Below are 893,194 nucleotides of genomic sequence, written 5' to 3'. Positions count from 1 at the left end.
GCGGCGGCGCCGAGTTCCCGGCCGACGCGGCCGCCACCGAGCGCCTGCTCGAGCGCCTGATGGCCACCGGCGCGAGCCGCCGCCGCGCCCAGGCGCTGTTCGCGCGCTACGGCGCCAAGGCGCTGCCGCTGGCGCAGCGGCTCGCGGCCTCGGGCGACCTGCCGCTGCGGCATGCGCCCGACTACTCGGTGGCCGAGCTCGGCTACCTGTGCCTCGAGACCGGCGTGATCCACCTGTCGGACCTGGTGGTGCGCCGCACCCTGCTGGCGATCCGCGGCCAGGTCACCGACGCCGCGCTGGCCGAGATCGCCGGCATCGCGGCCGAGGCCCTGGGCTGGGACGCGCAGCGCCAGCGCGAGGAGCTCCATGCCTGCGCCACCGCGCTGCGCGAACGCCACGGCGTGCGCCTGCAGACCGCCGCCCCGGCAGCGGACTCCCCTTTGGATGCATCATTGATGGCCTCGAAGCCCGTCCTCACGTGAACAGCCCGACCTTGACCGCGCCCGCCCTCGACCGGAATTCCGAATCGCCCCTGTGGGCCCAGTTTCGCGACGCCGTCCGCCTGCAGATCCTGCAGGGCGAACTGCCGATCGGCGCCAAGCTGCCGTCCGAGGCCGAACTCGGCGACCAGTACGGCATCTCGCGCATCGTGGTGCGCGAGGCGCTGGCCGACCTGGTGCGCAACGGCCTCATCTACAAGATCAAGGGCCGCGGCGCCTTCGTCGCGGCGCGCGAGCGCGACGAGGACTTCGTCTCCACCGTGCTGGGCTTCTCCGACGAGATGGAGCGCAAGGGCCGCTCGGTGCGCACCCAGATCCTGACCCAGGAGCTGCGCCTGCCCACCGCCCTCGAGGCCGGCGCGCTCGGCCTCACGGAAGACACGCAGGTGGTCGCGCTCAAGCGCCTGCGCAGCGTGGACGGCGAGCTGCGCCTCTTGGTCGAGACCGTGGTGCCGGCCGACATGGCGCCGGGCCTGCACCGCATCCGGCTGGAAGACCGCTCGCTCTACGACGTGCTGCGCCGCCAGTACGGCCTGCGCCTGGTGCGCGCCGAGCGCTGGATCGACGCCGTGCTGCCCGACGCCCAGACCTGCGAGCTGCTGAACCTGCCCGCGCCCGAGCCGCTGCTGCGCATCGAATCGATCGCCTACGGGCTCAACGGAAGGCCGCTCGAGCACTACCGCGCGCTGCACCGCTGCAAGTCGAGCCGGCTGCACGTGCAGACCACGACCTGAGGCCCTTCACGCGGCGCGGGCTCGAACGCGGGTGACTGTCGGGTCAGTAAGATGCCCGACTCCTTCCACCCACCTACGTATCCCCCGCCATGTCCGACCTCGACGAACGCTTCCAGACCGCCCAGGCCAATTCCAAGCTGCTGGCCGAGCGCCCCGACAACCCCACGCTGCTGAAGATCTACGGCCTGTTCAAGCAGGCGACCGAGGGCGACAACACGGCCAAGAAGCCCAGCTTCAGCGACATCGTCGCGCGCGCCAAGTGGGATGCCTGGACCTCGCGCAAGGGCCTGAGCGGCGACGAGGCCAAGGAACAGTACATCGCGCTGATCGAGTCGCTGCGCGGCTGAGCGCCGGCGTCCCTCACGCCCCGCCGATGATCCCGCGCTCGCGCAGCGCCGCGATCTGGCCGGCGGTCAATCCGATCTCCTCGAGCACCGCGTCGGTGTCCGCGCCCAGCGCGGGCGCGTTGAGCCGGTGCGCGGCCGGCGTGCGCGAGAGCTTGGGTACGAAGCCCGGCACCGACAGCTCGCTGCCGTCGTCCATGCGCAGCCGCTGCAGCATGCCGCGCGCCGCGTAGTGCGGGTCGGCCGCGATGTCGGCGATGGTGTAGATGCGCCCGGCCGGCACGTGCGCGGCATCGAGCGCGGCCAGCACCTCGTCGACGGTGCGGCTCGCGGCCCAGTCGCCGATGGCGGCGTCGAGCAGTTCCACCTGCGCGACGCGGCCGGTGTTGTTCGCCAGCGCGGGATCGGCCGCCAGATCGGGCCGGCCGATGCAGCCCATGAGCCGGCGAAAGATGCTGTCGCCATTGCCCGCGACGATCGCGTAGCCGCCGTCGGCGCAGCGGTAGGCATTGGTCGGCGCGATGCCCGGCAGCGCGCTGCCCGCGGCCTCGCGCACCGCGCCGAAGGCGCCGTACTCGGGCAGCAGGCTCTCCATGCAGTTGAAGACGGCCTCGTAGAGCGCCACGTCGACCACCTGGCCCAGGCCCTTCGGATGCTCGGCGCTCACGGTGGCGTGGCGATGCTGCAGCGCCATCAGCACGCCGACGACGCCATGCAGCGAGGCCAGCGTATCGCCGATCGACACACCCACGCGCACCGGCACGCGGCCCGGCTCGCCCGTGAGGTGGCGCAGCCCGCCCATGGCCTCGGCCACCACGCCGAAGCCGGGCCGGTCGCGGTAGGGACCGGTCTGTCCATAGCCGCTGATGCGCAGCATCACGAGCGCGGGATTGGCCGCCAGCAGCGCCTCGGGGCCCAGGCCCCAGCCCTCCATCGCGCCGGGGCGGAAGTTCTCGATCAGCACGTCGGCCTCGGCCGCGAGCTGGCGCACGATGGCCTGGGCCTCGGCCTCGCGCAAGTCCAGCGCCAGCGAGCGCTTGTTGCGCGACTGCACCTGCCACCAGACCGAGGTGCCGTCCTTCATCAGCCGCCAGCTGCGCAGCGGATCGCCCGCGCCGGGCGGCTCGATCTTGACCACCTCGGCGCCGAAGTCGGCCAGCGTGCGGGCCGCGAAGGGGCCGGCGATCAGCTGGCCGAGCTCGATGACCTTGAGGCCGGCGAGCGGGCCGGCGGCGGGAGCAGAGGAGGAAGCAGTGGATGTCGTCATGGCCTGCGAGTGTGCCGCGCGCCGCGCCGGGGCTTGCGGGGCGGGAAAACACCTATGAATTCTTGACGCCCGCACGGCCTCGAGACGCCCGGCTTTCCGCAGCGCAGCAATCCGGGCCGTCGCGGGCCGTTTCCCTCGGGGAGAAAGCTTCTTGCTGCGCCGCAGCGCGGATCGCGGTGCGCCCCGCGCGCCCGACACCGCGCATCAAAAAAGTATCGATTCGGGCCGCCATCTCTGGTTGTTGGCGTCGGGAGCGGTTCGTACAGTCCGCCCCACGCTGTCACGCACCCATCCGAACACTGCCCGAGGAACAACGAGCGCCATGCAACCCGATCTGGAAATCGTCGAAGTCCGCGGTGACGAATCCTTCGCCTGCTGGGCCCACGGCTACCCCTACCGCACCGTGCGCTGGCACTTCCATCCCGAGTACGAGATCCAGCTCATCGTCGAGACCCAGGGCGTGTACTTCGTGGGCGACCACGTCGGCCACTTCGAGCCCGGCAACCTCGTGATGATGGGCCCCGACCTGCCGCACAACTGGATCAGCGACGTGCCCGCGGGCCAGAGCGTGGAACGGCGCGGCATCGTGATCCAGTTCCCGGCCGGCCTGGTGCGCAACATGGCCGCGAGCTTCCCCGAGTTCGCGCGCATCGCGCCGCTGATCGCCGAGTCGGGCGCGGGCCTGCTGTTCTCGGCCGAGACGGCGGCCGCCGCCAAGCCGATCATGGAAGCGCTGCTCGAGGCGCGCGGGCTGCGCCGCGTGATCCTGCTGCTGTCGCTGCTCGAGCTGCTGGCCGCGAGCCAGGACCGCCAGCGGCTCGCGAGCCCGGCCTTCAAGCCCGATCCCAAGGCCTTCATGTCGCATGCCATCAACAACGTGCTGGCCCACATCGCGGCCAACCTCGGCGACGAGCTGCGCGAGCCGATGCTGGCCGAGCTGGTGGGCCAGAGCCCGAGCGCCTTCTCGCGCGCCTTCCGCAAGCACACGGGCCAGTCCTTCGTGCGCTACGTGAACCGGCTGCGCATCAGCCGCGCCTGCGAGCTGCTGACCAGCAGCGAGAAGCCGGTGCTCGACGTCTGCATGGACGTGGGCTTCAACAACGTGTCGAACTTCAACCGGCAGTTCCTGCTGCACAAGCGCATGCCGCCGACCAAGTTCCGCAACTTCCACCGCATGCAGGCGGCGCAGGCCGCGCACCTGCGCGGCGCCAGCCCGCCGTAGGCGGCCCGCCCCCCGTTTCCCGCATCGCCATCGGCGCGGGCCCGTTCGGGCACCGCGCGGGGCGAAGCCTTGCCCGCGTCCTTTCCACCGTCATCACCCAAGGAGACATGCCATGAAGAAGAACATCCTCGCCACCGCCACCCTCGCCGCGCTGCTGTGCGCCGCCTCCGCCGCGCAGGCCCAGGCGCCGAAGCAGCCGCTGCGCATCGGCATGAGCTTCCAGGAGCTCAACAACCCCTACTTCGTGACCATGAAGCAGGCGCTCGAGGAAGCGGCCGCGAGCATCGGCGCCAGCGTGGTCGCGACCGACGCGCGCCACGACGTGGCCAAGCAGATCGGCGACGTGGAGGACATGATCCAGAAGAAGGTCGACATCCTGCTCTTGAACCCGACCGACTCCACCGGCGTGCAGTCGGCGGTGCGCTCGGCCAAGAAGGCCGGGCTGGTGGTGGTGGCGGTCGATGCCAACGCACAGGGCCCGGTCGACTCCTTCGTCGGCTCGAAGAACACCGACGCGGGCCGGCTGGCCTGCGAGCACCTGGCCAAGGCCATCGGCGAGAAGGGCGACGTGGCGATCCTCGACGGCATCCCGGTGGTGCCGATCCTCGAGCGCGTGAAGGGCTGCCGCGAGGCGCTCGCCAAGTACCCGGGCATCAAGGTGGTGAGCACGCAGAACGGCAAGCAGGAACGCGCCACCGCGCTCACCGTGACCGAGAACATCCTGCAGGCCAACAAGGACCTGAAGGGCATGTTCAGCGTCAACGACGGCGGCGCGATGGGCGCGCTCGCGGCCATCGAGGCCAGCGGCAAGGACGTGAAGCTCACCAGCGTCGACGGCGCGCCCGAGGCCATCAAGGCGATGCAGAAGCCGGGCTCGAAGTTCATCGCCACCACCGCGCAATACCCGCGCGACCAGATCCGGCTGGCCATCGGCATCGCGCTCGCGAAGAAGTGGGGCGCCAACGTGCCGGCGGCGGTGCCGGTCGACGTGAAACTGATCGACGCCGAAGGCGCGAAGAGCTTCAGCTGGTAAGGCGCGGACGGACCCTGGCCGTGACCATGAACGACACCGCCGAGATGCTGCGGCTGGAGGGCGTCTCGAAGCGCTTTCCCGGCGTGCAGGCGCTCTCGGGCATCGACCTCTCGATCCGCAAGGGCGAGGTGCATGCGCTGCTCGGCGAGAACGGCGCGGGCAAGTCGACGCTGATGAAGATCCTCTGCGGCATCCACCAGGCCGACGAGGGCCGCATCTACATCGACGGCAGCGAGCGCCGCTTCGCGGGCTATGCCGACGCCATCGCGGCGGGCGTGGGGATCATCTTCCAGGAGTTCAGCCTGATCCCGCACCTGGACGCGGCCGAGAACATCTTCCTGGGCCGCTACCCCACGCGCCGCTTCGGCCTGATCGACCGGGCCGCGATGCGGCGCGCGGCGCGGCAGCTGTTCGACGAACTGGGCGTGCGCATCGACCTGCGCGTGCCGGTGTGCCGGCTCTCGGTGGCGCAGCAGCAGTTCGTGGAGATCGGCAAGGCGCTGTCGCTGAAGGCGCGCCTGCTGGTGCTCGACGAGCCGACCGCCACGCTCACGCCGAACGAGGCGGACCACCTGTTCCGCATCATGCGTTCGCTGCGCGAGCGCGGCGTGGCGATGATCTTCATCTCGCACCACCTCGACGAGATCTTCGAGGTCTGCGACCGCATCAGCGTGCTGCGCGACGGCGCCAACGCGGGCCATGCGGAGGTCGGCGCGACCGACATCGACGCGCTGGTCGAGATGATGGTGGGCCGGCGCATCGAGCAGAGCTTTCCGCCCAAGCCGCAACCGGCACCGCATGCGGCCGGCGCGCGCAAGCTGCTCGAGGTGCCCGAGATCCAGCTCGCGAAGGGCGGGCCGGTCAATGCCTTCGAACTGCATGCGGGCGAGATCCTCGGCTTCGCGGGCCTGGTCGGCTCGGGCCGCACCGAGCTCGCGCTCGGCATGATGGGCGCCGACCGCGCGCACCGCAAGACGGTGCTGCGCAACGGGGCGTCCGTGCAGCTCGACGATCCCACGCAGGCGCTGGCGCACGGCATCGGCCTCCTGCCCGAGAGCCGCAAGGTGCAGGGGCTGATCACCGACTTCACGATCCGCTTCAACATCACGCTCAACAACCTGGGCCGGCACCGCCGCGCGGGCCTGGTGCGCGAGGGCGCCGAGAAGCGCGAGGCGGCCGAGCTCGCGCGCCGCGTGGGCGTGAAGGCGCCGGACCTCGAGACCCGCGTGGCCACGCTCTCGGGCGGCAACCAGCAGAAGGTGGTGATCGCGCGCTGGCTCGGCCACGCCTGCGAGGTGCTGATCTTCGACGAGCCCACGCGCGGCATCGACGTCGGCGCCAAGGCCGAGATCTACGCCCTGATGCGCGAGCTCACGCGCCAGGGCAAGGCGGTGCTGATGATCTCGAGCGAGCTGCCCGAGATCGTCGGCATGTGCGACCGCGTCGCGGTGTTCTCGGGCGGGTCCATCGTGGCCACGCTCGAGGGCGACTCCATCCACTCCGGCGACATCATGCGCCACGCAACCACAGGGGGTTCGCCATGAACGCCACCGCCAGCCATCCCGCGCCGCCCGCTCCCGCCGGTGGATTCCTCACCGAGCTGCGCCGCTCCACGGCCTTCCTGCCGCTGGTCGGGCTGGTCGCGATCTCGGTCTTCATGATCGTCGCGACCGACAACTTCCTGTCCTGGGGCAACCTGCAGAACATCGCGCTGCAGTCCTCGATCAACGCCATCATCGCGGTCGGCATGACCGCGGCCATCCTCACCGGCGGCATCGATCTCTCGGTGGGCGCGGTGGTGGCGCTGTCGGGCACCTTGGCCTCGGGGCTGATGGTGCAGTTCGGGCTGCCGCCGCTGCTCGCGGTGCCGCTGGGCCTGGCCGTGGGCGCGGTCATCGGCCTGTTCAACGGCTACTGCGTGGCCTACCTGCGCATGCCGCCGATCATCGTGACCCTGGCCACCATGGGCATCGCGCGCGGCATCGCGCTGATCTACACCGGCGGCTACCCGATCGACGGCCTGCCCGAGTCCTTCGCCTTCCTCGGCGGCGGCACGCTGGCGGGCATCAAGGTGCCGATCCTGCTCATGCTCGCCACCTACCTCGCGGCCTACGTGCTGCTGAACATGGCGCCCTTCGGCCGCTACGTCTACGCCATCGGCGGCAACGAGGAAGCCACGCGGCTGTCGGGCGTGCGGGTGGCGCGCTACAAGCTGCTGGTGTATGCGCTCAGCGGCTTCACGGCAGCGGTCGCCGGCATCGTGCAGGCCTCGCGCGTGACCAGCGGCCAGCCCGGCGTGGGCGTGGGCTTCGAGCTCGACGCCATCGCCGCCGTGGTGATGGGCGGCACCTCGATCGCCGGCGGCCGCGGCGCGATCGTCGGCACCCTCGTCGGCGCGCTGCTGCTGGGCGTGCTCAACAACGGGCTCAACATGATCGGCGTGTCGCCGTACCTGCAACTGATCATCAAGGGCGGCATCGTGCTGCTCGCGATCTTCATCAGCCGGGAAGCAAAGCGCTAGCCCGCTCCCTCTTCTGCTTTGCTCCTTCCCCCTCTCCCCACAAGGAACCCATGTCTTATCAAAAGCTCCAGTCCGGCAGCACGGGCGCCATCGCCCGGCTCGCCATGCAGGCCGTCGTCTGCCACGGCCCCAAGGACTATCGCCTCGAGACCGTCGACGTACCCGCCATCGGCGCCAACGAACTGCTGATCTCGATCGCGGCCTGCGGCATCTGCGCCTCCGACTGCAAGTGCCACTCGGGCGCGAAGATGTTCTGGGGCGGCGACGGCCAGCCCTCGTGGGTCAAGGCGCCGGTGATCCCGGGCCATGAATTCTTCGGCTACGTCGAGGCGCTCGGCGAAGGCGCGGCCGAGCACTTCGGCGTGAGCAAGGGCGACCGCGTGATCGCCGAGCAGATCGTGCCCTGCGGCAAGTGCCGCTTCTGCACCTCGGGCAAGTACTGGATGTGCGAGGTGCACAACATCTTCGGCTTCCAGCGCATCGTGGCCGACGGCGGCATGGCCGACTACATGCGGCTGCCGCCGACCGCGCGCGTGCACAGGATCCCCGACGGCATCCCGCTCGAGGACGCGGCCATCATCGAGCCGCTGTCGTGCGCGATCCATACCGTGAACCGCGGCGACATCCAGCTCGACGACGTGGTGGTGATCGCGGGCGCCGGCCCGCTCGGCCTGATGATGACGCAGGTGGCGGCGCTCAAGACGCCCAGGCAGCTGATCGTGATCGACCTCGTGCCCGAACGCCTCGCGCTCGCGAAGCAGTACGGCGCCGACGTCGTGATCGATCCGAAGACCGAGAACGCCGATGCCATCGTCAAGGGCCTGACCGAGGGCTATGGCTGCGACGTCTACATCGAGACCACGGGCGCGCCGATCGGCGTGACGCAGGGCCTGGAGATGATCCGCAAGCTCGGCCGCTTCGTCGAGTTCAGCGTCTTCGGCGCGGAGACCAGCGCCGACTGGTCGATCATCGGCGACCGCAAGGAGCTCGACGTGCGCGGCGCCCACCTCGGGCCCTACTGCTACCCGATCGCCATCGACCTGCTGGCGCGCGGGCTCGTGACCTCGAAGGGCATCGTCACGCACGACTTCCCGCTGACCGAATGGGAACGCGCCTTCGCGCTCGCCAACTCGCTCGACTCGATCAAGGTGCTGCTCAAGCCGCAGCCGCGGACCGCCCCATGAAGTACGTGATCGGCGTCGACATCGGCACGCAGAGCACCAAGTGCCTGCTGGTCGGCATCGACGGACGCGTGCGCGCCCAGGCCGGCGTGGCCTACCAGCCCGAGACGCCGAAGCCGCTGTGGGCGCAGCAGGACTGCGCCGTGTGGTTCGACGCCGTGTGCGAGAGCGTGCGCGCCTGCGTCGCGAAGAGCGGCGTCGCGCCCGCCGACATCGCCGCGATGTGCGTGAGCAGCCTCTATGGCGGCGCCGGCATCCCGGTCGACGAGACCCTGCAGCCGCTGCATCCCTGCCTGATCTGGATGGACCGCCGCGCCACCGCGCAGGTCGATGCGGTGAACGCGACGGTCGACGTCCAGAAACTGCAGGCGATCACGGGCAACGGCGTGGACAGCTACTACGGCTACACCAAGATGCTGTGGATCCGCGAGCACCGGCCCGAGGTGTGGGCGAAGACGCGCTGGTTCCTGCCGCCCAACAGCTACGTCAACTGGCGGCTGACCGGCGAACTCGCGGTCGACCACAGCTCGGCCGGCAACATCGGCGGCGTCTACGACGCGGCGCGGCGCGGCTGGTCCCACGAGGCGCTCGGCATGCTGGGCATTCCGGCGCGCATGATGCCGCCGCGGCTGGTCGAATCGAGCGACGTGGTCGGCGGCCTGAAGGCCGAATGGGCCGCGCGGCTCGGCCTCGCCGAAGGCATGCCCCTGATGGGCGGCGGCGTGGATGCCGCGGTGGCCACCTTCTGCGCGGGCGTGACCGGCAGCGGCGACCATGTCGCGATGATCGGCACCAGCATGTGCTGGGGCTTCGTGAGCCCGAGCGTGGACGCGCGCCACCGGCTCATCGGCATGCCGCACGTGTACCGCGGCGCGGACCGCAGCTACGTGTTCGGCGGCGCCATCGCCGCGGGCGCGGCCGTCACCTGGTTCCGCGAGACCTTCTGCCAGGCCGAGCTGGCCGAGGCCGCGCGCACCGGCGAGGACGCGCATGCGCTGATCGAGCGCCAGGCCGTCGACGTGCCGCCCGGCGCGCAGGGCCTGGTGTTCCTGCCCTACCTGATGGGCGAGCGCAGCCCGATCTGGGATGCGCAGGCCAAGGGCGCCTTCATCGGCCTCTCGCTCGCGCACGGCCGCGCCCACCTCTACCGCGCCGTGCTCGAGGGCGTGAGCTTCGCGCTGCAGCACAACATCGAGGCCGGGCGCCAAAGCGGCCAGCCGCTGGACCCGCGCCTGATCGTGGTCGGCGGCGCGGCCCACTCCGACCTCTGGATGCAGATCGTGGCCGACATCACCGGCTACCCCGTGTTCACCATCGAGGAAGAGGTCGAGGCTGCCCTCGGCGCGGCAATGCTCGCGGCGCTGGGCGCGGGGCTGGTCGATGCGGCGACGGCCGAACGCGGCTGGGTCACGCTGGTGGAACGCGCAAGGCCCGAGCCCCAGGCGCAGGCCGTCTACCGCGAGCGCTTCGAGATCTACAAGTCCCTCTACCCCGCATTGCGCGATGCGATGCACCGGCTTCAATGAACGCACGACGACAGCACCAGCAGCACCACGACGACGCCTCCCGTGCACAGGGCAGCGGGTGCTTCCCGCAGCGAAATCAAGGAGGAGGCCGAAGGCCGGGGGACATTCGCGGAGGGAAGTACCCGCTGTCCTGTGCACGCCCCCCGAACAAAAGCCACCTGACATGACCCTCACCTTCGATTTCAGCAACCGCAAAGCCCTGGTCACCGGCGCCAGCAGCGGCATCGGCCACGCCGTGGCCACGCAGCTCGCGCGCTCGGGCGCCGCCGTGACGGCCGTGGGCCGCAACGCCGAGGCGCTTCAGAAACTGGCAGCGCAGACAGGCTGCACACCGCGAGTGCTCGACGTGGCCGCCCCCCAAGCCCTCGACCAGGCATTCGGCGAGCTCCCCGCCTTCGACCTCGTGGTGAACTGCGCCGGCATCGCGCTGCTCGAACCGGCGCTCGAACTGCAGGCCCACAGCTTCGATGCCGTCATGGCCGTCAATGCGCGTGCCGCCGCGCTGGTCGCCGCGCGCTGCGGCAAGGCGATGGCCGCGGCCGGCGTGCGCGGCAGCATCGTCAATGTCTCGAGCCAGGCCGCGCTGGTCGCGCTCGACGACCACCTCTGCTACTGCGCCTCGAAGGCCGCGCTCGATGCGATCACGCGCTCGCTGTGCCTCGAACTCGGGCCGCACGGCATCCGCGTCAACAGCGTCAATCCCACGGTCACGCTCACGCCCATGGCCGCGCAGGCCTGGGCCGATCCGGCCAAGAGCGCGGCCGCCATCGCGGGCATTCCGCTCGGGCGCTTCGCGCGCGTGGAGGAAGTGGTCGCACCGATCCTCTTCCTGCTGAGCGAGGGCGCGTCGATGATCAGTGGCGCATCGCTGCCCGTGGACGGCGGCTACACCATCGCCTGAAACGAAGGCGCTTCAGGCGAAGCGGTTGCCGCCCTCGGCCGGCCCCAGCAGCGCATCGAGGTTGCGGCTGATCTTCTGCTCGATCATTTCGCTGAAGCTGCTGAAGAGGAAGCCCAGCGTGGCATCGAAGGTGAGGGTCTGGGCCGTCACCTCGACCGTGCCGTCGATGCCGGCGCGCGTGAAGGTCGCCACGTCGCGCTCCTCGCCCTCGGTGTAGACGCAATCGAGCCCGAACTCCTGCTCGGCCTGCCGCACCCACTTGCGTGCCACCTGGCGTGCGCGGGCGATGCCCAGGGTGTGTTGGCGTTCGATATGGATGTCAGGCACCGTCGTGTTCTCCGTTGTTGTCGTGGCCGCGGCCGCGCCGCGTCTGCAGGATGCCGCTGGCCGTGGCGAGCGCCTGGCGGCGCTCCTCCATGGTCGGCAACCGGCCGATGCGGCGGACCTCAGTGTAAAAGCGCGGCCAGCTCCGGCCCTCGCGTTCGAACAGCGCCTCGAAACTCGGCACCAGGTCGTCGTAGGCGCCCTGCGCGCCGAAGGCCGCGTTGTTGGCGCGCGCCACCCAGCCGTCGTAGGCATGCTGGCGCGGGCCGGCCCAGCCCTCGCGCAGCGCCGCGTAGCGGGCGCGGAAGTCGTCCATCGCGGCCTGCTTCATCGCGGCCACGGCCTTCCAGTCCTGGGCCTTGGCCTCGGGCGATTCGTAGACCCGCGTGAGCGCGCGCCGGGTGTCGAGCGCGAGCGCGCGGAACTGCTGGCGCTGGGCATCGAACTGCGCGTACTCACGGCGCGCCGGCTCGCCGGCCTCGCGCTGCAGCCACAGCGCGCCGCCGATGCGCTCGACCGCCGTCGCATAGGACTCGTTGAACACCGTGTCGCCCGCCACGTAGAGCACCTGGTGCGCGAGCTCGTGGAACACCAGCCGCGCGAGCTCGCCCTCGGGGTAGCCGATGAAGGTCGACAGCAGCGGATCGCCGCCGGCCCAGTTCATCCAGCCCAGCGTGGAGTAGGCGGGCACCGGGTAGACCGAGACCTCGAGGTCCTGCCGCTTCTGCGCCTCGGCCTCGGCCTTGGCGGCCTCCTCGCTGTAGTAGCCGCGGTAGCCCACGCAGCCCGCCACGGGGAAGCACCAGCTCTTGAGCGTGAGCGAATACGGCGGCGCCGCCACCACGTTCCACACCGCGGCCGCGCGGTGCAGGTCGGCGTAGGCGGTGTAGCTGGGGTTGTCGGGCAGCCCCAGCTCGTCGCTCGCGAAGCGGCGGATGCGCTGCGTGAGCTCGAGCTTGGCCTTGAGCGCCGCGGGCACCGCCGGATCGGCCAGCCAGTCGGGCACCGGCTTGGCGGCGCGCATGATGCCGATGTGGCCGCTGGCCGACTGCCAGTAGTAGCGCAGGTCGGCGCAGCCGCCGAGCAGCAGCGCGCCGGCCAGCGCCACGATGGAGGCGGCCTTCACGCCGCCGCCGCCTGCGCGCCGGCCACGCGCTCGACCTCGACCAGGCAGTCGTAGAAGGTCGGGCCGCGGCCGATGTCGGTCAGGCGCTGGCTCGTGAGCTGGTTGACGTTGGTGCCGTCCATGCCGAGCTTGCGCCACCAGATGCCCATGCCGTTGACCACGCCGGGGCGCGCGCGACGCGAGACCTCGGCGCGGCAGCGGTGCTCGCCGCGGCCGTTGAACACGCGCACCAGCGCGCCGTCCTCGATGCCGCGCACGGCCGCGTCGTCGGCATGGATCTCGAGCAGCGGCTCGACCTCGATCGCGCGCAGGCTGGTCACGTTGACGAAGGTGGAATTGAGGAAGTTGCGCGCCGGCGGCGAGATCATCGCGAGCGGGAATTCGGTGGAGCTGCCCGCCGGCTCCCAGTTGGGCACATGGTCGGGCAGGCCGTCCATGCCCATGGCCGCCAGGCGCGCGCTGTGGAACTCGCAACGGCCCGAGGGCGTGGGGAAGCGGCCTTCGGCGAACGGCGCCTCGGCCAGCTTCACGCTGGTGAAGCCCTGGGCGAGCAGTTGCGCGAAGTCGATGCTCCCCTCGGCGAAGGCGGTGCGGCACAGCGACTCGTCGCTCTCGGCGAAGCAGGGCTCGTCGAAGCCCAGGCGGCGCGCCAGCTCGCGGAACACCCAGGCATTGCTGCGCGCCTCGCCGCGCGGCGCCACGGCCGGGCGATTCAGCAGCACGTCGGTGTGGCCGTAGCTGCAGTGGATGTCCCAGTGCTCGAGCTGCGTGGTGGCCGGCAGCAGGTAGTCGGCGTAGTCGGCGGTGTCGGTGCGGAACTGCTCGAGCACCACGGTGAACAGGTCCTCGCGCGCGAAGCCCGCCGCCACCTTGGCCGATTCGGGCGCCACCGCCACCGGGTTGCTGTTGTAGACCACGATCGCCTGGACCGGCTTCGCGGTGTCGAGCAGCGCGTCGCCGATGGTGCTCATGTTGATGGTGCGCGGCCGGCGGCCGGCCAGCAGGTCGGGCCGCTGCAGCGCGGCGCGGTCGACCGGGTAATGGCCCGAGCTGCTCAGCAGCAGCCCGCCCGCGCGGTCGCGCCAGGCGCCCACCAGCGCCGGCAGGCAGGCGACCGCGCGCGCCGCGTTGCCGCCGCCGCGCACGCGCTGCATGCCGTAGTTCAGGCGGATCGCGGCCGGCTTCGTGGTGCCATAGGCCCGGGCCAGCGCCACGATCTGTTCCTCGGGCACGCCGCACACGCGTGCCGCGCGCGCGGGCGGCCATTGCAGCGCGCGTTCGCGCAACTGCTCCCAGCCCAGCGTGTGGTTCGCGATGTAGTCGTGGTCGAGCCAGTCGTGCACGATCAGCTCGTGCATCAGCGCCAATGCCAGCGCGGCATCGGTGCCCGGCAGCAGCGCGATGTGCTCGTCGCACTTGTCGGCGGTCTCGGTGCGCCGCGGGTCGATGCACACCAGCCGCGCACCGGCGCGCCGGGCCGCCTGGGCATGGCGCCAGAAGTGCAGGTTGCTCGCGATCGAGTTGCTGCCCCAGATCAGGATCAGCTTCGCCTCGGCGAAGAACTCGATGCGCATGCCGACCTTGCCGCCCAGCGTGTGGACCATGGCCTCGCCGCCGGCCATCGAGCAGATGGTGCGGTCGAGCAGGCTGGCGCCGAGCTTGTGGAAGAAGCGCCGGTCCATCGATTCGCCCTGCACCAGGCCCATCGTTCCCGCATAGCTGTAGGGGAGAATGCTCTCGGGATCGGCCCGCAATGACCGAAGATGCGCGGCGATGCCGTCGAGCGCGGCCTCCCAGCTCACCGGCTCGAAGCGGCCGCTGCCCTTGGGGCCGACCCGCTTGAGCGGCTGGACCAGCCGTTCGGCATGGTCGTTGCGTTCGATGTAGCGGGACACCTTGGTGCACAGCACGCCGCCCGTGTGCGAATGGGCCGGATTTCCCTGCAGCTTGACCGCCACCCCGTCCTTGACGGTGGTGACGAGCGCGCAGGTGTCCGGGCAGTCGTGGGGGCAGGCGCCGAGCACCGTGGCGGCAGTGGCGGGCGAGGAGTCGTGGGGGGTGTCGTTCGAGGCGTGGGCCATCGGGCGAGTCTAAAGTTTTTAAGGTTTTCGGGGCATGCACGGGGTCCGTCGCATGACGCATGACAGGAGGGGGTTTTCGCCATGATCAATCGCAGGCATTTCTCGCTGGCGGCCGGTGCCGCCACGCTCGGCGGTTTCGCCGCCGTCGCCCGGGCCCAGGGCGACGGCCCGATCGTGCTCGGCCAGTCGGCGCCGTTCACCGGCCCGGCGGCGCAGCTGGGCATCCAGTTCCACCAGGGCGCCAAGGTGTTCCTCGACGCCTACAACGCCCAGTCCGGCCGCCGCGCGGTGCAGATCAAGACGCTCGACGACGGCTACGAGCCAGAGCGCTGCGCCGCCAACACGCAGAAGCTGATCGACGAGGACGTGTTCGCGCTGTTCGGCTACATCGGCACGCCCACCAGCCTGGCGGCGCTGCCGCTGGCGGTGAAGGACAAGGTGCCGTTCGTGGCGCCCTTCACCGGCGCGATGGCGCTGCGCGAGCCCTTCCACAAGAACGTGTTCCACCTGCGCGCCTCGTACAACGACGAGACCGCGCTGATGGTCAGGCAGCTCACCCACCTGGGCCTGAAGAAGATCGCGGTGTTCCACCAGAACGACGCCTACGGCAAGGCCGGGCTCGACGGCGTGACGCTGGCGCTCGCCGAGCAGCAGCTCAAGCCGATCGCGCAGGCCACGGTGGAGCGCAACTCGGCCGAGGTGGCGCCGGCCGTGAAGACGCTGCTGGCGGCGCGGCCCGACGCGGTGGTTCAGGTCGGCGCCTACAAGGCCTGCGCGGCCTTCATCCGCGAGGCGCGCAAGGCCGGCTTCGGCGGCACCTTCTTCAACCTCTCGTTCGTCGGCACCCAGGCGCTGTCGGACGAGCTCGGCAAGGAGGCCGCGGGCGTGCTCGTGACCCAGGTCGTGCCCTCGCCCTACAGCCAGGCCAACGCGATCGCGCGCGAGTTCACCGAGGCGGTGCGCAAGGCCGGCAACGGCGCCAGCGCCAATTTCTCGAGCCTCGAGGGCTATCTCGCGGCCAAGGTGCTGGTCGAGGGCCTGCGCAAGGCGCCGGGCAAGCTGTCGCGCGAGGGGCTGATCACCGGCCTCGAGAGCATCGACCGGCTGCAGCTCGGCGGCTTCGAGGTCTCGTTCTCGGCGAAGAACCACGTGGGCTCGAAGTTCGTCGAGCTCTCGATGCTCACGGGCGACGGCAAGGTGCGGACCTGAAGCGGTCCGCCCGCCTCGAGCGGCTCAGCGCCCGCTGAGCCCGTCGGCGGCCTGGAACATGGCCTGCCGCGCCTGGCTCACGATCTGGCCGCGCCAGGCATCGGTGTCGGTGTAGAAGGCCTCGAGCGTGCGCCGGCGGATCGCGTCCGACAGGTCGGCCGGCGCCTCGGGATGGCGATGCAGCCAGTGGTCGCCGCGCAGCGCGGTCAGCACGTCGAGCACCGGCACCGTGCCGTACTCCATCGCGATGCCGGTGTACTCGGCCTGCGGGCATTCGTCGTAGACGGCATCCCACATCAGGCCGCGCAGCAGCGCCGAGGTCGAGGAGCCGTCGTAGATCGAGGTGACGGGCGCCGCGTCGGCCTGGCCGGCACCGTTGCCCCACCAGGCGTTGGCGCGCTCGTAGGCGATCTTGTCGTCGCGGCAGGCGAAGATGCGCTCGCCGATGCCGTTCGGGCCCAGGCCGGTGTGCAGGTCGATCCAGGCCAGCCGGCGCGTGCGCCGCGTATGGCGGCGCAGCACGGCGCGGATCATCCGGTGGCTCCAGGTCGGGGCCTTGCCGCCGAAGAACAGGCCGTCCTCGAACTGGTACTGGCCGCCGCTCACCGCGGTCTGGTAGGCACCGATGCCGTTCTTCTCGATCCAGGCCTGGACCGCGGCCTGGTTCTCGGCCGTGGGCGGCCAGGTGTCGGGCACCAGCAGCGCATGCAGCTCGGCATAGGCGGCATTGACCGGCAGCGGCTGCGTGAAGTCGACGAAGTTGCGGTTCAGGTCGACGTTCTCCTGCGTCACACGGCGGCCGAACGAGAAGCCGTGCGGATTGAGCGCATGCACGTAGAGCACCGCCACGCCGGCCGAGCGCGCCTTCTCGCGCCACTCGGCGTCGTGCAGCGCGAACACCTGCACGCCGCTGCCGCAGTGGCCTTCCACGCCGTGGCAGCCGCTGCTGAGGATCAGCAGCCGGTCGGCGTCGGGCGCGCCGTCGAAGGCCACGTCGCACGAGAGTTCCTCGCCGTCGCGCCCGCGCATCGGCAGCAGGTGGGGTTCCACGGTCAGGCCCGCGCTCAGGCAGGCCTGCAGGAATTTCTGGCGCGCCTGCGCATAGCGCGGCGCGAATGCCTCGCCGATGCCGATCATTTCTGCACGGCGCCGGTGGCGAGGAACTGCTCGGCGATCTGCACCCAGCAGGTGGCGCCCAGCGGGATCAGGTCGTCGTTGAAGTCGTAGCTGGCGTTGTGCAGCGTGCACGGGCCCTCGCCGTGGTGCACGTCGCGGTGCGCGCCGTCGCCGTTGCCGATGAAGGCATAGGCGCCGGGCTTGGCCTGCAGCATGAAGGCGAAGTCCTCCGAGGTCATGGCGGCTTCCTGCTTGAGCACGTTCTCGGGACCGACGATGCCGCCCATCACGCGGCGCGCGAAGTCGGCCTCGGCCTCGGTGTTGATGGTGGGCGGGTAGTAGCGCTCGAAGCGGAACTCGCAGGTCGCGTCGTGCGCCGCGCAGATGTGGTCGCAGATCTGCTTCATGCGCGCCTCGATCATGTCGAGCACCTCGAGCGAGAAGGTGCGCACCGTGCCCGACAGCTCGCAGTTGTCGGGGATCACGTTGTTGGTTTCGCCGGCATGGATGGTGGTGACCGAGATCACGGCCGAGTCGGTCGGCTTCATCTTGCGCGTGAGGATGGTCTGGAAGGCCTGCACGATCTCGCAGGCGATCGGCACCGGGTCGATGCCGGTCTGCGGCAGCGCCGCATGGCCGCCCTTTCCCACCACGTTGACGTAGAACTTGTTGCCCGAGGCCATCACCGGGCCCGGGCTCACCGCGAACTGGCCGGCCTTCATGCCGGGCCAGTTGTGCATGCCGAACACGGCGTCCATCGGGAACTGCTCGAACAGCCCCTCCTTGATCATCTCGCGCGCGCCGCCGCCACCCTCCTCGGCCGGCTGGAAGATCAGGTAGACGGTGCCGTCGAAGTTGCGGTGCTTCGCCAGATGCTGCGCCGCGGCAAGCAGCATCGCCGTGTGGCCGTCGTGGCCGCAGGCGTGCATCTTGCCGTGGTGCTTGCTCGCATGCGCGAAGGTGTTGAGCTCGGTGACCGGCAGCGCATCCATGTCGGCACGCAGGCCGACCGCGCGGTTGCTGGTGCCGTTCTTGACGATGCCCACCACGCCGGTCGTGCCGAGGCCGCGGTGGATCGGGATGCCCCATTCGGTGAGCTTGCCCGCGACCACGTCGGCGGTGCGGACTTCTTCGAAGCAGAGTTCGGGGTGGGCGTGGAGGTCACGTCGGACGGCGGCGATGCCGGCCGCCTGCGTGACGAGCGAATCGATGAGTTTCATGGCTTGCTCTCAAAACGCCAGTCTATCCACTAAGGCATTTCCGGGCACGTCGGAAAACACCCGATCCCCGGGGCTTCAGTGGCCGTTCTGCCAGAAGCCATGGTGCGGCGCGGCGGCCTCGTCCTCGAGCAGCGGTCCGATCACTTCGATGGGCCGCTGGCCGCGCACGAAAACCTCGCGGCAGGGCAGCGAAAAGGTCGGGTTTTCCGGATGGTCGCCCGTGAGGCCGAGCAGTGCGTGCTCCGACAGCGCATAGACCACGCGGCCGATGTTGGTCCAGTAGATCGCGCCGGCGCACATGCAGCAGGGCTCGGCGCTGGTGTAGAGCGTGCAGCGCGCGAGCGCTTCGGGCGCGAGCAGCCGCGCCGCCTGCGCGGCCGCGACCAGCTCGGCATGCTGCGTGGGATCGCCCTCGGGCGGCATCGAGTTGTTGCCGGCCGTGACGACGACCTCGCCATGCTCGTTCGCCACCAGCGCGGCGAAGGGATGGCGGCCGCGGGCCTTCGATTCCTCGGACAGCGCGATCGTCATGCGCAGCAGTTCGAGGTCGCGCGCAGAGAGGGAGGGAGGTGTGTTCATGTCGGTCGAATTCATTGTGAAGGTCTGGGATCAGTGGGTCGCGGCCGCCGGCGCTTCCTGCTCGGCGGCACCGCGGTTGAGCAGCAGGTTCAGCAGCACCGCCGTGATCGCGGCCAGGAAGATGCCGCTCTCGAGCACCAGCTTGAGCGGCCCGGCGGCCTGCGCGAACAGCGCCGGGAACGACATCGGCAGCACGCCCACGCTGACCGACACCGCCACCACGATCGCATTGCGCGTGCCCTCGAAGCGCACGCGCGAGAGTTCCTGGATGCCCGCCACCGTGGTCATGCCGAACATCACGATCGCGCAGCCGCCGAGCACCGGCCGCGGCACCGAGGCGATCAGGGCACCGAGCTTGGGAAACAGCCCCATGAGCACCATGATCGCGCCGGCCGAGGCCACCACGTAGCGGCTCCTGATGCCCGACAGCGCGATCAGCCCGGTGTTCTGCGTGAAGGCGTTGTACGGAAAGCTGTTGAAGACGCCGCCGATCATGGTCGACAGCCCGTCGGCGCGGAAGGCGTTGCCGAGCGTGGCCGGCGTCGCGGGGCGGCCGACGATCTGGCCGATGGCCAGGCAGTTGCCGGTGGTCTCGGCCATGATGACCATCATCGCGAGCGTCATGATCAGGATCGGTGCCAGCCCGAACGCGGGCAGGCCGAAGGCGAAGGGCGCGCTGAATTCGAACCATGCCGCGTGGCCCACCTGCGCGAAATCGGTGAGCCCGAAGACCGCAGCAATCGCCGTGCCCGCCACCAGCCCGAGCAGCACCGCGAGGTTGCCGACGAAGCCGCCGAAGCGCGCATAGATGCCCAGCGTGATGGCGACGGTGGCGAGGCCCAGCAGCAGGTTCGGCGCGCTGCCGAAGTCGGGCGCGTCGGGGTTGCCGCCGCCGAGCCAGATCGCGGCGGCCGGCATCAGCGAGATGCCGATCACGGTGATCAGGCTGCCGATCACCACCGGCGGGAAGAAGCGCAGCAGCCGGCTGATGGCCGGTGCCAGCAGCACCGTGATCGCGCCGCCCGCGATGACGGCGCCGAACACGTGCGGCAGCCCGTATTCCTTGCCGATCATGATCATCGGCGCCAGCGCGATGAACGAGCAGGCCTGCACCAGCGGCAGCCGCGCGCCGAACTTCCAGAAGCCCAGGGTCTGGATCAGGGTGGCGATGCCCGAGGTCAGCAGGTTGGCGTTGATCAGGGTCACGACCTGCGCGGGCGTGAGGCCGAGCGCGCCGCCCAGGATCAGCGGCACCGCCACCGCGCCCGCGTAGAGCACCAGCACGTGCTGCAGGCCGTAGCTGGCCATCTGCTGCGGGGGCAGCACTTCGTCCACGGGGTGGACGCCGGAAGAAGGGGTCATCGAAAAGTCTCCGCGTTGGTGTTGTGGGTCGGGTCGCGGCCGGATGATCGATTCCCTCCGTCATGGGTCAAAGTTAATATCGATCGTTTTTTTCGATGGAAGACGGACCGTGCGCTATTCGCTGGACCAACTCGAGACCTTGGCGGCCGTGGCGCGCGCAGGTTCCTTCTCGGCGGCGGCACGTCAGCTCGGCAAGACGCAATCGACCGTGAGCGCGGCCATCGGCAACCTCGAGGTCGACCTCGGCGTGGCGCTGTTCGACCGCGCGACCAAGATTCCCGCGCTGACCGAGGCCGGCCGCCGCCTGCTGCGCGAGGCCCACGGCGTGCTCGACCGCTGCCTCGCGCTCGAGGGCCATGCGCAAAGCCTCGCCGACGCGGTCGAGCCCAGCCTCACGCTGGCGATCGAGATCCCCTACAACGTGCTGATGCCGGTGTTCTCGGCCTTCGCCGAGCGCTTCCCGCATGTCGACCTCGAGGTGCGGCATCCGCTGCACGGCGACGTCAGCGTGCTGGTGCGCCAGGGCGAGGCGCAGCTGGGCATCGGCTTCGCGCAGCCCGGCTATGCGCGCGAGTTGGCGTTCGTGCAGATGGGCAAGCTGGTGATGGCGCACGTCGCGGCGCGCACGCATCCGCTCGCGGCCCTGCCCACGGTGAGCTTCGGCGAGCTGCACCGGCACCGCCGGCTCGCCTTCAGCGCGCACAGCGAGCGGCTGCCCACCACCGAGTACCTCGACGCCACGCGCTGCTGGCGCGCCGAGAGCTACCTCGCGCTGCTCGAGATGACGCACGCGGGCCTGGGCTGGGCCACGCTGCCGCGCCTGCTGGTGCGGCGCGAACTGGCCGCGGGCGAGCTGGTCGAGCTGCAGCTCGAGGCCTACCCGCACACCGACTGGCTGCTGGGCGTCGACCTGCTGTGGAACAAGGCGCGCCCGCTGGGCCGGGCGGGCGGCTGGCTGCGCGACGAGCTCGCGCGCCTCAAGGTGTCGGAGACCGACAGCGGCGGCCATCCGACCGCTTTCTGAAGCCTCCGGCGCCGAGTTCCGGGACAATGCGCCGCATGTCCCTCACGCTTTCCCCCCGCAGCCTGGAACTGGCCCAGGCCCTGGTGCGCATGAACACCATCAGCGCCAACAGCAACCTCCAGCTGATCGAGCTGGCCCAGTCGCATCTCGCGGCCCTGGGCGTCAAGAGCCGCATCACCTACAACGCCGAACGCACCAAGGCGAACCTGTTCGCCACGCTGGGCGAAGGCAAGCCGGCCGGCGTGATCGTCTCGGGCCACACCGACACGGTGCCCTGGGACGGGCAGGACTGGAGCGTCGATCCGCTCTCGGCCACGGTGCGCGACGGGCGCCTGTACGGCCGCGGCTCGGCCGACATGAAGAGCTTCATCGCGGTGGCGCTGGCCAACGCCGAGCGCTTCCTCGCGAGCGAGGCGCCTTTCGCGGTGCACTTCGCCTTCAGCTACGAGGAGGAGATCGGCTGCTTCGGCGTGAAGGAGCTGATCGCAGACATGCGCGACGCGGGCATCAAGCCGCTGGCCTGCATCGTGGGCGAGCCCACGAGCATGGTGCCGGCCATCGCGCACAAGGGCGTGTACCGCTACCGGTGCTGCGTGCGCGGCAAGGAGGCGCACTCCTCGCTCACGCCGAAGTCGGTCAACGCCATCGAGATGGCCGCGCGCGTGATCGGCAAGGTGCGCGACATGGCCGAGGGCTTCGAGCGCGACGAGCCGCGCTACGAGGGCTTCGACGTGCCCTTCAGCACCGCCAGCGTGGGCCAGTTCCACGGCGGCATCGCCGACAACGTGGTGCCGCGCGACGCCGAGTTCCGCTACGAGTTCCGCGACCTGCCGACGGCCGACGCGAAGCGCATGCAGCAGGAGGTGCTGGCCTATGCGGGCTCGCTCGAGCCGGCGATGAAGAAGGTCGCGCCCGACGCCGGCTTCAGCTTCGACACCATCTGCGAGATCCCGAGCTTCCTCGGCAGCGCGAACGACGCGATCACCAAGCTCGCCCAGCGGCTCTCGGGCGAGGAGCGCACCACGCTGGTGGCCTTCGGCACCGAGGCGGGCCTGTTCAAGAACGCCGGCATCCCCACCGTGGTGTGCGGCCCCGGCAGCATCGAGCAGGCGCACCAGCCCGACGAGTACGTGAGCCTCGAGCAGCTCGCACGCTGCGAACTCTTCATGCACCGCCTGGCGTCCTCGCCGGCCATCGGCTGAACAGGCTGCGTTGACGACCCCGGCCGCCGAGGGCGACGACGCGCTGCGGCGCATGAAGCGCGTGGCGCTGGGCCTGCTGTGCGCCGCCGCGGCGCTCTATGCGGTCGCCACGGTGCTGCACGACCGGCATCCGGTGCTCGGCTACCTCGCGGCCTTCGCCGAGGCCGCGATGGTCGGCGCCATCGCCGACTGGTTCGCGGTGGTGGCGCTGTTCCGCCATCCGCTGGGGCTGCCGATCCCGCACACCGCGATCATCCCGAGCAACAAGGACCGCATCGGCGCCAAGCTCGCGGGCTTCATCTGCAACAACTTCCTGAGCACCGCGCAGGTGCTCGCGAAGCTGCGCGAGTTCGATCCGGCCGGCCGCATGGCCGAATGGCTCGCGCGGCCGGCCAGCGGCGAGCGGCTCGGCGAATGGGGCGTGGCGGCCACGCGCTACGGGCTCTCGGCCTTCGACGACGCGCGCGTGCGCGACTTCATCGGCAAGGCCGCCGCGGCCGGGCTCGAGAAGATCGACCTGTCGCAGCTCATGGGCCAGACGCTGGGTGCGCTGACCGCGGGCGGGCGCCACCAGGCGCTGCTCGACGGGGTGCTCGAACAGATCGCGGGCGTGCTCGACGGCGAGGAGGTGCAGGCGCACATCACGGAGGCGATCGCGCGCGAGATCAAGACGCTGCGCTTCGTGGGCCTCGACCAGGTGGCGGCGCGCCTGGCCACGCGCAAGATCGTGGCGGCCGTGGCCCACACCATCGCCGAGCTCGCGGCCGAGCCCGAACACCCCATGCGGCGGCGCTTCGATCATTTCGTCGACGACTTCATCGTGCGGCTGCAGCACGACCCCGAGTTCCATGCGCGCGGCGAGCGCATCCGCGCCGAGCTGATCGCGCACCCGGCGCTGGGCGACTACCTGCACGGGCTGTGGGGCGAGCTGCTGGCCTGGCTGCACGAGGACCTCGGCCGCGGCGATTCGACGATCCGCCGGCGCATCGCCTCGATGGCCGCCGCGCTCGGCCAGCGCCTGCAGGGCGACGAAGCGATCCGGCGCTGGATCAACGAGCAGATCGAGGCCGCGGCGCCGCTTGCGATCGAGCGCTACCGCGAGGACATCCGGCGCTACATCGTGGAGCGCGTGGCGCAGTGGAACACCGTGGAGATGACGGCCGAGCTCGAGCGCAACATCGGGCGCGACCTGCAGTTCATCCGCATCAACGGCACGCTGGTGGGCGGGCTCGTGGGGCTGCTCATCCACGCGGCGACGCAGCTGCTGCGCGCCTGAGCGGCGAGCTTCAGAAGGTGTGAAGGAACCGTCGCGAGCGCCCCGAGGTCGCGTCGAGGACCGGAGCCGTACCGACGTACGGCGAGGACCGCAGATGCGAGATCGGGGCGCGCAGCAGGTTCATTCACACCTTCTCAGCCGGCGCGCTGCTGCGCGATCACCAGCAGCCCGTCCATGATCAGGCTCTCGACCAGCTCGAAGTGGCCGTTCATCACGGGCGCCATCTTCCAGCCCGCGCCGCCGGTCATGTAGCAGGCCGGCTCGGCGCCGCAGTGCGAGCGCACGTGCTGCACCATGCGCTCGACCGCGCCGGCGATGGCGTAGGTGCCGCCGCTGGTCAGCGCGTCGCTGGTGTTGGTGGGGAATTCGCGCACCTCGCCGGTGGGCACGTGCAGGCCCGCGGTGCCCGACTCGAGCGCGCGCAGCATGATGCCGTGGCCCGGCAGGATCAGGCCGCCGAGGAACTTGCCGTCGGCATCGACGGCCTCGACGGTGACGGCGGTGCCGATCAGCACCACCACCATCGGCCGCGGCGCGCCTTCGCCCAGCATGCGGTGGCGCGCGCCGATCATGGCGACCCAGCGGTCGGCGCCGAGGCGCGTGGGATGGTCGTAGCCGTTGACGATGCCGGCCTCGGCGAGGCTGGGCATGACCCAGCGTGGCGTGCAGTCGAAGCGCTCGACCACCTGCTCCTCGGCACGGCGGCGCAGTGCGTCGCCGGCCACGACGCAGCCGAGCATGCTCGACGGCGATGGAAGATCGGCCCAGGGGCCGTCGGCGAGCCGCTCGATGTGATCGAGGAACTCGGCACCCTGCGCCAGCAGGGCGGCGCCGGGGCGAGCCGCATCGTAGAGCGCCCACTTGAGGCGCGTGTTGCCGATGTCGATCGCGAGGAAGGGAGCGGTGGCTGCGGACATGCGCGGCATTATTGCGACTTTGTGACTATTCCTGCTGTCGCGGTGTTGTCGATCGCGGTCCGGGACTACGCGGGGCGCCCATGGCGCGCCGCTACATTCGCGGATTCCATCGACCACCCGATCAAGGAGAGAACCATGGGATTGCTGAGTTTCATCAAGGAAGCGGGCGAGAAGCTGTTCGGCGGCTCGTCGGCCCAGGCGGCCGAACCCGATGCCAACGACAAGGCCGCGGCCGCCATCAAGACCTACATCGAGACGCAGAACCTCGGCCTCACGAACCTCGCCGTGACCTATGCGGCGAGCACCGGCATCGTGACGCTCGCGGGCAACGCGCCCTCGCAGGAAGCCAGCGAGAAAGCCTCGCTCGCGGCCGGCAACGTGGCCAACGTGACGAGCGTGGAGAACAACCTGGTCGCCCCCGCGGCACCGCCCGCGCAGTACCACGACGTGGTCAAGGGCGACACGCTGTCGGCCATCTCCAAGAAGTACTACGGCGACGCCAACAAGTACAACGCGATCTTCGAGGCCAACAAGCCGATGCTTTCGCATCCGGACAAGATCTATCCGGGGCAGAAGCTGCGGATTCCGCCGTTGAACTGATCTTTCGCGACTCGTACAGGAAAAGGCCTGCGGCTTGCCCGCGGGCCTTTTTACTTGGGCTCGACGACTTGCCGAATGTCGCCTCAATAGCAACAATCGTCGCCCAATGAGCAACGATTCTTCCTTGATGGACCTGCTGTTCCCCGCCGCGCGGCAGCGCGTGCTGGCGGTGCTGCTGCTGCAGCCGCAGTCCGCATTCCATCTGCGCGAGCTGGCGCGCCTGACCGACAGCCATGCGGGCACGCTCGCGCGCGAGGTGGACAAGCTGGCGCGCACCGGCCTGCTCAAGCGCAGCGAACAAGGCAACCAGGTGCGCTACAACGCCGACACCCGCCATCCCCTGTTCGAGGACCTCGCGGCGATGTTTCGCAAGACACATGGCGTGGTGCCTGCCGTGCGCGAAGCGCTGGCACCGCTGGATGCGCAGATCCGGTTCGCGCTGGTGTTCGGCTCGATCGCGCGCGGCACGCCGTCTCCGGGCAGCGACGTGGACCTGCTCGTGCTGGGCAGCGTCGACTTCATGACGCTCGCGCAGGCGGTGTTCCCCCTGCACGCGACGCTGGGCCGCGAAGTGAACACGGTGCTCTACACAACCGAGGAATTTGCACGGCGCGCACGCGCCGGCGATGCCTTCGCAGGCGACATACTCGCCAAACCCAAACTGCTCGTGAAGGGAGGAGCGGATGAGCTTGCAGAACTTGCAGGCGATCGGGCGGCTGCAGGTCCATCAGCCTGACGCCGCGGGCATCGCCAAGCTGCTTCAGGCGGCGCGTCGCAACCTGGCCGACGCGCATGTCGCACAGGTCAGCACCGACAACCGCTTCGATGCGGCCTACAAGTGCATCATGCAATGCGCGATGCTGGGCCTGTGGGCCAATGGCTACCGCACGGCCACCAGCCAACCGGGCCATCACCAGACGGCCATCCAGAGCCTGGGGCTGACGATCGGCGTGGCGCAACCGGACATCATCGTGCTCGATGCGCTGCGCCGGCAACGCAACGTGAGCGACTACGAGGGCGACCCGATCTCCAATGCCGCGCTCCAGGCCTGCATCGACCAGGCCGCGCAATTGCTGGCCGGTGCCGAGGGTTGGCTGCGCGCCCACCGGCCCGATCTGCTGCCCCCTTAGCAGCTCAGTTCTGCTTCCAGGGCAGCCCCCGCTTGCGCCACCCCCCAATAAAACCCCGGTGCCCGTTCTCGTCCGGATTCCCCTCGAACCCCTCGAGGATGTTGTAAGCCTCCACCCCCAGCTCCGTCGCCCGCTTCGCCGCCGCGATCGAACGCACCCCGCTGCGGCACAGCAGCACCACCTTCTTCCCACCCTCGCCAGCCGCGCGCACGCCCTCGTCGAAGCCCGGGTTCAGCGCCATCCCCGGCCACTGCTTCCACGCCAGCGGCACCGCGCCCGGCACGAAGCCGACCCACTCGCGCTCGGCGTCGGTGCGCACGTCGACCAGCACGGCCTCGCCGCTGGCCATCCACTGCGCCGCCTGCTCGGGCGTCACGTCGCCGGCATAGCCTTTTTCACCCACGGGTTCGGTCATCTTCTGCATTCCTTCCAATTCGATCGATGGCAAGAGGGTTCCCACGAAGCGGCGGCCATCTTTACCGGTTCCCGGTGGCCGCCGGATGGTGGAATTTTTCACCGGTTCGTGAAAACCCTGTTTGTCGTGTTTTGCTGCGCGCCAAAGATGGCGGCTTGGGCCTGTCAACCATAACTCCAAGACGGCGGCCTGGGATTTCCCCAGTCAGACCTATGGAGAGAGACAACATGACAGACAGCAAACCGACCCGCCGCCGCAGCCTGCTCAAGGGCGCCGCGGTGGCCGCGGGCGCCATGTCGGCGCCGATGGTCGCCATGGCCCAGACCACCACCCTGCGCTTCCAGAGCACCTGGCCGGCCAAGGACATCTTCCACGAGTACGCGCAGGACTACGCCAAGAAGGTCAACGACATGGCCGGCAACCGCCTCAAGATCGAGGTGCTGCCCGCGGGCTCGGTGGTGCCGGCCTTCCAGCTGCTCGACGCCGTCGCCAAGGGCACGCTCGACGGCGGTCATGGCGTGGTCGCCTACTGGTACGGCAAGAACTCCGCGCTCGCGCTCTGGGGTTCGGGCCCGGGCTACGGCATGGACGCAAACATGATCCTGGCCTGGCACACCTACGGCGGCGGGAAGGCGCTGATGGACGAGATCTACAAGAGCCTCAACCTCGACGTGGCCTCGTACCTCTACGGCCCGATGCCCACGCAGCCGCTGGGCTGGTTCAAGAAGCCGGTGGCCAAGGCCGAGGACATGAAGGGCCTGAAGTTCCGCACCGTGGGCCTCGCGGTCGACGTGTTCACCGACATGGGCGCGGCCGTGAACCCGCTGCCCGGCGGCGAGATCGTGCCCGCGCTCGACCGCGGCCTGATCGACGCGGCCGAGTTCAACAACGCCTCGAGCGACCGCGTGCTGGGCTTCCCCGACGTGGCCAAGAACTGCATGCTGCAGAGCTTCCACCAGTGCGGCGAGCAGTTCGAGGTGCTGTGGAACGGCCCCAAGCTGCGCGCGCTGCCGCCCGAGCTCAAGGCCGTGATCGAGTACGCGACCCAGGCCGCGAGCGCCGACATGAGCTGGAAGGCGATCGACCGCAACTCCAAGGACTACGAGGAGCTCAAGAAGAGCGGCATCAAGTTCTACAAGACGCCCGACTCGGTGCTGCGCGCGCAGCTCGCCTCGTGGGACAAGACCATCGCGAAGAAGTCGGCCGAGAACCCGCTGTTCAAGAAGGTGCTCGACTCGCAGCGCGCCTTCGCCGAGCGCGCGGGCCAGTGGCAGAACGACTACTCGGTCGATTTCAAGATGGCCTACAACCACTACTTCGGACGGCAGGCGAAGAAGACCTGAGCGGGTCTTCCGGCCAGAGAAAGAACGCGAGGGCACCCCGAGGCGGGTGCCCTCTTCTCATTCCCGATTTCGCCCGGCGCGGGCCGCGCACGACGCGCGCCGCGCCCGGCGAGGAGTTCGTCCCGATGCAATCCTTCCTGTTGGCGGTCGACCGGTTCTCGACATGGATCGGCAAGACTTTCGCCTGGTGTGCCCTGCTGCTCACGCTGCTGATCAGCTGGGAGGTGTTCTCGCGCTACGTGCTCAACCGGCCGCATGCCTGGGTGCTCGACGCGCAGATCATGCTCTACGGCGCCATGTTCATGACCGCCGGGGCCTACACGCTCTCGAAGAACGGCCACGTGCGCGGCGACGTGCTCTACGGCTTCTTCATGCCGCGCACGCAGGCGCTGGTCGACCTGGTGCTCTACATCGTCTTCTTCCTGCCCGGCATCGTCGCGCTGACCTGGGCCGGCTGGATCTACGCGAGCGAGGCGCTCGCGATCCGCGAGCAGACCTTCTCGGCCGAGCCGCTGCCGCTGTACCCGTTCAAGTTCATCATCCCGCTCGCGGGCTTCACGCTGCTCCTGCAGGGCATCGTCGAGATCATCCGCTGCGTGCAGTGCATCCGCGACGGCGCCTGGCCCTCGCGCGAGCAGGACGTCGAGGAGGTCGACGTCGAGAAGCTCAAGGAGATGGTGCACGTGAAGGACGCCGACATCGCCGCGCTCGACCGCGTGGTGGTCGCCAACGAGGCACGGGAGGGCGCGCGATGAAGATCCGCCGCGAACTCTGGTTCGGCCTCACCTTCATGGCGCTGATCGTGATCGCCGGCGCCGCCATGCTGCTGAGCGCCGAGACCATCACCAACGGCCACCTGGGCCTCTTGATGCTGTCGCTCGTGGTGGTGGCGATCATGCTGGGCTTCCCCACCGCCTTCACGCTGATGGGCATGGGCATGCTCTTCACCTTCCTGGCCTACGAGCGCGACTGGCATCGCACGCTCGACCTGATGGTGCAGTCGGCCTACAAGACCATGGCCAACGACGTGCTGATCGCCGTGCCGCTGTTCGTCTTCATGGGCTACCTGGTCGAGCGCGCCAACCTGATCGAGTCGCTGTTCAAGAGCCTGCACCTCGCGCTCGCGCGGCTGCCGGGCGCGCTCGCGGTCGCCACGCTCGTGACCTGCACCATCTTCGCGACCGCCACCGGCATCGTCGGCGCGGTGGTCACGCTGATGGGCCTCTTGGCGCTGCCCGCGATGCTGCGCGGCGGCTACAGCGTGCCGCTGGCCGCGGGCGCGATCACGGCGGGCGGCTGCCTCGGCATCCTGATACCGCCCTCGGTGCTGCTGATCGTCTATGGCGCCACCGCCGGCGTGTCGGTGGTGCAGCTCTACGCGGGCGCCTTCTTCCCGGGCCTGATGCTGGCCGGCCTCTACGTGCTCTACGTGATCCTGATCGCGAAGCTCAAGCCGCAGTGGGCACCGCCGCTGTCGGCCGCCGAGCGCGTGGTGCCGCTGCCGCCGCTGACGCAGCGGATCGCCGCCAGCCCGTCGGCGCATGCGCTGCTGGGCCTGCTCAAGGGCAAGCGCAATGCCGAGGTGCCGCTCTCGCACGTGCTCAGGCAGCTCGGCATCGTGGCGCTGCCCGCCGTCGTCTATGCGCTGCTGGCGCTGGGTAGCTACAAGGCCGTGACCACGGTCGAGGCCGAGGCGCGCTACGACATCGAGGAGATCGGTGCATCTCGAAGCAGCAGCAGCGGCGCCAGCTCGAGCGGCTTGCAGGAACCTCCCGCCGAAGGTGGCCTGCAGGAGCCGCCGAGCGAAGGCGGACTGCAGGAACCGCCGGGCGAGGAGCCCGCGGCCGGCGCCGTCGCCGAACCGCCGGGCGCCGAAGCACCACCGGCGGCGCCCGCGCCCGCCGCCGAGACCGCGCAGACCGCGCCGGCCGGTGCCACCACCAAGCCGCCGCCCACCTGGTGGGTCGCGACCTTCTCGGTGCTGGGCGCGCTCACGGCGCTGTTCTACCTGTTCCTGAGCTTCGCGCGGCTCGAGATCTTCAAGATGCTGCTGGCCTCCTTCTTCCCGCTGGTGCTGCTGATCCTCTCGGTGCTGGGCTCGATCGTGATGGGCCTGGCCACGCCCACCGAGGCCGCGGCCATGGGCGCGCTCGGCGGCATGCTGCTGGCGGCGGCCTACCGGCGGCTCAACCTCGCGGTGCTCAAGGAGTCGGTGTTCCTCACCGCCAAGACCTCGGCGATGGTGTGCTGGCTGTTCGTGGGCTCGGCCATTTTCTCGGCCGCCTTCGCGCTGCTCGGCGGCCAGGCGCTGGTCGAGGAATGGGTGCTGAGCATGAACCTCACGAAGGTGCAGTTCCTGCTGCTGAGCCAGGTGATCATCTTCCTGCTCGGCTGGCCGCTCGAGTGGACCGAGATCATCGTGATCTTCATGCCGATCTTCATCCCGCTGCTCGACAACTTCGGCGTCGATCCGCTGTTCTTCGGCCTGCTGGTGGCGCTGAACCTGCAGACCGCCTTTCTGTCGCCGCCGGTGGCGATGGCGGCCTTCTACCTCAAGGGCGTGAGCCCGCCGCATGTCACGCTGAACCAGATCTTCCTCGGCATGCTGCCCTTCATGGGCATCCAGATCCTCGCGATCTTCCTGCTCTACATGTGGCCGCAGATCGGCCTGTGGCTGCCGCAGCTGCTTTACAAGTGAGGAAGACGACGGCGGAGGGGAAACGCATGGCGGCGGCCGACCACCGGCCGCCGCCATGCGCGCGGTCTCACTCGCCCTCGATCTTCGCGGCCTCGACCACCTTGCCCCAGCGCAGGTACTCGGCCTTGCTGTAGTCGGCGAGCTTCTGCGGGTTCATGTAGTCGGCCGTGGCGCCGAGCTCGGCGGCCTTCTGCTGGAAGGCCGGCGTGGCCACCACCTTGGCGATCTCGGCGCTGAGCTTGTCGATCACGGGCTGCGGCGTCTTCGCGGGCGCGAACACGGCGAACCACGAGGTCGCGTCGAGGTTCGGCAGCCCGACCTCGGCCGCGGTCGGCACGTTCGGCAGCGAGGCCACGCGCGCCTTGCCGGTGACGGCCACCGCGCGCAGCTTGCCCGACTGGATGAAGGGCATGAACGGCGGCGGCGTGCCGAAGGTCATGTCGACCTGCGCGCCCAGCAGGTCCTGCAGCGCCGGGCCGGTGCCCTTGTAGGGGATGTGCGTGAGCTGGATGCCGGCCTGCTGCTCGAGCATGGCGCCGGTCACGTGCTGCAGCGAACCCGGCCCCGAGGAGGCATAGGTCAGCTTGCCGGGGTTGGCCTTGGCATAGGCGATCAGTTCGGCCATGTTCTTCACCGGCAGGCCCTCGCGCACCACCACCACCTGCGGCGCGCTCAGCACGTTGGCCACGGCGCGGAAGTCCTCGGGCACCCATTGCGCCTTCTGCTTCGTGACGTGGGGCGAGATCACGTGGTAGCCCGAGTACTGCATCAGCAGCGTGTGGCCGTCGGCCTCGGCGCGCTTGACCGCCACCGCCGCGATCACGCCGCTGGCGCCGCCGCGGTTGTCGACCACCACCGGCTGGCCCAGCGCCTTGCCCAGCGGGTCGGCGAGCATGCGCCCCGCGATGTCGGTGGTGCCGCCGGCGGCCGTGGGCACCAGCATCGTGATCGGCTTGGAGGGATAGGTCTGGGCCAGGGCCGGGCCGGCGAGCAGCGCGGCCGCGGCCAGCGCGGCGATGAAGCGAAGGGGTTGCATGCGAATGTCTCCTGGTCTTGTGGATGAAAGGGAAGCGAAGCGAAACGGTCTCAGTGCGCGCGCGCGGCCTCGCGCGCCAGCGCGCGTTCGCGCGTGGCCTCGAAGTCCGCGGGCGGCGCATGCAGGTCGAGCCGGCGGCCGGCCTTGACGATCTGGCTCGGGATGTCGTGGCCGATCAGTGCCGGCAGCCGACGCGCGGCATCGATCACGCGCGCGAGGTCGACGCCGGTGTCCCAGCCCGAGAGCTCGAGCGCATGCACGATCTCCTCGCTGCAGACGTTGCCGGTGGCGCCCGGCGCATAGGGGCAGCCGCCGATGCCGCCGATCGAGGCATCGAAGCGGCGCGCGCCGGCGTCGATGCCGGCCAGCACGTTGGCCAGCCCCATGCCGCGCGTGTTGTGGAAGTGCAGCGTGAGCTCGGTGCCGGGCCAGCGCTGCAGGAAGGCGCGCGCGAGCCCGTGCACCTGGCCGGGCCAGGCCATGCCCGTGGTGTCGCACAGCGTGACGCCGCCGGCGCCGAGCTCCTCGACGAAGCGCTCGCACCAGCCGAGCACGCCGGCCTCGGGCACGTCGCCCTCGATCGGACAGCCGAAGCTGCACGACAGCGAGACATTGACCGCCACGCCGGCCTGGCGCGCGAGCGCCGCCACCTCGGCCAGCGCGCGGAACGACTGCTCGCGCATCATGCGCAGGTTGGCGAGGTTGTGGCTCTCGCTGGCCGACATCACGAGGTTCATCTCGTCCACGCGCGCATCGATCGCGCGCTCGGCGCCGCGCACGTTGGGCACCAGCGCGGTGTAGGCCACGCCGTCCACGCGCTCGATCTCGCGCAGCACCACCTCGGCGTCGCGCAGCGCGGGAATGGCCTGCGGCGAGACGAAGGCCGAGACCTCGATCTTCGCCATGCCCGCGCGCGAGAGCGCGTTGCACAGCGCGATCTTGTCCCCGGTCGGCACGAAGGCCGCCTCGACCTGCAGGCCGTCGCGCAGGCCCACCTCGCACATCCGCACGCGGCGATCGCCGTCGAATGTTCTTCCGTTCCAGACCGCGTCGTTCATGCAACCACCTTCCTGCCGCGCAAGGCGGCGATGTCTTCCGATGTGAATCCGATCTCGCCGAGCACCGCGTCGGTGTCGTCGCCCAGCCGCGGCGCCGAGGAGCGCACCGTGCCCGGCGTGCCCATGAGCTTGGGCACCACGCCGGGCACCTCGATCTCGTGGCCGTCGCGCGTGGACTGGCGCAGCAGCATCCCGCGCGCGCGGTAGTGCGGGTCCTCGGCGATGTCCTTCGCGGTGTAGACCTTGCCCGCGGGCACGCGCGCCGCGCCGAGGACCTCGAGCACCGTCGCCACCGACTGCGGCAGCGTCCAGGCCTCGATCGCCTGGTCGATCTCGGCCACGCGCGCCACGCGGCCCGCGTTGTTCGCGAGCGCGGGATCGGCGCCGAGGTCGTCGCGGCCGATGCTCTGCATGAGCCGGCGGAAGATGCTGTCGCCGTTGCCCGCGATCAGCACGTAGCCGTCGGCGCAGCGGTAGGCGTTCGAGGGCGCGATGCCCGGCAGCGCGCTGCCCGCGGCCTCGCGCACCGCGCCGAAGGCGCTGTACTCGGGCACCAGGCTCTCCATCACGTTGAACACCGCCTCGTTGAGCGCCACGTCGATGACCTGGCCCTGGCCGCCGTTGACCTTGCGGTGGTAGAGCGCGGTCAGCACGCCGATGGTGCCGTGCAGCGCGGCCAGCGTGTCGCCGATCGAGATGCCGCAGCGCACCGGCACCCGGCCCGGTTCGCCCGTGAGGTGGCGCAGCCCGCCCATGGCCTCGCCGATGGCGCCGAAGCCCGGCAGGTCGCGGTAGGGGCCGGTCTGGCCGTAGCCCGAGATGCGCAGCATCACCAGGCCCGGGTTGCGCTCGCGCAGCACCTCGTAGCCCATGCCCCAGCCCTCGAGCGTGCCGGGGCGGAAGTTCTCGATCAGCACGTCGGCCTCGGCGATCAGCCGGCGCGCGATCTGCTGGCCCTCCTCGCTGCGCAGGTCGAGCGCCAGCGAGCGCTTGTTGCGCGACTGCACCTGCCACCAGACCGAAGTGCCGTCCTGCAGCAGGCGCCAGTTGCGCAGCGGGTCGCCGCTGCCGGGCGGCTCGATCTTGATCACGTCGGCGCCGAATTCGCCGAGCGTCTTGCCGGCGAAGGGGCCGGCGATCAGCTGGCCCATCTCGATGACGCGCAGGCCTTGCAGCGCGCCGGGACTCAGGGGAAGGTTCATGGCTTGGAGGCTTTCTCCGCGAAGGCGACGGCGGACGCATGCAGCGCGCCGCTCGCGGGGGAACGTGAAGCGGCCGACGGGCGCGGCTCGCGCCGGCGCAGCGATTCGGGCAGCGCGAAGGCCAGCAGCGCCGCGCACAGCAGCGCCAGCGCGCCGATGACGTAGAGCGCAGGCGTGGTGCTGTCGCTCAGGTCCTTGATGCGGCCCACCATCACCGGGCTCACGATGCCGCCGAGCTGGCCCAGCGTGTTGATCAGCGCGATGCCGCCGGCCGCGGCGGCCCCGCTCACCAGCTTGGGCGGCAGCGCCCAGAAGGCCGGGATCGAGGCGATCACGCCCGCGCCCATCACGGCCAGCGCGAGCACCAGCAGGTCGGTGTGGTGGTCGAACAGGCCGGCCGCGAAGAAGCCGATGGCCGCGAGCAGCAGCAGCGCGATCACGAAGCGGCGGCGCTCGCCACTGCGATCCGACAGCCGCCCGACCACCACCATCGCGATCGCGCCGCACAGGTAGGGCACGGCCGTCAGCAGGCCGATCGCCGTGGGATCGGTGCTGCCCGAGGCGCGGATCAGGTGCGGAGCCCAGAAGTTCAGGCCATAGGACGCGACCTGGATCAGGAAGTAGATCAGCCCGAGCATGAGGAAGCCCGGCGTCTTCAGCGCATCGAGCAGCGAGCCGTGGGCGCCGGCCGCGCCGCCCTGCTCGGCGATGCGCTGCGACAGGCGCGTGCGCTCGCCGGGCGTGAGCCAGCGCGCGTCCTCGATGCGGTCCTTCAGCAACACGAACACCAGCAGGCCGAGCACGATGCACGGCAGCCCGCCGACCAGGAACAGCCAGTGCCAGCCGGCCATGCCGAGCAGGCCGTCGAAGTGCGCGAGCACCAGGCCCGCGGCGGGCGCGCCGAACAGGCCCGCGAAGGCCGAGGCCAGGAACAGCATCGAGGTGATGCGGCCGCGATGCGCGGCGGGGAACCACAGCGTGAGGTAGAACAGCACGCCGGGCGCGAAGCCCGCTTCCATCGCGCCGATCACGAAGCGCAGCGCATAGAACTGCCACTCGGTCTGCACGAACATCATGAGTGCGGTGGCCACGCCCCACGAGACCATGATGCGCGCGATCCAGCGCCTCGCGCCGACCTTGTAGAGCATCAGGTTGCTCGGCACCTCGAACAGCACGTAGCCGACCACGAACAGGCCGGCACCGAAGCCGTAGGCGGTGTCGCTCAGGCCCAGGTCGCTCTGCAGCGCGAACTTGGCGAAGCTGATGTTGATGCGGTCGAAGAAGGCGAAGAGATAGCACACCATGATGAGCGGCATGATTCGCCACGCGACCTTGCGCACGATGGCGCCGTCGTCGTCGAGGAGGGAAGTGGGGGTAGCCATGGGAGCCTTTGTCTGAGCGGCTCGCCAGCACGACGCCGCATTCGTTGCCCGGATTCTGGGCAGCGCGGCCGCGCGGGAGAACGACAAAGGCGAGCACGCAGCTTTCGCGGAACGCGAAAGCGACCGAGGGTTAACCCTGGCAGAGGTGGTCGATCAGGGTGCGCACGTGGCGCGGCACCACGCCGGCGTCGCGCAGGCCGATCAGCAGCCGGCGCTCGGCCCAGGCGTCGTCGAGCGCGATCTCGCGCAGGCCCATCGAGCGCAGGTGCGGCTGGATCGCCGCGTGCGGCAGCACGGCCACGCCCATGCCGGCCGCCACCATCTGGCACACGGCATCGAAGCTGCGCACCTGGATGCGCAGCCGCAGCCGCCGGCCCAGCGCCTCGGCCGCGGCCTGCAGCCGCTGCGCGAGCGAGGTCTCGGCCGGCAGGCTCACGAAGTCGTACTCGGTCGCCTCCTCGAGCCGCACGCTGCGCCGGCGCGCGAGCGGATGGCCGCGCGGCACCACCATCACCAGCCGGTCGATGCGGTAGTTGACGAGGTGCAGCCCGAGGCTCGGCGTGCCTTCCGCGAAGATGCCCGCGTCGGCGCGGCCGTCGAGCACCGCGAGCACGATCTCGCTGCTGTTGCGTTCCTCGAGCTCGATGCGGATGCCGGGATTGGCCGCCACGAAGCCCGACAGCCCGCGCGGCAGGAACTGCGTGACGGCCGAGGTGTTGACCCACAGCCGCACCACGCCGAGCACGCCCGAGGCGTAGTCGGACAGGTCGGCCGCGAGCTGGTCGACGTCGTCGAGGATGCGCTGCGCATGGCGGTGCAGCGCATCGCCCGCCACCGTGAGCGTGACGCCGCGCGAATGGCGCTCGAGCAGCGGCGTGCCCACGGCCGCCTCGAGGTCGGAGATGCGCTTGCTGGCCGCGCCCACCGCGAGGTGCGCGAGCTCGGCGCCCTTGCTGATGCTGCCGGTGCGCACCACCAGGTTGAACAGCGACAGCGAGACCAGGTCGAGGCGGTGCAGGTTCATGGCGCCGGTCCCTGCTTCAGCGGCGGCGCTCGACGTAGGGCCGCGCCTGCAGCAGCACGATGCGCTCGCCCACGGTGGCCCATTCGATGTCCTGGTCGACGCCGCCGAAGCCGCGCTTGACCGCCGCGCCGACGTTCGCGAGCCGCACCACGAGTTCGTCGGTCAGCACGCTGCGGCCGGCCTCCAGCGGCACCTCCTTCACGCCACCGTCCTTGTCGAGCTGCAGCGCGCTGTCCTCGGCCGAACGGCTCAGCACCTGGATCGCCTTCGACCAGCTCGAGTACATGAGCTGCTCGGCCACGCGCCGGCCCTCGACCACGCGGATGCCGATGCCGCGCTTGGCCGAGATGTAGGTGACGTGCGGATGGCCGGCGTCGAAGGGGTCGCGCGTGATCATCACGCCCGCGCTGGTGGCATCGATCGCGGTCTGCACGAACACGCCCATCAGCACCGACTCGGCGCCGAAGCCCGCGGCGCCGCGCGCCTCCCAGGCCTCGGCATTGAAGACCGAGGCCCAGACCTTCTTCACCGCGAGCTCGAGCGCGTCGCCGCTCTTCACGTTGGGCACGGTGGTGTAGAGGCCGGCGCCGCTGAAGCCCGGTAGGTCCTCGGAGTTGGACGAGCTGCGCACGAACACGCCGCCGCCGCCGAGCTGCGACTGCCAGGCCGCGCGCCATGCGGCCGCGGTGGCGGGATCGACCGGCCACTGCACGATCTCGGCGCGCAGCGCCTCGAGCGCGCGCTGGCGCATCAGCGGATCGGCCGCGAAGCCCGGCGCTTGCTGCATGCGCGCGATGCGCTCGGCGAGGCCGTTGGCGCGCATGAAGCGGTCGTAGTGCGCGAACGGGATGCAGAAGCCGTCGGGCACGCTGGTCGACGGGATGCGCGCGGCCTGCAGCGCGCCGAGGTTGGCCGCCTTCACGCCGCACTGCGCGCTGTGGCGAGCGCGCAGCGAAGCCAGCGGCAGCAGCCGCGCCTCGCGCAGGTCGGGCCGCACGGCCGCGGCGCCACCCGGCGCGGCCGCACCGCGGCCCATGGCGGCCGTGCGCGCAGCGCGCGTGGGCAGTGCCGCGATCTCCTCGGGCGTGAGCGGGCGCACCTGGTAGCCCGAGGCCGCGACCTTGAGCGCCACCCACTGGCCCGCATGCGCGCGCAGCGCCTCGGCCGCGTCGCGCACGTAGGCGTTGGGAATGCCCCAGCCCTTGGCCAGCAGGTTGACGTGCGACAGCGCCGTGGACGGCCGCTCGGTCAGCACGCCCGCCACCGGCGGCAGCGCGATCGGCACCTGGCGCAGCACCGCGATGTCCTCGGGCAGCAGCGCGTTGACCGCGCCCTCGTCCTCGACGATGCGCACCCGGCCGCTGGCCGTGCCGAGGTTCATCGGCAGGTAGGGTTGCTCGCGGATCAGCGCCTCCTGCGTCACGAAGTCGACGCCGGCCTCGCGTGCCACGCGTTCGTGCAGCGTGGAGTTGGTCTTGAACTTCACGGGCGCGAAGAAGCTGGCCTTCACCGCACGGTCGGCCTCGCGCAGCAGCGGCGCGGTGAGGCGGTCGCCTTCCCAGAATTCGTAGCCGAAGCCCGCGACGTTCTGCTGCCAGCTCAGCGTGCCGAACAGGAAGCGGCGGTCGGGCACGAGGTAGTTGCGGTCGATCTCGCGCTTGCCCGCGTGGGGCGCCAGGCCGGTGTCGCGCACGAAGCGCACATGCAGCTGCCAGCGCGGCGTGTCGAGGTAGTACACGCGCGGCGCCGGCTTCGCGCGCCGGTCGATCACGAACAGCACGTGCGGCAGCGCCATCGGCGTGCCGGCGTCGTAGGTGCGCGCGAGCGCGTCGAAGTCGGCGCGGCTGGCGAGCGCGGGCAGCGACGAGGCGCCGCCGGCGGGGCGCACGGGCGAGGCCGTGCTGCCGGCCGGCACGATCGATGCGGCCTCGGGCTCGCGCTTCTGCGCGTCGTAGAACGAGGGCTTGCGCGCGAGCTGCGCGGCGGCCGGCACGGCCAACGCGGCCATGGCGCAGCACGCGAGGATCGCGGGCAGACGCTTGCGGGCCGGGCGCGGCCGAACGAGGCAGTGTCTTTCCATTCTTCTTTTTCCCCTCGGGACACGGACGGTTGCCGCGGATGGCGGCCACCGATTCTCGCGCCTCGGCGCGAGGGGCGGCGCCCGCGCCTCAGCCGCGCGGCGCCGTGTCCGAGGCCTGCCCGCACTGGGCGCAGAAGCGCGCACCCGCCGCCAGCGTGCTGCCACACTGCCGGCAGGCCACCGGCTGCAGCGAGTTGCCGCATTGCTGGCAGAAGCGTGCGCCCGCCGCGTTGGCGGCACGGCAGGCGGGGCAGGCGATGCCGCCCGGCCCCTGTCCTTGACCCTGTCCGTATCCGCCATGCGACCCATGATGACCGCCGCCATGCCGCGCGCCACGATGTCCGCCGAAAAGCCGTTCCAACATGCCCATGTCCTTCTCCCTGGTCGTTGCGGCCCGCGGCCACCGCCGGCGGCGATGTAGCTCCGCGAAGCCCGGTGCCAGTGGAATCCCTGAAGCAGCTTCAGGGTCAAGCCCCGCCGGCTGCACCGTCATCGAGGCACCGCTACAGTCGGCGGCCAAGGAGCCCCCATGTCCACATTCGACTTCGATCTCTTCGTCATCGGCGGCGGCAGCGGCGGCGTGCGCGCCGCACGCATGGCCGCGCAGACCGGTGCCCGCGTCGGCCTGGCCGAGGCCGCCGAACTCGGCGGCACCTGCGTCAACGTCGGCTGCATTCCCAAGAAGCTCTACAGCTACGCGGCCGGCTATGCCGAGTCCTTCGAGGAAGCCGCGGGCTACGGCTGGCAGCTGCCCGGCGAGCCGGTGTTCGACTGGTCGCACCTGAAGTCGCAGCGCGCCAAAGAGATCTCGCGGCTCAACGGCATCTACGCCTCGCTGCTCAAGAACGCGGGCGTCACGCTGGTCACGGGCTGGGCCCAGCTCGCCGACGCCCACACGGTGGAGGTCGACGGCAAGCGCTACACCGCGCGCCACCTGCTGGTGGCCACCGGCGGCACGCCCTTCGTGCCCGACATCCCGGGCCGCGAGCACATCGTGACCTCCGATGCGATGTTCGACCTCGACCCGTTCCCGCGCCGCCTGCTGGTGGTGGGCGGCGGCTACATCGCCTGCGAATTCGCCTCGATCTTCAACGGGCTCGACGCGAAGGTCACGCTGCTGCACCGGCGCGCGCACCTGCTGACCGGCTTCGACGACGACGTGCGGCAGTTCCTCGCCAACGAGATGGGCAAGGCCGGCGTCGACGTGCGCCTGAACTGCGAAGTGGCCTCGGTCACGCGCACCGCCGACGGCCTGGTGGCCACGCTCGCGCGCGGCCAGCAGATCGAGGCCGACACGGTGCTGTTCGCCACCGGCCGCGTGCCCAACACGCAGGGCCTGGGCCTCGAGGCCGCCGGCGTGGCGCTCGACGAGCGCGGCGCGATCGCAGTCGATGCGCACTACCGCAGTTCGGTGCCTTCGATCTACGCCGTGGGCGACGTCTCCACGCGCGTGCAGCTCACGCCGGTGGCGCTGGCCGAGGCGATGGTGGTGGTCGACGAACTGTTCGGCAAGGGCAAGCGCCGGCTCGACTACGAGTTCATTCCCACCGCCGTGTTCACGCACCCGAACATCGGCACCTGCGGCTACGGCGAGCTCGACGCGCGCGCGAAGTTCGGCCAGGTCACGGTGTTCTCGAGCGAGTTCAAGTCGCTGCGCCACACGCTCTCGGGCCGCAGCGAGCGCACCTTCATGAAGCTGGTGGTCGACACCAAGAGCGACCGCGTGGTGGGCCTGCACATGGTGGGCGCCGACGCGGGCGAGGTGGTGCAGGGCTTCGCGGTCGCGATGCGCGCGGGCGCCACCAAGGCGATGTTCGACAGCACGGTGGGCATCCACCCGACCGCGGCCGAGGAGTTCGTGACGATGCGCGAGCCGATGCCGGGCTGAGGCCCGGTTCAGGCCCGCGCCGGCTTGTCCTCGAGCAGCCGCACCAGCGTCCACAGCAGCCGGTTGACCGGCACCGGCACGCCCAGCGCCTCGCCGCGGCGCAGCACGAAGCCGTTGAGATGGTCGATCTCGCTGCGCTTGCCGCGCGCGAGGTCCTGCGCGGTCGAGGAGAACTGCGCGGGCATGGTGCGCGCGATGCCCGCCACCGCGGCATCGATGTCGCCCGGGATCGTCACGCCCTCGGCCCGCGCGACCGCGAGGCATTCGGCCACCACGTCGCGCAGCACGCCGGGCACGCCCTCGTTGCGCACCAGCACGCCGTAGGGCAGCTGCGTGATCGCCGACAACGCGTTGTAGGCGCAGTTGAGCACCAGCTTGGCCCACAGCGCGCCGCGCACGTTGTCGGAGATCTCGGTCGGCACGCCGGCCGCGCGCAGCGCCTGCGCGACTTCCTCGCCGCGGGCCGAGGGCGCGATCACGAGTTCGCCGCGGCCGTTGTGCTTGACGTGGCCCGGGCCCGCCATGCCGGTCGCGACATAGACCACGGCCGCGGCCACCTCGTGGGATCGCAGCACGGAGCGCGCGCGCTCGTCGTTGTCCACGCCGTTCTGCAGCGTGAGCACCAGCGCGCCGGGCGCGAGATGCGGCGCGATCTGCGCGGCGGTGGCCTCGGTGTCGGTCGACTTGACGCAGAACAGCACCAGGTCGGCGCCCCGCACGGCATCGGGCTCGGTGCTCGCGGCCATGGGCACGTGCTCATCGAAGGTCTGGGCCTCGAGGCGCAGGCCGCGGGCCCGCACGGCCTCCACGTGCGCGGGCCGGCCGATCAGCACCACCTCGTGGCCCGCGCGCGCCAGCATGGCGCCGTAATAGCAGCCGACCGCGCCGGCGCCCATGACTGCGACTTTCATCGATGCATCGTCCTTGTCGTGAGAAGGGATGGCGAGCGTAACCACTCGCGCGTTTTCATGCCTCGGCCTCCACGCCGCGCGACTTCTGGCCCTCGTCGAGCAGCCAGGCGCGAAAGGCCGCGAAGGCCGGCAGGTCGAGCCGGTCGGGCCGGTAGCAGAGGTAGTGGCCCTGGTTCACGCCGACCGGCGTGCCGCAGGGACTGAGCAGCGAGCCCTCGGCGAACTCCTCCTGCACCAGCAGCTTCGGCACCAGGCCGATGCCCAGGCCGTTGAGCGCGGCCTGGATCAGCGCCGAGTACTGCGCGAAGCGCGGGCCGGCCACGGTCTGCACCTCGGGCACGCCGTGCTGCGCGGCCCATTGGCGCCACGCGGTGGGCGCGCCCTCGTGGTGCAGCAGCGTGTGGCCGAGGATGTCGGCCGGCTGCGCGATGCGGTGCCGCCCCTCGACCAGCGAGCGCGCCACGATCAGCACGAACTCGCGGCCCGCGATGTATTCGGACACCACGCCAGGCCAGCCGTCGGGGCCGTAGCGGATCGCCGCGTCGACCCCGGCCGGGATGCCGTCGCTGGGCTCGAGATGGCGGCTGAAGCTCAGCATGACGTGGCGGCTCTTCTGGCTGAAGGCCGGCAGCCGCGGGATCAGCCACTTGGTGAGGAAGGTGGGCACGCTCGCGAGCGTGAGCAGGCCGGCGCCGGCATCGCCCGAGCGCGCCTCGAAGGTGGCGGTCTCGATCGCGCGCAGGCCGCCAGCGATCTTCTGCCAGTAGACGCGGCCCTGCGGCGTGAGCTGCACGCCGCGCCCGTTCTTCTGCAACAGGGCGCGGCCGAGGAAGGCCTCGAGACCCGCGATCTGCTTGCTGACCGCGCTCACGGTGATGCACAGGGCGCCGGCCGCGAGCGTCAGGCTCTCGTGACGCGCCACCGCGTCGAAGGCCAGCAGCTCCTGGATGGTGGGGCAGTCGCGCTTCATGCATGGCTCCGGTTGATGAAAGTTCGGTGAAAAACAGTTGCCAACAGCTCAAGTGTCGTCATCCAACTTTCACCCATGAATACGAAGGCGCTTCCTAGAATTCAGGCCGATGCGGCGGAAGACCCGGCGCAGACAGTAGCGCATCCGGAAAGTATGCCGGCCGCGCGTGACACGGAGACATACCCTTGGTTCGCGGCATCTCGCTCCTCTACGGCCTGTACCTGCTGCTGCCCATCGCCCTGCTGCTGGTCGGCAGCGTGGGCGGCAACTGGACCAACACGCTGCTGCCCACGGGCCTGACCGGGCAGTGGTATGTCGACCTCTGGCTCGACACCTCGTTTCGCAAGGCCTTCGTGAGCAGCCTGGTGGTGGCGCTCTCGGCCTGCGCGATCAACACCGTGCTGGCGCTGCCGCTGGCCTATGCGCTGTATCACGGCGCGCGGCGCGGCGGCAGCCTGGCGGCGCGCATCGTGAGCGCCACGCCGGTGGCGGTGCCGGCGATCACGCTGGCCTTCGGCTACATGATCGTGTTCAACACCGACCTCGCGCCCTGGCTGGGCTCGATGCCGCTGTTGATCGCGGCGCACGCGATCCTCACGCTGCCCTACCTCACGAACACGCTGCTGACCGACCTGCGCCACCTCGACCTGGACCGGCTCGAGCAGGCCGCGGCCACGCTCGGCGCCACGGGCTGGCAGCAGTTCAGCGGCATCGTGCTGCCGAGCCTGCGCCAGAGCCTGATCAGCGGGCTGGTGATGGTGGCGGCGATCTCGGTCGGCGAGTTCGGCGTGTCGAACCTGCTCACCAGCTTCCAGAACCGCACCTACCCGGTGGTGCTGCTGCAGGCCTTCTACGGCGCCACGGGCTTCGCCTGCGCGGCCACCGTCATCCTCCTGGTGCTGGCGAGCGCGTCGGCGCTTCTTTCCTCCTCCCTGGTGAAGCAACGCGCCGTCACGCCATGAGCCTCCTCCTCGACACGGTCAGCTACAACTACCCCGGCAGCACGCACGGGCTGCACGAGGTCTCGCTCGACGTGCGCACCGGCGAGCTGGTCGCGGTGATCGGGCCCAGCGGCTCGGGCAAGTCGACGCTGCTCAAGCTGGTGTCGGGCCTCGAGACCGGCCACACGGGCCGCATCGCGCTCGACGGCGAGGACATGTCGCGCACGCCGGTGCACCGGCGCCACATCGGCATGGTGTTCCAGAGCTATGCGCTGTTCCCGCACCTGAGCGTGCTCGACAACGTGGCCTACGGCCTCAAGCTGCGCAAGGTGGCGACCGCCGAGCGCCGCCAGCGCGCGCAGGTCTTGCTCGACACCGTGGGCCTGGGCGAGTACGCGCGGCGCGCCGTCGCGCAGCTCTCGGGCGGGCAGCAGCAGCGCGTGGCGCTGGCGCGCGCGCTCGCGATCGACCCGCGCGCGCTGCTGCTCGACGAGCCGCTGTCGGCGCTCGATGCCGGCGTGCGCGGCCACCTGCGCGACCAGATCCGCGCGATCCAGCAGCGCTTCGGCGCCACCACCTTGCTGGTCACGCACGACCAGGAAGAGGCGCTCGCCATGGCCGACCGCGTGGCGATGCTCAAGGATGGGCGGCTGCTGCAGATCGCCACGCCGCGCGAGATCTACGAAGAGCCCGCGAGCCGCGCGGTGGCCGAGTTCGTCGGGCTCTCGACGATCCTGCCGGCCAAGGTGGCGGACCTCAACAAGCTGGACCTGGGCTTCGCCCAGCTCGCGGCGCCCACCGGCATGCGCGCGCCCGGCACCGCGCTGCACGTGCTGGTGCGGCCCGAGCACATCGCGGCCGATCCCGCGCCCGGCACGCCGAACCGCATCGCGGGCCGCTGCGGCGCGCAGCGCTACCTGGGCTCGCTGACGCGCTACGACTTCGAGGTGCCGGGCGCGCCCAGGCCCTTTCTCGCCGAATCGGCGCGGCCGGCCACCGAGGCCATCGCGATCGCGCCCGAACACCTTCGCCTGCTCGACCACTGACATCCCTTCCTCCCAAGGAGCCACTCCCATGCAACGCAGACATCTGATCCAGGCCGCCGGCGCCCTGCCCGTGCTGGCGCTCGCGCGCACCGCCTTCGCCTTCGACGGCCCCGAGCTCTACGCGGGCGAGAAGGCGCTCTATGCCGAGGCGCAGAAGGAAGGCCTGTGCGTCTCCTTCGACACCGGCCCCGAATGGGCCAACTGGAAGTCGCTGTTCCGCGACTTCAAGAAGCGCTATCCCGAGATCGAGCTGACCTACAACGACATCGGCTCGGCCGCCACCGTGGTCGCGCTGGAAAAAACGAAACGCCGCCCGCAGGCCGACACCGCCTACTACTTCGCGGCCTCGGCCGTCGATGCCGCGAAGAAGGACGTGGTCGCGCCGTTCAAGCCCGTCAACTTCGACAAGCTGCCGGCCGTGTTCCGCGAGGCCGAGGGCCGCTGGTTCACCATCCACACGCTCAACATCGCGTTCCTCGTGAACAGGAAGCTGGTGAAGAACGTGCCCACCGGCTGGGCCGACCTGCTCAAGCCCGAGTTCAAGAGCACGGTGGTCTACCTCGACCCGCGCTCCACCGGCATCGGCCAGGTGCTGACCTTCGCCGCGGCCTATGCCAACGGCGGCGGCGTCGACAACGTGCAGCCCGGCACCGACTACCTCGGCAAGCTGCATGCGGCCGGCAACGTGCTGCGCGTGGAAGGCACCACGCCTTACGCCAAGTTCCTCAAGGGCGAGATCCCGGTCTGGATCAGCTACGAGAACGACGGCCTCAAGGCCAAGCATGTCGACGGCATGGGCGACGCGGTCGAGGTCGTGATCCCGAAGGAGGCCAGCGTGGCCGCGCCCTATGCGATCAGCCTGGTGAAGAACGGCCCGAACCCGAACGCCGGCAAGCTGTGGCTCAACTTCATCATGAGCGAGGCCGGCCAGTCGCTGTTCGCGCAGGGCTTCGTGCGGCCCGCCGTGCCGGGCACGCCGCTGTCCGCCGACGTCGCCGCCAAGATGCCGGCCGCGCCGCAGATCCGCCCGCTCGACGTGGTGAAGGCCTCGGAGCGCAAGGCAGAGCTCGACAAGCTCTGGGCCCAGGCCGCGCTGGGGAAGTAGGCGCTTCGTGATGAGACGCTTCGGCGCCTGGCCCGCCTGGGCCTTCATGGCGCTGTTCTTCGCGGTGCCGCTGGCGGCGCTGCTGCCCGAGGCCTTCGCCGAGCGCGGCAGCGCCTTCGGCCGGCTCGTCGGCAACCCGCTGTTCTTCGGCGCGCTGCGCAACACGCTGGCGCTCGGGCTGGCGGCGGGCGCGGTGTCGGCGCTGGTCGGCACCTGCATCGCGATCGAGCTCGCGCGCCAGCCGGCCGCGCGGCGCCAGTGGCTGATGACCTTGCTGGGCCTGCCGCTGGCCTTCTCGGGGCTGGTGATCGCCTACGGCTTCATCCTGGCCTTCGGCCGCGCGGGCTTCGTGACCCAGCTCATGGCCGGGCTCGGCGCCGATCCCGCCGTGCTCGGCAGCTGGATCTACAGCGTGTCGGGCCTGGGCTTCGCCTATGCCTACTACCTGATCCCGCGCGTGGCGCTGTCGCTGTACCCGGTGTTCGCCAACCTCGACCCGCGCCCGGCGCAGGCCGCGCGCACGCTCGGCGCCTCGCGCGCGCGGGCCTTCTGGGACACGGTGCTGCCCGAGGTCGCGCCCTCGGTGCTGTCGAACGCCTGCATGGTGGCCGCGATCGCGATGGGCACCTACGGCACGGCGCTGGCGCTGGTGGGCACGCAGCTCAACATCCTGCCGCTGATGCTCTTGGCGCAGGTGGGCGACGGCGGTTCCGATTTCGCGGTGGCGGCGGCCCTGTCGCTGGTGCTGATGGTGGTGTGCGTGATCGTGATGGGAGTGGGCGATGTGCTTGCGCGAAGGCGTGAACGCGGTGCGGTCGGCGCCGGTCATTGAAGCGCTCGCGCGCCTCGCGCAGCGGCAGCGCGGCCCCGATCGCCATCGCCAGCCGGTGGCGATCATCGGCCCCGGCGATGGCGGCCCGGCCGAGTGCGAGGCCGCCTATGCGGTGGCGCATGCGCTGGCCGGCGCGGGCATGGCGGTGGTGTGCGGCGGGCGCGGCGGCGTGATGGCCGCGGCCTCGCGCGGCGCCGCCGAGGCCGGCGGCATCGCCGTGGGCATCCTGCCCGAGGACGACGACCGCAACGCCAACGAATGGCTCGGCGTGGCCATCCCCACCGGCATGGGCGAGCTGCGCAACGGCATCGTCGCGCGCAGCGGCCTGTGCCTGGTCGCCATCGGCGGCAACATGGGCACGCTGTCGGAGATGGCGATGGGCCTGAAGTGGGGCAAGCCGGTGTTCGTGATGCACGGCGACATCGCGCTGCCGGGCGCGGTGCCCGCGGCGGATGTGGACGACATGCTCGCGAAGGTGCTGGGCTGCCTGCTGGCCTGAGGCTCCAGCCCGCGAGCGGTCACGACGGCATTGCACAATGCCGCCATGCCCTACATGCCCCCCTTCGTCGCACCCGCCCGCTTCACCGACGCCGCCGCCGCGCTCGACCAGGTGAAGGCCATCTACCAGGGCGGACTCGCCCATCTGCGCGAATCGATGCTGCGCTTCGTGGACGGCGACGAGCTGCCGGGCCGCGTGCGCGCCTGCTATCCCTTCGTGCGGGTCCACACCCACACGGTGGCGCGCCACACGCCGCCGGCCAATGCCGGCCTGAGCTACGGCTTCGTGGCCGGGCCCGGGCGCTACGAGACCACGCTGACGCGGCCCGACCTCTATGCGCGCTACTACCTCGACCAGTTCCGGCTGCTGCTCGAGAACCACCAGGTCGAGCTCGAGGTGGGCACCAGCACGCAGCCGATCCCGATCCATTTCTCGTTCGCCGAGAACGACCACATCGAGGGCACGATGAGCCCCGAGCGGCGCGCGCTGATGCGCGACGTGTTCGACCTGCCCGACCTGGGCGCGATGGACGACGGCATCGCCAACGGCACCTTCGAGGCGCTGCCCGGCGAGGCACAGCCGCTGGCGCTGTTCACGGGCGCGCGCGTCGACTACTCGCTGCACCGGCTGCGCCACTACACGGGCACCCTGCCCGACTGGTTCCAGAACTTCGTGCTGTTCACCAACTACCAGTTCTACATCGACGAGTTCGTGCGCCTGGGCCACGAGGCGATGGCCGACGAGAACAGCGAGTACATCGCCTTCATCGAGCCCGGCAACGTGGTGACGCGCCGGCGCGGGCTCTCGGCCGGCGCCAGCGCCACCTTCGGCCACCTGCTCGACGGCAGCCAGGGCACGGCGCCGCCGCGGCTGCCGCAGATGCCGGCCTACCACCTGGTGCGCGAGGACTGCAGCGGCATCACCATGGTCAACATCGGCGTCGGCCCGGCCAATGCCAAGACCATCACCGACCACATCGCGGTGCTGCGCCCGCATGCCTGGATGATGCTGGGCCACTGCGCGGGCCTGCGCAACACGCAGCAGCTCGGCGACTACGTGCTGGCTCACGCCTACGTGCGCGAGGACCACGTGCTCGACGAGGAGCTGCCGCTGTGGGTGCCGATCCCCGCGCTGTCGGAGATCCAGCTCGCGCTCGAGCAGGCGGTGGCCGACGTCACCAAGTGCGAGGGGCCCGAGCTCAAGAAGATCATGCGCACCGGCACGGTGGCGAGCACCGACAACCGCAACTGGGAGCTGCTGCCCGGCAACCAGCCGCAGCGCCGCTTCAGCCAGAGCCGCGCGGTGGCGCTCGACATGGAGAGCGCGACCATCGCGGCCAACGGCTTCCGTTTCCGCGTGCCCTACGGCACCCTGCTGTGCGTCAGCGACAAGCCGCTGCACGGCGAGATCAAGCTGCCCGGCATGGCCAACCACTTCTACCGCGAGCGCGTGGAGCAGCACCTGCGCATCGGCATGCGGGCGATCGAAATCCTGCGCCAGGAAGGCTCGACCCGGCTGCACAGCCGCAAGCTGCGCAGCTTCGCGGAAGTGGCGTTCCAGTGAGGCCGCGTCGGCCCAAAGCGTGACTTAGTTCCGCATTTGGCAGGGCCGAGGGCCCATTCCCCGGGTTTTCCCCTGGGTGCCTGTCACCGACACGACAGGCGCCTTGCGCCATCATTTGTTTACCTTTTTAGACAATCGGAAACAAACATGCCGCACCCGACCGCCCTGCCGCCTTCGCCCGGACGCCGGCGCTTCCATGCCTGGCTGGGCGCGATGGCCGTGCTGGGAACCGGGGCCGCGCGCGCGGCCGAGCCGCAGCTGACCGCGAAGCTGCGCATCGTGATCCCCGCCAACGAGGGCGGCGGCTGGGACCAGACCGGCCGCGCGCTCGGCGCCGCGATGCTGGCCTCGGGCGCGGTGGGCGACGTGGCCTACGAGAACATCGGCGGCAAGGGCGGCACCATCGGCCTCGCGAAGTACGTCGAGAAGTACGACGCCGATCCCGACGCGATCCTGATGAGCGGCATGGTGATGGTCGGCGCGGTGGCGCTGCAGAAGCCGGCCGTGACGCTGGCCCAGGTGGCGCCGGTGGCGCGCCTCACGAGCGACTACGAGGTGGTCGCGGTGCGCGCCGATTCGCCGATCAAGACGCCCAAGGACCTGATCGCCCAGTTGCGCGCCGACGCCGCCAGGACCGTGATCGCCGGCGGTTCGGCCGGCGGCGTGGACCACATGTACGCCGGCATGCTGGCGCGCGTGGCGGGCAACACCGCGGCGCTGGTCTACCAGCCGCACCCGGGCGGCGCGCAGGTGGTGGAGTCGCTCGAGTCGGGCAAGTCGGCGGCCGGCATCTCGGGCTACAGCGAATTCAGCGAGGCCCTCGCGAGCGGCAAGCTGCGCGCCATCGGCGTGTCGGCCAGGCGCCCCTTCCTCGGCATCCCCTCGGTGCGCGAGCAGGGCGTGGACGCCGACCTCGCCAACTGGCGCGGCGTGCTCACCGGCAAGAAGGTGACGCCCGAGCGGCGCGCGGTGCTGCTCGAGGCGGTGCGTCGCGCGACCGTGGCCGACCTCTGGCAGAAGACCATCCGGAAGAACAACTGGGACGCCTACTGGATGGCGGGCAAGGACTTCGAGGGCTTCCTCGAGCTCGACACCGCGATGGCGGGCCCGCTGATCTACCTGCTCAAGCTCAAGGCCTGATTCGAGGCCCGATCAGGCACCCGCGAACAGCTCGGGCATCTCGCGCACGGCCTTGGGCGTGAGCGCGAGCGCGCGGCCGTCGAGCTCCTGGCGCACCCAGCCGCGTTTCAGCGAGAGCTGCAGCCAGGCGGCGCCGAGCGCGCCACCCAGGTGCGGGCGGCGCTCGCTCCAGTCGAGGCAGGCGCAGGCGAAGCGGCGGCGCGAACGCCGCACCGCGTCGACCTCCACGCCCAGGCTCTCGAGCGCGACCGCGCCCTCGGTCGTGAGTTCGTAGGAGCCGCTCGCGAGGCCGCTGAGCCAGCCCTGCGCATGCAGCCGGTCGTGCAGCGCGACGCCCGCCGTGCCCGCCATGTGGTCGTAGCAGGTGCGCGCGCTGCGCAGCCGGCTCGGCGTGCTGGGCTTGAACCCGGCCACGCGCGGCGCGCCGGCCACCACCATCAGGCCTTCGAGCGCGGCCGCCACGTCGTCGTCGGCGAGCCGGAAGTAGCGGTGCTTGCCCTGCACCAGCAGCGCGACCAGCCGCTCCTCCCTGAGCCGCGCGAGGTGCGCGCTCGCGGTCGAGGGCGCGACCTCGGCCACGGTCGCGAGCTCGGTGGCGGTGCGTGCATGGCCGTCCATCAGGCAGCTGAGCATGCGGGCGCGCGCGGGCTCGGCGATGGCGCCGGCGAGGCGGGCGAGCTGGAGGTCCGGGTTCGCGGAGGCGGCGGTGTTCATGCGGCGATCCTAAGGCGCCATGCCATCCCACACTTCGGCCGCGAGCGAAGTGTGGCGGACACGGGCGGCGCAGACTTCGGCCATGAGCACGCCGCACCCCACCCTCGAGACGATGCCCCCGGCCGACCCCGTCAAGGCCGTCGTGCATCCCGATCCCTATCCCTACTACGCCACCCTGCGCGACGGCCCGCCGCTGGCCTGGAACGCCACGCTGCGCCTGTGGGTCGCGAGCCGCGCCGAGGTCATCGAGACGCTGCTGCAGGTCCACGGCGCGCTGCGCGTGCGCCCGGCCGCCGAGCCGGTGCCGCGCGCCATCGTCGGCCAGCCCGCGGGCGAGGTCTTCGGCCACCTGGTGCGCATGAACGAAGGCGCGGCGCACCAGGCGCACCGGCCGGCGCTGCAGCGCGCGCTCGCGGGCCTCGACCTGCAGGGCGCGCATGCCATCGCGCTCGAAGCGGCCACGGGCACGCGCGCGCTGCCGCTGTCGGATGCGCTGTTCTCGATCCCGCTGCGCGCGGTGGCGCGGCTGCTGGGCTTCGGCGATGCGGCGCTGCCGCGGGTCGATGGCTGGATGCGCGACTTCGTGGCCTGCCTGTCGCCGCTGTCGAGCGAGGCGCAGCTGAGCGCGGCGAGCGTGGCCGCGGCCGCGCTGATGACGCGCTTCGAGGCCCTGGCGGCCGACGGACCGGCCACGCGCGGCACGCTGCTCGCTGCGGTGCGCGAGGCCGAGCCCTCGGGCACGCCGCCTTCGCGCGCGCTGCTCGCGAACCTCGTCGGCCTGCTGTCGCAGACCTGCGATGCCACGGCCGGCCTGCTCGGCAATAGCCTGATCGCCTGGCGGCGCGAACCGGCCGCGCGCGAGGCGGCCGCCACGCGCGACGGGCTGCAGATGGTGGTGCAGGAGACCGCGCGCCACGATCCCTCGGTGCACAACACGCGGCGCTTCGTGGCCGAGCCGGTCAACATCGCGGGCACGACGCTGGCCGCGGGCGATGCGGTGCTGCTGGTGCTGGCTGCCGCGAACCGCGATCCGGCCTTCAATCCCGAGCCCGATCGCTTCCAGCCGCTGCGCGCGCGGCGCCGCATGCTGGGCTTCGGGCATGGCCTGCATGCGTGCCCGGGACAGGCGCTGGCCTGCACGCTCGCGGCGGCCGGGCTCGAGGCCCTGCTGCGCGAGCGCCGCGCCGAGGTCGAGCGGCTGCTCGAGCGCGGCCGGCGCTATCGGCCCTCGGTCAACGGGCGCATTCCGCAGTTCGACTGAACACGGCGCCCGGTACTCAGGCCGTTGCCTCGGCCCACTGCCCCATGCGTTCCAGGAACGGCGACAGCTGCGCCGCGCCCCAGCGCAGCGGCAGCGCGCCGGGCCGGCGCAGCACCTGCTGCACGCGCAGCCGCAGCAGCCGCTCGGCGCCCTCGAAGGACGCGAGCTCGGGCCCGTCGATCACGATCTCGGCCGTGGCCGCGACATGCAGCATCTCGCCGCTGTCGAAGTCGACGAACAACAGACCCGCGCGCGGATAGGCCAGCAGGTTGCCCAGGGTGTTGAAGAAGCGGTTGCCCGTGAAGTCGGGCACCGTCAGCACACCGCCGCCGATGTCGTCCACGCGCACGAAGCCGGGCCGGCCGCCGCGGTGCGAGACGTCGACGCCGCGCGCGCTGGCATCGACCTCGTCGCCGTCGATGGCCGCGCTCGCGGGATGGGCACTCGCGATGAACAGCGTGTCGGCGCGCCGGATCAAGGCGCGTGCCGCGTCGTCGAGCCCATCGAGCCGCTGCACCGCCGCGGGCGCCGAGGCCGGCGGCCGGTAGACGGGCTCGCGCGCCTGGATGTACTTCGGGCAGTTGCCGAAGCTCTGCTGCACCTCGAGCGTGAAGCCCGCCGCGTCGAGCGCCTCGACCGTGCCGTTCATGCGGTTGCGCCGCCGCGTGTGCGGCTGGATGCCGAGCAGCCCGAACGTCGCGCCGTCGCGCAGCGAGGCCGCGAGCGGATCGCCGGCATCGGGCAGCGCATCGATGCGCAGGTGCGCCGGGTCGGGCGAATGCGCGAAGCCGGCCGGCGCGGCCAGCATGCTGGCCCAGGGCTGGCCCTGTGCGTCGATGCTGCCGGTGACGAGGAAGGGCAGCAGCGCGAAGAAATCGCGGTGCTGGTCGGGCATGAAGTCGCGGATCACGCGCGGCCCCGCCATGGCCATGACCTCGCGCGAGCCGGCCTGCAGCTGCATTGCGCGCTCGCCGGCGTGGAAGGGGATGTCGATCATGGCGAAAGCTCTCAGGCGGCCCGCGCGACCGGCGAGCGCACCATCGGCACGAAGCCCGGCAGCGCCTCGACGCGCGCGAGCCACCGCCGCACGTTCGCATAGGCATCGAGCGGCACGCCGCCCTCGGGCGCATGGGCCACATAGGCGTAGTTCGCGATGTCGGCCAGCGTGACCGATTCGCCGGCCAGGAAGGGCTGGGCCGCGAGATGCTGCTCCATCACCTCGAACAGCGCATGGGCGCGCTTGCGCACCTCGCTCGGATCGTCGGGCCGGCCGAACAGCGCGTAAACGCGCGCGGCCGCCGGCCCGAAGGCGAGCTGGCCCGCGGCCACCGAGAACCAGCGCTGCACCTGCGCCGCGCCGTAGGCATCGCGCGGCATCCAGCGGCCGGGGTCGGGGGCATAGCGCTCGTTGAGGTAGACCAGGATCGCGTTCGAGTCGGCGAGCGTGAGCTCGCCGTCCTCGATCACCGGCACCTGGCCGAAGGCATTGCGCGCGAGGAAGTCGGGCGCGCGGTTGGCGCGGGCGCGCATGTCGATGTCGATGGCCTCGAAGGGCAGGTCGAGCAGCGTCAGGAACAGGCGCACGCGATGCACGTGGCCCGAGACCGGCGTGCCGTAGAGCTTGATGGGCCGGGCCGGTTGGCGGGGAGCGGTCATGGGCGGAATCCTCGAAGTGATGGCGTCGGCATCGATTCTTCGCTCTTGCGTCGATCGGATAAATACGCATCCCCGGATTTGACTGCTGCGTTTTTCGGATGAATCCGATCTAATCGCCCGATGGATCGCTTCAAGGCCATGCAGACCTTCGTGCAGATTGCCGACCAGGGCAGCCTGACCCGCGCCGCCGAGGCGCTCGGCAGCTCGCTGCCCGCGGTAGTGCGCGCGCTCGCGGCGCTCGAGGCGCACCTGGGCGTGCGGCTGTTCCATCGCACCACGCGGCGGCTGTCGCTGACCGAGGAAGGCCGCCACTATCTGCCCGCCGCGCGCGAGGTGCTGCTGGCGGCCGATGCCGCCGACCTCGCGCTGCAGGCCGAGGCGCGCGAGCCCGAGGGCCGGCTCGCGATCACCGCGCCGGTGCTGTTCGGCCACATGTACGTGGCGCCCGCGATCACGCGCTTCATGCAGCGCCATGCGCGCGTGCGCTGCAGCGTGCTGCTGTACGACCGCACGGTGAACCTGCTCGAGGAAGGCATCGACGTGGGCATCCGCATCGGCAGCCTCGAAGATTCCTCGCTGGTCGCGCAGACCCTCGGCAGCATCCGCCGCGTGGTGGCCGCGAGCCCCGACTACCTGAAGCGCCACGGCACGCCATGCCATCCGCGCGACCTGGCCGGCGCGCCCGCGGTGCGCGGCCGGATCGACGCGCCCGCGCAATGGAGCTTTCACGAAGGCAGCCGCACCATCCATGTGGCGACCGTCACGCGGCTCGAGTTCAACCACCTCGCACCCGCCGTCGAGGCCTGCGCCGCCGGCATGGGCTTCGGCACCTTCTTCTCCTACCAGGTGCTGCCGCTGGTGGCGCAGGGCCGGCTCGCGCTGGTGCTCGAGGACTTCGAACCGCCGCCGCGCCCGGTCAGCGTGGTCTATCCGAACGCGCGGCTGCTGCCGGCGCGCACGCGTGCCTTCATCGACTGGATGAAGGACGAGTTCACCGGGCTGCGGATGTAGCCCTGTCGCTCAGGGTGCCTCGGGCGGCAGCGGCCGGCCGTCGCACAGCCGCTCGGCGTCGTTGACCATGCCGCGCACGGCTTCCTCGAGGCCGAGGTTCAGCACCGTCATGAACTCGCCGTTGGCGCTGGCCCAGTTGGCGCGCGTGCCCATGCCGTGGTACTGGCGCGAGACGGTGGCGCCGCCCGGCAGCCGGTAGTCGACCTTGATCGCCACGTGCGACACCAGGTTGAGGTCGACCGACCAGGCATGCGCGAGCCGCAGCGAGACCTCGGCGCCGAGCTGGCGGCGCGCCAGGCCCGCGGCCGGCGGCGCGGCCGCGAGCGTGTCGAAGCCGTAGCGGCGCGTGGCCAGCAACGCGTCGCGCACCCAGGGCACGGCATCGCCGCCGCGCAGCGACTCCACGCGGCGCGGCGTGGCATGCACCGTCGGCATCATGCGCGTGAGGTTGCCCATGTGGCTCTTGTTGCGGCGGATGTCGTCGACGCGCGCGACGAACAGCGTGCAGCGCTGCGCGATGCGGAACGCCAGCACCGGTGCCTCGTCGGGCCGCTGCCCGGGCTCGGGCGAGGACTCGAAGACCATGCTCAGCGGCTCGTTCTCGTCGACCGCGTGCGCCCACGGCGTCAGCGCGCAGGCCAGCAGCACGAGCGCCGCGGTGCGATGGAAGCGAAGGCGCGTCATGGCACGGTGCTCCGGATCGAATAGAGCGCCTTGTCCTCGTCGCGGAACAGCACGCGCGGCGCGCCGGCCTGCGTGTCCTCGATGCCCTGGCCGCCGATCACGACCCAGGTGCCGTTGACGTTGAAGCGCGCGGTCTTCACCGGCCCCGCGCGCGCGCCCGCGATGTCGAGCGCGAACAGGCGCAGGGTCTGCATCACCGAGTCGCGCATCACGGCGCGCAGCGCCTGCCCATCGTTGGCGACCAGACGCCGCACCACCGTGGGCCGCGTGCCGCCGCCGATCGGCGACTGGTAGATCGCGCCCGCGCGGTAGACCGGCTCGCTGCCGCCACCCTGCCACAGCAGCGCGGTGGTGCGCGTGGTGAAGGCGCCGAGCCCCGGCTCGAGCGCGTACTGCAGCAGCAGCACGAGGTAGGCGGGCCCGTTGCGCGTGGCCGCGATGCGCGCCTCGTGCTGCGCCTTGGGCGGCATCGCGGGCAGCACCTGCGCCGAGGCGATGCGCAGCGGCGGATGGAGGCCGGTGGCACCGATCTCGCCGAGCGCGATGCCGGCCTCGGTGCGGTAGTCGTAGTCGAGCAGCGGCCCGACCGTGGCGCCGACCTCGGCGCTCATCTCCTTCTGCCGCGCCTGCTGCACCGAGGAGTCGATCAGCGCGCCGATCATGCCTCCCCCGAGCGCCGCGGCCGCGCCGGGCGGCTGGGCCGAGAACATGAAGCTCTCCTGCGCGACCACCACGCGCACGTCGACCTCGGGCAGCTTCGCGCGCTCCGCCGCGCCGATCGAACGATGGAAGGGCGCGCAGGCCGCGAGCAGCGCGCTGCACAGCACGAGCAGCAGCGCGCGCCAGGGCCGCGACGAGGTCGATGCCCTCATCGGCCGCGGCCCCGGAGGAAGAAAGTGCACGGCCTGTGGCGGGTCTGCATGGAAGTTCGGACGAAAGGATGCGTGGACGGAACGCGGCCGGGGCCGGCGAAGCCGCGATTGTGTATCGCTCGCGCGCGCCGTGGACTCGCGATGAACCCTGGTCCTCCGACGGACGGCGCCGCGCGCCGGCCTGCGTCAGAATCGTCGCGTTCCGCGGCCCTCCTCGTCTTTCTCCTTCCAGGTCCAGCCCGTGTACTCCTCCTCCCAAGCTGCCGTTCCCCCCTCGCCGGCCGCCGCGCCCGCCGAGCCGCTCTTTCGCGTGGCGAACCTGCGCAAGCGCTACGGCGACACCACGGTGGTCGACGATCTCTCGTTCGACATCGCGCCCGGCGAATGCCTGGGCGTGATCGGCCCGAACGGCGCCGGCAAGACCACCACCATCCGCATGTGCCTGGGCCTCACCGCGCCCGACGGCGGCAGCATCGAGGCGCTGGGCCTGCAGATGCCGCGCGACGCGCTCGCGATCAAGGCGCAGCTCGGCGTGGTGTCGCAGTTCGACACCCTCGACCCCGACTTCAGCTGCGCCGAGAACCTCGTGGTCTACGGCCGCTACTTCGGCTTCGCGAAGAAGCAGGTGCGCGAGCGCGTGCCGCAGCTGCTCGAGTTCGCGGCGCTCTCGCACAAGGCCGATGCCAAGCCCGGCGAGCTCTCGGGCGGCATGCGGCGCCGGCTCTCGCTGGCGCGCGCGCTGGTCAACGACCCCAAGCTGCTGCTGCTCGACGAACCCACCACCGGCCTCGACCCGCAGGCGCGCCACCTGATGTGGGAGCGCCTGCAGGTGCTGCTGCAGCAGGGCAAGTCGATCCTGCTGACCACCCACTTCATGGACGAGGCCGAGCGCCTGTGCTCGCGCCTGCTGGTGCTCGACCACGGCCGCAAGATCGCCGAGGGCCGCCCGCGCGACCTGATCGCCGAGCACCTCGAGCCCGACGTGGTCGAGGTCTACGGCAACGGCGCGCTCGCGCTGGCGAACGTCGACGCACTGCGCGCCCTGGCCGCGCGCGTGGAGGTCAGCGGCGAGACGGTGTTCTTCTACACGCAGGACGCGCGCCGCCTGCTCGAGGCGCTGTCGCAGCACCCGGGCCTGCGCACCTTCCACCGGCCCGCGAACCTCGAGGACCTGTTCCTCAAGCTCACGGGGCGGCAGATTCGCGAGGACGGCTGACGCCTGTGACGCGCCACGCCACGAGAACATCAGAGACACCCACCGATCGCATCGCATGACCACCCCGACCCTCGCCACCGAGCCCTCCTCCTCTTCTTCGCCACCCTCGCCTTCCGCGTGGCGGCCGCCGCAGCTTTCAATGCGCTGGTGGCCCGTGTTCCTGCGCAACCTGCTGGTGTGGCGCAAGCTCGCGATCCCGAGCCTGATCGGCAACATCGCCGAGCCGCTGATCTGGCTCGTGGCCTTCGGCTACGGCATGGGGGCGCTGGTGGGGCAGGTGAGCGTGGGCGAGACGAAGGTGCCCTACATCCTGTTCCTGGCGAGCGGCTCGATCTGCATGAGCGCGATGAACGCGGCCTCGTTCGAGGCGCTGTACTCGGCTTTCTCGCGCATGCACGTGCAGAAGACCTGGGACGGGATCATGAACGCGCCGGTGGGGCTCGACGACATCGTGCTGGCGGAGATGCTGTGGGCGGCGTTCAAGTCGATCTTCACGGTGACGGCGATCCTGTTCGTGATGCTGGGGCTGGGGATCAGCCACAGTCCGAAGCTGTTCGTTGCCTGGCTGGTGCTGGCGGGGGCGGGGGTCACGTTTTCATCGATCGCGCTGATCTTCAATGCGATGGCGAAGGGGTATGACTTCTTCACCTACTACTTCACCTTGTTCATGACGCCGATGATGTTCTTGAGTGGGGTGTTTTTTCCGCTCGAGCAACTGCCTGGGGCTGTGCAGGTGGTGGCGGGGTGGTTGCCGTTGGCGAATGCTGTGGCGTTGGTTCGGCCCTTGTTCATGGATCAGTGGCCTGTGGGATGGGTTCGGCATGCTTGTGTGCTGGCTGTGTACGCGGGGGTGGCGTTTTGGGTGGCGTTGGCTTTGACTCGGAAGAGGTTCAGGGCTTGATGTTTTTTTGAAGGCGCGCTTTTTGGTTAGGCCGTAGGCCGGGTCTCGCCCCGGCGGGCGACCTACTTTCTTTGTCTCGCTGTATGGACCGGAGACATGGGTGACACATGTGCGAGGACATGGTGGACACATTCTGCATGGTGGCTCAGGCCTCGCGCAGGTCGATCTCGCGCAGCTTGTGGTGCACGAAGTAGACGTCGTAGCAGCCCTCTCGCCCGGGCTGCGCGCGCAGCGCGATCTCGTGGTCCTTAAGTGCTGCGGACACCTTGAAGCGCTTGCTCTTGAAGCGCACCTCCCCCAGCCAGCCGACCTTCACCACCGTGTCGTTCGGGCCGTACTCGAGCGGTGGCAGCGTCCTCGGATAGGCCCTCTCGCTGGCGCGATACCGGCTCGCCGGGGTGTTCATGCCCAGCGCCTGGTGCGGGCGCTCATGGTTGTAGATACGCCTCCAGCGATCGAACTGCTGCTGTGCCTGCGCCAGATCCTGGAAGCTGCGCCCGGCCAGCAACTCCGCCTTCAGGCTGCGATGGAAGCGCTCGTCCTTGCCGTTGGTCTGCGGGTGATAGGGGCTGCTGAAGCTCACCCGCACGCCCAGGCGGATGAGCCACAGCGCGAGTTCGCTGAGCTGGCCCGGCTCGCGCGGACTGCCCCAGGGTGCGCCGTTGTCCGCATTGATGCGCACCGGCAGACCGTAGCGGGAGAAGACGTCCTGCAACTGCTCCTTCACGCTGGCCGTTTGCTGGCGGGCACAGGCGCGCAGGGCCAGGTTGTAGCGAGAGTGGTCGTCCAGCAGCGTCAGCGGATGGCAGGGCCCCGCTGCGGTGGACACGTAGCCCTTGAAGTCGATCTGCCAGAGGCTGTTGGGCGCCTCGTGCTCGAAGCGCTGCCAGGCGGTGGCCGCACTGCTGGCCTGGACGCTGATGAGGCCGTGGCGCTTGAGGATGGAGTTGACGGTGCTCGGAGCCAGGCAACCCTGTCCGAGGTCACTCAGGCGCCGTGCGAGCTTGCGTGCGCCCCAGGCAGGGTGCTGCTGGCGCAGCGAGACGATGGATTGTTGAAGTTCGGGCGAGGTCTCGCCGGGGCTGTGGTGCGGGCGGCGACTGGCATCGCCCAGGCCGGCGGCACCCAGCGTGGCGCTGCGTGCGAGCCATTTGTAGCCGGTCTGCGGGCTGATGCCGAAGCGCCGGCACAGCTCACGCCGATTGGCACCTTCCTGGCGTGCCAGGGCAACGAACTCTTCTCTCAGGCTCATGGTGTCTCGGGTGCTCCAGGGCATGGTCGTCTTCCGATCGGGCGATACGCCCGATGGTGTCCACCATGTCCTCGCACACCTGTCCACCATGTGCCCGGTCCATACATCTCGCCAAAGAAAGTAGGCAAAGAAAGGCGACCCCGCTGTCTGTGTCCCTCCGCTTCGCTACGGGCAACCTGCGGTGCTCGGAGAAAGCGGGGGTCCGCAGAACTCGCTCCACTGCGTTGCGCTCAGACAGCTGCGGCCCTGATCCCGCTTTCTCCTGCGCTCCTCGGCACAGCCAGAGGGGAGGAGGGTCAACGCGCCATGGCGCGTCCTTGTGTGGTGAGTGCGAGCGCGAAGGCCCCGGGTCTTCTTCCACCGAGGCCGAGCAACGCGAAGGCCCGAAGGGCTTGCTCGGCCGAGCGCAGCGATGGCCCGAACCACCCCCTCTGGCTGCGCCGAGGAGCGCAGCGTTTCGCGGATAAGGGCTCGCAGCTGTCTGAGCGCAGCGCAGCGGAGCGAGTTCTGCGAGACCCCGCGAAACGCGAGCACCGCAGGTTGCCCGCAGCGAAGCGGAGGGTCGCAGACAGTGGGTCGCCTTTTCTTTGGTTAGGCGGTCTCAAACTCCAAGTGCAACACCGTCTGGAAACTGCGCATTGTGGTCGAGGCAGTCCTGGAAGAAGGCCTCCGCGGGCGTCCTCCAATCGAGCGTGTTGCGCGGGCGGGTGTTGAGCTCCCAGGCAATGGCATCGAGCTGGCGCTGGCTGTAGACGCTCAGGTCGGTGCCTTTAGGCAGGTACTGCCTGATCAGGCCATTGATGTTCTCGTTGCGCCCCCGCTGCCACGGGCTGTGGGGATCGGCAAAGTAAATGGTCAGCCCCGTGCTCTCGGCCAGCCGCTTGTGCAGCGCCATCTCCTTGCCTTGGTCGTACGTCAGGCTCTTGCGAAGCGCTTCGTCCAGCGGGCCAAATGCTGTTTCGAAGCCTCTGAAGACATCCAGCGCCGTCGCACCATCGACCTTCACGATCATCACGAAGCAGGTTCTTCGGCACACCAAGGTGCCCACGCATGACTGATTGCGTGCCCCTTTGATCAGGTCACCTTCCCAATGCCCTGGCACCAGCCGGTCGGTCACTTCGGGCGGACGTACGTGGATGCTGAGCATGTCCGCCAACTTGCCGCGTTGCTCTGCATTGCGGCTGTGAGGCCGGCGCGCCCCACGCGCCTGACGCAGCAGCGACGTCAACTCCTTGCGCAGTTCCCCCTTGGGGCGAGCGTAAATGGCGGTGTAGATCGTTTCGTGCGAGGCTTGCATATCGGCGCGTGCGGGCTGTTCGCGCTTGAGGATAGTGGCGATCTGTTGGGGCGACCAGCGCCTTCCCAATAGCTCGATCGTGCGTGACCACAACGCAGTGTGCGGGCGAAGCTTGCGCGCGCGGCGGGCACGTCGTCTCATTCGCAGTGCTCGCTTGCCAGCAGATGCCGCGTCATAGCCAGGAACACGTCGCGGACGCCCCCACACCACTTCACCCTCGGCATGGTGGCCGTTGCGCCGCAACTCTCGGGTGATGGTGCTTGGCGCCCGGTTCAGCATCCGGCCAATCGACCTGGCACTACCGCCTTGCAGGCTCATCGCCATGATCACCCCTCGCTCTTCTGCTCTCAAATGCTCGTAACCGCTTGGCATACATCACTCTCCTGAGGGTTGAAGAGTGTTGCACTTGATATTTGAGACCGCCTTACTTTCTTTTGGCGAAGCAAAAGAAAGTGACTCGCCCGCCGGGGCGAGACCCGGCCAACGGCCTACCCAAGAGGCAGCACCTGAAGAAAACCCAAACACCTGTCTCACCAGCGACCAATTCCACCTACACATTCCCTAGACTCCCCCGCGCGCCCCAAAACAACGTCGAACAAAGAGAAGAGAGAAGGAGACCCCGTGCCCACCTGCCCCCTGTTCCGTCGCTTCGCAATCACCGCCGTAGCCATCGCGCTAGCAGCCTGCAGCACCACAACAACGACAACGAGCCCACCGTCAACGACACCAGCAGCCGCGCAGACAGCAGAGCCGGCACCCACCCCGTCCACCCCCCTCCTCACCACCAGACCCACAGCCTGGCACCCCCCAGAGCCCCTGGTCCCCCCTCCTCCTTCTCCGGCGTCCACGGCCTGGCCATCGACCAGAAGGGCCGCCTGCTCGCAGGCTCGGTCCTGGGCAACACCCTCTGGGAAGTCGACCGAAAAACAGGTGCAGCCAAGATCCTGATCGACGCCCCCGAAGGCCAGTCCGACGACATCGCCATCGGCCCTCAAGGCGAGATGGCCTGGACCAACTACCTCATGGGCATGCTGCGCTACCGCGAGAACGACAGCGCCCCCATGCGCGTCCTCGCCAAGGACCTGCCCGGCCTCAACTCGCTGGCCTTCGACCCGCGCAACGGCAAGCTCTACGCCTCGCAGGTGTTCCTCGGCGACGCGCTGTGGGAAATCGACCGCGCGGGCCAGAAGCCGCCGCGGCTGATCCGCAAGGACATGGGCGGCTTCAACGGCTTCGAGGTCGGGCCCGACGGCATGCTCTACGGGCCGCTGTGGTTCAAGAACCAGGTGGTGAAGATCGATCCGGCCGACGGGCGCATCACGCCGATCGCCGACGGCTTCCAGATTCCGGCCGCGGCCAACCTCGACGGCAAGGGCAACCTCTGGGTGGTCGACGCGCGCAGCGGCGAACTCGTGAAGGTCGAGCTCGCCACCGGCCGCAAGACGGTCGCGAAGCAACTCAAGCCCTCGCTCGACAACCTCGCGATCGCGCCCGAGGGCACGATCTACATCTCGAACATGGCCGACAACGAGATCATGGCCTTCGAGCCCGCCACCGGCGAACTGCGCACGCTCACCGGCGGCAAGCTCGCGGTGCCGGCCGGCATGAAGCTCGACGGCAACGACCTCTGGGTCGCCGACGTGTTCGGCTTCCGGCGGGTGGACGTGCGCAACGGCGAGGTGCGCGACGTGTTCCGCATGCAGCGCGAGCCCGAGCTCGAGTACCCGTTCGCGGTCGGGCTCTCGGCGCGGCTGTTCGCGCTGAGCTCGTGGTTCACGGGCACGGTCCAGCTGGTCGATCGCCAGACGCTGAAGACGGTGGAGACGATCCACGGCCTGAAGGCGCCGTTCGATGCGATTCCTATGCCCGACGGCAGCGTGATCTACGCCGAGATCGCCACCGGCAGCATCACGCGCGCGAGCGGCGCGAAGTTCGCCGAGCGGCAGGTGATCGCGAGCGGGCTCAACGGGCCGGTGCAGATGGTGATCGGCCGCGACGGCGCGCTCTACGTGACCGAGGCGGCCGGCAAGCTGCTGCGCATTCCGCTCGACGCCAGCGCGCCGCTGCGCACCATCGCCGACAAGCTCGCGCTGCCCGAGGGCCTGGCGCAGACGCCCTGGGGCAGCTTCGTGGTGGCCGAGAGCGCGGCGCGGCGGCTGGTGGAGATCGACCCGGCCGATGGCTCGCGCCGCACCATCGCCGAGAACCTGCCGATCGGCCTGGCGCCCGGGCCCGGACTGCCGCCGCCCTATGTGGTGACCGGCGTGGCGATCGGGCCCGACGGAACGGTCTACATGGCGGCGGACCGGAACAACGCGATATACCGGATCCGGCCTCAGCGCTGAAAAATTAAGAGAAAAGTAATCTAAACGGAATTGTAAAAAACCAGTTTACTTTTAAAAACAAACATTACAAACTCGCCCGGAACGGTCCGGTACCACCGATTTCCGGAGGCGAGCGGTGCCGTTTTTGCTGTCGAAAGGACAACCATGACACCGCTCGTCGCAGGCCAGCTGCTGTCGCCCGAGTACTCGCTGGGGCTGGTGGCACTGTCGTACTTCATTTCCTTCGCCGGCTCGCTGACCGCGCTGATCTGCGCCGGCCGCATGGTCGGCGCCGACGGCCCCCCCCACATTGCGGCGGTGGCCTGCGCCGCGGTGGCGCTTGGCGGCATCGGCATCTGGTCGATGCACTTCATCGGCATGCTGGCGTACCGGCTGCCGATCTCGATCGCCTACAACATGCCGCTGACCGTGGTCTCGCTGGTGGCGGCGATCCTGATCTCGGGCATCGCGCTCTACCTCGCGGGCGGACGCCGCAAGTTCAGCCGCGCGGGCTGGCTCGCGGGCAGCCTGCTGGCCGGCCTGGGCGTGTGCGTGATGCACTACATGGGCATGTTCGCGATGAACATGCGCGCTTCGATGCAGTTCGACCCGATGGCGGTCGGGCTGTCGGTGCTGATCGCGATCAGCGCCGCGGCCGCCGCGCTGTGGCTGGCCTTCAACGTGCGCAAGCTGAGCCTGCAGATCGGCGCCGCGGCCGTGATGGGCCTGGCGGTGTGCACCATGCACTACGTGGGCATGAGCGCGGCCACCATGGTCTGCACCGCCGCCGCCCCGCTCGACGCGCTCGCCATCGGCGGCAGCTACATGGGCCTCACGGTGTTCGGCACGGCCGGCGCGGTGCTGATCTTCATCTACTGGGTGCTCACCGGCAACAGCATCGAGTCGCCGATCTCGGCCGCCTCGAACGCGCGGCCGGCACCGGCCACGGCGCGCCGCGCGCGCACCAGCTAGTTGGCGCAAGCCCCGCGGCCGGGGCGCGCCTAGAGTTCCTGCGATCGGGGCCGGGAGCGCCCCGCCCGTACGGACACCATGCACTACACGCACGAACACCTCGAGATCCAGAAGACCCTGCGCCGCTTCATCGACGAGGAGATCAATCCGCACGTCGACGAGTGGGAGGCGGCCGAGACCTTTCCCGCGCACGAGGTCTTCAAGAAGCTCGGCAACCTGGGCCTGCTGGGCCTCAACAAGCCCGAGGCCTACGGCGGCGGCGGCCTCGACTACTCGTACGCGATGGCGCTGGCCGAGGCGCTGGGCCACGTGAGCTGCGGCGGCGTGCCGATGGCGATCGGCGTGCAGACCGACATGTGCACCCCCGCGCTCGCGCGCTTCGGCAGCGACGAACTGCGCCGCGAGTTCCTCGCGCCGGCGATCGCGGGCGACACCGTGGGCTGCATCGGCGTGTCCGAGCCGGGCGCGGGCAGCGACGTGGCCGGGCTCAAGAGCCACGCGCGCAAGGATGGGGACGACTACCTCATCAGCGGCCAGAAGATGTGGATCACCAACAGCCTGCAGGCCGACTGGATGTGCATGCTGGTCAACACCGGCGACGGCCCGGTGCACCGCAACAAGTCGCTGGTGATCGTGCCGATGGACAGCCCCGGCATCGAGAAGGCGAAGAAGATCCGCAAGATCGGCATGCACTCGAGCGACACCGGCCTGATCTATTTCGACAACGTGCGCGTGCCGCAGCGCTACCGCATCGGCGAGGAAGGCCAGGGCTTCGTCTACCAGATGCAGCAGTTCCAGGAAGAGCGGCTGTGGTGCGCGGCCAGCTCGCTCGAGCCGATGGACGACTGCATCGCGCAGACCATCGAATGGGCCCAGCAGCGCAAGCTGTTCGGCGGCACGCTGGCCGACCAGCAGTGGGTGCAGTTCAAGCTGGCCGAGCTCAAGACCGAGGTCGAGGCGCTGCGCGCGCTGACCTACCGCGCCTGCGACCTGCACGTGCAGGGCCAGGACGTGACCGAGCTGGCCTCGATGGCCAAGCTCAAGACCGGCCGGCTCACGCGCGAGGTGGCCGACACCTGCCTGCAATTCTGGGGCGGCATGGGCTTCACGCTCGAGAACCGCGTCTCGCGGCTGTACCGCGACGGCCGCCTGGCCTCGATCGGCGGCGGCGCCGACGAGGTGATGCTCGGCATCCTCGCGAAGACCATGGGCATCGCGAAGCGGCCGCCGCGCGACTGAAGCCCGAGCGCCGCCAGCGGAAAACTGTTCTCCAGCGGCGACGCGGTCTTTCGCGCCGCGCCTGCATACCATCGTCCGCACGCCGCGGGCTCCTTCCCTGCCCCGCGGCAGCTGGAGCCCTCGCGTGATCTTCGTCTTCCACCTGCTCGACAAACCCGGCTCGGCCGCCCTGCGCGAAGAGATCCGGCCCGCCCACAAGGCCTACCTCGGCGAAGTCGCCGAGCGCATCGCCTTCGCCGGCCCCTTGCTGTCGGACGATGGGCAGACCATGCTCGGCAGCCTGCTCGCGATCGACTTCGACCACCGCGAGGCCGCCGAACGGTGGCTCGCCGGCGAGCCCTTCACGCGCGCCGGCGTCTACGAGAAGCGCTCGGTGCTGCCGTTTCGCAACCTCTGGCCGCAGAAGGCCGGCTTCCCCGCGCCATGAGCGGCACGGCACCCGCGGCCATGTTCAAGCACATCGTGATGTGGGACCTGCGCGCCGACACACCCGAGCAGAAGGCGCACGCCACGCAGTTCGTGAAGCAACAGTTCGAGTCGCTGCGCGGCCAGGTCCCGGGCCTGCTGCGCATCGAGGTCGGCGTCGACTCGAGCCGCGTCGCCTATGCCTGCGACGTGGTGCTGTATTCGGAGTTCGACAGCCAGGCCTCGCTCGACGGCTATGCCACGCATCCTGCGCACCTGCGCGTGCGCGAGGCGCTCGGCGATCTGCGGATCGCGCGGCACCAGGTGGACTATGCGTGCCCTCTGTCGACGGCTCCCGCGGCGGAGATTGCAGACGTCGCACCGAGCCGATCCATCGGCTAGCAAGCGTCCCCGTAGACGGGAAAAGCTGGGAAGGCTTGCCGCATCCGACGACAGCCCGGTCAGAATCGCGACTCTTTCCCGATTCGGTGAACTCATGCCGCAAGACCTTCGATGCGGGCAATGCGCCCTGAAATTCTCACTGGGCGGCTTTCACCACCATCGGCTGGCCAGCGGCTATGGCGGCATGCGGCTCATGGTGTGCACCGCATGCGGCACGCAACACGGCCTGCAAGTCGCGTTGCGTGATCGCGGTCCCGAGTTCTACGAGATCCAGCGGGTGATCGTCGAGCATGTGCCGCAACCCGTTCCGCCCGTTCTCGTGAGCTGGATTCGCAACAAGCGCAAGCTGTCCCTGGCAGACGCGCTCGCTCTCGCCCGTAACCCGCCCTTCGTTCTGGACGAACGCACATCCGGCCAACTCGTCGAGAGGACTCTCGATGAACTGGCGCGTGCGCACATTGGTGCGCGAACCGAGTTCGTGGAGCTGGAACGAAATCCGACCTTCGGCCCCTTGCGTGTGGATCGACTGCTCGCCGCGGACGGTCCGTCCGAGGCCGAGCGCCACGCTTCACCCATGAACCGCGAGCAGGCCCTCGATGGTTCTTCGGACGACGCCCGCCGGGACGATCATTTGCTGAGCTGCCTCCACTGCCATTCGCAAGGCACACTGATTTCGGAAGCCGGCTTCGATGACCAGTTGAAGCGCAAGAACGACACGGTTCCCTGCCCTCGCTGCAAAGCCGCGGCGCTGATGGCGGAATCGTTCTGGATCACCTGATCCTCATCCAGTCCGTCGAACAGTGGTGCCTCGGCGCTACCCCTGCTCGGCCGCCGACTCCCTGCGCGCCAACGCCATGCAGAAGCCGCGCACGATCTGCAGCGCGGGCGCCTCGGTGCGGCCCTCGAGCGTGACGAAGGCGAACTGCGCATCGAGCCCGGCCTGCGGCGCCACAGCCAGCTCGACCAGTTCGCCGCCGTCGCGCAGCGCGCGCGTGACCGCGAGCACGCCGAGGAAGATCGCGTCGGTGTTGCGCACGGCCTCCACCAGCACGCCGATCTCTTCCGAGGACACCTGCAGCCAGCGCTGCGGACTGGCCTCGCTGCCGTAGCGCTCGACCAGGCGGCGCGCGACGTCGTCGCTCACGCGCGTGGAGATCAGCGGAAAGCGCGCGAGCTCGGCGAAGGCCAGCGCGCCCGCCTCGCGCAGGCGCTGTGCCAGCGGATGGCCGCGCCGGCAGACGAAACCCGAACGCAGGGTGGGCAGCACCTCGATGCGCAGGTCCTCGCTCGGCGAGAGCGCGCGGTAGGTGACCAGCAGTGCATCGATGGCACGCGCGCGCAGCGCCGCGAGCTGCTGCTCGGGCCCGCCGCCGTGCAGCTCGAGGCCGACGCGCGGGTAGTCGCGCAGCATGTGGATCAGGAGCGGCGCCGAGAACAGCGCGCCCGGCGCGGCGCCCAGGCCCAGCCGCAGCTGGCCCGCCTGCCCGTCGCTCAGCAGCGCCGCGGCCCGGCGCAGCTCCTGCGCCTCGCTCGAGATGCGCCGCGCGCGCGCCAGCACCATCGCGCCGAAGGGCGTGAGCTCGTTGCGCTTGCCGATGCGGTCGATCAGCGGCATGCCGAGCTCCTGCTCGAGCATCTGGATGCTGCGGCTGAGCGCGGGCTGCGTGAGGTGCACCTTCTCGGAGGCGCGGCTGAAGGAGCCGGTTTCGGCGAGCGCGAGCAGGTGCTCGAGTTGCTGCAGGTTCATGGCGTGCAGATCATGAGTTTAGATCATGATAAGCAGAAAAACAATGCATTGGACAGATAGATGAGCGATTTCTAGCATCCGTCGCGTACTGCTTTCGACCCAAGGAATCGCCCCATGCACGGCTTCTCGCAACGCTTCTCCCGGCTGTCGTCCGGGCTGTCCCGCCGCCGCGGCGCCCTGGCGCTCGCCGTGGCCTTCGCCGGTCTTGCGGCCGTGGGCACCGGCGCCTGGGCGCAGCCCGCGGCCTTTCCCTCCAAGCTGGTCACCTTGATGGTGCCGTACCCGGCCGGCGCGGCCAGCGACTTCACGGCGCGCGCGCTCGCCGAGCCCGTGGCCAAGGCGCTGGGTGGGCAGGTGATCGTCGAGAACCTGGGCGGCGCGGCCGGCGCCATCGCCGCCAACAAGGTGCTCGCGGCGCCGGCCGACGGCCACTCCCTGTTCCAGGGCTCGCCCAGCGAGCTGATCCTCTCGGGCATGGTCAACAAGAGCGTGCGCTACCGCCCCGAGGACTTCCAGCTGGTGGCGCCGGTGGCGATCTCGCCGCTGGTGGTGGTGGTCAACGACAAGCTGCCCGCGCGCACGCTCGACGAGCTGGTGGCGCTGGCGCGCGCCCGCGGCAAGGACGCGCCGCTGAGCTACGGCTCGACCGGCCCGGGCACGCTCTACCACCTGCTGGGCGAGCTGTTCGCCAGGCGCGCCGGCGCGAACGCCACGCACGTGCCCTACAAGGGCGGCGCGCCGCTGATGCAGGACCTGCTCGGCGGCCAGATCGACTTCGCCTTCATGCCCTACCAGGCCTTCTATGCCGACTACGCGCGCCAGGGCAAGCTGCGCGTGATCGGCGCACTCTCGGGCGGCCGCCTGCCGGCGCCCTTCGAGGACGTGCCCTCGAGCGCGGACTCGGTGTCGATGAAGGGCTTCGACTTCAGCATCTGGACCGCCTACGCGGTGAAGAAGGGCACGCCGCAACCGGTGGCCGAGCGGCTCAACGCCGCGATCGAGAACGGGCTGACCAATGCCCATGCGCGCGCCCAGCTCGAGGCGCAGGCCAAGACGATCTTCCAGCCGATGAGCCTGGAGGCGGCCGAGAAGTTCTACCGCGCGGAGATCGCGCGCTACCGCGAGCTGGTGCGCACCGTGGGCTACGAGTCGCCCTGACCGCGCCGCTTTTTCTTTCCCCCACCGACTGAAGAGAGGCCGCTCGCCGGCCCGAAGGAGACTTATGACCCCCCTCGATCGAAGGGCGCCTCGTCGCGCCCTGCCGCTGGCCCTGGCCGCGATCCTGTGCACCGCCCTCGCGGCCTGCGGCGGCGGAGGCGGCGGTGCCGCGAACTTCGCGCTGCCGCCGATCGCCACGCCCGCGCCGCCACCGCCGGCCGCGCCCGATCCCGCGCTCGCCAGCACCACCGAAGGCCCGGTCGCGGGCCAGCGCCAGGACGGCCTGGTCGCCTTCCTCGGCATTCCCTATGCACGGCCGCCGGTCGGCGACCTGCGCTGGGCGCCGCCGCGGCCGCCCGCTGCGCACGACGCGACGCTGCAGGCCCAGGCCTTCGGCACCGCCTGCCTGCAGGCGCCCGAGACCAATGTCGACGGCCGCTCGGCCGAGGACTGCCTCTACCTCAATGTCTGGAGGCCCGCGGACGCGAAGCCCGGCGACCGGCTGCCGGTGCTGGTCTACATCCACGGCGGCGCCTTCGTGCTCGGCTCGGGCTCGCAGGCCTCGGGCACGCTCGCGGCGCGCGGCGGCGTCGTGGTGGTGAGCTTCAACTACCGGCTCGGCGCGCTCGGCTACCTCGCCAACCGCTCGCTGCGCGCGCTCAACCGCGACGGCAGCCTCGGCAACTTCGCGCTGATGGACCAGATCGCCGCGCTCGAATGGGTGCAGCGCAACATCGCTTCGTTCGGCGGCGACGCGGGCAAGGTCACGATCTGGGGCACCTCGGCCGGCGCCACGCAGAGCTTCTCGCTGCTGCAGTCGCCGAAGGCCCGGGGCCTGTTCCACCGCGCCGTGATGCAGAGCGGCGGTGGCGGCGAATACTCGAACCAGGGCATGGACACGGCGCTGGGCATCGGCGATGCCGCGGTCGCCAGGCTGGGCTGCGCCGGCAAGGCCGACGATGCCGCCACCGTCGCCTGCCTGCGCGGCCTGCCGGCCTCCGCGCTGCTGGCCGTGGGCGGCAGCAAGTGGCGGCCCACGGTCGACGCGCAGGTGCTCACGCAGGTGCCGGCGCGCGCCTTCGAGAGCGGCAACTTCAACCAGGTGCCGGTGATGATCGGCGGCGTGTACGACGAGGGCACCCTGTTCGTCGACAGCAAGCTCGGCGCCGACGTCTACCCGTTCTACCTGCGCGGCCTCGCGCCCGCGGGCTTCGACACCACGGCCATCGAGGCGGCCTACCCGCTCTCGCGCTTCGCGGTGCCGGCGCAGGGCGTCGCGCGCGCCATCGGCGACGGCATGTACGCCTGCGGCAACAGCGCGCGGCGCGGCGCGCTCTCGGCCTGGGTGCCGGTCTACGGCTGGGAGTTCACCGACCCGGTGCTGTCCTTCCCCGCCAGGCCCTCGGCCTTCTACTACGGCAGTGCGCACGGCATGGACAGCTTCTATTTCGGCGGCATGGCCGACCAGCTCGCGGGCTATCCGTACCTCGATGCCGCCGACACCACGGCCGCGGGCGGCGATGCCACCGTGGCCACGCAGCGCCGGGCGCTCGCCGCGCAGATGAGCAGCTACCTGCTCAACTTCGTGCGCAGCGGCGATCCGAACCAGGGCACGCCGGTCGCCACGCCCTGGCCGCGCTTCGCCTCCCCGGCCGACCCCGCGCTGATCGCCTTCGGCTATCCCGCGATCGGCGTCACGCGCGGCGACTTCGAGCGCACGCACCGCTGCGACACGCTGTGGGGGCCGGGCGTGTTCCCGCCGATCTACTGATGAACACCACCATGCATTCCACAGACTCCCCTTCCGCGGACGCCGGCACGCAGGCCGTCATCGACCACCTCGCGGCACGCCAGCAGCCGATCGTGGCCTGGCTCGAGGACTTTCTGCGCATTCCGAGCGTGAGTGCCGACCCGGCCTTCGCGCCCGGCATGGACACGGCGCGCCGCTTCCTGCTCGAGCGGCTGCGCGCCATCGGCCTGCACGAGGTGCAGCTGCTCGACGGCGGCGGCGAACCCGCGGTCTACGGCGAATGGAACGGCGCGCCCGGCAAGCCCACCGTGATGGTCTACGGTCACTACGACGTGCAGCCCGCCGACCCGCTCGCGCTGTGGCGCACGCCGCCGTTCGAGCCGGCCACGGTCGACGGCCGGCTCTATGCGCGCGGCAGCTCCGACGTGAAGGGCTCGACCACCATCGCGCTCGAGACCATCGCGGCCTTCCTCGCGGTGCGCGGCGGCTGCCCGGTCAACATCAAGGTCTTCCTCGAGGGCGAGGAGGAGACCGGCAGCCCCTCGCTGCGCCACCTGGTCGAGCGCCACCGCGCGCTGCTGCGGGCCGACGCGGTGCTGTCGGCCGACGGCGGCCGCGCGAGCGCCGAGGCGCCGACGATCAACACCGGCGCGCGCGGCAATGCGCAGCTCGAGGTGCGCCTGCGCAGCGCGCACAAGGACCTGCACTCGGGCCGCTACGGCGGCGGCGTGCGCAACGCGCTGCACGAGATGGCGCGGCTCATCGCCTCGCTGCACCATGCCGACGGCGGCGTGGCGGTCGAGGGCTTCCATGCCGGCGCGCAGCCGCCGACGCCGCAACAGCGCGCCGACACGGCGGCCTTTCCCTACGACGAGGCGGCCTTCTTCGCGGACGTGGGCGGCAGCGACCACGGCGAGCCCGGCTACAGCGCGCGCGAGCGCATCACGCTGCGCCCCGCGCTCGACGTCAACGGCCTGTGGGGCGGCTACACCGGCGAGGGCGGCAAGACCATCGTGCCCTGCGAGGCCGGCGCCAAGCTGACCGCGCGCGTGGTCGCGGGCCAGGATCCGGGCGCCGTCATCCGCGCCGTGCTGCGCCACCTGCAGGCGCACTGCCCGCCGGGCTGCACGCTCGAGACCGTCGCGCTGCACGAGGGCTCGCCGGCCTCCACCCTCGCGCCCGCGCATCCGCTGGTGCGCGCGGCCGAGGCCGTGCTCGAGCGCGAGAGCGGCCGCCGACCGATCCATGTGCGCCTGGGCGCGAGCGTGCCGGTCACCGCGCTGTTCAAGGAGACGCTGGGCATCGACACGCTGATGTTCGGCTTCAACCTGCCCGACGAGGACGTGCACGCGCCGAACGAGTTCTTCCGGCTGGCGTCGATCCAGCAGGGCGCGCGCGCGTGGACGCTGCTGCTGGCGGAACTGGCGTCGTACCCGCCGGCACGGTTCCACGGGCACTGAGCGCGAGGGCTCGGCATTCCGCCGGCGGCTTGCCCGCGCGGTGAGCGGCACGGCACCCGCGGCCCCGTTCGAACGCATCGTGATGGCGGCTACCATCGCGCAGCGTCTGCCCGACCCGCCGTCTCCGCCCCTCCTTGCCCATGAAGCTGCTTGCCGCCCGCGTCTGCGCATTCGTCCTCGGAGCAGCCGCGTCCCTCGGCGTCGCCGCCGCCGATCTCGACGCCGGCGTGCGCGCCTACCGGGCCCGGGACTTCGATGCCGCCGTGGGCCAACTGCAGCCGCTGGCCGAGCTCGGCGACCCGGATGCGGCCTTCTACCTGGGCAGCATCCATGCCCGCGACGACAGCCGCCATCAGGACGACTACATGGCCTACAAGCTGCTGTCGCGCGCGGCACGCGCCGGCCGGGTCGATGCCAGCGACGCACTGATCCTGATGCGCGCCAAGGGCAAGGTCAGCCTCGTGTTCGAAGGCTATGCGCTACGCCCCGAGGACAAGGCCGGGCTGGAGCCGCTTCGGCAGGCCGCGCTCGAAGGCCGCTTCGACACGCTCGGCACGGAGAACCTGACGCGGCTCGCGGTCGCCTACTGCGAACACATGGGATTGGCCGAGGGAAGCGGTCCCCAGAGAACCGTCGATCGCAACGAGAACGTGCACGACTGGCTGCAGCGGGCGGCGGAGGCCGGGGAGCCGCGTGCGCAGTTCCTGCTCGGCATGCTGTATGCCGGTGGCCAGCCTTGCCATGGCGTGTCGGTGAAGATCGATCGTGCCCTCGGCCTGTCGTGGTGGCGCAAGGCTGCCGCCCAAGGCCTGCTGCAGGCTCAGCGAACGATCGCCGCCTTCGTCGTGCGCGCACGGGATGGCATCCCGGCCGACCCGAAGGAAGGCATGGAATGGCTGCGCCAGGCGGCGGCTCGCGACGACGCGCCCGCCATGGCGTGGCTGGGCATCTATCACGACAAGGGCTACGGAGTGCCCAGGGATGCGGCGCAAGCCATGCGCTGGTTCCGCAAGGCGGCCGATCTCGACGACGTCACCGCGCTCGACAACCTGGGCGACATGCTGTCGGCGGGCCAGGATGTCCCGGCGGATCCGGTCGAGGCGCATGCCCTGTACCGACGCGCCGCGGACCTGGGGGACCCTTATGCGCAGCGCCGTCTGGCCGAGATCTACACCCAGGGCGCCGGCGTGGAAAAGAACGCGGAACGCGCGCTGCAGTGGCGCACCGCCTCCGCGCGCGGCGGCGACCCGGTGTCGCAGACGATCCTGGGCCAGATGTACCTGTTCGGACGCGATGCGCCGCGCGATCCCAAGGCGGCACTGGACTGGCTGCGCGAAGGAGCGAGCCGCGGCCAGCCGCAAGGCCTGCTTCTGCTGGGCAGCGTGCTGGAGACGGCGCCGGGCGGCCTGGCGAAAGCCTGGGCCCTCTACACGCTGTCGGACCGCGCGGGCGAGCCCCGGGCAGCCCCGCGGCGAAACACCATCCAGGCCCGGATGTCGGCCGACGAACTGGCGCGCGGCAAGCGCCTGGCGGCCGACTGGCGCCTGGACGCACGCCAGCCCGGCGACTGGAATTGGCGGGCTCTCTCCCTCACGGCGACATCGCCGGAGGACAGTTTCTAGACCTCGACAGCGACCCCGCTTCATGGACCTCCGACCGCACTGCATCGCCGCGCTGGCCGCCGCCCTGCTTCCCATCGCCACCCTCGCTCAAGACCGGCCCGCGCGAGAGCCGCTGCCGCGGGACGACCTGCAATCGCTGGCGGCCACCTACCAGCTGCTGCGCGATTCCTACGTGAGGCCGCTCTCCGGCGAGGAGATCCTGCAGGCGGCCTTGCGCGGCATGGTCCGCGAGATCGACCCGGAGGGCGGGCAATTCCTGATGAAAGAAGACCTGGCCGACATGTCGCCACCGCCGAACTACACGGGCGGCGCGGTGGGCCTGGAGATGATCAACCGCAACGGCGAGGTCGCGGTGATCTCGCCCATCGCGGACAGCCCGGCGGAGAAAGCCGGCATCCGCCCCAACGACGTGCTCAGCGCGATCGACGGCACGCCCATCAAGGGCAATCTCAGCCTGGCGTTCAAGATGCTGCGCGGCCCGCTCGGCAGCAGCGTGACGCTCACGATGCGCCGCCCGGGATCGAACACGCCCAGGGATTTCAAGGTCGAGCGGCAGAACGTGCAGGGGGCGGTCGTGCGCCTGTCGATGGCATCGCCGGACATCGCGGTGCTGCGCATCGCCGAGTTCAGGGAAAACACGCTGAACCTGGCGGCCCGGGAGCTCGACGCGCAGTGGCGCAAGCGACCGTTCAAGGGGCTGGTGCTCGACCTGCGGCGCAATCCGGGCGGGCTTTTCGATGTGGCCGTCGGCGTCTCCTCGCTGTTCCTGCCGGCCAGGAGCAAGGTGGTGGAAACGCAGGGCCAGCGCACCGAAGCGAATGCCGTCTATTTCGCCGAACCCGCGTACTACACGCGCGGCGGCGCAGATCCGTTCGCCGGGATCGCCCGGGAGGTCCGCGAGCTTCCGATGGTCGTGCTTGTCGACGAGGGCACGGCCTCGGGCGCGGAGATCGTGACCGCGGCCCTGCGCGATCACAAGCGGGCGCGCATCGTGGGCCGCAGGACCTTCGGCCGCACGAGCATCCAGACCGTGACACCGCTGGGTGTCGACCGCGCGGTGCGCTTCACCTCCGCCTACTGGTTTCCACCCTCGAACGAAAAGCTCGAAAAGACCGGCATCACGCCGGACCGGGTGGTGGAAGCGGTCGATTTCCAGCGCGAGATCGAGGAGGCGGTCGCCGAGCTTCGCGCAAGGCTTCAGTGATCCTTCCCGGGTGACGGCGAAGCCTTTGCCGCTTCCGCGGCCTGCGCCGCGCGCAGCTTGTCCTTCTTGCTCGGCCGCTTGCCCTTGATGCCGCCCGTGCCGCTGGTGTCGACCAGGGGCGGCGCGACCTCGGTGGGCTCGAAGCCCTCGATGCGCTCGCGCGGCACGCGCCGGTCCTGGCGCTTCTCGATCAGGCGGAAGTGCGCCTCGGAAGCCGGCGTCACGAAGCTGATCGCCAGGCCGCTCTCGCCCGCGCGGCCGGTGCGGCCGATGCGGTGCACGTAGTCGGTGGGCGAGCGCGGCAGGTCGTAGTTGACGACCACCGGCAGCCGCGCGATGTCGAGGCCGCGCGCGGCCAGGTCGGTGGCCACCACCACGTCCCAGCGGCTCTGCTTGAACTGGTCGAGGATGTCGGTGCGCGCGCCCTGCGAGATGTCGCCGTGGAAGGGCACGGCATAGATGCCGTGGCGGTAGAGCTTCTCGGCCACGGTCTGCGCGGCATGCTGGGTGGCAACGAAGACCAGCACGCGGCCCCAGGCCTCGCCGTGCTGCTCGAGCAGGTGGCGCAAAAGCTGGGTGCGGCGGGTGCTGTCGACCTCGATCGCGCGCTGCACGATGTCGGGCGCGGTGCCGGGCTCGCCCTGCACGTCGATCGTTTCGGGGTCGCGCAGCATGCGGTCGGCCAGCGCCTGGATCGCCTGCGGGAAGGTGGCCGAGAACAGCAGGTTCTGCCGCTTCGCCGGCAGCTGCGCGAGGATGCGGCCCAGCTCCTCGGCGAAGCCCAGGTCGAACAGGCGGTCGGCCTCGTCGAGCACCAGCGTGGCGATCGCGTCGAGCCGCAGCGCGTTGTGCTCGACCAGGTCGAGCAGCCGGCCCGGCGTGGCGACGATCAGGTCGGCACCGCCGCGCAGGCCCATGAGCTGCGGATTGATCGACACGCCGCCGAAGACCACCGCGATGCGCAACCGGTCGGGCAGTGCGCGCGCGAGGTCGCGCAGGGTCTCGCCGACCTGGGCCGCGAGCTCGCGCGTGGGCACCAGCACCAGCGCGCGAAGCCGGCGCTCACCCCCGGCCGAGTCGGCGGCCAGCCGGTGCAGCAGCGGCAGCGAGAATGCCGCGGTCTTGCCCGAGCCGGTCTGGGCCGAGCCGCGCAGGTCGCGTCCCTGCAGAATCGCGGGAATGGCCGCGGCCTGGATCGCGGTCGGCTCGGCGTAGCCGCGTTCGGCGGCGGCGCGCACGAGCGCCGGGGCCAGCCCCAGCGATGCGAAGGACGGGGTGGGCGCAGCGGTCAAGCGGCGGACTCCCCACGGAAGAAGGCGGGCGGCAGGTGCATCGGAAAGGCTCGTCTGGGCTGGAAGAAAAGAGATCGGGAACGAAGAGAACGCAGGAACATGGCAACCCACAAGGACAACCCGGCGGCCACCCGGCTGGTGTATTCGACCGAGGCCGGCGGCCGCATGTGCCCCGATTGCGGCGAACCGCTGGCGCAATGCCGCTGCAAGGACCTCGCCGAGCAGGCGCGGCTGCGCGCCGCCGATGGCATTGTGCGTGTGTCGCACGAGACCGCGGGCAGAAAAGGCAAGGGCGTGACCGTGGTGAAGGGCGTGGCGCTCGACGCGGCCGCCCTGCTTTCGCTCGGCAAGCAGCTCAAGGCCGCCTGCGGCACCGGCGGAACGGTGAAGGACGGCACGATCGAGATCCAGGGCGACCACCGCGAGCAGGTGATCGCCACGCTCACCAAGCTGGGCCACACGGTCAAGCGCGCGGGAGGCCGCTGATGAAGCCCGAGGACCTCGAGCGCCTGGTCACGCTGGCGATGCCCTTCGGCAAATACAAGGGCACGCTGATCGCCGACCTGCCGGGCAACTACCTGACCTGGTTCGCGCGGGAGGGTTTTCCCCCGGGAGAGATCGGGCGGCTGCTCGCCTTGATGCATGAAATAGACCACAACGGCCTCTCGGGCCTGCTCAAACCGTTGCGAAACCGCCCGTCGGGATCAGAGGTTTCCCGATGAATGTGCAATTAAAAGCTTGATTTCCCGGCCAAACCGGGATAATCGCCGCTACGTGTCAGTGAGCCACCAGGCTCCCGTGCACGTTATCCGGTGATCGGTCAGTTTCGCGCACAGCGCCTTCGTTTGTTGTGATTCTGGGACTCCATCGCTTTTTCTGTTATTTGGTTTTTTTGAGTTGAGGAGTCCCTTTCATGGGCAAGAAACTTTACGTGGGCAATCTCGCCTACTCGATCCGTGACAACGATCTGGAGCAAGCCTTCGGCGCCTACGGTGCCATCGTCAGCGCCAAGGTCATGATGGAACGTGACACCGGCCGCTCCAAGGGCTTCGGCTTCGTGGAAATGGGTACCGACGCCGAGGCGCAAGCCGCGATCGCCGGCCTGAACGGCCAGCCGGTCCAGGGCCGCGCCCTGACCGTGAACGAAGCCCGCCCGATGGAAGCCCGCCCGCCCCGTAGCGGTGGCGGCGGCTACGGTGGTGGTGGCGGCGGTTACGGCGGTGGTGGCGGCGGTTACGGCGGCGGTGGCCGCAGCGGCGGTGGCGGCGGCTACGGCGGCGGTGGCCGCAGCGGTGGCGGCTACGGCGGTGGCGGCAACGACGACGGCTACGGCCGCGGCGGTTACTAAGCCCTCTCACACCATCGAATGGCGGCCCTGCCGCCTTTCGCTGAAAAAAGCTCCTTCGGGAGCTTTTTTCGTTTCCGGATGTCGCTCGGCCGAGACGGCGCGGGCTTACCCGTAGTAAGCGCTACGCATTAGTCCCTACCGGCCGGGTCAGCCAGCGGTCAGGCGCCGGAAACGACCCTCCTCCCTCCAAAACAGAGGGTCGAGAGACATGAAAATCAAGAGCCAGGCCGACTTCTTTTCAGGAGTCATGTTCACGGCCGTGGGCGGCGCCTTCGCCATCGGCGCCACCGCATACAACATAGGCGACGGGGCCCGCATGGGTCCCGGTTACTTCCCGCTCATGCTGGGCATCCTGCTCGCCCTGCTCGGGCTGGGGATCATGTTCCAGGCCATGGTGGTCGAGACCACCGACGGCGATCCGATCGGCAAATGGGCCTGGAAGCCGCTGGCCTACGTGCTGGGCGCCAACCTGGCCTTCGGCGTGCTGCTCGGCGGCCTGCCGAGCATCGGCCTGCCGGCGATGGGAATGATCATCGCGATCTACGCGCTCACCATCATCTCGAGCCTCGCGGGCGAACACTTCAACCTGCGCGACGTGCTGGTGCTGGCCACCATCCTCGCGGCGGGCAGCTACGTGGCCTTCATCTGGGCGCTCAAGCTCCAGATCCAGGTCTGGCCCACCTTCATCGCAGGCTGAGGAGCACACCACCATGGAACTGTTCCAGAACCTCGCGACCGGCTTCGGCGTCGCCTTCACTTTCACCAATCTGCTGTACTGCCTGATCGGCTGCATCCTGGGCACGCTGATCGGCGTGCTGCCGGGCATCGGACCGGTCGCCACCATCGCGATGCTGCTGCCCGCGACCTACGCGCTGCCGCCCGTCTCGGCCCTGATCATGCTGGCCGGCATCTACTACGGCGCGCAGTACGGCGGCTCGACCACCGCCATCCTGGTCAACCTGCCGGGCGAATCGTCCTCGGTGGTCACCTGCATCGACGGCTACCAGATGGCCAGGCAGGGCCGCGCGGGCCCGGCGCTCGCGGCCGCGGGCCTGGGCTCGTTCTTCGCGGGCTGCGTCGGCACGCTGATCCTGGCCGCCTTCGCGCCGCCGCTGACCGAGCTGGCCTTCAAGTTCGGCCCGGCCGAGTACTTCTCGCTGATGGTGCTGGGCCTGATCGGCGCCGTGGTGCTGGCCTCGGGCTCGCTGCTCAAGGCGGTGGCGATGATCGTGCTGGGCCTGCTGCTGGGCATCGTCGGCACCGACGTGAACTCGGGCGTGGCGCGCTTCAGCTTCGACATTCCCGAACTGACCGACGGCATCGGCTTCGTGGTGATCGCCATGGGCGTGTTCGGCTACGGCGAAATCATCGGCAACCTCTCGCAGCCCGACGACGAGCGCGAGGTCTTCACGCACAAGGTCAAGGGCCTGTGGCCCACCAAGGACGACTTCAAGCGCATGACGCCCGCGGTGCTGCGCGGCACGGCGCTCGGTTCGGCCCTGGGCATCCTGCCCGGCGGCGGTGCGCTGCTGGCGGCCTTCGCGGCCTATGCGCTCGAGAAGAAGATCAAGATGCGCCCGGGCGAAGTGCCCTTCGGCAAGGGCAACATCCGCGGCGTGGCCTCGCCCGAGTCGGCCAACAACGCCGGCGCGCAGACCTCCTTCATTCCGCTCTTGACGCTGGGCATCCCGCCCAACGCCGTGATGGCGCTGATGGTGGGCGCGATGACGATCCACAACATCCAGCCGGGCCCGCAGGTGATGACCAGCAACCCCGAGCTGTTCTGGGGCCTGATCGCCTCGATGTGGATCGGCAACGCGATGCTGATCATCCTGAACCTGCCGCTGATCGGCATGTGGATCAAGCTCTTGACGGTGCCCTACAAGTTCCTGTTCCCGGCGATCGTGCTGTTCTGCGCCATCGGCGTGTACTCGACCAATAACAACACCTTCGACGTCTGGATGGTCGCGATCTTCGGCTTCGTGGGCTACCTGTTCCTCAAGCTGCGCACCGAGCCGGCCCCGCTGCTTTTGGGCTTCATCCTCGGGCCGATGATGGAAGAGAACCTGCGGCGCGCGCTGCTGCTGTCGCGCGGCGCCTGGAGCGTGTTCGTCACGCGGCCGCTGTCGGCGGGCCTGCTGGTGGCCGCGGCGCTGCTGCTGGGCATCGTGCTACTGCCGGCCGTGAAATCGAAGCGCGAGGAAGCCTTCGTCGAGGATTGAGCGCCACCGCGCCGTTCGACTGAGCAAAGGCCCCGGTGTTCGCCCCGGGGCCTTTTCTATTTGAGGAAGGCGTCGTACGCGGTCTTGAGGATCAGCGCGCTCACCACGGCCATGAACACGATCCGCACGAAGCCCGCGCCGTGCCTGAGCGCCACGCGCGTGCCGATCAGGCTGCCGGCCACGTTGGCGACCGCCATCGCCAGCCCGTAATGCCACCAGACATGGCCCTTGAGCGCGAGCAGCAGCAGCGCCGCGCCGTTGGTGAGCACGTTGATGACCTTGGCCGAGGCCGAGGCGTTGAGGAAGTCGTAGCCCATCCAGCGCACGAACAGGAACACCAGGAAGCTGCCCGTGCCGGGGCCGAAGAAGCCGTCGTAGACGCCGATGCCCAGGCCGATGCTGCAGGCCGCGAGCGTCTCGGCGCGGCCGGTGAAGCGCGGCGCGTGGTGACGCCCCATGTCCTTGCGCGCGAGCGTGTAGAGCAGCACCGCCAGCAGGATGGCCGGCAGCGCGCGGCGCAGGAAGTCGCCCGGAAACTGGGTGACGCCCCAGGCGCCGGCCAGCGCGCCGCAGAAACCGGCCAGCGCGGCCGGCCACAGCGCGCCCCAGCGCATCTGCACACGCTGGCTGAACTGCGCCGCCGAAGCGGCCGTGCCCCAGATCGACGCGCTCTTGTTGGTGCCCAGCAACGTGGCCGGCGGTGCCCCGGGGAAGGCGGCGAACAGCGCCGGCACCAGGATCAGTCCACCACCGCCCACGATCGCATCCACGAACCCCGCGAGCAGCGAGGCCGCGGTCATCAGCCACATTTCCATGGCTGCGATTGTCGCACCGGAATCACTATCAAAAGAGTAGCAACCAATGGCGACGCAGCCGACTCTCCGGCCGCTTTTCAAGGCAAGGAATCGGGGCGCCGATGCGAAAGCGACAGGCAAAAAAAAGCGCCGACCAGCGGCGCTTCTGAATTTTTCAACCCGGCTCTCGGATGTAGCCTTTTGGATGATTGTTCTTGTCGATCGGGAATTTGTCTCCTCGGCCCTCGGCAGCACGAGCAGGGCCCGTTCGCGAGTGGCTGGACTTTAGGGGGTGCACCGCCGCAGTGCATTGGGAATTACCCGCTTTGCCTTACTTTCGCGCACGGCGTAGCAAACCAAAGTGTTTCACGCAGTTAACGATGTGGCACGACTTGTGCACAGAGCCCGGGACCACCACTCCAAGAAGAGACCGCCGCCATGGCCCTGGTACCGCAAGCCTCCATCAGCGCCGCGGACACCGCGTGGATGATGACCTCCACGGTGCTGGTGCTGCTGATGACGCTGCCGGGCATCGCGCTCTTCTATGCCGGCATGGTGCGGCGCAAGAACGTGCTCGCCACCATGGCCTGCGTGGTCGCCATCGCCGCGGTGGTGTCGCTGACCTGGTTCGCGCTCGGCTACTCGCTGGCCTTCACGCCCGGCTGGCCCTGGCTCGGCGGCACCGGGCGCTTCTGGTTCGCGGGCTTCGACTACCTGAAGGACGCCGGCACGCTGGCCGTGAGCCACGTGGCGCCCAACGTGCCCGAAACGGTCTACGCGATGTTCCAGCTGAGCTTCGCGATCATCACCACCGCGCTGGTGCTCGGCGCCTTCGTCGAGCGCATGCGCTTCTCGGCGGTGCTGTGGTTCGCGCTGCTGTGGAGCGTGCTGGTCTACGCACCGATCGCGCACTGGGTCTGGGAGCCCGGCGGCTGGCTCGCGCAGATGGGCGCGCTCGACTTCGCGGGCGGCTCGGTGGTGCACGTCAATGCGGGCGTGGCGGGACTGGTCTGCGCCTATGCGCTGGGCCCGCGCCGCGGCTACGGCCGCGAGCCCTTCGAGCCCTACAACCTGGCCTTCACCATGGCCGGCGCCAGCCTGTTGTGGGTGGGCTGGTTCGGCTTCAATGCGGGCTCGGCGGTGGCGGCCGACGGGCGCGCGGGCCTCGCGATGCTGGTCACGCACGTGGCGGCCGCCGCGGGTGCCGCGAGCTGGATGATCGCCGAGTGGACGGTGCGCCGCAGCCCCTCGCTGCTGGGCCTGTGCTCGGGCCTGGTCGCGGGGCTGGTGGCGATCACGCCGGCCGCGGGCTTCGTCACGCCGCCTTCGGCGCTGGCCATCGGCGCCATCGCCGGCCTGGCCTGCTACTGGGGCGCCACCGGCCTCAAGCGCCTGCTGGGCGCGGACGATTCGCTCGACGTGTTCGGCGTGCACGGCATCGGCGGCATCGTGGGCGCGCTGCTCACGGGCGTGTTCGCCGACAAGGCCATCTCGGGCGCCAGCGGCAACGTGCTGACGCAGGCGATCGCGGTCGGCGGCGTGGCGGTCTACAGCGCGGCCGGCACCGCGATCGTGCTGTTCCTGGTGCGCGTGCTGGTGGGGCTGCGCGTCGATCCCGACAGCGAGGTGCAGGGGCTCGACCTGGCCCAGCACCGCGAACACATCGGAGGCTGAACCGCGATGGATGGCCACGTCATGTCCGAGAGCGAGCGCATCGCGCTCGCGGCGCGCCTGCACGTGGCCCTGCGCCGCAAGCACGGCCGCGTGACCGACACCGAGTGGATGGCCGTCAATGCCGAGTACGCCACCGAGATGGTGCGCTTCGCGCGCGCGCATGCGGCCGAGACCCACGACGACGAGCTCGCGGCCATCGCGCTGCGGCTCGAACAGGCGATGGAGCCGCTGGCGCGCGCCGCGCGGCTCGAGGCCGCGGCGCGGCTGCCCGACGGCAGCGGGCGGCAGCCGCCGCCCAAATACATCGGCGGCCTGCGCTAGGCGTTCTTCGCAAGCGCCGTGTCGCGGATCGCCTGCAGCGTGGTCGACGGCGTGATCGCCTCCGGATCGAGCACGCAGTGCAGGATCGCGGGCTTGCCGCTGGCCCGCGCGCGCGCCAGCGCGGGGCCGAACTCGGCGGTGCTCGTCACGCGCTCGCCGTGGCCGCCGAACACCTCGGCATAGCCGCGGAAGTCGGGGTTCTTCAGCTGCGTGGCGCTGACGCGGCCCGGGTAGTGGCGCTCCTGGTGCATGCGGATGGTGCCGTACATGGCGTTGTCGAGCAGCACCACGAGGATCGGCAGCCCGTACTGCACCGCGGTCGCGAACTCCTGGCCGTGCATCAGGAAGTCGCCGTCGCCCGCGAACACCACCACCTCGCGCTGCGGCCACAGCCGCTTCGCGCCGACCCCGGCCGGCAGGCCGTAGCCCATCGAGCCGCTGGTGGGCGCGAGCTGGCTCGCGAAGGCGCGGAACGGCCAGAAGCGGTGCACCCAGGTCGCGAAGTTGCCCGCGCCGTTGCAGAAGATGGTGTCGTGCGGCAGCACCTCGCGCAGGTGCTGCATCACCTCGCCCATCTGCAGCGGACCCGGCACGCGGATCGGCGCGGGATCGCTCCAGCGCAGGAACTCCTCGCGCGCTTCGGCCGTGCGCGACTTCCAGGCCGGCGCCCGCGCCGGCTTCAGCGCGGCCACCGCCTCGGCGAAGGCGCGCGGCGTGGCATGGATGCCCAGCGCGGGCCGGTAGAGCCTGCCGAGCTCGTCGGCATCGGCATGCACGTGCACCAGCGCCTGCGCGGGCTGCGGAATGGCCAGCAGCTCGTAGCCCTGCGACGGCACCTCCGACAGCCGGCCGCCGACCAGCAGCACCAGGTCGGCCTCGCGGATGCGCTGCAGCATGCGCGGATTGGCGCCCAGCCCCAGGTCGCCCGCGTAGCAGGGATGCTCGGCCGACAGCAGCATCTGGCGCCGGAACGAGCAGTACACGGGCAGCGAGTGGGCCTCGGCGAACTGCGCGAACTGCCGCGTGGCCTCGGCCGACCAGCGGCTGCCGCCGAGCACCACCACCGGCCGCTCGGCCTGCGCGAGGCGCTGCTGCAGCTCGGCGATCTGCGCCGCGCCCGGATGGGTCTCGGTCACGGCATAGGGCAGCGCGTCGGCCACCGCGGCGGCCTCGGTCAGCATGTCCTCGGGCAGCGCGATCACCACAGGACCGGGCCGGCCCGAGGTCGCCACGTGGAAGGCGCGCGACACCAGCTCGGGCACGCGCGCGGGGTCGTCGATCTGCACCACCCACTTGGCCATGGTGCCGAACACCGCGCCGTAGTCGAGCTCCTGGAAGGCCTCGCGCCCCAGTGCCTCGCGCGCCACCTGGCCCACGAACAGCAGCAGCGGCGTCGAGTCCTGGTGCGCGATGTGCACGCCGGCCGAGGCATTGGTCGCGCCCGGTCCGCGCGTGACGAAGCAGACGCCGGGCCGGCCGGTGAGCTTGCCCTGCGCCTCGGCCATCATGGTGGCGCCGCCTTCCTGGCGGCAGACGGTGACGGCGATCGAGGCGTCATGCAGCGCATCGAGCACCGCGAGGAAGCTTTCGCCGGGAACGCAGAACAGCTGCTCGACGCCGTGCAGGACGAGCTGGTCGACCAGGAGCTGGCCGCCGGTGCGGGAGGTGGGGGTCACGAGAGGGCTCCGATGCGAGGGAGAAGAAGAAAGAAGGACGGATTCATTCGAGCGCCGCGCAGGCCGCCGCGATGCGCGCGCAGGCCTCCTCGAGCTGCGCCATCGAGGTCGCGTACGAGATGCGGAAATAGGGCGCGAGCCCGAACACGCTGCCCGGCACCACCGCCACCTCGAAGTCCTCGAGCAGGTAGCGGCAGAAGTCCGCGTCGCTGGCCAGCAGCGCGCCATGGCGCGTGCGCCGGCCCAGCAGGCCCTGGCAGCGCGCGAAGGTATAGAACGCGCCCTCGGGCCGCGGGCAGTGCAGGCCGTCGATGCGGTTCAGCGCGGCCACCACGAAGTCGCGCCGGCGCTGGAAGTCGTCGCGCCGCTCGGCCACGATCTGCTGCGGCCCGGTCAGCGCCTCGATCGCCGCGGCCTGGCTCACCGACGAGGGGCACGAGGTGGTCTGGCTCTGCACCACGGCCATCGCCGCGATCAGCGCGCGCGGCCCGGCGCCGTAGCCCACGCGCCAGCCGGTCATCGCATAGGCCTTCGACACGCCGTTGATCGTCAGCGTGCGCTCGCGCAACCGCGGCTCCACCGCCGCCGGCGTGGCGAAGGCCAGGCCGTCGTAGAGGATGTGCTCGTAGATGTCGTCGGCCAGCACCCACACACGCGGATGCCGCAGCAGCACCTCGCACAGCGGCTTCAATTGATCGGCGCCGTAGGCCGCGCCGCTCGGGTTCGAGGGCGAGTTGAGGAACAACCAGCGCGTGCGCGGCGTGATCGCCGCCTCGAGCTGCGCGGCCTCGAGCCGGAAGCCCTGTGCGTCGCCGCAGGGCACGCCGACCGGCACGCCGCCGCAGATGCGCACGATGTCGGCGTACGAGGTCCAGTAGGGCGCGGGCAGGATCACCTCGTCGCCCGGATCCAGGCTCGCCATCAGCGCGTTGAAGATCACCTGCTTGGCGCCCGCGCTCACGCTGATCTCGTCGAGGCCGAAGTCCAGCGCGTTGTCGCGCCTGAACTTGAGCTGCACCGCCGCCTTCATCGCCGGGCTGCCGTCGAGCACCGTGTAGCGCGTGTCGCCGCGCCCGATGGCGCGCACCGCGGCCTCGCGCACGTTGTCGGGCGTGTCGAAGTCGGGCTCGCCCGCGCCCAGCACGATCACCGGGCGGCCCGCGCGTTTGAGCGCATTGGCATGGTCGGTGATGCGCAGGATCTCCGACACGCCGAGCGCGCGCACCCGCTGCGCCGGCACGAAGTCCGAGGAAGAAGAGACGGCGGCAGCGGGACTCACTTGGCGTAGCTCTCCAGCGGCTTGTCGTTGGGCTCGAGCACCAGCTGCTTGAGCATCGCGCTCATCGGCAGGTTCAGGCTGGTGTTCTTCGGCGGGATCGGCGCCACGAACCACTTGGTGTAGAGGCGCTCGAGCTCGCCGCTCTTCATGAGGCGGCGCAGCGCGCCGTCGACCGCGGCCTTGAAGGCGGGGTCGTCCTTGCGGAACAGCAGCGCGATCGGCTCCGAGCCCAGCGGCTCGCCGACGATGCGGTAGGCCGTCGGGTTCTTCGAGTTCGCGATGATCCCGGCCAGCAGGTTGTCGTCGAGCACGAAGGCATCGGCGCGGCCCGACTCCATCAGCAGGAAGCTCTCGAGGTGGTCCTTGCCGAGCATGGTGTTGATGCTCACGTTGTTGCTGCGCTCGCGCTTGCGCAGCAGCTGCACCGCCGTCGTGCCGGTCGAGGCCGACACGGTGCGGCCCGCGAGCTGGTCGAGCGTGGTGATGCCCGAGTCGACGCGCGTGGCCATGCGCACCTCGCTCACGTAGGTGGTGAGCGCGAAGGCCACCTGCTGCTGGCGCGCGAGGTTGTTGGTGGTGGGGCCGCAGCCGATGTCGAGCGTGCCGTTCTGCACCAGCGGGATGGTGTTCTGCGCCGTGACCGCCATGTACTCGAGCTTCGCGGCCGGCACGATGTCCTTGAGCACGCGCTCGCACAGCTCCACGTGGTAACCCACGTACTTCTCGCCCGCGCCCAGCATGTAGGCCATGGGCGGCGAGGCCTCGCGCACGCCGAGCACCGCCTTGCCGCTGGCGGCGATCTTCTCGAGCGTGCCCGCGGGCGCCGGTTGCTGCGCGCCGGCCGTGGCGGCCAGGGCCAGCAGCAGCGTGGCGGCCGCGGCCTTGAGCGGGTGCAGGGATGGAATGAAGTTCATGTCGTCGTCTCCTCGTCGTTGTGGTGGATGGTCAGGCAAGCGCGCAGGCATCCGCTCCGCGGCGACGCTCATGCGCCGCCGCGGCCGGTATGCCGTCAGAAAATCAGTCGCCGATGTCGAAGGTCACGCCTTGCGCCAGGGGCAGTGCCGTCGAATAGTTGATGGTGTTCGTCGCGCGGCGCATGTAGGCCTTCCAGCTGTCGGAGCCGGCCTCGCGGCCGCCGCCGGTTTCCTTCTCGCCGCCGAAGGCACCGCCGATCTCGGCGCCGCTCGGGCCGATGTTGACGTTGGCGATGCCGCAGTCGGAACCGGCGCACGAGAGGAAGCGCTCGGCCTCGCGCATGTCGAGCGTGAAGATCGACGACGACAGGCCCGCGCCCACCGCGTTGTGCTGCTCGATCGCCTCGTCGAGCGAGGCATAGCGCAGCACGTAGAGGATCGGCGCGAAGGTCTCGCGCAGCACCGCGCCGGCATGCGCCTTCAGTTCGACCAGCGCCGGGCGCGCGTAGTAGGCCTCGGCACCGCCGATGCCCTCGACGCGGCCGCCGCCATGCACGATCGCGCCGGCATCGCGGCTCTCGTCGAGCGCCTTCTGCATGCCTTCGAAGGCCGCGCGGTCGATCAGCGGACCGACCAGCGTGCCGGCCTCGCGCGGATCGCCGACCTTCACGCCGCCATACACCTTGACGAGGCGCGGCACCAGCTTGTCGTACACGCTCTCGTGCACGAACAGCCGGCGCAGCGTGGTGCAGCGCTGGCCCGCCGTGCCCATGGCCGCGAAGGCGATCGCGCGCAGCGTGAGATCGAGGTCGGCCGAGGGCGTGACGATGGCCGCGTTGTTGCCGCCGAGCTCGAGGATGGCGCGCGCGAAGCGGGCCGCGAGCTTGGGACCGACCTGGCGGCCCATGGCGGTGGAACCGGTGGCAGACAGCACCGCCACGCGGTGGTCGTCGACCAGCAGCTCGCCGATGTCGCGCTGGCCCAGCAGCAGGCCGAGCAGGCCCTCGGGTGCGTCGGCGCCGAAGCGCTCGATGGCGCGCGCGGCGATCGCATGCACCGCGAGCGCGGTCAGCGGCGTCTTCTCCGACGGCTTCCACACCACCGGGTCGCCGCACACCAGCGCCAGCGCCGCGTTCCACGACCACACCGCGACCGGGAAGTTGAAAGCCGAGATCACGCCGCACACGCCCAGTGGATGCCAGGTTTCCATCATCCGGTGCTCGGCGCGCTCGGTGGCCAGCGTGAGACCGTAGAGCTGGCGCGAGAGCCCGACCGCGAAGTCGCAGATGTCGATCATTTCCTGCACCTCGCCCGCGCCCTCGGACGGGACCTTGCCGGCCTCGAGCGTGACCAGCCGGCCGAGGTCGCGCTTGGCCGCGCGCAGTTCCTCGCCGAGCAGCCGCACCAGTTCGCCGCGCCGCGGCGCCGGCACCGCGCGCCAGGCCTTGAAGGCCGCATGCGCGCGCGCGATGGTCTCGGTGGCCGCGGCCGGCGTGGTCTGCGCGACCTGCGCGATCACCTCGCCCGTGAGCGGCGAGCGCACCGTCAGCTCGCCGCCGACGTGGGACTCGCGCGGCACGCCCAGGCGCTGGAGCAGTTGTTCGACTTCGGAGGGCAGGGAGGTTTGGGATTCGGACATGGGCGCTGCGCGGGAGGCGCGAAAGAAAGGTAAGAGGGAAGCGAAGGGGTCGGCGAACCGCGCCAATATCTGCGAACCGGCAGACCTTGGCTAGTGAAAATATGGAAGGACCTGATGCGTTTGGCGAAGGAAGTGGGGCGGCCGGGCGCGGGGCCACGTTTCTTATTCTTCGTGAATGCCTCGGCCGCTAAGCTGGCGGCCCCGTGATTCCCGCCTTCACTCGTTTCCATGTCCTGCCGCCCTTCGAGGGCGAGCGAATAGCCAGTGCACACAGTTCCCCGTACCCGGTGACATGCGGTGAACTGGTCCGGCGCTTTGCCTCTGGCGCCGAGCGTTGCGCCATCCTCGACGGACTGCTGCGATACCGCAGCGAATTGCGAGGCCTGGGGTTCGCGCACGGTTTCCAGTGGCTCGATGGCAGCTTCGTCGAGGACGTGGAAGCGCTGGAGAAGCGCCCGCCGCGCGACATCGACGTGGTCACCTTCGCCTATCCACCGCCGGGCCTGAGCCAGGAACAAACACGCAACCTGCTGCGCCAGCGTCCGGACCTCTTCGATCAGGCCCGGTGCAAGCAGGATTTCCGCTGCGACGTGAACATCGTCAACCTCTCGACGGCGCCGGAGTGGCTGGTGACGCAGACGCGATACTGGTACGGTCTGTTCTCGCACCGTCGCGCGGACGCGCTGTGGAAGGGCATGCTGCAATTGCCCCTGGATTCCGACGACGAACTCGCCCGCACGGCTCTGGCCACGCTTCAAGGAGATACCGATGCCCGCTCCGCTTGACCTGCAGTTCCTGCGTGCCGATCTCGCGCAGGCGCGCCAGATGCTGCGCGATGGCCGCGCGTATGGCGATGCAATGGCCGAACACCAGTATGCGCAGCGCGTGGCGCAGCTCGAACGGAAGCTGGCCGAGTCGTCCCGCACGCCATCCACTGCGCAGGGCAACGCGTCGAAGCGCGGCCCTTCGAAGACCGCGCTGAAGTGCTAGGGCGCGCAGCCCTGCAGAAGCGTCCCGGCCGTTGAGGCGGACGCTGCCCGACCTCACCCCGGCCCCGCCGCCTCCGGCATCGGAATCCTCTGCCCCGCCGGCGACCCCGCCAGGCTCTGCGCCGGCCGGCGCAGCGAGGCATCGAAGGGATTGATCCTCGGCCCGATCGCCACCGCCTCGCGCTGCAGCAGGTCGACCACGGTCGGCAGCCGGTCGGCGTTGAGGCGGTCGGCGATGGTGCCCACGCTCAGCGCGGCCACGGCGCGGCCCTCGCGGTCGAGGATGGGCACGGCCACGCCGGCCATGCCCTCGAGCAGGCCAGTGTTGCGGCCCGCGAAGCCGCTCTGGCGCACGCGCTCGATCTCGGTGCGCAGGTAGACCTCGTCGTAGACGCCGTACTCGCGCACGCGCGAGAGGTTGAAGCGGATCACCTCCTCGCGCTCGCCCTCGGGCAGGAAGGCCAGGATCGCGAGCGCGCCCTGCCCCACGCCGAGCGCGATGCGCCCGCCGATGTCGCCGGTGAACGAGCGGATCGGGAACGGGCCCTCGCTGCGGTCGAGGCACACGGCGTCGAAGCCGCTGCGCACCAGCAGGAAGATGCTGTCGCCCAGGCTCGCGCACAGACGCAGCAGCGCGGGCCGGCACAGGGTGCGCAGGTCGCCGGGATTGCCGGCGTTGGCCGCGAGCGCGAAGAACTCGATGCTCAGCCGGTACAGCTTGCTGCGCTCGTCCTGCTCGACCACGCCCTCGGCCATCAGCGACTGCAGCAGGCGGTGCGTGGTGGCCTGCGTGAGGCCGACGGCGCGCGCGATCTGGGTGACGCGGCCGCCCTCGGCCTGCACCACGCCGAGCGCCCGGATCACCGAAAAGATGCGCGGCACGCCGCCGCTGGCCGCGGTTGTGGTTTCCATGTCCCGTTTCCTTGGAATATGTCGATCTTGCTCGAGCCATCATATTCCATTGAACGGAATAAATTGAATAAATATTCTGATTAATGGAATACCCGTGGCGATCTGGCGCGATCGTTGCAATAGAGTGAACCGAAAGCACTCACGCATCCATGGCCCCGGCGCCTGCGCGCCGGCCGTGGATTCCGACCCCCGACGAAAGGCGTTTCCATGTCATTCCTGCGGCTCAGCGACGTGTCCAAGTCCTATGGCGCCACCCGCGCGGTAACGGCCATGAACCTCACTGTCGAGAAGGGCGAGTTCGTCTCGCTGCTCGGCCCCTCGGGCTGCGGCAAGACCACCACGCTGCAGATGATCGCGGGCTTCGAGGCCGTGACCAGCGGCCGCATCGAGCTCGCGGGCCAGGACATCACGCATGCCAAGGCCAACACGCGCGGCCTGGGCATCGTGTTCCAGAGCTATGCGCTGTTTCCGCACATGACGGTGGCCGACAACGTGAGCTTCGGCCTCGAGATGCGCAAGATGCCGAAGGCCGAGCGCCGCGAGCGCGTGCAGCAGGCGCTGGCGCTGGTGCACCTCGAGGCCCATGCCGCGCGCTATCCGCGCGAGCTCTCGGGCGGCCAGCGGCAGCGCGTGGCGCTGGCGCGCGCGCTGGTGATCGAGCCGCCGGTGCTCTTGCTCGACGAGCCGCTGTCGAATCTCGACGCCAAGCTGCGCGAGGAGATGCAGTTCGAGCTGCGCCAGATCCAGCGCAAGGTCGGTACCACCACGGTGATGGTCACGCACGATCAGAGCGAGGCGATGTCGATCAGCGACCGCGTGGTGGTGATGGAAGGCGGCCGCGCGACGCAGATCGATCATCCGCATCGCGTCTACGAGCATCCGAGCACGCGCTTCATCTCCACCTTCGTGGGCAAGGCCAACCTGCTGCCGGGGCGGGTCACGGCCTGCGGCACGGGCAGCTGCAACGTGGCGGTCGGGCCGCTCGCGGTCGAAGTCGGCGAAGGTGGCTACGACAGCGGCGCCGCCGTGCTGATGAGCGTGCGCCCCGAGAAGCTGCAGCTGGTGCCCGCGGGCAGCGGCCGGCTCGACGGCACGGTGCGGGAGCGCTTCTTCCTCGGCAGCCAATGGCTCTACCGGCTCGCCACGCCGGCCGGCGAACTCATGGTGCTGAGCCCCAACGACGGCCGCGCCGCGCTGGCCGAGGGCGACGCGGCCGGCATCGACTGGCCCGCGCACTGCACGCGGCTGTTGCGCGACGACGAGGCGGTGGCGGCATGAGCGGCATCGCTCGCAAGGCCACGCCCTGGTGGCTCTCGGGCCCCGCGCTGGCGCTGTTCATCGCGCTGCTCGTGGTGCCGCTGCTGCTCACGGCCGTGCTGTCCTTCAACGTCTACGACCCGGCCAGCGGCCCGCGCGCCGGCGAGTTCACGCTCGCGCACTACGCGCAGGTGTTCGGCGACGACTACTACCACGGCATCTTCTGGCGCACCTTCTGGATTTCGGCGCTGGTCACGCTGATCTGCGTGCTGATCGGCGCGCCCGAGGCCTATGTGCTGAGCCGCATGCGCAACCCCTGGCGCTCGGTTCTGCTGCTGGTGGTGCTGGCGCCGCTTTTGGTGTCGGTGGTGGTGCGCGCCTTCGGCTGGAGCATGCTGCTGGGCCCCGAGGGCGCGGTCAACGCGCTGCTGCAACTGGTGGGCATCGGCCCGGTGAAGATCCTCTACACCAGCGCGGCCGTGGTGATCGCGCTGGTGCACGTGATGCTGCCGTTCATGGTGATCCCGGTCTGGACCTCGCTGCAGAAGCTCGATCCCGGCGTGGAGAACGCGGCCCTCTCGCTCAATGCCACGCCCTTCACCACCCTGCGCCGCATCGTGCTGCCGCAGGTGATGCCCGGCATCCTCTCGGGCAGCCTGATCGTGTTCGGCCTCGCGGCGAGCTCGTTCGCGATCCCCGGCCTGCTCGGCGGACGCCGCCTCAAGATGGTCGCGACCGTGGTCTACGACGAGTACCTGAGCGAGCTCAACTGGCCGCTGGGCGCGGCCGTGGCGCTCACGCTGCTGGTGGCCAACCTCGTGGTGATGCTCAGCTACAACCGCCTGGTCGAAGGCCGCTACAAGAAAGCGCTGGGGTGATCGCATGAGCAGGAACGGCCCCGTCGCCCTCGCGTTCAACGCGCTCGTCATCGCCTTCATGCTGGCCCCGCTGCTGGTGGTCTGCATCGTCGCGTTCACGCCCGAGAACACGCTGACCATTCCGACCACGCACTTCTCGCTGCGCTGGTTCGAGGCGGTGTTCGCGCATCCGGACTTCATGCAGTCGTTCTGGAACAGCCTGTGGCTCGCGCTGAGCGCGGCCACCATCGCGACGCTGCTCGCGGTGCCGGCCGGCATGGCGATCACGCGCTACGACTTCCCGGGCCGCGACTTCCTCAACGGCCTGTTCCTGTCGCCGCTGATCATTCCGCACCTGGTGCTCGGCGTCGCGCTGCTGCGGCTGTTCGCGCTGGTGGGCGGCACCGGCAGCTTCGGCTGGCTGGTGATGGCGCATGCACTGATCGTCACGCCCTACACGCTGCGGCTGGTGGTGGCGGCGCTGGTGGGCTTCGACCGCAGCGCCGAGCAGGCGGCGCTCTCGCTGGGCGCGAGCCAGGCCACGGTGTTCCGCCGCATCACGCTGCCGATGATCCTGCCGGGCGTCACCGGCGGCTGGATGCTGGCCTTCATCAACAGCTTCGACGAAGTGACGATGTCGATCTTCGTCACCTCGCCGAGCACGGTGACGCTGCCGGTGCGCATGTACATGTACGCCACCGAGTCGATCGACCCGCTGATGGCCGCGGTGTCGGCGCTGATGGTGGCGGTGACGGCCGTCGCGATGGTGGTGCTCGACCGGCTCTATGGCCTGGACCGCGTGCTGGTGGGACGCAAGTAGATGGCGACCCACGCATTGCTGCACCGCGTGGCCGAGACCGGCCGCGCCACGGTGCCCTTCACGCTCGACGGCGCGCCCGCCTCGGCGCTGGCCGGCGACACGGTGCTGACCGCCGTGCTCACGCAGGCCGCCCAGCTGCGCCGCAACGAGTTCAGCGACGCGCCGCGCGCGGGCTTCTGCATGATGGGCGCCTGCCAGGACTGCTGGATCGCGACCGCCGAGGGCGAGCGGCTGCGCGCCTGCTCCACCTTCATCGCGCCGGGCATGGCGCTGCTCACCGGCCGGGGCGAGGCATGACGACGACGGCACTTCCTCCCGTGATCGTCGGCGCCGGGCCGGCCGGCGTGCGCGCCGCGCAGGCACTGGTCGCGCATGGCCTGCGCCCGGTCGTGATCGACGAGGCTTCGCGCGCAGGCGGACAGATCTACCGCCGCCCGCCCGCCAACTTCGTCGAACGCGCGGCGGCCACGCTCTACGGCTTCGAGGCCGCGCGCGCGAACGCGGTGCATGCGGCCTTCGACGGCCTGCGCGATCGCATCGACTACCGGCCCGACAGCCTGGTGTGGAACGCGCAGGGCGGCGTGCTCGACGTGCTGCACGGCCCGACGCGCAGCACCGCGCGCCTGCCGCATGGCCCGCTGATCGTGGCGACCGGCGCCACCGACCGCGTGCTGCCGCTGCCGGGCTGGACCCTGCCCGGCGTCTACACGCTCGGCGGCGCGCAGGTGGCGCTCAAGTTCCAGGGCTGCGCCATCGGGCAGCGCGTGGTGTTCATGGGCACGGGGCCGCTGCTCTATCTGGTGGCCTACCAGTATGCGAAGGCCGGCGCGCGGGTCGCGGCCGTGCTCGACACCGCGCGCCTCGCGGACCAGCTCGCGGCCACGCCCGCGATGCTGCGGCAGCCCGCGGTGTTCGCGAAGGGCGTCTACTTCGTCGCCTGGCTGCGCGCGCATGGCGTGCCGCTGCATGGCGGCGTGCGGCCGCTGCGCGTGCTCGGCGACGACGGCGCGAGCCGCGTCACCGGCGTCGCCTGGCACGACGGCCGCGAGGAGCGCCGCATCGACTGCGATGCCGTCGGCTTCGGCTACGCGCTGCGGTCCGAGACCCAGCTGGCCGACCTGCTCGGCTGCCGCTTCGAATTCGCGCCGATGCATCGCGCCCATCTTCCCGTGCGCGACGCGGCGGGCCGCTCGAGCGTGGCGGGCGTGTACCTCGCGGGCGATGGCGCCGGCATCATGGGCGCCGACGCGGCCGAGTGGGCCGGCGAGCGCGCGGCGCTCGCGCTGCTCGCGGACCAGGGCGGGGCCGTCGATGGCGCACGCGCCGCGCTGCTCGAGCGCAAGCTCGACCAGCTGACGGGCTTTCGCCGCGGACTCGAACGCGCGTTTCCGCTGCCGCGGGACTGGGCCGCCAACGCACCCGACGAGCTCGTCGTCTGCCGCTGCGAGAACATCACGGCCGGCACGCTGCGCCAGACCGTCGCGGTCAACGGCGCCGACGAACTCAACCGCCTCAAGGCGCTGTCGCGCGTGGGCATGGGCCGCTGCCAGGGCCGCATGTGCGGCGTGGCCGCGGCCGAGATCCTCGCGCATGCAACCGGCCAGCCGCTCGCGCAGGTCGGCCGGCTGCGCGGTCAGGCGCCGGTCAAGCCGATACCGATCCGGCTCGTCACGCAGGCCCCCGCCGAGGGAGCGCGCGCATGAGCACCACCCGTACCCTGCGCTGCGACGTGGCGATCGTCGGCGGCGGCATCGTGGGTTCGTCGGCCGCGCTCGCGCTGCGGCGCATGGGCCTGGAGGTGGTGCTGCTCGAGCGCGACCTCTGCGGCTCGCGCTCCAGCGGCGTCAACTACGGCGGCGTGCGGCGCCAGGGCCGGCCCTTGAGCCAGCTGCCGCTGGCGCAACGCGCGCACCGCATCTGGGGCCGGCTCGGCGAACTGATCGGCACCGAGGGCGAGTACCAGCGCTCGGGCCATTTCAAGATCGGCCGCAGTGAGGACGACATGGCCGCGCTCGAACGCTACCGCGCGAGCGTGCGCGACGCCGGCTTCGACCTCGGGCTCGAGCTGGTGACGGGCACGCGGTTGCGCGAGCGCTGCCCCTGGCTCGGCGCGCGCGCGCTCGGCGGCTCGCTGTGCATCGAGGACGGGCAGGCCAATCCACGGCTGGTGTCGCCAGCCTTCGCGCTCGCGGCGCGCCATGCGGGCGCACAGGTGCTCGAGCGCCACCGCGTCGACGAGGTCGCGCACGACGGCACGCTGTTCCGGCTGCGCGCCACGCATGCCGAGGGCACGCTCGAGGTGCGGGCACCAGTGCTGCTGAACTGCGCGGGCGCCTGGTCGGGCCCGATCGCCACCCACTTCGGCGAGGCCGTGCCGCTGCAGTCGGGCCATCCCGCGATGGCGGTGACCGAGCCCCTGCCCTTCTTCATGGACTGGAGCCTCGGCGTCGAGGGCGGCGGCATCTACTGCCGCCAGGTCGCGCGCGGCAACCTCGTGCTCGGCGGCGGTGCCGGCATCGGGCTCGATGCCGAGCGCGCGCGTTCCGAGCGCGACGCGATCGCCACGCTGTCGACGCAGGCGATCGAGCTCTTGCCGCGGCTCGCGCATGCGCACTTCATCCGCACCTGGAGCGGCACCGAGGGCTACCTGCCCGACCGGCAGCCGGTGCTGGGACCGAGCCGCACCACGCCCGGCCTGTTCCATGGCTTCGGCTTCGCGGGCGCGGGCTTCCAGATCGGCCCGGCCGCGGGCGAGGTGCTGGCCGAGCTCGCGCGCGATGGCCGCAGCACCACGCCGATCGAGGCCTTCGCGATCGAGCGCTTCCTTCCCGACACGCGGGCCGAGCGGCCCGCCGAAGCCGCCGCATCGGCATCGCACTGAACACGACCAGAGCAACCCACCGCAACCGCAGATCCACCCTCGACACCGAACGGAGAGTCCCACCATGGCACGACGCGAACGCACTTCCTTTTTCCTCACCTTCGCCGCCACCGCGGCGGCCGCCCTCGCGGGCTTCGGCGGCGCGGCCCACGCGCAGACGAAGACGCTCTACATCGGCATGAACGGCGGCACGATGGAGAAGGCGTACACGCAGTACGTCTTCCCGGCCTTCGAGAAGCTCTACGGCGCGAAGGTGGTGGTGGTTCCCGGCACCTCCTCCGACATCCTCGCCAAGGCGCAGGCCAACAAGGACCGGCCGCAGATGCACGTGATGTTCCTCGACGACGGCATCATGGTGCGCGCCATCGGCATGGGCCTGTGCCAGAAGCAGAAGCCCAATCCCTCGCTGGCCGAGATCTACCCGGCCGCGCGCTTCAAGGACGACATGGCCAGCGGCGTGAGCCTGGGCATGACCGGCCTGGCCTACAACGCGAAGATGTTCAAGGAGAAGGGCTGGGCCGCGCCCACCTCGTGGATGGACCTGGCCGATCCGAAGTTCAAGGGCAAGGTGGTGTTCCAGTCGATGTCGTCCTCGTCCTTCGGGCTGCACGGCTTCCTGATGTTCAACCGCATCCAGGGCGGCAACGACAAGAACGTGGAACCCGGCTTCAAGGCCTGGCCCACCACCATCGGCCCCAACGTGCTCGAGTACATCCCGAGCTCGGCCAAGCTCTCGGAGATGGTGCAGACCGGCGAGGCCGCGATCTTCCCGCTCACGCCGACGGCCGTGGCCGCGCTCAAGGTCAAGGGCATCCCGGTGGAATACGCGCCGCCCAAGGAGGGCGCGGTGGTGCTGATGGTGGGCCAGTGCGTGATCGCCAACAACAGCGAGCCCGAGCTGTCGCAGAAGCTCGCCGAGTTCCTGCTGAGCCCGCTGGCGCAGGCCAACGTGCTGCAGTACGGCGCGCAGATCCCGACCAATCCCAAGGCCCCGGCCGTGGGCGAGGGCGCGACGCAGGTGGCCGAGATCAACCAGTGGATGAAGAGCGCCATCACCATCGACTGGGAGAGCATCAACGCCAACCGGCCGGCCTGGAACGCGCGCTGGAACAAGACGATCGAGAAGTGACTCGCGCTTTTCGGTGAAGTGGCTCAGCGCGTGCGGCGCAGCAGCACCGGCAGGCACAGCAGGTAGAGCGAGGCACCCGCGAGCCACACGATGCCCGGAAAGCGCGCGCGGAACGCGAAGTACAGCGGGCTGATCAAGAGCGGCCCGAACACCGCGGCCAGGCTGGTGATGCTCGCGAGCACGCCCTGCAGCCGACCCTGCTGCGCCTCGCCCACGCGCGCCGACAGCGTGGCCTGCAGCGCGGGCGCGCAGACGCCGCCCATGCACAGCAGCGGCAGCAGCGCGATCGCCATCCAGCCCTGGGAGGCGAAGGCGATCAGCGCATAGCCGGTGCCGTCGGCGATGGTGCCGACGGCGATCGCCGCGCGCTCGCCCCAGCGCTCGACCAGCGGGCCGGCCGCGAAGCCCTGCACCAGCGCATGGAGCAGGCCGAAGACCGCGAGCGAGAAGCCGACCATGGTGCCGTTCCAGGCATAGCGGTCCTGGCCGTAGAGCACCCAGGTGGTGCCCGCGACCTCGCCCACCAGCACCAGCAGCAGGAACACGCCGAGCAGCGGCAGCAGCGCCGGAAAGCTCGTGGCCCAGCGCAGCGGCGCGAGCGGATGCAGCACGCCGCGGTCGAAGGGCTGCGCGGCGAGCGCCGGCGGCCGCGATTCGCGCAGCACCAGCAGGCCGACCAGGAAGGTCAGGCCGTTGAGCGCGGCCGCCGCGAGGAAGGGCAGGCGCACGCCGTGGTCGCCGAGCACGCCGCCGAGCGCCGGCCCGGCGATGAAGCCCAGCCCGAAGCAGGCGCCCATGCGGCCGAACCAGCGCGCGCGCTGGTGCTCGGGCGTGAGGTCGGCGATGGCGGCCGAGGCCACGGCCATGCTCGCGCCGGTCATGCCGGCGATCGCGCGGCCCACGAACAGCAGCCACAGCGAGGGCGCGAAGGCCATGAACAGCGCGTCGATCGCCGCGCCCAGCACCGAGACCAGCAGCACCGGCCGGCGGCCGAAGCGGTCGCTGAGCGCGCCGAGCACGGGCGCGCAGAGGAACTGCATCAGCGCGTAGAGCGAGAGGAAGGCGCCGAAGTGCCAGCCGAGCTCGCCGCCGTGGCCGACCTCGCGCAGCAGGCTCGGCACGATCGGCATGACCAGGCTGATGCCGATGGCATCGAGCGTGACGATCGCCAGGATCACCGCCTGCGCATGGCGGCCTCCGGCGAATGGAATGGAAGTGGAGGACATGTTGGAATTTATCGTTGATAAGGAATTATCAGCGATAAATTTTGGGCTGTGAAGTACCCTCCCGGATCGACACCCGGCAAGCACATCTGAATGAAACTGGACCGCGAAGCGATCCTCGAGGCGGCACTCTCGCTGCTCGACGAGGTCGGCATGGACAAGCTCAGCACCCGGCTGCTGGCCGAGAGGCTGGGCGTGCAGCAGCCCGCCCTCTACTGGCACTTCAAGAACAAGCGCGCGCTGCTCGACGCGATGAACGGCGAGATCCTGCGCCGCAGCCATCACCGCAAGCTGCCGCTGCCCGACGAGACCTGGGAGGGTTTCCTGCGCGAGAACGCGCGCAGCTTCCGGCGCGCGCTGCTGGCGCGGCGCGACGGCGCGCGCCTGCATGCGGGCTCCGAGCCCGACCCGGGCGACCTCGACATGGTCGAGGCCCAGCTCGCGGCCGTGGTGCGCCTGGGCGTGCCGCCCGCGCAGGCGATGACCCTGCTGATCGCGCTGGGCCGCTACACCGTGGGCTGCGTGCTCGAGCAGCAGGCGACGCCGGCCGACGCGGCGATGCAGCAGCAGACGCTCGATGCCGCCGCGGCCTCGCGGCCGTTGCTGGCGGAGGCTTTCTCGACCTACCGCGCGGCCGGGCCCGATGCGCTGTTCGAGATCGGTGTGGACCTGATGCTCGAAGGCGCGAAGGTGCGGCTGGCGGCCCAGGCCCCGCAGGCGAGGCGCCGCGCGGCCGCCGAGGGCGCGCCGCCGCGGCGCGGCCCGGCGCCGCGGCGCTGAGGCCGGTTCAGCGCGCCTCGGCGCGGATCCAGCCCGCGGCCTTCTCGGCCATCATCAAGGTGGGACTGTTGGTGTTGCCGCTCGTGATGGTCGGCATCGCGCCCGCATCGACCACGCGCAGGCCCTGCACGCCGCGCACGCGCAGCCGCGCATCGAGCACCGCCATCGGATCGTTGTCGGCGCCCATCCTGGTGGTGCCCACCGGATGGAAGATGGTGGTCGCGATGTCGCCGGCCAGGCGCGCGAGGTCCTCGTCGCTCTGGTACTGCACGCCGGGCTTCCATTCCTGCGGCTTGTACTTGGCGAGCGCGGGCTGCGCGGCGATGCGGCGCGTCACGCGCAGCGAGTCGGCCGCCACCTTGCGGTCCTCGTCGGTGCTCAGGTAGTTGGGCGCGATCGCGGGCGCGTCCTCGAAGCGCTTCGAGCGGATGCGCACCGTGCCGCGGCTCGTGGGGTTGAGGTTGCACACGCTCGCGGTGAAGGCCGGGAAGGCGTGCAGCGGCTCGCCGAAGGCATCGAGCGACAGCGGCTGCACGTGGTACTGGATGTTGGGCCACTCGCGATCCGGCGAGCTGCGCGTGAAGGCGCCGAGCTGCGAGGGCGCCATGCTCATCGGGCCGCTGCGGCTCATCACGTACTCCAGGCCGATGCGCGCCTTGCCGAACAGCGAGGAGGCCAGCACGTTGAGCGTGGGCGCGCCGTCGATCTTGTAGACCGCGCGGATCTGCAGGTGGTCCTGCAGGTTGGCGCCGACGCCGGGCGCGTCGACCGCCACCTCGATGCCGTGCTGGCGCAGCAGCTCGGCCGGGCCGATGCCCGAGAGCTGCAGGATCTGCGGCGAGCCGATGCTGCCCGCGCTCAGGATCACCTCGCGCGTGGCATGCGCCGTCACCATCTCCTGGCCGTTCCAGATCCGCGCGCCGGTGCAGCGCTGCGTGCCGTCGGCCTGCCGCTCGATCACCAGCTGCGAGACCTGCGCGCCGGTCCAGAGCTCGAAGTTGGGCCGGCCGTAGCAGGTGGGTCGCAGGAAGGCCTTGGCCGTGTTCCAGCGCCAGCCGTTCTTCTGGTTGACCTGGAAGTAGCCCACGCCCTCGTTGCTGCCGCGGTTGAAGTCGGTGGTGTGCGGCACGCCGGCCTCGACCGCGGCGGCCGCGAAGGCATCGAGGATGTCCCAGCGCAGCCGCTGCTTCTCGACCCGCCATTCGCCGCCCGCGCCGTGCATCTCGTCGGCGCCGAGGTAGAAGTCCTCGTGCTTCTTGAAGGCCGGCAGCACGTTCTGCCAGCGCCACTCCTCGTCGCCGGTGAGCGCGGCCCACTGCTCGTAGTCGCGCGACTGGCCGCGCATGTAGATCATGCCGTTGATGCTCGAGCAGCCGCCCAGCGTCTTGCCGCGCGGATAGCGCAGCACGCGGCCGTTGAGGCCGGCATCGGGCTCGGTGCTGTAGAGCCAGTCGGTGCGCGGGTTGCCGATGCAGTAGAGGTAGCCGACCGGGATGTGGATCCAGTGGTAGTCGTCCTTGCGGCCGGCCTCGACCAGCAGCACGCGCTTGTCCTTGTCGGCGCTGAGCCGGTTCGCGAGCAGCGCGCCGGCGGTGCCGGCGCCGATGACGATGTAGTCGAAGGTGGTGTCGTTGTCTCTCATCTTTGCTTTCTCTTTTCTGGCGTGTGCTCTCAGGGTTGGACGGTCATGGTTTCGGGCACGCCCTCGCCGAAGACCTCGGGCGCGTACATCGCCTCGGCGCGCACGGGCGGCAGCCTGAATTCGCCCGCGTTGTTCAGGCGCACGGTGTACTCCACGCGCCATTGGCCGCGCGGCACGTAGCGGAAATAGGCGCGCCAGCTGTCGGTGGCGCGCTCGACGTGGCTGGGCCAGGCCCAGCCGCCTTGCGTCTCGCCCTGCCGCGCCAGGCTGCTCTCGCGGCCCAGGCCGCGGCCGAGCTGGCTGGCACCCGAGGGCACGGCGTCGCGCACCACCACCCAGGTCTGCGCGGCCGTGGATTCGAGATCGAGCCGCACGCGGTAGACGTCGCCCACCGACCACCGGCCCTTGCGCTTCTGCTCCACTGGCGTGACGCTGCGGCGCACCGAGAGGCCGTGCGCGAGCGGCTGCCCATTGCGCGTCGCGGCCAGCGCGCTGACGACGGCCCAGGGCTTGCCGCCGCCTTCGTGGCGCAATTGCAGCGTGCCTTGCGCGCCCTGCGCGGGCCAGGGCAGCAGCATGTCGGGCGCCTTCGCATCGGTCCAGGCGGCCTCGCGCGTCGCGCGGCCCAGCGCCGCGCGCGTGACGCCGTCGACCGGTCCGGCCTCGAACTGCTGCTGGAAGTTGCGCAGCGCCACGGTGCTCCAGGCATTGCCGGTGGTGGTGCTCCAGCGGCCCGCGCTCTGGCGGCCGACCAGGCCCTGCACGATCAGCGGCGCATCGGCCTTCCAGGCCGCATCGGTGCGCGCCCATTGCTGCGCCAGCAGCGCCATGCGCGCGGCCGTGCTGTCGCCGCTCCACATGAACCACCACCAGTGCAGCGCCGGCTCGTCGCGCCAGCGCATGCGCGTGCCCTGCACGTCGAAGCGGCCGCGCAGCTGCGCGCCGGCCTCGGCCAGCGCGGCATCGCGCACGGCGTCCGCGGGCATGGCCAGCAGCGTGCGCGACCAGTCGACCAGCGACTGCGCCGAGAGCGCAGCGACGGACTGGGGCCGCAGCACGATGTTCCGGCGGCCCTGCTCGACCAGCGTGGCCTGCGCGGCGAGCTGCTGCGATTCGAGGTAGTTGCGCGGCGCCCAGTCCTGCGCCTCGAGGCGGCCTTCGAGCAGCGACTCGAGCGCATCGAGCATGCGGCGGCGCTGCGCCTCGGGCACCGGCCAGCCCTTGGCCTGCGCGATGTCGAGCAGCTGCACCGTGAGCATCTCGCTGCCCGGCAGCGTGGGCTCGGGAAAGTAGCGCGCCAGGCCCTTGTCGTCGATGTACTTCGGCAACTGCGCCATCAACCGGTCCCAGCTCGCGCGGTCGTCGAGCGAGACGAAGCGCGAGCTCTGCTGCTCGAGGCACATGTACGGGTACTGCGCCATCCAGCGCATCGATTCGGCGAGCGCGGCATCGACCAGGCTGGACTGCAGCGCGACGCGCACGCCGCCGACCAGCGGCACCGCATCGCGCGGCTGCGCCACGGGCACGGCACCCGCGTCGGCCACCGGCAGCAGCATCGACTGGCGCACCGTGGCGTTCAGCGCGGGCACCACGCGCTGCACGATCTCCAGCGCGTCGCGCTCGTCGACGCCGGCCCCCCGGCCCTGCGCACCGATGCGCCAGCGCAGCGCGCCCGCGCCGCCCGGCACGGCCACGGGCCACAGCACTTCCTGCGTCTGGCCGGGCGCGAGCTGCAGCCGGCGCTCGATCTTCAGGCCGCGCGCGACCAGTGCCTCGGCGGGCACGATCTCGCGCGCGCCCGACCATTCGTCGCCGGGCTCGACCGCGGCCTCGGCCTTGAGCACCACGGCGAGCGCTGCCTTGCCGGTGTTGCGCAGGCTGAGCTTCTGCACGATCGCATCGTCCGCACGCAGCAACTCGGGCAGGCCGCTGAAGATCTGCAGCGGCTGGGTGCTGACGAGCGTGGCCTCGCCCTCGCCGAACTGCGCCTCGCCCGCGCTCGCGATGGCGACGATGCGGAACTGGGTCAGCGCGTCGTTGAGCGGCACGGTGGCGCGGGCGATGCCCTGGGCGTCGGTGCGCAGGTCGGTGCGCCAGAGGACGAGCGAGGAGAAATCGGAGCGTGTCGGGGGCGCGTCGCCGCCGTCGAGCCCCGCCGCCCTGCCCGCCGCCATCATCGCCGCGGGAGCCGGCACCACGCCGGGCATGCTGCGCGCGGCCTCGTCGTAAGGCCGATGCGTGGGCTGCCATCCGAGGTCCACGCCGCGCAGCAGCCCGGCATCGAGCGCGCCGCCGCGCACCGAATTGCCGCGCTGGGCGAACATCGCCTTCGCGAGCGCCCAGGTCCCGTTGGGCTTGAGCGCGAGCAGTGCCTGGTCGACCGCCACCAGCGTGACGCGCGCATCGGCCACGGCCCGGCCGGCGGCATCGCGCACCGCGACCTCCACCGGCACCTGCGCGCGCGGCCGCGCATCCGTGGCCGCGGGCCGCACGCCCACCGAGAGCGTCCACGCATCGGGCCGCACCCGCAGGTCGGCGCGCTGCGCGCTCGACAGCGGCTCGTCCTTGCCCGCGCCCTGCAGCGGATACACGTAGCGCGCGGACAGGGCCACGTTGGGCGCGTGCTGCGCGGCGAGCGGCAACGCGATGCGCTGCTGCAGCGCCGAGAGCGCATGCACGCTCGCGCTCATCACGCCCTCGCGCTCGACGGTCAGCAGCAGATGAGCCGGCAGGCGCTCGGGGCGCGCGACGACGATGGCCGTGTCGCCGGGGCCGAAGTCCGGGCCGTTGTCGACCTGCAGCGCGTCGCGCGCCAGCGCCTCGCGCCAGCCGAGCGACCAGCGGTTCTCGAGCATCGCGGTGCGCACGATCGCTCGGCTGTGCCTGAGCGAATCGGCGCTGGCCTCGAACAGCCAGTGTTCGGCGACCTGTGCCCCCTGCGCATCGTCGGGCAGTCGCCATTCGCAAGCCCATTGGCCCTGGGCGTCGGTGCGCGCGCTGCACACCTGCGTCTCGGGGCCCAGATCGACGATGCTGTACTGGCCGCCGTTCCAGTCCCGCCGCACGGGCCTGACGCGCACCGTGACGGGTTCGTCCGCCACCGGCCGGTCCCTGTCGTCGAGCGCGATGCCTTCGATCGCCTGCGGCCGGTCGCGCTCCTTCGCGCGCACGCGCAGGCCGAGCTTCATGCGGTCGGGCCACAGCATGGCGGCACTGCCGACGGTCTGCGTCTCTCCGTTCGGGTCCTGGAACTTCAACTCCGTCTGCAGCAGCATCGGGCGCTCGAGCGGCGGCGCCACGAGACGGATGCGCGCCTTGCCGTCGCGATCGAGCCGCGCCTGTTCGGCCGGGATGGCCGGCGGCATCGCGCGGCCCTGGGCGGTCTCCGCGGCGTAGAAGGAATAGCCTTCGCGCGGCGCGCGCACCTGCGCGAGCCAACTCTGCTTGACCTCGACGGGCAGTCCCACCGCGGCACCGCCCGCGAAATAGGCCAGCCGCGCATCGAGCTGCGCCACCTGCGTGTCGCGCTCCCAGAAGGCCTTCGCCTGCAGGGCCGCGTCGAACACCGGCGTGCGGAACTCCTCGACCTGGAACTGCGTGCCGCCGAGCCGGCTGCCGGCCTGCGACAGGCTCACCGTGTAGTCGCCGAGCCGGGCATCGCGCGGGATCGTCCATGCGCTCGTGGCGCTGCCGTCGGCGCCGAGCATCGCGCTGGTGGCGAAGACCTTCTCGCCCGCGCCATGGCGGATCTCGATCTCCACCGCGCCGCGCGGCGGCAGGGCGAAGCCGCGGCTTTCCAGCAACCGCACCACGTGCTGCATGCCGACGGTCTCGCCGGCCTTGAAGAGCGTGCGGTCGAGCACCGTGTGGGCGCGCAGGTTGCGCGCGGCGCCGCCCGCGACCTGGTATCCGTACCAGTTCGCCGGCGCCTGCATCACGGCCATGTCGTTGCCGGCGCGCACCACCACCCAGGCGCCATTGGCATAGCCGGCGTCGCTGCAGGCGAGCCGGCCCCGCAGCGCCTCGCCGGGCTGGGCCAGGCCCTGCGCGTCGGTCCTGCCGCGCCAGAGCAGTTCGCGCTTGCAGGAATAGATCGCCACCTCCGCGGCCGGCACCGGCAGCGCGGTGTCGAGCGCGGTCACCCAGACCGACGAGGCGCCGATGTCGCTGAAGCGCGCATCGGGATTGAGGTTGGTGGCCTGCACCACCGTGTAGCGCTGGAACGGCCCGGGGTCCGGCCGCTCGCCCGGCAAGGGCTTGCGGTTGCCCATGTAGTCGGAGAAGGCCGCGCTGTCGGCGCGCACCACGTGCAGGCCGGGCGCTGTCAGCGGCACGCCGACGAACTCCATCGCGCCGCCCTGCGTGGGAATGGTCGAGGTGCGCGGCGCGCCGGCCTTGTCGTCCAGCGGCGTGGCAGGCCAGGCGTTCGACCTGCGGGCCTGCAGCAACTCGATCGCATAGGCCTCGATGCCCTCGCCCATCTCGCCGCCGAAGCGCCACTGGCGCACCGGCAAGGACTTTTCAGCGCGACGCACCGCGAAGGCCGCGACCGCGCCGCCGCCACCCGGCTGCCACGGCATGACCGACTGCGCATGGACGGCGCCCAGATAGGGCGGCAGCTGCACGAAGGCGACGCTTCGCGGGAACTCGCCGGCGTTGGCGAGCGGCCGGCCCAGCGTGTCGCGCAGTTCGGCCGGCATCCGCAGGCTGTAGCGGCTGTCCTCGCCGAAGCCCGCCGCGGCAGGCGTCGCCGTCAGCTGCGTCGTCTCCTGCGGCTGGCGCCAGGCGGGCATCGGGGTCAGCGGCATGTCCCGGCCCGCCGGGTCCACGAGCCGAACCTGCCGCGCGGCCTCCAGCGACAGCGGCGCCGAGAACACGATGTTCAGCGACAGGCGCGGGTCGCAGGCCTCGCGGCCCCTGGGATGTTCGAGGACGGTGCAGCCGACGCGGGCGGTGAAGGGCGGACGCACGCGATAGCTGAAGGACCGCGGCTCGCCGTCCTGGACGAACCGCAGCACGGCGCCCTCCGGCACCGGCTGCGCGCAGCGCAGGCCGAGTGCGAAATTGCGCGATCCGCGCTCGCGGCGCGCGGTCTCGAGCGCAGCCTCGAGCGCCGCCCCGGTCACGGCCACCGCGGGTTGGCGCCGCACCCGGTCGCCGTCGTGCACCTCGCAGGCGAAGCCGGCCGCCAGCGTTGGCGCAGCTTCGGCCGGCTGCGGGTCATGGTGGCGCAGCAGGACGACCTGATCGGGCGCGATCTCCGATCCCTCGGCCGGCTCGCTGCTGAAGAAGCCGTAGGGCCCGGCGACGAAGCCGGCCATCGACGGCGTGCTCACCGCCTCGCCAGCCAAGGTCTTCAACCCCGGCTTGAACACCACGCGGCAACGCGTGCCGCCGCGCACGTCCTGCGCGAACTCGAAGGCCCAGGCGCGCGGCCCGATCCAGCGGGCGCTGCCCGCCGGCGTCCGCGGCGTGCACTGCACGCTCGCGGGTTCGGCGCCGTCGTCCTGGCCCAGCGGCACCATGTCGGCGTCGAAGCGCACCGCCACCTGCCGCACGTCGCGCGCCTCGCCCTGCGGGCTCACCGACAGCACGCCGGCCGCATGCAGCGGCGCCGCCGCGCAGGCCGCCAGCAACGCGGCCAGCACGGCCATCAGCCAAGGGGTTCGACGGGATGCCTCGCGAGAAGTCGCAGCCATGGTTCCTCCGTTCTTCGTGAAGTCTTGTGCCCGCGGATGCGCAAGGCCTGCGCTCCGTCCACCCCTCCTGGGGATCACGGCGACTCTACGAAAGAAAGGTTTCAGCGAAAGCGGCATCGACCCGCCCCGGTGACGGCGAAAGATATTTCACGGACTGATGGATGCGGCGACTGCTCCATGGCCGTCATTGGGCCCAATCCACGAGGGGAAAGCCAATGAATTCGGTTCGCCCAGCGTATAAACCCACCTTATATGACTGCCGCCGCCCCGATGGACCTCCAGATCCTGCGCGCCTTCGTGCTGGCCGCGCGCGAAGGCAGCGTCTCGCGCGCCGCCGCCAGGCTGCACCTCACGCAGCCCGCCGTGAGCCTGCAACTCAAGCGCCTGGCGGAGGACACCGGCCTGCAACTGTTTACGCGCACGCCGCACGGGCTGGCGCTCACGGCCGACGGCGCGGCGCTGCTGCCGCAGGCCGAGCGCGTGCTGGCCGCGGTGGGCGACCTGCAGCAGGCGGCGCGCAACCTGCAGTCGACGGTGCGCGGCGCGCTGCGCATCGGCACCATCCTCGACCCCGAATTCACGCGCCTGGGCATGTTCCTGCGCGAGCTGGTCGAGTCGGCGCCGCAGATCGAGACCGAGCTGCGCCACGGCATGAGCGGCACGGTGCTGGCGCAGGTGCTGCGCGGCGAGCTCGACGTGGGCTTCCATCTCGATGCGGACGGCGATGCGGACGGCGATGCGGACGGCGGCGATGCCGCGCTGGCCGCGCGCACCCTCACGCGCTTCACCTACCGCGTGGTCGCGCCGGCCGGCTGGGGACCTCAGGTGACGGGGCGCGACTGGAAGGCGCTGGCGGCGCTGCCCTGGCTCGCGACGCCGCCCGAATCGGCGCACCACCGGCTGCTCGAGCGCGTGTTCGGGCCGCTGGGCCTGGCGCCGCGCCGCGTGGCGCTGGTCGACCAGGAGGCCTCGATGCTCGACCTGCTGAAGTCGGGCGTGGGCCTGAGCCTCTTGCGCGACTCGATCGCGATCCGCGAGAGCCAGGCCCACGGGCTGGTGCTGGCCGACCGGGTGCAGCTCGACTGCGCGCTGCGCTTCGTGTCGCTGGCGGCGCGGCGCAACGAGCCGGTGATCGCGAGTGCCTGGGACGCGCTGACGCGCGCCTGGAGCTGAGCCTCCAAAAGGTTTCACGAAAAGTTAAGAAAGGCCTCAGGAAAAACGGCGTGCTTCCCTACGTAATCCAGGGTTCGGTCGCACATGGCGCCCCGGGGCCTACGGTTAGGATGCGCGCTGCATTTTGAAACCTTTGGTTCGTTTCGCTCCTCCTTCCTCCTCTTCCCACCCGCCCCCCGGACCATGCCCTCCACCACGACGCCTGCCGACAGCCCCGCTGCAGCCGACGTCGGCGCGAGCCCCCGCATCGAGTCGCGCGAACAGGACGGCCGGCGCTGGATCGTGGCGAGCGGCCGCTGGACCACGCTGGCGATGTCCTCGGCCGCCGACTGGCAGGCGCTCGCGAAGAGCCTGGACGCGCTGCCCAGGCAGGACGATGCGGCCTGGGACCTGCGCCCGATCGCGCAGCTCGACCACATCGGCGCGCAGTTGCTGTGGGAGCGCTGGCGCCACGACTGGCCGGCCATGCTCGAGCTGGCGCCGCGGCACAAGGCGGTGCTCGACCAGGTGGCGCAATACACGGTCGGCACGCCCGAGGAACCGGCCAGGACGCTGACCGAGCGGCTGCGCGACTTCTCGCACAACGGCCCGCGCGCGATGGGCGTGGTGCGCGACTTCGTCGGGCTGATCGGCCAGCTCACGATCGACGTCGGCAAGCTGCTGGCGGCGCCGCACCGCGGGCCCTGGCGCGACTTCTCGGGCCACCTCTACCAGTTCGGCGCGACGGCGCTGCACATCACGGCGCTGGTCGGGCTGCTGATCGGCGTGGTGCTGGCCTACCTGATCTCGCAGCAGCTGCGCCAGTACGGCGCCGAGACCTTCGTGGTCAACATCCTCGGCCTGTCGCTGGTGCGCGAGCTCGGCCCGGTGCTCGCGGCGGTGCTGATCGCGGGCCGCTCGGGCTCGGCGATCACGGCGCAGATCGGCGTGATGCGCGTGACCGAGGAGCTCGACGCGATGCGCGTGATGGGCATCCCGCACGGCTTCCGGCTGGTGATGCCGCGCGTGCTGGCGCTCGCCATCGCGATGCCGCTGATCAGCCTGTGGACCTCGATGGCGGCGCTCCTGGGCGGCATGCTCGCGGCCGACGCGGCGCTCGACATCTCGCCGGCCTATTTCCTCTCGGCGCTGCCGCGCGCGGTGCCGATCGCCAACCTCTGGCTGGCCACCGCCAAGTCGGCGGTGTTCGGCATCCTGATCGCGCTGATCGGCTGCTACTTCGGCATGAAGGTCAAGCCCAACACCGAGAGCCTGGGGCGCGGCACCACCTCGTCGGTCGTGACCTCGATCACCGCGGTGATCCTGGTCGACGCCCTGTTCGCCGTGCTGTTCAAGGGCATCGGGTTCCGCGGATGAACGCGCAGGCCACGCCTTCCACCGCCGCGCCCGAGACCGTGGTCGACATCCGCCGGCTGTGGACCGTGTTCAGGAACACCGACGGCGAGCAGGTGGTGCACCGCGACCTCGACCTGCGCATCGCGCGCGGCGAGGTGCTGTCGCTGGTCGGCGGCTCGGGCACCGGCAAGACGGTGCTGCTGCGCCAGATCCTCGGCCTGGAGAAGCCCTCGAAGGGCACGGTCGAGGTGCTGGGCCAGGCGCCCGGCGAACTCAGCGCGGCGGGCGCGGCCAACGTCGGCATGCTGTTCCAGCACGGCGCGCTGTTCTCGGCCTTCAGCGTGCTCGAGAACATCGCCTTTCCGCTGCGCGAGCTCAAGCTGCTGCCCGACGAGCTGATCCGCAACGCGGCGCTGGTCAAGCTGCAGATGGTGGGCCTGGAGCCGCGCCATGCGAACCGCAGCCCGGCCGACCTGTCGGGCGGCATGATCAAGCGCGTGGCGCTGGCGCGCGCGCTGATCATGGATCCGCCGCTGCTGCTGCTCGACGAACCCACGGCCGGCCTCGACCCCGAGGCCTCCGACAGCTTCTGCGACCTGCTGCGCGGGCTGCACCGCGAGCTCGGCCTCACGGTGGTGATGGTCACGCACGACCTCGACACGCTGTTCGACCTCAGCACCCGCATCGCGGTGCTGGCCGACCAGAAGGTCATCGTGAGCGGTACCGCGCGCGAGGTGATCGCCTACCCGCATCCCTTCATCCACGAGTACTTTCTCGGTGGGCGCGGCCAGCGCGCCCTGGAGGCGCTGCACGACAAACCCGCCCCCGAATCACATGCGCCGCGGCCCGGGGCCGGCGGCGCCGAAAGGTAGTCCATGGAAAACAAGGCCCATGCCCTCGCCGCCGGAGCCTTCGTGCTCGGCCTGCTCGCCGTGCTCGTGGGACTGGTGGTCTGGTTCACGCGCGACAGCACCGTGCGCAACACCTACGAGCTCTCCACGCGCGACCCGGTCAGCGGCCTGCAGCCGCAGGCGATGGTGCGCTACCGCGGCATCGCGGTCGGCAAGGTCACGCTGATCGACTTCGACCCCAAGGTGAAGGGCAACGTGCGCGTGCGCATCACGGTCGACGAACGCGTGCCGCTGACCACCTCGAGCTTCGCCACGCTGAGCTACCAGGGCGTGACCGGCCTGGCCTTCATCGCGCTGGACGACAAGGGCGAATCGAACGTGGCGCTCAAGCCCGACAACGGCGACCCGCCGCGCATCCCGCTCAAGCCCTCGATGCTGGCCCAGCTGCAGGACCGCGGCGAGGCGATCATCAACCAGGTCGAGGAGGTGACCAAGCGCGCCAACCGCCTGCTCAACGACGACAACCAGAAGCGCGTGGCCGATGCGCTCGAGAACATCGCGGCCGCGACCTCGAGCGCCAACCAGCTGATGCAGCGCCTCGACGGCACCGTGAAGACCGGCGTCGCCCCCGTGCTGCAGCGGCTGCCCGACACGCTCGATTCGGTGAAGAAGGCCGCGGGCGACGTCTCGCGCGTGGCGAACAACTTCAACGGCACCGTGACCCGGCTCAATGCGCCCGACGGCCCGGTGCAGCGCCTGGGCGACGGCACCAAGGCGCTGGCGCAGGCGGTCGATTCCTTCAACGCCGCCACGCTGCCGCGCGTGAACCGCGTGGCCGACGACACCTCGCACGCGGTGCGCCGGCTCGGCCGCGCGGCCGACAGCATCAACGACAACCCGCAATCGCTGCTGTTCGGCAACGGCGGCGCGGCGGCCGGACCGGGCGAGCCGGGCTTTTCGCCGCCGCCCGCCTCGGGCAACGGCGCCCGGCCCTGAGGCACCGGCATCCACGATGGCAGGACAACGACCATGAAGAACGCCACGCATCCCCTTCTCGGCCTTGGCCTCGCGCTGCTGCTGGCCGGCTGCGGCGCGCTGCCCGACAAGCCCCAGCGCGCCACGCTCTACGACTTCGGTCCCGGGCCGATGGCGGCGCAGCAGGCGAGCAGCGCACCGACGGCGCAGACCATGATCGCGCTGCCCGAGATCGAGGCCAGTCCACGGCTCGACGGCACGCAGATCCTCTACCGCCTCGGCTATGCCGACGCCAACGAACTCAAGCCCTACGGCCAGTCGCGCTGGAGCCTGTCGCCCGCGCAGCTGCTGCGCCAGCGGCTGCGCGACACGCTGGCCGAGCGCCGCACCGTGCTCGGCCCCGAGGAGAGCGCGACCATCGCGCGCGCCGAGGGCCGCGTGCCCGACACGCTGCGTCTCTCGCTCGACGAGTTCAGCCACTACTTCGATTCGCCCACCGCCAGCGTGGGCCTGGTGCGGCTGCGCGTCACGCTCGTGCGCGGCGGCACCGGCGGCGACCGCGTGCTGGGCCAGAAGCTGATCACCGTGCGCCGGCCCGCGCCGAGCGCCGACGCACCGGGCGGCGTGAAGGCGCTGGCCGCGGCCAGCGACGCGGCGATCGCCGAGATCGTGCAGTGGGTGGACCAGCAGCAACAGCAGCAGCCGCGGTAGTAAGCTGCCGCCAGCCGCGGCACACCGCATCGGCCCACGGACGGAGGACACCCACCATGAACGCCACCCGCATCGTCGGCATCATCCTGATCGTCGCCGGCATCGCCGGGCTCGGTCTCGGCGGCTTCAGCTTCACGCGCGAGACGCACCAGGCCAAGCTCGGGCCGATCGAGCTGTCGGTCAAGGAGAAGCAGACCGTGAACTTCCCGGCCTGGGCCGGCGTCGCGGCGATCGTGGTGGGCGGCGTGCTGGTGCTGTTCGGCGGCCGCAAGGGCTGAACGGCCTCGCGGCCTCAGCCCCCGCGCGGCGCGGCCAGCTTCTCCTTCACCGCCTGCACCATGCGGTCGCCCAGCACCAGCTGCCCCTGCATCGAGATGTGGGTGTCGTTGGGCATGTAGAAGTCGCGCATCGCGGTCTTCTGCTGCTGAGCGAAGGCGTACAGGTCGGGGCCGAGGCCGGCCTCGCCGAAGGCCTTCACGAAGTCCCGCGAATGCGCGGGCTTGAGATAGGTGGTGGTCTTGTCGGGCACGATCATCCAGAGGATCGGCACCGTGCCGCGCGCCTTGCCGAAGGCCTGCAGCTGCGCCGCGTGCGCGGCCGTGAGTTCGCGGCTGGCCTCGTCCTGGCCCAGGAACAGCGCCATCTCGCAGCGCCGGTTGCTGAACAGCGCGCAGCCGTCGGGCACCGCATGCGCGCGCGTCTGCTGGTCGCAGCCGCTGCGCTTCTTGCCTTCGACGGCCGCGCGCGTGCAGCGCTGCGTGAGGAAGCCGGCGTAGAGCTGGCCCTCCCAGTTGAGCGCGAAGCCCGGCACGCTGTCGAGCGGCGGCGACGGCACCTCGGGATTCGCCGCCAGCGGCTTCTTCATTTCGCGGCAGGCCTGCGAGCGCTCGAGCCGGAAATCGACCAGCCGCTCCACGCTCTCGACGATCACCAGCTTGCCGCGAAAGCCGCCGGCCGCGAGCCAGCCGTCGAAGTCGTCGCACAGCGTCTCGTCGATGCCCTGCCAGTAGGTGGTGGCGACGCCGTATCCGGCCTTCGCGAGCTGCGACTGCCAGCGGTGCGTGGCCGAGAAGCTGTCGCCGATCACCAGGATGTCGGCCTGCTCGAGCGGCACGCCGCGCAGCAGCGCGGGGTCGACGTGCGGCGGGTCGATGCGCCAGCCGAAGTCGTGGTCGGAGATGCGCCCGATGCGCGCGAGGTCGCCGTAGGGCGCGGGCGTGAAGAGGGTCTGCAGCAGCAGCCCGACGAGCACGGCATAGCCGATGCCGAAGATCCAGAGCCAGAGCCTGGCGAAGGAAGCGTTCATGGTCATGGCGCGGGCTCCCCGCGCATTTCGGCCTGGAAGCCGTAGGAGTTGGAAAAGACGAGGTCGATGCCCTCGGCGCCATCTTCGCGCAGCCGCAGCAGGTAGCGGGTGCGCAGCGGTTCGCCGAGGATGCGCGCCTCCACGTCGAAGCTGCGCGCATCGCTCCAGCGGCCCCGCGTGGCGACCACCGGCATCGGGCCGCCCGCGGGGCTGGTGCGGAACAGGCCGTCGAGGCCGATCGGCGCGGTGAAGCGCTCGTCGGCGCCGCCGGGGCGGCGCGCGGCGGTCACGACCTCGTAGCGCGGGTTCGCGGGATCGAGCTCGAGCCGCAGGCTGCGCAGCCCGATCGGATTGGCACCGAAGCGCCAGGTGCGGCCCGCGAGGCGCTGCGCCGCCTCGGGCACCGGGCCGGCCTCGGAGGGCTTCTCGGCCGTGGCCTTCGCCACCGCGGCCTCGAGCGCGGCCTGGGCCGCGGCATCGTCGGCGACGGCGCCGCCGGCCTTGACCGACCGCAGGATGCGCTCGATCAGCAGAGGCACCGGCGCCGCGCGCGTGCTCGTGAACACCGCCACCGCGTCGGCCTCGGGCAGCACCACGATGCCCTGGCCGTTGTGGCCCATGGCCATGTAGACGCGGCGCGCGGGCAGGGTCCACCAGCCGTTGGCATAGAAGAAACCCGGCGTGCCGAGGTCCTTCATCTCGACCGTGGCCGCGAGGTTCTTCGCAACCCACGCGGCCGGCACGAGCTGGCGGTCTTCCCAGCGGCCGCCGCGCAGGTAGAGCTGGCCGATCTTCGCCATGTCGCGCGGCTGCAGCGCGAGGCCGAAGCCGCCCACGGGCAGGCCCTGCGGGTCCTGGCGCCAGCGCAGGTCGGCGATGCCCAGCGGCTTGAACAGGCGCTCGGTGGCATAGGCCTGCAGGTCGCCGCCGGTGCGCCGCGCGAGCAGGGCCGACAGCAGCTGCGAGTTGCCGCTGTTGTAGTTGAAGCCGGCGCCGGGCGCCTGCGCCATCGGGCGGCCGCGCACGTAGGCGGCCCAGTCGCGCGCACGCTCCATCTCGATCAGCGAGACCGGCTTGCCGCGGTCGTTGAGCGGCTCGGTCCAGTCGATGCCCGAGGTCATGTCGAGCAGGTGCGCGACCGTGACCGCGCTGCGCTGGGGATCGGTGGCGCCGTCGAACACCGGGTCGTCGAGGCGCAGCCGGCCGTCCTCGATGGCGATGCCCGCGAGCGTGCCCACCACGGCCTTGGTGACCGAGTTGACCGCATGGCGCAGGCCGGGGCGGAACGGCGCGTAGTAGGCCTCTACCACGATGCGGCCGTGGCGCACCACCAGCAGGCTGTCGAGCTGGTGGGTGGCGCCGAGTTCGACCAGCCGCGCGAGCTCGGCCGGGTCCATGCCCTGCGAGGCGGGCGTGGCGACGGTCCAGCCGGCGGTGGGCCAGGGGCCGTCGTCGGCCGCGGCGGCACCACCCGCGAAGGCGAGGGAGACGGACAGCGAGAGGGCCTGGAGGCCCGCGGCCACGGCATTCGACGCGTTCATCGGCGGCTCGCCCCCAGCCGTTGCGACACCGCGTCGGCGCAGCCCTTGAGCGCGGTGCCGATGGCGCCGTCCCAGGTCGTGTCGAAGATGCCGGCCGGGCCGATGGCGGTGATCGCGAGCACGATCGCGCCCGTGTGGTCGAACACCGGCGCGGCCATGGCGCTCACGCCCTCGATCACCTCGCCGTCGGAACGGCTGATGCCGTGCGCGCGCACCTCCTGCAACTGGCGCTCGAAATCGGCCCACGAGGGCAGCGGCTGCACCGGCGGCATGCCGGCCGGCGGCGCGGGCTCGGCCTTGCGCTGCTTCTGGCGCAGGCGCTCGGCCTCGAGCAGTTCGCGCACGCGCTCGGCGTCGAGGTAGGCCGCGAACACCCGGCCCGAGGCCGTGTTGGTCAGCGAGAACACCGTGCCGTGGCGCATGTTGACGTGCACCGGCGAGGGCGATTCGGCCGTGCGCACGATGGTCGCGCCGCGCGCGCCCCAGACCGCCAGCGCGATGGTGTGGCCGGTCTGCTGCGCGAGCTGGGCGATGGCCGGCGTGGCGATGTGCACCGGGTCGGCCTGCTGCAGGCTGATCAGGCCCAGTTGCAGCGCCAGCGGGCCGAGCAGATAGTGGCCGCTCGCGCGGTCCTGCTCGATCAGCCCCAGCCGGCCGAAGCTCACCATGTAGGGATGGGCCTTGGCGGGCGTCATGTCGGCCTCGCGCGCCAGGTCCTTGAGCGCCATCGGCCGGCCGTGGTGCACCAGCGCGCGCAGCAGCTGGCCGCCGACCTCGATGCTCTGGATGCCGCGCTGGGCGCGGTCGGCGTCAGGTTGTGCTTCGTTCATGGAGTGGGGATTAGACATGAAGCGATTCGCGGCTTACACTCGCGGAAATTCGTTAACCGCAAATTCGTTCGATTTAGACGAATTCACGATCCACCCACTCACTCCACCGGAGACACACGATGAGCCAAGCCAAGAAATTCGCCAGCCAGGCCGACATGGAAGAGAAGAAGGTCACCTTCAGCCAGATCTCGGAGCACGCCTGGGCCTACACCGCCGAGGGCGACCCGAACACCGGCATCGTGATCGGCGACGACTGCGTGCTGGTGGCCGACACCCAGGCCACGCCCGCGATGGCGGCCGACGTGGTGCGCCGCATCCGCGAGGTGACCGACAAGCCGATCAAGTACGTGGTGCTCACCCACTACCACGCGGTGCGCGTGCTGGGCGCGGCCGGCTACGGTGCCGAGCACATCCTGGCGAGCCAGGACACGCGCGACCTGATCGTCGAGCGCGGCGAGCAGGACAAGGCCAGCGAGATCGGCCGCTTCCCGCGCCTGTTCCAGAACGTCGAGACCGTGCCGCCGGGCCTGACCTGGCCCACCATGACCTTCACCGGCAAGATGACCCTGTGGCTCGGCAAGCTCGAGGTGCAGCTGCTGCAGCTCGGCCGCGGCCACACCAAGGGCGACACCGTGGTCTGGCTGCCGCAGGAACGCGCGCTGCTCTCGGGCGACCTGGTCGAGTTCGGCGCCACGCCGTACGCGGGCGACGCCTATTTCAAGGACTGGCCGCAGACGCTGGACAACGTCGCCGCCCTCAAGCCCGCCGCGCTGGTGCCGGGCCGCGGCGCCGCGCTGACCACGCCCGAGGCCGTGGCCGAGGGCCTGACGGGCACGCGCGACTTCATCGCCGACGTCTACGCCAGCGTGCAGGAAGGCGTGAAGGCCGGGCGCGACCTGAACGCGGTCTACAAGGACACCTACGAGAAGCTCAAGCCCAAGTACAGCCAGTGGGTGATCTTCGACCACTGCATGCCGTTCGACGTGAGCCGCGCCTACGACGAGGCCTCGGGCCATGTCGACCCGCGCGTGTGGACCGCCGAGCGCGACGTGGAGATGTGGAAGGCGCTCGAAGGCTGAGACGGGCGCTCCCTCCCCGCCGAGGGAGCGGCAGGACAGAAGAGACGGAGACAACGGACGTGAACGCACTCGCCACCGAAGCCGCGCAGGTCGACTACCAGAGCCTGCGCTTCGACTACCGCCGCCACCCCGACCAGGACGCGGCCCCGCCCGCGCGCCACCCGGTGGTGGTGGTCGGCGCCGGCCCCGTGGGCCTGGCGCTGGCCATCGACCTCGCGCTGCGCCAGGTGCCGGTGGTGCTGCTCGACAACGACAACACCCTGTCGACCGGATCGCGCGCGATCTGCTTCGCCAAGCGCACGCTCGAGGTCTTCGACCGGCTGGGCTGCGGCGACCGCATGGTCGACAAGGGCGTGTCGTGGAACATCGGCAAGGTCTACTTCCACGACGAGCAGGTCTACCGCTTCGACCTGCTGCCCGAGCCCGGCCACGAGCGCCCGGCCTTCATCAACCTGCAGCAGTACTACGTCGAGGGCTACCTGGCCGAGCGCGCGGCGCAGCTGCCGCTGATCGACATCCGCTGGAACAACAAGGTCACCGGCATCGCGCAGGACGCCGAGGGCGCGACGCTGACCGTGGAAACGCCCGAGGGCGAGTACCGGCTGGCCGCCGACTACGTGAGCGCCTGCGACGGCTCGCGCTCGAACCTGCGCCAGCTGCTGGGCCAGGAATCGAAGGGCCGCGTGTTCCGCGACCGCTTCCTGATCGCCGACATCACGATGGACGCGCAGCTGCCGACCGAGCGCCGCTTCTGGTTCGACCCGCCCTTCCATCCGGGCCAGAGCGTGCTGCTGCACAAGCAGGCCGACGGCATGTGGCGCATCGACTTCCAGCTCGGCTGGGAGGCCGACCCGGTGGAGGAGCGCAAGCCCGAGCGCATCGTGCCGCGCGTGCGCGCGCTGCTCGACAGCATCGGCCACGCGGGCGTGCAGTTCGAGATCGGCTGGGCCAGCGTCTACACCTTCGCCTGCCAGCGCATGGACAGCTTCCGCCACGGCCGCGTGCTGTTCGCGGGCGACTCGGCGCACGGCGTGTCGCCGTTCGGCGCGCGCGGCGCCAACTCGGGCGTGCAGGACGCCGACAACCTGGCCTGGAAACTGGCCGCCGTGGTGCGCGGCGAGGCCCCCGACGCGCTGCTCGACAGCTATGCCGGCGAACGAGAGTACGCGGCCGATGAGAACATCCGCAACTCCACGCGCGCCACCGACTTCATCACGCCCAAGAGCGAGGTCAGCCGGCTGTTCCGCGACGCGGTGCTGGCGCTGACGCGGCGGCACGCCTTCGCGCGCACGCTGGTCAACAGCGGCCGGCTGTCGGTGCCCTCGGTGCTGCGCGGCTCGCCGCTCAACACGCCCGACGTGGAAGGCGACGGCTTCGCGGGCGCGATGGTGCCGGGCGCGGCCGCGGCCGACGCGCCGGTGGCGCTCGCCGATGGCGGCAGCGGCTGGCTGCTGCGCGAGCTCGGCCGCGCGCACGGCTTCACGGCGCTGGTGTTCGGCGATGCCGACGACGCGGCGGTCGCGCGGAGCCTGCGCGCCATCGAGGCCGCGGCGCTGCCGCTGCGCACCGTGCGCGTGCCCGCGGGCGAAGCGAGCGAACTGGCCGTGCGGCGCTACGATGCGCGGCCCGGCACCGTCTACCTGCTGCGCCCCGACCAGCATGTGAGCGCGCGCTGGCGCGCGCCATCGTCCGCGCAGATCCGCGCGGCCTTCGACCGCGCGCTCGGCAAGGCCTGAGACCACACGCAGCGAGACATTGCCATGACCGCATCCACCCCCACGCTGATCACCGACGCGCACCTCGAGGCGCCCGACGATTTCTACGAAGCGCTGATCGAGGCGCACCAGGGCCTGAGCACCGAGGAAAGCCATGCGTACAACGCGCGCCTCGTGCTGCTGCTGGCCAACCACATCGGCTCGCTGCCCGTGCTGCGCGAAGCGCTCGCGGCCGCGAAATGAACACCACCCAGTGAGGACACCATGACCGCCGCAACTCCCGCCACCGAGCGCCGCTACCAGAGCGGCTTCGGCAACGAATACGCGTCCGAGGCCGTGCCCGGCGCGCTGCCGCAGGGCCGCAACAACCCGCAGCGCGGGCCCTTCGACCTCTACACCGAGCTGCTCTCGGGCACCGCCTTCACCGCGCCGCGCCACGAGAACCGCCGCACCTGGCTCTACCGCCGCCAGCCCTCGGTGGTGTCGGGCCGCTACCAGCCCTATGCGCAGGCGCACTGGACCACCGGCGCCGACCGCGAGATCGCGCTGCCGCCCGAGCCGCTGCGCTGGCATCCGCAGCCGCTGGACGGCGCGGGGGAACATGACTTCGTCGACGGCATGCACACCATCGCGGCCAACGGCGATGCCGAGTCGCAGGTCGGCATCGGCTCGCTGATGTACCTGGCGGGCCGCTCGATGGACAAGCGCGCCTTCGTCAACGCCGACGGCGAGATGCTGGTGGTGCCGCAGCAGGGCCGGCTGGTCATCACAACCGAGCTCGGCGTGCTCGAGGTGAAGCCCGGCGAGATCGCGCTGCTGCCGCGCGGCATGGCCTTCAAGGTGGCGCTGCCCGACGGCCTCTCGCGCGGCTACGTCTGCGAGAACTACGGCGCGCACTTCCGCCTGCCCGAGCTCGGCCCGATCGGCTCGAACGGGCTGGCCAACGCGCGCGACTTCCAGGCGCCGGTGGCGGCCTTCGAAACGGAAGAAGGCGGCTACGAGATCGTCAAGAAGTTCGGCGGCCGCTTCTGGCACGCGCCGATGAAGCAGACGCCCTTCAACGTGGTCGCCTGGCACGGCAACCTCGCGCCCGTGAAGTACGACACCGCGCACTTCATGGTGATCGGCTCGATCAGCTTCGACCATCCCGATCCCTCGATCTTCACCGTGCTGACTTCGCCGAGCGACACGCCCGGCACCGCCAACTGCGACTTCGTGATCTTCCCGCCGCGCTGGATGGTGATGGAGAACACCTTCCGTCCGCCGTGGTTCCACCGCAACCTGATGAGCGAGTTCATGGGCCTGGTGCTCGGCGAGTACGACGCCAAGCCCGGCGGCTTCAAGCCCGGCGGCGCGAGCCTGCACAACAGCATGGTGCCGCACGGCCCCGACGAGGAAGCCTTCGACAAGGCCACCCACGCCGACCTCAAGCCGCACAAGCTCGACAACACGCTGGCCTTCATGTTCGAGAGCCGCTACCGTTTCATCCCGACGAACTTCGCGCTGCAGAGCAAGGCGCTCGACACCGACTACGCCGACTGCTGGGCCGGCCTCAAGGACCAGTTCAAGCCATGAACCCCGTCTTCGCACTGACGCGCCGCGCGGCCGTCCTCGCGCTGTTCGCCGCGCCCCTGTTCTCGCAGGCCGCGGACTTCCCCGCCAAGCCGATCCGCTTCATCGTGCCCTACACCCCGGGCGGCACCACCGACCTGGTGGCGCGCACCGTGGGCCAGAAGGTGTCGGAGAAGCTGGGCCAGCCGGTGCTGATCGACAACCGCGGCGGCGCGGGCGGCAACATCGGCATGGACGCCGTGGCCAAGGCCGCGCCCGACGGCTACACCATCGGCTTCGGCGCCATCTCGACCAACGCGCTGAACCCGCACATCTACAAGTCGATGGCCTTCGACCCGCGCAAGGACTTCACGGCCATCAGCCTGCTGGGCACCTCGACCATCGTGCTCGAAGTGCCGGCGGCCTCGCCGATCAAGTCGGTGGCCGACCTGATCGCGGCCGCGAAGAAGACTCCGGGCATGCCCTACGCCACCGCGGGCGCGGGCACCTCGATGAACCTGGCCGGCGTGATGTTCGCGCAGATGACCGGTACCGAGCTGACGCACGTGGCCTACAAGGGCAGCGGCCCGGCCATCACCGACATGCTGGGCAACAACATCGGCCTGATGTTCGACAACCTTCCGGCCTCGCTGCCGCACATCCAGGCCGGCAAGCTGCGCGCGCTGGCCGTGGCCGGGCCCACGCGCTCGCCCTCGCTGCCCGAGGTGCCGACCATCGCCGAGGCCGGCCTCAAGGGCTATGCGCTCGAGCCCTGGTTCGGCGTCTACGGCCCGGCCAACCTGCCGGCGCCGATCGTGAAGGCGCTCAACGAGGCCTTCGTGGAGGCGCTCGCGCAGCCCGACGTGAAAGCCAAGCTGGCGCAGGCCGGCTTCTCGCCGCGCGGCTCGAGCGCGCAGGAACTGGCCACGCTCACGCAGACCGAGTACCAGCGGCTCGGCGAGGTGGCGAAGAAGGCCGGCATGACGGCCGAGTGAACCGAACACCGCAACGAAAGACACATCCATGACCACCGCACTGAACGCCACCCACGACCCGAAACTGCGCAGCTGGGTCGCCTCGGCCAATGAAGCCGGCAGCGACTTCCCGATCCAGAACCTGCCCTTCGGCCGCTTCCGCGCCGCCGGCAGCACCGAGGCCTTCCGCATCGGCGTCGCCATCGGCGACCAGGTGCTCGACCTGCGCGCCGCGGGCCTGGTCGACAGCGACGACATGAACGCGCTGATGGCCGCCGGCACCCAGGAGCGCCAGGCGCTGCGCGCCGCGCTCTCGGCCGGCCTCGCCGAAGGCAGCGACAAGCAGGCCGCCTGGTCGAAGGCGCTCGTCGCGCAGGCGCAGGCCGAGATGACCGTGCCCTGCCGCATCGGCGACTACACCGACTTCTACACCGGCATCCACCACGCGACCACCATCGGCAAGCTGTTCCGTCCCGACCAGCCGCTGATGCCCAACTACAAGTGGGTGCCGATCGGCTACCACGGCCGCGCCTCGTCGATCGGCGTGAGCGGCCAGGTCTTCAAGCGCCCGCAGGGCCAGACCAAGGCACCCGATGCCGCCGAGCCCAGCTTCGGTCCGTCGAAGCGCCTGGACTACGAACTCGAGCTCGGCTTCCTGGTCGGCCGCGGCAATGCGCTCGGCGAGCCGATCGCCATCGGCGAGGCCGAGGAGCACCTGTTCGGCGTGACCCTGCTCAACGACTGGTCGGCGCGCGATCTGCAGGCCTGGGAGTACCAGCCGCTCGGCCCCTTCCTCGCGAAGAACTTCGCGAGCACGCTGTCGCCGTGGATCGTGACCATGGAAGCGCTCGCGCCCTTCCGCGCGAAGTTCGAGCGGCCCGAGGGCGATCCGCAGCCGCTGCCCTATCTCGACGCGCCGTCGAACCGCGCAGCCGGCGCGCTCGACATCACGCTCGAAGTGCTGCTGCAGACCGCGAAGATGCGCGAGGCCGGCGAGGCGCCGGTGCGCCTCACGCTCGGCAACACCACCGAGGCCGCCTACTGGACCGCGGCGCAGCTCGTGACGCACCACACGGTGAACGGCTGCAACCTGCAGCCCGGCGACCTGCTGGGCTCGGGCACGCTCTCGGGCCCGAAGCCCGACCAGGCCGGTTCGCTGATGGAGCTCACGCTCGGCGGCAAGCAGGCGGTGACCTTGCCCAACGGAGAGAAGCGCACCTTCCTCGAGAACGGCGACACGCTGGTGATGCGCGGCTGGTGCGAGCGCGCGGGCGCGGTGCGCATCGGGCTCGGCGAGGTCAGCGGCACGGTGGTCTGACGCCACCGGCGTTCGCCATGCGCAGGGCGGTGAAGGCGGTGGAGGCGGCAACGCCTTCACCGCCTTTTTCACGTCAGGGCCTCAGGGCTTCGGCGCGATCACGAGCGCGAGGCCGTCGGGATTGCGCGGGTCGGACACCGGCACCGGCGCATTGCCCACGACCTGGATCGCCTGGATGTTCTGGCCGCCGGCCAATCCGTCCTGCATGGTCCAGCCGCGCGCGCGCAGGTTGTCGGCCGTGGCCGCGGGGAAGCGCTCGGCCTCGTAGTAGATGACGTTGTCGGGCAGGAGCTGGTGGTGGAAGCGCGGTTGCGCCTGCGCCTGGTCGAGCGGCAGCTTGTAGTCGAGCACGTTGACCAGCACCTGGTAGACCGCCGTGAAGATGCGCGAGCCGCCTGGCGTGCCGAGCACCAGCGCGAGCTTGCCGTCCTTCACCGCGATGGTCGGGCTCATCGACGACAGCGGGCGCTTGTTGGGCTGGATCGAGTTGACATCGCCGCCGACCACGCCGAACTGGTTCGGCACGCCGGGCTTGGCGGAGAAGTCGTCCATCTCGTTGTTGAGCAGGAAGCCCGCGCCCTCGACCACGATGCCGCTGCCGAAGCCGCCGTTGAGCGTGTAGGTGATGGCGAGTGCGTTGCCCCACTTGTCGACCACCGAGAAGTGCGTGGTCTGCGGCTTCTCGCCGGTGCTGACCGGCGGCACGGGGTCGGTGCCGAGGCCCGGCTTCACCTTGGCCAGCGGCGTCGGCGTGGCGGGGTTGACCTCGGCCGCGCGGCCCTTGAGGTAGTCGTCGGCCAGCAGCTTCAGCATCGGCACCTGGTAGAAGTCCGAGTCGCCGAGGTACTGCGCGCGGTCCGCGAACACGCGCTTCTCCATCTCCGCCGTCAGGTGCACGTACTGCGCCGAGTTGAGCGGCGCCTTGGCGAACTGCGGCTCGAGGTCCTTCTTCATCTTGAGCAGTTGCCCGATGCCGAAGCCGCCCGAACTCGGCGGCGGCGCGGTGTAGACCGTGTGGCCGTTCCAGTCGATGGCCACGGGATCGCGCCACACCGCCTGGTAGTTCTTCAGGTCGTTCTTGCTGATCAGGCCGCCGGTGCGTCCCATCTCGGCCACCAGCAGGTCGGCCGTCTTGCCGGTGTAGAACTCGCTGCCGCCGTTGTCGCTGATGCGCTGCAGCGTGTCGGCCAGCTCGGCCTGCTTGAACAGCTGGCCCTTGATCATCTTGCCGCCGAAGTACTTGTTGAAGTTCGAGCGGCTGTTGACGGTGGTCAGCTCGGCCGTCGAGTACGCGACGAAGCCGTTGCGCGCATAGGCGATGGCCGGTGCCAGCACCTGCGCCCAGCTGAGCTTGCCGAAGCGCTGGTGCGCGGTCCACATGCCCGCGACCGAGCCCGGCACGCCCGCGGCCAGCGAGCCGTCGAGGCTCAGGCCCGGGATCACGTCGCCGTTCTTGTCGAGGTACATGGTGGGCGTGGCCGCGCCCGGTGCCTTCTCGCGGAAGTCGAGGAAATAGGGCTTGCCGTTCATCCAGGTCGTCATGAAGCCGCCGCCGCCGAGGTTGCCCGCCTCGGGCAGTGTGACGGCGAGCGCGAAGGCCGTGGCGACGCCGGCATCGACGGCATTGCCGCCCGCGTCGAGGATCTGCTTGGCGGCGGCCGCGCCGAACTGGTCGGGCGATGCCACCGCGCCCGCGTTGAGCGTGGTGCTCTCGGCCGGAGGCGCCGGTGGCGCGGCGGGAACGACGGGGGCGAAGGCGGTGCCCGATCCGCCACCGCCGCAAGCGGAAATACCGATGGTGGCGAACAGGATCAGGGAATGAAATGCGCGGCGCGACGTGGCGTGCGTGAAGGGCACTGTGAGTCTCCTCAAGTTGTGAATCTCTGGCATGCTCGCCAGGCTTTTTTGGGGGGTGCGCACTCCCGGGGGCGGACTGTAGTGCCCGGTCCTGCCAGCGTCTAACGAAAGATTTTCGATTTACCTATTCCGGATCCTCATGGAGACAAGAAAGCTGGCGCACCTGATCGAATTGGCGATGACCGGCTCCTTCAGCCGCGCGGCCGCCAACCTGCATCTCACGCAATCGGCGCTGAGCAAGAGCATCCAGTCGCTCGAGGCCGAGATCGGCGTGCCGCTGATCGAGCGGCTCGGGCGGCGCTGCACCACCACCGCCGCGGGCTCGCTGGTGGTCGAGCGCGCGCGGCGGCTGCTGGTCGACGTCGACAACCTCTCGATCGGCGTGAGGGACGAGGCCGTGCTCGAGGGCACGCTGCGCGTGGGCTTCGGCGCCGGACCCGGCGCCTGCATGAGCGCGGACTTCATCGCCCACGTGCTCGAGGCGCATCCGCGCGTGAAGCTGCTGGTGCGCCGCGGCACGGCGCGCTTCCTCATGGGTGCCCTGCGCGACCGCTCGATCGACGCCGTCCTGATCGACGCGCGCTCGCTGGTGCTGTCCGACGAGCTCGTGGTCGAGCGCATGGGCGGCCTCGCGGGCGGTGCCATCTGCCGCGTCGGCCATCCGCTGGCCGCGCGCGCGGCGGTCACGATGCAGGACCTGCTGCAGTACCCGATCCTCAGCACCGACGTGTCGGACGAGGTGGCGACGCTGACGAAGGAGCACTACGGCCTGAGCGACGACGTGCGCCACTCGACCACCGTGGAGTCGGAGGAACTCGAGCCCCTGATCGCCGCGACCGCGCGCTCCGACGCGATCTTCTTCGGCGCGCTCGCGGCCGCCGGCGAGCAGATCGCCGCGGGCCGATTGCGGCGCATCACGGTCGAGTCGCAGCTCGAGCTGTCGATCCCGGTCGCGCTCGTGCGGCTGGCCAGCAAGGGCGAACAGAAGCTGGTGCAGGTGGTGCGCGAGTTCGCGGCCCATTGGTTCGCGGCGCGGGAGACCCCATGAAGCCTTCTTCGTCGCGCATGGCGAGGCGCGTGCTGGCGAGCGCGCTGGCCGGTCTCGCCTTCGGCGCGCTCGCGCAGGAACAGATCATCCGCATCGGCCTGGTCGCGCCCATGAGCGGCGCGCTGGCCGTCTCGGGCAAGGCCAATCAGAAGGGCGGGCAACTGGCCGTGGACGAACTCAATCGCCAGCAGTTGCGCATCGGCGGGCAACGCGCGCGCTTCGAGCTGATGGCCGAGGACGATGCGGGCGATCCGAAGCAGGGCACCGCGGCCGCGCAGAAGCTGGTGGACGCCAGGGTCCACGGCGTGGTCGGCCACCAGACCTCGGGCTCGGCCATTCCCGCCTCGCGGCTCTACAGCGAAGCCGGCATTCCGCAGGTCTCGCCTTCGGTCACGGCACCCAGGTACACCGAGCAGGGCTTCAAGACCACCTTCCGCATCGTCGCGGGCGACGCCAGCATCGGCGACGCGATCGCCACCCATGCGGTGCAGCGGCTGCGCATGAAGCGCTTCGCGATCGTCGACGACCGCAGCTCCTACGGCCACGGCATCGCCGAGGAGTTCGCCAAGGCCGCCGTGCGTGCGGGCGGCACCATCGTCGGCCGCGAACATGCGAGCGACAGGAGCAGCGACTTCTCGGCCATCCTCACCGCGATCAAGGCACAGCAACCCGATGCGATCTTCGTCGGCGGCATGTACGCGATGGCCGGCCCGATGCTGCGCCAGATGAAGCAGCTCGGGCTCGGTGCCGGCATGCTCGGCGGCGACGGCATCTGCGACAACGAGCTGCTGCGCCTGGCCGGCGGCGCGGCGCGCGACGACCAGGTGTTCTGCGCGGCCTCGGGCGAGATCGAGGACGACCGCGAAGGCCGGCTGCGCGACTTCCGGAAGGCCTACCGCCAGCGCTTCGACATGGACCCGGAGCTGGTCTCGCTGTATTCCTACGACGCGGTGAAACTGCTCGCGGATGCGATGCGCCGCGCCGATTCCGCGAACCCCGAGACCTACCTGCCCTTCCTGGCACGCACGCGCGACTACGCCGGGCTCACGGGCAGGATCTCCTTCGATGCGAAGGGCGACCTGCTGCATCCGCAACTGGCGCTCTACACCTTCAGGCACGGCGTGCGCGCGCACCTGGCGACGGTCCAGATGCCGTAGCGCGCGCGGCCGCTGCGAGCTTTCGTACTCCTCGCGCGACCGGATCGCCCGCCGCGCGCCGCGTGTCATATCCCGGCCATGAAAGCTTCATAAGGTCATCGCAGCACCTGGGGCCACACCGTCTTGCGCTCCAGCGATCGACGGCCATCAGGTCACGGGGAGACCAGAAGGAATGAACCGCAGCTTCATCGCCCACAGTCCGCTGGGCGAGCGCGTGAAGTTTCGCTCGATGACGGGACAGGAGCGGATCTCCACGCTGTTCGAATCGCGCGTGCGCCTGGTCGCCGACACGCCCGGCATCGCCGCCCGGAGCGTGCTCGGCAAGGACATGACGATCGAGATCGACCTCGCGACCGAGCTCGGCGGCGCGGGCCGGCGCTTCATCAGCGGCCAGGTCACGCGCTTCGCGCGCGTGGGCAAGGACGACGGCGACATGCATGTCTACGAAGCCGTGCTGCGCCCCTGGCTCTGGTACGCGACGCGGCGCTCGGACTTCAAGATCTTCCAGTTCAAGACCGTGCCCGAGATCGTGCAGGAGGTGCTCGCGCCCTATGGCTTCGCGATCGAGCCCAAGCTCTCGGGCAGCTACCGCAACTGGGACTACTGCGTGCAGTACGGCGAGACCGACTTCGACTTCGTGAGCCGGCTCATGGAGTCCGAGGGCATCTACTACTTCTTCGCGCATGCAAAAGGCAGCCATCAGCTCGTGCTGTGCGACGGACCGGGCTCGCATGCGCCGCTGCCCGCCGGCCCGGTGAAGGTGCCCTACCACGCGGGCGTGCTCGCGGCGCAGATCCTCGAGCAGGACTTCATCGACAGCTGGCACCACGCCGAGGACATCGCCTCGGGCCATTTCGCGGCCGACGACTACGACTTCAGGAAGCCCCAAGCCGAGATCGACACGCTGCGCCGCCAGCCCGCGGGCCATGACCACGACAGCTACGAGCGCTACGACTGGCCCGGCGGCTACACCGAACTCGGCGACGGCGAGAACTACGCGCGGCTGCGGCTCGAACAGCAGATCGGCCGGCGCGAATCGATCGAGGCCGAAGGCAACCTGCGCCACATCGCGCCCGGCTACCTGTTCGACCTCGCGCGCCATCCGAACGCCGAGGACAACCGCCGCTACCTGATCGAGGCCGCGAGCCACGACTTCCAGGAGAACGCGCTGCGCGTGGCCGCCGCCGGCGCCGCCTACGGCGAATCGACCAGCAGCACCAGCTACCGCCAGGCCTTCGCGGTGGTGCCCGACAGCGCGCCGTATCGCGTGCCGCGCCTCACACCGCGCCCGCGCACCACCGGCCCGCAGACCGCGGTGGTGGTGGGCCCGGCGGGCGAGGAGATTTACACCGACGAGTACGGCCGCATCAAGGTGCAGTTCCACTGGGACCGCTACGGCCAGCGCGACGAGAACGCCTCGTGCTGGATCCGCGTCTCGCAGACCTGGGCCGGCGGCGGCTACGGCAGCATGCAGATCCCGCGCATCGGGCAGGAGGTGATCGTCGACTTCCTCAACGGCGATCCCGACCATCCGATCGTGACCGGCTGCGTCTACAACGCCGCGCAGATGCCGGCCTGGGAGCTGCCGCGCCACAAGACGCAGTCGGGCATCCAGACGCACTGGAGCAAGGGCGGTGGCGGCAAGCACATGCTGCGCTTCGAGGACAAGCGCGGCAGCGAGCACATCGAGCTCTCGACCGACCATGGCGCCACCCACCTGCACATGGGCTACCTGATGAACCAGGGCTCGGAGGTGCAGCGCAGCTACGGCTTCGAGTTGCGCACCAACGAGTGGGGTTCGATCCGCGCCGACAAGGGCCTGCTCTTGACCACCTACACGCAAGACTTCACGCAGAAGATCTCGCGCGACAACCCCGACGGCCACGAGCAGCTCGGCGCCACACTGGCCCAGAGCCAGGCCCTGATGCAGGAGGCGGGCCAGGCGATGGCCGCCACGAAGTCGCTGGTCGGCGCGCTGGCGCGCGGCAAGAACCAGCAGCTCGTGGGCCTGGTGCAGGGCGTGCAGTCGGCCGGCGGCACCTCGCAGGCGGTGGCGGCGCTCGCGGCCGCGGGATCGCCCGAGGGCGGCGTGTCGGACGATGCGGACCCCTCGATGGACGAGGCGCAGCAGATGCTGGGCCTGTCGCGCAAGATCGACAAGCCGGTGGTGTCGATCGTGAGCCCCGAGGGCCAGACCATGATCAGCCCCAAGCCCATCGTCGTGAGCTCGGGCCGCAGCGTGTCGATCCGCGCGCAGTCGGCCATGACGCTGACCAGCGGCGCGCAACTCACGCAGCTCGCCAAGACCGGCATGGTGACGCAGGTCAGCACCGGCGGCCAGGTCAACGTGGTGTCGGCCGGCGACATCGTCTCGCGCGCCAGCGAGGGCGCGATGAACCTGCTGTCGAAGAACGATGCCACGCTGGCCTCGACGAGCGAGAACGCGAACCTGTTCGGCAGGAAGTCGGTGATCGTGAATGCGGCCGAGCAGGACGTCTTCGTGCTCGGCAAGACCAGCATCTCGCTGCTCTGCGGCGAATCGTCGATCGTGCTGCTGGCCGACGGGACCATCCGGATCAAGGGCAAGACCGGCGTCTTCGAGTTCTCCGACACGCTGGACCAGACGGGCCGCAACAAGATCCTTCTCAACTGCTGAGGCGCGCCCGCCGGAAAGCCGAATGCACTATCACTTCCAACGCGGCACCGTCGAGGTCCCCGACCACTACAACGACCGCACGATGCACGTGCTGGTGCCCGCGGGCGCCGGCTTCACCTTCATCATCAGCCAGGACGAGCTCGAGCCCGGCGAGTCGCCCGAGGCCTTCGTGCAGCGCCAGCTCGGCAACCTCGCGCGCCAGGTCACGAAGTTCGAGGAGACCGCGCGCGAAGCGATCTTCCTGGGCCCGCCCGAGCAGGGCGTGCAGGGACTGCGCATCGAGTTCAGGTACCGCCAGCGCGGCAGCTTCTCCTACCAGTGCCAGGGCATCTTCCCGTTGTCCGACCGCAAGACGCTGCTGACCTTCACCGCCAGCGCCGCCGCGCCCTTCGACGCACCGCAGCTGCAGCTGTGGCGGCAGATGGTGGCGAGCGTGGCGCTGCGCCGGTAGGCCCCGCAGCGCGAGCCGCGCCATGCCCGAAGCCGCGCGCATCGACGACGCCATCGGCCATGTCTCCGTGTGGGCCCGGCTCGCGCGCGTGGGGTTGCGCGTGGCCGCGGGCATGGCCGAGGCGGTGCTCGTGGGCGCGGCGATCGTGGGCGTGGCCGCGCTCATGTCCACGCCGGTCGGCTGGTGCGGCGCGATCTTCGCGGGCGGGCTGATCGCCGGCTTCGTCGGCGGCGCGACCGGCTGGAGCGACTACAAGGAAAAGAAGATCAAGGAGCTGACCGAGGACATCGGCTCGCCCACGGTCACCGGCGCCATCAGCCGCATGGGCTCGCCCGACGTGCAGGTCAACGGCAAGGCGGCCGCGCGCGCGATCGCGGACTCGGGCGCCTGCTCGAGGCACTCGGGCCCGATCCCGATCGCCGAAGGATCGGACTCGGTGTGGATCAACACCTTCCCGGCCGCGCGCAAGGGCGACAAGCTGCAGTGCTCGGCCGCGATCGTCGAGGGCAGCGCCAACGTGTTCATCGGCGGCGCGAAGACCGCCTACATGGAGATCGCCGACGACAAGGAATGGTGGGAGACCGCGCTGGAGATCGGCATCGGCCTGGCCATGGGCCGCGGCAGCTTCGGCGCGCGCCTCGGCTGCCTGGGCATGGGCATGCTCGCCAACATGGCGGCCGACCGGCTGGGGCGCGGCTTCCGCTCGCTGATCGGCTATCCCGTGCATCCCGCGACGGGCGGCAAGATCCTGACCGGCGAGGCCGACACCGACTTCGTGCTGCCGGGGCCGCTGCCGATCGTCTGGAAGCGGCGCTACAGCAGCCACGACCGCCGCGCCGACGGGCCGTTCGGCACCGGCTGGAGCGTCGCGCCCCATGGGGTGAGCCTGCGCGTGCAGCCCGGCGCGGGGCCGCGCGCGCTGGTCTACACCGACGAGGCGGGCCGCGAGGTCGAGATGCCGGCCCTGCAGCCCGGCCACGGCCTCTTCAACGTGGCCGAGATGTTCTCGATCGGCTGCACGCCCGGCGGCCACTACGAAGTGACCACGCTCGAGGGCCTGCTCTACCAGTTCGGCGCGCCGGCGGCGCCCGAGGTCGCCGAGACGCTGCCGCTTCGGCGCCTGCGCGACCGCAACGGCAACTGGATCGCCTGCCGCCACGACGCGGCGCGGCGCCTCGCCGAGATGGCCGACAGCATCGGCCGGCTGCTGCGCTTCGACTACGCGGGCGACTCGCGGCGCGTGCAGGCCATCCACCTCGCCAAGGGCGCGGAGGACGAGATACCGGGCCTGCTGGTGCGCTACGGCTACGACGCCAACGCGCAGCTGGCGACGGTGATCTCGCGCGAGGACCGGCCGCTGCGGCGCTTCGCCTACACCGACGGCCTGATGACATGGCAGGAATCGGCCGGCGGCTTCTCCTGCGGCTACGAATGGGAACCGGCGGGCGCGGCCACCGGGCCCGAGGGCGACCGCCGCGTGCTGCGCCACTGGACCGGGGACGGCGAGCACTGGGACATCGCCTATGCCGAGGCTTCGGGCCCGGACGCGGCGGGCACCACCGTCGCGACCGACCAGCTCGGCCGGCGCTCGAGCTGGTGCTGGGATGCCGGCTACAACCTCACGCGCTACGTCGATCCGCTGGGCCACGCATGGACCCTGCAATGGGACGCGGACCGGAAGCTGCGCAGCGTGCGCAACCCGGGCGGCGGCGAGCTGCGCTTCGCGTACAACGCCCATGGCATGCCGGTGGCCGAGACCGATCCGCTGGGCCGCAGCACGCGCACGCTCTGGGACGACCGCTGGTTCGAGCCGCGCAAGATCACGCTGCCCGACGGCCGCAGCTATCTCTTCGAGTACGACGACCGCGGCAACCACACGGTGCTCATCGATCCCGCGGGGCAGGAAACCCGCTACGCCTACGACCGCTTCGGCCTGCTCGAGGCGGTGACCGATGCCCTCGGCGGCACCAGCCGCCTGCGCTGGAACCGGCGTGCGCAGGTCGTGGCGCGCACCGACTGCTCGGGCAAGACCACCCGCTTCGCCTACGACGCCTGGGGCTTCCCGCAGTCGGTGACCGACGCCGCCGGGCAGTCCACGCGCTTCGTCCACGACGCGATGGGGCGGCTGCTCTCGATGTCGCAGCCCGACGGCTCGCACCATGCCTATCGCTACGACGCGGCCGGCCGCCTGGTCGGCGCCGTCGATCCGCTGAGCCGCGGCACGCAGCTGGTGCTGAACGCGCGCGGCCAGCCCACGCTGCAGCAGGACGCGCAGGGCCGGCGCATCGAGCTGCACTACGACGGCGGCCATCGGCTGCATGCGCTGGTCAACGAGAACGGCATGCACTTCCGTTTCGCGCACGACGAGGCCGACCGCGTGGTGGAGGAGCATCGCGCGGGCGGCACGCGCGTGTGCATCGAGTACGACGTCAATGGCTGGCCGTCGGCGGTCGTGCACTACCCGGGCATCGGCGACGAGGACCTCGCGCTCGACGGGGGCGCGGATGGCGGCACGCGCACGCAGCCGCTGCGCACCGAGTTCGTCCGCGATGCCGCGGGCCGGCTGGTGGAGAAGCGCACCGCGCGCCATCGCTACCGCTACCGCTACGACGCGCTCGACCAGCTGGTGGAGGCCTGCAAGCTCGCGCTCGCGGAGGCCGGCGGCGAGCCGCGCGCGCTGCATCGCGTCGCCTTCGAGTACGACCGCCTCGGCAACCTCGCGGCCGAGACCGCCATCGACGAGACCACCGGCGAGCGCCATGCGCTGCGCCACGAGCACGACGCACTGGGCAACCGCACGCGCACGCTGCTGCCGGCGCTGGGCGACGGCGGCGTCCAGCGCGCGCTGAACTACCTGCACTACGGCTCGGGCCACCTGCACCAGGTCAACCTTTGGCAGCGGCACGGCGACGCGCCCGCGGAGCACGCGCTGGTCAGCGACATCGAGCGCGACGACCTGCACCGCGAGGTGGCGCGCACGCAGGGCCGGCTGGCCACGCGCTTCGCCTGGGATCCGCTGGGGCGCCGCGTGGCGTCGTGGTGCCGCGCGGCATCGCTGGGCGAGGCCTTCACGCCGCGCGACGCCGGCTGGCGCGAGGCGATGGACAGCGTGGGCACCGCGCGCGCCCGGGTCCTCGACGGGCTGATGAAGGAATACGGCTACGACCTCGCCGGCGAACTGCGCCATGCGCGCCATTCGCTGCAGGGCCGCACGGAACACGGCTACGACGCCACCGGCCGCATCGAGGCCACGCGGCGCGTGCCGCGCGCGGCATCGGGCGCGGCCGCGAACGAGGAACGCTTCGCCTACGACCCCGCCGGCAACCTGCTCGACAGCGCGATGGCCGGCGCCCGGGGCCCGGGCTACGTGCGCGACAACCTCGTGCGCGTGTTCGAGGACAAGCGCTACGACTACGACGGCCACGGCCGCCTCGTGCGCAAGCGCGCGGGCCGCCACACCGAGCAGCGCTTCGAGTGGGACGAGGAGCACCGCCTGCTCGCGGTGCGCACCACGCGCCGGCCCGGCACGCCGCAGGCCGTGACGCAACACACGCGCTTCGACTACGACGCTCTCGGCCGCCGCGTGGCGCGCCACGAAGCCTTCGGCAGCACCCGCTTCGTGTGGGAAGGGCTGCGGCTGCTCGAGGAGCGGCGCGGCGGCCACGCGACCAGCTATGTCTACGAGCCCGGCTCCCACGTGCCGCTGGCGCGGCTCGACGCCGGGCAGGACACGGCCGGGCGCGAGGCCAGCGAGCTTCGCTACTTCCACACCGCGCCCTCGGGCCTGCCCGAGGAACTGAGCGACAGCGAGGGCCGGCTGTGCTGGCGCGCCAGCTACCGGACCTGGGGCGCGACGGTCTCGGAGCAATGGGAGACGGTGGCGCTGGACGGGCGGCCCGCCGTGTCCGGCGCGCCGGCGTCCCCGCCGCTCGAGCAGAACCTGCGGCTGCAGGGCCAGTACCTCGACCGCGACACCGGCCTGCACTACAACACCTTCCGCTTCTACGACCCCGACATCGGCCGCTTCATCGGTCCCGACCCGATCGGGCTGAGCGGCGGCATCAACCTCGGCAGCTACGCGCCCAACCCCTACGGCTGGATCGATCCGCCGGGCTGGGCCGGCGGCCTGTGGGGCGGGCCGGGGCAGCCGGCGAGCTTCGACACCTGGTTCGACAACGCCAGCGTGGCGGACGTGCGCGTGGCTATGGCCAACCCCGCCTCGCGCGACGCGATCCACACCGCGCTGCGCAACGGCGGCGGCGCGCACGAGTGGTTCCCGGTGTCGATGGCCGACAAGGCCAAGGAGCTGGGCTTCTCGGCGCAGGAACTCAAGAAGCTCACCACGCCCACGCGCGAGGTCTGGTTCCAGAACGTGCCCGATCCGCGCAATCCGGGCGAGACCCTCTCGGGCCCGCACTCCACCGGCGCCGCGCTGCCCGAGGGCCAGTCGGGCCGCGCCAGTTCGCTCGCGCACAAGATCCTCTTCGCCAAGCTCGCCGGCGCCACCTCCAAGGCCGGCGCGCTCGCGCGCATCCGCAACTTCGCGAACAAGTACACCCGCGGAGGAAAATCCTCCATCGGCAAGTGCTAGCCCGCCACCGCATCGAGGCCACTCCATGATCGACAGCAGAACCCCCGGCATCGTCTCCGTCTGGATGGGCACCACCCGCCAGTCGCTCGAGGACTTCAACCAGTACACCGAAGGCATGGAGACCGCGGGCTCGGGCTGCCCCGCACATGCGGACTTCGGCTGCGACTTCATCGACTCGGACGTGTTCGTCGCCTATCTCGCCGCGGGCGGCGCGGCGGTGCCGGTCGAGGACCTGGCCGAGGAGGTCGACGTCTCCACCAACGAGGCCGTGGCCGCGATCGCCGCGCGCTGCCACGAGCTCGGCATCGACAGCGCCAACGCGCTGTACTACTGGGTGAACTGCACCTTCACCGAGGAGCAGCCGGGGCGGCTCTACAACGGGCTGCGCTTCATCGGGGCCTTCGACGACCGGAAGAAGCGCAAGCGCTGAGCGCCGGCCCCGGGGAAAGCCCCCTGCCCCCAGTCCGTCACGCTTGATACGATTTTTTCGCAAACGCCCATTCCACAGGCGTCGGAGACAAGATGGACCTGGACATCCCCAGCGGCGCCGCCGAGGCGCTGTACCGCACCATGGTGCGCATCCGCGCGTTCGAGAACGCGGCCGAGACGGCCAGCCAGGGCGGCGTGAGCGCCTATGGGCAGCAGGCCGGCGGCGCGGCCAAGGTGCGCGGGCCGCTGCACCTGTCGACCGGGCAGGAGGCGGTGCCGGCCGGCGTCTGCGCGCACCTGCGCGCGAGCGACTACCTCACCTCCACGCATCGCGGCCACGGCCACACGCTGGCCAAGGGCGCCGACCTCGCGCGCATGATGTGCGAGCTGTTCGGCAAGGCCACGGGCTTCAACGGCGGCAAGGGCGGCTCGATGCACATCGCCGATTTCTCGGTCGGCATGCTGGGTGCCAACGGCGTGGTGGCGGCCGGGCTGCCGATCGCGGTGGGCGCGGCGCATGCGCAGAAGGTGCTGGGCCAGGGCGACGCCCTCACGGTCTGCTTCTTCGGCGACGGCGCGATCAACCGCGGCCCCTTCCTCGAGGCGCTGAACTGGGCCCGCGTGTACGAGCTGCCGGTGCTGTTCGTCTGCGAGGACAACCGCTGGAGCGCGACCACCGCGAGCGGCCCGATGACCGCGGGCGAAGGCGCCTCGGCGCGCGCCGAAGCGCTGGGCATCGCGGCCACGCAGGTCGACGGCAACGACGTGTTCGCGGTGCACGCGGCCGCGGCGCGGCTGGTGGCCGAGGTGCGCGGCGGCGGCGGACCGCGATTGCTGCATGCGCTGACCTACCGCGTGAAGGGCCACGTGTCGGTCGACCTCGCGGCCTACCGCGATCCGGCCGAGCTGGCGGCGGCGCTCGAGACCGATCCGCTGGCGCGCGCGCGTGGCCGGCTGCTGGAAGCCGGGCTCGAGGCGGCGGCGCTCGATGCGATCGAGAACGCGGCCACGGCCGAGGTCGAGGCCGCCCTGGCCACCGCCGACGCGGCGCCCTGGCCCGAGGCCGGCGCCGCCTTCACCGACGTGCAGACCACGGGAGCCGGGCAATGGCACTGAACGCAGCGAACACCGTGGAAGAACTCAGCTATGCCGAAGCCGCCGTGCGCGCCATCGCGCGCGAGATGGAAGCCGACGCGCGCGTGGTCGTGCTCGGCGAGGACGTGGGCCGCGGCGGCATCTTCGGCCAGTACAAGGGGCTGCAGCAGCGCTTCGGCGAGCGGCGCGTGATCGACACGCCGATCAGCGAGGCCGCGATCATGGGCGCGGGCGTGGGCATGGCGCTCGCGGGCCTGCGGCCGGTGGTCGAGATGCGCGTGGTCGACTTCGCGCTGTGCGGCATGGACGAACTGGTGAACCAGGCCGCCAAGAACCGCTTCATGTTCGGCGGCCAGGGCCGCGTGCCGCTGGTGGCGCGCATGCCGGGCGGCATCTGGGACGCCTCGGCGGCGCAGCATTCGCAGTCGCTCGAAGCCTGGTTCGCGCACCTGCCGGGCGTGGTGGTCGTGAGCCCGTCGACGCCGCAGGACAACCATTCGCTGCTGCGCGCGGCGCTGCAGTGCGGCGACCCGGTGGTCTACATCGAGCACAAGACGCTGTGGGGCGCGCGCGGCCCGGTCGACGAGACGCTGACGGTGCCGCTGGGCAAGGCGGCGCGCATGCGCCAGGGCGATGCGCTCACGCTCGTGAGCTGGAGCCGGCAGGCGCAGGTCTGCGCCGAGGCCTGCGAGCGGCTCGCGGCCGAGGGCATCGCGGTCGACCTGATCGACCTGCGCACGCTGTGGCCCTGGGATCGCGAGACGGTGTTCGAATCGTGCGCGCGCACCGGCCGGCTGCTGGTGGCGCACGAGGCGGTGCAGGCCGCGGGCTTCGGCGCCGAGATCGCGGCCAGCGCGGCCGAGGCCACGGGCTGCCGCATCGCGCGGCTCGGCGCGCCGCGCATTCCGGTCGGCTATGCGCCGGTGCTCGAGGCGCAGTCGCGCGTGGGCGTCGACGCCATCGTCGCGGCGGCGAAGAAGCTGGCGGGCTGACACGCGCCCCGCGCACCCATGGACCCGCTGTTCTTCAAGCTGGTGCGCGTGGTCAACCTCACGGCGCGGCCCTTCCACGAACGCGTGGGCCGCGAGCACCAGCTCACGCTCAACGAGTGGCGCACGATGGCGGTGCTGGGCGCGCAGCCCGGGCTCACCGCCTCGCAGGTGGCCGACCAGACCGGCCTCGACAAGATGGCGGTGAGTCGCGCGCTGGCCGGCCTGAAACGTCATCGGCGCGTGCAGTGCCGCGAGGATCCGACCGACCAGCGCAGGAGCCGGCTGCACCTCACGGCCGCGGGCAAGGCGTTGCACGCAACTGTGAGCGAACTGGGCCGCGAACGCGAGGCCGCGCTGTTCGCGGGCGTGGGCGCCGACGAGCTCGCGCGGCTGGGCAGCACGCTCGACCGGCTGATCGCCTCGGTGAGCGGCGACGCGGAGACCCAGGCCCAGGCTCATGCACCGGCCGTCGCGCGCAGCCGCTCGAGCACCGGCAGCAGCTCCGAGGGATCGGGCCGCTGCGTGTAGTCGGGGTTGACCTCGGCATAGGCGATGGTGCCGTCGCGCGCGATCACGTAGCGCGCGGGCATCGGCAGGGTCCAGCTCGGCTCGCCGTTGACCACCGCGAGGTCGTTCCTGAACACGTCGCGGTAGAGGTCCTGCAGGTAGCCCGGAAGCGCGAAGCGCAGGCCGAAGGCGGCGGCCACGGCATTGCCGGTGTCCGACAGGATCGGGAAGGCGAGCCGGTTGTCGCGCGCCGACTTGCGGCTGTTCGAGGGCGTCTGCGGCGACACCGCCACCAGTTGCGCGCCGAGCGCCTGCAGGCCCGGGAGCGCTTCCTGCAGCGCCTGCAGGTCCAGGTTGCAGTAAGGGCACCAGACGCCGCGGTAGAAGGTCAGCACCAGCGGGCCCTGGGCCAGCAGTTCCTGCGACGACCAGGCGCGGCCGTCGGCGTCGTGCAGCGTGAAGACCGGGGCGCGATCGCCGGCGCGCAGCGCGCGGTCGGCGGCGCCCGAGGCGATCAGCTCGTCGGTGGCGCGGTGCATGGGCTCGTGGATGAAGGCGGGCGCGTTCCACGGCGGGCCGCCGGCTTCGAAGTTGGCGCGGAAGGCGGCGAGTTTCTCGGGCAGTGACATGGCGATTTCTCCAGCAGGTTGAAGGCACCGGCGGTGCCGTGCCGTCACTGTCTTTGATTCACCGTTCAGCCGGTAGCCGGCCGGCACGACTAAGATCCATTCGCCATGCAAATCAATCGCAAGCCATGAGCGACCGGCTGCTCGCCCTGCGCCTGTTCACGCGCGTCGCGCACGCGGGCAGCTTCTCGCGCGCGGGGCGCGAGTTCGGGCTCTCGCAGCCTTCGGCCTCGCGCGTGATCGCGACGCTCGAGAAGGAAGTGGGCGCGGCGCTGCTGACGCGCACCACGCGCGCCGTGACGCTGACCGAGGCCGGTGCCGACTACCTCGCGCGCATCGAGCCGATCCTGGCCGCGCTCGAGGAGGCCGACCATGCGGCGCGCGGCACCGGCGAGCTGCGCGGCGTGCTGCGCGTGGCGCTGTCCTCGAGCTTCGCGGTGCGCGAGGCGATCCCCGCGCTGGCGCCCTTCATGGCGCGGCATCCGGCGCTGCGCGTCAAGCTGCTGATGCACGACCAGCTGCAGGACCTGGTGAGCGAGGGCGCGGACCTCGCGTTCCGCTTCGGCACGCTGCCCGATTCCAGCGCCACGGCGCGCAGCCTGGGGCTGTTCCGGACCCTGCTGGTGGCCGCGCCCGGCTACCTGCGCCATGCCGGCACGCCGGCGCTGCCGGCCGAGCTCGCGGCGCACGCGGTGGTGGCCGGGCCGAGCGGCGGCGCGTCCTGGTCCTTCGAGCGCGACGGGCGGAAGGTGTCGGTGCGCATCGCGGGCGCGCTGCTGAGCAGCACGATGAACGAGGGCTCGATCGCCGCGGCCGTGGCGGGCCTGGGCATCACCCACACCAGCGAGCTGGGCTGCGGCGCCGAGCTGGCCAGCGGCGCGCTGGTGCGGGTGCTCGCGGACTGGCGCATGGCGCCGGTGGAGCTGCATGCGGTGTTCCCGGCCGGGCGCGCCGCCAAGCCCTCGGCGCGCGCGCTGGCCGAGCACGTCGGCGCGACGCTGGCGGCGCGGGCGACGCCCGGCCGCTGAGCCGCGCGCTCAGGCCGCGAAGCCGCCGTCGATGTTGAGTCCGGCGCCGGTCACGAACGCGGCCTCGGGGCTCGCGAGGTAGGCCACCATGCCCGCGATCTCGTCGGCGTGGCCGTGGCGGTCGAGCGCCATGAAGCTGTGCATGGTCGCGGCCATCGGGCCGTTGGCCGGGTTCATGTCGGTGTCGACCGGGCCGGGCTGCACGTTGTTGACCGTGATGCCGCGCGGACCGAGGTCGCGCGCCAGGCCCTGCACCAGGCCCGTGAGCGCCGACTTGCTCATGGCGTAGATGCTGCCGCCCGCGAAGGGCATGCGCTCGGCGTTGGTGCTGCCGATGTTGACGATGCGCCCGCCGCTGCCCATGTGCGCCAGCGCGGCCTGGATGGCGACGAACACGGCGCGCACGTTGACGGCGATGGTGCGATCGAAGTCGGCCAGCGTGAGCTGGTCGACCGGCCCCAGGTGCAGCACGCCGGCGCTGTTGACCAGGATGTCGATGCGGCCGCCGAAGTGGCGCGCCGCCTGGTCGATGCCGGCCTTGAGCGCCTCGGCATCGGCGCTGTCGATCTTCAGCGCGAGCGCGCGGCCGCCCTCGGCCTCGAGGCTGCGCGCGAGTTCCTCGGCGACGGCCTGCGAGCTGCTGTAGCTGAAGGCCACGGCGGCGCCGTCGCGCGCCAGGCGGCGCACGATGGCCGCGCCGATGCCGCGCGAGCCGCCGGTGACGAAGGCGACCTTGCCCGCGAGGACGGGGGCCGGGGAAGTGGTGGTGGAGGTCATGGTTTTTTCCTGGATGAGTGGTGTTGGAAGGCCTCCAGTCTCTGCCTTCGATTGCATTTGCGGTAGCCATCAATCGGTCCCATCAAATTCAACCCTTGGTTGAAAATAGGACGATGGAACCGCTCAACCATCTCGCCTCCTTCGTGCAGAGCGCCGAGGGCGGCAGCTTCTCGGCCGCCGCGCGCCGCCTCGGGCTCACGCCGGCCGCGGTCAGCAAGAACGTGGCGCGGCTGGAGGCGCGGCTCGGCGTGCGGCTGTTCCAGCGCAGCACGCGCCGGCTCACGCTGACCGAGGGCGGCGAACGCTTCCTGGCGCAGATCGGCGGCGCGCTCGCCACCCTGCAGGAGGCGGTGGCCGGCATCGACAAGGACGACGGCCAGCCCTCGGGCACGCTCAAGGTCAGCATGGGCCAGGCCTTCGGCCGCGCCCACGTGCTGCCGATGATGGGCGACTTCCTCGCGCGCTACCCGGCAATCGTGCCGGACTGGCATTTCGACAACCTGCAGGCCGACCTCGTCGGCGAGGGCTTCGACGCGGCCATCGGCGGCGGCTTCGAGCTGTCGGCCGGGCTGGTGGCGCGCGAGCTGGCGCGCATTCACGTGGTGGCGGTGGCAGCGCCGGCCTACATGGCGCAGCGGCGGATGCCGCGCCATCCCTCGGAGCTGGCGGCGCTCGACGCGCTGGTGCGCCGCTCCTCGCCCACGGGCCGGCTGCGCAGCTGGACCTTGCGGCATGCGCGCGGCGCGGCGAAGGAGGCGGAGGTCACGGTCGAGCTGCCGCGCCCGCGCGCGATCTTCAACGACCCCGAGGCGATCGCGCAGGCCGCGCTGATGGGGCTGGGCGTCGCGATGCTGCCCATGCCCTTCGTGGAACGGGGACTGCGCGACGGCAGCCTGCTGCGGCTGCTGCCCGAGTGGCACCACGACGCGGGCGCGGTCTGGCTCTACTACCCGAGCAAGAAGCTGCTGCCGCCGAAGACGCGGGCCTTCGTCCACTTCGTGCTCGAGCGCTTCCGTGAGGAGCGGTTCGCGCAGCGCATGCAGGTGAGCTGAGCGCCGCGCCGGACCGCCCCAAGCAAGCTCGCACCGCAGTGCGAAGCACGAGGGTGCTTCAATGAGCCACGCCGGGGTTTTCACCCGCGACGACCGCGGCGAGCGCCTGTACAAAGGCGCGCATGACTTCCATCCCCCTCCATTCCTCGTCCCGGCGCGCGCTGCTCGCCGCCTCGATCGCTGCCACCACCTTGCTCGTCGCGCCCGCGTGGGCACAGGGCACCTGGCCCACCAAGCCGGTGCGCATCGTCGTGCCCTTCGCCGCGGGCGGCACCACCGACATCCTCGCGCGCGCGGTCGCGCCCGAGCTCTCGAAGGCCTTCGGCCAGCAGTTCATCGTGGACAACCGCGCGGGCGCCGGCGGCAACGTGGGCGCGGAGATCGTGGCGCGCGCGCCGAACGACGGCTACACGCTGCTGATGGGCACGGTGGGCACGCACGGCATCAACCGCGCGCTCTATCCGAAGCTGCCCTTCGACCCGATCAAGGACTTCGTGCCGATCACCATGGTGGCCGCGGTGCCGAACGTGATGGAGATGAACGCCGAGAAGGCGAAGACGCTCGGCATCCACAACGTGCAGGACTTCATCAAGTACAGCAAGGCCAACCCCGGCAAGTTCAACATGGCCTCGAGCGGCAGCGGCACCTCGATCCATCTCGCGGGCGAGCTGTTCAAGAGCATGACGGGCACCTTCATGGCCCACATCCCCTACAAGGGCTCGGGCCCGGCCCTGCTCGACATGGTGGCCGGCAACGCCGACGTGATGTTCGACAACCTGCCCTCGTCGATGGCGCAGATCAAGGCCGGCAAGCTCACGGCGCTGGCCGTGACCAGCGCCCAGCGCTCGCCCGCGCTGCCCGACGTGCCGACGGTGGAAGAGGCCGGCGGCCCGACGCTCAAGGGCTTCGAGGCCAGTTCGTGGTTCGGGCTGCTGGCGCCCGCGGGCACCTCGCCCGAGATCGTCAACCGCATCCAGCAGGAAGTCGCCAAGTCGCTCGGCACGCCGGCGATCAAGGAGAAGATGCTGGCGCAGGGCGCGATCCCGAGCGGCAGCACGCCGGCCGACTTCACGAAGCTCATCGCGAGCGAGCACGTGAAGTGGGCGAAGGTGGTGAAGGATTCGGGCGCGAAGGTGGACTGAGAGCGTCCCGCCCGAGAGAAGATTCAGCGCCCGTCCGTCGCGGACTGGCGCCGGCAACCCGCCGCCGCGCGGCGGGTTGTCCGACCCGGACTCAGGTGGTCCAGGTCACGTCCTTGTTTTCGGCCAGCGATTCCTTGAGCATGTGCAGCAGCGGGGTGGCGCGCTGGTGCAGCGCCACATGCTGTTTTTCGGCGTCGTGGGTGTGGTCCTCGACCGCGAATTCGTCATGGTTGTGGGTGTTGCTCTTCTCGCGCGCGAGCGCGGCCTCGATGGCCGAGATCGCCCCGGGAATCTGCTCGACCGTGATGATTCCTTGCGCGGAAGGCGACTTGCCGACGATGTCGAACAGCTGGCGCGCGTGCGTCTCGAGCATCACGAAATCCGACGAGGCCCTGGACTGGAAACGATAGAGCATGGGGTTGTCCCTTTCACTTGTAGAGATGATCACGCGTGAAAGGGTACACCGATTGCGCACCGCGCAAGGTGCCGTGATCGACCTTGCCGTCGGGCTTGGTCGAGACCATCTGGTACAGGCCGATCCAGCCCTGCTCGAAGCTCATGGCCGAGCCCGCGAGGTAGAGCCGGTAGGCGCGCAGGATGCGCTCGGCGTTGGCGTGCTGGCGCTCGCTGCCGCCGTTGCGCAGCACGGCGCGCGCCGTTTCGAGCTGCGCCTCGAGCGCGTCGGACCAGGCCCACAAGGTGCGCGCGTAGTGCGGCCGCAGGCTCTCGACGTCGACGATCTCCAGGCCGGCCGCCGCGGTCTCGCGCAGCACGTGCGTGACGTGCAGCAGCTCGCCACCCGGGAAGATGTACTTCTCGATGAAGTCGCCCATGCCGTTGCCGAGCTGGCGGTAGTTGAGCTGGCCCGAGGTGATGCCGTGGTTCATCAGCAGGCCGCCGGGCGCCAGCAATGAATGGATCTTGGCGAAGTAGGTCGGCATGTTGGCCGCGCCCACGTGTTCGAACATGCCCACCGAGGAGATCTTGTCGAAGGGCCGCTCCGCCGACAGCTCGCGGTAGTCGCGCAGCTCGACGCGCACGCGGCCCGTGAGGCCCTTCTCCTCGATCAGGCGCTGCACGTGCGCATGCTGGTTGCGCGACAGCGTGATGCCGGTGGCGTCGACACCGTAGTGCTCGGCGGCCCATAGCAGCAGGCCGCCCCAGCCCGAACCCACGTCGAGGTAGCGCTCGCCGGGCTTGAGCATCAGCTTGCGGCAGATGTGGTCGAGCTTGGCTTCCTGCGCCTGCGCCAGCGTGAGGTCGGGCGTCGCGTAGTAGGCGCAGGAGTAGACCCGGCGCGGGTCGAGCCAGAGTGCGTAGAAGTCGTCGGAGACGTCGTAGTGGAACTCGATCTGGGCGGCGTCCTTGCGCAGCGAATGCGAGCCGCGGGACTTGGCCAGGTGCTGCAGGCGGCTCCACCATCCGGTGTCGGTCTCGGCCGGGTTGCCGGGCAGCAGGCCGACGGCGGCATCGATCAGGTCGCGCATGGCGCCCTCGATCTGCACCTTGCCCTCCACGTAGGCCTCGCCGATCGCGCCCACCTGTCGGGCCGCGAGCTTGGCCAGTGCCGACCACTCCGAAAAAGCCAGCGTGACACGCGAACCGGCTGCGGCAACCCGTCGCCCATCGGGCAGTTCCAGTGCCACGGGCACGGGTAGCGAAGCCAGCTGCGACTCGATCTTGGGTATCAAGCTTTGCATGGGCCGCATGGTATTGATTTTTCGAGCTTCTTGCATGCGGTTGCATCCGGCGGCCCGGATCGTGTCGCGGGGACACCGGCCGGCGCCAGCGCGGACGGGCCCGATGTGCTGCGGGTAAATCCGTTTGACAGCAGATTGTTTATGTCTAAACTATTCAACCATGAACAGCATCGCCCACGCCCCGTCCATGGACCTCCAACGCATCCTGTGCATCGGCGGCGGGCCCGCCGGCCTGTACTTCGCGCTGCTGATGAAGGCGCGCAACCCGGCCCTCCAGATCACGGTGGTGGAGCGCAACCGGCCCTTCGACACCTTCGGCTGGGGCGTGGTGCTCAGCGACCAGACGCTCGCGAACCTGCGCGCGGCCGACCCCGAATCCGCCGCGCTGATCGGCGACGACTTCCACCACTGGGACGACATCCAGGTCTTCTTCAAGGGCCGCCAGGTGCGCTCGGGCGGCCACGGCTTCTGCGGCATCGGCCGCAAGCGGCTGCTCAACATCCTGCAGGAGCGCTGCCTCGCGCTCGGCGTCGAGCTGGTGTTCGAGACCGACGTGACCGACGACCAGGCACTGGCCGCGAAGTACGAGGCCGACCTGGTGATCGCGAGCGACGGCCTCAACAGCCGCATCCGCCAGCGCTATGCCGACGTGTTCCAGCCCGACATCGACCTGCGCCAGTGCCGCTTCGTCTGGCTCGGCACGCACCAGACCTTCGACGCCTTCACCTTCGCCTTCGAACAGACCGAGCACGGCTGGTTCCAGGCCCACGCCTACCAGTTCGACAAGGACACCTCGACCTTCATCGTCGAGACGCCCGAGGCCGTGTGGCAGGCCCATGGCCTCGACCGGATGGAGCAGCCCGAGGCGATCGCCTTCTGCGAGAAGCTGTTCGCCAAGTACCTCGACGGCCACTCGCTGATCAGCAACGCCACGCACCTGCGCGGCTCGGCCAACTGGATCCGCTTCCCGCGCGTGGTGTGCGAGCACTGGACGCACCGCGTCGACGTCGGCGGCCGCTCGGTGCCCGTGGTGCTGATGGGCGATGCCGCGCACACGGCGCACTTCTCGATCGGCTCGGGCACCAAGCTCGCGCTCGAGGACGCGATCGACCTGGCCAACGAATTCGCCGCCGGCGGCAGCACCGACCAGGTGCTCGAGCAGTACGAGGCGCGCCGCAGCGTCGAGGTGCTCAAGATCCAGAACGCCGCGCGCAACTCCACCGAATGGTTCGAGAACGTGCCGCGCTACACCGGCATGGAGATCGAGCAGTTCGCCTATTCGCTGCTCACGCGCTCGCAGCGCATCAGCCACGAGAACCTGCGGCTGCGCGACACCAGGTGGCTCGGCGGCTACGAGCAGTGGCTGGCCGGCGGCAAGGCCGTCGCGCCGATGCTGATGCCGCTCAAGGTGCGCGGGCTCGAGCTCAAGAACCGCATCCTGGTCTCGCCGATGGCGACCTACAGCGCGGTCGACGGCGTGCCGCAGGACTTCCTGCTGGTGCACCTGGGCGCGCGCGCGCTCGGCGGCGCGGCGATGGTGTTCGTCGAGATGACCAGCCCCACGCCCGAAGGCCGCATCACGCCCGGCTGCACCGGCCTCTACAACGACGAGCAGCAGGCCGCGTTCAAGCGCATCGTCGACTTCGTGCACGCGCAGTCGAGCGCGAAGATCGCGATGCAGCTCGGCCACAGCGGCCCCAAGGGCTCGACGCAGGTGGGCTGGGAAGGCACCGACGAGCCGCTGCCCAGCGGCAACTGGCCGCTGCTGGCCGCCAGCGCGCTGCCCTACGGCGAACAGAACCAGCTGCCGGCCGCGATCACGCGCGCCGAGATGGACACGCTGCGCGATCAGTTCGTGGCCTCGACCCGCCGCACGGCCGAGGCCGGCTTCGACTGGCTCGAGCTGCACTGCGCGCACGGCTACCTGCTGTCGGCCTTCATCAGCCCGCTGACCAACCTGCGCGAGGACGAGTACGGCGGCAGCCTCGAGAACCGCTGCCGCTATCCGCTCGAGGTGTTCCGCGCGATGCGCGCCGCCTGGCCGGCGGACAAGCCGATGAGCGTGCGCATCTCGGCCCACGACTGGGCGCCCGGCGGCAACACCGATGCCGACGCGGTGGCGATCGCGCGCTTCTTCAAGGACGCGGGCGCCGACTTCATCGACGTCTCCTCGGGCCAGACCACGCGCGCCGCCAAGCCGGTCTACGGCCGCATGTACCAGACGCCGTTCGCCGACCGCATCCGCAACGAGGTCGGCATCTCGACCATCGCCGTGGGCGCGATCACCGAGGCCGACCAGGCCAACAGCATCATCGCGGCCGGCCGGGCCGACCTCTGCGCGATCGCGCGGCCGCACCTGGCCGACCCGGCCTGGACGCTGCACGAGGCCGCCAAGCTGCAGAGCCGCGCCGTCGAGTGGCCGAAGCAGTACCTGAGCGGGCGCGACCAGATGTACCGCGAGATCGCGAAGCAGCAGCAGATGGCGGCCGCCGCCAATGCAGCGATGGCCGCGGCGCAAAGCGAAGAGACGCACTGAACGACGGCGGCACCCCATGGACCTCGAAGCCCGCGCCCACGCCGAACACCCCGAAGCGCTGCGGCTGTGGCTGCGCCTGCTGACCTGCACGCAGCTGATCGAGAAGGAAGTGCGCAACGGGCTGCGCGCGCAATTCGCCACCACGCTGCCGCGCTTCGACCTGATGTCGCAGCTCGAGCGCTCGCCCGAGGGGCTGAAGATGAACGAGCTGTCGCGCCGGATGATGGTGACCGGCGGCAACGTGACCGGCATCACCGACCAGCTCGTGACCGAGGGCCTGGTCGAGCGCGTCGACGTCGAGGGCGACCGCCGCGCCTGGCGCGTGCGGCTCACGCCGCGCGGCCGCAAGCTGTTCCACGAGATGGCGCAGCAGCACGAGGACTGGATCGTCGAGGCCTTCGCGGGCCTCACGGGCAAGGAGATCGCGCAGCTGCACAAGCTGCTCGGCAAGGTCAAGCAACACTCACAGAGCCAGACACTGGCGGAGGCCGAATGAAGCACTACATCGGCGCGGGCAATCCCATGCACGCGCAATTCGAAGCGAAGGCGGCCTATGCCGCGAAGCACTTCGCCTGGCACTACGACAACGGCGTGGGCACCATCACGCTGAACCGCCCCGAGCGCAAGAACCCGCTGACCTTCGACTCGTACGCCGAGCTGCGCGACCTGTTCCGCGCGCTCAATTACGCGAGCGACGTGAAGGTGATCGTGGTCACGGGCGCGGGCGGCAACTTCTGCTCGGGCGGCGACGTGCACGAGATCATCGGTCCGCTGACCGGCATGCGCATGCCCGAGCTGCTCGAATTCACGCGCATGACGGGCGACCTGGTGAAGGCGATCCGCGCCTGCCCGCAGCCGATCGTCGGCGCGATCGACGGCGTGTGCGCCGGCGCCGGCGCGATGATCGCGCTGGCCTGCGACCTGCGCTACGGCTCGCCCGCCACGCGCACCGCCTTCCTGTTCACGCGCGTCGGCCTGGCCGGCGCGGACATGGGCGCCTGCGCGCTGCTGCCGCGCGTGATCGGCCAGGGCCGCGCTTCCGAGTTGCTGTTCACCGGCCGCGCGATGACCGCGCAGGAAGGCCATGCCTGGGGCTTCTTCAACGCGCTGCACGAGAGCGACGCGCTGCTCGAGGCCGCGACCAAGATGGCGCGCGAGCTGGCCGAGGGCCCGAGCTTCGCGCACGGCATGACCAAGACCATGCTGGCGCAGGAATGGTCGATGACCATCGACCAGGCGATCGAGGCCGAGGCGCAGGCGCAGGCGATCTGCATGCAGACCGAGGACTTCCGCCGCGCCTACGAGGCCTTCGCGGCCAAGCGCAAGCCGGTGTTCGGCGGGGACTGAGGCCATGGCGAAGATCCCGGCTCCTCCTTCCACCGCGCACCTGGCGCTGCCCTTCTTCGACGAGGCGCACCGCGCGCTCGCGAGCGACCTGCTGCCCTGGTGCGCCGCGCAGGAGGTCGACGAGCGCGACGACCGCGCGGCCTGCCGCGAATGGGTGCGCCGCCTCGGCGACGGCGGCTGGCTGCGCTACGCGGTGCCCGGCAGCGCCGGCGGCGCGCTCGAGCGCCTCGATTCGCGCGCGCTGGTGCTGCTGCGCGAAACCCTCGGCTACCACTCGCCGCTGGCCGACTTCGCGTTCGCGATGCAGGGCCTGGGCAGCGGCGCGATCACGCTCGCCGGCACGCCCGAGCAGCAGTCGCGCTACCTCGGCGCGGTCGGCAAGGGCGAGAAGATCGCGGCCTTCGCGCTGAGCGAGCCCGATGCCGGTTCCGACGTGGCCGCCATGGCCATGCGCGCCGAGCCCACGGCCGACGGCTGGCGCCTCCACGGCAGCAAGACCTGGATCAGCAACGGCGGCATCGCCGACTTCTACTGCGTGTTCGCCAAGACCGATCCCGCGGGCGGCACGCGCGGCATCACGGTGTTCATCGTCGATGCGACCACGCCCGGCCTCGACACCTCCGAGCACATCGACGTGATGGCGCCGCATCCGCTGGCCACCCTGCGCTTCGACGACTGCGTGGTGCCGCGCGACGCGCAGCTCGGCGAGCTCAACGGCGGCTTCAAGCTCGCGATGCGCACGCTCGACATCTTCCGCGCCTCCGTGGCCGGCGCCGCGCTCGGCATGGGCCGGCGCGCGCTGGCCGAGGCGATCTCGCACGCGAAGAACCGCCGCATGTTCGGCCAGACGCTGGCCGACTTCCAGCTCACGCAGGCCAGGCTCGGCGAGATGGCGGCGCTGATCGACGGCGCGGCGCTCCTGACCTACCGCGCGGCCTGGATGCGCGACGAGGCCGAGCAGCGCGGCGGCGCGCCGGTGGGCGACGTGTCGGCCGCGGCCGCGATGGCCAAGATGGCCGCGACCGAGAACGCCAGCCGCGTCATCGACATGGCGCTGCAGATGCATGGCGGCCTCGGCGTCAAGGTCGGCACCAAGATCGAGGCCCTCTACCGCGACATCCGTTCGCTGCGCATCTACGAGGGCGCGACGGAAGTGCAGCAACTGATCATCGGCAAATCCGTACTGCGGGGATGAACACCGTGACCGCTCCATCCGCCCAAGTCGACCGCTTCGTGCACGACCGGCTGCCGCCGGCGGCGCAGCTGCCGGTCTTCCGCTACGACCGGCCCGAACTGCAACTGCCCGACCAGCTCAACCTGGTCGAGGAACTGCTCGACAAGGCGCCCGCCAAGGGCTTCGGCGACCGGCCGCTGCTGCGCTCGCCGCAAGGCACGCTCAGCTATTCGCAGGCCGCCATCGAGGTCAACCGCATCGCGCAGGTGCTGACCGAGGACCTGGGCCTGGTGCCCGGCAACCGCGTGCTGCTGCGCGGCGGCAACTCGGTGGCGATGGCGCTGGCCTGGCTCGCGGTGGTGAAGGCCGGACTGATCGCCGTCGCGACCATGCCGCTGCTGCGCGCCAAGGAGCTCGGCGACATCATCGAGAAGTCGCAGCCGGTGGCCGCGCTGTGCGACGGCCGGCTGCTCGACGAGCTGGTGGCCGCGCAGCAGGCGCACCCGGTGCTCGCCGACATCATCGCCTTCAACCGGCCCGACGCGCCCGATTCGCTGTCCGCGCGCGCGGCCGCCAAGAGCGGCATCTTCGAGGCCTGCCCCACGGCGGCCGACGACATCGCGCTGCTGGCCTTCACCTCGGGCACCACGGGCAAGCCGAAGGCGCCCGTGACCACGCACCGCGACGTGCTCGCGATGTGCGAGACCTGGCCGCGCCACGTGCTGCGGGCGCGCCCCGAGGACGTGGTGGTGGGCTCGCCGCCGCTGGCCTTCACCTTCGGGCTCGGCGGGCTGCTGGTGTTCCCGATGTACGCGGGTGCCTCGATCTACTTCCCCGACGCGCCCTTCACGCCCGAAGGCCTGGTGAAGCTGATCAACGAGGTCGGCGCGACCATCTGCTACACCGCCCCGACCTTCTACCGCCAGATGGCGCCGTTCGTGAAGCAGCACGGCGCGCCCACGCTGCGCATCAGCGTGAGCGCGGGCGAAGCCCTGCCCGATGCCACGCGCCAGCTCTGGAAGGAGGCCACCGGCCTCGAGATGCTCGACGGCATCGGCGGCACCGAGGTGTTCCACATCTACATCTCGGCCGCGGGCGACGAGGTGCGCCGCGGCGCCGTCGGCAAGGCCGTGCCGGGCTTCATCGCCAAGGTGGTCGATGCCGAGGGCAACGAGGTGCCGCGCGGCACGGTCGGCAAGCTGGCGCTGCAGGGACCGGTGGGCTGCCGCTACCTCGACGACGCGCGGCAGGCCGACTACGTGAAGAACGGCTGGAACTATCCGGGCGATTCCTTCGTCCAGGACGACGACGGCTATTTCTTCTACCAGGCGCGCGCCGACGACATGATCATCACCGCCGGCTACAACGTCGGCGGCCCCGAGGTCGAGGATGCGCTGCTCAAGCATCCGGCCGTGGCCGAATGCGGCGTGATCGGCAAGCCCGATGCCGACCGCGGCATGATCGTCAAGGCCTTCTGCGTGCTGAAGCCCGGGCAGACCGGCGATGCCGGCCTCGTGAAGGCGCTGCAGGACCACGTGAAGGCCACGATCGCGCCGTTCAAGTACCCGCGCGAGATCGAGTTCGTGTCCGTGCTGCCACGCACCGAAACGGGCAAGCTGCAACGCTTCAAACTGAGACAAACCGAAGACAACAGGTCCACCACATCATGATCAAACTCTTGCAGCCTCCAGGCTGGTTGCCCCCCAAGGGCTATGCGAATGGCGTCGCGGCGCGCGGCACCATGGTGTTCGTCGGCGGACAGATCGGCTGGAATGCCCAGCAGCAGTTCGAGTCGGACGACTTCATCGACCAATGCGGCCTGGCGCTGCGCAACATCGTCGAGGTGCTGCGCGAGGCCGGTGCCGGTCCCGAGCACATGGTGCGCATGACCTGGTACGTGGTCGACCGCGACGAGTACAGCAGTCGGCTCGCCGAGCTCGGCCCGGTGTACCGCGATGCGATGGGCCGCAACTTCCCGGCGATGACCTGCGTGCAGGTCGCGGCGCTGGTGGAGCCGCGCGCGAAGATCGAGATCGAGGTCACGGCGGTGGTGCCGGACTGACGAAGGCACTTCGCCCCATCAACGACAAAGCCCTCTCGCGAGGGCTTTTCTTTTGGGCGTGTGCTTTGCGTTGTTGCAACGCGCTTGCGAATTCGGAGCGGGAAAAGAAAAAGGGTCTTTCGTTTCCGAAAGACCCTTCTCAATGTGGTTGCGCGAGCAAGATTTGAACTTGCGACCTTTGGGTTATGAGCCCAACGAGCTACCAGGCTGCTCCATCGCGCGGCAAGAGATAAATTATAGCACTTATTCCGCGGCGTTCTGCTCGGTGGCAGCAACTTCGCTCACTTCAGGGCGATCGACGAGTTCGACCAGCGCCATCGGCGCGTTGTCGCCCACGCGGAAACCCATCTTGAGGATGCGGGTGTAGCCACCGGGACGCGCGGCGAAGCGCGGGCCCAGTTCACCGAACAGCTTCACGACGGAGTCGCGGCTGCGCAGGCGGTCGAAGGCCAGGCGCTTGTTGGCGACGGTGGGCTTCTTGGCGAGCGTGATCATCGGCTCGATGACGCGGCGCAGTTCCTTGGCCTTGGGGACCGTGGTCTTGATGACTTCGTGCTCGATGAGCGAGTTCATCATGTTCTGCAGCATCGCGAGGCGGTGCGAGCTGGTGCGGTTGAGTTTGCGGAGTCCGTGTCCGTGACGCATGGTGCTTTCCTTTGCTTTTTGAAGAACGGGCAGCCGTGTCAGGTACTGCCCGGTGCACTGGCCCTTTTCAGAGGGCCGTTAAAAAAATCAACGCTTGTCGAGGCCGGCCGGCGGCCAGCTTTCGAGCTTCATACCCAGGGTCAGGCCGCGCGAGGCGAGCACTTCCTTGATTTCGTTGAGCGACTTGCGACCCAGGTTCGGGGTCTTGAGCAGCTCGTTCTCGGTACGCTGGATCAGGTCGCCGATGTAGTAGATGTTTTCGGCCTTCAGGCAGTTGGCCGAACGCACGGTGAGCTCGAGTTCGTCGACCGGGCGCAGCAGGATCGGGTCGAACTGCTGTGCGCTGCGCGGTGCCGGAGCATCGAACGCGGCCAGTTCGCCGCCTTCGAGCTGCGCGAACACGGCGAGCTGCTCGACCAGGATCTTGGCCGAGGCGCGCACGGCGTCTTCGGCGGTGATCGCGCCGTTGGTCTCGATTTCGACCAGCAGCTTGTCGAGGTCGGTGCGCTGCTCGACGCGGGCGCTTTCGACGGTGTAGCTCACGCGCTTCACGGGCGAGAACGAAGCATCGAGAACGATGCGGCCGATCGACTTGGTCGGCTCGTCCGCATAGCGGCGCATCGTGCCGGGCACGTAGCCGCGGCCCTTCTCGACCTTGATCTGCATGTCGAGCTTGCCGCCTTGCGACAGGTGGGCGATCACGTGGTCGGGATTGATGATCTCGACGTCGTGCGGGGTCTGGATGTCCGATGCCAGGACCGCGCCTTCGCCGTCCTTGCGCAGGCTCAGCGTGACTTCATCGCGGTTGTGGAGCTTGAACACCACGCCCTTGAGGTTCAGCAGGATGTTGACGACGTCTTCCTGCACGCCATCGATCGACGAGTACTCGTGCAGAACGCCGGCGATCGTGACTTCGGTGGCCGAATAACCGACCATGGACGACAGCAGCACGCGACGCAGCGCGTTGCCGAGCGTGTGGCCGTAGCCGCGCTCGAAAGGCTCGAGCGTCACCTTGGCCTTGTTGGCCGCGAGTTGCTCGACCTGGATGGTCTTGGGTTTCAGCAGGGTGGTTTGCATGCAGACTTCCTCTCAATACCCCCGGCTCGTTACACCGGTAAGGCTGGTGAAGCGCCTGGCCCGCAGCGCGCGTGCGGCACGAACCAGGAACGGGAACAACAAAAACAGGACTCCCGCCGCCGCTTGCGCGGTGCGGGAGTGGAAATCAACGCGAATACAGTTCGACGATCAGCGATTCGTTGATGTCCGCGGCGAACTCGTCGCGATCCGGGACCTTCTTGAAGGTGCCTTCGGCCTTGTCGGCATTCACGTCGACCCAGCCGGGGATACCGACTTGCTGGGCGAGTTGCAGCGCTTCGACGACGCGGTTCTGCTTCTTCGACTTCTCGCGCACGGCGATCACGTCGCCGGTCTTCACCAGGTACGACGGGATGTTGACCGACTGGCCGTTCACCGTGATGGCCTTGTGCGACACGAGCTGGCGCGCTTCGGCGCGGGTCGAGCCGAAGCCCATGCGGTAGACGACGTTGTCCAGGCGCGACTCGAGCAGGAACAGCAGGTTGGCGCCGGTGTTGCCACGGCGGCGATCGGCTTCTTCGAAGTAGCGGCGGAACTGCTTCTCGAGCACGCCGTACATGCGCTTGACCTTCTGCTTCTCACGCAGCTGCAGACCGTAGTCCGAGGTGCGCTGACCCGAGGTGCGGCCATGCTGGCCGGGCTTGGAGTCGAACTTGGCCTTGTCCTGGATCGAGCGGCGGGCGCTCTTCAGGAACAGGTCGGTGCCTTCGCGGCGGGAGAGTTTGGCCTTGGGGCCGAGGTAGCGTGCCACGTCTTTTCCTTTGTTTGCTGCCGCAGTCGCCTGCGGGAGCCATCGACAACAGAGTGCCGATGGCGGTGGGCTTAGTTAAAAAACAAATGCGCAGCCGCTTTGAAACGGCTGCGCCTGAGGGGGCTGACGCTCAGATGCGACGACGCTTCTGGGGGCGGCAGCCGTTGTGCGGAACGGGCGTCACGTCGGCAATGGAATTGATCCGGATGCCGAGCGCAGCCAGTGCGCGCACCGACGATTCGCGACCGGGGCCGGGGCCCTTGATCTCGACGTCGAGGTTCTTGATGCCTTGTTCGACAGCAGCACGGCCGGCCACTTCCGAAGCGACCTGCGCGGCGAACGGGGTCGACTTGCGCGAGCCCTTGAAGCCCTGGCCACCCGACGAAGCCCACGACAGAGCGTTGCCCTGGCGATCGGTGATCGTGATGATGGTGTTGTTGAACGAGGCGTGCACGTGGGCGATGCCGTCCGCAACGTTCTTGCGAACCTTCTTGCGAACGCGCTGTGCGGCGTTGTTGGCAGGAGCTTTAGCCATGCTGTTTCAATCCTTACTTCTTCAGGGACTGCGCAGCCTTGCGCGGACCCTTGCGGGTGCGGGCATTGGTGCGCGTGCGCTGGCCGCGCATCGGCAGGCCGCGACGATGACGGAAGCCGCGGTAGCAGCCGATGTCCATCAAGCGCTTGATGTTCATCGTCGTCTCGCGGCGCAGGTCGCCTTCGATCGTGAACAAGGCGATCTGGTCGCGGATCTTCTCGAGATCGGCGTCGGTCAGATCCTTGATCTTCTTCGAATATTCGATGCCGCTCGCTTCGCAGATCTGACGGGCGCGGGTGCGACCGATACCGAAGATGGCGGTCAGGCCGATCTCAGCGTGCTTGTGCGGCGGAATGTTGATGCCAGCAATACGTGCCATGTGCGTCCTCTAATACTCTTTGATCAACCCTGGCGCTGCTTGTGGCGCGGGTCGGTACAGATCACGCGCACCACACCCTTGCGGCGGATGATCTTGCAATTACGGCAGATGGTTTTGACCGAAGCCGAAACTCTCATTTCACTCTCCTAAATCTCTGTTCAACCGGCGGGGGGACGGTGCCCTGTGCCTTACGAAGTCTTGAAATTGGCCTTCTTCAGCAGCGACTCGTACTGCTGGGACATCATGTAGTTCTGCACCTGGGCCATGAAGTCCATCGTGACGACCACGATGATCAACAGGGAGGTACCGCCGAAGTAGAACGGAACGTTGTACTTCAGGATCAGGAACTCGGGCAGCAGGCAGACGAAGGTGATGTACACCGCGCCGGCCAACGTCAGGCGAACCAGGATCTTGTCGATGTAGCGCGCCGTCTGGTCACCCGGGCGGATGCCCGGAATGAACGCACCGCTCTTCTTCAGGTTGTCGGCGGTCTCGCGGCTGTTGAACACGAGGGCCGTATAGAAGAAGCAGAAGAACACGATCGCGGCGGCATACAGCAGCACGTAGATCGGCTCGCCCGGGCGCAATGCGCTCGCCACGTCCTTGATCCAGCGGAACCCGCCTTCGCCGGTGCTGAACCAGCCCACCACCGTCGCCGGCAGCAGAATGATCGAGGACGCGAAGATCGGCGGAATCACGCCGGCCATGTTCAGCTTCAGCGGCAGGTGCGACGACTGGCCGCCATACACCTTGTTGCCGACCTGGCGCCGCGCATAGTTCACGAGGATCTTGCGCTGGCCGCGTTCGACGAACACCACGAAGTAGGTGACCAGCACCACCACCGCGACGATGAACAGCGCGATGATCACGTTCATGGCGCCGGTACGCACCAGCTCCAGCAGACCGCCGATGGCGTTCGGCAGGCCGGCCGCGATACCCGCGAAGATCAGGATCGAGATGCCGTTGCCCAGGCCGCGTTCGGTGATCTGCTCGCCGAGCCACATCAGGAACATCGAACCGGCCGTCAGGCTCACCATGGCGGTGATGCGGAAGCCGAAGCCGGGCGAGATCACCAGGCCGGCCGACGACTCGAGCGCCACCGCGATGCTGAACGACTGGAACAGCGCCAGACCCAGTGCACCGTAGCGGGTGTACTGCGTGATCTTGCGACGGCCCGCCTCGCCTTCCTTCTTCAATTGCTCGAAGCTCGGAAGCACGTAGGTCATCAGCTGCATGATGATCGATGCCGAGATGTACGGCATGATCCCCAGCGCAAACACCGTGAAACGCGACAGCGCGCCACCCGAGAACATGTTGAACAGGCTCAGGATGCCGCCCTGCTGCCCCTGGAACAACGCCGCGAGCTGGTCGGGGTTGATGCCGGGCACGGGAATGTGCGCGCCGATCCGGTAGACCACGAGCGCGAGCAGCAAGAAGACCAGCCGGCGACGCAGGTCGCCGAACTTGCCCGTCTTTGCGATCGTTGCCGCGTTAGTTGCCACGAGGAGCTTCTTTCAGTCCGAAGGTCTGTCGATCAGGCGACGCTGCCGCCGGCCGCTTCGATCGCGGCCTTGGCACCAGCGGTGGCACCGACGCCCGTCAGCTTGACGGCCTTGGTGAGTTCACCGGTCTTGATGACCTTCACCACCTTGGCGAGCTGGCCCACGAGGCCGGCTTGCTTCAGGGCGAGCACGTCCACTTCGGCCAGGCCGAGCTGCTCGAGAGCGGCCAGCGTGACTTCGGCGTTGAACTTGAGCGATTGCGACTTGAAGCCACGCTTCGGCAGGCGGCGCTGCAGCGGCATTTGACCGCCTTCGAAGCCGACCTTGTGGAAACCGCCTGCGCGCGACTTCTGGCCCTTGTGGCCGCGACCCGAGGTCTTGCCCAGGCCGGAACCGATACCGCGGCCGACACGGCGCTTGGCGTGCTTGGCGCCATCCGCCGGCTTGATGCCATTGAGTTCCATGTCAGTCTCTCTTACAGAACTTTGACCAGATAACTGATCTTGTTGATCATGCCGCGCACCGCGGGGGTGTCCTGCAGCTCGCTCACGCTGTTGAGCTTGCGCAGACCCAGGCCACGGACGGTGTCCCGGTGCGATTGCTTGGTGCCGATCGGGCTCTTGACCAGTTGCACCTTCAGGGTTTGTTGTTGCGTCGTCATTTGAATGCTTCCTTCAGCCTTGCAAGAGCTCGCGCTCAGGCGAAGAGTTCTTCGACGGTGAGGCCGCGCTTGGCAGCCACTTCGGACGCGGTCGTCGAGTTCTTCAACCCGTCGAGCGTGGCACGAACCATGTTGTAGGGATTCGACGAACCATGGCTCTTGGCCACGATGTCGGTGATGCCCATGACTTCGAACACGGCGCGCATCGGGCCGCCGGCGATGATGCCGGTACCCTTGGGAGCCGGGTACATCACGACCGTCGAGGCACCGTGGTGGCCCTGCACCTGGTGATGCAGCGTGCCGTTCTTGATCGGCGCCTTGAACAGGTTGCGACGGGCTTCTTCCATCGCCTTCTGCACGGCGGCGGGCACTTCCTTCGACTTGCCCTTGCCCATGCCGACGCGGCCATCGCCGTCACCGACCACGGTCAGCGCCGCGAAACCGAGGATACGACCACCCTTCACCACCTTGGTGACGCGGTTGATCGCGATCATCTTCTCGCGCAGACCGTCCTCGGGGCCTTCGTTCTGCGTTCTTGCCTGAATCTTTGCCATTTTGAATCTCGTGTCCGGTTAGAACTGCAGGCCGGCTTCGCGGGCCGCATCGGCCAGCGCCTTGACGCGGCCGTGGTACGCGAAACCTGCGCGGTCGAAGGCAACCTTCTCGACGCCGGCAGCCTTCGCCTTTTCGGCGATGCGCTTGCCGATGGCCGTGGCCGCAGCGGTGTTGCCGCCCTTGCCCGAGCCGCCGAGCGCGGTGCGCACTTCGGCTTCGGCGGTGGAGGCCGTGGCCAGCACCTTCGAGCCGTCGCCGGAGATGACGGTCGCGTAGATGTGCAGGTTGGTGCGGTTCACCGTCAGGCGAGCCACGCCCTGCGTCGCGATGCGGATGCGGGTCTGGCGCGAACGGCGGAGACGCTGTGCTTTTTTGGTCAACATCATTTTGCTGCCCCTTACTTCTTCTTGGTCTCTTTGATCACGATCTTCTCGTCCGCATAACGGATACCCTTGCCCTTGTAGGGCTCGGGCGGACGAACGGCACGGATCTCAGCGGCCACTTGGCCGACGCGCTGGCGGTCGGCACCCTTGATCACGATTTCGGTCGGGGTCGCGGTGGCCACCGTGATGCCTTGCGGCATGTCGATGTTGACCGGGTGCGAGTAACCGACTTGCAGATTCAGCTTGGAACCCTGGGCGGCGGCCTTGTAGCCCACGCCGATCAGGTTGAGCTTCTTCTCGAAGCCCTTGGTCACACCGACCACCATGTTGTTCACCAGCTGGCGGATCGTGCCGCTCATCGCATTCGCTTCGCGCGAATCGTTGGCGGGCTCGAAGTTCAGCTTGCCGTCCTTGCTGACGACGTTGACCAGCGCGTTGCGCGCGAGGCTGAGCGAACCGCCCGTGCCCTTGACGCTGATCTGGTCTTCCTTGATCTGCACATCCACGCCTTGGGGGATGGCGACCGGCGATTTTCCTACTCGGGACATTTCAGTTTCTCCTCGATGTCTCGGTCAGGCGACGTAGCACAGCACTTCGCCACCGACACCGGAGGCGCGCGCCTTGCGGTCGGTCATCACGCCCTGGGGGGTCGTGACGATCGCAACGCCGAGGCCGTTCTGGACTTGCGGAATGGCCGAGCTGGCCTTGTAGACGCGCAGGCCGGGGCGGCTCACGCGTTCGATGCGCTCGATCACCGGACGACCGGCGTAGTACTTCAGCGAAATCTCGAGCTCGCTCTTGCCGGCTTCGGTCTTGACCTGGAAGCCGTCGATGTAGCCCTCGTCCTTCAGGACTTGTGCGATCGCGATCTTCACCTTGGAAGACGGGACCGACACGGTGGGCTTCGCCACCATCTGCGCGTTGCGGATACGCGTCAGCAGGTCGGCAATGGGATCACTCATGCTCATGTTGTTTGCTCCTGCCTGGCTTACCAGCTGGCCTTGATGACACCGGGGATGTCACCGTTGAATGCCAGTTCGCGGATCTTGGCGCGGGCCAGACCGAATTGACGGAAGGTGCCGCGCGGACGACCGGTGATTTCGCAACGGTTGCGTTGACGCGTGGGGTTCGCGTTGCGCGGGAGCTTTTGCAGTGCCAGGCGGGCGGCTGCGCGCTCTTCTTCGGTCTTCTTGAGGTCGTTCGAGGCGGCCTTCAGTTCGGCGTGCTTGGCGGCGAACTTGGCAACCAGCTTGTCGCGCTTGAGTTCGCGCTGGATCAAAGATGCTTTAGCCACGGATCACCTCAGTTCTTGAACGGGAAACGGAAGCCGGCGAGCAGCGCCTTGGCTTCTTCATCGGTCTTGGCCGTCGTCGTGATGCTGATGTTCAGACCACGCAGGGCGTCGACCTTGTCGTACTCGATCTCGGGGAAGATGATCTGCTCTTTCACGCCGATGTTGTAGTTGCCACGGCCGTCGAATGCACGACCCGAGATACCGCGGAAGTCGCGCACGCGGGGCAGGGCCACGGTGACGAAGCGGTCCAGGAATTCGTACATGTGCACGCCGCGCAGCGTGACCATGCAGCCGATGGGCTGGTTCTCGCGGATCTTGAAACCGGCGATGGCCTTCTTGGACTTGGTGACCACGGGCTTCTGGCCGGCGATCTTGGTCAGGTCGGCGACGGCGTTGTCGAGGACCTTCTTGTCGGCGACGGCTTCACCCACGCCCATGTTGAGCGTGATCTTGGTGAGGCGGGGGACCTGCATCGGCGAGGTGTAGCCGAACTTCTCGGTCAGGTCTTTCGCGATCTTTTCGCGATAGTGTTGTTGGAGACGTGCCATCTGAGTACCTCTTAGGCGATCTTGATTTCTTCGCCGCTGGACTTGAAGACACGCACTGCGACGCGCTTGCCTTCGGCATCCTGGCTCACCTTGATGCCCACGCGATCGGCCTTGCCGGTCGCGGCATTGAAGATCGCCACGTTGGATTGGTGAATCGGCATGGCCTTCTCGACGATGCCACCGGTCGTGCCCTTGAGCGGGTTCGGCTTGGTGTGCTTCTTGACGAGGTTGATGCCTTCGACGAGCACGTGCGAGTCGTCCTTGCGCAGCGTGACGACGCCACGCTTGCCCTTGTCGCGGCCGGCCAACACGATGACCTGGTCGCCTTTGCGAATCTTGTTCATGGCGTTGTTGTCCTCAGAGAACTTCGGGGGCCAGCGACACGATCTTCATGAACTTCTCGGTGCGCAGTTCGCGCGTCACCGGTCCGAAGATGCGGGTGCCGATCGGCTCCAGCTTGGCGTTGAGCAGCACGGCGGCATTGCCGTCGAACTTGACGAGCGAGCCGTCGCCGCGGCGGATGCCCTTGGCGGTGCGCACGACCACGGCGCTGTAGATCTCGCCCTTCTTGACGCGACCACGCGGAGCGGCTTCCTTGACGCTGACCTTGATGACGTCGCCCACGCTGGCATAACGCCGCTTGGAGCCACCGAGCACCTTGATACACAGGACGGACTTCGCGCCTGTGTTGTCGGCCACTTCGAGCCGGGATTCAGTTTGGATCATTTCTTGATATTCCCAACTTGTACCAATGCGCGGCCCGGAGGGATTCGCGTGTCTCGCATCGGTCAGTCTTGGGCCCGCCGTCCGCGCTTCGAACCACTCGAAGCGCTTCCCGTTTGGGCTGAAATCTTCGCCTTTTTGAAGCGAAGCCCGCGATTGTGGCACCCGGCTGCGTCGATGTCAACTGCCTTCTTCGGGCCACCTGCCAAGACACTAGACTCGGGCCCCGTGCGCCCTCCAGCCTCCACCCCCTCCTTCTCGACCACCCGCCGCCTCGTGCTGGGCGGCCTCGCGGGGGCGGCCGGCGCCCTGGCGCTGGGCACGGCCGGCTGCGGCAGCCCGGCAGCCACGCCCGCCTCCGGCCGGCTGCGCCGCCTCGCGGAAGCGCGCTGGCCGCACCGGCTCTCCATCGGCGGCACGCCGGCGGGCGGACTCTCGGGCATCGACTTCGACGCCCGCACAGGTGAGTACCTGCTGCTGAGCGACGACCGGTCGGATCTGGCACCCGTGCGCTTCTATATGGCGCACTGGCCCGCGCCCTGGAGCGCCGCGCCCGAAGCCACCGGTGTCGTCGAACTGCAACGCCCGGGCGGCGGCCCCTGGCCTTCGCGCCGGCAGGCCATCGCCGGCCTGCCGGTGCCCGACCCCGAATCGCTGCGCCTGCGGCCCGACACCGGCACCGTGCTGTGGAGCAGCGAGGGCGACCTCGCGCGCGGCTTCGGGCCCGCGCTCTACGAATCGGCGCGCGACGGCCGCTTCCTGCGCGAGTTCGAACTACCCGCCATGTTCCGACCCGACCCGGCCCAGCGCCGCGGCCCGCGCGACAACCTCGCCTTCGAGGGCCTCGCGCTCACGCCCGACGGCCGCACGGCCTGGCTGGCGATGGAGAACGCGCTGATCCAGGACGGCCCCGTGCCCACGATCGACGCCACCGGCGGCCCCTGCCGCTTCACGCGCATCGACCTGGCCAGCGGCCGGGCGACCGGCCAGATCGCCTACGTGCCCGACGCGATCCCCCTGCGTCCGCTGCTGCCGGGCACCTATGCCGACAACGGCGTGAGCGAGGTGCTGATGATCGACGCGCACCGCATGCTGGTGCTCGAGCGCGCCTACGCGGCCGGCACCGGGAACTCGCTGCGCCTCTATGAAATAGACACCCGCGGCAGCGGCGACGTGCTGGGCCTGGAGGCGCTGACGCCGGGCAACCACCGCCCGGTCGCCAAGACCCTGGTCGCCGATTTCTCCCGGCTCGGGGCCGACAACGGCCTCTCGCGCCTCGACAACAGCGAGGGCATGTGCTGGGGCCCGCCGCTGCCCGGTGGCGGGCGGACGCTGATGATCGTCAGCGACGACAATTTCAACCCGCTGCAGATCACGCAGTTCGCCGCCTTCGAATTCATCGACCGACCATGACCATCGCCGCCACCTTCCTGCCCCGCAACGCCCCCGCGCCGCTGCCGCCCGTCGCCTTCATCGGCGGCGGCAACATGGCCAGCGCCATCATCGGCGGGCTGATCCAGCAAGGCACGCCGGCCGCCTCGTTCGAGGTGGTCGAACCCTTCGAGGAGGCGCGCGCCCGGCTGTCCAACACCTTCGGCATCGCGGCCCAGCCGGCCGCCAGCGAGGCGCTCGCGCGCTGCGCGGTGGTGGTCTGGGCGGTCAAGCCCCAGACCTTCGCCGAGGCCACGCGCCCGGTGCGCGCCTTCGCCGGGAACGCGCTGCACCTGAGCGTGGCCGCGGGCATCCCGTCCGACAGCATCGCCCGCTGGCTGGGCACCGAGCGCGTGGTGCGCGCCATGCCGAACACGCCGGCGCTGGTCGGCCAGGGCATGACCGGGCTGTTCGCGCGCCCCGGTGCCGACGGCGCCGACCGCGCGCTGGTCGGCCAGCTGCTGGCGCCCACCGGCGAGCTGATCTGGGTCGACCAGGAGCCCGCGCTCGACGCCGTGACCGCGATGTCGGGCTCGGGCCCGGCCTACGTGTTCTATTTCATCGAGGCCATGACCGAGGCCGGCATCGAGATGGGCCTCGCGCCCGAGCAGGCGCAGCGGCTGGCGATCGGCACCTTCACCGGCGCCTCGGCGCTGGCCGACAGCGCGCACGAGCCGCCCGCGGTGCTGCGCGAGCGCGTGACTTCCAAGGGCGGCACCACCCATGCGGCGATCAGCGCGCTGCAGCAGGCCGACGTCAAGGGCCAGTTCAAGACCGCGATTCGCGCGGCGCAGAAGCGCGCGGCCGAGCTCGGCGAGGAATTCGGCCGCGGCTGAGAGCCGTCAGGCCGGCGGCGCGTCGAAGGTGCCCGCCAGCGCGCGCGGGCCGAGGAAGAACAGCCAGTCGGCCGCCAGCGTGACGGTGCCATCCTCCAGCTCGAGCTGCAGCGCTTCCTTCAGCAGGAAGCTGTCGCCGGGCTTGGGCGTGACCTCCGCGATGCGCACGCGCGCCCGGAAGCGCGCGCCCACCGGCATCGGCCGCACGAAGCGCAGGCGGTCGAAGCCGTAGTTCAGCGCATGGTTGGTGTCGAAGGGCAGCAGGCTGCGCATCGCCTCGCCGCTGAGCTTGATCAGGTGCGAGACCTGGAAGAAGCCCTGCACGATGGCGCCGCCGTAGCCGGCCTCGCGCGCCGCGCGCTCCGGATCGAGATGGATCCACTCACCCTCACCGTCGCCCGAGAGTTCGGCATAGCGCGCCACCATGTCCTGTGTGATGCGGTGCCACTCCGAATGGGCCTCCCGGCCGATCCGGGCGCGCAGCTGCGCCAGGGTGGCCTCGGCGTCGGGCGCGTGCTGCATGCGGTCTCGTTTCCGGGGCCGTGGATCAGCGCAGGCCGTAGCCGGCCACCACGCCGGCGAAGACCGCGAAGCCCAGCCAGTGGTTGAGCCGGAAGGCCTGGAAGCAGCCTTCGCGCGTGCGATCGCGGATCAGCCGCCAGTGCCAGGCCGCCTGCCCCGCCGCGATCGCGATCGCGAGGTAGAACGCGACGCCGAGCCCGCGGCTCGCGCCGGCCCAGGTCCACACGGCGAGAAAGACCGCATAGCTCGCCATCACCGCCGCCACGTCGAAGCGGCCGAAGGTGATGGCCGAGGTCTTCATGCCGATCTTGAGGTCGTCGTCGCGGTCGACCATCGCGTACTCGGTGTCGTAGGCCAGCACCCAGAACAGGTTGCCCGCCAGCAGCCACCAGGCGAAGGCCGGCACCGTGGCCTGCACGGCCGCGAAGGCCATCGGAATGCCGAAGCTGAACGCGATGCCGAGCACCGCCTGCGGGATCGACACGAAGCGCTTCGCATAGGGATAGACCAGCGTGACCGCGAGCGCGGCGAACGACCAGTACACCGTGACCCGGTTGGTCGTGAGCACCAGGCCGAAAGCCACCAGCGCGAGCACGGCGCCGAGCAGCAGCGCCTCGCGCACCGAGATCTCGCCGCTGGTCACGGGCCGCTGCGCGGTGCGCTTCACATGGCGGTCGAAGTCGCGGTCGGCCACGTCGTTGACGCAGCAGCCCGCGCTGCGCATGAGGATCGTGCCGAGCACGAACACCGCGACCAGGTGCCAGCCCGGCCAGCCGTCGGCCGCGAACCAGAGCGCGCCGAGGCTGGGCCACAGCAGCAGCAGCCAGCCCGCGGGACGGTTCCAGCGGATCAGGTCGAGGTACACGGCAAAACGCCCGCGGCGTGGCGCGGGCGTGAGGCCGTGGGGAGCGGTGCCGGGGTTCAATCCTCGAGCAGCGAACGCAGCATCCAGGCGGTCTGGTCGTGCACCGTGCAGCGCGCGGTCAGCATGTCGGCCGTCGGATCGTCGCCGGCTTCCTCGGCCACGGGGATGAATTCGCGCGCGATGCGCGACACGGTCTCGTGGCCCTTCACGAGGATGCGCACCATCTCCATCGCCTTGGGCGGGTCCTGCGGCACGTCGGGCACGGTGGCGATCTTGCTGAACTCGGCGTACGAGCCCGGCGCGTAGTGGCCCAGCGCGCGGATGCGCTCAGCGATCACGTCGGTCGAGTTCCACAGCTCGGTGTACTGCGCCATGAACATCGCGTGCAGCGAGTTGAAGTGCGGACCCGTCACGTTCCAGTGGAAGTTGTGGGTGGTGAGGTAGAGCGTGTAGGTGTCGGCGAGCACGCGGCTCAGGCCTTCGGCGATGGCCGCGCGGTCCTGGCGCTCGATGCCGATGTTGATGATCGGCGCATTGCGGCTGCCGGACTCCTGCGCGACCACCGCGCCGCCCTTCTTGGGCACCTTGCCGGCGGAGGAAGCGGGAGAGGGCTTGGTTTTCTTGGGAGCTTTGGCCATGGCAAAAGATCTTTCTTCAAGTTGGGAGTGACACCGGAATTCTCGAAGCCGGCGCGCGGCTTCGCAACAGCGTCACTCTATCGCAGCGTTCGAGATTCCAGGCTTGCGGCGGCGTAGGCCGAGGTCGCGAATTCGCCTGCTCCCGCGCCACATCCAGCTCAGGAGAGCCGCTTCACGCCCGGCAGCTCGCAGGCATAGATCGCGTTGCGCAGCGCCGCGATCGCCTCGTAGCGCGTGAAGGTGCGCCGCCATGCGAGCACCACGCGGCGCGTGGGCGGATCGCGGTCCTGCGCATCGCGCACCGGCAGGTAGCGCACCATCTGCTCCGATTCCTTGCGGCCCTTGCCCCTGGGCTTGAGCGCCTCGGCCGGCACCGACAGCCGCGGCACCAGCGTCACGCCCATGCCCGAGGCCACCATGTGCTTGATGGTCTCGAGCGACGAGCCCTCGAAGCTCTTGCGGATGCCCTCGGCATTGCTCGAGAAGCGCGCGAACTCGGGGCAGACCTCGAGCACGTGGTCGCGAAAGCAGTGGCCCGTGCCCAGCAGCAGCATGGTCTCGCTCTGCAGCTCTTCGGAGGTGATCGATTCGCGGTCGGCGAACTTGTGCTTGACCGGCAGCGCCGCCACGAAGGGCTCGTCGTACAGCGGCGCCATCGCGAGGCCGGTGTCGGGAAAGGGCTCGGCCATGATCGCGCAGTCGATCTCGCCGGCACGCAGCATCTCGAGCAGCTTGACGGTGAAGTTCTCCTGCAGCACCAGCGGCATCTGCGGCGTGCGCGAGATCACCTGGCGTACGAGGTCGGGCAGCAGGTAGGGCCCGATGGTGTAGATCACGCCGAGGTTCAGCGGCCCGGCCAGCGGGTCCTTGCCGCGCTTGGCGATCTCCTTGATGCTGGCCGCCTGGTCGAGCACGCTCTGGGCCTGCTGCACGATCTGCTCGCCGAGCGGCGTGACCGTGACTTCGCCGGCGCTGCGCTCGAAGAGCTTGACTTCGAGTTCGTCCTCGAGCTTCTTGATGGCCACCGAGAGCGTGGGCTGGGACACGTAGCAGGCTTCGGCCGCCTTGCCGAAATGGCGCTCCCTGGCCACGGCAACGATGTATTTGAGTTCGGTGAGGGTCATAGCTTGCGTCAATTATGCGCAAGGCACCGTGACCGCTCGCCGTCAGGGGTCGGGCGCCGCCGCCGCGGCCCGCGTCAGGCCTCCCCGGGCGTCCAGTCCGGGCTGTAGCCGCCGAGCGTGGGGTGGTACATCTCGTCGCCCGTGTGCTGCGTGAACTCGACGTTGAGCCGGTCCTCGCGCAGGCCCAGCAACTCGATGCAGTGGGCGCACAGCGCCTTGGCGAGCGCCATGCGCAGCTCGGGCGGACGGCCGTGGCGGATGTCCAGCATCATCAGCGCGACCGGCACCGGCGGGCCCTCCGGGTCGGAAATGCGCCAGAGCCCGCCCTCGCCGAGCTCCCGCACCGCGACGCTGATGCGGCGGATGTCCACCGACATCATCTCGGCGTAGGTGCGGCTCATGCGTTCGGCCAGGCGCTGCTTGAGCTCGCTCGGGTAGTGGTCGTTGACGTCCAGCTGGAGGTACGGCATGCGGGGCTCCTGGAAAGAAGAAAAGAGGACTCAGCGCGCCAGACCATAGCGCGCGGCCGGAACGGCGTTGGCGAACTTCGGCGCCAGCGCGCGGCGATCGGCCTCCCACTGCGTCCACCGCTCGCCCTCGTGCAGGCCCGGGATGGTCACGCGCTCGCCCGCGTCGAGGCCCGCCAGCGCGGCGTCCACCGGGTCCGCGGCCGACATGGTGCTGGCCGATTCCTTCTGCGGCGCATAGCCCGCGACGTCCCAGAACTCGGTGGCCGTGGCGCCCGGCATCACGGTCTGGATGCGCACGCCCTTGTCGCCCAGGTCGCGCTGCAGCGTGTGGCCGAAGCCGATGACATAGGACTTCGACGCGCTGTAGACCCCATTGAGCATCTCGACCGCGACGCCGACCACCGAGGCGATGTTGACGATCGTGCCGGCCTTGCGCCGCACGAACGCGGGCGCCACGGCATAGCTCAGGCGCGTGAGCGCCGTGACGTTGAGCGCGATCATGTGCTCCATGGTGTCGGCATCGTCCGCGAGGATGGACGCGACCGAGCCGATGCCGGCGTTGTTGACCAGCATCGTGAGGGACTCGTCGGTGCGCAGCACCTCTTCGACGCGCGAGCGCGCCGCCGGGTCGGTCAGGTCGGCGACGAGGGTCGTGATCCGGCGTCCGGTGGCGGCACGCAGCTCGTCGGCCAGCGTTCGCAGCCGCTCGCCGTTGCGGGCCACCAGGATCAGGTCGTGGCCGCGCCGGGCCAGGCGGTCGGCGTAGATGGCGCCGATGCCGGTGGAAGCGCCCGTGATCAGCGCGGTGCCTCGGGAGGTCGTGGAAGCGGTCATGGAATTCACCTTGGAAGAGAGCGGGCCGGCGGGCTGCCGGCGCCTGGAAGTCATCGTAGAAATCGCACCGAATTTCCTCAATGTCATAGATGCAAGGTTTTAGGACACGGACCGGCAGCACCGCGCGAAGCGCCGCAGAATGGCGCGCTTGCACGACATGCAAGTTTTCAGGTCACTCGAGGAGCGCGAAATGCACAGCGTCGGATTGCTCGTCTACCCCGGCTTCCAGTCCCTGGCCCTGGCGGTGGCCACGGCCTTCGAATACGCCAACCTGATGCACGGTTCGGCGGCCTACGACTTCGCCGTGGTGTCCGAACCCGGTGGCGCGGTGGCCTCGTCGCAGGGCTTCGCGGTGCAGACCGAGGCCTGGGGCGAGCGCACCTTCGACACCCTGATCGTGGCGGGCGACAACGAATGCCGCCTGCCGCCGCGCAGCCTGATCGAGCGGGTCCGCGCCTCGGCCGCACGCTCGCGCCGCATGGCCTCGATCTGCACCGGCGCCTTCGTGCTGGCCGAAGCGGGTCTGCTCGACGGCCGCAAGGCGACCACCCACTGGCTGCATGCGCGCGCCTTCAGGGAGCGCTATCCGCGCGTGCAGATGGAGGAAGACCGCATCTTCGTCATCGACGGGCCGGTCTGGACCTCGGCCGGCATGAGCGCGGGCCTCGATCTCGCGCTCGCGGTGATCGAGAAGGATCTCGGCCGCAAGCTGGCGCTGACGATCGCGCGCAAGCTGGTCATCTACCAGCGCCGGGGCGGCGGCCAGTCGCAGTTCTCGACCCTGCTCGAGCTCGATGCCAGGTCCGATCGCGTGCAGACGGCCCTGGCCTATGCCAGGGAGAACCTCGCCTCCGACCTGTCGGTGGAGGTGCTGGCCAACGCGGCGCACCTGAGCCCGCGCCAGTTCAGCCGCGTGTTCCGCGAGGAGACCGGGCAGCCGCCGGCCAAGGCGATCGAGCGGCTGCGCGTGGAGGCCGCGCGCCTGATGATGGAAACCAGCCGCCACCCGATCGAGGTGATCGCGCGCGAAACCGGGTTCGGCGACCGCGAGCGCATGCGGCAGGCGTTCCTGCGCGCCTTCGGGCAGCCGCCGCAAGCGATCCAGCGCATCTCGGCCAACGCCGAGCTGGTGTAGCCGGCGGCTTCAGCGCCGGTACGGCCGGATCACCTCGAGGTCCGACGCGATCACCGCGCGCACCTGGTCCGCGAAGGCGCTCACCAGCCGCGAATCCGGCGCATCGGGTGGCAGCAGCAGCGCGAGCCGCACCGGGATCGCGGGCACGAAGGCGCGCACCGCGAGCTCGAGGTTGCGCCGCTCCTCGAGCGCCGCCAGCGGGTTGAGCACGCTGACGCCCAGGCCCGCGGCGACCAGCGCGCAGACCGAGGCACCGAGGTCCGACTCCAGCACCGTGCGCGTGCGGGCGCCCGCGGCCGCCAGCACGCGGTCGATGCGTTCGCGCGGCGCGCTGCCGAGCGGGAACGAGACGAAGGCCTCGCCCTCGAGGTCGGCCGCCGCGACCTGCTTGCGCTTCGCGAGCCGGTGCCCGATCGGCAGCACGGCCACGCAGTCCATGGTCAGCAGGGTCTGGACCTGCATGCCCGGCACGTCGTCGCCGTAGAGGATGGCCAGGCCGAGCTCGCACAGGCCCGAGCTGACCCAGGTGTTGACGGTGGCGGCCGCGCCCGAGTGGATGGTGAGCAGGGTCTCGGGATGCTCGGCCTTGAACTGCGCGACGGCCTTGCTCAGCAGCCCGCCCGCAATCCGCGGCATGGCGGCCACCGCGAGCCGGTCGCCACCGAAGGAGCGGATGTTCGAGGCCGCGCCCTCCAGGCCCTCGAGCCCGACGAAGGCCTTCTCCACGTCCTGGAAGAAACGCTTGCCGTCGAGCGAGGGCAGGAGGCGCGTGCCGCGGCGCTCGAACAGCAGGAAGCCGACGATGGCCTCGAGCTGCGACACCAGCCGGCTGACCTGGGGCTGCGAGGTGTGGAGCCGGCGCGCGGCCTCGGTCATCGAGCCCGTCTGCATGACGATGCGGAAGGCCTCGATGTGCTTGAGCGTCATGCGGCGGGTCGTCATATCAAAATTGTATGACGCACCCTCTACAAGGAATTTTGCGTATCCGGGCGGCGCGCGAATACTCGCCGCCATGACTGGCACCGACGCGAACGCACCCTCCGATCCTTCCGGCGTGGACCTGCGCAGCGACACCGTGACGCGGCCCACGCCCGCGATGTACGAGCGCATGCGCAGCGCGCCGCTGGGCGACGACGGCCTCGACGGCGACCCGACCGCGCGCGAACTCGAGGCGCTGGTGGCGCGCACGCTCGACAAGGAGGCCGGCCTCTACGTGCCCACGGCCACCATGGGCAACCTGCTGGCCGTGCTCGCGCAGACCGAGCGCCAGGGCCAGGTGCTGCTCGAGGCCACGGCCCACATGTTCCTGACCGAGCGCGGCGGCGCCACGCTCGCGGGCCTGGCCTACCTCGGCATCGCGGGCACGGCCGGCGCGATGGACCTCGACGAACTCGATCGCACCCTGCGCCGCCCCGGCGGCCTGCGCACCGAACTCGTCGGCATGGAGACCTCGCACGCGAACGCGGGCGGCGCCGTGCCGCCGCTCGAGCACATGCGCGCGGTGCTGGAGGCCGCGCGGGGCGCGGGCGCGCGCGTGCACCTCGACGGCGCGCGGCTGTTCAACGCGGCGGTCGCGATCGAGGTGGCGCCCGCCGCCATCGCGCGCTTCGCCGACAGCGTGTCCGTCTGCCTCTCGAAGGGCCTGAGCGCGCCGGCCGGCGCGGTGCTGGTCGGCACCACGGCGACGATCGAACGTGCGCGCCGGCTGCGCAAGATGCTCGGCGGCACGCAGCGCCAGGTCGGCGTGGTCGCGGCGGCCGGGCTCGAGGCCATCGAGACCATGGCGGGCCGGCTCGCCGACGACCACCGCCAGGCGCGGCGGCTGGCCGAGGGCCTGGGCGGCCTCCGGCCCGGCGCGCTACGCACCAACACGCCCGCCACCAACATCGTGCTCGCCGACCTGCCCGCGAGCGGCCCCGACAGCGCGGCCTGGACCCGCGCGCTGCGCGAACACGGCGTGCTGGTGCGCGCCTGGGGCAGCCACCGGCTGCGCCTCGTGACGCATCGCCACATCGACACCGCCGCCGTCGACGCCGCCATCGCCGGCTTCCGCCGCGCCGCCGACGCCCTGCTCGGCTGAGCCGCCCCCTTCCAGGAGATCCACCATGCCCACCCTGTCCCGCCGCGACTTCGTCGCCACCTCCCTCTCGGCCGCGGCCCTGTCGCTCGGCCGCCCCGCCTTCGCCAATGACTACCCGAGCCGCCCGATCCGCTTGGTCGTGCCCTATGCGCCCGGTGGCGGCTCCGACGTGGTCGGGCGCCTGGTCGCGCAGAAGCTGACCGAGTCCAGCGGCTGGAACGTCATCGTCGACAACAAGGCCGGCGCCTCCGCCATGATCGGCACCGATGCCGTGGCCAAGAGCGCGGCTGATGGCTACACGCTGCTGATCGCCGATGCCGCGCACGCCACCAACGCGGCGGTGCAGCCGCGGCTGCCCTTCGATTCGATCCGGGACTTCGCGCCGCTCACGCTGATCGGCTCCTCGCCCCAGTTGCTGGTGGCGCATCCGTCGTTCCCCGCCAACTCGCTCAAGGAGCTGCTGGCGCTGCCGCGCGAGCAGGTGCGCCAGTACGGCGTCGGCACGCCGGGCCAGGGCTCGGCGCCGCACCTGCTCTACGAGCTGCTCAAGCTCAAGACCGGGATGGAGCTGGTGCACGTGCCCTACAAGGGCGGCGCGCTCGCGCTGACCGATGCCATCGGCGGCCAGGTGCCGATGGTGATCAACTCGGTGCCGGCCTGCATGCCGCACATCGAGGCCAGGCGGCTCAAGGTGCTCGCCATCGCGAGCACGGCGCGCGATCCCAAGCTGCCGCAGGTGCAGACTTTCGCCGAGAGCGCGCCCGGCATCGTCGGCAGCGTCTGGTACGGCCTCATGGTGCCCGCGAAGACGCCCGCCGACGTGCAGCAGCGCCTGAACGCCGCGCTCGCCAAGGTGCTCGACCTGCCCGAGGTCAAGGCCCGGCTGGCCGATGCCTTCATCGACCCGATGCCGCGCGGCAGCCAGGCCTTCGCGAAGCACCTGAACGACGAGATCGCGCGCTGGCAGGCGGTGGTGAAGCAGACGGGGTTCACGCTCAACAGCTAGCAGCGTGCAACGTACTGTGCGGCTTGCGCCCCACGGATACACAGGCATACGCAGCGCGCGCGGCAGCGGCGGCGGGCGTCGAAGAATCGCCGCATCGATTCTTCCACCGCCTCTTTCTCACCCGAAGGAACCGCCATGCGCATCCCCGCTGCACCGCTCGCCATCGCCGCCGCCATCGCCGCCTCGGTGGCTTTCGTCACCCTCGCCGCGCCGCCCGGCGGCGGCGACATCCCCGCCGCGCAGGCCGCGCCCGCGCCGGCCTTCACCAACATCGACACCTGGCTCAACTCGCCGCCGCTGGACATGGCCGCGCTGCGCGGCAAGGTGGTGCTGGTCGACTTCTGGACCTACACCTGCATCAACTGCCTGAACCACCTGCCCTACGTCAAGGACTGGGACGCGAAGTACAAGGACCAGGGGCTGGTCGTGGTCGGGGTGCACACGCCCGAGTTCGCCTACGAGAAGTCGACGCAGAACGTGAAGGACGCGATCCAGCGCCTGCAGATCCGCCACGCGGTCGCGCAGGACAACGGCTACGGCACCTGGAAGGCCTTCCGCAACCAGTACTGGCCGGCCGTCTACCTGATCGACAAGCAGGGCCGCATCGTCTATTCGCACTTCGGCGAGGGCAGCTACGGCACGACCGAGAAGAAGATCCAGGCGCTGCTGGCCGAACCCGCGCCGGCTTCCTGACATGAAGAAGCTCTGGTTCGCCCTGCTGTTCCTCGCGGGCGGCTTCGCGCACGAAGTCCGCCAGCCGACGAACTGCCAATGCATCTCGACCCGCTCGGCGACGGGTCCTTCGAAGCGAAAAAACGCCTAGTCGCGCGCCTCGACCGCCGCGGCCAGCACGTAGCCCTCGCTGCGCACCGTCTTCAGGTAGCGCGGCTCGCGCGCATCGTCGCGCAGGCGCTGGCGCAGCCGGCTCACCAGCAGATCGATCGAGCGCTCGAACAGCTCGGCCTCGCGGCCCTGGGTCAGGCTCAGCAGCTGGTCGCGGCTCAGCACCTTCTGCGGATGGTCGAGGAACACGCGCAGCAGCCGGTACTCGGCGCCGCTGAGCGCGACCATGGTGCCGCTCTCGTCGAGCAGGTGGCGCTCCACGGTGTCGACCTGCCATTCGCCGAAGGCCAGCTTGCGCGCGGCCTCGGTCGCGCCCATGTTGGGCGGCAGCATGCGGGTGCGGCGCATCACCGAGCGGATGCGCGCAAGCAGCTCGCGCGCCGAGAAGGGCTTGGCCAGGTAGTCGTCGGCGCCCATCTCCAGGCCCAGGATGCGGTCGGCCTCCTCGCTGCGCGCGGTCAGCATCAGGATCGGCGTGGCCTTGTACTTGCCGGTGCGCAGGTCGCGGCACAGCGTCAGGCCGTCCTCGCCCGGCAGCATCAGGTCGAGGATGATCAGGTCGAAGGGCCCCGAGTCCTCGAGCGCCGCGCGCATGTGGCGCCCGGTCGGCACCGCCACCACGCGCAGGCCGTTCTTCACCAGGTAGGTGCTCAGCAGTTCGCGGATCTCCCGGTCGTCGTCGACGATGAGGATGTGGTCGGAGGGCCTGGTGTTCATGGCGCGGTCTCTGGGTTGTCGTGCAGCGCAATGTAGCCGCCGGCCGGCGCGCGCCAGCGGCTTTTGTATGTCCAAGTATCCGGCGCGGCGCGGCGCCACATGCCGTTGCATTCGGGGCTGGCCGCACCCTGGGGCGTGAAACGTACTGTGTGCGTTTTTCGCGCGGATACACAGGCATACGCAAGGCGCACCGCGGGGATGGTCGCGGCCCAAGAATCCGTTCCGTTCGACGAACAGACCCTTCTTCATCCATCCAAGGAACCACCATGAGCCAGATCGACAAGGTCCTCTACACCGGCAAGACCCACACCACCTCCGGCGGCCGCGACGGCAGCGCGCGCAGCAGCGACGGCCGGCTCGACATCCAGCTGTCCTCGCCCGGCTCCGCCGGCCAGGGCACCAACCCCGAGCAGCTGTTCGCGGCCGGCTGGTCGGCCTGCTTCATCGGCGCGATGGGCCTGGCCGCCGCGAAGCAGAAGATCGCGCTGCCGGCCGACCTCAGCGTGAACGCCGAGGTCGACCTCGGCAGCGGCACGGGCGGCTACTTCCTGCAGGCCCGGCTCGAGGTGAGCATCCCGGGCCTGGACCGCGAGGTGGCCCAGGGCCTGGTCGACGCGGCGCACCAGACCTGCCCGTACTCGAAGGCCACGCGCGGCAACATCGACGTGACGCTGCGCCTGGTCTGAGCCGCGCCGGTGCCCTCCTCCGTCCGTCTATAAAGGCGTCCATGTCCACCCCCGCCAGCCCCGCCGCCAGCCAGGCCCCCCCCGTCCGCCGCGGGCTGCGCCGGCTGGTCCCGCGCTCGCTGTTCGCGCGCGTCACGCTGATCATCGTGGTCGGCCTCGCGATCGCGCAGGCCCTGACCTTCGGCGCGATCGACTACGAGCGCGGCCTCGCGATGCGCGAGCTGATGATGATCGGCATCGAGCGCGACATCGCGAGCTCGGTGGCACTGCTCGACCGCCTGCCGGCCGGCGAGCGCGCGGACTGGCTGGCGCGGCTGGAGCGGCGCAACTACCACTTCACGCTCGGCGGCGAGGCCGGCGGCGGCACGCCGGCCTCGGCCTCGCTGCGCCAGTTCGGCGAGGCCATCATGGAAGCCATGCGCCCGTTCGAGATCGTGAAGATCGGCGAGGTCGGCAACCCCGCCGGCGGCCTGGAGATCCAGGTGCGGCTGCACGACGGCTCGGCGCTGATCGTGCATGCGCGCCGCGTCGACATGCCGATGTCGCCCTGGCTGATGTGGGGCATGGCGGTCCAGCTGCTGGTGCTCGCGTTGTGTGCCTGGGCCGCGGTGCGGCTGGTCACGCGGCCGCTGGCGCAGCTGGCGAGCGCGGCCGACGAGCTCGGGCCCGACCTCAAGGGCCGGCCGCTCGACGAGCACGGCCCGAGCGAGGTGGCCCATGCCGCGCGCGCCTTCAATGCAATGCAGCAGCGCATCTCGGGCTACATGTCGGAGCGCGTCGAGATCCTGGCCGCGATCTCGCACGACCTGCAGACGCCGATCACGCGCATGCGGCTGCGCACCGAGCTGATGGACGCCACGCCCGAGCGCGACAAGTTCCGCCAGGACCTCGACGCGATGAAGTCGCTGGTGCGCGAGGGCGTGACCTATGCGCGCACGCTGCACGGCGCGACCGAGCCGCCGCTGCGCGTGGATGCCGATGCGCTGGTGCAGAGCATGCTCGCCGACTACGAGGACGCCGGCCAGCCGGTGCGGCTCGAGGGCCGCGCCGGCGCGCCGATCGTGACCCGGCCCAACGCATTGCGCCGCATCCTCGCCAACCTGATCGACAACGCGCTCAAGTTCGGCACCGAGGTCAGCGTGCGCGTGCAGCCCGAGGCCGCGGGCGGCCAGCTGCGCATCGCGGTGGTCGACAACGGCCCGGGCATCCCGGCCGACGAGCTCGACGCGGTGCTCAAGCCCTTCTACCGCGTCGAGAGCTCGCGCAACCGCGACACCGGCGGCACCGGCCTGGGCCTGGCGATCGCGCAGCAGCTCGCGACCGCGATGGGCGCGCAGCTGCGGCTGGCCAACCGGCCCGAGGGCGGGCTCGAGGCCAGCCTGCTGCTGGGCACGCGGCCCGCGCCGGGCGACTGAGCGCACACAACCCACCACGGCGACACCCGACGGCGGCCCCGCGACGCGAGGCCGCGGGGGATGCGCACGCCCCTTCCCCACCGATCCATCCACGACCCAACCAGGAGCGCCACCATGCTCGTTCTCATCGTTGCCTACCTCGGCGGGGTGCTCACCATCCTGAGCCCCTGCATCCTGCCGGTGCTGCCCTTCGTGTTCGCGCGCGCCGACCGCCCGTTCCGCTCGCACGGCCTGCCGATGCTCGCGGGCATGGCGCTGGCCTTCGCGGCCGTCGCCACCCTCGCGGCCGTGGGCGGCGGCTGGGTGGTGGCGCTCAACGAGTGGGGGCGCTACGCGGCGATCGCGCTGCTCGCGCTGTTCGGCCTCACGCTGCTGCTGCCCGCGCTGGCCGACCGGCTGAGCCGGCCGCTGGTGGCGCTCGGCTTGCGGCTGGCCGACGCGCCCACCGGCGGCTCGGTGTTCTCGCCGCTGCTGCTGGGCGTGGGCACGGGCCTGCTGTGGGCGCCCTGCGCGGGCCCGATCCTGGGACTGATCCTGACCGGCGCCGCGCTCAACGGCGCCAGCGCCGGCACCTCGCTGCTGCTCCTGGCCTACGCGGCCGGCGCCTGCACCTCGCTGGCGGGTGCGCTGCTGTTCGGCCACCGGATGTTCGCGCGCATGAAGGCCTCGCTGCGCACCGGCGAATGGCTGCGCCGCGCGGCCGGCGCCGCGGTGCTCGCGGGCGTGGGCGCGATCGCGCTCGGGCTGGACACCGGCCTGCTGAGCCGGCTCTCGGGCGGCGGCACCAACGCGCTCGAACAGGCGCTGCTCGACCGCCTCGGCCCGCCGAAGCCCGCCGTGCCGCAGTCCGCGCGTCAGGACCGCGGCGGCCTGATGCTGACCAGCGCCGAAGCCCCCGCGCCCGTCCCCGCCTTCACGCCGCGCCCTTTGCGCGACCAGGGCCCGTTCCCCGCGCTGGCCGGCGCCACCGAATGGATCAACTCGCCGCCGCTCACGCCCGAGGCGCTGCGCGGCAAGGTGGTGCTGGTCGACTTCTGGACCTACTCCTGCATCAACTGCCTGCGCACCCTGCCCTACCTGCGCGCCTGGGCCGAGAAGTACAAGGACGCCGGCCTCGTGGTGGTGGGCGTGCACACGCCCGAGTTCGCGTTCGAGAAGCGCCCGGCCAACGTGCGCCGCGCGGTCAAGGACCTCGGGATCGGCTTCCCGGTCGCGGTCGACAGCGACTACGCGATCTGGCGCGCCTTCGGCAACCAGGCCTGGCCGGCCTTCTATTTCGTCGACGCGCAGGGGCGCATCCGCCACCAGCTGTCCGGCGAGGGCCAGTACGCGAAGTCGGAGCAGGTGATCCAGCAGCTGCTGGCCGAGGCCGGGCAAACGCGCGTGGCGGCCGCGGGGCTGGTCGCGCCGCAGGGCCTGGGCACGCAGGCCGCGCCCGGCGCCGAGCCCGTGCGCTCGGGCGAGACCTACATCGGCCAGGAACGCGCCGAGGGCTTCGCCTCGCCGGGCGGGCTGGTCGCGGGCCGCACCCATGCCTACCAGGTGCCGGCCGCTCTGCGCATCAACCAGTGGGCGCTGGCGGGCGACTGGGCGGTCGATGCCGAGCGCGCGGTGCTCGCGCGCCCGGGCGGGCGCATCGCCTACCGCTTCCAGGCGCGCGACCTGCACCTGGTGCTCGGCCCCGCGGCCGACGGCAAGCCGGTGCGCTTTCGCGTGCGCATCGACGGCCAGCCGCCGCTGGCCGACCACGGCTTCGACACCGACGCGCAAGGCGTGGGCACGGTCGACGCGCAGCGGCTCTACCAGCTGGTGCGCCAGCAGCAGGGCGCGCGCGAGCGGCTGTTCGAGATCGAGTTCCTCGACCCCGGCGCGCAGGCCTATGCCTTCACCTTCGGCTGAAGCCGGCGCGGCGGTTCAGAATGGGTAGTGCCGCGGCGTGGTCTGCACCGTGAGCCAGCGCAGCTCGGTGAAGGCTTCCACGCCGGCCTTGCCGCCGAAACGGCCGTAGCCCGAGGCCTTCACGCCGCCGAAGGGCATCTGCGCCTCGTCGTGCACCGTGGGGCCGTTGACGTGGCAGATGCCGGCCTCGATGCGGCGCGCCACGTTCCAGGCGCGCGCGATGTCGCGGCCGAACACGGCCGACGAGAGGCCGAAAGCGTTGTCGTTGGCGGTGGCGATCGCGGCCTCGGTATCGGCCACGCGCACGATGGCCTTGAGCGGACCGAAGGTCTCCTCGCCGTAGACGCGCATCGCGGGCGTCACGCGGTCGAGCACCGTGGCCGGCATCAGCGTGTTCCCGGCGCGGCCGCCGCACACCAGCACCGCGCCCTGGGCCAGCGCATCGTCGATCAATGCGTTGCAGCGCTCCACGGTCGCCATGTCGACCACCGAGCCCAGCACCACCGGGCCCTCGCGCGGGTCGCCCAGCGGCAGGCTCTTCGCGCGCGCAGCGAACCTGGAAACGAACGCGTCGGCGATGCGCTCGTCGAGCACGATGCGCTCGGTCGACATGCAGATCTGGCCCGAGTTGGCGAAGGCGCCGAACACGGCGGCGTCGACCGCGGCGTCGATGTCGGCATCGTCGAGCACCACGAAGGGCGCCTTGCCGCCAAGTTCGAGCACGGCGGGCTTGATGTGGCGCGCGCAGGTCTGCGCGATCAGCCGGCCCACGCGCGTGGAGCCGGTGAAGTTGACGCGCCGCACCGCCGGGTGCGCGACGATCGCCTCGACCACCTCGGCCGCGTCGGCCGGCGCGTTGGTCACGAAGTTCACCGTGCCCGGCGGCAGGCCGGCGTCGTGCAGCGCATCGACGATCAGCGCATGGGTCTGCGGGCACAGCTCCGAGCCCTTGAACACCACCGTGTTGCCGCAGGCCAGCGGCGTGGCGAGCGCGCGCACGCCGAGGATCACGGGCGCGTTCCACGGCGCGATGCCGAGCACCACGCCGGCCGCCTGGCGCACGCCCATCGCGAGGCTGCCGGGCACGTCGGAGGGAATCACCTCGCCGCCGATCTGGGTGGTGAGCGCGGCCGCCTCGGTCAGCAGCCCGGCCGCGAGGTGCACGTTGAAGCCGGCCCACAGCGCCGAGGCGCCGGTCTCGCGCGCCATCGCCTGCACGAAGTCGTCGTGGCGCGCCTCGATCGCCTGCGCGGCCTTCAACAGCAGCGCGCGGCGCTCGCCGGGGCCGGTCTGCGACCAGGCGGCGAAGGCCTGCTGCGCGGCCTCGACGGCGGCGACGGCATCGCGCGCGGTGGCGGCGGGCGCGCGCGTGGCGACGGCGCCATCGAGCGGGTTGCGGCGCTCGAAGACGGCGCCGCCTTCGGCCGGACGGCGTTCGCCGCCGATGCGCATGAGGATGTCGGTCATGGGGAAGTCCTTGGCTGGAAGAAAGAAGGTTCAGGCGACGCCGAGGTAGGCCTGGCGCACCGCGTCGGAATCGAGCAGCGCGCGGGCCTCGCCCGCGGCCACGATGCGGCCGCGCTCGAGCACGTAGCCGCGGTCGGCGGCCTGCAGTGCCTTGCGCACGTTCTGCTCGACCATCAGCACGGTCACGCCCTGGTCCGCGATGCGGCGCACGATGGCCAGCAGCTCGTCGACCATGCGCGGCGCGAGGCCCAGCGAGGGCTCGTCGAGCATCAGGAGGCGCGGCCCGCTCATCATGGCGCGCGCCACCGCCACCATCTGCTGCTCGCCGCCGCTCATGGTGCCGGCCAGTTGCCTCGCGCGTTCGCGCAGCCGCGGGAAGTCGTCGAAGGCGCGCGCCAGCCGCTCGGCGCGCAGCGCGGCGGGCACCAGCCAGCCGCCGAGCTCGAGGTTCTCGGTCACCGTCATCTGCGCGAACAGTTGGCGGCCCTCGGCCACCAGCGCCATGCCGCGGCGCACGCAGGCGGTGGCATCGCCCGCGGGCAGCGCCACGCCGTCGAGCAGCGCCTCGCCGCGGCGCGGCAGCAGGCCGGCCAGCGCCTTCAGCAGCGTGGTCTTGCCGGCGCCGTTGGGGCCCAGCACCACGGTCACGCCGGGCTGGGCCTCGAGATCGAGCCCCTGCACCACCTCGAAGCCGTGGTAGCCGGCGCGCAGGCCGCGCACGGCGAGGCGGCTGCCTTCGTTCGATGCAACGCTCATGCCGTGGCCTCCATCTCGTCGCCCAGGTAGGCCTCGATCACCTCCGCGTTGCGCACCACCTCGGCGGGCGTGCCGTCGGCGATCTTGCGGCCCTGGTGCAGCACCAGCACGCGCTCGACGTACTTCAGCAGGGTGGTCACCGCATGCTCGATCCACACCACGGTGAGCCCGTGCGCGTCGCGCAGCCGGCGGATGCGCTGCGCCATGGCCTCGACCTCGGCCTCGGTGAGCCCGGCCGCGACCTCGTCGAGCAGCAGCACGCGCGGCCGCGTGCCGAGCGCCATGCCGATCTCGAGCAGCCGCTGCTGCGAGGGCGTGACCTCGGCCGCGAGCCGGTCGGCGAACGCGCCCAGGCCCAGCATGTCGAGGATCTCCCCCACGCTCGCGAGGCCCGGCAGCGGCGCGCGGTGCCGGCCCGCGAACTGCATGCCGAAACGCACGTTGTCTTCGAGGCTCATGCCGGCCATCACGCGCGGCGTCTGGAAGGTGCGCGCGATGCCGTGCGCCGCGAAGCGGTGCGGGCCGCGGCGCGTGAGGTCGATGCCGTCCTCCACCAGCAGCTGCCCGCCGGTGGGCATCACCACGCCCGAGATGGCGTTGAAGAAGGTGGTCTTTCCCGCGCCGTTGGGACCGATGATGCCGACCAGTTCGCCGGCATGCAGCGCGACGCTGACCGCGTCGACGGCGGTGAGGCCGCCGAAGCGCACGCTGACCTCGCGCGCCTCGAGCAGCAGGGGTCGCGCGGCCTCAGACATGGCGCACTCCCTTCGCCTTGCGCCGCCACAGCGACGCCAGCCCCTCGGGCAGGTACATCACGCACAGGATCAGCAGCAGCCCCAGCACCATCATGTAGCCGTAGGGCAGCTGCAGCCGCAGGGTCTCGGACAGCACGCTGAACACCACGGCCGCGAGCACCGGCCCGCCGATGCTGGCGGCGCCGCCGATCATCGCGATCAGCACGGTCTGGAAGCCGATGAAGGGGCTGAAGACGGCGGCCGGCTCGATGTAGGTCCAGCGCACCGCCATCGCCGCGCCGACCGCGCCCGCGAAGGCCGCGGTGAGCGCGAAGCCGGCGATCTTCACGCGCCGCGTGTCCACGCCCAGGGTCTGGGCGCGCTGCTCGTCGGCGCCGATGCCCGCGAGCGCGAGACCGAAGCGGCTGCGCTTCACGGCCATCGCGGTGGCGATCGCGAGCACGGCGATCGCGAGCACCGTGAGGTAGACCGTCTCGTTGGACGGCACCTCGGTCAGCACCCGGCCCACCGTGCCCGAGACCTGCTTCTCGACGAAGGTCAGCGCATGCCGGATCAGCTCGGTCATGCCGAAGGTCAGCACCGCGAAGTAGGTGCCGCGCAGGTGCAGCACGGCCGCGCCCATCAGCAGCGCGACCGCGCTCGCGATGGTGGCACCGCCGAGGATCACCAGCGGCCAGGGCAGCACGTCGAGCAGCACGGCGCTGGCATAGGCGCCGAGGCCGAAGAAGGCCGAGGTGGCGAGCGAGAGGTAGCGCGTGGCGCCGCAGAACAGCGACCAGCTCGTGGCCAGCGCGATGTACATCAGGCAGCCCAGCGCCACCGAGCTCAGGAACTCGCTGGCGACCCAGGGCACGCAGGCGGCGAGCGCGGCGGCGGCGCCGAGCAGCAGCCACGGCCGCGCGGAAGAAGAGGACAGGGAACTCATCGCGAGAACAATCCATTGGGCCGCCAGATCAGCACGCCGATGAACACGGCGTACGACAGCAGCATCTTGAGCGAGGGGCTGGTGAAGTACATGCCCAGCGCCTCGACCACGCCGAGCAGCAGGCCGCCGACCAGGCTGCCGGCGATGCTGCCGAAGCCGCCGAGCGTGATGACGATCAGCGCGGTCACGGTGTAGGGCTCGCCCATCGAGGGCGAGATCTCGTAGGTCATCGACAGCAGCGCGCCGGCCACGCCCGAGAGGCCCAGGCCGATGCCGAACATCAGCGGATGCAGCCGCCGGGTGTTGATGCCGACCAGTTGCGCGCCGGTGGGCGACTGCATCAGCGCGCGCACCGCCTTGCCCAGCAGGGTGCGCTTGAGCAGCGCCACCAGCACCAGGCTCAGCGCGAGCGCCACGCCGAACAGCACCAGCTTGTTGGCCGTGAAGCGCATCGCGCCGAGCTGCACCGGCTCGGCCAGGTAGTCGTAGCCGCGCAGGTCGCCGCCCCACACCAGCAGCGCGGTGTTCTGCACCAGGAACATCAGGCCGAAGCCGACCATCAGGCTGCGCGCCTCGAACACCTCGACGTTGGGCGCGCGTGCCGCCACCTGCCGAAAGCACAGCCAGTGCACCGCCATGCCCAGCGCCATCAGCAGCGCGAAGGCCACCGGCACGAACAGCAGCGGCGAGATGCCCAGCGCGGTGTGGGCCCACCAGGTCAGGAAGGCGCCGAGCATCAGGAACTCGCCGTGCGAGATGTTCATGATGCGCATCAGCCCGTACTGCAGGTTCAGGCCGATGGCCACCAGCGCGTAGATGCCGCCCGAGATCAATCCGCCGGCCAGCAGCTCGGCCCATCCTCCGAAGGACATGCGGCTACTTCCAGGCCGGCTTGGGCGCCAGCTGCGCGGTGGCGCGGTCCTTCGGCCACACGACCTCGAACTCGCCGCCCTGCCATTGCGCGACGGTGCCGGGCACCGAGGCGTTCTCGCTGCCCTCGAAGCGGATCGGCCCGAGGATGGTCCCGAACTCGGTCTTCGCGATGTGCTCGCGCAGCGCCTTGCGGTCCAGCCCCACGCTGGCCACCGCCTGCTGCAGGATCTCGAGGCCGGCCCAGGCATGGCCGCTGGCCCAGCGGTCGGGCTCCTTGCCGAACTTCTTCGTGTGGGCGTCGAAGTAGGCCTTGGCGCCGGGGCTGGTCTTGCCGTTCCACGAGCCCATGCCGATCACGCCCTCGGTGTTGGCGGCCATCACGTTCTTGTACAACTGGAAGGCGGTGCCGACCGAGGCATAGAAGAACTTCGGGTTGAAGCCCACCTCGCGCGCCTGGCGGCTCGCGAGGATGGTGTCGGGCGGATAGGTGATGCCGATGAAGGCATCGGGATTCAGGTCCTTGATGCCGCGCAGCACCGGCGCCAGGTCCTTCACGCCGAGCGGATAGCTCTTGCGCTCCACCACCTGGATCTGCGTCTTCTTGAGCGCGTTGTTGAGCGCGGCGAAGTTCTCGAGGCCGAACAGGTCGTCCATGTAGACGATGGCCACGGTCTTCGCGCCCTGGGCCACCAGCAGGTCGACCAGCGCGCCCATCATCTTGTCGGGCTGCTGCAGCAGCGAGAAGAAGTACGGCAGCCGCATGTCGATGAGCTTGCGCGACAGCGCGGTGGGCGCGAGCAGCGGATAGCCGAGGCGGTTGGCCAGCGGCGCGACCGCGAAGTTGGCGCCCGAGCCCCAGGGCGGCAGCACCAGGTCGACCTTGTCGCTGCCCATGAGCTTCTCGAAGGTGCGCACGCAGGTCTCGGTCTCGCTGCGGTCGTCGTAGCCGATCAGCTCGATCGGACGCCTGGCGCCGCCCTTCACCGCAAGGCCGCCGGCCGCGTTGACCTGCTCGGCCCACAGCAGGTAGTTGGGCTCCTGGCTCACCTGCGCGCCCGCGGCCCAGGGACCGGTGCGGGCGATGGCATAGCCGATGCGCACCGGCGCGCCCTGCTGGGCGAACAGGCGCGGCGCCATGGCGGCGGCGCCGAGCGCGGCGGCGCCCTGGATCCAGCGGCGGCGAGGGGTGTGGAACACGGCGGTCTCCTTCGATGTTCGGGGGTCATGCGGCGCCCGGTGCGAGCGCCCCGGCATCGTAGGAACGGCACCGCGCGGACGCTGTGCCGGCGGTGCACAAAGCGCTTGTCCCAGCGTGCAGCCGGCTAGTGGTTAACCCGCAAGGCGAGGCGGCGCCCGCGCGGCCCACAATGGGCGCCCCATCCACCCCCAATGCCTCCCGCCGCGCCATGACCGCATCGCAGTTGCTGTCGACCGACGAAGTGCCGCCGCGCGAGCGCGGCCCGGCGTGGTGCGAGTGGGTGTACCGCCACTTCGGCGGCCTGGGCTCCGACCTCTACGGCGACGAGGTGCCGTTCGACGGCCACCTGGCGGCCTCGCGCGCGGGCGACGTGATCCTCACGCGCCTCGAGGCCAACCGCCACCGGGTGCTGCGCACCGCGCAGATGGCGCGCCTGAGCGACGCGGCCTACCTGAAGATCGTGGCGCCCTGGCAGGGCTCGGCCGAGGTGGTGCAGAAGGGCCGCGCGGCGGCGGTGCGCTCGGGCGGCTGGACGCTCTACGACACCACGCTCGACTACACGGTGGCCAACCCCGAGCGCAGCGACCACCTGATCGTGATGCTGCCCAAGGAACAGCTGGCCCTGCCCTCGCTGCCGCTCGCGCAGCTGGTGGCGCGGCGCATCGGCGGCACCAGCGGCATCTCGCGCGTGGCGCTCGAGACCATGCGCAGCACCTACCAGGAGCTGCCCTCGATGAGCGAGGCGGCCGCGCGCGGTGCGGGCGAGCTGCTGATCCAGCTGGTGCGGCTGTCGCTGATGGAGCTGGCCGGCCAGCACACGCAGCAGACCCAGCGCGAGGCGCTGGCCGACCGCATCCGCCACCACGTGGCGCAGAACCTGCACGACCCGGCCCTGTCGGTCGAGGGCATCGCGCAGGCGCTGCGCTGCAGCAAGCGGCTGCTGCACGGCGCCTTCGCCGATGGCGAGGACACGCTCGCGGGCTACATCCAGCAGCAGCGGCTGGCCGCCAGCATCCGCGCGCTGCGCGACCCGGCACGCGTGGCCGAGCCCGTGACCGCCATCGCGCTCGCGGCCGGCTTCGTGAACCTCTCGCACTTCAGCCGCGTGTTCCGCGCCCACACGGGCCTGAGCCCGAGCGATTTCCGGCGCCAGGCACTCGGCTGAAGCCGGCGGTCCGCGGCGCTGCGGATAATGGTCGCCTCCCCCGCCCCCACCGCAGACGCCATGACCCTGTCCGCCTACCTGCTGTTCCTGCCGGCCTGCTTCGCCATCAACATGGCGTTCGGCCCCAACAACCTGCTCTCGGTGAGCAACGGCGCGCGCTACGGCATCGCGCAGGCCGTGACCGCCGCGGCCGGCCGCCTGGTCGCCTTCGCGCTGATGATCGCGATCGCCGGCCTGGGCATGGGCGCGGTGCTGGTCGCCTCCGAGCTGGCCTTCGACATCGTCAAGTGGATCGGCGCCGCCTACCTCGTGTGGATCGGCATCCGGCTGCTGCGCGCGCCCGCGCCCGAACTGGCGCAGCAGGCGCGCGAGCTCGCGGGCCCGCCGCCGATGCGCGTGCTGGTGCGGCAGGAGTTCACCGTCGCCGCGGGCAACCCGAAGGCGATCCTGGTGTTCACCGCCTTCTTCCCGCAGTTCGTGGTGCCGGGCGCCTATGCCTCGAGCTACCTGCTGCTGGGCCTGACCTTCCTGGTCTTCGAGGTGGTGGCGATCGCGCTCTATGCGCTGCTCGGCGCGCGCATGCGCCGGCTGGCCGGCGGCAGCCGCGCGATGCGCTGGTTCAACCGCGTGAGCGGCAGCATGATGATCGGCTTCGGCTGCCTGCTGGCGCTGACGCGGCGGCCGAGCTGATCGACGCCCGCCCTCTTTTCCAGCTTCAAGCCTTCAGGTACTCGGCCTTGGTGCCGAGCCAGCGGTCGATGTGCCGCCGCGCCAGCTCGGGATGCTGCTCGAGCATGCGCGGCGCGAGTTCGCGCGCCCAGTCGAGCAGCAAGGTGTCGGTCGTGAGGTCGGCGAAGCGCAGCAGCGGCGCGCCCGACTGGCGCGCGCCGAGGAACTCGCCGGGCCCGCGGATCTCGAGGTCGCGGCGCGCGATCTCGAAGCCGTCGCTGGTCTCTGCCATCGCGCGCAGCCGCGCGCGCGCCGCCTCGCCGACGCGGCCGCTGTCGCCGGGCGCATAGAGCAGCACGCAGGCCGAGGCCGCCGCGCCGCGGCCCACGCGCCCGCGCAGCTGGTGCAGCTGCGACAGGCCGAAGCGCTCGGCATGCTCGATCACCATCAGCGAGGCATTGGGCACGTCCACGCCGACCTCGATCACCGTGGTGCTCACCAGCACGTGCATCTGGTTGGCGGTGAAGGCCGCCATCACCGCCTGCTTCTCGGCCGTGGGCATGCGCGAATGCAGCAGGCCGACGTTGACCTGCGGCCCGAGCAGGTCGGCCAGCTCGTCGCGCGTGGCGGTGGCGTTGCGCAGGTCGACCGCCTCGCTCTCCTCGATCAGCGGGCAGACCCAGTAGACCTGCCGGCCCTGCTCGATCTGCGACTGGATGCGCGCGATCACCTCGTCGCGCCGGTGCTCGGCCACCAGCCGCGTGACGATCGGCGTGCGGCCCGGCGGCAGCTCGTCGAGCGTGGAGACGTCGAGGTCGGCGTAGTAGCTCATCGCGAGCGTGCGCGGGATCGGCGTGGCGCTCATCATCAGCAGGTGCGGCTCGAGCTCGTCGCGCGCCTTGCCGCGCAGCGCCAGCCGCTGCGCCACGCCGAAGCGGTGCTGCTCGTCGATGATCGCCAGCGCGAGGTTGTGGAAGCGCACCTTCTCGGAGATCACGGCATGGGTGCCGATCACCAGCGCGGCCTCGCCGCTCTCGACCGCCGCGCCCATGGCGTCGCGCTCCTTCTTCTTCTGGCTGCCGGTGAGCCAGGCCACGCGCAGGCCGCGCTCGGCCAGCAGCGGATCGAGCCAGCCGACCAGCTTGCCGAAATGCTGGGCCGCGAGGATCTCGGTCGGCGCCATCAGCGCGCACTGGAAGCCCGCGTCGATGCAGCGCGCCGCCGCGAGCGCGGCCACCACCGTCTTGCCCGAGCCCACGTCGCCCTGCAGCAGCCGGTGCATCGGCAGCTCGCGCCCGAGATCGCGCGCGATCTCCTCGCCCACGCGCGCCTGCGCGCCGGTCAGGCCGAAGGGCAGCACGGCCAGCAGCGCGTCGTGCAGCGAGCCCTTGCCGCCGAGGGGCGCGGCCGCCATGTCGAGCATCGGCGCGCGCTGCGCCGCGCGCTCCATGCGCGCCTGCATCTGCGACAGCTGCTGCGCCAGCAGCTCCTCGGCCTTGATGCGCTGCCAGGCCGGGTGGCTGTGGTCCTCGAGCGTGGCCATCGCCACGTCGGGCGTCGGGTAGTGCAGGAAGCTCAGCGAGGCGCGCAGGTCCCAGGCGCCGCGCAGGCCGATCTGCACCGGGATGGTCTCGTCGAGCACCGCGCGCGCGAGGCCCGAGCGCACCTCGCGCCGCAGCACCGGCTGCGCGAGGCCGGCCACGGTCGGATAGACCGGCGTGAGCGCCTCGGGCAGCGCGGTGCCCGCGGCCTTGACCGTGGGATGCATCATCTGCCGCCCGACGAAGCCGCCGCGCACCTCGCCGCGCACGCGCACTCGCGCGCCCACCGCGAGCTGCTTCTGCTGCGAGGGATAGAAGTTGAAGAAGCGCAGCTGGCAGGTCTCGCCGCCGTCGTCGATGGTCACGATGAGCTGGCGCCGCGGCCGGTAGGCCACCTCGGCCTCGGTCACCACGCCCTCGATCTGCGCGGTGTCGCCGTCGCGCGTGTCGGCCAGCCGCACCACCCGGGTCTCGTCCTCGTAGCGCATCGGCAGGTAGAGCGCGAAGTCGATGTCGCGCACCAGGCCGAGTTTGCGCAGCGCGCGCTGCACCACGCTGAGGCCGCTGCCCGGTGGCCCGGCCGGGGCGGCGGGAGCAGCGGGTGCAGACGTGGCGGCGCCCGGTGCGCTCGGCGCGGCGGCGGGTGTGGAGGCTTTCTTCTTGGCGGGCACGGACAGGTCTTCTAGCGTGGACGGCAAAGGTCCGTCAAGGCGCCGCGCGCATCGGGAAACATGAACTGGAAGCCGCCGCGCAGCAGCCGCGCGGGCACCACGCGCTGGCCTTCGAGCAGCAGGTCGGCCTGCTCGCCGAGCAGCAGCTTCACGGGCGCCGCGGGCGTGGGCATCCAGCAGGGGCGATGCAGCACCTCGGCCGCGACGCGCGTGAAGTCGTGCTGGCTCAGCGCCTGCGGCGCGGTCACGTTGAAGGCCTGCGCGGCCGGCGTGCCAGCTTCGCGTTCGATCTGGGTCCAGGCATGCGCGAGCGCGCGCACCAGGTCGTGCACATGCACCCACGACAGCCACTGCCGCCCGCTGCCCAGCCGCCCGCCGACACCGAGCCGCACCGGCAGCAGCAGCTGCGGCAGCGAGCCCTGGTGGCCCAGCACGAAGCCGAAGCGCATGCAGGCCACCTGCACGCCCAGCGCGACCGCGGCCTGCGCCGCCTGTTCCCAGCGCTGGCACAGGCGCGACATGAAGATGTCCTGCGGCGGCGCCTCCTCGTCGAGCGCGGTGGCATCGCCCTGCGGCTGCACGCCGTAGTAGCCGATGGCCGAGCCCGACAGCAGCAGCCAGGGCTTGCGCGGGCGCGCGGCCATCCATTCGACCAGCTGCCGCGTCAGGCCCTCGCGGCTGGCCAGCAGCTGGCGCTGGCGCCGCTCGCTCCAGCGCGCGCCGAGGATGCGCGCGCCCGCGAGGTTGACCACCACCTCGATCTCCTCGGCCGCGGGCAGCTCGGCCAGCGACTGCACGCAGCGGACCGCGCCGCCGAAGTTCCAGGCCGCCGCGCGCGCATCGCGCGTCCACACCGTGACCGCATGGCCGTCGGCCAGCAGGTGGCGCACGAGGATCTGGCCGATGAAGCCGGTGCCGCCCGTGACCAGCACGCGCCGCGGCCGCGCGCCGAAGCGCACCGGCGCCTCGGTCTCGCGCACCCGCGCCTGGCGCCGGCGCCGTCGCAGCGCGCGCGCCGCGAAGGCATCGCGCAGTCCCGACACGCCCACCCCCACGCCGCACAGCGCGAGGAAGGCGCCGAGCCAGCCCTGCGGCTGCCAGGCGAGCGCGGTCGGCTCGGCGGCCCAGCCGACCGCCGCCAGCGCCAGCAGCGCGATGAAGGCGCCCGCGTTGATCGCCAGCACCGTGTGCGTGACACGCTCGGTGGCCGGCAGCAGGCGGCTGCGGTCCTCGACCACGAAGTCCCACAGCGTGAGCACGATCTCGACGCCGAACACGGCGAGCAGCACCCAGGCCCAGGCGCCATGCCAGGCCCAGGACGAGAGGCCGATGAACAGCAGGCAGTAGATCGACGAACGCGTCGCGTGGATCGCAAGCTCGCGCCCGGCCGAGGCGCGCCGCGGCAGCGCCTCGGTGCCCTCGTGGTGGTAGAGCGTGTCGAAGGCGCCGAGCGCGCCCTGGGCCGCCATCAGCTGCAGCGCCAGCAGGTGCGTGTCGATCATGCGGGGGCGGACACTTCCTCGAACACGCCGACCTGGGTGAAGGTGGTGCCCATCAGCGGGTGGCGGATCTCGATACGGATGTTGAAGCGCTCGGGCGTCTCGTTGTGATGCCAGAGGAAGGTCTTGCCCGGCGTGAGCAGGCCCGGCAGCGGGATGCGCCGGCCGAACAGGTCCCAGAAGTAGCCGTCGCTCTGGAAATGCAGGCTGCCCTTCTCCACGCTGAGCACCAGCTTCATGCCCAGCCCCATGCCGACGTACTCGAGCACCTCGCCGCGCTCGCTCTCGCGCATGAAGCTGGTGAACTGGATCGGCCGGCGCCCGTGCAGCCGGTAGATGCGCTGCTTGTAGATCGCGGGGTCGCCGGGCTTCGCGTAGACCTGGATCTCGACCGGGAAGTCGGCGTCGCTGTAGGGGATCAGCGCGCCCTGGATCAACGGCTGCGTGAGATGGCCCAGCAGCCGGCCGAAGCGCGAGCAGCGCAGTTCGCTGAGCCGGCCGCGGTAGTGCAGTGCCTTGCCGGGCGAGGGGTTCTTGTCGAAGCGGCGGCGGATGTCGGCATGCAGGCCCTGCCAGGCGGCGCCGAGGATCTTCTTGAAGAGCTCGCCCTCGGAGGGCCCGGGCGCGGACCCGGCCTCCTGCGTGACGCGCGCTGCATGTGTATCGACCATGCGGCGATTCTGCCTCGCCGGCCCTCGCCCGACCCCGCGGCGGCGCCCGGTTTTCGCGCCATGGGACAATCGCCGCCTCGCTCTCCGAACGGCCCCTCGCGGCCACCTTCTTGGAACGGGCCCGTCCGGCCCTCAAGCATCATGCGCGCCTTCACGCTCTCCGATTTCGATTTCGCCCTGCCGCCCGAGCTGGTGGCGCAACACCCGGCCACCGAACGCACCGCCTCCCGCCTGCTCGACGGCACCGGCCCCGCACCGTCCGACCGCATCTTCCGCGACCTGCCCTCGCTGCTGCGCGAGGGCGACCTGCTGGTCTTCAACGACACCCGCGTCGTCAAGGCGCGCCTGTTCGGCGAGAAGCCGACCGGCGGCAAGCTCGAGCTGCTGGTCGAGCGCGTGCTGCAGGGGCAGGAGGTGGTGGCCCACATGAAGGTCAGCAAGAAGCCGCCCGTGGGCACCACGCTGCAAATGGTCGGCGGCTTCCGCGCCACCCTGCTCGGCCGCTGGCCCGAGGAGGACGGCGCCCTGTTCCGCTTCGCTTTCGAGAGCGACAGCGGCGAGAACCCCTACCTGCTGATGGAGCGCTGCGGCCACGTGCCGCTGCCGCCCTACATCACGCACGACGACTCGGCCGACGACGAGCGCCGCTACCAGACCGTGTTCGCGCGCGTGCCCGGCGCCGTGGCCGCGCCCACCGCTGCGCTGCACTTCGACGAGGGCCTGCTGGCCGCGCTCGAGGCGCGCGGCGTGCGGCGCGCCAGCGTCACGCTGCACGTGGGCGCCGGCACCTTCCAGCCGGTGAAGACCGAGAACATCGCCGAGCACACCATGCACGCCGAGCGCTACGAGGTGCCCGAGGCCACGCAGCGCGCCATCGCCGAGTGCAAGGCGCGCGGCGGCCGCATCGTGGCCGTGGGCACGACCACCGTGCGCACGCTCGAGTCGTGGGCCAGGAGCGGCGAGGCCGCGGGCGACACCCGCATCTTCATCACGCCGGGCTTCGCCTTCGCGCACGTCGACCTGCTGATCACCAACTTCCACCTGCCCAAGAGCACGCTGATGATGCTGGTCTCGGCCCTCGCGGGCTACGAGCGCGTGATGGCGCTGTATGCGCACGCCATCGCGCAGCGCTATCGCTTCTTCAGCTATGGCGATGCGATGCTGCTGGAGCGTACAAACACCCCAAACTGACGATCGATATAATTTCGCTTACCGATTGGAGATCGATATGCCGACCGTCACAGTTTCGTCCAAATTCCAGGTAGTCATCCCGCAAACCATCCGCGAGCAGATGGCCATCGAGCCCGGCGCGCGGTTCAGCGTGGTGCGGCATGGCAAAGCCATCGAGCTGATCCCCGTCCCGACGCTGGAAGAGCTGCAGGCCGAGCTGCGCGGCATCCCGACGGACATCGTCGACGATCCCGAGCGCTTCTGATGGCTCGCGGTTCCATCAAGGCTCCCGCCGGACCTTTGGTTCTGGATTCGTCCTGCTGGCTCGAAGTCTTCGGCGCCACAGACCGGGCAAAGCTCTATCAGAACGCCGCAGCCGACCCCACCCTGCTCATCGTTCCTGTCGTGACCTTGTACGAGGTCTACAAGACCCTGCGACGCATTCGCGACGCTTCCATCGCATCGCGCGCAGCGGCCTACATGCAGCAAGGCGACGTGGTGGAGCTCGACGCCGCCCTGTGCCTGGCGGCCGCCGACAACGGCCTGCCTTTTGCCGACAGCCTGATCTACGCCACGGCGCTGGCGCGAGGCGCCACGCTCTGGACCCAGGACGCCCACTTCGACGGACTTCCTGGGGTCAAGTACTTCCCTAAATCCTGATGCTGAACTTCGAACTCCTCAAGACCGACCCCGACAGCCACGCGCGCCGCGCCACGCTCACGCTCAACAACGGCGTGGTGCAGACGCCGATCTTCATGCCCGTGGGCACCTACGGCACCGTCAAGGGCGTGATGCCTCGCAGCCTCGAGGAGATGGGCGCGCAGATCATCCTGGGCAACACCTTCCACCTGTGGATGCGCCCGGGCCTGGACGTGATGCAGAGCTTCGGCGGGCTGCACCAGTTCGAGAAGTGGAACAAGCCGATCCTCACCGACTCGGGCGGCTTCCAGGTCTGGTCGCTGGGCGCGATGCGCAAGATCAGCGAGGAAGGCGTGAAGTTCGCGTCGCCGGTCAACGGCGACAAGCTGTTCCTCACGCCCGAGGTCTCGATGCAGATCCAGACCATCCTCAACAGCGACATCGTGATGCAGTTCGACGAGTGCACGCCCTACGACACCAAGGGCCACATCACGACCGAGGCCGAGGCACGCATCTCGATGGAACTGAGCCTGCGCTGGGCCAGGCGCTGCCAGGCCGAGTTCGAGCGGTTGCAGAACCCGAACGCGCTGTTCGGCATCGTGCAGGGCGGCATGTACGAGAATCTGCGCGAGGAATCGCTGGCGGCGCTGGTCGACATGGACTTCCCCGGCTACGCCATCGGCGGGGTGAGCGTGGGCGAGCCCAAGGAGGAGATGCTGCACATCATGGGCCACACGCCACACCGGCTGCCCGCGAACAAGCCGCGTTACCTGATGGGCGTGGGCACCCCTGAAGACCTGGTGCAGGGCGTGGCCGACGGCGTCGACATGTTCGACTGCGTGATGCCCACGCGCAATGCGCGCAACGGCACGCTGTTCACGCGCTTCGGCGACCTCAAGATGCGCAACGCGCGCCACAAGAGCGACCCGCAGCCGATCGACCCGAGCTGCACCTGCCACGCCTGCGCGGGTACTTCGGGCGTGAGCTGGAACGACGGCGGGCGCGAGGGCTTCAGCCGCGCCTACCTGCATCACCTCGACCGCTGCGGCGAGATGCTCGGGCCGATGCTCACGACCATCCACAACCTGCACTACTACCTGAACCTGATGCGCGAGATCCGCGAGGCGCTCGACGCGGGAACGTTCACGGAATTCCGCGCGCGCTTCAAGTCGGAGCGGGCACGGGGCGTCTGAGACGCGACGCGCGTTCCGCGCTAACCTCGCGGGCTTCCAGGCTGTCGTCTTCCACGCCCATGAGCACCGCACCCTCGCCCTATACCGCGCGCTATCCCTCGCTCGCCGAGCGCACCGTCTTCATCTCGGGCGGCGCGAGCGGCATCGGCGAATCGCTGGTGCGGGCCTTCCATGCGCAGGGCGCGAAGGTCGGCTTCTGCGACATCGACAGCGCCGCGGGCCAGGCGCTCGCGGGCCAGCTGCGCGGCGAGCATCCCGCGCTGTTCCTGCCCTGCGACGTGACCGACACGGCCGCGCTGGGCGCCACCATCGACGCGGTGCGCTCGCACTTCGGGCCGGTGGGCGTGCTGCTCAACAACGCGGCCAACGACCGCCGCCACGAGATGGCCGACGTCACCGACGAGGACTTCGACCGGCTGGTGGCCGTGAACCTCAAGCACCAGTTCTTCGCCGCGCAGGCGGTGGCGCCCGACATGCGCACGCTGGGCGGCGGCTCGATCGTCAACTTCGGCTCGGTCAGCTGGATGATGAAGGGCCGCGGCTACCCGGTCTACCAGGCCTGCAAGGCGGCGGTGCGCGGCCTCACGCGCTCGCTGGCGCGCGACCTGGGCAAAGAGAACATCCGCGTCAACACGATCGTGCCGGGCTGGGTGATGACCGAGCGGCAGCTGCGGCTGTGGGTCAAGCCCGAGTCGGGCGCGGAGATCGATGCCGCCCAGTGCCTGCCGGGCCGCGTGATGGGCGAGGACATCGCGGCGATGGCGCTGTTCCTGGCGGCCGACGATTCGCGCATGTGCACGGCGCAGGACTACGTGGTGGACGCGGGCTGGACCTGAAGCCTTCTTCGCGCCTCCAAAGCAAACAGCCCGGCAGTGCCGGGCTGTTTGCTTGATGGAGACCGCGCGGATCAGTCGCGCAGTTCGGCCGGCACCTTGCCGCCGTTGGCCGCCAGCTTGGTCATGACCTGGCGATGCAGCCAGATGTTCATCTTGGCGCTGTCGCTGGTGTCGGCGCCGTAGCTCAGCTCGGCCGCGAGCTGCTTGCGCGCGTCGAGGCTGCTGTCCAGGCCCAGCAGCTTCATCAGGTCGACGATGGAGGTGCGCCAGTTGAGCTGCTTCGCGCCCGGCATGCCGTCGAGCAGGGCCTCGACGTCGACCACCGTGATGGCCGGCGGCGGTGCGGCGGCGGCCGGGGCACCCGCGGGTGCCGGTGCGGCGGGGGCAGCGGGTGCCGTGGCCGGCGGTTGCGCGGCCTGCGCGGACGGGAAGATCTTGGAAAGGATGCTGCCGAAGATGCTCATTGCGCGTACTCCTTCGAGATGAGACGGGGGACGGGACCGGGGCTGCGGCCGCGAATGCGACGCAGCGGGCGGTTGTAGCACGAGCGCGTGACCGCCCTCCTCAGGCCGCGGGTTGCGGCGGGGTCCGGGGCGTGAAGGATTTCGCGTCCGGCTCCGACGATGCGGCCGAGGCACCGCAGGCATGGCAGAAGCGCGAGAAGGCACTCTTGCGCGTCTCGCAGACCTCGCAGTGGTCGTGCAGGCCGATGCCGCAGTGCGGGCAGAAGTCGATGGCGGTGTTCTTCAGGTCCACCGGCCGCTCGCAGCCGGGGCACACGCCCTTGTCGAGCCGCGCCAGCGCGGTGTCGTAGCTCAGTTCCTCGCGCCGCACCTGGTCGGGCTGCTGCTCGGCCAGCTTCTGGCGCGCGAGGTAGTTGTTGAGCGCGACGATCGCGTAGCGCCCCACCAGCACCGTGATCACGATGCCCACCGCGTAGCGCACGTAGCCGCCGTAGCTCGGCAGGTAGGGCACGAGTTCGACGAAGAAGGCGAACAGCGCGAACAGGATGAAGCCCCAGACGAAGGGCCACCAGGTGCTCTTGCGCTTCTTCACGAACAGCCAGCCCGCGATCACCAACAGCGGCAGCGTGAGCGCGAGCCGGTAGGCGAACACGCGCAGCTCGATGCGGCGGTACTCGGCGTCGAGCTTGAGCTGCGCGTCGCGCTCCAGCTCGGCCAGCGCGGTGCGCGCGCGCTGCTCGGCCTGGCGCGCGTCGAGCATGCGCTGCTGCTGCGCGTTGACCTGGCGCTGCACCGCCTCCTCCTTCTGCTTGATGGCGTCGAGCGCCTTGGTGCGCGCGATCAGCTCGGGATCCTGGTCGGGCTGCGCGGTGGCGCGGCGCGTGGCGATCCAGTTGCCGAAGGTCTCGCGTGCATTGGCGCCGGCCTGCTGCGCGGCCTGCAGCTGCAGCCGGATCTGGTCGAGGTCGCGCGAGGCCTGCAGCTCGGCGGCCTCCGAGGCCTTGACGGTGGCGCGCAGCGGATCGGCCGCGCGGTGGTCGATGAAGTCCTCGATGGTGCGCACGCGCTCGACCTGCGGCAGGTCGCCCACGATGGTGCTGCCCAGCCCGATCAGGAAGCCCGCGAACACCAGCGCCACCAGCCAGAGGCCGCGGCGGAACCATTTCTCGGAGAGGCGCAGGGATTTGCTCATGTCGTCGTTCCTTCCATTCTTCTCGTGCGGGCCGTGCTCACAGCTTGAACGCCACCGGCGCCGCGCCCAGGCCCGCGCGCTGCAGCCATTCGAACACCGAATCGACGGTCACGGTCTCGATGCGGTCCGAGAAGCGCTTGTCGTTGGGATGGTCGTCGAAGGCGATGTTGGCCGAGCCGATGCGCCCGCCCAGGCGGGTCAGCGGGCCGAGCTTCAAGGTGGTGGGCTCGTAGCCCTTGAACTGCAGCCAGGCCTGCGCCTGCGAGCGGTTGGCGATGGTGGCGGGCTCCATCGCGGCGGCCAGCGTCTCGAGCGCCCACTGGTTCGACTGCTGGTACTTGCGGCCCCAGGCGTAGCTGACGACGCTGTAGGGCGCGACATGCAGCCGCACCAGGCGCGGCGTCGGCTCCTGCAGCGCGGCCAGCAACTGCGCCTGCACCTGCGGCGTGGGCACGACCCAGGCGGTCTCGTAGCGCCAGAGGTCGTCGAGGAAGAACTCGCCGAGCCCCTGCCGATAGACCGCCGCCACCGCGGTGCCGCACTGGTTGAGCTTGTGCACCACGCGCCACGGGCCGGCCTCGGTCTTGTAGGCCAGGCCGAGGTGCGAGTAGCGCAGGCCGTACTTGCTCAGGTCCTGGCCGGCGCGCGCCAGCACGACGACGCGCGCGCCGCTGGCGTCGAGCTGCTGCGAGGTGCGCTCGGCCAGCTCCATGCCCTTGGCGATCAGCGCGGCGCCGGGCTTGACCTGCTCGCACGAGCGGCCGGCCTGCGCCTGCGTCGCCGCGGCGGCCACGGCGAACGCGGCCAGCGCCAGGAAGGCGGCGCGCTTCATGACAGCCTCTCGTTGGCCAGCAGCGCACGGCCGATGGCGTTGGGCACGAAGGCCAGCACCTCGCCCGCGGCCGAGAGCACGACGCCGGTGCCGATCACGCTGACGACGATGGCGGTGCCGACCGCGGTCGAGGCGCCCTGCGCCACGCGGCCCGCCACCTTGACGCTGGCGCGCGCGCCGTCGGCGGCGCGTTCGAGCACGTAGACCGTGCCGTCGGCCGAGGCCTCGACGGCGACCACGGTGAGCACCGAGCCGCCGACCGAGAGCGCGGCCGGCACTTCGCCGGCCTTGGCGGCCGAGGCGCCGGCGGCACCGACCGCGGAGGCGCCGACCAGCACCGAGGCCACGGGCAGCATCGACAGCGCGATGGAGGCATCGCTCTGGGCGCGGGCCACGGGCGCCGCGAGCGCGGCGAAGGCGGTGCAGGCGGCCACGAGGACGGTGGCCAGGGACTTGCGGGCGAAAGCGGTGTTCATGATCGGACTCCTTGCGTGCCGGGTGCGGGCGGTCATTCGGCGGCCGGGGTCTGGGCGGCTTCGACGCGGGCGGCGTGGCGGCCTTGCAGGCGGGCTTCGGCGAGGTCGGCCTCGTGGCGGTCGCGCAGGGTCTTGGCCAGCGTGAAGGCCGAGCTGATCAGGAACAGCCAGCTCACGCCGAGGAAGGCCTTGTAGGTGTCGTTGATCTCCATGCGCAGCAGGCCCCAGCCGGTCAGCAGCATCGCGACGAAGAAGCTGCCCCAGACGACCAGCTTCCACATCGGCAGGTCGCGGCCGGCGGCATGCTGGTTGTCGCGCACGAACTTCGACAGCACGAAGGCCGTGCTCAGGCAGAACACATAGCCCATCACCATGAAGGCCCGGTCCAGTGCCTCGCCCGGCAGCCAGCTCAGGCCGGTCGCGCAGAGGAAGACGGCGATCGCGAAGGACGCCCAGACCTGGAACTGCCAGGCCCGCGTGTCGCGCTGGACCGGAGCGGTGGTGATGGTGTTGGCTATATGGGTTTGCATGAGTGCCTCGCGGCGTAGTGAAGGTGGGCGGATGATGGTCCGCCCCCGCGCCGCGGGACTCGAATGATTCGACCGGTTCAGCGTTTCGGCTCCGGCGGTATCTCCAACGGATACTTTTCGGGGTATCTCGCCCCCTAAGAGAAAGGCCGCCCGAAGGCGGCCCGTGTCCGTGCGCGCGGTCCCGGATTCAGGGCTGCAGCAGCCCGCCCACGCGCTGCTGCAGCAGCTCGGGCCGCACCTCGGCCGGCGCCACCGGTGCGCCGACGTTGAGGCCCACGCGGCTGAAGAAGCCGCGGCGGAAGGGCTTGACCATCGCCACCGGCTCGCCGCCGCGCAGCTCGATGCGGCTGAAGAACGAGCCCCAGAGGTTGGTCAGCGCCATCGGGATCACGGGCGGCTCGATGCCCTCGGCGCGCGCGCCGTCCACGATCTTCATCACGCCGCCCTTGAAGGGCTGCAGCGCGCCGTCGCGCGTGATCGCGCCCTCGGGGAAGATCGCCAGCAGGTCGCCCTCGCGCAGCACGCCGAGCGCCTTGGCGAAGGCCGCCTCGTAGGCCGCCGGGTCTTCCTTCTGCGGCGCGATCGGGATCGCCTTGGCGAGCTTGAACAGCCAGCCGAGCACCGGCACCTTGAAGATGCGGTGGTCCATGATGAAGCGGATCGGCCGCGGGCTCGCGGCCATCAGCAGCACCGCGTCGATGAAGCTCACGTGGTTGCACACCAGCACGGCCGGGCCCTCGACGGGGATGTGCTCGTCGCCCCGGATGTCGAAGCGGTAGACGAAGCGCGACAGCACCCAGGCCACGAAGCGCAGCAGGTACTCGGGCACCAGCATGAAGATGTAGAAGGCCACCACCGCGTTGGCGATGCCGGTGAACAGGAAGATCTGCGGGATGGTGAAGCCCGCGCCCAGCAGCGCGCCCGCGATCACCGAGCTGCCGATCATGAACAGGGCATTGAGGATGTTGTTGGCCGCGATGATGCGCGCGCGGTGCGTGGGCTGGCTGCGCAGCTGGATCAGCGCGTACATCGGCACGCTGTAGAGGCCCGCGAACAGCGACAGCAGCGCCAGGTCGGCCATCACCCGCCAGTGCGCGCTCTGGTGCAGGAAGGCGCCGAGCCCCATCTCGGGCACCGCGGGCAGGCCGCGCGCGGCGAAGTACAGGTCGATCGCGAACACGCTCATGCCGATGGCGCCCAGCGGCACCAGCCCGATCTCGACCTGGCGCCGGCTCAGCGTCTCGCACAGCAGCGAGCCGACGCCGATGCCGATCGAGAACACCACCAGCAGCAGCGAGGCGACCTGCTCGTTGCCGTGCAGCACCTCCTTGGCGAAGCTCGGGAACTGGCTCAGGAACACGGCGCCGAAGAACCACATCCACGAGATGCCCAGCAGCGAGCGGAACACCACGATGTTCTCGTGCGCGAGCTTGAGGTTGCGCCAGGTCTCGCTGACCGGGTTCCAGTTGACGACCAGCTTCGGGTCGGTGGCGGGTACCGGCGGGATCGCCTGCGCCACGGCGCGCCCGGCCAGCGCCAGGGCCACGCAGGCGACGGCCACGCTCAGGTGGCCGATCTGCGGCACCGCCACCAGCAGGCCGCCGGCCACCTGGCCCAGCAGGATCGCGATGAAGGTGCCCATCTCGACCATGCCGTTGCCGCCCGTGAGCTCGCGCGCGTCGAGCACCTGCGGCAGGTAGGCGAACTTGACCGGGCCGAACAGGGTGGAGTGCAGGCCCATGAGGAAGACGCAGCCCAGCAGGATCACCGCGTCGGCGCGCACGAAGCCCCAGGCCGCGATCAGCATGATCGCGATCTCGAGGTTCTTGACGAAGCGGATCATCTTCGTCTTGTCGAACTTGTCGGTGAGCTGGCCCGCGGTGGCCGAGAACAGCAGGAAGGGCAGGATGAACAGCGCGCCGATCACCAGCCCCGCCATCGAGGGCTGCATCCAGCTGAGCTGCAGCTGGTAGGTCACCATCACGGTGAAGGCGAACTTGAACAGGTTGTCGTTCGCCGCGCCCGCGAACTGGGTCCAGAAGAAGGGCGCGAAACGCCGCTGGCCGAGCAGCGCGAACTGGTTGGCGTGGGCATTCGCCTCGGGCGGGGCAGCGGCGGGCGTGGTCATTCGGAAGCTTCTCCTCTTGGCGGCTCCGCGCGGCCCCCGGCGGGGAACGCTCGCGGGGCCGGGGGCTGTCGTCAGGCCGTCAGGGCGGCCGCGCCGGGATTGTGCCGCAGGGCCACGGCGCGCCAGCCGCTGTCGAGCCGCTTGAGCGCGGCCAGCACCGGCAGCGCGGCCAGGGCGGCGCACAGGTGCTTGAGCGTGTGGCCCGAGATCACGCCGTGCGTGGCCTCGTAGATCGGCTGGTCGGCCAGCTCGAAGGCCTTGGCCAGCACGTAGGCCGCGATCACCCAGCCCAGGCGCAGGCCGACGGCGCCGGGCATCGGCCGCGACAGCGCCAGCGTGAGCACCAGCGCCATGCCGCCGAACTGCACCAGCGCCCAGGGCAGCACGTTGCCGGTCTCCTGCGCGATCTCGGCCGACAGCAGGCCGGTGGTGAGCACGAACCAGGCGGCCGGCCAGCCGGCGCGCTGGCTCACGCGCTCGCAGACCGCCACCCCGATCAGGCCGGCGAAGGCGACCGCCATGCCGGCGCGGTCGGCCGCCAGCCGCGGCGCGTCGGGCGCCAGGTGATAGAAGGCCGAGCCGGCGGCGGTGGCGATCAGGCCGGCGAAGAAGAGCCAGGCGCAGTCGAGCGTGTTGTCGGGCGGATCGCTGGCCGGCGGCGCGAGCGGGAAGCCGGCCAGCGCCTCGTGGTGCGCGCGGTCGATGCGGTTGAGCCAGTACAGGCCCCAGCAGCCCATGAGGACGAAGGGCAGGTTGCTCAGCACGTCCATGGCGTTGGGCAGGCCGTGCCAGGAACGGGTGTCGGCGAAGACCAGGGCGATCGCGACCTCGGCGGCCGGCAGCGCCGGGCCGACGATGCCGATCAGGAGCAGCAGGCCCAGGAAGAAGGCCAGGCCACGTTCGCGGCGTGTCAGGGAGTGGAGGAGCATGTCTGTTCTCGAAGTTGGGTGATGGCGGGATGGCCGATCGGTTGGCGGGCGGAATTTAGTTGCCAGCCTCTCCCCAGGCATCGAGAATCGATACGAGGCACTATTTCACACCCATCGGTATCTCCAACCGATACCCAACCGGAACCCCGCCACCTTCATGAGTACCACCGTCGACCTCGTCCAGGCCCTGAAGAACGAACTCAAGAGCGCCCGCATGACCTACGCCGACCTGGCGCGCTCGCTCGACATGGCCGAGTCCAGCGTCAAGCGGATGCTGGCCAAGAGCGACATGCCGCTGTCGCGCGTGGACGCCATCTGCCGCGCGCTGAAGATCGATTTCGCCGAGCTGGCGCGGCGCGTGGCCGACGCCCAGCCGCTGCTCAAGGAACTGACGCACGAGCAGGAGAAGGCCGTGGTCAAGGACAAGAAGCTGCTGCTGGTGGCGATCAGCGTGCTGAGCCAGTGGACGCTGGAGCAGATCGTGACGGCCTACCGGATCAGCGAGGCCGAGTGCATCGGCTTCCTGGCCCAGCTCGACCGCATCGGGATCATCGAGCTGCGGCCGCTGAACCGGTATCGCCTGAAGCTCGCCAAGACCTTCCGCTGGCGCCCGCACGGGCCGGTGATGGAGTTCTTCCGCGAGAACGTGGTGCTCGACTACTACCGCGGCGGCTTCGACGGCCCGGCCGAGGGCCTGCTGCTGGTGCACGGCTCGATCAGCCGTTCGCTGGCGCCGGCCTTCCTCGAGCGGCTGCAGCGCGTGGCGCAGGACTTCGCGCAGCAGCACCAGACCGACCAGAAGCTGTCGCCCAAGGACCGCGAGGGCTACACGCTGCTCTTGGGGATGCGCAACTGGGAGTTCGAGCTGTTCACGCGGCTGCGGCGGGCCTGAGCCCGGGCCGCCGGGGTCAGGCCTTGGCGGCTTCGAGCGTGTCGCGCGTGGTCCGCGCCGCGGCGCGCGCGGCCTCGGCGAAATCGTCGCCCGACGAGGCGTAGATGATCGCGCGCGAGGAGTTCACGACGATCGGCGCGTCGGCGCGCCAGCCGGCGCGCACCGTGGCGGCCGCGTCGCCGCCCTGGGCGCCGACGCCCGGGATCAGCAGCGGCACCGTCGGCGCCAGCGCGCGCACGCGCTCGATCTCGGCCGGGTAGGTGGCGCCGACCACGAGGCCGAGCTGGCCGTTGAGGTTCCACGGGCCCTGCGCCAGCCGCGCGACGTGCTCGTAGAGGAAGGGCTGGCCCTCGACGCTCGCCAGCCGCTGGCCCTGCAGGTCGGACCCGCCGGGGTTGCTGGTGCGGCACAGCAGGAACGCACCCTTGCCGTGGTGGCGCAGGTAGGGCTCGACCGAGTCGAAGCCCATGAAGGGCGAGAGCGTGACGGCGTCGGCGCCGTAGCGCTCGAAGGCCTCGATGGCGTACTGCTCGGCGGTGGAGCCGATGTCGCCGCGCTTGGCGTCGAGGATGGTCGGCACCTGGGGCGCGTTGCGGCGCATGTGCTCCATGAGCCGTTCGAGCTGGTCCTCTGCGCGGTGGGCCGCGAAGTAGGCGATCTGCGGCTTGAAGGCGATGGCGAGGTCGGCCGTGGCGTCGACGATGCGGGCGCAGAAGTCGTAGATGCGGCGCGCGTCGCCCTTGAGCTGCCCCGGGAACTTCGCCGGCTCCGGATCGAGCCCCACGCAGAGCAACGAACCGTTTGTTTGCTGCGCGGCGGCAAGCTTGTCGAGGAAAGTCATGGGGGGCGATTTTAAAGGGGGCTCCCGACGGCCCCCGCCCCGGCTCAGCCCGCCTCGGGCTGCTGCTGCGCGGCCGCCAGGCACAGGTCGGCCCAGGCGCGGCCCTTGTCGACCGGATTGCGCAGCAGGTAGGCCGGGTGGTAGGTGGCGACCACCGGCACGCCCGCGAGCTGCGCCGCCTGGCCGACCCGGCCGCGCAGCTTGCCCAGCGGCTCGCCGCTTTGCATCAGCCCCTGCGCGGCCAGCGGACCCATGGCCAGCACCAGCCGGGGCGCGAGCGCCGCGGTGTGTTCGGCGAAGGCCTCGTCGAGCGGGCGCGGGCCGCCGGGCTGGCCCGAGGCCACGCCGCGGTGCAGGCGCATCAGGTGCACCGGCGTGCCGCCCTCGTGCAGCTTGAGCGCGCGCAGCATGTTGTCGAGCAGCCGGCCGGCATCGCCCGCGAAGGGTTCGCCATGGCGGCCGTCGGCCTCGGGCGGCATGTCGGCCAGCACCAGCCAGCCGCCCTGCGGCGCAACGCCCTCGGCGGCGTCGGCATAGAGGCGGCGCGGCGCCTCGACCAGCACGGCCGCGCCGTGGCCGGCGGGAACCGGCGCCGGGCGCGGCGGCGGCGCGGCCACGGGCGCGCGCGCGGCGGCCGGGGCACGCGGCGCGACCGGTTCGGGTTCGGGCACGGCGTCGTCACGGGCGTCATAGCGGGCGTTCGGCGGCGGCATGTCGATCGGTTCGGCCTCGTCCTCCACCACCGGCGCGGGCGCCACGGCCACGGGGACCTCGGCCGCCTCGGGCACCGGCCACCAGACCTTCACGCCCATCTCGTCGAGCATCGCGCGCTGGCGCGCGTCGAGCCGCAGGGTCTGCACGGCGGCGTTCATCGCAAGGCTCCCCAGGCACTGCCTGTTTCGTTGAGGCGCATGCTCATGACGATCGCATCCTCGCGGCCGCCCTCGGCGCCCGGGTAGTAGCCCTTGCGCACGCCGACCGTGCGGTAGCCCTGGCGCAGGTAGATGTCGAGCGCGCGCCGGTTGCTCTGGCGCACCTCGAGCCACAGCCACTGGGCGCCCTGGGCGCGCGACCAGCCGGTCAGCGCCTCGAGCATCAGCGGCGCCCAGCCCTGGCGCTGGAAGGCCGGCGCCACGGTGATGTTGAGCAGGTGCACCTCGTCGACGCCCTTCATGGCCACGAAGTAGCCGATCAGCATCTCGCCGAGGCTGGTGACCGGCGAGAGGCGCGCCGCCTCGATGCCGGTGCCGGCGACCGGCGCCAGCAGGCACTGGCAGTGGTAGCCGACGGCGATCGAGTCGGTGAAGTTGGCGCGCGTCCAGGGATGGCTGTAGGCCGTCTGCTCGACGGCGCAGACGGCGTCGAGCCGCTCGATGGTGAGCGGCTCGAGGCGGGCTTCCACGGGTTGCGGGAGGGCGCTCATGCGGTCGCGGGCGGTGTGTTGTGGTGGGCGGCGGCCGCCTTGATGGCGGCACGCTCCTCGGTGGTTTGCGCCACTTTATCGCGAACGTAGAGCGGCCAGGCCTGCGCCGCGGGCACGGTGCGGCCTGCCGCCAACAGCGCGGGGGCCAAGCGCAGCATGGCGGCGGCCGTGGGCAGCACCGCGTGGCGCGCGGCGGCGGCCGGCAGGCGCTCGCCGTAGGCGGCGAAGGCATTGCCGGCCAACGCCCAGCCGGCCGGCACCACGAGCGATTCGGGCGCCATCAGCAGCGGGCCCTCGGCGCCGGCGGCGGGCTCGCCGAGCGGGCCATGGGCCTCGAAGTCGTAGCGCGCGGCGTAGATCTCCTCCATGCGCGCATCGAGCAGCGCCACCGTGCGCCGGGCGCCGAAGGCATGGCGCGCCTCCTCGGCCACGGCCAGCAGGGTGTCGACCGGCAGCAGCGGCACGCCCGAGCCGAGCGCCAGGCCCTGCGCCACCGCGCAGGCGGTGCGCAGCCCGGTGAACGAGCCCGGGCCGCGGCCGAAGGCGATGGCGTCGAGCTGCGCCAGCGCGAGGCCGGCCTCGGCCAGCAGCTGCTGGATCAGCGGGATCAGCGTGGCCGAGGACTGGGCGCCGCCCGCGCCCTCGTGCGTCCACACGCGCTCACCGCGGCGCACCGCGATCGACAGCTGCTCGGTGCTGGTGTCGAAGGCCAACACATCAGGCATCGCGACGCCCTCCCGCCACGGTGGCCACGGCCGGCACCAGGCCGGCGGCGCGCGCGGGCGCCGGCTTCTGCACGCCGAACAGGATGCCGGCGGTCACCAGCAGCAGGCCGGCGATCAGGTTCCAGTAGAGCGGCTCGTCGAGCCACAGCACCGCGCCCAGCGCCGACAGGCCGGGCACCAGCGCCGTGATCATGGTGGTGCGCACCGGGCCGAAGTGCTGGACCATCTTCGTGAAGGTGATGCCCGACACCACGACCGAGCCGATGCCCTGGAACAGCATCTGGAACGCCAGCTCGCCCCAGGGCGCGCTGCCGATGCGGCTGGCAACCCAGCCGCCGGCCACCAGCAGGCTGTAGACCGGCACGTAGCTCAGCAGCGCGAACACGGTGATGGCGATGGTGGCGCGCACGGCGTCGAGGCCGTGGCGGCGCACCACGATGCTGTAGCAGGCCCAGCAGAAGGCCGCGGCCATGAACAGCAGGTCGCCCTTCCAGACCTCGCCGCCCTCGAAGGCATGCAGCAGGCTGCGCCCGCCCACCAGCAGGTCGCCCGCGACGATCAGCGCCAGCCCGAGCGCGCGCGCCGGCGTGATGCGGTCGCGCAGCACCAGCGCGGCCAGCAGGGTGGTCCACAGCGGCAGGCTGCCGGGCAGCAGCACCGAGGCATGGCTGGCCGGCGCGAAGAAGAAGCCGCAGTAGGCGCACACGGCATAGGCGACGCCGCCGAACACGCCGGCCATGGCCGTGACGCGCAGCGACAGCGGCGACAGGCCGAAGAAGGAGGCCGCCGCCTGCGCGCCGCCCGCGCGGGCGCGCATCACGAGCCACGCGCCCCAGGGCACCAGCACCAGGCTGGCGCCGCAGATGCGCGCGAAGGCGATGTCGAACGGGGACAGCGAGCGGCCGGCCGAGGCGCGCGCGATGACGATGAAGGCGGTCCACACCAGCACGGTGATCACGGCCGCGCCGATGCCGACGGTGCGGGGGGAGAGACGGGCAGGGGGAGACATCGGGGGCGCGGCGGGCATCCCCGGGATTATCGAGGGGCCCCGCGGACTGCGCCCGGCGGGGGACGAATCGCGGCCCGCGGCGGGGTCAGCCGGCCGCGCCGTCGCCGCGCACGATCGCCAGGCCGGCCCGGCGCAGCGGCGCCAGCGCCTTCTCGGGCGCCTCGGGCGACACCAGCAGCCGCGCGGCCGCGCGCACCGGGTTCACGACCCAGGCCGAGGCCGCGCCCAGCTTCTCGGACGAGGCCAGCACCACGGTCTCGGCGGCCGCCGCCATCAGCGCGCGCTTGATCTCGGCCTCCTCGCTGTCGCCGGTGGTCAGGCCGGCCTCGGCATGCACGCCGGTGACGCCCAGGAAGAAGAGGTCGGCATGCACGCGCGAGATGGCGTCCATCGCGGCCGCGCCCACCGCCACCATCGAATGCCGGAACAGCCGCCCGCCGATCAGCAGCAGCTCGAGCCGGTCATGGCCGGCCAGTTCGGCCGCCACCAGCGGACTGTGGGTGACGACGGTGGCGCGCAGGTCCAGGGGCAGGTGGCGCGCGAGCTGCACCGCGGTGGTGCCGCCGTCGACGAACACCACCTGGCCCGGGCGCACCATGCGCGCGGCGGCGCGGCCGATGGCCACCTTCTCCCCGGGCGCGATGCGCTGGCGGCCCGCGAGGTCGGCCTCGGCCGGTGCCAGCGGCAGCGCGCCGCCGTGCACGCGCTGCAGCCGGCCCTCGGCGGCGAGCTCGCGCAGGTCGCGCCGGATCGTGTCTTCCGACAGGCCCAGCGCCTCGCTGAGCGGCTTGGCGACCACCTGGCCGTCGCGCGCCAGGACCGAGAGGATGTGTTGCTTGCGCTGCCGGGTGAGCATGGGTCGATGGTAGCGGCGGCTTCACGCGATTGCACGAATTTTCTTGTTATTGCACGAATTCGCACCTATGCTCGCCGCCATGACCCTGCAAGACCGCGTCCGGGTGCACGAAGTCACCCTTCTCTCCGACAACTGGTACACGCTGAAGACCACGGCCTTCGACTGGCGCCGCAACGACGGCAGCTGGCAGCGCATGCACCGCGAGACCTACGACCGCGGCAACGGCGCCACCCTGCTGGCCTACAACCGCGCGCGGCGCACGGTGCTGCTGACGCGGCAGTTCCGCTACCCGGCCTTCGTCAACGGCTGGGACGACCTGCTGATCGAGGCCGCGGCCGGCCTGCTCGACAACGCGGCACCCGAGGAACGCATCCGCGCCGAGGTCGAGGAGGAACTCGGCTACCGGCTGGGCGCGGTGCACAAGGTCTTCGAATGCTTCATGAGCCCGGGCTCGGTGACCGAGAAGCTGCACTTCTTCGTCGCCGAGTACGAGCCCTCGATGCGCGTGGGCGCGGGCGGCGGGCTGGCCGAGGAGGGCGAGGACATCGAGGTGCTCGAGTTCGGCATCGACGAGGCGCTGGCCATGGTGGCCGACGGCCGCATCGCGGACGCGAAGACGATCCTGCTGCTGTACCACGCGCGGCTGCATCTTTTCGCGCCGGGATAATGGGCCGCATGCCCGCTGTCACCGTCGCACGCCTTCCCCTCCCCCGTCCTTCCCGCGCGCTCTGCGCCATCGCGCTGTGCCTGGCGGCCGGCGCCCACGCCCAGCAGCCGCAGCCGCTGCCGGCCGAGGTCGATGCCGCGCTCACCCGCGCCAAGCTGCCGCGCGACGCCGTGACCATGCTGGTCGCCGATGCCGACGGCCTGCGCCCACCGCGGCTGGCCTGGCGCACGCAGGTGCCGGTGAATCCCGCCTCGATCATGAAGCTGGTGACCACCTACGCGGCGCTCGACCTGCTGGGCGCGGCCTACACCTGGAACACGCCGGTCTACGTCGAGGGCAGCATCGCCAACGGCGTGCTCAACGGCAACCTCTACATCAAGGGCCAGGGCGATCCCAAGCTGGTGATCGAGCGCATGTGGCTGCTGCTGCGCCACGTGCAGGGCCTGGGCATCACGAGCGTGAGCGGCGACATCGTGATCGACCGCAGCGCCTTCGAGAACACGGTCGAGAACGACCCGGGCGCCTTCGACGGCGAGCCGCTGCGCCCCTACAACGCCTCGCCCGATGCGCTGCTGCTGAACTTCAAGTCGGTCAACATGAGCTTCGTGCCCGACCGCGGCGGCCAGTTCGCGCGCGTGAGCTACGAGCCGCCGCTGGCGGCCGTGGCGATGCCGCAGACGGTGCCGCTTTCGCCCGGCGAATGCGGCGACTGGCGCACGGCGCTGCGCGCCGACTATGGCGATCCGAACCGCATCCGCTTCAACGGCGGCTTTCCCGCCGCCTGCGGCGAGAAGAGCTGGGCCGTGGCCTATGCCGATCCGCGCAGCTACGCGCTGCGCGCCATCGGCGGCCTGTGGGCCGAGATGGGCGGGCGCGTGGGCGGCCAGATGCGCGAGGGCCGCGTGCCCGCGGGGCTCAAGCCGGCGTTCGAGTTCGCCTCGCCGCCGCTGCCCGAGGTGATCCGCGACATCAACAAGTACAGCAACAACGTGATGGCGCAGCAGGTGTTCCTGACCCTCGGCCTCACGCAGAAGAACCGCGGCACCTTCGAGGCCTCGCGCGGCGCGCTGGTCCAGTGGTGGCGCGACCGCATCGGCACCGGCGAGGCGCCGCCGGTGTTCGAGAACGGCTCGGGCCTGTCGCGCGACGAGCGCATCAGCGCGGCCGCGCTCGGCAGGATGCTGCAGGTGGCCTGGCGCTCGCCGGTGATGCCCGAGCTCGTGGGCTCGCTGCCCGCGCTCGGCGTGGACGGCACCCTGCGCAAGCGCACGCTGCGCTCGGGCGGCGCCGCGCATCTGAAGACCGGCACCCTGCGCGACGCCTCGGGCATCGCCGGCTACGTGCACGGCGCGAGCGGCCGGCGCTACGTGCTGGTGGCGATCGCCAACGCCGAGAACGCGGGCGCGGCGCGCGCGGCCTTCGACGCGCTGGTCGACTGGACCGCGCAGGACAACTGAACGACCGCGGGCCCGGCGGCCTGTACTGAAAACGTTGTGCAGGCAAGCACTGCTTGCATGGCACCGGGGCACTGACAGAATCGAACGCCCGTTCGTTCGAAGATCCAGGAGACCCCGACGTGCCAAGCCTCGTACCGCCACCCTCCCCTTCCCGCAACCTGCTCGCCGCCGCCTTCGCGAGCGCGACGCTGCTGCTCTCGGCCTGCGGCGGGGGCGGCGGGGGCGGCGGCTTCGGCATCGGCACCTTCCCGCCCGCGCCGCCGCCGCCCGAGGACACCGGCCGCGGCTCGGTCGTGACCAATCCGCCCGAGCGCGTGCTGAGCCTGTCGGCCGGCGATTTCCGCACGCTGCTGCAGCTCGACGACAAGGGCAAGGCGCTGCTGCAGGTGTCGGGCACGCCCAAGTGCGGCATCGACACGCGCTACCTCGAATACCGCACCGTCGGCGGCAAGGGCGAGGCCACCAACGCCACGGCCGCCATCATGGTGCCGCGCGGCGGCGACGCGGCCTGCAGCGGCCCGCGCCCGATCGTGCTGTACGCCCACGGCACCAACGCCGCGCGCGACTACAACATCGCCAAGTGGGCCGACGTGAACCAGGCCGCCGCCGGCGAGGGCGTGGTGGTCGCGGCCATGCTGGCGGCGCAGGGCTTCATCGTGGTCGCGCCCAACTACGCGGGCTACGACAAGTCGACGCTGCCCTACCACCCCTACCTCAACGGCGACCAGCAGGGCAAGGACATGGTCGATGCGCTGACCGCCGCGCGCAAGACCTTCGCCAACATCGACGCCTCGGACGCGGGCTCGCTGTTCGTCACCGGCTATTCGCAGGGCGGCTACGTGGCGCTGGCCGCGCACCGCGAGCTGCAGGCCACGGGCAAGACGGTGACGGCCTCGGCGCCGCTGTCGGCACCCTCGGCCATCAGCCTGCTGGTGGACTACAACTTCAAGGGCTGGCCGGCGCTCGGCAGCACGCTGTTCGTGCCGCTGCTGTCGACCAGCTGGCAACAGCAGTTCGGCGACGTCTACAGCAACACCAGCGACATCTACGAGGCGCAGTACGCGACTGGCATCGACACCCTGCTGCCCAGCCTCACGCCCACCAGCACGCTGATCGCCCAGGGCAAGCTGCCGCAGCTCGCGCTGTATCCGGCCGGCGCAACGCCCGGCCCGGTCGATCCCTCGCTGTCGATCTTCTACGGCGCCGGCAACCTGGTGCGCCAGAGCTACCTGACGCGCGCCTCCAACGACATCGACGGCAGCCCCTGCCCCGGCAACGCCCTGAAGGCCACCCCCGCCTCGCTGAACTCGGCCACGCCGCTCGACTGCGCGCCCACGCTGGGCTTCCGCAAGGCGGCGCGCGCCAACGACCTGCGCAACTGGGTGCCGGCCAGGCCGGTGCTGATGTGCGGCGGCGCGCAGGACCCGACCGTCAACTTCCTGAGCACCCAAGCCACCGCCGGCTACTTCCGCGCCAAGGGCGTGCCGTCGGAGCGGCTGACCGTGGTCGACCTCGAGGACAGCGCGACCACCGACGCCTACTCGGCCGCACGCGCCGGCTTCGCCCAGGCCAAGGACGTGCTCGCGCAGAGCACCGGCGGCAGCGACGCCGACAAGGCGCGCGCCGTGATGCTGGCCTACCACGGCACGCTGGCGCCGCCGTTCTGCCTGGCGGCGGCGCGCGGCTTCTTCCAGGGCGTGCTGGCGGCGGGGGGCTGAGGCTCGGAGGCTGCCCGATCCCGATTTCAGGCCGCGGCCGCCCGCTGCAGGCGGTCGCGCACGCCCTCCCACTCGGGCGTGTCGGGCGGCGTCTCGACCCAGATCAGCTTGACGCCCTCGGCGTCGAACTCGCGCAGCACCGCGAACAGTTGCTGCGCGCTGGCGGCGGCGTCGTCGGGCATGCGGCGCTGCACGACACGCTGCGAACGGCTGCGCACGGCGCTGCGGGTCCAGATCGCGATGTGGGCGGCATTGGCGCCCAGCACGTCGAGGCCGGTCTGGATCGCCTTGGCGTCCATCAGCCGCACCTTGGCGTCGGGCGCGTAGTGCGCCTCCAGCGTGCCCGAGGCGCGCGGGTCGGGCATCGCCATGAGCTCGCGGTCGCGCAGGCGTTCGCCGCAGGCGGCCTCGATCTGCGCGCGCGTGATCAGCCCCGGGCGCAGCAGCACCGGCGCGCCGCGGCTGCAGTCGACGATGGTCGACTCGATGCCGACCTCGCAGGCGCCGCCGTCGAGCACCGGCACGGTGTCGCCGAATTCGCCGAACACGTGCTGCGCGGTGGTCGGGCTCACGCGGCCGAAGCGGTTGGCGCTCGGGCCCGCGAGGCCGGGCACGCCCTGCTCGGCGCAGGCCTCGAGCAGCGCCTGCGCCACCGGGTGCGAGGGGCAGCGCAGGCCGATGGTGTCCTGCCCGCCCGCGGCGGCGGCGGCCACGCCGGGCTGGCGCGTGACGATCAGGGTCAGCGGTCCGGGCCAGAAGGCCTGCACCAGCTTCTGCGCGAACGGCGGCAGCGGCTGGGCGAAGCGCGACAGCGCCTCGGTGCCCTTGGTGCCGGCGGCCACGTGCACGATCAGCGGATGGTCGGCCGGCCGGCCCTTGGCCTGGAAGATGCCGGCCACGGCCGCGTCGTTGCTGGCGTCGGCACCGAGGCCGTAGACGGTTTCGGTGGGAAAGGCCACCAGCCCGCCGGCGCGCAGGATGCGCGCCGCCTCGGCGATGGCTGCGGGCGATGGGCCGTCGAGGATCATGCGGCCTTCATGCCACCGGCGGCAGGCCGAGCAGCAGCGCGACCTGCGAGGCGATGGCGCGCACCTGGTCGGCGTCGGCGCCGGTGAAGGTCAGGTGGCCCATCTTGCGGCCGCGGCGCGGTTCGATCTTGCCGTACAGGTGCAGGTGGGCGCCGGGCAGCGCGAGCACCTCGCTCCAGCGCGGCGAGACCGGCTTGTCGTCGCCGGCCGAGAACCACAGGTCGCCCAGCAGGTTCAGCATCACGGCCGGGCTATGCTGACGCGGCATGGCCAGCGGCAGGCCGGCCAGGGTGCGCACCTGCAGCTCGAACTGCGACACGTCGCAGGCCTCCATGGTGTAGTGGCCGCTGTTGTGCGGGCGCGGCGCCATCTCGTTGACCACCAGCGAGCCGTCGGCCAGCACGAAGAACTCGACGCACAGCACGCCGACGTAGCCGAGGCCGTTGGCGATGTTCTTGGCCGCGGTGATCGCGGCCTGGGCCACGGTCTTGGGCATGTTCTGGCCATGCACCTCGGTCACGGCCAGGATGCCGTCGCGATGCAGGTTGCGCTGGGGCGGGAAGTGCACCAGCTGGCCGTCGCGGCCGCGCGCCACGATCACCGAGCATTCGAAGTCCAGCGGCAGCAGCTTCTCGAGCACGCAGGGCACGCAGCCCGTGGCCTGCCAGGCCTCGACCAGCTCGGCGCGCGTGCGCACGCGCTGCTGGCCCTTGCCGTCGTAGCCCAGGCGCGCGGTCTTCAGGATGCCGGGCAGGAGCCGGTCTTCCACCGCCGCCAGCTGGGCCGCGGTCTCGATCGCCGCGTAGGGCGCGCAGGCCACGCCGCAGCGGCCGAAATGGGCCTTCTCGGCGATCCGGTCCTGCGCGATCGCGATCGCCGGGGCGGCGGGCGCCACCGGCCGCGCCACCGCGAGGTGCTCGAGCGAGGGCGCGGGCACGTTCTCGAACTCGGTGGTCACGGCGTCGGCCAGGCCGGCCAGCCGCGCGAGGCCGTCGACGTCGCCGTAGTCGGTGTGGATGTGGTGGTGGCTGACCCGGCCGGCCGGGCTGTCGGCATCGGGGTCGAGCACCGCGGTGAAGTAACCCATGCGCTGGGCGGCATGCACGAACATGCGGCCGAGCTGGCCGCCGCCGAGCACGCCGAGCGTGGCGCCCGGGAGGATCGGCAGGTCACCTTTGCTGTTGCTCACAGGGCACCTCCGCCTTGCGGCGAGAAAGGAGAAACCGGGGCCGGCTCCACGGGCGGCAGCGCCATGGCCTCGGCCGCGGCGGTCTGGGCCGCGCGGAAGGCGTCGAGCCTGGCGCGCAGGCCGGGGTCGTTGACGGCCAGCATCGAGACCGCGAACAGCGCCGCGTTGGCCGCGCCCGCGTTGCCGATGGCGAAGGTGGCGACCGGCACGCCCTTGGGCATCTGCACGATGCTGTAGAGGGAATCGACGCCCTGCAGGTGCCGGCTGGCGACCGGCACGCCGAGCACCGGCACCGTGGTCTTGGAGGCCAGCATGCCCGGCAGGTGGGCCGCGCCCCCCGCGCCGGCGATGATCGCCGCGAGTCCGCGCCCGGCGGCGCTTTCGGCGTACGCGAAGAGCGCATCGGGCATGCGGTGGGCGGAGACCACCTTCGCTTCGTGGCGGATGCCGAATTGCTGGAGAATCTCGACCGCGTTGCGCATCGTCTCCCAATCGGAGCTCGAGCCCATCACCACACCGACCTGAATGGTTTCGTTCATGGTTCCAATTTTACGTTTCACCCCCAGTTGTTCCCGATGATCGACATCACTCTCGAAAATTTCCAGGACGAGCTGATCGAAGCCTCCCTCGCCCGGCCGGTGCTGCTGGACATCTGGGCCGAATGGTGCGGCCCCTGCAAGCAGCTCGGGCCGGTGCTCGAAAAGCTCGAGGTGGAGTACGCCGGACGCTTCACGCTGGCCAAGCTCGACGCCGACAAGGTGCCGCAGATCTCCTCCCAGCTCTCCGAGATGTTCGGCGTGCGCAGCATCCCGTTCTGCGTGATGTTCAAGGACGGCCAGCCGGTCGACGGCTTCGTCGGCGCCATTCCCGCCGAGAAGATCCGCGAATTCCTCGACAAGCACGTGCCCGGTGCCGACGAGGCCGAGGCCGCCGCCGAGGAAGAGGCGGCGCAGGAGGCGCTGGCCGAGGGCGACACCGAGGGCGCGCTCGAGAAGCTGCAGCACGCGGTGGCCACCGACCCGGCCAACGACGACGCGCGCTTCGACTACGTGAAGCTGCTGCTGCAGCTCGACCGCGCCGACGACGCCAAGGTGGCCTTCGCGCCCGTGATCGCCAAGGCCTCGGTGGTGCGCCGCTTCGATGCGCTGCAGCGCTGGATGGACGCGATCGATTTCGCGGCCCCGCCCACGGGCGCGGCACCCGCGGTGGCCGAGCTCGACGCGAAGATCGCGGCCAACAAGCGCGACTTCCAGGCCCGCTTCGACCGCGCCCGCCTGCTGGTCGCGCAGCAGCAATGGACTGCCGCGATGGACGAGCTGCTCGAGATCCTGATGCGCGACAAGAGCTGGAGCGAGGAGCTCGCGCGCAAGACCTACGTGGCGATCCTCGAGCTGATCGAGCCGCCGAAGGTGAAGGTGGCCGACGGCCAGATCCCGCCCGACGATCCGACCGTGGCGACCTACCGGCGCCGGCTCAGCAGCGTGGTGCTGAGCTGAGGCGATCGAGTCAAAAGCGCATTTGAGTGCGCAATTTCATTGAAAAGCGACTTTAGGGTCGCTTTTTTATTTGCTGATTTACTTCCATATAGCTACTATTAATACTCTTTTTTCCTGAAAAGATCACTCCAATGATCCATCTGATCCAGGAACTCGAGCAGGCCCGCAAGGCGGCCGGCCTGAGCCAGGAGGCGCTGGCCAAGGCCGCCGGGCTGTCGCGCATGACGGTGCAGCGCATCGAGAGCGGCCAGATCGACCCGCGGCTGTCGACCTTGCTCGAGATGGCGCGCGTGCTGGGGCTCGGGCTGATGCCCGTGCCCGCAGCGCTGCGCCCCACGCTCGAGGACTTCGTGCGCGCGGGCGGCCGGCTGCTCGGCCAGCCGGCCGGCATCGAGGCGCCGCCCTCCATCGCCCAGAGCCTCGGCCCTTGACCGCCGGCGCCGCCTTCGGCACCAGCATCCGCTACCTGCGGATGTACCTGCACGCCCCGGGGGGCGATGCCTCGCGCCGACGCTCCATCGGCTGGCTCTCGCAGTACGGCGACATCCTGCGCGTCTCGTTCGACCCCGGCTACGTCGACGACCCGGCGCGCCCCACGCTGTCGCTGGCCTACCGCGGCGCCGACGAGGCCGCCACGCGCGCCATCCTGGGCTCGGCGCGCGATGCGCGGGTGTCGCGCGGCGACGGCCACTGGCCCGCCTACTTCCAGAACCTGCTGCCCGAGGGCCACAACCGCGAGCGCCTCGCCCGGCAGCGCGGCTGCCGCGCCGACGACGAGTTCGAACTGCTGGCCGCCGCCGGGCACGACCTGATGGGCGCGATCGAGGTCGAGCCGGTGCCGCCGGCCGAGGGCATTCCCGACACGGTGCGGCACTGGCACACCGCGCTCGGGCTCGACGTGCTCGAGCCCGGCTTCGTCGAGCTGCCGGTGGAGGACGCGGCCGCCATCCCCGGCGTGGTGACCAAGTTCTCGGCCGTGCAGGATGGCCGGCGCTACGTGGTGCGGCGCCACGGCGCGGCCGGCTCCTTCATTCTCAAGCTGCCGACCGTGCGCCACCCCGACCTGGTCGCCAACGAGATCGCCGGCTACCGCCTGTGCGGCGCGCTCGGCCTGGACTGCGCCGAGGCCAGCGTGATCGGCCGCGCCGACGCCGACCTGCCCGAGCAGCTGCCGTTCGAGCAGATCCTCGCGGTGCGCCGCTTCGACCGCACGCCCGACGGCGGGCGCATCCACATGGAGGAGTTCGCGCAGGTGCTGCAGTACGAGCCGCGCCAGAAGTATGGCCGCGGCCTCGCGATCGACGGACCCGCGATGCTGCGCGTGCTCGACCGGCTGTCGCCGAACCCGGTGGCCGACGTGCGCGAGTTCGTGCGCCGCATCGTCGCCTTCATCCTGCTGGGCAACAGCGACGCCCACCTGAAGAACTGGGCGCTGCGCTATCCCGATGGCGTGGCGCCCGTGCTCGCGCCGCTCTACGACCCGGTCTGCGTGGCCGCCTTCTTCGAGCAGGTGCCCGGCGGCGACTACGCGGTCAACCGCGCCATCGACGCCAAGCTGCGCGGCTTCGGCTGGGCCGCGCTCGAGGCGCTGCTGCGCGACGCCGGGCTGCTGCGTCCCGCGCGGCTGCTCGCGATCGCACGCGACACGGTGCGCCAGGCGCGCGCCGAGTGGCCGGCGCTGCTGGCCGACGAGGCCATCCCGCCCGCGGTGCGGCGCTGCGTGCAGGCGCGGCTCGATGGCGGCGTGGCGCTCGCGGCCGACCTGCCGCGCTGAGCGCGCGGGCCTGCGAACACCCACTGGCCCCCGGCGTTGGCGAGCCACGCCGGCTCGCATACGATCACACCGATTTCACCTTGTTGCAGATTCGTCAAAAGGACCGACCGGCCATGCGCTTCTCCGCCCGCCCTGCCGCCCTGCGCGTGCTTCCCACCCTCGCCGCCACCGCGCTCGCGGCACTGCTGACCGCCTGCGGCAGCGGCATCAACCTCGACGAACCGATCGAAGGCCCGGTGTGGCGCCTGTCGCAACTGGGCGAGGAAGCGATCGCGCCGGGCAGCGACGCCCAGCTGCAGTTCGACCGCGCCAACGCGCGCGTCACCGGCTCGGGCGGCTGCAACCGGATTTCGGGCTCGTACACGCGCACCGGCAGCGCCTTGCGCATCGGCCAGATCGCCGCCACCCGCATGGCCTGCGCCGACCCGGTGCGCGGTGCGACCGAGGCGCAGTTCCTCGCGGTGCTGCAGGGCACGACCAGCTACCGGCTGGCGCCCGGACGGCTGACCTTGCTCGACGCGGGCGGACGCACGGTGGCAACCCTGAGTTCGGGACGCTGAAAAGGAAAAGGGCCGGAGAACCGGCCCTTTCTTTGAATACGAAACCCGGCCCGCTCAGGCCGTCAGCCGCTCCAGCGCCTCGCGGTACTTGGCGGCGGTCTTCTCGATCACCTCGGCCGGCAGGCGCGGCGCCGGCGGCGTCTTGTCCCAGGGCTTGCCGTTGATCTTCGTGGCCTCGAGCCAGTCGCGCACGAACTGCTTGTCGTAGCTCGGCGGGTTGGTGCCGGCGGCCAGCGCGGCCTCGTAGCCCTCGACCGGCCAGTAGCGCGAGCTGTCGGGCGTGAGCACCTCGTCCATCAGCACCAGCGTGCCGGCCTCGTCGAGGCCGAATTCGAACTTGGTGTCGGCAATGATCATGCCCTTGGCCAGCGCGATCTGGGCCGCGGTCTCGTAGATCGCGATGCTGGTCTCGCGGATCTGCTGCGCGAGCTTGGGGCCGACGATCTCGACCACGCGCTCGTAGCTGATGTTCTCGTCGTGCTCGCCGGCCGCGGCCTTGGCCGCGGGCGTGAAGATCGGGCGCGGCAGCTTGCTCGCGTTGGTCAGGCCCTCGGGCAGCGGCACGCCGCAGACCGCGCGCGATTCCTGGTATTCCTTCCAGCCGCTGCCGGCCAGGTAGCCGCGCACCACGGCCTCGACCGGGATCGGCTTCAGGCGCTTGACCAGCATCGAGCGGCCCGTGACCTGGGCGACTTCCTCGGGCTTGACCACGCTCTCGGGCGCGTCGCCGGTCAGGTGGTTGGGGCAGAGCTGGCCGAGCCGCTCGAACCACCACAGCGCCATCTGCGTGAGGATCTCGCCCTTGCCGGGGATCGGCTCGCCCATGATCACGTCGAAGGCGCTGAGCCGGTCGCTCGCGACCATCAGGATGCGGTCCTCGCCGACCGCGTAGTTGTCGCGCACCTTCCCGCGCGCAAGCAGGGGCAGGCTCTGGATGGAGGAGGTGTGGACGGTGGTCATGGGCAGGGACGGCGAACGGTGAAAAACGGGAGACGGTGAAGCGGATTGTGCGCGCAGAAAAAAGCCACCGCGAGCGGTGGCCGGCGATTCACGGCAAGCGGCTCAGACCACTTCTTGCGCGAGTTCGCCCTTGGCGTACTTGGCGGCGACGATCTGCAGCGATTCGCCCTTGATCTTGGGCGCCTGGCCTTCGCAGCCGAACTCGATGTAGCGCTGCTTGCAGATCTGCTTGGCGGCTTCGCGCGCGGGCTTGAGCCACTCGCGGGCATCGAACTTCTCGGGGTTCTCGGCCATGAACTTGCGCACCGCGCCGGTCATCGCGAGGCGGATGTCGGTGTCGATGTTGATCTTGCGCACGCCGTACTTGATGGCTTCCTGGATTTCCTCGACCGGCACGCCGTAGGTTTCCTTCATGTTGCCGCCGTACTGGCGAATGATCTCGAGCAGGTCCTGCGGCACCGACGACGAACCGTGCATCACCAGGTGGGTGTTGGGCAGGCGGGCGTGGATTTCCTTCACGCGCGAGATCGACAGGATGTCGCCGGTGGGCTTGCGGGTGAACTTGTAGGCGCCGTGGCTGGTGCCGATGGCGATGGCCAGCGCGTCGAGCTGCGTGGCCTTCACGAACTGGGCGGCTTCCTCGGGGTCGGTCAGCAGGGCCGAGTGGTCGAGCACGCCCTCGGCGCCGATGCCGTCTTCCTCGCCGGCCATGCCGGTCTCGAGCGAGCCCAGGCAGCCCAGTTCGCCCTCGACGGTGACGCCGACCTTGTGGGCCAGCTGCACCACCTTGCGGGTCACGTCGACGTTGTAGTCGAACGAAGCCGGCGTCTTGCCGTCTTCCTTGAGCGAGCCGTCCATCATCACGGACGAGAAGCCGAGGTCGATGGCGCCCTGGCAGATGGCCGGGCTCTGGCCGTGGTCCTGATGCATCACCAGCGGGATCTGCGGATAGGCCTCGATGGCGGCCTGGATCAGGTGCTTGATGAAGGCTTCGCCGGCGTACTTGCGGGCGCCCGCGCTGGCCTGGAGGATCACGGGCGCGCCGACTTCCTTGGCCGCTTCCATGACGGCCTGCACCTGTTCGAGGTTGTTGACGTTGAAGGCCGGAATGCCGTAGCCGTTGGCGGCTGCATGGTCCAGCAGTTCGCGCATCGAGACGAGTGCCATGGGGAAATACCTCGCGGGAAATAGGGTGAGAAGACGGGGAAAAGACGAGAGAAAACTGCCGCGATTCTACCGAGCGCCCTTGTGGGACGGGACTGACGGCAACCCGAGGAACTCGACGACCGGCGGCAGCACCGGCCCGCCGAGCCACTGGATGGGCTTGCCGAAGGCGCCCATCAGCGTGACGTGGCTCAGGTTGTCGAACACGCGGACCTCCACCGGCACGCCCGCGGCACGCAGCGCGGCGGCCAGCGGCAGGGTGTTGCGCTCGGGGTAGACCAGGTTGTCCTTGGCCGCGGCCATCAGCAGCGTGCGCGGCGCGCCCGGCGTGACGTGCGCGAGCGGCTGCGAGTCGGCCGGCGTGCGGGGCCAGTCGAAGGCGACGCGGGTCTGCGGATCACCGATGGGCAGGAAGTCGTAGGGCCCGGCCAGCCCGATCCAGCCCGCGAGCTGGCGCGGACTGGCGCCGAGCTCGCCGAGCCAGCGGCCGTCGAGCGCGACCATGGCCGCGTTGTAGCCGCCCGAGCTGTGGCCCATCACGTAGACCTGCTTCGGATCGGCGCCGAGCTGGGCCGCGTTGTCGAGCGCCCATTTCACCGCCAGCGCGCTGTCGCGCACGAACACCGGGTAGGTGTGGCGCGGCGACAGGCCGTAGTCGGGCACCACCACCACGGCGCCGCGCGCGGCCAGCGCCTCGCCGAGGAAGCGGTAGCTCTCGCGGTCGCCGGTGGTCCAGGTGCCGCCGAAGAAGAACACCACCAGCGGCCGCCGGCCGCGCGCGGGCACGGTGTCGGGCAATGGCTGGTAGACGTCGAGCTGCTGGCGCGGCGCGGGCCCGTAGGCGATGTCGCCCTGGAACTGGTAGGTGTCGGTGGGCACCAGGCCGTTGAGCAGCTTGATCGGCGAGCAGGCCGCCAGCGCGGTGGCCGCGGCGACGCCCAGGGCGGTGGTCAGGGCACGGCGGCGCCGGCGGATCGACGCAAGGACGGGAAAGGTCATCGAAGGGGTACGCGCGGGATGGGGCGCCGGTTTCGCGGCGCGGCGAAGCGCCGATTGCAGCGCATGGCGCGCGCGCCGCGTGTCAGAGAGGCAGCTGTGTGGTCGACAGCACCTGCTTGAGCACGACGAAGGTCCGGATCTGGCGCACGCCCGGCAGGTAGAGCAGTTGCTCGGCATGCAGCCGGTTGAAGCTGTCGTTGTCGCGCGTGCGCACCAGCATGAAGTAGTCGAACTCGCCCGTGACCACGTGGCACTCGAGGCAGCCCGAGACCTTCTGCGCGGCCTTCTCGAAGTCGGCGAAGGAGTCGGGCGTGGAGCGGTCGAGCACCACGCCGATCATCACCAGCATGCCCATGTCGAGCGCCTGCGCGTCGAGCAGCGCGACCACGCCCCTGATCAGGCCCGAGGCCTTGAGCCGCTCGACGCGGCGCAGGCAGGCCGGCGCGCTGAGGCTGACCTTGGCGGCCAGCGCGACGTTGGACATCGAGGCGTCGCGCTGCAGCGCGCGCAGGATCGCGCGGTCGGTGCGGTCGAGCGCGGCGGCGGCCGAAACGGCGGGCGTGGGGGCCTGTCGCGGCTTGGCGGAACGTGCAGGCGAGGAACGCAATTTCGTTGTGCTCATGGAGACTTTGGCGCATCAAATGGCTTCGATTCCCGCATCTTGATTTCTTTTGGTTCGCAAGACCATCGAATTTTGCAACCCTGTTGCTCCACCTTCTTCCTACCATCGGCTCCATCGCCCTTCCCCCTGTGCTTCACCCTGGAGTCTTGCCGATGAACCTGAAGAAATTCCCCCGCCACGTGCTGACCTTCGGCCCGACGCCGATCCATCCGCTCCGGCGCCTGAGCGCCCACCTCGGCGGCAAGGTCGAGCTCTATGCGAAGCGCGAGGACTGCAACAGCGGCCTCGCCTTCGGCGGCAACAAGACGCGCAAGCTCGAGTACCTGATCCCCGAGGCGCTCGAGGGCGGCTACGACACGCTGGTGTCGATCGGCGGCATCCAGTCGAACCAGACCCGGCAGGTGGCCGCGGTGGCCGCGCACCTGGGCCTGAAGTGCGTGCTGGTGCAGGAGAACTGGGTCAACTACTCCGACGCGGTGTACGACCGCGTGGGCAACATCGAGATGTCGCGCATCCTCGGCGCCGATGTGCGGCTCGACGCGGCCGGCTTCGACATCGGCATCCGCAAGAGCTGGGAGGACGCGATGGACAGCGTGCGCCAGGCCGGCGGCAAGCCGTTCCCGATTCCCGCGGGCTGCTCCGAGCATCCGCTGGGCGGGCTGGGCTTCGTGGGCTTCGCCGAGGAAGTGCGCCAGCAGGAGGCCGAGCTCGGCTTCAAGTTCGACTACATCGTGGTCTGCTCGGTCACGGGCAGCACGCAGGCCGGCATGGTGGCGGGCTTCGCGGCCGACGGCCGGGCCGACCGCGTGATCGGCATCGACGCCTCGGCCAAGCCGCAGCAGACCTTCGAGCAGATCCTGCGCATCGCGCGCAACACGGCCGAGCTGATCGAGCTGGGCCGCGAGATCACCGAGCGCGACGTGGTGCTCGACCGCCGCTTCGGCGGCCCCGAGTACGGCCTGCCGAACGAAGGCACGCTGGAGGCGATCCGCCTGAGCGCGCGCTTCGAGGGCATGCTGACCGACCCCGTGTACGAGGGCAAGTCGATGCACGGGATGATCGAGAAGGTGCGGCTCGGCGAATTCCCGGCCGGCTCACGCGTGCTCTATGCGCACCTGGGCGGCGTGCCCGCCCTCAATGCCTACAGCTTCCTGTTCCGCAACGGCTGATCAGCTCGCGCGGCAGATCTTCAGCATGTTGGTGCCGCCCGGCGCGCCCATCGGCTCGCCGCAGGTGATCGCGTAGACGTCGCCGCTCTGCACGATGCCGCGCTTCTTCAGATGCGCCTCGGCCTGCTCGAGCGCGGTATCGCGGTCGCTTTCCGAATCCATCAGCAGCGGGCGCACGTTGCGGTAGAGCGCCATCTTGCGCTGCGTGGCCAGGCGCGAGGTCAGCGCATACATCGGGATGTGGGCGCGGTGGCGGCTCATCCACAGCGGGGTCGAGCCCGACTCGGTCAGCGCGACGATGGCCTTGGCGCCCAGGTGATGGGCGGTGAACAGCGCGCCCATGGCGATCGACTGGTCGATGCGCGCATAGGACTGGCCGCTGAAGTCGGCGTCGAGCTGCTTGTCCTCGGCGGCCTCGGCGGCCTCGCAGATGCGGCTCATCTCCTGCACGGTCTCGAGCGGGTAGCGGCCCGAGGCGGTCTCGGCCGAGAGCATCACGGCGTCGGTGCCGTCGAGCACCGCGTTCGCCACGTCGCTGACCTCGGCGCGCGTGGGCACGGGGTTGGTGATCATCGACTCCATCATCTGGGTCGCGGTGATCGCCACCTTGTCCATGTCGCGCGCCATGCGGATCATCTTCTTCTGCAGCGCCGGCACCGCGGCATTGCCGACCTCGACCGCGAGGTCGCCGCGCGCGACCATGATGCCGTCGCTGGCGCGCAGGATCTCCTCGAGCCGCGGGATCGCCTCGGCGCGCTCGATCTTCGCGATCAGCCCGGGCTTGTGGCCGTACTCGGCCGCGGCCACGTTGCACAGCTGGCGCGCCATTTCCATGTCGGTCGCGTTCTTCGGGAAGCTCACGGCCACGTAGTCGGCCTGGAAGCTCATCGCGGTCTTGATGTCCTCCATGTCCTTGGCCGTGAGCGCCGGCGCCGTGAGGCCGCCGCCCTGCTTGTTGATGCCCTTGTTGTTCGAGAGCTCGCCGCCGAGCTTGACGGTGGTGTGCACCGCCTCGCCGCGCACCGCGTCGACCACCAGCACGATCAGGCCGTCGTTGAGCAGCAGCCGGTCGCCGGCGCGCACGTCGCGCGGCAGGTCCTTGTAGTCGAGGCCCACGGCATCGATGTCGCCGGGCTCGGTGCGCGAGGCGTCGAGCACGAACTTCGCGCCCGGCTCGAGCCAGATCTTGCCCTGCGCGAACTTGCCCACGCGGATCTTCGGGCCCTGCAGGTCGGCCATGATCGCGACCTCGCGGCCGGCCTTGCGCGCCGCCTCGCGGACCATGGTGGCGCGGTCGATGTGGTCCTGCGCCGTCCCGTGGCTGAAGTTGAGCCGGACCACGCTGACCTTGTGGATGATCATCTGCTCGAGCAGTTCGGGCGTGCTCGACGCGGGGCCGAGCGTGGCGACGATCTTGGTGGCGTGGCGGGGAAGGCGGTCGGTGCTCATGGATCTATCTCCGTTTTTGTATCCGCTACTGTATACACTTTATGTGTCGCGTGGAAGACACCGCGCGAATCGATGGCATCCGCGCGAGCCTTCCGCGCTCTCAGCCCGCGGCGCGCCTGGCCAGGATCTCGAAGGCCGGCAGGGTCTTGCCCTCCAGCACCTCGAGGAAGGCGCCGCCGCCGGTCGAGATGTAGCCCACGTCCTTCTCGATGCCGTACTTGGCGATCGCCGCGAGGGTGTCGCCGCCGCCGGCGATCGAGAACGCGCTGCTCTCGGCGATCGCCTGGGCGATGGCCTTGGTGCCGCCCGCGAAGGCGTCGAACTCGAACACGCCCACCGGGCCGTTCCAGACGATGGTGCCGGCCTCGCGCAGTTGCGCGGCCAGTTGCGCGGCCGTCTTCGGGCCGATGTCGAGGATCAGGTCGTCGTCGGCCACCTCGCCGGCCGCCTTGACGGTGGCGGGCGCGTCGGCCGCGAAGGTCTTGGCCGTGACCACGTCGACCGGGATCGGCACGTCGGCGCCGCGCGCGCGCATCGATTCGATCACCGACTTCGCCTGGTCGACCAGGTCGGGCTCGGCCAGCGACTTGCCGATCTTCAGGCCGGCCGCGAGCAGGAAGGTGTTGGCGATGCCGCCGCCGACGATCAGCTGGTCGACGTTGGCCGACAGGCTCTGCAGGATGGTGAGCTTGGTGCTGACCTTGGAGCCCGCGACGATCGCCACCAGCGGGCGCTTGGGCTGGGCCAGCGCCTTGGTGATGGCGTCGATCTCGGCCGCCAGCAGCGGGCCGGCGCTCGCCACCTTGGCGAACTGCGCGATGCCGTAGGTGGTGGCCTCGGCGCGGTGCGCGGTGCCGAAGGCGTCGTTGACGTAGATGTCGGTCAGCGCGGCGAGCTTGCGCGCGAGCGCCTCGTCGTTCTTCTTCTCGCCCTTGTTGAGGCGGCAGTTCTCGAGCAGCACGACCTGGCCCGGCTTCACGTCGACACCGTCGACCCAGTTCGCGACCAGCGGCACCTCGCGGCCCAGCAGCTCGCCCAGGCGCTTCGCGACCGGCGCCAGCGAATCCTCGGGCTTGAACTCGCCCTCGGTCGGGCGGCCCAGGTGCGAGGTGACCATCACCGCGGCGCCGACATCGAGCGCCAGCTGGATGCAGGGCACCGAGGCGCGGATGCGGGTGTCCTCGGTGATGTTGCCGGCATCGTCCTGCGGCACGTTGAGGTCGGCACGGATGAAGACGCGCTGGCCGGCGGCTTTGCCCTGGGCGCAGAGGTCGGTGAATCGAAGAACGTTCATGGTCTGGATGGGATGGATACGGGTCGCCCCGCATTGTAGGTAGGGCCTCACTGCGCGACTGCGCGTCTCGTGACGCCGGCCGATGCTTTTCAGCCCTCGCCCCGCTCGCTGGCGAAGCGCTCCAGAATCTGCACGAAGCTGGCCGCCGCGGGCGACAGCGAACGCCGCGCCGCGCCGTAGACGCAGACCTCGCGGTGGAAGTCGGGCGCCTCCAGCCGCACCATGCGCAGCCCGTGCGCCTGCACCAGCGGCGCCGAGTAGGTCGGGCACACGGTCAGCCCGAGCCCCGAGGCCACCATGCCGAGCGCGGTCGTCATGTACGACACCTCCTGGGTACCGGGGCGCTGCATCCAGGCGCGCTCGGCGCTCGCGAGCTCGGGCAGCACGCGCTGGCGGAAGTCGCGCGTGGGCGCGATGAAGGTGTAGGGCGCGAGCTCGGCCCAGCGCACCTTGCGCCGCCCCTCGAAGGCATGGCCGGGCGGACAGATCAGCCAGTGGCGGTCGCGCAGCAGCGTGCGGCGCTCGATCAGCGCCGGGTCGACCTCGAGGTCCTGCCCCACGGCCAGCTCGACCTCGCCCGCGAGGATGCCGTCGAGCAGGTGCTCGGGCAGGGTGTCGGCCAGCCGCACCTCCACGTCGGGGTATTGCGCGCGATACACGGCGATCACGCGCGGCATCAGCGTGCAGGCCATGAGCTGCGGCGCGGCCAGCCGCAACAGGCCCTTCTTCTTGTCGCGCAGCTCGGTCACGCCGGCCACCGCGCCCGCGAGGTCGCCGAGCAGCCGGTGCACCGAGGGCAGGAACTCGCGCCCGGCCTCGGACAGCAGCACGCGCCGCGTGTGGCGGTCGAGCAGCTGCACGCCCATCTCGCGCTCGAGCTCGCGCACCAGCACGCTGAGCGCCGACTGCGTCAGGTGCAGCTGCTGGGCCGCGGCGGTGAAGCTGCCGGTCTCGGCGACGGCGGCGAAGGCGCGCAACTGGCGCAAGGTCAGATTCATATGGCTATTTCATCAATCGATGAATTAATTTCGATTGCATCATAGGTCCGGCCATCGCCCAATACCGGCTCGGACGGCCCCGATGGCCGTCCCGGAGACAAGCCCGATGCCGACCCCATCCGCCGCGCCCCCGATCCGGGGCCTGCACCATTTCGCCTGGCGCTGCCGCGACAGCGAGGAAACCCGCCGCTTCTACGAGGACCTGCTCGGCCTGCCGCTGGTGCACGTGATCAAGAGCGACCACGTACCGAGCACCGGCGAGTACTGCCCCTACGTCCACATCTTCTTCCGGATGCGCGACGGCTCCTTCATCGCCTTCTTCGACCTCGGCGACGACATCGCCGCGCTGCCCTCGCCCAACACGCCCTCGTGGGTCAACCACATCGCGCTGCGCGTGGACGGCGTGCCCGACCTGCTGGCCGCCAAGGCCCGGCTCGAGGCCGCGGGCGTCGAGGTGCTGGGCATCACCGACCACCACATCATCGAGTCGATCTACTTCTTCGACCCCAACGGCATCCGCGTGGAACTGACCACGCCCACCGTGCCGCAGGCCGAGATGGACGCGCACGCGCTGCGCGCCCATGCCGACCTCGACGCCTGGACCGCGCGCAAGGCGCAGCTGCTGGCCGCGAAAGGCACGGCCGATGCCTGAGCTGCAACTCGCCGTCATCGACGTCAAACCGGGCGCGGCGCTCGAGAGCCAGTCGGGCCTGCAGATGCTGCGCCCGCGCATCTACGGCGCGTACCGCGCGCCGGCGGGGCCGAAGCGCATCGCGGCGATCGTGATGCATCCCACCAGCAACTTCATGGGCCACTACCTGATCGCGCCGCTGGCCGAGCGCGGCATCTGCTGCATGGGGCTCAACTCGCGCTACGTCGGCAACGACACCGTGCTGCTGATGGAGCGCGCGATCCAGGACCTGGGCGCCGGTGTGCAGTACCTGCGCGCGGCCGGCTACGAGAAGGTGTTCCTGGTCGGCAACTCGGGCGGCGCCGCGCTCGCGGCCTTCTACCAGGCGCAGGCCGAGCTGCTCACGGCCACGCACTTCCCCGACGGCGACCCCACCCACCTGCACCCCGGCGACCTGCCGCCGGTCGACGGCATCGCGCTGTGCGCCGCGCACCTGGGCCGCACGCGGCTGATGCGCGACTGGATCGATCCCTCGGTCACCGACGAGCACGACCCGCTGTCGGTGGACCCCGAACTCGACATGTACGACGCGCGCCACCGCGTGCCCTACGACGCCGACTTCCTCGCGCGCTTCTCCGCCGCGCAGCAGGCGCGGCTCGCGCGCATCGAGCAGTGGTGCCTCGACCGGCTCGCGCTGCTGCGCGGCACCGTGGGCGCGCCGCGCGACCAGACCTTCATCGTCTACCGAACCCATGCCGATCCGCGCTGCGTCGACCTCTCGCTCGATCCCAACGACCGCCTGCCCGGCAGCGTCTGGGGCGATGCGCGCCAGGTCAACTACTCGGCCAACGCGATGGGCCGCACCACCTCGCTCACGGCCTTCCTGTCGCAGTGGTCCTCGCGCTCGCAGGCCGACGGGCCCACCAACCTCGCGCGCACCACGGTGCCCAAGCTGCTGCTGACCTACACCGGCGACCAGTCGACCTTCCCGAGCACGCGCGATGCCTGGCTGGCCGCGGGCGGCGCGCGCATCCGCAACGTCGACATCGTCGGCGGCAACCACTACCTCGCGGGCCAGCCGGAACTGGTGCCGAAGGCCGCCGACGCGATCGCCGAGTTCGCGCATTCGCTCTAGTCACGCAGGCAAGCCATGGAAGAAAACTTCGCTTTCGCGCCAGCCTACGAACTGCCGAGCTGGCCCTTCGTGCCGCCGCCCGAGCTGGCCAGCGGCCAGGTGGTGCGCCACCCGCTCGTGATCGTCGGCGCCGGCCCCTCGGGCCTCACGCTGGCCTGCGACCTCGCCCAGCGCGGCGTGCGCGCCGTGCTGCTCGACGAGGACGACACCGTCGGCGTGCGCGGCGCCTCCTCGCGCGGCATCTGCTATGCGCAGAAGAGCCTGGAGATCTTCGAGCGCCTGGGCATCTTCGAGCGCATCGCGGCCAAGGGCATCACCTGGTCCTTCGGGCGCACCTTCTCGGGCGAGCAGGAGGTCTACAACTTCAACCTGCAGACGGCCAGCGTCTCGCGGCAGCCGCCCTTCATCAACCTGCAGCAGTTCTACATCGAGTGGTTCCTGGTCGAGCGCATCCTCGAGCTCGGCCTCACCGACCTGCGCTGGAAGAGCCGCGTCACACGCGTCGAACCGATCGCCGACGGCGTGCGCCTCGAGGTCGAAACGCCCGCGGGCCGCTACACGATCGAGGCCGACCGGCTGATCGACGCCACCGGCGCCAACAGCGCGATCCGCACCGGGCTCGGCATCGAGGCCCATGCCTCGCGCAGCACCGACCGCTGGTGCATCAGCGACGTGCGTTTTCGCAAGCCGCTGCCGACCGAGCGCTGGACCTGGGTCGACGCACCCTTCAACGAGGGGCGCGGCGTCTGGCAGCACCTGATGGCCGACGGCGTCTGGCGCATCGACTACCAGATGCCCGAGGACTGCGACACCGCCTACATCAGCCGGCCCGAGGTGGCCGGCGCGCGGCTGCGCGAGCAGTTGGGGCCGGGCGTGGAGTTCGAATTCGTCTGGATCGGCCCCTACGGCTACCGCGACCACCTGCTCGAGCACTTCCGCCATGGCCGCGTGTTCTTCATCGGCGATGCCGCGCACGTGGTGAGCCCCTTCGGCGCGCGCGGCGGCAACAGCGGCATCCAGGACGCGGCCAACCTCGGCTGGAAGCTCGCGCTGGTGGCGCAGGGCCAGGCCGGCGACGCGCTGCTCGACAGCTACGACGCCGAGCGCCAGCCGGCCGCGCGCGAGAACCTGCAGGTCACGAGCCGCTCGGCGCGCTTCCTCGCGCCGCGCTCGCCGGCCGAGCACACGCTGCGCCGCGCGGTCGTCGCGCTGGCCGCGCGCTTTCCGTTCGCGCGCGCCCTGGTGAACACCGGGCGCATGTCGGTCGCCAACGACTACCCGGCCGCGCCGCAGCTGCCCGCGGGCGGCCGCACGGTGCAGAACCTGCCGCTGCGCCGGGCCGATGGCCGCGACATCACGCTGATGCAGCTGCTGGCCGAGGACACGCGCTGCATCGGCCTGTGGTTCGCGCCCACGGCGGATGCGGCACGGGCCGCGCTCGATGCGACGGCGACGCTGCCGCTGCGCCTGCTCGCGGTCGGCGGCACCGGCCACGGCCTGCCCGCGCTGCAGCCCGACGAGCGGCTCGCGGCCCACGTCGGCGCGGGCGAGCCCGGCAGCTTCGTGCTGGTGCGCCCCGATGCCTACCGCGCCCGCGTGCTCGCGCAGGCCACGCCGGAGGCCATCGCCGACGCCGTCCGCACCGCCCTGGCCCTCCCCCTCGATCCCGCGCCATGAACACCGAACTCCGCATCCCCGATCCCGACGGCTTCTATGCCGCGCTGCTGGCCGCGCACGAAGGACGCAGCGAGGCGCAGAGCGCCGACCTCAACGCCCGCCTCGTGCTGCTGCTGGCCAACCAGTGCGCCGACCAGGCGGTGCTGCTGGCCTGCATCCGCGCGGCCGCCGAAGAAGAACATTCCACGAGCCCCCACCCCGCATGACCGCCACCGTTTCCTTCGCCTCCGCCTCCGACACCCGCGAGCAGAAGCCGCAGCTGCGCGAGCTCGCGCCCGGCGCTTTCGGCTACATCAGCGACTTCGATCCCAACTGCGGCTTCGTGGTCGGCGACGAGCAGGTGGTGCTGATCGACACCCGCCCTACGCCGCGCATGGCGCGCGACTTCCTCGCGGCCATCCGCACGGTGACCGACAAGCCGATCCGGACCATCGTGCTGACCCACTACCACGCGGTGCGCGTGATGGGCGCGAGCGCCTTCGACGAGGTCGAGCAGATCGTCGCGAGCGCGGGCACGCTCGACTGGATCCGCACGCGCGGCCAGGCCGACTTCGATTCGGAAGTGGGCCGCTTCCCGCGCCTGTTCGCGGGCCTCGAGGAGATCCCGGGCCTGACCTGGCCGACGCTGAGCTTCCAGAACGAGATGAGCCTGTGGCTCGGCCCGCGCCCGGGCACCGGCCGCGAGCTGCGGCTGATGGCGCTGGGCCGCGGCCATTCGAGCGGCGACACCGTCGCCTGGCTGCCCGATTGCGGCCTGCTGTTCTCGGGCGACGTGGTCGAGAACCACTGCGGCGTGTACGCGGGCGATGCCTACATCGGCGACTGGGCCGGCACGCTCGACGCGGTGCGCGCGCTGCGCCCGCGCGTGCTGGTGCCGGGCCGCGGCGCGGTGCTGCAGGACGAGGCCGCCTGCGCCGAGGCGATCGACCTGACCCAGGCCTTCCTCTCGACCCTGCTCGACAGCGTGCGCGCCGGCATCGCCGCGGGCGAGGCGCTCAAGGGCTGCTTCGCGCGCGCCGAGGCCGCGATGAAGCCGCGCTTCGGCCAGTGGCCGGTGTTCCAGCACGTGCTGCCCTTCGACGTCTCGCGCGCCTACGACGAGTTGCGCGGCATCGAGCACCCGGTGGTGTGGACCGCCGAGCGCGACCGCGAACTCTGGCAGACGCTGCACGCGTAGGCCGCCACGATTTCCCCTGAAGAAAAAACCACCCCGGAGACAAACCGATGAAGCGCTTCCTGCCCCTGATCGCCCCCGTGCTCGCCGCCTTCGCGCTGGCCGGCGCCAGCCTCGCGTCGGCCCAGAGCGGCCCCTATCCGAACCAGCCGATCAAGTGGCTGGTGCCCTATGCCGCGGGCGGCGGCACCGACAACATCGCGCGCCAGCTCGCCGACGCGATGCAGCCCTCGCTGGGCCAGCCGGTGGTGATCGACAACCGCCCCGGCGCCTCGACCAACATCGCGGTCGGCCTGCTGATGCAGTCGAAGCCCGACGGCTACACGATCATGCAGGCCGAGAACGCGGCGCTGCTGTTCAACGAGCACATGTTCGCCAAGCTGCCCTACAAGCCCGCGAGCGACTTCACCTACATCGGCGCCATCGGCCGCATTCCGCTGGCGCTGGTGGTACGGCCCGACTTCCAGGCCAGGACCCTCAAGGACTTCGTCGCCTACGTGAAGGCCAACGGCGACAAGACCAACTACGCCTCGCCGGGCATCGGCACGCCGCACCACATGGCGATGGAGCTGTTCAAGCAGAAGGCCGGCCTGTCGATCACGCACGTGGCCTACAAGGGCGGCGCGCCGGCGCTGCAGGACATCATGGGCGGCCAGGTGCCGATGATGATGCTCGACCTCACGGCCGCGCTGCCCTATCTCAAGACCGGCAAGCTGCGCGCGCTGGCGATCGCGCTGCCGCAGCGCGCCAAGGGCCTGCCCGAGGTGCCGACCTTCGCCGAGCTCGGCTATCCGGAAGTCAACGCCTTCGCCTTCCACGGCCTGATCGGCCCGGCCGGCATGCCGCCCGAGGTGGTGAACCGGCTCAACGCCGAGCTGCACAAGGCACTGCAGACGCCGCGCATCCAGCAGGTGTTCAGCGAGTTCGGCTTCGAGGCGCTGCCGGGCACGCCGAAGGAGTTCCAGGAGATGGCGCGTTCGCAGAGCGCGTACTGGGGCCAGGTCATCAAGACTTCGGGCGTGCAGCTCGACTGAACACGCTCTTCATCCGACTGTTTTTCTCTCTCATTCATGTCCAACGAACCATCCCCAGCTTCGACCGCGCGCGAGCGCGTCGGCTTCATCGGCCTCGGCGTCATGGGCGCGCCCATGGCCGGCCACCTGGCGCGCGCCGGCCACGCGGTCTCGGTCTACGACCTCGCGCCCGGCGCGGCGCAGCGGCTCGCCGAGTCGCAGCCCGGCATCACGGCACGCGCCAGCCTGCGCGAGGTGGCGGCGCACAGCGACGTCATCGTGACCATGCTGCCCAACGGCCGCGTGGTGCGCGAGGTGGTGTTCGCCGACGACGGTCTGCTCGCGGGCTGGGCGCGCGGCGGCCTGCTGCTCGACACCTCCTCGGCCGAACCGTGGATCACGCGCGAGACCGCCGCGCGGCTGGCCGAACACGGCATCGCGATGGTCGACGCACCGGTCTCGGGCGCGGCCTGGGGCGCGCAGGCGGCCGAGCTGGTGTTCATGGTCGGCGGCGCACAAGCCGACGTGGCGCGCGCGCGCCCGCTGCTCGACGCGATGGGCCGCGCGGTGTTCCACCTGGGCGCGCTCGGCGCCGGCCACACCATGAAGTGCCTCAACAACCTGATCACCGCCGTCACGCTCACGGCCACGGCCGAAGGGCTGGCGATCGGCACCCGCGCCGGGCTCGACCCGGCCGTGATGACCGACGTGCTCAACGAGGCCACCGGCGGCTCGTGGATCACGCGCACGCACATCCACCAGCGCGTGATCAGCCGCAGCTTCGACGATCCGTTCAAGCTCGAGCTGATGCTCAAGGACATGGGCATCGCGGTCGACCTGGCGCGCGAACTCGGCATGCCGGCGCCGATCAGCGAGGAGGGCCGCCGGCTATGGCAGCAGGCCGATACCGCGCGCGGACCCGGCGTGAGCGTGAGCGAGCTGGTGCGTTGGGTCGAGACCGAGGCCGGCACCGAGATCCGCTCGGCTACCAGCCCCAGATGAGGTGCAGCGGCAGGTACACCGCCATGCCGGCCAGCATGGTGCCGAGCACGCCGCGGCGCCAGTAGTAGTAGGCCGCGCCGACCACGGTGGCGTAGATGCGCGCGTCGTGCAGCGAGGTGATCAGGTGGCCCTGCGTCATCACGATCTCGGGCGCGATCACGCCGGCCAGCGCGGCGGCCGGCGCGTAGTGCAGCGCGCGGTGCGCCCACTCGGGCAGGCCCCAGGGCCGGTCGAGGATGAAGAAGAAGCAGCGCGTGAGCACGGTGACGCCGGCCAGGCCGACGATCACGGCGAGCGTCCAGAGGTCGGTCTCGCCCTTCACTTGTCGTCCTCCGCGGCGGGGTCGAGGCCGAACTGCTTCTCGAGCCAGAAGCACAGCAGCACCGCCACGCCGATGGCGGCCACGATGTTGAGCTTGAGCGGCAGCGCATAGGCCGCCACCGCCGTGGCGCCCGCGATCAGCGCCGCGAGGATGCGCAGCCGCGTCGTGGCCATCGAGCAGACGATCGCCACCAGGCTCAGCACGCCCGCGAAGCCCAGGCCCCAGCTCTGCGGGATCAGGTTGGCCAGCGCGATGCCCAGCAGGCTCATGCCCATCCAGGCGCACCAGGTCACGGCGTAGTTGCCCGTGAGGTAAGCCTCCTGCGCGAGCCGTTCCTCGTCGGTGACCGGTGGCGCCGGGTACTGCTTCGTGAACAGCGCATAGCTCATGTCGGCCGTGAGGTAGCCGTGCAGCATGCGGCGCCAGCGCGGCATGTGCATCAGGTAGGGCCGCAGGTGCAGGCTGAAGACCACGAAGCGCAGGTTGACGCAGAAGCCGGTCGCCAGGATCACCCAGGCCGGCGCGCCCGCGAACAGCAGCGGAATGGCCGCGAGCTGCGAGCTGCCCGCGTAGACCAGCAGGGTCATCGCCACGGCCTCGAGCACGCTCATGTTCGACTTGACCATGGCCACGCCGGTCATCAGGCCCCAGGCGCCGATGCCCAGCGCCACGGGTGTCATGTCGCGCACGCCCACGCGGAACTGCGGGCGGCGCCGGATGGCGGCCGACAGGAACATCAGGCGCTCACCCGAACACCTGGCCGGTCTTCAGGTCGAAGCCACGCAGGAAGTCGGCGACGCCCAGGCGCTTGCCGCCCGGACGCTGGAGCTCGGTGACGGTCACGACCGCATCGGCGGCCGCCACCGCGATGCCGTCGCCGGTCACCGCGAGGATGGTGCCGGGCGCGTCCGAGACCGTGCCGGCCACGGCATGCGCGGCCCAGAGCTTGATGGTCTCGTTCTCGAGCGGGCTGTTGGCGCCCGGGAAGGGATCGAAGGCGCGGATGCGGCGCACGATCTCGGCGGCGGGCCGCCGCCAGTCGATCAGCGCTTCCTGCTTCTCGACCTTGTTGGCGTAGGTCACGCCCTCGGCCGGCTGCGGCGTGCGCACCAGCCGGCCTTCGGCGGCGCCGGCCAGCGCCTCGACGATCATGCGGCCGCCGAGCGCGGCCAGCCGGTCGTGCAGGCGGGCGGTGTTGTCCTCGCCGATCTCGAGCGCCTCGACCGACAGCATGTCGCCGGTGTCGAGGCCGGCATCCATCTGCATGATCGTGATGCCGGTGCGCGCGTCGCCGGCCTCGATGGCGCGGTGGATCGGCGCGGCGCCGCGCCAGCGCGGCAGCAGGCTGGCGTGGATGTTGAGGCAGCCCAGGCGCGGCAGGTCGAGCACCCACTGCGGCAGGATCAGGCCGTAGGCCGCGACCACCATCACGTCGGCGCGCGCCGCCAGCAGGGCCTCGCGCGCGGCGGCGGCCTCGTCGGGGTACTTGCCGTCCAGCCGCAGGCTGCGCGGCTGCGCCACGGACCAGCCCCTGGCCAGCGCGCATTGCTTGACCGGCGAGGCCTGCAGCTTCATGCCGCGGCCGGCCGGGCGGTCGGGCTGGGTCAGCACCAGCGCCACGTCATGGCCGGCGGCCGCGATGGCCTCCAGCGCGACGCGCGCGAACTCGGGCGTGCCCGCGAAAACGACGCGCAGCGGGCTCACCAGCGCAGCCGATCGAAGTCGAGGTCGTCGCCCGTGTGATAGCGCCGCACCACGCCGGCGGGGTCGATGTAGATATGGAGCAGGCGGCGCTCGTTCACCGCCTTGTAGCGCCAGGTCCAGACATTGCCGTCGAAGGAGGTCACGCGGCGGATCTCGTAGGGGCGGCCGTAGAAGGCCATGACGTCGTTCTGGCGCCACTTGTCGACCTGGATGTCATGGTCGAAGCGGCGCTCGTCGAGCACCTGGGTCACCGAGACCACCTTGCCGCTGGCGTCGACGTCGATGTCGGTGACCTCGAAGCCGGCCGGCGTGCGCGAGTATTGCAGCCGCTCGCCGCCGCCGTTCAGCGGATAGCGGCCCGTGGGCTCGCCCAGGCGCTGCAGGGTTTCGGCGGCCGAGGTGCCGGGGACGATGCGGGTGGGTTCGCTGGCGCAGCCGGCGAGCGCCAGCAGGACGGCGGCGCAGAGGAGGGGCAGGCGGCTCGAGGCACCGAAGCGCATCGCTCAGGCCCTGCCTTCGCGCAGGTCCTCGCGCTGTTGCTTGAGCAGCTTGCTCTTGATGCGGTTGCGCTTGAGCGGCGACAGGTATTCGACGAAGACCTTGCCCAGCAGGTGGTCGAGCTCGTGCTGGATGCACACGGCCAGCAGGCCCTCGGCCTCGAGGCTGCGCAGCTCGCCGTCGAGGTCGAGCGCCTGCACCTTGACCGAGGTCGAGCGCTCGACGCCGTCGTAGATGCCGGGCACCGAGAGGCAGCCTTCCTCGTTGACGACCTTCTCGTCGCTGGCCCAGGTGATCTCGGGATTGATCAGCACCAGCGGCTGGTCGCGCTCTTCCGACACGTCGATGACCACGACCCGCTCATGCACGTTGACCTGGGTCGCGGCCAGTCCGATGCCGTTGGCGTCGTACATGGTCTCGAGCATGTCGGCCACCAGGGCCTTGATGCGCGCGTCCACGCCCTGCACGGGCTTGGCGACCGTGTGCAGGCGCTTGTCCGGGTAACTCAGAATGATTCGTTTGGCCATGAAATCGGGGGGAAGTTGTGGCTATTTTCGCCAATTCGGCGGCCCCAGGCCGCGCGTTTGCCGGATAAACGTTGCCCTTCCGGGGGCTTGGCGCCAGAATTCGTAGCAAATTGTGAGATTCGTATGCGCCGCGATACGTCGCGCGCTCACCCATCCAGACATGAAAAAGCTCCCAATCCCGGCTCGCCGCCCGAACCTCTCCGCCTCCCTGGCAGCCCTCGCGGTCGTTGCGGCGGGTGGCGTCGGCACCACGGCCTGGGCGCAGAATTATCCGATCACCGCGCAGCAGCGCGCCACGGCCCAGCAGACCGCGCAGGCCGGCGTGCCGCTCAGCGAGCTGGCGCCCAACGCGCCCGACGAATACACGGTCAAGCCTGGCGACACGCTCTGGGCCATCTCGCGCCTGTACCTGCTGCGCCCCTGGCGCTGGCCCGAGCTCTGGGGCATGAATCTCAACGAGATCGCGAACCCGCACCGCATCTACCCGGGCCAGGTGCTCTACCTCGACAAGAGCGGCGGCCGCGCCCGCCTCACCACCCGCCGCGGCGTCGGCGGCGAGGGCGGCACCATCAAGCTCACGCCGCGCACGCGCTTCGACTCGCTGGCCGGCATGGCGCTGCCCACGCTCAACCCGAGCCTGATCGAGCCCTTCCTCAGCGAGCCGATCGTGGTCGACGAGAACACGCTGCAGGCCGCGCCGCGCATCGTGGCCGGCAACGACAGCCGCGTGCTGCTGTCGCGCGGCGACCGCGCCTACGCGCGCGGCGAGAAGGATTCGCCGCTGCTCGAGGTGCCGGGCCCGATCCAGCATTTCCGCGTGTTCCGCAGCGCCACGCCGCTCAAGGACCCCGGCACCGGCGAGATCCTCGGCTACGAGGCCCAGTACCTGGGCAAGGTCCAGCTGCAGCGCGGCGAGTCGACCACGGTCGAGACCAAGGACGAGAAGGACTACATCACGGTCGTGCCCGCCACCGTCGACGTGATCGCGGCGCGCGAGGAAATCCGCGCCGGCGACCGCCTGCTGCCCGAGCCGCCGCGCCAGCTGCTGAGCTACGCGCCGCGCGCGCCGTCCACGCAGGTCGAGGGCCGCATCGTCTCGGTCTACGGCAACGCGGTGCAGTTCGCGGCGCAGAACCAGGTGGTGGCCATCAACAAGGGCACGCGCGACGGCATCGACAGCGGCCATGTGCTGGCGATCCTCAAGAACGGCGAGACCATCCTCGACCGCACGGGCGACAGGAAGGAAACCATCAAGCTGCCGAACGAACGCATCGGCCTGCTGATGGTGTTCCGTCCCTTCGAGAAGGTCTCGTACGCGCTGGTGCTCGAAATCAACGACACCCCGCGCGCCGGCGACTTCATCGTCAACCCCTGACCCACCCGGTTCTCGCGTGGACCGCGCAGAACTCGCGGGCTGGCTGCGGCTGTCGCTGACGCCGGGCATCGGCGACGGCGCCGCGCGCCGCCTGCTGGCCGCCTTCGGCCTGCCGGCCGATGTCTTCGCCCAGAGCGAGACCGCGCTGCGGCAGGTCGTGAGCGAGGCCCAGGCCGCGGCGCTGCGACAGATGCCGCCCAACCTGCAGGCGCTGATCGACCAGACCCAGCTATGGCTGCGCCAGCGAGAGGACGGCGAGGACGCGGTGGTGCGCCGCATCGTCACGCTCGGCGATGCCGGCTATCCGCGCTCGCTGCTCGAGACCGCCGACCCGCCGCTGATGCTGCACGTTCTGGGCGCCGAAGCCTTCGACCTGACCCAGCTCGGCCACAGCCTCGCCGTGGTCGGCAGCCGCAACCCGACGCCGCAGGGCGCCTCGAACGCGCGCGCCTTCGGCCGCGCGCTCGGCGAAGCCGGCCTGCCCGTGATCTCGGGCCTGGCGCTCGGCGTGGACGGCGCCGCGCACCAGGGCGCGCTCGACGCGGCCGATGCCGCGGGCACCGGGCCGCGGCTCGCCACGGTGGCGGTGGTCGGCACCGGGCTCGACCGCGTCTATCCGGCACGGCACCGCGAGCTCGCGCAGCGCATCACGCAGCAGGGCCTGATCGTGAGCGAGTTCCTGCTCGGCACGCCGCCGCTCACGCAGAACTTTCCGAAGCGCAACCGGCTGATCGCGGGACTCGCGCGCGGCACGCTGGTGGTCGAGGCGGCACTGGCCTCGGGCTCGCTGATCACGGCGCGGCTCACCTCCGAGCAGGGCAAGGAGGTGTTCGCGATCCCCGGCTCGATCCACTCGCCGCAGTCGCGCGGCTGCCACGCGCTGATCCGCCAGGGCGCGAAGCTGGTCGAGTCGGTGGCCGACATCCTCGAGGAATTGCAGCCGCTCGCGCAGCAGCCATCGCCGGACGCCTTCAGGCCGTGGAGCGGCGGCACGGACCACGGGGATCCGTTGCTCGAGGCCCTGGGCTTCGATCCGGTGAGCCTCGATGCACTGGGCGCGCGCACCGGCTGGAGTGCCGCGGCGCTGCAGGCCCGCATGCTCGAGCTCGAACTCGAGGGCCAGGTCGCGCGCCTGCCGGGCGGATTGTTCCAGCGCATGGGCGCGGCCTGAGCGCACGAACGCGCACCACCCGCCACCGTCGCGCACGGCCTCGCGGGCGGCCATCGGTATTTACGCCGATCCTTGCATTTGCACCACGCGTCGCGTCGTGTCCATGATCGTGGGCTATATTGGGCCCATGTTCGAAGTGCTCGTGTTCGTCTACGAAAACTACTGGCGCAGCGATGCCTGCCCTGAACCCGAACAATTGAGCCGCAAGCTCAGCGCCCACGGCTTCGAGGCCGAGGAGATACGCGATGCCTTGCAATGGCTCGATGGCCTGAGCCTCGCCACGCAAGGCGTGCAGCTCAAGCGCAACGACGAGGAGGGCCGCAGCGTCACGGTCGCGTTGCGCAGCAGCGCCGAGGCCACGCGGCCGCAGTCGCCCGATTCGATGCGCGTGTATTCGCAGGCCGAGCAGGACCACCTGGGCGCCGAGTGCCTGGGCTTCATCCAGTTCCTCGAAGGCTCGAACGTGCTGCCCTGCGACATGCGCGAGATCGTGGTCGAGCGCGCGATGGCCGCGCCGGGCGCGCCGGTGGCGCTCGACGAGCTCAAGATCATCGTGCTGATGGTGCACTGGAGCACCGGCATCGAGCCCGATGCGCTGGTGCTCGACGAGCTCTGCGAGAGCCACGAAGGCCGGCTCGCGCACTGAGCCCTGCGGCACCTCAGTTCAACAGGCGCTCGGGATTCGCGTCGAGCTTCGCGAGCGCCTCGCGCGTGGCGCGCACCGTCAGCGTTTCTTCCTCGGCCGGCGTCAGCAGCCCGGCCTGCAGGTAGGACGCGAGCCGCCCGGCCTGGATCAGGAAGCTGCGCCCGTCGGCCGAGGCGAACAGGTGCAACTGCTTGCGATCGCTGCGCCAGACGAACTGGACCTGGCTCACGCGGTCGTTGTGGTCGAGCATGAACCAGGTGCCCACCTGCAGCTCGTTGGCCCAGGCCAGCATGTCCTCGCTCGCCCGCGCGCCCGCCGTGTCGGCCACGACCTCGATCGCGCTCGCGTCCACGCCGAGCAGCAGCTCGATGTTGGTGGCGTCGAGCGGCAGGTCGGCATCGCCGCCGCTGTCGCTCACGAAGTCCTCGAGGTGCGCGAGCCGCTCGGCCATGGCCTCGATCTTGGCCTGCGGGATGGCCTCGGTCTTGAGCATGAAGGCATCGGACAGCGTGGCGCCGATGGTCTTGATATAGGCCTCCTGCGGCTCGTCGACGATGCCCAGCAGCGCCATGCCCTGGCGCAGCCGCTGCAGCAGCTGCGGCAGGTCCTGGATCACGCGCGCGCGGTCGGTACGGCTGGGCTTGGCGCTCGCGGCCCACACCAGTTCGGAGGCGGCGCGCTTGAGCGTCACGGTCTGCTCGTCCTGGCCGCCGTAGCGCAACGCGGCGATCGCCAGCACCTCGGCCCAGACCTTGAACAGGAACTCGCGGATCTCGTCGCGCACCGGCATGTCGTTGAGCATCTTGCGCAACTCGATGGTGTACTGGATCGCCATCGTCTCCTTCTGCTCGACCTGCTGCGCCACGCTCATCACGCGCTGCGCGGTGTCGCTCTGCGTGAGGTAGCGGTTGAGGAAGGCGACGAATTCGTCGAACACCAGCTTGAAGACGCGCTGCCCGGTCTCGGGGTACTGCTCGATCACCTGCACCACGCGCTTGATCTCGTTCTCGAGCGCGCTGCCCGAGATCGCGGCCGCGTCGAAGCCCATCACGCACGAGCCCATGCGGTCGATCAGCATGCGCGCGGGATGCTGCAGCGTGCCGAAGAACTCGGGCTCGGCGATGGCCACGCGCAGCACCGGCATCTGCAGCCGCGCGAACCACACGCGCGCCGAGAACGGAATGCGCTCCTCGGCCAGGATGGCCTGGAACATCAGCGCGACGATCTCGACCGTGGCCTTGTCGGCGGTGGTCGGCGCGCGCTTCTTGAGTTCGGTGCTGCGACGGCGCAGGTCGACCGCGCTCTGCTGGATCAGCGTGGCCTGCTCGCCCGGGGCATCCAGGTACTGGGTGGCGGCCGCGCGGTAGGCGGCCTCGGCATCGGCGATGGCGCCCGCGAAGGTGCGCGAGAAGGGCCGCGGCGCGCCGAAGTCGGCGCCGCCGGCAGTGCCGCGGCCGTCGATACCGATCGACGAGGCCGGCTGCGTGCTGTTGCCGGTGTCGCCGCCGATGCGGCCGGTGACGAAGCGCTTGAGGTTCAGCAGCGCGGTCTGGGCGCGCTGGCGAGCCGTGGCGAGCGGCGAGCCGCCGGAGGGCACGCCGCCGCCGCGCTGGAACGTGCCGGGCACGGAGGCCGTCGACGACATCGCGCCGCCCGGCGCCACGGGGCCGCCGGCTTGCCAAACGCCCGCTGCGCCCGCTGTGCCCGGAGCGCCCGGAGCGCCCGGGCCGGTCGCGCCGCCCGTGCGCCGCACGAAGCTCTTGAGGTCGATCTCGGGCATCACGCCGTTGGCGACCAGGTGGGCGTTGGCGTCTTCATAAGCCTTGGCGACCACGTCGACCAGCTGCGCCTGCACCGTCTCCTGCACGCGGGCCCAGAGCTGGCGGCTCAGGCCGGCGGCCAGCCATTGCTCGACCAGCAGCTTGGCCAGGGTCTCGGGCTTGAGCACGTCCTTGCCGTCGAGCTCGCTCGTGCCCTCGAGGTGCTGGATGCGCAGCCGCAGGTCGCTGAGCTCGAAGCTCGCGCGGTCGTGGATCACCTGCGCGAGGCGCGAGGAGAGGATGTTGCTTTCCACCACCTCGTCGCCGATCAGCTCGAGCCGCAGCATCTGCGTGTGCGAGGTCGAGCTGTGGAAGCCGCTGGGGCCGCTCTCGCCGAGCGCCTTGCGCCAGCCGGTCTGCGCGAGCGACACCCATTGCGAGGCATTGCCCTGGAACGCCACGAAATCGTCGCGGTGCTCCTGCATGGCGCGCGCGCTGCCGACTTCGGAAGCCAGCTGGGTCAGGCGGTCGCGGACGGCGCGGGCCAACGGAACGATGGCGCCTTCCGTCGCCAGCACGAAACGCTCACGCGTCTCGCGAGCGAGCTGCAGGGACGAGGCTGATCGCGCAATGCTCATTGAGGAAGATCAGGGGGCAGGTACCGGTTTCACCCGACAGACGCGAGCTTGCATCGGGAAGCGCATCCGCACAAGGGTGCGCGCCCGGTCGCGTTGCATGGGCGCCTCGCGGCGAAGGACGGGCCCGACTTTACCTTGCCCAGCGCACGCCGCAGGGGCGCCGCTTCAGACCACCGCGCCGGCGTTCGGATCGTCCGGATCGCCTTCGCGCTTGATCGGGCCCTTGATCAGGTCCTCGCGCTTGATGCCGAGCCACATCGCAATGGCGGCCGCCACGAAGCACGACGAATAGATGCCGAAGCAGATGCCGATGGTGAGCGCCAGCGCGAAGTAGTGCAGCGTCGGGCCGCCGAAGAAGAACATCGACAGCACCACGAGCTGCGTGGAGCCGTGGGTGATGATGGTCCGGCTGATGGTCGAGGTGATCGCGTTGTCGATGATCTCGGTGGTCGTCATCTTCCGGTAGCGCCGGAAGTTCTCGCGGATCCGGTCGAAGATCACGACCGATTCGTTCACCGAGTAGCCCAGCACCGCCAGCACCGCCGCCAGCACGGCGAGCGAGAACTCCCACTGGAAGAAGGCGAAGAAGCCCAGGATGATCACCACGTCGTGCAGGTTGGCCAGCACGGTGGCGAGCGCGAACTTCCATTCGAAGCGGAACGCCAGGTAGATCATGATCCCGACCACCACCATGCCCAGCGCCTTCAGGCCGTTGGTGGTGAGCTCCTCGCCCACCTGCGGGCCGACGAACTCGATGCCGCGCTGCGTGGCGGAAGGGTCGATGGCCTTGAGCGCGGCCATCACCGGCACGCTCTGCTGCTCGGCGCTCATGCCCTGGCGCGCCGGCAGGCGGATCTGCACGTCGCGCGAGCTGCCGTAGTTCTGCACCAGCACTTCCTGGTAGCCGAGCTTGCTCACGGCGTCGCGGATCTTGCCGACGTCGGCGGGCTGCGAATAGGCCACCTCCATCACGGTACCGCCGGTGAACTCGACCGACAGGTGCAGGCCGCGGTGCATCAGGAAGAACACCGCCAGCGCGAAGGTCGCGAAGGAGATGATGTTCAGCACCAGGGCATGGCGCATGAACGGAATGGTGCGGTGGATGCGGAAGAACTCCATGGCCTTCTTTCCTTACTTGGCTTGGGCCACGGACGTGCCGTCGGCGGTATCGGTCTTGGGGCGCCAGACGGTGCCGATCGACACGCTCTTGAGCTTCTTCTTGCCGCCGTACCAGAAGTTCACGATGCCGCGCGAGAAGAACACGGCCGAGAACATCGAGGTCACGATGCCCAGGCAGTGCACCACCGCGAAGCCGCGCACCGGGCCGGAACCGAAGGCCAGCAGCGCGATACCCGCGATCAGCGTGGTCACGTTGGAGTCGAGGATGGTGCCCCAGGCGCGGTCGTAGCCGGCGTGGATGGCCGCCTGCGGCGAGGCGCCGTTGCGCAGCTCCTCGCGCACGCGTTCGTTGATCAGCACGTTGGAGTCGATCGCCACGCCGATCGCGAGCGCCATGGCCGCGATGCCGGGCAGCGTGAGCGTGGCCTGGATCATCGACAGCAGCGCGACCAGCAGCAGCAGGTTGACCGCCAGCGCGATCGACGAGAACAGGCCGAACAGCGCGTAGTACACGCACATGAAGACCATGATCGCCAGGAAGCCGTACATCACGGACTTGATGCCCTTGTCGATGTTGTCGGCGCCCAGCGTCGGGCCGATGGTGCGTTCCTGGATGATCTCCATCGGCGCGGCCAGCGAGCCGGCGCGCAGCAGCAGCGCGAGGTCGTTGGCCTCGCTCACGCTCATCGAGCCCGAGACCTGGAAGCGGTTGCCCAGCTCGCCGTTGATCGAGGGAGCCGTGAGCACTTCGCCCTTGCCCTTCTCGAAGATCATCATTGCCATGCGCTTCTTGTAGTTCTCGCGGCTGACGTCGCGCATGATGTTGCCGCCCTTGGCGTCCATCGTCAGGTCGACCTTGGGCTGGTTGCTCTGCTGATCGAAGCCGGGCTGCGCGTCGGTGAGGTTCTCGCCGGTGACCAGCACCTGCTTCTTGACGATCACCGGGCGGCCCGCGCGGTCGAAGAACTTCTCCGAACCGAAGGGCACCGGCCCGCCGCTGAGCTCGGCCGCGCGGCCTTCGGACGATTCGTCGACCAGGCGCATCTCGAGGGTGGCGGTGCGGCCGAGGATTTCCTTGGCCTTGGCCGTGTCCTGCACGCCCGGCAGCTGCACCACGATGCGGTCGATGCCCTGCTGCTGGATCACGGGTTCGGCCACGCCGAGTTCGTTGATCCGGTTGTGCAGCGTGGTGATGTTCTGCTTGAGCGCGGCGTCCTGCAGACGGCGCGCGGCCTCGGGCTTGATGGTGGCGACGAGGCGCCAGTTGCTGCCGTCCGGACCGTCGGTGGTCGTGAGGTCGGGGAACTGGTCCTGGATCAGCTGCTTGGCCTTTTCCAGCGCCGCGGCGTCGCGGAAGGTCACCTCGACGGCCTGGCCGTTGCGGCTCACCTGGGTGCCGCGGATGTCCTTCGAGCGGAAGTTGGTGCGCAGGTCGCTCGCGAAGGACTCGGCCTTCTTGTCGATGGCGCCCTTCATGTCGACCTGCAGCAGGAAGTCGACGCCGCCGCGCAGGTCGAGCCCCAGGTACATCGGGAAGGCGTGCAGCGCGGTGAGCCACTTGGGCGAGCGCGACACCAGGTTCAGCGCCACCGTGTAGGGCGGGTCGGCGGCGTCGGGCACCAGCGCGTGCTGGATCAGGTCGCGCGCCTTGAGCTGCTCGTCGGGGCTGCCGAAGCGCGCGCGCAGCGAACCGCCGTCGAGCGTGATTAGATCGGGCACGAGGTTGCCCGCCTTCAGGGCCTCCTCGACGCGGGTCTGGGTGGCGGCGTCGACCTTGACGGTCGACTTGGCCGACGAGACCTGCACCGCAGGCGCCTCGCCGAAGAAATTGGGCAGGGCATAGATCAGCCCCACGAGCAGCACGATCACGATGATCGCGTACTTCCAGACCGGGTAACGGTTCATGAGATCGCGCTTTTCAGAGACGGCAGGAACGGGACACGGCGTGACTTGAGGTCCGGGGCAACGAAGCGCAAGACCGGGCCACGCTTTTCTTTCTTATTTGACGGCGCCCTTGGGCAGCACCTGCACCACCGAGCTGCGCTGCACCTTGATCTCGACGCCGTTGGCGATCTCGAGGCCCAGGTACTGGTCGCCGACCGAGGTGATCTTGCCGAGCACGCCGCCGGCGGTGGCGACTTCGTCGCCCTTGACCAGCGCCTCGATCATGGCGCGGGCTTCCTTCTGGCGCTTCATCTGCGGGCGGATCATGACGAAATACAGCACCACGAACATGAGCACCAGGGGGAGCATGCTGCCCAGCGAGGACATCATGTCGCCGCCTCCGGCAGCGGGAGCGGCGGTCTGGGCGAAAGCAGTAGAAATGAACAAGGAAGTCTCCAACAGAGGGAAGAGGTAAGGGCGCCGGCGCGAGCCGCGCTCGGGGTCTGGCGACACCAGGGCCTTCAACGGGCCAGGGGTCCACGGGCACGGGCCGCAAATCGAAGCTCGGCGGGCTGGGCCGCGCACAGCACCGGGCATTGTATTCGTGGCGAAGCGCCGCCCCACGCGCTTATCCGGCGCGAGGCGGTGGGCATTCGAGGTTTGGGCGGTGCTCCTGGATTGCTATGCTTTGAATAGCAGCAATCCTAAGCCGCGCCTGTGACAGCACGGTTTCGGTGCCAGGCCCGCGGGCCCGGCACCGACGCGGCCGGGCGCGCGCTCAGGCCGCGGCGCGCTCGGCCCGGGGCTGGCGCCACCTGGCCAGCAGCTCGTTCCAGCGGATGCGCGCGGCCTCGAGGTTGCGCTCCTTCACGTGGCCGTAGCCGCGGATCTGCTCGGGCAGCGTGGCGATCTCGAGCGCCAGCGCATGGTTGTCGGCGCGCAGCGCACCGATCACCTCGTCGATGCTCGCGCGGTACTCGCCGATCAGCGCACGCTCGGTCTTGCGCTCCTCGGTGCGGCCGAACACGTCGAAGGCGGTGCCGCGCAGGCCCTTGAGCTTCGCCAGCAGCCTGAAGCCCGTCAGCATCGAGGGGCCGAACTTCTGCTTCACGAGCTGGCCCTTGGCGTTCTTCTTCGCGATCAGCGGCGGCGCGAGGTGGTAGTTGAGCTTGAAGTCGCCCTCGAACATGCCCTCGATGCGCTCGAGGAAGGCGCGGTCGGTGTGCAGCCGCGCGACCTCGTACTCGTCCTTGTAGGCCATGAGCTTGAACAGGTAGCGCGCGACCGCCTCGGTCAGCGAGCTCTTGCCGGTCAGGCTGGTCTCGGCCTGCTGCACCTTGGCGACGAAACGGCGGTACTCGTCGGCATAGGCCGCGTTCTGGTAGCCGGTCAGGAACTCGACGCGGCGCGCCACCAGGCTGTCGACGCTCTCGCGCTTCTTGAACTCGATCACCTGGCCGGGACGCACGCGCTTTTGCAGCTCGTCGGGCCGCACGGCGGCCTGGCGGCCCCATTCGAAGGCGGCCTTGTTGTTGTCGATCGCCACGGCATTGAGCTCGATCGCGCGCATCAGCGACTCGTGCGCCAGCGGGATCCAGCCCTTCTGCCAGGCGTAGCCCAGGATCATCGGGTTGACGTAGATGGTGTCGCCCATCAGCGCGGTCGCGGCCGCGTCGGCATCGAAGGCGCCCACGCCCTCGGCACCCACGGCGCGCGCAATCTCGGCGGCACAGGCGTCCTCGGGGTTCTGCCAGTTGGCATTGCGCACGAAGGCCGCGGTGGGCGTGCTGTGCGTGTTGAGCGCCACGTGGGTGCGGCCCTCGCGCATGCGCGCCATGGTTTCGCCGTTCACCGACACCAGCGGGTCGCAGGCCAGGATCAGGTCGGCCGCCGCGGTGCCCACGCGGGTGGTGCGGATGTCGCCCTGGGTGTCGCCGATCAGCACGTGGCTCCAGGTGGCGCCGCCCTTCTGCGCCAGGCCGGCCGCGTCCTGCGTGACGATGCCCTTGGCCTCGATGTGCGCGGCCATGCCCAGCAACTGGCCGATGGTGATCACGCCGGTGCCGCCGACACCGGCCACCACCACGCCCCAGACCTTGCCACCGTCCAGCGACGGGATCGCGGGCTCGGGCAGCAGACCGAACTCGGCCGGCGTGGCCGCCTTGTTCTTCGCCTTCTTCTTGAGCTGGCCGCCCTCGACGCTGACGAAGCTCGGGCAGAAGCCCTTCAGGCAGCTCATGTCCTTGTTGCAGGTGCTCTGGTTGATCGCGCGCTTGCGGCCGAACTCGGTCTCCAGCGGCTCCACGCTCAGGCAGTTGCTCTGCACGCCGCAGTCGCCGCAGCCTTCGCAGACCAGCTCGTTGATGACCACGCGCTTGGCCGGGTCGACGGCCGTGCCCCGCTTGCGGCGGCGGCGCTTCTCGGTGGCGCAGGTCTGGTCGTAGATGATGGCCGTGGTGCCGGGCATCGCGCGGAACTCGCGCTGGATCTCGTCGAGCAGGTCGCGGTGCTTGACCTGCACGTGGTCGCCCGGGATGCTGACGCCCTCGTACTTCTCGGGCTCGTCGGTCACGATCACGACCTTCTTGGCGCCCTCGGCATGCAGGCTCTCGGCGATCTGCAGCACCGAGTGGCCCTCGGGGCGCTCGCCCACGGTCTGGCCGCCGGTCATCGCGACGGCGTCGTTGTAGAGGATCTTGTAGGTGATGTTCACGCCGGCCGCGATGCTCTGGCGGATCGCCAGCAGGCCGCTGTGGAAGTAGGTGCCGTCGCCGAGGTTGGCGAAGATGTGCTGGTCGGTCGTGAACGGCTGCTGGCCCACCCACGGCACGCCCTCGCCGCCCATCTGCGTGAAGCCGATGGTGGAGCGGTCCATCCAGGTCGCCATGAAGTGGCAGCCGATGCCGCCCATGGCGCGCGAGCCCTCGGGCACCACGGTGCTGGTGTTGTGCGGGCAGCCCGAGCAGAACCAGGGCTGGCGCGCGTCCTTCACGCCCTCGGCCTGGATCACCTGCATCGAGCGCTCCTTGGCCTCGAGGATCGCGAGCTGCGCGTCGATGCGCGCCGCCATGTCGGAGCCGGCGGGCAGCAGGCCCGTCTTCTTGAGGCGCCCGGCGATGGCCTTGGCGATCAGCGCCGGGTTCAGGTCGGCATTGGCGCGCAGCAGCGTGTGGGCGGTCGGGTTGGGCATCGACCATTCGCCGCCCGAGTAGCCCTCGGCCGCGTGCACCTCGCCCTCGTCGAACTTGCCGACCACGTTGGGCCGCACGTCGGAGCGCCAGTTGTAGAGCTCTTCCTTGAGCTGGTATTCGATGACCTGGCGCTTCTCCTCGACCACCAGGATCTCCTGCAGGCCGGTGGCGAACTCGCGCGTGAGCTGCGCCTCGAGCGGCCACACCACGCCCACCTTGTGCAGCCGGATGCCGAGCTGGCGGCAGGCCGCGTCGTCCAGGCCCAGGTCGATCAGGGCCTGGCGGGTGTCGTTGTAGGCCTTGCCGCTGGCCATGATGCCGAAGCGGTCGTTCGGGCCTTCGATCACGTTGTGGTTGAGGCGGTTGGCGCGGATGTAGGCCAGCGCGGCATACCACTTGTAGTGCATGAGCCGGGCTTCCTGCTCCAGCGCATGGTCGGGCCAGCGGATGTGCAGGCCGCCGGGCGGCATCTCGAAGTCGGTCGGGATCACGATGTCGACGCGCTCGGGGTCGATCATGGCCGTGGCGCTCGACTCGACGATCTCCTGGATCGTCTTCATGCCCGACCACACGCCCGAGAAGCGGCTCAGCGCGAAGGCGTGGATGCCGAGGTCGAGGATTTCCTGCACGTTGGCCGGGAAGAACACCGGCGTGCCGCAGGCCTTGAAGATGTGGTCGCTCTGGTGCGCGGCCGTGCTGCTCTTGGAGATGTGGTCGTCGCCGGCCACCGCGATCACGCCACCCCAGGCGGTGGTGCCCGCCATGTTGGCGTGCTTGAAGACGTCGGAGCAGCGGTCCACGCCCGGGCCCTTGCCGTACCAGATGCCGAAGACGCCGTCGAACTTGTTGGTGCCCTGCGGCGAGAAGCCCAGCTGCTGGGTGCCCCACAGCGCGGTGGCCGCGAGCTCTTCGTTCACGCCGGGCTGGAAGACGATGTTCTGTTCCTTGAGGAACTTGCTGGCCTTCCACAGCGCCTGGTCGTAGCCGCCGAGCGGCGAGCCGCGGTAGCCGCTGATGAAGCCGGCCGTGTTCTTGCCGACCTGCTTGTCGCGCAGGCGCTGCAGCATCGGCAGCTTGACCAGGGCCTGGACCCCGCTCATGAATGCGCGCCCGTAGTCGAGGCTGTATTTGTCGTCGAGCGTGACGGTTTCTAGCGCGCGGCGGATGTGCTCGGGCAGCGGGGCATTCATGTCTGTCGTCTCCGTGGTGGCAGGGCCTTGTGGGCCTGGCTGATAGGTGCGGGTCTGTGCCCGGTCGGGCGCGAGCCCATGATCACGCAAAGTGTATGCCGGGGTCCGCGACAGGTGTTTGCTTTCCATGCCCCCAAAAAGCCACTTCCAGAAAGAAGATTGCTTAATATCGAGGCTTATGGAAAGCATTGACAAGTTCGACCTTGCCATCCTGCAAGAACTGCAGACCGACGGCCGCCTCACCAACGCCGAGCTTGCGCAGCGCGTGGGCCTGTCGGCCGCGCCCTGCTGGCGCCGCGTGCGCGCGCTGGAAGAGGCCGGCTTCATCAAGGGCTACCGCGCCGAGATCGATCGGCACAAGATCGGGCTGGGCGTGCTCGCTTTCGTGCGCGTCGACACCGAGCGCGTCACCAACGAAGCGACCCGCAAGCTCGAGGACGCCATCCGCAAGATGCCCGAGGTCGTGGCCTGCCACTACATCAGCGGCACGGGCACCTTCGAGTTGCAGGTGGTGGCGCGCGACCTCGACGGTTTCTCCGCCTTCGCGCGGCAGCACCTGATGAACCTGCCGAACGTGAAGGACCTGCACACCAGCTTCTCGCTCGGAGAGGTGAAGGCGAGCAGCGCGCTGCCGCTGGGGCACCTGGCGAAGTAGCGGCGGCCATGACTTTTCTCCGCCCCGCGGCGCTTTTGTGAGCGCTCGCTTGCGGGGATGACCATTGTTTGCAGTGCCAACGCGTTGGCGCTTGCACACTGCGCGACCTCGTTCCCTGGGAGGTCACGCCGATGTCGAACTTGCCGCGCACCTTGTCGGTCTCCGGACCGGCGCTTCCCCTTGTCGATGGCCAGCCCGCGCTGCGGGCCGTGCGGCTGTCGGGCCGCGAGGGCTTGAATTCGCTGTTCTGCTACGAACTGCTGCTCGAGTCGCCCGATGACACCGACCTCGACCTCGATGCCTTCATCGGCCGCGAGATCCATTGCCGCATCGCACTCGACGATGGTGCGGACGGCGTGCGCGAGATCAACGCGCTCGTCACCGAGGCGGCCTTTCTCGGCGAGGCGGGCCGCCACGCCCAGTACCTGCTAACACTGCGGCCTTGGCTGCACCTGGCCGAACTGCGCACCGACTGCAGGATCTTCCAGGACCTGACGGTCGTGCAGATCCTCGAGGCCCTGCTCGCGCGCTATACCTTTCCCGTGCGCTGGCGCCTGGCCGAGCACTATCCGCCGCGCGACTACCAGACCCAGTTCAACGAGAGCGACTTCGCCTTCTTCGAGCGCCTGTGCCAGGAATGGGGCATCGGCTATCACTTCGAGCATGCGGACGGGGCGCACCGGCTGGTGCTCGGCGATGGGACCGGGGCTTTTGCGCCCGCCGCCGGGCGTTACCGCGACCTGGACTTCCATCCGCCGGGCTGGAAGCTCGATGCGGAGTACGTCCACGGCTTCGTGCCCATGCACCGGATCGCCAGCGGGCGGTATGCGAGCCGGGAGTACGACTACATGCGGCCGCGGGCCGACCTTTCCGTCGGCCAGGGCGATTCACAGGCCGAGGTCTACAGCTGGCACGACCCGGTCGGCGGCAGCCACTGGGCGCAGCCTCGGGCCGGGCGCGGGGGCTTCGAGGAAGCCGCGAACGATCCTTTCGCCGAGGGCCGCCAGCTGGCGCTGCTTCGCCTGCAGGCCCTGCGCGCCGAGGCAGTCCGCGCGCGGGGCTGCGGACCTCTGCGGGGCCTGGCCCCTGGACACACCTTCCGCCTGCACGGCCATCCGCGCCAGGAGGTCGGGGCCACCGAGTACCTCGCGCTCGACACCCGCTTGCTGATCGAGGAGGTCGGCGCCGACAGCAACCGCCGCGCGCACTGGCGCGTGAATCTCGACTTCACCGCCCACCCGCTGGCCGAACCGCTGCGCCCCGCGCTCGTGCGGCCCAAGCCCGTGGCCGTCGGCCCGCAGGTCGCAAGAGTCGTCGGCCCCGCAGGCCGGAACCTCTGGACCGATGCCCTGGGCCGCATCAAGGTGCAGTTCCCCTGGGACCGCGAGGGCGCGCACGACGCCCACGGCAGTTGCTGGCTGCGCGTGAGCGCGCCCTGGGCGGGCAACCAGCTCGGCGGCGCCTGGCTGCCGCGCATCGGCCAGGAAGTGATCGTGAGCTTCATCGGCGGCGATGCCGACCTGCCGATCTGCACGGGGCGGGTGCATGACCGGGACAACCTGCCGCCGTGGGCCTTGCCGCAACAGGCCGCGCTCAGCGGGTTCAGGAGCCGGGAGCTGACCGAGGGCGGCGGCAATGCGGCGGCGGGGCGCAGCAACCACCTGGTGCTCGACGACACGGCCGATCGGATCCAGGCGCAGCTCAGGAGCGACCACCAGTGCAGCGTGCTGAGCCTGGGGCGCTTCGCGCGCATCGAGGACCATGCGGGACGCAAGGAGGAGCGCGGCGAGGGCTTCGAGCTGCGCACCGACGGGCACGGGGTGCTGAGGGCGGCACGGGGGATGCTGATCACCACCGAGGCCCGGCCGAACGCGGCGAACCATGCGCTCGACATGGGCGAGACCACCGCGCGGCTGGCCCGTGCACAGGACCAGCACGACATGCTCGCGGAAGCCGCCAGGCTGCACCGCGCGCAGGAGGCCGGCATCGACCAGGACGAAGTGCAGCAGGCGCTCGCAAGGCAGAACACGGCCATCGCCGGCACGGGCGATCCATTCCCCGAACTGGAAGCGCCGCACCTGGTGCTCGCGAGCCCCGCCGGCATCGCGGCCTCGACAGCGGGTCCGCTGCACCTGCACGCCAAGACCCACGCGGCCTTCACGAGCAGCGGCCATCTCGGCTTCAGCAGCGCCAGACGCTGGCTCGCCAGCGCCGCCGAGGGCATCCGCGCCTTCACGCAGCGGCACGGCATCCGCTTCATCACCGCCAAAGGGCCGATCGACATCGAAGCCCATGCGGACGAGCTGGTGCTGCTCGCGCACGAGGACGTGCGAATCCGGAGCATCGACGGCGAGCTCCACATCAGCGCCCGAAAGAAGGTCGTGATCATCGGCGGCGGCAGCTACACCGAATGGAGCGCGCAGGGGATCGTGCATGGCACCGCCGGCACCTGGCAGGAGCATGCGGCGCTGCATGCGCAGGTGGGGCCGATGCAGAGGCCGCCCAGTTTCCCGACATTCGCGCGAGGTCGCTTTCACGGCAAGGACGCCGGGTCATCTCACCGCTTTTCCCCGTCGGCTTGAGCCTCGAGAAAGCGACCATGCTGATCAGCCCTCCGTTCCTGCCTGAGCCGCTTGCCGATGACGAGGCCTTCGTCGCCGCGGCCATGCCGGATGGCGCGGACATCGCCCCCGGCTCCGGCGGTGCGCCACTGGGCTCATACCCCTTGACGACGGCGCTGACCTGGCACAACGGCCTGCACCTGCGCGCACCCCGAGACGCCCAGAATCGCGCCGCGCCTGTTCGTGCCATTGCCGATGGCACTGTCATCTTCAAGCGCGAGCCACGCGCTTCGAACGCGGTAGCCGACGATCCACAGAACTACAACCCCTACGGGATCGAGCCGGCCTGGACCGATAACGGCATCCTCATCCTGCGTCACAGCACCGAGATCGGAGCAACCGCCCATGTGCCCACGCGCCTGACCTACTACAGCGTCTACATGCACTTGTGCGGCATCGCTGCCACGGTGACGGAAGGAGGCTCCGTCTGGCGCAAGGATCCCATTGGCATCGCCGGGCGAATTCTGGGCCGCGAGGATCACCTTCATTTCGAGATCTGTCTGAGCCCCACCCACCTGCGCACGCTGTTGGGCAGCGCACGCGAATGCACCTGGACCGCCCCATCGCGAGCGCCAACCGCCGATGGCCGCATCGACAGCGTGTTCGGAAGCCTCCACATCTACCTGCCGGCTGGAACGCCCACCCGAAGCAGTTCCCCCATCTCGCATCTGAGAGAAGGCAATGCATCCAGAGGCGGCTCGAGCGCAGCCACGGACCACTTTCCTCCAGACACCTTGCGCAGGGCTCAATGGGTGGAGATCCTTCACAAGAGAGGCAACACCACATACCGGAGCTATCTCGCGAACGGTCCCCATGCAGGAGAGCCCATCGGAAGCGCTCACATCGTCCAAGGCTTCGAGTACGACCTGTACACCGAAGCCTGTGCGAGGCATGACAGCCTCGAGGCGGCGGTTCGCGCCGGCAGCAGTCCGAGCGGCTGGTACGAGCTCCTGCGCTTCGGGCGCAATCTGGGGCCCGATGCACTGCCCTCCAATGCGGCGAACTGGCAGAAGATTCCCACGGCCGACGGCACGGTCTGGGTCGATCTCAATGCCGCGGGCACCTTCAAGTTCAGCGATGCGGACTTTCCTGGATACCGCGGCTGGCAATGTTTCGACGACGACACGAGCGAGGACAACCAGCGGTGCGACTCGTCGCATCTGAAAAGCCTGCTGCGCGACCCCTCGACACCCGAGCGCATCCGCGAGCGCGAGGCGCTTGCGCGCCGACTGGGCCAGCACGACATCCGCGAAAAGCTCTCTCGTGCCATCTGCAGGTTTCCCACCGAATGGGATCGGCGAACCATCGCCAGGCGCTACGAGTGGCTCCAGGTGGATGAGGAGTTTCGAGTGGAAAGCGGAAAGGAGTGGGACGAGTTCAAGGCCCATGCCGAAGCCATCAGCTTCGACGATCTGCCCTCCGAATATGTCGATGCGGTCTGGCACTTCCATCCACGCACCTTCATCTCGCACATGCGCAAATGTGGGTGGCTCAGCCGCGGGGAGATGGTGCAATGCATCCCTCGGGTTTCGCCCGCCGGGGGCGTTCCTCTTGCCACGGCCCGAGCACGGGTCGACACGTGGTGCGTGGCGATCAACGCCATGGCCAGGAAGTTCGGCCTGGACAGCGCGCTGCGGATGACGCACCTTCTGGCCCAGGTCTGGGCCGAAACAGGCTACCTGCGCCTGACGCGCGAAGCGGGCGCGGACCACGCGCGCTACGCCCCCTACATTGGCCGAGGCCTCATCCAGATCACCTGGAAGGACAAGTACGACGCCTATGCCGACTTCACGAAACTGGGCGCGCCCCCTGCCGGCCCGTTCAATCTGGAACTGATTGCCACCGATCCGTACCACGCAGGAAACTCATCGGGTTTCTATTGGGTCTCCAAGACCTACCTGGAGCCGCGCAAGACATCGAGCATCAATCTTTCGCGCATCGCCGACACCGGCTGGTCGACGGATTCCATCGGAAAGCTGTGCCTCTGGATCAATGGCGGAGGGAATCACTATGACCATAGGCATGTCCATGCGATCTTCATCGCGCGCATGCTCGACGATATCGACCATGCCCGAAGTACGGCCGCGGAAACGGTCTCGTTCCCGAAGATGGAGTTCGACAGGGAAAGCAGCGTCGTGAACGGCCGCTCCTTGCGCAAGATCGTCGGCACGCAGATATCGAACGACTCGATGACCGTCTCGGTCAACTTCACACCGCAAAGATGACCCGCCTCCCTCTGGCCCTAAGCGGGCTCCTTTTCTGCAACGCAGCCTTCGCAGGCGCCAAGGATGAATGTTTCCCCTCGCTCCCGGGAAGGGAAGACATTCCGTTCGACGCTCCCGGCGAGGTGAAGATCACCAGGTTCCGAATCTCCGCGCAACGGGAATCGGCCTATCTCGCCACCGAGTACATCGGTGCCAAGAATCTGCAAGCAACGCTCTACTTGAAGCGCCCAGACGGCTACTGCCTCTCCGGTGACCTGGGCGCCTTGACAGACTTCCACGTGGACCGTTCGACCGCTTCGCACGGGCGCTATGGAATCGTCGTTCTGTCGAGTTCCGGTGACTACCGCTTCTCGCGGCGGTTCAGCTACAAGAAGTCATCGCAAAAGTACGAGCTCGATGCTTGCCGTGTCGGGACGGAAGGGGGTCGTTGGAGAGCCTGTACCGCCTCCGAACAGTAGAGAAGCCGCGCCCAGGCGCCGCCAGCCTAAAATCCTCGCCCACCCCAAAACCCGCCCCCGGCACCCAAGGACCCCGCATGACCCCCACCCGCCGCGCCCAGGCGCTTGGCTTTGCCGCCGCCGTGATGGCTTTCGGCGCCCTGGCGCCCGCCCAGGCGCAGAACCGCGAACTGACCGTGGCGTCCAGCGCCACCTATGCGCCGTTCGCGTTCGAGAACAAGGACAAGCAGATCGTCGGTTTCGACATCGACATCATCAACGCGATCGCCAGGCAACAGGGCCTGAAGATCAAGATCGTGAACACGCCGTTCACGGGCATCTTCGGCGCGCTCAACAACGGCGACGTGGACCTCGTGATCTCGGGCGTGACGATCAACGAGAAGCGCAAGCAGAGCTACGACTTCACGCCGCCCTACTTCGCGGCGCGCCAGCTGATCGCGCTGCCGAAGAACAGCACGGTCGCCTCGCTCAAGGACCTCACGGGCAAGAAGATCGCGGTGGTGAGCGCCTCGACGGCCGACGACATCGCGTCGCGCGAGTTCGGCAAGACCAGCCCGAACATCCGCCGCTTCGAGAGCACGCCGCTGATCATCTCCGAGCTGGCCGGCGGTGGCGTCGACGCGGCGATGGGCGACAACGGCGTGATCGCCTACCGCGTGTCGCAGAACCCCGATCTGAAGACCGTCGACGACAAGTCCTTCCCCGAGGAAGGCTTCGGCATCGTGGTGAAGAAGGGCGACAAGGCGCTGCTCGACAAGCTCTCCGCCGGCCTGGCGGCGATCCGCGCCGACGGCAGCTACGTGACGATCTACAAGAAGTGGTTCAACAAGGACCCGAACGTGCGCTGAGCCGCACGGCCCCCGTTCTGCTCCCACGGCCGCGCTTCGCGGCCGTTTCGTTTTTCTTTTCGTTCGTTTCTCTGCATTGAAGGAAACCGCCATGGAACAACCGGTGTTGCTGTTCGGATGGTTCCGCTGGGACATCCTGGTCGAATACAAGGACCTGTTCTGGCAGGGCGCCTGGATGACCTTGCGCATGACGGTGGTCTGCGTGCTGCTGGGCGCGAGCTGGGGCCTGTGCCTGGCGCTGGCGCGGCTGGCGCAGCCGCGGCATGCGCCCTGGACCTGGGTGGCGCGCTTCTTCCTGCGCTGGCCGGCCACGGTGTACGTGAGCTTCTTCCGCGGCACGCCGCTGTTCGTGCAGATCCTCTTGATCCACTTCGCGGTGATGCCGGTGTTCATCCACCCCACGTCCGGCCTGCTGATCGACGGCGAGCTCGCGCGCACGCTCAAGCAGGAGCACGGCGCGCTGATCTCGGGCGTGGTGGCGCTCACGCTCAATTCGGCGGCCTACATCTCCGAGGTGTTCCGCGCGGGCATCCAGTCGATCTCGCGCGGCCAGTTCGACGCCGGCCGCTCGCTGGGCTTCAACCCGGCGCAGGTGATGCGCTACGTGGTGCTGCCGCAGGCCTTCCGCCGCATGCTGCCGCCGCTGGGCAACAACGCGATCGCGCTGCTGAAGGACACCTCCCTGGTCTCCGCCATCGGCCTGGCCGAGCTGGCCTACGCGGCGCGCACGGTGGCCGGCGCCTATGCGCGCTACTGGGAGCCCTACCTCGCGATCTCGGTGATCTACTGGGTGATGACGCTGGTGCTGACCACGCTGCTGCGCCGGCTCGAGCACCGGCTCGCGCGCAGCGACCGCGGCTGACCGCAAACTGACCAGCTCGGGGCTCGCGGCGACAATAGCCCCACATGCCCCCGATATCGCCCGAAGAGACGCCCATCCCGCCCGCGCGGCCGAAGCCGCCCAAGCTCGCCGCGCTCGAGCCGCTGAAGCTGCCGGTGTTCCGCATGCTGTGGAGCACCTGGCTGATCGCCAACATCTGCATGTGGATGAACGACGTGGCGGCGGCGTGGATGATGACCTCGCTGACCACCTCGCCGATCTGGGTCGCGCTGGTGCAGTCGGCTTCCACGCTGCCGGTGTTCCTGCTCGGCCTGCCCAGCGGCGCGCTGGCCGACATCCTCGACCGCCGGCGCTGGCTGATGGCCACGCAGTTCTGGCTCGCGGGCACGGCGATCGTGCTGTGCGCCGCGATCGCGCTCGACATGATGACCGCGCCGCTGCTGCTGGCACTGACCTTCGCCAACGGCATCGGGCTGGCGCTGCGCTGGCCGGTGTTCTCGGCCATCGTGCCCGAGCTGGTGCCGCGCCCGCAATTGCCGGCCGCGCTCGGGCTCAACGGCATCGCGATGAATGCCTCGCGCATCATCGGCCCGCTCACGGCCGGCATGCTGATCGCGAGCGCGGGCAGCGTCTGGGTGTTCGCGCTCAACGCGGTGCTGTCGGTGGCCTCGGGCTTCGTGGTGCTGCGCTGGCGCCGCGAGCACACGCCCAATCCGCTGGGCCGCGAGCGGCTGATCAGCGCGATGCGCGTGGGCGTGCAGTTCGTCTGGCAGTCGCAGCGCATGCGCGCGGTGCTCAGCCGCATCACGATCTTCTTCTTCCATTCGACGGCGCTGCTGGCGCTGCTGCCGCTGCTGGCACGCAACCTCCAGGGCGGCGGTGCGGGCACCTTCACCCTGCTGCTGGCGGCCATGGGCTCGGGCGCGATCGTGGCGGTGCTGTTCCTGCCGCGGCTGCGCCAGGCGCTGGGGCGCGACCAGCTGGTGCTGCGCGGCACCGCGCTGCAGTCGGCCGCCACGGCGGTGATGGCCTTCGCGCCCAACGCCTGGGTCGCGGTGCCGGCGATGTTCTTCGGCGGCATGGCCTGGATCACGGTGGCCAATTCGCTCTCGGTGTCGGCCCAGCTCGCGCTGCCCGACTGGGTGCGCGCGCGCGGCATGTCGACCTACCAGATGGCGATCATGGGCGCGAGCGCGATCGGCGCCGCGCTGTGGGGCCAGGTCGCCACGGTCACCGACCTGCAGGTGAGCCTGGTGGTGGCCTCGGTCACCGGCACGCTGCTGATGCTGGCCGCGCTGCGCTGGGTCACCGACGTCTCGGGCGAGGACGACACCACGCCCGCCAAGGCCGGCTGGGCCTCGGGGCCGCCGTCCGAGGCGCCGCAGGAGAACGGCCGCGTGGTGATCCACGTCGAGTTCATCATCGACCCGGCGCGCGCCGCGGCCTTCCACCTGGTGATGCAGCAGACGCGCCGCGCGCGGCTGAGCCAGGGCGCGATCGGCTGGGAGCTGCTGCACGACATCGGCGAGCCGGGCCGCTACGTCGAGCAGATCGTCGACGAGAGCTGGACCGAGCACCTGCGCCGCTTCAACCGCGCGACCGCCGCCGACATGGCGCTGCGCGAGCGCCGGCTGGCCTTCCACCTGGGCGAATCGCCGCCGGTGGTCACGCGCTACGTCGTGCGCCGCTGATCCACACAAGCCCCCTGACGCCATGAAGACGACCCAGGTCGCCACGCTGTTCTGCTGCCTGTTCCTCATCGGCTCGGCCGAGGTGGTGGCGGGTCCGATGATGGGCGCGATGAGCGCCGACCTCGGCGTGCGCTCGAGCGCCATCGCCTACCTGCCGGCCGCCTATGGGCTCGCCTACGGCGCCTTCGCGCTGATCGCCGGGCCGCTGTCGGACCGCTGGGGCCGCCGGCGGCCGCTGCAGGCCGGGCTGCTGGGCTTCGCGCTGCTGAGCGCCGCGCTCCCGAGCGCGCCGAGCCTGGCGGTGGCGATCGTGCTGTCGGCGCTGGCGGGGCTGTGCGCGGGTCTGATCCAGCCCAATGCGCTGTCGCTGGTGGCCGACGAATCGCCGCCCGAGCAGATCGGCCGCCGGCTCAGCCACGTGTTCGTCGGCCTGATGCTGGCCTTCGTGCTCACGCCGGTGGTGGCCGGCTGGCTGAGCGACACCGCGGGCTGGCGCTCGGCCTACTACACGCTGGCGGCGATGGCCGCGCTGGCCTTTCTCGCGGTGACGCGCACCTTCGTGCAGCGCATGCCGTCCGCCACATCGCACGCGGGCTTCCTCGCCACCCACGCGCGGGCGCTGCGCACGCCCGGCGTGCGGCGACGGCTCGCGGTCAGCTACCTCTGGCTCGGCTGGGTGGCGGGCTTCGGCGCGGTGGTGGCCGAGGTGGCGGCGCGCAAGCTGGTGCTGTCGTCGACCGACACCGGCCTGATCGCCGGCCTGTTCGGCCTGGCCGTGATCGCCGGCAACCTCGCCAGCGGCCGGCTGCAGCGCGCGCTCGGCGAGGCCGCGCTGCCGCTCGCGGCGCTGGCCGCGGCGGCGGGCCTGCTGGGCCTGGCGCTGCCGGTGGGCTCGACCACGCAGCTGGTGCTGCTCGGCCTGCCCTGGGCCTTCGGCTACGGCTGCGCGGGGCCGCTGCACCATGCACGACTCAGCGCGCTGTCGGAGCGCTACCGCGGCACCATCAACTCGTACCACGCGAGCCTGCTCAACCTCGGCATCTTCTCGGTCTCGTTCCTGCTCGGCAGCGTGGTGCCGCGCTTCCCCGTGGAAGTGTTCTGCGCGCTGGCCGGCGGCGTGACGCTGGTCGGCGCCTGCCTGCTGCTGCCGTGGCCATGGCGCAAGGCGGGGGTCGCGACGACCTGAGCGCGACGACCCGAGCGCGGGGCGGCAGCCCGAGGAAAACCCTGAGGCGACTTTTTTTGACCATTCGGATAATTTAGGTCATCATCCGCGCCGTCGCCACGAACGAGGACCACCCCGATGAACCCGGTCACCCTGCGCAGCCGCTTCTGGTCGGACCTGACCAGCGAAGAGTTCTCCCGCCTCGACCGCGAACGGCTGATCGCCGTGCTGCCGGTGGGCGCCACCGAGCAGCACGGTCCGCACCTGCCGATGTCGACCGACACCGCCACCATCGACGGCATGGTGCGCGCCACGCTCCCCCACCTGCCCGACGACCTGCCCGTGCTGTTCCTGCCCACGGTGCCCTACGGCAAGAGCAACGAGCACTCGCGCTACCCGGGCACGCTCACGGTCTCGGCCAGCACGCTGATCGCGATGTGGACCGACATCGGCGCCTGCGTGGCGCGTGCCGGCGTGCGCAAGCTGGTGCTCTACAACAGCCACGGCGGCCAGATGAGCGTGATGGACATCGTGGCGCGCGACCTGCGCGAAGCGCACGGGATGATGGTGGTGGCCGCCAACTGGTACACGCTGGGCCTGCCCGAGGGCCTGTTCACCGCGCACGAGGGCAGGCACGGCATCCACGCCGGCGACCTCGAGAGCTCGGTGATGCTGCACCTCACGCCCGACTACGTGCGCGCCGACCAGTTCCGCAACTTCCACTCGATGACCGAGGACCTCGCGGCCGAGAACAAGTACCTCTCGATCACGCCCAGCGGCAAGCTCGGCTGGCAGATGCACGACATCAACCCGATGGGCGCGGCCGGCGACGCCACCCGCGCCACCGCCGAGAAGGGCGCCGCGGTGCTCGACCACGTGGGCCGGCGCTTCGTCGACCTGCTGCACGAGATCGATCGCTTCCCGCTGTCGCGCCTGGCCAACGAGCCCGCCTGGCGCTAGGCTCGCGCCCCTCTCCGCCACGCCCTTCGGAACACCCCATGGAAAGCACCACGCCATCCACCCCCGATGCCGAAGCGCCGCTGGTCCGGCTGCGCAACGTCGGCAAGCGCTTCGCCAACGGCACGCTCGCGCTGCAGGGCATGTCGCTCGACATCGGCGCGCACGACTTCATCAGCTTCCTCGGCCCCTCGGGCTGCGGCAAGAGCACGGCACTGCGGCTGATCGCCGGCCTCACGCGCGCCAGCAGCGGCGAGATGGCCTGGACCGGCGGCGCCGCCGCGCGCACCGACCGCGACCTGGGCTTCGTGTTCCAGGAACCCACGCTGATGCCCTGGGCCAAGGTGTTCGACAACGTCTGGTTGCCGCTCAAGCTCGCGGGCATGAAGCGCGACGCCGCGGCGCCCGTGGTGCAGCAGGTGCTCGAGATGGTCGGGCTCTCGCGCTTCGCCGACGTCTATCCGCGCGAGCTCTCGGGCGGCATGAAGATGCGGGTGTCGATCGCGCGCGCGCTGGTCACGCACCCGCGCCTCTTGCTGATGGACGAGCCCTTCGCCGCGCTCGACGAGATGACGCGCATCAAGCTCAACAACGACCTGCTCGCGATCTGGCGCGAGCACCGCTTCTCGGTGGTGTTCGTCACGCACAGCGTCTACGAGTCGGTCTACCTCTCGAACCGCATCGTGGTGATGGCCGCGCGCCCGGGCCGCGTGATCGACGAGATCCGCATCGACGAGCCCTACCCGCGCGGCGAGTCCTTCCGCACCTCGAGCCGCTACAACGCGCACTGCACCGCGGTGTCCCAATCCCTGCATGGAGCCCTGCATGGCGTCGACATCGATCACTGAGCCCGCGGTCACCGCCCTGCACGACGACGACCTCGCCACGCCCTCGGCCGATGCCCAGCGCGCCCACGAGGACCGGCAGCGCCGACGCGAATCGCTGCTGCGCATCGTGGTGCCCGCGGTGGTGGTCGGCGCGCTGCTGCTGCTGTGGGAATGGACCGTGCGCGCCAACAACATCCCGCACTACATCCTGCCCGCGCCCTCGCTGATCCTGAAGACGCTGTTCGACAACTGGGACACGCTGTCGAGCGCGCTGTGGTTCACCGTGCGGCTCACGCTGCTCGCGCTGGCCGCGGCCATCGTCGGCGGCGTGCTGCTGGCGATCGCCTTCGCGCTGTTCAAGTGGGTGGAGATCGGGCTGTTCCCGATCGCGGTGATCCTGCAGGTCACGCCGATCATCGCGATCGCGCCGCTGATCCTGATCTACGTCTCGAGCACCACCGCGGCACTGCTGCTGTGCGCCTGGATCGTGGCCTTCTTCCCGATCCTGTCGAACACGGTGGTGGGCCTCAAGAGCGCCGACAGCAACCTGCGCGACCTGTTCCAGCTTTACAAGGCCTCGCCCTGGCAGACCTTCCGCCACCTGCTCGCGCCGAGCGCGCTGCCCTACTTCATGGCGGGCCTGAAGATCGCGGGCGGCCTGAGCCTGATCGGCGCGGTGGTGGCCGAGTTCACCGCGGGCACGGCCGGCAAGGAAACCGGGCTGGCCTCGCGCATCCTCGAGTCGAGCTTCCGCACCGAGATCCCGATGATGTTCGCGGCGCTGCTGCTGGTGTCGCTGCTCGGGATCGTGATCTTCATCGTCTTCGCCGCGCTCTCGCGCCTGGTGCTGGGCCACTGGCATGAAAGCGAAATGCGCCGTGAACGCTAGGACCTCGCTCGCCCCGGCCATCGACTGGGACGCGGTGCGCCGCGACCTCGCGGGCCTGAACCTGGTCACCGCGCCGGGCCAGCGCAAGCAGCTGTCGAAGGACTTCTTCTGGTACAGCCCGATCCTCACGGCGCAGCTCTCGGGCTGCGTGGCCGAGCTGGTCGTGAAGGTCGGCACCGAGGACGACGTGCGCCAGGTCTGCGCCACCGCCGCCAAGTGGAAGCTGCCGCTCACGGTGCGCGCGGGCGGCACCGGCAACTACGGCCAGTGCGTGCCGCTCGAGGGCGGGCTGGTGATGGACGTGACGCAGCTGTGCCGCGTGCTCGACATCGGCGACGGCCGCATGCGGGTGGAGGCCGGCGCGCGCATGCACGACATCGACCTGGCCGCGCGCGAGACCGGCCAGGCGCTGCGCATGTGGCCCTCGACCTGGCACGTGGCCAGCATCGGCGGCTTCATCGCGGGCGGTTTCGGCGGCATCGGCTCGTTCCGCCACGGCATCCTGCGCGACCCCGGCAACCTGCTGCGCGCGCGCGTGATGACGGTGGAGCGCGAGCCGCGCGTGGTCGAGCTGGCGGGCGACGAGATCCAGCAGGTGCACCATGCCTACGGCACCAACGGCGTGATCCTCGACGTGGAGGTGGCGCTGAGCCCGGCCGTCGACTGGGTGCACTGCACGGTGCTGTTCGAGCGCTACCGCGCGGCGCTGGACTTCGGCATCGCGGCCAGCACGCCCGATCTCGACCTGTTCCTGCTGTCGACCGTGGAAGCGCGCTTCTCGCCCTACTACACGGCGATGGGCGAGCACTTTCCCGCCGACCGGCATGCGGTCTTCACGATGGTCGCGCCCGCGTCGATGGAAGACTTCCGCGCGCTCGCCGCCGCGCACGGCGGCCACGTCGCGCTGGCCGGCACCGAGGCCGAGCTGCTCGCGGCCGGCCTGCCGCCGGCCTACGAATGCGCGTTCAACCACACGACGCTGCAGGCGCTCAAGATGGACCGCGGCTGGACCTACCTGCAGGTGGCCTATGCGCAGCCCTTCGATCCCGCGGTGGTCGAGCGCCACCTCGAGATCTTCGGCGACGAGGTGCTGCAGCACCAGGACTTCGCGCGCGCGGGCGGCGAGGCCGGCACCTTCGGCATCCTGCTGGTGCGCTGGACCGGCGAGGCGCGCCAGTACGAACTGATCCGCGAGATCGAGTCGCAGGGCGGCTGCAAGATCTTCAACCCGCACGTGGTGACCATCGAGGACGGCGGCATGAAGACCATCGACACGCAGCAGATCGAGTTCAAGAAGCGCAGCGACCCGATGGGCCTGATGAACCCCGGCAAGACGCGCGGCTGGACCGCTGACATGGCCACCGAGGGCTGAAAAGATTTAGGCTTCGCGTCCCGTCCCTTTTCCAAGAAACCTCCACAGGAGCACGTCCTCATGCGCATCCCCGCTTTCCGCATCCGCCCGCTCGGCAGTCTGGCCCTCGGCCTGGCGCTGACCGCCGCCGCCTTCGCCGCGCAGGCGCAGGAGAAGGTGGTGTTCGCCACCAACTGGAAGGCGCAGGCCGGCCATGGCGGCTTCTACCAGGCGCTGGTGGACGGCACCTACAAGAAGTACGGCCTCGACGTCGAGATCCAGCAGGGCGGCCCGATGGTCAACAACCGGCCGATGCTGCCGGCCGGCAAGATCGACTTCCTGATGACCGGCAACCTGCTGCAGTCCTTCGACAACGTGAAGAACGGCGTGCCCACGGTGGTGGTCGCGGCCTTCTTCCAGAAGGACCCGCAGGCCATGTTCGCGCACCCGGGCCAGGGCTTCGACACCTTCAAGGACATGACCAAGGCGCCCGTGGCCTTCATCGGCAAGGACGGCCAGTTCAGCTTCTGGCAGTGGATGAAGTCGGAGCACGGCTTCAAGGACTCGCAGCTCAAGCCCTACACCTTCAACGTGGGTCCATTCCTGGCCGACAAGAAGTCGATCCAGCAGGGCTACGCGATCTCCGAGCCGCTGTCGATCAAGGCCCAGGCCGGCTTCGACCCGGTGGTGCAGCTGCTGGCCGACAACGGTTTCTCGACCTACTCGACCACCATCGAGACGCGCGCCGACCTCGTGAAGACCAAGCCCGAGACGGTGCGCAAGTTCGTCGAGGCCTCGATCATCGGCTGGAACAACTACCTCTACGGCGACAACAAGGCCGCCAACGAGCTGATCGCCAAGACCAACCCCGACTCGCCCGTGGCCGCGCTGCAGGGCTCGATCGAGCTGATGAAGAAGATGGGCATCGTCGACAGCGGCGAGTCGCTGACCAAGGGCATCGGCGCGATGGACGAGGCGCGCGTGAAGGACTTCTACGACAAGATGGTCAAGGCCGGCCTCTACAAGCCCGGCGAGGTCGACCTGTCGAAGGTGGTCACGACCCAGTTCGTCAACAAGGGCGTGGGCCTGGACGTGCGCAAGAAGCTCACGGGCAAGTAAGCCGCGACCAGGGATCCGATCCACGACCACTCCGATTTCTCCGCGGGCCGCGCGGTGCTTGCGCCGGGGTCAGATGCCGGCGCCTGGGATGCCATAAGGCACCGTGCGGCTCTTCATTCCTGGGCTCTGACCCCGTATTGCCGCCTAGGACCTGTTAACGCTATGCAAGGGGTCGCGTTGCCCCGCAAAGGGGCTGGATGCAAGGCGCCCGCGCGCAGCAAGGCTGGCGCCTTGCAAGCGCGGGCAACGCCGCAGACGGCCCCTTTGCGGGGCAACCCGGAGGGAAGCTCGCCAGAGCCCGCCCCTCGGCGTTGCGCTCCTAGCGTGTGCGGACGCACACGCGTCGTCGCGCGCCTTGATGGGCGGGCTCTGGCGAGCTTCGCGACCCCTTGCATAGCGTTAACAGGTCCTATCGGCGAACCGGCCCTCTCATGAAAACGCTCGTCGTTCATTGCCATCCGAACCCTGACAGCTTCAACCACGCGCTCTACCGCACGGCGCTCGCCGCCCTCGAACCCCGCCACCAGGTCCGGGCCATCGACCTGTACGCCGAGGGCTTCGACCCGACGCTGACCCGCGAGGAACGCCTCGCGTACCTCGACAACACCCAATTGATCCGCGAACGCGTGCAACCCCACGTCGAAGCGCTGCTGTGGGCCGAGCACCTGGTGTTCGTCTATCCCACCTGGTTCCACGGACCGCCCTCGATGCTCAAGGGCTGGCTGGAGCGGGTGTGGCTGCCCGGCGTGGCCTTCCTGCCGGCCGAGCGCAAGGGCCAGGCCGCGCGCTCGGGCATGCGCCACATCCAGCGGCTCACGGTGGTCACCACGGGCGGCTCGCCGCGCTGGTTCGTGATGGCCATCGGCGACCCCGGGCGGCGGCTGTTCACGCGCGCGCTGCGCGCCCTGTTCGCCTGGCGCTGCAAGGTGACCTGGCTGCAGCTGCACGACATGAACGCCGTGACCGCGCTCGACCGCACGCGCTTCATCGAGCGCGTGGCGCGCAAGCTGCAAACGCTGTGACCACGACCCCAACGATCCGGGAGAAAACACCATGAGCCTCGAACGCACGCTCACCGTCCGCGTGACGCGCATCGCGCGCCAGACGCCCGAAATCCTGGCCTTCGAACTGGCCCATCCCTGGGGCCGCGCGCTGCCCGGCTACGAGGCCGGCGCGCACATCGACGTGCACATGCCCGGCGGCTTCTCGCGCCAGTACTCGCTGGCGCGCGCGCCCTCGGCGGGCGCCGTCTCGTCCTACCTGATCGGCGTGAAGCGCGAGGCCGCGAGCCGCGGCGGCTCGGCCTCGATGCACGAGCGCGTGCGCGAGGGCGACCTGCTGCCGATCAGCACGCCGCGCAACACCTTCCCGCTGCAGGCGCGGGCGCGCCATCACCTGCTGCTGGCCGGCGGCATCGGCATGACGCCGCTGCTGGCGATGGCGCAGGCACTGGCCGCGCGCGGCGAGGGCTTCACGCTGTGCGTGTTCGCGCGCGCCGAGGAGCACCTGGCCTTCGCCGAGGCGCTGCGCGATCCGGCGCTGGCACCGCACGTGCGGCTGCACCTCGACCAGGGCGACGCCTCGCAGCGCATCGACCTGCGCGCGCTGCTGGCCGCGCATGCCGGTGCCGCCCATCTCTATGTCTGCGGCCCCGGCGGCTTCATGCAGGCGGTGCGCGACGCGGCCGCCGCCGCGCGGTGGCCCGAGGACGCGATCCACGCCGAGTACTTCGCCGCGCCCACCGATGCCGCCGCCACCGCGGGCCAGCCCTTCGTGCTGCGGCTCGCGCAGCGCGGCATCGTGGTGCCGGTGGCGGCCGACCAGACCGCCGTCGACGCACTGCACGAGGTCGGCATCGACATCCCGGTGTCCTGCGAGCAGGGCCTGTGCGGCACCTGCGTGGTCGGCGCCGAAGGCGAGGGCGCCGAGCACCGCGACTTCTGCCTCACGGGCAGCGAGCGGCGCCACAAGGTGGCACTGTGCTGTTCGCGCGCCAAGGGGGCCGAGCTGGTGGTGCAGCTCTGAGACCGCGCATGGCCAGGACCACCGCCGTCGACACCGCCGAGGACGCCGAGGGCCCCGCCACGCGCGGGCGCTCGCGCAAGTACGCGCAGGTGCTCGGCGTGATCAACCAGGCCGCGATCGAGGTGTTCGCGAGCGAGGGCCTGGCCGGCGCCTCGACGCAGGCGATCGCCGACAAGGCCGGGCTCTCGAAGGCGCAGCTGCACTACTACATCGACAGCAAGGAGGCGCTGTACCGGCAGATCCTGCAGGACATCCTCACCGACTGGATCGTGGTGTTCGGCTTCGACGACGAGGCCCTGGGCCCGCGCAAGGTGCTCGGCGACCTGATCCGCCGCAAGATGGCGTTCTCGTTCGAGCACCCGCTGCGCTCGCGCATCTTCACGGCCGAGATGCTGCGCGGCGCGCCGGTGCTCAACCCCCTGATGGACACGAGCAAGCAGCGCACCGACCAGGCCGCCGCCGTGATCCGCAACTGGATGGACCAGGGCCTGATGGACGAGGCCGACCCGATGCTGGTGCTGTTCCACATCTGGGCCGTGACGCAGTTCTACGCCGACCACGCGACCCAGGCCGCGTACTTCCGCAACACCGCGCAGCACGGCGACGCGCAGGACCGCGATTACCTGGTCGAACAGGTGACGGCGTTCCTGTTCAAGGGCGCGGGCGTCAGGTAGCGCGCACCGGCAGGTACATGGTGGCCTCGACCTCCACCAGCACCTCGTCGCCCGGCAGGAAGCGCGACACCTCCACCACCGTGCTGACCGGCGGCTCGCCCGGATAGAACAGGCCGCGCACGCGGTTGTAGAAGGCGTAGTGCGGCAGGTGGCGGAAGTACTGCACCAGCTTCACCACGTCCTCCATGGTGCCGCCGTGCTCGGCCGCGATCTGGCGGATGCGCTCCAGCACGAACCAGCTCTGCGCCACGATCGGCGCCTCGAACACGTCGACCGACATCTGGCCGGTGGCGTAGCCCAGGCCCTGCAGCGCGCTGCGCCCGGCCTCGGGAATGGCGTCGTAGCCGGCGACCGCGCGGCGCGTGGCCGGGTCGACGGCGACGACGCCGCTCATGTAGACGAAATCGCCGACGCGCTTGGCGGCGGCATAGTTGGCCATCGGCTTGCCCATGCTCATGCGGTGTGCTCCAGGATCCGGCCCGCGCGGATGACGCTGCGGCGGCGGCCGCGCGGGTCGATGAGTTCGTGTTCGTCGGTGGCGGCCAGCACCACCAGGTCGGCCGGACAACCCGCGGCGATGCGACCGTCCCAGGCCAGCCCGAGCGCTCGCGCCGGCGCGAGCGTGATGCTGTCGATCCAGTCGAGCGCCGGCGCGAGGTGCGCCACCTGCACGCCGAGGCCGAAGGTCTCGACGAGGTCGTAGCTGCCGTAGGGATAGAAGGCGTCCTGCACGTTGTCCGTTGCCAGGCTCGCACGCAAGCCGCGTGCCGCGGCCTCGCGGACGCGCGTGATGCCGCGCGGCACCGGCGTGCGGTCCCAGGCGCCCTGCAGGTAGAGGTTGGTGGTGGGCAACGCGACCAGGTGCAGGCCCGCGCCCGCGCACAGCGCCAGGGTTTCGTGCGCCACGGCATCGTCCTGCACCGAGAGCGAGCAGGCATGGCCGCAGACCACGCGGCCCTCGAAGCCGCGCGCACGCACCAGCTGCGCGATGGCGCGCAGGCCGCTGGCGTCGGCATCGAGGCCCTCGTCGACATGGAAGTCGAGCGACAGTCCGTGCTTGTGCGCGAGCTCGAACACGCGGTCGAGCTTGGGCAGCAGGGCCTCGTTGCGGTAGACGAAGGCGCCGAGCGCGCCGCCCGCGCGCGCCACCTCGCGCGCGATGCGCTCGCCGGCCTCGGCATCGGCGAACAGGTCGAGCGGCGTGAGCGAGACGAACTGCAGCTCGACGCGGCCGCGCCAGGCCTCGCGCAGCGATTCGAACACCGCGAGCGAGACCGGCGCCTCGGGCTGCACCCAGTCGAGGTGGGTGCGCAGCGCGCGCGTGCCGCTGCGCCAGGCGTCCTCGAGCGCGCGCTCCATGCGCGGGCGCAGCGAGTCGGCGGTCCAGCCGGCGCGGTGGCCGTTCATGCGCTCGATGGCCGCGAACAGGTTGCCCTGCGCCGCGCCCACTTCCTGCACGGTGTAGTTCTTGTCGATGTGCGCATGCGCGTCGACGCAGGCGCTCAGCACGATGCCGCACGCCACCTCTTGCTGCGCGCTCGGCGCGACCGAGGCCACGCGATCGCCGTCCAGCACCAGGTCGAACAGCTCGGCCTCCGACGCGAAGCCGCGCAGCGGCTTCGGGATGCGCAGCGCCTCGAGCTTCACTGCGCCTCGCGCCACGCGCGCAGCCAGCCCAGCCCGGCCGAGGTGCCGCCGGGTTCGCTGCCGCGCCGCGGCCGGTATTCGCAGCCGACCCAGCCCTGCCAGCCGGTCTGCGCCGACACCTCGTCGATCACCTGGAACAGGTAGGGATAGTTCTGCTCGCCGATGTCGGGCTCGTGGCGCTCGGGCACGCCGGCGATCTGGATGTGGCCGACGCGGCCGGTGGGCAGGTACTGGCGCAGCTTCATCGCGACGTCGCCCTCGACGATCTGGCAGTGGTAGAGGTCCATCTGCACCTTGAGGTTCGGCGCGCCGATGCTCTCGACGATGGCGTGCGCATGGTCCTGGCGGTTGAGGAAGAAGCGCGGGATGTCGCGCGTGTTGATCGGCTCGATCAGCACGTCGCGCCCGGCCTTGGCGGCCTCCTCGGCGGCCCAGCGCAGGTTGTCGACGTACACCTGCTGCACGGCATCGGCCGTGAGGCCCTCGGGCACCAGCCCGGCCATGACGTGGATGCGAGGGCAGTCGAGCGCGACCGCGTAGTCGATGGTTTTTGCAATGCCTTCGCGGAACTCGGCATCGCGCCCCGGCAGGCAGGCCAGGCCGCGTTCGCCGCCCTCCCAATTGCCGGGCGGGCCATTGAAGAGCACCTGTTGCAGGCCGTTGTGCCGGAGGCGCGCGACGATGTCCTCCTTGGAGAAGGCATAGGGAAACAGGTACTCGACGGCCTCGAAGCCGTCCTTCGCGGCGGCATCGAAGCGATCGAGGAAATCCAGCTCGGGATAGAGCATCGAGAGGTTGGCGGCGAAGCGTGGCATGGCGTTGTCTCTTTGAAGTTCTGGCGATTGTGGTCTCGAACGAACTTACCAGCGCGCGCCGAAAGTCGCGCGCAGTTCGGCGATCTGTTCGGGCGACAGCGGTGCGGGTGGCGTGGCATGGTCGCGCGTCATGAGGTGGAGCCTGGCGGTCTCCTCGAGTTCCTCGAGCACGGCCATCGCGGCGGCGGGGGTGTCGTGCCATACGTTGGGGCCGAGGCGGTCGAGCATCACGGCGCGGATCGGCACGCCGGCCGTGCCACGCTGCGCGATGGCCTGCGCGACCTCGGCCGCCGCTTCGGGTGCACCCGGGCGGTGGTAGTGGATGCGCGGCACGTGGCCGACCTTCATCACGAAGTAGGGCGTGAGGGCGGGCAGCAGTTCGTCGCTGGTTCCGCTCAAGGTGAGCGCGACGCAGTGGGAGCTGTGGGTGTGGATCACGCAGGCGGTGTCGGCATCGAATGCTCGCGCTGCTTCGTAGATGCGCATGTGCAGTGCGATGGTCTTGCTGGCACGGTCACCGCTGGTCTGTTGCCCCTGTGCATCGAGCCTCGCGAGCCGCGCGGGGTCGAGGAAACCCAGGCAGGCATCGGTGGGGGTGATGAGGAAGCCACCGTCTTCCAGGCGCACGCTGATGTTGCCGGCCGTGGCGTGGACGTAGCCTCGGTCGAACAGGCTTTTTGCCGTGCGGCAGATCTCTTCTCTTGCTTCTGTTTCAGTCATGGTTTTTTTGGCTTGTTCGGGGCGCGTGCACAGGAAGCGCTGCAGTGATGCCGGCCGATCAGGCGCTGCGCATCTGGCGTGTGTCGATGGGGTACTCCCCGCAGCGAAATAAAGGAGGAGCCGAAGGCGGGGGACATTCGCGGAGGGGAGTACCCCATCGGCGCACGCCCGCCCCGACCTGTCAACACCCCAAGGCATCACCCCAACACCGCAAACGCCTTGGTAAAGAAATCATCCCCCCCGAAGTTCCCCGACTTCAAGGCGATATGCACCCCGGTGTCAGGCGCTAACGAGGAACGCGCATGACACCACGGCACCCCCGGATCGATCTGCGGCCCGATCTGCATCTGCGCGATGCCGAGCGCCTGCACGCAGGCCCCGGAGGTTTCGCCGCCCGCCACCACGAGCTGGCGCACACCGTGCTCGACCAGCCCGCGCGCGATCGCGGCGATGGTGCGCTCGACCATCGCGCCGGCCTCTTCCACGCCCAGTTGGCCTTGCACCGACTTCACGGCACCGGCTTCGGCCGTGGAGTAGACGAGCACCGGCCCCTTGTCGATCAGCGGCGCGGCCCAGGCCAACGCCTCCGCCGCGACATCGACACCGGCCGCGATGCGCAGAGGATCGATGGCCAATGCCGCGCCGCCACGGCCGATGAAGTCGAGCACCTGCCGGTTGGTGGCCTGCGAGCAGCTGCCCGACACCACCGCCGTGCGGCCGCCGGCCTTCGGCAGCGCGCTGGCCTGCGAGGAGGGTGCGAGCCCGAAATTGGCCGGCAGGCCGATGGCCACGCCCGAGCCCGCGGTGACCAGCGGCAGCTTCGCGAGTGCCGGGCCCATGCGCAGCAGGTCGTCGTTCGACACCGCGTCGACGATCGCGATCGACACGCCCTCGGCCTTCAGCTGCGCGATGCGCGCTTCGATCGCTTCCGCGCCGCGCGCCACCACCGCGTGATCGATCAACCCCACCTTGCGCCCGCACTGCGCCTGCAGCACCCGCACCAGGTTCGGGTCGGTCATCGGCGTCAACGGATGGTTCTGCATGCCGCTCTCGTTGAGCAGCACCTCGCCCGCGAACAGGTAGCCCTTGAACACCGTGCGCTTGTTGTCGGGGAAGGCCGGCGTGGCGATGGTGAAGTCGCAGCCCAGCGCCTCCATCAGCGCCTCGGTCACCGGGCCGATGTTGCCCTGCGGCGTGCTGTCGAAGGTCGAGCAGTACTTGAAGTAGATCTGTTGCGCGCCCTGCGCCTGCAGCCAGCGCAGCGCCTCGAGCGACTGCGCGATGGCCTCGGCCGGCGCGATGGTGCGAGACTTGAGCGCCACCACCACCGCATCCACGTCGGCCGCCAGCGGCCCCGCGGGCACGCCGATCGCCTGCACCACGCGCATGCCCGCGCGCACCAGGTTGTTGGCGAGATCGGTGGCGCCGGTGAAATCGTCGGCGATGCAGCCGAGCAGCAGCTTCGCCATGGCTCAGCCCTTCACCGCGAGCTTCACGGCCTGCGGGTTCTCGCGCACGTAGTCGCGCAGGATCGCGTCGAAGCTGGCATCGGCCTTCAGGCCCAGCGCCTCGGCACGCGCCGCATGCACGCGGCTGGGCCAGCTCGTGACGATCTTCGCGATCGCCGCGTCGGGTTCCCAGTCGATCAGGCTCGTCGCCTCGGTGCCCGCGATGCGCTCGAGCGCCTGCGCCATCTCGCGCACGGTGGTGGTCAGCGCGGGCAGGTTGACCGCCGTGCGCGCGCCCCACTCGGCGCCGCTGGCCGTGGCCGCGCGCACGATGCCCGCGATGGTGTTGCCGGGCGAGGCGAGCGCCACCGGCGTGTCGGGCGCGACCGGGCAGCGCGCGCGTTCGCCCGCGAGGGGTTCGCGCAGCATGCCGCTGAGGAAGCTCGAGGCCGCGCCGTTGGGCCGGCCCGGACGCACCGACACCGTCATCAGCCGCACGTTGCGGCCCTGCACGAAGCCCTTGCGCGTGAAGTCGGCCACCAGTTGCTCGCCGACGAACTTCTGGATGCCGTAGCTGTTCTGCGGCGTGGGCAGCGTCGTGTCCTCGATCAGGGCCGGCAGCCGCTGCTCGGGCGAATCGCCGAACACCGCGACCGAGCTCGAGAACACGAACACCGGCGCATGGCCGGCGCGGCGCGCGGCCTCGAGCAGCGCGCGCGTGGTGTCGAGGTTGCTGCGCATGCCGAGGTCGAAGTCGGCCTCGCATTCGCCGCTGACGGCGGCCGCCAGGTGGAACACGAGCTGGCTGCTGGCGATCGGCAGCGCGCCGCTTTGCGCCTGCTCGAGCAGGTCGCCCTGCAGGAACTGCACGCGCGCGTCGGCCGCGAGGTCGGCCGGCGGCGCCACGCGGTCGGCCAGCACGATGCGTTCGATGGGTTGCGGCGCGGCGCCGGCCAGTGCCAGCGGCCCCTGGGCGAGCAGCGTGCGAGCGAGGCGCGCGCCGAGGAAGCCGCAGCCGCCGGTGATGAGGATGTTCATGGTCGTCATTCTGGAGTGGATGTCGGGGCAGGCAGCGTGATGCCCGGGAAGATCTTGATCACCGCGCTGTCGTCCTCGCGCGCATGGCCCGCGGTCGAGGCCTGCATGAACATCTGGTGCGCCGTGGACGACAGCGGCAGCGGAAACTTGCTGCCGCGCGCCACGTCGAGCACCAGGCCCAGGTCCTTCACGAAGATGTCGACCGCCGACAGCGGCGTGTAGTCGCCCGCGAGCACGTGCGCCATGCGGTTCTCGAACATCCAGCTGTTGCCCGCGCTGTGGGTGATGACCTCGTAGAGCGCGGCCGGGTCCACGCCCTCGCGCAGGCCCAGCGCCATCGCCTCGGCCGCGGCCGCGATGTGCACGCCGGCCAGCAGCTGGTTGATGACCTTCACCTTGCTGCCCGCGCCCGCGCTGTCGCCGAGCCGGTAGACCTTGGCGGCCATCGCGTCGAGCACGCCCGCGGCCTTGTCGTAGGCCGCGGGCGTGCCGGCGGTCATCATCGTCATCTGGCCGCTCGCGGCCTTGGCGGCGCCGCCCGAGATCGGCGCGTCGAGGTAGAGCAGGCCGAGCTTCGCGAGCCGCGCCTCGAGCGCCACCGACCAGTTCGGGTCGACGGTCGAGCACATCACGAACAGGCTGCCGGGCTTCATCGAGGCCGCGCAGCCCGGCGTGTCGCCGTCGCCGAACAGCACCGCCTCGGTCTGCTGCGCGTTCACGACGACCGAGATCACGATGTCGCTGGCGGCGCCAAGCGCGGCCAGCGTGTCGCAGGCGGTGCCGCCGTCGCGCGCGAAGGCCTGCGCGGCCTCGCGGCGCAGGTCGAACACGTGCGGCGCATGGCCCGCGCGGCGCAGCGACTGCGCCATGCCGGCGCCCATGGCGCCGAGGCCCACGAGGCCGACGACGGGAGGGGAGGAAGTGGTCATGGAGGAAGGGGCAGGATGATTTGTCAGGTCATCATACAAATTTGAAGCGACTTTGTCTTGCCCGGAATTCCCCCGACCGACTCTCAGGAAGCCTTCTTGCGCCGCCCCTTGCCGGCCACTGCGCTCTCCTGCAGCCCCTCGACCAGCGGCCGCGCGAGCTGCGCGCCCTCCTGCTGCCAGAAGGCCGGGTCGGCCTGCTCGATGCGGCGGATCGCGTTGTCCATGTGGGTCTTGGCGGCCTCGCGCGCGCGCAGCGGATCGCCGGCCTCGATCGCCTCGACGATGCGCGCGTGTTCCTGCGCCACCTCGCGCGCGAAGTCGGCGCGGCGCGCCTCGTTGGCGCGCGTGACGCGGGTGGCGCCATGCAGGAACTGGCGCAGGTACTGCAGGGTGCCGATCAGGAACGGGTTGCGCGCGGCCTCGGCGATGGCGCGATGGAAGCGCACGTCCTCCTCGGCGCCGTTGCCGCCGACGGCCACTGCCGCATGCAGCGCCGCGATCGCGTCGCGGATGCGGCGCACGTCCTCGTCGGTGCGGCGCTCGGCCGCCAGGGCCGCCACCTCGGCCTCGAGCGCACGGCGCAGCTCGACCATCTGGATCACCGCCTCGCGCGAGGCCACGTGCGGCAGTTCGAAGCGCAGCGGCTCGACCCCGGCCGCGCGCACATACACACCGCTGCCCTGCCGCGAATCGACCAGCCCGAGCGACTTGAGCCGCGACACCGCTTCGCGCACCACCGTGCGGCTGACGCCGAACTGCTCGGCCAGCGCGGACTCGGTCGGCAGCCGGTCGCCCTCGGACAAGCGCCCGCTGCGCACCTCGGCCGCCAGCGCATCGGCCACCTGGTCGGCCAGGCGGACGGCGGGGGCGAGCGATTGGAAGCGGGCGGTCATGAATGGGCTGCGACTCTAACGCAGGCCCTTGCAACGCCTCCTAGGCGCGTCCGACCGCCGGCCGCGCGTTGAACCACAGCAGCGTCAGCGCGAACGCCAGCAGCGGCAGCATCGCGAGGTTGATCGCAGTCCAGCCCACGCCCGCGAGCAGCGCGCCCGAGCCGAAGGACATCAGCACGGCCGTGGTGCCGTTGCTGAGTTCCATCAGCGCCTGCGCGGGCCCGCGCTCGTGCTCGGCATGCGCCTCGGCCAGCAGCGTGGTGCCGGCGATCAGCATCAGGTTCCAGCCCAGGCCCAGCAGCAGCGAGCTCGCGAGGAAGTGCGCGAAGTCCTGGCCCGAGAGCGCGACCGCGGCGCTGGTCGCGAGGATCGCCGAGCCCAGCATCGCGACGCGGCGGCTGCCCCAGCGGTCGACCAGCGCGCCGGCGAAGAAAGCCGGCGCGAACATGCCGAGCACATGCCACTGGATCACCTGCGCGGCCGCGGCGGCGGAGAAGCCGCAGAAGTCCATCGCGAGCGGGGTCGCGTTCATCGCCAGCACCATGAGGCCGTGGCCGATGGCGGTCATGAGGATGGCGGCGCGCAGCATCGGCCGCGCGAGCAGCACGCGCATCTGGGCCCAGCCGCGCGCCACGGCCGGCGGCGCCGCGCCCTCGCGCAAGCGCGACATGGCGGCCACGCCGCACAGCGCCAGCACCGCGATCGCGAGGTAGGCGCCCGCGAAGGGCACGGGCAGCGCGTTGCGCGTCCAGACCGCGATGGCGGGCGCGAACACCGCCGCGCAGACACCGCCGCCGACCACCAGCGCGGCGGCGCGGCCCTTGTGGCGCGGCTCGACGGCCTCGAGCGCGGCATAGCGGTAGAAGCCGGCCGAGGCCTGGTAGCCGCCGATGCAGGCGGCGCCGAGGCAGAACACGGCAAAACTGCCGAGCCCCAGGCCCGTGGCGCAGACCAGCCCGCCCACCACGCCGAGCAGCGCGCCGCCCATCAGGCCGTGGCGGCGGCCGCGCCGCTGCATGAACATCGACAGCGGCGACACGGCCGCGAGATTGCCGAGCACCAGCAGCGCAAGCGGCAGGGTGGCCAGCGCGGGCCAGGGCGCGAGCCGCAGGCCCGCGACCGAGGTCAGCGTGATGCCGATGATCGAGCACGACCAGTAGAGCGCCTGGCCAAGGAACAGCAGCCGGATCGCGGGATTGCGCAGCAGCTGCATCGCTCAGCCCCCGGCGCCGAAGCGCTGCACGAAGGCCTGCGGGCTCACGGCGAGGTGCTTGTGGAAGCTGCGCCGCAGCGTCTCGGGATGGCCGAAGCCGCACAGCCGCGCCACGGTCGACACCGAGGTCTGCGCATGGGCCAGCAAGGCCGAGGCGGCCTCGACGCGCACCCGCTCGACGTAGTGGCCGGGCGTCATGCCGAGCTCGCGCCGGAACACGCGGCTCAGGGTGCGCGGCGGCATGCAGGCGCGCTCGGCCAGCGCCTCGAGCGAGAGGTCGCCCGCGAGCTGGCCCGGGATCCATTCGAGCAGCGACGACAGCCGCGGCGCATGCGTGGCCTCGGGCGCGAGGAAGCGGCTGAACTGCGCCTGCCCGCCGGGCCGGCGCAGGAACATCACGAGCCGGCGCGCCACCGCCAGCGCGATCGCGCGGCCGAGGTCGTGCTCGACCAGCGCCAGCGCGAGGTCGATGCCGGTGGTGACGCCGGCCGAGGTGAAGACATGGCCATCGCCCTCGCGCCCGCTCGGGTCGTAGGTATGGAGCCGGTCGGCCGCCACCTCGACCGCGGGATGACGCGTGCGCAGCGCCTCGACGCTGTCCCAGTGGGTGGTGGCGAGGCGGCCATCGAGCAAGCCGGCCCGCGCGAGGATCAGCGCGCCCGAGCAGACCGAGCCGAGCCGGCGCACGCGCGGCTCGGCGCGCTGGAGCCAGGCCAGCAGCGGCGCGTTGCGCAACTGGTCCTCGGCGCCCCAGCCGCCGGGCACGAGCACGGTGTCGAAGCGCGCCGGGTCCTGGTCCTCGCGCGCGGCCTCGGCCAGCAGCGAGAAGCCGGCCGAGCAGGCCACCGGTCCCACCGCGTCGGCCAGCAGGTGCAGCGAATAGCCGGCCGGTCGGCCCTGGCGCTGCAACTCGACATTGGCCGAGGCGAACACCTGCAGCGGACCGGTGACGTCCAGCACCTGGACATCGGGATAGATCGTGCAGGCGATGGCGCGCGGCGTTTGCATGCCGGCAGTGTCGTGCGCGCCGCGATTGGCCGCAACGACAACGACCCCACGGATCCGGCCACTTTCGGCGTGGCCGGCCCGTGTGGCGGGTCAGCCCAGCGCGTGCCGCGCGGCCTTCGCGATGCTCTGCGCGTCGACGCCGAAGAAGCCGCGCAGGGCGGCGCGCGTGTCGCTGCGCCCGAAGCCGTCGGTGCCCAGCGTGAGGTAGCGGCGGCCCGCGGGCAGGAAGGCGCGGATGCTCTCGGGCACGGCGCGCACGTAGTCGGTGGCAGCGACGATCGGCGCCTTGCCCTGGCCGAGCTGGCGCGCGACGAAGGCCTCGCCCGCCTCCTCGCCCGCGATGGCGCGCTGCTCGCAGGCCAGGCCGTCGCGCGCGAGCTCGCTCCAGCTCGTGACGCTGAACACCTCGACCTCGATGCCCTCGTCGGCCAGCAGCTGCGCGGCCTTCACCACTTCGGTGAGGATCGCGCCCGAGCCCATCAGCGTGACCTTCTTCTTCGCCTTGCCCGCTGCCGGCGCGTAGGTGCCGAAGCGGTAGCAGCCGCGCAGGATGTCGCCTTCCGCACCGGCCGGCACGTCGGGCTGCGCGTAGTTCTCGTTCATCAGCGTGACGTAATAGAACACGTCCTGCTGCTCGACCATCATCTCGCGGATGCCCGCGTCGACGATCACCGCCATCTCGCCCGCGTAGGCCGGGTCGTAGGCCTTGCAGTTGGGAATGGTCGCGGCCACGAGGTGGCTGCTGCCGTCCTGGTGCTGCAGCCCCTCACCGCCGAGCGTGGTGCGGCCCGAGGTGGCGCCGAGCAGGAAGCCGCGCGCGCGCTGGTCGGCCGCGGCCCAGATCGCGTCGCCCACGCGCTGGAAGCCGAACATCGAGTAGTAGATGTAGAACGGCAGCATCGCCAGGCCGTGCACGCTGTAGCTGGTGGCCGCGGCGGTCCAGCTCGCGATGGCGCCGGCCTCGCTGATGCCTTCCTCGAGGATCTGGCCGTCGGTGGCCTCGCGGTAGCTGAGCACCGAGCCGATGTCCTCGGGCGCGTAGCGCTGGCCCACGCTCGAATAGATGCCGACCTGCTTGAACAGGTTCGCCATGCCGAAGGTGCGCGCCTCGTCGGCCACGATCGGCACGATGCGCGGGCCCAGCGCCTTGTCCTTGAGCAGGTTGCCCAAGAGGCGCACGAAGGCCATGGTGGTGCTCATCTCCTTGCCGGCGGCCGCGACCGCGAACTGCGCGTAGTTCGCGAGGTCGGGCTTGGCCACGGGTTCGCAGGCGGTTTCGCGGCGCGGCATGGCGCCGCCGAGCGCCTCGCGGTGCTGGCGCAGGTAGCGCATCTCGGCGCTGTCCTCGGCCGGGCGGTAGAAGTCCATCGCGGCGGCCTGCGCGTCGCTCAGCGGCAGGTCGAAGCGGTCGCGGAACTCGATCAGGTCGACCTCGCCCATCTTCTTGTGCGAGTGCGTGGTCATCTTGCCCTGGGCCGCGCTGCCCATGCCGTAGCCCTTCTTGGTGTGGGCCAGGATCACGGTGGGCCGGCCCTTGTGGGCGGCCGCCGCGGCATAGGCGGCATGGATCTTCACGAGGTCGTGACCGCCGCGCTTGAGGCGGTCGATCTGCTCGTCGGTCATGCCCTCGGCCAGGCGCGCGAGCTCGGGGTTCTGGCCGAAGAAGTTGTCGCGGTTGAAGCGGCCGTCCTTGGCCGCGAAGGTCTGCATCTGGCCGTCGACGGTGGCGGCGAAGGCGCGCGCCAGCGCACCGCTGGTGTCGCGCGCGAACAGGCCGTCCCAGTCGCTGCCCCAGACCAGCTTGATCACGTTCCAGCCGGCGCCCGCGAACAGCTTCTCGAGCTCGTCGATGATGCGGCCGTTGCCGCGCACCGGGCCGTCGAGCCGCTGCAGGTTGCAGTTGACCACCCACACGAGGTTGTCGAGCTTCTCGCGCGCGGCCAGGGTCAGTGCGCTCATCGATTCGGGCTCGTCCATCTCGCCGTCGCCGAACACGCCCCAGACCTTGCGGCCTTCGCAGTTCAGGAGGTTGCGATGGCTGAGGTAGCGCATGAAGCGCGCGTGGTAGATCGAGCTGATCGGGCCGATGCCCATCGAGCCGGTGGGGAACTGCCAGAAGTCCGGCATCAGGTAGGGATGCGGGTAGCTGCACAGGCCGCGCGCGCCGCTGCCGTCGACGAAGGCCGGCGCCGTGAGTTCCTGGCGGTAGTGCGCGAGGTCGTCCTCGCTCAGACGCCCCTCGAGGTAGGCACGCGCATAGACGCCGGGCGCGCTGTGCGGCTGGAAGAACACGAGGTCGCCACCATGGGCGGCACTGCGCGCATGGAAGAAATGGTTGAAGCCGGTCTCGAACAGGTCGGCCGCGCTCGCATAGCTCGCGATGTGCCCGCCGAGCTCGCCATAGGCCTGGTTGGCCTTGGCCACCATCGCGAGCGCGTTCCAGCGCATCAGCGAGGCCAGCTTCTCCTCGACGGCGAGGTCGCCCGGGAACGGCGGCTGGTCCTCGGCCGCGATGGTGTTGACGTACGGCGTCGACAGCTCCGGCTGCCAGCCGATGCGCTGCTGGCGCGCGAGCCGTGCGAGTTCGTCGAGCATCTGGCGCGCGCGCTGCGGCCCGTGGACCTGCGCCAGCGCGAGGAAGGACTCGCGCCATTCGGCGGTCTCGGCGGGATCGGGGTCGTGCGACAGCGCTGCCTCGTCGAGCAGCAGGGCACGGATCTGGTCGGCGGAAATCGGGGCGTTCATGTCGGCACTTTAAGCCGCCACGAAAAGAATTGGCTACTGCTGCGGCCCGCAGCTTGACGGCTCGTCGGCATAAAATTCCGCCAATCCATCAGATCACGGCATTTCATGCAACTCGACGCGATCGACCTGCGCATCCTCGACGAACTGCAGCGCGACGGCGCGCTGTCGAACGTGGAACTCGCACGCCGCGTGCACCTGTCGCCCTCGCCCTGCCTCGCGCGCGTGAAGCTGCTCGAGACCGAGGGCGTGATCGACCGCTACGTGGCGCTCGCGAGCGCCAAGGCGCTGGGCCTCGGCCTCAACGTGTTCATCTCGATCAGCCTCACGACGCAGAGCAAGCAGTCGCTGGCCGACTTCGAGCAGCGCATCGCCGAGCACGACGAGGTGATGGAGTGCTACCTGATGACCGGCGACAGCGACTACCTGATCCGCATCGCGGTGGCGGACATGGCGGCGCTCGAGAAGTTCATCCTCGAGCAGCTCACGCCGATCCCGGGCATCGAGAAGATCCGCTCGAGCTTTGCGCTCAAGCAGGTGCGATACAAAACGGCGCTGCCGTTGCCGACAGCGCCGTCCTGATCTCTTCGGCGGGGCCGATTACTTCGAGAGCTTCGGCTGGATCGGGTCGGCCGTGAGGTAGCCGACGGCCGCAGCGTAGCGTTCCTTGTAGTTCGCGCGCACGTACGGATCGAGCGTGGCCTGGACCTTCGAGTGGATGCCGCCCCAGTCGCCCGGGTGCTGGAAGTTGCTCATGATGTAGGTCCAGCCGTTGATCTCGTCCACGGCATGCAGGCCGGTCGACTCGCCGCCCGCGGGGATCGACATGATGCGCGACAGCTTCTTGGTGTCGACGTTGTACGCCCACAGGAAGTTGTTGACGTGGCTGCTGCTGTCCTCGCCGATGAAGAGGGTGCGCATCTTCTCGGAGAACTTCAGGTTGTCGGGGTTGCCGATGATGTCCGGGTTCGAGGTATTGCCCAGCGCGTCGGCCGAGATGTCCTCGCCCACGATCAGCGCGCGGGTCTGGGTCGGCACCCATTCGCTGGCGATCGCGGCGCCGTCGCCGTCCTTCTGGCCGCCCGCGAGGTTGTGGGCCATCACGCCACCCGCGCTGAGCTTCTTCGGCAGCGCGATGTTGGTGGCGGCGGTCCAGCCCTTGCCGCCGCTGACCATCGAGTCCTGGATGTTCTGCAGCGCCGAGTAGGCGACCTTGTCCTTGATGTTGACGGTCGTGCCTTCCATCTTGGTGAAGGCCATGCTCGCGCCCTTGAGGTTGGCGTAGCGGTGGGTCTCGAGGAAGGCGGCGGCCTTCTCCATGCCCGGCTTCAGGCGGACCCAGTTGGCGGCGCCGTCGCAGAACATCTTGGTGTAGCTCGCGTCCGACGGGTCGGTGTAGACCACGTCCATGATGTCGCTGGCCTTGAGCGTATTGGCCAGGGCCTCGATCTCGGCACTGGTGGCGTGGCCGAGCTTGATCCACGACATCTTCGTGGCGGCGGCGGCCGGGTCGATCGAGTAGCCCGCGTCGTACTTGGCGACGTAGAGCGTGCCGGCCGACAGGTCCTTCTCCTTGTCGGCGACGAACATGAAGAAGCCGCCGTTGGTGTAGTCGTCGCCCATGATGGCGGTGCGCATGTCGGGCATGACCTGGATCAGCTCGTGCGAGATGCGGCCCATGCAGTAGTGCTTCTTCACGCTGCCGGTGCCGTCGGCATTGACGGTGATCTCGGGCAGGTGGCCATAGTGGTAGGGGTTGGCCGTGGTCTCGTCGCCGAACACGTTCTTGCTGTAGGCCTTGAACATCGTGTTGGTGGAGATGCTGGCCGCGTCGGGCTCGTACTCCTCGCTCGACAGGTGGGTGCCCCAGGGCGACAGGCTCGCGCCGCAGGTGATCCACAGGCCGTGCGCGCTCGACATGTCGACGTTGTGGTACTTCACCAGGCTGAGCTTGCCGGTGGCCTGGTCCTGGTCGAGCGTGAGCACGGCGATGGGCGAGGGCAGCGTGCCGTAGGTGCTGTTGCCGGCGAGGTCGCGCGTGGTGTATTCGAACTGGACCACGGCGAACACCGGCTTGCCCTTGACGCCGTCGACCTTGGCATTCGGCACGGTCAGCAGCGAGGTGCCATCGGGGCTGTCGGAGTAGAACTGGCGCGTGTTGGCCGGCACCGACTTGTCGAGGATGGGCTGGTTCTTGATGTCGTAGTAGCCGCCGGCCAGGACCTTGCCGCCCTTGCCGTCCGACACCAGGTCGCCGGTCAGGAAGAAGGGCTGGTAGGCAAGGCGGTACTCGGTCGAGCTGCCGTTGTCGAACGAGATCTTCAGCGTGGAACCGACCGTGGTGGTGGCCATGGCCGCGGGATCGGCCAGCGTGGGGGCGGCCATGCCGGTGAATTCGGCCGACTTGAACTGCGCGGCGGGCGCCGGTGCGGGTGCGGGCGCGGGTGCCGGAGGAATGACGGGCAGGAAGCCGCCGCCGCCTCCGCCACCGCCGCAGGCGGTCAGGAAGGCAACGCCGCCGAGCGGCAGCATCGGTGCGGCACCGAGCAGTTTGAGGGCGTGGCGGCGCGAGGCGCCGGACTGCGCCTTGGTGGAATCGGACATGGATTTCTCCCGAGTTGTCGTGGGGTGTCGAGGACGACCGTGCAGCCTCTGTTTCTCTCCGCTGCCGGTCAGCCGCGAACCTTAGTTAACTACTGTGACGACGGCATGCATCGCACATGACAAGGCCGTGACACCACGCACGCGGCCGTGACGACGGCCGCGTGTCGTCCACGCTCGGGAATCGTGCCGCGAACCGGCGAGGCCGGTCCGCGGCACGGTCGCTCAGAGGCCGATGAGACCGCCGTCGTCCTTCGTGATCACCAGCGTGGCCGAGAGCGGGCGGGCATTGCCGCCCTGCGGCCAGTGGCTGCCGAACTTGGCCGGATCGCCGATGTCGCCGGTGGGCGTGGTCTCGCCGGGATGCTGGATGTTCACGAACAGCGCGCGGCCATCGCCCGACTCGGCGATGCCGGTCAGTTCGCAGTCCTTCGGTCCCACCAGGAAACGGCGCAGGCCGTCGGTGCCCGGGGCCTTGCCCACGAAGGTGTTCTGCGTGCGCGTGGTCGTGCCGTCGGTGTTGGTGATCACCTTCGCGCCGCCGTCGCCGAGCTTGCCCGGCAGGGCCGCCAGCAGCATGCAGTTGGTGACGTCGGTGTAGGCACCGTCGTCGGTCTGCAGCCACAGCAGGCCCGGCGCGGCGTGGCTAAACCACATGCCGTCGGGGCTCGAGAAGTCGTTGTCGGCCGAGAGCTGCGACACGTTGACGTCGGCCGCGGCGGTGGAGCGCGCGCCGAACAGGTAGACGTCCCACTTGAAGCTCAGCGCCGCCGGGTCGGCGTTGTCGTCGGCGAAACGCACGATGTGGCCGTTCGGGTTGCCGATCTGGTTCGTCGTCTCGTTGTTCTTCTTGTCGTTGTAGAAGCGCGGGTTGGCACCATCGGTCGAGGCGATCGGACGCGAGCTCGCGTTGGTGTTGGTCAGCGTCACGTAGACGTCGCCGTTCTTCGGGTTCACGGCGGTCCACTCGGGACGGTCCATCTTGGTCGCGCCGGCGGAATCGGCGGCCAGGCGCGCGTTGATCAGCACGTCGGCCGCGTCGGCAAAGGCGTAGACGGTGTTGCTCGAGGTGATGCCGTTGACGCCGAGCTTGAGCTCGAGCCACTTGCCGGTGCCGTCGGCATCGAAGCGCGCCACGTAGAGGCGGCCGTCGTCCATGTACTTGTCGCCCGCGGCCATGCCGCCGCCGATGTCGGCCGCATCCCAGTTCTTCGTCGAGACGAACTTGTAGATGTACTCGTTGCGCGAGTCGTCGCCCATGTACCAGACCAGCGGCTTGCCGACCACGACCGGGCCAAGGCAGGCACCTTCGTGGCCGAAGCGGCCGAGCGCGGTGCGCTTCTTCGGCGTGCTCGAGGGGTTGAAGGGATCGATCTCGACCACCCAGCCGTAGGTGTTGTGGCCGTTGCGGTAGTCGGCGGTGGCGCTGGCGCCGAGCAGCTCGGTGTTCCAGCGGCCGTACTGGTTGTCGGCGGTGTCGGGCGTGACGGTGGCCCAGAGTTCGCGGCCGGTGCCGGAGACGCCGTAACGCGCAAAGGACGCTTTTTCCTTGTCGCTGCGCTTGGGGTTGTCGGTGGCGGCGACGCGGCGGAAGTAGCCGGCCCAGTTCTCCTCGCAGGTCAGGTAGGTGCCCCAGGGCGTGGTGCCGTTGGCGCAGTTGTTGACCGTGCCGCGGGTCTTGCTGCCGTCGGCCGAGAACTTGGTCTTCAGGTAGTCGGTCCTGGCGGCCGGGCCCGAGAAAGCCATCTCGGTCAGCGTGTGGACGCGGCGGTTGAAGCTCGAGTCCTGCTTGTAACTCCAGGCGTTGCCGTTCTTGAGGACCTCGATCACGCTGACGCCGTGCAGGTAGAACTCGCGCTTGACCTCGTCGGCCACGGTGCGCACGCCGCCGGCCACGGTCTGGCCGGTGGGATGCAGGAACAGCGGCGTGATGGCCTCGTGGTTCATCACCAGCAGGCCGCGCGTCGCGTTGACGGCATCCCACTTGTTCGAGCCGTTCATGCCGAAGAAGGTCATGCCGTCGTGGTGGTCGCCAGCGCGGCGGTCGTAGGTGGCCGGATCGTCGGTGCCGTCGTTCTTGTACGCGGCCACGCCGGCGGCCATCGGGTCGCCCAGGCGGAAGAGCACGCTGGCGGTGTAGCCGGCGGGCACGGTGACCACGTCGGCGAGGCTCTTGGCCACGGGGTTGAAGTTGAGCTTCAGCGGTGCCGGGGGCGCAGGCGGCGGGGGTGCCGGCGCGGGCGGGGGCGGGACGATGGGCAGGAACCCGCCACCGCCGCCGCCACCGCCGCAGGCCAGCAGCAGCGCGGTGCCGGCGGTGCCGACGCCCAGGCCGAACAGATGGCGGCGGCTCAGGCGCGAAGCGATCAGGTCGTTGAACGACGGGTTCTTGCTGGGATTGGTGCCGACGTCGTCGAGATCGTACGAAGGGTCGTCGCGGGTAGGTGCGGTCATGCGCGCTGTCTTTCTCGTGGGTTGGAAAAGAAACCAGCCCGCGAAGTTAGGTAGAACGAATGACAGTTCCGTGAATTGGTCAGCTTCTGTTCAGGTTCATTCGACTTGTGTTTTTGTGGTTGTCACGATGCCGCCATGCGACGGCTCCCGGCATCCAGATGCGGACGAAAAAAAGGGGGCTTCGAGCCCCCGATGAATGGACGAGGCATCGAGCCCCGCGCGGAGTCAAGGCGGCGGCAGCTGCTTCGGCCACAGCGCCCACAGGCGCAGCGACTGGTTCATGCTGGCCGCGAAGCGCCCGGCATCGGCGCCGGTGCCCGCGAAGTAGTCGGCGCGCACCGCGCCGACGATGGCGCTGCCGGTGTCCTGCGCCACCACCAGCTTCTGCAGCTGCGCGGACGGGCCCGCGGAGGCCAGCCATACCGGGGTGCCGTAGGGGATGCTCTCGCGGTCGACCGCGATCGAGCGGCCCGCGGTCAGCGGCACGCCCTGGGCGCCGCGCGGGCCGAAGGCGGCATCGACCTCGTTCAGGTCCTCCTCGCGGAAGAACACGTAGCGCGGATTGCTCCACAGGAGCTGCGACACGCGCTGCGGGTTCTGCGCCACCCAGGCCTTGGTGTCGTCGGGCCAGCGGCCGACCTTGGTCACGCCCTGCGACATCAGCCACTGCTGCACGCTGCGGTAGGGCTGCTCGTTGGTGCCGGCGAAGGCCATGCGCACCGTGCGCTGCGAGCCGTCGGCCTCGGTCAGGCGCAGCCGGCCCGAGCCCTGGATGTGCAGCATCAGCGCGTCGATGGGGTCGGCCATCCAGGCGATCTCGCGGCCGCGCAGCGCGGCCTGGGCCTCGGGCAGGGTCTCGATCTCCTGGCGCGTGTACCAGGGACGGCGCGGCACGAAGCCCGCGGGCACCTGGTAGAGCGGGATGTTGAACTGCGCGGTCGGCACGCGCGAGGCCTCGTACACCGGCTCGTAGTAGCTGGTGAGCTTGCCCTCGCTCGAGCCGGCGAGCGACTCGACGCGGTAGGGCTGCAGCCGCTGGGTCATCCACTGGCGCTGCTCGTCCAGGCTCGCGATCGCGAGCTGGCGCACCTCGCGGCACAGCGGCGCGAAGGCGGCGTTGGGCCGCGAGCAGTTCGCCACCAGCGCGATCCAGGCCTCGTGCAACGGGTCCTCGCCGAAGCCCGGCAGCTCGGCCCAGCCGACAGGCACCCAGCGGCTCTTGGGATGCGCCATCGATCCGGTGAGGGGGCCGAGGTCGCGCGGCGGCTGCACGACGGGGGGGCGGGTGGGGGTGTCGGGCACGCGCGGCCCGACGGAGCAGCCGGCCAGCGTTGCTACGATCGCGAGCCCAACCAGCCACTGGAGTCCATTTCTCATGGGTTTGATTTTGCTTGAAGCCCTCGCGGCCGGACTCCTGTTCATCGGCATCGTCTGGTGGACCATGTTCTCGGGCCGCAAGAAGGGGGAGCTGCACGAGGAGGACGAGCCCAAGGCGGGGGACGCGAAGGACCAACAAGACCCGCCGCGGCATCCGTGAATTCCTCCTGCAGTCCCGGGTCGACGCGCGCTGTCGGAGAACGGCCCATTGGCTATTACTTTGGTAGCAATCCAGCGAGCAATCACGGGCCCTGTCACGGCTTCCGGTGTTTCAGGACGGCCCCGGAAGCCGTACCATCCCAGCCGCCGCAAGGCTAAGCTGTGCCCGCTTGAACCAACCTCGAAAGGGATCGCCATGAAGAAACTCGTACTCGCCACCACCTCGCTCGCCATCGTTCTCGCGGGCTGCGCGGGCGGCGGCATGTCCGACACGCAGCGCAACACCGCCATCGGCGCGGGCGCTGGCGCCCTGGGCGGCGCCGTCATCGGCTCGGCCACCGGCGGCAACCGCGGGGCGATCGGCACCGGTGCCGTGGTCGGCGCGGCGGCCGGCGCGCTCGGCGGCTACCTGTGGTCGCAGCGCATGGAAGCGCAGAAGCGCCAGATGGAAGCCGCCACCCAAGGCACCGGCGTGGCCGTGACGCAAACCCCCAACAACGAGCTCAAGCTCGCGATCCCGAGCGACGTCTCCTTCGACGTGGGCCGCTCGAACATCAAGCCCAACTTCGCGCCGGTGCTCGACCAGTTCGCCAGCGGCCTGCGCAACAACCCGGCCGCCGAGGTGCGCATCATCGGCCACACCGACAGCACCGGCTCCGACGCCATCAACAACCCGCTGTCGGTCGACCGCGCCGCGAGCACGCGCGACTACCTGGTGGCGCGCGGCGTGAACGCGGCCATCTTCCGCATCGAGGGCCGCGGCTCGCACGAGCCGATCGCCGACAACAACAGCGACGCAGGCCGGGCGCAGAACCGCCGCGTCGAGATCTACGTCGGCGAGCGCGGACCGCGCGGCTGACGACCGGACGGGCGCCCCGGCGGCCGTCCCCCTGCAGGGAAGGCAGGCGCGCCGGACCACCGGCGCCCACATCCACGTCTTGTCCAATGGTTCATCAGAGGGAAATTTCATGAGGAAGCTCGCTGTTTCGAGCGCGGCCGCCGCCGTGCTCCTGTTCATCGCCGGTTGCGCCTCGCAATCGTCCGCGCCACCGGCCGACGCCGCCGCGCCCGCCGCCAAGACCGAAGCCCCGGCCGCCAACAGCTGGACCGCGCGGCTGGCCACGCTGAAGACCGACCTGGAGACCGCCACCAAGGGCACGGGCGTGGTGATCGAGCAGACGGCCGACAACCAGCTGCACCTCGTGATCCCGAACGAGCTGTCGTTCGACACCGGCCGCGCCAACGTGAAGCGCAACCTCGCGCAGGTGCTCGACAAGGTCGCCGACGGCCTGAAGAGCGCCACCGCCGCCAGCGTGCGCGTGATCGGCCACACCGACAACACCGGCAGCGAGGAAGGCAACGAGCGCCTCTCGGTGAGCCGCGCCGACAGCGTGCGCAACCACCTGGTGGGCCGCGGCGTGTCGACCACCGCCATCACCACCGACGGCCGCGGCTCGCGCGAGCCGGTGGCCGACAACGGCACGGTGGCCGGCCGCGCGCAGAACCGCCGCGTCGAATTGTTCGTGGCCGAGAAGGCCTGAGCGCCGGCCCGCCGGACGCATCGCCAGCCCTCCCTTCGCGGAGGGCTTTTTTTCGCGCGGCTCAGAGCCCGCGCAGCTTGTTCGCGAGCTCCACCGCCGACTTCACCTCCATCTTGTCGAACACGCGCGCGCGGTGGACCTCCACCGTGCGCACGCTGATCGCGAGCTGGTCGGCGATCAGCTTGTTGGGCAGCCCCTCGATCACCAGCCGCATCACGTCGCGCTCGCGCTCGGTCAGCTCCGCGATGCGGTCGGACAGCCCGCGGCGCGCGCGCCGCGCCTCGAGCGCGTCCTGCGACAGCAGCAGCGCCTGCTCGATGCGGTCGACCAGCGCGTTGTCCGAGAAGGGCTTCTCGCAGAAGTCGAAGGCACCGCGCTTGACCGCGTCGACCGCGGTCGGCACGTCGGCATGGCCGGTCAGGAAGATCACGGGCAGGGCCGCCAGCAGGCCGCGCTCGACCAGCCGGTCGAACAGCACCAGCCCGCTGGTGCCGGGCATGCGCACGTCGAGCAGCAGGCACAGCGGCTGCTCGGGCAGCGGGCCCTCGGCCAGGCGCTGCTCGAAGGCCTCGGCGCTGCCGTAGTGCTCGCTGGCCAGGCGGCGCGAGCGCAGCAGCCAGGCCAGCGCCTCGCGCACGCTGGCGTCGTCGTCGACGATGAAGATCAGGCCATCGATCAGCGGTTGCATATCGGTCGGGAAGGAAATCGAAGAGGAGTCGGGGGGCGGCGGCCTCAGGCCGCGGCCGGGAGGGTAAACCGGAACACGGTGCCGCGCGGCCGGTTGGGCTCGAACATCAGCGCGCCGCCGTGCTGCTCGACCACGGTGCGGCACAGGCTCAGGCCCAGCCCCATGCCGTCGGCGCGGGTGGTGAAGAAGGGCGTGAACAGGCGCGCGGCGACTTCCTCGCCGATGCCGCTGCCGAGGTCGGCCACCGAGAACTCGAGCCAGCGCCGTGCGTCCTCCGTGCCGCTGCCGCCGACCGCCACCGCGCGCGCCACGCGCAGCCGCAGCACGCGGTTGCCGATGTTGTCGGCCGTGTCCATGGCCTGCATCGCGTTGCGCGCGAGGTTCAGCAGCACCTGCTCGACCAGCGTGCGGTCGCACATCGCGGCCGGCAGCCGGTCCTCGAGCACCACCTCGATGATCACGCCGAGCTTGCGCGCCTGCAGCCGCACCAGCGGCAGCACGGCATCGATCAGCGCCTGCGGCGCCACCGCCTCGCGCGTGCGGTCGCGCCGGCGCACGAAGTCGTGCACGCTGCGGATCACCTGGCCCGCGCGGTCGGCCTGCTCGGCGATGCGGCGCACCGCCATCGCGACCTCGCCCTGTTCGCCGCGCGCGTCGGGACCGAGCATGTTGAGCGAACCGGTGGCGTAGCTGGCGATCGCGGCCAGCGGCTGGGTGAGCTCGTGGCTCAGCAGCGAGGCCATCTCGCCCACGGTGGCCAATCGCGCGCTGGCCTGCAGCCGCTCCTGGCTGGCGCGCGAGAGCTCCTCGATGCGGCGCTGCTCGCTGACGTCGATGAAGGCGCTCATCCAGCCGGTCTGCACGCGCTGCGCGTTGAGCAGCGGCGCCTCGAAGATCAGCACCGGGAAGCGGGTGCCGTCCTTGCGCATGAAGACCGACTCGAAGCCCTCGCGCGGCGGCATGCCGCCGGCCAGCCGGCGCGCCTGGCGCTGCTGGTACTCGTGCGCGAGCTCGGTCGGCCAGTAGGGCGCGTCGTTGGCCTCGCGTGCCATCAGCTCCTCGGCGCTGAAGCCCACCATCTCGCAGAAGGCCGGGTTGACGTAGGTGATGCGGCCCTGCAGGTCGCGCGCGCGCAGGCCGGTGATCACCGAGTCCTCCATCGCCTTGCGGAAGGCCAGCGAGTCGGCGAGGTCGCGCTCGGCGCGCAGGCGCCGCCGTGTGTCGCGCGCCAGCAGCACCAGCACCGACACCAGCGCGATCGAGATCGCCGTGACCAGCGCGGTCAGCACGTTCGGGAACAGGTCGGGCGCGGAGCGCCAGCCGTCCACGCGCAGCATCAGCGCGGCGCCCGGCAGGTCGATCAGCTGCTGCGAAGTGAACACGCGCGTGCCGACGCGGCGCGCGGTGCCGATGGCCACGAGACGCGTGCCGTCGGTCTCGGTGAAGGCCACCTCCTGGCCGCGCGTGAGCGTGGGGCCGACCAGCTCGGCCAGTGTGTCGCGCAGCGAGTAGCTGGCCACCAGGAAGCCGCCGCCGGCGTCCATCGGCACGCACAGCTCCATCACCTCCATGCCGCCACCGCCACCCAGCGGCACGTAGTGGCTCGGCGAGTAGGCCGGCGTGCCGAGCTTGCGCGCGGCGGCGCAGGCCAGCGAGACGTCGGACTGCTCGGCGGTGCGGGTCGCGGGATCGAGCACATGCAGCCGGTAGGGCGTGTCGACCGCGTCGAGCGTGCGCAGCCGCGCGTCGCGCCATTCGAGCCGCAGCCATTCGCGGTGCTCGCGCAGCAGCGCGGCCGCGGCCTCGGGCCAGTGCGAGCGGTCGGGGCCGGGCGCCTGCGTGGCGCGCAGGCTCTGGGCATTGCGCTGCATGCCGCTGCGCAGGTCGGTCACGGCGTCGGCGGTGTCGCGGTCGAGCGCGGCCTGCACCTGCTCGACCTCGTGCTTGCCCGCGAGCCAGACCACGGTGACCAGCAGCGCCAGCACCAGGATCGCGAGCAGCAGCCAGAGGAACCAGCGCTGCCACAGCGAGCGCAGCCGCGCGAGGCCGGTCACGACGCGGCGATAGGGCGGCACCGGCATCGGCGGTGGCGCGAAGCCGGGCTCCGGCGCGCCGGGCACCGCGAGATCGGCCGCATCCACCGCCATCGCGCCCGGCCCTACAGGATGCGGTGCGACAACGCGGGCAGCTGCGTGCGCGCGCGCTCGACCTGCGCGGTGTCGATGTCGAACAGCACCACGCCCTCCTCGCTCGCCTGCTGCGCGACCACCGTGCCCCAGGGATCGACGATCAGCGACTGGCCCCAGGTGCGGCGGCCGTTCTCGTGCGTGCCGCCCTGCGCGGGCGCGACCACCCAGGCCAGGTTCTCGATGGCGCGCGCGCGCAGCAGCACCTCCCAGTGCGTGGCGCCCGTGGTGTGGGTGAAGGCGCTGGGTACCAGCAGCAGGTCGGCGCCCTGGCGCGAGAGCGCGCGGTAGAGCTCGGGAAAGCGCAGGTCGTAGCACACGCTCAGGCCGATGCGCCAGGCATGGCCATCGCGCGAGGGCAGCTCGAACAGCACCGGCTCGGCACCCGGCGCGATCACGCGGCGCTCGTCGAAGCGCTCGCGGCCGTTGTCGAAGAAGAACAGGTGGATCTTGTCGTAGCGCGCCACGCACTTGCCCTCGGGCGAGAAGGCCAGCGAGCTGTTGAAGACGTGGTCGGCATCGGTGCTCTCGATCGGCAGCGTGCCGCCGACGATCCACAGGCCGAACTCGCGCGCCGCGTCGGCCAGGAAGCCCTGCACCGTGCCCGCGCCGGCGGTCTCGCGCAAGGCCAGCTTGTCGGTGTCGCGCGCGCCCATCATGCAGAAGTACTCGGGCAGCACCGCGAGCTCGGCGCCCTCGGCGGCGGCGCGCGCGAGCAGGTCGTGCGCGCGTGCGAGGTTGGCTTCGCGGGCGATGGCCGACACCATCTGGATCGCTGCGACTCTCATTGCGTGGTCTCCGGTCTCTTGCTCTCGCCCGCGGCCGGCAGCCCCGGGATGCCCGGCAGGCTGGGGATGGCCGGCAGGTGCGGCAGATTGTTGGAAATATTGGGCAGCAGCGGGCGCGCCACCTTCGCTATTTTGGGGTCGGCCCAGGTGCCCTCGATCTGGAACTCCTGGGTGGCCGCGCTCGACAGCGGCTTGCTCAGCACCCACTGCGCGAGGAAGGTGCCGAGGCCGATGGCCGGATTGATCGCGGTCGCCACCAGCGCGGCGGTGCCGGCGTTGATCTCGGGCACCACCACCACGCGCAGGTTCTGCGTCTCGTGGACGATGTCGGCCGAGCCGTCCATCAGCGCGGCGGCATTCACGCCCTTCATCTGCAGGTTGTTGGTGCTCGCGGTGCCGTTCGCGATCTTGGCGTCGCCGCGGATGAAGTCGAAGGCGAAGCCCTGGCTGAACACGTCGCGGAAGTCGAGCGTGAGCCGGCGCGGCAGCGCCTGCAGGCTCAGCACGCCGAGCAGCTTGGCCAGGCCCGGGTCGGCCTTGAGGAACTGGCCCGACTCGACGTTCACGCCGAGCTGGCCGCCCAGGCTCGGGTAGTCGATGGAGAACGGCGAGCCGCGCCAGTCGACGTTGCCCTCGAGCCGGCCGCTGCCGCGGCGCAGCACGCCGGGCATGCCGAAGCGCCCGAGCAGGATGCCGGCATCGTTGATGTCGAGGCGGAAGGTCATGGCGGTGCGGCGCTGCTCGGCGCGGCCGCCGCCGCCCGAGCCCGGGATCGCGGCCCAGGTGCCCTTGGCCACGAAGTTGGCCTCGGGCATGGTGAAGCTCAGCCGGTTGAGCAGCCATTCGCGGCCCACGCCGCCGCGGTTGACCGCGTCGATCTCGGCGCGGCCCAGGCGCTTGCCGAGCAGCTCGAAGTCGTCGACCACGATGTCGAGCGCGGGCAGGGTGCCGGGCTGCTCGTCGAGCAGGGCCTCGACCTGGGGCGCCTCGCTCGGCGCGATCTTCAGCCGCGCCAGCCGCGCATAGAGCCGGCCGGCCTGGGTGTGGCGGTACTCGGCATAGCCGCTGAGCTCGGTGGCGTCGATGTTGGCGCGCCACAGCGCGCCGTCGCGCGTGCCGCCGAGCACCACCTCGTGCAGGGTGCGGCCCGCCACGCTGAGCTGCTGCGCGCGCACCGCGATGCGCGTGGGCAGGTAGGGCGAGGCCTCGTCGCCGGCCGCGGCCTGCACCTCGGCATTGCTCGCGCCGGTGGCCTCGCCGAAGGCCGCCTGCCAGGCCACCATGTCGAGCCGCGCGAGGTTGATGTTGGCGAGCACGCCGCGCTCGGGCACGCTCGCGGTCTCGCCGGCCGCGAGGCCGACCGCGATGGCGCCGCGCAGCACGCGCGGCTCGCTGCCCGAGATGTCGCGCACGTACTGCACCGAGCCGACGCGGCCGATCTCCAGGCCGATCTGGTCCTGCGTGGCGACGCTGGCCGCGGCCGCGCTGCCCGCCGTGCCGGCGCGCGCCTCGCGCTGCACGATCTTCTTCTCGATGCGCAGCGGCATCTGCTCCTCGGCGCTCTTGGCGAGCGGCGCCGGCAGCTGCAGCGCCAGGCCCTGCAGGCTGCTGGCCACCGAGAACTCGGAGACGCCCTCGCGCATCGAGAAGCTCGCGCTGTAGGGCGCGCCGCCGGTGGCCTTCTTCGCCAGCCGCGCGAGCCAGTCGACCTCGCGCGCGGCGCGCATGCCCTCGGCGCTGACGCTGCCCTGCGCGCGGATGGCGAGCTCGTGGCTCGCGGCCGGACCGGTGTAGCGGCCGCGGCCGTCGATGCGCACGTCGCCGCCGAGCAGCCGGGCCTGCACGCCGGCCAGCGCGAAGCCGGTCTCGGTGAAGTTCAGCGTGCCCTTGGCCTGGGTCAGCAGCGGCGCCTCGGGCACCGGCTGCACCTCGTTGTTGTCGCCGAAGGCCACGCTGGCCTGCACCTTCGCCTTGTCCATGGCCTCGAGCGGCAACTCGAGGTGCAGCTTGTAGTCGGCCACGCCGTTGGCGCGCACGCCGCGCAGGAACTCGCCGGCATCGCCGGCCAGCGGCGCGCCCACGCGCAGCAGCTCGCCCAGCGGCCCGCGCGCCTGCGCGTCGACCTTGAGCAGCGCGGCGTGGTGCGACATGTCGGGGATCTGGGCCTCGGCCTTCGACACCTCGATGGCGGTGGCGCCCGCGAGCCGGCCGCGCGCGTTGCGCACCTGCATGCCGGCGCGCTCGAAGATCAGCTCGCCCGACAGGCCGGTGATCGCGGGCCACTGGGCCACGCCGGGCGCGGCGGGCGAGGCGACGGTCGGCGGATTGGGCGCGGCGGCGACGCGGGAGGCCGCGGTGCCGCGTGCGGGCGCCGGCGCGGCGGGAACGGGCGTGGCCGCGGGCACGTGCGGCGGCGCGTAGGCGTAGTGCACATCCTGCACCTTGGCCGCGATGCGGAACTCGCCGAGCCGCGGGTCCATGAAGGGCATGTCGTGCAGGTCGCCGCGCACGCGGAAGTCGACGCTGCTCGCGACGCCCTTGGTGACCGCGTCGCGCACGTAGTCGCGCGTGTGCTGCGGGATGTCGAGCGGCAGGTAGCGGTAGACCCGCGTGCCGTCGGCCCGGGTCAGCTTGCCGCGCAGGTCGAGCACGCCGGGAAAGCGCGCCTTGCTGCTCGAGGTGGCCGGGTCGCTGGTGCGCCAGCTGGCCTCGGCATCGCCCTCGGCATCGACGTTGGCGAAGCGCAGCTTCGATACCTGCAGCTGCGTGTTGCCGTTGTCGATCTTCCACTGCAGCTGGGCCGAGAGCCGGTCGACCGGGATCGCGGGCTCCTCGAACACGCCGGGGAATTCGAGCCCGCCCTGCGCGATCGCGAGCGTGGCGCTGCCGCCCGTGTGGCTGGCGTCGAAGTCGAGCGTGGCACCGCTGAGGCCCGGGGTGCCGGGGTGCACGCGCGGCGGGGCGGCCGCGGTCGCGCTGCTCGCCGAGGATGCCGGAGCGGGCGGCTTGGCCGCGGGCGTGGCGGGCGCGGCAGCGGGGGTCTCGGCCGGCGCCGCACCTGGCTGCGAGGCGATGCGCAGCCCGCTGATCCGGCCCTTGGCCTGGTAGCGGTCGGGCGCGCCCAGCGAGCCCTGCCAGTTCAGGTCGATGCGCTCGACCAGCCCGCGCGGGCCGTAGGCATCGAGCACGCGGTGGGTGGCGTCTCCGAGCGGCAGCCGGTCGGCGATGAGCGCCAGCGCCGCAAGGTCGAGGCGGTCGGCGCGCAAGGCGCCGTGCTCGGGCGTGCGGCCCTTGGCGGGCGTGTGCTGCAGCCAGAGGTTGCCGCCGGGCCAGCGCAGGCCGTCGGCGGTGTCGAACTGCAGCGCGGTGGTCGAGAACTCCATCGTGTCGACCGTGAGCCGGCCCGCGAGCCGGCCCGTGACCGCGCGCAGCACCAGCGGCTGCAGTCCCTGGCCGAGCGAGGCATCGACGCGGTCGAGCCCGAGGTCGGCGGCCGCGCCCACGATCTGGCCGTCGTCCACGTCGGCCCACAGCCGCAGCGCGCCGTTGCCCTCGCGGATGCGCGCGTCGATCGACACATAGCGCCCGAGCCGGGTCACGTCGATGTAGGGCAGGTCGGCGTAGATCTGGCCGTCCCAGGTCTGCCAGCGGCCGGTGCGCACCGACAGCAGCGGCTGGCGGAACTCGCCGCGCAGCGTGAACCGATCGCCCCAGCCGGCCGGCGGCGTGGCATCGAGCCGCAGGCCATGGCGGCGGCCGCCGTTGCGCGCCACGAAGCGCACGTCGGTCAGCATCAGCGGCTCGGCCTGGCGCTGCTCGTCGGTCCAGCGCACCGTGCCGCCTTCGATCACCAGTTCGCGCTGCGCGAAAAACCAGTCGGCGGCGCGGGTTTCTCCGGTCGTATCGGTCGACATGTGCAGGCCCGCGACATGGAGTTTTCCCTGAGTGTCGCGGCGCACGTCGAGCGCCGGGCCCTCGATGTAGAGCTGCTCGAAATTGAAGCGCCACAGCGAGCGCGGAGAGACGCTGGCCACCACGCGCACGAGGCGCAGCGCCTCGCGCTGCTGCGCGTCCTGCAGCACCACGTCGCGCAGCTCGAAGGCGGGGAACAGGCTGCCCGAGCGGGCCGTGATCGAACCGATGCGCACCGGCACCCCGATCGCCTTGCTGGCCTGCGCCTCCAGCGCACCACGGTAATCGCCGATTCGCGGCACAATCCACGCGTGCAGGACCACGACTGCCAGGGCCAGGAGAAGCCACGCAGCCACGAGAAGACCCAGGAGCCAGCGCGCCGTCACAGCGGTGATCTTGAGCAGACGTGAAGGGGAAGACACCGTGTCGTTCATTGAGGATCGCGCTGTGCCGGGAATTATGACCGCCACCATCGGGACGGGTTCCGCCGCAACCAGCACCAGTTTGAATCAGTTGTCAGCTACAGCATCGACGAACCCCGACGCGGACAAGCCCGCCTTGTCCTCCTATTCGCGCTTCGTGCAGCGCCTGCGCCGCCGCTATGCGGGCGAACTCGCGCTGCTGCCCGAGGGCGAACCGCGCCGCGCATCGATGACGCAGGCCTACGAGGCACTGCGCGCGCGCGGCGACGGCGTGGGCGATGCCCTGCGCATCGTGCGGCAGCTGGTGATGGAACGCCTTGTCACACTCGACTGCGACCGCCAGGCGCCGCTGGCCGTGGTGACCACCGCGGTCACCGAGCTCGCCGAGTTCGCGCTCGACACCGCCTGCCGCGAGGCCTGCGCCGAGCTCGACGCCGCGCATGGCGCGCCGCAGGGCGCCGACGGCCAGCGCTCGCAGCTGTGGATCGTGGGCATGGGCAAGCTCGGCGCGCGCGAGCTCAACGTGTCGAGCGACATCGACCTCATCTACCTCTACGACCAGGACGGCGACACCGCCGGCGACCCCCAGGGCCGCGGCAAGCTCGCGAACCAGGAGTACTTCGCGCGCGCCGTGAAGCGCATCTACGCACTGGTGGGCGACACCACCGAGCACGGCTTCGTGTTCCGCGTCGACCTGGCGCTGCGGCCCAACGGCAACTCGGGGCCGCCCGTGGTCTCGCTCGATGCGCTGGAGGAGTATTTCCAGGTGCAGGGCCGCGAATGGGAGCGCTTCGCCTGGATGAAGAGCCGCGTGGTCGCGCCCACCGAGGTGGTCGCGCAAGGCCAGGCCCAGGGCCTGCGCGGCGCGGTGCTGCCCTTCGTGTTCCGCCGCTACCTCGACTACAGCGTGTTCGATTCGCTGCGCGTGCTGCACCGCCAGATCCGCGAGCAGTCGGCGCGCCGCAGCGCGGGCCGGCCCGAGCGCGCGAACGACGTCAAGCTGTCGCGCGGCGGCATCCGCGAGATCGAATTCACCGTGCAGCTGCTGCAGGTGGTGCGCGGCGGCCAGTTCCCCGAGCTGCGCACCCGGCCCACGCTCGATGCGCTGCAGCGGCTCGCGCGCGCCGGCCTGATGCCGCAGGAAACCGCCGACACGCTGGCCGCGGCCTACGAGTTCCTGCGCCGGGTCGAGCACCGCATCCAGTACCTCGACGACCAGCAGACCCATGCGCTGCCCGTGGCCGACGAGGACCTGCGCTGGATCGCGCAGACCCTCGGCTATGCCGACTGCTGCCCGTTCCTGGCCCAGCTCGACGCCCACCGCGAGTTCGTCGCGCAGGAGTTCGACAAGCTGCTGGGCGGCGACAAGCCCTGCAACGGCAAGTGCAACGGCGCGCGCAAGGCGGCCGCGCCGGCCGAGCTCTCGGACCTGCTCGACGAGCTGCCGCCGGCCTTCGCCGAACGCATCAAGGACTGGTGCGAAACGCCGCGCATGATGGCGCTGCGCGATGAAACGCGCGCGCGGCTGCGTCAGCTGGTGCAGCGCACCGGCCAGTGGCTGCGCGAACCCGACGGCGACGACCAGGGCCAGACCGCGCACCATGTCGATGCCGCGCTGCGCTGGGCCGACTGGATCGAGCCGCTGCTGCGCCGCGAGAGCTACCTCGCGCTGCTGGTCGAGCGGCCCGCGGTGCAGGAACGCCTGCTGCGGCTGCTGGGCTCGGCGCGCTGGCCGGCGCGCTACCTGATGCAGCACCCGGGCGTGATCGACGAGCTGGCCAGCGATGAGATGCTGTCGGGCCGCTTCGTGGCCGCCGAGTTCGAGCGCGAGCTCGAGGCGCGCCATGCCTCGCTGAGCCGCACCGGCGAGGCCGACGAGGAGCGCCTCTTGAACCTGCTGCGCCACGCGCACCATGCCGAGGTGTTCCGCACCCTGGCGCGCGACGTGGACGGCCGCATCAGCGTCGAGCAGGTGGCCGACGACCTGAGTGCGCTGGCCGACACCACCTTGCGCGTGACCGCCCGCTGGTGCTGGCCGCATGTGCGCAACCGGCACCGCGAGGTGGCGCAGTTCGCGATCATCGGCTACGGCAAGCTGGGCGGCAAAGAGCTCGGCTACGGCAGCGACCTCGACATCGTGTTCGTCTACGACGACGACGACGAGCGCGCCGGCGAGGTCTACGCGGCCTACGTGCGCAAGCTCATCAACTGGCTCACGGTGAAGACGCGCGAGGGCGACCTGTTCGAGATCGACACCGCGCTGCGGCCCAACGGCAACTCGGGCCTCTTGACCACCAGCTTCGAGGCCTACGAGAAGTACCAGCTCGGCCGCGGCAGCAACACCGCCTGGACCTGGGAACACCAGGCCATGACGCGCGCGCGCTTCGTGCTCGGCAGCGAGGACCATGGCGCCGAACTTGGCGCGCGCTTCGACCAGGTGCGCGAGGCCGTGCTGGTGGCGCCGCGCGACCGCGAGGCGCTGAAGGCCGAGATCATCGCGATGCGCGACAAGCTGCGCGGCGCGCGGCCCGTGAAGGCCGACCGTTTCGACGTCAAGCACAGCCCTGGCGGCATGGTCGATGCCGAGTTCGCGGTGCAGTTCCTGGTGCTGTCGGCCTCGGGCGAGCATCCCGAACTGATCCCCAACCTCGGCAACATCGCGCTGCTGATCCGCGCCGAAGACGCCGGCCTGCTGCCTCCGGGCGTGGGCCGCAACGCGGCCGCGGCCTACCGCGAGCTGCGGCGCGTGCAGCACCGCGCACGCCTCAACGAAGAACCCACGCAGGTGACGCCGCCCGCGCTGGCCACGCAGCGCGAGGCGATGCTGGCGCTGTGGAGGGCCGTGTTTGGTTGAGGCGCGCGGCGCCCGCCGACCCAGCGCGGCCGGCGCCGCCTGTGCGGTGGCTGTCGCCATCGTGCTCGCGGGCTGCGCGAGCGGCCCGCGCGGCGGCGGTGGCCGCGACGGTCCGGGTACCAGCCCGCCGTCCAACCTCGAACGCGTGCCCGACGCCGAGCCCCGCATCGAGCCCATCCGCGGCAGCGGCGGCACCAGCAAGCCCTACACCGTGCTCGGCCGCGGCTACACGCCGATCACCGACGACCGGCCATTCCGCGAATCGGGCCTGGCCTCCTGGTACGGACGCAAGTTCCACGCGGGCTCGACGGCCAGCGGCGAGCCCTACGACATGTACGCGATGACGGCGGCCCACAAGACGCTGCCGCTGCCGAGCTACGTGCGCGTGCGCAACCCGGCCAACGGCCGCGAGGCGATCGTGCGCGTGAACGACCGCGGGCCCTTCGTCGACGGCCGCGTCATCGACCTGAGCTACACGGCCGCGCTCAAGCTCGACCTGCTGCGCGGCGTGGCGCCGGTGGAGATCGAGCGCATCACGAACGAGGACATCCGCACCGGCGCGTGGCGGCGCGGGTCGGACACGATGCTGGCGGCGGCCCCCGTGCCCCCACCCGTGCCCGCGGCGCCGGTCTACGTACCGCCACCGCCGATGCCCGCGCGCGCGGCCGCCGCGCCGGTGGCCGTGCCCTCGGCCTGGGTCTCGACGGTGGGCACCAGCGCGCCCGAAGCCTCGCCGATGCCGGTGGCGCCGCCCGCCGCGGCCGCGCCCGCCCCCGGCGTCGACGACGAGGTCGAGCCGCCGGGGCCGCGCCCGCCGATGGTGGTGAACACCTTGCCGCCACTGGCACCGGCCGCGTCCGCGCCGCCGCCGAGCGGGCCGACGCCCGCGGCGGTGGCTGCCGCCGCCGCGGCTTCGCTGGCCGGGCCCGACACGCCCTCGGCCGGCTTCTGGGTCCAGCTCGGTGCCTTCCGCGAACGCGGCGGCGCCGAGACCCTGCGCGCCCAGGCCGCGCGCGGCCTGCCCTCGCTCGCGCCGCAGCTGCGCGTGTTCAGCGAAGCCGGCACGCACCGGCTGCAGGCCGGTCCCTTCGCCTCGCGTGGCGAGGCCGGCGAGGCGGTGTCGCAGGTGCGCGAGAGCCTGCGCATCTCGCCGATGGTGGTCGAGCGGCGCTAAGGAGCGCCCGCCGCTGCACTTATTCGAGCGGCTTGACTGGCACGGGCACGTGCATTGCGACATTCATGCGGTTCCACGAATTGATCTGCGCCACCGCGACCGTGAGCTCGGCGATCTCGAGGTCGCTGAAGGCGGCCTTCAGCGCCTCGTACTCGGCATCGCGCGCATCGTGGCGATCGGCCATGCGTGTGAGCGATTCGGCCCAGGCCAGCGCGGCGCGTTCGCGCGCGTCGTAGAAGCTCATCTCGCGCCAGGTCGGGAGGCTGTTGATGCGCTGCCAGCCCTCGCCTTCCTTGCGCAGGTCGCGCACGTGCATGTCGAGGCAGTAGGCGCAGCCGTTGATCTGCGAGACGCGGGCGAACACGAGGTCGACCAGCTTCTTCTCGAGCGTGGTGTTGGCGATGGCGGTATTGACCGACAGCAGGGCCTCGAAGGCCTTGGGCACGGTCTTGAACCAGTTGAGGCGGGGAGTGGTGTTCATGGCGATGTTCTCCAGTGGTTGACGATGAAATCGGGATACACACTGAAGACGCGCCGGCCCGCCGGCCTGTGACACGAAGTCCGAAAAAAATCAGCGCGCGAAGGCCGCGGCGATGCGTGCGAGCTTGTCGGGGTTGCGCTGCGCGCGCACGCGGGAGATGCGGTCGCCGTCGAACTCGAAGGTCTGGGCCGACTCGAGCACGCCGCCGATGAAGCGCAACAGGCCCGGCTCGCCGTTGATGTCGACCAGCTCGGTGCGCACGCTGCGTTCCGGCTCGCCGCCCGCGTGGCGCCGCTGCACGGCGAAATAGAGCTGCGCGATGCGGCGCGCGCCGACCAGCCCGTGCGTGAAGGTCTGGACCTTGCCGCCGCCGTCGCCGACCAGTTCGGCTTCCTCGGTGAAGAAGGCCTCGAGCTCGCGCACGCTGCCCTTGGCCGAGGCCTCGGCGAAGCTGCGCAGCAGCCGCATCTGGGTCTCGCGCGAGACGCGGTAGCGCGGCCGCCCTTCCTGCACCTGGGTCTTGGCGCGGTGCACGAGCTGGCGGCAGGCGGCCTCGCTCTTGCCGAGCATGCGCGAGATCTCGTCGTAGTCGGTGTCGAACACCTCGCGCAACAGGAAGGCCGCGCGCGCCTCGGGCGCCAGCCGCTCGAGCACGGCCAGGAAGGCCACCGAGACGTCGTCGGCGCGCTCGAGCATCTGCTCGGGCGTGACCGGCGACTCGGTGAGCATGGGCTCGGGCATCCAGTGGCCGCTGTAGTGCTCGCGCTGCACCTTGGCCGCGCGCAGCCGGTCGATGGAAAGCCGGGTCACGACCGTGACCAGCCAGGCCTCGGTGCTGTCGAGCGCCTCGGTGGCGGTTTCGTGCCAGCGCAGCCAGGCGTCCTGCACGACCTCCTCGGCCTCGGCCACGGAACCGAGCATGCGGTAGGCGATGCCCTGCAGGCGCGGGCGGTGGCGATCGAAGGCGAGGGTGGCGGCGTCCATGAGGCCAAGACGGCTGGCGTTGCCGGTTTGTGACAGGGGCGTCCCAAAAAAAACGCCCCGGCGTGCGGGGCGATTTTCTGCGGTCCTGGCTTTACGCGCCCTGGTATTCGGGCTTGGGGCCGAGGCTGGCCGCCAGTTCCTTGCGGTAGCGGTTCAGTTCCTGGACCGTCTTGAAGCTGCGGTTCATCAGCAGGCTCAGGTTGTGCAGGATGCGCTCGCCGACCTTGGTTTCCCAGACGGCGTCGAACTTGATCTGCTTGTCGAGCCAGTGCTCGAGCCAGTCCGGATCGGGCATGCGGCTCTGGATGGTGTCGTTCGGGAACAGCGCCTTGTTCACGTGCAGGTTGGTCGGGTGCAGCGCCTGGGCGGTGCGCCGGGCGCTCGCCATCAGCACGCCGACCTTGGTGAAGGCCGAGCGGGCCTCGTCGCCGAACTTCTCGAGCGCGCGCTTCATGTAACGCAGGTAGGCGCCGCCATGGCGGGCCTCGTCCTGGCTCAGCGTGGTGTAGATGTGCTTGATGACCGGCTCGGTGTGCCACTGGGCGGCACGGCGGTACCAGTGGTTGAGGCGGATCTCGCCGCAGAAGTGCAGCATCAGGGTTTCGAGCGGGGGCGCCGGGTCGAAGTCGAAGCGCACCTCGTGCAGCTCGGCCTCGGTGGGCGCATGCTGGGGACTGAAGCGCTTCAGGTACTCCATGAGCACCAGCGAGTGCTTCTGCTCCTCGAAGAACCAGATCGACATGAAAGCGGAAAAATCGCTATCGTGGCGGTTGTCGCGCAGGAACATCTCGGTGGCCGGCAGCGCCGCCCACTCCGTGATGGCGTTCATCTTGATGGTTTGCGCCTGCTCTTCGGACAGCAGCGAAGCGTCGAACGACTGCCACGGGATGTCCTTGTCCATGTCCCAGCGGACGGATTCGAGTTGTCTGAAGAGTTCCGGATAGAGCATCTATATCTTTCTAAGGCCGCCGATTTTAAACGGCACGTTTGGCGCGTCCATGACAAGCGCGCGATGATGCGGATACGTGCGCCGTCGCGGCACGGATGCGCCCCCCCTTTGTGAACCAGGAGCCCGCCATGCGAACCCCCACCCCATTGTCGGTCCCGATGCTCCGTACGTCGGCAATGGCCCTGATGGCCGGCCTGTTGACCGCGGCAACGGCCCTCGCCCAGCAACCCGCGGCACCGGCGCCGGCCGCCGCGCCCCAGGCGGCGGGCTGTCCCGCCATACTGCAACACACCTTCCCGCGGCTGCAGGACGAAAAACCACAGTCGCTGTGCCAGTACTCGGGCAAGGTGGTGCTGGTGGTCAACACGGCCAGCTTCTGCGGCTTCACCCCGCAGTACAAGGGACTGGAGGCACTCGACGCCAAGTACCGCGCGCGCGGGCTGGTGGTGCTGGGCTTCCCGTCGAACGATTTTGCCCAGGAATCGGCCTCGAACAAGGAGATCGCCGACTTCTGCGAAAGCACTTTCGGCGTGAAATTCCCGATGTTCGGCAAGTCCTCGGTGCGCGGCTCGGACGCCAATCCGCTGTTCAAGCAACTGGCCCAGGCCTCGGGCACCACGCCCAAATGGAACTTCTACAAGTACCTGATCGGCCGCGACGGCAAGGTCGTGCAGGCCTGGTCGAGCATGACGGCGCCCGACGAGAACGCCTTCATCGCGATCATCGAGAAGCAGTTGGCGGCCAATCCGGGCTGATGCCGGCGAGTTCGCACCAGCGATGTAAATAGAAACTGATCAGTTCACACCGAGACGTATCGGTAATATTATTTACCGATGCGTCAATCAGATTGTGAACCGATCGTCACAAACGCTTACCACTGCGGTGGGAACCGTGCGGCGAGGTCCTCGCTCATAACTCGCGTGGGCAGTGAATGCCCCACGGTTTTCATGTTGCGAGGTCTTCCGGGCGCCTGCCGTCCGGTCGAAATCCCGAGGCGATTCTTCTCCTCCTCCCTCCCTCCCTCCTTCGCGTCGGGGCGCCTCGCAGCATTTTTGTCTTCCAGCCAACCCGGGGCGGTGCCATGAGGCCGCCGGCCCGGGTCGCCATCGTCGGCGCCGGCATCTCGGGACTGGCCGCGGCCCACGCGCTGCGCGACTCGGCCCGCATCACCCTCTTCGAAGCCAGCGACTACTTCGGTGGCCACGCCCACACGGCCACGGTCTCGCTGCCGATTTCGCCCGGTTCGGGCGAGCGCGTCGCGCACGGTGTCGACACCGGTTTCCTGGTCTACAACGACCGCACCTACCCCGAGCTGATCCGCCTGTTCGCCGAACTGGGCGTGGCGACCGCCGACTCGGACATGTCGTTCTCGGTCCAGGCCACGCGGCCCGGCGGCGGCCGGCTCGAATGGAGCGGCAGCAGCCTCGCGACAGTGTTCGCGCAGCGCCGCAACCTCGTCGACCCGCGCTTCCTGGGCATGCTGGCCGACCTGATGCGCTTCAACCGGCTGACGACGCGCATCGCGCTCGCCGGCACCGAAGGCGAACTGGCCCAGCCGCTGGGCGACTTCCTCGACGCCCACCGCTTCGGCCCGACCTTTCGCGACTGGTACTTCCTGCCGATGATGGCCTGCATCTGGAGCTGCCCGACCGCGCAGATGCTGGCCTTCCCGGTCGCGACCATGATCCGCTTCTGCCACAACCACGGCCTGATCCAGATCGCCAACCGGCCGCAGTGGCGCACCGTGCGCGGCGGCTCGCGCCAGTACGTCGAGAAGATCGTCGCGGGCCTGTCCGATGCGCGGCTGAACACCCCGGTGCGGCGCATCGAGCGCGATGTCGACGGCGTGCGCATCGCCACCGATGCCGGCACCGAGGCCTTCGACCATCTGGTGCTCGCCACCCATTCCGACCAGGCCCTGGCTCTCTTGGCCGAGCCCAGCGCCGCCGAGGCCGCGGTGCTCGGCGCCATCCGCTACCAGCCGAACCACGCGGTGCTGCACACCGACGCCTCGGTGCTGCCCGAGCGGCCCTCCGCCTGGGCGGCCTGGAACTACCAGCGCGCGGACGGCGCACGGGAATCGGGCGGGGTCTGCCTGCACTACCTGCTCAACAAGCTACAGCCGCTGCCCTGGTCGCAACCGGTGATCGTTTCGCTGAATCCGGTTCGCGAGATCGCGCGTAGTGAGGTCATGGCCGAATACGACTACGCCCACCCGGTACTCGATCTCGAAGCGATCGACGCCCAGTCGCGGGTGCCCGCGCTGCAGGGACAGCGCCGCACCTGGTTCGCGGGTGCCTGGATGGGCTACGGCTTCCACGAGGACGGCCTGAAGGCCGGCCTGGCCGCGGCCCGCGGCCTGCAGGCGCAGCTGGCGACCGGGAAAGACGCCCCATGACCACGGCGGGGCCGTTGCCGCTGATCGGCTTCGGCGAGGTCCGGCATGCGCGGCTGCGCCCGGCCCGCAACGCCTTCGCCTATCCCACCTTCTTCCTCATGCTGCCGATGCGCGCCCTGCGCCGCGACGGCAGCCCGGCGCTCGCGTTCAACCGCCGCGGCGCGCTGTCCTTCCACGACGTCGACCATGGCGACGGCCGCGCGCCCGGTGCCGGCGGCGCGCTGGCCTGGCTCGACGAGCTGCTGGCGTCGCACGGCATCGACGACGCCGACGGCGAGGCCTGGCTGCACTGCTATCCGCGGGTGTTCGGCTACACCTTCAAGCCGGTCAGCTTCTGGTACTGCCACGACCGCGCGGGCGCGCTGCGCGCGATCGTGGTCGAGGTCAACAACACCTTCGGCGAGCGCCACTGCTACCTGCTCGACCGGCCGGCCTACGGGCCCGAGCTGCGCGCGACCAAGGCCTTCCACGTCTCGCCGTTCTGCCGCATCGACGGCAGCTACCGCTTCCGCTTCTTCACCGACGCCGAACGCACGCGCACGCTGGTGCGCATCGACCACGACGACGCCGACGGCCCGCTGTTGCAGACCAGCGTCGGCGGCGAACTCCAGGCGCTCGACGCGGCCAGCCTGCGGCGCGCGCTCTGGCGCTACCCGGCGATGACGCTGGGCCTGATCGCGCGCATCCACTGGCAGGCCGCGCGGCTGTGGCTCAAGCGCGTGCCCTTCGTCCACAAGCCGGCCCCGCCGCTTCATTCCGTGTCGCGCGGCGAGCCGCGCCAGCCGCAGGCGAATCCATGACCCCGACGACGACCACCGCCGACTCGCCCGCCTCGGGCTTCCACCTGCCGCAGGACGCGCCGCGCGCGGCCCGCAGCGTGCTGCGCCTGCTGCAGCGCCTGGCGCACGGCTCGCTGACCGTGCGGCTGCCCGACGATTCGGTGCGCCACTTTGGCGCCGCGCCGGGCGAGGGCCCGACCGCCTCGCTCACGCTGCGCAACTGGACGGTGTGCAGCGCCGCGCTGAAATCGGGCGACATCGGTTTCGCCGAGAGCTACATCGCGGGCGACTGGACCACGCCGAACCTGGTCGAGCTGCTGCGCGTGTTCGTGGCGAACCGGCGCGCGATCGAGAACGTGTTCTACGGCAGCTGGACCGGCCGCCTGCTCTACCGCCTGCGCCACCTGCTGCTGAACCGCAACAGCAGGACCGGCAGCGCGCGCAACATCCAGGCGCACTACGACCTGGGCAATGCCTTCTACGAACTCTGGCTCGACGAGACGATGAACTACTCGTCGGCCTGGTTCGAGGGCGACCTGACGCGGCCGATGCCCGAGGCGCAGCACGCCAAGGTGCGGCGCGCGCTCGCCATGGCGGGCGTGCGGCCCGGCGACCGGGTGCTCGAGATCGGCTGCGGCTGGGGCGCGCTGGCCGAGAAGGCCGCGACCGAATTCGGCGCCGCCGTCACCGGCGTGACGCTCTCGCACGAACAGCTCGCCCACGCGCGTCGGCGCACCGAAGGCCTGCCGGTCGACCTGCGGTTGCAGGACTACCGCGACATCGGCCGGACCACCGGCGACGCGCCCTTCGACGCGATCTGCTCGATCGAGATGGTGGAAGCCGTGGGCCGCGAATACTGGCCGACCTACTTCGCGAGCGTGAGCCGGCTGCTCAAGCCGGGCGGGCGCGCCTGCATCCAGAGCATCGTGATCGACGACGCGCTGTTCGAGCGCTACGTGGACGCCACCGATTTCATCCAGCAGTACATCTTCCCGGGCGGCTGCCTGCCCTGCCCGCGCGAGTTCCGGCGCGCCGCCGAGGCCGCGGGGCTCGAAGTGATCGACGAATTCGCCTTCGGCGCCGACTACGCCGAGACCCTGCGGCGCTGGCGCGAGCGCTTCCTGGCGCAGCGCGCCCAGGTGCTGCAGCTCGGTTTCGACGAGCGCTTCATGCGGATCTGGGAGTTCTACCTGGCCTACTGCGAGGCGGCCTTCGCCGAGCGCAGCATCGACGTGGTGCAGTACACGCTGCGCAAGCCCTGAGCCGGGGCAAACGACAAAAAAGCGCCGGAAGGCGCTTTTTTCATGGGCGAAAACGGTTCAGCCGCTCAGGGCTGGGTGTCGATGAAGCTCGGCCGCTGCATCAGCTTGTCGTAGAGCTTCGCGAGATTCGCGTAGTCGGCACGCCACTCGATCTCGGGGAAGCGCAGGTTCAGCCAGCCCAGGGTGCAGCCCACCGCGATGTCCGACAGGCTCAGGTGGATGCCGCTGCAGAAGGGCTTGTCGCCCAGGCCCTTGGCCATGGCGGCCACGCCGGCCTCGACCTTGGCGCGCTGGCGGTCGATCCAGGCCTCGCTGCGCTCGCCGTCGGCGCGGCCGGACCAGGTGCGCTCCAGGCGCCACAGCACGCCGGCGTCCATCACGCCGTCGGCCAGCGCTTCCCAGGTCTTGACCTCGGCGCGCTCGCGGCTTTGCTGCGGAATCAGCTTGCCGACCGGCGACAGGGTGTCGATGTATTCGACGATCACGCGCGAGTCGAACATCGCCTCGCCGCCTTCCATGATCAGGCACGGCACCTTGCCCAGGGGGTTGGAATGGGCGATGGTCGTGTCGGGCGACCAGACGTCCTCGATCACGAACTGGTAGTCGAGCCGCTTCTCGGCCAGCACCACGCGCACCTTGCGCACATAGGGGCTGGCGGCGGATCCGATCAGTTTCATGAAGGCGCTCTCCCTCGATTTTGATAACGTTTGTTCATAATCATTTTAGGGGAACGCCAAAGCCCGGCTTTCGGTGTACCGGGTTCGTCCCCGGGCGGCCCGCCTAAAATTCGGGCATGAGCTTCTCCACCGTCTCCGCCCTTTCCCCCCTGGACGGCCGCTACGCGGCCAAACTCGCGGCCCTGCGCCCCCTGATGAGCGAGCAGGGCTACATGCACCGGCGCGTGCAGGTCGAAGTGGCGTGGTTCATCGCGCTGTCGGACTGCGGCTTCGCCGAATTCAAGCCGCTGACCGGCGGCGCCCGCAAGTACCTGATGGGCCTGGTCTCGCACTTCTCCGAGGCCGACGCGCTGGCCATCAAGGAGATCGAGAAGACCACCAACCACGACGTGAAGGCGGTCGAATACTGGATCAAGTCCAAGTTCGAGGCCCGCCCCGAGCTGCTGGCCGCGGCCGAGTTCGTGCACTTCGCCTGCACCAGCGAGGACATCAACAACACCAGCCACGCGCTGCAGATCCAGGCCTCGCGCGACACCGTGCTGCTGCCCGCGATCGACGGCCTGATCGCCAAGCTGCGCGAGATGGCGCACCAGTTCGCCGACGTGTCGATGCTCTCGCGCACCCATGGCCAGACCGCCAGCCCGACCACGGTCGGCAAGGAGATCGCCAACGTGGCGGTGCGGCTGTCGAAGGCGCGCGCGCAGATCGCCTCGGTGCAGCTGCTGGGCAAGATGAACGGCGCGGTCGGCAACTACAACGCCCACCTGGCGGCCTGGCCCGACTTCGACTGGGAAGCCTTCAGCCGCAAGGTCGTCGAAACCCCGGCGCCGCTGGGCCTGGGCCTGAGCTTCCAGCCCTACAGCATCCAGATCGAGCCCCACGACTACATGGCCGAGCTGTTCGATGCCGTGGCGCGCGCCAACACCATCCTGGTCGACTTCTCGCGCGACGTCTGGGGCTACGTGAGCCTGGGCTACTTCAAGCAGCGGCTCAAGAAGGGCGAGATCGGCTCCTCGACCATGCCGCACAAGGTCAACCCGATCGACTTCGAGAACGCCGAGGGCAACCTGGGCCTGGCCAACGCGCTGCTGCGCCACCTGAGCGAGAAGCTGCCGATCAGCCGCTGGCAGCGCGACCTGACCGACAGCACCGTGCTGCGCAACATCGGCGTGGCCTTCGGCTACGCGACCCTGGCCTATGCCAGCCTGGCCACCGGCCTGGGCAAGCTCGAGCTCAACCGCGACGCGCTCGCGGCCGACCTCGACGCCTCGTGGGAAGTGCTGGCCGAGCCGATCCAGACCGTGATGCGCCGCTTCGGCGTGCAGGGCGCCTACGAGCAGCTCAAGGAAGTGACGCGCGGCCAGACCGTGACGGCCGAGGCGCTGCATGGCCTGATCCGCTCGCTCGCGATTCCCGAAGAGGAAAAAGCCCGCCTGCTGGCCATGACGCCGGCCAGCTACGTGGGCAAGGCGGCCGAACTCGCCGGTAGAATCTGACGCCCTGTGCATCGATGCACCAACCGCTTTTCTAAGCGGTTGGTTCATTCGCTGAGGCCGCCCACGGGCGGCCGATTCGTTTCGATCGCCCATTCCGGTTTCCTTTCAAATTCCCAGCCAACGCACGCCGCATGCCGGCCGTGCGCCAGCCAGCAACACTTCCGTGCGGGACGCCTCGGCGTCCCCCTCGTCCATGCTGCGCGCTTCCCTGCGACGTCTCTGGCTCAAGATCCACCGCTGGGTCGGCCTCACGCTCGGCCCGATCCTCGCCGTCACCGCGCTGCTCGGCGCGGCGCTGGTCGTGGGCCAGCCCCTCGACCGCCAGGCCCACCCCGAGCTCTTCGTCGCGCGCACGGCCGGTGACGCCACCGCAGCACGGCTGCCGCTGGAACCGCTGCGCCAGCGCCTGCTGGCCGAGTTCGGCCCCGACACCAACCTGACCCTGCGACCGCCGCGCCAGCCCGGCGACACCTACTGGGTGCTGGTGCGCGGCCCCTGGGACGGCACGGTCTACCTCGATCCCTTCACCGGCGCCGAACAGGGCCGGCGCGGCACCCAGGAAGGTGCCTACAGCCTGATCTACAAGATCCACAACAGCCTGCTGCTCGACAAGACCGGCAAGGGCATCCTGGCCTTCGTGGCGCTGGCCTACCTGGTGCTGCTGGTGACGGGCCTGGTGCTGTGGTGGCCGACGCGCTGGCCGCCGTCGCTGCGCATCGTGCTCAACCGCGGCCTGCTGCGCGGGCTGTTCGACCTGCACCGCACGGGCGGCGCGGTGCTCGGCCTGCTGATCGCGGTGTCGGTCGCCACCGGCGCCTACATGGCCTGGCGGCCACTGGGCGATTTCATTTCCGCCGCCATGGGGCAACAGCCGGTCAAGGCGCCGACGATCGCCAAGGGCACGGCCCAGGGCCCGCGCCTACCGCTGGACGAGATCGTGGCGCGCGCGCAGCAGGTTTACCCGGGCCAGCCGATCGGCTACGTGGCGGTGCCCGGCAAGGCCGACCGGCCCGTGCGCGTTCGCTTCAAGCTGCCCGACGACCCGCATCCCAACGGCATCGGCTCGGCCTGGCTCCACCCGGTCACGGGCGAGGTGCTGGCCGCGCGCAAGTGGCAGGAGCTCGATGCCGGCAACGGCTCGGTGGCGGTGATCTTCCCGCTGCACACCGGCGAGCTCGGCGGCGTGGTCCACGAGATCGTGACCGCGCTGCTGGGCCTGGCGCTCGGCGGCCTGGGCTTCAGCGGCATCTGGCTCTGGTGGCGGCGCCGCCGCACGGCCGCGACGGCGCGCCGCGACGCGGTCGCGCGCCCCACCTCCTGAGCCCAAACGATTCGACGACGGCGCGACGACGCCGGCCTGCCCGAACGACGCGCCCCACGCCCGCCCGTTCCTTTTGCAATTTCAAAAACCGAGGAGTTCCCGTGTCTGCTTTCAAACGCACCGCCATCGCGATGGCCCTGCTTCCCCTGAGCCTGCCCGGCTTCGCCGCCGGGGGCGATGCGCCCGCGGGCGCCGACGGCAAGGCGCTCGAGGCCATCACCGTCACCGGTGACTGGCTCGGCAGCCCGACCGAGAAGAAGGTCGTCGAGCATCCGGGCGCGCGGACCATCGTCGAGCAGCGCCAGATCCGTGAGAGCGGCTCGTCCAGCGTGCGCGACGTGCTGCGCCAGATCCCCGGCGTGCAGGTGCAGGAGAGCAACGGCACCGGCGGCAGCGACATCTCGCTGAACGTCGGCGTGCGCGGCCTGACCTCGCGCCTGTCGCCGCGCTCCACCATCCTGATGGACGGCGTGCCGCTGGCCTACGCGCCCTACGGCCAGCCGCAGCTGTCGCTGGCGCCGCTGTCGCTGGGCAACATCGAGACCGTGGACGTGGTGCGCGGCGCCGGCTCGGTGCGCTTCGGACCGCAGAACGTGGGCGGCATCATCAACTTCGTGACGCGCTCGATTCCCGAGACCTTCGCCGCCGAGGCGAGCGTCGGCGTGGAGAGCGCGGGCCATGGCGGCGACACCAAGTCGACGCCCAGCGTGTTCGTCGGCGGCACCAACGACAAGGGCCTGGGCCTGGCGCTGCTGTATTCGGGCACGCACGGCGAGGGCTTCCGCCAGAGCAACGACAAGACGAACATCGACGACCTGATGCTCAAGGGCAGCTACCGCTTCTCGAAGACCGACGACATCGCGGTGTCGCTGCACCACTTCGAGGGCCAGGGCCGCATGCCCGGCGGTCTGACGACGGCACAGTACGCACTGAACCCGTTCCAGTCGGACCGTCCCTTCGACGAATTCACCGGACGGCGCACCGACGGCTCGCTGCGCTACACGCACAACGACGGCATCAACAAGTTCGAGCTGCTGACCTACTACACCGACTCGTTCCGCGGCAGCCACCTCGAGCAGGAAGGCACGGGCACCAGCGCCGGCCAGCGCCGCCTGACCGCCGCGCCGCGCGAGTACCACACCTTCGCGATCGAGCCGCGCTACTCGCGCCTGATCGACTCGGGCAGCGTGGTGCAGGAAGTCAGCGTGGGCTACCGCTACCTCAAGGAGTCCAGCTCGGAAGTGGCCACGCGCAGCAGCTACTACCGCCCGCGCCTGGGCTTCGACGCCACCACGCTGGCGCAGCCGGCCTACCAGACCAGCGCCGGCGGCACCACCGCCAACGCCTTCTACATCGACGACCGCATCGACTTCGGCAACTGGACCGTGACGCCCGGCGTGCGCTACGAGGCGATCCGCTCGCACAACGACGTGGTGGGACTCACCAGCGGCCGCATCACCAGCGTGATCGCGCCGAAGATCGACTCCAACGAATGGCTGCCGACCGTGTCGGTGATGTACCGCATGAACGAGCGCTGGTCGCTGTTCGCGAACGCCGGCGTGTCCTTCGGCCCGCAGCAGTACGCGCAGCTCGCGCAGTCCACCGACGGCCTGCATCCCGAGAAGGCGAAGACCTATGAGATCGGCACGCACTACAAGGGCGAGGCCTGGAGCTCGGAACTCACACTGTTCAACATCGACTTCGACAAGGAGCTGCAGCTCGCGCGCTCGATCACCGGCGACGTCGGCCAGTGGACCGACCTGGGCGCCACGCGCCACCGCGGCCTGGAATCGGCGCTGCGCTACGAGCTCGGCGACCTGAGCCCGGCCCTCAAGGGGCTGTCGCTGTCGGCGACCTACACCTACACCCAGGCCACGCAGAAGGCCGGCGCCTTCGCGGGCCGCGACCTGCCGTTCTACTCGCGCCAGGTGGCCACGCTGGGCGCGCGCTACGAGCGCGGCCCGTGGACCTTCAACGCCGACGTCTACGCGCAGTCGAAGCAGCGCTCGCCGGGCTCGCCCGACACCAATGCGCGCTACGTCACGCTCGAGGACAGCACCGGCCGCCTGGGCAACATCCCCGGCTACGCGGTGATGAACCTGCGCGCGGGCTACGACTTCGGCCCGACCATGCGCAACCTCAAGCTGGCCGTGGGCGTGAAGAACCTGTTCGACCGCCGCTACTTCAACCGCTCGGTGGACAACAACGGCGGCAAGTACGTGGGCCAGCCGCGCACCGTGTACCTGCAGGCCTCGGTCGCCTATTGATCGGCCGGCGGGCAGCTCCCGGGCCGGCGCCGGCCCGGGAGCGCGCGCATACACTCGCGCACCCATGGCGCTCAAATCCACCATCTTCAAGGCCAACCTCGCGGTGGCCGACATCGACCACGGCTACTACGCCGACCACGCGCTCACGCTGGCGCGCCATCCGAGCGAGACCGACGAGCGGATGATGATCCGCCTGGTCGCGCTGGCGCTCAACGCGCACCAGTTGCAGGACATCTGCAAGGGCGACGGCACGCTGGCCTTCGGCGCCGGCCTGTCGAACGTGGACGAACCCGATGTCTGGCTGCGCGACTTCACGGGCCAGACCCGGCTGTGGATCGAGGTCGGCCAGCCCGAGGACAAGCCCGTCATCAAGGCCTGCGGCAAGGCCGACCAGGTGATCGTCTACTGCTTCAACCACGCGGCCGAGATCTGGTGGCGCGGCATCGAGAACAAGCTCACGCGGCCGCAGAACCTGAGCGTCTACCGCGTACCCACGGCCGCCTCGCAGGCGCTCGCGGCGCTGGCGCAGCGCTCGATGCAGCTGCAGGCGACGATCCAGGAGAACACGCTGACGCTCGGCGACGGCGCGAACAGCGTCGACATCGAGCTGCTGCGCTGGAAATAACGCAGGGGCCTCAGGGCGGCATCATCTCGCCGCACTGCCAGCACTGCTCGAAGCCGCCCTCGATCCGCTCGCCGCAGACGCACTGCCAGCTGCGCTGCGGCCGGTGCTGCAACGCATGCAGCAGCCGCTGCGCGAGCTCGAACTGGCTTTCGTCGTCGATCCAGATCTCGGGCAGGCACTGGTCGGGCGGCAGCTGGCCGGCCGCCGCGCCCAGGTACTCGCGCTGCACCGTCGCGGCCACGCCGTCCTCGCGCAGCGCATGCACCCACAGCGTCGCGATGGCGAGGTTGGGCGCTTGCGCGAGGCGACGCATCGGGTCGGCCGCTCAGCTCGCGTCTTCGGGCCCGGTGGGCACGGCGGGGTCGTCATCGGGCCACTGCGGCGGCTCGGCCTCGCGCGCGCGCTCGGCATAGCGGTTGAAGCGCCAGGCCGAATCCTCCATGGTGATGCGGCGCCAGGTGACGCGCTTCTCGGCCGGCGTCATCGCGGGCCAGTGCTGCACCTCGTCGAAGCTGCGCCCGCAGCCCTTGCACTGGTCGTCGCCCTGGCTGGTGGAGCAGATCGCGATGCAGGGGGTGTCGGGCGTGCTCTGGTACCAGTCCAGCCAGGCGGCCCAGGCCTTGGCCGGGAAGCCGACCTCGTCGACCTCGTCCTCGTGGTGGTAGACCATGAGCGCATAGACCTCGGCCAGCGCGCGCAGCTCGGGCGCAAGCGTGACGCCATCGGGCGAGGGGCTCTTCTCGCGCCAGTGATTGATGGCGGCCTCGATGTCGGTGATGTGGATGGCGGCCATGAAACGCAGAAAGATGGCAGGGCGGGCGATCATAGTCCGCCAATGTCCCGGGACCTCCGAAGGTTATAGACGCTACCAAACTTGTAGCAATAGACCTTGCGGCGATGCAGGTTTTGAACGCCTTCCGTTTGAAAGCTTGAAACTTTCGGTTGCCAGCGCGCGAGCGCCGATGCTCTAATCGCGCCCACGAAGGGGAGTAGCTCCCGGCCGTCGCATACGCGGCGGACATCGCCAGGTCGTCAATACGAAGCACAACACTTCCGGCCTGTCGGGCATCGCGCATGTCGCCGAGCGGCCATGCGCATGCCGAGCCAGACCTTCGATTTGAACCTGTGCAGGTTTGGTCGAAGCGTCGTTGAAGTCCCCGGTGTCACCCGGTTTCATTTCCTCGCATCGATCAGCCCGCCCGGGATGAATCGAAACGCATCGATGTGCCTTGCCCGCGGCCGCCACGTACCGGCGCAGCGGACCGGGCACGAGGAACAGAGGAAACTATGGAACAGTTCATGACCCCGGAATTCTGGGTCGCCGTCGGTCAGATCATCATGATCGACATCCTTCTTGGCGGCGACAACGCCGTCGTGATCGCGCTGGCCTGCCGCAAGCTGCCGCCGGCCCAGCGCACGCAGGGCATCCTGTGGGGCACCGCCGGCGCCATCCTGCTGCGCGTGATCCTGATCTTCTTCGCGCTGACCCTGCTGGCCATTCCGTTCCTGAAGCTCGTGGGCGCGATCCTGCTGCTGTGGATCGGCGTCAAGCTGCTGGCGCCCGAGCATGACGACGCGCACGGCAACATCGCCGGCAGCGACAGGCTCTGGGGTGCCGTCAAGACCGTGATCATTGCCGACCTCGTGATGAGCGTCGACAACGTGATCGCCATCGCGGGTGCCGCCCAAGGCGCCGGCGAAGGCCACCAGATGCCGCTCGTGATCTTCGGCCTGCTCGTGAGCATCCCGATCATCGTCTGGGGCAGCCAGCTCGTGATCAAGCTGATGGACCGCTTCCCGATGATCATCACGCTCGGCGGCATGCTGCTGGGCTGGATCGCCGGCACCATGGCCGTGTCCGACCCCGCCGTGGTCAACCCCGCCGCCTGGACCTGGGTGCCGAAGCTGCCGCAGACCGATGTCGTGAAGTACGCCTCCGGCATCATCGGTGCGCTGCTCGTGCTGGCCATCGGCAAGTGGGTGGCCGCGCGCCAGGCCCGCGCCAAGGCTTCCACGCCGGCCACCGCGAGCTGAGCCCGCTGCCCGCCCCACGAAAGTCCCCTATCCATTTCGACCCGTCTCTGCCACTCTAACTACCTGAAGGAGCACCCTATGGAAAAGATCATTCTTTACGTCGACGACGCCGTCTACGCCTGCGAACAGTTCGCCGAACTGGCGCCGGATGCCGATGCGGTCGTGGCGCGTCACTGGGTGCTCGTGGCCTGCGCGCCGCGCATGACGCATCGCATCAGCAAGTGGGTGAGCCACAGCGCGCGCGAGAACTGGCGCGCGAAGTGGTTCAGCAAGCTGCAGGCGCAGCTGCTGCCGCTGCTGGAGCGCAATGGCGGGCAGGTCACGGCCGTGCTGGCCAAGGGTCCGCTGGCCGAGCTCACGCAACAGCTCAAGCGCGAGCACATGGCATCGCACGTGGTCGATGCCCGCCGTCCGAAGGTCGGCGTGGACCTCGAGCCGGTCACGCCCGAGCAGAAGCCGGCCGGCCAGCAGGGCTGGGCTTTTCCCGGTGCCGTGATGGGCATGGGCGCGCTGCTGGTGCTGGCGAACGAACTGGCGGAATAAGGGGGTCGCGGCCTTGGTGCCGCGCCATCCCGCTCAGGCGACGGCTCCTTCGGGAGCCGTTTTTTTTGGCCTTGCCAACGCCCCGTCCCACGCGGATTCGCGGGCATGTCCGTCTCGCCGCCGCCCCGGCGCTGCGGTATCCTGGGCCGCATGCGCATCCTCCTCAAATGGCTGCTCAGCGCGGTGGCGCTGCTCGCGGTGGCCTACCTCTACAGCGGCGTCCAGGTCAGCAGTTTCGGCGCGGCACTGATCGCGGCCGTGGTCATCGGCCTGCTCAACATGATCGTGCGCCCGGTGCTGGTGGTGCTCACGCTGCCGGTCACCATCGTCACGCTCGGGCTGTTCCTGTTCGTGATCAACGCGCTGATGTTCTGGGCCGCCTCCGGCCTGCTGTCGGGCTTCCACGTCAACGGCTTCCTGGCCGCGCTCGTGGGCTCGCTGCTCTACTCGGTGCTCGGCCTGCTGATCGAGAGCGCGCTCGGCGGGCTGCTGACGCGCCGCTGATCGGCCTGCCGCCGGCTCAACGCAGTGCCGGCTCCTCGGCCTGCCGCTTCACCAGCACCTCGATCTCGCGCGCGCGGGTGTCGATGATCGACGCCTCGAAGTGGTCGACCGGCACCGCGCCCGGACGGCCGCTCTGGCTCTGGCGGATCAGTTCCTGCGCCGCCTTGAAGCGGTCGCGCGCGGCCGGATAGTCGAGGATCGCCACGTTCGACTCGGCGTCCGCGCGGATCGCGTGCAGCGTGTCGCCCTGCGCGCCATAGAGATTCGCCAGCGCGCGCCAGGCGGTGGCATCGCGCGGGTTCGTCGCCACCCAGTCGCGCAGCACCGGGATCATCGGCGCCGGCTGCCGGGCCGCCACCGCGGCGTCCGCCGCCAGCAGCATCTCGGGCCGCGACTTCGCCTTGCCATCGAGCAGCGAGGCCGCCTTGGCCACGCCCGCGCCGCCCGCCGCCAGTTCGATCTCGGCCTGCAGCCAGCGCGCCTGGCGCGCGGCCGGGACATCGTCCGCCGTGCGCTCGACCAGCCGCTGCGCCAGCGCGCGCGCCGCCTTGTAATCGCGCAACTCCTTGGCCGACAGCGCCGCCGCGTAGAGCGTGCCGGCCTGCTGGGCCGGCGAGCTCCTGGCGAACTCGCCGCTGGCGGCCGCGTCGACCCACTGACGCAGCACGTCGACGCCGGGCCGCGTCAGCACGCGCGCGCGCGAGGAGACCATCGCGTGGTCCATCACGAGTACCGGTGCCGGCACCGTGTCCATGCGGAACTGGAAGCGGCCCTGCATGTCGGAGATTCGCTCGCTCGTCAGCGGATGGCTGCGCAGGTAGGGGAAGGAACCGTTGTCGTTGAGCCGCGAGGCGTACTGCAGCTTCTCGAACATCGTCGCCGCGCCCTGCGGCGCGAAGCCGGCCTGCGTCATCACGCCGAAGCCCACGCGGTCGGCCTCGCGCTCCATGTCGCGCGAGAAGTTCAGCTGGTTCTGCATGAACGCCGCCTGGCTGCCCATGACCATCGCCTGGCCCGCGTCGCCGCCGCTGCGGCTCTTGCCCGCGGCGATCATGCCGAGGATCAGGCCCGCGAGCATCAGCGGGAACTGCTTGCTCTGTTTGTCCATCATGCGGGCGATGTGGCGCTGCGTGACGTGCGACAGCTCGTGCCCGAGCACCGTCGCCAGCTCGTCGCGGCTGCCCACCGCCGCCACCAGCCCCAGGTTGAGCCCGAGGTAGCCGCCCGGCAGCGCGAAGGCGTTGATGTTGCGGTCGCGCCCCAGCATCACCACCCAGGCATAGCGCTCGTCGAGTTCGGGCGTGAGTTCGCCGCGCACCCGCGCCGCCGCCAGCAGGCGCTGCCAGATCTCCTGCACGTAGTCGGCGATCACCGGATCGTCGATGTAGTCCGTGTCGCGGTAGAGCTCGCGCGCGATCTGGTCGCCAAGGTGGCGCTCGGCGGTCGCCGTCATCTCGCCGCCGTCGCCGAGCCCCGGCAGCAGCTGGGCGCGCGCCAATGGCGGCATCAGCACCTGCGAAGCTATCAAAACACTAGCGCAAACCGTCCGCATGGCGGGCGCGAAGAGGCGTTTCTTGCGAGGGGGTGGGGTCCAGCGTGGCATGGCTTGTCCAGAACTCGGGCTCGTATGATGCACCTCCCTCTTGAACGTTCACCATGAGCTCACTCACCCATTTCGACGCCCAGGGCCAGGCCCACATGGTCGACGTCGCCGCCAAGCCCGCCACCCATCGCGTGGCCGTGGCCACCGGCCGCATCGAGATGCGGGCCGAGACCCTGGCGCTGATCGCCTCGGGCAGCGCGAAGAAGGGCGACGTGCTCGGCATCGCGCGCATCGCCGGCATCCAGGCCGCCAAGAAGACCAGCGACCTGATCCCGCTGTGCCATCCGCTGGCCATCACCCGGGTGGCGGTCGACCTGGCGCTCTCCGAGGCCGGCGACGCGACCCCGCACGTGCGGTGCACCGCCACCGTCGAGACCGTCGGGCCGACCGGCGTGGAGATGGAGGCGCTCACTGCCGTGCAGATCGCGCTCCTGACCGTGTACGACATGTGCAAGGCCGTGGACCGCGGGATGACGGTCACCGGGGTGCATGTGGTGGAGAAGCACGGCGGGAAGTCGGGGAGCTGGACTGCGCCTGCAGCCTAGGGAGCCGGGGCCTTGTCGCCCGGGTTGTGCCTGAGCCAGTGGACGTAGGCGCTCGGATAGGCCTCCCTGAAGCGCTCGGCGATCAGACGCGCCTCGTCTTCATGGCCCGAGAGCTCCGCGCTCTCGATCAGCTTCACGATCACGCGCGGCTCCGGCGAGAAATGCAGCGTTCGCTGCGCGAGCACATGCATCCGGGCCGCGTTCTCGTGCGTGACCGGCGTCAACGTCAGCTCGGCGAAATCGACCTGGCGCGCGAACAGCCAGGAACTGCGGACCTTCGCAAGCGTGTCGTCCTGCCAGGGTGGCAGGCGCGCATCGCGCGGCAGGTAAATCTGGCTGATGCGCGTGTAGTCCCAGGCGGCGTAGACGACGAACGAGAGCAGGGCGATGCCTGCCAGCGCCTGGAATCTTCGGCGATCGGGGAGCCACGTCCTGATCGATCGCGGTGACGATTCCTCGGTTCGGCGCGCGGGCCACAGCATGCCCAGGCACAGGCCGAAGACCAGCTGGAAGGGGCCGTACCACAGCGGGTACTCGAGCAGGCTGTGCACGAGGATGACGGCCAGCAGGCCCCAGGCCATGAGTCGGTTCGGGTCGCGCTCGCGCCAGGGACGGGCGGAAATCACCAGCCAGAGGAAGCCACCGCAGATCAGCACGGCGGCGGGGATGCCGAGTTCGACCGCGAGGTGCAGGGGGAGGTTGTGGGCGTTGTCCAGGAGCACCGGGAAGCGCGGGCCCGGATAGACGGCCATGAAGTGGGCGTAGCTGAGTTCGCCCCAGCCCCAGCCCGTCAGCGGGCGCTCGGCGATCAGGGAGAGGACGTTGTGCCAGAGGGTGAGGCGGCTTTCGTTGCCGAGGGCGGTGGGTTGGAGACGTTGGACGAGAGCGCCGGCGGAGGTGAGGGCCTTGCTGCTCGTGCCGATGGCTGCGAGTTGGGGTAGCAGCCAATTCAGGGCGAAGTAGAGGGGGAGGATGGCCAGCAATGCCAGGGGTGGCGGCAGGCGGCGAGCCGGGATTGGATCGGAAGTGGCGCGCCGCTCCTTCCAGGCCACGACTCCCGCGACGACCGCGATCAGTGCGAGTTGGAGCGCGCCGGTGCGGGAGCCCGATGCGGCAGTGGCCGCGATGAGCATCACCGCGGCTGCGACGAGGCCGGCCCGCATGCGGCGCGAATCCCGCGTCGCGTAGAGCCACAGGGTGGCGACCAGGGCCAGGCTGATCAACGTGCCGAACTGGTTGCGCTGGCGCAGCAGGCCCCAGGCGCGGCCGGCGGTGGGGGAGGTGATCCAGGGAAGGAGATCTTCGGCCAGGTTGCCGTACTGGAGCAGCCCGACGAGTGCGTTGATGACGCCGGCCGCCAGGACGCCCCAGGCCAACGCCGTCGGGATAGCCACGACCCGGCCCTCCCTTCCGGCTCCGGCGAGCGCCGACAACCCGATGCCCGCCAACGCCGCGCAGGCCATGAAGCGCAGGTCCGCGAAGCCTGGGAACGAAAGCGCAAGCGCCGCGACGCAACAAGCCAGCCAAGCAGCCAAGCGCCTATCGAAGGCACCACCACGCGCCGACAGCAACAACAGGGCCGCGCACAGCCCGGAGGCGAGCAGTTGCCACGCGTTGGCGGAAGGGCCCGCCACGAGCGGGCAGAGAAATGGCCCGGCGATCAAGCACGAGCGAAATCGCCCGAGATTTGGGGCAAGAAAAGGCGTTGAGCCCGAAGCGGCCGAAAAGGTCATTCGGAGGGATTGTTGCGCCGCTCGCGCAGGAGGTCCTGGACGATCTACCTCTCTGCACCGACAGGCGGCAAATTTTCCAGGACAGGCGGAACTTCCCTCCGCACACCAATGGAGACAATCTGTCACTCATTGTTTCCAATCGTCAGCTCATCGCCGAGATTGACTGTCTCGTCTCTCCGAAAGGTCCGGCCTTGCAATCCCTATCATGTCCCCGGCGCCACTTACGCGGCTTCACGCTCATCGAAGTGATGATCACCGTCGCGATCATCGGGATCCTCGCAGCCATCGCCTTGCCAAGCTACCGCGACTACATCCTCCGCGGGCAGGTGGTCGACGCAACGAATGGGCTGGCAGCCATGCGCGCCAACATGGAGCGGCATTTTCAGGATAACCGTACCTACAAGACCTCGGGCGACTTCACCACACCTTGTGCGGTGGACGAATCGAAGCGCAAGGTTGGCAGTTTCACTCTGAGTTGCAAGACAGACACCCCGACCGACACGACATATGTCTTGTTGGCTACGGGGAGCGGACCGACCAATAACTTCGTCTACACGATCAACCAGGCCGGCGACCGGTCGACCACCGGCACCGGCTCTTCCGGCTGGGGCACTTGCGCGAGCGCCTGGGTTCTGAAGAAGGGCCAATCGTGCTGAAAGCGCCGAATGAGAGACCGTCGATCAGACGTCACTCGGGATTCACGCTGGTGGAGCTCATGGTCACCATCACTCTTTTGAGCATCCTCATGATGCTCGCCGCTCCATCGATGATGGACTGGGTGCGCAATGGCAAGGTGCGTGCCGTCGCGGAGGCCTTGCAGAACGGCCTGCGCGAAGCACGGAGCGAATCCCTGCGGCGCAGCCGCCAGGTCGTCTTCGCCCTGACCGACAGCAAGTCCACTTCAGACAGTTCGACGTTCACCGCCAAAGCCGACGGTAACTATTGGACAGTCCGCTCTTTGCCATCGATGACTTCGAGCACCGAAGAAAGCAGTGCGTTCATTTCGTCAGGCATCCTGTCCGACATCGGCGCAGGCGTGAAGATCACCGGTCCCGCCGCGATCTGCTTCAACTCGGTTGGGCGCTTGATCGCCAATTCGAGCAGCACGCTTACGAGCTTGACCGGGAGCGCGACCTGCAGCGTGGATATCGCTTCTCCGCCGACCTACAACATCAGCTTTCCGGGCGAAGACACCACTCGCTCACTGCGTGTTCTTGTCACCCTGGGCGGCCAAGTGCGCCTGTGCGACCCGAAGAAGACGATGTCGGACTCCCACCCCGATGGATGCCCCGCATGACTTCCGCTCTCCGCTCGCGACCGCAGAAAGGCATGGCCCTCATCGAGGTTCTCGTGTCGATCCTCATTTTTTCCGTCGGAATCCTCGGCCTGATCGGGCTGCAGTCGCGCGCGATCCAACTCTCCGGAGACGCCGAAGACCGGAACCGAGCAGCCTTGCTTGCCAATGAATTGATCAGCGAGATGTGGCTGCGGCGCACGCCTTCTCTGCCGGCCGAGTTCAAAACAGCCTGGCAGGCAAAGGTGGCGGACATGGGCCCCAACAAAGGAGGGCTGCCCAACGGCGATGGCAACTACCAAGTGACCGGCCGACAGGCCGATGTCACGATCACCTGGCAGTCGCCCGGCGCCGCCGCTCAAAGCAAGCTGACGACCCGGGTGGTGCTGCCATGAAGACGATGACCCGTCGGATCAACCGCAACAGCGGGGTGACGCTCGTCGAACTGCTGGTTGCCATCGTCATCGGCCTCGTGGTGACGCTCGCAGTCACCAGCGTGATCATTGTCGGCGAAGGCCAGAAACGCAGCACCACGGCCGTCAATGACGCCAATCAATCCGGCAGCTACGCCGCCTACGTGCTCGATCGTGCGCTGCGCAGTGCGGGCTCCGGCTTCACCCAAGCATGGGATCTGGGCATCTTCGGTTGTCGCCTGAACATCACTCGCGCAGGCACTGCGACCTTGCCGAGGACGACCGACTTCCCCGCGCCCTTCAATGGATTTCCGCAGCAAGTACGCGTTGCCCCGGTGCTCATCTATCGCCCCGCCTCGGGCTCCGACGTGTTGATGGTGATGAGTGGCAATTCTTCGGCGGGAGACATCGCGCGGCCGGTGCGATCTGCTGGCACTGGCACCGGCGCACTACGGCTCGACAACACCATTGGACTGCGGCAGGGCGATATCGGCCTCGTGAGCCGAAGCGGAACCGACGACTGCCTGCTCGAGCAAGTCCATGCAAGCCCCGACTTCGCGGACACCGCCGGCAACGACAACCTCCCTCTCGGGAGCACCTACTACGCCGCGAGTGGCACGGACACAAGTTTGAGCACGCTTGTTTCTGGTGGAAACGCCTTCTTCACCCCGATCGGCAACTTCAAGGCATCCAATCTGCAATTGCAGATGTTCGGCGTCAATGCCAACCGCACGCTGGTCAGCTACGACCTCATGCAAATGGCTGGCGGAGCCAGTGCAACCGAGCTCGACGAACGAGCGCAGCAGGGCATCGCGGATGGCGTGATCGAATTGCGCGCGCTTTACGCCATCGACAAGAACGAAGATGGGAACTTCAACGCTTCGGCAGGCGATTCATGGGAGGCCCCCGACGCGGACGGGTACGACATCACCACCATGATGAGTACTCCTGCAAAGGTGCGTCGCGTCATGGCGGTCCGAGTCGCAATGGTCGTGAGGAGCGCCAACTACGAGAAGGATGTCGTGGCCCCAAGCAGCCTCGCCTTGTTCAGCGATCTGGGCACGGCTTTGCAAGAGAGCTATGCCATCTCCAGCGACGACCGCCACTTCCGGCATCGCGTGGTGGAGTTCACCGTTCCCCTTCGCAACATGCTCTTGTTGCCGACATCATGAAATCTCGCTCTTTCTCGCCGCGCTCCCGTCAGCAGGGAGTCGTCTTGCTGTTCGCGCTCATTGTCCTCGTCATCCTGCTCGCAGGCGGGGTCGCGGTCGTGCGCTCGATGAACACCTCGCTCGCCAGTGCAGGCAACCTCGCCTTCAAGCGGGATCTGATCAATCAAGGCGAGCAGGCCATCGATGCCGTATTGGTCAAGTTCAGCGGAAGCGGTGCCCTTGTCACACCCGCCGCACGCAACAGCAACCTCAAATCGGCGAACTACAGCGCCACGGCGCTTGCGACCAATGATCGCGGCGTGCCAACGGCGCTGCTCAGCAACACGGCATTCAATGCGGTCGGCACCGATGCCAACGACATCAAGGACGACGCGGCGAAAGTCACGATCCGCTATGTCATCGACCGACTCTGCAATACCGCGGCTTCACCTGGCACGTTGGGCGCCAGCGGCTGCGTTTTTCCGCCATCGGTCAATGACGTGCGGGGCGGTAGCAGCCAGGAGATGAGCACTCGCCTGCCGCCTCCACCTTCGACCACGTACCGCTTGAGCATGCGAGTCACGGGTCCGCGAGACACGCAAGTGTTCTTGCAAGCCTCCTTTGCGCGGCCTGAACAGTAAGAAGCTCACGAGAAGCATTGCCATGAATCACTCCTTCAGATATCCCCGGCTCCGCGCTTTCACGTGCAGTGTGCTTGCATTTGCGCTGCTGGCAACCCATTCGCCGGCTTCGCTGGCAACGACACTTGCCGATCAGCCAATTTTCTCGACCTCCGAAGTCCCCGGGAATTTGGCGTTGGCTTTGTCGGTTGAATGGCCCACGGCGTCGCGCATGGCCCATACGGACACCTATTCGAGTGGCGCGACGTTTCTGGGTTACTTCGATCCTGACAAATGCTATGTGTATCAGGCGAACACCGCATCGAATGGCGTGAGCTCGATCGACAAGGGTGATCTGAGCTATTTTTACCCTCAAGGCAAGGCAACGAATCACACCTGCACCGGAAAATGGAGTGGCAACTTTCTGAACTGGGCCACCACGGCCACCATCGATCCATTCCGGTGGGCAATGACCGGGGGACGCCGCGTCGTCGATACGACCACCGAAACCATTCTTGAAAAAGGATGGCATTCGGGACAAGGGCTTTTCGACGACCGCAATCTCCCAGCGACGGAGATCACAGGCGCAACGCCCTACACCGCAAGTACGCTTCGCATCAGCATCAACGGCCTTGGGTTCAAGATGCGACTCGGAATGAACGATGGATTGTCACGCGGGTTTTCGGTCAAGTACTACAATAACAAAACCGTCAGCGGCAACGCCGCCGCGACCGTCAGCAATGACAACGCGTATCACGATTGGGGCTCCAGTTCACCGGCGTCGGGCGTCAATGAAGACAACTTTTCTGCTCGCTACGATGGCACGTTTACTGCCCCGGAAGCAGGAAACTACACGTTCCGGACCATTTCAGACGATGGCGTAAGGCTTTGGGTTGCAACCAATGTCAATAACAGCTTTAGCACTTGCTCCGGCACCACCGGTCTGAGTGGCAACTGCGTCATCAATAACTGGACAGATCACGGTCCCACTACGGATACCACGACAACGATAAGCATGACGAAGGGGCAATCCTTCAAAGTTCGACTGGACTATTACGAAAGCTCGGGGGGCGCACAACTTCAACTGCTCTGGAAGACACCTTCGGCTAGCGACTTCGTGGGTTTCAGCGATGGCACTCGAAGCTACGATTTCACCGTGCGCGTCAAGGTGTGCGATGCGTCAACGGCAGCAGGCGGCCTGGAAACGAATTGCAAGGCATACGGCAGCAATTACAAGCCCGAGGGCCTTATTCAGCAGTATGCAGACAAGATGCGTTTCAGCGCCTTTGGATATCTGAATGACAGCACCTATACCCGGGACGGCGGAGTGCTTCGCGCTCGTCAGAAATTTGTCGGACCGACCTACCCTGTACCAGGCCAAGGCCCCGCGACCAATGGCAACAGGGAATGGGACTCGACCACCGGCATCTTTGTTCGCAATCCCGACCCAACCGACGCCACCGCTACCACCTCCAATACCAGTGTGACCATCTCGGACAGTGGGGTGATGAACTATCTCAACAAGTTCGGGCAACTTGTCCCGGGAAGCTACAAGAGCAATGACCCGGTGAACGAGTTGTTCTACGCAGCGCTTCGGTATTACCGAAATCTGGGTAACGTACCGACATGGAGCGCCATGGATGGCGCAGATGTTCCTACCAAGACCACTTGGGCGGACGGCTTTCCCGTGATCACGAATTGGACTGATCCAATCCAGTACACCTGCCAGCGCAATTTCGTATTGGGTATTGGCGACATCTACACGCACGGCGACAAGAATGTACCCGGCAATACTGTGACGGACAGGGAGCCTCCATTGCCGGCGGAGGTTTCGGCGGACACCATGTTTGACGCTATCCGTTCCACCAACAACGTGAAATTGCTGCAGACGATGCAGGCAAATCAAGCCACGGTTTACACGGGCGCATCCAGCTCGACGGACTACATGGCGGGTCTCGCGCTGGAGGCCAACACCAAAGACATCCGTCCTGATTTGACCGGAAAACAGACAGTTCAGACCTATTGGGTCGACGTTCTGGAACAATCTTTTTCGCGAAACAATAAATTTTATATGGCCGCGAAATTCGGCGGGCTCAACCAGAAGAAGATTCCCGCGGATTTTGACCCCTATACCTTCAGCGGCACCATTCCGTTGGATTGGTGGTCAACCACCGGAGAAACCCTCAAGGACGTCAGAAACAACTCGACCTGGGACCGTCCGGACAATTACTTTGCTGCAGGTCGTCCCGACACGATGGTCGCAGGCCTCAAACAAGCTTTCGAGCGAATCTCCAACGAGATTTCCGCATACACGACATCTTTTTCACTTTCGAGTGCGCAGGTGTCGTCGACAGGTGTCGCTTCCTACGCCGCGCAGTACGACTCGAAGAGTTGGACTGGCCTTTTGAGCGCGAACCAGATCACTTTCGACGCCAGCGGAAATCCAACAAGTACTCTGAAGTGGGACACGAAGACAAAACTGGAAACCCAGCTTTCCGGCACCGGATGGGATACGGCACGGCGCGTCATAACGCGGGGCGCGAGCGCTGGAATTCCTTTTCGATACAACAGCCTGACGGCAGCTCAGAAGAGCTCTCTCAATACGGCTTTCGTCAACAACGATAGCCAGAAGTATCTGAATTGGCTGCGTGGCGACAGAACCAACGAGCGTACGTCAAGCGACTCGAGCAAGTCCTACCGTCAACGCGATCTGCTGCTCGGTGACATAGTCAATGCCAAGGTTACGCCCGCAGGCCCTCCCTCACTCAATTTCTCGGATTCGGTCAATCCTGGCTATGCCGCCTTCAAGACCACTTGGAAGGATCGGCCGGTGATGGTTTACACCGGCGCGAACGACGGGATGGTGCATGCCTTCAATGGCGCGCTCACCGGAACGGATGCTGGCATTGAACAGTTTGCCTACATTCCAAGCTTACTGTTTGGGGGGAGCAATTCCGCGGGCAACGACGGATTACTGGCCAAGCTCGGCAATCCCTATTATCAGCATCGTTTTTACGTCGATGCGACACCATATACCTTCGATATCGACTTCAAATCTGCAGGGGGTACGTTCACGACCACATCCGCCGCGACTTCGGATTGGCGGACCGTCTTGATCGGCGGTCTCGGCAAGGGCGGGAAAGGGTTTTATGCCCTGGATGTGACAAATCCTGCAAGCATGAATACAGAGGCAAAAGCTGCGGCCAAGGTACTTTGGGAGTTCACCGATTCGGACATGGGGTATAGCTATGGCGCGCCGGTCGTGGTGAAGACCCGCAAATATGGCTGGGTCGCGATCCTCACGAGCGGCTACAACGGTGGTGGAACGAGCAGCTATCTTTACATCGTGAACCCGACCAATGGTCAGCTTCTTCAAAAGATCGCAACTCCTTCGGAGTCGGAAGGCATGGCGCAGGCGGCCGCGTATGTCCAGGATTTCACCGATGGCACGGCGGACGCCGTCTATGCGGGCGATCTCAACGGCCAGATGTGGCGGTTCGATCTCACACTTGCGAAAGGAAGTACTGCGAACTATCCAGCTCCCACCTTGATCGCCAAATTTACAGATGGCTCCGATCGGGCCCAGCCGGTCACCACACAGCCTTTGATAGAGATTCAGCCGTTGAGCAAGAAGCGCTTTGTTCTGGTCGGCACGGGACGATTGTTGGATTCGAGCGATATTCAATCATCTCAACAGCAGAGCTACTACGCCGTGATCGATGGCACGGCCAGCGCGTTCAGCTCTGGGACTTTCCCGATCGTTCGAAATGACCTGCAAGCGGTAACGAACTTGACCGAGGGCATCGCGCTGTCTGCGACCAGTCGCGGGTGGTACACGGATCTCGGAGTGACCAGCAACGTGGGCTGGCGTGTGATCAATGCATCGACATCCAACAGCGGAGTGGTGGCCTTCTCCACGCTTCAGACTACAGGCGACGCGTGCTCGCCTTCGGGTAACAGTCGTGTTTATGCGATCGACTTCGGCACTGGAAAATCAACGCTTGTTGATGCTTCGGGAAACATAGTTGCATTTAATGCGGTGGGAGCGGCTGTGACTGATTTGCGATTCTTGAGCGTTGATGGAACTACACGGTTGGTGAGCGGCGATGTAAGAGGTGAGATGAGAAACAACCCAATCAAATTGCCTGGCGTGCTTGGCCTGCGTCTGCTGAATTGGCGGGAAGTGCCAACAGTGGACTAACGCGGATCGATCTGCAGATCGAGTGACCGAAGGAACATATATTGAATCGACCATATCGAGTAGAGGGCTGGTGTCCCGGCGCCTGTCAGGAATTTTGAGTGTGAGGCATACGATGACCAACAGGAGCATGTATGCCAAGCAAGAAGAAGCCGATGCCGCAGTTGCCGGCGATCCCCCAAGAACTCATTGATCGATTTGTCACCGGCCCGATGAGCGCCGAGGCGGTGCACGCCGCCTCGATGGCCTTCAAGAAGACCCTGATTGAGCGCGCGCTGGGCGCCGAGATGTCCCATCACCTGGGCTATCCACCCCGGGGCAGCCAAGCCCGAGGAAGCAGGTAACCACCGCAACGGCCGCAGCGCCAAGACCGTTCTGACCGAGGACGGGCCCTTGCGCATCGAGGTGCCGCGTGATCGCCAGGGCAGTTTCGAGCCGATCCTCATTCCCAAGCACGAGCGGCGCTTCACCGGCTTTGACGACAAGATCATCGCCATGTACGCGCGCGGCATGACGGTGCGCGAGATCCAGGCCTTCCTGGCCGAGCAGTACGCCACTGAGGTGTCCCCGGAGTTCATCAGCTCGGTCACCGATGAGGTCATGGCAGAGGTCCCGGCCTGGCGGGGCTGACCGCTGGAGCCGATGTACCCGGTGGTGTTCTTCGACGCGCTGCGAGTGAAGAGCCGCGAGGACGCAGTGGTGCGCAACAAGGCCGTCTACCTGGGCCCTGGGCGTACTGCCCGACGGCACGCGCGACATCCTGGGGCTGTGGATCGAGAACACCGAGGGAGCCAAGTTCTGGCTGAAGGTGTTCAACGACCTGAAGACGCGCGGCGTGGCCGACATCTTGATCGCCGTCACCGATGGCCTCAAGGGCTTGCCCGAGGCGCTGGGCGTGGGTGTTCCCGGCCACCACGCTGCAAACGTGCATCTTGCACTGATGCGCAACAGCCTGGACTTCGCGAGCTGGAAGGAGCGCAAACTGCTGGCGGCGGCCTTGAAGCCGATCTACACGGCACCCAGTGCCGAGTCTGCGGCGGCCGAGCTCTATGCCTTCGAAGCCGGGCCCTGGGGCCGCAAGTTCCCCACGGTGGTGGCTGCTCGGCGCCGGGCCTGGGATCGGGTGATCCCGTTCTTCGCGTTCGCACTGCCCATTCGCCGGGTGATCTACACGACCAACGCCATCGAGAGCATCAACGCGCGGCTGCCAAGCTGATCTGGTTGGCGCTGCGCAACATCACGGCCGACTGGGGGCGTGCAGCCAAGGAGAGGCGAGAGGCGATGAATCAGTTTGCCATCGCCTACGGCGATCGGTTCATTCGAAGCGCCGCCCTGTAGCATGAGGGCGACTTGCCTACCGCGTCGGTCGTTCGTCCCAAGCAACGCTCGCCGCCGTGGACAAGTCTACGCAGCGCCTTGCACACAAAAATTCGGACAGGCCCCGCCATGCAAGCCATCGTGGTGCTGCTAGCTTGCCAAGGTTTCGACTCAGTGGGCTGAGCTCTGACAGGTCCAGCCCACTCACATGACGCGGACTAAATGAGCCCCTCTGTTTTGCTGCTGATCTGCAGCCGAGAGGGCAGCTGACGCGATGCTCAATCCCGAGTTCGATGCAGGTACGCTGAACTCTCGCGAACGGAATGCCGAACCCTGGTCCGTCCGCGCTGGTCGCTCAGCTAGGTATCCCGCTCGCGCCAGCATGCGGCCGATCATCGAGGCCGAGACGTCCGCCGCGCTCGTTTAGGGTTCCCCAAGCATTCGACTTTTACAACTAAAAATCCACTTGTCGCAGCACAGGATTTTCAGTTTTCAAAATTTCCCAACCTTGCTTTGCTTCTTCACAATTTTCAAGTGAATGGATAGCACAAATTTTTCTCAAAGCCTTCAACGCCTCTTCTGGATCACCGTTAAGGCCGAGAGCCAACGCATATCGAAACAAAACCGGAGGATATCCATATCGCAGCGCTACTTTTCTCATGCGCTCGATTTCCTTTTCATTCATTCCAGTCTTCGCCTCCGTCGCAGCGAATTGCTGAAATGCCTCCAATTGATCCAACAAAGTGCTTTTGGGGGGCGTAGTTTTTATACCGCTAACACCGATTTTTGCGGACTCGAAGCGCAGAGTACGCATGCCCTCTTCCATCTTAAAATACTCGATCGAAACAAATAAAAAAGCCACGCCCATCAAAACAAAAAAGCCAATCAATCCTTTTCTAGAAATAACAACCCCATTGACATCTTCATCGAGCCGACCGATCATCAACCCCATAGGCACCAATATATATGCATACTCCAGCGGAAGCTCCAGCATTCCGTGAATAAGGACTCCGCCCAAAAAAACGAGCATCATCAACTTCTCAAAATCGACAGCTGATTTGACGGTTTTCATCAACCAACGGCAAAAGATTGCAATCAAGACAATTCCAACGGGCACACCACTCCACAACAGCAAATCAAGAACAATATTGTGTGCATGGTCGAAATACACATTCAAAGGGATTACATTCAAAGCGATATATTGCTGAGCCATTCCGACTTGGTTCCAGCCATAGCCCCATATGGGCTGCTCCAAGATCGCACGAGTCATTGCCCACCAATAACTCAATCGGACGCTTCCTCCGGCATCCAGAGCAAATTCTCTGGGCAAGGGAAGAAGCAGAAAAGAAGAAATTTCCCGCCAACAAAAAGATAACGATATTGCGCCAACCCCTGCAAGCAAAGCAACTGGATTAGAAACCCTGGAATTCAGTCGTCGACCAAAAATCAGAAGCGCTAAAAGCAGCAGTAAAATTTGCAGGATTCCGGTGCGCGATTGAGATGACGCCATGCCCAGCAACATGATGGCAGCCAGCAGCACACTTGGTGCCCCATGCAAGCCGATACGATGTCTTATTAGAAGCGTCGAGCACAGACCTATAAAACAAACTGTGCAAAAATTATTTGGCTGAGCCAGATTTCCGAAGGGCCGCATGTCCCGCGACAGGTCAACGCCAAAAATTCCTAACTGCACCACCCCCAGCCATTGATTCACGCCAATGAATACAGAAATGGAGGCTGCGGCAATCCACCCCCACAAGATTCCGTTCCACACCACGGACAGGTGCTCAGACTTCAGCGCAAACCCTAGAACTATGGAGATGAAAAATACAGCGACATATAAAGCCGCCATCAGCCCATCGCCTCGAAACATGATCTTCCCCAAAGCGGTTTGAAGAAAGATCGTTGCCATGGCCACCAAAAGAAAACTCAGCAGCAAACGAGATGTTTTTATCTCAAAGCCTTTGCATTGCGTTAGCGCCGCAATGCCACATAAGAATAGCCAAGCAATTGAAGCACCTTCCCCCCAAGCAGCAAGCCATGGCAAATAATGATTGGGAATCAGCCAACCCAAGCCGGACAGAAAAGCAAGCAGCAGCAGCAAAGTCATAAAAAAAGGCGGCCTCGGCCGCCCTTTTGAGTCAACAAGATCAAATCAACCGCGGCACGAACCCGGCAGAAACTTTGCGTTGATAGGGTCAGTGGAACCGGGTTTGCAGACCCACTTATAGATCGACTTGCCAATTTCCGTGGTGCTCGCCAAGGCAGTGCTTTCATCGGTGTAAGGAATCAGATCCAGAGTCTTATTGTCAATGTCGCCATCTCCAACATTTTGTGCCGTCACAGTCACTTTGCCATCTGCATTAGTAGCAATGGATTTCACATACTTGGAAGTTGCGCTGGCGCTTTCACAGCCCCATGCACCGCCAGCGGGCAGCGACGCGCCCGAGCGGCTTTGAACGACTTCAGTGATGGTGGTGCGGCAAGCGGAAGCAGCCAGGACCACTTCCGAAACCTTTGCCCGCTTCGTGTAGTCTTGATACGCCGGCAGCGCCACAGCCGCCAAAATACCAATGATCGCCACAACGATCATCAATTCAATAAGGGTGAAACCCTTCTGCACATTGCGTGCGATGGAACGACGGTTCATTTCACTAACTCCAGGTTGGTTGGGTTGGTTGTCACTCCCGGGAGTCCTCCCCCCGGAGCGGAGAACCTTCCGCAGCATCCGTGCCACCCGGTTTCCCGCCCCGTCAGCGACCTAACGCGTCACCATGGACCACATTGGTGTTACTGCACGTGACAGAAGATGTATCAAGATGCGACACATGGTGACAAATTTGTCATGCCATCCCCGTCGCGCGGCCCGGCTCAGAAAGTCAGGATCCCATCCGCCTTCAGCCAGCGGATGTCCCGCTGCGCCAATCCCCGCACCTTCCGCCCCGCCAAGGTCTCGATCTGGCTCATGATCTCTTCGGTCTCGGCCGGCTTGGTGTGCGTGATGTAGATCGGATAGTCCTTGCCCGGATCGATGTGGGCCAGCTCGTCGGCCAGCATGGTCGGCGACAGATGCAGGCTGCGTTCCGCCAGCGCCTGCTCCCGGTTGCTGAAGGCCGTCTCGATCACGAGCATCGCGACCTCGAGGGCATTGACCCGGTCCCAGAACGGCGCGTTGCGCTCGGTATCGCCGCTGAAGACCCAATGCGCTCCCCCATCGGCGCGGCTCACGGCGAAGCCGCAGGCGGGCACGGTGTGCACGGCCGGCAGCACCTCGATGCGCTTGGGCGTGGCGCTGCCGAGCAGCAGCGTTTGGCCGACGGCGATGTCGTGGAAGGTGACGAAGGGGGTCTCTGGACTCGGGATGCTCTCGAAGTCGGGCCAGATGATGTTGTTGAAGACGTGGGCGCGCAGCGCCTCGATGGTGGCGCGCAGCGCATGGACGCGCAGCGGCCGGGTGCGGCGGCCGCCGACGGCATCGAGCATCAGGGGGAGGGCGGCGATGTGATCGAGGTGGCAGTGCGTGAGCACCATGTCGTCGACGCCGGCCATTTCGTCGAGGGTGAGGTCGCCGACGCCGGTACCGGCATCGACGAGCAGGTCGGTGTCGACCAGGAAAGAGGTGGTGCGGCAGTCTTTGGCGATAGCGCCCGAGCAACCCAGCACACGAACCTGCATTGTGAGAGACCCCTTGTCTGTGTCTGTCATTTGGTTTCGAACCGGGTTGCACCGTCCCACGACGGGTCGTGCGGGCGCAAGGCCATCGAGGCTAATCTCTGCGCGTAGAGCTGGTAAAGGACTTTTTTGGCATCGGCCACGAGGAGGGGGTCCAGCAAGTTTCGGCCCAAGGCCCAGTCCTGGCGCCGGTAGGCGGCCAGTACCTCGGCCCAGCGCTCGAGCCGGTGCGCCTCGCGCACGGCGATGACGGCCGCCTCGTCCCAGGCGACGGCCAGCGGCGTGAACACGGCGACGGCCTGGGCCCGGCCCTTGACGAAGACGCTGTCGAGCTCCTGCCAGACATAGGCCGGCGCGAGCTCCCGCGTGGCGCCGCTGGCGACGATCTCGACGCCGTAGTGGCCGCTGAGCCCCTCGAGGCGCGAGGCCAGATTGACCGCGTCGCCGACCACGGTGTAGCTGCGCCGCGCGGCCGAACCCATGTCGCCCACGCTCATGACGCCGCTGTTGATGCCGATGCCGATGCTGATCTCGGGCCGGCCGGTGGCGCGGTGGATGCGGTTGATGTCGTGCACCGCCTCGGCCATGTCGAGCGCGGCATTCACGGCGAGGCTGGCGTGCTCGGGCGTCTCGAGCGGGGCGCCCCAGAAGGCCATGACGCAATCGCCCATGTACTTGTCGACGGTGCCACGGTGCGCGGTGATGACGTCGGTGAGGCGGCTGAACACGGTGTTGAGGAAGGCCTGCAGTTCGGCCGGCGACATCTGCTCCGAGAAGCGCGTGAAGTCGCGCATGTCGCAGAACATGACGGTCATGGTCTTGCTCTCGGCACGCATGCTGTAGCGGCCCGGGCGCTCCAGCATCTCGTCGACGAGCTGCGGCGGCACGTAGGTGCCGAAGAGCTGCACGAGGCCGCGGCGCGCGCGCGATTCGACCAGGTAGCCCCAGCTCATGTTGAGCAGGAAGGCGAGCGCGACCATCGCGAGCGCCGAGGCCAGCGGCAGCACCAGGCCATGCGCGACGTAGAGCCAGGTGTTGAGTCCGACCAGCGCCGCGGCCACGGCGAGCATGAAGGCCACGGCGCGCAGCGCGGGCAGCAGCGACAGGCCGATGGCCAGCACGACGCCGGCGACGAACACGCTCAGCACCTCGTAGCCGGGCGCGTAGTCGGGCACGGCGAGCAGGCGGTCGTCGAGCAGCGCCGAGACGATGTTGGCATGCACCTCGACGCCAGCGAAGGACGGCGCCGCGGGCGTGGCGCGCAGGTCCTGCAGGCCGGGCGCGGTGGCGCCGACGAGCACGATCTTGTCCTTGAGCTCCTCGGGCGCGAGCCGGCCCTCGAGCACGTCGGCGGCCGCCACGTAGCGGAACGAGCCGCCGCGGCTGCCGCCCGGGCCGCGGAACGGCACCTGCACGCTGGCATTGCGGTCGACCGGCACGCGCAGTTCGCCGATGCGCAGCGACTCGAGCTGCGCGACCGGACTGCCGGGCACCAGCGCGGGCAGCACCGGCGGCGAACCGTTGGCGAGCCGGTAGACGGCCAGCGCGAGCGACTCGTAGTAGCCGGGCTGGGCGCGGTCGCCGTCGTAGCGCGCGATCAGCGGCACGCTGCGGATCACGCCGTCGTCGCTCTCGCCGACCAGGGTGTTGAGGAAGCCCCCGCGGGGCGCGGCCTGCGCGAGCACCGGCAGGCTGGCGCCGAAGCCGTTCCAGTGCGTGGTGTAGCCCTCCTTCGCGGGCAGGGCGCCGGCGGGCCACAGCGGCGTGGCGGGCAAGGCGCCGCGGGCGCGCGGCGTCTCGGCCTGCGTGAAGTAGTAGCCGAGCGCCACGGGCTGGCCCGCGAGCGTGCGCGCCAGCACGGCATCGTTGTCGAGCGAAGGCGCGAGCTTCTCGACTTCGGCGGCGAAGCCGGGGATGCCGCGCAGCGGACCGCTCGCCAGCTCGCGCAGGCGGTCCACGCTCGAGCTGCGGTCGGGCTCGACGAACATGACGTCGAAACCGACGACCCTGGCCTGCTGGTGCGACAGCAACTCGCTCGCGAGCCGCGCCACCTTGTCGCGCGGCCACGGCCATTGTCCCTGGCGCGCGAGGCTCGCGTCGTCGACGTCGACGATCACGATGCGCGGATCGAAGGTGCCCGGCATGGTGGCGCGCAGGCGCACGTCGTAGATCAGGTGGTCGAGGCGCTCGAGCATGCCGGCATGCCAGAGCCCGGTGGCGTGCGCCAGCGCCAGCAGCACGGGCAGCAGGGTGACGGCGATGCGCGCCCAATGGCGCCGCAGTGCACTCATGATCGACCGGAACCGGGACGGGAATCGAAGCCGGTTCGCCGACGGAAGCCCAGCGGCTCAGACCCGCTGGAACTGCAGGCGCAGGGTGCCGAGTTCGAGCAGGTCGTTCTCGTGCAGCGCCACGGCCTCGGCGCCCAGCGGCTCGCCGTTGAGCAGGACGGCGCCCATGACGCTCGCGGCCACGTAGCCCTGGCGACGGCGCGTGACGACCGCCACCGCGACGCCGGGCTTGCCGACGGTGGTGACGACTTTCTGCAGCGGCAGGTCGCGCCCGGCGTTCTCGCCGGCCAGCACGCGCAGCACCGGCACGCCGAGCTCGACCAGCGCCCCCGATTCGGTGGGCGCGGCCGACAGGGGAATGGGTGCGGAAGATTCGCTGGCGACGGCGACGTGGACCGGCACGCCGGCCGCGGGCGCGACGCTGCGCGCGCGGTAGTGGATGCGGCAGCCGCCGACCTCGATGACGTCGTTGTCCTTGAGCGTGCGCTTCTGCACCGCCACTGCGTTGACGTAGGTGCCGTTGGTGCTGTTGAGGTCTTCGATCTGGACATCGCCACCGCGCAAGGTCAGGACGGCATGCTCGCCGCTCACCGCGAGATTGTCGACCACGATGTCGTTGTAGGCGCGCCGCCCGAGGGTGGTACGGTCCTTCGCGAGCGTCACTTCCCGGATGACGACACCATCGATCGAGATACTCATTCTCGGCACTGCCGACTCCCTGATTGCAATTGTCGCGAGACCCGAAACGACATGGCGGATGGACTTGCCACCCCGCCGATTTCGTCAGGCTGCCGTGCGAGGCAGGCTGGCCCGGGCCAGGATGACAGAAATGTTATCCCGTCCGCCATTTTCGTTGGCGATGTTTGCCAAAAGTGATACCTTGGACTCAATACCACCGTCTTGTCTCGTCAGAAGCGTGAAAAGCTGGGCGTCCGGGACCATTTCGCTGAGCCCGTCCGAGCACAGCATATAGAGATCGTCGGGCCTGGCCGTGTGTTCATGCATTTCCAGCAAGACTTGGGCCTCGACGCCGACGGCGCGGGTCACGAGGTTGCGGTTGGGCGAGGACAGCGCTTCCTCGGCCGTGATGGCGCCCGCGTCGAGCTGCTGCTGGCGCAGCGAATGGTCGCGCGTGAGCTGCTCGAGCTTGTCGTTGCGCAGCCGGTAGCAGCGCGAGTCGCCGATGTGGCCCACCATCACGCGGTGCGGCCCGAAGGCCGCCAGGACCAGCGTGGTCCCCATGCCCTGCAGGTGGGGATTGGTCAGGCTGCCGTCGAGGATGGCGGCATTGGCCTCGTCGGTCGCGGCCTGCAGCGCGCGCCGCACGACGCGGGCCGGTGCCTGCGGCCCGGCCTGCACGTACCAGCGCCGGAAGTTCGCGTGCACCAGCGACACCGCCATCGCGCTGGCGACCTCGCCGCCCTTGTAGCCGCCCATGCCGTCGGCCAGCACCGCCAGCCCGAGCGCGGGATCGACATGGACCGCGTCCTCGTTGTGGGCCCGCACGCGGCCGACGTCCGTCAGCGCCGCGAACTCCCACGAGAGCGGCGGACGGGTCGAGAAAAGAGAGGTGCCGACACCTACCATGGTCGCAAGTGTCGGCGAAGCGGCAGCCCGGTGGTGGCTTCCGGTTTCAGTGCTGCGCGGCGGCCGCGTGGGCGCGCCGCTGGAGCAGCTTGCCCACCGCCACCACGAACAGCGCGCCGGCCGCGGCGGCGGCGTAGTGCAGCCACGGGTTGGCCGCCAGCATCTCGCGCAGCGACACGTCGCTCACGATGGTCTCGCCGCCGACCCAGCCGATCAGCGCGGCACCCAGCATCACGATGATGGGGAAGCGCTCCATCAGCTTGATCATCAGCGTGCTGCCGAAGATCACCAGCGGAATGCTGATCGCCAGGCCCAGCACCAGCAGCACCATGCTGCCCTGCGCGGCGGCCGCCACGGCGATCACGTTGTCCAGGCTCATCACGAGATCGGCCAGCAGGATGGTGCGCACGGCCGCCATCATGCTGCCGTACTCCTTGGAGTCGCCCTCGCCCTCGTCGTCCTCGCCGAGCAGCTGCAGGCCGATCCACAACAGCAGCAGGCCACCGATGATCTGCAGGTAAGGCAGCGCCAGCAGCTTGGCCGCCACCACCGTCAGCACGATGCGCAGCACGACGGCCGCGCCGGAGCCGAACAGCACCGCCTTTTTCTGCTGCTCGGGCGGCAGCGAACGCGCCGCCATGGCGATCACCACGGCGTTGTCGCCCGACAGGATGATGTTGATCCAGACGATCTTGATCAGGCCGATCCAGAAGTCCGTGCTTTGAAGAAGTTCCATGTCTCTGATCCCGCTTTGTTTTTGTGAAAAAAACGCCCGCAATCGGATTGCGGGCGTCTTGTTCTTTCTTGCGCGTGAGGTCTCTTTGCGGACCTTGCCGGGCGCGAACGCCTAGGCTTACAGCTTGCCCTTGAGCAGCTTGGCCAGTTCCGAGAAGTTGCGCGTCACGGTGAAGCCGCACTCTTCCATGATGGAGAGCTTGGCCTCGGCCGTGTCGGCACCGCCCGAGATCAGCGCGCCGGCATGGCCCATGCGCTTGCCGGGAGGCGCCGTCACGCCGGCGATGAAGCCGACGACCGGCTTCTTCATGTTGTCCTTGCACCAGCGGGCGGCGTCGGCTTCGTCGGGACCGCCGATTTCGCCGATCATGATCACGGCGTCGGTGTCGGGGTCTTCGTTGAAGGCCTTCATCACGTCGATGTGCTTGAGGCCGTTGATCGGGTCGCCGCCGATGCCGACCGCCGACGATTGGCCCAGGCCGATCTCGGTCAGTTGCGCCACGGCTTCATAGGTCAGCGTACCCGAGCGGCTCACGACGCCGATGCGGCCCTTGCGATGGATGTGGCCGGGCATGATGCCGATCTTGATCTCGTCGGGCGTGATCAGGCCGGGGCAGTTCGGGCCGAGCAGCAGCGTCTTCTTGCCGCCGGCGGCTTCCTTGGCCTTCATCTTGTTGCGCACTTCGAGCATGTCGCGAACCGGAATGCCTTCGGTGATGCAGATGGCCATGTCCAGGTCGGCCTCGACGGCCTCCCAGATCGCGGCCGCCGCGCCTGCCGGCGGCACGTAGATCACCGACACGGTGGCGCCGGTCTGCGTGGCGGCTTCCTTCACCGAACCGAAGATCGGGATGTTGAAGATCGACTCGCCGGCCTTCTTGGGGTTCACACCGGCCACGAAGGCGTTCTTGCCGTTCGCGTATTCCTGGCACTTCTCGGTGTGGAACTGGCCCGTCTTGCCGGTGATGCCTTGGGTGATGACTTTGGTGTCTTTGTTGATGTAGATCGACATGACTCTGTTCCTTAGGCCTTCTTGACTGCTGCCACGACCTTCTGGGCCGCTTCCGCCATGGTGTCGGCGCTGATGATCGGCAGGCCCGAATCGGCCAGCAGCTTCTTGCCTTCGGCTTCGTTGGTGCCCTTCATGCGCACGACCAGCGGCACTTGCAGGTTCACGGCCTTGCAGGCCGCGATCACGCCGGTGGCGATGGTGTCGCACTTCATGATGCCGCCGAAGATGTTGACGAGGATGGCTTCCACGTTCTTGTTCTTCAGCATGATCTTGAAGGCCTCGGTGACCTTCTCGGGGGTGGCGCCGCCGCCCACGTCGAGGAAGTTGGCCGGCTCGCCGCCGAACAGCTTGATGGTGTCCATCGTGGCCATCGCGAGGCCGGCGCCGTTCACCAGGCAGCCGATGTTGCCGTCGAGCGAGATGTAGGCGAGATCGAACTTCGAGGCTTCGACTTCGGCCGGATCTTCCTCGTCGAGGTCGCGCAGCGCGACGATCTCGGGGTGGCGGAACAGCGCGTTGCTGTCGAAGTTGAACTTGGCGTCCAGCGCCATGACGTTGCCCTTGCTGTCACGGTTGAGCGGGTTGATCTCGACCAGCGAGGCGTCCGTCTCCATGTAGCAGGTGTAGAGCTTCTTGAGGATGTCGACCGTCTGCGCGGTCGAATCGGCCGGCATGCCGATGCCGTCGGCGATCTGCTTGGCCTGTTCGTCGGTCAGGCCCTTTTGCGGGTCTGCGAACACGGTGATGATCTTCTCGGGCGAGGAGTGGGCCACTTCCTCGATGTCCATGCCGCCTTCGCTCGACGCGATGAAGGCCACCTTCTGGGTGGCGCGGTCGGTCACGGCCGAAACGTAGTATTCCTTCTGGATGTCGGCGCCGTCTTCGATGTAGAGGCGGCGGACCTTCTGGCCTTCGGGGCCGGTCTGGTGCGTCTTGAGCTGCATGCCGAGGATCTCGCCGGCCAGCTTCTTCACGTCCTCGATGGTCTTGGCGACCTTCACGCCGCCGCCCTTGCCGCGGCCACCTGCGTGGATCTGGGCCTTGACCACCCAGACCGGGCCGCCCAGCTTCTGGGCGGCTTCGACCGCCTCCTGGACCGTGTAGGCCGGAATGCCGCGCGGCACCGGCACGCCGAACTTGGCAAGGATTTCCTTGCCTTGGTACTCGTGAATCTTCATGAGGGATGTCTCTCGGAAGGAAGAGGTTGAAAAACGGGAGATCGAGGCAGGCTGGTGTTGGCTCTGTTGTCCACAGGCGACGGCAGCCTGACGGCTGGGGGCGGCGGACAATCGCGGACTGTATCATGGTGCGCCGCATCAATACTGACGGGCGTGTGCGGTCAATACGTACTTTCTTCTAGGCCCCTCTCTATCAGGCAACCCCACCATGGCCAAGGTCTTTATCGACGGCGAAGCCGGCACCACCGGCCTCCAGATTCGCGAGCGGCTGCAGAACATGCCGCAGATCGAGCTCGTGAGCATCGCGCCCGAGCTGCGCAAGGACGTGAACGCCAAGCGTGAACTCATGGCCGGCGTCGACCTCGTCGTGCTGTGCCTGCACGACGACGCCGCGCGCGAATCGGTCGCGCTGATCGACCAGCTGTCGGGCAGCAAGCCCAAGATCATCGACGCCTCGACCGCGCACCGCGTGGCGCCGGGCTGGGTGTTCGGCTTCCCCGAACTGGTCGAAGGACACTGGCAGGCCGTGGCCCGGGCCGACCGCGTGGGCAACCCCGGCTGCTACGCCACCGGCGCGATCGCCATGGTGCGCCCGCTGGTCGACGCTGGCCTGCTGCCGGCCGACTTCCCGATCGCGCTGCCCTCGGTCAGCGGCTACTCGGGCGGCGGCCGGACCATGATCGAGGCCTACGAGAAGGGCGAGGCGCCGCTGTTCGAGACCTACGCGCTGGGCCTCAAGCACAAGCACATCCCCGAGATCATGAAATACACCGGCCTCACGCAGCGCCCGGTGTTCATCCCCTCGGTCGGCAATTTCAAGCAGGGCATGCTGGTGCAGTTGCCGCTGCACCTCGACCTGCTGCCCGGCAAGCCGAAGGCCGGCGACCTGCACGAGGCGCTGGCCGCGCACTACGCGAAGAGCAACACGCCCGAGCAGTTCGTGAAGGTGCTGCCTCCCACCGAGGACGGCAAGCTCGACGCTTTGGCGCTCAACGACACCAACCAGCTCGAGATCCGCGTGTTCCCGAACGAGGACCACCGCCATGCCGTGGTGATCGCGCGCCTCGACAACCTCGGCAAGGGCGCGAGCGGCGCCGCGGTGCAGAACCTCAAGCTGATGCTGTCGCTCTGAGGCGCGGCTTCCCCGTTCAAAAGGCGCCGGCTCCCCGGCGCCTTTTTCGTTTTCAGCCCACCAGCCAGAGCCCCGTGCCGAACAGCGCCGCATGCAGCGCGAGCACGATCCAGAACGGCATGCGCGAGGGCGTCGACATCTCCTGCAGCGTCTCGTGGATGCGTCGCGCGATCAGCGCGCGCAAGGCCGGATCCTGCGCGGGCGCCGCGCCGCGCGGCGCCACGGTCAACTGCGGCTCGCCCTGCGCGGCGCGGCCCTGCTGCCACTCGGCCAGCATCTCGTTGAGCGGCAGCCGGTCGAGCACGAAGGCGATCACCGCCCGCACCGCCTTGCCATCGCCGAGCACCGGCGCGAGCTGCGCGCTCAGCGCATCGACCGAGAGCCAGTCGCTCGCGCGCCGCAGCGCCCCGTGGGTGCGCGGCATCGATTCGATGCGCCCGGCGATGGCATCGCCCAGGCGCTGCGCCACCGCTTCGCCGCGCGCGGCCACCAGATGCTGCATCGCGCGCGTGCGGCCTTGCGACACGCCGAGGATCACGTACACGCCCATGAAGAGCGCCAACAGCACGGCCACCAGCAGCGGCGGCGAGGTCAGCAGCGCGAGCGCCGCGCCGACGCCGCCCGCGCGTGCGCCGGGATAGCCGGGCCCGCTCAGCTGGCCCAGGTAGTAGAAGAAGGCGCCGCCGCCGAGCAGCGCGCCGAAGAAGATGCCCTTCGCGACCGAAGCGACGAAGGCCGCGCCGGCGCGGGCGCCGGTGCGTATCAACGAGGGAGGCTCGGATGGGTTGGCGGGGTTCGATGACATGGCGCGGCTCCTCCTCGTTGTTCGAAGCCGCGGATCATGCCAGCGGTCTGGCGCGGCCCCGGCCGCCCGGCCGCTCAGCGGGCCGGCGCCTCGAGCAGCGCCCGCAGCGCGCGCAGGTCGCGCGCGATCCACTCGGCGTCGTGCGCGAAGGCCTCATCGTCCATGTGCGGCTGGCGCAGCAGCGTGAACTGCAGCTCGCAGGCGCCGGGCGCCACGCCGACGACACGAAACGGCACGTAGACCTCGGGCACGCCCTCGGGCGCCACCCAGTGGTCGAGCACGCCGAATTCGTTGGCCGGCGCGAAGCGCAGCACCGCGCGACCGCCGGGCGTGGTCGCGACCCAACGCTCGCCCTCGCCCTCGCGCGCCAGCGCGCCGTCGGCCAGGCCGCTGGCCCATTCGGGCAGGCGCGCAGGATCGGCCGCCAGCGCATAGGCCGCGCGCCAATCGCAGGCCACGCGCTGCGTGATCACGCGCGAGAGTTCATTCGAGTTCATCGATGTCGCTCCTCAGCACCTTGGCCGCCACCGCGGCCGAAAAGCCCCGCGCCATCAGGAAGCGGGCCTGCCGCGCGCGCTCCTTGGGATCGGCGGGCGGGGCGTCGAAGCGGCGGCGCCAGAGCGCGGCCGCGCGTTCGAGCTCGCTGCCCTGCAGCCCGGCCACCGCCTGCGAGATGGCCTCGGCGCCGATGCCCTTGGCCTGCAGTTCCTGCCGCACGCGCGCCGCGCCGAGCCGGCCCGCGCGCTGGTGCAGCACCGAGGCGACCACGCGCTCCTCGCTGATGAAGTCCTTGGCCGCGAGCTCGTCGAGCGCGGCCTTGAGCGTGCCCGGCTCTTCCTCGTAGCGCGCCAGCTTGCGCTCGAGCTCGCCACGGGAATGCTCGCGCTGGCTCAGCAGACGCAGCGCGCGGCCTTTCAGGGAAGGAGCATCGAATGCCATCGGAAATGCAGGGGCGGAAACGGAAAGCGGGGCGGCCGCAGGCGCCCCGCTCGCAGGCATCGGCCGGTTATTCGGCCGCGCCGGCCGCGTCCGCCGCCAGCAGCGGGATGCCCAGCGACTCGCGCACCTTGTTCTCGATCTCGCGCGACAGCTCGGGGTTCTCGCGCAGGAACTCGCGCGCGTTGTCGCGGCCCTGGCCGATCTTCTCGCCGTTGTAGGCGTACCAGGCGCCCGACTTGTCGATGATCTTGGCGGTCACGCCCATGTCGATGATCTCGCCCTCGCGGCTGATGCCCTCGCCGAACAGGATGTCGAACTCGGCCGTCTTGAACGGGGGCGAGACCTTGTTCTTCACCACCTTGACCTTGGTTTCGTTGCCGATGGCCTCGTCGCCCTTCTTGATGGTGCCGATGCGGCGGATGTCCAGCCGCACCGAGGCATAGAACTTCAGCGCGTTGCCGCCGGTGGTGGTTTCGGGCGAGCCGAACATCACGCCGATCTTCATGCGGATCTGGTTGATGAAGATGACCATGCAGTTGGTCTTCTTGATCGTGGCCGTGAGCTTGCGCAGCGCCTGGCTCATCAGGCGGGCCTGCAGGCCGGGCAGCGAGTCGCCCATCTCGCCTTCGATTTCGGCCTTGGGCGTGAGCGCGGCGACCGAGTCGACCACGATCAGGTCGACGGCGCCCGAGCGCACCAGCGAGTCGACGATCTCGAGCGCCTGCTCGCCGGTGTCGGGCTGGCTGATCAGCAGGTCGGACAGGTTCACGCCGAGCTTCTGGGCGTACTGCACGTCGAGCGCGTGCTCGGCGTCGACGAAGGCGCAGGTGCCGGCCTGCTTCTGCATGGCGGCGATGACCTGCAGCGTGAGCGTGGTCTTGCCCGAGGATTCAGGACCGTAGATCTCGACCACCCGGCCGCGCGGCAGGCCGCCGACGCCCAGGGCGATGTCGAGGCCCAGCGAGCCGGTGGAGACCACCTGGATGTCCTCGAGCGCCTCGCCTTCGCCGAGCCGCATGATCGTGCCCTTGCCGAACTGCTTCTCGATCTGGGCCAGCGCGGCCTGGAGGGCCTTGGCCTTTTCGCTGTTGGCGCCTGCGATGCTCGAGCCCTTGACGACTGCGTCCATGTGAAAAACTCCTTGAAGATCAACGGGTTGTGTACTGCCGGATCCATCTGCTTTTAACTACAGCCTGGATGCTTGAACAGTAGTGTAGGGGCGGATGGATTCGAGTAAACCCATTTTTTGGTCAGTTTGCTTTACCATTTGGCGCCGTGAGCGACACCCCCTTTCCCCTCGACCCCGATGCCTGGCGCCAGACCCACCTGGGCCGGCTGCTCGGCCACGCGATGCGGCGCTTCGACGAGCGCGTGCTCGCGCTGATGGCGCACGACGTCGACGTGCCGCTCGCGCTGTCGAACCTGGCGGCCCGCGCGCAGGTCAGCGCGGCCCACGTCCACATCACACGCCACCTCTCGCGCGAGGGCTCGCGCCTGACCGAGCTCGCCGAGCGCGCCGGCATGACCAAGCAGGCCATGGGCGCGCTGGTCGACCAGTGCGAGGCCTGGGGGCTGGTCACGCGCGGGCCCGATCCGCTCGATGCGCGCGCACGGCGCGTGCTGTTCACGGCCGACGGCCTGGCCTGGCTCGAGGCCTTCCGCCAGGCGGTGACGCAGGCCGAGCGCGAGTTCCGCGCCAGCGTGGGCGACGAGGTCGCCACCGTGGTAACCATCGGTCTGGAAGCCTATACGGCGGGCTAGACTCCCTGCCGAGCGGAGACAACGAACGTGCAACGGCGCCGCCCCGCGGCGCGAACCGGGCTGGAGGTGGGCTATGCGGATTCTGATTGCCGAGGACGACCAGGTGCTGGCCGACGCCCTGCTGCGCAGCCTGCGCACCTCGGGCGCCGCGGTCGACCACGTGGCCAACGGCTCCGAGGCCGACACCGCGCTCATGACCCACAGCGAGTTCGACCTGCTGATCCTCGACCTCGGCCTGCCGAGCCTGCACGGCATCGAGATCCTCAAGCGCCTGCGCGCGCGCGGCTCGCAGCTGCCGGTGCTGGTGCTGACGGCGGCCGACAGCGTGGAGGAGCGCGTCAAGGGCCTGGACAACGGCGCCGACGACTACATGGCCAAGCCCTTCAGCCTGCAGGAGCTCGAGGCGCGCGTGCGCGCCCTCACGCGCCGCGGCATGGGCACCACCAGCAACGCGATCAAGCACGGCCCGCTGGTCTACGACCAGGCCGGCCGCGTCGCCACGCTCGACGGCAAGATGGTCGAGCTGTCGGCGCGCGAGCTGGGCCTGCTCGAGGTGCTGCTGCAGCGCGCGGGCCGGCTGGTCAGCAAGGACCAGCTGGTGGAGCGGCTGTGCGAATGGGGCGAGGAGGTGAGCCTCAACGCGATCGAGGTCTACATCCACCGCCTGCGCAAAAAGATCGAGAAGGGCCCGGTGCGCATCGCCACGGTGCGCGGGCTCGGCTACTGCCTCGAAAAGATCCAGTGACGCCCGCGCGGCCGCCAGGCGCGGCGGGTCCGGCCCGATGAAACTCTTCCAGCGCGCGCAGCGCTCCCTGTTCGGCGAGATCCTCGACTGGATGCTCACGCCGCTGCTGCTGCTGGTGCCGGTCAGCATCGGCGTGACCTGGCTGGTGGCGCAGGGCATCGCCAACGCGCCCTTCGACCGCGCGCTCGAGCACAACGTCGAGACGCTGGCGCGCATGGTCACGACGCAGAAGGGCGGCCCGCGCTTCGAACTGCCGCAGTCGGCGCGCGAGATCCTGCGCGGCGACGATGCCGACCGCGTGTACTACCAGGTGCTCGACAGCCACGGCGCGCTGCTCAGCGGCGAGCGCGACGTGCCGCATCCCAGCCTCGACGAGCCGCCGGTGATCGGCCAGGTCTCGCTGCGCGACGGCGAGATGAACGGCAAGCCGGTGCGCGTGGCCTCGGTCTGGCTGGCCGGCGAGCATCCCGACGCGCCGCCCGCGCTGCTGCAGATGGCCGAGACGCGCCAGAAGCAGTCGCTGCTGGCGGCCGAGATCATCAAGGGCGTGCTGCTGCCGCAGTTCGCGATCCTGCCGCTCGCGGTGCTGCTGATCTGGCTGGCGCTGGTGCGCGGCATCAAGCCGCTGTCGGTGGTGGAGGCGCGCATCCGCGAGCGCCGCCCTGGCGACCTGAGCCCGCTCGACGAATCCTCGGTGCCGCTGGAAGTGGTGCCGCTGGTGTCCTCGGTCAACGAGCTGCTCGACAAGCTCAACGATTCCATCGACACGCAGAAGCGCTTCCTGGCCGACGCGGCGCACCAGCTCAAGACGCCGCTCGCGGGCCTGCGCATGCAGGCCGACCTGGCGCAGCGCGAGAACGCCAACGCCGACGAGCTCAAGCAGTCGCTCAAGCAGATCGGCCGCGCCAGCGTGCGCGCCACCCACACGGTGAACCAGCTGCTGTCGCTGGCACGCGCCGAGGGCAACAGCGCCGGCGCCCATCGCCAGCCCTGCGACCTGGCGCGGCTCACGATCGAGGTGGTGCGCGAGGCGGTGCCGCGCGCGATCGAGAAGCGCATCGACCTCGGCTACGACGGTGTCGATCCCGGCTCGCGCGGCGTGGTGCTCGAGGGCAACCCGACCCTGCTCAAGGAGCTGGTGCGCAACCTGGTCGACAACGCGATCAACTACACGCCCTCGCGGCCCGAACGCGCCGGCGTGATCACCGCGCGGGTGCTGGCCGATCCCTTCGGCCGGGTGCTGCTGCTGCAGGTGGAGGACAACGGCCCGGGCATTTCCGAAGCCGACCGCGAGCTCGTGTTCGAACCCTTCTACCGCGTGCTCGGCAACGAGGCCGACGGCTCGGGCCTGGGACTGCCGATCGTGCGCGAGATCGCGAACCAGCATCATGCGCAGGTGACGCTCGAGGACGCGCATCCCGAGCGGCAGCCGCCGGGCGCGCGCTTCACGGTGCGCTTCGAGAGCGCGCCGGCCTGAACGGCTGGCCTATCGGGCGCTGGCGTCCGACGCGCCGGCCTTCGGCGACTCGGCGCGGATCTGCAAGTACTCGGGATGGATCTGCCGCGTGAGGCGCTGCGGATCGCGCTCGTCGAGCCCCGCCGGCGCGAGGCCGAAGCCCGCGAGGTCGCCGCGCGACCACAGCCAGTAGCCGCCGTTGAGGACCAGCAGGGCGATCACGAGCAGGCGCAGCGGCATCGCGGCGTCCGGTCTCAGAGGGCCATGCCGCGCGGCCGCACGCTGACTTCGTCGCTGACGATGGCCTGCAGGCCCTCGGCCGTGCGCACCTGCAGCTCGCCGGTCCACGAGACGCCTTCGCACAGGCCCGCGCGGCCGTCGCTGAGCACCACCTCGCGCCCGCGCAGCACGTCGCGCGCCGCGAAGCGCTCGGCGAACGGCGCGAAGCCGCGCGCGCCGAAGGCGAGCACGTCGCGCACCAGCGGCGGGATCAGCTCGGCCAGCACCGCGGGAGACGTGGCGTCGGGGCGCCACTGGCGCATCCAGGCGGGCGGCGTGCGCATGCCCTCGGCCTCGCGCGCGCCGATGTTCACGCCGATGCCGATCACCACGTAGCGCGGCGCCGGTGCGGCACCTCCGGCATGCGGCAGCGCGGTCTCGATCAGGATGCCCACGAGCTTGCGCTCGTCGACCCAGAGGTCGTTGGGCCACTTGAGCCCGAGCCTGGCCGCGCCCGTGGGATCGAGGTTCTCGGCCAGGCTCACGCCGACCGCGAGCGAGAGGCCCGACCAGTCGGCCGGCGCGAGCGGAAGGCCCAGCGAGAAGGTCAGCGACGGCGCGACATCGTCGCCGGGCTGCTGCGCGCTCTGCCAGGGCCGGCCGAGCCGGCCGCGGCCCGCGGTCTGGCGCTCGGCGACCAGCAGCACGGGCTCGGTCCGCCCGGCGCGCGCGCGCCGCATGAGTTCGGTGTTGGTGGAATCGACCTCGGCGACCACCTCGGCCGCGAAGCCCGGCAGCAGCGGGGCGACCGCGGCGGCGATCCGCTCCTCGTGCCACCGCAGGGCGCTGCCGCCGGCGGCCATGCTCAGAGCCCGCCGTTGCCGGCCGCGACGGGGGCGGTCTCGGCGACCGCCTCGGCCTTCTTCGGCTTGGCCGGCTTGTCGGCCTTCGCTTCCTTGTCCTTCTTCTTGCCGTCCTTCTTCTTGTCCGACTTCTTGTCGGCCTTCTTTTCGGCTTTCTTCTCCGCCTTCTTGTCAGCCTTCTTCTTTTCGGCCTTCTTCGCTTCCTTCTTCTTCGCCTTCTTCTTTTTCTTCTTGTCGTCCTCGTCGTCGTCCTTCGGCGTGAGCAGCGTGCCGCGGCATTGCTCGGAGCCGCAGTAGCACGGGAACTCGGACAGCAGCTTCTCGGTGTACGGCTCGTCGATGATCAGGCCGTAGTCGTAGTTGAGTTCCTCGCCGGCCGCGATGTTGCGCAGCGCCTTGATATAAACGCGCCCATCGACCTCGTCGGCTTCGCAATTGGGCTCGCACGAGTGGTTGATCCAGCGGGCCGCATTGCCGTCGACGTTGCCGTCGATCACGCGCCCGTCGTCGATGTGGAAGTAGAAAGTGTGATTCGGCTGGGCCGGATCGTGCGGATGGCGGCGCAGGGCCTCCTTCCACGTGATGATCTCGCCCTTGTATTCGATGATCCGCTCGCCTTCGGCCAGGTCCTGCACCGCGAACACGCCGTTCCCATGAACGGAGGAACGCCGCGTCTGGATTCGGCGGGCGTTGGAAAGTGGGGATTTGGAAGGCATCGCCGAAGTCTGTTAGTTTGAATATGCACACATGCGCGTGCGCGTGTGCGCACGCGAGAAGCCGCCGAGTATAGAGAGAGCCCATGGCGCTGCGCGCATGGCCCGCGAGCCGGCTTGGCGAAACAGTTGAGAGAGCACAGATGACGAAGACATTGGTTATTGCAGAAAAACCGTCGGTGGCGCAGGACATCGTGCGTGCGCTCACGCCGGTGGCCGGCAAGTTCGACAAGCACGACGAGCACTTCGAGAACGACCAGTACGTCGTGACCAGTGCCGTCGGCCACCTGGTGGAAATCCAGGCGCCCGAGGAGTTCGACGTCAAGCGCGGCAAGTGGAGCTTCGCCAACCTGCCGGTGATCCCGCCGCACTTCGACCTCAAGCCGGTCGACAAGACCAAGACCCGCCTCAACGCGGTGGTCAAGCAGGCCAAGCGCAAGGACGTGACCCAGCTCGTGAACGCCTGCGACGCGGGCCGCGAGGGCGAGCTGATCTTCCGCCTGATCGAGCAGTACGCCGGCGGCAAGACGGGCCTGAACAAGCCGGTGCGCCGGCTGTGGCTGCAGTCGATGACGCCGCAGGCGATCCGCGACGGCTTCGACTCGCTGCGCACCGAGAAGCAGATGCAGGGCCTGGCCGACGCAGCGCGCTCGCGCTCCGAGGCCGACTGGCTGGTGGGCATCAACGGCACGCGCGCGATGACGGCCTTCAACTCGCGCGACGGCGGCTTCTTCCTGACCACCGTGGGCCGGGTGCAGACGCCCACGCTGTCGGTGGTGGTCGAGCGCGAGGAGCAGATCCGCAAGTTCGTCTCGCGCGACTACTGGGAAGTGCACGCCAGCTTCCTGGCCGAAGCCGGCCACTATCCGGGCAAGTGGTTCGACCCGGCCTGGAAGAAGGCCAACGCGCCGCTGCTGCCCAACGGCGAGCCCGACCCCGAGCAGCGTGCCGACCGGATCTGGAACGAGCGCGACGCGCTCGCCATCGCGCAGGCCGCGCGCGGCAAGCCCGCCAGCGTCACGGAAGAAAGCAAGCCCACCACGCAAGCGTCGCCCCAGCTGTTCGACCTGACCTCGCTGCAGCGCGAGGCCAACAGCCGCTTCGGCTTCTCGGCCAAGACCACGCTGGCGCTGGCCCAGAGCCTGTACGAACGCCACAAGGCGCTGACCTACCCGCGGACCGACTCGCGCGCCCTGCCCGAGGACTACCTGCCGGTGGTCAAGCAGACCATGGGCATGCTCGCCACCAGCGGCATGCGCCACCTCGCGCCGTTCGCGCAGCAGGCGATCGACCAGAACTACGTGAAGCCGAGCAAGCGCATCTTCGACAACGCGAAGGTGTCGGATCACTTCGCGATCATCCCGACCCTGCAGGCGCCCAGCGGCCTGTCGGAAGCCGAACAGCGCCTGTACGACTTCGTGGTGCGCCGCTTCCTGTCGGTGTTCTTCCCGAGCGCCGAATACCAGGTCACGACCCGCGTCAGCACGGTGGCGCAGGCCGGCAAGAACTACGCCTTCCGTTCCGACGGCAAGGTGCTGGTCAAGCCGGGCTGGCTCGCGATCTACGGCAAGGAAGCCGTCAGCGACGACGACGAGAAGGACGGCAAGAACCTGGTGCCGGTGAAGCCCGGCGAGATGGTGCTGGCCGAGACGGTCGACACCAAGGGCCTGAAGACGCGCCCGCCGGCGCGCTACTCCGAAGCCACGCTGCTCGGCGCCATGGAAGGCGCGGGCAAGACCATCGACGACGAGGAACTGCGCGAGGCCATGCAGGAGAAGGGCCTGGGCACGCCAGCCACGCGCGCGGCCACCATCGAAGGCCTGATCGCCGAGAAGTACATGCTGCGCGAGGGCCGCGAGCTGATCCCGACCGCCAAGGCCTTCCAGCTCATGACGCTGCTGCGCGGCCTCGGCGTGGAGGAACTCTCCAAGGCCGAGCTCACCGGCGAGTGGGAATACAAGCTCGCGCAGATGGAGAAGGGGTCGCTCAGCCGCGACGCCTTCATGCGCGAGATCGCGGCGATGACCGAGCACATCGTCAAGAAGGCCAAGGAGTACGACCGCGACACCGTGCCCGGCGACTACACGACCCTGGCCACGCCCTGCCCCAACTGCGGCGGCGTGGTGAAGGAGAACTACCGCCGCTACGGCTGCACCGGCAAGAGCGGCACCGGCGAGGACGCCTGCGGCTTCTCGTTCGGCAAGTCGCCGGCCGGGCGCACCTTCGAGGTCGCCGAGGCCGAGGCGCTCCTGCGCGACAAGCACATCGGCCCGCTCGAGGGCTTCCGCTCCAAGGCCGGCTGGCCCTTCACCTCCGAGATCGTGCTCAAGTACGACGAGGAGGCGAAGAACTGGAAGCTGGAGTTCGACTTCGGCGACGACAAGAACGAGGACAGCGGCGAGATCATCGATTTCAGCGAGCAGGACACGGTCGGCCCGTGCCCGATCTGCGGCGCGCCCGTGTTCGAGCACGGCAGCAACTACGTCTGCGAGAAGTCGGTGCCGACCCAGGCCCAGCCCACGCCGAGCTGCACCTTCAAGACCGGCAAGATCATCCTGCAGCAGCCGGTGGAACGCGCGCAGATGGAGAAGCTGCTGGCCACCGGCAAGACCGACCTGCTCGACAAGTTCGTCTCGATGCGCACGCGCCGCGCCTTCAAGGCCTTCCTGACCTGGAACGCCGAAGAAGGCAAGGTGACCTTCGAGTTCGCGCCACGCGAGGGCGGCAGCAAATTCCCGCCGCGCAAGACCTTCGGCAAGGCCGCGCCGGCCGGCAAGACCGCGGCCGCCAAGAAGGTGGCGGCGAAGAAGGCGCCCGCGGCCAAGAAGGCACCGGCCGAGAAGAAGGCGCCGCGCAAGACCGGCGCCGGCCTCAAGCCTAGCGACGCGCTCGCCGCGGTGATCGGCAACGAGCCGGTGGCGCGCACCGAGGTGGTCAAGAAGCTCTGGGACTACATCAAGGCCAACGGCCTGCAGGACGCGAAGGACAAGCGCTCGATCAATGCCGACGCCAAGCTCAAGCCGGTGTTCGGCAAGGACCAGGTGACGATGTTCGAGCTCGCGGGCATCGTGGGCAAGCACCTCACGGCGCCCTGAGCCATGCGGCGCAGACGCTTCGCGGGCACGGCCGGCGCCCTTGCATTGGCGCTGCTTTCCGCCTGGGCTCCGGCCCGGGCCGCCGACTGGCCCGACAAGCCCGTCAAGCTGGTGGTGCCCTTCCCGCCCGGGCAGGCCACCGACATCTTCGCGCGCGCGCTCGCCGAGCAGCTCGGCCGGCGGCTGGGCCAGCCGGTGATCGTCGACAACAAGGCCGGCGCCGGCAGCAACATCGGCACCGAGTTCGTGGTGCGCTCGCAGCCCGACGGCTACACGCTGGTGGTGGCCGGCAGCGCGATGGCGGTCAACCAGACGCTCTACGCCAAGCCCGGCTTCGACCCACGCCGCGACCTCGTGGGCATCTCGCTGATCGCCAAGGTGCCGCTGGTGTTCCTCGCCACGCCCGAGAGCGGCATCCGCACGCTGGGCGAGCTCACCGCGCGCGCGAAGGCCGAGCCCGGCCGGCTCAGCTACGCGAGCGCCGGCATCGGCGGCACGCAGCACCTGTCGGGCGAGATGTACAAGTCGGCGGCGCATGTGTTCGTCACGCACATTCCGTACCGGGGCAGCGGGCCCGCGCAGGCCGACTTCCTCGGCAACCAGGTGCCGCTGATGATCGATTCGGTGACCGCCGCGCTGCCGCACATCAAGGCCGGCAAGGCGATCCCGCTGGCCGTGACCTCGGCCACGCGTTCCTCGCAGCTGCCCGAGGTGCCCACCGTGCGCGAGAGCGGCGTGGCCGGCACGCGCGACTTCGAGGCCGTGGGCTGGCTCGGCCTGATGGCGCCGCGCGGCACGCCGCCCGAGGTGCTGGCGCGCCTGAACCGCGAGGTGACCGAGATCCTCAAGAGCGAGCAGATGGCGCGCTTCATGCGCGAGCGCGGCTCGGAGCCGGCGCCCACCACCGGGCCCGACTTCGACCGCTTCGTCGCGAGCGAGATCGGGCTCTGGGGCGCGGCCGTCAAGGCCTCGGGCGCGAAGCCCGAATAGTCGCCACGGGAACCCGGCACGATCTCCAGGGTCTTGTTACAGGCCGCCACGGCCCGCGGCCTATAGTCGTTCGATCCACCCTGGGACAGATTCCATGAAGTCATTGATTGCCACCGCCTTCGCCCTCGCCATGGGCTTCTCGCTCGCGGGCTGTGCCTCGTCCTCGCGCACCGCCGATGCCGGCGGCACCGCCTCCTCGGGCAGCGGCGTGACGGTGTTCGGCACCATCGACGCCGGCGTCAGCGGCTACTCGACCAAGTCCGAGCGCCGCTGAACCGGCGCGGCGCTCAGCGGCGCCGCCGCAGCAGCGCCTGCTGCAGCACGCGCGCCGCGCGGTCGCGGATCTTGCCGGGCGCGCCGCGCAGCGTGGTCTTCGGCGCCACCTTCGCGGTGGCGCAGGCCCACAGGAAGTCGTGCAGGATCGGCGTGTCGTCCACGGTCTCGGTGCTGCCGTACTTGTGGAATTCGGGGTGCCACTGCGTGGCCGCGATGTAGCTGCGGCCACGGTCGGGCCGGCGGCGGATCGCCTCGGGCACGCGGTCGGGCAGGCTCCAGGCCTCGACCTCGAAACCCGGCGCGAGGTCCTTCACGCCCTGGTGATGGATGCTGTTGACGCGCGCGGTCTGCACCTCGGGATAGAGCTTCGCGAGCCGCGTGCCCGGCACGATCCCGATCTGGTGGAAGTTCTGGTCGTAGGTCACCGGGTCGCGGTGGCGCAGCGTCTCGGGATGGCCGTGCTGCTCCTCGATGTCCTGGTAGAGCGTGCCGCCGAAGGCCACGTTGATGAGCTGCAGCCCGCGGCACACGCCGAAGATCGGCTTGCCGGCCTGCTCGAAGGCCTCGACCAGCGCGAGGTCGTAGAGGTCGCGGATGCGGTCGCCGATCCAGGCGTCCTTCAGCGGCACCTCGCCATAGCTGCCGGGCCAGACGTCGGCGCCGCCGTGCATCACCACGCCGTCGAGCCACTCGGCGTAGTGCGAGAGCTTGGTGTCGCCGCGCGCGGTCTCGCCCGTGGGGCAGGGCACCATCACCACCATCGCGCCGGCCGACATCAGCCAGTGGGCGATCGACTGCTCGACGTACTGCAGGGTCTTGTTGGTGAACAGCGAGCGCGCCGGATCGGCGTGCGAGAAGCAGGCGGACAAACCGATCTTGAGTCGGGCGGAGACGGGCTGGGGCATCTCGATGGGTTCCCTGTGAGCGAAATTCATTCTGCGCCCACCGAACTTCGGTCGTGTGTCAGCCGAACCCGCGAAGTATCCTGTCGAGCCCACAAGGAGACACCGCATGCAGACGATCAAGGGGCCCGCCATCTTCCTGGCCCAGTTCGCGGGCGACACCGCGCCCTTCAACTCGCTCGACGCGATCGCCGGCTGGGCCGCGGGCCTGGGCTACAAGGGCGTGCAGATCCCGAGCTGGGACGCGCGGCTGATCGACCTGAAGAAGGCCGCCGAGAGCAGGACCTACTGCGAGGAGATCCAGGGCACGCTCGCCGCGCACGGCCTCTCGATCACCGAGCTCTCGACCCATCTGCAGGGTCAGCTCGTCGCGGTGCACCCGGCCTACGACGCGGGCTTCGACGGCTTCGCGGCGCCCGAGGTGCGCGGCAACCCGGCGGCGCGCCAGCAATGGGCGGTGCAGCAGCTGCACTACGCGGCGAAGGCCTCGGCGAACCTCGGCCTCACGGCGCACGCGACCTTCTCGGGCGCGCTGGCCTGGCCCTACCTGTACTCGTGGCCGCCGCGCCCGCCGGGACTGATCGAGGAGGCCTTCGACGAGCTCGCGCGGCGCTGGCGCCCGATCCTCGACGCCTTCGACGCCGCGGGCGTGGACGTGGGCTACGAGATCCATCCGGGCGAGGACCTGCACGACGGCGTGAGCTACGAGATGTTCCTCGAGCGCGTGAACAACCATCCGCGCGCCTGCCTGCTCTACGACCCGAGCCACTTCGTGCTGCAGCAGCTCGACTACCTGGCCTACATCGACCACTTCCACGAGCGCATCAAGATCTTTCACGTGAAGGACGCCGAGTTCAACCCGACCGGCAAGCAGGGCGTGTACGGCGGCTTTCAGAAGTGGATCGACCGCGCCGGGCGCTTCCGCTCGCTGGGCGACGGGCAGGTCGACTTCAAGGCCATCTTCTCGAAGATGGCGCAGTACGACTTCCCGGGCTGGGCGGTGCTCGAGTGGGAGTGCTGCATCAAGCACCCCGAGGACGGCGCGCGCGAGGGCGCGAAGTTCATCGCCGACCACATCATCCGCGTGGCCGACCGGGCCTTCGACGACTTCGCGGCCAGCGGCGTGGACGTGGCGGCCAACCGGCGCGTGCTCGGCCTCGACTGACGCAGCCGCTCAGCGGTGCAGCGGGCAGCCGTTGCGCTCGCCGCGAAATTCCGACGAGGCCGCATAGGCCGCCTTGCGCGCGCGCATCACCCCGCCCAGCGGCCGGTGCGCCGCGAGCGCCTGCCAGGGGCTGAAGGCCATGCCGTCGTCCATCTCGCGCGACAGCTCCTCGCCCCAGCCCGGCTGCGGCGCTGCCAGCACGCGCGCGACCGTCACGAAGGGACTGAGTTCCTGCGGCCATTCGACCGAGGCGTCCTCGACCGGCATGCGCTCGAGGTCGACGCACAGCTGGGCCCGCAGCTCCCACTCGCCGCCGTGCGTGCGCAGGAAGTCCATCACCGCCTCGCGCGTGCCGTCGGGCTTGCCGTCCAGATGCAGTTCGGCCTTCTCGAGCGCCACGAGCGCCTCGGACACCGGCGCGAGTTGCAGCTTGGCGATGTGATCGCCGAAGCGGATCGGCACCTGCGTGAAGAAGGTGGCACCCAGCGGATGGGTCAGCGGATGCGCGCCCAGCGCGACCAGCTTCGCGCTCGAGCCGCCCGCAACCTCGATCAGCTTCTCGATGCTCTGCAGCACGCCCGACAGCAGCAGCTTGCCGGTCGGCGCGCGGTCGGTGGTGGCCGCGAGCAGCTTGAGGCTGCGCAGGAAGCCGCGCGCGTCGGGCGCGACGAACACCGGGCCGTCGACGAACAGGAAGTCCTGCGTGGTGTGGTCCTCGGAGCCCTCGACGCGCTCGCCCTCGACATCGAACACCTTGAGCGCCATGCCGCGCGGCAGCGAGATGCGGTCGTCGAGCACCTCGGCCGGCGGCGTCGACAGCCGCATCGCCGCGCGATGGCGCCCCGGCCTGGCGAACAGGCCCTGTGCGTACGCGGGCGGCAGGCCCTCGGGCACGACGAGTTCGGCATGCAGCAGGCCGTGGCTCTTGGCGTGCACGGCGCGCATGGCATGGCCGGCGTGCTCGGCCACGGTCTGCGCCATGCCGCGCAGCGTGGCCACCAGCTCGATCTGCGTCTGGGCCTCGTCCTCGCGTTCGGTCTCCACGGAGGGATCGAAACGCACGGGGGCAAGCGTGGATGTGGGCGTGGCGGTGTCGTTCATGGTCGAGGCTCCTTGGGCATCGTGGGCCGAGCCATTGAGCGCGGCACGACCGGCGCGCGATGTAGGCCGTCGGCTCCCGTGGCTGCGCTCGACCGCCTGCACGAGAGGCTGCGTCAGCCGGCGCGGGCGAGCTGCGCCACGCGCCGGATCGCGTCGTCGATGCGCGCGGCCTCGATCAGCCCGTAGCCGAAGGCCAGGCCCTCGGGCACGTCGACCGCATGCGGATCGAGCGCATAGCGCGACAGCGGCGCCAGCGCGATGCCGGCCTCGGCCGCGCGCCGCGCCAGCGCCTCGGCGCGCAGCGGCGCATGCAGCCAGGCCGACAGGTGCAGGCCGGCCTGCGAGGGGATCGCCTCGAACAGGTCCGCGCCATGGCGCACCAGCGCCTCGAGCAGCGCGCGGCGGCGCTCGCCGTAGACCTTGCGCATCCGGCGGATGTGGCGCGCCAGGTGGCCCTCGGCGATGAAGTCGGCCAGCGCGTCCTGGCCCAGCACCGGGCTGTGCCAGTCGGCCAGCTCGCGCATGCGCACCAGCGCCGCGCGCGCCCACGGTGGCGCCACCACGAAGCCCAGGCGCAGCGCGGGAAAGAGGCTCTTCGAGAAGGTGCCCACGTAGCAGACCGAGTCGGCGCGGTCCAGCGTCTGCAGCGCGTCGAGCGGGCGGCCGGCGAAGCGGAACTCGCTGTCGTAGTCGTCCTCGATCACCACCGCCTGGCGCTCGCGCGCGAAGGCCAGCAGCGCGGCGCGCCGCGGCGTCGACATGGCCACGCCGGTGGGGAACTGGTGCGAGGGCGTCACGCAGATCACGCGCGCCTCGGCCGGCAGCCGCTCGACGCACAGGCCCTCGGCGTCGGTGGGCACGGGCGCCACCTTCGCGCCCGCGGCCGACAGGGCCTCGCGCAGCGAGGGATAGGACAGCTGCTCGACCGCCACCACCGTGCGCCCCGGCACGACGAGGATTCGCGCGAGCAGCCCGAAGGCCTGCTGCGCGCCGGCGGTGACGACGATGTCGTCGGCACCGCAGCCGACCGCGCGCGTGAAGGACACGTGGCGCGCGATCGCCTCGCGCAGGGCCGGCTGGCCGCGCGGGTCGGCGTACTGCGCCGCTTCGCCGCCGCCGCGCGCGATGCGGCGCAGCGCGCGGTCGGACAACCGGCGCCAGATGTCGAAGGGCAGCGCGCTCGCATCGGGCAGGCCGATGCGGAAATCGTCGCGCGCCGGGCGCTGCTGCAGCGTGGGCGGCAGGTCGGCGCCGGGCACGCGCGGCGGGGCCAGGCGGGGGTCGCGGCGCGGCGTGCCGGCCTCGACCCGTGGCGCCCGGCCGCGGCGCGAGGCTGGCAGGGTGTCGGCCACGTAGGTGCCGGCCCCGGGGCGGGCGACCAGGTAGCCCTCGCTGAGCAGCAGGTCGTAGGCCGCCAGCATGGTGTTGCGCGACACGCCCAGGCGCTGCGCGAGCGCGCGCGTGGCGGGCAGGCGGGCGCCGGGCCGCAGCCGGCCGTCGAGGATGGCGGCGTGCAGCTGCCGGTGCAGCTCACGCAGCAGTTCGCGCGAGCCGGTCGCGGGCAGCTGCAGGGACAGCTCGAAAAGTGGCTCCATGGAATTGGCCGATTGTGGTTCTTTTGAGGAACCAATCGCAAGCCTACGCTGGCGTCCTTGGAATGCTCGATGGAGAACCCGCCATGCACCACGATCCCGCCCCCTCTTCCACCGCTCCCGCCACGCCGGAACGCCTGCCGCCGAGCCTGGCCTGGCTCGCGCTCGGCGCCTTCGCGATCGGCACCGAGAGCTTCATCGTCGCGGGCCTGCTGCCGGTGCTCGCGGCCGACCTGCGAATCAGCCCCACGCACGCGGGCCAGCTCGTGCTGCTGTTCGCGCTCAGCTATGCGATCGGCTCGCCGCTGATGGCCGCGGCCTGCGCGCGCTTCGGCCGCCGGCCGCTGCTGGTCGCGAGCCTCGCGGCCTTCAGCGGCCTGACGCTGCTGGCGTCGATGGCGCAGGGCTTCGGCCAGCTCGCGCTGGCGCGGCTGGCGCTGGGCCTGGTGGCGGGCGTGTTCGTGCCGACCGCGAGCGCGGTGGCGGCTTCGCTGGTGTCGCCCGCATTGCGCGGCCGTGCGCTGGCGATCGTCACCGGCGGCGGCACGCTGGCGGTGGCGCTCGGCGTGCCGCTGGGCGCCTGGATCGCGGGCTGGGGCGGCTGGCGCACGGCCTACCTGCTGATCGCCGCGCTGGGCCTGGTCGCGACCGTGGGACTGGCGGCCGGGCTGCCACGCCGGCTCGCGGTGGCGGCGCCCGCCGCATCGGGCGGCGCGGCCTTCGCCGTGCTGCGCGCGCCGGGCGTGCTGGCCGGACTCGGCGTCAGCGTGCTCTGGACCACGGGCGGCTTCAGCTTCTACACCTACATCGCCCTCTTCCTCTCGCGCACGGTGGGCATCGGCCCCGAAGGCATCGGCGCGGTGTTCGTCGCCATCGGCGTGGCGGCGGCGCTCGGCACCGCGGCCGGCGGCTGGGCCACCGACCGCTTCGGCGCCGACCGGGTGGCGCGCGGCTTCGCGCTGCTGCTGGTGGCGGTCCTCGGCGGGCTGTCGCTCGCGGCCCAGGCGCTGCCCGGCGGCCTGGCCCTGCCGGCCGTGGTGGGCCTGGCGGCGCTGTGGGGTTTCGCGGGCTGGGGCTTCGGGCCGGCGCAGGCGGTGCGGCTGATCCGGCTGGCGCCCGAGCGCGCGCCGATGACGCTGTCGCTCAACGCCTCGGCGATCTACCTCGGGATCGCGGCCGGCTCGCTGTTCGGTGGCGTGGCGATCGCGTGGTTCGGCGTGAGCGCCGTCGGCTGGGTGGGCGCGGCCTGCCAGCTGGCCGGCGTGCTGCTGCTGGCCCGGGGCCGCCAGCGCGGCGGTGCGCTCGCGCGGGTCGGGGAGCCTGCGACGGCCTGAGGGCTTTCAGCTCCTCTTTTAATAGCAATATCGGCCGATTTGTCGCGCGTTCGCGCCAGTCCCGACCGAAACCTGAGCAACAGTCATGCCAGTCCGGTTACAATGCCGGGTTCGTTTCGATACTACGACGAAGTCTTTTCTCGTCACCCCACCGGCTGGTCGATTGGCACCGAGGCCCCCTGAACCCGATTTGAAATCCCCGGGTTCCGCACCTCCCCCGCCAGGCACGCCGGTTCTTGCCGTGTGTTGGAGCGCCAGTTCCGGCGCCCATGATTGCCACCACGGTCTTCGTTCATGTTGAAGCGAGCAGAGCGCGTCCCCGCTGCGCCGTGTGTGTCGGCCGGCCGTCGCGCCTGAAACCAAACACGACGGATTTCATTCATATCCAACAGACAACGAAGATTCGAGGTAATAAAGCATGCCGAAGGAAGAACTGATCGAAATGAACGGCGCAGTGACCGAAGTCCTGCCCGATTCGCGCTACCGCGTCACGCTCGACAACGGTCACCAGCTGATCGCCTACAGCGGCGGCAAGATGCGCAAGCACCACATCCGCATCCTGGCGGGCGACAAGGTGTCGCTGGAGCTCTCGCCCTACGACCTGACCAAGGGCCGCATCACCTTCCGCCACCTGGAACGCCGCGGTCCTCCGCCGACGGGTCCCGGCGGCAACAACGGCGGCGCCCAGCGCCGCTGAACGACCGGCAAGCGCCGACCGTCGCAGCCCCCGAGGGCCTTGCAGCACTGTCGCCCTGGCGGCGGGCTGCAAGGCCCTGATTTTTTGCTCCTCCGACTCTTCTCCAAGCTTCCGCCGGGCCTGCTGGCGGCCACGCCATGACCACCACCTCCCCCGACGACTTCGCCACCCTGCCGCTCGCGCCGCAGATGCTGGCCAACCTCGCGCAGCTCGGCTATGCGCGCATGACGCCGATCCAGGCCGCGAGCCTGCCGGTCGCGCTGCTCGGCAAGGACCTGATCGCCCAGGCCAAGACCGGCAGCGGCAAGACCGCCGCCTTCGCGCTGGCGCTGCTGGCCAACCTCAATCCGCGCCGCTTCGCGGTGCAGGCGATGGTGCTGTGCCCCACGCGCGAGCTGGCCGACCAGGTCACGACCGAGATCCGACGTCTGGCGCGCGCGGAAGAGAACATCAAGGTGGTCACGCTGTGCGGCGGCGTCGCGCTGCGCGGGCAGACCGCGAGCCTGGCGCATGGCGCCCACGTGGTGGTGGGCACGCCGGGGCGGATCATGGACCACCTCGAGCGCGAGAACCTCGCGCTCGACGCGCTCAACACGCTGGTACTCGACGAGGCCGACCGCATGCTCGACATGGGTTTCTTCGACGACATCGTGACCGTGGCGCGCCAGTGCCCGAAGGAGCGCCAGACGCTGCTGTTCTCGGCCACCTATCCCGAAGGCATCGCCAAGCTCGCGCAGCAGTTCATGAAGGACCCGCAGCAGATCGCGGTGCAGGCCCAGCACACGGGCAGCGCGATCCGCCAGCGCTGGTACCAGGTCAAGGACAACGAGCGGCTGCACACCGTGAGCCGGCTGCTCGACCACTTCCGCCCGGCCAGCACGCTGGCCTTCTGCAACACCAAGCAGCAGTGCCGCGACCTGGTCGAGGTGCTCAAGGCGCAGGGCTTCAGCGCGCTCGCGCTGTTCGGCGAGCTCGAGCAGCGCGAACGCGACCAGGTGCTGGTGCAGTTCGCCAACCGCAGCTGCTCGGTGCTGGTGGCCACCGACGTGGCGGCGCGCGGCCTGGACATCGCGCAGCTCGAAGCCGTGATCAACGTCGACGTGACGCCCGATGCCGAGGTGCACGTGCACCGCATCGGCCGCACCGGCCGCGTCGGCCAGCAGGGCGGCGCCGAGGGCCTGGCGCTGAACCTCGCGAGCATGGACGAGATGGGCTTCGTCGGGAAGATCGAGCAGCTGCAGGGCCGCGAGTCCGAATGGCACCCGCTCGCCGAGCTCACGCCCGGCCAGGGCGCGCCGCTCGCGCCGCCGATGGCCACGCTGCAGATCGTGGGCGGACGCAAGGAGAAGATCCGCGCCGGCGACGTGCTGGGCGCGCTGACCGGCGACTGCGGCTATGCGAAGGAGCAGGTCGGCAAGATCAACGTCAACGAGTACTCGACCTACGTCGCGGTCGAGCGCGGCATCGCCGCCGAGGCGGCGCGCCGGCTCAACGACGGCCGCATCAAGGGCAAGAGCGTCAAGGTCCGGCTGCTGGATCTCTGAGGTCGCCCGCGAGCGCGGCGGCGCCGCCGGCCGCCGAGGTCGGCGCGACCGGCGCGTCGAGCACCGGTACCACGTCTTCGGGCGGCGCCGGCGCGACATCCTCGCGCAGCGCCAGCCGGTTCGCGAGCCGGAACGCCACCGTCACCGCGAGCACGCCGAAGATCGAGGCGCCCACCGCCTGCCCGATCAGCACGCCGGCCGCGCCGTACTGCGCGCCCCACCAGACGAAGGGCACCGTGCCCACGGTCGCGCGGCCCCAGTTGAAGGCCGTCGACAGCAGCGGATGGCCGAGGTTGTTGAACGAGGCATTGGCCACGAACAGCCCGCCCGCGAAGAAGAAGCTGGCCGCCAGTCAGCTGCAGAACAGCGCGATCAGCTCGGCCGAGACGCCGTCGGCCGAGAAGGCGCGGATCAGCAGGTCCTGCCCCAGCGCCAGCACCGCCCAGGCCACCGCCACCGACACGCCCATGACCAGCAGGCTGTCGCGCAGCCCCTGGCGCACGCGCCGGTACTGCCCGGCGCCGAGGTTCTGCGCCAGGATCGGCCCGACCGCGCCGCTCAGCGCATAGACCAGCCCGAAGGCCACCGGGCTCACGCGGTCGATGGTGGCGGCGCCGGCCACGGCCGCGGGCCCGAACTGCGCGATGCTGTGGGTGACGAAGGCGGCGCTCACCGGCGTCGCGAGATTGGTCAGCACCGCCGGCCCGGCCACCGCGGCCATCGCGCGGGCATCGGCGCCCAGCTGCTTCGGCTCGAAACGGCCCAGCATGCGGTGCCGCACCGCCACGCCGTGCAGCCCGACCGCGGCCAGCGCCAGCCGCGAGAACACCGCGCTGACGGCGGCGCCGTCGAGCCCCATGCCGAAGCCGAAGATCAGGATCGGGTCGAGCACCGCGGTGACGAAGGCGCCGACCAGCGTGACCATCATCGCGCGCCGCGCATCGCCGACCGCGCGCAGCAGCGCCGAGCAGGCCATGCCGATCCCGAGCAGCGGCAGCGTGTGCACCGTGATCGCGAGGTAGCGCTGCGCGAAGCGCGCGGTCTCGCCCTCGGCGCCCAGCGCATGCACGGCCGGGCCGAGGAAGAAGGCGGTGCCGCTGCCGGCCACCAGCGAGATCGCCGCCATCAGCGCCAGGCTCGCGGTGGCGATGCGGCGCGCGTCGTGCGCGCGGCCCGCGCCCACGGTGCGCGAGACCACGGCCGCGATGCCGATCATCAGCCCGATGCACAGCGAGGTGTGGAAGAAGCCGACCACGCCCGCGAAACCCACGGCCGCGGCGATGGCCTTCTCGCCGAGCAGCGAGATGTAGAACAGGTTGATCAGGTCGACCGCGAACACCGCGATCAGGCCGATGGCGCCGGTGCCCGCCATCACGCAGACATGCCGCAGCAGCGAGCCCGTGACGAACCTCGGCCGGGCCATGTCTCTCCCCATTGCGCTTTCTGGCATGCAAAATCCTCGCTGTGGCCTAATTACGCCTTCGAACTTCACTTTTACCCGAGCTTTCCATGCCCAAGAAAATCCGTACCGAAGCCGACCGTCTCGCCAGCCCGAAGCCCGTGCCCCTGCCCGGCTTCACCCTGCCGCGCAACGGTGGCGGCCAGAAGGTCAGCCTCGAGCGCGGCACCGCGACGCGCAGCAAGAAGAACCCCGGCAAGCGCGCCAAGAAGGGCGGCTGATCCGGCCTTCGCAGCCACGGCCCGCCGGGCCGGTGGCGCGAAACCCCGACAAACGCGCCCGCGGGCGCGTTTCGTCGTTGAGGGCCCCCTGCCGGGGCTATGAGGCTTCGATGTCCGACGACAACCAGATCCTGATCCCGCCCTCGTTCTTCGCCGTCTACACCGACGCGCGGCAGCGGCTGCGCGAGCCCATCGGCGTGGTGCGCGCGCGCTACGAGATCTGCGAGGACCTGGCCAGCCACCTGGTGGGCCATGCGCAGATCCAGCACCACACCGAGGTGCCGGTCGAGAACGAGATCCTGGCGCGCATCCGTGCCGGCCTGGCCGCGCCCGAGGCGGGCCTGCAGCCCGGCGAGGCCGACTGGGTGGTGCAGCGGCTGGCCGAGCTGCTGGGCTGGCCCGGGCCCGAACCGGTGCCGTCCGGGGACTGAGCCCGGCGCCGCCGCCATGCTGCTCCAGGTCGGCGAACTCGCGCGGCGCACCGGGCTCACGGTGCGCACGCTCCATCACTACGACGCCATCGGCCTGCTCGCGCCCTCGGCGCGCTCGGAGGCCGGCTACCGGCTCTACGGCCCCGACGACATCGCGCGGCTGCACGCGATCCAGGCGCTGCGGCTGCTCGGGCTGCCGCTGGCCGAGATCGGCGGGCTGCTGGGCGCCGGCGGCGAATCGCTGCCCGCGATCGTCGAACGCCAGATCGCCGCGCTCGACCGGCAGATCGCGCAGGCCACCACGCTGCGCGAGCGGCTCGCGCTGCTCGAACAGCGGCTGGCCGAGGGCGGCCGGCCCGACACCGGCGACTGGCTCGCGACGCTCGAGCAGATGAGCACCTATGGCCGCTACTTCAGCCCGGAGGAGATCCGCGCGCTGATGGCGAACTGGAAGGCCGTGGCCGACCAGTGGCCGCCGCTGATCGCCGAAGTGAGCGAGCGCATGGCGCGCGGCGTGCCGGCCGATGCGCTCGAGCTGCAGCCGCTGGCCGCGCGCTGGATGACGCTGATGGGCCAGTGGATGGACGGCAACTACGACCTGATCGAGCGCTGGGGCGAGATGTACCGCAGCGAGCCGGTGGCGCGGCGCGACGACGGCCCCTCGGCCGCGCTGATCGGCTACATCGAAGAGGCCATCGGCCTGCGCATGGCCGCGCTGCTGCGCCACCTCGACGCCGAGGACTTCGCGCGCCTGGGCACGCCGCCCGACGCGGCCTGGCGGCGGCTCTCGGGCGAACTCGAGGCCCTGCGGGCCCGGGGCGCGGCGCCCGGCGACCCGGCCGTGCAGGCGATCGCGCGCGAGTGGGCCGCGCTGTTCGATGCCTTCTGCGACCACGACCCGGGCATCGCGGCCCGGCTGATGCAGGCCATGGCCACCGAGCCCGTGCTGCAGGCCGCGGCGGTGACCGCGCCGCCGGTGCGCGAGCTGCTGCTGCGCGCCATGGCGACGCTGCGCGCGGCCTGAAAAACCCCTTCGCGCCCGCTTTACCCTGACGTTGCGTGAGGCCCAACAGTGGCCGCATGAACAACGCCAACACCCCTCCTTCCGCCCCGCAACGCCTGCACGCGCTCGACAACCTGCGCGCCCTCATGATGTGGCTGGGCATCGTGCTGCACGTGGCTCTCAACCACATCACCGTCGCCTCGCCGCTGCCCTGGCGCGACCCGCAAACTTCGCGCGTCGCCGACCTGCTGCTGCTGTTCATCCACGGCTTCCGCATGCCGGTGTTCTTCGTGCTCGCGGGCTTCTTCGTCGCGCTGCTGGTCGAGCGGCGCGGCGCCGGCGGCATGCTGCGCAACCGCGCGCTGCGGCTCGCCCTGCCCTTCGCGCTGTTCTGGCCGCCGCTGTTCGCGCTGACCACGCTGCTCGCGATGGTCTACATCCACCTCACGGTGCGTGGCGTGCCGGGACTCGACGCGGCGCTGGCGCCGCCGCGCCCGCCGGGCGGCTCGCCATTCAACACGCTGCACCTGTGGTTCATCTACCAGCTGTTCTGGCTCTGCGTGCTGGCCTGGGCCGGCGCGAAGCTGGGCCGCTTCGTGCCGGCGCGGCTGCGCGCGGGCTTTTCGCGCGGCTTCGAACTGCTGGCGCGCCAGCCCTGGGGCGTCCTGGTGCTGGCGCTGCCGCTGGCGGTGGCCGGGTCCTTCCATCCCACGGGCCTGGCGCCGCAGAGCGGCTCCTTCCTGCCGCCCTGGGGCGAATGGGTGCACAGCGGCCTGTTCTTCGTGTTCGGCCTGTGCCTGCACGGGCGGCAGGAACTGCTCGCCCGCTTCGCCGCGCGCTGCCAGCTCCTGGCGCTCGCGGGCCTGGGCTTCTTCGGCGCGACGCTCGCGCTGCTGGGCGCCGCGCCCGGCACGACGCCCCTGCCGCATGCCGCCTTCTGGATCGCCTACGCCTACGGCACCGCCGGCTGGCTCTGGAGCCTGGCGCTGATCGGCGCCTTCGTGCGCTGGCTGCCGCGGCGCAACGGCGTGCTCGACTACCTCTCGCGCAGCTCGTACTGGGTCTACCTGGTCCACATGCTCGGCACCGTCGGCTTCGGCGTGCTGCTGTTCCATGCGCCGCTGGGCGCGCTCGCGAAGATGGGCCTCAACATCGCGGCCACCTCGCTCGTCGCGCTCGCGAGCTACGAGCTGCTGGCGCGCCGCACGCCCATCGGGCGGCTGCTCAACGGTCAGCGCGAGGCGAAGCGCTCGAGCAGGAAGTCGACGAAGGCGCGCGTCTTCGCGGCCAGGTGACGCGAGGGATAGACGGCATAGACCGGCGTGCGGTCGGCCTCCCAGTCATCCAGCACCGCCTCGAGCCGGCCCGCGGCCAGTTCGTGCGCGACGTAGATGCGCGGGATCAGGCTCAGGCCGAAGCCCGCGAGCAGCGCGTCGCGCACCGCGAGGCTGGAGCTGACCTTGTAGCGCCCGTCGACCGGCACCGCCACGCTGCGGCCGGCGCGGCGGAAGGTCCACTTGTGGGCATGGCCCGAGAGCGTGAACTGCACGCAATCGAAGGCCTTCAGGTCCTCGGGCCGCGCGGGCCGGCCGCGGGCGGCGAAGTAGGCCGGCGCGCCGCACAGCACGTGGGTCATGGTCGTGAGCTCGCGCGCCACCAGGCTCGAGTCCTCGAGCCGGTCGCTGCCGCGGATCGCGAGGTCGTATCCGCCGCCGATCAGGTCGGTGCGCGCGTCCTGCAGGTCGAGCTCGAGCCTGAGGTTCGGATGGCGCTCCATGAAGGCCGGGATGCCGGGCGAGATGCAGGTCAGCGCGAAGGTCAGCGGCGCGCTGACCCGCAGCACGCCCGACGGGCTGCTGCCCATCGGCGCGAGCGCGGCGTCGGCCTCGCTCAGATCGTCGAGGATGCGCGAGAGCCGCTGGTGGTAGGCCGCGCCGGCCTCGGTGAGGCTCATGCTGCGCGTGGTGCGGTTGATGAGCCGCACCTTCAAGTGCGCCTCGAGCTCGGCGATGTTCTTGCTGACCGCGGCGGCCGACAGCCCGAGCTGGCGCGCCGCGCCCGCGAAACTGCCGCTGGTGGCGGCGGTGCGGAAGACCTGGAGGGCGGTGAGATGGTCCATGATCCACAACCATTGGTAATGAATCAATTCATTATTCAGACATTCACAACCAGCGGTCAATTGAATAGATTCAAGCCTCCATGACCGATACCACCGACCGCAGCGCCCGCCCTCCCGCCCGGGGCGCCGACATCCTGCTGACCGCCGCCGCGCCCGCGATCTGGGGCAGCACCTACATCGTCACCACCGAGCTGCTGCCCGCGAACTACCCGCTCACGGTCGCGATGCTGCGCGCGCTGCCTGCGGGCCTGCTGCTGCTGGCCATCGTGCGGCAGTTGCCCGAACGCGCCTGGTGGGGCCGCATCCTGGTGCTGGGCGCGCTCAATTTCTCGCTGCTGTGGGCGATGTTGTTCATCGCGGCCTACCGGCTGCCGGGCGGGGTGGCGGCCACGATCACCTCGCTGCAGCCGCTGATGGTGGTGTTCCTCGCGAGCGCGCTGCTCGGCACGCGGGTGCGCGCGCTGTCGGTGGTGGCGGCCGCCGTGGGCTTCGGCGGCGTGGCGCTGCTGGTGCTCACGCCGCAGGCCAGGCTCGATGCGGTGGGCATCGCGGCGGCGCTCGCGGGCGCGGTGTCGATGGCCTTCGGCACCGTGCTGGCGCGGCGCTGGCAGCCGCCGGTCTCGGCGCTGACCTTCACCGCCTGGCAGCTCACCGCGGGCGGCCTGCTGCTGCTGCCGGTGGCGCTGTGGCTCGAACCGGCGCTGCCGCCGCTCACGGCCACCAACTGGCTGGGCTTCGGCTGGCTGGGCCTGGTGGGCGCCGCGCTGACCTACATCCTGTGGTTTCGCGGCGTGGCCCGGCTGGAGCCGGCCGCCATCGCCTCGCTGGCCTTCCTGAGCCCGGTGACGGCCGTGATCCTCGGCTGGGTGCTGCTGGGACAGCGGCTGTCGCCGCTGCAGGTGGCGGGCATCGCCATCGTGATCGCGAGCATCTGGCTGAGCCAGCATGCGCAGCGCGGGGCGCTGCCCACGGCGGCGCGGCCCGCGACGCGCTGAAGTTTCAGGCCGCCGTGGCCTGCTTGAGCAGGCTCAGGTAGCCGGGCTGCACCTCCATGCGCGCGGTGGTGCCACCGCGCTGCAACAGCCGGTGCGCCCGCGGCAGGCTCCAGCACGGCAGGCTGGTGAACATGTGATGCTCGCAGTGGTAGTTGACCCAGTAGGGCGCGATGAAGATGCGCTCGGCCAGGTTGGCATGCGTGGTGCGCGCCTGGCGCAGCGGATCGGCCTCGTTCTGCGCCACCAGCGCATGCTCGGCGATGTTGCGCACCCGGCTCACGAGCGGCAGCCAGGTCGCCATGGGCAGCAGCCACATCAGGACCCAGGCCCACCAGTAGCCCGCCAGCGCGAAGGCCAGCAGCCCGAGGCCGTTGGCGAGAAAGAAGCGGCGGTCCTTCGCGAGTTCGCGGCCGAACGCCTTCAGCGCCGATTCGCCCGGTGCGCGCCGGCGAATGCCTTCGGCGATGTGGCCGAAGCGCTGCTTGTAGAAAGTCTGGCCGCTGAGGTCGCGCACGACCTTGCGCCACATCGAGGCGCGCGAGATCGGGAACGGCGCCGACAGCACGAGATCGGGGTCCTCGGTCTGCTGCACGAAGCGGTGGTGCTGCAGGTGGTAGGGCCGGTAGTCGCGCAGGGTGGACGAGCACAGCCAGTGGCCGACCCAGTCGTTGACGCGGCGGTTGCGGTGCAGCCCCGCATGGGCCGCGTCGTGCATCAGGATGAACAGGCCGAGCTGGCGCGCGCCGACGATCGGCACCATCAGCGGAAGGGTCCATGGCCAGACGATGCCCACCAGCATCGCGAGGCCGATGACGCCCCAGCAGTGCGCGACCAGCCACAACCCCTTCCACGACGAGCGCGCGGTCAGCGCCTGCCATTCGTCGGTGCTGAAGAAATCCTCGGGGCGGGCTCGGGGTGCGGCGGCCATCGGGCCAGTATGCGCCGCGGGTCCGGGCGATGCACGCGGACTTCCCCGCAGGCCCGCGCGCCTAGCGGTCGATGATCTTGCGCGCGAAGCGCTCGAGGTAGTCCATCAGCCGGTCGGCGCCCGCGATGGCGGCGGCCTCGTCGCCGGTGGCGATGCCCTGCGCCAATTCGAGGTGGGCATTGGCGCCCTCGACGATCTCGCCCTGGTGCTGGTAGGCGTACCAGAAGCGGCGGCACTGCACGATCAGCGGCGTGACGGCCTTGACGGCCGAGTCGTTGTGGCTGGCCTGGTGGTTCACCAGGTCGAGCGCATGGTCGGCGCGCATGTAGCCGTCGAGGTCGCCGCGCGCGGCCGCCTCCACCATCTGCTCGGCGCAGCGCACGATCTCCTTGCGCTGCGGCGCGGTGGCGCGGCGCGCGGAGCAGGTGGCGATCAGCTGCTCGAGCACGCGGCGCGTCTGCACCACGTCGAGGTGGTCGGCGAGGTCGATGGTCGACACCAGCAGCCCGCGGCGCGCCTGCTGCACCACCAGGCCGATCGACACCATTCGCATCAGCGCCTCGCGCACCGGCGTGCGGCCCAGGCCGGTGCGCTCGGCCAGCTCGGCCTCGACGATCTGGCTGCCGGGCTCGAGCTGCAGCGTGGACAGCAGGGTCTCGATGGCGTCGTAGGCCATGTCGGCGGCGCGGCGCTTCGGGGCGGACGCGGGGGCAGGGGCGGGAATCGGAGCAGCCATGGAGGTTCGGGGACGCGGATCTGCGTAGTGTGGATCAGTCCGGGTCGCGCGCGCCCAGGCCGGCCAGCGTCGCGATGCGCACGGGCGACAGCGGCGGCCGCGGCGCGGGCGGCGTCCAGCCGAACAGGAACTGCGCGGCGTCTCCGCACACGCGCCCCTGGCACGGCCCCATGCCGCAGCGCTGGTGCAGCTTGGCGTCGGTCCAGCCGCCGCAGCCGGCGAGCGCCGCGAGGGGCACGTCCTCGCAGCGGCACACCAGCGTGTCGGGCCGGGCCAGCGCGCGGATCGCGGGGCCGGGCGCGAAGCCGCGGTGCAGGCGCGTGGCGAAGGCGTTCCAGCGCGCGCGTTCGGCGTATTGCAAGCGTGCGGCCTTTTCGTCGCCGACGGCCGCATGGCCCGCGATGGCGCCCTGCGCGAGCGCGCGTTCGCTGCCGCCGAAGCCCGTGCATTCGCCGGCCGCGTAGACGCCGTCCAGGCTGGTGGCCTGCCGCTCGTCGACGGCCAGCGCGAGCGTGCCGCTGTCGCCGAAGGGCGCGAGCGCGCAGCCGAGCATCTGGCCGAGCTGGGTGTTGGGCACGAGGCCGAAGCCGCAGGCCAGGCGCTCGCAGGCGACCTCCCGCATGCGGCCGCCCTGGCTCAGGCGCACCGATTCGAGTTGCGTCGTGCCCCGTGCCTCGACCACGTGCGAGCCCGTGCGGTAGGCCGCATCGGCCAGCGTCAGTGCCTGCGCCGCCTTGCCCGGCCAGCGCGCGAGCCCCAGCACGAAGCCCGCGACCGCGCCGAAGGCCGCCTGCTCGGCGATGCGCAGCACCTTCGCGCCGGCCTGGCGCGCGGTGGCCGCGGCTGCCAGCAGCAGCGGGCCGGTGCCGGCGACGACGATGCGCTCGCCCGCCACCGGCAGGCCGGCCTTGATCAGCGCCTGCAGGCCGCCCGCACCGGTCACGCCCGGCAGGGTCCAGCCCGGAAAGGGCAGCAGGCGTTCGCGCGCGCCGGTGCACAGCACGAGCCTGCCCCAGCGCAGGCGCCAGGCGCGCTCTGCCTCCTCGAGCAGCAGTTCGCGCGGCGCGCTGGCGGCCACCACGCGCGTGCCGCTGTGCACGCGCACGTTGGCGCGGGCGGCCAGCGCCTCGCGCAGCCGGCGCGCGGCCGGCGGCAGGGTGGCACCGGGACCGTCGCGCCAGATCTGGCCGCCGGGCACGGGGTTGTCGTCGATCACGACGATGGACGCGCCGCTGGGCGCGGCCGCCAGCGCGGCGGCCATGCCCGCGGGGCCGGCGCCGACGATCAGCAGGTCGCAGTGTTCGAGGCCGACGGCGTCGGTGCTCATCGCAGGGTCTCCACGCGCATGCCTTCGCCGCAGACGGTCTGGCAGGCGAGGCGGCGGCGGCCGTCGATGGCGACGCGGCATTCCTGGCAGATGCCCATGCCGCAGAAGGGCGCACGCGGCTGGCCCGTGACGGAGACGCGCGCGACGCCCATGGCCGGGGTCGTGTCGGCGATGCGCAGCGCGGCGGCGACCGAGCTGCCGGCCGCGACGCGCACCTCACGGCCGTCGACCTGCAACAGAACCTGCGGCGCGGCGTTCATGCCACTGCCTCGAGCAGCCGCCCAGGCGCGAAGGGCCGCGCATCGAACGGCGGCGCAGTGCCCGTCATCAGCGCCACCAGCAGCTCGGCGCTGCCCGGCGCGGTGGTCACGCCCAGGCCTTCGTGGCCGAGCGCGAGCCACAGCTTCTCGCGCCATGGATGCGCGCCCAGCAGCGGCAGGCCGTCGGGCGTGGCAGCGCGCAGGCCGGTCCAGCTGCGGATGGCATTGAGTTCGCCGAGGCCCGGCAGGTAGTCGATCGCGCGCCGCAGCATGCGCGCGAGCATCGCGGGCTCGACCGCGGGATCGGTGGTGTCGAACTGCCGCGAGGAGCCGACCAGCAGCTGCCCCGTGGGCCGCGGCTGCACGTTGAAGGCGACCGAGTCGCCCTCGGCATGGTGCGCACTGGTGACGTAGCCGAGCTCGACCAGTTGGTGCCGCACGGTGCCCGGATAGCGGTCGGTGATCAGCAGGTGGCCCTTCTTGGGCCGCAGCGGCAGCTCGGGGCACAGCGCGGCCGCCTCGAGGCCGGCGGCCAGCACGACCTGCGCGGCGCGGCGCCGGCCGCCGTCGGCCAGAAGCAGCGTGCCGTCGTCCTCGATGGCCGCGACCTGGGCCTGCTCGAATTCGACCGCGGCGCCCGCATCCGCGAGCAGCCAGCGCGCCGCGTTGGGCGCATAGAGGATGCCGTCGCCCGGCACCTCGAGCGCGCCCGCGAGGCCGGCGCGCAATGCCGGTTCGGCCATGGCCAATGCCTTCGCATCGAGCAGCCGGCTCGCGATGCCCAGCGCGGCGAGCCGTTCGCGCTTGCGTTCGGCCTCGGCCATCTCCGCGTCGTCGGCGGCGATCCAGAGCGTGCCGCAGGCGCTGTGCGCGCAATCAGCCGGCATGCGCGGCGCGAGCGTGCGCCACAGGTCGATCGAGCGGCTGCTGAGTTCGAGCTCGGCGCGGTTGTCGTCCATCGCCACGAGGTGGCCCATGCCGGCGCCGGTGGCACCGCCCCGGCGCGCATCGATCACGCGCACGCGACGGCCCGTGCGCGCGAGCGCATGCGCGCAGGCGGCGCCGACGATGCCGGCGCCGATGACGATCGCGTCCGCCTCGGCCATGCGCGAGTTCAGAGCCGGATGCCCCAGCCGAAGGGATCGGCCTCGTCGATCAGCAGGGTGGCTTCGGCGCTGATGTGGGCGCGGCCGCGCAGCGTGGGGATGACGCGGCCGTCGTCGGCGAGCTCGTAGCGGGCCTCGAAGCGGCTGCCGATCACGCTGGCCTGCGTCCACGCCTGGCCGGGCGCGAGCTTGCCGTCGGCCGCGAGGCAGGCGATCTTGGCGCTGGTGCCGGTGCCGCAGGGCGAGCGGTCGTAGGCATTGCCGGGGCACAGCACGAAGTTGCGGCTGTCGGCGCCGTCCGCGTCGTCGGCGAACAGCTCGATGTGGTCGATTTCCGCGCCCTCGGCGCCGGTGATGCCCTGCGCCGCGAGCGCGCGCCGCAGCGCGGCCGTGTAGTCGGTGAGCGCGGCGAGGTTGTCGCTCGCCACGCGCTGGCCGTGCGCGGCCTCGCTCACGAGGAAGAACCAGTTGCCGCCCCAGGCCACGTCGCCGCGCACGGTGCCATGGCCCGGCAGCTCGACGGCCACCTGGTGCAGGTGACGGTACGCCGGCACGTTGCGCACGCTGACCGCGCCATCCGCGTGCAGCGTGGTGGTGACGGTGCCCACGGGCGTCTCGATGCGGTGCTCGCCGGGGCCGATGCGGCCCATGTGCGCGAGGCTCGCGACCAGGCCGATGGTGCCGTGGCCGCACATGCCGAGGTAGCCCGCGTTGTTGAAGAAGATCACGCCGGCCGCTGCATCGGGCGCGACCGGTTCGCACAGCAGCGCTCCGACCACGACGTCGCTGCCGCGCGGCTCGAGCACGGTGGCGGCGCGCCATTGGTCGTGATGCTCGGCCAGCAGCGCGCGGCGCTCGGCCATGCTGCCGCGGCCGAGGTCCGGGAAGCCGCCGGTCACGAGGCGGGTGGGCTCGCCGCCGGTGTGCGAGTCGATGATCTGGATGCGGTGCATGGAGATGGGCGCATCGCCTTCCTTGAAGACGGCGATGCGTTGAAGGAAAAGGAGGAGGAAGGGGCCGCGGCCCCTTCTGGGAAGGCGTGGCTCAGTAGCTCGCGAGCGCCGTCGGCGCGGCGTTCTTGAAGGTGAACACCGTGATCGGCGCCTGCTTCATGTTGCCCTTGTCGTCGTAGGCATAGGTCGCGGCCACGCCCTTGTAGGTGGTCTTGTAGAGCTCGGCGCCGACCTTGTCGGGATCGATCGAGTTGGCCTTGGCCATCGACTCGCCGATGAACATCACCTGGTCGTAGTACGAGGCCGCGTAGGCATCGGCGTCGGCACCGAAGCGCTTCTTGAACTTCTCCTTGAAGGCCGGACCGCTGACCGCCTTCTCGAGGATCGAGCCGCCCTGGGCGCAGAACACCGCGTCGTTGACCGCGTCGCCGCCGAGCTTGCCCATCGCGGGGCTGCACAGCGTGTCGCCGCCGAGCAGCTTGGCGTTGATGCCGAGCTGCTTCATCTGCCGCGTCATCGGCGCGCCCTGCGGCGCATAGCCGCCGAAGAAGATCGCCTCGGGCTGCTTGGCCTTCATGTTGGTCAGGATGGCGGTGAAGTCGACCGCCTTGTCGGTGGTGAACTCCTGGCCGACCACGGTGAGGCCCTGCTTCTTCGCTTCCTTGGTGAACTCCTCGGCGAGCCCCTGGCCGAAGGCGGTGCGGTCGTCGATCACGCCGACCTTGGTGACCTTGAGCACCTTGGCCGCGTACACGGCCATGCTGCCGCCGATCTGGTTGTCGCTCGCGATGATGCGGTAGAGGTTCTTGTAGCCACCCTGCGTGACCTTCGGGTTGGTGCCCACGGTGGACAGCAGCACGCCGCCGTCGCTGTAGACGCGCGAGGCCGGGATGGCCACGCCCGAGCAGTACGGGCCCATGACGAACTTGACGTTGTCGTCGACGAACTTCTGCGCCACGGCCACGCCGCTCTTGGCGTCGCAGGCATCGTCCTCCGACTTGAGTTCGAACTTGAGCGTCTTGCCGCCGACCACGAGCTTCTTGGCGTTGAGCTCCTCGATCGCGAGGCGCACGCCGTTCTCGTTGTCCTTGCCCGCGAACGCATTGGGGCCGGAGAGCGGCCCGGTATGGCCGATCTTGACCACCTGCTCCTGCGCCTTCGCCTGGGTTGCGAGGGCCAGCGCCACGAGGCCGAGCAGCGGAATCATCTTCGATGGTGTCTTCATGCTTCTTCCTGGATAAGGGGACACGGAGGGTACGGGGGAAACGAGGGCGCCGCCCTCGGGGGAAACGCAGCAAACGAAGGGCTTAGGCGACCGATTGGTACTTGGCCGGACGGGTCGCGAGCGCCTTCTTCACGATGGCCTCGATGGCCTCGCGCTCGGCGCCCACCAGCGGCAGGCGCGGACGGCGCACGTGCTCGGTGCCCACGCCCACGAGGTGGTCGATGAGCTTGAGGTTCTGGACCAGCTTGGTCGAGACGTCGAGATGCAGCATCGGCGTCATCCACTGGTAGAGCTCGAGCGCCTCGGCGAACTGGCCGGCCTTCATCAGGTCGTACAGCGCCACCGTCTCGCGCGGGAACGCGCAGCCCACGCCGGCCAGCAGGCCGTCGCAGCCCAGCGCCAGGCCCTCGTAGGCGAGGTCGTCCACGCCGAGGAACAGCTGGTAGCGATCGCCGACCGTGTTGCGCAGGTCGGTGATGCGGCGGATGTTGTCGGTGCTCTCCTTGATGGCCGCGATCCATTCGCAGTCGGCCAGCTCGACCATGTGCTCGGGCTTGAGGTCGACGCGGTAGGCCACCGGGTTGTTGTAGACCATCACCGGCTTCTGCGCCGCGTTGGCGATGGTGCGCACGTTGAGCATGGCTTCGCGCGCGTCGGCCACGTAGATCACCGAGGGCATGACCATGTAGCCGGCCACGCCGAGCTTGTTGCCGCCCTCGACGTAGCGCAGCGCCTCGCGGGTGCTGGTCTCGGACACGTTCGCCAGTACCGGGATGCGGCCGTCGGCGGCCTCGAGCGCGATCCGTGCGACCTGCAGCTTCTCCTCGAGCGACAGCGTGCTGGCCTCGCCGAGCGAGCCGCAGGTGACGAGGCCGTGGATGCCGTTGCGGATCTGGAAGTCGATGTGGCGCGCGGTGCCTTCGGCATCGATGCGCTCGTCGGCATGGAACTTGGTGGTGACGGCGGGAAAGATGCCTTGCCAGCGGGGGTTGCTCACGAATTCGCTCCTTGGATGGGCCCGGATGGGCGGGGCTGGGACGGAGCGGATTTAAATATATTAAGGATATACCGTCAATATTCTCGTAAACGCGCATACCCGGCCGGAAGGCCGGGCGTGTCTCGAAACACCGGTGGGTCTACTTGTGGCCGTCGGCCGGGCTCAGCGTGTGGCCCTTGAGCCTGACGGCCTTGCCGATCGGCGGCGCGCTGCGCGTCTCGACGCTGCGCAGCGTGCCGTTGTCCATGCGCACGCCGACCTGGTAGACGGTGACCGTGTGGGTGCGCTTCTCGATCTCGTTGCCCGCATAGCCGCCGCCGACGGCGCCGAGCACGGTCGCGGCCGTGCGGCCGCCGCCATGGCCGATCTGGTTGCCCACCAGCCCGCCGACCACGCCGCCAGCCACCATGCCGACGCCGCTCGGGCGCTGGGTACGCTGCACGGCGCGCACCGTCTCGACATGGCCACAGACCGCGCAGGGCGGGGCGGCCGCGGGTTCGGGCGCGGCGGCCATCGGCGCGGGGGCCGTCGCTGGAACGGGCTGCGGCGTGGCGCTCATGGCCGGCGCAGGCGCCGCCGAGGTCGCGGTCCCAGTCGGGCCGGACGGCAAGGGCTGGAGCGCCGGCGGCGCGGCATCGGGCTTGAAGTCATCGGGTGCCGGGCCGGATGCCAGGGCCACGGGCGGCGATGCCGCCGTGCCGCCCTGGTGCTTCTGCCACAGCGCGCCGCCGAGCGCGGCCACCGCCACCGCGAGCACGCCGATCACCACCCAGAGCTTCTGCGTTCCACCCTGGCGCGAGGGCATGGCTGTTGTCGTTGTCTGTTCCATGAAAGCCTTCCTTCCTGCGGTCCGGCCTACGAGCCGGAACCCGTTCCCAGCATCGCCCGCGGAAGGCCGAAGTCAATGCACGGGCGTCCTACACGCCGGCACGCGGCGAGCGCATCCGGCTGGAGGACGAGACCGGGTCAGCGCGTCGCGGCGGGCGCCACGCCCGAAAGGAAGCGCCGTGCCTCGGCGCGCATGCCGCGGGAAACGGCCTCCCAGGTCCGCGCGGGAAAGTCCGCGGGCAGCGCGGCCTCGACCTCGGCCAGCGCCTCGTCGAGGGTCTCGACCATCGCGAGCATCGCGCGCCAGGTGTCGTCGCCGCCGTTGCGCATCGCGAGCCCCCACCAGTGGCGGGCCTGGATGGTGTGCAGCGCGTAGTGCGCGTTCTTCGAGCGCACGGCCATCGCCAGCTCGGCCCGGCGCGGCTGGAACTGGCTCGCGCCGTTGCCGAAGTAGGGCCACATCGAGAGCACGTCGTAGAGCGGCGTCATCTCGTAGGCATCGCCGCGCTGCAGGTGGATCGAGAAATTCTTGGCATGCCCGTCGGTGGCCGCCAGCAGGAAGAAGGCGAGCTGCGCGAGCAGGAACAGCGTGCCGTCGTCCCGGCTGCGGCTTCCCTGCAGCAGTTGCAGGCAGCGGGTCATGCCGGGGCCGCCGTGCTGCTCGTACTTGCGCTCGGGCGGCAGCGCCATCGCCTGGCAGAAATCTTCCTGCGGCAGGCGCGCGATCCAGCGCTCGCCGTTCGCGCCCGCCATCCATTCGCGGTCGAAGCGCTCGACCGCCAAGACCTTCTGGTCGCCGAAGGTCTCGATGGCGGTCGGCGCGACCGGGAGGCCCAGCGCGCCGACGATCCGCGCGCAGAGCCATTCGTTCTGCACCGAGTCCGAGGCATCGACGCGCCGCGAGCCCCCGATCAGCCCCAGCGGCAGCTTGAGGATGTGGGTGGTCGGCGTGGCGCCATGCGGGCGGCACCAGCGGCCGTCGACGCGGGTCAGTGCGGTCTTTTCCTGCGCGCCCGCGAGCGAGATGCGAAACAGGTCGCGGTCGCGCAGCCGCTCGGGCGTCGATTCGGTCGGCACGGCGCGCAGCAGCTCGGTCACCTGCTCGTCGGCGAGCGGCTCGCAGTTCACGCGGTCCCAGCCTTCGGGCACCGCGCCGTCGGGCAGCAACTGCACCGCGCCCACGCAGTCGCGGCCGATGGCTTCGAGCAGGTCGAAGACCTTGGTGTTCCTGAGCCCGAAGCGCTGGCCCAGCCGCGCGCGGATCCGCTCGTTGTCGGGCAGCAGGTTGTCGAAGTAGTTGCGCACCGCCTCGCCCTGGACTTCGAGCGCCGTGGTGATCGGCAGCGAGAGCGACAGCGAACGGCGTCGCGGCGACGCGAGCCAGGCGGGCTCGTAGCGGAAGGTGTGGGATTCGCGATCGACCGACCAGGTGCCGACGAGCTCGCCGTTCATCCAGGCCTTGAGCGCGCGCCTCACCAGGAGCCTTTCCTCGGTGTGGCGGCGAAGCGCTCGCGGGCGGCGGGCGCGGGGCCAGCCGCGGCGGGGCGCGGCGCTTGCGGTTCGGGGAGCGACGGGGCGGCCGGCGGTTCCACGCCTTTTTCCTGGACGACCGGCGCGGCCGGCGACGGCACGCGGCCATAGGCGCGCGCCGCGTTGCGGTCGTTCGGGCGCGGGTCGCCATCGGGAAGTTCCGCATTCGCCGGAACCTCGTCCTCGTCGCGCAGCGAGATCGACGCGCCCAGCGCCGCCAGCAATTTCATCAGCTGCTCGAAGCCGACGGCCCCCGGATTCGCCTCGATCTCGGCGATCCGGGCCTGGCTGACGCCGACGAGGGCGCCGGCCTGCGCCTGCGTCAGGCCGCGCTTTTTCCGCAGCGCCTGGAGGTGCGCCCGGAGCTGGTCGGCAAAACGAAGGGGGTAGTCCATCTTGCCTTCAAGATATAGGTCTATCCTTGTTTTGTCAATTTACAGGCTTAGGCTTATATTTGCCTTTTATCTGCCATAGCTTGTACTCGACTTCAATCGACCTTCGCCCCCGAAGCCTTCACCACCGCCCCCATCGCATCCCAGTCGGCGCGCAGCAGCTTCTGGAATTCCTCGGCGCTCTGGCTGCGCGGCTCCACGCCCAGCCGCGTGAAGCGTTCCTGGATCGCCGGGTCGGCAATCACCTTGTTGACGGCCGCGTTGAGCCGCTCGACCTCGGCCTTGGGCGTGGCCGCCGGCGCGAGCAGGCCGATCCACGAGTCGAAGGCATAGCCGGGCAGGCCGCTCTCGGCCACGGTCGGCAGCTTCGGCAGGAAGGGGCTGCGCGACTGGCCGGTCGAGGCCAGCAGCTTCATGCGCGGATCGCTCTGGAAGCCCATCACGCCGATGCTCGACGAGATCACCGCCTGCACCCGGCCCGCGAGCACCTCGTTGACCGCCTCGCCGGTGGACTTGGTCGGGATGTGCGTCATCTGCAGCCCGGCCTTGGCGAGGAACGAGGCCATCGCGAGGTGCGTGGCGCTGCCGTTGCCGGCCGAGGCGTAGTTGTACTTGCCGGGATTGGCCTTGACCTCCTTGATGAAGTCGGCCGTGGTCGACACGTTCATGCCGCTGGCCACCGCGAGCACGTAGCCCGCGTTGCCGATGTTGGCCACGCCCACGAAGTCCTTGAGCGGGTCGTAGGGCAGCTTGCTGTAGAGGAAGCCCGCGATGTTGTGGCTCGCGGCCGCGAGCACCAGCGTGTTGCCGTCGGCCGGCGCCTTGGCCGCGATCGCCGCGCCCACGGTGCCGCCCGCACCCGCGCGGTTCTCGACGATGGCGCTCGCATTGAGCGCCGCGCCGAGCTCGTTGTTGAAGGCGCGCGCCACGGTGTCCTGCACCGCGCCGGTGCCGAAGGGCACGACGATGTGGATCACGCGCTGCTGCGCCATCGCGGGCAGTACAGCCGCCGCGAAGGCCAGGGCGAGGAGCGAGCGTCGGGCGAACGGGGTGGTCATCGGTGGGGCCGCTTTCGTCGGGTTGGAGAAAGGAAGAAGTCCGCGTGGTCGCTTCAGCGCCCCGGCGCGAGCCAGCGCTGCGCCAGCCGCACGAAGTAGCTCGCGCCGATCGGGATGATCTCGTCGTTGAAGTCGAACGAACTGTTGTGGATGATGCAAGGCCCGGGCCCGTGGCCGTCGAGGCGGTGGTCGCCGTCGCCATTGCCGAGGAAGGCATAGCAGCCGGGCCGCGCCAGCAGCATGTGGGCGAAGTCCTCGGCGCCCATCACCGCCGGGAAGTCGGTGGTGACCATGTCGTCGCCCACCACCTCTCGCATCACGCCGGCCGCGAAGCGCGCCTCGGCCGGGTGGTTCACCGTCGGCGGCGAGGAGCGGTTGAAGAACACCTCGGCCGTGCAGCCGTGCGCCGCCGCCACGCCCCCGGCCACCTCGCGCAGCCGGGCTTCCAGCAGGTCGATGGCCTCGATCGAGAAGGTGCGGATGGTGCCGCCGACCGTGGCCTCGTCGGGAATGATGTTGGGCGCGTCCGAGCCGCGCAGTTGCGTGACCGCGAGCAGCGCGCGCTCGGTGCTCGGGATGGTGCGCGCGACGATGGTCTGCAGCTGCTGCGCGAGGTTGACCACCGCTGCCACTGGGTCGATGCCGGTGTGCGGCATCGAGGCATGCGTGCCGCGCCCGTGCAGCGCGATGCGGTAGGTGTTGCTCGAGGCCATGAGCGCGCCCTCGTTGAGCGCGAAGCGGCCCACATCGCCGACCGGGAAGTTGTGCAGGCCGAAGACCGCGTCGCACGGGAAGCGCTCGAACAGGCCCTCGTCGATCATCTTCTTGGCCCCTGCCTTGCCCATCTCCTCCGCGGGCTGGAAGATGAAATGCACCGTGCCGTCGAAGTCGTCCGGGCCCTGTTGCGACAGGTGCCAGGCGGCGGCCAGCAGCATGGTGGTGTGGCCGTCGTGGCCGCAGGCGTGCATGCGGCCCGCGTGGCGCGACTTGTGGGCGAACTCGTTGGCCTCGTGCAGCGGCAGCGCGTCCATGTCGGCGCGCAGGCCGATGGTGCGCGCGCCCGTGCCCTTGCGCAGCACGCCGACCAGGCCGGTGCCCGCGATGCCGCGGTGCACCTCGATGCCCCATTCGGCGAGCAGGCCGGCCACTTTCTCGGAAGTGCGGTGTTCCTCGAAGCCGAGCTCGGGGTGGGCGTGGATGTCGCGCCGGATGTCGACGAAGCGCGCGACGTCGGCGAAGGAATCGACGATGTTCATGGGGGGTGGCTGGCTGAATCGTTCTGGAAGCGAACGATTCTGGCGCAGCCACCCGCCGCGCGCATGCTCGATTACGAGGCTCGGCCGAGCCGGCCCTCCTGCCGCAGCTTCGCGCCGATGCGACGGATCTCGGCCTCGCCCTGGTCCAGCGTCGCGCGGCTGGTGTGCACCGAGTAGTGGCCCATCACGAGCTCGTGCGGATGCTTGACCGCCGAGCCCAGCACGAAGGAGGTGTCGCCGTGCGCCACCAGCTCGATGGCCTCGCCCGACTCCTCGAACACCGCGAGCTCGCCGTCGCCGATGGTCCCGCCGGCCTCGTCGCCCGCGTCGAGCCCGCCGCTTTCGACCGCGAGCCAGCCCACCGTATGGCCGGCCGGCGGCGTGTAGCGCCAGTGCTCGCCGTCCTTCAGCTGCACCGCGAGGTAGTTGATCGGCGCGGGCGCCGGGATCGCGCTGCGCGCCGCGCCGTAGCTGCCGAGCAGCACGCGCGCCGGGCCCTCGCGCGGCACCTGCGAGGGCGCGAGGTAGATGCTCTGCGCGGGCGCGTTCTCTTCCGATGCGGGCAGCGCCACCCAGAGCTGGAAGCCGCGCACGCGCTTCACGCCCGGTGCCGGCGCGCCCGTGTGCCACACGCCATTGCCCGCGCGCATCCACTCGACGCCGCCGCCGCGCAGCACGCCCTGTTCGCCGGTCGTGTCCTCGTAGAGCGTGTCGCCCTCGATCAGCCAGGTCAGCGTGGCGATGCCCGAGTGCGGATGCATGCCGAAGCCGCGGTGGCCGCCCTCGGTGTCGAAGCCGAACAGGTCCAGGAAGACGAAGGGCTTGAGGAATTCGCCGAGGTCGCCCGGGCTCACGAGCCGCGCGATCGGCCCGTGCTTCATGCCGCGCGTGCGGTAGACGATGGCGCGGGTTCGTGTTGCGACTTCAGCGGTCATGCGGCCTCCCTCGCGGTCTTCAGTGCCTTGGTCCACCACGCGAGGTCGTCGAGCATGCCGCCCGCAGACTGCGCGAGGTGCGGGAAGTCCTCGAAGTTCTTGCCCTGCTGCCAGATGCCGAGGAACTCGACCATGCCGATGTGGACCGCGTTGCGCACCGGTGCCATCTGCATCTCGACCGCGATCAGCCTCAGCTGCTCGATCGCGCGCGCCGCGCCCACGCCGCCGTAGCCCACGAAGCCGATCGGCTTGCGCACGAACTCCTTGTAGGCCCAGTCGATCGCGTTCTTCAGCACCGCGCTCGGGCCGTGGTTGTACTCGGGCGTGACCACGACGAGGCCGTCGAAGCTGGCCAGCTTCGCCTGCCAGCGCTGCGCGGCCTCGTTCTTCACCGGGCCCCAGGCCGGCGCGCCGGCTTCGTCGAAGAAGGGCAGCGGATGGTCGCGCAGGTCGACCAGCTCGAAGGCGAGGTCGGTGCGCTGCTTCGCGATCTCGTGGATCCAGTGCGCGGGCTTCTCGCCGAAGCGGCCTTCGCGGGTCGAGCCGATGACGATGCCGATGAGGGGTTGGGTGGTGGACATGAAAGCTCCTGGGATTCGGGGTCGAGGGATGGATGGACGGGCCTGCGGGCCCGATGGATCGAAGGTTAGGGCGCCACCCATTGATCGACTAGACGGTAGAGTCGGATTGCACTCGTCCATTCTTGGAAGGAATCGAATCCCATGCTCGACCTCAACGACATCGCCATGTTCGTGCAGGTGGTGCGCCACGGCAGCTTCGCCGAAGCCGCCCGGCGCCTCGGGCTGCCGCCCAACACCGTGAGCCGGCGCATCCAGCAGCTCGAGGCGCAGCTGGGCACGCGGCTGATGCAGCGCTCGACGCGCAAGCTGACGCTGACCAGCGCGGGCCAGGCTTTTCACGAGCGCTGCGCGGGCGCGGTCGATGGACTGGTCGAGGCCGGGCAGGAGCTGGTCACCGGCAGCCGCGAGCCCAGCGGCCTCGTGCGCGTGGCGGCGACCGCCGACTTCTTCGATTTCTTCCCGATGGAATGGGTGGCCGACTTCCTGGCCGCGAATCCGCTGGTGCGGGTCGACTTCGTGCTCAGCGACGCCAAGGCCGACCTGATCGCGGAGCAGATCGACGTCGCCTTCCGTGGCGGCGCGCAGCCCGATTCGGGCTACGTCGGCCGCAAGCTGCTGGGACCGCGCACCGACGGCCTGGTGGCGAGCCCCGCCTACATCGCCGCGCGCGGCGCCCCGGCCACGCTGCAGGACCTGGCGCAGCACGACTGCGTGACCGCGGCGCATCCCAGCGGCCGCGCGACCTGGCGGTTGGCCGGGCCGGACGGCGAGGAGGAAGTGCAGGTCACGGGCCGCTTCAGCGGCAACACCGCGCAGGCGCTGCGCCGGGCGGCCGTGGCCGGCCTGGGCATCGCGCTGCTGCCGCCCTCGATGGGCCGGCTCGACGTGGCAGCCGGCCGGCTGGTGCCGGTGCTGCCGCAGTACCAGCGCACGGGGCAGGGGCTGACCGTGCTGTACCCGAGCCGCAAGCACCTGCCGCTCGCGGTGTCGGCCTTCATCGCGATGGTGACGCAGAAGCTGAGCACGGAGGAAACGCTGCCCGAGGCCTTCCGCTCGTGGAAGACCTAGCTGCTACGGCCCATCGGTTTGCACGGAAAATGGCCCGATGAAAATCGCAAAAGACACCGTCGTCACCCTCAAGTACAAAGTCGCCGACGCCCAGGGCAAGCTGATCGAAGCCAGCCCCGAGCCCATGGCCTACCTGCACGGCGGCTACGAGAACACGCTGCCCAAGATCGAGGAAGCGCTCGACGGCCAGGAGAAGGGCTACCAGACCACCCTGAACCTCGCGCCCGAGGACGCCTTCGGCCAGCGCGACGAGACGCTGGTTCGCAGCATTCCCAAGACCGACTTCCCGCCGGGCGTGAAGGTGGGCGGCCAGCTGCAGGGCCGCCTCGACGACGGCCGCGAGCATGTCTTCACCGTGATGAAGATCAAGGGCCCGGTCGTGATGCTCGACGGCAACCATCCGTGGGCCGGCAAGGCGCTGCGCTTCAGCCTGACCGTGACGGACGTGCGCGAGGCACTGCCGGTGGAGATCGAGCACCGGCACGTGCACGGGGCGCACGGCCACCACCACTGACATCGGACGCGCTCGCTCGCGCGCTCCGCGTCAGGACTTGCCGCGGCCCTTCTTCCAGAACCGCGGCGCGCCCTCGATCTTTTCCAGCGCCTCCCGGCAGGCCGCCGCGCCGGCCGCATGCCGTGCGCTGAACCAGCCCACCGCGAACCAGGCGCGCGCATCGTGCGCGGTGGCTTCGCGGTACAGGGCCATCGCGACGGCCTCGTCGTTGAACTCGCCCAATGCGTCCTGCGCGGGGCGCAGGCGCTTCAGGTAGCGCTCGGCGGCGCTCTTGTCGTCGCCCTTCCTCTCGTCCCGGGTCTCGAACAGCGGCGCCGCGAATTCGGCGAGGTAACGCAGGCGCTTGAGGCGCTTGCGCACGCGGTGCTGGCTGTCGGTGTCCAGCGATTCGAAGCGGCCGCCGTCGCGCAGGGCCTGCTCGTGCAGGCGTTGCAGGCGCTTGCGCAGGAAGCGACGGGCGTCGTCGGAGTCCAGCGGCGTGACGGGCGGCGCGCCCTCCGCGGCCGGTTCGGGCGCCGGGGCCTCGGTCGCGGTGAAGCCGATCAAGGCCACCAGCACGGCCTGGAATGCAGGCACGCGCACGGCCTCGCCGGGTGAGGGCTGCGCGGCGTCCGTGCCGGCCGCCTCGCCGGCCAGCGGATCCACCTCGGGCGCCCCGGCCTCGCGCAGTTTCGGCTGCGCGATCTTCGCCACCTGCTCGCGGTCGCGCAGCGCGCCCAGTGCGCGGAAGCAGTCGACCAGCGCCGGCTCCCAGCCCGCGCGGTCGAAGGCGCCCGAGGGATCGAGCCCCTCGAGTTCACGCAGGGCCGTGCGCAGGCGGCGGATGCCGATGCGCAGTTGATGGACCTGTTCCTCGTCGTCGCTGCCCGCGGCCACTTCGGTGGCATTCGGCAGGATCTGCGCGAGGCAGTTCGCGACCACGGCGCGCTGGATCGCGCGGCCATCGGGCGCGCTCGCGAAGCGTGGCGGCTCGGCCTTGATGGCGGGCACCACGTCGAGCCCCGCGAGCAGCCGCGCGCCGCGCTCGGCCTTCGAAATGGTGCTGAACCACAGCCCATGTTGCTGCGACCAGCGCTGCGCGAGCGCGACCAGGCCCGGCACGCTGCCGCGCTTGAGTTCGAGCTCGAGCTCGCAGACCGGCGATTCGCGCTGTTCGGGCGTGCCGGCATGCGCGACCACCTTGCCGACATCGAGCGCCAGTTCGGCAACGACGCCACCGGGCCCGGTGCTGCGCACGTCGCGCGTGAGCCGCACGATGTCGGTGGACTGGCGTTCGACCAGCGCCGCGGGCTGCCCATCCTCGCCCGCGAGCGCCTTCGCCAGCCGCTCGCCGACCGGCGTGCCCTGGTGGCGCTGCGGGTCGATGCCCGGCGAGGCGCCCGCGGTGCCGAGGTCGACGTTGTGCTCGAGCCGGTGCAGCGCGTTGTCGCCGGTGGCCTTCACCGTCTGCACCCAGCGCCGGCCCTCCTTGCGCAGCCGCAGCACGATGCCCTGCGCGGCCAGCCGCTCGTCGGCAGTGTCGAAATAGCGCGCCTGCAGCCGCGTGCGCACCACGGCACCGCGGCGCAGCGCGGCGTCGACGGCCTTCAGGCGGTCGGCGGGGATGTGGAACTTGAATTCGATTTCCATGAGCCAGCCATGATGCACGCTGCGCGACGCGGCGCCACCCATCGGCGCACGGTGCGCGCGGGCATCGGGACGGGCCGTCTAGGGGCCGGAAGCGTCTTCTTGCAAATTGATGTGGACACCGTCCATTTTGTTTTGCATAATTTGTGGACGCTGTACACAACAACCAGTCCAGCGCCCCGAAGTCCCCTCTTTCGTTCCCATCTTTCGACGCACAGGAAACACCATGGCCACCAAGCAAATCTTCGTGAACCTCCCCGTCAAGGACCTCGACAAGTCCAAGGCCTTCTTCAACGCGCTGGGCTACAGCTTCAACCCGCAGTTCACCGACGCCAACGCCGCCTGCATGGTGGTGCAGGAAGGCAGCATCCACGCGATGCTGCTGGTCGAGCCCTTCTTCAAGACCTTCACCGACAAGGCGATCGCCGACACCCGCACCAGCACCGAAGTGCTGCTGTGCCTCTCGTGCGAGAGCCGCGCCGAGGTCGACGAACTGGTGGCCAAGGCGGTCGCCGCCGGCGGCACCACGCCGCGCGCGCCGCAGGACCTCGGCTTCATGTACGGCCATGGCTTCCAGGACCTCGACGGCCACCTCTGGGAACTCGTGTTCATGGACCCGAACGCGCAGATGCCGCAGCAATAAGGGCTGCAGGCGGTCCGGCGATGCCCATCGTTCCATCCGCGAGCCGCACTGTCGCGCGCACGCGCCCTTCCGATGGGCGCCGGCGCCCCGACATGGAAGGCAAGGACGCCGCGCCATCGACGGCGTCCGATCCCGAAAGGAAGGCCGACGTGCCCACCGCCACCGCCAGCAACAACCCCATCGTGCGGGTCAAGCCCCTGGGCTTCCCGTGGGAGACGGTCGACCCGTTCCTGTTCTGCGTCTACCACGACGACGCCTATCCGCGCGCCAACGCGCAGATGGGCCCCGAGGCCTCGCTCGCGGGCCGCGACATCGGCCAGGACTTCAGCCGCAAGGACGGCTGGAGCATGTACCACGGCGAGACCGTGCCGGGCTTTCCCTCGCACCCGCACCGCGGCTTCGAGACCGTGACCATCGTGCGCAAGGGCCTGATCGACCATTCCGACTCGCTGGGCGCCACCGCGCGCTTCGGCGGCGGCGACGTGCAGTGGCTCACGGCCGGCAAGGGCATCGTGCATTCCGAGATGTTCCCGCTGCTCGACGCCGGCGCGCCGAATCCGCTCGAGCTGTTCCAGATCTGGCTGAACCTGCCGGCCGCCAGCAAGATGGCCGAGCCGCATTTCACGATGTTCTGGTCGGAAGCGATCCCGCGCCTGGTGGTCGAGTCGCCGCGCGGCGGCCGCACCGAGATCGCGGTGATCGCGGGCCGGCTCGGCAACGCGGCCGCGGCCGGCGCGCCCGCGCCCATCGATCCGCTGGCGCCGCCGCCCGATTCCTGGGCCGCGCGCACCGAGGCCGACGTGGCGATCTGGACCCTGCGCATGACGCCCGGCGCCGACTGGACGCTGCCGGCCGCCAGCGGCGCAGGCACGCGGCGCATGCTGTACTTCTTCAAGGGTGCGCAGGCGCGCATCGCGGGCCGCGAGGTGCAGGGGCCGGCGGCCATCGAGTTGCATGCCGGCACCGCGGTCGAGATCGTCAACGGCGACGCCGACACGGCCGAGTTCCTGCTGCTGCAGGGCCGCCCGATCGCCGAGCCGGTGGTGCAGTACGGGCCCTTCGTGATGAACACGCAGGCCGAGATCAGCCAGACCCTGGCCGACTACCGCCGCACGCAGTTCGGCGGCTGGCCCTGGGACGACGGGGCGCCGGTGCATGGCCGCGACCCGGCGCGCTTCGCGCGGCATCCGGGCGGGCGCGAGGACAAGCCGGCCCCCTGAAGACTCAGAAGGTCTTGAGCATCTCGGCGCCCAGCGCCGTCATGCTCGGCACGAACTCGATCACCTCGGCGCGCGCCACCTCGCCCTGCACGAAGGGGTCGCGCGCCAGCACCGCCTCGAGCGCGGCGCGGTCGCCCGAGCGCGCGATGATCACGCCGCCGCGGCGCGGCACCTGGCGGCCCGAGGCGATGAACAGCCCGCTCTCGTAGTGCTTGCGCAGCCACACCATGTGCGCGTCGATCAGCGCGTCGACCTCCTCGAGGGGGCGGATGTAGGTGAGGGTCACGATGAACATGCGCGGGGCTTCCTGGGTGATGCGACGGGCCCGATGCTAGGGCCTTCGCATGACCGCCCGAAGCCACGCCGGGTAACCGGATGCAAATCCGCGACCGACGGTCGGCGCTCAGCCGATGCCCAGCACCACCGACGCCACCAGCCACACGTTGGCCGCGCTGATCACCGCGAACAGCAGCCAGGCCAGCGACTTCAGCACCGGCCCGTTCGCGAAGCCGCCCATCAGCGCGCGGTCGCTCGTGAAGCGGATCAGCGGCCACATCGCGAACGGCAGCTGGAAGCTCAGCACCACCTGGCTCAGCACCAGCATCCTGCCCACGCCGCCGTCGCCGAACCACCACACGCCGACGAAGGCCGGCACCAGCGCCAGCGCGCGCGTGATCAGGCGCCGCTGCCAGCACGGGATCTTCAGGTCGAGAAAGCCTTCCATGACGATCTGGCCCGCGATGGTGCCGGTGAAGGTCGAGCTCTGCCCCGAGGCCAGCAGCGCCACGCCGAACAGCGTGGCCGCCAGCGCGCTGCCCACCACCGGCTCGATCAGCCGGTAGGCGTCGTCGATCTCGGTCACCGCCGTGTGGCCGGTGCCATGGAAGGCGCTGGCCGCGAGCACCATGATGGCCGCGTTGACCAGCAGCGCGAGCGACAGCGAGACCACCGCGTCGAGCGTGCAGAAGCGCACCGCCTCGCGCCGCGCGGGCTCGGTCGGCGCCACCAGCCGGGTCTGCACGATCGACGAATGCAGGTAGAGGTTGTGCGGCATCACGGTCGCCCCCACGATGCCGATCGCGAGGTAGAGCGCGCCCGGCTGGTGCAACCGCTCGAGCATCGGCACGAAGCCGACCGCCACGCCGAACCAGTCGGGCGGCGCCATCGCGAGCTCGACCACGAAGCAGGCCGCGATGGTGCCGACCAGACCGAGCACGATCGCCTCCACGCGGCGGAAGCCGGCACCTTGCAGGCCCAGCACCAGCAGCGTGTCGAAGGCGGTGATGAGGATACCGACCGGGATCGAGACGCCGAACAGCAGGTGCAGCGCGAGCGCGCTGCCGAGCACCTCGGCGAGGTCGCAGGCCACGATGGCCAGCTCGGCGCCGAGCCAGAGGAAGCGGTTGACGCGCGGCGAATAGCGCTCGCGGCAGGCGCGCGCCAGGTCCTTCTGCGCGATCAGCCCGAGCCGCACGCACAGGGTCTGCAGCAGCATCGCCGCGAGGCTCGCGAGCAGCACCACGAACAGCAGGCCGTAGCCGAAGCGCGAGCCGGCCTCGATGTCGGTGGCCCAGTTGCCCGGGTCCATGTAGCCCACCGACACCAGCAGCCCCGGGCCCGCGTAGCGCAGCAGCTTGCGGCCGAAGGACAGTTCCCGCGGCACCGCGACGCTGCCTTTCACCTCCGACGGACAGAAGGGCGCGGTGGCGGTGCGGGGCAGCGGAAAGAACATGCGCGCGATGATAGGGACAAGCCTCGGGCCTTGTCGCCCAGCGGACCGGCACGCCTGGACGGAATCTCTTAGATTCAGAGGCTCGCGGCCGCACCGGCCCGTTCTTCCCTTCCCCAGGAGACCCTCGCCCATGATCCACGTCGTCGCCGTCATCACCGCCAAGCCCGGCCAGCGCGCCGCACTGCTCGCCGCCTTCGCCGAGAACCGCGCCGCGGTGCTGGCCGAGAAGGGCTGCATCGAATACGGCGCCACCATCGACGCGCAGGGCATCCCGCCCTCGAAGGCCAGCTTCGGCGCCGACACCTTCGTCGTGATCGAGAAGTGGGAGACGCTGGCCGACCTGCAGGCCCACGCGGTCGCGCCGCACATGAAGGCCCACGGCGAGAAGACCAAGGCACTGGTCGAGAGCAAGCTGATCCACGTGCTCGAACCGGTCTGAGGCCGCGCGCCCGACGGGCGCTTCTCCTTCGCCGCCTACCCCTTTCCGTTGTATTCGTGCGCACGGGATGCTGCTACCTTCGTCGGCAGCCGTTCAACGATACAGAGAGGGGACCACGGACATGGCGATCTTCCGTTCGCAAGGCCCGCGCCGATGCGCGCGTGCCGCCGCGGTGCCCGCCGCGCTGGCCGCGCTCGTGCTGCTGGCCAGCGGCTGCGCGCCGCTGATGGCACCGCCCTACGCGGCCGACTACGAGGCGCTCGACCGCCTCGAGGCCACGCGTCCCGGCATGGTGGCGGTGGCGCGCGCCCAGCCCACCGATCCCGAGGACAAGGTCAACAACGTGCGCATGCGCAGCACGCGCCTGGTCTCGCCCAACGGCAGCTTCGCGCTCTACCTCGAGGAGGCGATGCGGCGCGACCTGGCCGAGATCTCCATCCTCGACCCGAAGGCGCCCACGCGCATCGCGGCGCGCATCCTCGTCAACGAGCTCGACCTCGGCGTGCTCAACGGCGGCGGCCGCATGGAGGTCGAGATCGTGGTCACGCGCGCCGACACGCAGCGGCTGCGCCGCACCTACCGCGCCGAGACCAAGTTCGAGTCGGGTTACGGCGGCGCGGTGGCCGTGCCGGCCGGCCAGGCCGAGTACCCGCGGCTGGTGCGCGCGCTGCTGCGCCAGGTCTATGCCGATGCGCAGTTCGTGGCGGCGATCCGGCCATGACGACAACCACAGGAGGCGCCGCCATGTCCCTGCTTTCCGCTTTCTCGCGCGCCACCGGCATCGCCGCCCTGGCCCTCGGCGCGCTGCTGCTCGCGGCCTGCACCCATCCGATCACCATGGTCACGGACCCGGCACCGCCGCGCTCGCTGCAGCACCTGGTGCAGAAGAAGGTGGCCTACGTGATGACCGACGCGCAGCGCGACACCCAGGTGGTCACGCCCGGCGGCAGCGGCAGCAAGGTCAGCTACTACCCGTACCGCGACCTCGAGAAGCCGGTGCGCGATGCGCTGCGCGCGGTGTACCGCGACGTGGTGGTGCTGCGCACCGCGAACGACGTGAAGGCCAACCAGGCGGCCGGCATCGCGCTGGTGTTCACGCCGAGGATCACGACCGACTCGAGCTCCAGTTCGCTGCTCGCCTGGCCGCCGACCTCGTTCACCGCGGAGGTGCAGTGCACGGTCACCGATGCCGCCGGCGCCGAGGTCACGCGGGTGCGCGCGGTCGGCAACGGCACCGCCGAGTTCGACGAATACAAGAGCGATTTCGGCCTGGCCGCGCGCCGCGCCGCGGCACGCATGGCAGCGCAGCTCGCGAGCGAGATACGGCGCAACGAGAAGCTGCGCTGAACGTCGCGCGGCGCCCAAAAAAAACGCGCTCCGGGGAGCGCGTTTTTTCCTGGTGGCGTCGAAGGCTTACTTCGAGACGACCTTCACCATCTCGAGGCACTTGTTCGAGTAGCCCCATTCGTTGTCGTACCAGCTCACGAGCTTCACGAAGGTGCCGTCGAGCGCGATGCCGGCTTCGGCGTCGAAGATCGAGGTGCGCGGGTCGCCGCGGAAGTCGGTGGCCACCACCTTGTCTTCGGTGTAGCCCAGCACGCCCTTGAGCGCGCCTTCGCTCTGTGCCTTCATCTCGGCGCAGATTTCCTTGTACGTGGCTTCCTTCACCAGCTCGACCGTCAGGTCGACCACCGACACGTCGGAGGTCGGCACGCGGAAGCTCATGCCGGTGAGCTTCTTGTTGAGCTCGGGGATCACCACGCCCACGGCCTTGGCCGCGCCCGTCGACGACGGGATGATGTTTTCCAGGATGCCGCGGCCGCCGCGCCAGTCCTTGTTGCTCGGGCCGTCCACGGTCTTCTGCGTGGCGGTGGCGGCGTGCACGGTGGTCATCAGGCCGCGCTTGATGCCCCACTTGTCGTTGAGCACCTTGGCCAGCGGGGCCAGGCAGTTGGTGGTGCAGCTGGCGTTGCTGACGATGGCTTCGCCGGCGTACTTCTTGTCGTTCACGCCGTAGACGAACATCGGCGTGTCGTCCTTCGACGGCGCCGACAGGATCACCTTCCTGGCGCCCGCGTCGATGTGCTTCTGCGCCGTTTCCTTGGTGAGGAACAGGCCGGTCGACTCGAGCACGACGTCGGCGCCGACTTCGTTCCACTTCAGGTTCGCGGGATCGCGCTCCTGCGTCAGGCGGATCTTCTTGCCGTTCACGATCAGCGTGTTGCCCTCGACCGTGACCTCGCCCTTGAAGCGGCCGTGCACCGAGTCGTACTGCAGCATGTAGGCCAGGTAGTCGGGCTCGAGCAAGTCGTTGATGGCGACGATTTCGATGTCGTTCTTGAAGTTCTGCACGGCCGCGCGCAGCACGTTGCGACCGATGCGGCCGAAGCCGTTGATACCGAGTTTGATAGCCATCTGACTTGCTCCTAAGGTTGAAAAACTTCTCTGATCTTGATCGGACGGAAGGCGCTCTGCCTCAGTCGCGCAGCGCGGCCTCGACCGTGGCGGCGACGTTCTCGGCCGTGAAGCCGAAGTGCTTGAACAGCACCGGCGCGGGTGCCGATTCGCCATACGTGTCGATGCCGACGACGGCGGCGCAGCCGTACTTCCACCAGCCGCCGGTGCAGCCCATCTCGACCGCGATGCGCGGCAGCTTCTTCGGCAGCACGGCCTTCTTGTAGGCCAGGTCCTGGCGGTCGAAGGTGGTGGTCGAGGGCATCGACACCACGCGCACCGCGATCTTCTTCTCGGCCAGCAGCTTCTGCGCGGCCAGCGCGAGCTGCACTTCGGAGCCGGTGGCGATGATGACGGCAGCCGTCTTCTTGCTCTTGAGGCCGACCGCTTCCGGCTCGGCGAGCACGTAGGCGCCGCGGCTGATGTCGCCGAGTTCGCTCTTCGGTGCGTAGGCGATGTTCTGGCGGCTCAGCAGCAGTGCGGTCGGGCGCGACTGGTTCTGCAGCGCCACGGCCCAGGCCACGGCGGTCTCGGCCGTGTCGCCCGGACGCCAGACGTCGAGGTTCGGGATCAGGCGCAGCGAGGCGGCATGCTCGATCGACTGGTGCGTCGGGCCGTCTTCGCCCAGGCCGATGGAGTCGTGCGTGAACACGTGGATCACGCGCCGCTTCATCAGCGCGGCCATGCGGATCGCGTTGCGGCTGTAGTCGCTGAAGGTCAGGAAGGTACCGCCGTAGGGGATGTAGCCGCCATGCAGCGCCACGCCGTTCATGATCGCGGCCATGCCGAACTCGCGCACGCCGTAGTTGATGTGGCGGCCGATGGTGCCGTGCGGGACTTCGGCCGGCGCTGCCGGCTTGGCTTCGTCTTCGGCGGCGGGCTTGGCCTCGACCGCCGGCACGTTCAGCACCACGGCGCCGGTCTTCGGATCGAAACGCAGCGCGGCCGTGCTCTTGGTGTTGGTGAGGTTCGAGCCGGTCAGGTCGGCGCTGCCGCCGAGCATTTCGGGCAGCGCGGCGGTGAACGCTTCCAGCGCGAGCTGGCTGGCCTTGCGGCTGGCCACGGTCTCGGCCTTGGTGTGGGCGGCCACCACGGTGTCGAACGCGACCTGGTGGAATTCCTTGGGCAGCTCGCCCTTCATGCGGCGCGTGAACTCGCCGGCCAGCTCGGGATAGGCGACGGCGTAGGCGGCGAAGCGCTCGTTCCAGTCGGTCTCGACGCGGTGGCCTTCGTCCTTGTGGTTCCAGTCGGCATAGACCTCGGTCGGGATCTCGAAGGCCGGCGCGGTCCAGCCCAGGGCTTCGCGCGTGAGCTTGATCTCTTCGGCGCCGAGCGCCTCGCCGTGCGCCTTGGCGGTGCCGGCGCGGTTCGGGCTGCCCTTGCCGATGGTGGTCTTGCAGGCGATCAGCGTGGGGCGCGAGGTTTCCTTCTTCGCCTCGGCGATGGCCTTCGACACGGCCTGGGCGTCGTTGCCGTCGATCGGGCCGATGACGTTCCAGCCGTAGGCCTTGAAGCGCTCTTCCGTGTTGTCGATGAACCAGGGCTTGACCTGGCCGTCGATGCTGATGCCGTTGTCGTCGTACAGCGCGATCAGCTTGTTGAGGTGCCAGGCGCCGGCCAGGGCGCAGGCTTCGTGGCTGATGCCTTCCATCATGCAGCCGTCGCCCAGGAAGGCGTAGGTGTGGTGGTCGACGATGTCGTGGCCCTGGCGGTTGAACTCGGCGGCCAGCAGCTTCTCGGCCAGCGCGAAGCCCACGGCATTGGTGATGCCCTGGCCCAGCGGGCCGGTGGTGGTTTCCACGCCGGGGGTCACGTCGACCTCGGGGTGGCCCGCGGTCTTGCTGTGCAGCTGGCGGAAGTTCTTGAGCTCGTCGATCGGCAGGTCGTAGCCGGTCAGGTGCAGCACCGCGTACAGCAGCATCGAGGCATGGCCGTTCGACAGCACGAAGCGGTCGCGGTCGAACCAGTGCGGGTTGGCGGGGTTGTAGCGCAGGTGCTCGCCCCACAGCGCGACGGCCATGTCGGCCATCCCCATCGGTGCGCCCGGATGTCCGGAGTTGGCTTGTTGAACGGCATCCATCGCCAACGCGCGGATCGCGTTGGCCATCAGGGCTTGGTTGGCCATGGGCAGGGAACTTTCGGGGGAGTTGGGTGGGAGGGACTCGGGAGAACCCGCGATTTTACCGGGCGAGCCCGAACCGGCACCGACAGCCTCTTTACACCCCTCTGCGCTTATTTTGCGCAGCCGGCCGGACCCGCGTTTTCCCGCATGGGCGATGTACTAAAGTCGCGGACATATGCACGGGCTGCACCTCACCGCCGACCTTCACGACTGCCAATGCGGCGCGCAGTGGCTCACCGACGGCGAGGCGCTCGGCGCCGTCTGCCTCAAGGCCGTGTCGGCCGCGGGGCTGCAGCCGGTGGGCAAGCTGGTCCACGGCTTCCCGGCCACCGCGCACGGCCCGGGCGGCGTCACCGCCACGGTGCTGCTGGCCGAATCGCACCTATGCCTGCACACCTGGCCCGAGCAGCGCTCCGTCACGCTCGACGTCTACGTCTGCAACTTCGGCGGCGACCATTCGGCCAAGGCCCATGCGCTGATGGACTGCCTGGTCTCGCTGTTCCGCCCGCGCCACAGCGAACGCAACGAGCTGCAACGCGGGCGCGTGGCAGCCGGCGCTTGAGCGGGAACGCGACGGTGGGGGCCAAGGCCATGGTGCTCTCGGCCGGTCGCGGCGAGCGCATGCGGCCGCTGACCGACACCACCCCCAAGCCCCTGCTCGAGGTTCGCGGCAAGCCGCTGATGCAATGGCCGATGGAGGCGCTGGCGGCCGGCGGCTTCACCGAGCTGGTGCTCAACACCGCCTGGCTCGGCGACCGGATCTCCAGCCACTTCGGCCTGAAACCGTTGCTGGGTGGCCAAGTGCCGCTATCGATTTCATACTCCGACGAGGCCCGCGACTTCGGCGGCGCGCTCGAGACCGCGGGCGGCATCGTGCGCGCGCTGCCGCTGTTGGGCGATCCGTTCTGGGTCGCGGCGGGCGACGTGTTCGCGCCCGGCTTCGTCTTCACCCAGGCCGCGGTCGAGCGCTTCGTGGCGGGCGGCAAGCTCGCGCACCTGTGGCTGGTGCCCAATCCCGCGCACAACCCGAAGGGCGACTTCGGCCTCTCGGCCGAGGGCCTCGCGCTCAACACGCCGGACGGCCCGCGCCACACCTTCTCGACCATCGGCCTGTACCGCGCCGCGCTGTTCGCGCCGCCCTACTGCGCCATCCCTGGCGGCAATCCCGGCGGCGTCAAAGCCCCGCTGGCGCCGATCCTGCGTGCCGCGATGGACAATGGCCTGGTGAGCGCCGAGCTCTACACCGGCCCCTGGACCGACGTGGGAACGCCCGAGCGCCTCGCCGAACTCAACCGGCCTTCGTAGCCAGCCCGTCTCACAGGAAGTCTCCACGCGATGACCACCACCGACACCAAGAAGATCTACGCCGAGCGCCGCGCTCGACTCGCCTCGCAACTGGGCAAGGACGGCATCGCGATCATCCCGACCGCGCCCGAACGCCAGCGCAACCGCGACAGCGACTTCCTGTTCCGCCACGACAGCTACTTCTACTACCTGACCGGCTTCACCGAGCCCAATGCCTGGCTGGTGCTCGGCGGCGACGGCCGCGCCACGCTGTTCTGCGCGCCCAAGGACCTGGAGCGCGAGATCTGGGACGGCTACCGGCTCGGCCCCGACGCCGCGCCCGAGGCGCTCGGCCTCGACGAGGCCTTCTCGGTCACCGAGCTCGATGCGAAGCTGCCCAAGCTGCTCGAGAACCGCTCGGTCGTCTGGTATCCGTTCGCCACCCACAAGGGCCTCGAGACCCGCGTCGACGGCTGGCTGCAGTCGGTGCGCGCGCGCGTGCGCTACGGCGCGCTGTGCCCCGAGGAGCAGCGCGACCTGTGCGGCCCGCTCGACGAGATGCGCCTCGTGAAGGACGCGCACGAGCAGGACATCATGCGCCGCGCCGCGCAGATCAGCGCCCGCGCCCATATCCGCGCGATGCAGCTGTCGGCGCGCATGCTGCGCGAGGGCAAGGACGTGCGCGAGTACCACCTCGACGCCGAGCTGCTGCACGAGTTCCGCCTCGGCGGCTCGCAGTACCCGGCCTACGGTTCCATCGTCGCGGCCGGCGCCAACGCCTGCGTGTTGCATTACCGCGCCGATGCCGCGCCCGTGCGCGACGGCGAGCTGGTGCTGATCGACGCCGGCTGCGAGCTCGACGGCTACGCCAGCGACATCACGCGCACCTTTCCGGCCAACGGCAGGTTCACCGGCCCGCAGCGGGCGCTGTACGACCTCGTGCTCGCGAGCCAGGACGCCTCGGCCGCCGCCACCAAGGCCGGCAACCGCTTCAACGACCCGCACGACGCCGCCGTGCGCGTGCTCGCGCAGGGCATGCTCGACCTGGGCCTGCTCGACGCCAACAAGGTCGGCGGCCTCGACGACGTGATCGACAGCCGCGCCTACTTCCAGTTCTACATGCACCGCACCGGCCACTGGCTCGGCATGGACGTGCACGACTGCGGCAGCTACGTCGAGCCCACGCAGGTCGGCGAGGTCAGCGAGCGCAAGGATCCGCTGTCGAACGAGCTCATCAAGAACCGCCCGAGCCGCATCCTGCAGCCCGGCATGGTGCTCACGCTCGAACCCGGCATCTACGTGCGCCCCGCCGACGGCGTGCCCGAGCAGTTCCACAACATCGGCATCCGCACCGAAGACGACGCCATCGTCACGGCCACCGGCTGCGAGCTCATTTCGCGCGGCGTGCCGGTGAAGGCGGACGAGATCGAGGCGCTGATGCGAGCCTGAGCGCCGCGCGCTGCGGCGCATGTCGCGCCTGCAGGAAGTCGATGAACACCCGCAGCTTGCGCGGCATCTGCGCGCGGCTCGGGTAGTAGAGATAGAAGCCCGGGAAGGTCGGCCACCACGGCTCGAGCAGCGGCACCAGCCGGCCGCTGTCGAAGTCCTCGCGCACCGTGCCCTCGAAGGCCACCCCGATGCCCGCGCCGGCGCGCGCGGCCGCCAGCAGCACCTCGCTGTCGTTGGCGATCACCGGCCCCGCCACCTCCACGTCGAGCTCGCGGCCGTCCTGCGCGTACTCCCAGCGGTAGAGACCGCCGGTCGTGAGCCGGAAGTTGAGGCAGCGGTGCTCGCGCAGGTCCTCGGGCGTGCGCGGCGGCGTCCGTCCCTCCAGGTAACGCGGCGCGGCGAAGCTCACCATGCGCTGCGGCCCCGCGATCGGCAGCGCCACCACGTCCTGCGCCAGGCTCTCGCCGAGCCGGATGCCCGCATCGAAGCCGCCCTCGACCAGGTCGACCATGCGGTTGTCGCAGACCAGCTCGAGCACGATGTCTGGATAGGCCGCGGCGAAATCGCCGAAGTGCGGATAGAGCAGCAGCTCGGCCGAGACCCGCGCCACGTTCAGGCGCAGCAGCCCCGCCGGCTTGTCGCGTGCCTCGTCGATGCCCTCCACTGCCTGTGCCAGCGCCGCGAGCGCCGGCCGCACGCCCTCGAGGAACTGCCGGCCCAGCTCGGTCGCGCCGACGCTGCGCGTGCTGCGGTCGAGCAACCGCACGCCGAGCTTGGCCTCGAGCGTGCGCACGGTCTGCGACAGCGCCGAGGGCGAGACGCCGAGTTCCTCGGCCGCGCGCGTGAAGCTGGCGTGATGGGCCACGCGGGCGAAGGCGGCGATGGCGGGGAGAAGGTCGGGGGACATGTGGGCATTATGAAGAGAGGCTTCACAAAGCATCAAGCACAGCGGTCTTTTTTCAATGCAATGGTGGAACGACATTCGAGTCCATGGCGCTCGCGCACCGCGGCGCCTTCCCCCTCGAAAGGACATCCCCATGCAACTCGACGACTACCTCACCCTCGGCCGCTCGGGCCTGCGCGTCAGCCCGATCTCGCTCGGCACCATGACCTTCGGCAGCGACTGGGGCTGGGGCGCCGACGCCGGCGAATCGCGCCGCATGTTCGACGCCTACCTCGAACGCGGCGGCAACTTCGTCGACACCGCCAACTTCTATACCAACGGCAGCTCGGAGCGGCTGCTGGGCCAGTTCCTCGCCGACCGGCGCGAGTCGGTGGTGCTGGCCACCAAGTACACGCTCAACATGCAGCCCGGCAATCCCAACGCGGGCGGCAACCACCGGCGCAACATGGTGCGCTCGGTCGAGGCTAGCCTGAAGCGCCTGGGCACCGACTACATCGACCTGCTGTACCTGCACATCTGGGACGGCCTGACGCCCTTCGACGAAGTGATGCGCGCCTTCGACGACCTCGTGCGCGCGGGCAAGGTGCTCCACGCGGGCATCTCCGATACGCCCGCCTGGCAGGTCGCGCGCATGCAGACCCTGGCCGAACTGCGCGGCTGGGCGCCGCTGGTGGCACTGCAGATCGAGTACAGCCTGATCGAGCGCACCGTGGAGCGCGAGCTGCTGCCGATGGCGCGCGAGCTCGGCCTCGGCGTGATGGCCTGGTCGCCGCTGGGCAGTGGCGTGCTGACCGGCAAGTACAGCCGCGCCGACCTCGACCACGCCAAGGGCCTCGACCCGCGCGTGACCGGCACGCGCAAGGACGTGGCCGTGGGCAACGGCGCGCTCTCGGAACGCGCCCTCGCCATCGCCGACGTGGTGGCACAGATCGCGAAGGAGCAGGACCGCTCGAGCGCGCAGATCGCGCTGGCCTGGCTGCTGCACCGGCGCGGGCCGACGGTGATGCCGATCATCGGCGCGCGCACCTTCGCGCAGTTCGAGGACAACCTCGGAGCGCTCGAGGTCGAACTCAATGCACAGGCGCTGCGACGGCTTGATGCGGCGAGCGCGATCGCACTGGGCTTTCCGCACGACTTCATGGCGCTGCCGATGACGCAGGGGGTGCTGCATGGCGGCACCTCGACGCGCCGCGGGGAGTGAGAGAGGCTCAGTCGCCCAGCGCGGCCAACACCAGGCACCCTAGCCCCGCCAGCACCGCGATGGCCGCAGCCGCCGACGCCACCCAGTGGAAGCGGCGCGGCGCATAGCTCAACAGCCCCACCACCGTCTGCGCGGCCGCCGTGAGCGCACCGAGCCAGAGCACCCAGCCGATCGAATGGCCGGCGGCGCGCAGGCTGGCGACGAGCGACAGGCACAGCGCCACGCTGCCGCCGAGCTGCAGCCAGCGGCGCCACGGGCCGGGCGTGCTGCCGCGGCCGAAGACGTCCTCGCTGTGGCGGTCCATTGCGAGGCCCAGCGCGCAGAAGCCCGCGAGCGAAGCGGCGAACACCGTCGCGATCAGCAAGGCGTTCATCACGATCCCTGGCCCGAGGTGGCGAGCGAAGGCGATTCCACCGCGTCATCGGCCGGGCCGGCCTTCGCGGCTTTCTTCGCCGCGGTGCCCAGAGCCTTGCGCCGCTTGCGTTCCACCATCCAGGCCGCGCCCGCGAGCCCCAGGCCCAGCGCGATCGACACCAGGTCGAAGCCGGCGACGGCGCTCGGGCCCGAACGCAGGCTGACCGTGAGCGGCGCCGGCCCGGTGAAGGCGTTGAGCACCGGCAGCAGCGCGAACAGCAGCGCGCCCGTGGCGAGCTGCGCCTGCCACATGCGCAGCGTGGGCCGCGCGAGACCCAGCAGCGCGGCCGCGCCCCAGACCGCGAAGAACCAGCCGATCTCGGCCGCGCCACGGTCGGCCGTGTCGAACGGCACCAGCCGGTTGGCCCAGAAGAAGGCGGCCATCGCGAGGGGCAGGCCCGCGATCGCGCCGAGGTTGAGCCCGTCGACCAGCCGCAGGCCGAAGCTCACGCGGCCGCCCTGCTTGAGCCGCTTCGCGAACTTCTGGCGCTCCTTCACGGCCCACAGCAGGAGGCCGGTGGCGACCATCAGGCAGCCCGCGAGGCCCGAGACGAAGAACAGCGCACGCAGCAGCGGATCGCCGAAGCGGCCGATGTGCAGGCCGTAGAGCACGCTGCGCGTCTCGACGGCGGGCCGCATGCTGTCGCCGTAGGCACCGACCAGGGCGCCGGTCACGCCGTTGAAGACCATCGACGGTTGCTCGGACCCCAGTTGCGGCCCTTCGGCGCGGCGCACGATGACCGTCGCGTTGGCATCGTTCGGCGAGTTGACCGTGAGGCGGCCGACCGGCGCGCCGCCCCAGTGCGCGGAAGCCTGCGCGAGCATCGGCGCGACCGGTGCCATCGGCGCCTTCTGGCCCGCGGCCTTGAACTGCTCGCGCACGCCGCCCGCGAAGGCCTCGGAGAAGAAGGTCTGCGTGCCGCCGCTGTCCTTGTAGGCCGCCTGCGGGCCCCAGGGCATGTACATGAACATCAGCGTGACCAGGCCCGTGTACGTGATCATCGCGTGATAGGGCAGTGCGAGCACCGCGGTCGCGTTGTGCGCGTCGAGCCAGGAGCGCTGGCCCTTCTTCGGCCGGAAGGTGAAGAAGTCCTTGAAGATGCGCTTGTGCGTGACGATGCCGCTGAGGATCGCCACCAGCATGAACATCGCGCAGAAGCCGACGATCCAGCGGCCCCAGATCGCGGGCATGTAGTGCAGGTCGAAGTGCAGGCGGTAGAAGAACTCGCCGCCGCGCGTCTCGCGCACCGCCGCCGAGGGCTGGCCGCTGGCCGCGTCGAGCACCGCGCGGCCGAAGCGATCGCGCCGGTCGCGCGGCGGCGAGCCGGCCGGCGGCGCGGGCCGGGTCCAGAACAGGCTGGTCGAGGGTTCGCGCTCGGTCGGCAGCGTGATGAACCAGCGCGGCGAATCGGCCGCGTGCTGCTGCAGGTAGGCGTAGGCGCCCTCGGTGGCCTGCACCTGCGGCACCGGCGCGCGCGAGAGGCCGTGCAGCTCGGGCTTCATCCACAGCGTGATCTCGTCCTTGAAGTACGAGGCCGTGCCGGCCGCGAACACCATGAACAGCACCCAGCCGACCAGGAGGCCCGACCAGGTGTGCAGCCAGGCCATCGACTGGCGGAAGCCTTCCTTCATGCGCCCGCTCCCGGCGTCGGCAACACGAGCAGCAGCGCGCCCAGCGGCGCCGCGGCGATGACCAGGCCGATCCAGGCACGCCATGCGCTGCGCGCCGCGAACACCCACATCACCGCGACCGCGAACACGAGGAAGGAGGCCAGCGTGCCGGTCATCGCGGCTTCGCTTCGTGCCATGCCGAAGGCGGCGGGCAGGCACAGCGCGAGCGCGGCGGCGGAGAGCGCGGCCACGCCGTAGCCGCCGGCGATGGCGGCGACGGCGCGCGAGGCCACGCCGAGGCGGTAGCGCAGGCCGGCGCTCACGCCGCGCGCCGGACGGCGTACGAAGTCGTTCGGGAAGTCATGGAAAAAGGGGAAAGGCCAAGGCCGGGAGAATGAGAATAATACTCATCTGGCACGATTCCCCCAAGGAAACACCCTGCTATCTCGACCCGGGCGCAGGGCGATAGCGGGCGTTCCCGCCGCTCACTTCGCCTGCAGCAGCGCCCCCGCCTCCAGCAACACCAGCTCGTTGTCGTCGGCCTTGTTCGGCTCGCGGCTGCTCGAGAAGGGCAGGTTGTTGTCGTTGCCGACGACGATGTGGGTGGCATCCACCACGTCGACGTTCTCGATGGTGAAGAACGGGAACTTGAGCACGCCGTCGTTGAGCGGCTTGCGCGCGAGCTTGTCGGGGTCGGCGATGTTCAGCAGGTCGATGTAGCCGATCTTGCGCACCGGGCCGCCGACGTTGGCGTCGCTGAGCTCGACCTTGTAGACGCGCTTGAACTTCGCGATGTCGTGGAAGCAGTCGGTGCGCTTCTGGCCTTCGGGGCAGGCCTTGTCGCTGGTGCCTTCGCCGTTGTCGCGCTCGATGATCAGGCCGGTGGTGCCGTCGATCATGTTGAAGTCGCCGATGGCGTTGCCGTTGGCCTCGAGCACGTACTTCCAGTGGCGGCCGGTCCACTTCTCGCCCGCCACGTCGAACTCGAGCACGCGCAGCGCTTCCTTGCCCTCGACCTTCTCGAAGTCCTTGGCCTCGGCGTTCCACACCGGGCCTTCGAGCAGCGCGTAGAGCTTGCTGCCGTCCTTCGAGGCGGCCATGCCCTCGAAGCCCTTGGAGCGCTTGATCTGGAAGTCGACCGCGCCGCCGGGCACGCCGGGCGTGGTCACGGCGGGGTTGTCGGGCGAGCGCACGACCTTGCCGTCGACCTGGGTGTCGAACACGGCGAGCACCTTGCCCTTGAGGTCGGCCTTGATCAGGTAGGGCCCGAACTCCTCGCCGATCCACAGCGCGCCGCCGGCGAACTGGAAGCTCTCGGGATCGAAGTCGGAGCCGGTCAGGTAGCGCTGCTTGCTGCCCTCGTGGACGATGCGGAACGGCACCTTCTTGTCGGGGTCGTGCAGGAACACGGTGGCCAGGCGCTGGAACTTGCCGCTCTTGAAGTCGACCTTGTAGTGGTTGAGGTAGAGCATGAAGTCGGGCGAGTTGGCCTTCGCGCCGGCACCGTTGTCGGTGAGGATCCAGAAGCTGCCGTCGTCCATCTTCTTGATGCCCGAGTGGCCCTGCAGCGGCTGGCCCTTGAAGGGCAGCGACACGCCGGTGCCGCGGCCGCCCGAGAGGCCCTCGACGCTGCCGATGGCTTCCACGCGCTTCGGCGTGGTGAACTTGCCGCTGACCTGCAGGTCGGCCGGTGCGTCCTTGGGCGCGGCGACGAAGCTCTGCGCGGGCAGCACGGCATGGCCGGCGAGGGTGGCGGGGAAGGCGGTCTGGGCCGAGGCACCGGTGGCGGCGAACGCAGCGGCAGCGGCCAGGGCGAGGAGGGAAAGGCGCGTCTTCTTCATGGAGGTCGGGAGTCCGAGTCGAAAACGCGAGACCTTGCCGACCACGCGTGACGCCGCGGTGACATGACTGCCACTAAGGTGCGATATCGACGATCACTTCACGCGACTCGGCCCGCCCCTGGTCGTCGACCACGCGCAGCACGTAGCGCCGCCCCGACTCGGCCAGGTCCGGCATCCAGGCGATGCCCTCGCCGGGCGCGGCACGGCCGACCAACGCGTCGTCGGCGAACCAGTAGAGGGTCTGCGTGCCGGCCGCGGCCTCGGCGCGCAGCACCAGCGGCTCGGGCCTGGCCACGCGCAGCGTGTGGCGCACGCCGCGCAGCGGCGAGCTGATGAGCGGGGCGGCCTCGGGCGCGCCCGCGTCCTTCTGCTCGCAGCCGTCGGCGGGCACGCTGGCGCGCGGCAGGCCAGCCTGGCGGAACAGGCGGCGCATGTCGCTGCCCCATTGCTCGACCACCTGCTGGCGCGCGTTCGGCTGCGGACCGCAGACCACCTTGCCCGTGGTCTCGTCGACCCACACGGCGCGATGCAGGTTGCTGACCTGGATCGGCGACTTGCCGGCGATGAACCAGGTGCGCGTGCGCACCGGGCACAGCGCATCGGGCAGGCCACCGGTGGCGGCGCAGACCTCGACCTGGCGCAGGTTGGCCGGTTGCGTGGTCGCGACCTCGCCGGGATCGAGCCGCTCGGCGCGCAGCGCGTCGACCATGCGCAGGAACAGCGGCGCGGCCGCGTCGACGCCCACCAGCGCGGGGTTGCTGCTGCCGTCGAAGTTGCCGACCCACACCACCAGCACGTGGCGGCCGAACACGCCCGCGGTCCAGGCATCGCGAAAGCCCCAGGAGGTGCCGGTCTTCCAGGCGATGGCGGGCCGCGCGGGCAAGGTGGTGTCGGGGCGCGGCGTCTGGCGCAGCATGTCGAGCGTGATGAAAGAAGCCTCTTCGCTCAGCAGCCGCAGCGGCTGCGCGGGCCGCTCGTCGGGCGCGGGCTCGGTGTAGCGCAGCGGCTGCGCGATGCCGCCGTTGGCCAGGGTGCCGTAGAGGCCCGCGAGCTCCTCGGGCGTGACCTCGCCGCCGCCGAGCACCAGCGCGAGGCCGTAGTGCGATTCGCTCTGCAGCTTCTGCACGCCGGCCAGCCGCATGAAGTCGTAGAGGCCCGGCTTCGAGAGCTTCGCGGCCACGGCCACCGCGGGCACGTTGCGGCTGCGGATCAGCGCCTCCTGTGCCGACAACGGCCCCGCGAAGCGATGGTCGAAGTTCTCGGGCGTGTAGGGACCGAAGGCGGTCGGCGCATCCTTCAGCATGGTCTTCGGATGCAGCAGCCCCTGGTCGAGCGCTAGCGCGTAGATGAAGGGCTTGAGCGTGGAGCCCGGCGAGCGCTTGGCCTGGGTGCCGTTGACCTGGCCCGCGATGGCATCGTCGTGCCAGTCGGCCGAGCCGATCAGCGCGCGCACCTGCATGGTCGAGGCATCGAGCAGCAGCGCGCTCGCGTTGTTCATGCCGACGTCGGCATGCGTGCGCAGGTACTGGGCCATCACGCGCTCGAGCGTGGACTGCATGCGCAGGTCGAGGGTGGCGCGGATCTCGACCGGCGCCGCGACGCCGGCATCGCTTCGCGGCTGCGCGAGCAACATGTCGGTGAGGTGCGGCGCCAGGAAGGGCAGGCTGCCGCGCGACTGCGCCGAGAGCACGAGCTGCGCGTCGGGCGCATGCTGGCGCGCGGCGGGATCGCGCTCGGCCCACAGCGCCCAGAGGCGTTCGCGCGCGGCCTGCAGCTCGGTGTTGCGGCCGCGCTCGGCGATGCGCTTGACCGGGTTCTGCGGAATCACCGCGAGCGTGAGCGCCTCGGGCAGGCTGAGCCTGGCGGCATCCTTGCGGAAATAGATCAGGCTCGCGGCCTGCACGCCCTCGATGTTGCCGCCGTAGGGCGCGGTGTTGAGGTAGGCCTCGAGGATCTCGCGCTTGCCGTGGCGCGCCTCGATCCACAGCGCGGCGGCGATCTGCGCGACCTTGCCGCCGGCCGTGCGGCTGTCGATGCCGTAGAGCCGGCGCGCGAGCTGCATCGTGAGGGTGGAGCCGCCCTGGCGACGCTCGCCGCTCGCGATGCGCCAGGCGCTGCGCACCAGCGCCGCGGGATTGACGCCCGGGTGGGCGTAGAAGCGCCGGTCCTCGTAGAGCAGCACCGCGTCGATCAGGGTGAGCGAGATGCGATCGAGCGGCACCCATAGCCGGTACTGCTCGTCGGCCGCGAGCGTGAGCCGCAGCAGCTCGCCGCCACGCGCGTAGACGGCGCGCGAGCTGCCCACGGTCTCGCTGAGCGGGGCATGAGGCCACAGCCGCAGCAGCGCGAGCAGCAGGGCCAGCAGCACGCCCGCGATCAGGGCTCGACGCGCGAGGGTCCGGGTCATGCCGCGCTCCGCTCCGGCCTCAGTTCGCGACCACCTGGAAGCGCGCGCCGGCCGAGCGCGCGTAGATGCGCCGGTCGTACATCGCCTCGCCGTAGGCCGCGGGCACCACGAAGTCGCCGACGTTGGTGGCGCGCGCCTTGTAGGTCACTTCGAGCAGGTTCTTGTCGACGCTGCCGTAGAACACCACGCGGTCCTCGCGGATGTCGGCGTACTGCACCTTCCACGAGCCGTTGCCGCCCAGGCGCTTCTTCCAGACCGGTGCGTCGGCGTTCTCGCCCTCGGCATCGTCGCCCACGGCCTGCAGCACGGGCTCGAGGCCGCCGGGCAGCAGGTCGACCAGCGCGACGTCGGCGATCTGCGGCCGCTCGAGGCTGCGCACGCGCACCCGCACGGTGACCTCTTCGCCGAGCTTCACCTTGGTGACGGGATTGCCCTTGGCGTCGAGCACCTCGTGGAACACCTCGAGTCCCTGGTTCACCGCGGTGTCGGGCAGCTTGCGTTCGAAGCCCTGTTCGGTCCAGCTGTAGTAGAGGTTGAAGTCGCTGTCGTTCGCGAGGCCCAGCTTCGCGGTGCCGGCGGGCACCGCGGCGCGCGCCACCGGGTTGACGGCGCCGAGCGCGAGCGCCGCGGCCTTGCCCTGCGCATCGATGGCCGAGGCCGTGAGCTTGCCCTCGGCGTTCTGCGCCACGGCGTCGAAGTAGGCATCGACCGCCATCAGCATCGCGGCCGACGACAGGCTGTTGTACCAGCCGTCGCGCACCATGCCGGCCATGCCTTCCCAGACGGCGGGCTTCAGCGTCTTGAGCCGCGCCGGGAAATGCCGGCCCACCAGGTGCAGCATCATGCTGTCGTGCACCAGCGGGTCGTAGTAGCGGCCCCAGACGTTGCGGCGCTGGTTCTTCTCGCTGCGCGCGAGCAGGTCGGCCCACACGGGGTTGAGCAGCTCGTTGGCCACCTGCTCCTGCTTCACGAGCTGGTAGCTCGCCGCGAGGTAGACGGCGCCGAGGTCGTCGCTCCAGCCCGCGGTCTGCTTGGCCTGCTGGTTGCGCCAAGTCTCGCGCAGGTTGGCCAGCGCGGCCGGCACCACGATGCCCTGGCGCGTCAGCAGGTAGGCGGCCTGCGTGCGCTGGCGCCAGCCGTCGAGCGACGAGTCGCCGCTGCCGAGCCAACCCTGCAGGTAGGTGTTGGCGCGCTGCAGCAGGTCTTGCGGCACCGGCAGCTTGTGGTCGCGCGCCTCCACCAGCAGGTGCACCGCATAGAGCGTCGCGAACGGATCGGCACCCGCCCCGGGCCACAGCGAGAAGCCGCCGTCGGCCGTCTGGCGCGCGCGCAGTTGCACGAGGTAGCGCTCGAGTGTCTTGCGCGCCTCGGGCAGCGGGCCCTGGTCGGCCGTGCGGCCCCGCGCCATTTCCTTCAGCAGCTCGGGCCGGCCCGAGAGCAGCACGGCTGGGAAGGTCTGGCTCGTGATCTGCTCGGTGCAGCCATGCGGATAGGCCTCGAGGTACTGCATGAGGCCGGTGGCGAAGGCCCAGGGCGCGGCCGACACCGCGAGGTCGCTGCGGCGGAAGTTCGGATAGAAGTCGCCCTTGCTCGCGATCTCGCCGGAGCGCTGGAAGCTGCCGGCCTGCACCAGCGAGACGAAGGGCGAGGCGGGCCGCACGCTCACCTCGGTGGCGAGCCGCGCGCTGAAGTTCTTGTGGGTGGAGGTGAACACCAGCGCCGACGAACCCAGCACCGCCTGCTCGCCGGGCTTGGCGCGCACGTTGAACTTCGTGCTGGCCTCACCGCGCTCGTTGACCTTGAGCGTCTGCGTCGCATCGCCGACCACCTCGAGCCCGCCCGAGGCGGTGAGCGTGAGCGCGATGGGCGCTTCCTTGCCCGAGCCCGCGATGTTGTTGGCCAGGCCGACGCCGACCTCGACCGTGTCGCCGGGCGCCATGGCAAGCGGCGCGTTCGGCAGGATCACCATGTCGCCGCGCACCGTGGTGCGGGTGCTCTTCGCGGCCGTGGTCTCGTCGTTCACGGCCACCGCCATCACGCGCAGGCTGCCGTTGAAGCTCTCGGGCACGGTGTAGCTGAACTCGCGGCTGCCGTTCACGTCGACCAGGCCCGACCAGTAGGCCACCGGCTTGTCGCGCTTGCGCTTGAACGGGTTCAGGTGCTTGCCGAGCTCGCCTTCGCCATCGCCGCCGGGCGCGGCGCCCTGCATCAGCTTCTTGAACTCGGGCAGGATCAGGTCGAGCGTCTGCAGCGTGCCGACCTCGAGCGCGCGCTTCTGGAAGAAGTGCTTGAGCGGGTCGGGCGTCTTGTAGCGCGCCACCTGCAGGATGCCCTCGTCGACCGCGAACACCACGGCGCGCGTGGGCTGGTCGCTGGTGAGCTTCATCTTCACCGTCTGGCCGGGCTTCACGAGCTCGGTGCTCGTGAGCTGCAGGTTGGCGGTGCGCTTCGACAGGCTGGTGGCGAAGGGCGCGATGCCGTAGGACAGCGGGCTCATGTAGACCTCGTCCGAGGCCGGGTCGCGCACGAAGTGCACGTTGATGTAGCCGGTGCCCTCGAAGTCCTTGGGCAGCACGATCTTCTGCACCGAGGCGGTCTTGTCGGTCTTGAACCAGGCATGCGCATAGACCTTGTCGCGCTCGATGGTGATGAGGCCGGCGCCGACGTAGGGCGCGCGGATGCTGACCTCGATCTCCTGCCCGGGCTCGTAGTCCTTGCGGTCGAGCGTGAGCTGCAGCTCGGCATTGCGGTCGAGCGAACGGCTGACGTTGGCATTGCCCGCCACGCTGTACTCGACGCGGTTGAGCTCGAGCCCGCCGGCATTGCGCACCACGTAGGCGAAGTTGCCGGGCGTGCCGGTGTCGAGCGCCACGTTGTTGCCGGCCGCGACGATGGCCAGCGGCTTCTCGTCGAGCACGATCTCCTTGCGCCGCGATTCGTAGCGGTACAGGCCGTTGTCCTGCTTGATCAGCACCGACAGCACCTTGCGCTCCACGCGCTGCAGCACGAGATCGGCCACCGCGGTCTTCTTCGCCTGCGGGTCGATCGCGATCACGTGCGCGTTGCGCGCAGCGCCCTTGCTCACGTAGCCGGTGTCGCCGTCGACCTTGACGCCCACCAGGTAGGGCAGGTCGCTCACCAGCGTGCGCGCCTCGGCCGACACGCTGCGCCCGCCCTCGGGCTCGAAGGCCTTGGCCAGCACGTGCACCTGGTAGGTGGCGGCCTCGAAGCGCGACAGCCGCAGGTCGAACTCGGCCTTGCCCTCGGCGCTGGTCTGCACGCTGCCGAGGTCGTCCACCTGCTTCTCGGCCGCGCGCTGCGGATCGAAGAAGGCGTAGTCGGCGAAGGCGCGGAACACCGGGAAGGCCGGGCTCAGCGTGAGCGTGCCCTCGACCTTGCGGTCGGGCGCAGGCGTGCCGAAGAGGTTCTGCACGTCGATCAGCGCCTTCATGTCCTTGGGCTTCACCCAGCCTTCGGCGATCTCGCTGCTGAGTTTGGCCGTGACCTTGGTGCGGTCGGGCAGGAACTCCTGCACTTTCACCGTGGTGCTGCCCAGCAGCAGCCCCTGCACCTCGGGCGCGCCGGGCGAGGACTCGCGCGGCAGGTAGAGGTTGACGGTGTAGTTGCCGGTGGGCGAGGTGTCCTGCGTGACGTGCGCGATCTCGGCCGCGCCGCCGGGGCCGAGGCGCAGCTTCTCGCGCCGCACGCTCAGGCCGCGCGCATCGATGATCTCGGCTTCGAGCGGCAGGTCGCGCAGCGAGGTGCCCCAGTTGCCGGCCTTCACCATCATCGCGATGTGCATGGTGTCGCCCGGACGGTAGATGCCGCGGTCGCTGAAGACATAGGCCGTCATCTGGTTCGGCACGCCGGCCGCGCGCAGGCCGCCGACGTCGAAGCGCGAGATGTCGAGCGTGCGGTCGGTCTTGTTGAAGGGCAGGAAGCTCAGGTCGCCGTCCTTGCGCACCACCAGCACCACCGGCTGCTTCTCGCGCTGGAAGCCCGCGAGGTTGGGCAGCTTCGCGCGGCCCGTGGCGTCGGTGGCCTGCGACGCCACGATCATGCCGTTGCGGCCCCACACCTCGACCAGCGCGCCGCCCACGGGCTGGCCGTTGGCGATGCTCTGCACGAACACGTCGCGCGTGCCGTCGAGCGACTTCTTGGCGACGATGCCCAGGTCGGTGACCAGCACCAGCCGCTCGTCCTTCTGGTCCTCGGGGTTGCCGCTCTCGGGGTTGCCCTCGTCCTCGCCGGACGACTGCTGCTCCTCGTCCTCGGACGACGTCTCGGTGGCGTCCGCTTCGCCCTCGGGCTTCTTCTTCGCCTTGGGATCGAAACCCTGCACCTTGAGCAGGAACACGCCGCGCCGGTCGCTGATGTCGCTGATGTCGCTGCGCAGGTACTCGGCGAAATCGACCGTCTCGTAGTGCGCCTTGCCGGGCGGAATGGCCAGCGGGATCTGCTTCTCGAAGCGGTCGACCAGGTTGTCGGAGCCGAGGCCGCCGTAGAACTTGGGATGCGAGAAATCGCCGTTGCTCTGCGTCACCAGGTGCTGCAGCTGCTGCGGCAGCAGGCGCCCGATCTCGACGCGCACGCCCGGCAGGTCGCGCACCAGGATCGGCAGCTTGCGTTCGCCCGACAGCGCGAGCAGCGAGCCCTGGCTCATGATCGTGAGCTCGGGCGCGAAGGTCTTGAGCAGCTGCACGCTCTGGAAGGCCGTGCCGAGCTGGTAGCCGCCGGGCGTCTTCAGGCCCTTGGCCACGCGCACCAGCAGGTAGCGCCCGCCCTCGGCCTGCGGCAGGCGGAAGCTGACCGTCTCGGTCACCTCGCGCTCGCTGGCGATCGGCTGCAGGCCGATCTTCTTCGCGCGGCGCAGCACCGCGTCGGTGATCTTCGCGGGATCGGCGGACCAGTCGAACTTGTCTTCCGGGTCGCCCTTGGGATCTTCGGTGGCCGGCAGCAGCCAGGCCTGCACCAGGCGCGCCATCTCGCGCTCGTGCACCGGCATCGAGGCGCTGACGTGCATCACGTGCTCGGGCTCGCCGTTCTCGCCGGTGACGATGGTGGGTTCGACGCTCGCGATGTCGAGGCTGAAGAGGCCGGGGATGTCGACCGCGCGCGAGACGTCGTTGCGCTGGCCCGGGCCTCCCTTCTGCGCCACCGCGCCGGCGGTGAGGCTCAGCAGCACGGGGCGGGTCTTCTCGGGAATGGGCAGGGGCTCGGACTGGACCGTGGCCGTGAGGCGCAGCTTGTCGTAGCTGACCGTGAACTTCTCGCTCGCGCATTTGCCGACGCTGAAGAACGAGCTGCTGCAGGCCTGGTCATAGGTCAGCACCAGCCGCTTCTCGAACTCGGCGGTGTTCACGGGATGCGAGAAGCGCACCTGGAACAGCGCGCGCCGCACGTTGGCCTGCACCGGGTCCTGATAGAACTCGGCGCCGGCGATGCGGGCGCTGAACTCGGCCGAGCTGAAGTCGTACTTGCGCTGCTCGATCTCGATGTGCGGCGCGAGCGCCTCCTTCGAGAGCTGCACCTTGTAGGCCTGGCCCACCGGCCAATCCTGCGCGGGCAGGAACTCCAGCTTCTTGGCATCGGTCCAGGTCCAGCGGCCCGCGATGGCCGGCTCGATGCCGACGCCCGTCGCCTCCTGGCCGACACGCGCGATCGGCGCGACCGAGGCCGAGAAGTTGATGACGACCGGATTGGGCCCCTTGTCGAGCTCGATCTGCGTGCGCGGCGGCGGCACGATCTGCGCGGTCGCCACGATGGGCTCGACGCGATCGGGCGTGAGGCCATGCCACCACTTCAGGAGCTGCGGGCTGGCCATCCATCCCGCGAACGCCAGCAGCACCAGCAGCAACACCCAGGCGAGCCGCTGCTGCAGCCATTGCAGTCCGAGCAGCAGCAGGGCACCCGCGATGCGCAGCCAGCCAGGGGGTCGCCAGGAACCGATGAGCCCGCGCGCGAGCGGGCGCAGGAAGCCGAGCGCGCGGCCCAGCCCGGTGAAGAGCACGTCGCTGAGCGACGCGAGTTTTCGATTGGCAACTTGAAGCATGGAAGCTCCCCCGGTGTTTTTGTTGGCGCCTGGCAGTCTCCAGGCTGTCTGTGAAGCAATCGCGGCGTGTGTGAAGTCTGCGTGAAAACCGCACGGGCGCGCATCCCGGGACGGTTCAGGCCTGGCGACCCTGCCTGTTCACCGGGACGAGGCTCAGACGCAGCAGGCGCTCGTCGTCGGCCGGGCGGCCGACGCGCGCGCCGAAGTTGCCGAAGCCTTCGAGCACCAGCGTCCTCATCCCAGACTCGCTCCCGCCACATGCCCGCGCGTGAAGGCCTCCTCGAAGATCGAATAGCCCGACCAGTCGGCATGCGCGAACGACAGCCGGCCCGCGATCACGCTGCCGCGGTGCGCATCGTCGGGCGCGGTGCGCTGCGAACCGATCTGCGCCAGCAGGCCGGGCCGTGGAATGGCCATCGCGTGACCGTAGCGCGTGATCTCGATGCGCGTGGCCAGCGCGGGCAGGTCGGGGTGCGGCACCGAGAGCTCGGCCAGCAGGTCGTCGCGCCAGCCGGTCCAGGGCCGCTCGAGCAGCAGGCGGCGGCCGTCGCCCTCGTCGTAGCGGCTCGGGCCCAGCGGCCGGTACCAGCTCAGCACGGTGCCGCGCGGCGTGGGGTCGAGCGTCTGGTGGCGCGCATCGACATAGCCGAGGCCGCGCGTGCCGTAGACCACGTTGTCCCAGCTCGGCGCGGCGCCGGGGCGGTCGATCAGCGGGCCGCGCAGGTGCACGTTGGCCACCAGCCAGGGCGCATGGCGCACGTGGGCGGCGGCATGCACGAGCACCGCGGGCGCGTTCTCGACCACGCGCGCGGCGACGAACACCGGCAGCGCGACGATGCAGCGCTCGGCCTGCCAGCGCACCAGCGATTGCGAGGCCGCATCCCAGGCATCGACCTCGACGCCGCCGCGCACCTCGGCGATGCGCACGACCACCTGGCCCGTGCGCAGCCGTTCGCCCAGTGGCTTGGCCAGCTGCTTCGTGAGCCAGCCGTTGCCTTCGGGCCAGGTCAGCACGCCGTCGCGCTCGGGGTTGGTGTCGTTGGCGCTGCCCGACGGATCGCCGGGCGCGTGGAAACCGTGCCGGCTCGCGAAGTAGTGGATGCCGGCCCAGGCCGAGACCTGCTCGATGCCCGCTCCGTAGTCGTCGCGACAGCAGTAGTCGAGGTACCAGCGCAGGTGCGGATCGCTCAGGCCCTCGCGGTCGAGCCAGGCCGAGAAGGCCTGCGCATCGAGCGCCAGCAGCTCGGGCGTGACCGCGACCTTGAGCGTGGGAATGGCGAAGTGGGCCGCATGCTGGAGCGCGTCGATGCGCTGCGCGAAGCGGCGGTACTGCGCCTGCGTGCCGGCGTCCACGCCATGCACCGGCAGCAGGCCGTCCTGCCACTCGCCGTGGAAGAACAGCCGCTCCTGCGGGCTGTGGCACAGCGTGCGCTCGTCGTATTCCCAGCGGCCGGCCACGCGCCGGCGCAGGCCCAGTTCCTCGAGCAGGTCCTGCACCTCGCGCGCATCGTCGCCGGGCACCGGCAGGTAGTGCGCGCCGAGCGGGCAGGCGATGCCGTTGACCATGCCGCCGCGCGCATTGCCGCCCGCGCTGTCCTCGAGTTCGAGCAGCGCGAAGTCGTCGATGCCCGCGAGGCGCAGCGCGCGCGCCGCCGCGAGCCCTGCGACGCCGCCGCCGGCGATCAGCACGCGGGTCTTGCGCGTGCTCGCGGGCGCGCGCGGCTTCAGCGTGCCGTCGCGCATCGCGTGGCCGCGCGCCATGTCGATCCCGGTGAAGCCGCCTTCGATGGGTGGCGGCGCATCGCAGCCGGCGAGCGCGAGCGCACCGGCGGCGCCGACCGTGCCGAGGAAGCCGCGCCGCCTCATGCCCATGTCGCCATCACCTCGCCGAGCCAACAACCTGCACCCGGCCTGCGGTCTGCCAAGGGCCCGCGTAGCGCGGCCTGTTCGGGAGACACCGTGGAACCGGCTTTGCCGGGCCACTGGTGTCGCCCCCGGTGAGGGGGTTGGCGAAGCGGCACGCAGTGCCGCGCAGCCTGGGGGAGGACCATTTAATGTGCCATGACCTTGCCCCACTCCTGTTCGTAGGTGGTGACGAGGACCTGGTTGGAGAGCCGGTTGACCTCGGCCGGCACGCGCGCCATGTCGAGCGGGAAGTCGAACATCAGCGGCAGCGTGGGCGCGGACAGGAAGCGCAGGCCCGCGGGCAGCGCATCGGGCTTCCGGTAGGGCCGATGGCTCGCGATGATGAAGCCCCATTCGCCGAAGCTCGGCACGTGCACGTGATAGGGCGTCGCGGTCAGGCCCACCGACTCGACCGTCTGCGCCACGGTCCAGAAGCTCTTGCGCGCCACCAGCGGCGAGGTGGTCTGGATCACCGCGTAGCCGCTGGCCGCGAGGCGCTTGTCGAGCAGCGCGTAGAAGCTGTTGGTGTAGAGCTTGCCGATCGCGAAGTTGGTGGGATCGGGAAAGTCGACCACGATCACGTCGAACAGGTCGTCGTCACCGCGCTGCTGCAGCCACTGGAAGGCATCGGTGTTGACGATCTTGAGCTTCGGCGACGACAGCGAATGGCCGTTGAGCGCGGCCAGCGTCTCGTGGTCGGTGAACAGTTTCGTCATGTTCGGATCGAGCTCGACCAGCGTGACCGACTCCACCGAGGGGTACTTGAGCACCTCGCGCACCGCCATGCCGTCGCCGCCGCCGAGCACCGCCACCTTCTTGGGCGCGCCATGCGCGGCCATCACGGGGTGCACCAGCGCCTCGTGGTAGCGGTACTCGTCGCGCTCGGCGAACTGCAGGTTGCCGTTGAGGAACAGCCGGTGCCCGAGCAGCCCGCGCGTGACCACGATGCGCTGGTAGGGCGAGGTGGCGCTGAAGACGATGCGGTCCTGGTAGAACTTGTCCTCGGCCAGCGTGGTGATGTGGTCGGCACCGATGAAGCCGCCCAGCAGCGCCGCCAGCGACAGGAAGCAGGCGAGCGCATGCGCGCCCACGCGCCGCAGCTCGTGGCGGAACAGCCAGAGCGCCCACACCGCCACCGCCGCGTTCATGAAGCCGAACAGCAGGCCGGTGCGGATCATGCCGAGCTGCGGCACCAGGATCAGCGGGAAGGCCACCGACACGGCGAGCGCGCCGAGGTAGTCGAAGGTCAGCACCTGCGACACCAGGTTCTTGAGCGCCACATTGCGCCGCAGGATGCGCATCACCAGCGGGATCTCGAGCCCGACCAGCGTGCCCACCACGATCACCAGCCCGTACAGCAGCAGCCGGAACGCGCCCGGCGCGTAGGCGTTGGCGAGGAACAGCACCGCCGGCAGCGCGCCGCCGATCAGCGCCACCATCAGCTCGATGCGCAGGAAGTGGGCCGGCAGCTGGCGGTCGAAGTAGCGCGACAGCCACGAGCCCACGCCCATCGCGAACAGGTAGGTGCCGATGATGGTGCTGAACTGCAGCACCGAGTCGCCCAGCAGGTAGGAGCTGAGCGCCGCCGCGCTGAGTTCGTAGACCAGGCCGCAGGCGGCGACCACGAAGACGCTGGCGAGCAGCGCGATCTCGACGGGCTGCGGCCCGCGCGCATCGGCCGGGCGCGCGGACAGGGCCTGCTCTTCGCTCAATGGATGGCGGCGGCGACGATGATGCTGATGCCCAGGCTCATGGCGGCGACCACCAGGCCCAGCGCCACGTTCTGCTTCTCGACGATCTCGCCCCACAGGTCATAGGGCGTGATCTTGTCGATGATCAGGAAGCAGACCCAGAAGATCACCACGCCGATCAGCGCGTACACGAGCGATCCGAGGACCACGCCAGGTTTCAGCCATTCAAATCCCATGGGGACCTCCAGTCGTATCTATCAGTCGATGAATCGGTAGCGGCCATGCGATCTTCGTCATTTGTGGCCGCCGCCGCTCGACGAGCCGCCGTAGGAGCCGCCCGAGCTGCGGTAGCCGCCGCTCGAACCGCTGCTGCTGCAGGTGCTCAGGATGATGAGCAGCACGATGATCACGATCGCGATCACCACGATGGTGCCGCAGCCCAGCCCCGAGGCCGCGCTGACCGGCGACGCGTCGGAGCGCTCGAACAGGTCCTTCTTGGCGTCGAGCTTGAAGGCCGTGGCGACCGCGCCGCTGTCGATCTTGCTGCCCGAGGACCAGGTGAGCTCGTTGACCGAGCGCTCCATCGACAGCAGGGCGCCGCCGACCGCGAAGTCGCGGTTGAAGGTCTTCTGCCCGCGCTCGACCTGCCAGTAGAACTCGCCGGCCACGTAGGTGGTCTCGGCGTTGTAGGCGTACTGCTGCTGGTAGCGCTTGCCGAGGTAGGTGGCGGTGCTGCCGTTCTCGGCCATCACCGGCGCGCCGGTGGTGGGACGCACCATGCTCCAGCCGTCCTCGGCATCGACCAGGAAGCTGAAGCCGCGCTTCTTGTTGTAGAGCAGGTACTCGTCCCAGCCGAACTGCTCGTCGTCGCCTGGCTCGCTGCCCATGCGGTGCTGGAAGCCCACCACCTGCCACTGGGCACCCTGCAGCTGGCCGATGCTGCCCAGCGCGATCAGCGGGCGCACCGGCTCGTTCTGCGCCGCGTGCTTGAGCTCGCCGCCGATGCCCTGCGTGAGGTCGATGATGCTGTTGCACGAGCGGCAGGTGACGCTCTTGCTGTCGGCCAGGTTGAGCGTGACCGGCGAGCCGCAGTTGGGGCAGTTGAAGCTGCGGCCCTTCTCGTCCTTAGCCGAATCCTCGCGCAGGCCCGTGAGCTGCAGCGATTCGAGATCGACCGAGCGGCCCAGCGAGGCCGTGGGCGGCTGCGAACCGTAGTCCAGGCTCAGCACCAGGCCCTTGTCGTTGCGCAGCTCGACCACCTGGAACGGCCGGCCGAGCTCGGGCAGGTGCGGCAGTTCGCCCTGCGCCGAGACCAGCGTCACCTCTTCGTTCGAGGCGACGGTGTAGCTCTGGCCGTTGAAGGCGCTGGTGGCGCCCACGCGCAGGTCGGCCGCGGCCGGCGCCGTGCGCTGCAGTTCGAAGGGCAGCGAGAAGACGTAGGCCCCGTTGTCCTCGCTGAGCACGCCGGTGCGGTCGCCGTCGAGGGCCGCGATCCACTCGGTCCAGCGGCCGCCGGCGTACTTGTACTGGAGCCGGCCGACGATGGTGAAGGGCTTGTCCTGGATCCGGCCCGCGGCGAACAGCTGCAGCGGGCTGAAGTCGTCGAACAGCTCGGCCATCTTGCCGGTGCGCGCGAGCGTGTCGCCCTGGCGCACGACCGTGCTCTGGCAGTAGGGGCAGACCGCATGGGTCGACTGGGCCGATCGGAACTCGACCGGCGCGCCGCAGCCGGGGCAGGGCGCGCGGTAGTAGCGCTGGGTGCCGCCGGCTTCCTCAGCCATGGCGCGCACGCGCGGGCTCGAGGCCCGCAGCATTCTTCCAGCCGATCATGCCTCTCACGCCCGTCGAGCGGGCGTCAGGCGCTATACAGAACATAGCGCCGGGTCAGACCAGCTTCTTGAGCAGTTCGGCCTTCTTGGCGTCGAACTCTTCCTGGGTCAGGATGCCCTTGGTCTTGAGTTCGCCGAGCTTCTCGAGCGTGGTCATCACGTCGTTGGGATTCACCACCGCCACCGCCGGCTGCTGCTGGGTCGCGGCCGCCTGCGCCGCCGCGTTCGGGCTCAGGCCCTGCGCGAGGTTCTGCGCCAGCACCTGGCCGAGCGCCACGCCGGCGCCCAGGCCCATCGCGTCGCCCGCGATGCCGCCGCCGTTGGCGGCACCCTCGGCGAACTTGGGGATCGCCTGCGCCGTCTGGTACTGCATGAACTTGCCCACGTCGTTGCCGACCATGCCCATGCCGATCTTCTGGTCGAGGATCTTCTGCAGTTCCTCGGGCAGCGAGACGTTCTGGACCGTGATGTTCTCGAGCTTGATGCCGATCTTGGCGAACTCGGGCACCAGCTGGGCCGCCAGCGCCTGCGCGAACTGGATCTGGTTGGCGGCGAGGTCGAGGAAGGGCACGCCGCTCGAGGCGATGGCGTTGCTGATGTTCTGCAGCACCAGGCCGCGCAGCTGGCCGTCGAGGTCGGCCACGGTGTAGGTGTCGCGCGTGCCCGAGATCTCGGTGTGGAACAGCTTGGCGTCGCCGATGCGGAACGAGTAGTTGCCGAAGGCGCGCAGGCGCACGGCGCCGAAGTCCTTGTCGCGGATGGTGATCGGCTGCGGCGTGCCCCACTTCTGGTCGACCTGCTGGCGCGTGCTGAAGAAGTAGACGTCGCTCTTGAAGGGGGACTCGAAGAGCTTGTCCCAGTTCTTCAGGTACGTCAGCACCGGCAGCGTCTGCGTGGTGAGCTTGTACATGCCGGGACCGAACACGTCGGCCACCTGGCCTTCGTTGACGAACACCGCGACCTGCGACTCGCGCACGGTCAGCGAGGCACCGTTCTGGATTTCCATCTCCGCCATCGGGAAGCGCCAGGCCAGCGTGCCATCGCCGGACTCGGTCCACTGGATGATGTCGATGAACTGTTTCTTGATGAAATCCATCAGGGCCATGGCTGCGCTCCTCTAGAGGGTTTTTGTGCGGACTTGGCATATTGCCACACCGACTTGACCGCAGACCCGTGCTTTTGGTCATTTTGGTCATGGCTGCACCCTGGCCAGGCGTCATAGTCCGTCACCGTCCGAGGTCTACAATCGGCGCCCCCAGAAGAAGCGCCTCAGGAGCTACGGCACATGTCCGACACGACCCCTTCGTCATCCTCGACTCCCTCGCCCGAAGACAAACGCGCCGAACTTCGACGTGCCGCCCTCGAGTACCACGAGCTTCCGGTCCCCGGGAAGATCTCGATCGCCGCGACCAAGCAGATGGTCAACCAGCGCGACCTGTCGCTGGCCTATTCGCCCGGCGTGGCAGCGCCCTGCGAGGAGATCGTCAAGGACCCGGCCAACGCCTTCAAGTACACCGCGCGCGGCAACCTGGTGGCGGTCATCAGCAACGGCACCGCGGTGCTGGGCCTGGGCGACATCGGCCCGCTGGCTTCCAAGCCGGTGATGGAAGGCAAGGGCGTCCTGTTCAAGAAGTTCGCCGGCGTCGACGTGTTCGACATCGAGATCGACGAGAAGGACCCGGCGAAGCTGGTGGACGTGATCGCCGCGCTCGAGCCCACCTTCGGCGCGATCAACCTCGAGGACATCAAGGCGCCCGACTGCTTCTACGTCGAGCGCGAGCTGCGCAAGCGCATGAAGATCCCGGTCTTCCACGACGACCAGCACGGCACGGCGATCACCGTGGCCGCGGCCATGCTCAACGGCCTGAAGGTGGCCGGCAAGAACATCGCCGACGTGAAGCTCGTGACCTCGGGCGCGGGCGCCGCGGCGCTGGCCTGCCTGAACCTGCTGCTCAAGGTCGGCCTCAAGCGCGAGAACGTGTTCGTGACCGACCTGGCCGGCGTGGTCTACGAAGGCCGCACCGAGCTGATGGACGACGACAAGCGCCAATACATGCAGAACACCACGGCGCGCTCGCTGGCCGAGGTGATCGAGGGCGCCGACGTGTTCCTGGGCCTCTCGGCCGGCGGCGTGCTCAAGCCCGCGATGGTCGCCAAGATGGCGACGCGCCCGGTGATCTTCGCGCTGGCCAATCCGAATCCGGAAATCACGCCCGAAGACGCGCGCACGGTGCGCGACGACATCATCATGGCCACCGGCCGCACCGATTACCCGAACCAGGTCAACAACGTCCTGTGCTTCCCGTACATCTTCCGCGGCGCGCTCGACTCGGGCGCGACCACGATCACCGACGAGATGGAGATCGCCGCGGTGCATGCCATCGCCGAGCTGGCCCAGGCCGAACAGAGCGAGCGCGTGGCGGCCGCCTACGTCGGCGAGAAGCTGTCGTTCGGCCCCGAATACCTGATCCCGAAGCCCTTCGACCCGCGCCTGATGATGAAGATCGCGCCGGCCGTGGCCAAGGCGGCCGAGGAAAGCGGCGTGGCGCTGCGTCCGATCAAGGACATGGACGCCTACCGCGACAAGCTGCAGAGCTTCGTCTATGCCTCTGGCACCACCATGAAGCCGATCTTCGACGCCGCCAAGCGCGCGCCGAAGAAGCGCGTGGCCTACTGCGAGGGCGAGGAAGAACGCGTGCTGCGCGCCGCCCAGATCGTGGTCGACGAAGGCATCGCGCGCCCGACGCTGATCGGCCGCCCGGCCATCATCGCCCAGCGCATCGAGAAGTTCGGCCTGCGCCTGAAGGAAGAGCTCGACTACGACGTGGTCAACGTCGAGCAGGACCACCGCTACCGCGACTTCTGGCAGACCTACCACCGCATGACCGAGCGCAAGGGCATCACGGTGCAGGTCGCCAAGATCGAGATGCGCCGCCGCCTCACGCTGATCGGCGCGATGCTGCTGCACAAGGGCGAGGTCGACGGCATGATCTGCGGCACCTGGGGCACCACGCTGATCCACCTGCACTACATCGACCAGGTGATCGGCAAACGGCCCGGCGGCTGCGCCAGCACCCCGCAGGACGTGCCGGTGTACGCCTGCATGAACGGCCTGCTGCTGCCCGAGCGCCAGGTGTTCCTGGTCGACACCCACGTCAACTACGACCCGACGCCCGAGGAACTCGCCGAGATCACGACCATGGCGGCCGAGGAGATGATGCGCTTCGGCCTCAAGCCCAAGGCGGCGCTGCTGTCGCACTCGAATTTCGGCACCAGCAACGAGCCCAGCGCGCTGAAGATGCGCCGCACGCTCGACCTGCTGCGCGTGCAGGCGCCCTGGCTCGAGGTCGACGGCGAAATGCACGGCGACGTGGCGCTCGACAGCAAGCAGCGCGCGGTGGTCATGCCGCACAGCGCGCTGGCCGGCGACGCCAACCTGCTGGTTTTCCCGAACATCGACGCCGCCAACATTTCCTACAACCTGCTCAAGACGGCGGCCGGCGGCAACATCGCGATCGGCCCGGTGCTGCTCGGAGCGGCCAAACCTGTGCACATTCTCACGGCGAGCGCCACGGTGCGGCGCATTGTGAACATGACGGCACTCACAGTGGCCGACGCCAACGCAGAACGTTAAGCTTTAGCAAGCATTTTTTCGAGAGTGGACGCCAACTTATGGCGTCCCTGTCAAGTCCTCGATACTGCTCAAACTTTGGGCAGTCGCTTGCTATTTTCGCCAGCGTGGTGCACACTCGCGGGCTTGGATTTGCGGGTTAACCCCAAGGTTGATCGCCGATCCGAACCCCCCCGCTCTTTTCTTGTGGTGCCTCTTTATGGCGATGGCGTCTTGCGCCTCGATCACGTCCTCTGTCGCTAAGTTTGCGCTCACCGGCTTCATGCTGGCGGCGCTGGCGACGACGGGGGCCGAGGCCCGCGGATGGTTCGGCGCCGGGAATTCCACCGCCCAGGAAACGATTGCGCTGGCCGAACTGCCGGCGCAAGGCCAGCGTACCTACGAAGCCATCCTGAACGGCGGTCCCTTCCGGTACGACAAGGACGGCTCGGTGTTCGGCAATCGCGAGCGGCTCCTGCCCCCGGCCCGGCGCGGCCACTATCGCGAGTACACGGTGACCACGCCCGGATCGCGCGATCGCGGCGCCCGGCGCATCGTCTGCGGCGGCGAGCAGCGCACGGCACCCGAGGCCTGCTGGTACACGGCGGACCATTACGCGAGTTTCAGACGGATCAAGCCATGAGCGGCGACGACAACGATTTGAGCGGTGCACCGAAGCGCCCCGAAGAAATGATGATGACTATGGAAAGACCAGCGGAGATGACTTTATCCCTTCGTGGCGTACGCCCGAACATCGTGCAATCGATCCGCGCGTTCCGCGTGAGCGACCTGCAGGACGCCGCCAACGCAGCAGGCCAGCACTTCCTGTATGCCAACCTGGGCAACGCGCAGACGAAGCAGGACGTGCTCGACCTGATCGCCCAGCAGTTCACCTTTCCGGCGCACTTCGGCAAGAACTTCGACGCGCTGTACGACTGCATGACCGACCCGTTGCATAAATCGGGCCCGCAGCCCGGTTTCGTGATCGTGCTCGAGCAGATCCCGGCCAACGGCAAGTTCGACAAGGAAGCGCGCGAGCAGCTGCTCGACATCTTCCGCGACGCGTCGGACTACTGGGGCGACCGCAAGGTGCCCTTCCGGTGCTTCTATTCTTTTCTGTAGCCCGTTCTGCACAAACCAGCCAAGCAGAACGGGCGAACGAGGCCCAGCCGACCGGTGCGGCAACCCTCGATGGCATCCAGATCGACCCGGCCACCGTCACCCCCGCGGTGACCGCCACCGCGACCGACGAACCGACCGGCGAAAAAATGCCGACCGACAAGCTCGTCGATGTCTCGCCGCTCGCCTTGCGCATGAGCAGCCCGTTCAACGCGGGTTACTGGCTCGCCGCGGCTTAAGAAAGAGTTCGCCGGACGCGTTCCGGCAGCGCATGAAAAAACCCGTCATCGACGGGTTTTTTTCGTTTCCATGCCGCCTGCTCAACCGAGCCCCGGCGTCTGCGCCAGCGCCACGTATGCCTCGACCGGCACTTCCTCGGCCCGCCGCTGCGTGTCGAATTCGCCGGCGAAACCGTGCTCGTCGAGCCACCGGCCCAGCGTATGGCGCAGCAGCTTGCGGCGCTGGCTGAACGCGACCTGCACGATCTCCTCGAGCCGCTTCGCATCGACCGCCGGCGGCGCGGCCAGCGGCACCATGCGCACCACGGCGCTGTCGACGCGCGGCGGCGGATCGAAGCTCTCGGGTGGCACGAACAGCACGTTCTCCATCGCGTAGCGCCACTGCAGCATCACGCTCAGCCGGCCGTAGTCCGAGGTGGCGGGCCGCGCCACCATGCGGTCGATCACTTCCTTTTGCAGCATGAAGTGCTGGTCGGCCACCAGGTGGGCATAGCCCAGCAGGTGGAAGAGGATCGGCGTGGAGATGTTGTAGGGCAGGTTGCCGACCACGCGCAGCGCGGTGGTGGGCACCTTCGCCGCGAGCGCCGCGAAGTCGACCTTGAGCACGTCGGACTCGACCACCTCGAGCTGCGGGTGGCTGCGCAGCCGCTTGGCGAGATCGCGGTCGAGCTCGATGACGGTGAGCCGGCCGAGCCGCTCGACCAGCGGCTGCGTGAGCGCCGCGAGGCCGGGGCCGATCTCGACCATCGGGTCGCCGGGCTGCGGCGCGATCTCGCGCACGATCGCGTCGATGATGCCGCCGTCGGACAGGAAGTGCTGGCCGAAGCGCTTCCTGGGAATGTGCGCCATCGTGTGTCGATCAGGACTGCGGCGGGTCGCGGAACTCGACGTAGGCGCGCGCGCGCACTTCCTGCGCCCAGGTGTTGAAGGCTTCCTCGGTGCGCTGGTCGCGCAGCACGGCACGCGCGGCTTCGCGCTGCTCGTCCTGGCTCGGCTTGACGTTGCGGCGCTCGAGCACCTGGATCAGGTGGACGCCGAAGCGCGACACCACCGGATCGCTGATCTGGCCCGGGGCGAGGCGATTCATGGCCTCCTCGAACTCGGGCACGAACATGCCCGGGCGCGCCCAGCCGAGGTCGCCGCCGTCCTTGGCGCTGCCGTCCTGCGAGTTGTCGCGCGCCAGGCTGGCGAAGTCGACCGTGCCGCCGCTGGCCTCGATGCGCCGCTTGAACTCGGCCAGCTGCGCCACCGCCTGCTCGGTGGTGCGCTTGGGGTCGTTCTGCAGCAGGATGTGGCGCGCATGGGTCTGCGTGACCACGGCGTCGGCCGAGCCGATCTGCTCCTTGGCGATCACCTTGACGACGTGGAAGCCCGCGCCCGAGCGCACCGGCCCGACGATGCCGCCCACGGCCGTGGACTGGACGGCCTCGACGAACAGCGGCGGATAGCGGTCGGCCGTGCGCATGCCGAGCGCGCCGCCATTGGCGCGGTCGGGCGCGTCGGAACTGGTCTGCACCAGCTTGGCGAAGTCCTCGCCGGAACGCGCGCGCTGCGCGAGGCCCTGGGCCTTCTGCTGCGCCTGCGCCACCTGCGCCTCGGTGGCGTTCTCGGGCACGGCCACCAGCAATTGCGCGAGGTTGAGGTTCAGCATGGACGGATCGCCCTTGCCGCCGCTGTTGCGCTGGTCCTGCAGGAACTGGTCGGCTTCCGCGTCGCTGACCTTGACCTTCGAATCGACTTCGCGGCCGCGCAGGCGCGTGAGCATGAGCTGGTCGCGCAGGTCGTTGCGGAAGGCCTGCTGGCTGATGCCTTCGGCGGCCACGCGCTGGCGCAGCTCGGGCAACGTCAGCTGGTTCTGGCGCGCGACGGTCTGCTCGGCCTGGTCGACCGCGATCTCGTCGACCTTGATGCCGGTTTCCTTGGCGAGCTGCAGTTGCGCGCGCTCGGAGATCAGCCGCTCGAGCACCAGCCGCGCGAGTTCGGGACGCGGCACGCGCTCGGCGTCGGGGTTCTCCTGGATCAGCCGCTGCACGCGGGTCAGGACCTCGGTGTTGGTGATCGGCTCGGAGTTGACCAGCGCGACGATGAACTCGGCCGCGCGCTGCACCGGCGCGGCGGGCGCGGCGGGCCGGGCGGCCGGCGGTGCCAGGCGCGGACCGGTGCGCATGATGTCGGTGATGCCGCCGCCGGAACGGAAACCCTGCTGGGCGCCGGCAGTTGCGGCCAGCGTGGCGAGGCAGGCCAGGCTGAGGATGGAACGGATGTGTTTCATGGCGTAGCTCGGTCTCTGGTCTCAGTCGTAATTGGTGAAGCGGCTCGGCCCTTCGACCGGCGTGCGCAGGGGCTGGTAGCGCTGGATGTTGGTGCGCAGGGCCTGCATCGGACTCGAGCCGATGGCCGCGAAGCCGACGAATTCGAGCTGGAACATGATGCGGGTGTTGGCCGTCACCTGACCGGTGGTGATGCGCTGCAGCACCACGCGCCCGATCCAGCAGCAGCCGTCGTACTCGACGCCGAGCACACCGTCGGTGAGCTTGCGGTCCTGCAGATCGTAGTTGAGCCGGCCCACGGCGTACCAGCGTCCGCCGCCCTGGCCCTTGCCAGGGCCGAGGTCCTTGCCCTTGTCGCCCCAGAAGTCGTTGAGCGGCCACTGCCAGCCGACGTCGATCGACTTGCTGCCGTCGTTGACGGCGGTGGTGTTCGGGTTGAGTGCCTTGGCCGCGAGGTAGGCATCGCTGGGCGCCTGGTAGCGCAGCGCGATGTTCACGTTGTGATAGGGCGCGGGGTTGTAGCGCGCGCTGATGGCGCTGCGCGTGGACTTGCGGGTGTCGGGGTTGTACTGGATGACCGTGTCCAGGCTCCACTTGGGCGTCCAGTTGATCTGGCCGCCCAGCAGCAGGTCGCTCGCGCGGTCCGTGACCGGATTCGCGCCCGGCAGCGTGACGCGCTGGTCCGAGAAGCGCAGGCGCTGCGCGACGCCGAAGCGCGCGGCCTCGGCACCGGTGTCGGGATCGATCAGCCGCGAGGTCACGCCCATGGTGAGCGTGTTGGTGTCCGAGATGCGGTCGTTGCCCGAGAACGCGTTCTCGGTGTAGATGGTCGCGAAGCTGAAGTCGTTGGCCGCCGTGTCGTAGTTGGGCAGCTTGCTCTGGTCGCGGTAGGGCGTGTAGACGTAGTAGGCGCGCGGCTCCAGCGTCTGGCGGAAGGCGCGGCCGAAGAAGCTGGCGTCGCGCTCGAAGATCAGGCCGCTGTCGAGGCTGAAGGTCGGCACCGTGCGGTTGGCCGAGGTGGACCAGAACACCGGCGAGTTCTTGTCGTAAGGAACACCGTTCACGTAGGTGATGTCGTTGACCGTCAGCTTCGGAATGTCGTTCTGCGGCACGTAGTAGCTGTACGAGGTGGCGTGCAGCTGCACCTTCGGGATCACGAAGGAGCTCGGGGTGAGGAAGGGCCGGCTGAGCGCCGCGACCGCGTACAGGCGGTCGCCGTCGGGCTGCGACTGCTGGACCGCGTCGTAGCCCGGTTGGCCGGAGGCGATGCGGTTCACGCGAAAGCGCGTGTAGTCCGTGGTGAACGAGAAGTCGAAGCCGCCCCAGTCGTATTTGTTGTAGTTGGCCGTGATCTGCGGCATGCGGTCGTACGAAGGCACGATCGGCGCCAGGCTGTACTGCAGCGTCTGGTAGCGCAGCGCGCGCACCACGCCGCTCCAGTCGCCCTTGCTCCAGTTGAGCGTGGCGTCGTTGGGCAGCAGGCGCTGCGACAGCGTGGGCGTGCGCGTGAAGTCGCGCCAGTAGTCGTCGTCGCTGACGCGGTTGATGTTGATGGTGGCCGAGAGCGAATCGAGGCCGAGCGCCTTGGCGTCGAAATCCTGGTGGTGGTTGGCCCAGATGCCCCAGCGCCGGGAATTGGGCTGCCGCAGGTCGAGGTCCTTGGCCTGGATCTGGCCGCTGGCCAGCTGCTGCAGCTGCGTGGCGCGCGACTCGTTGAAGCGCTGGCCCACCAGGCGGTCGCTGCCCATCAGGTCGAGCCGGATGGTGCCGTTGTAGCCCTTCTCGAGATAGCGGAACTCCGAACCCAGATTGATGCCGCGCTTGGACATCAGCGTCGGCGTGAAGGTGGCATCGCGGTTCGGCGCGATGTTCCAGTAGTACGGCTGCGCGTATTCGATGCCGTTGGTGTTGTCGATGCCGATGGTGGGCGGCAGCAGGCCGCTCTTGCGCTCGTTCGACAGCGGGAAGCTCATGCTGGGCAGCGCCGGCGTGGTGATGCCCATGAAGCTCAGCCGCGCGTCCTTGGCGACGCCCACGTTCTCCTCGGTGTCGGTGGTGATCGACGCGGCGCTCAGGATCCAGGCGGGCATCCAGCCCGGGAAGTCCTCGCGCCGGCAGGTGGTGTAGGTGGCCTCGCGCGCGACCGACACGTTGGCGTCGACGAAGTCGATGCGCTGCGCGTCGCCGTGCCCGCCGTTGGCGAGGAAGGTATAGCGCACGTTGTTGAAGAAGCCCTCGAAGGTCTCGAGCTTGAGCTCGAGCTCGGGGCCCTCGTAGACGTTGCCGGCCTGGTTGACGCGTACGTTGCCCGTGGCGCGCGCGCGGTCGTCGGGCTGGTAGTACTCGAGGCGGTCGGCGGTGATGGCGGTCTCGCCGCGCCGCAGGCTGGCATTGCCTTCCACCACGGTCTCGAGGTCGGGCCGGCCCGAGATGCGATCGCCGGTGACGAGGCTGGGCAGCTGGCTGCGCAACAGCGGCGGAATGGTCTCTGCGAGCTGGGGCGTGCGCTTGAGCGTGAGCGGGCCGTCGAGGCCCGCTCCCTGGGCCGACGCGCCATGCGCGTGCAGCAGCGCCAGGGTGAGGATGGCCAGCGGCAGCGGCGGGCCGGAACGGCGCACGTCGACTCGTCGGCTCATCAGACCTCCCGCCGATCCGTTCCGAGGAGAGCCCGGCGTCCTCCCGAGGAAGGCAGCGAGCGCACAAGGTGCCAGGCGTCGGGGCATGGATTCGTAGGCATCGGTTCGGACAAAGGAAACGTCGGGGGAGGCGGCGCGGCAGGCCGGCCGGTTGCGGGAGCCGACGGCGAACCGGTCCGATCGGGCTTCGATCGCAGAGGTTGCCGCGCCGGGCGGTTTGTAGAATCGATTATCCATGACAGCACCCCTGCCCCCGGCCCCGACGGCCCCGGCCCTCCCTGGGGCCATTTCCTGGACTGATCCTCAACGGGCCGAAGCGTTCCAGAGCTGGCTCGCCGGTATCGCCGACGCACACGCGCTGCGCCCGGACACCGTGCGGCTCGCCTCGGCCGATGCGAGCTTCCGCCGCTACTTCCGCCTCGACAGCAGCGGCCCCGAGGGCACGCGCATCGTGATGGACGCGCCGCCCGACAAGGAGAACAGCGCGCCCTTCGTCCAGGTGGCACGGCTCATGGCCGAGGCCGGCGTGCATGCGCCGCGGGTGCTCGAATGGGACCAGGCCCACGGCTTCCTGCTGCTCGACGACCTCGGCCGCCAGACCATGCTCGAGGTGCTCGACCCCGCGCGCCCCGACACCAGCCGCCCGCTCTACGACCAGGCGATCGACGCGCTGATCCGCTGGCAGCTCTCGTCGAAGCCCGGCGTGCTGCCGCCCTACGACCGGGCGCTGCTCGAGCGCGAGCTGTCGCTGTTTCCCGAGTGGTACCTGGGCCGCCACCGCGGCGTCGCCATCGAGGGCAAGCTCAAGGAACGGCTGGAGCGCAGCTTCAAGCTGATCGTCGACAGCAACCTCGCCGCGGCCAGCGTCTACGTGCACCGCGACTTCATGCCGCGCAACCTCATGGTGGCGCCGGGCGACACGCTCGCCGAACGCGCCAAGACGCCGCTGGGCGTGCTCGACTTCCAGGACGCCGTGCACGGCCCGATCACCTACGACATCGCCTGCCTGATGCGCGATGCCTTCCTGAGCTGGGACGAGGAGTTCGTGCTCGACATCACCGTGCGCTATTGGCAGAAAGCCCGCAAGGCCGGCCTGCCGGTCGACGAGGACTTCGGCGCCTTCTACCGCGCGGTCGAGTGGATGGGCCTGCAGCGCCACCTCAAGGTCGCGGGCATCTTCGCGCGGCTCACGCTGCGCGACGGCAAGCCCCGCTACCTCGCCGACACGCCGCGCTTCATCGCCTACATCCGCGCCACCGCCAGCCGCTACAGCGAACTCACGCCGCTGCTGCGGGTGATCGACGAGGTCGAGGGCACGACCGCGGTCACGGGCTTCGCCTATGGCCGGGTCTGAGCGCTGAAGAAGCACTGAACGAAATCTGAAGAAAACAATGCCGTATCGCCCATGTCCCATGGGCATGCAGCTACGAATCTCATAGCAATGCCGCGTTTTCACTGCGCCGTCCCGCTGCACGCCGGCACCACGCTGGCGCTGCCCGCGGGTGCCGCGCGCCACGTCCAGGTGCTGCGGCTGCAGCCCGGCGACACCATCACGCTGTTCGACGGCAGCGGCGGCGAGTACGCGGCCACGGTCGAGCGCATGGGCCGCAGCGAGGTCAGCGTGACGGTCGGCGCGCACACGGCCCGCGAGAGCGAGGCCGCGCGTGCCGTGCACCTGGCGGTCGGCATGCCGGCCAACGAGCGCATGGACTGGCTGGTCGAGAAGGCCACCGAGCTCGGCATGGCGAGCATCCAGCCGCTGGTCACGGCGCACGGCGTGCTGCGGCTGGCCGGCGAGCGCGCCGAGAAGAAGCGCGCGCACTGGGAGGCCATCGCGATCGCCGCCTGCGAACAGTGCGGGCGCAACCGGGTGCCGGCGATCCATCCGGTGCGGCCGTTCGCGGGCTGGCTCGAGGCGGCGCCGGAGGCCGATGGGCCCGGCCCGGTGCTGCGCCTCGTGCTGAGCCTGGCCGAGGGCACGCGCGCGCTCGGCGAGGCGCTCGCGCAGGCCGGCGGCGACCCGGCCGCGGTGCGGGTGCTCAGCGGCCCCGAGGGCGGCCTGAGCGGCACCGAGGAGGCCGAGGCCCTCGCGCGCGGCTTCGCCCCCGTGACCCTGGGCCCGCGCGTGCTGCGCGCCGAGACGGCCGCGCTCGCGGCGCTCGTGCGCCTCGCCTGAACCGGCCCCGCATCCTCCTGGGTGTTTTCCGCGACGCACGTCCGCGGGCCTTTCGGAACAATGGGGCTTCACGTTCCATTGCATCGTTTCCAAAGGATCTCCCGCCCATGCATCGACCGCTTCGCGTGCCCCGGCTCGCCCCGCTGACCGTCGCCCTGGCCCTGGCGGCCTTCGCCGCCGTCCCCCTCGCCCATGCGCAGAGCGCGCCGGTGGCGCCCACGCCGGCGCAGGTGAGCCCCGACGTCGACAAGGTCTACGCGCAGCTGATGGCCGCGCCCGCGATCCAGAAGCTGCTCGAGGCAGTGAAGGCCGATCACGAGCGCACGGTGGAGGAGCTCCGGACGCTGACCGAGATCGAGGCGCCGCCTTTCAAGGAACAGAAGCGCGCCGAGGCCTTCCTCGCGCGCATGAAGGCGCTGGGCCTGGCGGACGCGAAGATCGACGCCGAGGGCAACGTGGTCGGCCTGCGCAAGGGCACCGGCCACGGCCCGAAGCTGCTGGTCTCGGCGCATCTCGACACCGTGTTCCCGGCCGGCACCGACGTGAAGGTCAAGGAGCGCGACGGCAAGCTGTTCGCGCCGGGCATCGCCGACGACACGCGCGGCCTGTCGGTGCTGCTGTCCTGGCTCAAGGTGCTCAACGACAACAAGGTGCAGACCCAGGGCGACCTGCTGTTCGTCGGCAATGTCGGCGAGGAGGAACTCGGCAACCTGCGCGGCATGAAGGCGATCTTCCGCGACCACCTCGACATCGACGGCATGGTCGGCCTCGAGCCTTCGCCCGAGGGCCACGTGCTGGTGCTGGGCACCGCGAGCCACCGCTACGAGGTGAACTTCAAGGGCCCGGGCGGCCACAGCTTCGGCGCCTTCGGCCAGGTGCCGAGCGCGATCCACGGCATGGGCCGCGCCATCGCCAAGATCGCCGAGGTACGCACGCCGAGCTTCCCCAAGACCACCTTCACGGTAGGCACGGTCGGCGGCGGCACCTCGGTCAACACCATCGCGCCCGATGCCCGCATGGCGATCGACATCCGCTCGGACGACATGGGCTCGCTGCTCGAGACCGAGAAGAAGATCCTCGCCACGCTCGACGAAGCGGTGGCCGAGGAGAACAAGCGCTGGAACGTCAACACGCTGAGCGTGAGCACCAGGCTGATCGGCGACCGGCCCGGCGGCCGCACGCCGACCGACTCGGTGATCGTGGAGGCCGCGGTGCGCTCGAACAGCGCCTTCGGCCACAAGACGCTGCTGCGCGGCGGCAGCACCGACGCCAACGTGCCGATCTCGCTGGGCATCCCGGCGATCATCATCGGCGGCGGCGGCAAGTCGGGCGGATCCCATTCGCTCAACGAGTGGATCGACGTGACAGACGGCTGGAAAGGCGCGCAGAATTCGCTGGTCACCGTGCTGGGGCTGGTGGGCGTTCAGGGCCTGAGCCCGGCCTTGCTGCCCAAACGCGCGGCGCGTACCAAGTAATTTGTCACGTCGTAAGCCGAAAGTCAGCAAGCAAGATTTCGGCAACATTCCACCGCCTGGGAAAATCCCGCGGTTCTGTCACACACCAAGGAAAAAGCCATGGGATTGCTCGACTCGGTACTCGGTCAGGTGCTCGGAGGCGCTGCGCAACAGCAGCCCCAGGGCGGGGGGCTCGGCGGCTTGGGCGACCTGGGAGGCCTGGCCGGCGCGCTGGGCGGCCTGCTCGCCAACAACGGAAGCACGGGCGGCCTCGGCGGCCTGGTTTCGAAGTTCGAGCAGGCGGGCCTGGGCGAGGTGATCGGCTCGTGGGTCGGCAAGGGGGAGAACCTGCCGGTCTCGGGCGGTCAGCTGCAGGATGCGCTGGGCAGCGACACGATCGCCAGCATCGCCTCGAAGCTCGGCATCAATGCGCAAACCCTGCTGCCGATGCTCGCCACCATGCTGCCGGCCCTGATCGACCAGCTCACGCCGCACGGCAAGGTGCCCGAGCAGGGGCTCGGCAACCACGAGGATCTGCTGGGCTCGCTCAGCGGCCTGCTGCAAGGCCGCCAGTCCTGAGCCGCGAAGAACAACGCAATGATTCGGCGCCCGCGAGGGCGCTCAGGCTGCTGACGAACCCCATGTTTTCCGGAACATGGGGTTTTGTCTTTCAAGCGAAGCCGATTTCTGCGCGGCGCTCGCCCCATCGAGCTGCAACGAGGTCCGAGCAGGCCTGGATGCGCTGTTGCGCAGTCAGAACGCGCCTGCGATGACGTAAAAGCGCCCTCAGACGCGCCAGCAGCAGCGCGATCTTCTTGATGTTCTGCGCAGCCGCCGCCAGCAAGCACTGCTCGGCCACCTTGCGCAGCCCTCGCATGCGTGCGTAGCGATGCCCGTGCAGCTGCTTGGCATCGGCGAAGCTGCGCTCCACCGTCTCCTTGCGCCGCGCATACAGGCGCTTGCCCTCTTCGGTCAGACGCCTGGTGTCCACCCGCTCCTTGGCCCACTCCCAGACGTGGCGCACCACCACCTTCACCGCATTGGCGCTGCTCGTGCACTGCCCGCGCAGCTCGCAGCGTCGGCAGATTGCCGGATCGGACTTGTACTCGCGATAGCCCACCCGGCTGGTCGTGCTGTACGCCAGCGCCTGCCCCGCCGGGCAGACATACTCGTCGCGGTAGCGGTCGTATTCGTACTGGCGCTTGTAGAAGGTGCCCGGCTTGTGGGTCGGCGTGCGGTAGCCCATTACCCCGGCGATGCCACGCGTCTCCAGTCCCTGGCAGATCGCCGGTGTGAAGTAGCCCGCATCCAGGCCCACGGCCTGCACCTGCAGGCCGAAGCGCTCTCGCTGATGGTCCAGCCGCCCCAGGTACGGCTGGCTGTCGTGCACCGAGGCCGGCGTGACGTGGGTGTCGGTGATGATGGCGTGCTTGGCGTCGACCGTGCGGTGGTCCAGGTAGAAGAAGCCTCGAGGCTTGTCGTCGCGCACCATGAAGCCGCTGTCGGGATCGGTGCGGCTGCGCTTGACTTCCTTGCTCGGCGGCGGGGTATCGTCGTCATCACGCTTCAAGGGCTTCTTGCCCTGCGCGGCGCGATCCGCATCGACCGCCGCGTCCAGCGCTCCCAGGTAGGCCGAGGGTGTCTGCTGGACCTGCACGAGGTCGAACTTGTTCTTGTTGGCGTTGGCCTTCAGGTGGGTGCTGTCGGTGTACAGCACCCGGCCATCGACCATGCCGTGGCCGATGGCCTGGCGCACGATCTCGTCGAAGATCTCCTGGTACACGGTGGTGTCGCTGTAGCGGCGGCGCCGGTTCTGCGAGAAGGTGGAAGCGTCGGGGACCTTGTCGGTCAGGCGAAAGCCGGCAAACCAGCGGTAGGCCACGTTGACCTGCACTTCGCGCATCAGCTGCCGCTCGCTGCGTACGCCGAACAAGTAGCCCACCAGCAGCAGCTTGAACATCACGACCGGATCGAGCGCCGGGCGGCCGTTGTCGGCGCAGTACAGGTGAGCGACCTTGGCCCGGATGAACTCGAAATCGATCGCCGCTTCGATCTTGCGCAGCAAGTGGTCCTGCGGCACCAGCATCTCCAGCGTCACCATCTCGAGTTCTTGCTGCGCGGGGGTGGGGCTCTTGAGCATCCCGCCATTTAAAAGCACAAAGCCCTCGCCGGGGGCGAGGGCTTGGGGTTTGTCAGCAATCTGGGCGCCCGCGAGGGCGCTTTTTTTGCTCCGCTGGCGCGGCACGGCGAGTTCGCGTAGAACCGCGGGCTCGCCCATCGTCCGCAACCCCCGTGCCGCTTCCTCCATGAATCGCAACCTCTGGCTGCTCGCCATCTGCCAGGGCCTGTTCCTGACCAACAACGTCACCTTCATCGCGATCAACGGGCTGGTCGGCCTCGCCATCGCGCCGCGCGGCTGGATGGCGACGCTGCCCGTGATGGGCTACGTGGTCGGCAGCGCGCTCGCCACCGGGCTGGTGGTGCGCAGCCAGCGCCGTTTCGGCCGCCGCGGCGCGTTCCAGATCGGCTTGGCCGTGGCGCTGGGCTCGGCGCTGCTGTGCGCCTACGCGGCCTTCTCGAAGAACTTCTGGCTGCTGTGCTTCGCGACCGTGGTCGCGGGTTACTACAACGCCAACGCGGGGCTCTACCGCTTCGCGGCGGCCGAGCTCGCGGCGCCCGACTGGCGCGAGAAGGCGGTCTCGCTGGTGATGGCCGGCGGGCTGATCGGCGCGGTGGCCGGCCCGAACCTCGCGGCCGCCACGCGCCAGATGTTCGCCGTGCCCTTCGCGGGCGCCTACCTCGCGCTCGCGCTGGTGGCGCTGCTGTCGATGGCGCTGATGCGCTTCATCGACTTCCCGGCGCCGCCCGCGCGCGCGCAGGGCGGCGGACGGCCGCTGGCCGAGATCGCGCGGCAGCCGGTGTTCATCGTGGCCGCCGCCGCGGGCGCGCTCGGCTACGGCGTGATGAACCTGCTGATGGCCGCGACGCCGATCGCGATGCAGATCTGCAGCCTGCCGTTCGAGGACGCAGCGCTGGTGCTCGAATGGCATGTGATCGGCATGTTCGCGCCGGGCTTCTTCACCGGCCACCTGATCCGCCGCTTCGGCGCGCTGCCGGTGATGGGCGCGGGGCTGCTGCTGAATCTGGCCTGCATCGCGGTCGCGCTGTCGGGCGTGGAGCTGCGGCATTTCGCGATCGCTCTGTGCCTGCTCGGCGTGGGCTGGAATTTCCTGTTCACCGGCAGCACCACGCTGTCGCTGACCGCCTACACGGCCGAGGAGAGCGACCGGGCCCAGGGCGCGCTCAACTTCTGCGTGTTCGCGACGCTGGCGCTGACCTCCTTCGCCTCGGGCGTGCTGGTGACGACCCAGGGCTGGCAGCTGCTGAACCTCGGCTCGCTGGTGCCGGTGGCGCTGACCGGCGCCGCGCTGCTGTGGCTCGCGCACACGCGCCGCCGTGCCCGCGGCGTGGCCTGAGCCACGACGGAGACCGACGATGGCGACCGGCCGCGCGAAGAAGCAGCGCGACGATCCAGGCGGCTTGCCCGATGGCACGGTCCGCTGGACGGCGGCGATGCGCGGCGCGCTCGCCGAATTCCGCAACACGCCCTGCCGCCAGTGCGGCGCCACGCTGTCCGACAACCAGCCGCTGCACGAGCAGCTCGACCACCTCGGCCGTCATCCGCAGCCCGCCTGGCAGCAGCGGCCGGCGCGGCTGCGCGTGCTCGAGCTGCATGGCGCCGACGCGTTGCCGCTGTTCCTCGAGCCCGCGCCGCGCAAGGAGGCGCTGGCCGACCTGCTCGCGATCCATCACGTCGACGCGGTGCGCTTCCTCGCGGGCCAGGTTCGGCATCCCGAATGCAAGACGGCGCTCGCGAAGCAGGCCGAACGCTGGCCGCTGCTGGTGCTGCGCGAACTGCTGACCGCCAACCCGGCGCGCCACCAGGCCGGCGCGGCGCTGGTGCTCGAGCTGCTGGCCGCGCATCCCGAATGGCAGGCGCCGCTCGAAGCGGCCTGCGACGAGCCCCGGCGCAAGGCGCTCGCGCGGCTGCAGGCCGACGACGGCGGCGGACTGGCCGATGCCGAAGCCGCGCAGTGGCCGGCCTTCCTGCGCGCACCGCCCTGGAAGGACAGGCAGGCGCTGCCCGCGATCCCGGTGCTGGCGCTCGATGCCGTCGAACAGACCGCGCGGCTGCACTGGCAGCACGCGGTGCCGCGGCGCCATCCCCCGGTCAGCGGCGAACCCGCGCAGTGGCTGGCCGATGAAGTGCGCGAGGCTCGGCAGCGCGGCGAACGCCAGTTGGCCGAGTACCCACGTCCGCACCACACGACGCAGCCGCCGCCCGAGGCCCGGGCCTGGGACCGCCCGCGCAAGGCGCTGTGGATGCTGGGCCTGAAGGCCGAGCGCATCGAGGACGCGATCCGCGACCACGGCACCAGCCTGTCGGCGGACGACTTCGGCAAGCCGCCCGGCGACTCGTGGAGCTGCGGCGACCAGCTCTGGCAATTGCCCGAGCCGCTGGCGATGGCGGTGTTCGCGCGGCTGCCACCCGCCAGCCACTCCATGGGCGACGCGGGCTATCTGCGGCCGCTGCTGCATCGCTTCGGCACCGCCGCGCTGCCGGGCCTGCCGCCCTATCTGAAGCAGGGCTCGCGCGCCATGTTCGAGCTGGCCGCGGTGATCGAATGGGACCGGCTCGCGCCCTGGATCGCCAAGGGCTTCCACGGCAACCGCTGGGTGCGGCAGGAAGCCTGCGCCTGGCTCGGCCGCTATCCCGCGACCGCCGCGCGCGGCCTCGTGCCCGACGCGCTCGGCGCACCGGGCATCGCACGCGATGCGGCGCAGGCCGCGCTGCGCTGGCTGCACGAAGCCGGCCATGCCGATGCGGTCCATGCGCAAGCCATGGCCTACGGCCCGGCCGCGGCCGAGGCCGTGTCGCAGCTGCTCGCCATCGCACCCGAACACCTGCTGCCCGAGACGCTGCCGGTGCTGCCGAAGTCACTGCCGCTGTCGACGCTGCCGCGCCTGGTGCTCGCCGAGGAGGCCACGCGGGCGCTGCCCCTGTCGCTGCTGCCCGACGTGCTGATGACGATGGCGCTCGGCCAGCCCGAGACGCCGTACCCCGGCCTCGCGGCGCTGCAGGCCACGGTCGCGCCCGAGGCGCTGGCGCGTTTCGCACGCGCGCTGCTGGCCTGGTGGATCGGCAATGGCCGGCCGGGCAAGGAGCGCTGGATGTTCGCGCTGCAGGGCCGGCTCGGCGACGACGAGACCGCGCGCCAGCTCGCGAGCCTGCTGCGCCAGTGGCGCGCGGCGCTCGACCGCGTGCGCGCCTACGACGCGCTCGCGATGCTCGGCGAGATCGGCAGCGACGCCGCGCTGATGCACCTGGGCGAGCTCGCGCGCCAGACGCGCTACGCCGACCTCAACGCGCGGGCCTCTGCGCTGCTCGACGAGGTGGCGGCGCAGCGCGGCCTGAGCCTGGCGCAGCTGGCCGACCGCACGGTGCCCGAGCTCGGGCTCGATGCGCACGCGGGCCTGGCGCTGGACTTCGGCCCGCGGCGCTTTGCGCTGCGGATGGACGACCGCCTGCAGCCGCTGCTGCGCGACGCCGCGGGCAAGCCGCTGAAGGCGCTGCCCAAGCCCAATGCCGCCGACGATGCGGCGCTGGCCGCCGCCGCGACCGAGCAGCTCAAGGAACTGCGCAAGCTGGCGAAGACCGTCACGGCCACGCAGTTGCGCCGGCTCGAGACCGCGATGTGCGAGCAGCGGCGCTGGACGCACGGCGAGTTCATGGCCTTCCTGGTGCGGCATCCGGTGATGCGCGTGTTCGTCCGGCAGCTGGTGTGGGGGCTGTTCGACGAGAGCGGTGAACTCGCAGCGAGCTTCCGCGTGAGCGCCGAGGGCGAGCTGGTCGATCCGCACGACGATCCCTTCGCGCTGCCCGACGACGAGGGCGCGCGCATCGGCATCGCGCATCCGCTCGAGTTCGCGGCGCGCGACCCCGCGCTGGCCACCGCCTGGGCCTCGGTGCTGGCCGACTACGAGATCGTGCAGCCCTTCGAGCAGCTCGCGCGGGCGCACTTCGCGCTCGACCCGGCGCTGCGCGCGCAACGCGCGCTGCCGCAGTGGACCGGCCGCACGGTGACGAATGCCGGCCTGCTCGGCCTGGAAGCGCGTGGCTGGCAGCGCGCGGTCGGCGACGGCGGAATGGTCCATCGCTTCGGCAAGCCGGTGGGCGAGGGCCTGGCGATCTGGCTGCAGGTCGAGGAGGGCTGGTACGTGCAGGGCGCGGTCGATCCGAAAACGCAGCAGACGGTGGCGAGCGTCGCGCTCGAGGGCGCCGAGGGCCGCTGCCTCGGCGACGTGGCGCCGATCGCGTGGAGCGAGGTCGAGCGCGACCTGCAGCGCGCGGTGTGGGCGCCGGCGCCCTGAACGCCCGCGCTCAGGCCGCGGCGGGAAAGCGCCGCTCCAGCCAGCGCTCGAGCGCATCGAACACCGGCTGCGCCTCGAGTTCGTTGAAGAGCTCGTGATAGAGCGTCTCGAAGCCATGCGCCTCGACCTGCCCGCTGGCCGCGGCGGCCTGCGCGAAGGCCCGGCTCGCGGCCGGCTTCACGAGCCGGTCGTCGCCCGCGTACAGCAGCAGCGTGGGCACCGGCCAGCGCGGCGCCTGGCGCAGCACGGTCTCGCCTTCGTAGGCCAGGAAGCGCGCGAGCCGGCTGCCGATACGGTCGTGGGTCAGCGGATCGTCGCGGTAGGCCTGGACCACGGCGCGGTCGTGCGAGAGGAAGTTGTCGTCGAGCCCGTTGCCCACGCGCAGGTTGGGCGCGATGCGCGGCAGCACCGCGAGCAGCAGCTTCTGGACGCCGCTCAAGCCCGGGTCGAACCCCGGCGACGAGAGCACCAGCCCATCGACCGGCCGCACGCCGCGCGCCACCAGGCTCGCCGCGACCAGTCCGCCCAGGCTATGCCCGAGCAGCACCAGCGGCAGGCCCGGGTTGGCGGCGCGCGCATCGTCGATCACCAGCGCGAGGTCGTCGACCAGCCGCAGCTCGCTCGGCAGGCCGCCGCGCGCGCCGCTCGAGGCGCCGTGGCCATGGTGGTCGTGAGCCCAGACGGCGAAGCCCCAGCCATGCAGCCGCTCGGCCAGCGCGTGGTAGCGGCCGGCATGCTCGCCGAGACCGTGCACCAGCACCACCACGGCGCGTGCCGGGCCCGGCGCGGGCAGGCGGCGCAGCACCAGCGTTTCGCCGCCGGGCGCGGCGAGCGACACGCGCTGCGGCTCGGGCAACGCGGCCCGCGGGCTCACGCGGCCGCCGGTGCTTCCTGCGCGGCGCGGTGCGCGGCCGGCAGCGCCGCGATCACCTCGGCCACGGCGGCCGTGAGCTTCTTGGCGTAGGGCACGTGCAGGAACTCGTTCGGGCCGTGGGCGTTGCTCTTCGGGCCGAGCACGCCGCAGACCATCATCTGCGCGGTCGGGAAGCCGGCGCTCAGCATGTTCATCAGCGGGATCGTGCCGCCCTGGCCGATGTAGCCGCAGGAGGCGCCGAAGTGGGCGCGCGAGGCCTTGTTGAGCGCGTCTTCGAACCAGGGCGTGATGGTGGGCGCGTTCCAGCCGGTGGCGCCGCCGTGGCTTTCGAAGGTGACGCGCGCCTGGTAGGGCGCGTTGTCCTCGAGCAGCGTCTTGAGGCTGGCGACCGCCTCGGCCGCGTCGACCAGCGGCGGCAGCCGCAGCGAGAGCTTGAAGGCGGTGTAGGGACGCAGCACGTTACCGGCATCCTTCAGCGCCGGGAAGCCCTCGGCGCCGGTCACCGACAGCGTGGGCTTCCAGGTGCGGTTGAGCAGCGCCTCGACCGGGTCGGTGGTGGTCGGCAGCGCGAACATGGTGGAGCCGCCGCAGTCGTAGTGCGCCCACGGGAAGCGCTTGTAGACCTCCTCGCCGAGGATCGCGGCCGTGGCCTTGGCCTGCGCCAGCCGGTCGGGCGGCACCTCGCAATGGAAGCTCGCGGGCAGCAGGCGGCCGGTGGCGCTGTCCTCGAGGCGGTCGAGCACCTGGCGCATGATGCGGAAGCTCGAGGGCACGAGCCCCGAGGCATCGCCCGAGTGGATGCCCTCGGTCAGCACCTCGACCTTGAGCGTGCCGCTGGCCATGCCGCGCAGCGAGGTGGTGAGCCACAGCTGGTCGTAGTTGCCGGCGCCCGAATCAAGGCAGATCACCAGTTTGACCTCGCCCAGGCGCGGACGCAGCGCGTCGACGTAGGGCAGCAGGTCGTAGGAGCCGCTCTCCTCGCAGGTCTCGATCAGGCCGACGATGCGCGGATGGGCCGTGCCCTGGCGCTTGATGGCCTGCAGCGCCGCGATGCTGGCGTAGACCGCGTAGCCGTCGTCGGCGCCGCCGCGGCCGTAGAGCAGGCCGTTCTCGTACTTGGGCGTCCAGGGGCCGAGGTCGTTGCGCCAGCCGGTGAACTCGGGCTGCTTGTCGAGGTGGCCGTACATCAGCACGGTCTCGCGCATGTCGGTGCCGGTGGCGGGCACCTCGAAGAACAGCACCGGCGTGCGGCCCTCGAGGCGCACGATCTCCAGCTTCAGGCCCTCGACCTTCTGCGCCTCGACCCAGGCGGCGGCATTGCGCAGCACGGTCTCGAGGTGGCCGTGGGCCGACCAGTCCTTGTCGAAGCCCGGCGACTTGGCCGGAATGGCGATGTAGTCGGTGAGCTGGCGCACGATGTCGCCGTCCCACTGGGCGGTGACGTCGGACAGGGCCCGCTCGGCGTCGAGCAGGCCGGCGGGAATTTCGCGGTGCAGGGGAGCGTTCATCGGGGTTCTCCGCGGTGGGGTGGCGAGACAAAAGCCGCATTTTGCGCCCATGGCCGCGGGCGCGTAGAGTGCGGTCGATCAACCTGGAGGGCGACGTGAGCAAGGCATCGACGACTCGGATCAAGGTGGGCATCGGCGGCTGGACCTACGAGCCCTGGCGCGACAACTTCTACCCCAAGGGGCTCGCGCACGCGAAGGAACTGAACTACGCGAGCCGCCACGTCAGCGCGATCGAGATCAACGGCACCTACTACAGCACGTTCAAGCCCGACAACTTCCGCAAGTGGCGCGACGACACGCCCGAGGGCTTCGTGTTCTCGATGAAGGCCTCGCGCTTCGCGACCAACCGCAAGCTGCTTTCCACCGCGGGCGAATCGATCCGGCGCTTCATCGACAGCGGCGTGACCGAGCTCGGCCCCAAGCTCGGGCCGATCGTCTGGCAGTTCATGCCGACCAAGCAGTTCGATGCCGAGGATTTCGAGGCCTTCCTCGAGCTGCTGCCGAAGAAGGAGGGCAGCACGCCGCTGCGCCACGTGATGGACGTGCGCCACGAGAGCTTCATCGTGCCGGCCTACAAGGCGCTCGCGAAGAAGCACAAGGTGTCGACCGTCTTCACCGACGCGGACAAGTTCCCGTCCTTCGAGGAGCCCGAGGGCGAGTTCGCCTATGCGCGGCTCATGATGGCCGACGCGAAGCAGAAGACCGGCTATGCGCCGAAGGCGCTCGACGACTGGGCCGAGCGCGCGCAGGGCTGGGCCGGAACGGCCGCGAAGCCGCGCGAGGTGTTCGTCTACTTCATCAACGGCGCGAAGGAGCGCGCACCGGCGGCGGCGGCGGAATTGCTCAAGCGCCTGGGCTGGGAACCGCCGGCGCCGGCGGAAGAACCGGCAGCGGCACCGAAGACGCCCAAAACGCCGAAGCCGCCGGCTGCCGCGAAGAAGGCGGCTGGCACGGCGGCCAAGAAAGCGAAGACCGGAGCGGCTTCGAAGAAAGCCTGATCAGGCCGCGGCTTGCCCCGCGGGCTTCGCGCCGAAGCTGATCTCGCCCGAGATCTGGCCGCCTTCCTCGATCACGATCTTGCCGTAGCGGATCTTGCCCGTGACCTTGCCGGTCGAATGGATCACGAGCTTCTCGCGCACCGTGAGGTTGCCGTCGAACACGCCGCGGATCTCGGCGATGTCGATCTCGGCCGAGCCCTTGAACTCGCCCTGCTCGGCGATCTGCATCAGGCGCGAATCCATCGTGGCCTCGACCAGGCCTTCGACCACGAGCGTGTCGCAGTCGGTGATCTCGACGCCCTTGAGCTTGATGTTGGGACCGACGGTGAGCTTGCTGCCGCCTTCCTTGGCTGCGGGTGCGGCGGCCGAGGCGGCATTGAGGCCGGCCTGGGCGGTCAACGAGGAGGGATTGACGGGGGAGCCCGAGAGGTTGGTGCCCGAGCCCACGAGCGGCGCGGGCCTGGAGGTCAATGCATCGTTTTCGCGGTCGCGCTTGCCGAAGAAAGGGGAGGAAGAAGTGGCCAAAAGAGAGCTCCTCATGAAAACGACTATCGTAAGAATGCACCCGGTACCTCTTGCACTTCATTGCGCAAGAGGCGTAACCGAATAAATCGATCGCCCGCCATCATCGCCCGATTCGGCGACGGTGCCAACCATGGGCGCGTCGGACAATCCGCCACCATGACGACCTTCCTCTCGAGAGACACCATCGCTTCCCTCACGGCCGAGGCCGCGGCCGGCGACGCGCGCTTCGGCAAGCCCGAGCATGGCTGGCGCCGCTCGCTGTTCTCGGTGATCTTCGAATCCGAGTCGCGCGCGGGCCGCCTGTTCGACCTGGTGCTGATCGCGGTGATCGTGACCAGCGTGGCGGTGGTGATCCTCGACAGCGTGCAGGCCATCCACCTGCGCTGGGGCTCGGTCTTCGGCGTGCTCGAATGGTGCTTCACCGCGCTCTTCACGCTCGAGTACCTGGGCCGCCTGGCCTGCGTGAAGCGGCCGCTGCGCTATGCGCTGAGCTTCTACGGCGTGATCGACCTGCTGGCGCTGCTGCCGACCTTCCTGGCCGTGCTCACGCCCGAACTCGCCTACCTGATCGACGTGCGCATCCTGCGGCTTTTGCGCGTGTTCCGCATCTTCAAGCTCTCGCGCTATTCGGCCGAGTACCGCGCGCTGGTCTCGGCGGTGGCGGCCAGCCGCCGCAAGATCATCGTGTTCGTCGGCTTCGTGATGCTGGTGGTGCTGGTGATGGGCACGCTGATGTACGTGGTCGAGGGCCCGCAGCACGGCTTCACCAGCATCCCGGTGGCGGTGTACTGGGCGATCTCGACCATGGCCACGGTGGGCTTCGGCGACCTGGTGCCCAAGACCGACCTGGGCCGCGCGATCGCCTCGGTGATGATGCTGCTGGGCTGGGGCGTGCTCGCGGTGCCCACCGGCATCGTGACGGCCGAGATGGCGCGCCGCCCCTACGACGACGAAGGCACTGCGGCGGCCTTGCCGCTGGCGCCGCGCGGCGTGCTCGCGATGACGGCGCTGGCGCCCGACGAAGCAGCCGCGCCCGCCGTGCCGCGCAAGCGACTCACGCCCGCGGCCAGGCGACGCGCCCTTGGGCAGCATCGTCGAGGCGCGCGATGAAGGCCTCGGCCGCGGTCTCGGGCAGCGCGAAGACGAAGGCCACCGTGCTGGCGTGCGCCACCGACTCGAGCACCGCGCCGGCCGCGGCCAGTTCGCGCCGCACCAGGCCCTCGAGCGCATAGGGCACCTCGCAGCGCAGGGTGCGCTGGCGCACCAGCGGCACCAGGGTCGCGCCGGCCAGCGCCTGCGCGATGCTGTCGGTGTAGGCGCGCACCAGGCCGCCCGCGCCGAGCTTCACGCCGCCGAAATAGCGCACCACGGTCGCGAGCGCGCCCTCGATCTGCTGGTGGCGCAGCACCTCGAGCATCGGCCGGCCCGCGGTGCCGCCCGGCTCGCCGTCGTCGTTGGCCGCCGACTGCCCGCCGGCCATCAGCGCCCAGCACACGTGGGCAGCGCCCGGGTGCGCGGCGCGCAGCGCGGCGACCACGGCCAGCGCCGCCTCGCGGTCGGGCACGGACTGCACGCAGCCGATGAAGCGGCTCTTCTTGATCAGCAGTTCGCTGTGGACCGGCTGGGCGAGCGTGAACGCCATGGGCGGCGGGGCGCCTTCAGCCCCCGTGCTCGAACTTGAACACGGCGGTGCTGGCGCGCGCATTGGGCAGCCAGCGCACGTCGCGGCCGTCCTGCAGGCCGAAGGCATCGAGCACGCGCAGGTTGTTCTTGCGCGCGAGCACCTCGAAGTCCTTGAAGGTGCCCACGCGGATGTTGGGCGTGTCGTACCACTGGTAGGGCAGCCGCCGCGTGACCGGCATGCGGCCGCGCGCCACGCTGATGCGGTTGGGCCAGTGCGCGAAGTTGGGGAAGGCCACGATGCCGAAGCGGCCCACGCGCGCGGTCTCGCGCAGCATCACCTCGGCATTGCGCAGGTGCTGCAGGGTGTCGATCTGCAGCACCACGTCGAAGGTGGCGTCGTCGAACATCGCCAGGCCTTCGTCGAGGTTGAGCTGGATCACGTCGACGCCGCGGCGGATGCACTGCAGCACGTTGCCGTCGGCGATCTCGACGCCGTAGCCGGTGCAGCCGCGCTCGCGCTGCAGCAGCGCGAGCAGGGCGCCGTCGCCGCAGCCGAGGTCGAGCACGCGCGAGCCCTCGGGCACGAGCGCGGCGATGTGGCGCTGGATGTCGTTGTCGCTCACGATGCTGTCTCCTGGGCCACGCGCTCGAAGTAGGAACGCACCACGCCCATGTAGCGCACGTCGTCGAGCAGGAAGGCGTCGTGGCCGTGCGGGGCGTCGATCTCGGCGTAGCTCACGTTGCGGCGGTTGTCGAGCAGCGCCTTCACCAGCTCACGGCTGCGCGCGGGCGAGAAGCGCCAGTCGGTCTTGAAGCTCACGAGCAGGAACTTGGCGCTGGCGCGTGCGAACGCGGCCGTGAGGTTGCCGCCGTGCTCGAGCGCGGGGTCGAAGTAGTCGAGCGCGCGCGTGATCAGCAGGTAGGTGTTGGCGTCGAAGTACTCGCTGAACTTGTCGCCCTGGTAGCGCAGGTAGCTCTCGATCTGGAACTCGATCTCCTGCGTGGAGTAGCGGTAGGCCGCGTCGTCGCCGCCGGACTCGCCCTCGACCGCGTTGCGCAGCAGGCGGCCGAACTTCGCGTTCATGACGTCGTCGCTGAGGTAGGTGATGTGGCCGATCATGCGGGCGATGCGCAGGCCGCGCTTGGGGATCACGCCGTGCTCGTAGAAGTGGCCGCCGTGGAAGTCGGGGTCGGTCACGATGGCGCGGCGCGCCACCTCGTTGAAGGCGATGTTCTCGGCCGTGAGGTTGGGCGCGCTGGCGACCACCACCGCGTGGCGCACGCGCTCGGGGTACTGCAGCGTCCACGACAGCGCCTGCATGCCGCCGAGGCTGCCGCCCATCACCGCCGCGAGCGTGCGGATGCCGAGCGCGTCGAGCAGCGCGGCCTGGGCGTCGACCCAGTCCTCGACCGTGACCACCGGGAAGTCGGCGCCATAGACGCGGCCGGTCGCGGGGTTCACGTGCATCGGCCCGGTGGAGCCGAAGCAGGAGCCGAGGTTGTTGACGCCGATGACGAAGAAGCGGTCGGTGTCCAGCGGCTTGCCGGGCCCGACCATGTTGTCCCACCAGCCCGCGGAGCGGGCCTGGCCCTCGTAGACGCCCGCGACGTGGTGCGAGGCATTGAGGGCGTGGCACACGAGCACCGCATTGCTGCGCTCGGCATTGAGCGTGCCGTAGGTTTCGTAGGCGAGCGTGTAGCTGCCGATGGTCGCGCCGCTGCGCAGGGCCAGCGGGCCCGCGAACTGCATCGACTGGGGAGTGACGACCAACGAGGACATGAAATGAAAAACCCGGCCTCGCCAAAAACGAGCCGGGTCACGGCATCCGTCTTTAGCTGTATTTATCAAGCGCCCGCAAGCTGGAGCAAATCGGCGCGAGCGGCAGTATATCGCCGCGGGCCCGGGACGGCAGGCCCCGGGCTTTGGACGGCGGCGCTACCAGCCGATCAGCGCGACCACGCCCAGCACCAGGAAGATGACGGCCGAGATCGAGTGCACGAGCTTGATCGGCACCCGCTTGACGATGCGGTCGCCGAGCCAGACCACCGGCGCGTTGGCCAGCATCATCCCGAAGGTGGTGCCGACCACGACCCAGAAATAGGCCTCGGTGAAGCGCGCCGCGAGCATCACGGTGGCGATCTGCGTCTTGTCGCCCATCTCGGCGAGGAAGAAGGCGACCACCGTGGTGCCGAAGACGCCGAAGTGCGAGGAGCGCGGGGCATCGTCGTCGTCGAGCTTGTCGGGGATCAGCATCCAGATCGCCATCGCGATGAAGGAGCCGCCGAGGATCCAGCGCAGGATGTCGGGGCCGAGCCAGTGGGTGATCCAGTTGCCGACCGCGCCCGCGAGCGCATGGTTGATGACGGTGGCGGCGAAGATGCCCGCCACGATCGGCCAGGGTTTTCTGAAACGGGCTGCCAGCAGGAGGGCGAGCAACTGGGTCTTGTCGCCCATTTCGGCGAGCGCGACGACACCGGTCGCGACGAGAAAAGCTTCCATGAAAAAACGGTTCCTTGGCCGAAGGGACGCAATTGACCGTGCAACACCTTCGGCCAAATTTCCCGAAGTTGCACGGTCAATGGTCTCGCCAGGTGTTGTTCTTCACTGCCCGCGCCATGTCCTGTGTGGGGCAGGACAAGTCTGTTGACACGGGCCCTTCTCGTAGACGGAAGGCGGCTACTCCCCAATGACGGACGAATTCTAACCCTTAAGTGTCAAAGGCCCGGTGCGGGGCTTGGTTAGTAAGCGTGCGCTAACTCCAATAGGCAAAATCCGTGCTACCGCAAGAAGCAAATTCCTGCTTGCATTTCTTGTATTTCACCCATAATGCACGAGCCTCCCTTTTCATTTCGGGCTGGAGGCACTGGGTGATCGGACAGTTTCGCGCGACTCGGCGGCTCTCGTTTGAGTGATGCTAATCGGGACTCCATCGCTTTTCTTGATGTGTTTATAGGAGTCCCTTGATGGGCAACAAACTGTACGTCGGCAACCTGCCTTACTCGGTGCGCGACGGTGATCTGGAGCAGGCATTCGGTCAGTTCGGTGCTGTGACCAGCGCCAAGGTCATGATGGAACGCGATACCGGCCGCTCGAAGGGCTTCGGCTTCGTCGAGATGGGCAGTGAAGCGGAAGCACAGGCCGCCATCAACGGCATGAACGGCCAACCCCTGGGCGGCCGCAGCGTGGTCGTCAACGAAGCCCGTCCGATGGAAGCACGTCCCCCGCGCAGCGGTGGCGGCGGCTACGGCGGCGGCGGCGGTGGTTATGGCGGCGGTGGTGGCGGTGGCTACGGCGGCGGCGGTGGTGGCGGCTACGGCGGTGGTGGTGGCGGCGGTCGCAGCGGCGGCGGTGGCTACGGCGGCGGTGGCCGCAGTGGCGGCGGCGGCGGTGGTGGCGATGGCGGTTTCCGCAGCCCCTACGGCGCCGGCCCGCGTGGCGGCGGCGGCGGTGGTCGCGGCGGCTACGGTGGCGGCGGCAACAGCGGCTACTGATCGCTTTCCAACAAAGACAAAAGGCTCCTTCGGGAGCCTTTTTCGTTGCCGCGGCCGGCGCGGCCTCGGGTTCAGCCTTCGCCGCGCCGCTTCTTCCGTCCGCGTCCCTGCACCGCGCGGTCGAGCAGCGCGTTGGGCAGCATGCGCATGATCTTGGCGATCACGCCCATCTGCCAGGGAATCACGCGATAGCTGGCACCGCTCTCGATCGCGCCCAGCGCCCGGTCGGCGAAGGCCTCGGGCTTCATCAGGAACGGCATGCCGTAGCGGTTGCCCTGCGTGAGCGGGGTGTCGATGTAGCCGGGCAGCAGGGTCACGACCTTGACGCCGCTGCCGTGCAGCTCGCCGCGCAGGCTCTCGCAGTAGGCGACCACGCCGGCCTTGCTCGCGCAGTAGGCGCCGTGCCCCGGCAGTCCGCGGATGGCGGCGACGCTCGCGATGCCGACCAGCCGCCCGCTGCCGCGCTGTCTCATCGCGCGCACGAACGGGTGAAAGGTGGCGGCCAGCCCGACGTTGTTGGTGGCGAAGGTCTGCGTCAGCACGTCGAGGTCCTCGCGCTCCGCGGTGTCGATGCCCACGCTGATGCCTGCATTGGCGATCACCACGTCGGGCACGCCCTGGCGCTCGATGCAGGCGACGCCGGCCGCCACGATGCTGTCGGTGCGCGCCACGTCGGCGCTGTAGATCAGGTAGCGGCCGCGGTCGAGGCCGCGCGCGGTGGCCCAGGCTTCGATCTCGCCGGTGCGGCGCGCGACCAGCGCCAGCCGGTAGCCCGCGTCGTAGAAGCGCGCGGCCAGCGCCTGGCCGATGCCGCTGGAGGCGCCGGTGATGAAGACGAGGGGCGACGGCGCGGCGGTCATGGCGCGGCGCTCAGCGCTTGCCCGCGGTGCCGGCCGCCTTGGCCGAAGGCACCATCGTGCCGCGCACGCGGCCGTTGAGGTTGGCGATGCCGGTCAGGTTGTCGTAGTCCATCGTGTCGGCGGTGAACTGGTCGGTGCCGCGGATCAGCGTGACGGGCTTGTTCGACTGCACGCGCTCGGTGTCGAGGAAGGCATGCAGGAAGTCGCCGCGGAACTCCAGGCGCGGCGAAGTCTTGCCGTTGGCGCCGACGGCGGCGTCGCGGATGACGACCGCGTTGCCGAACAGCTGGATCTCGCTGCCGTCGGAGTTCGACAGCCCGCGGTTGGCGGTGGCGTGGGTGGTGAAGCCCTGCGGCGACACCGAGCGCATGCGCACCTCGTCGACCTCGATGGTGTCGGTGTCGGGGTAGTGCCGGCCTTCCTTGCCGAACAGCTCGCTGCGCAGGTCGCCGCTGGGCAGGAAGTTCTTGATGACGAAGCCGCGCATGAAGTAGTCGGGCTCGTGGGTGGGCGCGACCTTGGCGGTCGGCTCGAGCAGCTTGGGCGCATTGCGCACCAGCCAGTAGGTGCCGAGCGCGACCGCGGCCGTCAGGATGATCGGCAGGTAGATGGTGACGCGATCGAGGACGTCGCGCAGGAGGTTCCAGGCCTGCTTCATAGGGCGGTGTTCCGTGCGACGTCGAGCAGGCGGCGGTACTGTCCGCTGGCCGTGACCAGCAGATCGCAGAATTCGCGCGCCGCGCCTTCGCCGCCGCGCGCGCGCGTCACGTAGCGCACGGCGTCGCGCACCTCGACGTGCGCATTGGCCGGCGCCGCCGCGAAACCCACGCGCCCCAGCACCGGCAGGTCGGGCCAGTCGTCGCCGATGGCCGCGGCCTGCGGCCAATCGAAGCCTAGCGACTGCAGCATGGCCTCGGCGGCCGGCAGCTTGTCCTCGGTACCGTAGCGCACGTGCTCGATGCCGAGCGCCTCGAGCCGCACGCGCAGCGGCTTGGAATCGCGCCCGGTGATCACCGCGGGCAGGATGCCGGCCTTGCGCAGCAGCTTCAGGCCGTAGCCGTCGAGGATGCTGAAGCGCTTGAGGGTCTCGCCGTGCTCGGTGAAATAGACGCCGCCGTCGGTCAGCACGCCATCGATGTCGAAGAAGGCGATGCGGATGTCCTGCGCGGCGAGCAATGTCTCTGGCTGGAATTCGAAGGGCATCAGATGACCTTCGCGCGCATCAGGTCGTTGATGCTGAGGGCGCCGATCAGCAGGCCCGCCGCGTCGATCACCAGCACGCTGGTGATCCGGTGCTGTTCCATCAGCTCGGCCGCCTCGACCCCCAACGCGTCGGCACGCAGCGTGCGCGGGCCACGGTGCATGACCTCGGCCGCGGTGAGGCCGCGCAGGTCCCCGCCGGTCTCGACCCTCCGGCGCAGGTCGCCGTCGGTGAAGATGCCGATGGCGCGGCCCTCGGCATCGACCACCGCGGTGGCACCGAGACCCTTGGAACTCATCTCGCGCATCAGCTCGCTGAAGCTGGCCTCGGGCGCCACGCGCGGCACGTCGGCGCCGGTACGCATGAGGTCGCTCACATGCGTGAGCAGCTTGCGCCCCAGGGCCCCGCCCGGATGCGAGCGTGCGAAATCCTCCGAGCCGAAGCCGCGCGCATCGAGCAGCGCCACGGCCAGTGCGTCGCCCATCGCCATCTGGGCGGTGGTGCTCGCGGTGGGGGCGAGGTTCAACGGGCAGGCTTCCTTGGCGACGCCCGCGTCGAGCACGATGTCGGCGTGCCGGGCGAGCGTGGAATCGGCGCGGCCCGTGATCGCGATCAGCGGCACGCCCTGGCGCTTGACCACCGGCAGGATCACCGTGAGCTCCTCGACCTCGCCGCTGTTGGAGATGGCGAGCACGAGGTCGACCGCCTTGATCATGCCGAGGTCACCGTGGCTGGCCTCGGCCGGGTGCACGAACATCGCGGGCGTGCCGGTCGATGCCAGGGTGGCGGCGATCTTGCGGCCGACGTGGCCGCTCTTGCCCATGCCCATCACGACCACGCGGCCGCGCACCTCGAGGATCTTGCGCACGGCATCGACGAAGCTGTCGCCCACGCGCGCCTTGAGGCCGAGCACGGCTTCGGCTTCGATGTCGAAGGTGGCGCGCGCCCGCGCGAGCATCGCGGCGGGGTCGACCACGGGGGGCGTGGGGGGCTGGAGGGCATCGGCGGATTTTACGGGCCGCGCCCCGCCGCCCCGCGGTTCCCGGCGAGCCCCTACGCCATGACCCGGAATGGCCCCGGAAGCCGCGCCACGCGCGCACGGCTCTTGCTCTAGCATCGCCCACCATGTCTTCGTTCGATCTCACGCTCTTGTATCTGGTGGCCGCGGTGATCGGCGTGGTGGCATGCCGCTTCCTCAAGCTGCCGCCGATGCTCGGCTACCTGACGGCCGGCGTGCTGATCGGCCCGCATGCGCTGGCGCTGGCGCAGAACTCCGAAGGCATCCGGCACCTGGGCGAATTCGGCGTGGTGTTCCTGATGTTCGTGATCGGGCTCGAATTCAGCCTGCCCAAGCTGCGCGCGATGCGCAAGCACGTGTTCGGGCTCGGGCTGCTGCAGGTGCTGCTGACGATGGCGATCGCCACCGTGGGCGCGCTGCTGATCGCCTCCTTCCTGCCGCCCGACTGGCGCCTGGGCTGGCAGACCGCGCTCGCACTCTCGGGCGCGCTCACCATGAGCAGCACCGCCATCGTGGTCAAGCTGATGGCCGAGCGGCTCGAGCTCGAAAGCGAGCACGGCAAGCGCGTGATGGGCGTGCTGCTGTTCCAGGACTTGGCTGTGGTGCCGCTGCTGGTGCTGATCCCCGCGCTGGGCGCGCCGCCCGAGGCGCTGGCCAAGGCGCTGGGCTTCGCGCTGCTCAAGGCCTGCCTGCTGATCGGCGTGCTGCTGTACGGCGGGCCGCGCGTGATGCGCTGGTGGCTCACCCTGGTGGCGCGGCGGCGCAGCGAGGAGCTGTTCATCCTCAACGTGCTGCTGGTCACGCTGGGGCTGGCGTGGCTCACCGAATTCGCGGGCCTGAGCCTGGCGCTGGGCGCCTTCATCGCGGGCATGCTGGTCTCGGAGACCGAGTACAAGCACCAGGTCGAGACCGACATCCGCCCCTTCCACGACGTGCTGCTGGGCCTGTTCTTCATCACCGTGGGCATGTCGCTCGACTGGCACATCGTGGTCGAGCGCTGGCTGCTGGTGGCGGTGCTGCTGCTGGTGCCGCTGCTGTTCAAGCTGGGCCTCGTGACCTTGCTCGCGCGCGGGTTGGGCGCGACCTCGGGCGTGTCGCTGCGCACCGGCCTCTACCTCGCGCAGGCCGGCGAGTTCGGCTTCGTGCTGCTGACGCTGGCCCAGGAACGCAGCTTGCTGCCGCCCTGGCTGGCCAACCCGGTGCTGGCCTCGATGGTGCTGTCGATGCTGGCGACGCCCTTCATCGTGATGTACAGCAACGCGATCGTGCGCAAGCTGGTGGCCAGCGACTGGCTGCAGCAGTCGCTGCAGATGACGAGCATCGCGCGCAAGACCATCAACACGGCGCGCCACGTGATCATCTGCGGCTATGGCCGCTGCGGCCAGAACCTGGCGCGCATCCTCGAGCGCGAAGGCATTCCCTACATGGCGCTCGACCTCGACCCCGACCGCGTGCGGCAGGCCGCCGCGGCCGGCGACTCGGTGGTGTTCGGCGACGCCGCGCGGCTGCAGGCGCTGATGGCCGCGGGCCTGGCGCGCGCCAGCGCGGTGGTCGTGACCTACCTCGACGTGCCCGGCGCGATGAAGGTGCTGGCCAACACCCGTGCCCATGCGCCGCAGGTGCCGGTGATCGTGCGCACCCAGGACGACCATGACCTCGAGAAGCTGCAGGCCGCCGGCGCGACCGAGGTGGTCCCCGAAGCGATCGAGGGCTCGCTGATGCTCGCCAGCCATGCGCTGGCGCTGGTCGGCGTGCCGATGCGGCGCGTGATCCGCGTGGTGCAGGACCAGCGCGACGCGCGCTACAACCTGCTGCGCGGCTACTTCCACGGCGCCGACGACGACAACGCCGACGAACTCGACCATGAACGCCTGAACACCTTCACGCTCACGGAAGGCGCGCGCGCCATCGGCCAGACGCTGGAACGGCTGTCGCTGCAGGGCCTGGGCGTGCGGGTGGCGAGCCTGCGGCGCCAGGACGGCCAGGCGCGCGTGCCGGCCGACGACACGGTGCTCTCGGACGGCGACACGCTGGTGCTGTCGGGCAAGCCGGCCGCGCTGGCGATGGCGATCGACCGGCTGCAGAAAGGCTGAGCCCGGCCAGGCTCAGTTCGCCAGCGTCGGGTTGCGCTTCTCTTCCTCGAGCTGCTGCTGGCGCCGCACCGCCTCGCACTGCGCGTGGCCGCGGAACTCGGGCTTGGCACATTGCGCGGCCATGCACTGGGCCCTGGCGATGAAGTTGCGGTCGCCGCACTGCGATTGCGGATCGGCCGGCGCGGCCGCCGGTGCCGGCGCGGGGGCCGCGGGGGGTGGGGCTGCCGCGGGTGCCTCGGCCACGGCCGGCGCGGCGGCGGGAGTCGCCGCCTTGCGCGCGGCCTTCGGCGGAGCGGCCGCGACGGGCCTGGCCGCGAGTGCGGGGGGTTCCTCCACGGCCGGCGCGGCGGGCTCCACTGGGGCCGGGGGCGCTTCCGCCGCCGGAGCCGGCTCGATGGGCGCGGGCGGCGGTGCCGGCACCGGTTGCGGCGCGGGCGCCACGACAGCCGGCGTGGGTGCCGCAGGCGCGGCACCGCGGCTGCCGAAGCCATACCAGCCCGCCGCGATCATCGCCACGCCCAGCACCAGCAGGCCGACCCAGAGCCACATGCCGCGCCGGCCGACCGCTGGTTGCGCCGCCTGGGCCTGCGCGCGCTCGCGGCGGCGGGCCCGCCGGGCCTCGGCGGATTCGTCGGACGAGGACTCCGGCTTCGGCGCGCGGGTCGGCTTGCCCGCGCCGAGCAGCACGGTCCGCTCGGCATCGCCCGGCTGCTCCTTACTGCGCGGCCCGAGGGCGGCCGCGTCGTGGAGCTCGCCGGGAATGGTCGGAGCGCGCAGCTGCGCGGGCGCGGTCGCGGCCCATTCGCGCTCGAAGCGCGTGCTCGGGTTGGGCGTGGGCGCGGCCGGGATCGGCGGCGCGGAAGCGGGCGTCAGCCGCTCGCCGCAGCGCATGCAGAAATTCGCGCCCTCGCGGTTCTCCGCGCTGCAGACGGGACAGGTCAGGGCCATGGCGAAGTGGAGCAATCCAGGAAATGCACGCCGGCTGGCAGGGGCCGCATGGGGCTCGTCGTCTGGTGGTGCCGCCTCAGGTCACCGCCACGCGCTTCGAGCGGTGCGCCATGCGCTTGGCGATGACGGCACCGAGTGCCATCGTGAGCTCGAGCGCGAGGTTGGGCTGCCGGTTCGACATCTCGGAAAAGCGCGTGGTGGTGAGCCGCCAGACCCGGCCGGCACCGGTGACCACCACGTTGGCCGCATGCGGCTGGCGCGAGAAGAACGAACCTTCGCCGACCACCGCACCCGCGGTGAGCACCGCGAGGCGCATCTGCTCCTTGCTGCTCACGCGGTGCACGCTGAGCGCGCCGCTCTCGAGGAAGAAGACCGAACGGTCCTGCGCGCCCTGGGCGATCAGCACGTCGCCGACGTTGACGTCCTGCGGCTGCAGATACCCGGCCAGCGTGTCCCACTGCTGGACGTTGAGGATCAGCGCAAAGGCATCGTTGCTGGTGTTGTCCGCGATCGCGCGGCTCAGGTTCTGGATGGACATGCTGCTCTCACTCGCCCCCGGGCAGTTCAGCCGGAGTATCCGCGAACGGCCCACATTTCGGCTACAAATGTTTACGCGATGACGGCGCCGGCCGCGTGGAGTGTCGCTATTTGCCGATACAGAAACGCGAAAAGATCACACCCAGCAGGTCGTCGGCGCCGAATTCGCCGGTGATCTCGTTGAGCGCGTTCTGCGCCAGCCGCAGTTCCTCGGCCAGCAGGTCGAGCGACTGGGCATGGGCCGCCAGGTGCTCGGCCGCCAGCGCCAGGTGCATCTCGACCTGCCCCAGCGCCTGCACATGGCGCGCGCGCGCCAGGTACACGCCCTCGGGCACGGCCTGCCAGCCGGCCATGGCCAGCAGCTGCTCGCGCAGCGCCTCGATGCCGGCGCCGGTCTTGGCCGACAGCGCGATGCCTTCGGCCGGCGCGGACGCCGAGCCGGCCGCGTCGAGCTTGTTCCACACGTCGAGCACCGGCACGCCCGCGGGCAGCTTCTCGCGCAGGCCGCGCAGGATCCCGGCGTCGGCCGCGGCGTAGTCGGGCGCGGCGGCGCGCGTCAGGTCGTGCAGGAACAGCACCGCGTCGGCGCTCTCGATCTGGCCCCAGGCGCGCGCCACGCCGATCTGCTCCACCTCGTCGCTGCTCTCGCGCAGGCCCGCGGTATCGGCCACGTGCAGCGGCACGCCATGGATCTGGATGGTCTGCGACACCACGTCGCGCGTAGTGCCGGCCACCGCGCTCACGATCGCGAGCTCGGCGCCGGCCAGCGCATTGAGCAGCGAGCTCTTGCCGGCATTGGGCTGGCCCGCGATCACCACCTTGATGCCCTCGCGCAGCAGGGCGCCCTGGCGCGCGCGCTGCTGCACGGCCGCGAGCTGGCCCTGCAGCCGCGCCAGCTGGCCCGCGGCATCGGCCTTCTGCAGGAAATCGATCTCTTCCTCGGGAAAGTCGAGCGTGGCCTCGACCAGCATGCGCAGGTGGATCAGCGCGTCGCGCAGCGTGTGGATCTCGCGCGAGAAGGCGCCCGACAGCGAGCGCCCCGCGCTGCGCGCGGCGGCCTCGGTGCTGGCATCGATCAGGTCGGCGATCGCCTCGGCCTGGGCCAGGTCGATCTTGCCGTTGAGGAAGGCGCGCTGGCTGAATTCGCCGGGCTCGGCCACGCGCAGGCCCGGCAGCCGGGGACGGCCGGTGACGGCATCGAGCTCGGCCGCGGCCTCCAGGCAGCGCGCCAGCAGCAGTTGCAGCACGACCGCGCCGCCATGGGCCTGGAGCTCGAGCACGTCCTCGCCCGTGAACGAATGGGGCGCGGGGAAATGGATCGCCAGCCCGTGGTCGACCGCCTCGCCCGCCGCATCGCGAAAGGGCAGGTAGGTGGCCTCGCGCGGCTTGAGCGGCCGCGCGCACAGCGCCTCGATCAGCGGGGCGAGCCGAACGCCCGACACCCGCACGATGCCGACCGCGCCACGGCCGGAAGCGGTGGCGATGGCGACGATGGGATCGGAGGCGCGGGCGAGCATGGGCGGATTCTTTCAGCAAAAACGACAAAGGGCCGCTCGCGCGGCCCCTCGGGGAAAACGGTGACGTCGCGCCGGCCTACTTGCCGAGCACGCCGAGCCGCTTGTTGATCACCCACTGCTGGGCGATCGACAGGATGTTGTTCGTGATCCAGTACAGCACCAGGCCGGCCGGGAAGAAGATGAACATCACGCTGAAGGCCAGCGGCATGATCCACATCAGCTTGGCCTGCATCGGATCGGGCGGCGTCGGGTTCAGCCAGGTCTGCAGCAGCGAGGTGGCCGTCATCACGATCGGCAGGATGTACCAGGGGTCGGGTGCCGACAGGTCGGTGATCCAGCCGATCCAGGGCGCGTGGCGCATCTCGACCGACGACAGCAGCACCCAGTAAAGCGCGATGAACACCGGGATCTGGATCAGGATCGGGAAGCAGCCGCCCATCGGATTGACCTTCTCGGTCTTGTAGATCCGCATCATCTCCTGCTGCATTTCCTGCGGCTTGTCCTTGAGCCGCTCGCGCATCTCCATGATCTTCGGGTTGATGGCCTTCATCTTGGCCATGCTCGCGTAGGCCTTGGCGTTGAGCCAGTAGAAGGCGGCCTTGAGCAGCACCACCAGCGCCACGATCGACCAGCCCCAGTTGCCGATCAGGCCGTGCAGCTGGTTGAGCAGCCAGTACAGCGGCTTCGAGATGATCGCGAAGATGCCGTAGTCCTTGACCAGGTCGAGGCCCGGCGCGATGGCTTCGAGCTTCTTCTCTTCCTCGGGACCGGCGAACAGCGTGCTGTTGACCGTCTGCGTCGCGCCCGGGGCGATCTTCGGCAGCGTGGCCACCATGGCGATGGTGTAGAGGTTGTCGCCCAGGTCCTTCACGCGGAATTCGCGCTTCAGGCCTTCGCTCGCCGGGTCGCCGCGCAGCAGCCAGGCCGACACGAAGTAGTGCTGGACCATGGCGATCCAGCCGTCGTTGGCGGCCGGCGGGGGCTCGACCTTGCCCTTGGTGATGTCCGTGAACGCGAGCTTGTGGAACTTCTTTTCGTTCGTGTACGCGGCCGGGCCGGTGAAGGTGTTGGTGCCGAACATGGTGCTCGAGGCCACGGTGCCGTGGCGCAGCAGCTGCATGTAGAGCTGCGCGTCGCGCGGCTGGTCGCTCACGTTGACGACTTCATGGCGCACGCCGATGGCGTAGTCGCCGCGGTGGAACACATAGGTCTTGACGTACTTGAGGCCGCCGACGGGGGCGCTCTCGAAGCCGACCTCGAGGGTGTTCTGGCCGGCGGCCATTTCGCGCGGACCGGCTTTGGGCGCCATCGGCGTCAGATGGTTCGGGAAGCGCTCGCCGGTATCGACCTGGTTCAGCAGGCCGGTCTGCGCGAGGTAGCGCGTGGCGGGCGAGCCGTTCTCGAACAGCACCACGTGCTTGGTGCGGTCGTTCTCGTCGTACTTCAGCAGCTCGAGGTAGTTGACCGTGCCGCCTTCGCTGTCGATGGTCGCCTTGAACAGGTCGGTGGTGACCGTGACCTGTTCCTTCGGCGCGGCGGCCGCGGCCTGCGTGGGCACGGCACCGGCGCTGGCGCCCGGTGCGGCACTGGCGCTGGGCACGCTGCTGCCGGCGGCGGCGGCGGCGGCGGCGCCGGTGGTGGGCGCGGGCGCCGTGGCGGCGGGCTTGGTCGAGGGCAGGAAGGTCGGCTTGTTGCCGTTGAAGACCTGCCATTGGTCCCACAGCAGCACCAGCGAGAACCCAAAAATCACCCACAGGATCGTGCGGCGTATATCGTTCATGACGAAGACTTCTTGTCGGAGGAGAGAAGAGACGAAAACAGCGAGCCTGACCGGTCCGTGCGACGCTGTGATTTCGGTGGGACCGGATCGTGCCCGCCCTGGCACCAGGGCTGGCAGCGCGCGATGCGGTGCAGCGTGAGGTAGCTGCCCTTGAGGGCGCCGTGCACCTCGAGCGCCTCGATCGAATAGACCGAGCAGGTCGGCTCGAAACGGCACGACTGGCCGAGCCAGGGGCTCAGCAGCAGGCGGTAGCCTTTGACGAGGCCGATCAGCAGGCGTTTCATGGCGAAGACCGTGCGGGTGGCGCGGCGGGCGCGCGCGCCGGTGCCGGGCGCGCGGCGCGCTCCAGCAACAGTTCGAGCTCGGCCCGCACGGCTCGCTTGAGCCGCTCGGACGAGGCGCTCACGAATTCCTTGCGGTCGAAGGCCGACTTCAGGCGAACCACGTGCGCCGCGCGCGGCAGACCCGCGTGGGGCAGGGCGCTCACGCTGTAGATCTGGCGCTTGATCGCATTGCGCGTGACCGCGCGGCGCGCCCAGCGCTTGGGCACCATCGCGCCCAGCCAGACATCGTCGGACGCAAAAAGCTGCGCGCTCGATTCGGAATCGAGCGCGCAGCGATGCAATGCGAAATGGGCAGTGCGGGCCACGGTGGCACCTGCGAGAACGGCCTGGAACTGCGCGCGGGTCTTGAGCCGCTGCATGGGAGCCGGACTGGACACGCCGCTGGCGCGAGCCGTCGAAGCTGGCCCGGGCGTTCCTGCTGCTGGCAACTGCCGTGGGTCGGGCGTCAGACGGCCAGGCGCTTGCGGCCCTTGGCGCGGCGTGCGTTGATGACGGCACGGCCGCCACGGGTCTTCATGCGGACCAGGAAGCCGTGGGTACGGGCGCGGCGGACTTTGGATGCTTGGTAGGTGCGTTTCATGATGAGATTTCCTGATTCCCCTGTTTCTTCGGCAGTTCCGCGGTCGTCGGACCATGGGGAATCCATGGGCTCGACAGGCGAGGAATGCGCGAAAGGCGCTGGGTGCGGTTGGTTCCGGCCTCGCTGGGCTCAGCCGGTGGTTTCGGTCGGACCCCGAAAGACGCAAAGAGGTTTTCAGGGAAACCCGCAATTATCGCAAACATTCGGCCCCACAACAATCTTCGAGCGACTTTGCGGGCCTTTCCCCAGCCGTCCAGGGTATGTGGATAAGGTTTTGACAAGTTAGAATGCGCGGCGCCTTCCAGCAGAGAATATCCACAATACAAATAGCAAAAAATGGCAGAGGGAACCATCCAAAATCCGAGCGCCCATGTCGACTGACGGCATCGGCGAAAGCCTCTGGCAGGCCTGCGTCGACCAGCTCGCGCAGGAGCTGTCCGAGCAACAGTTCAACACCTGGATCAAGCCCCTCACCGCCGAGGTCGCCGACGACCTCTCGCGCATGACGGTGTTCGTCGCCAACCGCTTCAAGCTCGACTGGATCCGGGCCCAGTACGCCGGCAAGATCGCCGGGATGGCCGAGAAGATCTACGGCCAGCCCGTCGCCATCGAGTTAGCGCTTGCTCCTCGGGAAATCCCCGTGCGCGCTGCACCCGTGGCGGTCATGACCGAAACCGACGTGCCGCGCGACGTGGCCGGCCCGGGCGAGGAACCGCCGGCCGCCGGCTTCAAGAACCGCCTCAATTCGGGCCTCACCTTCGACACCCTGGTCGAAGGCACGGCCAACCGCATGGCGCGCGCCGCGGCGATGCACGTGGCGGGCATGCCCGGGCACCTGTACAACCCGCTTTTCATCTACGGTGGCGTGGGCCTGGGCAAGACCCACCTCATGCACGCCGTGGGCAACCGGCTGCTGGCCGACCGGGTCGACTCCAAAGTTCTCTACATCCACGCCGAACAGTTCGTCTCGGATGTGGTCAAGGCCTATCAGCGCAAGACCTTCGACGAATTCAAGGAGCGTTACCACTCGCTCGATCTGCTCTTGATCGACGACGTGCAGTTCTTCGCCAACAAGGACCGCACGCAGGAAGAATTCTTCAACGCCTTCGAAGCCCTGCTGGCCAAGAAGTCGCACATCGTGATGACCAGCGACACCTATCCCAAGGGCCTCGCGGACATCCACGAGCGGCTGGTCTCGCGCTTCGACTCGGGCCTCACAGTGGCGATCGAGCCGCCCGAGCTCGAGATGCGCGTGGCGATCCTGATCAACAAGGCCCGCGTCGAGGGCGCCGAGATGCCCGAGGAAGTCGCCTTCTTCGTGGCCAAGAACGTGCGCTCCAACGTGCGCGAGCTCGAGGGCGCGCTGCGCAAGATCCTGGCCTATTCGCGCTTCAACCAGAAGGAGATCTCGATCGCCCTGGCGCGCGAGGCGCTGCGCGACCTGCTGTCGATCCAGAACCGGCAGATCTCGGTCGAGAACATCCAGAAGACGGTGGCCGACTACTACAAGATCAAGGTCGCCGACATGTACAGCAAGAAGCGCCCGGCCTCGATCGCGCGGCCGCGGCAGATCGCGATGTACCTGGCCAAGGAGCTGACGCAGAAGAGCCTGCCCGAGATCGGCGAGCTGTTCGGCGGCCGCGACCACACGACCGTGCTGCACGCGGTGCGCAAGATTTCGGGCGAGCGCCAGCAGCTCACCGAGCTCAACCAGCAGCTTCACGTGCTCGAGCAGACGCTCAAGGGTTGAAACTGAAAACCAAAGTCAACCAGGCCGGACGCCGCGACAGCGGAGAATGGCGGTCTGCGCGGGGCGGTGGGGCCCTGATCGACCAAGCTGATTCAAAGAGATAAGAGAAGAGGTAGAAGACATGATCGTCCTGAAGGCAACACAAGACAAAGTCCTCGCCGCGCTGCAGTCGGTGGCGGGCATCGTGGAGCGGCGCCACACCCTGCCGATCCTCGCCAACGTGCTGATCCGCAAGACCGGTGGCCAGATCCAGCTGACCACCAGCGACCTCGAGATCCAGATCCGCACCACCGCCGAGCTCGGCGGCGACGAAGGCAACTTCACCACCACCATCGGCGCGCGCAAGCTGATCGACATCCTGCGCACCATGCCGGCCGACCAGACCGTGAGCCTCGAATCGAGCGCGAGCAAGCTGGTGCTCAAGGGCGGCAAGAGCCGCTTCACGCTGCAATCGCTGCCCGCGGAAGACTTCCCGCTGGTGCAGGAAGCCGCCAACTTCGGCCCGGTGTTCAGCGTGCCGCAGAAGACGCTGAAGGACCTGCTCTCGCAGGTCTCGTTCGCGATGGCCGTGCACGACATCCGCTACTACCTCAACGGCATCCTGTTCGTCGCCGAGGGCAAGCAGCTGAGCCTGGTGGCCACCGACGGCCACCGCCTGGCCTTCTCCTCGGCCACGCTCGACGTGGAAGTGCCGCGCCAGGAAGTGATCCTGCCGCGCAAGACCGTGCTCGAGATGCAGCGCCTCCTGTCCGACGCCGAGGGCGCGATCGAGATGCAGTTCGCCAACAACCAGGCCAAGTTCAGCTTCGGCGGCATGGAGTTCGTCACCAAGCTGGTCGAGGGCAAGTTCCCCGACTACAACCGCGTGATCCCGAAGAATCACAAGAACTCGGTCACGCTGGGCCGCGCGCCGCTCCTGGCCAGCCTGCAGCGCACCGCGATCCTGACCAGCGAGAAGTTCAAGGGCGTGCGCCTGAACATCGAGCCCGGCACCTTGCGCATCGCCTCGAACAACGCCGAGCAGGAAGAAGCCCAGGACGAGCTCGACATCGACTACGGCGGCGACACCATCGAGATCGGCTTCAACGTCACCTACCTGATCGACGCGCTGGCCAACATGGGCCAGGACATGGTGAAGCTGGACCTGGCCGATTCCAACAGCTCCGCGCTGTTGACCATCCCCGACAACGCTTCCTTCAAGTACGTCGTGATGCCGATGCGGATCTAGTCACCCCGCATCACCACAGCGCCTTGCGCAGACAGCCCGCGGCAGCCCCGCGGGTTTGCTCTTTCAAGAGGCCTGAAAAACCGGGTGCCCCAGAGCCGGTGCGACCCCGTGAATCCCGTGAGAGATAGAGGAATATCCGAATGAGCGCAGAAGAGAACAAGCCGGAAGTGCCGCACACCGAACCGGTCTACACACCCGAGATCGACAACGCGGTGCCGATCGAGATCACGCCCGACAACTCCTACGGCGAAGGTTCGATCACGATCCTCGAAGGCCTCGAGGCCGTGCGCAAGCGCCCCGGCATGTACATCGGCGACACCTCCGACGGCACCGGCCTGCACCACCTGGTGTTCGAGGTGGTCGACAACTCCATCGACGAAGCACTCGCCGGCCACTGCGACGACATCGTCGTGACCATCCATTCCGACAACTCGATCTCGGTGACCGACAACGGTCGCGGCATCCCGACCGGCGTGAAGATGGACGACAAGCACGAGCCCAAGCGCTCGGCCGCCGAGATCGCGCTGACCGAGCTGCACGCGGGCGGCAAGTTCAACCAGAACAGCTACAAGGTCTCGGGCGGCCTGCACGGCGTGGGCGTGAGCTGCGTGAACGCGCTGAGCGTGATGCTGCGCCTGGTGGTGCGGCGCGAAGGCAAGATCCACGAGCTCGAGTTCAGCCGCGGCTTCGTGCAGGACCGCCTGCTCGAGACGGTCAACGGCGTCGAGGTCTCGCCGATGAAGATCATCGGCGACACCGACAAGCGCGGCACCGAGGTGCACTTCCTGCCCGACACCGAAATCTTCAAGGAGAACAACGATTTCCACTACGAGATCCTCTCCAAGCGCCTGCGCGAGCTGAGCTTCCTCAACAACGGCGTGCGCATCCGCCTGAAGGACGAGCGCAGCGGCAAGGAAGACGACTTCTCGGGCGCCGGCGGCGTGCGCGGCTTCGTCGAGTTCATCAACAAGGGCAAGACCGTCCTGCATCCGAACTCGTTCTATGCCGAGGGCGAGAAGCCGGCCGACACCTACGGCGGCATCCCCGGCACGCACATCGGCGTCGAAGTGGCGATGCAGTGGAACAGCGGCTACAACGAGCAGGTGCTGTGCTTCACCAACAACATCCCGCAGCGCGACGGCGGCACCCACCTCACGGGCTTGCGCGCCGCGATGACGCGCGTGATCAACAAGTACATCGAGGAGAACGAGCTCGCCAAGAAGGCGAAGGTCGAGGTCTCGGGCGACGACATGCGCGAGGGCCTGTGCTGCGTGCTCAGCGTGAAGGTGCCCGAGCCCAAGTTCTCGAGCCAGACCAAGGACAAGCTGGTCTCCAGCGAAGTGCGCGCGCCGGTGGAGGACATCGTCGGCCGCCTGCTGACCGACTACCTGCAGGAGCGTCCGAACGACGCCAAGATCATCTGCGGCAAGATCATCGAAGCCGCGCGTGCCCGTGAAGCGGCGCGCAAGGCGCGCGAGATGACCCGGCGCAAGGGCGTGCTCGACGGCATGGGCCTGCCGGGCAAGCTGGCCGACTGCCAGGAGAAGGACCCGGCGCTGTGCGAGGTCTACCTGGTGGAGGGCGACTCCGCCGGCGGCTCCGCCAAGCAGGGCCGCGACCGGAAGTTCCAGGCCATCCTGCCGCTGCGCGGCAAGATCCTCAACGTCGAGAAGGCGCGCTACGAGAAGCTGCTGACCAGCAACGAAATCCTCACGATGATCACCGCGCTGGGTACCGGCATCGGCCGCGCGGGCGCGAGCACGCCGGGCGGCGGCGCGGACGACTTCAATGTCGCCAAGCTGCGCTACCACCGCATCATCATCATGACCGACGCCGACGTGGACGGCGCGCACATCCGCACGCTGCTGCTCACCTTCTTCTACCGCCAGATGCCCGAGCTGGTCGAGCGCGGCCACATCTACATCGCGCAGCCGCCGCTGTACAAGGTCAAGGTCGGCAAGGAAGAGCAGTACCTGAAGGACGGCAATGCGCTCGACGCCTTCCTGCTCAAGGTCGCGCTGAAGGACGCCAGCATCCAGACCGGCGGCGCCAACTCCACCACGCTCGGCGGCGACACGCTGGCCGAACTGGCGCGCAAGCACCAGGTGGCCGAGGCCGTGATCCACCGGCTGCGCAACTTCATGGATGCCGAGGCCCTGCGCGCCATCGCCGACGGCGTGGCGCTCGACCTCGACACCACGCCCGCGGCCGAGGCCTCGGCCGTGGCGCTGCAGGCCAAGCTGCGCGAGCTCAACACCACCGGCGTGCCGGCCGAGGTCAGCAACGAGTTCGACGCGCGCACCGACAAGCCGCTGTTGCGCATCAGCCGCCGCCACCACGGCAACATCAAGAGCAGCGTGATCACGCAGGACTTCGTGCACGGCGCCGACTACGCCGCGCTGGCCGGCGCCGCCGACACCTTCCGCAACCTGCTGAGCCCCGAGGGCGCGGTGGTGCGCCGCGGCGAGGGCGAGCGCGCCAAGGAAGAAAAGGTGCTCGATTTCCGCCAGGCCATGCTGTGGCTGATCGGCGAAGCCGAGCGCGCCACCGCGCGCCAGCGCTACAAGGGCCTGGGCGAGATGAACCCCGAGCAGCTGTGGGAAACCACCATGGACCCGAACGTGCGCCGCCTGCTCAAGGTGCAGATCGACGACGCGATCGAGGCCGACCGCGTGTTCACGATGCTGATGGGCGACGAGGTGGAGCCGCGCCGCGAGTTCATCGAGCAGAACGCGCTGCGGGCGGCGAACATCGACGTCTGAGTCGATTCCGCCCTCGCCGTCACGCCGCCGTGGTTCGCACCCGGCGGCGTTTTTCATGGGCGCCCGAAGTCCGCGCACCATTCCCATGCCGCTTCCAGGCGGAGTGCGCACACGCAACGCGGGCGGTTCGCGCGGGCGACCAAGGGTTTGTCTGAGGGTGAATGACCACAGACTCTGTAAACGCTTGTCACAAGCCCGTCACCAGCTATTAAAACAATAGCGTTCAAAGCCTCGGCGAGGATCGTTCCTCGTAAACGCTATATCTAGCCCGAGTCTTGCTAAGCAAAATCCTCGACGAATTCCGCGTCACCCCTGATCGAGGACACCGAAGCAATGAAATCCATGCGTCTCAGCCGGTCCCTGGCCGCCATCGCAACGTGCGGCACGACCGCCTTCCTCGGCGCGACCCTTCCGGCCCACGCTGCCCCGAATCCGCCCATCCAGACCGCCCAGGGCGTCGAATACATGTGCGGCGGCAGCAACAAGGACGAAGCCGCGTTCATGCAGATGGTGTCGCCGCGCTGGGCCGCCACCATTGAACTGGGCATCAACGGCAGCCCCGCGCAGCGCGCGAGCTTCCCGGCCCGCGCCAAGGTCGAGGTGCGCGAGCGCTACACCGGCCGAGCGATCATGGAAGCGCTGTCGCAGGGCCCGTACATGCTCGCGCGGCTCGACCCAGGCGCCTACGAGGTCAACGTCACGCTCGGCGGCCTCACGCTGACGCAGCCGCTGGTGGTGTTCGCGGGCATCCCGTCGAAGGCGACCTTCATGTGGCCGTCGAATTTCGACATGGCCTCGGTGCTGCCGCCGCAGCCCGAAACCCAGGCGATGGCGCAGACCAGCGCCGCGCGCTGAGGCGCCACCGAGCCGCCTCCACGGCCGGCGGCCACCCGCCGCGCCGTTCCCGTTAAGTCCTGTCTAAGCCGTGCGCCGCACAGTGGCGCCGTGGTTTTTCGCCACGAGAGCAAGGAAAGAAAGGACTCACCATGACCCCCCTGATTTCACCGCGCGCGCGGCCCCTGGCCGCCGCCCTGCTGTGCGGCGCCCTCGCGTTCGGCGCGCTCGCCTCCTCGGCCCAGGCTGCGTTCAACCCGCCGATCCGCATGTCGCATGGCATCGAGTACATGAGCGGCGGCATCGGCAGCGACGAGGCGAAGCTGATGGAAACGGTCCTGCCGCGCTGGCCGGCGAGCTTCGAATTCGCGATCAAGGATCACCAGGGCGCGGACTTCGCGGCCGACGTCCACGTCACGGTGCGCGATGGCCGCGGCGTGGCCCTGCTCGACAACGTGGTGGCCGGCGGACCGTTCATGGTGGCGCGCCTCGAGCCCGGCAGCTACCAGGTCGAGGCCACGCTGCGCGGCCAGACGCTCAAGCAGCCGTTGCACGTGGTCTTCGGCGAACCCACCAAGGCCACTTTCCTCTGGCCGGCGGGCACCGACATGGCCGCGGCCGGCACGCGCGCGGTGCAGTAAGCGCACGCAGCCACGGCGGCTCGGGCGCCGGATGCATGCGCTCACCTCGTCGCGCACGGCACGGCACCCGCTATCCGGGCATGCTGCGCTATTGAAAAAATAGCGTTACGGCGACTTGAATGCACGGCATGCGCCTTGCAGATGGCGTGTCCCGGGCAGTGCCCGAACCCATTGCCCCGATGCCGATCCGTCCCCTGAGCGTGCTGACCGCGCTCCTGCATGCCTATATCGCCCTGCGTCTGCTGCCCGCGGCCGCGGGGCTCACGCCGGCCTGGCCGATCGGCCTGCTGGCGCTGGCGGTGTCGGCGCTGACCATCCCGCTGCCCTTCCTGTCGCGGCACGCGCCGCGCAAGAAGCCGCTGCACGCCGCGCTGCAATGGACCGGCCTGCTGAGCATGGGCTGGTTCTCGTCGCTGTTCGTGCTGACGCTGGCGCGCGACGCCGGCCTGCTGCTGGCCTGGATCGCGCAGCGCGTGGCCGGCCTCGCGGTGCCGTGGGACACGCTGCGGCCCTGGAGCGCGCTGGCCGTGTTCGGGCTGGCCACGCTGGTCTCGCTGATCGGCTTCGTCAATGCGCGCCGCACCGCGGACGTGAAGCACGTCGACGTGCCGATCCGCGGCCTGCCGGCCGCGCTCAAGGGCTTCACGATCGTGCAGCTCAGCGACATCCACGTCGGCCCGACCATCCGCAACAGCTACATCCAGCGCATCGTCGACGCGGTGAACCGGCTCGGTGCCGACGCGATCGCGATCACCGGCGATCTCGTCGACGGCACCGTGCCCGAGCTGCGCGAGCACATCGCGCCGCTGGCGGGGCTGCGTGCGCGCCATGGCACCTTCGTGGTGACCGGCAACCACGAGTACTACGCGGGCGCCCATGCCTGGATCGACGAGCTGCGCCGCCTCGGGCTGAAGGTGCTGCTCAACGAGCACGTGGTGCTGCAGACGCGCAACGTGCGCGGCGCGCAGAACGACGAGGAAACCTTCGAGAGCCAGCTGGTGCTGGCCGGCGTGACCGACTACACGGCGGGCCACTTCGACGCCTCGCACGAGAGCGATCCGCAGCGCGCGCTCGACGACGCGCCGCCGCTGGTGCACACGCGCGTGCTGCTCGCGCACCAGCCGCGCAGCGCGCCGAAGGCGGCCGCGGCCGGCTTCCAGCTGCAGCTCTCGGGCCACACGCACGGCGGCCAGTTCTTCCCGTGGAACCTGTTCGTGCCGATGCAGCAGCCCTTCACGGCGGGCCTGCACCGGCTGCAGGACATGTGGATCTACGTGAGCCGCGGCACCGGCTACTGGGGCCCGCCCAAGCGCTTCGGCGCGCCGTCCGAGATCACGCTGCTGACGCTGATGCCCGCGCGCGGCTGAGCGGAGCGCTCAGCCCTCGGCCTGCTGCGCGCCGAGCCGCCGCGCGTTGGCGGTCGCCACCGCGTGGATCGGCTTCAATCCCTCGCTCGCGATGCGCGCCGTGCTGTTCGGCCAGCGCTGGGCCGCGTGCGCGGCGCGCGAGGCGGCGCGGATCAGCGCATCGCCATGCTCGGCCGCCTGCGCCGGCGTCACGCTGCCGGCCAGCGAAAGAAAGGCCGCGGCGCCATGCAGGCACTGCTGGCAGATGCGGCTCGCGAGGCCGATCTGGCTGCTGTGCCATTGCCGCGCCATCGCGAAACCCGAGGCATGCGCGGCCTCGAGCTTCTCGTCGCCCATGCGCCGGAATTCGACCAGGTCGTCGGCACTCGGCGCGAGCCCCGCCTGCGCGATGCGCTCGGTGCGCAGGCGGATCACGGTGCCAGACGACAGCAGCATTTCCTGCGTCTTGAGCGCGAGCTCGGTCCATTCGCGCAGCGGCCATAGCGGCCAAGTCGAAAGGCTGGAAGAGGAAAGAGAAGAGGGCGGCATCGTGGAGAGCGCCGAAACGCCTGCGGAGAAGATTGGTCCACTATAGGCCTGCCGCATGGCAATTGCTGCAGTGCAACAAAAACCTGAGCACATTCCGTGGCGTTTTACAGCTTTGGTGACGAAGTCCTAACCATCGGCCTGAAATTCGCGTAGGCGTCAGGCCGGTGACTTCGGAGGCAGGCCTCGGGCCCGGCGCCCGCGCCGCGCGCGCCACTCGGTCGCGAAATAGGCCAGCGTGGCGACCACCAGCGGCAGCAGGTAGTAGAGGCCGCGGTAGGCGAGCAGGGCGGCCAGCAGCTGCGCCTCGGCCACCTGGTGCGCGAGCAGCGCGACGAACACCGCTTCCAGCACGCCGAGCCCCGCCGGCACGTGGGTGATCACGCCGGCCACCGCGGCCACCAACAGCACGGCCAGCACCTGCGGATAGGCCACCTGGCCCTGCAGCAGCAGCCAGATCACGCCACCGATCAGCGACCAGTTGGCGCACGACAGCAGGAACTGCAGCAGCGCCATGCGCAGGGTCGGCGTGCGCAGCACGTGCCCGCGCACATGCCAGCGCTTCTCGTGCGCGAAGGCGCACACCAGCAGATAGACCGCGGCCAGCACCAGCAGCGCCGCGCCCAGCAGCCGCAACTCCTCGCCATCCACCTTCCATGCCGGCGGCAGGCCCAGCGGCCAGAAGAAGAAGGCGGCACCGGCCACCACGAGGTAGCCGATCCAGTTGGTGAGCATGCTGAAGCCCAGCACGCGCGTGATGGTGTCGTTGCGCAAGCCCAGCCGCGAATAGAGCCGGTAGCGGAAGGCCACGCCGCCCACCAGCGAACCGAGGTTGAGGTTGAAGGCGTAGCTGATGAAGGTCACGCCCATCACGGTGCCGGCACGCAAGGGGTGGCCCGTGAGGTGGCGCCCCAACAGGTCGTAGGTGCTGTAGAGCGCGAAGCTGCAGGCCGCGAGCAGACCGGCGCCGAGCAGCGTCGGCAAAGGCAGCGCGGCGATCGCGTCGCCGACCTCGTGCCAGTCGATGGAACGCGCCTGGTTCACCAGCAGCCAGGCCACGAGCCCGAAGAAGCCCCACACCAGCGTTCGCTTGGCCCAGGGCCACGCGCGGCGCCAGCCGCTGGCGGGCAACGCATGCAGGCGGCCGCCAGCCGCCGTCGTCATGCGGCCTCCGTCGACGCGGGCGCGCCCTCGACGCCGTCGCCGTGGTCACGGCGCCGCCGGTCGCCCATGTCGGTGACTTCCACCGGCTTGAGCCGCGGCACGTGGCGCGGCAGCCAGCCGAGCAGCGAGGGATACCAGCGCATCAGGTGGAAGATGAAGAAGCTGCGCACCAGCCGCCAGCCGCTCCATTCGCTCGCGAGGTCGGCCGTGTCGATCTGCTTGCAACTGTGCTGCATCAGGTGGTCGAGCCGTTCGTGCAGCAGCGCGTTGAAGGCCGTGTCGCGCACCACCACGTTGGCTTCGAGGTTGAGCGACAGGCTCAGCGGATCGAGGTTGCTCGAGCCCACGGTGCTCCAGCGGTCGTCCATCAGCGCGACCTTGCCGTGCAGCGGCCGCTCGCAGTATTCGTAGATGCGCACGCCCGCGTGCAGCAGGTGGTGGTAGAGCATGCTCGCGGCCGTCTTCACGATCGGCATGTCGGGCTCGCCCTGCAGGATCAGCCGCACGTCGACGCCGCGCCGCGCGGCGCGCCGCAGCTCCTTGATCAGGCGATAGCCCGGGAAGAAGTAGGCGTTGGCGATCACGATGCGCTCGCGCGCGCTGCGGATCGCGGCGCGGTAGTGGCGCTCGATGTCGTTGGTGTGGTGGCGGTTGTCGCGCGTGACGAACATCGCTTCCACATCGCCGGCCACCGTGTCGCCCACGGGCGGCGCCTGCCTGAGCCGGCGCCGGAACCAGCCAGGCCCCTTGCCGCCGACCGCGATCGCGCGCAGCGCGAAATGGTGGATCTGCGCCACGATCGGCCCGGCGAGCTCGACCGCATAGTCCTGCTTGGCCTTGGGGCCGAAGTCCATCAAGTGGTCGGCCGAATAGTTGATGCCGCCGACGAAGGCGCGCTCGCCGTCGATCACCACGATCTTGCGGTGCATGCGGCGGAACACGTTCAGGCGCTGGCCGAGGAAGCGATGACCCGGATCGAACACGCGCACCTTCACGCCGGCCTGGCTCAGTTCCTCGAGGAACTCGCGCGAGAGATCGGGCGAGCCGAAGCCGTCGATCATCAGGTCGACCTTCACGCCGCGCCGTGCCGCCTCGCGCATCGCGGCGTGCAGGTCCAGACCCACCTTGTCCTCGAACAGGATGAAGGTCTCGATGACCACCTCGCGTTGCGCGGCGCGGATCGCCTCGAACACGCGCGGAAAGAACTGCTCGCCGTTCTCCAGCAGCTCGATGCGGTTGCCCACGACCCAGGGATTGCCGTTGCTCATGGATGGATGCGCCTTCAGAGATCGATCTCGGCCACCAGCGGCGCGTGGTCGGACAGGTGCGACCAGGGCCGGCGCGGCAGCACCACCGGCGCGTGCACGCCGGCATTGCGCACGTAGATGCGGTCCAGCGGCAGCACCGGGAAGCGCGAGGGGAAGGTCTTGGCCGCATGGCCGTGCGCATGCACGAACACCTCGCGCAACGACGCGCCCTCGGCCAGCGTCGCATGCGCGCGGCCGCGCCAGTCGTTGAAATCGCCCGCCACGATCAGCGGCGCATCGGCCGGCACCTCGTCGCGCACGATGTGGCACAGCAACTCGAGCTGCTGCTGCCGGTGCGCCTCGGCCAGGCCGAGGTGGGCGCAGATCGCATGCACGTCGACCGTGCGGCCCGGCAGGCGCAACACACAGTGCAGCAGCCCGCGCTTCTCGGGCCCGGCCACCGACACGTCGTGGTTGCGGTGGTGCACGATCGGAAACTTCGACAGCAGCGCATTGCCGTGGTGGCCCTTGGGATAGACCGCGTTGCGCCCGTAGGCGAACTGCGGCCACATGGTGTCGGCCAGGAATTCGTAGTGCGGCGCCTCGGGCCAGTTGCTCACGCGGCGCGAATGGCGCGAATGGGTGCCCAGCACCTCCTGCAGGAACACCACGTCGGCGCCCACGGTGCGTACCGCGTCGCGCAGCTCGGGCAGGATGAACTTGCGGTTGAGCGCGGTGAAGCCCTTGTGCGTGTTCACCGTCATCACCTTCAGCGACACCGGCGCGGCGGCATTGCCGGCGGCCGCCACGGGGGCGGGCGGGTTCGCCGCCGCGGCCGCGGGGTCGGTTTCGGTCGAAAAGATCGTCGGTGGAGAGGACATCGATGACGGTTGTACGTGGCCGCATCCACCCCGCCTGTAGGAACGCGCCACCTTCTCTTGGCGCCGTCCGGCCATCCGACGCGCAGGGCCCGCGACACCTGCGCACCCCGACGGCCGGTTCCTACAGGCAGGCCTGTCCCATCCCCACACGGGCCGCGCGGGGCCACTCCTACGGTGACCTCAGGGCGTCGCGAAAGACGTCCGGGATTTCTCACCTACTCACTACCAGAGACAGAAAAGGACCCGACCATGAAACACGCACAGCAACGACTTCTTCGAGCGACCCTGCTGGCCGGCCTGATGGGCGCGGGCGGCTTCGCGATGGCGCAGACCTCCTCGATGCCCGCAGCGCCCGATCCGGCGGTGGGCGGCCAGGCCAGCACGCAGTCCGCCACGGGCGTGGCCAACCCCACCCAGCGCCCCGACGGCTTCGAGCCGGTGTCGCGCGAGGCCGTGAAGGCCGAGGCGCGCGCCCACAACCGCAACAACACCAACACGCTGGTGCCCAAGGGCGAGGCCAGCACCACGATGAACGGCCAGCCGAACATGGTGATGGCACCGACCGGCGAGCAGTCGCGCTGGGAAGTGAGCCAGCAGACGCGCAAGGTGAAGCCGCACTTCGGCCAGCCGGGCGAACGCCCGGCGGTGCCGACCAACCCGACCGAGAAGACCGGCACGCCCAAGTAAACGGGGTCGCCAACGACAAAGGCCCGCGACGCGCGAAGCGTTGCGGGCCTTTTTCGTTCACGACCGGCCGCCAGGACCGGTCATGACGGCGGGAGCGGCTCAACCCTTGGCGGGTTGCGCGTCGTGGCCGCCGCGATGGAAACGGTGGCCGTGGCCGCCGAAGTGCATCGTCTCGGCGTCGAAGGTCTTCTGCTGCTCGGGCGTCAGCGCGGCGTAGAAGGACTTCGTGGCGTCGGCGCGCTTGGCGAACATCGCGCTGCGTTCGGCCTGGCGGGCCTGCATGCGTTCGATGCGCTGCGGCGTGGTCAGCTTGGCGAAGTCGGCGCGGGTCATGCGCTGGCCATCGGGACGCGGGCCGGGCGGCTGCGTCGCGCTGGTGTAGCTGGACCAGGCGCTTTCCTGCGAGGCATTGAGCTTCAGCTTGTCCTTGAGGGCCGCGAGGCGCTTGGCGCGGTGCTCCTGCATGCGCTCGAAGCGCTTGGCCGGGTCCATGCGCTTGTGCTCGGCGCGGGCCTTGCCTTGCGGTGCCGCGCCGTCCGCCTGCGCCACGGCGGCGGTGGGAGCCGCGGCCGTGGGCGCCGGCGTCTGGGCGAAGGCGCCCGACGATGCGAGGGCGGCCGAGCCCAGCAGGCCGGCCCAGAGGATGCGTTGGCGAAGAGAAATCATGAGAGTGCTTCCTTTCGAAGAACCGCCGCCGATGGGCAGCTGGTGAGACGAAGTGTGGAAGCCTTCTGTAACCCGTCGGTGAGCCCTGCGTGAGCCTGCGTAAAGAATGGTGAATGGGCGGCCGCTGGGCTCGCCGATTTCTTCCCGCCGGCTACTTCGGGCGCGGCTTCTTCAGGCCCCGGTCAGGCGACCTGAGCTTGCCGGTACGCAGCTGCCGCACCGCCTGCGCCACCGCGCGCGCGACGTTGCGCACCTCCTCCTGCACGTCGGCATCGGCATCGAGCGTGTCGTGGCTGGTGGCATAGGGCTCGTAGTAGCCGATGTAGCGGTCGAGCTGCGCTGCGTTGCCCGCATCGATCAATCCCATCCAGTCGAGCCAGTCGCAGAGGTTGCGCCGCACGCTCTCGATGCCGGCCACGTCGCCGTGCACCACCACGCCGTAGGCCCGGCCATCGAGGTGCTTGGGATAGCCCCAGCCCTCGAGCTCGAGCGCCTTGGCCTCCTCGGGCTTCTTGCCGTGCGTGCTGGTGGGGTCGGGGTTGCCGCCATCGGCGCACACCAGCCGGTCGATCATCAGCTTGAGCGGGCTCGTGGCCTGGTACCAGTGGGCCGGCGTGAGCACGATCACGCCATGCGCGGCGGTCCAGCGCTCGTAGATCTCGTTCATCCAGTCGCCGGTCTGGCGCAGCGAATGGTTGGGATAGCAGCTGCAGGGCCAGTGGCACAGCGGCATCGCGGTCGAGACGCAACCCTTGCACGGATGGATCTCGCGGCCGTAGTCGGAGGTCAGGAGACTCAGGTCGAGCAGGTCGGTCTTCACGCCGCTGCCCTCGAGCACCTCGCGCGCGATCTGCGTCAGCCGCCATGTCTTGGAGATCTCGCCGGGGCAGGTGCCGTCGTTGCGCGGCGAGCCGTTGACCAGCAGCACGCGCGAATGACTCTGCGGATCGGCCCATTTCGCGTGCGCCGCGTCGATGCGCGCCTTGGCCTCGAGCCAGTCGACCGACAGCTCGTAGTCGGGGTCGGCATAGCCGGGCCCGGCCTTGCGCGTGACGGGCGCCTTGCGGCCCTCTTGATAGGCCTCCCAGGCGATCAGCTCGATGCGCCGCAGCGATTCGGACTCGGCCTGGAAGGCCGGGTCCTGGAAGTCCTGCATGAAGCGTTCGTGGAACTCGGCGCGCTGCAGCGTGGCGGGCGCCTGTCCTTTTCGGATCGTGGGGGGCATGCGGGCAACGTAGAAGCCCCAACCGGCCCCGCGCGCCGCCTTCCACGCCGACACGCGGTAGGCGCAGGCCGCACCGCCGCGTCGGCGCCGGCTCAGCCGAAGCGGCCCTGGCGGAAGTCGTCGACCGCCTGCTTGATCTGCTCGGGCGTGTTCATCACGAACGGGCCGTACTGCACGATGGGTTCGTTCAACGGGTGGCCCGCGATCAGCAGCGCGCGCGCCGGGCTGTGGTTGGTCGAGCCGGCGCGCAGCAGCACGCCGTCGCTGCCGGCCTCGTTCGCGAGGATGGCCATGCGCCGCGTCGGCACCTCGCTGCCCGCGATCCACAGCGATTCGCGGAACACGTAGACCAGCGCGTTGTGCGACGGCGGCAGCGGCTGGGCGAACTCGGCGCCCGGCGGCAGCGTGATGTCGAGGTACAGCGGCTCGGTGCGCTCGCGCCGCACGGCGCCCTCGATGCCGTGGCTCGCGCCGGCGATCACGCGCACGTGCACGCCCTCGGCGGTGGTGAACTCGGGGATCTCGGCGCTCTGGATGTCGCGGTACCAGGGCTCGCGCAGCTTCTCGTCGGCCGGCAGGTTGAGCCAGAGCTGGAAGCCTTCCACCAGGCCCTCCTGCTGCTCGGGCAGCTCGCTGTGCACCAGGCCACGGCCCGCGGTCATCCATTGCACGCCGCCGTTCTCGAGCAGGCCCTCGTGGCCCGCGCTGTCGCGGTGCCGCATGCGGCCGGCGATCATGTAGGTGACCGTCTCGAAGCCGCGATGCGGATGGTTCGGAAAGCCGCCGACGTAATCGCCGGGGTTGTCGCTGCCGAAGGCATCGAGCATGAGGTAGGGATCGAGCCGCTTCTGCAGCGGCTGCCCGAGCACGCGCGTGAGCTTCACGCCGTCGCCATCGCTGGCCGACACACCGGCCACGATGTGGTCGATGCCGCGCGGCGCGGCCACGGGCTCGGTGGGGTGGTGGAGATGATGGTGGTTCGTGTGGGTCATCCGGCCATGGTGGCACCAATGGCCCGACCGCGCCACCCGTGGGGGCGGGCGCTCAGCCCCCGGCCGCGGCCTCGAAGCGCGCGCGCATGTGCTCGGGGTACCACTGCGTGAAGCGGATCGCGCCGACGATGGCCGCGACCGTGACCGCGATGCCCACCCACAGCGGCAGCGAGGGCACGTAGACCATCGCCACGTCGGCCAGCACCATCAGCGCGAAGGCCACGGCCCAGGCGGCGGTGATGACCATGTTGATCAGCTTGAAACCCGGCAACACCCAGATCTCGGGTGGCGTCTGCTCCTTCGCGTACTGCAGGGTGAAGGGCTGGCCGATGGCCATCGAGGCCAGCACCACCAGCAGCAGTCCCGCGTCGACGCGCAGCCGCACGCCGAGCAGCGACCATTCGGTGTGGGTGGCGAGCGCGAACACGGCCAGGCCGCCGAACAGCAGCACGGTGCCGATCTCGAGCACCTTGACCGTGCGCTTGGGCGTGAGCCAGTCGCGCAGCAGCAGCACCGCCGACAGCGCCGCCGCGGCCGAGAGCGCTGGCACCACGCCGAGCAGGCGGTCGCACAGCGCGAAGACGATGAAGGGCGCGAAGGCCAGCAGCATGCTCATGACGACGCTCCGAAGCGGACGGTGGGTTGGGCGTCGGCCAGCGCGCCGGCGCCGGGCACGCTGCCCGCGGCATCGAACCAGTTGCCATGGAAGCCCGCGGGCACGCGGTGCGGCAGCGCGGCGGTGCACAGCGGGCCGTTGGCCACGGCGCGCGCATCGAAGACGGCGAGCTCGCTGGTGTTGGTGGCGCCGCGCCAGATCGTGGCGAGCAGCCAGCCATCGCCTTCCTCGGCCTGCGCCGAGCGCGGCACGAACACGGCTTCCGACATCGTGTCGGGCGCGGGCAGCTTGTAGATGCCGCGCTCGCCGTTGGCATGGTCGACGTGCGCGAGGCCCGCGAAGTTGCGCCGCGCCTCGGCCGGTCCCTCGTCCTCGCGCAGCACGTACCAGCCGTGGCGGTAGGGCAGGCCGGCGAAGCGCTCGTCGATGCGCGGGAATTCGCCGGGGCGCGGATCGAGCACGGTGCGCGTGAACTCGCGCGCCGGGTTCGCGAGCTCGAACTGCCAGCGCACCAGGCGCGCGGGCGGATCGCCCGCGCCGATCGGCGAGCCGTCGGGCCGCGGGAACAGCGGCGGGGTGTCGAACTGCATCACGTCGGCGTACAGGCTGCCGTCGGCCTCCCAGGCATTCATCACATGGAACACGTAGCAGGCCGGGCCGCGCCACCAGACGATGTCGGCGCTGCCGCCACCGCGCGGCATCAGGCCGACGCGGGTGCCGAACTCGGGCTCCCAGGCATAGGGCGGGCGGCCCTGCTGCGCGCGCTCGAGGCTGGCGGTGATCGGCATGATCGGGAACATCACGTGGCCCTCGGTCACCATGAAGTCGTGGACCATGCTGGCATAGGGCGCCTCGAAGCTCTCGAAGCGCGTGACGCGGCCGTCGGCCGCGATGCTGCCGAAGCTCATGCCCGCCGACAGCGGCGCGGGCGTGCCGTAGCCGAAGAACAGCAGCTCGCCGGTGCGCGGATCGGTCTTGGGATGGGCCGTGAAGCTGCCGTGCAGGCGGCCGTCGAGGTCGGTGGCGCCGAGCGTGTCGAGCCCGGGCAAGGTCATCGCGATCGGCAGGTGCGCTTCCTCGAGCGCGAGCATGCGGCCGGCATGGCCGATCACGTTGGTGTTGCCGGTCCCGTCGTCCTCGCGCTTGGGCGCCTCGCCCTCGGTGCTCTGGAAGCCGACGCGGCGCCGTTCCTGTCCTTCGACCGTGGCCTGCCAGCGCTGGGTGCGCACCCAGCGGTTGCGGTAATGCACCGCGCCATCGGCGATGTGGAAGGCATGCAGCATGCCGTCGCCGGCGAACCAGTGGGCGCGCGGGTCGGGCGCCACCGGGTTCGGGCCGTTGCGCACCAGCGTGCCGCGCAGGCCGGCGGGCAGCGTGCCCTGGAGCGGCAGCGGACCGACGTCGGTCTCGAAGTCGATCGGGCCCAGGTTGGAAGGCGGGGCGCTGCGGGTGACGGCATCGTTCATCGGGGTTCCTTCGGATCGTCGGCCGGGGCCGGTGTAGGGGTGGAAAAGCGGTGAGGGCTTATCTTTCCAGTGGAAATATCGTCGAGCCATCCGGTGAAGTCAAGACATTTTTCCAGTGGTAAGATTTTTGGATGCCTGCTGCTTCCCGTTCGCGCCGTTCCCGTTCCACGGAATCGGCCACCGCCGAATCTTCGCCGGCCGCGCCGGCCCGTCGCTACCACCACGGCGCCCTGCCCGATGCCTTGCTGGCCGCGGCCGAGACCGTGCTGCAGCGCGACGGCATCGCCGGGCTCGGCCTGCGCGCGATCGCGCGCGAAGCGGGCGTGTCGCACACAGCGCCCAAGCACCACTTCGGCGACACCACCGGCCTGTTGAGTTCGCTCGCCGCCGTGGGGTTCCATCGCCTGGCCGACGCGATGCGCACCTCGGCGCCCGAAGGTGCCGACGCCAGCGCGCGGCGCAATGCGATCGGCCGCGCCTACGTGCATTTCGCGCACGGAAACCCGGCGCTGTTCGGGCTGATGTTCCGCACCGAGAAGATCGACATGCTGCATCCCGTGCTGGGCGCCGCGGCCGCCGAGGCGATGCGCGTGATGGCCTCGATCATCGGCGGCGCGCCGCGGCTGCCCGACAGCCCGCCCACCTCGCTGAGCAATGCCGAAGCCATGCAGATGACCTCGGCCTGGGGCTATGTGCACGGGCTCGCGGTGCTGCTGATCGACCACCGGCTGCGCGGCATCCTCAAGCTCGCGCCGGGCTTCGACGATCCGCTGGCGCTGGTCGACGCGGCGCTGGACGAGGTGCGCTTCGGGCTGGAACTCGAGCCGCGCGACTGAGCCTGCCGCTTCAGGTCGAAGGCTGCCAGTAGCGGTACTGCCAGCGTGTCTCGAAACCGGCGCGCCGGTACAACGCCAGCGCGGGATCGTTCTGCGCCTCGACCTGCAGGAACACTTTGTCGAACCCCCGCTCGAGCGCCACCCGCGCCAGCCCCGCGAGCACGCGTCCGGCCAGGCCGCGGCCGCGCTGCGCGGCGTCGGTGCGCATGCCGTGCACGCTGGCCCAGCCATGGCCGAAGGCCATCGCGCCCGCGGCCACGGTGCGGCCGCCCTCGCGCACGCTCGCATAGAGCGAGCCCTGGGCACGCGCCAGCACGCGCACGCGGTGGGCGCCGTCCACGGGATCGAAACCCTCGCCGAGGAACAGCGCCGCCCAGGCCTCGTCGGGCGCGGTGTCGACCTCGGCCGGCAGCGCGCCGGCCGGTGCCACGGCCTGCATCCGGCGCAAGGTGGTGGTCTGCACCAGCGTGGGCTTGGCGCCGCGATAGCGCCGGGCCTCGAGCTCGGCGCGCAGGCCGTCGAAGCAGGCGAGATCGGCCAGCCGCAACATGGGCGGAAGCCCCTGTGCGGCATAGCGCTGCTCGATCCGCTCGAGCGTGCCCTCGGCCGCCGGCGCATGGTGCAGCGGCACGGCCGATCGGGCGCGCGAGACCGTGCCGTGGTCGAAGGGCAGCAGCCAGCCCTCGATGTCGCCAAGCGCATCGGGCGACACGGCCGCGACCGTGGCGCGCTCGATCGCTTCGACCTCGGCGCTCATGGATTGGGCTCCGGCGGCGCGAACTTCGCGCTGGCCACGCTCTTGAGCAGCGACTCGCGCTGGTTGCGGCTGATGCCGCGCACGCCTTCGGCCACCCACTTCACGCGGTCGGGATCGATGGCGCCGTCGCGTCGCCACTGCTCGAGCACCGCCTGCGGCTTGTGCAGCATGGCCGCGAGCCAGACCGCCTGCGCGGGCTCGAGGCTGCGCGCGCTACGCTTGAAATAGCGCTTGGCCGCGGCTTCCGCACCGCAGAGGTTGCCGCCCCAGGGCGCGTTGTCGAGATAGAGCTGCAGGATGCGCGCCTTGCCCAGCGTCTGTTCCATCTCGACCGCGTAGAGCAGCTCGCGCAGCTTGCGCTCGGCCGTGCGTTCGCTGCCGGTCGCCAGCAGCTTCGCGAGCTGCTGCGTGAGCGTGCTGCCACCGCGCTTCTGCGCGCCTTCCTTCTGGTTGTTGTCGATCGAGGCCAGGATCTCGGTCAGGTCGTAGCCGGCGTGGGTGAAGAAGCGCTGGTCCTCCGCGGCGATGACCGCGCGCGCGAGCCAGCTGTCGTTGGTCAGCCTGGCCGAGGGGCCGCAGCTGGTGCGCGCGCCCAGCATGGCCTCGGTGCCCAGGCCTTCGACCGTGAACTGGCTGATGGTGGGCAGCACCGAGAAGGTGGCTTCGGGCAGCACGACGTGGCCGCGCAGCGCCAGCGTGCCGCCGATGCGCGCGCGCTGCAGCTCGGGCAGGCCGGGCACCAGCACCGCGTACCAGCGCGCGATCGGCGCGTCCTGGATGTCGACGCTGAGCTGCAGGTTCTTCGGCGCCAGGCGGCCTTCCCACTTGCCGTGCAGCGTGGCGGCGGGATCGCCCGCGGGCGATCCCTGCGGCGTGGCGCCGAGCGTGCCGTTGAGCGTGTTGCCGTCGCGGCGCACCGTGGCCACCAGCTGCTGCACGCGGATCGGCTGCGCGCCCAGCGCCGGCAACTCGACGCTGCATGGCGCGCAATGCAGCTCGAGCAGTTCGTCGGCCGCCTTCCAGGCGAAGCGCACGGTGCCGTGGCCGGTGTCGAGCGAGCGACCGTCGAGCCAGGGCGCGAACCAGGGCGAGGTGGCGATGCGCACCGCGGTCGGCACGCCGGTCTCGAAGGCGAACGGGCCGGCCTTCACCGTGGTGCGCCATTCGCCGGGCGCGGGGGCCAGCGCCAGCTTGACGATCAGGAAGATCGCCACGCCGGCCGTGATCACCAGGGCCAGCAGGCCGAAGAGGAAGAATCGAAGGGTCTTTTTCAGCAACGGGTTCACATCGGTCTCGCCACGGTGACGGCTTGCCACGGTCCGTTCGACCGGCCGCTGGCTGCCGCCCAGTACCAGGCTGAAGTGTCGGTGAAAGCGGCGCCATCGGCGTCGACGATGCGCTCGCAGACGCGTAACTTTTGCCCACCGTGCCGTTGCGCAACAAAACAGCGCCACAAATTCGACTCGCCGGCCTGCACCTGGTGCTCCAGCCGCTCCTGCGCAATGCGGTAGCCGAGCGCGCGGTAGCAGTCCGCCGCCGGATGCAGCATGCGCGTGGGCTGGCGCACCTCTCGCATCACCAGGGTCTGGCGGCCGTCGGTCATGCGGCCGATGGCGCCCGGAAAGCGGTCGGCGAAGCGCTGCTCCACCTCGCTGAGCGCGAGCGGACGCAGCGCGGCGCCCTCCCATTCGCGCGGCCATTCGATCGTGGCCGCCACCGGCTCGGCTTCCCTCGGCGTGCGCAGCGCGGCGGCGGTCGACCACAGGATGCACAGCAGCATGGCGGCGGCGAACAGCGTCTTGTGGCCCATGCGGTTGATGAAATGGTTCGCGAACAAGCGCTCGAACATGCGCTCAATGGGCAGTGTCGACACGGCGGCCTCCCTGGGTGGTGATCAGGCCCGGAACGGGCCGCATGACGAAGTCGAGGCCCGCGCGGCTTCGCTCGCGCGCCATCAGCCGCGCGATGGCACTGCACACCAGCGCCAGCACCGCCAGGCCCAGCGCGTTGTGCGCCCACGGCGCCAGCGGATGGCCGGCGCCCTCGCAGGCGATCAGCACGCTGTTGCGCACGATGTTGCCGGCCAGCACCGCGAGGCCGACCAGCGGCAGCCGGGCCAGGAAGCCACGGTCGGCGCGCCGCGCCCACAGCGCGACGGCGCAGGCCGTGAAGTAGCCGAGCCAGACCATCTGCACGCCCGAGCACGGCGCGTCGACGATCACCATCCGGCCATCGATCAGCAGGGTGCTGCCTTCGCGCACCACCTCGAAGCCCGGAGCCAGCAGCCAGCGGCTGGCCTCGGCCGTCACCACGCGCAACGGATAGCCGGCGTAGAACTGCAGCGAGGACAGCAGCGGCAGTGCCAGCACCGCGAGACCCGCGACCGGCACGGCCGCCACGCGGCGCGGCAGGAAGGCCATGAGGCCCGCCGCCAGCGACAGCACCGCCAGCAAACCGGCCGCGAGCGGCGGCAGCGCGGGCAGGCTGCCGAGGCCGGTGCGCAGCATGGTCGCCGCTAGCGTGCCGGTGCCGGCCAGTGCGAGCCAGCCCAGCCGCGGCGCGGCACGTAACTCGCCGCGGCATTGCCAGGCCAATGCCGCGAGCGCGACCAGCGCCAGCAGCCCGAGTGGATCGTCCGACCCGTCGACCATGCGCCGCAGCATCCAGGCCCAGGTGGGCGCCAGCGCGGCGAACTGCAGGGCCAGCCAGCCGGCGGCCGGAAAACGGTCGATGCGGATGCCCCAATCCACGACGCGTGGATGGCGATGGGCCAGCGTAGCCAGTGACATGGTGTCGTGCCCCCGCTCAAGCCGTGAAGCGGCGCGCATCGTGGCGGCGCGCGCGGCGGCGCAGCATCGCCAGCACCGAGAGCACGACCGCGATCGCGCCCAGCGTCTCGGGCTCGGGGGTGCTCGGCACCTCGGCGCCGAGCGCGCCGCCGTCCACCGCGCTGTCGCTCACGCCCTGTGGCATCGGCAGCGGCTGGTTCACGCTGGCGCTGTCCTGCGGAGCGGCATTGCGCACCACCTTGTCGACCGCGATGAAGCTGGTGTACTGGGTCAGCAGGCTGTACTTGAGGCCGAGCTCGGTGATGCGGTCCTTGAAGGCGGCGCTGCCTTCGAGCGCTTCCTGGTCGCTGAGGCTCTGGATGCGATGGCGCGCCCACAGCGTGCGCAGCGCGGCCGTGTCCTGGCGCGTGCGCGCATCGATGCGCACTTCCTGGCGGTATGGACCCTCGGCACCCTGGCCCTCGACGATCACGCGCCCCCGCGCTTCGCCGCGCCACTTGCCGAACACGATCACCGGGCGTTCGCCCAGCACGTCGGGCAGCGCCTGTGGCTCCACGTCGTACACGTCGAGCCCGCCGAAGGTGGCCTTCACGCTGGTCAGCACCGGCGACTCGACCATGCGGCGGAAGCGCGCGGCCTGCTCGGGCGCCTGCACCGGGTCGGTGATGATGAAGGGCTCGCCCATGCCGGCGCGCGCGATGCCTTCCATCAGGCTGCGGTTGACCGAGGAGCCGATGCCGAAGGCGAACACGTTGGCCTTCGACAGGTTGTTGCGCACCAGTTCGAAGGCCTCGCGCTCCACCGTCACGTAGCCATCGGTCACCACCACCACGGTGCGCGAGACCTTCTCGTCCTTCGGTTCCGCATACACGCGCTTCAGTGCCGGGATCAACTCGGTGCTGCCGCTGCCGTTGAAGTTCTTGATGGTGGCCAGCGCCTGTTCGATGTTGGCGCGGGTCGCGGGCACCGAGGCCGGCGACAGCATCCTGTTGCTGCCCGAGAACAGCAGCACGTTGAAGGTGTCGCTGGGACGCAGGCCGCCGATCAGGCGCTCGAGCACCACCTTCGCGGTGTCGAGCGGGAAGCCATGCATCGAGCCCGAGATGTCGACCACGAAGATGTAGTCGCGCGGCGAGATGGCGCTGGCGGCCACGGCCTTGGGCGGCTCGACCATCGCGAGGAAGAAGTTCTCGGCGTTCTCGCCCTGGCCCTTGTAGAGCATCAGCCCCGATTCGATCTTCTCGCCCGCGAGCCGGTAGTCGAGCACGAAGTCGCGGTTGTCCGCCGGGCGGCCGTCGGCCGCCAGCACGATCTCGGCATGGCGGTCCTCGTCGCTCTTCTTCACCTCGATGGCATGCGTCGCCGAGCGGATCTCCTTCAGGCCCATCGGCGTGTCGATGCTGGCCTTGAGCTGGAAGGCGGTGCCGGCCGCCACGCCCGCGCGCAGCGTGGGCTGGCCGACCCAGGGCGCCTGCGCATTCGAGGACTGTGGGCTGTTGTAGCGCGGGCCCACCACGGTGGGGAACACGAAGGCGTAGTTGCCCGACTGCGGCACCAGCAGCTCGCTGTAGCGCAGTTCCACCTTCACGTCGTCGCCCGGCAGGATGTTGGCGACGTTCATCTGGAACACGTTCGGCAGGTGCTGCTCGAGCAGCGCGGCGGTCTTGCCCTCGCGCTTGGCGGTGTCGTATTCGATCTTCGCCTGCTGCTTCTCGCGGATCTGCGCGGTGATCAGGCGGTCGGCCAGGCGCACGTTGAGGCCGCTCACGGCCGCCTGGGTCGAGCCCGGGAACACGTACTTGGCCTCGATGGGGCGCTGGCCCTCGTTGCGGTAGGTCTGGGTCACCGTCACGTCGGCGATCACGCCCGAAATCTTCACCGAGACCTCGGTGCCCTTGAGCGGCAGCCGGTCGATCGAGGGATCGTCGCTCTTCACGAAGAAATAGGGGCTCTCGGTCTTCAGGCGCGGCGCGGCCGCTTCCTGCGCATGCACGGGATTCAGGCTCAGCGCGACGAAGCCCGCCATCGCGAGGCTCAGTGTCGCCAGCCAGAGCCAGCGGCCGGGTCGATGGGCTAGGGGGGTGTGCATGTCGGGTCCTCTTGTCGGTTGTCGGATGGCCCGCACTGTCGCCAGCCCGCGAGAAGGCAATGGGAAGGCTTCTTGAAGTCCGCCGCGTTGTGTGAAGTCCGCGTGAAGTCGCCGCGCCGCCCCGCTTCACACGGGCTTCGGATCGCGCGGCGAGCATCCGGTCCGTCGTCAACGAGGAGAGAAAAACATGCTGCAACTTCTGAAGGATTCGATGCTGGCCAAGGTGGGCGGGCTGCTGCTCCTGGTGCTGCTGCTGTGCATTCCGCTGGCCGAGATCGACCGCATCAACAACGAGCGCGGCGACAGCCAGCGCGAGGCCGCCGCCGAGCTGGCCGCCACCTACGCGGGCCCGCAGACCGTGGTCGGCCCGCTGCTGCTGGTGCCCTATGTCGAGCGCTGGATGGAGCCGCTGCGCGACGCGCAGGGCAAGGTGATCGGCCAGGAGGCGCGCAGCAAGGAGATGGCGCACGTGGTCTTCCCCGACAAGCTGCACATCGAGGGCTCGATGACGCCGCAGCAGCGCTACCGCGGCATCTTCAAGATCCCGTTCTACACGCTCGACGCCACCCTGTCGGGCGGCTTCGCGGCCTTCGACCCCGAGGCGGTCGCGCACAGCGAGCCCGATTCGAAGATCGAATTCAAGACGCCGCTCGTGGCCTTCAACGTGAGCGATCTGCGCGGCCTCGACGGTTCGCCCGCGCTGACGGTGAACGGCGCCGAACTGCGGCTGCGCCAGCGCGTGCCCGGCCTGCCCGACGATTCCTGGTTCGCCAACGGCATCCACGCGCCGCTCGGTGCCGCGGCGCTGGCCGCCTGGCAGACGCGCGCACCCTTGCCCTTCGAGATGAAGCTGTCGCTGGTCGGCCAGGACACCCTGTCGATGGTGCCGATCGCCGAGGAAACCAGCGCGCACCTGAAGTCGCCCTGGGCCCATCCGAGCTTCGGCGGCCGCTTCCTCGCGGCCCAGCGCGAGGTCACGCCGCAGGGCTTCGATGCGCACTGGCGCGTGTCCTCGCTCGTGAGCTCGGCGCGCGAACAGGTGCGCGCCGACCTCGCGGGCCGCGGCGACGTGGCGGCGGCCTCGGCCAACGGCAACGTGCGCGCCGGCCCGCAGCCCTTCAACCCGCAGAGCTTCGACGTCTCGCTCGCGCAGCCGATCAATGTCTATTCGATGAGCACCCGCGCGGGCAAGTACGGCGCGCTCTTCATCGGCCTGGTGCTGATGGCCGCCTTCATGTTCGAGCTGTTCCGCAAGCTGCGGCTGCACCCGGTGCAGTACGGCCTGGTGGGCCTGTCGATCGCGATCTTCTTCCTGCTGCTGCTGGCGTTGTCGGAGAAGCTGGCCTTCTGGCTCGCCTATGCAGGCGCGGCCGGCGCGAGCGTGCTGCTGCTGGGCATCTACTTCGCCGCCGTGCTCGGCAGCTGGAAGCGCGGCGCCGGTTTCGCGGCCTTCGTCGCGGTGCTGTACGGTGCGCTCTACGGACTGCTGGCCTCCGAGAGCAATGCGCTGCTGCTCGGTGCGCTGCTGATCTTCGGCATGCTCTCGGCGCTGATGCTGATGACGCGCAAGGTCGACTGGTATGCGCTGTCGCGCCGGCCCGAGGCCGCACCGGCGGCCCTCGTCGATCCCACATGAAAGCGCTGCGCGTCGCGCTCGGTGCCCTGGGCTGGCTGGCACTCGCCTTCCTCTGCTTCTGGGCCTGGCACCTGAAGGATCCGCACCTGCGCTTCATGCGTGCCTGGGAAGTACCGCTGCTGCTCGCGCTCGCGGGCAGCGGCGTGGCGATCGTCTGGCGCTTCGCGCGCCGTTCGCTGCGCCCGATGCTGCTCGGGCTGCTGTGCGCGGTGATGCTCTGCAGCGGAGCCGACGAGCTCTCGAGCCGCCAGCGCCGCGCGGAAGTGCTCGCCGCATCGGACGCGCAGGCACGCAGGCTCGGCGCGCACTTCATCGTCGGCTACGAGAACGCCGAGATGCCGATGCTGCGCGAGCTCGCGCGCCACGGCACGATCGGCGGCATCTTCGTGACCGGCCGCAACGTCAAGGGCCGCAGCGCGACGCAGCTGCGCGAGGAGATCTCGAGCCTTCAAGACTTGCGCACGGAAGCCGGCCTGCCACCGCTGATCGTCGCGACCGACCAGGAAGGCGGCGCCGTGTCGCGGCTCTCGCCGCTGATCGAACGCCAGCCTTCGCTCGCCACCCTGATCGATGCCGACGTGCCCGAGAACGAACTCGCGCAGCGCGCCCGTGCCTATGGCGAGCAGCAGGGCAGGGCGCTCGCCGCGCTGGGCATCACGCTCAACTTCAGCCCCGTGGTCGACCTGCGCACCGGCCGCGCGCCGGGCCGCTGGGACCTGCACACCCGCATCGACGAACGCGCGATCTCGGCCGACCCGGCCCTCGTCGCCGAGGTGGCGCGGGCCTACGAGCAGGGCCTCGAAGCGGCCGGCGTGCAAGGCACGCTCAAGCACTTTCCGGGACTGGCCGGCGTGGCCGAGGACACGCACCACGAAGCCGGCTTCCTGCACACACCCACGGCCCGACTTGCAACACATGACTGGAAACCGTTTCAAGAGGTGTCGGCTTCGACACAAGCGGCTGTCATGCTCGCCCATGTGACCGTTCCAGAACTCGACCCCGACCATCCGGCATCGTTCTCGCGCAAAATCGTGCAGTCCGTGATTCGCGGCGCGTGGGGGCACGACGGCCTGCTCATCACCGACGATCTCACGATGGGTGCAGCCTACGACCGGGGCCTGTGCAACGCCACGGTGCGTGCGCTGAATGCCGGCGTGGACCTGCTGCTGGTCGCCTACGACCACGACAAGTACTTCGACGCGATGCACTGCGCGCGGCAGGCCGAACGCCGCGGCGCCATCGACGCCGCCATGCTGGCCGCGAGCGCATCGCGGCTGGCCCGGAACCCGCGCCTGCGCGGACTCTCTCAATAGCAGGACCTCCCTCATGTTCAATCCCTTCAAGCCCCGCTCACCCGACGCCCCCGAACCACCGCGCTGGCAGCGCATCGCCGTCTGGAGCGCCATCGTCGCCGGCTCGGGCGTGCTGGTGCTCGCGGTCGCGGGCGCCGTCGCCATCGCCCTGATCTCGCCGCGCCTGCCCGACAGCTCCGAACTCGCCGACTACCGGCCCAAGCAACCGCTGCGCGTGTTTTCGTCCGACGGCGAGCTGCTCGGCGAATTCGGCGAGGAGCGCCGCAACCTCACGCCCTTCGCGGCGATCCCCAAGGTCATGAAGGACGCGGTGCTCGCCGTCGAGGACGCGCGCTTCTACGACCACGGCGGCGTCGACTACAAGGGCTTCCTGCGCGCGGCGGTGGCCAGCCTCAAGGGCGGACGCAAGCAGGGCGCCTCCACCATCACGATGCAGGTGGCGCGCAACGTCTACCTGAGCTCCGAGCGCACGCTGAGCCGCAAGGCCTACGAGATCCTGCTGTCGCTGCGGCTCGAGCAGCAGCTCAGCAAGGACCAGATCCTCGAGATCTACATGAACCAGATCTACCTCGGCAACCGTGCCTACGGTTTCGCCGCGGCATCGGATGCCTACTTCGGCAAGCCGCTGGCCAACATCACGATCGCCGAGGCCGCGATGCTCGCGGGCCTGCCCAAGGCACCGGGCACCAACAACCCGGTGGCCAATCCGCGCCGCGCCCGCGCGCGCCAGCTCTACGTGATCGACCGCATGCAGGAGACCGGCTTCATCACCGCCGAGCAGGCGGCCGAGGCCAAGAAGGAGGAACTCCACCTGCGCGATGCCGCCGACCCGAACCGGCTGCACGCCGAGTTCGTGGCCGAGACGGTGCGCCAGATGATGCATTCGCAGTACGGCGACAGCATCTACACCAGTGGCATGAAGGTCTACACCTCGCTGGTGGCGGCCGACCAGTCGGCGGCCTACCGCTCGCTGCGTCGCGGCATCATGGACTACGAGCGTCGCCAGCCCTACCGCGGTCCCGAGAAGTTCGTCGATCTGCCCGACGATCCGAAGGAGGTCGACGAAGCGGTCGACGACGCGCTGGCCGAGCATCCCGACAACGGCGACGTGATCGCGGCCGTGGTGCTCGATGCCTCGCCCAAGCAGGTCAGCGCAGTGCGCGCGAACGGTGAGGCGATCGAGATCACCGGCGAAGGCCTGCGGCCCGCGCAGTCGGGCCTGGCGGCCAAGGCGCAGCCCAACATCAAGATCCGCCGCGGCGCGGTGATCCGCGTGGCGCGCACGGCCAAGAACAGCTGGGAGATCACGCAGCTGCCCGAGGTCGAGGGCGCCTTCATCGGCATGGACCCGCGCACCGGCGCGATCAAGGCGCTGGTCGGCGGCTTCGACTACAGCAAGAACAAGTTCAATCACGTGACGCAGGCCTGGCGCCAGCCCGGCTCGAGCTTCAAGCCCTTCATCTACTCGGCCGCGCTCGAGAAGGGCTTCACGCCCGCCACCGTGGTGAACGACGCGCCGCTGTACTTCGAGCCCGGCGCCAACGGCGGCCAGCCCTGGGAACCGAAGAACTTCGACGGCGGCTTCGAAGGCCCGATGCCGCTGCGCACCGCGCTGATGAAATCGAAGAACCTGGTGACGATCCGCGTGCTGCAGTCGATCGGCACCGACTACGCGCAGGACTGGATCACGCGCTTCGGCTTCGACAAGGACAAGCATCCGGCCAACCTGCCGATGGCGCTCGGCGCGGGCTCGGTCACGCCGCTGCAGATGGCCGCCGGCTATTCGGTGTTCGCCAACGGCGGCTACCGCGTCAATCCCTACCTCGTGACGCGCGTGACCGATGCCAAGGACAAGGTCCTGATGGAAACCGAGCCGCCGGCGCTCGACGAAAGCAACCGCGCGATCCCCGCGCGCAACGCCTACCTGATGGACTCGCTGCTGCAGAGCGTGGTGCGCAACGGCACCGGCTTCAAGGCCTACCAGGCGCTCAAGCGCGACGACCTGTTCGGCAAGACCGGCACCACCAACGATTCCTTCGACACCTGGTTCGCGGGCTTCCAGCCCACCATGGTCGGCGTGACCTGGATCGGCTACGACACGCCGCGCCAGCTCGGCGTGCGCGGCGAGACCGGCGGCAGCCTGAGCCTGCCGATCTGGACCGGCTACATGCAGACCGCGCTGCGCGGCGTGCCGGTGGCGCAGCTGCCCGAGCCGCCGGGTCTGGTGCACGTGGACGGCGAACTCTACTTCGACGACTACGCGCCGGGCCGCGGCGTCGCGAGCCTGGGCCTCGAGCCCGAGGTGGCGCCGCAGCCGGTCGAGGTGCTGACCGGCGTGCCGATCGGCGCGCCGCCGCAGCCCGAGGAGCGCAACCGCATCCTGGACTTCTTCCGCTAGGACGGCGGGCGACAAGGGCCGCGCCGGGGTCTCTACACTCGGCGCACTCCCTTCCTTCCCGTTCGCCCGTTCCCAAGTCCATGGAAATCCTCACCCTGGTGGCACTGATCGCCATCGGCGCCTACTTCCTCAAGTCCCACGACCAGCGCCGGCGCATCGCGCTGCTGGCGCACCACCTGGGCAACTACCAGATCGAGAAGCTGATGGAGAACCTCACCGAGGGCTACCTGCGCTGCCTCGGCGAGGACGATCCCGAGCGGCGCCAGCAGATCTGGGGCGTGCTCGACGCGACCGAGGCACGGCTCGCGGCCCAGTTCTCCAATTTCGCCGCCGAGTTCGCGCGCGTCGATGCCGCGCAGGCGCGCGTGAGCACCTCGCCGCTGGCGACCCTGCCCTATGCGCACCTGCTGTTTCCGCGCGAGACCTTCGACCTGCGCGCGGCCTTCGCGATCCATGCGCGCGGCATCAACGAGGTGATGCACAACCGCGCCGGCCGCAGTCCCAAGGACAAGGCCTACATGCTCTCGGCCGAACTGTTCCTGATGCAGCACACCTGCCACTGGTTCTGCAAGTCGAAGATGGTGGCCTCGGCGCGCATGCTGGCGCGCCACAAGACCCCGTACGAACAGCTGATCGCCTCGGTCAGCGAAGGCACGCGCCGCGACTACCTCGCGCTGATCGGGCGCCAGTAGCTCAGGCCGGCAGCAGCGGCAGCGTGAGCGTGGCCACCGCACCGCCGCGCGTCGCGTTGCCGAGCTCGATGCGGCCGTGGTGCAGCGCGGCGATCTCCTTGACGAAGGCCAGGCCCAGCCCGGTGCTCTTCTTCTGGCTGTGCGGCCGCGCCAGCGAATAGAACTTCTGGAAGACCTTCTCCTGCGCGTAGTCGGGAATGCCCGGCCCGCGGTCGCGCACGCTCACGCGCGCGAGCCGCGAGGTGGTTTCCAGGTTGATCAGCACCTCGCTGCCGGTGGGCGAGAAATCGATGGCGTTGTCCAGCAGGTTGCTGATCGCGCGGCGCAGCAGGAAAGGATCGCCCTCGACCGAAGCGTTCGCGCCCGTGCCTTCGCGCACGTTCACCTGCACCCGGATGTTGCGCTGGGCCGCCGCGCTCTGCGCGCCGGTCGCGATGTCCTCGATCAGCGGCGCCAGCGCCACCGGCTGGGTGCGCTCGAGCGCGCGCCGGGTCTCGAGCGCGGTCAGCTCCATCATGCGGTCGACGATCTCCTGGATGCGCTGGGTCTCGCGCGCGATGTTGGCGAGGAAGCGCTCGCGCTCCTCGTGCGGCATCGAGGGTTCCTGCAGCAGCTCGGCCGCGCCGCGGATCGCCGACAGCGGGCTCTTCACCTCGTGGGTGAAGGTCTGCACGTAGTCGGCGACGTAGTTGCGGCCGGTCAGCGTGTCGCGCATCTCGCTGAAGCCGCTGCGCACCGCGTCGACCGCGCGCCGCGCCATGCGCCGCAGGCTCAGGCTGCGTTGCGCGCGCACCCAGCCCCAGTAGTCGCGGATCAGCCCGAAGGGCCGCACCAGCCAGACCGAGACGATCACCGCGAGCAGCAGCAGCGCCAGCGCCGAACCCACGCCGACCCAGATCGTGCGCGCCCGCGCATCCTCCACGAACTGGCCGAAGCTCTGCACCGGCTTGCCCACGCTGACCATGCCGACGATCTCGTTGTTCCAGCGGATCGGCGCCCCCACGTACATCACCGAAGTGCGCGGATCCACGTCGACGTCGCGCGAGGTGCGCGCGCCGTAGAGCCCGGCCAGCGTACGGCTCACGTCGCTCCATTTCGAATAGTCGGCACCCAGGTGCCGGCCGAGCGAATCGAACATCACGCGCCCGCCGCGGTCGGTCACGTAGACGCGCAACTCGACCCGGTTCTTGTGCAGGTTGTAGATCTGAGCCGAGAACTCGCGCGCATAGAGCGTGCGGAACAGCGGCTCGAGCCGCGCCGTGTTGATGGCGCCCGCGATCACGTCTTGCTCGACCAGGCTGGCCACCAGTTGCGAGGTCTCGACCAGCGATTCCTCGGCTGACTCGCGGTAGCGCGGATCGATGTCGGAGACGACGCGGTACAGCAGGAAGGCGATGCCGGCCGTGTAGATCAGCAGGATGCCGATGAAGATGCGCGTGCGCCGGGTCACGAGATCCTGGCGGGCAGTTCTTCGTTGAGGGCGTAGCCGGTGCCGCGCAGGGTGCGGATCGGCTCGACCTCGGGCGCGATCGCCTTGAGCTTGGCGCGCAGGGTCTTGATGTGGGCATCGACGGTGCGGTCGAAGCTCTCGCTGGCATCGTCCCAGACCCGCTCGAGCAGCTCGTCGCGCGTGAACACGCGTCCCGGGCGCTGCACCAGCAGGCGCAGCAGGCCGTATTCGTAGCGCGAGAGTTCGAGCAGGCGGCCGTAGTAGCGGATCTGCATGCGCTCCTGGTCGAGCACGAAGGGCAATGGTGGCGCTGCGGGCGGTTGAGCGGGCGCAGGCGACGTCTGGGAGGCGAGCGCATGGGGGACCCCCTGCCCGCCGCCCGCGGGCGCTCCTGTGCCTCCTGGCGAGCCTCCACGCGCACTGCGCCGCAGGATGGTTCGCACGCGCGCCACCAGTTCGCGTGGCGAGAACGGCTTGGCGACGTAGTCGTCGGCGCCGAGCTCCAGCCCCACCACGCGGTCGATCTCGTCGCTGCGCGCCGTGAGGAACAGCATCGGCACCTCCGGTCCGCCCATGGCCTGGTTCAGCGCGCGCAGCCGCTTGAACAGCTCGAAGCCGTTCATGTCGGGCAATCCCACATCCAGTATCGCGAGCGCCGGCGCTTCCTGCGCGAACTGGGCCAGCGCGTCTTCCGCGGTGGCGCACCAGATCGGCGTGAAGCCGTCGCTCTTGAGCACGTACTGGAGGGTGTCGGCGATGCCCGATTCGTCCTCGGCGATCAGGATCCGCGGTTTGAAGCTCATCCGGCGATGGTAGCGAGCGCCACGGGGCGGACGCCAGCCACGTCGACGGCGTTGCAACGAGGCGCGGCCTTCGGACTTTTTTTCGGGCGCGACCTTTGGTCTCTCTCTATTTCTTATTCTTCTTATTCAAATTAGTAGTAGTAGATAAGAGTCCGCCCCTTCTGTGGACAGGCCGATTTTTTCGTTATGTGACAAGCACTTGTCATACAGCGGTCACTGTGCGCAGCCGTGCTTCCGTGCTGTCGCGGCCAAAGGGACAACCTGGCGCATCCGTCCGGCGCTGTGGATAACCACCTGCTTGTGCCAGAACTCTCCCCAGAGTTGTCCTTTGACAGCCCTCCGGAAATCTGCGAAAGGCGTTTTTCGGGTGAGGAAATTCATTGCCCAATTTTTAAGCGGTCTGTAGATTCCCCATAAAAATCAATAACTTGCCGCGCCCCTACAAAGTAGTTCTGTGGTTATCCACAGAGTTGCACCCGCTTTGTGGGGAGAACGCGCGGCGGAACCTTCCCCCGGTCATCCGACCGAACTTCGTCCTTCACCTTGTGGAAATTCCAGCCGTGACACCTTCCGAAACCCAGGCCATCGTGACCCTCAGCCTGCTGGCCGCCTTCGTCGACGGCGAAAAGCACGAACGCGAGCGCGCCGAGATCAAGCGCATCGCCGAAGGGCTGTCGCAAACCGACGGCCTGAACCTGCCGACGCTCTACCAGGACGTGCTGATGAAGCGCGTCTCGCTGCCGTCGGTGGCGGCGCAGCTGCAGAGCACCGAGGCGAAGCAGCTCGCCTACGAGATGGCGGTGTGCGTGTGCGATGCCGACGGCGCGCAGTCGCAGGCCGAGCGGATGTTCCTGGCCGACGTGCGCACCTCGCTCGGGCTCGATGCCTCGGCGGCGCAGTTCTCGAACCAGGCCGAGGAGATCGCGGCGGCCGGGGCGGTGGCCGGTGCCTCCGCGGGAGCCGTGGTGGCCGCGGCGCCGGTACCGGCCGTCGCGGCGGGCGCGTCGCCGCTCACGCCCGACAGCGCCGAGCTCGACAAGTCGATCCTCAATGCCGCCATCCTCAACGGCGCGCTCGAGCTGCTGCCCGAGACGCTGTCGACCATGGCGATCATTCCGCTGCAGATGAAGCTGGTCTACCGCATCGGCAAGGCGCACGGCTACGAGCTCGACAGCGGCCACGTCAAGGATTTCATCGCCACCGTGGGCGTGGGCCTGACCTCGCAGTACCTCGAGCAGGCCGGGCGCAAGCTGCTGGGCGGGCTGCTCGGCAAGGTGGGCGGCGGCCTGCTGCGCGGCGTCGGCAAGCAGGCCGTGAGTTCGGGCATGAGCTTCGCGACCACCTATGCGCTGGGCCATGTCGCCAAGCGCTACTACGCGGGCGGCCGCACGCTGTCGACGCAGATGCTCAAGGATGCCTTCTCGGGCGTGGTGCAGGAAGGCCAGGGCCTGCAGTCGCGCTACCTGCCGGCGATCCAGGAGAAGGCCCGCACGCTCGATGCGGGCAAGGTGCTGTCGCTGGTCCGGGGCGCCTGAACCGTCAGGCGGTCTTCGACAGGTCGTCGAGGATCGGACACTCGGGCCGCGCATCCCCGTGGCAGCAGTGCACCAGGTGGGCCAGGGTGCTGCGCATCGATTGCATGTCGGCGATGCGCTGCTCCAGTTCCTCGAGGTGCTTCTGCGCGATGCGCTTCACGCTCGAACTCGTGCGCCGGCGGTCGTGCCACAGGCCCACGAGCTCGGCGATCTCCTCCATCGAGAAGCCGAGGTCGCGCGAGCGCTTGATGAAGCGCAGCGTGTGGATGTCGGCATCGCCGTACTGGCGGTAGCCGCTGTCGGTGCGCGCCACCGCGCTCAGCAGGCCCAGGCCCTCGTAGTGGCGCACCATGCGCGCGGACACGCCCGACAGCCGGGCGGCCTCGCCGATCGCCACGGGGCCGTGCGTGACCGGCACCTTCACTGCACCCGGTAGCCGGCGTTCTCGATCGCCGCCACCAGGTCCTGGCGCGGCTGCTGGCTCAGCACGTCCACATGGCCGGTCTCGAGATCGACCGTGACCTGGGCCTCGGGGTCGACCGTCTGCACCGCGTTCTGCACGGCGTTCACGCAATGTCCGCAGCTCATGCCCGCGACCTGGAATTTCTGGCTCATCGTTTCTGCTCCTTCGTGGATGACAAGGTGGGCGTTGGCCCGTTCGGAAACCGAAGTCTGAACCTTGCCACGATGTCAATGTCCAGTCCAGGGACTCTTCCTGCCGCGCTTGACCTTGCCATGGTGTGAAGCTTTAGCCTTCGCAGCATGGAAAACGTACAAGCACGGCCTCTGCCGAATCTCACGCTCGACCTCTCGGTCGGCGGCATGACCTGCGCGTCCTGCGTGATGCGCGTGGAGCGCGCGCTCAAGGGCGTGCCCGGCGTCCAGGACGTCAGCGTGAACCTCGCGACCGAATCGGCGCGCGTGGTGGCGCAGGCGCAGGGCGGCGAGGACATCGATGCGAGGCTGCGCCGCGCGGTGCGCTCCGCCGGCTACGAGCCGCGCGCCGCGGCCGATGCGCAGGAGGAAGCCGCGGCGCTGTCGCCCTGGCACGGCTTCGGCCCGGTGGCGGTCGGCCTCGCGCTGTCGGCGCCGCTGATGCTGCCGATGGTCGGCGAGTTCTTCGGCCGCGACTGGATGCTCGATCCCTGGCTGCAACTGCTGCTCGCGACGCCGGTGCAGTTCTGGCTCGGCGCGCGCTTCTACCGCGCGGGCTGGCATGCGGCGCGTGCGCTCACCGGCAACATGGACCTGCTGGTCGCGCTCGGCACCAGCGCGGCCTACGGACTCTCGCTGTGGCTTTGGTGGCGTTCGGCCACCGGCGAGCACGCGGGCCATGGGATGGTGCCGCACCTGTACTTCGAGGCCTCGTCGGTGGTCATCACGCTGGTGCTGCTGGGCAAGTGGCTCGAGGCGCGCGCCAAGCGCCAGGCGACCTCGGCGATCCGTGCGCTGCAGCAGTTGCGGCCCGAGGTGGCGCACCTGGTCGGCCCGCGCGGCGAGAGCGACGTGCCGCTGGCCGAGGTGATGGTGGGCGACCGCCTCGCGGTGCGTCCCGGCGAACGCGTGCCGGCCGATGCGCGCGTGGTCGAGGGCGAATCGGAGGTCAACGAGTCGATGCTGACCGGCGAGCCGCTGCCCGTGCCCAAGGGACCGGGCGACCCGCTGACCGGCGGTGCCGTCAATGGCGACGGCCGGCTGGTGGTCGAGGTGCGCGCGGTCGGTGCCGAGAGCGTGCTCGCGCGCATCATCCGGCTGGTCGAGGATGCGCAGGCCGCGAAGGCACCCATCCAGCGGCTGGTCGACAAGGTGGCGGCCATCTTCGTGCCGGTGGTGCTGGTGATCGCGCTGCTCACCTTCGGCGGCTGGATGCTGCTCGGCGGCGCCGACATCGAGACCGCGCTGATCCACGCGGTGGCCGTGCTGGTCATCGCCTGTCCCTGCGCGCTGGGCCTGGCCACGCCGGTGGCGGTGATGGCGGGCACGGGCGTGGCGGCGCGGCGCGGCATTCTCATCAAGGACGCGCGTTCGCTCGAACTCGCGCATCGCGTCGACACCGTGGCCTTCGACAAGACCGGCACGCTGACGCTGGGCCGGCCGGTGCTGACCGCGCTCGTGCCGCTGGCCGATGGCGGCGAGGCCGACCGGTTGCTGGCCGTGGCCGCGAGCCTGCAGAGCGGCAGCGAACATCCGCTGGCGCGCGCCGTGCTCGTGGCCGCCGCCGACAAAAAGCTGGCGGTGCCGGCGCTGCGTTCGATGCAGGCCATGCCCGGCCGCGGCGTGCGCGGAGAGGTCGAGGGCGAATTCGCCGGTGCCTGGGCCCTCGCGAGCCTGCGCTGGTGCCGCGAGCTCGATGCCGAGGTCGACGCGGCCGAGGTCGACCGGCTGCAGGCGCAGGGCGCCACGGTGTCGGCGCTGCTGCGCTTCGATGCCGCCGGCGCGGCCGAGGCACTGGCCCTGCTGGCCTTTGCCGACGAGCCCAAGCCGCAGGCCGCCGAGACCGTCGCCGCGCTGCGCGCGCGCGGCCTGCGCGTGGTGATGATCTCGGGCGACAACCTGCGCGCCGCGCGCGCCATGGCGGCGCGGCTGGGCATCGCGGCCGAGGACGTGCGCGCCGAGGTGCTGCCGGCCGACAAGGCGCAGCAGGTGAGCGCGCTGCGCCGCGATGGCCACGTGGTCGCGATGGTGGGCGATGGCGCCAACGACGCGCCGGCGCTCGCGGCCGCCGACGTGGGCATCGCGATGGCGCCGGCCGATGGCGGCACCGACGTGGCGATGGAGGCCGCGGGCATCACGCTGATGCGCGGCGATCTCGCGCTGGTGGCGCAGGCGCTCGACCTCTCGGGGCGCACCGTGGCCAAGATCCGGCAGAACCTGTTCTGGGCCTTCGCCTACAACGTGGCGGGGATTCCGTTGGCGGCCTTCGGGCTGCTGAGCCCGGTGGTGGCCGGGGCGGCGATGGCGCTGTCGAGCGTGAGCGTGATGGCCAATGCCTTGCTGCTGCGGCGCTGGAAGGGGTCCTGAGACCCTGTCAGTCGAGCAGCAGCGCCATCAGGTGATCGTCGATGTAGTCGGCCTCGCCGGCGCGCTTGTAGAACTTGCGCAACGTGCCCTCGCGCACGAAGCCCAGCTTCTCGTAGAAGCGCAGCGCGGGCGCGTTGTCGCTCTCGGCATAGAGCTCGATGCGCTTGACGCCGGCCGTGCGCAGTTGCTCGATGGCATCGCTCACCATGGCCAGCGCCACGCCGCGGCCATGGAAGGCCGGGTCCACCGCGAGCGTGCCAAGGCAGGCGACGTGCGCCACGCGGCCCGGGTAGCGCGTGGCGCGGTAGAAGCCGGCCATGCGGCCCTCGACCTCCCAGATGTGGAAGCAGCCGCTGCGCACCAGCTCCTCGTGGATCGGCCGGAAGTCGGCGAGCGGCATCGGGTCGTAGCCGAGGAAGCGCACCACCTTCTCGTGCATGTAGAGCGCATGGACGGCGGCGAGGTCGTGGGAAGTGGCAAGTCGGCGCACGGCGGCTCCATGTTCGGGGTCGGTCTGGGGCCCGCAGGATAGCAATCCCGCGTGGCCGCTCAACCCGCCGTGAACAGGAGGGCGCCGGCCAGCGCCAGCAGCAGCACCTGCGCGGGCCAGGCCCAGCGCAATCGCAGCCGCGCATCGAGCACCGCGCCCACGGCCCAGAAACCCGCGATCGTCAGCGCCAGCAGTTCGAGCCCGGTGCGAAAAGCCATCTCGTCCGCGCGCCAGAGAAAGGCCAGCGTCATGCCGACCCAGCCCGCGAAATGCAGCGTGGCCGCGAGCGCGAGCGCACGGCCGACCGGTGGATCGTCGAGGGCGGCGGCCGCCTCGAGCGAGAAGTCGGGCTCGGGAAAGCGCGCCGCCACGTCGGCCGGCCGCCAGCCCGGCGATCGCCAGAACACGCCGAGCTTGTCGCGCCAGCGCCGCGTGTGCCAGGCATCGCGCGCGAGCGGTGCATAGGGGCCGAGCACCGCGCGCAGCGGATCGAAGCCCGCGAGCGGCTTGCGCGTGCCGTAGACGCAGCGTTCGCTCTCCTCGGCGAAGGTGCCGAACAGGCGGTCCCACACCACCAGCATGCCGCCGTAGTTGCGGTCGAGGTAGCCGTCGTTGACGGCGTGGTGCACGCGATGGTTCGAGGGCGAGGAGAACACGCGGTCGAACCAGCCGAGCTTGCCGACGTGCTCGGTGTGGATCCAGAACTGGTAGACCAGCACGATCAGCCCCGCGAGCCCGAACTGCTCGGGCGGCACGCCCACCACGGCCATCGGCAGGTAGAAGGCCCAGCCGAGGAAGGCGACCATGCTCTCCTGCCGCAGCGCGGTCGAGAAATTGAAGCGCCGGCTCTGGTGGTGCACCGCGTGCGCGGCCCAGAACAGCGCCGACTCGTGGCCCGCGCGATGCAGCCAGTAGTCGCAGAAGTCGAACAGCAGCACCGCGGCGATCCAGCCGAGCGCGCTGTTCCAGAAGCCCGCGTCGGTGCACAGCGCGACATGCGGATAGACGAGCGCGTAGAGGCCGATCTGGAACAGCTGCGTGCAAACCGCGAGCGCCTGGCTCAAGAGACCCTGGCTCAGGCTCGCGACGGTGTCGGCGAAGCGGTAGGTGTTGCGCTGCTTGAGCCAGCCCCAGGCGAATTCGCAGGCCATCAGCAGCACGAACACCGGCACGACGAGAACCACCAGCCGATGCACTGCCTGCCTTGAGCCTTCCTGCGCGCGAAAAAACTTCAGCGAAGTCTCAGCGGGATGGGGCGTCGATGCGTCCAGCGACCAGCACGGCGTTGGTGCCGCCGAAGGCGAAGGAATTCGACATCGCCCAGCGCATGCCGGGCACGGCGCGCGCCTCGCCGCGCACGAAGTCCAGCTCGAAGGCCGCGTCGGGCTCGCGCAGGTTGGCGATCGGCGGCACGGCCTCGTGCGCCAGTGCGCGCAAGGTCGCGACCAGTTCGATCGCGCCGCCGCCGCCGAGCACATGGCCGTGGATCGCCTTGGTGGCGCACACCGGCATCGCGCTGCCGAACACCTCGCGCACCGAGGCCGCCTCGGCCGCGTCGCCGGCCATGGTGGCGGTGCCGTGGGCGTTCACATGGCCGATCTGCGCGGCATCGATGCCCGCGTCGCGCAGTGCCGCGCGCATCGCGCGCACCTGGCCCGCGCTGTCGGGGTTCGTGATGTGCGTGCCATCGCAGTTGGTGGCATAGCCGGCGAGCACATAGGACGCGCCATCGCCCGTGTCGAGTGCGCCGCGCGAACGCGCATGCGCTTCCGATTCGAGCACCAGCGCCGCGGCGCCTTCGCCGAGCGCGAAGCCCGCGCGGTCGCCCGAGAAGGGACGGCATGCGGTCTCGGGCGCGCCGGCCGGCGGCGCGGCCATCACGCGCATCGCCTGCCAGCTCGCCATCACCCCGGGCGTGAGCATGGCGTCGTGGCCGCCGACGATGGCGACGTCGATCCAGCCGCCGCGAATGGCGCGCATCGCCTCGCCGATCGCCACCGCCGAGGAGGCGCAGGCGCAGGCATAGGCGATGGCCGCGCCGTGCGCGCCGAAGTGCAGTGCGAGCTCGGCCACCGCCGCATTGGGCATCACGGTGAGCACGGTGGTCGGCCGCATGCGGCGCTGCTCGGCATAGAGCGCCTGCGTGGTGTTGTCGAAGCTGCCCGCGCCCGCGAGGCCGCTGCCCCAAAAGATGCCCAGCCGTTCGGGGTCGACGCTGTCGCGTGCCAGTCCGGCCTGCGCCGCGGCATCCTGCGCGGCCGCGAGGGCCATCGCGGTGCCGCGGTCCAGCGGCAGGCGCGAGATGCTGCGCACGCCGTTCGAATCGAAGTCGCAGGCGGCCACGGGAATCTCGACGCTGTCCATGCCGGGGATCGCGAGCGTGTGCGAGCGCACGGCCGAGCGGCCATGGAACAGCGCATCGTCGAAGGCCTCGAGCGTGCGGCCGATCGGCGTGACGAAGCCGACGCCGCTGACGCGCACCGGCGGCGCCGCGATGCGCTGCGCCGAAGCAGCGATCACCGCGTGTTCGACACCGCTGCTCATGCGTGCGCCGCCTCAGGCGCGTTCGCGGTGTTCGCCATCGCGGCAGCGCTCTCCGCATCGATCACTTCGCACAGGCGCTGCAGCGTGATGCCCGCTTCTCGCGGATCGAGACGGTCCTCGGGAATGCGCAGGTGGAAGGCATCCTCGACCGCGAAGACGAACTCCATCAGCGCGAGCGAGTCGAGGCCCAGGTCGGCGAGCGCGGTCTGCGGCGAGACCAGGCTGGCCTCGACGCGGAAGTCGTTCTCGAGGATGCGCGCGATGCTGTTGAAGGTGGGCGAGGTGGACATGGGGCTGGTTCCTTTCAGGCGAAGCGTGGTGCACGATCGTCGTGCGGGAGTGCCATCGGTCGGCGCGGCAGTTGCGGGGAAGGCGAGCGTCGCGACACCGCCTTGCACGGTTCATTGTGGGGTGGGATCGAGGGCATCGCGATGGCGAACGCGTTCCTTTTCAGGAAGCCTTCAGAGAGAAGGACGGGGCATCGGCGCCCGTGCCGTGCGCGACCTCGTCGGCGAAGGCGACGGTCTCGCGCACCACCTGCTGGCGGTCGTTGTCGATGGTGATCATGTGGTAGCTGTTGCTCACCACCACGCTGCGGAACGACCGGCAGCGCAGGCCGCGCGCGAGGATCTCGAGGTTGGCGACGCTGGCCACCTCGTCCTGCTGCGCATGCAGCGCGAGCACGCGGTCGCACTGCACGCGATGCAGGTTGGCGCGCACGTGGCGGATCAGCCGATGGTGTTCGCGCAGGTGGCTCACGCCGATCACCGAGCTGCCGGCGCGCGAGATCTTGCGGTGCCGCAATTCGCGCTCGATCCAGGCACGCACGCGTTCGTTCTTCACGCCGTAGGGCGGGCGTTCGCGGTACTGCCAGAAGCGGCCCAGCGGCGTGTAGTAGGCCAGCGGCAGCAGCATCTGCGTGCGCGGGATGGCCCAGCCGTCGAAGCGCAGCGTGGTCGACATCAGCACCAGCGCATCGACCGCGTCGCCGCAGCGGATGGCGGCGCCGAGCGCGAGCGACGAGCCCGCCGAGATGCCCACGAGCAGCACGCGCTCGTGCGTCTCGCGCAGGGCCGCGACCTGGGCCTCGATGCTGTCGAGCCACTGCTGGAAGGGCGCGGCCTGCTGCATCGGCGCGCTGGCGTCGAAGGAGTAGCCGGGGATCGACATCGGGTGCACCGTGTAGCCGCCGTCGCGCAGCGCGGACTGCACGGTCAGCAGTTCGTCAGGTGTGCTGCACAAACCATGCAGCAGCACGACCGCGGTGCGTTGCACGGCGGGGTGCACGAAGCTCAGCAGGCTGGAAGGTTCGCGTGCGCTCATGACGATGCGGCCCCGATGAAAAGGGCCCGTGCGGCGATGGGCTGTCGTATGCTCATGCCGTGTTTATCGCGTGTCGTACTGACCGCCTGCTGACCCTCCCGCGAGCAAGAATAGGCACCTCAACCCACTCGAAAATCATGCGAATCCTGCTAGTCGAAGACGATGCCGTGCTGCGCGACGTGATGCTTCGCAGCCTCGCGGACGCTGGTCACCGCGTCGATGTCTCCACCAACGTCGAGGACGCCGACCACCTGTGGCGCGTGCAGCCCTTCGATGCGGTGCTGCTCGATCTCAACCTGCCCGCCACCGCGAGCGCGACCAGCGGTCTCGCGAGCGGACTCACCGCGCTGCGACAGGCACGCGCGCGCGGCGACCGCACGCCGGTGCTCGTGCTCACCGCGCGCGGCCGCACCGAGGAACGCATCGCGGGCCTCGACGCGGGTGCTGACGACTACCTCGGCAAGCCCTTCGACCTGGCCGAGGTCGAGGCGCGCCTGCGCGCGCTGGTGCGCCGCGCGAAGGGCACGGAAGACATCGTGCTGCTGGGCCAGCTGAAGCTCGATCGCAAGGCGCGGCGCTTCTCCACCGCGAGCGGCCCGCTCGACCTGCCGGCGCGCGAGTTCGAGGTGCTGTGGGAACTGATGAGCCCGCCGGGCCGCACGGTGAGCAAGCGTGCGCTGTCCGACAAGCTCTCGAGCTTCGACGAATCGCTGGGCGACAACGCGCTCGAGGCCTTCATCTCGCGCCTGCGCAAGAAGCTGGTCGGCTCGGGCGCGGGCATCCGCACCCTGCGCGGCATCGGCTACCTGCTCGAAGCCGAAGTTTGAGCGCGCCGCGACCGTGAGCGACAGCGAAGCAGCGCCAGCGCGGATCACGCCCAGCCCGCCGCGCGCGGTGTCCACGCTCACGCGGCGCGTGCTGCGCAACGTGCTGGTGCCGCTTGCGCTGAGCTGGATGGTGGGCGCGGTGATCGCGCTGGTGATCGCGAACTACTTCTCCGAGCAGGCCTTCGATCGCGGCATGCTCGACGACGCCTATGCGCTGTCAGCCAACGTGCAGGCGGGCGAGCGCGGCATCGAGCTGCTGCTCACGCCGCGCGAGGTGGCCACGGTGCTGTTCGACCAGATCGACAAGGTCAACTTCTCGGTGCAGCGGCTCGACGGCACCCTGATCTCGGGCGCCGACGACCTGCAGGCGCCACTGCCCGTGGGCGGCGCGCGCTACCGCTTCTCGGACGTCACCTACCAGGGCAAGCCGATGCGCGCGGTGGTGCTCGAGCACGATGCCGAGCCCGGCGTCTCGATGCCCTACCGCGTGGTGATCGCGCAGACCACGCTGAGCCGCACGGCGCTCGTGCGGCAGCTGCTGGGCTATGCGCTCGCGCCACAGGTGCTGCTGCTGATGCTGCTCGCCGTGTGGCTCTGGCATGGCATCCGCCGCGATCTGCGGCCGCTCGGCGACCTGCAGCAGGCCCTCGACCGGCGCGACGTGCGCGACCTCTCGCCGGTGACGGTGGTGCGGACCTCGCGCGAGCTGCAGCACCTGGGCGAGGCGGTCAACGCGCTGTTCGAGCGGCTGGGCCACAGCGTGCGCGGGCAGCGCGAGTTCGTGGGCAACGTGGCGCACGAGCTGCGCACGCCGCTCGCGGGCATCCGCGCGCTGGCCGACTACGGGCTCGCGCAGCAGAAGCCCTCGGTATGGCGCGAGCAGCTCGAACAGGTGGCCAAGAGCCAGGAACGCGCGAGCCACCTGATCGACCAGCTGCTCGCGCTCGCATTGGCCGACGAGGCCAGCACCAGCCTCGAGACCGCGCCCGTGCGGCTCGATGCACTGGCCGAGCAGACGGTGCTGCGGCATCTCGCGCGCGCCGATGCGCGTGGCGTGGACCTGGGCGCGCGCGGCCTCGACGACAGCGTGACGGTGCAGGCCAACGAGGCGCTGGTGGAAGGCATCCTCGACAACCTGATCGACAACGCGTTGCGTTATGGCGGCCGCACCATCACGGTCGAGGTCAGCGGCGAGGTGCTCAGCGTGATCGACGACGGACCCGGCATTCCGCTCGATGCGCAGCGCCTGCTGATGCAGCGCTGGGCGCAGGGGCCCGCGGGGCAGAAGCTGGGGCAGGGCTCGGGCCTGGGCCTGTCGATCGTGGCGCGCTATGCGGAGCTGCTCGGGGCCGAGCTTCGGCTCGCGGCGGCCGAGCCGACGGGCCTGAAGGTCAGCGTGGACTTCACGCGCAAGGGCTAGCTTCGTAGAGCTCGAGCGGCAGTCCGTCGGGATCGGCGAAGAAGGTGAAGCGCCGGCCCGTGTACTCGTCGACGCGGATCGGCTCGACGGCAACGCCGTGCGCCTTGAGCGCCTCGGCCGCGGCACGCACGTCGGGCACCTCGAACGCCAGGTGGCGCAGCCCGCGCGCCTCGGGGCGCGAGACGCGCGGCGGCGGATCGGGAAAGGAGAACAGCTCGAGCTGCGAGCCGTCGGGCAGCGCGAGATCGAGCTTGTACGAGTTGCGCTCGGCGCGCAGGTGCTCGGCGACGATGCGCAGGCCCAGCACCTCGCTGTAGAAGCGCTTCGACACCGCGTAGTCGGAACAGATGATCGCGGCATGGTGGATGCGCGCGAGCCCGGGCGTGCCGCTCATCGCAAGGCCTTGCGCAGGAAGACGCGCGTGCGGTTCTCGAGCACCAGGCGCCGGTATTCGACATAGCCGATGCGCGCGTAGAGCGCGCGGTTCTCGCTCATCTTCTCGTTGGTGAACAGGTAGATCGAATCGAAGCCCTGGCGCAGCGCCTCGCGCTCGGCGAGCTCGAGCAGCGCGCGGCCCGCGCCGCTGCCCTGGTGCCTGGGCCGCACCGCGATCACGTCGACCAGGAAGCCTTCGTCGGTGATGTCGAGCACGATCGCGGCCGCGATCTCCGCGATCTCCGCGGCATCCGCGGCGACCCACACCTGTTGCAACTCGATGGCGCTTGCGTAGTCCTTGCTCATCGGCAGCGGCACGATCGGCAGGCGCGGCAGATAGACGCTGAAGGCGGCGATCGCGCAGTCGCGGATCGCTTCGGCATCGGCCGCTTCGGCACGACGCAGGGTCCAGCGCGGCGCTTCGCTCATTCGGCGATCTCCACCTCGGCCTCGATCTCCACCGGGATGTTGAACGGCAGCTCGGCCATGCCGACCGCGCTGCGCGCATGCGCGCCGACCTCGGGCCCGAAGAGCTCGAGCACGAGGTCGGAGAAGCCGTTGATGACCGAGGGCTGGCGGTCGAAGCCCGGGGCCGAGGCGACCATGCCGAACACGCGCGTCCAGGCCGTGATGCGGTCGAGGTCGCCGAGCGCGCGCTGCAGGCTGCCGAGCATCGCGAGCGCGGTGAGGCGCGCGGCCGCGTAGCCCTGTTCCACGTCGAGCTCGCGCCCGAGCTTGCCCAGCGGCGCGGCGATGCTGCCGTCGGCATTGAGCGGGCCGTGGCCCGAGACGAAGGCGCGCCGCCCGACGATGCGCACGAAGCGAAAGGGCAGCACCACGCCCGGTGGCGGCTGGACGGCGGGCGGAAGGACGAGGCCGCGCGCGGCCAGCTGGTTCTCGATCTGCGACATGGCGCAACGGTACCCGAAAGCACCGTGCGCCGGTCGCCGGCGGCCTCAGGCCAGCGCGGGGTAGTCGGTGTAGCCCTTGGCGCCGCCGCCGTACAGGGTGGCCTTGTCGAGCTCGTTGAGCGGCGCGTGCTCGCGCAGGCGGCGCACCAGGTCGGGGTTGGAGATGAAGGGCTTGCCGAAGGCCACGAGGTCGTCGCCTTCCTTCACGGCTTCTTCCGCGAGCGGGCGGTCGTAGCCGTTGTTGACCATCCAGGCGGCCTTGCCACCGGCCTCGCGGTAGGCGGCCTTGAGCGCCTCGTAGTCGAAGGGCCGGTCGGCGATCTCGCGCGGGCCGCCGGTAGCGCCTTCGATGATGTGGATGTAGGCCAGGTCGAGCTTCGCCAGTTCCTTCACCACGTAGGTGAACAGCGGCTGCGGGTTGCTGTCGTGCACGTCGTTGGCGGGCGTGACCGGCGACAGGCGGATGCCGGTGCGGCGCGCGCCGACGGCGTCGGCCACGGCGCGCGTGATCTCGAGCAGGAAGCGCGCGCGGTTCTCGATGCTGCCGCCGTAGTCGTCGCTGCGCTGGTTGCTGCCGTCCTTGAGGAACTGGTCGAGCAGGTAGCCGTTGGCGCCATGGATCTCGACGCCGTCGAAGCCCGCGGTCTCGACTGCATTGCGTGCGGCGGTGGCGAAGCCGTGGACGATGCCGGGGATCTCGCCGGCATCGAGCGCGCGCGGCTCGGAGGTTTCGGTGAAGGTGGGCACGCCGTCATGGATCAGCACGGTCTTGGTCTTGGCGGTGATGGCCGAGGGCGCCACCGGCTGGCCGTTGCCGGGCTGCAGGCTGGTGTGCGAGACGCGGCCCACGTGCCACAGCTGCACCACGATCTTGCCGCCCTGGGCGTGCACGGCGTCGGTCACCTTCTTCCAGCCGTCGAGCTGCTCGGTGCCGTAGAGGCCGGGCACGTCGGCGTAGCCCTGGCCCTGCTGGCTGATGGCGGTGGCCTCGGTGATCAGCAGGCCGGCGCTCGCGCGCTGCGCGTAGTAGGTGGGCGCGAGCGCGGTCGGGATGGCATTGGGCGAGCGGTTGCGCGTGAGCGGCGCCATCACGATGCGGTTGGCGAGCTTCAGGTCGCCGGCTTGGACGGGGTCGAAAAGGGTGGACATGGTGGGAGAAGGAAGGTGTGAACAGCGGAAGGAAGCGCAAGGGTAGGGGCGGGGCCTCAACCCTGCTGCCACGGGGTTGTAGTCTTGGTGCTAGGCGTTGCGGCGCTGCAAATGCAATCGGGTGGCATTGCACGGGCGGCCCGCCAGAAAGCGAACGGCCGGCGAGTTGCCGGCCGTTGAAGAGCGAAGCGCGGTGTTGCGCTCCGGCGGTGCGGAGTTACTTCAGCAGACCCTCTGCCTTCATCGCTTCCTGCACGGCGGGACGCTCGCTCACGCGCGCGCGCCAGGCCTGGAGGTTCGCGAAGCCCGCGAGGTCCACGCCGGTGGGCTTGGCCCAGTTGGTCACGGTGAACAGGTAGCCGTCGGCCACGCTGAACTGGTCGCCCATCAGGTACTGCTTGTTCGCGAGTTCGCCGTCGAGCCAGGTGAAGCGCGAAGTGAGCTTGTCGCGCGCGATGGTCTTGGCTTCCTCGGGCATGGCCGGGTTGAACAGCGGGCTGAAGCCCTTGTGGATCTCGGTGCCGATGAAGGTCAACCACTCCTGCAGGCGGTAGCGCTGCATGGTGCCGGCGGCGGGCGCGAGGTTCTTGGTCGGCACGAGGTCGGCGATGTACTGCAGGATCGCGGGGCCTTCGCGCAGGCGCGTGCCGTCGTCGAGCTCGAGCATCGGCACGTAACCCAGCGGGTTGATGCCGTAGTAGTCGGTGCCGTCCTGCAGCTTGTGGCTCTTGGTGCTGGCGAGCACCGGTTCGAAGGCGAGGCCGGCTTCGTGCATCGCGATGTGCGGCGAGAGCGAGCAGGCGCCCGGCGAGTAGTACAGCTTCATGCGAAAAACTCCAATCGATCGTTGAAATGGTTCTTTGGAACGCACCGGATGCTAGCGGGTTTGGGCTGCGCGGGTTTGTCCTACGGGTGCTTGGGCTCGCTGACTATCGGGGCGTCGAGTACCGCTTTCTATTCTTCGGGCACCGAGGGCTGCGACCCGCGGCAAAGGAGTCACTCGATGTTGAAGTACGCCATCATTTTCGCGGTCATCTCCCTGGTGGCCGGCCTGCTGGGTTTCGGCGGCGTCGCGGCCGGTGCCGCGGGCATTGCCAAGGTGCTGTTCGGCCTGTTCCTGATCCTGGCCGTGATCTTCATCGTGCTCGCCGCACTGGGCGTGGGCGCGGTGAAGAAGGCGCTCGACTGATGCACCGGCACCGGTCGGTGCGCTGGCCGCGCACCCGCTCGCTGGGCCAGTTGCTGCAGAGCCCCGCGCATTGCGTGCTGCGGGTGCTGCTGGTGACGCAGGCGCACTGGCAGCTGCCCGAGCACCGTTCGCGCCGAAGGCGCGCCTGAGCCAGGCGAAGAAGGGAAGGGGAGCCACATGCACATCTCGCACATCGAGGCGCAGCTGGACTACGAAGTCGGCGCGCCGGCCCATCTGCTGCTGAACATCGAGGCGGCGCGCGCGGGCGCGCAGGCGGTGATCCGCGAGACCCTCACGATCGAGCCGGCGGCCGAGGTGCAGGTGTTCTGCGACGAGGCCAGCGGCAACCGCTTCCTGCGCTTCGACGCGGCGCCGGGGCCGCTGAAGATCGCCTACACCGCGACCGTGCAGCGCACCCAGGTCGACGTGCCGCACGACCTGCCCGAAGTGCCGGTCAACGAAGTGCCCGACGAGGTGCTGCACTACATGATGCCGACGCGCTACTGCGAGTCGGACCTGATGGCGCGCTGCGCCTTCCAGCTCTTCGGCGACCTGCCGCCGGGCATCGGCCGCGTGCAGGCGATCGTGGACTGGATCCACGACAGCATCACCTACGAGTCGGGCAGCACCGACTCGACCACCACGGCGCGCGAGGTCTTCGTGCAGCGCGCCGGCGTGTGCCGCGACTTCGCGCACCTGGGCATCACCTTCTGCCGCGCGCTCAACATCCCGGCGCGGCTGGTGGTGGGCTACGTGGCCTTCGAGGAACCGCCGCAGGATTTCCATGCCGTATTCGAGGCCTGGCTCGGCGGGCGCTGGGTGCTGTTCGACGCCACGCGCATGGCGCCGGTCGACCGCCTCGTGCGCGTGGGCACGGGGCGCGACGCGAAGGACGTGGCTTTCTGCACCATCTTCGGCAGCGTGAGCATGCGCGACAAGCAGATCGTGGTGACCGAGCTGCAGGACCAGAGCGTGGCACCGCCCGTGGAACCGCCAGCCAGCGGGGCGCTCGTGGGCATCGAGAAGCCGGTGCCGGTGGTGGAGCTCGCCACCTCCGCTTGATTCCGTGGATGGTTTGCTATTAAAAACATAGCAAACTATCGAGTCCCATAGAGGCTTGGCGGACTTTTAGAGTTGCACGACCAGCTTGTCCCCACAGTGGGCGCGAGCAGGGAGGGCCGATTAAAATCATGGCCCTCCTTTGCGCCGCGCACGCGTCAGTGCGCCCCCTCTCATGCTTTATCCCGAAGAATTCGACGTGATCGTCGTCGGTGGCGGCCATGCCGGCACCGAAGCCGCGCTCGCTGCCGCCCGCATGGGCGCGAAGACGCTGCTGCTGTCCCACAACATCGAGACGCTGGGCCAGATGAGCTGCAACCCCTCGATCGGCGGCATCGGCAAGGGCCACCTGGTGAAAGAGGTCGACGCGCTCGGTGGCGCGATGGCGATCGCCACCGACGAGGCCGGCATCCAGTTCCGCATCCTCAACTCGAGCAAGGGCCCGGCCGTGCGCGCCACGCGTGCCCAGGCCGACCGCGTGCTCTACAAGGCGGCGATCCGCCGCCGCCTCGAGAACCAGCCGAACCTGAGCCTGTTCCAGCAGGCGGTCGACGACCTGATGGTCGAGGGCGACCGCGTGGTGGGCGCGGCCACGCAGGTCGGCATCGCCTTCCGCGCGCGCACCGTGGTGCTGACCGCGGGCACCTTCCTCGACGGCCGCATCCATGTCGGCCTCGACAACTACCAGGCCGGCCGCGCGGGCGATCCGCCGGCCGTGAGCCTGTCGGCGCGCCTCAAGGAACTCAAGCTGCCGCAGGGCCGGCTCAAGACCGGCACGCCGCCGCGGCTCGACGGCCGCAGCATCGACTTCTCGAAGTGCACCGAGCAGCCCGGCGACGGCATGCCCGGCGGGGCAGGGCCGATGCCGGTGTTCAGCTTCCTCGGCAAGGTCGAGATGCATCCGCAACAGATGCCCTGCTGGATCACGCATACCAACGCGCGCACGCACGAGATCATCCGCTCGGGCTTCGACCGCAGCCCGATGTTCACCGGCAAGATCGACGGCGTCGGTCCGCGCTACTGCCCGAGCGTCGAGGACAAGATCAACCGCTTCGCCGACAAGGACAGCCACCAGATCTTCCTCGAGCCCGAGGGCCTGACCACCAACGAGTACTACCCGAACGGCATCTCGACCAGCCTGCCTTTCGACATCCAGTACCAGCTGGTGCGCTCGATGCCCGGGCTGGAGAACGCCCACATCCTGCGTCCCGGCTACGCGATCGAGTACGACTACTTCGATCCGCGCGAACTCAAGAGCAGCTTCGAATCCCGCGCGATCCAGGGCCTGTTCTTCGCCGGGCAGATCAACGGCACCACGGGCTACGAAGAGGCGGCGGCCCAGGGCCTGTTCGCCGGTATCAATGCCGCGCTGCAATGCCGGGGCGAAGACGCCTGGCTGCCGCGCCGCGACGAGGCCTACCTCGGCGTGCTGGTCGACGACCTGATCACCAAGGGCGTGACCGAGCCCTACCGCATGTTCACGAGCCGTGCCGAGTTTCGGCTGCAGCTGCGCGAGGACAACGCCGACATGCGCTTGACCGAAGCAGGGCGCAAGCTGGGCCTGGTCGACGACGTGCGCTGGGATGCTTTCAGCCGCAAGCGCGACGCTGTTTCACGTGAAACAGAGCGGCTCAAGTCGATCTGGGTGAACCCGCGCAACCTGCCGGCGACCGAGTCGGTGCGGGTGCTCGGCAAGGCGATCGAACACGAGTACAACCTGGCCGACCTGCTGCGCCGGCCCGACGTGAACTACCAGACCCTGATGTCGCTGGACGGCGGGAAGTACGGCGCCGAAGCCCCGCTCAGCGAGACCGAGATCGAGCAGATCGAAATCTCGGCCAAGTATTCGGGCTACATCGAGCGCCAGAACGACGAGGTGGAGCGCGCCGCCCACTTCGAGAGCCTCAAGATGCCGGCCGATTTCGACTATGGCCAGGTCAAGGCCCTGAGTTTCGAGGTGCGGCAGAAGCTCGCGAAGCACAAGCCCGAGACCTTGGGCCTGGCCTCGCGCATCTCGGGCGTGACGCCGGCGGCCATCTCGCTGCTGTTGATCCACCTGCGTAAGGGCGGCCACAAGGCCTTTTCCGCGACCAAGGAAGCAGCCACCGAGCCGCAGTCGGCCGAATGACGGCGACGATCGAACGGCTGCGCGCGGGCGCAGAGACGCTGGGCGTGGCTTTGTCCGAACGCCAGGCCGAGCAGCTCACGGCCTATGGCGCGCTGATGCTCAAGTGGAACAAGGTCTACAACCTCACGGCGCTGCGCGACCCCGACAGCGTGCTGACCCACCACCTGCTCGACAGCCTCGCCGTGATTCCGCCGCTGCAGCGCGAGTGGGCAGGGCAGGGCAAGCTGCTCGACGTGGGATCGGGGGCCGGATTGCCGGGGGTGGTCATTGCGATCCTGCGGCCCGATCTCGACGTCACCTGTCTCGATGCGGTCGCGAAGAAGATGGCTTTCGTGCAGCAGGTGGCCGGCGAACTGGTGCTGCCCAACCTGCGCGGGCTTCACGCCCGGGTCGAAAAGCTCGAAGGCCGTTTCGACCTGATCAGCTCGCGCGCCTTCGCGTCGCTGCCCGATTTCTTCTCGGGCTCCTCGCACTTGCTGGCCGACGGCGGCAAATGGCTCGCGATGAAGGGCAAGAATCCGGCCGATGAGCTCGCCGGACTGCCGGCCGAAGTCGCGGTGTTTCACGTGGAACAACTGACGGTGCCCGGCCTCGACGCCGAGCGTTGCATCGTCTGGGCACGAAAACAGGCCTGATCCGTGCCCGGCAAGACGGCCGCGCCCGCCGTCTTGCCAAAAGAAACGCGCGGGCCGCGCAAAACCGGCCGTTCGGCCAATCGCCGCGCCACCTGCCTCGCTTAGACTCGACGGCTCCCCTTTCCCTCTTTCCACGAGGCAATTCCCATGTTCGGCATCGCTGACTACGGCGCGTTCGTCGCCGCCATCATCCTGTTCCTCCTGATTCCCGGCCCGGGCAACCTGGCACTGATCACGTCGACCAGCAAAGGCGGAATTCGCGGCGGCCTGGCGGCGACCCTCGGCGTGATTGCCGGCGACCAGGTGCTGATGTGGGCCGCAGTGGCCGGCGTGTCGGCCGTGCTGGCCGCTTATCCGGCCGCCTTCAAGGCGGTGCAGTGGCTCGGCGCCGGCTACCTGGCCTGGCTGGGCTTCAAGATGCTGCGCGCCAAGCCCGGCTCGGCGCCTATCCTCAACATCCGCCCGAGCCACTTCATGCGGCAGGCGCTGATGATCACCTTGCTGAACCCCAAGGCGATCGTGTTCTACATGGCTTTCTTCCCGCTGTTCGTCGATCCGGCCCGCCACCAGGGCCTGGTCACCTTCGGCGCGATGGCGGTCACGATCGCGGCGCTGACCTTCCTCTACGGCCTGACCTCCACCTTGCTGACCCACTTCCTGGCCGAGCGCATCCGCGCCAATCCGCGGATCTCGGCCGTGCTCGAGAAGCTGGCCGGTGTCTTCCTGATCGCCTTCGGCGTCAAGCTCGCCGCCTCGAACTGATCCTCCTCCATGGCCAAGATTTTCTGCATCGCCAACCAGAAGGGCGGCGTCGGCAAGACCACCACCACCGTCAACCTCGCCGCCGGCCTGGCCAAGGTGGGCCAGCGGGTGCTGATGATCGACCTCGACCCGCAGGGCAATGCCACCATGGGTTCGGGCATCGACAAGCGCCAGCTCGAAACCACGGTGTACGACGTGCTGCTCGAATCGGCTTCGGTGGCCGAGGCGCGGGTCAGGGCCGACAAGCTGGCGGAGGGCGGCTACGCCTACGACGTGCTGGGCGCCAACCGCGAGCTGGCCGGTGCCGAAGTCGAGATGGTTGCGCTCGACCGCCGCGAGAAACGCCTGCGCACCGCGCTGGCCGCGGTCGGTGCCGAGTACGACTTCGTGCTGATCGACTGCCCGCCGAGCCTGAGCCTGCTGACGCTCAACGGCCTGTGCGCGGCGCATGGCGTGATCGTGCCGATGCAGTGCGAGTACTTCGCGCTCGAGGGCCTGACCGACCTGGTCAACACCATCAAGCAGGTGCACGCCAATCTCAACAAGAACCTGCAGATCATCGGCCTGCTGCGCGTGATGTTCGATCCGCGCATCACGCTGCAGCAGCAAGTCAGCGAGCAGCTCAAGGCGCACTTCGGCGACAAGGTGTTCGACACCGTGATCCCGCGCAATGTGCGCCTGGCCGAGGCGCCGAGCTACGGACTGCCGGGCGTGGTCTTCGATCCGGCGGCGCGCGGCAGCCAGGCCTTCATCGCCTTCGCCGAGGAGCTGATCGCGAAGGTGCCCCCGGCGAGCGCTTTCGCCTCGGGCGCGGTGGCGCCCAGCACGCCGCCGGCACCGGGCCGCACTTCGCCCGACCTGCCGATTCCCGAGGACGTGCTGGCACCGGTGGGCGAGCCCAAGTCCAGCAGCGAAAACAACGCCTGACCCTGATACAGCTTATATAGTTAGCTATAAAAACAATAGCAAATGAGCGCTGAACCTCGTGTCCTTTTGCTGCCAGGCTGGCAGAACAGCGGCCCCGGCCACTGGCAGACCCTCTGGGAAGAAAAGCACCACGACCACCGCGTGGAACAGCATGAATGGATGCGGCCTCTGCGCGGCGACTGGTCGGCGCGGCTGGAGGAGGAAGTGCTGGCTTCGCCCGGCGACGTGGTCTTCGCCGCCCATAGCCTGGGCTGCATCCTGGTGGCCGCCTGGGCCGCCCATTCGCGCAACACCGCGCGGGTACGCGGCGCGCTGCTGGTCGCGCCCGGCGACCTCGAGCGCGAGGACGTGCGCCAGATGATCCCGGGGTGGGCGCCGATCGTGCGCCAGCCGCTGCCTTTTCCCGCCGTGCTGATCGCCGCCAACGACGACCCGTACTGCGAGGCCGCCCGCTCGCGCCAGATGGCGAGCGACTGGGGGGCGCGCTTCGTCGACGCGGGCGCGCGTGGCCACCTGAATGCCGAATCCGGCCTGGGCGATTGGCCCGAGGGCCGGCAACTCCTGAACGACGTGTCGAAAGAAAAGAACTGATGGCGACCAAGAAACCCAAGGGCCTGGGCCGCGGCCTCGAAGCGCTGCTCGGCCCCACGGCCGCCCCTTCCAGCGACAACGCCGGCGACGGCGGCTCCGGCGAGAACGGAGCGCCGCAGAACCCGAGCAGCCTGCGGCTCGACCAGATGGTGGCCGGCGTCTACCAGCCGCGCACCCGCATGGACGAGGGCGCGCTCTACGAGCTGGCCGAGAGCATCAAGGCGCAGGGGATCATGCAGCCGATCCTGGTGCGCCGGCTCGACGAGGAGTCCGCCGCCGCCAAGAACGCCGAGTTCGAGATCATCGCGGGCGAACGCCGCTTCCGTGCCGCCAGGCTGGCCGGTCTCGAGAGCGTGCCGGTGCTGGTGCGCGACGTGCCCAACGAGGCCGCCGCGGCGATGTCGCTGATCGAGAACATCCAGCGCGAGGACCTGAACCCGCTCGAAGAGGCCCAGGGCCTGCAGCGCCTGGTCAGCGAGTTCGGCCTCACGCACGAGGCCGCCGCCCAGGCCGTGGGCCGCTCGCGCAGCGCCGCCAGCAACCTGCTGCGCCTGCTCAACCTGGCCGAGCCCGCGCAGGCCATGCTGATGGCCGGCGACATCGACATGGGCCATGCGCGCGCGCTGCTGGCGCTCGACCGTGGCACCCAGATCACGGCGGCCAACCAGATCGCCGCCAAGAAGATGTCGGTGCGCGAGGCCGAGGCGCTGGTGAAGAAGCTCGCGGCCGAATTCAGCCTCACGGCCGCGCCGCGGCGCAGCGGCCAGAACGGCGAGAAATCGCGCGACCTCGAGCGGGTCGAGGAGGAACTGGCCGACCTGCTGACCGCCGAGGTCGAGGTGCGGATCAAGAAGCGCAGCAAGCGCGGCGGCAAGATCGAGGAGAGCGGCGAGCTCGCGATCCATTTCGGCTCGATCGACGCGCTCAACGGCCTCATCGAGCGCATCCGCCGAACGGCCTAAGCCGTGTCGCGGCGTCCTCCGACGTCCGCTTGATTGTTCCGGTCATCCATTGCGCGTATCCTCGCCGCAGCTTTTTTCCACCCGACGATCTCGAGAGAGGGAGCCCGCCATGAAGTTCTTCACCACCCGTTTCCCGCTCGCGGCCGTGGCCGTGGGCGCGCTGCTGCTCACGGGCTGCGCCACCACCGACATGCAGATGGGCAGCCAGTCGGCCAAGACCATGGCCACCGGCAGCGCCGCCGGCGGTGCCACCTCGGGCGAGAGCAGCCAGCTCGAGCGCTGCGAATCGCCGCTGGGCACCGTCTCGCTGATCGAGAACGTCAACGCGGGCTGGTACACCATCCTCACGGGCGAATACCGCCTGCCGCCTACTGCAAACCTGTTGCGTTTGCTGGTGCAACAGTCGAACTGCTTCGTGGTGGTCGAGCGCGGCGCGGCCGGCATGAACGCGATGACGCGCGAGCGCGCGCTGCAGCAGTCGGGCGAGATGCGCGGCGGCAGCAACTTCGGCCGTGGCCAGATGGTCGCGTCGGACTACGGCCTGTCGCCCGAGATCGTGTTCAGCAACAGCGACGCGGGCGGCCTCGGCGGTTCGCTCGGCGGCCTGGTGGGCGGCAACCGCGGCCGCGCGCTGGCCGCGATCGGCGGCAGCATGCAGACCAAGGAAGCCTCGGCGCTGCTGACGCTGATCGACAACCGTTCGGGCGTGCAGGTCGCGGCCTCCGAAGGCAGCGCCTCCAAGACCGACTTCGGCGCCTTCGGCTCCATCGTCGGCCGCAGCGCCGGCGGCGGCCTCGGCGGCTACACCAACACCGCGCAGGGCAAGGTGATCGCGGCGGCCTTCATGGACGCCTTCAACCAGATGGTCCGTTCGCTGCGCAACTACAAGGCCCAGACCGTGCGCGGCCAGGGCCTGGGCGGCGGTGGCCGGCTCGGCGTGGATGGCGGCGCGGCGCCGTCGCAGACCTACGTGCCGGCCGAGCAGCCGCAGCAGCCGGCGCGCCGCCGCAAGTAATCGGACGCAGGGCCTTCGGGGCCCGCCCAGCAAAAAAGCCCGGGGCTTCCTTCGAAGCCGCCGGGCTTTTTGCCGGATGCGCGGCGTGCGCTCAGAGCTGGAAGATCTTGCCCGGGTTCATGATGTTCTTCGGATCGAGCGCGCGCTTGATCGTGCGCATCATGTCGATCGCGCCGGCACCGGCCTCGGTCACCAGGAAGTCCATCTTGTGCAGGCCCACGCCGTGCTCGCCGGTGCAGGTGCCCTCGAGCGCGAGCGCGCGGCTTACCAGCGCGTGGTTGAGCGCCTCGGCCTTCACGCGCTCCTCGGGCACGTTGGGATCGAGCAGGTAGCCGAAGTGGAAGTTGCCGTCGCCCACGTGGCCGACGAGGAAGTAGGGGATGCCGCTGGCATCGGCCTCGGCCACCGAGTCGAGCAGGCAGTCGGCCAGGCGCGAGATCGGCACGCAGGTGTCGGTCGAGATCACGCGGCAGCCCGGGCGCGACTGCACCGCGGCGAAGTAGCTGTTGTGCCGCGCGGTCCACAGGCGCGTGCGTTCTTCCGGCGTGCTGGCCCATTCGAAGGCATTGCCGCCGTGGCCGCTCGCGATCTCCTGCACCGTCTCGGCCTGTTCCTTCACGCCCGCGGGGGAGCCGTGGAACTCCATCAGCAGCATCGGTTCCTCGCGCAGGTTCAGCTTGGCGTAGGCATTCACCATGCGCACCGTGTTCACGTCGATCAGCTCCACGCGGGCGATCGGCACGCCGAGCTGGATGGTCTCGATGGTGGTGCGCACCGCGGCCTCGATGCTCGGGAACGAGCAGATCGCGGCCGACACCGCCTCGGGCAGCGGATAGATGCGCAGCGTGATCTCGGTGACCACGCCCAGCGTGCCTTCGCTGCCCACCATCAGGCGCGTGAGGTCGTAGCCGGCCGAGGACTTCTTCGCGCGCGTGCCGGTGCGGATCGTGTCGCCGGCGGCCGTCACCACTTCGAGCGCCAGCACGTTCTCGCGCATCGTGCCGTAGCGCACCGCGTTCGTGCCGCTGGCGCGCGTGGCCGTCATGCCGCCGATGGAGGCGTCGGCGCCCGGGTCGATCGGGAAGAACAGGCCGGTGCTCTTGATCTCCTCGTTGAGCTGCTTGCGCGTGACGCCCGGCTGCACCGTGACCGTGAGGTCGTCGGCATTGACCGACAGCACCCGGTTCATGCGCGACACGTCGATGCTGATGCCGCCCTGCACCGCGAGCAGGTGGCCTTCGAGCGAGGAGCCCACGCCGAAGGGGATGACGGGCACGCTGTGCTCGCTCGCGAGCTTCACGGCATCGGCCACGTCCTGCGTGCTCTCGGCGAACACCACGGCCGAGGGCGGCGGCGCATCGAACGAGGATTCGTCGCGACCGTGCTGCGTGCGCACCGCGAGCGCCGTGGAACACCGTTCGCCGAAGCGGGCCTTGAGCGCATCGATCAGCACTGCCGGCACCTCGCGCAGATGAAGCTCCGGCAGCAGATGCGAGGTCGAGGTCGGGGCGTTCATCGGAGGTCTCCTGGCTATGGAAGAGGGGAAAAGAGGGGCGGGGGCGAACGGACCATTCTACGAAGCGGGGCGCGAACCGGCATCGGGCCGATCCCCGTACGGCAGTCGGGCGAGGGGGTTAAGCGGCCCTGACCTGGATGCCGATGCCGCAAAATCCTGCTCCCGCCTTTCTCCGCGGCCCGCGATGCACGGGCCGCGTGCCGCGATGACCATCGATCCCACGACCCTGCAGGCACTGGCCGCCTTTCCGGCCCAGCTCGAAGCCCACTACGCCGCGATTCCCGCCGCCGCGCGCGACTTCGCGCCGGCCTCGTGGGAGGGCGTGCCGAGCGAGCCCTTCACGCCGCTGCAGCAGGTCTGCCATGTGCGCGACATCGAGGTCGAGGGCTACCACCTGCGATTTCGCCGCACGCTCGACGAGGAGCAACCGCTGCTGGCCTCGATCGACAGCGAGGCCGTGAATGCGCAGCGCCCCTACGGCGCGGCCGATGCCGAGCGCGCGCTGGCCGAGTTCCGCGCCGCGCGCGCCCACACGCTGGCGCTGCTGGGCACGCTCGATGCCGCGCAGCTCGCGCGCACCGCGGTGTTCGAAGGCTATGGTCCGCTCACGCTGCGCAGCCTGGTGCACTATCTGTGCAGCCACGACCAGCAGCACCTCGCGGGCCTGCAATGGCTGCGCGGCAAGATCGAGGCGCAGGCCGCCTCCACCCCCTCGGCATAGGAACGAACACACCATGGGCAACCGACTCTCGCAGATCGCCACGCGCACCGGCGACGACGGCACCACCGGCCTCGGCGACAACACGCGCGTGCCCAAGGACCACCTGCGCGTGCACGCCATGGGCGACGTCGACGAGCTCAACTCGCACATCGGCCTGCTGCTGTGCGAGCCGCTGCCCGAGGCGGTGCGCGAGCTGCTGGTCGACGTGCAGCACCAGCTGTTCAACCTCGGCGGCGAGCTCTCGATGCCCGGCTATGCGCTGCTCAAGCCCGAAGCCCTGCTGCAGCTCGACAACGCGCTGGCCGACCACAACGCCACGCTGCCGCGGCTGGCCGAATTCATCCTGCCGGCCGGCACCCGCGGCGCTTCGCAGGCCCATGTGTGCCGCACCATCGCGCGCCGCGCGGAACGGGCCGTGGTCGCGCTCGGCGCCACGGCCACGCTCAACGACACGCTGCGCCAGTACCTCAACCGCCTGAGCGACCTGCTGTTCGTGCTCGCGCGCGTGCTCAACCGTGTCGATGGCGGCGACGACGTCTACTGGAAGAGCGAGCGCATGGCGCGCGCCGCGGCCGCGGGCGACGAGCCCGCTTGATGACGAACCCGATGCTTCGAGGAGATCTCCGATGACCCTTCGTCCCCGACTCCGTCTCGCGGCCGCCGCGTCGTTGGCCGCGCTGATGCTGCTGCCGGCCGCTTCGGTGCAGGCGCAGAGCGCCGACAACCCGCCGCGCGCGCAGCGCGCCCACACGCTCAAGCCGCCGCCGCGCGACAGCAAGGTGATCGGCGGCGTGCAGCGCGGCACCAACGCCGCGGGCCGTGGCATCGATCGCGCCGACGATGCCACGCGGCGCGGTGTCGACAAGGTGTCGGCACGCGCGAGCCGCCCGGTGCGCAACGTGGGCGAGGCCTTCGGCCGCAAGCTCGCGCCGGGCTCCAGCGGCCGCGCCGCGCCGCCGCCGGTCGGCCCGCAGGGCAACGCACCCTGATCGGCCGCGGCGCTCAGCGCCAGCCGGCTTTCTGCAACTGTTCGGCGATCTGCTGCGCGATCTTCTCGTAGCCCTGCGCATTCGCATGGATGCGGTCGGAGCGCAGCGCCGGATCGGACAGCACGCCCGCATACACCGCCGGAATCAGCAGCGCCTGCTCGGCGGTCGCGACTTCTTCGTAGAGCGGCGCGTCGCCGAGCGCGCCGATGGTCGCGCGCAGCAGTTCGGGCGCGGGCGTGGCGATCAGCGCCACGCGCGGCGTGTGCGTGCGCGCCTGCCGCACGATCGCCGCGATGTTGTCGCGCGTGGTCTGCAGCGGCACGCCGCGCAGCATGTCATTGCCGCCGATGCCCACCAGCACCGCGTCGTAGCTGTCGGCCGCGAGCAGCGCATCGAGCCGCTTCAGGGCCCCGGCCGAGGTGTCGCCGTTGACGCCCTCGTTGACCACCTGCCAGCCCGTGAGCGCCGCGAGCCTCGCGGGCCAATCCTCGCCGGGCGGTGCACCGTACCCGAAGGTCAGGCTGTCGCCCAGCGCGAGCAGCCTGGCATCGGCCTTGAGCGCCGGCTCCGAGGCCCTGCGCCGGCCGCAGGCCGCGAGCGTGGAGGCGGCGATGCCGCCGGCGAGGAGCTGCAGCAGGTGGCGTCGGTTCATGGGTGCGTGGATGAAGGCAGGAGGAGGGCGCGTTGAGGCGGGCGCCAGCTTAGCGGCCGTTTCCATCGATGGGCGAAAGACCGTACAGGGCTTGCGCCCGCGGCATGCGGCGCTTGCCGCGCCCGTTCAATCGTTCGCCTCGCCGCCCGTGGCCACCGTGCGCTCGCGCAGCTGGAACACATTGCCCTCGGTGTCGTGCCCGTCGCAATAGCGATGGCCGCCGAAGGCCCATTCGGCCTCGGCCGGCTTCAAGGCCCCGCCGCGCTCGGCCGCCGCGCGCCGCGCATCGTGCAGGCTCGGGACCGGAAAGACGAACTTCAGCGCCGTGTTCTCGCGCCGTGCCGGCGGCTGCGTCACATGGACCCGGGCCGCGATGTCGCCATGCATCGCGACCACGAACAGCTGCAGCGCGGGCGACTCGAGCGTGTGGAAGCCGCCTTCGGCGTGGGCGAGCGAGAGCCCCGCGACATGGGTGTAGAAGCTGCTCAGCCGTGTCACGTCCTTGGCGTAGACGACGGCTGCCGCGACGGTGTGTTCGCTCATCCGGATCCCCTCGGTGCTGGTTGCTGCGTTGGGGCGGCATTCTGCCAGCGACCCTGCGCACCGCCGGTGACCGGAGGTGACGGCCGTGCTTCAGGCCGCACGGCCCTCGGCATGCGCGCGGCGCAGTTCCGCCTGCAGCTTCTTCCAGAGCGTGGGGCCGCCTTTCTCGAGCGCGGCGGCGTCGGCCGCGCTGTCCTTCGTGACCGGCGTGTGTTTGCGGCCCCAGATGCCGATCTGCGCCACCACCGGCAGCAGCTCGATGCCCATGGGCGTGAGGCTGTAGAGCGCCTTCTGCCGGTGCGTGGGATCGTCGCTCTTGCGCAGCACGCCCTGCTCGACGAGCTTGCCGAGCCGCTCGGTGAGGATGTTGGTGGAGATGCCTTCGTCGGACTGCAGGAACTCGCGGAAGTGGCGCTTGCCCGCGAACATCATGTCCCGCACGATCAGCAGGCTCCAGCGGTCGCCGAAGACTTCCAGCGCGAGGTTGATCGGGCAGAGGGATTTTTCCTGGGATGCCATGGCGCGCTCTCCTACGCTTCTCTTTCGAAACCGCTTGCATTCTTGCACCGGTCGGAAGACACTGCAACCGCGCGCCGAAACCGATTGCGATTCACAAGCAGTCTGGCGCCTCGATTCCTTCACGACCCACCCGGAGAACGCGCATGAGAAAGCTGATCCTTCAGATGCAGATGTCCGTCGACGGCTACGTGGCGGCGGCCCACGCCGACCTGCGCTGGCAGCTCTGGGGCTGGGGCGATCCCTGGCCCTGGGACGAGCGGCTCAAGCAGGACTTCAACACCGTGTTCGACAGCGTGGGCACCATCCTCTTGAGCCGCAAGATCGCGGAGGAGGGCTATATCGACCACTGGGGCCGCGCCGCGATGCGCTTTCCCGCCGACCGCCACTACGCCTTCGCGCAGAAGATCGTCAACGCCGACAAGGTGGTGCTGTCGAACAAGCTCGAGGCTTCGCGCTGGGAGCGCACGGCGGTGGTCCATGGCGACCTCGCCGAGGCGGTCGAGACGCTCAAGCGCGAGGAGGGCGGCGACATCCTCTCGATCGGCGGCGTGGGCTTCGCCTCGGCGCTGGTCGAAGCCGGCGTGGTCGACGAGTTCCAGTTCTTCGTCAATCCGGCCGCGGTGGGCGGCGGGCTCTCGGTGTTCAACGATCGCAGCAAGGGCCACCGGCTCGCGCTGCTGCGCTCCGATGCCTACGAATGCGGCATCGTCGTCAACCGCTACGTGCCGGGCCTGCCCTGAAACGGCACCATGGCGCCGCGCGGCTGTAGGAGCACAGGAGACGCGGATACCACCGCTTACCTTGTTTCACTTCGCGCCTACCTGAGCACCGGCTGACCGACACACGGGCCGCACACAATGGACTCGTCATCACAACAAACGAAGGAGTTCCAGATGTTCATCAACAAGACGAAGGGCATGGCCGTGGCCGCCGCGGCGCTCGCGATGTGCATGGCGGCAGGCAGCGCCTTCGCGCAGGGCCGTGGTCATGACGATCATCGCGGCGGCCCCCCCGGCCATCGGATGGACCATCGCGGCCCGCCGCCTGGCCACTGGGGCAACCAGGACTTCCGCGACGGACGCCAGTTCGATCGCCGCGGCTTCCCGCAGCCGCACGCCGAATGGCGCCGCGGTGGCCGCGTGCCGAGCGAGTACCGTACGCGCAACTACGTGGTCAACGACTACCGCGCCTACCGCCTGCAGCCGCCGCCGCGTGGCTACCAGTGGATGGGCGTGGGCGGCGACTTCGTGCTGGCCGCGATCGCCACGGGCGTGATCGCGCAGATCATCGCTGGCCAATAAGTGCCCACTGCCAGTGGGTTGCGCGAGCAGCCCGCGCAAAAGCCGCCGCAGGCTCAGGCCGCGGCGGCTTTTTTCGTTGAGGGGCTTCAGACGAGCGCGGTGGGCGCGAGCTGCGCGCAGACGTTGCGGCCCGTGATCGTGAGCCGCAGGCCGCCGCCGTGCCATTCGAGCCAGTTGAGGTTCACGTAGGCGTCGATGTCGCTGTCGTCGATGCGGTCGGCATGGCGTTGCTGCAGCAGTTCCACCGTGGCGGGCAGCGCGCGTCGCAGGCGTTCGCGTTGTTCGCTGGCTTCGGCGGCCCTGAGGGCCTTGGCTTTCGCCATGGAATTCTGCTGCTGCGAAATCGATGCCATTGCTGATCCGTTCCGGAAAGCTGGGATGAATGCGAATGTACGCTCCTTGTGTGAAGCAACTGGCAGCTTTTTCATGCTTTCGTACGGAAGTCTTGCTGCTTTGGTCGACATCGTGACCAAAGCCTCGCATCCGCCGTGCGAAGTCCATGCGCCAAGCCCTTGTCGGGCCACGCTTTTCAGATTTCGTAGTGCGAAGCCCGGGTTTCGTCGGTCAGTGCCTTTTCCACCACAGCGCGCGTGAGGGTCGGCGCGAAGGACTCGATGAAGGCGTAGACGTACTTGCGCAGGTAGTTGCCGCGCCGCACCGCGAGCTTCGTGAGGTTGATGCCGAAGTGGCGCCCCGCGTCGATCGCGCGCAGCTGCGTGTCGCGCTCGGCCTCGTAGGCCACGCCGGCCACGATGCCCACGCCCATGCCCAGCTGCACGTAGGTCTTGATCACGTCGGCATCCATCGCGGCCAGCACGATGTTGGGCGTGAGGCCGCGCTGCGCGAAGGCCTCGTCGATGCGCGAGCGGCCCGTGAAGCCGGTGTCGTAGGTGATCAGCGGATAGCGCGTGAGCGCGTCGAGCGTGAGCGGCGCGTCGAGCAGCGGATGGCCCGGCGGCACGATCACCGAATGGGTCCAGCGGTAGCAGGGCAGCGCGACCAGCTGCGGGTAGTCGCCCAGCGCCTCGGTGGCGATGCCCACGTCGGCCTCGCCGTCGATCAGCATCTGCGCGATCTGCTTGGGCGAGCCCTGGTGCAGGTGCAGCTTCACGTTGGGAAACTGGGCGCGGAATTCCTGCACCGCCACCGGCATCGCATAGCGCGCCTGCGAGTGCGTGGCCGTCACCGACAGCAGGCCGCTCTGCTGCGCGACGAATTCCTGGCCGGCATGGCGCAGGTTGCTGCTCTCGAGCAGCATGCGCTCGATGATCGGCAGCACGTGGCCGCCGGGCTCGGTGAGGCCGGTGAGCCGCTTGCCGGCCCGCACGAAGAGCTCGATGCCGAGCTCCTCCTCGAGTTCGCGGATCTGCCGGCTCACGCCGGGCTGCGAGGTGTGGAGGGTATGGGCGACCTCGGTCAGGTTGAAGCCGCAACGAACGGCCTCGCGTACCGAGCGCAGTTGTTGGAAGTTCATCTGGCGCGGAAGGGTCATGTCCCGGAGCGGGACGGACCGCGAATTCTCTGCACAACGGCTTATGCGGGGAACGATGCGTTTGTTGGTTTCACATGAGCAAATCATCTTTGGAGCCTTCGACAAGGCCGTTCCCGCGTGGATTGTCATTTCGCACGACTGTGCTAAAGTGCGCCGCATGGACGCCAAGACCCAGAAGAGCGAACTGACCCGCGCCGCCATCGTCGGCGCGGCGATGGATCTCGCGCTGGCCGAAGGCCTGGAGGCGATCACGCTGCAGGCGATCGCGAGCCGGCTGGCCCTGTCCAAGAGCGGCGTGTTCTCGCGCGTGGGATCGCGCGAGGCGCTGCAGAAGGCCGTCATCGAGGAGTACGGCCGCCGCTTCCTGGCCGACGTGTTCGTGCCCGCGATGCAGAAGCCCAAGGGCCTGGCACGGCTGACCGATATCGTCGAGCGCTGGATCGCGCGCACGCACGACGTCGAGAGCCAGACCGGCTGCCTCTACATGGCCGGTGCCTTCGAGTACGACGACCGCGAGGGCGAGCTGCGCGAGCTGCTGCTCGCCGAGATCACGCGCTGGCGCGCCGCCTTGCGCCGCACCGTGCTGCAGGCGGTGGACAGCGGCGAGCTCAAGGCCGGCACCGATGCCGCGCTGCTGGTGAGCGAGCTCAACGGCCTCGTGATGACCCTGCTGCACGACGCGCGCTTCCTGCGCGATCCGCTGGCCGGCGAGCATGCCGCGCGCAGTTGGCGGCGCATCCTTTCCGACTACCGCGCCTGAGGCAGGTCCCAGGTGCATGCCCTTCGTCTTTGCTCGTTCATATTTCGCACAGTCGTGCGATAAAAAAGGAGAAACACCATGCTGATCATCGTCCTCTGCCTGGCCGTCTACGCGCTGGCCCTCGGCGTCGAAACCCTGCGCGAAGCCCTGCGTGCGCTGCCCGGCAGCAACCAGGACTGGGTCTGGTACTGAAGGAGCGCAGCGCATGACGAGCAGCGCCACGCCTTCGGCTTCCACCCACGCCGCGCGTTCCGGCTACTACGGCGCCAGCCTCCGGCTGCGCGCCGTGCGCTGGACGCTCGGCGCCATCGAGCGCCTCTGGCCCGCGCTCGGCGTGCGCGCGGCCAGCCGCGTGTTCCGCACGCCGCTGCCGCCCAAGTGGCTCTACCGCGGCCAGGGGCCGGGCGCCGAGTGGCGGCGCGAGACCTGGGCCTTCGAGCAGGGCAGCCTCGGCCTCTACCATCTCGCCTCGCAGGCCTCGGCCGTCGACGAGACGCCCGTGGTGCTGCTGATGCACGGCTGGGGCGGCCATGCGGGCCAGATGCTGCCGCTGGCCCAGGCCATCGCCGCGGCGGGCCTGCGGCCGGTGCTGCTCGAGCTGCCGGCGCACGGTCGCAGCGCCGGCTGGGCCAGCAACCTGCCGCAGTTCGCGCGCGCGCTCGAGTACGTCGCGGCGCGGCTCGCGGCCGAGGGCCATGGGCTGCGCGCGGCCATCGCGCACTCGATGGGCGGCAACGCGCTGGCCTACGCGGCGGCGCGCGGACTGCCGGCCGACCGGCTGGTGCTGCTGGCACCGCCCGCCTCGCCGCGCGAATACACGCGCTACTTCGCCCACGTGTTCGGCCTGCGCGAGCGCACGCGCGCCGCGATGCAGCGGCGCATCGAATCGCGCGAGGGCATCCTGATGCCGCAATTCGAGCCGCCCGCCGTGGGCCCGCGCATCGCGCGGCCGACCCTGATCGTGCACGACCGCGACGACCGCGTGAACCGCTTCGCCGACAGCGAGGCCTACCGCGATGCGATCGCGGGCGCGCGGCTCGTCGCCACGCAGGGGCTGGGGCACCGCCGCATCCTCAAGGAGGCCGAGGTGATCGAGCGCGTGCTGGGCTTCGTCGCAGGCTAGGGCCCGCTACCAGGCCGGATGCACCGGCACGAACACCGGCCGGAACAGGTGCTGCCGCACGATCTGCCCATAGCCGCGGTAGTAGAAGTGGCCGTTGGCCGCCAGCACCGCCGCGCGGTGGCGCCGGAAGTACACCGGGATCTCGTACCAGGGCATGGTCGGCGCGCGGTGGTGCACGTGGTGCAGGTTGTTGAAGAGGTAGAGCAGGCCGAACACCGCGTTCGATTCGACGATCGCCACGCGCTCGTGCGGCGTGTCGGCCCAGCGGTGCTCGGTGAAGGTGCGCAGCGAGCCCAGCATCATCCCCGGGTAGACGAAGCACAGCAGGTACTCGCCCAGGCTCATGCCGGCCACGCCGATCACGAAGTACAGCACCGGCGCCACGCTCAGCGCATGCCAGCCCCAGGTCGGCAAGCGCGAGAAGTCGCCGGCCGCGACCCGGCCGGTCTCGAAGCGCACCAGCTTCCACAGCCGCAGGAAGGGCCCCAGCACGACGCGGAAGGCCACCGTCTGGTTCGCCAGGTAGATCCAGCGCCAGAAGCGTCCGTAGCCGGCCCAGGCCGGTGCCGAGTGGTAGGCGCTCTCGGTGTCGCGCTCGGGATGCGTGAGGTGGAAGTTGACGTGGTGCGCGCTGTGGCCGCGGTTGTAGAACGGGTACGGCAGCCACAGGTTGAGCGGCGGCCACACCACGGCCCAGCGCAGCCACTGCGGCAACTGGCGCATCGCGTGGATGCTCTCGTGCTGCAGCGAGAAGTGCAGCTGCGCGAGGTAGCCGCCCGCGACGAACAGCGCCCAGCCCGGCAGCGCCGCATGCCACCAGACCAGCGCGGCCCAGGCCAGGTAGAGCGCGCCCGCGAGCAGCAGGGTGGGCACCTCGTAGTGCCACCACCAGTGGCGGCGGCCCCGCAGGGGGGCCACCGCAACGGCGGGCGTGGGTTGCAGCGGCTGGGTGGAGGTGCGGGCGGCGGTGTTCATGAGGAGGCGGTCCGGCCTGCGATGCTAGGAAGCATCGGCCGCGCCGCATGCGCCCATTCCGCATAAGCAAGGGTGCGAAACTTCGTTCGCGCCGCCGCCCCCGCGACCTAGGCTCGCTGGCTTTTTGCGTCGTCCCATGAACACCCTCCCCTCGCGCGGCCTCGCCGCCTTGCTGCTCGCCCTGTCGACCGTGCTGCCGGCCCGGGCCGCCGCGCCCGACGACTATCCGCAGCGCACGGTTCGCGTGGTCGTGCCCTACCCCGCGGGCGGCATCGCCGACAAGATCGGCCGCGAGGTTGCCGAGCAGCTGCAGCAGCGCCTGAAACAGCCCGTGGTGGTCGAGAACCGCAGCGGCGCGGCCGGCAACATCGGCTTCGACTACGTGGCGCGCCAGCCGGCCGACGGCTACACGCTGCTGCTCGCGCCGGCCTCCAACCTCACGGTGCAGCCCGCGCTGTTCAGGCAGCTGAGCTACGACCTCGCGCGCGACTTCACGCCGGTGTCGCTGCTGGTGCAGACGCCGCAGCTGCTGCTGGTCAATCCCAAGGTGCCGGTCGACAGCCCGCGCGAGCTCATCGACTACTCGAAGAAGAACCCCGGCAAGGTCAACTACGGCATCAGCGTGGGTGCCTATTCGCACCTCGCGGGCGAGCTGCTCAAGTCCCGGACCGGCGCCGACTTCACGCCCATCCCCTACCAGGGCAGCGCGCCCGCCCTCAACGACCTGCTCGCGGGCCAGACCCAGTTCATCTTCAACGAGGTCGTGACCGCGATCCCCTTCGTCAAGGCCGGCACGCTCAAGCCGCTGGCCGTGGCCTACCGCAGCCGCGCGCCCTGGCTGCCCGAGGTGCCCACCGCCGCCGAGGCCGGCCTCGGCGACTTCGAGGTCACCTCGTGGTACGGCGTGGTGGTGCGCAGCGGCACGCCCGCGCCGCTGGTGCAGCGCCTCTCGCGCGAGCTGCGCGAGATCGTGCAGTCGGCCGACTTCCGCAAGCGCTACGACGACATCGGCGCCTTCACCGTCGGCAGCTCGCCCGAGGAGTTCGCGCGCTTCATCCAGGCCGAGACCGTCAAGTGGACCGCGGTGGTGAAGCAGGCCGGCATCCAGCCGAACTGACGATGAGCGCGCACGACCGCCCCACCCTCGACGCCGCGGCGCTGCATGCGCTGCTGCTGGCCGCCGACGGCCCCGAGCTCGCGCTGCTCGACGTGCGCGAGACCCGCCACTACGTCGCGCGGCATCCGAACCTCGCGCGCAATGCGCCGCTGAGCGGCCTCGAGCCGCAGGTCGTCACGCTGGTGCCGCGCCGTTCCACGGCGATCGTGCTCTACGACGACCGCGCCGCGCCCGGTGGCCCCGCGCACGAGGCCGCGGCCGTGCTCGAACGGCTGGGCTACACCGATGTGCGCCTGCTGGCCGGCGGCATCGAGGCCTGGGCCGCGCAGGGGCTGCCCGTCATCGACGGCTACGGCACGCTGGTCAAGGCCTTCGGCGACCGCGCGCGGCTGCATTTCGGCACGCCCTCGGTCGGCGTCGAGGCGCTGCGCGAGCGGCTGCGCGACGGCCGGCCCACCACGCTGGTCGATGCGCGGCCGCGCGCCGAATTCGAATTCCTCTCGCTGCCGGGCGCGCGCAATCACCCCGGCACCGAGCTCGCATTGCGGCGCTTCGATGCGCCCGCCGCTGCCGACCATCTCTGGGCCATCAACTGCTTCAGCCGCACGCGCGGCATCGTCGGCGCCACCACCCTGCGGCTGCTGGGCCGCGCGCGCGACGCGGTGTTCGTCGAGGACGGCGTGATGGACTGGGGCCTGCACGGCGGCCCCGTGGTGCAGAACGCCGCGCCGGCCGACCTGCTGCCGGCCGAGTCGCCCGAGCGGCTGCGCGAACTGGCTGACAATCTGATCGCGCGCCACCGCCTGCCGCTGGCCGATGCCGCGCAGCTCGTGCGCTGGCAGGCCGACCCGCGGCGCAGCCTCTACCTGTTCGACGTGCGCCCGCAGCCCGACCCGGCCTTCGCGGGCACGGCCGTGCAGCAGGTGCCGGGCGGCCAACTGCTGATGCATTTCGAGAACCTCGTGGGCACGCGCGGCGCGCGCATCGTGCTCATCGACGATCCGGCGCACCGGCTGCGCGCCGCCATCACGAGCTTCTGGCTCACGCAGCTCGGCCAGGCCGAGGTGCATGTGTTCGACGGCCCGCTGCCCTCCCAGGGCCTGCCGCCGGCCCCTTCCACCGCGATCGCCGATGCCCCGCCCGCCATCGAGGCCGAGGCGCTCGAAGGCGCCACGGTGGTCGACGTCGGTCCGAGCCTCGACTACGAGCGCGGCCACCTGCAGTGCGCGCTCTACCTGCTGCCGGCCTCGCTGGCGCCGCTCTCTCCATGGATCGTGCCGGGCCGCACGCTGGTCTTCACTTCGCCCGACGGCATCGCGGCGAGCCGCGTGGCGCGCGATGCGCAACGCCGCTGGCCCGGGGCCGGCGCGCGCTTCGGCTGGCTCGCGGGCGGCACCCAGGCCTGGAAGGCCTCGGGGCGGCCGCTGTCGACCACGCTCGATCCGGCGCGCCTGCTGACCCCGTTCGACGACGACTGGGGCTCGGTGATGCGCGTGTTCGGGCCGCGGCGCGACCCGGCCTGGGCCGACTACCTGGCCTGGGAGCGCGCCCTGTCGGCGCGCGTGGTCGCGGACCCGACGGTCCGCTTCCGCTTCTTCGCGCCGGACTGACTCAGCGCGCCGGCGTGGGTGCCGGGTCGGGCAGCTCGATCTTGATGTCGAGCACTTCGAGGTTGTCCTGGGTTTCCAGGTGGACCTTGATGTCGTCGGGATTGATGGCCACGTACTTCGAGATCACCGCCACCAGCTCGCGCTGGAGCTCGGGCAGGTAGTCGGGCCGCTTCTTGCCGCTGAGGCTGGAACGCTCGTGGGCGAGGATGATCTGCAGGCGCTCCTTGGCAACGCTTGCAGTCTTCTTCTTCTCGCCAAGGAGGAACGAGAGGAACGACATGCCTTATCTGCCTCCGAAAATCCGCTTGAAGAAGCCCGGCTTCTCGGCCTCGACGAAACGCATCGGCTTGTCCTCGCCGAGGAAGCGCGCCACCACGTCGCTGTAGGCCTGGGCCACGTCCGTGTCCTTGTCGTGGATCGCGGGCACGCCCTGGTTGGAGGCATGCAGCACGCTCTCCGACTCGGGGATCACGCCGATCAGCGGAATGCGCAGGATGTCCTGGATGTCCTCCAGCGAGAGCATCTGGCCGCCCGCCACCCGGTTCGGGTTGTAGCGCGTGATCAGCAGGTGTTCCTTGACCGGGTCGCCGCCGTCCTTGGCGCGCTTGGTCTTGCTGCTGAGCATGCCCAGGATGCGGTCCGAGTCGCGCACCGACGAGACCTCGGGATTGGTCACCACCAGCGCCTCGTCGGCGAAGTGCATGGCCATCATCGCGCCGGTCTCGATGCCCGCGGGCGAGTCGCAGACGATGTAGTCGAAGTCCATCGCGGCCAGGTCGGCCAGCACCTTCTCCACGCCTTCCTGCGTCAGCGCTTCCTTGTCGCGCGTCTGCGAGGCGGCGAGAACGAACAGGTTCTCGCACTGCTTGTCCTTGATCAGGGCCTGGCTCAGGTTGGCCTCGCCCTGGATCACGTTGATCAGGTCGTACACCACGCGGCGTTCGCAGCCCATGATCAGGTCGAGGTTGCGCAGGCCCACGTCGAAGTCGATCACGGCCGTCTTCTTGCCCGCGAGCGCGAGGCCCGAGGAGAAACTGGCGCTCGTGGTCGTCTTGCCGACGCCGCCCTTGCCCGAGGTCACCACCACTATCTTGGCCATGGCCATTCCTTCTTGTTTCGATTCGGTTGTTGCTGGATCGCTGCCGCGTTGTCCCGGCTTGCCGTCAGGCAATGGGCTCGATCACGATTTTCTTGCCATCGAGCCGGATCTGGGCCGCCTTCGCGAGCACCGTGTCGGGCAGCGGCACTTCCGAGGTCCGGTAGATGCCGGCCACCGCCACCAGCTGGGCTTCGAGGCAGGTCGAGAAGATCCGCGCCTCGGTGTTGCCGCGCGCGCCGGCGATCGCCTTGCCGCGCAGCGGCGCGTACACGTGCACGTTGCCGTCGGCGATGACCTCGGCGCCATGGCTCACCACGGCCGTCACGATCACGTCGCCGCCACGCGCGTAGACCTGCTGGCCCGAGCGCAGCGGCCGGTCGATCAGGAGCGTGCCGTTGGCCGGCACCGGCACCTCGCGCACGATCTGCGGCGCGGGCGACGGGGCCGCCGGCGGCGGCTCGGCCGGACGCGGGGCCGGGGCGGCCGGCATGTCGGTCACCACCAGGCCGGCGGCGCGGGCCGCGGCGTGTTGGGTCTCGCTGCCGCCGCGCACCGCGATCGGCTGGGTCTGGTGGCGCGCCAGCAGGCCGCGCAGCGCCTCGAAATCGAGCGCCCCGGCCTCGGCGGAGGCTTCCGGCAGTTGCGAGAGATCGATGACCACCGGTTCCTGCTCGAAGAAATCGGGGGAATCCGCCAGCTGGGCGTCGAGCGCCTCGGCCAGCACGCCCAGATCGGTCGTCTTGAGGATGACCGCGATCAGCGGCAGCGTGGCGCTCTTGAATTCGAATACCGCCTTGGTGCGCGCGGCGGAGACATCGGCCATTGGGGAAACGTCTGGAAAACGTCGGTGCGAAAAGCCTGGGAGTCTAACGGGCGCGGGCCGCGCGGCGGTGGTGCGCCGCGGCCCGGGCCGCCCTGGAAGCACATTTATTGCACGAGGTTTCACTTTGGGGGCTTGCACAGGCCCCCGGGAGCGGCTCAGTTCTTCGTGCGGCCCAGCAGTGCGTAAAGAATGATGGCGCCGAAGGTGGCGGTGCCGATGCCGCCGAGCGCGAAGTCGCCGAACTTCAGCGTGAAGTCGCCGGTGCCGATGATCAGCGTGATCGCCGCCACGATCAGGTTCTTGTTCTGCGAGAAGTCGACCTTGTTGTCGACCCAGATCTTGGCGCCCGCCACCGCGATCAGGCCGAACACCACGATGCTCACGCCGCCCATCACCGGCAGCGGGATGGCCTGGATCAGCGCGCCGAACTTGGGGCTGAAGCCCAGCACCAGCGCGATCAGCGCCGCCACCACGAACACCGCCGTCGAGTAGATGCGGGTGGCGGCCATCACGCCGATGTTCTCGGCATAGGTGGTCACGCCGGTGCCGCCGGCCGCGCCGCTGACCACCGTGGCGATGCCGTCGCCGATGAAGGCGCGGCCCATGTAGCCGTCGAGGTTGCGCCCGGTCATGGCCGTCACCGCCTTCAGGTGGCCCAGGTTCTCGGCCACCAGGATGATCGCCACCGGGGCGATCAGCAGCATCGCGTTGGCCGTGAACACCGGCGCGGTGAAGGCCGGTGCGCCGAACCAGGCCGCGGCGGCGATGCCGCCGAGGTCCACCGGCTTGCCCAGGCCCATGCCGTTGGTCAGCACGGCATAGACGACGGTGGCCAGGATCAGCCCCACCAGGATCAGCAGCCGCTGCACCATGCCGCGCGTGAACACCGCCACCAGGCCCACGCAGAGGAAGGTCAGGGCCTGCATCCAGGCGTCGAAGTTGCCGGCCGCCATGTTCTTGATCGGCACGTTCGCGAGGTTGAGCCCGATCACCGCCACCACCGCGCCGGTCACCACCGGCGGCATGAAGCGCTCGATCCAGCCCGTGCCCACGGCCTGCACGATCGCGCCGATCAGGATGTAGACCACGCCGCAGGCCACGATGCCGCCCAGCGCCACCGCGATGTTGGCGTTGGGCCCCTTGCCGGCGTAGCCGCTGGCCGCGATCACCACGCCGATGAAGGCGAAGCTCGAGCCCAGGTAGCTGGGCACCTTGCCGCCGGTGATCAGGAAGAAGATCAGCGTGCCGATCCCGCTCATCAGGATCGCGATGTTGGGGCTGAAGCCCATCAGGATCGGTGCCAGCACGGTGGCGCCGAACATCGCGATCACGTGCTGCACGCCCATGAATCCGGTCTGGACCCAGGGCAGGCGTTCGTCGGGCGCGACCACGCGCCCCTCGGTGGCGGCGACTTCGCGCCAGGTGAATGGATTGCTCATGGCTTGTCTCCTCGTGTCGTAGTCCAGGCTTGTAGGCTGCCGGTCGTGCTCAGCCCTTGGGCTGGAGCACCGCCATTGTGATGCGCGAAACGCAGGTCAGCTCGCCCGTCTCGTTGGTCAGGTCGATCTGCCAGACCTGGGTGCTGCGCCCGCGGTGCACCGGGCGGGCCGTGCCGATCACCCAGCCGCTCGAGGCCGAGCGGATGTGGTTGGCGTTGATGTCCAGGCCCACGGCGCGGTCGCTCTCGGGCGCCGAATAGTGGGCGCCGCACGAGCCCAGCGTCTCGGCCAGCACCACCGACACGCCGCCGTGCAGGATGCCGTAGGGCTGGCGCGTGCGGTTGTCGACCGGGCAACGTGCGCGGATGAAGTCGTCGCCGACCTCGAGGAATTCGATGCCCAGGTGTTCCACGGTGGTGCCGACGTGGCTTTGGGTCAGGGCTTCGACCGAGATGTCTTTCTTCCAGATGCGCATGGCGTGCTCGTCTTTCGTCTTGGTGTGCTTCGAAAAGGGTGGCGGAAACTAGGGCCTGTTAACTCTATAGAAGGGGTCGCGAAGCTTGCCATAGCCCGCCCATCAAGGCGCGCGACGACGCGTGTGCGTCCGCACACGCTAGGAGCGCAACGCCGAGGGGCGGGCTATGGCAAGCTTCCCTCCGGGCTGCTTCGCCAAGGGGCCGTCTGCGGCGTTGCCCGCGCTTGCAAGGCGGACGCCTTGCTGCGCGCGGGCGCCTTGCATCCAGCCCCTTGGCGAAGCAGCGCGACCCCTTCTATAGAGTTAACAGGCCCTGGCGACGGCGGCTGACATCGGCAGTCGCCTAGGCGTGCTAGCTTGCGTGGATGAAACCCCTCTCCCGGCGCGTCCGGTTCTGGCTCGCCGGCTCGGCCCTGGTGCTGCTGGCGGGCGCCCTCGCGCTGTGGGGCGCGGCGCGCTGGCTGCTGCCCAGCGACGCCGAGGTGTCGCAGCGCATCGCCGAGGGCTTCGAGAAGCACTACGGCATCGGCCTCAGGATCGGCGGCGCCCACTGGTCGCTGCTGCCGATGCCGGTGCTGGTGCTGACCGACGTCGCCACCGACCAGCCGCGCCCGGTCACCGTGCACCGCATCGCGCTGCGGCTGCAGCTCGCGCCGCTGTGGAGGCGCGTGGTCGCCGCCGACACGCTCGAGGTCGAGGGCGCGGTGCTGCCGGGCGAGGCGATCCGGGCCTTCCGCGGCCGCGCGCCCGAGACCATCGAGAAAGGCCGGATCGCCCTGCCCGCGCCTTGGACGCTGGCCGAGACGCCGCTCGAGCGGCTGCGCTGGCGCGACGTGCGCTGGATCGACCGGCGCGACATCGAGCTCGCCTACGACGGCCAGATCGACTTCGACCCCGGCTGGCGCCCGCGCCATGCGCTGGCCGAGCGCGCGGGTGCCTCGCCGCCGGCCCGGCTGCGGCTGGACCGCGAGGGCCGCAACGACCGCTGGCAGACCCGCATCGACGTGGCGGGCGGCAGCTGGAACGGCGTCAGCCGCTTCGAGTCGCTGGACAACGGCCGCCTGCGCGTGTCGGCCGAGCTCGTGCCGCGCGATGTCGACATCGAGGCGCTGGTCCAGACCTTCGGGCGCCGCACCTTCGTCGCCGGCAAGCTGCACGGCCAGACCACGCTGACGGCCGAGGCCGACAAGGCCGGCGCCCTGATGCGCGGCCTGCGCACGCGCACCGTGTTCTCGGTCAGCCCGGCCACCCTGACCAAGCTCGACCTCGCCAAGGCCGTGAGCACCGCCGGCATCAGCCGCGGCGGGCGCACCGTGCTCGACGAGCTCAGCGGCACGCTCGACACCGAGGCCACGCCCGACGGCACCGTGCTGCGCTACACCGGCCTCAAGGCGCGCTCGGGCGTGCTCACCGCCAGCGGCAACGTGCGGCTGTTCAACCGGCGCATCCAGGGCGATGCCGCGGTCGACATCGTCGACGGCGTGGTCGGCGTGCCGCTCAAGATCGGCGGCACCATGAGCGATCCCGAGCTCTCGCTGACCGGCGGCGCGCTCGCGGGCGCGGCCGTCGGCAGCGCGGTGCTGCCGGGCGTGGGCACCGCGATCGGCGCGCGCGTGGGGCAGCAGGTGGAGCGGCTGTTCGGGCTCGACGAGCCGCCCGGCTCGAAGAAGAAACCGAAACCCTAGCCGATCGCCTTCAGCACCGCCGGCACCGTCAGCACCGCCGTGTAGTAGCCCATGAACTGCACCCCGGTGTTGAAGCCGATGGCGCGCGACAGCAGCCCGCCGAGCAGGCCCATGGTGAGGATCACGAACAGCCCCAGCAGCTGCCCTTCCCAGACGCTGATCACCACGATCAGGCCGACGAAGGTGGCGATGATCGCCTCGTGGCTGACCTTGCGCGAGACGAACAGCGCCGCGCGGCGCGCGAAGTTCATGGTGAAGGGATAGGCCACCAGCGCCGCGAGGACCACCGCCAGCATGCCGTAGCCCAGGAACTCCCAGTGGCTCAGCAGGTTGTGCAGGTTGTGGGTCTGGCCGGTGGCGGCGTCGATGGTGAACACCGGCGGCGCATTGAACAGCGGCGCGGCCGGCCCCGCGGCCACCGGGCTCAGCGGCAGGCCGATCGCGATCAGCGGGATCAGCGCCTCGGCCACGTAGGTGGCCTCGGTCACGCCATTGCGCGCGGCCAGCGTGGTGGTGAGCCGGTGGTAGGCATGCTTGATGCGCGAGCCGACCAGCTCGCCGAGCACCACCGTCATCGCGACCGGGCTGAACACGAAGGTGGCGCTCGAGATGGTGGCGGTGGCCAGCGTCCACTTCACCTGGCCGCGGTCGAGCACCTTGAAGGGGTTCGGGAAGTAGCCGCTCCAGCCCTTCACGTCGGGCGCCAGCGAGAAGGTGCGCACCTTCTCGCGCGCCATGCGCGCCCTGGCCGTCGGCGACAGCACCGAGAACAGGTCGGCCACCAGCGGCCCGATCGCGATGCCGAGGAAATAGCTGATGCTGAGCTTCACGCCGTACTTGGCGGTCAGCGACTGCAGCGCCACGATCACGATCACGAACGGCACCAGCGTCGCCACCGAGGCCCAGCGCCCGCTCGAGAACCAGGCGATGGCGACCGCCGCCACCACGAAGATCCACGGCGCCGCCTTGGTGATGGCCGCGCCGTAGGGCGCGAGCAGCACCGCGAACAGCACGGCCAGCGGCACCGCGACGAAGGCCGCGATGATCGCGCCCGACACCATCTTGCGCAGCGCGATGTGCGGCACGCCGAGGTTGCGCAGCATGTTGGCGTCCTGCAGCAGCGGCGTGGCCATGGTGTCGCCCGGAATGCCCAGCAGCGCGGTCGGCACCGCATGCGTCATGTGCTTGGCCACCGCGGCCGCGAGGAAGAAGGTGAACACGCCCGCGGGCGGCACGCCCAGCAGCACCACCAGCAGGGTCAGCGGCGCGAGCGTGGTGGTCTCGTCGGTGCCCGACACGAGGCCGATGGCGGCGAACACCACGGCGCCCACGAGGCCCATGCCGGTGGCGACGAGGATCTGGTTCAGCAGTGCGGCGTCGATCACGAGGCGGCTCCTTCGGCGGCGGCGCGGGTGCGCGGGCGGTGGTTGGCGAACAGGTCGTGCAGGCCCAGTTCCTGGAGCTCGCGCAGCGCGGCGGGCGGCAGGTCGCTCATCGCGCCGAGTTCGCCGTGCTCGCCGGCCAGTTCGGCCAGCACCTCCTCGCGCCAGCGCGGATCGGCCGCGCCGCCTTCGACCACCTCGCGCTTGGGCGCGAACAGCAGCGCGCAGATCAGGCCCGCGATCACGCAGCCCGCGAGGCCCGCCAGCATCGCGTAGGCGCGCGCCAGTTCGGGCGAGCGCACGGCGCCCGCGAGCAGGCGGTTGGCCAGCAGGAAGCCGGCCAGGCTCACGGCGATGCCGATCGCGATCGCGCCCGCGAGATGGCGCAGGTCCGCCGTGTCGCCCCAGATTTCCACCAGGCGCCATCGCGCCTGCGTCGTGCCGTTCGGGTTCATTGCTTGTCTCCGTTCTTGCTGGTGTGACGGCACGCGCCCCGCGTGCCGCCGCGGTATCGGCCGCGGTCCGTGGTGCGGGGCCTTCCCGCGATCCGTGAAGTTCAGTTCCTGGCGCGCAGGGCTTCGAGCAGCGCCACCGCGCGATCGGTGCGCACGTCGTGCTCGGTGGCCATCTGTTTGGCGACCGCATCGATCTCGTCGCCCGTGGCACCGGCCACCAGCGCGATGTTTCGCGCATGCAGCGCCATGTGGCCGCGCTGGATGCCCTCGGTGGCGAGCGCGCGCAGCGCGCCGAGGTTCTGCGCCAGGCCCACGGCCACCGCCACCTCGCCGAGCTCCTGCGCCGACTGCACGCCGAGGATCCTGAGCGCCAGCCGCGCCAGCGGATGGGTCTTGGTGGCGCCGCCGACCAGCCCCACGGGCATCGGCATCTCGATGGTGCCGACCAGCGAGCCGTTCTTGTCCTTCTCCCAGGTGGTGAGCGAGCCGTAGCGGCCATGGCGGCAGGCATAGGCATGCGCGCCCGCCTCGACCGCGCGCCAGTCGTTGCCGGTGGCGACGATCACCGGGTCGATGCCGTTCATGATCCCCTTGTTGTGCGTGGCCGCGCGGTAGGGGTCGACGGCCGCGAAGGTGTAGGCGTCGAGCACGCCCTCGACGATCTCCTCGCCGCTGCGCTCGGCGGTCTTCAGCACCTCGGGCGCGAGCCGCACGCGGGCGCGCGCCAGCCGCAGGTCGGCCAGGTTCGAGAGGATACGCAGCCGCACCGTGCCGCCCGTGAGCTGCTCGACCAGCGGCGACACCGCCTCGGCCATGGTGTTGACCGTGTTCGCGCCCATCGCGTCGCGCACGTCGACCACCAGGTGCAGCACCACCATCGCGCCGCGCGGCGTGTCCTCGAACACGTGCACCTCGATGTCGCGGCAGCCGCCGCCCAGGCCGATCAGCACCTTGTCGCGGCTGTTCGCCACCTCGAGGATGCGATCGCGCGCGCGCAGCAGCGCCAGCCGCGCGCCGTGCGGATCGCCCAGGCCCAGCAGCTGGACCTGCGCGCGCATCAGCGGCCCGCTGCTCGAGGCCTCGAAGCCACCGCCCTCGCGCGCCAGCTTGGCCATGAAGGAGGCGGCGGCCACCACCGAGGGCTCCTCCACCGCCATCGGCACCAGGTACTCGCGGCCGTTGACCGTGAAGTTGCCGGCCACGCCCAGCGGCAGCTCGAAGGTGCCGATCACGTTCTCGACCATGCCGTTGGCGCGCTCGATGCCGAGCGCGCCGGGCGCGGCGAGCAGCGCCTTCTCCTCGGGCGTGAGCGCAGCGGCCTGCGCGATGTGATCGAGGCGCTGCGCGGGTGTCAGGGCTCGGAAATTGGGGAGGCGGGCGTCGGCGACCATCGTTCGTGCTTGGGTTCGTGCAAGGGTGGATTCGGAAGCGTGCGAATCTAGGCCCGCTGTACCAGCCTCGGAAGGCACAGTTTCGCGGGACAGTCGGGACAGTGCGGCGCGTCCAGTGCCCGCTGTGTCACAGTCGCCGGTCATGAGCGCACTCTCCCGAAGCGGCCCGCGCGCCGCCCCCATCGCCGATTCGCTCGCCGAGGCCCTCGCGCGCCAGATCGCCAGCGGCGCCTACAAGGCCGGCGACAAGCTGCCCTCGCTGCGCGAGCTCGCGCAACTGCACGGCTATGCCAAGAACACCGTGGTGGCGGCCTTCGAGAACCTGGTCTCGCGCGGCCTGGTCGAGCCGCGCCGCGGCTCGGGCTACTTCGTGCGCGCGCAGCCGAAGCCCGCGGGCGCGAAGCCGCCCGAGGACGATGCCGGCAGCCTGGGCCGCGCGATGGACATCGTGTGGCTGATGCGCGAGCAGCTCAAGACCGAACCCGATGCGGTGGCCGTGGGCGACGGCTTCCCGCCGGTCGAATGGCTGGCCGACGTGCGGCTGGACAAGTACCACCCGAAGGTGGTGCGCACGGGGCTTGGCGCGCTGTTCCGCTACGGCAGCCGCTTCGGCTACGGCCCGCTGCGCGAGCACCTGGTGCGCAAGCTGGCCGACTTCGGCATCGGCGCCGAACCGCGGCAGATCGTGCTCACGCACGGCGCCAACGAGGCCATGGACATCGTCATCCGCTACTTCGTGCCGCCCGGCGGCAAGGTGCTGGTCGACGATCCCGGCTACTACCCGCTGTTCGGCAAGCTCAAGCTCGCGGGCGCGCAGATGCTCGCGGTGCCGCGGCTGGCCGACGGGCCCGACCTCGAGGTGCTCGAGCAGCTGCTGGTGGCCGAGCGGCCGCGCCTGTTCTTCACCCAGTCGCTGGCCCACAACCCGACCGGCTCCGACATCTCGCCGGCCAAGGCCTTCCGCGTGCTGCAGCTGGCGCAGAAGCACGACCTGCTGATCGTCGAGAACGACCCGCTGGCCGACTTCAAGCCCACCGCGCTGCCGCGCCTGGCGGCGCTCGACCAGCTCGAGCGCACCATCTACATCGGCAGCTTCTCCAAGTCCTTCTCGGCCGCGCTGCGCGTGGGCTTCGTCGCCTGCGGCGCCGACCTCGCGAGCGACCTCGCCGACCTCAAGGCGCTGATCCACGTGAGCAGCTCGGAGTACGCCGAGCGCACGGTCGACGTGATCCTCAGCGAGGGCCACTACCAGCGCCACCTGAACCGGCTGCAGAACCGCCTGGGCGAGGCCACGCGCGAGGCGCTGCGCTTCTTCGATTCGGTGGGCGCCGAGGTGTTCGCGCGCAGCCCGCAGTCGCTCTACGTCTGGGCCGCGCTGCCGGGCGTGGCCGACTCGCTGGCCTTCGCCAGGGAGCTGCTGCCGCGGCGCATCGTGATGGCGCCGGGCCGCATCTTCAGCGTCGACTCGACGCAGCTCTCGCGCTGGTCGCGCTTCAACGTCGGCGCCATGGCCGACCCGCGCTTCGCGAAGGCGATGCGCGCCACGCTCAAGCGCGTGGGCGGCTGATCAGCCCCGGTGGCGCTCGCGCAGCGCGCGCCGATCGAGCTTGCCGACCGCTGTCTTCGGAATCTCCTCGGCGAAGATCACGCGCCGCGGCTTCTTGTACGAGGCGAGCCGCCCGGCCACGTGCGCGATCAGCGCCGCCTCGTCGACGGCCTGGCCCGCGCGCGGCACCACCACCGCCGTGACCACCTCCACCCACTTCTCGTGCGGCAGGCCGATCACCGCGCATTCGCGCACCGCGGGGTGCGTCATCAGCGCATCCTCGACCTCGCGCGGGTAGACGTTGTAGCCGCCGCTGATGATCATGTCGGAGGTGCGGTCCTTCAGGTGCAGGAAGCCGCGCGCGTCGAACACGCCGACGTCGCGCGTGCGCACCCAGCCGCCCGCGACGAAGGTCTCGGCATTGAGCGCGGGCGCATCGTGGTAGCCCGCCACGGCCGAGGGCGCGCGCACCGCGATCTCGCCCGGCGTGCCGGCGGGTACCTCGTTGCCGGCCTCGTCGACCAGGCGCATCTCGACCTCGAGCGCGGGCTGGCCGCAGGCGCCCAGCAGTTCGTCGACATGGTCCTCGGGCCGCAGCACCGCGAGGCACAGCGGCACCTCGGTCTGGCCGTAGTACTGCCAGAAGCGGTGCCGGCCCCAGGCAGCCATCGCGCGCTGGATCACGCTGCGCGGCATCGGCGAGGCGCCGTAGATCACGTAGCGCAGCGCGCTCACGTCGGTGGCCGCCAGCTCCGGGTGCTCGAACAGCATCTGCAGCATGGTCGGCACCAGGTTGATCGCCGTGATGCGCTCGGCCTGCAGCGTGCGCAGGAACAGGCCCGGCTCGAAGCCCGGCAGGATCACGGTGCGGCCGCCGCGCAGCCAGAACGGCAGCACGAACACGCCGCTGGCATGGATCAGCGAGGCCGCGTGCAGCATCGCGTCCTCGGGCGTGGCGTTCAGCAGGTTCAGCAGCACGTTGCGGCAGATCGCCGCGTACGAGGCCTGCGTGTGCTGCGCGGCCTTCAGCGTGCCGGTAGTGCCCGAGGTGAAGAGCGTGAGCACCACGTCGTCGGGCGAAGGCTCGAAGTCGGGCGCCGTGGCGGGCAGCGTCGCCGCCCGCGGCAGCAGGTCGGGCGCGCCCTCGAGCGCCGCGCCGAGGCCCAGGCAGGCCAGGCCCGGTGCCGCCTCGCGCAGCGCCGCCGCGCGCTCGGCCAGGTCGGGGCCGAACACCAGGTGGGTGCAGCCGGTGTCGGCCAGCATGCGCGCATGCTCGGCCAGCGAGAGCCGCGCATTGAGCGGCACGCGGTTGATGCCGGCCTTCACGCAGGCGAAGTCCAGCGGCACGCTGTGCAGGCCGTTGTTGAGCAGCAGCGCCACGCGCGTGCGCGGCGCCGCGCCGGCCGCGTGCAGCGCCTGCGCGAGCCGGCTGCTGAGCTGGTCGACCTCGGTGAAGCTCAGGCTGCGTTCGCCGAACACGATGGCGGTGCGCGGGCCGTGCTGCAGCGCGCCGCGGCGGATCAGTTCGAGGTAGGTGGTTTGGTGCAAGTCCGTGTCTCCTGTGTGTTCTTCGGGTGGGGGCGCGCTCAGCGCCCGAACTCGCCGTGCCGGCCCGCGCCGCCCCCGAAGCCCGCGGCGCCCGCCTCGCCCTCGGCCGCGACGATCGGCACGCCGCGCGCGCCCTCGCGGCGCAGCGCCTCGGCCAGCGGCAGGTCCCATTGCTCGAAGGCCGAGCGGCGGTCGGCCAGCATGCATTGCTGCGGGAAGGCGGCGATCTGGCGCGCCAGCTCCTGCGCCGCGGCCAGCGCGCCGCCGGGCGGCACGACGCGGTTCGCGAGGCCCATGGCCAGTGCCTCGGCCGCGCCCACGGGGCGGCCGGTCAGGATCATGTCGAGCGCGCGGCCCATGCCCACCAGCCGCGGCAGCCGCACCGTGCCGCCGTCGATCAGCGGCACGCCCCAGCGGCGGCAGAACACGCCGAACACCGCGTCCTCGTCGGCCACGCGCAGGTCGGCCAAGAGCGCGAGCTCGAGCCCGCCCGCCACCGCGTAGCCGTTGATCGCGGCGATCAGCGGCTTGGACAGCGCCATGCGCGTGGGCCCCATCGGTCCGCTGCCGCCGCCCTCGGGGTCGAGCTCGTTGCGCCGCGCGGGGTCGCCGACGGCCGTGAGGTCGGCGCCGGCGCAGAAGTGGCCGCCCGCGCCGGTCAGCACCGCCACGCGCAGGGCGTCGTCGGCCTCGAAGCGCTCGAAGGCCGCGCGCAGCTCGGCGGCCACCGCGCCGTCGACCGCGTTGCGCCGAGCAGGCCGGTCGATGGTGACGGTCAGGATGGCGCCATCGGATTCGGCGCGTACACAGGGGGTTTGTTCGGATGCCATGGACGGGCTCCTTCGGACACAAAATTACGGAATGGATCGGTCCCGGTCATCGTAGGAAACATTTCATCATTTCGCAAACATGGACAAGATATGTAATGTCTCCGTCAGCCTGCCGAGCGCGCCCGACCTGATCCTCGACCTGCTGGTGGCCGACGGCGGCACGCTGAGTTCGCACGCGCTGTGCCGCGCGGGCGCGTTGCTGGGCATCGGCGAGACCACGATGCGCGTGGGCCTCACGCGGCTCGCGGCCGAGGGCAAGATCGCGCGCGGCGAGCGCGGCAACTACCGGCTCGAGCGCGAGGGCCCGGCGCTGTCGCGCGCGGTCGACGGCTGGCTGCACAAGCAGGCGCAGGCCGTCGGCTGGCGCGGCGACTGGCTGGCCGTGCACGACGCCGGCGTGGCGCGCGCCGACAAGACCGCCTGGCGCCGCCACGGCCTCGCGCTCTCGCTGCGCGGCTTCGAGCCGCTGCGGCCCGGCCTGCAGATCCGGCCCGACAACCTGGCGGGCGGCCTCGAGGCCGAGCGCCGCAAGCTCAAGGAACTGGGGCTCTCGCCGGGCGCGCCGGTGTTCCGGCTCGCCGACCTCGACGAGGCGGCGCAGGCGAGCGCGCGCCGGCTGTGGGACGTGCGCGCGCTGGCCGCGCAATGCCGCCGCCTGCAGGCCGGCCTCGAGCGCAGCGAGCAGCGGCTGCGCACGCGGCCGCTCGAAACGGCCGTGCGCGAGTCGCTGCTGCTGGGCCGCGCGGTCATCGCGCACCTGATCCGCGATCCGCTGCTGCCGGCCGAGCTGATGCCGCCCGAGCCGCGCGCCGAGCTGCTCGCGGTCACGCGCCGCTACCAGGATACGGCGCGGCAGCTGTGGCGGCAGTGGCTGGCGCTGCCGGTGGCCTGAAGCTCAGGCCAGTCGCACCACCTGCGCATCCTCCGGCGCGCGCGCATGCAGCCGCTGCACGTCGCTCGCGCGCCGCACCAACACCGCGCGCTGGTTGATGTAGCCCTTGTCGGTGATCTCGCCCGCATCGAGGCTCGGCGGCTCGCTCAGCACCAGCGCGCAGGCCGGGCACTGCGAGGAGCCCGCGCCCTCCGCGCGCAGGGCGCGCAGCACGCCCGCGATGCGCTCGGCCAGCGCCTCGGGCGCGAGCGCCGCGCCCTGCGGGCTCGCGAACACCAGCATGCCGATCTCGTCGCGGTCGTGGCCCGTGAGCACCACGTCCTGCGCATGCGGCGCCAGCAGCGACACCAGCTTCACGCGCAGCGTGCCCACCGAGACCCAGGTGCCGGTCGAGAGCTTGAAGTCCTCGGCCACGCGGCCGTTGAAGATCACGCCGCGCACCGGATCGGCGGGGTCGGCCAGGAAGCCCGCGTCGCCGAGCCGGTAGTAGCCCTCTTCGTCGAAGGCCTGCGCGGTCTCGCGCGGCGCGCCACGGTAGCCGGGGAACACCGACACGCCCTTCACGCGCATTTCGAGCTTCTCGCCGTTGGGCACGAACTTCAGCTCCAGCCCCGGCAGCGGCGCGCCGATGCAGCCCGCGCCATCGAGCTTCCAGTGCGCCGAGGTGATCGCGGGCGAGGTCTCGGTGGCGCCCCAGGAGGTGGTGAGCCACAGCGGCCGGTCGGGCCGCACGCGCCGCGCCACCGCCTCGAGCCGCTGCCAGGTCGAGGGCGCGAGCGCCGCGGCCGCGTAGAAGGCCAGCCGCAGGCGCGAAAACACTTCGGTGGCGAGCGCGTCGTCGGCCTCGAGGAAGGGCAGCAGCATGTCGTAGCCGCGCGGCACGTTGAACAGCAGCGTGGGCTTGACCTCGCGCAGGTTGCGCACCGTCTTCTCGATCAGGCCCGGCGCGGGCCGGCCCTCGTCGATGTAGAGCGCGCCGCCGTTCGCCAGCACCATGTTCAGGTCGTGGTTGGCGCCGAAGGTGTGGCTCCAGGGCAGCCAGTCGACCAGCACCGGCTTCTCGTGCGCGAGGAAGCGCCAGGTCTGGGCCATCATCTGCTGGTTGGCGCACAGCATGCGGTGGGTGTTGATCACCACCTTGGGTTTGCCGGTCGAACCCGAGGTCAGCAGGTACTTGGCATGGGTGTCGGGCAGCACCGCCTCGAAGGCCTGCATCACGGCGGGCGTCTCGGCGCTGGCGAGCAGCCGCGCGAAGGCCAGCGCGCCGGGGTGCGCGTCGGCGTTGCGGCTGAACACCGCGACCGCCTCCACGCCGCTGCCCGCGAGCGCGGCGCCGTAGGCCCTGGCGTCCGATGCATAGACCAGCCCCGGCCGCAGCGCGCGCAGCATCTCGTGCAGCCGCGAGGGATCCTTGGCCATGCGCGAATAGGCGCTCGACAGCGAGCAGGCCGCACGGCCGATGTGCATCGTGGCCAGCATCAGCACCGCGTGGTCGATCGCGTTGTCCGACAGGATCACGACCGGCGCGTCGGCCGGCAGGTCGAGGTCGAGCAGGCCCTGCGCCACCGCGCCGACGGCCTGGCGCAGCGCGCGGTAGTCGAGCCGGCGCCAGTCCGCGCCGCTGTCGTCGCGCTCGGCGAAGGCCAGCGCATCGGGCGTCTCGCGCGCCCAGCGCTCGATCCATTCGCCGATGCAGCGCGCATAGGGCTTCAGCGCCTGCGGCGAGCGCAGCGCGAAGGAGCCGTCGTCGAAGTCGATGCGCACCGTGCGGGGCGGAGCGATGAGGTTTTCGTCTTGCAGGAAGTCAGTCATCTCGGTGATCTGTTGCGCTGAGGGGCGGCTGCCGAAAGCGGGAGCGGACTTCCGGACGCAGAGGACGCGAAGGTCTCGCGAAAGACGCAGAAGGAATTCAGAAAAAATCTTTGGATTTCTCTTTCGCGTTCTTCGCGAAACCTTCGCGTCCTCTGCGTCCGGCTGTTGGTGTTCGTTTCAATCCAGTGTGCCGGTGCCGGCCTTGGCGCGAATCAGGTTCAACAGCAGGGTGTCGCGCGCGGCCTCGAGCTCGGCCGTGCGGCGCGCGCCCAGTTCCTGCGCCACGCCCTCGCTCACCTGCGCTTTCAGCGCCGGCGTCATCGACGGCGCGCCCAGGTCCCGCCACCAGTCCTCGATCGGCCCGCCGAGGTGCGCGAGCACGTGCGCGATGCCGCCCGCGCCGCCCGACAGGTGCAGGTTCATGAACGGTCCCATCACGGCCCAGCGCAGGCCCGGGCCATGCGCGATCGCGGTGTCGATGTCGGCCACCGAGGCCACGCCCTGCTCGACCAGGTGGAAGGCCTCGCGCCACAGCGCGGCCTGCAGCCGGTTCGCGATGTGGCCCTTGACCTCGCGCTTCACGTGGATCGGCCGCTTGCCGATGGCCGCGTAGAAGGCCATGGTGCGCTCGATGGCGTCGGCCGAGGTGAGCTCGCCGCCGATCACCTCCACCAGCGGGATCAGGTGCGGCGGGTTGAACGGATGGCCCAGCACCACGCGGTCCGGATGCGCGCAGCCCGACTGCACGCCGCTGATCGCCAGGCCCGAGGAGCTCGAGGCCAGGATCGCGTCGGGCGGCGCGGCCGCGTCCATGCGGCGGAACAGCTCGATCTTGAAGTCCATGCGCTCGGGGCCGTTCTCCTGCACGAAGTCGGCCACGGAGACCGCGTCTTCCAGGCTGTCGTGGAAGCGCAGCCGGTCGACCGAGGCGCCCGCGGCCAGCCCGAAGCGCTCGAGCGTGGGCCAGTGCTGCGCCACCGCCTGGCGCAGTCTTTCTTCGGCGCCCGGCGAGGGATCGGTCGCGTTGACGTCGAGGCCCTGCGCGAGGAAGTAGGCGGTCCAGCTCGCGCCGATCACGCCGGTGCCGACCACCGCGACGCGCCGTACGCCGTGCGCCGCGCTCATGACTTCCACCGCGCGCAGCGGCTCTCGGCCTTGGTCGTCCAGGCGGCCTCGCCGCGGATCGCTTCCACCACCTTGTAGTAGTCCCAGGGCTCCTTCGATTCCTCGGGCGACTTCACCTGCATCAGGTGCATGTCGTGCACCATCAGGCCGTCGTCGCGCAGCCAGCCGCCCTTGACGAACATGTCGTCGAACTTCGTCTTGCGCAGCTGCGCCATCACCTTGTCGGCATCGTCGCTGCCCGCGGCCTTCACGGCCTGCAGGTACTGCAGCGCGGCCGAGTAGTCGCCGGCATGGAAGGAGGAGGGCATGCGCTTGTGCTTGTCGAAGAAGCGGCGCGCCCAGGTGCGTGCCTCGGGGCTCTGGTTCCAGTACCAGCTGTCGGTCAGGTACATGCCCTGCGAGGCCTTCAGGCCCAGTGCATGCACGTCGTTGATGGTGATGATCATGCCGGCCAGCTTCATGTTCTTGCCGATGCCGAACTCGGCCGCCGACTTGATCGCGTTGACCGTGTCGCCGCCCGCGTTGGCCAGCGCCAGCACCTGCGCCTTCGAGCTCTGCGCCTGCAGCATGAACGACGAGAAGTCGCTCGCGCCCAGCGGGTGCTTGACCGAGCCCGCCACCGTGCCGCCGTTCGCCAGCACCGTCTTGGTCGCGTCGTTCTGCAGCGCGGCGCCGAAGGCGTAGTCGGCCGCCACGAAGTACCAGCTCTTGCCGCCGGCCTTGACCACCGCGCTCGCGGTGCCGCGCGCCATCGCCACCGTGTCGTAGGCGTAGTGCACCGTGTAGGGCGAGCAGTACTCGTTGGTGAGGCTCGACGCGCCCGAGCCCACCACGAAGTAGGGCTTCTTCTTGTCCGCCGCCACGCCGGCCATGGCGATGGCCGCGCCCGAGTTGACGCCGCCGATCAGCATGTCGACCTTCTGCACGTCGAACCATTCGCGCGCCTTGGCGGCGGCGATGTCGGGCTTGTTCTGGTGGTCGGCCGTCACCAGCTCGATCTTCTTGCCGCCGATGGCGCCGCCCATGTCGGCGATCGCCATGCGGATGGCCTCGGCGCCGGCCGGGCCGTCGTAGTCGCGGTACAGGCCCGACATGTCGCTGATGAAGCCGATGCGGATCGTGTCGTCGGACACCTGGGCCGATGCGCTTGCGGAAAAGGCGGCGCCGAGCGCGAGGGCCAGGGCGGTGCGGGAAAGCTTCATTCGATCTGTCTCCGTTCGTTGTTGTGGCGGATGCGGGTTCAGCCGAGCGCGAACTCGGGCCGCGGCGTGCCCACGCGCGGCAGGCCCATGAGCTGGCGCGCCTCGGCGGGCGTCGCCACTTCCATGTCGAGCTCGCGGATCACGCGCACGATGCGCTCGGTGAGCTGCACGTTGGTGGCCAGCTCGCCGTGGCGGAAGTAGAGGTTGTCCTCCAGGCCGACGCGCGCATGGCCGCCCAGCAGCAGCGCCGCCACGTTGGCCTCGAGCTGCGAGGTGCCGATGCCGCTGACGCCGAAGATGCTGCCCTTGGGCAGCGTGTCGACCATCATCTGCAGGAAGCGCGGCGAGTAGGGCATCGCGTTCTGGAAGTTGCGGTGCACGTTCATCACCAGGTTGATGAAGTAGGGCTCGTCGTCGTGGCCCTCGCCGATCAGCGTGGTCGCGTCCTGCAGGATGTGGGTGGGGCTGAACACCTCCCACTCGGGCTTGATGCCGCGCGCCTTCATGCCGGCGGCGAGTTCGCGCCCGCGCGTGATCGGCGTGTCCATCAGAATCTGCCTGCCCTCGAAGCTGAGGTTCAGCGTGGTGGCGTCGAGCGTGCACATCTCGGCGCCCGCGTCCATGCCCTTGATGCGTTCCTCCCAGGCGATCTCCCAGCGGTCGCCGGCCAGCGGCTTGACCATGTCGCCGTGCACGCCGCCGCCGGTGGAGTTGTTGAGCACGATGTCGCAGCCGCCCGCGCGGATGCGGCTGTTGATCTCGCGGTAGACCTCGGCGTCGCAGGTCGCGCCGTCGTCGGGGCGGCGCGCATGGATCGCCGCCACGCTGGCGCCGGCGTTCCAGCAGCGCAGCACGTCGGCCGCGATCTCGGCGGGCTGCGTGGGGAGGTGGGGGTTCTGGGACTTGTGCGCCATGCCGCCGGTGGGGGCGATGGTCACGATCACTTTGCGCTTCGACATGGCGGGGTTCCTGGAGTCCTTCGTGGAGCGCGCCATTATTTTTGGCGCGGGCAGCGCACTCAGTCATCGCGACGACATTCGGGGGCAGGGTTTACGCGGCGTGCAGAGGCTACAGTCGCCCCTGTCGTTCGCATTCATCCACAACAAGGAGCGCTCATGAAACTGTCATCGCTGGTCCTCGCGGCCGCCGCGGTCCTGGCGTCGGGCCAGGCCTTCGCGCAGGGCGGTCCCGAGGCGGGCTGCGCCGCCAAGCGCGAGGCGATCTCGCGCGACATCGAAGCCGCCAAGGCCGAGGGCCAGGACCACCGCGTGCGCGGCCTCGAACGCGCGCTGGCCGAGGTGCGGCGCAACTGCAGCGATGCCAGGCTGGCCGCGCGCCATCAGGAGCGCATCCGCGGCGAGGAGCGCAAGGTCGCGCAGCGCGAACGCGAGCTGGCCGAGGCGCGCCGCAAGGGCGATCGCGACAAGATCGCGCGCCGCGAGGACAAGCTGCGCGAAGCCCAGGCCGAGCTGCAGCGCGTCAAGGACCTGCCCTGAGCCTCGAGAGAAGATGCCCGCTGCCCGGCCTGTTCCTCCCCCAGCCTCGCTGACCCTGGCTCAACTGCTGCAGGGATCGGCCTGGTTTCCGCAACTCGGCGTGGCCGCTGGCGAGCGCGTGCTCGAGGAGATGCGCGAGGTCGAGGTGGCGACCGGCGCCGCGCTGTGCCGCTGCGGCGACACCCCGCTGCACTGGTACGGCACCATCGACGGCCTGCTCAAGTGGTGCGTGAGCTCGCCCGACGGGCGCTCGGTCACCCTGGGTGGCCTGTCGACCGGCAGCTGGTTCGGCGAAGGCACGCTGCTGCGCGGCGTGCCGCGCACCGCGGACATCATCGCGCTGCGCCCCAGCCGGGTGGCGCTGATGCCGCTGGAGACCTTCGAGTGGCTGCGCGCCACGCACCGCAGCTTCGACGACTTCCTGCTGCGCCAGATCAACGAGCGCATGCACTGGTTCCTCGGCAACTTCGCCGCCCACCACCTGCTGGACACCGACAGCCAGGTCGCGCGCGCGCTCGTTGGCCTGTTCCACGAGTGGCTGCATCCGGGCAGCGATCCGCACCTGGAGGTGTCGCAGGAGGAGATCGCCAACCTCTCGGGCCTGTCGCGCCAGCGCTGCAACGCGGCGTTGCGGCGGCTGGCATCGGCCGGACTGCTGCGCATCGAGTACGGCGGCATCACCGTGACCGATCTGGACGGCCTGCGCCGCCGCATCGACGGCTGAGCGCCTCGCGCCTCAGCGCCGGTGGTGCGAGGGCGCGAGCTCGTACACCGGCGTGTCGAGCCCTTCGGCGCGCGCCTTGAGCTGCAGCGCGAGGAACTGCGAGTAGTGGCGCGACTGGTGCAGGTTGCCGCCGTGGATCCAGAGGTTCGGCACCTGCGTCGGCTTCCACATGTTGCGCAGCTCGCCTTCCCACGGGCCCGGATCCTTCGGCGTGTCGGAGCCCAGGCCCCAGCACTTGCCGACCCGGTCGGCGACCTCGGGCGAGATCAGGTCGGCCAGCCAGCCGTTCATCGAGCCGTAGCCGGTGGCATAGACCAGGAGGTCGGCCGGCAGCTCGCTGCCGTCGGTCAGCGTCACCGAGCGTTCGTTCACGCGCTCGATGTTCACGCCGCTCCTGAGCTTCACGCTGCCGTTGGCCACCAGCTCCGAGGCGCCCACGTCGATGTAGTAGCCCGAGCCGCGCCGCAGGTACTTCATGAACAGGCCCGAGCCGTCGGCGCCGAAGTCGAGCATGAAGCCCGCCTTCTCCAGTCGCGCATAGAGGTCGGCATCGCGCTTCTTCATCTCGTCGTAGATCGGGATGTGGAAGGTGTGCATCACCTGGTAGGGCACCGAGGCGAAGATCAGGTCGGCCTTGTGGTGGTCGATGCCGCTCTTCACCGCCTGCTCCGAATACAGGCCGCCCAGCGCCAGTTCCATCAGCGAGTCGGAGGGCGCGATGTGGGTCGACGAGCGCTGGATCATCGTCACGTCGGCGCCGTGCTCCCACAGCGCCGCGCAGATGTCGTGCGCCGAGTTGTTCGAGCCCAGCACCACGCACTTCTTGCCCGCGTAGGCCTCGGGCCCGGGGTGCTTGCTCGAATGGTGCTGGTCGCCCTGGAAGTTCTCGGCGCCCGCGAGCACGGGCACGTTCGGGTAGCCCGACACGCCGAGCGCGAACACCAGCTGCTTCGGCCGCAGCACCACCTCCTTGCCCTCGCGTTCCACGCGCACTTCCCAGCGCTGCGTGGCCTCGTCGAAGCGCGCCTTCTTCGCCGTGGTCGAGCTCCAGTAGTTGAGCTCCATCACCTTGGTGTACATCTCGAGCCAGTCGCCGACCTTGTCCTTGGGCGCGAACACCGGCCAGTCGTCGGGGAAGGGCATGTAGGGCAGGTGGTCGTACCAGACCGGGTCGTGCAGGCACAGCGACTTGTAGCGGTTGCGCCAGGAGTCGCCCGCGCGCGCGTTGCGCTCGATGATGATCGTGGGCACCCCGAGCCGGCGCAGCCGCGCGCCGAGCGCGATCCCGCCCTGGCCGCCGCCCACGATCACCACCTCGGGCTGCTCGGCGTAGCCCAGCGTGCGGGCTTCCTCCTCGCGCTTCTCGAGCCAGCTCTGGCGGCCCTTGTGCACGCCGTGCTCCGCGCCCTTGATGCGGTTCGCGCCGGTCTTCTCCTCGAAGCCCTTGAGCTCGGTCATGGTGGTCAGCAAGGTCCAGGCCTTGCCGCCGCGCAGCCGCAGGTGGCCGCGGCCGCGCGCCACCCGGGTCTCGAACGTGAACCAGGCCTCGGTCACGCCGTCGGCCTCGCTGGCCTCGCCCTCGAGCGCGAAGTTCGACGGCTGCGTGTCGGCCAGCCGCGCCGCCAGCATCGCGCGGATCGCGCCCGCGCCTTCCTGCGTGCGGATGTTCCAGGTGAAGGCCACGAGGTCGCGCCAGAAGCCCTCGGCCTCGAACAGCGCGACCGTGGCCTCGACGTCGTTGCGCGCGAGCGCGGCGCCGAAGTCGGCCAGCCAGGTGGCGGCAGCCCGCGTGGGGGCGGCGGTGGATGCGGTCATCGAATGTCTCCGTGTATGAATGGATGAGAACGAACGCTGCGCCGCGGACGGCGCGGGTTGCGTTGCGCAGCTTTCGTGCCGCATGGCGGCGCACGGTGAATCAGGGACTTGGCGGGGGTTTTGTCGCGGGCGTGATGCGTTGTCTCACTGGCTGCGAAACAGGGTGAGACAGCCGTGCGACGGTGGCGGCCTATCGCGCGGCCGGCCTCGTCAGCGCGCGGTCCGCGGGCGCGGTGGCAGCGTTGCGGGCTTGCCGCTGGCCGGCGTCGGCGCCAGCACGTCATCGTAGGCCTGCAACTGCCATACCGCGCGCGGCGTGCGCACCGTGTAGCGCTCGCGGTATTCCGACGGGCTCATGCCGGCGATGCGCTTGAAGGTGCGCCGGAAGGTCGAGACGTCCGCGTAGCCCGAGGCGTCGGCGATCTCGTGCATCGAGCGCCAGGTGGCCTCGAGCCACATGCGCGCGCGCTTCACGCGCAGCTCGTGCAGGAACTGGATCGGCGAACGCTCGATGTGACGCGCGAACAGCCGCACCAGCGTGCGTTCGCTGACCGCCGCGGCCGAGGCCATCTCGGCCACCGTCAGCGGCCGGCCCGCGTTGGCCTCGATGAAGGCGATGGCGCGGTGCAGCGGCGCATCGCGCGAGGTGCCCACCACCTGCTCGGGGATGTCGAGCACCAGGTGCTGGCGCTCGGGATTGGCGAGGAACTTGTCGCGGCAGGCCGCGGCGAGGTCCGACAGGCCGACGCCGTCGAGCAGCTTGAGCACCATCGCATGCATCAGGTCGGGCGTGGCCGCCAGCACCATGTGCGGGCCGAGCGTCAGCGGCGTCTCGCTGTGGATCGGCGTGTCGGGGAAGTCGTGCGCGAAGCCCGACTGGTAGAGCCACGACAGCGGCACCGGCTGGTGCGCGAGCAGCCCCGCGCGCCCGGCCAGCCACAGGCCGGTGCCACAGGCGCCGATCCAGTCGCCTGCCGCGTGGCGGCTCGCGAGCTGCGCGCAGAGCGCGGCGTTCTGCGCCACCAGCCGGCGCAGGCCCGGAATGGTCACCATCATCAGCGGCGGCACCACCGCGAGCGCGGTGGCGGGCGCGCGGCGCGAGCGCTTCGCCTCCTCGTCCGACTGGAACGCGAGGCGCCGCATCGCATGCGGTCCGCCGTCGGGCCCGAGCAGCCGCCAGGCCACCGGCGCGTCGATGCGCCGCCCCGCGCGCGCACGCGCCAGCGAGTTCGCCTCGCGCAGGATGTCGATGGCACCGAAGACGCTGCCGGGCAGGCCGCCGTGCGGCAGGTAGAGGTCGAAGCGGATCATGGGCTTGGCGGATTGTGTACCCCGAGTGGCCGAAAAGGTCCTGTGCCGCGCGGGACCGCGTTTGTAGCATCCGCTCCCACGTCAACCACAGCCGGAGTTCGAGATGAGCCTGACATGGATCGCGCGCCGCCTGGCCATCGGCCTCGCGGTGCTTCCCCTGGTCGCGGGTGCGCAGGCCTGGCCCGCCAGGCCGGTGAACTGGGTCGTGCCCTATCCCGCGGGCGGCCCGGCCGACGTGATCGCCCGCGCCATCGCGCCGCGCATGGCCCGCGAGCTGGGCCAGCCGGTGCTGGTGGAGAACCTCGGCGGCGTGGGCGGCGCGCTGGCGGCGCAGAAGGTGTTGAACGCGCCGGCCGACGGCTACACGGTGCTGCAGGGCTCGCCCAACGAGGTCATCCTCGCACCGCTCGCGCGGGCCGCGGTGAAGCTCAGGCTCGAGGACTTCGTGCTGGTCTCGCCGGCCACCAACAACCCGCTGGTGCTGGTGACGCGCAAGGCGCTCGCCGCCGACGACCTCGATGCCTTCGCGGCACTCGCGCGCTCGTCCGCCGCGCAGCCGCTGACCTACGGCAGCGTGGGCGTGGGCTCGATGTTCCATCTCGCGGCCGAGGACCTGGCCGCGCGCATGGATGCGAGGGTCATGCACGTGCCCTACAGCGGCGGCGCGCCGCTGATCCAGGACCTGGGCGGCGCCAACCTCGACTTCGCGCTGATGCCCTTCACCACCGGCTACCTGGGACTGGCCGAGACCGGCCGGCTCAAGATCCTCGCGGTCGCCTCGAAGCAGCGCCTCGCGCAGATGAAGAACGTGCCGACCTTCGCGGAAAGCCGCGTCGCCGCCGGTTTCGAGGCCGGCGCCTGGGCCGGGCCGATGGTGCGCAGGGGCACGCCCGAGGCCGTGGTCGAGCGCCTGCACAAGGCGCTGCAGGCGAGCCTGGCCGACCCGCAGGTGCGCACGACCCTCGAGGCCTCGGGCTCGCAGGTGTCCGAGCGCATGAGCCTGGCCGAGGCGGCGCGCTTCCTGGCCGCGGAGGCCGAGCGCTACCGCACGCTCGCGCGCCGCATCGGCGTGCGGCCCGAATGACCATGACTCAAGGGACATCGGCATGAGCTTCGTGCATTCCGGCGGCGTCGACATCTACTACGAGCGCACGGGCCAGGGGCCGGCGCTGCTGTTCTGCCACGGCGCGGGATCGAATGCCGCGACCTGGTGGCAGCAGATTCCCGCGTTCTCGCAGCGCTTCACCTGCATCGCGTTCGACGCGCGCTGCTTCGGCCGTTCGCTCGCGCCGCTCGAGGCCTTCGGGCACGAGGCCCTGGTGGCCGACGCGCTCGCGGTGCTCGATGCCGAGGGCATCGACAGCGCCGCGCTGGTGTGCCAGTCGCTCGGCGGCATGACCGGCGCGCGGCTCGCGCTGCGGCATCCCGAGCGGGTGTGGGCCTTCGCCTGCTGCGATTCGCCGCTGGCGATCGACCATCCGCGGATGCTGGCCAACGTCGCGGCCTTTCTCGGCGAGGTGGCGGCGACCGAGCTCGAGGACCGCGCGCTGAGCCCGGCCTTCGTGCGCGAGCGGCCCGCGATGGCCTGGCTGTACCGGCAGATCAACCAGTTCAATCCCGCGGTGCACGGCGCCGCGGCCGGCCGCGGTGGCCCGGGGTGGGGCGAGCGTCTCGCAGCGCTGTTCGCGCCGCAGCAGCTGCTCGCGCTCGACGACCTGCGCCGCCTGCGCTGCCCGACGCTGTTCGTGGTCGGTGCCGAGGACCGCGTGGTCACGCCCGCGGTGGTGCGCGACATCGCGCGCCAGGTCGAGGGCAGCCGCGTGGCCGAGATCGCGGCCGCGGGGCACTCGCCGTACTTCGAACAGGCGCAGAACTTCAATGCCGCGGTGCTGGCCTTTCTCGTCGATGCCTGGGCCGGCGCGCGCCAGGGTTTTCCAACTGCAGGAGCTTGAGATGCGATTCGAGAACGCTTCCTTCCTCGGGCGTCGCGCGATGCTCGCCATGGGCCTGTCGGCCGTCGGCGGCGTCGGCGCGGCCGATGTGCCCGCACCCGCACCGGCCGTGGGTCGCATCGACGGCGAGCCGCCCTCGGTCGGCGACCTGCGCGCGATGGCGCTCGCCAACTACGGGCACTTCAGCACCATGCGCATCCGCCGGCGCAGCGTGCAGGGCCTGGACTTCCAGCTGGCCCGGCTGGACCGCAGCACGCGGCTCCTGTTCGGCAGCGAGCTCGATGGCGAGCGGGTGCGCCGGCTGGTGCGCGAGGCCGTGCCCGACGACGACCGGACCTGGCTGGTGCGCATCAACGTCTTCCCGCGCGTGGCGGGCTTCGCCGATCTCACCAGGCCGATGCCCGCCGGCGTGTTCGTCACCCAGTCGCCGCTCGCGGCCGAGGCGCCGCCGCCACGCGCCGTGCGCTCGGTGCAGCACGAGCGCGTGCTGCCCGAGGTCAAGCACGTCGGCACCTTCGGCCTGTTCCACCACCGCAAGCTCGCGCAGGCGGCGGGTTTCGACGACGCGCTGTTCCTCGACGCGCGGCGCAGCATCTCGGAGGGAAGCACGTGGAACGTCGGCTTCTACGACGGGCGCCGTGTGGTGCTGCCGACCGCGCCCGCGCTGCCCGGCGGCGCGATCCACCTGCTGCGGCTGGGCATGCGCTCGCACGGCATTCCCTTCGTCGAGCGCGACATCCGCATCGACGAGATCAAGGATTTCGAGCTGGCCTTCTGGACCAACGTGCCCGACACCGTGCGGCCGCTGCGGCGCATCGACGCGACCGAGTTCTCGCTGTCGCACCCGCTGCACGAGCGGCTGAAGGCCTGCTACGAATCGAACGAGTGGACCGCGCTGTAGCGCGCGATCAGCCGCGCCGGGGCGCCACGATCCCGAGCCGCTTCATGTGCCGGTACACGGTGGCCCGGCTCAGGCCCAGCGCATCGGCCGCCTGCGCGACGCGCCAGCGGTGCTGGCGCAGCGCCGCGAGCAGACGCTCCGATTCGGCGGCCGTGTCCTCGGCCTCATCGACCATCGCGGGCATCGTCGTCGCGACGCGCTCCGGCAACCGCAGGTCCTCCACCACGACTTCACGCCCCGTGCACAACGCCAGCGCGAGCCGCAGCACGTTGCGCAGCTCGCGCAGGTTGCCGGGCCAGCGGTGCGCCATCAGCGCCTCGATCGCTTCGGCCGAGAGCCGCGCGTTCGAATCCACGGCGGCGGCCTCCTCGGCGAACAGGCTGTCGATCAGATGGCGGCGGTCGCGGCGTTCGCGCAGCGGCGGCAGCTTCAGCACGGCGCCGCATAGGCGGTAGTAGAGGTCCTCGCGGAAGCGGCCTGCCGCGACGAGTTCGCTCAGGCCCCGGTGCGTGGCGGCCACCACCGCGAGGTCCACGCGCTGCGGCGCGTCGCCGCCCAGCGGCAGCACCTCGCCTTCGGACAGCACGCGCAGCAGCCGCGTCTGCAGCGCCATCGGCATGTCGCCGATCTCGTCGAGGAACAGCGTGCCGCGGTCGGCCTGCGCGATCAGGCCCTTCATGCCCTTGCTGCGGCCGCCGGTGAAGGTGCCGGGCTGGTAGCCGAACAGCTCGCTCTCGATCAGCGAATCGGGAATGGCCGCGCAGTTCACGGCCACGAAGGGCAGGGCCGCGCGGCGGCTCGCGCCGTGCAGCGCGCGCGCCAGCACCTCCTTGCCGCTGCCGGTCTCGCCCTCGATCAGCACGTGGATGCCGCGGTCGACCAGCCGGCGCGCCTGCGCCAGCAGCGACTGCATCGCGGGATCGTCGCCCGCGATGCGCTCGAGCGGCGGCAGCCGGTCGACGCCCGGCACGGCGGCCTTGCGCTCGGTCGCGGCCGTGCGGCGCGCCACGCGCGGCGCGAGCAGGGAGGCGTGGTACTCGCCGCCGTCCGGCAGCAGCACCGTGTGGGCGAAGGGCATGGCCGATGCGCTCGCGCCCAGGCGCCAGATCGCATCGAGCGGCATGCGCAGCAGCTCGGCCACGCCGGTGCCGACCGGATGGACCGCGAACAGCCGCCGCGCGCTGCTGTTCGCGCCGACCACCGTGCCGGCCTCGTCGAGCGCGAGCATCAGCTCGCCGGCCACGTCGACCAGGCCGAAGGCGCTGCCCAGCCGCAGCACCCAGTGGCCGCGGAAGTGGCGCAGGAAATCGGCGTCCTCGATCATGCGCGCGTAGATCGCGACCAGGTGCCGCACCAGGTGCTGGCTCTCCTTGGCCTCGGGCGAATGCAGCGCCGACACGTCGAGCACCGCCGTGAGCCGCCCGCCATGGTCGAACAGCGGCGCGGTGGTGCAGGTCAGCGCGATGTGGGTGGCGTCGAAGTGTTCGGTCTGGTGGCAGGTCATCGGTGCCTGCTCGACCAGGCAGGTGCCCACGCCGCAGGTGCCCGCATGCGCCTCGTTCCAGTCGGCGCCGAGGTAGAGGCCGGCCTTGCGCAGCTGGTCGTCCCAGGCCGGGTTGCCGATGTAGTCGACCGTGATGCCCTCGGCATCGGTCAGCAGCACCATGTAGCCGAGGTCGGCCACGCGGCGATAGATGTCCTCCATGCCCGCGCGCGCGGTGCAGAGGAAGTGCTCGAGCTGCTGCTGGTGCGCGCGCACCTCGTGCGCCGGCAGGATGCGCGCGGGCGTGGGCCGCGAGGGATCGAGGCCATGGTCGCGCACGCAGCGCGCCCACGACTTGTGGACCAGGCTGGTCGCCGGATCGGCCAGCGCGGTGCCGGTGGCGATCGAATAGACGTTGTCGATGTGGCGCGATTGCAGGGAAGGCATGCTCGACCTCGCGATGGCGCGCGGCCGCCGGAAGATCGGGGCGCGGCCGCGCAGCCGGACATCATTCGGCTGTCGCGCTGTCGCGGCACAGAGGTGAAACCCGGTGGTCGCCTAGCCTGCTTGCGTTACCGATACGCTTGGGGAAAGGGCTTGGCAAGACGCACGCTCTTCAATTCGTCAGTGAGATCAATCTTCTTACTTTTGAGGAGCCAGAACTTGAAGCTCTCGGACTTCATCTTCCAGTATCCAGTCGGCATCAGCTCTCGCAGGCAATGCCTTTGTCGGGTTCGCATGTTCACTGCCTCGCAGGGGACGGTGGTCTTGCTCCTGACGGACATCGGTGAACTCGGCCTTGGGTCGTCGATCATGAATCACATCGAGCATCTTTGCGCGGCACTTGCCGTCCGGGGCTTTTTTCCGGAAGGTGCGCGAGTTGTCGAGCACCATGAGAGAGGCGGGGCTGTCGACGATGGGTTCTATCTGGTGGCGTTCGACGCGTCGGGGTCACCTTCGTGGGAGGAGGTCACGATGGAGCGCATCATCGTCATGCTCGAATGCCAGGCAGACGAATTCACGAAGCCAACTGCACACGATCAACGTCTTGTTGGGGAAATCGAGCGTCTACGCAACGCGGTCAACCCATTTTTCGACGCCCCGGATCTCGAGGCTCCAGAGATCGTCAACCGTCGAGGGGACATCGAAGACCAGATGGTGTCGAAAGCGATGCTCCTTCAGGTGATCGAATCAGGTGCCACTGAGCGGGAGTTGCATCAGCTGTTCAAGAAGGATCCCTCCTTTTTTGGTGAGGTCTATGCAAGTCCGTACGAGGAGTACATCGTGCTGTCGGAATATCCGCTGGCCGATGGCTTCGTCGACTTTGTCGTTCTTACAGGCCGATCTCGCATGGAAGTCGTCCTGATCGAGATCAAGGGCGCGGACTTCTTCCTGGTCAATGCCGACAGCTATGGTGAGTTCGCTCAGAAGATGAATCAAGCTGCCGGTCAGATACGACGCCGGATCGGCGCAATCTACAGAGACATGTCGACGTTCAGGAAAAACATCCACAAAGTTCGTCGTGCGGTTGAGTCTGGGGCATCACGTCATGGTTCTTTCGTTGGACCTCGCCCGGGGCTTCTGGTCGATCCTGACAAGGACATTGAGCTGCGAACCGTCATCATTGGTGGAAGAACGCGCGACGACGTGGTTGAAAGCGGGAAGCGGCACGAGTTCGAGCACGGCGTCTCGCCTCCCGTACGAATCGAGTCGTGGGATACCTGGGTTCGAAAACTTCAGCGCCAGTAAAAACTTCGTGTCGAGTCATCGAGTCATCCCCCCAACCCGCTGGATCTACATATGAACATGCTTCAGTTCGAACTCTTCGCCGACTACTTTCAGTTCTACATCCAGGACGAATCCGCCGAAGGCGATCTTTCCGATGCATGGAGCGACGAGGCCGTGGAACGCATGCTCGCGACCGCGCCCGGCGTGGTCGGCATCGGCACGGCGCGCAACATGGAGGTGCCGGTCACGGTCGAGATCCTCGAGGCCACGCCGCCGCTCGATGCCGATGCCTGGGACCACGTGGTCGAGTGCGCGCTCGCCACGACGAGCGGGCGCCTCGCGATCGCGGGGTGCACCGATTACTTTCCCGATGCGGCGCGCATAGCGATCGCGCCGGGCACCTACCGCGTGCGTGCCTGCTACGCGGGGCTCGCGACGCTGTCCGAGGACGGGCTCGAGGGCGAGGACCGCTACCACCTCGCGCTGTGGCCGGCACCGGCCATCGAGCCCACGGTGGTCAAGCGGCGCGTGGCCTGAGCACACCGCTCAGCGGCAGGCGAAGCTCTCCGCCTTCGAGGTATCGCCGCCCAGGTACGCGATCTTCTTCGGATAGGTGCACAGCGGCCGCGCGAGCGACTTGTCGCTGTTGCTCAGCACGATGTTCTCGGGCGGGATGCCCTTCTCGACCCAGTCGGTGAGCGCGGTGAACAGCTGGTTCGGCGCGGGCAGCGGCGGGTTGGCCGCGGGGCTGGTGCCGGGCAGGCCGTCGACCGAGCCCACGCCCAGGCAATGGCCCATCGCGGGGATCTCGAGGTAGCGGTAGAACTTCTGCAGCGCATCGATGCCGCCCATCGCGCCGGCCGCGCGCTCGTAGTAGTGGGCGGTGCCCGAGTTCGGGATCAGCTGGTCGGCCAGGCCGTGGTAGGTCAGCATCTTCGCGCCGCGGTCGCGGAAGCGCGCGAGGTCGGGGTTGTCGGTGTCGATGTTCGCGAACGCGCGCTGCAGCGCCTTGCCGCGGTCGCCGGCATTGGCGAGCTGCGCGTAGCCCAGGCCCTTCCAGCGGTCGGCGCCGTTGCCGGTGGCGTTGATGAAATCGGGCGTGGCGAGCGTCGGGTCCTGCAGGTTCAGCGCGACCTGGTGCACGGCGACGGGGAAGGGCGCGGGCACGCCGCCGGCCGAGCCGGCCAGGCCCGAGAGCGCGGTGCCGCGCGGGAGGCCGTACCAGAGCTGGTTCGACGCCAGCACGGGGCCGTAGCCGATGTCGGCCGCGGCCGGCGGCACGCTGCCGTCGCGGGTCTGGCCATACCAGATCTTGTTGACGGCCTGCGCCTGCGCGGTGCTCAGGCAGGCGGCGGTGGCATTGCTGCCGCCGCTCGCGGTGCACAGCACGGCCTTGTCCTGCACCGGGTCGTAGCGGCAGGCGGCGGGGTCGCTGATGAAGCCCTCGTGCTTGCCGGTGAGCTGGCTGTCGCAGGCGCTGACCGCGGCCGAGGACACCAGCGTGGCCTGCGCGGGCGTGAGCGGCGTGCCGCCGAGGTCGCGCTGCATCACGACCTGGGGATAGAGCTCGGCCGTGATGAAGCGGGTCCAGTTGATCGCGCTGTTGCCCGCGAGGATGCCGTCGAAGTCGTCGGGATTGGCCTGCGCCTGCATGTGGCCCTGGCGGCCGCCGGTGGAACAGCCGTCCCAGTACGAGTACTTCGGCGCCGCGCCGTAGAAGCCGGCCGCGAGCGCCTTGGCCTTGACCGCCATCTCGTGGATGCCGCGGCTCGCGAAGTCGGTCCACAGCGCGGTGTTGATGGTGCCGTCGGGGTTCATCGCGAAGGAGCCGTCGGCACCGGCCACCGGGTTCGACGAGGCATGGCCGGTGTCGGTGACGGCACTGACCGAACCCTCGATGCCGGCGACGAGCGCGGGCGAGTTGAGGCCGGTGGAACTGCCGGTGCGGTCGAGCGCGCCGATCGAGGGCTCGCCCGCGAAGCCGCCGCCGCCGAGCACGCGCACGCGCTGGTTCCACGCGGCCCTGGCCGGCAGCCAGACCTCGATGCCGATGCCCGGCGAAGTCGAGGGCGCGCCCGCGGGGCCCGGGTTGCCCGGGCCGACGTTGAGCTTGACCATGCACAGGTCGCTGGCCGCGAGCGTGCCGGTGGCCTTGCCGTCGAGGTTGAGGTCGTCGCCTTTCCTGAACTGCTTCACCAGCCGCACGGTGGTGTTCGCATCGGGCTTGAACGCGGTCTTGAGGCTGTCGTCGCAAGTCAGCGCGAGCGGTGCGGCGGGTGGCGGCGCGGCCGGCACGATCGGCAGCACGGTGCCCGACGAGCCGCTGCCGCCGCAGGCCGAGAGCGCGGCGGCAGCGGCGAGGCACAGCAGGGCGATGGAGGGTGGAACGGAACGGGTGTGGGATCTGTTGTCGTGGCGCATCTTCTGTCTCCTGTGTTGGCAGACATCGAATGTGCCGAGCGTGCCTCGCACGGTCTATCGACATGCGATCGGCGCTTGCAGGATTCCCTCAACCGGCCCTCGGACTTACCCGCGATGCACGCGTGCGCGCGGGCGTGCTGCCCACGAGCTGGCGGAACACCTGCGTGAAATGCGCCTGGCTCGAGAAGCCCACCGCCTGCGCGATCTCGGCCAGCGCGAGCGGGCCGTCGAGCAGCGCCAGCGCCTGCCGCACGCGCTGCTCCATCACGTAGCGATAGGGCGTGGCGCCGGTGCTGGCGCGAAAGAGCCGCGTGAAGTGCACCGCGCTCAGCTGCAGCTCGGCCGCGAGCGCGTCGATGCCGAAATCCTCGGCCAGGTGCGCCATCACCCAGTCGTAGACGCGGCGCAGGTCGGCCTGCGAGAGCCGCCCGCGCGGGCGCTGCGCGTTGCGCGCGCAGCCGTAGCGCGCCTGCAGGTAGCTTGCGAGCGCCATCGACAGCCCCTGCGCATGCAGCCGGCCCGAGCTGCAGCCGCGCTCGATCTCGTCGCGCATGGCGCTGGCCAGCAGTTGCAAGGTGGCATCGGTGGTCGAGAGCTGGGTCTGCAGGTGCAGCTCGCCGTCGCTCTCGGGCATGAGGCGGCGCAGCGCCTCGGGGCGGATCTCGATCGCCACCATTTCCTCGATGCGGCCGGTCCAGCTCGCGCGGTCGACCTCGTAGCCCCGCTCGAAGATGCTCATGCCGCCCGCGCGCGTTTCGATGCGATGCGAACGCCGGCCCTGCGTCATGACGCCGTGCACATGGCCGCGCACGCACAGCGCGATCAGCGGATGCGGGTTGTAGCAGGCCGGGTTCTCGCCGTCGCCGATCATCGAGCGGACCTCGAGCGCGAAGCCCTGCCACGGCGTGGCGCCCGCGTTCAGCAGCAGCCGGCCGTCCATGCGCAACGGCTTGCCCGTGGTGTCGAGCAGGCTGATCTCGCGCGTCATGGCGGTGGGCCTTCAGACCCCGAGCAGCGCCTCCAGCGCCTGCGGCTGCGCGAGCAGCGCGCCCGAGGCGCCCTGGCGCACGATCTGGCCCTTCTCCATCACCACCGCGAGCTCGGTGTGGGCCAGCACCTTGCGGTAGTCGCGGTCCACGATCAGGGTGGCGATGCCGGTCTGGCGGATCTGCTCGATCACGCGCCAGATCTCGGCCACGATCAGCGGCGCGAGGCCCTCGGTCGCTTCGTCGAGGATCAGCAGGCGCGGGTTGGTCATCAGCGCGCGGCCGATCGACAGCATCTGCTGCTCGCCGCCCGAGAGCTGCTGGCCGCCGTGCGACAGCCGCTCGGCCAGCCGCGGGAAGGTGGCCATCACGCGCTCGAAGGTCCAGGCGCGCCGGCCGTCGATGCCCGCGCGCTCGCTCATCACGAGGTTCTCGCGCACGGAGAGGTTGGGGAAGATGCCGCGGCCCTCGGGCACGTAGCCGATGCCCAGGCGCGCCATCTTCTCGGGCGGCAGGCCGGTGACCGTGCGGCCGTCGACCTGCACCTCGCCCGAGGCGGGGCGCACGTAGCCCATGATCGTGCGGATCAGCGTGGTCTTGCCCATGCCGTTGCGGCCCAGCAGGCCGACCGAGGTCGCGGCCGGGATCTCGGCATGCACGCCGCGCAGGATGTGGCTGTTGCCGTAGTAGGTGTTGAGGTCTTTGACGTTGAGCATCAGTGTTCCTCTCCCAGGTAGGCGGTGCGGACTTCGGGGTTCTCGCGGATCGCGTCGGGGCTGCCGGTGGCGATCACCGTGCCGTTGACCATCACCGTGATGCGGTCGGCCACGCGGAACACCGCGTCCATGTCGTGCTCCACCAGCAGGATGGCGTGCGTGGCCTTGAGCTGCGCGAGCAGGTTCAGCATGCGGTCGGTCTCCTCCGCGCCCATGCCGGCCAGCGGCTCGTCGAGCAGCAGCACGCGCGGATGCGTGGCCAGGCACATCGCCACCTCGAGCTGGCGCTGCGCGCCGTGGCTCAGCGTGCCGGCGATGCGGTGCGCCTCGGCGGCGAGGCCCGCGGCCTCGAGCGCCGCATCGGCCGAGGCCGAGCTCGCGGCGCCGCCGCGCGACGGCTGCCAGATCGCCCAGGGCCGCGGCGTGGCCGCCTGCGCCGCGAGGCGGCAGTTCTCGTGCACGCTGAACTCCGGGAAGATGGTGGTGCGCTGGTAGCTGCGGCCCACGCCCGCGAGCGCGCGGCGGAACTGCGCGCGCGTCGTGATGTCCTCGCCGTCGAGGCGGATCCGGCCCGCCGAAGCCTCGATCTCGCCCGAGAGCATGTTGATCAGGGTCGACTTGCCCGCGCCGTTGGTGCCGATCACCGCATGCACCTCGCCCACGTGCAGGTCGAGCGTGACCGCGTTGACCGCGACCAGGCCGCCGAAGCGGCGGGTCAGTCCCTCGACGGACAGCAGCACGGAATCGTTCATGCCCCGCTCCTCGGCGACAGCCGCTGCACCAGCCCGATCAGGCCCTTGGGCAGCAGCGCCACGAACACGATGATGGTCAGCCCCAGCGTGAGCTGCCAGTGGTCGGCCAGCGGCCCGAGCAGCGCATGGGTCGAGAAGATCTCCTTGAGCAGCGTGAAGGCGATGGCGCCGATCACCGCGCCGCGCAGGTGGCCCAGGCCGCCGAGGATCACCATCAGCAGCACCTCGCCCGAGTTGTGCCAGGCCATCAGCTCGGGATTGACCACGCCGTCGCGCGAGGCCAGCAGGAAGCCCGCGAGGCCGGCGAGCGCGCCCGCCAGCACGAAGGCCGCGAGCTTGTAGGCGTAGGTGGGGAAGCCCGCCGCGCGCATGCGCTGTTCGTTGACGCGGATGCCCGCGAGCGCCGCGCCGAAGCGCGAGCGGCGCAGCAGCGCGAGCAGCGCGTAGGTGAACACCAGCGCCGCCAGCACCACGTAGAACAGCACCGTGCGGTTCTCGAGGTCGAGCGCGCCGAGGGCCGGGCGCACGTAGAGGTAGATGCCGTCGCTGCCGCCGCCGACCTTGGTGTCGTGGAACACGAAGAAGGCCATCTGCGCGAAGGCCAGCGTCACCATGATGAAGTAGACGCCGCGCGTGCGCAGGCTCAGCGCGCCGACGAACAGGGCATAGAGCCCGGCCGCGCCCATGGCCGCGGGCAGCAGCAGCGCGAAGTTGCCGCCTTCGGCGCCCGAGGCCAGCACCGTGACGTAGGCGCCGATGCCGTAGAAGGCCGCGTGACCCAGGCTCACGAGGCCGGTCATGCCGACCAGCAGCTCGAGGCTCAGCGCGAAGATCGACAGGATCATCACCTTGACGATGAAGTCCGAGGCGTAGTTGCCCAGCAGCGGGCCGGCGATGCCGATGGCCAGCGCGCAGGCCAGCGGCAGTGCCGCGCCGCCGAACGAGCTGGCGTTCCGGGCGATTGAAGAAGAGGGCGTGGAGGCAATCATGCGCGTGGAGGTCCTGGGGATCGAACTCATGGACGCCGTCCCATCAGCCCCTCGGGCTTCCAGATCAGCACGATCGCCATCAGCAGGTAGATGCCGATGCCGCTCAAGTCGGCGAAGAACACCTTGCCGAAGGTGTCGACGAAGCCCACCAGCAGCGAGGCGACGAGCGCGCCGGTGATCGAGCCGATGCCGCCGATCACGACCAGCACGAAGCAGATGATCAGCACGCTCGCGCCCATGTTGGGATAGACCGAGGACATCGGCGCGGCGATCATGCCGGCCAGCGCCGCGAGCGCCACGCCGGCCGCGAAGACGATGCGGTAGAGCCGCTTCACGTCGATGCCCAGGCCGCGCACCATGTCGCGGTTGCTCGCGCCGGCGCGGATCATCATGCCCAGGCGCGTGCGGTTGACCACCCAGTACAGCGCCAGCGCCAGCACGATGCAGGCGGCCGAGGCGAACAGGCGATACCAGGGATAGCTCATCACGCTGCCCAGCGCGAAGCTGCCGTCGAGCCAGGCCGGCACCTTCACGCCGTGCACGTCGTTGCCCACCAGGATCGAGCGCAGTTCCTCGAACACCAGGATCAGGCCGTAGGTCATGAGCACCTGCTGCAGGTGGTCGCGCTGGTAGAGGTAGCTGAAGAAGGCCCACTCGAGCAGGTAGCCGAAGATGGCGGCGAGCACCACGCCGGCCGCCAGCATCAAAAGGAACTGGTCGCCGAACAGCGGCGCCAGCGAGAACGCCATGTAGGCGCCGATCATGTAGAAGCTGCCGTGCGCGAGGTTGATCACGCCCATGATCCCGAAGATCAGCGTCAGGCCCGAGGCCACGAGAAAGAGCAGCAGTCCGTACTGAACCGAGTTCAGGCACTGGACGAGGAAGGTGCCGAAGTCCACGTTAGGTCATCCGGGTTGGGCTGGAGAAGCAGGCGCGAAGCGCCGCGATGTTCGGGAGACACCGCGGATCCGGCTTGGCCGGTCCGCAGGTGTCGCCCCCTCGAGGGGGGAGTCGAGCTACACGAAGTGAGCGAGGGACGGGGGTGGGTTACATCCTGCAGCCGCGCGCGGGGTCGGCCAGCCCCTTGATCGCCGTGCTCACCAGCTTGTTCTCCTTGCCGTCCACCTTGCGCAGATAGATGTCCTGCACCGGGTTGTGCGACTTGCTGACCGTGAACGCGCCGCGCGGGCTGTCGATCTTCGCCTTCTCGACCGCGGCCGCGAAGTCGGCCTTCTTCGTGATGTCGCCCTTGGTGGCCGCGAGGCCCACGCCCAGCATCTGCGCGGCGTCGTAGCCCTGCACCGCGTACACGTCGGGCTGCAGCTTGAAGGTCTTGGCGTAGGCGGTGCGGAAGGCGTTGTCCCGCGGCGTGTTCAGGCCGTCGGCGTAGTGCAGCGTGGTGAGCATGCCCTGCGCCGATTCGCCCTGCGCCTCGAGCGTGCCGTCGGTGAGGAAGCCCGGGCCGTACAGCGGGATGGTCTTGTTCAGGCCCGCGGCCTGGTAGTCCTTGACGAACTTCACCGCACCGCCGCCCGCGAAGAAGGCGTACACGGCATCGGGCTTGGCCGCCGCGATCTCGGTCAGCAGGGCCTGGAACTCCACGTTCGGGAACGGCAGCGTGAGCTGCTTGTCGACCTTGCCGCCGGCCTTCTCGAAGCCTTCCTTGAAGCCGTTGACCGACTCCTCGCCGGCCGCGTACTTCCAGGTGATGGTCATGACCTTCTTCTTGCCCTGCTGCTTGGCCGCCACCTCGCCCATGGCGTAGGCCGGCTGCCAGTTGCTGAACGAGCTGCGGAAGATGTTGGGCGCGCACATCGGGCCGGTCACGGCGTCGGCGCCGGCATTGGGCACGATCAGCACGGTGCCGCTCTCCTTGGCGGCCTTGGCCATGGCCATCGCCACGCCCGAGTGCACGGTGCCCACGATCACGTCGACGTTGTCGCGCTTGATCAGCTTGTTGACGTTGTCGGTGGCCTTGGCGGGATCGGACTCGTCGTCGACCTTGAAGTACTCGATCTCGCGGCCCGCGAGCTTGCCCCCCTGCTCGTCGACGTAGAGCTTGAAGCCGTTCTCGATCGCCACGCCGAGCGCGGTGTAGGTGCCGCTGTAGGGCAGCATCAGGCCGACCTTGAGCTTGCCCGTGCCCTGGGCCGAGGCGGCCGTGCACAGCGCGGCGAAGGACAGCGCGGTCAGCGCGAGGCGGGTGGTGTGGCGAATGGTCATGAGGTTTGTCTCCTGTTTTTGGTGATGAACGAAGTGGCCGCGACGATGACACGATCCGGCTGATCGCGATGCGGGGAATGCCCGCATTCGGGGATCTCGAGCAGCTCGCAGCCGGGCACGCGCGCGGCGATGCCGCGGATCTGCGCGAGGCTGCCGTACTCGTCGCCGAGCCCCTGCACGGCGAGCACGGGGCAGCGGATCGTGTCGAGCTCGGCCTCGATGTTCCAGTCGCGGAACGGCGGATGCAGCCAGATGCGGTTCCAGCCCCAGAAGGCCGAGTCGGCGCTGTCGTGGTAGCGGCCGAGTTTCTGCGGCAGGTCGGTGCCGAGGTAGGCGGTGCGCGCGAGCTCGATGTTCGCCACCGTCACGTCTTCCACGAAGATGTGCGGCGCGAGCACGACCAGGCCCGCGACGCGGTCGGGAAAGCGCGCGGCGTAGAGCAGCGAGATCGAGCCGCCGTCGCTGTGGCCGAACAGCCAGGGCTGCTCGCCGTCGAGCGCGAGCGCGGCGAACAGCGCGGGCAGCACCTCGTGCGCCTGGCGGTGCATGAAGTCCACGTCCCAGATCTCGTCCTCGGCGCGCGGCGTGGAGCGGCCGTAGCCGGGACGCGAGAACACCAGGCCGCGCACGCCGGCGGCTTCGCACAGGCGCGCGGGAAAGTCCTTCCACATCGCGACCGAGCCCAGGCCCTCGTGCAGGAACACGAGCAGCGGCGCGTCGGCGCGCTCGGGCGCGATCCACTGGCACTCGATGCGCACCGCGCGGCCGCGCCAGTCGATGGTGGCGAAGTCGGGAAAGCTCATGCCTGCTTCTCGCGCTCGCGCAGCCGGAAGCGCTGGATCTTGCCGGTCGCCGTCTTCGGCAGCTCGGCCACGAACTCGAGGAAGCGCGGGTACTTGTAGGGCGCGAGGCGCTCCTTCACGAAGGCCTTGAGCTCGTCCTCGGTGGTGGCGCCGCCGTCCTTGAGCACCACGAAGGCCTTGGTCTTCGTGAGGCCCTCGCCGTCCTCCTTGCCGATCACCGCGGCCTCGAGCACGGCCGGGTGCTGCATCAGCGTGGCCTCGACCTCGAAGGGCGAGACGTAGATGCCGCTGACCTTGAGCATGTCGTCGCTGCGGCCCGCATAGGTGAAGTAGCCGTCGGCGTCGCGCGTGTACTTGTCGCCGCTCTTGGTCCAGCCGCCCTGGAAGGTCTCGCGCGACTTCTCGCGGTTGGTCCAGTACATCAGCGCCGAGCTCGGGCCGCGGATGTAGAGGTCGCCGACCTCGCCGTCGGGCACCGCGCGGCCGTCCTCGCCGCGCAGCTCGACCTCGTAGCCCTCGACCGGCTTGCCCGTGGTGCCGTAGCGCACGTCGTCGGGCCGGTTCGAGATGAAGATGTGCAGCATCTCGGTGGAGCCGATGCCGTCGATGATGTCGCAGCCGAAGTGCGTCTTGAAGCGCTGCGCGATCTCGCCGGGCAGCGCTTCGCCGGCTGACGAGCACATGCGCAGCGCCACCGCCTCGCGCGCCGGCAGCTTGGGCGAGGCGAGCATGCCCGCGAAGCCGGTGGGCGCGCCGAAGAAGACGGTGGGCTTGTGCTCCACCCAGCGGCGGAAGGTGGCGTCGGGGGTAGGCCGTTCGGCCATCAGCACCACGGTGGCACCGACCGACAGCGGGAAGGTCAGCGCATTGCCCAGGCCGTAGGCGAAATACATCTTGGCGGCCGAGAAGCAGACGTCGTTCTCGCTCAGGCCCAGCACCGGCTTGCCGTAGAGCTCGGCGGTCCACCAGAGGTTGGCCTGCGTGTGGACCGTGCCCTTGGGCTTGCCGGTGGAGCCCGAGGAGTAGAGCCAGAAGCCCGGATCGTCGGAGGCCGTGAGCGCGGGCGCGGCCAGCGGCTCGGCGGCGGCGAGCGCGGCCTCGAAGTCCCGCGCGCCCTCGGGCAGCGCGCCCGCCGGTTGCGACACCAGCAGCGTGTGCAGCTCGTGGCCGCCGCGCGCCATCGCTTCCTGCAGCACCGGCAGCAGCGCGCCCGACACCAGCGCGGCCTGCGCGCGGCTGTGGTCGAGCATGTAGGCGTAGTCCTCGGGCGTGAGCAGCGTGTTGACGGCCACCGGCACGATGCCGGCATAGAGGCAGCCGAGGAAGCTCACGGGCCAGTCGTTGCCGTCGAGCATCAAGAGCAGCACGCGTTCCTCGCGGCGCACGCCCGCGGCCTTGAGCGCCGCGGCCAGGCGGCGCGCGCGGTCCTCGAGCTGGCCGTAGCTCAGCGTGCCGCGGTCGTCGATGTAGGCGGTGCGCGCGGCGCGTTCGCGGTTGAGCGCGAACAGGTGCTCGGCGAAGTTGAAGCGGGGTGGCAGGCTCATCGTGTGTCTCCTTGGGGCCTCAGTGGGGGGCGCTGCGGCTCTGTATCTATATGAAGGGGCGGCTACAGCCCCAGGGCGGCGAGCACGCCGTTGCTCGCCTGCACCGCGCTGCGGCGGTGGTAGAAGTCCAGCGCGCGCAGGCCGCCGAGTTCGGCGCCGCCGCCCGCGCGGCCCGGGCCGCCGTGCAGCGACATCGGCATCACGTTGCCGTGGCCGGTCTGGGCCTGCGCCACCTCGGGCGTGATCACGTGCACGCGGCCATGGCTGGCCGCGAGTTCGACCGCCGCCTGAGCGAGCGCGGTTTCGTCGGCGCCGTAGAGCGAGGTCACGAGCGAGCCCTGGCCGCGGTGGGCGAGGGCGAAGGCATGGGCCGTGTCGCGGTAGGGCAGCAGCGTGGCGACCGGGCCGAAGACCTCGATGTCGTGCACCTGCCGCGCCGCGTCGGCGTCGCGCGCGCCCAGCAGCACCGGGCCGATGCAGGCAGCCACGGCGGGGTCGGCGTCGACCAGCGGGCGATCGCGACCGTCGTGCAGCACCTGGGTCTGCGCGGCGAGCGCATCGAGGCCCTCGCGCACCGCGGCGAGCTGCGCGCGGCTCACCAGCGAGCCCATGCGCACGCCCTCGTTGCGCGGGTTGCCCACGCTCACGCCCGCGAGCTTGGCGGCTATCGCCTCGGCGGCGGCGTCGTAGAGCTCGGCCGGCACGAGGATGCGGCGGATCGCGGTGCACTTCTGGCCCGCCTTCACCGTCATCTCGCGCACCACCTCTCGCACCAACAGGTTGAAGGCCTCGCTGCCGGGCGCGGCGCCGGGCAGCAGCAGCGCGCTGTTGAGGCTGTCGGCCTCGATGTTCACGCGCACCGAGCGCCGCGCCACGGCGTCGTGCGAGCGGATCAGCGCGGCGGTGTCGGCCGAGCCGGTGAACGAGACCACGTCGAAGGGCTGGAGCTGGTCCATCAGGCCGGCCGAGCTGCCGCAGATCACCGACAGCGCGCCCGCGGGCAGCACGCCCGCGTCGACCACGTCCTTGACCATGCGCTGCGTGAGCCAGGCGGTGGCGGTGGCCGGCTTCACGATCACCGGCACGCCCGAGAGCAGCGCGGGCGCGGCCTTCTCCCACAGGCCCCACGAGGGGAAGTTGAAGGCGTTGATGAACAGGGCCACGCCATGCGTGGGCACCTGCAGGTGCTGCGACTGGAACAGCGGTTCCTTGCCGAGCCTGGCGGCCTCGCCGTCGCGTAAAGCGCGCACGTCGCCGAGCGCGTCGCCCCATTTCGCGTACTGGCCCAGCGTGAAGATCGCGCCGTCGATGTCGACGGCCGAGTCGTTCTTCACCGTGCCCGAGTTCGCGGTCGCGATCTCGTAGTAGGCATCGCGGTTCGCCTGCAGCACCTTGACGATGGCGGCCAGCAGGCCGGCGCGCTGGCGGTAGCCAAGAGCGCGCAGCGCCTGGCCGCCCTGTTCGCGGGCGAACGCGAAGGCCCCGGGCAGGTCCAGCCCGGTGGCGTCGACGCGCACGAGCTCGGTGCCGAGCACCGGGTCGAAGAGGGGCGTGCCGGCGCCCGAGCCGCTTTGCCAGCGGCCGGCGACGTGATTGGCGAGGAGTTCGGTCATACGGTGAACTTGATCTGCCCTTCGGGCAAGAGGTAGAGAACGAGCGCGCGGCCTTGCGCGACGGTCGGGCGATGCGCGCTGCCGGGGCCGTAGACGCACCAGCCCGCGGGGCGGCCGTCGAAGGTGGCGCCGGGGCTGTCGTCCAGCGGCATGATCAGGTCGATCTCGCCCTGGGGATGGGTGTGGTGCGGGCCGGCGATGTCCTGCATGTCGACCACGTCGACCGAGAAGCGGTGCAGCGCGTCCTCGGCCTTGAAGACGCGGCCGTACTTGATGCCGCCGCCTTCGCGCTCGCACAGCCAGCCTTCGGCCACGCCCTGGCGGCAGGCGGCGCCGAGCCGCGCGAAGCTGGGGCTGCCGGCGCCATGGTTCGCGTTGAGCCAGCGGTCGAGCTCGGCGTCGAGCGGTCGGCCGGCGATCTCGGCGGTCAGGCCGACGATCAGTTGGTGGAAGGCTTCCTTGCCGCTGGGGCTGGCAGGGTGGCTGCTGTCGGACATCGTGGGCCTCGAACTTTGGTATTGCCTTGCAGGAATGCTGCACGTGCAGTATCTTGCGTGTGGCCGAACAATAAGCATCGAGACAATCAGTGTCAAGCAATATAGTGCATCTATGGTGTTTACCCTGAGCGCGCACAATGCCGGCGAAACAAGAGGAATGGCATGAATGAGCATGTAGACGCGGTGCTGGCCACCGCGCCGGAAGGCGCCGCCCCCGCCGCGCCCGGGGAGGTGAAGAACCCGCTGCTGGTCGCGCTCGGCGAGCGCGTGCGCAACCTGCGCGCGCAGCGCGGGCTCACGCGCAAGGCGGTGGCGATCGCGGCCGAGGTGTCGGAGCGCCATCTCGCCAACCTCGAGTACGGCATCGGCAACGCCTCGATCCTGGTGCTGCAGCAGGTGGCGGGCGCGCTGCACTGCTCGCTGGCCGAGCTGGTCGGCGACGTGACCACCAGCTCGCCCGAGTGGCTCCTGATCCGCGAGCTGCTAGAGCACCGCAGCGAGGCCGACCTGCGCCGCGTGCGCGTGGCGCTCGGCGAGCTTCTGGGCACGGCCTCGGTCGACCCGGCGCGGCACCGGCGCATCGCGCTCGTGGGCTTGCGCGGCGCGGGCAAGTCCACGCTGGGCCAGATGCTGGCCGACGACCTCGAGGTGCCCTTCGTCGAGCTGAGCCGCGAGATCGAGAAGCTCGCCGGCTGCAGCGTGCGCGAGATCCACGACCTCTACGGCACCAACGCCTACCGCCGCTACGAGCGCCGCGCGCTCGAGGAGGCGATCCAGATCTACAGCGAGGTGGTGATCGCCACGCCGGGCGGCATCGTCTCCGACCCCGCCACCTTCAACGAGCTGCTCGCGCACTGCACCACCGTCTGGCTGCAGGCCGCGCCCGAGGAACACATGGGCCGCGTGGCCGCCCAGGGCGACACCCGCCCGATGGCCGCCAGCCGCGAGGCCATGGACGACCTGCGCCGCATCCTCAACGGCCGCGCCGCCTTCTATTCGAAGGCCGACCTCACGGTCGACACCAGCCGCCAGACCCTGCCGCAGAGCTTCCAGAGCCTGCGCGCCGCGGCCCGCCAGGCGATGGGCCTGAAGGCCTGACACGGCCGGCGCCGCCGCGCGCCGGAACGGGCTTCGGTCACATCCTCGAAAAAAAACGCATCAGGCATTGACGTGCCCGTAAACATGCAGCATGATGCATGTCATCGCCGCAGGAAAGTGCATTATTATTCGTGCATCGACCTTGTCCCGCGGCCTTTCAAGCCCACGGAAGACCCAGGAGACCCCGCCATGACCGAAACCACCGCATCCACCGCCGCCCCGCGCGTCGACTACCGCATCGAGCCTTCCCAGTACCGCCACTGGTCGATCGGCTTCGACGGCGAGATCGCGCGCCTCACGCTCGACATCGCAGAGGACGGCGGCATCCGCCCCGGCTACAAGCTCAAGCTCAACAGCTACGACCTCGGTGTCGACATCGAGCTCAACGACGCGCTCAACCGCATCCGCTTCGAGCACCCCGAGGTGCGCAGCGTGATCGTGACCAGCGGCAAGGACCGCATCTTCTGCTCGGGCGCCAACATCTTCATGCTGGGCGTCTCCAGCCACGCCTGGAAGGTGAACTTCTGCAAGTTCACCAACGAGACCCGCAACGGCATGGAAGACACCTCGAAGCACTCGGGCCTGAAGTTCCTCGCGGCCGTGAACGGCGCCTGCGCCGGCGGCGGCTACGAACTGGCGCTGGCCTGCGACGAGATCCTGCTGGTCGACGACCGCTCCTCCTCCGTCTCGCTGCCCGAGGTGCCGCTGCTCGGCGTGCTGCCCGGCACCGGCGGCCTGACCCGCGTGACCGACAAGCGCCACGTGCGCCACGACCTGGCCGACATCTTCTGCACCAGCGTCGAAGGCGTGCGCGGCCAGCGTGCCGTCGAATGGCGCCTGGTCGACGCGGTCGCCAAGCCCGCGCAGTTCGCCGCCGCCGTGCAGGAACGCGCCTCGCAGCTCGCGGCCGGCAGCGACCGTCCCGCCGGCGCCAAGGGCGTGGCCCTCACGCGCCTCGAGCGCACCGACAGCGCCGACGGCATCGCCTACTCGTACGTGAACGTGCAGATCGACCGCAGCAAGCGCACCGCCTCCATCACGGTGAAGGCGCCGAGCGGCGCGCAGCCGGCCGACATCGCCGCCATCGAGGCCGCGGGCGCCGCCTGGTGGCCGCTGGCCGTGTGCCGCGAGCTCGACGACGCGATCCTCAACCTGCGCACCAACGAACTCGACATCGGCACCTGGCTGCTGAAGACCGAGGGCGACGCCCAGGCCGTGCTGGCCTCGGACGCCGTGATGCTCGCGAACAAGGACCACTGGCTGGTGCGCGAGACCCTCGGCGCGCTGCGCCGCACGCTGGCGCGCCTCGACGTGTCCTCGCGCAGCCTGTTCGCGCTGGTCGAGGCCGGTTCCTGCTTCGCCGGCACGCTGGCCGAGCTGGCCTTCGCGGCCGACCGCACCTACATGCTCGCGCTGCCCGACGACGCCGAGCGCGCGCCCAGGCTGGTGCTGAACGAATTCAACTTCGGCTTCTTCCCGATGGTCAACGACCAGAGCCGCCTGCAGCGCCGCTTCTACGAAGAGGCCGCGCCGCTCGAGGCCGCGCGCGCGGCCGCCGGCAAGCCGCTCGATGCCGACGAGGCGCTCAAGCTCGGCCTGGTCACGGCCGCGCCCGACGACATCGACTGGGACGACGAGATCCGCATCGCGATCGAGGAACGCGCCGCCATGTCGCCCGACTCGCTGACCGGCCTCGAGGCCAACCTGCGCTTCGCGAGCAAGGAGAACATGATCACCCGCGTCTTCGGCCGCCTCTCGGCCTGGCAGAACTGGATCTTCAACCGCCCCAACGCCGTCGGCGAGAAGGGCGCGCTCAAGGTCTACGGCACCGGCGAGAAGGCCGGCTTCGATCTCAACCGCGTCTGAACCTGCAGCCCGTACAACCCAAGGAACAACGATGAGCACGATCAACTACAGCGAGAAGATCCCCAACAACGTCAACCTCGGCGAAGACCGCACGCTGCAGCGCGCGCTCGAAGGCTGGCAGCCCAACTTCATCAACTGGTGGGACGACGTCGGCCCCGAGGGCTCGATCAACCACGAGGTCTACCTGCGCACGGCCGTGAGCGTCGACCCGCAGGGCTGGGCCCAGTTCGGCCACGTGAAGATGCGCGACTACCGCTGGGGCATCTTCCTGAATCCGGGCGACGCCAACCGCGAGATCCACTTCGGCGACCACAAGGGCGAGAAGGCCTGGCAGGACGTGCCCGGCGAGCACCGCGCCAACCTGCGCCGCATCATCGTGACGCAGGGCGACACCGAGCCCGCCTCGGTCGAGCAGCAGCGCCACCTGGGCCTGACCGCGCCCTCGATGTACGACCTGCGCAACCTGTTCCAGATCAACGTGGAAGAAGGCCGCCACCTGTGGGCGATGGTCTACCTGCTGCACAAGCATTTCGGCCGCGACGGCCGCGAGGAAGCCGAGGCGCTGCTGCAGCGCACCTCGGGCGACGAGAACAACCCGCGCATCCTCGGTGCCTTCAACGAACGCACGCCCGACTGGCTCGCGTTCTTCATGTTCACCTACTTCACCGACCGCGACGGCAAGTTCCAGCTCTCCGCGCTGGCCGAGAGCGCCTTCGACCCGCTGGCGCGCACCACCAAGTTCATGCTGACCGAGGAAGCGCACCACATGTTCGTGGGCGAGAGCGGCGTATCGCGCGTGATCGCGCGCACCGCGCAGGTCATGAACGAGCTGAAGACCGACGATCCGCAGAAGGTGCGCGCGGCCGGTGCCATCGACCTCGGCACCATCCAGCGCTACCTGAACTTCCACTACAGCGTGACCATCGACCTGTTCGGTGCCGATCAGTCGAGCAACGCCGCCATCTTCTACAGCTCGGGCCTCAAGGGCCGCTACGAGGAAGGCAAGCGCACCGACGACCACGTGCTCAAGGGCCAGACCTACAAGGTGCTCGAGGTCAAGGACGGCCAGCTCGTCGAGAAGGACGTGCCGATGCTCAACGCGCTCAACGAAGTGCTGCGCGACGACTTCATCAAGGACTCGGTGGCCGGCGTCGGCCGCTGGAACAAGGTGCTCGAGAAGGCCGGCATTCCCACCCGCCTGGTCGTGCCGCACAAGGCCTTCAACCGCCAGATCGGCGCGCTCGCCGGCATCAAGATGTCGCCCGAGGGCCGCGTGGTGAACGACATGGAATGGGCCGCCAAGCGCGACGAATGGCTGCCGAGCGCCGAAGACTTCGCTTTCGTGGCATCGTTGATGGGCCGCGTCGTCGAGCCGGGCAAGTTCGCGGGCTGGATCGCGCCGCCGGTGATGGGCATCAACCGCCAGCCGGTGGACTTCGAGTACGTCCGCTTCGGCTGAAAGCCTGGATATGAATCCCTCGTCCCCACGGCGAGGGGATGGAGAACAACATGGACATGGCCGTTGAAGCCGGGGTCATCAAGCAGCACCTGATCGACCCCGAGATCTGCATCCGCTGCAACACCTGCGAGGCCACCTGCCCCGTCAACGCGATCACGCACGACGACAACAACTACGTCGTGCGCGCCGACGTCTGCAACGGCTGCATGGCCTGCATCTCGCCGTGCCCCACGGGCTCGATCGACAACTGGCGCACCATGCCCGTGGTGCGCGCCTATTCGATCGAGGAGCAGCTCGGCTGGGAATCGCTGCCGGCCGAACTCACGCCCGAGGAGCTCGAGGCCGCGGGCGTGACGGCCGACGCGGCCGATGCCGCGGAGGTGGCCGAGCCGGCGCCGGCGCAGGCGGCCGTGGAATCGGTCGAGCCGGTCTTCCACTCGGCCCAGTACGGCGCCACCGTGCCGCCCTGGTCGGCCGCGCATGCCTACACCAATCTGTTCCCGCCGAAGACACCGACCACCGCCACCGTGGTGGGCAACTTCAACTGCACCGAGGCCGGCTTCGACAGCGAGACCCACCACATCGTGCTGGACTTCGGTGCCATCCCGTTCCCGGTGCTCGAGGGCCAGTCGATCGGCATCGTGCCGCCCGGCGTCGACGCCATCGGCAAGCGCCACCATGCGCGCCAGTACTCGGTGGCCAGCCCGCGCAACGGCGAACGGCCCGGCTACAACAACGTCTCGCTCACCGTGAAGCGCGTGACCGAGGACCACCAGGGCAACCCGGTGCGCGGCATCGCCTCGAACTATGTCTGCGACCTCAAGGTCGGCGACACCGTGCAGGTGGTCGGCCCGTTCGGCGCCTCGTTCCTGATGCCGAACCATCCGAAGTCGCACATCGTGATGATCTGCACCGGCACCGGCAGCGCGCCGATGCGCGCCATGACCGAGTGGCGTCGCCGGCTGCGCAAGAGCGGCAAGTTCGAGGGCGGCAAGCTCATGCTGTTCTTCGGCGCGCGCACGCAGCAGGAGCTGCCGTACTTCGGTCCGCTGCAGTCGCTGCCCAAGGATTTCATCGACATCAACCTCGCGTTCTCGCGCACGCCGGGAAGCCCCAAGCGCTACGTGCAGGACCTGATGAGCGAGCGCGCGGCCGACCTCGCCGCGCTGCTCAAGGACGGCGCCAGCCACTTCTACGTCTGCGGCCTCAAGAGCATGGAGGAGGGCGTGGTGCTCGCGCTGCGCGACGTGGCGAAGGAGGCGGGCCTGGACTGGGACACCGTGGGCGCCGCGCTCAAGCGCGAAGGCCGGCTGCATCTCGAGACCTACTGACCCTCGCTCGGGTGCCGGGCAGGCTGCGCCGATGAAGTTCGCCGATTTCCATGCCGGCCAGGTCATCGAGGCCGGCCCCTACCTGCTCAGCGAGGAGGAGCTGGTCGGCTTCGCCCGCAGCTACGACCCGCAGTGGTTCCACACCGACGCCGAGGCCTCGCGCGAGAGCCCCTTCGGCGGCCTGATCGCGAGTGGCTGGCACACCTGCGCGATCGCGATGCGGCTGGTGGTCGAGGCCGCGCTCGCGGGTTCCGAATCCTTCGCCTCGCCGGGCCTCGAGCACGTGCGCTGGCCGAACCCCGTGCGCCCCGGCGACGCGCTGCGGCTGGTGGCCGACGTGATCGAGGTGCGCCGTTCCGAGAGCAAGCCCACGCTGGGCATCCTGCGCTGGCGCTGGCGGCTGTTCAACCAGCGCGAGCTGATGGTGCTCGATGTGGAAGTGACGAGCCTGTTCAGGCTGCGCGAAGACGCTTCGAACTGAGCGCTTGCGAAAAAGGCCCGTGGCCTCGAAGGGCCACGGGCCTTGTCGCGCCGGGAGGGGCGTGCTTACTTGCCCAGCTTCACGCCACCGCTGCCACCGGCCTGGCCGGCCGCGCCGGCCCCGGTGCCGATCGGCTTCAGCGCGCCGCCTGCCGAGCCGGCCGCGCCGGTGACGCCATTCACCGCGCCGCCCACGGTGCTGGTCGCACCGCCGAGCGCTCCGGTCGCGCCATTGGCCGTGCCCGCCACGCCGCCGACCGCATTGGTGGCACCGTTCACGGCCCCCGTGGCGCCGCCGACCGTGTTGCCGACATTGCCCACCGCGCCGGTCGCACCGCCGAGCACGCCGCCCACGGCATTGCCGAGGCCGCCGCCATTCGCGTTGCCCGAGGCATTGCCGCCCGCGCCGGCGTTGCCGGCCGCACCCGCGCCATGGCCGTTCGCATGGCCCGCCGCGGCCGCGCTACCGCCGGCGTTCGTGCCGGCATTCACGCCGGTGCCGCCGGCATTGGCGCGGGTCTGCGCCGCGGCATCGCCGCGCGCGCCGGCCTGTGCGCCGCCCGCGCTGCCGCCGCCCGAGGCGCCCACTCCGGCGTTCACGCCCACGCCCACCCCGACGTTCGGGGTGGAGACCTGCGCGCCGGCCTGGATGCCCGCGGTGGCCAGCAGCCCCGCAAGCAGGGCGCCGAAGACGATGCGATGGTGTTGTTGTTTCATGGCTGGGATTCCTTCCTTTTCGAGTGATACGGGGATCGCTGAAAACACAGAGCCGGCAGGGTGCCGGCTCGGAATGAAACATAGGGAAGGGCGGGGTGGGGGCCGTGAGCGCCGGGGCCGCGCCTGGCTGTGGGAGCTGTCCGTCGGCGGAATCGGGGGCTCGTGCGTTAGCGCGTTCGAAGCGGAAATGGCGGCATCAAGGCAGGAGATGGCGGCTGAAGAATGAGGTTGTCGCGGTTTCTGCAGCGCGCACCGCTGCCCGGTCGAAGCCCGGCGGGTCGTTCAACAGGTCGCCGATCAGCCCGTCGAGCGCCGGCGGCTGGGGCGACAGCAGCGAGCCGTGGCCGCCGAGCGCCAGGTCGGCCAGCAGTTCGCAGCGCGGCCGGCAGGCCGCCAGCACGGCGTCGCCGTGAAAGCGCGGGATCAGCCAGCGGTCCTGCCGGGCACCGATCAGCGCCAGCGGGATGCGCGGCGTCGCGAGCGAGGCCAGGTCGAAATCGGCCGCGCCCGGCACGCCGGCCACCGCGGCGGCGATGCGCGGGTCGTGGTCCTCGCGCAGCCGCGTGTCGGCCGCGAAGCGGTGGCGGATCACCGTGCGCGCGCCCCAGCGCTTGAGGCCGTCGAGCGGGCCGCCCGTGAGCCGCGTGATCAGGCCGACGCAGAACTGGAAATCCTCGTCCAGGTGGGCGTCGCAATGGCGCGCGAACGCCGCCGGCGACCAGCGGCCGCCCGCGAGGCTCAGCGCCGTGTGCCCGCCGGCCGAGATGCCGTAGAGGCCGACCCGGTCGAGCCGCAGCAGCGGCGCGAAGCGCGGGTCGCGGCCCACGGCGTCGATCGCGCGCGAGACCTCGGCCGGCCGCTGCGTCCAGCTGTCGGGGCCGGGGTCGCTGCCGTCGCGCGCGTTGTCGGCGCGGTGCTCGGGCATCGCGACCACGAAGCCGGCCGCGACCAGGCTGCGCGCCTGGTCCACGTGCACCCACGGCGCCCCGCCCGAGCCGTGCGACACCACGACCAGCCGGCCATTGCCGCGCACGGGCGCCGCGCCGGAGGCGGCGTCGAAGGCGAAGGGGCCGCGCTGCACGCGCTGCGGCGGCGACTCGGCGGGATAGAACAGCGTGACGGGGCCATCGGTGGGGGTGGCGGGAAGCTGGCCCAGGCCCAGCGTGGCGGCCTGGGCCAGGCCAGTGAGGAAGGCGAAGAGCGCCAGCATGCCGGCGATCCGGCCAAGCGATGAGCAACGGTGAAGCAAGACAACTCCTGGTGATGGAACGAAGCCGGCACGATGCCGGCGCCGCCCGGGCCGCGTCTCGCCGAAAACCGCAAGGGCGGCTTCGGGCCCGGCGATTTCAGGAATCGGCCAGCTTCTGGCGCCGGAATTCGGTCGGCGTGAGCCCGGTGGCGGCCTTGAAGGCGCGGTTGAACGGGCCGATCGACTGGAAGCCGGCCTCGAGCGCGATGCTCAGCACCGGCCGCTCGCGCCTGGCCGGATCGGCCAGCGCCGCCAACGCTTCCTGCAGGCGGAAGCCGTTGATGTAGGCGTTGAAGTTGCGGTGGCCGAGCCGCTGGTTGATGAGCCGGCGCAGCCGGTACTCGGGCACCGCGAGCCGCGCGGCGAGCTGGGCGATGCCCAGGTTCTCGTCGCGGTAGGCGCGTTCGGCCGTCATGAGGCGGTGCAGGGCGTCGGCAAGGCGGTCCTCGGCGGGATCGACGTCCGGCGCCGGTTCGGGCGGTGCCGGAGGGACGGGCGCGGGTTCGGGGCGAGCGAGCGGAAGAGGCTCGACCGTCGGCGCCGGCGCGATGTCGAGCACCGGCGCCAGCACCGCCTCTGGCAGCGCCGGCCTCGGCGCCGCCGCCGGGAACAGGTCCGACCCCGCGAGCCGCAGCATCCGCCAGGCGACCACCGCCACGATGGCCAGCAGCAGCGCCACGTCCAGCGTTGCCATTGCCCCGCCGAGCTGCCAGCGCGGCGACTGCCAGCGCGCGCCGATCATGGCGATGCTGTAGAGCGCGCCGGCCCCCACGATGAAGGCGCGCAGCCGGCGCCGCCGCTCCACCAGGTCGACGCGCCAGCGCGCGGCCGCCGCGGCCATGGCCAGCAGCGCGAACACCAGCGGCGCCGCGCGCTGCAGGCCCAGCGCGAGGGGCGCGATCGCCAGGCCGCTTCCGATCAACACGGCGCAGTTGGCGCCCGCGAGCAGCGCCACCGCGGCCCAGGCCACGGCGTGCCGCGGTCGTGGCGCGAAGTCGTCGTCGAACAGGGCCCGCGCGAACACCCAGAACAGCACCGCATTGCCCGCCGCCACCGCCACCAGCGGCGCGTGCCACAGCCGTGGCGCCCAGGCCTCGAAGGAGGGCGTCGAGCCCGCCACCTGCAGCGCGAGGCCCAGCGCCAGGGCCACCCCGACGCGCGCCGCCGGCAGCCGCGGCCGGTCGCGGCCGAGCACCAGCGCCAGCACGAGCAGCAGGGCTATCAGCACGCCGCGCAGGGCGGCATCGAGCAGCAGGGGGGCGGGATCGGAAAGAGGCATGCGGGCGCGGCGAAGGTGAGGGCGCCGCGGGCCGGACGATAGCAGCGCGTGCAAGACAATGCCGCATGCGCATCCTTCCCTGGGCCGATGACTCCCTGCCGGCCGGCATCGAGCTGTTCCGCCTCGAGCTGGACCTGGCCACCGAACCCACCGCGCTACGCGCCGCGCTCTCGAGCGAGGAGGACGCGCGGCTGCAGCGTTTCGTGCAGCGCGCCGATCGCGTGCGCTTCGCGGCCGCGCGCTCGGCGCTGCGCGGCCTGCTGGCCGAGCGCATGGGCCGCGATCCGCTCGGGCTGCGCTTCGAGGCGGGCCCGCAGGGCAAGCCCTTCGTGCGCGGGGCGCCGCGCTTCAACGTCGCGCATTCGGGCACGCAGGCGTTGATCGCGCTGGCCGACCCCGCCCTGGGGCTCGAGGTCGGCGTGGACATCGAGCACCGCAGCGAGGACATCGACATCGAGGCCCTGGGCGAGCTCGTGTTCACGCCCGCCGAGCGCGCCGCGCTGCGCGCGGCCGACGACCGGCTCGCGGCCTTCTACCTGCGCTGGACCGGCAAGGAGGCGGTGCTCAAGGCGATCGGCGTCGGCATCGCCGAGCACCTGCAGTCGCTCGACATCGCGGCCGGTGTCGGCGCGGCGATCGACATCGTCATGCGCGTGCCGGCCTGGCGGGCGGTGCGCGCGATCCGGCTCGACGCGCCCGCGGGCTACGCCGCGGCGCTCGCGTGGCATCCGGTGTCCTGAGCCGCGGGTCGACGCAACCCAACCGTTTCCCGCGAAGGGGCATTGGCCCGGCTCCGCCACGCTTTTCATTTCAAGCAACTCATAATGTTGCATGAAACGAGACAGCAAGCTTTCCGCCATCCTGCACGTGCTGCTGCACATGGCCGAGATGGACGGACCCGCGACCTCCGAATCGCTCGCGCAGGCGATGCACACCAACCCGGTGGTGGTGCGCCGCCTCATGGCGGGGCTGCGGCAGGCCGGCTTCGTGAGCTCGGCCAAGGGCCATGGCGGCGGCTGGGTGCTGTCGTGCCCGCTGTCGAAGGTGACGCTGGCCGACATCCACGCGGCCGTGGGCGCGCCCGCGCTGCTGGCCTTCGGCAACCGCACCGAGAGCCCGGGCTGCATCGTCGAGCAGGCGGTCAACACCGCCCTCGACGGCGCCTGCCGCGAGGCCGAGGCGCTGCTGCTCGCGCGCCTGGGTCGCATCACGCTGGCCGATCTCTCGAAGGATTTCCACCGCCGCATGCACGAAGGCGGCTTCACTGCCAAGGACATTGCCCATGCCTGATTCCACGAGTTCTTCCCTCCCCTACGACGCATTGATCGTCGGCGGCAGCTTCGCGGGCCTCTCGGCCGCGATGCAGCTCGCGCGCGCACGCCGGCGCATCTGCGTGGTCGACGCGGGCCAGCCGCGCAACCGCTTCGCCGAGGCCTCGCACGGCTTCTTCGGCCACGACGGCGCGGCGCCGCTGGCATTGCGCGACCAGGCGCGCTCGCAACTGCTGGCCTATCCCTCTGTCGATTTCGTCGCCGACGCGGCACAGACGGCGCGCGTGCTGCCGGCCGAAGAGGGCGACACCCGCTTCGCCGTCACGCTGGCTTCGGGCCAGACCCTGGTGACGCGCCGGCTGCTGCTGGCCACGGGCGTGCACGACCTGCTGCCCGAGGGCATCGAGGGCCTCGCGCCGCGCTGGGGTGCCAGCGTGCTGCACTGCCCCTACTGCCATGGCTACGAGTTCATCGACCGCCGCCTCGGCGTGCTCGGCAGCGGCGAGCTGTCGGTGCACCAGGCGATGCTGGTGGCCGACTGGGGGCCGCTGACGCTGTTCACGCACGGCATGCCGCCGCTCGATGCCAAAACGCGCGCGCAGCTCGATGCACGCGGCATCGCGATCGACACGGGCCGCGTGGTCGCGCTCGAGGGACCGGCGAGCGCGCTCGAGGCGGTGCGCTTCGACGACGGGCGCCGCTTGCCGCTCGACGCACTGTTCGTGGCGCCGGCCCAGCGCCAGGGCAGCACGCTGGCCGCGCAACTCGGTTGCGCCTTCGACGAGGGACCGCTGGGCCTCGTGGTGCGCACCGATCCGATGATGAAGACGAGCTCGGTGCCCGGCGTGTTCGCGGCCGGCGACGCGGCGCTCGCGATGCAGAACGCCACGCTGGCCTCGGCCGATGGCGTGCGGGCCGGGGCCTCGCTGCACCGCTCGCTGATCTTCGCCGACTGAGAAAGGTCCGGGGTCTCAGCCGCGCGCCGGCAGCACCGTGCCGCGGCTCTCGCCGAAGCCGATGCGCGCGTGGCCGGGCTTCTCGCACCAGCCGCGCAGCAGCACGGCGTCGCCGTCCTCGATGAAGCTGCGCTGCTCGCCGCTGTCGCCCAGCGCCACGGGCGTCTGGCCGCCGCGCGCGAGTTCGATGATGGCGCCGGCCTCGCCCTCGCCGGGGCCCGAGATGGTGCCGCTGCCGAACAGGTCGCCGGGGTTGAGCTGGCAGCCACCCACCGTGTGGTGCGCCACCATCTGCGCCACGCTCCAGTACTGGTGGCGGAAGCTGGTGGACGACAGGCGCGACGGCCCGCGCTTCTCGGCGCGCGCCTTCTCGCTCTCGAGCCAGACCTCGAGTCGGATGTCGATCGCGCCGGCCTCGCGGTTGGCCGCGTCCTCGAGATAGGCCAGCGGCTGCGGATCGGTGGCCGCGCGCGTCCAGGGCTGGCGGTAGGGCGCGAGCGCTTCCATGGTCACGATCCACGGCGAGATCGTGGTCGCGAAGTTCTTCGCGAGGAAGGGACCGAGCGGCGCCATCTCCCAGAACTGGATGTCGCGCGCCGACCAGTCGTTGAGCAGGCAGATGCCGAAGACGTGTTGCTCCGCGTGCTCGAGCGCAATGGCCTCGCCGTGCGCGTTGCCGGTGCCGATCCAGACGCCGAGCTCGAGCTCGTAGTCGAGCCGCGCGCAGGCCTGGTAGGTGGGCGCCTTCGCGCCCGGCGCCATCGCCTGGCCCATGGGCCGGCGGAACTGCTGGCCGCTCACGCCGATGGTCGACACGCGCCCGTGGTAGGCGATCGGGATCCAGCGGAAGTTCGAGGTCACGTCGCCGCCCGGGTTCAAGAGGCGCGTGATGTTGAGCGCATGGTCGATCGAGGTGTAGAAGTCGGTGTAGTCGCCGATGCGCGCGGGGATCGCGTACTCGGCCTCGGCCTGCGGCACCAGGCAGGCGCGCACGGCCTGCACCGCCGCGACCGGCGCATCGTTCTTCAGCAGCGCGAACAGCGCATGGCGCAGCGTCTTCCAGGCCGCGGGGCCGAGCGCGAAGAAGTCGTTGAGCGCGGGCTGCGCGGCCGCCGTGGCCGCTTCGAGCGCGAGGCCGTCGAGCTGCTGCGCCTGCACCAGCGCGGCCAGGTCGAGCACCTGGTCGCCGATCGCGACGCCGCCGCGAAAGGCTTCGCTGCCGCCGGCGCGGCGGAACACCGCATGCGGCAGGTTCTGGATCGGGAAGTCGCTGCCGGTCGGGGCCGTGGGGTTGGCCGATTCGACCCAGCTGCGGGCGTGGACGTCGTGCGTGTGGTTGAGCGTGTGCATGAAAGAGGACTCCTCAGACCGAGGCCATCAATGCGTCGTCGAAGATCGCGACCGCGCGCGTCCAGCCGGCCGAGGCGCCGCGGATCTTGTGCGGGAAGCAGCTGATGAAGAAGCCCGTGGGCGGCAGCACCTCGAGGTTGTGCAGCTTCTCGATGTGGCAGTAGCCGATGTCGCGGCCGGCCTTGTGGCCTTCCCAGATCAGCGAGGCGTCCTGCGTCTCGCCGTACTTCTTCGCGGTGTGGACGAAGGGCGCGTCCCAGCTCCAGGCATCGGTGCCCGTGAGGCGCACGCCGCGCTCGAGCAGGTACATCGTCGCCTCGTAGCCCATGCCGGCGCCGGCCGAGACGTAGTCGGGGTTGCCGTAGCGCGAGCCGGCGCGCGTGTTGATCACGACGATCTCCAGCGGCTTGAGCGTGTGGCCGATGCGCTTGAGCTCGGCCTCGACGTCGGCCGCGCGCACCACGTAGCCGTCGGCGAAATGGCGGAAGTCGAGCTTCACGCCGGGCTGGAAGCACCAGTCGAGCGGCACGTCGTGGATCGCGATCGCGGGCTTCTTCTCGCCGAGCGCCTTGTCCATGGTCGAATGGAAGTGGTAGGGCGCGTCGAGGTGGGTGCCGTTGTGCGTGGACAGCTGCACCATCTCCACCGCCCAGCCTTCGCCGTCGGGCAGGTCTTCCTTCTTGAGGCCGGGGAAGAAGGGCTCGATCTGCTCGTAGGTGTTGTCGTGCGTGAAGTACTGGATCTTCGGCGCGAAGGCCGGCGGGTCGGAGAGCACGTCGTTCTCCAGGAAGATCGAGAGGTCGACCAGTTTGCGTGGCATGGGTGGGCTCCTTGTGGGGTGTTCGTTCGAGCGGAGGGAAAAGAGAAGAAGGGAGGAATCAGGGCTGCTGCCAGCGCAGCAGGCGCCGTTCGGCCTGGGCCAGCAGCGCATTGCTCGCGAAGCCGATGAGCCCGAGCAGCACGATGCCGGCGAACAGCTCGCTGGCGCGGAAGGCGCGCGCGGCCAGCAGGATGGCCTGGCCCAGGCCGCTCTGCGAGGCGATCATTTCGCCCACCACCGCGACGATCAGCGCGATGGTCAGCGCGAGCCGCATGCCGGCCAGGATGTCGGGCATCGCGTTGGGCAGGCCCATCTTCCAGACATAGGCCGCGCGCGACATCTGCAGGCAGCGCGCCACCTCGGCCAGGCGCGGCTCCACGGCCGCGAAGCCGTGCACCGTGGCCAGCAGCACCGGCCACATCGCGCCGAAGGCGACCACGAACAGCACCATGCCGGGGTTGAGCCCGAAGATCGAGATCGCCAGCGGCAGCAGCGCCGAGGCCGGCAGCGGGCGCACGAACTCCAGCGTGGGCTGGACCCAGGCACGCACCGCGGGCGAGACGCCGATGGCCGCGCCGAGCAGCACGCCGGCCAGCGAGGCGAGCAGCCAGCCCTGCACCATGCGGCCCACCGTCGCGCCGGTGAAGGCGAGCAGCTCGCCGCCGCCTTCGCCCGACAGGTTCAGTCCTTCGCGCAGGCTCGCGAAGGTGGCTTGCGGGGTCGGCAGGAACACGCGGCTGACCCAGCCCGCGTTGCTCGCGATCCACCACAGCGCGACCAGCGCCAGCAGCACGCCCAGCGCGCCGAGCCGCTCCAGGCCCTGGCGTTCGTCGTGGCCGTTCATGGCGCGGCTCCCATGCGGCGCGACACGCCGCGCTGCAGCCACAGCATGGCCGCGTTGATCGCGAAGCCCACCACGCCGATCCAGCCCAGCCAGGCCAGCATCAGCGCGGGGTCGAAGCTTTGCTGCGCGATCATCATCGCGTAGCCCATGCCGTTGGGATTGGCCGCGATCTCCACCGTCACGGCCACCACCAGCGCCACCGCCACGCCGAGCCGCAGCGCGACGAACAGGCGCGGCACGATGGCCGGCAGCACGATCTTGAAGGCCCGCTCGCGCGCCGACAGGCCCAGCACGCGGCTGACCTCGAGCAGCCGCGGCTCGACCTGCTGCACCGCCGCCTGCACCAGCACCAGCAGCGGCCAGAAGGTGGCGAAGGCGACGATCGCGAGCTCCATGCGCACGCCGAAGCCGAAGCCCAGCATCGCGAGCGGGATCAGCGCGACCGAGGGCACGGGGCGCAGCACCTCGATCGTGACCGAGCCGAGCCGGGCCGCGCGGCGCGACAGCCCGAGCACCAGCCCCAGCGCGATACCGAGCACCGCGCCCAGCAGCAGGCCCAGCGCGGCGGTGCCGAGCGTGAAGCCGGTGGCCTGCCACAGCGAGCCGTCGAGCGCGGCGCCGGCGAAGGCCCTGGCCGCGGCGCTCGGCGGCGCCAGCGCATCGCTGCCCAGCGCCGCCGCGCGGCGCGCGTACCACTCGAAGGCACCGATCAGCAGCGCCGGAAACACCCAGGGCCGCAGCCCGCGCACGAGCCGGTTCTCAGTCATGGCCGTGCTCGATGAAGGCGAACAGCTCGCGCCGCAGCCGCAGGTAGTCGGGATGCTCCTTGGTCGTGAGCTGGTCGCGCGGGCGCGGGATCTTTACGTCGATCATGCGCGCGAGGCTGGGCCGCCCGGGACCGGGGTTGGCCTGCAGCGCGATCACGCGGTCGCCGAGGTAGATCGCCTCCTCGAGGTCGTGCGTGACGAACAGCACCGTGAGGCCGTCCTCGCGCACCAGCCGCGCGAGCTCGTCCTGCAGGCTCTGGCGCGTCAGCGCGTCGAGCGCGCCGAAGGGCTCGTCCATCATCATCAGCTCGGGCTTCTGCGCGAGGCAGCGCGCGATCTGCGCGCGCTGCTGCATGCCGCCCGAGAGCTGCACCGGAAACTTGTGGGCATGCTTCGCGAGCCCGACCTTGGCGAGCACGTCGGCGATGCGCGGCGCGCGCTCGGCCGCGGGCACGCCGCCGGCCTCGAGCGCGAGGCTCACGTTGCCCTCGACCGTGCGCCAGGGCAGCAGCGCGCGGCCGTAGTCCTGGAACACGAAGGCCACTTCGCGCGAGGGCTCGAGCATCTTCACGCCGTTGCGCCGCACCTCGCCCGCGCTGGCCGCGACCAGCCCGCTGGCCGCGCGCAGCAGCGTGGTCTTGCCGCAGCCGCTCGGGCCGACGATGCAGACGAACTCGCCGCGCGCCACGTCGAAGGAGGTGGGCGAGAGGATCTCGCGGCCACCGAGGCGGATGGTCACGCCGTCGAAGCGCAGGAAGGGCGCGGCGTGCCGCGCGGGGCCGCTGCCCGGCAGCGCGGCGCCCGACGGCAGCGCGCTGCGCGCCGGGTTTGGAAGGGGCGTCGCGATCATGGCGCCAACAGCTTCGCCACGTCGATGTCCGAGCGCAGCATGCCCTGGTCCTTCATCAGCCCGCTCCAGTAGGCGAGCTGCTTCTCGCTCACCACCGGGCCCGGCGGCGAGACCTGGATCTTCGCGAGCACGTCGGCCGGCAGCCGGGTGTACTTGCCGATCGAGGCGCGCACCTTCGCATCGTTCCTCGGCTGCTGCATGAAGGCCGCGGCCTCGACCAGCGCCTCGCGGAAGGCGCGTGCCGCGCCCGGGTTCTTCGCCACCCATTCGCGCTTGGCCGCGTGCACGATGGTCTGGTTGTTGTCGGGCAGGAAGGTCGAGTAGTACGAGGCCACGTAGCCCGCGCCGCTCTCGGTGATGCGGGTCATGAACGGATCGGTCGACACGACGGCATCGACCGAGCCGCCGCGCAGCAGGTCGGCATGCTGCGGGAAGGCGGCCTCGACGAAGTTGACCTTGCGGTGGTCGACGCCGCTGTCCTTGAGCCAGGCGCGGAAGGTCACGTGCAGGAACGCGCCCAGGCCCGGCACGCCGATCTTCTTGCCCACGCAGTCCTGCGCGCTCTTGATGCCGCTGCCCGCGCGCGCCACCAGGCCCGTGCTCGTGAGGGTCTTCGAGGTGAGGCCGCCGCCGGCCACCAGCACCAGGTCGAGGCCGCCGTCGACCGCCTGCAGGAACACCGAGGGCGTGGGGCCGCCGATCTGCAGCGAGTCGGACTGCAGCGCCGCGGGAATGGTGGAGTTGAGCGGGATGAACTTGAGCTCGACCTCGAGGTTGCGCTTCCTGAAGAAGCCCTCGTCGGCCGCCACGAACACCGAGCCGAAATCGGTCACGGCCGTGTAGCCGAACACGATCTTCGGCTGGGGCTGGGCGCGCGCGGGCAATGCCGCGGCCGTCGATGCCGTGGCCAGGGCCGACAGCAGGGTGCGTCTCTTCATCATGGTTTTTCTCTCCTGAGGGGTGCTTTCTTCTGGGGTGACTTGGCGCTCTTCGGCCGTGGCAGCGCATGGCGCAGGCCGCCGACGATGAAGTTCACGAGCATCGGCGCCATGGCCGGATCGCCGGGCGTGTTCTCGCCGCGCGACAGGCGCGCGATGCGGCTGCTGTTCAGATGGTTCATGAGCGCGCCGAGCGCGAACTGGTAGCCCCAGGCGACCTCGCCGCGCGTGGCATGCGGCAGCACGAGGTGCAGCGCATCGATGAAGGCCTCGGCCAGCGGATCGAAGTAGGCGCGCAGCACGCGGTCGGCCTCTTCGGTGGTGTTGGCGAGTTCGCGCGCCACCAGCAGCGCGTAGTACTCGCCCTCGGAGCTCGCGCGCAGCGCCAGCACCGGCGCGATGAAGGCCTCGATGATGCGCGGCAGCGTGCGCGCGTCGTCGGGGTCGAGGTTCACCGCCGCCAGCCCCGCGAGCCGCGCCTCGATCGAGTGGGCCCAGTGCTCGAAGATGGCGTGGAACAGCTCGTGCTTCTGGCCGTGGTAATAGCCCACCAGTGCCAGCGGCACGCCGGCCTCCTCGGCGATCTGGCGGATCGTCACCGCGTGGTAGCCGTGCTGCGCGAACAGCTTCTCGGCCGCCAGCAGGATCGCCTGCTTGCGATCGGGCCGCGCCGTCTCGATGGCGACAGCGGCGGCGGACGATGCGCTCGGACGCGCGGCGCGGCGCTTGGCGGTGGGTGTGCGGGTGCTCATGGAGGTGTATTGAACGCTTGTACAAAAATATTGAACACACGTACAAACCCTGAGGTCAACCCCCCTTGAGCGCACTCCGTCACGGCGCTACGCTCGGTCCATGCCCGCTCCCAACATTCCCCAGATCCGCCTCTACCAAGACTGGCTGCGCGACACGCGCGGCCTCGCTTTCGACCACTACGACGCCCTGTGGCGCTGGTCCGTCACCGAGCTCGATGCCTTCTGGCAGAGCATCTGGGACTACGCCCGCATCGAATCGCCCACGCCGCACACGGCCGTGCTCGCCGAATCGCGCATGCCGCTCGCGCGCTGGTTTCCCGGCGCCCAGGTCAACTATGCGCGCGAGGTGTTGCGTCATGTCGACGCGGCCCACGCGGCCGGCATGCCCGCGATCGTCAGCGACAACGAGCGCGGCGAGGTGCGCGAGCTGTCGTGGCCCGAGATGCGGCGCCAGGTCGCGTCGGTCGCGCTCACGCTGAAATCGCTCGGCGTGAAGCGCGGCGACCGCGTCGCGGCCTACATGCCCAACGTGCCCGAGACCATGGTGGCCTTCCTGGCCTGCTCGAGCATCGGCGCGATCTGGAGCGTGTGCGCGCCCGACATGGGCACGGCCGCCGTGGCCGACCGCTTCCGCCAGATCGAACCCACCCTGCTGATCGCGGTCGACGGCGTGCACTACGGCGGCAAGCCGCTCGACCGCAGCGCCGTGCTGCAGGAACTGCGCGGCCAGCTGCCGAGCGTGCGCCGGCTGCTGCTCGTGCCCTCGCCCCATGCCACGGGCCAGGTGGCGCACGACGTCGACTGGGCCCGGGCCACCGCGCGCGACGACGCCGAAGTCGCGGCCTTCGAACCCGAATCGCTGCCCTTCGACCATCCGATCTGGATCGTCTACTCGAGCGGCACCACCGGCCTGCCCAAGCCCATCGTGCACGGCCAGGGCGGCATCATCCTCACCATGCATGCCTGCGGCCTGCACAACGACGTGGGCGCGAGCTACGGCGCCAACAACTTCGGCGAGCGCTACCACTGGTACAGCTCCACCGGCTGGGTGATGTGGAACTCGCAGCTCTCGGGCCTAGCCTTCGGCGCCACCATCTGCATCTACGACGGCAACCCGGCCGGCAGCAAGGAGAAGCCCGACTGGGGCGTGCTGTGGCGCTTCGTCGCGCGGCACCAGGTCACCTTCTTCGGCGCGGGCGCGGCCTACTTCAGCAACTGCATGAAGGCCGGGCTGGTCGCGAAGGACTGCGGCGATCTCTCGCGCGTGCGCGCGCTCGGCAGCACCGGCTCGCCGCTGCCCGAGGAGGTGCAACGCTGGGGCACGCGGCAGTTGCGCGAGGCGGGCTCGAAGGACGTGTGGTGGTGCAACATCTCGGGCGGCACCGATTTCTGCGGTGCCTTCGTCGGCGGCCACCGCGAGCTGCCCGAGGTGCCGGGCCAGATGCAGTGCCGCGAGCTCGGCCATGCGGTCGAGGCCTGGAACGAGCAGGGCCAGCCGGTCATCGGCGAGGTCGGCGAGCTGGTCTGCACCCAGCCCATCCCGTCGATGCCGCTCTACTTCTGGGGCGACGAGGGCAATGCGCGCTACGTCTCGAGCTACTTCGACACCTACCCCGGCGTCTGGCGCCACGGCGACTGGATCCGGATCGGCAGCGACGGCGGCTGCATCATCTACGGCCGCAGCGACGCCACCATCAACCGCCAGGGCCTGCGCATGGGCACCAGCGAGATCTACAGCGCGGTCGAGGGCCTGCCCGAGGTGCTCGACTCGATGGTGGTCGACCTCGAGTACCTGGGCCGCGAGAGCTACATGCCGCTGTTCGTGGTGCTGCGCCCCGGCGTCGCGCTCGACGATGCGGTGCGCGCGCGGCTCAACCATGCGATCAAGACCTCGCTGTCGCCGCGCTTCGTGCCCAACGACATCTTCCAGGTGGCCGAGATCCCGCGCACGCTCTCGGGCAAGAAGCAGGAGCTGCCGATCAAGAAGCTGCTGCTGGGCCAGCCGATCGAGAAGGTGGTGAACCGCGAGGCGATGGCCAACCCCGGCAGCCTCGACTGGTACGTGGCCTTCGCGGCGCAGCGCGCGTCCGTATGATGGCGCGATGCTTTCCAGACGCAACATCCTCCTTCTCGCGATCGCCGGCGGCGTGGCCGGCGCCACGCTGCTGAGCGCCTGCGCCACCTCCTCCACTCCCGCACCCGCGGCCGCGCCGCTCGTGGTGAGCGGCACCGTGAGCTACCGCGAGCGCATCGCGCTCGATCCCGCCGCCGAGGTGCGCGTGCAGCTGCTCGACGTCTCGCGCATGGACGCGCCCTCGGTCGTGCTGGCCGAGCAGCGCATCCGCGCCGACGGTCGCCAGCCGCCGTTCGCCTACACGCTGCAGGTCGACGCGGCCCGCATCGATCCGCGCATGCGCTACGCCGTGGCGGCGCGCATCGTGCGCGGCGAACAGCTGCTGTTCATCAACGACACGCAGTACAGCGTGCTCACGCAGGGCCAGGGCACGCGCGCGGACCTGGTGCTGGTGCGCGTCACGCCCGCGCCGCCGCCGCGCTGAGCCTCACGAGGTGTGAAGAAACCGTAGCGAGCGCCCCGAGGTCGCGCCGAGGACCGGAGCCGTACCTTGTACGGTGAGGACCGCAGGTGCGAGATCGGGGCGCGCAGCAGGTTGATTCACACCTCGTCAAGCGAGCAGCTCGTAGAGCACCATCTTCGTCTGCCGGCCGCGCAGCTCCACCTGCTCTTCCACGCGGCGCGTCGCGAGCCGGCCCTTGAGCCCGGCATGGGTCACTTCCGACACCAGCAGCTGCGTGCCGAGCTGCTTGTTGATGCCCTCGATGCGGCTCGCCACGTTGATCACGTCGCCGAAGGCCGTGTACGACAGCCGGTCGTTCGAGCCCAGCACGCCCGCGATCACCATGCCGGTGTGGATGCCCACGCGGGTGCGGAACTCGGGCAGTGCCTGGCTGTGCCACTGGCGGTTGAGCGCGCGCATCTCGGCCTGCAGCTCGAGCGCCGCGAGGCAGGCCTTGTACTCGGCATCGGGCAGGTCGGCGGGCGCGCCCCACAGCACCATGATCCCGTCGCCGATGAACTTGTCGATCACGCCGCCATGGCGCGCGAACACGCGCGCCGCGAGGTTGAAGTAGTCGGTGAGCTGGCCCACCAGCACGGCCGGCGGCATCGACTCGGAGATGCTCGTGAAGCCCTCCACGTCGGTGAACATCACGGTCACGCGGCGCGGCGAGCCGTTGGGTGCAAGCGCATGGCCCTGCGCGATGAGCTGGTTGATCACGTCCACCGGCACGAACTTGCTGAAGGCCTTGAGGCTGCGCGCCGACTCGTCGAGCGCCTGGTCCAGGTGCTGGATCTCGAGCACCCGGCTCGGCTCGCGCGGCAGGCTGTCGAGCTCGAGCATGCCGATGCGGCGCGCGATGCGCGACAGGTTCTCGACCGGCGCCGTCACCAGCTTCGACAGCCGCAGCGAGATCGCGAGCGCCACCGCGAGGAAGCCCAGCACCAGCAGCATCGACCACAGCACCGCGCGGCGCAGGCTGCCGAGCAGCACGTCCTCGGGCACCCAGCTCACCAGCTCCCAGCCGGTGGCCTGGATGCGCGAGGTCTGCGCCAGGAAGCGCTGCCCCTGGTAGCTGAAAGAGAACGCGGTGTCGACCTGGCTGCCCGCCGTGCCGTCGTCCACCATGTGGCGATGCAGTTCGTCGAGCACGCCCGTGCTGGCTTCGAGCCGGTGCTGCACGCCGGGCATGTCGCTGCGCGCGAGCACGCGATAGTCGCGCGTGAGCAGCGCGCTGCCGCCGAAGCCGCTGCTGCTGAACTGCCGCACGAAATCCGAGAGCCGGCCCAGCGACACGTCGCCGGCCACCACCAGCGCCTGCGGCTTGCCGTCGGCGTAGCGGCGCTGGCTCGGCAACGCGTAGGTCACGCCCAGCTCCTGAGCGGCCGCGAACACGTAGGGCTGGGTCCACACCGGGCCCCTGGCCGTGCGCGCCTCGATGAACCAGCTGCGGGTGCGCGGGTCGTAGCCGCTCTGGAAGGCCTCGAGGCGGATCGTCTCGTAGCGCTGCTGGAAGTCGGCCTCGGCCGCCAGCGGCCGCTTGTACTGCCAGGTCTCGGTGGTGCCCTGCTGCCCGGCCTCGATGTAGCGGACCGCGGGCGCGGGATAGCGCAGCGCCATCAGCATCCGGCCCTCGTCGTTGGCGACATAGAGGCTGTCGAGCTCGGGCGACTGCTGCAGCATGGTCCACAGCATCTCGGCCGTCCATTCGCTGCGGTCGCCCGCGGGCCGCAGGCTCGGCGTGCCCGCGATGGCGCCGACCACCGACTCGGCTTTGGCGAGGAAGGCATTGACCTTGTCCTCGGTGCGGTCGTGGTTCGACTTGTGGGCCGATATCCCGATGCGCGAGACCAGCCGCTGCGAGCCCCAATAGCCGAGCGCGACCAGCAGCAGCGATTGCGTGAGCGCGACCACGCTCACGATGGTGCCCACGTCGACCCGGAAGTGACGGGTACGGCGCCGCGAGGGCGCCGGGTTCGAGGCGGGACCGAGATCCGATGGCCGTGTGACAGAAGCGGCCGCTTCGGAAGACGGCCGCGCGGCCGGGTCCGGCACGCCGGACGGATATCTGTTCATACTGCTCCCTGTCTGCCCACGCGCATCCGGGGCCGAAGGGCCGCGGATCGGCAGCCGGCGGTCTCGCTGTCCGATCAGTGCGTCGGAAATGCTGGCGAGTGCCGGATGCGGGGCGGATTCTCGCTCCACTCCCTCGAAGTGGGCGAAAGCTGTGCCGGGACAGTCGGAGATTCGGCCTTGGCGCGCGCCTATTGGGCGTCGTGGAAGATCAGCCCCAGCGTCTGGCGCCGGCCCGAGCGCACGCGGCTCACGCCATGGCGCATCGTCACGCGGTAGCTGCCGCGCGTGCCCGCCACGGGCCGCTGGTTGACCGCGAAGATCACGGCCTCGCCCTGTGCCAGCGGCACCACCTCGGCGCGCGACTGCATGCGTGGGCGCTGCTCGGTCAGCACGAACTCGCCGCCCGTGAAGTCCTCGCCGGGCCGGCTCAAGAGCACCGTGAGCTGCAGCGGGAACTGCAGTTCGCCGTACAGATCCTGGTGCAGGCAGTTGTAGTCGTCCTCGCCGTAGCGCAGCAGCAGGGGTGTCGGCCGCTGCTGCCCGGCCGCGTGGCAGCGCGTGAGATAGTCCGCGTGCGCGGCGGGATAGTCGGCCGGCAGGCCCATCGCCTGGGCCCAGGCATTGGCCAGCGGCGCGAGCCGTTCGTAAAGCGCGACGCGCCATGCCGCGACCGGTTCGGGCAGCGGATAGGCGAGGTACTGGTACTCGCCCTGGCCGAAGCCATGGCGCTGCATCACGACGCGGCTGCGGAAATGTTGCGGTTCGTCGTACATCGCGGCCAGCGCCGCGCACTGGCGCGGACCGAGCAGGCGGCCGGTGGTGGCGCAGCCGCGCGCGGCGAGGTCGGCTTCGATGCGGGGCCAGTCGAGCGCATCGATCACGGAAGCGGGGGAGGGCATGGGGCGAGTGTGGCCCGGGCGGAGGCTTCGGGCTCGCCGTTTCCGGACGCGGCTTTCAGGCCGCGTTCACAGCGGCGTGCGCGAAGGCCGGCCGGAAGCTCGTCGCGCGGCATAGCCTTCAACCCTCGCGGGCCTGCGCGAGCAGCCAGTCGCTGAAGAACTTCAAGAGCGGCCGCTGGTCGGCGCGCTCGGGCGTCACGAGGTAGTAGGCGCGCTCGCCCGCGAGCGGCCGCGGGCAGGCCACCACCAGCTCGCCGCGCGCGAGTTCGTCGGCCACCAGCATGGTCGGCATCAACGCCACGCCCAGGCCCTGCGAGGCGGCCGCCGCCAGGATCGAGAACAGCTCGTAGCGCGGGCCGCCGCGCGCATTGGGGGCGTCGACCTGCTGCGCATCGAACCACTGGCGCCAGCCGTCGGGCCGCGTGCTCTGCTGCAGCAGCGGCATGTGCGCGATGGCCGTGGGCGAGACCGGCTTGCCGCGCGGCAGCAGCGCGGGGCTGCAGACCGGCACCACGTCCTCCTGCATCAGCGGCAGCGCGTGCGTGCCGGCCCAGTTCTGCACCTGCGCCACCGTGCCCGCGTAGAGCGCGGCGTCGAACTCCGCGTCGGCGAACAGGAAGGGCCGGGTGCGCGTCTCGATGTGCATCACCACGTCGGGCTGCAGCGCCGCGAAGCCCTTGAGCCGCGGCATCAGCCAGCGCGTGGCGAAGGTGGGCACGGCCGCCAGCGACAGCGAGCCGCCCTCGCCCTGGTGCGCCATCGCGTCGAGCGTGTCGCGCTCCATCGCCTCGAGCCGCTTGGCGGTCTGCCGCGCATAGGCCGCGCCGCTCGCGGTCAGCGCCACGCCGTGGCGCGTGCGGCGGAACAGCGCCACGCCGAGGAAGGCCTCGAGCGTGCCGATCTGGCGCGACACCGCGCTCTGGGTGAGCGCGAGTTCCTGCGCGGCGCGCGTGTAGCTCTCGTGGCGCGCGGCCGCGTCGAAGCACACGAGGGTCTGCAGGGGCGGGATCTTGCGGCGCATGTATGCCGCGAGTGTATGACTGGCAAAGGGCTTTCATCAATGAAAGCACGGTTCGGGCAACGCCCCAGACATTCTGTATCCGCATATCTGGGTGAGGATTCATCGTTTGCGCCGCGCCCCCTGCCTCGCTAGGATCGGCCGATCCCCCTCTTTTCCCCTTTTCCGGAGACAGCCGCATGGCCGCCAAAGCTTCCTTCCACTGGGACGACCCCTTCCTGCTCGACCAGCAGCTCACCGACGACGAGCGCATGATCCGCGACGCGGCCAATGCCTACTGCCAGGAGCGCCTGGCACCGCGCGTGCTCGAGGGCTTCCGCACCGGCGAGACCGACCCGGCGATCTTCCGCGAGATGGGTTCGCTGGGCCTGCTGGGCCCGACGATCCCCGAGCAGTACGGCGGCCCCGGCCTCAACTACGTGGCCTATGGCCTGATCGCGCGCGAGGTCGAGCGCGTCGATTCGGGCTATCGCTCGATGGCCAGCGTGCAGAGCTCGCTCGTGATGGTGCCGATCTTCGAATTCGGCTCCGAGGGCCAGAAGCAGAAGTTCCTGCCCAAGCTCGCCACCGGCGAATGGATCGGCTGCTTCGGCCTGACCGAGCCCGACCATGGTTCCGACCCCGGCAGCATGGCCACGCGCGCCAAGAAGGTGCCGGGCGGCTACGCGCTCACCGGCAGCAAGATGTGGATCAGCAATTCGCCGATCGCCGACGTGTTCGTGGTCTGGGCCAAGGAAGTCAGCGAGAGCGGCGCCGTCGGCCCGATCCGCGGCTTCGTGCTCGAGAAGGGCATGAAGGGCCTGAGCGCCCCGGCGATCCACGGCAAGGTCGGCCTGCGCGCCAGCATCACCGGCGAGATCGTGATGGACAACGTGTTCTGCCCCGAGGAGAACGCCTTCCCCGAGGTGCAGGGTCTCAAGGGTCCGTTCACCTGCCTCAACAGCGCCCGCTACGGCATCTCGTGGGGCGCGCTCGGCGCCGCCGAGGACTGCTGGCACCGCGCGCGCCAGTACACGCTGGACCGCAAGCAGTTCGGCCGCCCGCTGGCCGCCAACCAGCTGATCCAGAAGAAGCTGGCCGACATGCAGACCGAGATCTCGCTGGGCCTGCTGGGCAGCCTGCGCCTGGGCCGCATGAAGGACGAAGGCACGGCCGCGGTCGAGATCACCTCGATCATGAAGCGCAACAACTGCGGCAAGGCCCTCGACATCGCCCGCCTGGCGCGCGACATGATGGGCGGCAACGGCATCAGCGACGAATTCGGCGTGGCGCGCCACCTCGTGAACCTCGAGGTCGTGAACACCTACGAAGGCACGCACGACATCCATGCGCTGATCCTCGGTCGCGCGATCACGGGCATCGCCGCGTTCGCGAATTGAAGCCAGACACGGACTTCCGGACGCAGAGGACGCGAAGGATTCGCGAAGGACGCGAAAGGAAGTCCATCTTCCTTGAAATGAATCTTTTGCGCCCTTCGCGGAACCTTCGCGTTCTTCGCGTCCGGGCAGCCCGAATTCCATCCGCATCGCCATGACCCAAGCAGCCCTCGACGGCATCAAGGTTCTCGATCTGTCCCGCGTGCTCGCGGGCCCGTGGTGCACGCAGATCCTCGCGGACCTGGGCGCCGATGTCGTCAAGATCGAGCGTCCCGGCGTCGGCGACGACACCCGCACCTGGGGCCCGCCCTTCGTGAAGGACGCGAACGGCAACGACAGCGACCAGGCCAGCTACTTCACCGCCTGCAACCGCAACAAGCGCTCGGTCACCATCGACATGGCCACGCCCGACGGCCAGGCGCTGCTCAGGCAGATGGCGGCGCAGGCCGACGTGGTGGTGGAGAACTTCAAGACCGGCGGCCTGAAGCAGTACGGCCTCGACCAGGAGACGCTGCGCCGTGCCAACCCGCGGCTCATCTACTGCAGCGTCACCGGCTTCGGCAACGACGGCCCCTATGCCGAGCGCGCGGGCTACGACCTGATGATCCAGGCCATGACCGGCATGATGAGCATCACCGGCCGCCCCGACGGCGAGCCCGGCGGCGGCCCGCTGCGCGTGGGCGTCGCGCTCACCGACATCTTCACCGGCGTCTACGCGAGCACCGCGATCCTCGCCGCGCTGCAGGTGCGGCACCGCACCGGCGAAGGCCAGCACATCGACATGGCGCTGCTCGACGTGGGCATGGCGATCCTCGCCAACCAGGCCAGCGCCTTCCTCAACACCGGCAAGGCGCCGGCGCGCCAGGGCAACACCCATCCGAGCCTCGCGCCCTATCAGGACTTCCCGACGCTGGATGGCGCGATGCTGCTGGCGATCGGCAACAACGGCCAGTTCGCGCGCTTCTGCGAGGCCGCGGGCCAGCCCGGCTGGGCCAGCGACGCGCGCTTCGCGACCAACACGCTGCGCGTGAAGCACCGCGGCGTGCTGATCCCGATGATGGAAGAACTCACGCGCACGCGCACCACGGCCGACTGGGTCGCGCTGCTCGAGGACAAGGCCGTGCCCTGCGGCCCGATCAACGACATCGCGCAGGCCTTCGACGATGCGCAGGTCAAGGCGCGCGGCCTCGCGGTCACGCTGCCGCGCGACGCGGGCGACGGCATCACGGCCATCACCGGCGTGGCGAGCCCGCTGCGCCTGTCGGCCACGCCGCCGGTGCTGCGCCGTGCGCCGCCCGCGCTGGGCCAGCACACGCGTGAGGTGCTCGGCGAGCTGGGCATCGACGCGGCGCGTTTCGAGGCGTTGCGCGCCGCGGGCGTGGTCTGACACACTGGCGGGCATGACCCGCCCGCACGATCCTTCCGATGCCGCGCCGTTCGCGCTGCGGCGCATCGATCACCTGGTGCTGCGCGTGCGCGATGCCGAGCGTTCCATCGCCTTCTATGTCGGCGTGCTCGGCTGCACGGTCGACAAGCGGCGCGACGACCTCGGCCTGGTGCACCTGCGCGCGGGCGCGAGCCTGATCGACCTCGTCACGCACGACGGCAAGCTGGGCCGCGCGGGTGGTGCGCTGGCCGGCCGCGAGGGCCGCAACCTCGACCACCTGTGCCTGCGCATCGAGCCCTTCGACGAGGCCGCGATCCGCGAGCGCATGGCGCGCCATGGCGTCGAGGTCGATGGCGAGGTGCAGAACAACTACGGGGCCGAGGGCACGGGGCCCTCGATCTACCTGCGCGATCCCGACGGCAACGGCGTCGAGCTCAAAGGGCCGGCCGCCTAGCCGCGCCCGAGCACGGCCACCGCGAACACCGCCACGCCCAGCACCAGGTTCAGGCTCACGAGCTTGCGCACCAGGTCGAGCCGGCCCGCGGCCACCGGCCAGGCGCCGTCGTCGACCGCGCGCCGCATCGCGCGGAACACCGAGGCGCGGATGTAGACGTAGATCGCGGCCATCACGATCGCGATGCCCATCATCGCCTCGACGCGCCAGTGCACGCCGCGGAAGCCGCCCGTGGCCAGGATCATCGCCACGCCCGTCACGAACAGCAGCGTGACCGAGGCATCGACCCCGACGAAGAAGCGCCGCAGGGTCGCGGCCATCATGCGCAGGCGCAGCGGCGGCTCGAGCGTGGCGACGGCGGCCGGGCGCACCGCGAAGTGCATGAGGGCCATGCCGCCGACCCAGAAGGCGGCGCACAGCAGGTGGACGAAGAGCGGGAGCAGGTAGGACATGGCGGCGATCAGACCACCGAAGCCCGCCGCGCGCAACGATCTCCCCGCGCGCCCCTCAGCCCGCGCGCGCGCGTGGCGCCGGCTTGCGAACCTTGGCCGGCCCGGCGTCCGCGTAGCGCTTCATGTCGCGCACCACGCAGCGCAGCAGCTCGGCCGCGGCCGGCGACAGCAGGCGCCCGTGGCGCGACACGATGTGCGAGCGGCCCTGCGACAGCAGCGGGTTCTTCATCGGCAGCTCGATCAGCTCGGGATGGTCGGCATTCGGCGTCAGCGAGATCCGCGTGCCCAGCGTGTAGCCGAGCCCGGCCGAGACGAAATGGCCGAGCGCGCTGAACGAGGTGGTGGTCAGCACCGAAGGCAGCCGCACGCCCTCGCTGATCTCGGCCGCCTCGATGTGCTGGCGCACGCCGAAGTTGCGGTGCAGCGTGGCGCCCGGGTAGGGCAGCAGGTCGGCGAGCTTGAGCGGCCGGCCCAGTTGCGCGAGCGGATGCGAGCGCAGCACCAGCGCCTGGATCGGCTGCGGATGCGACTGGTGCGAGGTCAGCCGCTCGTCCCGCGGCGGCTGGAACAGCATGCCGATGTGGGCGCGCTCCTCGACCACGCGGCGCACGATCTCGTCGGTGCTGGCCACGTCGAGGTCGATGGTGATCCCCGGATGCGTGGTCATGAACTCGCGCAGGCTGTGGCGCATCAGCCAGTCCACGTAGCCCTCGCCGACCACGATGTCGATGTGGCCGCGCTCGATCTTGCGGATGCTGTCCATCTGCGCCATCAGGTGCTGCTTCTGGCTGTTCTGGCGGCGCACGTAGCCGGCCAGCATCTCGCCCGCGTCGGTGGGCACCACGCCGCGGCCATGGCGCTCGAGCAGCGGCACGCCGCACTCCTGCTCGAGGATGCCGATCGCGCGGCTGACGGCCGAGGGGTCCATGTCGAGCACGTCGGCCGCGCCGCGCACCGAGCCGCTGTCGAGCACCTGCATGAAGTAGCGCACGCGGCGCGTGTCGAGCCTGTCGTCCATCGCCCGGTCTCCTGAGTGTTGCATTCAATGCATCGAATATCCCGATTTGCGGTCATTGATGCAATAGGCCTACATGGAGAAACTCGCCGCCATCCGCCAGCAAAGGCTTCACCCACGGCTCCAGACCGACGCCCCACCCATGACCTCCGCCGCCTCCGTTCCCGTCACGGCCGCGCCCTCCGGCGCTTCCGGAAAACTCAAGCTCGCGGTCGTCACGCTGGCCATCGTGGCCGCGGCCGAGCTGGTCGGCCCGGTGCAGTTCAGCGTCGGCCCGGGCAAGGTGGCGCTGCTGCCGATGCTGTGGGCGCTGCTGATCGCCGCGGTCTGGGGCATCGCGTACCGCCGCGTACCGGGCGTGGCGCGCGTCGCCACCGCCGAGCAGTCCTTCGCGGGCGGCCTGCTCAACGCCGGCCTGCTGCTGTTCGTGGTGAAGCTGGGCCTCACGGTCGGCGCCGCGCTGCCGCAGGTCAAGCAGGCCGGCTGGGCGCTGCTGTTCCAGGAGTTCGGCCACGCGCTCGGCACCCTGGCGCTGGGCCTGCCGCTGGCGCTGCTGCTGGGCATCAAGCGCGAGGCCGTGGGCGCCACCTTCTCGGTGGGGCGCGAAGGCAACCTCGTGATCATCGGCGAGAAGTACGGCATGGCCTCGCCCGAGGGCCGCGGCGTACTGGCCGAATACATCACCGGCACCGTGCTGGGCGCGCTGTTCATCGCGGTGCTGGCGGGCTTCATCGCCAGCCTGCACGTCTTCGATCCGCGCTCGCTGGCCATGGGCGCCGGCGTGGGCTCGGGCAGCCTGATGGCGGCCGCGCTGGGCGCCATCGCCGCGCAGCAGCCGGCCGAGATGCTGCCGCAGCTCACGGCCATCGCCGCCGCCTCGAACCTGCTGACCACCGTCGCGGGCTTCTACTTCACGCTGTTCCTCTCGCTGCCGCTGTGCTCGTGGCTTTACGGCAAGCTCGAGCCGGTGCTGGGCCGCTTCTCGAAGCGCGGCGCGACCGATGCGGGCACCGCCGCCATGTCGCAGGTCAGCGTGGCGCATGGCGGCGCGCTGCCGCTGCGCGACACGCTGATCGCCTGGGCCGTGGTGGGCGGCGGCGTGCTGATCGGCAACTCGCTGACCTACAAGGTGCCGCTCCTGGTCTCGCTCGAGGGCATGCTGGCCGTGGTGGCGATCGCGCTGGCGGTCGAGGGCCTCAAGCGGCTGGTGCCGCGTCTGCCGATGGTGCTGGTGCTGTCGGTGGTGGCCACGGTGGTGGGCATCCCGGGCCTGCTGCCGTTCTCCGACGCGCTGATCGCGCTCACCGCCAAGCTCAACTTCCTGGCCTTCACCACGCCGGTGCTCGCGCTGGCCGGCTTCTCGGTGGCGAAGGACCTGCCGGTGTTCCGCCAGCTCGGCTGGCGCATCGTGGTGGTGTCGCTGACCGCCACGGCCGGTACCTTCCTCGGCGCTACCCTGATCGCCGAATTCTTCCACTGACCCCACGAGAGAACCCCACCATGTACCGCGACCCCGAAATCGCCGAAGACACCCGCGCGCGCATGCAGGCCTGGCGCCGCGACATCCACGCCAATCCCGAGACCGCGTTCGAGGAGCACCGCACCGCCAACGTGGTCGCCAACGCGCTGATGCTGATGGGCCTGCCGGTGCACCGCGGCCTGGCCGGCACCGGCGTGGTCGGCACGCTTTCGAACGGCGACGGCCCGAGCATCGCGCTGCGCGCCGACCTCGACGCGCTCAACATGCAGGAGTTGGGCACGCAGGCCCATGCCTCGAAGTGCGTGGGCAAGATGCACGCCTGCGGCCACGACGGCCACACCGCGATGCTGCTCGGCGCGGCCGAGCACCTGTCGCGCCACAAGCCCTTCAAGGGCACGGTGCATTTCGTGTTCCAGCCGGCCGAGGAGAACGAGGGCGGCGGCCGCGTGATGGTCGAGGAAGGCCTGTTCGACCAGTTCCCCGCCGATGCCGTCTACGGCATGCACAACTTCCCGAGCCTGCCGCGCGGCCGCTTCGCGATCCGCAAGGGCACCATGACGGCCTACCTCGACACCTTCGAGATCGTGGTCACCGGCAAGGGCAGCCATGGCGCCATGCCCGAGACCGGCATCGACTCGGTGGTGGTCTCGGCGCAGCTCATCAATGCGCTGCAGACCATCGTGAGCCGCCGCACCGGCGCCACCGACTCGGCCGTGGTCAGCGTCACGCAGATCCATGGCGGCGACACCTGGAACGTGATCCCCGAGACCGTGGTGCTGCGCGGCACCGTGCGCACGCTCGACGCCGCGATCCAGGACAAGACCCAGGCCGCGATGCAGCAGATCTGCGAGGGCGTGGCCACCACCCACGGCGCGAAGGTGGCGCTCGACTACCGCCGCGGCTATCCGGGTGTGGTCAACACGCCGGCCGAGACCGATGCCGCGATCGCCGCGGCCGCCAGCCTGGTCGAGCGCGAACAGGTGCTGACCGACATCCCGCCGGCCATGGGCTCGGAGGACTTCGCCTTCATGCTGCAGAAGCGCCCGGGCGCCTACATCGGCATCGGCGCGGGCGAGGGCCCGAACGATCCGAACGTCCACAACCCCTACTACGACTTCAACGACAACATCCTGCCGCTGGGCGCGGCCTACTGGGTGGCACTGGTCAAGCAGCAGCTTCCGGCCGCATGATGCGCTGATGCTGTCCGCCTTCGACATCTTCAAGATCGGCATCGGGCCCTCGAGCTCGCACACCGTGGGCCCGATGCGCGCGGCGCTGCTGTTCGCGCGCTCGCTCGAGCAGCGGGGCCTGCTCGCGCGCGTCGCGCGATTGCGCGTCGACCTGTTCGGCTCGCTCGGCGCCACCGGCCACGGCCATGCGACCGACCAGGGCGTGATCCTCGGCCTGTTCGGCGACGCGCCCGACACGGTGCGACCCGAGACCGTGCAGCCGCGGCTCGAGGCGCTGCGCCGCACCGGCACGCTGATGCTGCTCGGCACCACGCCGATCGCCTTCGACCGCGTGCGCGACATCGTGTTTCGCGGCGAGGAGTCGCTGCCCGAGCATCCCAACGCGATGCGCTTCACCGCCTTCGCCACCGACGATGCGGTGCTCGCCGAGGGCAGCTATTTCTCGGTCGGCGGCGGCTTCGTCGTCGAGGGCGGCCAGGCCGTGGCCCAGACCGCGGCGGTGGCGGTGCCGCATCCGTTCTCGACGGGCGACGAACTGATGGCGCAATGCCGGGAGAACGGCCTCTCGGTGGCCGCGCTGGTGCTGCGCAACGAATGCGCCTGGCGCCCCGAGGCCGAGGTGCGCGCGGGCCTGCTGCGCATCTGGGGCGTGATGCAGCAGTGCGTGCAGCGCGGCTTCGGCATCGACAACCCGCTGGCCGCCCAAGCGCTGCCCGGCCCGCTGCGCATGCGCCGGCGCGCGGGCGAGCTGCATCGCGAGCTGCTGGCGCAGGCCGGCGCGGCCGATCCGCTCGCGGCCATGGACTGGGTCAATGCCTTCGCGATGGCCGTGAACGAGGAGAACGCGGCCGGCGGCCGCGTGGTGACCGCGCCCACCAACGGCGCGGCCGGCGTGGTGCCGGCCGTGATGCACTACTACCAGCGCTTCGTGCCGAATGCGAGCGACGCGGGCATCGTCGACTTCCTGCTCACGGCCGCGGCGATCGGCATGCTCTACAAGACCAACGCCTCGATCTCGGGCGCCGAGGTCGGCTGCCAGGGCGAGGTCGGCGTGGCCTGCTCGATGGCGGCCGGTGCGCTGGCCGCGGTGCTCGGCGGCACGCCGGCGCAGGTCGAGAACGCGGCCGAGATCGGCATGGAGCACAACCTCGGCCTGACCTGCGACCCGGTCGGCGGCATGGTGCAGATCCCCTGCGTGGAACGCAATGCCATGGGCGCGGTGAAGGCCATCAACGCGGCGCGCATGGCGCTGCGCGGCGACGGCAGCCACTACGTTTCGCTCGACGCCGTGATCCGCACCATGAAGCAGACCGGCGAGGACATGAAGTCGACCTACAAGGAGACCTCGCTCGGCGGGCTCGCGGTCAACGTGGTCGAGTGCTGAGCCCGCCCCACACCTTGTCAGGGCACGAACATGTCCCACGGCCCCTTGCCTACTGGCAGGCCGGGCCGCGCGGTCAGCGAGGCCAGCGGCTCGCCGGCCTCGAAGCGCGCGGCCAGGTCCGCGGGGTCGAACACCACGCCCATGAAGTTCTCGGCATAGGCACCGCCCGCGAAGAAGGCATCGACCTCGGCGGCGGTCTCGAACACGTCGTGCTGCAGCTCGAGCCGATGGCCGTCGGGGTCGCGGTAGTACATCGAGATCGTCGGCCCGTGGTTGATGCACCAGTAGGGCACGATGCCGAGCGCGGCCAGTCGCCGGTGGTTGGCGAGCAGCGCGGCCAGCGAGCCGTAGGTGAAGGCGATGTGCTCGAGCCCGGTGTTCGCATCGGCCTCGCGGCCCAGGTCGGGGCGCGCGATCAGGCCGATGCGGTGGTGCTCGTCGTCGTAGCTCAGGAAGCACAGCATCTCGTTCTCGAAGGCCACGCGCGCCTGCAGCACCGCGAGGTACCAGGCGCGCGAACGCGCGAGCTCGGCCACGCGCAGCACCACGTGGGCGAGCTTCACGGGTCGCAATTCGGAGGAGGCGAGGTCGGGCAGGGCGCGCTTGGGTTCGTTCATCGGGCGGTCTCCAGGGGTTCTTCCACCACGCGGTTCTCGATGTGGCCGATGCCCTCGATCTCCACGCGCACCACGTCGCCCGGCACCAGGTAGCGCGGCGGGTCCATCAGGCCGCCGACGCCGGCGGGGCTGCCGGTGCTCAGCACGTCGCCGGGCCAGGGCCTGTTAACGCTATGCAAGGGGTCGCGCTGCTTCGCCAAGGGGCTGGATGCAAGGCGCCCGTGCGCAGCAAGGCGTCCGCCTTGCAAGCGCGGGCAACGCCGCAGACGGCCCCTTGGCGAAGCAGCCCGGAGGGAAGCTCACCAGAGCCCGCCCCTCGGCGTTGCGCTCCTTGCGTGTGCGGACGCACACGCGGCGTCGCGCGCCTTGATGGGCGGGCTCTGGTGAGCTTCGCGACCCCTTGCATAGCGTTAACAGGCCCTTGCGTGAAGGCGGTGCTCAGCTCGACCAGCATGGCCTCGATGCGATGGATCATCTGGGCGGTGTTGCCGTCCTGGCGCAGCTCGCCGTTGACCCAGGTGCGCAGCCGCAGCGCATGCGGGTCGGCAATCTCGTCGCGCGTCACCAGCCAGGGGCCGAAGGGGCCGTGGGTGTCGAAGGACTTGCCCAGGGTGTGCGTGGGCGCGCGCAGCTGCCAGTCGCGCACGCTCATGTCGTTGATCACGACGTAGCCCGCGACCATGGCCATCGCTTCCTCGGCGCGCACATGGCGGCAGCGCCGGCCGATGACCACGCCGAGCTCGCCCTCGTAGTCGAACTGCGCCGACACGCGCGGCCGGTGCACCTCGTCGAAGGGGCCGGCCACGCACGACACCTGCTTGTTGAACCACACCTGTCCCGGCGGCCGCACGAGGCCCAGCTTCGCGGCCTCCTCGAGGTGCGAGGCGTAGTTGCCGCCGAGGCCGAGGAACTTGCGCGGCGCGGGCACCGGCGCCGCGAGCTTCACATCGGCCAGCGGCAGGCGCGGCGCCGTCTCGATGGCCGCGCGCAGCCAGGCCAGGCCCTCGTCACCGCGCGCCAGCAGCTCGCGCACGCCGGCCGGCGCGCCGGGCAGGGCGCTGGCGTCGAGCACTTCGTCGTTTCGGACCACGCCGAAGCGAAGGGCACCGCGGTGATGGAAGCTGGCGATTTTCATGGGCGTGGACATTGACCGATACGAGGCGATCGATGATGCTGATGGAACGAAGCGACAACAATCCGCCAAAAAAGAACGGATCGTTCTGCCAGCGGAACAGGAGACATGGACGATTTCAACGACCTCGCGCTGTTCGCGCACGTGGTGCAGCAGCAGGGCTTCAGCGCCGCGAGCCGGCACCTGGGCATTCCCAAGTCGCGCCTGAGCCGCCGCGTCGCGCAGCTCGAGGAACGGCTGGGCGTGCGGCTGTTGCAGCGCAGCTCGCGCCGGCTGCTGCTGACCCATGTCGGCGAGCAGTTCTACGAGCGCTGCCAGGCCACAGTGGCCGCGGGCGAGGAGGCCTTCGACGTGGTGCGCCAGGCCGTCGCGCGGCCGCAGGGGCCGCTGCGCGTGAGCGCGCCCTTCACGCTCGCGCAGTTCTGGCTCACGCCGCTGATCCCTGATTTCATGCGCGCCTTTCCCGAGGTGCGGCTCTCGCTGGAAGTGAGCCACCGGCGCGTCGATCCGCTGCAGGAGAACGTCGACGTGGTGCTGCGCGTGCGGCGCCCGCCGTTCGAGGACTCGAGCCTGGTCGCGCGGCCGCTGGGCCGCACGGTCGACGTGCTGCTCGCGAGCCCGGCGCTGCTCGAGCGCCTGGGCACGCCCGCGAGCCTCGACGACCTGGCCGCCTGGCCGATGCTCTCGCTGCCCGACACCGGCGAGCGCCACCTGTGGCGGCTGGAGCAGGGAAAGCAGGTGCACGAGCTGGGCTTCGTGCCGCGCCTGGTCACCGACGACATGTTCGCGCTCCGGCACGTGGCGCTGCAGGGCCTGGGCGTGGCGCTGCTGCCCGAGATCCTGTGCCGCGACGAGTTGCGCGAGGGCCGCCTGGTGCGCCTGTTTCCCGACTGGGCCTGCACCGCGAGCGAGATCCAGGCGGCCTTCGCCTCGCGCCGCGGCATGCTGCCGGCGGTGCGCGCCTTCATCGACCACCTGCTGGCCCATCCGCCCGGCGCTCCGCAGCCGGGCGCTGGCTTATCCTGAACGGCTTCGCGCCCTTCGCCGCCCCGGCATCGAATTTCATCGAAAGAAGGAAGAGACTCCATGACCCCCACGAACCCCACCGTCGCCGAGAAACGCGCGGCCTTCCGCGCGCTGCATGCCCAGGGCTGCTTCGTCATCCCCAACCCCTGGGACACCGGCAGCGCGCGCTACCTCGAAGGCCTGGGCTACAAGGCACTCGCCACCACCAGCTCGGGCTTCGCCTGGTCGCACGGCCAGGCCGACGGCGCCATCGCGCGCGACGCGGTGCTCGCGCACCTGCGCGAACTGGTGGCGGCCACCGCGCTGCCGGTCAATGCCGACTTCGAGAACGGCTTCGGCGCCGATCCGCAGGCCGTGGCCCAGAGCGTGCGGCTCGCGGTCGAGACCGGCGTGGCCGGCCTGTCGATCGAGGACTCGACCGGCAACGCCGATGCACCGCTGTTCCCCATCGAGGTCGCGGTCGAGCGCATGCGCGCCGCGCGCGGTGCCATCGATGCGGCGGGCGGCGACACGCTGCTGGTCGGCCGCGCCGAGAACTTCTTCGCCGGCCGGCCCGACCTCGACGACGCGATCGCGCGCCTCAGGGCCTATGCCGAGGCCGGCGCCGACTGCCTCTATGCGCCCGGCATCAAGACGCGCGAGCAGATCGCGGCCGTGGTCGCGGCGGTCGCGCCCAAGCCGGTGAACCTGCTGGTCGGCGCGATCAGCGAACTCACGATGAAGGACATCGAGGCGCTCGGCGTGCGCCGCGTCAGCGTGGGCGGCGCGATGGCGCGCGCGGCCTGGGGCGGCTTCATCCGCGCCGCGCGCACGCTGGCCGACGAGGGGCGCTTCGACGGCTTCGCCGACGCCGCGCCCGGGGCCGAGCTCAACGCCTTCTTCAAGCCTTTCGGCCGCTGAAGCGCGTGGAGCCGCTGCTCGCCGAGATCCGCGCCTGCCGCGTCTGCGAGGCCCATCTGCCGCTGGGCCCGCGCCCGGTGGTGCAGGCCGGCGCGGATGCGCGGCTCTTGATCGTCGGCCAGGCGCCGAGCATGACGGTGCACCGCACGGGCGTGCCCTGGGACGACCGCAGTGGCGACCAGCTGCGGCGCTGGCTCGGCGTGGAGCGCGAACTGTTCTACGACGCCTCGCGCATCGCGCTCGTGCCCATGGGCTTCTGCTACCCGGGCCGCGGCACCAGCGGCGACCTGCCGCCGCGCAAGGAGTGCGCGCCGCTGTGGCACGAGCGGCTGCTGGCGCAGATGCCGCGCGTCGAGCTCACGCTGCTGATCGGCCAGTACGCGCAGCGCCGCCACCTGGGCAGCCGGGCGCGCGACGGCGTCACCGAGACCGTGCGCGCCTTCGCGGAATTCGCGCCGCGCGTCATCCCGCTGCCGCATCCCTCGCCGCGCAACACCGGCTGGCAGCAGCGCCATCCGTGGTTCGAGAGCGAGGTGCTGCCGGTGCTGCGCGAGCGCGTGCGGCTGGCACTGGGCATGGGCACGGGCGGCTGAACGCTTCGTCGCGGGACGAAGCGTGCGGGGGACGAAGCCGCACCATCGCGGTCATCGTCATCCACCGCAACAGAAGGACCCCCCATGCCCGCGCGCGAAGTCATCCGTGTCGAACCCCTCTCCACCTGGCTCGATCGCTGGAAGGCACCGGCCTCCATCGTCACGCGCCATGGCGACACCGTCTATGTCTCGGGCCTGCCGCCCTTCGATCCCGAGACCGGGCAGGTGGCGGTCGGCGCCTCGGTCGAGCGGCAGGCCGAGCTGGTGCTCGAACAGCTGAAGCTGTGCCTGGAGACGGCGGGCTCGTCGCTCGCGAATGCGCTCAAGTGCAACGTGTACTGCACCTCGGCGGAGAAGTTCGCCGCGGTCAACGCGGTCTATGCGCGCTACTTTCCCGAGTCGCCGCCCGCGCGCATCTTCGTCTGCGTGCCGGCCTGGTTCGGGCCCTTCGACATCGAGATCGACTGCATCGCGGCGCGCGGCTGAGGCCGCTTCAGCGCGCGGCCTTCCTCGGCCGCGCCGCCGGCCGTCGCGGGGGCTTCGCCTCGAGCACCAGTTCGGCGGGCAGGCCGTCGTTCCACGACTCGGCGAAGTAGGCGCGGTCGCTGGGCACCAGCTGCGGCAGCGCTTCGCGCAAGGTGGCCAGCGAGCGCTCGGCCGCCTTCAGGTCGCCCGCATGGGCCGCGTACCACGCATGCTCGAACAGCAGGCTGCAATGCTGCAGGCCCGGGTAGCGGCGCCGGCCGGCCTGGTGGTCGGCCAGCCGCGCCTGCGCCACCTCGACCCAGCGCGCGGGCCAGTGCGTGGCGTCGAAGGCATCGGCGAGCGGACCGGCCAGCGCCGAGATCGCGGCCGGGTCGAGCGGCGCCTGGGCGCGGAACTGCGCGAGCGTGGGCCGGGGCTCGGCGCCACAGTGGCCGCGCGCGATGCGCATCAGGTAGATCGCGTTCCAGGCCGAGCGGCCCTGGCCGTCGGCCTGGCCGCACAGCCATTCGCTGAAGGCGATCCACTGCACGGCATGGCGCGTGGTGTCGGACGCTGCCGGGGCATCGCCGCGCCGCTTCGGGCCGGCCGCCGGCGCCGAGGGGAGCGCGGGCAGCGCGAGGCCCACGCGGTCGAACAGCCACACCGCCATGCCGAGGTTGGCCGCCACGTGCTGGGCGGCATCGAAGGAATGCGACTCGAAGGCCGCGGTCAGCGCGTCGCCGAAGCGGCGCAGCGATTCCTCGGCGAGCAGACGGGCGGCCGGCGCATCCTCGGCCGCGAGCGCCAGCGCGCGCGAGCGGCAACCGAGCGCCCACAGGTTGCACCATTCGAAGCGCACGTCGGGATGATGGCGCAGCACCACGCTGCGCGCCGGGTCGTCGGCCATGCCGCCGAGCAGCGACTGCGCCAGCGGCAGGTCGCGCGCGGTGTAGGCGCACCAGGCCGAGACGATGCATTCCATCGCGCCGAGGTAGTCGTTGCCCGCCACGTGGTGCGCGAGGCGCTGCTTCTTGAGCACCTCGAGCTGGCGACGCGCCTGTTCGTTGTCGCCGAGGCGGCGCCACAGCATGGCCTCGTTGAGGGTGACCAGCGCGCGCTGGAAGCCGCTGGCCGCGAGCGTCCCCGCGAGCCGTATCGATTCGAGCGCGCTCGGCTGGCCGGCGCCATCGCCGGCACCGGCGGCCACCGGCGTCATCAGCCGGCCCTGGCGCGCGGCCCGCTGCGCGGCCACGAGCTGTTTCCAGAAGGCCGCGTCCTGCAGGTGCACCGCCTCGGGCGGCGCCGAGGCACCGGCCGAAGCGCCCGTGCGCGCGCGCAGGCCGAGGAACGAGGCGATCTCGGCCGCGCTGGCGGCGCGCCCCTCGACCTCGCAGCGCACGCGCCGCGCCTCGGCCGGCGGCAGCCAGAACGGGCCCTGGCTGCGCCGCTCGGCGTTGAGGAAGCGCGGCTCGCGCGTGCTGTCCTCGCCCCAGCCGACCTCGATGCCCCAGGCCTTGAAGTCGCGGAAGGCACGGCTCACGACCATGCGCAGCGTGCTCGCGTCCGACACCTCGCCGCGCAGGTCGGCCAGCCGCACCATCGGGGTCTGGCTGTCGTGCGCATGGCGCATGCGCACCAGCAGCCACAGCGACTGGAAGGCCGCGCGCCGGCCGTCGACCGACTGCGGGGAGGTGAGCTCGACGACGAGCGGGGATGAAGCGGAAGCGGGACTTGGCACGCCCCGCATTGGACCTCAAATCGAGGCCGCGGCAAGGGCCGGGGCGCGCTTCCTTCAGCTTGCGCGGTGGCCGTGCTCGCAGTGCGAGGGCGCGGGCTGCATCAGCCCCGGCAGCTCGCTGCGGCCGACGCCGAGGTCGCGCAGGTCGTGCTCGCTCATGCCGGCGAGCTGGCACGCATCGGCACGCGCCCGGCGGCGATTCGCCGCGTGCCGGCGCCAGCCGCGCAGGGCATGCAGAAGGCGTTGGCGAAAGCTCGGGGACGATGCGGTCTTCACGATGGGCTCCTGGGGGTTGCGGTGTCGGTGCGCTCATCTTCGGCGTCGCCGTGCTATTGTGGAAGTTGAGATTTCTGAGACTTCTCATCAGCTTTTCTGATTCGACGCCCATGCGCCACCTCAACCTCGACCAGCTGCGCACCCTGATCGCGATCGCCGACCTCGGCAGCTTCTCGGCCGCGGCGCAGGCGTTGCACCTCGCGCAGCCCACGGTCAGCCTGCATGTCTCCGAACTCGAGTCGCGGCTCGATGCCAAGCTGGTGGTGCGCGGCGCGCGCGGCATCACGCCCACGGCGGCCGGCGCGGCGCTGGTGGAGCGCGGGCGCAAGCTGCTGCGCGACACCGACGATGCGCTCGACGCGGTCAAGCGGCAGGCCGAGGGCCGCAGCGGCCGCGTGCGGCTGGGCACATCGACCGGCGTGGTGGTCGACCTGCTGCCGCAGGTGCTCGAGGCGCTGGGCGCGCAGGACGCGGGCATCGACGTCGAGGTGGCGATCCTCGGCTCGGGCGAGGCGCTGGCGCGGCTGGCCGCGGGCACGCTCGACATCGGCCTGGTGGCGCTGCCGCAGCCGCCGCTGCGCGACCTGGTGTTCACGCCCTGGCGCACGCAGCCGATGATGGCCTTCGTGCCGCAGCGCACGAAGGCGCCCAGGCGCGTCACGCCGGCCTGGCTGGCCGAGCAGCCGCTGATCTTCAACGACGCGACCACCCACATGTACCGGCTCACGATGGAGTGGTTCGCGGCCGCGGGCTTCGCGCCGCGCGCGCGCATCGAGCTCAACTACGACGCGGCCATCCGCAGCCTGGTGGCGGCCGGCTATGGCGCCGCGCTGCTGCCGCTGCAGCCGACGACCGACGCGGCGCTCGGCGAGCGCCTGCAGGTCCTGCCGATCGTGCCGAAGCTCACGCGCCGCCTGGGCATCGCGCACCGGCCGCGCGCGCTGCTCGACGGCGCCACGCTGCGGGTGCTCGAGGTGCTGGCGGGGTTCCGCCAGACCTGAGAGGCTTTACGACGCCTCGGGCTTGCGCGCGCCGAGCGAGAGGATCTCGTTGGCGTTGACGATGGCGGCCGCGATCTCTTCCATGGTGGCGCGCTTGCTCATCGCCTGCTCGCGGATCAGGTCGTAGGCCTGGCCCTCCGACACGCCATGCGTCTTCATGAGAATCGCCTTGGCCTCCGCGAGTTGCCGCACGCCCAGCAGCTTGGCCTCGGTCTTGCGCAGGCGCCGCGCGAGCGAGCGGTTCTGCTTGTGCGCCTCGCGCGCCACCACCAGCGCCGACAACAATCCGAAGGAGCGCACCGGCGAGGGCAGCACGGCCTTGGCGCCGATCTCGAGCACGGCCTCGACGATGGTCGGGTTCTCGTAGGTCACGACGGCGATGATGGCCGGCGCGTCCTCGCTCTTGGTCCACTCGAAGCGCAGGTTGATGAAGTCGGGCTGCACCGCCATGAAGGCCACGTCGATGCCCTCGGGCAGTGCCTGCACCGGCGGCCAGAAGGCCTGCACCTGGCAGCCGATGCGCTGCAGCTGCTGGGTGAGCTGGCGGCCGTCGCTGTCGTCGGGGTGGATGACTGCGATCTTCAGCAGGCGCAGTTCCTTCAACTGCGGTGGCGTCACTCGCAGGGTGTGTCTCTTGGGGGGGCTTTCCACTTTCAGGCCTCTTGTTGTTTGTGTCGAGGCTGTTGTTCGGGGCGCGTGCACAGGACAGCGGGTACTTCCCTCCGCGAATGTCCCCCGCCCTTCGGGCTCCTCCTTAATTTCGCTGCGGGAAGCACCCACTGCCCTGTGCACGTGGGCGCAGTCGTTGTGCAGCCGGTTCTACGGCCGCGTCCAGGCTCACGTCGATGGGGTACTCCCCGCAGCGAAATCAAGGAGGAGGCCGCAGGCCGGGGGACATTCGCGGAGGGGAGTACCCCGTCGGCGTGAGCCCCCTCACAACGGTAGAAAGCACGTTCCACCCTAAACCTCCAGCGTATCGAGCCGCGCAGTCCAGTCCCCGAGCGAATGCGTCACCAGATACGGATCGGGATACACGGCACGCGTAGCCTGACGAACGATGGTGAACTGCCCCTGCGCATCCACACGCCCGATGCGCGGATAGAGACAGGTGTGGTGGTTCGACGGGTCGATCTTCACCCGCCCCTGCGGCGCATCGAACTCGGCCCCCAGGATGTGCGGCAGGATCTCCGCGATGCCGTCGCTGCCCGCCTGCGCGAAGGCATTGGCGTAGATGTGCATCTGGAAGTAGGCCGCTTCCCAGCACAGGTTGGGTACGCAGCCGTCGCCGAAGCGCGCGCGCAGCTGCGCCAAGCAGCGCTGGTTGGCCGGCGAGTCGATCGACTGGAAGTAGGGTGCCGCCGTGAAGTGCCCCGTCGCCACCCCGCGCCCCATCTGCGAGATCTCGGCCTCGGAGGTCGTGAGGCTCGCGATCGGCATGCGCTTCGGGTCGAAGCCGGCCTCGGCATAGGCGCGGTACAGGCTCGCGGTGGAGTCGCCCACCACCGTCGAGAAGATGAAGTCGGGCTGCTTGTCGCGGATGTCGGCCATGATGGCCCGGTAGTCCTTCTCGGTCGCGTCGAGCGCCGCGTAGTGCTCGCCGAGTTTTTCGCTGCCGGGGCGCTGCATCACCAGCTCGCCCATGATCCGGTTCGACTCGTAGGGGTAGATGTAGTCGGAGCCGATCAGGTAGACCCGCGCGCCGAAGTTCGTCGTCATGAACTCGGCGAGCTGCACGCTGTTCTGGTTGGGCGCAGCGCCCGTGTAGATCACGTTGCCCGAATACTCGAAGCCCTCGTAGAGCGTCGGGTAGAACAGCAGCTTGTTCCACTTCTCGATCACCGGGATCACCGCCTTGCGGCTGCTCGACATGTAGCAGCCGAAGATCACGTTGACCCGGTCCTGCACGATCAGCTTCTCGGCCAGCTGCGCATAGCGCGCCGGGTTCGACTGCGGGTCGTGGCGCACGGCGACCAGCTCGCGGCCGTCGATGCCGCCCGCCGCGTTGATCTCCTCGATGCCGAGCAGCGCGCCCTGCAGCTGCGACAGGCCGATGGTCGAGGTGACGCCGGTTTCCGAATAGAGGATGCCGACGCGGATGGGATCCTTGTCAGCCATGGGCGGTCGTCCGTGAGGGGTGAGGGGCCGTCATGTCTTTTCTGTCTCGTGTGGGATTCGTTCGGGGCTCCACCCTATCGCAGTTCGATGCTTTCGTCAGTGGGCCGCGGCCAGCCGCGCGCTCATGCGCGCGAGCCGCGCCGGCAGGCTGCGCGCATCGTCGGCGATGCAATAGTTGCGCCAGCCGAAGATGCGCCGCACATAGGCGTCGGCCGCGGCATCGACCGCGATGCAGGCGGTGCGCACGCCCGCGCCGCGCGCCTCGGCCACCGCTTCGCGCGCATCCTCGACGAGGTACTTCGGATCGTGCACGTCGATGTCGGCCGGCGCGCCGTCGGTCACCAAAAGGATCGCGCGCTGGCCCGCGGGCTCGTCCTCGAGCAGCGCCGCCGCATGCCGCAGCGCCGCGCCCATGCGCGTCGAGTAGCGGCCGCGCACCGCGCCGATGGTCGCGCGCGCGGGCGGCGACAGCGGCTGGCCGAACTCGAGCAGCCGGTAGTAGTAGACCTCGGCGCGCGTGTTCGACGAGAAGCCGTGCACCGCGAGCCGGTCCGCGCCGCGCGGCCGCGCGGCGGCGAGCATCAGCGCGGCCTGCTTCTCGATCTCGAGCAGCGACAGGCCGTGCGGGCCCGCATCGTTGGCCGAGGCCGACAGGTCGAGCAGCACCAGCACGCTCGATGGCCGCGGCGCCTTGCCGGGGCGCATGAACAGCCGCGCGTCGGGGCGCAGCCGCTGGCGCCGCTCGACCAGCACCTCGATCGCCGCATTGAGGTCGATGTCGTCGCCCTCCCACTGGCGCCGCAGTCGGTGCCGGCGGTCCAGATGGTGCGCGCGCGGCAGTGCCAGCGGCGGCAGGCTCTCGGCGCGCAGGGCCGCTTGTGCCTGGCTTGGCAGCAGGCCCTGCCACCCGGGAAGCTTCTCGATCACCGTGCACCAGTCGGGGCGCAGGCGCTCGAGGCGGCGGTCCCATTCGGGATAGGTGTAGCGGCCCAGCTCCATGTCGCCGAATTCGGGTGGCGCGCCGGCGGCCGCATCGCCCGCGTCGGAGGGCGGCGGCATGCGCGCGCCCGACTGCTGCAGCGCGATCGCCTCGTCGGGCGGTGGCGGCGTCGCGTCGGCGCCGAAGTCCCAGAGCCAGCTGTTGTCGTCGCGCCAGGGCGCGGGCACCGCGTAGCCCTGGGGCTCGAAGCGCACGCGCATCTGGCCCAGGTCGTTGGCGAGGATCGAGGCGATCGCGCGGAAGGCCTCGTAGTCTGCCAGGCCCGCGCGCGCCGCGGTGTCCTCGAACAGCCGGCGCGCCTTCTCGACCCAGTGGCTGCCGTCGTGCAACTCGGGCCGCAGCAGCAGCCGGTCCATGCGCAGCAGCAGCGCCTCGAAGCGCAGGTCGAGCGGATCGGGCGCGGGCGGCAGCGCGTCGGCGAACCAGCCATGCAGGCCGGGGAAGTCGCGCACCAGCAGCCGCTCGACGCGCGCGTCCTCGATCGCCGACACCAGCGCGATGCCCATCGGCCGCAGCGTGTTCGCGCGGCGCGCGGGCGTCGAATGCCGCAGGTGCGCCACCGCATGCGCGACCATCGCGCGGCGCAGCGCCGGCGGGCTGCCCTCGGGAACCAGCAGCCGCCCGGCCGCGAGCACCGCGCGCGTGCCCGGCTTCGCGCCGGCCACCAGCGGCTGCACCTCGAGCGCCATGCCGGCGAGCCCGCGCGCGAGCAGCCCCAGCGCGGCGAAGCTGCCGGTGTCGCGCGTCATCCGAACTGGGCCTCGACGAAGCCCTGCAGCGCGCTCGCCATGTCGGGATCGTCGGTCAGCGCGCGCGTCATCGTCATCTCGCAGCTCTCGCGCGGCGTCACGCCGTCGCGGATCAGCACGCCTGCGTAGATCAGCATGCGCGTCGACACGCCCTCGTCGAGCCCGCGGTGCTTGAGTTCGCGCGAGCAGTGCGCGACGGCCACCAGCTTCGCGGCCAGCGCGGTGTCGATGCCGGCCTCGTGCGCCACGATCTCGGCCTCGAGCACGGCGTCGGGGTAGTCGAACTCCAGCGCCGCGAAGCGCTGGCGCGTCGAGGGCTTGAGGTCCTTGGCGCTGCTCTGGTAGCCGGGGTTGTACGACACCACGAGCTGGAAGTCGGGATGCGCGCGCACCAGCTCGCCCTTCTTGTCGAGCGGCAGGATGCGGCGCGCGTCGGTCAGCGGATGGATCACCACCGTCGTGTCCTGCCGCGCCTCCACCACCTCGTCGAGGTAGCAGATGCCGCCATGGCGCACCGCCAGCGTCAGCGGCCCGTCGTGCCAGGCCGTGCCGTCGGCGTCGAGCAGGTAGCGCCCGACCAGGTCCGAGGCCGTCATGTCCTCGTTGCAGGCCAGCGTCACCAGCGGCCGGCCCAGCGACCACGCCATGTGCTCGACGAAGCGCGTCTTGCCGCAGCCGGTCGGCCCCTTGAGGATCAGCGGCATGCGGTGGCGCCAGGCCTGCCGGTACAGCGCCACCTCGTTGCCCGCGGGCCGGTAGAAGGGCTCGGACTCGATGCGCCAGGCCGCGAGCGGATCGTGCACGGGTGCGTTCATGGCGTGTCGCGGCTCCCGCTCAACGGTGCTTCGCCGGCTCGTTCGGAATCCCCTCGATCGGGCATTCGGGCGTGCCCACCGTGCTGCGCGTGAACGACTCCACCATTTCGCGCGTGCCCTCGGGGTCGTTGATCCACTGGGTGTAGAAGTTGTAGGGGCAGGCCGCCACGCCCTTGTCGCCGTCGCCCGAGTTGATGGTGCCGGTGTAGCCGCGGTGCACCAGCTTGAACAGGTGGTTCTGCGACTGGCCGTTGCGCCGCGCGTCGCGGATCAGGCCCATCGAGAGCTCGGCGTAGTTGATGCCCATCTCCTCCTCGCCGCATTCGCCGAGCGTGCGGCCGTCGAAGCCGATCAGCGCCGAGTGGCCGAAGTACGAGTACACGCCGTCGAAGCCGGCCGCGTTGGCCACCGCCACGTAGGTGTTGTTCATGAAGGCCATCGCCTTCGACACCAGGATCTGCTGCTCCTTGGCCGGGTACATGTAGCCCTGGCAGCGGATGATGAGCTCGGCGCCGCGCATCGCGCAGTCGCGCCAGATCTCGGGATAGTTGCCGTCGTCGCAGATGATCAGGCTCATCTTCATGCCCTTGGGGCCTTCGCTGACGTAGGTGCAGTCGCCCGGGTACCAGCCCTCGATCGGCACCCACGGCATGATCTTCCTGTACTTCTGGACGATCTCGCCCTGGTTGTTCATGAGGATCAGCGTGTTGTAGGGCGCCTTGTTCGGATGCTCCTCGTGGCGCTCGCCGGTCAGCGAGAACACGCCCCAGACGTTGGCGCGCCGGCAGGCGTCGGCGAAGATCGCGGTCTCCTCGCCGGGCACCGAGGCGGCCGTGTCGTACATCTCCTTGGCGTCGTACATGATCCCGTGCGTGGAGTACTCGGGAAAGATCACCAGGTCCATGCCGGGCAAACCTTTCTTCATGCCGACCAGCATCTCGCCGATCTTGCGCGCGTTGTCGAGCACCTCGGCCTTGGTGTGAAGGCGGGGCATCTTGTAGTTGACGACCGCGACGCCGACGCAATCGTTGCTGCTCGAAATATCACCATGTCTCATGACGCTGCTCCTGAAGGGGTGGTTGGGAAGGGAAGGGGTTCAGACAGTGAGGAAAGAGCGGACCTTGTCCTGGTCGAGCGTGGCGCGCGCCTCGTCGTGCACCAGGCGGCCGCGGTCGATCACGAGGAAGCGGTCGGCCAGCGCGAGCGCGAAGCTCAGCACCTGCTCCGACACCACGATCGCGAAGCCGCGCTCGGCGCGCAGCACGTTCAGCGTCTGCGCGATCTCCTTGATGATCGAAGGCTGGATGCCCTCGGTGGGCTCGTCGAGGATCAGCACCTTGGGCTCGGAGATCAGCGCGCGCGCGATCGCCAGCATCTGCTGCTGGCCGCCCGAGAGGTTGCCGGCCTTGCGCAGCCGCATGTCCTGCAGCACCGGGAAGAAGCGGTAGAGGTAGTCGGGCACCGTGCGGTGGCCCGAGCGCGCGGCGCCCGAGAGGATGTTTTGCTCCACCGTGAGGTGCGGGAACACCATGCGCCCCTGCGGCACGAAGGCCAGGCCCTGCGCCACGCGCTGGTGGCTCGGCAGCCGGGTGAGCTCGGTGCCGTTGAGGCGGATGCTGCCGCCGCGCGCGGGCAAGAGGCCGATCAGCGACTTCAGCAGCGTGGTCTTGCCCATGCCGTTGCGGCCCATGACGGCGACCGCCTCGTCGGGCGCGACGCGCAGCGAGACATCGTGGATCACGTGCGACTCGCCATAGGCGACATCGAGTGCGGAGACTTCGAGCATGCGGTGGGCTCCTTCAATGGCCGAGGTAGACGTCGATCACGCGCGGGTCGGCCTGCACCTCGGCGGCCGTGCCCTCGCTGAGCAGCCGGCCCTGGTGCAGCACGGTCACGCGGTGCGCGATGCGCTTGACGAAATCCATGTCGTGCTCGATCACCACCACCGACTTGCCCACCGAGATGCGGCGCAGCAGGTCGCCGGTCTGCTCGCGCTCGCGCGGGCTCATGCCGGCCACGGGCTCGTCGAGCAGCAGCAGCTCGGGCTCCTGCATCAGCAGCATCCCGATCTCGAGCCACTGCTTCTGGCCGTGGCTCAGCTGGCCGGCGCGGCGGTCGAGGCGCTCGAGCAGGAACACCTCGGTGGCCATCGCCTCGATGCGCTCGCGCAGCGCGCGGGTGCGGCGGAAGCTCAGCGACTGCCACAGCCCGTGCATGCGCGGCAGCGAGATCTCGAAGTTCTCGAGCACCGTGAGGTCCTCGTAGACCGAGGGCGTCTGGAACTTGCGGCCCACGCCGGCGCGCACGATCTCGTGCTCGTTCATGCGGCCCAGGTCCTGGCCGTTGAACAGCACCCGGCCCGCGCTGGGCCGGGTCTTGCCGCAGACCATGTCGAGCAGCGTGGTCTTGCCCGCGCCGTTCGGGCCGATGATCACGCGCAGCTCGTTGCGCTCGACCGAGAGGCTCAGGCCGTCGACCGCCTTGAAGCCGTCGAAGGAGACCGTGAGGTCCTCGACGCGCAGGATCTGCTCGTTCGAGGGCGGCACGGCCGAGGCCGCCTGCGGCAGGCCGCCGTTGGGCATCGCCAGGGTCGCGTTCATGGCGCGGCCTCCGCGCCGCGGCGGCGCAGCAGCTTCTCGCCCAGGCCCGCCAGGCCGTTCGGCATCGCCCACACCACGAGGATGAAGACCGCGCCGAGGAAGTAGAGCCAGCCCTCGGGGAAGGTCTCCGACAGGTAGGACTTGAGGAAGCCGATCAGGAGCGCGCCGATCACCGCGCCGGGAATCGAGAGCCGCCCGCCCACGGCCGCGTAGATCACCATCTCGACCGAGGCCACCACGCCGATCACGCCGGGCGCGATCAGCCCCACCTGCAGGCTGTAGAAGGCGCCGCCGATGGCCGACAGCAGGGCCGCCACCGCGAACACGAAGGCCTTCATGTGCGCCGTGTTGTAGCCGCTGAAGCGCACGCGGTCCTCGCGGTCGCGGATGGCGATCAGGATCTTGCCGAAGCGGCTGCGCACGATCAGCAGCGCGCCCACCATGGCGAGCGCGACGGCCGCCACCTCGATGAAGTACATGGTCCGCTTGGCCGCGTCGCCCGCGATGTCCCAGCCCAGCAGGGTGCGGAAGTCGGTGATGCCGTTGGCGCCGCCGGTGTCGCCCTGCTGGCCGATCACCACCACGGTGAGCGTGAGCGCCAGCGACAGCGTGACGATCGCGAAGTACACGCCGCTCACGCGCCGCTTGAAGATCGCGTACGAGAACACGTAGGCGAGCAGAGCGGGGATCGCGAGGATGCCGACCAGGGTCCAGCCCAGCGAGTGGAAGGGGATCCACCACGAGGGCAGCTGCTCGACGCTGCTCCAGACCATGAAGTCCGGTAGCTCGGGCGCCGAGGCCTCGAGCTTGAGGAACATCGCCATCATGTAGCCGCCGAGGCCGAAGAACAGGCCCTGGCCCAGGCTCAGCACGCCGCCGTAGCCCCAGGTCAGCACCACGCCGATCGCGACGAAGGCGAAGGCCAGGTACTTGCTCACGAGGTTGAGACGGAACGGATCGAGCGTGGCCGGCAGCACCACGGCCAGCAGCAGCAGCACGGCCGCCAGCCCGACGAGGTCGCCGCGGCGTTGGGGAGAAAGCTTCATGCCCATGCGCTCAGCTCCTCGAGCGGGTCGCGAACAGCCCGTTGGGCCGCACGTAGAGCACCGCGATCACCAGCAGCAGGATCGTGGCCTTGGCCATCGAGCCGCTCATCAGGTACTCGAGCCAGGTCTGCGACTGCGCGATGGCGAAGCCCGAGAGCGCGGTGCCGATCAGGCTCTGCACGCCGCCGAACACCACCACGATGAAGGAGTCGACGATGTAGAGCTGGCCGGTGCCGGGGTTGGTCGAGCCGATCATCGTGAACACCGCGCCCGCGATGCCCGCCAGGCCCGCGCCCAGCGCGAAGGTCAGCGCATCGACGCGCTGCGTGTCGATGCCGACCGCGCCCGCGATCGCGCGGTTCTGCGTCACCGCGCGCACCTTCAGCCCCCAGGAGGTGCGGTAGAGCAGCAGGTAGACGCCGATGGCGACGATGGCCGTGAGCCCCACGATGAACAGGCGCGTGAGCGGCAGCTGGATGCCCGGTGTGGGCTCCCACGCGCCGGCGAGCCAGGAGGCCAGCGGCACGCTGACTTCCTGCGCGCCGAACAGCGAGCGGTAGGCCTGCTGCAGCATGAGGCTCAGGCCCCAGGTCGCGAGCAGGGTGTCGAGCGGCCGGTCGTAGAAGAAGCGGATGAAGCCGCGCTCCAGCACATAGCCGAACGCGAAGGTCACGGCGAACGCGAACGGGATCGCGGCGAACAGGTAGAGGTCCATGAAGCCCGGCGCGTAGTGCTCGAAGAAGCGCGACGCCAGGTAGGTCATGTAGGCACCGAGCGCCATCAGCTCGCCGTGCGCCATGTTGATGACGCCCATCAGGCCGAACACGATGGCCAGCCCGATCGCCATCAACAGCAGGATGGTGAACAGGCTCACGCCGTTGAACACCTGCATCACCGCGATGTCGAAGTTCATCGCGTTCAGACCTTCGGGAACGGGTTGGGCTCGACCAGCTGCGGCGATTCCCAGACGATGTCGAACTGCCCGTCGGGCCGCGCGCGGCCCACGCGCACCTTCTTCCACACGTGGTGGTTGGTGGCGTGCACGCGCACCGTGCCCTCGGGCGCCTCGATCTCCACGCCCGCGGCGGCGGCCGTGACCTTGTCGACCTCGAAGGACTTGGCCTTCTCCACCGCCAGCTTCCAGAGGTACACGCTGTTGTAGGCCACCTCCATCGGGTCGCCGATCACGCGGTCCTGGCCGTACTTGGCCTTGAAGGCCTTCACGAACTTCTCGTTGGCCGGCGACTTGATGCTCTGGAAGTAGCCCATGCAGGCGTAGTAGCCCGCGGCGTTGTCCTTGCCGATGCCTTCGATCTCGTTCTCCGACACCACGGTCGACAGCAGCACCTGCTTCGTGCCGTCGAGCCCGGCCGCGCGCAGCTGCTTGTAGAAGGCCACGTTCGAGCCGCCGACCACCGTGCTGTAGATGCAGTCGGGCTTGGCGGCCTTGATCTTGTTGATGATCGAGGAGAACTCGGTGTGGCCCAGCGGCGCGTATTCCTCGCCGAGCACCTTGCCGCCGGCCTTGGCGATCGCGGGCTTGGCGATCTTGTTGCAGGTGCGCGGATAGATGTAGTCCGAGCCCACGAGGAAGAAGTTCTTGCCTTTCTCGCGCGCCATCCATTCGATCGCCGCGATCACCGACTGCGTGGCTTCCTGCGAGGGATAGAACACGCGCTTGTCCTGCTCCTGGCCCTCGTAGTAGGTGGGATAGAACAGCAGGCCCTTGGCCTGGGCGAGCACCGGCAGCAGCGCCTTGCGCGAGGCCGAGGTGTAGCAGCCGATGATGGCCGCCACCTTGTCGCGCTCGAGCAGCTTGCGCGCCTTCTCGGCGAACACCGGGTTCTCGCTCGCGCCGTCTTCCACCACGGCCTCGATCTTCTTGCCGAGCACGCCGCCGGCGGCGTTGATCTCCTCGATCGCGAGCTTCTCGGCGTCGACCAGCGAGGCCTCGGCGATCGCGATCGTGCCCGAGAGCGAATGCAGCAGCCCGAGCTTCACCGTGCCGCCGTCCTGCGCGAAGGCCAGCGGTGCCACGCCGCCCGCGGCGCCCAGCACGATCATCGAGCCGCCGGTCTTCACGATCTGGCGGCGGTTGAAAGCGTTCGTCATGTCAAATTCCTTTGTGGTTGTGCGAGTCGTCAGGAAGATCCGACCTTCGGAACCGCGCTCGGGGTGTCTCCTCCCGCCACGCGGCCCTGCAAACGGGCGCTTCGTCGCCAGTGCTTTCGCTTCGGGCAAAGCTCCGCCAGCGGATGCATGCATCCGTTTCGACGAAAGCCCTGTTGCGACCGAAAAAACAAAAAGGCCCGAACCGGTGTTCAAACCGATTCGGGCCTTGTTGCCCGACACCTCGCTGGCAGCATTGGCAGCGGGCGTCGCATGACTGGTAACGATTGCTCGTTGCGGCGGATTCTTCTCAACCCGCGCCGGTCTGCAAATACGTTGTTGTGCGGATTGGCGTGGCGGCGGGGACTGTGCTATTTGCGCGCACAGGCGCGCCTGGGGCCACTTCGACGGAGGTCAGCGCGGCCGCGCGAAGTCCGCGTCGATCCAGGCCGAGGCGCTGGTGGCGCTGAGCTTGAACGAGGCCGGCACGTTCACGCGCGCGAGCTCGCTGTCGTCGGCCTCGTCGAAGGCGCTCAGCGTGGCCGAGGGGTTGTCCTCGTCGGGCACGATGGCCAGCGTGACGCGGATGCGCCGCTCGCCGGCGCTCACCGTCACGCTGCGGTTGAGCGTGGCGTGCAGCTGCTGCTCGTGGCGGCGGATCACCTCGGCCGCGGTCTTCACCAGCGTGGAGAAGGCGGGGCCGTCGAGCGGCTTGGGGTTCTTCTTGTCGCGGCCCATGGTCCAGGGGCCGACCAGCGCGGGCTCGGGATCGCCATGGCGCGTCATCTCGACGGCCCAGCCGTCGTCTTCCTCGTTCTTGATGATGCGGGCGGTCCAGCGCTCGTCGCGCCAGAGGCGGTCCTGTTGCAGCGGGAGGGTGTCGTCGGATTCGGTGGTCGGGGTCGTGTCGGTCATTCGGGAGCGGAGGTTCTTGCGCGTGCCATTGTCCCCTGGCCGGCGATGTAGGCCTGCAGCCCCTCGGCCAGCGCGTCGAAGGTGACGCGGCAGCGCGGGCTCGCGCGCAGGTCCTCGTGCATCGTGACCCAGGTCTCGAGCTTCAGCGACAGCGCGCGCGGCAGCAGCCGCACCAGCGCCGGGCCGCGCCGCGCCAGCGCGACCTGGCACACGCCGATGCCGGCGCCCGCGCGGATCAGCGCCATCTGCGCGAGGTCGCTGTCGGTGCGCAGCGAGAAGGCGTCGCGCGTGAAGCCCTTGAAGGACTTGATCGCGTCGCGCACGAAGGCCGTGGGCTGGTCGTAGCCGATCAGCGTGTGGCGCATCAGCTCCTCGGCCGTGCGCGGCGTGCCGTGGCGCGCGAGGTAGTCGGGATGGGCATGGAAACCCAGCTCGATGTCGCCGATGCGGCGCGCCACCAATTGCTCCTGGCGCGGGCGCACCATGCGCACCGCGATGTCGGCCTCGCGCCGCAGCAGGTCCTGCACGCGGTTGGTCGACACCAGCTCGACCTTGAGCGCGGGATGGGCCTCGCGCAGCTTCGCCACGATCGGCGGCAGCACCTCCACCGCGACCACCTCGCTGGTCGACACCCGCACCACGCCGCGCACGCCTTCGCCCTGGCCGCTGGCCGCGCGCTGCAGCGAGGCGGCCGTGCTCTCCATGGCCTCGGCATGCGTGCGCAGCGCCAGCGCCACCTCGGTGGGCAGCAGCCCGACCTGCGAGCGCGTGAAGAGCACCACCTCGAGCGCCTCCTCGAGCGCCGCGACGTGGCGCCCGACGGTGGGTTGCGTGATGCTGAGCGCGCGCGCCGCGCCCGAGAGGGAGCCCTCGCGCAGCACGCCGAGGAAGGAGCGGTAGAGCTCCCAGCTGATGGTCCAGGTCATGCATAAATGTATGGCTGATGGCTCATGTTCGGCAATTCCATTCCAACCCCGGCCTGCCCAGAATTCATCCATCGATCACTGTTCTGGAGATGTTTCATGGCAAGCAACGACACGGTTCTGGTTCTGGGCGCGACGGGCGGCGTCGGCGGCGAGATGGCACGCCAGCTGCGCGACGCGGGATGGCGGGTGCGCGCGATGAAGCGCGGCGCGGTGCCGGAGCGGCGCGACGGCATCGACTGGGTGGGCGGCGACGCGATGGATGCGCGGGACGTGCGCGAGGCCGCGCGCGGCTGCGCCGTCATCGTGCATGCGGTCAACCCGCCCGGCTACCGCCGCTGGTCGGAACTGGTGCTGCCGATGCTCGACCACACGATCGCGGCAGCCAAGGCCGAGGGCGCGACCATCGTGCTGCCCGGCAACGTCTACAACTACGGCGCCGATGCCTTCCCGCTGCTGGCCGAGGATGCGCCCCAGCATCCGGCCACGCGCAAGGGCGCGATCCGGGTCGAGATGGAGCGCCGCCTCGAGCTGGCCAGCCGCGAGGGCGCGCGCGTGCTGATCGTGCGCGCCGGCGACTTCTTCGGCCCGAAGGCCGGCAACAACTGGTTCTCGCAGGGGCTGGTGAAGGCAGGGCAGCCGGTCAGGGGCGTGAGCTATCCCGGCGATGCCGGCGTCGGCCACCTCTGGTCGTACCTGCCCGACGTGGCCCGCACCATGGTCGAGCTGCTGGCGCGGCGCGATCGGCTCGAGCCCTTCGCCAGCTTCCACATGGCCGGCCACTGGGACGCCGACGGCACGCGCATGGCCGATGCCATCCGCCGCGTGGTGGCGCGCCGCACCGGCACGCAGGTGCGCGTGTCGGCCTTCCCGTGGTGGCCGCTGCTGCTGGCCTCGCCCTTCGTCGCCACCTTCCGCGAGCTGCGCGAGATGCGCTACCTGTGGCGCACGCCCGTGGCCATGGACAACGCGAAGCTGGTGGCGCTGCTCGGCCGCGAGCCGCACACGCCGCTCGACGAGGCGGTCGAGGCCGCGCTCGAAGGCATGGGCTGCCTGCAGGCGGCGCCACGCGCGGCGCTGGCCTGAGCGCGGCGCGGGGGCGTCGTTTTCGACCATCGGGCCGGGATGCTGATAGCCTGAGTTGCCGCGCTCAGCCACCGCAACCCAGCCCTTCCTGCCATGCCCGACTTCCGCTCGCCCGACTTCCTGATCGGCCACGTGCAGCACACGCTCGCGTTCTACGATGGCCGCAGCCTCGATCCGAGCGGCGGCTTCTTCCACTTCTTCAAGGACGACGGCACGGTCTACGACCGCCGCACGCGCCACCTGGTGAGCAGCACGCGCTTCGTCTTCAACAACGCCACCGCCTGGCGCCGCTTCGGCCGGCCCGAGCATCTGGCGGCGACGCGCCACGGCCTCGATTTCCTGCAGCGCGCCCATGCGCATCCGCAAGGCGGCTACCTGTGGGAGCTCGACTGGCACCAGGGCCGTGCGCAGGTGCGCGACGGCACCCACTACTGCTATGGCCTGGCCTTCGTGCTGCTAGCGTATGCGCATGCGGCGATGGCCGGCGTGGACGAGGCACGCGCGGGCATCGAATCGACCTGGCAGCTGCTCGAGCGGCATTTCTGGGAGCCGCGCCACCAGCTCTATGCGAACGAAGCCACCGCCTACTGGGCCGTGTCTCCCTACCGCGGCCAGAACGCCAACATGCATGCCTGCGAGGCGATGATGGCGGCCTTCGAGGCCACGGGCGACGCGAAGTACCTCGACCGCGCGGCGACGCTGGCGCAGGCGATCGCGCTGCGCCAGGCCGACCTGACCGGCGGCCGGGTCTGGGAGCACTTCCGCGAGGACTGGTCGGTCGATGCCGACCACAACCGCGGCAACCGCGCCGACATCTTCAAGCCCTGGGGCTTCCAGACCGGCCACCTGACCGAGTGGGCCAAGCTGCTGCTGCAGCTCGAGGGCCTGCTCGCCGGCCGGGGCGTGGAGACCGGCTGGATGCTGCCGCGCGCGCAGTCGCTGTTCGAGGCGGCGATGCGCCACGGCTGGGACGCCGAGTTAGGCGGCCTGGTCTACGGCTTCGATCCCGAGGGCGCGCTCTACGACGGCGACAAGTACTTCTGGGTGCAGGCCGAGAGCTTCGCGGCCGCCGCGCTGCTCGCGGTGCGCACCGGCGAGCCGCGCTACTGGGACTGGTACGACCGGATCTGGGACTACGCCTGGCGGCACATGGTCGACCATCGACACGGCGCGTGGTTTCGCATCCTGTCGCGCGACAACCGCAAGCTCGGCGACGAGAAGAGCCCGGCCGGCAAGACCGACTACCACACGATGGGCGCCTGCCACGACGTGCTGCGCGCGCTCGGCGCCTGAAGCCACTCAGAACACCGACAGCCCCGTGCGCGCCACGAACATCTCGAGCGCCTTCATGCCCAGCAGCGAGTTGCCGGTGGCATCGAGCGCGGGCGACCATACGCTGAGCGTGAGCCGGTCGGGCACCACGGCCACGATGCCGCCGCCCACGCCGCTCTTGCAGGGCAGGCCGATCGAGAAGGCCACGTCGCCCGCGGCGTCGTAGGTGCCGCAGGTGAGCATCAGCGCGTTGATGCGCCGGGTCTGGCGCTCGCTGGTGATCGCGGCCTCGCCGTCGATCGGGTGCGCGCCGTCGCGGCACAGGTAGCCGGCGGCGCGCGCGAGCTGGCGGCAGCTCATGCGCAGCGCGCACTGGTGGAAGTAGGTGTCGAGCACCTCGGTCACGTCGTTGTCGAGCTTGCCGAAGCTCTTCATGAAGTTGGCCAGCGCCACGTTGCGAAAGCCGGTCTCGGCCTCCGAGCGCGCGACCTCCTCGTCGAAGCCCACGGGCTCGCCGGTCAGGCTGGCCATGAGCGCGAGGATGCGCGCCTTGGCGCTGCCGCCCTCGGCGCGCGCATGGCTCACGAGCCGGTCGGCGACCGCAATCGCGCCCGCATTGATGAAGGGATTGCGCGGCTTGCCCTGCTCGTTCTCGAGCTGCACCAGCGAGTTGAACGGATTGCCCGAGGGCTCGCGGCCGATGCGCTCCCACAGCGCGTCGCCCACGGCCTGCATCGCGAGCGTGAGCGTGAACAGCTTCGACACGCTCTGGATCGAGAACGGCGTGTCGGCGTCGCCGGCCGCGGCCTCCTCGCCGTCGCAGGTGCGCAGCGCGATGCCGAACTGCCGCGCGTCGACGCGCGCGAGCGCCGGGATGTAGCTGGCCACCGTGCCGGCCTGGCCCAGCAGCGGCTGCATCGCGGCCGCGATCTCGTCGAGCACGGGCTGGAATCGGGTGGATGTCGCCATGTCGCTCGTTCCTTCAGGCGCGGCGCGCGCCGCCGCGGTTGACCAGCACGATGCCCACCGCCACGCCGGCCAGCGCCACCACCAGCTGCGGCGTGAGCGGCTCGGACAGCAGCAGCACGCCGAACACCAGCGCGAACAGCGGCGTGAGGAAGGTGAAGGAGGACATCTGCGTGGCCGGGTAGTGGCGCAGCATCCACATCCACGCGAGGTAGCTCGCGAAGGCGCCGATCACGGTCTGCAATGCGATCGAGGTCCAGGCCCAGGCCGAGTAGTGCGTGCCCCAGGTCTCGCCGAGCAGCAGCGAGATCAGAGGGCAGACCGCGGCCGTCACGGCAACTTGGTAGAACAGCGTCTTCTCGGCGCTCGCGGTGGCGAGCCGGGTGGCGCGCAGCGTCAGCGTGGTCAGACCCCACAGCATGCCGGCGGCCAGTGCCAGCGCGTCGCCACGCAGTTGCGAGGAGGAGGTGTGGCCGAAGCCTTCGCTGAAGGCCAGCACCACGGCCGCGAAGGCGATCGCGAGCCCGGCCCACTGCAGGCCGCGCAGCCGCTCGGCCGGCACCCAGCGCGGCAGGAACAGCGAGACCCAGAACGGCGCCGTGTAGAGGAACACCGTGAGCCGCGAGGCGCTGGTGAGCTGCAGCCCCAGGTAGATGCCCGCGAACTCTCCCGCGAACAGCAGCCCCGCGAGCAGGCCGCCGGGCAGCGTGCCGTCGCGCTCGAACAGCGGCACCTTGCGCCAGGCGCACCACAGCCCCAGCAGCACGACCGCGCCGGCCATGCGCATCGAGGCCTGCCACATCGGCGGCACCTCGGCCACGGTGGTCTTGATGAGGATCTGCTGCAGGCCCCAGAAGGCGCAGCAGACGACGAGCAGGCCGATGGCGAGCGCGTCGAGGTGGGTTTTTCTCTGGATCATCTGTTGTTCGTTCTTCGCAAGGCGGCGCGCCCGCATCGCGCGGCGGCGCCAGCGATCCTAGCGCGCGGCCGTTTCATCGATGCGCGCTCAGCGCCCCGCGACCGGGTACGGCGGCTTGCCGCGCGTGCCCACCATCAGGTCGGGCACCACCGCCTCGACGTCGGGCAGCGCGCGCGCCGCGCGTTCGAGCTGGCGTGCCAGCGCGGGCGAGGGCACGCAGCCCTGCAGGTAGACCCAGCGCCGCTGCACCATGACCCACACGCTGCCCCGGCGCACACCCGGCACCGCCTCGAGCGCGGCGCGCACCTTGGGCGCGAGCGGCTTGTCGTAGCGGTAGGCGTTGCTGTCGCTGCATTTGCCCGCGAGCCAGCAGCTGGTGCCGCGCTCGAGTCGCGAATGAATCTGGATGCGACGCTCCTCGGCCGTGTAGAACGGGCCTTCGGGTTCGGGGCAGCCCGGCAGTCCGGCCGAGACGCGGAAGAAGGGATCGTCGAACCAGTTCTGCTTGAGCGGTGCGGCGGCGTCCTGCGCGCTTGCCGCATGCGGCGCGGCCACGGCGCACAGCAGGGCGAGCACCGGCGCCGCGTGCTTCACAAGGGATGTTCCGTGTAGAAGCGGCCGCCGTGGAACAACAGCGGCGAGGCGCCGGCGTCGTGGCTGCAGCGCTCCACCTCGCCGACGAAGATCACGTGGTCGCCCTCGTCGTAGCGGCTGCGGTTGAAGCACTCGAAGCTCGCCGCGGCGCCCGCGAGCACCGGCGCGCCGCCCAGGCCCTCGGTGAAGGCCACGTTGGCCCAGCGGTCGATGTCCTTGGTGGCGAAGCGCTCGGCCAGCGTCTTCTGGCTGGCCGCGAGGATGTTCACCGTGTAGTGCGAGCCGGCCCGCAGCGCGGCCATCGAGGCGGCGCTGCGCGACAGGCTCCACAGCACCAGCGGCGGCGACAGCGAGACCGAATTGAAGGAGTTGGCGGTGAGCCCGACCAGCGCGCCGTTGGCCGCGCGTGCCGTGACGATGGTCACGCCGGTGGCGAACATGCCGAGCGCCGCGCGGAATTCAGCGGACGAGAAGGTGGGCGGCTGGGCGCGGCGCAAGGTGGTCACGAGGGAGCGGGAACGGTGGAGGGCAGGGGGCTATTCTGGCGCACCCGTCCTTCCCGCCCCCGGCGCGGCCGACATCACCTCGGTCACGAAGCGGGTGTAGGCCGCCGCGGCCGGCGAGGGCGTGCGGCCCGCGAGCCTGACCAGGCCGTAGTGGGTGCGCATGCCGTCGAGGCCCGCGATGGGCAATGGCACCAGCGGCTGGGTCTCGTGGCGGAAGGCCGGCGCATCGGGCGCCAGCACCACGGCGCGTGCCGTGAGCGCGAGATGGCGCAGGGTGCCGGTGTCGTCGCAGACCAGGTTGAACACGCCGCGGCCGGTACGCTTCGCCTGGCGCTCGAACTGCGCGGCCACGCGCGCGGGCAGCCTGGGTCCGGCGACCGGGTAGTCCATCGCCTGCTCGAGCGTGACCGAGGCCAGCCTGCGCAGCGGATGGCGCGGCTGCACGAAGAACGAGACCGGCACGTCGGGCAGCCGCATCGTCTCGAGACCGCCCTGGCGCGCGAGGTCGCGCGTGTCGGCGATGAACAGGTCGATCTCGCGCCGGTGCAGCCGCTCGGCCAGCGTGGCGGTGTCGGCCACCTCGGTGCGCACCGAGAGCTGTGGATGCCGCTGCACCAGCAAGGTCAGCGCCGCGCGCCCGAGCATGCCGGCCGCGAACGGGCCCAGGCCCACCTGCAGGCTGCCGGCGGCCAGGCCCTCGAGCTGCAGCACGTCCTCCTTGAGCTGGCGCGCGTCGATGAGCAGTTCGCGGGCGCGCGCCAGCACCAGCTCGCCGGCCTGCGTGAAGCGCACCGTGCCGTAGGCGCGGTCGATCAGCCGGACCTGCAGGCCCTCCTCGAGCGCCTCGATGCTGCGCGAGAGCGCGGGCTGCGAGAGGTGCGAGGCCTGGGCCGCGCGGCCGAAGCTGCCCTGCTCGGCGAGGGCGACGAGGTGCTGGAGCTGGCGCAGCTGCATGACGATCTTGTGTTTTTCTTTAAATCGATCGACGTATTTTGCATTTGCCAATGGTTTGGGGGCTGCCCAGAATCGCGCCACTTTCCAGCTTCCAGCTTCGCGTCAGGCCGCACATGCATCTCCTCCACGTCTTCCCACGCGCGCATCGCGCCGCCGCCGCCTGCGCCGCGATGGCCTGCGCCATGGCCTTCGCGCAGCCGGCAACGCCCCTCGCGCCCAAGCCGCCGGAGCCCGCCACGCTGGCCGCCAACGCCGAGTTCGCGAAGACGCTGCCCTTCGCCGACCGGCGCGATTTCGAGGACGCGATGCGCGGCTTCATCGGCACCGTGCCCGACGCGCTGGTGCCCGGCGCCGGCGAGCGCCCGGCATGGAGCATGAAGCCCTACGGCTTCCTGCAGGCCGACGCGCCGGCCGACAGCGTCAACCCGAGCCTGTGGCGCCAGGCGCAGCTCAATGCGATCCACGGGCTGTTCCGCGTGACCGACCGGGTCTACCAGGTGCGCGGCTTCGACATCGCGAACATGACCATCGTCGAGGGCGACGGCACGCTGATCGTGATCGACCCGCTGCTCGCCGCCGAGACCGCGCGCGCCGCGCTCGCGCTGTACTACCAGCACCGGCCGCGCAAGCCGGTCGGCACCGTGATCTACACGCACGGCCACGCCGACCACTTCGGCGGCGTCAAGGGCGTGGTCGACGAGGCCGACGTGGCGGCCGGCAAGGTGCAGGTGATCGCGCCCTCGGGCTTCATGGAGACCGCGGTGGCCGAGAACATCCTCGCGGGCAACGCGATGAGCCGGCGCTCGCAGTACCAGTTCGGCTCGCTGCTGCCGCCGGGCGTGCGCGGCCAGGTCGACACCGGGCTGGGCAAGGCGCTGGCGCGCGGCACCGTCACGCTGATCGCGCCCACCGCCACCATCGACAAGCCGACCGAGGAGCGCACCATCGACGGCGTGCAGTTCGTGTTCCAGCTCGTGCCGGGCTCGGAGGCGCCGTCCGAGATGCTGATGTACCTGCCGCAGTTCCGCGTGCTCGACATGGCCGAGGACGTGACGCACACCATGCACAACCTCTACACCATCCGCGGCGCCGAGGTGCGCGACGGCAGCTTGTGGTCGAAGTACATCGACCAGGCGCGCGTGGCCTTCGGCGACAGGACCGACGTGCTGATCGCGCAGCACCACTGGCCCACCACCGGGCGCGAGCGCATCGTCGAGCTGCTGAAGAAGCAGCGCGACATGTACAAGTTCATCAACGACCAGTCGCTGCGGCTGCTCAACCACGGCTACACCGCGGCCGACATCGCCGAGACCCTGCGCATGCCCGCGAGCCTCGAACAGGAATGGTCGGCGCGCGGCTACTACGGCACCCTGCGGCACAACGCGAAGGCGGTCTACCAGAAGTACCTGGGCTGGTACGACGCCAATCCCGCCAACCTGAATCCGCTGCCGCCCGTGGCCCAGGCCCGCAAGACGGTGGAGTACATGGGCGGCGCCGAGGCGGTGATCGCGCGCGCCCGCGGCGATTTCGCCAGGGGCGAGTACCGCTGGGTCGCGAGCGCGATGAGCCAGGTGGTGTATGCCGATCCCTCGAACCGCGCGGCGCGCGAGCTCGGCGCCGACGCGCTCGAGCAGCTGGGCTACCAGTCGGAGGCCGGCACCTGGCGCAGCGCCTACCTGGTGGGCGCGATGGAGCTGCGCAACGGCGTGCCGAAGATCCCGTCGGGCGGCACCGCCAACGCCGACACGCTCAAGGCCGTGAGCAACGACCTGTTCTTCGACTACCTCGGCGTGCGCCTCGATGCCGCGAAGGCCGAGGGCAAGCGGCTGGTCATCAACTGGAACTTCACGGATTCGAAGCAGCAGTTCGTGCTGACGCTCGAGAACTCGGCCCTGACCCACATCGCCGGGCGGCAGCCGGATGCCGACGCCACGGTGACGCTGAGCCGCGCCGCGCTCGACGCCGTGACGCTGAAGCAGACCAGCTTTCCGGCCGCGGTGCTGGCCGGCCAGGTGCGCATCGAGGGCGACCGCGCGAAGCTGGCCGAGCTGATGGCGATGCTCGACAGCTTCGAGCCGATGTTCCCGGTGGTGGAGCCGCGATGAACGCGGCTCAGGGCAGGTCGGGCAGCGGCATGCCGCCGACGACGACCTGGCCCAGCGTGTCCAGGTAGGTCTGCCAGAAGCGCGTGGGCTGCTGGCCCTTGCCGGGCCGGCCGAAGTCGCACACGCCGGTGGGGAAGGCGGCCTTCAGGCGCGACCATTGCGCGTCCGAGAACACCACCGTGCCATAGCTCGCGCGGTCGAGCGGCGCGAGCTGGCACTCGAGCACGTCGCCCGTGATGGCCTCGCCGGCCGCCATGCGCGTCGAGCCGTCGGCCAGGCCGGTGCATTCGAGCATCGAGAGCCCCGTGCCGTCGGCGCTGCCGCAACGGTCGTTGGCGCTGGCCGGGCGATGGGCGATCACCTTCTGCGCGAGCGGCGTGGCGCCGCCGTCCCGCTCGATCGCGCCGAGCCAGGCATCCATCGTGTCGTAGGCCTCGCGCTGGCTGCCGGCCTGGTACCAGATCGCCTGGTTGGCGTGGCCGCCGTTGGCGCGGTCGAGCCGCGCGCGCAGGGTCCACGAGCGGTGCTGGTGATGAATGCCGCTGATGTCGAGCGTGCGGATGTCGATGATCGCCACCTGGCCCAGGCCGTTGGCCTGGTTGAACGAGCCCGAGCGGTACGAGGCCTCGATCGCGCCCGGATCGGCCGCCACGCGCGGCGCCTGCGGCGCGTAGTCGATGGTGTGCGAGCCGATGTTCGCGTTGAGGTCCACGAACTGCTCGGCGCTGATGCGGCCCGCCTTCAGCGCGAGCAGGCCGTACTGCAGGCCCACGTTCGAGTAAGGCCGGTTGGCGAAGCCGTCGGGCCGCTTGCCGAAGATCGAGATCGCCGAGTCGGCCGAGGTGCAGCGCGCGCCGCCGGGGTTGAAGGTGGCGTCGTAGCGCGCGCCCGGGGGCGCGTCGCAGCCGCCGAGCGCGGTGGGCGAGGTGCCGGGGATGTTCGCGATGTTGGTCGCGTAGGGGTTCAGGTTGTTGTTGAACTTGTAGAAGTCGATCCACTCGGTGCACACGGCGGTGTTCAGGTGGCCCGAGGCGGCGGCCTGCTGGTCGGGCGTCCACGCGGTGGCGGTGCGGCCGAAGTAGTTGCGCAGCAGCGCGCAGTCCTCGACCTCGTTGCCGGTCGATCCCGCGTCGGGGAAGGAGGCGCCGACGATGATCCCCTGGTAGAGGCCCGGGTAGGCGTTGGCCATCCACTGCTGGGCGATGGCGCCGCCCGAGCTGCCGTAGCCGAAGGTGTAGCGCAGCTCGCCGTAGGCCTCGACGATGCGCTCCTTGGCCATCATCGTGGCCTCGGCCTGCACGGCGATGTTGCAGTTGTGGCCCGAGTCGTTGAGCGACACGGCCAGCACCGCGAAGCCGCGCGAGAGCGCATCGCGGTCGAGCACGCGCTGCGAGGACAGGGCGTTGGACTGGCCGTAGCCGTTGCCGCAGCCCGAGCCATGCTGGATCAGCAGCTTGCGGTTCCACGCGGCCTGCGGCTGCCACGGCGCCCAGGGCTTCGCGGGATCGAACAGCACCGCCACGTCGTAGTAGTCGCGGTCCTGCACGCCGGTCTCGATGCGCACCACGAAGGGCACGGTGCGGCCCTGGTCGGTGGTGGTGGTGGCGATGTCGGCCGGCGGCCGGGCCGGGTCGTAGGGCTGGAAGCCCGCGACGGCCGGATCGCTCGACAGGTACTTGAAGCTGTAGCTCACGGGGCGATTGCAGTCGGCGTCCTGCGCGCCGGCATCGCAGGCCCAGGGCTGGATCTGCGGGCCGTAGAGGATGCGCCCGCCGTTGGCGTGGTTGGTGATCACTAGCGACGACAGCGCCGTGTCGCCGGCGCGCGCGGTCAGCAGGTGGCGGCCCTCGCTCATGCCGGTGACCAGCCCCATGAAGCGCTCGCCGGGCCGCATCGCGAACGCGGACGACACGTCGGTGCCGTCGAGCTCGATGCGCAGCGCGCTCGCCGCGATGCCCGCGGCCGGCACGATCTCGACCAGCGCGTCGCCGCCGCTGACGAGGTCCGCGCGGTTCGACAGCACCTTGATGTCGGCCGCCTTGGTCGTCGTTGCGGGCGGCTGCGCGGGGTTGCCCGTGCTCGCGGGCGGAAGGCCCGCGAAGCGCGCGCCGCCATCGCCGCCCCCGCAGCCGGCAAGCAGCGCGCCGCCGCCGATGCACCACGCCGCCAGCAGCACGCCGCCGCGGCCGCTCCATGTCTTCTCGCTCATCGTGTCTCCAGGTATTGATTGGCGGCGCGATGCTAGGCAGCGCGCGCGGCCATGGCTTCCACGAAACGGCGCGGCTTTTCAGAATCTTGCAATTGCTTGCGGGCGCTGCGGGCAAACCTGCATGCCCGCGGCGGGCCGCGCGCCGGACACTCGTGTTTTCCCTCTCCGACAGAAAGACAAGACGCCCGTGCAGACCTTCGCCGAGCGATTCGACACCACGACCGCGTCCCGCACGAAGTTCGAACCCGAGGCGGTCCTGCTGCAGGACCAGGGCCTCTGGCCCGGGCTGCGGCTCGAGGAGTGGCGCGGCTCGGGCGGGGAGATGCCCGAGACCGTGCTGTTCCAGCACGGCGTGATGCTCCACCACGAGGCACTGACCTCCGCGCGCATCCACTGGTCGGGGCACCGGCCGGTGACGGGTGACTTCGCGCCGGGCAGCTTCGGCATCTTTCCCGCCGGGCTGTCGTACAGCGGGCATGCGCGCGGCCGCTGGCGCGGCGTGGTGCTGGGGCTGACGCCGGGCCTGGTGCAGGCGGTCTCGAGCTCGCCGGGCGCGAGGACGGTCGAGCTGGTGCCGGGCAACGGCATCCGCGACGGCTTCGTCTGGCAGGCCAGCCTCGCGCTCGCCGCCGACATCCGCGAGGGCTATCCGGGCGGCGCGATCTACGGGGAAAGCATCGCGGTGGCGCTGGCGGCCTACCTGCGGCGGCACCATGCGGCCGATCCGCGGCTGCAGGTCGAGCGCATCGATGCCGGCGACGCGCTGCGCCGGCGCGTGCAGCAGTTCATCCTCGACCAGTTGCACGAGAAGCTCACGCTCGCCGAGATGGCGGCCTTCGTGCAACTCGATGTCTATTCGTTCGCGCGCTGGTTCAAGCGCGCCTTCGGCATGCCGCCGCACCGTTACCTGACGGCCGCGCGGATCGCGCGCGCGAGGACGCTGTTGCTGCGCACCGAGCTGAGCCTGGTCGAGATCGCGCTGCAGTGCGGCTTCAGCAGCCAGAGCCACCTGTCGAGCGCGTTCCGGCGCTTCGCCGGCATCGCGCCCGGCAGCTACCGGGCGCGCGGGAGGGAATGAGGCGGCGGCGTGCGCCGCTCACGCCTTCAGCAGCTGGAGCCGCACCAGGCTCTCGGCCGTCGCGACGATCGCTTCCTCGGCCGAGCGCGGATTCCATCCGAGCAGCCGCCGGGCCTTCTCGCTGGTGGCGTTCATGTTCACGCCGAGCATCGGCACGACGGCCTTCATGCGCGGATCGGTCTTCGCGCCGAGCCGCACCAGCCAGTTGGGCAGGGCCCGCGTCGACACCTTCTGCGCCGCCGCGCCCATGCGCTCGCGCAGGATGCCCGCCACGTCGGCCAGCCACAGGCTCTCGCCCGCGATCGCGAGGAAGCGCTCGCCCTTGCCGGCCGGATGCGTCATCGCGAGCAGGTGCAGGTCCGCCACATCGCGCACGTCGACGAAGCCCGAGTTGATCTTGGGCGAGCCGGGCTGGCCGTCCATCATTCCCTTGATGATCTGGATCGAGTGCGAGAAGTCGGCGCCGAGCGCGGGGCCCAGCACCGCGGTCGGGTTGACGGCCGCGAGCTCGAGGCCGCGGCCTTCCTTCTCGACGAAGGCCCACGCGGCGCGCTCGGACAGCGTCTTCGACTTCTGATAAGGCGCGACGTCGCCCGCGAGGTTGCTCCAGTCCTCTTCATTGAAGGGCCGGCCCATCGGCCCATGGCCGACGCCGACCGCGCCGAAGGCCGAGGTGAGGACCACGCGCTTGACGCCCGCATCGCGCGCGGCGCGCAGCACGCGCAGGTTGCCGTCGACGGCCGGCCGGACCCAGTCCTCGTCGGTGGCATAGCTGCCCGATGGCGTGGGCGAGGCGCCGTGGATCACGTAGGTGCATCCCTTCGCGGCCTCGGCCCAGCCGGCGTCCGCGCCCAGGTCCGCGACCACGAAGCCCAGCCGCTCGCCCGGCTCGGCGCCGCCCGTCCTGAGGTGCTCGCGGACCTCCGCTTCCCGTGCGAGCGTGCGCACGGTCGTGCGGACGCGAAATCCCTGGGCCAGCAGTGCGAGGATGCAGTGCTGCGCGATGAAGCCGGTGCCGCCGGTGACCAATACCAAAGCCTGTTCCATGTCCGTTCCTTGTTCGTCCTTGATTCGAGATGGGGAACGATATTTCGAGGGGGTCGGACTGTGAATGCTTGGGAGTACGCTTTGCTTGCGCGATAGTACGAAGATGAGCGCCGATCCCTTCTCCGACATCCTCAAGCTGACCCATGCGCAGAGCCTGGTGACCGGCGGCTTCACGGCCGGCGGCACCTGGGCCATCCGTTTTCCGGCGCCCGACAAGATCAAGTTCTTCGCCGTCGTGAAGGGCCACTGCTGGGTCCGCATCGAGGGGGAGCCCGAACCCGCGCGCTTCGAGACCGGCGACGTGGGGCTGCTGTCGGCGCACCGCTGGTCGATCCTGTCCAGCGATCCCGAGGCCGAGCCCGTCGATGCCATGGGCCTGTTCTCGGGCGCGGGCCGCTCCTCGGCGCAGCTCGGCGACGGCAGCGAGTTCGCGCACATCGGCGGCCATGTGCTGCTCGATCCGGTCAGCGGGCCCTTGTTGCTGAATGCGCTGCCGCCGTGGATCCATGTCCGCGCGTCGGCGCCGCAGGCCCCGGTGTTCCGCTGGCTGCTCGATCACCTGATGGAGGAGCGCACGCAGGCACAGCCGGGTGCGCAGCTCGCCGCGGCCCAGCTCGCGCAGCTGCTGTTCATCCAGATCCTGCGCGCGCACCTGGGAACCTCGGGGCCGCTGGTCGCGGGCTGGCTGCGCGCCCTGAGCGAGCCGCGCATCGCGCCGGCCCTGCGGGCGATGCACGACGATCCGGCGCGGTCCTGGCACCTGGAGGAGCTGGCCAGCGCCTGCGCCATGTCGCGCACCACCTTCGCTTCGCACTTCAAGGCCGTGGCCGGCATCGCTCCGCTGGGCTACCTGACCGAGTGGCGCATGCGCCTGGCTGAGCGCGCCCTGGGCGAGGACGACACGCCGGTCGCGCTCGTGGCACAGAGCCTGGGCTACAGCTCCGAGAGCGCGTTCAGCCATGCCTTCAAGCGCGTCACCGGGAGTTCGCCGACGGCCTACCGGCAGGCGCTGCGCGCGGGGGCGAGCCGTGCCGTGGTGGAACTGTCGGGCCGCGAGGCGGTGCCGCAGGAGTCCTAGCCGAAGAACCAGTAGCAGACCGCGATCGCCGCGACCACCCCCGCCAGCTCGGCCAGCAATGCGCAGGCCACCGCATGCCGCGCGCGCTGGATGCCGACCGCGCCGAAGTACACGGCCAGCACGTAGAAGGTGGTCTCGGTGCTGCCCTGGATGGTGGCGGCCACGAGCGCGGGGAAGCTGTCGACGCCCTGGCTCTTCATGGTCTCGATCAGCATCGCGCGCGCCGCGCTGCCCGAGAAGGGCTTGACCAGCGCGGTGGGCATGGCGTCGACGAAGCGCGCGTCGAAGCCGCCCGCGTCGACCAGCCAGCGCAGGCCGTCGAGCGCGAGGTCGAGCGCGCCCGAGGCGCGCAGCACGCCGATCGCGCACAGCATCGCGACCAGGTAGGGCAGCAGGTTCTTCGCGATGTCGAAGCCTTCCTTGGCGCCCTCGATGAAGCATTCGTAGACCTTCACGCGTTTCAGCGCGCCGGCCAGCAGGAACGCGACGATCACGCCGAACAGCACGAGGTTGCCCAGCAGCGAGGAGAGCGCGGCGATGGCGGCGGCCGAGAGCGTGCCCAGCAGCGCCATGAAGCCGCCGAGCAGCAGCGCGCCCGGCAGCAGGTAGGCCAGCACCACCGGGTCCCACAGCTTGAGCCGCTGCGCCACGGCCACCGCGAGCAGCCCGACCAGCGTGGAGGCGCTGGTGGCCAGCAGGATCGGCAGGAACACCAGCGTGGGATCGGCCGCGCCCTGCTGCGCGCGGTACATGAAGATGGTGACCGGCAGCAGCGTGAGCGAGGAGGCGTTGAGCACCAGGAACAGAATCTGCGCGTTGGTGGCCGTGACCGGGTCGGGGTTGAGCCGCTGCAGCTCGCGCATCGCCTTCAGGCCGATCGGCGTGGCGGCGTTGTCCAGGCCCAGCGCGTTGGCCGCGAAGTTCATGGTGATCAGGCCCAGCGCCGGATGGCCGGCCGGCACGCCGGGCATCAGCCGGCGGAACAGCGGGCCGAGCATGCGCGCGAGCCAGCCCACGAGGCCGGCCGCCTCGGCGATGCGCAGGAAGCCCAGCCACAAGGTGAGGGTGCCGAACAGCAGCACCATGACCTCGACCGCGAGCCTGGCCATCGCGAACAGGCTCTCGACCAGCGCCGCGAAGACGGCCGGGTCGCCGCCGAGCAGCCAGCGGCCGAAGGCGGCCAGCGCCGCCACCAGGAAGAAACCCAGCCACAAGCCGTTGAGCACCCTTTTCTTACCCCTTTTCTTAGCCTTCTCTTACCCCGCATGCTGCCGTGCCGCCGCGCCGATCATAGGGGTGCCTTTCGTCATCGCCGCGAGCTACATTTCGAGCCATGCCCGCCACCCCGCTCCGCCGCCTCGCCGCGCTCGCCCTGTGCGCGACTGCATGGCTCGCGGGCTGCGCGAGCCTGCCGCCACCGCCACCCGAGAAGCCGCCGACCCTGGCCTTCACCGACGTGGCGCAGACCGAGCTGGGCCAGCTCGCCTACAAGGACGCGCCGGGCGGCAGCGAGACCCCGCTGTCGGGCTTCCGGCTGCTGCCCGAGGCGGCCTTCGCCTTCGACGCGCGCATCTCGCTGGCGCGCCATGCCGAGAAGTCGCTCGACGTTCAGTACTACCTGATCCAGAACGACGACGTCGGCCTGCTGTTCCTCAAGGAGCTGCGCGAGGCGGCCGCGCGCGGCGTGCGCGTGCGCCTGCTGGTCGACGACCTCTACACCGGCGGCGCCGACGAGGTCTTCAGCACCTTCTCGGCCTTCCCGAACGTGGAGGTGCGGCTGTTCAATCCACTGCCCTCGCGCGCGAGCTCGCTGGCCACGCGGCTGGCGCTGTCGATCACCGACTTCGGCCGCATCAACCACCGCATGCACAACAAGCTGCTGATCGCCGACAACAGCTTCGCGGTCTCGGGCGGGCGCAACATCGCCAACGAGTACTTCATGCGCAGCACGGCGGCGAACTTCATCGACATGGACGTGATCTCGTGCGGCCCGGTGGTGCGCAAGATGTCCGAGGGCTTCGACCGCTACTGGAACAGCCCGCACGTGCGCCCGATCGAGAACATCGCGCCGCTGGCCATGACGCCCGAGGCGGCGCAGCGCCGCTTCGACGAGATCGCGCGCACCGCGGTGCCCGACGTGCCGATCCGCCCGCGCGACATCCTCGACAAGTCGCCCGTGGGCGAGCAGCTGATCACCGGCAAGCTCGACCGCTACTGGGCGCCGTTCACGCTGTTCGTGGACGATCCCGAGAAGATCGCGCGCAAGCCCGAGCTGGCCTACCGCGGCAGCGTGACCGAGGGCGCGCTCGGCGTCATCGACTCGGCGCAGCACGACGTGAAGATCGCCTCGCCGTACTTCATCCCGGGCGCGCGCGGCATGGCGCAGATGAAGAAGAACGTGGCCTCGGGCGTGCGCATCACGGTGATCACCAATTCGCTGGGCGCCACCGACGAGCCGCTGGCCTACGCGGGCTACGAGCGCTACCGCGCCGACATGCTGAAGATCGGCGTCAACATCTTCGAGATCGCGCCGCTGCTCAGCGGGCGCTCGGGCCAGTTCGGCGACTTCGGCAAGACCATCAGCCGGCTGCATGCCAAGCTCGCGATCGTGGACCAGGAGCGCTTCTTCGTCGGCTCGATGAACCTCGACCACCGCTCGGCCGCGGTCAACACCGAGATCGGGCTGGTGATCGACAGCCCCGACATGGTCAACGACTACGAGCGGCTGATGCGCACCACCGCGCGCGTCAACATCGGCTACCGCCTGCGGCTGGGGCCCGACGGCCGCCGCGTGCAGTGGCTCGAATATGACGACGCGGGCGGCGACATCGTCCACGAGGACGAGCCCGGCGAGTTCATCTGGCTGCGCTTCAAGAACTGGCTGCTGCTGCCGATCGTGGGCGAAGAGCTGCTCTGAAGGGCCGTCACGCCGCCCGTGCAGAATCCCCGGCGGCGGGCTCGCGCCGGGTGCCTTCACAGGGTAATAATTAAGTCTAAAGTCCCTGGCGCCTTCCGCTCCGGGCCCGATCCTTGCCGGATCGTCGCGGCGGCGATGCCCTGTCCCGTCTCTTCTTTCGAAAGCTTCACGGATGGACCTGACCGACGCGACCGATGCCGCTCCCGTCGACGATCTTGACGCCACCTTCGACCTGGCGCCGGTTTCGCTCTGGATCGAGGACTACAGCGCGCTGCGGCGCATGCTCGACGGCTGGCGTGCGCAGGGCGTGAGCGACCTCGTCGCCTTCCTGGCCGAGGACCCGCAGCGCGTGCGCGACTGCATGGCCTCGCTGAAGGTGCTGCGCGTGAACCGCCACACGCTCGAGCTGTTCGCGGCCGAGAGCCAGGCGCAGCTGCTCGGTTCGCTCGACAGCGTGTTCCGCGGCGACATGTCGGCCACCGTGGTGCACGAGCTCGACCAGCTCTGGCGCGGCCAGATGCGCTTCGAGAGCGAGACCGTGAACTACGCGCTCGACGGCCGCCGGCTCGACGTGCGGGTGCGCGCGCGCGTGCTGCCGGGCCACGAGGAGCGCTGGGACCGCGTGCTGGTGGCGCTCGACGACGTGACCGAACGCGTGGCGGCGCAGCGCCGGCAGGCCGAGAGCGAGCGCTATGCGCGCAGCCTGTTCGACCACTCGCCGGTGTCGCTGTGGGTGGAGGACTTCAGCGCGGTGCGTGGCCTGCTCGAGAACCTGCGCGCGCGCGGCATCACCGACTTCGCCACCTTCCTCAAGGTGCACCCCGAGTTCGTGACCCGCTGCATGCAGGAGATCCGCGTCATCGACGTGAACCACGAGACGCTGCGCATGTTCGGCGCGCCCGACCTGGGCACCTTGCTGGGCAGCCTGCCGCGCATCTTCCGCGACGAGATGCGCGAATCCTTCGCCGAGCAGCTGCAGGACCTGTGGAACCACAAGACGCTGCAGCAGCGCGAGGTGGTCAACTACTCGCTCGCGGGCGAGATGCTCAACATCCACATGCAGTTCGCGGTGCAGGAAGACCGCCTCGACAGCTGGGACCTGGTGCTGGTCTCGCTGGTCGACATCACCGCGCGCAAGAAGGCCGAGGCCTACCTCGAGTACCTGGGCAAGCACGACGTGCTCACGCAGCTGTGCAACCGCACCTTCTATACCGAGGAGCTCAACCGGCTCGCGCGCAAGGGGCCGTGGCCGGTGTCGATCGTGGCGATCGACCTCAACGGCCTGAAGCAGCTCAACGACCAGGAAGGCCACGCCGCCGGCGACACCATGCTGCGGCGCATGGGCGAGGTGCTCGCCAAGGCGGTCGACGCGCCGTCCTGGCCCGCGCGCATCGGCGGCGACGAGTTCGCGGTGCTGATGCCGCAGACCGACGAGCGCGGCGCCGAGGCGATGCGCGAGCGCATCCTCGTGCTGCTCGAGCTCAACAACCAGTTCCATGCCGGCCAGAGCGGCCATGCGCTGAGCCTGGCGATCGGGCTGGCGACCTGCCATGCGGGCGATTCGCTCGAGGCCACGCTGCAGCGCGCCGACCGCGCGATGTACGCGGACAAGGCACTGCACTACAAGGACAGCGTGCACGAGCGCCGCGGCAGCTGAGACCGCGACGGAATTCCTAGACCGGCTGGTAATTCCGCGCGCGGGGTGTATGCCGGGCGACGCGCGAGACTAGAATTTCGGCATGACCGTTCCGACCGCCAAGCCTTCGTTCAAGGAGCAGATGCTGGCTGCGCGGGAAGAGGCCATCGTGCAGACCGCCAACCGGCTGCTGGCCCAGAAGGGCTTCGAATCGATGACGGTCGACGAGGTCGCGGCCTCGGTGGGCATCGCCAAGGCCAGCCTCTACAAGCATTTCCCGAGCAAGGAAGACCTGGCGGCCGCCGCGATGGTGCGGCTGATGCAGCGCACGCTCGACATGCTCGCGGCGCTGCCGGCCGACGAGCCGCCGATCGGCAAGCTGCGCGCCACGGTGCGCTGGGCGCTCGAGCTGCAGCTCGCGGGCGAGATGCCTTCGCTGCCGCACCAGAACTCCAGCCTGCGCGCGACCCTGCTGGGCAACCGGGGCTACATCGACCGCCTGGTGACCATCAGCGACACCCTCGGCGGCTGGATCCAGGCGGCCCAGGCCGACGGCTCGATGAATCCGAAGCTGCCCGCGATCGGCGTGCTCTACACGCTCTATGCGCGCGGCTGCGATCCGGTGCTGGGCTTCCTGCAGGGCGGCGGGCAGCACAGCGACGCGCAGATCGTCGAGTTGGTGCTCTCGACCTGCTTCGACGGCCTGGCTGCGCGTTAGAGCCAGTTGCCGGTGCCCTGCGGCATCTGGATCGTGGTGGCGGGATCGCTGCCGCCGACGAAGGCGCCGATCAGGATGCTGAGGATCGAGACGAACAGGCTCGCGAACAGCGCGGTCCAGAAGCCCGAGACCCGGAAGCCGCGCACCAGCGCCGCCACCAGCAGGATCATCAGCGCGTTGATCACCAGCAGGAACAGGCCGAAGGTCACCAGCGTGAGCGGCAGGGTCAGCACGATCAGCAGCGGCTTCACGACCGCGTTCGCCAGGCCCAGCAGCAGCGCCGAGATGACCAGCGCGCCGGTGCTCTCGAAAGTCAGGCCCTTGAAGATGTGGCTTGCTATCCAGAGCGAGAGCGCGGTGATGGCCCAGTGGATGAGGAAGGGAGCGAGGTTGTCGAGCATGCGCGGGCGGCCGGTGGCCGGAGGGCGGTTGTTGGAGGGGGAGTGCGGGCCATCATATCGGCGGCCCCCGGTTCAGCGGACCTCGATCAGCAGTTCGGGCCGGAAACCCTCCTGCTCGCCCTTGCTGCGGTAGCCCAGCGGATTGGCCACCACGCGGCAGCCGTCCTTCACGTAGTCGAAGGCGCAGTGCAGGTGGCCGTGCAGCCAGAGGCTGGCTTGCGGCAGCAGCTCGTCGAGCGAGTTGCAGAAGCCCGCCGTGCCAGGCGTGAGCCCGTAGCGCGGATCGGCGCTGGCCAGCGAGGGCGCGAAATGGGTGATGGCGACCGTGGTGCCGTCGAAGGGCTGGGCCAGCGCCTCGCGCAGCCAGGCCTGGCATGTGAGCCCTTGCTCTCGCAATTCGGCCGACAGGAAGGGTGTGCCGTTGCGCCGCGAGGACATCTTCTCGAGGTAGAAATCGGCCGCGCGCATCGCCTTGCCGCGCTTCTTGAGCGCCTCGGCGAGGCCGTCGGTGGGCGTCACGAGCGCGTCGAAATCGGCCCACAGCGTGGTGCCGATGAAGCGGATGCCCTCGATCACCAGCGTTTCGCGCTCGAGCCAGAGGATGCCGAGCTCCTCGCACAGCGCGCGCAGCCGAACGTGGGTGTCGTCGAAATCGAGGTTGTCGTACTCGTGGTTGCCCGGCACGTAGATCACGGGCGTCGGCCAGCCCTTTTTGGGCGAGAACCGGCCGAGGCCGAAGTCGGGATCCTCCAGGCGCGAGCCTTCCTGGTAGGAGCCCACGTCGCCCGCGAGCACCAGCAGGTCGGCGCCCGGCACGGGCTCGGCATGGAAGCGCGGATGGGATTCGAGATGCAGGTCCGACAGCAGCTGCAGTTTCATCAGGGTTTCTATCTAGGTGGATCAGCCTATGCGCATCACGCATAGATGTGGCATTTTTTAACTAGGGTTAACCCCTAATCTATGGGGCATCAACCACTGCAGCGCAGCCAAGAGCCGCGCACCATCATGTTCAGCCTCATTGCCCAAGTGGCACGTTTCTTCCGTTCCTCCGCCCATTCTGCGCCGGCCAGCCACGCCGCGGCGCTGATGGAAAGCGCCGACGTGCGCGCGGGTCTCGACGCCCACCACGCGCAGGAACTGCGCGGCGCGGCAGCCGCCTGGCTGCGCGTGGTCCGCTGAACGGCCCACTGCCGTTTCAACCGGGCACCTTCTGCCCGAGGATCGAGCCCGCGAAGGCTGCCGCCGCCGAGCGCAGCAGCGACTGCCGCAGCCATTCGTGGGAATGGGCGTGCTGGGCGCGCCGGTGCCAGATGGCATCCACGTGCACCGGCGGCTGGTCGAAGGGCAGGTCGCGCAGCACCAGCTGGTCGCCGATGCCCGTGACCGTCACGAAATGGCGCGGCAGCACCGTCAGCAGATCGGTGGTCGCGACCACCTGGCCGGCGGTGAAGAACTGGTTCACCGTCACCACGATGCGCCGCTCGCGCCCGAGGGCGCCCAGCGTCTGGTCGATGAAGCCGTAGGGCCGGCCCGAGAAGCTCACCAGCAGGTGCCGCGCGGCGCAGTAGCCGTCGAGCGTGAGCGGCTGCTCGGCCAGCGGATGGCCGCGGCGCATCACGCACACGTACTGGCCCAGGTACAGCCGCTGGGTCTCGAAGGGCACGCCCACGCCCGACTGGCCGCGCGCCGCCAGGCTCGCGATCACGGCCGGAAAGTAGCCGATCGCCATGTCGACCTCCTCGTGCTCGAGCATGCGGCGCGGGTCGCGCGTGGTCAGCGGCAGCACCCGCATCGAAATGCCCGGCGCCTCGGTCTCGGCGATCCGCACCAGGCCCGGCATCAGCTCGGCCGCGGTGGCATCGGCCATGGCCAGCAGGAAGGTGGTGTCGGCGGTGCCGGCATCGAACTCGCCCGGCGCCAGCGTGTGCTGCAGCTGGCGCAGCGCGTCGCGCACCGTGGGCCATAGCGCCAGCGCGCGCGGCGTGGGCTCCACGCCGGCACCGGCGCGGCGCACCAGTTCGTCGCCGAGCACCTCGCGCAGCCGCCGCAGCGCATTGCTCACCGCCGGCTGCGTGATCGACAGGTTGCGCGCGGCGCGCGTGAGGTTGCGCTCCGCCATCACCTCGTCGAAGACGCGAAGCAGGTTGAGGTCGAGCGTGCGGAAATTGACGTCCATCAGTCTTGTGAATGATAAACATCAGAAAGATAAAGTGGAAAGTTACTAGGGCAAACCCTAATATCAAGCCATCGGAAATAGAAACACGCCTTGGAGGGCACCATGACCAGCTTCGTACACGTCGACCAACCCACCGTCCACCCCGGCGTCCAGCGCGCCGAAGTCCTGTTCGGACACCTGAAGGCCGCGCGCGGCGGCAGCAGCGCCCGTCCGCTGATCCTGCTCCTGATCGTCGCCATCGTCTCGGCCGTGCTCGTGGTGGCCGACACCATCGTCACCCACTGGGACGAAGGCGCGCTGCTCGCGGCCTGGGCCCTGGTCTGCGCCGGCGCCTTCGCGGTGATCGCCCTGTTCGCCGGCTCGCTGGCCAACGGTGCCAACAAGCTGGGCGCCGCCTGGCTGGCCGCCTCGCAGCGCCGTGCCGCGGCGCGCGCCGACGCCCGCTTCCTCGAAACCGCGCACAGTGACCCGCGCGTGATGGCCGAACTGCAGGCCGCCGTCTGGCGCCAGCAGTCGGAAGGCACGGCGAGCGTGGCCGACGCAGCCCGCATCGACGCACTGGCCGGCGCCGCCGCCCGTACGCAAGCGGCCCGCATGCCCACGCTGTACGAAGCGATGCGCCGCATGAACAGCTCGCGCTACTACTGAGCCCATCGCGCGATCGCGCCCACGAAAAAGCCGCCCCCGGGCGGCTTTTTCGCGTCTGGAGCGCACCCCTCGCGGGGCGCGTTCAGGTCAGGCAGCGAGGCGCTGCTCGATCGCCGCCTTGGTCGCGGGCAGTTCCTTCGGCAGGTGATGGGCCAGTTGCTCGAACAGCTCGTCGTGCAGCTTGAGCTCGGCCTGCCAGGCGGCCTTGTCGATGCTGGTGACGGTGGCGAACTGCTCGGCGCTGAAGTCCAGGCCGGTCCAGTTGAGGTCCTCGTAGCGCGGGCTCACGCCGGTGATGTGGTCGACGCCGTCGGCCTTGCCTTCGATGCGGTCGATCATCCACTTGAGCACGCGCATGTTCTCGCCGTAGCCGGGCCAGACGAACTTGCCGTCGGCGCCCTTGCGGAACCAGTTGGTGGTGTAGATGCGCGGCAGCGTGGCGCCCGAGGCTTGTAGCTTCTTGCCCAGGTCCAGCCAGTGCTGGAAGTAGTCGCTCATGTTGTAGCCCATGAACGGCAGCATCGCGAACGGATCGCGGCGCACCACGCCCTGCTGGCCGGCGGCCGCGGCGGTGGTTTCCGAGCCCATGGTCGCGGCCATGTAGACGCCCTCGACCCAGTTGCGGGCCTCGGTCACCAGCGGCACGGTGGTCGAGCGGCGGCCGCCGAAGATGAAGGCGTCGATCTTCACGCCCTTGGGATCGTCCCAGGCGTCGTCGAGCGCGGGGTTGTTGGTGGCGGCCACGGTGAAGCGCGCGTTCGGATGGGCGGCCTTGGCGCCGGTTTCCTTGGCGATCTGCGGCGTCCAGTCCTTGCCCTGCCAGTCGATGCAGTGCGCGGGCGCGTCGCCCATGCCTTCCCACCAGACGTCGCCGTCGTCGGTCAGCGCCACGTTCGTGAAGATCACGTCGCGGTCGAGGCTGGCCATGCAGTTCGGGTTGGTCAGGTCGTTGGTGCCCGGGGCCACGCCGAAGTAGCCGGCCTCGGGGTTGATGGCGCGCAGCGTGCCGTCGGCCTGGGGCTTGATCCAGGCGATGTCGTCGCCGATGGTCGTGACCTTCCAGCCGTCGAAGCCGGCCGGCGGGATCAGCATCGCGAAGTTGGTCTTGCCGCAGGCGCTCGGGAAGGCGGCGGCCACGTGGTGCTTCTTGCCCGCGGGGCTGGTCACGCCCAGGATCAGCATGTGCTCGGCGAGCCAGCCTTCGTCGCGGCCCATGTTCGAGGCGATGCGCAGCGCGAAGCACTTCTTGCCCAAGAGCGCGTTGCCGCCGTAGCCCGAGCCGAAGCTCCAGATCTCGCGCGTCTCGGGGTAGTGGACGATGTACTTGGTCTTGTTGCAGGGCCAGGCGACGTCCTTCTGGCCGGCCTCGAGCGGCGCGCCCACGGTGTGCACGCAGGGCACGAACTCGCCGTCGGCGCCCAGCACCTCGTACACGGCCTTGCCCATGCGGGTCATGATCTTCATGTTGACCGCGACGTAGGGGCTGTCGGACAGCTCGATGCCGATGTGCGCGATCGGCGAGCCCAGCGGGCCCATGCTGAAGGGCACGACGTACATCGTGCGGCCCTTCATGCAGCCGTCAAAAAGAGGCTGCAGAGTGGCACGCATCTCGGCCGGGGCCATCCAGTTGTTGGTGGGGCCGGCGTCTTCCTTGTTGGCGGAGCAGATGTAGGTGCGGTCCTCGACGCGCGCCACGTCGCTCGGGTCGGAGGAGGCGAGGAACGAGTTCGGGCGCTTGGCGGGATTGAGCTTCTGGAAGGTGCCGGCGTCCACCAGTTGCTGGCAGAGGCGGTCGTACTCTTCGTTGCTGCCGTCGCACCAGTAGATGGATTCGGGTTTGCACAGCGCGGCCATGTCGGCCACCCAGGCAATCAGCTTGGCGTTCTTGACGTAGGCGGGCGCCTGAATGCCAAGGCCCTTCGTGGGTGCGTTCATCGGAAATCTCCTAAGTTGAAAAATCGTCTTTCCGAACGGTGCGCCACGCCGCGGCGGCGTGGAGGTCCGTTTGAGAAAACGTTTCGGCTCGGGAGAGGAGGATGCGTCAGCGCGGGCCGCACGACCCGCGGACGAGAGCGCAAATGCCTGTCAGGCGAGGAAGACGGCGATCGATGCGAGCAGCAGCATCAGCACGCCGCCGGCGATCGGCAGCACGATTGGCATCAGGTGAACGATCGACTCGACCGTGTCTTGCTCGACGGCAGCGCCGTGCGCGGGCTCGACAGGAGTGGGGTGGGACATCGGGAATACCTCTGATACTTTGAATGACACGAACTGGTGGCATTTTACCGGTGGGGTGCATGCCCGCGGTCTAGGGGGTTGCGAGCCCCCTGGAACCAGACGTAACCGGGGTCGGTCCTCAGTGCTGCTCCTGCGCCTCGAAGCCCGCGGCGGCCAGCGCTTCGAGCACGCTGGCCAGGTGTTCGCGGCCACGGGTCTGCAGCACCAGCTCGATGTCGACGTTCTGCGCCGCCAGCATGGTGAAGGCGCGCTGGTGGTGGACCTCGTCGACGTTAGCGCCCGCTTCGGCCACGGTGGCCGTGATCTGGGCCAGCGAGCCCGGCACGTCGCGCGCGCTGACGCGCACCCGCGCGAGCCGGCCGGCGCGCACCATGCCGCGCTCGATGATGGCCGCGAGCAGCAGCGGATCGATGTTGCCGCCCGACAGCACCAGGCCCACGCGCTTGCCCTTGAAGCGTTCGGGGTGGCGGATCAGCGCGGCCAGCCCGGCGGCGCCCGCGCCTTCGACCAGCGTCTTCTCGATTTCCAGCAGCATCAGCACGCCCTGCTCGATGTCGCCTTCGTCCACCAGCACCAGGTCGTCGACATGGCGCGCGATGATCTCGCGCGTCAGCACGCCCGGCGTGCCGACCGCGATGCCCTCGGCGATGGTGCTCTTGCCCTGCGGATGCTGCGTGCCCTGGACCGCGTTGACCATGGCCGGGAAGCGCGTGGTCTGCACGCCCACGATCTCGATGCCGGGCTTGAGCGCGCGCGCGGCCACCGCCATGCCCGCGATCAGTCCGCCGCCGCCGACCGACACCACCAGCGTGTCGAGCTCGGGCTCGGCCGCGAGCATCTCGAGCGCCACCGTGCCCTGGCCCGCGATGATGGCCTCGTCGTCGTAGGGATGCACGAAGGCCAGGCCCTCGCGTTGCGCGAGTTCGACCGCATGGGCGCGCGCCGCGTCGAGCGTGTCGCCGTACAGCACCACCTCGGCGCCGAAGCCGCGCGTGCGCTCGATCTTCACGCCGGGCGTGAAGCGCGGCATCACGATCAGCGCGCGCAGTCCGAGCCGCTGCGCGTGATAGGCCACACCCTGCGCATGGTTGCCGGCCGACATCGCGATCACGCCGCGGGTGCCGCTCTCCGACAGGTCGACCAGCTTGTTGCAGGCGCCGCGTTCCTTGAACGAGGAGGTGAACTGCAGGTTCTCGAACTTGAGGAACACCTGCGCGCCCACGATCTCCGAGAGCGTGCGCGATTCCACGCAGGGCGTGTCGAGCACCTGTCCCGAAAGGCGTGCCGCGGCACGGCGTATTTCTTCGATTTCGACCATGGCGCGCATTGTGGACGGAATCGGACACCAGGGTTTTTACCCTTTCGGCGTCTTCCCGAAGCCAAAAGTCTGCGTTATGGTCTGGCCGGTAATTCCCCTCTCTGGAGGTTCGTCCGATGGTCAAGCGTGCGGGTGTCGATGTGGTGGCTGCTGCGGTTCGCGGGCAGGCATTGCCGTCGCCCGGTCTCAAGGAAGCACCGGTGCTCGAGCTCATGTGCTCGCACTTCGTGCTCACGCTCGCCGCCAAGCAGGGGCCGCGCTTCAACGTGCGGCGCGACATCAACGGCCTGCTCTCGCTGACCGGCCGCCACCTGGTGTGGCCGGCCGCGGTGCTGCAGCGGCTGCGCGAATTCCTCGGCCGCCGCTGCGCGGGCAACGAGGCCTGGAAGGGCGTCGAGAGCCTCGACGGCCGCACGCTGCTCGAGCGCCACGGCGTCTGGCGCGGCCCGTACGAGGAAGGCACGCTGTTCTTCTACCTCGACGAGTACGCGAAGGACCAGCCCAAGGACCTGCTGTCGGTGCTGGCCGTCACGCGCGACTGGCTCACGCATGCGCTGCGCAAGCAGTCCACGCTGGTCGAGAAGAACATCGACGCGCTCGCGGGCCTGCTGCAGCTCAACAAGGCCGAGCGCGCGCTGCTGCTGTACGGCACGCTCGCGCGCTACCAGCGCGACCTGCGCTCGCTGCTGGTCGAATTCAAGGTCAACAACGCGCCCGAGGCCTATGCCGCGATCGCCGACATCGCGGGCGTGAACGCGAGCGAGGTCGGCGAGGCGCTGCGCGCGGGCTCGCGGCTCGAGCGCATCGGGCTGGTCGAGAACCTGATCTCCGAGCACAACATCACCGACCTCGCCGACCTGATGAAGGTCAGCGAGAAGCTGCCGCCGGTGCTGATGCGCGAGTACCGCGACCGCAACGAGCTGATGGCCGTGTTCACGCGGCCCTCGGCCAAGAGCGCGCTGCTGCCCAACGACTTCTCCTTCGTCGACGAGGAGGTGCGCGTGCTCGTCACGCTGCTGCGCGCGGCGGTCGCGCGCAAGGAGCTCGGCGTGAACGTGCTGCTCTACGGCCCGCCCGGCACCGGCAAGACCGAACTCGCCAAGGTGGTGGCGCAGGCCGCGGGGCTCGAGCTGTTCGAGGTCGAGTACGCCGACCGCGACGGCAACTCGCTGTCGGGCCGCGACCGCTACCGCTCGCTGCAGATCGCGCAGGTCTTCCTCAAGGGCAGCGCCCAGGCCGCGCTGCTGTTCGACGAGGTCGAGGACGTGTTCCCGCCGATCAGCACCGAGGCCGCGCAGTACATGGCGCGCGCCGAGCAGATTCCCGCGCCGGCCAACGGCAGCGTCAGCGGCAAGGCCTGGGTCAACCAGATCCTCGAGGCCAACCCGGTGCCCACGCTGTGGGTCACCAACCGCATCGAGCAGATCGATCCCGCGTTCCGCCGCCGCTTCGCCTACCACCTCGAGCTCAAGTCGCCGCCGCCGGGCGCGCGCGAGCAGCTGGTGAAGAAGACGCTCGAGGGCGTGACGGTGTCCGAGGCCTTCACGGCCAAGCTGGCCGGGCGCAAGGGCCTGACGCCAGCGCAGATCCGCACCGCGGTGCGCTTCGCGGGCCTGGCCCGGACCGACGGCGCCTCGGTCGAGGCGCTGATCGAGCGTCAGCTGCGCAACGCCGACCTCGCGCTGGGCACCACCGACACCGGCCGCGGCGAGCGCCGCACCGTGACCACCTACGACCTCGACATGCTCAACGTCGAGACCCGCTTCGAGATCCCGCGCGTGGTCGAGGCGCTGAAGGCGCGCGGCCACGGCACGCTGTGCTTCTACGGCGCACCCGGTACCGGCAAGACCGCGCTCGCCGAGCACATCGCCAAGGCCATCGGCCGGCCGCTGATCGTGCGCCAGGCCAGCGACCTCATGAGCAAGTACGTCGGCGAGACCGAGCAGAACATGGCCGCCATGTTCCGCGAGGCCGAGAGCGAGAAGGCCGTGCTGCTGCTCGACGAGGCCGACAGCTTCCTGCAGGACCGCCGCGGTGCCCAGCGCACCTACGAGGTCACCGAGGTCAACGAGATGCTGCAGGGCATGGAGCGCTTCAACGGCATCTTCGTGTGCACCACCAACCTGCTCGACCGGCTCGACCAGGCGGCGCTGCGGCGCTTCACCTTCAAGATCAAGTTCATGCCGCTGACCGCGGCGCAGCGCGAGCGCATGTTCGTGACCGAGGCGCTCGCGGGCGACGCCTCGCTGCTCGCGGGCGAGATCCGCGCGCGGCTGGCGCAGCTCGCGCAGCTGTGCCCCGGCGATTTCGCGGCGGTGAAACGACAGACCGATATCCTGGCGACCGAGTTCTCGGCCGCCGAGTTCCTCGACCAGCTCGAGGCCGAGCACCGCATCAAGCCCGAAGTGCGCGAATCGCGCGGCATGGGCTTCGTGCAGTAGCGGTCGCGCGCCGCCGGGGCGCAGCAAGAAGAAAGAAAGGCGGACGGGAGCCGCCATCACGCCGGGAGACACGCGCTTCCGGATTCAGACGTCCGTCCGCGTCCGCGGGCTCGAATGGGGGAGAGCTTCGATGAGGTTTCGTAACGCAGGCCGCGCGCGGCCACATGCCCGGGTCCCGGGCCCCTGGGCCCTGGCCGGTGCCCTGGCCCTCGCGGGGCTGCTCGCCGGTTGCGGCGGCGGGGGCGGGGGCGGAGGCGGCGGCGTTCCGATCGTTCCGGGCACCGGCAACCCCGGCACCGGCACGGGCGACGACGACACCATCGTGGCCTCGTCCAGCGTGGCCGGCCAGTGCGCCGCGCCGCGCGGCGGCATCAATCCGGCCACCGGCCTCGGCTACCCCGACCGCGCCGGCTCGCTCGCGATCGAGAAGCGCTGGGTGCGCGCCTGGATCGACGAAACCTATCTCTGGTACAGCGAGGTGCCGACCACGCTGAAGGCCGCCGACTACGCAACGCCGGTGGCCTACTTCAACGTGCTGAAGACGCCGGCCACCACGGCCTCGGGCCGTGCCAAGGACCGCTTCCACTACGTCTACGACACCGAGGTCTACCGCCAGCTGTCGGAGGCCGGCGTCTCGGCCGGCTACGGCATCGAGTTCGCGTTCGTGCGCAACTCGCGCCCGCGCGACCTGCGCGTGGCCTTCACCGAGCCGAACTCGCCGGCCGCCAACGCGGGCATCGCGCGCGGCGCCAAGATCCTCGAGATCGACGGCATCAGCGTGGTCAACAGCACCAACACCACCGCCATCAACAGCGCGCTGTCGCCCGCCACGCTCGGCGAGTCGCACAGCTTCAAGCTCGAGGAGGCCGGCGGCGCCACGCGCACCGTCACGCTGGCCTCGGCGCGGATCACGCGCACGCCGGTGCAGAACGTGAAAACCGTCGACACGCCGAGTGGCCGCGTCGGCTACCTGCTGTTCAACGACCACATCACGACCTCCGAGGCGCAGCTGATCTCGGCCATGAACAAGTTCCAGGCCGACGGTGTGCAGGACCTCGTGCTCGACATGCGCTACAACGGCGGCGGCCAGCTCAACATCGCGAGCCGGCTGGCCTACATGGTGGCCTCGCCGACCGCGACCGCGGGCAAGACCTTCGAGCGCCTGGCCTTCAACAACAAGAACCCCTTCGGCCTGCAGCCGCCGCTGTTCTTCCTCGGCTCCTCGCGCAACGGCCAGGCCCTGCCGCAGCTCGGCCTGTCGCAGGTCACGGTGCTCACCAGCCCCGACACCTGCTCGGCCAGCGAGTCGGTCATCAACGGGCTGCGCGGCGTGGACGTCAAGGTCAATCTCGTGGGCGGTGCCACCTGCGGCAAGCCCTACGGCTTCTATCCGCAGGACAACTGCGGCACCACCTACTTCGCGATCCAGTTCCAGGGCGTGAACAACAAGGGCTTCGGCGACTACGGCGACGGCTTCGCGCCCAACTGCACGGTGGCCGACGACTTCTCGCACGCGCTGGGCGATCCGAACGAGGGCCGGTTCTCGGCCGCGCTCGCGCTGCGCAGCACCGGCAGCTGCCCGGTGCCGGTCGCGGCCGCGGCGCGCACGGCGCCCGAGCTCGAGAAGACGGATGCGGCGCAGGACGCGGGTCCGATGCTGCTGCTGCGCTCGCCGCTGCGCGAGAACCGGCTGATCGAGACCGACTGACCCACCGGCCGGCGCCGCTTCGCCGGCGCCTTCCTTGCCGAACCGACAACGGGCCCGACGGGCCCGTTTTCACGTGTCCGTGCGCGCCCGCCGCGCGCCATCCACCTCGCGGAAAACCCCTAGGCCCCGGGCCTTGCCTGTGCCGTGCCCTCGCGCCCAGAATTCGGCAAACGTTTGCGCAAACGTTTTCGTTCGAGCATCCGTTCGACGGCTTCCCCCTGAAAAGACACCACTATTCCAAGGAGAGAGAGAAATGCAGATGCCCAGAAGACGATGGATCGTGTCGACCCTGTCGGCCGCGGTGCTCACCGCCTGCGGCGGCGGTGGCAGCAACGGCTTCGCGTTCGTGCCGACCGGCAGCGCGCCGCCGCCCCCACCCCCGCCGCCTCCGCCGCCACCCCCTCCGCCGGCGCGCAAGATCATCATCGACAGCGACTACAACACGATGAGCGACGACGGCCAGCTCGGCGCCATGGCCGCGCAGCTGCAGGCCGAGGGCAAGGTCGACGTGCTGGGCATCAGCGTGGTGTCGGGCAACAAGTGGCTGCGCCAGGGCGTGGCCGAGGCGCTGAAGTCGGTCGAGCGACTCGGCGTGGGCGATCGCATCGGCGTCTACGTGGGCGAGAACTACGCGCTGAACCACACCAAGGCGGACATCGACGCCGAAATGAAGGCCGGCGCCGGCGGCGACGGCTACCTGGGCGCCTGGAGCTCGCCCGAGCCCAAGAGCGACGCCGACCTGGTGCCGATCCCCGACGGCTTCGCCACCCGCACCAAGGCGCAGGCCAAGGGCGCGGTCGACTTCCTGATCGATGCCATCAAGGCGAACCCGAAGCAGGTCAGCATCCTCGCGATCGGCCCGCTCACCAACATCGCGCTGGCCGCCAGGCGCGCGCCCGAGATCGTGCCGCTGATCAAGGAGATCATCTACATGGGCGGCGCGGTCCACGTGGCCGGCAACACGACGAAGACGGCCGAGTTCAACTGGTGGTTCGATCCCGATGCGGCGCAGTACGTGGTGCGGCTGCCGATCCCGCAGGTGGTGCTGCCGCTGGACGTGACCGACACCGTGCTGATGACCAAGGCCATCTACGACAAGATCGCGCACCCGGCCACGCCCACGCCGGTCACCGAGGTCTTCCGCAAGGAGTGGTTCGCGGACTCGTTCGAGACCAAGCCCGGCTACACCTCGAACATCTGGGACACGCTGACCATCGCCTACCTGCTCGACCCGAGCTACGCGACCGAGGTCAGCGAGGAGTACGTCGACGTGATCGCCAAGCCCGGCGATCCCGAGAACGGCCGCTCGGTCGGCTATGCCACGCCGCCGGCGGGCGTGCCGCTGCAGAAGATGAAGGTGGTGAAGAAGTTCGACAACGCGCGCTTCTACGACCTCTACGTCGACCTGCTCACGCGGCCGGTGCCGGTGAAGCTGCCGGTCACGAACTGAGGCCGTGGCGCGCGGTGGGTGGGCCGGCTAGAAGGCCGAGCACACCCGCAGCACCTCGCTGCCGTAGGCCTCGAGCTTCTTCGTGCCGATGCCGCTGATGCCCTTCAGGTCTTCGAGCGTGGCCGGTGCCCGCTCGGCGATCGCGGCCAGCGTGGCGTCGTGGAAGATCACGTAGGCTGGCAGGTTGTGCTCGCGCGCCACCTCGGCGCGCCAGGCCTTGAGCGCGTCGAAGCGCGACTGGCCCTGCGCGTCGAGCGCGGCCGCGGCCGGCGAGGGCGCGCCGCGCGCGGTCTTCTCGCGCCGCGACTTGCCGCCGCGCGCCGTCGGCGAGGAGATCGATTCGCGCAGCGACACCGTGGTCTCGCCGCGCAGCACCGCGCGCGAGCCCTCGGTGAGCTTGAGCGTGTTGTAGGCCTCGGCGTCGACCGCCACCGCGCCGATCGCGATCAGCTGGCGCAGCACGCCGCGCAGCTGCACCTCGCTGAATTCCGCGCCGAGCCCGAAGGTGCTGATGCGCTCGTGGCCGAACTGCTTGACCTTCTCGGTCTCCTTGCCGCGCAGGATGTCCATCACGTGGCCGGCGCCGAAGCTGATGCCGCTTTGCTGCTGCACGCGGTAGACCGTGGACAGCAGCTTGCGCGCCGCGTCGGTGCCGTCCCAGACCTGCGGCGGCGCGATGCAGTTGTCGCAGTTGCCGCAGGGCGTGCTCTGTTCGCCGAAGTAACCCAGCAGGCGCACGCGCCGGCAGTCGCTGGCCTCGGCCAGCGAGAGCAGCGCGTCGAGCTTGCCGCGCATCACCTGCTTGAATTCCTCGCCGGCCGGGCTCTCGTCGATCATGCGGCGCTGGTTCACCACGTCCTGCAGGCCGTAGGCCATCCAGGCCTGGGCCGGCTCGCCGTCGCGGCCCGCGCGGCCGGTCTCCTGGTAGTAGCCCTCGATGTTCTTGGGCATGTCGAGGTGGGCCACGAAGCGCACGTCGGGCTTGTCGATGCCCATGCCGAAGGCGATGGTGGCGCACATCACGATGCCTTCCTCGCGCAGGAAGCGGTCCTGGTGCGCCTGGCGCACCGAGGCGTCGAGCCCCGCGTGGTAGGGCAGGGCGTTGATGCCCGCGTCGCGCAGCGCCACCGCCACGTCCTCCACGCGCTTGCGCGACTGGCAATAGACCACGCCGGCATCGCCCTCGTGCTCGCGCTCGATGAAGCGCAGCAGCTGCGTGGTGGCTTCCTTCTTCTCGACGATGGTGTAGCGGATGTTCGGCCGGTCGAAGCTCGAGACGAACTGCTGCGCCTGCTCGAGCTGCAGCCGCTCGACGATGTCGGCGCGCGTGAGCGCGTCGGCGGTGGCGGTCAGCGCGATGCGCGGCACGCCCGGGTAGCGCTCGTGCAGCACCGTGAGCGCGCGGTACTCGGGACGGAAGTCGTGGCCCCACTGGCTCACGCAATGCGCCTCGTCGATCGCGAACATCGACAGCTTGCCGCGCGCGGCCAGCGCGTCCATCAGCTCGAGGAAGCGTGGCGTGGTCACGCGCTCGGGGGCGGCGTACAGCAGCGTGACCTCGGCGCGCGCCATGCGGCGCTCGACGTCCTGCGTCTGCTGCCAGTCGAGCGTGGAATTGAGGAAGGCGGCGTCCACGCCGGCCTCGTGCAGCGCGCCGACCTGGTCGTGCATCAGCGCGATCAGCGGCGACACCACCACCGCGATGCCGTGCCCGGCGCGCTGGCGCGCGATCGCGGGGATCTGGTAGCACAGCGACTTGCCGCCGCCGGTGGGCATCAGCACCAGGGCGTCGCCGCCGCCGGTCACGTGGTCGACGATCGGGGCCTGCGGACCGCGGAAGGCGGCGTAGCCGAAGACCTCGTGCAGGATCTGCGCGGGGTCGGCGGAAGGTGAATTGGACAAGGCGGCGGGCTGGGTGGCGACGAAAGGGGTCGATTGTCGCCGCAGCGCAGCAGGCGCGCCGCCGCGGTCGCCCGGCCGGGTACGACCGCCCGTCGGTCCGGGCGGCCGGCGCGGCTGGCACGCCGTTTGCAAGCGGTCGGCATTCGCTTGAGATGCCTGTATAGACAGCATACTGGTGCATGCATCGGGCGGTTCGCACCAATACAAGGTGCGCTCCGTGCCGGCTTGCACCGTTTCCGCCGCGGCTTTTTCGGGTTATCCTGTATATACAGGGGTGTTCAGGCGAATGACACTGCGGCCGCGCACCACGGAAAGCTCTGACGGGCGCTGCCAGCCGATTCAATTGACGCTTCACACGAACAGGAGGGCCTCGATGGCCAAGACAGTCGCAAAGATCGCCACGCTGCTGGCAGCCGGTGCATGCATCGCGGGCGCGGCCGGGGGCGCCGCCGCCCAGACCAAGATCACGCTCGGCATGTCGGGCTGGACCGGCTTCGCGCCGCTGTCGCTGGCCGACAAGGCCGGCATCTTCAAGAAGAACGGGCTCGACGTGGAGCTCAAGATGATCCCGCAGAAGGACCGCCACCTGGCGCTGGCCTCGGGCGCGATCCAGTGCGCCGCCACCACCGTCGAGACGCACGTGGCCTGGAACGCCAACGGCGTGCCGATCGTGCAGATCTTCCAGATGGACAAGTCCTACGGCGCCGACGGCATCGCGGTGCGCAACGACGTCAAGGGCTTCTCCGACCTCAAGGGCAAGACCGTCGGCGTGAGCGCGCCCGGCACCGCGCCGTACTTCGGCCTGGCCTGGATGCTGTCGAAGAACGGCATGAGCATCAAGGACGTGAAGACGGTCTCGCTCGAGCCCCAGCCGGCCGCCCAGGCCTTCGTCGCGGGCCAGAACGACGCCGCCATGACCTACGAGCCCTACCTGTCGACCGTGCGCGCCAACCCGCAGGCCGGCAAGATCCTCGCGACCACGCTCGACTACCCGATGGTGATGGACACCGTGGGCTGCGCGCCGACCTGGCTCAAGGCCAACGCCAAGGCCGCGCAGGCGCTGACCGACTCGTACTTCGAGGCGCTCGAGATGATCAAGTCCGACCCGGCCAAGTCCAACGAGCTGATGGGCAGCGCGGTCAAGCAGAGCGGCGAGCAGTTCGCCAAGTCCTCGGCCTACCTGCGCTGGCAGGACAAGGCCGCGAACCAGAAGTTCTTCAGCGGCGAGCTGACCCAGTTCATGAAGGACTCGGTGCCGATCCTGCTGGAGGCCGGCGTGATCCGCAAGGCGCCCGAGGACCTGGCCGCGACCTTCGACGCGAGCTTCATCAAGTAAGCCGCCCCGAGCCGCAACGACGAAGCGCCACGCATCGCCCGCCATGGAAGCGACGACCGCCATCCCCTCCGCGCCAGCCGCTCCCGCGGCGGCCTCCGTTCCCCCCGCCGCCGTGCGCGTGGCCGCCGCGCGGCGCCGCCGCGCGATGGCGCCGCTCGAACCCGTGAGCCCGCGTGCGCGCTGGATGCTCGGCGTCGGCTTCTTCGTGCTGTTCTTCGCCGTCTGGGCCTTCTTCACGCTCGGCGGCTTCGTCTCGCCGACCTTCCTGGCCAGTCCGGTCACGATGGTGCGCGAAGGCTGGCTGCTGTTCACCGAGTACAACTTCATCCAGGACATCGGCATGACGGTGTGGCGCGTGGTCGGCGGCTTCGTGCTGGCCTCGGTCATCGCCGTGCCGCTGGGCATCGCGATGGGCGCCTACAAGCCGATCGAGGCCTTCCTCGAGCCCTTCGTCTCGTTCTGCCGCTACCTGCCGGCCTCGGCCTTCATTCCGCTGCTGATCCTCTGGGCCGGCATCGGCGAGAGCCAGAAGCTGCTGGTGATCTTCATCGGCTCGGTGTTCCAGGTGATCCTGATGGTGGCCGTGACCGTGGGCAGCGCGCGCAAGGACCTGGTGGAGGCGGCCTACACGCTGGGCGCCAGCAGCCGGGGCATCGTGCGCCGCGTGCTGATCCCGGGCGCCGCGCCCGGCATCGCCGAGACCCTGCGCCTGGTGCTGGGCTGGGCCTGGACCTACGTCATCGTGGCCGAGCTCATCGGTTCCTCCTCGGGCATCGGCCACATGATCACCGACAGCCAGGCGCTCCTGAACACCGGCCAGATCATCTTCGGGATCATCGTCATCGGCGTGATCGGCCTCGTGTCCGACTTCGCCTTCAAGGCGGTCAACCGCCGCCTCTTCGCCTGGAGCACGCTGTGAGCGCCATCATCAAGCCGGCCCAGTTGTCGATCCACGGCGTCTCGCGCACCTTCACCGGCACGCGCGGCCAGCGCACGCAGGCGCTGCTGCCGGTCGACTTCGAGGTGCGCGAGAACGACTTCGTCACCATCCTCGGCCCCTCGGGCTGCGGCAAGTCCACCCTGCTGCGCATCGTCGCGGGGCTCGACTTCCCGACCACCGGCGAGGTGCTGCTCGACGGCCAGCCGATCGAGGGCCCGGGCGCCGACCGCGGCGTGGTGTTCCAGAGCTACACCCTGTTCCCCTGGCTCACGATCGCGCAGAACATCCGCTTCGGCCTGCGCGAGCGCGGCATGAGCGAGGCCGAGCAGAAGGAGCGCAGCGAGTTCTTCATCGCCAAGGTCGGCCTGCGCGGCTTCGAGCACCACTATCCCAAGCAGCTCTCGGGCGGCATGCAGCAGCGCACCGCGATCGCGCGCGCGCTGGCCAACGACCCCAAGATGCTGCTGCTCGACGAGCCCTTCGGCGCGCTCGACAACCAGACCCGCGTGCTGATGCAGGAGCTTCTGCTGGGCATCTGGGAGTCGGCGCAGAAGACGGTGCTGTTCGTCACGCACGACATCGACGAGGCCATCTTCATGGCCAACCGCGTGGCCGTGTTCAGCGCCCGGCCCGGCCGCATCAAGACCGAGATCGCGGTCGACTTCCCGCATCCGCGCCACTACACGATCAAGACCTCGCCCGAGTTCATGGAGATCAAGGCCCGGCTGACCGAGGAGATCCGCGCCGAATCGATGGCGTCGGCGGAGCATTGAGAGCGATGAAGCGCGACCTGCCGTCCTCCGCACCCAGCCCCGCCGGCGCGAGCGCGGCCGCGCCATCGCTCGCGCTCTATGCGCAGGTCAAGGACCACATCTCGCGCAAGATCCAGGACGGCACCTGGCCGCCCGGCCACCGGCTGCCGTCCGAGCACGAGCTGGTGGCGCAGTTCGCCATCTCGCGCATGACCGCCAACCGCGCGCTGCGCGAGCTCTCGGAGCAGGGCCGCATCGTGCGCGTGGCCGGCGTGGGCAGCTTCGTGGCCGAGAACAAGCCGCAGTCCACGCTGCTGCAGATCGCCAACATCGCGAGCGAGATCCGCCAGCGCGGCCACGACTACCACTGCGAGTTCATCGCGCTCGAGCGCATCGCCGCCTCGCCCGACATCGCCGTGTGGCTCGACCTGCGGCCCGGCGAGTCGGTGTTCCACACCGTCTGCCTGCACCTGGAGAACGGTACGCCGGTGCAGATCGAGGACCGCTACGTCAATCCGCGCGCCGTGCCCGAGTTCCTCGACCAGGACTTCTCGGTCGTCTCGCCCGGCGAGTACCTGGTGCGCAACGTGCCCTTCGACCAGATCGAGCACGTGGTCGACGCGGTGCTGCCCACCGCCGAGCAGGCCGAGCGCCTCGACATGCCGCCGGCTGAGCCCTGTCTGCTGCTGACCCGACGCACCTGGACCCGCGACCTGCCCGTGACGCTGGTGCGCTGCCTGCACCCGGCCTCGCGCTACCGGCTCGGCAGCCGCTTCCGCGTCGACGGCAACCAGGCCTTCGGCTGAACCCACGCACGCCATACCGGCCTTCGATTTTTTTTCGCACCTACTTGTATATACAGGATCGCACCATGAAGCTTGCTCCCAACGCCGCCACCGAACCGCTCGTGCTCTCGCCCGGCGAGGTCGACCTGCCCGCGCTGCGTCGCATCCATGCGGGCGGCGCGCGGCTCGAGCTCGCCGGCGCCGCGCGCGCCGGCCTGCTGGCCGCCCAGGCCACCGTGCGCCGCATCGTCGAGGCCGGCGAGGTGGTCTACGGCATCAACACCGGCTTCGGCAAGCTCGCGCAGACCATCATTCCGCCCGAGCGCCTGGCCGAGCTGCAGCGCAACCTCGTGCTCTCGCACAGCGTCGGCACCGGCGTGCCGCTGCCCGACGGCGTGGTGCGGCTGGTGCTCGCCACCAAGGCCGTGAGCCTGGCGCGCGGCCATTCGGGCGTGCGGCCCGAGATCGTCGACGCGCTGCTCGCGCTGTTCAACGCGGGCCTGCTGCCGCGCATCCCCAGCAAGGGCTCGGTCGGCGCCTCGGGCGACCTCGCGCCGCTGGCCCACATGGCCTGCGTGCTGATCGGCGAGGGCGAGGTCGGCACGCCCGAGGGCGAGACCATCGGCGGCACCGAGGCCATGCGCCGCATCGGTCTCGCGCCCTTCGTGCTCGGCCCCAAGGAAGGCCTGGCGCTGCTCAACGGCACGCAGGTGTCGACCGCGCTCGCGCTGGCGGGCCTGTTCGGCGCCGAGGACGTGTTCGCCGCCGGCCTTATGGCGGGCGCGCTCTCGCTCGAGGCGATCCAGGGCTCGATCAAGCCCTTCGACGAGCGCATCCACGCCGCGCGCGGCCAGCCGGGCCAGATCGCGGTGGCGGGCGCAGTGCGCGCGCTGCTCGAGGGCAGTGACATCGTGCCTTCGCATGCCGACTGCGGCCGCGTGCAGGACCCGTACTCGATCCGCTGCGTGCCCCAGGTCATGGGCGCCTGCCTCGACAACCTCGCGCATGCGGCGCGGGTGCTGCGCATCGAGGCCAACGCGGCGTCGGACAACCCGCTGGTCTTCAGCGACACCGGCGACGTGATCTCGGGCGGCAACTTCCACGCCGAGCCCGTGGCCTTCGCGGCCGACATCATCGCGCTGGCGGTGAGCGAGATCGGCGCCATCTCCGAGCGCCGGCTCGCGCTGCTGCTCGACTCGGGCCTCTCGGGTCTGCCGCCGTTCCTGGTGCGCGACGGCGGCGTCAACTCCGGCTTCATGATCGCCCAGGTCACGGCCGCGGCGCTGGCCTCCGAGAACAAGTCGCTGGCCCATCCGGCCAGCGTCGACAGCCTGCCGACCTCGGCCAACCAGGAAGACCACGTGTCGATGGCCACCTTCGCTGGCCGCCGCCTGGCCGAGATGGTCGACAACACCGCGGTGGTGGTCGGCATCGAGGCCATGGGCGCCTGCCAGGGCATCGAGCTCAAGCGCAACGCCGACAGCCCGCGCAGCTCCGCGCTGGTCGAGGCCGAGTTCGCCGCCATCCGCGAGCGCGTGGCCTTCATCGAGCAGGACCGATTCATGGCGCCCGACGTGGAAGCCATGCGCCTGTGGGCCCGCCGCGGCGACTGGGCCGCGCCGCTGGCCGCCGTGCTGCCGAGCCGCGCCTGAACCTTCCCCCGATTCCTCGTCCGACCTTCCTTGCCATCGAAAGGACTCCCGCCATGAACGCACCCGACAAATTCATCGCCGCCAACGCTGCCACCGGCGCCGATCCGCGCCACGACCCCACGCGCGTGATCCGCGCCCCGCGCGGCAGCCAGCTGAACTGCAAGAGCTGGCTCACCGAGGCGCCGTTCCGCATGCTGCAGAACAACCTCGACCCCGAGGTGGCCGAGCGGCCGCAGGACCTCGTGGTCTACGGCGGCATCGGCCGCGCCGCGCGCAACTGGGAATGCTTCGACCAGATCCTCGCCTCGCTGAAGGAGCTCGAGGACGACGAGACCCTGCTGATCCAGTCGGGCAAGCCGGTGGGCGTGTTCAAGACGCACGAGAACGCGCCGCGCGTGCTGCTCGCCAACTCGAACCTGGTGCCGCAGTGGGCCAACTGGGAGCACTTCAACGAGCTCGACCGCAAGGGCCTCTTCATGTATGGCCAGATGACGGCCGGCAGCTGGATCTACATCGGCAGCCAGGGCATCGTGCAGGGCACCTTCGAGACCTTCGTCGAGGCCGGCCGCCAGCATTACAACAACAGCCTCGCGGGCAAGTGGATCCTCACGGCCGGCCTCGGCGGCATGGGTGGCGCGCAGCCGCTCGCGGCCACGCTCGCGGGCGCGGTCTCGCTCAACATCGAGTGCCAGCAGTCGAGCATCGACTTCCGCCTGCGCACCCGCTACGTCGACAAGCAGGCGCGCGACATCGACCATGCGTTCGAACTGATCAAGCAGCACTGCGACGCCAAGGAAGCGGTGTCGATCGCGCTGCTGGGCAACGCGGCCGAGATCCTCCCGGAACTGGTGAAGCGCGCGAAGGCCGGCGGCCTCAAGCCCGACCTCGTGACCGACCAGACCTCGGCGCACGACCTGATCAACGGCTACCTGCCCGCGGGCTGGAGCGTGGCGCAATGGCAGGCCGCGATGAAGGACGAGTCGCAGCATGCCGCGCTCAAGAAGGCGGCCGCGCAATCGTGCGCGGTGCACGTGCAGGCCATGCTCGACTTCCAGGCCATGGGCATCCCGACCGTGGACTACGGCAACAACATCCGCCAGGTGGCCTTCGACGAGGGCGTGAAGAACGCCTTCGACTTCCCGGGCTTCGTGCCGGCCTACATCCGGCCGCTGTTCTGCGAGGGCAAGGGCCCGTTCCGCTGGGTCGCGCTCTCGGGCGATCCGGAGGACATCTACAAGACCGACGCCAAGATCAAGGAGCTGTTCCCCGAGAACACCCACACGCACCGCTGGCTCGACATGGCGCGCGAGCGCATCAGCTTCCAGGGCCTGCCCGCGCGCATCTGCTGGCTGGGCCTGGGCGAGCGCCACAGGGCCGGCCTGGCCTTCAACGAGATGGTGAAGTCGGGCGAGCTCAAGGGCCCGATCGTGATCGGCCGCGACCATCTCGACACCGGCTCGGTCGCCAGCCCCAACCGCGAGACCGAGGCGATGAAGGACGGCACCGATGCCGTGAGCGACTGGCCGCTGCTCAATGCGCTGCTCAATACCGCGGGCGGCGCCACCTGGGTCAGCCTGCACCATGGCGGCGGCGTGGGCATGGGTTACTCGCAGCATTCGGGCGTGGTGATCGTCTGCGACGGCACCGACGCCGCCGCCAGGCGCATCGAGCGCGTGCTGTTCAACGACCCCGCCACCGGCGTGATGCGCCATGCCGACGCGGGCTACGACATCGCCGTGGCCACCGCGAAGAAGCAGGGCCTGAAGCTGCCGATGATCAAGGGCTGAGCATGGCCGGCGGCACGCAGCGCTTCTCGCGCGCCACCTTGCCCGTCACGCCGTGGAAGAACGGCGGCGGCACCACGCAGGAGATCGCCTGCTGGCCGGCCGGCGCCGGGCTCGAGGACTTCGGCTGGCGCGTGAGCATCGCCAGCATCGCGCAGGCCGGGCCGTTCTCGCGCTTCGCGGGCATCGACCGCAGCATCATGCTGCTCGAGGGCGACGGCGTGCGGTTGCGCTCGGCCGACGGCGCCATCGACCATCCGCTCGATGCGTCGCACCGGCCCTTCGCCTTCAGTGGCGACACCGCGCTCGACTGCACGCTGCTGGGCGGCGCCTCGAGCGATTTCAACGTGATGACCCGCCGCGGCGCCTGGCGCGCCGAGGTGCGCGTGCTCGACGGCGCCACGGCGCTCGAAGCCGCGCCGCATGGCGTGCTGCTCGCGCTGCGCGGCGGCTGGCGGCTCGATGCCGGCGGCGCGGCGTGCCGCGAGGGCGAGGGCCTGTGCTGGTCCGATGCACCGCGCGGCTGGCGGGTCGAGCCCGAGGACGCGACGGCACGCCTCGTGGCCGTGCGCATCGTTCCCGCCTGAGGCCGCAACCCGAGACCACAGACCCATGACCCTCTCCCATCCTTCCGCCGACGGCCTCTGGACCGGCCTGCGCCTCGCGCCGGGCGCCGCACCCGGCATCGAATCGGACGATGCCGCCCTCGTCGTCGCGCAGGGCACGATCCGCTGGGTCGGCGCGCGCGCCGCGCTGCCGGCCGAGTACGCCGCATTGCCCGTGCACGACGGCGGCGGCGCGCTGGCCACGCCGGGCCTGGTCGACTGCCACACCCACCTGGTCTACGGCGGCCAGCGCGCCAACGAGTTCGCGATGCGGCTCGCGGGCGCGAGCTACGAGGAGGTGGCGAAGGCCGGCGGCGGCATCGTCTCCTCGGTGCGCGCCACGCGCGAGGCCGACGAGGACGCGCTGTTCGCCCAGGCCGCGCCGCGGCTCGAGGCATTGCTGGCCGACGGCGTCTGCGCGATCGAGATCAAGTCGGGCTACGGCCTCGCGCTCGCGCACGAGCGCAAGCAGTTGCGCGTGGCGCGGCGGCTCGGCGAGCACTACGGCGTGACGGTGCGCACCACCTTCCTCGGCGCCCATGCGCTGCCGCCCGAGTACGCGGGCCGCAGCGGCGAGTACATCGAACTGGTCTGCCGCGAGATGCTGCCGGCGCTCGCGGCCGAGGGGCTGGTCGACGCGGTCGACGTGTTCTGCGAGCGCATCGCCTTCTCGCTCGACGAAACCGAGCGCGTGTTCCAGGCCGCCCGGGCGCTGGGCCTGCCGGTCAAGCTGCATGCCGAGCAGCTCTCGGACATGGGCGGCGCCGCGCTGGCCGCGCGCTACGGCGCGCTGTCCTGCGACCACATCGAGCACCTGTCGGTCGAGGGCATCGAGGCGATGCGCGCGGCCGGCACCGTGGCCGTGCTGCTGCCCGGCGCCTACTACACGCTGCGCGACACCCACCTGCCACCGATCGAGGCGCTGCGCGCCGCGGGCGTGCCGATGGCGGTCTCGACCGACCACAACCCCGGCACCTCGCCCGCGCTGAGCCTGCTGCTGATGGTCAACATGGCCTGCACCCTGTTCCGCCTCACCGTGCCCGAGGCGCTGGCCGGCGTCACCCAGCATGCGGCGCGCGCGCTCGGCCTCGAAGCCTCGCACGGCGCGATCGCCGCGGGCCGGCCCGCGAACTTCGTGCTCTGGTCGGTGCGCGACGCGGCCGAGCTCGCCTACTGGTTCGGCCAGCGGCCCGTGCGCACCGTGGTGCGGCAGGGCCGCATCGCGGTGGGAGCCTCGGCATGACGCGCGCGCTGTTCGCGGCCGACGCGCTGCTGCCCACCGGCTGGGCGAAGAACGTGCTGCTGGCATGGAACGAGGCCGGCCAGTTCGTCGAGGCGAGGGCCGGCGCCGAGAGGCCCGCCGATGCCGAGACGGCCAGCGGCCCCGTGATCCCCGGCATGCCCAACCTGCATTCCCATGCCTTCCAGCGCGCCTTCGCGGGCCTGACCGAACACCGCGCCGAGCAGCAGGACAGCTTCTGGAGCTGGCGCACGCTGATGTACCGCTTCGCCGCGCGCCTCGGCCCGCGGCAGATGGAAGACATCGCGACCTGGCTCTATGCCGAGATGCTCGAGGCCGGCTACACCAGCGTCTGCGAGTTCCAGTACGTGCACCACGACGCCGACGGCAAACCCTATGCCGACGACGCCACGCTGAGCCGCGCGCTGCTGCGCGCCGCGCACAGGACCGGCATCGGCTTCACCCTGCTGCCGGTGCTCTACCAGACCAGCGGCTTCGGCGGCCTGCCGCCCAACGAGGGGCAGCGGCGCTTCATCCGTTCCACCGACTCGATGCTGCGGCTGCTCGAGGCGCTGAAGCCCGCCTGCGACGCGCAGGGCGCGCGGCTCGGCCTGGCGCCGCATTCGCTGCGCGCGGTGCCGCCCGAAGCGTTGCGCGAGGCGCTCGCGGGGCTCGATGCGATCGAGGCCGGCGCGCCGGTCCACATCCACATCGCCGAGCAGACCAAGGAGGTCGACGACTGCATCGCCTGGAGCGGCCAGCGCCCGGTGGCATGGCTGCTCGACCATGCGCCGGTCGACGCGCGCTGGTGCCTGGTGCATGCCACGCACATGGACGCCGACGAGTACCGGCGCGGCGCCCGCAGCGGCGCCGTCGCCGGCCTCTGCCCGACCACCGAGGCCAACCTCGGCGACGGCCTGTTCGACTTCGCGGCCTGGCGCCAGCACGGCGGCGCCTGGGGCCTGGGCTCCGACAGCCATGCCTGCGTCGATGCGGCCGAGGAGCTGCTGATGCTCGAGTACGGCCAGCGCCTGCGCACGCGCCAGCGCAACGTGGGCGCGACCGCGGCGCAGCCACACGTGGCGACCGCGCTCACCCTGCAGGCGGTGCAGGGCGGCGCGCAGGCCGCGGGCCGCGCCATCGGCGGCCTCGCGGCGGGCCAGCAGGCCGACTTCGTCGTGCTCGACGCGCAACAGCTCGCGCTGCAGGGGCTGCCGGCGCCCGACATGCTGTCGGCGCACGTCTTCGCGAGCCACCGCACCCGCGCCATCGACGCCGTGTGGGTGGCGGGCCGCGCGCGCGTCGCCGCCGGGCGCCATGCGCTGCATGCCGAGGCCGCGTCCGCCTTCGTGGCCGCGCGCACCCAACTGCTTCAAGACTGAGGAACCCACGCCATGAGCTTCACCACCACCGAACCGGCCTTCCGCTTTCGCCAGGGCACGCGCCCGCTGCTGATCTCGATGCCGCACTTGGGCACCCACGTGCCGGGCGCGCTGCTCGCGCGCTTCACCGAGGAGGCGCGCCATGTACCCGACACCGACTGGCACCTCGAGCAGCTCTACGACTTCGCCGACGCGCTCGGCGCCTCGGTGCTGGTGGCCACGCACTCGCGCTACGTGATCGACCTCAACCGTCCGCCCGACGGCGCCAGCCTCTATCCGGGCCAGAGCGTCACCGGCCTGTGCCCGGTCGACACCTTCGACGACACGCCGCTGTATGCCGCGGGCGACCTGCCCGGCGAGGCCGAGATCGCCGCGCGCCGCGAGGCGATCTGGCAGCCCTATCACGCGCAGCTCGCGGCCGAATTGGCGCGACTCAAGGCCGCGCACGGCACCATCGCGCTGTGGGACGCGCACTCGATCCGCTCGGTGCTGCCGCGCTTCTTCGAGGGCAAGCTGCCCGATCTCAACCTCGGCACCGCCGACGGCAAGAGCTGCGACCCCGCGCTCGCCGCCACCTTGCTGGGCATCGCGACGTCGAATCCCGGCTACACCGGCGTGCTCAACGGCCGCTTCAAGGGCGGCCACATCACGCGCCAGTACGGCAATCCCGCGGGTGGCGTGCACGCGGTGCAGCTCGAGATGACGCAATCGAGCTACATGCAGGAGGCACTGCCCTTCGCCTACCTGCCCCAGGTGGCGGCCGGCGTGCAGCCGCAGGTGCGCCGCATGCTCGAGGCGGTGCTCGACTTCGTCGAAGGCCGCGGGTGAGCCAGGAATGAGCCGGCAATGAACCAGGAGGCCTTTCTCGCCGCGCTCGGCGAGGCGCTGGGCGCCGGCCAGGTGCTGCGCGGCGAGGCCATCGCCGAGCGCCACCGCAGCGACTGGAGCGGCGTGGCGCCGGTGCTGCCGCTGGCGCTGGTGCGCCCGCGCGACACGCGCGAGGTGTCGGCCGTGCTGCGCCTCTGCAGCGAGCACCGCGTGCCCGTGGTGCCGCAGGGCGGGCTCACCGGGCTGGCCGGCGCGGCGGTGCCGCGCGCGGATGCGATCGCGCTCTCGCTCGAACGCATGAACGCCATCGAGTCGCTCGATGCCGCCGCCGGCACGCTGACCGTGCAGGCCGGCGCCACCCTGCAGTCGGTGCAGGAGGCGGCCGCCGCGCGGGGCCTGCTGTTCGGCGTGGACTTCGGCGCGCGCGGCTCGTGCCAGATCGGCGGCGCGCTGTCGACCAACGCGGGCGGCAACGGCGTGCTGCAGTTCGGGATGATGCGCGAGCAGGCGCTGGGCCTGGAGGTGGTGCTGGCCGACGGCCGCGTGCTGCCGATGCTGCGGCCCATGCTCAAGAACAACACCGGCTACGACCTCAAGCAGTTCTTCATCGGCGCCGAGGGCACGCTGGGCGTGATCACGCGTGCGCTGCTGCGGCTGCATCCGGCGCCGCGCGCCAAGGCCACGGCGCTGGTCGCGCTGCCGGACTTCGAGGCCGCGCTGGTGCTGCTGCGCCGGCTCGGCGCGCGCTTTCCGGGCGCGCTCGCGGCCTTCGAGCTGATGTGGCGCGACTTCGTGCAGACCTCGCTGCGCTGGCAGCAGCTGCGCGAGCCCTTCGACGCGGCGCATCCGCTGGTGGCGCTGGTCGACGTGGCCGGCGAGGACGAGGCCGCGCTGCGCGAGGCGCTCGAGGCGGCGCTGGCCGGTGCGATGGAGGAGGGCGCGGCGGTCGATGCCGCCATCGCCCAGTCGCAATCGCAGGCTCGCGCCTTCTGGAAGATCCGCGAGGCCACGGCCGAGCTGCCGGTGCACATGCATCCGCCGATCAACCTCGACGTGAGCCTGCCGATGGCCAGCATCGGCCGCTTCGCCGACGACTGCCGCGCGGCGCTCGATGCGCGCTGGCCCGGGCACCACTCGCTGTTCTTCGGCCACGTGGGCGACAGCAACCTGCACGTGACCACCGACGGCCGGGCCATCGGCGGCGAAGCCGAGGCCTTCGAGCGCATGGTCTACGCGCAGGTCGAGGCCCGCGGCGGCAGCATCTCGGCCGAGCACGGCATCGGCCTGCACAAGAAGCCCTACCTGGGCGCGAGCCGCACTCCTGACGAACTCGCCGCGATGCGCGCCATCAAGCAGGCGCTCGATCCCCTCCACCTGCTCAACCCCGGCAAGGTATTCGACCTGTGAACACGACCGCCATCCATGCCCTCGCGCGACCCGAAGTCGCGCCGCTGCCGGCCTACAACGCCGGCCTGTCCTCGGAGGCCGTGCGCGCGCGCTACGGCGTCGACCAGATCGCGCGGCTCGCGAGCAACGAGAACCCCTACGGCGCGAGCCCCGCGGTGGCGCGCGCGCTGGTCGACCTGGCGGCGCGCGCGGGCACCTACCCCGATGCCCACTGCACCGCATTGCGCGCCGCGATCGCCGAACGCAGCGGCGCGCAGCCCGCGGAACTGGTGATCGGCAACGGCTCGGAGGACATCCTCCAGATGCTGTGCCAGGCCTTCCTGGGCCCCGGCGACCGCGTGCTCACGCAGCGCCCCGCCTTCGGCCTGCACGAGATCTATCCGCGCATGATGGGCGCGCAGGTCGAGCTGCTGGCGCTCACGCCCGAGCTGGGCTTCGACATCGAGGCCTGGTGCGCGGCGCTCGCGCGCGGCCCCAAGCTGGTGATGCTGGCCAATCCCTCGAACCCGGTCGGCTGCATGTTCGACACGCGGGACTTCGAGCGCCTGCTGGCCGCCGTGCCCGCGGGCACGCTGCTGGTGGTCGACGAGGCCTACTACGAATACGCGCGGCTCGCGCCCGGTTACCCCGACGTGCTCGCGCGGCTGCGCGGCGAAGCGGTGGCCTTCCCGTGGATCGTGCTGCGCACCTTCTCCAAGGCCTGGGGCCTGGCGGGCCTGCGCGTGGGCTACGGCATCGCTTCCGACGCGGCGCTGGTGCAGCTGCTCGACCGCGTGCGCACGCCCTTCAACGTGAACCTCGCGGCGCAGGCCGCGGCGCTCGCGGCCTGGGGCGACGAGGCCTGCATGGCCGCGGCCGTGGAACAGACCGTGCGGCTGCGCGAAGCGCTGGCCGCACAGTTGTGCGCGCGCGATTGGCCGGGGCTGCGCATCGCGCCCTCGGCGGCCAACTTCCTGTTCATCGACCTGGGCCGGCCGAACGGGCCGGTCAACGAGGCGCTGCTGGCGCACGGCATCATCGTCAAGCCCTGGAAGGAGCCAGGCTTCGAGCGCTTCATCCGCGTCTCGGTCGGCGCGCCGCACGAGCTCGAGCGCTTCGTCGCCGCGATGGACGAGATCATGTCGAAGATGCCATGAGGCTCTTTCGCGGCTGGGGCGTCGTCGCGGCGGCCCATGTGCTGCTGGCGCTGGTGTTCGGCGCCGCCTATTCCTTCGGCGCCTTCTTCGCCGGCATCCAGGCCAGCTTCGGCGCCGGCCGCTTCCCGGTCGCCTCGCTGTTCTCGGCCACGGCGCTGCTCTATTACATCGTCGGCGCCTTCTCGGGCGCGCTGGCCGACCGCTTCCCGCTGCGCGCGGTGGTCGGCACCGGCATCGTGCTGCTGGCGGCCGGTTTTGCGCTGGCCAGCCTGGCGCCGTCGCTGGCCGTGCTGTTCGCGCTGTTCGGCCTGTTCGTCGGCTTCGGCGTCGGGCTGGTCTACGTGCCGGCGGTGGCCGCGGTGCAGCGCTGGTTCGTGCGCCGGCGCAGCCGGGCCTCGGGGCTGGCGCTGGCCGGCACCGGGCTCGGCACCTTCGTCGGCCCGGTGACGGCCGGCGCGCTGCAGCAGCACCTGTCGTGGCAGGCCACGATGCAGCTGTTCGCGCTCGGCATCCTGCTGCTCGGCGGCGTGGCAGCCTGGGCGATCCGGGCCCGGCCGCAGGAACTCGGCCTGCTGCCCGACGGAGACCGGGTGTCCGCTGCGGCGGGCGCGCCCGTCGAGACCGGCCTGCGCTGGCGCGAGGCGGTGCGCGGCGCCTGCTTCTGGTGGTACTTCGCGGCCATCGGCTGGGGCTCGATCGGGCTGTTCGTCGCGCTGGTCCACGTGGCGCCGGCGGCGCAGGGGCTGGGCATCGGCGCGGCCGACGCCACCTTGCTGATCGGACTGATCGGCGTGGGCAACGTCGGCGGCCGGCTGGTGCTCGGCGGGCTCGGCGACCGGCTCGGCGCGCGCCGGCTGCTCTCGCTGCTCACGCTGGCGCTGGCCGCGCTGCACCTGCTGTGGTGGGCCGCCGGCGGCTTCGCTTCGCTGGCGCTGTTCGCACTGCTGTTCGGCGCGGCCAACGGCGGCTGCATCGCGCTCTATCCGGCGCTGGCGGCGCGCTGGTACGGCACGCGCGCGCTGGGCGCCATCCTCGGCACGCTCTACATCGCGGTCGGCGTGGCCGCCTCGATCGGCGCCAGCGCGGCCGGCCTGCTGTTCGACCTGCGCGGCAGCTACGACCTGGCCATCGTCGCCAGCGGCCTGCTGGCGCTGCTGTCGGTCGGCTGCCTGGCGCGCGCGGCCCGGCACGCGCCGGCCTGAAGTCCCGAAGACCGCTTTGGCGGTGCGGCGCGGGCGCGTTTTCTACAATCCGGACCCATGAAGCCGATCGTCTACACCCGTGCCCAGCAACTGCCCGAGATCCTCGGGCGCCGCATCGCCATCCTCGATGGCGCCATGGGCACCATGATCCAGCGCTTCAAGCTCACCGAGGCCCAGTACCGCGGCGAGCGCTTCAAGGACTTCGAGCGCGACGTGAAGGGCAACAACGAGCTGCTGTCGCTGACCCGGCCCGACGTCATCTCCGACATCCACGAGGGCTACCTCGCGGCCGGCGCCGACCTGATCGAGACCAACACCTTCGGCGCGACCACCATCGCGCAGGAGGACTACAAGATGGCGCACCTGGCGCGCGAGATGAACCTCGAGTCCGCGAAGCTGGCGCGCGCCGCCTGCGACAAGTACTCCACGCCCGACAAGCCGCGCTTCGTGGCCGGCGCCCTCGGCCCCACGCCCAAGACCGCGAGCATCAGCCCCGACGTCAACGATCCGGGCGCGCGCAATGTCGATTTCGAGGCCCTGCGCGCCGCCTACTACGAGCAGACCGAGGCGCTGGTCGAGGGCGGCGCCGACGTGATCCTGGTCGAGACCATCTTCGACACGCTCAACGCCAAGGCCGCGCTGTTCGCGGTCGACGAGTACTTCGAGAACAGCGGCGAGCGCCTGCCGCTGATCATCAGCGGCACCGTGACCGACGCCTCGGGCCGCATCCTCAGCGGCCAGACCGTGACCGCCTTCTGGCACAGCGTACGCCATGCGCGGCCGCTGGCCATCGGCCTGAACTGCGCGCTGGGCGCGGCGCTGATGCGCCCCTACATCCAGGAACTGGCGCGCGTGGCCGACGACACCTTCATCAGCTGCTATCCCAACGCCGGCCTGCCCAACCCGATGAGCGACACCGGCTTCGACGAGACGCCCGACGTGACCTCGCGCCTGCTGCACGAGTTCGCGGCCGAGGGGCTGGTCAACATCGTCGGCGGCTGTTGCGGCACCACGCCCGACCACATCGCGGCCATCGGGCGCGCGGTGTCGCCGGTGGCGGGGCGGCTGCTGAACAATGCGGCGGGGTTCTACAAGGAGGCCGCTTGAGCCCTTCGCGGACCGGGGCGCTCAGCCTTCGGCCGGCCAGGGGTTGAGCAGCTTCGCGCCGCTTCTCTCGAAATCGCGCAGGTTGCGCGTGACCAGCGTGAAGCCGTGCGCCAGCGCTGTGGCCGCGATCATCGAATCGCGGTAGTCGCGCGGATCGGGAACGTGCATCGGCGCGCACAGCAGCGCGGCTTCCGCCCCGAAAGGAAGAATCCGGCCGTCGAAGGCTTCGCGCAGGGCGTCGAACCACCGGCGCAGCGATCCGCCCTGCGGCGGCGAGCGGCGCTCCATCCGCAGGATGCCCGTCTCGATCTCGAGCACGGTGATCGCGCTCAGGAAGAAGTGGCGCTGCGGGATCGAGGCCGCCCATTCGCGCACGGCGGGCGACGGGTTCGGCTTGCCATGCCGGAGTTCCGACACGACGTTGGTGTCGAGCACGTACATCAGCCGAGGTCCGGCGTCTTCGGCACGATCTGCGCGCGCGGCGGATCGAAGGGCTCGTCGCCCGTGATGGGCAGGCTGTCCATGAGGGCGAGCAAGGACTCCTCGGCTTCCCCGCTTTCGCGGCGGTAGTCCTCGATGCGCTGGAGCACGTACTCGGGCACGCCGCGGTTCGTGATGTAGACCGGCCCATGGGTGGCCGCACGCTTGGCGGCGGCCACGTCGCGGGTGAAGTCCCGGCTGGAAATGCTGGTGATGGTCATGGCAGCTCCCTAGTCTGGTTTGTTTGTATGTTATGACAATCAGCGGGCGCGCGTCAATCCACCCCCATCGACTTGGCTGCCACCCGCTCGCGCGAAATCAGCGCCACGAAGCGCTGCGCCCCCAGCCCCAGCGGCCTTTCGCGCGACCACACCACGTCCACCCACAGGTTCAGGCCGTTGCTGAGGTTCTCGAGCGGGATCTCGACCAGCGCGCCCGCCGCCACGTGCGGCCGCACGAAATTGCGCGGCAGCCAGCCCCAGCCGACGCCGGCGGTGATCAGGCTCAGGGCGGCCAGCGCGTTGTCGGTGCGCCAGAGGTGGCGCGCGAACACGCTGCGCGGGTCCATGGTCGCGACGAGGTCGCGGCCGGCGACCACGATCTGGCGGGTGGCGATCAGGTGCTCCTCGCGCAGGCGGCCGCCGGGCGCGGCGGCCAGCACGGGGTGGCCCGGCGCCATCACCGCGACCATGGTGTCGCTGCCCACCTCCTGGAAACCCTCGCGCCCGTCGAGGCTGGGCCGCTCGAACACCAGCGCGAGCTGGGCCCGGCCGCTGTGCAGCAGCGCCAGCGCATCGGCCTGCGGCGCGGCCAGCACCTCGACCTGCAGCAGCGGGTACTCGTGCGCCAGCTCGGCCAGCGCGCCGCTCCAGGGCGCGGCCAGCAGCTCGGGCGCGATCGCCAGCGTGAGCCGTTCCTCCAGTCCCTGGGTCAGTGCCAGCGCCTGCGCGTCGAGCTGGCGCAGCTGCGCCGCCAGCGCGCGCGCCTGCGGCTCGAGCGAGCGCGCGGCGGCCGTGGGCCGGGGCTCGCGGCCCTTGCGGTCGAACAGCTGCAGGTCGAGCTCGGCCTCGAGGTGGGCGATGGCCATGCTGACGGCCGACGGCACGCGGCGCAGGGCGCGGGCGGCGGCCGAGAAGGAGCCGTGGTCGATCACGGCCAGGAAGACCTCGACGCTGTCGCTGGAGAAGCTCATGGCTGTTCTCGGATCGATCTATCAATAAAACTGAAATAAGTTGACTTTTTATATCAGCAGGAGACACATAAAGTCCAGGGATCGCAGTCACACAACAAGCCGAGAGAGAGTCCGTCATGCAGGGAATCCAGCGCCGCATCGTCTACATCACCCTCTACGAAGGGATCGCCATCGTGGCCGCCAGCGCGGGGCTGGCGCTGATGACGGGCGCCGGCCTCGGCCATTCGGGCGTGCTGGCCGTGGCGGCCTCGGTCATCGCGGTGATCTGGAACCTGATCTTCAACAGCCTGTTCGAGCGCTGGGAGGCGCGCCAGGCGGTGCGCGGGCGCAGCCTCAAGCGCCGCATCGCCCATGCCATCGGCTTCGAGGGCGGCCTGATCGGCCTGCTGGTGCCGATGTTCGCCTGGGGCCTGGGCATCTCGCTGTGGCAGGCGCTGGTGATGGACCTGGGGCTGGTGATCTTCTTCCTGGTCTACACCTTCGTCTTCAACTGGGCCTTCGACCGCGTCTTCGGGCTGCCGGCCTCGGCGGCGCCGGTCGCGCAGGCGGCCTGAACCCGCCGCGATAGACCCGCGCGCCGGCCGCGCCACCGGCAGCCGGTAAAATCGCCACCCCTTCCAAGGAGCGTTGCAGCGGCACCCGCCGTCAGGCTTGGAAGGCGCCTTCTCGCAGAACCTGCCCGGAAGGCCCGGTTGCAACGACGCTCACCTGACGTGTCTTCCCCTGCCCAGGTGAGCCCCATGAGCGATGTTCCCGCGCCTTCCGTTCCTCCCATGAAGCTGTCCGGCCTCGAGCCGGTGGCCATCGGCGAGGGATCCCTGTTCGTCAACATCGGCGAGCGCACCAACGTCACCGGTTCCAAGGCCTTCGCGCGCATGATCCTCAACGGCCAGTTCGAGGATGCGCTGGCCGTCGCGCGCCAGCAGGTCGAGAACGGCGCGCAGGTGATCGACATCAACATGGACGAGGCCATGCTCGACAGCAAGGCCGCGATGGTGCGCTTCCTCAACCTGATCGCCAGCGAGCCCGACATCGCGCGCGTGCCGGTGATGGTCGACAGCTCGAAGTGGGAAGTGATCGAGGCCGGCCTGCGCTGCATCCAGGGCAAGGGCATCGTCAACTCGATCTCCATGAAGGAGGGCGTGGACAAGTTCAAGCACGAGGCCCGCCTCGTGAAGCGCTACGGCGCGGCCGCCGTGGTGATGGCCTTCGACGAGAAGGGCCAGGCCGACACCTTCGCGCGCAAGATCGAGATCTGCGAGCGCGCCTACCGCATCCTGGTCGACGAGGTGGGCTTCCCGCCCGAGGACATCATCTTCGACCCGAACATCTTCGCGATCGCCACCGGCATCGAGGAGCACGACAACTACGCGGTCGACTTCATCAACGCGGTGCGCTGGATCAAGCAGAACCTGCCGGGCGCCAAGGTTTCGGGCGGGGTGTCGAACGTGAGCTTCAGCTTTCGCGGCAACGACCCGGTGCGCGAGGCGATCCACACCGTGTTCCTGTACCACGCGATCCAGGCCGGCATGGACATGGGCATCGTCAACGCCGGCATGGTCGGCGTCTACGACGACCTCGAGCCCGAGCTGCGCGAGCGCGTCGAGGACGTGGTGCTCAACCGCCGGCCCGATGCCGGCGAGCGCCTCGTCGAGGTGGCCGAGAGCGCCAAGAGCGGCGCCAAGGACGACAGCAAGAAGCTCGAGTGGCGCGGCACGCCCGAGCAGCCGGTGCACGTCAACCAGCGGCTGTCGCACGCCATGGTGCACGGCATCACCGACTTCATCGTGGAGGACACCGAGGAGGCCTACCGGCAGATCCTCGCCAAGGGCGGCCGTCCGCTGCATGTGATCGAGGGGCCGCTGATGGACGGCATGAACATCGTGGGTGACCTGTTCGGCCAGGGCAAGATGTTCCTGCCGCAGGTGGTGAAGTCGGCGCGCGTGATGAAGTCGGCCGTGGCCCACCTCATCCCCTACATCGAGGAAGAGAAGCGCCAGGACGAGGCCGCGGGCCGCGACGTGCGCACCAAGGGCAAGATCATCATCGCCACCGTGAAGGGCGATGTGCACGACATCGGCAAGAACATCGTCACCGTCGTGCTCCAGTGCAACAACTTCGAAGTGGTGAACATGGGCGTGATGGTCCCGTGCCACGAGATCCTCGCCAAGGCGAAGGTCGAGGGCGCGGATATCGTGGGCCTGTCGGGCCTGATCACGCCGAGCCTCGAGGAGATGCAGTACGTGGCCGGCGAGATGCAGAAGGACGACCACTTCCGCATCAGGAAGATCCCGCTGCTGATCGGCGGCGCCACCACCAGCCGCGTGCACACGGCCGTGAAGATCGCGCCGCACTACGAAGGCCCGGTGGTCTACGTGCCCGATGCCTCGCGCAGCGTGAGCGTGGCGCAGTCGCTGCTGAGCGACCAGGCCGCGGCCTACATCGGCGAGATCAACGCCGACTACGAGAAGGTGCGCGCGCAGCACGCCAACAAGAAGCAGGTGCCGCTGTGGCCACTGGCCAGGGCGCGCGCCAACAAGACGCCCATCGACTGGTCGAGCTACGTGCCGCCCGTGCCCAAGTTCATCGGCCGGCGCGTGTTCCGCAACTTCGACCTGACCGAGCTCGCGAAGTACATCGACTGGGGCCCGTTCTTCCAGACCTGGGACCTCGCGGGCCCGTTCCCGGCCATCCTCAAGGACGAGATCGTCGGCACAGAGGCCGTGCGCGTCTACGGCGACGGCCAGCGCATGCTCAAGCGCCTGATCGAGGGCCGCTGGCTCAGCGCGAGCGGCGTGGTCGGCTTCTGGCCGGCCAACACCGAGAACGACGACGACATCGTGCTCTACACCGACGAGTCGCGCAGCGAGGCCGCGCTCACCTGGTACGGCCTGCGCCAGCAGACCGAGAAGCAGGAGATCGAGGGCACGATGCGCCCGAGCCGCTGCCTGGCCGACTTCGTCGCGCCGCGCGAGAGCGGCCTGAAGGACTACGTGGGCATGTTCGCCGTGACCGCGGGCCTGGGCGTGGAGAAGAAGGAGAAGTACTTCGTCGACGACCTCGACGACTACTCCGCGATCATGCTCAAGGCGCTGGCCGACCGGCTGGCCGAGGCCTTCGCCGAGGCCATGCACCACCGCGTGCGCACCGACCTCTGGGGCTACGCGGCCGACGAGGCGCTGAGCAACGAGCAAATGATCGCCGAGCAGTACCGCGGCATCCGCCCCGCGCCCGGCTATCCGGCCTGCCCCGACCACAGCGTGAAGAAGCCGATGTTCGACCTCCTGAACTGCACGGACATTGGCATGAGCCTGACCGAAAGCCTCGCTATGATGCCGGCCGCCAGCGTGTCGGGGTTCTACCTCGGGCACCCCGACAGCACGTACTTCAACGTAGGCAAAATCGGCCATGACCAGCTGCAGGACCAGGCGGTGCGCCGCAAGGCGAGCGAGTCCGAACTGGAGCGGCTGCTGGCGCCCAACCTCTGACGGCGCGCGGCGGGCCCTTTCGTTCCCCCGCGCCGCCGCCATCCACGCCGCCCGCCCCGCGGGCCGGTGAACCGATCCAGGCTTCCGGGGGATTCCCATTCAGACACTGCTCTTCATCCTCGCGCACCACGCGGCGCTGGCCCTCTTCGTGGCCGGCGCCTGGGGCTTCGGTGCCACCGTGCTGGCGCGCTTCGGGGCGCCCGCGCGGCGCGACGCCTGGCTCGAGGGCGCGATCGCGACCACGCTCGGCGTCGGCCTGTTCATCGTCGCCCTCCAGGCGCTGGCGATCGCCGGCGCGCTGCGCCAGGGTGCGGTGCTCGCGCTGCTGGGCACGGGCATCGTGCTGGCGCTGCTGCGGCTGCCCGGCTGGCGCCGCGAGCTGAAGGCGCGCGGCGCGCTCGCGCCCGCGCAGCCGGCAGCCACCCTCGGCGAGAAATGCGCGTTCGCCGCGCTGCTGCTCGTGGGCCTGCCCACGCTGTTCTCGCCGCTGGCCCCGCCGGTGGCCTTCGACGAGGTGATGTACCACCTGCCCTATGCGCGCCAGGTCGCGCAAAGCGGCACGCTGGGCGTCTACGAGTGGCTGCGCTACCCCTGGTTCCCCTACAACTACGACCTGCTCTACGCCGCCGCGCTGACGGTCTACGACGACGTCTTCACCCACTTCATCCACGGCCTCGCGGGCTGGCTGTCGGTGCTGATGATCCATCGCCTCGGCCGGCTGCATGCCAACCGCTACATCGCCTGCCTGGGCGCCGGCATCTGGCTCGCGCTGGGCGACTATCCCAACTCGTACATCGACATGGGCGTGGCGCTGTTCGTGCTCGCGGCCTTCGTCGCGCTGTGGTGGTGGGACGAGGGCCACGTGCTCGAACCGGCGCCCGGCGCAGCGCGCCACGGGCGCGCGCGCTGGCTGCTGCTGGCCGCCTTCTTCCTCGGCGTGGCGGCGGGCTCCAAGTACCAGGCGCTGATCTTCCTGCCGCTGGTGGCGGTGTTCGTGGCGCGCCGCGAGCGCCGGCCGCTGCCGTGGCTCGCGGCCCTCGGGCTGTTCCTGGTGCCGTGCATCTACTGGTATGCGCGCAACTACCTGCAGACCGGCGATCCCTTCAATCCGATCGGCGCGCGTGTGTTCGGCTTCACCAACTGGAACATGGCCGACTACACGCAGCAGCTGGCCGACGTGCGCGACCACGCCAACATGCCCAACGGCCTGTTCTGGCCGCTGCTGCTGGTGCCGTTCAGCCCGCTGTGGCGCCCGGGCCCGGTGCGCGCGGCCTTCGTGTTCTGCCTCTACTCGCTCGCGATCTGGGTCGCGACCTCGCGCTATCCGCGCTACATGATGGCCTCGTTCCCGCTGCTCGCGCTGATGGCCGCCGTGGGCTGGCACACGCTGCTGGGCTGGGCCGGCACCTTCGTGCGGCGCCGGCTGCCGACGCTCGCGCGCGGGCGCACGCCGGGCGTCTTCGGCGGGCTGCTGATGGTGGTGCTCGCGGGCTTCGCGCTCGCGCATTCGGTGCGCGACGTGCGCATGATCTCGCCCACGCCCGCCTCGCGCGAGGCCTTCCTTGCCCGGCACGTGCCGGGCTACGAGGTGCTGAGCCACCTGCGCGCCAACCCCGTGGGCCGGCTCTACCAGGTCGGCCTCAACGACTCGATCTACTTCGCGCCCAACCCGGTGTGGGGCGACATCTTCGGGCCGTTCCGCTACTCGGACTACCTGTACCTGCCGGCCGACCAGCTCGCGCGCAAGCTGGCCTCGCAGCAGTTCGGCTCGATCGTGATCCAGACCGCGCTCGCGCCCTATGTGCACACCAAGCCCGACTTCGACAAGTACTTCAGCCTGATCGTCGAGAAGGATGGTGTGAAGGCCTACCGCATACTCGCGCCCACGCCATGACGACCGCCGACCGCCTCGCTTCCTGCACGGCCGCCGCCGCGCTCTCGCCGCTGCCGCCGGCGCTGCGCATCGCCGCCATCATCCCCTGCTACAACGAGGCGCTGGCCATTCCCAAGGTGGTGGCCGACTTCCGCGCCGACCTGCCCGAGGCGCAGATCCACATCTTCGACAACAACTCCACCGACGGCACGGCCGAGGTCGCGCGCGCCCATGGCGCGCAGGTGGTGCACGTGCCGCTGCGCGGCAAGGGCAACGTGGTGCGGCGCATGTTCGCCGACGTCGAGGCCGACATCTACATCATGGTCGACGGCGACGCCACCTACGACCTCTCGACGGTGCGCGAGATGATCCGCATGCTGGTCGAGCAGAAGCTCGACATGGTGGTGGGCGCGCGCGTCGACGACCAGAGCGATGCCCAGACCTACCGCCGCGGCCATCGGCTGGGCAACCAGATGCTGACCGGCGCGGTCTCGGGCCTGTTCGGCGGCAGCTTCACCGACATGCTGTCGGGCTTTCGCGTGTTCTCGCGCCGCTACGTGAAGTCCTTTCCCGCGCTGGCCAAGGGCTTCGAGATCGAGACCGAGCTCACCGTGCACGCGCTCGAGCTGCGCATGCCCTATGCCGAGGTGCCCTCGGTCTACCGCTCGCGGCCCGAGGGCTCGGTGAGCAAGCTGTCGACCTACCGCGACGGCTGGCGCATCCTCGTCACCATCTCCAAGCTGTTCGTGAGCGAGCGGCCGCTGATGTTCTTCGCGATCCTCGCGGGCCTGCTCGCGCTGGCCGCGGTGGGGCTCGCGATCCCGCTCGCGATGACCTTCTGGGAGACCGGCCTGGTGCCGCGCCTGCCCACGGCCGTGCTGGCCACCGGCCTGATGCTCAGCGCGATGCTCGCGCTGGTGTGCGGCGCGGTGCTGCACACCGTGACCATCGGCCGGCAGGAGGCCAAGCGGCTGCGCTACCTCGCCATGCCCGCGGCCGGCTCCGAGTCGTGGCAAGACGGCGCCTGCGGCTGAGGCGATGGGGCAGGCCGGGCGCCAGTTCCTGCTGTTCGCCGTGGCCGGCGTCGTGGGCTTCGGCGTCGACGTGGCGGTGCTGTACCTCGCCGCGCCGCTCCTGGGCTGGTACGGCGCGCGCGTGCTGTCCTTCCTCGCGGCGGCCACCACCACCTGGGCGATGAACCGCAGCCTCGCCTTCGGCGACCGCCATTCGGACACCGCGCTGTGGCGCGAATACCTGGGCTATCTCGCGACCATGCTCGGCGGCGCCGTCGTGAACTACGGCGCCTACGTGCTGGTGCTGCATTCGGCGAGCGGCCGCTGGGCGCCGATGCTCGGCGTGGCCGCGGGCAGCGGCGCGGGCATGGGCGTGAACTTCCTTGCCGCGCGCTACCTGATCTTCAAGGCGCGGCGCGAGCCTTGAAGATCGGCGCGCCTCAGTGCGCGCCCGACACCACCACCGGAATCTCGGTCGCCGGCGGCGTGTTGCGGCTGCGGCCGCAGCGCACGATGCCGTCGATCATCACCATGCCCACGCCCGGGATGTCGCCGAGCTGCACGCTCTCGAGCAGGCCCGGCGCGGGCGAATGCTGCGCGCGGTCCATGAACACGAAATCGGCGTCGCGGCCGACCTCGATCAGGCCGCAGTTGAGCTTGCGGATCTTCGCGGTGTTGCCGGTCGCGAAGCAGAACACCAGCTCGGCCGGGATGTTCGCGATCGACGACAGCATCGCGACCATGCGCAGGATGCCCAGCGGCTGCACGCCCGAGCCCGCGGGACCGTCGGTGCCGAGGATCACGCGGTGCGGGCACTTGAGCTCGAGCGCGGCCCTGGCGGCCGCGATCGCCACCTTCTCGTTGCCGTTGTGCACGATCTCGATCGCGCGCGAGCTCTTCTCGCAGAGCTCGCACACATGGGCCTCGGGCAGCGAGGTGTGGCCGCCGTTGATGTGGCCGATGACGTCGGCGTCGGCCTCGAGCACCACGTCCTTGTCGATCAGGCCCGAGCCCGGGATCGAGGGGCCGCCCGTGTGGATCGTGCTCTGGATGCCGTACTTGCGCGCCCAGGCCACCATCTCCTTGGCCTCGTAGCCGGCCTTCACCGTGCCCAGGCCGACCTCGCCGAGCAGGCCCACGCCGGCCTCGGCGAGTTCCTTGAAGTCGCTCTCGACCATGCCCTTCTCGATCACCGGCGCGCCGGCCAGCACTTTCACGCCGCCGGGGCGGAAGTTGTCGAAGGCGCGCTGCGCCGTGATGGCCAGGGCCTTCAGGCCCACGATGTCCTTGGGGCGGCCGGGCAGGTGCACCTCGCCGGCCGAGATCATGGTGGTTACGCCGCCGTGCATGGTGGAGTCGATCCAGCCGATCTGGCCCTGGCGCGGCGTCCAGTCGCCGAACACCGGGTGCACGTGGCTGTCGATCAGGCCGGGCGCGACGCAGGTCCGGCGCGCGTCGATGACGGTCTTCGCGCCCTCGAGGTCGCAGTCCTTCTGCTTGCCGATGGCGACGATCAGGCCGTCGTTCACCACGATGGTGTCGGCGTCGAGGATGGGCTTGTCGATGTCGCCCGAGAGCAGCAGCCCTATGTTCTGGATGACGACCTTGCCCGACTTTCCGCTGCTCGCGATTTCTGCCATTTCGTGTTGTCCTCGTCGTGGGGGGGAGTGTTGTTGTCCTGCAGATCGTCCGCGCGCACGGTGCGCAGCACGGTCTCGATCACGAAGTCTTCCCAGTGCCTGATCGCGTCCGGCGACTCCAGCGGCTCGCCGAGGAAGGCCGTGAGCGTGTGGCGGTTGGAGGTGTAGAAATAGCCGGTGGACGCGATCAGCAGGTAGATGTCGCGCGCCACGAGGTCCTTGCGGAACAGTCCCTGGGCCGCGCCGCTCGCGAGGATCTCCGAGATGATCGCCACCGCCCGCGACGAATACTCGCGCGCGCGCAGCGACTTCGAGATGTGCCGGCCCTTGTGCAGGTTCTCGGTGTTGAGCAGCGTCACGAACTCGGGGTTCTTGCGGTAGTAGCCGAGCACGAAGCGGATCACCTCGGTGAGCGCCTCGACCGGGCGCGAGGCGTCGAGCGCGATCGCGGCCTCGGCGTCGTCCATGCGCTGGTAGATGCCCTCGAGCACCGCGATGAACAGGCCTTCCTTGCTGCCGAAGTAGTAGTAGATCATCCGGTCGTACGACTTGGCGGCCTTGGAGATCTTCTCCACGCTGCCGCCGTCGTAGCCGTACTTGGCGAACACCTTGGTCGCCGACTTGAGGATGCTGTCGCGCGTAGCCTGGGCCGCGGCCTCGCGCACGCCGGTGCGGCGCTGGGGCTTGGGCTTGGTGATGGAACGGCTGTCGGCCATCGATCGCGCGGCGTCCTGCTTACTTTTCCGCGAAGGCGCGCTCGACGACGAAGTCGCCCGGCGTCGAGGTGTTGCCTTCCTTGAAACCGCGCGCCTCGAGGATGTGCTTGAGGTCGACCAGCAGGCCCGGGCTGCCGCACAGCATCACGCGGTCCTCGGCGGCGTTGATCGGCGGCAGGCCGAGGTCGTCGGTGAGCTTGTTGCTCGCGATCAGGTCGGTGATGCGGCCCTGGTTGCGGAACTCCTCGCGCGTGACCGTGGGGTAGTACAGCAGCTGCTTGGCGACCATCTCGCCGAGGAACTCGTGCTTGGGCAGGTGGTCGGTCACGAGGTCGTGGTAGGCCAGCTCGTCGACCTGGCGCACGCCGTGCACCAGGATGACCTGATCGAACTTCTCGTAGGTCTCGGGGTCGCGGATCACGCTCATGAACGGTGCCAGGCCGGTGCCGGTGCCGAACAGGTAGAGGCGCTTGCCGGGCAGCGTGTAGTCGATCAGCAGCGTGCCGGTGGGCTTGCGGCCCACGATGATGGTGTCGCCCACCTGGATGTGCTGCAGCCGCGAGGTCAGCGGGCCGTCTTCCACCTTGATGCTCAGGAACTCGAGGTGCTCCTCGTAGTTCGGGCTCACGATGCTGTAGGCGCGCAGCAGCGGCTTGTCGTTGACGCGCAGGCCGATCATCGTGAAGTGGCCGTTGGAGAAACGCAGCGCCGGGTCGCGCGTGGTGGTGAAGGTGAACAGGCGGTCGGTCCAGTGGTGGACGCTCAGGACCTTCTCTTCGCTGAATGCACTCATACGGAACTCAATAGTGGTGAATGACGGGGGTTGGCTGAGCCGGGATGCACGCCCTTGGGGCGCCAGCTGCCGGCCGGCTCCGAACCCTCCATTGTCGTTGGTCGGAAAAACCCCGATGAACATCGCGAGAAAACACCATTGCAAGCATCGGGCCCGTTTGCTACATTGACCTTCAATGTAGTGAATGCAACATGAAAGTGTAGGGGATGCTACACAAACGAAAGCCCCGGCACAAGCGGACATGCGGCACGTTTGTTGCAAACCCCGCCACCACGATTTGCAGCCAACAAGAGGTCGCCCCCCGATGACGGAACACACGAAGACAGACGGACTGCCGGGCATGGACGTGCCGGTGGTCGCCGAGGCCGGCCCCGGCGGTTTCGGCAAGGCGCCGCTGCGCAACGAGCGCATGAGCGCGGCCAAGGTCGAATGCAATGCCTGCCCGGTGCTGTGCCAGATCTCCGACGGCCGCACCGGCGCCTGCGACCGCTATGCCAACCGCGAGGGCGTGCTGGTGCGCGTCGATCCGGTGGTGCTGCTGCGCCGCCAGCTCGCGAGCGATGCGCCCGCGCTGGTGGCTTTCGACCGCCCCGGGGCGGCTGCGGACGGCAGCGCGGCCGAGACGGCGCCGGCCGAATGGAATGGCGACCTGCTGCATGCCGACGAGGTCTTCGTCACCGGCGTCGGTTCCTCCACCACCTACCCCGACTACAAGCCCGCGCCCTTCATCGTCGCCTCGAAGGCGCAGGGCGTGGACATGGTCACCGTGGTCACCGAGGGCATCTTCAGCTACTGCAGCTTCAAGGTGAAGATAGACACCGACCGCTTCCTCGGCGCCGAGCAGGCCAACGTGCGCTACCGCGGCGAGGTGGTGGGCCACGTCACCACGGCCGAGTACGGCTCGCAGATGCTGTCGCTGGGCGGCGTGCACCACCTCACGGGCGGCAGCAAGAAGGAAGGCCGCATGACGGCCGAGCTGATGCAGCTGCTGGGCAACAAGAAGGCCATCGAATGCACCATCGACGGCGGCGCCAGCCTGGTGATCCAGGCCGGCAAGGCGCCGATCGTCAACGGCGTGGAAGAGCAGCGCATGCGCGTGGGCTGCGGCTCGGCCGCGGTCGGCATCTTCGCGCGCCAGTTCGCCGGCGTGGCCGACGAGGTGGTGGTGGTCGACGACCACATCACCGGCGTGCTGACCGAGCACCAGGCCGGCCGCTGCCTCGACATGCCGCCCTCGGGCATCCAGATGCTGGGCCGCAAGTCGACGCCGGGGCGCTACTTCCAGGTCGCCAATCCGGGCAACGGCTGGGGCGGCACCGACATCGCCGATCCGCTGTCGATCATCGAGGGCTGGGAAGAGGGCGTGGCCAAGCCCGGCCTGCGCCTGCTCATGACCTCGACCACCGGCGAGCATGCGCAGTGGTACGTGCTCGACGATGCGTTGCAGCCCGTCGAGCAGCCGATGCCGCCCGAGGTCAAGCGCATCGTCGAGCGCATCGGCGAGAACTGCGAACCCTCGCTGTGCACCGTGCTGTTCCTCGGCGGTGCCGGCGGCAGCCTGCGCGCGGGCGTGACCGAGAACCCGGTGCTGCTCACGCGCGCCATCAAGCGCGCGCTGGTCAACGTCACCTGCGGCGGCGCGCCGGCCTATGTGTGGCCGGGCGGCGGCATCACGGTGATGGCCGACGTCATGCGCATGCCCGACAACAGCTTCGGCACCGTGCCCACGCCCGCGATCGTCGCGCCAATCGAGTTCAGCATGCGGCGCACCGACTACGAGGCGCTCGGCGGCCACATGGAGCATGTCTTCCCGCTCGAGCAGGCGCTCGCGCGCGGTGCCTGGCAGGAAGACGGTGCGCCGCTCGCGCGCCAATGGCTCGTCATTGATGAAGCCAATCCCTGGCCCCTCGGTCACGCCCCCATGCTGGGATAACCATGTCCGCCCAACGCACGGCGCTCGACGAGCACCGCTGGCACTTCAACCACGGCCCGATCGACATCGTGGCCGAGGCGCACGGCGACCGCTACGCGGTGGCGGCCGCGCACGATGCGGCCTGGGCGCGCTTCGCGCACGTGCTCGACGAACTGGTGCACGAACTGCCGCTGCTGCGCCTGCCGGTCACCGACAAGATGCGCCCGCGCGGCGTGGTGGCGCGCCGCATGTGGGATGCCTGCGCGGCGTTCGCGCCGACCTTCATCACGCCGATGGCCGCGGTCGCGGGCGCGGTGGCGCAGGAGCTGATCGCCTTCTACCAGCGCCCCGGCATCGAGCGCGCCTGGATCAACAACGGCGGCGACATCGCGGTGCATCTGGCGCCGGGCCAGACGGCGCGCGTGGGCGTCTACGCGGACCTCGCGCGCTTCGACTGGCGCGATGCCAACGGCCTCGTCGACACCGACGGCCAGTTCGAACTGCGCGCCGACCAGCCGGTGCGCGGCGTCGCCACCAGCGGCTGGCGCGGGCGCAGCTTCTCGCTCGGCATCGCCGACAGCGTGACGGTGCTGGCGGCCACCGCGGCGCAGGCCGACGCGGCCGCCACCGTGATCGCCAACGCGGTCGACGTCGACAACGAGGCGATCCGCCGCGTGCCCGCGAGCGAGCGCAAGGACAACAGCGACCTCGGCGACACGCTCGTCACCGTCGACGTGCCGCCACTGCCCCCCGCGCAGGTGCGCAGCGCACTCGATGCGGGCGCGGTGTGCGCCCGCGTCCTGCAAAAAGGCGGGCTCGCATGGGCCGCTCTGCTCGTTTGCCAGGGGCAGTGGCGGCTGGTCGAGCCCTTATGCTCGAAGCTAGGCTTCCGCGCAGTTGGTTCAGTAATTGCTTAACGAAAAGCAAGGTTCTTTTTCATGATCGATATCCGCCGAGTCTTCACCCAGGTCGAGCACATCCACCACGAGTTCGGGCCGCGTGCCCAGACGCCGCTGGTGCGTGGAGCCATCGCCGCCGTGCTGACCAATCCCTTCGCGGGCCGCTACGAGCCCGACATCCTGCCGATGATGGGCCTGCTCGATCCGGTGGGCCTCGAGATGGCGCACAAGCTGCACGCCGCGATGGACGTGCCGCTCGAGCAACTCGCCACCTACGGCAAGGGCGCCATCGTCGGCGCCGCGGGCGAGCTCGAGCATGGCGCGCTGTGGCACGTGCCCGGCGGCTACGCGATGCGCGAGCTGCTCGGCTGGAAGGGCGACCGCGTCGCCTATGCCAAGGGCACCGTCGACGAGAAGAAGACCGGCCAGCCCGGCAATGCGCTGTCGATCGTGCCGTCGACCAAGAAGGTCGGCGCGCCCGGCACCACGCTCGACGTGCCGCTGACCAACATCAACGCCAGCTACGTGCGCGGCCAGTTCGACGCGATCGAAGTGCGCGTGCCCGGCGCGCCCGCGGCCGACGAGATCGTGTTCATCCTCGCGATGAGCACCGGCTACCGCGTGCATGCGCGGGTCGGCGGCCTGCTTGCCGAGAACATCGCCAAGTGGGACGGCCTGCGCTGAGCCCGTGTACGAAGAGACAAGAAGAGAAGCCAAAGGAAATCCAGACATGACCGCCAACATCCGCAAGCTCGTCGTCCAGGTCGACGAAACCCGCAAGGAAATGGGCCGCGACATCGCTCCGCCCACGCGCCGCGCCGTCGCCATCGCCGTGATCGCCAACCCCTATGCAGGCCGCTACAGCGAGAACCTCGACGAGCTGATCGCGATCGGCGAGGAACTCGGCGCGCTGCTGGGCCAGAAGGCCGTGAAGGCGCTGGGCATCGAGCCCGGCCAGGCGCAGAGCTACGGCAAGGCCGCGATCGTCGGCGAAGGCGGCGAGCTCGAGCATGCGGCCGCGATCCTGCATCCCAAGCTCGGCGCGCCGCTGCGCGTGGCGGTCGAGAAGGGCGCGGCGCTCGTGCCCTCGGCCAAGAAGCTCGGCACCCTCGGCACCGCCATCGACGTGCCGCTGGGCCACAAGGACGCGGCCTTCGTGCGCAGCCATTTCGACGCCATCGAGGCCCGCGTCTCCGACGCCCCGCGCGCCGGCGAGATCGTGGTGGCCGTGGCGGTCACCGACAGTGGCCGCCCACTGCCGCGCATCGGCGGCCTGCAGGCCGGCGAGATCAAGGGCGAAGACGGCCTGCGCTGAGGCGACACTCCACCTTTCCACCGATTTCCTCCGTTCCTTTCCCGTTTTTCTCGAACCCCACCAGGAGCTTCCCGATGATCCCCTTGCGCCATGTTTTCAGCGCGGCTTCCGTCCTGACCCTGACCTGCGCCCTCGTTCCCGCGCACGCCCAGGGCGTGATCAAGATCGGCGAGATCAACAGCTACAAGGCGCAGCCGGCCTTCCTCGAGCCCTACAAGAAGGGCATGGAACTCGCGGTCGACGAGATCAACGCCAAGGGCGGGGTCAACGGCCGGAAGATCGAACTGATCAGCCGCGACGACAACGCGAACCCCGGCGACGCCGTGCGCGTGGCCGAGGAGCTGATCTCGCGCGAGAAGGTCGACGTGCTCGCGGGCGCCTTCCTCTCGAACACCGGCCTGGCGCTGACCGACTTCGCGAAGCAGAAGAAGTTCTTCTACCTGGCCGCCGAGCCGCTGACCGACAAGATCGTCTGGAGCAACGGCAACCGCTACACCTACCGCCTGCGTCCCTCGACCTACATGCAGGTTGCGATGCTGGTGCCCGAGGCCGCCAAGCTCAAGAAGAAGCGCTGGGCCATCGTCTACCCCAACTACGAGTACGGCCAGTCCTCGGTCGCGACCTTCAAGACCCTGCTGAAGGCCGCGCAGCCCGACGTGGAGTTCGTCGCCGAGCAGGCACCGCCGCTGGGCAAGGTCGATTCGGGCAGCGTGGTGCAGGCGCTCGCCGATGCCAAGCCCGACGCGATCTTCAACGTGCTGTTCGGCGCCGACCTCTCGAAGTTCGTGCGCGAGGGCAACACCCGCGGCCTGTTCAAGGACCGTGAAGTGGTCAGCGTGCTGACCGGCGAACCCGAGTACCTCGACCCGCTGAAGGACGAGGCGCCCAACGGCTGGATCGTGACCGGCTATCCGTGGAGCGGCATCAAGACGCCCGAGCACAAGGCCTTCCTCGATGCCTACCAGGCCAAGTTCAAGGACTACCCGCGCCTGGGCTCGGTGGTCGGCTACAGCGCCATCCACTCGATCGCGGCGGGCATCCAGAAGGCCGGCGGCACCGACACCGAGAAGCTGGTCGCGGCCTTCAAGGGCCTGCAGCTCGACAGCCCCTTCGGCAAGATCAGCTACCGCGCGCAGGACAACCAGTCGACCATGGGCGCCTACGTGGGCAAGACCAAGAACGACGGCGGCAAGGGCGTGATGGTGGACTACGTCTACCTCGACGGCGCCAAGTTCCAGCCGAGCGACGACGAAGTCAAGAAGATGCGCCCCGCCGACTGATGCCGCTTCGCGCGGACCGCGGGCATCGCCCGAACGGTCCGCGCGTGCGCGGCATGGGCAGCAGGTGGCACCACCACCGCGTCAGCCATGCGCCTCGGGCGCCTGGCGGGGGCGGGAGTTTCCAGTTCCTCGGGATCCTTGAATGAGCTTTTCAGGCTTCGTTGTTCAGTTGCTCAACGGGTTGGCCGGCGCCTCGTCGCTGTTCTTCGTGGCGGCCGGCCTCTCGTTGATCTTCGGCGTGACGCGCATCGTCAATTTCGCCCATGGATCCTTCTTCATGGTCGGCATCTACCTCGCGTACACGCTGGTCGACAAGCTCGGCGCGAGCCTGGGCTTCTGGCCCGCGCTGCTGATCGCGGCGGTCGCGGTCGGCGTGCTCGGCGCGCTGATCGAGGTGCTGCTGCTGCGCCGCATCTACAAGGCGCCCGAGCTGTTCCAGCTGCTCGCCACCTTCGCGCTGGTGCTGGTCATCAAGGACGCGGTGCTGTGGCTCTGGGGCCCCGACGAGCTGCTGGGCCCGCGCGCGCCCGGGCTCAAGGGCTCGGTCGAGATCCTCGGGCGCCAGTTCCCCTCGTATGACCTGTTCCTGATCGTGGTCGGCCCGGTGGTGCTGGGCCTGGTCTGGCTGCTGCTCACGCGCACGCGCTTCGGCACGCTGGTGCGCGCCGCCACGCAGGACCGCGAGATGGTCAGCGCGCTGGGCGTCAACCAGGCCTGGCTGTTCACCGCGGTGTTCGCGCTCGGCGCGCTGCTCGCGGGCCTGGGCGGCGCGCTGCAGCTGCCGCGCGAGCCCGCCACGCTCGAGATGGACCTCAACACCATCGGCGCCGCCTTCGTGGTGGTGGTGGTCGGCGGCATGGGCTCGCTGCCCGGCGCCTACGTGGCCGCGCTCTTGATCGCCGAGATCAAGGCCGTGTGCATCTGGCTCGGCGTGGTACAGATCTTCGGCATCGACGTGTCCTTCTCCAAGCTCACGCTGATGGTCGACTTCCTCGTGATGGCGGCCGTGCTGGTGTGGCGCCCGTGGGGCCTGTTCGGCCGCGCGCAGGCACCGAGCCGCTACGTCGGCATGCAGGAGGAACCGCTGCGCCGCGCCGGCAACCTCTACCTGGCCGGCGCCGCGGTGCTCGCGCTGGTGCTCGCCGCGCTGCCGGTGCTCACGGCCGGTTCGCCCTACACCCTGGTGCTGATGATCGACCTGCTGATCGCGGCCCTGTTCGCCGCCAGCCTGCACTTCATCATGGGCCCGGCCGGCATGCACTCGTTCGGCCATGCGGCCTACTTCGGCCTCGGGGCCTACGGCGCCGCGCTGCTCGCGCGTTCGCTGGGCCTGCCGATGGAGCTCACGCTGGTGGTCGCGCCGCTGGTGGCCGCGCTCGGCGCCTTCGTCTACGGCTGGTTCGCGGTGCGGCTGTCGGGCGTGTACCTCGCGATGCTCACCTTGGCCTTCGCGCAGATCACCTGGGCCATCACCTACCAGTGGGACAGCTTCACGGGCGGCAGCAACGGCCTCACGGGCGTCTGGCCCTCGGCCTGGCTGTCGGACAAGCGCGCCTACTACTGGCTCACGCTGGTGCTGGTGTCGGCCGGCGTCTGGTGGCTGCGCCGCGTGCTGTATTCGCCCTTCGGCTACACGCTGCGCGCGGGCCGCGACTCGGTGCTGCGCGCCGACGCCATCGGCATCGACGTCAAGCGCATGCAGTGGGCCGCCTTCGTCATCGCGGGCGCGGTGGCGGGCCTGGCCGGCGCGCTGTTCGCGTTCTCCAAGGGCAGCATCTCGCCCGAGACGCTGTCGGTCGGCAAGTCGGTCGACGGCCTCGTGATGGTGCTGCTCGGCGGCATCCAGACGCTCGCGGGCCCGGTGGTCGGCGCCGTCACCTTCACCTGGCTGCACGACACCGTGGCGCGCAACACCGACTACTGGCGCGCGATGCTCGGCGCCATCATCCTGATCCTGGTGCTGCTGTTCCCGCAGGGCATCGCCGGATCGATCAAGCAGCTCGTGGAGCGCCTGCGCGCGCCCAAGGAAGAGAAGGCCGCCGATGCCAAGCTCGAGGAGGTGAAGGCATGAGCCTGCTCAAGGTCAACAACCTCGGCAAGTCCTTCGGCGGCGTGAAGGCCGTCGATGGCATCAGCTTCGAGCTGCCCCCGGGCGAATTGCTCGCGCTGATCGGCCCCAACGGCGCCGGCAAGTCCACAACCTTCAACATGGTCAACGGCCAGCTCAAGGCCGACCAGGGTTCGATCACGCTCGACGGCCAGGAACTCGTGGGCCGCAAGCCGCGCGAGATCTGGCGCATGGGCGTGGGCCGCACCTTCCAGATCGCCGAGACCTTCGCCTCGCTCACCGTGGTCGAGAACGTGCAGATGGCGCTGCTCTCGCACGACCGCAAGCTGTTCTCGATGTGGCGCCGCGCCGCCGAGCACCAGCGCGACGAGGCGCTGGCGCTGCTCGACCAGGTCGGCATGAAGTCGCAGGCCGACCGGCCCTGCAGCGTGCTGGCCTACGGCGACGTCAAGCGCGTCGAGCTCGCGATCGCGATGGCCAACAGTCCCAAGCTGCTGCTGATGGACGAGCCCACCGCCGGCATGGCGCCGAAGGAACGCAACTCGCTGATGGCGCTGACCAAGCAGCTGGTCATCGACCGCGGCATGGCCGTGCTGTTCACCGAGCACAGCATGGACGTGGTGTTCGCCTATGCCGACCGCATGATCGTGCTGGCGCGCGGCCGCCTCATCGCGCAGGGCAAGCCGCTCGAGATCCGCGACCACCCCAAGGTGCAGGAGGTGTACTTCGGCAGCGGCAAGACCTTCGAGAAAGCAGCGGCATGAACACGACGAACGCCTCCGAACCCCTGCTCCAGGCCAAGGCCCTGTGCGCCTGGTACGGCGCGGCCCAGATCCTCTACGACGTCGACCTCGAGGTGCGGCGCGGCGAGGTGGTCGCGCTCATGGGCCGCAACGGCGCCGGCAAGTCGACCACGCTCAAGGCGCTGATCGGCATGCTCGGCAAGCGCCGCGGCGCGGTGCGCTTCCTGGGCCACGACATCTCGAAGAGCGAGCCGCACCACGCGGCACGCCTGGGCCTGGGCTTCGTGCCCGAGGACCGGCGCGTGTTCACCGACCTCACGGTGATGGAGAACCTCGAGGTCGGCAAGCAGGCCGCGCGCCGCTGGGCCGACGGCAGCGAGGCGCCGCTGTGGACGCCCGAGCGGCTGTTCAAGCTGTTCCCCAACCTCGGCGAGATGCCCCACCGTCCCGGCGGGCGCATGAGCGGCGGCGAGCAGCAGATGCTGACCGTGGCGCGCACGCTGATGGGCAACCCCTACCTGGTGCTGCTCGACGAACCGTCCGAAGGCGTGGCGCCGGTGATCGTCGAGCAGATGGCGAACATGATCCTCGAGCTCAAGGCGCAGGGCGTGAGCATCCTGCTGTCGGAGCAGAACATGCACTTCGCGGAGCTGGTCTCCGACCGCGCCTACGTGCTCGAGAAGGGCCAGATCCGCTACCACGCCACCATGGCCGAGCTCGCGGCCAACGAGGAAGTGCGGCGCGCGTACCTGAGCGTCTAGTTGTCAGTTGTATGAGTCGGATGCGTCTTCGGGCGCATTCCTTGCAGGGTTTCGTTTCCATCAACGCAAGCACGGAGCACAGACCATGAACGACACGCACCGCAGACGCTTCCTCCAATCCACGGCCGCCCTCGGCCTGCTCGGCGCCTCGGGCGCGCTTTTCGCCGCCGGCGCGAAGATCAAGCCCGGCGACAAGGCCGTGCTGATCGTGGTCGACGTGCAGAACTGCTTCGTCGACGGCGGCACGCTGCCGGTCAAGGGCGGCGCCGACGTGGTGCCGGTCATCAACCAGCTGGCGGCCTCGTTCCAGAACATCGTAGTCACGCAGGACTGGCACACCCAGGGCCATGCCTCGTTCGCGAGCGCGCATGCGGGCCAGAAGCCCTTCAGCAGCATCAAGCTGAACTACGGCAACCAGGTGCTGTGGCCCGACCACTGCGTGCAGGGCACCGACGACGCGGCGCTGCACAAGGACCTCAAGCTGCCGACCGCGCAGCTGATCATCCGCAAGGGCTTCCATGCCGACGTCGACAGCTACTCGGCCTTCGAGGAGGCCGACCGCAAGACCTCGACCGGCCTCGCCGGCTACCTCAAGGCGCGCGGCATCAAGACCGTGTTCGTGACCGGGCTGGCGACCGACTTCTGCGTCGCCTGGACCGCGCTTGATGCACGCAAGGCCGGCTTCGATGCCTACGTGATCGAGGACGCCACGCGCGCCATCGACCTCAACGGCTCGCTGGCCGCGGCCTGGAAGCAGATGAGCGCCAAGGGCGTGAAGCGCATCCAGTCGGCCGACATCCAGGGCGCCTGAGAAGCCCGGCGATGCGCGGCCCCCGCCGCGCATCGACACACCACAACTGCGAGACAAGACGACCCCATGACGATTTCCCTCTCCAGGCGTTCCCTGGTGGCCGGCGGCGCGGCCCTCGCGCTCGGCCCCGGCCTGCTGGCCGCCGCGCGCGCCGACAACGGCGTGAGCGACGGCGCCATCCGCATCGGCCAGTCGGCCGTCTTCAGCGGCCCGGCCAAGGACTTCGGCATCGACTACCGCGCGGGCATCAAGCTGCACTTCGACCGCGTCAACAAGGGCGGCGGCATCAACGGGCGCCGGCTCGAGCTGGTGAGCTACGACGACGTCTACGAGCCCGCGAAGACCGCGCTCAACACCGCGAAGCTGATCGACGAGGACAAGGTGTTCGCGCTCACGGGCTACGTCGCCACCGGCAACCTCGCGGCCGCGATGCCGCTGGCCGAGAAGGCGGGCGTGCCGATGTTCGCGCCGCTGGTGGGCACCACCTCGTTCCGCACGAAGACCAACCGGCTGCTGTTCCACGTGCGCGCGGGCTACGACCTCGAGCTGCGCAAGATCATCAGCCACCTGTCGACCATCGGCATCCAGTCGATCGCGGTGGTGCACCAGGACAGCGCCTTCGGCAAGTCGAACCTCGCCACCTGCGAGGAACTCGCGGCCGACTACAAGGTGAAGGTGGTCAAGACCTTCCCGCTGGCGATCGCCGCCGAGGACGCGAAGCCGGTGGTCGCGGGCCTCGCCGAGGCCAGGCCCGGCGCGGTCGTGATGATCATGGCCGGGCGCCAGGTCGAGGTCTTCATGCGCGACTACCGCGCGAGCGCGGGCGGCGCGCCGCTGTACACGCTGTCGGTCGGCATCACCGACGCGGCCGGCTCGGCGCAGCGGCTCGAGGGAAAGCTCGCGGGCCTGGTCACGGCCAGCATCGTGCCGCCGCCGCAGGCCGTGCGCGTGCCCATCGTGGCCGACTACCAGCGCGACCGCGCCGAGTTCGGCGAGAAGATCGACAGCTACACCGCGCTCGAGGGCTACATCGTCGCGCGCGTGATGGCCGAGGGCCTGCGCCGCGGCGGCAAGGCGCTCACGCGCGAGAGCTTCGTCGCGGGCCTCGAGAGCATCGGCAGCACGCGCTTCGGCGACTTCCCGATCGAGTACGGGCCGAAGAACCACAACGGCTCGAACTTCGTGGACCTGGAGATGTACACCCGTGACGGCCAGCTGCGGCGCTGAGGACCGCGCCGAGCCGCTGCAACTGAGGGTCAACGGCCGCTCGCAGGCGCTCGCGGTGCCGCGCGAGGCCTCGCTGCTGCAGGTGCTGCGCAACGACCTCGGGCTCAACGGACCCAAGTACGGCTGCGGCCTCGGCCAGTGCGGCGCCTGCACGGTGCATGTCGACGGCATGGCCGCGCGCGCCTGCGTGATTCCCGCGCACGGCGTGGCGGGCCGCGCCATCACCACGCTCGAGGGCCTGGGCACGCGCGGCGACTGGCACCCGGTGCAGGCCGCCTTCGAGGAGGCGCAGGCCGCGCAGTGCGGTTACTGCCTCAACGGCATGGTGATGCAGGTGGCGGCATTGCTGGCGCGCGAGCCGGATGCCAGCGAGGCGCGCATCCGCAGCGAGCTCTCGGGCAACCTGTGCCGCTGCGGCACGCACATCGAGATCCTCGACGCGGCGCAGCGCGCGGCGCGCCGGCTGCGGACGACGCAGCCATGACACGGCGCGCCGACCTGCCGCGCACGCGCGCGGAGTTCCTCGCCGCCGAAGGCGTGCTGCTGGTGGTGCGCGAGACCCCGCCGGCACCGCCGCCGGCCAAGGGCCAGCCGGCCTTCATCGCGGGCAATCCCGCCGAGGGCGACGAGGTGCTGCTCGCGGTGTGGGACGACGGCAGCGCCTCGGCGCTCAACGGCCACGTCGACCTCGGCACCGGCATCCAGACCGCGCTGGGCCAGATCGTGGCCGAGGAGCTCGAGCTCGGCATGCCCTGCGTGCGCGTGATGCTCGGCGACACCGCGCGCGCGCCCAACCAGGGCGCGACCATCGCGAGCGCCTCGATCCAGATCCATGCGCAGCCGCTGCGCCTCGCGGCCGCGCAGGCGCACGCCTGGCTCATCGCGCGCGCGGCCGAGCGCCTGGGCGTGGCGCCCGAGGCATTGCAGGCGCGCAACGGCGTCGTGCGCGTGGCCGAGGCGCCCGACCGGCACCTGAGCTATGCCGCGCTCGTGGCGGCCCAGCGCACCGTGCTCAAGCTCGATGCCAAGGCGCAGCCCAAGGACCCGGCCGACTACCGCGTGGTCGGCACGCGGCAGGCGCGCGTCGACATCCCGGCCAAGCTCGCGGGCGAACTGGTTTTCGTGCACGACATGCGCGTGCCCGGCATGCTGCACGGGCGCGTGGTGCGCCCGCCCTACGCGGGCGCCGACCATGGCGACTTCATCGGCAACACGCTGGAGTCGGTCGACGAATCGTCGATCGCCCACATCCCCGGCATCCGCGCGGTGGTGGTGATCCGCGACTTCGTCGGCATCGTGGCCGAGCGCGAGGAGCATGCCGAGCAGGCGCTGCGCGAACTGCGCGTGCGCTGGAAGCCCTGGCCCGGCATGCCCGGCCTCGACGACCTCGCGCAGGCGCTGCGCGACAACCCCTCGACGCAGCGCCTGCTGGTCGACGAGGGCGACGTCGACGGCGCGATCGCGCGCGCCGCGCATCCGATGCCGCGCACCTATGTCTGGCCCTACCAGATGCATGCCTCGATCGGGCCCTCGTGCGCGCTGGCCGAATGGCAGCCCGAGGACGGCAGTGGCATGCAACTGCGCTGCTGGGCCGGCACGCAGAACCCGCACGTGCTGCGCGCCGATCTCGCGAAGCTGCTCGGCGTGCAGGACCTGCAGGTCGACGTGGTGCGCATGGAGGCCGCGGGCTGCTATGGCCGCAACGGCGCCGACGACGTGGCGGCCGATGCCGCGCTGCTCGCGCGCGCCGTGGGCGCGCCGGTGCGCGTGCAGCTCACGCGCGAGCAGGAGCATGCATGGGAGCCCAAGGGCGCCGCGCAACTGATGGAGATCGATGGCGGCCTCGCGGCCGACGGCAGCGTCGCGGCCTACGACTTCCAGACCTCCTATCCGTCGAACGGCGCGCCCACGCTCGCGCTGCTGCTCACGCGCACCCTCGAGCCGGTGGCGCAGGCCTACGAGATGGGCGACCGCACCGCGCGCCCGCCCTACGGCTACGACAACCTGCGCGTGAAGGTCAACGACATGGCGCCGATCGTGCGCGCCTCGTGGCTGCGCGGCGTATCGGCGCTGCCGAGCTCGTTCGCGCACGAGTCGTACATCGACGAGCTCGCGACCGCGGCGGGCGTCGACCCGGTGCAGTTCCGGCTGCGCCACCTCGACGATCCGCGCGCGGTCGAGCTGGTGCAGGCCACCGCGCAGAAGGCCGGCTGGCGGCTGCGCACCGGCCCGCAGGAGAACGCCGAGGGCGGGCTCGGCCCCGGCGGCGACATCCTGTTCGGCCAGGGCTTCGCCTATGCGCGCTACGTGCACAGCAAGTGGCCGGGCTTCGGCGCCGCCTGGGCCGCCTGGGTGGCCGACGTCGAGGTCAACCGCCGGACCGGCGAGGTGCATGTGCGCCGCGTGGTGGTGGGGCACGACGCGGGCCTGCTGGTCAATCCCGCGGGCGTCGAGCACCAGGTGCACGGCAACGTGATCCAGACCACGAGCCGCGCGCTCAAGGAGCAGGTGCAGTTCGCGCCGCAGTCCGGTCCTGCCGAGGGGGGCGAACGCCTGCCCGGCGTGCTGCCCTCGGGCGTGGTCGCGAGCCGCGAGTGGGGCAGTTACCCGATCATCAACTTCCGCGAAGTGCCGGTGATCGAGGTGATGCACATGCCGCGTCCCGGCGAGCCGTCGCTGGGCGCGGGCGAGTCTTCGTCGGTGCCGGGCACGGCGGCGATCGCGAACGCGATCTTCGATGCGACGGGCGTGCGCTTCAGGGCGCCGCCGTTCACGCCGGAGACGGTGCTGGCGGAGTTGAATCGCGGGCTGCTGCCTCCTCCGCCGGGGGAGGGCGGCGGCAAGCCGCAGGCCGATGGCGATGCCGGCGTGCCCCCATCCCGGCCTTCCCCCAGAGGGGGAAGGAGCAATGCCATCTGGCCACGGCGCAAGGGCCTGTGGGCCACGGGCGCCGCGCTCGTGGTCGGCGGCATCGGCGTCGTCGCGGGCCTGCTCGGCTGGCGCTCGGCGATCGCGCCGGTGTCGCTCACCGCGCCGGTCTACAGCGAGGCCACCATCGAGCGCGGCCGCGTGCTCGCGGCGCTCGGCGACTGCGCGGTCTGCCACACCGCGCCGGGCGGCGCGCCCAACGCCGGCGGCCGCGCGATGGACACGCCCTTCGGCACGCTCTACACCACCAACCTCACGCCCGATGCCGAGACCGGCCTCGGCCGCTGGTCCTTCAGCGCCTTCCAGCGCGCGATGCGCGAGGGCGTGTCGCGCGACGGCCATCACCTCTATCCGGCCTTCCCCTACACCGCCTTCGCGAAGACCAGCGACGACGACCTGCAGGCGCTCTACGCCTACTTCATGGCGATGCCCGCGGTGCGCGCCGAAACGCCGAAGTCCGAACTCAAGTTCCCGTTCAGCCTGCGGCCGCTGATGGCCGGATGGAACGCGCTCTTCCACGATCCCGCGCCGCTCGCGCCCGTGGCCACGCAGAGCGCCGAGTGGAACCGCGGCGCCTACCTCGTCAACGGCCTCGGCCATTGCGGCGCCTGCCACACGCCGCGCAATGCGCTCGGCGCGGAGCAGGGCGGCAGCGCCTTCCTGTCGGGCGCGATGGTCGACGGCTGGGAGGCGCCGTCGCTCACGGCGCGCTCGAAGTCCGCCATGCCCTGGGACGCCGATTCGCTCTACCGCTACCTGCGCGACGGCCACTCGCCGCGCCACGGCATCGCGGGCGGCCCGATGGCCGAGGTGGTGCGCGAACTCGGCGCCGTGCCCGATGCCGATGTCCGCGCGATGGCGACCTACCTCGCCTCGTTCAATCCCGAGCCCCTGCCCGAGGCCGCCGCGCAGGCCGAGGCGCGGCGCATCGTCGACACCGCGGCGCGCACGCAGGGCCAGCTGCTCGGCCCCGCGCAGCGCATGTTCGACAGCGCCTGCGCCGCCTGCCATCACGACGGCGACGGTCCGACGCTGCTGGGCGTGAACACGCCGCTCGCGCTCAACGGCAACCTCGCGAGCGCGAAGCCCGACAACCTGCTGCGCACCATCCTCGATGGCGTGCGCCATCCCGCGACGCGCGACATCGGCTTCATGCCCGCCTTCCGCGACGCGCTCGACGACCGCCAGATCGCCGAGCTCGCGGGCTACATGCGCGCACGCTTCGCGCCGCAGGAGCCCGCCTGGCCCGACCTGCAGGCCGAGGTCGCGCGCGTGCGCGCGGCGCCAGGGCACTGACAGCCGAATACCGGCAGCCGAACGCAGAAGGAAGACCCAAGGAACGCAGAAGTCGCAGAAGAAGAAAGCCAATTTTTCTGGCTGTTCTTCCGCGACTTCTGCGCAACCTTCGCGACCTCTGCGTTCGGCTGTCCGCATTTCGCAAGCGCCCGCACGGCGCTACGATGCCCGCGCACTTCCACCAACAGAGACATCCACCTCCATGCCACTCGATCTCCAGACCGCCACCAGCCTCCCGCAAGACGCCGACCAGGCCACCCTCGTGGGCCGTCTCTGGCAACCGGGCGTGGGCCCCGTGCTCGTGGCCGTGCAGGGCGATGGCCTGCACGATCTCTCGCGGCTCGCGCCCACGATGAGCGACCTGCTCGAGCTGCAGGAGCCGCCCGCCGATGCCGTGCGGCGCGTGATGCGCGGCGGCCAGGCGCCGCGCCTAGCGGCGCTGGCCGAGGTGCTCGCCAACAGCGACGCCACGGCGCGCAACGAGGACCGGCCCTGGCTGCTCGCGCCCTGCGACCTGCAGGCCGTCAAGGCCAGCGGCGTGACCTTCGTCGCGAGCCTGCTCGAACGCGTGATCGAGGAACAGGCGCGCGGCGATGCATCGAAGGCCGAGGCCACGCGCGCGGCGCTCGGCGGCGTGCTCGGCGACAACCTCGCCGACATCGTGCCGGGCTCGCCCGAGGCGATGAAGGCCAAGGAGGTGCTGATCGCGCAGGGCGCGTGGTCGCAGTACCTCGAGGTCGGCATCGGGCCCGACGCGGAGATCTTCACCAAGGCGCCCGTGCTCTCGTCGGTGGGCACGGGCGCCGACATCGGCATCCATGCGGCCTCGGTGTGGAACAACCCCGAGCCCGAGGTCGTGCTCGCGGTCAACAGCCGCGGCGAGACGCTGGGCGCCGCGCTCGGCAACGACGTCAACCTGCGCGACTTCGAAGGCCGCAGCGCGCTGCTGCTCGGCAAGGCCAAGGACAACAACGCCTCGTGCGCCATCGGCCCGTTCATCCGCCTGTTCGATGCGCACTTCGGCATCGCGCAGGTGCGTCGCATCACGGTCGCGCTCGAGGTGCGCGGTCCCGAGGGTTTCGTGCTCGAGGGCTCGAGCTCGCTCGCGAAGATCAGCCGCGATCCGCTGGACCTCGTGGCGCAGGCCATCGGCATCCATCACGACTATCCCGATGGCCTGATGCTGTTCCTCGGCACGATGTTCGCGCCCACGCAGGACCGCCACGGCCCGGGCCAGGGCTTCACGCATTCGGTCGGCGACATGGTGCGCATCGCGGCGCCCGAACTCGGCGCGCTGGTCAACCGCGTCGCGCATGCCGACAAGGCCCCGCGCTGGACCTTCGGCATCGGCGCATTGATGCGCAACCTGGCCGCGCGCGGCCTCTTGCATTGAATCCTGTCATGGTGCGGTCATGCACCGTTAAGCCGTACTGTGTAACGATCTTGGAAGATGTACTTCTTTGTGATTCATAGACGGCACGATGACCTCAGATGTAGTTGACCGCCTCCTCGCTTCCACTCAAGATAACTAATGATTTGTTAATGTTTTGATTGGTTGAACGAGGGAGATCGGGTGTCGCAGGCAGAGATCGAGCTTTTGCAAAAGCCCGTCGAGGGCCCGCTTCCGTGCGGTGAGGATCTGGAATACGACGCCGATTTCATGGCGTTGCAGCAGGCAACGCTCGGCAAGCGCGAGCAGCAGTTCGGCAACACCATCATTCCGGCCGAGCCGCCCGACTGGACCAAGGTCGAGCGCATCGCCAAGCAGCTGTGCGAGCGCACGCGCGACCTGCGCGTGCTGGTGCCGCTCACGCTCGCGTGGACCGAGAGCCGCGGCCTGCCGGGTTATGTCGAAGGGCTGCAGCTGGTCGACGTGGTGCTGCAGACCTTCTGGGACGACGTGCATCCGCGCGTGGTCGACGGTGGCGACGAGGACCCGCTGCCGCGCATGAACGCACTGGCCGCGCTGGCCGAGAGCGAAGGCATCGGGCGCAGCGTGCGCGATGCGCGCCTGCTCGACGACGGCGGCGTGACGATGACCTTGCGGCAGGTCGAGGCCCTGCTCGATTCGAGCAAGGCCGACCAGATCGACTATCCGGGCGGTGTGGGCCGCCTGCGCGAGGCCGCGCGCCGTGCGCACGACCACGACGCCCCGCCGATCGTCGCGCTGCGCTCGGCGCTCGCGCTGCTGCAGCGCATCCGCGAGACCTGCGAGCGCGCGCTGGGCCAGAGCTGGGCGCCCGACTTCTCGCGTCTCGAGCGCTCGATGCGCACGGTGGCGCAGTTGCTGCCCGAGAAGGCATTGCAGAGCGCGCTCGAGGCGCCACAGACCGCGCACCAGAGCCCGTCGGCGAGCGATGCGGTGGCGCCGGCCGCGTCGCCCGTCGCGGCCGCGACCGTTGCAAGTGGCGGTCCCGGCCTACGCGCAATCGGTATCAACGATATTGAAATAACGAGCCGCGAAGATGTGCAGGTGTTGTTGGAAAAGGCTTGCCGGTATCTGGAGCGCGCGGAGCCCAGCCATCCCGCGCCCCTGCTGATACGCAGGGCGCAGAAGCTGCTGGCGCTCAACTTCTTCCAGATCATCGAGGAGCTCATGCCCGAGGGACTGCAGAAGCTGGAGAGCCTGGCGGGCCGGCCACCGGGGACCGACGCATCGCAGTAGGCGCCGGCGGCCGGCGCATGCGGTCCGCACGCATTCGATCGAAGAATCAAGAGGAAGCTTTATGGCAGACAACCGTGTCAGGAACAGTGGTCAGAAGTTCATCGCGCGCAACCGCGCGCCGCGCGTGCAGATCGAGTACGACGTCGAGATCTACGGCAGCGAACGCAAGATCCAGCTGCCCTTCGTGATGGGCGTGATCGCCGACCTCGCGGGCAAGCAGGTCGACCCGATGCCCGACCTCGCCGAGCGCGAGTTCATGGCGGTGGACATCGACAACTTCGACGACCGCATGAAGTCGATCAAGCCGCGCGTGGCCTTCCAGGTGCCCAACACGCTGACCGGCGACGGCCAGCTCAACGTCGACATCACCTTCGACAGCATGGACGACTTCTCGCCCGCGCGCATCGCGCGCCAGGTCGACGCGCTGCAGCAGCTGCTCGACGCGCGCACCGAGCTGTCGAACCTGCTGTCCTACATGGACGGCAAGAACGGCGCCGAGCAGCTCATCGCACAGGCGCTGCAGAACCCGGCGCTGCTGAAGTCGCTGGCCACCAGCCCGAACCCCGCGGTGGCCAGTGCCATCGACGCGGCCGCGGAGAAGCCGGCGGGCACGCCGGGCAGTGCCGAGTAAGCGCGAGCCGATCACGTCGACAGGATCATCACCATGAGTACCGTGCAAAAACAATCCGCGCGCGCGCAGCAGACCGTCGAGGCGCTCGAGCCGAACGAGTTCTCCGATCTGCTCCAGCGCGAGTTCAAGCCCAAGACCGACCAGGCGCGCGAGGCGGTGCAGAACGCCGTCAAGACGCTGGCGGTGCAGGCGCTCGAGAGCTCCGTCACCATCTCCAACGATGCCTATCGCACGGTGCAGGCCATCATCACGGAGATCGACCGCAAGCTCTCCGAGCAGATCAACCAGATCCTGCACCACGAGGACTTCCAGCAGCTCGAGGGTGCCTGGCGCGGCCTGCACTACCTCGTGAACAACACCGAGACCGACGAGCAGCTCAAGATCCGCGTGATGTGCGCCTCCAAGCGCGAAGTCGCGCGCTCGCTCAAGCGCCACAAGGGCATCGGCTGGGACCAGAGCCCGCTGTTCAAGAAGATCTACGAGGCCGAGTACGGCCAGTTCGGCGGCGAGCCCTTCGGCGCGCTGATCGGCGACTTCCATTTCGACCACAGCCCGCCCGACGTCGAGATGCTCGGCGAGATGGCCAAGATCGCCGCGGCCGCGCACTGCCCCTTCATCGCGGGCGCCTCGCCGACCGTGATGCAGATGGAATCGTGGCAGGAGCTGTCGAACCCGCGCGACCTGACGAAGATCTTCCACAACACCGAGCACACCGCGTGGCGCTCGCTGCGCGAGTCGGAGGATGCGCGCTACATCGGCCTGGCGATGCCGCGCTTCCTCGCGCGCCTGCCCTACGGCGCGCGCACCAACCCGGTCGACGAGTTCGAGTTCGAGGAGGAGACCGACTCGGCCGCGCACAACCGCTACACCTGGGCCAACTCGGCCTACGCGATGGGCGTGAACATCAACCGCTCGTTCAAGCAGTACGGCTGGTGCACCTCGATCCGCGGCGTGGAATCGGGCGGCGCGGTCGAGAACCTGCCCACGCACACCTTCCCGACCGACGACGGCGGCGTGGACATGAAGTGCCCGACCGAGATCGCGATCAGCGACCGGCGCGAGGCCGAGCTTGCGAAGAACGGCTTCATGCCGCTGGTGCACCGCAAGAACTCCGACTTCGCGGCCTTCATCGGCGCCCAGTCGCTGCAGCAGCCGGCCGAGTACTACGACGCCGACGCCACGGCCAACGCGAACCTGGCGGCACGCCTGCCCTACCTGTTCGCCTGCTGCCGCTTCGCGCACTACCTCAAGTGCATCGTCCGCGACAAGATCGGTTCGTTCCGCGAGCGCGAGGACATGGAGCGCTGGCTCAACGACTGGATCATGAACTACGTCGACGGCAGCCCCGGAACCTCGTCGCAGGACACCAAGGCGATGAAGCCGCTCGCGGCGGCCGAAGTCCAGGTGGAACCCATCGAGGACAACCCCGGCTACTACGCCGCCAAGTTTTTTCTCCGGCCGCACTACCAGCTCGAAGGGCTCACGGTGTCTTTGCGGCTGGTTTCGAAGCTGCCGTCCAACAAGAAGGACAGCAGCTAATTCAACAGTGCCTCGATGGGGCACGCACAACTCCGGGGGTTAATGATGGCAGTAGACATGTTCATGCGCGTCGAAGGCGCGAACGGCGAATCCAAGGACTCGAACCACAAGGACTGGACGGATATCAAGTCGTTCGCATGGGGTGCGACGCAGCCTGGCAACATGGTGAGCGGCGGTGGCGGTGGCGTGGGCAAGGCCAGCTTCAACGACCTGCAGGTGCTCGCGCGCATCGACAAGGCGGCACCGTCCGTCATGAAGAACTGCGCCAGCGGCAAGCACCTGAGCAAGGTCGAGGTCTCGGTCTGCAAGGCCGGTGGCGGTCAGATCGAATACACGCGCGTGACGCTCGAGGAAGTGCTGGTCACCTCGGTGCAGTACACGGCCGAGCAGGGCAGCGACGCGGTGTTCGTGCAGTACGCGTTCCAGGCCGCCAAGGTCAAGCAGCAGTACTGGGAACAGACCGACAAGGGCGGCAAGGGCGCCGAAACCCAGCTCGGCTGGAACATCAAGGAAAACAAGGAAGCCTGATCTTCCACGGGCCCGGCCGGGCGCGCGGGCGGCGCCTCGGTGCCGCGCGCGAGCCGGTCTCCGGCTGACGGTCCTGGGCCGCCAGCCGAAGGCCGAGCGGCGAAGGCGGTGCATGTCGCCGCCATCCCGCGGCACAGGCCACGGTCCCGCGCAGCGGGTGCCGGCAGGCCACGAGCGATATCCAACCACCGACCATGGCGGCGGCCCCGGCTTCATCAGGGCCGGGACCGCGCATTGGCGAAACGACAGAGGAAGCTGCTTCATGGGCGATGCGTTTGCAGGACTGGGCGAGCGCTCGGTGGCCGAGCACACCGAGGGGATACAGCGGCAGATCCGCGCCGATCCCCAGAACGCCAGCCTGCGCCTCGCGCTGTGCCACTTCCTCGCGCTGCGCGGCGAGTGGCAGCGCGCCGAGGACCAGCTCAAGGCGGCCGTCAAGTTCGACCCCTCGTTCACGCCCGCGAGCGCCACCTGCTCGATGGCGCTGGCCGGCGAGCGCCAGCGCAGCGCCTTCTGGGCCGGCGACGCGGCGCGCGCGCCCGCGGTGCTCGGCGAGGGCGCGGACTGGGTCGATGCGCTGATCGCGGCCGCCGCGCTGCCGGCCGACCGGGCCGACGAGGCCACGCGGCTGCGCGAGTCGGCGCGCGATGCCACGCCCGCGCTGCGCGGCCTGCTGCAGGCCGTGGACCGTTCGGGCGATGCGACGGGCGAGCTCGTCGATGGCGAGGCGCTCGAGCGCATCGACATCGACTGGCTCTGCGACGGCGACGCGCGCCTCGGTGCCGCGCTCGAGGTCATCACGCCCGCGGGCTATGGCTGGCTGCCGCTGTCCTCGGTGCGCCGCCTCAAGTTCCAGCGGCCGCAGCACCTGGTCGACCTGCTGTGGTCGCCGGTGCAGGTCGAGCTGGCCGATGGCCGCGCCCTGGCCGTGCTGGTGCCGGTGCGCTACGCGGGCGAGCTCGCCACGCTCGAGGACGGCCTCGCGCTCGCGCGCCGCACCGACTGGCTGCCGCTGCCCGGCGAGGCCGCGTTCGCGGGCGCGGGCCAGCGCACCTTGATCAGCGACGCGGGCGACCACGCGCTGCTCGAGCTGCGCACCATCGAGTTCGCGGCCGGGGAGGCCGCCTGATGGCCACGGCCGGCGCCTCCGCCTGGTCGGGCCTCGATGCCGAGGGCGAGCAGGAGAGCGTCGCGCGCGACCGGCTGCAGCCGGTGCTGCTCGACCGCCTCACCGACAAGCAGCCGAGCAACCGCCAGGAGCGCGCGGGCGCCTTCCTGATGAGCGGCAAGCTGCTGCGCGACTCGGTGCTGCGCGACCTGCAGTGGCTCCTGAACACCACCAACTTCGGCACCGCGCATTCGATCCAGAACATGCCGCGCGCGCGCCGCTCGGTCGTCAACTACGGCGTGCGCGGCTGGGCCGGCGGACGCATGTCGGAGGTCGACTTCGCCGACGTCGAGGCCGCGATCCGCACCGCCATCATCGACTTCGAGCCGCGCATCATGAAGGACAGCATCGACGTGCGCTGCGTGACCGACGCCACCGAGCTCGAGCACCACAACCTGCTGGCGCTCGAGATCCGCGGCACCCTGTGGTCGGTGCCTTATCCGATCGAATTCATCCTGCGCTCCGAATTGGACCTGGAAAGCGGCCACATGATGCTGCGCCCCACCGGAGGCCTCTGATGGACGCGCGGCTGCTCGACTACTACAACCGCGAACTCACCTACATGCACGAGCTCGGTGCCGAGTTCGCGCAGCGCTATCCGAAGATCGCGGGCCGCCTGGGCATGCGCGGCATCGAGGTCAGCGACCCTTATGTCGAGCGGCTGCTCGAGGGCTTCAGCTTCCTCACGGCGCGCATCCAGCTCAAGATGGACGCCGAGTTCCCGCGCTTCTCGCAGCGGCTGCTCGAGGTGGTCTATCCGAACTTCCTCGCGCCGCTGCCCGCCATGGGCGTGGTGCAGATCGACGGCAACCTCAACGAGGGTTCGCTGAAGGCCGGCTACGAGCTGCCGCGCCACACGATCCTGCGCGGGCGCATGATCAAGGGCGAGCAGACGGCCTGCGAGTTCCGCACCGGCCACGCGGTCACGCTGTGGCCGATCCGCATCGCCGAGGCCAGCCTGGGGCCGGTGCCGGCCGAGATCCTGCATGCGCTGCCGATCGTCGCGCGGCAGGCCAGGAGCGCGATCACGATCAAGCTCGAGGCCGTGGGCGGCGCGCGCTTCGCCGAGATGCCGCTGGAGCGGCTCGAGTTCTTCCTCTCGGGCGCCGAGCTGCATGCGCTGCGCGTGCTCGAGCTCGCGGTGCACCACTCGATCGGCACCGTCTGCCGCAGCGGCCCCGGCACCGCGGGGCAGGGCGCGCGCATCGTGCCGCTGGGCGAGGAGGCGATCCGCCACGAGGGCTTCGAGCCCGACCAGTCGCTCTTGCCCTACGACGCGCGCTCGTTCCAGGGCTACCGGCTGCTGCACGAGTACTTCGCCTTCCCCGACCGCTACCTGTTCTTCAGCGTCAACAAGCTGCGGGCCGCGGCCGCGGCGATGAGCGGCAACACGATGGAGATCGTGATCCTGCTCGACCGCGCCGACGGCGACCTCGAGCGGCTGGTCGACGCGCGCCAGTTCTCGCTGTTCTGCACGCCGATCGTGAACCTGGTGCCGCGCCGCAGCGACCGCATCCCGGTGGGGCCGGGCCAGCATGAGCACCATGCGGTGATCGACCGCACGCGGCCGCGCGACTTCGAGATCTTCACCGTCGAGCGCGTGGTCGGCCACATGAGCAACGGCTCCGAGGAGCGCGAGTTCCGGCCCTTCCTCGGCTCCTTCGCCTCCGACGACGGCGACTTCGGCGCCTACTTCTCGGTGCGGCGCGAACCGCGGCTGGTGTCGGACCGCGCGCGCGCGCAGGGCACGCGCACCAGCTACACCGGCAGCGAGGTCTACGTCTCGCTGGTGGACCAGCACGACGCGCCCTTTCCGCACAGCCTGCGCCACATCACGCTCGATGCGCTGTGCACCAACCGCGACCTGCCGCTCTTGCTGCCCACGGGCCTGGAGTCGGACTTCACGCTGCGCGTGTCGGCGCCGGTGCGCGCGATCCGCATCCTGCGCGGTCCCTCGCGGCCCTATCCGGCGCTGGCCGAGGGCGCGCTGACCTGGCGCCTCATCAGCCACCTGGGCCTCAACTACCTGAGCCTCACCGACGTCGATGCCGAGCAGGGCGCGGCCGCGCTGCGCGAGATGCTCGACCTCTACGGCAACCTCGCCGATCCCTCGGTGCGCCGCCAGATCCAGGGCGTGCGCTCGATGAAGCTGGCGCCGGTGTTCCGCCGCCTGCCCGAGCCGGGCCCGATCGTCTTCGGCCGCGGCGTGGAGATCGCGCTGAAGCTCGACGAGACCGCGTTCTCGGGCGCGAGCCCGTACCTGTTCGGCGCCGTGCTCGAGCAGTTCTTCAGCCGCCACGTGTCGCTCAACGCCTTCACCGAGTTCGCGCTGTCCAGCCTGCAGCGCGGCGAGATCGCGCGCTGGCTGCCGCGCATCGGACGCCGGCCCGCCGTATGAACAGCACCACCGAGCTCCGCGAGGACACGGGCGCCGCGCAGCAGGCGCCGGCGGGCGACGCGGCGGACCGGGCGGTGGAGCACGAGACACGGGCCGAGGCGGCGCCGCCCGTGCGCGGCCTGCCGCAGGTCGACCCGGCGCTGTGGGCCGGCCTGCTCGAGCAGCCCTTCGAGCACGACCTCTTCATGCTGCTGCGCCGGCTCGACGCGCACGGCGACCATCCGCTGCTGGGCCGCGCGCCGCGCCCGCTCGACGAGCCGCTGCGCCTCGGCCAGGAGCCCTCGATGGCCTTCGCGCCCTCGAACGTCTCGGGCGTGGACGACAGCCACGACGGCCCGCCGCAGATCTCGATCTACGGCTTCGGCCTGTTCGGCCCCAACGGCCCGCTGCCGCTGCACCTGACCGAGTACGCGCGCGAGCGCAAGCGGCACCACAACGACCACACGCTCAGCGCCTTCGCCGACCTGTTCCACCACCGGCTGATCCTGCTGTTCTACCGCGCCTGGGCCGATGCCCAGTCGGTCAACAGCCTCGACCGGCCCGACGGCCACCGCTTCGTCGAGTACGTCGCGAGCCTCATGAACATGGGGCAGCCCGGCCTCAAGGAACGCGACCGCATCGCCGACCATGCGCGCACCCACATGGCGGGCCACCTGGTGCGCCAGACGCGCAACCCCGAGGGCCTGATCCAGATCCTGCGCCTGTACTTCGACCTGCCGGTGCGCGTCGAGGAGTTCGTGAGCGACTGGGTGACCATCGACGAGCCGCAGGTCAGCCGCATCGGCCTGTTCGGGCGCAACCACCGGCTCGGCGCCGGTGCCACCATCGGCCTCGCCGTGCGCGACGCGCAGAGCAAGTTCCGCCTCGAGCTCGGGCCGCTGACGCTCGAGCAGTACCGCGCCTTCCTGCCCGGCAGCCAGCGGCTGCAGCAGGTGGTCGACTGGGTGCGCCAGTACGTCGGCATCGAATTCGCGTGGGAGCTGCGGCTCGTGCTGCGCAAGGAAGAGGCCGGAGGCATGCAGCTCAACGGCGGCCAGCGCCTGGGCTGGGGCAGCTGGCTCGGCACCCGCCTGTCCGACACCGACGCCGGCGACCTGGTGTTCGCGCCCGAGGCCCTGCATTCGCGTTCCGCAGCCACCGCTTCCCACACTTCCGCATCCTTCACCCAGGCCTCATGACCGACATCCGCCGCGTCTCGCTGTTCTCCAAGCTCAACCCGATGCTCTACAAGGCATTGGAGACCGCCACCGCCTTCGCCAAGCTGCGCGGCAATGCCTACGTCGAACTCGTGCACTGGCTGCACCAGATCCTGCAGCTGCAGGACAGCGACCTGCTGCGCATCGTCAAGCGCGCCGGCCTCAACCTCGACGCGGTCGAGCAGGACCTGGTGCGCGCGCTCGACCGGCTGCCGCACGGCGCGACCTCGATCAGCGACATCTCCGAGCACGTCGACAGCGCGGTCGAGCGCGCCTGGGTCTATGCCAGCCTGCGTTTCGAGGCCACCTCGATCCGCGGCGCCTACCTGCTCGCGGGCATCGTCAAGACGCCGGGGCTGCGCCAGGTGCTCTCGGGCATCTCGCGCGAGTTCGACAAGCTGGTGCCCGACGTGCTGATCGCGCAACTGCCGGCCTGGACCGAAGGCTCGCCCGAGGACGACTACGACATCGCGCCCGAACCGGCGGCCGGCGCCGCGGCCGCCCAGGCCGGCGCCGCGCCGCAGGCCGCGGGCGGCTCGGCGCTGGCCAAGTACGCGAGCGATCTCACGGCCAAGGCGCGCGCGGGCGAGCTCGATCCGGTCTACGGCCGCGACGACGAGATCCGCCAGATCGTCGACATCCTGATGCGGCGGCGCCAGAACAATCCGCTGCTCACGGGCGAGGCCGGCGTCGGCAAGACCGCGGTGGTCGAGGGGCTGGCGCAGCGCCTGGCCGCGGGCGACGTGCCGCCCTCGCTGCGCGAGGTCTCGCTGTGGGTGCTCGATCCCACGCTGCTGCAGGCCGGCGCGGGCGTGAAGGGCGAGTTCGAGCAGCGGCTGCGGCAGGTGATCGACGAGGTCGAGAAGAGCCCCAAGCCCATCGTGCTGTTCGTCGACGAGGTCCACACGCTGGTGGGCGCGGGCGGCACCGCCGGCACCGGCGACGCCGCCAACCTGCTGAAGCCCGCGCTCGCGCGCGGCCGGCTGCGCACCATCGGCGCCACCACCTGGTCGGAGTACAAGAAGTACATCGAGAAGGACCCGGCGCTCACGCGGCGCTTCCAGACCATCCAGGTGCAGGAGCCAACCGAGGACAAGGCCGTGATCATGCTGCGCGGCATCTCGGCCGAGCTCGAGAAGCACCACGGCGTGCTGATCCTCGATGCCGCGCTCGAGGCCGCCGTGAGCCTGTCGCACCGCTACATCCCCGCGCGCCAGCTGCCCGACAAGGCCGTGAGCCTGCTCGACACCGCCTGCGCGCGCGTGGCGCTGAGCCAGCATGCGCTGCCGGCCGCGCTCGAGGACCTGCAGCGGCGCATCGAGGTGCTGGGCATCGAGTCGGGCATCGCGCAGCGCGAGGCCGCGATCGGCGTGGGCGAAGCGCAGCGCGTGCAGGACATCGCGGCGCAGATCGATGCCGCCCAGGCCGAACTCGCGACGCTCGAGCAAAGGCGCAGCGAGGAGAGCGAACTGGTCGAGCGCATCGTGGCGCTGCGCCGGCGGCTCTCGCCGGCGGCGGTGCCGGTGCAGGCCGAAGAGGTCGCCGAGGATGGCGAGGAAGAAGACAACACGGAGGCCGCACCGGCGCCCCCCGAGGCCGAACCCGAGGCCTCGCCCGAGCAGATGCGCGCCGAGCTCGACGCGGCGCAGCGCAAGCTGTCGCAACTGCAGGGCGAATCGCCGCTGATCCTGGCCGCGGTCGACGAGCAGGCCGTGGCCACGGTGGTGGCCGACTGGACCGGCATCCCGATCGGGCGCATGGTGCGCGACGATGCGCAGTCGGTGCTGCGGCTCGGCGAGATCCTGTCGCAGCGCGTGGTCGCGCAGACCGATGCGCTCGACACCATCGCGCGGCGCATCCGCACCGCGCGCGCGCGGCTGGACAACCCCAACAAGCCGGTCGGCGTGTTCCTGCTGTGTGGCCCCTCGGGCGTGGGCAAGACCGAGACCGCGCTCGCGCTGTCGGAGGCGCTGTACGGCGGCGAGCAGAACCTCGTCACCATCAACATGAGCGAGTTCCAGGAGTCGCACACCGTCTCCACGCTCAAGGGCGCGCCGCCCGGCTACGTGGGCTACGGCGAGGGCGGCGTACTGACCGAGGCGGTGCGCCGCCGGCCCTACAGCGTGGTGCTGCTCGACGAGATCGAGAAGGCCCACCCCGACGTGCACGAGATCTTCTTCCAGGTCTTCGACAAGGGCTGGATGGAGGACGGCGAGGGCCGCCACATCGACTTCCGCAACACCGTGATCATCATGACCTCGAACGTCGGCACCGACCTGGTCATGCAGCTGTGCGAGGACCCGGTGCTGCGGCCCGACCCCGAGCCGCTGGCGCAGGCACTGCGCGAGCCGCTGCTCAAGGTGTTCGCGCCCGCGCTGCTGGGGCGGCTGGTGGTGGTGCCCTACTACCCGCTGCATGCCGACGCGCTGCACCGCATCATCCGGCTGCAGCTCGACCGCGTGGCCGCGCGCCTGCAGGCCAACCACGGCATTACCTTGGGTTACACCGACAGCGCCGTGGAGCTTGTGGCGCGCCGGTGTACGGCCATAGAGTCGGGTGGACGGATGATCGATGCGATCCTCACGCACACCATCCTGCCGCGATTGAGCGAGGAAGTCATCGGCGCCACGGTCAGCGGGCGCAAGCTCGCGGGCGTCGAGCTCTCGGCGCAGGGCGACGACTTCCACTACGCGTTTACCGAAACCAGCTAAGCGAAGGGAGTCGCCATGGCCCGCGTTGTCACCGCCCACACACCGCTCGGTGAAGACCAGTTGCTGTTCCGCTCGATGCACGGTAGCGAGGGCCTGTCGCAGCTGTTCGAGTTCGAGGTCGACCTGCTGAGCCCGAACACCTCGGTCGACATGAAGGCCATGCTCGGCAAGCCGCTCACGCTCGAGATCAGGACGCTCACCGGCACACCGCGCTACCTCAACGGCCAGATCACGCGCTTCACGCTGGTCGGGCGCGACGCATCCTCGTCGCGCTACATGGTGTATCGCGCCTCGGTGCGCCCGTGGCTGTGGTATCTCACGCGCACCAGCGACTGCAAGATCTTCCAGAACAAGTCGGTGGTCGAGATCCTCGAGGAGGTGCTCGGCGAGTACGGCTTCGCGCTCGAGAAGAAGCTCACGGCCTCGTACCGGCAGTGGGACTACTGCGTGCAGTACCAGGAGACCGACTTCGCGTTCGTGAGCCGGCTCATGGAGCACGAGGGCATCTACTACTTCTTCAAGCACGAGAAGAACCAGCACACGCTGGTGCTGGCCGACGACATGAGCGCGCACGAGACGCTGCCCGAGTACCCGAGGATCAGCTATGTCTCGACCGACCGCGTGGGCGACCTGGGCCGCGAGGCCATCGACCAGTGGGAGGTGACCGAGGAGATCCGGCCCGGCACCTACGTGGTCGACGACTTCGACTTCAAGAAGCCCAAGGCCGACCTGCTCAACACGCGCAGCCAGCCGCGCGGCAACGACCACGGCCAGTACGAGATGTACGAATGGCTCGGCGGCTACAGCGATGCCGGCCAGGGCGAGCACTACGCGCGCATCCGGCTCGAGGAGGCGCAGGCCCAGGCCGAGCTCGACATCGGCCACGCCACCGTGCGCGGCATGGCGCCCGGCTACCGCTTCACGATGCAGAACGCACCGCGCGACGAGGACAACCGCGAGTACCTGATCGTCTCGGTGATCTACAGCCTGCGCGAGGGCGGTTATGCCTCGGGCAGCAACGAGGGCGACTACGGCTTCCAGTTCGGCGTGCAGCCGACCTCGTTCCCCTACCGCGCGCCGCGCGTGACGCGCATCCCGACCACCAACGGGCCGCAGACCGCCACCGTGGTGGGGCCGGCCGGCGAGGACATCTGGATCGACAAGTACGGCCGCGTGAAGGTGCAGTTCCGCTGGGACCGCTACGGCCAGCGCAACGAGGACAGCTCGTGCTGGGTGCGCGTGTCGAGCGCCTGGGCCGGCTCGAACTTCGGCGCGGTCAACCATCCGCGCATCGGCCAGGAGGTGGTGGTCGACTTCATCGCCGGCTGCCCCGATCGGCCACTGATCATCGGCCGCGTCTACAACGCCGACCAGATGCCGCCGCTGGAGCTGCCGGCCAAGGCCACGGTCAGCGGCTTCATCAGCCGCACCATCAAGGGCGACGGCGAGCTGGCCAACCACTTCGTGATCGACGACGACCCGAGCAACGAGTCGATCAAGATCCATGCGCAGAAGGACTTCGTCATCGAGGTCGAGAACGACGAGACGCACACGGTGGAGGGCAACCGCACCACCCACGTCCACAAGAACGACGAGCTGACGGTGGACCAGGCGCGCACCACCACGGTCAACGAAGGCCTCGACCACGCGATCTACAACTCGGGCTCCAAGCTCGAGGTGACGAAGAAGACCGAGCACTTCTTCAACAACAGCATCGAGATCACGACCAAGGAAGGCGCCAAGGAGACGGTCGAGACCGGGCGCTCCGAGGTGCACGTGATGGCCGGCCTGCGGCAGGAGACCTTCGACCAGGCGCTGCACGTGGACGTGAAGGAGGGCATGACCGAGCACGTCAAGACCGGCGACTCCAGGCTGGAGACCTGGAGCGGCAAGCGCTTCGAGAGCTACAAGACCGGGTGGGAGCGCGACGTCCTGAGCGGCGGCGGCAAGGACACGATCAAGGACGGCCTCACGGAGACGATCGCGACCGGCGACCACACGTCCACCGTCTCGGCCGGCGACTACAAGGGCTGGGCCAAGAACGTGTCGATCGAGGCCGAGACGGACTTCAACGTCAAGGCCAAGAAGATCCTGCTGCACTCGACCGAGAAGCACACCAACAAGTACGACGGCAGCATCGAGACCGTGGCCGGCGGCAGCGCCACCACCAAGGCCACGAGCTACATCCGCTCGCAGGCGCCGCTGCTGTTCTCGATCGCCTTCGTGAACTCCTTCACCTACGCCTCGCTGTCGGAGACCTTCAACCTGGCGGCCACCAACATCGGCGGCGCGAGCTTCGACATCAAGGCCTACCGCTGGTCGAACCGCGCGCTGAACCAGAAGACCGAAACCAAGATCTCGATCGGCCCGATCTACGTGGACATCAAGATCCTGGTGCTGATCATGTGATGGCAGCGACCGCCGTGCCTCGCCGCCGTTCGATCCGGATCCTGGGCGCCGTGCTGGTGGCCGCGGGCGTGCTGCCGATGCTGATGCCGCTGGAGACCTTCTCGATGTGGCTGGCGCTGCCGTGCATCGCCGCGATCTTCGCGGGCTCGGCGCTGCTGTGCGGTGCCTGGGAGCTGCTCGAGATCCGCCGGCGCGAGGCGCGCAGCCGCGGCTTCGACGCGCAGGCGCAAGGCGTGATCGTCGGCAGCGAGATCGGCGATGCCTACAGCGACACCAGCCCGCTGATGAACCTCACCGTGCGCTTCGCCGACCGCGGCGGCATCGAGCGCCAGGTCGGCGTGCAGCAGGTGGTGATGCTCAACGAGCTGCCGCTCTACGCGGTGGGACGCCCGGTGCTCGTGCGCTTCGCCTCCGCCTCGCCCGCCACCGACCTGGTGATCTCGCCGCTCGCCGGGCCGGCCGGCTTTTCCTTCTGATCCCGCGCCGGCATCGCGCGCTGCCTTCCCTTCCGAAGCCGACCCTTGAAGATCGTCAAGCCCTTTCGCCTCAGCCTGCTCACCCGCCCCTACCGCTGGCGCTCGGCCAATCACCTGGGCATCGCCGTGCTGGCCTGCGCCAGCCTGGAGGCCGAGCCGCGGCTGCAGCCCGAACAGGAGCTCTGGCAGATGGCGGGCGAGGTGCTCGACCCCGGCAGCGTGCTCGACATGAGCATGCCCAAGGGCGAGGCCGAGGTGCTGGCCAGCGGCTTCGCCTACACCGCGCACCAGGAGGACAAGACGCGTTGCGCGGCGCGGCTGCGCGTGGGCACGGTCGATCGCTCGCTGGCCGTGTTCGGAGACCGCTTCTGGCTCGGCGGGCGCATCACCGAGCCGGCCGCTTTCGACCGGATGCCGCTCGACTGGCGCCATGCCTTCGGCGGCCCCGACGTGCCCGAGAACCCGCTGGGCCTGGGCACGGTCGACGAACTCGTCAACGGCGTGCAGACCTGCCGGCTGCCCAACGTCGAGGTGGTGGGGCAACAGATCCAGCGCCGCGGGCAGCGGCCGCGGCCGGCCTCGTTCTCGGGCTTGCTGCCCGATGCGCCGCAGCGCATGGCGCTGATCGGCACGCGCTACGACGACGCCTGGCTGCAGAACGGCTTCCCCGGTTTCGCCGACGACCTCGACTGGCGCTTCTTCAATGCCGCCGGTCCCGAGCAGCGCTTCGGCCAGCCGGCGCTGCCCGCGAGCGCGCCCTACGAGATCTGGAACATGCACCCGCACATCCCGGTGCTGCGCGGCCACCTGCCGCCGTGGCAGGCCGTGTGCCACCTCAACTTCGACAAGGAGGTCGGCGAGCTGCGCCGGGTCGAACTCGGACTCAGCACCGCCTGGTTCTTTCCTGACCGCGAGCGCGTGGTGCTGGTGTGGCACGGCTCGACGCCGATCCGCGAGGACGACGCGGCCGACGTGAAGCACATCATGCCGTCGCTCGAGCTGCCCGACGCGCCGCGCCCGCACGCGCACTACGCCGACGTGCTGCGCAAGCGCATCGATCCGGAGAAGAGCGCCTCCCACGTGCTGCGCGACAGCGACCTGGTGCCGCGCGCGCTGCTCGCGGAATGGACCGCGATGCGCATGCCCGACACCCTGGCCGAGCCCCTGCCGCGCAACCTGCAGGCCGGCATGCGCCGGCACTACGAGCAGCAGCGCGCCGAACTGCTCGCGCAGGGGCTGGATCCCGCCGACTACCTCGCGCCGCCGCCCGTGCCCGAGGTGCTGCCGGGCTTCGACGACCTGCCCGAGTACCTGGAGCGCGCCGAGGCGCAGGCGCAGCAGGCGCGCGAGCGGCTCGAGGGCGAGGTGGCGCGCGTCGAGGCCGAGCGCGCGGCGGCGCCCGCGGCACCGCTTCCGTCGGCCTTCGAGGAGGAGCAGGACGGCCAGGCCGACGAGGAGGCCGACCCGCCGGTGGAGACCGACCCGCTGAAGCTCCAGGGCCGCCTGTATTCGGCGCACCTGGCACCGGAGGCCTCGCGCGTGACCAGCTTCCGCGCCGCCAAGCTGCGGCGCCGGCTGGCCGCGGCCGCTCCCGAGGCGCGCCACTTCTCGAAGATGAACCTCAGCGGCGCCGACCTCTCGGGCATGGACCTGCGCGGCGCCGACTTCAGCCACGCGGTGCTGGCCGACGCGAACCTGCAGGGCGCGAACCTCGAGGGCTGCGATTTCTCCGAAGCCGTGCTCGCGCGCGCGCTGCTCACCGACACGCTGCTGGCGGGCAGCCGGCTCGACAAGGCCAACCTCGGCGGCGCGCACCTGCAAGGCTGCGACCTCTCGTCGGCGAGCCTGCGCGAGACCCTGTGCCACGGCACGCGCTTCACGGGCTGCAACCTGCGCGGCGCGCTGCTCGACCAGACCCAGTTGCACGAGACCGAGATGGCCGGGTGCGCCATGCAGTCCTCGCGCTGGACACAGGTCGCGCTGCGCCGCATGACGCTGCGCGACCTGGTGCTGGACCAGGCCGAGCTCAACCAGGTGCTGCTGCTCGAATGCAGCCTGGAACGCGTGTCGCTGAATGCCGCGCGGCTGGTGCGCTGCGGCTTCGTCACGGTCCGGCTGGTGGCGCAGGTCGACCTGTCGCATGCGCGCTTCGATGCCTGCAGCATCGCGCTGGGCAGTTCGTTCGCGGGCGTGACGGCGGTGGGTACCTTCCTGAAGCAGTGCGGCATGCGCGGCACCTCCTTCGCGGGCGCGGACCTGAGCGCGGCGCGGCTGGAGAACTGCGACCTGTCGGAATGCGACCTGTCGGATGCGCGGCTCGACGGCTTCGTCGCGGGCGAGAGCCTGTTCGTGCGCGCGAACCTCGCGCGCGCCTCGCTGCGCGGTGCCCACCTGATCGACGCCAATCTCTCGAAATCGAACCTGCTGGGCAGCGACCTGCGCGAGGCCAACCTGTTCCGCGCCGACGTGTCGCAGGCCTTCATCGATGCCACCACGCTGCTCGAGGATGCCTACACGCAGCATGCCAAGGTCTGGCCGCGGCGCGATCCGGAGGCCACGCCATGACCCTGGACGCATTGCTCGACGCGGTGCGCCACGGCGTGCAGCTGCAGGGCCTCGACTGCCGCGGCTGGGACCTGCGCGGGCTCGACCTGTCGGGCGCCCTGTGGGACCGCATCGACTTCACGGGCGCCGATTTCCGCGGCGCCGACCTCTCGGGCAGCATCCTCAGCCATTGCACGATGGCGGGCTGCGACTTCGCGGGCGCCAAGGGCGGGCAACTGCAGATGTTCCGTGGGCGCTTCGAGAACGCGAACTTCTCGGGCGCCCTGCTCGAGCAGGCCGCGTTCGTCGAGTCGCACCTGGCGCTCGCGCGCTTCGACGAGGCGGTGCTCGACCGCGTCACCTTCTTCCGCTGCGACCTGGCCGAGGCTTCGCTGCGCACCCGGCGCATGGCGCAGGCCACCGTCACCGAATCGAACCTGGCGCGCTGCGATTTCACCGGCGCCAGCCTGCAGTCCGTGACGATGTTCAAGCTCGACCTGCGCAGCACCGTCTTTGCGCAGTTCGAAGGCGATGGCGTGGTGTTCCTCGAATGCGAGCTCGCGGGCCAGCAGTTCGCGGGGCTCGTGCTGCCGCGCTGCCAGTTCACCGACTCGCGGCTCGACGAGGTCGACTTCCGCCAGGCCACGCTGACGCAGAGCAACTTCAAGGGCGCCTCGCTGCGCGGCGCGCGTTTCGGCGGGGCCGAGGCCTGCATGACCATCTTCGCGGAGGCCGACCTGGCCGGCGCCGACTGCGGCGCGGGGCGCTTCGACCAGTCGCTGTGGGTGGATGCCGCGCTCGAGGGCGTGAACTTCGCGCAGGCCCGGCTGCCGCTCGCCGTCTTCCATCGCGCGCGCTGCAAGGGTGCGAGCTTCGCACAGGCCGGGCTGGAGGACGCCGACTTCTCCTATGCCGACCTCACGGACGCGGACCTCGTCGATGCCCGCTTCCTGCGCACCCGCCTGCACCGCGCCATCCAGCAGGGCACCCGTTTCTCCAGGCGCGGCGGCATCATCGAAAGCGACCCGGACCTGCACCGCGCGCAGTCGTGGTCCGACGCCCGCTGATGCCGCGCCATCGTTTCATCCGAGCTCGAAAAGGGAAAACACCATGAACGTCGTTCCGCTGCGCGTCGCCTCCGACGCCTCGTCCCCGGTTCATTCGATCGGCACGGTCCGCGGCCTGCCGGCCGACGGGCAGTTCGTTGTCGAGGCCGACGACGGCAGCCTGCGCACCTGCCGCCGCGCGGCCAGCTGCCTGCTCAAGCCCCAGACCGGCGACACCGTGCTGGTCTCGGGGCCGGATGCCTACCGCGTGTTCCTGATCGCGGTGCTCGAACAGGCCGATGCCGCCGTCAGCCGCATCGAGGTCGACGGCGCGCTGGTGCTCGGCGGCAACGCGCACCCGGTCGCGATCGAGAGCGAAGGCGAGGTGCGGCTGCGCAGCGGCACGCGGCTCGCCATGAGCGCCGAGCAGTGGTCGATGCAGGCCGACAGGGCCGACTGCCGCACCGACGCGTTGCGCCTCACGGCGAAGGAGGTCGAGGCGACCACCGGCACGGCGAAGCTGTTCGGCAAGGTCTTCGAGACCGTGGCCGACCGCATCGTGCAGATGGCGCGCAACACGCTGCGCATCGTCGACGAGATGGACCAGTCGCGCGTGCGCCACCTGGACTGCAAGGCCAGCGAGACGGCACGCATCCATGGCCGCCACACGACCGTCACGGGGCAGGACCTGGTGAAGGTCGACGCCGCGCAGATCCACATGGGCTGAGGAGGAATCCCGCATGTTCGCCAACTGCCAGCTGTTCGGGATGGACCTCGCGTTCCCCGACGTGTGCCGCACGCCGGTGCCCATTCCATTTCCCAACATGGCGCTGGGGCCGATGGCCATTCCCAACGCCTGGAACATCCTGTTCATGGGCATGCCGGCCCACAACATGGCGACCGTCACGCCGATCACGCTCGGCGACCAGCCCGGCGTGCTCGGCGGCATGATCTCGCAGACCTTCATGCAGCAGTCGCGCCACCTGACGGGCGCCTTCACGGTGCTGCTCAAGGGCACGCCCGCGACGCGCGTCACGAGCGTCACGCTGCAGAACCGCTGCAACATCGTCGGCATGCGGCTGGTGCCGAGCCAGCTCAAGGTGCTGGTGCTGGCGGCCTGAAGCGCCAGCGTCGCGCTCAGCGCGGCGTGGCGGTACCCGCCAGCGTCACCTGCTGCGGAAAGCCCACCCACACCGCGAGCGCCGAGAAGTTGTCGCGCGACTCGTCGGCCTTGGCCTCGGCCGCGCGGCGCAGCAGCGCGAGCCATTCCTCGGCGCTGTCGGCCAGCTGCAGCGAGCGTTCCATGACCTGCTGCGAGATCAGCTGCCACAGCCCGTCGGTGCACAGCAGGAAGGCATCGCCGTCGGCCAGCCGCTGCGTGCCCGAGACGGTGGCCTCGGCGCGTTCGCGCGCGCCGAGCGCGCGGTAGAGCAGGTTGCTCTGGATCAGGGCCTGCGCGCCGTTGGCCGGCGCGGCCTCGCCCTGGGCCATGCCTTCGCGCGAGCGCTGCGACAGGCTGTGGTCCTCGGTGCGTTCCATCAGCACGCCGCGGCGGAACCAGTAGAGCCGGCTGTCGCCCACATGGGCCCAGCGCGCCTGGCCGCTGCTGCGATCGACGAACAGCGAGACGAAGGTCGCGCTCATCTTGCCCTGCTCGGCCTGCGCGCGCTGGCGCGCGAGGATCGCGTCGTTGGCGCGCGTTACGCACTGCTGGATGTCCTCGGCCGCCACCGAGGGGTTGGCGACGAAGGCATTGAGCGCGGTGTCGACCGCGGTGCGCGCGGCCTGCTCGCCGCCCGCGTTGCCGCCCACGCCGTCGCTCACGACGAAGCAGCCGAACCAGTCGTCGAGGTGGTAGCCGATCGCATCCTGGTTGCCGCTGCGCTCGCCCACGCAGGAGAACTGCGACGTGGACAGCGGGACGGCGAACGGGGTCGTGCGGGTCGCTTCAAGCACGGCGTGCCTCCTTCAATCGTTCCATCTCCCGGTCGTAGGCCTGCTGGAAGGCCCGGCCGAACACGGCCTGGAAGTCGTCCTCGACCGCGGCCGTGGTCTCGGCATGCAGCTGCTGCAACTGGCGCCACAGGCGCGCCTCGCGCCCGCCGGGCAACAGTTTCTCGCCGAGGCCGCCGTCGTGTGGCGTGTCCTTCTTGAGCGCCTCGGGGTCGAAGCGCTGCAGCACCATCAGCAGCGCGGCGCGCATGCCGGCGACCATGCCGAGCTGGTGCGACTGCAGGTCGCCGAGCGCGTCGTGCACCGCGGCCTCGGGCGGCAGGAAGCCCGGCATGCGCGCGCCGAACATCTGCATCAGCACCGCGCGGCCGTTGGGCAGGATCTTGAACGGGTTGTTCTCCTCGTCCACGATCATCGTGATCTCGGCGCGCACCTCGCGCTTGAGCATCGCGCGCGAGGACAGCAGCTCGATGGTGCCATCGGTGAAGGCGCGCATCAGCCGGCCGAGCCTGCGCATCATCTCGGCGTCGAGCTGCTGCTGGCCCGCGACGTCGGGCACGCCGGCGCCGTCGAGGAAGGCGCGGAACAGCGCCTCGCACGAAGCGGCGGGCAGCGCGGGCGCGGTGTCGGCGGCGGGGCTCGGCGGTGCCGCGACGGCGACCGGTTCGGCCTCCTTCGGCGCGACGACCTCGAGGGGCATCTCGGCCACGGCCGGCGCGGGCGCCATCGCGGGCGCTGTCACCGGCGCCATGGTCGGGAGCGGCGACGTCGGCGGTGCCTCGGCGGGCGCCTGCATCGGTGCGGGCGCGGCCTCGACGGGCGCGCTCTGCATCGACGCGGTGGGCGGCGCGGCCACCGGCGTCGCGGGCGTTTCCTCGCGCTCGGGCTCGGGCTCGACCATGCGCGCGGGCGGCTGCGCCACGGGCAGCGGCATCGGCGTCGGCGGACGGAACTGGCCCGACACCTCGCGCGCATGGTTCGACTGGCTGAAGCCCGGCACCGTCGGCCGCTTCTCCAGCAGGTCCATCGCGGGATGCACGTCCTCGAGCGCGGGCGCATGCGTCAGCGCGGTGGGCCGCGGATCGGACAGCGGCGAGGGCGCGCCCTGGTCGGCCGCGAACAGCGACAGCGGATCGATGCCGCGCTTGAGCGCGAAGTCGGACACGTCGGTGGTCGCGTCGGGATTCAGCTGCGTCAGCGGATCGGCCGGGTTCCTGCGCGCCTGCGAGGGCAGCTCGAAGGGCTCGTGCGCGAACGGGTCGGGCATGGGCTCGGGCGTGGTGTCGACGCGGCGCGGCGCGTTCGCGAGGATCGCGTCCCAGTCGGCCGCGGTGGGCATCGACGAACGCGCGGCCGGTGCGGGCGCGGGCGCCGCGGGGGGCGGCGGCACCGGCGATGCAAAGGCGGCGGGCGGTGGCGCGAATGCCGGCGGCGGTGCGGGCGCGAAGACCGGCGCGGCCACGGGCGCGGGCGGCCGTTGCACTGGCGGCGGCACCGGTTGCGGTGGCGGCGCGGCATGCGTGTCGCCGATCGGCAGCGCGCCCGCGCCGAACAGGTCGGAGAACACGTCGGACACCGGTGCCTGCGGCAGCAGCGCATCGAGCGGCGCGGCCGCGGGTGGCGGATAGGCCGGCGGCATCGATGTCGGCAGCGATGCCGCCTGCGCACCGAAGTCCGGCGCCGACGCGAGGCGCGATGTCACTGGCGACGAGGCCAGGCGCGAACTCGCGGACTCGACCGCGGGCGGCCACGCGACGGTGGGCTCCACGATGGGCTCGACGGCGGCCGCCACAGGCGCGATCGCCGGTGCCGCGCGGCTCGCGGCGGCATGCGCGGGTGCGGCTTCCAGCACGTAGCTGCCGATGGTCACGCGATCGCCCTCGGCGATCGGCGACTCCTGGTCGTGCCGCAGCGTCTGTCCGTTCACGCTGATCGGCAGCACCGCGCTCATGTTGCGCAGCACCGCGCGGCCCGCGTCGTCGAAGCGCACGGTGGCCTGCAGGCGCGAGATCTGCCGCTGTTCGTCGGGCAGCACGAGGTGGTTGTCGGGGCTGCGGCCGATGGTGCCGCCCGGGGCCGCGAGCAGGGCCGACGGGCCCGCGGCCACCGGCCGGCCCGCATGTTCGATCACCGTCCAACGCATGGCATCTCCCAGTTCATGACACGGGCTCCTGGCGCGGGAGACCCGTCAGCGCTTCATCTTCTTGGCGGCTTCGAACGCGGGGCCCCACACGGGATGCTTGCGCTCGGCGATGCTGAGATCGAAGGAAGGGAAGGCATCGAGGATCTTGAGGAACTGCGTGCGGCACTCGGGCAGCTGATTGGCCACGCAGTAGCTGAAGGCCTCGAGCTTCATCGCGGCGAGCCGCGTGTTGGGCTCGGCCGCATCGAACACCGACACGCCGCCGCTCTTGAGCGTGGAGATGGTCTTCGCGTAGTCGCCTTCGTCGTAGGCCTGCTGCGCGCGTTCGAGCGTGGTGCGCGCGACCTGCTGGCTCAGGCGTTCGGGTTGCGGCGGTCCTGGATCGACGGGGGTCTTCGGCGTGGTGTCGCAGCCCGCGACCAGAAAGAGCGGAATCACCAGGGCGCACAGCAATGACTTCAATCTTCTCTCCTGCCTTGCAAAGTTAAGCCCCGATACTGTGCCGCGTCGATATGACGGCACGTCGGCCGACATCGGCGCTGCATGACGTCTCGATACTATAGGCGCGAACTTCGATGGGAGAACCCATGCATCGACGAACCCTGTTGCGAAGCGCGATCGCGACGTCGCCATTGCTCGTTGGACTCGGCGGCTGTGCGTCGACGGCCAAGTCCATGCCCACGCCCTACGCGGTCTCGATCAAGGTCGACGACGGCGTCAACCCCGATGGCCGCGGGCAGGCCGCGCCGATCCTCGTGAAGGTGTTCGAGCTCAAGTCCTCGGGCAACTTCGAGACCGCCGACTACTTCGCGCTGCAGGACCGCGATCGCGAGACGCTCGCGGCCGAACTCGTCAATGCGGACCAGGCCATTCTGCGCAGCGGCGAGGAACGCACCTTCAAGCGCGAGGCCGGCCTCGACTCGCGCGCCATCGGCGTGATCGCGGGCTATCGCAAGCTCGAGAACGCACGCTGGCGCCTCGTGCTGCCGCTCAAGGAGCCCAAGCAGACGAACCTCTACAAGGTGTGGCAGTTCTCTCCGAGTGAACAAAAGGTTCGCATCGTGATCCGCAAGAGCGGTATCGAACTGTTGCCGACTACGTGATTTCGTAGCACTTGCGCGCACGCCCTAATACGAAAGTGCGCCGCACGTAGGCCAAGGCCTCGACGCTGCAAAAACGGTGCAAAACGTAAACATCGCCGTGTAGCATCGACACGCATTGCGCCCATGCAGGGAGGCCGTCTCGACGATGGACCGACCGCACGAGAGTGGCCGCACTCCAGGAGGTTTTCTTTGGTGACAGTTCGCAATCCGGGCGCCATCAGCAGAACGGGCGCCCATCCGCAGGCATTGGCGAATCGCGTGGTGTGGTCCGAGGGCATGTACCTGCGGCCGCAGCATTTCCAGCAGCTGGAGCGCTATGTCGAGCAGTACGTGACGCGCCGCACCGCGGGGCTGCAGGGGGCGTACTGGGGCTGGCTGCACCTGGACATCGATCGCGACGCGCATGCGCTGGGCCGCGTCTCGCTGCTCGGCGGCGCGGGCGTGATGCCCGACGGCACGCCGTTCTCCTTCGGCGTGGAAGACGCGCCCGTGCCCTACGAGGTGCCGAGCGACCTCACCGACGAGCTCGTGGTGCTCGCCTTGCCGCTGCGCCGGCCCGGCAGCGAGGAAGTCATCTTCGCGGAAGACACGACCTCGGCCGCGCGCTTCCACGTGGTCGAACGCGAAGTCGCCGATGGCAACGCGGTTGCATTGGGCCCGGCGGTGCTGCAGCTCGCGGCGCCGCGGCTGCGGCTGGTGCGTGCCTCCTCGCTGACCGCGGAGTGGCAGGCGATCGGCGCGGTGCGCGTGATCGAGCGCCGCACCGACCACAAGCTGGTGATCGACGCCAACTACATCCCGCCGGTGCTCGACGTGTCGGCGCAGCCGATGCTGCGCAGCATGGTGGCCGAGCTGCACGGCCTGCTCACGCAGCGTTCCGAGGCATTGGCCTCGCGGCTGTCGCAGCCGGGGCGCGGCGGCGTCAGCGAGGTCTCCGACTTCCTCCTGCTCGAGCTCGTGAACCGCTACCTCGCGCTCACCTGGCATGCGCAGCAGGCGGTGCAGGTGCATCCCGAGGAACTGTTCATCGACTGGTTCAAGCTCGCCTGCCACCTGGCCACGCACACCTCGCCCACGCGGCGGCCGGTGGTGTGGCCGGTGTACGACCACGACAACCTCAACGAGAGCATCCGCCCGCTGATGGAGGAGCTGCGCCGCTCGCTGTCGGCGGTGCTCGAGCAGAGCGCGATCGCGATCGAGCTCGAGGAACGCAGCCACGGCGTGCGCGTGGGCCGCATGCCCGACCCGGTGCTGGTGCGCAACGCGGGCTTCGTGCTCGCGGTGCATGCCGACCTGCCGGCCGATGCGATCCAGCAGCGCTTCCCCACGCAGGTGAAGATCGGCTCGGTCGAGCGCATCCGCGACCTGGTGCAGCTGCAGCTGCCGGGCGTGACCGTGCGGCCGCTGCCGGTGGCACCGCGGCAGATTCCCTACAACGCGGGCTACCACTACTTCGAGCTCGACAAGAGCGGCGACATGTGGCGCCAGCTCGAGAAGTCGGGCGGCGTGGCCATGCACCTGGCCGGCGAATTTCCCGGCCTGGCCATGGAGTTCTGGGCCATCCGTCCGTGAGCGATCGCATGAACGGCATCAACGACGTGGCCGTCGGGCCGGGCGGCTTCGTGCCGCCGAATCCGGGTGGCGGCACCAACGGCGGCACCCATGGCAGCAACAACCCGCTGAACGCCCCGCGCGGCCTCGGCGAGCAGCCGCAGGCCTTCACCGCCTTCCACGACACGCGGCGCCCGCATGCGGGCGACACCGCGCTGGCCGGCAACAACCCGCTGGTGGCGGCGGCCAATCCGCTGCTCGACCTGATCCCGCAGATCCGCGCCACCGGCCACCACGACTCGCCCGCGCAGCTGCGCGAGCACCTGGTCGACGAGGTGCGGCGCTTCGAGACGCGCGCGCAGCAAAGCGGCATCTCGCCCGAGGTCATCATCGGCGCGCGCTACTGCCTGTGCACCGCCGTCGACGAGGCGGCCGCGCTCACGCCCTGGGGCGGCAGCATCTGGTCCTCGCAGAGCCTGCTGGTGATGTTCCACAACGAGACCTGGGGCGGCGAGAAGTTCTTCCAGTTGCTCTCGCGCCTGGTGCAGAACCCGCAGCAGCACCTGCACCTGATCGAGCTCATCTACTTCTGCCTCGCGATGGGCTTCGAGGGGCGCTTCCGCGTCATCGACAACGGCCGCTCGCAGCTCGAGACCCTCAAGCAGCGCCTGCTGCAGATCATCCGCCAGACGCGCGGCGAGATCGCGCAGCCGCTGTCGCCGCACTGGCAGGACACCAGCGCGCCCGTGCGCCGCACGCGCAACTGGCTGCCGGTGTGGGCCGTGGGCGCGGTGGCCGCGGTGCTGCTGATGATCGCCTTCGCGCTCCTGACCTTCAACCTCGGCGGCACCTCCGACGGCGCCTTCTCCGCGATCAATGCGGTGCGCCTGCCGCAGACGCAGCGCGCGGTGGCGCAGCCCGCGCCGCAGCCGCGGCTGCAGCGCTTCCTCGAGGCCGAGATCCGCGAGGGCCTGGTCAGCGTGCGCGACGAGGCCGACCGCAGCGTGGTGATCCTGCGCGGCGACGGCCTGTTCGCTTCGGGCGCCGACAAGGTGCTCGACCGCTACGTGCCGGTGCTCAACCGCGTGGCCGAGGCGCTCAACGCGGTCGACGGCAACGTGCTGATCAACGGCTACTCCGACGACCAGCCGATCCGCAGCGTGCGCTTCCCCTCGAACTGGCACCTGTCGCAGGCACGCGCCGACTCCGTGCGCAAGATGATCGGCGCGCGCATGACGCGCCCCGAGCGGCTGCGCGCCGAGGGCCGCGGCGACGCCGACCCGATCGTGCCGAACGATTCGCCGGCCAACCGCGCGCGCAACCGCCGCGTGGAAGTGACCTTGCTGGTCGCGCCGGTGGCACCGCAGGGAGGACGCTGAGATGCTGCGCGCGTTCTTCCGTTTCCTGATCAGCCGCGACCTCTGGGTCTTCTTCGGCCTGGTCGCGCTGGCCTTCCTGATCTGGATCATCGGCCCGGTGATCGCGGTCGGCCGCTACCGCCCGCTCGAGAGCGAGTTCGTGCGCATCGTCGTGATCGCGCTGATGTTCGCGATCTGGCTGGTGCGCGTGGCCTACCGCAAATGGCGCGAGCGCCGCCTCAACGCGCAGCTGCTGAACCAGCTGCGCACGCCCTCCAAGAAGGAGAAGGAGGCCAAGCCCGAGGAGGCGCCCGAGATCAAGGAGCTGCAGACCGGCTTCAACGACGCCACCTCGATCCTGCGCAACATGCGCTTCGGGCCGGGCGAGGAGGGCAAGGCCGCGGGCCGCTTCTCGATCTTCGACCGCCAGTACCTCTACCAGCTGCCCTGGTACATCTTCATCGGCGCGCCGGGCTCGGGCAAGACCACGGCGCTGGTCAACTCCGATCTCGACTTCCCGCTCGCCGACCAGCTCGGCAAGGCGGCGGTGCGCGGCATCGGCGGCACGCGCAACTGCGATTGGTGGTTCACCAACGACGCGGTGCTGATCGACACGGCCGGGCGCTACACCACGCACGAGAGCAACCGCGAGACCGACGAGGGCGAGTGGAAGGGCTTCCTCGAACTGCTCAAGAAGTTCCGCCCGCGCCAGCCGATCAACGGCGCGATCCTCACCATCAGCATCGCCGACCTGCCGCTGGCCGACGACGCGCAGCGCGCGCGCCACGCGATGGCGCTGCGCAAGCGGCTGCTCGAGCTGCGCAACGACCTGGGCATCAACTTCCCGGTCTACGTGATGGTGACCAAGGCCGACCTGCTGGCCGGCTTCAACGAGTACTTCGGCGGCCTGAGCCGCGCCGAGCGCGCGCAGGTCTGGGGCTTCACCTTCCCGATCGACGCGAGCGCCGCCAGCGCCAGACCCGCCAAGGGCGACAAGCGCGCGGGCACCGCCACCACGCTCGAGGGCAGCGACCTGCGCGAGCGCTTCCAGCAGGAGTACCGGCTGCTGCACCAGCGGCTCGACGAGCGCCTGCCCGAGCTGCTGGCCGCCGAGCCCGACCCGATGCGCCGCGCGCAGGCCTACCTGCTGCCGCAGCAGTTCGCGAGCTTCGAGGACATCCTCGGCACCTTCCTGGCCGACGTGTTCAACCCGTCGAAGTTCGAGACCGCGCCGATGCTGCGCGGCGTCTACTTCACCAGCGGCACGCAGGAGGGCACGGCCTTCGACCGCGTGATGGGCGCGATCAAGCGCTACCTGCAGGTCAACGCGCCGCCGGCGCCGCCGCCGGGCCCGGGCAAGAGCTACTTCCTCAAGGAGTTGCTGCAGCAGGTGATCTTCCGCGACGCGGGCGTGGCCGGCACCAACCTGCGCTGGTATCGGCGCAAGCGCGCGGCCGACCTGGTGGGCTACGGCGTGATCGGCGTGCTGCTGGTGGCGCTGCTGGGCGCCTGCGTCAACAGCTGGCACAACAACAAGGAGTACGTGGCCGAGGTCGACGGCAACGCGAAGTCCTTCAACCGCGCCGCGGCGCGCGGCGAGCTGCCGACCGTGGTCGACTCGAGCGGCGACCTCGCGAGTTCGCTGCTGATCCTCGACCGGCTGCGCGACCTGCCGAAGTCGGAGAAGTTCGACATCGGCGATCCGCCCGTCAGCTACCGCTTCGGCCTCTACCAGGGCGAGAAGCTGCAGGCCGCGACCGACGGCGTCTACCAGCGCGCGCTCGAGAGCGTGCTGCTGCCGCAGGCGGCGCAGCGCGTGGAGCAGTCGCTGCGCGAGGCCTCGAAGAACAACCCCGAGTACAGCTACGAGGCGCTCAAGGCCTACCTGATGCTGTACGACGCCGAGCGCTACGACGCCGACTTCCTGCAGGCCTGGCTGCTGACCGACGTGGACCGCAAGGTCGGCGCCGCGCTCACGCGCGAGCAGCGCACCAACCTCGAGTCGCACCTGAAGGCGCTGTTCGGCGGCCGCGTCGTGAGCTCGCCGTTCGCGAAGGACGAGCGCCTGATCACCGAGACGCGCGAGCGCCTCGCGGGCGTGCCGCTGGCGCAGCGCTCGTACGCGCGGCTGCGCCGCATCCTGCTGCAGACCAGCCAGCCCAATGCCTTCACCATCGCCGAGGCCGGCGGCGCCGAGTCGGCGCTGGTCGTGCGGCGCGCCAGCGGCAAGCCGCTGACCGACGGCATCCCCACGCTGTTCACCTACCGCGGCTACTGGGACATCTTCGACAAGCGCATGGCCGAGACCACGCTCGCACTCGAGCAGGAGGACCGCTGGGTGCTGCAGATCCGCGCGCCCGGCATCACCGACATCACCTCGCGCGAGCTGCTGCTGCGCGAGGTGCGCCGGCTCTATCTCACCGACTACATCAAGGTCTGGGACGACTACCTGGCCGACATCCGGCTGGCCGACAGCCGCTCGCTGCTGCAGAGCATCCAGATGACGCGCGTGCTCTCGACCTCGGAGTCGCCGATGTCGCGCATCATCCGCGGCGCCGCGCGCGAGACCGACCTGCTGCGCAACCACGACGAGGCCGCGCGCAGCCTGCTCGACCAGGCGCAGAACCGCGTGCAGACCACGCGCGAGCGCATCGAGCAGCTGATCGGCCAGCCCGACGGCAGCCAGCGCCGCAACACCGTGCCCGACCGGCCCGAGTCGCTGGTGGACAACCACTTCGAGCCGTTGCGCCGCATGGTGACCGCGCCCAAGCAGGGCGGGCAGGCGCCGATCGACGCCACCGCCGCGCTGATCAACGAGCTCTACAACTACCTGACGGCCACCGACACCGCGCTGCGCAGCGGCAACATCCCGCCGACCAGCGACGCCGTGACCAAGGTGCAGGCCGAGGCCGGCCGTATGCCGGTGCCGTTCCAGGGCATGCTCAACGACCTCTCGGCCACCGCCTCGTCGAAGGCGGCCGCGGTCACGCGCCAGAACATCGGGCAGAACGCGGCCGCCACCATCGGAAACTTCTGCAACCAGGCGATCGCGGGCCGCTATCCGTTCTCGCGCGGCTCCAGCCGCGACGTGGCCGCGGGCGACTTCGCGAACCTGTTCGCGCCGGGCGGGATGATGGACGACTTCTTCCAGAAGAACCTCATGACGCAGGTCGACACCTCGAGCAACCCGTGGACCTGGAAGCGCGGCGTCGACGGCAGCGCCTCGGGCCGCTCGGCCTACCTCGATTCGTTCCAGAAGGCGCAGGCCATCCGCGACGTGTTCTTCTCGGGCATGGCGGGCGGGCGCACGCCCTCGTTCTCGATCGACATCCGGCCCGAGGACATGGACGCCGGCCTCACGCAGATGACGCTGGACATCGACGGCCAGACGGTGCGCTACGCGCACGGGCCGCAGGCGCCCACCACCGTCAAGTGGCCCGGTCCGCGCAACAGCAACCAGGTGCGGCTGCAGGTCACGACCTCGAGCGGCACGCCGGCCGGCGGCATCGTCACCGAGGGCCCGTGGGCGCTGCACCGGCTGTTCGACAAGGCCTCGATCTCCTCGGGCGGCTCGAGCGAGTCGTTCAATGCCAGCTTCGACCTGCAAGGCCGCAAGGTGGTGCTCAACGTGACCGCCAACAGCGTCTACAACCCGCTGCGGCTGTCGCAGATGAGCGGCTTCTCGTGCCCGGGGCGCTCGTGATGAATCCCGGCGCGACGGCGCAGCCGGCCTGGGTGCCCGGCGACGAGCAGGTCGGCTGGTATGGCAAGCTGCCCGCGGCCGGCGACTTCCTGCACCGGCGCATGTCGCGCGAGCTGCAGGCCTGGTGGGATCGCTGGATGCAGAACGGCCTGGGCGCCTTCAAGCGCTGGCCCGACGCCATGACGCGCCACTACGCGGTGGCGCCGGTGTGGAACTTCGCGATCCCCGCCACCCAGGGCGTGAGCGCGGTGCAGTTCGGTTGCATCGCGCCGAGCTGCGACCGCGTGGGTCGCTACTACCCGGTGTGCGTGAGCCTGCAGGTGGACGCGCGCGCCTACCGACCCGCGGTGCTCGAGGGCGCGGCCGCCTGGTACTGGCAATGCGGCAACGCGATGCTGCAGGCGATCCGCCATGGCGTGGCGCCCGAGCACTTCGATGCGCAGGTGCTGGCCGCGGGCCATGGCGGCTTCCAGCCGGCCAGCGGCGGCTCGGACGACATCCTTTCGATCCTCGGGCCTACGTCGGCGGGCGAGGGCGCCCAGCAGCGGCTGGGCTGGCCGGAGCTTCCACTGTGCTTCGACGCGTTCGGAAGCACGAGCTACTGGTGGACCAACCAGGCCGACGGCTCGCCGCTGCGGACCGCGGCCCATGGCGGCGGCCTCAACACGCCGCTGTTCTCGAAGCTTTTTTCCCAGGGGCACGTGCCATGGGCGTGAGAGTCCCGATGCATGAGGAGGAACAAGAATGACGACGGAAGGACGCACCGGCCCTCCGGTGGGCACCGACCCGCAGGAGCGACCGCACCCGCTGGCCATCGGCCACCGGCTCGACGAGTTCGAGCTGCTCGAGGTGATCGGCGAAGGCGGCTTCGGCATCGTCTACCGGGCCTACGACCACTCGCTGCAGCGCGAGGTCGCGATCAAGGAATACATGCCCTCGATGCTCGCGCGGCGCATCGGCGACGACAGCGTGCACGTGCGTTCCGACCGGCTCACGGCCACCTTCCAGGCCGGGCTGCGCAGCTTCATCAACGAGGCGCGCACGCTCGCGCAGTTCAGCCACCCGGCGCTGGTGCGCGTGCATCGCTTCTGGGAATCGAACTCGACCGCCTACATGGCGATCCAGCTCTACAAGGGCCGCACCCTGCGCCGCCTGGCCGACGAGGAGCCCGGCACCATCTCCGAAGCCTGGTTGCTCGGCATGCTCGGGCCGCTGCTCGGCGCGCTCGAGACGCTGCACCGCAGCGGCTGCTTCCATCGCGACATCGCGCCCGACAACATCTTCATCCAGCAGGACGGCCTGCCGGTGCTGCTGGACTTCGGCGCCGCGCGCAAGTCGATCGCCGACCTGGTCGACGAGGTCGCGGTGATGGTGAAGTCGGGCTATTCGCCGATCGAGCAGTACGCCGACGACAACACGCTGCTGCAGGGTGCCTGGACCGACCTCTACGCGCTCGGCGCGGTGCTCTACCGCGCCGTCACCGGCCATCCGCCGCCCTCGGCCGTGGTGCGCAGCGTGCAGGACGCCTACGTGCCGCTCGCGAGCATGAACCGGCCCGACCTGAGCCCGGCCTTCTGCGCCGCGGTCGACCACACGCTGGCCGTGCACAGCAAGGACCGCACGCAGACCGTGGCGGCCTTCGCGGCCGAGCTCGGGCTCGCCAAGCTCGGCGACATCTACGTGAGCGGGCTCGCGGCGCCGGCACCCGTGGCGCCCATCGTGCCCGCGGTGCCGGTCGCGCCGCCGGCCGAGCCCTACGTGCCGGTCTCGGCGCCCGCGCCCTTCGAGGCGTTGCCGCCGGCCGCGCCCGTGCCGCCGCCGGCCGAGCCGCCCGCGCGCGCGCCGAGCGCGCGGCGGCCCGCGAACAAGAAGTCCTCGCTGCCGCGCTGGGGCGTGGTCGGCGTGCTGGTGGTGGCGCTGATCGCCGTCGGCAGCTGGATCGGCCTGCGCATCACGCAGTCGCCGCCCCCCACTTCCACCGCGATGGCACCGCCGGCGCCGCCGCCGGGCGCGCCGATGTCGAACCCGGCCTCGCCGCCGGCCGTGATGCCGCCGGCCGCGCCAGCCTCGGCCGCCGTGGCGGCCGCGTCACAGCCGCCCGCAGCCGATGGCGGCGGCGTCGCGGCCGCGCCCACGGCCGGCAATTCGCCGATCGCCGTGCCGCCGGCCACCGCGCCGGGCAGCAACGGCGCGCTGAGCCCGCTCGACAACGTGCCCGCGTCGCCGCCCGCGAGCCCGCCGCCCGAGCCCGCGCTGGCGATCAGCGAGGCCGAGGACTGGAACCTCGCGCAGGCCGAGAACACGCGCGAGGGCTACGAGGCCTACCTGCGCCGCTACCGCCGCGGCCCGCATGCGCGCGACGCGCGCAATGCCATCGCCGAGCTCAACCGGCTCGCGCAGCCGGCCTCCACGCAGCCGGTGCTGGCGGGCACCGTGCCGCCCGGCACGCCCGGCGTGCCGGGAGCGCCGGGTGCAACACCCCCGGCCGCGGGCGGCACGGCGGTTCCACCCGTGCCGGGCGCCGCGGCCGGCATGGGCCGCGTGACGCTCAACATCCGGCCCTGGGGCCAGGTCTTCGTCGACGGCGCCGACCGCGGCGTGAGCCCGCCGCTCAAGTCGCTGTCGCTGCGCCCCGGCATCTACAACATCGAGGTGCGCAACGGCGACCTCGAGGTCTATCGGCAGCGCGTGACGGTGCAGGACAGCAAGTCGGCGCCGGTGGTGAGCCACGAGTTCAAGTAAGGGGCGAAGGCGGCGGTCAGCCGAGCAGGCTGGCCGCGGTCACCACCCGGGCGTACTCGCCCTGCAGGTTGGCCAGCGCCATCGCGTGGACCTGCTCCGCGTCGAAAGTTGCACCGTCGATGCCCGCGCGGTCGAAGGCGAAGCTGGCATCGGACACCACCGTGACCGCGAAGCCGAGGCAGCTGGCGCTGCGCGCCGTGGCCTCGACCGACATGTTGGTGGCCACGCCGACCACCACGAGTGCCTCGATGCCGCGCACGCGCAGCCAGCGCTCGAGGCCCGAGTGCGCGAAGGCATCGGTCACGTTCTTCTCGACCACGTGCTCGGTGGGCAGCGGTGCCAGCGCGTCCTGGAATTCAGCGCCCGGCTGGCCCGGGAAGAACACCGAATCGGCGAAGCGCGACATGTGGCGCACATGGACCACGGGGCGGCCGGTGGTGCGCCAGTGCATGAGCAGGCGCTGCACCTGGGCTTGCGCGCCGGGGTTGTTGCGGCGGCCCGCGCGGGGCTCCTGCATGCCTTTCTGCATGTCGATGACGAGGAGGGCGCGATCGGTCATGGCGGGCCCTTTGTGGGAGTCAAAGTTACTGCGCCCTGAGCCCTAGGAAATCAAAGAATTTCACAACAACTTTGACGACAGGGTGAGTGGAGATTGGATAAAGAGTTGATGGGTTTTGCGACACTGAATCAACCCATGTGAGTCACGCGTTTTGATGGATCAAAGTCTCAGTACGCTGCAATGCCAGGGATCACTTCACCCCGAAAGGTCTAAGTGGAGACTCCCCCACAAGCTCACGCGCGAGTCGGGCATGCGAATCCTCAATTGCTTGCTTGATCAAGGCGGGTTGAAAATTTCGTATGCCGTGTGAGCGCAGATGGTCCAAGAAGTACAACTTTGCCGTGCTTGGATCCTTGTTGTCTGCCGCAGCTTTTCTCAGCAGCGTCGAAAGCGAGATTTCACCTGCTTGGATGCTTCCCATCAAGACCTCAAGCTCTTCGATCGAGAGTATGAAGATGTGGTTGTGAGGAAGAAGTCGTTCGGCATTTTCGTTGGGATAGGCTAGTCGTCCTGGTGGATAGAGGCTAGCTAGCAATCCTCCGTAGCCGAAGTGGAGTTGGCGGCTTGTGACCACCAGCAGGAAGTTTTCCTTGAGCTCGGCGTTGTGAAAAGGGTTGGTGACGTGAGAGAGTGCGTCACTGACTTTCCATCCCTGCAAGATCGCATCGCGCACACGTTTTGATTTGCGCATAACCGTCTCTGGGTCGTCCGTCACGATCATCGGTTCAGCGAACAGCGCCATCTTTGCTTCGAACAGGACGTTGCAACCGTTGAGCTGTACAAGAACCTCTACTTTTGGCGCGTTTCCTCCAAGTGCGCGTTCATAGTCAGTTTCGAGGACGGCATTGGGTATCGCTGCAGATGCAAGTTCGATGACATAGCTCTCGAAAATCCTACTGAAGGGACGGGTGTAGTCTTCCCCGTGTTCCGATAGACGAAGATGAACTGCATCTTCAAGCCCTCGAGCAAGCACGAGTGGATGCCAGCAAGTCAGTTCGCCAGACTTGAGGCGAACAAGCGGATAGCGCTTCAGATATGGAAACTCAGCGAGCTCGACGCGCCCTTGTACCTCTTGAGCGATCGGCTTCTGTAGCTCTCCGCGCAGCGCGGCTAGATCTCTCGTAAAAAGGTCCAGAAAGGTTCTCACTGCGCGTCCATATGCAGGGCGCAACGGTGCGAAGAATCGATCAGGGATGGTCATGCGCCCCTGAAGGTTCGCGGCGAAAAGTGCCATCGACAGATCTATATAGGTATGCGGGTCCATCCCCATCGTTTCTCGGAATCGCTGCCACAACGCGTCGTTGGCAGGGCGTCGCGAAATCAAAGCAGCCCACCGAAGAAAAGCCCATCCTGGTTCGCGCTGAAATTCCGTCTGTTGTTGCAGCAACCTCCGCAACATTGCGTGTAGGTTTCCGTGCGCGCTTGGATCTTCAAGCGCAGAGGGAAGGTCCCATACCTCTTGGCGAAGGCGATTGAAGATGAGCAGAGGGATACGAGGCCCTATGTTGATGAAGGTTTGCCGATCCTGAAGAGCCCATTTCGCAAGAAGCAGTGATATCCAAGGCGCCGCCATCAGATTTTTCACGGGAGAACCATGGTCGACCCATAGTTCTTGGAGCGCAGCGTTTGCAACCGACCGGGCGGAGTACTTGCGCAACTCATTTCGGATCCGTTGTATGGCATCGTCAATGTGAATCCGCAGTGCAGCCCTGGGCTCGCTAAAAGTCTTGGCTGCGATTGAGGGGCAATCTTCATGCTGTGACATGGAAACGAAGTTTCGCATCGAGTTCTCTGAAGCGGTAAGAGGCGCTATATGGTCTTATGCAGCGCCCGCCGGTACTGCACCGCCTCGGCCACGTGCGCGGTCTCGATGACCGCCGCTCCCGCGAGATCGGCGATGGTGCGCGCCACCTTGAGCGCGCGGTGCGTGCTGCGTGCCGACCAGCCAAGCCGGGCGGCGGCCGTGTGCATGAAGCGGCGCGCCTCGTCGCCGAGCGACGCATGGCGATCGATGTCGGCGCTCTGCAGCGCCTTGTTGGGCCGGCCCTGGCGTTCGATCGCGCGTTCGCGCGCGGCGGCTGCGCGCGCGGATGGCGGCCGTGGTCTCGCCCGCGGGCGCATCGAGCAGTTGCTGCGCCGACACCGCGGGCACTTCGATGTGCAGGTCGATGCGATCCAGGAGCGGGCCGCTGAGCTTGCGCTGGTAGCGCGCCACCTGGTCGGGCGTGCAGCGGCAGGCTTTCGAACTGGCGCCCAGAAAACCGCAAGTGCAGGGATTCATTGCGGCAATGAGCTGGAAGCGCGCCGGAAAATCCGCCCGCCGCGCGGCCCGCGCAATGGTGATGGTGCCGGTCTCGAGCGGCTCGCGCAGCGCCTCGAGCGCGGCGCGCGAGAACTCGGGGAATTCGTCGAGGAACAGCACGCCGTGGTGCGCCATCGAGATCTCGCCGGGCCGCGGCGGCGAGCCGCTGGTCAGTAACGCGCTATTTGAGAAAATTACCCCGCTATTTGAGAATCTGGAGGGCGAGCCTTGCCGCTCGTCGGTCGTCCAGATACGGAGTGGCCCAAGACGGCAGCGGATGAGACAGAGGGCGTGTTCACGTAGGCCTGCGGCTGACTAGTACAAATGGCCGCAACGGTGCCGTAGAATTTACTTAGGGCACCTCCGTCACCCTGCTGGCCGACCGCGCAAATGCGTAGGCGAAGACTGCTTCAGGTCAACGGCGTATTCATTGCTTACCACCCCTCTGAGGTCTGGTAAGTTGGCCGCCTGTACCTCGCAGATGAGGAGATGGATATGCACAATGCCGACGATTCTCGGCAGTTTCCCTCGGGCCGCTCGGTTCGCAATGCTCGTAGAGATGCCAAACGACTTGCGCGTTCAACAGGCATCTCGGTATCGGCCGCCCAGGATCAAATCGCAAGAGACAACGGATGCCCACAGGGTTGGGGTCGTGCCATGCAGACCCTTCTCAAGCGGGGGGCAACGCTTGTTGCGCAGAACAAGGGAGATCCCCGCATGTCTGCGAGCGACGTTCAAGCCATCCTGCAGCGTGAACCTTGGCTGACGCGTTTTGGCCATGGCCCCTCGGACAGTTCTGTTCGGGAGTACGGCAGCTACGCCGCAGCGCTCGCGGCGGGCCGACGCGACCTGCTGGATCACCTGGATGAGTGCAACAAGGCGCTGCGATTCTTGTTGCATGTCGAAAAGCGCAAGTCCGTCAATCCACGCCTCGCCAGCAGCTATGGCCTGAAGCATGTCGCGGAGCACTACCTTCGCCAGGTGGATGTCGACCGCCCCGAAGACCACTACGTCTCGAACGGCGCGTTCATCTGCGCGGCCTTGCACGCTGGGTTCTCCATGAAGGCTTCCGCCGAAGATGGACCGAACGTAAGGTTCAACATGAGCTCGTGTTCTCCCGTGTTCGCATGGCGCCGCATCGAGCGACGATCGACCTTTGGGGATCCCAGGCTCGCCGCGCGCAAGGCACGCCTTGCCCAACTCGTGGGCGTCCGGTTGCCGTGACCGCTGAGCTGCGATGCTGATCTGAACTACGGATCACGTTCGTGAGATCGAAGTCGCTCGACAACGCGATGCGGGCGGATCTGCTTGCCATCCGTTGTCGGCGCTTCGCTCCATGCCACTGCGAGCGAGCGCAGAGGCATGCTTTGCCAACACCCACTTTGAGTGGAGCTAGAAAAATCCGCGCTTCGTGAGCATGCCCAACGCGATCATTCCAAGGAACGTCCAGCCTGCGCATGAAGGAAGAAGATTCCTCCACACGACCCGCACACGAGTCAAGGGATGCTTCTTTTCTCGCCATAGCTTGAACACGCGATCGTATGGCTTCAGTTTGATGTAAGCAGCAAAGAGGACTACGAGCAGAGAGACAAAAGCCCAAAGCTTTGGTGCATCCGAGCTCAAAGACAGCGCGCCGAGGGAGAAAGATAGTGTTCCGAAAATTTGGTTGGCAAGGCGCGTTCTGGCGAAAAACAAGGAGAACTCGATCGATCGGACGTTACTCATGGTGATGCTTTAGAAGTGGCTACATTGAAAATCGAAGTGCTGCGCTCTGGAACCCTCTCCGCTTGGCGATGATGCAAGGAGCGACTCAGGGGGCTCCGAGTCGCCGTTCCTCATGCCAGCCGCCGGGTGGCATCGAAACTTCAGCCTTGCAGGGAGCAGCGTCGAATCTCTGCTACGGGGCGATTTCAAACAGGTCGGTCAGATGGTGCGTTCGACGTATCGATCATCTTGTCGAAGTGGAAATTCATCGTCTCGTGCTCGCGACGTACCACGCCGAATCCGCTCATATCGATCGTTTTTGATCCACTGGGACCATAGGTATCCTCATGCTCCTTGAGGCCACCGAGATGAGGAAAGAGGGCCATCTCGAACTTCCCAGCCTCGATAATTGCCCGATCCTCCTTGTGCATCGGCAAGATGATCTGGAGAACCAGGTTCGAGAACTGTAGAACGAAGATCATGAATGGAAATTCCGGGTACTGCGCGCGCCTGCGCAACAAGCAATACTGGAAGCGATCATTCGGCAAGGGACCTGGCAAGAATTGGGTGTAGATATTCAAGGGGCGATAGGGGTAGCTCTCGAAGGTATGGCTCTCCTGCAGGATCCACTTCTTCAGGTGCTCGCAAGCAAGAGCCTCCTCTTGCGGCATCACTGCCAGCGCCATCTTCACCAGGCACTTGAAGACCCCCATCGGCACATAGGGCTGTCGTTCCAGCTTCAAGGTGACAGTATTGGACTCCATGTCCAATACATGACGCGGATCGTCCTTTGCCAGACGAATCTTCAGATTCTTGGCATCCTGAGCTTCCACGCGGAAAGCTTTGTCGCTCGACTGGAATGTCGGGATGCCTTTACCGTTGACCCGGCCGAGTGACCGCATCGGGAGCGTCCACTTGCCGAAGTCGTCTTCAACCCATTTCGAGAAGTGCTTGTTGCAACGGTCGCACTCGTTCAGGTCAATCAGAGCCTTATTGCCAATTTGCTCTGGAAAGGCATGAGCTTTCGTGCTGAACGTGACATCCGGACTGGTGTCGCCACAGTATCTGCACCGACGCTGCGCGTCTTGCCCAAGGTAGGTCGTGCTCGATTCAGGGCCGAAATCAGAATAGGCGATGGTTTCGTAGCGCTCCTCAAACCAATCGGAGCGTTCGCGATGCGCTTCGGTAAGTTCGAGCTCCGGCACTGATCGCTGAATTTGCACGGCCCCGGACATTGGATAGATCGACAGATAGTTTTCCAGGTCGGCCACGGTACGCGGCACGAACACCGTGTATGTGGCTTCAGCGATGCAATGGGCGCCCCCAAGCTTTTCGGGGCTGAGGGCGAGCGCCAAGACTGGCATCGACGGCAGGCTTGTGGAACGGCCTTCGCTCAGGAGGAAGAACGAAATCCCTTCAATCTCCAATACACCCTCTCGCTCGAGAACCTCCAGGGCTTCATCTGTGAAGATGCCGGCTAGCAAGACTCGCAGTTCATCAAGATCAGAGATGGCCAGACCCAGGCCCGGTGCTCCTTGATGTTGTACAAGGGTTCTGCCGGTGATAAATCCCAGGAAGCGCACGTTATCAGCCAGATCCATCGGTGGCGTATGAATTCGCACTGGTTCGGCTGGTTGTGCATCGGTGTTTGGAGTTGTCATGGAATCCTTCGCTAGTGAGTGAGATGGAAGTCGGATGATTCTCGTTGGCGCGGTGCCCTCGAACTGTTCTGCGAGTTACGAAATGATGATGCCTATTGTGGGAAAGGAGTATGGGCACTGCGAGCACGCGCGGCGACAGCAATAACTCACAAAATCCACTTCTCTTCGCGGTCCCAGTCCGCACGGATTACTGAGTCAGAAATGCCCTCGGAGTGCTTTTGTCGTCCTTCGATGAGGTCGCTTTCCATCGGCCTCCCGGCCGCCATTGCCATCCATGCGGCGCAGCTGGTGCACTACAGTGCACTGGACTTACCTTCGCCAAACAGATGTTCAACTTTCTCGTCACAGCGACTGATGGAGCCTGGGAGCGTCCGGGCTACGAGTACGAACGCAGCCGGTTTCTCGAATTCACGCGCGAAGACATCGCGGCCAGCTTTCGTGAGCTGAAGGCAGCGCAGATCGCGGCGCTGTTGAAGCTACCTTGTCTCTTTGCCTATGAGGGTACGAGCAAGTCGCTGAGGATCGGCCGCTTGAAAAGAGTCGAGCTTCGCAGAGAGCGCTTGCCAGGAATTTTGTGTGCGAGGCATAAGATGACCAACAGGAGTATGTATGCCAAGCAAGAAGAAGTCGATGCCGCAGTTGCCGACGATCCCGCAAGAACTCACTGATTGATGTCATCGGCCCGATGAGCGCCGAGGCGGTGCACGCCGCCTCGTTGGCCTTCAAGAAGGCTCTGATCGAGCGCGCGCTGGGCGCCGAGATGTCCCATCACCTGGGCTATTCACCCGAGGCAGCCAAGCCCGAGGAAGCGGGTAACCACCGCAATGGTCGCAGCGCCGAGACCGTGCTGACCGAGGACGGCCCCCTGCGCATCGAAGTGCCGCGCGACCGAGCTGGCTCCTTCGAGCCGATCCTCATCCCGAGCACGAGCGGCGCTTCACCGGCTTTGACGACAAGATCATCGCCATGTACGCGCGCGGCATGGCGGTGCGCGAGATCCAGGCCTTTTTGGCCGAGCAGTACGCCACCGAGATGTCTCCGGAGCATTCCAAGGTAGGTGAAGGGCGCGTTGCATTTCAGTGATGGCCGGAGGCCGCCCCCAGGCATGCGCATCAAGTCCCCCCAGATCATGGGGCAGAGCGAGGGACTCGGCGGGCGAGGTACTTGCACAACGCGCCGCTCAATCCGACCATCAGTTCGGCCTCTTCGAATTGGGGCGGCTGACCTTCCTGCAAGTGACGGCCGAAGTTGGAAGTGAAGCCCCATGCCTTGGAGACCACATCGTCGATGGGCTTGGGAAAGAGGCCGGGATTGCGTTTAACCAATTCACCCAACGTGTCCTTGCTGGAGCACACGTCGCGGGCGACGCACTCAAGGGCTGCCAATGCGTGCTGGATTGCGCCAGTGATCTCTGGGTCAGGACGGCGAGACAGGTCTTGCAGCGCCTCATGCAATTCGCTGGCAGCCGTGTGCCTGCTTTGCTGCTGCAACTGTGCAACACCTTGCCGGACGTTGACCTCGAACATCTCAGGCCCGCGAACCTCAAGCTGAGCATCAATAAGTTGCCACCCTACGCCCATGCGACGGAAGCAGCGATTCAATTCGTCCTCTAAAGAGAGCTCCGAGTAACAGGGGCTCTGCAAAAGAAGTTCCACCATGTCATAGACCTCGAACCATTCGAGCTCTTCGAACAGTTTGTGGACCTCTCTATCCACGTTTGGACCGGACCAGTTATTCGGGTCTGGAGCCTTGTACATGAGAGCGCAAAGCTTTTTGCGCAGGTCATTGGGCTTGAATCCGCATTGGTAGGCAACGCGAATGATCGCTTCACGCAACTCTTGCGGCGCCTCATGACGGATCGTGATCTCGGAGTCCGGACGCCCGTAGCCGTGGCGCGATGAAAAGCGATCCATTCGATCTCCTTGTGCACTGTGATTTGGCGTGTTAGGCAAGGAATCTGCTTCAAGCGCCCTCGTATAGGGCATGCCATGCGATCGCAAAACCTTCGGCACTGGCTCACAAACAGCCTTGCGAACGACTATCTGAGGAATCACACGCTACCTTCATAATCTGCATCGCACAGCGCCGTAAATCAAGGGAGCATTACACCGTGTCGCCGTATGGGCGACACGTGAAGATGACTCCGTCGCTGGCTTGATTGCCGTGTTAGGGGTAGCTGAGTCAGGTGGTATGAACCGGACCACTGCATGTCTTGTAGAGCCGCCGCCTGTGGTCGGGCAGTACAAGCACTTTCTCTCGCTGAGTCTTGAGGAAAAACTGCTGACGGAGGCGAGAACAAGCGGTAGCGCGTGATCTCTCCCGATTTGTGAGCACATCGGCCGACCACAGATCGCGAAACCTGCGGTGCGCCCACTGCGAGAGGCGTTCCTCCTAAAGTGAGCCAACATTTTGTTGGCGAGCCGTCGGCATCCATCATCTCTTCGTCTGCGTCCTAGGCCATGACCAAGGCTGGCTCACGCCGCGTACTTGAGCGCTGCGGCACAGTTGAATGCTCCATTCGAAGGCCGCGGCTCATTGCCCGAAACAACGGCCCATCGCTTGCGACGTTCGCGAAGAACTGTGGTGGATGAAATCCGCTCGAGGCATCACGCAGCTCGCTCAGTGGTATTGGCGTGGCGAGTCTGCAGGGTTCCTTGAGACTCAGCGCAAACGCCGCGGGCAATCCCGAGAAGTACTCGAAGAACTCGCGGCGCTGAAGGCCGGAGACTGACCCGAAGCGATTCCAGAGCGTGCTTGGTGCAAGCGTGTGAACGCCGGCGACTTTGGCGCATCCGATGACGCTGCCAACCGGCACCTTCACATAGAACCAGACCGTCGCACCGATTGCGACATGCATGGGGCGACGACGCAGTTCAACCGTCTTTGTGCCGTCAAGAATGTTTTCCGCGTGTCGCTCTTCGAGGGAGATCAGGACGTTCTGCGGATTGTTCATGTTGAAGTCCTTCAAGGAGAATTTTTCTGATTTGCTCAGAAGTAAGACGACGACTTGTGAGCAACTGCGTTGCCTGGCCGCAACCGAATCGTTTGAGGCTTTCTAGCGGGACCGGGTGTGGCAACTTCATCAGGTTATCGAAAGCAACTACAACTTTCGTCTCGGATTTTCCGATTGCAGCCAAGTCGCTTGGTTCCAGGGCGGACCGCTCCAGATCTGCGCTATCAACAGCATCCACTGGGCGCAGGTATGCGTTCGTCACTCTTGCAACTGCAACGACTGCCATTAGCCCTGTCCCGCTGCCCGACGATTCGTAGAAGAACATCAGGCTGCCTCGCTGGAACACTTTGAGCGTTCTTGGGTCACTCAGGTAGTGGCGCTGCTGGTAGAGCAACGCCTTGCCATGTGGGAGCAGTTGTAGCTGATCGAGATGATTGAGTAGGTGTTCGGAATAGCCTCGCTGGATCGGTACAAGTACGCCTGGTCTGCCGGGCATGCAAATCAGCATTGGGGAAAGCAAGGTCTCTAGTGCGAAGGCGGTCACCTGTGCGCGCTGACCATCCGGGCGCTGCAGCTCGATGTATTGGTCAACTCCCCGAAAGAGGGGCATCGTTTGTGGGAGAGTGATTCCGCTCACACTCAATAGTTTCGTGCGCAGTTCGATCCAGTTCTCTGGAATGACAGCGCTGTTCAACGAGATCTTGTTCAATTCTCGAGCCTCGTCAGTGCCCGTGAATCCCACTTCCGACGCGACTTCTTTCACTGAAGCCTGTTGTGGAGCAAGGTGCAAGCGAATTCGCTGGATTCGTTCTCCCGCTTGATTCATCAGATGGACGATCATCAGGCGTGTGGCATCTTGGGCACATGCCGCGCTTTCGTCGACCGCGATGAAGGCATCACATGTGCTGTCCCTGAGGCCGCTAGGCCACATGAGATAGCCAACAATGCGCGTCGCGTCCAGTACGACGAAGCGATGGCACGCTTTGCTGCGCCCATCAGTCGCAGCCCAATGACGCGATTGATCTCCCACCGAGATGCCCAAGCCGGTGAGAAGGGCCCGAACCTCCTCCTCCTGACCAGACGCAAGTTCCTCCAGGTCCAGCGTGGCCCGAGTGCTGGCAGTGATGGCGCCGATCCCGGTGTCCAGATCCTCAAGGATCTTGAAGGACTCAGGAGACAGAACGTCAATGCTGTAGCGGGCACGCAGCATTGCTGCGGCCGCAAGGATCGAACCGTCACTCGTGACCAGTCCCGCAAGATTGTGGTGAACAGCCGTCGCAAGGTGTCGCAGGTCCGAGTGGTCGTTCTTTGTCAGTGTTCCTGCGGCATATCTCTCAGGGAAGACGATGGGACCGATCTCCTTGGTGAACTGCTCTAACTCTTCCTCTGAGGGCACTGCAAACTTTGGGAAGATCTGAGCAATGCTTTGCATCGGATCAGTTTTTCCTTTCAATGCTGAACGCGCTAGCTCGGCATCGAACTCCGTGCTCAGTGCCAAGTGACAAACACCCAGACGCTCGAGTGCGAACAGGTCTACGACGTCTTCATGCCGCGCTCGACGCGGTCCGAGATCGAACAAGACGTTCAGATCCAACAGATAGAGCTTTGTCGCAGTCTTGGACTGGTCCTCTAGGCCCAAGAGATCCTGCTGCTTAAGTCCGCTAGGCGCAAAGAGTTGCGGTGTTGGTAGCTCGTGACTACGCAAGATGATGACTCTGCCATGGGACCTTCCACCTGGAGCGGTTCCGTGGGCATAGAAGCCCTGGGCCTGCCAGAACTCCTGCGATTGAAGCAGGTCTTCGGCAACCCGAGCGCCGATGGAGATGTAGTTCAGTCCCGTCAGGTGACTCTTGAGGAAATCCAGTTGCTTCTTTGCAATCCCTTGCCGGCGATAGCTTGGAGACACGTGGATCTGAACGACATGTCCGCGGGGGAACTTGGTGGTGAACCACAGGTGCCCGGCATAACTGACCTGATCACCTTCATGCGCAATCGCGACGATCAGCTTCTCGCTGCTTGCGGCTTCTTCATACACACTGCGCGCGTACCACCCCAGCGCTGACCGATGGCTCTCAGCTGCATCGACAACTTGTTTCACGTGCGGAATCACGTCCTGGCGCTTGAGAAGTAGCTCTACGGTGAGCTTCGTTGTTCCCATGCAGTTTCCCCTCCACCTGTGTCTGGCAATGGGGGCGACTGTATCGAATTTGTTACGCGCGTCGTCGGCTACGAAATGACTTCTCGGCGAGAGGAGACGTCGCCCGCGTATGAGCGAGAGAGCAGCTTCGCACTCTGGCATTGGTATCGGTCTGCTTCGCGGCGGTGTTTTTTGCAGTGCACATGCTCGCGGACTCGTGCCAGACACGAGACCATGTGCCTTTAACAGTGGCTTGTCGATGACGAGGAAGAGAAACATGAACTGTATATTTATACAGTATCAAAAGGGTGGTCGCCACATGCGCTTTTGGGGCTTTTATGCAGAGAGCACGAAAGGAGTTCATGCGGTAAATTGGCCGAGTGTGACCATTCACTTGCAAGTCCTGGGTTTCTCAAATAGCTAGAAATTCTCAGATAGCTGGGAGTTTTCTCAAATAGCGGGATATGGACCAGCTTACGTGCGCGATGAAGCGCCGATTCGTGGGTTTCGACCGCGCTTACAAGAGGTATGCGCCGCACTTCAAGCGATTCGCCCGGCGCTACAGGCTCTTCTGCAGCGCCCGCCGGTACTGCACCGCCTCCGCCACATGCGCCGTCTCGATGACCGGTGCCCCCGCGAGGTCGGCGATGGTGCGCGCCACCTTGAGCGCGCGGTGCGTGCTGCGCGCCGACCAGCCGAGCCGGGCGGCGGCCGTGTGCATGAAGCGGCGCGCCTCGTCGCCCAGCGCCGCATGGCGGTCGATGTCGGCGCCCTGCAGCGCCTGGTTGGGCCGGCCCTGGCGTTCGATCGCGCGTTCGCGTGCGGCGACCACGCGCGCGCGGATGGCGGCGGTGGTCTCGCCCGCGGGCGCGTCGAGCAGCTGCGGCGCCGAGATCGCGGGCACTTCGATGTGCAGGTCGATGCGATCCAGGAGCGGGCCGCTGAGCTTGCGCTGGTAGCGCGCCACCTGGTCGGGCGTGCAGCGGCAGGTTTTCGTGGGGGCGCCCAAAAAGCCGCAGGGGCACGGATTCATCGCAGCCACGAGTTGAAAGCGCGCGGGGAACTCGGCCCGCCGCGCGGCCCGCGCGATGGTGATGGTGCCGGTCTCGAGCGGCTCGCGCAGCGCTTCGAGCGCGGCGCGCGAGAACTCGGGGAACTCGTCGAGGAACAGCACGCCGTGGTGCGCCATCGAGATCTCGCCGGGCCGCGGCGGCGAACCGCCACCGACCAGCGCCACCGCGCTCGAGGTGTGGTGCGGCGACGCGGTCGGCCGGTGCATCCAGCGCTCGGTCGAGAAGCGCCCGCCCAGGCTCGCGATGGCCGCGCTCTCGAGCGCCTCGTCGATGCGCATCGGCGGCAGCAGGCCGGCGAAGCGCTGGCCCAGCATCGACTTGCCCGAGCCCGGCTCGCCCATCATCAGGAGGCTGTGGCCGCCGGCCGCGGCGATCTCGAGCGCGCGCTTGGCGCCGGCATGGCCCTTCACGTCGGCCATGTCGGCATAGGCGGGGGCATCGGCTTGCGCGGACGCATGGGCGCGCGACCAGCCCTCGTCGTCCGCCTCCAGGCCCGCCTGCGCATCGGCCGGCAGGAAGCGCCGCACCACGTCGAGCAGGTGCCTGGCGCCGTAGACCTCGCCGCCGGGCACCAGCGCGGCCTCGTCGGCGCTGGTCGCGGGCAGCACCAGCCGGGTGGCGATGCCGCGCGTGTGCAGCGCGAGCGCCATCGCGAGCGCGCCGCGCACCGGCCGCAGTTCGCCCGACAGCGAGAGCTCGCCCGCGAACTCGTGCCCCGCGAGCCGCGCGCCCTCGATCTGGCCGCTGGCCGCGAGGATGCCCAGCGCCATCGGCAGGTCGAAGCGGCCCGAATCCTTGGGCAGGTCGGCCGGCGCCAGGTTCACGGTGATGCGCTTGTTGTGCGGGAACTCCAGCCCGGCGTTCTGGATGGCCGAGCGCACGCGCTCGCGCGCCTCCTTGACCTCGGTCTCGGCCAGCCCGACCAGCGTGAAGCTCGGCAGGCCGTTGGCCAGATGCACCTCGACCGTGACACTGGCCGCTTCCAGCCCGAGCAAGGCGCGGCTTTGCACCAAAGACAGACTCATCCTTCACTCCCTCCCTATATTGGTGCGCCCGATTCCGGTCGTCGCGGGCGTCTTGTTCTTTTTTCAGTGCAAGCCACAAAGCCTTGCGCTTGTAACTATTTTTGGCTTCTTCCCGGGAGGGCGCTTCAACCGGTCGCCGGGGGATGTGCACTTTGGCACGCTCCCTGCTTTGAGGGTCATCAGGTTCCACAACACTACTTGCGAGGAGTTCCCGATGACGCACCGTTCCGCCGCCCAGGCCCTGATCGTCCTGGCCACCGCACTGACCACGTCGGGCGCCGCCCTGGCGCAGGCCACCCCAGACGCTGCGGCGGCGCCTGCCGCGGCCCCCGCGACCTCGCCGATCACGGCCAACATCTCGCTGACCACGAACTACAAGTTCCGCGGCCAGGACCAGGACATGATCGGCCGGGACGACTACGCCAAGACCCGTGGCCTCAAGCCCGCGATCCAGGGCGGCTTCGACTACGCCTTCGGCGAGAGCGGCTTCTACGTCGGCAACTGGAATTCCAGCGTCAACTGGCTCAAGGGCAACAGCGTCGAGGTCGACCTGTACGGCGGCTACAAGTTCAAGGCCGGCCCGCTGGACATGGACGTCGGTGCGCTGACCTACATCTACCCGGGCAACACCGCCGGCAACACCACCGAGCTGTACGGCGCGGCCACCTATGCCAACGAAACCTTCGGCTCGTTCACGGCCAAGTACTCGCACACGGTGTCGAAGGACTACTTCGGCTACGCCGGCAACAAGGCGGGCTCGGGCCTCAAGGGCCGCAACACCGGCTACCTGAACCTGAGCTACAGCAAGGAGATCGTGCCTAAGGTCACGCTCAAGGCCGCCGTGGGCTTCACCCGCTTCTCCAGCGACATCCGCCACAACACGGCCGCGAAGAATTACGTCGACTACAACGTGGGCGCCACCTACGACTTCGGCGGCGGTCTCACGCTCACCGGCTCGGTGCAGGGCGCGAACAAGAAGAACGCGTTCAATGTCGCGGCCGGCCCGCTGTACGACTTCGGCTTCTACACGGTGCAGGAGGTCTACTCGCCCAACAAGCCGCGCTTCATCCTCACGCTGACGAAGACGCTGTAAGCGGCACACAACGAGGCGCGGCCCATGCTGCCGCGCGAATTCTTTCCATCCAAAGGAGCAACCCATGAAGCTGGTCACAGCCATCATCAAACCGTTCAAGCTCGACGAAGTGCGCGAAGCGCTTTCGGCCATCGGCGTGCAGGGGATCACCGTCACCGAGGTCAAGGGCTTCGGCCGCCAGAAGGGCCACACCGAGCTCTACCGCGGCGCGGAGTACGTCGTCGACTTCCTGCCCAAGGTCAAGATCGAGGCGGCCGTCTCGGATGACCTCGTCGAGCGCGTGATCGAAGCCGTCGAGGGCGCCGCGCGCACCGGCAAGATCGGCGACGGCAAGATCTTTGTCTACAACCTCGAGCAGGTCGTGCGCATCCGCACCGGCGAAACGGGCCGCGAAGCCCTTTGATCGAGTCCAGGCCCGAAAGAACAACGTCCATGAAAAAACTGCTTGTCTCCCTCGCGCTCGGCTTGAGCGTGCTTGCCGCCGGCACCACCGGCTTCGCGCAGACGCCCGCGCCCGCCGCTGCCGCGTCGGCGCCGGCCGCCGAGGCCTCGGCACCGGCTGCAGCGCCCGCCGCAGCAGCCGCGCCGGCTGCTGCCGCTCCCGCCGCGCCGGCCGCGGCACCGGCACCCAAGGTCGATTCGGGCGACACCGCCTGGATGCTGACCTCCACGCTGCTCGTGATCCTGATGACCATCCCCGGCCTCGCGCTGTTCTACGGCGGCCTGGGCCGCTCGAAGAACATGCTGTCGGTGCTGATGCAGGTCTTCGTGATCTTCTCGCTGATCAGCATCCTGTGGGCCATCTACGGCTACAGCCTCGCCTTCACGGGTGAAGGAAGCTTCGTCGGTACCTTCGACAAGATCTTCCTCAAGGGCGTGACGCAGGAGACCTTCGGCGCGCTCACGACGATCCCCGAGTACGTGTTCGTCGCGTTCCAGGGCACCTTCGCCGCCATCACCGTGGCGCTGATCGTCGGCGCCTTCGCCGAACGCGCCAAGTTCTCGGCCGTGCTGCTGTTCTCGGTGCTGTGGTTCACTTTCGCCTACGTGCCGATGGCCCACATCGTCTGGGGCGGCGGCCTGCTCGGCAAGGACGGCGCGCTCGACTTCGCGGGCGGCACCGTGGTGCACATCAACGCCGGCGTGGCCGGCCTGGTCGGTGCCTACATGGTCGGCAAGCGCGTGGGCTACGGCAAGGAAGCCTTCACGCCGCACTCGCTCACGCTCACCATGGTCGGCGCCTCGCTGCTGTGGGTCGGCTGGTTCGGCTTCAACGCCGGCTCGGCGGGTGCCGCCAACGCCGCCGCTGGCCTGGCCTTCGTGAACACGGTGCTCGCCACCGCCGCCGCCGCGCTGTCCTGGATCCTGGGCGAGAGCCTGCACAAGGGCAAGGCCTCGATGCTGGGTGCCGCCTCGGGTGCCGTCGCCGGCCTCGTCGCGGTGACCCCCGCCGCCGGCTTCGTCGGCCCGATGGGTTCGATCGTGCTGGGCCTGCTGGCCGGCCTGGTCTGCCTCTGGGGCGTGGGCGGTCTCAAGCGCATGCTCGGTGCCGACGATGCGTTCGACGTGTTCGGCGTCCACGGCGTGGGCGGTATCCTGGGTGCCATCCTGACCGGCGTGTTCGCGGCCCAGGGCCTCGGCGGCACCGGCGGCCTGACCCCCGACACCTTCTCGATGGGCGCCCAGGTCTGGATCCAGATCAAGAGCGTGCTGTTCACCATCGTCTGGTCCGGCGTCGTGGCGTTCATCGCCTTCAAGATCGCCGACCTGGTGCTCGGCCTGCGTGTGACCGAAGAGGAAGAGCGCGAAGGCCTCGACATCTCGTCGCACGGCGAAACCGCCTACAACCGCTGATCGGAACCTCTCCGACACGCGACAAGGACACCGCGGGTTCCTCGCTCCAGAGGAAGGGACCCGCGGTCCACCACCAGACCACCACCCCAAGTTTTCCAAGGTCCTTCCAAGGTTTCCTGAAGCCCATTTTTCAGCGAGAGTCTCCTTTGGATGTTCGGCCCGCAAGCACTCCGGTGCGAGCGGGCTTTTTTTTGTCCTCGGCGCGGCGCGGCCCGGTGCGGTCCGACAGCGGCGGGCCGTGGCGCGGGGGCACAATCCCCGTCATGTGGACCCCCCTGGACAACAGCCTCAGCGCCCTCGGCGAATCGCCGTTCTGGCACCCGCAGGAACGTTCCCTGTACTGGCTCGACATTCCCGGCCGCGCGGTGCTGCGCACGCGCGGCGAGATCGGCGCCGGCGGCGCGGTCGAGCGCTGGGACCTGCCGACCGAACCCGGCTGCATGGCGCCCGCGCGCAGCGGCGGCCTGGTGATCGCGCTGCGCGACGGCATCTACCGCGCGCGCGAATGGGGCGGCGCGCTGGCCGCGATCGCGCGCGTGGAGCACGACGCGGCCACCATGCGCTTCAACGACGGCAAGTGCGACGCGCTCGGCCGCTTCTGGGCCGGCAGCATCAACGAGGCCAAGGACCGCGCCAATGCCGCGCTCTACTGCCTCGATGCGCGCCGCGACGACGGCCAGTCGCCGATGCTCTCGCAGATGGCCGAGGGCGTGACCACGGCCAACGGCCTCGCGTTCTCGCCCGATGCGCGCACGCTCTACTGGGCCGACACGCCGGCCCACGCGGTGCGCGCCTGGGACTGGGACGCCGCGCACAACACGCTCTCGCACGGCCGCGTCTTCAAGCGGTTCGACGCCAAGCCCGAAGGCTGGGCACCCGGCTCGGCGCTGGCCTATGGCGGGCGGCCCGACGGCGCCACGGTCGATGCCGAGGGCCACTACTGGGTCGCGATGTTCGAGGGCGCGCAGCTGCTGCGCCTCGCGCCCTCGGGCGAGGTCGTGGCCGCCTTCGCGCTGCCGGTGCAGTGCCCGACCATGCCCTGCTTCGGCGGCGACGACCTGCGCACGCTGTTCGTCACCACCGCGCGCAAGGGCCGGCCCGAGGCCGAACTGGCGCAGAAGCCCGCCTCGGGCATGGTGCTGTCGATGCGCTCGGACGTGCCCGGCCTGCCGGTCCATTTCTTCGAGGACTAGCCCGCGCCGCATGGCCCTGCAGCACATCCCGCCGATCCAGTGCCTCGTGACCTTCGAGGCGCTGGCGCGGCTGCGCCATGCGGGCCGCGCGGCCGACGAGCTCTGCGTGACCGCCAGCGCGGTCAGCCACCGCATCCGCCAGCTCGAGTCGCACGTGGGCTTCAAGCTGTTCGGCCGCGGCGACTTCAGCCTCACGGCCGACGGCGCGGCCTACCTCGCCAACGTGCGCACCGGCCTGGCGGCGCTGCAGGCGCATGCCGGCGGCGGCAACGCGGCGGCGGGCCTGCGCGCGGCCACGCGGCTGCGGCTCGCGGTCACGCCGACCTTCAGCCGCCAGTTCCTCATGCCGCGGCTCGAGCTGTTCCGCAACATCTATCCCGACATCGACCTGGTGCTGCAGGTGTCGATCCCGCTGCTCGACGTGACCGCCGAGCCGGCCGACCTCGAGGTGCGCTACGGTGGCGGCAACTACGCCGACTGCGAGCACCGCCCGCTGCTCGAGGAACTGGTGGTGCCGGCCTGCAGCCCGAGCTACCTCAACGAGTTCGGCCCGTTCCACGGCTTCCGCACCGCGGCCGAGATCGCGGCCGCGCGGCTGATCCGCAGCCCGCTCGAACCCTGGGGCACCTGGTTCGCGAGCTGCGGCATCGACCAGCCCGAGCCGCAGCTGGGCTCGCAGTTCAACGACCTGGGCCTGGTCTACGACGCGGCCGCCAGCGGTTTCGGCGTGGCGCTGGTGCGCCAGAAGATGGGCGCGGCCTGGTTCGAATCGGGCCGGCTGGTGGCGCTGTCGGAGCATGCCGTGCGCTCGCCGCACCGCCACACGCTGTGCTGGCAGCCGGGCGCGCTCGAGCGCTGGGAGTGCGCGGCCTTCGCCGACTGGCTGGTGCAGGCGCTGCGCTGAACACGGTCCCGGCCCGCGCCGCGCGGCGAAGATTCCTCAAGTCCGCCGCAAAAATCCTTCAACCCGAAGGCCGCGCATTTCCTTAGAGTGGGGGCCGGCCCCCGCCAGCCATCCGCAGAAGAACACCGAGAAGAGACTTCGCCCATGAACGCGCCCCCGAGCCCGACGCAGCATGCGTCGCTCCAGAAGACAGAACGCCAGTCGCAGGTCGTGCGCGCGCTGCAGGCCCACCTGCCGGCGCATGCGCTGATCTGGCATGCCGAGGACACCACGCCCTACGAGTGCGACGGCCTCACGGCCTACCGCCAGCGGCCGCTGGTGGTGGCGCTGCCCGAGACCGAAGAGCAGGTGGCGGCCGTGCTGCGCACCTGCCACGGGCTGGGCGTGCCGGTGGTGGCGCGCGGCTCGGGCACGGGGCTGTCGGGCGGCGCCATGCCGCACGAGATGGGCGTGACCCTGTCGCTCGCCAAGTTCAACCGCATCCTGAAGATCGACCCGGTCGCGCGCACCGCGCTCGTGCAGTGCGGCGTGCGCAACCTCGCCATCAGCGAGGCCGCCGCGCCCTACAACCTCTACTACGCGCCCGATCCCTCGAGCCAGATCGCCTGCTCGATCGGCGGCAATGTCGCCGAGAACTCGGGCGGCGTGCACTGCCTCAAGTACGGCCTCACGCTGCACAACGTGCTCCAGGTGCGCGGCTTCACGGCCGAGGGCGAGCCGGTGACGTTCGGCGGCGAGGCGCTCGATGCCGCCGGCCTCGACCTGCTGGCGCTGGTGATCGGCAGCGAGGGCATGCTCGCCGTCACCACCGAGGTCACGGTGAAGCTGGTGCCCAAGCCGCAGCTGGCGCGCTGCATCATGGCCAGCTTCGACGACGTGCGCAAAGCCGGCGACGCGGTGGCCGCGGTGATCGCGGCGGGCATCATCCCCGCGGGGCTCGAGATGATGGACAAGCCCATGACCGCCGCCGTCGAGGACTTCGTGCATGCCGGCTACGACCTCGACGCGGCCGCCATCCTGCTGTGCGAATCCGACGGCACGCCCGAGGAGGTCGAGGAGGAGATCGGCCGCATGACGGCCGTGCTGCGCGGCTGCGGCGCCACCGCCATCGCGGTCAGCAACAGCGAGGACGAGCGCATGCGCTTCTGGAGCGGGCGCAAGAACGCCTTCCCGGCCTCGGGCCGCATCAGCCCCGACTACATGTGCCTCGACTCCACCATCCCGCGCAAGCGGCTGGCCGACATCCTGCTCGCGATCCAGGCGATGGAGCAGAAGTACGGCCTGCGCTGCTGCAACGTGTTCCACGCGGGCGACGGCAACCTGCATCCGCTGGTGCTGTTCGATGCCAACGACCCCGACGAGCTGCACCGCTGCGAGCTGTTCGGCGCCGACATCCTCGAGACCAGCGTCGCGATGGGCGGCACCGTCTCGGGCGAGCATGGCGTGGGCGTGGAGAAGCTCAACAGCATGTGCGTGCAGTTCACGGCCGCCGAGAACGAGCAGATGTTCGGCGTCAAGCGCGCCTTCGATCCCGAAGGCATGCTGAACCCCGGCAAGGTGATCCCCACGCTGCAGCGCTGCGCCGAGTACGGCAAGCAGGTGGTGCGCGGCGGCCGCCTGCCGCATCCCGAGCTGCCGAGGTTCTGATGAGCGGCATCGATCACGCACTGGGCCAGGCCGTCGAGCGCATCCGCGCCGCGGCCGCCGACGGCAACGCGCTGTGCATCCGCGGCGGCGGCAGCAAGGACTTCTACGGCGAGGCGCCGCGCGGCGAGCTGCTCGACACGCGCGCGCTCGCGGGCATTTCGAGCTACGAGCCCAGCGAGCTGGTCGTGACCGTGCGCGCGGGCACGCCGCTGGCCGAGCTCGAGGCGGCGCTGGCCGAGAAAGGGCAGTGCCTGGCCTTCGAGCCGCCGCACTTCGCGGCGGGTGCGACCGTCGGCGGCATGGTCGCCGCGGGCCTCGCGGGCCCGTCGCGCGCCAGCGTGGGCAATGTGCGCGACTACGTGCTCGGCGCCACGCTGGTCAACGGCCGCGGCGAGGTGTTGAGCTTCGGTGGCCAGGTGATGAAGAACGTGGCGGGCTACGACGTCTCGCGCGTGCTCGCGGGTTCGCTCGGCACGCTGGGCCTGATCGCCGAGGTCAGCCTCAAGGTGCTGCCGGTGCCGCCGGCCGAGGCCACGCTGGAGTTCGCGTGCGACCAGGCCGATGCGCTGCGGCTGCTCAACGAATGGGGCGGCCGGCCGCTGCCGCTCAACGCGAGCTGCTGGTTCGAATACGCGGGCGCCGGCGCGCTCTACCTGCGGCTGCGCGGCGCGGTGGCGGCGGTCGAGGCTGCCTGCACTCACCTCGGCGGCGAGCGCAAGGACAAGGATCGCGCTGCGGCCGACTGGCAGTCGCTGCGCGAGCAGAGCCTGCCGTGGTTCGACACCGCGGCCGGGCCCGATGCGCTGTGGCGCCTGTCGGTGCCGCAGACCGCGCCGGTGCTGGGGCTCGAGGCATTCGGTGCGCCGCTGGTCGAATGGCATGGCGGCCAGCGCTGGTACAAGGCGCCGCCCACGCCGGCCGCGGCCGCGCGCATCCGCGAGGCCGCGCGCGCGGCGGGCGGGCATGCGACGCTGTTCCGCCTGCCCGCGCACGGCGAAGCTCACGAGGCCGCGGCGCCGCGCTTCGACCGGCTCGAGCCCGCCGTCGAGCGCATCCACCGCGCGCTGATGCGCGAGTTCGATCCGCACGCCGTGTTCGACCGCGGCCGCCTGCACGCCTTCGACTGAGCGACCCCATGCGGCGCCTGCGCTTCCTCACCGGCCGCCATCGCGCGCCCTCGACCAACCACATGCTCGGCCTGCTGCTCGCGTTCAACGCCGGCGCCGTCAATGCGGGCGGCTTCCTGGTGCTGCACATGTACACCTCGCACATGACCGGCTTCACCTCGCAGGTGGCCGACGGCCTGGTGCTCGGCAACGCGACCCTGCTGCTCAATGCGCTGGGCGCGATCCTGGCCTTCGTGGCGGGCGCGGCGGTCTCGGCGCTGCTGGTCAACTGGGCGCGCCAGCACCACCTGCGCAGCGTCTATGCGCTGCCGCTGCTGCTCGAGTCGGCGCTGATGCTGCCCTTCGGCCTGATGGGCGCCATCACGCTGACCTGGCACACGCCCTTCGCGGTGCCGCTCACGGTGCTGCTGCTGTCCTTCATCATGGGCCTGCAGAACGCGGTGGGCTCCAAGACCTCGGGCGGCCGCATCCGCACCACCCACATGACCGGCAACCTCACCGACCTCGGCATCGAGCTCGGCAAGCTGCTGTACTGGAACCGCCGCGCCAGGCCCGGCGAAACCCTGGCGGGACCGGTGCGCCACAACGGCGCGCGGCTGCGGCTGTTCGCGGGACTGGTCGGCATGTTCGTCACGGGCGGCATCGTCGGCGCGGCTGGCTTCACCTACGTCGGCTTCGTCTGCGTGGTGCCGCTCGCGGCGCTGCTGCTGGCGCTGTCGCTGCCGCCCTTCATCGAGGACGTGCGGCGCTCGGCCCATCTGCGCCAGCTGCTGGGCGCGATCCGCCCGCGGCGCAAGAACGACGCGTCCTCCGGCCCCTGAGGCCGGCGAGTTTCACGAGACAACGACAAGAACCGACCCCACGATGCAAACCGAGCTCGCTCCCGAATTCCGCGGCACCGACGACGGCCGCGAGGCCGAGGCCATCCTGCGCAAGTGCGTGCACTGCGGCTTCTGCACCGCCACCTGCCCGACCTACCAGCTGCTCGGCGACGAGCTCGACGGCCCGCGCGGGCGCATCTACCTGATCAAGCAGGTGCTCGAGGGCCAGGCGCCCACGCGCAGCACGCAGCTGCACCTCGACCGCTGCCTGACCTGCCGCAACTGCGAGAGCACCTGCCCGAGCGGCGTGCAGTACGGCCACCTGGTCGACATCGGCCGGCGCATCGTCGACGAGAAGGTGCCGCGCCCCGCGATGGAGTCGGCCACGCGCTGGGTGCTCAAGGAAGGCCTGCCCTCGCCGCTGTTCGGCCCCGCGATGAAGCTGGGCCAGTCGGTGCGCGGCCTGCTGCCCGCCGCGCTCCAGGCCAAGGTGCCCGCGAAGCAGGAGGCCGGTGCCTGGCCCACCACCACGCACGCGCGCAAGGTGCTGATGCTCGCGGGCTGCGTGCAGCCGTCGATGATGCCGAACATCAACACCGCCACCGCGCGCGTGCTCGACGCGGGCGGCATCCAGGCCGTGCTCGCGCCCGAGGCCGGCTGCTGCGGCGCGGTGAAGTTCCACCTCAACGACCAGGAGGGCGGCAAGGCGCAGATGCGCGCCAACATCGACGCCTGGTGGCCGCTGGTCGAGCGCGATGAGGTGGAAGCCATCGTGATGAACGCCTCGGGCTGCGGCGTCACCGTGCGCGAATACGGCCACGTGCTGCGCAACGACCCGGCCTATGCGTTGAAGGCCGCGCGCATCAGCGAGCTCACGCGCGACCTCGGCGAACTGCTGCCCGACCTGGTGCCGGCGCTCAAAGCCCGCGTGCGCGCGACGCCCGGCACCATCGCCTACCACCCGCCCTGCACCCTGCAGCACGGCCAGAAGCTGCGCGGCGGCATCGAGACCCATCTGCGCGCCTTGGGCTTCGACGTGCGCGTGGCGATGAACGAATCGCACCTGTGCTGCGGTTCGGCCGGCACCTACTCGGTGCTGCAGCCCGAGCTCGCCTATCCGCTGCGCGACCGCAAGCTGGGCCACCTGAAGCAATTGCAGCCGGTGGCGATCGCGTCGGCCAACATCGGCTGCATCACGCACCTGCAAAGCGGCAGCGGCGAGCTGCCGGTGCGGCACTGGGTCGAGCTGCTCGACGCGGCGCTGCAGCCGGCTGCGTGACGGCTCAATCGCAGCGGTAGGTGACCTCGCCCTTGGGCGCGGGCTCGATGGTCGGCGGCACGAAGCGCAGCGGCGCGCCGAAGTTGCGGCAGTAGGCCTCGGCCTCCTCGGGGCTCGGCGAACGCAGCACGCCGTCGCCGAGCATGGTCACGCGCGGCGCGGTGCGGGTCGCGCAGCCGGCGAGAACGGCCGCCAGGGCCAGGAGGATGAGCGGAGTGGCGCGGTGGCGCATGGCGTGAAATGCGCCGGATGGCGGCTTGGAAGTGCGAAGCCGCCGACTGTAGCGGGTACCGGTGCGCCCGCGCTGCCGGGCGGCCGCGCCACCGCCGCACACGGCGCCGCGCCCTGGTCCGACTCGCCCGACTGTGGCGCCGGCGCATCATTCCCGGCATCCATCGCGCCAAGGAGTACGTCCCATGTCCCGCTTTTCCTCCCCCGCCGCGCTCGCGGCCGCCGTCCTGTCGCTCTGCGCCGGTGCCTTCACCGCCGCCCAGGCCCAGTCCGCCATGCCCGCCTGGAAGGGCGAGGGCGCCACGCGCTACGTCTGCGGCGGCATCGGCTCCGACGAGTCGAAGGCCATGCGCGCCGCGATGAAGGAACACCCGCTGGCGCTGCTGTTCGCGCGCGCCGACGGCGCCTACCTGGCCGATGTGCAGGTCGAGATCAAGGGCGCGGACGGCGCCGTCGCGCTCTCGCTGCGCGCCTCGGGGCCGGTGTGCCTGGTCGACATTCCCGCCGGCCGCTACACGGTGGTCGCGACCACCCAGGGCGGCGAGTCGAAGAGCCAGGCCGTCACGGTCGGCAGCGGCTCGACGACCGCGAGCTTCAGGTACTGAGCGTCAGGCGGAGGCGGCCAGCGCCGCCTCGATGTCGCGCGCGAGCGAGGCCGGCGTGTCGAGCGGCGCATAGCGCTTGCGCACCTGGCCGTCGCGCCCGACCAGGAACTTGGTGAAGTTCCACTTGATGGCGGTGCTGCCCAGCAGGCCCGGCTTCTCCTTCACCAGCCACTGATAGAGCGGCGCGGCGCCGCTGCCGTTGACGTCGATCTTCTCCATCATCTGGAAGCTCACGCCGTAGTTCTTCATGCAGAAGGCGCCGATTTCCTCGTTGGTGCCCGGGTCCTGGCCGCCGAACTGGTTCGACGGGAAACCCAGCACCGCGAGGCCCTGGCCGGCGTACTTCTCGTGCAGTTCCTCGAGGCCCGCGAACTGCGGCGTGAAGCCGCACTTGCTCGCGGTGTTGACGATCAGCAGCACCTTGCCCTTGTAGGCCGAGAGGCTCACCGGCTGGCCGTCGATCTGCCTGGCCTCGAAGTCGTAGACGCTGGTCATGGGAATGTCCTCAGGGGGTCGAAGGAGCGCGATCTTCGCTCGCGGCGGGCGTTCGCGCAAACGAGGACCAGACCGCGGCCGCCACGATCAGCGCGCCGCCCGCGAGGATGCGCGAGTTCATCGTGGCCGCGCCCAGCGCCACCGACGACACGCTCGCGAACAGCACCTCCGACAGCATGATCACCGCCGTCGCGCTGGCCGCCAGCCGCGCGGCGCCGTACTGCAGGCAGACGTTCGCGATCACGAAGCCGAAGCCCAGCAGCGCGGCCCAGCCGATCCAGCCCGGCGAGGCGGCGGTCGGCGGCGCGAAGGCGCCGAGCGCGGTGCCGGTCAGCGCGGCCGTGCCCGCCACCACCGCGCAGCCGCAGAACATCGCGAGCGCGCGCGATTCGCCGGGCGCCGCGCGCAGCTGGCGCAGCACGATGTTGGTGACCGCGAAGCCGAAGCCCGCCGCCACGCCGAGCCAGTCGGGCAGGCTCGAGGGCACCGGCCAGTCGGTGCCCGGCGTCTTGAGCACCACCGCCACGCCGGCCAGCGCCAGCGCCACGCGCGCCAGCGATCCACCCGTGGGCCGCTCGCCCAGCACCGCCCAGCCCAGCAGCACGCTCCACAGCGGCATCATGTAGAACAGCAGCACCACGCGCACCACGTCGCCCTGCGTCACGGCCCAGTTGAAGCCCACGTTGGTGAAGCCAGCCGCGAGGCCGAGCAGCACCAGCATCGGATGGCCCGCGAAGCCGGCCCAGGCGCCGCGGCGCAGCAGGCCCACCACGGTGGCGATCGCGAGGTAGATCAGGCAGGTGGTCCACACCGGATGCAGGCCATGGCCCTCGATGTGGCGGAACGGAAACCACGACAGCCCCCAGACGAAGGCATTGAAGATCAGGGCGAGGGCGGGCATCGGGCGGGCAAACCGCCGAGCATAGCCGGCCGGTCAGTGATGCTTGTCGCTGCGGGCGATCGCGAGGAGGTGCTCGACTTCCTCGGGGTACTTCTTGAGGTTGTTCTCGTGCCAGCGCTTGATGATCCACATGCAGCCCGCCACCACGAGGCCGAAGGCGCTGATCGCGCCGTAGGCCGACAGGCCCAGCCCGGTGCACACGCTGTAGAAGCCGCCGAGCAGCAGGATGCAGGCCTGCTCGTTGAAGTTCTGCACCGCGATCGAGCGGCCGGCGCCCATCAGGTTGTGGCCGCGGTGCTGCAGCAGCGCGTTCATCGGCACCACCAGGAAGCCGCCGAGGCCGCCCAGGATGATGAGAAAGGGCACCGCCAGCCAGACGTTGCCGATGAAGTTCATGCAGATCACCATCAGCCCCATCGCGATGCCCATGGGGATCACGCGGGTGGCCATGTCCAGCCGCATGCGCATCGAGGCCACGATGGCGCCCACCGCGGTGCCGATGGTCACCACGCCCGTGAGGGCCGAGGCCTGCGTGGTGTTGTAGCCCAGCGCCAGCGAGGCCCAGGCCAGCACGATGTACTTGAGGTTGCCGCCCGCGCCCCAGAACAGGGTGGTGGTGGCCAGCGAGATCTGGCCCAGGCGGTCGCGCCACAGGCGGGCGTTGCAGTGCCAGAAGTCGGGCAGCAGGCCGACCAGGTTGCGCGCCAGGCTGTGCTCGGGGTTGGTGCGCATCGGGCGCATCTCGACGCCGGTATGCGGAATGCGCGTGTTGAACCAGGCCGCGATCATGTAGACCACGATCAGCACCGTGAGCGCGGCCTCGGCCGGCGTGTCGATGCCGGTGTCGATGAAGGGCATGTCGAAGGCCAGCAGCTTGCTCGACACCGCGTGGCCCACCAGCGTGCCGCCGAGCACGATGCCCAGCAGGATCGAGGCGATCGTCAGGCCCTCGATCCAGCCGTTGGCCTTGACCAGCTGCGAGGCCGGCAGCAGCTCGGTGAGGATGCCGTACTTGGCCGGCGAGTAGGCGGCCGCGCCCAGGCCGACGATCGAATAGGACAGCAGCGGGTGCGAGCCGAACAGCATCATCAGGCAGCCGAACACCTTGATGGCGTTGCTGATGAACATCACCCGGCCCTTGGGCAGCGCATCGGCGAAGGCGCCCACCAGCGGCGCGAGCACCACGTAGAACACTGCGAAGATCGGCACCAGCGCGGCGCGCTGCCATTCGGGCGCGCCGGCGCTTCGCATGAGATCGACCGCAACGACGAAGAGCGCTTGGTCGGCCAGCGACGAAAAGAACTGGGCCGACATGATCGTGTAGAAACCGCGCTTCATCGATGGGCTGGCTGGCCAGGGGGTCGCTGGCAGTAGTGAAAAAGTGTCGCCCGGAAGGCGAATGGGCGGTTATAGCATGGGGGTACGACAGCTCCTGCAGGCGGCTTCTGCGTATTCGACCCCATTCCCGAAGATGCTAAAACGTGGTCTGCAAATCGTTTTCAAAGACCCTTCGCCATGCCCCGCCCCATTCTCGCCACGGTCCACACCGATGCCCTGCGCCACAACCTCGAGCGCGTGCGCCGCAATGCGCTCGATTCCCGCGTCTGGGCGGTGGTCAAGGCCAATGCCTACGGCCACGGCATCGAGCGCGTCTACGAGGGGCTGCGCGGTGCCGACGGCTTCGCGCTGCTCGACCTGGCCGAGGCGCAGCGGGTGCGCGCGCTGGGCTGGCGCGGGCCGGTGCTGCTGCTCGAGGGCGTGTTCGAGGCGCGCGACCTGGAGCTGTGCTCGCGGCTCGACCTGTGGCACACGGTGCACTGCGACGAGCAGATCGACATGCTCGCGGCCCACAAGACCCTGCAGCCGCACCGCGTATTCCTCAAGATGAACTCGGGCATGAACCGCCTGGGCTTCACGCCCGAGCGCTTCGCCGCTGCCTGGACCCGCCTCAACGCGCTGACCCAGGTCGACGAGATCTCGCTCATGACCCACTTCAGCGACGCCGACGGCGAGCGCGGCATCGCGCACCAGGTCGAGGCCTTCGAGCGCGCCGCGCGCGACCTGCCCGGCGAGCGCTCCATCGCCAACAGCGCGGCCACCCTGCGCCATGCCGACAGCACGCGCGCCGACTGGGTGCGCCCCGGCATCGTGCTGTACGGCAGCGCCCCCGACTTCCCGGCCAACGATGCCGCCCACTGGCAGCTGCAGCCCACCATGTCGCTGTCGACCAGGCTGATCGGCGTGCAGACCCTGCAACCGGGCGACACCATCGGCTACGGCTCGCGCTTCACGGCCGATGCGCCGCTGCGGATCGGCATCGCCGCGGTCGGCTATGCCGACGGCTATCCGCGCCACTGCGACACCGGCACCCCGGTGCTCGTGAACGGCGTGCGCACGCGCATGGTCGGGCGCGTCAGCATGGACATGATCACGGTCGACCTCACGCCCGTGCCCGACGCGAAGTTCGGCAGCGAGGTCACGCTGTGGGGCCGCTCGGCCGGCAACGGCGCGGTGCTGCCCATCGACGAGGTGGCGCGGGCCGCGGGCACCGTGGGCTACGAGCTGATGTGCGCGGTGGCCCAGCGCGTGCCCTTCGCGCCCGAGGCCGTCGACCACGACCGATGAAGATCCTCTCCAACTGGCGCTCGGTGCGCCTCTGGGAGACGCAGGTCGAGCGCGACCTGCACCGCAACCACAGCCTGCGCACGCACGGCATCCTGATCGGCACCTTCACGCTGCTGCTGATGTGGGGTGCCTCGGCGCTGCAGATGCACCTGCTGGGCGTGCAGTCGCTCGCGGTGCGCTACTTCATGACCCTGGGCGTGGGCTACCTCGGCTACCTGCTGGTGCTGCGCTGGTGGGCGCAGCGGCTGGTGGAGGGGCGCGCCGACCTGGGTGACGCGGTCGACGCGGTCGACGCTCACGAGCTGGCCTTCGACGCGGGCAGCGCGCTCGCGCGCTCGGGCGCCAGGGCGGACGGCGGCCTGCTGTCCGATGCCGCCAGCGGCGCGCTCGACGTCGCCGGCGGTGCCGACGAGGGCGCCGTGGTGGTCGTGCCGGTGGTCGCGATCTTCCTGATCTGCATCGCCGTCGTGCTCGGCGCCGGCTCGCTGGTGCTGCTGTATTTCAGCTGGGACGCGCTGCTGGCCGTGGCGATCGAGGTGGCGTTCTCGTACGTCTCGGCGCGCGCTGCGGTGCGCGTGGCGCGCGAGGGCTGGCTCATGGCCGCGGTGCGGCTGACCTGGAAGCCGCTGCTGGGCGCGGTCGCCTGCGCCGTGATCCTCGGCGCCACCCTCGACCACTTCCTGCCCGAGGCGCGCAGCCTGCCCGAGGCGGTGCGCATGCTGCTCGGGCGTTGAGGCCGGAGCCCGCGCCGTGGACCTGCGCACCCTGCGCTACTTCATCGCCGTGCTCGAGGCCGGCAGCCTCTCGCGCGCCGCGGGCACGCTCTACATCGCGCAGCCGGCACTCACGGCGCAGATCAAGAAGCTCGAGGCCGAGCTCGGCGCGCAGCTGTTCGAGCGCTCGCACGCGGGCGTCACGCCCACGCCCGCGGGCCTGCAGCTCTACGAGGACGCGCGGCGCCTGCTGTCCGATGCCGACGCGGTGCGCGAGCGCATCCAGCGCCTGCCGCAGGGTCCCGAGGGGTCGGTCACGGTGGCCGTGCCCTTCCTGCTGGCCTCGCTGCTGCTCGGGCCGGTGCTGGCCGAGCTCAAGGCCTCGCATCCGCGCATCCGGGTGTTCGTGCTCGACGACTTGAGCCTGATGGTCAGGAAGGCCATGCTCGACCGCCGTGCCGACGTCGGCTTGCTGGTCGACACGCCGCAGGTCGAGAGTCTGGCCTGCAGTCCGCTCGCGCGCGAAGCCATCTTTGCCTGCGGCTTCGACCGCGACGGCAGCGTGGCGCCGCGCCTGCGCGCCGGCCGGCGCGGCAAGGCCCGGCCCGCGCCGCGGCCCGAGATCGACTTCGCCGACGCGGCCCGCCTGCCGCTGGTGCTGCAGTCGAGGCGCTTCGCGATCCGCCAGCGCGTGGAGGAGGCCGCGGCCACGCTCGGCGTGGCGCTCAACCTCGCGCACGAGCACGACTCGGCGCGCGTGATCCGCTCGCTCTACGTCTGCGGCGCCGGCTTCACCTTCACGCCGGCCTGCGCGCTGTCGGACAACCCGCCCGCGGGCAAAGGCTGGATCGCGGCACGCGTGGTGCGGCCCGCGCTGCAGCGCAGCTACTTCATCGCCACGCCGGCCGACCGCGCACCCGATCCCGCCGCGCGGGTGGTGGCGCGTTCGCTCGTGCGGCAGGCCGCGCGGCTGATCGCCGAGGGCCGCTGGGAGGCCGAGCTGCTGGCCGAGGTCGAGCCCGAGGCATAGCGCGGCGCGCTTCTCGCAAGCCAGGCCATCAATGCGATTGATGGCTCGGCATCAGCAAACGGTATTTCCTGCGCGAGGCCGCTTTGGCGGACAGTGGCGCATCGCATGCACGAACGCATGCCTGCATCCAGGAGACACCCCTTGCCACAGACCACCCCCCGGGTCGCCAACGTCGGCGAACTCGTTTCGCGCTGCGCGCGCCTGCACGGCCCGCGGATCGCGCTGCGCACCGAATCGCGCAGCCTCAGCTACGAGGCGCTCGACCGCCGCTCGAACCGGCTCGCCAACGCGCTGCTGGGGCTCGGCCTCGCGCGCGGCGACCGCGTCGGCATCTACCTGCCGAACTGCATCGAGATCGTCGAGGTCGAGCTGGCCTGCTACAAGGCCGCTCTGGTCAAGGCGCCGTTCAATGCGCGGCTCTCGCCCGCCGAGGTCGGCGAGATCGTCGCCAACAGCGGCGCCGCGCTGATCGTCACCACGGCCGAGCGCGCCGAGAGCTTCCTGCCGCACCTGAAGGGCGACGCGCGCCCCATGCTGCTGTTCGTCGACCTGCCCGAGGGCGACGCCGCTTCCTACGAGGGCGCGCTCGGCCGCGCCGGCGACGCCTTCGAGGCCGCGAGCGTCGAGGCCGACGAGCTCGCGGTGCTGCACTACACCTCGGGCTCGTCGGGCGTGCTCAAGGCCGCGATGCAGACCTTCGGCAACCGGCTCGCGCAGCTGCGCAAGTTCCTCGTGCGTTCCGAGGGCATGCGCGAAGGCCATCTGCTGGGCCTGGTCGGCCCGGTCACCCATGCCTCGGGCATGCAGATCGTGCCCGCGCTGTGCAGCGGCGCCACCATCCGGCTGTTCGCGGGCTTCGAGCCAGGCCGCTTCCTCGCCGACATGAAGGCCGAGCGCGTGACCCACACCTTCATGGTGCCGACCATGATCAACATGCTGCTGGCCGAGCTCGAGGGCCGCTACCGCCCGCTGCCCGACCTGCAGCGCCTGGGCTATGGCGCCGCGCCGATGGCGCCCGCGCGCATCCTGCGCGCCATGGACGTGTTCGGCCCGGTGCTGTCGCAGGGCTACGGCGCGGGCGAGACCACCTCGGGCGTGTGCGGCCTCGGCGTGGAGGACCACCTGTTCGCGCGCGCCGCCGCGCCCGAGCGGCTGGCCTCGTGCGGCCGGCCCTTCCTCGAGTCGCTGGTGGAGATCGTCGACGACGCGGGCCAGCCGGTGGCCCGCGGCGAGATCGGCGAGATCGTGGTCAGCGGCCCCGACGTGTTCGCCGGCTACTGGCGCGCGCCCGAGCTCACGGCCGAGGTGCTGCAGAACGGCCGCTACCACACGGGCGACCTCGCGCGCGCCGACGACCAGGGCTTCGTCTACATCGTCGACCGCAAGAAGGACATGGTGATCAGCGGCGGCTTCAACGTCTATCCCTCGGAGGTCGAGGCCGTGCTCTACCAGCACGAGGCCGTCGCCGATGCCTGCGTGTTCGCCGTGCCCGACGACAAGTGGGGCGAGGCCGTGGCCGCGCACGTGGTGCTCAAGCCCGGCCATGCGCTCGACAGCGGCGCGCTCGATGCCTTCTGCGCCGAGCGGCTCGGCGGCTTCAAGCGGCCGCGCCGCGTGGAGTTCGTGGGCACGCTGCCGAAGAACCCGAACGGCAAGGTCGCGCGCAAGGCGATCCAGGCGCCGTACTGGGCCGGCCAGAGCCGCATGGTCAATTGAAGGAAGGAAAGGACATGAACGCATCCCTTTCGTCGTCCGGCGCGAACGCGCGGCCCTTCGAAGGCTCCGCGCGCGCGGCCGAGCTGATCGCGCGCATCGAGGACTTCCTGCATGGCGAGCTCGCCGACCTGGTGCGCGCGCACGGCATCGACCACGAGCACGGCGCGAGCCGCGAGCTGCTGCGGCAGGTCTGGCGCCGCTCGCAGGCGCTGGGCTTCTACGGCATGACCCTGCCCGAAGCCATGGGCGGGCTCGGCCTCAGTGTGCTCGACCATGTGCTCGTGAAGGAAGCGATCTACGCGAGCGGCTCGCCGCTGGCACCGCACGTGCTCGGCGAGCTCAGCGGCCCGCCGCGCGTGGGCGCGCTGGTGCGCAAGGCCACGCCGCACCACATGGAGCGCTTCATCGTGCCGGTGGCGCGCGCCGAGAAGGCGATCTGCTTCGCGCTGACCGAGGCCGAGGCCGGCTCCGACGCGGGCGCGGTGCAGACGCGCGCCGTGCGCGAGGGCGAGCACTTCGTGCTCAACGGCCGCAAGCGCTTCATCTCGGGATCTCCCTTCGCCGACTTCGCGGTGCTGATGGCCTCCACCGCGAGCGACCCGGCGCAGCGCGAGGTCAGCGCCTTCTTCGTCGACCTGGCGCAGCCCGGCGTGCGCGTGGAGGCTGGCTACAAGACCATGGCGGGCCAGTCGCACACCGGCGACATCGTGCTCGAGGACTGCCGCATCCCGGTGGCGAACCTCGTGGGCGAACCCGGCCGCGGCCTGGCGCTCGCGCTCGGGCGCATCACGGTCAACCGGCTGCTGCACTGCCCCGCGATGGTGGGGCTGGCCACGGTGGCGCTGCGCGATGCCTGCGAGTACGCCGGCCGGCGGCGCCAGTTCGGCCGCGCCATCGGCCAGTTCCAGGCGATCCAGCACATGCTCGCCGACATGGCGACCGAGCTGGCGGCCGCGCGCGCGCTGATGCTCGCGACCGCGCGCCAGATCGACGCCGGCTCGGAGGCGCGCGCCGAGGCCTCGATGGCCAAGCTGTTCTGCTCCGAGTCGGCCTTCCGCATCGCCGACCGCGCGGTGCAGATCCACGGCGGCGAGGGCATCGTGCAGGGGCGGCGCGTGGAGTTCCTGTTCCGCATGCTGCGCATGTACCGCGTGCTGACCGGCACCAGCGAGATCCAGCGCAACACCATCGCGCGCGAGCTGCTCGGCGAGCTTCCGGGCTGAACGACCCGCACCAAGAACGACAAGGAGACAAAGACATGTGCTTCACGGACCGCCGCCGCTTCCTCGGCACCGCTTCCGCCGCGCTGGCCGCCTTCGCGCTGCCGGCCGTCTCGCGCGCCCGCGCGGCCGCCGCAGCCTGGCCCGAGCGCCCGATCAAGTGGGTCGTGCCCTACCTCGCGGGCACCGGCCCCGACATCACGGCGCGCGTGCTCGCCGAGGCCGTGGGGCCGATGCTGGGCCAACCGGTGGTGATCGAGAACAAGGGCGGCGCGGGCGGCAACATCGGCGCGCGGCTGGTGGCGCGCGCGCCGGCCGACGGCTACACCTGGATCTACTCGGCCGCGCCGATGGCGGCCAACATGCGCATGTACCGCAGCCCCGGCTACGACGCGCTCAAGGACTTCCGCCACGTCATGCGGCTCACCACCTCCGACATCGTGCTGGTGGTGAACGCCGACGCGGGCATCGCGAGCCTGGCCGAGCTGGCCGCGAAGGCGCGCGCCCAGCCCGGCAAGCTCGACTACGCCTCGGGCGGCGTGGGCACGCCCTCGCACCTCGGCGTGGAGCTGCTGCTGAGCGCGCTCGGCGCGCAGGCCACGCACGTGCCCTACAAGGGCGCCTCGGAGCTGGTCAACGCGATCCTCGGGCGGCAGGTGGTGTTCGGCACGCCGATCCTGTCGGTGGCCTATCCGCAGATCCAGGCCGGCCGGCTCAAGGCGCTCGCAATCGCGGGCGCGCGCCGCAACCCGACACTGCCCGAGGTGCCCACGCTGGCCGAGCTCGGCGTGAAGGGCGTCGAGCTGACCTCCTGGGGCGGCATCTCGGTGCCGGCCGGCACGCCCGATTCGATCGCCGAGCGCATCCGCGCGGCCTTCGAGAAGGCGCTCGCGCAGCCCTCGGTGCAGGCGGCGCTGACCGATTCGGGCGGCCAGGCCAGCCCGCAGGGCGCCGTCGACTACACGCGCGGCTTCACGCAGGAGATGGTGCTGACCGAGACGATGATGAAACAAGCGGGTTTGCAGCCGCAGTGAAAGCGGACTTCGCGTCCTCTGCGTCCGGTTCCCGCATTCAGCCCTCGGTCCCTAGCCGCGCCACCAGGTGGTCGATCAGCACCCGGCACTTGGGCACCGTGAAGCGGCTCGGCGGATAGAGGATCCACGCATGGCCGTGGTAGTTGCCGCGGAACTCCCAATCGCCGAGCACGCGCGCCACGCGGCCCTCGCCCAGGGCCTGCCGCGCCGAGAAGGCCGGCACGCAGGCCACGCCCAGGCCGGCCGTCGCGGCCTCCATGCGCATCTCGCTGTGGTTGGCGATGTAGCGGCCATGCACCGTCACCTCCACGTCGTCCTCGCCGGGGCGGCTGAAGCGCCAGTGGTTGTCGCGCTCGTGCTCGCCCAGCGACAGGCAGCTGTGGGCCGCGAGGTCGCGCGGATGCGCGATGGCCGCATGGCCCTCGAGGTAGGCCGGCGAGGCCACCAGGATGTGCGCCACCGCCATCAGCCGGCGCGCCACCAGCCCCTCGGGCGGCTCGGTGGTGAGCCGCACCACGAGGTCGACGCCCTCGCGGATCGGATCGATGTCGCGGTCTTCCACGATCAGCTGCACGTCGACCGCGGGATGGCGCGCGAGGAAGTCCAGCACCAGCGGCTGCAGCACCCGGCGCGCGAAGGCACGCGGCGCGCTCAGCCGCACCAGCCCGCGCGGGTCGGCCGAGAAGCGCTGCGCCAGCGCCATCGTGTCCTGCGCCGCGGCCGCCAGTTCCCGGCAGCGCTCGAAGGCCTCGGCGCCGGCCTCGGTCAGGCGCAGCTGGCGCGTCGTGCGCTGCAAGAGCTGCACGCCGATCTCCTTCTCGAGCCGCTTCACCTGCCGGCTCGCGGCCGAGGGCGTGATGCCCAGCAGGTCGGCCGCGGCCGAGAAGCTGCCGAGCTCGGCCACGCGCAGGAAGGCCACCATCTCGGGCAGTACCTTGAGGAATGAATTCGGTCCCACGGTGCAACAGTCCTGTTCCTGCGGATGGCTACTCGCCGCGATCGATGCTCGGAACAATTCCGCCTCGGGCCCTGCGCATGGCGCGCGGGCACCGGCATCGAACAGGCGGAGTATGGATTCAAAGCGCGCGGGCGGCATCGCCCTCACCCCCGGCGGCGTGCCGGCCCGGCCCGGCTTCGGCATGGCCGAACTCATGCTGCTGCTGGTGGCGGCGGTCTGGGGCGGCAGCTATGCGGTCGCCAAGCAGGCCACGCTGCAACTGCCGGTGCTCGAATTCATCGCGCTGCGCTTCGGCCTGACCTTCCTCGTGCTGCTGCCGGCGCTGCGCCCGCTCGTCGGGCCGCAGTGGCGGCAGGGGCTCGCGGTGGGCGGGCTGCTGGGCGCGAACCTGCTCGCGATCTTCGTCTGCGAGACCTTCGGCGTCTCGCTCACCAGCGCGAGCAACGCCGCCTTCCTGATCAGCCTGTGCGTGGCCTTCACGCCGCTGGCCGAGTGGTGGCTGCTCGGCGAGCGGCCCGCGCCGCGCGTGTTCGCGGCCGCGGCGATCTCGCTCGCGGGCGCCGCGCTGCTGTCGCTGAGCGCGCATGCCTCGGCCAGTTCGGCCGGCCTGGGCTGGGGCGACGCGCTGATGGTCGCGGCCGCCGTGCTGCGCGCCCTCATGGTCTGCCTGACGCGCCGCCTCGCGGGCCGCCATGCGCTGCCGGCGCTCACGCTGACCGCGGTGCAGGCGGGCACCATGGCCCTGGGCGCGGCCGCGCTGGCGCTCGCGGTGTCGGGCGGCGCCTGGCATCTGCCGCCGGCCACGGCCTCGTTCTGGTGGGGCATGGCCTACCTCGTGCTGCTGTGCACCGTGTTCGCCTTCTTCGCGCAGAACCATGCGGCCTCGCGCACCAGCCCGAGCCGGGTGTCGCTGCTGATGGGCAGCGAGCCGGTGTTCGGCGCGCTGATCGCGGTCTGGGGCTTCGGCGAACGGGTCGGCCCGGGCGGCTGGATCGGCGGCGCGATGATCGTCGCGGCCGCGTGGTGGGTCACGCTGCCGCCGCGCGCGGCGCGCTGAGCCAGCCGGGTCCGCCGATCGTCATACGCAGTCCGTCGGATGGCCGTGCGCTCGCGCGGGAGCCACACTCGCGCCATGGCCGAACCACTTCCCGCACCCGCTTTTCCGCCCCAGTACGAACTCTTCGGCACCGTGACCGAGGCCGCGCGCGCCGCGCTCGAGTCGGTGCTCATCGAGTCGATCGAACGCCGCAAGGAGTTCGGCGGCATGATCTGCCAGCAGGGCAACCAGTTCTTCGCGATGCCGCCGCGCGAGGGCGACACCAACACGGTCGACGTGGGCCATCGCCTGGGCAACAAGGGCTGCCCCGAGGGCACGACCGCGGTCGCCTACTATCACACGCACCCGGCCTACAAGGGCGCGGGCATGAACATGAAGCCCGACCGCTTCTCGCCCGAGGACCGCGGCGTGGCCGACGACTTCGGCATCGACGCCTACGTGGGCAGCGTCTCGGGACTGTTCCTGCGCTACGACCACCGGTTGCGCAAGATCATGGTGGCGGGGCCGCGCCTGCGCAACGCACGAGACCTGCCGATGCCGGCCCCGCCGAAGAAGCGTCGCACCACGGCCGGCGGCCGCTCGCTGTCGATGGCCTGAGCCGTGCGGTCCGGCCGGCGGCGTGCGTTCAGTACAGGCCCAGCTGCCGCGTCTTCAGGCGCGCCAGGCCCAGCAGCGCATCGGTGAACGGCGTCGCGACGGCGGTCAGCTCGCCGAGCTCGCGCACCACGGTCACGAGCGCGTCGAGCTCGACCGAGCGGCCGGCCTCCACGTCCTGCAGCATCGAGGTCTTGAAGGCGCCGAGCTTGCGCGTGACCGCATGGCGGTCTTCCGGGCTCTGCGCGATCTCGATGCCGATGCGCCGACCGATCTCCTTGGCCTCGAGCATCACGGCCGAGATGAAGCCGCGCACGTAGTCGTCGCCCATGATCAGGTCGGTGGTGGCACCGGTCAGCGCGCTGATCGGGTTCACCGTCATGTTGCCCCAGAGCTTGAACCAGACGTCGCGCTGGATCTGCGGCGACAGCGTGGTCTCGATGCCCGTGGCCTGCAGCAGCTCGACCAGCTTCTTCACACGCGGCGTGGCCTCGCCCGAGGGCTCGCCCACGATCAGGCCGTTGCCGAAGTGGTGCCGCACCACGCCGGGCGCGTCGAGCGAGCAGCTGCAGTGCACCACGCCGCCGATCACGTTGGCCGCGGGAATGGCGCGCGCGATCGCGCCGTCGGGATCGACCGCGCCCAGGCGGTGGCCCGCGATGGGGCCGCCGAAGCCGCCCTCGAGGAACCACCAGGGCACGCCGTTCATCGCGGTCAGCACCATGGTGTCGGCGCCGATCAGCGGCGCGATGCGCTCGGCCACGCCGGCCAGCGCCGGTGCCTTGACGGCGATCACCACCAGGTCCTGCACGCCGAGTTCCTCGGGGTCGGCCACCGCGTTGACCGGCACGCGCGTGCGCACGTCGCCGCGCATCAGCGAGAGGCCGTCGCGCCGCAGCGCTTCGAGCGTGGCGCCGCGCGCCACCACGTTGAGGCGCTGGCCCGCTTGCGCGAGGCCGACGCCGATCCATCCGCCGATCGCGCCGGCGCCGTAAATGCAGATCTTCATGGTCGGATCGTAGCGGTCAGGCGCGGTAGGAAGGATCGATGCGGTCGACCTGGCGCACCAGGGCATTGAACACGTCCTGGCCGGCGCCGTGCGCGGGGCTGAACTGCAGCGCGTCGCGCGTGCAGCGGCTCGCGATCTCCTCGCTCACGGGGATCGCGGCGCCCATCGAGAAGGTCGCCATCTGGATCTCGCAGGCGCGCTGCAGGGTCCAGAGGATCGCGAAGGTCTGCGGCAGCGTCTGGCCCCAGGCCAGCAGGCCGTGGTTGCGCAGGATCACGGCGTTGCGGTCGCCGATGCTCTTGAGCAGGCGCGGGCCCTCGTCGGCGTGAATGGTGATGCCCTCGAACTCGTGGTAGGCCACCATGCCGTGCAGCTGCGCGGTATAGAAGTTGGTCTGCTGCAGGCCGCCCTGCAGGCAGGCCACGGCCACGCCCGCGGTGGTGTGCGTGTGCATCACGCAGTGCGCGCCCTCGAGGCCGTCGTGGATCGCGGCATGCACCGTGAAGCCGGCCGGGTTGACCGGAAAGGTCGAGCCGTCGAGCACGCGGCCCTGCAGGTCGATCTTCACCAGGTTGCTCGCCGTCACCTCGCTGTAGTGCAGGCCGAAGGGATTGATCAGGAACTGCTTCTCGCCACCGGTCACGCTGTCGGGCAGCCGCACCGTGATGTGGTTGTAGATCATCTCGGTCCAGCCCAGCATCGCGAAGATGCGGTAGCAGGCCGCGAGCTCCTCGCGCGCGGCGCGCTCGTCGGGATGGATCGAGGGATGGACCATGGCCGACGCGGACGACGGCGTGGTGGTGGCGAGAGGGGTCATTGCAGTTCCTTCATGGGGTTAGCCTTCCGCGGTGAAACCGACCTCTTTCACGATCGGCGCCCACTTGGCGGTGTCTTTCTTCAACAGTTCGGTCAGCTCGGCGGGCGTGGAGGACATGGCTTCCAGGCCGAAGGTGCCGAGGCCGTCGATCACGTCCTTCTGCGCCAGCGCGTTCTTCATCGAGGCGTTGAGCTTCGCGACCAGCTCGGGCGAGGCCTTGGCCGGCAGGAAGAAGGCGAACCACTCGCTGTGCGCCATGTCCTGGATGCCCTGCTCGCCGAAGGTCGGCACGTCGGGCGCGAAGCGGCTGCGCTTGGCGCCCGAGACGCCGAGGATGCGCACCTTGCCCGTGGGCAGGTGCTGCGTGATGTCGCCGATCGGGCCCGACACCGCCGAGATGTTGCCGCCCAGCAGGTCGAGCATGGCCGGCTGCGTGCCGCGGTAGGCCGCGTGCTTGAGCTCGACGCCGCCCTTCTTGCCGAGCAGCGCGCCGATGAAGTGCGGCGTAGAGCCGGCCGCCGGCGAGCCGTAGTTGGCGCCGGCCGGGTTGGCCTTGGCCCAGGCCAGGAATTCGGGCACGGTCTTCACGCTGGCCGGCACGGCCGGGCCGACCGCGAAGCCGAAGTCGAAGATGCAGCCGATGGTCACGGGCGTGAGGTCGACCATCGGGTCGTACGGCAGCTTCTTGTAGATGTGCGGGTAGATCGTGAGGATCGAGGTCGGCGTCTGCAGGATCGTGGTGCCGTCGGCCGGGCGGCCCTTGACGTAGCCGACCGCGATCTGGCCGCCCGCGCCGGTGCGGTTCTCCACCACGGCCGCGCGCGCGTAGTCGGGGCTCAGCTTGGTCGCGACCCGGCGGCAGATGGTGTCCGAGGTGCCGCCGGCCGCGAAGCCGGTGACGATGGTCGCGGTCTCGATGCCGGCCTGCGCGAAGGCCCGTTGGCCGATGCCGGCAAGCAGCGCGGAGGCGCCGGTGGACTGCAGCAGCTGGCGGCGGGTGAAGCTCATGATGGTTCTGTCTCCGGGTAACGGTGGTTGGGGGTCAGGACTCGTCGCGCAGCCAGGTGACCGCGCCCGAATGGGTCACCGCGCCCTGGTGGGCCGGGCGCACGGTGAGCGCGTATTTTTCCAGCAAGCCACCGCGCGGGACCCCCGCGTTTACTCCACGTCCGGCGAGGCGCCGCGCGATCTCCTCGTCCGTCAGTTCCACCGAAATGGTGCGCGCCGCCGCGCGCGCGTCGATCGCGATCAGGTCGCCGTCGCGCAGCGCCGCGATCGGCCCGCCGTCGGCCGCCTCGGGCCCGGCATAGCCGATGCACAGGCCGCGCGTGGCGCCCGAGAAGCGCCCGTCGGTCAGGAGCGCCACCTTGTCGCCCATGCCCTGGCCGTAGAGCAGGGCGGTGATGCCCAGCATCTCGCGCATGCCGGGGCTGCCCTTGGGGCCCTCGTTGCGGATCACGATCACGTCGCCCGCTTCGTACAGCCGGTTCTGCACCGCCGTCTGGGCCTGCTCCTCCGAATCGAAGACGCGCGCCGGGCCGCGGTGCACCAGCGTCTGCAGGCCGGCGGTCTTGAGCAGCGCCCCGTCGGGGCAGAGGTTGCCCTTGAGCACCGCCAGCCCGCCGTCGCGCGTGATCGGGTTGCCGGCCTCGCGCACCACGCGGCCGTCGGGCGCCAGGGCGTCGGCCAGTTCCTCGGCCATGGTGCGGCCGGTGAAGGTGAGCACGTCGCCGTGCAGGAAGCCCTGCTCGAGCAGCGTGCGCAGGATCACGCCGGCGCCGCCGACGTAGAACACGTCGCGCGCGAGGTAGCGCCCGCCCGGGCGCAGGTCGGCGATGAGCGGCGTGCGCGCGAACACCTCGGCCACGTCGTCGAGGTGGAAGCGGATGCCGGCCTCGTGCGCGATCGCCGGCAGGTGCAGCGCGGCATTGGTCGAGCCGCCGGTGGCCGAGACCACGGCGCAGGCGTTCTCGAGCGCCTTGCGCGTGACGATGTCGCGCGGCAGCGGGCTGTCGCCCATCACCGCCTTCATCAGCGTCTTCGCGGCGCGGCGCATCAGCGGCGCGCGCTCGCTGAACACGGCCGGCACCATGCTCGAGCCGATCGGCGCGAGGCCCAGCGCCTCCGACACCATGCCCATGGTGTTGGCCGTGAACTGCCCCGCGCAGGCGCCGGCCGTGGGCAGGCAGGCGCGGCTCATGGCGTCGAGCTCGTCGTGCGTGGCCGTGCCGGCCAGCACCTTGCCGATGGTCTCGTAGGTGTCGACCACGTTGAGGTCGCGCCCGTCGGGCCCGGGCATCTGGCCCGGCAGCGCCGAGCCGCCGTGCACGAACACGCTCGGCACGTTGCAGCGCACCATGCCCATCATCAGGCCCGGCAGGTTCTTGTCGCAGGCGCCGATCGCGAAGATGCCGTCCCACTGGTGGCCGCGCACCGAGGCTTCCACGCTGTCGGCGATCAGCTCGCGCGAGATCAGTGAGAAGCGCATGCCCGAGTGCGCCATGGTCAGCCCGTCGCTGACCGACACCACCGGGCATTCGTGCGGCGTGCCGCCGCCCGCGTAGATGCCGGTCTTGGCATGCTGCGCCTGCTCGCGCAGGTTCAGGTTGCACGGGCTCATCTCGCCGCCGGTGTGGAACACGCCGACGTGCGGGCGCTCGATGTCCTCGTCGTCCTGGCCCAGCGCATGCAGGAAGCTGCGCGTGGTCGCGCGGATCGTGCCCTCGCGGATGGTGGCGGAACGGAAGCGCGGCGGCTTGGGGTCGGTGGGCGTGGTCATCGGCTGGCGGCGGGCTGGCTCGGGAAGGGGGGAAAGGATCAGAACATGCCGTTGCGGTTGGCGGCGGTCTCGGGCACCGGCTGGATCACGTCCCAGTGCTCGACGATCTTGCCGTTCTCGAGCTTGAAGATGTCGACGATCGCGTTGCCGCGCGTGCCGGGCTCGCGCACCGCGTGCACATGCAGGATCACGTAGTCGCCCTCGGCGAAGCTGCGCTTGATCTCGCTCTTCGAGTTCGGGAATTTCTCGCGCAGGAAGGCGATGAACTTGCGGAAGCCCTCGGGCCCGTCGGCCGCGGTCGGGTTGTGCTGCACGTAGCGGTTGCCCACGTACTGGAGCGCGGCCTCGGCGTCCTTCTGGTTCAGGCCCTTCTCGTAGAAGGCCAGCACGGCCTGGCGGTTGGCTTCCTGCTGGGCTCCGGGGCCGGTGGCGGGGAGCTGGGCGCAGGCGGAGAGGCCCAGCACGGCGGCGGCGGCGAGGAACTTGAGGGCGAGACGGCGCATGCGGACTCCTGTCGTTGCTTCAGTAGCTGCTGGGAGCGGGCGCGGCCGGGGCGGCGCCGTCCTTGAACTTGGCGGCGAGCTGGCGCGCGGCCGCGGCCAGCACGATGGTGTCCACGCCCACGGCCACGAAGGTGGCGCCGGCCGCGAGCCACTTGCGCGCCTGCTCCTCGGTGGTCGAGAGGATGCCCGCGGCCTTGCCGGCCTTCTGGATGCGCGCGACCGCGTCGGCGATCACCGCCTGCACCTCGGGATGGTTGGGCTGGCCCACGAAGCCCATCGAGGCCGAGAGGTCGGCCGGGCCGATGAACACGCCGTCGACGCCGGGCGTGGCCGCGATCGCGTCGAGGTTCTTCATCGCCTCCACCGTCTCGGCCTGCACCAGCAGGCAGGTCTGGGCATTGGCTTCGTGCAGGTAGTTCGGATAAGCCTGCCAGCGCGAGGCCCGCGCGAGCGCGCTGCCCATGCCGCGGATGCCCTCGGGCGGATAGCGCATGCCCTGCACCATGCGCGCGGCCTGCTCGGCGGTGTCGACCATCGGCACCAGCAGCGTTTGCGCGCCGATGTCGAGGTACTGCTTGAGCAGCGTGGTGTCGCCCACGGGCACGCGCACGATCGGCTGCGGCCGGGTCGCGCCCTCGGGCAGCGCCGACCAGGCGCTCGAGATGCCCTGCAGCTGCGCGAGCACCGAGCGCACGTCGTTGGGCGCGTGCTCGCCGTCGACCAGCAGCCAGTCGTAGCCGGTGCCGGCCAGGATCTCGGCCGCGTAGCCGTCGGCCAGGCCGACCCACAGGCCGATCTGGGCGCGCTTCTCGGCCATGGCCTTCTTGAACAGGTTGATGGGGGTGTGCATGAAGGATTCCGAAGAGGTCAGACGAGGCGGAACGACACGGCGCCCAGCGGGCCGTAGTCGGCATGGAAGGTGTCGCCGGGCAGCGCGGTGGTCGGGCGCGTGAACGAGCCGCCGAGCACCACCTCGCCGGCTTCCAGGTGTTCGTCCCAGGGCGCGAGCTTGTTCGCGAGCCAGGCCACGCCGGTGGCTGGATGGTTGAGCACGGCCGCGGCCACGCCCGATTCCTCGATCACGCCGTTCTTGTAAAGCAGCGCGCTGACCCAGCGCAGGTCGACCGCGTCGGGTTTCACGGGCCGCCCGCCGATCACGATGCCGGCATTGGCCGCGTTGTCGGCGATGGTGTCGAAGACCTTGCGCGGCGCCTTGGTGTGGCGATCGAACTGCTCGATGCGCGCATCGATGATCTCGATCGCCGGCACCACGTAGTCGGTGGCCGCGAGCACGTCGAAGATGGTCACGCCCGGGCCCTTGAGCGGCTTGCCGAGGATGAAGGCCAGCTCGACCTCGATGCGCGGCGCGATGAAGCGCGCGAACGGGATGTCGGAGCCCTGCTCGAAGAACATGTCGTCGAGCAGCGTGCCGTAGTCGGGCTCGGTGATCTGGCTCGACTGCTGCATCGCGCGCGAGGTCAGGCCGATCTTGTGGCCCTTGGCCACGCGGCCCTCGGCGATCTTCTGCCGGACCCATTCGCGCGAGATCGCATAGCCGTCCTCGATGGTCATCTCGGGAAAGCGCTTGGAGAAATGCTCGACCTGCACGCGCGAGCGTTCGCTCTCGTGCAGTTCGGCCGCGAGCCGGGCGATGGTGTCGGAAGAAAGCATGGCGGTGTGTGTGGGGGTCAGCTCTTGTTGAACAGGGGATGCAGGTTGCTGTGCTTGCCGTCGTAGACCTGGCCGGGGCTCTCGTCGATCTGCAGCGTGATGCCGATGTGGCGTTGCGAGAAGACGGGCTCGAAGTGGCTTCGCACCCTGGCCAGCAGCTCGTCGCCGGCCTTCTTCTTCACGGCCTCGGAGCGGCCCGCGGCCATGCGCAGGTTGAGGTAGACGAAGGCGTAGTCGGCCTTGCCGTCGGCCACCGCGTAGTGCGCGGCCGGGTAGGCCAGCACGCGCGTGCCGCCGGTCGGGAACACCGGCTTGCCGGCTTCGTCGCGCTGCTCGAGCATGGTGTCGGCCAGCGTGCGGCACAGCGTCGACATATCGGTCTCGGCCTCGATGTTGGGCGTGTAGAGGATCACCAGGTGCGGCATGGTCGTGCTCCGTTCAAACCACCGACATCGTCGCGGCCGTGCAGGTCACCGCGAAGATCGGAATGGCCTTCATGTGGAAGATCTCGCCCTGGCCGCGCGCGGCCGCGGCCACGCTGAGGAAGGTGCGGATCTCGAAGCCGCCCTGGCCGGCCTCGCGGTAGGTCGCCTCGTCGCCGTAGTCGTCGAGCGAGAGCAGCGCCTCGCGGTCGTTGGCGCACCAGCGGCGCATGAACTCGGCGTCCCACTCGGCGTTGACCTTGCCCGAGTCGGGCGTGGCCGGCCAGTGCGAGATGCCGCCGGTGCCCACCAGCGCGATGCGCTCGGGCATCTTGTCGCAGGCGCGGCGCAGCGCCTCGCCGAAGGCCCAGGCGCGGTGCAGCGGCGTGAGCGGCGGGCCCTGGCAGTTGATGTTGACCGGGATGACCTTGGTGTCGAAGTTCGGCGTGAGGAAATTCAGCGGCACCATGATGCCGTGGTCGAACTTCCATTCCTCGGCGTAGGCCACGTCCACCGTCTGCATCACCTCGCGGATCAGCCGCTGCGACAGCGCGGCGTCGCCCGGGATGGTGTGCTTCTCGATGCCGAGCCACTTCGGGTCCTCGATCGGTCCCTCGTAGCTGTCGGCCATGCCGATCGCATAGGCCGGCATGTTGTTCATGAAGAAGTTCGCGAAGTGCTCGGCCGCGATCACGATCACCGCATCAGGCTTCGTCGCGCGCATGGCCTCGCCGAAGCGATGGAACTGCGCGTGGAACTCGTCCTTCACCGCCGGGTCGGCGAGATGCGCGCGGCCGGTGATGCCGGGGGCGTGGCTGCACACGCCTGCGAATACGAGACTCATACGCCCGCCACTTTCTCGTCGGTTCCGGTTGTCATTGCATAGATGCCGGCGCGCACCGGCCCGTACTTGCGCACGCCCTCGCGCATGGCCTCGAGGTAGTCGGCCCACGGAATGCCCAGGAGCGGCGCGAAGTGCATCAAGAGCTGCCCGTTGCAGCCCAGCACGTAGAGCTTGCCGACGTCGCCGCTGTCGATGGCCTCGCGCTCCTCGTCGCTGAGGTCGTAGCCGCCGAGCAGCGCCTTGCGCGTGTCGCCGCCCTCGGCATAGCGCCGCTGCACCTCGGTATCGCGGTTGAGCGCGAACAGGAATTTCTGCATCGCATAGAGGCTCATGGTCAGCCCTCGATCTGGATGTTGGCCTTGCGGATCACGTCGCCGTACTTCGCGATCTCGCTCTGGACGAAGACCGCGAAGCGCTCGGGCGAGCCCGACAGCGACGCGATGCCGCCCTTGCGGAAGGCCTCGGTCACCACCGGTCCCGCGAGCGCGCGGTTGACCTCGGCGTTCACGCGCTGCACCACGGCGTCGGGCGTGCCGGCGGGCGCCAGCAGGCCGTTCCACGAATTGGACTCGATCGCCACGCCCTGTTCGGCCAGTGTGGGAATGTTCGGCGCGTACTGCGAGCGCTGCGCGGTCGCCATGCCCAGCGCCACCAGCTTGCCGCCCTCGACGTGGCCGCGGAACTCCGGCCAGTTGCCGAACATCATCGTGACCTGGCCGCCGAGCAGGTCGGTCAGCGCCGGGCCCTGGCCCTTGTAGGGCACGTGCACGATGTCCAGGCCCATCTGCAGCTTGAGCATCTCGCCCGAGAGGTGGGCCGAGGTGCCGTTGCCGAAGGAGGCGAAGCTCAGCGTGCCGGGCTTCGCCTTGGCCTGGTCGCGCAGGTCGGCCAGCGTCTTGAGGCCGCTGCCCGGATGGGTGGCGAGCACGTGTTCCGACATGCCCATCAGCGCCACCGGGCGCAGGTCCTTCAGCGTGTCGTAGGGCAGCTTGCGCACCAGCGTCTGGTTGGCCGCGAAGCTGTTGGCCACGCAGACGAAGCTGTAGCCGTCGGGCGCGGCCTTGGCGACCGTGTCGACGCCGATCACCGTGCCCGCGCCGGGCTTGTTCTCGATCACCACGGGCTGGCCCAGGGTCTTCGCGAGCTCGGTGCCGACCAGCCGTGCGACGAAGTCGGTGGTGCCGCCGGGCGGGAAGGGCACGACGATGCGCACCGGCCGGGCCGGCCACGCGGCCTGGGCGCGCGCCAGCATCGGCAGGGCCGCGAGCGCGGCCGTGCCTTGCAGCAGCGTGCGGCGCGCGAGGTTCATGCCACGCCCCAGTGCGGAATGTGGTGCGAGCCCATCGATACCGCCACGTTCTTCGGTTCGCAGAACACCTCGTAGCTCCAGGTGCCGCCTTCGCGGCCGGTGCCCGAGGCCTTGGTGCCGCCGAAGGGCTGGCGCAAGTCTCTGACGTTCTGGCTGTTGACGAAGCACATGCCGGCTTCCACCGCGGCGGCCACGCGGTGCGCCTTGCCGATGTTCTCGGTCCAGACGTAGCTCGACAGGCCGTACTGGATGTCGTTGGCGAGCTCGATGGCATGCGCCTCGTCGCGGAACGGGATCAGGCAGGCCACGGGGCCGAAGATCTCGTCCTGCGCGATCTTCATGCGGTTGTCGACGTCGGCGAACACCGTGGGCACCACGTAGTTGCCCTTCTTCACGCGGTCGGGCAGGTTGCTCGGCGCTTCGAGGCCGCCGCACAGCAGGGTAGCGCCTTCCTTCGGGCCCAGCTCGATGTAGCTGCGCACCTTGGCCAGGTGGGCCTGCGAGATCATCGGGCCGACGATGGTCTTCTCGTCGAGCGGGTCGCCCACCGTGATGCGCCTCGCGCGCTCGGCGAACTTGGCGGCGAAGTCGGCGTAGATCGACTGCTGCACCAGGATGCGCGAGCCGGCCGTGCAGCGCTCGCCGTTGTTGCTGAAGATCATGAACACGGCCGCGTCGAGCGCGCGGTCGAGGTCGGCATCGTCGAAGATCACGAACGGGCTCTTGCCGCCGAGCTCCATGCTGAACTTCTTGAGGCCCGCGCTCTTCACGATGCGGTTGCCGGTGGCGGTGGAGCCGGTGAACGAGATCGCGCGCACGTCGGGGTGCGCCACCAGCGGTTCGCCCGCTTCCTTGCCGTAGCCGTGCACCAGGTTCAGCACGCCGGGCGGAATGCCGGCCTCGAGCGCCAGCTCGCCCAGGCGCGCGGCCGACAGCGGCGAGAGCTCGCTCATCTTCAGCACGGCCGTGTTGCCGAAGGCCAGGCAGGGCGCGACCTTCCAGGTGGCGGTCATGAAGGGCACGTTCCACGGGCTGATCAGCGCGCACACGCCGACCGGGTGGAACAGCGTGTAGTTCAGGTGCGTGGGCGTGGGGTAGGTGTGGCCGTCGACGCGCGTGCACATCTCGGCGAAGTAGTAGAAGTTGTCGGCCGCGCGCGGCACCAGCTGCTTGCCGGTCTGCGCGATGACCTGGCCGCAGTCGTTGGTCTCGGTCTGCGCGATCTCGGGCACGTTCTTCGCGATCAGGTCGCCGAGCTTGCGGATCAGCTTCGCGCGCTCGGGCGCGGGCATGCCGGCCCACTTGGGGAAGGCTTCCTTGGCGGCGGCCACGGCCGCGTTCACCTCGGCCTCCCCGCCGGAGGCGACTTCGGCCAGCACTTCCTGCGTGGCGGGGTTGACGGTCTCGAAGTAGTCCGAGCCCTTGACGGACTTGCCGCCGATGAGATGGTCGATCTGTTGCATGAGGGAATCCGGTTCAGTCCAGTTTGATGTCGCGCGCCTTGATCAAGGCATGCCATTTCTTGCGCTCCGCATCGGTGTAGCGCGTCATTTCGGTGGCGTCGGCGGGGCGGGCCTCCCAGCCGGCGTCGTAGAGCTTCTGGCGCACGCCGGCATCGGCCATGGCCTTCTGCAGCTCGGTGCCGAGCTTCGCCTGCACTTCCTTCGGCGTGGCCGCGGGCACGACCAGGCCCTGCCAGGTGTAGGCCTCGACGTTGGCGAAGCCCAGTTCCCTGGCGGTGGGAATGTTCGGCAGTTGCGGCACGCGCTCGGCCGACATGGCGAGCAGCGGCACCACCTTGCCGGCCTTGACCGCGCTCACGCCGCTGGGCAGGTCGAGCATCATCAGCGCGACCTGGCCGCCCATCAGGTCCTGCAGCGCGGGCGCGCCGCCCTTGTAGGGCACGTGCAGCATCGACACCCCGACTTCGCGCTGGAACAGTTCGTAGGCGAGATGGTGCGGACTGCCGGTGCCCGGCGTCGCGATGCTGTACTTGCCGGGCGAGGCCTTGAGCGCGGCCAGCAGCGCCTTCGCATCGGCGATGCCCGCATTGGGCGCCGCCGTGATGATCAGCGGCGAGCGGCCCATCATGCCGACCAGCGCGAAGTCCTTCTCGGCGTCGTAGGGCAGCTTCTTGTAGAGCGCGGGGTTGTAGACCAGCACGCCGTTGTCGGCCGAGAACACGGTGTAGCCGTCGCCGGCCGAGCGCGCCACGTTCTCCGACGCGATGATCGCGCCGGCACCGGGCCGGTTGTCGACCAGCACCGGCTGGCCCAGCTGCTGCGACACCTGCGCGCCCACGGTGCGCGCGAGGAAGTCGGTGCCGCCGCCGGCCGGATAGCCGACCACCCAGCGCACCGGCTTGGCGGGGTAGGCGGTCTGCGCGACGGCGAGGGCCGAGACGGCCAGCGCCATCGTGGCTGCGGCCACGGACTGGAGGAGCTTCTTGCCGGTGATCATGTCGTGTCGTCTCCGCTGATTTCTGGGGCGTGTGAATGGAAAAGGAGAGCGCGCCGCGGGGGCGCGCTGGAAAGAATCAGGCCGCCGCGATGGTGTTGACCAGCGCGCCGATGCCCTCGATCTCGGTCACGATCTCGTCGCCGGGCTGGCAGTCGACCACGCCGTCGGGCGTGCCCGTGAGGATCAGGTCGCCCGGCGACAGCGTCATGAAGCGGCTGAAGTACTCGATCAGGAAGGGCGCGTCGAAGATCATGTCGCGCGTGTTGCCCTGCTGCGTGACTTGGCCGTTGACCGTGGTGCGCAGCGCGAGCGCCATCGGGTCGGCCACGTCCTTCGCATCGACCAGCCAGGGGCCGATCGGCGTGCAGGTGTCGCGGTTCTTCACGCGCAGGTTGGGGCGGTACCAGTTCTCGAGGTAGTCGCGGATCGCGTAGTCGTTGGCCACGGTGTAGCCGCCGATGAAGTCGTAGGCGTCGTCGCGCTTCACGTGGCGCGCGGTCTTGCCGATCACGATCGCGAGTTCGCACTCGTAGTGCATGAACTGCACGCCGGCCGGGCGGAAGGTCTTCTGGCGGTGGCCGATCAGCGCGCTCTGGCCCTTGACGAAGACCAGCGGCTCCTCGGGCGCCTTGAACTCGAGCTCCTTCGCATGGTCGGCGTAGTTGAGGCCGAGCGCGAGGATGGTGCGCGGGCGCGGCGTGGGCGCGAGCGGCGGCAGCCAGTCGACGGCGTCGAAGCCGACCACGCGGCCATCGGCCAGGCGCAGCGCGCCGTCGTGTTCGACGGCCTCGTGCACGGCGTTCTCGTAGCGGATGCGTGCGTGCTTCATGCGGCGGCTCCCGTCTCTTCCGCGACCAGGGTGTTGGTGAGCGTCTCGAAGCCCGGCGCCGAGATTTCGATGCGGTCGCCCACGCGCGCCAGCGGCCGGCCCGCGCCGCAGCCGAGCATCAGCACGTCGCCGTGCGCCAGCGTCATGAATTCGCCGACCTCGGCCAGCAGCTGGCGCGCGGGGCGCACCAGCGTGGAGAAGTCCAGCGTCTGCCTGACTTCGCCGTTGATGCGCACCTCGACGCGGAACGCCGCGGGATCGTCCACCTCCTGCGCGTCGCGCAGCGCGGGGCCGATGCCGAGGAAGCCGTCGAGGCACTTGAACTTGACGGGCGGGCGGAAGAAGCTGGCATGCGGCACCGACAGGTCGTTCATGGGCACGAAGCCTTCGATGTCGCCGTCGGCGCCGACCACCATGCCGATGCTCGCGCCCACCTCGACCTCGGGCAGGTTCGCCGGCACGGGGATCGCGGCGCCGTGCGGGCTCCAGGTGTTGGCGGTCTTGACGTAGAGCACCGGCGCCTTGGGCGGTGCCTTGTAGGGCGGCGCGCTCATCTGCGGCGCGAGCGCTTCCACCTCGGCGCGGAAGTTGAGCAGCGTGCCGTAGACGGTGCCGGCGGGAAGGAAATGGGAAGGTGAAGAAGGGGGGCTCATGGCTGTTCCAGTGCGATCAGTTCGTCGAGCAGCTCGTAGAGCTGGCCGAGCTTGTCCTTGCCCAGGGATTGCTCCATCCACTGGTAGTGCGCCTCGATGCTCGAGGACAGCTTGTTCACCAGCTTCATGCCGCGCGGCGTGGCCTCGACCACGGTGCGGCGCTGGTCGGCCGGGTCGCGGCTGCGCGTGATCAGGTCGTCGCGCTCCATGCGCGCGAGCACGCCCGTGAGGCTGGGCCCGAGGATGAAGGCCTCGCGCGCCACGCGGCCGGTTTCGACCGCGCCGTGTTCGCCGAGCACGCGCAGCACGCGCCACTGCTGGTCCGACAGCGCATGCACGCGCAGGCTGGGCCGGGTGTGGGCCATGACGGCTTCGCGCGCCTGCAGCAGCAGGCGCGGAAGGTTGCGGTGGGTGAAGGCGGTGTTCATGTCGGTCGATTTATTTAACATGTTAAATGATCGGCAAAAAAACACGGCTACGGGATAACCCTGGCCCGCGCTCGGGCCAGGGTGGAGGGCTTCAGTCGACGGTCGCGCCCGAGGCGCGGATCACCTGCCCCCAGCGTTCCGATTCGCTGCGGATGTAGGCCGCGAGCTGCGCGGGCGTGCTCGAGCCGGGCTCGAAGCCGTCGTTCTCGAGCTTCTGGCGCAGCGCGGGCTGGGCGATCACCTTCGCGATCTCCTGGCTCAGCCGCTCGACCACCGGCGCCGGCGTTCCCGCGGGCGCGACGATGCTCTGCCAGGCCACGGCCTCGAAATCGGCGGTGCCCGGCAGCCGCGACTCGGCCACGGTCGGCACGTCGGGGAAGGTGGGCTGGCGCTTCTTCGAGGTCACGGCCAGCGCGCGCAGCTTGCCGCTGCGCACGTGCTGCAGCGCCGGCGCGATGTCGGTGAACATCAGCTGCAGCTGGCCGCCGAGCAGGTCGGTGAGCGCGAGCGCGCTGCCCTTGTAGGGCACGTGCGTCATCGCGGTGCCGGTGGCGAACTTGAACATCTCGGCGCCCAGATGCTGCGGGCTGCCGTTGCCGGCCGAGCCGTAGCTCAGGCCTTCCGGTTTGGACTTGGCGAGCGCCACCAGCTCGGCCAGCGTGCGCGCGGGCACCGAGGGATGCACCACCACCATCAGCGGCACCGCGCCGATCAGGCCCACGGGCGCGAAGTCCTTGGCCGGGTCGTACGAGAGCTTCTTGTAGAGCCAGGGATTGATCGCGAGCGTGGTGCTGGTGGCCACCAGCAGGGTCGAGCCGTCGGGCGCCGAGCGCGCCACCTGCGACGCGCCGATGGCGGTGCCCGCGCCGGGCTTGTTGTCGACGATCACGGTGCGGCCGAGCGCGGTGCCGAGCTGCTGCGCGATCAGCCGGCCGAGCATGTCGGTGGTGCCGCCGGGCGCGTAGGGCACGACGATGGTGATGGGCTTGTCGTTCTGCGCCAGCGCGGCGAGCGGGCCGGCGGCGCAGGCGACGGCGGACAGGGCACCGAGCTGGCGCAGGGCGTGGCGGCGGTTCATGCGGATGTCTCTCTTTCTTTCTGGGATTCGGAAGCGGCCGCGGGCGCGACACCGCGCAGCAGGTCGACCAGCGCCTCGGGATCGGCCGGCACGGCATCGCCGCGCCAGGCCACGTGCTGGTCGGGGCGCGAGATCACGAGCGCGCGGTCGTAGAGCGCGGCGGCCTCGGGGCCGTCGATGTCGAGCACGCGCAGCGGCAGCCCGCGCGCGGCGGCCGCGGCCACGAGCGGCGCGACCTCGAGCGCCGGGTCGCGGCGCAGCAGCACGTAGCCCTCGCCGAGCGCGGCCATCGCGTCGTAGAGCGAGCGGCCGTCGGCCAGCCACAGGTGCGGCACGCGGCAGCCGGGCACGGTGGCCGGCTTGAAGTCGTACATGGTGTAGGCCGGCGCGGCCTCGCCGTCGTAGGCGATCAGCGGCGAGGCGTCGTAGAAGTAGCCGAAGTTCAGCCCGCCGCAGCAGTACTGCTGCACGTTGAGGTCGTACAGCGCCTGGCCGCGCGCGGCGCGCAGCGCATCGCCCTCGGGGCCCGGTGCCTCGATGCCCTCGGGCACGCCCTCGCGCTGCTTCTGCAGGGCCAGCGCATGGTTCATCGCGAACTTCGAGACCTGCTCGGTGATCGGCTGGCGCTCGGCCTCGTGCGCGCCGAGCGCGGCCTCGGCGAGCCAGCCGCGCAGGTGGCCCGCGAGCAGCCACGACAGGTTCATCGCGTCGGCGATGCCGGCGTTCATGCCGTAGCCCGCCATCGGGATCCACAGGTGGGCCGCGTCGCCGCAGATGAAGACGCGGCGGTCGCGGAAGCGCTCGGCCACCAGGCGGCGGCCGATCCAGTCCTCCTTCGAGATCACCTCGTACTCGAAGTCCGGCCCCACGCCGAGGATCTGGCGGATCGCCCAGTCACGGTCGATCGATTCGAAGTCGGTCTCGTCGGCCAGCAGGTAGTTGTGCAGCAGCCAGGTCTCGCGTCCGTCGATCGCATAGACGTTGCCGCAGCGCCGCGGATTGAGCGCGAAGGTGGCCCAGGCCGGTTTGTTCTTCAGCAGACCCAGCAGCGCGGGCGCGCGGAAGTAGGTCGACTGCACGCGGCCCACCACGTCGGTGCCGCGCAGGTTGGCGCCGATCTTCTTGCGCACCGTCGAGCGCCCGCCGTCGCAGCCGATCAGGTAGCGGCAGCGGATGCGCACCGCGCTGCCGTCGTCGAGGTCGACGCCGGTCGCCCACACGCCCTCGTCGTCCTGCTCGAAGTCGTCGATGCGCGCGCGGTTGCGGATGCGCAGGCCCGGCGTGGCCTCGGCATGCGCGAACAGCACCGGCTCGAGGAAGATCTGGTTGATGCGGTGCGGCGGCTCGGCCGTGGGCCACCAGGTGTCGGGGCCGCCGGTGGCGGTGTAGCGCTCGCGCCGCGCGGGGATCGGGATGCGCGAGAGCTCGGGCCCCGTCACCGTGGTGCGGTAGGCCACGTCGTTCGGATAGTCGGCCGGCAGGCCCGCGTCGCGCAGTGCCTGCGCCACGCCGAGCCGGCGGAAGATCTCCATCGAGCGGGCCGACACGTGGTTGCACTTCACGTTCGGCGGCTCGCCGCGGTGGCGGATCTCGGTGACCAGCACGTCGATGCCGCGTTGCGCCAGGTCGATGGCCAGCGTGAGGCCTACCGGCCCGCCGCCGACGATCAGCACCTGCGCCTGCAGTGGTTCTGTCATGGGTTCGCTTGTCTCTCGTTGTGGACGGCGGCCATTACAGTGCCGAAGTGCCATCCGACAGAAGTGAAACTTTCATGGCCATTCATAAAAAGCCTTTATCAATGCGCGGCGTGCCCTCGGTGCGCCAGCTGCGCGCCTTCGCGGCCGTCTACCACAGCGGCCAGCTGTCGAGCGCCGCCGCGGCGCTGTCGCTCACCCAGCCGGCGGTCAGCGTGCTGCTGCGCGAGCTCGAGGACCGGCTCGGCGTGCGGCTGTTCGACCGCACCACGCGCAGCCTGCATCGCACCGCCGCGGCCGACGAGGCCATCGGCCATGCCGAGCGCGTGCTGGCCGAGCTCGACGCGCTGGGCAGCGGCATGGCCGAGCTCGCGGCCGGGCGGCGCGGCCGCCTGCGCATCGCCGTCACCTCGACCATCGCGCAGACGCTGATGCCGCGCGCGCTGCGCCGCTACACGCAGCAGCATCCCGAGGTGAAGGTCGCGATCGACGACTGCGCGCCAAGCCAGTTCGTCGAGACCGTGCTCAGCGGCCAGGTCGACTTCGGCGTCGGCACCTTGCAGGCGCGCACGCCGGGCCTGGACGAGCGCGTGTTCGTGCACGACCACCTCGCCGTGATCGCCGACCGCGACCTGCCGCTGCCCGGCGGTGCCGCCGGCATCACCTGGCGACAGCTCGCGGCGCTGCGGCTCATCACGGTCAAGCCCGGCTACGGCGTGCGCAACAGCATCGATGCCGCGGCCGCCGAGGCCGGCGTGCGGCTCGAGATCGCCTACGAGGTGACGCTGCTGACCACCGCGCTCGCGATGGCCGCGGGCGGGCTCGGGCCGGCGCTGCTGCCGGCCTCGATCCTCGCGCATGCCGATCCCTCGCGGCTGGTCGCGCGCCGGCTGATCCGGCCGACCGTGGCACGCAACATCGCAGTGGTCACGCGGCAGGGCCGTTCGCTGTCGCCGGCCGCGGCGGCCTTCGCCGACCTGCTGGCGAGCGAATTCGCGATCTGAAGGCTCAGGCGCGCGGCCGCGCCAGGTAGGCCTGCATGGTCTCGATGAAGGTCTTGGCCGCCACCGAGAGCGTGCGGTCGCGCTTGGCGACCACCGAGATGTTGCGCGTCACCACCGGCGCGTGGATCTTGCGCGCCACCAGTTCCTTGAAGCCGCACTGCGCCACCAGCTCGGCCGGCACGATCGACGCGCCCAGGCCCGAGGCGCTCATCGCGAGCGCGGTGGTCAAGAGCGACACCTCCTGCTGGATGTCGAGTGCCACGTTGGCCGCGCGCGCGGTGCGGTCGATGGCATTGCGGATGCCGTAGCCGGCCTTCACCGTGATCAGCGCATGGCCCGCGAGGTCGCTCCAGCGCACCTGGCGGCGCCGCGCCAGCGGATGGCTGGGCAGGCACACCAGCGCGAGGTGGTCGTGGATCAGCGTGCGCTGGCTCAGCGCCGCCACCTCCTGGTCGGGCGAGCCGATGCCGAAGTCCACCTGCTCCGAGAGGATGCGCGGCACGAACTGCTCGGTCTCGCAGTCGACCAGCTGCACACGCACGCCCGGATGCAGGTCGTTGAAATGCCGGATCACCGGCGGCACCAGCGTCAGCGCGATGGTCGGCGTGACCGCGATGCCGATGCGCCCGCTGGGCGCGGCCTGGCCGCGGAAGCCGGTCTCGAGCGAACGCACGTCGCGCAGGATGCGCTCGGCCACCGGCAGCATCTCGTGCGCGGCCTCGGTCGGGCTCAGCGAGCGCGTGGTGCGGTCGAACAGGCTGGTGCCGGTGGCGGCCTCGAGCTGGCGGATCAGCACGCTGACGGCCGAGTGCGTGAGGTAGAGCCGGTCGGCCGCCGCGCTGAGTTTGCGCCAGCGGTAGACCTCCACGAAGGCGCGCAGCTGGCGCAGGCTGGTGCCGGGGATCGAGCCATCGTGATTCATGAATTTATTTCGACGCTTGCAAAATAAGTTTCGATTCTCTCGCGCTGCGTCCTCCGCTCCAATCGCGCCCATGCCCTGCATCCGGAGGGCGCCAACGACAACAGGAGACTCGATGAACGGCTCGGGCTTTTCATTCGCGCACACGCGCGCCGCCGTGTCCGACGCGGAGTGGCGGCAGCGCGTCGATCTGGCGGCGGCCTTCAGGCTGGCCGGCTACTACCGCATGACGGACCAGATCTACACCCACCTCACGGCCAAGGTGCCGGGCACGCAGGCGCATTTCCTCATCAACCCCTACGGCGTGCTGTTCGACGAGGTCACGGCCTCCTGCCTGGTCAAGGTCGACATCGACGGCGAGGTGGTGTTCGACCCGACCGGCATCGGCATCAACCCCGCGGGCTTCCTGATCCACAGCTGCATCCACCGCGCGCGGCCCGACCTGCATGCGGTGCTGCACACCCACACCGCGGCCGGCATCGCGGTGGCGGCGCAGCGGCGCGGTCTGCTCAACCTGTCGCAGCACGCCATGCGCTTCCACCGCCGCATCGGCTACCACGACTACGAAGGCGTGGCGCTCGACTTCAGCGAGCAGGACCGGCTGGTGCGCGACCTCGGCCCGCACAACGTGATGATCCTGCGCAATCACGGCCTGCTGGCCGCGGGCGACACCATCCGCGAGGCTTTCGAGCGCCTCTACTACCTCGAGCGCGCCTGCGAGGCGCAGGTGCGTGCGCAGTCGGGCGGCGCCGAACTCATCGAATGCAGCGACGAGATCGCCGAGAAGGTGGCGCAGGCGCTCGACCGGCCCGGCCGCTCGGCGCGCGACAACGACTGGCCGGCGCTGCGCCGGCTGCTGGACCGCATCGATCCGTCGTACGCGACCTGAAGCCGGCGGCCCCAACAAGAACGACAGGAGACACACGATGACGAAGAAGAAGACCGTTGGATGGCCGCGCCGCGCGGCCACCTTGCTGGGCATGGCCGCCGTGGCCCTGCAACTGGCCGCGGGCGCCATGACCGCGAGCGCGCAGGCCGCCTGGCCGAGCAAGCCGATCCGCTGGGTGGTGCCCTACACGCCCGGCGGCGGCACCGACCAGAGCTCGCGCATCATTGCCGAGAAGCTCTCGGTGGCGCTGGGCCAGCCGATCGTGATCGACAACCGGCCCGGCGGCAACACGGTGATCGGCGCGGCCGCGGCTGCTTCCGCGGCGCCCGACGGCTACACCGTGTTCTTCGCGGCGCTGTCGACCATGGCCGTGATCCCGAACCTCTACGACAAGCTGCCCTATGCGAGCGATGCGCTCACGCCGGTGACGCAGCTGGTGCACTTTCCGCTGTTCCTGATGGTCGAGGCCGGCGGGCCGCTCGACAGCATGCCCAAGTTCCTCGCGGCGGCGCGCAGCCAGCCGCTGCTGTTCGCGATCGGCGGCAGCGGCAGCGGCGGCCACCTGGGCTCGGAGCTGATGAAGCGCCAGCTCAAGGCCGACATGACCGCGGTGCCGTTCAAGGCCATGGTGCAGGCCGCGCCCGAGGTCGCCACCGGCCGCGTCTCGTTCATGTTCGCCGACCTGCCGGCCGCGCTGCCGCACGTGCAGGGCGGCCGCGCGAAGATCATCGCGACCGCAGGCAAGACGCGCTCGGCGCTCTATCCCGAGGCGCCGACCCTGGCCGAGGCGGGCGTGGGCGAGATCGACTTCGACACCTGGGCCGGCCTGGCCGTGCCCAAGGGCACGCCGCAGCCCATCGTCGACCGGCTGGCGCTGGAGCTCAACAAGGTCATCGCCGATCCGGCCGTGCGCGCGAAGCTGGCGCTCATCGGCGTCGAGCCCGCGCCGTCCTCGCAGGCCCGCTTCACCGAGTTCATCGCTTCGGAGAATGCCAAGTGGCGCGCCGTGATCCAGGCCGCCGGCATCAAGCTCGAATGACGGCGCCGCCGCTGCGCTCGCTGCTGGTCTTCAACGGCGAGGCCGGGTTCTATGCGCAGGCCCTGCGCGCGCGCTGCCCGGCGTTGGCCGTGCACGCCACCACCGAGCGCGCCGAGGCGCTGCGCCTGCTGGCCGAGGTCGAGGCGCTGGTGGTCTCGGGACCGTGGGTCGACGACGCGATGCTCGCGGCCGGGCCCGCGCTGCGCTGGGTCCATGCGCTGACCTCGGGCACCGACACCATCACCGGTTCGCCCGTGCTGCGGCCCGGCACGCTCGTGACCTCGTCGCGCGGCGTGCATGGCCCGCAGATGTCCGAGCTCGCGCTGCTGCTGATGATGGCGCTGGCGCGCGACCTGCCGCGCATGCTGCGCGACCAGCGCGAAGGCGCCTGGCACCGCTGGCCGCAGCCGCTGCTGTGGCGCCGGCACGCGGTGCTGGTCGGCACCGGCCACGTCGCGCGCGAGCTGGCGCGGCGCTGCCAGGCAATGGGCATGCGGGTCAGCGGCATCTCGGCCACGCCCGCGCCTATCGACGGCTTCGACGACGTGCAGGCGCGCGAGCGGCTGCCGCAGGTGGTGGCGCAGGCCGACTTCGTGGTGGTGCTGACCGCGCACGATGCGCGCACCCACCACCTGATCGATGCGCCCGTGCTCGCGGCCATGCCGGCGCATGCGTTTCTCGTCAATCTCTCGCGCGGTGGCGTGGTCGACGAGCACGCGCTGCTCGCGGCGCTCGAGAGCGGGACCATCGCCGGCGCCGGGCTCGACGTCTACGAGACCGAGCCGCTCGCGGCCGGCCATCCGCTGCGCCGGCTGCCGAACGTGATCGCCACGCCGCACATCGGCGGCCTGAGCGACGTCTATGCGCGGCAGGTGCTGCCGATGCTGCTCGACAACGCGGCGGCCCTGGCGGCGGGCGACGTGGGCGCGCTGGTCAACCGCGTGTGCTGAGCGAGCGTCCCCGCGCCCGGACGGCGCGGGGCCACGCCCTAAACTCCCGGCCATGGCCAAGGACAAATCCATCTACGTCTGCAGCGAATGCGGCGGCACCAGCGCGAAGTGGCTCGGCAAGTGCCCGAGCTGCGGCGCCTGGAACACACTGATCGAACAAGCGGCCGGCGGCGCGAACGCCCCGGCCAACAACCGCTTCGGCACGCAGTTCGCGTCGCTCGCCGGGGCTTCCGAACTCGCGGTGCTCTCGGAGATCGAGGCCAGCGACGTCGCGCGCACGCCCACCGGCCTCGACGAGCTCGACCGCGTGCTCGGCGGCGGCGTGGTGGCCGGCGGCGTCACGCTGATCGGCGGCGACCCGGGCATCGGCAAGTCGACCCTGCTGCTGCAGGCGGTCGATGCGCTGCAGCGCGCGGGGCAGAACGCGCTCTACGTCACGGGCGAGGAGAGCGGCGCGCAGGTGGCGCTGCGCTCCAAGCGGCTGGGCCTGGACCACTCGCAGGTGCAGGTGCTGGCCGAGATCCAGCTCGAGAAGATCATCGCCACGCTCGATGCCACGCGCCCGGCCATCGCGGTGATCGACTCGATCCAGACCGTCTACTCCGACCAGCTCACCTCGGCGCCGGGCTCGGTGGCGCAGGTGCGCGAATGCGCGGCGCACCTCACTCGCTTCGCCAAGACCAGCGGCACGGCCGTGGTGCTGGTGGGCCACGTCACGAAGGAGGGCGCGCTCGCGGGCCCGCGCGTGCTCGAGCACATGGTCGACACGGTGCTGTACTTCGAGGGCGACACGCACTCGAGCTTCCGCCTGGTGCGCGCGATCAAGAACCGCTTCGGCGCGGTCAACGAGATCGGCGTGTTCGCGATGACCGAGCGCGGCCTGAAGGGCGTGGCCAACCCGAGCGCGATCTTCCTGAGCCAGCACACCGAGCCGGTGCCCGGCAGCGTGGTGCTGGTCACGCTCGAGGGCACGCGGCCGATGCTGGTCGAGATCCAGGCGCTGGTCGACGACGGCGGGCCGAGCCCGCGCCGGCTGTCGGTGGGCCTGGACCGCGACCGGCTCGCGATGCTGCTGGCGGTGCTGCACCGCCATGCGGGCGTGGCCTGCATGGACCAGGACGTGTTCGTCAACGCGGTCGGCGGCGTGCGCATCAGCGAACCGGCGGCCGACCTCGCGGTGATGCTGGCCATCACCTCGAGCCTGCGCGGCAAGCCGCTGCCCAAGGGTTTCATCGCCTTCGGCGAAGTGGGCCTGGCGGGCGAGGTGCGGCCCGCGCCGCGCGGCCAGGAGCGGCTGCGCGAGGCCGCCAAGCTGGGCTACAGCATCGCGGTGGTGCCCAGGGCCAATGCGCCGCGCAAGGGCTCGAAGGACATCGAGGGCCTGACGATCCACGCGGTGGACCGGATCGAGGAGGCGATGGACGTGGTGCGCGAGCTCGAGTGAGCGAGCGCCCCAAAAAAAAACGGGCCGCAACGGCCCGTGAAAAAACGCCTGGCGCATCGGTGGCGGCGCGCCCGGCGAGCTCCCAACCTCCTACCCCCTGATTCGTGCGTCGCTGCGTGGCGTGAACGCCGGGCCGCCGTCGCGTCGGCATTGGCCGCCGGGCGACGGGGCCGGGTTCATCGCGTTCCGGCCGCCGACGGCGGCCTCTCCCTGACAACGTGGGCCGCCGCGGCCGCCTTGTTCGTGCCGGGGGTCGCCGCTGCCGCGCAGGGCGGCGAGGCTGAGCCGGACGAAGGTGACGGAGCGTGTAATGTTCATCTGTGGTGTCTGCGGGGCCCGGGCCGATGCCCGTGCGGCGAAATGTGCCCGCGACGGCCCGCGGCGCGGGCGGCTTTGTGGCCCGGTAGCGCGAGATGCGCCTGGCGGTAGCCGGGCTCGCTACCCCGCCGCGCCGGCGCGGCGACAATGCGGGCCATGAATTTCCAGAAGTTTCTCGTGCCCGTGGGGGCGCTCGTCGTGCTGGGCGTGGCCTGGCGCAGCTATGGCTGGGGCGGCGTGGCCCTGGCGGCCGGCGCGATCGTGATGTTCCTGCTGATGCATTTCAATCGCGCGATGCAGGTGCTCAAGCGCGCGGCCGACCGGCCCGTGGGCACGGTGGCCAGCTCGGTGATGCTCAACGCCAAGCTCAAGCCGGGCGTTACGCTGATGCACGTGGTCGCGATGACGCGCGCGCTCGGCGAACTGCGCTCGCCGCAGGACGAGCAGCCCGAGCACTACCGCTGGACCGATGCCGGCGGCTCGTACGTCGACACGGTGTTCAACGGCGGCAAGCTCCAGAGCTGGACGCTGACGCGCCCGCCGGCGCAGGACGACGAGGCCGAGACTCCCGCGGTCTAATCCGAGGCCTTGCGCGCGCCGCGTGGCGCGCGCCACGGCGGATTGGTGCGCGCATGGTGGCGCGCCTCCTTCGCGAACTCGGTGCACGCGTGCGTCATCAGGTCGGCCGAGCGGTAGACCAGGTAGACCTCGAAGTCGGGCAGCTCGTCGGTGATCGGCAGCCGCTCGAGCGCGTCGCCGCTCAGCCGCAGCGGCCCGGCGCCGTGGAACACCGCGTCCGACCACATGCTGACCAGGTCGGTCTGCGTGGCGAGCTGCAGGCCCAGCAGGTTCGAGGCGCTCTGCACCATGCGCCGCGGCATCTCGAGCCCGTGCAGGCGCATGGTGCTGACCAGCGGGCTGAACGGATCGTCGACCGGGTCGAGCACCAGCCAGTCGGCATCGAGCAGCGGCCGCAGCTTGCGCACGCGGCGCAGCGGATGGCCGGCGCGCACCGAGATGTGCATCGCCACCGAGAACAGCGGCTCCCACTGGAACACGTTCGAGCCGGGCCCGCTGCAGGTCGAGATCAGGCCGAGGTCGAGCCGGCCCTCGCGCAGGCCCTCGAGCATCTGCTGCGGCCGCATCTCGAAGGCGCGCAGCGCCACGTTCGGAAAGCGCTGGCGGAACGCCGCCATGGCCTCGGGCAGCGGGCCGTTCGAGGCCACCGCGGTGAAGCCGATGTCGAGCCGCGCCTCGTCGTGGCCGCGGATCGCCTCGATGTCCTCGAGCGCATGGCGCAGCTCCTGCTCGACCACGCTGGCGCGCTTGACCAGTGCCGCGCCGTAGGGCGTGAGGCTCACGCCGCGCGTGGAGCGCGACATCAGCGTGACGCCGAGTTCGCGCTCGAGTTCGGCGATCGCCTTCGACAGCGCCGGCTGGGTGGTGTGCAGGCCGCGCGCCGCCTCGTGGATGCTGCCGTGCTGCGCCACCGCGAGCAGCACGCGCAACTGCTGCAGCTTCATCGCTTCGCGGCGGGCATCAGCGGTCGAAGGCCGCCTGCAGGCCGGCCTTGTCGCTCACGCCCTGGTGCAGCTTGAGCATCAGCAGCAGGCGCGCCTTCTGCGGGCTCAGGTCGCCGGCCATCACGGCGCCGGCATCGAAGGTGGTCTTGCCGCCGCCGACGAAGCCGTACAGCGGCATGGTGCGGCCGTTGGGCACGCGGGTGGCGATCACCACCGGCACGCCGCGCCCGAGTGCGTACTTCACGGCCTCGTACATCGAGACGTTCATGTTGCCCATGCCCACGGCCTGCACCACGATGCCCTTCGCGCCCTGGTCCACCGCGTAGCGCAGCAGCGAGCCGTCGGCGCCGCCGAACATCGCGAGGATCTCCACACGCGGCATCTCGGCGCTGCCGATGTCGATGTGCTGGCGGCGCAGCGCGGTGCGCGAGAACACCACCTTGTCGTCCCAGACCTCGCCGATGAAGCCGAAGTCGCCCGACTTGAAGGTCTCGACGTTGCCGGTGTGGGTCTTGGTCACGGTGCGCGCGGCATTGATCTGGTTGTTCATCGCGAGCATCACGCCCTGGCCCACGGCCTCGGGCGTGGTGGCGATGCGGATCGCGTTGAGCAGGTTGCGCGGGCCGTCGAAGTCCGGCGAGGACGCGTTGCGCTGCGCGCCGATCAGGATCACGGGCTTGTTCGACTTGACCGTGAGGTCGAGCCAGTAGGCCGTCTCCTCCATGGTGTCGGTGCCGTGCGCGATCACCACGCCCGCCACCTCGGGGCGCGCGAGCGCATCGTCCACGGCCTTGGTCAGGCGCGTCCACCACTTGGGCTCGACGTAGTTGGCCGACATGGCCGAGAAGTTGTTGACCTCGATGGTGGCGTACTTGCCGGCGTCGGGCACGGTCTGCATCAGGTCGTCGCCCGAGATCGCGGGCACCACGCCCTTGGTGACGGGGTCGACCTTCATCGCGATGGTGCCGCCGGTGGCGATGAACTGCACGACGGGCCGGCTGCCCTGGGCCGAGGCGGCCATCATGCAGCAGGGCGCGAGGGCCAGCAGGCAGAGGCAGTGGCGGATGAGCTTCATGGTGTTGTCCTTGTTCTGGAGGCGGCGGTGCGCCGACGCGCCATTGTGAAGGCGGCACGCACGCGAATGGCGCGCGACGGGCCCTCTCGGTAGTTCCACCGATGGCTTCGCGGCCCCGCTTCTGCGGGGGATGCCTTTTGGTTATCGGCATGAAAATTTGTGATTCCTCGCCGCCGCGCTTTGCCTGAATACTCCGCCGCCACGGGTTCGGGGTGCCATGCGCCGCATGAAGTTCGCGCTTCGCGAATCCGTCGTCCGCACAACAACACAACACCCCGTGGAGATCGAATGAGCGAAGCCGCCGCCCTGCCAGCCAGCCCCGTGCTGGGTTCCGCCCCGCCCGCCAATGCCGCCGCCACCAAGGGCGGCCAGAGCCAGTTCCGGCTGATCGCCGCCTGCTCGATCGGCAACGCGCTCGAGATGTACGACTTCACCGTCTACAGCTTCTTCGCGCTGCTGATCGGCAAGCTGTTCTTTCCCTCCGAGAGCGCCTTCGGCTCGCTGCTGCTCGCGGTCGCGACCTTCGGCATCGGCTTCGTGATGCGGCCGCTGGGCGGCGTGATCATCGGCAACTACGCCGACCGCAAGGGCCGCAAGGCCGCGATGACGCTGACCATCGCGCTGATGGTGGCCGGCACGCTGTGCATCGCGCTCGCGCCCACTTATGCCTCGGCCGGCGTGTTCGGTTCGCTGATGATCGTCGCGGGCCGGCTGCTGCAGGGCTTCTCGCTCGGCGGCGAGGTCGGCGCAGCGACCTCGATGCTGATGGAGGCCGGCGGCGTCAAGGGCCGCGGCTTCCGCGTCAGCTGGCAGCTCGCGAGCCAGGGCCTGTCGGCGCTGGCCGGCGCGCTCACCGGCGCGCTGCTCTATGCGCTGCTGCCGCAGGCCTCGCTCGAGAGCTGGGGCTGGCGCCTGCCCTTCCTGCTGGGCCTGCTGATCGCGCCGGTGGGCCTGTACATCCGCTCGCATCTCGAGGAAACGCACCAGGCCGAGAGCCATGAGTCGAGCCCGATCGGCCGGCTGCTGCGCGCGCACGGCGGCACCGTGTTCAAGGGCATCCTCGCGACCACCGCGGGCACGGCCACCATGTACCTGGTGGTGTTCTTCATGCCCACCTACATGATCCGCGTGCTCAAGATGCCGCCCTCGCTGTCGCTGCTGTCGGGCTGCGTCACCGGCATCACGCTGTTCGTGGTGTCGCTGGTGGCGGGCCGGCTGGCCGACCGGCTCGAGCGCCGCAAGCCGCTGGCGATCGGCTCGCTGCTGTTCAGCCTGGTCGCGGTGGGCCCGGTGTTCTGGCTCATCAGCCACCATCCGAGCGTGCCGCTGGTGCTGTGCCTGTCGGCGCTGCTCACGGCGAGCGTGAACATCGGCACTACGCCGATGTTCCTGATGCTGCTCGAGATGCTGCCGATCGGCGTGCGCGCCAGCGGCATCTCGGTGATCTACAGCGTGGGCGTCACGATCTTCGGCGGCTCCTCGCAGTTCATCGTGACCTGGCTGCTGGCGCAGACCGGCAACCCGCTCTCGCCGGCCTTCTACATGATGGCCTGCGGCGTGCTGAGCATCGGCGCGCTGCTGAGCCTGCGCGAACGGCGCGTCGGTTGAACGCCGCCTTCCCCTCCCTCTTTCCGCGACACGAATCCCTCCCATGACCCGCGAACTCAGCCTCCAGACCACCAAGCTCCTGTCCCGCCTGCTGCCGCCGATCGAGATCGACACCGAGGCCTTCGTCGACATCCGGCGCCGGATCCATGCCGAGCCCGAACTCGGCTTCGAGGTGCGCGCCACCAGCGAACTGGTCGCGCGGCTGCTGCGCGAATGGGGCTACGAGGTGCACACCGGCATCGGCAGGACCGGCGTGGTGGGGCAGCTCAAGCTCGGCAGCGGCACGCGGCGCCTGGGCATCCGCGCCGACATGGACGCGCTGCCGATCGTCGAGGCCACGGGTCTGCCCTATGCGAGCCGGCAGCACGGCCGCATGCATGCCTGCGGCCACGACGGCCACACGGCGATCCTGCTCGCGGCCGCGAAGGCGCTCGCCAAGAGCCGCGACTTCGACGGCACGCTGAACCTGATCTTCCAGCCCGACGAGGAGAACCTCTGCGGCGCGCGCGCGATGATCGTGGACGGCCTGTTCGAGCGCTTTCCCTGCGACGCGGTCTATGCGCTGCACAACGCGCCCGGCGTGCCGGCGGGCAGCTTCATCGTGCAGGCGGGGCCGGTCACGCTCTCGTCCGACGTGGCCGACGTGACGATCCAGGGCAAGGGCGGCCATGGCGCGATGCCGCACCGCGCGCAGGACCCGGTGGTGGCCGCCGCCGCCACCGTGACCGCGCTGCAGAGCGTGGTGGCGCGCAACGTCGCGCCCGACGACACGGCGGTGCTGTCGGTCGGCTTCATCCGCGGCGGCGCCACCCACAACGTGATCCCGCAGTCGGTCGCGCTCGGGCTCAACGTGCGCGCGGCCCGGCCCGAGACGCGCGCGCTGGTGGAGTCGCGCATCCGCGAGATCGTCGCGCTGACGGCGCAGGCGCATGGGGGGGAGGCCAGCATCGACTACCGGCCGCTGGTGCCGCCGGTGGTCAACACCGAGGCCGAGAGCCGGCTGATGACCGAGGTGTGCGCTGCGCTGGTGGGCGCGGACAAGGTGGCGGCCACGGTGCCGCGCGGCTTCGCGGGCAGCGAGGACTTCGCCTGGATGCTGGCCGAGCTGCCCGGCTGCTACGTGCTGCTGGGCAACGGCGAAGGCGAGTTCGGCGGCTGCATGGTGCACAACCCCGGCTACGACTTCAACGACGAGGTGCTGCCGCTGGGCGCGGCCTGCTGGGTGCGGCTGGCGCAGACCTACCTGGTGGCCTGACGCCCGCCGCGCCGGCTCAGAACGGCGCGTCTTCCTCTTCGGCCGTGGCCGCGGCCGGCGCGGTGGCGGCGGCCTTCGGCGCTTCCTCGGCCGGTGCCGCGGTGAACGCCGCCTCGCCGCCGAGCGCGTCGAGCAGCGCCGGCACCAGCTGGCCCAGCTCGCCGGTGGCGATCGCCACGTCGGCATCGAAGTTGTCTTCCTTCTTGCCGCCGCCGGCGCCTTCGTCGGTGCCCTCGAGGAACACGATCTTGCGGATCTGCAGGCCGTGCGTGAGCTCGAAGGACACGCGGTCGTCCCAGGTCAGCGCGAGGCGGGTCGGGCGCTTGCCGTCGGCGATGTGCTGCTTGACCTCGTCGATGTCGAGCGGGTGCTTGGCATAGCGCACCACGGCCTTCGATTCGTCGGTGGCCTTGAGCTCGCACTCGCGGTCGATGGTGAAGCCCGCGGGCGGTTCCTGCGAGGCCAGCCATTCGGACATGGCGGCCGCCGGCTCGATCTGGGTGTTGAGCTGCATCGTGCCGAAGCCGGTGAAGTTCTGCACCAGGCTGCTGACCACCTCGTCGGCGCGCGCCGCGTTGGAGCTGTTGACCACCAGCCGGCGCTCGGCCTGGTCGACCCAGACCGTGACGCGCGCGGTGCGCGTGAAGGCCATCGGCAGCAGCTCGTGCGTGATGTCCTCCTTGAGGTCCTTCTTTTCCTTCTTGCCGGGCTTGCGGCCGGTGGTGGCCTCGATCTGCGCGCAGCGCTCGTCGAGCTTGCGGCGCACCACCGAGCCCGGCACCGACTTGCTCTCGATCATGTACTCGAGCAGCCACTGGCCGTCGATGGATTCCACCAGCGGGCCGTGGGCCTCGCCGCGCGGCTCGACCCAGCCGGCCGACTTCTCCTGCGAGGCGCCGCAGGGCTCGAAGCGCTGCTTGCCCAGGCCTTCCTCGGCCTCGGCCAGCGTTTGCGACCAGCCGGGCTCGATGCGGTAGACGATGACGTTCTTGAATACGGACACGGAGAATCTTTCCCTTCAATCGCTCGTTTGGCGTAACCGGCCATTGTCGCGGCGTCGGGCCGGTTCGCGCCACCGGCGGTGCATGGCCCGGGGCGCCGGTCAGGCAAGAGCGGCACGGCGCCGTAAAATCGGCGGCTTTGGCGGCCTTCAGGCCGCACCCCACAGCCTCCCCCCGCTGAAGGCTTTCTGCAAAAGCTCCCAAAGGAATCAGGAAATGAGCTCGATCCCCCCCTCGCTCGACGACCGTGACGGCAAGATCTGGATGGATGGCGAACTCGTGGACTGGCGCGACGCCAAGATCCACGTGCTGAGCCACACGCTGCACTACGGCTGCGGCGCCTTCGAGGGCGTGCGCGCCTACAAGACGGCCGACGGCGGCACGTCGATCTTCCGCCTGGCCGAGCACACCGAGCGCCTGTTCAACAGCGCCAAGATCCTGCGCATGAAGATCCCGTTCACGCAGGAACAGCTCAACGAGGCCCAGAAGCAGGTCGTGCGCGAGAACAATCTCGAGAGCTGCTACCTGCGCCCGCTGATCTGGATCGGCTCCGAGAAGCTCGGCGTGAGCCCCAAGGGCAACAAGATCCACGCCATGGTCGCGGCCTGGTCCTGGGGCGCCTACCTCGGCGAGGAAGGCATGAAGCGCGGCATCCGCGTGAAGACCTCGAGCTACACGCGCCACCACGTCAACATCACGATGACGCAGGCCAAGACGGTCAGCAACTACACCAACTCGATCCTCGCCAACATGGAAGCGCTGGACGACGGCTACGACGAGGCGCTGCTGCTCGACGCGAGCGGCTTCGTGTCCGAGGGCGCGGGCGAGAACGTGTTCGTGGTCAAGAACGGCGTGGTCTACACGCCCGACCTGTCGGCCGGCGCGCTCAACGGCATCACGCGCAACACCATCCTGCACGTGTGCAAGGACCTCGGCATCGAGCTGGTGCAAAAGCGCATCACGCGCGACGAGGTCTACATCGCCGACGAAGCCTTCTTCACCGGCACCGCGGCCGAAGTCACGCCGATCCGCGAACTCGACCGCGTCGAGATCGGCAACCGCGGCGACGGCGGCGCGCGCGGCCCGGTCACCGAGAAGATCCAGGCGGCCTTCTTCGACATCGTGAACGGCAAGAACCCCAAGTACGCCCACTGGCTCACGAAGGTCTGAAGAACATGTCCACCACTGCAGTCGTCGAACTCCTCGCGAAGGAGCTCAACCACCAGGGCGGCGTGTTCTGCCCCAGCCCCAAGGCCGACATGAAGCTCTGGAACAGCCACCCCAAGGTCTACCTGGACGTGGCGCGCACCGGCGAGGCCAAGTGCCCGTACTGCGGCACCACCTACCGGCTCAAGGCCGGCGAGGTGGTTTCCGCGCGGCACTGACGCGGCGATAGAAGAAGAGACCGGGGGAGGCCCGGAACATCCATGAAGATCAACGTCGCGATCACGATGGAGATCCGGGCCGATGCTCGGCAATCGATCTGGTTCAACGGCGCCAACCAGCACTGCGTGTACCTCTACATGCTGCTGAAGCGCTCGCCGCTGGTGGGCGAGGTCTGGCTGGTGCACGGCGACGGCGTCGCCGCCTATGCCGAGGGCATGATGCTCGGCGAGCTGGCCGGCGCGCTGCGGCCGCTCTCGGCGGTTATCCACCAGACCGACCTGCTGATCGAGATGAACGCTTTCGTTCATCCGACGCATGTCGAGGCGGTGCGCCAGCGCGGCGGGCATTGCGTGTCGTACCGCTTCGGCAACGACTACGTGGTGGCGGTCGAGACCATCAACTTCCAGGCCAATCCCTGGCTGCCGAACCCGCACCGCGTGCAGTTCGACGAGCTCTGGACCAACCCGCAGCACGCCCACACCTGCAAGAGCTACTTCGAGGCCGTGTACCGCGCGCCGGTGCACGTGCTGCCGCACGTGTGGTCGCCGTACTTCCTCGAGCAGAGCCTCGCGGCCAATGCCGAGCTCAAGGCACGCTTCGGCTACCGCAACCAGGGCCGGGCCAAGCGCATCGCCTTCTTCGAGCCGAACCTCAACGTGGTGAAGAGCTCGCTGATCCCGATGCTGGCGGCCAACGAATGCCATGTGCGGCGGCCCGAGCTCGTGCAGCACGTGTACATGACGAACACCTTCGACAAGAAGGAGAACACGGCCTTCAAGCACATCGCGCTGGGACTGCGGATGGTGCAGGACGGCAAGGCCACGGCCGACCCGCGCGCGCCCTTCGTCGAATGGGCCGCGCACCACACCGACATCGTGGTGTCGCACCAGTGGGAGAACGGCCTCAACTACCTGCTGTACGAGGCGCTCTACGGCAACTATGCGCTGGTGCACAACTCGCCGTTCCTGCGCGAGGTGGGCTACTACTACCCCGAGTTCGAGGTCTTCGAGGCAGCCGCCGCGATCGAGCGCGCGGCCGAGACGCACGATGCGCAGCTGGATGCGCAGGCGCAGGCCAACGCGGCTTTCCTGCGCACGCTCGACCCGGCGCATGCGCCGAACATCGAGGCGCACGACGCGCGCATCCGCGCGCTGTTTTCGAACTAGTTCTCGTCGGCCACGCGCACCACGCGCTTGCCGAAGTTGCGGCCCTGCAGCAGGCCGATGAAGCCGGCCGGCGCGTGCTCCAGGCCCTCGACGATGTCCTCCATCGGCCGCACTTCGCCGCGTTCGATCCAGTCGCCCATCTCGCGGCGGAAGGCCTCGAAGCGCTCGCCGTAGTGGTCGAGGATGACGAAGCCCTGCATGCGGATGCGCTTCTGCAGCAGCGAGGCCATCAGCAGTGGCAGGCGGTTCGTCCCCTGGGTTTCGCCGTCGGCGTTGTAGTCGGCGATGTGGCCGCAGACCGGCACGCGCGCGCCGATATTGAAGAGCGGCAGCACCGCGTCGAACACCGGCCCGCCGACGTTCTCGAAATAGACGTCGATGCCCTTCGGGCAGGCCGCGGCGAGGCGCTCGGCCAGCGCGGGATCGTGGCGGTCGAGGCAGGCGTCGAAGCCCAGCACGTCCACCGCGTGGCGGCACTTGTCCGCGCCGCCCGCGATGCCGACCACGCGCGCGCCCTTCAGCCGGGCGATCTGCCCGACCATCGCGCCGACCGCGCCGGTGGCCGCGGCCACGACCACAGTCTCGCCGGGCCTGGGCTGGCCGATGTCGAGCAGGCCGACGTGGGCGGTGAAGGCCGGCATGCCGAGCGCGCCGAGCGCGAGCGAGGGACGCGCCATCTCGCCCAGCGGCATCAGGTCCTGGCCGTCGGACAGCGCGTAGTCCTGCCAGCCGGCGTTGCCGAGCACCAGCTCGCCGGCGCGGAACCGCGGGTGCTTCGAGGCCACGACGCGGTTGACCGTGCCGCCCACCATCGGCTGGCCCAGCGGCACCGAGGCCGCGTAGATCGGCGCGACCTCGTCCATCAGCTGGCGCATGTACGGGTCGAGCGAGAGGTACAGCGTGCGCAGCAGCACCTGGCCCTCGGCGGGCGCGGGCACGGCGCCCTCCTCGAGGCGGAAGTGCGCGGGCGTCGGCAGCCCGCGCGGGCGCGCGGCGAGGACGAGGCGGCGGTTGACGGTGTCGCTTTGGGGCATGGGCAGGGGCTCCTGGGTGGTGGAAGGGCGATGACCTGGCAGGTAATTAGACCGGTCGTCTAGAAGATGGCCGCAAAAAAGGGCGGGAGCGACATCGGTCGTCCCGCCTCTCAGCCGACCGGGGTGGGAACGGGGGCCAGACCCAGCGCCTGCCGGGTGCCGGCCATGGTGCGGTCGAGCGGTGCGCGGTCGCGCGCGATCTTCGCGAGCAGGCTGGCGCCGAGCCAGCTCTGGTAGAGCGAAACGGCCTGGGCCTGCGCGGGATCGCCGGCTTCGGCGGCCGGCAGCGAGCCGTCGGCGCGGCCGGTCTCGATGCAGCGCGCGAGCCGGTCGGTGATCTGGCGGATGCCGCGGTCCAGCGCCGCGCGCATGGTTTCCGACAGGTCGCAGACCTCGGCGCCGAGCTTCACCACGAGGCAGCGGCTCTGGGCGTCGTCGCCGGTCTGCGAGTCGAGCCAGTCCTGGAAATAGGCGACCAGCTGCTGCGCGCCCGTGCCCGACTCGGCCAGCAGGGCGTCGGTGCGCGCGAGGTAGTCGCTGAAATAGGCCTCGAGCACCGCCTCGCCGAAGGACTCCTTCGAGCCGAAGTAGTGATAGAACGAGCCCTTCGGCACCCTGGCCAGGCTCAGCACCTCGGCCAGCCCGACGGCCGTGAAGCCCTTGCGCAGCAACAGCGGATGCGCCACGTCGAGGATGTGGCGGCGAACGTCGGGAGGCGTGGCGACGGCAGTCATGGCGCCGGACTCTAGCGCCGATTAGACCAGTCGTCTAGTACGAGATTCCGGAGTCAGCCTGGTGCCGCCGCGCGCTTCGAGGCCTCGGATTCGCCGCCGATCCGCCGGCCCGGCCAGAGGTCGCGCCAGGGCTCGGGGTCCTGCCGTTCCTGCGCCAGCCGCAGGTAGACCATGGCGATCCACAGCAGCGCCAGCCCGATCTGCGCGTCGCGCAGCGCCGAGTTCACGCAGGAGGCGATCAGCGCGATCAAGGTCGCCGCCAGCGCATAGCGGCCCGCGATGTCGGGCCGCTTCCAGGCCTGCCAGACGGCCGCGACCATGATCGCGAGCAGGCTCAGCAGCCCCGGCAGGCCGCCCTGCGCGCCCATCCAGAGGAAGTCGTTGTGCGGCATGTTCGAGTCGGCGAACAGCGCGGGGCCGCGCTGGTGCCATTGCTCGGTCCAGCCGCCGATGCCCCAGCCGGTGAGCGGCCGGTCGGCGATCATGCGGCCGGTGTCGCGGTACATGAAGTAGCGGATGACCATGCTGCCGTGGAAGATCTCGCCGGCCTGCGCCTTCTCGATCTCCTGGACGCCGAGCTCGACCTTCTGCTGCAGCTGCGGCAGCTGGTAGAGGCCCGCCCCGAGCACCACGGCGCCCACGATCAGCGCCGCCGACAGCGCCTTCAGGTGGCTGCGCCACTGGTGGATGCACACCAGCGGCAGCACCAGCAGCAGCGCCAGCACCGAGGTGCGCGAGGTCAGCGGCAGCGCCACCACCGCCATCAGCAGCAGCACCAGCGCGAAGGCCGGCAGCGCGCGCAGCGGCCTTCGCGCCGCGATCTGCGACAGGCCCCAGACCGCCGCCGTCGACGCCACCACGCTGAACAGCAGCGCATTGCTGATCGACTTGTTGCCGACCTCCATCACCACGCCGCGCAGCGGCCCCCAGATGTGGAAGCCGCCGACCGCGTAGAACACCACCACCAGCAGCAGGTTGAGCGCCGAGATCAGCAGGAAGCCGCGCAGCGCCCACATCGCCTCGTCGCGCGCGAGCGCCATCGCCATCAGCAGCGTGGCGGCGATGCGCAGCCCGTGCACCAGGTTCGAGGGGGTCTCGGGGTAGTGCGGCCGGATGGCCAGCACGATCAGGGTCCAGGCCACATAGGCCATGACCGGCCACCACAGCGGATTGGCGCGCAGCCGCGCGATGCGTTCGCGGCCGTTGCCCGCCGCCAGCAGGGCGACCAGCAGCAGCAGGGCCGAGAGGTAGGTGACGCCGACCGGCATGTACACCGCGAGCCCCCAGAACATGGCCGCGGGCCGGACGATGTGCGATCTCTGCATAGGGCGCGGATTCTAGGGGGCCGCCTTCCGGCGCAACCTGACTTCACCCCCGGCGCGCGCGGGGCTTGGGCGCGCGTGCCTCAGCCGCGCGGCAGCCGGATCACGAAGCTCGCGCCGCCGCCGGGCCGGTCCTCGCAGCGCACCGTGCCGCCATGCCGCTCGGTGATCGACTTGACCAGCGCCAGCCCGAGGCCGACGCCGCCGTTGCGCTCGCTCGCGCCCGGCAGCCGGTAGAAGGGCTCGAAGATGCGGTCGCGCAGCGCGGCCGGCACGCCCGGGCCGCGGTCGTTCACGCGCACCGTGGCCTGGCCGTCGGCGCTGCCGAGTTCGACCGAGATCTCGCCGGCGCCGTAGCGGCGCGCGTTCTCGAGCAGGTTGCGGATCGCGCGGCGCAGCAGCCGCGAGACGCCGGGCACGGTCAGCGCCGCGTTGTCGGTGCCCGCCACCAGGTCGAGCTCGGCATCGACGCGCGCGCATTCCTCGGCGGCCAGACCGGTCAGGTCGACCGCCTCGATGGTGCCCATGTCGGCCTCGCTGGCGTCCAGGCGGCTGGCCAGCAGGATCTCGTCGATCAGCTGGTCGAGCTCGGCGATGTTGCGCGAGATCTCGGCGCGCGCCGCGGGGCTCGGCTGGTCGCCCATGAGCTCCAGGCTCATGCGGATGCGGGTCAGCGGCGAGCGCAGCTCGTGCGAGGCATTCGCCAGCAGCGACTTGTGCGAGCGCACCAGCTGCTCGATGCGCACCGCCGATGCATTGAAGCGCTTGGAGAGATCGGCCACTTCGTCCTGCCCTTCCTCGGTGACGCGCACCGACAGATCGCCCTCGCCCCAGCGCTGCACGCCGCGCTGCAGCGTCTCGAGCCGCTTGGTGAGCCGGCGCACGATCGGATAGACGCCGAGCGCCACCGCCACGCCGACCAGCGCGATCATCCAGCCCAGGCCGAAGGGCGTGCGCCAGGGCGCGAAGCCGCTGGTGCCGGTGGCGCGCTCGCGCGGTGCCACGCGCAGCGTGATCGCCTTGCCGTCGCTGAGCGTCACGTCGAACTCCAGCCCCTGGCCCGGCACGCGCAGCGCCTTGCCGGCGCCGATCTGCTTGTCCTGCGCGTCGAGCACCACCACCTCGCGCGGCACCGGCGCGAGCCGCTCGCGCTCGGCCTCGGCCGCCACGCGCACGATCCAGTTGGCCATCAGCGTGAGGATCACCACGCCGCCGACCACCGCGAGCCAGATGCGCACGTAGAGGTGGCGGGAATACAGATTGATCATGGGGAGGTGTGGGGCGCGGCGGCCGGGGTCGGCCGCGTTTTTCGGAGAGGTGCCGCGAGCGGGACGGACATGACCCGCCGGCCGTTCAGTCCTGCTGCTTGGCGAACACGTAGCCCACGCCGCGCACCGTGAGGATGCGCTTCGGATTCTTCGCGTCGACCTCGATCGCCGCGCGGATGCGGCCCATGTGCACGTCGATCGAGCGGTCGAAGGCCTCGAGCTCGCGGCCGCGCACGGCTTCCATGATCTGGTCGCGCGTGAGCACCCGGCCCGCGCGCTCGGCCATCGCGACCAGCAGGTCGAACTGGTAGGAGGTGAGGTCGGCGACCTGGCCGGCCACCGAGACGGTGCGCGCGTTGCGGTCGATCTCGAGCGTGCCGAAGCGCATCATCGACGCGGCCTCGGCCTCGGTGTTGCTCTCGCCGCGGCGGCGCAGCACGGCGCGGATGCGCGCCAGCAGCTCGCGCGGCTCGAAGGGCTTGGGCAGGTAGTCGTCGGCGCCGATCTCCAGGCCGATGATGCGGTCCATCGGGTCGCCCTTGGCGGTCAGCATCAGCACCGACACCTTGGAGATCGCGCCCGGCAGCGCGCGGATGCGGCGGCAGACCTCGAGGCCGTCGGTGTCGGGCAGCATCAGGTCGAGGATGACGAGGTCGGGCGCGTGCTGCTGCAGCAGCTCGAGGCCGCTGGCGCCGTCGCCCGCATGGTTGAAGCCGAAGCCCGACTGGGTGAGGTATTCGCCGACCATCTGCGCCAGGCGCTGGTCGTCTTCGATCATCAGGAGTTGAGGGGTGCTCATGCGCTTCATGGTGGTCCACCGGGAGCAAGCTGGCTTGAACGCTCCGTAAAGTTGCGTAAACCTCGTGCGGCCATGTCAACCGGCCGGCACTGCGAAAAGCATAGCGCCGTCCTCGTGCCGCGCCGCCGAAAGCCGCTGGGCGTCACGGTATTCGGGCAGCGCGAGCAGGGCCTCGAGCGCGACGGCATCCAGCGCCGGATCGCAGGCGCGCGCCCGCGCGAGGATCTCGCCGGCCAGCCGGCGCAGCTGCGCGGTCGAGGCCCGGATGCGCGCCTTGAAGGCCGCGTCGTCGAGCCGGTCCTTGAGGCTGCGGTTGAGCTCGGCGAACCACGGCATCGAGGCCTGGTCGAGCATCGCCGCGCGGTTGCGCTTGTCGCTCGCGCCCGACCAGGCACGCAGCAGCGCCTGCACCGCGATGTTGAGGCGCTGGCAGTGCTGCAGTTCGTCGCGCACGCTGCCCAGCAGCGCCAGGTCGGTGAGCCGGCCCTGGAAGAAGATCTGCGACAGCACGCCCCAGTAGTAGGCGTAGTCCCAGATCACCTTCACCGGCAGCACCTCGGGGTCGCCGAACAGCGGGTACTGGCCCTGGTAGAGCGCCAGCGTGCTCTCGTAGAACGAGTGGTAGATCTGGTCGTAGAGCTGCGCGCGCGCCTCGATCGAGCGGCCGCGCCGGTCGTGCGCGATCAGGTCGGTGATGTAGGTGTTGCCGATCGCGATGAAGTCGCTGCCCGGCGAATAGAAGGGGTCGAGGAACAGGCCGGCCTCGCCGGTCAGCGCCCAGCGCCGGTCCGAGAACACCTGCTTGCAGCCGTACGAGAAGTGGCGCAGGAACGCGAAGTCCTGCAGCAGGTGGCGCTTGCCGTCGAGCGCCTCGTAAAGCCGCGGCTGATAGGTCGCGAACCAGTCCATCGCCTTGTCGAAGGTGTCGATGGTGGCCAGCGGATGCAGCTTCTGGTCGGCCACGATGCCCACCGAGTGCGAGCCCGAGGCCAGCGGGATCAGCCACACCCAGTAGCCCGCGCCCACCAGGTGGTTGGTCGACAGCCAGCGCGCCTGCGGGTCGCAGCGCGCGCGCCAGGCCTCGTCCTCGCTCCAGTGGTCGATGGTGATGCGCTCGCCGATGCGGAACCACACGGCGTTCACGTCGTGGTCGTTGGGCTGCGCCAGCCCGAGCTTGCGCTTGAGCAGGCCCGCGCGCCCGCAGGCGTCGATCAGCCAGCGCGCCTCGGTGTCGCGGGTTTCGCCGCCCTGGGTCCATTGCAGCCGGTGGTGGGTGGCGCCGTCCTCGGCCAGCTCGATGCGGCGCACGAAGGCGTCGTCGGCGAAGTGCACGCCGTGGCGCGCGGCCTCCTGCGCGAGGTAGTTCTCGAGGATGCCGCGGTCGATCTGGTAGCTGGGCACCGACAGGTAGCGGCTGGCGCCGATCTCGGTCACGCCGTCGATGTCGCGCCGGCCCTCGCTGAAGAAGAAGCGGAAGCCGAACTTGCGCAACTGCTCGTTCTCGAAGTGCGGCTTCAGGCCCAGCACGGTGTCGAAGTAGTGGGCGCCGATCTCCACCGAGGATTCGCCCACCTTGTGCGCCGCGTGCGGCACCGGGTGCGCGCGGCGCTCGAGCACCAGCACCGAGAGGTCGTCGAAGCGCTGGCGCAACTGCAGCGCCAGCGTGAGCCCCGCCAGACCGCCACCCATGATCACTGCGTCGTAGCGCGGGGCGGTCTGCTTCATGCGGGTTCCTTCGTCAGTGTCCGCCGGGCCGCAGCCGCAGTCTCAGCGAGAGGGTGGGGGACAGCGGCAGCGCGACCTCGGCGCCGGCCGGACCGTCGAGCCGCGCGAGCGCCTCGAACAGGCCGAGCGCCTGCGCCATCGGATTGACCTGTGCGAGCGTCTGCGCCGCCTCGGACGTGGGCGGCGTGCCGGCCGCGCCGTCGCTGGCCAGCGACCAGTCGAGCGCCGCCACCGTGCGGTCGGTGGGCTCGGGCGCCAGCACCAGCGCCAGCGCGAGCTGGCCCTGGCTGCCCGTCACGGCCGCCAGCGGGCCGGTGGCGGGCGCGTCGTAGCCCACCAGCAGCACCGCCTCGCGGTCGGCCGCGCACTGCGCTGCGGCCTCGAGCAGGGCCGCGCCGAAGCTGCTGTCGTAGGCCGAGATCGAATTGCTCGCGGCCATGCAGCCGGTGCCGATGGTCCAGTAGCCCACGGCGGCGTTGTGCACCGAGTTGTGGAAGCGCGTGGGCGACAGCACCGAGGGATCGGTGGCGAGCGTGCTGCACATGTAGTCGTTGATCGACAGGTCGCCGTGCGCCGAGACGAACACGCAGGGCAGGTCGGCCGCCTGCCGGCCCGAGCCCGCGATGGCGGCGGCGGCCACCTCGAGCGCCAGCGCCACGGTGTCGGGCGCGCGGCGGCGCTCGGCCGGGGCCAGCACCTGCGGCGCCGGGCGCTTGGCCGGCGGATCGGCGAGCGCGCCCTCGCCGCGGAAGGCCGCGCGCGCTGCCTCCCAGCCGGGCAGGGTGGGGGCCCAGAAGGCCGGACCCTCGATGTAGATCGTCGGCGCGGCGCTCATGCCTGCGCCGCCTTGCCGAACACCAGCGCGCAGTTGTTGCCGCCGAAGCCGAAGGAATTGGAAAGCGCGTAGCGCACCTCGCCGTGCGCCGGCGCGAGCCGGATCTGCGGGCCGAAGCCCGGGTCGAGCGCGGCCGAGTTGACCGTGCCCGGCATCAGGCCGCGCTCGATCGCCAGCAGGCTGATCACCGCCTCGACGATGCCCGCGGCGCCCAGCGTGTGGCCCGTGAAGCCCTTGGTCGAGCTCGCATGCGTGCGCGCCGGGAAGCGGCGCGCCACCAGCGCGCCCTCGACCTCGTCGTTCTTCTGGCTCGCGGTGCCGTGCATGTTGATGTAGTCGATCGCCTCGGGCGCGAGGCCGGCGCGCGCCAGCGCCTCGTCGAGCGCGCGCTCGGCGCCCAGGCCCTCGGGATGCGGTGTCGACATGTGGTGCGCGTCGCTGGCCTCGCCGTAGCCCAGCAGCTGCAATCCGGTGGCGGAAGCCGCGTCGGCGCGCTCGAGCAGCGCGAAGCCCGCAGCCTCGCCCAGGCTGATGCCGTCGCGGTCCGGATCGAAGGGCCGGCACGGCCCGCCCGACACCAGCTCGAGCGAGTTGAAGCCGAACAGCACGCTGCCGCACAGCGTGTCGACGCCGCCGACCACGGCCGCGTCGACTAGGCCCAGGCGGATCAGCCGCTCGGCCGAGGCGAACACCTTGGCGCTCGACGAGCAGGCGGTGGAGATGGTCTCGCTCGGCCCTTCGAGGCCCAGCACTTCCTGCACGAACATCGCGAGCGAATGCGGCGTGTGCACCGCCGGGCGGCGCTGCGCGGGCGGGAAATGGCCGTCGGCGTCGAGCTGGGTGTAGGCCAGCTCGGTCTCGCCGATGCTCGAGGTCGAGGTGCCGAGGATCAGCGCGATGCGCGCCGCGCCATGGCGCCGGCGCGCCGCGGCCACGGCCTCGAGGAAGCCGTCGGCCGAAAGGCCGAGCCAGGCCAGCCGGTTGTTGCGGCAGTCCCAGTGCGCGAAGGCTTCGGGCAGGCGGATCTCTTCGAGGCCGTCGACGCGGCCGATCCAGGTCGGCAGCGGCGCGGGGCCGAAGTCGTTGGCGCGCAGGCCGCTGCGCGAATGTTCGAGCGCTTCGGCAAGCGGCTCCTTGCCGACGCCGACGGCCGAGGTGGCCGTGTAGGCGCTGATCTGGAGGGGAGGAATGCGGGCGGGCACGGTGTGGACGTGGCTGGGCGGTGACGCGGTTGGAGGAGTAGTTCTAGTGGTCGGGGCTGGGGGAAGCAGCGCAAAGCCTACCAGTTGCGGGGGTGGGGCCGTGTCGGCGGTTTCCTATGGGGCCGGGTCAGGATTTCCCGCTGTCCGGGCGCGCGGCCAGCGTGCGCGAGGCCAGCGCCACCAGCACCAGCACCGGCACGCCGAGCAGGGCGGTGGCATAGAAGAAGGTGCTGTAGCCGTAGGCGTCGACGAACACGCCCGAGTAGCCGGCGATGAACTTCGGCAGCAGCAGCATCAGCGAGCTGAACAGCGCGTACTGCGTGGCCGAGTAGCTGATGTTGGTGAGGCTCGAGAGGTAGGCGATGAAGGCCGCCGAGGCGATGCCGCCCGCGAGGTTGTCGGCCGAGACCACGGCGATCAGGGCCGTCAGGTCGTGGCCGCGCGAGGCCAGCCAGGCGAACAGCAGGTTGCTCGCCGCGCTGAGCACCGCGCCCAGCATCAGCACCCGCATCACGCCCAGGCGCATCGACAGCACGCCGCCGACGAAGGCGCCCACCAGCGTCATGACCACGCCGTAGATCTTGCTGACCGTGGCCACCTCGTCCTTGGTGAAGCCCATGTCGACGTAGAAGGGGTTGGCCATGATGCCCATCACCACGTCGCTGATGCGGTAGATCGCGATCAGCGAGAGGATCAGCACCGCCTGCCACTTGTAGCGGCGGATGAAGTCGGCGAAGGGCTCGACCAGCACGTCGCGCAGCCATTCGGCGGCATTGCGCGGCGCCGACAGCGAGCGCTTCGCGGGCTCGGGCGACAGCAGCACCGTGAGCACGCCCACGAGCATGGAGCCGGCCATCACGAGGTAGGCCGTCTTCCAGGCGCCGTTCTGGTAGGCCGCGCCGGCCGCCGCGCCCACCGCCGGCGCGGCCGGCGCGACCTCGGCCCAGGCCGCCACCCACAGCACCCCGGCCCCGGCCCAGATCATCGCGAGCCGGTAGCCGGTCTGGTAGGCCGCGGCCAGCGCCGCCTGCTTGCGCGTCTCGGCCGACTCGATGCGGAAGGCGTCGAGCGCGATGTCCTGCGTGGCCGAGCCGAAGGCCACCAGCAGCGCGCACCAGACCATCGGCACGAGGCCCTGGCGCGGATCGTTGACCGCCATGCCGACCAGCCCCGCGATCACCATGCCCTGCGCCAGCAGCAGCCAGCCGCGCCGGCGTCCGAGCAGCGTGGTCAGCGGCGGCAGCGGCAGACGGTCGACCAGCGGCGCCCACACCCATTTGAAGCCGTAGGCCAGGCCGACCCAGCTCAGATAGCCGATGGTGGCGCGGTCGATGCCGGCCTCGCGCAGCCGGAAGCTCAGCGTGCCCAGCACCAGCAGCAGCGGCAGCCCGGCCGAGAAGCCCAGCGCCAGCATGCGCAAGGTGGCGGGTTCGAGGTAGACCTTCAGGGCGTCGCGCCAGGGCGGCGAACCGGCGGCGGTGGATTCGGCGGGCGGGACGGAAGACATGTGGGAGCGATTGTCCATGAGTGCCGCGCCGGTCGGCCGCCGGGTCATCCACCAAGGCGTCTTCATTTGTTCCTATCATCCGGCCCCATATGTGCACACGCTGCGATCGCTCCGCCCCGGTCCTCTCCCATGCCTCGGCCTGGCAGCCGCGGCGCGCCTTCCTGCTGGCCGCGGCCGGCGCGGCATTGAGCGGGCCGGCGCTGGCGCAGGTCGACGTCGGCAATGCCTCGGTGGCGCGCAACCTTGTGCCGGCCGACCGCATCGAGGCCGCGGGCGGCCAGCAGTACGGCGAGTTGCTGCAGCAGGCGCGCGCCAAGAACGCGCTCGCGGGCGACGGCAATCCGCAACTGCAGCGGTTGCGCGCCATCGCCAACCGGCTGATCCCCTTCGCCACGCCCTGGAACAGCCGTGCGCGGCAATGGAAGTGGGAGGTCAACCTGATCGGCAGCAAGCAGATCAACGCCTTCTGCCTGCCGGGCGGCAAGATCGCCTTCTTCACCGGCATCCTCGACCAGCTCAAGCTCACCGACGACGAGGTCGCGATGGTCATGGGCCACGAGATGGCCCATGCGCTGCGCGAGCATGCGCGCGCCCGCATGGCCAAGAGCGCGGGCACCGGCGCCGCGCTCTCGATCGGTGCGCAACTGCTCGGCCTGGGGCAGGTCGGCGACCTCGCGGCGCGCGCGGGCACCCAGCTGCTCACGCTCAAGTTCAGCCGCGGCGACGAGACCGAGGCCGACCTCGTCGGCCTGGAGCTCGCGGCGCGCGCCGGCTACGACCCGAAGGCCTCGGTGTCGCTGTGGAACAAGATGGCCACGGCCTCGAAGAACCAGGGCGGGCTGAGCTTCCTCTCGACGCACCCGAGCGGGCCGGACCGGATCGCCAAGCTGCAGGCGAATCTGCCGAAGGTGGAGAACCTGTACCGGGACGCCAAGAAGAGCTGAGCGCCCTGTCTTCCTCCTTCCCCCTCTGGGGGAAGGCCGGGATGGGGGCACTGGGCGGTCGATGAGGCCGTGACCCGATGCACCGCCGCATGCCCCCACCCCAACCCTCCCCCAGCGGGGGAGGGAGCCACACATAGATAACTGAGCGACTGACGCCGCGGGCGCCCCACCAGCGGCCCGTGCGCGCTGGCACGCCGCTTGCATCTCGACTTGTACACAAGTTTGGATGCCTGATCATGGTGCATGACGAGAAAGACCCGGCCGCCGCGGCTTGGATCCTGCGTTTCGCGCAGCCGCTGACGCGCGAGAACGACGACACGCGGGAGGCCACGCCCGCTTCCACCCCCGCCCCGCTCGCGGGCCTGCGCTTCGCCGTCAAGGACAACATCGACGTCGCCGGCGTGCCCACCACCGCCGCCTGCCCGGCCTTCGACCGCCTGCCGGCTGCCCATGCGGCCGTGGTGCAGCGGCTGCTCGACGCCGGTGCGTCGCTGCTCGGCAAGACCAACCTCGACCAGTTCGCCTGCGGCCTCAACGGCACGCGCTCGCCCTATGGCGAGGTCGGCAATGCCTTCGATGCACGCTACGTGTCCGGCGGCTCGAGCTCGGGCTCGGCGCGCGTGGTCGCCACCGGCGAGGCCGACTTCGCGCTCGGCACCGACACGGCCGGCTCCGGCCGCGTGCCTGCGGGCCTCAACAACATCGTCGGCCTCAAGCCCTCGCGCGGGCTGCTGAGCACCGCCGGCGTGGTGCCGGCCGCGCAGAGCGTCGACTGCGTCTCGATCTTCGCGCGCACGGTCGCGCTCGCGGTCGAGGTGCTGCAGGCCGCGCTCGGCTTCGATGCGCGCGATCCCTACTCGCGCGACATCGCGCTCGATGCGAAGCCCTTCCCCGCCGCCTTCCGCTTCGGCGTGCCCGACCGCCTCGCCTTCTTCGGCGACACGCTCGCCGAGGCCGCCTTCGCCGACGCGCGCCGGCGCCTCGAGGCGCTGGGCGGCACGGCCGTCACCGTGCCCTTCGCGCCGCTGGCCGAGGCCGCCGCGCTGCTCTACGACAGCGCGCTGGTGGCCGAGCGCTATGCCGCGGTGCGCGCCTTCTTCGACCGCCACGAGGCCGAGGTGGTCGAGCCCGTGCGCGGCATCCTCGCGCAGGGCCGCGGCTACAACGCGGCCGACGTGTTCGAGGCCCAGACCCGGCTGCGCGCGCTCGCGCAGCAGGCCGAACCGATGTGGCGCGACATCGACGTGCTGCTGGTGCCCACCGCGCCCACGCACTACACGCGCGACGCGATGCGCGCCGACCCGGTGGCGCTCAACCGCAACCTCGGCGCCTACACCAACTTCGTCAACCTGCTCGACTACGCCGCGCTCTCGGTGCCCAGCAGCCTGCGGCCCGACGGCCTGCCCTTCGGCATCACGCTGATCGGCCGCTGCGGCAGCGACCTCGCGCTGGCCGAACTGGGCCAGCGCTACCACCACGCCACCGGCCTCGCGCAGGGCGCGACCGGCGAGCCGCTGCCCGCGCCGCGGCCGATCCGTGGCCTCGCCCCGGCGCCGGCCGCGACGCTGCCGATCGCGGTGGTCGGCGCGCACCTCAGCGGCATGCCGCTCAACGGCCAGCTCACCGAGCGCGGCGCCGTGCTGCGCGAAGCCATCCAGACCGCGCCGCGCTACCGGCTGTACGCGCTGCCCGGCACCGTGCCGCCCAAGCCCGGCCTGCAGCGCAGCGCCGAGGGCGGCGCCGCGATCGCGCTCGAGGTGTGGGACCTGCCGCTGGCCGAGGTCGGCGGCTTCCTCGCGCTGATCCCCGCGCCGCTGGGCCTGGGCAGCGTCGAGCTGGCCGACGGCCGCTGGGTGCACGGCTTCATCTGCGAGGGCCATGCGCTGGCCGGTGCGGAAGAGGTCACGCGCCATGGCGGCTGGCGCGCCTATCTCGCGAACCGCGCCGCCTGAATCCCTGTTGTCTTCGAACCCAGACCGAGGAGTCTTCCATGTCCATCTCCGACCTTCCTTCCTCCGCCTCGCGCCGACAGTTGCTGCAGGCCGGCGCCGCCGGCCTCGCGGTGCTCGCCGCGCCGGCGATCGTGCGCGCCCAGGCGGCACCGAAGATCCGTGTCGGCTTCTGGCCGGTGGCCGCGGGCCTGCCTTTCTTCGCGGCGGTCGAGCGCGGCTTCTTCAAGGACGCGGGGCTCGACGTGGAACCGCAGAAGTTCGCGGGCGCGCAGCAGGTGATGGAAGCCATGCTCGCGGGCCGCTGCGACGGCAGCGCCAACGGCACCGGCTCGGCCAATCTCGCGATCGGAGAGATCGCGCAGCCGGGCCTGTTCAAGATCTTCTGCACCAACCCGAGCAACGCCAAGTTCGTGCTCGACGAGTTCATCGTCGCGAAGGACAGCCCGATCAAGGCCATGGCCGAGCTCTCGGGCAAGAAGGTGGCCTCGGGCCCGGGCATCCAGAACGTCACGCTGTGCAAGACCATGCTCGAGCGCGCGGGCGCCAAGGGCGTGTCGGTCAGCGAGCTGCCGATCGGCCAGCACGTGGCCGCGCTGGTGGCGGGGCAGGTCGATGCCTGCTACACGCTCGAACCCACGGGCACCGTGGGCCGCATGAACGGCACCACGCGCGTGCTCGAGGCCGGCGTGGTCGCGCGCTACATCCTCGGCGACCCGATGGCGCCCTGGCATGGCGGCGCCGCCAGCCTCACGACCGAGTTCCTCAAGAAGAACCCCGATGCCGCGAAGAAGTACATCGCCGCCTATGCGCGCGGCGTGGAGCTGGTGCGCAGCCAGCCCGACGAGGCGCGCCAGTACATGAAGGGCTACACCGCCATCGAGGGCAAGCTCACGGCCGAGGTGCCGCTGGCCTCGTACATGCTCTACAACGAGTTCAAGCCCAGCGACGTCGCCTACTTCCAGAAGTTCTACGACCTGTTCACCGAGAAGGGGATCTTCGAGAAGAAGGTCCTGGTGGACGGCCTGCTCTACAAGGCCTGACGGCATGGCCGACAGCAGCACCACCGCCTCCCCGTGGGCGCCGCCCGCGGGCAACGCCGCCGCCTCCGCGGCACCGAAGGCGCCCGCCTGGGAGCGCTGGCTGCCGGCCATCGGGCCGGTCGTCCTGTTCATCGTCTGGGACCTGGTGGTGCGGCTCGGCTTCATCAAGCCGATCCTGCTGCCCTCGCCGGCCGACACCGTGGCCGCGCTTATCACCGGCCTGGCCGGCGGGCCGCTGCTCGTCGACTTCGCCGTCACCGTGTGGCGCACCGTGCAGGCCTTCGCGATCGCCGCCATCGTCGGCATGCCGCTGGGCGTGCTGCTGGGCAGCAACGAGCGCGCCTACCGCAGCGTCGAGTTCCTGATCGACTTCTTCCGCTCCACGCCCTCGTCGGCGCTGATCCCGCTGTTCCTGCTGATCTTCGGCGTGTCCGACATCAACAAGGTGGCGATCGCGGCCTTCGGCGCGCTGCTGATCGTGGTGTTCAACAGCGCCTACGGCGTGATCAACGCGCGCAAGCAGCGCGTGATGGCGGCGCGCGTGATGGGCGCCTCGCGCTGGCAGATCTTCAAGGACGTGCTGGTGTGGGAGAGCCTGCAGCCCAGCTTCGTGGGCCTGCGCTCGGCGGTCTCGATGGCGCTGGTGATCGTGATCGTGGCCGAGATGTTCATCGGCTCCGACAACGGCCTGGGCCACCGCATCATCGACGCGCAGCAGGTGCTCAACGTCAAGAGCATGTATGCCGCCATCCTCGCGGCCGGCGCGCTGGGCTACGTGCTCAACATCCTCTTCCTCGTGGCCGAGCGCCGCATCGTTCACTGGAGCGGCCGATGAAAGCCACGCCCGACATCGTCGTCAACGGCCCGGTGTATGCCGACGTGCCCAGGCCGGTGTTCAAGCCCGGCCCGGCCGGCACCCACATCACGATCCGCGGCCTCACCAAGTACTTCGCGGGCTGGCCGCTGTACGAGAACTTCGACCTCGACATCCCCAAGCACCGCATCGTCTCGGTGTTCGGTCCCAACGGCTGCGGCAAGTCCACGCTGATCAACATGATCGCGGGGCTGATCCCCATCGACAGCGGCGAGATCCTGTTCGACGGGAAACAGCGCAAGGACACCAAGATCGGCTACGTGTTCCAGAACTACCGCGAGGCGATGTTCCCGTGGATGCGCACCATCGACAACATCGCCTATCCGCTGAAGCTCGAAGGCCGCAGCAAGGCCGAGGTCGATCACCGCATGGAGGAGCTGGTCGCCTCCTTCGACGTCAAGTTCGACCTCAAGCGCTTTCCCTACGAGCTCTCGGGCGGCCAGCAGCAGACCGCGTCGATCATGCGCGCGCTCGCGCCGAATCCCGAGGTGCTGTTCCTCGACGAGCCTTTCTCGGCGCTCGACTTCGAGATGACGCTGTTCATCCGCGAGAAGCTGCAGGAGGTGTTCATGCAGACCGGCACCACCATGCTGCTGGTCTCGCACGACCTCGAGGAGGCCGTGTACCTGGCCGACGAGGTGCTGCTCCTGACCAAGCGCCCGACCAAGGTGGCCGAGATCCTGCGCTATGGCGATGCGCGCCCGCGCACGGTCGAGACCCTGAGCACCGAGAGCTTCGTCGCGATGAAAAAGCTGAGCCTCGACATCTTCCAGCGCGAAGTGCGCCGTTGAGAGGAGCCGACGCCATGACGCCCGAACAGATCGAACGCCACGTCGACGCGGCCGCGGCCGCGCTCGGCCTCCCGCTCTCGCCCGCCCACCGCGAGGGCGTGCTGCGCTACTTCGCGCTCGCGGCCGGCTTCGCGGCCACCGTCGAGGCGGTGCCGCTGTCGGTGCACGACGAGGCGGCGGTGCAGTTCGTTCCGGTCTCGCCTTCGGAGGCCGGCCGATGAACGCCGCCAGCCTGATCGCCAGGGACGCGAGCGCCATGGCCGAGGCGGTGCGCCGCGGCGAGGTCAGCGCCAGTGCGCTGGCCGAGGCCAGCCTCGCGCGCATCGAGGCCACCGACGGCCGCGTCAACGCCTTCACCGCCGTGCTGCGCGAACGCGCGCTGCGCCGCGCCGCGCAGGTCGATGCCTCGCTGGCCTCGGCCACGGCCGAGCGCACGCGCGAACTGCCACTGCTCGGCGTGCCCTTCGCGGTCAAGAACCTGTTCGACATCGCGGGCATCGCCACGCTGGCCGGCTCGAAGATCGAGCGCGAAGCCGCGCCCGCGAATGCCGACGCGCTGCTGGTGCGCCGGCTCGAGCGCGCGGGCGCGGTGCTGGTCGGCGCGCTCAACATGGACGAGTACGCCTACGGCTTCACCACCGAGAACAGCCACGAGGGCCCGACGCGCAATCCGCACGACCTCTCGTGCATCGCGGGCGGTTCCTCGGGCGGCTCGGGCGCGGCCGTGGCTGCGGGGCAGGTCGCGCTCACGCTGGGCTCGGACACCAACGGCTCGATCCGCGTGCCGGCTTCGCTGTGCGGCGTGTTCGGCCTCAAGCCCACCTTCGGCCGGCTGCCGCGCAGCGGCAGCTATCCCTTCGTCTCGAGCCTCGATCACCTCGGGCCCTTCGCGCGTTCGGCGCGCGACCTCGCGCTGGCCTACGACGCGATGCAGGGCCCGGAGGATCCCGCCGGACGGCGCGACCCCGGCTGCACGCAGCGCGCGGTCGAACCGGTGGCGCCGCTGCTGGTGCGCGGCACGCAGGGCCTGCGCATCGGCGTGCTCGGCGGCTACTTCCGCGCCAACGCCGGCGCCGAGGCCAACGCCGCGGTCGACCGCGTGGCCGATGCGCTGGCCGCGCACGCCAGCGTCGAGCTGCCGCTGGTCGAGGCCGGCCGCGCGGCCGCCTTCCTGATCACCAACGCCGAAGGCGCGGCGCTGCACCTCGACGACCTGCGCCGCCGCGCGCACGACTTCGAACCGCTGTCGCGCGACCGCTTCCTCGCGGGCGCGCTGCTGCCGGCCGCCTGGATCGCGCGCGCCCAGCGCGTGCGCCGCGTCTATGCCGAGGCGGTGGCGCGGGTGTTCGGCCGCTTCGACGTGCTGCTCGCGCCCGCCACGCCGAGCGCCGCCACGCCGGTGGGCGCCGAGCGCTTCGAGATCAACGGCCAGAGCCTGCCGGTGCGACCCAACATGGGGCTGCTCACCCAGCCGATCTCGTGCATCGGCCTGCCGGTGTGCAGCGTGCCGGTGTGGGGCGCGCATGCGCGGCTGCCGATCGGCGTGCAGCTGATCGCCGCGCCCTGGCGCGAAGACCTCGCGCTGCGCGTGGCCGCGGCGCTCGAGGACGCGGGCGTGGCGCGCGCGCCCGTGGCCACCCTTTGACGACCGACGGACACCCAGCTTCATGACCACTCCCGAGATCAACCTGCCCGACGTGCTCGCCGAAGTCGAGGCCGTCTTCGCGCGCTACGAGCACGCACTGGTGCACAACGAGGTCGAGGTGCTCGACGAACTGTTCTGGGCCAGCCCGACCACGCTGCGCTACGGCGCGACCGAGAACCTCTACGGCTACGAAGCGATCCAGGCCTTTCGCGCATCGCGCCCCGCGCAGGGGCTCGCGCGCGAGCTGCTGCGCGTCGCCATCACCACCTACGGCCGCGACTTCGCGACCGCCAACTGCGAGTTCCGCCGCGAAGGCAGCGAACGCAGCGGCCGCCAGAGCCAGACCTGGATGCGCACGGCCGAAGGCTGGCGCGTGGTCGCCGCGCACGTGAGCCTGCTCGGCGCCTGAGGCCCATTTCTTGCACCCCCACCTCCACCCTCCCGAAAGCACAGCATGACGAGCCAACCCAATCGCCGCGATTCCCTCAAGACCCTGGCCGCCCTCGGCGCGGCCGGCACCCTCGGTGCGCTGAGCCCCTTCGCTCGCGCGCAGGCCAAGCCGCTCACCGTCGGCGTGATCTACGTCGGCGCGCGCGACGACTACGGCTACAACCAGGCGCACGCGCAGGCCGCGGCCGAGATCAAGAAGCTGCCCGGCATCAAGCTGGTGGAAGAGGAGAACGTGCCCGAGACCGCGGCCGTGCAGAAGACCATGTCGGGCATGATCGCGCAGGACGGCGCCAAGCTGCTGTTCCCGACCTCCTTCGGCTACTTCGATCCGCACATCCTGGCCGTCGCGCCCAAGAACCCCGACGTGCGCTTCTCGCACTGCGGCGGCCTCTGGACCGAGGGCAAGCATCCGAAGAACGTCGGCAGCTTCTTCGGCTACATCGACGAGTGCCAGTTCCTCAACGGCGTGATCGCCGCCCACATGACGAAGAGCAACAAGATTGCCTTCGTCGCGGCCAAGCCGATCCCGCAGGTGCTGCGCAACATCAACGCCTTCACGCTCGGTGCGCGCTCGGTCAAGCCGAACATCACGTGCAGCGTGATCTTCACCGGCGACTGGTCGATGGCCGTGAAGGAGGCCGAGGCCACCAACAGCCTGGCCGACCAGGGCTGCGACGTGTTCACCATGCACGTGGACGGCCCCAAGGTGGTGGTCGAGACGGCCGCCAAGCGCGGCAAGATGGTCTGCGGCTACCACGCGAGCCAGGCCAAGCTCGCGCCGAACGCCTACCTCACGGGCGCCGAGTGGAACTGGCTCACCGCCTACAAGACCGCGATCGAGGCCGCGCAGACCGGCAAGCCGCATCCCAACTTCCTGCGCGGCGGCCTGAAGGAAGGCTACGTGAAGATGTCGGCCTACGGCCCGATGGTGCCGGACGCCGCGAAGAAGCAGGCCGATGACATCAAGGCGAAGATGATCGCGGGCACCTTCGACATCTTCAAGGACGGCATCAAGGACAACAAGGGCGCGGTGGTGGTGCCCGCCGGCAAGGTGCTCAAGCAGACCGACCTCGAGCTCGAGAAGATGAACTACCTGGTCGAAGGCGTGCTCGGTTCGGTCTAGCAATGTTGGCCCCCCGGCTTGCCACTGCGTGTGCTTCGCCACCCCCCGAGGGGGAGGCTCGGCCCGCCTTGGGGCGGCCCGGCGGCGGCCGATTCTCCCCCTTTCGAGAAAGCGGTCATGCGTAGCGCATTCAAGGAATTCGCCCTCCCGGTCTTCGCCATCGCGGCGGCGCTCCTGGTCTTCGGCCTGGTCGTCGCCTTCGCGGGCGTCGATCCGGTGGAGGTCTGGACCACGCTGTTCAAGGGCGCCTTCGGCGACTGGTTCTCGTGGCAGAACACGCTGCAGCGCGCGGCGCCGCTGATGCTCACGGCCCTGTGCGTGGCGCTGCCGGCGCGCGCCGGGCTGATCGTGATCGGCGGCGAGGGCGCGCTGGTGTTCGGCGGCCTGGCCTGCGCGGCGCTCGCGCATGCGCTGCCGCTGCCTTCGGGCGTGGCCGGCATCACGCTGCTGTGCATCGCGGGCGCGGCGGTCGGTGCGCTGTGGATCATGCTCGCGGGCTGGCTGCGCCAGTACCGCGGCATCAACGAGACCATCAGCAGCCTGCTCTTGGCCTACATCGCGATCGGCATCTTCAAGCACCTGGTCGAGGGGCCGCTGCGCGATCCCGCGAGCCTCAACAAGCCCTCGACCCACACCCTGCCCGACGGCCTGCTGATCGGCGGCATCGGCGGTTCCGACGTGCACTGGGGCCTGGTGGTCGGCATCGTCGCCTGCCTGGGCCTCGCGGCCTGGCTGCGCGCCACGCCTTCCGGCTTCTCGGTGCGCGTGGTGGGCGGCAACCCGCGCACCGCGCAACTCGTGGGACTGCCGGCCACGCGGCTGATCCTTGGTGCCTGCGGCCTCGGCGGCGCCTGTGCGGGCGTGGCCGGCGCGATCGAGGTGGCGGCGGTGCACACCAACGCCAACGCTTCGCTGATCGCGGGCTACGGCTACGCGGGCATCCTGGTCTCCTTCATCGCGCGCCACAACCCTGCGGCCATCGTGCCGGTGGCGATCCTGTTCGGCGGCTTCGGCGCCGCGGGCAGCCTGCTGCAGCGGCGCGTCGGCCTGCCCGATGCCTCGGTGCTGGTGCTGCAGGGCATCGCCTTCGTGCTGATCCTCGCGAGCGAGGGGCTGCGCACGGTCAACTGGAAGAAGTTCGGCGATCGCATGCTGCCCGAAGCCAAGAGCTACGACAGGAGTTCCGTTGCATGACCGCAGACCAGTGGATCGCGCTCGTGGCCGGCATCGTCGGCGGCGCGCTGCGCGTGGGCGCGCCCTTCCTGTTCGTGAGCCTGGGCGAGTGCCTCACCGAGAAGTCGGGCCGCATCAACCTCGGCCTCGAAGGCGTGCTGGTGCTGTCGGCCATGGCGGCCTTCGGCGGTGCTTACCTCACCGACTCGGCCTGGCTCGGCGTGCTGATCGGCGCGACGGCGGGCGCGGCGCTCGCGCTGCTGCACGGCCTGTTGTGTTCGCTCGACCGCGTCAACGACGTGGCCACCGGCATCGCGCTGATGCTGCTGGGCACCGGCCTGGCGTTCTATCTCGGCAAGCCGCTGATCCAGCCGCAGGCGCCGCAGATTCCCGCGATCCCGCTGGGCTTCTGGAGCGACAACCCGGTGGTGCGCTCGGCGCTGCAGCTCAATGCGCTGGTGCCGGTGGGCCTGGCGCTGGCGCTGCTGCTGTGGTGGGGCTTCGCGCGCACGCGCATCGGCCTTTTGGTGCGCATGGCCGGCGATTCGGCGCAGGCCACGCGCGCGCTCGGCTATTCGGTGTCGGGCCTGCGCATCGCGGCCACCACCGCGGGCGGCTTCATCGCGGGGCTCGGCGGCGCCTCGCTCACGCTGTTCTATCCGGGCAGCTGGAACGAGGGCATCTCGAGCGGCCAGGGCCTGATCGCGGTGGCGCTGGTGATCTTCGCGCGCTGGAGCCCGCTGCGCTGCGTGGGCGCGGCCTTCCTCTTCGGCGGCGCGGGCGCCATCGGTCCCGCGCTGCAGTCGATCGGCATCGGTTGGGGCTACCACCTCTTCAACACCGTGCCCTACGTGCTCACGCTGGCGATCCTGGTGCTGACCTGCCGTCCCGGCAGCGCGGCCGCGGGCAGCCCCGGCGAGCTGTCGGCCACCAGGAACTGAACCTCGACATGACTCCCAACCCCATCACACAAGGACATCGCCCATGAGCGGCCTCGGCGGACTCAACAAATCGGCCAACGGCGTCGTCGTCGGCCTGGTGCAGCTGCAGCTGCCGAACGTGAAGACGCGCGCCGAGCTCGCGGCGCAGACCGCGCGCATCTGCGCGCTGGTGGGCAAGGCCCGCCGCAACCAGTCGACCATGGACCTGGTGGTGTTCCCCGAGTACGCGCTGCACGGCCTCTCGATGGACACCAACCCCGAGATCATGTGCACGCTCGACGGCCCCGAGGTCGCGGCCTTCAAGCGGGCCTGCATCGAGCACCGCATCTGGGGCTGCTTCTCGATCATGGAAGCCAACCCGCGCGGCAACCCCTACAACAGCGGGCTGATCATCGATGACCAGGGCGAGATCCGGCTCTACTACCGCAAGCTGCATCCGTGGGTGCCGGTCGAGCCCTGGGAGCCCGGCAACCTCGGCGTGCCGGTGTGCGACGGCCCCAACGGCAGCAAGCTCGCGCTGATCATCTGCCACGACGGCATGTTCCCCGAGATGGCGCGCGAGGCCGCGTACAAGGGCGCCGAGATCATCCTGCGCACGGCCGGCTACACGGCGCCGATCCGCCATGCCTGGAAGATCACCAACCAGGCCAACGCCTTCTGCAACCTCGCCTACACGGCCAGCGTGTGCCTGAGCGGCAGCGACGGCAGCTTCGACTCGATGGGCGAGGGCATGTTCTGCAACTTCGACGGCACCGTGCTGGTCGAGGGCGGCGGCCGCGTCGACGAGATCGTCACGGCCGAGCTGCGGCCCGACCTGGTGCGCGAGGCGCGCACCGGCTGGGGCGTGGAGAACAACATCTACCAGCTCTACCACCGCGGCTACGTGGCGGTGAAGGGCGGGGCGCAGGACTGTCCCTACACCTACATGCGCGACATGGCCGCGGGCACCTACCGACTGCCCTGGAGCGCCGAGGTGAAGGTGACCGACGGCACGCCTTGCGGCTTCGCGCCGCCCGAACGCAGCTACGCAGGACCCGGGCAATGAGCACCAACTACACCGCCACCGTGCGGCGCCACGTCGCGGCCGAACCCTATGCCTGGCCCTACAACGGCCAGCTTCGGCCCGACAACACGGCGCTGATCGTGATCGACATGCAGACCGACTTCTGCGGCAAGGGCGGCTATGTCGACGTGATGGGCTACGACCTGTCGCTGGTGCAGGCGCCGATCCAGCCGATCGCGCGCACGCTCGCGGCGCTGCGGCCGCTGGGCTATCACGTGATCCACACGCGCGAGGGCCACCGGCCCGATCTCGCCGACCTGCCGGCCAACAAGCGCTGGCGCTCGCGTCAGATCGGCGCCAACGGCGTGGGCATCGGCGACGACGGTCCCTGCGGGCGCATCCTGGTGCGCGGCGAACCGGGCTGGGAAATCATCCCCGAGCTCGCGCCGCTGCCCGGCGAGACCGTGATCGACAAGCCCGGCAAGGGCTCGTTCTATGCCACCGACCTCGAGCTGATCCTGCGCACGCGCGGCATCGAGAACCTGATCCTTGCGGGCATCACCACCGACGTCTGCGTGCACACCACCATGCGCGACGCCAACGACCGCGGCTTCGAATGCCTGCTGCTGTCGGACTGCACGGCGGCGACCGACCATGGCAACCATCTCGCGGCGCTCAAGATGATCACGATGCAGGGCGGGGTGTTCGGGGCGCATGCTTCGTCGCAGGCTTTGCTGGCGGCGTTATGAGCGCGGATCTTCTCTGTGGCAGGCCGGGGCGCGATCACGCCACTGGGGTGCCTTGCTCCGCGAATGTCCCCCGGCCTTCGGCCTCCTCCTTGATTTCGCTGCGCAAGGCACCCCAGCGACGTGATCGAGGGGCGCTGTGGTCGTACCGGCCGCGCCCCGAACGACCCCTTGGAGTCCGGATATGAGCACAACATCCCCTCACGCCATCGGCGGCCTCCCCCCAGGCACCGGCGCGCTCGCGCTCGACACCTACCGCCTCACCAAGCGCTTCGGCGCCTTCACCGCGATGGACAGCGTGACCCTGCGCGTGGAACCCGGCAGCGTGCATGCGCTGCTCGGCGAGAACGGCGCGGGCAAGAGCACATTGGTGAAATGCGTGGCCGGCTTCCAGCGCGCGGAGGAGGGCAGCATCCTGATCGACGGCCGCGAGCAGGACATCGCCAACCCGATCGTCGCGCGCGCGCTCGGCATCGGCATGGTCTACCAGCACTTCACGCTGGCACCGGGCATGACCGTGGCCGAGAACCTGCTGCTGGCCGGCGGCCGCACCCCCGCGGTGATCGACTGGAAGGCCAAGCGCGCCGAACTCGAGGCCTTCCTGGCCACCACGCCGTTCCGCCTCGACCTCGATGCACGGCCGTCCGAGCTGGCCGCGGGCGAGAAGCAGAAGCTCGAGCTGCTCAAGCAGCTCTACCTGAAGCCGCGCCTGCTGATCCTCGACGAGCCGACCTCGGTGCTCACGCCGCAGGAGGCCGACGAGGTGCTGGGCCATGTGCGCGAGTTCGCGCGCAGCGGGCTGTGCACCGTGCTGATCATCACGCACAAGTTCCGCGAGGTCATGGCCTATGCCGACGGCGTGACGGTGCTGCGGCGCGGCAAGGCCGTGCATCACGGCCGCGTGGCCGACACCAGCCCGGCGCTGCTCGCCGCGACCATGATGGGTGCGCAGGAGGCCGCCGCGGCCCCGGCGCAGGCAGCAGCTTCCACGCGCCGCGCGCCGGCCGCCGATGCGCCCGTCGCGCTCGAGGTCGAGGGCCTGCGCGCGCTCGGCGACCGCGGCACGCTCGCGCTGCACGACCTGAACCTGTCGGTGCGCGCGGGGGAGATCCTCGGCGTGGCGGGCGTCTCGGGCAACGGCCAGCGCGAACTGGTCGAGGCGCTGGTCGGCCAGCGTCCGCGCCTCGCGGGCCGGGTGCGCGTGATGGGCACGCCCTACCGCGCAAGCCGCGCCGAGAACCGCGAACTCAAGGTGCGCAGCCTGCCCGAGGAGCCGCTGCGCAATGCCTGCGTGGGCGACCTGAGCGTGGCCGAGAACATGGCGCTGCGCGACTTCGACCGTCCGCCGCTCGCGGCCGGCGGCCTGCTGCGCTTCTCGCGCTGGCGCGCACGGGCGCGCGAATGGATCGCCGAATACGGCGTCAAGACGCAGGGCGAAGGCGCGCCCATCCGCAGCCTCTCGGGCGGCAACGTGCAGCGCGCCGTGCTCGCGCGCGAGCTCGCGGGCGACATCAACGTGCTGATCGCCGCCAACCCCGTGTTCGGCCTCGACTTCGCGGCCGTGGCCGAGATCCACGCGCGCATCGTGCAGGTGCGCGAGAAGGGCGGGGCGGTGCTGCTGGTCAGCGAGGACCTCGACGAGTTGCTCGAGCTGTCGGACCGCATCGTCGTCATGAGCGAGGGCCGCGTGGTCCACGAGACCGCCGCCGCGGGTGCCGAGCGGCACGTGATCGGGGCGCACATGGGTGGCGGGCACTAGAAGGACATCCAACATGCAGATCGCGCAGGCACTTCCCTTTCCCTACGACTTCGACCCGAAGTCCACCGCGCTCGTGCTGATCGACATGCAGCGCGACTTCATCGAGCCCGGCGGCTTCGGCGAGACCCTGGGCAACGACGTCTCGCTGCTCGAGGCCATCGTGCCGGCCACGCAGCGCGTGCTCGCCGCCTGGCGCGCGGCCGGCGGCCTCGTGGTCCACACGCGCGAGGCGCACCGGCCCGATCTCTCGGACTGCCCCCCGGCCAAGCGCAACCGCGGCAATCCCACGCTGCGCATCGGCGACGAGGGACCGATGGGCCGCATCCTCGTGGCCGGCGAGCCCGGCAACCAGATCATCGAGGCGCTCGCGCCCGTGGCCGGCGAGATCGTGATTGACAAGCCCGGCAAGGGGGCCTTCTACGCCACCGAGCTGCACGAGTTGCTGCGTGCACGCGGCATCACTCACCTGCTGTTCGGCGGCGTCACCACCGAGGTCTGCGTGCAGACCAGCATGCGCGAGGCCAACGACCGCGGCTACGACGGCCTGCTGCTCGAGGACTGCACCGAGAGCTACTTCCCGGCCTTCAAGACCGCCACCGTCGAGATGGTGCGCGCCCAGGGCGGCATCGTCGGCTGGACCGCGACCGGCGGCCAGCTCATCGAAGCGCTCGGCGGCGCATGAAGCGCGCCGCAGCGACTACCATTCGCCCCGTGTCGACCATCGCCCGTCCCCGCCACGGCACCGAAGCCGCCGAACCCACAGCCCCCGCGTCCACGCCGGTGGCCGCCGACGCGGTTGTGTTCCGCACGCGCGCCGACGAGGTCTATGCGCAGCTCAAGCGCGACGTGGCCGAGTTCATCCTCGTGCCGGGCGACCGCTTCACCGAGAACGAGATCAGCGACCGCCTCGGCGTCTCGCGCACGCCGGTGCGCCAGGCGCTGTTCCGGCTGCAGCAGGAGGGCTTCGTCGAGGTGCTGTTCCGCAGCGGCTGGCGCGTGCTGCCCTTCGACTTCGAGCAGTTCGAGCAGCTCTACGACCTGCGCATGATCCTCGAGACCTCGGCCGTGCACCGCCTGTGCGAGGCCGACCGCCGCGTCGACCGCAGCCTGCTCGACGAGCTCGCAGCCATCTGGCTGGTGCCCGCCGCGCAGCGCAGCACCGACATGGCGCAGGTCGCGGCCTGGGACGAGGCCTTCCACTGCTCGCTGGTCGCGGCCGCGGGCAATGCCGAGATGGCGCGCGTGCATCGCGACGTCACCGACCGCATCCGCATCATCCGCCGCCTCGACTTCACGCAGCAGCCGCGCATCGACGCCACCTACGACGAGCACGCCAAGATCCTCAAGGCCGTGCGCGCCAACCGCGGCGACCAGGCCGCGATGCTGCTGCGTGCCCACATCGAGACCAGCCAGGCCGAGGTGCGCAAGATCACGCTGCACCAGGTGCATCTGGCGCGGCACGCGGGGCGCGCGCCGCGTTGAAGGCATTTGCCCCTTCCCCCGCTGGGGGAAGGTCGGGATGGGGGCACCGGGCGGTCGATGAGGCCGCGACCCTGTCCACCGCCGCATGCCCCCACCCCGGCCCTCCCCCAGCGGGGGAGGGAGAAAGACGCCGGCTCAATCCGCCGTGATGTTCCCCTTCTTCACCACCGCCGCCCAGCGCTGCGCATCCTTCTGGACCAGCGTGCTGAACTCCGCAGGCGTCGAGCTCGCGGGCACCATGCCCTGCGCCTCGAAGGACTTGGCGACCTCGGGCGACTTCAGCACCGCGGCGATCTCCTTGTTGAGCCGCGCCACCACGTCGGCCGGCGTGCCCTTGGGGGCGAGCACGCCGTACCACATGTCGACGTTGTCGGCGGTCACGCCGGCCTCGGCCAGGGTGGGCACGTCGGGCAGTTGCGGCAGGCGGTGGCTGCTGCCGGTGGCGAGCGCCTTGAGCTTGCCGGCCTGGATGTGCTGCAGCGCCACGTGCACCGGCAGGAACATCGCGTCGATGCGCCCGCCGAGCAGGTCGGTGACGGCGCCCGCGGTGCCCTTGTAGGGCACGTGCAGCAGCTCGGTGCCGGTGCCCTGCATCAAGAGCGCCATCGACAGGTGGTGCGGCGTGCCGACGCCGGGCGTGGCGTAGGTCAGCTGGCCCGGATGCGACTTGGCCGCGGCCACGAGCTGCGCGAGCGTGCCGGCCTTCTGCGTGTTCGGGTTGGTCACCAGCAGCAGCGTGCCCCAGGAGGTCAGCGTCACCGGCGTGAAGTCCGCCACCGGGTCGTAGGCCAGCGTCTTGTAGAGGCTCTTGTTCATCACCAGCGTGTTGACCTGCACCATCAGCGTGTAGCCGTCGGGCTTGGCGCGCGCCACCTTCTCGCTGCCGATGTTGCCGCTGGCGCCGGCCACGTTCTCCACCACCACCGGCTGGCCCAGCGCCGCGGGCAGCCGTGCCGAGAGCTGGCGTGCGATCAGGTCGATGCCGGTGCCGGGCGTGTAGGGCACGACCAGCGTCACGGCCTGGTCGGGCCAGGCATGGGCGGCCATGGCGCTGGCGGCGGCGAGCAGGGTGGCGAGGGTCTTGGTCAGAAGGCGCACGGTGTCTCCGGGTGCATGTTCTTGGGGGGATGGGGTCAAAGGTACGGGGCGCGCTGCTTGAGCGCGGCCGGGTCGTAGCCGGCCACGCGCTTGTAGTGGTCCGAGATCGCCTGCAGCTCCTGCTGCGTCACGATCTCGTCGAGCCTGTCGAAGCGCTTGCCGCCCGAGCGCTCGAACACCTCGCGCAGGATGGTGTCGGGCGGATTGCTGCGGTTGGTCAGCACCACCTCGGTGGTGGCCTTCACGCGCACCCGGTCGTAGCTCTCGAGCGCGGCCTGGCCGACGCCCTCGCGCTTCATCGCGCCCGCGAGAAAACGCGCGTCGATGATCGCCTGGCCCGCGCCGTTGGAGCCGCGCGGCACCATCGGGTGCGCGGCGTCGCCCAGGAGCGTGAGGCGGCCGTGGGTCCAGCGCGGCAGCGGGTCCTGGTCGACCATCGGGTACTCGAGGATGGTGTCGGAAGCCTGGATCAGCGCCGGCACGTCGAGCCAGTCGAAGTGCCAGTCGGCGAAGGCGGGCAGGAAGTCCTCGAGCCGGCCGGCGCGGCTCCAGTCGCGCATCGCGGGCTGCGGTGCGTGGATCTCGGCCACCCAGTTCACGAGCTGGCGGCCCTGCGCGTCGATGTCGTTGCGGATCGGGTAGATCACCATCTTGCCGACCGTGAGCCAGCCCGCGCGCACCATGCTGCCGCCCGTGAGGAACGGCTGCCACGCGGCCGTGCCGCGCCACATGTTGATGCCCGAGTAGCGCGGCGCGCCTTCGTTGGGATAGAGCTGCTTGCGCAGCGCCGAGTGGATGCCGTCGCAGCCGATCGCCACTGCGCCGCGCACCGGCGCGCGGCCGTCGGCGAAATGCACCGTCACGCCCGCGTCGTCCTGCTCGACGCCGGTGCAGCGGTGGCCGCAGCGCACGCTGTCTGGGCCGAGGCGCTTCAGCGTCTCCTCGAGCAGCACGGTCTGCAGGTCGCCGCGGTGGATCGAGTACTGCGGCCAGTCGTAGCCCGCATGCCGGCCCGCGGGCTCGCGGAACACCAGCTGGCCGTGCTCGGTGAAGAACACCGCCTCCTGCGTGCGCACGCCGACCCGGTCGAGCGCCTCGAGCAGGCCCAGCTCGGACAGCTCGCGCACCGCGTGCGGCAGCAGGTTGATGCCCACGCCCAGCGGGCGCAGCTCGGGCACGGCCTCGTAGACGCGGCAGGCGATGCCGGCCTGATGCAGGCTCAGCGCGAGGGTCAGGCCGCCGATGCCGGCGCCCAGGATGATGACTTCGTTGGATGCGGTGCTCATGGGGGTCGTATTGGGACCTGAAACGAGCCATAGGGGAAATTTAGATGTGATATGGATTTATCATGAATTCTTATGAACTTGAGCACGCGCCAGATGCGCGCCTTCCTGCAGGTGGCGCGCATCGGCAACTTCACGCGCGCGGCCGAGCAGGCGCACATCACCCAGGCCGGCCTGAGCATCCTGATCCGCGAGATGGAGAAGCAGCTCGGCTGCCGCCTGTTCGACCGCACCACGCGCATGGTGAGCCTCACGCCGGCCGGCCGGCGGCTGCTGCCGGTGGTCGAGCGGCTGCTGACCGATCTCGACGACGTGGCGGCCGAGCTCGGCGCCGAGGGCGACGCGGCGCGCCAGACCCTGCGCATCGCGGCCACGCCGCTGGTGTCGTCGCACCTGCTGCCCTGGGTCTTCGCGAGCTTCCGCGAGGCGCACCCGCAGGTCGCGCTGCGGCTGTTCGATGCCGACCTGCGCGACGTCGAGGCGATGGTGGAGGCGGGCGATGCCGACCTCGGCCTGGGCTTCTTCTTCAGGGCCGCGCCCGGCCTCGACCGCACGCCCGTGGGCCGCTTCGAGCTGATGCGCGTGACGCAGGCCGCGGCCGACGGCGAGCCGGTCGGCAGCGCGCCCTGGTCGGCGCTGCGCGGTGCCGCGCTGATCGGCCTGCCGCCCGGCAACCCGATCCAGAAGGTGATCGACCGCCAGCTCGGCGAGATGGGCCTGGCCGACGCGCAGCGGCCCGCCTTCAACTTCTTCGGCACGCTGATCTCGATGGTCGAGGCCGGCTTCGGCACCGCCGTGATGCCGACCTTCGCGCTCGCGGCCTGCCGCCGCCACCGCGTGCGGACCGACGTGCTCGTGAAGCCGCGCGTGGGCATGGACTTCTTCCGCGTGACCAAGCGCGGCGCGCACGAGACCGAGGCGCTGCGGGCCTTCAGCGAGACGCTGATGAAGGCGCTGCCGGCGCTCTCGCACTGAGTCAGTCGAGCGCCGCCAGCCGCTTCCCCAGGAACTCCGCGAACGCATAGGCGATCACCGGCAGCTGCCGCCCGCGCAGGTTCGCGAGCACCAGCTCGCCGCGCGGGAAGCCGCGGTCCTCGATCTCGCGCACCACCACCTCGCGGTCGTCGGGCAGGGCGCCGATCGCCATCTGGAACGAGATCGAGCGCCGGTCGTAGACGCAGCCGCGCAGGAACTCGAAACTGTTGCTCTCCACCATCGCGTCGATGCGTATCGAGCTGCGCGCGAGGAAGCGCTCGATCAGCTGGCGCCCGCCGGTGTCGCGGTTGGGCAGCACCACCGGGTACTCGGCGCAGTCGCGCAGCCGCACGCCGGTGGCCGTGCCGGTGGCGATGGCCAGCGGATGGCGCGCATGCATCAGCGCCATCAGCCGCTGCTCGACCGAGGTCAGGCGCTCGATGTCGCTCTCGGGCGCGAGGTTGAACACCAGCGCGAGGTCGGTGCCGAAGCTGCGCAGCGCCTCGGCCGCCTGCACGTGGTCGCCGATGCGCACCTCGAAGGCCACCAGCGGATGGCTCCGGCGGAAGTCGTGGATCGCCGCGGGCAGGAAGCGCGGCGCCAGCGCCTGGCTCGCCACCACCCGCACCGTGCCGCGGCGCAGCCCCTTGAGCTCCTCGATCTCGGAGCGCACGCGCTCGAGGTCGGCCGCGCGCCCGCGCACGTAGCGCATGAACAGCTCGCCCGCGGTGGTCAGCCGCATGCCGCGCGGCAGCCGCTCGAAGATCGGCGTGCCGAGCTCCTCCTCGATGTCCTGGATGCGGCGGTTCACGGCCGAGGGCGCGACATGCAGCCGTTCGGCGGCCTGGCGGATCGAGCCCGCGCGGGCGACCTCGTCGGCATAGCGCAGGAAGCGCAGGTGGTTCATGGCGGATCGTTGGCTGAAGGGATGTGGCCGCGACCGGTTGCACGATCCGGGCCAATGGCGGCACAGGAGGTGCGTTGCCGTTGCGGCAACGCAGGGTCCGCGAAACGGTATGGATTCGGAGCACCTTCTGGCACGGTGACTGCGTAGTGATCGGGCATGAAACGCCCATCGCCGCCCCCACGCACCAAAGACGCACAGCCGGCACGCTTCGGCCCCGCCGCGCACAACGCCTGGACGCTCGACGCGCAGGGCGTGAGCCTGGTGCGCGCACCAAGGCGGCCCGTTCCGGTGCGCATCGATGCGCAGCCGCAGCCGGTGCAGTTCGACCTCGCGCGCAGCGCGCTCGTGGTGGTCGACATGCAGAACGACTTCTGCCACCCCGAGGGCTGGTTCGCGCAGAAGGGCCTGGGCACCAAGGCCGCGCGCAAGCCCATTCCCGTCATCGCGCGCCTCTTGCCCGCCTGGCGCGCGGCCGGCGGCGCGGTGGTGTGGCTCAACTGGGGCATCCGCGCCGATGCGCGCAACCTCAGCCCGACCATCCACTTCAAGGGCAAGCGCAGCGCCGATGGCGTGGGCTATGCCGAGCGTTCGCCGATCGACCACGGCCCCTCGCTGGTGCGCGGCGAATGGGGCGCGCGCGTGGTCGACGAGCTCGAGGTCGCCGCCTCCGACATCACCGTGCACAAGCATCGCCTGAGCGGCTTCTGGGACAACGAGTTCGACAGCCTGCTGCGCCAGCAGGGCATCACCACCTTGCTCTTCGCGGGCATCAACACCGACCGCTGCGTGTTCTCCACGCTGCAGGACGCGGCCTTCCTCGGCTACGACTGCGTGCTCTTGAAGGACGCCTGCAACACGCCGTCGCCGGCCTACGTCACGCGCGGCATCCATTTCATCGTGCAGCAGCTGCACGGCTTCGTCGCCACGGCCGAAGCGCTCATGGCCTCGCTGCCGAAGCGTTCGCGCCGCACCGCATCCACCCCGTCCCACCAGGAGTCCTGACATGTCCCTCTTCCGCCGCCCCATGCCCGCGCTGCTCTCGGCCTGCGCGCTCGCGCTGGCCGCCACCGGCGCCGCCGCCCAGACCTCGGTCAAGATGGTTCTCAACTGGAAGTACGAAGGCGCGCAGGCCTGGTTCTTCACCGCGCAGGACAAGGGCTACTTCAAGGCCGAGGGCCTCGACGTCGAGATCGACCAGGGCGAGGGCTCGGCCGCCTCGATCCCGAAGGTGGCCGCGGGCGCCTACCAGGCCGGCTTCGGCGACGTGAACGCGCTGATCGACCTGGCCTCCAAGCGCCCGGCCGACGCGCCGGTGGCGGTCTACATGCTCTACAACACGCCGCCCTTCACGCTGGTGGTGAAGCAGGACAGCCCGATCCGCACGCCCAAGGACCTCGAGGGCAAGACCATCGGCGGCCCGGCCAACGACGGCGCGCTCAAGCTGTTCCCGGCCTTCGCGAAGATCGCCAACGTCGACCCCGCCAAGGTCAACATCACCAACATGGCGCCCAACCTGCGCGAGCAGATGTTGAGCCGTGGCCAGATCGACGCCGCGTTCGGCTACGTGACCACCGTGAGCTTCAGCGCCAAGGCCATGGGCCTCGATCCCGCGAAGGACCTGCGCTTCATCCGCTACGGCGACCACGGCATGGACCTCTATTCGAACGCCGTGTTCTTCTCGCGCGCCTTCGTGAAGGACAACCCGAAGGCGGTGCAGGGCTTCGTGAAGGCGCTCAACCGCGCGATCAGGGACGTGATCGCCGATCCCGATGCCGGCGTGGCCGCGGTGATGAAGCGCGAGCCGCTGCTCAAGCGCGAGGTCGAGAAGGAGAAGCTGCTCGCCACCCTGCGCAACGACATGAGCCATCCCGAGATCGCGCGCATCGGCCTGGGCGACATCGACGAGGCGCGCATGCAGCGCGCGATCGAGATCGTGGCCGATGCCAACAAGCTGCCGCGCAAGCCCACGGTGGCCGAGGTCTTCGACCGCGGCTTCCTGCCCGCGCGCGCCGAGCGGCCCTCGAGCCTGGACCGCCAGCCCTGAACCCCGCCACGACGACGAACGAACAGAGAAAGACACGAACATGGACCTGCAACTCAAGGACAAGGTGGCGCTCATCACCGGCCCCGCCAAGGGCATGGGGCGCGCCGTGACGCTGGCCTTCGCGCGCGAAGGCGCGAAGCTGGTGCTGGCCGGCCGCGACACCGCCGCCATCGAGCCCGTGGCCGCCGAGGCGCGCGCGCTCGGCGTGGCCGCCATCGTGGTGCCCTGCGACCTCACGCAGAGCGCGCAGACCGAGGCGCTGGCCGCGCATGCGCTCGAGGCCTTCGGCCGCATCGACATCCTGGTGAACGTCGCCGGCGGCTCGGGCCCGATCGGCAAGACCGGCTGGGAGACCACGAGCGAGGAGTTCGACGAGATCGTGCAGCTCAACATGACGGGCTGCTTCAACACCATGCACGCGGTGCTGCCCTCGATGATCGAGCGCAAGAGCGGCAAGGTGGTCAACGTCGGCGGCACCTTCGGCATGCGCGGGCGCGCGGGCCGGCTCGCCTACTCGGCCTCGAAGTGGGGGCTGCGCGGCATCACCAAGAGCTTCGCGCTCGAGGCCGGCCCGCACGGCATCAACGTCAACTGCGTCGCGCCGGGCATGGTCGACGGGCCGCGCTTTCGCGAGAAGGTGTGCGCCAACATGGCCGAGAAGCTGGGCATCACGCTCGAGGAGGCGATGACGCGCCATGCGGCCGACTACGCGCTGCGACGCGTCTCCACCGACGCCGACGTGGCCAACGCCTGCCTGTTCATGGCCAGCGAGGTCTCGCGCCAGATCACCGGCGTCGACCTGCCGGTCGATGGCGGCTGGGCCATGCTCTGAAAGCGGAGGAACGAACCATGAAGGAAGTCGACCTCGTCATCCGCGGCGCCCAGGTGGTGTCGCCGGAGCGCATCTTCGAAGCCGCCGTCGCGATCGCCGGCGAGCGCATCGTGGCCGTGGGCCACGACGACACCATGCCACCCGCGCGCGAGGAGATGCGCGCCGACGGCCTGCACCTGCTGCCGGGCGCCATCGACAGCCACGTGCATTTCCGCGACCCCGGCTATCCGAACAAGGAGACCTGGAAGACCGGTTCGGCGGCCGCGGCGCTCGGCGGCGTGACCACCGTGTTCGAGATGCCCAACACCAACCCGCCGACCGGTACCGTCGAGGCGCTGCGCCTCAAGCAGAAGGCGGCCGAGTCCTCGTACGTGGACTTCGGCATCCATGGCCTGCTCGGCGACGACACCGTCGAGCGTCTCGAGGAACTGCTCGAGGCCGGCGTGACCAGCTTCAAGGCCTTCGTCGGCAACACCTTCGGCAACCTGCCCGCGCCCACCGACGGCGCGCTGCTCGAGGGCTTCGAGAAGCTCGCGCCGCTGGGCATCCGCACGGTGGTGCATGCCGAGAACTCCTCGATCCTGTTCCGGCGCCAGAAGAAGATGCAGGCGGCCGGGCGCATCGACGCGATGGCGCATTTGGCGGCGCGGCCCGCGGTGGCCGAGATCGAGGCCATCGGCCGCGTGCTCACCCTGGCCGAATGGACCGGCGCGCGCGTGCACATCGCGCACCACAGCGCGGCCGATTCGCTCTACCTGCTGCGCGCGGCGCGCGCGCGCGGCGTCGACGTGACGGCCGAGACCTGCCCGCAGTACCTGCTGCTCAACACCGACCACATGCGCACGCTCGGCGGCGTGATGCGGCTGAACCCGCCGATCCGCGAGCCGCGCCACAACCAGCCGCTGTGGGACGCGCTGCTCGACGGCACGCTCGACATGATCGCCACCGACCATGCGCCGCACGCGCCCGAGGAGAAGACGCGCGAGAGCATCTGGGACTGCGACTGCGGCTTCCCGGGCGTGGAGACGCAGATGCCGCTGATGCTGACCGAGGTCAACCGCGGCCGTGCCTCGCTGATGGACTACGTGCGCTGGAGTTCGGTCAACCCGGCCAAGGCCTGGGGCCTGTACGGCACCAAGGGCGTGATCGCGCCGGGCGCGCATGCAGACATCGCCTTCGTCGACATGAACCGCGCGGGCGTGCTGTCGCAGAACAGGCTGCAGAGCATCAGCAAGATCTCGCCGTGGAACGGTCGCGCGGTGCGCGGCTATCCGCTGCACACCCTGCTGCGCGGGCGCTTCGTGATGCGCGACGGCCGGCTGGTGGCCGAGGCCGCGGGCTGGGGCCGCTCGGTGAAGAGTGTGCAGCGCATGCCGGTGGCCAGGCCGCGCAACACCGAGCACTACAGCAGCGCGATCCTCGAGACGCCGCCGGGCGTGCCCGTGAATGCGGTGCCGGTCGGCGAGATCGACTGGGACGCGGCATGAGCGGCGGCCGCATCCAGGAAGTGCGCGTCTGGCGCATCCCGTGCAGCGGGCCCGGCGACCTGCGCGGCGCGCGGGCACTGATCGAGGCGGGCGAGCTCGTGCCGTCCGAGATCGTCGCGGTGATGGGCAAGACCGAGGGCAACGGCTGCGTCAACGACTTCACGCGCGAGTACGCCTCCGCGGCCTGGTGCCAACTGCTCGCGGGCGCGCTCGGCTGCGCGCCCGAGGCCGTGCACCGCCAGGTGGCGCTCGTGATGTCGGGCGGCACCGAGGGCGTGCTCTCGCCGCACTTCACCGTGTTCGCGCGGCGCTGGCGCGACGAGGCCGCGCCAACGCATGGCGAGAAGCGGCTGGTGGTGGGCGTGGCGCACACGCGCGACTTCCTGCCCGAGGAGATGGGCCGCGCCGCGCAGATCGACGCCACCGCCGAGGCCGTGGCCGCGGCGATGCGCGACGCGGGCATCGACAGCACGCACGACGTGCACTTCGTGCAGGTCAAGTGCCCGCTCTTGACCTCGGCCAAGGTGGCGGCCGCGCTCGCGCGCGGTGCCGCGCCGGTCACGCACGACAGCTACGAGTCGATGGGCTACTCGCGCGGCGCCTCGGCGCTCGGCGTGGCGGTGGCGCTCGGCGAGGTGGCGCGCGCCGAGATCGGCGACGCCAGCGTGATGGCCGACTGGAGCGCCTACTCGGCGCGCGCCTCGGCCTCGGCCGGCATCGAGCTCGAGGGCAACGTGGTCATCGTGCTCGGCGAGGCGCGCGCCAGCGCCTCGGCGCTGCGCATCGCCCACGGCGTGATGCGCGACGCGATCGACGGCCACAGCGTGCGCGCGCTGCTGCGCGATGCCTTCGGCCTCGATGCCGAGCGCGATGCGCAGGCCGTCTCGCGCCGGCTCGTGAACCTGCTCGCCAAGGCCGAGGCCAGCCCCGACGGCCGCGTGCGCGGCGAGCGCCACACCATGCTCAACGACTCCGACATCCATGCCACGCGCCATGCGCGCGCGGTGGTCGGCGGCGTGCTGGCCTCGCTGGCCGGCCACACCGCGCTCTATGTCTCGGGCGGCGCGGAGCACCAGGGGCCCGCGGGCGGCGGTCCGGTGGCCGCGATCGTGCGCGTCGAGGACGCGCACGCGTCCTCTCCTTCTTCCTGAAAGCGACCATGGAACGAGCCTTCATCCAACTGTCGGACGTGATGCTGCGCTACGGCGGCGGCACCATCGCGCTGGACCACACCACGCTGGGCATCGACAAGGGCGACTTCGTCGCGCTGGTCGGCCCCAGCGGCTGCGGCAAGTCGACGATCCTCAAGCTGGTGGCCGGGCTGCTGCGGCCCAGCGCCGGCGCGGTGATCGCGGGCGGGCGCGAGGTGGGCGCCGTGGGCGTGCGCACGCCCGCGGGCAGCCATGCCTCGGCCGCGCCGCGGCTGCGCATCGGCCTCGCGTTCCAGAACCCGACCATGCTGCCCTGGCTCACGATCCGCGAGAACGTGATGATTCCGCTGAAGATCGTCGAGCCGTTCCGTCAGGACTACCGGCGCAAGAAGCGCGGCGAGTACGCCGAGCGCGCCGACGCGCTGCTGGCCCAGGTCGGCTTGAAGGGCTTCGGCGACAAGCGGCCCTGGCAGCTCTCGGGCGGCATGCTGCAGCGCGCCTCGCTGTGCCGCGCGCTGGTGCACGAGCCCGAGCTGCTGCTGCTCGACGAGCCCTTCGGCGCGCTCGACCAGTTCACGCGCGAGGAGCTGTGGGACATCATGCAGTCGCTGTGGATCGCGCGCCGGCCCACGGTGCTGCTGGTGACGCACGACCTGCGCGAGTCGGCCTACCTGGCCAACCGCATCTGCGTGATGAGCGCGCGGCCGGGCCGCATCCTCGAGACGCGCGAGGTCGGCTTCGCGCGGCCGCGCACGCTCGAGAGCAGCTACGCACCCGAGTTCGCGGCGCTGGTGCAGCAGCTGCGCATGCGCATCGCGCAGGCGCGCCGCGGCGGCGACGCGGTGCCCGAGGCCGTGGCGGCCGAACCGCTGGTCGCGGAGGTGGCGGCATGAACGCGATCTCCCCCGTGCTGCGCCAGCGCCTGCTGTCGACCGGCGCGCTGCTCGGCTTCTTCGTGCTGTGGGAACTGGCCTGCCTGGCCGGCGGCATCTCCGACCTGGTGCTGCCGCGGCCGAGCCAGATCGCCCACGTGCTGCTCGAGAAGATGCCGCTCTTGTGGCCGCACACCGTGCAGACGCTCTACACCACGCTCGCGGGCTTCGTGCTGGGCGTGGCCGCGGGCGTGCTGATCGGCGTGGCCATCGGCTCCTCGAAGCTGGCCTACGACGTGACCTATCCGCTGCTGGTCGGCTTCTCGAGCATTCCGAAGGTGGCGGTGGTGCCGCTGTTCGTGGTGTGGTTCGGGGCCGGCACCGTGCCCGCGATCCTGACCTCGATGGTGATCAGCATCTTCCCGGTGGTGGTCAACGTGGCCACCGGCCTCGCGAGCACCGAGCCCGAGCTCGAGGACGTGCTGCGCGTGCTCGGCGCGCGCAAGCGCGACATCCTCTGGAACGTGGGCCTGCCGCGCACGCTGCCCTACCTGTTCGCCTCGCTCAAGATCGCGATCACGCTGGCCTTCGTGGGCACGGTGCTCAGCGAGACCGTGGCGGCCAACAAGGGCATCGGCACCGTGATGATGATCGCCAGCGGCAACTTCGACGTGCCGATGGTGTTCGCGGGCCTGTTCCTGCTCGCGGCGATGGGCGTGCTGCTCTATGCGGTGTCGGCCCTCGTCGAACGGCGCATGACGGGCTGGGCCCAGCGCAAGACCGACATGGCCATGGCCTGAACCAAGGACGACCCCCCATGACCTCCACACGCATCCTCATCACCGCGGCCGGCCTGCGCTTCGTGGCCGAAACCCATCCCGACGCGCCGCTCACCGTGGCCGCGTTCTCGAAGCTCCTGCCCTACCGGCAGAAGCTGATCCACGTGCGCTGGAGCGGCGAGGGCTGCTGGGTGCCGCTGGGCGACTTCCAGCTCGGCGTGGGCTTCGAGAACCACACCAGCCATCCCTCGGTGGGCGACATCCTGTTCTATCCCGGCGGCTACAGCGAGACCGAGATCATCCTGGCCTATGGCGCCTGCAGCTTCTCGAGCCGCATGGGCCAGCTCGCGGGCAACCACTTCCTGAGCATCGTCGAGGGGCGCGAGCAGTTGCGCGAACTCGGCCGGCGGGTGCTGTGGGAGGGCGCGCAGGACGTGCTCTTCGAGGCCGCCTGAACTTCACGCAACACCAAGGAGCTCCCATGCTGCAAACCCTCTCGCGCCGCGGCGCGCTCGCGGCCCTGCCCGCGCTGGCGGCCGCGCTCGGCGCGCCGCGTGCCTTCGCGCAGGCGCCCACGCCGATCAAGTTCGTGCTCGACTGGAAGCTGCAGGGCATCCATGCCTGGTACTACCTCGCGCAGGACCGCGGCTATTTCGCGGCCGAGAAGCTGGCCGTGAGCATCGATCAGGGCGACGGCTCGGCGGCCGCCGTCACCAAGGTGATGAACGGCGCCTACCAGGCCGCCTTCGGCGACATGAACGCCATCGTGCAGAACGCCGCCACGCGGCCGGCCGACGCGCCGGTGATGGTCTACATGCTCTACGACCGCGCGCCCTTCGCGCTGATTGTGAAGGCGGCCGGGCCCATCAAGACGCTCAAGGACCTCGAGGGCCGCACGCTCGGCAGCCCGGCCGGCGGTGCCGCGGCGCGCATGTTCCCGGTGATCGCGGCGCGCGCGGGCATCGACCCGGCCAAGGTGCAGTGGACCGGCATGGCGCCCAACCTGCAGGAGCAGATGCTGCTCAAGGACCATGTCGACGGCTCGGCCGTGTTCTCGGTCACCAGCTACATGAACCTGGTGGCGCAGGGCGTCGACCCCGACCGCGACATCCGCTGGTTCCACTACGCCGACCATGGCGTGGACCTCTACGGCAACGGCGTGATGGTGTCGCGCGCGCTGCTGCGCGATAGGCCCGAGGCCGTGGCCGGGCTGGTGCGCGCGATCCACCGTGCGGTGCTCGACACCATCGCCGACCCCGACGCGGCCATTGCCGCGCTCGCCAAGCGCGAGCCGCTGCTCGATGCCGCGCTCGAGAAGCGACGCCTGCTCTACACGCTGCGCACCGTGATGCTGACGCCCGCGGTCGCGCAGGCCGGCATCGGCGATGTCGACGACGCGCGCATGGGCCGCGCCATCGCGCAACTGCGCACCGCCTTCGAGCTGCCGCGCGCGCCCGCGCCTGGCGAGGTGTTCGACCGGCGCTTCCTGCCGCCCGCGGCCGCGCGCCGGGTGATGGCGAGCTGAGGCCTGGCATGAGCCTCGTCCCGCATTCCGACGCCATCGACTGCGCCTGGCTGCTGGCCGAGCCGGGCCTGCGGCCCGCGCAGGCCGGCATGCGCATCGCGCTCGACGGCGAGCGCTTCGGCGCGATCGCGCCGCGCGATGCCACCGGCCCCGCTCCGCGCCTGCTCGCGCTGCCGGCGCTGGCCAATGCGCACGACCATGCACGCACCTTCCGCAGCGCCACGCTCGGCGCCTTCGGCCAGCCGCTCGAGAGCTGGCTGCCCTTCCTGGGCACGGTGCCGGGCATGGACCCCTACCTCTGCGCCGCCACCTCGTTCGCGCGTTCGCTGCGCCATGGCGTGACGCACCTGATGGTCCACTACACGCGCGTGCAGGGCGGCATGGACTACGTCGACGAGGCGCGCGCGGTGGCGCGGGCCGCGCGCGACGTCGGCGTGCGCATCGGCTTCGCGGTCGCGATGCGCGACCGCCATGGCATCGCCTACGACGACGATGCCGCCGTGCTGGCGCTGCTGCGCCCCGGCATCCGTGACGCGGTCGCGCGGCGCCTCGCGGTGCAGCCGGTCGAGCCCGCGCGGCAGCTCGCGCAGGTCGACGCCGTGGCGCGTATGGTCGAGGAGGAGGGCCTGGGCGCGCACGTCACCGTGCAGTACGGCCCGACCGCGGTCCAGTGGTGCGGCACGCCGCTGCTCGAGGCCATCGCGCGCGCCTCGGCCGATACCGGCCGGCCGGTCCACATGCACCTGCTCGAGACGCGCTACCAGCGCGGCTGGGCCGATGCCCACCACCCGGGCGGCATCGTGCGCTTCCTCGATGCGATCGGCCTGCTGAGCCCGCGCCTCACGCTCGCCCACTGCACCTGGGCGCGGCCCGACGAACTCGCGCTGATCGCCGAGCGCGGTGCCACCATCGCCGTCAACACCAGCTCGAACCTCGGCCTCCAGTCGGGCATCGCGCCGCTGGCCGAGATGCTGCGCCAGGGCTGCCGCGTGGCGATGGGGCTGGACGGCATGGCTTTCGACGAGGACGACGACGCGCTGCGCGAGATGCGCCTGGCCTATGCGCTGCACCGCGGCTGGGGCTACGAGCGCGCCATGACCCCGGCCCAGCTCTGGTCCTTCGCCGCCGGCCACGGCCCGCGCAGCGTGGGCGGCGCGCTGGTGTCGGGCGGCCGCATCGCGACCGGCGCGCCGGCCGACCTGGTGCTGCTGGACCTCGACACGCTCGACGACGACGCGCTGTTCGACGACATCGACCCGCTCGACCTGGTGCTCGCGCGCGCCAGTGGCCGCCATGTGGCGAAGGTGCTGGTCGGCGGCCGGCTCGCGGTCGATGAAGGGCGTGTGCTGGGCATCGACGAGCCCGCGCTACGCGCCGAGTTGCTGGCGCGCATGCGGGCGGCGCTCGAGGCCGATCCTTCGCATGCTCAGTGGCGGCGCACGTTGGGGGCGCTGGCGGAGGATCTGGGGCCGCTGTACCGCGAGGGGCGGATCGGGCGGTGCTGCGGCTGAAAGCGGACAGCCGATTCGAGCAGCCGGACGCAGAGGACGCGAAGGTTTCGCGAAGAGCGCGAAAAGAAAATCTTCAAAGGGGCCGCGGTCTGCTGAGGACGCAGGCCTTGCGTGGGCTCCTCGAAGTGCGACCGCCGCGGGCGCGCAACTCATACCCTTCTGGCTGTTTTTTGCGTGCTTCGCGAAACCTTCGCGTCCTCTGCGTCCGGCTGACCGCTCCCGATTCCCAGAGTGTGGAATCGTCAATGTGGCGAGTAACCGCTTGCACGGCTGAGCAGCCACGCTGTTGCAGACCGGCGCGCTGCACGATGCAGCGGTGCCTCGCGCTTGCTCCGATAGCCCAGGTTGACGTCCACTCCACCTGAGTTGGATAAAGTTCAAACCTTTGAAATCACAGCATGATCAAGCCTGCCGTACCTCAACGCAGAGCACCGAGCCGAAAGGCTGTGCTGCGGTCTGTGGCCAGCTCCACGGCTGTGGAGACAGGCCAAAACGTCGCGGAACTCGAGCGCCGGTTGCGGCAACCCGTTGTGCGCTTTCCCCACATCAAGCTGGCTCGCTGAGGTGGCCCATGGGCAAGGAGTCGAGCGCCCAGGCGGCGCTCAGAGCGTGAAGTCGTACTCCAGCGTGATCGGCGCGTGGTCGCTGAACTTGATGGTCTTGAAGATCTGCTCGGTGCGCGCCAGCGCGGCGGTCTTGGGCGTGGCGAGGTGGTAGTCGAGCCGCCATCCCACGTTGTTGGCATAGGCCTGGCCGCGGTTGCTCCACCAGGTGTAGGCCTCGCCGGTGGTGTCGGGCTTGAGCATGCGGTAGACGTCGACCAGCCCCGCGCCCTCGGCGCCGGCGTCGAGCAGCTTCGTCATCCAGGCGCGTTCCTCGGGCAGGAAGCCGCTGTTCTTCTGGTTGCCGCGCCAGTTCTTGAGGTCGATCTCCTTGTGGGCGATGTTGATGTCGCCGCACAGCACGAACTCGCGCTGCTTCTTCAGCGCCACCAGGTGCGGGAAGAAGCCCTTGAGGAAGCGGAACTTGGCCTGCTGGCGCTCCTCGCCCGAGCTGCCGCTCGGGAAATAGCAGCTGATGACCGAGAACTTGCGCTTCGGCGTGTCGAAGCGCAGCTCGAGGTAGCGGCCCTCGGCGTCGAATTCGGCGTCGCCCCAGCCCACCACCACCTCGCTGGGCACGTGCTTCGTGTAGATCGCGGTGCCCGCGTAGCCCTTCTTCTCGGCAAAATGGAAGTGGCCCTTGAGGCCGGCCATCTCCTCGAAGCGGCCTTCGATGTCGCTGGCCTGGACCCGGATCTCCTGCATGCAAATACAATCCGGCGCCAATTCGGCCACCCAGTCGGCAACGCCCTTGGTGGCGGCCGAACGCAGGCCATTGAGATTGAGACTGGTCAGTTTGAACACAAGGAATTCCGATGGCTGTAGATGGTGAGAAAAGCAGTGCGGTGGCGCAGGACTTCGTCCAGTTCGCGCTCGACGCGGGCGTGTTGCGCTTCGGCGAGTTCAAGACCAAGGCCGGCCGCATGAGTCCTTATTTCTTCAATTCGGGCCTCTTCGACGACGGCGCCAAGATCGCGCGGCTCGCGGGATTCTATGCAGACCGCCTGATCGAGAGCGGGCTCGAGTTCGACATGATCTTCGGCCCCGCCTACAAGGGCATCCCGCTGGGCGCCACGGTGGCGGCCGAGCTCGCGCGGCGCGGCCGCAACGTGCCCTTCGCCTACAACCGCAAGGAAGCCAAGGCGCACGGCGAGGGCGGCAACCTGGTCGGCGCGCCGCTCAAGGGCCGGGTGCTGATCATCGACGACGTGATGTCCGCGGGCACCGCGGTGCGCGAGTCGATCGCCGCGATCCAGGCCGCGGGCGCGGTGCCGCACGCGGTGGCGATCGCGCTCGACCGCCAGGAGAAGGCGACCGAGAACGGCGTCGACGTGGACCACAGCGCGGTGCAGTACGTACGCAACCAGCTCGGCCTGCAGGTGGTGGCGATCGCCACCCTCGACGATCTGCTGAGCTACCTCTCGGGCGACGCGGCCGCCGACCTCGGCACCCACCGCGAGCGCGTGCTCGCCTACCGCACGCGCTACGGCGCGCTCTGAAGGAAACCCCCGATGCACCGCCCGCCGCACCACGCCGGCCACAGCCGATTCCGCGCCATCGGAAACGCCCGTGCCGCGCTGGCCGTGGTGCTCGCCGCCGGCTGCACGCTGGCGCTGGCCCAGGCGCAGAAGGGCGCGCCCGTGCCCGGCGCCGCGGGCATCTATTCGTGCGTCGATGCCAAGGGCCGCACGCTGACGGCCGACCGGCCGATCGCCGAGTGCAGCGACCGCGAGCAGCGCGAGCTGAGCCCGAGCGGCATGACGCGGCGCCGCCTCGAGCCCACCTACACGGCGCGCGAGCAGGCCGAGCGCGAGGACCGCGCGCGCGAGGCCGCGGTGCAGGCCGCGCGCATCGCCGACGAGCGCCGGCGCGAGCGCGCGTTGCTGATCCGCTATCCGAACGCCGCCGCCCACGAGCGCGAGCGCGGCGAGGCGCTGGTGCAGGTCGACGCGGTGATCCAGGCGGCGCGCAAGCGGCTGTCCGAACTGGCCGACGACCGCAAGAAGATCGACGAGGAACTCGAGTTCTACAAGGGCGACGCGAGCAAGGCGCCCGGCGTGCTGCGGCGCCGGCTCGACGACAACGCCAAGAGCGTGGCGGTGCAGAACCGCTTCATCGGCGAGCAGGAAGACGAGAAGAAGCGCGTCAACGCGCGCTTCGACGAGGAGCGCGTGCGGCTCAAGCAGCTGTGGTCGGGCGATACCGCGACCACCGCGCGCTGACCGGCATCCCCCCAAAAGAAAAAACGGTGAAGCGGCCCGCGCGGGACCCGCTTCACCGTCGTGCCGGGGCGAAGCCCGGGCTCAGGCCAGCTTGGCCTTCAGCAGTTCCGTGACCTGCGCGGGGTTGGCCTTGCCGCCGCTGGCCTTCATGACCTGGCCCACGAGGCCGTTGAGCGCCTTCTCCTTGCCGCCGCGGTACTCCTCGACGTTCTTGGCGTTCTTCGCGATCACCTCGTCGAGGATCGCGTCGAGCGCGCCGGCGTCGTTCATCGGCTTCAGGTCCTTGGCCTCGATGATCGCGTCGACGTCGCTGCCTTCGCCGGTCCACAGTGCCTCGAAGACCTGGCGCGCGGCATTGTTCGGCAGGGTGCCGTCGGCGATGCGCTTCACGAGCTGGCCGAGCTGCGCGGCGCTGACCGGCGCGGCCTCGATGCCGATCTCCTGGGCATTGAGGCGGCGTGCGATCTCGCCGGTGATCCAGTTGCTCGCGAGCTTCGGCGTGGCGCCGGCCTTCACCGCGTCGTCGAAATAGCGCGCGAGCGCGGGGCCCTGCGTGAGCTGCGCGGCGTCGTATTCCGAGAGGCCGTGGTCGCGCACATAGCGCTCGGCCATCACGCGCGGCAGCTCGGGCATCTCGGCCTTCACGCGCTCGATCCAGTCGGCGGCGATCACCAGCGGCGGCAGGTCGGGGTCGGGGAAGTAGCGGTAGTCGGACGAGTCTTCCTTGGCGCGCATCGCGCGCGTCTCGCCGGTGTCGGGATTGAACAGCACGGTGGCCTGCTCGATCTTGCCGCCGTCCTCGAGCGTGTCGATCTGCCAGCTGATCTCGTAGTCGATCGCCTGCTGCATGAACTTGAAGCTGTTCAGGTTCTTGATCTCGCGGCGCGTGCCGAGCTTCTCGCCGGGGCGGCGCACCGAGACGTTGGCGTCGCAGCGGAAGCTGCCTTCCTGCATGTTGCCGTCGCAGATGCCGATCCAGGTCACGATCTTGTGCAGCTCCTTCGCATAGGCCACGGCCTCGGCGGTGGAGCGCATGTCGGGCTCGGTCACGATCTCGAGCAGCGGCGTGCCGGCGCGGTTCAGGTCGATGCCGCTCTGGCCCACGAAGTCCTCGTGCAGCGACTTGCCCGCGTCCTCCTCGAGGTGGGCGCGCACCAGGCGCACGGTCTTCTGTTCCTCGCCGACGAAGAAGCTCACCGAGCCGCCCTGCACCACGGGGATCTCGAACTGGCTGATCTGGTAGCCCTTGGGCAGGTCGGGATAGAAGTAGTTCTTGCGCGCGAACACGCTGCGCGGCGCGATGTGCGAACCGAGCGCGAGGCCGAGCCGGATCGCGCGTTCGACGGCGCCCTTGTTCATCACGGGCAGCGTGCCGGGCAGCGCGAGATCGACCGCGCAGGCCTGCGTGTTGGGCTCGGCGCCGAAGGCCGTGGAGGCGCGGCTGAAGATCTTGCTCGCGGTCGAGAGCTGGGCGTGGGTCTCGAAGCCGATGATGACTTCATAGCCGCGCACCAGCGGGCCGGTCGGGCGGCCCTGTTGTTGTGCTTCGAAGGTGTTCACTGTCTCGCTCATGTCAGAAGCCCTCCGGCGTGCGCGCGTGCCAGTCGGTGGCCTGCTGGAAGCGGTGCGCCGCGTTGAGCAGCTTCGCTTCGCCGAAGTAGTTGCCGATCAGCTGCAGGCCCACGGGCATGCCGCCGTCGAAGCCCACCGGCAGGCTCATGCCGGGCAGGCCGGCCAGCGAGGCCGGCAAGGTGAAGATGTCGGCCAGGTAGTCGGCCACGGGGTCGTCGCCGTGCTCGCCGATCTTCCAGGCGGTGGTCGGCGCGGCCGGGCCGGCGATCACGTCGCACTGTGCGAAGGCCTGCTGGAAGTCGTCGGCGATCATGCGGCGCACCTTCTGCGCCTGCAGGTAGTAGGCGTCGTAGTAGCCGTGCGAGAGCACGTAGGTGCCGATCATGATGCGGCGCTTGACCTCGTCGCCGAAGCCTTCGGCGCGCGTGCGCTCGTACATCTGCGTGAGCGCGGTCTTCTTGCTGGCCGGGTCGAGGAAGTCCTTGGCGCGGTGGCCGAACTTCACGCCGTCGAAGCGGCTCAGGTTGCTCGAGGCCTCGGCCGCGGCAATGATGTAGTAGACGGGAATCGACAGCTCGGTGCGCGGCAGCGAGACCTCGACGCGCTTGGCGCCGAGCTTCTCGTACTGCAACAGCGCTGCATCGATGGCGGCGCGCACGCCGGGCGCCACGCCCTCGCCGAAGAACTCCTTCGGCACGCCGATGCGCAAGCCCTCGAGCGAGTCGTTCAGCGCGCGGCCGAAGTTCTCGGCCGGGCGGTCGAGCGAGGTCGAGTCGCGGTCGAGGTCGGGGCCGCAGAAGGCCGACAGCAGCAGCGCGCAGTCCTCGGCCGAGCGGGCCATCGGGCCGGCCTGGTCGAGGCTGGAGGCGAAGGCCACCATGCCGTAGCGCGAGGCGCGGCCGTAGGTGGGCTTGATGCCGGTCACGCCGCAGAACGAGGCCGGCTGGCGGATCGAGCCGCCGGTGTCGGTGCCGGTGGCGGCCGGCGCGAGGCGCGCGGCCACGGCGGCCGCGCTGGCGCCCGAGGAGCCGCCCGGGATGCGCTCGAGGTTCCAGGGGTTGCGCACCGGCACGGCCCGGTCGTGGCCGACGGCGGGCACGGCCACGTTCTCGTTGGCCGAGCCCATCGCGAACTCGTCGCAGCTGAGCTTGCCCAGCGTGACGGTGCCGGCCTCGGCGAGGCGGCGCACCACGGTGGCGTCGAAGGGCGAGCGGTAGCCCGCGAGCATCTTCGAGCCCGCGGTGGTGGCGAAGTCGGTGGTGACGAAGATGTCCTTGTGCGCGATCGGCACGCCGGCCAGCGCCGGAGCGTTGCCGGCCGCGAGCGACGCGTCGGCCGCGCGGGCCTGGGCCAGCGTGGCGTCCTCGTTCACTTCGACGAAGCTGCCGAGCGCCTGGTGGGCCTTCATGCGGCCCAGGAAGTGCTGCGCGGCCTCGACGGCCGAGACTTCGCGCCCGGCCAGCGCCTTCGCCAGCGCGGCCACCCCGAGTTGGTGCAGGTCCTTGGCGCCGCTCATTCGATCACCTTGGGCACGAGGAACAGGCCGGCTTCGACGGCGGGGGCGCTGCGCTGGTTGGCTTCGCGGTTGTCCGGCTCGCTCACGACGTCCTCGCGCAGGCGCAGGACGATGTCCTCGATGGCGGCCACGGGATGGGCCAGGGGCTCGACGCCGGTGGTGTCGACCGAGCGCATGCGCTCGACCACGTCGAAAAAGCCGTTGAGCTGGCTGAGCATGCGCTCGCTTTCGTCGGGGGCGAGCTGCAGCCGCGCCAGGGAGGCGATGCGGGCGATATCGGAAGCGGAAAGGGACATGGTGGAACCGGCCGAAAAACCGGAGGTAAATAGCGCGCCGCAAGGGCCGCCAACACGGGATTCAGAGGGGATTCGGGTATTATCCCGCCTTTGCCGCAACCCCCGCGAACGCGCCGGCTTTTGCTGCAAAAACGATCAAATTCACCCTTCCAGCACCCCCAAAACACCCATAGAGTGAGCGACGTTCTGCCGATGCGCAGCCCGTGCTCCAGAGGATTCCGCACATGTTTGGAGCTTTCCGTCGGTATTTCTCCACCGACCTCGCGATCGACCTCGGCACCGCCAACACGCTCATCTTCGCCCGCAACAAGGGCATCGTGCTGGACGAACCCTCGGTCGTCGCCATCCGCCACGAAGGCGGCCCGCATGGCAAGAAGGTGATCCAGGCCGTCGGCCGCGAGGCCAAGGCCATGCTCGGCAAGGTGCCGGGCAACATCGAAGCCATCCGCCCGATGAAGGACGGCGTGATCGCCGACTTCGTGATCACCGAGCAGATGATCAAGCAGTTCATCAAGATGGTGCACCCGCGCACGCTGCTCACGCCGAGCCCGCGCATCATCATCTGCGTGCCCTGCGGTTCCACCCAGGTCGAGCGCCGCGCCATCAAGGATGCGGCCGAGGCCGCGGGCGCGACCTCGGTCTACCTGATCGAGGAACCCATGGCCGCGGCCATCGGCGCCGGCCTGCCCGTCAGCGAAGCCTCGGGCTCGATGGTGGTCGACATCGGCGGCGGCACCACCGAGGTGGGCGTCATCAGCCTCGGCGGCATGGTCTACAAGGGCTCGGTGCGCGTCGGCGGCGACCGCTTCGACGAGGCCATCATCAACTACATCCGCCGCAACTACGGCATGCTGATCGGCGAGCCCACGGCCGAGGTCATCAAGAAGAGCATCGGCTCGGCCTTCCCGGGCTCCGAGGTCAAGGAAATGGAAGTCAAGGGCCGCAACCTCTCCGAGGGCGTGCCGCGCAGCTTCACGATCAGCAGCAACGAAGTGCTGGAAGCCCTGACCGACCCGCTCAACAACATCGTCTCGGCCGTCAAGAACGCACTCGAGCAGACCCCGCCCGAACTCGGCGCCGACATCGCCGAGCGCGGCATGATGCTCACCGGCGGCGGCGCGCTGCTGCGCGACCTCGACCGCCTGCTGGCCGAGGAAACCGGCCTGCCGGTGCTGGTCGCCGAGGACCCGCTGACCTGCGTGGTGCGCGGCTGCGGCATCGCCCTCGAGCGCATGGACCGGCTGGGAAGCATCTTCACGAGCGAGTGAATGCAGCGCCGCCTCCATCGGCCGGCCCCCGCTTGCGCGGGCCGGCCTTTTGTCATCTGATGCCGCAGCACCCGACCTGATCCCATGCCCCTGGGCACGCTCGACCGCACCGCGCCACCCCTGTTCAACCAGGGGCCATCGGCGCTGAGCAAGCTGATCTTCTTCAGCACGCTCGCGCTTTTCCTGATGGTGGCGGACGCCCGCTTCCACATCGTGCAGCCGGTGCGCCAGGCCATCGCGGCCGTGCTCTACCCGGTGCAATGGGTGGCGCTCAAGCCCGTGCAGTTCGTGGTGGGCGCCGGCGGCTACCTCGAGGACCTGCAGACCGCGCAGAAGAACGAGGCCGACGCGCGCAAGGCGCTGATGCTGCAGGCCGAGCGCGCGAGCCAGGCCGACACGCTGGCGCAGGACAACGCGCGGCTGCGCGCGCTGCTCGAGCTGCGCCAGCTGCAGCAGACGCCGGGCCGCGCGGCCGAGGTGCTGTACGACGCGGCCGACCCCTACACGCGCAAGATCGTCATCGACCAGGGCCTGGCCCAGGGCGTGGCGCCGGGCTCGCCGGTGATCGACGCGCAGGGCGTGCTCGGCCAGGTGACGGCGGTGCAGCCTTTCACGAGCGAGGTCACGCTGGTGATCGACCGCGACCTCTCCATTCCCGTGCAGAACACCCGCACCGGCGTGCGCAGCGTGGCCTTCGGCGATGCCTCGGCGCATGGCGGCGGGCTCGAGCTGCGCTTCATGGCCGCCAACGCCGACCTGCAGGAGGGCGACCTGCTGTCCACCAGCGGCGTCGACGGCATCTATCCCGCCGGATTGCCGGTGGCGAAGATCGAGCGCATCGAGCGCCGCGCCGACTCGGCCTTCGCGCGCATCTACTGCGTGCCGCTCGCGCACGTGATGGCCGCGCGCTACGTGCTGGTGCTGCAGCCCACGGGCGCGCCCTCGGCACCGCCGCCGCCGGCCGCGGCCGCGCCGGCGCCGCGCCCGAAGAAGGCCGAGGGCAAGGCCGGCGCGGCCGTCAAGGGCGCGGAGAAGGCGTCCGAGAAGAACGGCGCCGCCGCACCGAAGAAACCCGCGGAGGCCGCGCGATGATCAAGCGACCCGGCCAGCAGCAGCTTCTGCTGCCCGTCAGCCCCGTGTTCATGTGGGGCAGCCTCGTGGTGGCCCTGCTGATCAACATGGTCCCGATCGGCCGCGCCGCCTGGATGCCCGACCTGCTCGCGCTGGCGATCGTGTTCTGGGGCGTGCACCAGCCGATGCGCGTGGGCATCGGCGCCGCCTTCGTCTTCGGCCTGCTGATGGACGTGCACCAGGCCTCGATGCTCGGCCAGCATGCGCTGTCCTACACCACGCTGGGCTTCTTCGCGATCACCATCCACCGGCGCCTGCTCTGGTACCCGGTGCTGTCGCAGGCGCTGCAGGTGCTGCCGCTGTTCGCGCTGTCGCAACTGATCGAGATCGTCACGCGCATCATCGGCGGCGGGGTGTTCCCGGGCTGGTCGGTGCTGATCTCGCCGGCGGTCGAGGCCGCGCTGTGGCCGCTGGCCACCTTCGTGTTGCTGGCGCCGCAGCGCCGCACGCCCGAGCCCGACGAAAACCGCCCCTTGTGACCATGTCCGTCGCCGGGCCTTCCCTGCCGCCGTCCGTGCGGGCCTTCGTGGATGCCGCCGTCGTGGTCGGCGACCTCGGGTTGCCGCAGTGGTATCCCGAGCCCGGCGGCATCGACGCTTTCCAGGTCGGCTACCGCTCGAACGGCAACACCGGCGAGGACCTGAGCAGCGAGGCGCCGGGCCAGTGGCATCCCGCCTGGCTCGCGGTGGCGGCCAACTACTTTCGCGACCCCTACTTCATCGACCTGCGCGAGGCCGACGCGGGCTATCCGGTCTGGTGGGCGCCGGCCTCGGCCGGCCGCTGGACGCCGTCGCCGGTGGCCGCGTCGATCGAGGGCTTCGGCGCGCTGCTGCGCTCGCTGGCGGCGCTGGGCGACGATCCGGGCGCGATGCTCGCGCGCATCGAGCGCGAGCCCGGCACCGGGGGCGCGCCCTGGCGCGAGATCCGCGCCAACCTCGCCGAGGCCATGGACGCGCCCGAAGAGGGCGAGCCGTCCGCGCCGGTCGACCCCGCGCACTGGACGCGCGGCGCGCTGGTGCTGCGCGACGCGGGCGCGCGCCGCGTCGAGGTCGCGCAATGCGTGGTGCGGCTGCTCGGTGTCGCGCCGGCGCGCGCGCTCGCGCTGCTCAAGGCGCCGCCGCTGGAACTGAGGAGCGGTTTCCAAACTCATCTGGAAGCCGACCTGCGCAGCCTGCGCGCGCTCGGCGCCACGGTGGACTTCGTGCCGGTTGCCTCGGCACCGCATGAAGCCTAAGCTCATCCATTGACCGTTCGCCGCCCATGACCGAAATCCGCAACGTCGCCGCCGACCTCGCGCGCTTCAAGCGCCGCGTGATCGTGATCGGCCTCACGGTGCTGTTCGCCTTCGGGCTGCTGTCGTCGCGGCTGATCTACCTGCAGGTCACGCGCCACGAGGACTTGGCCGAGCAGGCCGAGAGCAACCGCACGGCCGTGGTGCCGGTGGTGCCCAACCGCGGGCTGATCCTCGACCGCAACGGCATCGTGCTGGCCTCCAACTACTCGGCCTACACGCTCGAGATCACGCCCTCGAAGGTGGGCGACGTCGAGCAGACCATCGACGACCTGACGCAGGTGGTCGAGGTCTCGCCGCGCGACCGGCGCCGCTTCAAGCGCCTGCGCGAGGACTCGCGCAGCTTCGACTCGATCCCGATCCGCACCCGCCTGAGCGACGAGGAGGTCGCGCGCTTCGCGGCCCAGCGCTACCGCTTTCCGGGGGTGGAGATCAAGGCGCGGCTGTTCCGCAACTATCCGCAGGGCGAGCTCGGCTCGCACGTGCTCGGCTACATCGGCCGCATCAACCAGCGCGAGAAGATCGCGATGGAGGACTGGGACGAGGAAGAGCAGGCCAACTACAAGGGCACGGACTACATCGGCAAGCTCGGCATCGAGCAGAGCTACGAGAAGACGCTGCACGGCCAGACCGGCGTCGAGCAGATGGAGACCTCGGCCGGCGGCCGCGCGGTGCGCCGGCTCGCGAGCCACCCGGCCACGCCGGGCAACACCGTCATGCTGTCGATCGACATCAAGCTGCAGAAGCTGGTCGAGGAGATGTACGGCGACCGGCGCGGCGCGCTGGTGGCGATCGATCCCAAGACCGGCGAGGTGCTGGCCTTCGTGAGCAAGCCCACCTTCGACCCCAACCTGTTCGTCGAGGGCATCGACACAGAGAGCTGGCAGGCGCTGACCGAGTCGATCGACAAGCCGCTGCTCAACCGCGCGCTGCGCGGCACCTACCCGCCCGGCTCCACCTACAAGCCCTTCATGGCGCTGGCCGCGCTGCAGACCGGCAAGCGCGGCGCCAGCGTGGTGGTCAACGACCCCGGCTACTTCAACTTCGGCGGCCACCGCTTCGGCAGCCCCGAGGGCAACCTCGGCGGCGTCGACATGCGCCGCTCGATCCAGCTGTCGAGCAACATCTACTACTACTCGCTGGCCAACGAGATGGGCGTGGACCTGATCCACGACTTCATGAAGCCGCTGGGCTTCGGCCAGATCACCGGCATCGACCTCGGCGGCGAGGTGCGCGGCGTGCTGCCGAGCACCGAGTGGAAGCGCAACACCTACAAGCGGCCCGAGCAGAAGAAGTGGTACGCGGGCGAGACCATCTCGCTGGGCATCGGCCAGGGCTACAACAACTTCACCATGCTGCAGCTCGCGCAGGCCACGGCGATCGTGGCCAACGGCGGCATCAAGCACAAGCCGCACCTCGCGCTCGCCACGCGCGACACCGTCAGCGGCCAGGTGGTGCCGCTGCCGCAGCCGCCGGGCATGAACCTGGGCCTCACGGCGGCCAACATCGCCGTCATCCGCGAGGGCCTGACCAGCGTGGTCACCAGCGGCACCGCGCGCAGCGTGTTCGCGGGCGCGGCCTACCAGGCCGCCGGCAAGACCGGCACGGCGCAGGCCGTGACGCAGGCGCAGAACACCAAGTACAACGCGCGTGCGCTCGAGGAGCACCAGCGCGACCACGCGCTGTTCATGGCCTTCGCGCCGGTCAACGATCCCAAGATCGCGCTCGCCGTGATCGTCGAGAACGCCGGCTGGGGCGCCGGCGCGGCCGCGCCGATCGCGCGCCGCGTGTTCGACTACTGGCTCGCCGACCAGTACCCGAGCGAGGCCGACATGGCGGCCGTGCGCATCGGCAAGGCCGGCGCGCCGATGGGCAAGCCGCGCGTGGCCAGCGAGGTCGCCTGGCCCGCCGCGGCGCCGACGAACGCGCCCGCGCCCTGAGCGCACGCCTCTTCTTTCCGGTCCTTGCAGCCCGCTCGGGGAATTCCCCGATGCCCCCGCCGCGCTTGCGATGGGATAGTTAGTTCGCCAGCCAAACTAAGTAGCGCCAAGGTTCTCAATCGGGTCCGTGGCGAACAACAGGCGTGGCATGGGGCGGGTCCCGGCCTTCGCGCGCCGATCCCGAAGCACAGGCCGCCTGCACCGGGCGACTCAACACTGGAGAGACATCGATGCAACTGAAACACACCCTGGCCGCGATGGCCTTCGGTCTGACGGCCGTGGGCGCCATGGCCCAGACCGTGGTCGGCGTGAGCTGGTCCAACTTCCAGGAGGAACGCTGGAAGACCGACGAGGCCGCGATCAAGGCCCAGCTCGAGAAGCAGGGCGCCAAGTACATCAGTGCCGATGCGGGCGGCTCGCCCGAGAAGCAGCTCGGCGACATCGAGGGCCTGATGGCCAAGGGCGCGAAGGCGCTGATCGTGCTGGCGATGGACAAGGACGCGATCCTGCCCGCAGTGACCAAGGCCACGCGCCAGAAGGTGCCCGTGGTGGCCTACGACCGCCTGATCGAGGCGCCCGGCGTGTTCTACATCACCTTCGACAACGTCGAGGTCGGCCGCATGGAGGCGCGCGAGGTGCTCAAGGTCAAGCCCAAGGGCAACTACGTGATCATCAAGGGCTCGCCGGCCGACCCGAACGCCGACTTCCTGCGCGCGGGCCAACAGGAGGTGCTGGCCGACGCCATCAAGAAGGGCGACATCAAGATCGTCGGCGACGAGTACACCGAGGGCTGGAAGCCCGAGGTGGCGCAGAAGAACATGGAGCAGATCCTCACCAAGAACGGCAACAAGGTCGATGCCGTGGTGGCCGCCAACGACGGCACGGCCGGCGGCGCGGTGGCCGCGCTCACGGCCAAGGGCCTGCGCGGCGTGCCGGTGTCGGGCCAGGACGCCGACTTCGCGGCGCTCAACCGCATCGCGCTGGGCACGCAGACCGCCACCATCTTCAAGGACTCGCGCGAGCTCGGCCGCGAGGCCGCGAGCGCCGCGCTGGCGCTGGCGCAGGGCAAGCCGGTGGAGAAGGCCGGCACCTGGAACTCGGGCCCGAAGAAGGTCTCGCTGTCCTCGCGCCTGCTGACGCCGGTGCCGGTCACGCGCGACAACCTCGACGTGGTCGTCAAGGCCGGCTGGATCAAGAAGGACGAGCTCTGCAAGGGCGTCTCGGGCGCGAACGCGCCGGCGGCCTGCAAGTAAACGGCAGACCGGGGCGCAGCGCGCTGCGCTGCGCCTCCTCCTTCCACGGGCCGGCCCCGCGCGCGGCCGCCCATCCCCTTCTTTCCGAGGGAGTCCTCCCATGAGCAATCCAACCCCCGGCTGGTGGCGGCGCAGCGGCGTCGACCTGCGGCTCGTGCTGATGTGCGTGCTGCTGGTGGCGCTGGCGATCGGCTTCAACCTGATGTCCGGCGGCGTGTTCCTCACGCCCGAGAACCTCTACAACGTGGCCCAGCAGACGGCCGTGGTCGGCATCGTCTCGACCGTGATGGTGCTGATCATCGTGGCGCGCCACATCGACCTGTCGGTCGGTTCGGTGATGGGCTTCGTGGGCGTGCTGATCGCCTACCTGCAGTACACCTCGGGCTGGTCCTGGCCCACGGCCTGCCTCGCGGGGCTCGCGGTGGCGCTGCTGGTGGCCATCTACCAGGGCTGGCTCACGGCGGTGCTCGGCGTGCCCTCGTTCGTGGTCACGCTCGGCGGCCTGATGTCGTTCCGCGGCGCGGCCTTCCTGGTGGCCGACGGCAAGACCCAGCCGGTCAACGACGAGTTCTTCCAGCGCCTGGGCGGCGGCTACGACGGCGGCATCGGCGTCACGGCCAGCTGGGCGATCGCGGGGCTGGTGGCGGTGGTGCTGTTCGCGCGCATGGTGCAGAAGCGGCGCGCGCGCACGCGCCACGAGATGCCCAACGAGCCGCTGTGGATCGAGCTGCTGCTGACCGCGGTGCCGGCCGCCGTGGTGCTGCTGTTCGCGGCCGTGATGAACCACTACAAGATCGACTCGAAGGACGCGCCGCAGGGCATCCCGATCCCGGTGCTGATCTGGGCCGTGGTGGCGATCGTGCTGTCGTTCATCGTGCACCGCACGCGCTTCGGCCGCTACGTCTTCGCGATGGGCGGCAACCCCGATGCGGCGGCGCTGGTGGGCATTCCGGTCAAGCGCGTCACGCTGATGCTGTTCGCGCTGCTCGCGGTGCTGGTGACCATCGCGGCCATCGTCTCGATCGCGCGGCTGAACGCCGGCACCAACTCGCTGGGCACCGGCATGGAGCTCTACGTGATCGCCGCGGCCGTCATCGGCGGAACCGCGCTGGCCGGCGGCAGCGGCTCGATCTTCGGCTCGGTGCTGGGCGCGCTGATCATGCAGTCGCTCGACAGCGGCATGCTGCTGCTCGACGTGCCCATCGGCAAGCGCATGGTGATCATCGGCCAGGTGCTGATCGTGGCCGTGGTGTTCGACGTGCTCTATCGCCGCAAATTCGGGGAGAACTGAAGATGGCCGACATCGACAAGACCCGGCCGCTGGTCGAGCTGCAGGAGATCCGCAAGGCCTTCGGCGGCGTGAAGGCGGTCGACGGCGTGAGCGTCAACCTTTATCCCGGCGAAGTGGTGGCGCTGCTGGGCCACAACGGCGCCGGCAAGTCCACGCTGATGAAGATGCTCGCGGGCGCCTACCCGATCGATTCGGGCGAGGTGCGCATCGCGGGCGACAGAGTCAACATCCGCACCCCGGCCGAGGCGCAGGCGCAGGGCATCGAGACCATCTACCAGACGCTGGCGCTGGCCGACAACCTCGACTCGGTGGCCAACCTGTTCCTGGGCCGAGAGAAGATGACGGCCTGGAACACGCTCGACGACCACTTCATGGAAGTGCAGGCGCGCAAGGTGTTCCAGCGCCTGAACAAGAACTTCACCAACATCCGCATCCCGGTGCGCCGCCTCTCGGGCGGCCAGCGCCAGGTGGTGGCGATCTCGCGCGCGCTGTACTTCAACGCGCGCATCCTGATCATGGACGAGCCCTGCGCCGCGCTCGGCCCCGAGGAGACCGCGATGGTCGGCCGGCTCGTGAAGCAGCTCAAGGACGACGGCGTGGGCATCTTCCTGATCACCCACGACATGCCCGACGTGTTCTCGCTGAGCGACCGGCTCGCGGTGATGAAGAACGGCAAGCTGGTCGGTACCTACCGCACCGCCGACGTCACCGAGGACGAGGTGCTCGGCATGATCATCGCGGGCAAGCGGCCCGAGGGCCGCGAGCAGGCGCCGCACGCGGCGACGGCGGTGGCCGCGGCCTGAGGCTTCTCCATCCGGCCCCGCGCATGAAGACCATCGGCGACCAGCAGCTGCTCAAGCGCATGAACCGCAGCGTGCTGCTGCGGCTCCTGCGCGCGCGGCCGGGCCTGTCGCGCGCGCGGCTCGCCAGCGAGAGCGGCCTCACCAAGTCGACCGTGAGCCTGCTGGTGCGCGAGCTGCTCGACGAGGGCTGGCTCAGCGAATCGGGCGCCGCGGTGGCCGACGGGCTCGGGCGGCCCTCGACCCCGCTGCGGATCAATGTCGGCGTGCGCGCGCTCATGGGCATCGAGATCGCGGTCGACACGGCCCGGCTGGCCTGCGTCTCGCTGCAGGGCGAGGTGCTGCATTCCGACGAGCAGGCGCTGGCCGACAGCGCGCCGGCCGGCACCTGCGCGCAGGTCGCGCGCATGGCCGCGGCCGCGCACCGCCGGCTGGCCGAGCGCGGGCTGCGGCTGTCGAGCATCGGCGTGTGCGTGCCGGGCGCGGTCGACGACTGCACCGGCGAGGTCCGCTTCGCGCCCAACCTCGGCTGGCGCAACGTGCGCCTGCTGCCGATGCTCGAGGACGCGCTGGCCGCGGCCGGCCTCACGGGCGTGACGGTGCAGCTGCAGAACGATGCCGATGCCGCCGCGCTCGGCGAGTACGAGTTCGCCGCGGGCGAGGGCGAGGACCCGCTGATCTTCGTCAACTGCGACGTGGGCGTGGGCGCGGGCGTGGTGCTCAACGACCGCCTGTTCACCGGCGCCCAGGGCATGGCCGGCGAGATCGGCCACACCATCCTCGAGCTCGACGGCCCGCCATGCTCGTGCGGCCGGCGCGGCTGCGCCGAGGCCTTCTTCGGCGCCCGCGTGCTGGCGCGCGATGGCGTGGACATGCAGCGCGCCGCCGCGCTGTTCGGCGTGCTGCTGCAGAACCTCTGGGTCACCTTCAATCCGCGCGCCATCGTGCTCGGCGGCAAGTCCTGCGCCGAGCACCGCGGCTTCGCGCAGGCCGCCTTCGCGAGCGTCAAGCACCATGCCGACGGCGCCGGCATGCCCGCGCCCGAGCTGCGCACCGCGCGCTACGACGCGCTCGCGCCCGCGGTGGGCGCGGCCGCGCTCGCGCTGCACGAGTACCTGCGGCCGCTGCAGCCCGATGCGCGGGCGCGGCGGGCGCGGGCGGCGCTGGGCGTGCGGGCCTGAGCTGCCGGGACTCGCGAGTACCTTCGTCCACGCCGCGCCCGCGCGCTGCATACCTTGGTGCCCGTGCGCGCCATCTGCCGCGCCGCGCCGGGAGGCACATGCGCGAACCGCCTACGCCGGCATGGCGCGCGCGGGACTACGGTGAGGACTTGCCCGCCGTTCCGGAGTCCCCGCCATGCCCTCGTCCACCCGTCCCCGCGCCAGCGCGCTGCTCCTCGTCCTCGCGCTGCTGATCGGACTGGCCGGCCTGGGGCTCGTCGTGGCGGGCGGCTGGCTGATCGCGCTCGGCGGCTCCTGGTACTACCTGCTCGCGGGCCTGGGCCTCGTCGCCACCGCGGCGCTGCTGCCGCGCGGCGGCGGGCGCGGCCTGATGGTCTATGCGCTGGTGGTCGCGGCCACGCTGGCCTGGGCGCTGTGGGAGGTGGGGCTCGCATGGTGGCCGATGGCCGCGCGCGGCGACCTGTTCTTCCTGCTCGGCCTGCTGCTGCTCACGCCCTGGGTCGCGCGTGCGCTCGCGCGGCGCGACGGTGCCGGCATCGTGGCCTCGCGCCGGGCGCTGAGCCTGGTGCTCGCGGCCTTCGCGGTGGCGGCCGTGCTGTCGTGGGTGCGCGGCGACGAGCGTCTCGATGGCATCGCGCCGCAGGCCGATCCGCCCTTCACCAGCGAGGCGCTGCCCCCCGCGGGCGCCGACTGGACCGCCTACGGCGGCACCGCCATGGGCCAGCGCTATTCGACGCTGGGCCAGATCACGCCAGTGAACGTGTCGCAGCTCGAGGAGGCATGGCACTACCGCACCGGCGACGTGCGCGGCCAGCCCGGCGATCCCGAGGAGACCACCTTCGAGGTCACGCCGCTGAAGGTCGGCGAGCGGCTGTTCCTCTGCACGCCGCACCAGTCGGTGGTGGCGCTGAATGCCACCACGGGACAGGAGCTGTGGCGCCACACGCCGAAGATCGCGCCCTCGCTCGCGCTGCAGCATCTGACCTGCCGCGGCCTCTCGTACCAGCCGCCGCCGGCCGCGGCGCCGTCGCCCAACCTCTCGGCCGATGGCGCCTGCGCCGCCAAGCTGTTCATGCCCACGGCTGACGGCCGCGTGCTCGCGCTCGATCCCGAGAGCGGCAAGCCCTGCCTGCGCTTCGGCGGCGGCAGCGGCCAGATCGACCTGTGGAAGAACATGCCCAACGTGAAGCCGGGCTCGTACTACGCAACCTCGCCGGTGGTGGTCACGCGCTCGCTGATCGTGGTGGGCGGCACCGTGCTCGACAACGTCTCGACGCAGGAGACCTCGGGCGTGATCCGCGCCTTCGACATCGAGACCGGCGCGCTGGTGTGGAACTGGGATTCGGGCCGGCCCGAGGACACCGCGCCGATCGGCCCGGGCCGGACCTATTCCGTCAACTCGCCCAACAGCTGGTCGATCTCGAGCGTGGACGAGAAGCTCGGCATGGTCTACGTGCCCATGGGCAACCAGCCGCCCGACCAGTGGGGCGGCAAGCGCACCGAGGGCGCCGAGCGCTATGCGTCGTCGGTGGTCGCGCTCGACCTCGCGACCGGCCGCGTGCGCTGGCATTTCCAGACCGTGCACCACGACCTCTGGGACTACGACGTGCCCGCGCAGCCCAGCCTGGTCGACCTGCGCGTGGGCAGCGTGCGCGTGCCGGCGCTGGTGCAGCCGACCAAGCAGGGCGAGCTGTTCGTGCTCGACCGCCGCACCGGCCAGCCGGTGGTGCCGGTGCGCGAGCAGGCCGCGCCGCAGGGCGCCGCGCAGGGCGACCGCACGGCGGCGACGCAGCCGGTGTCGGGCCTGTCCTTCGACCCGCCCGCGCTGCGGCCGGCCGACATGTGGGGCGCCACCGTGTTCGACCAGCTGGCCTGCCGCATCGCCTTCCACCGGCTGCGCTACGAGGGCCGCTTCACGCCGCCGTCGACGCAGGGCTCGCTGATCTACCCGGGCAACTTCGGCGTCTTCAACTGGGGCGGCGTCGCGGTCGATCCGCAGCGCCAGATCGCGTTCGCCACGCCGGCCTCGCTGGCCTTCGTCTCCACGCTGATCCCACGCGCCGACGACAGCACGCTCTACGTGCAGGGCGGCAAGCCGCCCGATGGCAGCCTGCCCGCGCTCAACGAGAACTTCGGCGCGCCCTTCGCGGTGAAGCTCCATCCCTTCACCTCGGCGCTCGGCCTGCCGTGCCAGGCGCCGCCCTGGGGCCACGTGGCGGCCGCCGACCTGCGCAGCGGCCAGATCCTCTGGAAGCACAAGAACGGCACCGTGCGCGACAGCTCGCCGCTGCCGCTGCCCTTCGCGATGGGCGTGCCCAGCCTCGGCGGCCCGATCCTCACGGGCGGCGGCGTGGCCTTCCTCTCGGGCACGCTCGACTACTACCTGCGCGCCTACGACGTGAACAGCGGCCGCGAGATCTGGCGCAGCCGCCTGCCCGCGGGCGGCCAGGCCACGCCCATGACCTACCAGGGCGCGGACGGCCGCCAGTACGTGGTGGTGGCCGCGGGCGGCCATGGCTCGCTGGGCACGCGCACCGGCGACCACGTGATCGCTTACGCGCTGCCCAAGCGCTAGGAACTCAATCGAGCTGCAGGCCCGCGTCCTGCGCCGCCTTCGGCAGGATCGCGAGCTCGCGCTTGAGCACCTCGGCGAAGGCCTCGGGCGTGTTGCCGGTCGCGGGCGCCACGCCGCCGAGGTCGTTGAGCCGCTTGCGGAAGGCCGGCTCGGCCGTGATCTTGGCGATCTTCTCGCCGAGCAGCTTGACCACCGCGGGCGGCGTCTTCGCGGGCGCCACCACGCCGAACCAGACGTCGAAGTCCACGCCGCCGGGCACGCCCTGCTCGGTCAGGGTCGGCACCTCGGGCCACAGCTCGGAGCGGCCGTTGCGCAGCTGGCCGATGGCCTTGAGCTTGCCCGACTGGATGAAGCTGCGCACGTCGCCCGTGCCCAGCAGGCCCCAGCTCACTTCGTTGGCCATCAGCGCCTGCACCAGCGGCGCGCCGCCCTTGTAGGGCACGTGCGTGAAGTTGCCGTCGGCGTTGGCGTTGAAGGCTTCCGAGGCCAGGTGCGAGAGCCCGCCCGCGCCGGCCGAGCCGTAGGGCATGCCGCCCTTGCCGGCCTTCTTGCCCGCGGCCAGCAGCTCCTGCACGTTCTTGTACGGCGACTTCTCGGGCACCACCAGCAAGAGCGGCGCCAGCGACACGCGCGCGACCGGCACGAAGTCCGAGGCCTGGAAGCCCGCCTTCTTGTAGATGACCGGGTTGATCGACAGCATGCCCGTGAGCGTCACCGCCAGCGTGTGGCCGTCGGCGGGGCTCTGCATCACGTTGACCATGGCGATGTTGCCGCCCGCGCCGGGCCGGTTGTCGACCAGCACGGTCTGGCCCAGCTCCTCCTGCAGGCGCGGGCCCAGCATGCGCGCGGCCACGTCGGTGGCGCCGCCCGGCGGGTAGGGAACGACCAGGCGGATCGGCTTGGTCGGATAGGCCGCGTCCTGCGCCAGGGCGGCGCCGCCGAAGGCCAGCGCCAGGGATCCCGCCGTGAGGACACGGCCGATGAGGGTGAGGGTACGCACGTGTGCTCCTGATTCTTCTGATGGGAAAACGGACGGGGCCGGCTCAGCGGACCTCGTAGTGCGCCTGCCGTTCCTCGAGCGCATGCCAGCCGATGATGTGCTTGAAGTCGGCCATCGAGGTCTGGGCGAAGGGCAGGTCGGCGAAATCGCCCGAGCGGCGGCGCGCCAGTTCGCGCAGGTTGGCCTGCACCGTGTGCACGGTGGTCAAGAGGCCCGCGATCGGATAGCTCGCGAAGGCCGCCACGCTCTCGATCTGTTCGCGCGTCAGCGCCGTCATCCAGGTGCCGGCCATCAGCATCAGCGACAGCCGGCGGCCGCAGGCCTCGCGCAGCTGCACCAGCTGCTCGTGGCGCTCGAAGGTGCGCGAGATCGGCTGGATCAGGTCGGCGCCGGCCTCGGCATAGCGCGCGGCGCGCTCGAGCGCCTCGCCGGGGTCCTGGGCATCGGTGCGCGCGACGATCAGCAGGTCGGGGTCCTGGCGCGCATCGAGCGCGGCCTTGATGCGCGCCACCGCGTCGTCGATGGACACCAGCGTGGAGGGCGCCGCCGCGGCCGGGCAGCGCTTGGGGCTCAACTGGTCCTCGAGCTGCAGCGCCGCGGCGCCGGCCTTCTCGAACTCGCGCACCGCCCGGCCCACGTTGAGCACGCTGCCGTAGCCCGTGTCCGCGTCGACGAAGATCGGCTTGCGCACCACGTTCGCCATGCGGTTCACGGTGGCGACGTTCTCGCTCAGCGTGTAGAGCTCCATGTCGGGCTGGCCCAGCAGCGCGGCGGAAACGCCGAAGCCGGTGCTGAAGATGCCGTCGAACTCGGACTGGTCGACCAGCAGGGCCGACAGCGCGTCCTGCGCGCCGCCGAACCAGAGCGTCGGGCCGTGGGTGATGCGCTGGCGCAGCGCCTGGCGGGATGAGGTCATCGTGTGTCTCCAGAAAAAGGGCGTGGCGACCCGACATGGGCGCTGCGCCATGAACTCACTGCAAAGGAAGAGAAAAGGAGGCTCAGCTCGCGGGGGCCACGCGTCGCTTCAGATAAGGGATGAGTCCGCCCGCGTCGAGCATGCCGCGCTCGGAGGCCGAGAAGGGCTGCAGCATCAGCGTCTGGCCCGAGCGCAGGTTTCTCACTTCGTTCGTGTCCCAGTCGACCGTGAGCTCGTCGCCGCGCGCCGTGGCCGCGCGGATACCCGGGCAGCTCACGAGCGGAAAGCCCATGCTGGTCTCGCCGCGGAAGAAGCCCGGCGAGAAGGATTCGGCGATCACAGCGGCGATGCCCAGGTGCCGCATGGCGCGCATGGCCGGGTAGTGCGGATGGCCGTAGCCGAAGTTGTGGCCGCCGACCAGCAGGTCGCCCTTGTGCACGCCGGCCGCGAAGCCGGGCATGTAGTCGGCCATGGCCAGCGCGGCCAGTTCCTTCACGTCGGTGATCTTGATGTTGCGCACGCCGACGATCAGGTCGATGTCGTAGTCGTCTTCCTCGAAGACCCAGGTTACGCGGCCGCGCAGGTTCACGAGGCTCATGCCGCGACTCCTTCGCGCGCCGCCGCCAGGTAGGGCCGCGGGTCGGCGATGCGGCCCTCGAGCGCGGAGGCCGCGACCACGGCCGCGTTGCAGATGTAGATCTCCGAATCCACGCTGCCCATGCGCCCGGGCGTGTTGAGCGTGCCGGTGGACACGGCGCGCTGGCCGTCGCTCATGGTGGCGATGCGGCCGAAGCAGTAGTCGCAGCTCGGCGAGCTGATGAAGGCGCCGGCCTCGACCAGCACCTCGATCAGCCCCTCGCGCGCGGCCGCCGCCATGATCGCCTTGGAGGTCGGCACCACGTGCAGCTGGAAGCCCGGCTGGATGCGGCGCCCGCGCAGCACCTCGGCCGCGATGCGCAGGTCTTCGAGCCGGCCGCTGGCGCACGAGCCCAGGTAGCCGGTGTGCACCTCGATGCCGGTGTAGTCCTGGAGGTCGCGCGTGTTGGCGGGGCTCGGCGGGATCACGACGATGGGCTCGAGCGCCGAGACGTCGATCGTCACCACGCGCTCGTAGGCCGCATCGGCATCGGGGTAGACCGGGTCGAGCGCGATCTTCGAGCGGCCCTGCACGTAGGCCAGGGTCTTCGCATCGGGCGCGATCAGCATCGTGGTCGCGCCCAGGAACATGGCCTGGCCGCAGAGGGTCTGGCGGCCCTCGATGCTCATGGCGTCGATGACGGGGCCGCAGAGCTCCACCACCTTGAAGCGGCAGGAGGCCGGGCCCATCACGCGCACCATGTGATGGAACACGTCGCGCGCCATCACGCCGGGTTGCAGCGTGCCCGTGAGTTCGACCTTGACCGTCGCGGGCACGGTCAGGGTCAGCGTCTCGGTCACGAAGGACTCGAGCACGCCCTTGCGCGCGCCGAAGGCGAAGGTGCCGAAGGCGCCGAGCTGGCTCACGTGGCCGTCGAAGTGCACGGCGAAGGCGCCCGGCGTGGCATAGCCGAGCTCGGCCGCGACCTGGTGGCCGATGCCCTCGCGCTCGTGCACCGGCACGCCCTGTTCCTTGCCCCAGGCGCGGGTGATCTTGTGCAGCTCCTCTTCCTTCGGCGCGGTGGCCGGCACCATGTGGTCGATGAACAGCACGAAGCGCTCGGGGCTCGCGACCTTCTCGATGCCGAAGTCCTCGCGCGTCTCCTTGAAGAACACGTCGGTGTAGCCCGGGAAGTCGTAGGCGATCACGAAATCGGGCCGCGCCGTGATCTCCTCGCCCGGCGCCACGCGCGGCCGGCCGGCGGCGCGGGCCAGGATCTTCTCGGTCATCGTCTGGGGCATCTTGTTCGGCTTTCGACTTCCACGATGTGGCAGTCCTTGGGTTTCGATCCACCGATTACAGTCGAGGGAAATTCTTCCCCATTGGGGAGCAACCCGAATTACTGCCGCATCGTGGAAACTAAACGCCGCACCACCGCCAAGACCGCCCCGCCGCCGGCCGCCGCCGCGCGCTCGGGCACGCAGAGCATCGAGCGCGTGGTGGGCATGCTGCGCGTGGTGGCCTCGCGCGGGCGGCGCGGCATGCGCATCGCCGATGTCGTGAGCCTCAGCGGCCTGCCGATGTCGACCTGCTTTCGCATGCTGCAGCGGCTCGAGGTCGAGGGCCTGCTGGTGCGCGACCTGCTCACGCGCAAGTACCACCTGGGTCCGCTGCTGCACGAGCTCGGCATGCTGGCCCAGCCGCGCTACCACCTGAGCGAGCTGTGCGAGCCGGCGCTGCGCGCCGTCGCCGAACTCACGCAGGACACGGTCTACCTGAGCGAGCGGCGCGGCCCCGAATCGATCTGCACCAGCCGCGCGCTCGGTGCCTATCCGATCAAGGCGCTGACGCTCGACGTCGGCATCCGCCGGCCCATGGGCGTGGGCGCGGGCGGCCTTGCGATCCTCAGCGCGCTGCCGGAGGCCGAAGCCGAACTGATCGTGGCCGCCAACGAGGCGCGCTATGCGAAGTTCGGCGCCGCCTTCGCGCCGGGCTTCCTGCGCGAGGCCATCGCGCAGACGCGCGCGCAGGGCCATTCCTTCCTCGACAGCGCGGCCACGCCGGGCGCGGCCGCCATCGGCGTCGCCTTTCCGCCCGACAACCCGATCGCGGCCGTGAGCGTGGCCGCGATCTCCAGCCGCATGGGGCCGGCGCGCCGCGCCGAGGTGGCGAAGATCATCGAGCAGCAGGTGCGCGCGATCTGCGTGCTGCTCGAATCGCAGCCGGTGGAGGCGGGCTCGGGCCGCGAGGGCGAGTGAGGAGAACGAGCTAGGCGTCGCCGGGCTCGTCGCTCCCCTGTTCCCAGCCGCGCAGCCGCCGGTACAGCGTGCCGCGCGACACGCGCAATTGCCGCGCCGCCTGCGACACGTTGCCGCCGTGCGCGGCCAGCGTCTCCTCGATCAGCTTGCGGCTGTGCTCGCGCAGCGTGCCGGCCTGCGGCGCGGCCGGCGCATCGGCGGACTGCTGCTCCGGCGTGTCCTCCTGCTGCATCTGCTGCGGCGGCTCCTGTGCCGGCGCCGGTGCCTCGACGCGCTGCGCCAGCGCCACCGCGTGTCCGAAGTCGACGCCATCGGCCCCTTGCAGCCGCGCCTGCACCCACACGCCGAGCCCGCTGGCCAGCCGCAGCGGCTGCGCCGACTCGCGCCGGCCCAGCCGCAGCAGGCTCGCGAGGTCGTGGCCCAGCAGGCATTCGACGCCGCGCGCATCGGGCTGCTCGGGCAGGTGGCCGATGAGCCGCGCCCCCGCGCCGTTGAGCCAGGCGATGGTGCCGTCCGACGCGATGCCCGCGAGGCCCTCGAGCGGCGTGCCCAGCAGCGTGGGGCTGGCCTGGAAGCGCAGGATCAGCTGCTCGCGCGACTGCGCCTGCAAGAGGCGGTTCTCGATCGTGGTCGCATAGAGCGCCACCATCGAGGCGGCGTCGAAGCCGAAGCGCTGCGCCTCCACCGTGAGGTCGAGCACGCCCGCGAGCCGGCCGTCGATGCCGCGGATCGGTGCCGCGGCGCACTGCATCTCGCGCAGCACGTCGAAGTAGTGCTCGGCGCCGTCGACCGTGCAGGCCAGCCCGGTGCTCGCGACGATGCCCGGCGCGGTGGTGCCCACCACGCGCTCGGAGATGTTCACGCCCACGCGCGCGGTCTTGCGCAGCACCGGCTGGTGCGCGGGCGCGGACTCGTGCGTGACGTGCACCACCACGCCGTCGCGGTCGGTGAGGATCACGCGGCAGTCGGTGCCCGCGAGCGAATGCTCCATGGTCGCGAGTTCCTGGCGCGCCACCTCGAGCAGCTCGCGGTTGCGCGCCAGCGTGGCATGCAGCCGGCTCGGCGTGACGGGATCGAAGGGCACGATGCGCTGGCGGTCGCTGTGGGTGCGGCAGCAGCGCATCCACGACTGCAGCACCGCTTCGCCGACGAGGCCCGAGGGCCGCACGCCTTCCTCGAAGAACTGCTGCCGCGCGAGTGCCACGCGCTGTGCCGGCGTGGTGGCGAAGAGTTGGCGCGGCGCGTTCGCCGTGCCCAGCCTGTCGAGGGTCATGTGCCATCGCCTCCGTGGGGTACCGGGACCAGCATCGAATGTGTTCCGCAATGGAACAGCACCGGATCGGGGAAATCCCGAAGGTGAACGCGCGCGCCGCCCGGACGATTCTCTGGGCACAAGGAGACCCACGATGACCCGAAGAAGGAATTCCTCCGCGCTGGCGGCGCTGGCCGCCGCATGGCTGTTCGCGCTCGCATCGATCGCCTCGGCGCAGGGCAGCGGGCCCTCCGCCCAAGACCGTGCCGCGGCGGCCGCCCGGCGCGTCGACGGCGGCTTCATCCGCGCCAACGCGGCGCAGAAGCAGACGCCCGACTGGCCCAGCATCGGCCTGGACTACGCCGAGACCCGCTTCAGCAAGCTCGACCAGGTGAACGCCGGCAACGTGAAGCAGCTCGGCCTGGTCTGGTCGTACAACCTCGAGTCCACGCGCGGCGTCGAGGCCACGCCGCTGGTGGTCGACGGCATCATGTACGTCACGGCCTCGTGGAGCGTGGTGCATGCGATCGACACGCGCACCGGCCAGAAGCTGTGGACCTTCGATCCCGAGGTCGATAGGTCCAAAGGCTTCAAGGGCTGCTGCGACGTGGTGAACCGAGGCGTTGCGTTGTACCAGGGCAAGGTCTACGTGGGCGCGTTCGATGGGCGCCTGATCGCGCTCGATGCCGCCACCGGCCGCAAGCTCTGGGAGAAGAACACCATCGAGGGCCAGAAGGGCAGCTACACCATCACCGGCGCGCCGCGCGTCTTCAAGGGCAAGGTGATCATCGGCAACGGCGGCGCCGAGTACGGCGTGCGCGGCTACATCACGGCCTACGACGCGGCCACGGGCGAACAGAAGTGGCGCTGGTTCACCGTGCCCGGCGACCCGGCCAAGCCCTTCGAGGACGAGGCCATGGCGCGCGCCGCCAGGACCTGGGACCCCGACGGCAAGTACTGGGAGGCCGGCGGCGGCGGCACCGTGTGGGACTCGATGGCCTTCGATCCCGAGCTCAACCTGATGTACATCGGCACCGGCAACGGCTCGCCCTGGGCCCACAAGGCACGCAGCCCCAAGGGCGGCGACAACCTCTACCTGGGCTCGGTGGTCGCGCTCAACCCCGACACCGGCAAGTACGTCTGGCACTACCAGGAGACGCCCGGCGACAACTGGGACTACACCTCCACGCAGCCGATGATCCTGGCCAACATCAAGGTCGACGGCAAGCAGCGCAAGGTGGTGCTGCATGCGCCGAAGAACGGCTTCTTCTTCGTCATCGACCGCACCAACGGCAAGTTCATCTCGGCGAAGAACTTCGTCGAAGTGAACTGGGCCACGGGCTACGACAAGAACGGCCGGCCGATCGAGATCGCCGCCGCGCGCCAGAACGAGAAGCCCGGCGACAGCATCCCCGGCCCCTTCGGCGCGCACAACTGGCACCCGATGTCCTTCAATCCGCAGACCGGCCTGGCCTACCTGCCCGCGCAGCACGTGCCGCTGAACCTGATGGACGACAAGGACTGGAAGTTCGACCAGAACGCACCGGGCCGCCCGCATGCCGCGCTGGGCTGGAATACCGGCAAGTTCGCCAACGTCGAGCCGCCCACGAGCAAGCCCTTCGGCCGCCTCGTGGCCTGGGATCCGGTGAAGCAGAAGGAGGCCTGGGGCGTGGACTATGCGTCGCCGTGGAACGGCGGCACGCTCACCACCGCGGGCAACCTGGTGTTCCAGGGCACGGCCGACGGCCGGCTCGTGGCCTACGACGCGCGCAACGGCGACAAGCTCTGGGAGACCCCCACCGGCACCGGCGTGGTCGCCGCGCCCGCCACCTACATGGTCGACGGCAAGCAGTACGTGTCGGTGGCCGTGGGCTGGGGCGGCGTCTACGGCCTCGCGCAGCGCGCCACCGAGCGCCAGGGCCCGGGCACCGTCTACACCTTCGCGGTCGGCGGCACGGCGAAGATGCCGGACTTCGTGCAGTACCGCATGAGCAAGCTGGTGCAGGGCGTGAAGTACGACCCCGCCAAGGTCCAGGCCGGCACCATGCTCTACGTCAGCAACTGCGTCTTCTGCCACGGCGTGCCCGGCGTGGACCGCGGCGGCAACATCCCGAACCTCGGCTACCTCGATTCCGCCTACATCGAGAACCTCGACAAGTTCGTGCTCAAGGGCCCGGCGATGGCGCGCGGCATGCCCGACTTCACGGGCAAGCTGTCGGCCGACGACATCGAGAGCATCAAGGCCTTCATCCAGGGCACGGCCGACGCGATCCGGCCCAAGTAGCGCGAGGGCCGCGAATGGGCGCGCCGTTCAGCCGGCGCGGCCCAGTTCCTGGATCAAGCCGGCCACGTTCCCGACCTCGAGCTTCTCGTAGATCGACTGGATGTGGTTGCGCACCGTGGCCGGCGCGCGGTGCAGCATGGCCGCGATCTCCTTGTGCGTGTTGCCGCGCGCCACCAGCTGCGCGATGGTGTGCTCGCGCGGCGTCAGGTCGTCGGCGCGGCAGCGCGCGCGGCACTTGAGGAACAGCAGCCGCTGCTCGACGTGGTGGCTCGCGACGAGGGCGCGGCCCGCATAGCGCGGCTGCCCCTGCAGGAAGGCCTCGAGCATCGCGCCGGGCAGCGTGCGGCCGTGCCAGCCCGGCCATTCGCGGCGCAGCAGTTCCTCGAAGGCGCTGTCGGCGTGGTAGAGCACGCCGTGCAGGTCGCCGATGGCCGAGCCGCCGGGCGTGCCGCCCAGCGGGGCCTCGAGCCGGTCGAGGTGCACGATGCGGTTGAGCGACAGCGCCTGCATCGCATGCGGCGCCAGCGCCGACAGCAGCTGCGTCTCCTCGGGCGTGCCATGGGCCTCGGCGTCGGCGCGGAACAGCGTGATCCAGTGCACCAGCCCGCTCGCGGCATTCACGTCCGAGGTGATGAAGAAGTTGGCCTGCTCGTGGCGCCGGCCGTGCTCGCGCAGCGCGCCCTGGTGCCGGCCCGAGAACCAGGCGTCGGCGTTGAAGGCCAGCGTGGTGCGCGGGCGGCGCGCGACCTCGGCGGCCGCGGTGTCGAGGTGCTTCACGCGCTCGTAGCTCTCGATCATCTCCATCGACTGGTTGTGCAGGTGCAGCGTGTGGATGTCGATGCCGGCCGTGCCGCGCGAGGCCGTGCCCCACATGCAGGAGTCGAAGGGCAGCACCGGCTTGATCAGCTGCAGCGCCGCGTCCTGGAAGTCGTCGATCGGCAGTTCGTGCGCGTGTCGGTACAGCCGCAGCAGGAGCCCGCTGAAATCTTGTAGCCCGGGAGTACTCATCGGGTTCGATCTTCGGAAGCTGGCGCCGCTCACGCATCACCCGTTCAGGGGAGGGCGCGGGATGTGTGAATGGTGCATTTGCACCATTCGCCGAGCGAAAACGAAAGATATCGTTTCCGCAGTCTCCGGATTCACCGGAGCCGATCCATCCCAACCCCGACAACACCAAGAGAGAGAGGAGCTCGACCATGTCCCTGCCCGTGCGAAGAATCCCCCTGGCCCTGTCCGCGATGACCCTCGCGCTGCTCGCCGCCTGCGGCGGCGGTGGTGGGGGCGGCGGCGGCGGCGTCGGCTTCATCCCGCCCTCCTCTTCCGGCGGCGGCACCACGCCGCCGGCCGCATCCACCACCACGCTCAGCGGCACGGCCGCCACCGGCGCGCCCTTCGCGGGCGCCGCGCTCACCGTGTTCGACCAGACCGGCGCCAAGGTCTGCGAGGTCCGCACCGGAGACGACGGCCGCTACAGCTGCACGCTGCCCGCTGGCACCAAGGCGCCGCTGGTGATCCAGGCGGTGCGCGACGACCTCGTGCTCTACAGCACCACCGCGAGCAGCGCCACCGGCACCGCCAACGTCACGCCGCTGACCACCGTGGTGGTGTCGCGGCTCGCGCCCGGCGGCGATCCCGCGAAGCTGCTCGAGGCGGTGCAGGCCAACGCCGGCACGGTCACGGCCGGCACGATCGGCGCGCAGGTCAAGCAGCTGCTCGATGCGCTGCAGCCGCTGCTGAGCGCGCTGGGCACCACCATCGATCCGATCGGCGGCGCCATAAGCGCCGACGGCACCGGCCAGGACCGCGTGCTCGACACCCTGAGCGTCTCGGTGCGCCCCGACGGCAGCGCCGCGAGCATCGAGATCACCGTCAAGTCGCTGCCGGCCGGCGAGGACAGCGCGCCGGTGTCGCTGGTGTTCCGCAGCGGCGATGCGCGGATCGAACCCTTGCCCGCGATCGCCGCCGAGGCCGTGCAGCAGCCGCCCACGCCGCAGATGGTGCAGGCGCTGCTCGAACGCCTCAACGCCTGCTATGCGCTGCCGCTCGCGCAGCGCGTGAACAGCACCGTCAACGGCGACGGCAATGCCTACGGCGACGCGTCGAACGTGGTCGCTCCGGCCTGCCGCACGCTGTTCGTGGGCGACGACCCGGCCAACTTCGTCTCGTTCGGCGCGCGCATCGGCCGCGTCGAGAGCGGCGCGCGCCGTTCCTTCGAGAGCCTGTTCCGCGCCGGCCCGACCAACCTCAAGCACGACCGCGGCAACTTCGAGTACTTCTACGCCAACGGCGACGTCGCGCTCACCTACCGCTGGACCGACGTGCTGGGCAACACCGACAACGACGTCTTCAACGCGCGCATCGTCGGCGGCGCGCTCAAGCTGGTCGGCAACGAGAACGCCTACCGCGCCAGCGTGCGGCCGCACCTGGACATGAAGGACTTCCTCAAGCACCAGAACCTGGTGTTCCATTCGGTCGGATACACCGTCAGCGTCGACAACCGGCGCGACGCGCAGGGCAACCCGCTGTTCTCGAAGGTGGTGGCGACCTCGACCGCGCTGCCGGGCCGCTCGCTGGTGCTGGTGCCCAACGGCAGCATCACCACGCTGGTGCTCACGGCCGACGGCTCGCAGGGCGGCACGCCGCTGGCTTCGCCCGTGTGGCGCATGGCGGCGCAGTACCGCGACGCCACGCAGGTCGGCAGTCCGTCCGACATCGACAGCGGCAACCTGTTCGCCGCACCGGCCTTCACCGACGCACAGCTCGCCGCGCTGCCCGACCAGGCCGTGTGGCGCCTCGAGTTCTTCCATGTCGACCCCGAGCGGCCCAACGTGGTCCAGTACGCGCGCACCTTCTCGCGCGTGCCGACGATCGCCGAGGCGCGCGCGGCCGCGCTGGTCGAGCTCACGCCGGCGCTGCGCGCCGAACTGCTCGAGGAGACCCGCAACACCGGCCGCGGCCTGGTGTTCCCGGCCATCGATCCCAACGACCCCTCGTCCAACAACGTGGACTTCAGCGCCGCCGGCAACACCGACGGCTGGAGCGTTCCCTCCGGTGCCTATGCGCCGATCTCGCTGGGCATCTTCGGCCGCGCGCCGGGCAACACCGTGCGCTACAGCGAGAACGTGACGCTGCGCTCCAACCTGCGCAAGGTGATCGCCTACTGCCAGCCCTCGGGCGCCCAGGACACCCACTGCGCGCCGGGCACCGGCAGCAACCGCCAGTACGCGCAGGGCACCTCGATCAGCAACTTCGTGTTCAGCGCGCGCACGCCGCGCCTGGTCGACCAGCGCCGCAGCTTCGAGCTCTGGACCGTGACCCAGCCCTGACGGCGCACGAGCGGCCATGAAAAAGCCGCCTGGCCCCGCGAAGGGCCAGGCGGCTTTTCTGTTTCTGCGAAGCGATCGGCGCTCAGTCGGCGTAGACGCCGGCGGCCTTGATGATCGGGCTCCACTTGGCGATCTCGGCCTGCACGAACTTCTTGTGGCCATCGGGCTCGATGCGGCCATCGACCGCGACCACGGCGCCCAGCGCTTCTTCCTTCTTCAGGAAGTCGGGGTCCTTGAGCGCGACCTTCAGCGCATCGTTGATCTTCTTGAGCACCGGTGCCGGCGTGCCCTTGGGCGCGTAGAGGCCGTGCCAGATCGTGACCTGGAAGTCCTTCAGACCCGACTCCTGCAGCGTGGGCAGGTCCTTGAGCAGCGGCACCGTCAGGCGCTTGGGCGTGGTCACGGCATAGGCCTTGACCTTCTTGCCCTCGATCTGCGGCGAGGTGTTCGTGGTCTGGTCGCACAGCAGGTCGATCTGGCCGCCGATCAGGTCGGTGATGGCCGGAGCCGTTCCCTTGTAGGGCACGGGCGTCATCTCGGTCTTCATCGCGCTCTGGTAGAGCAGGCCGCACAGGTGCGAGGCCGAGCCCACGCCCGCGTTGCCGAGGTTGATCTTGCCCTTGTTGGCGGCGATCCAGTCGGTCAGTTCCTTGTAGTTGTTGGCCGGCAGGCTGGGCTTGGCGATCAGCGTCATCGGCACGTCGTTGATGATGCCCAGGTACTCGAAGTCGCTCTCGACCTTGAACGGCACGTTGCGCACCAGCGTCGGGATGGTCGACATCGCGATGTGGTTGAGCAGCAGCGTGTAGCCGTCTGGTGCCGCGCGCGCCACCTTGGCCGCGCCGATCGAGCTGCCCGCGCCGGGCACGTTGTCGATCACCACGCTGGCGCCGCCCAGCGGCTTGCGCAGCGCCTCGGCCAGGTCGCGCGCGACGCGGTCGGTGGGGCCGCCGGCGGCGAAGGGCACCACGATGCTGATGGGCTTGCCGCTCGGGTAGTCCTGGGCGTGGGCGCCGATGGCAACAGCGGCGATCGCCGTCAGGGCTAGCAGTTTTTTCATGGAGAGGACCCCCGGAAGAGGAAAAAGGAATGAAGGGAAATTGAAAGCGGGCGCGATCTTAAAGGCTGACCATGCGCTGACGAATCCCCACAAGCCCTAGTCCGCATGGCAAGGCGGGCGGCGGCTCCTGCGGAAGGAGGGGCGCCACCGTCGCGCCGCGTGGCTCGGGCATGATGTTTCCCTGGGAGACGCGCCATGGGGGGCGCGCATGCCGCAACGACGGTGCGGCCCGCCGGGCCGCGACAAAAGAAGGGAAAACACACATGGATCCTCTGGTCTATCCGCGCGAGCGCACGCTCGGCGCGATCACGCTCGTGCTCGGCCTGCTGGTCTGGCTGGCCCTGCTGGTGGGCACCTTCGGCATCCTGCTGCTCTACCTGCTGATGGGCTTCATCGGCTACTGCTTCGCGCACTCGGCGCTGATCGCCTGGATCAAGGGCACCGGCGTGAAGCTCTCGCCGACCCAGCTGCCCGAGCTCAACGCGCGCTTCGAGGCCTGCTGCGCCAGGCTCGGCATCGCCACGCCGCCCGAGGCCTACCTGCTGCACGGCGACGGCATGTTCAATGCCTTCGCCACCCGCTTCCTCGGGCGCGACTTCGTGATCCTGCTGTCGGACGTGGTCGACGCCATGGAGCCGCAGCCCGACGGCATCAACTTCTACATCGGCCACGAGCTCGGCCACATCCGGCGCAAGCACCTCACGGGCCATTTCTGGCGCGCGCCGGTGCTGTGGCTGCCGCTCCTGGGCGCGGCCTATGCGCGCGCCAAGGAATACACCTGCGACCTGCACGGCGCCGCCTGCTGCGAGCAGCTCGACTCCGCGCCGCGCGCGCTGCTGGCGCTGGCCGCCGGCGCGCACCAGTGGCGCAACGTCGACATGAACGCCTATGCGGCGCAGTCGCGCGCCAATGCCGGCTTCTGGGGCTCGTTCCACGAGGTGGTCGGCGGCTACCCCTGGCTCACCAAGCGCGTGGCGCGCGCCATCGATCCGGCCGCGCGCCTGCCCGAGCGCAATCCCGCGGCCTACCTGCTGGGCCTGTTCGTGCCCTACGCGGGGCGCGCCGGCGGCGGCGCGCTCGGCATCCTGGTGACGGTGGCCGTGATCGGCATCCTGGCCGCGGTGGCACTCCCCGCCTACCAGGACTACCAGTCGCGCGCGGTGGTCGCGCAGGCCTGGGCCAACGGCGCGCCGGTGCGCCTCGCGCTCGGCGAGTACTACCGCGAGAAGGAGGAGATCCCCGAGAGCCTCGAGGCCGCGGGGCTGAGCGACACCCTGTCCGACGGCACCGCGCTGCGGCTCGACAGCGACACCATGGTGGTCGAGGTGCAGACCGCGCGCGGCACGCTGCTGATGGAGCCCGCGCCCTCCGGCAACGGCCTGCGCTGGACCTGCGGCGCCGGCGAGGGCCTGGCCGAGAAGGCCCTGCCCGCGAGCTGCAAGTAGGCCTTCAAACCCAGGCCAAACCCGAGCCGCACGCGCGGATTTGGCGCGCGCGGCTTGCGGCCCGGGCCCGGGCGTGGTCCCCTCGTCGTTTTCCCTTTCAGCAACGACGACCCGGAGACCCTGCCCGATGCCCGCCCTTCGACTCAAAGACCCGACCCTGCTGCGCCAGCAGGCCTACGTTGCCGGCGCCTGGATCGATGCCGACGACGGCACCACCGTCGCGGTGACCAACCCCGCCAACGGCGAGACCATCGGCACCGTGCCGATGTGCGGCACGGCCGAAACCGAGCGCGCCATCGCGGCCGCCGAGAAGGCCCAGAAGGGCTGGGCCCGGCTGCCCGCCAAGGAGCGCTCGGCGATCCTGCGCAAGCTCAACGACCTGATGCTGGCCAACGTCGACGACCTCGCGTTGATCATGACCACCGAGCAGGGCAAGCCGCTGGCCGAGAGCCGCGGCGAGATCGCCTATGCCGCCTCGTTCATCGAGTGGTTCGCCGAGGAGGCGCGCCGCGTCTACGGCGACACCATTCCCGCGCCGCAGGCCGACCGCCGCATCCTCGCGCTCAAGCAGCCCGTGGGCGTGACGGCCGCCATCACGCCCTGGAACTTCCCGGCCGCCATGCTCACGCGCAAGGCCGGCCCCGCGCTGGCCGCGGGTTGCGCGATGGTGGTCAAGCCCGCCACGCAGACGCCGTACTCGGCGCTGGCCTTCGCCGAACTGGCCGAGCGCGCGGGCGTGCCCAAGGGCCTGCTGTCGGTGCTCACCGGCTCGGCCAGCAAGATCGGCGGCGAGATGACGCGCAGCCCGATCGTGCGCAAGCTCACCTTCACCGGCTCCACCGAGGTCGGCCGCACGCTGATGAAGCAGTCGGCCGACACCATCAAGAAGCTCTCGCTCGAGCTCGGCGGCAACGCGCCCTTCATCGTGTTCGACGATGCCGACATCGACGCGGCCGTCGAGGGCGCGATGGTGTCGAAGTACCGCAACACCGGCCAGACCTGCGTCTGCGCCAACCGCCTCTACGTGCAGCGCGGCGTGCTCGAGGCCTTCACGCAGAAGCTGGTGGCCAGGGTCCAGGCGCTCAAGGTCGGCGACGGCACCGAGGCCGGCGTCAACCAGGGCCCGCTGATCGATGCCAAGGCGGTCGAGAAGATCGAGGAGCACGTGGCCGACGCCGTGGCCAAGGGCGCGCAGGTGCTGGCCGGCGGCAAGCGCCATGCGCTCGGCGGCCTGTTCTACGAACCCACCGTGATCGGCGGCGCCACCGCCGACATGCTGTTCGCGCGCGAGGAGACCTTCGGCCCGCTGGCGCCGATCTTCGCCTTCGACACCGAGGAGGAGGCCGTCGCCGCGGCCAACGACACCGAGTTCGGCCTCGCCGCGTACTTCTACAGCCGCGACATCGGCCGCATCATGCGCGTGGCCGAGTCGCTGGAGTCGGGCATCGTGGGCGTCAACACCGGCCTGGTGTCGACCGCCGAGGCGCCGTTCGGCGGCGTCAAGCAGTCGGGGCTGGGGCGCGAGGGCTCGAAGTACGGGCTCGACGACTTCCTCGAGGTCAAGTACGTCTGTCTCGCGGGCCTCGACAAGTAAGCGAAGGTTGCCGGCCGTCGAACTGTCCGACAAAGGGGGCCGGCACCGGCCGATGCGGCGTGCATGGCTCGGGCCTAGGGTGAAGTTTCATTGCCTTCGAGAAACCTCACCCAAGGAGTGATTCACCATGCCCACCATCACCACCTCTTCACTGGACGGAATGACGGTCGCGATCCTCGTCTCGGACGGCTTCGAGCAGGTCGAGATGACCGAGCCGCGCAAGGCGCTGGAGGCCGCGGGCGCGAGGACGCAGGTCGTCTCGCCGCTCGACGGCAGCGTGCGCGGCTGGAACCACCACGATCCGGCCGACACCTTCGAGGTCGACGTGCCGCTCAAGACCGCGAACCCCGGCGACTTCGATGCGCTGCTGCTGCCCGGCGGCGTCGTCAATCCCGATGCCCTGCGCATCGACGAGAAGGCGGTCGCGTTCGTGCGCGCCTTCGTCGAGGCCGGCAAGCCGATCGCGGCGATCTGCCACGGACCCTGGACCCTGATCGATGCCGGCGGCGTGAAGGACCGGCGCATGACCTCGTGGCCCTCGCTGCGCGCCGACCTGCGCAACGCGGGCGCGCGCTGGAGCGACCAGGAGGTCGTGGTCGACCATGAGCTCGTGACCAGCCGCAAGCCCGACGACCTGCCGGCCTTCAATCGCGAGATGGTGCGCTTGTTCGAGCTGGCGCACGAGGCGGCGCTGCAGCACCACTGAGGCCGCGCTTCAGTCCTGCGCGACGGCCGGCCCCGTGTAGCGCGCCCGCGGCCGTATCAGGTGGCCCGTGGCCGCCTGCTCGAGCACGTGCGCGGTCCAGCCCACGCTGCGCGCGAGCGCGAACAGAACCAGCGGCGCATCGGCCGGCAGCTTGTGCACGGCCGCGAGCGCGGCCAGCGCGAAGTCGATGTTGACGGGCTCGCCCACGAGGCGCTCGCCGGCCTCGCGCAGCGCCGCGAAGGCCGGCGGCAGTTCGAGCTCCTCGAGCAGCGCGGCGCAGCGCACATCGCCGGCCGGATAGAGCGGATGGCCGAAAGCCGCGAGCGGCCGGTCGTGCGCGAGCCACTCGCGCGCGGCCGCGTCGGCGCTCGACTGCTCGGTTTGCCGCACCAGTGCCTGCACGGCGCGCGCCGCGCCGCCATGCAGCGGGCCGGTCAGGGTCGCGAGGCCGGTCAGCAGGCAGGCCGCGAGCGAGGCGCCGGTGGAGGCCGTCACGCGCGCCGCGAAGGTCGAGGCATTGAGTTCGTGATCGGCCAGCAGCACCAGCGCACGGCGCAGTTGCGGTGCCGCGCGCGGCCGGCGCCACGCCGCGGCGAGGCGCGCGTGCAGCGGCTGCGCGGCGGCGCTCGCCGGCACCTTGCCGATCAGCGCATCGGCCAGCGTGCTCACCACCTCGGCGGCCTCGGCGCGCAAGGCCTGCGGCGAGCGGCCGCGCGAGGGCGGGTCGATCGCCGCGCGCAGCGCGAGCGCGCGCAGGCCCGCCTGCAGCGGCGGCATGCCGTCGCGCGCTTCGGCCTCATCCGAAGACAGGCGCGGCGGCGCGCACTCCCACAGCAGGCCCGCCACGTCCTCGAGCGTGGCCCCGATCGACAGTGCGCAGGCGTCCTGCCCGCGGTACCAGAGCCGCCCGCCGGCCACGGTCGACACGGCCGAGGGCAGCACCGGCTCGCCCCACTGGATCGCCTCGCTCGCCACCGCCTCGCTGCTGCGCCGCCCCTGCGCGCGCGCCGCGAGCCGCTGCACGTCGTCGCGGTGGTAGAGGCTGCGCCGCGGGTCGGCGGCATCGGGCTTGGCGCGGATGCGGCCGCGGCTCACGCCGGCATAGAGCGTCTGGGGCCGCACCTGCATCAGGGCGAGCGCTTCGGCGGCGGGAAGCCAGGGCGAGGAGCGGGTCATGTTGATGGAATGGATCAAGATTGACGTCAATGTTAGCGGCGCCAGAATCGTCCGCATCGTGAACACGAATGGAGCATGAAACGATGAACGACGATGGACTCGAAGGCGTGGTGGCGGCGCACACCGTGCTGTCGGAGGTGGATGGCGCGGCGGGCCGGCTGGTGATCCGCGGCCACACGCTCGACGAGATCGCGCGCAGCTGGCAGTTCGAGGACGTGGCGGCCGCGCTGTTCGAGGGCTTCTTCGAACGCGCGCCCGATGCCGCCAGCCTGCGCGTCGCGCTGGGGCGCGCGCGGCGCGAGGCCTTCGAACGGCTGCAGCCCGGCGACGAGGCGCAGCTGCGCCGCCTGCCGCCGATCGAGGCGGTGCGCGCGCTGCTCGCGCGGTTGCCCGACGGCGACGACCTCGCGACCGCGCTGCGCCTGCTGGCGGGCCCGGCGGTCTACACCGGCGCCGTGATGCGCTGGCGGCTCGGCGTGCCGGCGCTCGCGCCCGACGAAGGCCTGGGCCACGCGGCCGACATGCTGCGCATGCTGCATGGCCGCGCGCCCACGGCGGCGCAGGCGGCGGCGCTCGACACCTACCTCGTCACCGTCTGCGACCACGGCCTCAATGCCTCGACCTTCGCGGCGCGCGTGGTGGCCTCCACCGGCGCGGGCCTGGCCTCGGCGGTGCTCGCGGGCATCAGCGCGCTCAAGGGGCCGCTGCATGGCGGCGCGCCCGGGCCGGTGCTCGATGCGCTCGACGCCATCGGCAGCGCAGCCCATGCGCGCGCCTGGCTCGAGGCGGCCGTGGCCGAGGGCCAGCGCCTGATGGGCTTCGGCCACCGCATCTACCGCGTGCGCGATCCGCGCGCCGATGCGCTCAAGGGCGCGCTGAAGCGACTCAGCGCCGAGGGCGGGGTCGATGCCGCGCGCTTCGCGCTGGCCGAGGCCGCGGAGCAGGCCGCGCTCGCGATCCTGCGTGAGAAGAAACCCGACCGGCCACTCGAGACCAATGTCGAGTTCTACACGGCGCTGTTGCTCGAGGCGCTGGGCTTCGGCCGCGAGAGCTTCACCTGCGTGTTCGCGGCCGGTCGCACCGCGGGCTGGCTCGCGCATGCGCGCGAGCAGGTGCAGAAGGGGCGGCTGATCCGGCCGCAGTCGGTCTACGTGGGGCCCGAACCCGCCGCGCGGGAACCCGCACTCGCGCACTGAGCCTACACGGCGGTCCCGCCGTCCTCCGATACGCTCGTGGCGACTGTCTTCCATTTCCAGCGACACGACGTACCGACCGATGACGACCGCCGACCCCGCCCATGCCCGCGCGCTGCGCCTGCCGCGCGACTTCGCGCTGATCGCGGTCGGCCTCGATGCCGTGCTGCTCGCGGTCAACATGGCGATGCTGCTGCTGCCGGGCACCGACGATGCGGCGCAGATCCGCCGCGCCTACGCGCAGGCCGGCGTGTGGATCCTGCTGGTCGCGAGCACGGCGATGTCGTGGGCGCTGATCGGCGGCCTGGCCTGGAGCCATGGCCGCCAGGCGCTCGAGCGGCTGGGCGTGCCGCGGGTGGCGCTGTCGGGCGGCGCGCGGCTGCGTTTCGGCGGGGCCTGGCTGCTGGTGCTGGTGCTCAACCACCTCGCGCTCACGCCGCTGTTCTACGAGCTGCAGCTGATGTTCATGCCGGGCGGCCGTTATGCCGAGGCGCTGGGCGGAGCGATGCCGCGCCTGAGCCTGGGACTCGCGGCGCTGCTGCAGTCGCTGGTGCAGCTCGCGGTGCTGGTGCTGGGCCTCTGGCTCGCGGCGCGCTTCGCGTTGCGCCGCAGCCGCTCGGCAGCGGCCGAGGCGCTCGATGCGCGCGCGCCCGATGAAGTCTCGACGGTGCCGGCCGGTGCCTCGCCGCGCGCGGCGGTGGCGCTGCTGGTGGGGGCGTTGTTCGCGTCGCTGCAGGTCTGGAGCGCGCTCGCGGCGGCGCGCTGGGCCGGCGCCTCGCAGGACGGCGGGCCCTGGGCGTTGCTGTTGACCTGGGCCCTGCCTCCGGTCGTGGCCTGCGCGCTCGCGGTCTGGGGCGGCTGGCTGGGCACGCGCCCGGGCCTGTGGCCGGTGCGGCCGTTCCGCGCGGTGTCGGCCGCGCTGCTGAGCTTCGTGCTGGTGCAACTGGGCTGCATCGCCTTCGCGTTCCTCTGGTTCGCGCTCGCGGTGGGCGCGGTCCAGGCGCTGCAGGGCATCGGCGCGATGGCCGGCTTCATGGTCGTGCTGATCGCGCTCTACGCGGCGCTCACGGTGCTGCTGGCGCGCGCGATGACGCGCCGGTTGTACCGGCGCTACTTGTAGCTGCGCGCGTCCTCGATCACCTTGCCGTCGTTCGGCAGGCTGCCGGGCGCCACCAGCTCGATGGTGCCGCGCAGCTTGGTCACCTCGCGCACGGCCTCCGCGATGCGCACCACCAGGCCTTCGGGCGCGCCCGCGCATTCGAGCCGGAAGTTCATCTGGTCGTCGCCCATCTCGCCCGACACGACGAGCCGCGCGCGCTGGATCTCGGGAAAGCGCCGCGCGATGTCGGCCACCTGCGAGGGATGCACGAACATGCCGCGCACCTTGGTGGTCTGGTCGGCGCGGCCGAGCCAGCCCTTGATGCGCTTGTTCGTGCGGCCCGTGGGGCAGGTGCCCGCGAGCACGGCCGAGAGGTCGCCGGTGCCGAAGCGCACCAGCGGATAGTCGGGGTTGAAGGTGGTCACGACGATCTCGCCGACCTCGCCGTCGGGCACGGGGTCGCCGGTGCCGGGGCGCACGATCTCGACCAGCACGCCCTCGTCGAGCACCAGGCCTTCGCGCGCGCTGGTCTCGTAGGCGATGAGGCCGAGGTCGGCGGTGGCATAGCACTGGGTGCCCTTCACGCCGCGCGCGGCGATCCAGTCGTGCAGGCTCGGCGGGAAGGCCTCGCCCGAGACCAGGGCCTTGGTGAGCCAGGGCAGCTTCTGGCCCTTCTCCTCGGCCTTCTCGAGCAGGATCTTGAGGAAGCTCGGCGTGCCGGCATAGCCTTCGGGCTTGAGGTCGACCATGGCCTCGAGCTGCTGTTCGGTCTGGCCGGTGCCGCCCGCGAACACGGTACAGCCGACGGCGCGCGCGCCGCTCTCCATGATGGAGCCGGCCGGTGTCATGTGGTAGCTGAAGCTGTTGTGGATCAGCTCGCCGCTGCGAAAGCCCGCGGCATGCAGCGCGCGCGCGGTGCGCCAGTAGTCGCGCGCCTCGCCCTCGGGTTCGTAGATGGTGCCGGGGCTCGCGAACACGCGCGGCATGCGGGTGCCGCGCGCAATGGCCGAGAAGCCACCGAAGGGGTCGTTCTCGCGGCCTTGCTTCTGCAGTTCGAGCAGTTCCGACTTGCGCGTGACCGGTAGTTTCGCGAGGGCCTCGCGCGTGGTGACGTCGGCGGCCTTGATGCCGTCGAGGATCTTCGAGAGGGCGGGCGCGGCGGTCTGGGCCTGGGTGATCTGTCGGGGCAGCGCGGCCAGCAGGTCGCGTTCGCGTTCGGCAGGGTCGCGGATCTCTAGTGCGTCGTAGTGGTCGGTCATGTCCGTACCCTTCAATCTGTTCAATTCGGATTTCTGCTGTCTTGCTTCGAGAGGGGCGTCCGGGGCGCGTGCACAGGACAGCGGGTACTTCCCTCCGCGAATGTCCCCCGCCCTTCGGGCTCCTCCTTGATTTCGCTGCGGGAAGCACCCACTGCCCTGTGCACGTGGGCGCTGCGGTGGTGCCGGCGGTTCAACAACGATTGCGTCCCGGCTCGCGTCGATGGGGTACTCCCCGCAGCGAAATAAAGGAGGAGCCGAAGGCGGGGGACATTCGCGGAGGGGAGTACCCCATCGGCGCGAGCCCGTCCCCACACGCAAGCAGTAGGCAAACACATCAAGCCAGCCACCTCTTGCGCCGCTTGTAGCTCTTCACGTCCCGGAAGCTCTTGCGATCCGCCCCACCCACGCCGAGGTAGAACTCCTTCACGTCCTCGTTCTCGCGCAGGCTCTGCGCCGCGCCGTCCATCACGATGCGGCCGTTCTCGAGGATGTAGCCGTAGTCGGCGTAGCGCAGCGCCATGTTGGTGTTCTGCTCGGCCAGCAGGAAGGTCACGCGTTCCTTGGTGTTGAGGTCCTTCACGATCTCGAACACCTCCTCCACGATCTGCGGCGCCAGGCCCATCGAGGGCTCGTCGAGCAGCACCATCGTCGGGTTGGCCATCAGCGCGCGGCCGATCGCGCACATCTGCTGCTCGCCGCCCGAGGTGTAGGCCGCCTGCGAGGTGCGCCGCGTCTTCAGGCGCGGGAAATAGGCATAGACCTTCTCGAGCGTCTGCTGCACCGCGGCCTTGCCGTCGGTGCGCGTGTAGGCGCCCGTCATCAGGTTCTCCTCGATGGTCAGGTGCGCGAAGCAGTGGCGGCCTTCCATCACCTGGATCAGCCCGCGCTTGACCAGCTCGGCCGGCGACAGCGCCTCGATGCGCTCGCCGCGCAATTCGATCGTGCCCTTGGTGACCGCGCCGCGCTCGCCCGCGAGCAGGTTGCTCACCGCGCGCAGCGTCGTCGTCTTGCCCGCGCCGTTGCCGCCCAGCAGCGCCACGATCCCGCCCTCGGGCACGGTCAGCGACACGCCCTTGAGCACCAGGATCACGTGGTTGTAGATGACCTCGATGCCGTTGACGTCGAGAAGGATGTTGGGTTGGCTCATGGTGTTCTTTCGGACATCCGCAAGCGCACGTGGAACGAGACGCTGCGCTTGCGGATGCCGCCTCCCACGCAGGGGAGGCAGGCCCCCTTCCGCCTGGCGGGAGGGGGTAGAGGGAGAGTGCCGTCGACCGGTGGCACTTGCCAGAGCGTCAGCTCTGGCAGTCGGCCGCGTCGCGACGCGTCAGCTTCTTCTCGGTGGCGTACTTGTCGGCCGCAGCCTTCGCCATCGGTTTGATGATCTGCTCGTCGGCCTGGTACCAGTCCGACATGCCGCCCCACTGCGCGCCATCCCAGGTGTGGACGCGTGCCCAGGTCGAGCCGATGTGGTCCTGGCACGAGGTGCTCACCGGACGCATCACGCCCGAGAAGCCCAGCGCGTCGAGCTTCTTCTGGTCGAGCGCGAGGTTCTCGAAGCCCCAGCGCACCTGCTCGCCGGTCATGACCTTGCCCTTGCCGAAGCGCTCCTGCGCGCGGCGCACGGCCTCGACCGACAGCATCTGGATGATCACGCCGCGCGTGTAGAGGACCGAGCCCACCTCGTCCTTCGGACCCGTGCCCTGGCCCTTCTCGTGCACCTGCTTGAGGATGTCCTGGATCACCTTGGGCTGCGTGCCCGAGGTGTTGAGCGCCAGCGCGTTGTAGCCCTTGGCATTCGCGCCCACGTCCTTCACGTCGGGCTCGGCGCCGGCCCACCACACGCCGTACATCTTCTCGCGCGGGTAGCCCGTGGCCACGGCTTCCTTGAGCGCGGTGGAGTTCATCACGCCCCAGCCCCACAGCAGCACGTAGTCGGGACGCTGCTGGCGCACCTGCAGCCAGGCCGACTTCTGCTCGACGCCGGGCGCGGTCACGGGGATCAGCGAGAGCTCGAAGCCATTCTGCTTCGCGCGCTCCTGCAGCAGCGGGATCGGTTCCTTGCCGAACGGCGAGTCGTGATAGACCAGCGCGATCTTCTTGCCCTTGAGCTTGTCGAGGCCGCCTTCCTTCTTGCCGATGTGCTGGATCAGGATGTCGGCCGCGGTCCAGTAGCTGCCCATCAGCGGGAAGTTCCACTTGAACACGCCGCCGTCCTGCGAGGCCGCGAGGCCGTAGCCCAGCGTGATCAGCGGGATCTTGTCGGTCAGCACCTTGTCGGTCAGCGCGAAGGTGATGCCGGTGGCCTGCGGGTCGAACAGCGCGACGCCCGGGCGGCCCTTGAGGCGCTCGTAGCATTCCACGCCCTTGTCGGTGGCGTAGCCGGTCTCGCACTCTTCGTAGGAGATCTTCACGCCGTTGATGCCGCCTTGCGCATTGACCAGCTTGATGTAGTCCTGCTTGCCGTTGGCCCAGGGCGTGCCGTTGGGCGCGTAGGGGCCGGTGCGATAGACCAGCAGCGGGAAGAACTGCTCCTTGGCCTGGGCCTGCGCGAGCGAGGGCGCCAGCGCGGTGCCGAGGGTGCCGGCCACCAGTGCGGCGGTCAGAGCGAGCGATTTCAGTTTCATGCCTGTCTCCTTCTTGGGGGCACCGCGGTGCCGGGTTGTCAACGCCGAAAAAACGCCTGGAAAGCTCAATGGGGGAAGGGCCACAGCCGCAGCTTCTCCTTGGCCGTGGACCACAGCCGGGCGAGGCCGTGCGGTTCCACGATCAGGAAGAACACGATGAGCGCGCCGAAGATCATGTATTCGAGGTGCGAGGCCAGCGCGGTCGAGATCGAGAAGCCCAGCCAGCCCGGCAATTGGTTCAGCAGCAGCGGCAGCAGCACGATGAAGGCGGCGCCGAAGAAGCAGCCCATGATCGAGCCGAGGCCGCCGATGATCACCATGAACAGCAGCTGGAACGAGCGATCGATGCTGAAGGCCGCCGGCTCCCAGGCCCCCAGGTGCACGAAGCCCCACAGCGCGCCGGCCACGCCGACGATGAAGCTGCTGACCGCGAAGGCCGTGAGCTTGGCGTAGACCGGGCGGATGCCGATCACCGCGGCCGCCACGTCCATGTCGCGCATCGCCATCCATTCGCGGCCGATCGCGCTGCGCACCAGGTTCTTCGCGAGCAGCGCGAAGATCACCACCAGCGCCAGGCAGAACAGGTACTTCTGCACCGGCGACTCGATCGGGATGCCGAACACGTTGAGGCCCGCCACGCTGACCGAACCCGACGACGAGTTGTTGGTGAACCACTGGATGCGCAGGAAGGCCCAGTCGGTGAAGAACTGCGCCGCCAGCGTGGCCACCGCGAGGTACAGCCCCTTGATGCGCAGGCTCGGAATGCCGAACAGCACGCCGATCACCGTGGCGCACAGGCCGCCCAGCAGCAGCGAGGCGATCAGCGGCATGCCGTCGATGCGCACGTGGAAGTTGTAGGCCGCGTAGGCGCCCACTGCCATGAAGGCGCCGGTGCCCAGCGAAATCTGGCCGCAGTAGCCCACCAGCACGTTGAGTCCGATGGCCGCGAGCGACAGGATCAGGAAGGGCGTGAGGATGGCGCGCATCCAGTAGTCCGACACGCCGAGCGGCACCGCGATGAAGGCCACCGCGAGCAGCGCGAGGATCGCCACGCGGTCCTGCAGGATCGGGAAGATCTGCTGGTCGGCGCGGTAGGTCGACTTGAACTGGCCGTTTTCTCTATAGAACATGTCTCAGACCCGATCGATGATCTTCTCGCCGAACAACCCCTGCGGCCGTACCAGCAGGAACACGAGCGCCAGCACATAGGCGAACCAGATCTCGATGCCGCCGCCGAGCATCGGCCCGAGGTAGATCTCCGAGAGCTTCTCGCCCACGCCGATCAAAAGGCCGCCGATGATCGCGCCGGGGATCGAGGTCAGGCCGCCGAGGATCACCACCGGCAGCGCCTTGAGCGCCACCAGCGAGAGCGAGAACTGCACGCCGAGCTTGGAGCCCCAGATGATCCCGGCCACCAGCGCCGAGAAGCCGGCCACCGACCACACGATCACCCAGATGCGGTTGAGCGGAATGCCGATCGACTGCGCCGCCTGGTGGTCGTCGGCCACGGCGCGCAGCGCGCGGCCGGTGGCGGTCTTCTGGAAGAAGATCGCGAGCACCACCACCAGCGCCGCCGCCACCAGCGCCGCGATCAGGTCCTCCTGGCTCAGCAGCAGGCCGCCCTGGAAGGTGCTCTCGAGCACCATCAGCGGTTCCTTCGGCATGCCGACGTCGATCTTGTAGATGTCGTTGCCGAACAGCGTCTGGCCCAGGCCGTCGAGGAAGTAGGCGATGCCCAGCGTGGCCATCAAGAGCGTGATGCCTTCCTGGTTCACCAGCTTGCTGAGCGCGAGCCGCTCGATCAGCCAGGCCACCACCACCATGATCGCCATCGCCGCGATGAAGGCCAGGATGTTCGCGAGGATCAGGCTCTGGAAGCCCAGCCACTGCGGGATCCATTCGGCGAAGCGCGCCATCGCGAGCGCCGCGAACAGCACCATCGCGCCCTGCGCGAAGTTGAAGACGCCTGAGGCCTTGTAGATCAGCACGAAGCCGATCGCTATCAGCGAATAGAGCATGCCTACCATCAGGCCGCCGAAGAGGGTTTCTAGGAAAAAGCCCATATCAATGCTCCACGCCCAGGTACGCCCGGATCACGTCTTCGTTGTTGCGCACTTCGTCGGGCGTGCCGTCGCCGATCTTCTTGCCGTAGTCGAGCACCACCACGCGGTCGGAGATGTCCATCACCACACCCATGTCGTGCTCGATCAGCACGATGGTGGTGCCGAACTCGTCGTTCACGTCGAGGATGAAGCGGCTCATGTCCTGCTTCTCCTCCACGTTCATGCCGGCCATCGGCTCGTCGAGCAGCAGCACCTGCGGCTCCATCGCGAGCGCGCGGCCCAGGTCCACGCGCTTCTGCAGGCCGTAGGGCAGGCGGCCCACCGGCGTCTTGCGGTGCGCCTGGATCTCGAGGAAGTCGATGATGTGCTCGACGAACTCGCGCTGCTTGAGCTCCTCGCGCTCGGCCGGGCCCCAGCGCAGCGCCTGCGCGAGCAGGCCGCTCTTCATCTTGAGGTTGCGCCCCGTCATGATGTTGTCGAGCACGCTCATGCCCTTGAACAGCGCGAGGTTCTGGAAGGTGCGCGCCACGCCCATCTCGGCCACCTGGCGCGAGTTCATGTGCTTGAAGGTCTGGCCGCGGAAGGTGATCGAGCCCTGCTGGGGCCAGTACACGCCGTTGATGCAGTTGAGCATCGAGCTCTTGCCCGCGCCGTTGGGCCCGATGATGGCCCGCACCTCGTGCTCGCGCACGTTGAAGCTGATGTCCGTCAGCGCCTTCACGCCGCCGAAGCTCAGGGAGATGTTCTGCACGTCCAGGATGACGTCGCCGGTTTTTCTTGCCATGTCAGGCCGCCTTTGCCATGCCGGGGAAGCGCTTCGCCTCGACGATCTTCAGGGTCGCGCTCACCGCGCCGGTGCGGCCGTCCTCGAACTTCACCTGGGTCTCGATGAACTGCTCGGTCTTGCCGCCGTACAGCGCCTCGACCAGCACCGCGTATTTCTCGGCGATGAAGCCGCGGCGCACCTTGCGCGTGCGGGTCAGCTCGTCGTCGTCGGGGTCGAGCTCCTTGTGCAGCACCAGGAAGCGCGCGATCTGCGTCTCGCCCATGCCGGCTTCCGCCGCCAGGTCGGCATTGACCTTGCCGAGGCACTCGGCGATCAGCGCCAGCACCTCGGGCTTGCCGGCCAGGTCGACGTAGCCGCCGTAGGCCAGGCCGCGGCGCTCGGCCCAGTTGCCCACGGCCTCGAAGTCGATGTTGACGAAGGCGCTGACCTCGTCGCGCGCATGGCCGAAGCACACGGCTTCCTTGATCTGCGGGAAGAACTTGAGCTTGTTCTCGATGTAGTTGGGCGCGAACATCGCGCCGCCCGCGAGCCGCCCCACGTCCTTGGCGCGGTCGATGATCCGCAGGTGCCCTTCGCTGTCGAGCACGCCGGCGTCGCCGGTGTGGAAGTAGCCGTTCGCATCGAGCACCTCGGCCGTGGCGTCGGGGCGCTTGTAGTACTCCTTGAGCACCGAGACGCCGCGCACCAGCACCTCGCCGTCGTCGGCGATCTTGAGTTCGATGCCCGGCGCGGCCGTGCCCACGGTCTGCAGCTTGACCTTGCCGTCCTGCTGCAGGCAGACATAGGCGCAGGTCTCGGTCTGGCCGTAGAACTGCTTGAGGTTGACGCCGATCGAGCGGTAGAAGCGGAACAGGTCGGGCCCGATCGCCGCGCCCGCGGTGTAGGCCACGCGGATGCGGCTCATGCCCAGCACGTTGCGCAGCGGGCCGTAGACCAGCAGGTTGCCCAGGCCGTACAGCAGCCGGTCGCCGGCGCCCACGGGCTGGCCGTTGAGGATGTCGGCGCCCACGCGCTGCGCGAGCGCCATGAACTTCGCATAGAGCCAGCGCTTCGGAGCGGCCGCGTCCTCCATGCGGATCGAGACGGCGGTGAGCAGGCCCTCGAAGGTGCGCGGCGGACCGAAGTAGTAGCTCGGGCCGATCTCGCGCATGTCGTTCATCACCGTGGCGGCCGACTCGGGGCAGTTGAGCGTGAAGCCGCCCACCAGCCACTGCGCCACCGAGAACAGGTGGTCGCCGACCCAGGCCATCGGCAGGTAGCTCATGATGTTGTCGCCGGGGCCGAGCCTGTCGGTCTCCACGCCGCCGCGGCCCGCCGCGATGAAGCTCGCATGCGTCTGGCACACGCCCTTGGGGCGGCCGGTGGTGCCCGAGGTGTAGAGGATCACGCCCACGTCGGTGGCCTCGCCGCTGGCCACCGCGGCGTCGAACACGCCGGGGTGCGCCTGGTCATAGGCGCGGCCGAGTTCGCGCAGCCGGTCGTAGCTGATCAGGCCGGGCTGGTCGTAGTGGCGCAGGCCCTTCGGGTCGTCGTAGACGATGTGGCGGATGCCCTGGCGGCCCTCGCCGCGTGCCACGCGCTCGGCCTGCAGGTCGCGGCACTCGAGCAGCTTGTCGACCTGCTCCTGGTCCTCGACCACCACGAAGTCGATGGCCGCGTCGTCGAGCATGAACACCATCTCGTTGGCCACCGCGTCCTGGTACAGCGGCACCGGCACGCCGCGCAGGCTCTGTGCCGCGACCACCGCCATGTAGAGGTGCGGACGGTTGGCGCCGACGATCGCGAGGTTGTCGAAGGATTGGAAGCCCAGGCTCGCGAGGCCGCACGCGATCTCGCGCACTTCCTGCGCCACGGCGCGCCAGGTCCAGGTCTGCCAGATGCCGAGGTCCTTCTCCCGCACCGCGGGCGACTCGGGCTGCGCTTGCGCATGCGCAAGCAGCAGGCGGGGAAAGGTGAGGGCGTTTGTTTGCACGGTGCGCGGATCGTAGGGCCGCACTTTGACGTCGAGTTGTCGTTCCAACGACAATCCTAGGGACACTACTCCCCGGAGTTTCCCGATGCCGAACGGCAGCCCCTCGCTCAACCTCCCCCTCGCCGCGGGCAGTTCGATCAAGGACCGCGTGCGTCCGCCCAACGCGGCCGAGCTCGAGGGCATCCCCTGGCTGCTCACGCTCACCGCGCCCGAGCGCCGCCGCGCCGAGGCCGCGCTGGTGGTCGGCGAGGCCGAGGTCGGCGATCTCGTGTGCCGCGTGGGGCGTTCGCCCACCTACTGGTTCGGCGTGGTCGAGGGCCTGCTCAAGATGAGCAACGACAACGCCGACGGCGGCTCGGTCACCTACACCGGCGTGCCGCCCGGCGGCTGGTTCGGCGAGGGCACGGTGATGAAGCGCGAACCCTACCGCTACAACATCCAGGCGCTGCGGCGCAGCCTCGTCGCGGGCCTGCCGATCGAGAGCTTCCACTGGCTGCTCGACCATTCGATCGGCTTCAACCGCTTCGTGATGAACCAGCTCAACGAGCGCCTGGGCCAGTTCATCGCCGCGCTCGAGATCGATCGCCTCAACAACCCCGACGCGCGCGTGGCGCGCAACCTGGTCTCGCTGTTCAACCCGGTGCTCTATCCGGGCGTGGGCGAGGTGCTGCGCATCACGCAGCAGGAACTGGCCTACCTCGTGGGCCTGTCGCGCCAGCGCGTGAACGAGGCGCTCAACGGGCTGTCGGCGCAGGGCCTGATCCGCGTCGAGTACGGCGGCCTGCGCGTGCTCGACCTGCCCGGGCTGCGCGCGACGGCGATGACGAGCCGCAAGGCTTCCTCGACAGACACCGGCCACGGAAAGAAATCATGAGCCTGCAAGACCAACTCCAGATCGTTCCCGCCGATGCCGACGTGGCCGGCTTCGTGCCACCGCCGCCGCCCGCGCCCAAGGCCGAGGAGCCGGGCCCCACGCCCGAGCAGCTGGCCGAGCGCAATGCCGCGCTGAGCGAGCGGCTCGAGGCGATGGACGCGCTGCTCGCCAAGCCGCTCAAGGACATCCTCGCCGAGCACGAGAAGGCCGGCGAGTCCGCGCTCGCGTGGGATCGCTTCGGCGCGATGTGGATGCTGTCGCAGCGCGCGATGCGGCGCGTGGCGCTGGACCTGGGCGCGCAGCTCGGCGTGAGCGAACAGGAGATCGTGGCGCGCGCGCTCGCGCATGCGAACGCGGTGCTCAACGGCGCGGACGAGAACGACCTGGGCGGCACGATCGCGCCCGCGCAGATGGGGCACATCGCGCGGCACCGCAACTTCCTGCGCGGGCAGTTCCGCGGCGGTTGAACGCGCGGGTCGCTAGCGCTCGAGCGCCATCTGCTTGAGCTTGTTGTAGAGCGTCGAGCGGCTGATGCCGAGCAGGCGGGCCGCGAGCAGCTTGTTGCCCCTGGTCTCCTGCAGCGCATGGAGCAAGGCCTTCTGCTCGGTCTCGTTCACGGCGGCGTGCAGGTCGTGGCGCGCCGGGGCCACCGTCGCGGTCGACGCAGCAACCGCGGCCGGCCGCGCGCCGTCGTTGAGCAGCATGTGCTCGGCGCGCAGCTCCGAGGCATCGCCAGACACCACGCAGGCGCGTTCGAGCACGTTGCGCAGCTCGCGCACGTTGCCGGGCCAGCCGAAGCGCGCGAGCCGCGCCAGCGCGTCGGGCGCGACGTCCTTCTCGCGCATGCCGAGCGTGGCGCAGAGCTCGGCCAGCAGCAGGTCGACCAGCTCGGGCAGGTCCTCGAGCCGCTCGCGCAGCGGCGGGATCTGGATCGGCACCACGCTCAGGCGGTAGTAGAGGTCGGCGCGGAACTGGCCGGTCTCGACCAGTTGCCGGAGGTCGCGGCTGGTGGCCGCGATCACGCGCAGGTCGAGCGGGATCACGGTGTTGCCGCCGATCGGCTCGATCTCGCGCTCCTGCAGCGCGCGCAGCAGCTTGACCTGGATGCGCATCGGCATGTCGCCGATCTCGTCGAGGAACAAGGTGCCCTTGTCGGCCAGCATCATCTTGCCGGTGCGGCCCTTGGGATGGGCGCCGGTGTAGGCGCCCGGCGCGGAGCCGAAGAACTCGGCCTCCATCAGTTCCTCGGGAATGGCCGCCACGTTGACGCCGATGAAGTTCTGCCGCGCGCGCCGCGAGGCCGCATGGATGCCCTGCGCGACCATCTCCTTGCCCGTGCCGGTCTCGCCGAGCAGCAGCACCGTCGAGTCGGTGGCCGCCACCTGCCGCGCGCTGCGCCGCACCTGCGCGGCTTGCGGGCTCGAGCCGACGAAGTGGCTGAACTCGTACTTCGTGCGGCGCAGCTGGTTGAGCTTCGAGCGCGTGCGCTCGAGCTCGCTCTGCAGCTGCTGGATGCGCGCGAGCATCGGCCGCAGCGGATCGATCTCGTCGAACAGCACGAAGCAGAAGCCGCCGATGACTTCCTGTTCGTCGTTCTTGATCGGAAAGCGCGACACCACGGCCCAGCGGTTGTTGACCTCGATCACGTCGAACGGGATCGAGCGGCCGGTCTCGACCACCTCGGGCATGCGGGTGGTAGGCACCACCGTCGAGATGTGCTGGCCGACCACCGGCCGGTCGGGCTCCAGGCCGATGAAGGCCAGGTAGCGCGCATTGGCCCAGATGACCTTGCTGTCGCGGTCGACCACGAAGGCGCCCTCGGCGAGCTGGCCGAAGAGCTCGAAGAAGGACTGCAGGGCCTGGCCCCGGATGCTCGCCAGGTCGAAGGCCTGGTCTCCCTTGATCTGCAGCATGGCTGACTCCCTTGGTTCGCGGTGCGAATGCCCACCGCGCGCGCAACGACTGTAGTGGCTCCGAATCGCTGTCCAGTTGTTGGACGTTGTGTGCAGTGGCTTGAACACTATTGGACATTGCTCGCACGGTATTCCGCGGGCGTGCCGCATGCGGGTTTGTACGAAGCGCCCGAGTGAAAAGCGCGTCCCTCGGCGAGGGGCGCAGTGTCCGGGCACGCTTTCTGCAAAAACCAGCGCAAGGCACCGAACGATCTCGGTGCCAAGCGATGCCGGGAGACAAGCTGCATGCATGGAAAGAATCGACGCGTGGCCGTGGTGGGCGCAGGGCTCATGGGCGTGGGCATCGCCACCTGCCTGGCGCTTGCCGGTGAAGACGTCGACGTGTTCGATCTCAGCGATGCGCGGCGCGGCGAACTGCCCGCGCTGGCCGAAAAGATCTTCGAGGAATTGATCGCCGCGGGCCGCATCAGCGAGGCCGGGCGCGACGCGGCGCTGGCGCGGATCCGCGTGGTCGCGACGCTCGCGGCGATGGCCGATGCCACGCTGGTCTTCGAGGCGGTCGTCGAGCGGCTCGAGGTCAAGCATGCGCTCTATGCGGAGCTCGAGGCGCTCCTGCCTTCCTATGCGCTGATCGCGAGCAACACCAGCGGCTTCATGCCCGACGTCCTGTGCGAGCGCATGCAGCATCCCGAGCGCTTCCTGGTCGCGCACTTCTGGAATCCCCCGCATGTCATCCCCTTCGTCGAGCTCGTGCCGGCGACCGCGACGGCCCCCGATGCCAGCGCGGCCGTGCGCGAGCGGCTCGAGCATGCCGGCTTCGAGGCGGTGCTGCTGAGCCGGGCCGCGCCCGGCTTCATCGGCAACCGCATCCAGTTCGCGGTGCTGCGCGAGGCGCTGCACCTGGTGCAAAGCGGTGTCGCCGATGCGGCCACCGTCGATACCGTCGTCCGCTCCTGCATCGGACGCCGCTACGCATCGTTCGGCCCCTTCGAGACGGCCGACCTCGGCGGCCTGTGCACCTTCCTCGACATCGCGGGCCACCTGATGCCCGAACTCGAGAGCGACGCCTCGGGGCTGCAACTGTTGAAGGCCATGGTCGCGACCGGCCATTGGGGCGCGGCGGTGGGCCAGGGCTTCTACGAGTGGACGGATGCGCACTGGCAGTCGGTGCGGGAGCGAAGGCTGCGCATGTTGACGGACATGCGCTCGCCGCACTGACCGCCGCCGGTCCGGCCCGCGCCGCCAGCGCGGCAATGCGAGGTGTTTCCCGCCGCGCCCGCGTGGCGACTTTTCGAATTCATCACAAAGAGAGACAAGCATGCACCGAAGCACATCGACCCCCTCGCGGCGCGCCGCTCCAGCCATGCCGTGGGTGCTGGCCCTCGCCGCCGCGGCCTTGCTGGGCGCCTGTGGCGGCGGAAGCAGCGGCGTGACCCTCGGCGCCATCGTTCCGGGCGCGCCCGGGCCGCAGACGCCGGCGGCACCGCCGCCGTCCGTTGAGGCGACACCGCTGGGTTGCGAGCAGATGGCCAGGCTGTCCGTGCCCGCATCGGCGATCGCGCTCGCCACCGGCGGCGCCAAGGTGACGGCGGCCACGCTGGTGCCCGCGGGCGGCAAGGCGCCGAAGAACTACGGCGAGCACTGCAAGCTCAGCGCCGAGATCGCGCCGGTCGATCCCGCCGCGCCGCCGATCAGGATGACCCTGCTGCTGCCCACCGAATGGAACCGCAAGGCGATGATGTACGGCGGTGGCGGCTACGACGGCACCATTCCCGGCGTCGGTGGCAATTTCTCCGCTGGGCCGGTCGATGTTCCCGACCCGATCGGCCGCGGCTATGCGATCTTCGCGAGCGACTCGGGCCACGACGCGGCCACCGATTCGAAGAACCCGGGTGCCTTCGCGCTCAATGAAGAGGCCTTGCGCAACTTCTCGTTCGAGGCCTTGAAGAAGACGCGCGATGCGGCCGTCTTCCTGATCCGCCAGCGCTATGCGCGGGAGCCGGAACGCAGCTACTTCTTGGGCGGTTCGTCGGGCGGTCGCGAGGCGCTGGCGGTGGTGCAGAAATGGCCGACCGATTTCGACGGTGCCATCGCCTTCTATCCGGCCTTCAACGCGGCCGGTCTCGATCTGCAGTTCGGTCGCATCACGCGTGCGCTGGCCAAGCCGGGCGCCTATCCGAGCCTCGCGAAGCGCGCGGCGCTGTTCGATGCGTCGATGCAGGCATGCGACGCCCTCGATGGCGCGAAGGACGGGGTGATCGGCAACCAGAACGCCTGCAACCGACGCTTCGATCCCGCGACGGCCCTGCTCGATGGCCGGCCGCTGCGCTGCCCCGGCGGCGCCGATACCGCGGACGACTGCCTGTCGGACGCGCAGATCGCCGCCTTCAAGGTGATCGACACGCCGGCGATCTTCAACTATCCGCTGGGCAGCGGCGAGAACCAGTATCCGGGCTTCAACGTCTGGGGCGCCGAGTTCGGCCGGCCCGGCACGGGCACCAAGGCCGACGAGACCCAGATGCTCCTCGCGTACCTGGGCCTCGGCGGGAGCGCCCCTGCCTTCCCGATGCCCGAAAGGGCGCCGTACCTCTCGGGATTCTGGGACCAGTGGGTGCGCTTCTTCGTCACGAAGGACCCGGGCTTCGATTCGCTGACGCTCGATCCCGAGAATCCCGGCCCGTGGCAGGCGCGGATCGCGGAGCTCACGCGGCTGCAGGACATCAACCAGGCCGACCTGTCCGCGTTCGCCGCGCATGGCGGCAAGCTGCTGATGGCGCACGGCACGGCCGACCCGTTGGTGACCCCGCGCGCGACCGACCAGTACTTCAACCGGGTGCGCGCCACCATGGGCGCCGAGCGCGTGAAGAGCTTCATGCGCTACTACCAGATCCCGGGCTACGGGCATGGAAGAAGCCTGGTCTTCAACGCCAGCTGGGATTCGCTGGCCGCGCTCGAGAACTGGGTGGAGCAAGGCACGGCACCGAGCGCGCAGACGGTGGCCGATACCCAAGGCGTTCCGGGCCGTACCCGACCGCTTTGCGACTACCCCGCATGGCCCAAGTACAACGGCCGCGGCGACCTCGACCTGGCGGCGAGCTTCTCGTGCGTCGACGAATGAGGGCCTCGCGCATGAAAGAACCCATCGCATCGAAAGAGGTCCGTCGATGAGCGGCTGCATTCTCGAAACACGCCAGCTCACCAAGGAATTCAAGGGTTTCACCGCGGTCAGCAAGGTCGACCTGTCGGTGGTGCGCGGCTCGATCCACGCGCTGATCGGACCCAATGGCGCGGGCAAGACGACCTGCTTCAACCTGCTCACGAAGTTCCTCGAACCCACCAGCGGCACGATCCTCTTCAACGGCCAGGACATCACGGGCGAACGCCCCGCGCAGATCGCGCGGCGCGGCATCATCCGCTCGTTCCAGATCTCGGCCGTGTTCCCGCACCTCACGCTGCTGGAGAACGTGCGCCTGGGGCTGCAGCGCCGCCTGGGCACCTCGTACCACTTCTGGAAGAGCGAGAAGTCGCTCGAGCCCTTGAACGCCCGGGCGCGCGAGCTGCTCGCCGAGGTGGGCCTCGAAGAACTCGCCGAAGAGCAGACCGTGAACCTGCCCTACGGCCGCAAGCGCGCGCTCGAGATCGCGACCACGCTCGCGATGGAGCCCGAGCTCATGCTGCTGGACGAACCCACGCAGGGCATGGGCCATGAGGACGTGCACCGCGTGGCCGAGCTGATCAAGCGCGTGTCGGCGGGCCGCACCATCCTGATGGTCGAGCACAACATGAGCGTGGTCTCGACCATCGCCGACACCATCACCGTGCTGCAGCGCGGCGCCGTGCTGGCCGAAGGCCCCTACGCCGAAGTCTCGAAGAACCCGCAGGTCATGGAGGCCTACATGGGCACCACCGACGGCCAACTGCAGGGAGGCCACTGATGACCGCCGCACTCGAGATCAAGGGCCTGCAAGCCTGGTACGGCGAATCGCATGTGCTGCATGGCGTCGACATGATCGTGCAGCCGGGCGAGGTCGTCACCTTGCTGGGCCGCAACGGCGCGGGCCGCACGACCACGCTGCGCGCGATCATGGGCCTGACCGGCGCGCGCAAGGGCAGCATAGAGGTCAATGGCCGGGAGACGATCGCGATGCCCACGCACCGCATCGCGCACCTGGGCATCGGCTACTGCCCCGAGGAGCGCGGCATCTTCGCGAGCCTGTCGTGCGAAGAGAACCTGATGCTGCCGCCGGAGCTCAAGGGCGCGGGGCAGGGCATGTCGGTCGACGAGATCTACGCGATGTTCCCGAACCTGGCGGAGCGCCGCCACAGCCAGGGCACGCGGCTGTCGGGTGGCGAGCAGCAGATGCTGGCGGTGGCGCGCATCCTGCGCACGGGCGCCAAGCTGCTGTTGCTCGACGAGATCTCCGAAGGCCTGGCGCCGGTGATCGTGCAGGCGCTCGCGCGAATGATCACGACCTTGCGTTCCAAGGGCTACACCATCGTGATGGTGGAGCAGAACTTCCGCTTCGCGGCGCCGCTGGCCGATCGCTTCTACGTGATGGAGCATGGCCGCATCGCCCTGAAGTTCGGCGCGGCCGAGCTCGAAGCCCGGATGCCCGTGCTCACCGAACTGCTCGGTGTTTAGCGATCCCCATTCATCCACCAAGGAGGCAATCCCATGAAACAACGCAACCCATTCATCGCCACCGCCATCGGCCTCGGCATCCTGGCGCTCGGCGCGGCCAGCGCGGCACAGGCGCAGGAGAAGGTCAAGATCGGCTTCATCACCGACATGTCCGGCCTCTACGCCGACCTCGAAGGCAAGAACGGCGCGACGGCGATCCAGATGGCGATCGACGACTTCGGCGGCAAGGTCAATGGCCTGCCGATCGAGCTGCTGACCGCCGACCACCAGAACAAGGCCGACATCGCCGCGTCGAAGGCGCGCGAATGGATCGACACGCAGGGCCTGAGCATGGTGTTCAGCGGCACCAACTCCGGCACCGCGCTCGCGACCGCGAAGGTGGCGACCGAGAAGAAGCGCGTGCACTTCAACAACGGCGCCGCGTCTTCCGCGCTCACCAACGAACAGTGCAGCCCCTACACCGTGCACTACGCCTACGACACGGTCGCGCTGGCCAAGGGCACGGGCGCGGCGGTGGTCGACCGCGGCGGCAAGAGCTGGTTCTTCCTGACCGCCGACTACGCCTTCGGCGCCGCGCTCGAGGCCGACACCACCACGGTGATCAAGGAGAAGGGCGGCACGGTGGTCGGTGGCGTCAAGCATCCGCTCAACGCCTCCGACTTCTCGTCCTTCCTGCTGCAGGCGCAGAACTCCAAGGCACAGATCCTGGGCCTGGCCAATGCCGGCGGCGACACCATCAATTCGATCAAGGCCGCCAGGGAGTTCGGCATCAACAAGACCATGAAGACCGCCGGCCTGCTGGTGTTCCTCACCGACATCCACAGCCTGGGCCTGAAGAACACCGAGGGCCTGCTGCACACCACGAGCTGGTACTGGGACCTGAACGACGACACGCGCAAGTTCGCCAACCGCTTCTTCGAGAAGACCAGGCGCATGCCGACCGACGTGCAGGCCGCCGACTACTCAGCCACCACCACCTATCTGAAGGCGGTGGCCGCTGCGAAGACCACCGACGCCGACAAGGTGATGGCGCAGCTCAGGAGCATGAAGATCGACGACTTCTACGGCAAGGGCCAGATCCGCGCCGACGGCAGCTTCATCCACGACATGTACCTGGTGGAGGCGAAGTCGCCGGCCGAGTCGAAGAAGCCCTGGGACTACCTGAAGGTGCTCAAGACGCTGCCGGGCGACCAGGTCTTCACGACCAAGGCCGAGAGCAAGTGCGCGCTCTGGAAGTGATCGACCCCTGCGGGCCCGCGCGGGCCCGCGCTTGCTGAATCCCCTATGACCATTTCCCTTCCCGCCCTGTTGAGCCAGCTCCTCCTGGGGCTGGTCAACGGCTCCTTCTATGCCATCCTGAGCCTCGGGCTGGCCGTCATCTTCGGCCTGCTCAACGTCATCAACTTCGCGCACGGCGCGCTGTTCATGCTCGGCGCGGTGCTCACCTGGATGGCGATGGAATATTTCGGCATCAACTACTGGGTGATGCTGATCGCCGCGCCCATCGTCATCGGCCTGTTCGGGGTGGTGATCGAGCGGCTGCTGCTGCGCTGGATCTACAAGCTCGACCATCTCTACGGCCTGCTGCTCACGCTGGGCCTCACGCTGCTCATCGAGGGCGTGTTCCGCTCCATCTACGGCGTCTCGGGCCTGGCTTACGACGCGCCCGAGGCGCTGTCGAGCGCCACCGACCTGGGCTTCATGGTGCTGCCCAACTACCGTGCCTGGGTGGTCGTGGCCTCGCTGGTCGTGTGCATCGCCACCTGGTTCGTGATCGAGAAGACCCGCATCGGCGCCTACCTGCGCGCGGGCACCGAGAACCCGCGGCTCGTGGAGGCCTTCGGCGTCAACGTGCCGCTGATGATCACGCTGACCTATGCCTTCGGCGCGGGCCTCGCCGCCTTCGCGGGCGTGCTGGCCGCGCCGGTGATCCAGGTCTCGCCGCTGATGGGCCAGAACCTGATCATCGTCGTGTTCGCCGTCGTCGTGATCGGCGGCATGGGCTCGATCATGGGCGCCATCCTCACCGGGCTGGGGCTGGGCGTGATCGAGGGCTTCACCAAGGTCTTCTATCCCGAGGCCTCGTCCACCGTCGTGTTCGTGATCATGGTCATCGTGCTGCTGGTGCGTCCTGCCGGCCTGTTCGGCAAAGAGAAGTGAGAGCGGGCGCATGAACATGAAAAAGATCTCCACCGTCGTCTACGGCCTGCTGCTCGTCGCGCTGGTGCTGGCGCCGTTCTTCGGCGCCTACCCGGTGTTCGTGATGAAGCTGCTGTGCTTCGCGCTGTTCGCCTCGGCCTTCAACCTGCTACTGGGCTTCACCGGGCTGCTGTCCTTCGGCCATGCGGCCTTCCTCGGCGGCTCGGCCTACGTGGCCGGCCATGCGATCAAGGTCTGGGGCCTCACGCCCGAGCTGGGCCTGATCGCGGGCACGCTGGTGGGCGCGCTGCTGGGCTGGCTGTTCGGCGTGCTGGCCATCCGCCGCCAGGGCATCTACTTCGCGATGATCACGCTGGCCTTGGCGCAGATGATGTTCTTCGTCGCGCTGCAGGCCAGGTTCACGGGCGGCGAGGACGGCCTGCAGGGCGTGCCGCGCGGCAAGCTGTTCGGCCTCATCGACCTGAGCAACGACCTCACGATGTACTACGTCGCGCTGGCGATCGTGGCGGCCGCCTTCCTGCTGATCGTGCGCACCATCCACTCGCCGTTCGGGCAGGTGTTGAAGGGCATCAAGGAGAACGAGCCGCGCGCGCTGTCGCTGGGCTACGACGTGGCGCGCTTCAAGCTGCTGGCCTTCGTGATCTCGGCGGCGCTGTCGGGGCTGGCGGGTTCGCTCAAGACGCTGGTGCTGGGCTTCGCGACCCTGTCGGATGTGCACTGGACCGCGTCGGGCCAGGTGATCCTGATGACGCTGGTGGGCGGGCTGGGCACCTTGTCGGGCCCGCTGGTGGGCTCGGCCGTGGTGGTGCTGCTGGAGAACAAGATCGGCGAGCTGGGCAACCTGCTCGCGCGCATCACCACCATCGACTGGTTCAACACGCTGGGCGAGTCGGTGACCATGGTCACGGGCCTGATCTTCGTGATCTGCGTGCTCGCCTTCCGCAAGGGAATCATGGGCGAACTGAACAGCCTGATCGAGCGCCTCGCCGAGGGCCGCAAGCGCGGCAGGTAGCCGCGGTCCCTCTCCCTTTTTTCACGACCAGCGAGGTGTCGATGTAGAGCGCAAACCCAACCCGGAAAGTCAGCAACTCAAGGAGGCAACATGAAAAGAAAGTTCGAAACGTTGTTCGTGGGCCAGGCCCTGTTCAAGACGGTATGGCGCACGGCCTGGGCGACGGTGGTCGTCGGGGCCCTGGCAGCCTGTGGTGGTGGAGGCGGCAACGACAATGCGAATGCCGCGGCGATCGCGGCGGTCGTCGCCGCCAACGCGGCCGGGTCCTCGGGCCCGCCTCCACCCGCGGTCGTGCCCGCGCCGCCGGTCGAGCCGTCGGTGCCAACGGAAGTGGCTCCTCCCGAAAAGAAGACCAAATGGGCCACGACCTGGCAGGTCGCGCTGTACCGCAACATCCCGCAGAACGAAAACTCCGACACGGTCCGGATGCGCATCCGGACGAGCGTGGGCGGCGAGGGCGTCCGGATCCGGCTGTCCAATGTCTTCGGCACCGCCACCATGCGCGTCGACCATGCCAGCGTGGCGCTGCCCGATG

At 69.9% G+C, this 893,194-nt stretch carries 830 protein-coding genes, 1 tRNA gene, 3 pseudogenes and 2 riboswitches (2 of these 836 running past the window's edge); of the genes and pseudogenes, 431 read left to right on the top strand and 403 right to left on the bottom strand.

The genetic code is table 11. The annotated features are described in order from the left end of the window. The 3 genes from ACEN9J_RS22955 to ACEN9J_RS22945 form a co-directional block, all read left to right on the top strand. Window positions 1-482 carry the final stretch of a glycerol-3-phosphate dehydrogenase/oxidase gene (locus ACEN9J_RS22955; protein WP_413762145.1) on the top strand. 1,276 nt of this gene lie to the left of the window's left edge, so only the last 482 of its 1,758 coding nucleotides appear in the window; its start codon lies beyond the left edge, outside the window; its stop codon occupies window positions 480-482. After that, entirely contained in the window at window positions 479-1,234 is a 756-nt protein-coding gene (locus ACEN9J_RS22950) for a GntR family transcriptional regulator (protein ID WP_093354236.1), read from the top strand. Before ACEN9J_RS22955 ends, ACEN9J_RS22950 begins: the two co-directional genes overlap by 4 nt. Window positions 1,235-1,323: 89 nt before the next feature. Next, a complete protein-coding gene (locus ACEN9J_RS22945) occupies window positions 1,324-1,581 on the top strand; it encodes an acyl-CoA-binding protein (RefSeq protein ID WP_057592544.1) in 258 nt (85 codons plus the stop codon). Between the two features lie 13 nt (window positions 1,582-1,594). Here ACEN9J_RS22945 and ACEN9J_RS22940 read toward each other — a convergent pair whose 3' ends face one another. Further along, on the bottom strand, window positions 1,595-2,845 hold the full coding sequence (locus tag ACEN9J_RS22940) for a CaiB/BaiF CoA transferase family protein (protein ID WP_413762144.1): 1,251 nt from the start codon (window positions 2,843-2,845) through the stop codon (window positions 1,595-1,597). Between the two features lie 322 nt (window positions 2,846-3,167). Between ACEN9J_RS22940 and ACEN9J_RS22935 the strand changes: the two genes are divergently transcribed. The 7 genes from ACEN9J_RS22935 (at window position 3,168) to ACEN9J_RS22905 (ending at window position 11,229) form a co-directional block, all read left to right on the top strand. Then, a complete protein-coding gene (locus ACEN9J_RS22935; RefSeq protein ID WP_057592547.1) occupies window positions 3,168-4,067 on the top strand; it encodes a helix-turn-helix domain-containing protein in 900 nt (299 codons plus the stop codon). A 112-nt stretch (window positions 4,068-4,179) separates the two neighbouring features. Next, complete coding sequence (locus ACEN9J_RS22930) at window positions 4,180-5,100, top strand: ABC transporter substrate-binding protein (RefSeq protein WP_057592548.1); 921 nt, start codon at window positions 4,180-4,182, stop codon at window positions 5,098-5,100. 26 nt (window positions 5,101-5,126) lie between these two features. Further along, entirely contained in the window at window positions 5,127-6,644 is a 1,518-nt protein-coding gene (locus ACEN9J_RS22925) for a sugar ABC transporter ATP-binding protein (protein WP_413762143.1), read from the top strand. Then, the gene (locus tag ACEN9J_RS22920) at window positions 6,641-7,621 is read left to right on the top strand and encodes an ABC transporter permease (RefSeq protein WP_057592549.1); all 981 of its coding nucleotides are present in this window, start codon (window positions 6,641-6,643) and stop codon (window positions 7,619-7,621) included. Before ACEN9J_RS22925 ends, ACEN9J_RS22920 begins: the two co-directional genes overlap by 4 nt. Window positions 7,622-7,671: 50 nt before the next feature. Then, complete coding sequence (locus tag ACEN9J_RS22915; RefSeq protein ID WP_413762142.1) at window positions 7,672-8,805, top strand: alcohol dehydrogenase catalytic domain-containing protein; 1,134 nt, start codon at window positions 7,672-7,674, stop codon at window positions 8,803-8,805. Further along, the gene (locus ACEN9J_RS22910; RefSeq protein ID WP_413762141.1) at window positions 8,802-10,328 is read left to right on the top strand and encodes an FGGY-family carbohydrate kinase; all 1,527 of its coding nucleotides are present in this window, start codon (window positions 8,802-8,804) and stop codon (window positions 10,326-10,328) included. The genes ACEN9J_RS22915 and ACEN9J_RS22910 overlap by 4 nt, the downstream gene beginning before the upstream one ends. Window positions 10,329-10,491: 163 nt before the next feature. Further along, on the top strand, window positions 10,492-11,229 hold the full coding sequence (locus tag ACEN9J_RS22905; protein WP_413762140.1) for an SDR family oxidoreductase: 738 nt from the start codon (window positions 10,492-10,494) through the stop codon (window positions 11,227-11,229). 12 nt (window positions 11,230-11,241) lie between these two features. Here ACEN9J_RS22905 and ACEN9J_RS22900 read toward each other — a convergent pair whose 3' ends face one another. From ACEN9J_RS22900 to ACEN9J_RS22890, 3 genes are read right to left on the bottom strand one after another with little or no spacing between them, the layout of a single operon-like run. Beyond that, a complete protein-coding gene (locus ACEN9J_RS22900; protein WP_057592553.1) occupies window positions 11,242-11,556 on the bottom strand; it encodes a polyhydroxyalkanoic acid system family protein in 315 nt (104 codons plus the stop codon). Then, entirely contained in the window at window positions 11,549-12,679 is a 1,131-nt protein-coding gene (locus tag ACEN9J_RS22895) for an aminopeptidase (RefSeq protein WP_261212319.1), read from the bottom strand. The genes ACEN9J_RS22900 and ACEN9J_RS22895 overlap by 8 nt, the downstream gene beginning before the upstream one ends. After that, window positions 12,676-14,760, bottom strand: coding sequence for a molybdopterin-dependent oxidoreductase (locus tag ACEN9J_RS22890; RefSeq protein WP_413762139.1), 2,085 nt, complete (start codon window positions 14,758-14,760; stop codon window positions 12,676-12,678). Before ACEN9J_RS22890 ends, ACEN9J_RS22895 begins: the two co-directional genes overlap by 4 nt. An 81-nt stretch (window positions 14,761-14,841) precedes the next feature. On the opposite strand from ACEN9J_RS22890, the gene ACEN9J_RS22885 reads away from it, so the two are divergent. Then, a complete protein-coding gene (locus tag ACEN9J_RS22885) occupies window positions 14,842-15,969 on the top strand; it encodes an ABC transporter substrate-binding protein (protein ID WP_413762138.1) in 1,128 nt (375 codons plus the stop codon). 24 nt (window positions 15,970-15,993) lie between these two features. Here the strand turns inward: ACEN9J_RS22885 and ACEN9J_RS22880 are convergent, their stop codons facing one another. From ACEN9J_RS22880 to ACEN9J_RS22865, 4 genes are all read right to left on the bottom strand, one after another. Continuing rightward, window positions 15,994-17,106, bottom strand: coding sequence for a M14 family metallopeptidase (locus ACEN9J_RS22880; protein ID WP_413762137.1), 1,113 nt, complete (start codon window positions 17,104-17,106; stop codon window positions 15,994-15,996). Continuing rightward, complete coding sequence (locus ACEN9J_RS22875) at window positions 17,103-18,305, bottom strand: M20 aminoacylase family protein (protein ID WP_057592558.1); 1,203 nt, start codon at window positions 18,303-18,305, stop codon at window positions 17,103-17,105. The genes ACEN9J_RS22880 and ACEN9J_RS22875 overlap by 4 nt, the downstream gene beginning before the upstream one ends. A 75-nt stretch (window positions 18,306-18,380) precedes the next feature. Then, a complete protein-coding gene (locus ACEN9J_RS22870) occupies window positions 18,381-18,884 on the bottom strand; it encodes a deaminase (RefSeq protein WP_412179375.1) in 504 nt (167 codons plus the stop codon). Window positions 18,885-18,914: 30 nt separating this feature from the next. Further along, window positions 18,915-20,246 (bottom strand): nucleobase:cation symporter-2 family protein, encoded by a 1,332-nt coding sequence (locus ACEN9J_RS22865; RefSeq protein WP_057592560.1) that lies wholly within the window; start codon window positions 20,244-20,246, stop codon window positions 18,915-18,917. A 109-nt stretch (window positions 20,247-20,355) separates the two neighbouring features. Here ACEN9J_RS22865 and ACEN9J_RS22860 point away from each other — a divergent pair, with 109 nt between their 5' ends. Genes ACEN9J_RS22860 through ACEN9J_RS22850 form a run of 3 tightly spaced genes read left to right on the top strand, consistent with a single transcriptional unit; the run spans window position 20,356 to window position 23,748 of the window. Continuing rightward, window positions 20,356-21,270, top strand: coding sequence for a LysR family transcriptional regulator (locus tag ACEN9J_RS22860; RefSeq protein ID WP_057592561.1), 915 nt, complete (start codon window positions 20,356-20,358; stop codon window positions 21,268-21,270). A gap of 35 nt (window positions 21,271-21,305) precedes the next feature. After that, complete coding sequence (argE, locus tag ACEN9J_RS22855; RefSeq protein WP_296735922.1) at window positions 21,306-22,472, top strand: acetylornithine deacetylase; 1,167 nt, start codon at window positions 21,306-21,308, stop codon at window positions 22,470-22,472. A 10-nt stretch (window positions 22,473-22,482) separates the two neighbouring features. Continuing rightward, window positions 22,483-23,748, top strand: a complete 1,266-nt coding sequence (locus ACEN9J_RS22850) for a DUF445 domain-containing protein (RefSeq protein WP_413762136.1) — start codon at window positions 22,483-22,485, stop codon at window positions 23,746-23,748. Between the two features lie 134 nt (window positions 23,749-23,882). Here ACEN9J_RS22850 and ACEN9J_RS22845 read toward each other — a convergent pair whose 3' ends face one another. Beyond that, complete coding sequence (locus ACEN9J_RS22845) at window positions 23,883-24,665, bottom strand: type III pantothenate kinase (protein ID WP_057592596.1); 783 nt, start codon at window positions 24,663-24,665, stop codon at window positions 23,883-23,885. Window positions 24,666-24,800: 135 nt separating this feature from the next. Here ACEN9J_RS22845 and lysM point away from each other — a divergent pair, with 135 nt between their 5' ends. The 3 genes from lysM to ACEN9J_RS22830 all read left to right on the top strand — a co-directional run bounded on the left by lysM (window position 24,801) and on the right by ACEN9J_RS22830 (window position 26,395). Continuing rightward, window positions 24,801-25,265 carry a peptidoglycan-binding protein LysM gene (lysM, locus tag ACEN9J_RS22840; RefSeq protein ID WP_413762135.1) on the top strand — a complete coding sequence of 155 codons (465 nt, stop codon included), beginning with the start codon at window positions 24,801-24,803 and terminating at the stop codon, window positions 25,263-25,265. A 127-nt stretch (window positions 25,266-25,392) separates the two neighbouring features. Next, window positions 25,393-26,001: a nucleotidyltransferase domain-containing protein gene (locus ACEN9J_RS22835; protein WP_413762134.1), complete on the top strand. Its 609-nt coding sequence runs from the start codon at window positions 25,393-25,395 to the stop codon at window positions 25,999-26,001. Further along, window positions 25,949-26,395, top strand: a complete 447-nt coding sequence (locus tag ACEN9J_RS22830; RefSeq protein WP_057592564.1) for a hypothetical protein — start codon at window positions 25,949-25,951, stop codon at window positions 26,393-26,395. Before ACEN9J_RS22835 ends, ACEN9J_RS22830 begins: the two co-directional genes overlap by 53 nt. Window positions 26,396-26,399: 4 nt before the next feature. Here the strand turns inward: ACEN9J_RS22830 and ACEN9J_RS22825 are convergent, their stop codons facing one another. Further along, the gene (locus ACEN9J_RS22825) at window positions 26,400-26,810 is read right to left on the bottom strand and encodes a rhodanese-like domain-containing protein (RefSeq protein WP_057592565.1); all 411 of its coding nucleotides are present in this window, start codon (window positions 26,808-26,810) and stop codon (window positions 26,400-26,402) included. A gap of 227 nt (window positions 26,811-27,037) precedes the next feature. Here ACEN9J_RS22825 and ACEN9J_RS22820 point away from each other — a divergent pair, with 227 nt between their 5' ends. From ACEN9J_RS22820 to ACEN9J_RS22810, 3 genes are all read left to right on the top strand, one after another. Beyond that, window positions 27,038-28,153: a TRAP transporter substrate-binding protein gene (locus ACEN9J_RS22820; RefSeq protein WP_413762133.1), complete on the top strand. Its 1,116-nt coding sequence runs from the start codon at window positions 27,038-27,040 to the stop codon at window positions 28,151-28,153. A 125-nt stretch (window positions 28,154-28,278) separates the two neighbouring features. Beyond that, a complete protein-coding gene (locus ACEN9J_RS22815; RefSeq protein ID WP_057592567.1) occupies window positions 28,279-28,908 on the top strand; it encodes a TRAP transporter small permease subunit in 630 nt (209 codons plus the stop codon). Then, window positions 28,905-30,851 (top strand): TRAP transporter large permease, encoded by a 1,947-nt coding sequence (locus ACEN9J_RS22810; RefSeq protein ID WP_057592568.1) that lies wholly within the window; start codon window positions 28,905-28,907, stop codon window positions 30,849-30,851. The genes ACEN9J_RS22815 and ACEN9J_RS22810 overlap by 4 nt, the downstream gene beginning before the upstream one ends. A 67-nt stretch (window positions 30,852-30,918) precedes the next feature. On the opposite strand, the gene ACEN9J_RS22805 is transcribed toward ACEN9J_RS22810, so the two are convergent. From ACEN9J_RS22805 to ACEN9J_RS22775, 7 genes are all read right to left on the bottom strand, one after another. After that, complete coding sequence (locus ACEN9J_RS22805; protein WP_413762132.1) at window positions 30,919-31,887, bottom strand: Bug family tripartite tricarboxylate transporter substrate binding protein; 969 nt, start codon at window positions 31,885-31,887, stop codon at window positions 30,919-30,921. A 50-nt stretch (window positions 31,888-31,937) separates the two neighbouring features. Beyond that, window positions 31,938-32,945, bottom strand: coding sequence for a hydroxymethylglutaryl-CoA lyase (locus ACEN9J_RS22800; RefSeq protein WP_413762131.1), 1,008 nt, complete (start codon window positions 32,943-32,945; stop codon window positions 31,938-31,940). After that, window positions 32,942-34,147: a CaiB/BaiF CoA transferase family protein gene (locus ACEN9J_RS22795; protein WP_261212301.1), complete on the bottom strand. Its 1,206-nt coding sequence runs from the start codon at window positions 34,145-34,147 to the stop codon at window positions 32,942-32,944. Before ACEN9J_RS22795 ends, ACEN9J_RS22800 begins: the two co-directional genes overlap by 4 nt. Next, window positions 34,144-35,529, bottom strand: coding sequence for an MFS transporter (locus ACEN9J_RS22790; RefSeq protein ID WP_413762130.1), 1,386 nt, complete (start codon window positions 35,527-35,529; stop codon window positions 34,144-34,146). Before ACEN9J_RS22790 ends, ACEN9J_RS22795 begins: the two co-directional genes overlap by 4 nt. A 130-nt stretch (window positions 35,530-35,659) precedes the next feature. Next, window positions 35,660-36,553, bottom strand: a complete 894-nt coding sequence (locus ACEN9J_RS22785; RefSeq protein WP_093354172.1) for a LysR family transcriptional regulator — start codon at window positions 36,551-36,553, stop codon at window positions 35,660-35,662. A 16-nt stretch (window positions 36,554-36,569) separates the two neighbouring features. Continuing rightward, window positions 36,570-38,561, bottom strand: a complete 1,992-nt coding sequence (locus tag ACEN9J_RS22780; protein WP_413762129.1) for a PEP/pyruvate-binding domain-containing protein — start codon at window positions 38,559-38,561, stop codon at window positions 36,570-36,572. 160 nt (window positions 38,562-38,721) lie between these two features. Further along, window positions 38,722-38,997 carry a double zinc ribbon domain-containing protein gene (locus ACEN9J_RS22775; protein ID WP_413764595.1) on the bottom strand — a complete coding sequence of 92 codons (276 nt, stop codon included), beginning with the start codon at window positions 38,995-38,997 and terminating at the stop codon, window positions 38,722-38,724. Between the two features lie 165 nt (window positions 38,998-39,162). Here ACEN9J_RS22775 and gorA point away from each other — a divergent pair, with 165 nt between their 5' ends. After that, a complete protein-coding gene (gene gorA, locus ACEN9J_RS22770) occupies window positions 39,163-40,521 on the top strand; it encodes a glutathione-disulfide reductase (protein ID WP_413762128.1) in 1,359 nt (452 codons plus the stop codon). An 8-nt stretch (window positions 40,522-40,529) separates the two neighbouring features. Here gorA and ACEN9J_RS22765 read toward each other — a convergent pair whose 3' ends face one another. Together ACEN9J_RS22765 and ACEN9J_RS22760 are read right to left on the bottom strand one after the other, a co-directional pair. Beyond that, on the bottom strand, window positions 40,530-41,432 hold the full coding sequence (locus ACEN9J_RS22765; protein ID WP_413762127.1) for a ketopantoate reductase family protein: 903 nt from the start codon (window positions 41,430-41,432) through the stop codon (window positions 40,530-40,532). A gap of 55 nt (window positions 41,433-41,487) precedes the next feature. Continuing rightward, entirely contained in the window at window positions 41,488-42,402 is a 915-nt protein-coding gene (locus tag ACEN9J_RS22760; RefSeq protein ID WP_057592576.1) for a LysR substrate-binding domain-containing protein, read from the bottom strand. Between the two features lie 185 nt (window positions 42,403-42,587). On the opposite strand from ACEN9J_RS22760, the gene ACEN9J_RS22755 reads away from it, so the two are divergent. The 7 genes from ACEN9J_RS22755 to ACEN9J_RS22725 all read left to right on the top strand — a co-directional run bounded on the left by ACEN9J_RS22755 (window position 42,588) and on the right by ACEN9J_RS22725 (window position 49,528). Continuing rightward, window positions 42,588-43,364 carry an ABC transporter permease gene (locus ACEN9J_RS22755; protein ID WP_057592577.1) on the top strand — a complete coding sequence of 259 codons (777 nt, stop codon included), beginning with the start codon at window positions 42,588-42,590 and terminating at the stop codon, window positions 43,362-43,364. After that, window positions 43,361-44,389, top strand: coding sequence for an ABC transporter ATP-binding protein (locus ACEN9J_RS22750; protein WP_413762126.1), 1,029 nt, complete (start codon window positions 43,361-43,363; stop codon window positions 44,387-44,389). The genes ACEN9J_RS22755 and ACEN9J_RS22750 overlap by 4 nt, the downstream gene beginning before the upstream one ends. Before the next feature lie 28 nt (window positions 44,390-44,417). Next, window positions 44,418-45,494, top strand: coding sequence for an extracellular solute-binding protein (locus tag ACEN9J_RS22745; protein ID WP_064262350.1), 1,077 nt, complete (start codon window positions 44,418-44,420; stop codon window positions 45,492-45,494). A 10-nt stretch (window positions 45,495-45,504) separates the two neighbouring features. Continuing rightward, window positions 45,505-46,326 (top strand): ABC transporter permease, encoded by an 822-nt coding sequence (locus tag ACEN9J_RS22740; RefSeq protein ID WP_057592579.1) that lies wholly within the window; start codon window positions 45,505-45,507, stop codon window positions 46,324-46,326. After that, window positions 46,277-46,825 (top strand): TIGR00725 family protein, encoded by a 549-nt coding sequence (locus ACEN9J_RS22735; protein ID WP_057592598.1) that lies wholly within the window; start codon window positions 46,277-46,279, stop codon window positions 46,823-46,825. The genes ACEN9J_RS22740 and ACEN9J_RS22735 overlap by 50 nt, the downstream gene beginning before the upstream one ends. Before the next feature lie 45 nt (window positions 46,826-46,870). Next, on the top strand, window positions 46,871-48,388 hold the full coding sequence (locus tag ACEN9J_RS22730) for an AMP nucleosidase (protein WP_413762125.1): 1,518 nt from the start codon (window positions 46,871-46,873) through the stop codon (window positions 48,386-48,388). Window positions 48,389-48,535: 147 nt separating this feature from the next. Next, a complete protein-coding gene (locus tag ACEN9J_RS22725; protein WP_413762124.1) occupies window positions 48,536-49,528 on the top strand; it encodes a Bug family tripartite tricarboxylate transporter substrate binding protein in 993 nt (330 codons plus the stop codon). A 12-nt stretch (window positions 49,529-49,540) separates the two neighbouring features. Here ACEN9J_RS22725 and ACEN9J_RS22720 read toward each other — a convergent pair whose 3' ends face one another. Beyond that, on the bottom strand, window positions 49,541-50,242 hold the full coding sequence (locus tag ACEN9J_RS22720) for an ArsR/SmtB family transcription factor (RefSeq protein ID WP_203203208.1): 702 nt from the start codon (window positions 50,240-50,242) through the stop codon (window positions 49,541-49,543). Between the two features lie 82 nt (window positions 50,243-50,324). On the opposite strand from ACEN9J_RS22720, the gene ACEN9J_RS22715 reads away from it, so the two are divergent. Next, window positions 50,325-51,503, top strand: a complete 1,179-nt coding sequence (locus ACEN9J_RS22715; RefSeq protein ID WP_413762123.1) for a cytochrome P450 — start codon at window positions 50,325-50,327, stop codon at window positions 51,501-51,503. Between the two features lie 16 nt (window positions 51,504-51,519). Here ACEN9J_RS22715 and ACEN9J_RS22710 read toward each other — a convergent pair whose 3' ends face one another. Next, window positions 51,520-52,500, bottom strand: coding sequence for a pyridoxamine 5'-phosphate oxidase family protein (locus ACEN9J_RS22710; RefSeq protein WP_413762122.1), 981 nt, complete (start codon window positions 52,498-52,500; stop codon window positions 51,520-51,522). Between the two features lie 11 nt (window positions 52,501-52,511). Then, window positions 52,512-53,159 carry a glutathione S-transferase family protein gene (locus ACEN9J_RS22705; protein WP_261212282.1) on the bottom strand — a complete coding sequence of 216 codons (648 nt, stop codon included), beginning with the start codon at window positions 53,157-53,159 and terminating at the stop codon, window positions 52,512-52,514. Between the two features lie 120 nt (window positions 53,160-53,279). Here ACEN9J_RS22705 and ACEN9J_RS22700 point away from each other — a divergent pair, with 120 nt between their 5' ends. Beyond that, window positions 53,280-54,170 carry a LysR family transcriptional regulator gene (locus ACEN9J_RS22700; protein WP_413762121.1) on the top strand — a complete coding sequence of 297 codons (891 nt, stop codon included), beginning with the start codon at window positions 53,280-53,282 and terminating at the stop codon, window positions 54,168-54,170. 9 nt (window positions 54,171-54,179) lie between these two features. Here the strand turns inward: ACEN9J_RS22700 and ACEN9J_RS22695 are convergent, their stop codons facing one another. Then, the gene (locus ACEN9J_RS22695) at window positions 54,180-54,854 is read right to left on the bottom strand and encodes a hypothetical protein (RefSeq protein ID WP_057592586.1); all 675 of its coding nucleotides are present in this window, start codon (window positions 54,852-54,854) and stop codon (window positions 54,180-54,182) included. Continuing rightward, the gene (locus ACEN9J_RS22690) at window positions 54,851-55,726 is read right to left on the bottom strand and encodes a hypothetical protein (protein ID WP_413762120.1); all 876 of its coding nucleotides are present in this window, start codon (window positions 55,724-55,726) and stop codon (window positions 54,851-54,853) included. The genes ACEN9J_RS22695 and ACEN9J_RS22690 overlap by 4 nt, the downstream gene beginning before the upstream one ends. 241 nt (window positions 55,727-55,967) lie before the next feature. Between ACEN9J_RS22690 and ACEN9J_RS22685 the strand changes: the two genes are divergently transcribed. Together ACEN9J_RS22685 and ACEN9J_RS22680 are read left to right on the top strand one after the other, a co-directional pair. Further along, the gene (locus ACEN9J_RS22685) at window positions 55,968-56,942 is read left to right on the top strand and encodes an ATP-binding cassette domain-containing protein (RefSeq protein ID WP_413762119.1); all 975 of its coding nucleotides are present in this window, start codon (window positions 55,968-55,970) and stop codon (window positions 56,940-56,942) included. Between the two features lie 55 nt (window positions 56,943-56,997). Further along, complete coding sequence (locus ACEN9J_RS22680) at window positions 56,998-57,843, top strand: ABC transporter permease (protein ID WP_413762118.1); 846 nt, start codon at window positions 56,998-57,000, stop codon at window positions 57,841-57,843. Between the two features lie 145 nt (window positions 57,844-57,988). Here ACEN9J_RS22680 and ACEN9J_RS22675 read toward each other — a convergent pair whose 3' ends face one another. Both ACEN9J_RS22675 and ACEN9J_RS22670 read right to left on the bottom strand, forming a co-directional pair. Further along, the gene (locus ACEN9J_RS22675; RefSeq protein ID WP_413762117.1) at window positions 57,989-59,119 is read right to left on the bottom strand and encodes an IS481 family transposase; all 1,131 of its coding nucleotides are present in this window, start codon (window positions 59,117-59,119) and stop codon (window positions 57,989-57,991) included. Window positions 59,120-59,696: 577 nt separating this feature from the next. Beyond that, complete coding sequence (locus ACEN9J_RS22670; protein WP_413761542.1) at window positions 59,697-60,764, bottom strand: IS30 family transposase; 1,068 nt, start codon at window positions 60,762-60,764, stop codon at window positions 59,697-59,699. A gap of 629 nt (window positions 60,765-61,393) precedes the next feature. Between ACEN9J_RS22670 and ACEN9J_RS22665 the strand changes: the two genes are divergently transcribed. The 6 genes from ACEN9J_RS22665 to ACEN9J_RS22640 all read left to right on the top strand — a co-directional run bounded on the left by ACEN9J_RS22665 (window position 61,394) and on the right by ACEN9J_RS22640 (window position 66,512). Further along, window positions 61,394-62,737 carry a hypothetical protein gene (locus ACEN9J_RS22665; protein WP_413762116.1) on the top strand — a complete coding sequence of 448 codons (1,344 nt, stop codon included), beginning with the start codon at window positions 61,394-61,396 and terminating at the stop codon, window positions 62,735-62,737. Window positions 62,738-62,881: 144 nt separating this feature from the next. Then, complete coding sequence (locus tag ACEN9J_RS22660; protein WP_413762115.1) at window positions 62,882-63,688, top strand: MHYT domain-containing protein; 807 nt, start codon at window positions 62,882-62,884, stop codon at window positions 63,686-63,688. A 78-nt stretch (window positions 63,689-63,766) separates the two neighbouring features. Then, window positions 63,767-64,927, top strand: coding sequence for an acyl-CoA dehydrogenase family protein (locus ACEN9J_RS22655; RefSeq protein ID WP_057597689.1), 1,161 nt, complete (start codon window positions 63,767-63,769; stop codon window positions 64,925-64,927). A gap of 124 nt (window positions 64,928-65,051) precedes the next feature. Next, window positions 65,052-65,354, top strand: coding sequence for a YciI family protein (locus ACEN9J_RS22650; RefSeq protein ID WP_413762114.1), 303 nt, complete (start codon window positions 65,052-65,054; stop codon window positions 65,352-65,354). Then, a complete protein-coding gene (locus ACEN9J_RS22645; protein WP_413762113.1) occupies window positions 65,351-65,734 on the top strand; it encodes a Dabb family protein in 384 nt (127 codons plus the stop codon). Before ACEN9J_RS22650 ends, ACEN9J_RS22645 begins: the two co-directional genes overlap by 4 nt. Before the next feature lie 94 nt (window positions 65,735-65,828). Continuing rightward, window positions 65,829-66,512 carry a hypothetical protein gene (locus ACEN9J_RS22640; RefSeq protein WP_413762112.1) on the top strand — a complete coding sequence of 228 codons (684 nt, stop codon included), beginning with the start codon at window positions 65,829-65,831 and terminating at the stop codon, window positions 66,510-66,512. Window positions 66,513-66,548: 36 nt separating this feature from the next. Here ACEN9J_RS22640 and ACEN9J_RS22635 read toward each other — a convergent pair whose 3' ends face one another. After that, entirely contained in the window at window positions 66,549-67,481 is a 933-nt protein-coding gene (locus ACEN9J_RS22635; protein ID WP_413762111.1) for a LysR family transcriptional regulator, read from the bottom strand. 114 nt (window positions 67,482-67,595) lie between these two features. Here ACEN9J_RS22635 and ACEN9J_RS22630 point away from each other — a divergent pair, with 114 nt between their 5' ends. The 5 genes from ACEN9J_RS22630 to ACEN9J_RS22610 all read left to right on the top strand — a co-directional run bounded on the left by ACEN9J_RS22630 (window position 67,596) and on the right by ACEN9J_RS22610 (window position 74,675). Continuing rightward, the gene (locus ACEN9J_RS22630) at window positions 67,596-68,639 is read left to right on the top strand and encodes a Bug family tripartite tricarboxylate transporter substrate binding protein (RefSeq protein ID WP_413762110.1); all 1,044 of its coding nucleotides are present in this window, start codon (window positions 67,596-67,598) and stop codon (window positions 68,637-68,639) included. 64 nt (window positions 68,640-68,703) lie between these two features. Continuing rightward, complete coding sequence (locus tag ACEN9J_RS22625; protein ID WP_413762109.1) at window positions 68,704-70,410, top strand: carboxylesterase/lipase family protein; 1,707 nt, start codon at window positions 68,704-68,706, stop codon at window positions 70,408-70,410. Window positions 70,411-70,421: 11 nt separating this feature from the next. Next, window positions 70,422-71,849: a dipeptidase gene (locus ACEN9J_RS22620; protein WP_413762108.1), complete on the top strand. Its 1,428-nt coding sequence runs from the start codon at window positions 70,422-70,424 to the stop codon at window positions 71,847-71,849. Between the two features lie 140 nt (window positions 71,850-71,989). Then, the gene (locus ACEN9J_RS22615; protein WP_413762107.1) at window positions 71,990-73,471 is read left to right on the top strand and encodes a hypothetical protein; all 1,482 of its coding nucleotides are present in this window, start codon (window positions 71,990-71,992) and stop codon (window positions 73,469-73,471) included. Window positions 73,472-73,493: 22 nt separating this feature from the next. Beyond that, window positions 73,494-74,675, top strand: coding sequence for a S41 family peptidase (locus tag ACEN9J_RS22610; RefSeq protein WP_413762106.1), 1,182 nt, complete (start codon window positions 73,494-73,496; stop codon window positions 74,673-74,675). On the opposite strand, the gene ACEN9J_RS22605 is transcribed toward ACEN9J_RS22610, so the two are convergent. Further along, a complete protein-coding gene (locus ACEN9J_RS22605; protein ID WP_082321744.1) occupies window positions 74,669-75,967 on the bottom strand; it encodes a DEAD/DEAH box helicase in 1,299 nt (432 codons plus the stop codon). The two genes, ACEN9J_RS22610 and ACEN9J_RS22605, sit on opposite strands and share 7 nt — an antisense overlap. Before the next feature lie 99 nt (window positions 75,968-76,066). On the opposite strand from ACEN9J_RS22605, the gene ACEN9J_RS22600 reads away from it, so the two are divergent. From ACEN9J_RS22600 to ACEN9J_RS22580, 5 genes are all read left to right on the top strand, one after another. Further along, the gene (locus tag ACEN9J_RS22600) at window positions 76,067-76,453 is read left to right on the top strand and encodes a translation initiation factor Sui1 (RefSeq protein ID WP_057597644.1); all 387 of its coding nucleotides are present in this window, start codon (window positions 76,067-76,069) and stop codon (window positions 76,451-76,453) included. Then, window positions 76,453-76,689 (top strand): DUF3820 family protein, encoded by a 237-nt coding sequence (locus ACEN9J_RS22595; protein WP_057597643.1) that lies wholly within the window; start codon window positions 76,453-76,455, stop codon window positions 76,687-76,689. Before ACEN9J_RS22600 ends, ACEN9J_RS22595 begins: the two co-directional genes overlap by 1 nt. A 191-nt stretch (window positions 76,690-76,880) precedes the next feature. After that, window positions 76,881-77,315 (top strand): RNA recognition motif domain-containing protein, encoded by a 435-nt coding sequence (locus tag ACEN9J_RS22590; protein WP_413762105.1) that lies wholly within the window; start codon window positions 76,881-76,883, stop codon window positions 77,313-77,315. Window positions 77,316-77,523: 208 nt separating this feature from the next. Next, window positions 77,524-78,012 carry a tripartite tricarboxylate transporter TctB family protein gene (locus ACEN9J_RS22585; protein ID WP_057597256.1) on the top strand — a complete coding sequence of 163 codons (489 nt, stop codon included), beginning with the start codon at window positions 77,524-77,526 and terminating at the stop codon, window positions 78,010-78,012. 13 nt (window positions 78,013-78,025) lie between these two features. Continuing rightward, on the top strand, window positions 78,026-79,537 hold the full coding sequence (locus ACEN9J_RS22580; protein WP_057597257.1) for a tripartite tricarboxylate transporter permease: 1,512 nt from the start codon (window positions 78,026-78,028) through the stop codon (window positions 79,535-79,537). A 56-nt stretch (window positions 79,538-79,593) separates the two neighbouring features. Here the strand turns inward: ACEN9J_RS22580 and ACEN9J_RS22575 are convergent, their stop codons facing one another. After that, window positions 79,594-80,352, bottom strand: coding sequence for a sulfite exporter TauE/SafE family protein (locus ACEN9J_RS22575; RefSeq protein ID WP_413762104.1), 759 nt, complete (start codon window positions 80,350-80,352; stop codon window positions 79,594-79,596). 417 nt (window positions 80,353-80,769) lie between these two features. On the opposite strand from ACEN9J_RS22575, the gene ACEN9J_RS22570 reads away from it, so the two are divergent. Together ACEN9J_RS22570 and ACEN9J_RS22565 are read left to right on the top strand one after the other, a co-directional pair. After that, window positions 80,770-82,005 (top strand): ammonium transporter, encoded by a 1,236-nt coding sequence (locus tag ACEN9J_RS22570; protein ID WP_057597259.1) that lies wholly within the window; start codon window positions 80,770-80,772, stop codon window positions 82,003-82,005. A gap of 21 nt (window positions 82,006-82,026) precedes the next feature. Beyond that, on the top strand, window positions 82,027-82,326 hold the full coding sequence (locus tag ACEN9J_RS22565; protein ID WP_281080947.1) for a hypothetical protein: 300 nt from the start codon (window positions 82,027-82,029) through the stop codon (window positions 82,324-82,326). Here ACEN9J_RS22565 and ACEN9J_RS22560 read toward each other — a convergent pair. The 4 genes from ACEN9J_RS22560 to ACEN9J_RS22545 all read right to left on the bottom strand — a co-directional run bounded on the left by ACEN9J_RS22560 (window position 82,323) and on the right by ACEN9J_RS22545 (window position 87,834). Further along, complete coding sequence (locus ACEN9J_RS22560) at window positions 82,323-84,002, bottom strand: thiamine pyrophosphate-binding protein (RefSeq protein WP_413762103.1); 1,680 nt, start codon at window positions 84,000-84,002, stop codon at window positions 82,323-82,325. The two genes, ACEN9J_RS22565 and ACEN9J_RS22560, sit on opposite strands and share 4 nt — an antisense overlap. A gap of 43 nt (window positions 84,003-84,045) precedes the next feature. Next, complete coding sequence (locus ACEN9J_RS22555) at window positions 84,046-85,281, bottom strand: pyridoxal phosphate-dependent aminotransferase (RefSeq protein ID WP_261210064.1); 1,236 nt, start codon at window positions 85,279-85,281, stop codon at window positions 84,046-84,048. Continuing rightward, complete coding sequence (locus ACEN9J_RS22550; RefSeq protein WP_057597263.1) at window positions 85,278-86,195, bottom strand: amino acid ABC transporter substrate-binding protein; 918 nt, start codon at window positions 86,193-86,195, stop codon at window positions 85,278-85,280. Before ACEN9J_RS22550 ends, ACEN9J_RS22555 begins: the two co-directional genes overlap by 4 nt. 103 nt (window positions 86,196-86,298) lie before the next feature. After that, complete coding sequence (locus ACEN9J_RS22545; RefSeq protein ID WP_261210069.1) at window positions 86,299-87,834, bottom strand: aldehyde dehydrogenase family protein; 1,536 nt, start codon at window positions 87,832-87,834, stop codon at window positions 86,299-86,301. Between the two features lie 203 nt (window positions 87,835-88,037). On the opposite strand from ACEN9J_RS22545, the gene ACEN9J_RS22540 reads away from it, so the two are divergent. Together ACEN9J_RS22540 and ACEN9J_RS22535 are read left to right on the top strand one after the other, a co-directional pair. After that, window positions 88,038-88,619 (top strand): DUF6932 family protein, encoded by a 582-nt coding sequence (locus ACEN9J_RS22540; protein ID WP_413762102.1) that lies wholly within the window; start codon window positions 88,038-88,040, stop codon window positions 88,617-88,619. Next, window positions 88,603-88,824: a hypothetical protein gene (locus ACEN9J_RS22535; RefSeq protein WP_261210073.1), complete on the top strand. Its 222-nt coding sequence runs from the start codon at window positions 88,603-88,605 to the stop codon at window positions 88,822-88,824. The genes ACEN9J_RS22540 and ACEN9J_RS22535 overlap by 17 nt, the downstream gene beginning before the upstream one ends. A 53-nt stretch (window positions 88,825-88,877) precedes the next feature. Here the strand turns inward: ACEN9J_RS22535 and ACEN9J_RS22530 are convergent, their stop codons facing one another. Further along, the gene (locus ACEN9J_RS22530) at window positions 88,878-89,735 is read right to left on the bottom strand and encodes an IclR family transcriptional regulator (RefSeq protein WP_261210075.1); all 858 of its coding nucleotides are present in this window, start codon (window positions 89,733-89,735) and stop codon (window positions 88,878-88,880) included. 207 nt (window positions 89,736-89,942) lie between these two features. Here ACEN9J_RS22530 and ACEN9J_RS22525 point away from each other — a divergent pair, with 207 nt between their 5' ends. From ACEN9J_RS22525 to ACEN9J_RS22495, 7 genes are all read left to right on the top strand, one after another. Next, window positions 89,943-91,013, top strand: coding sequence for an ABC transporter ATP-binding protein (locus tag ACEN9J_RS22525; protein WP_057597267.1), 1,071 nt, complete (start codon window positions 89,943-89,945; stop codon window positions 91,011-91,013). Beyond that, window positions 91,010-91,870: an ABC transporter permease gene (locus ACEN9J_RS22520; RefSeq protein WP_261210079.1), complete on the top strand. Its 861-nt coding sequence runs from the start codon at window positions 91,010-91,012 to the stop codon at window positions 91,868-91,870. The genes ACEN9J_RS22525 and ACEN9J_RS22520 overlap by 4 nt, the downstream gene beginning before the upstream one ends. A gap of 4 nt (window positions 91,871-91,874) precedes the next feature. Then, window positions 91,875-92,669, top strand: coding sequence for an ABC transporter permease (locus ACEN9J_RS22515; protein WP_057597269.1), 795 nt, complete (start codon window positions 91,875-91,877; stop codon window positions 92,667-92,669). Continuing rightward, window positions 92,670-92,966, top strand: coding sequence for a (2Fe-2S)-binding protein (locus ACEN9J_RS22510; protein ID WP_413762101.1), 297 nt, complete (start codon window positions 92,670-92,672; stop codon window positions 92,964-92,966). It begins immediately after the preceding gene. Beyond that, window positions 92,963-94,372, top strand: coding sequence for an FAD-dependent oxidoreductase (locus ACEN9J_RS22505; protein ID WP_413762100.1), 1,410 nt, complete (start codon window positions 92,963-92,965; stop codon window positions 94,370-94,372). Before ACEN9J_RS22510 ends, ACEN9J_RS22505 begins: the two co-directional genes overlap by 4 nt. Further along, a complete protein-coding gene (locus ACEN9J_RS22500) occupies window positions 94,369-95,550 on the top strand; it encodes an NAD(P)/FAD-dependent oxidoreductase (RefSeq protein ID WP_413762099.1) in 1,182 nt (393 codons plus the stop codon). The genes ACEN9J_RS22505 and ACEN9J_RS22500 overlap by 4 nt, the downstream gene beginning before the upstream one ends. A 64-nt stretch (window positions 95,551-95,614) precedes the next feature. Beyond that, window positions 95,615-96,679 carry an ABC transporter substrate-binding protein gene (locus ACEN9J_RS22495; protein WP_413762098.1) on the top strand — a complete coding sequence of 355 codons (1,065 nt, stop codon included), beginning with the start codon at window positions 95,615-95,617 and terminating at the stop codon, window positions 96,677-96,679. 23 nt (window positions 96,680-96,702) lie between these two features. Here the strand turns inward: ACEN9J_RS22495 and tet are convergent, their stop codons facing one another. Next, window positions 96,703-97,905, bottom strand: a complete 1,203-nt coding sequence (gene tet / locus ACEN9J_RS22490) for a Tet(A)/Tet(B)/Tet(C) family tetracycline efflux MFS transporter (RefSeq protein WP_057597405.1) — start codon at window positions 97,903-97,905, stop codon at window positions 96,703-96,705. Between the two features lie 90 nt (window positions 97,906-97,995). Between tet and tetR the strand changes: the two genes are divergently transcribed. Next, entirely contained in the window at window positions 97,996-98,682 is a 687-nt protein-coding gene (gene tetR, locus ACEN9J_RS22485; protein WP_057597406.1) for a tetracycline resistance transcriptional repressor TetR, read from the top strand. Window positions 98,683-98,689: 7 nt separating this feature from the next. On the opposite strand, the gene ACEN9J_RS22480 is transcribed toward tetR, so the two are convergent. Further along, window positions 98,690-100,324 carry a GMC family oxidoreductase gene (locus ACEN9J_RS22480; RefSeq protein ID WP_413762097.1) on the bottom strand — a complete coding sequence of 545 codons (1,635 nt, stop codon included), beginning with the start codon at window positions 100,322-100,324 and terminating at the stop codon, window positions 98,690-98,692. Window positions 100,325-100,353: 29 nt separating this feature from the next. After that, window positions 100,354-106,023 carry an MG2 domain-containing protein gene (locus tag ACEN9J_RS22475; protein WP_413762096.1) on the bottom strand — a complete coding sequence of 1,890 codons (5,670 nt, stop codon included), beginning with the start codon at window positions 106,021-106,023 and terminating at the stop codon, window positions 100,354-100,356. 252 nt (window positions 106,024-106,275) lie between these two features. Between ACEN9J_RS22475 and ACEN9J_RS22470 the strand changes: the two genes are divergently transcribed. The 6 genes from ACEN9J_RS22470 (at window position 106,276) to ACEN9J_RS22445 (ending at window position 111,346) form a co-directional block, all read left to right on the top strand. Next, the gene (locus tag ACEN9J_RS22470; RefSeq protein WP_413762095.1) at window positions 106,276-107,196 is read left to right on the top strand and encodes a LysR family transcriptional regulator; all 921 of its coding nucleotides are present in this window, start codon (window positions 106,276-106,278) and stop codon (window positions 107,194-107,196) included. 183 nt (window positions 107,197-107,379) lie between these two features. Beyond that, on the top strand, window positions 107,380-108,552 hold the full coding sequence (locus ACEN9J_RS22465; RefSeq protein WP_413762094.1) for an MlaE family ABC transporter permease: 1,173 nt from the start codon (window positions 107,380-107,382) through the stop codon (window positions 108,550-108,552). Then, the gene (locus tag ACEN9J_RS22460) at window positions 108,549-109,403 is read left to right on the top strand and encodes an ABC transporter ATP-binding protein (protein WP_413762093.1); all 855 of its coding nucleotides are present in this window, start codon (window positions 108,549-108,551) and stop codon (window positions 109,401-109,403) included. The genes ACEN9J_RS22465 and ACEN9J_RS22460 overlap by 4 nt, the downstream gene beginning before the upstream one ends. Before the next feature lie 3 nt (window positions 109,404-109,406). Then, a complete protein-coding gene (locus ACEN9J_RS22455) occupies window positions 109,407-110,378 on the top strand; it encodes an MlaD family protein (RefSeq protein WP_413762092.1) in 972 nt (323 codons plus the stop codon). Window positions 110,379-110,411: 33 nt separating this feature from the next. Then, window positions 110,412-111,068, top strand: coding sequence for an ABC-type transport auxiliary lipoprotein family protein (locus ACEN9J_RS22450; RefSeq protein WP_296732683.1), 657 nt, complete (start codon window positions 110,412-110,414; stop codon window positions 111,066-111,068). Between the two features lie 56 nt (window positions 111,069-111,124). After that, window positions 111,125-111,346 carry a hypothetical protein gene (locus ACEN9J_RS22445; RefSeq protein WP_057593185.1) on the top strand — a complete coding sequence of 74 codons (222 nt, stop codon included), beginning with the start codon at window positions 111,125-111,127 and terminating at the stop codon, window positions 111,344-111,346. 14 nt (window positions 111,347-111,360) lie between these two features. Here ACEN9J_RS22445 and ACEN9J_RS22440 read toward each other — a convergent pair whose 3' ends face one another. The 3 genes from ACEN9J_RS22440 to ACEN9J_RS22430 are packed head-to-tail and all read right to left on the bottom strand — an operon-like array spanning window position 111,361 to window position 114,745. After that, window positions 111,361-112,374, bottom strand: coding sequence for a hypothetical protein (locus tag ACEN9J_RS22440; RefSeq protein ID WP_413762091.1), 1,014 nt, complete (start codon window positions 112,372-112,374; stop codon window positions 111,361-111,363). 2 nt (window positions 112,375-112,376) lie between these two features. Further along, window positions 112,377-113,915, bottom strand: coding sequence for a serine hydrolase domain-containing protein (locus ACEN9J_RS22435; protein ID WP_413762090.1), 1,539 nt, complete (start codon window positions 113,913-113,915; stop codon window positions 112,377-112,379). Beyond that, window positions 113,912-114,745 (bottom strand): IclR family transcriptional regulator, encoded by an 834-nt coding sequence (locus ACEN9J_RS22430; protein WP_057593182.1) that lies wholly within the window; start codon window positions 114,743-114,745, stop codon window positions 113,912-113,914. Before ACEN9J_RS22430 ends, ACEN9J_RS22435 begins: the two co-directional genes overlap by 4 nt. 119 nt (window positions 114,746-114,864) lie before the next feature. Here ACEN9J_RS22430 and ACEN9J_RS22425 point away from each other — a divergent pair, with 119 nt between their 5' ends. Genes ACEN9J_RS22425 through fahA (ACEN9J_RS22400) form a run of 6 tightly spaced genes read left to right on the top strand, consistent with a single transcriptional unit; the run spans window position 114,865 to window position 121,382 of the window. Further along, window positions 114,865-115,824, top strand: a complete 960-nt coding sequence (locus ACEN9J_RS22425) for an MBL fold metallo-hydrolase (RefSeq protein WP_057593181.1) — start codon at window positions 114,865-114,867, stop codon at window positions 115,822-115,824. Between the two features lie 59 nt (window positions 115,825-115,883). Further along, window positions 115,884-117,560, top strand: a complete 1,677-nt coding sequence (locus tag ACEN9J_RS22420) for an FAD-dependent oxidoreductase (protein ID WP_413762089.1) — start codon at window positions 115,884-115,886, stop codon at window positions 117,558-117,560. A gap of 24 nt (window positions 117,561-117,584) precedes the next feature. Continuing rightward, window positions 117,585-117,782, top strand: coding sequence for a DUF2783 domain-containing protein (locus ACEN9J_RS22415; protein ID WP_057593179.1), 198 nt, complete (start codon window positions 117,585-117,587; stop codon window positions 117,780-117,782). 21 nt (window positions 117,783-117,803) lie between these two features. Beyond that, the gene (gene hmgA / locus ACEN9J_RS22410; protein ID WP_413762088.1) at window positions 117,804-119,114 is read left to right on the top strand and encodes a homogentisate 1,2-dioxygenase; all 1,311 of its coding nucleotides are present in this window, start codon (window positions 117,804-117,806) and stop codon (window positions 119,112-119,114) included. Beyond that, window positions 119,111-120,085 carry a Bug family tripartite tricarboxylate transporter substrate binding protein gene (locus ACEN9J_RS22405; protein ID WP_413762087.1) on the top strand — a complete coding sequence of 325 codons (975 nt, stop codon included), beginning with the start codon at window positions 119,111-119,113 and terminating at the stop codon, window positions 120,083-120,085. The genes hmgA and ACEN9J_RS22405 overlap by 4 nt, the downstream gene beginning before the upstream one ends. Before the next feature lie 28 nt (window positions 120,086-120,113). Next, complete coding sequence (fahA, locus tag ACEN9J_RS22400) at window positions 120,114-121,382, top strand: fumarylacetoacetase (protein WP_413762086.1); 1,269 nt, start codon at window positions 120,114-120,116, stop codon at window positions 121,380-121,382. 81 nt (window positions 121,383-121,463) lie between these two features. Here fahA (ACEN9J_RS22400) and ggt read toward each other — a convergent pair whose 3' ends face one another. Beyond that, the gene (gene ggt, locus ACEN9J_RS22395) at window positions 121,464-123,272 is read right to left on the bottom strand and encodes a gamma-glutamyltransferase (RefSeq protein WP_413762085.1); all 1,809 of its coding nucleotides are present in this window, start codon (window positions 123,270-123,272) and stop codon (window positions 121,464-121,466) included. Between the two features lie 106 nt (window positions 123,273-123,378). Here ggt and ACEN9J_RS22390 point away from each other — a divergent pair, with 106 nt between their 5' ends. From ACEN9J_RS22390 to ACEN9J_RS22350, 9 genes are all read left to right on the top strand, one after another. After that, complete coding sequence (locus ACEN9J_RS22390) at window positions 123,379-124,287, top strand: LysR family transcriptional regulator (protein WP_261210117.1); 909 nt, start codon at window positions 123,379-123,381, stop codon at window positions 124,285-124,287. Further along, the gene (locus ACEN9J_RS22385) at window positions 124,284-125,444 is read left to right on the top strand and encodes a branched-chain amino acid ABC transporter substrate-binding protein (protein WP_413762084.1); all 1,161 of its coding nucleotides are present in this window, start codon (window positions 124,284-124,286) and stop codon (window positions 125,442-125,444) included. Before ACEN9J_RS22390 ends, ACEN9J_RS22385 begins: the two co-directional genes overlap by 4 nt. 172 nt (window positions 125,445-125,616) lie before the next feature. After that, window positions 125,617-128,100, top strand: a complete 2,484-nt coding sequence (locus ACEN9J_RS22380; protein ID WP_413762083.1) for a type VI secretion system Vgr family protein — start codon at window positions 125,617-125,619, stop codon at window positions 128,098-128,100. Between the two features lie 22 nt (window positions 128,101-128,122). Then, on the top strand, window positions 128,123-128,551 hold the full coding sequence (locus ACEN9J_RS22375) for a DcrB-related protein (protein WP_057593172.1): 429 nt from the start codon (window positions 128,123-128,125) through the stop codon (window positions 128,549-128,551). Window positions 128,552-128,573: 22 nt separating this feature from the next. Further along, complete coding sequence (locus tag ACEN9J_RS22370; RefSeq protein ID WP_413762082.1) at window positions 128,574-133,142, top strand: RHS repeat-associated core domain-containing protein; 4,569 nt, start codon at window positions 128,574-128,576, stop codon at window positions 133,140-133,142. Window positions 133,143-133,167: 25 nt separating this feature from the next. After that, window positions 133,168-133,572, top strand: coding sequence for an immunity 22 family protein (locus tag ACEN9J_RS22365; RefSeq protein WP_261213083.1), 405 nt, complete (start codon window positions 133,168-133,170; stop codon window positions 133,570-133,572). A gap of 92 nt (window positions 133,573-133,664) precedes the next feature. Then, on the top strand, window positions 133,665-134,687 hold the full coding sequence (locus ACEN9J_RS22360; RefSeq protein WP_395349720.1) for a thiamine pyrophosphate-dependent dehydrogenase E1 component subunit alpha: 1,023 nt from the start codon (window positions 133,665-133,667) through the stop codon (window positions 134,685-134,687). Beyond that, complete coding sequence (locus tag ACEN9J_RS22355) at window positions 134,678-135,658, top strand: alpha-ketoacid dehydrogenase subunit beta (protein WP_413762081.1); 981 nt, start codon at window positions 134,678-134,680, stop codon at window positions 135,656-135,658. Before ACEN9J_RS22360 ends, ACEN9J_RS22355 begins: the two co-directional genes overlap by 10 nt. An 18-nt stretch (window positions 135,659-135,676) precedes the next feature. Continuing rightward, on the top strand, window positions 135,677-136,186 hold the full coding sequence (locus ACEN9J_RS22350) for a MarR family winged helix-turn-helix transcriptional regulator (protein WP_413762080.1): 510 nt from the start codon (window positions 135,677-135,679) through the stop codon (window positions 136,184-136,186). Here the strand turns inward: ACEN9J_RS22350 and ACEN9J_RS22345 are convergent. Continuing rightward, a complete protein-coding gene (locus ACEN9J_RS22345; protein ID WP_413762079.1) occupies window positions 136,114-136,794 on the bottom strand; it encodes a peroxiredoxin-like family protein in 681 nt (226 codons plus the stop codon). The two genes, ACEN9J_RS22350 and ACEN9J_RS22345, sit on opposite strands and share 73 nt — an antisense overlap. Before the next feature lie 125 nt (window positions 136,795-136,919). Between ACEN9J_RS22345 and ACEN9J_RS22340 the strand changes: the two genes are divergently transcribed. Beyond that, complete coding sequence (locus tag ACEN9J_RS22340) at window positions 136,920-137,819, top strand: LysR substrate-binding domain-containing protein (protein ID WP_413762078.1); 900 nt, start codon at window positions 136,920-136,922, stop codon at window positions 137,817-137,819. A gap of 9 nt (window positions 137,820-137,828) precedes the next feature. On the opposite strand, the gene ACEN9J_RS22335 is transcribed toward ACEN9J_RS22340, so the two are convergent. Then, complete coding sequence (locus ACEN9J_RS22335) at window positions 137,829-138,596, bottom strand: SDR family oxidoreductase (RefSeq protein WP_261213071.1); 768 nt, start codon at window positions 138,594-138,596, stop codon at window positions 137,829-137,831. A gap of 113 nt (window positions 138,597-138,709) precedes the next feature. Between ACEN9J_RS22335 and ACEN9J_RS22330 the strand changes: the two genes are divergently transcribed. Together ACEN9J_RS22330 and ACEN9J_RS22325 are read left to right on the top strand one after the other, a co-directional pair. After that, complete coding sequence (locus ACEN9J_RS22330; RefSeq protein ID WP_413762077.1) at window positions 138,710-139,648, top strand: LysR family transcriptional regulator; 939 nt, start codon at window positions 138,710-138,712, stop codon at window positions 139,646-139,648. Window positions 139,649-139,770: 122 nt separating this feature from the next. Continuing rightward, window positions 139,771-140,790, top strand: coding sequence for a Bug family tripartite tricarboxylate transporter substrate binding protein (locus tag ACEN9J_RS22325; RefSeq protein ID WP_057593163.1), 1,020 nt, complete (start codon window positions 139,771-139,773; stop codon window positions 140,788-140,790). 91 nt (window positions 140,791-140,881) lie between these two features. Here ACEN9J_RS22325 and ACEN9J_RS22320 read toward each other — a convergent pair whose 3' ends face one another. Then, window positions 140,882-141,205, bottom strand: a complete 324-nt coding sequence (locus tag ACEN9J_RS22320) for a DUF1840 domain-containing protein (RefSeq protein WP_057593162.1) — start codon at window positions 141,203-141,205, stop codon at window positions 140,882-140,884. Between the two features lie 13 nt (window positions 141,206-141,218). Next, the gene (locus ACEN9J_RS22315; protein WP_057593161.1) at window positions 141,219-142,490 is read right to left on the bottom strand and encodes an SAM-dependent methyltransferase; all 1,272 of its coding nucleotides are present in this window, start codon (window positions 142,488-142,490) and stop codon (window positions 141,219-141,221) included. Between the two features lie 187 nt (window positions 142,491-142,677). Here ACEN9J_RS22315 and ACEN9J_RS22310 point away from each other — a divergent pair, with 187 nt between their 5' ends. Genes ACEN9J_RS22310 through ACEN9J_RS22285 form a run of 6 tightly spaced genes read left to right on the top strand, consistent with a single transcriptional unit; the run spans window position 142,678 to window position 149,609 of the window. Further along, entirely contained in the window at window positions 142,678-145,026 is a 2,349-nt protein-coding gene (locus tag ACEN9J_RS22310; RefSeq protein ID WP_413762076.1) for a bifunctional salicylyl-CoA 5-hydroxylase/oxidoreductase, read from the top strand. Between the two features lie 16 nt (window positions 145,027-145,042). After that, window positions 145,043-145,522: a MarR family winged helix-turn-helix transcriptional regulator gene (locus ACEN9J_RS22305; RefSeq protein ID WP_057593159.1), complete on the top strand. Its 480-nt coding sequence runs from the start codon at window positions 145,043-145,045 to the stop codon at window positions 145,520-145,522. Beyond that, window positions 145,519-146,373, top strand: coding sequence for an enoyl-CoA hydratase family protein (locus ACEN9J_RS22300; protein ID WP_057593158.1), 855 nt, complete (start codon window positions 145,519-145,521; stop codon window positions 146,371-146,373). Before ACEN9J_RS22305 ends, ACEN9J_RS22300 begins: the two co-directional genes overlap by 4 nt. A gap of 4 nt (window positions 146,374-146,377) precedes the next feature. After that, window positions 146,378-147,568 carry an acyl-CoA dehydrogenase family protein gene (locus ACEN9J_RS22295; RefSeq protein WP_413762075.1) on the top strand — a complete coding sequence of 397 codons (1,191 nt, stop codon included), beginning with the start codon at window positions 146,378-146,380 and terminating at the stop codon, window positions 147,566-147,568. Further along, on the top strand, window positions 147,565-149,217 hold the full coding sequence (locus ACEN9J_RS22290) for an AMP-binding protein (RefSeq protein WP_296734132.1): 1,653 nt from the start codon (window positions 147,565-147,567) through the stop codon (window positions 149,215-149,217). Before ACEN9J_RS22295 ends, ACEN9J_RS22290 begins: the two co-directional genes overlap by 4 nt. Continuing rightward, window positions 149,211-149,609 carry a RidA family protein gene (locus ACEN9J_RS22285; RefSeq protein ID WP_057593191.1) on the top strand — a complete coding sequence of 133 codons (399 nt, stop codon included), beginning with the start codon at window positions 149,211-149,213 and terminating at the stop codon, window positions 149,607-149,609. The genes ACEN9J_RS22290 and ACEN9J_RS22285 overlap by 7 nt, the downstream gene beginning before the upstream one ends. A 145-nt stretch (window positions 149,610-149,754) precedes the next feature. Here the strand turns inward: ACEN9J_RS22285 and ACEN9J_RS22280 are convergent. The 18 genes from ACEN9J_RS22280 to rplN all read right to left on the bottom strand — a co-directional run bounded on the left by ACEN9J_RS22280 (window position 149,755) and on the right by rplN (window position 158,683). Beyond that, window positions 149,755-149,831, bottom strand: a tRNA-Met gene (locus ACEN9J_RS22280). Between the two features lie 21 nt (window positions 149,832-149,852). Continuing rightward, entirely contained in the window at window positions 149,853-150,254 is a 402-nt protein-coding gene (rplQ, locus tag ACEN9J_RS22275; protein WP_057593155.1) for a 50S ribosomal protein L17, read from the bottom strand. 87 nt (window positions 150,255-150,341) lie between these two features. Beyond that, window positions 150,342-151,331: a DNA-directed RNA polymerase subunit alpha gene (locus tag ACEN9J_RS22270; protein ID WP_057593154.1), complete on the bottom strand. Its 990-nt coding sequence runs from the start codon at window positions 151,329-151,331 to the stop codon at window positions 150,342-150,344. 145 nt (window positions 151,332-151,476) lie between these two features. Beyond that, a complete protein-coding gene (gene rpsD, locus ACEN9J_RS22265; RefSeq protein WP_057593153.1) occupies window positions 151,477-152,100 on the bottom strand; it encodes a 30S ribosomal protein S4 in 624 nt (207 codons plus the stop codon). Between the two features lie 130 nt (window positions 152,101-152,230). Next, a complete protein-coding gene (gene rpsK, locus ACEN9J_RS22260; RefSeq protein ID WP_009124825.1) occupies window positions 152,231-152,635 on the bottom strand; it encodes a 30S ribosomal protein S11 in 405 nt (134 codons plus the stop codon). A 13-nt stretch (window positions 152,636-152,648) separates the two neighbouring features. Beyond that, the gene (gene rpsM / locus ACEN9J_RS22255; RefSeq protein ID WP_013544105.1) at window positions 152,649-153,014 is read right to left on the bottom strand and encodes a 30S ribosomal protein S13; all 366 of its coding nucleotides are present in this window, start codon (window positions 153,012-153,014) and stop codon (window positions 152,649-152,651) included. Window positions 153,015-153,037: 23 nt separating this feature from the next. Beyond that, window positions 153,038-153,151, bottom strand: a complete 114-nt coding sequence (gene rpmJ, locus ACEN9J_RS22250; protein WP_038201958.1) for a 50S ribosomal protein L36 — start codon at window positions 153,149-153,151, stop codon at window positions 153,038-153,040. A gap of 51 nt (window positions 153,152-153,202) precedes the next feature. Then, window positions 153,203-154,516: a preprotein translocase subunit SecY gene (gene secY / locus ACEN9J_RS22245; protein ID WP_057593152.1), complete on the bottom strand. Its 1,314-nt coding sequence runs from the start codon at window positions 154,514-154,516 to the stop codon at window positions 153,203-153,205. A gap of 32 nt (window positions 154,517-154,548) precedes the next feature. After that, window positions 154,549-154,980 (bottom strand): 50S ribosomal protein L15, encoded by a 432-nt coding sequence (rplO, locus tag ACEN9J_RS22240; protein WP_057593151.1) that lies wholly within the window; start codon window positions 154,978-154,980, stop codon window positions 154,549-154,551. Window positions 154,981-154,991: 11 nt separating this feature from the next. Next, window positions 154,992-155,177 carry a 50S ribosomal protein L30 gene (gene rpmD, locus ACEN9J_RS22235; RefSeq protein ID WP_057593150.1) on the bottom strand — a complete coding sequence of 62 codons (186 nt, stop codon included), beginning with the start codon at window positions 155,175-155,177 and terminating at the stop codon, window positions 154,992-154,994. A 35-nt stretch (window positions 155,178-155,212) separates the two neighbouring features. After that, complete coding sequence (rpsE, locus tag ACEN9J_RS22230) at window positions 155,213-155,731, bottom strand: 30S ribosomal protein S5 (RefSeq protein ID WP_057593149.1); 519 nt, start codon at window positions 155,729-155,731, stop codon at window positions 155,213-155,215. Window positions 155,732-155,749: 18 nt separating this feature from the next. After that, window positions 155,750-156,115 (bottom strand): 50S ribosomal protein L18, encoded by a 366-nt coding sequence (rplR, locus tag ACEN9J_RS22225; protein WP_057593190.1) that lies wholly within the window; start codon window positions 156,113-156,115, stop codon window positions 155,750-155,752. Window positions 156,116-156,129: 14 nt separating this feature from the next. After that, window positions 156,130-156,663, bottom strand: coding sequence for a 50S ribosomal protein L6 (rplF, locus tag ACEN9J_RS22220; RefSeq protein ID WP_057593148.1), 534 nt, complete (start codon window positions 156,661-156,663; stop codon window positions 156,130-156,132). A 24-nt stretch (window positions 156,664-156,687) separates the two neighbouring features. Beyond that, a complete protein-coding gene (rpsH, locus tag ACEN9J_RS22215; RefSeq protein ID WP_057593147.1) occupies window positions 156,688-157,083 on the bottom strand; it encodes a 30S ribosomal protein S8 in 396 nt (131 codons plus the stop codon). 20 nt (window positions 157,084-157,103) lie between these two features. Then, complete coding sequence (gene rpsN / locus ACEN9J_RS22210; protein ID WP_057593146.1) at window positions 157,104-157,409, bottom strand: 30S ribosomal protein S14; 306 nt, start codon at window positions 157,407-157,409, stop codon at window positions 157,104-157,106. An 8-nt stretch (window positions 157,410-157,417) separates the two neighbouring features. After that, on the bottom strand, window positions 157,418-157,957 hold the full coding sequence (rplE, locus tag ACEN9J_RS22205; protein ID WP_057593145.1) for a 50S ribosomal protein L5: 540 nt from the start codon (window positions 157,955-157,957) through the stop codon (window positions 157,418-157,420). 11 nt (window positions 157,958-157,968) lie between these two features. After that, window positions 157,969-158,301 (bottom strand): 50S ribosomal protein L24, encoded by a 333-nt coding sequence (gene rplX, locus ACEN9J_RS22200; protein WP_057593144.1) that lies wholly within the window; start codon window positions 158,299-158,301, stop codon window positions 157,969-157,971. 13 nt (window positions 158,302-158,314) lie between these two features. Then, window positions 158,315-158,683, bottom strand: coding sequence for a 50S ribosomal protein L14 (gene rplN / locus ACEN9J_RS22195; RefSeq protein WP_057593143.1), 369 nt, complete (start codon window positions 158,681-158,683; stop codon window positions 158,315-158,317). Window positions 158,684-158,908: 225 nt separating this feature from the next. Between rplN and ACEN9J_RS22190 the strand changes: the two genes are divergently transcribed. Beyond that, on the top strand, window positions 158,909-160,093 hold the full coding sequence (locus ACEN9J_RS22190; RefSeq protein WP_413762074.1) for an esterase-like activity of phytase family protein: 1,185 nt from the start codon (window positions 158,909-158,911) through the stop codon (window positions 160,091-160,093). Continuing rightward, complete coding sequence (proC, locus tag ACEN9J_RS22185; RefSeq protein ID WP_296734164.1) at window positions 160,090-160,947, top strand: pyrroline-5-carboxylate reductase; 858 nt, start codon at window positions 160,090-160,092, stop codon at window positions 160,945-160,947. The genes ACEN9J_RS22190 and proC overlap by 4 nt, the downstream gene beginning before the upstream one ends. 6 nt (window positions 160,948-160,953) lie before the next feature. On the opposite strand, the gene ACEN9J_RS22180 is transcribed toward proC, so the two are convergent. From ACEN9J_RS22180 to ACEN9J_RS22155, 6 genes are all read right to left on the bottom strand, one after another. Further along, window positions 160,954-161,469 (bottom strand): MaoC/PaaZ C-terminal domain-containing protein, encoded by a 516-nt coding sequence (locus ACEN9J_RS22180; RefSeq protein ID WP_057593140.1) that lies wholly within the window; start codon window positions 161,467-161,469, stop codon window positions 160,954-160,956. 25 nt (window positions 161,470-161,494) lie between these two features. Then, window positions 161,495-162,394 carry a 4-hydroxybenzoate octaprenyltransferase gene (ubiA, locus tag ACEN9J_RS22175; RefSeq protein WP_057593139.1) on the bottom strand — a complete coding sequence of 300 codons (900 nt, stop codon included), beginning with the start codon at window positions 162,392-162,394 and terminating at the stop codon, window positions 161,495-161,497. After that, window positions 162,391-162,972 carry a Dps family protein gene (locus ACEN9J_RS22170; protein WP_057593138.1) on the bottom strand — a complete coding sequence of 194 codons (582 nt, stop codon included), beginning with the start codon at window positions 162,970-162,972 and terminating at the stop codon, window positions 162,391-162,393. The genes ubiA and ACEN9J_RS22170 overlap by 4 nt, the downstream gene beginning before the upstream one ends. 158 nt (window positions 162,973-163,130) lie before the next feature. Beyond that, a complete protein-coding gene (locus ACEN9J_RS22165) occupies window positions 163,131-164,096 on the bottom strand; it encodes a LysR substrate-binding domain-containing protein (protein WP_057593137.1) in 966 nt (321 codons plus the stop codon). 74 nt (window positions 164,097-164,170) lie between these two features. Next, window positions 164,171-164,566, bottom strand: a complete 396-nt coding sequence (locus tag ACEN9J_RS22160; protein ID WP_413762073.1) for a tautomerase family protein — start codon at window positions 164,564-164,566, stop codon at window positions 164,171-164,173. A 30-nt stretch (window positions 164,567-164,596) separates the two neighbouring features. Beyond that, window positions 164,597-165,400: an SDR family NAD(P)-dependent oxidoreductase gene (locus tag ACEN9J_RS22155; RefSeq protein ID WP_413762072.1), complete on the bottom strand. Its 804-nt coding sequence runs from the start codon at window positions 165,398-165,400 to the stop codon at window positions 164,597-164,599. 190 nt (window positions 165,401-165,590) lie between these two features. Between ACEN9J_RS22155 and ACEN9J_RS22150 the strand changes: the two genes are divergently transcribed. After that, complete coding sequence (locus ACEN9J_RS22150) at window positions 165,591-166,535, top strand: GlxA family transcriptional regulator (protein ID WP_413762071.1); 945 nt, start codon at window positions 165,591-165,593, stop codon at window positions 166,533-166,535. A 9-nt stretch (window positions 166,536-166,544) separates the two neighbouring features. On the opposite strand, the gene ACEN9J_RS22145 is transcribed toward ACEN9J_RS22150, so the two are convergent. After that, the gene (locus tag ACEN9J_RS22145; RefSeq protein WP_261212917.1) at window positions 166,545-167,477 is read right to left on the bottom strand and encodes a LysR substrate-binding domain-containing protein; all 933 of its coding nucleotides are present in this window, start codon (window positions 167,475-167,477) and stop codon (window positions 166,545-166,547) included. A 70-nt stretch (window positions 167,478-167,547) separates the two neighbouring features. Here ACEN9J_RS22145 and ACEN9J_RS22140 point away from each other — a divergent pair, with 70 nt between their 5' ends. The 4 genes from ACEN9J_RS22140 to ACEN9J_RS22125 all read left to right on the top strand — a co-directional run bounded on the left by ACEN9J_RS22140 (window position 167,548) and on the right by ACEN9J_RS22125 (window position 170,444). Then, a complete protein-coding gene (locus tag ACEN9J_RS22140; RefSeq protein ID WP_413762070.1) occupies window positions 167,548-168,615 on the top strand; it encodes a GntG family PLP-dependent aldolase in 1,068 nt (355 codons plus the stop codon). Window positions 168,616-168,640: 25 nt separating this feature from the next. Beyond that, window positions 168,641-169,621, top strand: coding sequence for a tripartite tricarboxylate transporter substrate binding protein (locus ACEN9J_RS22135; protein ID WP_413762069.1), 981 nt, complete (start codon window positions 168,641-168,643; stop codon window positions 169,619-169,621). Between the two features lie 135 nt (window positions 169,622-169,756). Then, window positions 169,757-170,314, top strand: a complete 558-nt coding sequence (locus tag ACEN9J_RS22130) for a thioredoxin family protein (RefSeq protein WP_261212912.1) — start codon at window positions 169,757-169,759, stop codon at window positions 170,312-170,314. A 1-nt stretch (window position 170,315) separates the two neighbouring features. Next, entirely contained in the window at window positions 170,316-170,444 is a 129-nt protein-coding gene (locus tag ACEN9J_RS22125) for a hypothetical protein (protein ID WP_413762068.1), read from the top strand. On the opposite strand, the gene ACEN9J_RS22120 is transcribed toward ACEN9J_RS22125, so the two are convergent. Beyond that, entirely contained in the window at window positions 170,441-171,181 is a 741-nt protein-coding gene (locus ACEN9J_RS22120) for a response regulator (protein WP_413762067.1), read from the bottom strand. The genes ACEN9J_RS22125 and ACEN9J_RS22120 overlap by 4 nt on opposite strands. A 266-nt stretch (window positions 171,182-171,447) precedes the next feature. On the opposite strand from ACEN9J_RS22120, the gene ACEN9J_RS22115 reads away from it, so the two are divergent. From ACEN9J_RS22115 to ACEN9J_RS22105, 3 genes are all read left to right on the top strand, one after another. Next, window positions 171,448-171,867, top strand: a complete 420-nt coding sequence (locus ACEN9J_RS22115; RefSeq protein WP_413762066.1) for an organic hydroperoxide resistance protein — start codon at window positions 171,448-171,450, stop codon at window positions 171,865-171,867. 41 nt (window positions 171,868-171,908) lie between these two features. Next, window positions 171,909-173,282 (top strand): ATP-binding protein, encoded by a 1,374-nt coding sequence (locus ACEN9J_RS22110; protein WP_413762065.1) that lies wholly within the window; start codon window positions 171,909-171,911, stop codon window positions 173,280-173,282. Window positions 173,283-173,396: 114 nt separating this feature from the next. After that, window positions 173,397-175,181: a cytochrome c biogenesis protein DipZ gene (locus ACEN9J_RS22105; protein WP_413762064.1), complete on the top strand. Its 1,785-nt coding sequence runs from the start codon at window positions 173,397-173,399 to the stop codon at window positions 175,179-175,181. A 15-nt stretch (window positions 175,182-175,196) separates the two neighbouring features. On the opposite strand, the gene ACEN9J_RS22100 is transcribed toward ACEN9J_RS22105, so the two are convergent. Genes ACEN9J_RS22100 through ACEN9J_RS22075 form a run of 6 tightly spaced genes read right to left on the bottom strand, consistent with a single transcriptional unit; the run spans window position 175,197 to window position 181,094 of the window. Continuing rightward, the gene (locus ACEN9J_RS22100; protein WP_413762063.1) at window positions 175,197-176,648 is read right to left on the bottom strand and encodes an aldehyde dehydrogenase; all 1,452 of its coding nucleotides are present in this window, start codon (window positions 176,646-176,648) and stop codon (window positions 175,197-175,199) included. 30 nt (window positions 176,649-176,678) lie between these two features. Further along, window positions 176,679-177,404: an ABC transporter ATP-binding protein gene (locus ACEN9J_RS22095; RefSeq protein ID WP_413762062.1), complete on the bottom strand. Its 726-nt coding sequence runs from the start codon at window positions 177,402-177,404 to the stop codon at window positions 176,679-176,681. Then, complete coding sequence (locus ACEN9J_RS22090) at window positions 177,401-178,159, bottom strand: ABC transporter ATP-binding protein (RefSeq protein ID WP_413762061.1); 759 nt, start codon at window positions 178,157-178,159, stop codon at window positions 177,401-177,403. The genes ACEN9J_RS22095 and ACEN9J_RS22090 overlap by 4 nt, the downstream gene beginning before the upstream one ends. Beyond that, the gene (locus ACEN9J_RS22085) at window positions 178,152-179,084 is read right to left on the bottom strand and encodes a branched-chain amino acid ABC transporter permease (protein ID WP_413762060.1); all 933 of its coding nucleotides are present in this window, start codon (window positions 179,082-179,084) and stop codon (window positions 178,152-178,154) included. The genes ACEN9J_RS22090 and ACEN9J_RS22085 overlap by 8 nt, the downstream gene beginning before the upstream one ends. After that, on the bottom strand, window positions 179,081-179,956 hold the full coding sequence (locus ACEN9J_RS22080) for a branched-chain amino acid ABC transporter permease (protein WP_261212896.1): 876 nt from the start codon (window positions 179,954-179,956) through the stop codon (window positions 179,081-179,083). The genes ACEN9J_RS22085 and ACEN9J_RS22080 overlap by 4 nt, the downstream gene beginning before the upstream one ends. A gap of 4 nt (window positions 179,957-179,960) precedes the next feature. Continuing rightward, complete coding sequence (locus ACEN9J_RS22075; RefSeq protein ID WP_413764592.1) at window positions 179,961-181,094, bottom strand: amino acid ABC transporter substrate-binding protein; 1,134 nt, start codon at window positions 181,092-181,094, stop codon at window positions 179,961-179,963. Between the two features lie 269 nt (window positions 181,095-181,363). Here ACEN9J_RS22075 and ACEN9J_RS22070 point away from each other — a divergent pair, with 269 nt between their 5' ends. Further along, window positions 181,364-182,320, top strand: coding sequence for a helix-turn-helix domain-containing protein (locus ACEN9J_RS22070; protein WP_261212894.1), 957 nt, complete (start codon window positions 181,364-181,366; stop codon window positions 182,318-182,320). A gap of 60 nt (window positions 182,321-182,380) precedes the next feature. After that, window positions 182,381-183,010: a LysE family translocator gene (locus ACEN9J_RS22065; RefSeq protein WP_208509744.1), complete on the top strand. Its 630-nt coding sequence runs from the start codon at window positions 182,381-182,383 to the stop codon at window positions 183,008-183,010. 25 nt (window positions 183,011-183,035) lie between these two features. Here the strand turns inward: ACEN9J_RS22065 and recG are convergent, their stop codons facing one another. The 3 genes from recG to ACEN9J_RS22050 are packed head-to-tail and all read right to left on the bottom strand — an operon-like array spanning window position 183,036 to window position 187,371. Then, the gene (gene recG, locus ACEN9J_RS22060) at window positions 183,036-185,201 is read right to left on the bottom strand and encodes an ATP-dependent DNA helicase RecG (protein ID WP_413762059.1); all 2,166 of its coding nucleotides are present in this window, start codon (window positions 185,199-185,201) and stop codon (window positions 183,036-183,038) included. Between the two features lie 11 nt (window positions 185,202-185,212). Continuing rightward, window positions 185,213-186,703, bottom strand: a complete 1,491-nt coding sequence (locus ACEN9J_RS22055) for a TIGR01777 family oxidoreductase (protein WP_413762058.1) — start codon at window positions 186,701-186,703, stop codon at window positions 185,213-185,215. Beyond that, on the bottom strand, window positions 186,700-187,371 hold the full coding sequence (locus tag ACEN9J_RS22050) for a DUF4166 domain-containing protein (RefSeq protein ID WP_057596192.1): 672 nt from the start codon (window positions 187,369-187,371) through the stop codon (window positions 186,700-186,702). Before ACEN9J_RS22050 ends, ACEN9J_RS22055 begins: the two co-directional genes overlap by 4 nt. 141 nt (window positions 187,372-187,512) lie before the next feature. Between ACEN9J_RS22050 and queA the strand changes: the two genes are divergently transcribed. The 5 genes from queA to ACEN9J_RS22025 are packed head-to-tail and all read left to right on the top strand — an operon-like array spanning window position 187,513 to window position 191,209. Further along, a complete protein-coding gene (gene queA / locus ACEN9J_RS22045) occupies window positions 187,513-188,562 on the top strand; it encodes a tRNA preQ1(34) S-adenosylmethionine ribosyltransferase-isomerase QueA (RefSeq protein WP_413762057.1) in 1,050 nt (349 codons plus the stop codon). Window positions 188,563-188,599: 37 nt separating this feature from the next. Further along, window positions 188,600-188,806 (top strand): AbrB/MazE/SpoVT family DNA-binding domain-containing protein, encoded by a 207-nt coding sequence (locus ACEN9J_RS22040; RefSeq protein WP_209543153.1) that lies wholly within the window; start codon window positions 188,600-188,602, stop codon window positions 188,804-188,806. Further along, the gene (locus ACEN9J_RS22035) at window positions 188,806-189,201 is read left to right on the top strand and encodes a type II toxin-antitoxin system VapC family toxin (protein WP_413762056.1); all 396 of its coding nucleotides are present in this window, start codon (window positions 188,806-188,808) and stop codon (window positions 189,199-189,201) included. The genes ACEN9J_RS22040 and ACEN9J_RS22035 overlap by 1 nt, the downstream gene beginning before the upstream one ends. After that, the gene (gene tgt, locus ACEN9J_RS22030) at window positions 189,201-190,373 is read left to right on the top strand and encodes a tRNA guanosine(34) transglycosylase Tgt (RefSeq protein WP_413762055.1); all 1,173 of its coding nucleotides are present in this window, start codon (window positions 189,201-189,203) and stop codon (window positions 190,371-190,373) included. Before ACEN9J_RS22035 ends, tgt begins: the two co-directional genes overlap by 1 nt. A gap of 59 nt (window positions 190,374-190,432) precedes the next feature. Beyond that, window positions 190,433-191,209 (top strand): SDR family NAD(P)-dependent oxidoreductase, encoded by a 777-nt coding sequence (locus ACEN9J_RS22025; RefSeq protein ID WP_413762054.1) that lies wholly within the window; start codon window positions 190,433-190,435, stop codon window positions 191,207-191,209. Window positions 191,210-191,280: 71 nt separating this feature from the next. On the opposite strand, the gene ACEN9J_RS22020 is transcribed toward ACEN9J_RS22025, so the two are convergent. The 7 genes from ACEN9J_RS22020 to ACEN9J_RS21990 form a co-directional block, all read right to left on the bottom strand. Then, complete coding sequence (locus ACEN9J_RS22020) at window positions 191,281-191,673, bottom strand: DUF3597 domain-containing protein (RefSeq protein ID WP_057596196.1); 393 nt, start codon at window positions 191,671-191,673, stop codon at window positions 191,281-191,283. Between the two features lie 100 nt (window positions 191,674-191,773). Then, window positions 191,774-192,865 (bottom strand): zinc ribbon domain-containing protein, encoded by a 1,092-nt coding sequence (locus ACEN9J_RS22015; protein WP_057596197.1) that lies wholly within the window; start codon window positions 192,863-192,865, stop codon window positions 191,774-191,776. Window positions 192,866-192,902: 37 nt separating this feature from the next. Then, window positions 192,903-193,697, bottom strand: a complete 795-nt coding sequence (locus tag ACEN9J_RS22010) for a DUF2145 domain-containing protein (protein ID WP_057596198.1) — start codon at window positions 193,695-193,697, stop codon at window positions 192,903-192,905. Beyond that, a complete protein-coding gene (locus ACEN9J_RS22005; RefSeq protein WP_413762053.1) occupies window positions 193,694-194,173 on the bottom strand; it encodes a hypothetical protein in 480 nt (159 codons plus the stop codon). The genes ACEN9J_RS22010 and ACEN9J_RS22005 overlap by 4 nt, the downstream gene beginning before the upstream one ends. Before the next feature lie 32 nt (window positions 194,174-194,205). Beyond that, the gene (locus tag ACEN9J_RS22000) at window positions 194,206-194,703 is read right to left on the bottom strand and encodes a YiaA/YiaB family inner membrane protein (protein WP_057596200.1); all 498 of its coding nucleotides are present in this window, start codon (window positions 194,701-194,703) and stop codon (window positions 194,206-194,208) included. 187 nt (window positions 194,704-194,890) lie between these two features. Beyond that, window positions 194,891-196,831: an MFS transporter gene (locus tag ACEN9J_RS21995; RefSeq protein ID WP_057596201.1), complete on the bottom strand. Its 1,941-nt coding sequence runs from the start codon at window positions 196,829-196,831 to the stop codon at window positions 194,891-194,893. Between the two features lie 71 nt (window positions 196,832-196,902). Further along, on the bottom strand, window positions 196,903-197,760 hold the full coding sequence (locus ACEN9J_RS21990) for a hypothetical protein (protein WP_057596202.1): 858 nt from the start codon (window positions 197,758-197,760) through the stop codon (window positions 196,903-196,905). A 157-nt stretch (window positions 197,761-197,917) separates the two neighbouring features. Between ACEN9J_RS21990 and ACEN9J_RS21985 the strand changes: the two genes are divergently transcribed. Further along, complete coding sequence (locus ACEN9J_RS21985; RefSeq protein ID WP_057596203.1) at window positions 197,918-198,652, top strand: helix-turn-helix domain-containing protein; 735 nt, start codon at window positions 197,918-197,920, stop codon at window positions 198,650-198,652. Window positions 198,653-198,668: 16 nt separating this feature from the next. Here the strand turns inward: ACEN9J_RS21985 and pyrF are convergent, their stop codons facing one another. The 6 genes from pyrF to ACEN9J_RS21955 all read right to left on the bottom strand — a co-directional run bounded on the left by pyrF (window position 198,669) and on the right by ACEN9J_RS21955 (window position 203,506). Next, window positions 198,669-199,493 carry an orotidine-5'-phosphate decarboxylase gene (pyrF, locus tag ACEN9J_RS21980; RefSeq protein ID WP_413762052.1) on the bottom strand — a complete coding sequence of 275 codons (825 nt, stop codon included), beginning with the start codon at window positions 199,491-199,493 and terminating at the stop codon, window positions 198,669-198,671. A 44-nt stretch (window positions 199,494-199,537) separates the two neighbouring features. Further along, window positions 199,538-200,365 (bottom strand): uracil-DNA glycosylase family protein, encoded by an 828-nt coding sequence (locus ACEN9J_RS21975; RefSeq protein ID WP_413762051.1) that lies wholly within the window; start codon window positions 200,363-200,365, stop codon window positions 199,538-199,540. Beyond that, window positions 200,362-200,916 carry a ribosomal protein S18-alanine N-acetyltransferase gene (rimI, locus tag ACEN9J_RS21970; RefSeq protein WP_057597908.1) on the bottom strand — a complete coding sequence of 185 codons (555 nt, stop codon included), beginning with the start codon at window positions 200,914-200,916 and terminating at the stop codon, window positions 200,362-200,364. The genes ACEN9J_RS21975 and rimI overlap by 4 nt, the downstream gene beginning before the upstream one ends. After that, window positions 200,913-201,641 carry a tRNA (adenosine(37)-N6)-threonylcarbamoyltransferase complex dimerization subunit type 1 TsaB gene (gene tsaB, locus ACEN9J_RS21965; RefSeq protein ID WP_413762050.1) on the bottom strand — a complete coding sequence of 243 codons (729 nt, stop codon included), beginning with the start codon at window positions 201,639-201,641 and terminating at the stop codon, window positions 200,913-200,915. Before tsaB ends, rimI begins: the two co-directional genes overlap by 4 nt. Further along, window positions 201,634-202,668, bottom strand: a complete 1,035-nt coding sequence (locus ACEN9J_RS21960; RefSeq protein ID WP_413762049.1) for a DMT family transporter — start codon at window positions 202,666-202,668, stop codon at window positions 201,634-201,636. The genes tsaB and ACEN9J_RS21960 overlap by 8 nt, the downstream gene beginning before the upstream one ends. Window positions 202,669-202,735: 67 nt before the next feature. Beyond that, window positions 202,736-203,506: a DeoR/GlpR family DNA-binding transcription regulator gene (locus ACEN9J_RS21955; protein WP_413762048.1), complete on the bottom strand. Its 771-nt coding sequence runs from the start codon at window positions 203,504-203,506 to the stop codon at window positions 202,736-202,738. Between the two features lie 79 nt (window positions 203,507-203,585). Here ACEN9J_RS21955 and ACEN9J_RS21950 point away from each other — a divergent pair, with 79 nt between their 5' ends. From ACEN9J_RS21950 to ACEN9J_RS21940, 3 genes are all read left to right on the top strand, one after another. After that, complete coding sequence (locus ACEN9J_RS21950) at window positions 203,586-204,173, top strand: NUDIX domain-containing protein (protein WP_209543185.1); 588 nt, start codon at window positions 203,586-203,588, stop codon at window positions 204,171-204,173. Window positions 204,174-204,181: 8 nt separating this feature from the next. Next, window positions 204,182-205,630, top strand: a complete 1,449-nt coding sequence (gene dacB / locus ACEN9J_RS21945; RefSeq protein ID WP_413762047.1) for a D-alanyl-D-alanine carboxypeptidase/D-alanyl-D-alanine-endopeptidase — start codon at window positions 204,182-204,184, stop codon at window positions 205,628-205,630. 119 nt (window positions 205,631-205,749) lie between these two features. Beyond that, window positions 205,750-207,348 carry an alpha/beta hydrolase family protein gene (locus tag ACEN9J_RS21940; RefSeq protein WP_413762046.1) on the top strand — a complete coding sequence of 533 codons (1,599 nt, stop codon included), beginning with the start codon at window positions 205,750-205,752 and terminating at the stop codon, window positions 207,346-207,348. Window positions 207,349-207,374: 26 nt separating this feature from the next. Here the strand turns inward: ACEN9J_RS21940 and ACEN9J_RS21935 are convergent, their stop codons facing one another. From ACEN9J_RS21935 to purE, 3 genes are read right to left on the bottom strand one after another with little or no spacing between them, the layout of a single operon-like run. Continuing rightward, on the bottom strand, window positions 207,375-208,376 hold the full coding sequence (locus ACEN9J_RS21935) for an L-threonylcarbamoyladenylate synthase (protein WP_057594390.1): 1,002 nt from the start codon (window positions 208,374-208,376) through the stop codon (window positions 207,375-207,377). A 7-nt stretch (window positions 208,377-208,383) separates the two neighbouring features. Continuing rightward, window positions 208,384-209,565, bottom strand: coding sequence for a 5-(carboxyamino)imidazole ribonucleotide synthase (locus tag ACEN9J_RS21930; protein WP_057594389.1), 1,182 nt, complete (start codon window positions 209,563-209,565; stop codon window positions 208,384-208,386). Beyond that, window positions 209,562-210,104: a 5-(carboxyamino)imidazole ribonucleotide mutase gene (gene purE, locus ACEN9J_RS21925; protein WP_057594388.1), complete on the bottom strand. Its 543-nt coding sequence runs from the start codon at window positions 210,102-210,104 to the stop codon at window positions 209,562-209,564. The genes ACEN9J_RS21930 and purE overlap by 4 nt, the downstream gene beginning before the upstream one ends. Window positions 210,105-210,140: 36 nt before the next feature. On the opposite strand from purE, the gene ACEN9J_RS21920 reads away from it, so the two are divergent. The 4 genes from ACEN9J_RS21920 (at window position 210,141) to ACEN9J_RS21905 (ending at window position 213,395) form a co-directional block, all read left to right on the top strand. Continuing rightward, complete coding sequence (locus tag ACEN9J_RS21920; RefSeq protein ID WP_413762045.1) at window positions 210,141-211,061, top strand: tetratricopeptide repeat protein; 921 nt, start codon at window positions 210,141-210,143, stop codon at window positions 211,059-211,061. Window positions 211,062-211,192: 131 nt separating this feature from the next. Then, on the top strand, window positions 211,193-211,492 hold the full coding sequence (locus ACEN9J_RS21915; protein ID WP_413762044.1) for a helix-turn-helix transcriptional regulator: 300 nt from the start codon (window positions 211,193-211,195) through the stop codon (window positions 211,490-211,492). Window positions 211,493-211,533: 41 nt separating this feature from the next. Then, entirely contained in the window at window positions 211,534-212,835 is a 1,302-nt protein-coding gene (locus ACEN9J_RS21910) for a type II toxin-antitoxin system HipA family toxin (protein ID WP_413764590.1), read from the top strand. Between the two features lie 113 nt (window positions 212,836-212,948). Beyond that, window positions 212,949-213,395: an META domain-containing protein gene (locus ACEN9J_RS21905; RefSeq protein ID WP_057594385.1), complete on the top strand. Its 447-nt coding sequence runs from the start codon at window positions 212,949-212,951 to the stop codon at window positions 213,393-213,395. 54 nt (window positions 213,396-213,449) lie between these two features. Here ACEN9J_RS21905 and ACEN9J_RS21900 read toward each other — a convergent pair whose 3' ends face one another. The 4 genes from ACEN9J_RS21900 to ACEN9J_RS21885 form a co-directional block, all read right to left on the bottom strand. Further along, window positions 213,450-214,355 carry a phosphoribosylaminoimidazolesuccinocarboxamide synthase gene (locus ACEN9J_RS21900; protein ID WP_057594384.1) on the bottom strand — a complete coding sequence of 302 codons (906 nt, stop codon included), beginning with the start codon at window positions 214,353-214,355 and terminating at the stop codon, window positions 213,450-213,452. Between the two features lie 102 nt (window positions 214,356-214,457). After that, the gene (fba, locus tag ACEN9J_RS21895) at window positions 214,458-215,522 is read right to left on the bottom strand and encodes a class II fructose-bisphosphate aldolase (protein WP_057594383.1); all 1,065 of its coding nucleotides are present in this window, start codon (window positions 215,520-215,522) and stop codon (window positions 214,458-214,460) included. A gap of 66 nt (window positions 215,523-215,588) precedes the next feature. Beyond that, window positions 215,589-216,518, bottom strand: a complete 930-nt coding sequence (locus ACEN9J_RS21890; RefSeq protein WP_082322028.1) for an alpha/beta hydrolase — start codon at window positions 216,516-216,518, stop codon at window positions 215,589-215,591. An 82-nt stretch (window positions 216,519-216,600) separates the two neighbouring features. Beyond that, window positions 216,601-217,140 carry an Lrp/AsnC family transcriptional regulator gene (locus ACEN9J_RS21885; protein WP_296723905.1) on the bottom strand — a complete coding sequence of 180 codons (540 nt, stop codon included), beginning with the start codon at window positions 217,138-217,140 and terminating at the stop codon, window positions 216,601-216,603. 152 nt (window positions 217,141-217,292) lie between these two features. On the opposite strand from ACEN9J_RS21885, the gene ACEN9J_RS21880 reads away from it, so the two are divergent. Further along, window positions 217,293-218,309 (top strand): 1-aminocyclopropane-1-carboxylate deaminase, encoded by a 1,017-nt coding sequence (locus tag ACEN9J_RS21880; protein ID WP_057594381.1) that lies wholly within the window; start codon window positions 217,293-217,295, stop codon window positions 218,307-218,309. Here ACEN9J_RS21880 and pyk read toward each other — a convergent pair whose 3' ends face one another. The 3 genes from pyk to ACEN9J_RS21865 form a co-directional block, all read right to left on the bottom strand. Next, complete coding sequence (gene pyk, locus ACEN9J_RS21875; protein WP_057594380.1) at window positions 218,310-219,758, bottom strand: pyruvate kinase; 1,449 nt, start codon at window positions 219,756-219,758, stop codon at window positions 218,310-218,312. It lies immediately after the preceding gene. Between the two features lie 100 nt (window positions 219,759-219,858). Further along, complete coding sequence (locus ACEN9J_RS21870) at window positions 219,859-221,052, bottom strand: phosphoglycerate kinase (protein ID WP_413762043.1); 1,194 nt, start codon at window positions 221,050-221,052, stop codon at window positions 219,859-219,861. 89 nt (window positions 221,053-221,141) lie between these two features. Further along, complete coding sequence (locus tag ACEN9J_RS21865) at window positions 221,142-222,050, bottom strand: LysR family transcriptional regulator (RefSeq protein ID WP_057594378.1); 909 nt, start codon at window positions 222,048-222,050, stop codon at window positions 221,142-221,144. 106 nt (window positions 222,051-222,156) lie between these two features. Here ACEN9J_RS21865 and ACEN9J_RS21860 point away from each other — a divergent pair, with 106 nt between their 5' ends. The 7 genes from ACEN9J_RS21860 to ACEN9J_RS21830 are packed head-to-tail and all read left to right on the top strand — an operon-like array spanning window position 222,157 to window position 228,682. Further along, window positions 222,157-222,702 (top strand): VOC family protein, encoded by a 546-nt coding sequence (locus ACEN9J_RS21860; protein ID WP_057594377.1) that lies wholly within the window; start codon window positions 222,157-222,159, stop codon window positions 222,700-222,702. Continuing rightward, on the top strand, window positions 222,695-223,816 hold the full coding sequence (locus ACEN9J_RS21855) for an alpha/beta hydrolase family protein (protein WP_413762042.1): 1,122 nt from the start codon (window positions 222,695-222,697) through the stop codon (window positions 223,814-223,816). The genes ACEN9J_RS21860 and ACEN9J_RS21855 overlap by 8 nt, the downstream gene beginning before the upstream one ends. A 15-nt stretch (window positions 223,817-223,831) precedes the next feature. After that, the gene (locus ACEN9J_RS21850; RefSeq protein WP_413762041.1) at window positions 223,832-225,493 is read left to right on the top strand and encodes an FAD-dependent monooxygenase; all 1,662 of its coding nucleotides are present in this window, start codon (window positions 223,832-223,834) and stop codon (window positions 225,491-225,493) included. Continuing rightward, window positions 225,490-225,699, top strand: coding sequence for a DUF2783 domain-containing protein (locus tag ACEN9J_RS21845; protein ID WP_093351286.1), 210 nt, complete (start codon window positions 225,490-225,492; stop codon window positions 225,697-225,699). Before ACEN9J_RS21850 ends, ACEN9J_RS21845 begins: the two co-directional genes overlap by 4 nt. Next, on the top strand, window positions 225,696-226,670 hold the full coding sequence (locus ACEN9J_RS21840; RefSeq protein WP_413762040.1) for an MBL fold metallo-hydrolase: 975 nt from the start codon (window positions 225,696-225,698) through the stop codon (window positions 226,668-226,670). The genes ACEN9J_RS21845 and ACEN9J_RS21840 overlap by 4 nt, the downstream gene beginning before the upstream one ends. A gap of 47 nt (window positions 226,671-226,717) precedes the next feature. Then, window positions 226,718-227,701 carry a Bug family tripartite tricarboxylate transporter substrate binding protein gene (locus tag ACEN9J_RS21835; protein WP_057594372.1) on the top strand — a complete coding sequence of 328 codons (984 nt, stop codon included), beginning with the start codon at window positions 226,718-226,720 and terminating at the stop codon, window positions 227,699-227,701. Between the two features lie 36 nt (window positions 227,702-227,737). Continuing rightward, the gene (locus ACEN9J_RS21830) at window positions 227,738-228,682 is read left to right on the top strand and encodes an NAD(P)-dependent oxidoreductase (RefSeq protein ID WP_413762039.1); all 945 of its coding nucleotides are present in this window, start codon (window positions 227,738-227,740) and stop codon (window positions 228,680-228,682) included. On the opposite strand, the gene ACEN9J_RS21825 is transcribed toward ACEN9J_RS21830, so the two are convergent. Genes ACEN9J_RS21825 through def form a run of 5 tightly spaced genes read right to left on the bottom strand, consistent with a single transcriptional unit; the run spans window position 228,666 to window position 231,733 of the window. Further along, entirely contained in the window at window positions 228,666-229,004 is a 339-nt protein-coding gene (locus ACEN9J_RS21825; protein WP_057594370.1) for an AzlD domain-containing protein, read from the bottom strand. The two genes, ACEN9J_RS21830 and ACEN9J_RS21825, sit on opposite strands and share 17 nt — an antisense overlap. Then, complete coding sequence (locus ACEN9J_RS21820; RefSeq protein ID WP_057594369.1) at window positions 229,001-229,741, bottom strand: AzlC family ABC transporter permease; 741 nt, start codon at window positions 229,739-229,741, stop codon at window positions 229,001-229,003. The genes ACEN9J_RS21825 and ACEN9J_RS21820 overlap by 4 nt, the downstream gene beginning before the upstream one ends. 7 nt (window positions 229,742-229,748) lie before the next feature. Next, the gene (gene fmt, locus ACEN9J_RS21815; protein ID WP_413762038.1) at window positions 229,749-230,708 is read right to left on the bottom strand and encodes a methionyl-tRNA formyltransferase; all 960 of its coding nucleotides are present in this window, start codon (window positions 230,706-230,708) and stop codon (window positions 229,749-229,751) included. Beyond that, entirely contained in the window at window positions 230,705-231,208 is a 504-nt protein-coding gene (locus tag ACEN9J_RS21810) for a hypothetical protein (protein WP_057594368.1), read from the bottom strand. The genes fmt and ACEN9J_RS21810 overlap by 4 nt, the downstream gene beginning before the upstream one ends. 3 nt (window positions 231,209-231,211) lie before the next feature. Further along, entirely contained in the window at window positions 231,212-231,733 is a 522-nt protein-coding gene (gene def, locus ACEN9J_RS21805; protein ID WP_057594367.1) for a peptide deformylase, read from the bottom strand. A gap of 160 nt (window positions 231,734-231,893) precedes the next feature. On the opposite strand from def, the gene ACEN9J_RS21800 reads away from it, so the two are divergent. The 3 genes from ACEN9J_RS21800 to ACEN9J_RS21790 all read left to right on the top strand — a co-directional run bounded on the left by ACEN9J_RS21800 (window position 231,894) and on the right by ACEN9J_RS21790 (window position 234,925). Next, window positions 231,894-233,108 (top strand): LysM peptidoglycan-binding domain-containing protein, encoded by a 1,215-nt coding sequence (locus tag ACEN9J_RS21800; protein WP_261212847.1) that lies wholly within the window; start codon window positions 231,894-231,896, stop codon window positions 233,106-233,108. Between the two features lie 16 nt (window positions 233,109-233,124). Beyond that, the gene (dprA, locus tag ACEN9J_RS21795) at window positions 233,125-234,279 is read left to right on the top strand and encodes a DNA-processing protein DprA (RefSeq protein ID WP_413762037.1); all 1,155 of its coding nucleotides are present in this window, start codon (window positions 233,125-233,127) and stop codon (window positions 234,277-234,279) included. 127 nt (window positions 234,280-234,406) lie between these two features. Further along, complete coding sequence (locus ACEN9J_RS21790) at window positions 234,407-234,925, top strand: DUF494 family protein (protein ID WP_057594364.1); 519 nt, start codon at window positions 234,407-234,409, stop codon at window positions 234,923-234,925. A 13-nt stretch (window positions 234,926-234,938) separates the two neighbouring features. On the opposite strand, the gene ACEN9J_RS21785 is transcribed toward ACEN9J_RS21790, so the two are convergent. The 5 genes from ACEN9J_RS21785 to ACEN9J_RS21765 all read right to left on the bottom strand — a co-directional run bounded on the left by ACEN9J_RS21785 (window position 234,939) and on the right by ACEN9J_RS21765 (window position 244,707). Next, window positions 234,939-237,323, bottom strand: coding sequence for a DUF1631 family protein (locus ACEN9J_RS21785; RefSeq protein WP_413762036.1), 2,385 nt, complete (start codon window positions 237,321-237,323; stop codon window positions 234,939-234,941). Window positions 237,324-237,488: 165 nt separating this feature from the next. Beyond that, window positions 237,489-238,442: a protein translocase subunit SecF gene (secF, locus tag ACEN9J_RS21780; RefSeq protein WP_057594362.1), complete on the bottom strand. Its 954-nt coding sequence runs from the start codon at window positions 238,440-238,442 to the stop codon at window positions 237,489-237,491. A gap of 12 nt (window positions 238,443-238,454) precedes the next feature. Next, window positions 238,455-240,347, bottom strand: coding sequence for a protein translocase subunit SecD (gene secD, locus ACEN9J_RS21775; RefSeq protein WP_413762035.1), 1,893 nt, complete (start codon window positions 240,345-240,347; stop codon window positions 238,455-238,457). A gap of 93 nt (window positions 240,348-240,440) precedes the next feature. After that, window positions 240,441-240,773 carry a preprotein translocase subunit YajC gene (gene yajC, locus ACEN9J_RS21770; protein WP_057594360.1) on the bottom strand — a complete coding sequence of 111 codons (333 nt, stop codon included), beginning with the start codon at window positions 240,771-240,773 and terminating at the stop codon, window positions 240,441-240,443. Between the two features lie 331 nt (window positions 240,774-241,104). Then, window positions 241,105-244,707, bottom strand: coding sequence for an indolepyruvate ferredoxin oxidoreductase family protein (locus ACEN9J_RS21765; protein ID WP_261212843.1), 3,603 nt, complete (start codon window positions 244,705-244,707; stop codon window positions 241,105-241,107). Between the two features lie 178 nt (window positions 244,708-244,885). On the opposite strand from ACEN9J_RS21765, the gene ACEN9J_RS21760 reads away from it, so the two are divergent. The 16 genes from ACEN9J_RS21760 to ACEN9J_RS21685 all read left to right on the top strand — a co-directional run bounded on the left by ACEN9J_RS21760 (window position 244,886) and on the right by ACEN9J_RS21685 (window position 263,053). Beyond that, window positions 244,886-245,362 (top strand): Lrp/AsnC family transcriptional regulator, encoded by a 477-nt coding sequence (locus ACEN9J_RS21760; protein ID WP_057594358.1) that lies wholly within the window; start codon window positions 244,886-244,888, stop codon window positions 245,360-245,362. 131 nt (window positions 245,363-245,493) lie between these two features. Then, entirely contained in the window at window positions 245,494-247,944 is a 2,451-nt protein-coding gene (locus ACEN9J_RS21755) for a type VI secretion system Vgr family protein (protein ID WP_413762034.1), read from the top strand. Between the two features lie 17 nt (window positions 247,945-247,961). Next, on the top strand, window positions 247,962-250,208 hold the full coding sequence (locus ACEN9J_RS21750; protein WP_413762033.1) for a hypothetical protein: 2,247 nt from the start codon (window positions 247,962-247,964) through the stop codon (window positions 250,206-250,208). Beyond that, complete coding sequence (locus ACEN9J_RS21745) at window positions 250,205-250,666, top strand: hypothetical protein (RefSeq protein WP_413762032.1); 462 nt, start codon at window positions 250,205-250,207, stop codon at window positions 250,664-250,666. Before ACEN9J_RS21750 ends, ACEN9J_RS21745 begins: the two co-directional genes overlap by 4 nt. A 77-nt stretch (window positions 250,667-250,743) precedes the next feature. Next, window positions 250,744-251,514 carry a basic amino acid ABC transporter substrate-binding protein gene (locus ACEN9J_RS21740; protein WP_413762031.1) on the top strand — a complete coding sequence of 257 codons (771 nt, stop codon included), beginning with the start codon at window positions 250,744-250,746 and terminating at the stop codon, window positions 251,512-251,514. Between the two features lie 91 nt (window positions 251,515-251,605). Further along, the gene (locus ACEN9J_RS21735; protein ID WP_057595865.1) at window positions 251,606-252,376 is read left to right on the top strand and encodes an amino acid ABC transporter permease; all 771 of its coding nucleotides are present in this window, start codon (window positions 251,606-251,608) and stop codon (window positions 252,374-252,376) included. 44 nt (window positions 252,377-252,420) lie between these two features. Further along, a complete protein-coding gene (locus ACEN9J_RS21730) occupies window positions 252,421-254,046 on the top strand; it encodes an MFS transporter (protein WP_261209003.1) in 1,626 nt (541 codons plus the stop codon). A gap of 22 nt (window positions 254,047-254,068) precedes the next feature. Continuing rightward, window positions 254,069-255,232 (top strand): MFS transporter, encoded by a 1,164-nt coding sequence (locus tag ACEN9J_RS21725; protein WP_413762030.1) that lies wholly within the window; start codon window positions 254,069-254,071, stop codon window positions 255,230-255,232. Between the two features lie 117 nt (window positions 255,233-255,349). Beyond that, complete coding sequence (locus ACEN9J_RS21720; protein WP_209541362.1) at window positions 255,350-256,171, top strand: creatininase family protein; 822 nt, start codon at window positions 255,350-255,352, stop codon at window positions 256,169-256,171. A gap of 38 nt (window positions 256,172-256,209) precedes the next feature. Beyond that, window positions 256,210-257,016: an ABC transporter ATP-binding protein gene (locus tag ACEN9J_RS21715; RefSeq protein ID WP_057595869.1), complete on the top strand. Its 807-nt coding sequence runs from the start codon at window positions 256,210-256,212 to the stop codon at window positions 257,014-257,016. Continuing rightward, window positions 256,994-257,884 carry an ABC transporter permease gene (locus tag ACEN9J_RS21710; RefSeq protein ID WP_413762029.1) on the top strand — a complete coding sequence of 297 codons (891 nt, stop codon included), beginning with the start codon at window positions 256,994-256,996 and terminating at the stop codon, window positions 257,882-257,884. The genes ACEN9J_RS21715 and ACEN9J_RS21710 overlap by 23 nt, the downstream gene beginning before the upstream one ends. After that, window positions 257,856-259,256: an FAD-binding oxidoreductase gene (locus ACEN9J_RS21705; protein ID WP_413762028.1), complete on the top strand. Its 1,401-nt coding sequence runs from the start codon at window positions 257,856-257,858 to the stop codon at window positions 259,254-259,256. Before ACEN9J_RS21710 ends, ACEN9J_RS21705 begins: the two co-directional genes overlap by 29 nt. 60 nt (window positions 259,257-259,316) lie before the next feature. Continuing rightward, the gene (locus ACEN9J_RS21700) at window positions 259,317-260,354 is read left to right on the top strand and encodes an ABC transporter substrate-binding protein (RefSeq protein ID WP_057595872.1); all 1,038 of its coding nucleotides are present in this window, start codon (window positions 259,317-259,319) and stop codon (window positions 260,352-260,354) included. Between the two features lie 431 nt (window positions 260,355-260,785). Next, window positions 260,786-261,376, top strand: coding sequence for an NAD(P)H-dependent oxidoreductase (locus ACEN9J_RS21695; RefSeq protein WP_413762027.1), 591 nt, complete (start codon window positions 260,786-260,788; stop codon window positions 261,374-261,376). A gap of 31 nt (window positions 261,377-261,407) precedes the next feature. Beyond that, on the top strand, window positions 261,408-262,379 hold the full coding sequence (locus ACEN9J_RS21690) for a PDR/VanB family oxidoreductase (protein ID WP_413762026.1): 972 nt from the start codon (window positions 261,408-261,410) through the stop codon (window positions 262,377-262,379). Window positions 262,380-262,387: 8 nt separating this feature from the next. Further along, window positions 262,388-263,053: a TetR family transcriptional regulator C-terminal domain-containing protein gene (locus ACEN9J_RS21685; RefSeq protein WP_296742406.1), complete on the top strand. Its 666-nt coding sequence runs from the start codon at window positions 262,388-262,390 to the stop codon at window positions 263,051-263,053. Here the strand turns inward: ACEN9J_RS21685 and ACEN9J_RS21680 are convergent. From ACEN9J_RS21680 to mdeB, 11 genes are all read right to left on the bottom strand, one after another. Further along, a complete protein-coding gene (locus tag ACEN9J_RS21680; protein ID WP_057595876.1) occupies window positions 263,046-263,510 on the bottom strand; it encodes a RidA family protein in 465 nt (154 codons plus the stop codon). The genes ACEN9J_RS21685 and ACEN9J_RS21680 overlap by 8 nt on opposite strands. Next, window positions 263,507-264,715 (bottom strand): amidohydrolase family protein, encoded by a 1,209-nt coding sequence (locus ACEN9J_RS21675; RefSeq protein WP_413762025.1) that lies wholly within the window; start codon window positions 264,713-264,715, stop codon window positions 263,507-263,509. Before ACEN9J_RS21675 ends, ACEN9J_RS21680 begins: the two co-directional genes overlap by 4 nt. After that, window positions 264,697-265,515: a 2-oxo-tetronate isomerase gene (otnI, locus tag ACEN9J_RS21670; protein WP_413762024.1), complete on the bottom strand. Its 819-nt coding sequence runs from the start codon at window positions 265,513-265,515 to the stop codon at window positions 264,697-264,699. The genes ACEN9J_RS21675 and otnI overlap by 19 nt, the downstream gene beginning before the upstream one ends. A gap of 45 nt (window positions 265,516-265,560) precedes the next feature. Further along, entirely contained in the window at window positions 265,561-266,235 is a 675-nt protein-coding gene (locus ACEN9J_RS21665; RefSeq protein ID WP_413762023.1) for an aldolase, read from the bottom strand. Between the two features lie 197 nt (window positions 266,236-266,432). Continuing rightward, entirely contained in the window at window positions 266,433-267,704 is a 1,272-nt protein-coding gene (gene otnK / locus ACEN9J_RS21660; protein WP_413762022.1) for a 3-oxo-tetronate kinase, read from the bottom strand. Between the two features lie 3 nt (window positions 267,705-267,707). Next, window positions 267,708-268,721 (bottom strand): D-erythronate dehydrogenase, encoded by a 1,014-nt coding sequence (gene denD, locus ACEN9J_RS21655; protein ID WP_296742414.1) that lies wholly within the window; start codon window positions 268,719-268,721, stop codon window positions 267,708-267,710. 5 nt (window positions 268,722-268,726) lie between these two features. Continuing rightward, entirely contained in the window at window positions 268,727-269,650 is a 924-nt protein-coding gene (gene ltnD / locus ACEN9J_RS21650) for an L-threonate dehydrogenase (protein WP_413762021.1), read from the bottom strand. Between the two features lie 83 nt (window positions 269,651-269,733). Then, window positions 269,734-270,543 (bottom strand): FadR/GntR family transcriptional regulator, encoded by an 810-nt coding sequence (locus ACEN9J_RS21645; RefSeq protein WP_413762020.1) that lies wholly within the window; start codon window positions 270,541-270,543, stop codon window positions 269,734-269,736. Window positions 270,544-270,583: 40 nt separating this feature from the next. Then, on the bottom strand, window positions 270,584-271,756 hold the full coding sequence (locus ACEN9J_RS21640) for an MFS transporter (RefSeq protein WP_057595883.1): 1,173 nt from the start codon (window positions 271,754-271,756) through the stop codon (window positions 270,584-270,586). A 3-nt stretch (window positions 271,757-271,759) separates the two neighbouring features. Beyond that, window positions 271,760-272,764, bottom strand: coding sequence for a GlxA family transcriptional regulator (locus ACEN9J_RS21635; RefSeq protein WP_413762019.1), 1,005 nt, complete (start codon window positions 272,762-272,764; stop codon window positions 271,760-271,762). A 90-nt stretch (window positions 272,765-272,854) separates the two neighbouring features. Beyond that, complete coding sequence (mdeB, locus tag ACEN9J_RS21630) at window positions 272,855-275,509, bottom strand: alpha-ketoglutarate dehydrogenase (RefSeq protein WP_413762018.1); 2,655 nt, start codon at window positions 275,507-275,509, stop codon at window positions 272,855-272,857. 105 nt (window positions 275,510-275,614) lie between these two features. Here mdeB and ACEN9J_RS21625 point away from each other — a divergent pair, with 105 nt between their 5' ends. Continuing rightward, on the top strand, window positions 275,615-276,088 hold the full coding sequence (locus tag ACEN9J_RS21625) for an Lrp/AsnC family transcriptional regulator (RefSeq protein WP_057595886.1): 474 nt from the start codon (window positions 275,615-275,617) through the stop codon (window positions 276,086-276,088). 18 nt (window positions 276,089-276,106) lie between these two features. Here ACEN9J_RS21625 and ACEN9J_RS21620 read toward each other — a convergent pair whose 3' ends face one another. The 3 genes from ACEN9J_RS21620 to ACEN9J_RS21610 form a co-directional block, all read right to left on the bottom strand. Then, window positions 276,107-278,110, bottom strand: coding sequence for a PhoX family protein (locus tag ACEN9J_RS21620; protein WP_057595887.1), 2,004 nt, complete (start codon window positions 278,108-278,110; stop codon window positions 276,107-276,109). 222 nt (window positions 278,111-278,332) lie between these two features. Further along, window positions 278,333-280,561, bottom strand: a complete 2,229-nt coding sequence (locus ACEN9J_RS21615) for a PhoX family protein (RefSeq protein WP_413762017.1) — start codon at window positions 280,559-280,561, stop codon at window positions 278,333-278,335. A gap of 225 nt (window positions 280,562-280,786) precedes the next feature. Next, window positions 280,787-281,938 carry a murein transglycosylase A gene (locus tag ACEN9J_RS21610; RefSeq protein WP_261208972.1) on the bottom strand — a complete coding sequence of 384 codons (1,152 nt, stop codon included), beginning with the start codon at window positions 281,936-281,938 and terminating at the stop codon, window positions 280,787-280,789. On the opposite strand from ACEN9J_RS21610, the gene ACEN9J_RS21605 reads away from it, so the two are divergent. The 3 genes from ACEN9J_RS21605 (at window position 281,937) to ACEN9J_RS21595 (ending at window position 283,638) form a co-directional block, all read left to right on the top strand. Further along, window positions 281,937-282,098 (top strand): hypothetical protein, encoded by a 162-nt coding sequence (locus ACEN9J_RS21605; protein WP_413762016.1) that lies wholly within the window; start codon window positions 281,937-281,939, stop codon window positions 282,096-282,098. The two genes, ACEN9J_RS21610 and ACEN9J_RS21605, sit on opposite strands and share 2 nt — an antisense overlap. Window positions 282,099-282,293: 195 nt before the next feature. Next, a complete protein-coding gene (locus ACEN9J_RS21600; protein ID WP_057597447.1) occupies window positions 282,294-282,956 on the top strand; it encodes an OmpA family protein in 663 nt (220 codons plus the stop codon). 109 nt (window positions 282,957-283,065) lie between these two features. Next, window positions 283,066-283,638: an OmpA family protein gene (locus tag ACEN9J_RS21595; RefSeq protein ID WP_057597446.1), complete on the top strand. Its 573-nt coding sequence runs from the start codon at window positions 283,066-283,068 to the stop codon at window positions 283,636-283,638. Between the two features lie 61 nt (window positions 283,639-283,699). On the opposite strand, the gene ACEN9J_RS21590 is transcribed toward ACEN9J_RS21595, so the two are convergent. From ACEN9J_RS21590 to ACEN9J_RS21575, 4 genes are all read right to left on the bottom strand, one after another. Next, window positions 283,700-284,326: a response regulator transcription factor gene (locus ACEN9J_RS21590; RefSeq protein ID WP_057597445.1), complete on the bottom strand. Its 627-nt coding sequence runs from the start codon at window positions 284,324-284,326 to the stop codon at window positions 283,700-283,702. Window positions 284,327-284,370: 44 nt separating this feature from the next. Next, window positions 284,371-286,407, bottom strand: a complete 2,037-nt coding sequence (locus tag ACEN9J_RS21585; protein WP_057597448.1) for a two-component system sensor histidine kinase NtrB — start codon at window positions 286,405-286,407, stop codon at window positions 284,371-284,373. A gap of 77 nt (window positions 286,408-286,484) precedes the next feature. Continuing rightward, window positions 286,485-287,300 carry a carbon-nitrogen hydrolase family protein gene (locus ACEN9J_RS21580; RefSeq protein WP_413762015.1) on the bottom strand — a complete coding sequence of 272 codons (816 nt, stop codon included), beginning with the start codon at window positions 287,298-287,300 and terminating at the stop codon, window positions 286,485-286,487. Continuing rightward, window positions 287,297-291,646, bottom strand: a complete 4,350-nt coding sequence (locus tag ACEN9J_RS21575) for a YhdP family protein (protein WP_413762014.1) — start codon at window positions 291,644-291,646, stop codon at window positions 287,297-287,299. The genes ACEN9J_RS21580 and ACEN9J_RS21575 overlap by 4 nt, the downstream gene beginning before the upstream one ends. 25 nt (window positions 291,647-291,671) lie before the next feature. On the opposite strand from ACEN9J_RS21575, the gene glnE reads away from it, so the two are divergent. Together glnE and ACEN9J_RS21565 are read left to right on the top strand one after the other, a co-directional pair. Continuing rightward, window positions 291,672-294,488 carry a bifunctional [glutamate--ammonia ligase]-adenylyl-L-tyrosine phosphorylase/[glutamate--ammonia-ligase] adenylyltransferase gene (gene glnE / locus ACEN9J_RS21570; protein ID WP_413764589.1) on the top strand — a complete coding sequence of 939 codons (2,817 nt, stop codon included), beginning with the start codon at window positions 291,672-291,674 and terminating at the stop codon, window positions 294,486-294,488. A gap of 46 nt (window positions 294,489-294,534) precedes the next feature. Continuing rightward, on the top strand, window positions 294,535-295,662 hold the full coding sequence (locus tag ACEN9J_RS21565) for a septal ring lytic transglycosylase RlpA family protein (RefSeq protein WP_413762013.1): 1,128 nt from the start codon (window positions 294,535-294,537) through the stop codon (window positions 295,660-295,662). Window positions 295,663-295,681: 19 nt separating this feature from the next. Here the strand turns inward: ACEN9J_RS21565 and ACEN9J_RS21560 are convergent, their stop codons facing one another. The 3 genes from ACEN9J_RS21560 to ACEN9J_RS21550 all read right to left on the bottom strand — a co-directional run bounded on the left by ACEN9J_RS21560 (window position 295,682) and on the right by ACEN9J_RS21550 (window position 298,076). Then, on the bottom strand, window positions 295,682-296,143 hold the full coding sequence (locus ACEN9J_RS21560) for a carboxymuconolactone decarboxylase family protein (protein ID WP_296734841.1): 462 nt from the start codon (window positions 296,141-296,143) through the stop codon (window positions 295,682-295,684). A gap of 90 nt (window positions 296,144-296,233) precedes the next feature. Then, the gene (locus tag ACEN9J_RS21555; protein ID WP_413762012.1) at window positions 296,234-297,127 is read right to left on the bottom strand and encodes an RNA polymerase sigma-70 factor; all 894 of its coding nucleotides are present in this window, start codon (window positions 297,125-297,127) and stop codon (window positions 296,234-296,236) included. A gap of 91 nt (window positions 297,128-297,218) precedes the next feature. Next, entirely contained in the window at window positions 297,219-298,076 is an 858-nt protein-coding gene (locus tag ACEN9J_RS21550; RefSeq protein ID WP_057597796.1) for a hypothetical protein, read from the bottom strand. A gap of 128 nt (window positions 298,077-298,204) precedes the next feature. On the opposite strand from ACEN9J_RS21550, the gene ACEN9J_RS21545 reads away from it, so the two are divergent. From ACEN9J_RS21545 to ACEN9J_RS21530, 4 genes are all read left to right on the top strand, one after another. Continuing rightward, entirely contained in the window at window positions 298,205-298,831 is a 627-nt protein-coding gene (locus tag ACEN9J_RS21545) for a glutathione peroxidase (RefSeq protein WP_409976496.1), read from the top strand. Between the two features lie 326 nt (window positions 298,832-299,157). Beyond that, on the top strand, window positions 299,158-300,474 hold the full coding sequence (locus tag ACEN9J_RS21540; RefSeq protein WP_413762011.1) for an NAD(P)/FAD-dependent oxidoreductase: 1,317 nt from the start codon (window positions 299,158-299,160) through the stop codon (window positions 300,472-300,474). Beyond that, entirely contained in the window at window positions 300,471-301,274 is an 804-nt protein-coding gene (locus ACEN9J_RS21535) for a DUF1365 domain-containing protein (protein ID WP_413762010.1), read from the top strand. Before ACEN9J_RS21540 ends, ACEN9J_RS21535 begins: the two co-directional genes overlap by 4 nt. Then, entirely contained in the window at window positions 301,271-302,515 is a 1,245-nt protein-coding gene (locus ACEN9J_RS21530) for an SAM-dependent methyltransferase (protein ID WP_261208956.1), read from the top strand. The genes ACEN9J_RS21535 and ACEN9J_RS21530 overlap by 4 nt, the downstream gene beginning before the upstream one ends. Before the next feature lie 65 nt (window positions 302,516-302,580). Here ACEN9J_RS21530 and ACEN9J_RS21525 read toward each other — a convergent pair whose 3' ends face one another. Further along, window positions 302,581-303,192: a glutathione S-transferase N-terminal domain-containing protein gene (locus ACEN9J_RS21525; protein ID WP_057593676.1), complete on the bottom strand. Its 612-nt coding sequence runs from the start codon at window positions 303,190-303,192 to the stop codon at window positions 302,581-302,583. Between the two features lie 116 nt (window positions 303,193-303,308). Between ACEN9J_RS21525 and purB the strand changes: the two genes are divergently transcribed. From purB to ACEN9J_RS21505, 4 genes are all read left to right on the top strand, one after another. After that, a complete protein-coding gene (gene purB / locus ACEN9J_RS21520) occupies window positions 303,309-304,688 on the top strand; it encodes an adenylosuccinate lyase (RefSeq protein ID WP_057593677.1) in 1,380 nt (459 codons plus the stop codon). 193 nt (window positions 304,689-304,881) lie between these two features. Next, window positions 304,882-306,009, top strand: a complete 1,128-nt coding sequence (locus tag ACEN9J_RS21515; protein WP_261208951.1) for a PepSY-associated TM helix domain-containing protein — start codon at window positions 304,882-304,884, stop codon at window positions 306,007-306,009. 131 nt (window positions 306,010-306,140) lie between these two features. Beyond that, window positions 306,141-308,276, top strand: a complete 2,136-nt coding sequence (locus ACEN9J_RS21510) for a TonB-dependent receptor family protein (protein ID WP_413762009.1) — start codon at window positions 306,141-306,143, stop codon at window positions 308,274-308,276. Between the two features lie 64 nt (window positions 308,277-308,340). Next, entirely contained in the window at window positions 308,341-308,901 is a 561-nt protein-coding gene (locus tag ACEN9J_RS21505) for a YaeQ family protein (protein WP_413762008.1), read from the top strand. Between the two features lie 10 nt (window positions 308,902-308,911). Here the strand turns inward: ACEN9J_RS21505 and ACEN9J_RS21500 are convergent, their stop codons facing one another. Both ACEN9J_RS21500 and ACEN9J_RS21495 read right to left on the bottom strand, forming a co-directional pair. Then, window positions 308,912-309,214, bottom strand: coding sequence for a DUF2007 domain-containing protein (locus tag ACEN9J_RS21500; protein ID WP_413762007.1), 303 nt, complete (start codon window positions 309,212-309,214; stop codon window positions 308,912-308,914). 12 nt (window positions 309,215-309,226) lie between these two features. Next, entirely contained in the window at window positions 309,227-309,694 is a 468-nt protein-coding gene (locus ACEN9J_RS21495) for a DUF3717 domain-containing protein (RefSeq protein ID WP_057593719.1), read from the bottom strand. A gap of 494 nt (window positions 309,695-310,188) precedes the next feature. Between ACEN9J_RS21495 and ACEN9J_RS21490 the strand changes: the two genes are divergently transcribed. The 3 genes from ACEN9J_RS21490 (at window position 310,189) to ACEN9J_RS21480 (ending at window position 311,982) form a co-directional block, all read left to right on the top strand. Then, window positions 310,189-310,935: a TerC family protein gene (locus ACEN9J_RS21490; RefSeq protein ID WP_057593682.1), complete on the top strand. Its 747-nt coding sequence runs from the start codon at window positions 310,189-310,191 to the stop codon at window positions 310,933-310,935. Window positions 310,936-311,013: 78 nt separating this feature from the next. Beyond that, window positions 311,014-311,478 (top strand): hypothetical protein, encoded by a 465-nt coding sequence (locus tag ACEN9J_RS21485; protein ID WP_057593683.1) that lies wholly within the window; start codon window positions 311,014-311,016, stop codon window positions 311,476-311,478. 150 nt (window positions 311,479-311,628) lie between these two features. Continuing rightward, the gene (locus ACEN9J_RS21480) at window positions 311,629-311,982 is read left to right on the top strand and encodes a phage holin family protein (protein ID WP_057593684.1); all 354 of its coding nucleotides are present in this window, start codon (window positions 311,629-311,631) and stop codon (window positions 311,980-311,982) included. A gap of 16 nt (window positions 311,983-311,998) precedes the next feature. On the opposite strand, the gene ACEN9J_RS21475 is transcribed toward ACEN9J_RS21480, so the two are convergent. Beyond that, window positions 311,999-313,585 carry a M48 family metalloprotease gene (locus tag ACEN9J_RS21475; protein WP_413762006.1) on the bottom strand — a complete coding sequence of 529 codons (1,587 nt, stop codon included), beginning with the start codon at window positions 313,583-313,585 and terminating at the stop codon, window positions 311,999-312,001. A gap of 53 nt (window positions 313,586-313,638) precedes the next feature. On the opposite strand from ACEN9J_RS21475, the gene moaC reads away from it, so the two are divergent. After that, window positions 313,639-314,130: a cyclic pyranopterin monophosphate synthase MoaC gene (gene moaC / locus ACEN9J_RS21470; protein WP_413762005.1), complete on the top strand. Its 492-nt coding sequence runs from the start codon at window positions 313,639-313,641 to the stop codon at window positions 314,128-314,130. Here the strand turns inward: moaC and ACEN9J_RS21465 are convergent. Beyond that, on the bottom strand, window positions 314,127-315,863 hold the full coding sequence (locus ACEN9J_RS21465; protein ID WP_413762004.1) for a PglL family O-oligosaccharyltransferase: 1,737 nt from the start codon (window positions 315,861-315,863) through the stop codon (window positions 314,127-314,129). The genes moaC and ACEN9J_RS21465 overlap by 4 nt on opposite strands. Window positions 315,864-316,111: 248 nt before the next feature. Here ACEN9J_RS21465 and ACEN9J_RS21460 point away from each other — a divergent pair, with 248 nt between their 5' ends. From ACEN9J_RS21460 to ACEN9J_RS21420, 9 genes are all read left to right on the top strand, one after another. Then, the gene (locus tag ACEN9J_RS21460; RefSeq protein ID WP_413762003.1) at window positions 316,112-316,519 is read left to right on the top strand and encodes a type IV pilin protein; all 408 of its coding nucleotides are present in this window, start codon (window positions 316,112-316,114) and stop codon (window positions 316,517-316,519) included. Beyond that, window positions 316,513-317,160, top strand: a complete 648-nt coding sequence (locus tag ACEN9J_RS21455) for a Tfp pilus assembly protein FimT/FimU (RefSeq protein ID WP_413762002.1) — start codon at window positions 316,513-316,515, stop codon at window positions 317,158-317,160. The genes ACEN9J_RS21460 and ACEN9J_RS21455 overlap by 7 nt, the downstream gene beginning before the upstream one ends. Then, complete coding sequence (pilV, locus tag ACEN9J_RS21450; protein WP_413762001.1) at window positions 317,157-317,552, top strand: type IV pilus modification protein PilV; 396 nt, start codon at window positions 317,157-317,159, stop codon at window positions 317,550-317,552. Before ACEN9J_RS21455 ends, pilV begins: the two co-directional genes overlap by 4 nt. Then, on the top strand, window positions 317,549-318,742 hold the full coding sequence (locus ACEN9J_RS21445; protein ID WP_413762000.1) for a PilW family protein: 1,194 nt from the start codon (window positions 317,549-317,551) through the stop codon (window positions 318,740-318,742). The genes pilV and ACEN9J_RS21445 overlap by 4 nt, the downstream gene beginning before the upstream one ends. Window positions 318,743-318,786: 44 nt before the next feature. Continuing rightward, complete coding sequence (locus ACEN9J_RS21440; protein ID WP_413761999.1) at window positions 318,787-319,362, top strand: hypothetical protein; 576 nt, start codon at window positions 318,787-318,789, stop codon at window positions 319,360-319,362. A gap of 22 nt (window positions 319,363-319,384) precedes the next feature. Further along, window positions 319,385-323,542: a PilC/PilY family type IV pilus protein gene (locus ACEN9J_RS21435; protein ID WP_413761998.1), complete on the top strand. Its 4,158-nt coding sequence runs from the start codon at window positions 319,385-319,387 to the stop codon at window positions 323,540-323,542. Window positions 323,543-323,673: 131 nt separating this feature from the next. Beyond that, window positions 323,674-323,883, top strand: coding sequence for a hypothetical protein (locus ACEN9J_RS21430; RefSeq protein WP_413761997.1), 210 nt, complete (start codon window positions 323,674-323,676; stop codon window positions 323,881-323,883). Beyond that, window positions 323,804-324,169, top strand: a complete 366-nt coding sequence (locus tag ACEN9J_RS21425) for a transposase (RefSeq protein WP_413761996.1) — start codon at window positions 323,804-323,806, stop codon at window positions 324,167-324,169. The genes ACEN9J_RS21430 and ACEN9J_RS21425 overlap by 80 nt, the downstream gene beginning before the upstream one ends. Window positions 324,170-324,266: 97 nt before the next feature. After that, window positions 324,267-324,755 (top strand): transposase, encoded by a 489-nt coding sequence (locus tag ACEN9J_RS21420; protein WP_413764588.1) that lies wholly within the window; start codon window positions 324,267-324,269, stop codon window positions 324,753-324,755. A gap of 555 nt (window positions 324,756-325,310) precedes the next feature. Here ACEN9J_RS21420 and ACEN9J_RS21415 read toward each other — a convergent pair. The 9 genes from ACEN9J_RS21415 to sucC form a co-directional block, all read right to left on the bottom strand. Further along, window positions 325,311-326,966: a Wzy polymerase domain-containing protein gene (locus ACEN9J_RS21415; protein WP_413761995.1), complete on the bottom strand. Its 1,656-nt coding sequence runs from the start codon at window positions 326,964-326,966 to the stop codon at window positions 325,311-325,313. A 45-nt stretch (window positions 326,967-327,011) separates the two neighbouring features. After that, a complete protein-coding gene (locus ACEN9J_RS21410) occupies window positions 327,012-327,506 on the bottom strand; it encodes a pilin (RefSeq protein WP_413761994.1) in 495 nt (164 codons plus the stop codon). Between the two features lie 221 nt (window positions 327,507-327,727). After that, window positions 327,728-328,531: a 3',5'-cyclic-nucleotide phosphodiesterase gene (locus ACEN9J_RS21405; protein WP_057593694.1), complete on the bottom strand. Its 804-nt coding sequence runs from the start codon at window positions 328,529-328,531 to the stop codon at window positions 327,728-327,730. Between the two features lie 26 nt (window positions 328,532-328,557). Beyond that, window positions 328,558-330,819 carry a CHASE2 domain-containing protein gene (locus ACEN9J_RS21400; RefSeq protein ID WP_413761993.1) on the bottom strand — a complete coding sequence of 754 codons (2,262 nt, stop codon included), beginning with the start codon at window positions 330,817-330,819 and terminating at the stop codon, window positions 328,558-328,560. Between the two features lie 57 nt (window positions 330,820-330,876). Continuing rightward, entirely contained in the window at window positions 330,877-331,527 is a 651-nt protein-coding gene (locus ACEN9J_RS21395) for an FHA domain-containing protein (RefSeq protein ID WP_057593696.1), read from the bottom strand. A gap of 75 nt (window positions 331,528-331,602) precedes the next feature. After that, window positions 331,603-332,406 carry a Stp1/IreP family PP2C-type Ser/Thr phosphatase gene (locus ACEN9J_RS21390; RefSeq protein WP_057593697.1) on the bottom strand — a complete coding sequence of 268 codons (804 nt, stop codon included), beginning with the start codon at window positions 332,404-332,406 and terminating at the stop codon, window positions 331,603-331,605. Window positions 332,407-332,452: 46 nt separating this feature from the next. After that, window positions 332,453-333,142, bottom strand: a complete 690-nt coding sequence (locus ACEN9J_RS21385; protein WP_057593698.1) for a TerC family protein — start codon at window positions 333,140-333,142, stop codon at window positions 332,453-332,455. A gap of 117 nt (window positions 333,143-333,259) precedes the next feature. Then, a complete protein-coding gene (gene sucD / locus ACEN9J_RS21380) occupies window positions 333,260-334,153 on the bottom strand; it encodes a succinate--CoA ligase subunit alpha (protein WP_057593699.1) in 894 nt (297 codons plus the stop codon). A gap of 11 nt (window positions 334,154-334,164) precedes the next feature. After that, entirely contained in the window at window positions 334,165-335,331 is a 1,167-nt protein-coding gene (gene sucC / locus ACEN9J_RS21375; RefSeq protein WP_057593700.1) for an ADP-forming succinate--CoA ligase subunit beta, read from the bottom strand. A 208-nt stretch (window positions 335,332-335,539) separates the two neighbouring features. On the opposite strand from sucC, the gene argC reads away from it, so the two are divergent. Then, a complete protein-coding gene (gene argC, locus ACEN9J_RS21370; protein ID WP_057593701.1) occupies window positions 335,540-336,463 on the top strand; it encodes an N-acetyl-gamma-glutamyl-phosphate reductase in 924 nt (307 codons plus the stop codon). 52 nt (window positions 336,464-336,515) lie between these two features. On the opposite strand, the gene ACEN9J_RS21365 is transcribed toward argC, so the two are convergent. The 4 genes from ACEN9J_RS21365 to recA all read right to left on the bottom strand — a co-directional run bounded on the left by ACEN9J_RS21365 (window position 336,516) and on the right by recA (window position 339,336). Next, entirely contained in the window at window positions 336,516-337,268 is a 753-nt protein-coding gene (locus ACEN9J_RS21365) for a hypothetical protein (protein WP_413761992.1), read from the bottom strand. Window positions 337,269-337,342: 74 nt separating this feature from the next. Further along, window positions 337,343-337,765, bottom strand: a complete 423-nt coding sequence (locus tag ACEN9J_RS21360) for an SRPBCC family protein (RefSeq protein ID WP_413761991.1) — start codon at window positions 337,763-337,765, stop codon at window positions 337,343-337,345. Continuing rightward, on the bottom strand, window positions 337,752-338,207 hold the full coding sequence (gene recX / locus ACEN9J_RS21355; protein WP_057593704.1) for a recombination regulator RecX: 456 nt from the start codon (window positions 338,205-338,207) through the stop codon (window positions 337,752-337,754). Before recX ends, ACEN9J_RS21360 begins: the two co-directional genes overlap by 14 nt. A gap of 67 nt (window positions 338,208-338,274) precedes the next feature. Continuing rightward, entirely contained in the window at window positions 338,275-339,336 is a 1,062-nt protein-coding gene (recA, locus tag ACEN9J_RS21350; protein ID WP_057593705.1) for a recombinase RecA, read from the bottom strand. A gap of 146 nt (window positions 339,337-339,482) precedes the next feature. Here recA and ACEN9J_RS21345 point away from each other — a divergent pair, with 146 nt between their 5' ends. The 3 genes from ACEN9J_RS21345 to ACEN9J_RS21335 all read left to right on the top strand — a co-directional run bounded on the left by ACEN9J_RS21345 (window position 339,483) and on the right by ACEN9J_RS21335 (window position 342,190). Beyond that, window positions 339,483-339,968: a MarR family winged helix-turn-helix transcriptional regulator gene (locus tag ACEN9J_RS21345; protein WP_209540139.1), complete on the top strand. Its 486-nt coding sequence runs from the start codon at window positions 339,483-339,485 to the stop codon at window positions 339,966-339,968. 73 nt (window positions 339,969-340,041) lie between these two features. Then, a complete protein-coding gene (locus ACEN9J_RS21340) occupies window positions 340,042-340,713 on the top strand; it encodes a response regulator transcription factor (RefSeq protein ID WP_057593707.1) in 672 nt (223 codons plus the stop codon). A gap of 37 nt (window positions 340,714-340,750) precedes the next feature. Further along, the gene (locus tag ACEN9J_RS21335) at window positions 340,751-342,190 is read left to right on the top strand and encodes a sensor histidine kinase (RefSeq protein WP_057593708.1); all 1,440 of its coding nucleotides are present in this window, start codon (window positions 340,751-340,753) and stop codon (window positions 342,188-342,190) included. A gap of 9 nt (window positions 342,191-342,199) precedes the next feature. On the opposite strand, the gene ACEN9J_RS21330 is transcribed toward ACEN9J_RS21335, so the two are convergent. The 3 genes from ACEN9J_RS21330 to ACEN9J_RS21320 are packed head-to-tail and all read right to left on the bottom strand — an operon-like array spanning window position 342,200 to window position 343,967. After that, complete coding sequence (locus ACEN9J_RS21330; RefSeq protein ID WP_413761990.1) at window positions 342,200-342,409, bottom strand: sporulation protein; 210 nt, start codon at window positions 342,407-342,409, stop codon at window positions 342,200-342,202. Window positions 342,410-342,423: 14 nt separating this feature from the next. Further along, a complete protein-coding gene (locus ACEN9J_RS21325) occupies window positions 342,424-343,251 on the bottom strand; it encodes a biotin--[acetyl-CoA-carboxylase] ligase (RefSeq protein WP_413761989.1) in 828 nt (275 codons plus the stop codon). A gap of 2 nt (window positions 343,252-343,253) precedes the next feature. Further along, the gene (locus tag ACEN9J_RS21320) at window positions 343,254-343,967 is read right to left on the bottom strand and encodes an SET domain-containing protein (protein WP_413761988.1); all 714 of its coding nucleotides are present in this window, start codon (window positions 343,965-343,967) and stop codon (window positions 343,254-343,256) included. Window positions 343,968-344,107: 140 nt separating this feature from the next. On the opposite strand from ACEN9J_RS21320, the gene ACEN9J_RS21315 reads away from it, so the two are divergent. From ACEN9J_RS21315 to ACEN9J_RS21305, 3 genes are all read left to right on the top strand, one after another. Beyond that, the gene (locus tag ACEN9J_RS21315) at window positions 344,108-347,059 is read left to right on the top strand and encodes a DNA topoisomerase III (protein ID WP_413761987.1); all 2,952 of its coding nucleotides are present in this window, start codon (window positions 344,108-344,110) and stop codon (window positions 347,057-347,059) included. A gap of 3 nt (window positions 347,060-347,062) precedes the next feature. Next, window positions 347,063-348,049 carry a tripartite tricarboxylate transporter substrate binding protein gene (locus tag ACEN9J_RS21310; RefSeq protein ID WP_413761986.1) on the top strand — a complete coding sequence of 329 codons (987 nt, stop codon included), beginning with the start codon at window positions 347,063-347,065 and terminating at the stop codon, window positions 348,047-348,049. A gap of 94 nt (window positions 348,050-348,143) precedes the next feature. Further along, entirely contained in the window at window positions 348,144-348,323 is a 180-nt protein-coding gene (locus ACEN9J_RS21305; RefSeq protein ID WP_057593714.1) for a hypothetical protein, read from the top strand. 13 nt (window positions 348,324-348,336) lie between these two features. Here ACEN9J_RS21305 and ACEN9J_RS21300 read toward each other — a convergent pair whose 3' ends face one another. Beyond that, window positions 348,337-349,230 carry a gamma-glutamyl-gamma-aminobutyrate hydrolase family protein gene (locus tag ACEN9J_RS21300; RefSeq protein ID WP_057593715.1) on the bottom strand — a complete coding sequence of 298 codons (894 nt, stop codon included), beginning with the start codon at window positions 349,228-349,230 and terminating at the stop codon, window positions 348,337-348,339. Window positions 349,231-349,336: 106 nt separating this feature from the next. On the opposite strand from ACEN9J_RS21300, the gene ACEN9J_RS21295 reads away from it, so the two are divergent. Beyond that, the gene (locus ACEN9J_RS21295; protein ID WP_413761985.1) at window positions 349,337-350,392 is read left to right on the top strand and encodes a sugar phosphate isomerase/epimerase family protein; all 1,056 of its coding nucleotides are present in this window, start codon (window positions 349,337-349,339) and stop codon (window positions 350,390-350,392) included. 9 nt (window positions 350,393-350,401) lie between these two features. On the opposite strand, the gene ACEN9J_RS21290 is transcribed toward ACEN9J_RS21295, so the two are convergent. Further along, window positions 350,402-351,493 carry a catalase family protein gene (locus ACEN9J_RS21290; protein WP_413761984.1) on the bottom strand — a complete coding sequence of 364 codons (1,092 nt, stop codon included), beginning with the start codon at window positions 351,491-351,493 and terminating at the stop codon, window positions 350,402-350,404. Window positions 351,494-351,606: 113 nt separating this feature from the next. Continuing rightward, window positions 351,607-353,088 carry a PLP-dependent aminotransferase family protein gene (locus ACEN9J_RS21285; RefSeq protein WP_413761983.1) on the bottom strand — a complete coding sequence of 494 codons (1,482 nt, stop codon included), beginning with the start codon at window positions 353,086-353,088 and terminating at the stop codon, window positions 351,607-351,609. 83 nt (window positions 353,089-353,171) lie between these two features. Here ACEN9J_RS21285 and ACEN9J_RS21280 point away from each other — a divergent pair, with 83 nt between their 5' ends. The 3 genes from ACEN9J_RS21280 (at window position 353,172) to dbpA (ending at window position 356,660) form a co-directional block, all read left to right on the top strand. Continuing rightward, window positions 353,172-354,419 (top strand): MFS transporter, encoded by a 1,248-nt coding sequence (locus ACEN9J_RS21280; RefSeq protein WP_082322004.1) that lies wholly within the window; start codon window positions 353,172-353,174, stop codon window positions 354,417-354,419. A 418-nt stretch (window positions 354,420-354,837) separates the two neighbouring features. Continuing rightward, window positions 354,838-355,116: a translation initiation factor IF-1 gene (gene infA, locus ACEN9J_RS21275; RefSeq protein WP_057597684.1), complete on the top strand. Its 279-nt coding sequence runs from the start codon at window positions 354,838-354,840 to the stop codon at window positions 355,114-355,116. Between the two features lie 137 nt (window positions 355,117-355,253). Then, a complete protein-coding gene (gene dbpA, locus ACEN9J_RS21270; RefSeq protein WP_413761982.1) occupies window positions 355,254-356,660 on the top strand; it encodes an ATP-dependent RNA helicase DbpA in 1,407 nt (468 codons plus the stop codon). On the opposite strand, the gene ACEN9J_RS21265 is transcribed toward dbpA, so the two are convergent. Further along, window positions 356,635-356,976, bottom strand: coding sequence for a hypothetical protein (locus ACEN9J_RS21265; protein WP_413761981.1), 342 nt, complete (start codon window positions 356,974-356,976; stop codon window positions 356,635-356,637). The genes dbpA and ACEN9J_RS21265 overlap by 26 nt on opposite strands. A gap of 36 nt (window positions 356,977-357,012) precedes the next feature. Further along, window positions 357,013-358,083: an MATE family efflux transporter gene (locus tag ACEN9J_RS21260; RefSeq protein WP_413761980.1), complete on the bottom strand. Its 1,071-nt coding sequence runs from the start codon at window positions 358,081-358,083 to the stop codon at window positions 357,013-357,015. An 86-nt stretch (window positions 358,084-358,169) separates the two neighbouring features. Between ACEN9J_RS21260 and ACEN9J_RS21255 the strand changes: the two genes are divergently transcribed. The 4 genes from ACEN9J_RS21255 (at window position 358,170) to ACEN9J_RS21240 (ending at window position 361,069) form a co-directional block, all read left to right on the top strand. Then, on the top strand, window positions 358,170-358,340 hold the full coding sequence (locus tag ACEN9J_RS21255; RefSeq protein WP_172705803.1) for a hypothetical protein: 171 nt from the start codon (window positions 358,170-358,172) through the stop codon (window positions 358,338-358,340). A 110-nt stretch (window positions 358,341-358,450) separates the two neighbouring features. Next, window positions 358,451-358,771, top strand: a complete 321-nt coding sequence (locus ACEN9J_RS21250) for a hypothetical protein (RefSeq protein WP_413761979.1) — start codon at window positions 358,451-358,453, stop codon at window positions 358,769-358,771. A gap of 16 nt (window positions 358,772-358,787) precedes the next feature. Continuing rightward, entirely contained in the window at window positions 358,788-359,795 is a 1,008-nt protein-coding gene (locus ACEN9J_RS21245) for a MerR family transcriptional regulator (protein WP_413761978.1), read from the top strand. A gap of 56 nt (window positions 359,796-359,851) precedes the next feature. Beyond that, on the top strand, window positions 359,852-361,069 hold the full coding sequence (locus ACEN9J_RS21240) for an acyltransferase family protein (protein WP_413761977.1): 1,218 nt from the start codon (window positions 359,852-359,854) through the stop codon (window positions 361,067-361,069). Here the strand turns inward: ACEN9J_RS21240 and ACEN9J_RS21235 are convergent. Continuing rightward, window positions 361,006-361,893, bottom strand: coding sequence for a LysR family transcriptional regulator (locus tag ACEN9J_RS21235; RefSeq protein ID WP_261208871.1), 888 nt, complete (start codon window positions 361,891-361,893; stop codon window positions 361,006-361,008). The genes ACEN9J_RS21240 and ACEN9J_RS21235 overlap by 64 nt on opposite strands. A gap of 80 nt (window positions 361,894-361,973) precedes the next feature. On the opposite strand from ACEN9J_RS21235, the gene ACEN9J_RS21230 reads away from it, so the two are divergent. Continuing rightward, on the top strand, window positions 361,974-362,888 hold the full coding sequence (locus tag ACEN9J_RS21230; protein ID WP_208513064.1) for an EamA family transporter: 915 nt from the start codon (window positions 361,974-361,976) through the stop codon (window positions 362,886-362,888). Between the two features lie 4 nt (window positions 362,889-362,892). Here the strand turns inward: ACEN9J_RS21230 and ACEN9J_RS21225 are convergent, their stop codons facing one another. The 15 genes from ACEN9J_RS21225 to ACEN9J_RS21155 form a co-directional block, all read right to left on the bottom strand. Continuing rightward, the gene (locus tag ACEN9J_RS21225) at window positions 362,893-363,816 is read right to left on the bottom strand and encodes a fatty acid desaturase family protein (RefSeq protein ID WP_296734936.1); all 924 of its coding nucleotides are present in this window, start codon (window positions 363,814-363,816) and stop codon (window positions 362,893-362,895) included. 61 nt (window positions 363,817-363,877) lie between these two features. Next, window positions 363,878-364,552: a GntR family transcriptional regulator gene (locus ACEN9J_RS21220; protein WP_057598405.1), complete on the bottom strand. Its 675-nt coding sequence runs from the start codon at window positions 364,550-364,552 to the stop codon at window positions 363,878-363,880. Window positions 364,553-364,586: 34 nt separating this feature from the next. After that, window positions 364,587-365,879 carry an FAD-dependent oxidoreductase gene (locus ACEN9J_RS21215; protein WP_413761976.1) on the bottom strand — a complete coding sequence of 431 codons (1,293 nt, stop codon included), beginning with the start codon at window positions 365,877-365,879 and terminating at the stop codon, window positions 364,587-364,589. Beyond that, on the bottom strand, window positions 365,876-366,139 hold the full coding sequence (locus ACEN9J_RS21210; RefSeq protein ID WP_296799798.1) for a 2Fe-2S iron-sulfur cluster-binding protein: 264 nt from the start codon (window positions 366,137-366,139) through the stop codon (window positions 365,876-365,878). Before ACEN9J_RS21210 ends, ACEN9J_RS21215 begins: the two co-directional genes overlap by 4 nt. Continuing rightward, window positions 366,136-367,245, bottom strand: coding sequence for an NAD(P)/FAD-dependent oxidoreductase (locus tag ACEN9J_RS21205; protein WP_413761975.1), 1,110 nt, complete (start codon window positions 367,243-367,245; stop codon window positions 366,136-366,138). Before ACEN9J_RS21205 ends, ACEN9J_RS21210 begins: the two co-directional genes overlap by 4 nt. Before the next feature lie 8 nt (window positions 367,246-367,253). Continuing rightward, the gene (locus tag ACEN9J_RS21200; RefSeq protein ID WP_057593241.1) at window positions 367,254-368,198 is read right to left on the bottom strand and encodes a 4-hydroxyproline epimerase; all 945 of its coding nucleotides are present in this window, start codon (window positions 368,196-368,198) and stop codon (window positions 367,254-367,256) included. Between the two features lie 91 nt (window positions 368,199-368,289). Further along, a complete protein-coding gene (locus tag ACEN9J_RS21195) occupies window positions 368,290-369,423 on the bottom strand; it encodes a branched-chain amino acid ABC transporter substrate-binding protein (RefSeq protein WP_203203420.1) in 1,134 nt (377 codons plus the stop codon). 82 nt (window positions 369,424-369,505) lie between these two features. After that, window positions 369,506-370,420, bottom strand: coding sequence for a dihydrodipicolinate synthase family protein (locus tag ACEN9J_RS21190; RefSeq protein WP_413761974.1), 915 nt, complete (start codon window positions 370,418-370,420; stop codon window positions 369,506-369,508). Window positions 370,421-370,559: 139 nt separating this feature from the next. Further along, on the bottom strand, window positions 370,560-371,249 hold the full coding sequence (locus ACEN9J_RS21185; RefSeq protein ID WP_413761973.1) for a glycine zipper 2TM domain-containing protein: 690 nt from the start codon (window positions 371,247-371,249) through the stop codon (window positions 370,560-370,562). Between the two features lie 137 nt (window positions 371,250-371,386). Continuing rightward, window positions 371,387-372,700: a HipA domain-containing protein gene (locus ACEN9J_RS21180; protein WP_413764587.1), complete on the bottom strand. Its 1,314-nt coding sequence runs from the start codon at window positions 372,698-372,700 to the stop codon at window positions 371,387-371,389. A 20-nt stretch (window positions 372,701-372,720) separates the two neighbouring features. Further along, window positions 372,721-373,173, bottom strand: a complete 453-nt coding sequence (locus ACEN9J_RS21175) for a helix-turn-helix domain-containing protein (RefSeq protein WP_413761972.1) — start codon at window positions 373,171-373,173, stop codon at window positions 372,721-372,723. Between the two features lie 92 nt (window positions 373,174-373,265). Beyond that, entirely contained in the window at window positions 373,266-374,228 is a 963-nt protein-coding gene (locus tag ACEN9J_RS21170; protein WP_261208846.1) for a tripartite tricarboxylate transporter substrate-binding protein, read from the bottom strand. Window positions 374,229-374,281: 53 nt separating this feature from the next. After that, entirely contained in the window at window positions 374,282-375,484 is a 1,203-nt protein-coding gene (locus ACEN9J_RS21165; RefSeq protein ID WP_413761971.1) for a M20 aminoacylase family protein, read from the bottom strand. Between the two features lie 71 nt (window positions 375,485-375,555). Beyond that, window positions 375,556-376,419 carry a pirin family protein gene (locus tag ACEN9J_RS21160; protein WP_413761970.1) on the bottom strand — a complete coding sequence of 288 codons (864 nt, stop codon included), beginning with the start codon at window positions 376,417-376,419 and terminating at the stop codon, window positions 375,556-375,558. Beyond that, the gene (locus tag ACEN9J_RS21155; protein ID WP_413761969.1) at window positions 376,416-377,000 is read right to left on the bottom strand and encodes an NADPH-dependent FMN reductase; all 585 of its coding nucleotides are present in this window, start codon (window positions 376,998-377,000) and stop codon (window positions 376,416-376,418) included. Before ACEN9J_RS21155 ends, ACEN9J_RS21160 begins: the two co-directional genes overlap by 4 nt. A 141-nt stretch (window positions 377,001-377,141) precedes the next feature. Between ACEN9J_RS21155 and ACEN9J_RS21150 the strand changes: the two genes are divergently transcribed. Continuing rightward, complete coding sequence (locus ACEN9J_RS21150) at window positions 377,142-378,068, top strand: LysR family transcriptional regulator (protein WP_261208840.1); 927 nt, start codon at window positions 377,142-377,144, stop codon at window positions 378,066-378,068. Between the two features lie 37 nt (window positions 378,069-378,105). Next, on the top strand, window positions 378,106-378,582 hold the full coding sequence (locus ACEN9J_RS21145; RefSeq protein WP_057593250.1) for an FKBP-type peptidyl-prolyl cis-trans isomerase: 477 nt from the start codon (window positions 378,106-378,108) through the stop codon (window positions 378,580-378,582). A 30-nt stretch (window positions 378,583-378,612) separates the two neighbouring features. On the opposite strand, the gene ACEN9J_RS21140 is transcribed toward ACEN9J_RS21145, so the two are convergent. Further along, the gene (locus ACEN9J_RS21140) at window positions 378,613-380,211 is read right to left on the bottom strand and encodes a CHAD domain-containing protein (RefSeq protein WP_413761968.1); all 1,599 of its coding nucleotides are present in this window, start codon (window positions 380,209-380,211) and stop codon (window positions 378,613-378,615) included. Between the two features lie 223 nt (window positions 380,212-380,434). On the opposite strand from ACEN9J_RS21140, the gene ACEN9J_RS21135 reads away from it, so the two are divergent. Together ACEN9J_RS21135 and ACEN9J_RS21130 are read left to right on the top strand one after the other, a co-directional pair. Continuing rightward, on the top strand, window positions 380,435-380,851 hold the full coding sequence (locus ACEN9J_RS21135; RefSeq protein WP_057593252.1) for a VOC family protein: 417 nt from the start codon (window positions 380,435-380,437) through the stop codon (window positions 380,849-380,851). 92 nt (window positions 380,852-380,943) lie between these two features. Further along, a complete protein-coding gene (locus ACEN9J_RS21130) occupies window positions 380,944-382,071 on the top strand; it encodes a pirin family protein (protein ID WP_413761967.1) in 1,128 nt (375 codons plus the stop codon). A gap of 4 nt (window positions 382,072-382,075) precedes the next feature. Here the strand turns inward: ACEN9J_RS21130 and ACEN9J_RS21125 are convergent, their stop codons facing one another. Further along, on the bottom strand, window positions 382,076-382,366 hold the full coding sequence (locus tag ACEN9J_RS21125) for a YciI family protein (protein ID WP_057593253.1): 291 nt from the start codon (window positions 382,364-382,366) through the stop codon (window positions 382,076-382,078). Between the two features lie 108 nt (window positions 382,367-382,474). Continuing rightward, complete coding sequence (locus ACEN9J_RS21120) at window positions 382,475-383,803, bottom strand: Nramp family divalent metal transporter (protein WP_261208833.1); 1,329 nt, start codon at window positions 383,801-383,803, stop codon at window positions 382,475-382,477. 130 nt (window positions 383,804-383,933) lie between these two features. Between ACEN9J_RS21120 and ACEN9J_RS21115 the strand changes: the two genes are divergently transcribed. The 3 genes from ACEN9J_RS21115 (at window position 383,934) to ACEN9J_RS21105 (ending at window position 385,589) form a co-directional block, all read left to right on the top strand. Further along, complete coding sequence (locus ACEN9J_RS21115; RefSeq protein ID WP_057593255.1) at window positions 383,934-384,242, top strand: putative quinol monooxygenase; 309 nt, start codon at window positions 383,934-383,936, stop codon at window positions 384,240-384,242. A gap of 121 nt (window positions 384,243-384,363) precedes the next feature. Beyond that, a complete protein-coding gene (locus ACEN9J_RS21110) occupies window positions 384,364-384,963 on the top strand; it encodes a hypothetical protein (protein WP_057593256.1) in 600 nt (199 codons plus the stop codon). A 23-nt stretch (window positions 384,964-384,986) separates the two neighbouring features. Beyond that, on the top strand, window positions 384,987-385,589 hold the full coding sequence (locus ACEN9J_RS21105) for a hypothetical protein (protein ID WP_082322056.1): 603 nt from the start codon (window positions 384,987-384,989) through the stop codon (window positions 385,587-385,589). A gap of 66 nt (window positions 385,590-385,655) precedes the next feature. Here ACEN9J_RS21105 and gap read toward each other — a convergent pair whose 3' ends face one another. After that, window positions 385,656-386,657 (bottom strand): type I glyceraldehyde-3-phosphate dehydrogenase, encoded by a 1,002-nt coding sequence (gene gap / locus ACEN9J_RS21100; RefSeq protein WP_057593257.1) that lies wholly within the window; start codon window positions 386,655-386,657, stop codon window positions 385,656-385,658. A 61-nt stretch (window positions 386,658-386,718) separates the two neighbouring features. Further along, the gene (locus ACEN9J_RS21095) at window positions 386,719-388,821 is read right to left on the bottom strand and encodes a transketolase family protein (RefSeq protein ID WP_413761966.1); all 2,103 of its coding nucleotides are present in this window, start codon (window positions 388,819-388,821) and stop codon (window positions 386,719-386,721) included. 172 nt (window positions 388,822-388,993) lie between these two features. On the opposite strand from ACEN9J_RS21095, the gene speD reads away from it, so the two are divergent. Genes speD through ACEN9J_RS21080 form a run of 3 tightly spaced genes read left to right on the top strand, consistent with a single transcriptional unit; the run spans window position 388,994 to window position 391,551 of the window. Continuing rightward, window positions 388,994-389,380, top strand: a complete 387-nt coding sequence (speD, locus tag ACEN9J_RS21090; protein WP_296734983.1) for an adenosylmethionine decarboxylase — start codon at window positions 388,994-388,996, stop codon at window positions 389,378-389,380. A 29-nt stretch (window positions 389,381-389,409) separates the two neighbouring features. After that, complete coding sequence (locus ACEN9J_RS21085; RefSeq protein ID WP_296735048.1) at window positions 389,410-390,123, top strand: nucleotidyltransferase family protein; 714 nt, start codon at window positions 389,410-389,412, stop codon at window positions 390,121-390,123. 30 nt (window positions 390,124-390,153) lie between these two features. Continuing rightward, entirely contained in the window at window positions 390,154-391,551 is a 1,398-nt protein-coding gene (locus ACEN9J_RS21080) for an aminopeptidase P N-terminal domain-containing protein (RefSeq protein WP_057593260.1), read from the top strand. On the opposite strand, the gene ACEN9J_RS21075 is transcribed toward ACEN9J_RS21080, so the two are convergent. Further along, window positions 391,493-392,458, bottom strand: coding sequence for a LysR family transcriptional regulator (locus ACEN9J_RS21075; RefSeq protein ID WP_057593261.1), 966 nt, complete (start codon window positions 392,456-392,458; stop codon window positions 391,493-391,495). The genes ACEN9J_RS21080 and ACEN9J_RS21075 overlap by 59 nt on opposite strands. Window positions 392,459-392,588: 130 nt before the next feature. Between ACEN9J_RS21075 and ACEN9J_RS21070 the strand changes: the two genes are divergently transcribed. Next, complete coding sequence (locus ACEN9J_RS21070) at window positions 392,589-393,656, top strand: aldo/keto reductase (RefSeq protein WP_057593262.1); 1,068 nt, start codon at window positions 392,589-392,591, stop codon at window positions 393,654-393,656. Between the two features lie 7 nt (window positions 393,657-393,663). Here the strand turns inward: ACEN9J_RS21070 and ACEN9J_RS21065 are convergent, their stop codons facing one another. The 12 genes from ACEN9J_RS21065 to ACEN9J_RS21010 all read right to left on the bottom strand — a co-directional run bounded on the left by ACEN9J_RS21065 (window position 393,664) and on the right by ACEN9J_RS21010 (window position 412,511). Further along, the gene (locus ACEN9J_RS21065) at window positions 393,664-394,029 is read right to left on the bottom strand and encodes a DUF3325 domain-containing protein (protein WP_208513077.1); all 366 of its coding nucleotides are present in this window, start codon (window positions 394,027-394,029) and stop codon (window positions 393,664-393,666) included. Next, on the bottom strand, window positions 394,029-395,702 hold the full coding sequence (locus ACEN9J_RS21060) for a PepSY-associated TM helix domain-containing protein (RefSeq protein ID WP_413761965.1): 1,674 nt from the start codon (window positions 395,700-395,702) through the stop codon (window positions 394,029-394,031). Before ACEN9J_RS21060 ends, ACEN9J_RS21065 begins: the two co-directional genes overlap by 1 nt. After that, window positions 395,699-396,004 carry a DUF3649 domain-containing protein gene (locus ACEN9J_RS21055; RefSeq protein ID WP_261208821.1) on the bottom strand — a complete coding sequence of 102 codons (306 nt, stop codon included), beginning with the start codon at window positions 396,002-396,004 and terminating at the stop codon, window positions 395,699-395,701. The genes ACEN9J_RS21060 and ACEN9J_RS21055 overlap by 4 nt, the downstream gene beginning before the upstream one ends. A 162-nt stretch (window positions 396,005-396,166) precedes the next feature. Then, the gene (locus ACEN9J_RS21050; protein ID WP_296774728.1) at window positions 396,167-397,522 is read right to left on the bottom strand and encodes an esterase-like activity of phytase family protein; all 1,356 of its coding nucleotides are present in this window, start codon (window positions 397,520-397,522) and stop codon (window positions 396,167-396,169) included. Window positions 397,523-397,595: 73 nt separating this feature from the next. Next, the gene (gene pbpC / locus ACEN9J_RS21045) at window positions 397,596-399,929 is read right to left on the bottom strand and encodes a penicillin-binding protein 1C (protein WP_413761964.1); all 2,334 of its coding nucleotides are present in this window, start codon (window positions 399,927-399,929) and stop codon (window positions 397,596-397,598) included. Between the two features lie 19 nt (window positions 399,930-399,948). Then, entirely contained in the window at window positions 399,949-405,981 is a 6,033-nt protein-coding gene (locus ACEN9J_RS21040; RefSeq protein WP_413761963.1) for an alpha-2-macroglobulin, read from the bottom strand. A 115-nt stretch (window positions 405,982-406,096) separates the two neighbouring features. Then, a complete protein-coding gene (locus ACEN9J_RS21035; protein ID WP_296735040.1) occupies window positions 406,097-406,219 on the bottom strand; it encodes a hypothetical protein in 123 nt (40 codons plus the stop codon). Next, window positions 406,216-407,847: an FAD-dependent oxidoreductase gene (locus tag ACEN9J_RS21030; protein ID WP_413764586.1), complete on the bottom strand. Its 1,632-nt coding sequence runs from the start codon at window positions 407,845-407,847 to the stop codon at window positions 406,216-406,218. Before ACEN9J_RS21030 ends, ACEN9J_RS21035 begins: the two co-directional genes overlap by 4 nt. A gap of 185 nt (window positions 407,848-408,032) precedes the next feature. Next, window positions 408,033-409,598 (bottom strand): polyamine aminopropyltransferase, encoded by a 1,566-nt coding sequence (locus tag ACEN9J_RS21025; RefSeq protein ID WP_412179415.1) that lies wholly within the window; start codon window positions 409,596-409,598, stop codon window positions 408,033-408,035. Next, a complete protein-coding gene (locus ACEN9J_RS21020; protein WP_057593269.1) occupies window positions 409,595-409,813 on the bottom strand; it encodes a DUF350 domain-containing protein in 219 nt (72 codons plus the stop codon). Before ACEN9J_RS21020 ends, ACEN9J_RS21025 begins: the two co-directional genes overlap by 4 nt. Window positions 409,814-409,870: 57 nt before the next feature. Further along, the gene (locus ACEN9J_RS21015; RefSeq protein WP_057593284.1) at window positions 409,871-411,358 is read right to left on the bottom strand and encodes a DUF4178 domain-containing protein; all 1,488 of its coding nucleotides are present in this window, start codon (window positions 411,356-411,358) and stop codon (window positions 409,871-409,873) included. A 103-nt stretch (window positions 411,359-411,461) separates the two neighbouring features. Continuing rightward, on the bottom strand, window positions 411,462-412,511 hold the full coding sequence (locus ACEN9J_RS21010) for an SPFH domain-containing protein (RefSeq protein WP_413761962.1): 1,050 nt from the start codon (window positions 412,509-412,511) through the stop codon (window positions 411,462-411,464). Window positions 412,512-412,691: 180 nt separating this feature from the next. On the opposite strand from ACEN9J_RS21010, the gene ACEN9J_RS21005 reads away from it, so the two are divergent. The 4 genes from ACEN9J_RS21005 to ACEN9J_RS20990 all read left to right on the top strand — a co-directional run bounded on the left by ACEN9J_RS21005 (window position 412,692) and on the right by ACEN9J_RS20990 (window position 416,374). Next, window positions 412,692-415,040, top strand: a complete 2,349-nt coding sequence (locus tag ACEN9J_RS21005) for an NADP-dependent malic enzyme (RefSeq protein ID WP_057593271.1) — start codon at window positions 412,692-412,694, stop codon at window positions 415,038-415,040. Between the two features lie 202 nt (window positions 415,041-415,242). Next, a complete protein-coding gene (locus tag ACEN9J_RS21000; RefSeq protein WP_057593285.1) occupies window positions 415,243-415,659 on the top strand; it encodes a ribonuclease domain-containing protein in 417 nt (138 codons plus the stop codon). Between the two features lie 53 nt (window positions 415,660-415,712). Then, window positions 415,713-416,138 carry a barstar family protein gene (locus ACEN9J_RS20995; RefSeq protein WP_172705479.1) on the top strand — a complete coding sequence of 142 codons (426 nt, stop codon included), beginning with the start codon at window positions 415,713-415,715 and terminating at the stop codon, window positions 416,136-416,138. Further along, on the top strand, window positions 416,117-416,374 hold the full coding sequence (locus tag ACEN9J_RS20990) for a hypothetical protein (RefSeq protein WP_172705478.1): 258 nt from the start codon (window positions 416,117-416,119) through the stop codon (window positions 416,372-416,374). The genes ACEN9J_RS20995 and ACEN9J_RS20990 overlap by 22 nt, the downstream gene beginning before the upstream one ends. 81 nt (window positions 416,375-416,455) lie before the next feature. Here the strand turns inward: ACEN9J_RS20990 and rsmA are convergent, their stop codons facing one another. From rsmA to ACEN9J_RS20975, 3 genes are read right to left on the bottom strand one after another with little or no spacing between them, the layout of a single operon-like run. Next, on the bottom strand, window positions 416,456-417,223 hold the full coding sequence (rsmA, locus tag ACEN9J_RS20985) for a 16S rRNA (adenine(1518)-N(6)/adenine(1519)-N(6))-dimethyltransferase RsmA (protein WP_057593272.1): 768 nt from the start codon (window positions 417,221-417,223) through the stop codon (window positions 416,456-416,458). 10 nt (window positions 417,224-417,233) lie between these two features. Then, window positions 417,234-418,646: a peptidylprolyl isomerase gene (locus ACEN9J_RS20980; RefSeq protein ID WP_413761961.1), complete on the bottom strand. Its 1,413-nt coding sequence runs from the start codon at window positions 418,644-418,646 to the stop codon at window positions 417,234-417,236. A 21-nt stretch (window positions 418,647-418,667) separates the two neighbouring features. Continuing rightward, window positions 418,668-421,280 (bottom strand): LPS-assembly protein LptD, encoded by a 2,613-nt coding sequence (locus ACEN9J_RS20975; RefSeq protein WP_413761960.1) that lies wholly within the window; start codon window positions 421,278-421,280, stop codon window positions 418,668-418,670. 235 nt (window positions 421,281-421,515) lie between these two features. Between ACEN9J_RS20975 and ACEN9J_RS20970 the strand changes: the two genes are divergently transcribed. The 4 genes from ACEN9J_RS20970 (at window position 421,516) to ACEN9J_RS20955 (ending at window position 425,489) form a co-directional block, all read left to right on the top strand. Beyond that, window positions 421,516-422,634, top strand: a complete 1,119-nt coding sequence (locus tag ACEN9J_RS20970) for an aminoglycoside phosphotransferase family protein (RefSeq protein ID WP_057593275.1) — start codon at window positions 421,516-421,518, stop codon at window positions 422,632-422,634. Between the two features lie 87 nt (window positions 422,635-422,721). After that, entirely contained in the window at window positions 422,722-423,456 is a 735-nt protein-coding gene (locus ACEN9J_RS20965) for a 16S rRNA (uracil(1498)-N(3))-methyltransferase (protein WP_413761959.1), read from the top strand. Window positions 423,457-423,563: 107 nt separating this feature from the next. Then, window positions 423,564-424,931 carry a M20/M25/M40 family metallo-hydrolase gene (locus tag ACEN9J_RS20960; protein ID WP_413761958.1) on the top strand — a complete coding sequence of 456 codons (1,368 nt, stop codon included), beginning with the start codon at window positions 423,564-423,566 and terminating at the stop codon, window positions 424,929-424,931. A gap of 99 nt (window positions 424,932-425,030) precedes the next feature. Continuing rightward, the gene (locus ACEN9J_RS20955) at window positions 425,031-425,489 is read left to right on the top strand and encodes a YidB family protein (protein WP_057597353.1); all 459 of its coding nucleotides are present in this window, start codon (window positions 425,031-425,033) and stop codon (window positions 425,487-425,489) included. 91 nt (window positions 425,490-425,580) lie between these two features. Here ACEN9J_RS20955 and ACEN9J_RS20950 read toward each other — a convergent pair whose 3' ends face one another. Beyond that, window positions 425,581-427,050, bottom strand: a complete 1,470-nt coding sequence (locus ACEN9J_RS20950; protein WP_413761731.1) for an IS1182 family transposase — start codon at window positions 427,048-427,050, stop codon at window positions 425,581-425,583. A gap of 166 nt (window positions 427,051-427,216) precedes the next feature. On the opposite strand from ACEN9J_RS20950, the gene ACEN9J_RS20945 reads away from it, so the two are divergent. Together ACEN9J_RS20945 and ACEN9J_RS20940 are read left to right on the top strand one after the other, a co-directional pair. After that, window positions 427,217-428,386, top strand: a complete 1,170-nt coding sequence (locus ACEN9J_RS20945) for an MFS transporter (RefSeq protein ID WP_413761957.1) — start codon at window positions 427,217-427,219, stop codon at window positions 428,384-428,386. Window positions 428,387-428,405: 19 nt separating this feature from the next. Further along, window positions 428,406-431,342, top strand: a complete 2,937-nt coding sequence (locus ACEN9J_RS20940; protein WP_413761956.1) for a DUF4132 domain-containing protein — start codon at window positions 428,406-428,408, stop codon at window positions 431,340-431,342. A gap of 10 nt (window positions 431,343-431,352) precedes the next feature. Here ACEN9J_RS20940 and ACEN9J_RS20935 read toward each other — a convergent pair whose 3' ends face one another. Next, window positions 431,353-432,216, bottom strand: a complete 864-nt coding sequence (locus ACEN9J_RS20935; protein WP_413761955.1) for an alpha/beta hydrolase — start codon at window positions 432,214-432,216, stop codon at window positions 431,353-431,355. Then, a complete protein-coding gene (locus ACEN9J_RS20930) occupies window positions 432,213-433,724 on the bottom strand; it encodes a M20 family metallopeptidase (RefSeq protein WP_413761954.1) in 1,512 nt (503 codons plus the stop codon). The genes ACEN9J_RS20935 and ACEN9J_RS20930 overlap by 4 nt, the downstream gene beginning before the upstream one ends. Window positions 433,725-433,819: 95 nt before the next feature. Here ACEN9J_RS20930 and ACEN9J_RS20925 point away from each other — a divergent pair, with 95 nt between their 5' ends. Further along, a complete protein-coding gene (locus ACEN9J_RS20925) occupies window positions 433,820-434,722 on the top strand; it encodes a DUF72 domain-containing protein (protein WP_413761953.1) in 903 nt (300 codons plus the stop codon). On the opposite strand, the gene ACEN9J_RS20920 is transcribed toward ACEN9J_RS20925, so the two are convergent. Then, entirely contained in the window at window positions 434,723-435,247 is a 525-nt protein-coding gene (locus tag ACEN9J_RS20920) for a bactofilin family protein (protein WP_261212084.1), read from the bottom strand. A gap of 156 nt (window positions 435,248-435,403) precedes the next feature. On the opposite strand from ACEN9J_RS20920, the gene ACEN9J_RS20915 reads away from it, so the two are divergent. Continuing rightward, entirely contained in the window at window positions 435,404-436,357 is a 954-nt protein-coding gene (locus tag ACEN9J_RS20915; RefSeq protein WP_057597359.1) for an ion transporter, read from the top strand. Here the strand turns inward: ACEN9J_RS20915 and ACEN9J_RS20910 are convergent. The 4 genes from ACEN9J_RS20910 to ACEN9J_RS20895 all read right to left on the bottom strand — a co-directional run bounded on the left by ACEN9J_RS20910 (window position 436,302) and on the right by ACEN9J_RS20895 (window position 439,370). Further along, window positions 436,302-436,889: an IMPACT family protein gene (locus ACEN9J_RS20910; protein ID WP_413761952.1), complete on the bottom strand. Its 588-nt coding sequence runs from the start codon at window positions 436,887-436,889 to the stop codon at window positions 436,302-436,304. The genes ACEN9J_RS20915 and ACEN9J_RS20910 overlap by 56 nt on opposite strands. 16 nt (window positions 436,890-436,905) lie before the next feature. Next, on the bottom strand, window positions 436,906-437,493 hold the full coding sequence (metW, locus tag ACEN9J_RS20905) for a methionine biosynthesis protein MetW (protein WP_057597361.1): 588 nt from the start codon (window positions 437,491-437,493) through the stop codon (window positions 436,906-436,908). Next, a complete protein-coding gene (gene metX / locus ACEN9J_RS20900) occupies window positions 437,490-438,650 on the bottom strand; it encodes a homoserine O-succinyltransferase MetX (protein ID WP_413761951.1) in 1,161 nt (386 codons plus the stop codon). The genes metW and metX overlap by 4 nt, the downstream gene beginning before the upstream one ends. A 156-nt stretch (window positions 438,651-438,806) precedes the next feature. Next, window positions 438,807-439,370 carry a TMEM165/GDT1 family protein gene (locus ACEN9J_RS20895; RefSeq protein WP_057597363.1) on the bottom strand — a complete coding sequence of 188 codons (564 nt, stop codon included), beginning with the start codon at window positions 439,368-439,370 and terminating at the stop codon, window positions 438,807-438,809. Window positions 439,371-439,378: 8 nt separating this feature from the next. Beyond that, a riboswitch (yybP-ykoY riboswitch) is annotated at window positions 439,379-439,568 on the bottom strand. A 266-nt stretch (window positions 439,569-439,834) separates the two neighbouring features. Here ACEN9J_RS20895 and ACEN9J_RS20890 point away from each other — a divergent pair. Next, window positions 439,835-440,362, top strand: coding sequence for an RNA recognition motif domain-containing protein (locus ACEN9J_RS20890; RefSeq protein ID WP_413761950.1), 528 nt, complete (start codon window positions 439,835-439,837; stop codon window positions 440,360-440,362). Between the two features lie 71 nt (window positions 440,363-440,433). Here ACEN9J_RS20890 and ACEN9J_RS20885 read toward each other — a convergent pair whose 3' ends face one another. The 4 genes from ACEN9J_RS20885 to ACEN9J_RS20870 are packed head-to-tail and all read right to left on the bottom strand — an operon-like array spanning window position 440,434 to window position 443,381. Further along, the gene (locus ACEN9J_RS20885) at window positions 440,434-441,222 is read right to left on the bottom strand and encodes an SDR family oxidoreductase (RefSeq protein WP_413761949.1); all 789 of its coding nucleotides are present in this window, start codon (window positions 441,220-441,222) and stop codon (window positions 440,434-440,436) included. Window positions 441,223-441,232: 10 nt separating this feature from the next. Further along, a complete protein-coding gene (gene lptC, locus ACEN9J_RS20880; RefSeq protein WP_057597890.1) occupies window positions 441,233-441,880 on the bottom strand; it encodes an LPS export ABC transporter periplasmic protein LptC in 648 nt (215 codons plus the stop codon). Continuing rightward, a complete protein-coding gene (locus ACEN9J_RS20875; protein ID WP_057597889.1) occupies window positions 441,877-442,425 on the bottom strand; it encodes a KdsC family phosphatase in 549 nt (182 codons plus the stop codon). Before ACEN9J_RS20875 ends, lptC begins: the two co-directional genes overlap by 4 nt. Then, window positions 442,425-443,381 carry a KpsF/GutQ family sugar-phosphate isomerase gene (locus ACEN9J_RS20870; protein WP_413764585.1) on the bottom strand — a complete coding sequence of 319 codons (957 nt, stop codon included), beginning with the start codon at window positions 443,379-443,381 and terminating at the stop codon, window positions 442,425-442,427. The genes ACEN9J_RS20875 and ACEN9J_RS20870 overlap by 1 nt, the downstream gene beginning before the upstream one ends. 167 nt (window positions 443,382-443,548) lie before the next feature. Here ACEN9J_RS20870 and ACEN9J_RS20865 point away from each other — a divergent pair, with 167 nt between their 5' ends. Next, window positions 443,549-445,534, top strand: coding sequence for a monovalent cation:proton antiporter-2 (CPA2) family protein (locus ACEN9J_RS20865; protein ID WP_413761948.1), 1,986 nt, complete (start codon window positions 443,549-443,551; stop codon window positions 445,532-445,534). Between the two features lie 12 nt (window positions 445,535-445,546). On the opposite strand, the gene ACEN9J_RS20860 is transcribed toward ACEN9J_RS20865, so the two are convergent. From ACEN9J_RS20860 to rpmH, 7 genes are all read right to left on the bottom strand, one after another. Continuing rightward, entirely contained in the window at window positions 445,547-446,482 is a 936-nt protein-coding gene (locus tag ACEN9J_RS20860; RefSeq protein ID WP_413761947.1) for a zinc-ribbon domain-containing protein, read from the bottom strand. 76 nt (window positions 446,483-446,558) lie between these two features. Beyond that, window positions 446,559-447,020 (bottom strand): Crp/Fnr family transcriptional regulator, encoded by a 462-nt coding sequence (locus tag ACEN9J_RS20855; protein ID WP_296733178.1) that lies wholly within the window; start codon window positions 447,018-447,020, stop codon window positions 446,559-446,561. A 106-nt stretch (window positions 447,021-447,126) separates the two neighbouring features. Then, complete coding sequence (gene mnmE / locus ACEN9J_RS20850) at window positions 447,127-448,536, bottom strand: tRNA uridine-5-carboxymethylaminomethyl(34) synthesis GTPase MnmE (protein ID WP_057591859.1); 1,410 nt, start codon at window positions 448,534-448,536, stop codon at window positions 447,127-447,129. A gap of 76 nt (window positions 448,537-448,612) precedes the next feature. Next, complete coding sequence (gene yidC, locus ACEN9J_RS20845; protein WP_413761946.1) at window positions 448,613-450,316, bottom strand: membrane protein insertase YidC; 1,704 nt, start codon at window positions 450,314-450,316, stop codon at window positions 448,613-448,615. Next, on the bottom strand, window positions 450,313-450,600 hold the full coding sequence (gene yidD, locus ACEN9J_RS20840; protein WP_057591857.1) for a membrane protein insertion efficiency factor YidD: 288 nt from the start codon (window positions 450,598-450,600) through the stop codon (window positions 450,313-450,315). Before yidD ends, yidC begins: the two co-directional genes overlap by 4 nt. After that, complete coding sequence (locus tag ACEN9J_RS20835; RefSeq protein WP_057591856.1) at window positions 450,597-451,019, bottom strand: ribonuclease P protein component; 423 nt, start codon at window positions 451,017-451,019, stop codon at window positions 450,597-450,599. The genes yidD and ACEN9J_RS20835 overlap by 4 nt, the downstream gene beginning before the upstream one ends. An 86-nt stretch (window positions 451,020-451,105) precedes the next feature. Then, window positions 451,106-451,240 (bottom strand): 50S ribosomal protein L34, encoded by a 135-nt coding sequence (gene rpmH, locus ACEN9J_RS20830; protein WP_007834827.1) that lies wholly within the window; start codon window positions 451,238-451,240, stop codon window positions 451,106-451,108. A 370-nt stretch (window positions 451,241-451,610) separates the two neighbouring features. Between rpmH and dnaA the strand changes: the two genes are divergently transcribed. The 6 genes and pseudogenes from dnaA to ACEN9J_RS20800 all read left to right on the top strand — a co-directional run bounded on the left by dnaA (window position 451,611) and on the right by ACEN9J_RS20800 (window position 459,822). Further along, the gene (dnaA, locus tag ACEN9J_RS20825) at window positions 451,611-452,990 is read left to right on the top strand and encodes a chromosomal replication initiator protein DnaA (RefSeq protein ID WP_057591855.1); all 1,380 of its coding nucleotides are present in this window, start codon (window positions 451,611-451,613) and stop codon (window positions 452,988-452,990) included. A gap of 121 nt (window positions 452,991-453,111) precedes the next feature. After that, window positions 453,112-454,218 (top strand): DNA polymerase III subunit beta, encoded by a 1,107-nt coding sequence (dnaN, locus tag ACEN9J_RS20820; RefSeq protein WP_057591854.1) that lies wholly within the window; start codon window positions 453,112-453,114, stop codon window positions 454,216-454,218. Window positions 454,219-454,460: 242 nt separating this feature from the next. Next, window positions 454,461-456,980 (top strand): annotated as a pseudogene (gyrB, locus tag ACEN9J_RS20815) (DNA topoisomerase (ATP-hydrolyzing) subunit B); the annotation flags it as partial. Window positions 456,981-457,313: 333 nt separating this feature from the next. Beyond that, complete coding sequence (locus ACEN9J_RS20810) at window positions 457,314-457,835, top strand: hypothetical protein (RefSeq protein ID WP_413761945.1); 522 nt, start codon at window positions 457,314-457,316, stop codon at window positions 457,833-457,835. 131 nt (window positions 457,836-457,966) lie between these two features. Beyond that, complete coding sequence (locus tag ACEN9J_RS20805) at window positions 457,967-458,455, top strand: hypothetical protein (RefSeq protein WP_057591851.1); 489 nt, start codon at window positions 457,967-457,969, stop codon at window positions 458,453-458,455. Between the two features lie 119 nt (window positions 458,456-458,574). Continuing rightward, window positions 458,575-459,822, top strand: a complete 1,248-nt coding sequence (locus tag ACEN9J_RS20800; RefSeq protein ID WP_413761944.1) for a metallophosphoesterase — start codon at window positions 458,575-458,577, stop codon at window positions 459,820-459,822. Window positions 459,823-459,831: 9 nt separating this feature from the next. Here the strand turns inward: ACEN9J_RS20800 and ACEN9J_RS20795 are convergent, their stop codons facing one another. The 4 genes from ACEN9J_RS20795 to ACEN9J_RS20780 all read right to left on the bottom strand — a co-directional run bounded on the left by ACEN9J_RS20795 (window position 459,832) and on the right by ACEN9J_RS20780 (window position 463,639). Further along, window positions 459,832-460,350 (bottom strand): polyhydroxyalkanoate granule-associated phasin, encoded by a 519-nt coding sequence (locus ACEN9J_RS20795; RefSeq protein ID WP_413761943.1) that lies wholly within the window; start codon window positions 460,348-460,350, stop codon window positions 459,832-459,834. Window positions 460,351-460,506: 156 nt separating this feature from the next. Further along, the gene (locus ACEN9J_RS20790) at window positions 460,507-461,511 is read right to left on the bottom strand and encodes a lysylphosphatidylglycerol synthase domain-containing protein (RefSeq protein ID WP_413761942.1); all 1,005 of its coding nucleotides are present in this window, start codon (window positions 461,509-461,511) and stop codon (window positions 460,507-460,509) included. Continuing rightward, on the bottom strand, window positions 461,508-462,779 hold the full coding sequence (clsB, locus tag ACEN9J_RS20785) for a cardiolipin synthase ClsB (RefSeq protein ID WP_413761941.1): 1,272 nt from the start codon (window positions 462,777-462,779) through the stop codon (window positions 461,508-461,510). Before clsB ends, ACEN9J_RS20790 begins: the two co-directional genes overlap by 4 nt. A gap of 14 nt (window positions 462,780-462,793) precedes the next feature. Next, window positions 462,794-463,639, bottom strand: a complete 846-nt coding sequence (locus ACEN9J_RS20780) for an endonuclease/exonuclease/phosphatase family protein (protein WP_057591846.1) — start codon at window positions 463,637-463,639, stop codon at window positions 462,794-462,796. A gap of 249 nt (window positions 463,640-463,888) precedes the next feature. Between ACEN9J_RS20780 and ACEN9J_RS20775 the strand changes: the two genes are divergently transcribed. Next, window positions 463,889-464,326: a hypothetical protein gene (locus ACEN9J_RS20775; RefSeq protein WP_057591845.1), complete on the top strand. Its 438-nt coding sequence runs from the start codon at window positions 463,889-463,891 to the stop codon at window positions 464,324-464,326. 99 nt (window positions 464,327-464,425) lie between these two features. On the opposite strand, the gene ACEN9J_RS20770 is transcribed toward ACEN9J_RS20775, so the two are convergent. The 5 genes from ACEN9J_RS20770 to ACEN9J_RS20750 form a co-directional block, all read right to left on the bottom strand. Continuing rightward, window positions 464,426-464,992, bottom strand: coding sequence for a Spy/CpxP family protein refolding chaperone (locus ACEN9J_RS20770; RefSeq protein ID WP_057591844.1), 567 nt, complete (start codon window positions 464,990-464,992; stop codon window positions 464,426-464,428). 151 nt (window positions 464,993-465,143) lie between these two features. Continuing rightward, on the bottom strand, window positions 465,144-466,217 hold the full coding sequence (locus ACEN9J_RS20765; RefSeq protein ID WP_413761940.1) for a flavodoxin family protein: 1,074 nt from the start codon (window positions 466,215-466,217) through the stop codon (window positions 465,144-465,146). Window positions 466,218-466,309: 92 nt separating this feature from the next. Next, a complete protein-coding gene (locus ACEN9J_RS20760) occupies window positions 466,310-467,209 on the bottom strand; it encodes a pirin family protein (protein WP_413761939.1) in 900 nt (299 codons plus the stop codon). Window positions 467,210-467,261: 52 nt separating this feature from the next. Next, window positions 467,262-467,825, bottom strand: a complete 564-nt coding sequence (locus ACEN9J_RS20755; RefSeq protein WP_057591841.1) for a hypothetical protein — start codon at window positions 467,823-467,825, stop codon at window positions 467,262-467,264. Continuing rightward, window positions 467,822-469,291, bottom strand: coding sequence for a carotenoid oxygenase family protein (locus ACEN9J_RS20750; protein ID WP_296733135.1), 1,470 nt, complete (start codon window positions 469,289-469,291; stop codon window positions 467,822-467,824). The genes ACEN9J_RS20755 and ACEN9J_RS20750 overlap by 4 nt, the downstream gene beginning before the upstream one ends. A 131-nt stretch (window positions 469,292-469,422) precedes the next feature. Between ACEN9J_RS20750 and ACEN9J_RS20745 the strand changes: the two genes are divergently transcribed. After that, window positions 469,423-470,127 carry a TetR/AcrR family transcriptional regulator gene (locus ACEN9J_RS20745; RefSeq protein WP_413761938.1) on the top strand — a complete coding sequence of 235 codons (705 nt, stop codon included), beginning with the start codon at window positions 469,423-469,425 and terminating at the stop codon, window positions 470,125-470,127. A 10-nt stretch (window positions 470,128-470,137) separates the two neighbouring features. On the opposite strand, the gene ACEN9J_RS20740 is transcribed toward ACEN9J_RS20745, so the two are convergent. The 5 genes from ACEN9J_RS20740 to ACEN9J_RS20720 are packed head-to-tail and all read right to left on the bottom strand — an operon-like array spanning window position 470,138 to window position 475,762. Beyond that, window positions 470,138-470,884 (bottom strand): GNAT family N-acetyltransferase, encoded by a 747-nt coding sequence (locus ACEN9J_RS20740; RefSeq protein ID WP_413761937.1) that lies wholly within the window; start codon window positions 470,882-470,884, stop codon window positions 470,138-470,140. Next, complete coding sequence (locus ACEN9J_RS20735) at window positions 470,881-472,161, bottom strand: biosynthetic peptidoglycan transglycosylase (RefSeq protein WP_412179277.1); 1,281 nt, start codon at window positions 472,159-472,161, stop codon at window positions 470,881-470,883. The genes ACEN9J_RS20740 and ACEN9J_RS20735 overlap by 4 nt, the downstream gene beginning before the upstream one ends. A 5-nt stretch (window positions 472,162-472,166) precedes the next feature. Next, window positions 472,167-472,733, bottom strand: a complete 567-nt coding sequence (locus ACEN9J_RS20730; protein ID WP_413764584.1) for a hypothetical protein — start codon at window positions 472,731-472,733, stop codon at window positions 472,167-472,169. A gap of 4 nt (window positions 472,734-472,737) precedes the next feature. After that, window positions 472,738-473,673 carry an exosortase Q gene (gene xrtQ, locus ACEN9J_RS20725; protein WP_413761936.1) on the bottom strand — a complete coding sequence of 312 codons (936 nt, stop codon included), beginning with the start codon at window positions 473,671-473,673 and terminating at the stop codon, window positions 472,738-472,740. A 16-nt stretch (window positions 473,674-473,689) separates the two neighbouring features. Continuing rightward, a complete protein-coding gene (locus ACEN9J_RS20720) occupies window positions 473,690-475,762 on the bottom strand; it encodes a VIT and vWA domain-containing protein (protein ID WP_413761935.1) in 2,073 nt (690 codons plus the stop codon). Between the two features lie 187 nt (window positions 475,763-475,949). Here ACEN9J_RS20720 and creD point away from each other — a divergent pair, with 187 nt between their 5' ends. The 4 genes from creD to ACEN9J_RS20700 all read left to right on the top strand — a co-directional run bounded on the left by creD (window position 475,950) and on the right by ACEN9J_RS20700 (window position 481,801). Further along, entirely contained in the window at window positions 475,950-477,398 is a 1,449-nt protein-coding gene (gene creD, locus ACEN9J_RS20715) for a cell envelope integrity protein CreD (protein WP_413761934.1), read from the top strand. Next, the gene (locus ACEN9J_RS20710; protein WP_413761933.1) at window positions 477,395-478,711 is read left to right on the top strand and encodes a glycoside hydrolase family 3 N-terminal domain-containing protein; all 1,317 of its coding nucleotides are present in this window, start codon (window positions 477,395-477,397) and stop codon (window positions 478,709-478,711) included. The genes creD and ACEN9J_RS20710 overlap by 4 nt, the downstream gene beginning before the upstream one ends. 13 nt (window positions 478,712-478,724) lie before the next feature. Continuing rightward, window positions 478,725-481,109 carry a penicillin-binding protein 1A gene (locus tag ACEN9J_RS20705; protein WP_057591833.1) on the top strand — a complete coding sequence of 795 codons (2,385 nt, stop codon included), beginning with the start codon at window positions 478,725-478,727 and terminating at the stop codon, window positions 481,107-481,109. An 80-nt stretch (window positions 481,110-481,189) separates the two neighbouring features. Beyond that, window positions 481,190-481,801, top strand: a complete 612-nt coding sequence (locus tag ACEN9J_RS20700; RefSeq protein WP_413761932.1) for a hypothetical protein — start codon at window positions 481,190-481,192, stop codon at window positions 481,799-481,801. A 1-nt stretch (window position 481,802) separates the two neighbouring features. Here ACEN9J_RS20700 and creC read toward each other — a convergent pair whose 3' ends face one another. Further along, window positions 481,803-483,251 carry a two-component system sensor histidine kinase CreC gene (creC, locus tag ACEN9J_RS20695; RefSeq protein WP_413761931.1) on the bottom strand — a complete coding sequence of 483 codons (1,449 nt, stop codon included), beginning with the start codon at window positions 483,249-483,251 and terminating at the stop codon, window positions 481,803-481,805. Next, entirely contained in the window at window positions 483,248-484,054 is an 807-nt protein-coding gene (locus tag ACEN9J_RS20690) for a response regulator (RefSeq protein ID WP_413761930.1), read from the bottom strand. Before ACEN9J_RS20690 ends, creC begins: the two co-directional genes overlap by 4 nt. A gap of 560 nt (window positions 484,055-484,614) precedes the next feature. Here ACEN9J_RS20690 and ACEN9J_RS20685 point away from each other — a divergent pair. Further along, entirely contained in the window at window positions 484,615-485,589 is a 975-nt protein-coding gene (locus ACEN9J_RS20685; RefSeq protein WP_057591829.1) for a YcjF family protein, read from the top strand. A gap of 4 nt (window positions 485,590-485,593) precedes the next feature. Here the strand turns inward: ACEN9J_RS20685 and cueR are convergent, their stop codons facing one another. Then, the gene (gene cueR, locus ACEN9J_RS20680) at window positions 485,594-485,941 is read right to left on the bottom strand and encodes a Cu(I)-responsive transcriptional regulator (RefSeq protein WP_409976546.1); all 348 of its coding nucleotides are present in this window, start codon (window positions 485,939-485,941) and stop codon (window positions 485,594-485,596) included. 68 nt (window positions 485,942-486,009) lie between these two features. Further along, window positions 486,010-486,204: a heavy-metal-associated domain-containing protein gene (locus ACEN9J_RS20675; protein ID WP_057591827.1), complete on the bottom strand. Its 195-nt coding sequence runs from the start codon at window positions 486,202-486,204 to the stop codon at window positions 486,010-486,012. Between the two features lie 147 nt (window positions 486,205-486,351). Here ACEN9J_RS20675 and ACEN9J_RS20670 point away from each other — a divergent pair, with 147 nt between their 5' ends. Continuing rightward, window positions 486,352-488,610, top strand: coding sequence for a heavy metal translocating P-type ATPase (locus ACEN9J_RS20670; RefSeq protein ID WP_261212139.1), 2,259 nt, complete (start codon window positions 486,352-486,354; stop codon window positions 488,608-488,610). A 7-nt stretch (window positions 488,611-488,617) separates the two neighbouring features. Here the strand turns inward: ACEN9J_RS20670 and ACEN9J_RS20665 are convergent, their stop codons facing one another. The 5 genes from ACEN9J_RS20665 to ACEN9J_RS20645 all read right to left on the bottom strand — a co-directional run bounded on the left by ACEN9J_RS20665 (window position 488,618) and on the right by ACEN9J_RS20645 (window position 492,967). Then, window positions 488,618-489,100, bottom strand: a complete 483-nt coding sequence (locus ACEN9J_RS20665; RefSeq protein WP_296733097.1) for a GNAT family N-acetyltransferase — start codon at window positions 489,098-489,100, stop codon at window positions 488,618-488,620. 59 nt (window positions 489,101-489,159) lie between these two features. After that, a complete protein-coding gene (locus ACEN9J_RS20660) occupies window positions 489,160-490,296 on the bottom strand; it encodes a sterol desaturase family protein (protein WP_413761929.1) in 1,137 nt (378 codons plus the stop codon). A 46-nt stretch (window positions 490,297-490,342) separates the two neighbouring features. Next, window positions 490,343-491,644: a beta-ketoacyl-[acyl-carrier-protein] synthase family protein gene (locus ACEN9J_RS20655; protein ID WP_261212142.1), complete on the bottom strand. Its 1,302-nt coding sequence runs from the start codon at window positions 491,642-491,644 to the stop codon at window positions 490,343-490,345. Then, window positions 491,641-491,934, bottom strand: a complete 294-nt coding sequence (locus ACEN9J_RS20650) for an acyl carrier protein (RefSeq protein ID WP_057591822.1) — start codon at window positions 491,932-491,934, stop codon at window positions 491,641-491,643. The genes ACEN9J_RS20655 and ACEN9J_RS20650 overlap by 4 nt, the downstream gene beginning before the upstream one ends. A 160-nt stretch (window positions 491,935-492,094) precedes the next feature. Then, window positions 492,095-492,967, bottom strand: coding sequence for an alpha/beta hydrolase (locus tag ACEN9J_RS20645; RefSeq protein WP_413761928.1), 873 nt, complete (start codon window positions 492,965-492,967; stop codon window positions 492,095-492,097). 137 nt (window positions 492,968-493,104) lie between these two features. Between ACEN9J_RS20645 and ACEN9J_RS20640 the strand changes: the two genes are divergently transcribed. After that, complete coding sequence (locus ACEN9J_RS20640; RefSeq protein WP_057591820.1) at window positions 493,105-493,794, top strand: response regulator transcription factor; 690 nt, start codon at window positions 493,105-493,107, stop codon at window positions 493,792-493,794. Between the two features lie 13 nt (window positions 493,795-493,807). Further along, window positions 493,808-495,214: a sensor histidine kinase gene (locus ACEN9J_RS20635; RefSeq protein WP_057591819.1), complete on the top strand. Its 1,407-nt coding sequence runs from the start codon at window positions 493,808-493,810 to the stop codon at window positions 495,212-495,214. On the opposite strand, the gene ACEN9J_RS20630 is transcribed toward ACEN9J_RS20635, so the two are convergent. The 5 genes from ACEN9J_RS20630 to gstA all read right to left on the bottom strand — a co-directional run bounded on the left by ACEN9J_RS20630 (window position 495,198) and on the right by gstA (window position 498,535). Next, a complete protein-coding gene (locus ACEN9J_RS20630) occupies window positions 495,198-495,608 on the bottom strand; it encodes a VOC family protein (RefSeq protein WP_413761927.1) in 411 nt (136 codons plus the stop codon). The two genes, ACEN9J_RS20635 and ACEN9J_RS20630, sit on opposite strands and share 17 nt — an antisense overlap. Then, window positions 495,605-496,078: a GNAT family N-acetyltransferase gene (locus ACEN9J_RS20625; protein WP_413761926.1), complete on the bottom strand. Its 474-nt coding sequence runs from the start codon at window positions 496,076-496,078 to the stop codon at window positions 495,605-495,607. Before ACEN9J_RS20625 ends, ACEN9J_RS20630 begins: the two co-directional genes overlap by 4 nt. Then, window positions 496,075-496,560, bottom strand: a complete 486-nt coding sequence (locus ACEN9J_RS20620; RefSeq protein ID WP_093343645.1) for a RidA family protein — start codon at window positions 496,558-496,560, stop codon at window positions 496,075-496,077. Before ACEN9J_RS20620 ends, ACEN9J_RS20625 begins: the two co-directional genes overlap by 4 nt. Window positions 496,561-496,605: 45 nt before the next feature. After that, on the bottom strand, window positions 496,606-497,709 hold the full coding sequence (locus ACEN9J_RS20615) for an alkene reductase (RefSeq protein WP_413761925.1): 1,104 nt from the start codon (window positions 497,707-497,709) through the stop codon (window positions 496,606-496,608). A 217-nt stretch (window positions 497,710-497,926) separates the two neighbouring features. After that, complete coding sequence (gene gstA, locus ACEN9J_RS20610) at window positions 497,927-498,535, bottom strand: glutathione transferase GstA (protein ID WP_057591814.1); 609 nt, start codon at window positions 498,533-498,535, stop codon at window positions 497,927-497,929. 177 nt (window positions 498,536-498,712) lie between these two features. Between gstA and ACEN9J_RS20605 the strand changes: the two genes are divergently transcribed. The 10 genes from ACEN9J_RS20605 to ACEN9J_RS20560 all read left to right on the top strand — a co-directional run bounded on the left by ACEN9J_RS20605 (window position 498,713) and on the right by ACEN9J_RS20560 (window position 506,977). After that, window positions 498,713-498,898: a DUF1328 domain-containing protein gene (locus ACEN9J_RS20605; protein ID WP_203203520.1), complete on the top strand. Its 186-nt coding sequence runs from the start codon at window positions 498,713-498,715 to the stop codon at window positions 498,896-498,898. Beyond that, window positions 498,898-499,047: a hypothetical protein gene (locus tag ACEN9J_RS20600; RefSeq protein WP_172705369.1), complete on the top strand. Its 150-nt coding sequence runs from the start codon at window positions 498,898-498,900 to the stop codon at window positions 499,045-499,047. Before ACEN9J_RS20605 ends, ACEN9J_RS20600 begins: the two co-directional genes overlap by 1 nt. A 28-nt stretch (window positions 499,048-499,075) precedes the next feature. Then, window positions 499,076-499,960, top strand: a complete 885-nt coding sequence (locus ACEN9J_RS20595; RefSeq protein ID WP_261212150.1) for a transglutaminase-like domain-containing protein — start codon at window positions 499,076-499,078, stop codon at window positions 499,958-499,960. Between the two features lie 172 nt (window positions 499,961-500,132). Beyond that, window positions 500,133-502,085, top strand: a complete 1,953-nt coding sequence (mnmG, locus tag ACEN9J_RS20590) for a tRNA uridine-5-carboxymethylaminomethyl(34) synthesis enzyme MnmG (protein WP_413761924.1) — start codon at window positions 500,133-500,135, stop codon at window positions 502,083-502,085. After that, complete coding sequence (gene rsmG / locus ACEN9J_RS20585; protein WP_261212151.1) at window positions 502,082-502,720, top strand: 16S rRNA (guanine(527)-N(7))-methyltransferase RsmG; 639 nt, start codon at window positions 502,082-502,084, stop codon at window positions 502,718-502,720. Before mnmG ends, rsmG begins: the two co-directional genes overlap by 4 nt. Before the next feature lie 147 nt (window positions 502,721-502,867). Further along, window positions 502,868-503,482 carry a LysE family transporter gene (locus ACEN9J_RS20580; RefSeq protein WP_057591809.1) on the top strand — a complete coding sequence of 205 codons (615 nt, stop codon included), beginning with the start codon at window positions 502,868-502,870 and terminating at the stop codon, window positions 503,480-503,482. A gap of 9 nt (window positions 503,483-503,491) precedes the next feature. Beyond that, window positions 503,492-504,409, top strand: a complete 918-nt coding sequence (locus ACEN9J_RS20575; protein ID WP_413761923.1) for a ParA family protein — start codon at window positions 503,492-503,494, stop codon at window positions 504,407-504,409. Window positions 504,410-504,451: 42 nt separating this feature from the next. Continuing rightward, window positions 504,452-505,000, top strand: a complete 549-nt coding sequence (locus ACEN9J_RS20570) for an RBBP9/YdeN family alpha/beta hydrolase (protein ID WP_057591807.1) — start codon at window positions 504,452-504,454, stop codon at window positions 504,998-505,000. Continuing rightward, a complete protein-coding gene (locus ACEN9J_RS20565; RefSeq protein ID WP_057591806.1) occupies window positions 505,000-505,962 on the top strand; it encodes a ParB/RepB/Spo0J family partition protein in 963 nt (320 codons plus the stop codon). The genes ACEN9J_RS20570 and ACEN9J_RS20565 overlap by 1 nt, the downstream gene beginning before the upstream one ends. 109 nt (window positions 505,963-506,071) lie before the next feature. Continuing rightward, window positions 506,072-506,977 carry a CsgG/HfaB family protein gene (locus tag ACEN9J_RS20560; protein ID WP_057591805.1) on the top strand — a complete coding sequence of 302 codons (906 nt, stop codon included), beginning with the start codon at window positions 506,072-506,074 and terminating at the stop codon, window positions 506,975-506,977. A 91-nt stretch (window positions 506,978-507,068) separates the two neighbouring features. Here the strand turns inward: ACEN9J_RS20560 and ACEN9J_RS20555 are convergent, their stop codons facing one another. Further along, window positions 507,069-508,493: an FAD-binding oxidoreductase gene (locus ACEN9J_RS20555; RefSeq protein ID WP_057591804.1), complete on the bottom strand. Its 1,425-nt coding sequence runs from the start codon at window positions 508,491-508,493 to the stop codon at window positions 507,069-507,071. Window positions 508,494-508,704: 211 nt separating this feature from the next. Between ACEN9J_RS20555 and ACEN9J_RS20550 the strand changes: the two genes are divergently transcribed. The 3 genes from ACEN9J_RS20550 to ACEN9J_RS20540 are packed head-to-tail and all read left to right on the top strand — an operon-like array spanning window position 508,705 to window position 510,203. Continuing rightward, the gene (locus ACEN9J_RS20550) at window positions 508,705-509,214 is read left to right on the top strand and encodes a DinB family protein (RefSeq protein ID WP_057591863.1); all 510 of its coding nucleotides are present in this window, start codon (window positions 508,705-508,707) and stop codon (window positions 509,212-509,214) included. 13 nt (window positions 509,215-509,227) lie between these two features. Further along, on the top strand, window positions 509,228-509,809 hold the full coding sequence (locus tag ACEN9J_RS20545; RefSeq protein WP_057591803.1) for a cob(I)yrinic acid a,c-diamide adenosyltransferase: 582 nt from the start codon (window positions 509,228-509,230) through the stop codon (window positions 509,807-509,809). A 31-nt stretch (window positions 509,810-509,840) separates the two neighbouring features. Next, entirely contained in the window at window positions 509,841-510,203 is a 363-nt protein-coding gene (locus ACEN9J_RS20540) for a hypothetical protein (protein WP_057591802.1), read from the top strand. Window positions 510,204-510,216: 13 nt separating this feature from the next. Here the strand turns inward: ACEN9J_RS20540 and ACEN9J_RS20535 are convergent, their stop codons facing one another. From ACEN9J_RS20535 to ACEN9J_RS20525, 3 genes are all read right to left on the bottom strand, one after another. Then, window positions 510,217-510,855, bottom strand: a complete 639-nt coding sequence (locus ACEN9J_RS20535; RefSeq protein WP_413761922.1) for a GDSL-type esterase/lipase family protein — start codon at window positions 510,853-510,855, stop codon at window positions 510,217-510,219. A gap of 126 nt (window positions 510,856-510,981) precedes the next feature. Continuing rightward, window positions 510,982-511,398 (bottom strand): glyoxalase/bleomycin resistance/dioxygenase family protein, encoded by a 417-nt coding sequence (locus ACEN9J_RS20530; RefSeq protein ID WP_057591800.1) that lies wholly within the window; start codon window positions 511,396-511,398, stop codon window positions 510,982-510,984. Window positions 511,399-511,488: 90 nt separating this feature from the next. Further along, the gene (locus tag ACEN9J_RS20525; RefSeq protein ID WP_413761921.1) at window positions 511,489-511,917 is read right to left on the bottom strand and encodes a winged helix-turn-helix transcriptional regulator; all 429 of its coding nucleotides are present in this window, start codon (window positions 511,915-511,917) and stop codon (window positions 511,489-511,491) included. A 143-nt stretch (window positions 511,918-512,060) separates the two neighbouring features. On the opposite strand from ACEN9J_RS20525, the gene ACEN9J_RS20520 reads away from it, so the two are divergent. Both ACEN9J_RS20520 and ACEN9J_RS20515 read left to right on the top strand, forming a co-directional pair. Continuing rightward, entirely contained in the window at window positions 512,061-512,657 is a 597-nt protein-coding gene (locus ACEN9J_RS20520; RefSeq protein ID WP_057591798.1) for a dihydrofolate reductase family protein, read from the top strand. A gap of 153 nt (window positions 512,658-512,810) precedes the next feature. Then, window positions 512,811-513,218, top strand: coding sequence for an RcnB family protein (locus ACEN9J_RS20515; protein ID WP_057591797.1), 408 nt, complete (start codon window positions 512,811-512,813; stop codon window positions 513,216-513,218). A gap of 86 nt (window positions 513,219-513,304) precedes the next feature. On the opposite strand, the gene ACEN9J_RS20510 is transcribed toward ACEN9J_RS20515, so the two are convergent. Both ACEN9J_RS20510 and ACEN9J_RS20505 read right to left on the bottom strand, forming a co-directional pair. Further along, window positions 513,305-513,541 carry a hypothetical protein gene (locus tag ACEN9J_RS20510; protein ID WP_261212161.1) on the bottom strand — a complete coding sequence of 79 codons (237 nt, stop codon included), beginning with the start codon at window positions 513,539-513,541 and terminating at the stop codon, window positions 513,305-513,307. 206 nt (window positions 513,542-513,747) lie between these two features. Further along, window positions 513,748-514,692 (bottom strand): CysB family HTH-type transcriptional regulator, encoded by a 945-nt coding sequence (locus ACEN9J_RS20505; RefSeq protein ID WP_057591795.1) that lies wholly within the window; start codon window positions 514,690-514,692, stop codon window positions 513,748-513,750. A 175-nt stretch (window positions 514,693-514,867) separates the two neighbouring features. Between ACEN9J_RS20505 and ACEN9J_RS20500 the strand changes: the two genes are divergently transcribed. Together ACEN9J_RS20500 and ACEN9J_RS20495 are read left to right on the top strand one after the other, a co-directional pair. Next, window positions 514,868-515,470, top strand: coding sequence for a TetR/AcrR family transcriptional regulator (locus ACEN9J_RS20500; protein ID WP_413761920.1), 603 nt, complete (start codon window positions 514,868-514,870; stop codon window positions 515,468-515,470). A 205-nt stretch (window positions 515,471-515,675) separates the two neighbouring features. Next, window positions 515,676-516,593, top strand: a complete 918-nt coding sequence (locus ACEN9J_RS20495) for an alpha/beta hydrolase (protein ID WP_413761919.1) — start codon at window positions 515,676-515,678, stop codon at window positions 516,591-516,593. 6 nt (window positions 516,594-516,599) lie between these two features. Here ACEN9J_RS20495 and ACEN9J_RS20490 read toward each other — a convergent pair whose 3' ends face one another. Next, the gene (locus ACEN9J_RS20490) at window positions 516,600-517,568 is read right to left on the bottom strand and encodes a fatty acid desaturase (protein WP_413761918.1); all 969 of its coding nucleotides are present in this window, start codon (window positions 517,566-517,568) and stop codon (window positions 516,600-516,602) included. Window positions 517,569-517,704: 136 nt separating this feature from the next. Here ACEN9J_RS20490 and ACEN9J_RS20485 point away from each other — a divergent pair, with 136 nt between their 5' ends. Further along, entirely contained in the window at window positions 517,705-518,685 is a 981-nt protein-coding gene (locus tag ACEN9J_RS20485; protein ID WP_261212163.1) for a Bug family tripartite tricarboxylate transporter substrate binding protein, read from the top strand. A gap of 2 nt (window positions 518,686-518,687) precedes the next feature. Beyond that, window positions 518,688-520,295, top strand: coding sequence for a rhodanese-like domain-containing protein (locus ACEN9J_RS20480; protein ID WP_413761917.1), 1,608 nt, complete (start codon window positions 518,688-518,690; stop codon window positions 520,293-520,295). A gap of 1 nt (window position 520,296) precedes the next feature. On the opposite strand, the gene minE is transcribed toward ACEN9J_RS20480, so the two are convergent. From minE to ACEN9J_RS20455, 5 genes are all read right to left on the bottom strand, one after another. Next, window positions 520,297-520,575, bottom strand: a complete 279-nt coding sequence (minE, locus tag ACEN9J_RS20475) for a cell division topological specificity factor MinE (RefSeq protein ID WP_057591789.1) — start codon at window positions 520,573-520,575, stop codon at window positions 520,297-520,299. A 3-nt stretch (window positions 520,576-520,578) separates the two neighbouring features. Next, window positions 520,579-521,394, bottom strand: coding sequence for a septum site-determining protein MinD (minD, locus tag ACEN9J_RS20470; RefSeq protein WP_057591862.1), 816 nt, complete (start codon window positions 521,392-521,394; stop codon window positions 520,579-520,581). A gap of 64 nt (window positions 521,395-521,458) precedes the next feature. Further along, window positions 521,459-522,217, bottom strand: coding sequence for a septum site-determining protein MinC (gene minC, locus ACEN9J_RS20465; protein WP_057591788.1), 759 nt, complete (start codon window positions 522,215-522,217; stop codon window positions 521,459-521,461). A gap of 155 nt (window positions 522,218-522,372) precedes the next feature. After that, complete coding sequence (locus ACEN9J_RS20460; RefSeq protein WP_413761916.1) at window positions 522,373-523,656, bottom strand: solute carrier family 23 protein; 1,284 nt, start codon at window positions 523,654-523,656, stop codon at window positions 522,373-522,375. 49 nt (window positions 523,657-523,705) lie between these two features. Further along, window positions 523,706-524,131, bottom strand: coding sequence for a hotdog fold thioesterase (locus tag ACEN9J_RS20455; RefSeq protein ID WP_413761915.1), 426 nt, complete (start codon window positions 524,129-524,131; stop codon window positions 523,706-523,708). A 365-nt stretch (window positions 524,132-524,496) separates the two neighbouring features. Between ACEN9J_RS20455 and ACEN9J_RS20450 the strand changes: the two genes are divergently transcribed. Then, window positions 524,497-525,816, top strand: a complete 1,320-nt coding sequence (locus ACEN9J_RS20450; RefSeq protein WP_413761914.1) for a hypothetical protein — start codon at window positions 524,497-524,499, stop codon at window positions 525,814-525,816. On the opposite strand, the gene ACEN9J_RS20445 is transcribed toward ACEN9J_RS20450, so the two are convergent. The 3 genes from ACEN9J_RS20445 to ACEN9J_RS20435 form a co-directional block, all read right to left on the bottom strand. Further along, the gene (locus ACEN9J_RS20445) at window positions 525,813-527,201 is read right to left on the bottom strand and encodes a tripartite tricarboxylate transporter permease (RefSeq protein WP_261212173.1); all 1,389 of its coding nucleotides are present in this window, start codon (window positions 527,199-527,201) and stop codon (window positions 525,813-525,815) included. The genes ACEN9J_RS20450 and ACEN9J_RS20445 overlap by 4 nt on opposite strands. Then, entirely contained in the window at window positions 527,198-527,653 is a 456-nt protein-coding gene (locus ACEN9J_RS20440; protein ID WP_057591784.1) for a hypothetical protein, read from the bottom strand. The genes ACEN9J_RS20445 and ACEN9J_RS20440 overlap by 4 nt, the downstream gene beginning before the upstream one ends. A gap of 101 nt (window positions 527,654-527,754) precedes the next feature. Next, a complete protein-coding gene (locus ACEN9J_RS20435; protein ID WP_413761913.1) occupies window positions 527,755-529,044 on the bottom strand; it encodes a hydroxymethylglutaryl-CoA reductase, degradative in 1,290 nt (429 codons plus the stop codon). 142 nt (window positions 529,045-529,186) lie between these two features. Between ACEN9J_RS20435 and ACEN9J_RS20430 the strand changes: the two genes are divergently transcribed. Continuing rightward, window positions 529,187-530,611 carry a PLP-dependent aminotransferase family protein gene (locus ACEN9J_RS20430; protein ID WP_413761912.1) on the top strand — a complete coding sequence of 475 codons (1,425 nt, stop codon included), beginning with the start codon at window positions 529,187-529,189 and terminating at the stop codon, window positions 530,609-530,611. On the opposite strand, the gene ACEN9J_RS20425 is transcribed toward ACEN9J_RS20430, so the two are convergent. Together ACEN9J_RS20425 and ACEN9J_RS20420 are read right to left on the bottom strand one after the other, a co-directional pair. Next, window positions 530,612-532,138, bottom strand: a complete 1,527-nt coding sequence (locus tag ACEN9J_RS20425; protein ID WP_413761911.1) for a class I adenylate-forming enzyme family protein — start codon at window positions 532,136-532,138, stop codon at window positions 530,612-530,614. Between the two features lie 38 nt (window positions 532,139-532,176). Next, window positions 532,177-532,968 (bottom strand): crotonase/enoyl-CoA hydratase family protein, encoded by a 792-nt coding sequence (locus ACEN9J_RS20420; protein ID WP_413761910.1) that lies wholly within the window; start codon window positions 532,966-532,968, stop codon window positions 532,177-532,179. 79 nt (window positions 532,969-533,047) lie between these two features. Here ACEN9J_RS20420 and ACEN9J_RS20415 point away from each other — a divergent pair, with 79 nt between their 5' ends. Next, on the top strand, window positions 533,048-533,860 hold the full coding sequence (locus tag ACEN9J_RS20415; RefSeq protein WP_413761909.1) for a PaaX family transcriptional regulator: 813 nt from the start codon (window positions 533,048-533,050) through the stop codon (window positions 533,858-533,860). 3 nt (window positions 533,861-533,863) lie between these two features. Here the strand turns inward: ACEN9J_RS20415 and ACEN9J_RS20410 are convergent, their stop codons facing one another. The 4 genes from ACEN9J_RS20410 to ACEN9J_RS20395 all read right to left on the bottom strand — a co-directional run bounded on the left by ACEN9J_RS20410 (window position 533,864) and on the right by ACEN9J_RS20395 (window position 538,958). Further along, on the bottom strand, window positions 533,864-535,672 hold the full coding sequence (locus tag ACEN9J_RS20410) for a feruloyl-CoA synthase (RefSeq protein ID WP_413761908.1): 1,809 nt from the start codon (window positions 535,670-535,672) through the stop codon (window positions 533,864-533,866). Between the two features lie 177 nt (window positions 535,673-535,849). Then, the gene (locus ACEN9J_RS20405; RefSeq protein ID WP_413761907.1) at window positions 535,850-536,797 is read right to left on the bottom strand and encodes a 3-hydroxyacyl-CoA dehydrogenase NAD-binding domain-containing protein; all 948 of its coding nucleotides are present in this window, start codon (window positions 536,795-536,797) and stop codon (window positions 535,850-535,852) included. Further along, window positions 536,794-537,999: an ABC transporter substrate-binding protein gene (locus ACEN9J_RS20400; RefSeq protein ID WP_413761906.1), complete on the bottom strand. Its 1,206-nt coding sequence runs from the start codon at window positions 537,997-537,999 to the stop codon at window positions 536,794-536,796. The genes ACEN9J_RS20405 and ACEN9J_RS20400 overlap by 4 nt, the downstream gene beginning before the upstream one ends. 38 nt (window positions 538,000-538,037) lie before the next feature. After that, a complete protein-coding gene (locus ACEN9J_RS20395) occupies window positions 538,038-538,958 on the bottom strand; it encodes a 3-keto-5-aminohexanoate cleavage protein (protein ID WP_413761905.1) in 921 nt (306 codons plus the stop codon). Between the two features lie 156 nt (window positions 538,959-539,114). Between ACEN9J_RS20395 and ACEN9J_RS20390 the strand changes: the two genes are divergently transcribed. Both ACEN9J_RS20390 and ACEN9J_RS20385 read left to right on the top strand, forming a co-directional pair. Beyond that, window positions 539,115-539,495 (top strand): DUF1090 domain-containing protein, encoded by a 381-nt coding sequence (locus tag ACEN9J_RS20390; RefSeq protein ID WP_057595324.1) that lies wholly within the window; start codon window positions 539,115-539,117, stop codon window positions 539,493-539,495. 13 nt (window positions 539,496-539,508) lie between these two features. After that, entirely contained in the window at window positions 539,509-540,219 is a 711-nt protein-coding gene (locus ACEN9J_RS20385; RefSeq protein WP_057595323.1) for a Crp/Fnr family transcriptional regulator, read from the top strand. Between the two features lie 12 nt (window positions 540,220-540,231). Here ACEN9J_RS20385 and ACEN9J_RS20380 read toward each other — a convergent pair whose 3' ends face one another. Both ACEN9J_RS20380 and ACEN9J_RS20375 read right to left on the bottom strand, forming a co-directional pair. Then, entirely contained in the window at window positions 540,232-542,034 is a 1,803-nt protein-coding gene (locus ACEN9J_RS20380; RefSeq protein WP_413761904.1) for an NAD(P)/FAD-dependent oxidoreductase, read from the bottom strand. Window positions 542,035-542,244: 210 nt separating this feature from the next. Continuing rightward, window positions 542,245-543,345, bottom strand: a complete 1,101-nt coding sequence (locus tag ACEN9J_RS20375) for a GlxA family transcriptional regulator (RefSeq protein WP_261212192.1) — start codon at window positions 543,343-543,345, stop codon at window positions 542,245-542,247. A gap of 103 nt (window positions 543,346-543,448) precedes the next feature. Between ACEN9J_RS20375 and ACEN9J_RS20370 the strand changes: the two genes are divergently transcribed. Genes ACEN9J_RS20370 through ACEN9J_RS20360 form a run of 3 tightly spaced genes read left to right on the top strand, consistent with a single transcriptional unit; the run spans window position 543,449 to window position 546,198 of the window. Then, window positions 543,449-544,429, top strand: coding sequence for a tripartite tricarboxylate transporter substrate binding protein (locus ACEN9J_RS20370; RefSeq protein WP_296740376.1), 981 nt, complete (start codon window positions 543,449-543,451; stop codon window positions 544,427-544,429). 22 nt (window positions 544,430-544,451) lie between these two features. After that, window positions 544,452-545,297: an alpha/beta fold hydrolase gene (locus tag ACEN9J_RS20365; protein WP_057595318.1), complete on the top strand. Its 846-nt coding sequence runs from the start codon at window positions 544,452-544,454 to the stop codon at window positions 545,295-545,297. 1 nt (window position 545,298) lies between these two features. Further along, complete coding sequence (locus ACEN9J_RS20360; protein WP_413761903.1) at window positions 545,299-546,198, top strand: aminotransferase class IV; 900 nt, start codon at window positions 545,299-545,301, stop codon at window positions 546,196-546,198. 7 nt (window positions 546,199-546,205) lie between these two features. Here ACEN9J_RS20360 and ACEN9J_RS20355 read toward each other — a convergent pair whose 3' ends face one another. Next, complete coding sequence (locus ACEN9J_RS20355) at window positions 546,206-548,128, bottom strand: sigma-54-dependent Fis family transcriptional regulator (RefSeq protein ID WP_413761902.1); 1,923 nt, start codon at window positions 548,126-548,128, stop codon at window positions 546,206-546,208. 216 nt (window positions 548,129-548,344) lie between these two features. On the opposite strand from ACEN9J_RS20355, the gene ACEN9J_RS20350 reads away from it, so the two are divergent. Together ACEN9J_RS20350 and ACEN9J_RS20345 are read left to right on the top strand one after the other, a co-directional pair. Further along, window positions 548,345-549,430, top strand: coding sequence for a Shedu immune nuclease family protein (locus ACEN9J_RS20350; protein WP_413761901.1), 1,086 nt, complete (start codon window positions 548,345-548,347; stop codon window positions 549,428-549,430). A 51-nt stretch (window positions 549,431-549,481) separates the two neighbouring features. Then, on the top strand, window positions 549,482-549,946 hold the full coding sequence (locus ACEN9J_RS20345; protein ID WP_413761900.1) for a hypothetical protein: 465 nt from the start codon (window positions 549,482-549,484) through the stop codon (window positions 549,944-549,946). Between the two features lie 9 nt (window positions 549,947-549,955). On the opposite strand, the gene ACEN9J_RS20340 is transcribed toward ACEN9J_RS20345, so the two are convergent. The 11 genes from ACEN9J_RS20340 to ACEN9J_RS20290 form a co-directional block, all read right to left on the bottom strand. Then, complete coding sequence (locus ACEN9J_RS20340) at window positions 549,956-551,830, bottom strand: tannase/feruloyl esterase family alpha/beta hydrolase (RefSeq protein WP_413761899.1); 1,875 nt, start codon at window positions 551,828-551,830, stop codon at window positions 549,956-549,958. An 88-nt stretch (window positions 551,831-551,918) separates the two neighbouring features. Next, window positions 551,919-552,818, bottom strand: coding sequence for a helix-turn-helix domain-containing protein (locus tag ACEN9J_RS20335; protein WP_413761898.1), 900 nt, complete (start codon window positions 552,816-552,818; stop codon window positions 551,919-551,921). A gap of 12 nt (window positions 552,819-552,830) precedes the next feature. Continuing rightward, entirely contained in the window at window positions 552,831-553,532 is a 702-nt protein-coding gene (locus ACEN9J_RS20330; protein ID WP_296740393.1) for an ABC transporter ATP-binding protein, read from the bottom strand. Then, window positions 553,532-554,284: an ABC transporter ATP-binding protein gene (locus ACEN9J_RS20325; RefSeq protein WP_413761897.1), complete on the bottom strand. Its 753-nt coding sequence runs from the start codon at window positions 554,282-554,284 to the stop codon at window positions 553,532-553,534. Before ACEN9J_RS20325 ends, ACEN9J_RS20330 begins: the two co-directional genes overlap by 1 nt. Beyond that, on the bottom strand, window positions 554,281-555,273 hold the full coding sequence (locus ACEN9J_RS20320) for a branched-chain amino acid ABC transporter permease (RefSeq protein ID WP_413764583.1): 993 nt from the start codon (window positions 555,271-555,273) through the stop codon (window positions 554,281-554,283). The genes ACEN9J_RS20325 and ACEN9J_RS20320 overlap by 4 nt, the downstream gene beginning before the upstream one ends. Window positions 555,274-555,299: 26 nt before the next feature. Next, window positions 555,300-556,172: a branched-chain amino acid ABC transporter permease gene (locus tag ACEN9J_RS20315; protein WP_057595310.1), complete on the bottom strand. Its 873-nt coding sequence runs from the start codon at window positions 556,170-556,172 to the stop codon at window positions 555,300-555,302. 148 nt (window positions 556,173-556,320) lie between these two features. Continuing rightward, a complete protein-coding gene (locus tag ACEN9J_RS20310) occupies window positions 556,321-557,496 on the bottom strand; it encodes an ABC transporter substrate-binding protein (RefSeq protein ID WP_057595309.1) in 1,176 nt (391 codons plus the stop codon). Next, complete coding sequence (locus ACEN9J_RS20305) at window positions 557,493-558,299, bottom strand: alpha/beta fold hydrolase (RefSeq protein WP_413761896.1); 807 nt, start codon at window positions 558,297-558,299, stop codon at window positions 557,493-557,495. Before ACEN9J_RS20305 ends, ACEN9J_RS20310 begins: the two co-directional genes overlap by 4 nt. After that, window positions 558,296-559,843, bottom strand: coding sequence for a benzoate-CoA ligase family protein (locus ACEN9J_RS20300; protein WP_057595307.1), 1,548 nt, complete (start codon window positions 559,841-559,843; stop codon window positions 558,296-558,298). Before ACEN9J_RS20300 ends, ACEN9J_RS20305 begins: the two co-directional genes overlap by 4 nt. Window positions 559,844-559,905: 62 nt before the next feature. After that, on the bottom strand, window positions 559,906-561,456 hold the full coding sequence (locus tag ACEN9J_RS20295; RefSeq protein WP_413761895.1) for a 3,4-dehydroadipyl-CoA semialdehyde dehydrogenase: 1,551 nt from the start codon (window positions 561,454-561,456) through the stop codon (window positions 559,906-559,908). Beyond that, on the bottom strand, window positions 561,453-561,953 hold the full coding sequence (locus ACEN9J_RS20290; RefSeq protein ID WP_413761894.1) for a DUF4863 family protein: 501 nt from the start codon (window positions 561,951-561,953) through the stop codon (window positions 561,453-561,455). The genes ACEN9J_RS20295 and ACEN9J_RS20290 overlap by 4 nt, the downstream gene beginning before the upstream one ends. 162 nt (window positions 561,954-562,115) lie before the next feature. Here ACEN9J_RS20290 and ACEN9J_RS20285 point away from each other — a divergent pair, with 162 nt between their 5' ends. The 5 genes from ACEN9J_RS20285 to ACEN9J_RS20265 all read left to right on the top strand — a co-directional run bounded on the left by ACEN9J_RS20285 (window position 562,116) and on the right by ACEN9J_RS20265 (window position 568,188). Continuing rightward, complete coding sequence (locus ACEN9J_RS20285; protein WP_057595304.1) at window positions 562,116-563,051, top strand: helix-turn-helix transcriptional regulator; 936 nt, start codon at window positions 562,116-562,118, stop codon at window positions 563,049-563,051. Window positions 563,052-563,240: 189 nt separating this feature from the next. Further along, window positions 563,241-564,917, top strand: a complete 1,677-nt coding sequence (gene boxC / locus ACEN9J_RS20280; protein WP_413761893.1) for a 2,3-epoxybenzoyl-CoA dihydrolase — start codon at window positions 563,241-563,243, stop codon at window positions 564,915-564,917. Window positions 564,918-564,948: 31 nt separating this feature from the next. Next, complete coding sequence (boxB, locus tag ACEN9J_RS20275; RefSeq protein ID WP_057595302.1) at window positions 564,949-566,376, top strand: benzoyl-CoA 2,3-epoxidase subunit BoxB; 1,428 nt, start codon at window positions 564,949-564,951, stop codon at window positions 566,374-566,376. A 50-nt stretch (window positions 566,377-566,426) separates the two neighbouring features. Next, window positions 566,427-567,707: a benzoyl-CoA 2,3-epoxidase subunit BoxA gene (gene boxA / locus ACEN9J_RS20270; protein WP_413761892.1), complete on the top strand. Its 1,281-nt coding sequence runs from the start codon at window positions 566,427-566,429 to the stop codon at window positions 567,705-567,707. Window positions 567,708-567,738: 31 nt separating this feature from the next. Then, window positions 567,739-568,188 carry a MaoC family dehydratase gene (locus ACEN9J_RS20265; RefSeq protein ID WP_057595301.1) on the top strand — a complete coding sequence of 150 codons (450 nt, stop codon included), beginning with the start codon at window positions 567,739-567,741 and terminating at the stop codon, window positions 568,186-568,188. Window positions 568,189-568,253: 65 nt separating this feature from the next. On the opposite strand, the gene ACEN9J_RS20260 is transcribed toward ACEN9J_RS20265, so the two are convergent. The 3 genes from ACEN9J_RS20260 to ACEN9J_RS20250 form a co-directional block, all read right to left on the bottom strand. Further along, window positions 568,254-568,904, bottom strand: a complete 651-nt coding sequence (locus tag ACEN9J_RS20260) for a hypothetical protein (protein WP_057598285.1) — start codon at window positions 568,902-568,904, stop codon at window positions 568,254-568,256. 196 nt (window positions 568,905-569,100) lie between these two features. After that, window positions 569,101-570,114 (bottom strand): alpha/beta hydrolase family protein, encoded by a 1,014-nt coding sequence (locus ACEN9J_RS20255; protein ID WP_413761891.1) that lies wholly within the window; start codon window positions 570,112-570,114, stop codon window positions 569,101-569,103. Between the two features lie 136 nt (window positions 570,115-570,250). After that, window positions 570,251-571,432 (bottom strand): helix-turn-helix domain-containing protein, encoded by a 1,182-nt coding sequence (locus ACEN9J_RS20250; RefSeq protein WP_413761890.1) that lies wholly within the window; start codon window positions 571,430-571,432, stop codon window positions 570,251-570,253. 65 nt (window positions 571,433-571,497) lie between these two features. Here ACEN9J_RS20250 and ACEN9J_RS20245 point away from each other — a divergent pair, with 65 nt between their 5' ends. The 3 genes from ACEN9J_RS20245 to ACEN9J_RS20235 all read left to right on the top strand — a co-directional run bounded on the left by ACEN9J_RS20245 (window position 571,498) and on the right by ACEN9J_RS20235 (window position 573,659). Further along, window positions 571,498-572,172, top strand: coding sequence for a 4'-phosphopantetheinyl transferase family protein (locus ACEN9J_RS20245; protein ID WP_261212230.1), 675 nt, complete (start codon window positions 571,498-571,500; stop codon window positions 572,170-572,172). Between the two features lie 91 nt (window positions 572,173-572,263). Further along, window positions 572,264-572,722, top strand: a complete 459-nt coding sequence (locus ACEN9J_RS20240; protein WP_413761889.1) for an Rrf2 family transcriptional regulator — start codon at window positions 572,264-572,266, stop codon at window positions 572,720-572,722. Next, window positions 572,715-573,659 (top strand): NAD(P)/FAD-dependent oxidoreductase, encoded by a 945-nt coding sequence (locus ACEN9J_RS20235; RefSeq protein WP_413761888.1) that lies wholly within the window; start codon window positions 572,715-572,717, stop codon window positions 573,657-573,659. Before ACEN9J_RS20240 ends, ACEN9J_RS20235 begins: the two co-directional genes overlap by 8 nt. A gap of 15 nt (window positions 573,660-573,674) precedes the next feature. Here ACEN9J_RS20235 and fahA (ACEN9J_RS20230) read toward each other — a convergent pair whose 3' ends face one another. The 7 genes from fahA (ACEN9J_RS20230) to ACEN9J_RS20200 are packed head-to-tail and all read right to left on the bottom strand — an operon-like array spanning window position 573,675 to window position 579,980. Then, window positions 573,675-575,009, bottom strand: coding sequence for a fumarylacetoacetase (gene fahA / locus ACEN9J_RS20230; RefSeq protein WP_413761887.1), 1,335 nt, complete (start codon window positions 575,007-575,009; stop codon window positions 573,675-573,677). A 13-nt stretch (window positions 575,010-575,022) separates the two neighbouring features. Further along, window positions 575,023-575,829 carry a cyclase family protein gene (locus ACEN9J_RS20225; RefSeq protein ID WP_413761886.1) on the bottom strand — a complete coding sequence of 269 codons (807 nt, stop codon included), beginning with the start codon at window positions 575,827-575,829 and terminating at the stop codon, window positions 575,023-575,025. A 58-nt stretch (window positions 575,830-575,887) separates the two neighbouring features. Continuing rightward, the gene (locus tag ACEN9J_RS20220; protein ID WP_082321640.1) at window positions 575,888-576,673 is read right to left on the bottom strand and encodes an ABC transporter permease; all 786 of its coding nucleotides are present in this window, start codon (window positions 576,671-576,673) and stop codon (window positions 575,888-575,890) included. Then, window positions 576,670-577,440 carry an ABC transporter permease gene (locus ACEN9J_RS20215; protein WP_057592343.1) on the bottom strand — a complete coding sequence of 257 codons (771 nt, stop codon included), beginning with the start codon at window positions 577,438-577,440 and terminating at the stop codon, window positions 576,670-576,672. The genes ACEN9J_RS20220 and ACEN9J_RS20215 overlap by 4 nt, the downstream gene beginning before the upstream one ends. Then, entirely contained in the window at window positions 577,433-578,290 is an 858-nt protein-coding gene (locus ACEN9J_RS20210; RefSeq protein WP_261212241.1) for an ABC transporter ATP-binding protein, read from the bottom strand. Before ACEN9J_RS20210 ends, ACEN9J_RS20215 begins: the two co-directional genes overlap by 8 nt. After that, complete coding sequence (locus ACEN9J_RS20205) at window positions 578,287-579,231, bottom strand: ABC transporter substrate-binding protein (RefSeq protein ID WP_413761885.1); 945 nt, start codon at window positions 579,229-579,231, stop codon at window positions 578,287-578,289. Before ACEN9J_RS20205 ends, ACEN9J_RS20210 begins: the two co-directional genes overlap by 4 nt. Continuing rightward, window positions 579,228-579,980, bottom strand: a complete 753-nt coding sequence (locus tag ACEN9J_RS20200) for a TetR/AcrR family transcriptional regulator (protein ID WP_057592346.1) — start codon at window positions 579,978-579,980, stop codon at window positions 579,228-579,230. The genes ACEN9J_RS20205 and ACEN9J_RS20200 overlap by 4 nt, the downstream gene beginning before the upstream one ends. A 100-nt stretch (window positions 579,981-580,080) precedes the next feature. Between ACEN9J_RS20200 and ACEN9J_RS20195 the strand changes: the two genes are divergently transcribed. Further along, window positions 580,081-582,075, top strand: coding sequence for an acetoacetate--CoA ligase (locus tag ACEN9J_RS20195; protein ID WP_413761884.1), 1,995 nt, complete (start codon window positions 580,081-580,083; stop codon window positions 582,073-582,075). Between the two features lie 7 nt (window positions 582,076-582,082). Then, complete coding sequence (locus ACEN9J_RS20190) at window positions 582,083-582,538, top strand: YbaY family lipoprotein (RefSeq protein ID WP_413761883.1); 456 nt, start codon at window positions 582,083-582,085, stop codon at window positions 582,536-582,538. A 126-nt stretch (window positions 582,539-582,664) separates the two neighbouring features. On the opposite strand, the gene ACEN9J_RS20185 is transcribed toward ACEN9J_RS20190, so the two are convergent. The 3 genes from ACEN9J_RS20185 to ACEN9J_RS20175 form a co-directional block, all read right to left on the bottom strand. After that, window positions 582,665-584,632 carry an adenylate/guanylate cyclase domain-containing protein gene (locus ACEN9J_RS20185; RefSeq protein ID WP_057592349.1) on the bottom strand — a complete coding sequence of 656 codons (1,968 nt, stop codon included), beginning with the start codon at window positions 584,630-584,632 and terminating at the stop codon, window positions 582,665-582,667. Between the two features lie 188 nt (window positions 584,633-584,820). After that, window positions 584,821-585,531, bottom strand: coding sequence for a 2OG-Fe(II) oxygenase (locus ACEN9J_RS20180; protein ID WP_413761882.1), 711 nt, complete (start codon window positions 585,529-585,531; stop codon window positions 584,821-584,823). A gap of 118 nt (window positions 585,532-585,649) precedes the next feature. After that, window positions 585,650-586,552, bottom strand: coding sequence for a LysR substrate-binding domain-containing protein (locus tag ACEN9J_RS20175; RefSeq protein ID WP_413761881.1), 903 nt, complete (start codon window positions 586,550-586,552; stop codon window positions 585,650-585,652). Window positions 586,553-586,728: 176 nt separating this feature from the next. Here ACEN9J_RS20175 and ACEN9J_RS20170 point away from each other — a divergent pair, with 176 nt between their 5' ends. The 3 genes from ACEN9J_RS20170 (at window position 586,729) to ACEN9J_RS20160 (ending at window position 589,766) form a co-directional block, all read left to right on the top strand. Then, window positions 586,729-587,928: an acyl-CoA dehydrogenase gene (locus ACEN9J_RS20170; RefSeq protein ID WP_296732768.1), complete on the top strand. Its 1,200-nt coding sequence runs from the start codon at window positions 586,729-586,731 to the stop codon at window positions 587,926-587,928. Between the two features lie 151 nt (window positions 587,929-588,079). Beyond that, entirely contained in the window at window positions 588,080-589,312 is a 1,233-nt protein-coding gene (locus ACEN9J_RS20165; protein ID WP_296732765.1) for a CaiB/BaiF CoA transferase family protein, read from the top strand. Window positions 589,313-589,325: 13 nt separating this feature from the next. Then, window positions 589,326-589,766, top strand: coding sequence for a VOC family protein (locus tag ACEN9J_RS20160; protein ID WP_413761880.1), 441 nt, complete (start codon window positions 589,326-589,328; stop codon window positions 589,764-589,766). Here the strand turns inward: ACEN9J_RS20160 and ACEN9J_RS20155 are convergent. Further along, window positions 589,763-590,218 carry a CopD family protein gene (locus ACEN9J_RS20155; RefSeq protein ID WP_057592357.1) on the bottom strand — a complete coding sequence of 152 codons (456 nt, stop codon included), beginning with the start codon at window positions 590,216-590,218 and terminating at the stop codon, window positions 589,763-589,765. The two genes, ACEN9J_RS20160 and ACEN9J_RS20155, sit on opposite strands and share 4 nt — an antisense overlap. A 55-nt stretch (window positions 590,219-590,273) precedes the next feature. Next, window positions 590,274-591,236, bottom strand: a complete 963-nt coding sequence (locus ACEN9J_RS20150; RefSeq protein ID WP_413761879.1) for a LysR family transcriptional regulator — start codon at window positions 591,234-591,236, stop codon at window positions 590,274-590,276. 139 nt (window positions 591,237-591,375) lie between these two features. On the opposite strand from ACEN9J_RS20150, the gene ACEN9J_RS20145 reads away from it, so the two are divergent. From ACEN9J_RS20145 to ACEN9J_RS20135, 3 genes are read left to right on the top strand one after another with little or no spacing between them, the layout of a single operon-like run. Beyond that, complete coding sequence (locus ACEN9J_RS20145) at window positions 591,376-592,713, top strand: DUF3100 domain-containing protein (RefSeq protein ID WP_413761878.1); 1,338 nt, start codon at window positions 591,376-591,378, stop codon at window positions 592,711-592,713. 20 nt (window positions 592,714-592,733) lie between these two features. Continuing rightward, complete coding sequence (locus tag ACEN9J_RS20140) at window positions 592,734-593,903, top strand: M20 aminoacylase family protein (RefSeq protein WP_413761877.1); 1,170 nt, start codon at window positions 592,734-592,736, stop codon at window positions 593,901-593,903. Between the two features lie 4 nt (window positions 593,904-593,907). Then, the gene (locus tag ACEN9J_RS20135) at window positions 593,908-595,287 is read left to right on the top strand and encodes an L-serine ammonia-lyase (protein WP_413764582.1); all 1,380 of its coding nucleotides are present in this window, start codon (window positions 593,908-593,910) and stop codon (window positions 595,285-595,287) included. 17 nt (window positions 595,288-595,304) lie between these two features. On the opposite strand, the gene ACEN9J_RS20130 is transcribed toward ACEN9J_RS20135, so the two are convergent. The 3 genes from ACEN9J_RS20130 to ACEN9J_RS20120 are packed head-to-tail and all read right to left on the bottom strand — an operon-like array spanning window position 595,305 to window position 597,039. Further along, entirely contained in the window at window positions 595,305-595,904 is a 600-nt protein-coding gene (locus ACEN9J_RS20130; protein WP_413761876.1) for a VOC family protein, read from the bottom strand. Continuing rightward, window positions 595,901-596,050, bottom strand: a complete 150-nt coding sequence (locus ACEN9J_RS20125) for a fumarylacetoacetate hydrolase family protein (RefSeq protein ID WP_413761875.1) — start codon at window positions 596,048-596,050, stop codon at window positions 595,901-595,903. Before ACEN9J_RS20125 ends, ACEN9J_RS20130 begins: the two co-directional genes overlap by 4 nt. After that, window positions 596,044-597,039 carry a fumarylacetoacetate hydrolase family protein gene (locus ACEN9J_RS20120; RefSeq protein ID WP_413761874.1) on the bottom strand — a complete coding sequence of 332 codons (996 nt, stop codon included), beginning with the start codon at window positions 597,037-597,039 and terminating at the stop codon, window positions 596,044-596,046. The genes ACEN9J_RS20125 and ACEN9J_RS20120 overlap by 7 nt, the downstream gene beginning before the upstream one ends. 105 nt (window positions 597,040-597,144) lie before the next feature. On the opposite strand from ACEN9J_RS20120, the gene ACEN9J_RS20115 reads away from it, so the two are divergent. The 4 genes from ACEN9J_RS20115 (at window position 597,145) to ACEN9J_RS20100 (ending at window position 600,041) form a co-directional block, all read left to right on the top strand. Continuing rightward, window positions 597,145-598,062 (top strand): LysR substrate-binding domain-containing protein, encoded by a 918-nt coding sequence (locus tag ACEN9J_RS20115; protein WP_413761873.1) that lies wholly within the window; start codon window positions 597,145-597,147, stop codon window positions 598,060-598,062. A 60-nt stretch (window positions 598,063-598,122) separates the two neighbouring features. Continuing rightward, window positions 598,123-598,962: an isocitrate lyase/PEP mutase family protein gene (locus ACEN9J_RS20110; protein WP_413761872.1), complete on the top strand. Its 840-nt coding sequence runs from the start codon at window positions 598,123-598,125 to the stop codon at window positions 598,960-598,962. A 5-nt stretch (window positions 598,963-598,967) separates the two neighbouring features. Then, window positions 598,968-599,555 carry a uracil-DNA glycosylase family protein gene (locus ACEN9J_RS20105; RefSeq protein WP_413761871.1) on the top strand — a complete coding sequence of 196 codons (588 nt, stop codon included), beginning with the start codon at window positions 598,968-598,970 and terminating at the stop codon, window positions 599,553-599,555. Between the two features lie 84 nt (window positions 599,556-599,639). After that, window positions 599,640-600,041, top strand: coding sequence for a RidA family protein (locus tag ACEN9J_RS20100; RefSeq protein ID WP_208511139.1), 402 nt, complete (start codon window positions 599,640-599,642; stop codon window positions 600,039-600,041). 7 nt (window positions 600,042-600,048) lie between these two features. On the opposite strand, the gene ACEN9J_RS20095 is transcribed toward ACEN9J_RS20100, so the two are convergent. Together ACEN9J_RS20095 and ACEN9J_RS20090 are read right to left on the bottom strand one after the other, a co-directional pair. Continuing rightward, window positions 600,049-601,758, bottom strand: a complete 1,710-nt coding sequence (locus ACEN9J_RS20095) for a hypothetical protein (RefSeq protein WP_413761870.1) — start codon at window positions 601,756-601,758, stop codon at window positions 600,049-600,051. Between the two features lie 54 nt (window positions 601,759-601,812). Next, window positions 601,813-602,034: a DUF1127 domain-containing protein gene (locus ACEN9J_RS20090; protein WP_057598545.1), complete on the bottom strand. Its 222-nt coding sequence runs from the start codon at window positions 602,032-602,034 to the stop codon at window positions 601,813-601,815. A 110-nt stretch (window positions 602,035-602,144) separates the two neighbouring features. Between ACEN9J_RS20090 and ACEN9J_RS20085 the strand changes: the two genes are divergently transcribed. Next, the gene (locus ACEN9J_RS20085) at window positions 602,145-603,035 is read left to right on the top strand and encodes a LysR family transcriptional regulator (RefSeq protein ID WP_413761869.1); all 891 of its coding nucleotides are present in this window, start codon (window positions 602,145-602,147) and stop codon (window positions 603,033-603,035) included. Window positions 603,036-603,041: 6 nt separating this feature from the next. Here ACEN9J_RS20085 and ACEN9J_RS20080 read toward each other — a convergent pair whose 3' ends face one another. The 12 genes from ACEN9J_RS20080 to ACEN9J_RS20025 all read right to left on the bottom strand — a co-directional run bounded on the left by ACEN9J_RS20080 (window position 603,042) and on the right by ACEN9J_RS20025 (window position 615,310). Next, entirely contained in the window at window positions 603,042-603,686 is a 645-nt protein-coding gene (locus tag ACEN9J_RS20080) for an ANTAR domain-containing response regulator (protein ID WP_261212271.1), read from the bottom strand. Between the two features lie 309 nt (window positions 603,687-603,995). Beyond that, a complete protein-coding gene (locus ACEN9J_RS20075; RefSeq protein ID WP_057592369.1) occupies window positions 603,996-605,150 on the bottom strand; it encodes an ABC transporter substrate-binding protein in 1,155 nt (384 codons plus the stop codon). Window positions 605,151-605,246: 96 nt separating this feature from the next. Continuing rightward, window positions 605,247-606,899: a nitric oxide reductase activation protein NorD gene (locus ACEN9J_RS20070; RefSeq protein ID WP_413761868.1), complete on the bottom strand. Its 1,653-nt coding sequence runs from the start codon at window positions 606,897-606,899 to the stop codon at window positions 605,247-605,249. Further along, window positions 606,896-607,714, bottom strand: coding sequence for a CbbQ/NirQ/NorQ/GpvN family protein (locus ACEN9J_RS20065; protein ID WP_057592371.1), 819 nt, complete (start codon window positions 607,712-607,714; stop codon window positions 606,896-606,898). Before ACEN9J_RS20065 ends, ACEN9J_RS20070 begins: the two co-directional genes overlap by 4 nt. Window positions 607,715-607,733: 19 nt before the next feature. Then, window positions 607,734-608,771, bottom strand: coding sequence for an aliphatic amidase (locus ACEN9J_RS20060; RefSeq protein WP_209540343.1), 1,038 nt, complete (start codon window positions 608,769-608,771; stop codon window positions 607,734-607,736). 39 nt (window positions 608,772-608,810) lie between these two features. Continuing rightward, the gene (gene urtE / locus ACEN9J_RS20055; protein WP_057592373.1) at window positions 608,811-609,500 is read right to left on the bottom strand and encodes an urea ABC transporter ATP-binding subunit UrtE; all 690 of its coding nucleotides are present in this window, start codon (window positions 609,498-609,500) and stop codon (window positions 608,811-608,813) included. A gap of 13 nt (window positions 609,501-609,513) precedes the next feature. After that, window positions 609,514-610,296, bottom strand: coding sequence for an urea ABC transporter ATP-binding protein UrtD (urtD, locus tag ACEN9J_RS20050; protein ID WP_261212072.1), 783 nt, complete (start codon window positions 610,294-610,296; stop codon window positions 609,514-609,516). A 14-nt stretch (window positions 610,297-610,310) separates the two neighbouring features. Continuing rightward, entirely contained in the window at window positions 610,311-611,360 is a 1,050-nt protein-coding gene (urtC, locus tag ACEN9J_RS20045) for an urea ABC transporter permease subunit UrtC (protein ID WP_296799857.1), read from the bottom strand. A 10-nt stretch (window positions 611,361-611,370) separates the two neighbouring features. After that, window positions 611,371-612,273 carry an urea ABC transporter permease subunit UrtB gene (gene urtB, locus ACEN9J_RS20040; RefSeq protein ID WP_093343802.1) on the bottom strand — a complete coding sequence of 301 codons (903 nt, stop codon included), beginning with the start codon at window positions 612,271-612,273 and terminating at the stop codon, window positions 611,371-611,373. 5 nt (window positions 612,274-612,278) lie between these two features. Then, window positions 612,279-613,472: an urea ABC transporter substrate-binding protein gene (gene urtA, locus ACEN9J_RS20035; RefSeq protein WP_413761867.1), complete on the bottom strand. Its 1,194-nt coding sequence runs from the start codon at window positions 613,470-613,472 to the stop codon at window positions 612,279-612,281. Window positions 613,473-613,883: 411 nt separating this feature from the next. Next, window positions 613,884-614,384: a hypothetical protein gene (locus ACEN9J_RS20030; RefSeq protein WP_413761866.1), complete on the bottom strand. Its 501-nt coding sequence runs from the start codon at window positions 614,382-614,384 to the stop codon at window positions 613,884-613,886. Further along, window positions 614,381-615,310, bottom strand: coding sequence for a LysR family transcriptional regulator (locus ACEN9J_RS20025; protein WP_413761865.1), 930 nt, complete (start codon window positions 615,308-615,310; stop codon window positions 614,381-614,383). Before ACEN9J_RS20025 ends, ACEN9J_RS20030 begins: the two co-directional genes overlap by 4 nt. 96 nt (window positions 615,311-615,406) lie before the next feature. Here ACEN9J_RS20025 and ACEN9J_RS20020 point away from each other — a divergent pair, with 96 nt between their 5' ends. Beyond that, window positions 615,407-616,393 (top strand): NAD-dependent epimerase/dehydratase family protein, encoded by a 987-nt coding sequence (locus ACEN9J_RS20020; protein ID WP_296729853.1) that lies wholly within the window; start codon window positions 615,407-615,409, stop codon window positions 616,391-616,393. A gap of 93 nt (window positions 616,394-616,486) precedes the next feature. Continuing rightward, window positions 616,487-617,686 carry an AGE family epimerase/isomerase gene (locus ACEN9J_RS20015; RefSeq protein WP_413761864.1) on the top strand — a complete coding sequence of 400 codons (1,200 nt, stop codon included), beginning with the start codon at window positions 616,487-616,489 and terminating at the stop codon, window positions 617,684-617,686. Between the two features lie 6 nt (window positions 617,687-617,692). On the opposite strand, the gene ACEN9J_RS20010 is transcribed toward ACEN9J_RS20015, so the two are convergent. The 5 genes from ACEN9J_RS20010 to ACEN9J_RS19990 all read right to left on the bottom strand — a co-directional run bounded on the left by ACEN9J_RS20010 (window position 617,693) and on the right by ACEN9J_RS19990 (window position 621,604). Beyond that, the gene (locus ACEN9J_RS20010) at window positions 617,693-618,634 is read right to left on the bottom strand and encodes a glutaminase (RefSeq protein ID WP_296729849.1); all 942 of its coding nucleotides are present in this window, start codon (window positions 618,632-618,634) and stop codon (window positions 617,693-617,695) included. Between the two features lie 13 nt (window positions 618,635-618,647). Beyond that, window positions 618,648-619,550, bottom strand: a complete 903-nt coding sequence (locus tag ACEN9J_RS20005) for a DMT family transporter (RefSeq protein ID WP_057592405.1) — start codon at window positions 619,548-619,550, stop codon at window positions 618,648-618,650. 87 nt (window positions 619,551-619,637) lie between these two features. Then, window positions 619,638-620,144: a BON domain-containing protein gene (locus ACEN9J_RS20000; RefSeq protein WP_093343813.1), complete on the bottom strand. Its 507-nt coding sequence runs from the start codon at window positions 620,142-620,144 to the stop codon at window positions 619,638-619,640. Then, window positions 620,141-620,650, bottom strand: coding sequence for a flavin reductase family protein (locus ACEN9J_RS19995; protein ID WP_413761863.1), 510 nt, complete (start codon window positions 620,648-620,650; stop codon window positions 620,141-620,143). The genes ACEN9J_RS20000 and ACEN9J_RS19995 overlap by 4 nt, the downstream gene beginning before the upstream one ends. 30 nt (window positions 620,651-620,680) lie before the next feature. Then, complete coding sequence (locus ACEN9J_RS19990; protein ID WP_413761862.1) at window positions 620,681-621,604, bottom strand: LysR family transcriptional regulator; 924 nt, start codon at window positions 621,602-621,604, stop codon at window positions 620,681-620,683. 113 nt (window positions 621,605-621,717) lie between these two features. On the opposite strand from ACEN9J_RS19990, the gene ACEN9J_RS19985 reads away from it, so the two are divergent. After that, window positions 621,718-623,709 carry an alkyl/aryl-sulfatase gene (locus tag ACEN9J_RS19985; protein WP_413761861.1) on the top strand — a complete coding sequence of 664 codons (1,992 nt, stop codon included), beginning with the start codon at window positions 621,718-621,720 and terminating at the stop codon, window positions 623,707-623,709. A gap of 7 nt (window positions 623,710-623,716) precedes the next feature. On the opposite strand, the gene ACEN9J_RS19980 is transcribed toward ACEN9J_RS19985, so the two are convergent. Continuing rightward, a complete protein-coding gene (locus ACEN9J_RS19980) occupies window positions 623,717-625,918 on the bottom strand; it encodes a DUF6351 family protein (protein ID WP_413761860.1) in 2,202 nt (733 codons plus the stop codon). A 187-nt stretch (window positions 625,919-626,105) separates the two neighbouring features. Here ACEN9J_RS19980 and ACEN9J_RS19975 point away from each other — a divergent pair, with 187 nt between their 5' ends. Beyond that, window positions 626,106-626,996: a helix-turn-helix domain-containing protein gene (locus ACEN9J_RS19975; protein WP_057592385.1), complete on the top strand. Its 891-nt coding sequence runs from the start codon at window positions 626,106-626,108 to the stop codon at window positions 626,994-626,996. 18 nt (window positions 626,997-627,014) lie between these two features. Here the strand turns inward: ACEN9J_RS19975 and ACEN9J_RS19970 are convergent, their stop codons facing one another. Beyond that, on the bottom strand, window positions 627,015-628,043 hold the full coding sequence (locus tag ACEN9J_RS19970) for an SDR family oxidoreductase (RefSeq protein WP_296729833.1): 1,029 nt from the start codon (window positions 628,041-628,043) through the stop codon (window positions 627,015-627,017). Window positions 628,044-628,107: 64 nt separating this feature from the next. Here ACEN9J_RS19970 and ACEN9J_RS19965 point away from each other — a divergent pair, with 64 nt between their 5' ends. Continuing rightward, on the top strand, window positions 628,108-629,121 hold the full coding sequence (locus ACEN9J_RS19965; protein WP_296742016.1) for an AraC family transcriptional regulator: 1,014 nt from the start codon (window positions 628,108-628,110) through the stop codon (window positions 629,119-629,121). On the opposite strand, the gene ACEN9J_RS19960 is transcribed toward ACEN9J_RS19965, so the two are convergent. After that, complete coding sequence (locus ACEN9J_RS19960) at window positions 629,118-630,347, bottom strand: nucleoside recognition domain-containing protein (protein ID WP_057592388.1); 1,230 nt, start codon at window positions 630,345-630,347, stop codon at window positions 629,118-629,120. The genes ACEN9J_RS19965 and ACEN9J_RS19960 overlap by 4 nt on opposite strands. A gap of 107 nt (window positions 630,348-630,454) precedes the next feature. Here ACEN9J_RS19960 and ACEN9J_RS19955 point away from each other — a divergent pair, with 107 nt between their 5' ends. The 3 genes from ACEN9J_RS19955 (at window position 630,455) to ACEN9J_RS19945 (ending at window position 634,392) form a co-directional block, all read left to right on the top strand. Beyond that, window positions 630,455-632,038, top strand: coding sequence for a phospholipase D family protein (locus ACEN9J_RS19955; protein WP_057592389.1), 1,584 nt, complete (start codon window positions 630,455-630,457; stop codon window positions 632,036-632,038). Between the two features lie 172 nt (window positions 632,039-632,210). Beyond that, complete coding sequence (locus tag ACEN9J_RS19950) at window positions 632,211-633,695, top strand: diguanylate cyclase domain-containing protein (protein ID WP_261212042.1); 1,485 nt, start codon at window positions 632,211-632,213, stop codon at window positions 633,693-633,695. An 82-nt stretch (window positions 633,696-633,777) separates the two neighbouring features. Further along, window positions 633,778-634,392: a TetR/AcrR family transcriptional regulator gene (locus ACEN9J_RS19945; protein WP_057592391.1), complete on the top strand. Its 615-nt coding sequence runs from the start codon at window positions 633,778-633,780 to the stop codon at window positions 634,390-634,392. Here ACEN9J_RS19945 and ACEN9J_RS19940 read toward each other — a convergent pair. Then, a complete protein-coding gene (locus ACEN9J_RS19940) occupies window positions 634,389-634,793 on the bottom strand; it encodes a phage holin family protein (protein WP_057592392.1) in 405 nt (134 codons plus the stop codon). The two genes, ACEN9J_RS19945 and ACEN9J_RS19940, sit on opposite strands and share 4 nt — an antisense overlap. A 72-nt stretch (window positions 634,794-634,865) precedes the next feature. After that, window positions 634,866-635,672 carry a metallophosphoesterase gene (locus tag ACEN9J_RS19935; protein WP_057592393.1) on the bottom strand — a complete coding sequence of 269 codons (807 nt, stop codon included), beginning with the start codon at window positions 635,670-635,672 and terminating at the stop codon, window positions 634,866-634,868. Window positions 635,673-635,798: 126 nt separating this feature from the next. Between ACEN9J_RS19935 and ACEN9J_RS19930 the strand changes: the two genes are divergently transcribed. Next, window positions 635,799-635,972, top strand: a complete 174-nt coding sequence (locus ACEN9J_RS19930; protein WP_172705418.1) for a hypothetical protein — start codon at window positions 635,799-635,801, stop codon at window positions 635,970-635,972. A gap of 16 nt (window positions 635,973-635,988) precedes the next feature. Here the strand turns inward: ACEN9J_RS19930 and ACEN9J_RS19925 are convergent, their stop codons facing one another. Then, window positions 635,989-636,969, bottom strand: coding sequence for a LysR family transcriptional regulator (locus ACEN9J_RS19925; RefSeq protein ID WP_413761859.1), 981 nt, complete (start codon window positions 636,967-636,969; stop codon window positions 635,989-635,991). A 102-nt stretch (window positions 636,970-637,071) separates the two neighbouring features. Here ACEN9J_RS19925 and ACEN9J_RS19920 point away from each other — a divergent pair, with 102 nt between their 5' ends. Beyond that, window positions 637,072-637,617 (top strand): hypothetical protein, encoded by a 546-nt coding sequence (locus ACEN9J_RS19920; protein WP_057592407.1) that lies wholly within the window; start codon window positions 637,072-637,074, stop codon window positions 637,615-637,617. A gap of 87 nt (window positions 637,618-637,704) precedes the next feature. Here the strand turns inward: ACEN9J_RS19920 and ACEN9J_RS19915 are convergent, their stop codons facing one another. The 3 genes from ACEN9J_RS19915 to ACEN9J_RS19905 form a co-directional block, all read right to left on the bottom strand. Next, on the bottom strand, window positions 637,705-639,552 hold the full coding sequence (locus tag ACEN9J_RS19915) for a phosphoenolpyruvate carboxykinase (GTP) (RefSeq protein ID WP_057592396.1): 1,848 nt from the start codon (window positions 639,550-639,552) through the stop codon (window positions 637,705-637,707). Between the two features lie 150 nt (window positions 639,553-639,702). Further along, window positions 639,703-639,855 (bottom strand): hypothetical protein, encoded by a 153-nt coding sequence (locus tag ACEN9J_RS19910; RefSeq protein ID WP_172705419.1) that lies wholly within the window; start codon window positions 639,853-639,855, stop codon window positions 639,703-639,705. A gap of 118 nt (window positions 639,856-639,973) precedes the next feature. Then, on the bottom strand, window positions 639,974-641,173 hold the full coding sequence (locus tag ACEN9J_RS19905) for a threonine ammonia-lyase (RefSeq protein ID WP_261212036.1): 1,200 nt from the start codon (window positions 641,171-641,173) through the stop codon (window positions 639,974-639,976). Between the two features lie 116 nt (window positions 641,174-641,289). On the opposite strand from ACEN9J_RS19905, the gene ACEN9J_RS19900 reads away from it, so the two are divergent. From ACEN9J_RS19900 to ACEN9J_RS19890, 3 genes are all read left to right on the top strand, one after another. Continuing rightward, window positions 641,290-643,614 carry an ATP-binding protein gene (locus ACEN9J_RS19900; protein ID WP_413761858.1) on the top strand — a complete coding sequence of 775 codons (2,325 nt, stop codon included), beginning with the start codon at window positions 641,290-641,292 and terminating at the stop codon, window positions 643,612-643,614. 130 nt (window positions 643,615-643,744) lie between these two features. After that, on the top strand, window positions 643,745-645,322 hold the full coding sequence (locus ACEN9J_RS19895) for a S41 family peptidase (protein WP_413761857.1): 1,578 nt from the start codon (window positions 643,745-643,747) through the stop codon (window positions 645,320-645,322). 253 nt (window positions 645,323-645,575) lie between these two features. Continuing rightward, window positions 645,576-646,772: a nucleoside hydrolase gene (locus ACEN9J_RS19890; RefSeq protein ID WP_413761856.1), complete on the top strand. Its 1,197-nt coding sequence runs from the start codon at window positions 645,576-645,578 to the stop codon at window positions 646,770-646,772. A 27-nt stretch (window positions 646,773-646,799) separates the two neighbouring features. Here ACEN9J_RS19890 and recQ read toward each other — a convergent pair whose 3' ends face one another. Then, window positions 646,800-648,674 carry a DNA helicase RecQ gene (recQ, locus tag ACEN9J_RS19885; protein WP_057593444.1) on the bottom strand — a complete coding sequence of 625 codons (1,875 nt, stop codon included), beginning with the start codon at window positions 648,672-648,674 and terminating at the stop codon, window positions 646,800-646,802. A 373-nt stretch (window positions 648,675-649,047) separates the two neighbouring features. Between recQ and ACEN9J_RS19880 the strand changes: the two genes are divergently transcribed. The 14 genes from ACEN9J_RS19880 (at window position 649,048) to ACEN9J_RS19815 (ending at window position 664,830) form a co-directional block, all read left to right on the top strand. Continuing rightward, on the top strand, window positions 649,048-650,010 hold the full coding sequence (locus tag ACEN9J_RS19880) for an ABC transporter substrate-binding protein (RefSeq protein WP_057593443.1): 963 nt from the start codon (window positions 649,048-649,050) through the stop codon (window positions 650,008-650,010). 43 nt (window positions 650,011-650,053) lie between these two features. Further along, on the top strand, window positions 650,054-650,929 hold the full coding sequence (locus tag ACEN9J_RS19875) for an ABC transporter permease (protein WP_082321716.1): 876 nt from the start codon (window positions 650,054-650,056) through the stop codon (window positions 650,927-650,929). A gap of 5 nt (window positions 650,930-650,934) precedes the next feature. After that, window positions 650,935-651,723 (top strand): ABC transporter ATP-binding protein, encoded by a 789-nt coding sequence (locus ACEN9J_RS19870; RefSeq protein ID WP_413764581.1) that lies wholly within the window; start codon window positions 650,935-650,937, stop codon window positions 651,721-651,723. A 5-nt stretch (window positions 651,724-651,728) separates the two neighbouring features. Next, complete coding sequence (hutC, locus tag ACEN9J_RS19865) at window positions 651,729-652,508, top strand: histidine utilization repressor (RefSeq protein ID WP_057593442.1); 780 nt, start codon at window positions 651,729-651,731, stop codon at window positions 652,506-652,508. A 65-nt stretch (window positions 652,509-652,573) separates the two neighbouring features. Beyond that, window positions 652,574-654,139, top strand: coding sequence for a histidine ammonia-lyase (hutH, locus tag ACEN9J_RS19860; RefSeq protein WP_413761855.1), 1,566 nt, complete (start codon window positions 652,574-652,576; stop codon window positions 654,137-654,139). 53 nt (window positions 654,140-654,192) lie between these two features. Continuing rightward, the gene (gene hutU, locus ACEN9J_RS19855) at window positions 654,193-655,926 is read left to right on the top strand and encodes a urocanate hydratase (RefSeq protein ID WP_413761854.1); all 1,734 of its coding nucleotides are present in this window, start codon (window positions 654,193-654,195) and stop codon (window positions 655,924-655,926) included. Window positions 655,927-655,928: 2 nt separating this feature from the next. Next, a complete protein-coding gene (locus tag ACEN9J_RS19850; protein WP_413761853.1) occupies window positions 655,929-656,510 on the top strand; it encodes a HutD family protein in 582 nt (193 codons plus the stop codon). 25 nt (window positions 656,511-656,535) lie between these two features. Next, on the top strand, window positions 656,536-657,771 hold the full coding sequence (gene hutI, locus ACEN9J_RS19845; RefSeq protein WP_413761852.1) for an imidazolonepropionase: 1,236 nt from the start codon (window positions 656,536-656,538) through the stop codon (window positions 657,769-657,771). After that, on the top strand, window positions 657,768-659,150 hold the full coding sequence (locus ACEN9J_RS19840) for a formimidoylglutamate deiminase (RefSeq protein ID WP_413761851.1): 1,383 nt from the start codon (window positions 657,768-657,770) through the stop codon (window positions 659,148-659,150). The genes hutI and ACEN9J_RS19840 overlap by 4 nt, the downstream gene beginning before the upstream one ends. A gap of 12 nt (window positions 659,151-659,162) precedes the next feature. After that, entirely contained in the window at window positions 659,163-659,978 is an 816-nt protein-coding gene (hutG, locus tag ACEN9J_RS19835) for an N-formylglutamate deformylase (protein WP_413761850.1), read from the top strand. 18 nt (window positions 659,979-659,996) lie between these two features. Beyond that, window positions 659,997-661,385 carry an FAD-binding oxidoreductase gene (locus ACEN9J_RS19830; protein ID WP_413761849.1) on the top strand — a complete coding sequence of 463 codons (1,389 nt, stop codon included), beginning with the start codon at window positions 659,997-659,999 and terminating at the stop codon, window positions 661,383-661,385. Then, window positions 661,382-662,521: a histidinol-phosphate transaminase gene (locus ACEN9J_RS19825; protein ID WP_413761848.1), complete on the top strand. Its 1,140-nt coding sequence runs from the start codon at window positions 661,382-661,384 to the stop codon at window positions 662,519-662,521. Before ACEN9J_RS19830 ends, ACEN9J_RS19825 begins: the two co-directional genes overlap by 4 nt. Beyond that, the gene (locus ACEN9J_RS19820) at window positions 662,518-663,723 is read left to right on the top strand and encodes an MFS transporter (RefSeq protein ID WP_261212023.1); all 1,206 of its coding nucleotides are present in this window, start codon (window positions 662,518-662,520) and stop codon (window positions 663,721-663,723) included. Before ACEN9J_RS19825 ends, ACEN9J_RS19820 begins: the two co-directional genes overlap by 4 nt. A 57-nt stretch (window positions 663,724-663,780) precedes the next feature. Then, entirely contained in the window at window positions 663,781-664,830 is a 1,050-nt protein-coding gene (locus tag ACEN9J_RS19815) for a homocysteine S-methyltransferase family protein (protein WP_057593432.1), read from the top strand. A gap of 21 nt (window positions 664,831-664,851) precedes the next feature. Here the strand turns inward: ACEN9J_RS19815 and ACEN9J_RS19810 are convergent, their stop codons facing one another. From ACEN9J_RS19810 to ACEN9J_RS19800, 3 genes are read right to left on the bottom strand one after another with little or no spacing between them, the layout of a single operon-like run. After that, the gene (locus tag ACEN9J_RS19810; protein ID WP_057593431.1) at window positions 664,852-665,271 is read right to left on the bottom strand and encodes a type II toxin-antitoxin system VapC family toxin; all 420 of its coding nucleotides are present in this window, start codon (window positions 665,269-665,271) and stop codon (window positions 664,852-664,854) included. Then, window positions 665,271-665,531 (bottom strand): type II toxin-antitoxin system Phd/YefM family antitoxin, encoded by a 261-nt coding sequence (locus ACEN9J_RS19805; protein WP_057593430.1) that lies wholly within the window; start codon window positions 665,529-665,531, stop codon window positions 665,271-665,273. The genes ACEN9J_RS19810 and ACEN9J_RS19805 overlap by 1 nt, the downstream gene beginning before the upstream one ends. 53 nt (window positions 665,532-665,584) lie before the next feature. Further along, window positions 665,585-666,502, bottom strand: coding sequence for a LysR family transcriptional regulator (locus tag ACEN9J_RS19800; RefSeq protein WP_057593429.1), 918 nt, complete (start codon window positions 666,500-666,502; stop codon window positions 665,585-665,587). A gap of 116 nt (window positions 666,503-666,618) precedes the next feature. Between ACEN9J_RS19800 and ACEN9J_RS19795 the strand changes: the two genes are divergently transcribed. The 5 genes from ACEN9J_RS19795 (at window position 666,619) to ACEN9J_RS19775 (ending at window position 673,303) form a co-directional block, all read left to right on the top strand. Continuing rightward, window positions 666,619-667,056, top strand: coding sequence for a PACE efflux transporter (locus ACEN9J_RS19795; RefSeq protein WP_057593428.1), 438 nt, complete (start codon window positions 666,619-666,621; stop codon window positions 667,054-667,056). Between the two features lie 59 nt (window positions 667,057-667,115). Further along, a riboswitch (S-adenosyl-L-homocysteine riboswitch) is annotated at window positions 667,116-667,215 on the top strand. Window positions 667,216-667,275: 60 nt separating this feature from the next. Further along, window positions 667,276-669,990 (top strand): methionine synthase, encoded by a 2,715-nt coding sequence (metH, locus tag ACEN9J_RS19790; protein WP_413764580.1) that lies wholly within the window; start codon window positions 667,276-667,278, stop codon window positions 669,988-669,990. Between the two features lie 148 nt (window positions 669,991-670,138). Then, entirely contained in the window at window positions 670,139-671,884 is a 1,746-nt protein-coding gene (locus tag ACEN9J_RS19785; protein WP_413761847.1) for an ArnT family glycosyltransferase, read from the top strand. Beyond that, a complete protein-coding gene (locus ACEN9J_RS19780; protein ID WP_413761846.1) occupies window positions 671,881-672,897 on the top strand; it encodes a glycosyltransferase family 2 protein in 1,017 nt (338 codons plus the stop codon). Before ACEN9J_RS19785 ends, ACEN9J_RS19780 begins: the two co-directional genes overlap by 4 nt. Window positions 672,898-672,901: 4 nt before the next feature. Then, window positions 672,902-673,303 (top strand): GtrA family protein, encoded by a 402-nt coding sequence (locus ACEN9J_RS19775; protein ID WP_057593426.1) that lies wholly within the window; start codon window positions 672,902-672,904, stop codon window positions 673,301-673,303. Between the two features lie 13 nt (window positions 673,304-673,316). Here the strand turns inward: ACEN9J_RS19775 and ACEN9J_RS19770 are convergent, their stop codons facing one another. Genes ACEN9J_RS19770 through ACEN9J_RS19760 form a run of 3 tightly spaced genes read right to left on the bottom strand, consistent with a single transcriptional unit; the run spans window position 673,317 to window position 676,025 of the window. Beyond that, window positions 673,317-674,516 carry an amidohydrolase family protein gene (locus ACEN9J_RS19770; RefSeq protein ID WP_413761845.1) on the bottom strand — a complete coding sequence of 400 codons (1,200 nt, stop codon included), beginning with the start codon at window positions 674,514-674,516 and terminating at the stop codon, window positions 673,317-673,319. Next, window positions 674,462-675,232: a TetR family transcriptional regulator gene (locus tag ACEN9J_RS19765; protein ID WP_057593424.1), complete on the bottom strand. Its 771-nt coding sequence runs from the start codon at window positions 675,230-675,232 to the stop codon at window positions 674,462-674,464. The genes ACEN9J_RS19770 and ACEN9J_RS19765 overlap by 55 nt, the downstream gene beginning before the upstream one ends. A 19-nt stretch (window positions 675,233-675,251) precedes the next feature. Continuing rightward, complete coding sequence (locus ACEN9J_RS19760; RefSeq protein ID WP_057593423.1) at window positions 675,252-676,025, bottom strand: ferredoxin--NADP reductase; 774 nt, start codon at window positions 676,023-676,025, stop codon at window positions 675,252-675,254. A gap of 304 nt (window positions 676,026-676,329) precedes the next feature. Between ACEN9J_RS19760 and ACEN9J_RS19755 the strand changes: the two genes are divergently transcribed. The 28 genes from ACEN9J_RS19755 (at window position 676,330) to ACEN9J_RS19620 (ending at window position 711,697) form a co-directional block, all read left to right on the top strand. Beyond that, window positions 676,330-677,958, top strand: a complete 1,629-nt coding sequence (locus ACEN9J_RS19755; RefSeq protein ID WP_261212015.1) for a 6-hydroxynicotinate reductase — start codon at window positions 676,330-676,332, stop codon at window positions 677,956-677,958. Between the two features lie 2 nt (window positions 677,959-677,960). After that, complete coding sequence (locus ACEN9J_RS19750) at window positions 677,961-678,854, top strand: UPF0280 family protein (protein ID WP_413761844.1); 894 nt, start codon at window positions 677,961-677,963, stop codon at window positions 678,852-678,854. A 21-nt stretch (window positions 678,855-678,875) separates the two neighbouring features. Next, complete coding sequence (locus ACEN9J_RS19745; protein ID WP_413761843.1) at window positions 678,876-679,520, top strand: amino acid synthesis family protein; 645 nt, start codon at window positions 678,876-678,878, stop codon at window positions 679,518-679,520. Between the two features lie 46 nt (window positions 679,521-679,566). Next, window positions 679,567-680,151 (top strand): amino acid synthesis family protein, encoded by a 585-nt coding sequence (locus tag ACEN9J_RS19740; protein ID WP_057593419.1) that lies wholly within the window; start codon window positions 679,567-679,569, stop codon window positions 680,149-680,151. A gap of 74 nt (window positions 680,152-680,225) precedes the next feature. Then, the gene (locus tag ACEN9J_RS19735) at window positions 680,226-681,431 is read left to right on the top strand and encodes an ABC transporter substrate-binding protein (protein ID WP_057593418.1); all 1,206 of its coding nucleotides are present in this window, start codon (window positions 680,226-680,228) and stop codon (window positions 681,429-681,431) included. Window positions 681,432-681,573: 142 nt separating this feature from the next. Next, entirely contained in the window at window positions 681,574-683,502 is a 1,929-nt protein-coding gene (locus ACEN9J_RS19730; RefSeq protein ID WP_261212011.1) for an ABC transporter permease, read from the top strand. Further along, window positions 683,499-684,263: an ABC transporter ATP-binding protein gene (locus ACEN9J_RS19725; protein ID WP_057593416.1), complete on the top strand. Its 765-nt coding sequence runs from the start codon at window positions 683,499-683,501 to the stop codon at window positions 684,261-684,263. Before ACEN9J_RS19730 ends, ACEN9J_RS19725 begins: the two co-directional genes overlap by 4 nt. Next, window positions 684,260-685,003, top strand: a complete 744-nt coding sequence (locus tag ACEN9J_RS19720) for an ABC transporter ATP-binding protein (RefSeq protein ID WP_057593415.1) — start codon at window positions 684,260-684,262, stop codon at window positions 685,001-685,003. Before ACEN9J_RS19725 ends, ACEN9J_RS19720 begins: the two co-directional genes overlap by 4 nt. 85 nt (window positions 685,004-685,088) lie before the next feature. Then, entirely contained in the window at window positions 685,089-685,814 is a 726-nt protein-coding gene (gene pncA / locus ACEN9J_RS19715) for a bifunctional nicotinamidase/pyrazinamidase (RefSeq protein ID WP_413761842.1), read from the top strand. A gap of 66 nt (window positions 685,815-685,880) precedes the next feature. Further along, complete coding sequence (locus ACEN9J_RS19710) at window positions 685,881-687,041, top strand: ABC transporter substrate-binding protein (RefSeq protein ID WP_413761841.1); 1,161 nt, start codon at window positions 685,881-685,883, stop codon at window positions 687,039-687,041. After that, window positions 687,019-687,525: a (2Fe-2S)-binding protein gene (locus ACEN9J_RS19705; RefSeq protein ID WP_413761840.1), complete on the top strand. Its 507-nt coding sequence runs from the start codon at window positions 687,019-687,021 to the stop codon at window positions 687,523-687,525. The genes ACEN9J_RS19710 and ACEN9J_RS19705 overlap by 23 nt, the downstream gene beginning before the upstream one ends. Beyond that, window positions 687,522-691,265 carry a molybdopterin cofactor-binding domain-containing protein gene (locus ACEN9J_RS19700; protein WP_413761839.1) on the top strand — a complete coding sequence of 1,248 codons (3,744 nt, stop codon included), beginning with the start codon at window positions 687,522-687,524 and terminating at the stop codon, window positions 691,263-691,265. Before ACEN9J_RS19705 ends, ACEN9J_RS19700 begins: the two co-directional genes overlap by 4 nt. A gap of 202 nt (window positions 691,266-691,467) precedes the next feature. Continuing rightward, the gene (locus ACEN9J_RS19695) at window positions 691,468-692,658 is read left to right on the top strand and encodes a fumarylacetoacetate hydrolase family protein (RefSeq protein ID WP_413761838.1); all 1,191 of its coding nucleotides are present in this window, start codon (window positions 691,468-691,470) and stop codon (window positions 692,656-692,658) included. 180 nt (window positions 692,659-692,838) lie between these two features. Then, window positions 692,839-693,930 (top strand): type VI secretion system protein TssA, encoded by a 1,092-nt coding sequence (gene tssA / locus ACEN9J_RS19690; RefSeq protein WP_261212001.1) that lies wholly within the window; start codon window positions 692,839-692,841, stop codon window positions 693,928-693,930. Between the two features lie 61 nt (window positions 693,931-693,991). Then, entirely contained in the window at window positions 693,992-694,561 is a 570-nt protein-coding gene (gene tssB, locus ACEN9J_RS19685; protein WP_057593409.1) for a type VI secretion system contractile sheath small subunit, read from the top strand. A 33-nt stretch (window positions 694,562-694,594) separates the two neighbouring features. Next, a complete protein-coding gene (gene tssC, locus ACEN9J_RS19680) occupies window positions 694,595-696,100 on the top strand; it encodes a type VI secretion system contractile sheath large subunit (RefSeq protein ID WP_057593408.1) in 1,506 nt (501 codons plus the stop codon). 45 nt (window positions 696,101-696,145) lie between these two features. Then, entirely contained in the window at window positions 696,146-696,628 is a 483-nt protein-coding gene (locus ACEN9J_RS19675) for an Hcp family type VI secretion system effector (RefSeq protein ID WP_057593445.1), read from the top strand. A gap of 262 nt (window positions 696,629-696,890) precedes the next feature. Next, window positions 696,891-697,757, top strand: a complete 867-nt coding sequence (locus tag ACEN9J_RS19670) for a type VI secretion system accessory protein TagJ (RefSeq protein ID WP_413761837.1) — start codon at window positions 696,891-696,893, stop codon at window positions 697,755-697,757. Beyond that, the gene (gene tssE / locus ACEN9J_RS19665) at window positions 697,757-698,314 is read left to right on the top strand and encodes a type VI secretion system baseplate subunit TssE (RefSeq protein ID WP_057593406.1); all 558 of its coding nucleotides are present in this window, start codon (window positions 697,757-697,759) and stop codon (window positions 698,312-698,314) included. Before ACEN9J_RS19670 ends, tssE begins: the two co-directional genes overlap by 1 nt. Beyond that, window positions 698,314-700,194 (top strand): type VI secretion system baseplate subunit TssF, encoded by a 1,881-nt coding sequence (gene tssF / locus ACEN9J_RS19660; protein WP_261211998.1) that lies wholly within the window; start codon window positions 698,314-698,316, stop codon window positions 700,192-700,194. Before tssE ends, tssF begins: the two co-directional genes overlap by 1 nt. Then, window positions 700,191-701,372 (top strand): type VI secretion system baseplate subunit TssG, encoded by a 1,182-nt coding sequence (gene tssG, locus ACEN9J_RS19655; protein WP_413761836.1) that lies wholly within the window; start codon window positions 700,191-700,193, stop codon window positions 701,370-701,372. Before tssF ends, tssG begins: the two co-directional genes overlap by 4 nt. Next, window positions 701,369-704,101, top strand: coding sequence for a type VI secretion system ATPase TssH (gene tssH / locus ACEN9J_RS19650; protein ID WP_413761835.1), 2,733 nt, complete (start codon window positions 701,369-701,371; stop codon window positions 704,099-704,101). The genes tssG and tssH overlap by 4 nt, the downstream gene beginning before the upstream one ends. Window positions 704,102-704,116: 15 nt before the next feature. Then, window positions 704,117-706,510, top strand: a complete 2,394-nt coding sequence (locus ACEN9J_RS19645; RefSeq protein ID WP_082321719.1) for a type VI secretion system tip protein TssI/VgrG — start codon at window positions 704,117-704,119, stop codon at window positions 706,508-706,510. Beyond that, window positions 706,510-706,986 carry a hypothetical protein gene (locus ACEN9J_RS19640; RefSeq protein ID WP_296726300.1) on the top strand — a complete coding sequence of 159 codons (477 nt, stop codon included), beginning with the start codon at window positions 706,510-706,512 and terminating at the stop codon, window positions 706,984-706,986. The genes ACEN9J_RS19645 and ACEN9J_RS19640 overlap by 1 nt, the downstream gene beginning before the upstream one ends. A 45-nt stretch (window positions 706,987-707,031) precedes the next feature. Then, a complete protein-coding gene (locus ACEN9J_RS19635) occupies window positions 707,032-709,551 on the top strand; it encodes a DUF2169 domain-containing protein (protein ID WP_413761834.1) in 2,520 nt (839 codons plus the stop codon). Beyond that, window positions 709,548-710,597 carry a pentapeptide repeat-containing protein gene (locus ACEN9J_RS19630; protein WP_057596863.1) on the top strand — a complete coding sequence of 350 codons (1,050 nt, stop codon included), beginning with the start codon at window positions 709,548-709,550 and terminating at the stop codon, window positions 710,595-710,597. Before ACEN9J_RS19635 ends, ACEN9J_RS19630 begins: the two co-directional genes overlap by 4 nt. Before the next feature lie 43 nt (window positions 710,598-710,640). Continuing rightward, the gene (locus tag ACEN9J_RS19625; protein WP_261211992.1) at window positions 710,641-711,303 is read left to right on the top strand and encodes a DUF3540 domain-containing protein; all 663 of its coding nucleotides are present in this window, start codon (window positions 710,641-710,643) and stop codon (window positions 711,301-711,303) included. Between the two features lie 13 nt (window positions 711,304-711,316). Then, the gene (locus tag ACEN9J_RS19620; RefSeq protein WP_057596865.1) at window positions 711,317-711,697 is read left to right on the top strand and encodes a DUF4150 domain-containing protein; all 381 of its coding nucleotides are present in this window, start codon (window positions 711,317-711,319) and stop codon (window positions 711,695-711,697) included. 16 nt (window positions 711,698-711,713) lie between these two features. Here the strand turns inward: ACEN9J_RS19620 and ACEN9J_RS19615 are convergent, their stop codons facing one another. Genes ACEN9J_RS19615 through ACEN9J_RS19605 form a run of 3 tightly spaced genes read right to left on the bottom strand, consistent with a single transcriptional unit; the run spans window position 711,714 to window position 715,134 of the window. Further along, on the bottom strand, window positions 711,714-712,532 hold the full coding sequence (locus ACEN9J_RS19615; RefSeq protein WP_413761833.1) for a PP2C family protein-serine/threonine phosphatase: 819 nt from the start codon (window positions 712,530-712,532) through the stop codon (window positions 711,714-711,716). Further along, window positions 712,525-714,672, bottom strand: coding sequence for a type VI secretion system-associated FHA domain protein TagH (gene tagH / locus ACEN9J_RS19610; RefSeq protein WP_413761832.1), 2,148 nt, complete (start codon window positions 714,670-714,672; stop codon window positions 712,525-712,527). The genes ACEN9J_RS19615 and tagH overlap by 8 nt, the downstream gene beginning before the upstream one ends. Window positions 714,673-714,717: 45 nt before the next feature. After that, window positions 714,718-715,134: a TssQ family T6SS-associated lipoprotein gene (locus tag ACEN9J_RS19605; protein WP_057596868.1), complete on the bottom strand. Its 417-nt coding sequence runs from the start codon at window positions 715,132-715,134 to the stop codon at window positions 714,718-714,720. 113 nt (window positions 715,135-715,247) lie between these two features. Between ACEN9J_RS19605 and tssJ the strand changes: the two genes are divergently transcribed. From tssJ to ACEN9J_RS19575, 6 genes are all read left to right on the top strand, one after another. Further along, window positions 715,248-715,775 carry a type VI secretion system lipoprotein TssJ gene (gene tssJ, locus ACEN9J_RS19600; RefSeq protein WP_314733648.1) on the top strand — a complete coding sequence of 176 codons (528 nt, stop codon included), beginning with the start codon at window positions 715,248-715,250 and terminating at the stop codon, window positions 715,773-715,775. A 189-nt stretch (window positions 715,776-715,964) separates the two neighbouring features. Further along, on the top strand, window positions 715,965-717,347 hold the full coding sequence (gene tssK / locus ACEN9J_RS19595) for a type VI secretion system baseplate subunit TssK (RefSeq protein WP_413761831.1): 1,383 nt from the start codon (window positions 715,965-715,967) through the stop codon (window positions 717,345-717,347). An 8-nt stretch (window positions 717,348-717,355) separates the two neighbouring features. After that, window positions 717,356-718,705: a DotU family type VI secretion system protein gene (locus tag ACEN9J_RS19590; protein WP_057596872.1), complete on the top strand. Its 1,350-nt coding sequence runs from the start codon at window positions 717,356-717,358 to the stop codon at window positions 718,703-718,705. A gap of 1 nt (window position 718,706) precedes the next feature. Continuing rightward, a complete protein-coding gene (gene tssM / locus ACEN9J_RS19585) occupies window positions 718,707-722,387 on the top strand; it encodes a type VI secretion system membrane subunit TssM (RefSeq protein ID WP_413761830.1) in 3,681 nt (1,226 codons plus the stop codon). Further along, window positions 722,387-723,103 (top strand): type VI secretion system-associated protein TagF, encoded by a 717-nt coding sequence (tagF, locus tag ACEN9J_RS19580; protein ID WP_057596873.1) that lies wholly within the window; start codon window positions 722,387-722,389, stop codon window positions 723,101-723,103. The genes tssM and tagF overlap by 1 nt, the downstream gene beginning before the upstream one ends. A gap of 28 nt (window positions 723,104-723,131) precedes the next feature. After that, window positions 723,132-725,129, top strand: coding sequence for a serine/threonine-protein kinase (locus ACEN9J_RS19575; RefSeq protein WP_413761829.1), 1,998 nt, complete (start codon window positions 723,132-723,134; stop codon window positions 725,127-725,129). A 16-nt stretch (window positions 725,130-725,145) separates the two neighbouring features. Here the strand turns inward: ACEN9J_RS19575 and ACEN9J_RS19570 are convergent, their stop codons facing one another. The 3 genes and pseudogenes from ACEN9J_RS19570 to ACEN9J_RS19560 all read right to left on the bottom strand — a co-directional run. After that, complete coding sequence (locus tag ACEN9J_RS19570) at window positions 725,146-725,688, bottom strand: cysteine hydrolase family protein (protein ID WP_413761828.1); 543 nt, start codon at window positions 725,686-725,688, stop codon at window positions 725,146-725,148. A 190-nt stretch (window positions 725,689-725,878) separates the two neighbouring features. Beyond that, window positions 725,879-727,273: a hypothetical protein gene (locus tag ACEN9J_RS19565; RefSeq protein ID WP_413761827.1), complete on the bottom strand. Its 1,395-nt coding sequence runs from the start codon at window positions 727,271-727,273 to the stop codon at window positions 725,879-725,881. 224 nt (window positions 727,274-727,497) lie between these two features. Continuing rightward, a pseudogene (locus ACEN9J_RS19560) lies at window positions 727,498-728,170 on the bottom strand (ATP-binding protein); the annotation flags it as partial. A 537-nt stretch (window positions 728,171-728,707) separates the two neighbouring features. On the opposite strand from ACEN9J_RS19560, the gene ACEN9J_RS19555 reads away from it, so the two are divergent. Beyond that, on the top strand, window positions 728,708-729,214 hold the full coding sequence (locus ACEN9J_RS19555) for a hypothetical protein (protein ID WP_413761826.1): 507 nt from the start codon (window positions 728,708-728,710) through the stop codon (window positions 729,212-729,214). Window positions 729,215-729,382: 168 nt separating this feature from the next. Here ACEN9J_RS19555 and ACEN9J_RS19550 read toward each other — a convergent pair whose 3' ends face one another. Both ACEN9J_RS19550 and ACEN9J_RS19545 read right to left on the bottom strand, forming a co-directional pair. Beyond that, window positions 729,383-729,715 carry a hypothetical protein gene (locus tag ACEN9J_RS19550; protein WP_413761825.1) on the bottom strand — a complete coding sequence of 111 codons (333 nt, stop codon included), beginning with the start codon at window positions 729,713-729,715 and terminating at the stop codon, window positions 729,383-729,385. A 185-nt stretch (window positions 729,716-729,900) separates the two neighbouring features. After that, entirely contained in the window at window positions 729,901-731,355 is a 1,455-nt protein-coding gene (locus tag ACEN9J_RS19545) for an HNH endonuclease (RefSeq protein WP_413761824.1), read from the bottom strand. 326 nt (window positions 731,356-731,681) lie between these two features. Here ACEN9J_RS19545 and ACEN9J_RS19540 point away from each other — a divergent pair, with 326 nt between their 5' ends. Further along, a complete protein-coding gene (locus ACEN9J_RS19540) occupies window positions 731,682-732,023 on the top strand; it encodes a hypothetical protein (RefSeq protein WP_413761823.1) in 342 nt (113 codons plus the stop codon). 17 nt (window positions 732,024-732,040) lie between these two features. Next, a pseudogene (locus ACEN9J_RS19535) lies at window positions 732,041-732,438 on the top strand (transposase). 44 nt (window positions 732,439-732,482) lie between these two features. On the opposite strand, the gene ACEN9J_RS19530 reads toward ACEN9J_RS19535, so the two are convergent. From ACEN9J_RS19530 to ACEN9J_RS19515, 4 genes are all read right to left on the bottom strand, one after another. Further along, a complete protein-coding gene (locus tag ACEN9J_RS19530; RefSeq protein WP_413761822.1) occupies window positions 732,483-733,268 on the bottom strand; it encodes an AbiJ-NTD4 domain-containing protein in 786 nt (261 codons plus the stop codon). 539 nt (window positions 733,269-733,807) lie between these two features. Then, window positions 733,808-734,308, bottom strand: a complete 501-nt coding sequence (locus ACEN9J_RS19525) for a hypothetical protein (protein WP_413761821.1) — start codon at window positions 734,306-734,308, stop codon at window positions 733,808-733,810. After that, window positions 734,247-736,466: a GNAT family N-acetyltransferase gene (locus tag ACEN9J_RS19520; protein WP_413761820.1), complete on the bottom strand. Its 2,220-nt coding sequence runs from the start codon at window positions 736,464-736,466 to the stop codon at window positions 734,247-734,249. The genes ACEN9J_RS19525 and ACEN9J_RS19520 overlap by 62 nt, the downstream gene beginning before the upstream one ends. Before the next feature lie 538 nt (window positions 736,467-737,004). Next, on the bottom strand, window positions 737,005-738,543 hold the full coding sequence (locus ACEN9J_RS19515; RefSeq protein WP_413761819.1) for a YifB family Mg chelatase-like AAA ATPase: 1,539 nt from the start codon (window positions 738,541-738,543) through the stop codon (window positions 737,005-737,007). Between the two features lie 214 nt (window positions 738,544-738,757). Here ACEN9J_RS19515 and ACEN9J_RS19510 point away from each other — a divergent pair, with 214 nt between their 5' ends. The 9 genes from ACEN9J_RS19510 (at window position 738,758) to glcF (ending at window position 748,461) form a co-directional block, all read left to right on the top strand. After that, complete coding sequence (locus ACEN9J_RS19510) at window positions 738,758-739,636, top strand: TorF family putative porin (RefSeq protein WP_082321720.1); 879 nt, start codon at window positions 738,758-738,760, stop codon at window positions 739,634-739,636. 64 nt (window positions 739,637-739,700) lie between these two features. Continuing rightward, entirely contained in the window at window positions 739,701-740,039 is a 339-nt protein-coding gene (gene glnK / locus ACEN9J_RS19505) for a P-II family nitrogen regulator (protein WP_057597341.1), read from the top strand. 29 nt (window positions 740,040-740,068) lie between these two features. Beyond that, the gene (locus ACEN9J_RS19500; RefSeq protein WP_057597342.1) at window positions 740,069-741,490 is read left to right on the top strand and encodes an ammonium transporter; all 1,422 of its coding nucleotides are present in this window, start codon (window positions 740,069-740,071) and stop codon (window positions 741,488-741,490) included. Window positions 741,491-741,753: 263 nt separating this feature from the next. Continuing rightward, on the top strand, window positions 741,754-742,683 hold the full coding sequence (locus ACEN9J_RS19495; protein ID WP_413761818.1) for an SMP-30/gluconolactonase/LRE family protein: 930 nt from the start codon (window positions 741,754-741,756) through the stop codon (window positions 742,681-742,683). A 10-nt stretch (window positions 742,684-742,693) separates the two neighbouring features. Beyond that, window positions 742,694-743,587: a LysR substrate-binding domain-containing protein gene (locus ACEN9J_RS19490; protein ID WP_413761817.1), complete on the top strand. Its 894-nt coding sequence runs from the start codon at window positions 742,694-742,696 to the stop codon at window positions 743,585-743,587. Window positions 743,588-743,731: 144 nt separating this feature from the next. Further along, window positions 743,732-745,234, top strand: coding sequence for an FAD-linked oxidase C-terminal domain-containing protein (locus ACEN9J_RS19485; protein WP_261211981.1), 1,503 nt, complete (start codon window positions 743,732-743,734; stop codon window positions 745,232-745,234). After that, window positions 745,234-746,361: a glycolate oxidase subunit GlcE gene (gene glcE, locus ACEN9J_RS19480; protein WP_413761816.1), complete on the top strand. Its 1,128-nt coding sequence runs from the start codon at window positions 745,234-745,236 to the stop codon at window positions 746,359-746,361. The genes ACEN9J_RS19485 and glcE overlap by 1 nt, the downstream gene beginning before the upstream one ends. Window positions 746,362-746,369: 8 nt before the next feature. Continuing rightward, window positions 746,370-747,182, top strand: a complete 813-nt coding sequence (locus tag ACEN9J_RS19475) for a YoaK family protein (RefSeq protein WP_057597346.1) — start codon at window positions 746,370-746,372, stop codon at window positions 747,180-747,182. A 43-nt stretch (window positions 747,183-747,225) separates the two neighbouring features. After that, window positions 747,226-748,461: a glycolate oxidase subunit GlcF gene (gene glcF / locus ACEN9J_RS19470; RefSeq protein ID WP_413761815.1), complete on the top strand. Its 1,236-nt coding sequence runs from the start codon at window positions 747,226-747,228 to the stop codon at window positions 748,459-748,461. 4 nt (window positions 748,462-748,465) lie between these two features. On the opposite strand, the gene ACEN9J_RS19465 is transcribed toward glcF, so the two are convergent. Next, on the bottom strand, window positions 748,466-748,693 hold the full coding sequence (locus tag ACEN9J_RS19465; protein WP_261211978.1) for a hypothetical protein: 228 nt from the start codon (window positions 748,691-748,693) through the stop codon (window positions 748,466-748,468). Window positions 748,694-748,877: 184 nt separating this feature from the next. Here ACEN9J_RS19465 and ACEN9J_RS19460 point away from each other — a divergent pair, with 184 nt between their 5' ends. Further along, complete coding sequence (locus ACEN9J_RS19460; RefSeq protein WP_413761814.1) at window positions 748,878-749,297, top strand: carboxypeptidase regulatory-like domain-containing protein; 420 nt, start codon at window positions 748,878-748,880, stop codon at window positions 749,295-749,297. Window positions 749,298-749,300: 3 nt separating this feature from the next. Here ACEN9J_RS19460 and ACEN9J_RS19455 read toward each other — a convergent pair whose 3' ends face one another. Genes ACEN9J_RS19455 through lplT form a run of 3 tightly spaced genes read right to left on the bottom strand, consistent with a single transcriptional unit; the run spans window position 749,301 to window position 752,031 of the window. After that, on the bottom strand, window positions 749,301-749,792 hold the full coding sequence (locus tag ACEN9J_RS19455; protein WP_057597349.1) for a glutathione peroxidase: 492 nt from the start codon (window positions 749,790-749,792) through the stop codon (window positions 749,301-749,303). Between the two features lie 10 nt (window positions 749,793-749,802). Continuing rightward, complete coding sequence (locus tag ACEN9J_RS19450) at window positions 749,803-750,693, bottom strand: DMT family transporter (protein ID WP_057598131.1); 891 nt, start codon at window positions 750,691-750,693, stop codon at window positions 749,803-749,805. 33 nt (window positions 750,694-750,726) lie between these two features. After that, window positions 750,727-752,031, bottom strand: coding sequence for a lysophospholipid transporter LplT (lplT, locus tag ACEN9J_RS19445; protein ID WP_296726374.1), 1,305 nt, complete (start codon window positions 752,029-752,031; stop codon window positions 750,727-750,729). A 177-nt stretch (window positions 752,032-752,208) separates the two neighbouring features. Between lplT and alr the strand changes: the two genes are divergently transcribed. The 6 genes from alr (at window position 752,209) to ACEN9J_RS19415 (ending at window position 759,031) form a co-directional block, all read left to right on the top strand. Then, window positions 752,209-753,318 carry an alanine racemase gene (gene alr / locus ACEN9J_RS19440; protein WP_413761813.1) on the top strand — a complete coding sequence of 370 codons (1,110 nt, stop codon included), beginning with the start codon at window positions 752,209-752,211 and terminating at the stop codon, window positions 753,316-753,318. After that, window positions 753,315-754,052, top strand: a complete 738-nt coding sequence (locus ACEN9J_RS19435; RefSeq protein WP_413761812.1) for a hypothetical protein — start codon at window positions 753,315-753,317, stop codon at window positions 754,050-754,052. The genes alr and ACEN9J_RS19435 overlap by 4 nt, the downstream gene beginning before the upstream one ends. A 16-nt stretch (window positions 754,053-754,068) precedes the next feature. After that, complete coding sequence (locus ACEN9J_RS19430; protein ID WP_413761811.1) at window positions 754,069-755,061, top strand: LysR family transcriptional regulator; 993 nt, start codon at window positions 754,069-754,071, stop codon at window positions 755,059-755,061. Between the two features lie 105 nt (window positions 755,062-755,166). Beyond that, the gene (locus tag ACEN9J_RS19425; protein WP_057592736.1) at window positions 755,167-756,777 is read left to right on the top strand and encodes an AMP-binding protein; all 1,611 of its coding nucleotides are present in this window, start codon (window positions 755,167-755,169) and stop codon (window positions 756,775-756,777) included. A 14-nt stretch (window positions 756,778-756,791) separates the two neighbouring features. Beyond that, the gene (locus ACEN9J_RS19420) at window positions 756,792-758,000 is read left to right on the top strand and encodes an acyl-CoA dehydrogenase family protein (protein ID WP_413761810.1); all 1,209 of its coding nucleotides are present in this window, start codon (window positions 756,792-756,794) and stop codon (window positions 757,998-758,000) included. Between the two features lie 35 nt (window positions 758,001-758,035). Next, window positions 758,036-759,031 (top strand): tripartite tricarboxylate transporter substrate binding protein, encoded by a 996-nt coding sequence (locus ACEN9J_RS19415; RefSeq protein WP_413761809.1) that lies wholly within the window; start codon window positions 758,036-758,038, stop codon window positions 759,029-759,031. Window positions 759,032-759,068: 37 nt separating this feature from the next. On the opposite strand, the gene ACEN9J_RS19410 is transcribed toward ACEN9J_RS19415, so the two are convergent. Beyond that, on the bottom strand, window positions 759,069-759,989 hold the full coding sequence (locus ACEN9J_RS19410) for a LysR family transcriptional regulator (protein ID WP_413761808.1): 921 nt from the start codon (window positions 759,987-759,989) through the stop codon (window positions 759,069-759,071). Between the two features lie 112 nt (window positions 759,990-760,101). Here ACEN9J_RS19410 and ACEN9J_RS19405 point away from each other — a divergent pair, with 112 nt between their 5' ends. Further along, window positions 760,102-761,046 carry a DMT family transporter gene (locus tag ACEN9J_RS19405; RefSeq protein WP_413761807.1) on the top strand — a complete coding sequence of 315 codons (945 nt, stop codon included), beginning with the start codon at window positions 760,102-760,104 and terminating at the stop codon, window positions 761,044-761,046. Between the two features lie 75 nt (window positions 761,047-761,121). Then, entirely contained in the window at window positions 761,122-761,643 is a 522-nt protein-coding gene (locus ACEN9J_RS19400; RefSeq protein ID WP_172705405.1) for a DUF4329 domain-containing protein, read from the top strand. Window positions 761,644-761,671: 28 nt separating this feature from the next. Here ACEN9J_RS19400 and ACEN9J_RS19395 read toward each other — a convergent pair whose 3' ends face one another. The 18 genes from ACEN9J_RS19395 to ACEN9J_RS19310 form a co-directional block, all read right to left on the bottom strand. Further along, window positions 761,672-762,649 carry a 2-dehydropantoate 2-reductase gene (locus ACEN9J_RS19395; protein ID WP_261211961.1) on the bottom strand — a complete coding sequence of 326 codons (978 nt, stop codon included), beginning with the start codon at window positions 762,647-762,649 and terminating at the stop codon, window positions 761,672-761,674. A 16-nt stretch (window positions 762,650-762,665) separates the two neighbouring features. Beyond that, entirely contained in the window at window positions 762,666-763,466 is an 801-nt protein-coding gene (locus tag ACEN9J_RS19390; protein WP_413761806.1) for a class II aldolase/adducin family protein, read from the bottom strand. Between the two features lie 18 nt (window positions 763,467-763,484). Further along, window positions 763,485-764,474, bottom strand: a complete 990-nt coding sequence (locus ACEN9J_RS19385; protein WP_413761805.1) for a Bug family tripartite tricarboxylate transporter substrate binding protein — start codon at window positions 764,472-764,474, stop codon at window positions 763,485-763,487. Window positions 764,475-764,508: 34 nt separating this feature from the next. Continuing rightward, window positions 764,509-766,245: a dihydroxy-acid dehydratase gene (gene ilvD / locus ACEN9J_RS19380; RefSeq protein ID WP_413761804.1), complete on the bottom strand. Its 1,737-nt coding sequence runs from the start codon at window positions 766,243-766,245 to the stop codon at window positions 764,509-764,511. A 38-nt stretch (window positions 766,246-766,283) separates the two neighbouring features. Continuing rightward, a complete protein-coding gene (locus tag ACEN9J_RS19375; protein WP_057592746.1) occupies window positions 766,284-766,748 on the bottom strand; it encodes an ester cyclase in 465 nt (154 codons plus the stop codon). 19 nt (window positions 766,749-766,767) lie between these two features. Then, window positions 766,768-767,598, bottom strand: a complete 831-nt coding sequence (hpaI, locus tag ACEN9J_RS19370; protein ID WP_057592747.1) for a 4-hydroxy-2-oxoheptanedioate aldolase — start codon at window positions 767,596-767,598, stop codon at window positions 766,768-766,770. Between the two features lie 17 nt (window positions 767,599-767,615). After that, window positions 767,616-768,419, bottom strand: coding sequence for a 2-oxo-hept-4-ene-1,7-dioate hydratase (gene hpaH / locus ACEN9J_RS19365; RefSeq protein WP_413761803.1), 804 nt, complete (start codon window positions 768,417-768,419; stop codon window positions 767,616-767,618). Between the two features lie 17 nt (window positions 768,420-768,436). Then, complete coding sequence (locus ACEN9J_RS19360) at window positions 768,437-768,844, bottom strand: 5-carboxymethyl-2-hydroxymuconate Delta-isomerase (protein WP_413761802.1); 408 nt, start codon at window positions 768,842-768,844, stop codon at window positions 768,437-768,439. Between the two features lie 13 nt (window positions 768,845-768,857). Beyond that, window positions 768,858-769,685: an extradiol ring-cleavage dioxygenase gene (locus ACEN9J_RS19355; RefSeq protein WP_413761801.1), complete on the bottom strand. Its 828-nt coding sequence runs from the start codon at window positions 769,683-769,685 to the stop codon at window positions 768,858-768,860. Next, window positions 769,682-770,017 carry an aromatic ring-opening dioxygenase subunit LigA gene (locus ACEN9J_RS19350; protein WP_261211953.1) on the bottom strand — a complete coding sequence of 112 codons (336 nt, stop codon included), beginning with the start codon at window positions 770,015-770,017 and terminating at the stop codon, window positions 769,682-769,684. The genes ACEN9J_RS19355 and ACEN9J_RS19350 overlap by 4 nt, the downstream gene beginning before the upstream one ends. A 2-nt stretch (window positions 770,018-770,019) precedes the next feature. Next, window positions 770,020-770,994, bottom strand: a complete 975-nt coding sequence (locus ACEN9J_RS19345; protein ID WP_413761800.1) for a tripartite tricarboxylate transporter substrate binding protein — start codon at window positions 770,992-770,994, stop codon at window positions 770,020-770,022. Continuing rightward, entirely contained in the window at window positions 770,991-772,457 is a 1,467-nt protein-coding gene (gene hpaE / locus ACEN9J_RS19340; RefSeq protein WP_057592752.1) for a 5-carboxymethyl-2-hydroxymuconate semialdehyde dehydrogenase, read from the bottom strand. Before hpaE ends, ACEN9J_RS19345 begins: the two co-directional genes overlap by 4 nt. A gap of 13 nt (window positions 772,458-772,470) precedes the next feature. Then, entirely contained in the window at window positions 772,471-773,454 is a 984-nt protein-coding gene (locus tag ACEN9J_RS19335) for a Bug family tripartite tricarboxylate transporter substrate binding protein (RefSeq protein ID WP_413761799.1), read from the bottom strand. Window positions 773,455-773,530: 76 nt separating this feature from the next. Next, window positions 773,531-774,283: a fumarylacetoacetate hydrolase family protein gene (locus ACEN9J_RS19330; RefSeq protein ID WP_261211948.1), complete on the bottom strand. Its 753-nt coding sequence runs from the start codon at window positions 774,281-774,283 to the stop codon at window positions 773,531-773,533. Then, window positions 774,280-774,936, bottom strand: a complete 657-nt coding sequence (locus tag ACEN9J_RS19325; RefSeq protein WP_413761798.1) for a fumarylacetoacetate hydrolase family protein — start codon at window positions 774,934-774,936, stop codon at window positions 774,280-774,282. Before ACEN9J_RS19325 ends, ACEN9J_RS19330 begins: the two co-directional genes overlap by 4 nt. Further along, on the bottom strand, window positions 774,933-775,364 hold the full coding sequence (gene hpaR, locus ACEN9J_RS19320) for a homoprotocatechuate degradation operon regulator HpaR (RefSeq protein WP_057592756.1): 432 nt from the start codon (window positions 775,362-775,364) through the stop codon (window positions 774,933-774,935). The genes ACEN9J_RS19325 and hpaR overlap by 4 nt, the downstream gene beginning before the upstream one ends. Before the next feature lie 91 nt (window positions 775,365-775,455). Further along, window positions 775,456-776,442: a Bug family tripartite tricarboxylate transporter substrate binding protein gene (locus ACEN9J_RS19315; RefSeq protein ID WP_261211941.1), complete on the bottom strand. Its 987-nt coding sequence runs from the start codon at window positions 776,440-776,442 to the stop codon at window positions 775,456-775,458. Continuing rightward, window positions 776,439-778,139 carry an FAD-dependent oxidoreductase gene (locus tag ACEN9J_RS19310; RefSeq protein ID WP_413761797.1) on the bottom strand — a complete coding sequence of 567 codons (1,701 nt, stop codon included), beginning with the start codon at window positions 778,137-778,139 and terminating at the stop codon, window positions 776,439-776,441. The genes ACEN9J_RS19315 and ACEN9J_RS19310 overlap by 4 nt, the downstream gene beginning before the upstream one ends. A gap of 74 nt (window positions 778,140-778,213) precedes the next feature. Between ACEN9J_RS19310 and ACEN9J_RS19305 the strand changes: the two genes are divergently transcribed. Next, window positions 778,214-779,140 carry a LysR family transcriptional regulator gene (locus ACEN9J_RS19305; RefSeq protein WP_296774573.1) on the top strand — a complete coding sequence of 309 codons (927 nt, stop codon included), beginning with the start codon at window positions 778,214-778,216 and terminating at the stop codon, window positions 779,138-779,140. 4 nt (window positions 779,141-779,144) lie between these two features. Here ACEN9J_RS19305 and ACEN9J_RS19300 read toward each other — a convergent pair whose 3' ends face one another. After that, window positions 779,145-780,062: a LysR family transcriptional regulator gene (locus tag ACEN9J_RS19300; RefSeq protein ID WP_208513292.1), complete on the bottom strand. Its 918-nt coding sequence runs from the start codon at window positions 780,060-780,062 to the stop codon at window positions 779,145-779,147. Window positions 780,063-780,174: 112 nt separating this feature from the next. Between ACEN9J_RS19300 and ACEN9J_RS19295 the strand changes: the two genes are divergently transcribed. From ACEN9J_RS19295 to ACEN9J_RS19275, 5 genes are all read left to right on the top strand, one after another. Continuing rightward, window positions 780,175-780,948, top strand: a complete 774-nt coding sequence (locus ACEN9J_RS19295; protein ID WP_057592760.1) for a class II aldolase/adducin family protein — start codon at window positions 780,175-780,177, stop codon at window positions 780,946-780,948. A gap of 37 nt (window positions 780,949-780,985) precedes the next feature. Further along, a complete protein-coding gene (locus ACEN9J_RS19290) occupies window positions 780,986-781,987 on the top strand; it encodes a Bug family tripartite tricarboxylate transporter substrate binding protein (RefSeq protein WP_057592761.1) in 1,002 nt (333 codons plus the stop codon). After that, window positions 781,984-782,937 (top strand): D-2-hydroxyacid dehydrogenase, encoded by a 954-nt coding sequence (locus ACEN9J_RS19285; RefSeq protein WP_413761796.1) that lies wholly within the window; start codon window positions 781,984-781,986, stop codon window positions 782,935-782,937. Before ACEN9J_RS19290 ends, ACEN9J_RS19285 begins: the two co-directional genes overlap by 4 nt. 52 nt (window positions 782,938-782,989) lie before the next feature. Next, window positions 782,990-784,381, top strand: a complete 1,392-nt coding sequence (gene radA / locus ACEN9J_RS19280; protein ID WP_057592763.1) for a DNA repair protein RadA — start codon at window positions 782,990-782,992, stop codon at window positions 784,379-784,381. 465 nt (window positions 784,382-784,846) lie between these two features. Beyond that, window positions 784,847-785,278 (top strand): glycerate kinase, encoded by a 432-nt coding sequence (locus tag ACEN9J_RS19275; protein WP_413761795.1) that lies wholly within the window; start codon window positions 784,847-784,849, stop codon window positions 785,276-785,278. Here the strand turns inward: ACEN9J_RS19275 and ACEN9J_RS19270 are convergent. Next, the gene (locus ACEN9J_RS19270; protein WP_057592765.1) at window positions 785,275-786,222 is read right to left on the bottom strand and encodes a LysR family transcriptional regulator; all 948 of its coding nucleotides are present in this window, start codon (window positions 786,220-786,222) and stop codon (window positions 785,275-785,277) included. The genes ACEN9J_RS19275 and ACEN9J_RS19270 overlap by 4 nt on opposite strands. A gap of 16 nt (window positions 786,223-786,238) precedes the next feature. Continuing rightward, on the bottom strand, window positions 786,239-787,297 hold the full coding sequence (locus tag ACEN9J_RS19265) for an asparaginase (RefSeq protein ID WP_413761794.1): 1,059 nt from the start codon (window positions 787,295-787,297) through the stop codon (window positions 786,239-786,241). 288 nt (window positions 787,298-787,585) lie between these two features. Here ACEN9J_RS19265 and ACEN9J_RS19260 point away from each other — a divergent pair, with 288 nt between their 5' ends. Further along, window positions 787,586-788,905: an MFS transporter gene (locus ACEN9J_RS19260; protein ID WP_413761793.1), complete on the top strand. Its 1,320-nt coding sequence runs from the start codon at window positions 787,586-787,588 to the stop codon at window positions 788,903-788,905. A 43-nt stretch (window positions 788,906-788,948) separates the two neighbouring features. Continuing rightward, window positions 788,949-790,160: a M20 aminoacylase family protein gene (locus tag ACEN9J_RS19255; RefSeq protein WP_413761792.1), complete on the top strand. Its 1,212-nt coding sequence runs from the start codon at window positions 788,949-788,951 to the stop codon at window positions 790,158-790,160. Between the two features lie 16 nt (window positions 790,161-790,176). On the opposite strand, the gene ACEN9J_RS19250 is transcribed toward ACEN9J_RS19255, so the two are convergent. Further along, window positions 790,177-791,163, bottom strand: coding sequence for a recombination-associated protein RdgC (locus tag ACEN9J_RS19250; RefSeq protein WP_413761791.1), 987 nt, complete (start codon window positions 791,161-791,163; stop codon window positions 790,177-790,179). Window positions 791,164-791,377: 214 nt separating this feature from the next. On the opposite strand from ACEN9J_RS19250, the gene ACEN9J_RS19245 reads away from it, so the two are divergent. The 3 genes from ACEN9J_RS19245 to ACEN9J_RS19235 are packed head-to-tail and all read left to right on the top strand — an operon-like array spanning window position 791,378 to window position 793,713. After that, entirely contained in the window at window positions 791,378-792,331 is a 954-nt protein-coding gene (locus ACEN9J_RS19245) for a branched-chain amino acid transaminase (protein ID WP_413761790.1), read from the top strand. A 5-nt stretch (window positions 792,332-792,336) separates the two neighbouring features. Then, complete coding sequence (locus ACEN9J_RS19240; RefSeq protein ID WP_208513281.1) at window positions 792,337-792,546, top strand: zinc-finger domain-containing protein; 210 nt, start codon at window positions 792,337-792,339, stop codon at window positions 792,544-792,546. A 42-nt stretch (window positions 792,547-792,588) separates the two neighbouring features. Beyond that, window positions 792,589-793,713, top strand: a complete 1,125-nt coding sequence (locus ACEN9J_RS19235; protein ID WP_413761789.1) for a DUF2827 family protein — start codon at window positions 792,589-792,591, stop codon at window positions 793,711-793,713. Here the strand turns inward: ACEN9J_RS19235 and ACEN9J_RS19230 are convergent. The 9 genes from ACEN9J_RS19230 to ACEN9J_RS19190 form a co-directional block, all read right to left on the bottom strand. Next, window positions 793,710-794,747 carry an NADP-dependent oxidoreductase gene (locus tag ACEN9J_RS19230; protein WP_413761788.1) on the bottom strand — a complete coding sequence of 346 codons (1,038 nt, stop codon included), beginning with the start codon at window positions 794,745-794,747 and terminating at the stop codon, window positions 793,710-793,712. The genes ACEN9J_RS19235 and ACEN9J_RS19230 overlap by 4 nt on opposite strands. Window positions 794,748-794,857: 110 nt before the next feature. Further along, a complete protein-coding gene (locus ACEN9J_RS19225) occupies window positions 794,858-795,481 on the bottom strand; it encodes a TetR/AcrR family transcriptional regulator (protein WP_296738460.1) in 624 nt (207 codons plus the stop codon). A 53-nt stretch (window positions 795,482-795,534) separates the two neighbouring features. Further along, window positions 795,535-796,806, bottom strand: coding sequence for an O-antigen ligase family protein (locus ACEN9J_RS19220; protein ID WP_413761787.1), 1,272 nt, complete (start codon window positions 796,804-796,806; stop codon window positions 795,535-795,537). A gap of 80 nt (window positions 796,807-796,886) precedes the next feature. After that, a complete protein-coding gene (locus ACEN9J_RS19215; protein WP_261211925.1) occupies window positions 796,887-798,071 on the bottom strand; it encodes an ATP-binding protein in 1,185 nt (394 codons plus the stop codon). An 85-nt stretch (window positions 798,072-798,156) separates the two neighbouring features. Then, entirely contained in the window at window positions 798,157-798,879 is a 723-nt protein-coding gene (locus ACEN9J_RS19210) for a response regulator transcription factor (RefSeq protein ID WP_057592776.1), read from the bottom strand. Between the two features lie 66 nt (window positions 798,880-798,945). Beyond that, a complete protein-coding gene (locus tag ACEN9J_RS19205) occupies window positions 798,946-800,595 on the bottom strand; it encodes an NAD(P)/FAD-dependent oxidoreductase (RefSeq protein WP_413761786.1) in 1,650 nt (549 codons plus the stop codon). Window positions 800,596-800,608: 13 nt separating this feature from the next. After that, window positions 800,609-801,430, bottom strand: a complete 822-nt coding sequence (locus ACEN9J_RS19200) for a beta-ketoacyl synthase chain length factor (RefSeq protein WP_413761785.1) — start codon at window positions 801,428-801,430, stop codon at window positions 800,609-800,611. Then, complete coding sequence (locus ACEN9J_RS19195; protein ID WP_172705403.1) at window positions 801,427-802,632, bottom strand: beta-ketoacyl-[acyl-carrier-protein] synthase family protein; 1,206 nt, start codon at window positions 802,630-802,632, stop codon at window positions 801,427-801,429. The genes ACEN9J_RS19200 and ACEN9J_RS19195 overlap by 4 nt, the downstream gene beginning before the upstream one ends. A gap of 127 nt (window positions 802,633-802,759) precedes the next feature. Next, window positions 802,760-804,139, bottom strand: coding sequence for an AmpG family muropeptide MFS transporter (locus ACEN9J_RS19190; RefSeq protein ID WP_261215286.1), 1,380 nt, complete (start codon window positions 804,137-804,139; stop codon window positions 802,760-802,762). Window positions 804,140-804,228: 89 nt separating this feature from the next. Here ACEN9J_RS19190 and ACEN9J_RS19185 point away from each other — a divergent pair, with 89 nt between their 5' ends. The 16 genes from ACEN9J_RS19185 to ACEN9J_RS19110 all read left to right on the top strand — a co-directional run bounded on the left by ACEN9J_RS19185 (window position 804,229) and on the right by ACEN9J_RS19110 (window position 820,062). Further along, window positions 804,229-805,083: a M48 family metallopeptidase gene (locus ACEN9J_RS19185; protein ID WP_413761784.1), complete on the top strand. Its 855-nt coding sequence runs from the start codon at window positions 804,229-804,231 to the stop codon at window positions 805,081-805,083. Between the two features lie 236 nt (window positions 805,084-805,319). After that, window positions 805,320-807,035, top strand: coding sequence for an allophanate hydrolase (atzF, locus tag ACEN9J_RS19180; RefSeq protein WP_413761783.1), 1,716 nt, complete (start codon window positions 805,320-805,322; stop codon window positions 807,033-807,035). 38 nt (window positions 807,036-807,073) lie between these two features. After that, entirely contained in the window at window positions 807,074-808,075 is a 1,002-nt protein-coding gene (locus tag ACEN9J_RS19175; protein WP_413761782.1) for an ABC transporter substrate-binding protein, read from the top strand. Between the two features lie 4 nt (window positions 808,076-808,079). Beyond that, complete coding sequence (locus tag ACEN9J_RS19170) at window positions 808,080-808,910, top strand: ABC transporter permease (protein ID WP_413761781.1); 831 nt, start codon at window positions 808,080-808,082, stop codon at window positions 808,908-808,910. Next, entirely contained in the window at window positions 808,907-809,740 is an 834-nt protein-coding gene (locus tag ACEN9J_RS19165) for an ABC transporter ATP-binding protein (protein WP_413761780.1), read from the top strand. The genes ACEN9J_RS19170 and ACEN9J_RS19165 overlap by 4 nt, the downstream gene beginning before the upstream one ends. A gap of 14 nt (window positions 809,741-809,754) precedes the next feature. After that, a complete protein-coding gene (locus ACEN9J_RS19160) occupies window positions 809,755-809,961 on the top strand; it encodes a DUF4089 domain-containing protein (RefSeq protein ID WP_296732973.1) in 207 nt (68 codons plus the stop codon). Continuing rightward, the gene (locus ACEN9J_RS19155) at window positions 809,958-811,385 is read left to right on the top strand and encodes an AtzE family amidohydrolase (RefSeq protein WP_413761779.1); all 1,428 of its coding nucleotides are present in this window, start codon (window positions 809,958-809,960) and stop codon (window positions 811,383-811,385) included. The genes ACEN9J_RS19160 and ACEN9J_RS19155 overlap by 4 nt, the downstream gene beginning before the upstream one ends. 22 nt (window positions 811,386-811,407) lie before the next feature. Then, window positions 811,408-811,794: an oxalurate catabolism protein HpxZ gene (hpxZ, locus tag ACEN9J_RS19150; protein WP_057592787.1), complete on the top strand. Its 387-nt coding sequence runs from the start codon at window positions 811,408-811,410 to the stop codon at window positions 811,792-811,794. Between the two features lie 45 nt (window positions 811,795-811,839). Next, window positions 811,840-812,958, top strand: a complete 1,119-nt coding sequence (locus ACEN9J_RS19145; RefSeq protein ID WP_093344041.1) for a BMP family ABC transporter substrate-binding protein — start codon at window positions 811,840-811,842, stop codon at window positions 812,956-812,958. Between the two features lie 117 nt (window positions 812,959-813,075). Continuing rightward, a complete protein-coding gene (locus ACEN9J_RS19140; protein WP_057592789.1) occupies window positions 813,076-814,152 on the top strand; it encodes an ABC transporter permease in 1,077 nt (358 codons plus the stop codon). After that, on the top strand, window positions 814,149-815,072 hold the full coding sequence (locus ACEN9J_RS19135) for an ABC transporter permease (RefSeq protein WP_057592790.1): 924 nt from the start codon (window positions 814,149-814,151) through the stop codon (window positions 815,070-815,072). The genes ACEN9J_RS19140 and ACEN9J_RS19135 overlap by 4 nt, the downstream gene beginning before the upstream one ends. A gap of 43 nt (window positions 815,073-815,115) precedes the next feature. Then, window positions 815,116-816,117, top strand: a complete 1,002-nt coding sequence (locus ACEN9J_RS19130; RefSeq protein ID WP_057592791.1) for a formamidase — start codon at window positions 815,116-815,118, stop codon at window positions 816,115-816,117. Further along, window positions 816,114-816,824 (top strand): cysteine hydrolase family protein, encoded by a 711-nt coding sequence (locus tag ACEN9J_RS19125; RefSeq protein WP_057592792.1) that lies wholly within the window; start codon window positions 816,114-816,116, stop codon window positions 816,822-816,824. Before ACEN9J_RS19130 ends, ACEN9J_RS19125 begins: the two co-directional genes overlap by 4 nt. Window positions 816,825-817,005: 181 nt before the next feature. Further along, window positions 817,006-818,580, top strand: a complete 1,575-nt coding sequence (locus tag ACEN9J_RS19120; protein WP_413761778.1) for an ABC transporter ATP-binding protein — start codon at window positions 817,006-817,008, stop codon at window positions 818,578-818,580. A gap of 13 nt (window positions 818,581-818,593) precedes the next feature. Continuing rightward, window positions 818,594-819,262, top strand: coding sequence for a cysteine hydrolase family protein (locus ACEN9J_RS19115; RefSeq protein WP_413761777.1), 669 nt, complete (start codon window positions 818,594-818,596; stop codon window positions 819,260-819,262). Window positions 819,263-819,291: 29 nt separating this feature from the next. Beyond that, window positions 819,292-820,062, top strand: coding sequence for a GntR family transcriptional regulator (locus tag ACEN9J_RS19110; RefSeq protein ID WP_057597946.1), 771 nt, complete (start codon window positions 819,292-819,294; stop codon window positions 820,060-820,062). Between the two features lie 135 nt (window positions 820,063-820,197). Here ACEN9J_RS19110 and ACEN9J_RS19105 read toward each other — a convergent pair whose 3' ends face one another. Further along, the gene (locus tag ACEN9J_RS19105) at window positions 820,198-821,160 is read right to left on the bottom strand and encodes a tripartite tricarboxylate transporter substrate binding protein (RefSeq protein ID WP_413761776.1); all 963 of its coding nucleotides are present in this window, start codon (window positions 821,158-821,160) and stop codon (window positions 820,198-820,200) included. Between the two features lie 35 nt (window positions 821,161-821,195). Continuing rightward, the gene (locus ACEN9J_RS19100) at window positions 821,196-822,446 is read right to left on the bottom strand and encodes a flavin-dependent oxidoreductase (RefSeq protein WP_413761775.1); all 1,251 of its coding nucleotides are present in this window, start codon (window positions 822,444-822,446) and stop codon (window positions 821,196-821,198) included. Between the two features lie 72 nt (window positions 822,447-822,518). Here ACEN9J_RS19100 and ACEN9J_RS19095 point away from each other — a divergent pair, with 72 nt between their 5' ends. Continuing rightward, window positions 822,519-823,418, top strand: coding sequence for a LysR family transcriptional regulator (locus tag ACEN9J_RS19095; protein WP_413761774.1), 900 nt, complete (start codon window positions 822,519-822,521; stop codon window positions 823,416-823,418). 1 nt (window position 823,419) lies between these two features. Here the strand turns inward: ACEN9J_RS19095 and ACEN9J_RS19090 are convergent, their stop codons facing one another. Then, window positions 823,420-824,325, bottom strand: coding sequence for a LysR family transcriptional regulator (locus ACEN9J_RS19090; RefSeq protein ID WP_413761773.1), 906 nt, complete (start codon window positions 824,323-824,325; stop codon window positions 823,420-823,422). Window positions 824,326-824,481: 156 nt separating this feature from the next. Between ACEN9J_RS19090 and ACEN9J_RS19085 the strand changes: the two genes are divergently transcribed. The 10 genes from ACEN9J_RS19085 to ACEN9J_RS19040 are packed head-to-tail and all read left to right on the top strand — an operon-like array spanning window position 824,482 to window position 834,526. Continuing rightward, the gene (locus ACEN9J_RS19085; RefSeq protein WP_413761772.1) at window positions 824,482-825,327 is read left to right on the top strand and encodes a cysteine hydrolase family protein; all 846 of its coding nucleotides are present in this window, start codon (window positions 824,482-824,484) and stop codon (window positions 825,325-825,327) included. A 1-nt stretch (window position 825,328) separates the two neighbouring features. After that, window positions 825,329-826,369: an ABC transporter substrate-binding protein gene (locus ACEN9J_RS19080; protein ID WP_413761771.1), complete on the top strand. Its 1,041-nt coding sequence runs from the start codon at window positions 825,329-825,331 to the stop codon at window positions 826,367-826,369. Between the two features lie 40 nt (window positions 826,370-826,409). Then, on the top strand, window positions 826,410-827,201 hold the full coding sequence (locus ACEN9J_RS19075; RefSeq protein ID WP_093344065.1) for an SDR family NAD(P)-dependent oxidoreductase: 792 nt from the start codon (window positions 826,410-826,412) through the stop codon (window positions 827,199-827,201). A 17-nt stretch (window positions 827,202-827,218) separates the two neighbouring features. After that, window positions 827,219-828,688 (top strand): allantoinase AllB, encoded by a 1,470-nt coding sequence (gene allB, locus ACEN9J_RS19070; protein WP_413761770.1) that lies wholly within the window; start codon window positions 827,219-827,221, stop codon window positions 828,686-828,688. Continuing rightward, window positions 828,685-829,839: a ring-opening amidohydrolase gene (locus ACEN9J_RS19065; protein WP_057591272.1), complete on the top strand. Its 1,155-nt coding sequence runs from the start codon at window positions 828,685-828,687 to the stop codon at window positions 829,837-829,839. The genes allB and ACEN9J_RS19065 overlap by 4 nt, the downstream gene beginning before the upstream one ends. An 8-nt stretch (window positions 829,840-829,847) precedes the next feature. Beyond that, complete coding sequence (locus tag ACEN9J_RS19060; RefSeq protein WP_413761769.1) at window positions 829,848-830,732, top strand: ABC transporter ATP-binding protein; 885 nt, start codon at window positions 829,848-829,850, stop codon at window positions 830,730-830,732. Then, window positions 830,729-831,511, top strand: a complete 783-nt coding sequence (locus ACEN9J_RS19055; RefSeq protein WP_093344073.1) for an ABC transporter permease — start codon at window positions 830,729-830,731, stop codon at window positions 831,509-831,511. The genes ACEN9J_RS19060 and ACEN9J_RS19055 overlap by 4 nt, the downstream gene beginning before the upstream one ends. A 17-nt stretch (window positions 831,512-831,528) precedes the next feature. Further along, window positions 831,529-831,945: a DUF3830 family protein gene (locus ACEN9J_RS19050; protein ID WP_296732874.1), complete on the top strand. Its 417-nt coding sequence runs from the start codon at window positions 831,529-831,531 to the stop codon at window positions 831,943-831,945. A gap of 26 nt (window positions 831,946-831,971) precedes the next feature. Beyond that, on the top strand, window positions 831,972-833,015 hold the full coding sequence (locus ACEN9J_RS19045; protein WP_413761768.1) for an ABC transporter substrate-binding protein: 1,044 nt from the start codon (window positions 831,972-831,974) through the stop codon (window positions 833,013-833,015). An 8-nt stretch (window positions 833,016-833,023) separates the two neighbouring features. After that, a complete protein-coding gene (locus ACEN9J_RS19040; protein WP_413761767.1) occupies window positions 833,024-834,526 on the top strand; it encodes an amidohydrolase family protein in 1,503 nt (500 codons plus the stop codon). A 602-nt stretch (window positions 834,527-835,128) separates the two neighbouring features. Here the strand turns inward: ACEN9J_RS19040 and ACEN9J_RS19035 are convergent. Further along, window positions 835,129-835,932 carry an exodeoxyribonuclease III gene (locus tag ACEN9J_RS19035; RefSeq protein WP_057591267.1) on the bottom strand — a complete coding sequence of 268 codons (804 nt, stop codon included), beginning with the start codon at window positions 835,930-835,932 and terminating at the stop codon, window positions 835,129-835,131. Window positions 835,933-835,943: 11 nt separating this feature from the next. Between ACEN9J_RS19035 and pyrE the strand changes: the two genes are divergently transcribed. Then, on the top strand, window positions 835,944-836,627 hold the full coding sequence (gene pyrE / locus ACEN9J_RS19030) for an orotate phosphoribosyltransferase (protein ID WP_413761766.1): 684 nt from the start codon (window positions 835,944-835,946) through the stop codon (window positions 836,625-836,627). 12 nt (window positions 836,628-836,639) lie between these two features. Further along, window positions 836,640-837,350: a DUF4124 domain-containing protein gene (locus ACEN9J_RS19025; RefSeq protein WP_261215356.1), complete on the top strand. Its 711-nt coding sequence runs from the start codon at window positions 836,640-836,642 to the stop codon at window positions 837,348-837,350. A gap of 81 nt (window positions 837,351-837,431) precedes the next feature. On the opposite strand, the gene gatB is transcribed toward ACEN9J_RS19025, so the two are convergent. Genes gatB through gatC form a run of 3 tightly spaced genes read right to left on the bottom strand, consistent with a single transcriptional unit; the run spans window position 837,432 to window position 840,734 of the window. Further along, entirely contained in the window at window positions 837,432-838,922 is a 1,491-nt protein-coding gene (gene gatB / locus ACEN9J_RS19020) for an Asp-tRNA(Asn)/Glu-tRNA(Gln) amidotransferase subunit GatB (RefSeq protein WP_057591264.1), read from the bottom strand. Between the two features lies 1 nt (window position 838,923). Next, complete coding sequence (gatA, locus tag ACEN9J_RS19015) at window positions 838,924-840,438, bottom strand: Asp-tRNA(Asn)/Glu-tRNA(Gln) amidotransferase subunit GatA (RefSeq protein ID WP_413761765.1); 1,515 nt, start codon at window positions 840,436-840,438, stop codon at window positions 838,924-838,926. Then, window positions 840,435-840,734: an Asp-tRNA(Asn)/Glu-tRNA(Gln) amidotransferase subunit GatC gene (gene gatC / locus ACEN9J_RS19010; protein WP_057591262.1), complete on the bottom strand. Its 300-nt coding sequence runs from the start codon at window positions 840,732-840,734 to the stop codon at window positions 840,435-840,437. The genes gatA and gatC overlap by 4 nt, the downstream gene beginning before the upstream one ends. Before the next feature lie 224 nt (window positions 840,735-840,958). Between gatC and ACEN9J_RS19005 the strand changes: the two genes are divergently transcribed. From ACEN9J_RS19005 to ACEN9J_RS18960, 10 genes are all read left to right on the top strand, one after another. Further along, window positions 840,959-842,002 (top strand): rod shape-determining protein, encoded by a 1,044-nt coding sequence (locus ACEN9J_RS19005; RefSeq protein ID WP_057591261.1) that lies wholly within the window; start codon window positions 840,959-840,961, stop codon window positions 842,000-842,002. Window positions 842,003-842,086: 84 nt separating this feature from the next. Beyond that, entirely contained in the window at window positions 842,087-843,094 is a 1,008-nt protein-coding gene (gene mreC / locus ACEN9J_RS19000) for a rod shape-determining protein MreC (protein ID WP_057591260.1), read from the top strand. Then, window positions 843,091-843,612 (top strand): rod shape-determining protein MreD, encoded by a 522-nt coding sequence (gene mreD, locus ACEN9J_RS18995; protein WP_057591259.1) that lies wholly within the window; start codon window positions 843,091-843,093, stop codon window positions 843,610-843,612. Before mreC ends, mreD begins: the two co-directional genes overlap by 4 nt. Before the next feature lie 2 nt (window positions 843,613-843,614). Continuing rightward, window positions 843,615-844,367: a hypothetical protein gene (locus ACEN9J_RS18990; protein WP_413761764.1), complete on the top strand. Its 753-nt coding sequence runs from the start codon at window positions 843,615-843,617 to the stop codon at window positions 844,365-844,367. Between the two features lie 26 nt (window positions 844,368-844,393). Continuing rightward, window positions 844,394-846,364, top strand: coding sequence for a penicillin-binding protein 2 (gene mrdA, locus ACEN9J_RS18985; RefSeq protein ID WP_413761763.1), 1,971 nt, complete (start codon window positions 844,394-844,396; stop codon window positions 846,362-846,364). A 230-nt stretch (window positions 846,365-846,594) separates the two neighbouring features. Beyond that, window positions 846,595-847,617, top strand: a complete 1,023-nt coding sequence (gene xylF / locus ACEN9J_RS18980) for a D-xylose ABC transporter substrate-binding protein (RefSeq protein WP_413761762.1) — start codon at window positions 846,595-846,597, stop codon at window positions 847,615-847,617. 100 nt (window positions 847,618-847,717) lie between these two features. Next, window positions 847,718-848,908 carry a sugar ABC transporter permease gene (locus ACEN9J_RS18975; RefSeq protein ID WP_057591255.1) on the top strand — a complete coding sequence of 397 codons (1,191 nt, stop codon included), beginning with the start codon at window positions 847,718-847,720 and terminating at the stop codon, window positions 848,906-848,908. A gap of 2 nt (window positions 848,909-848,910) precedes the next feature. Next, window positions 848,911-849,711 (top strand): ATP-binding cassette domain-containing protein, encoded by an 801-nt coding sequence (locus ACEN9J_RS18970; RefSeq protein WP_296732839.1) that lies wholly within the window; start codon window positions 848,911-848,913, stop codon window positions 849,709-849,711. Between the two features lie 23 nt (window positions 849,712-849,734). After that, window positions 849,735-850,889 (top strand): ROK family transcriptional regulator, encoded by a 1,155-nt coding sequence (locus ACEN9J_RS18965; RefSeq protein ID WP_413761761.1) that lies wholly within the window; start codon window positions 849,735-849,737, stop codon window positions 850,887-850,889. Between the two features lie 175 nt (window positions 850,890-851,064). Next, complete coding sequence (locus ACEN9J_RS18960) at window positions 851,065-853,464, top strand: membrane-bound PQQ-dependent dehydrogenase, glucose/quinate/shikimate family (RefSeq protein WP_413761760.1); 2,400 nt, start codon at window positions 851,065-851,067, stop codon at window positions 853,462-853,464. Window positions 853,465-853,468: 4 nt separating this feature from the next. Here ACEN9J_RS18960 and ACEN9J_RS18955 read toward each other — a convergent pair whose 3' ends face one another. From ACEN9J_RS18955 to ACEN9J_RS18940, 4 genes are all read right to left on the bottom strand, one after another. After that, entirely contained in the window at window positions 853,469-854,464 is a 996-nt protein-coding gene (locus tag ACEN9J_RS18955; protein WP_057591251.1) for a Bug family tripartite tricarboxylate transporter substrate binding protein, read from the bottom strand. 43 nt (window positions 854,465-854,507) lie between these two features. Beyond that, a complete protein-coding gene (locus ACEN9J_RS18950) occupies window positions 854,508-855,380 on the bottom strand; it encodes an isocitrate lyase/PEP mutase family protein (protein WP_057591250.1) in 873 nt (290 codons plus the stop codon). 82 nt (window positions 855,381-855,462) lie between these two features. After that, entirely contained in the window at window positions 855,463-855,978 is a 516-nt protein-coding gene (locus ACEN9J_RS18945; RefSeq protein WP_413761759.1) for a 3-isopropylmalate dehydratase, read from the bottom strand. Beyond that, complete coding sequence (locus tag ACEN9J_RS18940; protein ID WP_413761758.1) at window positions 855,975-857,246, bottom strand: 3-isopropylmalate dehydratase large subunit; 1,272 nt, start codon at window positions 857,244-857,246, stop codon at window positions 855,975-855,977. The genes ACEN9J_RS18945 and ACEN9J_RS18940 overlap by 4 nt, the downstream gene beginning before the upstream one ends. A 123-nt stretch (window positions 857,247-857,369) precedes the next feature. On the opposite strand from ACEN9J_RS18940, the gene ACEN9J_RS18935 reads away from it, so the two are divergent. Continuing rightward, entirely contained in the window at window positions 857,370-858,215 is an 846-nt protein-coding gene (locus ACEN9J_RS18935; RefSeq protein ID WP_413761757.1) for an IclR family transcriptional regulator, read from the top strand. 10 nt (window positions 858,216-858,225) lie between these two features. On the opposite strand, the gene ACEN9J_RS18930 is transcribed toward ACEN9J_RS18935, so the two are convergent. After that, on the bottom strand, window positions 858,226-859,488 hold the full coding sequence (locus ACEN9J_RS18930; protein ID WP_057591246.1) for a helix-turn-helix domain-containing protein: 1,263 nt from the start codon (window positions 859,486-859,488) through the stop codon (window positions 858,226-858,228). Between the two features lie 133 nt (window positions 859,489-859,621). On the opposite strand from ACEN9J_RS18930, the gene ACEN9J_RS18925 reads away from it, so the two are divergent. After that, entirely contained in the window at window positions 859,622-861,751 is a 2,130-nt protein-coding gene (locus ACEN9J_RS18925; protein ID WP_413761756.1) for a PQQ-dependent dehydrogenase, methanol/ethanol family, read from the top strand. A gap of 27 nt (window positions 861,752-861,778) precedes the next feature. Here ACEN9J_RS18925 and ACEN9J_RS18920 read toward each other — a convergent pair whose 3' ends face one another. Continuing rightward, complete coding sequence (locus ACEN9J_RS18920; protein WP_057591244.1) at window positions 861,779-862,759, bottom strand: response regulator transcription factor; 981 nt, start codon at window positions 862,757-862,759, stop codon at window positions 861,779-861,781. A 188-nt stretch (window positions 862,760-862,947) separates the two neighbouring features. On the opposite strand from ACEN9J_RS18920, the gene ACEN9J_RS18915 reads away from it, so the two are divergent. Continuing rightward, a complete protein-coding gene (locus tag ACEN9J_RS18915) occupies window positions 862,948-865,077 on the top strand; it encodes a carboxypeptidase-like regulatory domain-containing protein (RefSeq protein ID WP_413761755.1) in 2,130 nt (709 codons plus the stop codon). An 82-nt stretch (window positions 865,078-865,159) separates the two neighbouring features. Here ACEN9J_RS18915 and ACEN9J_RS18910 read toward each other — a convergent pair whose 3' ends face one another. Beyond that, window positions 865,160-866,137 (bottom strand): tripartite tricarboxylate transporter substrate-binding protein, encoded by a 978-nt coding sequence (locus ACEN9J_RS18910; RefSeq protein ID WP_057597706.1) that lies wholly within the window; start codon window positions 866,135-866,137, stop codon window positions 865,160-865,162. 263 nt (window positions 866,138-866,400) lie between these two features. Between ACEN9J_RS18910 and ACEN9J_RS18905 the strand changes: the two genes are divergently transcribed. The 3 genes from ACEN9J_RS18905 to ACEN9J_RS18895 all read left to right on the top strand — a co-directional run bounded on the left by ACEN9J_RS18905 (window position 866,401) and on the right by ACEN9J_RS18895 (window position 869,882). Next, entirely contained in the window at window positions 866,401-867,582 is a 1,182-nt protein-coding gene (locus ACEN9J_RS18905) for a M48 family metalloprotease (RefSeq protein ID WP_413761754.1), read from the top strand. Window positions 867,583-867,709: 127 nt separating this feature from the next. After that, on the top strand, window positions 867,710-869,176 hold the full coding sequence (locus ACEN9J_RS18900; RefSeq protein WP_057597704.1) for an NAD-dependent succinate-semialdehyde dehydrogenase: 1,467 nt from the start codon (window positions 867,710-867,712) through the stop codon (window positions 869,174-869,176). Between the two features lie 127 nt (window positions 869,177-869,303). Continuing rightward, complete coding sequence (locus ACEN9J_RS18895; protein WP_413761753.1) at window positions 869,304-869,882, top strand: type 1 glutamine amidotransferase domain-containing protein; 579 nt, start codon at window positions 869,304-869,306, stop codon at window positions 869,880-869,882. Window positions 869,883-869,891: 9 nt separating this feature from the next. Here the strand turns inward: ACEN9J_RS18895 and ACEN9J_RS18890 are convergent, their stop codons facing one another. After that, entirely contained in the window at window positions 869,892-871,058 is a 1,167-nt protein-coding gene (locus ACEN9J_RS18890) for a citrate synthase (RefSeq protein ID WP_413761752.1), read from the bottom strand. Between the two features lie 83 nt (window positions 871,059-871,141). On the opposite strand from ACEN9J_RS18890, the gene ACEN9J_RS18885 reads away from it, so the two are divergent. Continuing rightward, window positions 871,142-872,254 carry a citrate synthase/methylcitrate synthase gene (locus tag ACEN9J_RS18885; protein ID WP_296732789.1) on the top strand — a complete coding sequence of 371 codons (1,113 nt, stop codon included), beginning with the start codon at window positions 871,142-871,144 and terminating at the stop codon, window positions 872,252-872,254. A gap of 79 nt (window positions 872,255-872,333) precedes the next feature. Then, on the top strand, window positions 872,334-873,371 hold the full coding sequence (locus tag ACEN9J_RS18880) for a hypothetical protein (protein ID WP_413761751.1): 1,038 nt from the start codon (window positions 872,334-872,336) through the stop codon (window positions 873,369-873,371). On the opposite strand, the gene ACEN9J_RS18875 is transcribed toward ACEN9J_RS18880, so the two are convergent. From ACEN9J_RS18875 to ACEN9J_RS18845, 7 genes are all read right to left on the bottom strand, one after another. Beyond that, on the bottom strand, window positions 873,362-874,609 hold the full coding sequence (locus ACEN9J_RS18875; protein ID WP_057597144.1) for a phenylacetate--CoA ligase family protein: 1,248 nt from the start codon (window positions 874,607-874,609) through the stop codon (window positions 873,362-873,364). The two genes, ACEN9J_RS18880 and ACEN9J_RS18875, sit on opposite strands and share 10 nt — an antisense overlap. A 334-nt stretch (window positions 874,610-874,943) precedes the next feature. Continuing rightward, window positions 874,944-875,756 carry an ABC transporter ATP-binding protein gene (locus tag ACEN9J_RS18870; RefSeq protein ID WP_413761750.1) on the bottom strand — a complete coding sequence of 271 codons (813 nt, stop codon included), beginning with the start codon at window positions 875,754-875,756 and terminating at the stop codon, window positions 874,944-874,946. Between the two features lie 148 nt (window positions 875,757-875,904). Continuing rightward, window positions 875,905-877,236: an ABC transporter substrate-binding protein gene (locus ACEN9J_RS18865; protein ID WP_057597142.1), complete on the bottom strand. Its 1,332-nt coding sequence runs from the start codon at window positions 877,234-877,236 to the stop codon at window positions 875,905-875,907. Between the two features lie 65 nt (window positions 877,237-877,301). Further along, window positions 877,302-878,366 (bottom strand): branched-chain amino acid ABC transporter permease, encoded by a 1,065-nt coding sequence (locus tag ACEN9J_RS18860; RefSeq protein ID WP_057597141.1) that lies wholly within the window; start codon window positions 878,364-878,366, stop codon window positions 877,302-877,304. Window positions 878,367-878,369: 3 nt separating this feature from the next. Beyond that, window positions 878,370-879,299: a branched-chain amino acid ABC transporter permease gene (locus ACEN9J_RS18855; protein WP_093344126.1), complete on the bottom strand. Its 930-nt coding sequence runs from the start codon at window positions 879,297-879,299 to the stop codon at window positions 878,370-878,372. A gap of 1 nt (window position 879,300) precedes the next feature. Next, window positions 879,301-880,083, bottom strand: a complete 783-nt coding sequence (locus tag ACEN9J_RS18850) for an ABC transporter ATP-binding protein (RefSeq protein WP_057597139.1) — start codon at window positions 880,081-880,083, stop codon at window positions 879,301-879,303. A gap of 1 nt (window position 880,084) precedes the next feature. Continuing rightward, the gene (locus ACEN9J_RS18845) at window positions 880,085-882,058 is read right to left on the bottom strand and encodes an AMP-dependent synthetase/ligase (RefSeq protein WP_261215420.1); all 1,974 of its coding nucleotides are present in this window, start codon (window positions 882,056-882,058) and stop codon (window positions 880,085-880,087) included. 85 nt (window positions 882,059-882,143) lie between these two features. Between ACEN9J_RS18845 and ACEN9J_RS18840 the strand changes: the two genes are divergently transcribed. Further along, window positions 882,144-882,932, top strand: coding sequence for a Crp/Fnr family transcriptional regulator (locus tag ACEN9J_RS18840; protein WP_057597138.1), 789 nt, complete (start codon window positions 882,144-882,146; stop codon window positions 882,930-882,932). Further along, on the top strand, window positions 882,929-883,399 hold the full coding sequence (locus ACEN9J_RS18835; RefSeq protein ID WP_057597137.1) for a hypothetical protein: 471 nt from the start codon (window positions 882,929-882,931) through the stop codon (window positions 883,397-883,399). The genes ACEN9J_RS18840 and ACEN9J_RS18835 overlap by 4 nt, the downstream gene beginning before the upstream one ends. 12 nt (window positions 883,400-883,411) lie before the next feature. Here ACEN9J_RS18835 and ACEN9J_RS18830 read toward each other — a convergent pair whose 3' ends face one another. Further along, on the bottom strand, window positions 883,412-884,845 hold the full coding sequence (locus tag ACEN9J_RS18830) for a sigma-54 interaction domain-containing protein (RefSeq protein WP_057597136.1): 1,434 nt from the start codon (window positions 884,843-884,845) through the stop codon (window positions 883,412-883,414). A gap of 285 nt (window positions 884,846-885,130) precedes the next feature. Here ACEN9J_RS18830 and ACEN9J_RS18825 point away from each other — a divergent pair, with 285 nt between their 5' ends. From ACEN9J_RS18825 to ACEN9J_RS18790, 8 genes are all read left to right on the top strand, one after another. Next, window positions 885,131-886,063, top strand: a complete 933-nt coding sequence (locus ACEN9J_RS18825; RefSeq protein WP_082322037.1) for a 3-hydroxyacyl-CoA dehydrogenase family protein — start codon at window positions 885,131-885,133, stop codon at window positions 886,061-886,063. A 100-nt stretch (window positions 886,064-886,163) separates the two neighbouring features. Next, window positions 886,164-887,963 (top strand): tannase/feruloyl esterase family alpha/beta hydrolase, encoded by a 1,800-nt coding sequence (locus ACEN9J_RS18820; protein ID WP_413761749.1) that lies wholly within the window; start codon window positions 886,164-886,166, stop codon window positions 887,961-887,963. Between the two features lie 46 nt (window positions 887,964-888,009). Further along, window positions 888,010-888,780 (top strand): ABC transporter ATP-binding protein, encoded by a 771-nt coding sequence (locus ACEN9J_RS18815; RefSeq protein WP_413761748.1) that lies wholly within the window; start codon window positions 888,010-888,012, stop codon window positions 888,778-888,780. Further along, window positions 888,780-889,487 (top strand): ABC transporter ATP-binding protein, encoded by a 708-nt coding sequence (locus ACEN9J_RS18810; RefSeq protein ID WP_413761747.1) that lies wholly within the window; start codon window positions 888,780-888,782, stop codon window positions 889,485-889,487. The genes ACEN9J_RS18815 and ACEN9J_RS18810 overlap by 1 nt, the downstream gene beginning before the upstream one ends. Before the next feature lie 33 nt (window positions 889,488-889,520). Next, complete coding sequence (locus ACEN9J_RS18805) at window positions 889,521-890,726, top strand: ABC transporter substrate-binding protein (protein ID WP_413761746.1); 1,206 nt, start codon at window positions 889,521-889,523, stop codon at window positions 890,724-890,726. 45 nt (window positions 890,727-890,771) lie between these two features. Next, window positions 890,772-891,647 (top strand): branched-chain amino acid ABC transporter permease, encoded by an 876-nt coding sequence (locus ACEN9J_RS18800; RefSeq protein WP_057597932.1) that lies wholly within the window; start codon window positions 890,772-890,774, stop codon window positions 891,645-891,647. 10 nt (window positions 891,648-891,657) lie between these two features. Beyond that, complete coding sequence (locus ACEN9J_RS18795) at window positions 891,658-892,659, top strand: branched-chain amino acid ABC transporter permease (protein WP_261215096.1); 1,002 nt, start codon at window positions 891,658-891,660, stop codon at window positions 892,657-892,659. A gap of 90 nt (window positions 892,660-892,749) precedes the next feature. Next, window positions 892,750-893,194, top strand: partial view of a GDSL-type esterase/lipase family protein gene (locus ACEN9J_RS18790; RefSeq protein ID WP_413761745.1) — the 5' end (the start) only. It continues 1,025 nt past the right edge of the window; only the first 445 of its 1,470 coding nucleotides appear in the window; the start codon lies at window positions 892,750-892,752; its stop codon lies off the right edge, out of view.

This window comes from Variovorax sp. Varisp41 (assembly GCF_047325085.1).
In the GTDB taxonomy this organism is placed as follows: Bacteria; Pseudomonadota; Gammaproteobacteria; order Burkholderiales; family Burkholderiaceae_C; genus Variovorax.
This window is presented reverse-complemented; position numbering and strand designations above follow the sequence as displayed.

Bases quoted from the DNA above. Each gene is read 5' to 3' on its own strand.
- ACEN9J_RS22945 (WP_057592544.1), top strand. From the start codon at position 1,324: ATGTCCGACCTCGACGAACGCTTCCAGACCGCCCAGGCCAATTCCAAG.
- ACEN9J_RS22940 (WP_413762144.1), bottom strand. From the start codon at position 2,845: ATGACGACATCCACTGCTTCCTCCTCTGCTCCCGCCGCCGGCCCGCTC.
- ACEN9J_RS22935 (WP_057592547.1), top strand. From the start codon at position 3,168: ATGCAACCCGATCTGGAAATCGTCGAAGTCCGCGGTGACGAATCCTTC.
- ACEN9J_RS22930 (WP_057592548.1), top strand. From the start codon at position 4,180: ATGAAGAAGAACATCCTCGCCACCGCCACCCTCGCCGCGCTGCTGTGC.
- ACEN9J_RS22925 (WP_413762143.1), top strand. From the start codon at position 5,127: ATGAACGACACCGCCGAGATGCTGCGGCTGGAGGGCGTCTCGAAGCGC.
- ACEN9J_RS22920 (WP_057592549.1), top strand. From the start codon at position 6,641: ATGAACGCCACCGCCAGCCATCCCGCGCCGCCCGCTCCCGCCGGTGGA.
- ACEN9J_RS22915 (WP_413762142.1), top strand. From the start codon at position 7,672: ATGTCTTATCAAAAGCTCCAGTCCGGCAGCACGGGCGCCATCGCCCGG.
- ACEN9J_RS22910 (WP_413762141.1), top strand. From the start codon at position 8,802: ATGAAGTACGTGATCGGCGTCGACATCGGCACGCAGAGCACCAAGTGC.
- ACEN9J_RS22905 (WP_413762140.1), top strand. From the start codon at position 10,492: ATGACCCTCACCTTCGATTTCAGCAACCGCAAAGCCCTGGTCACCGGC.
- ACEN9J_RS22890 (WP_413762139.1), bottom strand. From the start codon at position 14,760: ATGGCCCACGCCTCGAACGACACCCCCCACGACTCCTCGCCCGCCACT.
- ACEN9J_RS22885 (WP_413762138.1), top strand. From the start codon at position 14,842: ATGATCAATCGCAGGCATTTCTCGCTGGCGGCCGGTGCCGCCACGCTC.
- ACEN9J_RS22880 (WP_413762137.1), bottom strand. From the start codon at position 17,106: ATGATCGGCATCGGCGAGGCATTCGCGCCGCGCTATGCGCAGGCGCGC.
- ACEN9J_RS22875 (WP_057592558.1), bottom strand. From the start codon at position 18,305: ATGAAACTCATCGATTCGCTCGTCACGCAGGCGGCCGGCATCGCCGCC.
- ACEN9J_RS22870 (WP_412179375.1), bottom strand. From the start codon at position 18,884: ATGAACACACCTCCCTCCCTCTCTGCGCGCGACCTCGAACTGCTGCGC.
- ACEN9J_RS22865 (WP_057592560.1), bottom strand. From the start codon at position 20,246: ATGACCCCTTCTTCCGGCGTCCACCCCGTGGACGAAGTGCTGCCCCCG.
- argE (WP_296735922.1), top strand. From the start codon at position 21,306: ATGTCCCTCACGCTTTCCCCCCGCAGCCTGGAACTGGCCCAGGCCCTG.
- ACEN9J_RS22845 (WP_057592596.1), bottom strand. From the start codon at position 24,665: ATGTCCGCAGCCACCGCTCCCTTCCTCGCGATCGACATCGGCAACACG.
- lysM (WP_413762135.1), top strand. From the start codon at position 24,801: ATGGGATTGCTGAGTTTCATCAAGGAAGCGGGCGAGAAGCTGTTCGGC.
- ACEN9J_RS22835 (WP_413762134.1), top strand. From the start codon at position 25,393: ATGGACCTGCTGTTCCCCGCCGCGCGGCAGCGCGTGCTGGCGGTGCTG.
- ACEN9J_RS22830 (WP_057592564.1), top strand. From the start codon at position 25,949: ATGAGCTTGCAGAACTTGCAGGCGATCGGGCGGCTGCAGGTCCATCAG.
- ACEN9J_RS22825 (WP_057592565.1), bottom strand. From the start codon at position 26,810: ATGACCGAACCCGTGGGTGAAAAAGGCTATGCCGGCGACGTGACGCCC.
- ACEN9J_RS22820 (WP_413762133.1), top strand. From the start codon at position 27,038: ATGACAGACAGCAAACCGACCCGCCGCCGCAGCCTGCTCAAGGGCGCC.
- ACEN9J_RS22815 (WP_057592567.1), top strand. From the start codon at position 28,279: ATGCAATCCTTCCTGTTGGCGGTCGACCGGTTCTCGACATGGATCGGC.
- ACEN9J_RS22810 (WP_057592568.1), top strand. From the start codon at position 28,905: ATGAAGATCCGCCGCGAACTCTGGTTCGGCCTCACCTTCATGGCGCTG.
- ACEN9J_RS22805 (WP_413762132.1), bottom strand. From the start codon at position 31,887: ATGCAACCCCTTCGCTTCATCGCCGCGCTGGCCGCGGCCGCGCTGCTC.
- ACEN9J_RS22800 (WP_413762131.1), bottom strand. From the start codon at position 32,945: ATGAACGACGCGGTCTGGAACGGAAGAACATTCGACGGCGATCGCCGC.
- ACEN9J_RS22795 (WP_261212301.1), bottom strand. From the start codon at position 34,147: ATGAACCTTCCCCTGAGTCCCGGCGCGCTGCAAGGCCTGCGCGTCATC.
- ACEN9J_RS22790 (WP_413762130.1), bottom strand. From the start codon at position 35,529: ATGGCTACCCCCACTTCCCTCCTCGACGACGACGGCGCCATCGTGCGC.
- ACEN9J_RS22785 (WP_093354172.1), bottom strand. From the start codon at position 36,553: ATGAACCTGCACCGCCTCGACCTGGTCTCGCTGTCGCTGTTCAACCTG.
- ACEN9J_RS22780 (WP_413762129.1), bottom strand. From the start codon at position 38,561: ATGGCCGCGTTGGCCGTGCCGGCCGCCGCGCAGCTCGCGCGCAAGCCC.
- ACEN9J_RS22775 (WP_413764595.1), bottom strand. From the start codon at position 38,997: ATGTTGGAACGGCTTTTCGGCGGACATCGTGGCGCGCGGCATGGCGGC.
- gorA (WP_413762128.1), top strand. From the start codon at position 39,163: ATGTCCACATTCGACTTCGATCTCTTCGTCATCGGCGGCGGCAGCGGC.
- ACEN9J_RS22765 (WP_413762127.1), bottom strand. From the start codon at position 41,432: ATGAAAGTCGCAGTCATGGGCGCCGGCGCGGTCGGCTGCTATTACGGC.
- ACEN9J_RS22760 (WP_057592576.1), bottom strand. From the start codon at position 42,402: ATGAAGCGCGACTGCCCCACCATCCAGGAGCTGCTGGCCTTCGACGCG.
- ACEN9J_RS22750 (WP_413762126.1), top strand. From the start codon at position 43,361: ATGAGCCTCCTCCTCGACACGGTCAGCTACAACTACCCCGGCAGCACG.
- ACEN9J_RS22745 (WP_064262350.1), top strand. From the start codon at position 44,418: ATGCAACGCAGACATCTGATCCAGGCCGCCGGCGCCCTGCCCGTGCTG.
- ACEN9J_RS22740 (WP_057592579.1), top strand. From the start codon at position 45,505: ATGAGACGCTTCGGCGCCTGGCCCGCCTGGGCCTTCATGGCGCTGTTC.
- ACEN9J_RS22735 (WP_057592598.1), top strand. From the start codon at position 46,277: ATGTGCTTGCGCGAAGGCGTGAACGCGGTGCGGTCGGCGCCGGTCATT.
- ACEN9J_RS22730 (WP_413762125.1), top strand. From the start codon at position 46,871: ATGCCCTACATGCCCCCCTTCGTCGCACCCGCCCGCTTCACCGACGCC.
- ACEN9J_RS22725 (WP_413762124.1), top strand. From the start codon at position 48,536: ATGCCGCACCCGACCGCCCTGCCGCCTTCGCCCGGACGCCGGCGCTTC.
- ACEN9J_RS22720 (WP_203203208.1), bottom strand. From the start codon at position 50,242: ATGAACACCGCCGCCTCCGCGAACCCGGACCTCCAGCTCGCCCGCCTC.
- ACEN9J_RS22715 (WP_413762123.1), top strand. From the start codon at position 50,325: ATGAGCACGCCGCACCCCACCCTCGAGACGATGCCCCCGGCCGACCCC.
- ACEN9J_RS22710 (WP_413762122.1), bottom strand. From the start codon at position 52,500: ATGATCGACATCCCCTTCCACGCCGGCGAGCGCGCAATGCAGCTGCAG.
- ACEN9J_RS22705 (WP_261212282.1), bottom strand. From the start codon at position 53,159: ATGACCGCTCCCCGCCAACCGGCCCGGCCCATCAAGCTCTACGGCACG.
- ACEN9J_RS22700 (WP_413762121.1), top strand. From the start codon at position 53,280: ATGGATCGCTTCAAGGCCATGCAGACCTTCGTGCAGATTGCCGACCAG.
- ACEN9J_RS22695 (WP_057592586.1), bottom strand. From the start codon at position 54,854: ATGACGCGCCTTCGCTTCCATCGCACCGCGGCGCTCGTGCTGCTGGCC.
- ACEN9J_RS22690 (WP_413762120.1), bottom strand. From the start codon at position 55,726: ATGAGGGCATCGACCTCGTCGCGGCCCTGGCGCGCGCTGCTGCTCGTG.
- ACEN9J_RS22680 (WP_413762118.1), top strand. From the start codon at position 56,998: ATGACCACCCCGACCCTCGCCACCGAGCCCTCCTCCTCTTCTTCGCCA.
- ACEN9J_RS22675 (WP_413762117.1), bottom strand. From the start codon at position 59,119: ATGCCCTGGAGCACCCGAGACACCATGAGCCTGAGAGAAGAGTTCGTT.
- ACEN9J_RS22670 (WP_413761542.1), bottom strand. From the start codon at position 60,764: ATGCCAAGCGGTTACGAGCATTTGAGAGCAGAAGAGCGAGGGGTGATC.
- ACEN9J_RS22665 (WP_413762116.1), top strand. From the start codon at position 61,394: ATGGCCTGGACCAACTACCTCATGGGCATGCTGCGCTACCGCGAGAAC.
- ACEN9J_RS22660 (WP_413762115.1), top strand. From the start codon at position 62,882: ATGACACCGCTCGTCGCAGGCCAGCTGCTGTCGCCCGAGTACTCGCTG.
- ACEN9J_RS22655 (WP_057597689.1), top strand. From the start codon at position 63,767: ATGCACTACACGCACGAACACCTCGAGATCCAGAAGACCCTGCGCCGC.
- ACEN9J_RS22645 (WP_413762113.1), top strand. From the start codon at position 65,351: ATGAGCGGCACGGCACCCGCGGCCATGTTCAAGCACATCGTGATGTGG.
- ACEN9J_RS22640 (WP_413762112.1), top strand. From the start codon at position 65,829: ATGCCGCAAGACCTTCGATGCGGGCAATGCGCCCTGAAATTCTCACTG.
- ACEN9J_RS22635 (WP_413762111.1), bottom strand. From the start codon at position 67,481: ATGAACCTGCAGCAACTCGAGCACCTGCTCGCGCTCGCCGAAACCGGC.
- ACEN9J_RS22630 (WP_413762110.1), top strand. From the start codon at position 67,596: ATGCACGGCTTCTCGCAACGCTTCTCCCGGCTGTCGTCCGGGCTGTCC.
- ACEN9J_RS22625 (WP_413762109.1), top strand. From the start codon at position 68,704: ATGACCCCCCTCGATCGAAGGGCGCCTCGTCGCGCCCTGCCGCTGGCC.
- ACEN9J_RS22620 (WP_413762108.1), top strand. From the start codon at position 70,422: ATGCATTCCACAGACTCCCCTTCCGCGGACGCCGGCACGCAGGCCGTC.
- ACEN9J_RS22615 (WP_413762107.1), top strand. From the start codon at position 71,990: ATGAAGCTGCTTGCCGCCCGCGTCTGCGCATTCGTCCTCGGAGCAGCC.
- ACEN9J_RS22610 (WP_413762106.1), top strand. From the start codon at position 73,494: ATGGACCTCCGACCGCACTGCATCGCCGCGCTGGCCGCCGCCCTGCTT.
- ACEN9J_RS22600 (WP_057597644.1), top strand. From the start codon at position 76,067: ATGGCAACCCACAAGGACAACCCGGCGGCCACCCGGCTGGTGTATTCG.
- ACEN9J_RS22595 (WP_057597643.1), top strand. From the start codon at position 76,453: ATGAAGCCCGAGGACCTCGAGCGCCTGGTCACGCTGGCGATGCCCTTC.
- ACEN9J_RS22590 (WP_413762105.1), top strand. From the start codon at position 76,881: ATGGGCAAGAAACTTTACGTGGGCAATCTCGCCTACTCGATCCGTGAC.
- ACEN9J_RS22585 (WP_057597256.1), top strand. From the start codon at position 77,524: ATGAAAATCAAGAGCCAGGCCGACTTCTTTTCAGGAGTCATGTTCACG.
- ACEN9J_RS22580 (WP_057597257.1), top strand. From the start codon at position 78,026: ATGGAACTGTTCCAGAACCTCGCGACCGGCTTCGGCGTCGCCTTCACT.
- ACEN9J_RS22575 (WP_413762104.1), bottom strand. From the start codon at position 80,352: ATGGAAATGTGGCTGATGACCGCGGCCTCGCTGCTCGCGGGGTTCGTG.
- ACEN9J_RS22570 (WP_057597259.1), top strand. From the start codon at position 80,770: ATGGCCCTGGTACCGCAAGCCTCCATCAGCGCCGCGGACACCGCGTGG.
- ACEN9J_RS22565 (WP_281080947.1), top strand. From the start codon at position 82,027: ATGTCCGAGAGCGAGCGCATCGCGCTCGCGGCGCGCCTGCACGTGGCC.
- ACEN9J_RS22550 (WP_057597263.1), bottom strand. From the start codon at position 86,195: ATGAACTTCATTCCATCCCTGCACCCGCTCAAGGCCGCGGCCGCCACG.
- ACEN9J_RS22545 (WP_261210069.1), bottom strand. From the start codon at position 87,834: ATGTCCGAATCCCAAACCTCCCTGCCCTCCGAAGTCGAACAACTGCTC.
- ACEN9J_RS22535 (WP_261210073.1), top strand. From the start codon at position 88,603: ATGCCCGCTCCGCTTGACCTGCAGTTCCTGCGTGCCGATCTCGCGCAG.
- ACEN9J_RS22530 (WP_261210075.1), bottom strand. From the start codon at position 89,735: ATGGAAACCACAACCGCGGCCAGCGGCGGCGTGCCGCGCATCTTTTCG.
- ACEN9J_RS22525 (WP_057597267.1), top strand. From the start codon at position 89,943: ATGTCATTCCTGCGGCTCAGCGACGTGTCCAAGTCCTATGGCGCCACC.
- ACEN9J_RS22520 (WP_261210079.1), top strand. From the start codon at position 91,010: ATGAGCGGCATCGCTCGCAAGGCCACGCCCTGGTGGCTCTCGGGCCCC.
- ACEN9J_RS22515 (WP_057597269.1), top strand. From the start codon at position 91,875: ATGAGCAGGAACGGCCCCGTCGCCCTCGCGTTCAACGCGCTCGTCATC.
- ACEN9J_RS22510 (WP_413762101.1), top strand. From the start codon at position 92,670: ATGGCGACCCACGCATTGCTGCACCGCGTGGCCGAGACCGGCCGCGCC.
- ACEN9J_RS22505 (WP_413762100.1), top strand. From the start codon at position 92,963: ATGACGACGACGGCACTTCCTCCCGTGATCGTCGGCGCCGGGCCGGCC.
- ACEN9J_RS22500 (WP_413762099.1), top strand. From the start codon at position 94,369: ATGAGCACCACCCGTACCCTGCGCTGCGACGTGGCGATCGTCGGCGGC.
- ACEN9J_RS22495 (WP_413762098.1), top strand. From the start codon at position 95,615: ATGGCACGACGCGAACGCACTTCCTTTTTCCTCACCTTCGCCGCCACC.
- tet (WP_057597405.1), bottom strand. From the start codon at position 97,905: ATGTCCTCCACTTCCATTCCATTCGCCGGAGGCCGCCATGCGCAGGCG.
- tetR (WP_057597406.1), top strand. From the start codon at position 97,996: ATGAAACTGGACCGCGAAGCGATCCTCGAGGCGGCACTCTCGCTGCTC.
- ACEN9J_RS22480 (WP_413762097.1), bottom strand. From the start codon at position 100,324: ATGAGAGACAACGACACCACCTTCGACTACATCGTCATCGGCGCCGGC.
- ACEN9J_RS22475 (WP_413762096.1), bottom strand. From the start codon at position 106,023: ATGGCTGCGACTTCTCGCGAGGCATCCCGTCGAACCCCTTGGCTGATG.
- ACEN9J_RS22470 (WP_413762095.1), top strand. From the start codon at position 106,276: ATGACTGCCGCCGCCCCGATGGACCTCCAGATCCTGCGCGCCTTCGTG.
- ACEN9J_RS22465 (WP_413762094.1), top strand. From the start codon at position 107,380: ATGCCCTCCACCACGACGCCTGCCGACAGCCCCGCTGCAGCCGACGTC.
- ACEN9J_RS22460 (WP_413762093.1), top strand. From the start codon at position 108,549: ATGAACGCGCAGGCCACGCCTTCCACCGCCGCGCCCGAGACCGTGGTC.
- ACEN9J_RS22455 (WP_413762092.1), top strand. From the start codon at position 109,407: ATGGAAAACAAGGCCCATGCCCTCGCCGCCGGAGCCTTCGTGCTCGGC.
- ACEN9J_RS22450 (WP_296732683.1), top strand. From the start codon at position 110,412: ATGAAGAACGCCACGCATCCCCTTCTCGGCCTTGGCCTCGCGCTGCTG.
- ACEN9J_RS22445 (WP_057593185.1), top strand. From the start codon at position 111,125: ATGAACGCCACCCGCATCGTCGGCATCATCCTGATCGTCGCCGGCATC.
- ACEN9J_RS22440 (WP_413762091.1), bottom strand. From the start codon at position 112,374: ATGAACGCTTCCTTCGCCAGGCTCTGGCTCTGGATCTTCGGCATCGGC.
- ACEN9J_RS22435 (WP_413762090.1), bottom strand. From the start codon at position 113,915: ATGAACGCGTCGAATGCCGTGGCCGCGGGCCTCCAGGCCCTCTCGCTG.
- ACEN9J_RS22430 (WP_057593182.1), bottom strand. From the start codon at position 114,745: ATGAACGAAGCACAACCTGACGCCGACCGCGCCCAGCGCGGCATCCAG.
- ACEN9J_RS22425 (WP_057593181.1), top strand. From the start codon at position 114,865: ATGAGCCAAGCCAAGAAATTCGCCAGCCAGGCCGACATGGAAGAGAAG.
- ACEN9J_RS22415 (WP_057593179.1), top strand. From the start codon at position 117,585: ATGACCGCATCCACCCCCACGCTGATCACCGACGCGCACCTCGAGGCG.
- hmgA (WP_413762088.1), top strand. From the start codon at position 117,804: ATGACCGCCGCAACTCCCGCCACCGAGCGCCGCTACCAGAGCGGCTTC.
- ACEN9J_RS22405 (WP_413762087.1), top strand. From the start codon at position 119,111: ATGAACCCCGTCTTCGCACTGACGCGCCGCGCGGCCGTCCTCGCGCTG.
- fahA (WP_413762086.1), top strand. From the start codon at position 120,114: ATGACCACCGCACTGAACGCCACCCACGACCCGAAACTGCGCAGCTGG.
- ggt (WP_413762085.1), bottom strand. From the start codon at position 123,272: ATGCCAGAGATTCACAACTTGAGGAGACTCACAGTGCCCTTCACGCAC.
- ACEN9J_RS22390 (WP_261210117.1), top strand. From the start codon at position 123,379: ATGGAGACAAGAAAGCTGGCGCACCTGATCGAATTGGCGATGACCGGC.
- ACEN9J_RS22385 (WP_413762084.1), top strand. From the start codon at position 124,284: ATGAAGCCTTCTTCGTCGCGCATGGCGAGGCGCGTGCTGGCGAGCGCG.
- ACEN9J_RS22380 (WP_413762083.1), top strand. From the start codon at position 125,617: ATGAACCGCAGCTTCATCGCCCACAGTCCGCTGGGCGAGCGCGTGAAG.
- ACEN9J_RS22375 (WP_057593172.1), top strand. From the start codon at position 128,123: ATGCACTATCACTTCCAACGCGGCACCGTCGAGGTCCCCGACCACTAC.
- ACEN9J_RS22370 (WP_413762082.1), top strand. From the start codon at position 128,574: ATGCCCGAAGCCGCGCGCATCGACGACGCCATCGGCCATGTCTCCGTG.
- ACEN9J_RS22365 (WP_261213083.1), top strand. From the start codon at position 133,168: ATGATCGACAGCAGAACCCCCGGCATCGTCTCCGTCTGGATGGGCACC.
- ACEN9J_RS22360 (WP_395349720.1), top strand. From the start codon at position 133,665: ATGGACCTGGACATCCCCAGCGGCGCCGCCGAGGCGCTGTACCGCACC.
- ACEN9J_RS22355 (WP_413762081.1), top strand. From the start codon at position 134,678: ATGGCACTGAACGCAGCGAACACCGTGGAAGAACTCAGCTATGCCGAA.
- ACEN9J_RS22350 (WP_413762080.1), top strand. From the start codon at position 135,677: ATGGACCCGCTGTTCTTCAAGCTGGTGCGCGTGGTCAACCTCACGGCG.
- ACEN9J_RS22345 (WP_413762079.1), bottom strand. From the start codon at position 136,794: ATGTCACTGCCCGAGAAACTCGCCGCCTTCCGCGCCAACTTCGAAGCC.
- ACEN9J_RS22340 (WP_413762078.1), top strand. From the start codon at position 136,920: ATGAGCGACCGGCTGCTCGCCCTGCGCCTGTTCACGCGCGTCGCGCAC.
- ACEN9J_RS22335 (WP_261213071.1), bottom strand. From the start codon at position 138,596: ATGACCTCCACCACCACTTCCCCGGCCCCCGTCCTCGCGGGCAAGGTC.
- ACEN9J_RS22330 (WP_413762077.1), top strand. From the start codon at position 138,710: ATGGAACCGCTCAACCATCTCGCCTCCTTCGTGCAGAGCGCCGAGGGC.
- ACEN9J_RS22325 (WP_057593163.1), top strand. From the start codon at position 139,771: ATGACTTCCATCCCCCTCCATTCCTCGTCCCGGCGCGCGCTGCTCGCC.
- ACEN9J_RS22320 (WP_057593162.1), bottom strand. From the start codon at position 141,205: ATGCTCTATCGTTTCCAGTCCAGGGCCTCGTCGGATTTCGTGATGCTC.
- ACEN9J_RS22315 (WP_057593161.1), bottom strand. From the start codon at position 142,490: ATGCAAAGCTTGATACCCAAGATCGAGTCGCAGCTGGCTTCGCTACCC.
- ACEN9J_RS22310 (WP_413762076.1), top strand. From the start codon at position 142,678: ATGGACCTCCAACGCATCCTGTGCATCGGCGGCGGGCCCGCCGGCCTG.
- ACEN9J_RS22305 (WP_057593159.1), top strand. From the start codon at position 145,043: ATGGACCTCGAAGCCCGCGCCCACGCCGAACACCCCGAAGCGCTGCGG.
- ACEN9J_RS22300 (WP_057593158.1), top strand. From the start codon at position 145,519: ATGAAGCACTACATCGGCGCGGGCAATCCCATGCACGCGCAATTCGAA.
- ACEN9J_RS22295 (WP_413762075.1), top strand. From the start codon at position 146,378: ATGGCGAAGATCCCGGCTCCTCCTTCCACCGCGCACCTGGCGCTGCCC.
- ACEN9J_RS22290 (WP_296734132.1), top strand. From the start codon at position 147,565: ATGAACACCGTGACCGCTCCATCCGCCCAAGTCGACCGCTTCGTGCAC.
- rplQ (WP_057593155.1), bottom strand. From the start codon at position 150,254: ATGCGTCACGGACACGGACTCCGCAAACTCAACCGCACCAGCTCGCAC.
- ACEN9J_RS22270 (WP_057593154.1), bottom strand. From the start codon at position 151,331: ATGCAAACCACCCTGCTGAAACCCAAGACCATCCAGGTCGAGCAACTC.
- rpsK (WP_009124825.1), bottom strand. From the start codon at position 152,635: ATGGCTAAAGCTCCTGCCAACAACGCCGCACAGCGCGTTCGCAAGAAG.
- rpsM (WP_013544105.1), bottom strand. From the start codon at position 153,014: ATGGCACGTATTGCTGGCATCAACATTCCGCCGCACAAGCACGCTGAG.
- rpmJ (WP_038201958.1), bottom strand. From the start codon at position 153,151: ATGAGAGTTTCGGCTTCGGTCAAAACCATCTGCCGTAATTGCAAGATC.
- rplO (WP_057593151.1), bottom strand. From the start codon at position 154,980: ATGGAACTCAATGGCATCAAGCCGGCGGATGGCGCCAAGCACGCCAAG.
- rpmD (WP_057593150.1), bottom strand. From the start codon at position 155,177: ATGACGACGCAACAACAAACCCTGAAGGTGCAACTGGTCAAGAGCCCG.
- rpsE (WP_057593149.1), bottom strand. From the start codon at position 155,731: ATGGCAAAGATTCAGGCAAGAACGCAGAACGAAGGCCCCGAGGACGGT.
- rplR (WP_057593190.1), bottom strand. From the start codon at position 156,115: ATGTTGACCAAAAAAGCACAGCGTCTCCGCCGTTCGCGCCAGACCCGC.
- rplF (WP_057593148.1), bottom strand. From the start codon at position 156,663: ATGTCCCGAGTAGGAAAATCGCCGGTCGCCATCCCCCAAGGCGTGGAT.
- rpsH (WP_057593147.1), bottom strand. From the start codon at position 157,083: ATGAGCATGAGTGATCCCATTGCCGACCTGCTGACGCGTATCCGCAAC.
- rplE (WP_057593145.1), bottom strand. From the start codon at position 157,957: ATGGCACGTCTCCAACAACACTATCGCGAAAAGATCGCGAAAGACCTG.
- rplX (WP_057593144.1), bottom strand. From the start codon at position 158,301: ATGAACAAGATTCGCAAAGGCGACCAGGTCATCGTGTTGGCCGGCCGC.
- rplN (WP_057593143.1), bottom strand. From the start codon at position 158,683: ATGATCCAAACTGAATCCCGGCTCGAAGTGGCCGACAACACAGGCGCG.
- proC (WP_296734164.1), top strand. From the start codon at position 160,090: ATGACCATCGCCGCCACCTTCCTGCCCCGCAACGCCCCCGCGCCGCTG.
- ACEN9J_RS22180 (WP_057593140.1), bottom strand. From the start codon at position 161,469: ATGCAGCACGCGCCCGACGCCGAGGCCACCCTGGCGCAGCTGCGCGCC.
- ACEN9J_RS22170 (WP_057593138.1), bottom strand. From the start codon at position 162,972: ATGGCCAAAGCTCCCAAGAAAACCAAGCCCTCTCCCGCTTCCTCCGCC.
- ACEN9J_RS22165 (WP_057593137.1), bottom strand. From the start codon at position 164,096: ATGACCCTCACCGAACTCAAATACATCGTTGCCGTGGCCAGGGAGCGC.
- ACEN9J_RS22160 (WP_413762073.1), bottom strand. From the start codon at position 164,566: ATGCCGTACCTCCAGCTGGACGTCAACGACCACTACCCGAGCGAGCTC.
- ACEN9J_RS22155 (WP_413762072.1), bottom strand. From the start codon at position 165,400: ATGACCGCTTCCACGACCTCCCGAGGCACCGCGCTGATCACGGGCGCT.
- ACEN9J_RS22150 (WP_413762071.1), top strand. From the start codon at position 165,591: ATGCACAGCGTCGGATTGCTCGTCTACCCCGGCTTCCAGTCCCTGGCC.
- ACEN9J_RS22145 (WP_261212917.1), bottom strand. From the start codon at position 167,477: ATGACGACCCGCCGCATGACGCTCAAGCACATCGAGGCCTTCCGCATC.
- ACEN9J_RS22140 (WP_413762070.1), top strand. From the start codon at position 167,548: ATGACTGGCACCGACGCGAACGCACCCTCCGATCCTTCCGGCGTGGAC.
- ACEN9J_RS22135 (WP_413762069.1), top strand. From the start codon at position 168,641: ATGCCCACCCTGTCCCGCCGCGACTTCGTCGCCACCTCCCTCTCGGCC.
- ACEN9J_RS22130 (WP_261212912.1), top strand. From the start codon at position 169,757: ATGCGCATCCCCGCTGCACCGCTCGCCATCGCCGCCGCCATCGCCGCC.
- ACEN9J_RS22125 (WP_413762068.1), top strand. From the start codon at position 170,316: ATGAAGAAGCTCTGGTTCGCCCTGCTGTTCCTCGCGGGCGGCTTCGCG.
- ACEN9J_RS22120 (WP_413762067.1), bottom strand. From the start codon at position 171,181: ATGAACACCAGGCCCTCCGACCACATCCTCATCGTCGACGACGACCGG.
- ACEN9J_RS22115 (WP_413762066.1), top strand. From the start codon at position 171,448: ATGAGCCAGATCGACAAGGTCCTCTACACCGGCAAGACCCACACCACC.
- ACEN9J_RS22110 (WP_413762065.1), top strand. From the start codon at position 171,909: ATGTCCACCCCCGCCAGCCCCGCCGCCAGCCAGGCCCCCCCCGTCCGC.
- ACEN9J_RS22105 (WP_413762064.1), top strand. From the start codon at position 173,397: ATGCTCGTTCTCATCGTTGCCTACCTCGGCGGGGTGCTCACCATCCTG.
- ACEN9J_RS22100 (WP_413762063.1), bottom strand. From the start codon at position 176,648: ATGACCGACATCCTCATGCGCATCGGCGGCGAACGCCGTCCGGCCGAA.
- ACEN9J_RS22095 (WP_413762062.1), bottom strand. From the start codon at position 177,404: ATGAGCGTTGCATCGAACGAAGGCAGCCGCCTCGCCGTGCGCGGCCTG.
- ACEN9J_RS22090 (WP_413762061.1), bottom strand. From the start codon at position 178,159: ATGTCTGAGGCCGCGCGACCCCTGCTGCTCGAGGCGCGCGAGGTCAGC.
- ACEN9J_RS22085 (WP_413762060.1), bottom strand. From the start codon at position 179,084: ATGAGTTCCCTGTCCTCTTCTTCCGCGCGGCCGTGGCTGCTGCTCGGC.
- ACEN9J_RS22080 (WP_261212896.1), bottom strand. From the start codon at position 179,956: ATGTCCTTCGGAGGATGGGCCGAGCTGCTGGCCGGCGGATTGATCTCG.
- ACEN9J_RS22075 (WP_413764592.1), bottom strand. From the start codon at position 181,094: ATGGCGCCGCGCCTGTTCGCCCAGCAGGGCGCGCCGGTGCGCATCGGC.
- ACEN9J_RS22070 (WP_261212894.1), top strand. From the start codon at position 181,364: ATGACCGCATCGCAGTTGCTGTCGACCGACGAAGTGCCGCCGCGCGAG.
- ACEN9J_RS22065 (WP_208509744.1), top strand. From the start codon at position 182,381: ATGACCCTGTCCGCCTACCTGCTGTTCCTGCCGGCCTGCTTCGCCATC.
- ACEN9J_RS22055 (WP_413762058.1), bottom strand. From the start codon at position 186,703: ATGATCGACACGCACCTGCTGGCGCTGCAGCTGATGGCGGCCCAGGGC.
- ACEN9J_RS22050 (WP_057596192.1), bottom strand. From the start codon at position 187,371: ATGGTCGATACACATGCAGCGCGCGTCACGCAGGAGGCCGGGTCCGCG.
- queA (WP_413762057.1), top strand. From the start codon at position 187,513: ATGCGCGCCTTCACGCTCTCCGATTTCGATTTCGCCCTGCCGCCCGAG.
- ACEN9J_RS22040 (WP_209543153.1), top strand. From the start codon at position 188,600: ATGCCGACCGTCACAGTTTCGTCCAAATTCCAGGTAGTCATCCCGCAA.
- ACEN9J_RS22035 (WP_413762056.1), top strand. From the start codon at position 188,806: ATGGCTCGCGGTTCCATCAAGGCTCCCGCCGGACCTTTGGTTCTGGAT.
- tgt (WP_413762055.1), top strand. From the start codon at position 189,201: ATGCTGAACTTCGAACTCCTCAAGACCGACCCCGACAGCCACGCGCGC.
- ACEN9J_RS22025 (WP_413762054.1), top strand. From the start codon at position 190,433: ATGAGCACCGCACCCTCGCCCTATACCGCGCGCTATCCCTCGCTCGCC.
- ACEN9J_RS22020 (WP_057596196.1), bottom strand. From the start codon at position 191,673: ATGAGCATCTTCGGCAGCATCCTTTCCAAGATCTTCCCGTCCGCGCAG.
- ACEN9J_RS22015 (WP_057596197.1), bottom strand. From the start codon at position 192,865: ATGAGCAAATCCCTGCGCCTCTCCGAGAAATGGTTCCGCCGCGGCCTC.
- ACEN9J_RS22010 (WP_057596198.1), bottom strand. From the start codon at position 193,697: ATGAAGCGCGCCGCCTTCCTGGCGCTGGCCGCGTTCGCCGTGGCCGCC.
- ACEN9J_RS22005 (WP_413762053.1), bottom strand. From the start codon at position 194,173: ATGAACACCGCTTTCGCCCGCAAGTCCCTGGCCACCGTCCTCGTGGCC.
- ACEN9J_RS22000 (WP_057596200.1), bottom strand. From the start codon at position 194,703: ATGCAAACCCATATAGCCAACACCATCACCACCGCTCCGGTCCAGCGC.
- ACEN9J_RS21995 (WP_057596201.1), bottom strand. From the start codon at position 196,831: ATGACCACGCCCGCCGCTGCCCCGCCCGAGGCGAATGCCCACGCCAAC.
- ACEN9J_RS21990 (WP_057596202.1), bottom strand. From the start codon at position 197,760: ATGCTCCTCCACTCCCTGACACGCCGCGAACGTGGCCTGGCCTTCTTC.
- ACEN9J_RS21985 (WP_057596203.1), top strand. From the start codon at position 197,918: ATGAGTACCACCGTCGACCTCGTCCAGGCCCTGAAGAACGAACTCAAG.
- pyrF (WP_413762052.1), bottom strand. From the start codon at position 199,493: ATGACTTTCCTCGACAAGCTTGCCGCCGCGCAGCAAACAAACGGTTCG.
- ACEN9J_RS21975 (WP_413762051.1), bottom strand. From the start codon at position 200,365: ATGAACGCCGCCGTGCAGACCCTGCGGCTCGACGCGCGCCAGCGCGCG.
- rimI (WP_057597908.1), bottom strand. From the start codon at position 200,916: ATGAGCGCCCTCCCGCAACCCGTGGAAGCCCGCCTCGAGCCGCTCACC.
- tsaB (WP_413762050.1), bottom strand. From the start codon at position 201,641: ATGCCTGATGTGTTGGCCTTCGACACCAGCACCGAGCAGCTGTCGATC.
- ACEN9J_RS21960 (WP_413762049.1), bottom strand. From the start codon at position 202,668: ATGCCCGCCGCGCCCCCGATGTCTCCCCCTGCCCGTCTCTCCCCCCGC.
- ACEN9J_RS21955 (WP_413762048.1), bottom strand. From the start codon at position 203,506: ATGCTCACCCGGCAGCGCAAGCAACACATCCTCTCGGTCCTGGCGCGC.
- ACEN9J_RS21950 (WP_209543185.1), top strand. From the start codon at position 203,586: ATGACCCTGCAAGACCGCGTCCGGGTGCACGAAGTCACCCTTCTCTCC.
- dacB (WP_413762047.1), top strand. From the start codon at position 204,182: ATGCCCGCTGTCACCGTCGCACGCCTTCCCCTCCCCCGTCCTTCCCGC.
- ACEN9J_RS21935 (WP_057594390.1), bottom strand. From the start codon at position 208,376: ATGATCCTCGACGGCCCATCGCCCGCAGCCATCGCCGAGGCGGCGCGC.
- purE (WP_057594388.1), bottom strand. From the start codon at position 210,104: ATGAACGAAACCATTCAGGTCGGTGTGGTGATGGGCTCGAGCTCCGAT.
- ACEN9J_RS21920 (WP_413762045.1), top strand. From the start codon at position 210,141: ATGATCGACATCACTCTCGAAAATTTCCAGGACGAGCTGATCGAAGCC.
- ACEN9J_RS21915 (WP_413762044.1), top strand. From the start codon at position 211,193: ATGATCCATCTGATCCAGGAACTCGAGCAGGCCCGCAAGGCGGCCGGC.
- ACEN9J_RS21910 (WP_413764590.1), top strand. From the start codon at position 211,534: ATGTACCTGCACGCCCCGGGGGGCGATGCCTCGCGCCGACGCTCCATC.
- ACEN9J_RS21905 (WP_057594385.1), top strand. From the start codon at position 212,949: ATGCGCTTCTCCGCCCGCCCTGCCGCCCTGCGCGTGCTTCCCACCCTC.
- ACEN9J_RS21900 (WP_057594384.1), bottom strand. From the start codon at position 214,355: ATGACCACCGTCCACACCTCCTCCATCCAGAGCCTGCCCCTGCTTGCG.
- fba (WP_057594383.1), bottom strand. From the start codon at position 215,522: ATGGCACTCGTCTCGATGCGCGAACTGCTGGACCATGCAGCCGCCAAC.
- ACEN9J_RS21890 (WP_082322028.1), bottom strand. From the start codon at position 216,518: ATGACCTTTCCCGTCCTTGCGTCGATCCGCCGGCGCCGCCGTGCCCTG.
- ACEN9J_RS21885 (WP_296723905.1), bottom strand. From the start codon at position 217,140: ATGAGCACAACGAAATTGCGTTCCTCGCCTGCACGTTCCGCCAAGCCG.
- ACEN9J_RS21880 (WP_057594381.1), top strand. From the start codon at position 217,293: ATGAACCTGAAGAAATTCCCCCGCCACGTGCTGACCTTCGGCCCGACG.
- pyk (WP_057594380.1), bottom strand. From the start codon at position 219,758: ATGAGCACCGACCGCCTTCCCCGCCACGCCACCAAGATCGTCGCCACG.
- ACEN9J_RS21870 (WP_413762043.1), bottom strand. From the start codon at position 221,052: ATGAACGTTCTTCGATTCACCGACCTCTGCGCCCAGGGCAAAGCCGCC.
- ACEN9J_RS21865 (WP_057594378.1), bottom strand. From the start codon at position 222,050: ATGAATCTGACCTTGCGCCAGTTGCGCGCCTTCGCCGCCGTCGCCGAG.
- ACEN9J_RS21860 (WP_057594377.1), top strand. From the start codon at position 222,157: ATGCCGACCCCATCCGCCGCGCCCCCGATCCGGGGCCTGCACCATTTC.
- ACEN9J_RS21855 (WP_413762042.1), top strand. From the start codon at position 222,695: ATGCCTGAGCTGCAACTCGCCGTCATCGACGTCAAACCGGGCGCGGCG.
- ACEN9J_RS21850 (WP_413762041.1), top strand. From the start codon at position 223,832: ATGGAAGAAAACTTCGCTTTCGCGCCAGCCTACGAACTGCCGAGCTGG.
- ACEN9J_RS21845 (WP_093351286.1), top strand. From the start codon at position 225,490: ATGAACACCGAACTCCGCATCCCCGATCCCGACGGCTTCTATGCCGCG.
- ACEN9J_RS21840 (WP_413762040.1), top strand. From the start codon at position 225,696: ATGACCGCCACCGTTTCCTTCGCCTCCGCCTCCGACACCCGCGAGCAG.
- ACEN9J_RS21835 (WP_057594372.1), top strand. From the start codon at position 226,718: ATGAAGCGCTTCCTGCCCCTGATCGCCCCCGTGCTCGCCGCCTTCGCG.
- ACEN9J_RS21830 (WP_413762039.1), top strand. From the start codon at position 227,738: ATGTCCAACGAACCATCCCCAGCTTCGACCGCGCGCGAGCGCGTCGGC.
- ACEN9J_RS21820 (WP_057594369.1), bottom strand. From the start codon at position 229,741: ATGTTCCTGTCGGCCGCCATCCGGCGCCGCCCGCAGTTCCGCGTGGGC.
- ACEN9J_RS21810 (WP_057594368.1), bottom strand. From the start codon at position 231,208: ATGCGCTTCGGTGCCTCGAGCCGCCTGCCCCTCCTCTGCGCCGCCGTC.
- def (WP_057594367.1), bottom strand. From the start codon at position 231,733: ATGGCCAAACGAATCATTCTGAGTTACCCGGACAAGCGCCTGCACACG.
- ACEN9J_RS21800 (WP_261212847.1), top strand. From the start codon at position 231,894: ATGAAAAAGCTCCCAATCCCGGCTCGCCGCCCGAACCTCTCCGCCTCC.
- ACEN9J_RS21790 (WP_057594364.1), top strand. From the start codon at position 234,407: ATGTTCGAAGTGCTCGTGTTCGTCTACGAAAACTACTGGCGCAGCGAT.
- ACEN9J_RS21785 (WP_413762036.1), bottom strand. From the start codon at position 237,323: ATGAGCATTGCGCGATCAGCCTCGTCCCTGCAGCTCGCTCGCGAGACG.
- secF (WP_057594362.1), bottom strand. From the start codon at position 238,442: ATGGAGTTCTTCCGCATCCACCGCACCATTCCGTTCATGCGCCATGCC.
- secD (WP_413762035.1), bottom strand. From the start codon at position 240,347: ATGAACCGTTACCCGGTCTGGAAGTACGCGATCATCGTGATCGTGCTG.
- ACEN9J_RS21765 (WP_261212843.1), bottom strand. From the start codon at position 244,707: ATGAATGCCCCGCTGCCCGAGCACATCCGCCGCGCGCTAGAAACCGTC.
- ACEN9J_RS21760 (WP_057594358.1), top strand. From the start codon at position 244,886: ATGGAAAGCATTGACAAGTTCGACCTTGCCATCCTGCAAGAACTGCAG.
- ACEN9J_RS21755 (WP_413762034.1), top strand. From the start codon at position 245,494: ATGTCGAACTTGCCGCGCACCTTGTCGGTCTCCGGACCGGCGCTTCCC.
- ACEN9J_RS21750 (WP_413762033.1), top strand. From the start codon at position 247,962: ATGCTGATCAGCCCTCCGTTCCTGCCTGAGCCGCTTGCCGATGACGAG.
- ACEN9J_RS21745 (WP_413762032.1), top strand. From the start codon at position 250,205: ATGACCCGCCTCCCTCTGGCCCTAAGCGGGCTCCTTTTCTGCAACGCA.
- ACEN9J_RS21740 (WP_413762031.1), top strand. From the start codon at position 250,744: ATGACCCCCACCCGCCGCGCCCAGGCGCTTGGCTTTGCCGCCGCCGTG.
- ACEN9J_RS21735 (WP_057595865.1), top strand. From the start codon at position 251,606: ATGGAACAACCGGTGTTGCTGTTCGGATGGTTCCGCTGGGACATCCTG.
- ACEN9J_RS21730 (WP_261209003.1), top strand. From the start codon at position 252,421: ATGCCCCCGATATCGCCCGAAGAGACGCCCATCCCGCCCGCGCGGCCG.
- ACEN9J_RS21725 (WP_413762030.1), top strand. From the start codon at position 254,069: ATGAAGACGACCCAGGTCGCCACGCTGTTCTGCTGCCTGTTCCTCATC.
- ACEN9J_RS21720 (WP_209541362.1), top strand. From the start codon at position 255,350: ATGAACCCGGTCACCCTGCGCAGCCGCTTCTGGTCGGACCTGACCAGC.
- ACEN9J_RS21715 (WP_057595869.1), top strand. From the start codon at position 256,210: ATGGAAAGCACCACGCCATCCACCCCCGATGCCGAAGCGCCGCTGGTC.
- ACEN9J_RS21710 (WP_413762029.1), top strand. From the start codon at position 256,994: ATGGCGTCGACATCGATCACTGAGCCCGCGGTCACCGCCCTGCACGAC.
- ACEN9J_RS21705 (WP_413762028.1), top strand. From the start codon at position 257,856: ATGAAAGCGAAATGCGCCGTGAACGCTAGGACCTCGCTCGCCCCGGCC.
- ACEN9J_RS21700 (WP_057595872.1), top strand. From the start codon at position 259,317: ATGCGCATCCCCGCTTTCCGCATCCGCCCGCTCGGCAGTCTGGCCCTC.
- ACEN9J_RS21695 (WP_413762027.1), top strand. From the start codon at position 260,786: ATGAAAACGCTCGTCGTTCATTGCCATCCGAACCCTGACAGCTTCAAC.
- ACEN9J_RS21690 (WP_413762026.1), top strand. From the start codon at position 261,408: ATGAGCCTCGAACGCACGCTCACCGTCCGCGTGACGCGCATCGCGCGC.
- ACEN9J_RS21685 (WP_296742406.1), top strand. From the start codon at position 262,388: ATGGCCAGGACCACCGCCGTCGACACCGCCGAGGACGCCGAGGGCCCC.
- ACEN9J_RS21680 (WP_057595876.1), bottom strand. From the start codon at position 263,510: ATGAGCATGGGCAAGCCGATGGCCAACTATGCCGCCGCCAAGCGCGTC.
- otnI (WP_413762024.1), bottom strand. From the start codon at position 265,515: ATGCCACGCTTCGCCGCCAACCTCTCGATGCTCTATCCCGAGCTGGAT.
- ACEN9J_RS21665 (WP_413762023.1), bottom strand. From the start codon at position 266,235: ATGACTGAAACAGAAGCAAGAGAAGAGATCTGCCGCACGGCAAAAAGC.
- otnK (WP_413762022.1), bottom strand. From the start codon at position 267,704: ATGGCGAAGCTGCTGCTCGGCTGCATCGCCGACGATTTCACCGGCGCC.
- denD (WP_296742414.1), bottom strand. From the start codon at position 268,721: ATGAACATCCTCATCACCGGCGGCTGCGGCTTCCTCGGCGCGCGCCTC.
- ltnD (WP_413762021.1), bottom strand. From the start codon at position 269,650: ATGACCACTTCCTCCCCTCCCGTCGTCGGCCTCGTGGGCCTCGGCGCC.
- ACEN9J_RS21645 (WP_413762020.1), bottom strand. From the start codon at position 270,543: ATGACCGCCCGCTTCCAATCGCTCGCCCCCGCCGTCCGCCTGGCCGAC.
- ACEN9J_RS21640 (WP_057595883.1), bottom strand. From the start codon at position 271,756: ATGCAGCTGCTGCGCAATCCCGCGATCCGGCTGCTGTTCCTTGGCCAG.
- ACEN9J_RS21635 (WP_413762019.1), bottom strand. From the start codon at position 272,764: ATGCAAACGCCGCGCGCCATCGCCTGCACGATCTATCCCGATGTCCAG.
- mdeB (WP_413762018.1), bottom strand. From the start codon at position 275,509: ATGAACGCCCCGATTTCCGCCGACCAGATCCGTGCCCTGCTGCTCGAC.
- ACEN9J_RS21625 (WP_057595886.1), top strand. From the start codon at position 275,615: ATGCAACTCGACGCGATCGACCTGCGCATCCTCGACGAACTGCAGCGC.
- ACEN9J_RS21620 (WP_057595887.1), bottom strand. From the start codon at position 278,110: ATGTCCGATTCCACCAAGGCGCAGTCCGGCGCCTCGCGCCGCCACGCC.
- ACEN9J_RS21615 (WP_413762017.1), bottom strand. From the start codon at position 280,561: ATGACCGCACCTACCCGCGACGACCCTTCGTACGATCTCGACGACGTC.
- ACEN9J_RS21605 (WP_413762016.1), top strand. From the start codon at position 281,937: ATGGGTTTGATTTTGCTTGAAGCCCTCGCGGCCGGACTCCTGTTCATC.
- ACEN9J_RS21610 (WP_261208972.1), bottom strand. From the start codon at position 281,938: ATGAGAAATGGACTCCAGTGGCTGGTTGGGCTCGCGATCGTAGCAACG.
- ACEN9J_RS21600 (WP_057597447.1), top strand. From the start codon at position 282,294: ATGAAGAAACTCGTACTCGCCACCACCTCGCTCGCCATCGTTCTCGCG.
- ACEN9J_RS21595 (WP_057597446.1), top strand. From the start codon at position 283,066: ATGAGGAAGCTCGCTGTTTCGAGCGCGGCCGCCGCCGTGCTCCTGTTC.
- ACEN9J_RS21590 (WP_057597445.1), bottom strand. From the start codon at position 284,326: ATGCAACCGCTGATCGATGGCCTGATCTTCATCGTCGACGACGACGCC.
- ACEN9J_RS21585 (WP_057597448.1), bottom strand. From the start codon at position 286,407: ATGCCGGTGCCGCCCTATCGCCGCGTCGTGACCGGCCTCGCGCGGCTG.
- ACEN9J_RS21580 (WP_413762015.1), bottom strand. From the start codon at position 287,300: ATGAGAGTCGCAGCGATCCAGATGGTGTCGGCCATCGCCCGCGAAGCC.
- ACEN9J_RS21575 (WP_413762014.1), bottom strand. From the start codon at position 291,646: ATGAACGACACGGTGTCTTCCCCTTCACGTCTGCTCAAGATCACCGCT.
- glnE (WP_413764589.1), top strand. From the start codon at position 291,672: ATGACCGCCACCATCGGGACGGGTTCCGCCGCAACCAGCACCAGTTTG.
- ACEN9J_RS21560 (WP_296734841.1), bottom strand. From the start codon at position 296,143: ATGAACACCACTCCCCGCCTCAACTGGTTCAAGACCGTGCCCAAGGCC.
- ACEN9J_RS21555 (WP_413762012.1), bottom strand. From the start codon at position 297,127: ATGGACGCCGCCACCCTCGCCTTCGATCGCCACCGCCCGCGCCTGCAG.
- ACEN9J_RS21550 (WP_057597796.1), bottom strand. From the start codon at position 298,076: ATGCTCTATCCGGAACTCTTCAGACAACTCGAATCCGTCCGCTGGGAC.
- ACEN9J_RS21545 (WP_409976496.1), top strand. From the start codon at position 298,205: ATGCGAACCCCCACCCCATTGTCGGTCCCGATGCTCCGTACGTCGGCA.
- ACEN9J_RS21540 (WP_413762011.1), top strand. From the start codon at position 299,158: ATGAGGCCGCCGGCCCGGGTCGCCATCGTCGGCGCCGGCATCTCGGGA.
- ACEN9J_RS21535 (WP_413762010.1), top strand. From the start codon at position 300,471: ATGACCACGGCGGGGCCGTTGCCGCTGATCGGCTTCGGCGAGGTCCGG.
- ACEN9J_RS21530 (WP_261208956.1), top strand. From the start codon at position 301,271: ATGACCCCGACGACGACCACCGCCGACTCGCCCGCCTCGGGCTTCCAC.
- ACEN9J_RS21525 (WP_057593676.1), bottom strand. From the start codon at position 303,192: ATGAAACTGATCGGATCCGCCGCCAGCCCCTATGTGCGCAAGGTGCGC.
- purB (WP_057593677.1), top strand. From the start codon at position 303,309: ATGAGCTTCTCCACCGTCTCCGCCCTTTCCCCCCTGGACGGCCGCTAC.
- ACEN9J_RS21515 (WP_261208951.1), top strand. From the start codon at position 304,882: ATGCTGCGCGCTTCCCTGCGACGTCTCTGGCTCAAGATCCACCGCTGG.
- ACEN9J_RS21510 (WP_413762009.1), top strand. From the start codon at position 306,141: ATGGCCCTGCTTCCCCTGAGCCTGCCCGGCTTCGCCGCCGGGGGCGAT.
- ACEN9J_RS21505 (WP_413762008.1), top strand. From the start codon at position 308,341: ATGGCGCTCAAATCCACCATCTTCAAGGCCAACCTCGCGGTGGCCGAC.
- ACEN9J_RS21500 (WP_413762007.1), bottom strand. From the start codon at position 309,214: ATGCGTCGCCTCGCGCAAGCGCCCAACCTCGCCATCGCGACGCTGTGG.
- ACEN9J_RS21495 (WP_057593719.1), bottom strand. From the start codon at position 309,694: ATGGCCGCCATCCACATCACCGACATCGAGGCCGCCATCAATCACTGG.
- ACEN9J_RS21490 (WP_057593682.1), top strand. From the start codon at position 310,189: ATGGAACAGTTCATGACCCCGGAATTCTGGGTCGCCGTCGGTCAGATC.
- ACEN9J_RS21485 (WP_057593683.1), top strand. From the start codon at position 311,014: ATGGAAAAGATCATTCTTTACGTCGACGACGCCGTCTACGCCTGCGAA.
- ACEN9J_RS21480 (WP_057593684.1), top strand. From the start codon at position 311,629: ATGCGCATCCTCCTCAAATGGCTGCTCAGCGCGGTGGCGCTGCTCGCG.
- ACEN9J_RS21475 (WP_413762006.1), bottom strand. From the start codon at position 313,585: ATGCCACGCTGGACCCCACCCCCTCGCAAGAAACGCCTCTTCGCGCCC.
- moaC (WP_413762005.1), top strand. From the start codon at position 313,639: ATGAGCTCACTCACCCATTTCGACGCCCAGGGCCAGGCCCACATGGTC.
- ACEN9J_RS21465 (WP_413762004.1), bottom strand. From the start codon at position 315,863: ATGACCTTTTCGGCCGCTTCGGGCTCAACGCCTTTTCTTGCCCCAAAT.
- ACEN9J_RS21460 (WP_413762003.1), top strand. From the start codon at position 316,112: ATGATCACCGTCGCGATCATCGGGATCCTCGCAGCCATCGCCTTGCCA.
- pilV (WP_413762001.1), top strand. From the start codon at position 317,157: ATGACTTCCGCTCTCCGCTCGCGACCGCAGAAAGGCATGGCCCTCATC.
- ACEN9J_RS21445 (WP_413762000.1), top strand. From the start codon at position 317,549: ATGAAGACGATGACCCGTCGGATCAACCGCAACAGCGGGGTGACGCTC.
- ACEN9J_RS21435 (WP_413761998.1), top strand. From the start codon at position 319,385: ATGAATCACTCCTTCAGATATCCCCGGCTCCGCGCTTTCACGTGCAGT.
- ACEN9J_RS21430 (WP_413761997.1), top strand. From the start codon at position 323,674: ATGCCAAGCAAGAAGAAGCCGATGCCGCAGTTGCCGGCGATCCCCCAA.
- ACEN9J_RS21415 (WP_413761995.1), bottom strand. From the start codon at position 326,966: ATGACTTTGCTGCTGCTGCTTGCTTTTCTGTCCGGCTTGGGTTGGCTG.
- ACEN9J_RS21410 (WP_413761994.1), bottom strand. From the start codon at position 327,506: ATGAACCGTCGTTCCATCGCACGCAATGTGCAGAAGGGTTTCACCCTT.
- ACEN9J_RS21405 (WP_057593694.1), bottom strand. From the start codon at position 328,531: ATGCAGGTTCGTGTGCTGGGTTGCTCGGGCGCTATCGCCAAAGACTGC.
- ACEN9J_RS21400 (WP_413761993.1), bottom strand. From the start codon at position 330,819: ATGAGTGCACTGCGGCGCCATTGGGCGCGCATCGCCGTCACCCTGCTG.
- ACEN9J_RS21390 (WP_057593697.1), bottom strand. From the start codon at position 332,406: ATGGTAGGTGTCGGCACCTCTCTTTTCTCGACCCGTCCGCCGCTCTCG.
- ACEN9J_RS21385 (WP_057593698.1), bottom strand. From the start codon at position 333,142: ATGGAACTTCTTCAAAGCACGGACTTCTGGATCGGCCTGATCAAGATC.
- sucD (WP_057593699.1), bottom strand. From the start codon at position 334,153: ATGTCGATCTACATCAACAAAGACACCAAAGTCATCACCCAAGGCATC.
- sucC (WP_057593700.1), bottom strand. From the start codon at position 335,331: ATGAAGATTCACGAGTACCAAGGCAAGGAAATCCTTGCCAAGTTCGGC.
- argC (WP_057593701.1), top strand. From the start codon at position 335,540: ATGGCCAAGGTCTTTATCGACGGCGAAGCCGGCACCACCGGCCTCCAG.
- ACEN9J_RS21365 (WP_413761992.1), bottom strand. From the start codon at position 337,268: ATGTCATCGAACCCCGCCAACCCATCCGAGCCTCCCTCGTTGATACGC.
- ACEN9J_RS21360 (WP_413761991.1), bottom strand. From the start codon at position 337,765: ATGAACTCGAATGAACTCTCGCGCGTGATCACGCAGCGCGTGGCCTGC.
- recX (WP_057593704.1), bottom strand. From the start codon at position 338,207: ATGGCATTCGATGCTCCTTCCCTGAAAGGCCGCGCGCTGCGTCTGCTG.
- recA (WP_057593705.1), bottom strand. From the start codon at position 339,336: ATGGACGCAGTCGTCAAGGGCTCGAGCATCGCAGGCGCCAACAGCGAA.
- ACEN9J_RS21340 (WP_057593707.1), top strand. From the start codon at position 340,042: ATGCGGATTCTGATTGCCGAGGACGACCAGGTGCTGGCCGACGCCCTG.
- ACEN9J_RS21335 (WP_057593708.1), top strand. From the start codon at position 340,751: ATGAAACTCTTCCAGCGCGCGCAGCGCTCCCTGTTCGGCGAGATCCTC.
- ACEN9J_RS21330 (WP_413761990.1), bottom strand. From the start codon at position 342,409: ATGCCGCTGCGCCTGCTCGTGATCGCCCTGCTGGTCCTCAACGGCGGC.
- ACEN9J_RS21325 (WP_413761989.1), bottom strand. From the start codon at position 343,251: ATGGCCGCCGGCGGCAGCGCCCTGCGGTGGCACGAGGAGCGGATCGCC.
- ACEN9J_RS21320 (WP_413761988.1), bottom strand. From the start codon at position 343,967: ATGCCTTCCAAATCCCCACTTTCCAACGCCCGCCGAATCCAGACGCGG.
- ACEN9J_RS21315 (WP_413761987.1), top strand. From the start codon at position 344,108: ATGACGAAGACATTGGTTATTGCAGAAAAACCGTCGGTGGCGCAGGAC.
- ACEN9J_RS21310 (WP_413761986.1), top strand. From the start codon at position 347,063: ATGCGGCGCAGACGCTTCGCGGGCACGGCCGGCGCCCTTGCATTGGCG.
- ACEN9J_RS21305 (WP_057593714.1), top strand. From the start codon at position 348,144: ATGAAGTCATTGATTGCCACCGCCTTCGCCCTCGCCATGGGCTTCTCG.
- ACEN9J_RS21300 (WP_057593715.1), bottom strand. From the start codon at position 349,230: ATGCCCCAGCCCGTCTCCGCCCGACTCAAGATCGGTTTGTCCGCCTGC.
- ACEN9J_RS21295 (WP_413761985.1), top strand. From the start codon at position 349,337: ATGCAGACGATCAAGGGGCCCGCCATCTTCCTGGCCCAGTTCGCGGGC.
- ACEN9J_RS21290 (WP_413761984.1), bottom strand. From the start codon at position 351,493: ATGAACGACACCGCCACGCCCACATCCACGCTTGCCCCCGTGCGTTTC.
- ACEN9J_RS21285 (WP_413761983.1), bottom strand. From the start codon at position 353,088: ATGGAGCCACTTTTCGAGCTGTCCCTGCAGCTGCCCGCGACCGGCTCG.
- ACEN9J_RS21280 (WP_082322004.1), top strand. From the start codon at position 353,172: ATGCACCACGATCCCGCCCCCTCTTCCACCGCTCCCGCCACGCCGGAA.
- infA (WP_057597684.1), top strand. From the start codon at position 354,838: ATGCCGAAGGAAGAACTGATCGAAATGAACGGCGCAGTGACCGAAGTC.
- dbpA (WP_413761982.1), top strand. From the start codon at position 355,254: ATGACCACCACCTCCCCCGACGACTTCGCCACCCTGCCGCTCGCGCCG.
- ACEN9J_RS21260 (WP_413761980.1), bottom strand. From the start codon at position 358,083: ATGGCCCGGCCGAGGTTCGTCACGGGCTCGCTGCTGCGGCATGTCTGC.
- ACEN9J_RS21255 (WP_172705803.1), top strand. From the start codon at position 358,170: ATGCCCAAGAAAATCCGTACCGAAGCCGACCGTCTCGCCAGCCCGAAG.
- ACEN9J_RS21250 (WP_413761979.1), top strand. From the start codon at position 358,451: ATGTCCGACGACAACCAGATCCTGATCCCGCCCTCGTTCTTCGCCGTC.
- ACEN9J_RS21245 (WP_413761978.1), top strand. From the start codon at position 358,788: ATGCTGCTCCAGGTCGGCGAACTCGCGCGGCGCACCGGGCTCACGGTG.
- ACEN9J_RS21240 (WP_413761977.1), top strand. From the start codon at position 359,852: ATGAACAACGCCAACACCCCTCCTTCCGCCCCGCAACGCCTGCACGCG.
- ACEN9J_RS21235 (WP_261208871.1), bottom strand. From the start codon at position 361,893: ATGGACCATCTCACCGCCCTCCAGGTCTTCCGCACCGCCGCCACCAGC.
- ACEN9J_RS21230 (WP_208513064.1), top strand. From the start codon at position 361,974: ATGACCGATACCACCGACCGCAGCGCCCGCCCTCCCGCCCGGGGCGCC.
- ACEN9J_RS21225 (WP_296734936.1), bottom strand. From the start codon at position 363,816: ATGGCCGCCGCACCCCGAGCCCGCCCCGAGGATTTCTTCAGCACCGAC.
- ACEN9J_RS21220 (WP_057598405.1), bottom strand. From the start codon at position 364,552: ATGGCTGCTCCGATTCCCGCCCCTGCCCCCGCGTCCGCCCCGAAGCGC.
- ACEN9J_RS21215 (WP_413761976.1), bottom strand. From the start codon at position 365,879: ATGAGCACCGACGCCGTCGGCCTCGAACACTGCGACCTGCTGATCGTC.
- ACEN9J_RS21210 (WP_296799798.1), bottom strand. From the start codon at position 366,139: ATGAACGCCGCGCCGCAGGTTCTGTTGCAGGTCGACGGCCGTGAGGTG.
- ACEN9J_RS21205 (WP_413761975.1), bottom strand. From the start codon at position 367,245: ATGGCCGAGGCGGACGCGATCGTCATCGGCGCCGGCATCGTCGGCGCC.
- ACEN9J_RS21200 (WP_057593241.1), bottom strand. From the start codon at position 368,198: ATGCACCGCATCCAGATCATCGACTCGCACACCGGCGGCGAGCCCACC.
- ACEN9J_RS21195 (WP_203203420.1), bottom strand. From the start codon at position 369,423: ATGAAGACACCATCGAAGATGATTCCGCTGCTCGGCCTCGTGGCGCTG.
- ACEN9J_RS21185 (WP_413761973.1), bottom strand. From the start codon at position 371,249: ATGGAACAGACAACGACAACAGCCATGCCCTCGCGCCAGGGTGGAACG.
- ACEN9J_RS21180 (WP_413764587.1), bottom strand. From the start codon at position 372,700: ATGAACGGCGAGCTCGTCGGCACCTGGTCGGTCGATCGCGAATCCCAC.
- ACEN9J_RS21175 (WP_413761972.1), bottom strand. From the start codon at position 373,173: ATGGACTACCCCCTTCGTTTTGCCGACCAGCTCCGGGCGCACCTCCAG.
- ACEN9J_RS21170 (WP_261208846.1), bottom strand. From the start codon at position 374,228: ATGACCACCCCGTTCGCCCGACGCTCGCTCCTCGCCCTGGCCTTCGCG.
- ACEN9J_RS21165 (WP_413761971.1), bottom strand. From the start codon at position 375,484: ATGAACATCGTCGATTCCTTCGCCGACGTCGCGCGCTTCGTCGACATC.
- ACEN9J_RS21160 (WP_413761970.1), bottom strand. From the start codon at position 376,419: ATGACCGCTGAAGTCGCAACACGAACCCGCGCCATCGTCTACCGCACG.
- ACEN9J_RS21155 (WP_413761969.1), bottom strand. From the start codon at position 377,000: ATGTCCACCACCCAACCCCTCATCGGCATCGTCATCGGCTCGACCCGC.
- ACEN9J_RS21150 (WP_261208840.1), top strand. From the start codon at position 377,142: ATGCTCGACCTCAACGACATCGCCATGTTCGTGCAGGTGGTGCGCCAC.
- ACEN9J_RS21145 (WP_057593250.1), top strand. From the start codon at position 378,106: ATGAAAATCGCAAAAGACACCGTCGTCACCCTCAAGTACAAAGTCGCC.
- ACEN9J_RS21140 (WP_413761968.1), bottom strand. From the start codon at position 380,211: ATGGAAATCGAATTCAAGTTCCACATCCCCGCCGACCGCCTGAAGGCC.
- ACEN9J_RS21135 (WP_057593252.1), top strand. From the start codon at position 380,435: ATGGCCACCAAGCAAATCTTCGTGAACCTCCCCGTCAAGGACCTCGAC.
- ACEN9J_RS21130 (WP_413761967.1), top strand. From the start codon at position 380,944: ATGGAAGGCAAGGACGCCGCGCCATCGACGGCGTCCGATCCCGAAAGG.
- ACEN9J_RS21125 (WP_057593253.1), bottom strand. From the start codon at position 382,366: ATGTTCATCGTGACCCTCACCTACATCCGCCCCCTCGAGGAGGTCGAC.
- ACEN9J_RS21120 (WP_261208833.1), bottom strand. From the start codon at position 383,803: ATGTTCTTTCCGCTGCCCCGCACCGCCACCGCGCCCTTCTGTCCGTCG.
- ACEN9J_RS21115 (WP_057593255.1), top strand. From the start codon at position 383,934: ATGATCCACGTCGTCGCCGTCATCACCGCCAAGCCCGGCCAGCGCGCC.
- ACEN9J_RS21110 (WP_057593256.1), top strand. From the start codon at position 384,364: ATGGCGATCTTCCGTTCGCAAGGCCCGCGCCGATGCGCGCGTGCCGCC.
- ACEN9J_RS21105 (WP_082322056.1), top strand. From the start codon at position 384,987: ATGTCCCTGCTTTCCGCTTTCTCGCGCGCCACCGGCATCGCCGCCCTG.
- gap (WP_057593257.1), bottom strand. From the start codon at position 386,657: ATGGCTATCAAACTCGGTATCAACGGCTTCGGCCGCATCGGTCGCAAC.
- ACEN9J_RS21095 (WP_413761966.1), bottom strand. From the start codon at position 388,821: ATGGCCAACCAAGCCCTGATGGCCAACGCGATCCGCGCGTTGGCGATG.
- speD (WP_296734983.1), top strand. From the start codon at position 388,994: ATGCACGGGCTGCACCTCACCGCCGACCTTCACGACTGCCAATGCGGC.
- ACEN9J_RS21085 (WP_296735048.1), top strand. From the start codon at position 389,410: ATGGTGCTCTCGGCCGGTCGCGGCGAGCGCATGCGGCCGCTGACCGAC.
- ACEN9J_RS21080 (WP_057593260.1), top strand. From the start codon at position 390,154: ATGACCACCACCGACACCAAGAAGATCTACGCCGAGCGCCGCGCTCGA.
- ACEN9J_RS21075 (WP_057593261.1), bottom strand. From the start codon at position 392,458: ATGTCCCCCGACCTTCTCCCCGCCATCGCCGCCTTCGCCCGCGTGGCC.
- ACEN9J_RS21070 (WP_057593262.1), top strand. From the start codon at position 392,589: ATGCAACTCGACGACTACCTCACCCTCGGCCGCTCGGGCCTGCGCGTC.
- ACEN9J_RS21065 (WP_208513077.1), bottom strand. From the start codon at position 394,029: ATGAACGCCTTGCTGATCGCGACGGTGTTCGCCGCTTCGCTCGCGGGC.
- ACEN9J_RS21060 (WP_413761965.1), bottom strand. From the start codon at position 395,702: ATGAAGGAAGGCTTCCGCCAGTCGATGGCCTGGCTGCACACCTGGTCG.
- ACEN9J_RS21050 (WP_296774728.1), bottom strand. From the start codon at position 397,522: ATGAAGAAGACGCGCCTTTCCCTCCTCGCCCTGGCCGCTGCCGCTGCG.
- pbpC (WP_413761964.1), bottom strand. From the start codon at position 399,929: ATGACCCGGACCCTCGCGCGTCGAGCCCTGATCGCGGGCGTGCTGCTG.
- ACEN9J_RS21040 (WP_413761963.1), bottom strand. From the start codon at position 405,981: ATGCTTCAAGTTGCCAATCGAAAACTCGCGTCGCTCAGCGACGTGCTC.
- ACEN9J_RS21035 (WP_296735040.1), bottom strand. From the start codon at position 406,219: ATGAGGACGCTGGTGCTCGAAGGCTTCGGCAACTTCGGCGCGCGCGTC.
- ACEN9J_RS21030 (WP_413764586.1), bottom strand. From the start codon at position 407,847: ATGAGGCGGCGCGGCTTCCTCGGCACGGTCGGCGCCGCCGGTGCGCTC.
- ACEN9J_RS21020 (WP_057593269.1), bottom strand. From the start codon at position 409,813: ATGGGATTTGAATGGCTGAAACCTGGCGTGGTCCTCGGATCGCTCGTG.
- ACEN9J_RS21015 (WP_057593284.1), bottom strand. From the start codon at position 411,358: ATGGCTGAGGAAGCCGGCGGCACCCAGCGCTACTACCGCGCGCCCTGC.
- ACEN9J_RS21010 (WP_413761962.1), bottom strand. From the start codon at position 412,511: ATGGCCCTGATGGATTTCATCAAGAAACAGTTCATCGACATCATCCAG.
- ACEN9J_RS21005 (WP_057593271.1), top strand. From the start codon at position 412,692: ATGTCCGACACGACCCCTTCGTCATCCTCGACTCCCTCGCCCGAAGAC.
- ACEN9J_RS21000 (WP_057593285.1), top strand. From the start codon at position 415,243: ATGGCGTCTTGCGCCTCGATCACGTCCTCTGTCGCTAAGTTTGCGCTC.
- ACEN9J_RS20995 (WP_172705479.1), top strand. From the start codon at position 415,713: ATGACTATGGAAAGACCAGCGGAGATGACTTTATCCCTTCGTGGCGTA.
- rsmA (WP_057593272.1), bottom strand. From the start codon at position 417,223: ATGGCGCACATTCCCAGGAAGCGCTTCGGCCAGCACTTCCTGTCCGAC.
- ACEN9J_RS20980 (WP_413761961.1), bottom strand. From the start codon at position 418,646: ATGAAACACATCCGTTCCATCCTCAGCCTGGCCTGCCTCGCCACGCTG.
- ACEN9J_RS20975 (WP_413761960.1), bottom strand. From the start codon at position 421,280: ATGAGCCGACGAGTCGACGTGCGCCGTTCCGGCCCGCCGCTGCCGCTG.
- ACEN9J_RS20970 (WP_057593275.1), top strand. From the start codon at position 421,516: ATGACAGCACCCCTGCCCCCGGCCCCGACGGCCCCGGCCCTCCCTGGG.
- ACEN9J_RS20965 (WP_413761959.1), top strand. From the start codon at position 422,722: ATGCCGCGTTTTCACTGCGCCGTCCCGCTGCACGCCGGCACCACGCTG.
- ACEN9J_RS20960 (WP_413761958.1), top strand. From the start codon at position 423,564: ATGCATCGACCGCTTCGCGTGCCCCGGCTCGCCCCGCTGACCGTCGCC.
- ACEN9J_RS20955 (WP_057597353.1), top strand. From the start codon at position 425,031: ATGGGATTGCTCGACTCGGTACTCGGTCAGGTGCTCGGAGGCGCTGCG.
- ACEN9J_RS20950 (WP_413761731.1), bottom strand. From the start codon at position 427,050: ATGCTCAAGAGCCCCACCCCCGCGCAGCAAGAACTCGAGATGGTGACG.
- ACEN9J_RS20945 (WP_413761957.1), top strand. From the start codon at position 427,217: ATGAATCGCAACCTCTGGCTGCTCGCCATCTGCCAGGGCCTGTTCCTG.
- ACEN9J_RS20940 (WP_413761956.1), top strand. From the start codon at position 428,406: ATGGCGACCGGCCGCGCGAAGAAGCAGCGCGACGATCCAGGCGGCTTG.
- ACEN9J_RS20930 (WP_413761954.1), bottom strand. From the start codon at position 433,724: ATGAACGCTCCCCTGCACCGCGAAATTCCCGCCGGCCTGCTCGACGCC.
- ACEN9J_RS20915 (WP_057597359.1), top strand. From the start codon at position 435,404: ATGACGACCTTCCTCTCGAGAGACACCATCGCTTCCCTCACGGCCGAG.
- ACEN9J_RS20910 (WP_413761952.1), bottom strand. From the start codon at position 436,889: ATGGCGTTCACGCTCGCCCAGCCGGTCCACAGCGAACTGCTGATCAAG.
- metX (WP_413761951.1), bottom strand. From the start codon at position 438,650: ATGTCCTCGTTGGTCGTCACTCCCCAGTCGATGCAGTTCGCGGGCCCG.
- ACEN9J_RS20895 (WP_057597363.1), bottom strand. From the start codon at position 439,370: ATGGAAGCTTTTCTCGTCGCGACCGGTGTCGTCGCGCTCGCCGAAATG.
- ACEN9J_RS20890 (WP_413761950.1), top strand. From the start codon at position 439,835: ATGGGCAACAAACTGTACGTCGGCAACCTGCCTTACTCGGTGCGCGAC.
- ACEN9J_RS20885 (WP_413761949.1), bottom strand. From the start codon at position 441,222: ATGACCGCCGCGCCGTCGCCCCTCGTCTTCATCACCGGCGCCTCCAGC.
- lptC (WP_057597890.1), bottom strand. From the start codon at position 441,880: ATGAAGCAGGCCTGGAACCTCCTGCGCGACGTCCTCGATCGCGTCACC.
- ACEN9J_RS20875 (WP_057597889.1), bottom strand. From the start codon at position 442,425: ATGCCCTTCGAATTCCAGCCAGAGACATTGCTCGCCGCGCAGGACATC.
- ACEN9J_RS20870 (WP_413764585.1), bottom strand. From the start codon at position 443,381: ATGCTCGCGCGGGCGCGCGCCACCTTCGACATCGAAGCCGAAGCCGTG.
- ACEN9J_RS20865 (WP_413761948.1), top strand. From the start codon at position 443,549: ATGTCTTCGTTCGATCTCACGCTCTTGTATCTGGTGGCCGCGGTGATC.
- ACEN9J_RS20860 (WP_413761947.1), bottom strand. From the start codon at position 446,482: ATGGCCCTGACCTGTCCCGTCTGCAGCGCGGAGAACCGCGAGGGCGCG.
- ACEN9J_RS20855 (WP_296733178.1), bottom strand. From the start codon at position 447,020: ATGTCCATCCAGAACCTGAGCCGCGCGATCGCGGACAACACCAGCAAC.
- mnmE (WP_057591859.1), bottom strand. From the start codon at position 448,536: ATGCTCGCCCGCGCCTCCGATCCCATCGTCGCCATCGCCACCGCTTCC.
- yidC (WP_413761946.1), bottom strand. From the start codon at position 450,316: ATGAACGATATACGCCGCACGATCCTGTGGGTGATTTTTGGGTTCTCG.
- yidD (WP_057591857.1), bottom strand. From the start codon at position 450,600: ATGAAACGCCTGCTGATCGGCCTCGTCAAAGGCTACCGCCTGCTGCTG.
- ACEN9J_RS20835 (WP_057591856.1), bottom strand. From the start codon at position 451,019: ATGCAGCGGCTCAAGACCCGCGCGCAGTTCCAGGCCGTTCTCGCAGGT.
- rpmH (WP_007834827.1), bottom strand. From the start codon at position 451,240: ATGAAACGCACCTACCAAGCATCCAAAGTCCGCCGCGCCCGTACCCAC.
- dnaA (WP_057591855.1), top strand. From the start codon at position 451,611: ATGTCGACTGACGGCATCGGCGAAAGCCTCTGGCAGGCCTGCGTCGAC.
- dnaN (WP_057591854.1), top strand. From the start codon at position 453,112: ATGATCGTCCTGAAGGCAACACAAGACAAAGTCCTCGCCGCGCTGCAG.
- ACEN9J_RS20810 (WP_413761945.1), top strand. From the start codon at position 457,314: ATGAAATCCATGCGTCTCAGCCGGTCCCTGGCCGCCATCGCAACGTGC.
- ACEN9J_RS20805 (WP_057591851.1), top strand. From the start codon at position 457,967: ATGACCCCCCTGATTTCACCGCGCGCGCGGCCCCTGGCCGCCGCCCTG.
- ACEN9J_RS20800 (WP_413761944.1), top strand. From the start codon at position 458,575: ATGCACGGCATGCGCCTTGCAGATGGCGTGTCCCGGGCAGTGCCCGAA.
- ACEN9J_RS20795 (WP_413761943.1), bottom strand. From the start codon at position 460,350: ATGCCGCCCTCTTCTCTTTCCTCTTCCAGCCTTTCGACTTGGCCGCTA.
- ACEN9J_RS20790 (WP_413761942.1), bottom strand. From the start codon at position 461,511: ATGACGACGGCGGCTGGCGGCCGCCTGCATGCGTTGCCCGCCAGCGGC.
- clsB (WP_413761941.1), bottom strand. From the start codon at position 462,779: ATGAGCAACGGCAATCCCTGGGTCGTGGGCAACCGCATCGAGCTGCTG.
- ACEN9J_RS20780 (WP_057591846.1), bottom strand. From the start codon at position 463,639: ATGTCCTCTCCACCGACGATCTTTTCGACCGAAACCGACCCCGCGGCC.
- ACEN9J_RS20775 (WP_057591845.1), top strand. From the start codon at position 463,889: ATGAAACACGCACAGCAACGACTTCTTCGAGCGACCCTGCTGGCCGGC.
- ACEN9J_RS20770 (WP_057591844.1), bottom strand. From the start codon at position 464,992: ATGATTTCTCTTCGCCAACGCATCCTCTGGGCCGGCCTGCTGGGCTCG.
- ACEN9J_RS20765 (WP_413761940.1), bottom strand. From the start codon at position 466,217: ATGCCCCCCACGATCCGAAAAGGACAGGCGCCCGCCACGCTGCAGCGC.
- ACEN9J_RS20760 (WP_413761939.1), bottom strand. From the start codon at position 467,209: ATGACCCACACGAACCACCATCATCTCCACCACCCCACCGAGCCCGTG.
- ACEN9J_RS20755 (WP_057591841.1), bottom strand. From the start codon at position 467,825: ATGAGCATGCTGCTGGCCTTCGCGCCCTTCATCGTCTTCGCGCTGTGC.
- ACEN9J_RS20750 (WP_296733135.1), bottom strand. From the start codon at position 469,291: ATGAACGATGCCGTCACCCGCAGCGCCCCGCCTTCCAACCTGGGCCCG.
- ACEN9J_RS20745 (WP_413761938.1), top strand. From the start codon at position 469,423: ATGCCTGCTGCTTCCCGTTCGCGCCGTTCCCGTTCCACGGAATCGGCC.
- ACEN9J_RS20740 (WP_413761937.1), bottom strand. From the start codon at position 470,884: ATGAGCGCCGAGGTCGAAGCGATCGAGCGCGCCACGGTCGCGGCCGTG.
- ACEN9J_RS20730 (WP_413764584.1), bottom strand. From the start codon at position 472,733: ATGTTCGAGCGCTTGTTCGCGAACCATTTCATCAACCGCATGGGCCAC.
- xrtQ (WP_413761936.1), bottom strand. From the start codon at position 473,673: ATGTCACTGGCTACGCTGGCCCATCGCCATCCACGCGTCGTGGATTGG.
- ACEN9J_RS20720 (WP_413761935.1), bottom strand. From the start codon at position 475,762: ATGCACACCCCCCTAGCCCATCGACCCGGCCGCTGGCTCTGGCTGGCG.
- creD (WP_413761934.1), top strand. From the start codon at position 475,950: ATGCTGCAACTTCTGAAGGATTCGATGCTGGCCAAGGTGGGCGGGCTG.
- ACEN9J_RS20710 (WP_413761933.1), top strand. From the start codon at position 477,395: ATGAAAGCGCTGCGCGTCGCGCTCGGTGCCCTGGGCTGGCTGGCACTC.
- ACEN9J_RS20705 (WP_057591833.1), top strand. From the start codon at position 478,725: ATGTTCAATCCCTTCAAGCCCCGCTCACCCGACGCCCCCGAACCACCG.
- ACEN9J_RS20700 (WP_413761932.1), top strand. From the start codon at position 481,190: ATGGAAATCCTCACCCTGGTGGCACTGATCGCCATCGGCGCCTACTTC.
- ACEN9J_RS20690 (WP_413761930.1), bottom strand. From the start codon at position 484,054: ATGAGCTTCAAACCGCGGATCCTGATCGCCGAGGACGAATCGGGCATC.
- cueR (WP_409976546.1), bottom strand. From the start codon at position 485,941: ATGGTGCGCCACTACGAGGGCCTGGGCCTGCTGAGCGCGGTGGCGCGC.
- ACEN9J_RS20675 (WP_057591827.1), bottom strand. From the start codon at position 486,204: ATGAGCCAGAAATTCCAGGTCGCGGGCATGAGCTGCGGACATTGCGTG.
- ACEN9J_RS20670 (WP_261212139.1), top strand. From the start codon at position 486,352: ATGGAAAACGTACAAGCACGGCCTCTGCCGAATCTCACGCTCGACCTC.
- ACEN9J_RS20655 (WP_261212142.1), bottom strand. From the start codon at position 491,644: ATGAGCAGCGGTGTCGAACACGCGGTGATCGCTGCTTCGGCGCAGCGC.
- ACEN9J_RS20650 (WP_057591822.1), bottom strand. From the start codon at position 491,934: ATGTCCACCTCGCCCACCTTCAACAGCATCGCGCGCATCCTCGAGAAC.
- ACEN9J_RS20645 (WP_413761928.1), bottom strand. From the start codon at position 492,967: ATGAGCGCACGCGAACCTTCCAGCCTGCTGAGCTTCGTGCACCCCGCC.
- ACEN9J_RS20640 (WP_057591820.1), top strand. From the start codon at position 493,105: ATGCGAATCCTGCTAGTCGAAGACGATGCCGTGCTGCGCGACGTGATG.
- ACEN9J_RS20630 (WP_413761927.1), bottom strand. From the start codon at position 495,608: ATGAGCGGCACGCCCGGGCTCGCGCGCATCCACCATGCCGCGATCATC.
- ACEN9J_RS20625 (WP_413761926.1), bottom strand. From the start codon at position 496,078: ATGAGCGAAGCGCCGCGCTGGACCCTGCGTCGTGCCGAAGCGGCCGAT.
- ACEN9J_RS20620 (WP_093343645.1), bottom strand. From the start codon at position 496,560: ATGTCGCAGATCGAGAACCAGCTGGCCGCGCGCGGCCTCGTCCTTCCG.
- ACEN9J_RS20615 (WP_413761925.1), bottom strand. From the start codon at position 497,709: ATGTCCACCCTTTTCGACCCCGTCCAAGCCGGCGACCTGAAGCTCGCC.
- gstA (WP_057591814.1), bottom strand. From the start codon at position 498,535: ATGAAGCTGTACTACTCGCCGGGCGCCTGCTCGCTCTCGCCGCACATC.
- ACEN9J_RS20605 (WP_203203520.1), top strand. From the start codon at position 498,713: ATGTTGAAGTACGCCATCATTTTCGCGGTCATCTCCCTGGTGGCCGGC.
- ACEN9J_RS20600 (WP_172705369.1), top strand. From the start codon at position 498,898: ATGCACCGGCACCGGTCGGTGCGCTGGCCGCGCACCCGCTCGCTGGGC.
- ACEN9J_RS20595 (WP_261212150.1), top strand. From the start codon at position 499,076: ATGCACATCTCGCACATCGAGGCGCAGCTGGACTACGAAGTCGGCGCG.
- mnmG (WP_413761924.1), top strand. From the start codon at position 500,133: ATGCTTTATCCCGAAGAATTCGACGTGATCGTCGTCGGTGGCGGCCAT.
- rsmG (WP_261212151.1), top strand. From the start codon at position 502,082: ATGACGGCGACGATCGAACGGCTGCGCGCGGGCGCAGAGACGCTGGGC.
- ACEN9J_RS20580 (WP_057591809.1), top strand. From the start codon at position 502,868: ATGTTCGGCATCGCTGACTACGGCGCGTTCGTCGCCGCCATCATCCTG.
- ACEN9J_RS20575 (WP_413761923.1), top strand. From the start codon at position 503,492: ATGGCCAAGATTTTCTGCATCGCCAACCAGAAGGGCGGCGTCGGCAAG.
- ACEN9J_RS20570 (WP_057591807.1), top strand. From the start codon at position 504,452: ATGAGCGCTGAACCTCGTGTCCTTTTGCTGCCAGGCTGGCAGAACAGC.
- ACEN9J_RS20565 (WP_057591806.1), top strand. From the start codon at position 505,000: ATGGCGACCAAGAAACCCAAGGGCCTGGGCCGCGGCCTCGAAGCGCTG.
- ACEN9J_RS20560 (WP_057591805.1), top strand. From the start codon at position 506,072: ATGAAGTTCTTCACCACCCGTTTCCCGCTCGCGGCCGTGGCCGTGGGC.
- ACEN9J_RS20555 (WP_057591804.1), bottom strand. From the start codon at position 508,493: ATGAACGCCCCGACCTCGACCTCGCATCTGCTGCCGGAGCTTCATCTG.
- ACEN9J_RS20545 (WP_057591803.1), top strand. From the start codon at position 509,228: ATGGGCAACCGACTCTCGCAGATCGCCACGCGCACCGGCGACGACGGC.
- ACEN9J_RS20540 (WP_057591802.1), top strand. From the start codon at position 509,841: ATGACCCTTCGTCCCCGACTCCGTCTCGCGGCCGCCGCGTCGTTGGCC.
- ACEN9J_RS20535 (WP_413761922.1), bottom strand. From the start codon at position 510,855: ATGAACCGACGCCACCTGCTGCAGCTCCTCGCCGGCGGCATCGCCGCC.
- ACEN9J_RS20530 (WP_057591800.1), bottom strand. From the start codon at position 511,398: ATGAGCGAACACACCGTCGCGGCAGCCGTCGTCTACGCCAAGGACGTG.
- ACEN9J_RS20525 (WP_413761921.1), bottom strand. From the start codon at position 511,917: ATGGCATCCCAGGAAAAATCCCTCTGCCCGATCAACCTCGCGCTGGAA.
- ACEN9J_RS20520 (WP_057591798.1), top strand. From the start codon at position 512,061: ATGAGAAAGCTGATCCTTCAGATGCAGATGTCCGTCGACGGCTACGTG.
- ACEN9J_RS20515 (WP_057591797.1), top strand. From the start codon at position 512,811: ATGTTCATCAACAAGACGAAGGGCATGGCCGTGGCCGCCGCGGCGCTC.
- ACEN9J_RS20510 (WP_261212161.1), bottom strand. From the start codon at position 513,541: ATGGCGAAAGCCAAGGCCCTCAGGGCCGCCGAAGCCAGCGAACAACGC.
- ACEN9J_RS20505 (WP_057591795.1), bottom strand. From the start codon at position 514,692: ATGAACTTCCAACAACTGCGCTCGGTACGCGAGGCCGTTCGTTGCGGC.
- ACEN9J_RS20500 (WP_413761920.1), top strand. From the start codon at position 514,868: ATGGACGCCAAGACCCAGAAGAGCGAACTGACCCGCGCCGCCATCGTC.
- ACEN9J_RS20495 (WP_413761919.1), top strand. From the start codon at position 515,676: ATGACGAGCAGCGCCACGCCTTCGGCTTCCACCCACGCCGCGCGTTCC.
- ACEN9J_RS20490 (WP_413761918.1), bottom strand. From the start codon at position 517,568: ATGAACACCGCCGCCCGCACCTCCACCCAGCCGCTGCAACCCACGCCC.
- ACEN9J_RS20485 (WP_261212163.1), top strand. From the start codon at position 517,705: ATGAACACCCTCCCCTCGCGCGGCCTCGCCGCCTTGCTGCTCGCCCTG.
- ACEN9J_RS20480 (WP_413761917.1), top strand. From the start codon at position 518,688: ATGAGCGCGCACGACCGCCCCACCCTCGACGCCGCGGCGCTGCATGCG.
- minE (WP_057591789.1), bottom strand. From the start codon at position 520,575: ATGTCGTTCCTCTCGTTCCTCCTTGGCGAGAAGAAGAAGACTGCAAGC.
- minD (WP_057591862.1), bottom strand. From the start codon at position 521,394: ATGGCCAAGATAGTGGTGGTGACCTCGGGCAAGGGCGGCGTCGGCAAG.
- minC (WP_057591788.1), bottom strand. From the start codon at position 522,217: ATGGCCGATGTCTCCGCCGCGCGCACCAAGGCGGTATTCGAATTCAAG.
- ACEN9J_RS20460 (WP_413761916.1), bottom strand. From the start codon at position 523,656: ATGAGCAATCCATTCACCTGGCGCGAAGTCGCCGCCACCGAGGGGCGC.
- ACEN9J_RS20455 (WP_413761915.1), bottom strand. From the start codon at position 524,131: ATGCGCATCTGGAAGAAAGACATCTCGGTCGAAGCCCTGACCCAAAGC.
- ACEN9J_RS20450 (WP_413761914.1), top strand. From the start codon at position 524,497: ATGAAACCCCTCTCCCGGCGCGTCCGGTTCTGGCTCGCCGGCTCGGCC.
- ACEN9J_RS20440 (WP_057591784.1), bottom strand. From the start codon at position 527,653: ATGAACCCGAACGGCACGACGCAGGCGCGATGGCGCCTGGTGGAAATC.
- ACEN9J_RS20435 (WP_413761913.1), bottom strand. From the start codon at position 529,044: ATGGTCGCCGACGCCCGCCTCCCCAATTTCCGAGCCCTGACACCCGCG.
- ACEN9J_RS20430 (WP_413761912.1), top strand. From the start codon at position 529,187: ATGAGCGCACTCTCCCGAAGCGGCCCGCGCGCCGCCCCCATCGCCGAT.
- ACEN9J_RS20420 (WP_413761910.1), bottom strand. From the start codon at position 532,968: ATGGCATCCGAACAAACCCCCTGTGTACGCGCCGAATCCGATGGCGCC.
- ACEN9J_RS20415 (WP_413761909.1), top strand. From the start codon at position 533,048: ATGGACAAGATATGTAATGTCTCCGTCAGCCTGCCGAGCGCGCCCGAC.
- ACEN9J_RS20410 (WP_413761908.1), bottom strand. From the start codon at position 535,672: ATGACTGACTTCCTGCAAGACGAAAACCTCATCGCTCCGCCCCGCACG.
- ACEN9J_RS20405 (WP_413761907.1), bottom strand. From the start codon at position 536,797: ATGAGCGCGGCGCACGGCGTACGGCGCGTCGCGGTGGTCGGCACCGGC.
- ACEN9J_RS20400 (WP_413761906.1), bottom strand. From the start codon at position 537,999: ATGAAGCTTTCCCGCACCGCCCTGGCCCTCGCGCTCGGCGCCGCCTTT.
- ACEN9J_RS20395 (WP_413761905.1), bottom strand. From the start codon at position 538,958: ATGTCGAAGCGCAAAGTGATCGTGACCATCGCCCCCACCGGCGGCATG.
- ACEN9J_RS20390 (WP_057595324.1), top strand. From the start codon at position 539,115: ATGAAACTGTCATCGCTGGTCCTCGCGGCCGCCGCGGTCCTGGCGTCG.
- ACEN9J_RS20385 (WP_057595323.1), top strand. From the start codon at position 539,509: ATGCCCGCTGCCCGGCCTGTTCCTCCCCCAGCCTCGCTGACCCTGGCT.
- ACEN9J_RS20380 (WP_413761904.1), bottom strand. From the start codon at position 542,034: ATGACCGCATCCACCGCCGCCCCCACGCGGGCTGCCGCCACCTGGCTG.
- ACEN9J_RS20375 (WP_261212192.1), bottom strand. From the start codon at position 543,345: ATGATCCGCTTCGACCTCTACCTGCCGCACGGCGGCCTGCCCGGCAGC.
- ACEN9J_RS20370 (WP_296740376.1), top strand. From the start codon at position 543,449: ATGAGCCTGACATGGATCGCGCGCCGCCTGGCCATCGGCCTCGCGGTG.
- ACEN9J_RS20365 (WP_057595318.1), top strand. From the start codon at position 544,452: ATGAGCTTCGTGCATTCCGGCGGCGTCGACATCTACTACGAGCGCACG.
- ACEN9J_RS20360 (WP_413761903.1), top strand. From the start codon at position 545,299: ATGCGATTCGAGAACGCTTCCTTCCTCGGGCGTCGCGCGATGCTCGCC.
- ACEN9J_RS20355 (WP_413761902.1), bottom strand. From the start codon at position 548,128: ATGCCTTCCCTGCAATCGCGCCACATCGACAACGTCTATTCGATCGCC.
- ACEN9J_RS20345 (WP_413761900.1), top strand. From the start codon at position 549,482: ATGAACATGCTTCAGTTCGAACTCTTCGCCGACTACTTTCAGTTCTAC.
- ACEN9J_RS20340 (WP_413761899.1), bottom strand. From the start codon at position 551,830: ATGCGCCACGACAACAGATCCCACACCCGTTCCGTTCCACCCTCCATC.
- ACEN9J_RS20335 (WP_413761898.1), bottom strand. From the start codon at position 552,818: ATGACGCGCGAGATCAGCCTGCTCGACACCACGGGCAAGCCGTTGCGC.
- ACEN9J_RS20330 (WP_296740393.1), bottom strand. From the start codon at position 553,532: ATGCTCAACGTCAAAGACCTCAACACCTACTACGGCAACAGCCACATC.
- ACEN9J_RS20325 (WP_413761897.1), bottom strand. From the start codon at position 554,284: ATGAACGATTCCGTGCTGCTGTCCGTCGAGGGACTGACCCGCCGCTTC.
- ACEN9J_RS20320 (WP_413764583.1), bottom strand. From the start codon at position 555,273: ATGATTGCCTCCACGCCCTCTTCTTCAATCGCCCGGAACGCCAGCTCG.
- ACEN9J_RS20310 (WP_057595309.1), bottom strand. From the start codon at position 557,496: ATGACCATTCGCCACACCACCCGCCTCGCGCTGACCGCGCTGTCCTTC.
- ACEN9J_RS20305 (WP_413761896.1), bottom strand. From the start codon at position 558,299: ATGAGCTTTCCCGACTTCGCCACCATCGACTGGCGCGGCCGCGCGGTG.
- ACEN9J_RS20300 (WP_057595307.1), bottom strand. From the start codon at position 559,843: ATGAGCCTGCCACCCCGCTTCAACTTCGCCGAGCACCTGTTCGCGCTC.
- ACEN9J_RS20295 (WP_413761895.1), bottom strand. From the start codon at position 561,456: ATGACCGAACTCCTCGCCAATCACGTCGCCGGCCGCTGGCAAAGCGGC.
- ACEN9J_RS20290 (WP_413761894.1), bottom strand. From the start codon at position 561,953: ATGTCCGACAGCAGCCACCCTGCCAGCCCCAGCGGCAAGGAAGCCTTC.
- ACEN9J_RS20285 (WP_057595304.1), top strand. From the start codon at position 562,116: ATGAATGAGCATGTAGACGCGGTGCTGGCCACCGCGCCGGAAGGCGCC.
- boxC (WP_413761893.1), top strand. From the start codon at position 563,241: ATGACCGAAACCACCGCATCCACCGCCGCCCCGCGCGTCGACTACCGC.
- boxB (WP_057595302.1), top strand. From the start codon at position 564,949: ATGAGCACGATCAACTACAGCGAGAAGATCCCCAACAACGTCAACCTC.
- boxA (WP_413761892.1), top strand. From the start codon at position 566,427: ATGGACATGGCCGTTGAAGCCGGGGTCATCAAGCAGCACCTGATCGAC.
- ACEN9J_RS20265 (WP_057595301.1), top strand. From the start codon at position 567,739: ATGAAGTTCGCCGATTTCCATGCCGGCCAGGTCATCGAGGCCGGCCCC.
- ACEN9J_RS20260 (WP_057598285.1), bottom strand. From the start codon at position 568,904: ATGAAACAACAACACCATCGCATCGTCTTCGGCGCCCTGCTTGCGGGG.
- ACEN9J_RS20255 (WP_413761891.1), bottom strand. From the start codon at position 570,114: ATGCTGGCGCTCTTCGCCTTCCTCACTGGCCTGGCCCAGGCCGCCACG.
- ACEN9J_RS20250 (WP_413761890.1), bottom strand. From the start codon at position 571,432: ATGCCTCTTTCCGATCCCGCCCCCCTGCTGCTCGATGCCGCCCTGCGC.
- ACEN9J_RS20245 (WP_261212230.1), top strand. From the start codon at position 571,498: ATGCGCATCCTTCCCTGGGCCGATGACTCCCTGCCGGCCGGCATCGAG.
- ACEN9J_RS20240 (WP_413761889.1), top strand. From the start codon at position 572,264: ATGAAACGAGACAGCAAGCTTTCCGCCATCCTGCACGTGCTGCTGCAC.
- ACEN9J_RS20235 (WP_413761888.1), top strand. From the start codon at position 572,715: ATGCCTGATTCCACGAGTTCTTCCCTCCCCTACGACGCATTGATCGTC.
- fahA (WP_413761887.1), bottom strand. From the start codon at position 575,009: ATGCACACGCTCAACCACACGCACGACGTCCACGCCCGCAGCTGGGTC.
- ACEN9J_RS20225 (WP_413761886.1), bottom strand. From the start codon at position 575,829: ATGCCACGCAAACTGGTCGACCTCTCGATCTTCCTGGAGAACGACGTG.
- ACEN9J_RS20220 (WP_082321640.1), bottom strand. From the start codon at position 576,673: ATGAACGGCCACGACGAACGCCAGGGCCTGGAGCGGCTCGGCGCGCTG.
- ACEN9J_RS20215 (WP_057592343.1), bottom strand. From the start codon at position 577,440: ATGACTGAGAACCGGCTCGTGCGCGGGCTGCGGCCCTGGGTGTTTCCG.
- ACEN9J_RS20210 (WP_261212241.1), bottom strand. From the start codon at position 578,290: ATGATCGCGACGCCCCTTCCAAACCCGGCGCGCAGCGCGCTGCCGTCG.
- ACEN9J_RS20205 (WP_413761885.1), bottom strand. From the start codon at position 579,231: ATGATGAAGAGACGCACCCTGCTGTCGGCCCTGGCCACGGCATCGACG.
- ACEN9J_RS20200 (WP_057592346.1), bottom strand. From the start codon at position 579,980: ATGAGCACCCGCACACCCACCGCCAAGCGCCGCGCCGCGCGTCCGAGC.
- ACEN9J_RS20195 (WP_413761884.1), top strand. From the start codon at position 580,081: ATGCCCGCTCCCAACATTCCCCAGATCCGCCTCTACCAAGACTGGCTG.
- ACEN9J_RS20190 (WP_413761883.1), top strand. From the start codon at position 582,083: ATGCTTTCCAGACGCAACATCCTCCTTCTCGCGATCGCCGGCGGCGTG.
- ACEN9J_RS20185 (WP_057592349.1), bottom strand. From the start codon at position 584,632: ATGAACAGATATCCGTCCGGCGTGCCGGACCCGGCCGCGCGGCCGTCT.
- ACEN9J_RS20180 (WP_413761882.1), bottom strand. From the start codon at position 585,531: ATGCCCTCCCCCGCTTCCGTGATCGATGCGCTCGACTGGCCCCGCATC.
- ACEN9J_RS20175 (WP_413761881.1), bottom strand. From the start codon at position 586,552: ATGCGCCGCAAGATCCCGCCCCTGCAGACCCTCGTGTGCTTCGACGCG.
- ACEN9J_RS20170 (WP_296732768.1), top strand. From the start codon at position 586,729: ATGGCCGCCAAAGCTTCCTTCCACTGGGACGACCCCTTCCTGCTCGAC.
- ACEN9J_RS20165 (WP_296732765.1), top strand. From the start codon at position 588,080: ATGACCCAAGCAGCCCTCGACGGCATCAAGGTTCTCGATCTGTCCCGC.
- ACEN9J_RS20160 (WP_413761880.1), top strand. From the start codon at position 589,326: ATGACCCGCCCGCACGATCCTTCCGATGCCGCGCCGTTCGCGCTGCGG.
- ACEN9J_RS20155 (WP_057592357.1), bottom strand. From the start codon at position 590,218: ATGTCCTACCTGCTCCCGCTCTTCGTCCACCTGCTGTGCGCCGCCTTC.
- ACEN9J_RS20150 (WP_413761879.1), bottom strand. From the start codon at position 591,236: ATGGACGACAGGCTCGACACGCGCCGCGTGCGCTACTTCATGCAGGTG.
- ACEN9J_RS20145 (WP_413761878.1), top strand. From the start codon at position 591,376: ATGACCTCCGCCGCCTCCGTTCCCGTCACGGCCGCGCCCTCCGGCGCT.
- ACEN9J_RS20140 (WP_413761877.1), top strand. From the start codon at position 592,734: ATGTACCGCGACCCCGAAATCGCCGAAGACACCCGCGCGCGCATGCAG.
- ACEN9J_RS20130 (WP_413761876.1), bottom strand. From the start codon at position 595,904: ATGAACGAACCCAAGCGCGCCCTGCCCGACCTCGCCTCCTCCGAATTG.
- ACEN9J_RS20120 (WP_413761874.1), bottom strand. From the start codon at position 597,039: ATGAAAATCGCCAGCTTCCATCACCGCGGTGCCCTTCGCTTCGGCGTG.
- ACEN9J_RS20115 (WP_413761873.1), top strand. From the start codon at position 597,145: ATGGACGATTTCAACGACCTCGCGCTGTTCGCGCACGTGGTGCAGCAG.
- ACEN9J_RS20110 (WP_413761872.1), top strand. From the start codon at position 598,123: ATGACCCCCACGAACCCCACCGTCGCCGAGAAACGCGCGGCCTTCCGC.
- ACEN9J_RS20100 (WP_208511139.1), top strand. From the start codon at position 599,640: ATGCCCGCGCGCGAAGTCATCCGTGTCGAACCCCTCTCCACCTGGCTC.
- ACEN9J_RS20085 (WP_413761869.1), top strand. From the start codon at position 602,145: ATGCGCCACCTCAACCTCGACCAGCTGCGCACCCTGATCGCGATCGCC.
- ACEN9J_RS20075 (WP_057592369.1), bottom strand. From the start codon at position 605,150: ATGGCTGACAAGGATCCCATCCGCGTCGGCATCCTCTATTCGGAAACC.
- ACEN9J_RS20070 (WP_413761868.1), bottom strand. From the start codon at position 606,899: ATGACGCGCGACACCGGCAGCTTCGCCGCGCTGGGGCTGCTCGCGCGC.
- ACEN9J_RS20065 (WP_057592371.1), bottom strand. From the start codon at position 607,714: ATGAACGCACCCGTGCACGATCCGCTCGCGGCCTGGCGCATCGAGTCC.
- ACEN9J_RS20060 (WP_209540343.1), bottom strand. From the start codon at position 608,771: ATGAGACATGGTGATATTTCGAGCAGCAACGATTGCGTCGGCGTCGCG.
- urtE (WP_057592373.1), bottom strand. From the start codon at position 609,500: ATGCTCGAAGTCTCCGCACTCGATGTCGCCTATGGCGAGTCGCACGTG.
- urtD (WP_261212072.1), bottom strand. From the start codon at position 610,296: ATGCCCAACGGCGGCCTGCCGCAGGCGGCCTCGGCCGTGCCGCCCTCG.
- urtC (WP_296799857.1), bottom strand. From the start codon at position 611,360: ATGAAGCTTTCTCCCCAACGCCGCGGCGACCTCGTCGGGCTGGCGGCC.
- urtB (WP_093343802.1), bottom strand. From the start codon at position 612,273: ATGAACTTCGACATCGCGGTGATGCAGGTGTTCAACGGCGTGAGCCTG.
- urtA (WP_413761867.1), bottom strand. From the start codon at position 613,472: ATGACGAACGCTTTCAACCGCCGCCAGATCGTGAAGACCGGCGGCTCG.
- ACEN9J_RS20030 (WP_413761866.1), bottom strand. From the start codon at position 614,384: ATGACCGACACGACCCCGACCACCGAATCCGACGACACCCTCCCGCTG.
- ACEN9J_RS20025 (WP_413761865.1), bottom strand. From the start codon at position 615,310: ATGACCTGGACCATCAGCTGGGAGCTCTACCGCTCCTTCCTCGGCGTG.
- ACEN9J_RS20020 (WP_296729853.1), top strand. From the start codon at position 615,407: ATGGCAAGCAACGACACGGTTCTGGTTCTGGGCGCGACGGGCGGCGTC.
- ACEN9J_RS20015 (WP_413761864.1), top strand. From the start codon at position 616,487: ATGCCCGACTTCCGCTCGCCCGACTTCCTGATCGGCCACGTGCAGCAC.
- ACEN9J_RS20010 (WP_296729849.1), bottom strand. From the start codon at position 618,634: ATGGCGACATCCACCCGATTCCAGCCCGTGCTCGACGAGATCGCGGCC.
- ACEN9J_RS20005 (WP_057592405.1), bottom strand. From the start codon at position 619,550: ATGATCCAGAGAAAAACCCACCTCGACGCGCTCGCCATCGGCCTGCTC.
- ACEN9J_RS19990 (WP_413761862.1), bottom strand. From the start codon at position 621,604: ATGCAGCTGCGCCAGCTCCAGCACCTCGTCGCCCTCGCCGAGCAGGGC.
- ACEN9J_RS19985 (WP_413761861.1), top strand. From the start codon at position 621,718: ATGCATCTCCTCCACGTCTTCCCACGCGCGCATCGCGCCGCCGCCGCC.
- ACEN9J_RS19980 (WP_413761860.1), bottom strand. From the start codon at position 625,918: ATGAGCGAGAAGACATGGAGCGGCCGCGGCGGCGTGCTGCTGGCGGCG.
- ACEN9J_RS19970 (WP_296729833.1), bottom strand. From the start codon at position 628,043: ATGGAACAGGCTTTGGTATTGGTCACCGGCGGCACCGGCTTCATCGCG.
- ACEN9J_RS19965 (WP_296742016.1), top strand. From the start codon at position 628,108: ATGCTTGGGAGTACGCTTTGCTTGCGCGATAGTACGAAGATGAGCGCC.
- ACEN9J_RS19955 (WP_057592389.1), top strand. From the start codon at position 630,455: ATGCCCGCCACCCCGCTCCGCCGCCTCGCCGCGCTCGCCCTGTGCGCG.
- ACEN9J_RS19950 (WP_261212042.1), top strand. From the start codon at position 632,211: ATGGACCTGACCGACGCGACCGATGCCGCTCCCGTCGACGATCTTGAC.
- ACEN9J_RS19945 (WP_057592391.1), top strand. From the start codon at position 633,778: ATGACCGTTCCGACCGCCAAGCCTTCGTTCAAGGAGCAGATGCTGGCT.
- ACEN9J_RS19940 (WP_057592392.1), bottom strand. From the start codon at position 634,793: ATGCTCGACAACCTCGCTCCCTTCCTCATCCACTGGGCCATCACCGCG.
- ACEN9J_RS19935 (WP_057592393.1), bottom strand. From the start codon at position 635,672: ATGAAACTGCAGCTGCTGTCGGACCTGCATCTCGAATCCCATCCGCGC.
- ACEN9J_RS19930 (WP_172705418.1), top strand. From the start codon at position 635,799: ATGTTCAGCCTCATTGCCCAAGTGGCACGTTTCTTCCGTTCCTCCGCC.
- ACEN9J_RS19925 (WP_413761859.1), bottom strand. From the start codon at position 636,969: ATGGACGTCAATTTCCGCACGCTCGACCTCAACCTGCTTCGCGTCTTC.
- ACEN9J_RS19920 (WP_057592407.1), top strand. From the start codon at position 637,072: ATGACCAGCTTCGTACACGTCGACCAACCCACCGTCCACCCCGGCGTC.
- ACEN9J_RS19915 (WP_057592396.1), bottom strand. From the start codon at position 639,552: ATGAACGCACCCACGAAGGGCCTTGGCATTCAGGCGCCCGCCTACGTC.
- ACEN9J_RS19910 (WP_172705419.1), bottom strand. From the start codon at position 639,855: ATGTCCCACCCCACTCCTGTCGAGCCCGCGCACGGCGCTGCCGTCGAG.
- ACEN9J_RS19905 (WP_261212036.1), bottom strand. From the start codon at position 641,173: ATGGTCGAAATCGAAGAAATACGCCGTGCCGCGGCACGCCTTTCGGGA.
- ACEN9J_RS19900 (WP_413761858.1), top strand. From the start codon at position 641,290: ATGGTCAAGCGTGCGGGTGTCGATGTGGTGGCTGCTGCGGTTCGCGGG.
- ACEN9J_RS19895 (WP_413761857.1), top strand. From the start codon at position 643,745: ATGAGGTTTCGTAACGCAGGCCGCGCGCGGCCACATGCCCGGGTCCCG.
- ACEN9J_RS19890 (WP_413761856.1), top strand. From the start codon at position 645,576: ATGCAGATGCCCAGAAGACGATGGATCGTGTCGACCCTGTCGGCCGCG.
- ACEN9J_RS19880 (WP_057593443.1), top strand. From the start codon at position 649,048: ATGGCCAAGACAGTCGCAAAGATCGCCACGCTGCTGGCAGCCGGTGCA.
- ACEN9J_RS19875 (WP_082321716.1), top strand. From the start codon at position 650,054: ATGGAAGCGACGACCGCCATCCCCTCCGCGCCAGCCGCTCCCGCGGCG.
- hutC (WP_057593442.1), top strand. From the start codon at position 651,729: ATGAAGCGCGACCTGCCGTCCTCCGCACCCAGCCCCGCCGGCGCGAGC.
- hutH (WP_413761855.1), top strand. From the start codon at position 652,574: ATGAAGCTTGCTCCCAACGCCGCCACCGAACCGCTCGTGCTCTCGCCC.
- hutU (WP_413761854.1), top strand. From the start codon at position 654,193: ATGAACGCACCCGACAAATTCATCGCCGCCAACGCTGCCACCGGCGCC.
- ACEN9J_RS19850 (WP_413761853.1), top strand. From the start codon at position 655,929: ATGGCCGGCGGCACGCAGCGCTTCTCGCGCGCCACCTTGCCCGTCACG.
- hutI (WP_413761852.1), top strand. From the start codon at position 656,536: ATGACCCTCTCCCATCCTTCCGCCGACGGCCTCTGGACCGGCCTGCGC.
- ACEN9J_RS19840 (WP_413761851.1), top strand. From the start codon at position 657,768: ATGACGCGCGCGCTGTTCGCGGCCGACGCGCTGCTGCCCACCGGCTGG.
- hutG (WP_413761850.1), top strand. From the start codon at position 659,163: ATGAGCTTCACCACCACCGAACCGGCCTTCCGCTTTCGCCAGGGCACG.
- ACEN9J_RS19830 (WP_413761849.1), top strand. From the start codon at position 659,997: ATGAACCAGGAGGCCTTTCTCGCCGCGCTCGGCGAGGCGCTGGGCGCC.
- ACEN9J_RS19820 (WP_261212023.1), top strand. From the start codon at position 662,518: ATGAGGCTCTTTCGCGGCTGGGGCGTCGTCGCGGCGGCCCATGTGCTG.
- ACEN9J_RS19815 (WP_057593432.1), top strand. From the start codon at position 663,781: ATGAAGCCGATCGTCTACACCCGTGCCCAGCAACTGCCCGAGATCCTC.
- ACEN9J_RS19810 (WP_057593431.1), bottom strand. From the start codon at position 665,271: ATGTACGTGCTCGACACCAACGTCGTGTCGGAACTCCGGCATGGCAAG.
- ACEN9J_RS19805 (WP_057593430.1), bottom strand. From the start codon at position 665,531: ATGACCATCACCAGCATTTCCAGCCGGGACTTCACCCGCGACGTGGCC.
- ACEN9J_RS19800 (WP_057593429.1), bottom strand. From the start codon at position 666,502: ATGAGCTTCTCCAGCGACAGCGTCGAGGTCTTCCTGGCCGTGATCGAC.
- ACEN9J_RS19795 (WP_057593428.1), top strand. From the start codon at position 666,619: ATGCAGGGAATCCAGCGCCGCATCGTCTACATCACCCTCTACGAAGGG.
- metH (WP_413764580.1), top strand. From the start codon at position 667,276: ATGAAGCTGTCCGGCCTCGAGCCGGTGGCCATCGGCGAGGGATCCCTG.
- ACEN9J_RS19780 (WP_413761846.1), top strand. From the start codon at position 671,881: ATGACGACCGCCGACCGCCTCGCTTCCTGCACGGCCGCCGCCGCGCTC.
- ACEN9J_RS19775 (WP_057593426.1), top strand. From the start codon at position 672,902: ATGGGGCAGGCCGGGCGCCAGTTCCTGCTGTTCGCCGTGGCCGGCGTC.
- ACEN9J_RS19770 (WP_413761845.1), bottom strand. From the start codon at position 674,516: ATGGCAGAAATCGCGAGCAGCGGAAAGTCGGGCAAGGTCGTCATCCAG.
- ACEN9J_RS19765 (WP_057593424.1), bottom strand. From the start codon at position 675,232: ATGGCCGACAGCCGTTCCATCACCAAGCCCAAGCCCCAGCGCCGCACC.
- ACEN9J_RS19760 (WP_057593423.1), bottom strand. From the start codon at position 676,025: ATGAGTGCATTCAGCGAAGAGAAGGTCCTGAGCGTCCACCACTGGACC.
- ACEN9J_RS19755 (WP_261212015.1), top strand. From the start codon at position 676,330: ATGACGGAACACACGAAGACAGACGGACTGCCGGGCATGGACGTGCCG.
- ACEN9J_RS19750 (WP_413761844.1), top strand. From the start codon at position 677,961: ATGTCCGCCCAACGCACGGCGCTCGACGAGCACCGCTGGCACTTCAAC.
- ACEN9J_RS19745 (WP_413761843.1), top strand. From the start codon at position 678,876: ATGATCGATATCCGCCGAGTCTTCACCCAGGTCGAGCACATCCACCAC.
- ACEN9J_RS19740 (WP_057593419.1), top strand. From the start codon at position 679,567: ATGACCGCCAACATCCGCAAGCTCGTCGTCCAGGTCGACGAAACCCGC.
- ACEN9J_RS19735 (WP_057593418.1), top strand. From the start codon at position 680,226: ATGATCCCCTTGCGCCATGTTTTCAGCGCGGCTTCCGTCCTGACCCTG.
- ACEN9J_RS19730 (WP_261212011.1), top strand. From the start codon at position 681,574: ATGAGCTTTTCAGGCTTCGTTGTTCAGTTGCTCAACGGGTTGGCCGGC.
- ACEN9J_RS19725 (WP_057593416.1), top strand. From the start codon at position 683,499: ATGAGCCTGCTCAAGGTCAACAACCTCGGCAAGTCCTTCGGCGGCGTG.
- ACEN9J_RS19720 (WP_057593415.1), top strand. From the start codon at position 684,260: ATGAACACGACGAACGCCTCCGAACCCCTGCTCCAGGCCAAGGCCCTG.
- pncA (WP_413761842.1), top strand. From the start codon at position 685,089: ATGAACGACACGCACCGCAGACGCTTCCTCCAATCCACGGCCGCCCTC.
- ACEN9J_RS19710 (WP_413761841.1), top strand. From the start codon at position 685,881: ATGACGATTTCCCTCTCCAGGCGTTCCCTGGTGGCCGGCGGCGCGGCC.
- ACEN9J_RS19700 (WP_413761839.1), top strand. From the start codon at position 687,522: ATGACACGGCGCGCCGACCTGCCGCGCACGCGCGCGGAGTTCCTCGCC.
- ACEN9J_RS19695 (WP_413761838.1), top strand. From the start codon at position 691,468: ATGCCACTCGATCTCCAGACCGCCACCAGCCTCCCGCAAGACGCCGAC.
- tssB (WP_057593409.1), top strand. From the start codon at position 693,992: ATGGCAGACAACCGTGTCAGGAACAGTGGTCAGAAGTTCATCGCGCGC.
- tssC (WP_057593408.1), top strand. From the start codon at position 694,595: ATGAGTACCGTGCAAAAACAATCCGCGCGCGCGCAGCAGACCGTCGAG.
- ACEN9J_RS19675 (WP_057593445.1), top strand. From the start codon at position 696,146: ATGGCAGTAGACATGTTCATGCGCGTCGAAGGCGCGAACGGCGAATCC.
- ACEN9J_RS19670 (WP_413761837.1), top strand. From the start codon at position 696,891: ATGGGCGATGCGTTTGCAGGACTGGGCGAGCGCTCGGTGGCCGAGCAC.
- tssE (WP_057593406.1), top strand. From the start codon at position 697,757: ATGGCCACGGCCGGCGCCTCCGCCTGGTCGGGCCTCGATGCCGAGGGC.
- tssF (WP_261211998.1), top strand. From the start codon at position 698,314: ATGGACGCGCGGCTGCTCGACTACTACAACCGCGAACTCACCTACATG.
- tssG (WP_413761836.1), top strand. From the start codon at position 700,191: ATGAACAGCACCACCGAGCTCCGCGAGGACACGGGCGCCGCGCAGCAG.
- tssH (WP_413761835.1), top strand. From the start codon at position 701,369: ATGACCGACATCCGCCGCGTCTCGCTGTTCTCCAAGCTCAACCCGATG.
- ACEN9J_RS19645 (WP_082321719.1), top strand. From the start codon at position 704,117: ATGGCCCGCGTTGTCACCGCCCACACACCGCTCGGTGAAGACCAGTTG.
- ACEN9J_RS19640 (WP_296726300.1), top strand. From the start codon at position 706,510: ATGGCAGCGACCGCCGTGCCTCGCCGCCGTTCGATCCGGATCCTGGGC.
- ACEN9J_RS19630 (WP_057596863.1), top strand. From the start codon at position 709,548: ATGACCCTGGACGCATTGCTCGACGCGGTGCGCCACGGCGTGCAGCTG.
- ACEN9J_RS19625 (WP_261211992.1), top strand. From the start codon at position 710,641: ATGAACGTCGTTCCGCTGCGCGTCGCCTCCGACGCCTCGTCCCCGGTT.
- ACEN9J_RS19620 (WP_057596865.1), top strand. From the start codon at position 711,317: ATGTTCGCCAACTGCCAGCTGTTCGGGATGGACCTCGCGTTCCCCGAC.
- tagH (WP_413761832.1), bottom strand. From the start codon at position 714,672: ATGCGTTGGACGGTGATCGAACATGCGGGCCGGCCGGTGGCCGCGGGC.
- tssJ (WP_314733648.1), top strand. From the start codon at position 715,248: ATGGGAGAACCCATGCATCGACGAACCCTGTTGCGAAGCGCGATCGCG.
- ACEN9J_RS19590 (WP_057596872.1), top strand. From the start codon at position 717,356: ATGAACGGCATCAACGACGTGGCCGTCGGGCCGGGCGGCTTCGTGCCG.
- tssM (WP_413761830.1), top strand. From the start codon at position 718,707: ATGCTGCGCGCGTTCTTCCGTTTCCTGATCAGCCGCGACCTCTGGGTC.
- tagF (WP_057596873.1), top strand. From the start codon at position 722,387: ATGAATCCCGGCGCGACGGCGCAGCCGGCCTGGGTGCCCGGCGACGAG.
- ACEN9J_RS19575 (WP_413761829.1), top strand. From the start codon at position 723,132: ATGACGACGGAAGGACGCACCGGCCCTCCGGTGGGCACCGACCCGCAG.
- ACEN9J_RS19570 (WP_413761828.1), bottom strand. From the start codon at position 725,688: ATGACCGATCGCGCCCTCCTCGTCATCGACATGCAGAAAGGCATGCAG.
- ACEN9J_RS19555 (WP_413761826.1), top strand. From the start codon at position 728,708: ATGTCTGCGAGCGACGTTCAAGCCATCCTGCAGCGTGAACCTTGGCTG.
- ACEN9J_RS19550 (WP_413761825.1), bottom strand. From the start codon at position 729,715: ATGAGTAACGTCCGATCGATCGAGTTCTCCTTGTTTTTCGCCAGAACG.
- ACEN9J_RS19545 (WP_413761824.1), bottom strand. From the start codon at position 731,355: ATGACAACTCCAAACACCGATGCACAACCAGCCGAACCAGTGCGAATT.
- ACEN9J_RS19540 (WP_413761823.1), top strand. From the start codon at position 731,682: ATGTTCAACTTTCTCGTCACAGCGACTGATGGAGCCTGGGAGCGTCCG.
- ACEN9J_RS19530 (WP_413761822.1), bottom strand. From the start codon at position 733,268: ATGGATCGCTTTTCATCGCGCCACGGCTACGGGCGTCCGGACTCCGAG.
- ACEN9J_RS19525 (WP_413761821.1), bottom strand. From the start codon at position 734,308: ATGAACAATCCGCAGAACGTCCTGATCTCCCTCGAAGAGCGACACGCG.
- ACEN9J_RS19520 (WP_413761820.1), bottom strand. From the start codon at position 736,466: ATGGGAACAACGAAGCTCACCGTAGAGCTACTTCTCAAGCGCCAGGAC.
- ACEN9J_RS19515 (WP_413761819.1), bottom strand. From the start codon at position 738,543: ATGAGTCTGTCTTTGGTGCAAAGCCGCGCCTTGCTCGGGCTGGAAGCG.
- ACEN9J_RS19510 (WP_082321720.1), top strand. From the start codon at position 738,758: ATGACGCACCGTTCCGCCGCCCAGGCCCTGATCGTCCTGGCCACCGCA.
- glnK (WP_057597341.1), top strand. From the start codon at position 739,701: ATGAAGCTGGTCACAGCCATCATCAAACCGTTCAAGCTCGACGAAGTG.
- ACEN9J_RS19500 (WP_057597342.1), top strand. From the start codon at position 740,069: ATGAAAAAACTGCTTGTCTCCCTCGCGCTCGGCTTGAGCGTGCTTGCC.
- ACEN9J_RS19495 (WP_413761818.1), top strand. From the start codon at position 741,754: ATGTGGACCCCCCTGGACAACAGCCTCAGCGCCCTCGGCGAATCGCCG.
- ACEN9J_RS19490 (WP_413761817.1), top strand. From the start codon at position 742,694: ATGGCCCTGCAGCACATCCCGCCGATCCAGTGCCTCGTGACCTTCGAG.
- ACEN9J_RS19485 (WP_261211981.1), top strand. From the start codon at position 743,732: ATGAACGCGCCCCCGAGCCCGACGCAGCATGCGTCGCTCCAGAAGACA.
- glcE (WP_413761816.1), top strand. From the start codon at position 745,234: ATGAGCGGCATCGATCACGCACTGGGCCAGGCCGTCGAGCGCATCCGC.
- ACEN9J_RS19475 (WP_057597346.1), top strand. From the start codon at position 746,370: ATGCGGCGCCTGCGCTTCCTCACCGGCCGCCATCGCGCGCCCTCGACC.
- glcF (WP_413761815.1), top strand. From the start codon at position 747,226: ATGCAAACCGAGCTCGCTCCCGAATTCCGCGGCACCGACGACGGCCGC.
- ACEN9J_RS19465 (WP_261211978.1), bottom strand. From the start codon at position 748,693: ATGCGCCACCGCGCCACTCCGCTCATCCTCCTGGCCCTGGCGGCCGTT.
- ACEN9J_RS19460 (WP_413761814.1), top strand. From the start codon at position 748,878: ATGTCCCGCTTTTCCTCCCCCGCCGCGCTCGCGGCCGCCGTCCTGTCG.
- ACEN9J_RS19455 (WP_057597349.1), bottom strand. From the start codon at position 749,792: ATGACCAGCGTCTACGACTTCGAGGCCAGGCAGATCGACGGCCAGCCG.
- ACEN9J_RS19450 (WP_057598131.1), bottom strand. From the start codon at position 750,693: ATGCCCGCCCTCGCCCTGATCTTCAATGCCTTCGTCTGGGGGCTGTCG.
- lplT (WP_296726374.1), bottom strand. From the start codon at position 752,031: ATGAAGCGCGGTTTCTACACGATCATGTCGGCCCAGTTCTTTTCGTCG.
- alr (WP_413761813.1), top strand. From the start codon at position 752,209: ATGCCCCGCCCCATTCTCGCCACGGTCCACACCGATGCCCTGCGCCAC.
- ACEN9J_RS19435 (WP_413761812.1), top strand. From the start codon at position 753,315: ATGAAGATCCTCTCCAACTGGCGCTCGGTGCGCCTCTGGGAGACGCAG.
- ACEN9J_RS19425 (WP_057592736.1), top strand. From the start codon at position 755,167: ATGCACGAACGCATGCCTGCATCCAGGAGACACCCCTTGCCACAGACC.
- ACEN9J_RS19420 (WP_413761810.1), top strand. From the start codon at position 756,792: ATGAACGCATCCCTTTCGTCGTCCGGCGCGAACGCGCGGCCCTTCGAA.
- ACEN9J_RS19415 (WP_413761809.1), top strand. From the start codon at position 758,036: ATGTGCTTCACGGACCGCCGCCGCTTCCTCGGCACCGCTTCCGCCGCG.
- ACEN9J_RS19405 (WP_413761807.1), top strand. From the start codon at position 760,102: ATGGATTCAAAGCGCGCGGGCGGCATCGCCCTCACCCCCGGCGGCGTG.
- ACEN9J_RS19400 (WP_172705405.1), top strand. From the start codon at position 761,122: ATGGCCGAACCACTTCCCGCACCCGCTTTTCCGCCCCAGTACGAACTC.
- ACEN9J_RS19395 (WP_261211961.1), bottom strand. From the start codon at position 762,649: ATGAAGATCTGCATTTACGGCGCCGGCGCGATCGGCGGATGGATCGGC.
- ACEN9J_RS19390 (WP_413761806.1), bottom strand. From the start codon at position 763,466: ATGACCCCTCTCGCCACCACCACGCCGTCGTCCGCGTCGGCCATGGTC.
- ACEN9J_RS19385 (WP_413761805.1), bottom strand. From the start codon at position 764,474: ATGAGCTTCACCCGCCGCCAGCTGCTGCAGTCCACCGGCGCCTCCGCG.
- ilvD (WP_413761804.1), bottom strand. From the start codon at position 766,245: ATGACCACGCCCACCGACCCCAAGCCGCCGCGCTTCCGTTCCGCCACC.
- ACEN9J_RS19375 (WP_057592746.1), bottom strand. From the start codon at position 766,748: ATGCGCCGTCTCGCCCTCAAGTTCCTCGCCGCCGCCGCCGTGCTGGGC.
- hpaI (WP_057592747.1), bottom strand. From the start codon at position 767,598: ATGCACACCCCCATCAACCTGTTCAAGAAGGCCATGGCCGAGAAGCGC.
- hpaH (WP_413761803.1), bottom strand. From the start codon at position 768,419: ATGCTTTCTTCCGACACCATCGCCCGGCTCGCGGCCGAACTGCACGAG.
- ACEN9J_RS19360 (WP_413761802.1), bottom strand. From the start codon at position 768,844: ATGCCGCACCTGGTGATCCTCTACACGCCCAACATCGAGGCCGAGACC.
- ACEN9J_RS19355 (WP_413761801.1), bottom strand. From the start codon at position 769,685: ATGAGTCTCGTATTCGCAGGCGTGTGCAGCCACGCCCCCGGCATCACC.
- ACEN9J_RS19350 (WP_261211953.1), bottom strand. From the start codon at position 770,017: ATGAGCCTCTATGCGATGCAGAAATTCCTGTTCGCGCTCAACCGCGAT.
- ACEN9J_RS19345 (WP_413761800.1), bottom strand. From the start codon at position 770,994: ATGAACCTCGCGCGCCGCACGCTGCTGCAAGGCACGGCCGCGCTCGCG.
- hpaE (WP_057592752.1), bottom strand. From the start codon at position 772,457: ATGCAACAGATCGACCATCTCATCGGCGGCAAGTCCGTCAAGGGCTCG.
- ACEN9J_RS19335 (WP_413761799.1), bottom strand. From the start codon at position 773,454: ATGATCACCGGCAAGAAGCTCCTCCAGTCCGTGGCCGCAGCCACGATG.
- ACEN9J_RS19330 (WP_261211948.1), bottom strand. From the start codon at position 774,283: ATGAAGCACGCACGCATCCGCTACGAGAACGCCGTGCACGAGGCCGTC.
- ACEN9J_RS19325 (WP_413761798.1), bottom strand. From the start codon at position 774,936: ATGAGCCCCCCTTCTTCACCTTCCCATTTCCTTCCCGCCGGCACCGTC.
- hpaR (WP_057592756.1), bottom strand. From the start codon at position 775,364: ATGAACACCGCCTTCACCCACCGCAACCTTCCGCGCCTGCTGCTGCAG.
- ACEN9J_RS19315 (WP_261211941.1), bottom strand. From the start codon at position 776,442: ATGAACCGCCGCCACGCCCTGCGCCAGCTCGGTGCCCTGTCCGCCGTC.
- ACEN9J_RS19310 (WP_413761797.1), bottom strand. From the start codon at position 778,139: ATGACAGAACCACTGCAGGCGCAGGTGCTGATCGTCGGCGGCGGGCCG.
- ACEN9J_RS19305 (WP_296774573.1), top strand. From the start codon at position 778,214: ATGGCCATTCATAAAAAGCCTTTATCAATGCGCGGCGTGCCCTCGGTG.
- ACEN9J_RS19300 (WP_208513292.1), bottom strand. From the start codon at position 780,062: ATGAATCACGATGGCTCGATCCCCGGCACCAGCCTGCGCCAGCTGCGC.
- ACEN9J_RS19295 (WP_057592760.1), top strand. From the start codon at position 780,175: ATGAACGGCTCGGGCTTTTCATTCGCGCACACGCGCGCCGCCGTGTCC.
- ACEN9J_RS19290 (WP_057592761.1), top strand. From the start codon at position 780,986: ATGACGAAGAAGAAGACCGTTGGATGGCCGCGCCGCGCGGCCACCTTG.
- ACEN9J_RS19285 (WP_413761796.1), top strand. From the start codon at position 781,984: ATGACGGCGCCGCCGCTGCGCTCGCTGCTGGTCTTCAACGGCGAGGCC.
- radA (WP_057592763.1), top strand. From the start codon at position 782,990: ATGGCCAAGGACAAATCCATCTACGTCTGCAGCGAATGCGGCGGCACC.
- ACEN9J_RS19275 (WP_413761795.1), top strand. From the start codon at position 784,847: ATGCGGGCCATGAATTTCCAGAAGTTTCTCGTGCCCGTGGGGGCGCTC.
- ACEN9J_RS19270 (WP_057592765.1), bottom strand. From the start codon at position 786,222: ATGAAGCTGCAGCAGTTGCGCGTGCTGCTCGCGGTGGCGCAGCACGGC.
- ACEN9J_RS19265 (WP_413761794.1), bottom strand. From the start codon at position 787,297: ATGAAGCTCATCCGCCACTGCCTCTGCCTGCTGGCCCTCGCGCCCTGC.
- ACEN9J_RS19260 (WP_413761793.1), top strand. From the start codon at position 787,586: ATGAGCGAAGCCGCCGCCCTGCCAGCCAGCCCCGTGCTGGGTTCCGCC.
- ACEN9J_RS19255 (WP_413761792.1), top strand. From the start codon at position 788,949: ATGACCCGCGAACTCAGCCTCCAGACCACCAAGCTCCTGTCCCGCCTG.
- ACEN9J_RS19245 (WP_413761790.1), top strand. From the start codon at position 791,378: ATGAGCTCGATCCCCCCCTCGCTCGACGACCGTGACGGCAAGATCTGG.
- ACEN9J_RS19240 (WP_208513281.1), top strand. From the start codon at position 792,337: ATGTCCACCACTGCAGTCGTCGAACTCCTCGCGAAGGAGCTCAACCAC.
- ACEN9J_RS19235 (WP_413761789.1), top strand. From the start codon at position 792,589: ATGAAGATCAACGTCGCGATCACGATGGAGATCCGGGCCGATGCTCGG.
- ACEN9J_RS19230 (WP_413761788.1), bottom strand. From the start codon at position 794,747: ATGCCCCAAAGCGACACCGTCAACCGCCGCCTCGTCCTCGCCGCGCGC.
- ACEN9J_RS19225 (WP_296738460.1), bottom strand. From the start codon at position 795,481: ATGACTGCCGTCGCCACGCCTCCCGACGTTCGCCGCCACATCCTCGAC.
- ACEN9J_RS19220 (WP_413761787.1), bottom strand. From the start codon at position 796,806: ATGCAGAGATCGCACATCGTCCGGCCCGCGGCCATGTTCTGGGGGCTC.
- ACEN9J_RS19215 (WP_261211925.1), bottom strand. From the start codon at position 798,071: ATGATCAATCTGTATTCCCGCCACCTCTACGTGCGCATCTGGCTCGCG.
- ACEN9J_RS19210 (WP_057592776.1), bottom strand. From the start codon at position 798,879: ATGAAGCGCATGAGCACCCCTCAACTCCTGATGATCGAAGACGACCAG.
- ACEN9J_RS19205 (WP_413761786.1), bottom strand. From the start codon at position 800,595: ATGAAGCAGACCGCCCCGCGCTACGACGCAGTGATCATGGGTGGCGGT.
- ACEN9J_RS19200 (WP_413761785.1), bottom strand. From the start codon at position 801,430: ATGAGCGCCGCGCCGACGATCTACATCGAGGGTCCGGCCTTCTGGGCC.
- ACEN9J_RS19190 (WP_261215286.1), bottom strand. From the start codon at position 804,139: ATGTCTTCCGTCCCGCCCGCCGAATCCACCGCCGCCGGTTCGCCGCCC.
- ACEN9J_RS19185 (WP_413761784.1), top strand. From the start codon at position 804,229: ATGTGCACACGCTGCGATCGCTCCGCCCCGGTCCTCTCCCATGCCTCG.
- atzF (WP_413761783.1), top strand. From the start codon at position 805,320: ATGGTGCATGACGAGAAAGACCCGGCCGCCGCGGCTTGGATCCTGCGT.
- ACEN9J_RS19175 (WP_413761782.1), top strand. From the start codon at position 807,074: ATGTCCATCTCCGACCTTCCTTCCTCCGCCTCGCGCCGACAGTTGCTG.
- ACEN9J_RS19170 (WP_413761781.1), top strand. From the start codon at position 808,080: ATGGCCGACAGCAGCACCACCGCCTCCCCGTGGGCGCCGCCCGCGGGC.
- ACEN9J_RS19165 (WP_413761780.1), top strand. From the start codon at position 808,907: ATGAAAGCCACGCCCGACATCGTCGTCAACGGCCCGGTGTATGCCGAC.
- ACEN9J_RS19160 (WP_296732973.1), top strand. From the start codon at position 809,755: ATGACGCCCGAACAGATCGAACGCCACGTCGACGCGGCCGCGGCCGCG.
- ACEN9J_RS19155 (WP_413761779.1), top strand. From the start codon at position 809,958: ATGAACGCCGCCAGCCTGATCGCCAGGGACGCGAGCGCCATGGCCGAG.
- hpxZ (WP_057592787.1), top strand. From the start codon at position 811,408: ATGACCACTCCCGAGATCAACCTGCCCGACGTGCTCGCCGAAGTCGAG.
- ACEN9J_RS19145 (WP_093344041.1), top strand. From the start codon at position 811,840: ATGACGAGCCAACCCAATCGCCGCGATTCCCTCAAGACCCTGGCCGCC.
- ACEN9J_RS19140 (WP_057592789.1), top strand. From the start codon at position 813,076: ATGCGTAGCGCATTCAAGGAATTCGCCCTCCCGGTCTTCGCCATCGCG.
- ACEN9J_RS19135 (WP_057592790.1), top strand. From the start codon at position 814,149: ATGACCGCAGACCAGTGGATCGCGCTCGTGGCCGGCATCGTCGGCGGC.
- ACEN9J_RS19130 (WP_057592791.1), top strand. From the start codon at position 815,116: ATGAGCGGCCTCGGCGGACTCAACAAATCGGCCAACGGCGTCGTCGTC.
- ACEN9J_RS19125 (WP_057592792.1), top strand. From the start codon at position 816,114: ATGAGCACCAACTACACCGCCACCGTGCGGCGCCACGTCGCGGCCGAA.
- ACEN9J_RS19120 (WP_413761778.1), top strand. From the start codon at position 817,006: ATGAGCACAACATCCCCTCACGCCATCGGCGGCCTCCCCCCAGGCACC.
- ACEN9J_RS19115 (WP_413761777.1), top strand. From the start codon at position 818,594: ATGCAGATCGCGCAGGCACTTCCCTTTCCCTACGACTTCGACCCGAAG.
- ACEN9J_RS19100 (WP_413761775.1), bottom strand. From the start codon at position 822,446: ATGAGCACCGCATCCAACGAAGTCATCATCCTGGGCGCCGGCATCGGC.
- ACEN9J_RS19095 (WP_413761774.1), top strand. From the start codon at position 822,519: ATGAACTTGAGCACGCGCCAGATGCGCGCCTTCCTGCAGGTGGCGCGC.
- ACEN9J_RS19090 (WP_413761773.1), bottom strand. From the start codon at position 824,325: ATGAACCACCTGCGCTTCCTGCGCTATGCCGACGAGGTCGCCCGCGCG.
- ACEN9J_RS19085 (WP_413761772.1), top strand. From the start codon at position 824,482: ATGAAACGCCCATCGCCGCCCCCACGCACCAAAGACGCACAGCCGGCA.
- ACEN9J_RS19080 (WP_413761771.1), top strand. From the start codon at position 825,329: ATGTCCCTCTTCCGCCGCCCCATGCCCGCGCTGCTCTCGGCCTGCGCG.
- ACEN9J_RS19075 (WP_093344065.1), top strand. From the start codon at position 826,410: ATGGACCTGCAACTCAAGGACAAGGTGGCGCTCATCACCGGCCCCGCC.
- allB (WP_413761770.1), top strand. From the start codon at position 827,219: ATGAAGGAAGTCGACCTCGTCATCCGCGGCGCCCAGGTGGTGTCGCCG.
- ACEN9J_RS19065 (WP_057591272.1), top strand. From the start codon at position 828,685: ATGAGCGGCGGCCGCATCCAGGAAGTGCGCGTCTGGCGCATCCCGTGC.
- ACEN9J_RS19060 (WP_413761769.1), top strand. From the start codon at position 829,848: ATGGAACGAGCCTTCATCCAACTGTCGGACGTGATGCTGCGCTACGGC.
- ACEN9J_RS19055 (WP_093344073.1), top strand. From the start codon at position 830,729: ATGAACGCGATCTCCCCCGTGCTGCGCCAGCGCCTGCTGTCGACCGGC.
- ACEN9J_RS19050 (WP_296732874.1), top strand. From the start codon at position 831,529: ATGACCTCCACACGCATCCTCATCACCGCGGCCGGCCTGCGCTTCGTG.
- ACEN9J_RS19045 (WP_413761768.1), top strand. From the start codon at position 831,972: ATGCTGCAAACCCTCTCGCGCCGCGGCGCGCTCGCGGCCCTGCCCGCG.
- ACEN9J_RS19040 (WP_413761767.1), top strand. From the start codon at position 833,024: ATGAGCCTCGTCCCGCATTCCGACGCCATCGACTGCGCCTGGCTGCTG.
- pyrE (WP_413761766.1), top strand. From the start codon at position 835,944: ATGGCTGTAGATGGTGAGAAAAGCAGTGCGGTGGCGCAGGACTTCGTC.
- ACEN9J_RS19025 (WP_261215356.1), top strand. From the start codon at position 836,640: ATGCACCGCCCGCCGCACCACGCCGGCCACAGCCGATTCCGCGCCATC.
- gatB (WP_057591264.1), bottom strand. From the start codon at position 838,922: ATGAGCGAGACAGTGAACACCTTCGAAGCACAACAACAGGGCCGCCCG.
- gatA (WP_413761765.1), bottom strand. From the start codon at position 840,438: ATGAGCGGCGCCAAGGACCTGCACCAACTCGGGGTGGCCGCGCTGGCG.
- gatC (WP_057591262.1), bottom strand. From the start codon at position 840,734: ATGTCCCTTTCCGCTTCCGATATCGCCCGCATCGCCTCCCTGGCGCGG.
- ACEN9J_RS19005 (WP_057591261.1), top strand. From the start codon at position 840,959: ATGTTTGGAGCTTTCCGTCGGTATTTCTCCACCGACCTCGCGATCGAC.
- mreC (WP_057591260.1), top strand. From the start codon at position 842,087: ATGCCCCTGGGCACGCTCGACCGCACCGCGCCACCCCTGTTCAACCAG.
- mreD (WP_057591259.1), top strand. From the start codon at position 843,091: ATGATCAAGCGACCCGGCCAGCAGCAGCTTCTGCTGCCCGTCAGCCCC.
- ACEN9J_RS18990 (WP_413761764.1), top strand. From the start codon at position 843,615: ATGTCCGTCGCCGGGCCTTCCCTGCCGCCGTCCGTGCGGGCCTTCGTG.
- mrdA (WP_413761763.1), top strand. From the start codon at position 844,394: ATGACCGAAATCCGCAACGTCGCCGCCGACCTCGCGCGCTTCAAGCGC.
- xylF (WP_413761762.1), top strand. From the start codon at position 846,595: ATGCAACTGAAACACACCCTGGCCGCGATGGCCTTCGGTCTGACGGCC.
- ACEN9J_RS18975 (WP_057591255.1), top strand. From the start codon at position 847,718: ATGAGCAATCCAACCCCCGGCTGGTGGCGGCGCAGCGGCGTCGACCTG.
- ACEN9J_RS18970 (WP_296732839.1), top strand. From the start codon at position 848,911: ATGGCCGACATCGACAAGACCCGGCCGCTGGTCGAGCTGCAGGAGATC.
- ACEN9J_RS18965 (WP_413761761.1), top strand. From the start codon at position 849,735: ATGAAGACCATCGGCGACCAGCAGCTGCTCAAGCGCATGAACCGCAGC.
- ACEN9J_RS18960 (WP_413761760.1), top strand. From the start codon at position 851,065: ATGCCCTCGTCCACCCGTCCCCGCGCCAGCGCGCTGCTCCTCGTCCTC.
- ACEN9J_RS18950 (WP_057591250.1), bottom strand. From the start codon at position 855,380: ATGACCTCATCCCGCCAGGCGCTGCGCCAGCGCATCACCCACGGCCCG.
- ACEN9J_RS18945 (WP_413761759.1), bottom strand. From the start codon at position 855,978: ATGAGCCTCGTGAACCTGCGCGGCCGCGTAACCTGGGTCTTCGAGGAA.
- ACEN9J_RS18940 (WP_413761758.1), bottom strand. From the start codon at position 857,246: ATGACCGAGAAGATCCTGGCCCGCGCCGCCGGCCGGCCGCGCGTGGCG.
- ACEN9J_RS18930 (WP_057591246.1), bottom strand. From the start codon at position 859,488: ATGACCCTCGACAGGCTGGGCACGGCGAACGCGCCGCGCCAACTCTTC.
- ACEN9J_RS18925 (WP_413761756.1), top strand. From the start codon at position 859,622: ATGACCCGAAGAAGGAATTCCTCCGCGCTGGCGGCGCTGGCCGCCGCA.
- ACEN9J_RS18920 (WP_057591244.1), bottom strand. From the start codon at position 862,759: ATGAGTACTCCCGGGCTACAAGATTTCAGCGGGCTCCTGCTGCGGCTG.
- ACEN9J_RS18915 (WP_413761755.1), top strand. From the start codon at position 862,948: ATGTCCCTGCCCGTGCGAAGAATCCCCCTGGCCCTGTCCGCGATGACC.
- ACEN9J_RS18910 (WP_057597706.1), bottom strand. From the start codon at position 866,137: ATGAAAAAACTGCTAGCCCTGACGGCGATCGCCGCTGTTGCCATCGGC.
- ACEN9J_RS18905 (WP_413761754.1), top strand. From the start codon at position 866,401: ATGGATCCTCTGGTCTATCCGCGCGAGCGCACGCTCGGCGCGATCACG.
- ACEN9J_RS18900 (WP_057597704.1), top strand. From the start codon at position 867,710: ATGCCCGCCCTTCGACTCAAAGACCCGACCCTGCTGCGCCAGCAGGCC.
- ACEN9J_RS18895 (WP_413761753.1), top strand. From the start codon at position 869,304: ATGCCCACCATCACCACCTCTTCACTGGACGGAATGACGGTCGCGATC.
- ACEN9J_RS18890 (WP_413761752.1), bottom strand. From the start codon at position 871,058: ATGACCCGCTCCTCGCCCTGGCTTCCCGCCGCCGAAGCGCTCGCCCTG.
- ACEN9J_RS18885 (WP_296732789.1), top strand. From the start codon at position 871,142: ATGAACGACGATGGACTCGAAGGCGTGGTGGCGGCGCACACCGTGCTG.
- ACEN9J_RS18880 (WP_413761751.1), top strand. From the start codon at position 872,334: ATGACGACCGCCGACCCCGCCCATGCCCGCGCGCTGCGCCTGCCGCGC.
- ACEN9J_RS18875 (WP_057597144.1), bottom strand. From the start codon at position 874,609: ATGACCGACCACTACGACGCACTAGAGATCCGCGACCCTGCCGAACGC.
- ACEN9J_RS18870 (WP_413761750.1), bottom strand. From the start codon at position 875,756: ATGAGCCAACCCAACATCCTTCTCGACGTCAACGGCATCGAGGTCATC.
- ACEN9J_RS18865 (WP_057597142.1), bottom strand. From the start codon at position 877,236: ATGAAACTGAAATCGCTCGCTCTGACCGCCGCACTGGTGGCCGGCACC.
- ACEN9J_RS18860 (WP_057597141.1), bottom strand. From the start codon at position 878,366: ATGTTCTATAGAGAAAACGGCCAGTTCAAGTCGACCTACCGCGCCGAC.
- ACEN9J_RS18855 (WP_093344126.1), bottom strand. From the start codon at position 879,299: ATGGGCTTTTTCCTAGAAACCCTCTTCGGCGGCCTGATGGTAGGCATG.
- ACEN9J_RS18850 (WP_057597139.1), bottom strand. From the start codon at position 880,083: ATGGCAAGAAAAACCGGCGACGTCATCCTGGACGTGCAGAACATCTCC.
- ACEN9J_RS18840 (WP_057597138.1), top strand. From the start codon at position 882,144: ATGCCGAACGGCAGCCCCTCGCTCAACCTCCCCCTCGCCGCGGGCAGT.
- ACEN9J_RS18835 (WP_057597137.1), top strand. From the start codon at position 882,929: ATGAGCCTGCAAGACCAACTCCAGATCGTTCCCGCCGATGCCGACGTG.
- ACEN9J_RS18830 (WP_057597136.1), bottom strand. From the start codon at position 884,845: ATGCTGCAGATCAAGGGAGACCAGGCCTTCGACCTGGCGAGCATCCGG.
- ACEN9J_RS18825 (WP_082322037.1), top strand. From the start codon at position 885,131: ATGCATGGAAAGAATCGACGCGTGGCCGTGGTGGGCGCAGGGCTCATG.
- ACEN9J_RS18820 (WP_413761749.1), top strand. From the start codon at position 886,164: ATGCACCGAAGCACATCGACCCCCTCGCGGCGCGCCGCTCCAGCCATG.
- ACEN9J_RS18815 (WP_413761748.1), top strand. From the start codon at position 888,010: ATGAGCGGCTGCATTCTCGAAACACGCCAGCTCACCAAGGAATTCAAG.
- ACEN9J_RS18810 (WP_413761747.1), top strand. From the start codon at position 888,780: ATGACCGCCGCACTCGAGATCAAGGGCCTGCAAGCCTGGTACGGCGAA.
- ACEN9J_RS18805 (WP_413761746.1), top strand. From the start codon at position 889,521: ATGAAACAACGCAACCCATTCATCGCCACCGCCATCGGCCTCGGCATC.
- ACEN9J_RS18800 (WP_057597932.1), top strand. From the start codon at position 890,772: ATGACCATTTCCCTTCCCGCCCTGTTGAGCCAGCTCCTCCTGGGGCTG.
- ACEN9J_RS18795 (WP_261215096.1), top strand. From the start codon at position 891,658: ATGAACATGAAAAAGATCTCCACCGTCGTCTACGGCCTGCTGCTCGTC.